This window comes from Micromonospora sp. Utrum1 (genome assembly GCF_057197805.1).
This window is the reverse complement of the sequence record NZ_CM170071.1, coordinates 3432890-4347710: the sequence shown is the minus strand read 5'-3', so window position 1 is coordinate 4347710 and position 914821 is coordinate 3432890. Positions and strand designations below refer to the sequence as shown.

At 71.2% G+C, this 914821-nt stretch carries 834 protein-coding genes, 1 tRNA gene, 25 pseudogenes and 2 riboswitches (2 of these 862 cut by a window edge); of the genes and pseudogenes, 425 read left to right on the top strand and 435 right to left on the bottom strand.

Annotated elements, in window-relative coordinates; all coding sequences use genetic code 11:
- The 9 genes from AC0OLQ_RS20545 to AC0OLQ_RS20505 all read left to right on the top strand — a co-directional run.
- On the top strand, positions 1–388 hold the 3' portion of the coding sequence (locus AC0OLQ_RS20545) for an ABC transporter substrate-binding protein (protein WP_484527575.1). The gene continues 908 nt to the left of window position 1, outside the view; the window shows 388 of its 1296 coding nt (coding positions 909–1296); its start codon lies off the left edge, out of view; the stop codon is at positions 386–388.
- Positions 389–390: 2 nt separating this feature from the next.
- On the top strand, positions 391–1524 hold the full coding sequence (locus AC0OLQ_RS20540; RefSeq protein WP_484527574.1) for an ADP-ribosylglycohydrolase family protein: 1134 nt from the start codon (positions 391–393) through the stop codon (positions 1522–1524).
- A complete protein-coding gene (locus tag AC0OLQ_RS20535; protein ID WP_484527573.1) occupies positions 1521–2900 on the top strand; it encodes an ADP-ribosylglycohydrolase family protein in 1380 nt (459 codons plus the stop codon). Before AC0OLQ_RS20540 ends, AC0OLQ_RS20535 begins: the two co-directional genes overlap by 4 nt.
- Positions 2897–3829: a PfkB family carbohydrate kinase gene (locus tag AC0OLQ_RS20530; RefSeq protein ID WP_484527572.1), complete on the top strand. Its 933-nt coding sequence runs from the start codon at positions 2897–2899 to the stop codon at positions 3827–3829. Before AC0OLQ_RS20535 ends, AC0OLQ_RS20530 begins: the two co-directional genes overlap by 4 nt.
- The gene (locus tag AC0OLQ_RS20525) at positions 3826–5775 is read left to right on the top strand and encodes a formylglycine-generating enzyme family protein (RefSeq protein WP_484527571.1); all 1950 of its coding nucleotides are present in this window, start codon (positions 3826–3828) and stop codon (positions 5773–5775) included. Before AC0OLQ_RS20530 ends, AC0OLQ_RS20525 begins: the two co-directional genes overlap by 4 nt.
- Complete coding sequence (locus AC0OLQ_RS20520) at positions 5772–7922, top strand: alpha/beta hydrolase-fold protein (protein WP_484527570.1); 2151 nt, start codon at positions 5772–5774, stop codon at positions 7920–7922. Before AC0OLQ_RS20525 ends, AC0OLQ_RS20520 begins: the two co-directional genes overlap by 4 nt.
- Positions 7919–9112: a CaiB/BaiF CoA transferase family protein gene (locus AC0OLQ_RS20515; RefSeq protein ID WP_484527569.1), complete on the top strand. Its 1194-nt coding sequence runs from the start codon at positions 7919–7921 to the stop codon at positions 9110–9112. The genes AC0OLQ_RS20520 and AC0OLQ_RS20515 overlap by 4 nt, the downstream gene beginning before the upstream one ends.
- Positions 9112–9924, top strand: a complete 813-nt coding sequence (locus AC0OLQ_RS20510) for an HpcH/HpaI aldolase/citrate lyase family protein (protein WP_484527568.1) — start codon at positions 9112–9114, stop codon at positions 9922–9924. The genes AC0OLQ_RS20515 and AC0OLQ_RS20510 overlap by 1 nt, the downstream gene beginning before the upstream one ends.
- Before the next feature lie 116 nt (positions 9925–10040).
- Positions 10041–11825 carry a hypothetical protein gene (locus AC0OLQ_RS20505; protein WP_484527567.1) on the top strand — a complete coding sequence of 595 codons (1785 nt, stop codon included), beginning with the start codon at positions 10041–10043 and terminating at the stop codon, positions 11823–11825.
- A gap of 55 nt (positions 11826–11880) precedes the next feature.
- On the opposite strand, the gene AC0OLQ_RS20500 is transcribed toward AC0OLQ_RS20505, so the two are convergent.
- Positions 11881–12177, bottom strand: a complete 297-nt coding sequence (locus AC0OLQ_RS20500; RefSeq protein WP_484527566.1) for a hypothetical protein — start codon at positions 12175–12177, stop codon at positions 11881–11883.
- Between the two features lie 90 nt (positions 12178–12267).
- Between AC0OLQ_RS20500 and AC0OLQ_RS20495 the strand changes: the two genes are divergently transcribed.
- The 5 genes and pseudogenes from AC0OLQ_RS20495 (at position 12268) to AC0OLQ_RS20475 (ending at position 15473) form a co-directional block, all read left to right on the top strand.
- A complete protein-coding gene (locus tag AC0OLQ_RS20495; RefSeq protein WP_484527565.1) occupies positions 12268–12450 on the top strand; it encodes a hypothetical protein in 183 nt (60 codons plus the stop codon).
- A gap of 45 nt (positions 12451–12495) precedes the next feature.
- On the top strand, positions 12496–12921 hold the full coding sequence (locus tag AC0OLQ_RS20490; RefSeq protein ID WP_484527564.1) for a hypothetical protein: 426 nt from the start codon (positions 12496–12498) through the stop codon (positions 12919–12921).
- A 171-nt stretch (positions 12922–13092) separates the two neighbouring features.
- Positions 13093–13926, top strand: a pseudogene (locus AC0OLQ_RS20485) (SPFH domain-containing protein); the annotation flags it as partial.
- A gap of 126 nt (positions 13927–14052) precedes the next feature.
- Positions 14053–14400: a PadR family transcriptional regulator gene (locus AC0OLQ_RS20480; protein WP_484527563.1), complete on the top strand. Its 348-nt coding sequence runs from the start codon at positions 14053–14055 to the stop codon at positions 14398–14400.
- Positions 14397–15473, top strand: a complete 1077-nt coding sequence (locus AC0OLQ_RS20475; protein WP_484527562.1) for a hypothetical protein — start codon at positions 14397–14399, stop codon at positions 15471–15473. Before AC0OLQ_RS20480 ends, AC0OLQ_RS20475 begins: the two co-directional genes overlap by 4 nt.
- 22 nt (positions 15474–15495) lie before the next feature.
- Here AC0OLQ_RS20475 and AC0OLQ_RS20470 read toward each other — a convergent pair whose 3' ends face one another.
- Genes AC0OLQ_RS20470 through shbA form a run of 3 tightly spaced genes read right to left on the bottom strand, consistent with a single transcriptional unit; the run spans position 15496 to position 18579 of the window.
- Positions 15496–17106 carry a sensor histidine kinase gene (locus AC0OLQ_RS20470; protein WP_484527561.1) on the bottom strand — a complete coding sequence of 537 codons (1611 nt, stop codon included), beginning with the start codon at positions 17104–17106 and terminating at the stop codon, positions 15496–15498.
- 52 nt (positions 17107–17158) lie between these two features.
- The gene (locus AC0OLQ_RS20465) at positions 17159–18004 is read right to left on the bottom strand and encodes an anti-sigma-D factor RsdA (protein ID WP_484527560.1); all 846 of its coding nucleotides are present in this window, start codon (positions 18002–18004) and stop codon (positions 17159–17161) included.
- A complete protein-coding gene (shbA, locus tag AC0OLQ_RS20460) occupies positions 18001–18579 on the bottom strand; it encodes an RNA polymerase sigma factor ShbA (protein WP_484527559.1) in 579 nt (192 codons plus the stop codon). The genes AC0OLQ_RS20465 and shbA overlap by 4 nt, the downstream gene beginning before the upstream one ends.
- A gap of 165 nt (positions 18580–18744) precedes the next feature.
- Here shbA and AC0OLQ_RS20455 point away from each other — a divergent pair, with 165 nt between their 5' ends.
- The 14 genes from AC0OLQ_RS20455 to AC0OLQ_RS20390 all read left to right on the top strand — a co-directional run bounded on the left by AC0OLQ_RS20455 (position 18745) and on the right by AC0OLQ_RS20390 (position 34524).
- The gene (locus AC0OLQ_RS20455; protein ID WP_484527558.1) at positions 18745–19713 is read left to right on the top strand and encodes an ABC transporter ATP-binding protein; all 969 of its coding nucleotides are present in this window, start codon (positions 18745–18747) and stop codon (positions 19711–19713) included.
- On the top strand, positions 19710–20480 hold the full coding sequence (locus tag AC0OLQ_RS20450) for an MlaE family ABC transporter permease (protein ID WP_357341725.1): 771 nt from the start codon (positions 19710–19712) through the stop codon (positions 20478–20480). Before AC0OLQ_RS20455 ends, AC0OLQ_RS20450 begins: the two co-directional genes overlap by 4 nt.
- Position 20481: 1 nt before the next feature.
- On the top strand, positions 20482–21285 hold the full coding sequence (locus AC0OLQ_RS20445) for an MlaE family ABC transporter permease (protein WP_484527557.1): 804 nt from the start codon (positions 20482–20484) through the stop codon (positions 21283–21285).
- A 2-nt stretch (positions 21286–21287) separates the two neighbouring features.
- Positions 21288–22577: an MCE family protein gene (locus AC0OLQ_RS20440; RefSeq protein ID WP_484527556.1), complete on the top strand. Its 1290-nt coding sequence runs from the start codon at positions 21288–21290 to the stop codon at positions 22575–22577.
- Positions 22574–23608 (top strand): MCE family protein, encoded by a 1035-nt coding sequence (locus tag AC0OLQ_RS20435; protein WP_484527555.1) that lies wholly within the window; start codon positions 22574–22576, stop codon positions 23606–23608. Before AC0OLQ_RS20440 ends, AC0OLQ_RS20435 begins: the two co-directional genes overlap by 4 nt.
- Positions 23605–24591 carry an MCE family protein gene (locus tag AC0OLQ_RS20430; protein WP_484527554.1) on the top strand — a complete coding sequence of 329 codons (987 nt, stop codon included), beginning with the start codon at positions 23605–23607 and terminating at the stop codon, positions 24589–24591. Before AC0OLQ_RS20435 ends, AC0OLQ_RS20430 begins: the two co-directional genes overlap by 4 nt.
- Positions 24591–25835: an MCE family protein gene (locus AC0OLQ_RS20425; RefSeq protein ID WP_484527553.1), complete on the top strand. Its 1245-nt coding sequence runs from the start codon at positions 24591–24593 to the stop codon at positions 25833–25835. Before AC0OLQ_RS20430 ends, AC0OLQ_RS20425 begins: the two co-directional genes overlap by 1 nt.
- The gene (locus AC0OLQ_RS20420) at positions 25832–27250 is read left to right on the top strand and encodes an MCE family protein (RefSeq protein ID WP_484527552.1); all 1419 of its coding nucleotides are present in this window, start codon (positions 25832–25834) and stop codon (positions 27248–27250) included. The genes AC0OLQ_RS20425 and AC0OLQ_RS20420 overlap by 4 nt, the downstream gene beginning before the upstream one ends.
- Positions 27247–28485 carry an MCE family protein gene (locus AC0OLQ_RS20415; protein ID WP_484527551.1) on the top strand — a complete coding sequence of 413 codons (1239 nt, stop codon included), beginning with the start codon at positions 27247–27249 and terminating at the stop codon, positions 28483–28485. Before AC0OLQ_RS20420 ends, AC0OLQ_RS20415 begins: the two co-directional genes overlap by 4 nt.
- Positions 28482–29276: a hypothetical protein gene (locus tag AC0OLQ_RS20410; protein ID WP_484527550.1), complete on the top strand. Its 795-nt coding sequence runs from the start codon at positions 28482–28484 to the stop codon at positions 29274–29276. The genes AC0OLQ_RS20415 and AC0OLQ_RS20410 overlap by 4 nt, the downstream gene beginning before the upstream one ends.
- Positions 29277–29293: 17 nt before the next feature.
- Positions 29294–29794 carry a hypothetical protein gene (locus tag AC0OLQ_RS20405; protein WP_484527549.1) on the top strand — a complete coding sequence of 167 codons (501 nt, stop codon included), beginning with the start codon at positions 29294–29296 and terminating at the stop codon, positions 29792–29794.
- A gap of 314 nt (positions 29795–30108) precedes the next feature.
- Positions 30109–31074, top strand: coding sequence for a membrane protein (locus tag AC0OLQ_RS20400; protein ID WP_484527548.1), 966 nt, complete (start codon positions 30109–30111; stop codon positions 31072–31074).
- 196 nt (positions 31075–31270) lie between these two features.
- The gene (locus AC0OLQ_RS20395) at positions 31271–32539 is read left to right on the top strand and encodes an MFS transporter (protein ID WP_484527547.1); all 1269 of its coding nucleotides are present in this window, start codon (positions 31271–31273) and stop codon (positions 32537–32539) included.
- A gap of 131 nt (positions 32540–32670) precedes the next feature.
- Positions 32671–34524 (top strand): transketolase, encoded by a 1854-nt coding sequence (locus tag AC0OLQ_RS20390; protein ID WP_484532392.1) that lies wholly within the window; start codon positions 32671–32673, stop codon positions 34522–34524.
- A gap of 33 nt (positions 34525–34557) precedes the next feature.
- On the opposite strand, the gene ligD is transcribed toward AC0OLQ_RS20390, so the two are convergent.
- Positions 34558–35511 (bottom strand): non-homologous end-joining DNA ligase, encoded by a 954-nt coding sequence (gene ligD, locus AC0OLQ_RS20385; protein WP_484532391.1) that lies wholly within the window; start codon positions 35509–35511, stop codon positions 34558–34560.
- A gap of 144 nt (positions 35512–35655) precedes the next feature.
- On the opposite strand from ligD, the gene AC0OLQ_RS20380 reads away from it, so the two are divergent.
- Positions 35656–36045, top strand: a complete 390-nt coding sequence (locus tag AC0OLQ_RS20380) for a DUF2267 domain-containing protein (RefSeq protein WP_357341749.1) — start codon at positions 35656–35658, stop codon at positions 36043–36045.
- Between the two features lie 74 nt (positions 36046–36119).
- Positions 36120–36914: a maleylpyruvate isomerase family mycothiol-dependent enzyme gene (locus AC0OLQ_RS20375; RefSeq protein ID WP_484527546.1), complete on the top strand. Its 795-nt coding sequence runs from the start codon at positions 36120–36122 to the stop codon at positions 36912–36914.
- 34 nt (positions 36915–36948) lie between these two features.
- On the opposite strand, the gene AC0OLQ_RS20370 is transcribed toward AC0OLQ_RS20375, so the two are convergent.
- Complete coding sequence (locus AC0OLQ_RS20370; protein WP_357341753.1) at positions 36949–37689, bottom strand: FadR/GntR family transcriptional regulator; 741 nt, start codon at positions 37687–37689, stop codon at positions 36949–36951.
- A gap of 137 nt (positions 37690–37826) precedes the next feature.
- Here AC0OLQ_RS20370 and AC0OLQ_RS20365 point away from each other — a divergent pair, with 137 nt between their 5' ends.
- The 8 genes from AC0OLQ_RS20365 to AC0OLQ_RS20330 all read left to right on the top strand — a co-directional run bounded on the left by AC0OLQ_RS20365 (position 37827) and on the right by AC0OLQ_RS20330 (position 45466).
- On the top strand, positions 37827–39116 hold the full coding sequence (locus tag AC0OLQ_RS20365; protein ID WP_484527545.1) for an ABC transporter substrate-binding protein: 1290 nt from the start codon (positions 37827–37829) through the stop codon (positions 39114–39116).
- Positions 39117–39188: 72 nt separating this feature from the next.
- Entirely contained in the window at positions 39189–40136 is a 948-nt protein-coding gene (locus tag AC0OLQ_RS20360) for a carbohydrate ABC transporter permease (protein ID WP_484527544.1), read from the top strand.
- Entirely contained in the window at positions 40133–40948 is an 816-nt protein-coding gene (locus tag AC0OLQ_RS20355) for a carbohydrate ABC transporter permease (protein WP_357341759.1), read from the top strand. Before AC0OLQ_RS20360 ends, AC0OLQ_RS20355 begins: the two co-directional genes overlap by 4 nt.
- 5 nt (positions 40949–40953) lie before the next feature.
- The gene (dgoD, locus tag AC0OLQ_RS20350) at positions 40954–42102 is read left to right on the top strand and encodes a galactonate dehydratase (protein WP_484527543.1); all 1149 of its coding nucleotides are present in this window, start codon (positions 40954–40956) and stop codon (positions 42100–42102) included.
- Positions 42103–42106: 4 nt separating this feature from the next.
- A complete protein-coding gene (locus tag AC0OLQ_RS20345) occupies positions 42107–42730 on the top strand; it encodes a bifunctional 4-hydroxy-2-oxoglutarate aldolase/2-dehydro-3-deoxy-phosphogluconate aldolase (protein ID WP_484527542.1) in 624 nt (207 codons plus the stop codon).
- Entirely contained in the window at positions 42727–43677 is a 951-nt protein-coding gene (locus tag AC0OLQ_RS20340) for a sugar kinase (protein WP_484527541.1), read from the top strand. The genes AC0OLQ_RS20345 and AC0OLQ_RS20340 overlap by 4 nt, the downstream gene beginning before the upstream one ends.
- 24 nt (positions 43678–43701) lie before the next feature.
- A complete protein-coding gene (manD, locus tag AC0OLQ_RS20335; protein WP_357341770.1) occupies positions 43702–44931 on the top strand; it encodes a D-mannonate dehydratase ManD in 1230 nt (409 codons plus the stop codon).
- Positions 44921–45466: a gluconokinase gene (locus tag AC0OLQ_RS20330; RefSeq protein WP_484527540.1), complete on the top strand. Its 546-nt coding sequence runs from the start codon at positions 44921–44923 to the stop codon at positions 45464–45466. Before manD (AC0OLQ_RS20335) ends, AC0OLQ_RS20330 begins: the two co-directional genes overlap by 11 nt.
- Before the next feature lie 7 nt (positions 45467–45473).
- Here AC0OLQ_RS20330 and AC0OLQ_RS20325 read toward each other — a convergent pair whose 3' ends face one another.
- The gene (locus AC0OLQ_RS20325) at positions 45474–45893 is read right to left on the bottom strand and encodes a YchJ family protein (RefSeq protein ID WP_357341774.1); all 420 of its coding nucleotides are present in this window, start codon (positions 45891–45893) and stop codon (positions 45474–45476) included.
- Between the two features lie 21 nt (positions 45894–45914).
- Positions 45915–46499 (bottom strand): histone H1, encoded by a 585-nt coding sequence (locus AC0OLQ_RS20320; RefSeq protein WP_484527539.1) that lies wholly within the window; start codon positions 46497–46499, stop codon positions 45915–45917.
- A gap of 234 nt (positions 46500–46733) precedes the next feature.
- Here AC0OLQ_RS20320 and AC0OLQ_RS20315 point away from each other — a divergent pair, with 234 nt between their 5' ends.
- Complete coding sequence (locus tag AC0OLQ_RS20315) at positions 46734–47351, top strand: mycothiol-dependent nitroreductase Rv2466c family protein (RefSeq protein WP_484527538.1); 618 nt, start codon at positions 46734–46736, stop codon at positions 47349–47351.
- Between the two features lie 87 nt (positions 47352–47438).
- On the opposite strand, the gene AC0OLQ_RS20310 is transcribed toward AC0OLQ_RS20315, so the two are convergent.
- Both AC0OLQ_RS20310 and AC0OLQ_RS20305 read right to left on the bottom strand, forming a co-directional pair.
- Positions 47439–48914 (bottom strand): PhoX family protein, encoded by a 1476-nt coding sequence (locus tag AC0OLQ_RS20310; protein WP_484527537.1) that lies wholly within the window; start codon positions 48912–48914, stop codon positions 47439–47441.
- A gap of 149 nt (positions 48915–49063) precedes the next feature.
- On the bottom strand, positions 49064–49840 hold the full coding sequence (locus AC0OLQ_RS20305) for an SGNH/GDSL hydrolase family protein (RefSeq protein ID WP_484527536.1): 777 nt from the start codon (positions 49838–49840) through the stop codon (positions 49064–49066).
- A 116-nt stretch (positions 49841–49956) separates the two neighbouring features.
- On the opposite strand from AC0OLQ_RS20305, the gene AC0OLQ_RS20300 reads away from it, so the two are divergent.
- On the top strand, positions 49957–51000 hold the full coding sequence (locus AC0OLQ_RS20300) for a phosphotransferase family protein (RefSeq protein WP_484527535.1): 1044 nt from the start codon (positions 49957–49959) through the stop codon (positions 50998–51000).
- On the opposite strand, the gene AC0OLQ_RS20295 is transcribed toward AC0OLQ_RS20300, so the two are convergent.
- The 3 genes from AC0OLQ_RS20295 to AC0OLQ_RS20285 all read right to left on the bottom strand — a co-directional run bounded on the left by AC0OLQ_RS20295 (position 50960) and on the right by AC0OLQ_RS20285 (position 53372).
- Complete coding sequence (locus AC0OLQ_RS20295; RefSeq protein ID WP_484527534.1) at positions 50960–52072, bottom strand: magnesium and cobalt transport protein CorA; 1113 nt, start codon at positions 52070–52072, stop codon at positions 50960–50962. The two genes, AC0OLQ_RS20300 and AC0OLQ_RS20295, sit on opposite strands and share 41 nt — an antisense overlap.
- 75 nt (positions 52073–52147) lie before the next feature.
- Positions 52148–52816 carry a class F sortase gene (locus tag AC0OLQ_RS20290; protein WP_484527533.1) on the bottom strand — a complete coding sequence of 223 codons (669 nt, stop codon included), beginning with the start codon at positions 52814–52816 and terminating at the stop codon, positions 52148–52150.
- A gap of 67 nt (positions 52817–52883) precedes the next feature.
- A complete protein-coding gene (locus AC0OLQ_RS20285; protein ID WP_357346098.1) occupies positions 52884–53372 on the bottom strand; it encodes a hypothetical protein in 489 nt (162 codons plus the stop codon).
- A 363-nt stretch (positions 53373–53735) separates the two neighbouring features.
- Here AC0OLQ_RS20285 and AC0OLQ_RS20280 point away from each other — a divergent pair, with 363 nt between their 5' ends.
- Positions 53736–53960: a DUF6767 domain-containing protein gene (locus AC0OLQ_RS20280; protein WP_484527532.1), complete on the top strand. Its 225-nt coding sequence runs from the start codon at positions 53736–53738 to the stop codon at positions 53958–53960.
- Here AC0OLQ_RS20280 and AC0OLQ_RS20275 read toward each other — a convergent pair.
- Together AC0OLQ_RS20275 and AC0OLQ_RS20270 are read right to left on the bottom strand one after the other, a co-directional pair.
- Positions 53918–54586, bottom strand: coding sequence for a response regulator (locus AC0OLQ_RS20275; protein ID WP_484527531.1), 669 nt, complete (start codon positions 54584–54586; stop codon positions 53918–53920). The genes AC0OLQ_RS20280 and AC0OLQ_RS20275 overlap by 43 nt on opposite strands.
- A 173-nt stretch (positions 54587–54759) precedes the next feature.
- Entirely contained in the window at positions 54760–55863 is a 1104-nt protein-coding gene (locus AC0OLQ_RS20270) for a sensor histidine kinase (RefSeq protein ID WP_484527530.1), read from the bottom strand.
- A gap of 173 nt (positions 55864–56036) precedes the next feature.
- On the opposite strand from AC0OLQ_RS20270, the gene AC0OLQ_RS20265 reads away from it, so the two are divergent.
- Positions 56037–56471 (top strand): DUF6069 family protein, encoded by a 435-nt coding sequence (locus AC0OLQ_RS20265; RefSeq protein WP_484527529.1) that lies wholly within the window; start codon positions 56037–56039, stop codon positions 56469–56471.
- Positions 56472–56652: 181 nt separating this feature from the next.
- On the opposite strand, the gene AC0OLQ_RS20260 is transcribed toward AC0OLQ_RS20265, so the two are convergent.
- A complete protein-coding gene (locus AC0OLQ_RS20260) occupies positions 56653–57507 on the bottom strand; it encodes a helix-turn-helix transcriptional regulator (RefSeq protein ID WP_484527528.1) in 855 nt (284 codons plus the stop codon).
- Positions 57508–57636: 129 nt separating this feature from the next.
- Between AC0OLQ_RS20260 and AC0OLQ_RS20255 the strand changes: the two genes are divergently transcribed.
- From AC0OLQ_RS20255 to AC0OLQ_RS20245, 3 genes are all read left to right on the top strand, one after another.
- Positions 57637–59328, top strand: coding sequence for an AMP-binding protein (locus AC0OLQ_RS20255; protein ID WP_484527527.1), 1692 nt, complete (start codon positions 57637–57639; stop codon positions 59326–59328).
- On the top strand, positions 59325–60932 hold the full coding sequence (locus AC0OLQ_RS20250; protein ID WP_484527526.1) for an AMP-binding protein: 1608 nt from the start codon (positions 59325–59327) through the stop codon (positions 60930–60932). Before AC0OLQ_RS20255 ends, AC0OLQ_RS20250 begins: the two co-directional genes overlap by 4 nt.
- A gap of 79 nt (positions 60933–61011) precedes the next feature.
- A complete protein-coding gene (locus tag AC0OLQ_RS20245) occupies positions 61012–61617 on the top strand; it encodes a hypothetical protein (protein ID WP_484527525.1) in 606 nt (201 codons plus the stop codon).
- A gap of 12 nt (positions 61618–61629) precedes the next feature.
- Here the strand turns inward: AC0OLQ_RS20245 and AC0OLQ_RS20240 are convergent, their stop codons facing one another.
- A complete protein-coding gene (locus AC0OLQ_RS20240) occupies positions 61630–62961 on the bottom strand; it encodes a nicotinate phosphoribosyltransferase (RefSeq protein WP_484527524.1) in 1332 nt (443 codons plus the stop codon).
- Positions 62962–63041: 80 nt separating this feature from the next.
- A complete protein-coding gene (locus tag AC0OLQ_RS20235) occupies positions 63042–63563 on the bottom strand; it encodes a pyridoxamine 5'-phosphate oxidase family protein (protein ID WP_484527523.1) in 522 nt (173 codons plus the stop codon).
- 246 nt (positions 63564–63809) lie between these two features.
- Between AC0OLQ_RS20235 and AC0OLQ_RS20230 the strand changes: the two genes are divergently transcribed.
- The 3 genes from AC0OLQ_RS20230 to AC0OLQ_RS20220 all read left to right on the top strand — a co-directional run bounded on the left by AC0OLQ_RS20230 (position 63810) and on the right by AC0OLQ_RS20220 (position 66746).
- Entirely contained in the window at positions 63810–64184 is a 375-nt protein-coding gene (locus AC0OLQ_RS20230) for a VOC family protein (RefSeq protein ID WP_484527522.1), read from the top strand.
- A gap of 210 nt (positions 64185–64394) precedes the next feature.
- On the top strand, positions 64395–65411 hold the full coding sequence (locus AC0OLQ_RS20225) for an aldo/keto reductase (protein ID WP_357345470.1): 1017 nt from the start codon (positions 64395–64397) through the stop codon (positions 65409–65411).
- 66 nt (positions 65412–65477) lie between these two features.
- Positions 65478–66746 carry an MFS transporter gene (locus AC0OLQ_RS20220; protein WP_484527521.1) on the top strand — a complete coding sequence of 423 codons (1269 nt, stop codon included), beginning with the start codon at positions 65478–65480 and terminating at the stop codon, positions 66744–66746.
- A gap of 12 nt (positions 66747–66758) precedes the next feature.
- Here the strand turns inward: AC0OLQ_RS20220 and AC0OLQ_RS20215 are convergent, their stop codons facing one another.
- Positions 66759–67826: a Gfo/Idh/MocA family oxidoreductase gene (locus AC0OLQ_RS20215; protein ID WP_484527520.1), complete on the bottom strand. Its 1068-nt coding sequence runs from the start codon at positions 67824–67826 to the stop codon at positions 66759–66761.
- An 88-nt stretch (positions 67827–67914) separates the two neighbouring features.
- On the opposite strand from AC0OLQ_RS20215, the gene AC0OLQ_RS20210 reads away from it, so the two are divergent.
- Positions 67915–69174 (top strand): lycopene cyclase family protein, encoded by a 1260-nt coding sequence (locus AC0OLQ_RS20210; RefSeq protein WP_484532390.1) that lies wholly within the window; start codon positions 67915–67917, stop codon positions 69172–69174.
- On the opposite strand, the gene AC0OLQ_RS20205 is transcribed toward AC0OLQ_RS20210, so the two are convergent.
- The 8 genes from AC0OLQ_RS20205 to AC0OLQ_RS20170 all read right to left on the bottom strand — a co-directional run bounded on the left by AC0OLQ_RS20205 (position 69159) and on the right by AC0OLQ_RS20170 (position 83298).
- Positions 69159–69740: a dihydrofolate reductase family protein gene (locus AC0OLQ_RS20205; protein ID WP_484527519.1), complete on the bottom strand. Its 582-nt coding sequence runs from the start codon at positions 69738–69740 to the stop codon at positions 69159–69161. The genes AC0OLQ_RS20210 and AC0OLQ_RS20205 overlap by 16 nt on opposite strands.
- A gap of 92 nt (positions 69741–69832) precedes the next feature.
- Entirely contained in the window at positions 69833–72673 is a 2841-nt protein-coding gene (locus AC0OLQ_RS20200; RefSeq protein WP_484527518.1) for a CBM96 family carbohydrate-binding protein, read from the bottom strand.
- Between the two features lie 70 nt (positions 72674–72743).
- On the bottom strand, positions 72744–75017 hold the full coding sequence (locus AC0OLQ_RS20195) for a glycoside hydrolase family 71/99 protein (protein WP_484527517.1): 2274 nt from the start codon (positions 75015–75017) through the stop codon (positions 72744–72746).
- On the bottom strand, positions 75008–76378 hold the full coding sequence (locus AC0OLQ_RS20190) for an alkaline phosphatase family protein (protein ID WP_484527516.1): 1371 nt from the start codon (positions 76376–76378) through the stop codon (positions 75008–75010). Before AC0OLQ_RS20190 ends, AC0OLQ_RS20195 begins: the two co-directional genes overlap by 10 nt.
- Positions 76375–78042, bottom strand: coding sequence for a glycosyltransferase family 39 protein (locus AC0OLQ_RS20185; RefSeq protein ID WP_484527515.1), 1668 nt, complete (start codon positions 78040–78042; stop codon positions 76375–76377). The genes AC0OLQ_RS20190 and AC0OLQ_RS20185 overlap by 4 nt, the downstream gene beginning before the upstream one ends.
- Positions 78039–80546: a glycosyltransferase gene (locus AC0OLQ_RS20180; protein WP_484527514.1), complete on the bottom strand. Its 2508-nt coding sequence runs from the start codon at positions 80544–80546 to the stop codon at positions 78039–78041. The genes AC0OLQ_RS20185 and AC0OLQ_RS20180 overlap by 4 nt, the downstream gene beginning before the upstream one ends.
- 771 nt (positions 80547–81317) lie before the next feature.
- A complete protein-coding gene (locus AC0OLQ_RS20175; RefSeq protein ID WP_484527513.1) occupies positions 81318–82427 on the bottom strand; it encodes a serine hydrolase domain-containing protein in 1110 nt (369 codons plus the stop codon).
- Positions 82428–82500: 73 nt separating this feature from the next.
- The gene (locus tag AC0OLQ_RS20170; protein ID WP_484527512.1) at positions 82501–83298 is read right to left on the bottom strand and encodes an inositol monophosphatase family protein; all 798 of its coding nucleotides are present in this window, start codon (positions 83296–83298) and stop codon (positions 82501–82503) included.
- Positions 83299–83398: 100 nt separating this feature from the next.
- Here AC0OLQ_RS20170 and rnhA point away from each other — a divergent pair, with 100 nt between their 5' ends.
- From rnhA to AC0OLQ_RS20155, 3 genes are all read left to right on the top strand, one after another.
- Positions 83399–83875: a ribonuclease HI gene (gene rnhA / locus AC0OLQ_RS20165; protein WP_484527511.1), complete on the top strand. Its 477-nt coding sequence runs from the start codon at positions 83399–83401 to the stop codon at positions 83873–83875.
- Between the two features lie 86 nt (positions 83876–83961).
- The gene (locus tag AC0OLQ_RS20160; protein WP_484527510.1) at positions 83962–85185 is read left to right on the top strand and encodes a cytochrome P450; all 1224 of its coding nucleotides are present in this window, start codon (positions 83962–83964) and stop codon (positions 85183–85185) included.
- The gene (locus AC0OLQ_RS20155; protein WP_484527509.1) at positions 85182–85442 is read left to right on the top strand and encodes a ferredoxin; all 261 of its coding nucleotides are present in this window, start codon (positions 85182–85184) and stop codon (positions 85440–85442) included. Before AC0OLQ_RS20160 ends, AC0OLQ_RS20155 begins: the two co-directional genes overlap by 4 nt.
- Before the next feature lie 62 nt (positions 85443–85504).
- Here AC0OLQ_RS20155 and AC0OLQ_RS20150 read toward each other — a convergent pair whose 3' ends face one another.
- The 3 genes from AC0OLQ_RS20150 to AC0OLQ_RS20140 form a co-directional block, all read right to left on the bottom strand.
- A complete protein-coding gene (locus AC0OLQ_RS20150) occupies positions 85505–85765 on the bottom strand; it encodes a hypothetical protein (RefSeq protein ID WP_357345496.1) in 261 nt (86 codons plus the stop codon).
- Between the two features lie 36 nt (positions 85766–85801).
- Positions 85802–86038, bottom strand: coding sequence for a preprotein translocase YidC (locus tag AC0OLQ_RS20145; RefSeq protein ID WP_357345498.1), 237 nt, complete (start codon positions 86036–86038; stop codon positions 85802–85804).
- 209 nt (positions 86039–86247) lie between these two features.
- Complete coding sequence (locus AC0OLQ_RS20140; protein ID WP_484527508.1) at positions 86248–87180, bottom strand: pentapeptide repeat-containing protein; 933 nt, start codon at positions 87178–87180, stop codon at positions 86248–86250.
- Positions 87181–87342: 162 nt separating this feature from the next.
- On the opposite strand from AC0OLQ_RS20140, the gene AC0OLQ_RS20135 reads away from it, so the two are divergent.
- The gene (locus AC0OLQ_RS20135; protein ID WP_484527507.1) at positions 87343–87465 is read left to right on the top strand and encodes a hypothetical protein; all 123 of its coding nucleotides are present in this window, start codon (positions 87343–87345) and stop codon (positions 87463–87465) included.
- A 43-nt stretch (positions 87466–87508) separates the two neighbouring features.
- On the opposite strand, the gene AC0OLQ_RS20130 is transcribed toward AC0OLQ_RS20135, so the two are convergent.
- Positions 87509–87916 carry an SSI family serine proteinase inhibitor gene (locus AC0OLQ_RS20130; protein WP_484527506.1) on the bottom strand — a complete coding sequence of 136 codons (408 nt, stop codon included), beginning with the start codon at positions 87914–87916 and terminating at the stop codon, positions 87509–87511.
- A 410-nt stretch (positions 87917–88326) separates the two neighbouring features.
- Between AC0OLQ_RS20130 and AC0OLQ_RS20125 the strand changes: the two genes are divergently transcribed.
- The 5 genes and pseudogenes from AC0OLQ_RS20125 (at position 88327) to AC0OLQ_RS20105 (ending at position 94353) form a co-directional block, all read left to right on the top strand.
- Complete coding sequence (locus tag AC0OLQ_RS20125; RefSeq protein WP_484527505.1) at positions 88327–89358, top strand: ABC transporter permease; 1032 nt, start codon at positions 88327–88329, stop codon at positions 89356–89358.
- Between the two features lie 61 nt (positions 89359–89419).
- Positions 89420–91165, top strand: coding sequence for an ABC transporter substrate-binding protein (locus tag AC0OLQ_RS20120; RefSeq protein ID WP_484527504.1), 1746 nt, complete (start codon positions 89420–89422; stop codon positions 91163–91165).
- 62 nt (positions 91166–91227) lie between these two features.
- Complete coding sequence (locus tag AC0OLQ_RS20115; RefSeq protein WP_484527503.1) at positions 91228–92217, top strand: ABC transporter permease; 990 nt, start codon at positions 91228–91230, stop codon at positions 92215–92217.
- A 14-nt stretch (positions 92218–92231) separates the two neighbouring features.
- Positions 92232–93292 (top strand): annotated as a pseudogene (locus tag AC0OLQ_RS20110) (ABC transporter ATP-binding protein).
- Entirely contained in the window at positions 93289–94353 is a 1065-nt protein-coding gene (locus tag AC0OLQ_RS20105) for an ABC transporter ATP-binding protein (RefSeq protein ID WP_484527502.1), read from the top strand. Before AC0OLQ_RS20110 ends, AC0OLQ_RS20105 begins: the two are co-directional and overlap by 4 nt.
- Before the next feature lie 33 nt (positions 94354–94386).
- On the opposite strand, the gene AC0OLQ_RS20100 is transcribed toward AC0OLQ_RS20105, so the two are convergent.
- The gene (locus tag AC0OLQ_RS20100; protein WP_484527501.1) at positions 94387–95193 is read right to left on the bottom strand and encodes an SDR family oxidoreductase; all 807 of its coding nucleotides are present in this window, start codon (positions 95191–95193) and stop codon (positions 94387–94389) included.
- Positions 95194–95269: 76 nt separating this feature from the next.
- Between AC0OLQ_RS20100 and AC0OLQ_RS20095 the strand changes: the two genes are divergently transcribed.
- Complete coding sequence (locus AC0OLQ_RS20095) at positions 95270–96688, top strand: RtcB family protein (protein ID WP_484527500.1); 1419 nt, start codon at positions 95270–95272, stop codon at positions 96686–96688.
- 6 nt (positions 96689–96694) lie between these two features.
- Here the strand turns inward: AC0OLQ_RS20095 and AC0OLQ_RS20090 are convergent, their stop codons facing one another.
- Positions 96695–97123: an archease gene (locus AC0OLQ_RS20090; RefSeq protein ID WP_357345637.1), complete on the bottom strand. Its 429-nt coding sequence runs from the start codon at positions 97121–97123 to the stop codon at positions 96695–96697.
- Positions 97124–97193: 70 nt separating this feature from the next.
- On the opposite strand from AC0OLQ_RS20090, the gene AC0OLQ_RS20085 reads away from it, so the two are divergent.
- From AC0OLQ_RS20085 to AC0OLQ_RS20070, 4 genes are all read left to right on the top strand, one after another.
- Positions 97194–97586 carry a hypothetical protein gene (locus AC0OLQ_RS20085; RefSeq protein ID WP_357345635.1) on the top strand — a complete coding sequence of 131 codons (393 nt, stop codon included), beginning with the start codon at positions 97194–97196 and terminating at the stop codon, positions 97584–97586.
- Between the two features lie 123 nt (positions 97587–97709).
- Positions 97710–97904 (top strand): RNA polymerase sigma factor, encoded by a 195-nt coding sequence (locus tag AC0OLQ_RS20080; protein ID WP_484527499.1) that lies wholly within the window; start codon positions 97710–97712, stop codon positions 97902–97904.
- Between the two features lie 121 nt (positions 97905–98025).
- Complete coding sequence (locus tag AC0OLQ_RS20075) at positions 98026–98256, top strand: RNA polymerase sigma factor (protein ID WP_484527498.1); 231 nt, start codon at positions 98026–98028, stop codon at positions 98254–98256.
- Positions 98249–99514 carry a hypothetical protein gene (locus AC0OLQ_RS20070; protein ID WP_484527497.1) on the top strand — a complete coding sequence of 422 codons (1266 nt, stop codon included), beginning with the start codon at positions 98249–98251 and terminating at the stop codon, positions 99512–99514. The genes AC0OLQ_RS20075 and AC0OLQ_RS20070 overlap by 8 nt, the downstream gene beginning before the upstream one ends.
- An 81-nt stretch (positions 99515–99595) precedes the next feature.
- Here AC0OLQ_RS20070 and AC0OLQ_RS20065 read toward each other — a convergent pair whose 3' ends face one another.
- Together AC0OLQ_RS20065 and AC0OLQ_RS20060 are read right to left on the bottom strand one after the other, a co-directional pair.
- A complete protein-coding gene (locus tag AC0OLQ_RS20065; RefSeq protein ID WP_484527496.1) occupies positions 99596–100306 on the bottom strand; it encodes a B3/B4 domain-containing protein in 711 nt (236 codons plus the stop codon).
- A gap of 10 nt (positions 100307–100316) precedes the next feature.
- A complete protein-coding gene (locus AC0OLQ_RS20060; RefSeq protein ID WP_484527495.1) occupies positions 100317–100928 on the bottom strand; it encodes a LysE family translocator in 612 nt (203 codons plus the stop codon).
- Positions 100929–100957: 29 nt separating this feature from the next.
- Here AC0OLQ_RS20060 and pdxR point away from each other — a divergent pair, with 29 nt between their 5' ends.
- Together pdxR and AC0OLQ_RS20050 are read left to right on the top strand one after the other, a co-directional pair.
- Positions 100958–102433, top strand: coding sequence for a MocR-like pyridoxine biosynthesis transcription factor PdxR (gene pdxR, locus AC0OLQ_RS20055; protein WP_484527494.1), 1476 nt, complete (start codon positions 100958–100960; stop codon positions 102431–102433).
- A gap of 147 nt (positions 102434–102580) precedes the next feature.
- The gene (locus tag AC0OLQ_RS20050) at positions 102581–103828 is read left to right on the top strand and encodes an MFS transporter (RefSeq protein ID WP_484527493.1); all 1248 of its coding nucleotides are present in this window, start codon (positions 102581–102583) and stop codon (positions 103826–103828) included.
- Here the strand turns inward: AC0OLQ_RS20050 and AC0OLQ_RS20045 are convergent.
- The gene (locus tag AC0OLQ_RS20045; protein ID WP_484527492.1) at positions 103807–104787 is read right to left on the bottom strand and encodes a helix-turn-helix transcriptional regulator; all 981 of its coding nucleotides are present in this window, start codon (positions 104785–104787) and stop codon (positions 103807–103809) included. The two genes, AC0OLQ_RS20050 and AC0OLQ_RS20045, sit on opposite strands and share 22 nt — an antisense overlap.
- A gap of 44 nt (positions 104788–104831) precedes the next feature.
- On the opposite strand from AC0OLQ_RS20045, the gene AC0OLQ_RS20040 reads away from it, so the two are divergent.
- Genes AC0OLQ_RS20040 through AC0OLQ_RS20030 form a run of 3 tightly spaced genes read left to right on the top strand, consistent with a single transcriptional unit; the run spans position 104832 to position 106298 of the window.
- Positions 104832–105308 (top strand): hypothetical protein, encoded by a 477-nt coding sequence (locus AC0OLQ_RS20040; RefSeq protein WP_484527491.1) that lies wholly within the window; start codon positions 104832–104834, stop codon positions 105306–105308.
- Positions 105308–105763 carry a hypothetical protein gene (locus AC0OLQ_RS20035; protein ID WP_484527490.1) on the top strand — a complete coding sequence of 152 codons (456 nt, stop codon included), beginning with the start codon at positions 105308–105310 and terminating at the stop codon, positions 105761–105763. Before AC0OLQ_RS20040 ends, AC0OLQ_RS20035 begins: the two co-directional genes overlap by 1 nt.
- Positions 105764–105773: 10 nt before the next feature.
- Positions 105774–106298, top strand: a complete 525-nt coding sequence (locus AC0OLQ_RS20030) for a hypothetical protein (RefSeq protein WP_484527489.1) — start codon at positions 105774–105776, stop codon at positions 106296–106298.
- On the opposite strand, the gene AC0OLQ_RS20025 is transcribed toward AC0OLQ_RS20030, so the two are convergent.
- Complete coding sequence (locus AC0OLQ_RS20025; protein ID WP_484527488.1) at positions 106268–106930, bottom strand: TetR/AcrR family transcriptional regulator; 663 nt, start codon at positions 106928–106930, stop codon at positions 106268–106270. The genes AC0OLQ_RS20030 and AC0OLQ_RS20025 overlap by 31 nt on opposite strands.
- Before the next feature lie 114 nt (positions 106931–107044).
- Here AC0OLQ_RS20025 and AC0OLQ_RS20020 point away from each other — a divergent pair, with 114 nt between their 5' ends.
- The 3 genes from AC0OLQ_RS20020 to AC0OLQ_RS20010 are packed head-to-tail and all read left to right on the top strand — an operon-like array spanning position 107045 to position 110301.
- Positions 107045–108541, top strand: coding sequence for a flavin-containing monooxygenase (locus tag AC0OLQ_RS20020; RefSeq protein WP_484527487.1), 1497 nt, complete (start codon positions 107045–107047; stop codon positions 108539–108541).
- Positions 108542–108556: 15 nt separating this feature from the next.
- Positions 108557–109450 (top strand): SDR family NAD(P)-dependent oxidoreductase, encoded by an 894-nt coding sequence (locus AC0OLQ_RS20015; protein WP_484527486.1) that lies wholly within the window; start codon positions 108557–108559, stop codon positions 109448–109450.
- Complete coding sequence (locus tag AC0OLQ_RS20010; RefSeq protein ID WP_484527485.1) at positions 109447–110301, top strand: alpha/beta fold hydrolase; 855 nt, start codon at positions 109447–109449, stop codon at positions 110299–110301. Before AC0OLQ_RS20015 ends, AC0OLQ_RS20010 begins: the two co-directional genes overlap by 4 nt.
- Here AC0OLQ_RS20010 and AC0OLQ_RS20005 read toward each other — a convergent pair.
- Positions 110267–111430 carry a low temperature requirement protein A gene (locus tag AC0OLQ_RS20005; RefSeq protein WP_484527484.1) on the bottom strand — a complete coding sequence of 388 codons (1164 nt, stop codon included), beginning with the start codon at positions 111428–111430 and terminating at the stop codon, positions 110267–110269. The two genes, AC0OLQ_RS20010 and AC0OLQ_RS20005, sit on opposite strands and share 35 nt — an antisense overlap.
- 51 nt (positions 111431–111481) lie before the next feature.
- Positions 111482–112378: a glycosyltransferase family 2 protein gene (locus tag AC0OLQ_RS20000; RefSeq protein ID WP_484527483.1), complete on the bottom strand. Its 897-nt coding sequence runs from the start codon at positions 112376–112378 to the stop codon at positions 111482–111484.
- Between AC0OLQ_RS20000 and AC0OLQ_RS19995 the strand changes: the two genes are divergently transcribed.
- The 3 genes from AC0OLQ_RS19995 (at position 112377) to AC0OLQ_RS19985 (ending at position 115580) form a co-directional block, all read left to right on the top strand.
- Entirely contained in the window at positions 112377–113546 is a 1170-nt protein-coding gene (locus tag AC0OLQ_RS19995; protein ID WP_484527482.1) for a CapA family protein, read from the top strand. The genes AC0OLQ_RS20000 and AC0OLQ_RS19995 overlap by 2 nt on opposite strands.
- 67 nt (positions 113547–113613) lie before the next feature.
- Entirely contained in the window at positions 113614–114282 is a 669-nt protein-coding gene (locus AC0OLQ_RS19990) for a GntR family transcriptional regulator (protein WP_484527481.1), read from the top strand.
- Entirely contained in the window at positions 114279–115580 is a 1302-nt protein-coding gene (locus AC0OLQ_RS19985) for an MFS transporter (protein WP_484527480.1), read from the top strand. Before AC0OLQ_RS19990 ends, AC0OLQ_RS19985 begins: the two co-directional genes overlap by 4 nt.
- A 16-nt stretch (positions 115581–115596) precedes the next feature.
- Here the strand turns inward: AC0OLQ_RS19985 and AC0OLQ_RS19980 are convergent, their stop codons facing one another.
- A complete protein-coding gene (locus AC0OLQ_RS19980; protein ID WP_484527479.1) occupies positions 115597–116016 on the bottom strand; it encodes a hypothetical protein in 420 nt (139 codons plus the stop codon).
- 191 nt (positions 116017–116207) lie between these two features.
- Between AC0OLQ_RS19980 and AC0OLQ_RS19975 the strand changes: the two genes are divergently transcribed.
- Both AC0OLQ_RS19975 and AC0OLQ_RS19970 read left to right on the top strand, forming a co-directional pair.
- Complete coding sequence (locus tag AC0OLQ_RS19975) at positions 116208–117296, top strand: S-(hydroxymethyl)mycothiol dehydrogenase (RefSeq protein WP_357345593.1); 1089 nt, start codon at positions 116208–116210, stop codon at positions 117294–117296.
- Entirely contained in the window at positions 117293–117922 is a 630-nt protein-coding gene (locus tag AC0OLQ_RS19970) for an MBL fold metallo-hydrolase (RefSeq protein WP_484527478.1), read from the top strand. Before AC0OLQ_RS19975 ends, AC0OLQ_RS19970 begins: the two co-directional genes overlap by 4 nt.
- Before the next feature lie 46 nt (positions 117923–117968).
- On the opposite strand, the gene tsaA is transcribed toward AC0OLQ_RS19970, so the two are convergent.
- The 3 genes from tsaA to AC0OLQ_RS19955 are packed head-to-tail and all read right to left on the bottom strand — an operon-like array spanning position 117969 to position 120180.
- Positions 117969–118379: a tRNA (N6-threonylcarbamoyladenosine(37)-N6)-methyltransferase TrmO gene (gene tsaA, locus AC0OLQ_RS19965; RefSeq protein ID WP_484527477.1), complete on the bottom strand. Its 411-nt coding sequence runs from the start codon at positions 118377–118379 to the stop codon at positions 117969–117971.
- Entirely contained in the window at positions 118376–119323 is a 948-nt protein-coding gene (locus tag AC0OLQ_RS19960; RefSeq protein ID WP_484527476.1) for an anti-sigma factor RsbA family regulatory protein, read from the bottom strand. Before AC0OLQ_RS19960 ends, tsaA begins: the two co-directional genes overlap by 4 nt.
- Positions 119320–120180, bottom strand: coding sequence for an MEDS domain-containing protein (locus tag AC0OLQ_RS19955; protein WP_484527475.1), 861 nt, complete (start codon positions 120178–120180; stop codon positions 119320–119322). Before AC0OLQ_RS19955 ends, AC0OLQ_RS19960 begins: the two co-directional genes overlap by 4 nt.
- 473 nt (positions 120181–120653) lie before the next feature.
- Here AC0OLQ_RS19955 and rho point away from each other — a divergent pair.
- The 5 genes and pseudogenes from rho to AC0OLQ_RS19930 form a co-directional block, all read left to right on the top strand.
- Positions 120654–121814 (top strand): annotated as a pseudogene (gene rho, locus AC0OLQ_RS19950) (transcription termination factor Rho); the annotation flags it as partial.
- An 11-nt stretch (positions 121815–121825) separates the two neighbouring features.
- On the top strand, positions 121826–122290 hold the full coding sequence (locus AC0OLQ_RS19945) for a VOC family protein (RefSeq protein WP_484527474.1): 465 nt from the start codon (positions 121826–121828) through the stop codon (positions 122288–122290).
- Positions 122291–122336: 46 nt separating this feature from the next.
- Positions 122337–123428: a DUF3626 domain-containing protein gene (locus AC0OLQ_RS19940; protein WP_484527473.1), complete on the top strand. Its 1092-nt coding sequence runs from the start codon at positions 122337–122339 to the stop codon at positions 123426–123428.
- Positions 123429–123644: 216 nt separating this feature from the next.
- Positions 123645–124388, top strand: a complete 744-nt coding sequence (locus tag AC0OLQ_RS19935) for a hypothetical protein (protein ID WP_484527472.1) — start codon at positions 123645–123647, stop codon at positions 124386–124388.
- A 544-nt stretch (positions 124389–124932) separates the two neighbouring features.
- Positions 124933–125505: a hypothetical protein gene (locus tag AC0OLQ_RS19930; protein ID WP_484527471.1), complete on the top strand. Its 573-nt coding sequence runs from the start codon at positions 124933–124935 to the stop codon at positions 125503–125505.
- Between the two features lie 57 nt (positions 125506–125562).
- On the opposite strand, the pseudogene AC0OLQ_RS19925 reads toward AC0OLQ_RS19930, so the two are convergent.
- The 3 genes and pseudogenes from AC0OLQ_RS19925 to AC0OLQ_RS19915 form a co-directional block, all read right to left on the bottom strand.
- Positions 125563–126368 (bottom strand): annotated as a pseudogene (locus AC0OLQ_RS19925) (alkaline phosphatase D family protein); the annotation flags it as partial.
- Positions 126369–126599: 231 nt separating this feature from the next.
- Complete coding sequence (locus AC0OLQ_RS19920) at positions 126600–128057, bottom strand: MFS transporter (RefSeq protein ID WP_484527470.1); 1458 nt, start codon at positions 128055–128057, stop codon at positions 126600–126602.
- Between the two features lie 71 nt (positions 128058–128128).
- Positions 128129–128365: a hypothetical protein gene (locus tag AC0OLQ_RS19915; protein WP_357346076.1), complete on the bottom strand. Its 237-nt coding sequence runs from the start codon at positions 128363–128365 to the stop codon at positions 128129–128131.
- 152 nt (positions 128366–128517) lie between these two features.
- Between AC0OLQ_RS19915 and AC0OLQ_RS19910 the strand changes: the two genes are divergently transcribed.
- The gene (locus tag AC0OLQ_RS19910) at positions 128518–129684 is read left to right on the top strand and encodes a geranylgeranyl reductase family protein (RefSeq protein WP_484527469.1); all 1167 of its coding nucleotides are present in this window, start codon (positions 128518–128520) and stop codon (positions 129682–129684) included.
- Between the two features lie 75 nt (positions 129685–129759).
- Positions 129760–129951 (top strand): hypothetical protein, encoded by a 192-nt coding sequence (locus AC0OLQ_RS19905; RefSeq protein WP_357346080.1) that lies wholly within the window; start codon positions 129760–129762, stop codon positions 129949–129951.
- A gap of 64 nt (positions 129952–130015) precedes the next feature.
- On the opposite strand, the gene AC0OLQ_RS19900 is transcribed toward AC0OLQ_RS19905, so the two are convergent.
- Positions 130016–131806 (bottom strand): bifunctional metallophosphatase/5'-nucleotidase, encoded by a 1791-nt coding sequence (locus AC0OLQ_RS19900; protein WP_484527468.1) that lies wholly within the window; start codon positions 131804–131806, stop codon positions 130016–130018.
- A 210-nt stretch (positions 131807–132016) separates the two neighbouring features.
- Here AC0OLQ_RS19900 and AC0OLQ_RS19895 point away from each other — a divergent pair, with 210 nt between their 5' ends.
- Positions 132017–132919, top strand: coding sequence for an SDR family oxidoreductase (locus tag AC0OLQ_RS19895; protein WP_484527467.1), 903 nt, complete (start codon positions 132017–132019; stop codon positions 132917–132919).
- Between the two features lie 18 nt (positions 132920–132937).
- Here the strand turns inward: AC0OLQ_RS19895 and AC0OLQ_RS19890 are convergent, their stop codons facing one another.
- Together AC0OLQ_RS19890 and AC0OLQ_RS19885 are read right to left on the bottom strand one after the other, a co-directional pair.
- Complete coding sequence (locus tag AC0OLQ_RS19890) at positions 132938–133591, bottom strand: nucleotidyl transferase AbiEii/AbiGii toxin family protein (protein WP_484527466.1); 654 nt, start codon at positions 133589–133591, stop codon at positions 132938–132940.
- Positions 133588–133914: a hypothetical protein gene (locus AC0OLQ_RS19885; protein ID WP_484527465.1), complete on the bottom strand. Its 327-nt coding sequence runs from the start codon at positions 133912–133914 to the stop codon at positions 133588–133590. Before AC0OLQ_RS19885 ends, AC0OLQ_RS19890 begins: the two co-directional genes overlap by 4 nt.
- 691 nt (positions 133915–134605) lie before the next feature.
- Here AC0OLQ_RS19885 and AC0OLQ_RS19880 point away from each other — a divergent pair.
- From AC0OLQ_RS19880 to AC0OLQ_RS19835, 10 genes are all read left to right on the top strand, one after another.
- A complete protein-coding gene (locus tag AC0OLQ_RS19880) occupies positions 134606–135193 on the top strand; it encodes a hypothetical protein (protein WP_484527464.1) in 588 nt (195 codons plus the stop codon).
- A 532-nt stretch (positions 135194–135725) separates the two neighbouring features.
- Positions 135726–139049, top strand: a complete 3324-nt coding sequence (gene fdh, locus AC0OLQ_RS19875; RefSeq protein WP_484527463.1) for a formate dehydrogenase — start codon at positions 135726–135728, stop codon at positions 139047–139049.
- Entirely contained in the window at positions 139042–140085 is a 1044-nt protein-coding gene (locus tag AC0OLQ_RS19870) for a 4Fe-4S dicluster domain-containing protein (RefSeq protein WP_484527462.1), read from the top strand. The genes fdh and AC0OLQ_RS19870 overlap by 8 nt, the downstream gene beginning before the upstream one ends.
- Positions 140082–141317: an NrfD/PsrC family molybdoenzyme membrane anchor subunit gene (gene nrfD, locus AC0OLQ_RS19865; protein WP_484527461.1), complete on the top strand. Its 1236-nt coding sequence runs from the start codon at positions 140082–140084 to the stop codon at positions 141315–141317. The genes AC0OLQ_RS19870 and nrfD overlap by 4 nt, the downstream gene beginning before the upstream one ends.
- 132 nt (positions 141318–141449) lie before the next feature.
- Positions 141450–141545, top strand: a tRNA-Sec gene (locus AC0OLQ_RS19860).
- A gap of 22 nt (positions 141546–141567) precedes the next feature.
- The gene (gene selA / locus AC0OLQ_RS19855) at positions 141568–142860 is read left to right on the top strand and encodes an L-seryl-tRNA(Sec) selenium transferase (RefSeq protein ID WP_484527460.1); all 1293 of its coding nucleotides are present in this window, start codon (positions 141568–141570) and stop codon (positions 142858–142860) included.
- Between the two features lie 2 nt (positions 142861–142862).
- Positions 142863–144626, top strand: coding sequence for a selenocysteine-specific translation elongation factor (gene selB / locus AC0OLQ_RS19850; protein WP_484527459.1), 1764 nt, complete (start codon positions 142863–142865; stop codon positions 144624–144626).
- 56 nt (positions 144627–144682) lie between these two features.
- Positions 144683–144880 carry a hypothetical protein gene (locus AC0OLQ_RS19845; protein WP_357343470.1) on the top strand — a complete coding sequence of 66 codons (198 nt, stop codon included), beginning with the start codon at positions 144683–144685 and terminating at the stop codon, positions 144878–144880.
- Positions 144880–146157 carry a hemolysin family protein gene (locus AC0OLQ_RS19840; protein ID WP_357343468.1) on the top strand — a complete coding sequence of 426 codons (1278 nt, stop codon included), beginning with the start codon at positions 144880–144882 and terminating at the stop codon, positions 146155–146157. Before AC0OLQ_RS19845 ends, AC0OLQ_RS19840 begins: the two co-directional genes overlap by 1 nt.
- A 67-nt stretch (positions 146158–146224) precedes the next feature.
- Complete coding sequence (locus AC0OLQ_RS19835) at positions 146225–146410, top strand: hypothetical protein (protein ID WP_484527458.1); 186 nt, start codon at positions 146225–146227, stop codon at positions 146408–146410.
- 17 nt (positions 146411–146427) lie between these two features.
- Here the strand turns inward: AC0OLQ_RS19835 and AC0OLQ_RS19830 are convergent, their stop codons facing one another.
- Positions 146428–147081 carry an HhH-GDP family DNA glycosylase gene (locus AC0OLQ_RS19830; protein ID WP_357343466.1) on the bottom strand — a complete coding sequence of 218 codons (654 nt, stop codon included), beginning with the start codon at positions 147079–147081 and terminating at the stop codon, positions 146428–146430.
- A gap of 126 nt (positions 147082–147207) precedes the next feature.
- On the opposite strand from AC0OLQ_RS19830, the gene AC0OLQ_RS19825 reads away from it, so the two are divergent.
- On the top strand, positions 147208–147420 hold the full coding sequence (locus tag AC0OLQ_RS19825) for a hypothetical protein (RefSeq protein ID WP_357343464.1): 213 nt from the start codon (positions 147208–147210) through the stop codon (positions 147418–147420).
- Here AC0OLQ_RS19825 and AC0OLQ_RS19820 read toward each other — a convergent pair whose 3' ends face one another.
- From AC0OLQ_RS19820 to AC0OLQ_RS19810, 3 genes are all read right to left on the bottom strand, one after another.
- Positions 147421–147891: a hypothetical protein gene (locus tag AC0OLQ_RS19820; RefSeq protein ID WP_484527457.1), complete on the bottom strand. Its 471-nt coding sequence runs from the start codon at positions 147889–147891 to the stop codon at positions 147421–147423. It lies immediately after the preceding gene.
- Positions 147888–148097, bottom strand: coding sequence for a phosphatidylethanolamine-binding protein (locus AC0OLQ_RS19815; RefSeq protein ID WP_355642202.1), 210 nt, complete (start codon positions 148095–148097; stop codon positions 147888–147890). The genes AC0OLQ_RS19820 and AC0OLQ_RS19815 overlap by 4 nt, the downstream gene beginning before the upstream one ends.
- 64 nt (positions 148098–148161) lie before the next feature.
- Entirely contained in the window at positions 148162–149043 is an 882-nt protein-coding gene (locus AC0OLQ_RS19810; RefSeq protein ID WP_484527456.1) for a universal stress protein, read from the bottom strand.
- 128 nt (positions 149044–149171) lie between these two features.
- Here AC0OLQ_RS19810 and AC0OLQ_RS19805 point away from each other — a divergent pair, with 128 nt between their 5' ends.
- The 15 genes from AC0OLQ_RS19805 (at position 149172) to AC0OLQ_RS19735 (ending at position 160927) form a co-directional block, all read left to right on the top strand.
- Entirely contained in the window at positions 149172–149918 is a 747-nt protein-coding gene (locus AC0OLQ_RS19805; protein WP_484527455.1) for an SAM-dependent methyltransferase, read from the top strand.
- A gap of 124 nt (positions 149919–150042) precedes the next feature.
- Positions 150043–151230, top strand: a complete 1188-nt coding sequence (locus tag AC0OLQ_RS19800; RefSeq protein ID WP_484527454.1) for a PP2C family protein-serine/threonine phosphatase — start codon at positions 150043–150045, stop codon at positions 151228–151230.
- A 47-nt stretch (positions 151231–151277) separates the two neighbouring features.
- Positions 151278–151748: a MarR family transcriptional regulator gene (locus tag AC0OLQ_RS19795; protein ID WP_484527453.1), complete on the top strand. Its 471-nt coding sequence runs from the start codon at positions 151278–151280 to the stop codon at positions 151746–151748.
- Positions 151749–152063: 315 nt separating this feature from the next.
- The gene (gene clsA, locus AC0OLQ_RS19790; RefSeq protein ID WP_484527452.1) at positions 152064–152702 is read left to right on the top strand and encodes a cardiolipin synthase ClsA; all 639 of its coding nucleotides are present in this window, start codon (positions 152064–152066) and stop codon (positions 152700–152702) included.
- Positions 152699–153643 (top strand): DUF881 domain-containing protein, encoded by a 945-nt coding sequence (locus AC0OLQ_RS19785; protein WP_484527451.1) that lies wholly within the window; start codon positions 152699–152701, stop codon positions 153641–153643. Before clsA ends, AC0OLQ_RS19785 begins: the two co-directional genes overlap by 4 nt.
- A complete protein-coding gene (locus AC0OLQ_RS19780; RefSeq protein WP_007071104.1) occupies positions 153640–153972 on the top strand; it encodes a small basic family protein in 333 nt (110 codons plus the stop codon). The genes AC0OLQ_RS19785 and AC0OLQ_RS19780 overlap by 4 nt, the downstream gene beginning before the upstream one ends.
- Before the next feature lie 10 nt (positions 153973–153982).
- A complete protein-coding gene (locus AC0OLQ_RS19775; RefSeq protein ID WP_357343448.1) occupies positions 153983–154909 on the top strand; it encodes a DUF881 domain-containing protein in 927 nt (308 codons plus the stop codon).
- 57 nt (positions 154910–154966) lie between these two features.
- Positions 154967–155347 (top strand): glycine cleavage system protein GcvH, encoded by a 381-nt coding sequence (gene gcvH / locus AC0OLQ_RS19770; protein ID WP_484527450.1) that lies wholly within the window; start codon positions 154967–154969, stop codon positions 155345–155347.
- 218 nt (positions 155348–155565) lie between these two features.
- Positions 155566–156018, top strand: a complete 453-nt coding sequence (gene odhI, locus AC0OLQ_RS19765; RefSeq protein ID WP_007071101.1) for an oxoglutarate dehydrogenase inhibitor Odhl — start codon at positions 155566–155568, stop codon at positions 156016–156018.
- 50 nt (positions 156019–156068) lie between these two features.
- A complete protein-coding gene (ftsR, locus tag AC0OLQ_RS19760) occupies positions 156069–156770 on the top strand; it encodes a transcriptional regulator FtsR (protein ID WP_484527449.1) in 702 nt (233 codons plus the stop codon).
- Between the two features lie 215 nt (positions 156771–156985).
- The gene (locus tag AC0OLQ_RS19755; RefSeq protein ID WP_073833177.1) at positions 156986–157450 is read left to right on the top strand and encodes a bifunctional nuclease family protein; all 465 of its coding nucleotides are present in this window, start codon (positions 156986–156988) and stop codon (positions 157448–157450) included.
- 209 nt (positions 157451–157659) lie between these two features.
- Entirely contained in the window at positions 157660–158238 is a 579-nt protein-coding gene (locus AC0OLQ_RS19750; RefSeq protein ID WP_484527448.1) for a MerR family transcriptional regulator, read from the top strand.
- 453 nt (positions 158239–158691) lie between these two features.
- Positions 158692–159081 (top strand): group I truncated hemoglobin, encoded by a 390-nt coding sequence (locus AC0OLQ_RS19745; protein ID WP_484527447.1) that lies wholly within the window; start codon positions 158692–158694, stop codon positions 159079–159081.
- A 2-nt stretch (positions 159082–159083) separates the two neighbouring features.
- Positions 159084–160250 carry a globin domain-containing protein gene (locus AC0OLQ_RS19740; RefSeq protein WP_484527446.1) on the top strand — a complete coding sequence of 389 codons (1167 nt, stop codon included), beginning with the start codon at positions 159084–159086 and terminating at the stop codon, positions 160248–160250.
- Positions 160247–160927 (top strand): DivIVA domain-containing protein, encoded by a 681-nt coding sequence (locus tag AC0OLQ_RS19735; RefSeq protein ID WP_484527445.1) that lies wholly within the window; start codon positions 160247–160249, stop codon positions 160925–160927. The genes AC0OLQ_RS19740 and AC0OLQ_RS19735 overlap by 4 nt, the downstream gene beginning before the upstream one ends.
- A 54-nt stretch (positions 160928–160981) precedes the next feature.
- Here AC0OLQ_RS19735 and AC0OLQ_RS19730 read toward each other — a convergent pair whose 3' ends face one another.
- On the bottom strand, positions 160982–161776 hold the full coding sequence (locus AC0OLQ_RS19730) for an MBL fold metallo-hydrolase (RefSeq protein WP_484527444.1): 795 nt from the start codon (positions 161774–161776) through the stop codon (positions 160982–160984).
- Positions 161777–161853: 77 nt separating this feature from the next.
- Here AC0OLQ_RS19730 and AC0OLQ_RS19725 point away from each other — a divergent pair, with 77 nt between their 5' ends.
- Entirely contained in the window at positions 161854–162207 is a 354-nt protein-coding gene (locus tag AC0OLQ_RS19725) for a winged helix-turn-helix transcriptional regulator (protein ID WP_484527443.1), read from the top strand.
- Positions 162208–162210: 3 nt separating this feature from the next.
- On the opposite strand, the gene AC0OLQ_RS19720 is transcribed toward AC0OLQ_RS19725, so the two are convergent.
- A complete protein-coding gene (locus AC0OLQ_RS19720; protein WP_484527442.1) occupies positions 162211–162867 on the bottom strand; it encodes an NAD(P)H-binding protein in 657 nt (218 codons plus the stop codon).
- Positions 162868–162991: 124 nt separating this feature from the next.
- Between AC0OLQ_RS19720 and AC0OLQ_RS19715 the strand changes: the two genes are divergently transcribed.
- Both AC0OLQ_RS19715 and gcvP read left to right on the top strand, forming a co-directional pair.
- Positions 162992–163840, top strand: a complete 849-nt coding sequence (locus AC0OLQ_RS19715; RefSeq protein WP_484527441.1) for an NAD-dependent protein deacetylase — start codon at positions 162992–162994, stop codon at positions 163838–163840.
- 66 nt (positions 163841–163906) lie between these two features.
- Positions 163907–164005: riboswitch (glycine riboswitch) on the top strand.
- Between the two features lie 73 nt (positions 164006–164078).
- Positions 164079–166901 (top strand): aminomethyl-transferring glycine dehydrogenase, encoded by a 2823-nt coding sequence (gcvP, locus tag AC0OLQ_RS19710; protein ID WP_484527440.1) that lies wholly within the window; start codon positions 164079–164081, stop codon positions 166899–166901.
- Positions 166902–166996: 95 nt separating this feature from the next.
- On the opposite strand, the gene AC0OLQ_RS19705 is transcribed toward gcvP, so the two are convergent.
- Complete coding sequence (locus AC0OLQ_RS19705; RefSeq protein ID WP_091258044.1) at positions 166997–167197, bottom strand: DUF5999 family protein; 201 nt, start codon at positions 167195–167197, stop codon at positions 166997–166999.
- Between the two features lie 123 nt (positions 167198–167320).
- Between AC0OLQ_RS19705 and AC0OLQ_RS19700 the strand changes: the two genes are divergently transcribed.
- A complete protein-coding gene (locus AC0OLQ_RS19700; protein WP_484527439.1) occupies positions 167321–168517 on the top strand; it encodes a chorismate-binding protein in 1197 nt (398 codons plus the stop codon).
- A gap of 14 nt (positions 168518–168531) precedes the next feature.
- Here AC0OLQ_RS19700 and pip read toward each other — a convergent pair whose 3' ends face one another.
- Positions 168532–169479 (bottom strand): prolyl aminopeptidase, encoded by a 948-nt coding sequence (gene pip, locus AC0OLQ_RS19695; protein ID WP_484527438.1) that lies wholly within the window; start codon positions 169477–169479, stop codon positions 168532–168534.
- Positions 169480–169530: 51 nt separating this feature from the next.
- On the opposite strand from pip, the gene AC0OLQ_RS19690 reads away from it, so the two are divergent.
- From AC0OLQ_RS19690 to def, 3 genes are all read left to right on the top strand, one after another.
- Positions 169531–170019 (top strand): MarR family winged helix-turn-helix transcriptional regulator, encoded by a 489-nt coding sequence (locus AC0OLQ_RS19690; protein ID WP_484527437.1) that lies wholly within the window; start codon positions 169531–169533, stop codon positions 170017–170019.
- Positions 170020–170096: 77 nt separating this feature from the next.
- Positions 170097–170885 (top strand): TetR/AcrR family transcriptional regulator, encoded by a 789-nt coding sequence (locus tag AC0OLQ_RS19685; protein WP_484527436.1) that lies wholly within the window; start codon positions 170097–170099, stop codon positions 170883–170885.
- A gap of 10 nt (positions 170886–170895) precedes the next feature.
- Positions 170896–171408, top strand: a complete 513-nt coding sequence (gene def / locus AC0OLQ_RS19680; RefSeq protein ID WP_484527435.1) for a peptide deformylase — start codon at positions 170896–170898, stop codon at positions 171406–171408.
- Between the two features lie 55 nt (positions 171409–171463).
- Here def and AC0OLQ_RS19675 read toward each other — a convergent pair whose 3' ends face one another.
- The 3 genes from AC0OLQ_RS19675 to AC0OLQ_RS19665 all read right to left on the bottom strand — a co-directional run bounded on the left by AC0OLQ_RS19675 (position 171464) and on the right by AC0OLQ_RS19665 (position 174774).
- Complete coding sequence (locus tag AC0OLQ_RS19675; RefSeq protein WP_484527434.1) at positions 171464–173038, bottom strand: VWA domain-containing protein; 1575 nt, start codon at positions 173036–173038, stop codon at positions 171464–171466.
- A 158-nt stretch (positions 173039–173196) separates the two neighbouring features.
- Positions 173197–173970 carry a GNAT family N-acetyltransferase gene (locus AC0OLQ_RS19670; RefSeq protein WP_484527433.1) on the bottom strand — a complete coding sequence of 258 codons (774 nt, stop codon included), beginning with the start codon at positions 173968–173970 and terminating at the stop codon, positions 173197–173199.
- Between the two features lie 33 nt (positions 173971–174003).
- Positions 174004–174774: a sulfite exporter TauE/SafE family protein gene (locus AC0OLQ_RS19665; protein ID WP_484527432.1), complete on the bottom strand. Its 771-nt coding sequence runs from the start codon at positions 174772–174774 to the stop codon at positions 174004–174006.
- Between the two features lie 183 nt (positions 174775–174957).
- Between AC0OLQ_RS19665 and AC0OLQ_RS19660 the strand changes: the two genes are divergently transcribed.
- Positions 174958–175737 (top strand): endonuclease/exonuclease/phosphatase family protein, encoded by a 780-nt coding sequence (locus tag AC0OLQ_RS19660; protein ID WP_484527431.1) that lies wholly within the window; start codon positions 174958–174960, stop codon positions 175735–175737.
- Positions 175738–175753: 16 nt separating this feature from the next.
- On the opposite strand, the gene AC0OLQ_RS19655 is transcribed toward AC0OLQ_RS19660, so the two are convergent.
- From AC0OLQ_RS19655 to AC0OLQ_RS19645, 3 genes are all read right to left on the bottom strand, one after another.
- Positions 175754–176635 (bottom strand): bifunctional 5,10-methylenetetrahydrofolate dehydrogenase/5,10-methenyltetrahydrofolate cyclohydrolase, encoded by an 882-nt coding sequence (locus tag AC0OLQ_RS19655; protein WP_484527430.1) that lies wholly within the window; start codon positions 176633–176635, stop codon positions 175754–175756.
- A gap of 13 nt (positions 176636–176648) precedes the next feature.
- Positions 176649–176729: riboswitch (ZMP/ZTP riboswitch) on the bottom strand.
- Positions 176728–177753, bottom strand: coding sequence for a hypothetical protein (locus AC0OLQ_RS19650; RefSeq protein WP_484527429.1), 1026 nt, complete (start codon positions 177751–177753; stop codon positions 176728–176730). It overlaps the preceding riboswitch by 2 nt.
- Before the next feature lie 18 nt (positions 177754–177771).
- Entirely contained in the window at positions 177772–178779 is a 1008-nt protein-coding gene (locus AC0OLQ_RS19645; protein ID WP_484527428.1) for a tyrosine-type recombinase/integrase, read from the bottom strand.
- 94 nt (positions 178780–178873) lie between these two features.
- Between AC0OLQ_RS19645 and AC0OLQ_RS19640 the strand changes: the two genes are divergently transcribed.
- The 6 genes from AC0OLQ_RS19640 to AC0OLQ_RS19615 all read left to right on the top strand — a co-directional run bounded on the left by AC0OLQ_RS19640 (position 178874) and on the right by AC0OLQ_RS19615 (position 182529).
- The gene (locus AC0OLQ_RS19640) at positions 178874–179404 is read left to right on the top strand and encodes a phosphotransferase (protein ID WP_484527427.1); all 531 of its coding nucleotides are present in this window, start codon (positions 178874–178876) and stop codon (positions 179402–179404) included.
- Complete coding sequence (locus AC0OLQ_RS19635) at positions 179362–179730, top strand: phosphotransferase (protein ID WP_484527426.1); 369 nt, start codon at positions 179362–179364, stop codon at positions 179728–179730. Before AC0OLQ_RS19640 ends, AC0OLQ_RS19635 begins: the two co-directional genes overlap by 43 nt.
- Before the next feature lie 217 nt (positions 179731–179947).
- On the top strand, positions 179948–180340 hold the full coding sequence (locus AC0OLQ_RS19630) for a hypothetical protein (RefSeq protein ID WP_484527425.1): 393 nt from the start codon (positions 179948–179950) through the stop codon (positions 180338–180340).
- 158 nt (positions 180341–180498) lie between these two features.
- Positions 180499–181389, top strand: coding sequence for an RNA polymerase sigma factor SigJ (sigJ, locus tag AC0OLQ_RS19625; RefSeq protein ID WP_484527424.1), 891 nt, complete (start codon positions 180499–180501; stop codon positions 181387–181389).
- Positions 181390–181492: 103 nt separating this feature from the next.
- Positions 181493–181969: a cupin domain-containing protein gene (locus AC0OLQ_RS19620; protein ID WP_484527423.1), complete on the top strand. Its 477-nt coding sequence runs from the start codon at positions 181493–181495 to the stop codon at positions 181967–181969.
- A 101-nt stretch (positions 181970–182070) separates the two neighbouring features.
- Positions 182071–182529: a carboxymuconolactone decarboxylase family protein gene (locus tag AC0OLQ_RS19615; protein WP_484527422.1), complete on the top strand. Its 459-nt coding sequence runs from the start codon at positions 182071–182073 to the stop codon at positions 182527–182529.
- A gap of 94 nt (positions 182530–182623) precedes the next feature.
- Here AC0OLQ_RS19615 and AC0OLQ_RS19610 read toward each other — a convergent pair whose 3' ends face one another.
- From AC0OLQ_RS19610 to AC0OLQ_RS19585, 6 genes are all read right to left on the bottom strand, one after another.
- On the bottom strand, positions 182624–185002 hold the full coding sequence (locus tag AC0OLQ_RS19610) for an ATP-binding cassette domain-containing protein (protein WP_484527421.1): 2379 nt from the start codon (positions 185000–185002) through the stop codon (positions 182624–182626).
- 70 nt (positions 185003–185072) lie between these two features.
- Positions 185073–185483: a VOC family protein gene (locus AC0OLQ_RS19605; protein ID WP_484527420.1), complete on the bottom strand. Its 411-nt coding sequence runs from the start codon at positions 185481–185483 to the stop codon at positions 185073–185075.
- A gap of 5 nt (positions 185484–185488) precedes the next feature.
- Positions 185489–185938 carry a helix-turn-helix transcriptional regulator gene (locus AC0OLQ_RS19600; protein ID WP_484527419.1) on the bottom strand — a complete coding sequence of 150 codons (450 nt, stop codon included), beginning with the start codon at positions 185936–185938 and terminating at the stop codon, positions 185489–185491.
- An 81-nt stretch (positions 185939–186019) separates the two neighbouring features.
- A complete protein-coding gene (locus tag AC0OLQ_RS19595; protein WP_484527418.1) occupies positions 186020–186964 on the bottom strand; it encodes a TerC family protein in 945 nt (314 codons plus the stop codon).
- Positions 186965–187142: 178 nt separating this feature from the next.
- Positions 187143–187994: a pyridoxal kinase PdxY gene (pdxY, locus tag AC0OLQ_RS19590; RefSeq protein ID WP_484527417.1), complete on the bottom strand. Its 852-nt coding sequence runs from the start codon at positions 187992–187994 to the stop codon at positions 187143–187145.
- A 34-nt stretch (positions 187995–188028) separates the two neighbouring features.
- Entirely contained in the window at positions 188029–188601 is a 573-nt protein-coding gene (locus AC0OLQ_RS19585) for a GNAT family N-acetyltransferase (protein ID WP_484527416.1), read from the bottom strand.
- Positions 188602–188782: 181 nt separating this feature from the next.
- Here AC0OLQ_RS19585 and AC0OLQ_RS19580 point away from each other — a divergent pair, with 181 nt between their 5' ends.
- Positions 188783–190201, top strand: coding sequence for an OFA family MFS transporter (locus AC0OLQ_RS19580; RefSeq protein WP_484527415.1), 1419 nt, complete (start codon positions 188783–188785; stop codon positions 190199–190201).
- Entirely contained in the window at positions 190198–190323 is a 126-nt protein-coding gene (locus AC0OLQ_RS19575) for an MFS transporter small subunit (RefSeq protein ID WP_262284204.1), read from the top strand. The genes AC0OLQ_RS19580 and AC0OLQ_RS19575 overlap by 4 nt, the downstream gene beginning before the upstream one ends.
- A 52-nt stretch (positions 190324–190375) precedes the next feature.
- Here the strand turns inward: AC0OLQ_RS19575 and AC0OLQ_RS19570 are convergent, their stop codons facing one another.
- Positions 190376–191104 carry an SDR family oxidoreductase gene (locus tag AC0OLQ_RS19570; protein WP_484527414.1) on the bottom strand — a complete coding sequence of 243 codons (729 nt, stop codon included), beginning with the start codon at positions 191102–191104 and terminating at the stop codon, positions 190376–190378.
- Positions 191105–191181: 77 nt separating this feature from the next.
- Here AC0OLQ_RS19570 and AC0OLQ_RS19565 point away from each other — a divergent pair, with 77 nt between their 5' ends.
- The 4 genes from AC0OLQ_RS19565 to AC0OLQ_RS19550 all read left to right on the top strand — a co-directional run bounded on the left by AC0OLQ_RS19565 (position 191182) and on the right by AC0OLQ_RS19550 (position 194879).
- Positions 191182–192024 carry a patatin-like phospholipase family protein gene (locus AC0OLQ_RS19565; RefSeq protein WP_484527413.1) on the top strand — a complete coding sequence of 281 codons (843 nt, stop codon included), beginning with the start codon at positions 191182–191184 and terminating at the stop codon, positions 192022–192024.
- A 67-nt stretch (positions 192025–192091) separates the two neighbouring features.
- Positions 192092–192772 (top strand): hypothetical protein, encoded by a 681-nt coding sequence (locus AC0OLQ_RS19560; protein ID WP_357343369.1) that lies wholly within the window; start codon positions 192092–192094, stop codon positions 192770–192772.
- A gap of 194 nt (positions 192773–192966) precedes the next feature.
- Positions 192967–193857 carry a GNAT family N-acetyltransferase gene (locus AC0OLQ_RS19555; protein ID WP_484527412.1) on the top strand — a complete coding sequence of 297 codons (891 nt, stop codon included), beginning with the start codon at positions 192967–192969 and terminating at the stop codon, positions 193855–193857.
- Between the two features lie 146 nt (positions 193858–194003).
- Positions 194004–194879 carry a hypothetical protein gene (locus tag AC0OLQ_RS19550; protein WP_484527411.1) on the top strand — a complete coding sequence of 292 codons (876 nt, stop codon included), beginning with the start codon at positions 194004–194006 and terminating at the stop codon, positions 194877–194879.
- 74 nt (positions 194880–194953) lie between these two features.
- Here AC0OLQ_RS19550 and cydB read toward each other — a convergent pair whose 3' ends face one another.
- The gene (gene cydB / locus AC0OLQ_RS19545; protein ID WP_484527410.1) at positions 194954–195952 is read right to left on the bottom strand and encodes a cytochrome d ubiquinol oxidase subunit II; all 999 of its coding nucleotides are present in this window, start codon (positions 195950–195952) and stop codon (positions 194954–194956) included.
- Positions 195953–195967: 15 nt separating this feature from the next.
- Positions 195968–197380, bottom strand: coding sequence for a cytochrome ubiquinol oxidase subunit I (locus AC0OLQ_RS19540; protein WP_484527409.1), 1413 nt, complete (start codon positions 197378–197380; stop codon positions 195968–195970).
- 165 nt (positions 197381–197545) lie between these two features.
- Here AC0OLQ_RS19540 and AC0OLQ_RS19535 point away from each other — a divergent pair, with 165 nt between their 5' ends.
- The 3 genes from AC0OLQ_RS19535 to AC0OLQ_RS19525 are packed head-to-tail and all read left to right on the top strand — an operon-like array spanning position 197546 to position 199803.
- Positions 197546–198322, top strand: a complete 777-nt coding sequence (locus AC0OLQ_RS19535; protein ID WP_357343360.1) for a lysophospholipid acyltransferase family protein — start codon at positions 197546–197548, stop codon at positions 198320–198322.
- A complete protein-coding gene (locus AC0OLQ_RS19530; protein WP_484527408.1) occupies positions 198319–198900 on the top strand; it encodes a hypothetical protein in 582 nt (193 codons plus the stop codon). The genes AC0OLQ_RS19535 and AC0OLQ_RS19530 overlap by 4 nt, the downstream gene beginning before the upstream one ends.
- 60 nt (positions 198901–198960) lie before the next feature.
- A complete protein-coding gene (locus AC0OLQ_RS19525) occupies positions 198961–199803 on the top strand; it encodes an SDR family NAD(P)-dependent oxidoreductase (RefSeq protein ID WP_484527407.1) in 843 nt (280 codons plus the stop codon).
- 4 nt (positions 199804–199807) lie between these two features.
- Here the strand turns inward: AC0OLQ_RS19525 and AC0OLQ_RS19520 are convergent, their stop codons facing one another.
- Positions 199808–200176 carry a DUF4180 domain-containing protein gene (locus tag AC0OLQ_RS19520; RefSeq protein ID WP_484527406.1) on the bottom strand — a complete coding sequence of 123 codons (369 nt, stop codon included), beginning with the start codon at positions 200174–200176 and terminating at the stop codon, positions 199808–199810.
- Positions 200169–200621, bottom strand: coding sequence for a helix-turn-helix domain-containing protein (locus AC0OLQ_RS19515; protein WP_484527405.1), 453 nt, complete (start codon positions 200619–200621; stop codon positions 200169–200171). Before AC0OLQ_RS19515 ends, AC0OLQ_RS19520 begins: the two co-directional genes overlap by 8 nt.
- Before the next feature lie 99 nt (positions 200622–200720).
- Between AC0OLQ_RS19515 and AC0OLQ_RS19510 the strand changes: the two genes are divergently transcribed.
- From AC0OLQ_RS19510 to AC0OLQ_RS19495, 4 genes are all read left to right on the top strand, one after another.
- Complete coding sequence (locus tag AC0OLQ_RS19510; RefSeq protein WP_484527404.1) at positions 200721–201488, top strand: glycerophosphodiester phosphodiesterase family protein; 768 nt, start codon at positions 200721–200723, stop codon at positions 201486–201488.
- Positions 201489–201503: 15 nt separating this feature from the next.
- Positions 201504–202907 (top strand): MFS transporter, encoded by a 1404-nt coding sequence (locus AC0OLQ_RS19505; RefSeq protein ID WP_484527403.1) that lies wholly within the window; start codon positions 201504–201506, stop codon positions 202905–202907.
- Between the two features lie 64 nt (positions 202908–202971).
- Positions 202972–203688, top strand: a complete 717-nt coding sequence (locus AC0OLQ_RS19500) for a thymidine kinase (RefSeq protein ID WP_484527402.1) — start codon at positions 202972–202974, stop codon at positions 203686–203688.
- 42 nt (positions 203689–203730) lie between these two features.
- The gene (locus AC0OLQ_RS19495; RefSeq protein ID WP_484527401.1) at positions 203731–204489 is read left to right on the top strand and encodes an NPCBM/NEW2 domain-containing protein; all 759 of its coding nucleotides are present in this window, start codon (positions 203731–203733) and stop codon (positions 204487–204489) included.
- Between the two features lie 6 nt (positions 204490–204495).
- Here AC0OLQ_RS19495 and AC0OLQ_RS19490 read toward each other — a convergent pair whose 3' ends face one another.
- The gene (locus AC0OLQ_RS19490; protein WP_357343343.1) at positions 204496–204957 is read right to left on the bottom strand and encodes an Rv0361 family membrane protein; all 462 of its coding nucleotides are present in this window, start codon (positions 204955–204957) and stop codon (positions 204496–204498) included.
- A gap of 132 nt (positions 204958–205089) precedes the next feature.
- Here AC0OLQ_RS19490 and AC0OLQ_RS19485 point away from each other — a divergent pair, with 132 nt between their 5' ends.
- Positions 205090–205461: a VOC family protein gene (locus tag AC0OLQ_RS19485; RefSeq protein WP_484527400.1), complete on the top strand. Its 372-nt coding sequence runs from the start codon at positions 205090–205092 to the stop codon at positions 205459–205461.
- 78 nt (positions 205462–205539) lie between these two features.
- Here AC0OLQ_RS19485 and AC0OLQ_RS19480 read toward each other — a convergent pair whose 3' ends face one another.
- A complete protein-coding gene (locus tag AC0OLQ_RS19480) occupies positions 205540–206367 on the bottom strand; it encodes an SDR family oxidoreductase (protein WP_484527399.1) in 828 nt (275 codons plus the stop codon).
- A gap of 96 nt (positions 206368–206463) precedes the next feature.
- Here AC0OLQ_RS19480 and AC0OLQ_RS19475 point away from each other — a divergent pair, with 96 nt between their 5' ends.
- The gene (locus tag AC0OLQ_RS19475) at positions 206464–206865 is read left to right on the top strand and encodes a winged helix-turn-helix transcriptional regulator (RefSeq protein ID WP_484527398.1); all 402 of its coding nucleotides are present in this window, start codon (positions 206464–206466) and stop codon (positions 206863–206865) included.
- 4 nt (positions 206866–206869) lie between these two features.
- Here the strand turns inward: AC0OLQ_RS19475 and AC0OLQ_RS19470 are convergent, their stop codons facing one another.
- The 4 genes from AC0OLQ_RS19470 to AC0OLQ_RS19455 are packed head-to-tail and all read right to left on the bottom strand — an operon-like array spanning position 206870 to position 209788.
- The gene (locus AC0OLQ_RS19470) at positions 206870–207715 is read right to left on the bottom strand and encodes an LLM class flavin-dependent oxidoreductase (protein WP_484527397.1); all 846 of its coding nucleotides are present in this window, start codon (positions 207713–207715) and stop codon (positions 206870–206872) included.
- 29 nt (positions 207716–207744) lie between these two features.
- Entirely contained in the window at positions 207745–208119 is a 375-nt protein-coding gene (locus tag AC0OLQ_RS19465; RefSeq protein WP_484527396.1) for a VOC family protein, read from the bottom strand.
- Positions 208116–208754 carry a helix-turn-helix domain-containing protein gene (locus AC0OLQ_RS19460; RefSeq protein WP_484527395.1) on the bottom strand — a complete coding sequence of 213 codons (639 nt, stop codon included), beginning with the start codon at positions 208752–208754 and terminating at the stop codon, positions 208116–208118. Before AC0OLQ_RS19460 ends, AC0OLQ_RS19465 begins: the two co-directional genes overlap by 4 nt.
- A 41-nt stretch (positions 208755–208795) precedes the next feature.
- The gene (locus AC0OLQ_RS19455) at positions 208796–209788 is read right to left on the bottom strand and encodes a tyrosine-type recombinase/integrase (RefSeq protein ID WP_484527394.1); all 993 of its coding nucleotides are present in this window, start codon (positions 209786–209788) and stop codon (positions 208796–208798) included.
- Positions 209789–209919: 131 nt separating this feature from the next.
- Here AC0OLQ_RS19455 and AC0OLQ_RS19450 point away from each other — a divergent pair, with 131 nt between their 5' ends.
- Positions 209920–210948, top strand: coding sequence for a helix-turn-helix transcriptional regulator (locus AC0OLQ_RS19450; RefSeq protein ID WP_484527393.1), 1029 nt, complete (start codon positions 209920–209922; stop codon positions 210946–210948).
- 28 nt (positions 210949–210976) lie between these two features.
- Here AC0OLQ_RS19450 and AC0OLQ_RS19445 read toward each other — a convergent pair whose 3' ends face one another.
- The 5 genes from AC0OLQ_RS19445 to AC0OLQ_RS19425 all read right to left on the bottom strand — a co-directional run bounded on the left by AC0OLQ_RS19445 (position 210977) and on the right by AC0OLQ_RS19425 (position 213843).
- On the bottom strand, positions 210977–211402 hold the full coding sequence (locus AC0OLQ_RS19445; protein ID WP_484527392.1) for an Hsp20/alpha crystallin family protein: 426 nt from the start codon (positions 211400–211402) through the stop codon (positions 210977–210979).
- 73 nt (positions 211403–211475) lie between these two features.
- Entirely contained in the window at positions 211476–211985 is a 510-nt protein-coding gene (locus AC0OLQ_RS19440; RefSeq protein ID WP_484527391.1) for a GNAT family N-acetyltransferase, read from the bottom strand.
- Between the two features lie 41 nt (positions 211986–212026).
- Positions 212027–212548 carry a DUF2087 domain-containing protein gene (locus AC0OLQ_RS19435; RefSeq protein WP_484527390.1) on the bottom strand — a complete coding sequence of 174 codons (522 nt, stop codon included), beginning with the start codon at positions 212546–212548 and terminating at the stop codon, positions 212027–212029.
- A 152-nt stretch (positions 212549–212700) separates the two neighbouring features.
- Entirely contained in the window at positions 212701–213267 is a 567-nt protein-coding gene (locus tag AC0OLQ_RS19430) for an isochorismatase family protein (protein WP_484527389.1), read from the bottom strand.
- Between the two features lie 72 nt (positions 213268–213339).
- Positions 213340–213843 carry a MarR family winged helix-turn-helix transcriptional regulator gene (locus AC0OLQ_RS19425; RefSeq protein WP_484527388.1) on the bottom strand — a complete coding sequence of 168 codons (504 nt, stop codon included), beginning with the start codon at positions 213841–213843 and terminating at the stop codon, positions 213340–213342.
- 68 nt (positions 213844–213911) lie between these two features.
- Between AC0OLQ_RS19425 and AC0OLQ_RS19420 the strand changes: the two genes are divergently transcribed.
- Positions 213912–215180, top strand: a complete 1269-nt coding sequence (locus AC0OLQ_RS19420; protein WP_484527387.1) for an MFS transporter — start codon at positions 213912–213914, stop codon at positions 215178–215180.
- Between the two features lie 11 nt (positions 215181–215191).
- Here the strand turns inward: AC0OLQ_RS19420 and AC0OLQ_RS19415 are convergent, their stop codons facing one another.
- Both AC0OLQ_RS19415 and AC0OLQ_RS19410 read right to left on the bottom strand, forming a co-directional pair.
- A complete protein-coding gene (locus tag AC0OLQ_RS19415; RefSeq protein ID WP_484527386.1) occupies positions 215192–215587 on the bottom strand; it encodes a cupin domain-containing protein in 396 nt (131 codons plus the stop codon).
- Between the two features lie 27 nt (positions 215588–215614).
- Positions 215615–216100: a GNAT family N-acetyltransferase gene (locus AC0OLQ_RS19410; RefSeq protein WP_484527385.1), complete on the bottom strand. Its 486-nt coding sequence runs from the start codon at positions 216098–216100 to the stop codon at positions 215615–215617.
- A 104-nt stretch (positions 216101–216204) separates the two neighbouring features.
- On the opposite strand from AC0OLQ_RS19410, the gene AC0OLQ_RS19405 reads away from it, so the two are divergent.
- Together AC0OLQ_RS19405 and AC0OLQ_RS19400 are read left to right on the top strand one after the other, a co-directional pair.
- On the top strand, positions 216205–217752 hold the full coding sequence (locus tag AC0OLQ_RS19405; protein ID WP_484527384.1) for a glycosyltransferase family 39 protein: 1548 nt from the start codon (positions 216205–216207) through the stop codon (positions 217750–217752).
- A 55-nt stretch (positions 217753–217807) separates the two neighbouring features.
- On the top strand, positions 217808–218626 hold the full coding sequence (locus AC0OLQ_RS19400) for a TIGR04222 domain-containing membrane protein (protein ID WP_484527383.1): 819 nt from the start codon (positions 217808–217810) through the stop codon (positions 218624–218626).
- A 47-nt stretch (positions 218627–218673) separates the two neighbouring features.
- On the opposite strand, the gene AC0OLQ_RS19395 is transcribed toward AC0OLQ_RS19400, so the two are convergent.
- Complete coding sequence (locus tag AC0OLQ_RS19395) at positions 218674–220152, bottom strand: vWA domain-containing protein (RefSeq protein ID WP_484527382.1); 1479 nt, start codon at positions 220150–220152, stop codon at positions 218674–218676.
- A 218-nt stretch (positions 220153–220370) separates the two neighbouring features.
- On the opposite strand from AC0OLQ_RS19395, the gene AC0OLQ_RS19390 reads away from it, so the two are divergent.
- From AC0OLQ_RS19390 to AC0OLQ_RS19350, 9 genes are all read left to right on the top strand, one after another.
- On the top strand, positions 220371–221837 hold the full coding sequence (locus AC0OLQ_RS19390; protein ID WP_484527381.1) for a hypothetical protein: 1467 nt from the start codon (positions 220371–220373) through the stop codon (positions 221835–221837).
- Between the two features lie 40 nt (positions 221838–221877).
- Positions 221878–222465, top strand: a complete 588-nt coding sequence (locus AC0OLQ_RS19385) for a hypothetical protein (protein WP_484532527.1) — start codon at positions 221878–221880, stop codon at positions 222463–222465.
- Between the two features lie 205 nt (positions 222466–222670).
- Positions 222671–223252, top strand: a complete 582-nt coding sequence (locus AC0OLQ_RS19380; protein WP_484527380.1) for a hypothetical protein — start codon at positions 222671–222673, stop codon at positions 223250–223252.
- On the top strand, positions 223249–226470 hold the full coding sequence (locus AC0OLQ_RS19375) for a glycosyltransferase (RefSeq protein ID WP_484527379.1): 3222 nt from the start codon (positions 223249–223251) through the stop codon (positions 226468–226470). The genes AC0OLQ_RS19380 and AC0OLQ_RS19375 overlap by 4 nt, the downstream gene beginning before the upstream one ends.
- A 285-nt stretch (positions 226471–226755) precedes the next feature.
- Positions 226756–227241, top strand: a complete 486-nt coding sequence (locus AC0OLQ_RS19370; RefSeq protein WP_484527378.1) for a hypothetical protein — start codon at positions 226756–226758, stop codon at positions 227239–227241.
- 48 nt (positions 227242–227289) lie between these two features.
- Positions 227290–227748, top strand: coding sequence for an HNH endonuclease (locus AC0OLQ_RS19365; protein WP_357342031.1), 459 nt, complete (start codon positions 227290–227292; stop codon positions 227746–227748).
- A gap of 526 nt (positions 227749–228274) precedes the next feature.
- Positions 228275–229699: a rifampin monooxygenase gene (gene rox, locus AC0OLQ_RS19360; RefSeq protein ID WP_484532389.1), complete on the top strand. Its 1425-nt coding sequence runs from the start codon at positions 228275–228277 to the stop codon at positions 229697–229699.
- Positions 229700–230034: 335 nt separating this feature from the next.
- Entirely contained in the window at positions 230035–230520 is a 486-nt protein-coding gene (locus AC0OLQ_RS19355; RefSeq protein WP_484527377.1) for a DUF1062 domain-containing protein, read from the top strand.
- A gap of 105 nt (positions 230521–230625) precedes the next feature.
- A complete protein-coding gene (locus tag AC0OLQ_RS19350) occupies positions 230626–231405 on the top strand; it encodes a class I SAM-dependent methyltransferase (RefSeq protein WP_484527376.1) in 780 nt (259 codons plus the stop codon).
- Positions 231406–231501: 96 nt separating this feature from the next.
- On the opposite strand, the gene AC0OLQ_RS19345 is transcribed toward AC0OLQ_RS19350, so the two are convergent.
- Positions 231502–232257 carry a GbsR/MarR family transcriptional regulator gene (locus AC0OLQ_RS19345; protein WP_484527375.1) on the bottom strand — a complete coding sequence of 252 codons (756 nt, stop codon included), beginning with the start codon at positions 232255–232257 and terminating at the stop codon, positions 231502–231504.
- 224 nt (positions 232258–232481) lie between these two features.
- On the opposite strand from AC0OLQ_RS19345, the gene AC0OLQ_RS19340 reads away from it, so the two are divergent.
- The 3 genes from AC0OLQ_RS19340 to AC0OLQ_RS19330 are packed head-to-tail and all read left to right on the top strand — an operon-like array spanning position 232482 to position 234904.
- Positions 232482–233147: a DUF4097 family beta strand repeat-containing protein gene (locus AC0OLQ_RS19340; RefSeq protein ID WP_484527374.1), complete on the top strand. Its 666-nt coding sequence runs from the start codon at positions 232482–232484 to the stop codon at positions 233145–233147.
- A 12-nt stretch (positions 233148–233159) separates the two neighbouring features.
- Positions 233160–234122: an ATP-binding cassette domain-containing protein gene (locus AC0OLQ_RS19335; RefSeq protein WP_484527373.1), complete on the top strand. Its 963-nt coding sequence runs from the start codon at positions 233160–233162 to the stop codon at positions 234120–234122.
- Positions 234119–234904, top strand: a complete 786-nt coding sequence (locus tag AC0OLQ_RS19330; protein ID WP_484527372.1) for an ABC transporter permease — start codon at positions 234119–234121, stop codon at positions 234902–234904. The genes AC0OLQ_RS19335 and AC0OLQ_RS19330 overlap by 4 nt, the downstream gene beginning before the upstream one ends.
- Positions 234905–235153: 249 nt before the next feature.
- On the opposite strand, the gene AC0OLQ_RS19325 is transcribed toward AC0OLQ_RS19330, so the two are convergent.
- On the bottom strand, positions 235154–235633 hold the full coding sequence (locus AC0OLQ_RS19325) for a DnaJ family domain-containing protein (protein ID WP_484527371.1): 480 nt from the start codon (positions 235631–235633) through the stop codon (positions 235154–235156).
- A 160-nt stretch (positions 235634–235793) separates the two neighbouring features.
- Here AC0OLQ_RS19325 and AC0OLQ_RS19320 point away from each other — a divergent pair, with 160 nt between their 5' ends.
- A complete protein-coding gene (locus tag AC0OLQ_RS19320; RefSeq protein WP_484527370.1) occupies positions 235794–236219 on the top strand; it encodes a YkvA family protein in 426 nt (141 codons plus the stop codon).
- A gap of 25 nt (positions 236220–236244) precedes the next feature.
- On the opposite strand, the gene AC0OLQ_RS19315 is transcribed toward AC0OLQ_RS19320, so the two are convergent.
- The gene (locus AC0OLQ_RS19315) at positions 236245–236793 is read right to left on the bottom strand and encodes a GNAT family N-acetyltransferase (protein ID WP_484527369.1); all 549 of its coding nucleotides are present in this window, start codon (positions 236791–236793) and stop codon (positions 236245–236247) included.
- Positions 236794–236894: 101 nt separating this feature from the next.
- Here AC0OLQ_RS19315 and AC0OLQ_RS19310 point away from each other — a divergent pair, with 101 nt between their 5' ends.
- Positions 236895–237545, top strand: coding sequence for a LysE family translocator (locus AC0OLQ_RS19310; RefSeq protein WP_484527368.1), 651 nt, complete (start codon positions 236895–236897; stop codon positions 237543–237545).
- A 21-nt stretch (positions 237546–237566) separates the two neighbouring features.
- On the opposite strand, the gene AC0OLQ_RS19305 is transcribed toward AC0OLQ_RS19310, so the two are convergent.
- Genes AC0OLQ_RS19305 through AC0OLQ_RS19295 form a run of 3 tightly spaced genes read right to left on the bottom strand, consistent with a single transcriptional unit; the run spans position 237567 to position 240929 of the window.
- A complete protein-coding gene (locus AC0OLQ_RS19305) occupies positions 237567–238076 on the bottom strand; it encodes an NUDIX hydrolase (protein WP_484527367.1) in 510 nt (169 codons plus the stop codon).
- A gap of 9 nt (positions 238077–238085) precedes the next feature.
- Positions 238086–240221 carry an SDR family NAD(P)-dependent oxidoreductase gene (locus AC0OLQ_RS19300; RefSeq protein WP_484527366.1) on the bottom strand — a complete coding sequence of 712 codons (2136 nt, stop codon included), beginning with the start codon at positions 240219–240221 and terminating at the stop codon, positions 238086–238088.
- Positions 240222–240275: 54 nt separating this feature from the next.
- Positions 240276–240929, bottom strand: coding sequence for a TetR/AcrR family transcriptional regulator (locus AC0OLQ_RS19295; protein WP_484532388.1), 654 nt, complete (start codon positions 240927–240929; stop codon positions 240276–240278).
- Positions 240930–241004: 75 nt separating this feature from the next.
- Here AC0OLQ_RS19295 and AC0OLQ_RS19290 point away from each other — a divergent pair, with 75 nt between their 5' ends.
- The 3 genes from AC0OLQ_RS19290 to AC0OLQ_RS19280 all read left to right on the top strand — a co-directional run bounded on the left by AC0OLQ_RS19290 (position 241005) and on the right by AC0OLQ_RS19280 (position 244274).
- Entirely contained in the window at positions 241005–242369 is a 1365-nt protein-coding gene (locus AC0OLQ_RS19290; RefSeq protein WP_484527365.1) for an MFS transporter, read from the top strand.
- Positions 242370–242455: 86 nt separating this feature from the next.
- Positions 242456–243607, top strand: coding sequence for a hypothetical protein (locus AC0OLQ_RS19285; protein WP_484527364.1), 1152 nt, complete (start codon positions 242456–242458; stop codon positions 243605–243607).
- An 82-nt stretch (positions 243608–243689) separates the two neighbouring features.
- On the top strand, positions 243690–244274 hold the full coding sequence (locus tag AC0OLQ_RS19280) for a pyridoxamine 5'-phosphate oxidase family protein (protein WP_484527363.1): 585 nt from the start codon (positions 243690–243692) through the stop codon (positions 244272–244274).
- A 7-nt stretch (positions 244275–244281) separates the two neighbouring features.
- Here the strand turns inward: AC0OLQ_RS19280 and AC0OLQ_RS19275 are convergent, their stop codons facing one another.
- Complete coding sequence (locus tag AC0OLQ_RS19275) at positions 244282–245763, bottom strand: peptide MFS transporter (RefSeq protein WP_484527362.1); 1482 nt, start codon at positions 245761–245763, stop codon at positions 244282–244284.
- A 221-nt stretch (positions 245764–245984) separates the two neighbouring features.
- On the opposite strand from AC0OLQ_RS19275, the gene AC0OLQ_RS19270 reads away from it, so the two are divergent.
- Entirely contained in the window at positions 245985–246326 is a 342-nt protein-coding gene (locus AC0OLQ_RS19270; protein WP_007460094.1) for an RNA polymerase-binding protein RbpA, read from the top strand.
- A gap of 67 nt (positions 246327–246393) precedes the next feature.
- On the opposite strand, the gene AC0OLQ_RS19265 is transcribed toward AC0OLQ_RS19270, so the two are convergent.
- The 6 genes from AC0OLQ_RS19265 to AC0OLQ_RS19240 all read right to left on the bottom strand — a co-directional run bounded on the left by AC0OLQ_RS19265 (position 246394) and on the right by AC0OLQ_RS19240 (position 250413).
- Positions 246394–246909, bottom strand: coding sequence for an FxsA family protein (locus tag AC0OLQ_RS19265; protein ID WP_484527361.1), 516 nt, complete (start codon positions 246907–246909; stop codon positions 246394–246396).
- Between the two features lie 56 nt (positions 246910–246965).
- Positions 246966–247754 (bottom strand): polyprenol monophosphomannose synthase, encoded by a 789-nt coding sequence (locus AC0OLQ_RS19260; RefSeq protein ID WP_484527360.1) that lies wholly within the window; start codon positions 247752–247754, stop codon positions 246966–246968.
- A gap of 26 nt (positions 247755–247780) precedes the next feature.
- Positions 247781–249385, bottom strand: a complete 1605-nt coding sequence (lnt, locus tag AC0OLQ_RS19255; protein WP_484532387.1) for an apolipoprotein N-acyltransferase — start codon at positions 249383–249385, stop codon at positions 247781–247783.
- A gap of 69 nt (positions 249386–249454) precedes the next feature.
- Complete coding sequence (locus AC0OLQ_RS19250) at positions 249455–249853, bottom strand: hypothetical protein (RefSeq protein WP_484527359.1); 399 nt, start codon at positions 249851–249853, stop codon at positions 249455–249457.
- Positions 249850–250158 (bottom strand): hypothetical protein, encoded by a 309-nt coding sequence (locus AC0OLQ_RS19245; RefSeq protein WP_357342081.1) that lies wholly within the window; start codon positions 250156–250158, stop codon positions 249850–249852. Before AC0OLQ_RS19245 ends, AC0OLQ_RS19250 begins: the two co-directional genes overlap by 4 nt.
- Positions 250159–250230: 72 nt before the next feature.
- Positions 250231–250413, bottom strand: a complete 183-nt coding sequence (locus tag AC0OLQ_RS19240; protein ID WP_484527358.1) for a hypothetical protein — start codon at positions 250411–250413, stop codon at positions 250231–250233.
- An 83-nt stretch (positions 250414–250496) separates the two neighbouring features.
- Here AC0OLQ_RS19240 and AC0OLQ_RS19235 point away from each other — a divergent pair, with 83 nt between their 5' ends.
- Positions 250497–250769, top strand: a complete 273-nt coding sequence (locus tag AC0OLQ_RS19235; protein WP_484527357.1) for a hypothetical protein — start codon at positions 250497–250499, stop codon at positions 250767–250769.
- Positions 250770–251187: 418 nt separating this feature from the next.
- Here the strand turns inward: AC0OLQ_RS19235 and AC0OLQ_RS19230 are convergent, their stop codons facing one another.
- Genes AC0OLQ_RS19230 through kdd form a run of 6 tightly spaced genes read right to left on the bottom strand, consistent with a single transcriptional unit; the run spans position 251188 to position 257917 of the window.
- Positions 251188–252522, bottom strand: a complete 1335-nt coding sequence (locus AC0OLQ_RS19230; RefSeq protein WP_484527356.1) for a glutamate mutase L — start codon at positions 252520–252522, stop codon at positions 251188–251190.
- Positions 252523–252580: 58 nt separating this feature from the next.
- Complete coding sequence (gene kal, locus AC0OLQ_RS19225) at positions 252581–252973, bottom strand: 3-aminobutyryl-CoA ammonia lyase (RefSeq protein ID WP_355663979.1); 393 nt, start codon at positions 252971–252973, stop codon at positions 252581–252583.
- Complete coding sequence (gene kamE / locus AC0OLQ_RS19220; RefSeq protein WP_484527355.1) at positions 252970–253722, bottom strand: lysine 5,6-aminomutase subunit beta; 753 nt, start codon at positions 253720–253722, stop codon at positions 252970–252972. The genes kal and kamE overlap by 4 nt, the downstream gene beginning before the upstream one ends.
- Positions 253719–255278: a lysine 5,6-aminomutase subunit alpha gene (kamD, locus tag AC0OLQ_RS19215; protein ID WP_484527354.1), complete on the bottom strand. Its 1560-nt coding sequence runs from the start codon at positions 255276–255278 to the stop codon at positions 253719–253721. Before kamD ends, kamE begins: the two co-directional genes overlap by 4 nt.
- Positions 255279–256850 carry an amidohydrolase gene (locus AC0OLQ_RS19210; RefSeq protein WP_484527353.1) on the bottom strand — a complete coding sequence of 524 codons (1572 nt, stop codon included), beginning with the start codon at positions 256848–256850 and terminating at the stop codon, positions 255279–255281.
- Between the two features lie 5 nt (positions 256851–256855).
- A complete protein-coding gene (gene kdd, locus AC0OLQ_RS19205; protein ID WP_484527352.1) occupies positions 256856–257917 on the bottom strand; it encodes an L-erythro-3,5-diaminohexanoate dehydrogenase in 1062 nt (353 codons plus the stop codon).
- A gap of 143 nt (positions 257918–258060) precedes the next feature.
- On the opposite strand from kdd, the gene AC0OLQ_RS19200 reads away from it, so the two are divergent.
- A complete protein-coding gene (locus AC0OLQ_RS19200) occupies positions 258061–259467 on the top strand; it encodes a KamA family radical SAM protein (protein ID WP_357342095.1) in 1407 nt (468 codons plus the stop codon).
- Positions 259468–259521: 54 nt separating this feature from the next.
- Here AC0OLQ_RS19200 and AC0OLQ_RS19195 read toward each other — a convergent pair whose 3' ends face one another.
- From AC0OLQ_RS19195 to AC0OLQ_RS19185, 3 genes are all read right to left on the bottom strand, one after another.
- Positions 259522–259854, bottom strand: coding sequence for a YnfA family protein (locus tag AC0OLQ_RS19195; protein ID WP_484527351.1), 333 nt, complete (start codon positions 259852–259854; stop codon positions 259522–259524).
- Positions 259855–259950: 96 nt separating this feature from the next.
- Entirely contained in the window at positions 259951–260145 is a 195-nt protein-coding gene (locus AC0OLQ_RS19190; RefSeq protein ID WP_357342099.1) for a CsbD family protein, read from the bottom strand.
- Positions 260146–260261: 116 nt separating this feature from the next.
- Positions 260262–260969, bottom strand: coding sequence for an SDR family NAD(P)-dependent oxidoreductase (locus AC0OLQ_RS19185; protein WP_484527350.1), 708 nt, complete (start codon positions 260967–260969; stop codon positions 260262–260264).
- Between the two features lie 102 nt (positions 260970–261071).
- Between AC0OLQ_RS19185 and AC0OLQ_RS19180 the strand changes: the two genes are divergently transcribed.
- Both AC0OLQ_RS19180 and AC0OLQ_RS19175 read left to right on the top strand, forming a co-directional pair.
- Entirely contained in the window at positions 261072–261911 is an 840-nt protein-coding gene (locus AC0OLQ_RS19180) for a helix-turn-helix transcriptional regulator (protein WP_484527349.1), read from the top strand.
- Between the two features lie 48 nt (positions 261912–261959).
- Positions 261960–262571: a histidine phosphatase family protein gene (locus AC0OLQ_RS19175; protein WP_484527348.1), complete on the top strand. Its 612-nt coding sequence runs from the start codon at positions 261960–261962 to the stop codon at positions 262569–262571.
- A gap of 90 nt (positions 262572–262661) precedes the next feature.
- Here AC0OLQ_RS19175 and AC0OLQ_RS19170 read toward each other — a convergent pair whose 3' ends face one another.
- The 7 genes from AC0OLQ_RS19170 to AC0OLQ_RS19140 all read right to left on the bottom strand — a co-directional run bounded on the left by AC0OLQ_RS19170 (position 262662) and on the right by AC0OLQ_RS19140 (position 269788).
- Positions 262662–264371 carry a CDP-glycerol glycerophosphotransferase family protein gene (locus tag AC0OLQ_RS19170; protein WP_484527347.1) on the bottom strand — a complete coding sequence of 570 codons (1710 nt, stop codon included), beginning with the start codon at positions 264369–264371 and terminating at the stop codon, positions 262662–262664.
- Between the two features lie 282 nt (positions 264372–264653).
- Positions 264654–265163, bottom strand: a complete 510-nt coding sequence (locus AC0OLQ_RS19165) for an Lrp/AsnC family transcriptional regulator (protein WP_484527346.1) — start codon at positions 265161–265163, stop codon at positions 264654–264656.
- Between the two features lie 91 nt (positions 265164–265254).
- Positions 265255–266397, bottom strand: coding sequence for an acyl-CoA dehydrogenase family protein (locus AC0OLQ_RS19160; protein WP_484527345.1), 1143 nt, complete (start codon positions 266395–266397; stop codon positions 265255–265257).
- Positions 266394–267509 carry a M24 family metallopeptidase gene (locus AC0OLQ_RS19155; protein WP_484532386.1) on the bottom strand — a complete coding sequence of 372 codons (1116 nt, stop codon included), beginning with the start codon at positions 267507–267509 and terminating at the stop codon, positions 266394–266396. The genes AC0OLQ_RS19160 and AC0OLQ_RS19155 overlap by 4 nt, the downstream gene beginning before the upstream one ends.
- Before the next feature lie 3 nt (positions 267510–267512).
- Complete coding sequence (locus AC0OLQ_RS19150) at positions 267513–267818, bottom strand: hypothetical protein (protein ID WP_484527344.1); 306 nt, start codon at positions 267816–267818, stop codon at positions 267513–267515.
- A gap of 99 nt (positions 267819–267917) precedes the next feature.
- Positions 267918–268754 carry a siderophore-interacting protein gene (locus AC0OLQ_RS19145; protein WP_484527343.1) on the bottom strand — a complete coding sequence of 279 codons (837 nt, stop codon included), beginning with the start codon at positions 268752–268754 and terminating at the stop codon, positions 267918–267920.
- On the bottom strand, positions 268751–269788 hold the full coding sequence (locus AC0OLQ_RS19140; RefSeq protein WP_484527342.1) for an ABC transporter substrate-binding protein: 1038 nt from the start codon (positions 269786–269788) through the stop codon (positions 268751–268753). Before AC0OLQ_RS19140 ends, AC0OLQ_RS19145 begins: the two co-directional genes overlap by 4 nt.
- A gap of 196 nt (positions 269789–269984) precedes the next feature.
- On the opposite strand from AC0OLQ_RS19140, the gene AC0OLQ_RS19135 reads away from it, so the two are divergent.
- The 3 genes from AC0OLQ_RS19135 to AC0OLQ_RS19125 are packed head-to-tail and all read left to right on the top strand — an operon-like array spanning position 269985 to position 272799.
- Positions 269985–270935, top strand: a complete 951-nt coding sequence (locus AC0OLQ_RS19135) for a FecCD family ABC transporter permease (RefSeq protein WP_484527341.1) — start codon at positions 269985–269987, stop codon at positions 270933–270935.
- A complete protein-coding gene (locus tag AC0OLQ_RS19130; RefSeq protein WP_484527340.1) occupies positions 270932–271957 on the top strand; it encodes a FecCD family ABC transporter permease in 1026 nt (341 codons plus the stop codon). Before AC0OLQ_RS19135 ends, AC0OLQ_RS19130 begins: the two co-directional genes overlap by 4 nt.
- A gap of 29 nt (positions 271958–271986) precedes the next feature.
- Positions 271987–272799, top strand: coding sequence for an ABC transporter ATP-binding protein (locus tag AC0OLQ_RS19125; RefSeq protein WP_484532385.1), 813 nt, complete (start codon positions 271987–271989; stop codon positions 272797–272799).
- Positions 272800–272907: 108 nt separating this feature from the next.
- Here AC0OLQ_RS19125 and AC0OLQ_RS19120 read toward each other — a convergent pair whose 3' ends face one another.
- Positions 272908–274566: an FAD-binding dehydrogenase gene (locus tag AC0OLQ_RS19120; protein WP_484527339.1), complete on the bottom strand. Its 1659-nt coding sequence runs from the start codon at positions 274564–274566 to the stop codon at positions 272908–272910.
- 96 nt (positions 274567–274662) lie between these two features.
- On the opposite strand from AC0OLQ_RS19120, the gene AC0OLQ_RS19115 reads away from it, so the two are divergent.
- From AC0OLQ_RS19115 to hypE, 15 genes are all read left to right on the top strand, one after another.
- Positions 274663–275850, top strand: coding sequence for a PucR family transcriptional regulator (locus AC0OLQ_RS19115; protein ID WP_484527338.1), 1188 nt, complete (start codon positions 274663–274665; stop codon positions 275848–275850).
- Positions 275851–276197: 347 nt separating this feature from the next.
- Entirely contained in the window at positions 276198–276416 is a 219-nt protein-coding gene (locus tag AC0OLQ_RS19110; RefSeq protein WP_484527337.1) for a hypothetical protein, read from the top strand.
- A 188-nt stretch (positions 276417–276604) separates the two neighbouring features.
- Positions 276605–278017, top strand: coding sequence for a hypothetical protein (locus AC0OLQ_RS19105; RefSeq protein WP_484527336.1), 1413 nt, complete (start codon positions 276605–276607; stop codon positions 278015–278017).
- Positions 278014–278595, top strand: a complete 582-nt coding sequence (locus AC0OLQ_RS19100) for a hydrogenase maturation protease (protein ID WP_484527335.1) — start codon at positions 278014–278016, stop codon at positions 278593–278595. Before AC0OLQ_RS19105 ends, AC0OLQ_RS19100 begins: the two co-directional genes overlap by 4 nt.
- Positions 278588–278944, top strand: a complete 357-nt coding sequence (locus tag AC0OLQ_RS19095) for a hydrogenase/urease maturation nickel metallochaperone HypA (protein ID WP_484527334.1) — start codon at positions 278588–278590, stop codon at positions 278942–278944. The genes AC0OLQ_RS19100 and AC0OLQ_RS19095 overlap by 8 nt, the downstream gene beginning before the upstream one ends.
- On the top strand, positions 278944–279483 hold the full coding sequence (locus tag AC0OLQ_RS19090) for a hemerythrin domain-containing protein (RefSeq protein WP_484527333.1): 540 nt from the start codon (positions 278944–278946) through the stop codon (positions 279481–279483). Before AC0OLQ_RS19095 ends, AC0OLQ_RS19090 begins: the two co-directional genes overlap by 1 nt.
- Positions 279480–280601, top strand: a complete 1122-nt coding sequence (locus tag AC0OLQ_RS19085; RefSeq protein ID WP_484527332.1) for an NADH-quinone oxidoreductase subunit B family protein — start codon at positions 279480–279482, stop codon at positions 280599–280601. Before AC0OLQ_RS19090 ends, AC0OLQ_RS19085 begins: the two co-directional genes overlap by 4 nt.
- Positions 280598–282397 (top strand): nickel-dependent hydrogenase large subunit, encoded by a 1800-nt coding sequence (locus AC0OLQ_RS19080; protein WP_484527331.1) that lies wholly within the window; start codon positions 280598–280600, stop codon positions 282395–282397. The genes AC0OLQ_RS19085 and AC0OLQ_RS19080 overlap by 4 nt, the downstream gene beginning before the upstream one ends.
- On the top strand, positions 282390–283001 hold the full coding sequence (locus AC0OLQ_RS19075; RefSeq protein WP_484527330.1) for a hypothetical protein: 612 nt from the start codon (positions 282390–282392) through the stop codon (positions 282999–283001). The genes AC0OLQ_RS19080 and AC0OLQ_RS19075 overlap by 8 nt, the downstream gene beginning before the upstream one ends.
- Positions 282998–283612 (top strand): DUF5947 family protein, encoded by a 615-nt coding sequence (locus tag AC0OLQ_RS19070; protein ID WP_484527329.1) that lies wholly within the window; start codon positions 282998–283000, stop codon positions 283610–283612. Before AC0OLQ_RS19075 ends, AC0OLQ_RS19070 begins: the two co-directional genes overlap by 4 nt.
- Before the next feature lie 14 nt (positions 283613–283626).
- On the top strand, positions 283627–283830 hold the full coding sequence (locus tag AC0OLQ_RS19065; RefSeq protein WP_484527328.1) for a hypothetical protein: 204 nt from the start codon (positions 283627–283629) through the stop codon (positions 283828–283830).
- 32 nt (positions 283831–283862) lie between these two features.
- Positions 283863–283964 (top strand): DUF6893 family small protein, encoded by a 102-nt coding sequence (locus tag AC0OLQ_RS19060; protein ID WP_484527327.1) that lies wholly within the window; start codon positions 283863–283865, stop codon positions 283962–283964.
- Positions 283965–283985: 21 nt separating this feature from the next.
- Complete coding sequence (locus AC0OLQ_RS19055; protein ID WP_387138019.1) at positions 283986–284258, top strand: HypC/HybG/HupF family hydrogenase formation chaperone; 273 nt, start codon at positions 283986–283988, stop codon at positions 284256–284258.
- A gap of 10 nt (positions 284259–284268) precedes the next feature.
- Complete coding sequence (gene hypD / locus AC0OLQ_RS19050; protein ID WP_484527326.1) at positions 284269–285396, top strand: hydrogenase formation protein HypD; 1128 nt, start codon at positions 284269–284271, stop codon at positions 285394–285396.
- Complete coding sequence (hypE, locus tag AC0OLQ_RS19045) at positions 285393–286544, top strand: hydrogenase expression/formation protein HypE (RefSeq protein ID WP_484527325.1); 1152 nt, start codon at positions 285393–285395, stop codon at positions 286542–286544. Before hypD ends, hypE begins: the two co-directional genes overlap by 4 nt.
- A gap of 13 nt (positions 286545–286557) precedes the next feature.
- On the opposite strand, the gene hypF is transcribed toward hypE, so the two are convergent.
- From hypF to coxB, 14 genes are all read right to left on the bottom strand, one after another.
- Complete coding sequence (gene hypF, locus AC0OLQ_RS19040) at positions 286558–288837, bottom strand: carbamoyltransferase HypF (RefSeq protein ID WP_484527324.1); 2280 nt, start codon at positions 288835–288837, stop codon at positions 286558–286560.
- A gap of 9 nt (positions 288838–288846) precedes the next feature.
- Positions 288847–289512, bottom strand: coding sequence for a D-sedoheptulose-7-phosphate isomerase (locus AC0OLQ_RS19035; protein ID WP_484527323.1), 666 nt, complete (start codon positions 289510–289512; stop codon positions 288847–288849).
- Positions 289509–289751: a HypC/HybG/HupF family hydrogenase formation chaperone gene (locus AC0OLQ_RS19030; RefSeq protein WP_484527322.1), complete on the bottom strand. Its 243-nt coding sequence runs from the start codon at positions 289749–289751 to the stop codon at positions 289509–289511. Before AC0OLQ_RS19030 ends, AC0OLQ_RS19035 begins: the two co-directional genes overlap by 4 nt.
- Positions 289748–290347 carry a D-sedoheptulose-7-phosphate isomerase gene (locus tag AC0OLQ_RS19025; protein WP_484527321.1) on the bottom strand — a complete coding sequence of 200 codons (600 nt, stop codon included), beginning with the start codon at positions 290345–290347 and terminating at the stop codon, positions 289748–289750. The genes AC0OLQ_RS19030 and AC0OLQ_RS19025 overlap by 4 nt, the downstream gene beginning before the upstream one ends.
- 25 nt (positions 290348–290372) lie before the next feature.
- Positions 290373–290750 (bottom strand): helix-turn-helix transcriptional regulator, encoded by a 378-nt coding sequence (locus tag AC0OLQ_RS19020; RefSeq protein ID WP_484527320.1) that lies wholly within the window; start codon positions 290748–290750, stop codon positions 290373–290375.
- Positions 290751–290866: 116 nt separating this feature from the next.
- Positions 290867–292630 (bottom strand): cytochrome bc1 complex cytochrome b subunit, encoded by a 1764-nt coding sequence (gene qcrB / locus AC0OLQ_RS19015; RefSeq protein ID WP_484527319.1) that lies wholly within the window; start codon positions 292628–292630, stop codon positions 290867–290869.
- On the bottom strand, positions 292627–293490 hold the full coding sequence (locus tag AC0OLQ_RS19010) for a Rieske 2Fe-2S domain-containing protein (RefSeq protein WP_484527318.1): 864 nt from the start codon (positions 293488–293490) through the stop codon (positions 292627–292629). Before AC0OLQ_RS19010 ends, qcrB (AC0OLQ_RS19015) begins: the two co-directional genes overlap by 4 nt.
- Positions 293487–294272 (bottom strand): cytochrome bc1 complex diheme cytochrome c subunit, encoded by a 786-nt coding sequence (gene qcrC, locus AC0OLQ_RS19005; RefSeq protein ID WP_484527317.1) that lies wholly within the window; start codon positions 294270–294272, stop codon positions 293487–293489. The genes AC0OLQ_RS19010 and qcrC overlap by 4 nt, the downstream gene beginning before the upstream one ends.
- Before the next feature lie 3 nt (positions 294273–294275).
- Positions 294276–294662, bottom strand: a complete 387-nt coding sequence (locus AC0OLQ_RS19000) for a c-type cytochrome (RefSeq protein ID WP_357342158.1) — start codon at positions 294660–294662, stop codon at positions 294276–294278.
- Positions 294659–295573, bottom strand: a complete 915-nt coding sequence (locus AC0OLQ_RS18995) for a cytochrome c oxidase assembly protein (RefSeq protein WP_484527316.1) — start codon at positions 295571–295573, stop codon at positions 294659–294661. Before AC0OLQ_RS18995 ends, AC0OLQ_RS19000 begins: the two co-directional genes overlap by 4 nt.
- The gene (locus AC0OLQ_RS18990; protein WP_357342164.1) at positions 295561–295962 is read right to left on the bottom strand and encodes a hypothetical protein; all 402 of its coding nucleotides are present in this window, start codon (positions 295960–295962) and stop codon (positions 295561–295563) included. The genes AC0OLQ_RS18995 and AC0OLQ_RS18990 overlap by 13 nt, the downstream gene beginning before the upstream one ends.
- Complete coding sequence (locus AC0OLQ_RS18985) at positions 295962–296591, bottom strand: cytochrome c oxidase subunit 3 (RefSeq protein ID WP_484527315.1); 630 nt, start codon at positions 296589–296591, stop codon at positions 295962–295964. The genes AC0OLQ_RS18990 and AC0OLQ_RS18985 overlap by 1 nt, the downstream gene beginning before the upstream one ends.
- Positions 296588–298516: a cytochrome c oxidase subunit I gene (gene ctaD / locus AC0OLQ_RS18980; RefSeq protein ID WP_484527314.1), complete on the bottom strand. Its 1929-nt coding sequence runs from the start codon at positions 298514–298516 to the stop codon at positions 296588–296590. Before ctaD ends, AC0OLQ_RS18985 begins: the two co-directional genes overlap by 4 nt.
- 7 nt (positions 298517–298523) lie before the next feature.
- Complete coding sequence (gene coxB, locus AC0OLQ_RS18975) at positions 298524–299552, bottom strand: cytochrome c oxidase subunit II (protein WP_484527313.1); 1029 nt, start codon at positions 299550–299552, stop codon at positions 298524–298526.
- 154 nt (positions 299553–299706) lie between these two features.
- Here coxB and ccsA point away from each other — a divergent pair, with 154 nt between their 5' ends.
- The 14 genes from ccsA (at position 299707) to AC0OLQ_RS18905 (ending at position 316248) form a co-directional block, all read left to right on the top strand.
- Positions 299707–300450, top strand: a complete 744-nt coding sequence (gene ccsA, locus AC0OLQ_RS18970; protein ID WP_484527312.1) for a cytochrome c biogenesis protein CcsA — start codon at positions 299707–299709, stop codon at positions 300448–300450.
- Positions 300447–300857: a cytochrome c maturation protein CcmE gene (locus AC0OLQ_RS18965; protein WP_357342174.1), complete on the top strand. Its 411-nt coding sequence runs from the start codon at positions 300447–300449 to the stop codon at positions 300855–300857. Before ccsA ends, AC0OLQ_RS18965 begins: the two co-directional genes overlap by 4 nt.
- A complete protein-coding gene (locus AC0OLQ_RS18960) occupies positions 300847–302790 on the top strand; it encodes a heme lyase CcmF/NrfE family subunit (protein WP_484527311.1) in 1944 nt (647 codons plus the stop codon). Before AC0OLQ_RS18965 ends, AC0OLQ_RS18960 begins: the two co-directional genes overlap by 11 nt.
- Positions 302787–303350 carry a TlpA family protein disulfide reductase gene (locus AC0OLQ_RS18955; RefSeq protein ID WP_484527310.1) on the top strand — a complete coding sequence of 188 codons (564 nt, stop codon included), beginning with the start codon at positions 302787–302789 and terminating at the stop codon, positions 303348–303350. The genes AC0OLQ_RS18960 and AC0OLQ_RS18955 overlap by 4 nt, the downstream gene beginning before the upstream one ends.
- Entirely contained in the window at positions 303347–304249 is a 903-nt protein-coding gene (locus AC0OLQ_RS18950; RefSeq protein WP_484527309.1) for a cytochrome c-type biogenesis protein CcmH, read from the top strand. The genes AC0OLQ_RS18955 and AC0OLQ_RS18950 overlap by 4 nt, the downstream gene beginning before the upstream one ends.
- 227 nt (positions 304250–304476) lie before the next feature.
- On the top strand, positions 304477–305256 hold the full coding sequence (locus AC0OLQ_RS18945; RefSeq protein ID WP_484527308.1) for an FkbM family methyltransferase: 780 nt from the start codon (positions 304477–304479) through the stop codon (positions 305254–305256).
- Positions 305257–305578: 322 nt separating this feature from the next.
- Complete coding sequence (locus AC0OLQ_RS18940) at positions 305579–306580, top strand: LacI family DNA-binding transcriptional regulator (RefSeq protein WP_484527307.1); 1002 nt, start codon at positions 305579–305581, stop codon at positions 306578–306580.
- 120 nt (positions 306581–306700) lie between these two features.
- A complete protein-coding gene (locus tag AC0OLQ_RS18935; protein WP_238449308.1) occupies positions 306701–308377 on the top strand; it encodes an ABC transporter substrate-binding protein in 1677 nt (558 codons plus the stop codon).
- 74 nt (positions 308378–308451) lie between these two features.
- Positions 308452–309618 carry an ABC transporter ATP-binding protein gene (locus AC0OLQ_RS18930; protein WP_484527306.1) on the top strand — a complete coding sequence of 389 codons (1167 nt, stop codon included), beginning with the start codon at positions 308452–308454 and terminating at the stop codon, positions 309616–309618.
- Positions 309615–310592: an ABC transporter permease gene (locus AC0OLQ_RS18925; protein WP_357342190.1), complete on the top strand. Its 978-nt coding sequence runs from the start codon at positions 309615–309617 to the stop codon at positions 310590–310592. The genes AC0OLQ_RS18930 and AC0OLQ_RS18925 overlap by 4 nt, the downstream gene beginning before the upstream one ends.
- Before the next feature lie 3 nt (positions 310593–310595).
- Complete coding sequence (locus AC0OLQ_RS18920; RefSeq protein WP_357342193.1) at positions 310596–311633, top strand: ABC transporter permease; 1038 nt, start codon at positions 310596–310598, stop codon at positions 311631–311633.
- A 114-nt stretch (positions 311634–311747) separates the two neighbouring features.
- Entirely contained in the window at positions 311748–312746 is a 999-nt protein-coding gene (locus AC0OLQ_RS18915) for an ABC transporter ATP-binding protein (protein WP_484527305.1), read from the top strand.
- A gap of 46 nt (positions 312747–312792) precedes the next feature.
- Complete coding sequence (locus AC0OLQ_RS18910; protein ID WP_484527304.1) at positions 312793–314205, top strand: GH1 family beta-glucosidase; 1413 nt, start codon at positions 312793–312795, stop codon at positions 314203–314205.
- Positions 314206–314358: 153 nt separating this feature from the next.
- Positions 314359–316248, top strand: coding sequence for a ricin-type beta-trefoil lectin domain protein (locus AC0OLQ_RS18905; RefSeq protein ID WP_484527303.1), 1890 nt, complete (start codon positions 314359–314361; stop codon positions 316246–316248).
- Positions 316249–316291: 43 nt separating this feature from the next.
- On the opposite strand, the gene AC0OLQ_RS18900 is transcribed toward AC0OLQ_RS18905, so the two are convergent.
- The gene (locus AC0OLQ_RS18900; RefSeq protein ID WP_484527302.1) at positions 316292–317545 is read right to left on the bottom strand and encodes an ROK family transcriptional regulator; all 1254 of its coding nucleotides are present in this window, start codon (positions 317543–317545) and stop codon (positions 316292–316294) included.
- A gap of 262 nt (positions 317546–317807) precedes the next feature.
- Here AC0OLQ_RS18900 and AC0OLQ_RS18895 point away from each other — a divergent pair, with 262 nt between their 5' ends.
- From AC0OLQ_RS18895 to AC0OLQ_RS18880, 4 genes are all read left to right on the top strand, one after another.
- Complete coding sequence (locus AC0OLQ_RS18895; protein WP_484527301.1) at positions 317808–318911, top strand: low temperature requirement protein A; 1104 nt, start codon at positions 317808–317810, stop codon at positions 318909–318911.
- 97 nt (positions 318912–319008) lie between these two features.
- Positions 319009–320379, top strand: coding sequence for a glycosyl hydrolase family 18 protein (locus AC0OLQ_RS18890; RefSeq protein WP_484527300.1), 1371 nt, complete (start codon positions 319009–319011; stop codon positions 320377–320379).
- Between the two features lie 328 nt (positions 320380–320707).
- Positions 320708–322207, top strand: coding sequence for an MFS transporter (locus AC0OLQ_RS18885; RefSeq protein WP_484527299.1), 1500 nt, complete (start codon positions 320708–320710; stop codon positions 322205–322207).
- A 76-nt stretch (positions 322208–322283) separates the two neighbouring features.
- Entirely contained in the window at positions 322284–323726 is a 1443-nt protein-coding gene (locus AC0OLQ_RS18880; RefSeq protein ID WP_484527298.1) for a hypothetical protein, read from the top strand.
- A 96-nt stretch (positions 323727–323822) separates the two neighbouring features.
- Here AC0OLQ_RS18880 and AC0OLQ_RS18875 read toward each other — a convergent pair whose 3' ends face one another.
- A complete protein-coding gene (locus AC0OLQ_RS18875; protein ID WP_484527297.1) occupies positions 323823–325295 on the bottom strand; it encodes a M1 family metallopeptidase in 1473 nt (490 codons plus the stop codon).
- A 153-nt stretch (positions 325296–325448) separates the two neighbouring features.
- Here AC0OLQ_RS18875 and AC0OLQ_RS18870 point away from each other — a divergent pair, with 153 nt between their 5' ends.
- A complete protein-coding gene (locus AC0OLQ_RS18870) occupies positions 325449–326594 on the top strand; it encodes a hypothetical protein (RefSeq protein ID WP_484527296.1) in 1146 nt (381 codons plus the stop codon).
- A 22-nt stretch (positions 326595–326616) separates the two neighbouring features.
- On the opposite strand, the gene AC0OLQ_RS18865 is transcribed toward AC0OLQ_RS18870, so the two are convergent.
- Positions 326617–327276, bottom strand: coding sequence for a helix-turn-helix transcriptional regulator (locus AC0OLQ_RS18865; RefSeq protein ID WP_357345391.1), 660 nt, complete (start codon positions 327274–327276; stop codon positions 326617–326619).
- Between the two features lie 123 nt (positions 327277–327399).
- On the opposite strand from AC0OLQ_RS18865, the gene folE reads away from it, so the two are divergent.
- From folE to AC0OLQ_RS18835, 6 genes are all read left to right on the top strand, one after another.
- Positions 327400–327996 carry a GTP cyclohydrolase I FolE gene (folE, locus tag AC0OLQ_RS18860; RefSeq protein WP_484527295.1) on the top strand — a complete coding sequence of 199 codons (597 nt, stop codon included), beginning with the start codon at positions 327400–327402 and terminating at the stop codon, positions 327994–327996.
- A gap of 29 nt (positions 327997–328025) precedes the next feature.
- Positions 328026–329282, top strand: coding sequence for an NAD(P)/FAD-dependent oxidoreductase (locus tag AC0OLQ_RS18855; protein WP_484527294.1), 1257 nt, complete (start codon positions 328026–328028; stop codon positions 329280–329282).
- A gap of 11 nt (positions 329283–329293) precedes the next feature.
- Positions 329294–329731, top strand: a complete 438-nt coding sequence (locus AC0OLQ_RS18850; RefSeq protein WP_484527293.1) for an MmcQ/YjbR family DNA-binding protein — start codon at positions 329294–329296, stop codon at positions 329729–329731.
- A gap of 418 nt (positions 329732–330149) precedes the next feature.
- The gene (locus AC0OLQ_RS18845) at positions 330150–331973 is read left to right on the top strand and encodes a glycosyltransferase (protein WP_484527292.1); all 1824 of its coding nucleotides are present in this window, start codon (positions 330150–330152) and stop codon (positions 331971–331973) included.
- Positions 331974–332008: 35 nt separating this feature from the next.
- Complete coding sequence (galE, locus tag AC0OLQ_RS18840; protein ID WP_484527291.1) at positions 332009–333115, top strand: UDP-glucose 4-epimerase GalE; 1107 nt, start codon at positions 332009–332011, stop codon at positions 333113–333115.
- 91 nt (positions 333116–333206) lie between these two features.
- Positions 333207–333734, top strand: coding sequence for a GNAT family N-acetyltransferase (locus AC0OLQ_RS18835; RefSeq protein ID WP_484527290.1), 528 nt, complete (start codon positions 333207–333209; stop codon positions 333732–333734).
- Here the strand turns inward: AC0OLQ_RS18835 and AC0OLQ_RS18830 are convergent.
- On the bottom strand, positions 333731–335350 hold the full coding sequence (locus AC0OLQ_RS18830) for a right-handed parallel beta-helix repeat-containing protein (RefSeq protein WP_484532384.1): 1620 nt from the start codon (positions 335348–335350) through the stop codon (positions 333731–333733). The genes AC0OLQ_RS18835 and AC0OLQ_RS18830 overlap by 4 nt on opposite strands.
- A gap of 338 nt (positions 335351–335688) precedes the next feature.
- On the bottom strand, positions 335689–337818 hold the full coding sequence (locus AC0OLQ_RS18825) for a carbohydrate-binding protein (protein WP_484527289.1): 2130 nt from the start codon (positions 337816–337818) through the stop codon (positions 335689–335691).
- Positions 337819–338242: 424 nt separating this feature from the next.
- Between AC0OLQ_RS18825 and AC0OLQ_RS18820 the strand changes: the two genes are divergently transcribed.
- Positions 338243–339115: a class I SAM-dependent methyltransferase gene (locus AC0OLQ_RS18820; protein WP_484527288.1), complete on the top strand. Its 873-nt coding sequence runs from the start codon at positions 338243–338245 to the stop codon at positions 339113–339115.
- A gap of 98 nt (positions 339116–339213) precedes the next feature.
- Here the strand turns inward: AC0OLQ_RS18820 and AC0OLQ_RS18815 are convergent, their stop codons facing one another.
- Complete coding sequence (locus tag AC0OLQ_RS18815) at positions 339214–340314, bottom strand: DNA glycosylase AlkZ-like family protein (protein WP_484527287.1); 1101 nt, start codon at positions 340312–340314, stop codon at positions 339214–339216.
- 279 nt (positions 340315–340593) lie between these two features.
- Here AC0OLQ_RS18815 and AC0OLQ_RS18810 point away from each other — a divergent pair, with 279 nt between their 5' ends.
- The 5 genes from AC0OLQ_RS18810 (at position 340594) to AC0OLQ_RS18790 (ending at position 343678) form a co-directional block, all read left to right on the top strand.
- On the top strand, positions 340594–341172 hold the full coding sequence (locus tag AC0OLQ_RS18810; RefSeq protein ID WP_484527286.1) for a hypothetical protein: 579 nt from the start codon (positions 340594–340596) through the stop codon (positions 341170–341172).
- A gap of 212 nt (positions 341173–341384) precedes the next feature.
- Complete coding sequence (locus AC0OLQ_RS18805) at positions 341385–342461, top strand: CapA family protein (protein ID WP_484527285.1); 1077 nt, start codon at positions 341385–341387, stop codon at positions 342459–342461.
- 8 nt (positions 342462–342469) lie between these two features.
- Entirely contained in the window at positions 342470–342835 is a 366-nt protein-coding gene (locus AC0OLQ_RS18800; protein ID WP_357345367.1) for a hypothetical protein, read from the top strand.
- Positions 342836–342860: 25 nt separating this feature from the next.
- Entirely contained in the window at positions 342861–343199 is a 339-nt protein-coding gene (locus AC0OLQ_RS18795; RefSeq protein ID WP_484527284.1) for an ArsR/SmtB family transcription factor, read from the top strand.
- A complete protein-coding gene (locus AC0OLQ_RS18790) occupies positions 343196–343678 on the top strand; it encodes an SRPBCC domain-containing protein (protein WP_357345363.1) in 483 nt (160 codons plus the stop codon). Before AC0OLQ_RS18795 ends, AC0OLQ_RS18790 begins: the two co-directional genes overlap by 4 nt.
- Positions 343679–343752: 74 nt before the next feature.
- Here the strand turns inward: AC0OLQ_RS18790 and AC0OLQ_RS18785 are convergent.
- From AC0OLQ_RS18785 to sigJ (AC0OLQ_RS18765), 5 genes and pseudogenes are all read right to left on the bottom strand, one after another.
- A pseudogene (locus AC0OLQ_RS18785) lies at positions 343753–343971 on the bottom strand (trypsin-like serine protease); the annotation flags it as partial.
- Positions 343972–344017: 46 nt separating this feature from the next.
- Positions 344018–344914 carry a bifunctional helix-turn-helix transcriptional regulator/GNAT family N-acetyltransferase gene (locus AC0OLQ_RS18780; RefSeq protein WP_484527283.1) on the bottom strand — a complete coding sequence of 299 codons (897 nt, stop codon included), beginning with the start codon at positions 344912–344914 and terminating at the stop codon, positions 344018–344020.
- A gap of 72 nt (positions 344915–344986) precedes the next feature.
- Positions 344987–345655, bottom strand: coding sequence for a DNA alkylation repair protein (locus AC0OLQ_RS18775; protein WP_484527282.1), 669 nt, complete (start codon positions 345653–345655; stop codon positions 344987–344989).
- Between the two features lie 188 nt (positions 345656–345843).
- Positions 345844–346071, bottom strand: a complete 228-nt coding sequence (locus AC0OLQ_RS18770) for a hypothetical protein (RefSeq protein WP_484527281.1) — start codon at positions 346069–346071, stop codon at positions 345844–345846.
- A gap of 89 nt (positions 346072–346160) precedes the next feature.
- Positions 346161–347249: an RNA polymerase sigma factor SigJ gene (gene sigJ, locus AC0OLQ_RS18765; protein WP_484527280.1), complete on the bottom strand. Its 1089-nt coding sequence runs from the start codon at positions 347247–347249 to the stop codon at positions 346161–346163.
- A gap of 157 nt (positions 347250–347406) precedes the next feature.
- Between sigJ (AC0OLQ_RS18765) and AC0OLQ_RS18760 the strand changes: the two genes are divergently transcribed.
- The 6 genes from AC0OLQ_RS18760 (at position 347407) to AC0OLQ_RS18735 (ending at position 354225) form a co-directional block, all read left to right on the top strand.
- Positions 347407–348024, top strand: coding sequence for a hypothetical protein (locus tag AC0OLQ_RS18760; protein ID WP_484527279.1), 618 nt, complete (start codon positions 347407–347409; stop codon positions 348022–348024).
- 282 nt (positions 348025–348306) lie between these two features.
- Entirely contained in the window at positions 348307–348789 is a 483-nt protein-coding gene (locus AC0OLQ_RS18755; RefSeq protein ID WP_484527278.1) for an SRPBCC family protein, read from the top strand.
- A 194-nt stretch (positions 348790–348983) separates the two neighbouring features.
- The gene (locus tag AC0OLQ_RS18750; RefSeq protein WP_484527277.1) at positions 348984–350279 is read left to right on the top strand and encodes an IS701 family transposase; all 1296 of its coding nucleotides are present in this window, start codon (positions 348984–348986) and stop codon (positions 350277–350279) included.
- A gap of 109 nt (positions 350280–350388) precedes the next feature.
- The gene (locus tag AC0OLQ_RS18745; protein ID WP_484527276.1) at positions 350389–350991 is read left to right on the top strand and encodes an alpha/beta hydrolase; all 603 of its coding nucleotides are present in this window, start codon (positions 350389–350391) and stop codon (positions 350989–350991) included.
- 148 nt (positions 350992–351139) lie between these two features.
- Entirely contained in the window at positions 351140–351838 is a 699-nt protein-coding gene (locus AC0OLQ_RS18740) for a permease-like cell division protein FtsX (protein ID WP_484527275.1), read from the top strand.
- A gap of 953 nt (positions 351839–352791) precedes the next feature.
- Entirely contained in the window at positions 352792–354225 is a 1434-nt protein-coding gene (locus AC0OLQ_RS18735) for a glycoside hydrolase family 62 protein (protein ID WP_484527274.1), read from the top strand.
- Between the two features lie 84 nt (positions 354226–354309).
- Here AC0OLQ_RS18735 and araA read toward each other — a convergent pair whose 3' ends face one another.
- From araA to AC0OLQ_RS18665, 14 genes are all read right to left on the bottom strand, one after another.
- Positions 354310–355812: an L-arabinose isomerase gene (gene araA, locus AC0OLQ_RS18730; RefSeq protein WP_357345343.1), complete on the bottom strand. Its 1503-nt coding sequence runs from the start codon at positions 355810–355812 to the stop codon at positions 354310–354312.
- A 26-nt stretch (positions 355813–355838) separates the two neighbouring features.
- Positions 355839–356828 (bottom strand): galactofuranose ABC transporter, permease protein YjfF, encoded by a 990-nt coding sequence (gene yjfF / locus AC0OLQ_RS18725; RefSeq protein WP_484527273.1) that lies wholly within the window; start codon positions 356826–356828, stop codon positions 355839–355841.
- Complete coding sequence (locus AC0OLQ_RS18720; protein ID WP_484527272.1) at positions 356825–357895, bottom strand: ABC transporter permease; 1071 nt, start codon at positions 357893–357895, stop codon at positions 356825–356827. The genes yjfF and AC0OLQ_RS18720 overlap by 4 nt, the downstream gene beginning before the upstream one ends.
- Positions 357892–359433 carry a sugar ABC transporter ATP-binding protein gene (locus AC0OLQ_RS18715; RefSeq protein ID WP_484527271.1) on the bottom strand — a complete coding sequence of 514 codons (1542 nt, stop codon included), beginning with the start codon at positions 359431–359433 and terminating at the stop codon, positions 357892–357894. The genes AC0OLQ_RS18720 and AC0OLQ_RS18715 overlap by 4 nt, the downstream gene beginning before the upstream one ends.
- Positions 359434–359531: 98 nt before the next feature.
- The gene (locus tag AC0OLQ_RS18710) at positions 359532–360521 is read right to left on the bottom strand and encodes an ABC transporter substrate-binding protein (RefSeq protein ID WP_484532383.1); all 990 of its coding nucleotides are present in this window, start codon (positions 360519–360521) and stop codon (positions 359532–359534) included.
- Between the two features lie 149 nt (positions 360522–360670).
- Positions 360671–361363, bottom strand: coding sequence for an L-ribulose-5-phosphate 4-epimerase (locus AC0OLQ_RS18705; RefSeq protein WP_357344747.1), 693 nt, complete (start codon positions 361361–361363; stop codon positions 360671–360673).
- Positions 361360–363045: a ribulokinase gene (gene araB, locus AC0OLQ_RS18700; protein ID WP_484527270.1), complete on the bottom strand. Its 1686-nt coding sequence runs from the start codon at positions 363043–363045 to the stop codon at positions 361360–361362. Before araB ends, AC0OLQ_RS18705 begins: the two co-directional genes overlap by 4 nt.
- Before the next feature lie 324 nt (positions 363046–363369).
- Positions 363370–364356: a LacI family DNA-binding transcriptional regulator gene (locus AC0OLQ_RS18695; RefSeq protein ID WP_484532382.1), complete on the bottom strand. Its 987-nt coding sequence runs from the start codon at positions 364354–364356 to the stop codon at positions 363370–363372.
- Positions 364357–364591: 235 nt separating this feature from the next.
- A complete protein-coding gene (locus AC0OLQ_RS18690) occupies positions 364592–365092 on the bottom strand; it encodes a hypothetical protein (RefSeq protein ID WP_484527269.1) in 501 nt (166 codons plus the stop codon).
- 36 nt (positions 365093–365128) lie between these two features.
- A complete protein-coding gene (locus AC0OLQ_RS18685) occupies positions 365129–365476 on the bottom strand; it encodes a LutC/YkgG family protein (RefSeq protein ID WP_484527268.1) in 348 nt (115 codons plus the stop codon).
- 22 nt (positions 365477–365498) lie between these two features.
- Positions 365499–365654, bottom strand: a complete 156-nt coding sequence (locus tag AC0OLQ_RS18680; RefSeq protein ID WP_484527267.1) for a hypothetical protein — start codon at positions 365652–365654, stop codon at positions 365499–365501.
- A 167-nt stretch (positions 365655–365821) separates the two neighbouring features.
- A complete protein-coding gene (locus tag AC0OLQ_RS18675) occupies positions 365822–366145 on the bottom strand; it encodes a carboxymuconolactone decarboxylase family protein (RefSeq protein WP_484527266.1) in 324 nt (107 codons plus the stop codon).
- A 69-nt stretch (positions 366146–366214) separates the two neighbouring features.
- Positions 366215–366622 carry a (R)-mandelonitrile lyase gene (locus AC0OLQ_RS18670; RefSeq protein ID WP_484527265.1) on the bottom strand — a complete coding sequence of 136 codons (408 nt, stop codon included), beginning with the start codon at positions 366620–366622 and terminating at the stop codon, positions 366215–366217.
- Between the two features lie 95 nt (positions 366623–366717).
- Entirely contained in the window at positions 366718–367740 is a 1023-nt protein-coding gene (locus AC0OLQ_RS18665; protein ID WP_484527264.1) for a zinc-dependent alcohol dehydrogenase family protein, read from the bottom strand.
- 255 nt (positions 367741–367995) lie between these two features.
- On the opposite strand from AC0OLQ_RS18665, the gene AC0OLQ_RS18660 reads away from it, so the two are divergent.
- Complete coding sequence (locus tag AC0OLQ_RS18660) at positions 367996–368886, top strand: helix-turn-helix transcriptional regulator (RefSeq protein WP_484527263.1); 891 nt, start codon at positions 367996–367998, stop codon at positions 368884–368886.
- Between the two features lie 81 nt (positions 368887–368967).
- Complete coding sequence (locus AC0OLQ_RS18655; protein ID WP_484527262.1) at positions 368968–370173, top strand: low temperature requirement protein A; 1206 nt, start codon at positions 368968–368970, stop codon at positions 370171–370173.
- A 47-nt stretch (positions 370174–370220) separates the two neighbouring features.
- Here AC0OLQ_RS18655 and AC0OLQ_RS18650 read toward each other — a convergent pair whose 3' ends face one another.
- A complete protein-coding gene (locus AC0OLQ_RS18650; RefSeq protein ID WP_484527261.1) occupies positions 370221–371048 on the bottom strand; it encodes a PIG-L family deacetylase in 828 nt (275 codons plus the stop codon).
- 74 nt (positions 371049–371122) lie between these two features.
- Here AC0OLQ_RS18650 and AC0OLQ_RS18645 point away from each other — a divergent pair, with 74 nt between their 5' ends.
- Positions 371123–371836, top strand: coding sequence for a hypothetical protein (locus AC0OLQ_RS18645; RefSeq protein WP_484527260.1), 714 nt, complete (start codon positions 371123–371125; stop codon positions 371834–371836).
- Positions 371837–371856: 20 nt separating this feature from the next.
- On the opposite strand, the gene AC0OLQ_RS18640 is transcribed toward AC0OLQ_RS18645, so the two are convergent.
- A complete protein-coding gene (locus AC0OLQ_RS18640) occupies positions 371857–372486 on the bottom strand; it encodes a TetR/AcrR family transcriptional regulator (protein ID WP_484527259.1) in 630 nt (209 codons plus the stop codon).
- A 65-nt stretch (positions 372487–372551) separates the two neighbouring features.
- On the opposite strand from AC0OLQ_RS18640, the gene AC0OLQ_RS18635 reads away from it, so the two are divergent.
- Positions 372552–374153: an FAD-binding oxidoreductase gene (locus tag AC0OLQ_RS18635; protein ID WP_484527258.1), complete on the top strand. Its 1602-nt coding sequence runs from the start codon at positions 372552–372554 to the stop codon at positions 374151–374153.
- Between the two features lie 191 nt (positions 374154–374344).
- Positions 374345–374791, top strand: a complete 447-nt coding sequence (locus AC0OLQ_RS18630) for an iron chaperone (protein ID WP_357344721.1) — start codon at positions 374345–374347, stop codon at positions 374789–374791.
- Between the two features lie 61 nt (positions 374792–374852).
- Here the strand turns inward: AC0OLQ_RS18630 and AC0OLQ_RS18625 are convergent, their stop codons facing one another.
- Complete coding sequence (locus AC0OLQ_RS18625) at positions 374853–375800, bottom strand: AraC family transcriptional regulator (RefSeq protein WP_484527257.1); 948 nt, start codon at positions 375798–375800, stop codon at positions 374853–374855.
- 84 nt (positions 375801–375884) lie between these two features.
- Between AC0OLQ_RS18625 and AC0OLQ_RS18620 the strand changes: the two genes are divergently transcribed.
- On the top strand, positions 375885–376853 hold the full coding sequence (locus tag AC0OLQ_RS18620) for an SDR family NAD(P)-dependent oxidoreductase (protein WP_484527256.1): 969 nt from the start codon (positions 375885–375887) through the stop codon (positions 376851–376853).
- Positions 376854–376986: 133 nt separating this feature from the next.
- Here AC0OLQ_RS18620 and AC0OLQ_RS18615 read toward each other — a convergent pair whose 3' ends face one another.
- Positions 376987–378096, bottom strand: a complete 1110-nt coding sequence (locus AC0OLQ_RS18615; RefSeq protein ID WP_484527255.1) for a nucleotide disphospho-sugar-binding domain-containing protein — start codon at positions 378094–378096, stop codon at positions 376987–376989.
- An 11-nt stretch (positions 378097–378107) separates the two neighbouring features.
- Positions 378108–378644 (bottom strand): hypothetical protein, encoded by a 537-nt coding sequence (locus AC0OLQ_RS18610; protein WP_484527254.1) that lies wholly within the window; start codon positions 378642–378644, stop codon positions 378108–378110.
- Between the two features lie 195 nt (positions 378645–378839).
- Between AC0OLQ_RS18610 and AC0OLQ_RS18605 the strand changes: the two genes are divergently transcribed.
- The 3 genes from AC0OLQ_RS18605 to AC0OLQ_RS18595 all read left to right on the top strand — a co-directional run bounded on the left by AC0OLQ_RS18605 (position 378840) and on the right by AC0OLQ_RS18595 (position 383894).
- A complete protein-coding gene (locus AC0OLQ_RS18605) occupies positions 378840–379781 on the top strand; it encodes an ABC transporter ATP-binding protein (RefSeq protein ID WP_484527253.1) in 942 nt (313 codons plus the stop codon).
- Positions 379778–381133, top strand: coding sequence for an ABC transporter permease (locus tag AC0OLQ_RS18600; protein ID WP_484527252.1), 1356 nt, complete (start codon positions 379778–379780; stop codon positions 381131–381133). Before AC0OLQ_RS18605 ends, AC0OLQ_RS18600 begins: the two co-directional genes overlap by 4 nt.
- A gap of 88 nt (positions 381134–381221) precedes the next feature.
- Complete coding sequence (locus AC0OLQ_RS18595) at positions 381222–383894, top strand: bifunctional YncE family protein/alkaline phosphatase family protein (RefSeq protein WP_484527251.1); 2673 nt, start codon at positions 381222–381224, stop codon at positions 383892–383894.
- Positions 383895–384027: 133 nt separating this feature from the next.
- On the opposite strand, the gene AC0OLQ_RS18590 is transcribed toward AC0OLQ_RS18595, so the two are convergent.
- The 7 genes from AC0OLQ_RS18590 to AC0OLQ_RS18560 form a co-directional block, all read right to left on the bottom strand.
- Positions 384028–384378 carry a DoxX family protein gene (locus AC0OLQ_RS18590; RefSeq protein ID WP_484527250.1) on the bottom strand — a complete coding sequence of 117 codons (351 nt, stop codon included), beginning with the start codon at positions 384376–384378 and terminating at the stop codon, positions 384028–384030.
- Positions 384379–384454: 76 nt separating this feature from the next.
- Positions 384455–384832 carry a UBP-type zinc finger domain-containing protein gene (locus AC0OLQ_RS18585; RefSeq protein ID WP_484527249.1) on the bottom strand — a complete coding sequence of 126 codons (378 nt, stop codon included), beginning with the start codon at positions 384830–384832 and terminating at the stop codon, positions 384455–384457.
- 199 nt (positions 384833–385031) lie between these two features.
- Positions 385032–385928, bottom strand: a complete 897-nt coding sequence (locus tag AC0OLQ_RS18580) for an IS982 family transposase (RefSeq protein WP_484532264.1) — start codon at positions 385926–385928, stop codon at positions 385032–385034.
- 77 nt (positions 385929–386005) lie between these two features.
- Positions 386006–387247: an MFS transporter gene (locus AC0OLQ_RS18575; protein ID WP_357344701.1), complete on the bottom strand. Its 1242-nt coding sequence runs from the start codon at positions 387245–387247 to the stop codon at positions 386006–386008.
- 177 nt (positions 387248–387424) lie between these two features.
- Complete coding sequence (locus AC0OLQ_RS18570; protein WP_484527248.1) at positions 387425–389164, bottom strand: multicopper oxidase family protein; 1740 nt, start codon at positions 389162–389164, stop codon at positions 387425–387427.
- A complete protein-coding gene (locus tag AC0OLQ_RS18565) occupies positions 389161–389613 on the bottom strand; it encodes a DUF6220 domain-containing protein (RefSeq protein WP_484527247.1) in 453 nt (150 codons plus the stop codon). The genes AC0OLQ_RS18570 and AC0OLQ_RS18565 overlap by 4 nt, the downstream gene beginning before the upstream one ends.
- 9 nt (positions 389614–389622) lie before the next feature.
- Positions 389623–390612 carry a carboxymuconolactone decarboxylase family protein gene (locus AC0OLQ_RS18560; protein ID WP_484527246.1) on the bottom strand — a complete coding sequence of 330 codons (990 nt, stop codon included), beginning with the start codon at positions 390610–390612 and terminating at the stop codon, positions 389623–389625.
- Between the two features lie 143 nt (positions 390613–390755).
- Between AC0OLQ_RS18560 and AC0OLQ_RS18555 the strand changes: the two genes are divergently transcribed.
- The 4 genes from AC0OLQ_RS18555 to AC0OLQ_RS18540 all read left to right on the top strand — a co-directional run bounded on the left by AC0OLQ_RS18555 (position 390756) and on the right by AC0OLQ_RS18540 (position 394961).
- Positions 390756–391886, top strand: coding sequence for a sensor histidine kinase (locus tag AC0OLQ_RS18555; RefSeq protein ID WP_484527245.1), 1131 nt, complete (start codon positions 390756–390758; stop codon positions 391884–391886).
- Entirely contained in the window at positions 391883–392545 is a 663-nt protein-coding gene (locus AC0OLQ_RS18550; RefSeq protein WP_484527244.1) for a response regulator, read from the top strand. Before AC0OLQ_RS18555 ends, AC0OLQ_RS18550 begins: the two co-directional genes overlap by 4 nt.
- 47 nt (positions 392546–392592) lie before the next feature.
- Entirely contained in the window at positions 392593–393036 is a 444-nt protein-coding gene (locus tag AC0OLQ_RS18545; protein WP_484527243.1) for an OsmC family protein, read from the top strand.
- Between the two features lie 86 nt (positions 393037–393122).
- The gene (locus AC0OLQ_RS18540; RefSeq protein ID WP_484527242.1) at positions 393123–394961 is read left to right on the top strand and encodes a glycoside hydrolase family 15 protein; all 1839 of its coding nucleotides are present in this window, start codon (positions 393123–393125) and stop codon (positions 394959–394961) included.
- A 35-nt stretch (positions 394962–394996) separates the two neighbouring features.
- Here AC0OLQ_RS18540 and AC0OLQ_RS18535 read toward each other — a convergent pair whose 3' ends face one another.
- Positions 394997–395161: a VOC family protein gene (locus AC0OLQ_RS18535; RefSeq protein ID WP_484532381.1), complete on the bottom strand. Its 165-nt coding sequence runs from the start codon at positions 395159–395161 to the stop codon at positions 394997–394999.
- Between the two features lie 24 nt (positions 395162–395185).
- Positions 395186–395800, bottom strand: a complete 615-nt coding sequence (locus tag AC0OLQ_RS18530) for a dihydrofolate reductase family protein (protein WP_357344685.1) — start codon at positions 395798–395800, stop codon at positions 395186–395188.
- A 341-nt stretch (positions 395801–396141) separates the two neighbouring features.
- Here AC0OLQ_RS18530 and AC0OLQ_RS18525 point away from each other — a divergent pair, with 341 nt between their 5' ends.
- Positions 396142–396894, top strand: coding sequence for an SDR family oxidoreductase (locus AC0OLQ_RS18525; protein ID WP_484527241.1), 753 nt, complete (start codon positions 396142–396144; stop codon positions 396892–396894).
- Positions 396895–396937: 43 nt separating this feature from the next.
- On the opposite strand, the gene AC0OLQ_RS18520 is transcribed toward AC0OLQ_RS18525, so the two are convergent.
- The 4 genes from AC0OLQ_RS18520 to AC0OLQ_RS18505 form a co-directional block, all read right to left on the bottom strand.
- Positions 396938–398065, bottom strand: a complete 1128-nt coding sequence (locus tag AC0OLQ_RS18520) for a phospholipase D-like domain-containing protein (protein WP_484527240.1) — start codon at positions 398063–398065, stop codon at positions 396938–396940.
- 270 nt (positions 398066–398335) lie between these two features.
- Entirely contained in the window at positions 398336–399061 is a 726-nt protein-coding gene (locus AC0OLQ_RS18515; protein ID WP_484527239.1) for an alpha/beta fold hydrolase, read from the bottom strand.
- A 405-nt stretch (positions 399062–399466) separates the two neighbouring features.
- Positions 399467–400840, bottom strand: a complete 1374-nt coding sequence (locus AC0OLQ_RS18510) for an MFS transporter (protein ID WP_484527238.1) — start codon at positions 400838–400840, stop codon at positions 399467–399469.
- A complete protein-coding gene (locus AC0OLQ_RS18505; RefSeq protein ID WP_357344675.1) occupies positions 400837–401184 on the bottom strand; it encodes a nuclear transport factor 2 family protein in 348 nt (115 codons plus the stop codon). Before AC0OLQ_RS18505 ends, AC0OLQ_RS18510 begins: the two co-directional genes overlap by 4 nt.
- Before the next feature lie 77 nt (positions 401185–401261).
- Here AC0OLQ_RS18505 and AC0OLQ_RS18500 point away from each other — a divergent pair, with 77 nt between their 5' ends.
- Positions 401262–403877: a helix-turn-helix transcriptional regulator gene (locus AC0OLQ_RS18500; RefSeq protein WP_484527237.1), complete on the top strand. Its 2616-nt coding sequence runs from the start codon at positions 401262–401264 to the stop codon at positions 403875–403877.
- A 90-nt stretch (positions 403878–403967) separates the two neighbouring features.
- On the opposite strand, the gene AC0OLQ_RS18495 is transcribed toward AC0OLQ_RS18500, so the two are convergent.
- Together AC0OLQ_RS18495 and AC0OLQ_RS18490 are read right to left on the bottom strand one after the other, a co-directional pair.
- Positions 403968–404402 carry a ChaB family protein gene (locus AC0OLQ_RS18495; RefSeq protein ID WP_484527236.1) on the bottom strand — a complete coding sequence of 145 codons (435 nt, stop codon included), beginning with the start codon at positions 404400–404402 and terminating at the stop codon, positions 403968–403970.
- A gap of 24 nt (positions 404403–404426) precedes the next feature.
- A complete protein-coding gene (locus AC0OLQ_RS18490) occupies positions 404427–404870 on the bottom strand; it encodes a phage holin family protein (protein ID WP_357344669.1) in 444 nt (147 codons plus the stop codon).
- A 212-nt stretch (positions 404871–405082) separates the two neighbouring features.
- Here AC0OLQ_RS18490 and AC0OLQ_RS18485 point away from each other — a divergent pair, with 212 nt between their 5' ends.
- Positions 405083–406096, top strand: a complete 1014-nt coding sequence (locus AC0OLQ_RS18485; protein ID WP_484527235.1) for a LysR family transcriptional regulator — start codon at positions 405083–405085, stop codon at positions 406094–406096.
- On the opposite strand, the gene AC0OLQ_RS18480 is transcribed toward AC0OLQ_RS18485, so the two are convergent.
- The 7 genes from AC0OLQ_RS18480 to AC0OLQ_RS18450 form a co-directional block, all read right to left on the bottom strand.
- Entirely contained in the window at positions 405979–406776 is a 798-nt protein-coding gene (locus AC0OLQ_RS18480; protein WP_484527234.1) for a serine hydrolase, read from the bottom strand. The two genes, AC0OLQ_RS18485 and AC0OLQ_RS18480, sit on opposite strands and share 118 nt — an antisense overlap.
- Positions 406773–408395, bottom strand: a complete 1623-nt coding sequence (locus AC0OLQ_RS18475; RefSeq protein ID WP_484527233.1) for an N-acyl-D-amino-acid deacylase family protein — start codon at positions 408393–408395, stop codon at positions 406773–406775. The genes AC0OLQ_RS18480 and AC0OLQ_RS18475 overlap by 4 nt, the downstream gene beginning before the upstream one ends.
- The gene (locus AC0OLQ_RS18470; protein ID WP_484527232.1) at positions 408395–409159 is read right to left on the bottom strand and encodes an amino acid ABC transporter ATP-binding protein; all 765 of its coding nucleotides are present in this window, start codon (positions 409157–409159) and stop codon (positions 408395–408397) included. The genes AC0OLQ_RS18475 and AC0OLQ_RS18470 overlap by 1 nt, the downstream gene beginning before the upstream one ends.
- Entirely contained in the window at positions 409156–410115 is a 960-nt protein-coding gene (locus AC0OLQ_RS18465) for an amino acid ABC transporter permease (protein ID WP_357344659.1), read from the bottom strand. Before AC0OLQ_RS18465 ends, AC0OLQ_RS18470 begins: the two co-directional genes overlap by 4 nt.
- The gene (locus tag AC0OLQ_RS18460) at positions 410112–410999 is read right to left on the bottom strand and encodes an ABC transporter substrate-binding protein (protein ID WP_484527231.1); all 888 of its coding nucleotides are present in this window, start codon (positions 410997–410999) and stop codon (positions 410112–410114) included. Before AC0OLQ_RS18460 ends, AC0OLQ_RS18465 begins: the two co-directional genes overlap by 4 nt.
- A 160-nt stretch (positions 411000–411159) precedes the next feature.
- Positions 411160–411573, bottom strand: a complete 414-nt coding sequence (locus tag AC0OLQ_RS18455; protein WP_484527230.1) for a DUF2267 domain-containing protein — start codon at positions 411571–411573, stop codon at positions 411160–411162.
- 153 nt (positions 411574–411726) lie between these two features.
- A complete protein-coding gene (locus AC0OLQ_RS18450; protein WP_484527229.1) occupies positions 411727–412461 on the bottom strand; it encodes a YoaK family protein in 735 nt (244 codons plus the stop codon).
- A 70-nt stretch (positions 412462–412531) separates the two neighbouring features.
- On the opposite strand from AC0OLQ_RS18450, the gene AC0OLQ_RS18445 reads away from it, so the two are divergent.
- A complete protein-coding gene (locus AC0OLQ_RS18445) occupies positions 412532–413212 on the top strand; it encodes a GntR family transcriptional regulator (protein ID WP_484527228.1) in 681 nt (226 codons plus the stop codon).
- A 4-nt stretch (positions 413213–413216) separates the two neighbouring features.
- Here AC0OLQ_RS18445 and AC0OLQ_RS18440 read toward each other — a convergent pair whose 3' ends face one another.
- Genes AC0OLQ_RS18440 through AC0OLQ_RS18415 form a run of 6 tightly spaced genes read right to left on the bottom strand, consistent with a single transcriptional unit; the run spans position 413217 to position 420480 of the window.
- Positions 413217–415004: a gamma-glutamyltransferase family protein gene (locus AC0OLQ_RS18440; protein WP_484527227.1), complete on the bottom strand. Its 1788-nt coding sequence runs from the start codon at positions 415002–415004 to the stop codon at positions 413217–413219.
- Positions 415001–416002, bottom strand: a complete 1002-nt coding sequence (locus AC0OLQ_RS18435; protein ID WP_484527226.1) for an ABC transporter ATP-binding protein — start codon at positions 416000–416002, stop codon at positions 415001–415003. Before AC0OLQ_RS18435 ends, AC0OLQ_RS18440 begins: the two co-directional genes overlap by 4 nt.
- Positions 415999–417063, bottom strand: coding sequence for an ABC transporter ATP-binding protein (locus AC0OLQ_RS18430; RefSeq protein ID WP_484527225.1), 1065 nt, complete (start codon positions 417061–417063; stop codon positions 415999–416001). Before AC0OLQ_RS18430 ends, AC0OLQ_RS18435 begins: the two co-directional genes overlap by 4 nt.
- Positions 417063–417947: an ABC transporter permease gene (locus AC0OLQ_RS18425; protein ID WP_357344644.1), complete on the bottom strand. Its 885-nt coding sequence runs from the start codon at positions 417945–417947 to the stop codon at positions 417063–417065. Before AC0OLQ_RS18425 ends, AC0OLQ_RS18430 begins: the two co-directional genes overlap by 1 nt.
- Positions 417944–418900, bottom strand: a complete 957-nt coding sequence (locus tag AC0OLQ_RS18420; RefSeq protein ID WP_484527224.1) for an ABC transporter permease — start codon at positions 418898–418900, stop codon at positions 417944–417946. Before AC0OLQ_RS18420 ends, AC0OLQ_RS18425 begins: the two co-directional genes overlap by 4 nt.
- 8 nt (positions 418901–418908) lie before the next feature.
- Positions 418909–420480: an ABC transporter substrate-binding protein gene (locus AC0OLQ_RS18415; RefSeq protein ID WP_484527223.1), complete on the bottom strand. Its 1572-nt coding sequence runs from the start codon at positions 420478–420480 to the stop codon at positions 418909–418911.
- A gap of 504 nt (positions 420481–420984) precedes the next feature.
- Between AC0OLQ_RS18415 and AC0OLQ_RS18410 the strand changes: the two genes are divergently transcribed.
- A complete protein-coding gene (locus AC0OLQ_RS18410) occupies positions 420985–422511 on the top strand; it encodes an RNA-guided endonuclease InsQ/TnpB family protein (RefSeq protein ID WP_484527222.1) in 1527 nt (508 codons plus the stop codon).
- On the top strand, positions 422489–423673 hold the full coding sequence (locus AC0OLQ_RS18405) for a glycerophosphodiester phosphodiesterase family protein (RefSeq protein ID WP_484527221.1): 1185 nt from the start codon (positions 422489–422491) through the stop codon (positions 423671–423673). The genes AC0OLQ_RS18410 and AC0OLQ_RS18405 overlap by 23 nt, the downstream gene beginning before the upstream one ends.
- An 80-nt stretch (positions 423674–423753) precedes the next feature.
- Here AC0OLQ_RS18405 and AC0OLQ_RS18400 read toward each other — a convergent pair whose 3' ends face one another.
- The 4 genes from AC0OLQ_RS18400 to AC0OLQ_RS18385 all read right to left on the bottom strand — a co-directional run bounded on the left by AC0OLQ_RS18400 (position 423754) and on the right by AC0OLQ_RS18385 (position 428538).
- The gene (locus tag AC0OLQ_RS18400; RefSeq protein ID WP_357346164.1) at positions 423754–425136 is read right to left on the bottom strand and encodes an ABC transporter substrate-binding protein; all 1383 of its coding nucleotides are present in this window, start codon (positions 425134–425136) and stop codon (positions 423754–423756) included.
- Between the two features lie 47 nt (positions 425137–425183).
- The gene (locus tag AC0OLQ_RS18395; RefSeq protein WP_484527220.1) at positions 425184–426014 is read right to left on the bottom strand and encodes a carbohydrate ABC transporter permease; all 831 of its coding nucleotides are present in this window, start codon (positions 426012–426014) and stop codon (positions 425184–425186) included.
- The gene (locus tag AC0OLQ_RS18390; RefSeq protein WP_484527219.1) at positions 426011–426835 is read right to left on the bottom strand and encodes a carbohydrate ABC transporter permease; all 825 of its coding nucleotides are present in this window, start codon (positions 426833–426835) and stop codon (positions 426011–426013) included. The genes AC0OLQ_RS18395 and AC0OLQ_RS18390 overlap by 4 nt, the downstream gene beginning before the upstream one ends.
- 344 nt (positions 426836–427179) lie before the next feature.
- On the bottom strand, positions 427180–428538 hold the full coding sequence (locus tag AC0OLQ_RS18385; protein ID WP_484527218.1) for a hypothetical protein: 1359 nt from the start codon (positions 428536–428538) through the stop codon (positions 427180–427182).
- Between the two features lie 375 nt (positions 428539–428913).
- On the opposite strand from AC0OLQ_RS18385, the gene AC0OLQ_RS18380 reads away from it, so the two are divergent.
- From AC0OLQ_RS18380 to AC0OLQ_RS18345, 8 genes are read left to right on the top strand one after another with little or no spacing between them, the layout of a single operon-like run.
- Positions 428914–429960 carry a LacI family DNA-binding transcriptional regulator gene (locus AC0OLQ_RS18380; protein ID WP_357344114.1) on the top strand — a complete coding sequence of 349 codons (1047 nt, stop codon included), beginning with the start codon at positions 428914–428916 and terminating at the stop codon, positions 429958–429960.
- A gap of 39 nt (positions 429961–429999) precedes the next feature.
- Entirely contained in the window at positions 430000–431595 is a 1596-nt protein-coding gene (locus AC0OLQ_RS18375; RefSeq protein ID WP_484527217.1) for an FAD-dependent oxidoreductase, read from the top strand.
- A 27-nt stretch (positions 431596–431622) separates the two neighbouring features.
- On the top strand, positions 431623–432906 hold the full coding sequence (locus AC0OLQ_RS18370) for an ABC transporter substrate-binding protein (RefSeq protein ID WP_484527216.1): 1284 nt from the start codon (positions 431623–431625) through the stop codon (positions 432904–432906).
- 11 nt (positions 432907–432917) lie between these two features.
- Complete coding sequence (locus AC0OLQ_RS18365; protein ID WP_484527215.1) at positions 432918–433865, top strand: carbohydrate ABC transporter permease; 948 nt, start codon at positions 432918–432920, stop codon at positions 433863–433865.
- Entirely contained in the window at positions 433855–434697 is an 843-nt protein-coding gene (locus tag AC0OLQ_RS18360) for a carbohydrate ABC transporter permease (protein WP_484527214.1), read from the top strand. Before AC0OLQ_RS18365 ends, AC0OLQ_RS18360 begins: the two co-directional genes overlap by 11 nt.
- On the top strand, positions 434694–435608 hold the full coding sequence (locus tag AC0OLQ_RS18355; RefSeq protein WP_484527213.1) for an ROK family protein: 915 nt from the start codon (positions 434694–434696) through the stop codon (positions 435606–435608). The genes AC0OLQ_RS18360 and AC0OLQ_RS18355 overlap by 4 nt, the downstream gene beginning before the upstream one ends.
- Positions 435605–436312: an N-acetylmannosamine-6-phosphate 2-epimerase gene (locus AC0OLQ_RS18350; protein WP_484527212.1), complete on the top strand. Its 708-nt coding sequence runs from the start codon at positions 435605–435607 to the stop codon at positions 436310–436312. Before AC0OLQ_RS18355 ends, AC0OLQ_RS18350 begins: the two co-directional genes overlap by 4 nt.
- Before the next feature lie 2 nt (positions 436313–436314).
- Entirely contained in the window at positions 436315–437955 is a 1641-nt protein-coding gene (locus AC0OLQ_RS18345; RefSeq protein WP_484527211.1) for a DUF4127 family protein, read from the top strand.
- Between the two features lie 61 nt (positions 437956–438016).
- Here the strand turns inward: AC0OLQ_RS18345 and AC0OLQ_RS18340 are convergent, their stop codons facing one another.
- The 6 genes from AC0OLQ_RS18340 to AC0OLQ_RS18315 form a co-directional block, all read right to left on the bottom strand.
- The gene (locus tag AC0OLQ_RS18340; RefSeq protein ID WP_484527210.1) at positions 438017–438310 is read right to left on the bottom strand and encodes a DUF1330 domain-containing protein; all 294 of its coding nucleotides are present in this window, start codon (positions 438308–438310) and stop codon (positions 438017–438019) included.
- Positions 438311–438375: 65 nt separating this feature from the next.
- Positions 438376–439095 carry a copper homeostasis protein CutC gene (locus AC0OLQ_RS18335; RefSeq protein ID WP_484527209.1) on the bottom strand — a complete coding sequence of 240 codons (720 nt, stop codon included), beginning with the start codon at positions 439093–439095 and terminating at the stop codon, positions 438376–438378.
- Positions 439092–441218 (bottom strand): ABC transporter ATP-binding protein, encoded by a 2127-nt coding sequence (locus tag AC0OLQ_RS18330; protein ID WP_484527208.1) that lies wholly within the window; start codon positions 441216–441218, stop codon positions 439092–439094. Before AC0OLQ_RS18330 ends, AC0OLQ_RS18335 begins: the two co-directional genes overlap by 4 nt.
- A gap of 13 nt (positions 441219–441231) precedes the next feature.
- Positions 441232–442152, bottom strand: coding sequence for an ABC transporter permease (locus AC0OLQ_RS18325; protein WP_357344134.1), 921 nt, complete (start codon positions 442150–442152; stop codon positions 441232–441234).
- Complete coding sequence (locus AC0OLQ_RS18320; protein WP_357344136.1) at positions 442149–443108, bottom strand: ABC transporter permease; 960 nt, start codon at positions 443106–443108, stop codon at positions 442149–442151. Before AC0OLQ_RS18320 ends, AC0OLQ_RS18325 begins: the two co-directional genes overlap by 4 nt.
- A gap of 77 nt (positions 443109–443185) precedes the next feature.
- Entirely contained in the window at positions 443186–444991 is a 1806-nt protein-coding gene (locus AC0OLQ_RS18315; protein ID WP_484527207.1) for a peptide ABC transporter substrate-binding protein, read from the bottom strand.
- Between the two features lie 288 nt (positions 444992–445279).
- On the opposite strand from AC0OLQ_RS18315, the gene AC0OLQ_RS18310 reads away from it, so the two are divergent.
- Genes AC0OLQ_RS18310 through AC0OLQ_RS18300 form a run of 3 tightly spaced genes read left to right on the top strand, consistent with a single transcriptional unit; the run spans position 445280 to position 448871 of the window.
- Positions 445280–446425 (top strand): ROK family transcriptional regulator, encoded by a 1146-nt coding sequence (locus AC0OLQ_RS18310; RefSeq protein ID WP_484527206.1) that lies wholly within the window; start codon positions 445280–445282, stop codon positions 446423–446425.
- A 12-nt stretch (positions 446426–446437) separates the two neighbouring features.
- Entirely contained in the window at positions 446438–447907 is a 1470-nt protein-coding gene (locus tag AC0OLQ_RS18305) for a M81 family metallopeptidase (RefSeq protein WP_484527205.1), read from the top strand.
- 4 nt (positions 447908–447911) lie between these two features.
- Complete coding sequence (locus AC0OLQ_RS18300) at positions 447912–448871, top strand: ROK family protein (RefSeq protein ID WP_484527204.1); 960 nt, start codon at positions 447912–447914, stop codon at positions 448869–448871.
- A 136-nt stretch (positions 448872–449007) separates the two neighbouring features.
- On the opposite strand, the gene AC0OLQ_RS18295 is transcribed toward AC0OLQ_RS18300, so the two are convergent.
- Complete coding sequence (locus AC0OLQ_RS18295) at positions 449008–450318, bottom strand: alpha/beta fold hydrolase (RefSeq protein ID WP_484527203.1); 1311 nt, start codon at positions 450316–450318, stop codon at positions 449008–449010.
- 298 nt (positions 450319–450616) lie between these two features.
- On the opposite strand from AC0OLQ_RS18295, the gene AC0OLQ_RS18290 reads away from it, so the two are divergent.
- The 5 genes and pseudogenes from AC0OLQ_RS18290 (at position 450617) to AC0OLQ_RS18270 (ending at position 457377) form a co-directional block, all read left to right on the top strand.
- A complete protein-coding gene (locus AC0OLQ_RS18290) occupies positions 450617–451036 on the top strand; it encodes a PPOX class F420-dependent oxidoreductase (protein WP_484527202.1) in 420 nt (139 codons plus the stop codon).
- Between the two features lie 638 nt (positions 451037–451674).
- Positions 451675–452046, top strand: a pseudogene (locus tag AC0OLQ_RS18285) (ADP-ribosylation/crystallin J1); the annotation flags it as partial.
- 616 nt (positions 452047–452662) lie between these two features.
- Entirely contained in the window at positions 452663–453919 is a 1257-nt protein-coding gene (locus AC0OLQ_RS18280) for an IS4 family transposase (protein WP_484527201.1), read from the top strand.
- A 246-nt stretch (positions 453920–454165) separates the two neighbouring features.
- The gene (locus AC0OLQ_RS18275; protein ID WP_484527200.1) at positions 454166–455698 is read left to right on the top strand and encodes a GH25 family lysozyme; all 1533 of its coding nucleotides are present in this window, start codon (positions 454166–454168) and stop codon (positions 455696–455698) included.
- Positions 455699–456015: 317 nt separating this feature from the next.
- Positions 456016–457377, top strand: a complete 1362-nt coding sequence (locus AC0OLQ_RS18270) for a M1 family metallopeptidase (protein ID WP_484527199.1) — start codon at positions 456016–456018, stop codon at positions 457375–457377.
- An 83-nt stretch (positions 457378–457460) separates the two neighbouring features.
- Here AC0OLQ_RS18270 and AC0OLQ_RS18265 read toward each other — a convergent pair whose 3' ends face one another.
- Positions 457461–458558 carry a sugar kinase gene (locus AC0OLQ_RS18265; RefSeq protein WP_484527198.1) on the bottom strand — a complete coding sequence of 366 codons (1098 nt, stop codon included), beginning with the start codon at positions 458556–458558 and terminating at the stop codon, positions 457461–457463.
- 1 nt (position 458559) lies between these two features.
- Positions 458560–459177 carry a bifunctional 4-hydroxy-2-oxoglutarate aldolase/2-dehydro-3-deoxy-phosphogluconate aldolase gene (eda, locus tag AC0OLQ_RS18260; protein WP_484527197.1) on the bottom strand — a complete coding sequence of 206 codons (618 nt, stop codon included), beginning with the start codon at positions 459175–459177 and terminating at the stop codon, positions 458560–458562.
- Positions 459178–459291: 114 nt separating this feature from the next.
- Here eda and AC0OLQ_RS18255 point away from each other — a divergent pair, with 114 nt between their 5' ends.
- Entirely contained in the window at positions 459292–460068 is a 777-nt protein-coding gene (locus AC0OLQ_RS18255; protein WP_484527196.1) for an IclR family transcriptional regulator, read from the top strand.
- 40 nt (positions 460069–460108) lie between these two features.
- On the opposite strand, the gene AC0OLQ_RS18250 is transcribed toward AC0OLQ_RS18255, so the two are convergent.
- From AC0OLQ_RS18250 to AC0OLQ_RS18230, 5 genes are all read right to left on the bottom strand, one after another.
- A complete protein-coding gene (locus AC0OLQ_RS18250) occupies positions 460109–461548 on the bottom strand; it encodes a glycosyl hydrolase family 28 protein (RefSeq protein ID WP_484527195.1) in 1440 nt (479 codons plus the stop codon).
- A gap of 81 nt (positions 461549–461629) precedes the next feature.
- Complete coding sequence (locus tag AC0OLQ_RS18245; RefSeq protein ID WP_484527194.1) at positions 461630–463300, bottom strand: glycosyl hydrolase family 79 C-terminal domain-containing protein; 1671 nt, start codon at positions 463298–463300, stop codon at positions 461630–461632.
- Positions 463301–463334: 34 nt separating this feature from the next.
- A complete protein-coding gene (locus tag AC0OLQ_RS18240) occupies positions 463335–465359 on the bottom strand; it encodes a CBM96 family carbohydrate-binding protein (protein WP_484527193.1) in 2025 nt (674 codons plus the stop codon).
- Between the two features lie 196 nt (positions 465360–465555).
- Positions 465556–467139: a glycosyl hydrolase family 79 C-terminal domain-containing protein gene (locus tag AC0OLQ_RS18235; RefSeq protein ID WP_484527192.1), complete on the bottom strand. Its 1584-nt coding sequence runs from the start codon at positions 467137–467139 to the stop codon at positions 465556–465558.
- Positions 467140–467209: 70 nt separating this feature from the next.
- Complete coding sequence (locus AC0OLQ_RS18230) at positions 467210–468895, bottom strand: glycosyl hydrolase family 28-related protein (RefSeq protein ID WP_484527191.1); 1686 nt, start codon at positions 468893–468895, stop codon at positions 467210–467212.
- Positions 468896–469261: 366 nt separating this feature from the next.
- Here AC0OLQ_RS18230 and AC0OLQ_RS18225 point away from each other — a divergent pair, with 366 nt between their 5' ends.
- The 3 genes from AC0OLQ_RS18225 (at position 469262) to AC0OLQ_RS18215 (ending at position 476101) form a co-directional block, all read left to right on the top strand.
- Positions 469262–473011: a glycoside hydrolase family 2 TIM barrel-domain containing protein gene (locus AC0OLQ_RS18225; protein ID WP_484527190.1), complete on the top strand. Its 3750-nt coding sequence runs from the start codon at positions 469262–469264 to the stop codon at positions 473009–473011.
- A gap of 24 nt (positions 473012–473035) precedes the next feature.
- On the top strand, positions 473036–474679 hold the full coding sequence (locus AC0OLQ_RS18220; protein WP_484527189.1) for a glycosyl hydrolase family 79 C-terminal domain-containing protein: 1644 nt from the start codon (positions 473036–473038) through the stop codon (positions 474677–474679).
- A 234-nt stretch (positions 474680–474913) separates the two neighbouring features.
- Complete coding sequence (locus AC0OLQ_RS18215) at positions 474914–476101, top strand: D-alanyl-D-alanine carboxypeptidase family protein (protein ID WP_484527188.1); 1188 nt, start codon at positions 474914–474916, stop codon at positions 476099–476101.
- A gap of 24 nt (positions 476102–476125) precedes the next feature.
- On the opposite strand, the gene AC0OLQ_RS18210 is transcribed toward AC0OLQ_RS18215, so the two are convergent.
- The 8 genes from AC0OLQ_RS18210 to AC0OLQ_RS18175 all read right to left on the bottom strand — a co-directional run bounded on the left by AC0OLQ_RS18210 (position 476126) and on the right by AC0OLQ_RS18175 (position 485568).
- Positions 476126–477601: a mannitol dehydrogenase family protein gene (locus AC0OLQ_RS18210; protein WP_484527187.1), complete on the bottom strand. Its 1476-nt coding sequence runs from the start codon at positions 477599–477601 to the stop codon at positions 476126–476128.
- Positions 477598–479118 carry a UxaA family hydrolase gene (locus AC0OLQ_RS18205; RefSeq protein ID WP_484527186.1) on the bottom strand — a complete coding sequence of 507 codons (1521 nt, stop codon included), beginning with the start codon at positions 479116–479118 and terminating at the stop codon, positions 477598–477600. Before AC0OLQ_RS18205 ends, AC0OLQ_RS18210 begins: the two co-directional genes overlap by 4 nt.
- A 22-nt stretch (positions 479119–479140) precedes the next feature.
- Positions 479141–480349: a D-mannonate dehydratase ManD gene (manD, locus tag AC0OLQ_RS18200; protein ID WP_484527185.1), complete on the bottom strand. Its 1209-nt coding sequence runs from the start codon at positions 480347–480349 to the stop codon at positions 479141–479143.
- A complete protein-coding gene (locus tag AC0OLQ_RS18195) occupies positions 480346–481224 on the bottom strand; it encodes an ABC transporter permease (protein ID WP_357344178.1) in 879 nt (292 codons plus the stop codon). The genes manD (AC0OLQ_RS18200) and AC0OLQ_RS18195 overlap by 4 nt, the downstream gene beginning before the upstream one ends.
- Complete coding sequence (locus tag AC0OLQ_RS18190; RefSeq protein ID WP_484527184.1) at positions 481224–482153, bottom strand: ABC transporter permease; 930 nt, start codon at positions 482151–482153, stop codon at positions 481224–481226. Before AC0OLQ_RS18190 ends, AC0OLQ_RS18195 begins: the two co-directional genes overlap by 1 nt.
- Positions 482150–483292: an ABC transporter ATP-binding protein gene (locus tag AC0OLQ_RS18185; RefSeq protein WP_484527183.1), complete on the bottom strand. Its 1143-nt coding sequence runs from the start codon at positions 483290–483292 to the stop codon at positions 482150–482152. The genes AC0OLQ_RS18190 and AC0OLQ_RS18185 overlap by 4 nt, the downstream gene beginning before the upstream one ends.
- Entirely contained in the window at positions 483289–484512 is a 1224-nt protein-coding gene (locus AC0OLQ_RS18180) for an extracellular solute-binding protein (protein WP_484527182.1), read from the bottom strand. Before AC0OLQ_RS18180 ends, AC0OLQ_RS18185 begins: the two co-directional genes overlap by 4 nt.
- Positions 484513–484578: 66 nt before the next feature.
- Positions 484579–485568, bottom strand: coding sequence for a LacI family DNA-binding transcriptional regulator (locus tag AC0OLQ_RS18175; RefSeq protein ID WP_357344186.1), 990 nt, complete (start codon positions 485566–485568; stop codon positions 484579–484581).
- Positions 485569–485748: 180 nt separating this feature from the next.
- On the opposite strand from AC0OLQ_RS18175, the gene uxaC reads away from it, so the two are divergent.
- Together uxaC and AC0OLQ_RS18165 are read left to right on the top strand one after the other, a co-directional pair.
- Positions 485749–487170: a glucuronate isomerase gene (uxaC, locus tag AC0OLQ_RS18170; RefSeq protein WP_484527181.1), complete on the top strand. Its 1422-nt coding sequence runs from the start codon at positions 485749–485751 to the stop codon at positions 487168–487170.
- 353 nt (positions 487171–487523) lie between these two features.
- Positions 487524–488480 (top strand): helix-turn-helix transcriptional regulator, encoded by a 957-nt coding sequence (locus AC0OLQ_RS18165; RefSeq protein WP_484527180.1) that lies wholly within the window; start codon positions 487524–487526, stop codon positions 488478–488480.
- A 112-nt stretch (positions 488481–488592) separates the two neighbouring features.
- Here AC0OLQ_RS18165 and AC0OLQ_RS18160 read toward each other — a convergent pair whose 3' ends face one another.
- Positions 488593–491550: a M4 family metallopeptidase gene (locus tag AC0OLQ_RS18160; RefSeq protein ID WP_484527179.1), complete on the bottom strand. Its 2958-nt coding sequence runs from the start codon at positions 491548–491550 to the stop codon at positions 488593–488595.
- A 616-nt stretch (positions 491551–492166) separates the two neighbouring features.
- Complete coding sequence (locus tag AC0OLQ_RS18155; RefSeq protein WP_350917013.1) at positions 492167–492454, bottom strand: hypothetical protein; 288 nt, start codon at positions 492452–492454, stop codon at positions 492167–492169.
- 212 nt (positions 492455–492666) lie between these two features.
- On the opposite strand from AC0OLQ_RS18155, the gene AC0OLQ_RS18150 reads away from it, so the two are divergent.
- Entirely contained in the window at positions 492667–493731 is a 1065-nt protein-coding gene (locus tag AC0OLQ_RS18150) for a glycoside hydrolase family 18 protein (protein WP_484527178.1), read from the top strand.
- A gap of 360 nt (positions 493732–494091) precedes the next feature.
- Positions 494092–494808, top strand: a complete 717-nt coding sequence (locus tag AC0OLQ_RS18145) for a DinB family protein (RefSeq protein ID WP_484527177.1) — start codon at positions 494092–494094, stop codon at positions 494806–494808.
- 148 nt (positions 494809–494956) lie between these two features.
- On the opposite strand, the gene AC0OLQ_RS18140 is transcribed toward AC0OLQ_RS18145, so the two are convergent.
- Positions 494957–495151, bottom strand: coding sequence for a hypothetical protein (locus AC0OLQ_RS18140; RefSeq protein ID WP_484527176.1), 195 nt, complete (start codon positions 495149–495151; stop codon positions 494957–494959).
- Positions 495152–495187: 36 nt separating this feature from the next.
- On the bottom strand, positions 495188–495394 hold the full coding sequence (locus AC0OLQ_RS18135) for a hypothetical protein (protein WP_484527175.1): 207 nt from the start codon (positions 495392–495394) through the stop codon (positions 495188–495190).
- A gap of 325 nt (positions 495395–495719) precedes the next feature.
- Between AC0OLQ_RS18135 and AC0OLQ_RS18130 the strand changes: the two genes are divergently transcribed.
- A complete protein-coding gene (locus AC0OLQ_RS18130) occupies positions 495720–496616 on the top strand; it encodes a hypothetical protein (protein WP_484527174.1) in 897 nt (298 codons plus the stop codon).
- A gap of 75 nt (positions 496617–496691) precedes the next feature.
- Positions 496692–496871 carry a hypothetical protein gene (locus AC0OLQ_RS18125; RefSeq protein ID WP_254336772.1) on the top strand — a complete coding sequence of 60 codons (180 nt, stop codon included), beginning with the start codon at positions 496692–496694 and terminating at the stop codon, positions 496869–496871.
- A gap of 515 nt (positions 496872–497386) precedes the next feature.
- Here AC0OLQ_RS18125 and AC0OLQ_RS18120 read toward each other — a convergent pair.
- From AC0OLQ_RS18120 to AC0OLQ_RS18100, 5 genes are all read right to left on the bottom strand, one after another.
- Positions 497387–497965, bottom strand: a complete 579-nt coding sequence (locus AC0OLQ_RS18120) for a suppressor of fused domain protein (RefSeq protein WP_357345998.1) — start codon at positions 497963–497965, stop codon at positions 497387–497389.
- Between the two features lie 108 nt (positions 497966–498073).
- Positions 498074–498595 carry an SMI1/KNR4 family protein gene (locus AC0OLQ_RS18115; protein ID WP_484527173.1) on the bottom strand — a complete coding sequence of 174 codons (522 nt, stop codon included), beginning with the start codon at positions 498593–498595 and terminating at the stop codon, positions 498074–498076.
- Between the two features lie 669 nt (positions 498596–499264).
- A complete protein-coding gene (locus AC0OLQ_RS18110; RefSeq protein ID WP_484527172.1) occupies positions 499265–499681 on the bottom strand; it encodes a YeeE/YedE thiosulfate transporter family protein in 417 nt (138 codons plus the stop codon).
- Positions 499681–500337: a YeeE/YedE family protein gene (locus tag AC0OLQ_RS18105; protein ID WP_484527171.1), complete on the bottom strand. Its 657-nt coding sequence runs from the start codon at positions 500335–500337 to the stop codon at positions 499681–499683. The genes AC0OLQ_RS18110 and AC0OLQ_RS18105 overlap by 1 nt, the downstream gene beginning before the upstream one ends.
- A 1019-nt stretch (positions 500338–501356) precedes the next feature.
- Positions 501357–501890: a hypothetical protein gene (locus AC0OLQ_RS18100; RefSeq protein WP_484527170.1), complete on the bottom strand. Its 534-nt coding sequence runs from the start codon at positions 501888–501890 to the stop codon at positions 501357–501359.
- Between the two features lie 852 nt (positions 501891–502742).
- Here AC0OLQ_RS18100 and AC0OLQ_RS18095 point away from each other — a divergent pair.
- Positions 502743–503156, top strand: a complete 414-nt coding sequence (locus AC0OLQ_RS18095; protein ID WP_484527169.1) for a DUF6069 family protein — start codon at positions 502743–502745, stop codon at positions 503154–503156.
- 415 nt (positions 503157–503571) lie between these two features.
- Here the strand turns inward: AC0OLQ_RS18095 and AC0OLQ_RS18090 are convergent, their stop codons facing one another.
- From AC0OLQ_RS18090 to AC0OLQ_RS18045, 10 genes are all read right to left on the bottom strand, one after another.
- On the bottom strand, positions 503572–504339 hold the full coding sequence (locus tag AC0OLQ_RS18090) for an SDR family NAD(P)-dependent oxidoreductase (protein ID WP_484527168.1): 768 nt from the start codon (positions 504337–504339) through the stop codon (positions 503572–503574).
- Between the two features lie 76 nt (positions 504340–504415).
- Positions 504416–505867: an aldehyde dehydrogenase family protein gene (locus AC0OLQ_RS18085; protein ID WP_484527167.1), complete on the bottom strand. Its 1452-nt coding sequence runs from the start codon at positions 505865–505867 to the stop codon at positions 504416–504418.
- Positions 505864–506907, bottom strand: a complete 1044-nt coding sequence (locus tag AC0OLQ_RS18080; protein ID WP_484527166.1) for a P1 family peptidase — start codon at positions 506905–506907, stop codon at positions 505864–505866. The genes AC0OLQ_RS18085 and AC0OLQ_RS18080 overlap by 4 nt, the downstream gene beginning before the upstream one ends.
- An 8-nt stretch (positions 506908–506915) precedes the next feature.
- Positions 506916–508145 (bottom strand): M20 family metallopeptidase, encoded by a 1230-nt coding sequence (locus tag AC0OLQ_RS18075; RefSeq protein ID WP_484527165.1) that lies wholly within the window; start codon positions 508143–508145, stop codon positions 506916–506918.
- Positions 508142–509056 (bottom strand): ATP-binding cassette domain-containing protein, encoded by a 915-nt coding sequence (locus AC0OLQ_RS18070; protein WP_484527164.1) that lies wholly within the window; start codon positions 509054–509056, stop codon positions 508142–508144. Before AC0OLQ_RS18070 ends, AC0OLQ_RS18075 begins: the two co-directional genes overlap by 4 nt.
- Complete coding sequence (locus AC0OLQ_RS18065) at positions 509053–510057, bottom strand: ABC transporter ATP-binding protein (protein WP_484527163.1); 1005 nt, start codon at positions 510055–510057, stop codon at positions 509053–509055. The genes AC0OLQ_RS18070 and AC0OLQ_RS18065 overlap by 4 nt, the downstream gene beginning before the upstream one ends.
- Entirely contained in the window at positions 510054–510926 is an 873-nt protein-coding gene (locus tag AC0OLQ_RS18060; protein WP_484527162.1) for an ABC transporter permease, read from the bottom strand. The genes AC0OLQ_RS18065 and AC0OLQ_RS18060 overlap by 4 nt, the downstream gene beginning before the upstream one ends.
- Positions 510923–511870: an ABC transporter permease gene (locus tag AC0OLQ_RS18055; RefSeq protein ID WP_484527161.1), complete on the bottom strand. Its 948-nt coding sequence runs from the start codon at positions 511868–511870 to the stop codon at positions 510923–510925. Before AC0OLQ_RS18055 ends, AC0OLQ_RS18060 begins: the two co-directional genes overlap by 4 nt.
- A gap of 4 nt (positions 511871–511874) precedes the next feature.
- Positions 511875–513386, bottom strand: coding sequence for an ABC transporter substrate-binding protein (locus tag AC0OLQ_RS18050; RefSeq protein WP_484527160.1), 1512 nt, complete (start codon positions 513384–513386; stop codon positions 511875–511877).
- A gap of 67 nt (positions 513387–513453) precedes the next feature.
- Positions 513454–514506 (bottom strand): isocitrate/isopropylmalate dehydrogenase family protein, encoded by a 1053-nt coding sequence (locus tag AC0OLQ_RS18045; RefSeq protein WP_484527159.1) that lies wholly within the window; start codon positions 514504–514506, stop codon positions 513454–513456.
- 233 nt (positions 514507–514739) lie between these two features.
- On the opposite strand from AC0OLQ_RS18045, the gene AC0OLQ_RS18040 reads away from it, so the two are divergent.
- Entirely contained in the window at positions 514740–516176 is a 1437-nt protein-coding gene (locus AC0OLQ_RS18040; protein WP_484527158.1) for a P1 family peptidase, read from the top strand.
- A 242-nt stretch (positions 516177–516418) separates the two neighbouring features.
- Positions 516419–517117 carry a FadR/GntR family transcriptional regulator gene (locus tag AC0OLQ_RS18035; RefSeq protein ID WP_357345283.1) on the top strand — a complete coding sequence of 233 codons (699 nt, stop codon included), beginning with the start codon at positions 516419–516421 and terminating at the stop codon, positions 517115–517117.
- Between the two features lie 52 nt (positions 517118–517169).
- Here AC0OLQ_RS18035 and AC0OLQ_RS18030 read toward each other — a convergent pair whose 3' ends face one another.
- Positions 517170–517529, bottom strand: a complete 360-nt coding sequence (locus AC0OLQ_RS18030) for a hypothetical protein (protein WP_484527157.1) — start codon at positions 517527–517529, stop codon at positions 517170–517172.
- A 148-nt stretch (positions 517530–517677) separates the two neighbouring features.
- Here AC0OLQ_RS18030 and AC0OLQ_RS18025 point away from each other — a divergent pair, with 148 nt between their 5' ends.
- From AC0OLQ_RS18025 to AC0OLQ_RS18015, 3 genes are all read left to right on the top strand, one after another.
- Positions 517678–518628 carry an NADP-dependent oxidoreductase gene (locus tag AC0OLQ_RS18025; RefSeq protein WP_484527156.1) on the top strand — a complete coding sequence of 317 codons (951 nt, stop codon included), beginning with the start codon at positions 517678–517680 and terminating at the stop codon, positions 518626–518628.
- Positions 518629–518685: 57 nt separating this feature from the next.
- On the top strand, positions 518686–519465 hold the full coding sequence (locus AC0OLQ_RS18020) for a transposase family protein (protein ID WP_484532318.1): 780 nt from the start codon (positions 518686–518688) through the stop codon (positions 519463–519465).
- 171 nt (positions 519466–519636) lie between these two features.
- Entirely contained in the window at positions 519637–520155 is a 519-nt protein-coding gene (locus tag AC0OLQ_RS18015) for a hypothetical protein (protein ID WP_484527155.1), read from the top strand.
- Positions 520156–520203: 48 nt separating this feature from the next.
- Here AC0OLQ_RS18015 and AC0OLQ_RS18010 read toward each other — a convergent pair.
- Positions 520204–520987, bottom strand: a pseudogene (locus tag AC0OLQ_RS18010) (transposase family protein).
- 325 nt (positions 520988–521312) lie between these two features.
- On the opposite strand from AC0OLQ_RS18010, the gene AC0OLQ_RS18005 reads away from it, so the two are divergent.
- From AC0OLQ_RS18005 to AC0OLQ_RS17980, 6 genes are all read left to right on the top strand, one after another.
- Positions 521313–522740 carry a cytochrome ubiquinol oxidase subunit I gene (locus AC0OLQ_RS18005; protein WP_484527154.1) on the top strand — a complete coding sequence of 476 codons (1428 nt, stop codon included), beginning with the start codon at positions 521313–521315 and terminating at the stop codon, positions 522738–522740.
- On the top strand, positions 522737–523732 hold the full coding sequence (locus AC0OLQ_RS18000; protein ID WP_484527153.1) for a cytochrome d ubiquinol oxidase subunit II: 996 nt from the start codon (positions 522737–522739) through the stop codon (positions 523730–523732). Before AC0OLQ_RS18005 ends, AC0OLQ_RS18000 begins: the two co-directional genes overlap by 4 nt.
- 235 nt (positions 523733–523967) lie before the next feature.
- Positions 523968–524093: a hypothetical protein gene (locus AC0OLQ_RS17995; RefSeq protein ID WP_357345293.1), complete on the top strand. Its 126-nt coding sequence runs from the start codon at positions 523968–523970 to the stop codon at positions 524091–524093.
- A 379-nt stretch (positions 524094–524472) separates the two neighbouring features.
- Positions 524473–524796: a hypothetical protein gene (locus AC0OLQ_RS17990; RefSeq protein ID WP_357345295.1), complete on the top strand. Its 324-nt coding sequence runs from the start codon at positions 524473–524475 to the stop codon at positions 524794–524796.
- Positions 524797–525091: 295 nt separating this feature from the next.
- Positions 525092–525721, top strand: a complete 630-nt coding sequence (locus AC0OLQ_RS17985) for a VOC family protein (RefSeq protein WP_484527152.1) — start codon at positions 525092–525094, stop codon at positions 525719–525721.
- Between the two features lie 198 nt (positions 525722–525919).
- A complete protein-coding gene (locus tag AC0OLQ_RS17980; RefSeq protein ID WP_484527151.1) occupies positions 525920–526366 on the top strand; it encodes a hypothetical protein in 447 nt (148 codons plus the stop codon).
- Here AC0OLQ_RS17980 and AC0OLQ_RS17975 read toward each other — a convergent pair.
- Positions 526344–526697 carry a hypothetical protein gene (locus AC0OLQ_RS17975; RefSeq protein WP_357345301.1) on the bottom strand — a complete coding sequence of 118 codons (354 nt, stop codon included), beginning with the start codon at positions 526695–526697 and terminating at the stop codon, positions 526344–526346. The genes AC0OLQ_RS17980 and AC0OLQ_RS17975 overlap by 23 nt on opposite strands.
- Positions 526698–526938: 241 nt before the next feature.
- On the opposite strand from AC0OLQ_RS17975, the gene AC0OLQ_RS17970 reads away from it, so the two are divergent.
- The 5 genes from AC0OLQ_RS17970 to AC0OLQ_RS17950 all read left to right on the top strand — a co-directional run bounded on the left by AC0OLQ_RS17970 (position 526939) and on the right by AC0OLQ_RS17950 (position 529685).
- On the top strand, positions 526939–527112 hold the full coding sequence (locus AC0OLQ_RS17970; RefSeq protein ID WP_357345303.1) for a hypothetical protein: 174 nt from the start codon (positions 526939–526941) through the stop codon (positions 527110–527112).
- Between the two features lie 492 nt (positions 527113–527604).
- A complete protein-coding gene (locus tag AC0OLQ_RS17965; RefSeq protein WP_484527150.1) occupies positions 527605–527766 on the top strand; it encodes a hypothetical protein in 162 nt (53 codons plus the stop codon).
- A 4-nt stretch (positions 527767–527770) separates the two neighbouring features.
- Entirely contained in the window at positions 527771–528211 is a 441-nt protein-coding gene (locus AC0OLQ_RS17960; protein ID WP_484527149.1) for a hypothetical protein, read from the top strand.
- Positions 528212–528498: 287 nt separating this feature from the next.
- Positions 528499–529317 carry a hypothetical protein gene (locus tag AC0OLQ_RS17955; protein WP_484527148.1) on the top strand — a complete coding sequence of 273 codons (819 nt, stop codon included), beginning with the start codon at positions 528499–528501 and terminating at the stop codon, positions 529315–529317.
- A 215-nt stretch (positions 529318–529532) separates the two neighbouring features.
- Positions 529533–529685 carry a hypothetical protein gene (locus tag AC0OLQ_RS17950; RefSeq protein ID WP_357345311.1) on the top strand — a complete coding sequence of 51 codons (153 nt, stop codon included), beginning with the start codon at positions 529533–529535 and terminating at the stop codon, positions 529683–529685.
- A 447-nt stretch (positions 529686–530132) separates the two neighbouring features.
- Here the strand turns inward: AC0OLQ_RS17950 and AC0OLQ_RS17945 are convergent, their stop codons facing one another.
- Complete coding sequence (locus AC0OLQ_RS17945; protein WP_484527147.1) at positions 530133–531212, bottom strand: DUF5937 family protein; 1080 nt, start codon at positions 531210–531212, stop codon at positions 530133–530135.
- Positions 531213–531342: 130 nt separating this feature from the next.
- Here AC0OLQ_RS17945 and AC0OLQ_RS17940 point away from each other — a divergent pair, with 130 nt between their 5' ends.
- Positions 531343–532677, top strand: coding sequence for an MFS transporter (locus tag AC0OLQ_RS17940; protein ID WP_484527146.1), 1335 nt, complete (start codon positions 531343–531345; stop codon positions 532675–532677).
- A gap of 221 nt (positions 532678–532898) precedes the next feature.
- Here the strand turns inward: AC0OLQ_RS17940 and AC0OLQ_RS17935 are convergent, their stop codons facing one another.
- Positions 532899–533537, bottom strand: a complete 639-nt coding sequence (locus AC0OLQ_RS17935; protein ID WP_484527145.1) for a class I SAM-dependent methyltransferase — start codon at positions 533535–533537, stop codon at positions 532899–532901.
- A 342-nt stretch (positions 533538–533879) separates the two neighbouring features.
- On the opposite strand from AC0OLQ_RS17935, the gene AC0OLQ_RS17930 reads away from it, so the two are divergent.
- From AC0OLQ_RS17930 to AC0OLQ_RS17900, 7 genes and pseudogenes are all read left to right on the top strand, one after another.
- Positions 533880–534419, top strand: a complete 540-nt coding sequence (locus tag AC0OLQ_RS17930) for a PadR family transcriptional regulator (RefSeq protein ID WP_484527144.1) — start codon at positions 533880–533882, stop codon at positions 534417–534419.
- A 40-nt stretch (positions 534420–534459) separates the two neighbouring features.
- Positions 534460–535194, top strand: a complete 735-nt coding sequence (locus AC0OLQ_RS17925) for an ABC transporter ATP-binding protein (RefSeq protein WP_484527143.1) — start codon at positions 534460–534462, stop codon at positions 535192–535194.
- 1 nt (position 535195) lies between these two features.
- On the top strand, positions 535196–536974 hold the full coding sequence (locus AC0OLQ_RS17920; RefSeq protein WP_484527142.1) for an FtsX-like permease family protein: 1779 nt from the start codon (positions 535196–535198) through the stop codon (positions 536972–536974).
- Positions 536975–537187: 213 nt separating this feature from the next.
- Positions 537188–537757: a TIGR03086 family metal-binding protein gene (locus AC0OLQ_RS17915; protein WP_484532380.1), complete on the top strand. Its 570-nt coding sequence runs from the start codon at positions 537188–537190 to the stop codon at positions 537755–537757.
- 1135 nt (positions 537758–538892) lie between these two features.
- A complete protein-coding gene (locus AC0OLQ_RS17910; protein ID WP_484527141.1) occupies positions 538893–539801 on the top strand; it encodes a ferritin-like domain-containing protein in 909 nt (302 codons plus the stop codon).
- 94 nt (positions 539802–539895) lie between these two features.
- Positions 539896–540043, top strand: a pseudogene (locus tag AC0OLQ_RS17905) (D-alanyl-D-alanine carboxypeptidase family protein); the annotation flags it as partial.
- A 44-nt stretch (positions 540044–540087) separates the two neighbouring features.
- Entirely contained in the window at positions 540088–540795 is a 708-nt protein-coding gene (locus tag AC0OLQ_RS17900) for a DUF4396 domain-containing protein (RefSeq protein WP_484527140.1), read from the top strand.
- Positions 540796–541057: 262 nt separating this feature from the next.
- Here the strand turns inward: AC0OLQ_RS17900 and AC0OLQ_RS17895 are convergent, their stop codons facing one another.
- The 3 genes from AC0OLQ_RS17895 to AC0OLQ_RS17885 form a co-directional block, all read right to left on the bottom strand.
- The gene (locus AC0OLQ_RS17895; protein ID WP_484527139.1) at positions 541058–541525 is read right to left on the bottom strand and encodes a YkgB family protein; all 468 of its coding nucleotides are present in this window, start codon (positions 541523–541525) and stop codon (positions 541058–541060) included.
- 443 nt (positions 541526–541968) lie between these two features.
- Entirely contained in the window at positions 541969–542139 is a 171-nt protein-coding gene (locus AC0OLQ_RS17890; protein ID WP_484527138.1) for a four-helix bundle copper-binding protein, read from the bottom strand.
- A gap of 211 nt (positions 542140–542350) precedes the next feature.
- A complete protein-coding gene (locus AC0OLQ_RS17885) occupies positions 542351–543847 on the bottom strand; it encodes a pyridoxal phosphate-dependent decarboxylase family protein (RefSeq protein WP_484527137.1) in 1497 nt (498 codons plus the stop codon).
- A gap of 107 nt (positions 543848–543954) precedes the next feature.
- Here AC0OLQ_RS17885 and AC0OLQ_RS17880 point away from each other — a divergent pair.
- The 3 genes and pseudogenes from AC0OLQ_RS17880 to AC0OLQ_RS17870 form a co-directional block, all read left to right on the top strand.
- Positions 543955–544221: pseudogene (locus AC0OLQ_RS17880) on the top strand (replication initiator); the annotation flags it as partial.
- Positions 544222–544814: 593 nt separating this feature from the next.
- Complete coding sequence (locus AC0OLQ_RS17875; RefSeq protein WP_484527136.1) at positions 544815–545261, top strand: hypothetical protein; 447 nt, start codon at positions 544815–544817, stop codon at positions 545259–545261.
- A 130-nt stretch (positions 545262–545391) separates the two neighbouring features.
- A complete protein-coding gene (locus AC0OLQ_RS17870) occupies positions 545392–545667 on the top strand; it encodes a hypothetical protein (protein ID WP_484527135.1) in 276 nt (91 codons plus the stop codon).
- 47 nt (positions 545668–545714) lie between these two features.
- Here the strand turns inward: AC0OLQ_RS17870 and AC0OLQ_RS17865 are convergent, their stop codons facing one another.
- On the bottom strand, positions 545715–546605 hold the full coding sequence (locus AC0OLQ_RS17865; RefSeq protein WP_484527134.1) for a hypothetical protein: 891 nt from the start codon (positions 546603–546605) through the stop codon (positions 545715–545717).
- Positions 546598–547095 carry a SigE family RNA polymerase sigma factor gene (locus tag AC0OLQ_RS17860; protein WP_091261928.1) on the bottom strand — a complete coding sequence of 166 codons (498 nt, stop codon included), beginning with the start codon at positions 547093–547095 and terminating at the stop codon, positions 546598–546600. The genes AC0OLQ_RS17865 and AC0OLQ_RS17860 overlap by 8 nt, the downstream gene beginning before the upstream one ends.
- 643 nt (positions 547096–547738) lie before the next feature.
- On the opposite strand from AC0OLQ_RS17860, the gene AC0OLQ_RS17855 reads away from it, so the two are divergent.
- Complete coding sequence (locus tag AC0OLQ_RS17855) at positions 547739–549199, top strand: SDR family NAD(P)-dependent oxidoreductase (protein WP_484527133.1); 1461 nt, start codon at positions 547739–547741, stop codon at positions 549197–549199.
- A gap of 182 nt (positions 549200–549381) precedes the next feature.
- Here AC0OLQ_RS17855 and AC0OLQ_RS17850 read toward each other — a convergent pair whose 3' ends face one another.
- Complete coding sequence (locus AC0OLQ_RS17850) at positions 549382–549657, bottom strand: hypothetical protein (RefSeq protein ID WP_484527132.1); 276 nt, start codon at positions 549655–549657, stop codon at positions 549382–549384.
- Between the two features lie 10 nt (positions 549658–549667).
- Between AC0OLQ_RS17850 and AC0OLQ_RS17845 the strand changes: the two genes are divergently transcribed.
- Positions 549668–550543: a DUF1062 domain-containing protein gene (locus AC0OLQ_RS17845; protein WP_484527131.1), complete on the top strand. Its 876-nt coding sequence runs from the start codon at positions 549668–549670 to the stop codon at positions 550541–550543.
- Between the two features lie 130 nt (positions 550544–550673).
- On the opposite strand, the gene AC0OLQ_RS17840 is transcribed toward AC0OLQ_RS17845, so the two are convergent.
- The 3 genes from AC0OLQ_RS17840 to AC0OLQ_RS17830 form a co-directional block, all read right to left on the bottom strand.
- A complete protein-coding gene (locus AC0OLQ_RS17840; protein WP_484527130.1) occupies positions 550674–551534 on the bottom strand; it encodes a DUF4253 domain-containing protein in 861 nt (286 codons plus the stop codon).
- A gap of 512 nt (positions 551535–552046) precedes the next feature.
- Complete coding sequence (gene infA / locus AC0OLQ_RS17835; RefSeq protein WP_357345882.1) at positions 552047–552271, bottom strand: translation initiation factor IF-1; 225 nt, start codon at positions 552269–552271, stop codon at positions 552047–552049.
- Positions 552272–552296: 25 nt separating this feature from the next.
- Positions 552297–553067 carry a GNAT family N-acetyltransferase gene (locus AC0OLQ_RS17830; RefSeq protein WP_484527129.1) on the bottom strand — a complete coding sequence of 257 codons (771 nt, stop codon included), beginning with the start codon at positions 553065–553067 and terminating at the stop codon, positions 552297–552299.
- 284 nt (positions 553068–553351) lie between these two features.
- On the opposite strand from AC0OLQ_RS17830, the gene AC0OLQ_RS17825 reads away from it, so the two are divergent.
- Both AC0OLQ_RS17825 and AC0OLQ_RS17820 read left to right on the top strand, forming a co-directional pair.
- On the top strand, positions 553352–553573 hold the full coding sequence (locus AC0OLQ_RS17825; protein ID WP_484527128.1) for a hypothetical protein: 222 nt from the start codon (positions 553352–553354) through the stop codon (positions 553571–553573).
- A gap of 49 nt (positions 553574–553622) precedes the next feature.
- Positions 553623–554024, top strand: coding sequence for a hypothetical protein (locus AC0OLQ_RS17820; RefSeq protein ID WP_484527127.1), 402 nt, complete (start codon positions 553623–553625; stop codon positions 554022–554024).
- A gap of 291 nt (positions 554025–554315) precedes the next feature.
- On the opposite strand, the gene AC0OLQ_RS17815 is transcribed toward AC0OLQ_RS17820, so the two are convergent.
- Positions 554316–554891: a TetR/AcrR family transcriptional regulator gene (locus tag AC0OLQ_RS17815; RefSeq protein ID WP_484527126.1), complete on the bottom strand. Its 576-nt coding sequence runs from the start codon at positions 554889–554891 to the stop codon at positions 554316–554318.
- Positions 554892–554938: 47 nt separating this feature from the next.
- On the opposite strand from AC0OLQ_RS17815, the gene AC0OLQ_RS17810 reads away from it, so the two are divergent.
- Positions 554939–555742: a class I SAM-dependent methyltransferase gene (locus tag AC0OLQ_RS17810; RefSeq protein ID WP_484527125.1), complete on the top strand. Its 804-nt coding sequence runs from the start codon at positions 554939–554941 to the stop codon at positions 555740–555742.
- Positions 555743–555757: 15 nt separating this feature from the next.
- Here AC0OLQ_RS17810 and AC0OLQ_RS17805 read toward each other — a convergent pair whose 3' ends face one another.
- Together AC0OLQ_RS17805 and AC0OLQ_RS17800 are read right to left on the bottom strand one after the other, a co-directional pair.
- A complete protein-coding gene (locus tag AC0OLQ_RS17805) occupies positions 555758–557194 on the bottom strand; it encodes a dihydrolipoyl dehydrogenase family protein (protein ID WP_484527124.1) in 1437 nt (478 codons plus the stop codon).
- A gap of 1 nt (position 557195) precedes the next feature.
- Positions 557196–557753 (bottom strand): hypothetical protein, encoded by a 558-nt coding sequence (locus AC0OLQ_RS17800; protein ID WP_484527123.1) that lies wholly within the window; start codon positions 557751–557753, stop codon positions 557196–557198.
- 302 nt (positions 557754–558055) lie between these two features.
- Between AC0OLQ_RS17800 and AC0OLQ_RS17795 the strand changes: the two genes are divergently transcribed.
- On the top strand, positions 558056–558652 hold the full coding sequence (locus AC0OLQ_RS17795) for a TetR/AcrR family transcriptional regulator (RefSeq protein ID WP_357345926.1): 597 nt from the start codon (positions 558056–558058) through the stop codon (positions 558650–558652).
- Positions 558653–558965: 313 nt separating this feature from the next.
- Positions 558966–559082, top strand: a pseudogene (locus AC0OLQ_RS17790) (NADP-dependent oxidoreductase); the annotation flags it as partial.
- A gap of 12 nt (positions 559083–559094) precedes the next feature.
- Here the strand turns inward: AC0OLQ_RS17790 and AC0OLQ_RS17785 are convergent.
- The 3 genes from AC0OLQ_RS17785 to AC0OLQ_RS17775 are packed head-to-tail and all read right to left on the bottom strand — an operon-like array spanning position 559095 to position 560697.
- Entirely contained in the window at positions 559095–559388 is a 294-nt protein-coding gene (locus AC0OLQ_RS17785; protein ID WP_484527122.1) for a DUF6510 family protein, read from the bottom strand.
- A gap of 2 nt (positions 559389–559390) precedes the next feature.
- Positions 559391–560131 carry an FAD-binding oxidoreductase gene (locus AC0OLQ_RS17780; protein ID WP_484527121.1) on the bottom strand — a complete coding sequence of 247 codons (741 nt, stop codon included), beginning with the start codon at positions 560129–560131 and terminating at the stop codon, positions 559391–559393.
- Positions 560101–560697: a sulfite oxidase-like oxidoreductase gene (locus tag AC0OLQ_RS17775; RefSeq protein WP_484532379.1), complete on the bottom strand. Its 597-nt coding sequence runs from the start codon at positions 560695–560697 to the stop codon at positions 560101–560103. Before AC0OLQ_RS17775 ends, AC0OLQ_RS17780 begins: the two co-directional genes overlap by 31 nt.
- A 447-nt stretch (positions 560698–561144) precedes the next feature.
- Here AC0OLQ_RS17775 and AC0OLQ_RS17770 point away from each other — a divergent pair, with 447 nt between their 5' ends.
- The gene (locus tag AC0OLQ_RS17770) at positions 561145–561474 is read left to right on the top strand and encodes a hypothetical protein (RefSeq protein WP_484527120.1); all 330 of its coding nucleotides are present in this window, start codon (positions 561145–561147) and stop codon (positions 561472–561474) included.
- Positions 561475–561648: 174 nt separating this feature from the next.
- Here the strand turns inward: AC0OLQ_RS17770 and AC0OLQ_RS17765 are convergent, their stop codons facing one another.
- The gene (locus AC0OLQ_RS17765; protein WP_484527119.1) at positions 561649–562854 is read right to left on the bottom strand and encodes a chitosanase; all 1206 of its coding nucleotides are present in this window, start codon (positions 562852–562854) and stop codon (positions 561649–561651) included.
- A gap of 606 nt (positions 562855–563460) precedes the next feature.
- Between AC0OLQ_RS17765 and AC0OLQ_RS17760 the strand changes: the two genes are divergently transcribed.
- Complete coding sequence (locus AC0OLQ_RS17760; protein ID WP_484527118.1) at positions 563461–563655, top strand: hypothetical protein; 195 nt, start codon at positions 563461–563463, stop codon at positions 563653–563655.
- A gap of 395 nt (positions 563656–564050) precedes the next feature.
- Here the strand turns inward: AC0OLQ_RS17760 and AC0OLQ_RS17755 are convergent, their stop codons facing one another.
- The 6 genes from AC0OLQ_RS17755 to AC0OLQ_RS17730 form a co-directional block, all read right to left on the bottom strand.
- Positions 564051–565364, bottom strand: a complete 1314-nt coding sequence (locus AC0OLQ_RS17755) for an MFS transporter (protein ID WP_484527117.1) — start codon at positions 565362–565364, stop codon at positions 564051–564053.
- A gap of 22 nt (positions 565365–565386) precedes the next feature.
- Positions 565387–566673 carry an MFS transporter gene (locus tag AC0OLQ_RS17750; protein ID WP_484527116.1) on the bottom strand — a complete coding sequence of 429 codons (1287 nt, stop codon included), beginning with the start codon at positions 566671–566673 and terminating at the stop codon, positions 565387–565389.
- Between the two features lie 156 nt (positions 566674–566829).
- Complete coding sequence (locus AC0OLQ_RS17745; protein ID WP_484532378.1) at positions 566830–567147, bottom strand: nuclear transport factor 2 family protein; 318 nt, start codon at positions 567145–567147, stop codon at positions 566830–566832.
- Between the two features lie 585 nt (positions 567148–567732).
- Positions 567733–568014 (bottom strand): integrase core domain-containing protein, encoded by a 282-nt coding sequence (locus tag AC0OLQ_RS17740; RefSeq protein ID WP_484532377.1) that lies wholly within the window; start codon positions 568012–568014, stop codon positions 567733–567735.
- A gap of 289 nt (positions 568015–568303) precedes the next feature.
- Positions 568304–568651, bottom strand: a complete 348-nt coding sequence (locus AC0OLQ_RS17735; RefSeq protein WP_484527115.1) for a hypothetical protein — start codon at positions 568649–568651, stop codon at positions 568304–568306.
- A gap of 146 nt (positions 568652–568797) precedes the next feature.
- Positions 568798–569817 carry an aldo/keto reductase gene (locus AC0OLQ_RS17730; RefSeq protein ID WP_357346047.1) on the bottom strand — a complete coding sequence of 340 codons (1020 nt, stop codon included), beginning with the start codon at positions 569815–569817 and terminating at the stop codon, positions 568798–568800.
- 156 nt (positions 569818–569973) lie between these two features.
- Here AC0OLQ_RS17730 and AC0OLQ_RS17725 point away from each other — a divergent pair, with 156 nt between their 5' ends.
- The gene (locus AC0OLQ_RS17725; RefSeq protein WP_484532376.1) at positions 569974–570552 is read left to right on the top strand and encodes a TetR/AcrR family transcriptional regulator; all 579 of its coding nucleotides are present in this window, start codon (positions 569974–569976) and stop codon (positions 570550–570552) included.
- 189 nt (positions 570553–570741) lie between these two features.
- On the opposite strand, the gene AC0OLQ_RS17720 is transcribed toward AC0OLQ_RS17725, so the two are convergent.
- A complete protein-coding gene (locus AC0OLQ_RS17720) occupies positions 570742–571638 on the bottom strand; it encodes an IS982 family transposase (protein WP_484532264.1) in 897 nt (298 codons plus the stop codon).
- A gap of 313 nt (positions 571639–571951) precedes the next feature.
- Between AC0OLQ_RS17720 and AC0OLQ_RS17715 the strand changes: the two genes are divergently transcribed.
- The 4 genes and pseudogenes from AC0OLQ_RS17715 (at position 571952) to AC0OLQ_RS17700 (ending at position 575794) form a co-directional block, all read left to right on the top strand.
- Positions 571952–573217 carry an IS110 family RNA-guided transposase gene (locus tag AC0OLQ_RS17715; protein ID WP_484527114.1) on the top strand — a complete coding sequence of 422 codons (1266 nt, stop codon included), beginning with the start codon at positions 571952–571954 and terminating at the stop codon, positions 573215–573217.
- Positions 573218–573642: 425 nt separating this feature from the next.
- Positions 573643–573867, top strand: a pseudogene (locus AC0OLQ_RS17710) (transposase); the annotation flags it as partial.
- 11 nt (positions 573868–573878) lie between these two features.
- On the top strand, positions 573879–574064 hold the full coding sequence (locus AC0OLQ_RS17705) for a hypothetical protein (protein ID WP_484532526.1): 186 nt from the start codon (positions 573879–573881) through the stop codon (positions 574062–574064).
- 953 nt (positions 574065–575017) lie between these two features.
- Positions 575018–575794 carry a hypothetical protein gene (locus AC0OLQ_RS17700; RefSeq protein ID WP_484527113.1) on the top strand — a complete coding sequence of 259 codons (777 nt, stop codon included), beginning with the start codon at positions 575018–575020 and terminating at the stop codon, positions 575792–575794.
- Positions 575795–575889: 95 nt separating this feature from the next.
- On the opposite strand, the gene AC0OLQ_RS17695 is transcribed toward AC0OLQ_RS17700, so the two are convergent.
- Positions 575890–577173, bottom strand: coding sequence for an IS110 family RNA-guided transposase (locus AC0OLQ_RS17695; RefSeq protein WP_484527112.1), 1284 nt, complete (start codon positions 577171–577173; stop codon positions 575890–575892).
- A 242-nt stretch (positions 577174–577415) separates the two neighbouring features.
- Positions 577416–578473 (bottom strand): annotated as a pseudogene (locus AC0OLQ_RS17690) (IS110 family RNA-guided transposase).
- A 978-nt stretch (positions 578474–579451) separates the two neighbouring features.
- Between AC0OLQ_RS17690 and AC0OLQ_RS17685 the strand changes: the two are divergent.
- The 3 genes from AC0OLQ_RS17685 (at position 579452) to AC0OLQ_RS17675 (ending at position 581408) form a co-directional block, all read left to right on the top strand.
- The gene (locus AC0OLQ_RS17685) at positions 579452–579907 is read left to right on the top strand and encodes an Rv0361 family membrane protein (RefSeq protein ID WP_484527111.1); all 456 of its coding nucleotides are present in this window, start codon (positions 579452–579454) and stop codon (positions 579905–579907) included.
- Between the two features lie 207 nt (positions 579908–580114).
- On the top strand, positions 580115–580774 hold the full coding sequence (locus AC0OLQ_RS17680) for a TetR/AcrR family transcriptional regulator (protein ID WP_484527110.1): 660 nt from the start codon (positions 580115–580117) through the stop codon (positions 580772–580774).
- Positions 580743–581408: a class I SAM-dependent methyltransferase gene (locus AC0OLQ_RS17675; RefSeq protein WP_484527109.1), complete on the top strand. Its 666-nt coding sequence runs from the start codon at positions 580743–580745 to the stop codon at positions 581406–581408. The genes AC0OLQ_RS17680 and AC0OLQ_RS17675 overlap by 32 nt, the downstream gene beginning before the upstream one ends.
- A gap of 124 nt (positions 581409–581532) precedes the next feature.
- Here AC0OLQ_RS17675 and AC0OLQ_RS17670 read toward each other — a convergent pair whose 3' ends face one another.
- Positions 581533–583518, bottom strand: a complete 1986-nt coding sequence (locus tag AC0OLQ_RS17670; protein WP_484527108.1) for a heavy metal translocating P-type ATPase — start codon at positions 583516–583518, stop codon at positions 581533–581535.
- An 83-nt stretch (positions 583519–583601) separates the two neighbouring features.
- Between AC0OLQ_RS17670 and AC0OLQ_RS17665 the strand changes: the two genes are divergently transcribed.
- The gene (locus AC0OLQ_RS17665) at positions 583602–583982 is read left to right on the top strand and encodes an ArsR/SmtB family transcription factor (RefSeq protein ID WP_484527107.1); all 381 of its coding nucleotides are present in this window, start codon (positions 583602–583604) and stop codon (positions 583980–583982) included.
- A 284-nt stretch (positions 583983–584266) separates the two neighbouring features.
- A complete protein-coding gene (locus AC0OLQ_RS17660; RefSeq protein ID WP_484532318.1) occupies positions 584267–585046 on the top strand; it encodes a transposase family protein in 780 nt (259 codons plus the stop codon).
- Positions 585047–585111: 65 nt separating this feature from the next.
- Here AC0OLQ_RS17660 and AC0OLQ_RS17655 read toward each other — a convergent pair whose 3' ends face one another.
- Positions 585112–585693, bottom strand: a complete 582-nt coding sequence (locus tag AC0OLQ_RS17655) for a TetR/AcrR family transcriptional regulator (RefSeq protein ID WP_484527106.1) — start codon at positions 585691–585693, stop codon at positions 585112–585114.
- Positions 585694–585768: 75 nt separating this feature from the next.
- On the opposite strand from AC0OLQ_RS17655, the gene AC0OLQ_RS17650 reads away from it, so the two are divergent.
- Positions 585769–586590 carry a DUF2218 domain-containing protein gene (locus tag AC0OLQ_RS17650; RefSeq protein ID WP_484527105.1) on the top strand — a complete coding sequence of 274 codons (822 nt, stop codon included), beginning with the start codon at positions 585769–585771 and terminating at the stop codon, positions 586588–586590.
- Here AC0OLQ_RS17650 and AC0OLQ_RS17645 read toward each other — a convergent pair.
- Positions 586529–587236, bottom strand: a complete 708-nt coding sequence (locus tag AC0OLQ_RS17645; RefSeq protein WP_484532375.1) for an MFS transporter — start codon at positions 587234–587236, stop codon at positions 586529–586531. The genes AC0OLQ_RS17650 and AC0OLQ_RS17645 overlap by 62 nt on opposite strands.
- 33 nt (positions 587237–587269) lie before the next feature.
- Here AC0OLQ_RS17645 and AC0OLQ_RS17640 point away from each other — a divergent pair, with 33 nt between their 5' ends.
- Entirely contained in the window at positions 587270–587626 is a 357-nt protein-coding gene (locus AC0OLQ_RS17640) for a heavy-metal-associated domain-containing protein (protein ID WP_484532374.1), read from the top strand.
- A 67-nt stretch (positions 587627–587693) separates the two neighbouring features.
- Here the strand turns inward: AC0OLQ_RS17640 and AC0OLQ_RS17635 are convergent, their stop codons facing one another.
- From AC0OLQ_RS17635 to AC0OLQ_RS17625, 3 genes are all read right to left on the bottom strand, one after another.
- Positions 587694–588383, bottom strand: coding sequence for a DUF305 domain-containing protein (locus tag AC0OLQ_RS17635; RefSeq protein ID WP_484527104.1), 690 nt, complete (start codon positions 588381–588383; stop codon positions 587694–587696).
- Between the two features lie 72 nt (positions 588384–588455).
- Positions 588456–588821 carry a DUF6153 family protein gene (locus AC0OLQ_RS17630; protein ID WP_484527103.1) on the bottom strand — a complete coding sequence of 122 codons (366 nt, stop codon included), beginning with the start codon at positions 588819–588821 and terminating at the stop codon, positions 588456–588458.
- Between the two features lie 159 nt (positions 588822–588980).
- The gene (locus AC0OLQ_RS17625) at positions 588981–589802 is read right to left on the bottom strand and encodes an HARBI1 family protein (protein WP_484527102.1); all 822 of its coding nucleotides are present in this window, start codon (positions 589800–589802) and stop codon (positions 588981–588983) included.
- Positions 589803–590177: 375 nt separating this feature from the next.
- Between AC0OLQ_RS17625 and AC0OLQ_RS17620 the strand changes: the two genes are divergently transcribed.
- The 4 genes and pseudogenes from AC0OLQ_RS17620 (at position 590178) to AC0OLQ_RS17605 (ending at position 593268) form a co-directional block, all read left to right on the top strand.
- Complete coding sequence (locus AC0OLQ_RS17620; RefSeq protein WP_484527101.1) at positions 590178–590540, top strand: hypothetical protein; 363 nt, start codon at positions 590178–590180, stop codon at positions 590538–590540.
- Between the two features lie 309 nt (positions 590541–590849).
- Positions 590850–590999, top strand: a pseudogene (locus AC0OLQ_RS17615) (cytochrome bc1 complex Rieske iron-sulfur subunit); the annotation flags it as partial.
- Positions 591000–591007: 8 nt separating this feature from the next.
- Positions 591008–592639, top strand: a complete 1632-nt coding sequence (gene qcrB, locus AC0OLQ_RS17610) for a cytochrome bc1 complex cytochrome b subunit (RefSeq protein WP_484527100.1) — start codon at positions 591008–591010, stop codon at positions 592637–592639.
- Positions 592640–592935: 296 nt separating this feature from the next.
- Positions 592936–593268 (top strand): hypothetical protein, encoded by a 333-nt coding sequence (locus AC0OLQ_RS17605; protein ID WP_484527099.1) that lies wholly within the window; start codon positions 592936–592938, stop codon positions 593266–593268.
- Positions 593269–593289: 21 nt separating this feature from the next.
- Here AC0OLQ_RS17605 and AC0OLQ_RS17600 read toward each other — a convergent pair whose 3' ends face one another.
- The 4 genes from AC0OLQ_RS17600 to AC0OLQ_RS17585 all read right to left on the bottom strand — a co-directional run bounded on the left by AC0OLQ_RS17600 (position 593290) and on the right by AC0OLQ_RS17585 (position 597618).
- Positions 593290–593973 (bottom strand): transposase, encoded by a 684-nt coding sequence (locus AC0OLQ_RS17600; RefSeq protein ID WP_484527098.1) that lies wholly within the window; start codon positions 593971–593973, stop codon positions 593290–593292.
- Between the two features lie 145 nt (positions 593974–594118).
- Complete coding sequence (locus AC0OLQ_RS17595; RefSeq protein ID WP_357333802.1) at positions 594119–594322, bottom strand: cold-shock protein; 204 nt, start codon at positions 594320–594322, stop codon at positions 594119–594121.
- 216 nt (positions 594323–594538) lie between these two features.
- The gene (locus AC0OLQ_RS17590; RefSeq protein WP_484527097.1) at positions 594539–594763 is read right to left on the bottom strand and encodes a hypothetical protein; all 225 of its coding nucleotides are present in this window, start codon (positions 594761–594763) and stop codon (positions 594539–594541) included.
- A 2015-nt stretch (positions 594764–596778) separates the two neighbouring features.
- On the bottom strand, positions 596779–597618 hold the full coding sequence (locus tag AC0OLQ_RS17585) for a low temperature requirement protein A (RefSeq protein ID WP_484527096.1): 840 nt from the start codon (positions 597616–597618) through the stop codon (positions 596779–596781).
- On the opposite strand from AC0OLQ_RS17585, the pseudogene AC0OLQ_RS17580 reads away from it, so the two are divergent.
- A pseudogene (locus AC0OLQ_RS17580) lies at positions 597541–598724 on the top strand (IS3 family transposase). The gene AC0OLQ_RS17585 and the pseudogene AC0OLQ_RS17580 overlap by 78 nt on opposite strands.
- Here AC0OLQ_RS17580 and AC0OLQ_RS17575 read toward each other — a convergent pair.
- The gene (locus AC0OLQ_RS17575) at positions 598699–600594 is read right to left on the bottom strand and encodes a low temperature requirement protein A (protein ID WP_484527095.1); all 1896 of its coding nucleotides are present in this window, start codon (positions 600592–600594) and stop codon (positions 598699–598701) included. The pseudogene AC0OLQ_RS17580 and the gene AC0OLQ_RS17575 overlap by 26 nt on opposite strands.
- A 432-nt stretch (positions 600595–601026) precedes the next feature.
- On the opposite strand from AC0OLQ_RS17575, the gene AC0OLQ_RS17570 reads away from it, so the two are divergent.
- A complete protein-coding gene (locus AC0OLQ_RS17570; RefSeq protein WP_484527094.1) occupies positions 601027–601254 on the top strand; it encodes a hypothetical protein in 228 nt (75 codons plus the stop codon).
- An 86-nt stretch (positions 601255–601340) separates the two neighbouring features.
- Here AC0OLQ_RS17570 and AC0OLQ_RS17565 read toward each other — a convergent pair whose 3' ends face one another.
- Positions 601341–606614: a PxKF domain-containing protein gene (locus AC0OLQ_RS17565; protein ID WP_484527093.1), complete on the bottom strand. Its 5274-nt coding sequence runs from the start codon at positions 606612–606614 to the stop codon at positions 601341–601343.
- 293 nt (positions 606615–606907) lie between these two features.
- On the bottom strand, positions 606908–607939 hold the full coding sequence (locus AC0OLQ_RS17560; RefSeq protein ID WP_484527092.1) for a LacI family DNA-binding transcriptional regulator: 1032 nt from the start codon (positions 607937–607939) through the stop codon (positions 606908–606910).
- 357 nt (positions 607940–608296) lie between these two features.
- Between AC0OLQ_RS17560 and AC0OLQ_RS17555 the strand changes: the two genes are divergently transcribed.
- From AC0OLQ_RS17555 to AC0OLQ_RS17535, 5 genes are all read left to right on the top strand, one after another.
- Positions 608297–609556 (top strand): ABC transporter substrate-binding protein, encoded by a 1260-nt coding sequence (locus AC0OLQ_RS17555; RefSeq protein WP_484527091.1) that lies wholly within the window; start codon positions 608297–608299, stop codon positions 609554–609556.
- A gap of 218 nt (positions 609557–609774) precedes the next feature.
- Positions 609775–610587 carry a carbohydrate ABC transporter permease gene (locus tag AC0OLQ_RS17550; RefSeq protein ID WP_355667029.1) on the top strand — a complete coding sequence of 271 codons (813 nt, stop codon included), beginning with the start codon at positions 609775–609777 and terminating at the stop codon, positions 610585–610587.
- 136 nt (positions 610588–610723) lie between these two features.
- Positions 610724–611566 carry a carbohydrate ABC transporter permease gene (locus tag AC0OLQ_RS17545; protein ID WP_484527090.1) on the top strand — a complete coding sequence of 281 codons (843 nt, stop codon included), beginning with the start codon at positions 610724–610726 and terminating at the stop codon, positions 611564–611566.
- Positions 611567–611574: 8 nt separating this feature from the next.
- On the top strand, positions 611575–613593 hold the full coding sequence (locus AC0OLQ_RS17540; RefSeq protein ID WP_484527089.1) for a glycoside hydrolase family 127 protein: 2019 nt from the start codon (positions 611575–611577) through the stop codon (positions 613591–613593).
- Between the two features lie 16 nt (positions 613594–613609).
- Positions 613610–617308, top strand: coding sequence for an OmpL47-type beta-barrel domain-containing protein (locus AC0OLQ_RS17535; protein WP_484527088.1), 3699 nt, complete (start codon positions 613610–613612; stop codon positions 617306–617308).
- Between the two features lie 221 nt (positions 617309–617529).
- Here AC0OLQ_RS17535 and AC0OLQ_RS17530 read toward each other — a convergent pair whose 3' ends face one another.
- Both AC0OLQ_RS17530 and AC0OLQ_RS17525 read right to left on the bottom strand, forming a co-directional pair.
- On the bottom strand, positions 617530–620436 hold the full coding sequence (locus AC0OLQ_RS17530; protein ID WP_484527087.1) for a beta-L-arabinofuranosidase domain-containing protein: 2907 nt from the start codon (positions 620434–620436) through the stop codon (positions 617530–617532).
- 221 nt (positions 620437–620657) lie between these two features.
- A complete protein-coding gene (locus AC0OLQ_RS17525) occupies positions 620658–623609 on the bottom strand; it encodes a beta-L-arabinofuranosidase domain-containing protein (RefSeq protein WP_484527086.1) in 2952 nt (983 codons plus the stop codon).
- A 614-nt stretch (positions 623610–624223) separates the two neighbouring features.
- On the opposite strand from AC0OLQ_RS17525, the gene AC0OLQ_RS17520 reads away from it, so the two are divergent.
- Positions 624224–625411, top strand: coding sequence for a cytochrome P450 family protein (locus tag AC0OLQ_RS17520; protein WP_484527085.1), 1188 nt, complete (start codon positions 624224–624226; stop codon positions 625409–625411).
- Here the strand turns inward: AC0OLQ_RS17520 and AC0OLQ_RS17515 are convergent.
- Positions 625394–625636 (bottom strand): aldose epimerase family protein, encoded by a 243-nt coding sequence (locus tag AC0OLQ_RS17515; protein WP_484527084.1) that lies wholly within the window; start codon positions 625634–625636, stop codon positions 625394–625396. The two genes, AC0OLQ_RS17520 and AC0OLQ_RS17515, sit on opposite strands and share 18 nt — an antisense overlap.
- Before the next feature lie 218 nt (positions 625637–625854).
- Between AC0OLQ_RS17515 and AC0OLQ_RS17510 the strand changes: the two genes are divergently transcribed.
- Positions 625855–626454 (top strand): hypothetical protein, encoded by a 600-nt coding sequence (locus AC0OLQ_RS17510; protein ID WP_484527083.1) that lies wholly within the window; start codon positions 625855–625857, stop codon positions 626452–626454.
- 362 nt (positions 626455–626816) lie between these two features.
- Positions 626817–627578 carry a methyltransferase domain-containing protein gene (locus tag AC0OLQ_RS17505; RefSeq protein WP_484527082.1) on the top strand — a complete coding sequence of 254 codons (762 nt, stop codon included), beginning with the start codon at positions 626817–626819 and terminating at the stop codon, positions 627576–627578.
- Positions 627579–627724: 146 nt separating this feature from the next.
- Here AC0OLQ_RS17505 and AC0OLQ_RS17500 read toward each other — a convergent pair whose 3' ends face one another.
- The gene (locus AC0OLQ_RS17500; protein WP_484527081.1) at positions 627725–628153 is read right to left on the bottom strand and encodes a MerR family transcriptional regulator; all 429 of its coding nucleotides are present in this window, start codon (positions 628151–628153) and stop codon (positions 627725–627727) included.
- Positions 628154–628363: 210 nt separating this feature from the next.
- Here AC0OLQ_RS17500 and AC0OLQ_RS17495 point away from each other — a divergent pair, with 210 nt between their 5' ends.
- On the top strand, positions 628364–628726 hold the full coding sequence (locus tag AC0OLQ_RS17495; RefSeq protein ID WP_484527080.1) for an ArsR/SmtB family transcription factor: 363 nt from the start codon (positions 628364–628366) through the stop codon (positions 628724–628726).
- Between the two features lie 399 nt (positions 628727–629125).
- Here the strand turns inward: AC0OLQ_RS17495 and AC0OLQ_RS17490 are convergent, their stop codons facing one another.
- Entirely contained in the window at positions 629126–630331 is a 1206-nt protein-coding gene (locus AC0OLQ_RS17490) for an IS256 family transposase (RefSeq protein WP_484532373.1), read from the bottom strand.
- A 900-nt stretch (positions 630332–631231) separates the two neighbouring features.
- Here AC0OLQ_RS17490 and AC0OLQ_RS17485 point away from each other — a divergent pair.
- Genes AC0OLQ_RS17485 through AC0OLQ_RS17475 form a run of 3 tightly spaced genes read left to right on the top strand, consistent with a single transcriptional unit; the run spans position 631232 to position 633813 of the window.
- Positions 631232–632548, top strand: coding sequence for a ferredoxin reductase family protein (locus AC0OLQ_RS17485; RefSeq protein WP_484532234.1), 1317 nt, complete (start codon positions 631232–631234; stop codon positions 632546–632548).
- Positions 632549–632596: 48 nt separating this feature from the next.
- Positions 632597–633082, top strand: a complete 486-nt coding sequence (locus AC0OLQ_RS17480) for an FMN-binding protein (RefSeq protein WP_357333763.1) — start codon at positions 632597–632599, stop codon at positions 633080–633082.
- Positions 633079–633813, top strand: a complete 735-nt coding sequence (locus AC0OLQ_RS17475; RefSeq protein ID WP_484532233.1) for an FAD:protein FMN transferase — start codon at positions 633079–633081, stop codon at positions 633811–633813. Before AC0OLQ_RS17480 ends, AC0OLQ_RS17475 begins: the two co-directional genes overlap by 4 nt.
- 1005 nt (positions 633814–634818) lie before the next feature.
- Here AC0OLQ_RS17475 and AC0OLQ_RS17470 read toward each other — a convergent pair.
- Positions 634819–636216 carry a HEAT repeat domain-containing protein gene (locus AC0OLQ_RS17470; RefSeq protein ID WP_484532232.1) on the bottom strand — a complete coding sequence of 466 codons (1398 nt, stop codon included), beginning with the start codon at positions 636214–636216 and terminating at the stop codon, positions 634819–634821.
- On the opposite strand from AC0OLQ_RS17470, the gene AC0OLQ_RS17465 reads away from it, so the two are divergent.
- Positions 636148–636405 carry a transposase gene (locus tag AC0OLQ_RS17465; protein ID WP_484532231.1) on the top strand — a complete coding sequence of 86 codons (258 nt, stop codon included), beginning with the start codon at positions 636148–636150 and terminating at the stop codon, positions 636403–636405. The genes AC0OLQ_RS17470 and AC0OLQ_RS17465 overlap by 69 nt on opposite strands.
- Positions 636406–636539: 134 nt before the next feature.
- Positions 636540–636767: a hypothetical protein gene (locus tag AC0OLQ_RS17460; RefSeq protein WP_484532542.1), complete on the top strand. Its 228-nt coding sequence runs from the start codon at positions 636540–636542 to the stop codon at positions 636765–636767.
- A 126-nt stretch (positions 636768–636893) separates the two neighbouring features.
- Here the strand turns inward: AC0OLQ_RS17460 and AC0OLQ_RS17455 are convergent.
- From AC0OLQ_RS17455 to AC0OLQ_RS17440, 4 genes and pseudogenes are all read right to left on the bottom strand, one after another.
- A pseudogene (locus AC0OLQ_RS17455) lies at positions 636894–637265 on the bottom strand (hypothetical protein); the annotation flags it as partial.
- Positions 637213–637941: a hypothetical protein gene (locus AC0OLQ_RS17450; protein WP_484532230.1), complete on the bottom strand. Its 729-nt coding sequence runs from the start codon at positions 637939–637941 to the stop codon at positions 637213–637215. The pseudogene AC0OLQ_RS17455 and the gene AC0OLQ_RS17450, both read right to left, overlap by 53 nt.
- A gap of 532 nt (positions 637942–638473) precedes the next feature.
- Entirely contained in the window at positions 638474–639097 is a 624-nt protein-coding gene (locus AC0OLQ_RS17445) for an HIT family protein (RefSeq protein ID WP_484532229.1), read from the bottom strand.
- Between the two features lie 225 nt (positions 639098–639322).
- Positions 639323–640150: a hypothetical protein gene (locus AC0OLQ_RS17440; protein ID WP_484532228.1), complete on the bottom strand. Its 828-nt coding sequence runs from the start codon at positions 640148–640150 to the stop codon at positions 639323–639325.
- Between the two features lie 164 nt (positions 640151–640314).
- Between AC0OLQ_RS17440 and AC0OLQ_RS17435 the strand changes: the two genes are divergently transcribed.
- A protein-coding gene (locus AC0OLQ_RS17435; protein WP_484532227.1) for an IS3 family transposase occupies positions 640315–641513 on the top strand; the annotation gives its coding sequence in 2 pieces (ribosomal slippage) (positions 640315–640606 and positions 640606–641513; 1200 coding nt in all).
- Positions 641514–641733: 220 nt separating this feature from the next.
- Here the strand turns inward: AC0OLQ_RS17435 and AC0OLQ_RS17430 are convergent.
- Positions 641734–642597, bottom strand: a complete 864-nt coding sequence (locus AC0OLQ_RS17430; RefSeq protein ID WP_484532226.1) for a hypothetical protein — start codon at positions 642595–642597, stop codon at positions 641734–641736.
- A gap of 409 nt (positions 642598–643006) precedes the next feature.
- On the opposite strand from AC0OLQ_RS17430, the gene AC0OLQ_RS17425 reads away from it, so the two are divergent.
- The 14 genes from AC0OLQ_RS17425 (at position 643007) to AC0OLQ_RS17360 (ending at position 655302) form a co-directional block, all read left to right on the top strand.
- The gene (locus tag AC0OLQ_RS17425; RefSeq protein WP_484532225.1) at positions 643007–643804 is read left to right on the top strand and encodes a hypothetical protein; all 798 of its coding nucleotides are present in this window, start codon (positions 643007–643009) and stop codon (positions 643802–643804) included.
- Positions 643805–643818: 14 nt separating this feature from the next.
- Positions 643819–644010 (top strand): hypothetical protein, encoded by a 192-nt coding sequence (locus AC0OLQ_RS17420; protein ID WP_484532224.1) that lies wholly within the window; start codon positions 643819–643821, stop codon positions 644008–644010.
- A gap of 24 nt (positions 644011–644034) precedes the next feature.
- Complete coding sequence (locus tag AC0OLQ_RS17415; protein WP_484532223.1) at positions 644035–645162, top strand: hypothetical protein; 1128 nt, start codon at positions 644035–644037, stop codon at positions 645160–645162.
- A gap of 13 nt (positions 645163–645175) precedes the next feature.
- On the top strand, positions 645176–645568 hold the full coding sequence (locus AC0OLQ_RS17410; protein ID WP_357333647.1) for a hypothetical protein: 393 nt from the start codon (positions 645176–645178) through the stop codon (positions 645566–645568).
- A gap of 3 nt (positions 645569–645571) precedes the next feature.
- Positions 645572–645754 (top strand): hypothetical protein, encoded by a 183-nt coding sequence (locus AC0OLQ_RS17405; RefSeq protein WP_484532222.1) that lies wholly within the window; start codon positions 645572–645574, stop codon positions 645752–645754.
- Positions 645751–646254 (top strand): hypothetical protein, encoded by a 504-nt coding sequence (locus AC0OLQ_RS17400; RefSeq protein WP_357333643.1) that lies wholly within the window; start codon positions 645751–645753, stop codon positions 646252–646254. Before AC0OLQ_RS17405 ends, AC0OLQ_RS17400 begins: the two co-directional genes overlap by 4 nt.
- 87 nt (positions 646255–646341) lie before the next feature.
- The gene (locus AC0OLQ_RS17395) at positions 646342–646725 is read left to right on the top strand and encodes a hypothetical protein (protein WP_484532221.1); all 384 of its coding nucleotides are present in this window, start codon (positions 646342–646344) and stop codon (positions 646723–646725) included.
- Positions 646722–648407, top strand: a complete 1686-nt coding sequence (locus tag AC0OLQ_RS17390; protein WP_484532220.1) for a hypothetical protein — start codon at positions 646722–646724, stop codon at positions 648405–648407. The genes AC0OLQ_RS17395 and AC0OLQ_RS17390 overlap by 4 nt, the downstream gene beginning before the upstream one ends.
- Positions 648407–648751 carry a hypothetical protein gene (locus tag AC0OLQ_RS17385; protein ID WP_484532219.1) on the top strand — a complete coding sequence of 115 codons (345 nt, stop codon included), beginning with the start codon at positions 648407–648409 and terminating at the stop codon, positions 648749–648751. The genes AC0OLQ_RS17390 and AC0OLQ_RS17385 overlap by 1 nt, the downstream gene beginning before the upstream one ends.
- Complete coding sequence (locus tag AC0OLQ_RS17380; RefSeq protein ID WP_484532218.1) at positions 648748–649176, top strand: hypothetical protein; 429 nt, start codon at positions 648748–648750, stop codon at positions 649174–649176. Before AC0OLQ_RS17385 ends, AC0OLQ_RS17380 begins: the two co-directional genes overlap by 4 nt.
- Before the next feature lie 3 nt (positions 649177–649179).
- A complete protein-coding gene (locus tag AC0OLQ_RS17375) occupies positions 649180–650496 on the top strand; it encodes a baseplate J/gp47 family protein (RefSeq protein ID WP_484532217.1) in 1317 nt (438 codons plus the stop codon).
- Positions 650493–653570: a LamG-like jellyroll fold domain-containing protein gene (locus AC0OLQ_RS17370; RefSeq protein ID WP_484532216.1), complete on the top strand. Its 3078-nt coding sequence runs from the start codon at positions 650493–650495 to the stop codon at positions 653568–653570. Before AC0OLQ_RS17375 ends, AC0OLQ_RS17370 begins: the two co-directional genes overlap by 4 nt.
- Positions 653563–654180, top strand: coding sequence for a hypothetical protein (locus AC0OLQ_RS17365; RefSeq protein ID WP_484532215.1), 618 nt, complete (start codon positions 653563–653565; stop codon positions 654178–654180). The genes AC0OLQ_RS17370 and AC0OLQ_RS17365 overlap by 8 nt, the downstream gene beginning before the upstream one ends.
- Positions 654181–654207: 27 nt before the next feature.
- Positions 654208–655302 carry a hypothetical protein gene (locus AC0OLQ_RS17360; protein ID WP_484532214.1) on the top strand — a complete coding sequence of 365 codons (1095 nt, stop codon included), beginning with the start codon at positions 654208–654210 and terminating at the stop codon, positions 655300–655302.
- 22 nt (positions 655303–655324) lie between these two features.
- Here the strand turns inward: AC0OLQ_RS17360 and AC0OLQ_RS17355 are convergent, their stop codons facing one another.
- The 6 genes from AC0OLQ_RS17355 to AC0OLQ_RS17330 all read right to left on the bottom strand — a co-directional run bounded on the left by AC0OLQ_RS17355 (position 655325) and on the right by AC0OLQ_RS17330 (position 664488).
- Positions 655325–655924, bottom strand: a complete 600-nt coding sequence (locus AC0OLQ_RS17355; RefSeq protein ID WP_484532213.1) for a helix-turn-helix transcriptional regulator — start codon at positions 655922–655924, stop codon at positions 655325–655327.
- A 97-nt stretch (positions 655925–656021) separates the two neighbouring features.
- Entirely contained in the window at positions 656022–660443 is a 4422-nt protein-coding gene (locus AC0OLQ_RS17350) for an AHH domain-containing protein (protein ID WP_484532212.1), read from the bottom strand.
- Between the two features lie 199 nt (positions 660444–660642).
- Positions 660643–661011: a hypothetical protein gene (locus AC0OLQ_RS17345; protein WP_484532211.1), complete on the bottom strand. Its 369-nt coding sequence runs from the start codon at positions 661009–661011 to the stop codon at positions 660643–660645.
- Positions 661012–661694: 683 nt separating this feature from the next.
- A complete protein-coding gene (locus AC0OLQ_RS17340; RefSeq protein WP_484532210.1) occupies positions 661695–662300 on the bottom strand; it encodes a LutC/YkgG family protein in 606 nt (201 codons plus the stop codon).
- The gene (locus AC0OLQ_RS17335; protein WP_484532209.1) at positions 662297–663718 is read right to left on the bottom strand and encodes a lactate utilization protein B; all 1422 of its coding nucleotides are present in this window, start codon (positions 663716–663718) and stop codon (positions 662297–662299) included. Before AC0OLQ_RS17335 ends, AC0OLQ_RS17340 begins: the two co-directional genes overlap by 4 nt.
- A complete protein-coding gene (locus AC0OLQ_RS17330; RefSeq protein ID WP_484532208.1) occupies positions 663715–664488 on the bottom strand; it encodes a (Fe-S)-binding protein in 774 nt (257 codons plus the stop codon). The genes AC0OLQ_RS17335 and AC0OLQ_RS17330 overlap by 4 nt, the downstream gene beginning before the upstream one ends.
- A 377-nt stretch (positions 664489–664865) precedes the next feature.
- On the opposite strand from AC0OLQ_RS17330, the gene AC0OLQ_RS17325 reads away from it, so the two are divergent.
- The gene (locus tag AC0OLQ_RS17325) at positions 664866–665885 is read left to right on the top strand and encodes a LacI family DNA-binding transcriptional regulator (RefSeq protein WP_484532207.1); all 1020 of its coding nucleotides are present in this window, start codon (positions 664866–664868) and stop codon (positions 665883–665885) included.
- A gap of 107 nt (positions 665886–665992) precedes the next feature.
- On the opposite strand, the gene AC0OLQ_RS17320 is transcribed toward AC0OLQ_RS17325, so the two are convergent.
- The 15 genes from AC0OLQ_RS17320 to rhaI all read right to left on the bottom strand — a co-directional run bounded on the left by AC0OLQ_RS17320 (position 665993) and on the right by rhaI (position 690277).
- A complete protein-coding gene (locus AC0OLQ_RS17320) occupies positions 665993–669844 on the bottom strand; it encodes a family 78 glycoside hydrolase catalytic domain (protein ID WP_484532206.1) in 3852 nt (1283 codons plus the stop codon).
- Positions 669845–669875: 31 nt separating this feature from the next.
- Entirely contained in the window at positions 669876–674522 is a 4647-nt protein-coding gene (locus AC0OLQ_RS17315) for a family 78 glycoside hydrolase catalytic domain (RefSeq protein ID WP_484532205.1), read from the bottom strand.
- 522 nt (positions 674523–675044) lie between these two features.
- On the bottom strand, positions 675045–675920 hold the full coding sequence (locus AC0OLQ_RS17310) for a sugar phosphate isomerase/epimerase family protein (protein WP_484532204.1): 876 nt from the start codon (positions 675918–675920) through the stop codon (positions 675045–675047).
- Positions 675917–677983, bottom strand: a complete 2067-nt coding sequence (gene rhaD / locus AC0OLQ_RS17305; RefSeq protein WP_484532203.1) for a bifunctional rhamnulose-1-phosphate aldolase/short-chain dehydrogenase — start codon at positions 677981–677983, stop codon at positions 675917–675919. The genes AC0OLQ_RS17310 and rhaD overlap by 4 nt, the downstream gene beginning before the upstream one ends.
- The gene (locus tag AC0OLQ_RS17300) at positions 677964–679433 is read right to left on the bottom strand and encodes an FGGY-family carbohydrate kinase (RefSeq protein ID WP_484532202.1); all 1470 of its coding nucleotides are present in this window, start codon (positions 679431–679433) and stop codon (positions 677964–677966) included. Before AC0OLQ_RS17300 ends, rhaD begins: the two co-directional genes overlap by 20 nt.
- The gene (locus AC0OLQ_RS17295) at positions 679430–680149 is read right to left on the bottom strand and encodes an HAD family hydrolase (RefSeq protein WP_484532201.1); all 720 of its coding nucleotides are present in this window, start codon (positions 680147–680149) and stop codon (positions 679430–679432) included. The genes AC0OLQ_RS17300 and AC0OLQ_RS17295 overlap by 4 nt, the downstream gene beginning before the upstream one ends.
- Positions 680146–680916, bottom strand: coding sequence for a class II aldolase/adducin family protein (locus tag AC0OLQ_RS17290; protein ID WP_484532200.1), 771 nt, complete (start codon positions 680914–680916; stop codon positions 680146–680148). Before AC0OLQ_RS17290 ends, AC0OLQ_RS17295 begins: the two co-directional genes overlap by 4 nt.
- Positions 680913–682001 carry an ABC transporter permease gene (locus AC0OLQ_RS17285; RefSeq protein ID WP_357333699.1) on the bottom strand — a complete coding sequence of 363 codons (1089 nt, stop codon included), beginning with the start codon at positions 681999–682001 and terminating at the stop codon, positions 680913–680915. Before AC0OLQ_RS17285 ends, AC0OLQ_RS17290 begins: the two co-directional genes overlap by 4 nt.
- Entirely contained in the window at positions 681998–682999 is a 1002-nt protein-coding gene (locus AC0OLQ_RS17280) for an ABC transporter permease (RefSeq protein WP_484532199.1), read from the bottom strand. The genes AC0OLQ_RS17285 and AC0OLQ_RS17280 overlap by 4 nt, the downstream gene beginning before the upstream one ends.
- Entirely contained in the window at positions 682996–684531 is a 1536-nt protein-coding gene (locus tag AC0OLQ_RS17275; protein ID WP_484532198.1) for a sugar ABC transporter ATP-binding protein, read from the bottom strand. The genes AC0OLQ_RS17280 and AC0OLQ_RS17275 overlap by 4 nt, the downstream gene beginning before the upstream one ends.
- 105 nt (positions 684532–684636) lie before the next feature.
- Positions 684637–685671 (bottom strand): autoinducer 2 ABC transporter substrate-binding protein, encoded by a 1035-nt coding sequence (locus tag AC0OLQ_RS17270; protein ID WP_484532197.1) that lies wholly within the window; start codon positions 685669–685671, stop codon positions 684637–684639.
- 72 nt (positions 685672–685743) lie between these two features.
- Positions 685744–687240, bottom strand: a complete 1497-nt coding sequence (locus AC0OLQ_RS17265; RefSeq protein ID WP_484532196.1) for a rhamnulokinase — start codon at positions 687238–687240, stop codon at positions 685744–685746.
- Entirely contained in the window at positions 687237–688028 is a 792-nt protein-coding gene (locus AC0OLQ_RS17260) for a DeoR/GlpR family DNA-binding transcription regulator (RefSeq protein ID WP_484532195.1), read from the bottom strand. The genes AC0OLQ_RS17265 and AC0OLQ_RS17260 overlap by 4 nt, the downstream gene beginning before the upstream one ends.
- Before the next feature lie 838 nt (positions 688029–688866).
- Positions 688867–689082: a LuxR C-terminal-related transcriptional regulator gene (locus AC0OLQ_RS17255; protein WP_262286776.1), complete on the bottom strand. Its 216-nt coding sequence runs from the start codon at positions 689080–689082 to the stop codon at positions 688867–688869.
- Positions 689083–689110: 28 nt separating this feature from the next.
- Positions 689111–690277 (bottom strand): L-rhamnose isomerase, encoded by a 1167-nt coding sequence (rhaI, locus tag AC0OLQ_RS17250; protein ID WP_357333683.1) that lies wholly within the window; start codon positions 690275–690277, stop codon positions 689111–689113.
- Between the two features lie 226 nt (positions 690278–690503).
- Between rhaI and AC0OLQ_RS17245 the strand changes: the two genes are divergently transcribed.
- From AC0OLQ_RS17245 to AC0OLQ_RS17235, 3 genes and pseudogenes are all read left to right on the top strand, one after another.
- The gene (locus AC0OLQ_RS17245; RefSeq protein WP_484532194.1) at positions 690504–690641 is read left to right on the top strand and encodes a hypothetical protein; all 138 of its coding nucleotides are present in this window, start codon (positions 690504–690506) and stop codon (positions 690639–690641) included.
- A gap of 45 nt (positions 690642–690686) precedes the next feature.
- Positions 690687–691340: pseudogene (locus AC0OLQ_RS17240) on the top strand (transposase family protein); the annotation flags it as partial.
- A 152-nt stretch (positions 691341–691492) separates the two neighbouring features.
- Positions 691493–691759, top strand: a complete 267-nt coding sequence (locus AC0OLQ_RS17235) for an Imm32 family immunity protein (RefSeq protein WP_484532193.1) — start codon at positions 691493–691495, stop codon at positions 691757–691759.
- An 89-nt stretch (positions 691760–691848) separates the two neighbouring features.
- On the opposite strand, the gene AC0OLQ_RS17230 is transcribed toward AC0OLQ_RS17235, so the two are convergent.
- From AC0OLQ_RS17230 to AC0OLQ_RS17205, 6 genes are read right to left on the bottom strand one after another with little or no spacing between them, the layout of a single operon-like run.
- Positions 691849–692874 (bottom strand): ABC transporter permease, encoded by a 1026-nt coding sequence (locus AC0OLQ_RS17230; RefSeq protein WP_484532192.1) that lies wholly within the window; start codon positions 692872–692874, stop codon positions 691849–691851.
- Positions 692871–693833, bottom strand: a complete 963-nt coding sequence (locus AC0OLQ_RS17225; RefSeq protein WP_484532191.1) for an ABC transporter permease — start codon at positions 693831–693833, stop codon at positions 692871–692873. The genes AC0OLQ_RS17230 and AC0OLQ_RS17225 overlap by 4 nt, the downstream gene beginning before the upstream one ends.
- Positions 693826–695352 carry a sugar ABC transporter ATP-binding protein gene (locus AC0OLQ_RS17220; RefSeq protein WP_484532190.1) on the bottom strand — a complete coding sequence of 509 codons (1527 nt, stop codon included), beginning with the start codon at positions 695350–695352 and terminating at the stop codon, positions 693826–693828. Before AC0OLQ_RS17220 ends, AC0OLQ_RS17225 begins: the two co-directional genes overlap by 8 nt.
- Complete coding sequence (locus tag AC0OLQ_RS17215) at positions 695352–696416, bottom strand: ABC transporter substrate-binding protein (protein WP_484532189.1); 1065 nt, start codon at positions 696414–696416, stop codon at positions 695352–695354. The genes AC0OLQ_RS17220 and AC0OLQ_RS17215 overlap by 1 nt, the downstream gene beginning before the upstream one ends.
- 26 nt (positions 696417–696442) lie before the next feature.
- Complete coding sequence (locus AC0OLQ_RS17210) at positions 696443–699334, bottom strand: MGH1-like glycoside hydrolase domain-containing protein (protein WP_484532188.1); 2892 nt, start codon at positions 699332–699334, stop codon at positions 696443–696445.
- Positions 699331–701817 (bottom strand): LamG-like jellyroll fold domain-containing protein, encoded by a 2487-nt coding sequence (locus AC0OLQ_RS17205; protein WP_484532187.1) that lies wholly within the window; start codon positions 701815–701817, stop codon positions 699331–699333. Before AC0OLQ_RS17205 ends, AC0OLQ_RS17210 begins: the two co-directional genes overlap by 4 nt.
- A gap of 261 nt (positions 701818–702078) precedes the next feature.
- Between AC0OLQ_RS17205 and AC0OLQ_RS17200 the strand changes: the two genes are divergently transcribed.
- Both AC0OLQ_RS17200 and AC0OLQ_RS17195 read left to right on the top strand, forming a co-directional pair.
- Complete coding sequence (locus AC0OLQ_RS17200; RefSeq protein WP_322443216.1) at positions 702079–702915, top strand: DeoR/GlpR family DNA-binding transcription regulator; 837 nt, start codon at positions 702079–702081, stop codon at positions 702913–702915.
- A 73-nt stretch (positions 702916–702988) separates the two neighbouring features.
- Entirely contained in the window at positions 702989–704497 is a 1509-nt protein-coding gene (locus AC0OLQ_RS17195; RefSeq protein ID WP_484532186.1) for a sugar ABC transporter ATP-binding protein, read from the top strand.
- 372 nt (positions 704498–704869) lie between these two features.
- Here the strand turns inward: AC0OLQ_RS17195 and AC0OLQ_RS17190 are convergent.
- Positions 704870–705589: pseudogene (locus AC0OLQ_RS17190) on the bottom strand (IS6 family transposase).
- A 695-nt stretch (positions 705590–706284) separates the two neighbouring features.
- Here AC0OLQ_RS17190 and AC0OLQ_RS17185 point away from each other — a divergent pair.
- The 9 genes and pseudogenes from AC0OLQ_RS17185 to AC0OLQ_RS17145 all read left to right on the top strand — a co-directional run bounded on the left by AC0OLQ_RS17185 (position 706285) and on the right by AC0OLQ_RS17145 (position 716755).
- Positions 706285–707313, top strand: a complete 1029-nt coding sequence (locus AC0OLQ_RS17185; protein ID WP_484532185.1) for a cupin domain-containing protein — start codon at positions 706285–706287, stop codon at positions 707311–707313.
- Between the two features lie 164 nt (positions 707314–707477).
- Positions 707478–708497: an MFS transporter gene (locus AC0OLQ_RS17180; RefSeq protein ID WP_484532184.1), complete on the top strand. Its 1020-nt coding sequence runs from the start codon at positions 707478–707480 to the stop codon at positions 708495–708497.
- Positions 708498–708607: 110 nt separating this feature from the next.
- Positions 708608–709003, top strand: coding sequence for a methyltransferase family protein (locus AC0OLQ_RS17175; RefSeq protein WP_484532183.1), 396 nt, complete (start codon positions 708608–708610; stop codon positions 709001–709003).
- 82 nt (positions 709004–709085) lie between these two features.
- The gene (locus AC0OLQ_RS17170; RefSeq protein WP_484532182.1) at positions 709086–710153 is read left to right on the top strand and encodes a cupin domain-containing protein; all 1068 of its coding nucleotides are present in this window, start codon (positions 709086–709088) and stop codon (positions 710151–710153) included.
- 14 nt (positions 710154–710167) lie between these two features.
- The gene (locus tag AC0OLQ_RS17165; RefSeq protein ID WP_484532181.1) at positions 710168–711073 is read left to right on the top strand and encodes an AAA family ATPase; all 906 of its coding nucleotides are present in this window, start codon (positions 710168–710170) and stop codon (positions 711071–711073) included.
- Positions 711070–712878, top strand: a complete 1809-nt coding sequence (locus tag AC0OLQ_RS17160; RefSeq protein ID WP_484532180.1) for a thiamine pyrophosphate-binding protein — start codon at positions 711070–711072, stop codon at positions 712876–712878. The genes AC0OLQ_RS17165 and AC0OLQ_RS17160 overlap by 4 nt, the downstream gene beginning before the upstream one ends.
- Positions 712875–714331: pseudogene (locus AC0OLQ_RS17155) on the top strand (aldehyde dehydrogenase family protein). Before AC0OLQ_RS17160 ends, AC0OLQ_RS17155 begins: the two are co-directional and overlap by 4 nt.
- On the top strand, positions 714325–714981 hold the full coding sequence (locus tag AC0OLQ_RS17150) for an isochorismatase family protein (RefSeq protein ID WP_484532179.1): 657 nt from the start codon (positions 714325–714327) through the stop codon (positions 714979–714981). Before AC0OLQ_RS17155 ends, AC0OLQ_RS17150 begins: the two are co-directional and overlap by 7 nt.
- Positions 714982–714991: 10 nt before the next feature.
- Positions 714992–716755: a thiamine pyrophosphate-binding protein gene (locus AC0OLQ_RS17145; protein ID WP_484532178.1), complete on the top strand. Its 1764-nt coding sequence runs from the start codon at positions 714992–714994 to the stop codon at positions 716753–716755.
- A 98-nt stretch (positions 716756–716853) separates the two neighbouring features.
- Here the strand turns inward: AC0OLQ_RS17145 and AC0OLQ_RS17140 are convergent, their stop codons facing one another.
- The 5 genes from AC0OLQ_RS17140 to AC0OLQ_RS17120 all read right to left on the bottom strand — a co-directional run bounded on the left by AC0OLQ_RS17140 (position 716854) and on the right by AC0OLQ_RS17120 (position 723400).
- On the bottom strand, positions 716854–718146 hold the full coding sequence (locus AC0OLQ_RS17140; RefSeq protein ID WP_484532177.1) for an MFS transporter: 1293 nt from the start codon (positions 718144–718146) through the stop codon (positions 716854–716856).
- A gap of 9 nt (positions 718147–718155) precedes the next feature.
- Positions 718156–719301, bottom strand: a complete 1146-nt coding sequence (locus AC0OLQ_RS17135) for an ABC transporter ATP-binding protein (protein ID WP_484532176.1) — start codon at positions 719299–719301, stop codon at positions 718156–718158.
- Between the two features lie 23 nt (positions 719302–719324).
- Positions 719325–721058 (bottom strand): ABC transporter permease, encoded by a 1734-nt coding sequence (locus tag AC0OLQ_RS17130; RefSeq protein WP_484532175.1) that lies wholly within the window; start codon positions 721056–721058, stop codon positions 719325–719327.
- A gap of 75 nt (positions 721059–721133) precedes the next feature.
- Positions 721134–722270, bottom strand: coding sequence for an ABC transporter substrate-binding protein (locus AC0OLQ_RS17125; RefSeq protein WP_484532174.1), 1137 nt, complete (start codon positions 722268–722270; stop codon positions 721134–721136).
- Entirely contained in the window at positions 722267–723400 is a 1134-nt protein-coding gene (locus AC0OLQ_RS17120) for an ABC transporter substrate-binding protein (protein WP_484532173.1), read from the bottom strand. The genes AC0OLQ_RS17125 and AC0OLQ_RS17120 overlap by 4 nt, the downstream gene beginning before the upstream one ends.
- An 843-nt stretch (positions 723401–724243) precedes the next feature.
- Here AC0OLQ_RS17120 and AC0OLQ_RS17115 point away from each other — a divergent pair.
- Positions 724244–725455 (top strand): MFS transporter, encoded by a 1212-nt coding sequence (locus AC0OLQ_RS17115; protein ID WP_484532172.1) that lies wholly within the window; start codon positions 724244–724246, stop codon positions 725453–725455.
- 12 nt (positions 725456–725467) lie between these two features.
- On the opposite strand, the gene phtC is transcribed toward AC0OLQ_RS17115, so the two are convergent.
- A complete protein-coding gene (gene phtC, locus AC0OLQ_RS17110) occupies positions 725468–726208 on the bottom strand; it encodes a 3,4-dihydroxyphthalate decarboxylase (RefSeq protein ID WP_484532171.1) in 741 nt (246 codons plus the stop codon).
- Between the two features lie 224 nt (positions 726209–726432).
- On the opposite strand from phtC, the gene AC0OLQ_RS17105 reads away from it, so the two are divergent.
- Positions 726433–726756 (top strand): 2Fe-2S iron-sulfur cluster-binding protein, encoded by a 324-nt coding sequence (locus AC0OLQ_RS17105; protein ID WP_484532170.1) that lies wholly within the window; start codon positions 726433–726435, stop codon positions 726754–726756.
- Positions 726753–728006, top strand: coding sequence for an NAD(P)/FAD-dependent oxidoreductase (locus tag AC0OLQ_RS17100; protein WP_484532169.1), 1254 nt, complete (start codon positions 726753–726755; stop codon positions 728004–728006). The genes AC0OLQ_RS17105 and AC0OLQ_RS17100 overlap by 4 nt, the downstream gene beginning before the upstream one ends.
- Here the strand turns inward: AC0OLQ_RS17100 and AC0OLQ_RS17095 are convergent.
- Positions 727898–728260, bottom strand: a complete 363-nt coding sequence (locus tag AC0OLQ_RS17095; protein WP_484532168.1) for an RraA family protein — start codon at positions 728258–728260, stop codon at positions 727898–727900. The two genes, AC0OLQ_RS17100 and AC0OLQ_RS17095, sit on opposite strands and share 109 nt — an antisense overlap.
- A 105-nt stretch (positions 728261–728365) precedes the next feature.
- On the opposite strand from AC0OLQ_RS17095, the gene AC0OLQ_RS17090 reads away from it, so the two are divergent.
- Together AC0OLQ_RS17090 and AC0OLQ_RS17085 are read left to right on the top strand one after the other, a co-directional pair.
- The gene (locus tag AC0OLQ_RS17090; protein ID WP_484532167.1) at positions 728366–729310 is read left to right on the top strand and encodes an ABC transporter substrate-binding protein; all 945 of its coding nucleotides are present in this window, start codon (positions 728366–728368) and stop codon (positions 729308–729310) included.
- Between the two features lie 11 nt (positions 729311–729321).
- Positions 729322–729774, top strand: a complete 453-nt coding sequence (locus AC0OLQ_RS17085) for an RpiB/LacA/LacB family sugar-phosphate isomerase (RefSeq protein WP_484532166.1) — start codon at positions 729322–729324, stop codon at positions 729772–729774.
- A 460-nt stretch (positions 729775–730234) separates the two neighbouring features.
- On the opposite strand, the gene AC0OLQ_RS17080 is transcribed toward AC0OLQ_RS17085, so the two are convergent.
- Genes AC0OLQ_RS17080 through AC0OLQ_RS17070 form a run of 3 tightly spaced genes read right to left on the bottom strand, consistent with a single transcriptional unit; the run spans position 730235 to position 733249 of the window.
- A complete protein-coding gene (locus tag AC0OLQ_RS17080; RefSeq protein ID WP_484532165.1) occupies positions 730235–731749 on the bottom strand; it encodes an ethanolamine ammonia-lyase reactivating factor EutA in 1515 nt (504 codons plus the stop codon).
- 7 nt (positions 731750–731756) lie between these two features.
- The gene (locus AC0OLQ_RS17075; RefSeq protein WP_322440915.1) at positions 731757–732872 is read right to left on the bottom strand and encodes a cupin domain-containing protein; all 1116 of its coding nucleotides are present in this window, start codon (positions 732870–732872) and stop codon (positions 731757–731759) included.
- Between the two features lie 50 nt (positions 732873–732922).
- Positions 732923–733249 carry an aldehyde dehydrogenase family protein gene (locus AC0OLQ_RS17070; protein WP_484532164.1) on the bottom strand — a complete coding sequence of 109 codons (327 nt, stop codon included), beginning with the start codon at positions 733247–733249 and terminating at the stop codon, positions 732923–732925.
- A gap of 489 nt (positions 733250–733738) precedes the next feature.
- Between AC0OLQ_RS17070 and AC0OLQ_RS17065 the strand changes: the two genes are divergently transcribed.
- Positions 733739–734203: an FAD-dependent oxidoreductase gene (locus AC0OLQ_RS17065; RefSeq protein ID WP_484532372.1), complete on the top strand. Its 465-nt coding sequence runs from the start codon at positions 733739–733741 to the stop codon at positions 734201–734203.
- Positions 734107–734973: an NAD(P)/FAD-dependent oxidoreductase gene (locus tag AC0OLQ_RS17060; RefSeq protein ID WP_484532163.1), complete on the top strand. Its 867-nt coding sequence runs from the start codon at positions 734107–734109 to the stop codon at positions 734971–734973. Before AC0OLQ_RS17065 ends, AC0OLQ_RS17060 begins: the two co-directional genes overlap by 97 nt.
- On the opposite strand, the gene AC0OLQ_RS17055 is transcribed toward AC0OLQ_RS17060, so the two are convergent.
- The 12 genes from AC0OLQ_RS17055 to AC0OLQ_RS17000 all read right to left on the bottom strand — a co-directional run bounded on the left by AC0OLQ_RS17055 (position 734903) and on the right by AC0OLQ_RS17000 (position 745032).
- Positions 734903–735145, bottom strand: a complete 243-nt coding sequence (locus AC0OLQ_RS17055; protein ID WP_484532162.1) for a hypothetical protein — start codon at positions 735143–735145, stop codon at positions 734903–734905. The genes AC0OLQ_RS17060 and AC0OLQ_RS17055 overlap by 71 nt on opposite strands.
- A 208-nt stretch (positions 735146–735353) precedes the next feature.
- A complete protein-coding gene (locus AC0OLQ_RS17050) occupies positions 735354–736328 on the bottom strand; it encodes a substrate-binding domain-containing protein (protein ID WP_484532161.1) in 975 nt (324 codons plus the stop codon).
- Positions 736325–737320, bottom strand: coding sequence for an amidohydrolase family protein (locus AC0OLQ_RS17045; RefSeq protein WP_484532160.1), 996 nt, complete (start codon positions 737318–737320; stop codon positions 736325–736327). Before AC0OLQ_RS17045 ends, AC0OLQ_RS17050 begins: the two co-directional genes overlap by 4 nt.
- Entirely contained in the window at positions 737317–738024 is a 708-nt protein-coding gene (locus AC0OLQ_RS17040; RefSeq protein WP_357341881.1) for a 4-carboxy-4-hydroxy-2-oxoadipate aldolase/oxaloacetate decarboxylase, read from the bottom strand. The genes AC0OLQ_RS17045 and AC0OLQ_RS17040 overlap by 4 nt, the downstream gene beginning before the upstream one ends.
- Positions 738024–739169, bottom strand: a complete 1146-nt coding sequence (locus tag AC0OLQ_RS17035; protein WP_484532159.1) for a zinc-dependent alcohol dehydrogenase — start codon at positions 739167–739169, stop codon at positions 738024–738026. Before AC0OLQ_RS17035 ends, AC0OLQ_RS17040 begins: the two co-directional genes overlap by 1 nt.
- Positions 739170–739688: 519 nt before the next feature.
- Entirely contained in the window at positions 739689–740537 is an 849-nt protein-coding gene (locus AC0OLQ_RS17030) for an alpha/beta fold hydrolase (protein ID WP_484532158.1), read from the bottom strand.
- 8 nt (positions 740538–740545) lie between these two features.
- The gene (locus AC0OLQ_RS17025) at positions 740546–741352 is read right to left on the bottom strand and encodes a 3-methyl-2-oxobutanoate hydroxymethyltransferase (protein ID WP_484532157.1); all 807 of its coding nucleotides are present in this window, start codon (positions 741350–741352) and stop codon (positions 740546–740548) included.
- 5 nt (positions 741353–741357) lie between these two features.
- Positions 741358–741852 carry a hypothetical protein gene (locus AC0OLQ_RS17020; protein ID WP_484532156.1) on the bottom strand — a complete coding sequence of 165 codons (495 nt, stop codon included), beginning with the start codon at positions 741850–741852 and terminating at the stop codon, positions 741358–741360.
- A 13-nt stretch (positions 741853–741865) separates the two neighbouring features.
- A complete protein-coding gene (locus AC0OLQ_RS17015) occupies positions 741866–743149 on the bottom strand; it encodes an aromatic ring-hydroxylating dioxygenase subunit alpha (protein ID WP_322440902.1) in 1284 nt (427 codons plus the stop codon).
- A gap of 84 nt (positions 743150–743233) precedes the next feature.
- Positions 743234–743365: a hypothetical protein gene (locus AC0OLQ_RS17010; RefSeq protein WP_322440901.1), complete on the bottom strand. Its 132-nt coding sequence runs from the start codon at positions 743363–743365 to the stop codon at positions 743234–743236.
- A gap of 249 nt (positions 743366–743614) precedes the next feature.
- Positions 743615–743875, bottom strand: coding sequence for a hypothetical protein (locus AC0OLQ_RS17005; protein WP_484532155.1), 261 nt, complete (start codon positions 743873–743875; stop codon positions 743615–743617).
- 11 nt (positions 743876–743886) lie between these two features.
- Positions 743887–745032: an ABC transporter ATP-binding protein gene (locus AC0OLQ_RS17000; protein ID WP_484532154.1), complete on the bottom strand. Its 1146-nt coding sequence runs from the start codon at positions 745030–745032 to the stop codon at positions 743887–743889.
- A 1175-nt stretch (positions 745033–746207) separates the two neighbouring features.
- Between AC0OLQ_RS17000 and AC0OLQ_RS16995 the strand changes: the two genes are divergently transcribed.
- Positions 746208–746996, top strand: a complete 789-nt coding sequence (locus AC0OLQ_RS16995; protein ID WP_484532153.1) for a FadR/GntR family transcriptional regulator — start codon at positions 746208–746210, stop codon at positions 746994–746996.
- A gap of 192 nt (positions 746997–747188) precedes the next feature.
- Here the strand turns inward: AC0OLQ_RS16995 and AC0OLQ_RS16990 are convergent, their stop codons facing one another.
- The 16 genes from AC0OLQ_RS16990 to AC0OLQ_RS16915 form a co-directional block, all read right to left on the bottom strand.
- Positions 747189–748874 (bottom strand): ABC transporter permease, encoded by a 1686-nt coding sequence (locus AC0OLQ_RS16990; protein WP_484532152.1) that lies wholly within the window; start codon positions 748872–748874, stop codon positions 747189–747191.
- 62 nt (positions 748875–748936) lie between these two features.
- On the bottom strand, positions 748937–750082 hold the full coding sequence (locus AC0OLQ_RS16985; RefSeq protein WP_484532151.1) for an ABC transporter substrate-binding protein: 1146 nt from the start codon (positions 750080–750082) through the stop codon (positions 748937–748939).
- Positions 750083–750115: 33 nt separating this feature from the next.
- The gene (locus AC0OLQ_RS16980) at positions 750116–750859 is read right to left on the bottom strand and encodes an enoyl-CoA hydratase/isomerase family protein (RefSeq protein ID WP_484532150.1); all 744 of its coding nucleotides are present in this window, start codon (positions 750857–750859) and stop codon (positions 750116–750118) included.
- Positions 750856–752997 carry an acetate--CoA ligase family protein gene (locus tag AC0OLQ_RS16975; protein ID WP_484532149.1) on the bottom strand — a complete coding sequence of 714 codons (2142 nt, stop codon included), beginning with the start codon at positions 752995–752997 and terminating at the stop codon, positions 750856–750858. The genes AC0OLQ_RS16980 and AC0OLQ_RS16975 overlap by 4 nt, the downstream gene beginning before the upstream one ends.
- On the bottom strand, positions 752997–753818 hold the full coding sequence (locus tag AC0OLQ_RS16970; RefSeq protein WP_484532148.1) for a p-hydroxycinnamoyl CoA hydratase/lyase: 822 nt from the start codon (positions 753816–753818) through the stop codon (positions 752997–752999). Before AC0OLQ_RS16970 ends, AC0OLQ_RS16975 begins: the two co-directional genes overlap by 1 nt.
- Positions 753819–753898: 80 nt before the next feature.
- Positions 753899–755359, bottom strand: coding sequence for an aldehyde dehydrogenase family protein (locus tag AC0OLQ_RS16965; RefSeq protein ID WP_484532371.1), 1461 nt, complete (start codon positions 755357–755359; stop codon positions 753899–753901).
- Positions 755360–756006: 647 nt separating this feature from the next.
- On the bottom strand, positions 756007–757119 hold the full coding sequence (locus tag AC0OLQ_RS16960; RefSeq protein WP_484532147.1) for an ABC transporter ATP-binding protein: 1113 nt from the start codon (positions 757117–757119) through the stop codon (positions 756007–756009).
- A gap of 62 nt (positions 757120–757181) precedes the next feature.
- On the bottom strand, positions 757182–758939 hold the full coding sequence (locus tag AC0OLQ_RS16955) for an ABC transporter permease (RefSeq protein ID WP_484532146.1): 1758 nt from the start codon (positions 758937–758939) through the stop codon (positions 757182–757184).
- Positions 758917–759693 (bottom strand): aspartate/glutamate racemase family protein, encoded by a 777-nt coding sequence (locus tag AC0OLQ_RS16950; RefSeq protein WP_484532145.1) that lies wholly within the window; start codon positions 759691–759693, stop codon positions 758917–758919. Before AC0OLQ_RS16950 ends, AC0OLQ_RS16955 begins: the two co-directional genes overlap by 23 nt.
- 8 nt (positions 759694–759701) lie before the next feature.
- Positions 759702–760799 (bottom strand): ABC transporter substrate-binding protein, encoded by a 1098-nt coding sequence (locus tag AC0OLQ_RS16945; protein WP_484532144.1) that lies wholly within the window; start codon positions 760797–760799, stop codon positions 759702–759704.
- 32 nt (positions 760800–760831) lie between these two features.
- A complete protein-coding gene (locus tag AC0OLQ_RS16940) occupies positions 760832–761626 on the bottom strand; it encodes an aspartate racemase/maleate isomerase family protein (protein WP_322440887.1) in 795 nt (264 codons plus the stop codon).
- 13 nt (positions 761627–761639) lie between these two features.
- Positions 761640–763295: an ABC transporter permease gene (locus AC0OLQ_RS16935; protein WP_484532143.1), complete on the bottom strand. Its 1656-nt coding sequence runs from the start codon at positions 763293–763295 to the stop codon at positions 761640–761642.
- A gap of 95 nt (positions 763296–763390) precedes the next feature.
- On the bottom strand, positions 763391–764341 hold the full coding sequence (locus AC0OLQ_RS16930) for an ABC transporter substrate-binding protein (RefSeq protein ID WP_484532142.1): 951 nt from the start codon (positions 764339–764341) through the stop codon (positions 763391–763393).
- 867 nt (positions 764342–765208) lie between these two features.
- A complete protein-coding gene (locus AC0OLQ_RS16925) occupies positions 765209–766321 on the bottom strand; it encodes a cupin domain-containing protein (RefSeq protein ID WP_484532141.1) in 1113 nt (370 codons plus the stop codon).
- A gap of 50 nt (positions 766322–766371) precedes the next feature.
- On the bottom strand, positions 766372–767913 hold the full coding sequence (locus AC0OLQ_RS16920; RefSeq protein ID WP_484532140.1) for an ethanolamine ammonia-lyase reactivating factor EutA: 1542 nt from the start codon (positions 767911–767913) through the stop codon (positions 766372–766374).
- A complete protein-coding gene (locus AC0OLQ_RS16915; RefSeq protein ID WP_484532139.1) occupies positions 767906–768430 on the bottom strand; it encodes a hypothetical protein in 525 nt (174 codons plus the stop codon). Before AC0OLQ_RS16915 ends, AC0OLQ_RS16920 begins: the two co-directional genes overlap by 8 nt.
- A 288-nt stretch (positions 768431–768718) precedes the next feature.
- Here AC0OLQ_RS16915 and AC0OLQ_RS16910 point away from each other — a divergent pair, with 288 nt between their 5' ends.
- From AC0OLQ_RS16910 to AC0OLQ_RS16890, 5 genes and pseudogenes are all read left to right on the top strand, one after another.
- On the top strand, positions 768719–769774 hold the full coding sequence (locus AC0OLQ_RS16910; RefSeq protein ID WP_484532138.1) for an ABC transporter substrate-binding protein: 1056 nt from the start codon (positions 768719–768721) through the stop codon (positions 769772–769774).
- Positions 769775–769856: 82 nt separating this feature from the next.
- Positions 769857–771590, top strand: a complete 1734-nt coding sequence (locus AC0OLQ_RS16905) for an ABC transporter permease (protein ID WP_484532137.1) — start codon at positions 769857–769859, stop codon at positions 771588–771590.
- Between the two features lie 63 nt (positions 771591–771653).
- Positions 771654–772193, top strand: coding sequence for an ISL3 family transposase (locus tag AC0OLQ_RS16900; protein WP_484532370.1), 540 nt, complete (start codon positions 771654–771656; stop codon positions 772191–772193).
- A gap of 39 nt (positions 772194–772232) precedes the next feature.
- A pseudogene (locus AC0OLQ_RS16895) lies at positions 772233–772316 on the top strand (IS607 family transposase); the annotation flags it as partial.
- A gap of 305 nt (positions 772317–772621) precedes the next feature.
- Positions 772622–773029, top strand: a complete 408-nt coding sequence (locus AC0OLQ_RS16890) for a hypothetical protein (protein WP_484532136.1) — start codon at positions 772622–772624, stop codon at positions 773027–773029.
- Between the two features lie 32 nt (positions 773030–773061).
- Here the strand turns inward: AC0OLQ_RS16890 and AC0OLQ_RS16885 are convergent, their stop codons facing one another.
- The 13 genes from AC0OLQ_RS16885 to AC0OLQ_RS16825 form a co-directional block, all read right to left on the bottom strand.
- Positions 773062–773907 carry an NAD(P)-dependent oxidoreductase gene (locus AC0OLQ_RS16885; protein ID WP_484532135.1) on the bottom strand — a complete coding sequence of 282 codons (846 nt, stop codon included), beginning with the start codon at positions 773905–773907 and terminating at the stop codon, positions 773062–773064.
- A 23-nt stretch (positions 773908–773930) separates the two neighbouring features.
- Positions 773931–776078: an acetate--CoA ligase family protein gene (locus AC0OLQ_RS16880; RefSeq protein ID WP_484532134.1), complete on the bottom strand. Its 2148-nt coding sequence runs from the start codon at positions 776076–776078 to the stop codon at positions 773931–773933.
- A 30-nt stretch (positions 776079–776108) separates the two neighbouring features.
- On the bottom strand, positions 776109–777197 hold the full coding sequence (locus AC0OLQ_RS16875; RefSeq protein WP_484532133.1) for a mandelate racemase/muconate lactonizing enzyme family protein: 1089 nt from the start codon (positions 777195–777197) through the stop codon (positions 776109–776111).
- Between the two features lie 2 nt (positions 777198–777199).
- Positions 777200–777640: a Zn-ribbon domain-containing OB-fold protein gene (locus tag AC0OLQ_RS16870; protein WP_484532132.1), complete on the bottom strand. Its 441-nt coding sequence runs from the start codon at positions 777638–777640 to the stop codon at positions 777200–777202.
- Between the two features lie 22 nt (positions 777641–777662).
- Positions 777663–778793, bottom strand: a complete 1131-nt coding sequence (locus tag AC0OLQ_RS16865) for a thiolase family protein (RefSeq protein WP_484532131.1) — start codon at positions 778791–778793, stop codon at positions 777663–777665.
- A gap of 216 nt (positions 778794–779009) precedes the next feature.
- Complete coding sequence (locus AC0OLQ_RS16860; RefSeq protein ID WP_484532130.1) at positions 779010–779219, bottom strand: hypothetical protein; 210 nt, start codon at positions 779217–779219, stop codon at positions 779010–779012.
- A 94-nt stretch (positions 779220–779313) separates the two neighbouring features.
- The gene (locus AC0OLQ_RS16855) at positions 779314–780669 is read right to left on the bottom strand and encodes an MmgE/PrpD family protein (RefSeq protein WP_484532129.1); all 1356 of its coding nucleotides are present in this window, start codon (positions 780667–780669) and stop codon (positions 779314–779316) included.
- A gap of 89 nt (positions 780670–780758) precedes the next feature.
- Complete coding sequence (locus AC0OLQ_RS16850) at positions 780759–782573, bottom strand: ABC transporter permease (protein ID WP_484532128.1); 1815 nt, start codon at positions 782571–782573, stop codon at positions 780759–780761.
- An 83-nt stretch (positions 782574–782656) separates the two neighbouring features.
- Complete coding sequence (locus AC0OLQ_RS16845; RefSeq protein WP_484532127.1) at positions 782657–783742, bottom strand: ABC transporter substrate-binding protein; 1086 nt, start codon at positions 783740–783742, stop codon at positions 782657–782659.
- Positions 783743–783755: 13 nt separating this feature from the next.
- Entirely contained in the window at positions 783756–784871 is a 1116-nt protein-coding gene (locus AC0OLQ_RS16840; protein ID WP_484532126.1) for a mandelate racemase/muconate lactonizing enzyme family protein, read from the bottom strand.
- A gap of 93 nt (positions 784872–784964) precedes the next feature.
- Complete coding sequence (locus AC0OLQ_RS16835; protein ID WP_484532125.1) at positions 784965–785690, bottom strand: aspartate/glutamate racemase family protein; 726 nt, start codon at positions 785688–785690, stop codon at positions 784965–784967.
- A 4-nt stretch (positions 785691–785694) separates the two neighbouring features.
- Complete coding sequence (locus tag AC0OLQ_RS16830; protein WP_484532124.1) at positions 785695–787080, bottom strand: MmgE/PrpD family protein; 1386 nt, start codon at positions 787078–787080, stop codon at positions 785695–785697.
- A 42-nt stretch (positions 787081–787122) separates the two neighbouring features.
- Positions 787123–787890, bottom strand: coding sequence for an aspartate racemase/maleate isomerase family protein (locus AC0OLQ_RS16825; RefSeq protein WP_484532123.1), 768 nt, complete (start codon positions 787888–787890; stop codon positions 787123–787125).
- Positions 787891–788123: 233 nt separating this feature from the next.
- Here AC0OLQ_RS16825 and AC0OLQ_RS16820 point away from each other — a divergent pair, with 233 nt between their 5' ends.
- On the top strand, positions 788124–789560 hold the full coding sequence (locus tag AC0OLQ_RS16820) for an MFS transporter (RefSeq protein ID WP_484532122.1): 1437 nt from the start codon (positions 788124–788126) through the stop codon (positions 789558–789560).
- Positions 789561–790272: 712 nt separating this feature from the next.
- A complete protein-coding gene (locus AC0OLQ_RS16815; protein WP_484532121.1) occupies positions 790273–791031 on the top strand; it encodes a FadR/GntR family transcriptional regulator in 759 nt (252 codons plus the stop codon).
- Between the two features lie 371 nt (positions 791032–791402).
- On the opposite strand, the gene AC0OLQ_RS16810 is transcribed toward AC0OLQ_RS16815, so the two are convergent.
- The 8 genes from AC0OLQ_RS16810 to AC0OLQ_RS16775 form a co-directional block, all read right to left on the bottom strand.
- Complete coding sequence (locus AC0OLQ_RS16810; protein ID WP_484532120.1) at positions 791403–792188, bottom strand: IclR family transcriptional regulator; 786 nt, start codon at positions 792186–792188, stop codon at positions 791403–791405.
- Positions 792185–792580 carry a 4-carboxymuconolactone decarboxylase gene (gene pcaC / locus AC0OLQ_RS16805; RefSeq protein WP_484532119.1) on the bottom strand — a complete coding sequence of 132 codons (396 nt, stop codon included), beginning with the start codon at positions 792578–792580 and terminating at the stop codon, positions 792185–792187. Before pcaC ends, AC0OLQ_RS16810 begins: the two co-directional genes overlap by 4 nt.
- Positions 792577–793347: a 3-oxoadipate enol-lactonase gene (gene pcaD, locus AC0OLQ_RS16800; RefSeq protein ID WP_484532118.1), complete on the bottom strand. Its 771-nt coding sequence runs from the start codon at positions 793345–793347 to the stop codon at positions 792577–792579. Before pcaD ends, pcaC begins: the two co-directional genes overlap by 4 nt.
- A complete protein-coding gene (pcaB, locus tag AC0OLQ_RS16795; RefSeq protein ID WP_484532117.1) occupies positions 793347–794660 on the bottom strand; it encodes a 3-carboxy-cis,cis-muconate cycloisomerase in 1314 nt (437 codons plus the stop codon). The genes pcaD and pcaB overlap by 1 nt, the downstream gene beginning before the upstream one ends.
- 4 nt (positions 794661–794664) lie before the next feature.
- Positions 794665–795237: a protocatechuate 3,4-dioxygenase subunit alpha gene (gene pcaG / locus AC0OLQ_RS16790; RefSeq protein WP_484532116.1), complete on the bottom strand. Its 573-nt coding sequence runs from the start codon at positions 795235–795237 to the stop codon at positions 794665–794667.
- The gene (gene pcaH, locus AC0OLQ_RS16785) at positions 795230–795982 is read right to left on the bottom strand and encodes a protocatechuate 3,4-dioxygenase subunit beta (protein ID WP_484532115.1); all 753 of its coding nucleotides are present in this window, start codon (positions 795980–795982) and stop codon (positions 795230–795232) included. Before pcaH ends, pcaG begins: the two co-directional genes overlap by 8 nt.
- A gap of 101 nt (positions 795983–796083) precedes the next feature.
- Entirely contained in the window at positions 796084–796854 is a 771-nt protein-coding gene (locus AC0OLQ_RS16780) for a CoA-transferase subunit beta (protein ID WP_484532114.1), read from the bottom strand.
- The gene (locus AC0OLQ_RS16775) at positions 796851–797669 is read right to left on the bottom strand and encodes a CoA transferase subunit A (protein ID WP_484532113.1); all 819 of its coding nucleotides are present in this window, start codon (positions 797667–797669) and stop codon (positions 796851–796853) included. The genes AC0OLQ_RS16780 and AC0OLQ_RS16775 overlap by 4 nt, the downstream gene beginning before the upstream one ends.
- Before the next feature lie 320 nt (positions 797670–797989).
- On the opposite strand from AC0OLQ_RS16775, the pseudogene AC0OLQ_RS16770 reads away from it, so the two are divergent.
- Positions 797990–798127, top strand: a pseudogene (locus AC0OLQ_RS16770) (DDE-type integrase/transposase/recombinase); the annotation flags it as partial.
- A gap of 88 nt (positions 798128–798215) precedes the next feature.
- Here the strand turns inward: AC0OLQ_RS16770 and AC0OLQ_RS16765 are convergent.
- Together AC0OLQ_RS16765 and AC0OLQ_RS16760 are read right to left on the bottom strand one after the other, a co-directional pair.
- On the bottom strand, positions 798216–798500 hold the full coding sequence (locus AC0OLQ_RS16765; protein ID WP_484532369.1) for a transposase: 285 nt from the start codon (positions 798498–798500) through the stop codon (positions 798216–798218).
- A gap of 580 nt (positions 798501–799080) precedes the next feature.
- Complete coding sequence (locus tag AC0OLQ_RS16760; protein ID WP_484532368.1) at positions 799081–799620, bottom strand: transposase; 540 nt, start codon at positions 799618–799620, stop codon at positions 799081–799083.
- Between AC0OLQ_RS16760 and AC0OLQ_RS16755 the strand changes: the two genes are divergently transcribed.
- Positions 799547–799921, top strand: a complete 375-nt coding sequence (locus AC0OLQ_RS16755; RefSeq protein WP_484532541.1) for a hypothetical protein — start codon at positions 799547–799549, stop codon at positions 799919–799921. The genes AC0OLQ_RS16760 and AC0OLQ_RS16755 overlap by 74 nt on opposite strands.
- Here the strand turns inward: AC0OLQ_RS16755 and AC0OLQ_RS16750 are convergent.
- Positions 799918–800711 (bottom strand): IS5 family transposase gene (locus AC0OLQ_RS16750; protein ID WP_484532367.1). Its coding sequence is split into 2 segments (ribosomal slippage): positions 799918–800375 and positions 800375–800711, totalling 795 coding nucleotides; the frame shifts between segments, so codons are not numbered across the junction. The genes AC0OLQ_RS16755 and AC0OLQ_RS16750 overlap by 4 nt on opposite strands.
- A 106-nt stretch (positions 800712–800817) precedes the next feature.
- On the opposite strand from AC0OLQ_RS16750, the gene AC0OLQ_RS16745 reads away from it, so the two are divergent.
- Positions 800818–801540, top strand: coding sequence for a DinB family protein (locus AC0OLQ_RS16745; protein ID WP_484532112.1), 723 nt, complete (start codon positions 800818–800820; stop codon positions 801538–801540).
- Positions 801541–801902: 362 nt separating this feature from the next.
- Here AC0OLQ_RS16745 and AC0OLQ_RS16740 read toward each other — a convergent pair whose 3' ends face one another.
- The gene (locus AC0OLQ_RS16740; RefSeq protein ID WP_484532111.1) at positions 801903–802919 is read right to left on the bottom strand and encodes a 3-keto-disaccharide hydrolase; all 1017 of its coding nucleotides are present in this window, start codon (positions 802917–802919) and stop codon (positions 801903–801905) included.
- A gap of 527 nt (positions 802920–803446) precedes the next feature.
- Between AC0OLQ_RS16740 and AC0OLQ_RS16735 the strand changes: the two genes are divergently transcribed.
- Positions 803447–804481 (top strand): alpha/beta hydrolase, encoded by a 1035-nt coding sequence (locus tag AC0OLQ_RS16735; RefSeq protein ID WP_484532110.1) that lies wholly within the window; start codon positions 803447–803449, stop codon positions 804479–804481.
- A 58-nt stretch (positions 804482–804539) separates the two neighbouring features.
- Here the strand turns inward: AC0OLQ_RS16735 and AC0OLQ_RS16730 are convergent.
- A pseudogene (locus tag AC0OLQ_RS16730) lies at positions 804540–804635 on the bottom strand (RNA polymerase subunit sigma); the annotation flags it as partial.
- Positions 804636–805096: 461 nt separating this feature from the next.
- Positions 805097–805873, bottom strand: a pseudogene (locus AC0OLQ_RS16725) (transposase family protein).
- 248 nt (positions 805874–806121) lie between these two features.
- Here AC0OLQ_RS16725 and AC0OLQ_RS16720 point away from each other — a divergent pair.
- A complete protein-coding gene (locus tag AC0OLQ_RS16720; RefSeq protein WP_484532109.1) occupies positions 806122–806487 on the top strand; it encodes a DNA polymerase ligase N-terminal domain-containing protein in 366 nt (121 codons plus the stop codon).
- A 146-nt stretch (positions 806488–806633) separates the two neighbouring features.
- Here the strand turns inward: AC0OLQ_RS16720 and AC0OLQ_RS16715 are convergent, their stop codons facing one another.
- From AC0OLQ_RS16715 to AC0OLQ_RS16670, 10 genes and pseudogenes are all read right to left on the bottom strand, one after another.
- On the bottom strand, positions 806634–806942 hold the full coding sequence (locus tag AC0OLQ_RS16715; RefSeq protein ID WP_484532366.1) for an aldehyde dehydrogenase family protein: 309 nt from the start codon (positions 806940–806942) through the stop codon (positions 806634–806636).
- Positions 806943–806967: 25 nt separating this feature from the next.
- Positions 806968–807147 (bottom strand): annotated as a pseudogene (locus tag AC0OLQ_RS16710) (aldehyde dehydrogenase family protein); the annotation flags it as partial.
- A gap of 69 nt (positions 807148–807216) precedes the next feature.
- Complete coding sequence (locus tag AC0OLQ_RS16705; protein ID WP_484532108.1) at positions 807217–808671, bottom strand: mannitol dehydrogenase family protein; 1455 nt, start codon at positions 808669–808671, stop codon at positions 807217–807219.
- Positions 808668–810371 (bottom strand): glycerol-3-phosphate dehydrogenase/oxidase, encoded by a 1704-nt coding sequence (locus AC0OLQ_RS16700; protein ID WP_484532107.1) that lies wholly within the window; start codon positions 810369–810371, stop codon positions 808668–808670. The genes AC0OLQ_RS16705 and AC0OLQ_RS16700 overlap by 4 nt, the downstream gene beginning before the upstream one ends.
- Positions 810359–811147: a glycerophosphodiester phosphodiesterase gene (locus AC0OLQ_RS16695; RefSeq protein ID WP_484532106.1), complete on the bottom strand. Its 789-nt coding sequence runs from the start codon at positions 811145–811147 to the stop codon at positions 810359–810361. The genes AC0OLQ_RS16700 and AC0OLQ_RS16695 overlap by 13 nt, the downstream gene beginning before the upstream one ends.
- Before the next feature lie 3 nt (positions 811148–811150).
- Complete coding sequence (locus tag AC0OLQ_RS16690; RefSeq protein ID WP_484532105.1) at positions 811151–812467, bottom strand: ADP-ribosylglycohydrolase family protein; 1317 nt, start codon at positions 812465–812467, stop codon at positions 811151–811153.
- 37 nt (positions 812468–812504) lie between these two features.
- On the bottom strand, positions 812505–813356 hold the full coding sequence (locus AC0OLQ_RS16685) for a carbohydrate ABC transporter permease (RefSeq protein WP_484532104.1): 852 nt from the start codon (positions 813354–813356) through the stop codon (positions 812505–812507).
- Positions 813353–814207 (bottom strand): carbohydrate ABC transporter permease, encoded by an 855-nt coding sequence (locus AC0OLQ_RS16680; RefSeq protein WP_484532103.1) that lies wholly within the window; start codon positions 814205–814207, stop codon positions 813353–813355. The genes AC0OLQ_RS16685 and AC0OLQ_RS16680 overlap by 4 nt, the downstream gene beginning before the upstream one ends.
- Positions 814208–814356: 149 nt before the next feature.
- Entirely contained in the window at positions 814357–815619 is a 1263-nt protein-coding gene (locus tag AC0OLQ_RS16675; protein WP_484532102.1) for an ABC transporter substrate-binding protein, read from the bottom strand.
- 80 nt (positions 815620–815699) lie between these two features.
- On the bottom strand, positions 815700–816833 hold the full coding sequence (locus AC0OLQ_RS16670; protein WP_484532101.1) for an ROK family protein: 1134 nt from the start codon (positions 816831–816833) through the stop codon (positions 815700–815702).
- A gap of 118 nt (positions 816834–816951) precedes the next feature.
- Here AC0OLQ_RS16670 and AC0OLQ_RS16665 point away from each other — a divergent pair, with 118 nt between their 5' ends.
- The 3 genes from AC0OLQ_RS16665 to AC0OLQ_RS16655 are packed head-to-tail and all read left to right on the top strand — an operon-like array spanning position 816952 to position 821195.
- On the top strand, positions 816952–819138 hold the full coding sequence (locus AC0OLQ_RS16665; RefSeq protein WP_484532100.1) for an alpha-galactosidase: 2187 nt from the start codon (positions 816952–816954) through the stop codon (positions 819136–819138).
- A 6-nt stretch (positions 819139–819144) separates the two neighbouring features.
- Positions 819145–820188 (top strand): zinc-dependent alcohol dehydrogenase, encoded by a 1044-nt coding sequence (locus AC0OLQ_RS16660; protein WP_484532099.1) that lies wholly within the window; start codon positions 819145–819147, stop codon positions 820186–820188.
- Positions 820185–821195, top strand: a complete 1011-nt coding sequence (locus AC0OLQ_RS16655) for a Gfo/Idh/MocA family protein (protein WP_484532098.1) — start codon at positions 820185–820187, stop codon at positions 821193–821195. Before AC0OLQ_RS16660 ends, AC0OLQ_RS16655 begins: the two co-directional genes overlap by 4 nt.
- A gap of 269 nt (positions 821196–821464) precedes the next feature.
- Here the strand turns inward: AC0OLQ_RS16655 and AC0OLQ_RS16650 are convergent, their stop codons facing one another.
- From AC0OLQ_RS16650 to AC0OLQ_RS16640, 3 genes are all read right to left on the bottom strand, one after another.
- Positions 821465–822244: a transposase family protein gene (locus AC0OLQ_RS16650; protein WP_484532318.1), complete on the bottom strand. Its 780-nt coding sequence runs from the start codon at positions 822242–822244 to the stop codon at positions 821465–821467.
- Between the two features lie 336 nt (positions 822245–822580).
- Positions 822581–823843 (bottom strand): RNA polymerase sigma factor, encoded by a 1263-nt coding sequence (locus tag AC0OLQ_RS16645; RefSeq protein ID WP_484532097.1) that lies wholly within the window; start codon positions 823841–823843, stop codon positions 822581–822583.
- Positions 823840–824202: a YciI family protein gene (locus AC0OLQ_RS16640; protein WP_484532096.1), complete on the bottom strand. Its 363-nt coding sequence runs from the start codon at positions 824200–824202 to the stop codon at positions 823840–823842. The genes AC0OLQ_RS16645 and AC0OLQ_RS16640 overlap by 4 nt, the downstream gene beginning before the upstream one ends.
- 179 nt (positions 824203–824381) lie before the next feature.
- On the opposite strand from AC0OLQ_RS16640, the gene AC0OLQ_RS16635 reads away from it, so the two are divergent.
- On the top strand, positions 824382–825068 hold the full coding sequence (locus tag AC0OLQ_RS16635; protein ID WP_484532095.1) for a DUF6069 family protein: 687 nt from the start codon (positions 824382–824384) through the stop codon (positions 825066–825068).
- A gap of 57 nt (positions 825069–825125) precedes the next feature.
- Positions 825126–825905, top strand: coding sequence for a transposase family protein (locus tag AC0OLQ_RS16630; RefSeq protein WP_484532318.1), 780 nt, complete (start codon positions 825126–825128; stop codon positions 825903–825905).
- A 35-nt stretch (positions 825906–825940) separates the two neighbouring features.
- Here the strand turns inward: AC0OLQ_RS16630 and AC0OLQ_RS16625 are convergent, their stop codons facing one another.
- The gene (locus AC0OLQ_RS16625) at positions 825941–826480 is read right to left on the bottom strand and encodes a methyltransferase family protein (RefSeq protein ID WP_484532094.1); all 540 of its coding nucleotides are present in this window, start codon (positions 826478–826480) and stop codon (positions 825941–825943) included.
- A 991-nt stretch (positions 826481–827471) separates the two neighbouring features.
- Positions 827472–828080 carry a type 1 glutamine amidotransferase family protein gene (locus tag AC0OLQ_RS16620; protein WP_484532093.1) on the bottom strand — a complete coding sequence of 203 codons (609 nt, stop codon included), beginning with the start codon at positions 828078–828080 and terminating at the stop codon, positions 827472–827474.
- A 508-nt stretch (positions 828081–828588) separates the two neighbouring features.
- On the opposite strand from AC0OLQ_RS16620, the gene AC0OLQ_RS16615 reads away from it, so the two are divergent.
- The gene (locus AC0OLQ_RS16615) at positions 828589–829443 is read left to right on the top strand and encodes an enoyl-CoA hydratase/isomerase family protein (protein WP_484532092.1); all 855 of its coding nucleotides are present in this window, start codon (positions 828589–828591) and stop codon (positions 829441–829443) included.
- A 128-nt stretch (positions 829444–829571) separates the two neighbouring features.
- On the opposite strand, the gene AC0OLQ_RS16610 is transcribed toward AC0OLQ_RS16615, so the two are convergent.
- On the bottom strand, positions 829572–831407 hold the full coding sequence (locus AC0OLQ_RS16610; protein WP_484532091.1) for a glycoside hydrolase family 15 protein: 1836 nt from the start codon (positions 831405–831407) through the stop codon (positions 829572–829574).
- Positions 831408–831977: 570 nt separating this feature from the next.
- Here AC0OLQ_RS16610 and AC0OLQ_RS16605 point away from each other — a divergent pair.
- On the top strand, positions 831978–833525 hold the full coding sequence (locus AC0OLQ_RS16605) for an alkaline phosphatase D family protein (RefSeq protein ID WP_484532090.1): 1548 nt from the start codon (positions 831978–831980) through the stop codon (positions 833523–833525).
- Between the two features lie 380 nt (positions 833526–833905).
- Here the strand turns inward: AC0OLQ_RS16605 and AC0OLQ_RS16600 are convergent, their stop codons facing one another.
- Entirely contained in the window at positions 833906–835459 is a 1554-nt protein-coding gene (locus tag AC0OLQ_RS16600; protein ID WP_484532089.1) for an MFS transporter, read from the bottom strand.
- A gap of 59 nt (positions 835460–835518) precedes the next feature.
- On the opposite strand from AC0OLQ_RS16600, the gene AC0OLQ_RS16595 reads away from it, so the two are divergent.
- A complete protein-coding gene (locus tag AC0OLQ_RS16595) occupies positions 835519–836046 on the top strand; it encodes a winged helix-turn-helix transcriptional regulator (RefSeq protein ID WP_484532088.1) in 528 nt (175 codons plus the stop codon).
- 153 nt (positions 836047–836199) lie between these two features.
- On the opposite strand, the gene AC0OLQ_RS16590 is transcribed toward AC0OLQ_RS16595, so the two are convergent.
- The 5 genes from AC0OLQ_RS16590 to AC0OLQ_RS16570 all read right to left on the bottom strand — a co-directional run bounded on the left by AC0OLQ_RS16590 (position 836200) and on the right by AC0OLQ_RS16570 (position 839453).
- On the bottom strand, positions 836200–837339 hold the full coding sequence (locus AC0OLQ_RS16590; protein ID WP_484532087.1) for an MFS transporter: 1140 nt from the start codon (positions 837337–837339) through the stop codon (positions 836200–836202).
- A 214-nt stretch (positions 837340–837553) separates the two neighbouring features.
- Complete coding sequence (locus AC0OLQ_RS16585; protein WP_484532086.1) at positions 837554–838027, bottom strand: VOC family protein; 474 nt, start codon at positions 838025–838027, stop codon at positions 837554–837556.
- A gap of 1 nt (position 838028) precedes the next feature.
- Positions 838029–838358, bottom strand: coding sequence for a PadR family transcriptional regulator (locus tag AC0OLQ_RS16580; protein WP_484532085.1), 330 nt, complete (start codon positions 838356–838358; stop codon positions 838029–838031).
- A 91-nt stretch (positions 838359–838449) separates the two neighbouring features.
- Complete coding sequence (locus AC0OLQ_RS16575; protein ID WP_484532084.1) at positions 838450–839166, bottom strand: IS3 family transposase; 717 nt, start codon at positions 839164–839166, stop codon at positions 838450–838452.
- Positions 839163–839453, bottom strand: coding sequence for a transposase (locus AC0OLQ_RS16570; RefSeq protein WP_484532083.1), 291 nt, complete (start codon positions 839451–839453; stop codon positions 839163–839165). The genes AC0OLQ_RS16575 and AC0OLQ_RS16570 overlap by 4 nt, the downstream gene beginning before the upstream one ends.
- Positions 839454–839547: 94 nt before the next feature.
- Between AC0OLQ_RS16570 and AC0OLQ_RS16565 the strand changes: the two genes are divergently transcribed.
- Positions 839548–840417: a DUF6745 domain-containing protein gene (locus tag AC0OLQ_RS16565; RefSeq protein ID WP_484532082.1), complete on the top strand. Its 870-nt coding sequence runs from the start codon at positions 839548–839550 to the stop codon at positions 840415–840417.
- 178 nt (positions 840418–840595) lie between these two features.
- Here AC0OLQ_RS16565 and AC0OLQ_RS16560 read toward each other — a convergent pair whose 3' ends face one another.
- The gene (locus AC0OLQ_RS16560; RefSeq protein ID WP_484532081.1) at positions 840596–840832 is read right to left on the bottom strand and encodes a hypothetical protein; all 237 of its coding nucleotides are present in this window, start codon (positions 840830–840832) and stop codon (positions 840596–840598) included.
- A 133-nt stretch (positions 840833–840965) separates the two neighbouring features.
- On the opposite strand from AC0OLQ_RS16560, the gene AC0OLQ_RS16555 reads away from it, so the two are divergent.
- From AC0OLQ_RS16555 to AC0OLQ_RS16540, 4 genes are read left to right on the top strand one after another with little or no spacing between them, the layout of a single operon-like run.
- Positions 840966–841295, top strand: a complete 330-nt coding sequence (locus AC0OLQ_RS16555) for a PadR family transcriptional regulator (RefSeq protein ID WP_484532080.1) — start codon at positions 840966–840968, stop codon at positions 841293–841295.
- A gap of 12 nt (positions 841296–841307) precedes the next feature.
- Positions 841308–842168, top strand: a complete 861-nt coding sequence (locus AC0OLQ_RS16550; protein ID WP_484532079.1) for a pentapeptide repeat-containing protein — start codon at positions 841308–841310, stop codon at positions 842166–842168.
- A 15-nt stretch (positions 842169–842183) separates the two neighbouring features.
- Positions 842184–842951, top strand: coding sequence for an ABC transporter ATP-binding protein (locus AC0OLQ_RS16545; RefSeq protein WP_484532078.1), 768 nt, complete (start codon positions 842184–842186; stop codon positions 842949–842951).
- The gene (locus tag AC0OLQ_RS16540; RefSeq protein WP_484532077.1) at positions 842948–843709 is read left to right on the top strand and encodes an ABC transporter permease; all 762 of its coding nucleotides are present in this window, start codon (positions 842948–842950) and stop codon (positions 843707–843709) included. Before AC0OLQ_RS16545 ends, AC0OLQ_RS16540 begins: the two co-directional genes overlap by 4 nt.
- A gap of 329 nt (positions 843710–844038) precedes the next feature.
- Here AC0OLQ_RS16540 and AC0OLQ_RS16535 read toward each other — a convergent pair whose 3' ends face one another.
- Entirely contained in the window at positions 844039–846105 is a 2067-nt protein-coding gene (locus tag AC0OLQ_RS16535; RefSeq protein ID WP_484532076.1) for an APC family permease, read from the bottom strand.
- Between the two features lie 213 nt (positions 846106–846318).
- On the opposite strand from AC0OLQ_RS16535, the gene AC0OLQ_RS16530 reads away from it, so the two are divergent.
- Together AC0OLQ_RS16530 and AC0OLQ_RS16525 are read left to right on the top strand one after the other, a co-directional pair.
- A complete protein-coding gene (locus AC0OLQ_RS16530; RefSeq protein WP_484532075.1) occupies positions 846319–846465 on the top strand; it encodes a hypothetical protein in 147 nt (48 codons plus the stop codon).
- Between the two features lie 59 nt (positions 846466–846524).
- Complete coding sequence (locus tag AC0OLQ_RS16525; RefSeq protein ID WP_484532074.1) at positions 846525–846761, top strand: response regulator; 237 nt, start codon at positions 846525–846527, stop codon at positions 846759–846761.
- Positions 846762–846811: 50 nt separating this feature from the next.
- On the opposite strand, the gene AC0OLQ_RS16520 is transcribed toward AC0OLQ_RS16525, so the two are convergent.
- From AC0OLQ_RS16520 to kdpF, 7 genes are all read right to left on the bottom strand, one after another.
- Positions 846812–848671 carry a potassium transporter Kup gene (locus tag AC0OLQ_RS16520; protein ID WP_484532073.1) on the bottom strand — a complete coding sequence of 620 codons (1860 nt, stop codon included), beginning with the start codon at positions 848669–848671 and terminating at the stop codon, positions 846812–846814.
- Positions 848672–849164: 493 nt separating this feature from the next.
- Positions 849165–849845: a response regulator gene (locus AC0OLQ_RS16515; protein WP_484532072.1), complete on the bottom strand. Its 681-nt coding sequence runs from the start codon at positions 849843–849845 to the stop codon at positions 849165–849167.
- Positions 849842–852382 (bottom strand): DUF4118 domain-containing protein, encoded by a 2541-nt coding sequence (locus AC0OLQ_RS16510; RefSeq protein WP_484532071.1) that lies wholly within the window; start codon positions 852380–852382, stop codon positions 849842–849844. The genes AC0OLQ_RS16515 and AC0OLQ_RS16510 overlap by 4 nt, the downstream gene beginning before the upstream one ends.
- A gap of 95 nt (positions 852383–852477) precedes the next feature.
- Complete coding sequence (locus AC0OLQ_RS16505) at positions 852478–853359, bottom strand: potassium-transporting ATPase subunit C (protein WP_484532070.1); 882 nt, start codon at positions 853357–853359, stop codon at positions 852478–852480.
- A complete protein-coding gene (gene kdpB, locus AC0OLQ_RS16500) occupies positions 853359–855551 on the bottom strand; it encodes a potassium-transporting ATPase subunit KdpB (protein ID WP_484532069.1) in 2193 nt (730 codons plus the stop codon). The genes AC0OLQ_RS16505 and kdpB overlap by 1 nt, the downstream gene beginning before the upstream one ends.
- A gap of 20 nt (positions 855552–855571) precedes the next feature.
- Positions 855572–857227, bottom strand: a complete 1656-nt coding sequence (gene kdpA, locus AC0OLQ_RS16495) for a potassium-transporting ATPase subunit KdpA (RefSeq protein ID WP_484532068.1) — start codon at positions 857225–857227, stop codon at positions 855572–855574.
- Positions 857227–857316, bottom strand: coding sequence for a K(+)-transporting ATPase subunit F (kdpF, locus tag AC0OLQ_RS16490; protein WP_484532067.1), 90 nt, complete (start codon positions 857314–857316; stop codon positions 857227–857229). Before kdpF ends, kdpA begins: the two co-directional genes overlap by 1 nt.
- Before the next feature lie 1054 nt (positions 857317–858370).
- On the opposite strand from kdpF, the gene AC0OLQ_RS16485 reads away from it, so the two are divergent.
- The 4 genes from AC0OLQ_RS16485 (at position 858371) to AC0OLQ_RS16470 (ending at position 861763) form a co-directional block, all read left to right on the top strand.
- On the top strand, positions 858371–858877 hold the full coding sequence (locus AC0OLQ_RS16485) for a hypothetical protein (RefSeq protein ID WP_484532066.1): 507 nt from the start codon (positions 858371–858373) through the stop codon (positions 858875–858877).
- Between the two features lie 566 nt (positions 858878–859443).
- A complete protein-coding gene (locus tag AC0OLQ_RS16480; protein ID WP_484532065.1) occupies positions 859444–859971 on the top strand; it encodes a hypothetical protein in 528 nt (175 codons plus the stop codon).
- 614 nt (positions 859972–860585) lie between these two features.
- Positions 860586–860741 (top strand): hypothetical protein, encoded by a 156-nt coding sequence (locus tag AC0OLQ_RS16475; protein ID WP_484532064.1) that lies wholly within the window; start codon positions 860586–860588, stop codon positions 860739–860741.
- A 2-nt stretch (positions 860742–860743) separates the two neighbouring features.
- The gene (locus AC0OLQ_RS16470; RefSeq protein WP_484532063.1) at positions 860744–861763 is read left to right on the top strand and encodes a low temperature requirement protein A; all 1020 of its coding nucleotides are present in this window, start codon (positions 860744–860746) and stop codon (positions 861761–861763) included.
- A gap of 607 nt (positions 861764–862370) precedes the next feature.
- Here the strand turns inward: AC0OLQ_RS16470 and AC0OLQ_RS16465 are convergent.
- Positions 862371–863575, bottom strand: a protein-coding gene (locus AC0OLQ_RS16465; protein ID WP_484532062.1) for an IS3 family transposase whose coding sequence is annotated in 2 segments (ribosomal slippage) — positions 862371–863341 and positions 863341–863575 — 1206 coding nt in all. Because the reading frame shifts where the segments join, the coding sequence is not laid out codon by codon here.
- Between the two features lie 377 nt (positions 863576–863952).
- On the opposite strand from AC0OLQ_RS16465, the gene AC0OLQ_RS16460 reads away from it, so the two are divergent.
- A complete protein-coding gene (locus tag AC0OLQ_RS16460) occupies positions 863953–865260 on the top strand; it encodes an alpha/beta fold hydrolase (protein WP_484532061.1) in 1308 nt (435 codons plus the stop codon).
- 219 nt (positions 865261–865479) lie between these two features.
- On the opposite strand, the gene AC0OLQ_RS16455 is transcribed toward AC0OLQ_RS16460, so the two are convergent.
- Together AC0OLQ_RS16455 and AC0OLQ_RS16450 are read right to left on the bottom strand one after the other, a co-directional pair.
- Complete coding sequence (locus AC0OLQ_RS16455; RefSeq protein WP_484532060.1) at positions 865480–866454, bottom strand: serine/threonine protein kinase; 975 nt, start codon at positions 866452–866454, stop codon at positions 865480–865482.
- Between the two features lie 70 nt (positions 866455–866524).
- On the bottom strand, positions 866525–866737 hold the full coding sequence (locus AC0OLQ_RS16450; protein WP_484532059.1) for a hypothetical protein: 213 nt from the start codon (positions 866735–866737) through the stop codon (positions 866525–866527).
- A 138-nt stretch (positions 866738–866875) separates the two neighbouring features.
- Between AC0OLQ_RS16450 and AC0OLQ_RS16445 the strand changes: the two genes are divergently transcribed.
- The 3 genes from AC0OLQ_RS16445 (at position 866876) to AC0OLQ_RS16435 (ending at position 872906) form a co-directional block, all read left to right on the top strand.
- On the top strand, positions 866876–867253 hold the full coding sequence (locus AC0OLQ_RS16445) for an endonuclease/exonuclease/phosphatase family protein (protein ID WP_484532058.1): 378 nt from the start codon (positions 866876–866878) through the stop codon (positions 867251–867253).
- A gap of 724 nt (positions 867254–867977) precedes the next feature.
- Positions 867978–869306 (top strand): TolB family protein, encoded by a 1329-nt coding sequence (locus tag AC0OLQ_RS16440; RefSeq protein ID WP_484532057.1) that lies wholly within the window; start codon positions 867978–867980, stop codon positions 869304–869306.
- Positions 869307–869624: 318 nt separating this feature from the next.
- Positions 869625–872906 (top strand): NACHT domain-containing protein, encoded by a 3282-nt coding sequence (locus AC0OLQ_RS16435; protein ID WP_484532056.1) that lies wholly within the window; start codon positions 869625–869627, stop codon positions 872904–872906.
- 322 nt (positions 872907–873228) lie between these two features.
- Here AC0OLQ_RS16435 and AC0OLQ_RS16430 read toward each other — a convergent pair whose 3' ends face one another.
- From AC0OLQ_RS16430 to AC0OLQ_RS16410, 5 genes are read right to left on the bottom strand one after another with little or no spacing between them, the layout of a single operon-like run.
- Positions 873229–874035 carry an SMP-30/gluconolactonase/LRE family protein gene (locus tag AC0OLQ_RS16430; protein WP_484532055.1) on the bottom strand — a complete coding sequence of 269 codons (807 nt, stop codon included), beginning with the start codon at positions 874033–874035 and terminating at the stop codon, positions 873229–873231.
- 14 nt (positions 874036–874049) lie between these two features.
- Positions 874050–874772, bottom strand: coding sequence for an SDR family NAD(P)-dependent oxidoreductase (locus AC0OLQ_RS16425; protein ID WP_484532054.1), 723 nt, complete (start codon positions 874770–874772; stop codon positions 874050–874052).
- On the bottom strand, positions 874769–875665 hold the full coding sequence (locus tag AC0OLQ_RS16420; RefSeq protein ID WP_484532053.1) for a dihydrodipicolinate synthase family protein: 897 nt from the start codon (positions 875663–875665) through the stop codon (positions 874769–874771). The genes AC0OLQ_RS16425 and AC0OLQ_RS16420 overlap by 4 nt, the downstream gene beginning before the upstream one ends.
- Positions 875666–876826, bottom strand: coding sequence for a mandelate racemase/muconate lactonizing enzyme family protein (locus AC0OLQ_RS16415; RefSeq protein ID WP_484532052.1), 1161 nt, complete (start codon positions 876824–876826; stop codon positions 875666–875668).
- Entirely contained in the window at positions 876826–880083 is a 3258-nt protein-coding gene (locus AC0OLQ_RS16410) for a YyaL domain-containing protein (RefSeq protein WP_484532051.1), read from the bottom strand. The genes AC0OLQ_RS16415 and AC0OLQ_RS16410 overlap by 1 nt, the downstream gene beginning before the upstream one ends.
- A gap of 115 nt (positions 880084–880198) precedes the next feature.
- Between AC0OLQ_RS16410 and AC0OLQ_RS16405 the strand changes: the two genes are divergently transcribed.
- Genes AC0OLQ_RS16405 through AC0OLQ_RS16380 form a run of 6 tightly spaced genes read left to right on the top strand, consistent with a single transcriptional unit; the run spans position 880199 to position 886247 of the window.
- Positions 880199–881005, top strand: a complete 807-nt coding sequence (locus AC0OLQ_RS16405; RefSeq protein WP_357333537.1) for an IclR family transcriptional regulator — start codon at positions 880199–880201, stop codon at positions 881003–881005.
- Complete coding sequence (locus AC0OLQ_RS16400) at positions 881002–881949, top strand: carbohydrate ABC transporter permease (protein ID WP_484532050.1); 948 nt, start codon at positions 881002–881004, stop codon at positions 881947–881949. Before AC0OLQ_RS16405 ends, AC0OLQ_RS16400 begins: the two co-directional genes overlap by 4 nt.
- Positions 881946–882791, top strand: coding sequence for a carbohydrate ABC transporter permease (locus AC0OLQ_RS16395; protein ID WP_484532049.1), 846 nt, complete (start codon positions 881946–881948; stop codon positions 882789–882791). The genes AC0OLQ_RS16400 and AC0OLQ_RS16395 overlap by 4 nt, the downstream gene beginning before the upstream one ends.
- A gap of 29 nt (positions 882792–882820) precedes the next feature.
- On the top strand, positions 882821–884104 hold the full coding sequence (locus AC0OLQ_RS16390; RefSeq protein ID WP_484532048.1) for a type 2 periplasmic-binding domain-containing protein: 1284 nt from the start codon (positions 882821–882823) through the stop codon (positions 884102–884104).
- Positions 884101–885063: a glycoside hydrolase family 88 protein gene (locus AC0OLQ_RS16385; RefSeq protein ID WP_484532047.1), complete on the top strand. Its 963-nt coding sequence runs from the start codon at positions 884101–884103 to the stop codon at positions 885061–885063. Before AC0OLQ_RS16390 ends, AC0OLQ_RS16385 begins: the two co-directional genes overlap by 4 nt.
- Positions 885060–886247 (top strand): mandelate racemase/muconate lactonizing enzyme family protein, encoded by a 1188-nt coding sequence (locus tag AC0OLQ_RS16380; RefSeq protein WP_484532046.1) that lies wholly within the window; start codon positions 885060–885062, stop codon positions 886245–886247. The genes AC0OLQ_RS16385 and AC0OLQ_RS16380 overlap by 4 nt, the downstream gene beginning before the upstream one ends.
- A 72-nt stretch (positions 886248–886319) precedes the next feature.
- Here AC0OLQ_RS16380 and AC0OLQ_RS16375 read toward each other — a convergent pair whose 3' ends face one another.
- Complete coding sequence (locus tag AC0OLQ_RS16375; RefSeq protein ID WP_484532045.1) at positions 886320–886949, bottom strand: bifunctional 4-hydroxy-2-oxoglutarate aldolase/2-dehydro-3-deoxy-phosphogluconate aldolase; 630 nt, start codon at positions 886947–886949, stop codon at positions 886320–886322.
- Positions 886946–887767: an IclR family transcriptional regulator gene (locus AC0OLQ_RS16370; protein WP_357333523.1), complete on the bottom strand. Its 822-nt coding sequence runs from the start codon at positions 887765–887767 to the stop codon at positions 886946–886948. The genes AC0OLQ_RS16375 and AC0OLQ_RS16370 overlap by 4 nt, the downstream gene beginning before the upstream one ends.
- 86 nt (positions 887768–887853) lie before the next feature.
- Here AC0OLQ_RS16370 and AC0OLQ_RS16365 point away from each other — a divergent pair, with 86 nt between their 5' ends.
- Positions 887854–888834 carry a sugar kinase gene (locus AC0OLQ_RS16365; RefSeq protein ID WP_484532044.1) on the top strand — a complete coding sequence of 327 codons (981 nt, stop codon included), beginning with the start codon at positions 887854–887856 and terminating at the stop codon, positions 888832–888834.
- A gap of 68 nt (positions 888835–888902) precedes the next feature.
- On the opposite strand, the gene AC0OLQ_RS16360 is transcribed toward AC0OLQ_RS16365, so the two are convergent.
- The 3 genes from AC0OLQ_RS16360 to AC0OLQ_RS16350 are packed head-to-tail and all read right to left on the bottom strand — an operon-like array spanning position 888903 to position 898099.
- Positions 888903–891797 carry a hypothetical protein gene (locus tag AC0OLQ_RS16360; RefSeq protein ID WP_484532043.1) on the bottom strand — a complete coding sequence of 965 codons (2895 nt, stop codon included), beginning with the start codon at positions 891795–891797 and terminating at the stop codon, positions 888903–888905.
- 21 nt (positions 891798–891818) lie between these two features.
- Positions 891819–894953 (bottom strand): golvesin C-terminal-like domain-containing protein, encoded by a 3135-nt coding sequence (locus tag AC0OLQ_RS16355; RefSeq protein ID WP_484532042.1) that lies wholly within the window; start codon positions 894951–894953, stop codon positions 891819–891821.
- A 29-nt stretch (positions 894954–894982) separates the two neighbouring features.
- Positions 894983–898099, bottom strand: coding sequence for a golvesin C-terminal-like domain-containing protein (locus AC0OLQ_RS16350; RefSeq protein ID WP_484532041.1), 3117 nt, complete (start codon positions 898097–898099; stop codon positions 894983–894985).
- Between the two features lie 228 nt (positions 898100–898327).
- Here AC0OLQ_RS16350 and AC0OLQ_RS16345 point away from each other — a divergent pair, with 228 nt between their 5' ends.
- Positions 898328–898591 (top strand): hypothetical protein, encoded by a 264-nt coding sequence (locus AC0OLQ_RS16345; RefSeq protein WP_484532040.1) that lies wholly within the window; start codon positions 898328–898330, stop codon positions 898589–898591.
- 181 nt (positions 898592–898772) lie between these two features.
- Complete coding sequence (locus AC0OLQ_RS16340; RefSeq protein WP_484532039.1) at positions 898773–899597, top strand: DUF4352 domain-containing protein; 825 nt, start codon at positions 898773–898775, stop codon at positions 899595–899597.
- 423 nt (positions 899598–900020) lie between these two features.
- On the opposite strand, the gene AC0OLQ_RS16335 is transcribed toward AC0OLQ_RS16340, so the two are convergent.
- Entirely contained in the window at positions 900021–900602 is a 582-nt protein-coding gene (locus AC0OLQ_RS16335; RefSeq protein WP_484532038.1) for a dihydrofolate reductase family protein, read from the bottom strand.
- 146 nt (positions 900603–900748) lie between these two features.
- Between AC0OLQ_RS16335 and AC0OLQ_RS16330 the strand changes: the two genes are divergently transcribed.
- The gene (locus AC0OLQ_RS16330; protein WP_484532013.1) at positions 900749–901612 is read left to right on the top strand and encodes an IS5 family transposase; all 864 of its coding nucleotides are present in this window, start codon (positions 900749–900751) and stop codon (positions 901610–901612) included.
- Positions 901613–901632: 20 nt separating this feature from the next.
- On the opposite strand, the gene AC0OLQ_RS16325 is transcribed toward AC0OLQ_RS16330, so the two are convergent.
- From AC0OLQ_RS16325 to AC0OLQ_RS16305, 5 genes and pseudogenes are all read right to left on the bottom strand, one after another.
- A complete protein-coding gene (locus tag AC0OLQ_RS16325) occupies positions 901633–902196 on the bottom strand; it encodes a helix-turn-helix domain-containing protein (protein WP_484532037.1) in 564 nt (187 codons plus the stop codon).
- Positions 902139–902471: a hypothetical protein gene (locus AC0OLQ_RS16320; RefSeq protein WP_484532036.1), complete on the bottom strand. Its 333-nt coding sequence runs from the start codon at positions 902469–902471 to the stop codon at positions 902139–902141. The genes AC0OLQ_RS16325 and AC0OLQ_RS16320 overlap by 58 nt, the downstream gene beginning before the upstream one ends.
- 1085 nt (positions 902472–903556) lie before the next feature.
- Positions 903557–904051, bottom strand: coding sequence for an HAD family hydrolase (locus AC0OLQ_RS16315; protein WP_484532365.1), 495 nt, complete (start codon positions 904049–904051; stop codon positions 903557–903559).
- Positions 903940–905123: pseudogene (locus AC0OLQ_RS16310) on the bottom strand (IS3 family transposase). Before AC0OLQ_RS16310 ends, AC0OLQ_RS16315 begins: the two are co-directional and overlap by 112 nt.
- Positions 905021–905551, bottom strand: coding sequence for a hypothetical protein (locus AC0OLQ_RS16305; protein ID WP_484532035.1), 531 nt, complete (start codon positions 905549–905551; stop codon positions 905021–905023). The pseudogene AC0OLQ_RS16310 and the gene AC0OLQ_RS16305 overlap by 103 nt, the downstream one beginning before the upstream one ends.
- Before the next feature lie 300 nt (positions 905552–905851).
- Here AC0OLQ_RS16305 and AC0OLQ_RS16300 point away from each other — a divergent pair, with 300 nt between their 5' ends.
- The 3 genes from AC0OLQ_RS16300 to AC0OLQ_RS16290 all read left to right on the top strand — a co-directional run bounded on the left by AC0OLQ_RS16300 (position 905852) and on the right by AC0OLQ_RS16290 (position 908302).
- Positions 905852–906472: a transposase gene (locus AC0OLQ_RS16300; RefSeq protein ID WP_484532034.1), complete on the top strand. Its 621-nt coding sequence runs from the start codon at positions 905852–905854 to the stop codon at positions 906470–906472.
- Entirely contained in the window at positions 906397–907419 is a 1023-nt protein-coding gene (locus AC0OLQ_RS16295) for a transposase (RefSeq protein ID WP_484532364.1), read from the top strand. The genes AC0OLQ_RS16300 and AC0OLQ_RS16295 overlap by 76 nt, the downstream gene beginning before the upstream one ends.
- 77 nt (positions 907420–907496) lie before the next feature.
- Positions 907497–908302 (top strand): IS5 family transposase gene (locus tag AC0OLQ_RS16290; protein ID WP_484532363.1). Its coding sequence is split into 2 segments (ribosomal slippage): positions 907497–907832 and positions 907835–908302, totalling 804 coding nucleotides; the frame shifts between segments, so codons are not numbered across the junction.
- Between the two features lie 80 nt (positions 908303–908382).
- Here the strand turns inward: AC0OLQ_RS16290 and AC0OLQ_RS16285 are convergent.
- Positions 908383–909696 carry a hypothetical protein gene (locus tag AC0OLQ_RS16285; protein ID WP_484532033.1) on the bottom strand — a complete coding sequence of 438 codons (1314 nt, stop codon included), beginning with the start codon at positions 909694–909696 and terminating at the stop codon, positions 908383–908385.
- Positions 909697–909881: 185 nt separating this feature from the next.
- Entirely contained in the window at positions 909882–910784 is a 903-nt protein-coding gene (locus AC0OLQ_RS16280; RefSeq protein ID WP_484532032.1) for a shikimate dehydrogenase family protein, read from the bottom strand.
- Positions 910785–911088: 304 nt separating this feature from the next.
- On the opposite strand from AC0OLQ_RS16280, the gene AC0OLQ_RS16275 reads away from it, so the two are divergent.
- The 5 genes and pseudogenes from AC0OLQ_RS16275 to AC0OLQ_RS16255 all read left to right on the top strand — a co-directional run.
- Positions 911089–911910, top strand: coding sequence for a hypothetical protein (locus AC0OLQ_RS16275; protein ID WP_484532031.1), 822 nt, complete (start codon positions 911089–911091; stop codon positions 911908–911910).
- Between the two features lie 142 nt (positions 911911–912052).
- Complete coding sequence (locus AC0OLQ_RS16270) at positions 912053–912562, top strand: EVE domain-containing protein (protein WP_484532030.1); 510 nt, start codon at positions 912053–912055, stop codon at positions 912560–912562.
- 139 nt (positions 912563–912701) lie between these two features.
- Positions 912702–913523, top strand: coding sequence for an HARBI1 family protein (locus AC0OLQ_RS16265; protein WP_484527855.1), 822 nt, complete (start codon positions 912702–912704; stop codon positions 913521–913523).
- Positions 913524–913566: 43 nt separating this feature from the next.
- Complete coding sequence (locus tag AC0OLQ_RS16260) at positions 913567–914061, top strand: protein NO VEIN domain-containing protein (RefSeq protein WP_484532029.1); 495 nt, start codon at positions 913567–913569, stop codon at positions 914059–914061.
- Between the two features lie 32 nt (positions 914062–914093).
- Positions 914094–914273, top strand: a pseudogene (locus tag AC0OLQ_RS16255) (DUF7662 domain-containing protein); the annotation flags it as partial.
- Positions 914274–914499: 226 nt separating this feature from the next.
- On the opposite strand, the gene AC0OLQ_RS16250 reads toward AC0OLQ_RS16255, so the two are convergent.
- On the bottom strand, positions 914500–914821 hold the end of the coding sequence (locus AC0OLQ_RS16250) for a hypothetical protein (protein ID WP_484532028.1). Its footprint extends 791 nt past the window's final position; only the last 322 of its 1113 coding nucleotides appear in the window; its start codon lies off the right edge, out of view; its stop codon occupies positions 914500–914502.

Below are 914821 nucleotides of genomic sequence, written 5' to 3'. Positions count from 1 at the left end.
CAAGGGCCTCTCGGCCAAGCAGGCCGCCAACCCGCAGACGCTGTCCATCACCGAGGACAGCAAGCACAAGAAGCAGGCCGCGCAGTTCCTGGAGTGGTTCCTCAACCCGAGCAACATGGCCGCGCTGGCCAAGGGTGACTGGCTGGTGCCCACCGGCAAGCAGGCCAACCAGGAGCTGGTCAAGGCCACCGGCGGCAAGCAGGGCTGGGACGTCGCCGCCGACAGCGCCGCCGACCTCACCGTCGCCCCGTTCCAGAAGGCCGACGGCTACCCGGAGTGGAAGACCAAGTACGCCACCCCGGCCCTCCAGCAGTACTTCGCCAACAAGATCACCCTGGACCAGCTCGGCACGCAGCTGGTCGACGGTGGCAAGCAGGTTCTGAGGTAACCATGTCACTTTTGCTCGACACGTCGGTCGGCTGCCTGGTCGGCGCCGCGGTGGGCGACGCCCTCGGCGGCGCCACCGAGACGGCCCTTCCAGAGCAGATCCGCGCCCGCTTCGGCGGCTGGGTCGAGGGGATCGTTCCCCCGTACCACGCCGACTGGGCCACCGCGCGGCCACTCGCGCCGTACCACAAGGGCGACGGGCACATCACCGACGACACGTTGATGACCCACGCCCTGGTCCGGGCGTACGCGGCCAAGCGGGACCACCTCGACGCGTACGACGTGGTGGAACTGCTCGTCCCCGACCTGATCGAGCGGGTGGTGTACATCCCGGACCTGGAGCGGGAGGGGGTGACCTTCCACCGCCTGGCCGCGGCCGAGCGGTGGCTGGTCACCCGCCTGCACCACGCCCACGCCGACCCGCGCGAGGCGGGCGTGGGCAACATCGTCAACTGCGGCGCCGCCATGTACATGGCGCCGGTCGGCATCGTGAACGCCGGCGACCCGGCCGGGGCGTACGCCGAGGCCGTGGAGATCGCCGGGGCGCACCAGCAGAGCTACGGCCGGGAGGCCGCGGCGGTCTTCGCCGCCGCGGTCGCCGCCGCCGCGACCCCCGGCGCGAACGTCGACGATGTCGTCGCCGCCGCCCTCGACCTGGCCCGCGACGGCACCCGCGCCGCGATCGACGCGGTGGTCAAGGAGGCCCGCGGGCACGACGACTGGAAGGCCGCCATCCCGGCGCTGCGCGCCGCGGTGGCCCCCTACGACACGGTGGGGGAGGAGTACCGCAGCCCCGGGCTGGGCGCCCGCCGCCCGAGCCGGCTGCACGCCATCGAGGAACTCCCGGTGGCGCTGGGCATGCTGGTGGTGGCCGGCGGCGACTACCGCGCCGCGGTGCTCGGGTCGGTCAACTACGGCCGGGACGCGGACTCCACCGCCACCATGGCCGGCGCGATCGCCGGCGCGCTCGGGGGCGCGGCGGCGGTGCCGGCCGAGTGGTCGGAGGTCGTCGCGACGGCGTCCCGCACCGACCTGGTCGAGCCCGCCCGGGTCCTCGCCCGGGTGGCCACCGAGGTGTTCGACCGCGACCGGGAGCGCTTCGCCCGGCGTGCCGAGCGGTTCGGCGGGCTGGCATGAGCGCTGCCGGGACTCCGGCGGCCGGGCTGCGGCTGACCTGGGTGCAGCCGGAGGACCTGCTGCCGCACGAGCTGGCCGCGAGCCGCGACGAGGGCCGGGACGTCACCGCCCTGGCCGACCGCTGGGCGGCGGCCGGCGGCGAGGTCACCGCCCCGGTCAGCGGGGCCTCGCCGGTGCCCGCGTCGCCGGGCCTGCGCGCCCTCGCCGTCGACCTGCTCGACGCCGCCGACGCGCTGCCCGGACCGGACACCGCGGACGAGCCCGACGACCTCGACGCGGTCCGCAAGACCTGGCCGGGCGCCTGGGACCTGCCGACCGCCGTCGACCGGGACCGGCTGCACGGCGCCTGGCTCGGCCGGGCGGCCGGCTGCCTGCTCGGCAAGCCGGTGGAGAAGATCCCCCGGCACGGGATCCGGGAGATCCTCTCCGCCACCGGCCGGTGGCCGCTGCGCGACTGGTTCACGGCCCAGGGGCTCCCGGCCGAGGTGGCCGCCCGCTGGCCGTGGAACCGGCGCAGCGCCCCCACCAGCCTGGCCGAGAACATCGCCGGCATGCCCGAGGACGACGACCTCAACTTCGCCCTGCTGGCGCTGCGCGTCCTGGAGACCCACGGCCCCGGCTTCACCAGCGCCGACGTGGCGCAGGCGTGGCTGGACTGGCTGCCGGCCGGGCGGGTCTTCACCGCCGAGCGGGTCGCCTACCGCAACCTGCTGCTCGGCCTCACCCCGCCGGAGACCGCCCGCCGGCACAACCCGTTCCGGGAGTGGATCGGCGCGCAGATCCGCACCGACGTGTACGGCTGGACCAACCCCGGCCGCCCCGACCGGGCCGCCGAGGCCGCCTGGCGCGACGCCGCCGTCAGCCACGTCCGGGCCGGGGCGTACGGGGCGATCTGGGTGGCCGCCATGGCCGCGGCGGCGCCGGTGGCCGCTGACGTCGACGCGGTGCTGGACGCCGGCGAGTCGGTGCTGCCCCCGGGCAGCCGGTTCACCGCCGCCGTCCGGGAGGCGCGCGCCCTCGGCGCGACCGGGGACGACTGGGAGAGCATCGTGGACACCCTCTACGCGCGGCACGGTCACCTGCACTGGGTGCACGTCCGCAACAACGCGACCCTGGTCGCGGCGGCCCTGGCGTACGGGCGGGGCGACCTGGAGCGGTCCATCTGCGCGGTGGTCGCCGGTGGCTGGGACACCGACTCCAACGGGGCCACCGTCGGCGCGGTCACCGGGGCGCTCACCGGCGCCGCCCGGCTGCCCGGCCGCTGGGTCGCGCCACTGCGCAACCGGCTGGCCAGCAGCATCGCCGGCTTCGACGGCATCGGCTTCGACGAGTTGGCCGACCGTACCCTCGCCCTTGCCGTGGGGAGGCCCGCATGAGCGCCCGGGTGGTGGTGGTCGGCAGCGCCAACCTGGACCTGGTGGTCACCGCGCCGCAGCTGCCACGGCCCGGCGAGACGGTGCTCGGCGACGACTTCCGGATGGTGCCCGGCGGAAAGGGCGCCAACCAGGCGGTCGCCGCCGCCCGGGCCGGCGCGGCCTGCGGCTTCGTCGGGGCGGTCGGCGGCGACGGGTTCGGCGGGCTGCTGCGGGACAACCTGGCCGCGGCGGGCGTCGACCTGCACGGGCTGCGCACGGTCGACGGGCCGTCGGGGGTGGCGCTGATCGCCGTCGACCACGCGGCGGAGAACTGCATCGTGGTGGCCCCCGGCGCGAACGCCGCGCTGACCCTCGACGACGCCGACCGCGGCGCGGTGGCCGCGGCCGACGTGCTGCTGCTGCAACTGGAGGTGCCGCTGTCGGAGGTCAGCCGGGCCGCCGGCTGGGCCCGAGCCGGCGGCGCCGCCGTGGTGCTCAACGCCGCCCCGGCCCGGCCGCTCCCCACCGAACTGCTCGACCTGGTCGACGTGCTGGTGGTCAACGAGCACGAGGCAGCGGTCGTCGCCGGGGTGTTCACCGACGAGCCGGCCGCGCTGCTCGACGCCCTGGTCGGCCTGGTGCCCCGCGTGGTGCTCACCCTCGGCGCACGCGGCGCCGCCTACGCCGACCGGGACGGCGCCCGGATCGAGGTGCCCGCCCCGAAGATCGACGCGGTGGACACCACGGCCGCCGGCGACGCGTTCACCGGGGCGCTCGCGGTCGCCCTGGCCGAACGCGGCGGCCTCACCGGGGCCACCGCCACCGCCGTGCTGCGCTGGGCGTGCGCCGCCGGCGCGGCCTGCGCCGAGCGCCCCGGCGCGTCCACCGCCCTGCCCGAGCGGGCCGCCATCGACGCGCTGTCCGCCGCCACCTACGGAGGGGTCGAGTGAGCTTCAACCCGTACGTGCCCCGGCCGATCGACCGGCCCACCGAGGTGCCGCTCGGCGGGCACGCCGACCTGTCCACGCTGGACGAGGCGAAGATCTTCGCGGCCCCCGACGACCCCGCCGACTGGCCGGCGTGGCGGGAGCAGCTCACCCGGTGGCGGGCCGACGCCCGCGCCCGGCTGGGCTACACCGGCGCGCACTACGACGAGATCGCCGGGGACTGCTTCACCGTCTGCCTCGCCTGGCTCTGGGACGAGACGCTGTACGACCACGACCGCGGCGAGTTCACCGTCGAGGCGTTCCTCGACGCCGCCCGGCGTGACTTCGGCGGCTTCGACGGGGTGGTGCTCTGGCACGCGTACCCGGTGATCGGGCTGGACGAGCGCAACCAGTTCGACTGGTACCGCGACGTGCCCGAGCTGCCCGAGGTGGTCCGTGCCTTCCAGGCCGCCGGGGTCCGGGTGTTCGTCGACTACAACCCGTGGGACACCGGCACCAGGCGGGAGCCCGGCGTCGACGCCGAGGAGGTCGCCGCGCTGGGCGCCACCCTCGGCGTCGACGGCGTCTTCCTGGACACCCTCAAGGAGGGCGCCGGCGAGCTGCGCAAGGCCCTCGACGCGGTGCGTCCCGGCCTGGTCCTGGAGGGGGAGAGCCGGGTGCCGCTGGCCCGGATCGAAGACCACGCGATGTCCTGGGCGCAGTGGTTCGCCGACTCGGACACGCCCGGCGTGCTGCGGGCCAAGTGGTTCGAGCGCCGGCACGTCCTGCACCACACCCGCCGCTGGCACCGCGACCACCTCGACGAGCTGCATTCCGCCTGGCTCAACGGCTGTGGCGTGCTGGTCTGGGAGAGCGTCTTCGGCGTCTGGGTCGGCTGGAACGAGCGGGACCGGGCCGTGCTGCGGGCCATGCGCCGGGTGCAGGCCAGCCACGCCGCCTGGTTGCGCGCCGAGGACTGGGTCCCGCTCGCCGACCACCCCGGCAACGGCCAGGTGTACGCGTCCCGCTGGACCCACGACGACGAGCCGCTGTGGACCGTGGTCAACCGGGGCGGCGACCACGACGGGCCCTGGCTGCTCGCCGACCGCCGGCCCGGGCGCTTCGTCGACCTGGTCACCGGCGCCGAGCTGACCGTCAGCGAGCTGGAGGACGGCCGGGTGGCCGTCGGCGGGCCGCTGCCCGCCGGAGCGATAGCCGCCGTGGTCGCCACCGACACCCCGGTGCCCCGGCACGAGCCGCCCACCGGCGACCCGTCCTTCCCGGCCCGCGCCGCCGTGCGCGCCCGCACCCCGTGGTCGCCCCTCGCCGCCCTGCCCGACGGCATGGTCACCGTCGAGGGCGGCCGGCACGAGTTGACCGTCCGCCACCGGGTCCGGGAGACCGGCCTCTACGGCGAGACCCCGTACGTCGACGAGTGGAAGCCGCTGCCGCCCCGCCTGCACCACACCGGCACGCTGCGCCGGCAGGTCCGGCTCGGCCGCTTCGCCATCGACACCCACGAGGTCACCCACGGCGAGTACGCCCGCTTCCTCGCCGCCACCGGCTACCGGCCGGTCCGGCCGGAACGGTTCACCGCCGGGCAGGGTCCCGCCGACGCCCCGGTCACCGGGGTCGACCTCGCCGACGCGCGGGCGTACGCCGACTGGGCCGGGCTGCGGCTGCCCACCGAGGACGAGTGGCAGGTGGCCGCCGAGGCGGGCCTGCTGGTCCGGCGGGAGCCGCTGGTGTGGAACCTGACCGAGAGCGAGCACTCCGACGGGCGGACCCGCTTCGTCATCCTCAAGGGCGGCTGCGCGTACCGGGCGGAGGGCTCCGACTGGTACCTCGACGGCGGCCCGCAGCCGCCCGACGTGTCGGTGAAGCTGCTGCTCACCGGCGCCGGCCTCACCCGCTCCACCTCGCTCGGCTTCCGCTGTGCCGCCGACCTGCCCGAAGGAGCCCTCCGATGAGAAGAGCGTGGCGCCCCGGTGCCGCCCTGGTCGCCCTGCTGACCGCCGTCGGGCTCGCCGGCCTCGCGCCGGAGACCGCCGTCGCCGGCCGGGAGCGGTCCGGCACCCTCACCACCGCCACCGCCCCCTCGTCGGCCCTCGGCGCCGGCATCGACTACACCGTCTACCTGCCGTACGGCTATGCCGACGCGGCGCACGCCGGCACCCGCTATCCGGTGCTCTACCTGCTGCACGGGCGCGGCGACACCATGCAGGCGTGGACACGGGTGAAGAGCGACCTGGACCGGCTCATCGCCGACGGCGAGGTGCCGCCGGTGATCGCCGTGCTGCCCGACGCGCCGTGGAGCGAGCGCGGCAACTGGTACGTCGACTCCGCGTACACCGGCGCCGACCGCCCCGGCCGGCCGGTGGAGACCGCCCTGACCCGGGATCTCGTCACGCATGTCGACGCCACCTACCGCACCGCCGCGCACCGGAACGCTCGGCTGGTCGGCGGCTACTCGATGGGCGGCGCCGGCGCGCTGCGCTACGCCCTCGCCCACCAGGACCTCTTCGCCAACGCGCTGCTGCTCAGCCCCGCCGTCTACCGGCCGCTGCCGCCGGCCGACTCCTCGGCCCGCGAGTTCGGCGCGTTCGGCGACGGCGACCAGCCCTTCTCCGACGAGGTGTACCAGCGGCTGAACTACCAGGCCCTGCTCCCCAACCTCGACGCCGAGTCGCCGGTGCGGATGTTCATCGCCGTCGGCGACGACGAGTGGGCCAACCCCGACCCGGCCGACGCTGCGCACGACCTCGACTACGAGGCCGCCACCCTCTACAACACGATGCGCCGGGCCGACGGCGTCGCCGCCGAGTTCCGCGTCCTCGACGGCGGGCACGACTGGGACGTCTGGCGGCCCGCGTTCGTCGACGGCCTGAAGCACCTGGCCGCCACGCTCAGCGTCACCCCGCCGGCCGGGCTGCCGGCCCCGCTGTACGGCACCGTCGGCGCGGACTGGGCCGGCGGCGTCGCCGCCCACCCGGACGGCGACGTCACCCTCGGCTACGCGGCCTCGGGCGGCGTCGCCGGCCAGCCGTACGCGGGTGGCCTCGACGCCGTCCTCACCCGGCTCACCGCCGACCGGCGCACGGTCCGCTGGACCAGCCAGTTCGGCACCACCGCCAACGACCGGCTCTACGGGACCGTGCCGCTGCCCGACGGCAGCGTGCTCACCGCCGGGTACACCCGCGGTGACCTCGACGGTCGGCACCCGGGCAGCCCCGCCGACGACGCGTTCGTGGCGAAGCTGACCGCCACCGGGCAGCGGGCCTGGCTCACCCAGGCCGGCGACCCCGCGAAGGCCGACCGGTTCTACGCGGTCGCCGCCGCCCCCGACGGCGGCGCGTACGTCGCCGGCTACACCAGCGGCGCATTCGGCGGGGCCAGCGCCGGCGACAAGGACGCCGTGCTCGCCCGGATCGCGCCGGACGGCACGGTGGCCTGGAGCCGGCAGTTCGGCGGACCCGGCGAGGACAAGGCGTACGCCGTCGCGGCCGACGCCGACGGCGTCTACGTGGCCGGCGGCACCTCGGGCGCGCTGCCCGGCACCACCGCCCTGGGCGGGGCCGACGGCTGGCTGGCCGGGTTCGCCCCCGACGGCGCGCACAACTGGCTCACCGTGGCCGGCGGCGCCGGGGACGACCTGCTCGGCGGGGTCACCGTCACCGGCGCCGGCCAGGTGGTGGCCACCGGCGCCACCGCCGGCGACGTGCTCACCGTGGCGTACACCGCCACGGGTGCGCAGCGCTGGCGGACCGTCACCGGCGGGCGCGGCGCGGACGCCGGCACCGATGTGCTGGCCCTCGCCGACGGCACCCTCGCAGTGGTCGGCTTCACCGGCAGCACCCTCGGCGTGCCGGCCGGCGGCGCGGACGTGCTCACCCTGCGCCTCGACGCCCGGGGCCGGCAGGTCGCCGTCGCCCAGTACGGCACCGCCCGCGACGACGCGGCCGACCCGTTCGGCGAGGAAAACGCCTACGCCACCGTCGGACCCGACGGCCGGCTGCTGGTCAGCGGCCGCACCGCCGGTACGCCCGACGGCGGCGCCGCGCTCGGCAACGGGGACGTGTTCCTCGCCGCCGTCGACCCGGCGAAGGGGACCCCATGACCACGTCCGCACCGCTGCACGGCGTCAAGGTCGTCGACCTGGCCACCCTCTTCGCCGGCCCACTGGCCGCCGCGTTTCTCGGCGACTTCGGCGCCGACGTGGTCAAGGTGGAGCATCCGGCCAAGCCCGACCCGTCCCGCGGGCACGGCCCCGCCAAGGACGGCGTCGGCCTGTGGTGGAAGGTGCTCGGCCGCAACAAGCGGACCGTCACGCTCAACCTCTCCGACCCGGCGGGCGCGGAACTGCTGCGCCGGCTCCTCGCCGACGCCGACGTGCTGGTGGAGAACTTCCGCCCCGGCACCCTGGAACGCTGGGGCCTCGGCCCGGACGAGTTGCACGCGGTCAACCCGCGGCTGGTGATCGCCCGGATCAGCGGCTTCGGGCAGGTCGGCCCGTACGCGCCCCGGCCCGGGTTCGGCACCCTCGCCGAGGCGATGAGCGGCTTCGCCGCGGCCACCGGGGAACCCGACGGGCCGCCGACCCTGCCTCCGTTCGGCCTGGCCGACTCGGTCACCGCGCTGGCCGCCGCGTACGCGGTCATGCTGGCCCTGCGCGGCCGGGACCTGACCGGCCGGGGCCAGGTCGTCGACCTGGCCATCATCGAACCGATCATGGCGATGCTCGGCCCGCAGATCACCTGGTACGACCAGCTCGGCTACGTGCAGCCGCGGCTGGGCAACCGGTCCAACAACAACGCGCCCCGCAACACCTACCGCTGCGCCGACGGGCGGTGGGTGGCCGTGTCCACCAGCGCGCAGAGCATCGCCGAGCGGGTCGTCCGGCTCGTCGGCCGCCCGGAACTGGTCGACGAGCCGTGGTTCGCCACCGGCAGCGGGCGGGCCGCGCACGCCGACGAACTCGACGAGGCGGTCGGCGCCTGGGTGGCGAAGCGCGACCGGGACGAGGTGGTGGCCGCGTTCGAGGCGGCCCAGGCCGCCGTCGCCCCCGTCTACGACGTGCGGGACATCCTCGCCGATCCGCAGTACGCGGCGCTGGGCACCGTGGTCACCGTCCCCGACGAGGAACTGGGGGATGTGCGGATGCAGAACGTGCCGTTCCGGATGTCGGACAGCCCCGGGGAGATCCGGCACGCCGGCCGCCGCCACGGCCAGGACACCGACGCGGTGTTCGGCGCGCTCGGCCTGACCGGCGACGAGCTGGCCGCGCTGCGCGAGCGCGGGGTGATCTGATGCTGCTCACCTGGCTCTACGTGCCCGGCGACCGGCCCGACCGGTTCGCCAAGGCGGTCGCCGCCGGCGCCGACGCGGTCATCCTCGACCTGGAGGACGCCGTCGTCGCCGGCCGCAAGGCGTACGCCCGGGCGGCGGTCGCGGACTTCCTCGCCGACCCGCAGCCGCTGCCCGTGCAGGTCCGGGTCAACGAGCTGACCGGCCCGGACGTCGCCGCCGACCTGGCCGCCGTCGCCGGCCGGCCGGGGCTGGCCGGGCTGCGCCTGCCCAAGGTGGAGTCCCCGGCGACCGTGGCCGACGTGGCGGCCCGGGTCGACACCCCGCTGCACCCGCTGGTCGAGTCGGCCGTCGGGCTGGAGTCCGCGTACGCGATCGCGGCCGCCCACCCGGCGGTGGCCTCGCTCGGGCTCGGCGAGGCCGACCTCCGCTCCGACCTGGGCGTCGCCGACGACGACGGCCTGCTCTGGGCCCGCGGCCGGGTGGTGGTCGCGGCCCGCGCGGCCGGCCTGCCGCCGCCGGCCATGTCGGTGTACGCCGACGTCGCCGACCTCGACGGCCTGGCCGCCTCCTGCGCGGCCGGGCGGCGGCTCGGCTTCCTCGGGCGGGCCGCCATCCACCCGCGCCAGCTGCCGGTGATCGCCGACGCGTTCCGCCCGGGCGACCGGGAGGTGGACCGGGCCCGGGAACTGCTCGCCGCGGTCGCCGACGCGCAGGCCCGAGACTCCGGCACCGTGGTGCTGCCCGACGGGCGGTTCGCCGACCGGGCCATGGTGGCCGCCGCCCGCCGGGTCGTCGACCTGGCCGCCCGCTAGGCCGCCTGACCCGGCGTCCTCCACCGTCCGCCGCCGGCCCGGCACGATCGCCGGATCCCCGGCCGGCACAACGGCCCGTACGCTGGCCCGGGCCGGCACGGGAGCGGGGGAGCGGCATGGGGGATCGGGCACGGCTGGACCGGCGGAGCCTGCTCGCCGCCGCCGGTGGTCTCGCGGTCGCTGGGATCGGCGTGCCGGTCGGTCTGGCCGCCACCGGCGACGCCCCGCCGCCGGCGCGCGGACGGCGGCCGATCAGCATGGCCATGCACCTGCACGCCTCGTTCAGCGAGGGCATCGCCAGCTACGCCGCTCACCTCGACCAGGCCCGCCGCAACGCCGTCGACGTGCTCTGGTGGACCGACCACGACTTCCGCGTCGCCGCCCACGACCACCGCCGCGTGGTCCACTTCGACGGCCCCGAGGAACCCGAGGGCGGGCTCGTCTGGACCTGGCAGGCGTCCACCGAGGGGCGGCTCACCGCCTCCGCCGCCGACTTCGTGCCCGCCCCGCCCGCCGCCGACGACCCCGGTCGCGCGTTGCGGCTCACCGCCGCCGGGGCCGGCACCCTCTGGTACGCCGGCAAGGCGTGGAACTGGACGCACACCGGGAACATCTCCGACACCACGCTCGACCTCGACGTGCTGCCCGAGTCCGCCAGCCCGGACGCCGCGCTGATCGTCGAGATCGCGCTGTCCCACCACCCGGCAGGCGCCGGCCGCCCCGCCGGCCAGCTGTTGCTCCGCTACCGCCTCGGCCCGGCGACCGCGACGCGGCACCGCACCGACGGCCGGCACGGCACCGTAGACCTGCCCGCGCCGACCGGCGCCTGGCGGCGGCACACCCTCGACCTGCTCGCCGACGTTCGGCGGCTCTGGCCCGACCTGGTGGCCGGGGACAACTCGCTGCGCGGGCTGCGCCTCGGGGTGCAGGTCGCGGCCGGGGCCCGGGGCGCCTTCGTGGTCGACCGCCTGGTCTTCGACCGGGCCCGGCGCGCCGGGCAGGCCGGTGAGGAGTTGCGCGCCGAGGTGCTGCGCGGCTACGCCGAGGCGTACCCGGGCGTCACCCACCACCGCGCCTACGAGGTGTCAATGGTCCGGCACCTCAACTGGTTCGGTGGCGACCAGACGCTGCCGCGCTTCCCGTCCCCGCCGTACCGGGACAACGACGTCGGGGCGACCGAGCGGATGGTCGAGTTCCTGCACGGCCACGGCGGGGTGGTCTGCTGGAACCACCCGCTCGACGTGGAACGGCGCGAGTCGCTGGCGCGGCTGCTGGTCGAGCGACACGCGCTCGGCGTCGACCTGATCGAGATCGGTCGCAACCCGGTCGACGACCACCTCTGGGCGTACGACGTGGCGGCGCGCAACGCGGTGCCGGTCACCGCGGTCGGGGTGACCGACGACCACAACGGCACCGACTGGCGGACCGGGCGGGACCGGCACGTCACCTACGTCTGGGCGGCCTCCACCGGCCGCGACGACCTGGTGGCGGCGCTGCGCGCCGGGCAGGCCTGGTTCACCGACCTGGCCCGCTACCGGGGCGCCCTAGATCTGGAGATCGGCGGCCGCAGCGCGATGGGCGCCGTCCTGACCACCGACGCCGGCGACCTGACCGTGCGGCTGCGCGCCACCGACCTGCCCGCCGGCGCGACCCTGGAGGTGGTCACCGGCCGGGTCGACCTGGCCGGCGCGGCCGACCCGACCCCGGCGATCACGATCGGAAAGGTCCCCTGGCGGCAGCTCCGCCAGGGCTGGCACGACCTGCCGGCCACGCCGGGCGAGGGCGCCTACCTGCGGACCCAGGTCCGGGCGCGGGACGGCGTGATCATCGGGGCCGGCAACCCGGTCTGGCTGCTGCGCCAGCCTCCACCGCGCGGCATCCCCGCGGCCCGGCGCTTCTGACCTGCGACATCGCGACGAGGTCGCACGCGGTCTCGCCGCCAGGCTCCGGGAGGCCTCACTCGATCAGTCGTCGCCTCGTCCACCCCACGAACCGCACATACAAGGCATCGGCGCCGGGCATGTCGTCGGGATTGAGGCGGTAGAGGTCTCCCGCGGCGTCGAACAGGCAGCCGGCCATGTGTACGGCCAACCCCACCGGATCGCCGTCGTAGCTCGCCCGCAGCGCGAGCCTCGCCCTCGGACACGGCCAGGTCCCGCAGCCTCGCCGGCAGTGCCAGATCGGACGGATCATCTGGTGTGCGAGCAGGGCGGGGAGGGCATCAACGACGGGCGGATTGGTGAACCGGCGCATGTCCTCATGCTCCCGGCCGCCGTAGTCATCTGTCAACGTCCTGTGACGTTGTCGCTCGCATAACACACGCCGCTGTCTAGCGTCAATGTCATGGACCTCGTCGGCGCGGCGGAGATTCGAGACATGCTCGGCGGCATCAGCCGCCAGCGGGTCAACGTCATCACGAACACCAAGGGTTTCCCCGACCCGATCGCCGTGCTTCAGATGGGCAAGGTCTGGCGCAAGCGGGACGTGGAGCGGTGGATCGCTGAGCATCGCTCTGTGCAGGACTGACCAGGGCGCAGCCGGCGGACGCGATCCGGTCGGGGAGGGCGGCTCGTGAGCCTGCACTACGAGGTGGTCTTCACCTGTTTTCTGGACGACGAGACGCCGCCGGAGGTGCTCGACGCGCTCCGGTGGCATCTCGGGCTGCGCGACGAGCGACCGGCCGCGCTGGACCCGGACGAGCACCCGTACCCGCTGCTGTCACCCGACCCGGACAGCTACCTGCCCGGCGGTGACGTGGCGTCGCTGCGGCGGCAGCGGGTCGGGTTCACCGCGGCCGGCGACGTGTACCGGTGGGGCCTGCACAGCCGGAACTACTGGCTGGACGACGACATGGGCGAGCTGACCACCATCCTCGACCTCCTCGCGCCGCATGTCGCCGAGGACGGGTACGGCGGCCACTTCCGCGAGGTGTACGACACGGACCTCGTCCTCTTCGCGTTCCGCGACGGGGCCTACGTGCGCAACCTTGGCCACTGACCTCCGGCGGCGGGATCGCCTACGGATCTTGGAGAGCTTCCGTTCGCTGGTGACGGCAACTCGCCAAGATCCGCACGGTCGGCGCCCCCGCCGAAGCAGGCAGGCATGAAGTGCGGGGAAGCGGGTAGGCGCGCGGCCAGGAGGCGGGCGCCTCCGGGATCGAGGGGACCAATGGCAGCCGCCGCCGTCGTCGTGCTGGTCATCGTCGTCGCGCTCGTGGTGCTCGTGGCCTCGCTGAGCATCCGGCTGGTGCAGCAGTACCAGTGCGGCGTGGTGTTCCGCTTCGGCCGGGTGCTGGAGCGCATCCGGCAGCCCGGCTTCCAGCTGATCCTCCCGGTCGCGGACCGGATGGTGCGGGTCAGCATGCAGACCACGGTGATCGGGGTGCCCGCGCAGGGCGTGATCACCCGGGACAACGTCACGCTCACCGTCGACGCGGTCGTCTACTACCGGGTGGTCGACCCCGTGAAGGTACTGGTCAACGTCCGCGACTACCCGTCGGCGGTGCTCCAGGTCGCGCAGACCGCGCTGCGCTCGGTGATCGGCAAGGCCGACCTGGACACCCTGCTGCGCGACCGGGACCGGATCAACGCGGAGCTGAAGGCGGTCATCGACGCGCCCACCGAGAAGCCCTGGGGCCTGCTCATCGAGCGGGTCGAGGTCAAGGACGTGTCGCTGCCGGAGGGGATGAAGCGGTCGATGTCGCGGCAGGCCGAGGCGGAGCGGGAACGCCGGGCCCGGGTGATCGCCGCGGACGGCGAGTACCAGGCGTCCCGCCGGCTCGCCGACGCGTCCCGGGCGATGGCGAACACGCCGGGGGCGTACCAGTTGCGGCTGCTCCAGACGGTGGTGGACGTGGCGGCGGAGAAGAACAGCACCCTGGTCATGCCGTTCCCGGTCGAGCTGCTGCGCTTCTTCGACCGGCTCGCCGGGGGCGGCGAGCAGGCGCCGGCCGGAGGCGGGCCGGGCGCGGACGAGCGGGCCGGCCCGACGGAACCGGCCACCCCGGCCGGACCGGCGCTCGGCCCGGTCACCGAGAACGTCGCCGCGGCCGCCGCCGACGGGGACGGGCGGCCGCCCGCGGCGTGACGGGAACGTGTATATACCGATAGCCGGTATTTGCTCGCCGGCATGGGAGACAGCCCCCTGCGGGAACCCACGTTCCTGGTCCTCACCGCGCTGGCCGAGGCACCCCGGCACGGCTACGCGGTCATCGAGGACGTGCTGCGCATCTCCGACGGCCGGGTCCGGCTGCGCGCCGGCACCCTCTACGCCGTCCTCGACCGGCTGCGCGCCGACGGCTTCATCGAGGTCGACCGGGAGGAGGTGGTGCAGTCCCGGCTGCGCCGCTACTACCGGCTCACCGCGCTGGGTGCCACCCGGCTCGGCGACGAGGTGGCCCGGCTGCGCCGCAACGCCGACACCGCCGGCCGCCGGCTGCGCGCCGCCGGCCTGCTGCCCGAGGGAGGCGTGGCGTGAGCGCCGCCGAACTCGAGCGCCGCTACCGCCGGCTGCTCGCCGTCCACCCCTGGGAACACCGCCGGACGTACGAGGAGGAGATGGTCGCCGTCCTCCTGGCCGACGCGCGGCCCGGGCAGACCCGCCCCGGGCTCCGGGACACGGTCGACCTGGTCGGCGCCGGCCTGCGGGCCCGGCTGCGGGTGGGCGCACGGGGGTTCACCGACCCGGCCTGGGCCGACGCCGCCGCCGTCACCGGCGTCCTGGTGGCGCTGGTGCTCTGCGCCGCCGCCGGCAGGAGCGTGCTCGACCAGTTGGTGGCAGACCCGTCCCTGCCGCCATCGGTACGGCCGGTCGGGCCGGATCCGGTGGACTGGCTGCGGGTGGCCGGCTGGGCGACCGTCGCCGTCACGGCGCTGGTCGGGCTGCGGCGGGTGGCCGCCGGACTGGCCTGGACCGGGGTCGGCGGGTGGCTCGGGCTGGTCGGGCCGGGAGTGGGCGACCAGCCGACGGACGTGGTCGACACCCTGCCCCAGTTCGCCCTCGCCCTGGTGGCGACCGCCGCGCTCACCGCGCCCGCCCCGGCCCGCCGGGCCGTCGCGGTCCTCGGCGTTCGCCGGCTGGCGGTGCTGGTGGCGGCCTGCCTCGCTGTGGTGTCGATCCTGACGGTCAGCCAGCGCGCCCGGCCGCCCTTCCAGGAGTCCGCAAGTGGCTACCCCGTCTACGTCCTCTACGACCTGGAAGCCCGCAGCGAGCTGGTGATCTGGCTCTACGTGGCCGGGCTCGCCGCCGCGGCCCTGGCCGTGGTCGTCGCCGTGGCCACGCTCGCCGCGGCGGTGCGCCGGCGGATCGCCGTGCTGCTGGCTCCGGTCGCCGCGCTGGCCCTGCTCATCGACACCGCGCTCGCCGGCTGGTCGGTCTCCACCATGCACATGGGACACGCCATCGCACTGGTCCCGGCGCAGTGGCTCATGCTGGTGCTCGTCCCGCCGGTCACCTTCCTGGCCGGGGTGCTGCTGGTGCGCCGGCGCGAGGAGACGCTGCGGATGGTGGCGCTGGGCCGGGCAGCCGACCGGGAACACCGCGCCGGGTGAGCCGCCGCCGGTGGCTCCGGGCTCAGGCCGGGGCCACCGGCGCCCGCTTGCTCGCCTGCTCCGGCACGGTCGCCGTCGCGGCCGGCTTCGGCAGGGTGAAGACGAACCGGGCGCCCTCGGCGTATCCGTCGTCCAGCCGGAGCGTGCCGCCGTGGTACTCGACGATCTTCTTGCAGATGGCCAGCCCGATCCCGGTGCCGTCGTAGGTGCCCCGGGGGTGCAGCCGCTGGAAGATCAGGAAGATCTTGTCGGCGTACCGGGGGTCGATGCCGATGCCGTTGTCGGTCACGGTGAACTCCCAGCCGGCCGCGTCCTCGCCGACCGTCACCCGGACCCGGGGCGCCCGGTCGGGGCTGCGGAACTTCACCGCGTTGCCGAGCAGGTTCTGCCAGAGCATGGTGAGCAGGGTCGGATCGCCGTGCACCACGGGCAACGGGTCCGCCACGATCTCGGCGCCCGCCTCGGCGATCGGTTCGGAGAGGTTCGACTCGGCCTGGGCGAGCGTCGCGGCCAGGTCCACCTCCCGGTCGTCGCGGTAGACCCGGCCGATCCGGGAGAACGCCAGCAGGTCGTTGATCAGGTTCTGCATCCGGGTCGCCCCGTCCACCGCGTACCCGATGTACTGCCGGGCCCGGTCGTCGAGCTGGTCGGCGTAGCGGCGTTGCAGCATCTGGCAGAACGACGCCACCTTGCGCAGCGGCTCCTGCAGGTCGTGCGAGGCCACGTAGGCGAACTGCTCCAGGTCCTCGTTGGACCGGCGCAGCTCGGCGGCCTGCTGTTCGAGGGCGTCCCGGTGCCGGCGGCTGGTGTTCAGCGCGTCGACCACCCGCTGCCGCATGGTCTCCACGTCGGCGGTGAGCCGCGCGATGTCGGCCGGCCCCTCCGGGGCGAGGCGGTGCTCGAAGTCGCCGCCGGCCACCTGCCGCACCGAGACGCCCAGGCGGTCCAGCGGGCGCAGCACCGTGGTGCGGACCAGCACCGAGATGACGATGCTGGACAGCAGCAGGGTGGCCAGGATCGCCACGAAGAGGAAGTCGCGCAGCGCGCGGGCCCGGTCCAGGTCGGCCCGGCCGGCCGCCTGTACCCGGTCCAGCCGGGCCTCCAGGCTGGTCAGCGCGGCCTGCGCGGCGTCGAACGCGAGCCCGCTCCGCTGCACCACCGGCGCCAGCTCCGCCGCGCTCGTGCCGGCCCGCCGGGCGGCGATCAGTCGGGCCGGGTACTCGGCTCGCCAGCCGTCCGCGAGGGCCAGCGCCGCGTCCAGCTCACGGCGCGCCTCGGGCTCGTCGGCGAGGAGGTCGCGGGCCCGCCGCGCGGTCGCGCGCTCGGCGGCGACCCCCTCCTCGTACGGGCGCAGCAGCTCCGGGTCGCCGGTGACGACGTACCCGCGGACCGCCGCCACCTGCTCCAGCAGCCCGCTCTCCAGCCGGCTCACCGCGGTGCGGGCCGGGGAGATCTGGTCGGCCAGCCGGTTGGAGACGGCGGCGGTGTGGGACAGCGCCGCCGCGCCGACCCCGCCGCCGGTGAGCACCAGCACGGTCATCGCGAGCATCATGACGCTCAGCCGCCGGCTCGTGGTCATCCGCGCCCGGCGCCCCTCGGTGACGGTCCCATCCGCCGCTGGTGCGCTGTTCACGGCAGCACAGTAACGGAGTCTCCGGGTGCGTCGCGCGGATGCGTCGCGGCGCTCAGTCGAGCAGCCCGCCCCTGGTGGGCAGCGGCAGCCCGGGCAGCGCTGGCAGCCCCGACACGGACACCGACACCGATGGCAGCGGCAGCGGCAGCCGGGGCGGCGGCAGCAGGGGGCTGTCGGCGGGGGCCGGCGCCGTGCTCGACCCGGGCCTCGGCTTGCCGCCCGAGGTGGCGGGAGCCGGCCGGGGCGTACCGGTGACGGCGGGGCTCGGTACGGCGGTGGGCGCGGGGGTGGCCGGGGCGGTGCCCACCGCCGCGGTGCTCGGCGGGGCGGTCGCCGCCCGGGCCGCCGCCAGGTCGCGGGCCAGTACGTCGAGCGCGGCGCCCAGCCGGGCGACGGCCGCCGGGTCCTCGACGCGGGCCAGGTCCTGGCGACCCCGCGCGATCAGCGCCTCGGCGTCGTCGAGCCGGCCGGCGTCCAGGGCCGCGCGGGCCCGGCCGATGGTGTCCTCGATGCCGCGCACCTCGGCCTGCTGCGGATACAGCAGCCGGGTCAGCGACCAGAGCGGGCTGCCCGGCCCGGCGTCGCGGCTGCCGATGCCCAGCCCGGAGACCAGGGCCAGCAGCGCCACGGCGGCGGCCGCCAGCCGCAGCGCCCAGGGGCGGGGACGGCGGGCGGCCGGTCGCGGCGGCGCCTCGACGGTGGGGGCCGGCGCGGCGGGGCGTACCCCGGTTGCCGGCTCCTCGACGAGGTCGGACCGCCAGGCGGCGAGGAGCCCGGCGAGGGCGTCGCCCTCGGGCGCGGCCTCGCCCCGGCCGAGGGCGTCGAGCAGCACGTCGTCGAGGGCGATGGTCCCCAGGTCCATCGCCTCGTCGCCGTCGCCCGGCGTCCGCCCGGTCATGCCGCCACCTCGTCCAGTGAGCCCCCGGCCAGGGTACGGAGGCGGGCCAGGGCACGGGACTGGGCCATCCGGACCGCGGCCGCCGACATGCCGACCACGTCCCCCACCTCCTCGGCGGAGAGTCCCACCGCGACCCGCAGCAGGATGATCTCCCGCTGCACGTCGGGGAGCCGGCCGAGCAGTGCGGACAGCCGCCGGGCCAGGTCGCTCGCCACCGCCTGCTGCTCGGGTCCCGGCGCGGCGTCCGGCCGTTCGACCGGGGTGTCGGTGGGGGTGACCGCGGCGTCCCGGACGGCGGAGCGCTGGGCGTCGGCCACCTTGTGCGCGGCGATGCCGTAGACGAACGCGGCGAAGGGGACGCCCTGCTCGCGGTAGCGGGGGAGGGCGCGCAGCACGGCCACGCAGACCTCCTGGGCGACGTCGTCGGCGGTGGTGTACGCCCCGCCCACCCGGCCCAACCGGGCCCGGCAGTAACGGACCAGTCCCGGACGCACGCCGACCAGCAACGCCTCGACCGCCGCCGGGTCGCCCGCGGCGGCCCGACGAACGAGCTCGGACTCGATCACTGTCGTCATGGCGTTCGTGGAACATCCTCATCGCCGGCCGGTTTCCGGCACGTTATCGACACCTCCGGGGTTTTGCATAGCTTGCCTGTCGTCCCCGACGGGTGACGCAAAGTAGTTGTTGCGCCCGGCCGGCGCCGCCCGATGTCCCAGGTGAGACCCGAAGGGAGGGAAACGATGGGCGTCGAGGTCGCGGTACGCGGACTGACCAAGTCCTTCGGCGGGCACCCGGTCTGGTCGGACCTCACCCTGACCCTGCCCGCCGGGGAGATCTCCGTCCTGTTGGGACCCTCCGGCACGGGCAAGTCGGTGTTCCTCAAGACGCTCGTCGGGCTGCTCCGCCCCGACCGGGGCTCCGTCCTCATCGAGGGCCGGGACCTGCCGAAGCTCTCCGAGCGCGAGCTGTACGAGGTGCGCAAGCTGTTCGGCGTGCTGTTCCAGGACGGCGCGCTGTTCGGCTCGATGACCATCTACGACAACGTCGCGTTCCCGCTGCGCGAGCACACCCGCAAGTCCGAGTCGGAGATCCGGGCCGTGGTCAACGAGAAGCTGGACATGGTCGGCCTGGTCGGGGCCGAGCACAAGCTGCCCGGCGAGATCTCCGGCGGGATGCGCAAGCGGGCCGGGCTGGCCCGCGCGCTCGTCCTCGACCCGCAGATCATCCTCTTCGACGAGCCGGACTCCGGGCTGGACCCGGTGCGCACCGCGTACCTCAACCAGCTCATCGTCGACCTCAACCAGCGCACCGAGGCGACCTTCCTGATCGTCACCCACGACATCAACACCGCCCGGACCGTGCCGGACAACATCGGCCTCATCTACCACGGCCACCTGGCCATGTTCGGGCCACGCGAGATGCTGCTGTCCAGCACCGAACCGGTGGTCCGGCAGTTCCTCAACGCGCAACGGATCGGCCCGATCGGGATGGCCGAGGAGAAGGACGCCGAGGAGCTCGCGGCCGAGGCGCAGGCCGGGGTGGAGCTACCGCCGCTGCCGCCGATCCCGCTGCAACTGCCCCCGTCCGACGGGCGGCCGCGACGCGCCGAACGCCCGCCGGGGCAGTGGTGCCGCGAGCACGGCGTCACCCCGCCGCCCGACTCGTTCGAGGGCCGCTGGGACGCCGAGCGGAACGAGGTGACGGTATGAGCGCTCCGGTCGCCGCCGTCCGCCACACCGGCGAGTTCTTCGCGTTCTGCCTGGACACCCTGCGCGGGCTGGGCCGCCGGCCGGTGCAGGTCCGCGAGTTCGTCCAGCAGGCCTGGTTCATCAGCTCGGTGTCCATCCTGCCCGCCGCGCTGGTGTCCATCCCGTTCGGCGCCGTCATCGCGCTCCAGCTCGGCTCGCTGGTCCGGCAGCTCGGCGCGCAGTCGTTCACCGGCGCCGCCTCCGTGCTCGCCGTGGTCCGCGAGGCCGGCCCGATCGTCACCGCGCTGATCATCGCCGGCGCCGGCGGCTCGGCCATCTGCGCCGACCTCGGCTCCCGGAAGATCCGCGAAGAGCTGGACGCCATGCAGGTGCTCGGCATCGACCCGATCCACCGCCTCGTGGTGCCCCGGGTGCTCGCCTCGATGCTGGTCGCGGTGCTGCTCAACGGCCTGGTCAGCGTGGTCGGCGTGACCGGCGGCTACGCCTTCAACGTGGTGCTCCAGGGCGGCACGCCCGGGGCGTACCTGGCCAGCTTCCAGGCCCTCGGGCAGCTGCCAGACCTGCTGGTCGGCGAGGTGAAGGCGCTGCTGTTCGGGGCCGCCGCCGCGCTGGTCGCCAGTCACCAGGGGATGACCGCGAAGGGCGGGCCGAAGGGCGTCGGTGACGCGGTCAACCGCAGCGTGGTGATCACCTTCATGCTGCTGTTCGCGCTGAACTTCGTGGTCACGGCCGTGTACTTCCAGGTCGTCCCGCAGAAGGGGAGCTGACGTGGCGGTCCTGCGCTATCTCGACGACCTCGGCGGGCAGCTCGCCTTCCACCTGCGCGCCCTGGCCTGGGCGCCGCGCACCCTGCGCCGCTACCGGCGCGAGGTGATCCGGCTGCTGGCCGAGGTCAGCTTCGGCACCGGGGCGCTCGCCGTGCTCGGCGGCACCGTCGGGGTGATCTGCTTCCTCACCTTCTTCACCGGCACCGAGGTCGGGCTCCAGGGCTACCAGGCGCTCGACCAGATCGGCAGCAGCGCGTTCACCGGCTTCGTCTCGGCGTACTTCAACACCCGGGAGATCTCGCCGCTGGTCGCCGCGCTGGCGCTGTCGGCGACCGTCGGCTGCGGCTTCACCGCCCAGCTCGGCGCGATGCGGATCTCCGAGGAGGTCGACGCGCTGGAGGTGATGGGCGTGCCCTCGCTGCCGTTCCTGGTCACCACCCGCATGATCGCCGGTTTCATCGCCGTCATCCCGCTGTACGTGGTCGGCCTGCTCGCCAGCTACCTGGCCACCCGCACCATCGCGGTGGGCTACTTCGGACAGTCCGCCGGCACCTACGACTACTACTTCCACCTGTTCCTGCCGCCCGAGGACGTGCTCTGGTCCTTCGGCAAGGTGCTGGTGTTCAGCGTGATCGTGGTGCTGGTGCACTGCTGGTACGGCTACAACGCCCAGGGCGGCCCGGCCGGAGTCGGCGTCGCCGTCGGGCGGGCCGTGCGGACCGCGATCGTCGCGGTCAACGTCGTCGACTTCTTCCTGTCCCTGGCCATCTGGGGCGCCACCACCACCGTCCGGATCGCGGGGTGACCATGCGACACCGTCTCCTCGGCCTCGTCTTCGTCGCCCTGCTCACCGCGGCGCTGACCGCCGCCGTGCTCCAGTACCGCGGGGCGTTCACCCCGGTCGACCGGGTCACCCTGCGCGCCGACCGCGCCGGCCTGCACCTGCTGGAGGGGGCCGACGTGAAGGTACGCGGGGTGGTGGTCGGCGCCGTCCGCTCGGTGCGCAGCGACGGCCACGGGGCGGAGGTCGGGCTGGCCCTCGACCCCGCCACCACCGGCCGGATCCCCGCCGACGTGACCGCCCGGCTGCTGCCCAAGACCCTCTTCGGCGAGCGGTACGTCGAACTCGTCCCGCCCCCGGGCAGCACCGCCGGGCCGATCCGCGACGGTGCGGTGATCACCCAGGACCGCAGCCGCACCGCCGTCGAGCTGGAACGGGTGCTCGACGAGGCGCTGCCGCTGCTCCAGTCCATCCACCCCGACCAGCTCGCCACCACCCTCGGCGCGATCGCCACCGCCCTCGAGGGGCGCGGTGACCGGCTCGGCGGCAATCTCGCCCAGCTCGGCGCGTACCTGCGGCAGGTCAACCCCGAGCTCCCGACGATCACCGAGGACCTCCGCCAGCTCGCCGCCGTGCTGGACAGCTACGACGCGGCGCTGCCCGACCTGCTCGCGCTGCTGCGCGACGTCACCGTCACCGTCGGCACCATCGGCGACCAGCGCGACCAGCTGGCCGCGTTCCTCGCCGACACCACCGACACGGCCGACACCGCGCGCGGTTTCCTGGACCGGCACGGCGACCAGCTGATCCGGCTCGGCGAGGTCAGCCGCCCGGTGCTGGAACTGCTCGCCGCATACGCGCCCGAGTACCCGTGCCTGGTGCACGGGCTGGTCACCCTGCAACCCCGGGTCGAGGAGGTCTTCGCCGGCGGCCGGATGCACATCACCCTGGAGGTGACCCGCGACGGCGGCCCCTACGAGCGGGGCCGGGACGAGCCGGTCTACGGCGCCCACGACGGCCCGGACTGCCGGGGGCTGCCGCACCCGCGGGTGCCCGCCCCGCAGGTCGCCGTCGCCGACGGCTACGACTACAGCGGCACCCGTACCCCGGCGCCCCTGCCGGTCGGGGTGCCGGCCGGCGGCGCGCCCGCGGCGCCGGCCTCCCCGGCGATGGGCCGGGCCGGCACCGCCGAGGAGCGCGACCTGGTGAAACCGCTCGTCGGCGGGCTCACCGGGACACCGCCCGCCGAGGTGCCCGACTTCGCGGTGCTGCTCTGGGGCCCGCTGCTGCGCGGTGCGGTGGTGAGCGCCCGATGACCGGGAAGACGACCCCCGCGCTGGTGAAGCTGGTGCTGTTCGCCGTGGTCACCCTGCTGGCCACCGCGCTGCTCGCGCAGACCCTCGGCGCGTTCCCGCCCGCCGGCACCACCTACCGGGCCCGGTTCACCGACGTGACCGGTCTGCTCGCCGGCGACGACGTGCGGATCGCCGGGGTGCGGGTGGGCAAGGTGGCCGGCATCCGGGTGGTCGACGACACGCTGGCCGAGGTGGCCTTCACCGTCGACCGGGACGTGCCGCTGGCCGTGGGCGTGCGCGCCGCCGTCCGCTACCGCAACCTGGTCGGCCAGCGCTACCTGGCGCTGACCGAGGGCCCCGGCGACCCCCGCCCGCTGCGCCCCGACGGTCTCATCCCGCTCACCCAGACCAAGCCGGCGCTCGACCTGACCGTGCTGTTCAACGGATTCCGGCCGCTGTTCACCGCCCTCGACCCCGCCGAGGTCAACAAGCTGGCGTACGAGATCGTCCAGGTGCTCCAGGGTGAGGGCGGCACGGTGGCCAGCCTGCTGCGGCGCACCGCCTCGCTGACCAGCACCCTGGCCGACCGGGACGCGGTGATCGGCCGGGTGGTGACCAACCTCAACCAGGTGCTGGGCACCCTGGCCGCGCACGACCGGGAACTGGACCAGAGCATCACCCAGCTCCAGCAGTTCGTCTCCGGGCTCTCCGCCGACCGCACCGCCATCGGCGAGGCGCTCGTCAGCCTCGGTGAGCTGACCGACACCACCGCCGGGCTGCTGCGCCAGACCCGGCCGCCGCTCGCCGCCGACGTTCGCGCCCTCGACGACCTGGCCGGGACGCTGAACCGCAACTCCGCCGTCATCGACGCCACCCTGGGCCGGCTGCCGCAGCGGTACGAGTCGCTGACCCGGGTCGCCTCGTACGGCTCCTGGTTCAACTTCTACCTCTGCGACTTCGACGGCCGGCTCGCCGTCGACGGCCGGGCGCCGCTCACCGTGCCCGGCGTCGACGCCACCGCCGCCCGTTGCGCCACCGGAGGTGCCCGGTGAAACCGTTCCGCGAACGCAACCCGGTGGTCGTCGGCGCGGTCGGGCTGACCGTGCTCATCGCCGCCCTGCTCGGCGCGTTCCAGCTCGACCGGATCGCCGCGCTCACCGGCCGGACCTACGCCGCCGCGTTCCACGACGCCAGCGGCCTGGCCACCGGCAACGAGGTCCGGGTGGCCGGGGTACGGGTCGGCGCGGTCACCGACGTGGAACTCGCCCGGGGGCCGCAGCCGTACGTGCGGGTGCGGTTCCGCGTCGACGACGACGGCGTACGCCTCGGCCGGGACACCGGCGCGACCATCCGGATCAAGACGGTGCTCGGGCAGAAGTACCTGGCTCTCGCCCCGGCCGGCCCGGGGAAGCTGCCCGAGCGCGGACAGATCCCGCTGGACCGCACGGCCGCCCCGTTCGACGTGGTGGAGGCCGTGACCGGCCTCGCCGACACCCTCGACAAGGTCGACACCGAGCAGCTCGCCCGGGCGTTCACCACCCTGTCGGAGACCTTCGCCGACACCCCGCCCAGCGTGAGCACCTCGCTGACCGGACTGTCCCGGCTGTCCCGCACCGTCTCCTCCCGCGACGCGGAGCTGCGCACCCTGCTGTCCCGGGCCCGGGGCGTCACCGGCGTGCTCGCCGAGCGGGACGAGGAGTTCCGCAAGCTGGTCACCGACGGGGAGAAGCTGCTCACCGAGGTCAGCCGGCGGCGGGACGCCATCCACCAGCTCCTGGTCGGCACCGATCAGCTCGCCACCCAGCTCTCCGGGCTGGTCGCCGACAACCGCACCCGGCTGCAACCGGCGCTGCGCAAGCTGCGCGACGTGGTGGCCGTCCTGCAACGCAACCGCGACGACCTGGAGCAGACCATCCGCCGGATGGGGCCGTTCGTCACCGCGTTCGCCAACGTGGTCGGCAACGGCCGCTGGTTCGACTCGTACGTGGACGGCCTGCTCCAGCCGTACCTGCCCGCTGCCACCGGAGGTCGCTGATGCCCGGTCGGATCCAGCGCTGGCGGCGCCCGCTCGCCGCGGCCACCGTGCTGCTCACCGCCGTCGCCGTCGGGGCGGCGGTGTGGCGCCACCAACCGCCCGAGCGGCGGGTGGTCGCGTACTTCACCCGCGCGGTCGGCGTCTACGCCGGCTCCGACGTGCGGATCCTCGGCGTCCGGGTCGGCGAGGTCGAGAAGGTGGTCCCGCAGGGGCGGGTGGTCCGCGTCGAGATGCGCTACGACCCGGAGCTGCGGCTGCCGGCCGGCGCGCAGGCGCTGATCGTCCCGCCCAGCGTGGTCAGCGACCGGTACGTGCAGCTCACCCCGGCGTACACCGGCGGCGCGGCGCTCGACGACGGGGCGCAGATCCCGGTCGACCGGACCGCCGCGCCCATGGAGATCGACGACATCTACGCCGCGCTCGACGAGTTCAACCGGACGCTCGGCCCGCAGGGCGCCAACGCCGACGGGGCCCTGTCCGACCTGGTCGCCACCGGCCGGGCCAACCTGGAGGGCAACGGCCCCGACCTGCACGCCACCCTCGACGGGCTCTCCCGCGCGCTGACCACGCTGTCGGACGGGCGCGGCGACCTCTTCGGCACGGTGGTCAACCTGCAACGCTTCACCACCACCCTGGCCCGCAGCGACCAGGAGGTACGCCGCTTCCAGCAGCAGCTCGCCGACGTCGCCGAGCAGCTCGCCGGGGAGAAGGAGGAGCTGGCCCGGGCGCTGCGCAACCTGGCCGCCGCGCTCGCCGACGTGACCACCTTCGTCCGGCAGAACCGGACCGCGCTGACCTCGAACGTCACCGCGCTTGCCGATATCACCAAGGTCCTGGTCAACCAGCAGCGGGCGGTCATCCAGATCCTCGACGTGGCCCCGCTCGCGATCGGCAACCTCAACCTGGCCTACAACCCCCGCTCGGGCACCCTGGACACCCGGGACAACCCGCTCGGCCCGTACGACCCGGCCACCTTCGCCTGTTCCCTCATGGCCGCCCAGCTTCCCGTCGCGGAGGTGCCGGCGATCTGCACCAAGCTCGCGCAGACCCTGCGGCAGCGCGGGCTGCCCCTCACCGACCAGCTGCGCAAGCTGCTCAAGCTGCCGCCCGGCGCCCCGGCGGGAAGCGGGTCCTCACCGGGATCCATCAGCTCCCCCGGTGCGCCTACCGCCGACGAGGCGCCGGGCGGCTCCTCCATCCCGAGCGACCCCACGCTCGGCGGCATCCTGCGGGGCCCGGCATGACCGCCCAGCCGTCGCGGCTGTCCCGGTTGCTGGCCGGCGCGCTCGCCGCGGTCCTGCTGCCGGCCGGCTGCGGACTGCCCGAGGTGGCCGACCTGCCGCTGCCCGGCGGCCGGCCGTCCGGCCCCGGCTACACGGTCACCGCGGAGTTCGCCGACGTGCTGGACCTGGTGCCCCGCGCCGCCGTGAAGGTCGACGACGTCACCGTCGGCAGCGTCGAGAAGATCTCCCTGGACGGCTGGCACGCCCGGGTCCGGCTGCGCATCGACCGGGCGGTGCGGCTGCCGGCGAACGCCACCGCCGCCGTCCGGCAGAGCAGCCTGCTCGGCGAGAAGTACGTGGCGGTGGCCCCGCCACCGGCCGAGCCGGCCCGCGGCGACCTCGCCGACGGCGACCTCATCCCGCTGGCCCGCACCAGCCGCGGCGCCGAGGTGGAGGAGGTGCTGGCCGCCCTGGGCCTGCTGCTCAACGGCGGCGGTCTGGCCCAGCTGCGCACCATCAACGCCGAGCTGAACCGGGCCCTCGCCGGTCGTGAACCGGCGCTGCGGGACACCCTCACCCAGCTCGACACCTTCCTCGGCGGACTCGACCGGCAGAAGGCCGACATCGTCCGCGCCATCGACGCCCTCGACCGGCTCACCGGTCGGCTGGCCCGGCAACGCCAGGTCGTCGGCGACGCGCTGGACTCCCTCGCCCCGGGCCTGACCGTCCTGGCGCGGCAACGCGCCCAGCTCAGCAAGGCGCTCACCGCGCTCGGCCGGCTCGGCACCGTGGGCACCCGGGTGGTGGAGCGCAGCCGGGAGGACACGGTCGCCGCGGTGACCTCCCTGCAACCGATCCTGGAACAGCTCGCCCGGGCCGGCGACGACCTGCCGAAGTCGCTGGACTTCATGCTGTCGTACCCGTTCCCGCCGAACGTCACCGGCGCGATCGTCGGCGACTTCGTCAACCTCTCGGTCACGGCCGACCTGGACGCCGCCACCATCCTGGCCAATCTGGTGGCCGCCGCGCCCGCCCCGGCGCCGCGGACGTCCCGGCCGGCCGTCCCGACGGCGCCCCGACGGCCCGCCACCGGCGCTCCGGCGCGGCCCGGCGCCAAACCCGGCGGCGGCATCCTTCCCGACCTGCCGCTGATCCGGTGCCTGCCGGACCTGAAGAACTTCCCGCCCATCTTCACCCCACCCGAGGAGTGCGGGCTGCCGGAGGGCTGCAAGCTGCTCAAGCCGGGCTCCACCGTGCCGCTCGGCGGGCTGCTGCTGCCCAAGGGCCTGGTGCCGCCCGGCACCGCGCTTCCCGCCGGCACCGAACTGCCCGACGGCACCGTGCTCACCGCCGAGTGCGTGCTTCCGCTGACCGGCGCCGTCACCGGCCAGATCGGCGACCTGACCGACGTGCTCGGGGGAGGGCTGATCCCGTGATCGGACGCACCGTGAAGCTCCAGGTGCTCGCCTTCGTGCTGGTGAGCATCCTCGGCGTCGGCTACGTCGGCATCCGCTACGTCGGCCTCGGCGACCGGCTGCTCCACGCCGGCTACGTCGTCCACGTCGACCTGGCCCGCGCCGGCGGGCTGTTCGCCAACGCCCCGGTCACCTACCGCGGCGTGCCGGTCGGCCGGGTCACCGCGGTCGACCTGCACGGCGACGGGGTCCGTGCCGACCTGCGCATGAACCGGGGCGTCCGGGTCCCCGACGCGCTGCGCGCCGTGGTCGCCCAGCGGTCCGCCGTGGGCGAGCAGTACCTCGACCTGCGGCCGGAACGCGACGACGGGCCGTACCTGGGCGACGGGGCGGTGATCCCGGCCGACCGCACCGGCCTCCCGCTGGCCCCGGAGACCCTGCTGACCAACCTGGACGCGCTGGTCCGCTCGGTCGACCCGGACGACCTGACCGTGCTCGTCACCGAGCTGGGGACCGCGTTCGAGGGCAACGAGCAGGCCCTGGCCCGGCTCCTCGACGCCGGGGACGCCCTGCTTGCCGAGGCGGACCAGCGGCTGCCCGAGACCCTCGCCCTGATCCGCGACGCGCGGACCGTTCTGACCACCCAGGCCGAGTCCACCGAGGCCCTGCGCCGCTGGTCGGCCGGGCTGGCGCAGCTCGCCGCGACGCTCCGCGCCGCCGACCCCGACCTGCGCCGCCTGCTGGCCGGGGGACCGCCGGCCGGCGTCGAGCTGCGGGCGCTGCTGCGCGGCCTGGAGCCCGACGTCGGGCTGCTGCTCGGCAACCTGGTCACCGTCAACGGGATCGCCGCCCGGCGGCTGCCCGGCATTGAGCAACTGCTGGTGGTGTACCCGATAGCGGTGGCCGGCGGGTTCACCGTCACCCCCGGCGACGGCACCGCGCACCTCGGCCTGGTGGTCAACGCCGGCAACCCGCCGTCCTGCGTCTACTCCGGCGGTGGCACCGGGTGCGACGCCGGCGAGCGGGCCGCCGGGGCCGGCGTGCGCGGCGCCGGGAACGCACCGCGGCCCGGCGGCGCCGACCCGGCGCCGCCGCCGCAGGCCGACCCGGGCGGCGACCCCGGGTACGACCCGGCCACCGGGTTGGTGCTCAGCGCGGACGGCCGCCCGTTGCAGTTCGGCGGCACCGGCGGCCAGTACCGCACCGCCGGCGCCCAGTCCTGGAAACAGCTCTTGCTCGCCGGGGTGACCCCGTGACCGGCGAACCCGAGGAGGTGGCGGTGCCCAGCCGTAGGAACACCACGTTGAAGGTCATCAAGGGGGCGAAGGCCGGCGGCCCGACCCCACCGCGCCGCCGCCTGGTCAACCGGGCGGTGCCCGAACCCGCCGAGCCGATCGAACGGGTGCTGGAACGGCTCGACCAGGAGCCGGTCGAGGACCCCATCGAGGGCGGCGACCTCACCGTCGTCGGCGACCCGGCGGAGGTCGAGGACCTGCCCGATCCCGATCCGGAGCCCGCCGAGCCGGACGCCACCGCCGAGCCGGACGACACCGCCCCGCCCCGCCGGGCCCGGGCGCTCATCGCGCTGCTCGTCGTGCTGCTCGCCGCCGCCCTGGCCGGCGCCGGTGTGCAGGGCCACCGCTGGTACGTCGACCGGGCCACCGACCAGGCCCGCCGGGAGGCGGTGGCCGCCGCCCGCCAGGCCGCCGTCAACTTCGTCTCGGTCAGCGCGGCCAGCGTCGACCGGGACCTGAGCCGGATCACCGCCGGCGCCACGGGCGACTTCAAGGACGAGTTCACCCGCGGCCAGGCGCAGGTCCGGGCCGCGGTGGTGGAGAACAAGGTCCAGTCGCAGGGCACCGTGCTGCGCGCCGGGCTCGTCTCCGGGGACCGGCGGCACGCCGTGGTGCTGGTCGCGGTCGACGCCACCGTCCGCAACGTCAAGGCGCCCGACGGGCGGCCGTCGCACTACCGGATCCAGCTCGACCTGGTCCGGGACCGGGACTCGGGGGACTGGCTCGTGACCAAGCTCCAGTTCGTCGGATGACCGACAGGAGGAGACCGATGCGCCTACCGACCGTCCTGCGTCGACCCCGGCTCCGGCCCGTGCCGCTGCTCGTCGTCGCGCTGCTGCTGGCCGTCGCCGTGGGGGTGGCCGGCTGGACCGCCGACCACCGTGCCGGCCAGCGCGACCAGGCCGTCCGCCAGGCCCTGGCCACCGCGCCGGCAGCCGCCAAGGCCCTCTTCTCGTACGATTACCGCACCTTCGACGACAGCGTCGCCAACGGCCGCACCTTCGCCACCGGCGCGTTCGCCGACGAGTACGCGCAGACCACCACGGCGCTCAAGACGACCGCCACGAAACAGCAGGCCGTGGTGCTGGCCGAGGTCTCCGCCACCGGCGTGGTCAGCGCCGAGCCGGACCGGGTGGAGCTGCTGCTCTACCTCAACCAGTACCGGCGCAACGTGACCACGGCGGGGGAGAAGGTGGACCAGAACCGGGTGGTGCTCACCCTGGTCCCCGTGCACGGCGAGTGGAAGGTCGCCCAGGCCACCGCCATCTGACCGGCGGGCTTGCCGGCGTCTGCGTGGCGGGGCGATCCGCTACCAGTGGTTCCGCTCGGACGCGCCGCCGGGCGCCCTGCTCACCGAGCGGGTCGGCCGCGGCCAGCGGACCGCCACCCTCACCCTCAAGTGGACGTTCAGCGGCGTCGGGGCGACCACCGGGACCGCCACCGTCAACATCGTCGAGCCGTCGCCGGTGCAGGCCGGCACGCAGGTCCGTTACCGCTGCCCCGGGGGCTGACCGGGTTTCCCCGACGCCGGGTTCGGGTAGCTCCAGGCGAACCGACCCTGACCCTGTGCGTGGAGGCCCTTCGATGAGAGACAATTTCGGGGACGCGGTGGGCGACGCGTTCCGCTCGGTGATGCTGTTCCTGCCCAAGGCGGTCGCCTTCATCGCCATCCTGATCGTGGGCTGGCTGATTGCCAAGGCCGTGCTGAAGATCGTGGACAAGGTCCTGGAGCGGGTCCACTTCGACCGGGCCGTCGAGCGCGGCGGGATCAAGACGGCGCTGGCCCGCTCGAAGTACGACGCCAGCGACATCGTCGCCAAGCTGGCCTACTACGCGGTGCTGCTGGTGACCCTGCAGCTCGCCTTCGGCATCTGGGGCCCGAACCCGATCTCGGACCTGATCGCCGGCGTCGTCGCCTGGCTGCCTCGGGCGTTCGTCGCCATCGTCATCGTGGTGGTGGCCGCGGCCATCGCCCGGGCGGTCAAGGACATCATCTCCAGCGCCCTGGGCGGCCTCTCCTACGGCCGGGTGCTCGCCAACATCGCCTCGGTGTTCATCCTCGGCCTCGGCGTCATCGCCGCGCTGAATCAGATCGGCGTCGCCACCACGGTCACCACCCCGGTGCTGATCGCCGTGCTCGCCACCGTCGGCGGCATCCTGATCGTCGGGGTGGGCGGCGGCCTGGTCCGTCCGATGCAGAGCCGGTGGGAGAACTGGCTGGCCCGGGCCGAGGAGGAGTCGCGGACCATCGCCACGCACGCCCGGGCGTACCAGGCCGGGCGGCGGGACGTCGAGGCGCGGTTCGGCGGGCAGGGCGGCCCGTACGCCGAGGCCGAGCTGACCCAGCCGGTGGCCGGCGAGGCCGAGGCGGACCGGACCCAGCCCGTCGCCCCGTACGGCGCGGCGGAGCCGACCCAGCCGGTGCCTCCGTACGGCGACCCGGACCGCACCCAGCCGACCACCCCGCGGCAGCCCACGGCCGAGCAGGCCGCGGACAACGAGGCCACGATGGTCATTCCGCAGGCGGACGTCGACCGGTCCCGCCGCTGACCGACCGCCTGCCGACCGGGGTGGGGCCCTGCGGGGTCCCACCCCGGTCTGTCTGCGCGGGACGGCGGCGCCGCCGGGGTGCCGGCTACCATCGGCGCGTGCACTGGCGACATTGATGCCCTGCTGAGAGTCGAGCCCGCGGGCCGCCGCGGACACCGCACGTCCGGTGTCCGTCACGTCCCCGTGGGAAGGCCTCATGCTCATCGTCTCCGCGCGCGTGCCCGCCGAGCGCCGGCTCGCCGCCACGCTCTACGCCTACGCGTTCCTCACCGACCTGGTCCTGCTCTATCCGGTGTACGCGCTGCTGTTCGCCGACACCGGGCTGTCGGTCGGGCAGATCTCCTCGCTCTTCGTGCTCTGGTCGGCCGCCGGCATCCTGCTGGAGGTGCCCTCGGGCGCCTGGGCCGACGCGGTCTCCCGGCGGCTGCTGCTCTGCCTCGCCCCGCTGCTGACCGCCGCCGGCTTCGCGTTCTGGGTGCTCGTCCCGTCCTACCCGGCGTTCGCGGTCGGCTTCCTGCTCTGGGGCGCGGGTGGCGCGCTGCGCTCCGGCGCCCTGGAGGCGCTGGTCTTCACGGAACTCGACCGGCTCGGCGCCGCCGGCCGGTACGCCCGGCTGGCCGGCCGGGCGAAGACCGCCGAGCTGCTCGGGGTGGTCGGCGCGATGGCGCTGGCCGCCCCGGTGCTGGCTCTCGGCGGCTATCCCGCCGTCGGCGCGGCGAGCGTGGCGGCGTGCCTGGCCGCCACGGCGGTCGCCACCCGGTTCCCCGAGCACCGCGGGTCGGAGCCCGCGGGCCCCGACCCGGCCGGCGCGGACCGGCCTGGCGCGGACCGACCCGGCGCGGACCATCCGGGCGCGGACCAGCCCGCTGCGGCCGAGCCCGGCTGGCTGGCCAGCCTGCGCGGCGGACTGGCCGAGGCCCGCGCCGACCGGGTGGTGCGGTCGGCGCTGCTGCTGGTGCCGGGGGTCGCCGCGATCTGGGGCGGCCTCGAGGAGTACACCCCGCTGCTGGCCCGGGACACCGGGGTCCCGGCAGCCACCGTGCCGGTGCTGCTCCTGCTGGTCTGGGCCGGCTCCACCGTGGGCGGGTTGCTGGCCCCGGCGGGGGAGCGGTTGACCGATCGCGGCTTCGCCGTCCTGCTGGCCGGCGCGGCGCTGGCCCTGGCCGCGGGCGCCCTGCTCCGGCACCCGGCCGGGTTCGTCCTGGTCGGCGTCGCGTTCGCCGCGTTCCAGCTCGCCACCGTGCTGGCCGACGTCCGGCTCCAGGCCCGGATCAGCGGGCCGAACCGGGCGACCGTCACCTCGCTGGCGGGGATGTCCACCGACCTGACCATCATCGCGGTCTACGCCGGGTACGGCGTCGTCGCGGGCGCGGCCGGCAACGCGGTCGCCTTCGCGGTGGCCGTGCTGCCGTACCTGCTGCTGGCGGGTCGGCTGGCCACCCGCCGGACCGCGTCGGCCGAATAGGTAGTTGCCCGACAATTCATTGCTTTTCTGACTACGGTATGGGCGGAAGCGACCGGCGCCGGTCGTCCCCCGGGGCGGGCCCGGGGCGGCCGGCGGTGTGCTGGTCGGGACGGAGGCGACGCGGCGTGACGATGGAAGCAGAGCGCACCCTGCGCGAGGAGGAGCTGACCGGGCTGGCGGACCTCGCCGCCCAACTGCGGGTCGACTCGATCCGATGCAGCACCCGGGCCGGTTCCGGGCACCCCACGTCGAGCCTGTCCGCCGCGGACCTGCTCGCGGTGCTCATCTCCCGCCACCTGCGCTACGACTGGTCGTACCCGGGCAACCGGGCCAACGACCACCTGATCTTCTCCAAGGGGCACGCCTCGCCGCTGCTGTACTCGGTCTTCCGGGCCACCGGCGCGATCAGCGAGCAGGAACTGCTGGAGACCTACCGCCAGGCGAACTCCCGCCTCCAGGGCCACCCCACCCCGGCCCTGCCCTGGGTCGACACCGCCACCGGCTCGCTCGGCCAGGGGCTGCCGGTCGGCGTCGGCATCGCCCTGGCCGGGCAGTACCTGGACAAGCTGCCGTTCCACGTCTGGGTGCTCTGCGGCGACAGCGAGACGGCCGAGGGCTCCATCTGGGAGGCGTTGGACAAGGCCGGGCACTACGGGCTGCGCAACCTCACCGTGATCGTGGACGTGAACCGGTTCGGCCAGCGGGGACCGACCGAGCTGGAGTGGGACCTGGACACCTACCGCCGGCGGGTCGAGGCGTTCGGCTGCCACCCGCTGGTCGTCGACGGGCACGACCTGGCGGCGATCGACGAGGCGTTCGGGCAGGCCCGGCAGGCGAGCGGTCCGACCGTGGTGCTCGCCCGGACGGTCAAGGGGAAGGGCGTGCCGGAGATCGAGAACCGGCCGGACTGGCACGGCAAGGCGCTCGAGCCGGACCAGGCCGAGCGCGCCGTCCAGGCCCTCGGTGGCGTGCGGCAGATCCGGGTCGCCGGCCCGCGGCCCGCCGCCGCGCCGCCGGCACCGACCCCCGCCGGGAAGGCGCCGGAGCTGCCCCGATACGAGAAGGGGGCGAAGGTGGCCACCCGCAACGCGTACGGGGATGCGCTGCTCGCGCTGGGCGTACGGCCCGACGTGGTGGCCCTCGACGGCGAGGTCAGCGACTCGACGCGGGCGGACAAGTTCGGCGAGGCGTACCCGGACCGGTTCTTCGAGATGTTCATCGCCGAGCAGCAACTGGTCGCCGCCGCGGTGGGACTCCGGGTCCGCGGCTACCGGCCCTTCGCCGCCACCTTCGCCGCGTTCCTCTCCCGCGCCTACGACTTCATCCGGATGGCCGGCATCTCCCGGGCCGACATCGCCCTCGCCGGCTCGCACAGCGGCGTGGAGATCGGCCCGGACGGCCCCTCGCAGATGGGTCTGGAGGACCTCGCCGCCCTGCGCGCCGTGCACGGGTCGACCGTGCTCTATCCCAGCGACGCCGTCTCCTGCGCCGCCCTGGTCGCCGCCATGGTCGACTGCGAGGGCGTCAGCTACCTGCGCACCACCCGCGGCAAGTACCCGGTGCTCTACGACAACGGGGAGGACTTCCCGATCGGCGGCAGCAAGCTGCTCCGCGACGGGAGCGACGTCGCGCTCATCGCCGCCGGGGTGACCGTGCACAACTGCCTGGCGGCCGCCGACGAGCTGGCCCGCGAGGGGATCGACGCCCGGGTCGTCGACCTCTACTCGGTCAAGCCGCTCGACCGGCAGCGGTTGCTCGACGCCGTGCGCGACACCGGCGGCCGGTTGGTGGTGGTCGAGGACCACTACCCGCAGGGCGGGCTCGGCTCCGCCGTGCTGGAGTCGCTGGCCGACCTGGCCGAGCCGGTGCGGGTGAGCCACCTGGCGGTACGCGGGCTGCCCGGCTCCGGGACCCCGACCCAGCAGATGGACCGGGCGGGCATCGGCGCCCACGCGATCGTCAGCGCGGCCCGCGCCCTGGCCTGACGCCCGCCCGCCGAGCCGGCGGGTGAGCCCGGGTCACCGCCGCAGCCGGATCTCCGCGGGATCCCGGTCGCTGCGCAGCCCCTTCCAGGAGGGGTGGCGGAGCCGGCGGTCCGGGGTCCAGGACCGGAAGGTGACGTCGCCGACCAGCACCGGGTCGACCCAGACGGCGTGGCGGGCCTGCTCGCGCGGCACCGGGTCGGCGAAGGGCGGGTCGGGCCGGGTCAGCGGCTCCAGGCGGCCCGCCAGGTCGCGCAGCACGGTCTGGGTGAAGCCGGTGCCCACGTGCCCGATGTACTGCAGCCGGTCGTGCTCGTCGTACATGCCGAGCAGCAGGGAGCCGATGGTGCCGGCCCGGCGCCCGGCGCCCGGCTTCCAGCCGCCCACGATCACCTCGACGGTCTCGTTCAGCGGCACCTTGACCCACGCCGAGCCCCGGCGGCCCGGCTCGTACGGCGAGCGGAGCTGCTTGGCGACCACCCCTTCCAGGCCGAGTTCGGCCGCCGCCGTGGCCAGGTCCCGACCGGCCTCGCCGGTCCAGTAGGGCGGCGTCTCGACACTCTCGCCGCTGAGCCCCAGTTCCTCCAGCGCGGCGCGGCGTTCCGTGTACGACAGGCCCGTGGTGTCCCGCCCGTCGAGGTGCAGCAGGTCGAACAGGTAGTAGCGGACCGGAGTCGAGGCGACCAGCGTGGCGGCCGGCGCCCGCACGTGCATCCGGCGCTGGAGCGCGGAGAAGCTGGGGCGGCCGCCGGCGTCGAGCGCCACGATCTCGCCGTCGAGCACCGCACGCCGCCCGGCCAGCAGGTCGGCCAGCTCGCCCAGCTCCGGGTACGCCCGGGTGACGTCCCGGTCGTTGCGGCTGAGCAGCCGCAGCCCGCCGTCGACGTACGCCACCGCGCGGACCCCGTCCCACTTGAACTCGTACCCCCAGCCGGGCCCGGTGGGCAGCGCGCCGGCGCCGGCGAGCATCGGCGGCACGAGCGTCGGCATCCTGGCGGCCACGTCCCGATCATGGCCGTCGCGGCCCGGGCGGACGCCCGTTTCCGGTCTTTTGCCCGGACGAGTGGGGAGCGCGGTCGTTTGTGGGGGTCGCCGGTGGGTAGCCACGCGGTCACCGGGACGGAAGGACCGACGATGGCGGAGCTGGAGTTCGTGGCGAAGGTGGCCGCACGGGCGGGCGTGCCGGCGGAGACCGCGCGATCCCTGACCGAGGCCACCCTGCGCACCCTCGCCGAGCGGATCAGCGGCGGCGAGGCGGCGGACCTGGCCGACCACGTGGCGCACGAACTGCGCCCGCTGCTGGCCCGGGCCCGCCCGGAGGAGCCGGAGGCGTTCGGCTACGACGAGTTCCTGCGCCGGGTGGCCGACCGCGCCGGGACGGCGCCGGACCTGGCCGAGCGCGGTGCGCGGGCCGTGCTGCAGACCCTGCACCGGGTGGTCGGGCACATGGAGTTCGAGCACGCGCTGGCGCAGTTGCCGCGGGAGATCGGGGAGCTGGCTCAGCCGTTGCCCCGCACGCCCTGACCGGCCGCCGGGATGGCCGAAACGCCCGCCGGCGGCTCCCCGTGGGGCGTCCGGTCGGCCGCTAGGTTGGGCTGATGACCGCCCTGAGCTTCGACCGCCACCGCGCCGAGATCGTCGCCCAGAGCGACCTTCTCCGCACCCACCTCGACGGGGCCGACCTGACCACGCCGGTCGCCTCCTGCCCGGGGTGGAACGTCGGCCAACTGGCCCGGCACCTCGGCGGCGGCCAGCGCTGGGCGGCCGGGGTGGTCCGCAGCCGGGCCGAGCGGCCGCCGTCGGACGCCCACTTCCGCGACCTGGCGCCCTACGCCCGGGAGGAGCCGGCGGTGGTCGGCCCCTGGCTGGTGGAGAGCGCCGCCGCCCTCACCGACGCGCTCGGTGAGGCCGGCCCCGACGTGGCCACCTGGACGCCGCTGCCGGTGCCGGCCGCCGGGGTGTTCTGGGCGCGCCGGTTCGCCAACGAGACGCTGCTGCACCGTGCCGACGCCGCCCTCGCGCTGGGCGTGGACTTCGCCGTCGACCCGGCGGTGGCGGTCGACGCGCTGGACGAGTGGATGGAGCTGGGCTCCCTGCCGCAGATGCTGGACATCTATCCGCACCGGCGCGACCTGCTCGGCCCGGGCCGCACCCTGCACTTCCACGCCACCGACGTGCCCGCCGAGCTGGGCGCGGAGTGGCTGGTGGACCTCACCGGGGACACCCTCGCCTGGCGGCGGGCGCACGAGAAGACCACCGTGGCGGTCCGCGGCCCGGTGACCGAGCTGCTGCTGATGATCTACCGGCGGCGCCCGGTCGACACCGAAGTGGTCGAGGTCCTCGGCGACGCGACGCTGCTGGACCGCTGGCTGGCGGGGGTCGCGTTCGGCTGAGCGGGCGTCGCCGACCGCGCGAGGTGATGCGTGGTCAGCCCACCGGGTCCGGTTCGGTCGTCTGCTCCCACATCGACTTCATCTCGTCGAACGCCTGCTCCATGATCTGCACCATGGCGCGGCGGGCCGCTTCGCCGTCGCGGCGCTGGATCGCCGAGGCCACGTCGGCGTGCAGCTGCAGCGCCTGCTGGTCCGGGTGGTGCGGCATGAGGTGGTAGTGGTGCCGGCCGGTGAGCACCTCGGCGACCAGTTCCCGGAGCTTGCCGAACATCTCGTTGCCGGAGGCGGCCAGGACCCGCCGGTGGAACTCGATGTCGAGGCGGAGGAACCGGTCCTCGTCACCGGCCTGGCCGGCGGCCCACATCTTCGCCGCGATCCCGACCAGGTCGCTGGCGTCGTCGGGGGAGATCCGGCCGGCGGCCAGCCAGGCGGCGTGCGGCTCGACCGCGGTCCGCAGCTCGGTGATCGAGCGGAGCTGCGCCATCCGCCCGGCGGAGGCGAGCCGCCAGCGGATCAGCTGCGGGTCGAAGACGTTCCACGCCTCGGCGGGTCGGATCATGACGCCGACCCGGCGCCGCGTCTCGATGAGGCCCATCGACGCGAGCACCCGGAGGACCTCGCGGATCACCGACCGGGAGACCGCGTGCCGGTCGACGAGCTCGTCGATGTTGAGCACCGAGCCGGCGGCCAGTTCGCCGCCGCAGACGGCCGTGCCGAGTTCGTCGAGTACGCGGGCGTGCAGCCCGGTCTCGCCCCCGGAGGAGGAGTGATCCACGGGTCGGAGCATATCAGTTGGCAATCAACCCTTGAATAAATCCGCTTTTTCGGCCTAGCATCCGGTCGTTAAGCGGACGTTACAGCGTTGTGGCGCTCTTCCCCCGGGGCGGCGACCACGAGAAAAGGAGAGATGACGTGCGACGTCGATCGATATTCGGTACGTCTCTGGCCGTGGTCGTCGCCATGGGCCTGGCCGCCTGCGGCGGCGGTGGTGACGACAGCGGCGCGTCCAAGACGGTGCGGGTGACGCTCGCGAACCACGTCTGGACCGAGAACATCAAGGCGGCCCTGCCCGAGTTCGAGAAGCAGACCGGGCTCAAGGTCGAGATCACGCAGCTCGGCGAGGACCAGCTCTCCGACCAGTACAACGTCAAGCTCAACGCCGGCTCGTCCGACCTCGACGTGATGATGTACCGGCCCCTCCAGGAGGGGAAGCTCTTCGCCAAGAACAAGTACCTGGCCGACCTCTCCGACCACGTGAAGTCCAACAAGGACTGGGACTACTCCGACTTCCAGTCCGGCCCGGTCGAGGCCACCAGCTACGAGGGCAAGCCGGTGGGCGTGCCGATCATCACCGAGCAGGAGGTCCTGTACTACCGCAAGGACCTGCTCGCCAAGGCCGGCCTGAGCGCCCCGCCGAAGACCCTCGACGAGCTGAAGACCGCGGCCGCGAAGATCAAGGCCAGCGTTCCGGGCACCGCGGGCTTCGTCGCCCGGACCGGCAAGTCGCCGGCGGTCACCCAGTTCTCCAGCTTCCTCTACAGCTTCGGCGGCGACTTCGTCGACGGCAGCGGCAAGGCGACCGTCAACAGCGACGCGGCCAAGCAGGCGTACGCCTTCTACGGCGGCCTGATCAAGGACTCCGGCCCGGCCAACGTCAGCACCGACATGAGCTGGCCCGAGGCGATGGCCATCTTCACCCAGGGCAAGGCCGCCTTCTACACCGAGGCCAACTCGCTCTACAAGAACGCCACCGACCCGGCCAAGTCCAAGGTGTCCGACACCGTCGGCTTCGCGCCGTTCCCGGCCGGCCCGGCCGGCTCCAAGCCGTACAACATCCCGTCGTGGGCGCTGGGCATCAACGACGCCTCGAAGAACAAGAGCAACGCCTGGAAGTTCGTCGAGTGGGCCACCGGCAAGGAGCAGACCCTCGCTCAGCAGAAGGCGGGCGTGCCGAGCGCGCGTACCTCGGTCTGGGCCAACCCGGAGGGCACCGCGAACTACCCGAAGGACCTGGTCGAGGCCATCAGCGCGAGCACCAAGGGCGGCGTCGCCCATGACCGGCCCGTCGTGGTGAAGGTGGGCCAGGCCCGCGAGCTCGTCGGCCAGCCGATCGTCGACGCGATCACCGGCAAGGACCCGGCGGCCGCGGCCGACACCGCCAACGACGCCTTCCAGAAGTTCCTGGACGACGAGGCCAAGTAACACGCGCGCGGGTGGTGGGGCGCTCGCCCCCCACCCGCGTACCCCTGTCGGTCCGCCCACCCCGGAGATCTCATGGCAACCGTCACCACCCCCAGCCGCGCGCCCGGCGGCGCCGGCGTCATGCCCGACACGCCCGGCTGGGCGCGCTGGGCCAACGATCACCGCAAGTGGCTCTTCGCCGCGCCCGCGATGGCCTTCGTCGGCGCCCTGATCGTGATCCCGCTGGGCTGGACCGCCTGGCTCAGCTTCACCGACGCCGAGGGGTCCGTCCGCGCCGAGAGCGAGTTCGTGGGCTTCCAGAACTACCTCGACGTGCTGTCGGACACCGACCGGTTCTGGCCTGCGGTCGGCCGTACCGCCGGCTTCACCCTCGTGGCGCTGCTGTTCGAGGTGGTCCTCGGCATGGCCATCGCGCTGCTGCTGTGGCGGCCGTTCAAGGGCCAGAAGTGGGTCCGGGTCGCTATCCTCATGCCGCTGGTCGCCACCCCGGTCGCCGTCGGCATGATGTGGCGGCTCATCTTCGACCCGAACATCGGCCTGGCCAACCAGGTGCTCGGCTGGTTCGGGATCGGCCCGCAGCCGTGGCTTGCCGGCCAGCACTCCGCCCTGCCCACCACGATCTTCATCGACGTGTGGCAGTGGACGCCGATGGTGGTGCTGATCCTGCTCGCCGGATTGAGCTCGCTGTCCGAGGAGCCCCAGGAGGCGGCGCGGATCGACGGCGCCAGCACCTGGCAGCGGTTCCGCCACGTCACCCTGCCGCTGCTGATGCCCACGGTGATCGTCGCGATCCTGCTGCGTGGCATCGACGCGCTGAAGACCTTCGACATCCTCTACGCCACCAAGGGCCGCGGCGGCGGCTCCTTCCACGAGGTGGAGACCCTCAACGTGTACGCCTACGGGCTGAGCTTCGACTACAACGAGTACGGCGTCTCGTCCACCGTCCTCATCCTCTTCTTCCTGATCATCATCGGGTCGATGTGGGCCCTGACCGCCCGGCGCAAGGAGGCCAAGCGATGAAGGCCAGTCCCGCGTACCGGGTGTTCCGGGTGGTGGCCCTCGTCGTCGTGGTGCTGTCGCTGGTCACGCCGCTGCTGTGGATGATCGCCGCGTCGTTCAAGACCAACGTCGACATCTACGACACCGGCAAGGCGCTGGTCTTCTCGCCCACCCTGGACAACTACGCGACCGTGCTCAAGCAGTCGCACTACGTCCAGTTCATCGGCAACAGCCTGTGGGTGGCGTTCGCCGCCACCGTGCTGTCGTTGATCCTCGGCGTCCCGGCCGCCTACTCGATGAGCCGCTTCAACATGAAGAAGTCGGCCCTGGTGGTGCTGATGGCCCGGGTCATCCCCGGCGTCTCGCTGCTGGTGCCCTGGTACTACGTCTTCTCCAACCTGCAGCTGGTCGGCGGCTTCACCGTGCTGATCCTCAGCCACATGTTCGTCTCGCTGCCGCTGATCGTCTACATCATGATGGGCTTCTTCGACGGCCTTCCCGAGGAACTGGAGGAGGCGGCGCTGGTCGACGGGCTCACCCACATCGGCGCGTTCCGCCGGGTCACCCTGCCGTTGTCCGTGCCGGGCATCGCCACCGCCGGCATCCTGTCCTTCATCTTCTCCTGGAACAACTTCATGTTCGCCCTGGTCCTCTCCGGCGCGGACACCAAGACGCTGCCGGTGGCGATCTTCGACTTCGTCGGCTACGCCAGCATCGACTGGGGCGGCCTGATGGCCGCGGCCACCGTGGTCACCCTGCCGATCATGGTGATCGCCCTGTTCGTGCAGAAGTACGTGGTCTCCGGCCTTACCGCCGGCGCGACGAAGGGCTGAGCACCGTGACCACCATCGCGCGCATCGAGACCTTCCTGGTCGCGCCCCGCTGGCTCTTCGTCCGGGTGGAGACCGGGTCCGGCATCGTCGGCTGGGGCGAGGCCACCTGCGAGGGGCGCTCCGAGACCGTCCGCGCCGCGGTCGACCAGCTCGCCGAGCTGCTGATCGGCCGGGACGCGTTGCGCATCGAGGACCACTGGCAGGTGCTGACCAAGGGGTCGTTCTACCGGGGCGGGCCGATCCTGGCCAGCGCCGTGGCCGGCCTCGACCAGGCGCTCTGGGACATCGCCGGCAAGCACTGGGGCGCGCCCGTGCACCAGCTGCTCGGCGGCCCGGTCCGGGACCGGATCCGGGTGTACGGCTGGGTCGGCGGCGACGAGCCCGGCGAGGTCCGCGACCAGATCAGCGCCGCCGTCGAGACCGGCCTCACCGCGGTCAAGATGAACGCCTCCGGCCGGATGAGCGCGGTGGCCTCGGTGGCCGAGCTCGACGGGGTGGTCCAACGGGTGGCCGCCGCCCGCGAGGTGCTCGGTGAACACCGGGACGTGGCGGTCGACTTCCACGGCCGGTTCAGCCTGGCCAGCGCCCGCCGGGTCGCCCCGCTGCTCGAGCCCTACCGGCCGTTCTTTTTGGAGGAGCCGGTGGTGCCGGAGAACTCGCACCTGATCGGCGAGTTCGTCCGCTCCACCACCACGCCGGTGTCCACGGGGGAGCGGCTCTACAGCCGGCAGGAGTTCCTGCCCGTCCTCCAGGCCGGCATCGCGGTCGCCCAGCCGGACCTCTCGCACGCCGGCGGCATCACCGAGGTCCGCAAGATCGCCGCGCTCGCCGAGGTGTACGACGTCCAGCTCGCCCCGCACTGCCCGCTCGGCCCGATCGCCCTCGCGGCCTGCCTCCAGGTCGGCTTCGCCACGCCGAACTACCTGATCCAGGAACAGAGCATCGGCATCCACTACAACCTCGGCGCCGAGGTGCTCGACTACTGCCTCGACAAGACGCCGTTGACCTTCGTGGACGGATACGTCGAGCGGCTCACCGGGCCCGGCCTGGGCATCGAGATCGACGAGGCGGCGGTGCGCGCCGCCGACAAGCGCGGCCACGCCTGGCGCAGCCCCATGTGGCGGCACCGGGACGGCTCCTACGCGGAATGGTGACCAGATGACCCTCGACCTCACCGCCGAACTCGCCGCCACCCGCCTGCTGGCGGTCATCCGCGGCACCGACGCGGCCGCCGCCATCGCCACCGGCACCGCACTGCTCGCCGAGGGCGTCCGCGTGGTCGAGGTGGCGCTGACCACGCCCGGGGCGCTCGACGCCATCGCCGCGATCCGGGCCGCCGCCCCGCCCGGCTCCCTGGTCGGCGCGGGCACCGTGCTCACCCCGGCCGCCGTCGCCGACGTGGCCGCGGCCGGCGCGCAGTTCGTCGTCACCCCGGCCGTCGTCGACTCCATCGGGGAGGCGGCCCGCCGCGGGCTGCCGGTGGCGGCCGGCGCGCTCACCCCCACCGAGGCGTACGCGGCGGTCCGGGCGGGAGCCGCGGCCGTGAAGCTCTTCCCGGCCTCGCTGGGCGGGCCCGCGTACCTGAAGGCGCTGCGCGACCCGTTCCCGGACATCCCGTTCGTCGCCGTCGGTGGGGTGGGGCTGGCCGAGCTGCCCGGCTACCTCGCCGCCGGGGCGATCGCCGTCGGCGTCGGCGGGCCGCTGGTCGGCGACGCCGCCTCCGGCGGGGACCTCGACGCCCTGCGCGCCCGGGCGCGCGCCTACGTCGCCGCCGTCGCATGACCGTCGACCTGCTCACCTTCGGCGAGGCGCTGGTCTCGCTGCGCTCGGCCGGGCCGCTCACGGCCGGTGGCGCGCTCACTCCGCACCTGGCCGGGGCGGAGTCCAACGTGGCCGTCGGGCTGGCCCGGCTCGGCCACCGGGCGGCCTTCGCCGGCCGGGTCAGCGGCGACGAGCTCGGCGGCTTCCTGCTGCGTCAGCTCCGCGCCGAGGGCGTCGACGTGACGCACGTGGTCCGCGACCCCGAGCGCCCCGCCGGGCTGATGTTCCTGGAACGGCGCACCGCCGACCTGACCCGGGTGCTCTACCAGCGCGCCGGCTCGGCCGGGTCGGCGCTGGGCGTCGACGACCTGCGGCCCGCCCTGGCGGCCGGCGCCCGGGTGCTGCACCTGACCGGGATCACCCCGGCGCTCTCCGATTCCGCCCGGGCGGCCACCGCGTGGGCGGCCGAGACCGCCGCCCGGGCCGGCACGCTGGTCTGCCTCGACGTCAACCACCGGGCGAAGCTCTGGTCCCGGGACGCGGCGCGGGCCGTGCTCACCCCGCTCGCCGGGTACGCCTCGGTGGTGGTCGCCTCCGCCGACGAGCTGGACCTGGTCGGCGCGGCCGGCGCCGACGAAGAGACGCTGGTGGCCGGGCTGCTGGCCCGGGGCGTGTCGACCGTGCTGGTGAAGCTCGGCGGCGACGGGGCCCGCGCGTACACCCGGGAGGGCCGCCGGGACGCGGCGGCGCTGCCCGTGACGGCGGTCGACACCGTCGGCGCGGGGGACGCCTTCACGGCCGGCTACCTCTCCGGCCACCTGGACGGCCTCGACCTGGCCGGGCGGCTGCGCCGCGCGGTCACCCTCGGCGCCTTCGCCGTCGCCGGATCCGGCGACTGGGAGGCCCTGCCGCGCCGGGACGAGCTGTCCCTCCTGGACGACCGGCAACCCGGCAGCACCCTTCGCTGACCCACCCCGAAGAAAGGCACCCGCGTGAAGATCGTCGCAGCGGACGTCGTCGTCACCAGCCCGGACCGCAACTTCGTCACCCTCAAGATCACCACTGACGAGGGGCTCACCGGGCTGGGCGACGCCACCCTCAACGGCCGGGAGCTGGCCGTCGCGTCCTACCTGGCCGACCACGTCGTCCCCCTGCTGATCGGGCGGGACCCGCACGGCATCGAGGACACCTGGCAGTTCCTGTACCGGTCGGCCTACTGGCGGCGCGGGCCGGTCACGATGGCGGCCATCGCCGCCGTCGACGTCGCGCTCTGGGACATCAAGGCCAAGGCCGCCGGGATGCCGCTCTACCAGCTCCTCGGCGGCGCGTCCCGGACCGGGATCATGGCGTACGGGCACGCCTCCGGACGGGACCTGCCCGAGCTGTTCGACTCCATCCGCGCCCACCTGGAGCTGGGGTACCGGTCGATCCGGGTGCAGACCGCGGTGCCCGGCATCAACGCCGTGTACGGCGTCGCCGCCCAGCCCAGCATCGACGGCAAGCGGTACGACTACGAGCCCGCCCAGCGCATCCCGCTGCCCGCCGAGGAGGACTGGGACACCCGCGCGTACCTGCGCCACCTGCCGGCCGTGTTCGAGGCGGTCCGCAACGAGTTCGGCCCCGAGCTGCCGCTGCTGCACGACGGCCACCACCGGATGACCCCGATCCAGGCCGCGAAGCTCGGCAAGGCGCTCGAACCGTACGACCTGTTCTGGCTGGAGGACTGCACCCCGGCGGAGAACCAGGAGGCGTTGCGGCTGGTCCGGCAGCACACCACCACCCCGCTCGCCATCGGCGAGGTCTTCAACACCGTGTGGGACTACCAGACGTTGATCCGGGAACAGCTGATCGACTACGTCCGGTCCGCCGTCACCCACACCGGGGGCATCACCGCGATGCGCAAGCTGCTCGACTACGCCGCCCAGTACCAGATCAAGTCCGGCATCCACGGCCCGACCGACATCTCGCCGGTCGGCATGGCCGCCGCGCTCCACCTGGACCTGGCCATCCACAACTTCGGCATCCAGGAGTACATGCAGCACGGCCCGCTCACCAACGAGGTGTTCCGCCAGTCGTTCACCTTCACCGACGGCTACCTGCACCCGGGCGAGCAGCCCGGCCTCGGCGTGGAGCTGGACGAGGAGGCGGCGGCCCGGTACCCGTACCAGCCGGCGTACCTGCCGTTCAACCGGCTCAAGGACGGCACCGTCCATGACTGGTGAGCGGCCGCCCACCCGGCACGTCGTGGTGATGGGCGTGTCCGGGGCGGGCAAGACGACGGTGGCCCGGGGGATCAGCGAGCTGACCGGCCTGCGCTTCGCCGAGGCCGACGAGTTCCACTCGGCGGCCAACGTGGCCCGGATGCGCGCCGGCGTCCCGCTGGACGACGAGGACCGCTGGCCCTGGTTGCGCGCCCTGGCCGGGTGGATGGCGGACCGGCACGCCGAGGGGGTGTCCACCGTTCTGACCTGCTCGGCGCTGAAGCGGGCGTACCGGGACGTGCTGCGGCAGGGGCCGGCGGACGTGGAGTTCCTGCACCTGGACGGGGCGGCCGAGCTGATCCGGGACCGGTTGGACCGGCGGGTCGGGCACTACATGCCGGCGAGCCTGTTCGACTCGCAGCGGGCGATCCTGGAGCCGCTGGGACCGGACGAGTCCGGCGTGGTGCTGGAGGTGGCGGCGCCGCCGGACGAGCTGGTCAGGGCGGCCGTCGGGCGACTCGGCCTGCCGTTGCGCGCCGCGGTCGCCGGCCGCTGACGGGCGGTCAGTCCGGGAGGGCGTCCAGGTAGACCCAGCGGCCGTCCTCCCGGACGAACCGGCTCCGCTCCTCCAGCGTGCCGGGCCGGCCGGCCTCCCGGTAGTGCGCGCGGAACCGGACGGTGCCCTCGGCGTCGAACAGGCCGCCCCGGTCGGTGTCGAGCACCTCCAGCCGGGTCCACCGGGTGGCCGGGTCCGGCCGCAGGCGGGCCGGCCGGGTGCGGGAGTGCCAGCTGCGCAGCAGGTGGTCGGTGTCGCCCACGGCGAAGGCGCTGTACCGGGAGCGCATCAGCGCCTCGGCGGTGGCCGCCGCCGAGACGCCCCGGTGGATCGGGCCGCAGCAGTCCGGGTACGGCAGGCCGGAGCCGCACGGGCAGGGCCCGCCGGTCGGGTCGGCCGCGCTCCGGCGGGCACCACGTTTCGCCACCCGGTCATTCTCGCCGACGGCTCACCGGGCGCTCGTCCGGGCCGTCCGCCGGGTGCCGAACGACTCCATGGTGGTCGCCTTCTTCGCCGGCGTACGCGTCTCGGCCACCCGGCGGGCCTTGGCGGCGCGGTCGGCGGCCTTCTTGACGGTGGCGGCGTGGGCCGTGCCCTTGGGGGCCGGGGTCCGCTTGGCCGTGGTCCGCGTGGCCGGGGCCTTCTTCACCGTCGACCTGGTGCCGGGCGCCCTCTTGGCGGGGGCCTTCGCGGCGGTGGCCTTCTTCGTCGTGGCCTTCGTGGCGGGAGCCTTCTTGGCCGCGGCCTTCGCGGCGGGGGCCTTCTTCGCCGCGGTGGTGCTCTTCTTCGCGGCGACCGCCTTCGCGGTGGGCCGCCGGGTGGGCGTCGCGGTGGTGGCCGAGGTGTCCTTCTTCCGCGCCACCCGCGCGGTGGTCGCGGTCGGCTTCTGCCCGGGGGCCTTGGCCGCGGTCGTCCCGGTCGCCCGCCTGGTGGCGGTGGCGACCTTCTTCGCCGCGGCCTTGTTCGGCATCGGGGCCTTGCGCGCCCCGGTGGCTTTCCTGGCGCTGCTCGGTCTGGTGGCCGCCTGGGCCATCGTTCCTCCTCGCGGTCCGCCGCGGCCTGGACGGGTGGTGGGCGCGTCCGGCGACGTCGGGCCGGCCGGCCCGCGCGGCGCGCGTGTCTTCCCACCGCGCCGGGTGGTCAAACCCGGCGCGGACGACCCGTCGATTGGCTCAGTCATCGGCCCGTGGATTGGCTCTGCTGATAGGCCACTTGGCGGCCTACCGTCGACACGGCAACCGACACCTCCGAAGGGACCGAGACGACGATGCCCACCGCCGACATGTGGTTCGACCCGCGCTGCCCGTGGGCCTGGAACGCCTCCCGCTGGCTGCTGGAGGTGGAGCGGGTGCGCAGCGTGCCGATCCGCTTCCACGTGATGAGCCTGTCCCTGCTCAACGAGGGGCGCGAGGGGCTGGAGGAGTGGTACCGGGAGTGGCTGAAGCCCGGCCTGGGCCCGGTCCGGGTCTGTGTGGCCGCCGAACAGAAGTACGGCCCGGAGGTGCTGCGCGACCTCTACACGGCGCTCGGCGAGCGGATCCACCACGAGCGCGCCCCGATCGGCCGGGAGCTGTACGTGGCGGCGCTGACCGAGGTCGGCCTGCCCGCGGAACTGGCCGACGCCGCCGACACCACCGACCACGACGAGGCGCTGCGGGCCAGCCACCACGCCGGGCTTGCGCCGGTCGGCGAGGACCTCGGCACGCCGACCATCCACGTCACCCACGCCGACGGGCGGGTGCACGCGTTCTTCGGGCCGGTGCTGGCCCCGATCCCGCGCGGCGAGGAGGCCGGCCGGCTCTGGGACGGGGTGCTGCTGGTCTCCGGCACCGACGGGTTCTTCGAGCTGAAGCGGGCGCGCACCCGCCGGCCGATCGAGCACTGAGCCGTGTCCGGTCGCCTGCTCCCCGCGCCCGGATCCGCATGACCCGGCCGCGGCGGGTGGGGCACCCCACCCGCCGCGGCCCGCGTCTCAGACCCCGATCCGGGACCAGTCACCCCAGATCGCGAACGTCATACCCCGGCTCGCCTGGATGTTGACGAACAGGGTGTGTCCGTCCGGGCTGAAGGTGGAGCCGGCGAACTCGTCGTTGGACCGGTCCGCTCCGGTGCTGCTGACCAACCGGTTCAATGCGATGTCGAACAACTCGCCGCGTGGGGTGAGCCCCCGGACGTAGTTGTCGTTCACGTTGTCCTCGCAGACCACCAGTGTGCCGCGCGGGCTGGTGCTCACGTTGTCCGGGAAGTCCAGCACATCGGGCCCGGGCGACTCGTACAGCAACCGCAGCACCTGCGCCCGGCAGTCGTACGCCCACACCTGGCCGTGCCCGTTGCCGTATCCGTCGGCGACGGGGCCGGTCGAGGTCTCCGCTGGGCCACCGCCCTGAGTGGCGGTGAAGTAGACGACGCCGTCGTCGTACGCCGACCCCTCCAGGCGGGAGAAGTAGGCGGCGCCCCGGTCCCAGCCCTGCCGCGAGACATACGTCAGCGCCTGGTCGTTCGTCGTCGGCGCGACCTGACCGGGGGTGTACGGGAATCGCGGTGCCGGGTCGTCGATGTCCACCCACTGCACCGGGTACGTCGCGTGCGGCCGCTGCCCCGCGGCCAGGTTCAGATTGCGGCGGCCCCGCACCGCGAGCATCTGCAGCCGGCCCCCGTCGGCCAGCCGGCCGGACTTCATCGGGTCCGCGGGGGGCGTGTACCGGTAGAAGCCGGACGGGAAGCCGAAGTTGTCCTCGGTCAGGTACAGGTGCCCGCCGCGCGGGTCGTAGGCCACCGACTCGTGCGCGAACCGGCCGGCGGCGGTGACCGGCGCCCGGTCCGACTGCCCGTCCGCGGGTACCTCGTAGATGAAGCCGTGCGGCTGGGTGAGGGGCACGTTGGAGGCGCCGGTGAAGTCGGGGCCGACGTCCGGCCCGTTGACCGTCTCCTCGCAGGTGATCCAGCTGCCCCAGGGCATCCGACCACCGGAGCAGTTCATCATGGTGCCGTTCAGGCTGGTCCACGAGCGTCGGACCTCGCCGTAGCGGGTGACCTCGACCGTGGTGGTGCCGCCCTGCGCCATCGGGTCGTACGCCGCGGCGGGGTCGCCGAAGGCGGGGCCGGGGTTGTTCACCTCGTGGTTGCGGACCAGCCGGACGGTGCCGTCCGGCCCGCGGAAGGCGCCCATGCCGTCGTGCCGGCCGGGCAGCCGCGTGCCGTCGTCCAGCGTCACGGGGAACTCGGTGTCGTGGAACGAGCGGTACCGGAAGCCGTCGGGCAGGTGCAGGCGGACCTTGCCGTCGCGCAGGTCCGGCACCGGCCCCAGGGTCGGGTCGGGTGCCGGACGCCGGCCGACCGCACCGGCCTCGCCGCGCGCCACGAACCCGATGAACGGGCCGCCGAGGACGGCGCCGCCGGCCGCGGTGGCGGCGCCGCGCAGCAGGGTGCGCCGGTTGAGATCAGGCATCGGGGGACTCCTTTGTCGCCAGGTCTCCGTCCGTCGGGGCCGGGGACCGATCCTCCGAGTGATCCTCGTCACCTGTTCACCGCATGGCAAGCTCTCGGCACTGTCGCCAGGGCCCGGTTCAGGACCTCAGCTCCGCGTGGTCGGGCGGCTCAGGAGGCCGGCAGCTCCACCGGCAGCGGTACGGGCCGCTTCGCCACCCGGTCGTCGCCCGAGGAGCGCCCCCGCAGGTGCCGTCCCAGCCACGGCAGCAGGTGCCGCCGGGTCCAGGCCAGCTCGGCGCGGACCGCCTGGTGCCGGGGCCGGCGGGCGGCCGGCGGCAGCGGCTGCGACCACGAGTCGTCGTAGCCGGGCACGCCGGCGGTGTGCGCGAGCGCCGCGGCGATCCGCTCGTGGCCGGCGGTGTTGGCGTGCAGCCGGTCGTCGCTCCACAGTCGCGGGTCCGAGGCCACCGGGTGCGCGCCCAGGTCGAGCAGGGTGGCTCCGGTCTCGGCGGTGGCCGCGCGAACCGCCGCGTTGAGCGCCAGCACCCGGCCGCGCAGCGGGCGGGCCAGCGGCATGACCGGCGCCGGGTCGGGCAGGGTGAAGGTGAGCACGGTAGCGCCCTGGCCGACCAGTGCCCGCTGCATCGCGCGCACGTCCTCGGCCACCCGGTCGGCGTCGAACGACGGTCGCAGCACGTCGTTCATGCCGGCGACCACGGTCGCCAGGTCGGGGGCCAGCTCCAGCGCCACCGGCAGTTGCTCGCTGCGGATCCGCGCGGTGGTGCGACCGCGGATGGCGAGGTTGGCGTACTCCAGGCCGCCCTGGGCGCGAGCCACCGCGAGGGCGAACCGGTCGGCCCAGCCCCGGTAGCCGCCCGCCCCGTCCGGGTCGTCCAGCCCTTCGGTGGTGCTGTCGCCGATCGCCACGTACCGCCGCCACATCATGCGCGCCAGCCTACGAAGCCACGGCGGCTCCGGGGACACCGCCCGCGCGCCGCGACCACTAGCCTGGTGCGGGACATGAACCCGATCACCTGTGGGCGGGCCGGATGAGCCCGGCGATGAGCCCGACCCAACGCCGCCTCGACCCGGACCAGGTCCGGCGCTACGTGGCCGCGTCCCTCGGCCCGGCGCCCGGGGTGACCGGCTGCGGGCCACTGACCGGCGGGGGGTTCGCCGCCGTGTGGTGGGTGACCCTGGACGACGGGCAGACCGTGGTGCTCAAGGTGGGGCCGCCGCCGCGCGTGCCGCTGCTGCGCTACGAGCGGGACATGATCGGGGCGGAGGCCCGCTACCTGCGGCTGGTCGCGGCGCGGGCGCCGGGGGTGCCGGTGCCGCCGCTGCTGCACCACGGCCGCGACCCGGTGCTCGGCGACTGGCTGCTCACCGGCCTGCTGCCCGGCCGCACCCTGTGGGACCTGACCGAGGCCGGCGCCGAGGTGGGCCCGGTCCGGGCCGAGTTCGGCCGGGCGCTCGCCACGCTGCACGGCGTCACCGGCGACCACTACGGCTACGACGGCGGCCGGACCGGCGCGCCCACCTGGCGGGGCGCCTACACGGCCATACTGGACGACCTGCTGGCCGACGCGGCGGACTGGGCGGTGCCGCTGCCCGTGCCGGCGGCCCGGATCCGCGAGCTGGTCGACCGGCACGCCGCCGTCCTCGACGCGGTACGCCGCCCGGCGCTGCTGCACTTCGACGGCTGGGCCGGCAACGTGCTCGCCATCGACGGCCCGGACGGGACGCCCCGGCTCAGCGGGCTGGTCGACGGCGAGCGCCACCTCTGGGGCGACCCCCTGCTGGACCTGGTGTCGCCGCTGCTGTTCCGGCGCGCCGAGGACGAGCCGGACGATCCGCTCGTGCGGGCCTACCGGGCGGTCGCGCCGTTCCCGCTGGACGCCGGGGCGCGCCGCCGGCTCGGGCTCTACCGGCTGCACCTCTACCTGCTGATGACCGTGGAGATGCCCAGCCGCGGCATCACGGCCGAGTCCGACCCGTGGCGGGTGGACCGCCTCGCCGAGCTGCTCGACGCCGAGCTGTCCGACCTGGACCGGCCGCGACCGCTCAGAGCCAGCCGGAGCGCCGGAACAGCCGGTGCAGGGTGACCGCGGCCGCCGCCATCAGCAGGAGTGCGCCCGCGTAGCCGTACCGCCAGCCCAGCTCCGGCATGTGCGCGAAGTTCATCCCGTAGACGCCGGCCACCGCGGTCTGCGTCGCGGCGATCGCCGCCCACGCCGCGATCTTGCGCATGTCGTTGTTCTGCTCCACGGCGAGCTGCGCCAGCCGGGACTGGAGGATCGAGTTCAGCAGGTCGTCGTACGAGCCGATCCGGTCCACCGCCCGGGTGAGCCGGCTCTCCACGTCGGCGAACCAGCGGTGCAGCGCCGGCGGCGGGCCCTCGCCCCGCCGCTCCAGCAGCGCGCGCAGCGGCGCTTGCAACGGCAGCACCGCCCGCTTGAACTCCACCACCTCCCGCTTGAGCTGGTAGATGTGCTGGATGTCGGCGTCCCGGTCGCGGGCGAAGACGCTCTCCTCGACCCGCTCCAGGTCCCGCTCCAGGTGCCCGGCGACCTCCAGGTAGAGGTCGACCATCGGGGCGCAGACCGCGTACGCCACCGCCCACGGACCCTCGGCCAGCAGGCCCGGCCGGCGCTGCACGTCCTCCCGCACCGGGGCCAGCGCGCCGGTCGCGCCGTGCCGGACGGTGAGCGCGAACCGGTCGCCGAGAAACACCATCACGTCGCCGGTGTCGATCACCTCGGAGGTGGCGGTCAGCTCGGTGTGCTCGACGTAGCCCGCCGTGCGCAGCACCAGCAGCGTCACGTCACCGTGCCGCTGCACGGTGGGGCGGTGCCCGTCGGCGAGGGCCTGGGCCACCAGCAGCTCGTCCAGCCCGAAGGTCCGGCCGACCGCGGCCATCACCGCCGCGCCCGGCTCGTGCAGCCCGAGCCAGACGAACGCCTTCCGGGTGCGGCGGGCCCGCTCGTACGCGTCGGCGTAGTGCGGACGGCCCGGCTCCCGCCGGCCGGCCGCGTAGACCGCGCAGTCGACCACCGCGTCGGGATTGGCCCGGCGCGGTGCCGGCCCGGCCGCCTCGTCGGTGCGCCCGAGCAGGCGGGCGACGAGGCCGGGCAGCAGCTGTCCGCCCCACCGGGTCCGTGCCGCCGACCGGCCCACCGCGCACCTCCACCCGCCGAGGAACTGACGGCCTACCGTACGGCCTGCCGGCGCCGCGGCGGTGTCGGGCCCGCGTCAGCGGGCGGCGGTGGCGAAGACCACGATGTTGTCCGGGTAGTTGCCGGTGCGCGGGTCGAACCGGCCGCCGCAGGTGATCAGCCGGAGCCGGGCCTCGGCGCCCCCGCCGTACACCCGCTCGGTGGGGAAGCGCTCCTTCGGGTACGCGCCGACGCCGTCCACGGTGAACACCGCGACCCGGCCGTCGGCCCGGGTGACCTTCACGGTGTCGCCGGGACGCAGCCGGCCCAGGTCGAAGAAGACGGCCGGGCCGTGCAGCGTGTCGACGTGTCCCACCAGCACGGCGTTGCCGGCCTCGCCGGGGGTGGGGCCGCGGCGGTACCAGCCGGCGATCTCCGGATGGTCCAGCGGCGGCACCTCCAGGGCGCCGTTGTCGTCGGTGGCGACCGGGACGATGTCGGCGTCGACGCCGATGCGGGGGATGGTGACGCGGACGGGCTTCGAGCGGGGGAGCACCGGGCCGGGCGAGCCGGAGCGCTCGGCGGTCGGCGCGGCCGAGGCGCCCGGCTGGGGCGGCGGTTCCGAGGTGGTGCCGAGGCCGGCGGCGACCAGCCCGGCGCCGGTGGCGCCGGCCAGGGTGACTGCCGCGACGATGGCGGCGGTGCGGGCTCTCGACGGCCCGTCCGTCCGGTGGCGCTGCGACGACAGGGTCCCACCTCCGTCCATCGGGGACGCGTGGCCCGCGCCGGTCGGACCGGCGCGGGCACCCGCTCAGGGATGGTGTGGCGGGCCGTCAGGCGACGGCGGTCGCGCGCCGGCGGCGGCGCACCATCACGTACGTCCCGCCGGCGACCGCCGCGGCGGCCAACGCGCCGCCTGCGACCAGCACGCCGGTGTCGCCGTCCCGGCCGCCGGCGCCGGCCTGCGCGCCGCCGATCGGGGTGACCGTGAAGCTGGCCGTGCCGCCGTTGCTGCCGTCACCGCAGGTGGCGGTGACCGTGTACGTGCCGAGGGTGAACCCGGCGGTGAAGAGTTCCGCGCTCAGCCCGCCGCCCGCCGCGGCGGTGGTGGACCTGACGTTCTGGTCCCGGTTCGGACCGGTGACGCGGAAGATCGCGTCGCCCGCCTTCGGATTGCACGACGTCGTGGTGAGCACGACGGTCCCGCCGACCGGGGTGGTGGCCGGTGAGACGGTGGTGTCCGCGAGGGCGGCGGCCGGGAGCAGCAGTGTGCCCAGGCCCACGCCGACCGCCGCCGATCCGAGAACTGTCTTTGCCTTCATCCGCGTCTTCCCTCACTTTTCGTCCGCTGTCTGCGTGGGACGCCGTTCGGGTGGCCAACTCCGTGACTAGCACCGGTGTGGCCAACACTAGGAGGGTTGCGGCGGTCACTAGGCGTAATTGAGAAATCTTCGTTGCCGTCACGTGTTCCCGGTCGCTCCCGGGTGCGACGGACATGCCCGCCCACCACGGGCGGCCGGGCCGGACGGCCCGTCCCGCCTCGCGCGCGACGTCCCGTCCGGACGGTCCGTGGTGCGTCTGTCCGGTTCGACCCGGCTGTGGCCGTCCGGTCCGGCTCGGGGCGGTCCCCGGGTGGGGACCAACGGCCCTGACGGGCGCCCCCGGGGGCGCGGCACCCTGGAGGCGTGAGCACCGCGACGCGGACGTCCCGGCCGACGGCGAGCTGCCCGATCCGCCCCAGCGAACCGTGCACCCTCTGCCAGGTCGACGTCACCGGTCCGCAGGACTGCGGCCTGGTGTGGCTGGTGATGGGGGACGACGAGCTGCGCGAGGGCGTGCACCGCACCCGGCTCGACCGGCGGGTGGGTCAGCCGGGCGGCGGCTCGGGGCGGACCAGGCCCACGTCGTAGGCGAAGACCACCGCCTGGATCCGGTCGCGCAGGCCGAGTTTGGTGAGCACGGCGGAGACGTGCGTCTTCACGGTGGCGGTACTCAGGAACAGCCGTTCGGCGATCTCCGCATTGGACAGTGCCCGCGCGGCGAGCGTCAGCACCTCCACCTCGCGGGCGGTGAGGGCGGCGAGTCGCCCCCGGTCGGCGGCCCCGCCGGGCAGCCGGTCGGCGAACCGGTCGAGCAGCCGGCGGGTCACCGTCGGCGCGAGCAGCGCCTCGCCGCGGGCCACCACCCGCACCGCCTCGGCCAGGTCGGCCGGGCGGGTGTCCTTGAGGAGGAAGGCGCTGGCCCCGGCGCGCAGCGCCGCGTACACGTGCTCGTCGAGATCGAAGGTGGTGAGCATGACCACCCGGGCCGAATTGCCGCCGGACACCAGGTCCCGGGTGGCGGCGATGCCGTCCTGCCGGGGCATCCGCACGTCCATGAGCACCACGTCCGGACGGGTCCGGTTCGCCACCGCCACGGCCTCGACCCCGTCGGCGGCCTCGCCGACCACGGTCAGGTCCGGCCGGGCGTCGATGATCATCGCGAGCCCGGCGCGGATCAGAGCCTGGTCGTCGGCGATCACCACGCGGACGCTCACCGCGTCACCTCGGTTCGCGACTGCGGGGCTCGCAGGCCCGGCTCACTCCTCGCGCTCACAGTGCCACCTCGGTTCGCGACTGCGGGGCTCGCAGGCCCGGCTCACTCCTCGCGCTCACAGTGCCACCTCGGTTCGCGACTGCGGGGCTCGCAGACCCGGCTCACTCCTCGCGCTCACAGTGCCACCCCCACCGGCAGCCGGGCCTCGACGCGGAACCCGCCCGCGGGCAGCGGACCGGCCTCCAGCGTGCCGCCCAGCAGCCGGGCCCGCTCGCGCATCCCGACGATGCCCCGGCCCCCACCCGCACCCGGCCAGCGAGGCGCCGCGGTGCCGTCGTCGACCACCGCCAGGCGCAGCACCCCGTCGTCGTAGCGGACGCTGACGTCGGCCCGGGTGGCGTGGCTGTGCCGCAACGCGTTGGTCAGCGACTCCTGGACGATCCGGTACGCCGACAGCTGCACCCCGCCGGGAAGGTCCTCGGCGCCGGCGTCCCGGTCCATGGTGACCTCGATGCCGACCGCCCGGACGGCGTCGGCGAGGGCGTCGAGCTGTGCCAGGCCCGGCTGCGGCCCGTCCGGATCGGTGCCGTCGTCGGTGGCCAGCGCGTGCAGCATCGCCCGCAGTTCGGTCAGCGCCGACCGGGCCGCCGCGTTGATCGCGCCGAGCGCGGCCCGGGCCCGCTCCGGGTGCGCGTCGAAGACGTCCTCGGCTGCGGCGGCCTGCACGGCGATGACCGCCACGTGGTGGGCCACCACGTCGTGCAGCTCGCGGGAGATCCGATCCCGCTCCCGGGCAAGCACCTGCCGCTGCCGGTCGCGGCGGCGCTGGGCGTGCCCCCGTTGCAGCTCACCGAGAGCCCAGCCGAGACCCAGCGCGGTCACCGCGAACAGCAGGTCCCGCCAGCCCCCGGTGGCCAGCTCCCACGGCGTCGGGAGGAGCAGCAGCCCCAATGCGACCAGCGAGAACCGCGGCGGGCGGAGCCGGGCCACGTACGCCAGCGGCACGGTGACCAGGCCGAGCCAGCCGAGCGGGGGACAGAGCGCCTCGAGCCCGACGCCGGCGAGCGCGGCCACCGCCAGCGCGTACCCCGGTCGCCGGCGGATCCACAGCAGACAGCTGGCCTGCGCGGTGGCGAGGCCGACCGCCGCGGCGGTCCCACCCGCCGAGGCCGGAGGGGTGCCCGGGGCGAGCACGACGGTCAGGGCGACGGCGAGCATCACCGCGGCGATGCCGCCGTCGAGCAGCAGCAGGAAACGGGAGCGGGACCGGCAGTTCACGCCCGGATGCTAGGCCGCCCACCGACCCGGATTCATCGGTCGCCAGACGGAGATCTCGGCCGGACCTGGTCCCCGGGACGGAGCGCCGAACCGGTCCGCGGCGGGATCCCCGGAACCCCGGCGCGGGCCTAGTGTCCCCGGTGACCGACCTGAACTGATGGAGGTACGCACCGATGGATACCACGATCACGCCGACCAGCACCGCCGGCACCGCCACCCGTCCGGCCAGCCGCCGCCGGGACCGTGCCCTGGCGGTGCTCGCCGCCACCGTCGCCACCCTGGCCCTGTGGGTCGCCGCCGTCCCTGTGGCCGGGGTGGATCTGGTCGCCCGCAACGGCGGGACCGAGCAGAAGGTGACCCCGGTCGCGGTCGCCCTCAGCACCGTTCTCGCCGGCCTGGCGGGGTGGGCGCTGCTGGCCGTGCTGGAGCGGTTCACCGCTCGGGCACGGGCCGTCTGGACCGGCGTGGCCGGGCTGGCGCTGCTGCTGTCGCTGCTCGGCCCGCTGAGCGGGGGAGTGGGGACGACGGCGACCCTGACCCTGGTGGCCATGCACCTGTTGGCCGCCGCCGTGCTCGTCCCGCTGCTGAGGCGCACCGCCCGCCGTTGAGATGCCGGATCGGGGCTGGCGCCACGGGTGTGGGCGGCCCCGACCCGACTTCGCGCGTCCGCGCCGATGCATCTCCCTGTCCAGGGAGAATTCAGCTAGCCTCCTAGGACGCCTTAGGCAGTGTGCGGGTCGGCACGACCGAGGAGCGTCGGCTCCCGCACGGCGGGCAGGCTGGGCCGGGCTAGGGGAGGAGGCCGGCGCGGCGGGCGGCGACCACGACCTCGAGACGGGTGTGGGCGCCAAGCTTGCGCATGGCCGAGCGCAGGTAGCTCTTCACCGTCTCCGGCCGCAGCCCGAGCTGCCCGGCCACGTCCGCGTTCGTGCAGCCCAGCGCGACGCAGGCCAGCACGTCGGTCTCCCGGGGCGACAGGGTCACCGCCGCCGGCGGTCCCGGGCGGCGTACCGCGCCGGCGAGCCGGTCGGCGACGGCGTCGAGGCGGTCGCGCAATTCCGGGTCGGCGATCCGGGCCAGCAGGGCGCGCAGTTCGGCGTGCGCCTGGCGGACCTGCTCCCACTCGGGCCCGGCCGGATCCGGGCCGAGCGGCACGGCCGGCAGGGCGGCCAGCGCCGCCCGTGCGGCGTCCCGGTCCGCGAGGCGGCGTTCCAGGTCCCGGCCGGCGTCCATGGCGGCGGCCACCAGGCGGTCGCCGAGGGGCAGGCGCTGGCGTACGGCGCCGTAGAGGACCGCACGGACCTCGCGGCGTACCACCACCGGCACGGCGACCACCGAGCGCAGCCCTTCGGCGGAGACCGGGGCGTCGTACTCGTGGCTGATCGAGCGGGCCACCGGGTAGTCGTCGACCCGCAGCGGCAGCCCGAGGGCGAGCGCCTTGCCGCCGAGGCCGGCGCCGGCGTGGATGGCGAGGCCGCGCAGCGCGGTCGTGCTGGTGCCCGCCAGCTCGGTGATGGTCATCCGGGGCCGGCCGCCGGGCTGGACCAGCCCGCCGAAGGCGACCGGCAGGCCGGTGCCGCGGCGCAGGGTCAGCAGGCCGCCCCGCACCTCGTCGGCGTCGTCGCGCGGGTAGAGCGTCACCACCTGGCCACCTCCCCGCCGGCCACCCCCGTCCGGGGGTGGTGAGACCTGCGTCACTCGATCGAGGATCAGCGTACTGCGCGCGGCGACGTCCCCTCCCGGCCGCGCGCCTGGGACAGGAAGGACATCCCCATGGCCACCGCCGGCACCCAGGCCTTCCGCGAGGCGCGCGACTTCCTGCTCGCGCACCGGACGGACCACGAGATCGCGTACGAGAAGTTCCGCTGGCCCCGGCTCGACGAGTTCAATTGGGCGCTGGACTGGTTCGACGTGCTCGCCGAGGGCAACGACGACACCGCGCTGCGGATCGTCGAGGCGGACGGCGGCGAGGGCAGCTGGTCGTACTCCGAGCTGTCCGGCCGCTCGAACCGGGTGGCGAACTGGCTGCGCGCTCGCGGTGTGCGGGCCGGTGACCGGCTGATCCTCATGCTCGGCAACCAGCTCGAACTGTGGGAGACCATCCTCGCCGCGATCAAGCTGCGCGCGGTGATCATCCCGGCGACGCCGCTGCTCGGCCCGGCGGACCTGGCCGACCGCCTGGCGCGCGGCGGGGCCCGGCACGTGGTGGTCGGGGCGGAGCACGCCGGCAAGTTCGCCGAGGTGGCCGGCGACTACACCCGGATCGCGGTCGGCGCCCCGGTCGACGGCTGGCACGACTACGCCGAGGCGTACGGGGCGGACGACGTGTTCAGCCCGGACGGGCCGACCCGGGCCGACGACCCGCTGCTGCTCTACTTCACCTCCGGCACGACGGCCCGGCCGAAGCTGGTCGAGCACACCCACGCCTCGTATCCGGTGGGGCACCTGTCCACCATGTACTGGATCGGGCTGCGCCCCGGGGACGTGCACTTGAACATCTCCTCGCCGGGCTGGGCGAAGCACGCCTGGAGCAACGTGTTCGCGCCGTGGAACGCCGGCGCCACGGTGTTCGTCTACAACTACTCGCGCTTCGACCCGGCCGGCTTGATGGCCGCCATGGACCGGTGCGGGGTGACCAGCTTCTGCGCGCCGCCGACGGTGTGGCGGATGCTGATCCAGGCCGACCTGACCCAGCTCGCCCGCCCGCCGCGCAGCGTGGTCGGCGCGGGGGAGCCGCTGAACCCCGAGGTGATCGAGCAGGTCGAGGCGGCCTGGGGGGTCACCGTCCGGGACGGGTACGGGCAGACCGAGACCACCGCGCAGATCGGCAACCCGCCAGGCGCGCCGGTGAAGCCCGGCTCGATGGGGCGTCCGCTGCCCGGCTACGTGGTGCGCCTCGTCGACCCGGTCACCGGGGAGGTGGGCGACGACGGGGAGGTCTGCCTGGACCTGGCGCACCGGCCCACCGCGCTGATGGTCGGCTACCACGGCGACGACGAGCTGACCGCCACCGCCATGCGCGACGGCTGGTACCACACCGGGGACATCGCCTCCCGGGACGGCGACGGCTACCTCACCTACGTGGGGCGCACCGACGACGTGTTCAAGGCGTCGGACTACCGGGTGTCGCCGTTCGAGCTGGAGAGCGTGCTGCTGGAGCACGAGGCGGTGGCCGAGGCGGCGGTGGTGCCGTCACCGGACCCGGTGCGGCTGGCCGTGCCGAAGGCGTACGTGGTGCTCGCGCCCGGGTGGGCGCCCGGCCCGGAGACCGCGGCGGCGCTCTTCGCCCATTCGCGGGCCCGGCTGGCCCCGTACCTGCGGGTGCGGCGGTTGGAGTTCGCCGACCTGCCGAAGACCATCTCCGGCAAGATCCGCCGGACCGAGCTGCGCGCCGCCGAGCGGGACAAGCACGCCGCCGCCGACGCGCGGCCGGCCGGCGAGTACCGCGAGGAGGACTTCCGGTGAGCCTGCCCTCCTACGCCAGCGGGACCTCCGACGCCCCGCTGCTCGGCGACACCATCGGCGCGAACCTGGCCCGCGCGGTCGAGGCGTACCCGGAGCGGGAGGCCCTGGTCGACTGCCCGAGCGGCCGGCGCTGGACGTACGCCGAATTCGGCCGCGCGGTGGCTGAGCTGGCCCGCGGCCTCCTGGCGGCGGGGGTCGCCAAGGGTGACCGGGTCGGCATCTGGGCGCCGAACTGCGCGGAGTGGGTCCTCGTGCAGTACGCCACCGCCACGATCGGCGCGATCATGGTGAACATCAACCCGGCCTACCGGCGGCACGAACTGGAGTACGTGCTGAAGCAGTCCGGGGTGAGCCTGCTGGTCTCCTCGCCGGGCTACCGGAGCAGTGACTACCGGGGCATGGTCGCCCAGGTCCGGGACGCCTGCCCGGCGCTGGGCACGGTGGTCTGGCTCGGCGAGTCGAGCTGGGACGACCTGGTGGCCGGCGGGGCGGCGGTGCCGGTCGAGCGGCTGGCCGCCCGGGCGGCGGAACTGAGCTGCGACGACCCGATCAACATCCAGTACACCTCGGGCACCACGGGCTTTCCGAAGGGCGCGACGCTGTCGCACCACAACATCCTCAACAACGGCTACTTCGTGGGGGAGCTGGTCCGCTACACCGAGCGGGACCGGATCTGCCTGCCGGTGCCCTTCTACCACTGCTTCGGCATGGTGATGGGCAACCTGGCGGCCACCAGCCACGGCGCCTGCGTGATCATCCCGGCGCCGACCTTCGACCCGGCCGCGACGCTGCGCGCGGTCGCCGCCGAGCGGGCCACCTCGCTGTACGGGGTGCCGACCATGTTCATCGCCGAGCTGGCCCTGCCCGACTTCGCCGCCCACGACCTGTCCAGCCTGCGCACCGGCATCATGGCCGGCTCGCCGTGCCCGGTCGAGGTGATGAAGCGGGTCATCGACGGGATGCACATGGCCGAGGTGGCGATCTGCTACGGCATGACGGAGACCTCGCCGGTGTCCACCCAGACCCGGCACGACGACGACCTCGACCGGCGGACCGCCACGGTGGGGCGGGTGCTGCCGCACGTCGAGGTCAAGGTGGTCGACCCGGCGACCGGGGTGACCGTGCCCCGGGGCGAGCCGGGGGAGCTGTGCACCCGGGGCTACTCGGTGATGCTCGGCTACTGGGACGAGCCGGAGAAGACCGCCGAGGCGATCGACCCGGCGCGGTGGATGCACACCGGCGACCTGGCGGTGATGCGCGAGGACGGCTACCTGACCATCGTCGGCCGGATCAAGGACATGATCATCCGGGGCGGCGAGAACGTCTATCCGCGCGAGATCGAGGAGTTCCTCTACCGGCATCCGAAGATCTCCGACGTGCAGGTGGTCGGCGTCCCCGACGAGCGCTACGGGGAGGAGATCCTGGCCTGCGTGATCCTGCGCGACGGGCACGACACACTCACCGTCGAGGAGGTGGCCGAGTTCTGCCGGGACCGGCTGGCGCACTACAAGGTCCCGCGGTACGTGCGGGTGATGGACGCCTTCCCCATGACGGTCAGCGGCAAGGTGCGCAAGGTCGAGCTGCGCCACGCGGGCCCCGCCTGACCGTCACTCCCCGGTGCGGCCCAGTTCCGGCCCCCGATCCTGAGGCTTATCCTGAGCGGTCTTCTTCGGGGAGGTCGGCGTGGGGCACGTGTTCGTCAGGCTGGCCGGGCACGGCGCCCGGCTGGTCCCGTACTGGCCGTACCGGTTCACCGGGTCGGCCGGGTCGTCGACGATCCAGGTCACCGTCGTCGGCGACGGAGGTGAGCGGCGGGCGGTCGTCGGGCCCGGCGCCGCGTCGGTGCCCGGCGTGGTGGACGTCGACGCTGGCCCGGACGGGGACTGGCGGCTGGAGGTGGGGCCGTTCAGCCTCTGGTGGCCGGCGGGCTTCGCCGTGGAGTCACCCACCGAACCAGGGGACGGGACGCCGTGCTACCTGCTCGGCCCGGACCAGGCGATGATCTTCCCGCAGGGGCCGGTGCCGCTGGCCCGACTGGCCGGGCCGGATGCCTTGGTTGCCCCAGGGCAGCGGGTCGTCCACCGGCGGGTGCTGGACGACGACATCGACGTGGTGGAACTCGCGTACGCGCACGACGGCGCCGCCTGGTGGCAGGCGCACTGGATCATCCCGGTCGGGCGCGACCTCGCGCTGGTCCTCACCGGACAGGCCCCGGCGGAGGCCGGCGCGGCGGTCCGGACCGGCGGCGACCGGATGGCCGTCACCGTCGCCGGCGTCCACCACCCCTGATGGTCATTCCACCTAGCCGCGCCCGAGCCGCGCGGCCACCCGCTCCTGCAGCGCCGCCAGCGCAGGACTGACCGTCGCGGTCGGCGGCATCGGGTCGGCCAGCCGGCGGGCCGGCTCGGGCAGCCAGGCGAGATCGGCGTCGAAGCGGCCACGGGCGTCGCGAACCGCGTCGGCGGGGTCGGCCGGGTCGAGCCGGCGGCCACCGCGCATGACCGGCACCAGCAGGGGCTCTCGGCCACCCGGTGGTGGCTCGGCGCGCAACCCCACCACATCGCCCGCCGCGCCGGTCGGATCACGGAAGACCTGCTTGGCGGCGGGCAGCGTGGCTTTGCCCGGGGACAGCTTCAGCACCGGCCGGTCGCCGTAGGCGACCAGCTTGTAGGCGCTGTCCAGCGACGGCGCGTCGTACGAGACGCCCATCTTGGTGCCCACGCCGTACCCGTCGATCGGTGCGCCCTGCGCCACGAGCCCCGCGATGACGTTCTCGTCGAGGCTGCCGCTGGCGAAGATCCTGGCCTGCCGCAGCCCGGCGTCGTCCAGGATCGCCCGGGCCTGCCGGGCCAGCGCCCCGAGGTCGCCGGAGTCGAGCCGTACGCCGACCGGGCCGGTCAACCCGAGTTCGGTGACGACGTCGACGGCGGCCCGGACTCCCGCGGGGGTGTCGTAGGTGTCGACCAGGAAGATCGGGTTCGTGGGGAAGTCGGTCGCGAACGCCCGGAACGCCGCCCGCTCGTCGGGGAACGCCTCCACGTACGAGTGGGCCATCGTCCCGGACGGGGCGATGCCGTACCGCATGGCGGCCTCGACGTCGCTGGTCGCGGCGAAGCCGGCGATGGCCGACGCCCGCGCCACCCCTGCGCCGGCCTCGATGCCGTGGGTGCGGCGGAACGCGAAGTCGATCAGCTGCGCGCCGCCGGCGGCGAGCCGGCAGCGGGCCGCCTTGGTGGCCACCGTGGTGTGGAAGGTGATCAGGTTCAGCACGCCCGTCTCCACCATCTGCGCCTCCGCGATCGGTGCGGTGACCTCCAGCAGCGGCTCGTCGGCGAAGACCACGCGACCTTCCGGCACGGCCCACACGTCCCCGGTGAACCGCAGCCCGGCCAGGGCCGTCAGGGCGGGCTGGTCGAACCCGACGACGTCGCGCAGGTAGCCCAGCTCGGCGTCGTCGAAGGCGAAGCTCTCCAGGAACGCCAGCGCCTCGGCCAGCCCGGCGGCGACCAGGAAGCCGCGCCGGTGCGGCAGCCGGCGGACGAAGAGGCTGAACGTGGCGTGCTCCGTCATGTCCCGGCGCAGGTAGCTGGCCGCCATCCGCAGCTCGTACAGGTCGGTACGCAGTCCCGTCATGCCACCTCCTCCACCACGCCACCACTGTGATCCATCCGGTTGCAAGGCGTACGGGAAACGGGAGATCCGCCTCCGGCGGCTCAGCGGGGGCCGGCGGCCCGCCAGAACTGGCGGGGCGCGTAGCCCTCGCGGCGCAGCCAGTGTTCGGTGTAGACGATCCGCTCGGCCGGCACCACGACCAGCGGCCCGGCCGGCGGCTCGTCCAGCGACCGGGACCGCTCCACGTGGTCGGACTGCCACCGGTACGCCGGCCAGTGGTGGTCGAAGTCCGGGTCGCCGGGGTGCAGCACCCGGGCCCGGCCGAAGACCTGCGCGCCGCGGCTGCTGGCCTGGCCGACCAGGGGCGCGAAGATCCCGACCGAGACGCGTGGGTCGGCAGCGAGGTTGCGCATCTTCGGTGAGTCGGCGACCGCGGTGAACATCAGCGTGAAGTCCAGGTGGAAGTAGCGCACCGGGGTGGCGAGCGGGCCGTCCGGGCCGGCGGTGGCCAGCACGCACATGTTCTGGGTGGAGAGCAGGTTGAGGATGCGCTCCTGCAGGCGGTCGCGGTCGAGGCGGGCGGTGGGGGCGGGGCCGGCGAGCCAGGGATTCGTGGTGGGCATGGGTGATCTTCCCATGCTCGACCGCGGGACGGCGCTACGCCGTTGCCGCAGTTGATCACACCGCGTAGCGTGATCGACCGTGAACACCGGACCGGCGCCACGCCACGCACGGATCGGCGACCCAGTGGTCGGCTGATCGCCGGGCGGCTGCGGAGCGGGCAGCCCTTCCGTTCGGCACGCGGGCCTCCACGCGCGTTCGCGCGCGACAGGTCCCGTCAAGTGTCGAACAACAGCGAGGTCAGCCGAATGACAGTCACGTTCAACCACACCATCATCGCAGCCAAGGACCGCGACGAGTCCGCCCGGTTCTTCCGGGAGCTGCTGGAACTCCCCGAAGCGCCGTCCTGGGGCGTGTTCACCAACGTCCAGCTCGACGGTGGCGTGCTGCTCCAGTTCGCCGAGCCGCCGGTGGAGATCCAGATGCAGCACTACGCGTTCCTCGTCGACGACGATCTGTTCGACCGGGCGTATCGGCGGCTGTGTGACCGCGGCATCACGCACTGGGCCGATCCGCAGATGCGCCGCCCCGGCGAGATCAACAACGAGCACGGCGGTCGGGGCGTCTACTTCAAGGACCCCGCGGGTCACGCGATCGAGTTGATCACCCGCCCGTACCTGTAGCCGGGATGCTCGCCGGCCGGGTCGACCGGAAACCCCGTCGGCCCGGCCGGCGACGGCTGGTAGGTTCGCTCGCCGTCGCCGGGACCACGGGGGACCGGCTCGACGCGCGTCTGTCAGCCCGGCGAGCCGGTCGGCGACGGTGTCCCGGTGGTGGTCGAGGCAGCTGAGGGGGGCTCCGGGCGGGCACTGTGGACGCTAGGGTCTGGGCCCATGCGGTATCGACTCCTGGGCAACACCGGCCTGCGCGTGTCCGAGCTGTTCCTCGGGGCGATGACCTTCGGCGAGCAGGGTGGCGTGGGCGCGCCGCTGGACGAGTGCCGCCGGATGCTCGACCTGTACGCCGACGCGGGCGGCAACGTGGTGGACACGGCGATCAACTACCGGGCGGGCGCCAGCGAGGAGTTCCTCGGCGAGCTGCTGTCCGGCCGCCGCGACCAGTTCGTGCTGGCCACCAAGTACACCGTCTCCCGCGACGGCGGTGACCCCAACGCCGCCGGCAACCACCGCAAGAACCTGGTGCTGTCCCTGGAGACCAGCCTGCGCCGGCTGCGTACCCACTACATCGATCTGTACTGGGTGCACCTGTGGGACCGGCACACCCCGGTCGAGGAGACCATGCGGGCCCTCGACGACGCGGTCCGCGCCGGCAAGATCCTCTACGTCGGCATCTCCGACACCCCCGCCTGGGTGGTGGCGCGGGCCAACGTGCTGGCCGAGTGGCGCGGGTGGACGCCGTTCGCTGGGCTCCAGGTGCCGTACAGCCTGCTCAACCGGGACGCCGAGCGGGAGCTGCTGCCGATGGCGGAGGTGACCGGGATGACCGTGGCGGCGTGGAGCCCGCTTGCCGGCGGCATCCTCTCCGGCAAGTACACCCGGCGTGAGGCGGCCGACAGCGCTCGCCTGGCGACCGCCACCCTCACCGACCGCGATCACGCGGCGGCCCGCGCCGTGCAGGAGGTCGCCGACGAGCTCGGTGCCACCCCGTCGCAGGTCGCGCTGGCCTGGGTGCGTGCCCGCTCGCGCGCCGTGCACCCGATCGTCGGCGCGCGCTCCGTCGGGCAGCTCACCGACAATCTCGGGGCACTCGCCGTCGACCTTCCTGACGAGGCGGTCCGGCGACTCAGCGCCACCACCGAGATCGAGCTGGGCTTCCCCGCCGACTTCATCGGGCAGACCAGCGGCTGGGTCTTCGGCGACGCCGGCAACCGGGTCGACGGCCGGCGCTGACCGGGGCCGGCGTGCGGCGGGAAACCCGGTTCGGGTAGCACCCGACTCCTGGTAGGTTCGCTCGCCGTGACGACGGGGACCACGGGGGATCGGCTCGACGGGCGTTTCGCCCGGCTCTGGACGGCCAGCACCATGTCGGCGCTGGGCAGTGGGATGGCCACCGTGGCCGCCCCGCTCTACGTGGCCTCGCAGACCGACGACCCGCTGACCGTCTCCGCCGGCGCCGCGGTGGCCTGGCTGCCGTGGCTGCTCTTCGCGCTGCCCGGCGGGGTGCTGGTGGACCGGGTGGACCGGCGCCGGCTCATGGTGGTCATCGACTGGCTGCGGGTGGCCGTGCTGGCGGTGCTGGCCGCCGCGATGCTCAGCGACCGGGCCGGGGTGGCGCTGCTCTACGCGGTGCTGTTCGTGGTCAACACCGGCGAGGTGGTGTTCCGCAGCGCCGCCCAGGCGGTCGTGCCCGCGGTGGTGCCCCGGTCCCGGCTGGAGCGGGCCAACGGCTGGCTCGGCGGCGGCACCCAGATCATGCAGAACATGGTCGCCGGTCCGCTCGGCGGCTTCCTCTTCGTGGTGGCCGCGGCCATCCCGTTCGCCGTCAACGCCGGCACGTACGCGCTCAGCGCCGTCCTCGTCGGCCTGCTCGCCGGGTCGTACCGGGGCGCCCCCGGGGCGGGTGGGCGTCGCTCGGTGCGCGCGGAGGTGGCCGAGGGGTTCCGCTGGCTGCTGTCCCAGCGGCTGCTGCGCACCATGGCCCTGCTCATCGGGCTGCTCAACGTCACCCTGACCGCCGCCCTCGCGGTGCTGGTGCTGCTCGCCACCGACCGGCTGGGCCTCGGCTCGGTCGGCTACGGCGCGCTGTTCACCTGCATGGCCGCGGGCGGGCTGCTCGGCGCGGCGGTCGGCGACCGGCTGGTCGCCACCATCACCGCCACCTGGACCGTGCGGGTGGGCCTGCTCATCGAGGCCGGCCTGCACCTGGCCCTGGCCGCCTCGCGCAGCGCCGTGGTGGTCGGGCTGGCGCTGTTCGCCTTCGGCGTGCACGGCGCGCTGTGGAACATGGTCGCCAACTCGCTGCGCCAGCGGCTCACTCCGCCCGCGCTGATGGGCCGGGTGGGCAGCACCACCCTGTTCATCGCCGCGGGCGGCAACTGCGTCGGCGCGCTGCTCGGCGGGGTGGTCGCCGACCGGTACGGGCTCACCGCGCCCTACTGGGTGGGGTTCGTGGTGGCCGTGGCGGTGATCGCCGCGACCTGGCGGGTGTTCGACCGGGCCACCGTGGCCGCCGCGTACGCCGACCCGGCCCCGGACGGCCGGGAGTCCCCGGCGACCGTCGCCTGAGCGGGGCCGGGCTCAGGGCCGTGGCGGCACCGGCAGGGTGACGCCCTGCGCGGCCGACCGGTGCGCCAGCTCGATCAGCTCGACCACCCCGACCGAGTCCGCCGGGTCCACCGGCAGCGGCGCGCCGTCCCGCAGCGCCGCCGCCAGCTGCGCGTAGAAGTCCCGGTAGCGGCCCGCCTCGGTGGGCACCGCCCGAAGTTCGCCGTCGGCGCCGAGCCGGCCGTACCGGTCGGGGTCGACCTCGCCCCAGCCCGGGGTGCCCGGCCGGCCGCCCTCGCGCAGCGCCGCCTCCTGCGGGTCCAGCCCGTAGATGGTGTAGGCGGCCCGGTCGCCGAGCACCCGGAACCGCGGGCCGAGCTGGGCGGTGACCGCGCTCATCCACAGGTGGGAGCGGACCCCGCCGGCGTGGGTGAGCGCGACGAACGCGTCGTCGTCGACCTCGGCGCCCGGCCGGCGCCGGTCCACCTCGGCGTAGACGTGCTGCACCGGGCCGAAGAGCCGCACCGCCTGGTCGATCAGGTGGGCGCCGAGGTCGAACAGCGCGCCGCCGGCCTCGCCGGGCGCGGCGCTCTCCCGCCAGCCCGGCTTGATCGCCGGCCGCCACCGCTCGAACCGGGACTCGAAGCGGGTCACCCGGCCCAGCTCGCCCGCCTCGACGAGCCGGCGGACGGTCAGGAAGTCACCGTCCCAGCGGCGGTTCTGGAACGCGGTCAGCGGCACCCCGGCGGCCGCCGCCTCGGCGACCAGCGCCCGGCCCTCCGCGGCGGTCGGCGCGAGCGGCTTGTCGACGACCACCGGCAGCCCGGCCGCCACCGCGGCCCGGGCCATCGGCACGTGCTGCCGGTTCGGCGTGGCGACCACCACCAGGTCGAGGGTGTCGGCGGCCCGCCAGAGCTGGTCGGCGTCGTCGAGCACCCGGGCGTCCGGGTGCTCGGCGTGGACCTGTGCCCGGCGCTCCGGGTCCCGGGTGACCACCGCGTCCAGCCGTAGGCCGGGCGTGGCGGCGACCAGCGGGGCGTGGAACACCCGCCCGGCGATCCCGTACCCCAGCAACCCCACCCGCAGCGGCGCCTGCGCCATGCCGTCCCCCGTCCTCGATGATCTCCTGCGAATCTACGCGCTGCGCCCGGCGCGGGACGGCGGGTCCCGGACGGCGGCCCACCCGGGTATGTGGCAGCGTGAGCGGGTGCACCCAACCCCGGTCGAGGCCGACGTCGCGCTGGTCGGCGGCGGCGGCGCCGCCTCGCTGGTGCTGGCCGCCCTGGACCGGCACGACCTGACCGGCCTGCGGGTCGCCGTGGTCGACCCGGTGCGCCGGCGCGGCCAGGACCGCACCTGGGCGTTCTGGGGCGCCCCCGGCGGCGACCTCGACCCGCTGCTGAGCGCGAGCTGGTCGCGGGTCGACGTGGTCACGCCCGCCGGCCGCCGCGTCCTGCCGCTCACCCCGCTGCGGTACGCCATGCTCCGCTCCGGCCCGGTCTACGACCGGGCTGCCGCGGCCGAGCGGCGGCTGGGCGCGGTGCGGATCGGCGCGCCGGCCGGCGCGCTGGCCGACGACGGGCACCGGGTGACCGTGCACGACCCCGAGGGGCGGCCGCTGGTGCGGGCCGGCTGGGTGCTCGACTCCCGCCCCCGGCCACCGGCCCGGCCCGGGCGGACCAGTTGGGTGCAGCACTTCCGCGGCTGGTGGCTGGCCGCCGACCGGCCCGTCTTCGACCCGGAGCGCGCGGTGCTCATGGACTTCCGCACCCCGCAGCCCGCCCGGGGCGTCTCGTTCGGCTACGTGCTGCCGGTCGACGACCGGTACGCCCTGGTCGAGTACACCGAGTTCGCGCCCGACGTGCTCACCGACGCGGGCTACGACGCGGCGCTGCGCGGCTACGCCGGGCTGCTCGGCCTCGACCTGACCGGGTTGCGGGTGCGGGAGGTGGAGAACGGGGTGATCCCGATGACCGACGCGCCGTTCGTCACCCGCCCCTCGCCCCGGGTGGTCCGGCTCGGCACCGCCGGCGGCGCCACCCGCCCGTCCACCGGGTTCACCTTCTCCGCGATGCTCCGCCAGGCCGAGCAGGTGGCCCGGGCCCTGGCGGCCGAGCGGCCGCCGGTGCCGGCGCCCGCCTACCCCGGGCGGCACCGGTGGATGGACGCGGTGGCGCTGCGCGCCCTGGACCGGGGGCACGTCGACGGGGTGGCGTTCTTCGAGCGGCTCTTCGACCGGAACCCGCCGGAGCGGGTGCTGCGTTTCCTCGACGGCGCCACCTCGCCAGCCGAGGACCTGGCGGTGATGCGGTCCAGCCCGCTGCTGCCGATGACCGGCGCGGTGCTCGGCGACGCCGTCGATCGGCTGCGCGCCCGGCTGGGCCGCGGTCCGGCCTCCGCCCCCGTGCCGGAGGACGGACCGCGGACCGCGGATCAGGCCGGCTCGTAGGTGGCGACGACCACCCCGGTCGTCGTGGTGACGCTGTCCACCAGCCGCAGCTCGCCGGGCGCGTCGCCGTCGGCGAAGAGCCGCCGCCCGTTGCCCAGCACCAGCGGGTGGACCAGCAGCACGTACGCGTCGACCAGCCCTTGCCGGCGCAGCGACCGGACCAGCTCCCCGCTGCCCAGCACCGCGATGTCCGGGCCGGGTTGTGCCTTCAGCTCCCGTACCGCCTCGATCACGTCCCCGTTCAGCAGGTGCGAGTTCACCCACGGCAGCGGCTCGGTGAGGGTGGTCGAGGCGACGTACTTGGGCAGCGCGTCGAGCACCGGGGTGAACGGGTTGCCGGTCTGCCGCGGCCAGTAGCCGGCGAAGTCCAGGTAGGTGCGCCGGCCGAGCAGCAGCGCGCCGGTCGACGCAATCCCCTCGCCCATCTTCCGGCCCAGCACCGGGTCCTGATAGGGCAGCGCCCAGCCGCCGCGGGTGAAGCCGTCCCGGGTGTCCTCGTCGGGACGCCCGGGCGCCTGCATCACCCCGTCCAGGCTGACGTTGTCGGTGACGACGATCCTGCGCATGCCGCTCCTCGCGGGTTCGGGGCCGGCCCGCTGCCGACCCTCCACCTCCGATACGAACGGCGGACGCGGATTTCGACGTCAGCCACGGTCGGTCAGGACGTCGCGTCCACGAGCAGTTGCGGGGGAGTGGCGGACTCGCGGCTGCCGTAGCTGCTCGACGAGGCGCCGCTCGAGGTCAGCCCGACGGTGACCGTGCCGTTCCCGCTGACCAGCGGCGTGACGTCGACGATGATCCAGGTGCCGCTGGTCGTCCGGCCGCTGGCGGCGACCGGGGTGCCGCCCACGGTGGGCGCGTTGTTCCAGTTCAGGGACGCCTCCGACCAGGTGGAGTCGGCGACGGGCCGGACCGCGAACCCGCTCGACGAGCCGGCCGCGACCCAGATCCGCAGGCGCGCGCGGAGCACCGCGCCACTCAGCCCGGACACGGTGAACTTCAGGTACGCGTTGGTGGCGGGATCCCCGTCGACCCGCACCACCGGGGTGCTCCCGTAGTTGCTGGTCGGACTGGAGGCCTTGGCGTAGGTGTCCGCCACCGTCACGACCGGGGCGGCCACCGGCGTGGTGACCAGGGCCGGCGTGCTCGGGTTCGAGGAGTTGCCCGACGCGTCGAAGGCGGAGACCGCGTACGAGTAGGAGGTCTCCGACAGCGCGGTGGTGTCGGTGAAGGCGGTCCCGGTCGTGGTCGCGAGGGCAGTCCCGTCCCGATACACCCGGTACCCCGCCACGCCGGAGTCGTCCGTCGCCGGGTCCCAGGACAGCACGACCTGGTTGGGGCCGGACGCCGACGCCACCAGGTTGGCGGGCGTGCCGGGCGGGTCGGCGTCGGCGGTGGTGACGGTCACCGGGTTGCCCGGCGCGGAGACGTTGCCCGCGGCGTCGACCGCAGTGACCAGATACGTGTACGACGTGCGGGCGGCGCCCACCGTGTCGTCGACGAAGGTCGGGCCCGACGAGGTCTCCGCCAGCAGGCTGCCGTCCCGGAACACCTGGTACCGCGCCACGCCGACGTTGTCGGTCGACGCGTCCCAGGCGAGGCCGACCGCGCCGGGCGTCACGCCGGTGACCCGCACGTTCGGCGGCGCCGCCGGTGCCAGGGTGTCCCGCACCGCGCTGACCGGGCCGGCCTCGGGGCTGACGTTCGTGGCCGCGTCCACCGCCCGTACGGTCCACCGGTGCGGCTCGTTCGCCGGCACGGCGCTGTCGGCGTAGCTCGTGGCGGCCACGGTGGCGACCGGTACGCCGTCGCGGCGCACCTCGTACCCGGTGACGCCGACGTTGTCGGTGGCGGCCGACCAGGTGAGCGTCACTGCGTCCGGGGAGGCCGCGGCGGCCAGTCCGCCGGGCGCCGTGGGAGGCGTGGTGTCCGGCCCGGAGGTGGTCACGGCCAGCTCGACACTGCGGTCGGACCGGTTTCCGGCCGCGTCGACGGCGTCGACGGTGTACCGGTACCGGGTCGCCCCGGCGACGGCGGTGTCCGTCCAGCCGCCGGCGGTGGCGGGGAGGTCGGCCACTGCGGTCCCGTCGCGGTAGACGCGGTAGCCGGTCACGCCGTAGTTGTCTACGGCCCGGGTCCAGGCGAGCCGCACCGACGGGGTCGGGTCGACCGTGGCGGACAGGCCGGTGGGTGCGGTCGGGGCGAGCCCGTCGGTGCCCTTGCAGGAGACGGTCGACGAGTCGACCAGGGTCGTGCCGGTGGCGCCGGCCGCGTGGTACCGCAGTTCGGCGCGGTTGCCGAGGAGTTCCATCCGCATCGCGCCGTAGCTCTTGTTGGTCTTCACCACCCGCGGATCCGAGCTGGCGAAGCCCTGACTCGAGTGGCCTCCGCCGCCCACCACGAGTTCCACGATGCCGTCGGGTGCGGGTACGCCGCCCGCGCCCATGGGTGTCCAGCGCTGATAGTTGTGGTCGTGCCCGGCGAGCAGCAGGGTGACGTGGTGGGCGGCCATCAGGTCCCACATGGGCTGCATCCGCGGCGCGGGGTCCTCGGAGCCGACGCTGAACAGGGGATGGTGCCAGAACACCACCGTGCACGGGCTGCGGTTGGCGGCCAGGTCCGCCGCGAACCACTCGTACTGGGGGGTGCCCGGGGCGACCTTGTTGTAGTTGCTGGTCGAGTCGATGGCGATGAAGTGCCAGCCGTTGGCGTCATAGCTGTAGTAGTGCGGGATGTTGTCCCAGAAGTGGAAGTAGCCGTCGGCCGTGTTGCCGTCGTACTCGTGGTTGCCGACGATCGGAGTGGTGACGTCGCGCAGCCGGCCGTAGAACTCCGTCGGGCCGCCGTACCAGTTCTTGAACTCCGTGAGCGTGCCCTCGTCGTACACGTCGCCCAGGTACAGGAACAGGTCCGGGTTCCACCCGACGAGCGCGTTGGTGACGTTCACCGCGTTGGTCTCGCCACCGGCGCCGTCGCCGACGGCTCCCACGACGAAGGGCTCCTGCGGCCCACGGGCCTGGATGGCCGGGACCGACCACTGCCGGGTGTTCGGCGGGGCGGTGACGTTGCCGTTGGCGAAGGTGACGGTGATCGCCGTCTCCCCGGTGACGTACCCGTCGCGCATCTTCGCCGTGACACCGAGGACGTGTTCCCCGTCGGCGAAGTCGGCCGAGGAGAGGGTGAACTGGTGCGGTGACTGGAAGTCCGTGATGAGGTACAGCCCGTCGAGTGACCACTCGGTCTTCGCCAGGCCGGGACTGCTGCCGACCGTGACGTTGACGGTCGCCGCCACACCGGCGTCGCCCACCACCGTGCCGCCCCCGGCGGGCTGGGTGAGGCAGACCAGCACGGTGTAGGGCCCGCCGGCCGGGGTCGACGTGCGGCAGGTGGCGGAGGCGCTGCTCGCCCGGCCGCTCGCCGCCAGGGTCGGCGCCCCGACGACGAGCAGGGCGACCAGTGCGGACGTGACCCGTGACCGGGTCGCTCCGGGTGGCTTCATGGGGTTGACCTCCAGCTCGTGTTGCCAGTCGTCGAGGCAGGGCCGCGGCCTCCCCAGGAGCGGTTCACCATCAGTGGTCGGCGTCGTCGTCCAGGCCCGGCCGGCCACCGGGGACCCCGGCCGGGAGCCGACGTCGCCGCACGAGCACCCCGAGCGGTAACGCCACCACCGCCGCGCCGGTGACGAGCAACGCCCCCCAGGCGCTCAGCCCCCAGTGGTCGCCGTCGGCCGGCTCGCTGCTGTCCGCCGGCACGGCCACGTCGACGCGTACGCCGAGCAGGTCGGCGAGCACGTTGATGTCGGACGCGCCGAACCGTTCGCTCGGTTCGATGTGGGTGTTCTCGCTGAACTCGTTCCAGCTGATCACCCCGATCGCGTCCGGGTCGGAGAGGCGCGCCGCGGCGAAGGAGGCGCGCAGGGTGTCACCCGCGCGGCGGGGTACCGCCCGCTTGCCGCCGACCAGGCGCGCGTCGAAGCCCGGGGTCACCGGGGCGATCCACAACCCGCCGCGCCGGTGCACCGCCCGGGCCATCTCGGCCAGTTTGCGCTGGCTGACGCCGGCGACCGGGTCCACCGAGGACCAGTAGTAGGCCTGGCCGTCGAGCACGCCCTGGCTCGACTCGACGTCCTCGAGCTTCTTGGCGTTGCCCAGGACGAGCAGTTTCCCGCGGACGCCGCCGACGGTGGCCTGGATCTGCGCGGCCGTGAAGCGGTCGCTGCCGGTCCACACCACCACAGGCCGGCCGAAGATGTCGAAGACCGGGTCCGTGGCGTAGCGGGTCGCGAAGTACGACAGGTCGGTGCGCACGGTGTCGAAGGCCAGCGGAGTGCGGGCGAAGTCCAACCCCTGGTAGACGATGCCCAGGTGGAAGTGCTCCTCCCGGGCGACCTCGATCAGCTTGGCCAGGCGCTCGTCGAGTTGCGGGGTGTGCTTCCACGACACCAGGAACCCGTTGATGCCGGCCGACTTCGCCATCCGCACGTGCCGCCGCATGATCTCGACGTCGTCGCTGGAGTAGCGCCCGAGCAGCGGGTAGTCGATCTTCGCCCGGTTCCACGATGTCGGGTTGAACCAGATGTAGTAGTAGGCGAGGACCGGGACGGGTGTCGCCGACGGGTGCGGGGTGTCCTGCCGGTGACCGGTGTCGGCACGTGCGCCGCCGGCCGGAAGCAGCGGGCCGGCCAGCGCGGCGAGCAGCAGCACCAGCATGATCCCGGCCCGTAGCGGTGCCGGCGGCCGGTCCTTGCCGGCCGGTACCGACGCCCGGTCCGCCCGCGACCACCGCAACCGCCTGCGGTGCCGGGGTCCCGCGCGTCCTTCCCGGTTCGCCGCCGCGGGGCCGCGGCCGGGCCGGCGGAGCCGAGCCAGCAGGTGCGGCCGTCCGAGCAGGACCAGGCCCACCGCGACGAAGAGCACCGCGAACGTCACCAGGCCCAGGTCGGCCCCGCTGATCACGGTGAGCGCCACCTCCTGGTCCTTGCTGATGCTGACCGGGCGGCCGAACGACACGCCGCCGCCGAAGACGGTGATCGTGTACGTGCCGCGCGGCAGGTCGGGCACCACCGCCGTGCCGTCCCGGCCGAACGGCAGCCGCTCGACGGCGCCGTCGGCGCGGGTGAGTTCGATGCCCTCACCGACCTGCCGGGTGAAGAACATGTCGGTCGCCGTGAACGCGACCCGGAAGAAGAGCAACTGCACCACCCACGCCTGCTGCTCCCACGGCACGAACCGCTGTCCCGCGCGGTTGACCACCGAGGTGCCGTCGACCATCGCGCTGTCGACGACGTAGTACAGCTGCTTGGACACCAGCCCCTGGGGGCCCTGCTGGGTCCGGCTCTCCGACACCCAGCGGGGCTGGGTCAACTCTGGGCCGGTCAGGTCGTGGATCTCGCCGGTGTTGCTGCGCAGCCGCATGGCGGTGACCCGGCCCGCCGGCACGGCGTCGCCGAACCGGTCGATGAAGCTCCACGACACCAGCCGGGCGGTACGCACCCCGAGCTCCACCTCCTTGCCGCGCGCCCCGGCGTCCACGTCGCCGCGGAACCGGTCGAAGACGACCTTGCGCGTCGGGTCGATCCGGGTCTCCGGAACGACGAGGCGCCGCTCCAGGTCGACGAAGTTGTGGACGCGGATCCGGAGCCGGCCCCGGGCGTCGGACCGGGCGGTCTGCCCGTCCACCCGCACCACCACCCCGGCCAGCGGGGGCACGACCCGCAGGTGCAGCACGCCCGGTTTGGTCGAGGCGGGCCGGGCGCTCGCAGCCGACGGCGACACGGCCAGGCCCAGCACGACCGCGACCAGGGTCAGCAGCGCGGCCCGCGCGATCCGCCCGGTCACGTCCATCGCCGCCGCCGCAGGGCCGCCGCACCCACCAGCGCCGCCACCAGGCTGCCCGTGAGGGCGTACGAGGCGTACACCGGCACCGGGTCCGGCCTGGTCACGACCGGCGGTGTGCGTTCGGTGCCGAGCAGGACCGCCGGCCGGGGTGGTCGGTCGAAGTCGAAGGCGTCGAGGAAGGTGTTCGCCCTGCGGTCGCGCTCGGCCAGCGGTGCGAGCCGCCAGTTGACCTCGATGAACTTCAGCGCGGAGGTGAAGTCGAGCGTGGTGGAGTCGACGTGGCCACGCCGGGCGTACGGGCTGACCAGCAGGGCGGGCACCCGGAAGCCGTAGCCGTAGGCGTCGACCTGCGGGGGCGGCACGTGGTCGTACCAGCCGCCCCAGTCGTCGTACGACCAGAGGAAGGCCGACGAGTCCCAGTCGGGTGAGCGCATCAGCTGGGTCAGCAGGGTGCGGACCAGGTTCTGGCCGGCCCGGATGCTGCCCGGCGGGTGCTCGCTGTCACCGGCCGGCGCGATGAAGGAGACGGCGGGCAGCTGGCCCTTGGCGGCGTCGTCGTAGTACTGGTCCAGGTTCACGATCTTGCTGAACAGCCGGGGGTCGTCGACGTAGCGGGCGTAGCCGAGCAACGGCACCCAGATCACCTGCGCTCCCCGGTCGACGTCCTCGGCGCTGGTGCGGGAGCGGAAGGTGATGGTGGGGTCGTAGTTCTCCACGTAGAACTTCCAGCTGATCCCGGCGGCCTCCAGGCGGTCGAAGATGGTCGGGATGTCGCCCCATCCCCGCGCCGGGATCGACTCCGACGCTCCGCTGGCGCCCGGGCCGCCGGTCACCCGGAACATGTGGTTGCGGATGCTGCCCGAGTTGGACGAGCTGAAGAAGCGGTCGAAGAGGACGTACTCGTCGGCGATGTTCCAGTAGTACGGGAGGTCGCGGTCGTCGTAGTAGGCCATCGCGAGCCGGCCGTCCTTGCCCTGCGTGCTCACCCCTTCGACGAAGCCGTCCATGCGGCCGCCGTGATACTGCACCCGGAACGCCTCGGCGGTGTGGTCGAGGTCGAGGCTGCCCAGCTCACCCAGGTGGAACGGCTTGACGCAGGGCTCGGCCCGGCCCCGCTTCACCGGCATGCAGGTGCCCGGGGGGATGCCGTCGACCCCCGGCCGGGTGCCGAAGTAGTTGTCGAAGGTGTGGTTCTCCTGCATCAGGAAGACGAAGTGGTCGATCGGCGTGGTGGGGTTCGGTGGGGCCGCCGTCCGGGACGCGGCGTGGGCGGCGGCCGGGTTGGCGAGCACCAGCAGGGCGGCGACCAGCAGTACGCGGGCCACCAGACGACCGGCGTGCCGGCGCGGGCGAATGGGGTGGATCATGGACGCACCTCGTAGATGATGACCACGGGAACGGGCACCCGTCGGCCCGTGGAGTCGGTCCCGTCGACGTTCTCGGTGTGCACGACGCGGCCGTGGTAACGGCGGATCAGGACCGTCAACCGCTCGGCGAAGAACGTCGAGCGTCCGGCGGAGAACGAGTCCCAGACGACGTAGTGCAGGTCGTTGTGGCGTAGCCACCAGTCCGGGTTGGGCAGCGGCTCGTAGGACGGGTTGCGCCGCAGCGGGTTCGGGCTGACCGAGAGGCCGTAGCAGCGGCGGTGGCCGTAGTACTGGACGATGTTGGCCATCGACGGACCGAGGGTGAGCACCACCGACCCCTCCGGCGTGTTCGCGGCCAGCCACCGGCCGGCCTCCCGGCCGCCCGGCACCCCACCGGAGCCGGCGAGGAAGGTGGCGTTGTCGGCCCGGTTGACCGCGCTCCAGCTGGGCACGAGCAGGCTCAGGGTGACCACCGCGATGGTGCCCGTCCGCACCCCCCGCACCACCCGGGACGGTCCGGCCCCCGGTGCGCCGCCGGCCCTCCGCAGCAGGCGGCGGACCCGCTCCGGAACCGGCATCCCGGTCAGCGCCCGGGCGGCGAGCACCGCGACGGGCGCGACGGCGGGCAGCAGGTACTGGAAGCCCTTCACCGGCCACAGCTGGAAGAACAGCACCGGCGCGGCGATCCACGACAGGAGCAGGGTCTCTCGCCAGGACCGGCGCCGGCGCAGCCACCACAGGCCGCCGGCGGCGGCCGCCACCACGAGCAGCCCCATCGCGGGCGGCACCGTTTCGAGGTAGAAGCCCATCGAGTGGTTGGGTCGACGGAAGAGCTGCCACACCAGGTAGCTCTTGCCGGTCTGGGTGCGACCGGCCAGGGCCTGCACGACCGGGTGGGTCGCGAAGACCACCCCCATGGCGGCGACGGCCAGCAGCGACAGCCGCACCGGCCGGCGCACGGTCGGGGTCAGCGCCAGGAACGCGTAGACGCCGCCGGCCAGGACGATGCTCGTCTCCTTCGTCAGCATCGTCAGGCCCAGCATGCCGCCGGCGGCGACGTACCACACCGCCTGCTGGCTCTGCACGAACCGGACCAGGCAGTACAGCGTGAGCGTCGCGAACAGGACCATCGGCCCGTCGAGGAGGACCTGACGGGTGACGATGACGTGGTACGGCATGGCGGCGACGAGCAGCGCCGCGACCAGCCCGACCCGCCGGCCGTAGAGCCGGGCGCCGAGCAGGTGGACGGCGAGCACGGTCGACACGCCGAGCACGGCCACCACCACCCGCCCGGCCACGTCCACCTCGCCGGACCGGAAGAACGGTGACAGCAGGGTCTGGAAGAGCATCGGGTGGGCCCGGAAGACCGGAAAGAACGGCGTGTAGTTCGGGTTCCCGGCGAGCGAGGCGGCCTGCCCCGCGTAGACGGCCTCGTCGCTGTTGAAGCCGAGGGCGTCCAGCCGCCACACCCGCAGCAGCAGCGCCAGCGCCGCGATGGCGACGAGGGCGGCCGGCACCGCCCACCGGCGCCGTCGGCGGCCCCCACCGGCACCGTCGGGGCGGGAATCCGGCACGGGCACCGACCGGACGACGGGGTGGAGCACGACCGTCGCCTCGCGACGGTCGTGCTCCATCTCCCCGACCGGGGACGGGGTCACACTCACGCACGCGCTCCACTCGGGGCCAGCGCCCCACTCCACCGCGGCCAGGCCGGGAGGACCACCTGCTGCTCGGCCGGCAGGTCGCCACGTTCGGCCCGCAACAGGTCCGGGATCTCGTCGGCCCAACCGAACCGGTCGGAGGCCAGCACCCGGCTGCGCACGTGCGACAGGAACCCGGCGAGGATCTCGCGTTCGCGTTCGCGCAGCTGCGCGTAGCCCTGCCCGTCGATGGTGATCGCCGGCGCCAGGTAGCGAAACGGCGGGAACCCGTACGCGTCGTCGGTGTTGCTGATCATCCGGTCCAGCGTCTCGTCCGGGCCGAGCTCGCTGATCCGCGGCGTACCGCGCTCGATGATGAACAACTCCTCGACCCGGGTGCTGGTGCCGATCCGGCAGGGCACCAGCCGGTCGACGCTGTACTTGGGCGGGGGGACGAGCCGCTGGGTGATGGCGTTGATGCCCATGATCGGGACGTTGAATCGGCTCAGGGTCAGCGCCAGCGAGCGGCCGCCCTTGGAGTGCAGCCGGCTCTGGAACTGCAGCCGGCGCCACTCGGCCGGGGTCAGATCCTGGGCCTGCACCGCGCGCAGGGTGTGCGCGCTGATCGTCAGCGGCTTGGGGAAGCAGGTCGCCACTCCGTCGGGGCCGATCAGGGTCATGTCGTCGGAGAGGAAGTGCCCCCCGTGGTCGCGCAGCAGGCGGAGCACCGTGGCGGTCTTGCCCGTGTCGGTCAGCGCCGAGAGCATCACCCCGACGCCGTTGAGGTTGACGCACGCCGAGTGCAGGAGCATCTGCCCCCGCGAGACGAGCACGAACCGCAGCAGCGCCTCGATGATGTTGGTGTAGACCACGTGCGGCGACCGGGCGAGCAGCGGTCCGACCTGGATGTCGATCGGCGAGCCGAGGCTGATCCGGAAGTTCGCGCCCAGCCGGCCCAGGTGCTCCTCGTACCGGAGGACCGACTCGTTCGCGTACTCGGTCATGGCGGCCCGGCGTCGCGGCCCCCGACCGCCCACGTCACTGACCCGCACCGCGATGTCGACGTCCGCGTCCGCCACCCACTGGGCCCGGAAGAACTCCAGCTCCGGCAGCATGATCTGGGAGCCGATGGTGACCACGCCGGCCACGTCGTACCGGTACTTCAGGTACTGGTACCGCTTCCTTGAGGGGGCGGCGGTGGCCGCGGGGGCCGTCAGGCTGACGAGCATGCGTACCGGGTCGCGCCGGCCGGTGCTCACGGTGGAGTAGATCACCCGGTCGTTGATGAGGAACCGGACGAGGAAGAGCGCGACCAGCGTGAGGGCGTTCGCCGTGAGGATCCCGACGCCGGCCCAGACCAGGGCCTGCAGGACCGGGAGGCGCAACAGCAGCAGCACGTTGTTCAGCAGGAAGAAGCGGCTCGCCCGGCCGGCCCGGGAGCCCTGCCGGTTGCGCCGGTAGATCAGCAGGTCGATGAGGACGAAGTTCCACGTCGTCGACAGCTGGGTGGCCAGCGCCGCGCCCAGCAGGTGGTGCAGGTTCGCCGGCTCGTAGAAGAACCACAGGGCGGCGGTGTTCACCGCCATGCCGGAGAGCCCGACCAGTCCGAACGCGACCATCCTGATCAGCTCCGCCAGGCGGTCACGGGTGGAGGCCGGGCGCTCCCGCATCTGGCCGACCAGCCGTTGGCTGCGCAGCCGCCACAGGTGCCGCAGGAAGGTCAGCCCCTCCCGCACGGACGCCTTCGAGCGGCCGGCGTGCCGGTGCGCCATCTCGTAGGCGACCTCCGCGATCCGGGCGCCGGGGTGGCGGACGAGCAGCTCCAGCAGCACCTTGAAGCCGATCGGGTTCATCCGGTCCAGGTCGACGGCCGCCCGGCGGAAGGCGAACAGGCCGCTCATCGGATCGCTGATGGTGGTCAGCCGGCGCGGGAACAGGCTCTTCGCCAGGCGGGTGGCCCACGACGAGGTGGCCTCCCGGGCGGCGCCGCCCAGTCCTTCGCTGGAGCCCTCTCCGGCGTAGCGGGTGCCGATCACCACGTCCACGTCGTGCCGCATCGCGATGTCGGCCAGCCTGCCGGCGGACTCCGGCGGGTGCTGGAGGTCGGCGTCCATCACCATGACCCACTCGCCGTGGGCGTGCCGGGCGCCGAGCAGCACCGCGCCGCCCAACCCGCCGGCCCGTGAGTTCGCCGGACGGTGCAGCACGCGTACGGCGACCGGGGCGTCCGGCGCGTGCCGGGTCAGGACCTCGACGGTGTCATCGTCGCTGTCGTCCACGAAGATGATCTCCGCGCCCAGCGGCGCGAGGGCGCCGCCCAGGCGGGACAGCAGGGTGGGGATGTTCTCCGCCTCGTTGCGGGTCGGTACGACGACGCTCAGCCGCACCTGCTGTTCCGCCGCGGGCCGGTGCAGATAGCGCGGCGTCGGTTCCGGGTCGTGCCGGTACCGGCGCCGCCGGACTTCGCCGCCCGAAGTCGCCGACTCCTCGTCGTCGTCCGTCGATGGCGCATGTGCAACCTCGGTCATTCGACCCTCCATGAGGTCTGCTTCCAGGCAATGACGAGCCGCCGGAAATACAGCTCGGAAACAGCGCGGAAGCCAGTTGGAAATGCGTGCGGGACCGTCTCCGGTTCGGTCCCGGCGCCGTGGGTATTGACGGGGTGGCTGCGGTGTCGTCAGAGAGTACGAAGGGCGAAGACGCGGTGTCTAACACTCGAACAGTCGTGAAGGTGACACTCGCTCACCCGGCGTCGCGCCGGCGGGGACCCCGCCGCTGCCTGCGGCGAAACGGAGTTAGGTAACCCTTGTGTTGCGCTGAGTGACTACTCAATCGGACCGACGGCTGGCCACTGTGGACGGATCGCGGCGAGTCGGAAAGCGTTCACCACAACGCCGCACGACGGCGCTGCAAATGCATGCCGGACGAAAGCCGCGGCAATTTCCTTTACCTACAGCTACCGGCCGGGAATTGTTTCGGATGACGTGGCCGTGGCCGTTCGGCTGAGTGTTTGCTTCGTAAAGTATCGGCCGTCTCCACCGGGCCAGCCGAGGATTTCCCCGAACGGTGTGCGTCTCTGCCGGTTCGCCGCCCGCCGCGGTGACCGTGCAGGCCACCCCCGACCGGCCCACTCGGCCCGATGGCGACACCTGATCGGCGAGACAGGCCATCTTGTCCGGTGCGCCGACTTGTCCGGTGTGCCGATCCGTCCGCGACGACGATGAGCCCTGCCGAGGGGGGCAGGGACCGTCCACGCCGGAGCGCCCCGCCCGCCTCGAGCGAGGCTCGCCGGCCCGCGCTCAGGCGGAGCCGGCGACCACCGCGTCGCGGACCAGTCTCCGCAGGCCCTCCATCGGGTCGCCGTCGCCCGCGCCGAGCCGGTTGCGCAACGCCGCCACCGTCAGTCCCAGGTCGGGGTACGCGAAGGCGAGGCTGCCGCCGCTGCCCGCGGTGCCGAACGAGCCGTCCGCCTCGACCGCGTAGCCGAGGCCGAAGGTCACCTCCGCGCCGAACACCCAGTCCTCGCCCCGCACCGCCACCGCCGACACCTCGGCGAGGCGGTCCGGCGAGATCAGCCGTACGCCGTCGACCGGGCCGAGCAGCGCCGCGTACATCCGGGCGATCCCGCGCGCGGTCATCGTGCCGACCGCCGGCACGTCGGCCCGCAGCACGTCGGGCCGGCTGCCGATCGTCCCGTCCGGACGTACCCCCGGCGGGGCCACCGCGTCGAAGTTCGGCAGGTTCGCGCTCGCGTAGGTCATCAGGGCCGCCAGGCCGGCGTCCTCCAGCCGGGCCAGCCGGGGCAGCTCCGCCTCGGGCACCGCCAGGAACAGCTCCCCGGTCAGCCCGAGCGGCCCGGCGACCTCCTCGGCCAGCACCTGCGAGACCGGCTTGCCGGTGACCCGCCGGACCACCTCGCCGACCAGCCAGCCCCACGTCCAGGCGTGGTACGCGACCCGCTCGCCCGGCGCCCACCGCGGCGTGGCGTCGGCCAGCAGCCCGCACATCCGGTCCCAGTCGGTGAAGTCCTCCGCGGTGATGTCGGCGGGCAGGGCCGGCAGCCCGGCCGTGTGGGTGAGCGCGTGCCGCAGGGTGATGCCGTCCTTGCCGTGGCGGGCGAACTCCGGCCACACGTCGGCGATGCGCAGGTCGTAGTCGAGCCGTCCGCGCTCGGCCAGCACGTGGACCACGGTGGCGGTGAGGCCCTTGCCGGTGGAGACCGCGTGGATCGGCGTGTCGGCGGTCAGCGGCCGGCCGGTGGTGGCGTCGGCCAGGCCGGCCTGCTCCTCGACGAGCGGCGCGCCGTGCAGGTAGGCGGCCACCTCCACTCCGGTCTCCCGGCCGGAGGTGACCAGCTCGCCGATCGCGGTGCGTACCTCGGCCCGCAGGTCGTCCCAACGTCCGTCCATGATCAGCGAGCCTGCCAGACCGCCCCGCGGATGTCGCCCGAAATTGCCCCGGGCGTGAACCGCGGTCACCGTACTAGCGTCGGCTGCGGATCAGGTCCATGAGCCGGCCGTGGGTCTCGGCGTCCGCCGCCACCAGCAGGCCGCGGCCACCCGGCCCGGTCGGGGCGCCGTCGATCCCGGTGACCACGCAGCCGGCGGCCCGGCACAGCGCGATGCCGGCGGCGAAGTGCACGCTGCCGGACAGGTCGCTGCCGTCGGTGACGTACGCGGCGCGCTTGCCGGCCGCCACCCAGGCCAGCGCCAGCGTGGTGGACACGACTCGCGGCCGGAACCCCTCGACGAAGTCGGGGTGAGCCAGCAGGTCCACGGCCCGGAATCCGGGCGCGTTCGGAAACGGCGGATCCAGGTTGACGTCCACCAGTCGGGTGGCGGGCGTGGGCGTCAGTTCCGCATCGACCCCGTCGCGCCGTACCCGCGCGGTCGCACCGTCGGTGAAGAAGACCTCACCGGCGAACGGGTCCGCCACCGCCGCCGCCCCATCGCGCAGCGCCACGTTGACGGCCACCAGCATGGTGCCTGTGGCGTAGTTCAACGTGCCGCACAGGGGATCCACCAGCCACCGCCGTGCGGCGTCGACCGGGCCCTGTCGCCCGCCTTCCTCGCCGAGCACCGCATCGTCGGGCCGGGCGGCCCGGAGGACGTCCAGGATCGTCCGCTCCGCCGCCACATCGGCTTCGGTGGCGAAGTCCCCGCCGCCCTTGTCGATGCGGCTGAGCCGCTGGCCGTACATGTCGCGCACCCGGTCCGCGCCGGCAAGCGCCGCGGCGACGGCAACCCCGGCATCGTCCAGGCCGGCGTAGGAGTTGATCATGCCGGGAAGGGTATCGGGGACGGGCCGGCTTCGCTGCCCGCGGGTGCCGCCGGGCGGGTCCGATGGCCGTGGATGCGGGCGTACCGGGTAGGTTGCCGGCATGGCGGAGGCGGCGACCGACGGGGTCGTGGAGATCTGGACCGACGGGGCGTGCAGCGGCAATCCCGGCCCCGGCGGCTGGGGCGTGCTGCTGCGCTGGGGCGGGCACGAGCGCGAGCTGTGCGGCGGCGAGGCCACTCCGACCACCAACAACCGCATGGAGCTGACCGCCGCGATCCGGGCGTTGGAGAGCCTGACCCGTCCGGTCACCGTGCGGCTGCACACCGACAGCACGTACGTGCGCAACGGCATCACCGGGTGGCTGGCCTCCTGGAAGCGCAACGGCTGGCTGACTGCGGCGAAGCAGCCGGTGAAGAACGCCGACCTGTGGCAGCGGCTGGAGGCGGCCTGCGCCCGGCACGAGGTCACCTGGCTCTGGGTGAAGGGCCACAACGGACATTCGGAGAACGAGCGGGCCGACGCGCTGGCCAACCGGGGGATGACCGAGGCGCGAGCGGAGGCCGCCCCGGCTCGCTGACCGCCGGGCGGTTGTGTCGACCTCGGTCGATGGGTAACGTAGCGGATCGATGCCGTCACGGACAGTCGCCCCCCGGAGGTGTCCGCGTGACCGTTGCGCCGCTGACCGACCTGCCGCTCTGGCCCCCGACCAACCTCGACCGCGACCCGCTCGTCCCGCTCGACGCGGGGGAGCGGCGGCGGTTCGCCGGCCCGGTCACCCGGGTCCGGCTGCCCACCGACGCCACGGCCTGGCTGGTCACCCGGCACGCCGACGTCAGGTACCTGCTGCGTCACCCCGGCTTCAGCGCCGACCTGACCCGGCCGGGCTTCCCGCTGCTGCGCCGGATCCCGCCCGGTGCGTTCGGCGACCGCCGGGGCGGGTTCCTCCGGATGGACGGTGCCGAGCATGCCCGGCTGCGCCGGATGCTGACCGCCGAGTTCATGATCAGGAACGTGCGGCGGATCGAGCCGCTGATCCGGCAGACCGTCGACCGCGCGCTGGACGAGCTGCACGCCGCCGGCCCGCCCGCCGACCTGGTCACGCACGTCGCCCTGCCGGTGCCGTCGATGGTGATCTGTCACCTCCTCGGCGTCCCGTACGCCGACCACGGCTTCTTCCAGGAGCGCAGCCGGACGCTGATCGACCGGGACGCCCCGCCGGAGCGGGTCCAGCGGCACGTGCGGGAACTGCGCGACTACCTGCACCGGCTGGTCGAGGCGAAGGTGGCCAGCGGGGAACGCGCCGACGACCTGCTCAGCCGGCTGGCCCGGGACCGGGTGGACACCGGGGAGCTGGCGGTCGACGAGCTGGTCGGCATGGCCGTGCTGCTGCTCATCGCGGGCCACGAGACCACCGCCAACATGATCGGGCTGAGCACCCTGCTGCTGCTCCGCCACCCCGCCCGGTACGCCGCGCTGCGCGACGACCCCGGGCACGCCGAGGGCCTGGTCGACGAGCTGCTGCGCTACCTGAGCATCGTGCGCACCGGGCTGCCCCGCCTGGCCACCGAGGACGTCGAGGTCGGCGGGCGGCTGATCCGGGCCGGGGAGGGGGCGATCGCGGTGCTCTCCCTGGCCAACCGGGACCAGGCGGCCTTCGACCGGCCGAACGAGTTCGACCCCTACCGGGCGGCGCAGCAGCACGTCGCGTTCGGCTTCGGGGTGCACCAGTGCATCGGCCAGCCCCTCGCCCGCGCAGAGCTGCGGATCGCCCTGGTGGAGCTGGCCCGCCGATTCCCCCGGCTGCGGCCGGCCACCACGGCGGGGCGGCTGCCGACCCGGGACAGCTCGGTCGTCTACGGCCTCGACGCGCTGCCGGTGACGTGGTGAGCGGCGCGGTGCGGGTCGGCGTGGACCGGGACCGCTGCTGCGGGGCGGGCAACTGCGTGGTGACCGCGCCGGAGGTCTTCGACCAGGACGACGAGGACGGCCTCGTGCTGCTCCGCCGGACCGAGCCGCCGGCCGACGCGGTCGACCGGGTACGGCTCGCCGTGGAACTCTGCCCGGCCGGGGCGATCAGCGTCGCGCCCCGGCCGGAACCGGGTCACTCGTCGACGCCGGTGCCGGAGGCGTCCGCGACGCCGTGACCGCCCGGCTCGTGGCGAGCCGTAGCGTCACGCCGAGGCTGACGCCGCACTGCGGGGTTCGCTCACCGCTCCGGGCGGCCCTCCTCGATCTCCTCCGGCTCGTTCGCCGGGTCGGTGGTGCCCGAGACGTCGGCCACGTCGTAGCCGGCCCGGCTGACCTCCCGGGCGGAGCGGTGCTCCTCGGCCGGTAGGTCGGCGAAGTCGTCGCCGGTGTCGTCGGTGCTGTGCAGGGACTCGCCCGGCGGGCGCAGCGACGCCTCGTACGCGGTCGCGCCGTCGGGCTCGTCGGTGGCGGCGCGGCCGAAGGACTCTTCACTCGTCATGTGGCACTCCTGCCCGCCCCGGCCGGGGGCAAACGCTCAGCGGGCCGCGTCCGGGTGGGTCGGCATCGAGGAGCCGCCGGAGCTGCTGCCCGACGCCCCGCCGGCCACGCCGGAACCGTCGTCCTCGGTCACCTCGTCCGGTTTCGGCGCACCCGGCTCCGGCGCCGGCACGTCGGTGTCCGCCTCCACCTGGACCAGCCGGGCCTGGCCGGCCTCGTCCTCGGCGTGCGCCGGGTCGACCGGCTGCTTGCCCTGCCGTGTCTCGTATTTCACCGGTCGGCCTCCCGTCCGTCGCCACGGTGACGCCGCCTACCCGCCCCCGTCGCGGCGAAACCCGGCCGGCCCGCACCGGAGCGCGGCGAGCCCGCGCTGCCGTCGCCGGGCCGACCGCGTGGCAGGTTGTCGGCGTGGTTGGCCGCCGGCTCCGCCCTTCGGCGGCGGCGCCGTCAGCGCGGGCTCGCCGGTCGCCGCGGGTGGCGCCGTCAGCGGCGGCGTCGGCCCGCGGACCGCCCGCCGGTCGGACGCCCACCCGCGGGCCGTCCACCGGAGGACCGCGGGCCGCCGGGCGACGGGACCGGGGTGACAGTCAACGACCAGTGCGCCGGGCGGCGCAGGCCGGTCGGCAGGACCGTGCGGTGGTCACCGCGGGCCGCGTCGAGCTGGGACTGGTGCACGAACAGGCAGTCGCCGAGGTCGGCCCCGCGCAGGTCCGCGCCGCGCAGATCCGCCCCGGTCAGGTCGGCTGCGCCGAGGTCCACCCCGCGCAGGTCCGCGCCGATCAGGCAGGCCCCGCGCAGGTTGGCGCCGGCCAGGCCGGCCCGGCGCAGGTCCACGCCGATCAGCACCGCGCCGCGCCGGTCCACCCCGGCCCGGCCGGCCCGGGCCCGCTCGCCGGCCCGGGAGAGCAGCCGGTTGACCCGGTCCCGGTGCGCGTCGACGTCGACGGCGAGCAACTCCTCCGGGGTGCCGTCGGTGAGCCGTCCCGTCTCGGCGAGGGCGGCGGCCAGTTCCTCTCGCAGCGGGCCGGCCGGGGTCAGCGCCAGGGCCTCGGTCAGATACCAGAGCAGCTCGTGCAGCGGCCGCATCACCGCGAAGGTGTCGAACATCCGCCGCGCGGTCGCCGGATCGGCCCGCCAGTCCCGCCCGCCGAAGGTGCCCTGGGCGACGTGCTGGCCGGCGCCGAAGCAGTCGAAGACGGTGCAGCCGGGGAAGCCGCGCTGCCGCAGGTCCCGGTGGATGCCGCAGCGGGAGTCGGCGCGCAGGTTCGGGCAGGGCTGCCCGGCGGGCTTGTCGACCGCGAAGTCGGCGGAGGCGGCGAACGCGGGCGCGACGCAGCAGATCCCGAAGCAGCGCGTGCAGTCGGCCCGCAGCTCCCGGGCAGCGCCCGCCGCCTGCTGGTCCACCGCCTCGGACACCTCGCCCGGCCTCCCGCCCGTCACCGTCGGCCGCGACCCTCGCGCCCGCCGCCATTCTCCGCCCCGCCGGCCCGGACCGGCCGCCGGGGGCACCCGCTGCTGATCGCCGCCGCGCTGGTCGGCGCGGTCAACGCGTCGCTACTCGGCCTCGGCGCCGCCCTGTTGGCCGGGCTGGCCGGCCTGTCGACCGGCCCGACGGTGCTGGTGGGGGTGCCGGCCGCGCTGGTGGCCTTCGCGGCGCAGCTCGCATCCATCGGCCGGGCCTCGATCTCGATGGACCGCTGAGCCGGCGCGGCGCCCGCACGCGGCGGGCGCCGGCCGGTTCGGGTCAGAAGTCGAACAGCGCGTCCGTGCCGCGCCGCAGGTTGCACCGGTTGTCGAAGGTCCGGGTGTACGTGACCGGCCGGTCCTGCCAGAAGCCCACGGCGCGGGCGGTGACCGGGGCGTACTCGCGGGTGCAGGGGCCGGGCCGCACGTCGAGCGCGTCGAGGTGGCCGTCGACGCGGGCGACGAGCCGGCAGGCGGTCGCCGGGTCGGGGTGCAGCCCGCCGGCGGGGCCGCAGATCAGCACGGTGGCGCGCACGTCGCCGCCGGCGTCGACGGTGAGCAGCAGCGCCGAGGGGGTCTCGGGGCCGGGGCGGGGCGCCGCGGCGGCCGCCGTCGGGGTGGCCGTCGGGGCGAGGCCGCCGAGCGCGGCGGCCAGGGCCAGGGTGGCGGTGGTTCGGGCGAAGGGCATGGGTCGTCCTTCCGTCGGGCCCCGGGGTCGGGGCCGGGATGGTGGCCCGGGGGCGTCGTGTGACCGGGGCCGACGAGAACCCTAGGTGGACGGTGTGAACGCGAAACGCCACGAAGTGTTACGTCGACCGGCGCCCCTGAGCGAGGGCCGTGACATCGGCTCCGGGGAATGTCCAAACGGCTGACAACCGGATCCGGCACCCGCGGAAACGCAATGTGGAACTGTGGGGCGAATGGCCGAACGGATGACAACCGAAGTACGCCGTTATTGCGGCGACGCTTTCCGTAAACCGGATCGTTGTCGGTTCCTGGCAACCGATCCGGCCGTTACCGGAACGATTCAATGCGCTGTTCGACGGCGGTTTACCGTCGGGTGGCAGGACGTTTTCCTCGCCATCGGGAGGGCTCCTCATGAGCGACCTGTCCCACCCACCGTCGTTGACCGCACCCGGCGATCCGACCGCTCCGGACCCGGCCGTCGGTGTCGCCGGAGCGCCCGCCGCCGGCCGCCGGGAAATCATCGGCCGGTCGCCCAATCAGCTCGCCTGGCTGCGGCTCAAGCGGGACCAGACGGCGCGGGCCAGCGCCCTGATCCTGGCCGTCGCCGCCCTCGTCGCGCTCGGCGCGCCGCTGCTCGGCCGGCTCAGCGGAATCGACCCGACCGACAAGTTCGTCGGCCGGCTCAACGATTTCGGAATGCCGATCGGCTACGCCGGCGGCATCAGCGCCGACCACTGGCTCGGGCTCGAACCCGGCAGCGGCCGGGACATCCTGCTCCAGTTGGTGTACGGCCTGCGCACGTCATTGTTCATCGCCTTCGCCTCGGCCCTGCTGGCGTCGTTCATCGGGGTCGCGGTCGGCGTGCTGGCCGGCTGGGCGCGGGGCTGGCTGGACAGCGCGGTCAACTGGTTGATCGACCTCACCCTGGCGTTCCCGTTCCTCATTTTCGCCCTCGCCGTGATCCCGATCCTCCAGGACCGCTTCTACACCGAACGGGAGGCGCCGCCGCCGGCCTTCCGGGTCGCCCTGATCATCGCCACCTTCGGCCTGTTCAGCTGGACCTACACCGCGCGGCTGGTCCGCGGCCAGGTGATCTCGCTGCGCGAGCGGGAGTTCGTCGAGGCCGCCCGGGCCGCCGGCGCCGGGACCGGGCACCTGCTGTTCCGGCAACTGCTGCCGAACATCTGGGCCCCGATCCTGGTCACCGTCTCGCTCAACGTGCCGCAGTTCATCGCCATCGAGGCGGCGCTGGCCTTCGTCAACATCGGCGTCACCGAACCCACGCCCGACCTCGGCCGCATGATCTACAACAGCATCGGCTACGTCGCGAGCGATCCCTGGTACACCCTGTTCCCCGGGTTGACGATCTTCCTGCTGGTCCTGGCGTTCAACCTCCTCGGTGACGCGCTGCGCGACTCGCTGGATCCCCGGTCCACCCGGTAACCCCCACGGCCATCGACACGCCCGGCCGGCGGGGGCCGGCGGGCGGGAAGGGAGCACACCCGTGCGCGCACGAACCCGGACACTGACCGGTGTCCTCTCCGCGGCGGCGCTCGTCGCCGCCGGCTGCAGCGCCACCACCGACGGCGGAGGCGGCGGCGACGAGAAGGCGAAGACCCAGACCGGCTCGATCTCCTACGAGGCGGCCGACAACCAGGGGCCGGCGAAGGCGGTCGACGGCGCCAAGGCCGGCGGCACGCTCACCGTCATGCAGAACTCCGACTTCGAGCACCTCGACCCGGCCCGCAACTACGTCAACGTGCAGCAGGTCACCGGCGGCCTGCTCTACCGGGCGCTCAACGGCTACAAGGAGGACGGCACCGGCAAGCTGCTGCTCGTCGGCGACCTGGCCACCAACCCCGGCAAGGACGTCAACAACGACTGCAAGGTCTGGGATTTCACCCTGCGCGACGGGGTGAAGTACGAGGACGGCTTCCCGGTGACCAGCAAGGACGTCGCCTACGGCCTGGCCCGCTCGTTCGCCGCGAACCTCAACGAGGGGCCGCACTACATCCAGCAGTGGCTCTACCCGGACGGCGCGTACAACGCCACCTACAAGGGGCCGTACGACGGTGGCAAGGCGACGCCGGACGGCGTCGAGACGCCCGACGACCGGACGATCCGGTTCACCTTCCCGCAGCCGCACTGCGACCTGCCGTACGCGGCCGCGCTGCCCACCACCGCCCCGGTGCCCGCCGCCAAGGACACCCGGGCCAACTACGACCTGCGGCCCTTCTCCTCCGGCCCGTACAAGGTGAAGTCGTACGAGCGGGACGTGGCGCTGGAGCTGGAGCGCAACCCGAACTGGGACCCGAAGACCGACCCGATCCGCAACGCCTACCCGGACGCCATCCGGGTCACCTTCGGCCTTGAGCAGGCGCAGATCGCCGAGCGGCTGGTCGCCGACGCCCCGGCCGACCAGGCGGCGCTGAGCTGGACCGACGTGCCGCCGGCCGTGCTGCCCCGGACCACCGCCGCCGGCGTGGCCGAACGGGTGGTCAAGGGCCCGACCCAGTACACCTGGGTGCTCAGCATCAACACCCAGCGCGTCACCGACCTGACCGTCCGCCGCGCGCTCAACTACGCCGTGGACAAGGACGCGGCGCTGAAGGCGATCGGCGGGCAGGCCGCCGGGAGTCCGGCCACCACGCTCATGTCGCCGACCACCGCCGGCTGGCAGAAGTACGACGTGTTCAACGCCCCGGTCAACGGGGACAAGGCGAAGGTCACCGAGCTGCTGGCCGGGAAGAAGCCGAAGCTGGTGCTCGCCCACTCCAACACCGAGCTGCGCACCCAGCAGGCCGAAGCGATCCGGAAGAACCTCACCGACATGGGCTTCGACATCGTCATGAAGCCCATCGACAGCACCAGCTACTACGACGAGATCGGTCGTAAGGACAACCCGTACGACCTCTACCTCAGCGGCTGGGGCTCGGACTGGCCGACCGGCTCCACCGTCATCCCGCCGGTCTACGACGGCCGGGAGATCGTCGACGAGGGCAACAACAACGTCTCGTACCTCAACGAGCCGTCGGTCAGCGCGGAGGTCGACCGGGTGCGCAACCTGCCGGCCGCCCAGCAGGACGCCGCCTGGATGGCCCTGGACGAGAAGATCATGCGGGAGTACGCGCCGGTCGTGCCCTGCTACTACGACGCCACCTACGAGCTGCACGGCTCGAAGGTCGGCAACGCGTTCCTCAGCGACGCCTTCGGCATCATCTCGCTCAACGGCATCCACGTGAAGCAGTGACCGTCCCGTGGGGGCGGTCCACGCCGGACCGTCCCCACCCGTCCACCGGGGGAGGTGCTCCCGTGCTCCGATTCGTCGTCCGGCGACTGCTCGTCGCCGCGGTGACCCTCGCCGTGATCAGCCTCGTCACCTTCGGCCTCTTCTTCGCGGTGCCGAGCAGTCCGGCCAAGGTGATGTGCGGCAAGAACTGCACCGCCGCGGACATCGCCCAGGTCGAGCGGCGGCTCGGCATCGACCAGCCGCTGCCGCGCCAGTACGCGGAATTCGTCAAGGGCGTCTTCGTCGGCCGCACGTACGGCGAGGGGGACTTCCGTCAGGACTGCCCGGCGCCCTGCCTGGGCTACTCGTTCCGCAACAACCAGCCGGTCACCAGCATCATCGTCCAGCGCGCCCCGGTGACGTTCAGCATCGTCCTCGGCGGCGCGGTGCTGTGGCTGACCCTGGGCGTCTCGCTGGGCATGCTGTCGGCGTTGCGCCGGGGCACGGCCCTCGACCGGGCCGCCATCGGGGTCACCCTGGCCGGCGCGTCCATGCAGGTCTACTTCTTCGGCCTGATCCTGCTCTACCTGCTGGTGTACGCCACCGGGCTGCTGCCGTTCCCCAACTACACCCCGTTGACCGAGAACCCGGCCCGGTGGGCGGTGGGGCTGCTGCTGCCCTGGATGACGCTCGGCTTCCTGAATTCGGCGCTCTACGCCCGGCTGGCCCGGGCCCAGATGCTGGAGACCCTGTCGGAGGACTTCGTCCGGACCGCGCGGGCGAAGGGGCTCTCCGCCCGGCAGGTGCACACCCGGCACGCGTTGCGCGCCGCGGTCACCCCGATCGTCACCATCGCCGGCCTGGACATCGGCACCAGCCTCGGCGGCACCTTCATCACCGAGACCATCTTCGGCCTCCAGGGGCTGGGCAAGGCCACCGTGGAGGCGGTGCAGTTCCTCAACCTGCCGGTGGTGATGGCGACCGTGCTGCTGGCGGCCGTGTTCATCGTGATCGCCAACATCGTGGTCGACGTGCTCTACGCGGTCATCGACCCGCGGGTCCGGCTGAGCTGAGGGGAGAAATCGACATGGTGGAGCTTCCGGTGCCGCGTACGGGCGAGGGCCCGTATCTCCAGGTCCGGGATCTGCGGGTGCGGTTCGACACCGAGGACGGTGTGGTGAAGGCCGTTGACGGTGTGTCGTTCGCCGTGGAGCGGGGTCGGACTCTGGGGATCGTGGGGGAGTCGGGGTCGGGCAAGAGCGTCACGTCGTTGGCGATCCTGGGTTTGCACAGCAGCAAGCGGGCCGCGATCTCGGGGGAGATTTCGGTGGGTGGCCGTCAGTTGGTGGGTATGGCGGAGGAGGAGGTGCGGCGGCTGCGGGGCCGGGACATGGCGATGATCTTCCAGGATCCGTTGTCGGCGTTGCACCCGTACTACACGGTGGGGAAGCAGATCGCCGAGGCTTACCGGGTGCATCATCCGCGGGCGGGGAAGCGGGAGGCCCGCACCCGGGCGGTGGACATGCTGGGTCGGGTGGGGATTCCGCAGTCGGCGAAGCGGTTCGATCAGTATCCGCACGAGTTCTCCGGTGGTATGCGGCAGCGGGCGATGATCGCGAGCTGGTGAACGATCCGGATCTGTTGATCGCCGACGAGCCGACGACGGCGTTGGATGTGACGGTGCAGGCGCAGATCCTTGATCTGCTCAGTGATCTTCAGGCGGAGTTCCGGTCGGCGATCATTCTGATCACTCATGACCTGGGTGTGGTCAGCCAGGTGGCTGATGACGTGCTGGTGATGTATGGGGGTCGGGCGGTCGAGCACGGGAGTGTGGAGCAGGTGTTGCGGCGGCCGCAGCATCCGTACACGTGGGGGTTGTTGTCGAGTGTGCCGTCGTTGCACGGTGACGCCGACGCGGATCTGGTGCCGATCAAGGGCAACCCGCCGTCGTTGATCAATCTGCCGTCGGGGTGCGCGTTCCACCCCCGCTGCCGTTATGCCGGCCGCAACGGCGACCGTTCCCGCACCGAGGTGCCGGACCTGCTTCCGGCGACCGAGCGTGGGCACCTGGTGGCCTGCCACCTGCCGGAGGCCGCCCGGCAGCGCCTCTATCGTGACGAGATCGCCCAGGTGGGGGTGGCCCGATGACCGAACCGCTGCTCAAGGTCCGTGCCCTGACCAAGCACTTCCCGGTGCGCGGCGGCTTCCGCGCCGGCGGCCTGGTGCGGGCGGTCGACGGCCTGGACTTCGACGTGCGGCCGGGGGAGACCCTGGGTCTGGTTGGTGAGTCCGGGTGTGGGAAGACCACCACCGGGCGGATGCTGGTGCGGCTGCTGGAACCGACCTCCGGGTCCATCGAGTTCGCCGGGCGGGACATCACCCATGCCCGGCGGGCGCAGTTGCGGCCCCTGCGGCAGGACCTGCAGATCATCTTCCAGGACCCCTACGCCTCGCTGAACCCCCGGCACACCGTCGGCCGGATCGTGGCCATGCCCCTGCAGGTCAACCGGATCAACCCGCCCGGCGGCACCAAGAAACGCGTCCAGGAACTCCTGGAACTGGTCGGCCTGAACCCGGAGCACTACAACCGCTACCCGCACGAGTTCTCCGGCGGGCAACGCCAACGCATCGGCATCGCCTGCGCCCTGGCCCTGCGCCCGAAGCTCATCGTCGCCGACGAACCCGTCTCCGCCCTGGACGTCTCCATCCAGGCCCAGGTCATCAACCTGCTGCGCGACCTGCAACGCGACCTCGACCTGGCGTTCGTCTTCATCGCCCACGACCTCGCCGTCGTGCGGCACTTCTGCCACCGCGTCGCCGTCATGTACCTCGGCAAGATCGTCGAGATCGGCGACCGCGACGACATCTACCTTCGACCGCAGCACCCGTACACCCGGGCCCTGCTGTCGGCCATCCCCGACGTCACCGCCCTCGGCCCCGCCGGGCGGATCCGGCTCACCGGCGACGTCCCGACCCCGCTCAACCCGCCCTCGGGGTGCCGCTTCCGCACCCGCTGCTGGAAGGCGCAGGAGCGGTGCGCCACGGAGGAACCGGCGCTGGTCAGCCGGGACGGCGGCAACCAGGCCACCGCCTGCCACTACCCCGAAACCGGATCAAGTCTCGAGGTGACAGCCGAGGCCGGCAGCGACGCGCGACCTGACCCACGACGGGGTGGGGCCGACCGTGCCCGGCGGAGGGATCAAGCCTGACCGCCCGGAGCCGGGCACGGTCGGCCCCACCCCTCACACCGACCGCCACGAATCGTCAGGCAACGACGACGCCTGGGGACCCATCATCAACATCCCCCCGTCCACCGGCCACGACGCCCCCGTCACGTACGCCGCCGCCGGCGTGGCGAGCAGCGCCACGACCGCCGCCACCTCCCGGGCGTCCCCGGGCCGCCCCACCGGCACGCCCGGCCGGTCCTGGGTGAACGGGTCCACGTCCTCCTGCCCGGTCATCGGGGTGGCGATCTCGCCGGGGGCGACCGCGTTGACGGTGATCCCGTCGGCCGCCAACTCCTGCGCCATCACCTTGGTGAGCAGCCCGAGCCCGCCCTTCGCCGCGCAGTACGCCGACGACCCGACCCGCGGGGCGTGCTCGTGCACGCTGGTGATGCTGATGATCCGGCCGCCCCGGCCCGCCGCCCGCATCCGCCGGGCGGCCCGCTGGGAGCAGAGGAACGGCCCGTCCAGGTCGACGGCGAGCACCTCCCGCCACTGCTCCCAGCCCACCTCGACGAAGGGTGTGGCCAGCCCGGTGCCGGCGTTGTTCACCAGCACGCCGAGCCCGCCGAGCCGCTCGGCCAGCTCGTCGATGACCGCGGCCGCCCCGGGCAGCCGGGTCAGGTCCAGCTCGGCCACCTCGCAGCGGCGGCCGGTGGCGCGTACCTCGGCGGCGGTACGCTCGGCGCCGTCCGGGTCGCCGTACCAGGTGATGCCGATGTCGAAACCGGCCTCGGCGAGCGCCACGGCGCACGCCTTGCCGATACCGGAGTCCGCGCCGGTGATGACGGCGATCCTGTCGTAGTCCTCGTATCGCTGGGGCATGCTGCCGCACTACCCGGATCGGGCGAGCCGAACCAGACGGGGTGTAACCGCTCCGGCGCGGGGTAGCCGGGCGGACATGGACCTGGTCGAGGAGTCGCCGTACCGGTTCCGGATCGACCGGCACGACCCGATGCGGGTGCCGGGGGTGGTCTTCGCGTCCCGCGATCTCCTCCCGGACGCCGGGGCGGACAAGTCGCTGGAGCAGGTGGCGAACGTGGCCACCCTGCCCGGCATCGTCGGCGCCTCCTACGCCATGCCGGACGTGCACTGGGGCTACGGCTTCCCGATCGGCGGGGTCGCCGCCACCGACGTGGCGGACGGGGGCGTGGTCTCGCCCGGCGGGGTCGGCTTCGACATCTCCTGCGGGGTCCGGCTGCTCACCGTCGACCTGGACCGGGCCGCGCTGCGGCCCCGGCTGGACGCCGTGATGGACGGCCTGGGCGAGTCCACCCCGCGCGGCATGGGCAAGGGCGCCGTCTGGCACCTGACCAACCGGGCCGAACTCGACGCGGTGCTCCGCGGCGGCTCCCGGTACGCCGTCGAGCGCGGCTTCGGCGTCCAGCGGGACCTGGACCGCTGCGAGGACTACGGCGCGGTGGGCGACGCGAACCCGGCCCAGGTGAGCGAGCGGGCGGTGGAGCGCGGCGCCCGCCAGGTCGGCAGCCTCGGCTCCGGCAACCACTTCCTCGAGGTGCAGGCGGTGGAGGAGGTCTATGACGAGGCCGTGGCGGGCGCGTTCGGGCTGCGCGCCGGCCAGGTCTGCGTCATGATCCACTGTGGCTCGCGCGGCCTGGGCCACCAGATCTGCACGGACTACGTCCGGAGCATGGAGAAGGTGATGCCCGGGTACGGCATCCACGTGCCCGACCGGCAGCTCGCCTGCGCGCCGGTCTCGTCCCACGAGGGCCGGGCCTATCTGGGGGCGATGGCCGCCGCGGCCAACTACGCCCGGGCCAACCGGCAGCTGCTCGCCCACGCCGCCCGGCAGGTCTTCGCCCGGGTCACCGGCTGCGACCTGGAGCTGGTGTACGACATCTCGCACAACCTCGCCAAGATCGAGACGCATCAGGTGGACGGTGCGGTCCGCCCGCTCTGCGTGCACCGCAAGGGCGCCACCCGGGCCCTCCCGCCGGGGCACCCCGACCTGCCCGACGATTTGCGCCCGGTCGGGCAGCCGGTGCTCATCCCCGGCTCGATGGGCACCGGCTCGTACGTGCTCACCGGGGTGCCCGGCTCGCCGGCCTGGGCCTCCACCTGCCACGGCGCGGGCCGGGTGCAGAGCCGCAAGCAGGCCACCAAGGCGGTACGCGGCCACGACCCGCGCCGCGAGCTGGAGGCGCAGGACATCGCGGTGCGGGGCGCCAGCCGGCGCGGGCTCGCCGAGGAGATGCCGGCCGCGTACAAGGACGTCGCCGCCGTGGTGGCGGCGGCCGAGGGGGCGGGCCTGTGCCGGCGGGTGGCCCGGCTCGTTCCGCTGGGCGTGGTCAAGGGCTGAGCCGGCTCAGACGTCGAGCGTCACCGCGCAACGCCAGCCGTCGGACTCCGCGGCGAAGCAGAGCTCGTGCAGGGACACCGCCTTGGGCACCGCGCCGACCAGCTCGACCGCGTCGGTGCCGGTGGTCCGCCAGCGCACCGCCAGGCCGCCGTCGTCGGCCGGCCGCACCTCGGTCGCCAGCGGCAGTTCCCCCTCCGTCTCCAGCCGGAAGATCACCTCGTCGAGGACGCCGACCAGCAGGTCGGGGTCGCTGCCAGCCGGCACCCGGAACCCGGTCTCCCCGTCGGCGACGGCCCCGGTGGTGTCCACGAAGGTGTCCACCAGCGCCGTGACCGCCTCGGCCACGCAGCCCTCGCGGTCGGGCGCCCACGCCTCGATGCGGACGTCGGCGGTGTGCGGGATGTTCCGGTGTCCCCGGGCCGCTCGTCGCTCCATGCCCCGATCATGCCGCCGCCGGTCGGGTTCCCCACCGGTTTTGTCGCAGCCGGTCGCTAGGGTGCAACGCATGATCGCCGATGACTCCGACGCCGTCACCGTCACCTTCCTCAGCATGATGCGGGCCGCGCTGCGGGCCGAGCGGGTCGGCGAGGACAGCCTCGGCCGCACCGTCGACCTGGCCCGGCGCTGGTGGGGCGCCGGCGACACGGCCCACGCCCGGCTCGCCGCCGCGCTGCGTGAGCTGCACGGCGAGCCGGTCGACACCGACGACCCGCGCCAGGTGGCCGACGAGGCGACCGCGCTCGCCGTCGACACCGGCCTGCTGACCCCGCCCGATCCGCGGGGCGCCGCGATCGCCCGGTTCGCCGCGAACGCCCGCCGGCTGCGCACCGGCGAGATCACCCCGGCCGAGTTCGACGAGATCATGGCGGCCGACGATCGGGACCGCCCCGACGCCTGACCGCGGCCGCAGGTCGGCCGCCCCACCTCGGCCCGGCGGCCGTCGCCGCGCCGACGGCGATGTCACCTCACCGCCCGCCCGCCGGTCGTAGGAAACGAAGCGACCGACCCGGGAGGGGACGATGTGGATCCACAGCAACACGTCAGACAGGTGTACGCCGCCTCGGCGGCCCGGCTGGTGGCCCAGATGTACGCGGTGACCGGCGACTACGCGGAGGCGCAGGACGTCGTGCAGGAGGCGTTCGTCCGGGCGTTGGCCGGGCCGGCCCGGTTCCGTGAGGTGACCAACCCCGAGGCCTGGCTGCGCACGGCGCGCTGAACGTCGCCCGGTCCCGGCACCGTCGCCGGGTGCTGCTGCACGGGCTGGTCCGCTCCGGGCGGCTGGACCCGGCCCAGCCCAGCCCAGCGCCCCGGCGCTGTCCCCGGACCACGTCGCCCTGGTGGCGGCGTTGCAGCGGCTGCCCCGGCAGGCCCGGGAGACCGTCGTACTGCACCACCTCGCGGACCTGCCGGTGACCGAGGTGGCCACCGTGCTGGGTTGCTCGGTGGAGGCGGTGAAGACCCGCCTGGTCCGGGCCCGCCGTGCACTCGCCGACGACCTCGGCGACGGTGACCCGGCCCCGGCCCGACCGGCCCCGGCCCGACCGGAGCGGGAGGCCCGCCATGCCTGAGCTGGACTTCACCGGCCTGAACGCCGCAGCTCAGGCCACCTTCAAGGGGCACTTCGAGGAGGTCGTCGTTCGGGCCCGACGGCGTCGGCGCCGGCGCCGGATCCTGACTGTCGCCACGGTTGCCCTGCTGGTCACCGGCTCGGGTGCCGCCGTCGCGGCCCGGCCCGACGGCTCCAGCCCGCCGGCCGCCAGGTTCGGCGCGGACCGCACCCCGGACTTCATCCCCACCCCCGGCGCCACGCCCACACCTGGGACCGGACGGCAGATCCTCACCGGCACGCCGGCGGCGGGTGACCTCAACCATGTCTACCTGCGCTGGACGGAGTGCCGCACGGGATGCCCGCTGAGCTGGGCGGGCACCGACGACGGCGGCCGGCACTGGCGCACCGGTCCACTGCCGGTGCCGGACAACGCGATGGTGGACCTACGTGCCGCCGGGCCGCGCGCCGTGGTGGCCTGGTACGTCTCCCGTTCCGCCCCGGACAGCCGGTCCGCCCGGTGGATCGCCAGCAGCGACGGCGGGAACACCTGGCGGGAGGTGACGGTGCGGCGGGTGGACGCGTTGCCGGCCGGCTGGCGGGTCCTCGGCCAGGTGCCGGGCCCCAGCGAGGATCCGCTCATCGCCGTGGACCCGGCCACCGGCGACCTCGCTCAGCTCCGCAAGCGCTCGACGCTGCGCAACGCGGCGGTGGTCGAGAGCGCGCCGGCCGGCGCCGGCCTCTGGGTCAGCGGCTGGACCGGTCAACACGTGGGTGACGGCGGCCGGATCATCTGGACCGGCAGCGCGGTCGAGGCGAGCCGGGACGGCGGTCGCACCTGGTCGCGGCACGAGTTCCCGGACGACCTCACCGCCTCCGACGACGTGGGCGGCCCGGCGGTCGCCACCCACGACGGGCACACCGTGTACGCGGTCGGCCGGGTGCGGGGCGCCCTGGTGGTGTGGCGCAGCACCGACGGCGGCGACACCTGGGCGCGTGCCGCCGGAACGGGGCAGGTCGGCGAGCGCACGATCCGGGCGGCAGTGCGGCCCGACGGGGTGCTGGTGGTCCAGGCCGGCATCTCCGCCGGGGAGGATCCGCTGATGTTCGCCAGCTCCGACGACGGCGTGACCCTGCGTCCCGCCCCGCTGGGACCGGGGGCCGACCCGCGCCCGGTGCCGGGCGGGTATGTCCAGACCGGCTGGCCGGACAGCAAGGGCGCCTGGCTCTCCGCCGACGGGATCACGTGGACCTGGCTGGACCCGCCGGAGCTGTCCTGACCGCGGGGTGCTCCCGGTGGCCCGACCACCGGGAGCACCCCGCGCCCTCGGGGCGATGAGGCCACAGCAAGCCCCGGCGCCTCAGGCGGTGCGCGCGGCGGGCGCGGCGAACGCGGGTGCCTCGGGGGTGAGCAGCGCGGTCCGGGCCGGTACCCCCCACTCCTCGGTCAGCGCGGCGGCCAGTTCCGTGAGCATCCGGGGCACGACCCGGGGGCCGTCGTCGTGCATCGCCTCGATCACCACCAGCACCTCGGCGGTCTCCGTGCGCACCGCCGAGGCGCCGCTCTGCCGGTGCGTCCAGCGCCGCGAGTGGGCGTGGCCGGCCGCGTCGGCGAAGACCAGCTCACCCGGCTCGGGATGCTCCGCGTCCCCGCCGAGGGTCAGGTAGGTCTCCGTGCCGGTGGCCGGGCGCACGGTCAGGTCCCCGGCGATCCGCGCCAGGTCCAGCACCGCCACCGGCACGGCGTACCCGAGGGACAGGGCGTTGCCCAGGTCGACCAGCGGGTGCAACCGGGGCAGCGCCCCGTCGCGGCGGAACCGGCGCAGCAGCGACTCGGCCGCGCAGCGGTAGCGGGTCGGCGGCGAACCCATCCGGGCGAAGGCCCGCCGCCAGGCCTGAATCTCCGGGAAGCCGCCCTCGGATCCGGCGGCGAGGCGGGCACGGGCGGTGTCAGCGTACGGGGCGAGCCGCGCGGTGACGTCGGCGGTGGGGGTGAGGCCGGTGGCGTGCAGGACGCCGCAGGTCAGCTCGGGAAAGGTCGACCAGACCTCGGGGGCGTGCCGGAAGCGCACGGGAGAACTCCTATCGGGCGGTGAGGGCCAGGCCGAGGCCCAGGGCGAGGAAGCTGCCGGCGAAGCCGTGCCGCAGCAGCGCGGTCAGCCGGGGCCGGGCCAGCACCCGGCGGCGCAGCGCGCCGGCCAGCAGCGCGTACCCGGCGAAGACCACCAGGGTGGTCAGCATGAACACCGCGCCGGCGGCCAGCATCCGGGCCGGTGCGTCCGGCGAGTCCGGCGGGACGAACTGCGGCAGGAACGCCACGAAGAAGACGGTGACCTTGGGGTTCAGCAGGTTCAGCAGCACCCCGTCGCGGAACAGCCGGCAGGCCGGGCGGGGCGGGCGGTGCTCGTCCACCGGCAGCGGGCTGCGGTCGCGCAGCGCCGCCCAGGCCATCCAGAGCAGGTACGCCACGCCCAGCCAGGTAACCACCCGGAACGCCGGGGTGCCGGCGCGGAGCAGGGCGGCCAGCCCGGTCACCGCGGCGACCAGGTGCGGGACGAGGCTGAGGGTGCAGCCGGCGGCGGCGACCAGACCGGCCCGGCGGCCGGCGGAGAGGCCGGTGGCGAGGGTGTAGACCATCCCGGTGCCCGGGGTGATCACCACGACGAGCGTGGTCAGCAGGAAGGCGATGCTCATGCGATTCAGCCTGCGGCCATAATGGTCCGGTGGACAGGGCCAAACCGTCGGTGACCGAGGGGTCCATAACGGCCGGCGCCGACTTCCTTCAGCTCGACGTCGGGGAGGCCCCGCCCGGCGGCCGCGCCGACTGGCTGGCCGCCCGGCTGCGGGCCGCCATCGCCGACGGCCGGGTGCCGGTGGGCGCCCGGTTGCCGGCGAGCCGGGTGCTCGCCGCCGAGCTGGGCGTCTCCCGGGGCGTGGTGACGGAGGCGTACCAGCGGCTCACCGAGGACGGGCACGTGGTCGGCCGGGGCCGGGCCGGCACCGTCGTGGTGGCCACCCCGGCCGCCGTGGTCACCCGCGCCCCGGCGCCACCCCGCCCGCCGGAGGTGTTTGCCGCGCGGCCGGACACCGCCGTCTTCGACGCGCTGCGCAACGCTCCGGCGGAGCTGGACCTGACGCCCGGCGTACCCGATCTGGCGGCCTTTCCCCGCGCGGCCTGGCTGCGCGCGGAACGCGCGGTGCTGCACCGCCTGGCGCCCGCCGCCTTCGGGTACGGCGACCCGACGGGCACCCCCGCGCTGCGGCTCGCGGTCGCCACCTGGCTGGCCCGCAACCGCGGCATCCGGGTGGACCCGGCCGAGGTGGTGGTCGTGGCCGGGGTGTCCCAGGCGCTCGGTCTGCTCGCCCAGGTGCTGCACGCCGACGGCGTGCACACGGTCGCCGTGGAGGATCCCGGCTCGCTCGGCGTACGCCAGCACCTGAACAACTGGCGGCTGGACACCCCGCCGGTGCCGGTCGACGCCCACGGGCTGCGGGTCGACCGGCTGGAGGAGAGCGGCGCACCCGCCGTGATGCTCACCCCGGCGCACCAGTTCCCGACCGGGGTGGTGCTCGACGGCGACCGGCGCCGCCGGTTGCTGCGCTGGGCCCGGCGCGGCGGCCTGGTGATCGAGGACGACTACGACGCCGAGCACCGCTACGACCGCCCGCCGGTGCCGGCCCTGCGCGGGATGCTGCCGGACCGGGTCTGCTACACCGGCAGCGTCTCCAAGCTGCTCGCCCCGGCGCTGCGGATCGGCTGGGTGCTGGTTCCGCCCCGGCTGCACGCGGACCTGGTGGCGGCCAAGCGGATGGCCGACCTCGGCAACGCGGCCCTGCCGCAACTGGTGCTGGCCGAGCTGATGGACTCCGGCGACCTGGAGCGCCACCTGCGGCTGCTGCGCCGCCGGCACGTCCGTCGCCGGGATGCGATGATCCGGGCGGTCCGCGAGCACCTGCCCGGTGCGGTCGTGCACGGCGCCGCAGCCGGCCTGCACCTGCTGGTCACCCTGCCCGGCGAGGTCGACGACACGGCGCTCGCCGCGGCTGCGCTGCGCCGGGGCGTCAAGGTCCAACCCCTCTCCTGGCACGCCCAACGCCCGCAACCCGCCGGCCTGGTCCTCGGCTACGCCGCCAACCCACCCACCGACATCGACCGCGCCCTGACAACCCTCGCCACGATCCTCCGCGACCTCCGCTGACCCGCGCTCCGCCCCGTTGATCACGAGGTTCGCGTCGCCGGTCAGATCGATCCCGACGCAAACCTCTCGATCGCCCGGGGCGTTTCTCCGACCGGGGGAGGGTAAGTGCCGATATGGATGGACGGTCCTGACGGTCAGGGGGCGGGAATGGTGGTCGCGACGCCGGCGCGGTCCCGGGTGGGCGATCGCCCCGGTGCGGTGCTCGGGCGGTACGTCACGGCCGCGGTGCTGGTGCGGCTGGCCGACGAGGGCGCCCGGGTGGCCCTGGTGCTGCTGGCGATCGAGCGCACCGGCAGCGCGGCGTACGGCGGCCTGCTGGTGGCGGCGCTGATGGTCCCGCACGTGGTGGCCGGACCGGTGGTCGGCGCGGTCGCGGACGCGGTACGCCGGCGCCGGCCCTTCTACACCCTCGCCCTGCTCGGCTACGGCGGCGCGCTGGTCGCCGCGGTGGCCTCGGCGGCCGACTCCCGCCCGCTGTCGATCACCCTCGTCGTGCTGGCCGGCTGCCTCGCCCCGGTCATGCTCGGCGGGCTGACCAGCCTGCTGCGCGACCTCGTGCCCGACCGGCTGGACAGCGCGTTCGGGGTCGATGCGACGTCGTACAACCTGGCCGGCATCGCCGGACCGGCGATCGCGGCGGTCACCGCCGGGGCGGCCGGGGCCGGCGCCGCGACGGTCGTGCTGGCCGCGCTGGTGGCCCTGGGCGGCGTGGTGCTGTGGACGCTGCCGATCCCCGACCGTCCGGCGCGCGCGGACCGCGACGCGGTACCCGGCCGGCTCAACCCGCTGGGCGGGATCCCCCTGCTGTGGCGGCGTCCCCGGCTCGGCGCGGTGACCCTGGCGAGCAGCTTCGGGCAGCTCGGCGTCGGCGCCCTGCCGGTGGTCGCGGCGCTGCTCGCCGGCCGGTTCCAGCACACCTCGTACACCGGGCTGTTCCTGGCGGCGGCGTCGGTCGGCGGCCTGGTCGGCTCGCTGTGGTGCGCGCGCTACCCGATCCGCTCCCACCCGCCCGAGCGGGTGGTCGTGGCCAGCCTGCTCGCCATGGCGGTGCCCTTCGCGCTGGTGCCGGTCGTGCCGGCGGTGTGGGCCACGCTGCCGTTGTTCGCCCTGGTCGGGTTGCTGAACGGGCCGCTGTTCTGCGCGGTGCTCGCGGTGCGCGAGCGCGAGGCGCCGCCAGCGGCGCACACCCAGGTGTTCACCGTCGGCGCCGGCCTGAAGAGCACCGCGGCCGCCGCGGGCGCGGCGCTCGCCGGTGCCTGCACCGGCTCGGGGGTCGGTCTCCTGCTGCTCGGTGTGGCCGCCTGCCAGGCCCTCGGCGCGGTCGCGGGCGCCGTGGTCCTGCGGCTGTCCGCCCGCCCCGCCGGCGGCGCGGGTCAGCCCGGCGGCGGGTGGTAGAGGGCGGCGAGGGCGGTGGCGGTCTCCGCCAGCCGGTCGCGCAGCGCGGCGGGGGAGAGGACCTCCACCTCGGCGCCGAGCCGCAGCAGGTCGCCGTGCGCGTGGGTGAGCGACTCGATGGGTACGGCCGCCCGCACCCAACCCGCCGCGTCGGGCGGCCCGGCGCTGGCGTCGACCGCCGCGACCACCGCGTCGCTGGCGATCTCCCGCAGCCGCTCCCGGCCCCGCGGCGAGAGCCGGATGGTGGCCTCGTCCCGGTGCAGCCGGGCCCGGAAGGCGACCACGTGCGCCCGCCACCAGGCCGGCAGGTCGAACTCCGGCCGGTCGAACGGCTCGTCCAGCGGGGTCAGGTCGAGGATCTGGTTGACGCGGTAGGTGGCCGGCTCGGCGCGGTCCGGCCGGGCGGCCACCACGTACCAGCGGCCGCCCTTGAGCACCAGCCCGTACGGTTCGAGGACCCGGGTCACCTCGCCGGTCCAGCTCCGGTAGCGGACCCGGATGCGGTGTTCCCGCCACACCGCCTCGGCCGCGGCGGCCAGGTAGGGCGACGGGTCGCCGTCGGAGTACCAGCCGGGGGTGTCCAGGTGGAACCGTTGCTGGAGCCGGCCGGCCCGGTCGGCCAGCGGGGGCGGCAACGCGGCGCGCAGCTTGAGTTGCAGGGTGGCCACGACCGACTCGTAGCCCAGCTCGGCGGCCGGTCCGGGCAGCCCGGCGAAGAGCAGCCGGTCGGCCTCCTCGCCGGTGAGCCCGGTCAGCCGGGTCCGCCAGCCGTCGACCAGCCGGTAGCCGCCGGCGTGCCCGGCCTCGCCGTAGAGCGGGATGCCGGCGGCGTGCAGCGACTCGACGTCCCGGTAGACCGTGCGGACGGAGACCTCCAGCCGCTGGGCCAGCTCGGCGGCGGTGAGCCGGCCGTGGGCCTGGAGCAGCAGGAGGATCGAAAGAAGACGGCTGGCCCGCATTCCACTGACACTAGCTGTCAGGGGAGCCGTCCTACCGTTCCGGCATGGCATTCCAGAACAAGGAACTGACCGTGCCGGGGACCGTCGAGGTCGCCGGCCGGCACGTCAAGCGCTACCACATCGACCAGCCCGATCGCCGCCTCGAACCGGAGGTGGTCGAGGCCGCGTACGCGTACCTGCCGAAGCTGCTGCCCGGCCCGGACGGCAGCACCCCGCCGGCGAGCTGGGTGGTGCTGCACCGGGGCGCGGACACCGGCGCCTACCTGCTGGCGTACAGCTGGTTCTTCGACAACGTGGTGGAGTGCCGGACCGCCGTCGCCGGCCAGCCCGCCCTGGACTGCCCGGACGACGACCCGGCGCACTTCATCCCGCTGGACCGCCCCGGCGTCGGCTGCGTCTGGGAGCTGGGCGTGCTGGAGCACGAGCGGGCCGCCTGGGTCCGGCACGTCCTCGCCCCCGACCGGCCCGACCTGGCCGGCTACCTGGCCGACAGCCACGCCGAGGGAACAGTGGGTTTCTGATGGGCGACTTCGACTTCCTCGTGGGCACCTGGGACGTGGCCAACCGGCGGCTGCGCGAGCGGCACGTCGGCAGCGACGACTGGGACGAGTTCCCCGGCACCTCGGTGGCCCGGACGTTCTTCGACGGCGCCGGCAGCTTCGACGAGATGCGCTGCCCGACCCGCGGCTTCTCCGGCTCGACGGTCCGCATCCGCGACGCGGAGAGCGGCCTCTGGTCGATCTACTGGATGAACAGCAGGCGCGGGGTGCTCGAACTGCCGCCGATGGTCGGCAGGTTCGTCGACGGCGTGGGCACGTTCTACGCCGACGACACCGACGAGGGACGGCCGATCCGCTGCCGGTTCATCTGGTCGCGGAGCACGCCCACCTCCTGCCGCTGGGAGCAGGCATTCTCCACCGACGGCGAACAGACCTGGGAGACAAACTGGATCATGGACTTTGCCCGGACCGGCTAGCCTGACCGCCATGCGGCGATGGCGGCGGGTCGATCCCTGGGGGCTGCGGCAGGCGTTTGCCGGATTCCTGATCCTGTGTGGCGCGGCGATGGCGTCCGTGGTCACGGTGACCGGCCTCCGCGCGGTCGCCCGCGGCACCGACCTGACGACGGCGGCGGGAATCCTCGGCGCGGTCGCCTTCCTGGGGCTCTGGCTGACCATCGCGGTCCGCTTCTACCTGGTGGGCATCTTCCGCAACGAGCGCGGCCTGCTCCTCCGCCACGTGCACCGCTCCCGACTGCTGCCCTGGTCCGAGGTGACCGGGTTCGACATCCGCGCGGCCCGGTTCCTCGGCTCGGCGACGGTCCGCAACGCCGCCTGGGTGCTCACCGGGGACGGCGCGTGGGAGGCGCCGGTGCAGCAGCGGTCGAGGCTGGCGGGCGTGCGCAAGAACAACGGGCCGGTGCTCTCCGCCGCGGACTTCGACCTGACGATGGCGCACCTGCGCGAGCACCACGCCGCCGCTCAGAGCGGCGGCGGCGTGGTGGTCCGGTAGATCGCGGTCAGCCAGACGTCGAGCAGCACGTCGACGACGTCCCGCTCGGCCACGGCCGGCCCGTCCCCGGCGAAGGTCGCGTACCAGACCCGTTCGTTCATTGAGTTCAGCGCGATGGCGAGGTCCCGGGCGGGCAGCCCGTCCGGGGCCGCGCCGCGCGCGCGTTCCCCCTCGATGGCCGCCTCGACGGCGCGTACCCAGCGTTCCAGCACCTCGGCCCAGAGCCGGCGCACCTCGGCGTTGGTGCCGCGTACCTGGGCGCAGGCGAGCACCACGTCCCGGTGGCCGCCGAAGGTGGCGTGGAATCGGGCGATCAGTTCCCGCCAGCGGGCCCGCGGGTCGTCGGCGAGCCGGACCAGCACGTCGCCCGCGGCCGCGTTCGCCTCCTCGGTCACCCGGTCGAGCAGCGTGAGCAGCACCGCGTCCTTGGACGGGAAGTAGAAGTAGAAGGTGGGCCGGGAGATGCCGGCCCCCCGCGCCAGGTCGTCGATCGAGATGTCGCCGAAGGACCGCTGCCGCAGCAGCCGCTCCGCGGTGGCGAGGATGGCCAGTTCCCGGTCGTCGCCGGTGGAGCGGCCGGAGCGCCGCCCGCGCGTCGGCGCGGCGCCGGTCGACGTACGGGCGGGGCTCATGTCGGCCGATGTTACACCCGCTCGACACCCTGTCGATTCCTCTCGACAGGGTGTTGACTGCCGTCGACGGCGGTGGATAGTGTCCGGTCCACTGCCGCTCGAACGGGAGATGCCATGGCCTCCGACCACGTCGACGTCCTCATCGTCGGTGCCGGGCTCTCCGGCGTCGGCGCCGCCGTCCACCTGCAACGCGAGTGCCCCGGCAAGACCTACGCGGTGCTGGAGGCCCGGGGCGCCGTCGGCGGCACCTGGGACCTGTTCCGCTACCCGGGCATCCGCTCCGACTCCGACATGTTCACCCTCGGCTACTCGTTCAAGCCGTGGACCAACCCGAAGGCGATCGCCGACGGCGACGCCATCCGGGAGTACGTCCGGGAGACCGCCCGCGAGCACGGGGTGCAGCAGCACATCCGCTTCCACCACCGGGTGCTCCGCGCCGAGTGGGACAGCGCCACCGCCCGCTGGACGGTGCACGCCCACCGCGACGACACCGGCGAGGACGTCGTCCTGACCTGCGCGTTCCTGTTCGTCAATTCGGGCTACTACCGCTACGACGAGGGCTACACGCCGGAGTTCCCGGGCGTCGAGCGCTACGCCGGCCGGCTGGTGCACCCGCAGCACTGGCCCGAGGACCTCGACTACGCCGGCAAGCGGGTGGTGGTGATCGGCAGCGGCGCCACCGCGGTCACCCTGGTCCCGGCCCTGGCCGAGCGGGCCGGCCACGTCACCATGCTCCAGCGCTCACCCACGTACGTCATCTCGCTGCCCTCGCGCGACCCGCTCGCCGACGCGGCGCGGCGCTGGCTCCCCGCCAAGGCGGCGTACGCGGTGACCCGCTGGAAGAACGTGGCGCTCGGAGTGGCCAACTTCCAGCTCAGCCGGCGCGCGCCGGGCCTGGTGAAGAAGTTCCTCCGCCGAGCCGCCAAGGGCAAGCTCCCGGTCGGCTACGACGTCGACCGGCACTTCTCGCCCCGCTACAACCCCTGGGACCAGCGGCTCTGCGTGGTGCCCGACGGGGACCTGTTCGCCGCGCTCCACGCCGGGAAGGCCGCGGTGGTCACGGACACCATCGACACGTTCACCGAGCGGGGCATCCGGCTCACCTCCGGCGCGGAACTGCCCGCCGACGTCGTGGTCACCGCCACCGGCCTCAACCTGCTCGCGCTCGGCGGGATGACCCTGGCCGTGGACGGCACCGAGGTCGACCTCGCCTCGACCGTCGCCTACAAGGGCATGATGCTCTCCGGGGTGCCGAACTTCGCGATGACCATCGGCTACACCAACGCCTCCTGGACGCTCAAGGCCGACCTGGTCGCCACGTACGTCTGCCGGCTGCTGCGTCACCTCGACGACACCGGCCAGCACATCGTCACCCCGCTCGCCCCGGACTCCACCGACCTGGTGCCGATCATCGACCTGCAGTCCGGATACGTGCTGCGCGCCGTCGACCGGCTGCCCAAGCAGGGCCCCACGGCGCCGTGGCGACTGCACCAGAACTACCCCCGCGACGTGCTGCTGATGCGGCACGGCCGGCTGACCGACTCCGGTGTGCGCTTCTCCCGCGCGGGCACCCCCGCCACCGTCGCCGACCGTCCCGCGCCCGTCGCCTGACCCCAGAGGAGCGTCATGCGTGACTTCGTCTTCCCCGGTGGCACCGCGGTGCTGACCGGCGCGGCCAGCGGCATCGGTGAGGCCCTGGCGCACGGGCTGGCCCGGCGCGGCGCCGACCTGGTCCTGCTCGACCGGGACGCCGAGCGGCTGGACGCGGTGGTCGCCGCGATCCGCGCCGCGCACCCCGACCGGCGGATCGAGACCCACCTGGTCGACCTCGCCGACGCCGGCGCCACCGACCGGGTGGCCGCCGAGATCCACCGCGCGCACCCGCGGATCCGGCTGCTGGTCAACAACGCCGGGGTGGCGCTGGGCGGCCGGTTCGACCAGGTCACCCTGGACGAGTTCCTCTGGGTCATCGAGATCAACTTCCGGGCCGTGGTACGGCTGACCCACGCGCTGCTGCCCGCGCTGAAGGCCGAGCCCGGCGCCCACCTGGTCAACGTCTCCAGCCTCTTCGGGCTGATCGCGCCCGCCGGGCAGGCCGCCTACTCGGCCAGCAAGTTCGCCGTGCGCGGCTTCACCGAGGCGCTGCGGCACGAACTCGTCGACGACGGGATCGGGGTCACGTCGGTGCACCCGGGCGGCATCCGCACCCGGATCGCGGCCAGCGCCCGGGTGGGCAGCGGCGTCTCCGCCGAGGAGTACGAGGCCGGCCGGAAGCAGTTCGAGAAGCTGCTCTCCATCGACCCGGCGACGGCCGCCGAGGTGATCCTGCGTGGGGTCGAGCGCCGCCGCGGCCGGGTCCTCATCGGCTGGTCGGCGAAGCTGCCCGACCTGCTGGCCCGGGTCGCCCCCGCCGGGTACGGGAAGCTGCTGGCCCTGGGGATGCGACCGCGCCCGGCCCGGGTGCCGGCCCCGCGACCCGCCGCCGAGCCGGTTCCGTCGGACCCGGGACGGCCGGCGTGACCCTCGCCCCGCCGCCCGCCGACGAGCTGAGTGTCGCCGGGCGGCGGATGCGCTGCCGGATCGCCGGCGACGGACCGCCGGTCGTGCTGCTGCACGGCATCGGCCGGACGTTGGAGGACTTCACCGCCCTGCACGCGGCGCTGACCGGCGACCACCGGGTGCTCGCCGTGGACCTGCCCGGGCACGGCGGCTCCGCGCCGCTGGACGACCCGCACACGCTGCCGGCCCTGGCCGCGGCCGTCGCCGGCTTCCTGGACGCCGCCGGGATCACCGGCCCGGTGCACCTGGTCGGCAACTCCCTCGGCGGGGCGGTGGCCATGCGGCTCGCCGCCGACGCGCCGGAGCGGGCGGCCAGCCTGGTGCTGGTCAACAGCGCCGGCTTCGGCCGGGAGGTGACCGCCGCGCTGCGGCTGCTCGCCGTGCGGCCCCTCGCCCGGCTGCTGCTGCGCCCGCACCCGGCGATCGCCCGCCGCACCGAGCGGGCCATCTTCCACGATCCGGCGTACGTCACCGAGGCGCGGATCGCCACCGCACTGGCGGCGGCCCGGCAGCCGCACGCCGCCCGGGTGATGCTGGAACTGGTCCGCGACCTCGGCACCTGGCGCGGGGTACGCCCCGAGTGGCGTACCGAGCTGCTCGACGCGGTGGCCGCGCTCGACCTGCCCACCCTGGTCGTCTGGGGCGACCGGGACCTGATCCTGCCGGCCGCCCACCTGGCGTACGCCCGGAGCCGGCTGCCGAAGGCGCAGAGCCACCTGTTCCCCGACACCGGGCACATGCCGCAGATCGAGCGGGCCGCGGAGTTCGAGGCGCTGGTCAGGAGGTTCTGGTCGCGGCCCGGTGCCGCATGACCAGCGTGACGGCCACCAGGACCACCAGCACCCCGGCGATCACCTCGACCGGAGCGGCCAGCCACGGCGCCACCAGCACCAGCGCCGCCGCGGCGGGGAACAGCACCCGCCCGAGGCCGCGCTTGGCGGGCAGGTGCAGCGCCCAGAGGGCGATCAGGTAGATCGCGACCGGCACGGCGACCGCGTAGCCGGCGACCCGGCCGGAGGCGTGCCCGGTGTGCAGGTCGTGGTCGATCGCGACGGCCAGCCCGGCGCCGACCGCGGCGATCGAGGCGAAGACGAAGTAGTGGCCGTAGCCCCAGGACAGCGCGCCGGGCAGTGACGCGGGCGGCAGCGGGTTGGGCCGGTCGAAGTAGAGCCACCAGACCGCGAAGACGATCACCATGCCGGCCGCCGCCAGCACCCACAGCTTCTCGTTGCCCGCGTCCACCCCGCGCTGGATCGCCACCGAGGTGGAGAGCACCACCTCGCCGAGCACGATCAGCGTGAACAGCTGGTACCGCTCGGAGATGTGCCGCGGGTGCCAGGTGGTCTGTCCGTGCCGCTCGCCGAGCACCGGGACCAGCAGGTCGGCGAGGACCAGAACCACGAACGAGGGCAAAAGCCAGCCGGTCGGCAGGAGGAGCCGGAGCAGCCAGCCGAGCTGCACCACGGCCACCCCGACCGCGAACGTCAGGGTGGTGGTCCGGTGCGCCGGGTCGCCGGCGGCCGCCCTCAGCCAGTTGACCATGGCGGCCAGCCGCATCACCACGTAGCCGTAGGTGATCGTGGTGAAGTCGCCCTCCCCGAAGGCGCGGGGCACGCCGGCGGCGAGGATCAGCGCCCCGGCGATCTGCACCAGGACGGTCAGCCGGTAGACGTCGTCATCGGTGTCGTAGGCGGAGGCGAACCAGGTGAAGTTCACCCAGGCCCACCAGATCGCGAAGAATACGCTCAGGTAGCCGACGAGGCCGTGCGCGAGGTGCCCCTCCGTCACGTCGTGGTGCAGCCCCGTGGAGGCCTGTGCCACCGCCACCACGAAGCAGAGGTCGAAGAACAGCTCCAGCGGGGTGGCGGACCGGTGCTTCTCGTCTCGCCGGCGGGCCCGCATCGGCCGGTACCAGGAGCGGAAGGACGCGGTGGTGGTCAAATCGGTGCTCCTCGGCGCCGGCCGGTCAGCTGCGCCCACACGATAACCAGCTCAGGCGGCCGCGGACCCGAGCGGCTCGGGAACTCCGGCGGAAAGAGGTGCCACGGCCTCGGCCCGGGCCAGCGTGACGAGCGCGGTCTCCAGGCCGGCCGGCAGCCGCCGCCGGTGCCGCAGCGCCCAGCCGGCCTGCCGGGCGGCGTCGCGCAGGCCGGCCCGCCCGGCGGGGTCCCGCCACGCCTCGGCGACCACCGCGCGCAGCACCGACCCCGGCCGGCGCAGCGCCGCGGTGAGCACCCGGTTGCGCGCCTCCACCCGCCGCCGGGCCCGCGGGTCGCGCCCGGTCGGCACCGGCAGGTGGTGGGCCACCAGCTCCGGCACGTACGCGAGGTTCCAGCCCGCCGCCGCCAGGTCCATCGCCAGCAGCGCCTCCTCGCCGTACGTGCCGAGCCGTTCGGCGAAGCCGCCCACCTGCCGGTACGCGTCGCGGCGCAGCACCACCGCGCAGGCCAGGAAGCCGAGCACGGTCGGCCCCGGCGCGCCCGGCTCGGTGCCCAGCGGCGCCCGGGCCATCGCGGCCGAGACCGGGTCCCGCCGGGCCGCCGCGCCGACCCGCACCTCCCCCGTGAGCAGCGCGGTACGCGGGTGCCGGCGCAGCAGCGCGGCCGCCCGGTCGAGCGCGCCCGGCGCCCAGTACGAGTCGTCGTCGGCGAACGCCACGTACGGCGTGCGGGCCAGTCCCACCCCGACGTTGCGGGCGGCCCCGGCGCCCGCGTTCCGGTCCAGCTCCACCACGCGCACCCGGGGGAACTCCCGGGCGACGGCGGCCGGGGTCCCGTCGTCGGAGCCGTTGTCCACCACGATCACCGGGGCGGTGTGCCGGGGCAGCAGGGCGAGGAGCTGCTCCCGCCGGTTGCGGGTGGCCACCACGATCGTCACGTCCGTCGTCATGGCGGCCCTGGTACCCCGGCCGGCCGGACTCACGCGTGGCGCGGCGCACGGCGGGAACACCCCCGGTATGGCCGAGGTGACGCTGTTCCTCGCCGGCGACGTGATGACCGGGCGGGGCGTGGACCAGATCCTGCCGCACCCGGGGCCGTCCGCGCTTCGGGAGGAGCTGGTCACCGACGCCCGCCGGTACGTCGCGCTGGCCGAGTCGGTGGCCGGCCCGGTGCCGCGCCCGGCCCCGCCCGAGTGGCCGTGGGGCGACGCGCTGCGGCTGCTCGACGCGGAACGCCCGGACGCGCGGATCGTCAACCTGGAGACGGCCGTGACCGCCCGCGGCGAGTACGCCCCGGGCAAGGGCATCCACTACCGGATGCACCCCGCGAACCTGCCCTGCCTCACCGTCGCCCGGCTCGACGTCTGCGCCCTCGGCAACAATCACGTGCTGGACTTCGGTCCCACCGGGCTGGCCGACACCCTGGACGCGTTGCGGGGCGCGGGTATCCGGACCGCCGGCGCCGGCCGGGATGCCGAGGAGGCGTGGCGACCCGCGATCGTGGCGCTGGCCGGCGACCGCCGGCTGCTGGTCTGGTCGGTGGGCGCGGCGTCCAGCGGGGTCTTCCCGCAGTGGGCGGCGGGGGACGGCCGGCCCGGAGTCGCGTATCTGCCGGAGGTGTCCGCGGCGACGGCCGGCGTGCTCGCCGACCGGATCGCCCGGACCGCGCGGCCGACGGACCTGATCGTGGTCTCCGTGCACTGGGGGAGCAACTGGGGCCACGAGGTGCCGGACGAACACGTCGAGTTCGCGCACGCGCTGGTCGACGCCGGAGTGCACGTGGTGTACGGGCACTCCTCCCACCATCCCCGGCCGGTCGAGCGCTACCGGGGCCGGCTCATCCTCTACGGCTGCGGCGACCTGATCGACGACTACGAGGGGATCGGCGGGCAGGAGGCGTACCGGCCGGAGCTGCGACTGCTGCACCTGCCCACCCTCGACGCCGCCACCGGCGAGCTGCGGCGGCTGCGCCTCATCCCGGTCCGGATGCGCCGGATGCGCCTGCAACCCGCCACGCCCGCCGAGGCCGGCTGGCTCGCCGACCTCCTCGACGCCCTCGGCCGGCCCTCCGGCACCCGCTTCACCCGCGCCCCCGACGGGGCGCTCACGCTGCGCTGACGTGGCCCGGGCCACGTTCGTGGCGTGCGGCGCCGGTGCCTCACCGGCCGGGGCGCACCATAGATACATGACGCATCCCACCCCGGTGTCCGGTGCGCGGACGGCCGGGCCCTCCGCCGCCGAGCGGGCCTACCAGCACCTCAAGCGGGCCGTTCTCGAGCAGGTCTACCCGGGCGGGCTGCTGATCAGCGAGGGCGAGATCGCCGAGGCGACCGGGGTGTCCCGGACCCCGGTCCGGGAGGCGCTGCTGCGCCTGGAGGCCGAGGGCCTGGTCAAGCTCTACCCCAAGCGCGGGGCGCTGATCCGGCCGGTCTCGGCCCGGGAGATCGCCGACGTCATCGAGGCCCGCCGCCTGGTCGAGTTGCACGCCGCCGAGCAGGTCTGGCCGCGCCGCGCCGCCATCCGCGGCGACCTGGCCCGCTGGCTCGACGAGATGCGGCGGGCGCACGCCGAGGGTGACGTCACCGCGCTGATGGCCGCCGACCGGGCGTTCCACGCCACCGTGGTGGAGGCGGCCGGCAACGAGATCCTCGCCGAGCTCTACCACCGGCTGCGCGACCGGCAACTGCGGATGGGCGAGGCCAGCTTCCGGCTCTCGCCGGGCTGGGCCGAGGTGGCCCTCACCGAGCACGCCGGCCAGCTCGCCGCCCTCGACGGCGACGACCCGGGGGCCTGGCTCGACGCGGTCGGCGCCCACATCGACAACGCCGCGACCGTGCTGCGGACGCTCCGGTGAGCGCTGCCACCCCGACGGTCGCCCCGCGCCGCTCCGCCGCCCTGGTCTTCGCGGTGGCCCTCACCGCGTACGTGACCGCGGTCTTCCACCGCAGCTCGCTCGGCGTCACCGGGGTCGACGCGGCGGAGCGCTTCCACATCAACGCCGCCGCCCTGGCCACCTTCAGCGTCGCCCAGCTCGCCGTCTACGCGGCCATGCAGGTCCCGGTCGGGGTGCTGCTCGACCGGTTCGGCTCGCGCCGGCTGCTGCTGGCCGGCGGCGCGCTCATGGTGGCCGGGCAGCTCTGCTTCGCCGTGGCCACCGACGTCCGGCTCGCCGTCGCCGCCCGGGTGCTGGTCGGCTTGGGCGACGCGATGACCTTCATCAGCGTGCTGCGGATCGTGGCGTTCTGGTTCCCCGGCCGGCGCAACCCGCTGCTCGTGCAGCTCACCGGCACCGTCGGGCAGCTCGGCGCGGTGCTCGGCGCCGTACCCCTGGTGGCGCTGCTGCACCACACCGGCTGGACGCCCGCGTTCCTGACCGCGGCCGCGCTCGGCGCGACCGTGCTGCTGCTGGTGCTCGTCGCGGTCCGGGACACCCCGCACGCCGGGCACACGACCGCGCTCGCGCCCGGCCTGAGCACCGTACGCCGGCAGCTCGCCGACGCCTGGGCCCAGCCCGGCACCCGGCTGGGTCTCTGGACGCACTTCGTCACCCAGTTCTCCGGCTCGGTGTTCGCCCTGCTCTGGGGTTACCCCTTCCTGGTGCAGGGCCAGGGCTTCTCGCCCACCGCGGCGGCCGCCCTGCTCACCCTCATGACCGTGGTGACCCTGGTCTGCGGCCCGGTCATCGCGCACCTGTGCGCCCGGCACCCGTTCCACCGCTCGGCGGTGGTCTTCGCCATCACCGCCGGCACCGCCGCCGTCTGGGCGGTGGTGCTGGCCTGGCCCGGACGCGCCCCGCACGGGCTGCTGGTGGCGCTGGTGGTCGTCCTCGCGGTCAACGGCCCGGGCTCGGTGATCGGCTTCGACTACGCGCGCACCTTCAACCCGGTGCACCGGATCGGCAGCGCCACCGGCATCGTCAACGTCGGCGGGTTCGTCGCCTCGATCCTGTTGATCCTGGCGGTCGGCGTGGTGCTCGACCTGGCCACCCCGGCCGGCCGGAGCACGCCGCCGCTGTCCGCGTTCCGCTGGGCGTTCGCCGTGCAGTACCTGCTCTGGGGGCTGGGCGCGGTGCAGGTGCTGCGCTACCGCAACGCCGCCCGCCGCCGGTACGCCGCCGAACGCGCCGCCGTCGCCGTCGCGGCGCCCGCCTGAGCCGCGCACCGACCGGTCAGTGGAACCGGCTCCGGTGGGTGACCGAGTCCAGCACCAGGGTCAGCCCGGCAGCGACCAGCCAGCTGTCCTTGGCCAGCGCGGTGCCCGCCTGGGACGGCTTCAGGCTGTTCGCCTCCCTCATCCCGGGCGTCTTGAGGTAGAGCTGCACCAGCCCGGCGCCGAAGGCGGTGAGCGCCGCGCCGGCCAGCAGCGACGGCACGAACGGGATGAGCAGCGCGGCGCCCAGGGCGATCTCGCCGCGGGAGAGCAGCTTGGCGAACCGGTCCGGCTCGAACTGCTGCAACTGCGGGATCGCCCCGACCGCCATGCCGTGCATACCGGCGGCGGCCTCGCCCTCCAGGGACCGCTTGGAGAGCCCGGAATTCAGGATGAACGCGCCGATGACGATCCGCAGCGGCGCATGGGTCAACTTCATGATCACTCCCGTCGGTGCCGGAGAACCGGGCCCCCGCGTACCCGCCGACGCGCGGGATAACCCGCCGGTCGGCGGTGGGCCGCCGGTGAAGATCGGCGGTAGGTTCGTCCGGGGACGAACGACGGAGGCCCGGTGAGCGCGAGGAGCGAGCCGGGTCGGCGAGCCCCGCAGTCGCGAACGAAGGAGGCACTGTGGGTCAGGAAGTCCGGGGAGTCGTGTCGTTGCGCAAGGGCGCGCCGGTGGAGGTCACCACCATCGTGGTGCCCGACCCGGGGCCGGGCGAGGCGGTGGTCCGCGTCCAGTCCTGCGGGGTGTGCCACACCGACCTGCACTACCGCGAGGGCGGCATCAACGACGACTACCCGTTCCTGCTCGGCCACGAGGCCGCCGGCATCGTGGAGCAGGTGGGGGAGGGCGTCACCGACGTGGCCCCCGGCGACTTCGTGGTGCTCAACTGGCGGGCCGTCTGCGGGCAGTGCCGCGCCTGCCGGCGGGGCCGCCCGTGGCACTGCTTCAACACCCACAACGCCGCGCAGAGGATGACGCTGACCGACGGCACCGAGCTCGCGCCCGCCCTGGGCATCGGCGCGTTCGCCGAGAAGACCCTCGTGCACGCCGGCCAGTGCACCAAGGTCGACCCGTCCGCCCGGCCCGCCGCGGTCGGGCTGCTCGGCTGTGGCGTGATGGCCGGTCTCGGCGCGGCCATGAACACCGGCGGCGTGACCCGGGGCGACTCGGTGGCGGTGATCGGCTGCGGCGGGGTCGGCGACGCGGCGGTGGCCGGCGCGGCCCTGGCCGGCGCGACCACCATCATCGCGGTGGACACCGACTCCCGGAAGCTCGACTGGGCCCGGAAGTTCGGCGCCACGCACACCGTCAACGCCTCGGAGGACGATCCGGTCGAGGCGATCCGCGCCGCGACTGGCGGGTTCGGCGCCGACGTGGTCATCGAGGCGGTGGGCCGCCCGGAGACCTGGAAGCAGGCCTTCTACGCCCGCGACCTGGCCGGCACCGTCGTCCTGGTCGGTGTCCCCACCCCGGAGATGAAGATCGAGCTGCCGCTGCTGGACGTCTTCGGCCGCGGTGGCGCCCTCAAGTCCAGCTGGTACGGCGACTGCCTGCCCAGCCGCGACTTCCCGATGCTCACCGAGCTGTACCGGCAGGGCCGCCTCGACCTGGACGCCTTCGTCACCGAGGAGATCGCCCTCGACCAGGTCGAGGAGGCGTTCACCCGGATGCACCACGGTGACGTGCTCCGGTCGGTGGTGGTCTTCCCGTGACAGCCCGCGTCGACCACACCGTCACCTCCGGCACGTTCTCCCTCGACGGGCAGACCTTCGACGTCGACAACAACGTCTGGGTGATCGGCGACGACGCCGAGTGCGTGGTCGTCGACGCCCCGCACGACGTCGCCGCCATCCGCGCGGTGATCGGCGACCGCCGGGTGCTCGCCGTGCTGGCCACCCACGCCCACGACGACCACGTCCGGGTCGCGCCCGAACTGGCCCGGGCCACCGGCGCGCCGGTGCTGCTGCACCCGGCCGACCGGGTCCTCTGGGACCTGGTCCACCCGGACACCCCGCCCGACGGCGACCTCACCGACGGGCAGGCCGTCGAGGTCGGCGGCACCACGCTCCGGGTGCTGCACACCCCCGGCCACAGCCCGGGCGCGTGCAGCCTGTACGCCCCCGACCTCGGCGCGGTCTTCACCGGGGACACCCTCTTCGCCGGCGGCCCCGGCGCCACCGGCCGCTCCTTCAGCGACTTCGGCACCATCGTCGAGTCGATCCGCACCCGGCTGCTCACCCTGCCGCCGCACACCGTGGTCCACACCGGACACGGCGACGACACCAGCATCGCCGCCGAGGCGCCCCACCTGGACGAGTGGATCGCCCGCGGACACTGAGCCGACCTCCCGGCCGGGTCAGCGGCCCGGCCGGGCGGCGCCGGCCTCAGCGCTCGCCGTCGAGCACCGGCTTGACGTCGAGTACGGGAGTACCGTCGACCGCCTCCAGGTCGGCGACCCGCAGTCGTACGCCGTCCACGTCGAGCACCCGCACCCGGTGCAGCCCGATCGGGTTGGGCCGGTGCGGCGAGCGGGTGGCGAACACGCCGGTCTCCGGCCGCGACACGTCGCCGCGCGGGTGCACCGCTAGTACGTCCCGCCGGGCCTGGTCCAACCAGGTCAGCACCAGCACGTCCGCGCCGGGCCGCAGCCCGGCCAGCGCCGGGGCGTACGCCTCGTCGAAGACCAGCGACGCCTCCGGCGCGCCCTCGTCGCCCTGCTTCGGCGCCGCCGCCGGGTCGGTCAACGGCGACTCGACCCGGCCGACCGCCCGCAGCGCCGGTTCCGTTCCCGTCATGGGCCCTCCCTCAGCATGTGCAGCCGGAACGTGGTGCCGGCCGCGGTGGTGTGCACCAGCACCAGGTCGCACAGCGCGTGCACGATGACCAGCCCCCGCCCGCCGATGCCGTCGTGCGCCGGGGCGAGCCGCCCGGCGAGCGGGTCGGCCAGCCAGCCGTCGTCGTGGACCTCGCACACCAGGTGCCGGTCCGTGCACCACGCCTCGAGGGTGCCGGCGCCCCCGGCGTGCGCCACGCTGTTCGTGGCCAGCTCGGTGACCGCGATCTGTAGGTCGGCCACCCGGTGGGCGGCCAGCCCGGCGGACGCCGCCTGGTCGGCGACGAACCGCCGGACCTGCGGCAACGTCGCCAGGTCGTAGCGGAGCACCGCGACCCGCTCGGGCGGAGCGGGCAGCGGCTTGTTGTGCCGCTCGGTGACCTCGACCGGGGTGTAGCCGGCGATGCGGCGGCACCCGGAGCCGTCGACCAGCAGCGGGTGCGTGCAGCGGGCCTCGGCGAGCACGCCGGGGTCGAGCCGACCCGCGTCGTAGGGGCAGAGGATGCTCCCCGCACGGCCCGCGAAGGCCCAGTTGATCGCGGCCTCGTGCTGGGCGGCGGCCCGGTACTCCTCGGCGGTGCGGCCGGCCCAGATCGGCTCGCCGATGATCCGGAACCGCCGATCGGGATGCCGGTCGGCGAACGCCTGCAGCACCAACGGGATGATGCGGCCGGGGTTGCGTCCCGCCTCGGTCATGTCGGCCCATCCGACGGCGTCGCCGGCCGTGCCGAGCGCCGCGCGGATCAGCGCGAGCTGGGGGCCGGGCGTGGCCACCAGCACCGGCTCACCCGCGGCCAGTCCCTCCTGGACGAACGGCACGGTGACCGTGAGCAGGCTCGCGGCGTCGGTGTAGAACGCCAGTTCGTGACGGAAGCCGGCCGGTGTCAGGTCGGTGGGTGTGCTCACGCCGGGTGCTCCGTCGACATGTCGTCGAGCAGGTGCAGCAGCCGGCGCAGGGCGGGCCGGCACCCGACCAGCCGGATGCCGGTGGCGCTGGCCCGGTCGGCCCGGACCAGCGCGGTGGCGGCGCCCACGTCGGCGAAGCTCAGGTCGGAGACATCCACCACCGGCGGTCGTCCCGCCGTCCGCTCGTCGGCCGTCACGTTCTCCAGCACCGCGGTGAACGCCTCCCGGTTGCTCCGGTCCACCTGCCCCACCAGCCGCAACCCCGGCGGGTCGATCGTCCGGTACGCCCGCAGCAGCGGCGCCCAGGTCCGCGCGTTCTGCGGCCCGGCCGTGCCCGGATGGGCGGCGGCGAGGGCGCGCATCCCGTCCACCGGGAAGCGCCGCCGGTCGTACAGGCACAGGCCGGCGATCCGCCCGTCCAGGAAGAGCGGGTTGAGCGCGGTCTCGTAGCGACGCAGGTCGTCCAGGGTGGTGCCGCTGCGCAGCACCCACGCCATGTCACCGGCCAGCCGGATCCCCGGGTAGCCCTCCTGCCGCGCGCGGTCGACCTCGTCGGCCACGGTGGCGACCATCGTCTCCGGAGCCGGCCGCTCGCCGGTCGGGTAGACCTCCACGGCGGGCACGATGCGCAGCCGGCCGGCCGCCACGGCGGCCTCGGTCGGCACGCCGACGGCGTCGACCCGGGCGCGCACCGCCTGCGGCGGCGAGGTCTCGGTGAAGCAGACGACCTTGTGACCGAGGCGCAGGCCGGCGGCGGCGAAGCGGCCGACGGCATCGAGAGCGCCGCTCTCGTCGTCGTGCATCCAACAGACGTGGTCGCCCAGATGGACCTGGTCGACCACGGTCGTAGCAGTCACGGTGCGGGCCTTCCCGGTCGGTGCGTCCCTCACTGTAACGCCGGCCCCGGTTCCGGCCGAACCGGCCGTGATCCGCTTGCCGGCGGCGGTGTTCCGGGTTAACCTGGCGACGGATCCGGATGCCGGCGCGCAGCGCCACCCGGAATCCGCCTCTCCTCGCAAGCGGTAGCCCGTCCGGCGCCTCGCCGATCCGGTCGTCAGCACGCGGCCCACCGTCGGCTCGCCGGCCCTGGCCGCCCGACACCCGGCACGGGCCTCCGCCGGACCGGCCTCGGCCGTCCCTTCCCGCAGCGCCGTCATGGGTCGGCCGGCCCACAGCACCCACCGCGGTCGTGGTCAGCCTCTCCTCGGCGCACTGGCCTCGCTGGTGCCGCGAGCCGTTCGTGCCGTGAGTCCATCGCCCCGCCCATGCGCTCCGGCCGCGACCCCGCCGCCTCGCGCATCCGCTGAACCATCCCCCCTCCGCCCGTCCCGATCGGGGACGGCCACCGATCGAAAGGCACTCGATGACCGACACCTCCGCGCCGCTCCCCGTGAGCGGCATCGTCGACACGATCGACGACCACGCGCTGCTCCGGGTCGACGGCTACCTGCCCTCCGCCGCGGACGCCCACCTCACCGCCGGGCAGGTGCGCCGCTACGGCCTGCGCCGCGGCGACCTCGTCACGGGGGCGGTCGCCGCCGCGCCCGGCAAGGGCCGGCACGCGCCGCTGGTCCGGCTCGACACCGTCAACGGGACGCCCCCCGACCAGGCGCGCCGCCGCCCGGAGTTCCACCGGCTCACGCCGGTCCACCCGCACCAGCGGCTGCGGCTGGAGACCGAACCGAACGTGCTGACCACCCGGGTCATCGACCTGGTGATGCCGATCGGCAAGGGCCAGCGGGCGCTGATCGTCTCGCCGCCGAAGGCGGGTAAGACGATGGTGCTGCAGGCGATCGCGAACGCGATCACCCGCAACAACCCGGAGTGTCACCTGATGGTGGTGCTGGTCGACGAGCGGCCGGAAGAGGTCACCGACATGCAGCGGTCGGTGAAGGGCGAGGTCATCGCGGCCACGTTCGACCGTCCGCCGCAGGACCACACCACGGTGGCGGAGCTGGCGATCGAGCGGGCGAAGCGCCTGGTCGAGCTGGGCCACGACGTGGTCGTGCTGCTCGACTCGCTGACCCGGCTGGGCCGCGCCTACAACCTGACCGTCCGCTCGGCCGGTCGCACCCTCTCCGGCGGCATCGACGTGGCCGCGCTCACCCCGCCCAAGCAGCTGCTCGCCGCCGCCCGGGCGATCGAGGAGGGCGGTTCGCTGACCGTCATCGCCTCGGCCCTCGTGGAGACCGGGTCCGCCGCGGACAGCCTCATCTTCGAGGAGTTCAAGAGCACCGGTAACGCCGAGCTGAAGCTGGACCGGTCGCTGGCCGACCGGCGTACGTTCCCCGCCGTCGACGTGCGCGCCTCCGGTACCCGCCGGGAGGAGCTGCTGCTCACCGACGTCGAGCGGGATCGCCTGCGGGCACTGCGTTCCGCGCTGTCCGTGCTGGACCGGCAGGCGGCCCTGGACCAGCTGCTCCGCCAGCTCGCCGCCACCGGCGGCAACGCCCACTTCCTCGCCCGCCTCGGCGCCGCCGGACGCGGCTAGGATCCTTCGTCATGGACGATTCCCGGGCCGACCGGCCGCCGACCGTACGCCAGCTGCGCCTGGTCGTCGAGGCCGAGGACTACGACGCCGCGGTCGCCTTCTTCCGGGACGCGCTGGGCCTGCCGGAGCAGGCGGCGTACTCGGGTGGCGACGGCGCCCGGGTGGTGATCCTGGAGGCGGGCCGGGCCACGCTGGAGCTGGCGAACCCCGCGCAGAAGCGGATGATCGACGAGGTGGAGGTCGGCCGCCAGGTCGCGCCCCGGCTCCGGGTGGCCTTCGAGGTGGACGACAGCCGGGCGGTGACCGAGCGCCTCGTCGCGGCGGGCGCCACCGAGGTCGCCCCGCCGACGGTCACCCCGTGGCAGTCGCTCAACGCCCGCCTCGACGGCCCTGCGGGCCTGCACCTCACCGTCTTCGAGGAACTGCGCGGCGAGGCCGAGCGGGCGGCCCTGGACGGCTTCGGCACCGACGCCTGAGAATCCGCGTGGCTCCCTGCCGCCAGGCCCGGCGATACTCGGGCCCGTGCCCGACGTGACGTTGACCCCCGCACAGGCCGCCGCCCTCCGCCATGTCCGCGACGTGGCCCTGCGGGACCGGCCGGCCGCGCTCGCCGTCATCGCCCGGCATCTCGCCGGCTCCGGCGCCGCGTACCGCTCCGAGGAGATCGTCGCGGCGGTGGCCGAACACGGCCGCCTCACCCTCAACTTCCATCCCGACCGTCTGCTGCGCGACGGGCGGACGGTGGCCGAGGCGCTCGACCAGGAGGGCGTCTACCGCAGCCAGTTCGAGACGGGCATCTCCAACGGCGGCCTGACGGCGTTCCCCGGCGGCGACCGGGACCGCTGGGAGGAAACGCTGTTCGGCGGGGCGTACCAGCGGACCGGCGTGCCCTCGGCCGAGCGCCCGAAGTACGGCGGCCTGAACCTGCTCGACCACCCGGACGGCGCCTGCCCCCGGTTCGGCTCCTGCCACCTGCGGCTGCGCCCCGCGACGCTCGCGCGGGCCACCTTCAGCTTCGGCGACAGCCACACCGGGCCGAAGGACCTCGGCACCGTCACGGTGTTCGAGCCGGTGCTCGCCGCGCTGCTGGAGGCCACCGAGGCGACCGGGATCAGCCTGGGCGTGGCCGGCATGGACACCGGCACGCTGCTGCGGGCGCTGCTGCGCCGCCGGGAGCGGGCGTCCGAGGCGGCCGGACGGGCGCTGGACGACTACATCGAGGCGCAGGTGCACGGTGAGCTGAGCCTGGTCCGGGACGTCGAGGCCGTGGTGGTCGATCCGTCGTTCCAGGGCACCGAGGAGGGGCGGATCCTCGCCGGGCTCGCCCGGCGGCACGGCTTCGCGCTGCGCTGGCACACCGGGTTCGAACTCCCGGTCGACGGGGTCGACGCCGATTTCCGGGGGCCGGCCATCCCGCCGCTCGCCGCCCGGGTGCACGCCGAGTTCGCCCGTCCCGGGGAGCCGGTGCACGCCGCGCTGATCGGCCGGGCCGCCGCCTCGGTGGTGCGCGAGCCGCAGCGCTGGGCCGACCGGGGACCGGCCGAGGTGACCCTCCAGCATCTCAAGCAGCTCTGGCACGTCCTGGTCCGGTTCGGCGTCCCCGCGGCCGGCTAGGCCGGTTCCCGCCCCCGGCGTACGCCCCGTCACGAGTGTCCGGAATCCCGGGTGACCTGGGCCGCAGCGACGGCAGACCCCGGCATTTCCGGAATGCCCGACAGGTCGAGCTGGTTGTGTCCCCCGTACCGCCGGAGCGCAAACCCGTACCGGCGAGTAGTTCCCCCGAGGGGCGCTCACCCCGGAGCGCGTCGTAACGACGAAAGGGCAACCATCGTGAAGCAGCACTTCACTCGATGGCTCCCCGCCATCGCGAAGACCGCCATCGCAAAGGCCGCCACCGCGAGGACCGCCATCGCCACGAGCCCGAACCGCCGCACCGCGCTGACCATCGCGGGCGTGGCGTGCCTCGGCGGGCTGGCGTTCGGCCCCACCGCCGTCGCCGCCCCGGTGACCAGCGGCCCGCACGCCGGCGCTGTGGCCGCCATCGGCCTGGCAACCGGCAAGAAGACCGGCACCGAGACGGTGAAGTCCGACCTGACCACCGGTGGTGACAAGGTCCCGACCAAGGCCGACCGGCCCAGCCGGGAGGAGCTCATGCCGCACGGTGTCGAGGGCGCCCAGTCGCGCATCCCGCTCGACGACGCGCAGCTCGACAACGCCAAGGCCATCGTCAAGGCGGCCAAGGAGACCGGCGTGGGGGAGCGGGGCGCCGTGATCGGCGTCGCCACCTCGCTGCAGGAGTCGAAGCTGTACAACCTCGGCCACCTCGGCACCTACAACGACCACGACTCGGAGGGCCTGTTCCAACAGCGCCCGTCGTCCGGTTGGGGTACGCCCGAGCAGGTCACCGACCCGGACTACGCCAGCAAGGCGTTCTTCAACGCCCTGAAGAACGTCGGCGGCTGGCACGACCTGCCGCTGACCGCCGCGGCCCAGACGGTGCAGGTGTCCGCCTTCCCGTACGCGTACGCGCAGTGGGAGGAGCAGGCGGCGGACATCGTCCAGCAGCTCTGGTGACAAATTCCGCGAACCGGCCGGCCCCGCCAGGGGCCGGCCGGTTTCGTCTGTCAGTAAGGTCGACCTGCAACCTGAGGCATATGTCCGGTTTGCTGTCCATCGCTGGGCGGTGAGTGGAACGCCATGTATGTCTCCGCCGCCCGGTGACCTCCATACCGTTCCACCGACGGGGTGGGCCTGGGCGGGGTGTCCGGTTCGTCGGGTGGTCGGTGGCACTCTGACGGCGGAATGGCGGCCGGGCGGGGGTCGTTGTATCCGGGTGAACGACCGAGGAAGACGCCCCGCCCCGCAGGGTGACCGGCCCCCCGGGGCTGCCCGCCGAGGTGGGTGCGCCGGACCCGGAATGATGGTGGGCTGCCGGTCGTTGTACATGGTCCCGGCGCGACGAAGAGGCCCCCCGGCCCCGCGCGCTGGATGATCCCCCAAGACTTTCGCTCGACCCCCTCAAAGACTTCTGTTGAGCGCCTGACGGTGCTTGCGCACGCCACCCCAGCCGACCCCCGTCGGTGTGTGTGCGCCAACCCCCGAATGGAGCTGTCCCCCCATGAACACGATGCTGCGTAAGAGCGTGCTCGGTATTGCTGGTCTGGCCTTCACCGGTGGTGTGTTCGCCGGTCCGATCGCCGCCCACGCCGAGCCGGTGCACAGCACCAAGCCGGCTGCGGTGGCGGTGCAGGGTGACAAGCTGATCCCGCATGGTGTGCAGGGCGCCCAGTCGAAGATCGCTCTGAACGATGAGCAGACGGCCAACGCGAAGGCGATCATCGCCGCGACGAAGAAGGCCGGTCTCCCGGAGCGGGCTGCGGTGATCTCGATCGCCACGAGCCTGCAGGAGTCGAAGCTGGAGAACCTGGGCCACCTCGGCGACCGCAACGATCACGACTCGCTGGGCCTGTTCCAGCAGCGCCCGTCCAGCGGTTGGGGTTCGCCGGAGCAGATCACCGACCCTGAGTACTCGACGCTTGCGTTCCTGAAGGGTCTGAAGCAGGTCGACGGCTGGCAGGACATGCCGCTGACCGAGGCCGCCCAGACCGTGCAGGTCTCGGCCTACCCGGACGCCTACGCCCAGTGGGAGCGGCAGGCCGCCGACATCGTCGCCCACAACTGGAACAGCTGACCTAAGCAAACGAACGCTGGCCGGCACCCGAACACGGGGTGCCGGCCAGCGCCGTCTTCACACCGGGGCGCTCTCGGCGCGCAGGCGGGAGGAGCCCGTCCCCACCGACCAGCCGGCCGCCCACCGGCTGCCGCTGGTGCTGCTGGTCCGGTCGATCACGTGGTACCAGTCCATCCGGCAGCGCTGTGGGGTCACGTCGAGCACCCCGTACCCGTGCCCGTCCAGCTCGGCCCAGCGCACGTGCGGGTTGGTCGAGCGGATCAGCCCGGCGCCGAGCTGACTCAGCGGGTTGCCGGCGGGCAGCCTCAGGAAGTCGTTGATGTTGTCGCTGGTCACCGACGGGACGACGAACTCCGCCGCGGCCGGCTCGAACAGCGTGGACCGGGTGGTCACCTCGTTGGCCCACGACGTGTGGATGTCCCCGGTCAGGAAGACCACGTCGCGGGTGCCGGTGCCCCGGAGGTGGTCGACCAGTCCGTTGCGGTCGGCGTTGTAGCCGTCCCACTGGTCGGCGTTGAGCACCGCACCGTTCTCCGGGATGCCGAGCAGCTTCGCGAGCGGGCCGAGCAGCCAGGAGGGCAGCGCGCCGACGTCCAGCCGGGCGATCATCACGGGGCTGCCGACCAGCTCCACCGGGCAGTGGAGCCGGAGAGCCCCGCCTTGAGCCAGGCCATCTGCGCGTCGCCGGTGATCGTCCGGCCGAGGTCGTCGACGGCGGTGCCGGACGCCTGCGCCGACCGGTACGAGCGGAGGTCCAGCATGGACAGCTCCGCCAGCCGGCCGAAGCGGAACCGCCGGTAGATCGCCCCGTCCGCGCCAACCCGCACGGGCATCCACTCCAGGTACGCCTGCCGGGCTGGCGCCGGTCAGCACGGCGGTGCCGGCGGATGCGCCGGCGAGGCGGAGGAGGGTACGACGGTCGAGGGTGTTCGTCATGACCCAGGTATCTACCGCCGTCGACGCGCTCCGCGCTGCCTCTGCCGTGCGGATTTCACCGGGTTTTCCGTCCTGGTTCGCCCGGACGGCCCTCCATCACGGACGGTCCTGCCCGGCGCCCGCCGCCCGTACGCCGACCGCGCCGGGTGACCGACCGGTCAGGAGGGGGAGTCGCCGGAAGGGCGGTGACCGGCGAAGACGTCGACCAGCGCCGCCACCAGGGCCAGCGCGATGATCCCGACGGCCAGCAGGAGCGAGTGGCGGTAGGCGACGGAGAAGTCGCCCCGGCTGTGGGCCAGCGAGGAGAAGAACAAGGCGCCGACCCCGGCAATGCCGGCGGCCGAGCCGATCCGCTGCCCGGTCTGCAGCATGCCGGCGCCGCTGCCGGCCTGCGGCACCGGCACCTCGGAGAGGGTCAGCGTCTGGTTCGGCGCGATGACCAGGCCGCTGCCCAGCCCGGCGAGCAGGAACGGCACGGCGGTCAGCAGCGGCACCGAGTGGCGCGGCGAGTGCCGCAGCACCCACACGGTGGCCAGCAGGCCGAGCACCACCACCAGCAGGCCGGCGGCGACCAGCGGCCGGCCGTAGCGGGTGACGACCCGGCCGCCCACCGCCGAGGCGGCCGCCGAGCCGAGCGCGAACGGGGTGATGGCCAGGCCGGCGGCGAGCGCGCTGTAGCCGAGCCCGACCTGGATGTAGAGCGTGAAGATGAAGAAGATGGCGGTGAACCCGGCGAAGTAGACCAGGCCGATCAGCGAACCCAGCGTGTACGAGCGGAACCGGAAGAGCCGCAGGTCGAACAGGGGCGGCCGGTGCCGCCCGTACCACCGCTCCCAGAACGCGAAGCCGGCCAGGAAGAGCAGGCCGACGGGGATCAGCACCCACTTGCCGGCGCCGCGCCACTGCGCCCGCTGCACCAGCGGCAGCAGCACCAGGGTCACCCCGAGGCCGAGCAGCACCACCCCCATGGGGTCCAGCCGGTGCCGGTCCGGCTGGCCGGCCGGACGGGCCGGGATCAGCCGCCAGCCCAGCACCACGGCGAGGATGCCGACCGGGATGTTCACGAAGAAGACCCAGCGCCAGCCGTGCTCCTCCCCGCCGAGTTCGATGAGCAGCCCGCCGAGCAGCGGGCCGACGGCGGTGGAGATGCCGATGGTGGCGCCGAGCAGGCCGAACGCGCGGCCCCGCTCGGAGCCCCGGAACAGCTGCTGGATCATGCCGCTCACCTGGGGGTTGACCACCCCGGCGGCGGCGCCCTGGACGAGCCGGGCGGCGATCAGCCACTCCGGCGAGCGGGCCATCCCGGCCAGCGCGCTGGTCACCGTGAACAGCGCCACCCCGACCACGAACGCGGTACGCCGGCCGCGCGCGTCGCCGAAGCGCCCGGCCGGCACCAGCACCAGGCCGAAGGTCAGCGCGTATCCGGACAGCACCCACTGCAGGTCGCTGGGGGTGGCGTGGATGGCCCGGTCGATCGACGGCACGGCGACGTTGACGATGCTGACGTCCAGCAGGGTCATGAACGCCGCGACCAGGCCGACGCTCAGCGCCCTCCAGCGGCGCCGGTCGTCCGACCCGGTGTCGTCCACCGGCGTCGACGACCGGTCCGTGCTCATCGTGCCCCCCGCTGACCGTCGATCACGCATCCCCGATCGCTACCCGGCACCCGGTGGGGCAAACGACGATGTCACGTCATCTGACGCGCGCACCACCGCGGTCCGAAGTCCAGCCCGGACATCGGGGAGTCCTCCCGGTGCAGCAGCCCTCGCTCGGTGAGCACGTGCAGCGGCTCGCGGAGTTCCTCCTCGGTCATACCGGTCTCCTGGGCGATCAGGTCCGGGTAGGGGACGTGCCCCCGCACCTCCAGCGCGGTCACCGCCTGGTACACCCGTTCCTCGACCGCAGACAGCTGTACCTGCTGCATCGCTTCCCTCCTCGGCGTGGACCGCCCGACCGGCGGGCGGCCTGCGCCCGGCGGTTACCCGGGCGGGGTCCGATGATGCCCACCCGATCGGGGGGGGTCGCGCGGGGGCGCGTGCCGGGCGCGTCGACCGCGCGGTGGCCTAGGCTGCACCCGTGATCATCTGGGACCTCGTCGTCGTCGGTGGCGGTCCGGCCGGTCTCTCCGCCGCGCACGCGGCGGCCCGGGCCGGCGTCCGTACCCTGGTGGTCGAGCGGGCCACCCATCCCCGGTACAAGACCTGCGGCGGCGGGCTGATCGGCACCTCACTGGCCGAGGTCACCGACCGGATCGAGGTGCCCGCGCACGACCGGGTCGACCGGGTCACCTTCACCCGGGACGGGCGACGCCAGTTCACCCGCCGCCACTCCGCGCCGCTGGTGGCCATGGTCCGCCGGGAGGAGTTCGACGACCGGTTGCGCGCCGCCGCGGTCGCCGCCGGCGCCGAGGTCCGCGAGGGCGTCACCGTCCGCGCCGTCGAGCAGGACCCCGACGAGGTACGCGTACGGCTGGCCGGCGGCGACACGGTACGAGCCCGCGCGGTGATCGGCGCCGACGGCTCCTCGGGCGTGACCGCCCGGCACGTCGGGGTGACCTGGCGGCAGGTCGACCTGGGGCTGGAGCTGGAGCTGCCGATCCCACCGGCCGAGCAGGACCGCTGGCGCGGGCGGGTGCTCCTCGACTGGGGCCCGGTCCCCGGCTCGTACGCCTGGGTCTTCCCGAAGGGCGACCGGCTCACCGTCGGCGTCATCGCCGGCCGGGGCGAGGGCGAGCGGACGCGCGCCTACCTGCGCGACTTCGTGGCCCGGCTGGGCCTGTCCGGGGTGACCCCGGAGCACGACTCGGGGCACCTGACCCGGTGCCGGGCGGAGGACTCGCCGCTGCGCCGCGACCGGGTGCTGGTCGCCGGTGACGCGGCGGGCCTGCTGGAGCCGTGGAGCCGGGAGGGCATCAGCTTCGCGTTGCGGTCGGGCCGGCTGGCCGGCGAGGCGGTGGCCGGCGGCGACCTCGACGCCTACGACCGGGAGGTCCGGCGCCGGTTGGTCCCGGAAATGCGGGCCGGGCACCGGCTGTTGGAGGTCTTCACGCGGCGGCCCGACGTGTTCCACGCGCTGCTGGCGACCCCGCCCGGCTGGCGGATGTTCGTCCGGTTCTGCCTGGGGCAGGTCGGCTTCGAGCGGGTCCTGGCCCGCCGCCCGGTGCGGGCCGGCCTGGCCCTGCTGGACCGCCTGCCGCCGTGGCGGCCGGAGACGGCCGGGCGGTCCGCCCCCGGCCCGCGGTAGTCACGGCACGACGGGCGGCCCAGCGGGCCGGGTCGGTTGATGCGGCGGGTGGGCGGACAGGCGCACAATGCGGTCATGAGCGAACCGCGCGAGTCGTTCACCGACGAGGAGTACGCCTTCCTGCGGCACGTCCGCTTCGGCGAACTGCCACCCGGGGTGCGTCCCGAGGAGCGGCTGGAGTCGACCGAGAGCGAGACCGAGCCGCGCCGGGACCGGCCCGATCCGACCGGCGGGCAGCACGAGTGGGACCTGCGGGCCGGCGGCTGACCGACCCGGAGACGGCGACGGGCCCCGGGTGCGACACCCGGGGCCCGTCGACAGGTGGTACGGGTCAGAAGACCGGCACGCCCTCGCGGACCAGCTTCCAGTTCGGCACGAAGAAGTCGGCCGGGTCGATGACGCCCTTGGCCTGCGCCCAGTCGATGAGCAGCTGGCGGATCTCCTGCTGCTCGTTGTAGACCTGGGTCTTCACGATGCCCGGGAAGTTGCCGCCACCGCTGCGGCGGTAGTTGTTCACCGCGATGACGAACTGCGCGTCCGCGGCGACCGGGGTGTCGGTGCCCGGCAGCACCAGGCGGGTGATCCGCTGGCCGACCGGCTTCGAGATGTCGATGTCGTAGTCGAGCCCGGAGATGACGTCGTAGTTGTAGTCCGGCACGGCCGGGTCGCTGATCGTGTCCGGGTTGACCGCCGCACCCGCCGGGACGGTGACGAAGTACTTCGCGGAGTACTCCAGGTACGCCTTCACCTCGGCGCCGGTCAGCACGACCGCCTCCAGGGTGTTGTCGAAGACGTAGAGCCCCGCCACGTCGCGGATCCGCACGTCGCCCTGCGGGAAGACCGCGGTGCGGCTGAACGGGGACGCCTGCGACAGCACCGGCAGGCCCGCGTACGCGGTGCCGGCCAGGGCCTGGGTGACCACCTCGGCCTGGACGTGGTTGATGAAGTCCAGGATCGGGGTGTCCTTGTACCGCGACTCGACGGTGGACAGTTCGACGCTGGACTGCGCCACCACCTGGTTGACGTACCCGATGGTCTTGGTGTGCTGGCCGCGGACGGCCGCGAGCACGGCCGGGTCCTCGACCACGGTGTTGGTGTTGAGCATGGTCGACCGCTTGCCGACGACCTGCCAGCGGCCCTTCTCCCGGGTCAGGGTGAAGTCCATCCGGGTCAGCCGCTGGCCCCACTTCGACGGCTCCGAGGTGAGCACCTGCGCGCCGGTGGCCTTGTTGGTGACGAACTTCTCCGGCACCTCGCTGTGGGCGTGGCCGAAGAGGATCGCGTCTATGCCGGGCACCTGCTCGGCGATCAGCGCGACCGGATTCTCGTTCGGCAGCTCCGGGCCGTAGCTGGAGGTGCCGCTGTCGCCGCCGTGGGCGGAGATGATGACCAGGTCGGCGCCGCGCTCCCGCATCACCGGCACCCACTTGGCGGCGGTCGCCACCATGTCGGCGAAGACCAGCTTGCCCTCGACGTTGGCCCTGTCCCAGATGGCCACGCCGGGGTTGGTCAGGCCGAGGATGCCGACCTTCAGGGTGGGGGAGTCGTACCCGCCGAGCGCGACCTCCTTGATCACGTACGGCAGGAAGGCCGGCTTGCCGGTCTTCTCGTTGATCGCGTTCGCGGCCAGGGCCGGGAAGCCGAGCTGGCCGATCCAGGTGGCGAGCAGCGGCAGGCCGTAGTTGAACTCGTGGTTGCCCAGCGTGACGGCGTCGTACTTCAGCACGTTCATGGCGTTGGCCATCGGGTGCGTCTCACCGGTGCTGGTGATCGGCTCCTGCTTGGCGTAGTAGGTGGCCAGCGGGGTGCCCTGGATGGTGTCGCCGGCGTCCAGCACCAGGGTCGCCCTGCCCTTGCGCTCCGCGCGGATCTGGTTGACCAGGGTGGCCAGCTTCGCGACGCCGACGTCGTTGTGCTTGCTGTCGTCGAACTCGGCGTCGCGGTAGTAGTCCCAGTTGTAGACGTTGCCGTGGGTGTCCGACGTGCCGAGGACGGTGAGGTCCCAGGTCTTCGACGGCTTCGGGTTGGCCTCGGCGGGAGCGCCGGCGATCAGGGGGGCGGTCGCGGCGGCGGCGGCGACGGCCAGCACCTGGCGGCGCGAGGCGCCGGAGGAGGAGGTCATGAGTGCCCTTCCATGGGGGTGGACGCGCCTCGTGGGCGCCGTTGCGCACCATAACGACCGGCTGTCACAGATGCCACATCGCCCCGAGGTATCTCACACCACCAGCGCCGCCGGCTACCGCGGTGTGACGGCGCGGGCACGTGACCGGCTGTTTCGCCCCCGGTCCGGCGGGAAGGGCGGGGGAGGAACGACGGCGCGAGGGAGCAACCGGTGAGCGAGGACCAGTACACCCAGCAGGACCCCACCCGCCAGTACGGCCAGCAGCAGGGCCAACCCGCCCAGCAGCAGCCGGCGCCCGGCAGCGAACAGCAGATGGGCCCGAAGCCGGACCACGGCGAGGAGTCGTACCGGGGCAGCGACCGGCTCTCCGGCAAGCGGGCGCTGATCACCGGCGGTGACTCCGGGATCGGCCGGGCGGTCGCCATCGCGTACGCCCGGGAGGGCGCCGACGTGCTGATCTCCTACCTCGGCGACGACGAGGAGGCCGATGCCCGCGAGACCGTGAGCCTGATCGAGCAGGCCGATCGCAAGGGCGTCGCCGTGCGCTGCGACGTGCGGGAGGAGGCGAACTGCCGCAACCTGGTCGAGCGGACGCTGTCCGACCTCGGCGGTATCGACATCCTGGTCAACAACGCGGCCTTCCAGATGTCGCAGGACAACGGCATCCTCGACATCACCACCGAGCAGTTCGACCGGGTCTTCAAGACCAACGTGTACGCCATGTTCTGGCTCTGCAAGCTGGCCGTGCCGCACCTGCCCGAGGGCTCGGCGATCATCAACAGCTCGTCGATCCAGGCGTTCAACCCCTCGCCGCAGCTGCTCGACTACGCCACCACGAAGGCGGCCATCGCCAACTTCACCAAGGCGCTCGCGCTGAACCTGGCCGACCGGGGCATCCGGGTCAACGCCGTGGCGCCCGGCCCGGTCTGGACCCCGCTGATCCCGGCCACCATGCCCGAGGAGAAGGTGAAGCAGTTCGGCACCGACACCCCGATGGGCCGACCCGCCCAGCCCGCCGAACTGGCGCCCGCGTACGTCTTCTTCGCCTCCCAGGAGTCGAGCTACGTGACGGGGGAGATCCTCGGCGTGACCGGGGGCAAGCTCACCAGGTGATCCGCCGGCCGCCGGTGGTCAGCGGGGCCAGGCGGCCATCCGGCGGCGCACCTCGCCGATCTGGCCGGGGTCCAGGCCGTAGCGGGCGAACCGGCGGTCCGGCACCCGGTCCAGGTAGCGGCCCGCCGCCCGGACGTCCTCGACGTCCAGCGCCGGGTCCACCTGCCGGGCCAGTTCCAGCAGCTCCGTCACCGCGTACCGGTCCAGCGCGGCTGAGACGTCGATGTAGTCGCGGACCTCGCGGCGGTTGACCAGCGCGGCCGTCTTGTTGGCGATGAGATCCCGGACGTCCATGACCGGGCCCAGGTCCATCACCACAGGGCTGCGGTACCGGTCGAGCCGGGCCAGGCTGAGGCGGATCTGCCGGCCGTCCCGGCTCACCACGAAGTCCCGCAGGTCCCGGTCGTAGCCGTCGAAGAGCTCACCCAGCTCGCTGTCCGGGTCGGCGTCGGCCACCTGGTAGCCGGCCCGCTCCAGGGCGGTCCGCACCCCGGCCGCCGCCGCGGCGGCCGCGCCCTCCACGTCGGCGAAGAGGTCCACGTCCTCGGTGGGGCGGGTGACCAGGCCGTGCGCCGCCCAGGCCACCCCGCCGCCGAGCACGAACCGGTGCGGTCCGGCGGCCGCGAGGGCCACCCGGGCCACCTCCCGGTAGAAGTCGTGCAGGTGGGTCACGCGGTGCGCAGGCCCCGGTGCCGGCTCTCCCACGCCAGGCGTACGCCCCGGGGCAGGTTCAACAGCGGCCACACCCGGCGCAGCGTCCCGGCGTCGATCAGCTCGCGCAGATCCTCGACGCGGGTGGTCTCGCGCAGCACGTTCTCGTACATCCAGAGCAGGTCGTCGGGGTCGGCCAGGTCGAAGGCCCGCTCGCTGCTCCACATCAGGCGCACCGGCAGCTCGACGATGCCGCGGGTGGGCCCGGCGAGCTCGGCGAGGGTGCGCGCCACCACGGCGGGTCGCCCGGGCCGGGCGAGGTACGCGGTGCTGGCGGCCGACATGCTGTCAGGGTAACCCCTGTCCCGCGTTTTCCCATCGCCCTGACCTCGCACCCACCGCCAGAACGGCGAGCTGGCGGCCCAGGTGACCCGCCGACTACCCCATCCCGAGCGTGGCACGCGCTCGTCCGGGTCGGCCCCCGCCGCCGGGCGGATTGGCCCGGGATCGCCCTGCTGACGGGTCGGCGACCGGCCGGCGGGTGTGGGACCTATGTCCGGTTCCGGCCCGTCCCTCGTAGGTGGGTGGAACGCCATGTGTGTCTCCGGGGCCCGGTGACCTCCATGGTGTTCCACCGACGGCCGCGCCGTCGCGGTAGGTGGGGCTACCCGGGGGTGAAGTGGTGGGTGCTGCGGGGCCGGCCTGGGCGGGGTGTCCGTTTCCGGGGTGGTCGGCGGCACTCTGGCGGCGGAATGGCGGGCGGGTGCGGGTCGTTGTATCGGGGTGAACGGCCGAGGAAGACGCCCCGCCCGGCGGGGTGGCCAGCCCGCCCCACGAGGTGGGTGTGCCGAGCCCGGAATGATGGTGGGCGGCCGGTCGTTGTACATGGTCCCGGCGCGACGAAGAGGCTCCCCGGCCCCGCGTGCCGATGATCCCCCCGATGACTTCTTGGAGCGCCCGACGGTGCTTGCGCACGCCACCCCAGCCGACCCCCGTCGGCGTGTGTGCGCCAACCCCCGAATGGAGCTACTTCTCATGAACACGACGCTGCGTAAGAGTGTGCTGGGTATTGCTGGTCTGGCGTTTGCCGGTGGCCTGGCTGCGGGTCCGCTGAATCATCATGAGGCGGCGCCGGTGACGGGGCTGTCGGAGGCGGCGGTGGTGCAGGCCGACAAGCCGGACGTGGGCAAGCTGATCCCGCATGGTGTGCAGGGCGCCCAGTCGAAGATCGCTCTGAACGATGAGCAGATCGCCAACGCCAAGGCGATCATCGCCGCGACGAAGAAGGCCGGTCTCCCGGAGCGCGCTGCGGTCATCTCGATCGCCACGAGCCTGCAGGAGTCGAAGCTGGAGAACCTGGGCCACCTCGGCGACAAGAATGACCATGACTCGCTGGGCCTGTTCCAGCAGCGCCCGTCGAGCGGTTGGGGTTCGCCGGAGCAGATCACCGACCCTGAGTACTCGACGCTCGCGTTCCTGAAGGGTTTGAAGCAGGTCGACGGCTGGCAGGACATGCCGCTGACCGAGGCCGCGCAGACCGTGCAGGTCTCGGCCTACCCGGATGCGTACGCGCAGTGGGAGCGGCAGGCCGCCGACATCGTGGCCCAGTACTGGAACAGCTGACACAAGCAAACGAACGCTGGCCGGCACCCGCGAACCGGGTGCCGGTCAGCGGCGTACCCGGGGAAAGACCGCAACGGACGCGCGGCGAAGGACCACGACGGGCTGGGGGCGAGGGTGACCGGCGCAGGGATCAAGCCTGACCGCCCGGAGCCGGTCACCCTCGCCCCCAGCCCCAACCGCAACCACTCCCGAGCCGCAAGAACGAGCCCGCAACCACTCCCGAGCCGCAAGAACGGACCCGTGACCGCAGTCACCGAGACGGCACGGAAGAACATCCGACCCAGTACCGTTGTGCAGAGCGTCGGTGTGCCCAGTGTCCCCGGGCCTCACCTAAATTGCCTTCGCGGAATACCGTTCGGCTGGAGCCGCGTCGCGCCACTCGCCGAGAGGCGACCTGCACACCGACGCCCAGCGGCGCCCTGGCCATCCGGCCGGGGCGCCGCTGTTTTCCGGCTCGGGTCGCGGGCGCACGGCGGCTGGCCTAATGTTCAGAAGGTCAGCTACCCGCGAGCCGGGGAGGGGGTGTGCCGGGATGGGTCTGAAGACCTTCATTCAGGGTTGGCCGGTCTACCGGCAGCTCACCGGCACCGACCCGCTCGGCCGGGGCGCCGCGGCGCAGTCGGCCCGCTCGGCGGCGCTGACCGCGCGCACCGAGACGGCCGACAGCATGGCCCGGTCGGTCTGCCCCTACTGCGCGGTGGGCTGCGGGCAGCGGGTGTACGTGAAGGACGGGCAGGTCACCCAGATCGAGGGCGACCCCGACAGCCCGATCTCCCGCGGCCGGCTCTGCCCGAAGGGCTCGGCCAGCAAGAACCTGGTGACCAGCCCGTTGCGGCAGACCAAGGTCCGCTACCGCCGGCCGTACGCCACGGAGTGGGAGGACCTGGACCTCGACGTCGCGCTCGACATGATCGCCGACCGGATCCTCGCCGCCCGCGACGAGACCTGGGAGGACGTCGACGACCAGGGCCGCCCGCTCAACCGGACGCTGGGCATCTCCAGCCTGGGCGGGGCGACGCTGGACAACGAGGAGAACTACCTCATCAAGAAGCTGTTCACGGCGATGGGGGCACTCCAGATCGAGAACCAGGCCCGCATTTGACACTCCTCCACCGTCCCCGGTCTGGGGACCAGCTTCGGTCGCGGCGGCGCGACGGACTTCCAGCAGGACCTGGTCAACGCTGACGTCATCGTCATCCAGGGCTCCAACATGGCCGAGGCCCACCCGGTGGGCTTCCAGTGGGTGATGGAGGCCAGGAAGCGCGGCGCCAAGGTCTTCCACGTGGATCCCCGGTTCACCCGGACCAGCGCGCTCGCCGACACGTACCTGCCGATCCGGGCGGGCACCGACATCGCGCTGCTCGGCGGCGTGGTGCGGTACATCCTGGACAACGAGCTGGACTTCCGGGAGTACGTGCTGGCGTACACCAACGCGGCGAACATCGTCAGCGAGCAGTTCGCCGACACCGAGGACCTCGACGGGCTCTTCTCCGGCTACCGGCCGGAGACCGGCTCGTACGACGAGACCAGCTGGCAGTACGAGGGGCACGAGGAGCACGCCCGCAACCGGGGCACCGGCAAGGAGCGGGAGAGCGCGGCCGGGCTCGAGCAGGAGTCGCACGGCCCGCCGGTGCCGGGGCAGACCCTGCGGGACGAGACGTTGCAGCATCCGCGCTGCGTCTACCAGATCCTCAAGCGGCACTTCTCCCGCTACACCCCGGAGATGGTGGCCCGGGTCTGCGGCATCCCGGAGGAGAAGTTCCTGGAACTGGCCCGCGCCTGGACAGAGAACTCGGGCCGGGAGCGGACCGGCGCGCTGGTCTACTCGGTGGGCTGGACCCAGCACAGCGTCGGCGTGCAGTACATCCGCACCGGCGCCATCATCCAGACCCTGCTGGGCAACATGGGCCGGCCGGGCGGCGGCGTCCTGGCGCTGCGCGGGCACGCGAGCATTCAGGGCTCCACCGACATCCCGACCCTGTTCAACCTGCTGCCCGGCTACCTGCCGATGCCGCACCACGCCAACCACCCGACGTTCGGCGAGTGGGTGGACAGCATCCGGCACCCCGGCCAGAAGGGCTTCTGGGGCAACTCCCGGGCCTTCGCGGCGAGCCTGCTCAAGGCGTACTGGGGGGACGCGGCGACGCCGGAGAACGACTTCTGCTACGGCTACCTGCCCCGGATGACCGGCGACCACGGCACCTACCAGCAGGTGCTGAACATGATCGACGGCAAGGTGAAGGGCTACTTCCTGCTCGGCCAGAACCCGGCGGTCGGCTCGGCGCACGGCCGGGCCCAGCGGCTCGGCATGGCCAACCTCGACTGGCTGGTCGTCCGCGACCTGTTCATGATCGAGAGCGCGACGTTCTGGCGGAACAGCCCGGAGGTCGCCACCGGCGAGATCGTGCCGGAGGAGTGCCGCACCGAGGTGTTCTTCCTGCCCGCGGCGTCGCACGTGGAGAAGGAGGGCACCTTCACGCAGACCCAGCGGCTGCTCCAGTGGCGGGAGAAGGCCGTCGACCCGCCGGGCGACTGCCGCTCCGAGCTGTGGTTCTTCTACCACCTCGGTCGGGTGCTGCGCGAGAAGCTGGCCGGCTCCACCAAGCCCCGCGACCGGGCGCTGCTCGACCTGGCCTGGGACTACCCGACGCACGGCCCGCAGGCCGAGCCGAGCGCCGAGGCGGTGCTCAAGGAGATCAACGGCTACGACGTGGCCACCGGCCGGCCCCTGGGCGGCTTCCCGGAGGCCAAGGACGACGGCTCCACCGCGGTCGGCTGCTGGATCTACACCGGTGTCTACGCCGATGGCGTCAACCAGGCGGCCCGCCGCAAGTCCCGCCACGAGCAGGACTGGGTGGCCGCCGAGTGGGGCTGGGCCTGGCCGGCGAACCGGCGCATCCTCTACAACCGCGCCTCCGCCGACCCGGAGGGCCGGCCGTGGAGCGAGCGCAAGAAGTACGTCTGGTGGGATCCGGACAAGGGCGAGTGGACCGGCTACGACGTGCCGGACTTCGAGAAGACCAAGCCGCCGAGCTATCGAGCGCCGGAGGGCGCCTCCGGGCCGGAGGCCCTCGCCGGGGACGACCCGTTCGTCATGCAGGGCGACGGCAAGGCTTGGCTGTACGCGCCCACCGGGGTGCTCGACGGGCCGCTGCCGACGCACTACGAGCCGGCCGAGTCGCCGGTGCGCAACCCGCTCTACGGGCAGCAGGCCAACCCGACCCGCAAGGTCTACGAGCACCCGGTGAACCGGATGAACCCGAGCCCGCCGGAGGCGCACAGCCAGGTCTTCCCGTACGTGTTCACGGTCAGCCGGCTCACCGAGCACCACACCGCCGGCGGGATGAGCCGGACCGTGCCGCGCCTGGCCGAGCTGCAACCGGCGATGTTCGTCGAGGTGTCCCCGGAGCTGGCCGCCGAGGTGGGGCTGGCGCACCTCGGCTGGGCGCACCTGGTCAGCGGCCGCGCGGTGATCGAGGCGCGGGTGCTGGTCACCGACCGGCTCACCCCGCTGCGGGTCGAGGGCCGGGTGATCCACCAGGTCTGGCTGCCGTACCACTTCGGCGGCGAGGGCCTGGTCACCGGCGACTCGGCCAACGACCTGTTCGGCATCACCCTCGACCCGAACGTGCTCATCCAGGAGAGCAAGGTCGGCACCTGCGACGTGCGGCCGGGCCGGCGGCCCACCGGGCCGGCCCTGCTCGACCTGGTCGCCGACTACCAGCGACGGGCCGGGATGACGCCGGACCGGCGGGTGCCCCTGGTCACCACCGACGCGGCCGGCGGGGACGACGCCGCCGGCAGCACCGACGACGGATCCGCCGGCGCGGCACGGGACAGGGGCGGGGATGCCTGACGTCAACAGCCTCTACGGTCCGCTGGACCCGGCCCCGGACGCGGGCTGGGTCGAGGCCGGCCCGCGGTTGGGCTTCTTCACCGACACCAGCGTCTGCATCGGCTGCAAGGCCTGCGAGGTCGCCTGCAAGGAGTGGAACGAGGTCCCGGACTCGGGCTTCGACCTGCTCGGCATGTCGTACGACAACACCGGCGCGCTGACCGCCAACTCCTGGCGGCACGTCGCGTTCATCGAGCAGCCCCGCCCGGCCGGGCACCGCACCCCGCCCTTCGCGGACAACCCGACCGGCCCGCCGAGCAGCGCGGCGAGCGCGGCGACCGCCGCCGGCACGGCCACCGACACCGGCACCGATCCGGGGCTGCCGCCGGGCCGGCCGGAGCCGGCGGCGCGGATGGCGGCCGGCCCGGAGTTCCTCGGCATGCCCGGCGCACAGCCGCCCGGCCGGTCCACCGGCGTCGAGACGCGCGCCGACTTCCGCTGGCTGATGATGTCGGACGTGTGCAAGCACTGCACCCACGCGGCCTGCCTGGACGTCTGCCCGACCGGTTCGCTCTTCCGCACCGAGTTCGGCACCGTCGTGGTGCAGGAGGACATCTGCAACGGCTGCGGCTACTGCATCTCCGCCTGCCCGTACGGGGTGATCGACCAGCGCAAGGGCGACGGCCGGGCCTGGAAGTGCACGCTCTGCTACGACCGGCTGGGCGCCGGGAAGACGCCGGCCTGCGCGCAGGCCTGCCCGACCGAGTCGATCCAGTTCGGGCCCCTGGACGAGCTGCGGGAACGCGCCGCCCAGCGGGTGGCGCAGCTGCACGAGCGCGGTGTGCCGGAGGCCCGCCTCTACGGCGACGACCCGACCGACGGCGTCGGCGGGGACGGCGCCTTCTTCCTGCTCCTCGACGAGCCGGAGGTCTACGGCCTGCCGCCGGACCCGGTGGTCACCACCCGGGACCTGCCGAAGATGTGGAAGCGGGCCGGGCTGGCCGCCCTGGCCATGGCGGCGGCGGCCGTCGCCGCGTTCGTCGGAGGTTCATCGTGAGTCCGGACCGCCCCCCGGTGGGCGCCCTGTTCCGCCGTTTCCGGGACCGGCTCGCCGTCGAGGGCCCGCACCGCCTCGGCGGCCCCGGCGGGCACATCGGCCACGGTCCGAAGGTGAGCCCCGCTCCGGGCGCGGGCGTGGCCCGCACCGACGCCGGGGCCCGGCAGGCGGGCCTCGCCCCGCAGCCGCCCCGGGACGTCGAGCCGGCCGAACGACCCCGCCGCCGCGGCGGCCGGGGCGGCGGTGAGCAGCTCAACGTGCCACCGGCCGAGTTCACCTCCTACTACGGCCGGCCGATCCTCAAGGCGCCGGTGTGGAAGTGGGACATCGCCGCCTACCTGTTCACCGGCGGACTCGCCGCCGGGTCGTCGCTGCTCGCCGCGGGCGGGCAGCTCACCGGCCGGCCCGCGCTGCGCCGCGCCGGCCGGGTCACCTCGCTCGCCGCGGTCACCGCCAGCACCTTCTTCCTCATTCACGACCTGGGCAGGCCCAGCCGGTTCCACCACATGCTCCGGGTCGCGAAGCTGACCTCGCCGATGTCGGTGGGCACCTGGATCCTCGCCGCCTTCGGGCCGGCCGCCGGGGTGGCCGCGGTCGCCGAGGCCGCGCCCCGGCTGCCCGAGCGTGGGCTGCTCGGGCTCGGCCGGAAGCTGCTGCCGCCGGCCGGGAACGCCGCCGGGCTGGTCGCCGCGGTCGCCGCGCCCGCGCTGGCCACGTACACCGGGGTTCTGCTCGCCGACACGGCCGTGCCGTCCTGGCACGAGGCGTACCCGGAACTGCCGACCATCTTCGCGGGCAGCGCGCTGGCCAGCGGGGCCGGCGTCGGGCTGCTGGCCGCGCCCACCGGCGAGGCCGGGCCGGCGCGGCGCCTCGCGGTCGCCGGCGCGGCGCTGGAGCTGTGGGGCTCGCACCGGGTGGAGACCCGGATGGGTCTGCTCAGCGAGCCCTACACGGTCGGCACCGCAGGGAAGCTGCTGCGCGCCGGGCGCGCGCTCACCGCCGCCGGGGTGGTCGGCGCGCTGGTCGGGCGCCGCAGCCGGGCGCTCTCCGCGCTTTCCGGCGGCGCGCTGCTCGCCGCCTCCGTCTGCACCCGGTTCGGCATCTTCCACGGCGGGGTCGCCTCGGCGAGGGACCCGAAGTACACCGTGGTGCCGCAGCGGGAACGGGCGCGGCAACGGGAGAGCCAGGAACCAGACGTCAGCGGGCCGGGCGCCGGCCCGAACGGGGGATAGGCAGGACAGGCGACCGCCTGCCCACCGCTCCTGGCGAGCCACGGCCCGACTTCCAGACCCCCGGGCCCTGATCCGGTTGTGCGTCCGGTCCTCCGCGGGCGGCCGGAGATCCCATGTGGTTAAGTGCTCGGTGGAGGCGTTCAGGCGGCTGGTGCCCCTCCCGGTCTTCAAAACCGGTGTGGTCCGGGACCCGGGCCAGGCGGGTTCGATTCCCGTCCGTCTCCGCCAAGCTTTTCTCTTGGGAGACCCGATGCGTGACGTCGACCCGCGGCGGCGGGTGCCGCGGACCGACGCGCTGCTCGCCGACCCGGCCCTGGCCGCCGCGGCCGGCACGCTCGGCCGCGACCGGGTCAAGGCCGCGATCGTCCGGGCGCAGCAGCGGGCCCGCGCCGGCGAGCTCACCCCCGAGCAGGTACGCGACGCCGCGCTGGCCGACCTGCCCGCGCCGATCCCGCGGGCGGTGCTCAACGCCACCGGCGTCGTCCTGCACACCAACCTGGGCCGCGCCCCGCTGTCGGCCGCCGCCGTCGACGCCCTGGTGTCCGCCGCCGGGCACACCGACGTGGAGCTGGACCTGCGCACCGGGCGGCGGGCCCGGCGCGGCCGGGAGGCGCTCGACGCGCTCGCCGCCGCCGTGCCCGACGCGCCGGCGGTGCACGTGGTCAACAACGGCGCGGCCGCCCTGGTGCTTGCCGCCACCGCCCTCGCCGCGGGCCGGGAGATCGTGGTCAGCCGCGGCGAACTCGTCGAGATCGGCGACGGGTTCCGGCTGCCGGACCTGCTGGAGAGCACCGGCGCCCGGCTGCGCGAGGTGGGCACCACCAACCGCACCGGGCTCGCCGACTACGCCGCCGCGGTCGGTCCACGCACCGGGTTCGTGCTCAAGGTGCACCCGTCGAACTTCCGGGTCACCGGCTTCACCTCGGCCGTGCCGGTCGGCGAGCTGGCCACCCTCGGCGTGCCGGTGGTCGCCGACATCGGCTCCGGGCTTCTCGCCCCCGACCCGCTGCTGCCCGACGAGCCGGACGCCGCCGGCACGCTGCGCGCCGGCGCCCACCTGGTCACCGCCAGCGGCGACAAGCTGCTCGGCGGGCCGCAGGCCGGCCTGCTGCTCGGCGACGCCGACCTGGTCGAGCGGCTGCGCCGGCACCCCCTCGCCCGTGCGCTGCGGGTGGACAAGCTGACCCTGGCGGCGCTCGCCGCCACCCTGCAGGCGCCGACCACGCCCACCCGGGAGGCCCTGCACGCCGAGCCGGGAGCGCTGCGCGCCCGCACCGAACGGCTCCGCGACCGGCTCGGCGAGGACGGCTGCAAGGCCGAGGTGGTGCCCAGCGGGGCGGTGGTCGGCGGCGGCGGCGCCCCCGGGGTGGAACTCGACTCGTGGGCGCTGAGCCTGCCCGAGCGCTACGCCGAGCCACTGCGTATCGGCGCGCCGCCGATCCTCGGCCGGGTGCTGCACGGCCGGCTCCTGCTCGACCTGCGCTGCGTGCCCGCCGACGCGGATCCGGACGTGCGGGCGGCCATCCTGCGGGTGGGGGCCTGACCGTGTGGGTCGTGGCCACCGCCGGGCACGTCGACCACGGCAAGTCCACCCTGGTTCGGGCGCTGACCGGGATGGAACCGGACCGGTGGGCGGAGGAACGTCGCCGTGGCATGACCATCGACCTCGGCTTCGCCTGGACCGCACTGCCCGCCGGCGGCACCATCGCCTTCGTCGACGTGCCCGGGCACGAGCGGTTTGTGCCGAACATGCTCGCCGGCGTCGGGCCGGTGCCGGCCGCGCTGATCGTGGTCGGCGCCGACGAGGGCTGGATGCCGCAGTCCGCGGAGCACCTGGCCGCCCTGGACGCGCTGGGGGTGTCGTACGGGCTGCTCGCGGTCACCCGCGCGGACCTGGCCGACCCGGGGCCGGCCCTGGCCCGGGCCCGGGCGGAGATCGCCGCCACCTCGCTCGGTGCGGTGGAGGCGGTTCCGGTCAGCGCGGTCACCGGCAGCGGCCTGCCCGAGCTGCGGGCCGCGCTGGACCGGCTGGTCGCGCGGCTGCCCGACCCGGCCCACGACGCCCCGGTCCGGCTCTGGGTGGACCGCTCGTTCACCATCCGCGGCAGCGGCACGGTGGTCACCGGCACCCTCGGCGGCGGCCGGCTGCGCGTCGGCGACCAGCTCGAACTCGCCGCCACCGGGGAACCGGTCCGAGTTCGCGGCCTGCACGCGCTGAACACCGCCCACGTCGAGGTCGACGCGGTGGCCCGGGTGGCGGTGAACCTGCGCGGGGTGCCCCGGGACCGGGTCGCCCGCGGCGACGCCCTACTCAGCCCCGGCCGGTTCCGCCGCACCGACCTGCTCGACGTGCGGCTCGCCGGTGATCCGGCGGCCGACCTGCCGGCCGGCCTCACCCTGCACATCGGTTCGGCCGCGGTGCCCGCCCGGGTCCGCCCGCTCGGCCCGGACACCGTCCGGCTCCGGTTGGCCCGCCCCCTGCCGCTGCTGATCGGCGACCGGGCGCTGCTGCGCGACCCCGGCCGGCACCACGTCGCCGGCGGGGTGACCGTGCTGGACGTGGACCCGCCACCGCTGCGCCGCCGGGGCGCGGCCGCCGCCCGGGCCGCCGTGCTGGCCGGGCTGGACGGCCGGCCCGATCTGGCCGGCGAGCTGCGCCGGCGGCGGCTGGTCCGGGCCGGTGAGCTGACCCGGATGGGCGTGCCGGCCACCGCCGCGCCGGTCGCCGGGGACTGGCTGGCCGACCCCGACCACTGGCGGGACCTGGGCCGCCGGCTCGCCGAGGAGGTCACCCGGTACGCCCGCGAGCACCCGCTGGCGGCCGGCGTGCCGGTCGACGTGCTGCGGCAGCGCCTCGAACTCCCCGACCGGGCGCTGGTGGAGGCGCTGCTGCGCCCACCGCTGCGGCTGCGCGCCGGCCGGGTCACCGCCGCGCCGGGCGACGCGCTGCCCGAACCGGTGGCCCGGGCGGTGGCCCGGGTGCGCGCCGAGTACGGCGACCGCCCGTTCCAGGCCCCCGAGGCCCACCGCCTCGCCGACCTCGGCCTCGGCCCCCGGGAGATCGGCGCCGCCGTGCGCGCCGGAGCCCTGCTCAAGGTCGCCGACAACGTGGTGCTGCTGCCCGGCGCCCTGGACGACGCGGTGCGGGTGCTCGCCGGGCTGCCGCAGCCGTTCACGCTCAGCGCCGCCCGGCAGGCGCTGGACACCACCCGCCGGGTCGCGGTGCCGCTGCTGGAACTGCTCGACCGGCGCGGCGCGACCCGGCGACTGCCCGACGACGCCCGCGAGGTGGTCCGGCCGCCCGGCTGACCATCGGGTGAGCCAAGCGGCACCGGGGGCCGCATCCGGTCACCTACGGTGACGCCATGGACCCTTCGGCGGTCTGGCGGGACAGGAACCACCGGTGGCGCATCGAGGCGTACCGGGCACCGGACCTGCGGTTCGCCGTCTTCGCCACGAACGGCACCACCGAGTCGGCGCCGTTGTGGCTGTTCGGGATGGCCGCGCTGGCCCGGTGGCTGATGACGCACGCGATCTCGCTGGACGACCTGGAGACCGACTGATGGCCGGCCAGCTCGTCCTGGTGCTGGTCCTGGTGCTGGTCAACGCGGCGCTGTCGGGCGCCGAGATGGCCATCGTGACGCTGCGCGAGGGGCAGCTGCGGCGGCTGGGCCGCTCGGGGCGCAGCGGGGCGCGGTTGACCCGGCTGGCCCGGGAGCCGAACCGCTACCTGGCCACCATCCAGCTCGGCATCACCCTGGCCGGGTTCCTCGCCTCGGCGGCCGCCGCGGTGTCGCTGGCCGGGCCGCTGGTCGGCCCGCTGGGCTTCCTCGGCGAGGCCGCCCGTCCGGTGGCCGTGGTGCTGGTGACGGTGGTGCTGACCTTCGTGACGCTGGTCGTCGGCGAGCTGGCCCCGAAGCGGCTGGCCATGCAGTCGGCGGAGCGCTGGGCGCTGCTCAGCGCCGCGCCGCTGGACCTGCTCGCACGGGTGTCCCGCCCGGCGGTGTGGCTGCTCAGCCGGGCCACCGACGTGCTGGTCCGGCTGGCCGGCGGCGATCCTCGGGCCAACCGGCAGGAGGTGACCGAGGAGGAGCTGCGCGAGATGCTGGTCAGCCAGCGCGGCCTCTCGGCGCAGCAGCGGGAGATCCTGTCCGGGGCCTTCGACATCGCCGGCCGTACCCTGCGGGAGGTCCTGGTGCCGCGGCGCGAGGTGACGGTGCTGCCGGTGGAGCTGTCGGCCGCGGACGCGATGCGCCGGCTGGCCGGCACCGGCCGGTCGCGTGCACCGGTGACCGGCCCCGGCGGGTTGGACGACGTGCGCGGGGTGGTGCACATCCGCGACCTGGTCGACGCGGACGGCGCCGGTGTGGGGCAGCGTGCCCGGCCGCCGGTCCTGCTGCCCGGCACGCTGCCGGTCGCCGACGCGATGCGGCAGCTGCGCCAGCGCCACGAGCAGATGGCGCTGGTCATCGACGAGTTCGGCGGGGTCGACGGCCTGGTCACCATGGAGGACCTGCTCGAGGAGGTGGTCGGCGAGCTGTACGACGAGACCGACCGGGACGTGCACCAGGCGGTCCGCGAACCGGACGGGGCGCTGCTGCTCCCCGGCGACTTCCCACTGCACGACCTGCCCGAGGCCGGCGTGCAGCTGACCTTCCCACTGACCCGGGAGTACACCACCGTCGCCGGACTGGTCCTGGCCGGGCTGGGCCGGCTGCCCACCGGTCCGGGGGAGCTCATCCGGCTGCCCGGGCTCACCGTCGAGGTGGTCGAGGTGGCCGGCCGGGTGATCCGCCGGGTACGCCTGCGCGGGCCCGCCGTCGGCTGCCGGGAGGAGTGACACCCGACCGGGGGACAAGCGTGCGAAACGGGCTTTCGGGGCGCCGGATGGCCGTAGCGTCCGGAACGTGAAGGACCGAGGACTGCGGACGTTCATCACCGTGCTCGCCGGGCTGGCCGTGATCTACTTCGGCGCCACCGGGCATCGCAGCAACGGCGGGGAGGGCGAGGGCATCTCCGGCGGCGTGGTGCTGCTGGCCCTGCTCGCCTCGGCGCTCGCCTGGAACCTGACCAAGCCCGGCCCGGCCAAGTAAGGCCCGGGGCGGCCGGCTCAGCGCGCCGTCGCGGTGCGGCTGATCTCGCCAGCCGGCTCCTCGCCGAGCGCCACCCGCACCAACGCCGACGCCAGCCGCCCGAAGTCGGCCTCACCGACCAGCCCGGCCAGGCCCCCGGGGTTCGCCGGCAGGCCCAGCCGGCGCGCCCCGGCCAGGGTCCGCCGGTCGGCGTACGGGCGCAGGTCCGGCCAGACCGCCTGCGCCTCGCGCAGGAAGATGTCGGCCCCGGTCGGGCCGATGCCGGGGAACTCGGTGAGCAGCCGGCGCAACGCACTCCGGTCGCCGTCGGCCTCCTTGTGCATCCGGCGCAGGTCCCCGTGCCACCGGTCCAGGCAGAGCCGGGCTGCGGTGCCGAGCATGGTGGCGGTCCGCTCGTCGTAGCGCCGGTAGTGGCCCCGGCCGAGCGCGTCGACCTTGTCCTGCCAGCTCGCCGCGTCCATGGCCTGAGGGGTGCGGTAGCCGGCCGCGAAGAGCTCTCGCGCCGCGGCCACGGCCACGCAGGCCCGGATCCGGGTGCTCAGCAGGGTGGTGAGCACCAGCAACTGGTAGAGCGGCCCGGGCCGGTCGGCGAGGCTGATGCCCGCCTCCTCCGCGTAGGTGCGGGACTGCCGGTCCAGCAGCGCCCGCGCCACGTTCCGATCGTCTGGCATCCGCTGTGGGTACCCGCCCCGGGCCGGCCCAGACGCCCCCGGCGGAGCCGGAATGCGCCCGGCGGCGGCGGGTACCCGGGCCAGGTGCGCGGCCCACGCCGTGTGCTCCCGGGGAAGGAGAGACCTGTGGTCAAGCCGCAGCAGGAGGAACTGCGCCGCAACGACAAGGGCGCGACCAGCCAGGACAGCCGGAAGGTCGCGATCGGGGCGAGCGGGCATCCGCTGAACAAGGGAACGTCCAACGCGGATACGGGCCGGCCGGTTCCGAAGGGGCAGGTGTCGCCGTACGGGCCGGCCGGCGAACCGGTGGCCGAGGACGAGAGCGATCAGCGGGGCTGATCAGCAACGCCGCGACGGCCGCAGCCTCCGCCAGGTGGCTGCGGCCGCCGCTCCGTACGCCAGGTGCGGCACCACGTCGGACAGCCAGTCGGCCTTGCGCCAGGTCCGCGGGTCGCTGATGCCGAGCGCGGCGATCGAGCCGTCCGACGTGGCCATCACGCCGCCGCCGAGCAGCCCCACGGCCAGCGGCAGCGGCACCCGACGACGGGCGGCCAGCAGCCCGAACAGCGCACCGGCCGCGACGCCCGTGCCGTAACCGATCACCGCACCGAGACCGGAGCGGCGGTTCGCCGCCTTCTCCCCGGGCCCGAGGTCCACGTGCGCCGCGTCGGCGAACCTTCCGGCGGTCTGTTCCGGGGTGCTGCTCGCCGGGCGTCCCCGCAGCGTCATGTCCAGGTAGGTGACGACGTTCAACGCGGCGCTGCCGACGGCGCCAGCGATGGCGCCGTCGACCACGGGTGCTGCCCTCACTTCGGGTCGCCCGGTTCGCGCTCGCCCTTGGGCCCGAAGGTCCGTTCGCCCCGCACCACGCCCCGCTGGCCGCGGTCGTCCTGGAGGATCCGGTTCGCGACCTGGTTCGCCTCCTTGTCGGCGGCCCGCCCGGACTGTTCGATCAGATCCCGCAGCCGCGCGCGTTCCTTGTCGTACGCGTTGCTGCCCGGCCGTGGTCCTGGCATCGCTGCCTCCTCCGGTCGCTGTGGCTGACCGTACCGACTACCCGCCGCGGGCGGGGCCAACCGTTCAGCCGGGAGCGCGGACCACGGCCACCGGGCAGTCGGCGCGGTGCAGAACCCCCTGGCTCACCGAGCCGAGCAGCAGGCCGGTCAGCTCGCCCCGGCCGCGCCGGCCGACGACCAGCAGTTGGGCCTCGCGGGACGCCTCGACGAGCGCGGCGACCGGCCGGGCGTGCACCACCGCCCGGGTGACGGGCACCTCCGGCCGGCGCTCGGTCAGGCCGCTGAGCGAGTCGTCCAGCACCCGGTACTCCTCGCCGCGCAACTGGCCCTCCTCGTACACCAGGGGTTGGATGTCGCCGGGGCCGCTGGAGGCCGGGTGGGTGTAGGCGTGCACGGTGTGCAGCCGGGCGCCGCGGAGGGCGGCCTCCTCGGCGGCGAACTCCACCGCGGCGCGGGACAGGGTGGAGCCGTCCACCCCGACCACCACCGGGCCGCTCGGGCGCGGCGTGCCGCGGGCGACCAGGACCGGACAGTCGGCGTACGAGGCGACCTGGATCGCCACCGAGCCGACCACCAGGGCGGCGAAGCCGCCGAGGCCGCGGTCGCCCAGCACGATCGCGGCGGCGGTGGGTGACTCGCCGAGCAGCACCGCCGCGGCCTCCCCGTCGATGATCTCGCCGGAGACCCGCAGCCCGGGCGCGGCCGCCTCCGCCTCCGCGACCGCCGCGCTGACCAGTTCCTCGGCCTGGTGCCGCAGGCCGCCACCGGGCGGCCCCTGCGCCGGCGCCGACACGGGTACGCGCAGCAGCGGCCAGATGAACCCGTGCACCACCCGCAGCGGGCGGTGTCGTCGGGCCGCCTCCTGCGCGGCCAGGCGCACGGCCTTCAGCGACGGCTCGGAGCCGTCCACCCCGACCACCACGGCCGCGCCGTTCGCCGAGTTCACGCCGTACCTCCTCGCCGTCGGCCGCCCGCGGCCAGTATCCCGGCCGGCGGGCGGTCGCCGGGGCGATACCGCGTGAGCCGACCCCTGGGTACGCTGGCGACCATCGCGTGAGAGAGGGAGCCTCGTCGATGGCCGAGCCCGACCAGCCGAGCACCGCCCGCATGATCGATCACTGGCTCGGCGGCGAGCACCACTACCCGGTCGACGTGGCCGCGGCCGCCGCCTTCGAGGGCGCGTACGGGCCCTGCGCGGAGATCTTCCGCGCGCTGCGCGACTTCCTCGGCCGGGCGGTCCGGTCGATCGCCGACGCCGGGGTGGACGGCTTCCTGGTCTTCGGGGCGGGCGTGCCCACCCGGGGCAACGTGCACGAGGTGGCCCCGGACGCGACCGTGCTCTACACCGACGTCGATCCGGTGACGGTCCGGCTGGGCCAGCGCCTGCTCGCCGACAGCGACCGGGCCGGCTACGGCTACGGCGACGCCGCCGACATCGGCACGGTCGACCCCGCCCAGCTGCACCGGTTCGTCCCGGGGTGGGGGAGGAGGCCGGTCGGGGTGGTCTTCCTCGGTCTGGCCGCGTTCCTGGACGACGAGACGCTGGTGCGCACCCTCGACGAGCTGTACGAGGCGGTCGCGCCGGGCAGCTTTCTGGCCATCGACTTCGACAGCGAGGAACTCGCCGCGTACCCGGAGGCGCTGGCCATGATGGGGCCGGCGTTCCGGATGCGCGCGCCCGCCCGGTTCGCGCCGCTGCTGGGTCGGTGGCAGCCGACGGCGGACGGCATCGTGCCGGTGGCGCGGTGGCGGCCGGCCGGCACCCCGGAGCCGGTGCCGGACGCCTTCTACGGCGCGCTGGCCACCAAGCCGGCCGACTGAGCGCGGGACCGTCCACCCGGGATCGACGCCGTCGCGGCGCAGGCCGGAGCCGGGGCGGACCGCGGTCGGCGGCCTCCGTATGATTCTTGCTCTACAGCAATAATCGCCATCGGAGGATCTCAGCATGCCGGACGCGTCCGGAGCGGTGTCGCGTGCCCTGCGCGCCGCGCCCCCCGACCAGTTGGCGGAGGCCGCCGACGCGGCGGTCCGCCGGGTGCTCGGTGCGTCGCGGACCGAGGTGTTCGTCGCCGACTACCGGTTCACCGGGCTCTGGCCGGTGCTGGACCCGGACCTGCCCGAGGGCGGCTTCCTCGCCTGCCAGGGCGTTGCGCAGCGCTGCTTCAGCAGCCAGCAGCCGGTGCTGGACACCGGCGAGGACGGCCGGTGCCGGGCCTACCTGCCGCTGTCGGCGTGGGGGGAGCGGCTCGGCGTGCTGATGGTCGAGCTGCCGACCGCCCCGGACGCGGCGACCGTGGCGGTGGTCCGGGACGTCGCGGACGACCTGGCGGTGGCGCTGCGGGCGGCGGACCGGGAGACCGACCGCTACCGGCGGGCGCGCCGCCGGGAACGGCTCAGCATGGCCGCCGAGATGCAGTGGGACCTGCTGCCCGGGCGCAGCGTCACGCACGGCGACTTCGTGCTGGCCGGGCAGCTCGAACCGGCCTACACGGTGGGCGGCGACCACTTCGACTGGTCGGTCGACGGCGACCGGCTCACCGTCACGGTGCTCAACGGCACCGGCAACGGCCTGGCCGCCTCGCTGCTCACCGCGGTGACCGTCAACGCCATGCGCAACGCGCGGCGCTCCGGCGGGAGCCTGGTGGAGCAGGCCGAGCTGGCCTCGGACACCATCTTCTACCAGCACCGGGGGAGCCGGCACGTGGCCACGTTGCTGCTGGAGCTGGACAACCGGCGGGGCGTGGTGCGGGCCGTCGACGCGGGCTCGCCGCACGTGTTGCGGCTGCGCGGCGGGACGGTCACCCCGATCGCGCTGGAGCAGCAACTGCCGCTGGGCATGTTCGCCGAGACCCGCTACGACGTGCAGGAGTTCACCGTGGAGCCGGGGGACCGGCTCTTCGTCGTCAGCGACGGGGTGTACGCGGCGGAGCCGGCCGGGCAGGAGCCGTACGGGGAGCGGGCCATGGCGCGCGCGATGCGGTCCACTCGGTTGCAACCGGCGACCGAGGCAGTTGGTACGGTGATGCGCGAACTGCACGCGTACCATGCCGACGCGGATCTCCGCGACGACGCGGTCGTCGTCTGCCTGGACTGGCGCGGTTCCAGCCCTCCGGACGACCTCGGCGGGCGGTGACGGACCGGCGGAGCGAACACGAGCGGGACGATCGCAGGGGACAGCGGGTGGAGCGACCTCCGAATCTTGCCGCGGCCATCGATGCGGCGGCCGAGGCGCTCGTCGGTGTGCTCGACTCCGCCAGCTCCCGGCACAACGTCAGCGTCTCGCCGACGCAGTTGCGGGTGCTGTCGCTGATCATGGCGCATCCCGGCACCAACGTGAACCGGTTGGCCGAGCTGCTCGACGTGGTGCCCTCGTCGGCGAGCCGGCTCTGTGACCGGCTGGAGGCGGTCGGCCTGCTGCGCCGGGTGGCCGACCCCCGCGACCGGCGCGAGGTGCGCCTGGTCCCCACCGCCGCGGCGGAGACCCTGCTGCGCGAGCTGACGGAGCGGCGGCACCGCGCGGTCCAGGCGGTGCTGGACCGGATGCCCAACCGGGTGCAGCACGAACTCCTGCTGGCGCTGGTGGCGTTCGGCCAGGCCGCGTCGATGAACGCCCCGCAGGCTGGCTCCGACTCCACCGCCCGCACCGCCTGACCTCCTGACCTCCGTCCAGGGCACACCTGCGACAGGTCACTCAACTAGTGTCCTAGGATGCCCTACGGGTTGTGCGGCGCCGCACACAAAGCGGAGCTCCGCACCCGGACAGCGCGGGGGCCGGAGCCGGTCGAGGCAGCCCGATATAGTGGCAGCGCAACTGGCCGGCCCATGATCGACGCATCCTGGGCCGCAAGGGGGAGGTCCCAGCCCGGGATCGCAGAAGGGCGCCGGCGTCTGACCGGCCGGCAACGCGCACGTCCCTGCGACGGCCGATCACTCGGCCGTCGGACCGTGCTGCGAAGGGAGGGTTCGATGTCGCGTCGGCCGGCTCCATCGGAGCACCCGGCTCCCGGCGGTGCGGCGGTCGTGAGGGACCGTGTCCTCACCCTGCCGAACCTGATCAGCTTCGTCCGGCTCGTCGGTGTGCCGCTCTTCCTCTACCTGTTCCTCGTGGTCAAGGCCGACGTGGCCGCCATCGTGGTGCTGGCCATCGGCGGCACCAGCGACTGGGTCGACGGCTGGATCGCCCGCCGCCTGCAGCAGGTCAGCCGGCTGGGCGAGCTGCTCGATCCGCTCGCCGACCGGCTCTACATCCTGGCGACGCTGCTGGCCTTCACCGCCCGCGAGGTGGTGCCGTGGCAGTTCACCGGGGCGCTGCTGGCCCGCGAGCTGCTGCTGCTCGGGTCGCTGAGCGTGCTGCGCCGCTACGGCTACGGCCCCCCGCCGGTGCACTACGTGGGCAAGACCGCCACGTTCCTGCTGCTGGCCGCGTTCCCGATCCTGTTGCTGGCGTCCGCCGCCCCGGCCGTGGCCACCGCGGCCGGCGCGATCGGCTGGGGGCTGGCGTGGTGGGGCCTGGTCCTCTACTGGGTGGCCGGGGCCATGTACGTGGTGCAGGCCAACCGCCTGGTCCGGGCGATGCGCGCCCGGCGAGCGGGAGCGGCGGCGTGACCGCGGTGCCGCCTCGGGACAAGGGTCGTGACCCGTCCGCGCGGGTGTACGCGCCGGACTTCCTCACCGAGTTGTTCCGCAACCCGCTCGATCCCGGCTACGGCGACGCGGCGGCTCGGCGGGCGGCGGTGCCGCCGTCGCGGCTGCGGCGGGTGCTGGCCCGGCCGGTGAGCGTGGTGGTGCTGTTGGTGATCGGGTTCCTGTTCGCGGTGGCGTACCGGGAGACGGTGGCGGAGGAACCGGGCCGGGCGAAGGCGCGGGCCGGGCTGATCGCCGAGATCAAGCAGCGGGAGGCGGAGACGGACCGGTTGACCGCGCGGGCGGATCAGCTGCGCGAGGAGGTCGGTCGGCAGCGGGACGCGGCGTTGAGCGGCTCGCAGGCGTCCCGGCTGCGCAACCTGGAGGCGGGCACGGGCCTGGGCCGGGTGCGTGGTGACGGTGTGGTGGTGCGGCTGGCCGACGCGTCGGCCGACCGGGACGCGGTGACCGGCGCGGACGCGGGGCCGTCCCGGGTGTTGTACTCCGACCTGCAGAAGGTGGCGAACGCGCTGTGGGCGGCGGGCGCGGAGGCGGTGGCCATCAACGGGCAGCGGTTGACGGCGACGTCGACGATCCGCTCGGCGGGTGAGGCGATCCTGGTGGACTACCGGCCGGTGACGAGCCCGTACGAGGTGACGGCGATCGGGCCGGGGTCGATGCGGGACCGGTTCGACGACAGCCGTGCGGCGGAGTTGATGCGCGATGTGGAGCGGACGACGGGGTTGTCGTTCCGGGTGAAGGACGCGGACGGACTCACCCTGCCGGCGGCTCCGCAGCCGCGGCTACGCTACGCCGAGCCTTCGGTGAGTCCGAGCCCGTCGGGTTCGGGTGTCGCCGGTTCGACCAGTCCCGGGCCGTCCGGCTCGGGTACCTCTCCCAGCCCCTCCGGAGGTGGCCGATGATCGCGGTGCTGGCGTTGCTCGCCGGTGTGGTGCTCGGGGTGTATCTGGATCCCACGGTGCCCGCGGCGTTGCAGCCGTACCTGCCGATCGCCGTGGTGGCGGCGCTCGACGCCGTCTTCGGCGGGGTGCGGGCGAAGCTGGACCGGATCTTCGACGACAAGCAGTTCGTGGTGTCGTTCATCTCGAACGTGCTGGTGGCGGGTCTGATCGTCTACCTAGGTGACCAGTTGGGGGTGGGCGGTCAGTTGTCCACCGGTGTGGTGGTCGTGCTCGGGGTGCGCATCTTCGGAAACGTGGCGGCGATCCGCCGGCACCTGTTCCGGGCGTAGGTTTGTGGCGATGAGCGAGGAGCACAGGGAGACGGGCACGGGTTGGCCGCAGCCGGCGGAGCCGGCGCGGCCGTCGGGTCCGGCCGGTGAGCCGGATCCGCGCCCGGACGCGCCCGATCCGGACGAGTTGAGCCCGTTGGCGCCGGCCGGGCCGGAGGAGCCGGCGGAGCAGGAGGGCGTGCCGTCGCCGGCTGAGGAGCCCGGGGCGTCCGCGGCGGAGGCGAAGCCGGTGCCGGTGTCGCGGCGGTTGACGTCGGCGGGCGCGATGATCGCGGTGTTGCTGGCGTTGCTGGGGTTCACGCTGGTGGTGCAGCTGAAGACGACGTCGGCGGATCCGACGCTGGCCGCGACGCGGGAGGAGGACCTGGTCCGGATCTCGTCGGATCTGGATTCGCGGGAGCGGCGGCTGCGGCAGGACATCGAGGCGTTGGAGGAGAGCCAGCGGCAGCTGCGTTCGGGTGAGCAGGGTCGGCAGGCGGCGCTGGAGGAGGCGACGCGGCGGGCGGATGAGCTGGGCATCCTGGCGGGCACGTTGCCGGCGGTGGGGCCGGGCCTGTCGGTGCGGTTCGAGGGGCCGGACAAGGCGATCTCGTCGGCGCGGATCCTGGACGCGGTGCAGGAGCTGCGGGGCGCGGGCGCGGAGGCGATGCAGATCGCGGGTGCGGGCGGGACGGCGGTGCGGATCATCGCGTCGACGTATTTCGTGGACGCGCCGGGTGGTGGCCTGGTGGTGGACGGGCGGCGGTTGACCGGCCCGTACGTGATCTCGGTGATCGGTGATCCGGCGACGCTGCGTACGGCGTTGAACATTCCCGGCGGGGTGGTCGCATCGGTGGAGGAGGCCGGCGGTAACGTGACGCCGGTGGACAGTGAGGCTGTGGAGGTTTCGCAGCTGCACGCGCCGATCAAGCTGGAACACGCCCGGCCGGTTTCCTGACCGGTCGCGGCCGCGCCGGTTTTCCCCCCGGTGCACCGATGACGAAGGACGCAGCTGGTGATTCCTGAGGATCTGCGGTACACCGCCGAGCACGAGTGGGTGGCTGGTGGGGACGGCGCTGCCGTCCGGGTCGGTATCACGCACTTCGCGCAGGATGCCCTGGGTGACATCGTGTTCGTCCAGTTGCCGGACGAGGGCGCGGTGGTGGCGGCGGGTGAGTCGCTGGGTGAGATCGAGTCGACGAAGAGCGTGTCGGAGATCTACGCGCCGTTGAGCGGCACGGTGGCGGCGCGCAACGAGGCGTTGGCTGACACCCCTGAGGTGATCAACACGGATCCGTACGGTGCGGGGTGGCTGGTGGAGATCACTCCGGATGATCCGTCGGCGGTCGAGGGTTTGTTGACCGCTGGTGCGTACCGCGAGCTCACTGAGAGCTGAGTTCGTGTGTTCCGGGCGGCGGGGTAGGCTCCGCGCGTCCGGTTGCCCTGTTTTTCGGCGCTGGCTAGGCTCGCCCAGTTGACCGAGACCCAATAGTTTGAGCGTTGCGGAATGCGCCTTCCCGGGCACCGGGGAGCCAGCCGCCGGGTGTGTTTCGGCCCGGCGGCCAGACCCGCCATTACCCGACGCCGACCGAACAGATCCGTGAGGTGGTCCCCATGACGCGCCCAGACGACGAGTTCCCCCCGCTCGACGTCACTTCGACGCTCAATCTCGGTTCGCTCGACGAAGTGCTGGAGGGCCCGGACACCGATGTGGTGCCGAGCCGGATGTCCGGTTCGTTGCCGCCGGGTATGGCGCTGCTGGTGGTTCGCCGGGGTCCGAACGCGGGCGCCCGGTTCCTGTTGGACCACGACGTGACGACGAGCGGCCGGCACCCGGACAGTGACATCTTCCTCGACGATGTGACGGTGTCGCGGCGGCACGCCGAGTTCCACCGGGACGGTGGCACGTTCACGGTGCGGGACGTGGGCAGCCTGAACGGCACCTACGTGAACCGGGAGCGGGTCGAGGCGGCGACGCTGAGCAACGGTGACGAGGTGCAGATCGGTAAGTTCCGGGTGGTGTTCATCGCCGGTCCGCGTCCGGAGGAGGAGGCCGGCCGGGGGTGAACGGGCCTGCGGCTTCGACGTCGCCCGGGGAGGCGCGGGGGACTCCGCTGATGAGCATCGGCGAGGTGCTGGCGCAGTTGCGGGTGGAGTTTCCGGACGTCACGATCTCGAAGTTGCGGTTCCTGGAGGCCGAGGGCCTGGTGGAGCCGGAGCGGACGCCGGCGGGGTACCGGAAGTACAGCTGGGACGACGTGGCGCGGTTGCGGTTCGTGTTGACCGCGCAGCGGGATCAGTACCTGCCGTTGCGGGTGATCCGGGACCAGTTGGCGGAGTGGGACTCGTCGGGTGCGGCGTCGGGTCGGCAGCGGCCGAACCTGGTGGCGGTCGGTCCCGGTGGTGAGGTGCCGGGTCGTGAGGTGGCGGAGTCCGCCGAGTCGCCGGAGGTGCGGCTGGGCCGGGCGGAGCTGATCTCGCGGAGCGGGATCGACGAGTCGACGTTGGCCGAGTTGGAGCGGCTCGGTGTGCTGGTGCCGGATTCGCCGGGGTGGTACGACGCGGATGCGTTGATCATCGCGCGGGCGGTGGCGGGGCTGGCGGCGTACGGGTTGGAGCCGCGGCACCTGCGGGCGTACCGGACGGCGGCGGATCGGGAGGTCGGTCTGTTCGCACAGTTGGTGGCGCCGTTGGCGCGGCAGTCGGATCCGGCGGCGCGGGCCCGTGCGGCGGAGACGGCGCGGGAGTTGCTGGCGTTGTCGCAGCAGTTGCACGCGGCGTTGGTGCGGGTGGGGCTGCGGTCGACGTTGGGTCGGTGAGGTTGGTTCGGGCCGGGTGTCGTGGGGGCGCCCGGCCTTCGCCGTGGGTGGGGCTCGGAAAGATCTGCGCCGGGAAGCGTGTCGTAGGCTTGCCGGGGTAACCCTTTCCGGTGAGGCGTGGTGCACGTAGCGCATGGGACTCCCGTGTCGCGGTCCGTGTACCGTGCAGGGAAGGGCGCGGTGCGGGCGTAGGTGACAACGACACGGAGGCGGCGGTGCGCGAGCTGAGCGTGGTCGGAGTTCGGGTGGAGCTGCCCAGCAACCAGCCGATCGTCCTGCTGCGGGAGGTCGAGGGGGACCGCTATCTGCCGATCTGGATCGGCGCGGTCGAGGCGACGGCGATCGCCTACGAGCAGCAGGGGGTCAAGCCGGCGCGGCCGTTGACGCATGATCTGCTGCGCGACGTGCTGGCGGCGCTGCAGGCGCCGTTGCGGGCGGTGGAGATCACCGAGTTGAAGGAGAACGTCTTCTACGCCGATCTGTTGATCGGTGACGGCGTTCGGGTGTCGGCGCGGCCGAGCGATTCCATCGCGTTGGCGTTGCGGGTCGGTGCGCCGATTCGTTGTGCCGAGCAGGTCCTCTCCGAGGCGGGGATCGTGATCCCGGACGAGCAGGAGGACGAGGTGGAGAAGTTCCGGGAGTTCCTGGAGCAGGTGCGTCCGGAGGACTTCGCGGGCTGAGGTGCCCGGCCGGTGGGCCGGTGGTGACGCGGCGGCGGTTGTCACGGTGGGTGGCGGCTGGCCGCCGTCGGTGATCTTCCGGGTGGCGGTGCGGCGTGTCGCGGTGTCTCCTGCGGGGTGACGTCGGGTGCCGGCGCTAGGGTTGCGGTGTCGAGGGGTGCGCGTACGGGGAGACGACGTGTCACCGCACGGGCGGGGAGGTTGTCCGGATGCACGAGCCGCGAGATCCTGGTGCGAGTACGGAGCAGCAGCCTGATCCGGTCGTTGACGGTGAGGTGGGCTATCGGGGTGTGACCGCGTGTCACGCGGTGGGCATCAGTTACCGGCAGTTGGACTACTGGGCCCGGACGGGTCTGGTGGTGCCGAGCGTGCGGGACGCGTCGGGGTCGGGGACGTCCCGGTTGTACTCCTTCCGCGACCTGGTGGTGTTGAAGGTCGTGAAGCGGCTGTTGGACGCCGGGGTGTCGTTGCAGAACATCCGGAAGGCCATCGACGCGCTGCGGTCGCGTGGGGTGGAGGACCTGGCGGGCATCACGTTGATCTCGGACGGGACGACGGTGTACGAGTGCCGGTCGCCGGAGGAGGTCGTGGACCTGTTGCAGGGCGGCCAGGGGGTGTTCGGCATCGCGATCGGCGGGGCGTTCAAGGAAATCCAGGGTTCGCTGTCGCAGCTGCCGGCGGAGCCGGTGGGTGGGCAGCCGGAGCCGGCCGCCCCGCCGGCGGAGCCGGATTCGGAGTCGGTGGGTGACGAGTTGGCGGCGCGGCGGGCGCGCCGTCGGGCGGGCTGACCGGCCCGGTCGCTTTAGGGGTCCGCGCCACGCCCAAAACGGGTACGGCGCGGTCCCTTTTTTGATCACGGGGCGTGTCGGTCGACAGATCGGGTGGAAGCCGGCCCACGGGACCGTTTCCTCCGGCCGGGAGAGCGGCTGTGACGTGCGCAAACGCTCTCGGCGAGTCGTCGGCCGCCCGGTGTCCGAAGTGGACTCCCGCGGGTGTGGTGTGGCACGCAGCGTGGCGGTGTGGTCGCGGGACGCGAGGGTTCGGGCGGGTTGGTTGACTGTCCGTGATCGACGGTTGTCGGGAATCGGATAGGGCAGGGCTGAAGCGTTTCGGCGGGCACGCTATGGTCCGACACGGTCGCTTGCGCGTGGCCGTTCGGTGGAGCCGGTGCGACGCGTGCGGGCTGCCGGTTGCCCCTCCGCGGCGCTACCCGCGTGACCCCCTCCCGGGAAGGAACCACCATGACGGTGACCGAAGAGACCACCCCGATCTCGCACTACGAGCGCATCGGCGGTGCGGCCGCGGTGAAGGCCGCGGTGGAGCTGTTCTACGACAAGGTGCTGGCCGACCCGGACCTGGCCGGTTACTTCACCGCGGTGAACATGTCCGAGCAGCGGCGGCACCTGGCGCTGATGCTGGCGGTGGTGCTCGGCGGCCCGAACGAGTACGCCGGTCGCGGCCTGGCCGAGGCGCACCAGCCGCTGAACATCCCGGCGGCGCACTACGCGAAGGTCGGTGAGCACCTGATCGCGACGCTGTCGGAGCTGGGCGTGCCGGGCGATGTGATCGCCGACGTGCACGTCGTGCTGGGCCAGGTCAAGGACCAGGTTGTCTCAGCGGGGAACGCCTGAGCGTGGACGCGGCACGGCTCAAGCAGAGCTGGTCCCTGGTCGCCGCGCACGGCGACCAGGTGCCGCTCTACTTCTACTCGACGCTGTTCCTGGCGCACCCGGAGACCCGGCAGATGTTCCCCACGAACATGGCCGGGCAGCGGGACCGCCTGGTCAACGCGCTGGGGCACATCGTGTCCCACGTGGACCAGGTGGACCGGCTGGTCGGGTTCCTCCAGGACCTCGGCGCGGACCACCGCAAGTTCGCGGTGCGCGCCGAGCACTATCCGGCGGTCGGTGAGGCGCTGCTGGCGACGCTGCGGCACTTCTCCGGCGAGGCGTGGACCGACGAGCTGGCCGCCGACTGGGCGGCCGCGTACGGGCTGGTCGCGCAGGTGATGATGGACTCGGCGCAGGCGGCGGAGACGAAGTCCCCGCCGTGGTGGGTGGCCGAGATCCTCGGCCATGAGCGGCGCACGTTCGACGTGGCGGTGCTGACGGTGCGCCCGCAGTACCTGCTGCCGTTCACCCCGGGTCAGTCGATCGGGGTGTCGCACCCGGCGGTGCGGTCGTGGCGCTACTACTCCCCGGCGAACGCTCCCCGCCCGGACGGGACGCTGGAGTTGCACGTGCGGGCCGCGCCGGGTGGTGCGGTGTCGTCGCGGCTGGTGTACGGGTGCGCGGTGGGCGACCAGCTCCACCTGGCCGCGCCGGTGGGCGACCGGTTGACGTTGTGGCCGGCCGGGTCCTCGGATCTGCTGCTGCTGGCCGGTGGCACCGGCTGGGCGCCGGTGAAGTCCCTGCTGGAGCAGGTCGCGACGGAGGGTGTGGACCGCCGGGTGGACCTGTACGTGGGGGCCCGGTCCCGGTTGGAGTTCTACGACAGCGAGGCGATCGACAAGTTCGCCGCCTCGTACCCGTGGCTGCGGGTGACGTACGTGCCGGCGTCGGACCCGCGCCGGCCGGGTGAGTTCGTGCAGGTGGCGGACCAGGTCCTGGCCGACGGTAACTGGCGCTCCCGGCACGTGTACGTGTGCGGCTCCGACGAGATGGTGAGCCATTCGGTGGCCGCGCTGACCGGGGCGGGCTACCAGCCGGGTCAGCTGCACCACGAGGGTTTCGGCAAGCACTGGTACGGGCCGGCCTTGCGGACGGCGACCGCCCCTGACGATTCCGGAGGTGTCCGGTGAGCGCGACCCCGATCAGCAGGTACGAAGGTCAGGTGACCGGTGGGGTGCAGGTGCGCCTCACCGCCGACCGGGTCCGCCGGTGGGAGTTCGGGTCGGCGTCGTTCACCCGCCGCGGCTACGACCACACCGACGTGGACCGCTTCCGGGTGCAGGTGGCCGACGAGCTGGACCTGCTGGCCACCCAGCTGGCGAACCTGCGGGCGGAGAACGAGCGGCTCAACGACCACCTGGAGCTGCACCGGCACGGGGTGATCCCGAGCGCCGACAACGCGGCGGCGGTGCCCGCGGCGAAGGAGGTGAACCTGCTGTCGGCGGCGCAGCGGGAGGCCGAGCAGATCATCGCGCAGGCCCACGACTACGCCCGCCGCGTGGCCGAGTACGCCCGGATGCAGTACGAGAGCTACATGCAGGCCGCGGCGGAGGAGGCGAAGCAGGAGGCCGAGCGGGCGGTGACGGAGTACCGCAGCAACGCCGGGGTGAACTTCGACGACTCGGTGGCCACCCGGGAGGCGCTGCGGATCTTCGGCGAGATGATGATCTCGCACATGCAGGCGGCGGCGCGGCACCTCGACGACGGCAGCGAGCAGCTGTCGCGGACGATGGAGCGGATCGCCCGGGAGGTGCGGCCGGTCGGCGGTGGGCAGCCGCTGGTGGCGCTGCCCCGCCACCAGCGCTGAGCGACGGTCCGGCCCCCCGGGTGGCCCGGTGGGTCGGACCGTCACCGGCGGGTGTCAGCCGGTCGGCGCGACGGTGACCGGTCGGCCGGGCGCCGCGCCGAGCAGCCGGTGCGCCAGGCCGTGGCGGGCGAACGCGGCGGCCACGTCGGCGGGCCCCTCGGTGAAGTGGCTCCACCCGTCGTCGTGGACGACCACGACCGGGCAGTCGCTGAGCAGGCGGGCGGCCCGTACGGCCTGTTCGGCGGTGAAGGAGAGGGTGGCCGGCCCGAACGGGGCGAGCCGGGCGGCGCCGGCGTGCAGGACGGCCAGACCGATGGGGCCGCCGGCCGCCACCTCGGCGGCGGTGTCCAGGTCGACGGTGTCGCCGCTGACCCAGACGGCCGGTGGGCGCGCGGCTCCGGCGGGTGAGGACGGGCGGACGAGGAAGCCGGTCACCTCGCCCAGCGCGGCGTCGAGCGGGCCGGGACCGTGCGCCGCCCGGGTGGCGGTGACGGTGACCCGGCCGGCGACCTCGACGTGCGCGCCGGGCGGCAGGCCGACGGCGGCGCCGCCGAGCCGGCCGGCCGCCGCCGGGGTGGTGAGCACGCACGGGGCGTCGGCGAGCAGCGCCAGGCCCGCCCGGTCGAGGTTGTCGGGGTGCTGGTCGTGGCTGAGCAGCACCGCGTCGACCGCGCCGAGCGCCGCGGCCGGCAGCGCCGGACCGCGCTGCTTGGTGAGCGTGCCGCCGGGCAGCGGATAGCGGGTGCCGGGCGGGTCGAAGGTGGGGTCGGTGAGCAGCCGGACTCCGGCGACCTCGAGCAGGACGGTCGGTCCGCCGAGGACGGTGACGGTGACGACGGGGGTGCGCATGCTTGCCTCCTGACGGTCGGGACGGTCAGGCTGGCACCGGCGGGTGGGTTTCCTTCAAGTAACCACGGGGGGCGGGAGTGGACGCCACGGACTGGCGGTCGCCGGAACTCGTCGCGGGCGACTGCCCGCTGTCGCGGACCCTGGACATCGTGGGTGGCCGCTGGAACGCGATGATCATCCGCGAGTTGCTGGACGGCCCGAAACGGTTCACGCAGCTGCGCGCCGGGCTGGGTCCGGTGACCGCGAAGGTGCTCACCGAGCGGCTGCGGCTGCTGGCCGACTACGACATCGTGTGGCGCGACGAGCAGCCGGGTGTGCCGCCCCGGGTCGCGTACGCGCTGACCCCGCGTGGGGAGTCGCTGCGTCCGGTCCTGGCCGCGCTGTGGCGGTGGGGGGTGCGGGACGAGGCGAGCTGGGCGGCCGCCGGTTGACGGTCAGCCGGCGGCGGCGCGGACCGCCTCACCGATCGGGGTGTCCCCGCCGACCAGTTCGAGGGTGAGCCCGACGGCGGCCGGGGCGGACAGCAGGGCGAGCAGGACCCGGGCCACGTCGGCGCGGGTCACCGCACCGGGCTCGACGTGCCGGGCCAGGGTGATCCGGCCGACCGGTGCGTCGTCGGTGAGCCGGCCGGGGCGCAGCACGGTCACGTCGAGGTCCCGTCCGGTGACGTCGTCCTCGGCGGCCTTCTTCGCCCGCAGGTACGCCGCCCACACCTCGTCGGTGCCGGCCCTCGGGGGCCGGTCCACGCCCATCGAGGAGACCAGCAGGTAGCGGCGGACCCCGGCGCGTTGCGCGGCGTCGGCGAGCAGCACGGCGGCGGCCCGGTCGACGGTGTCCTTGCGGGCCGTGCCGCTGCCCGGGCCCGCCCCGGCGGCGAAGACCACCGCGTCGGCGCCGGACAGGTGCCCGGCGACGGTGTCGACGTCGGTGTGCTCCAGGTCGCAGACGACCGGTTCGGCGCCGGCGGCGCGCAGCGCGGCGGCGTGCTCGGGGTTGCGGATCAACCCGACGGCCGTGTCGCCGCGCCCGGCGAGTTCCCGCTCCAGCAGCTTGGCGATCTTCCCGTGGCCCCCGGCGATGACGACGCGCATGCCCTCAACCTAGCCCCGCGGCCCCTGACCGGGCGGATCCCGGCCGGAACGGGAGCCGGGAACGTCACCCGCGGCGGCGGGGGTGGTGCTCGCCGTGCGGCGGCGGGCGAGGCAGCATGGACGGGTGACCGAGACGTTCGACGCGTTGACCCGGCTGGTGGGCGCCGGGGACGTGGTGGTGCTCAGCGGCGCCGGCCTGTCCACCGAGTCGGGCATCCCGGACTACCGGGGGCCCAGCGGCGCCGCCCGCCGACACACCCCGATGACCTACCAGGCGTTCACCCGCGACCCGGACGCGCGGCGGCGCTACTGGGCGCGCAGCCACCTCGGCTGGCGGATGATCGCCCGGGCCGCCCCCAACGACGGGCACCGGGCGGTGGCCCGGCTGCAACGCGCCGGCCTGCTCGGCGGCATCATCACCCAGAACGTCGACGGCCTGCACACCGCCGCCGGCGCCACCGGCGTGATCGAGTTGCACGGCCGCCTCGACGAGGTGACCTGCCTGGACTGCGGCAACCTGACCTCCCGCGACGAGTTGGACCGGCGGCTGACCGAGGCCAACCCCGGTTTCGACGCGCGCGTCGCGCACGTCAACCCCGACGGCGACGTGGACCTGCCCGACGAGGCGGTGGCCCGGTTCCGCACCGTCGACTGCGGTATCTGCGGCGCCGGCATGCTCAAACCCGACGTGGTGTTCTTCGGCGAGACGGTGCCCGCGCCCCGGGTCGCCGACTGTTTCGCCCACGTCGAGCGGGCCCGGGCGCTGCTGGTGCTCGGCTCCTCCCTGACCGTCATGTCGGGGCGCCGGTTCGTGCTGCGCGCGGCGAAGCTCGGCATCCCGGTGGCCATCGTCAACCAGGGCCCCACCCGCGGCGACGGGCACGCCAGCGTCACCCTCGACGCGCCGCTGGGCGCGACGCTGACCGCCCTGGCCGACCGGGTCGCCGCCGGGCCGGTCCCCGCCGCCGTGTGATCGACGCCCGGGCGGGGTACGACGTGAGCCGGAAACATGGTCGCTGGTAGCGTTGACCATGCCGGTACCACCCACGTGGGAGAGACCGCCCGGGAACCACCCGGACGGCGCCGAAGGGGCAGATTCTCCCCGGAACCTCTCAGGCAAAAGGACCACGTGGGCAGGCGCTGTGGAGCGCGTCAGCGCGACTCAGGGGGAGGCCGACCCGTCGACCTCGCCCCCGCAAGGAGCGCAGCGCATGACCGCAGAGCAGTTCGCCGACCGGCACATCGGCCCCGGCCCGGACGACGAGCGCCGGATGCTGGAGACCGTCGGTCACAGCTCCATCGACGAGCTGATGGACGCCGCGATCCCCGAGGTGATCCGCTGGCACGGCGCCCTGGGCCTGCCCGCACCGGCCAGTGAGCGGGAGGCGATCGGTGAGCTGCGTGCGCTGGCCGCCCGCAACACCGTCGCCGTGTCGATGATCGGGCTGGGCTACCACGGCACGCACACCCCGGCGGTGATCCGCCGCAACGTGCTGGAGAACCCGGCCTGGTACACCGCGTACACGCCGTACCAGCCGGAGATCAGCCAGGGCCGGCTGGAGGCGCTGCTGAACTTCCAGACCATGGTCACCGACCTGACCGGGCTGGCCACCGCGAACGCCTCGATGCTCGACGAGGGCACCGCCGCGGCCGAGGCGATGACCCTCGCCCGCCGCGCGTCGAAGAGCAGGAGCCCGGTGTACGTGGTCGACGCCGACACCCTGCCGCAGACCATTGCGGTGATCACCAGCCGCGCCGAGCCGCTCGGCATCGACGTGCGGGTGCTCGACGTCGAGCGCGACGAGCTGCCCGGGGAGTTCTTCGGCCTGCACCTGCAGTACCCGGGGGCGTCCGGGGCGGTCCGCGACCACAGCCCGCTGGTCGAGGCCGCGCACGCCGTCGGGGCGCTGGTGACGGTCGCCGCGGACCTGCTGGCGCTGACCCTGCTGCGCCCGCCCGGTGAGATCGCCGCCGACATCGCCGCCGGCACCACCCAGCGCTTCGGCGTGCCGATGGGCTTCGGCGGCCCGCACGCCGGCTACCTGGCCGTCCGCTCCGGGCTGGAGCGGATGCTGCCCGGCCGGCTCGTCGGGGTGTCCAAGGACGCCGACGGCAATCCGGCCTACCGGCTGGCGTTGCAGACCCGCGAGCAGCACATCCGCCGGGAGAAGGCGACCAGCAACATCTGCACCGCCCAGGTGCTCCTGGCGGTGATGGCCGGCATGTACGCCGTCTACCACGGCCCGGACGGGCTGCGGGCCATCGCCCGGCGTACCCATGAGGCGGCGGCGCGGCTCGCGGCCGGGCTGCGCGCCGGCGGCGTCCAGGTCGCGGACGTCGCGTTCTTCGACACCGTCACCGCGACCGTGCCCGGGCGGGCCGCCGAGGTGGTGGCCGCCGCCGCGCGGCGCAACGTGAACCTGCGGCTGGTCGACGCCGACCGGGTCGGTATCTCCTGCGACGAGACGACCACGGCCGCGCACCTGGCGCAGGTGTGGGCGGCGTTCGGCGTGGCCGGGGTGGACGGCGAGGTGGACGCGGAGCTGCCGGCGGAGTTCCGGCGCGGCAGCGACTTCCTCACCCACCCGGTGTTCCGCACCCACCACTCGGAGACGGCGATGCTGCGCTACCTGCGTCGGCTGTCGGACTTCGACTACGCCCTGGACCGGGGGATGATCCCGCTGGGCTCCTGCACGATGAAGTTGAACGCCACCACCGAGATGGAGCCGGTCACCTGGCCGGAGTTCGCGCACCTGCACCCGTTCGCCCCGGCGGAGCAGACCGCCGGCTACCGGGAGCTGATCGCCCAGCTGGAGGCGTGGCTGGCCGAGGTCACCGGCTACGACGCGGTCAGCGTGCAGCCCAACGCCGGGTCGCAGGGGGAGCTGGCCGGGCTGCTGGCCATCCGGGCCTACCACCGTCAGCGCGGGGAGGGGCACCGCGACGTGTGCCTGATCCCGTCGTCGGCGCACGGCACCAACGCCGCGTCCGCGGTGATGGCCGGCATGCGGGTGGTGGTGGTCGGCTGCGACGCCGACGGCAACGTCGACCTGGTCGACCTCGACGCGAAGATTGACAAGCACCGGGACGCGCTGGCCGCGATCATGGTGACCTACCCGTCGACGCACGGGGTGTACGAGACGGGCATCGCGCAGCTGTGCGCGAAGGTGCACGACGCCGGCGGCCAGGTGTACGTCGACGGCGCGAACCTCAACGCCCTGGTCGGCTTCGCGAAGCCGGGGCGGTTCGGGGCGGACGTGTCGCACCTGAACCTGCACAAGACGTTCTGCATCCCGCACGGCGGCGGTGGCCCCGGGGTGGGCCCGGTGGCGGTGCGGGCGCACCTGGCGCCGTTCCTGCCCGGCGACCCGCTCGGCGCGCACACCGACGGCCGGCCGGCGATCTCCGCGGCGAACCACGGGTCGGCGGGGATCCTGCCGATCCCGTGGGCGTACCTGCGGATGATGGGCGCCGAGGGGCTGACCCGGGCCACCGGTGTGGCGGTCCTCGCGGCGAACTACGTGGCGGCGCGGCTGCGGCACGACTACCCGGTGCTGTACGCCGGCAACAAGGGCCTGGTGGCGCACGAGTGCATCCTGGACCTGCGGCCGCTGACCAAGGCCACCGGAGTCACCGTCGACGACGTGGCGAAGCGGCTGATCGACTATGGCTTCCACGCGCCGACGATGTCGTTCCCGGTGGCCGGGACGCTGATGGTGGAGCCGACCGAGAGCGAGGACCTGGCCGAGCTGGACCGGTTCTGCGACGCGATGATCGCCATCCGCGCGGAGATCGACAAGGTCGGCTCGGGGGAGTGGCCGGCGGGGGACAACCCCCTTGCCAACGCGCCGCACACCGCGGCGATGGTCTCCGGTGACGAGTGGCCCCACCCGTACCCGCGGTCGGTGGGCGCGTACCCGGCCGGGGTGGACCGGGCGGGGAAGTACTGGCCGCCGGTGCGGCGGATCGACGGCGCGTACGGCGACCGGAACCTGGTCTGCTCGTGCCCCGCGCCGGAGGCGTTCGAGAACTGAAGGCGCAGCGCGCCGGGGCGGTGCACTGCCGCCGCCCCGGCCGGCGCGTCGACCGGTGGGGCCAACGCGTACGCTCCCTGACGGAGCGTGATCGTTCAGGCGACGAGGGCGTGCCGGGCGGGGCCGCGGTGCGGGGCGATGGTGCTGCCGTCGGGGAGCAGCTCACCGGTGTCCTCGAAGACGATGACACCGTTGCAGAGCAGGCTCCAGCCCTGCTCAGGGAAGCAGGCGATGACGCGTGCGGCTTCGCGATCGGTCGCCTCGGCGGAGGGGCAGGTGGGTAGGTGCTGGCACATCGGGTTCTCCGGACTGTGGGGGCACTGTGTCATGGTTCACATGACCAGTGACGCACAGTACCAAGCGCAAGTGCGCGCTATCGAGCAAGGATGCGGCTTGTTCACCCGAAATCGGCTGAACGGATGAGGTGGAACGAACCGGACGGCGTGGAAGCGCTCCCAAAGATGGGAGTCGACGTGCCCGGAGCCCCGCCCGAGTGCCGGGACCGGCTCGTGGAACGGGCCCGGCTGGAATGGTGGCTCGCCGACGGCGGCGACCCGGCCACGCTCGCCCAGGATTTCCTCGCCGCGCACGGCGTCGCCCTGGCCGACCTGGCCCGGCCGGCCGTCCACGACCCGGACGGACCCTGCGGCGCCGCCCTGTTCCTGTCCACCGCGGCCGGGGCCCGGGCCGCCGGCGGCGCGGCGGGCGCCCCCACCCCGCTGCCGGCGCTGCCGGACCTGGTCGTGGTGGTCTACGGCCACGGCGACCGGCCGGCCCCACACCTGGGCGCCGGGCGGGCCGGCGGCTGGTGGCTGGGGCAGTGGCGGGACAGCTGGACCCGCGCCGCGCACGCGCAGGCCGTGACGGCGGTCCGGGGCGCCATCGGGCGCGGCGACGTCTACCAGGTCAACCTGGTCGGCCACGCCGCCGCCGGGTACGCCGGGGACCCGCTGCCCGCCCTGGCGCGGCTGGCCGCGCTGCCCGGCGCCCGCTACGGCGGCACCCTGTCCGGGCTGGGCTGGGCGATCGGCTGCGCCTCCCCGGAAACCCTCGTCGCCGTCGAACACGGCCGCCTGGTCACCCGGCCGATCAAGGGCACCCGCCCGGCCACCCCGGCCGGCCGGCGCGAGCTGCTCGCCTCGGCGAAGGAACGCGCCGAGCACGTGATGATCGTCGACCTGGAACGCAACGACCTGGCCAGGGTGGCCCGCACCGGCTCGGTGCGGGTGGACGAGCTGTTCGCCGTACGCCAGTGGTGCGACCTGTGGCAGGCCGAGTCGACGGTGTCCGCGGCGCCCGCCGACGGGCTGGGCCTGGCCGACCTGCTGCGCGCGGTCTGCCCCGGCGGGTCGGTGACCGGCGCCCCGAAGCTCGCCGCGCTGGATGAGATCGCGGCCCTGGAGCCGGTGGGCCGCGGCGCGAGCATGGGCGCGCTCGGCTGGGTCGGGGCGGGCCGGATCGATCTGGGGTTGACCATCCGCACCGCCGCGGCCGACGCCGAACGGCTGCACCTGTGGGCCGGCGGCGGCATCACCTGGGGCAGCGACCCGGCCGCCGAGGTCGCCGAGGCGGCCGCGAAGGCCGCCCCGGTCCGCGCCCTGCTCGCCGCCGGCTGAACGGCCGCCGGGGGTCAGGCGCGGGCGAAGGCGTCCAGGGCGGCGACCACCCGCTCGCCCACCCCGTGGCCGCTGCCGTGGCCGCCGGACTCGACGATCTCCAGCCGGGCGTCGGGCCAGTCCCGGGTGAGCTGCCAGGCGATGTCCGGCGGGCCGCTGACGTCCAGGCGGCCCTGCACCAGCACGCCCGGGATGCCGGCGAGCTTGCCGGCGTCGCGCACCAGCTGCCCGTCGGGCAGGAACCCCAGCTTGCTGAAGTAGTGGGTGACCAGCCGGGTGAAGCCGGCCCGGAACACCGGGTCGGCGTAGCGAGGGCTGGGCTGGTAGCCGCCGGCCAGGGACACGTGCACGTCCTCCCAGGCGCACCAGTCCCGGGCGGCCCGGTCGCGCACCCGCGGGTCCGGGTCGTTGACCAGCCGGGCGTACGCGGCGGACAGGTCGCCGTCCCGGTCGGCCGGGGGCACGCCGTCGCGGAACCGGGCCCACTCCTCGGGGAAGATCCGGCCCATGTCCCGGGTCACCCAGTCGATCTCGCGGCGGGTGTTGGCGACCACGCTGAACAGCACCAGCGCGGTGACCCGGTCGGGGTGGCGCTGGGCGTAGGCCAGGGACAGCGACGATCCCCAGGAGGCGCCGCAGAGCAGCCACCGGTCGACGCCCAGGTGCGCGCGCAGCCGTTCCATGTCGGCCAGCAGGTGGGCGGTGGTGTTGACCGACAGGTCGGTGGCCGGGTCACTGGCCGGCGGGGTGCTGCGGCCGCAGCCGCGCTGGTCGAACAGGATGATCCGGTAGGCGGCCGGGTCGAACAGCTGCCGCCAGGAGGCGCCGGCGCCGGAGCCGGGGCCGCCGTGCACCACCAGGGCGGGCCGGCCGTCGGGGTTGCCGCAGGTCTCCCAGTGGATCCGCTGGCCGTCGCCGACGTCGAGCCGGCCCTGCGCGTACGGCTCGATCGGTGGATACATCGGCTTGCCCTCCCACGGCCCGGATACAACAGCACTGTTACATTAGCGGACGTGACCGCCCCTGACCGCGAGGCCCTCGGCACCCTGCTGCGCCACGTCCTGGAGATGCTCGACGGCGACGTCGCCGCCGTCTACGCCGACCTCGACCTGGCCGACTACCGGCCGCGCTACTCACCGCTGGTGCGGGCGCTGGTCGCCGACGGGCCCCTGGCGATCCGCGACCTGGCCGCCCGGGTCGGCGTCACCCACTCCGCGGCCAGCCAGACCGTCGCCCAGATGGCCCGCGCCGGCCTCGTCGTCCTCGCCCCCGGCGCGGACGCCCGGCAGCGCATCGTCACCCTCACCGACCGGGCGCACGCGCTGCTGCCGGCGATCGAGGCCGAGTGGGCGGCCACCACCACCGCCATGAAACGGCTCGACGACGAACTGCCCGTACCCCTGGCCGACGAGCTGAACGCGGTGCTCGCCGCGCTGCGCCGCCGCCCGCTGCGCGACCGGATCGCCGACACCGGCCTGACGCCCACCCGCCCGCCGGCCTGACCCGGGCGCCCACCCGGCGGCGGAGGCGCGCAGCCCGCCGTACCTCCGGCGAGAAGGTGGGTCGGTACAGTCGGCGGGTGGCCACCGAGTACAGCGGCACCGGGGACCCGGCGCGCAGCCTCGCGCTGCTCTGGCGTACCCGGGACAAGCCCAGCCGCAAGGGCGGCGACCTCTCCGTGGAGCGGATCGTGCGGGCGGCCATCGAGGTCGCCGACGCCGAGGGGCTGGGCGCGCTGTCCATGCGGCGGGTCGCCGAGCGGCTCGGGGTGGGCACCATGACCCTCTACACCCACGTGCCCGGCAAGGGTGAACTGCTCGACGTCATGCTCGACACCGTCTACGGCGAGACCGCCCGCCCCGATCGGGTGCCGGGCGGCTGGCGGGGCCGGCTGGCGCAGATCGCCCGGGAGAACTTCGCCCTCTACCTGCGCCACCCGTGGCTGCTGCAGGTCGCCACCACCCGGCCGCCGCTGGGCCCCAACCTGATCGCCAAGTACGAGTACGAGCTGCGCGCCGTCGACGGGATCGGCCTGACCGACCTGGAGATGGACGCCGTGGTCACCCTGATCACCGGCTACGTGCACGGCGCGGCCCGTCCCGCCGTGGAGGCCGCCCAGGCCAGCCGGCAGACCGGGATGACCGAGCAGCAGTGGTGGCACGCGCACGCCCCGTACCTGGAGAAGGTGCTCGACCCGGGCCGGTTCCCCCTCGCGGCCCGGGTGGGCGCCGCCGCCGGGCAGGAGTACCAGGCCGCCGGGGACCAGGCCGGGGCCTTCGAGTTCGGGCTGGCCCGCCTGCTCGACGGCATCGAGGTCCTGGTCCGCGACCGGGCGGGTGCGGCACCCGCCGGGGTAACGGGCCGATAGCCTTCCGGGCATGACTATGCGCCCGATCCGGATCATCGGCGACCCCGTGCTGCGCACCCCGTCCGAGCCGGTGACCAGTTTCGACGCCGAGCTGCGCGCGCTCGTGCAGGACCTCATGGACACGCTGCTCGGCGCGCCCGGCCGGGCCGGAGTGGCGGCCCCGCAGATCGGGGTGAACGCGCAGGTGTTCGTCTACGACGCCGACGGGCACCGCGGCCACCTGATCAACCCGACGCTGGAGCTGTCCGAGGAACGCCAGGACGACGACGAGGGCTGCCTGTCCATCCCCGGGCTGTACTTCCCGACCCAGCGGGCCATGCACGCCACGGCGCACGGCTTCGACCAGCACGGCCAGCCGCTGACCATCGCCGGCAGCGGGTTCCTGGCCCGCGCCCTGCAGCACGAGACCGACCACCTGCACGGCCGCCTGTACGTGGACGCCCTGCGCGGCGACATCCGCCGCCGGGCGCTGCGGGAGATCCGCGCCGGCCGGTTTGACTCGCCCAGCCGGGGCCGCCGCTGACCGCGAGGTGCGGGGGTGGCGCGACGGCCACCCCCGCACGTCCGGTCGCGACGGGTCACTTCGGCGGCGGGGCCACCAGGCAGGTCGCGGTCGAGGTGTTACCGGAGTCGTCCACGCCGGTGATGATCGCGTCGCCGCGCAGCGTCACCTTGTAGTCGATGTCGCCGGTGCCGTCCTTGACCCGGGACTGCGCGCCCGGCGCCTGCACCAGCTTGATCTTCGTGCCGGCCGGGAAGGGCCCGAACCGCACCGACGGGTCGGCGGCGTCGGAGATGTGGACCTGGACCGCCGTGTCGACGATGTCCGTGGCGGTCAGCTGGTAGAACCCGTCCGGGTTGTACGAGCCGGGGGTGTTGTCGCCGCTCGGGTTGTTGGTCGGCATGCACTGTGTGACCGGCGCGGTGGTGTCGACCACCCGCATCACCGCGGTGTCGCTGCCGGTGTTGCCGGCGGCGTCGGTGGCGGTGCAGGTGACCGTGGTGGCGCCCAGCGGGAAGGTGCTGCCGGGCGGCGGCGCGCAGGTCGGGGTGAGCGGACCGTCGACGTTGTCGGTGGCGCTCGCCGGGTAGTTGATCACCGCGCCGGCGGGGCTGGTGGCCTCCACGGTGCGGTCGTCCACGACCACGGTCGGCGGGGTCACGTCGTTGACCGTCACCGCGATGTGCTCGACGAACGCCGGCCCGCCGGACAGGCCGTTGAGCAGGAAGTCCACCGTGCAGTGCAGGGTGGCGCCCTGCGGGGCGTCGCCGGCGACCGTGATGGTCTCGGCGAACGGCACGTCGCTGCCGCTCTGCTGGGTCTTCGACGGCGCGTCGAAGCCCACCGACAGGCCCGGGTCGCAGACCACCTGCGGGCTGACGGTCACGTCGAGGTCCCGCAGCCCGGACAGGATCGCCGCGGTGACGGTGTCCGGGGCGCTGCCGACCACCTGCCCGCCGGTGGCGGTGGCCACGACGGTGGCCTGGCCGGACGCGTCCAGGCCGCCGCCCCCGCCGGTGACGTCGACGGCGAGCACCCGGGCGTCGTCGGCCTGCAGCGCGGCGGTGGCCTGCGCCAGGCTGTGCCCGGCGCTCGGGTCGTGGCTCGGCGCGTCGCCGACCAGGACCACGATCCGGCTGCTGCCCGACCGGTAGGCGATGCCCCCCTCGGAGACCTGGAACAGCCCGTTGACCCACGCCTCCGGGACGTCGCCGCCACCCCCGGCGGCCAGCCCGTCGACCGCGTTCTGCAGCGCGGTTTCGTCGCCGGTCAGGTTCTGCCGGACCCGGAACAGCTCCGCGCCGTCGCCCTCGTCGCGGTAGGAGGCCACCGCGAACTGTGCGGTGGGCTGCGCCCCGCGCACGTTGGTGATGACCTGCTGCAGGTTGGTGCGGACGTTGGCGATCGCCGGGCCCATGCTGCCGGTCGTGTCGACCAGCAGCACCACGTCCGGGTTCGGCGGGATCGGCGGGGTCGAGACCACCTTGCTGATCCCGATGGTGGCGCCGGGGTCGGCGGACCGGTCCACGGTGGCCGGGTCGACGCCGGGGGCCGCCCAGGCGGGCGCGGCCATCGCGGCGACCAGCGCGGTCACGGTGCCGGCGACGGTCACCGCCGTTCTTCGCCCGTGGGGCAGTGCTGTGAAACCCATCGTGTCTCCTTCAGCTCCGCCGCGCCCGCCCCGGGCGCGGCCTCGAAGCAGACGCTAGGGGCTGGGCCGCGCCGGGCCGGTCAGACACAAGCCCAGGTCAGGGTCGGGTTGTTGACCCGGCGTGGTGGCTGGACAGGACAGACTGAGCGGTCAACCGCTTACCGAAGGCGGTGCAGCGCGCACTCGGTGAAGTCGGCCACCCGGGTGAAGCCGAGCCGTTCGTAGAGGCGTACCGCGGGGACGTTGTCCGCCTTCACGTTGAGCGTCACGTGGTCGACGGTGGCCCGCAGCCCGGCGCACAGCGCCGCCACGGCCGCCCCGGCCAGGCCCCGCCCCCGGACGTCGGGGTGGGTGGTCACGTTGCCCAGGGCGGCCACCCGCCACGTCGGCGACCACACGTGCACCCCGGCCACCGCGACCAGCCGGCCCGCCTCCCGCACCCCGACGTACCGGCCGGTGTCCAGCATCCGCGGGTCGAACCAGTTGCCCGGGTACGCGGCCGCGTACAGCTCCCGCAGCTCCGGCAGGTCGGCGCGGCCCAGCGGCTCCCCGGCCGGAGCCACCGCCGCCAGCCGGGCCGGATCGGTCAGCGCCATCCGGTGGTGCACGGCGGCGTCGGAGACCGCGTACCAGCGGGCCACCGTGGCCTCCAGGCCGGGGGAGAGGTGCGCCCACAGCCGGGCCGGCAACACCGGGGCCGCCTCGGTCAGCAGCGCCGCCAGGTCCCCGGCGCGCTCCGGCGGCGCGAACGCCAGCAGGGTGGGCAGCTCGACACCGTGATACAGCAGCACCACCTGGTCGTCACGGCGATACCAGGAGGTGTACGGCCAGAAGAAGTCGTCCAGGTCACCCAGCTGGTACGCGTGCAGCACCGGATCCCGGCCCAGCAGCTCGGCGAGGACGGCACGATCGTGTTCGGCGCGGACGGGCACCCGCCGATGATCACACGCCGGCGATCCGCCCCGTCACGCCGCCCACTGGTCGTAGCCCAGCTTGCCCATCAGCGCCAGCACCACGACCAGCAGCACCACCCGCACGAAACCCGAGCCGCGCCGCAACGCCATCCGCGCGCCCACCGCCGCCCCGGCCACGTTGCACACCGCCATCGCCGCGCCCAGCAGCCACCACACGTGCCCGGTCGCCGCGAACACCACCAGCGCCCCCAGGTTCGTGCCCGCGTTGACCACCTTCGCCATCGCCGAGGCGTGCACGAAATCCGCCCCCACCAGCGCGGTGAACGCCACCACCAGGAACGTGCCGGTGCCCGGGCCGATCAACCCGTCGTACAGCGCGATGCCCAGCCCCGCCACCGCCACGGCCGTCGCCACCCGCACCGGCGTGCGCCGCCCCGGATACGACACCACGCCCAGCCGCGGCCGGGTCAGCACGAACACCGCCACCGACACCAGCACCACCAGCACCACCGGCCGGTACGCCCCCGCCGGCACCGCCCCCGCCAGCGCCGCGCCCAACCCGGCCGTCAGCACCGCCAACCCCGCCGCCGGCCCCGCCACCGCCCAGTCCAGCTTCGTGCGCCGCGCGTACGTCAGCGCCGCCGTCGACGTACCGAAGATCGCGGCCAGCTTGTTCGTGCCCAACGCCGTCGCCACCGGCACCCCCGGCGCGCCCAGCAGCAGCGCCGGCAACAGCAACAGGCCACCACCGCCCACCACGGCGTCCACCCAGCCCGCCACGGCGGCCGCGCTCAACAGGGTCGTCAGCGACACAGGATCCACGGCGGCATTCTGCCCACCCCGGCACCCCGACGAGACCGCCTGTGGCCAGCCTCACCGCAGCTCAACGTCCCCGGCGCCGCCGCAACCACAGCCCCGCCGACGCGACCGCCACGAACACCAGCATCGAACAGAGCAAGGCCTTCAGCACCCGGCAAGCCTGCCACGCGGACATAGGCTGTGCAGGTGCGCCTGGCCACCTTCAACCTGCTGCACGGCCGGTCCCTCACCGACGGACTCGTCGACCCCGGCCGGCTCGCCGCCGCCGTCACCGCCCTCGACGCCGACGTCCTCGCCCTGCAGGAGGTCGACCGCGACCAGTCCCGCAGCGGCAAACTCGACCTCACCGCCATCGCCGCCCGCGCCCTCGGCGCCCCCGAACACCGCTTCGCCGCCGCCGTCGTCGGCACCCCCGGCGAACAGTTCCGCCCCCTGACCCACGACGACGACGGCCACGGCGAACCCCTCTACGGCATCGGCCTGGTCAGCCGCCACCCCGTCCGCTCCTGGCAGGTCACCCGCCTGCGACCCGCCCCCGTCCGCTCACCGATCTACGTACCCGGCCCCGGCGGGGGACTGGTCCTGCTCCGCGACGAACCCCGCGTCGTCCTCGCCGCCGTGCTCGACACGCCGTACGGGCCGCTCACCGTCGCCGCCACCCACCTGTCCTTCGTGCCCGGCTGGAACATCCTGCAACTGCGCCGCGTCGTGCGCGCCCTACGCGCGCTGCCCACCCCGCGGATCCTCCTGGGCGACCTCAACCTGCCCGCCGGACCCGCCGCCCTGGTGTCCCGCTGGCGACCACTCGGGCGCCGCCCCACCTACCCGGCCGGGGAACCCCGGGTGCAGCTCGACCACATCCTCGCCGACCGGCGCGGAATGGACCGGCTGCCCCCGGTCACCGCCGTCGACACCCCGATGTCCACCATCTCCGACCACCGGCCGCTGCTGGTCGACCTCGGCTGACCGACCCGGCGAGCCCTCAGCCCAGCCCGGACGCCCGCTCCGCCGCGCGCACCGCGTTGCGGAACAACATCGCCACCGTCGTCGGACCCACCCCGCCGACCCGCGGCGTGATCGCCCCCGCCACCTCGGCACACGACTCGTCCACGTCCGGCAGCAACCGCCGCCCCTCGTAGCGCACCCCGCCGCCGACCACCACACCACCCGGACGCACATGCTCCGGCTGGATGATCCCCGGCACCCCCGCCGCCGCCACCAGGATCTCCGCCCGCCGCGTGTACCGCGGCCAGTCCGGCACCCCGGTGTGCACCACCGTCACCGCCGCGTTCGCCGTCGGCCGCTTCTGCGCCAGCAGCATCGCCAACGGCCGGCCCAACGTGGCGCCCCGACCCAGGATCACCACCTCCCGGCCCGCCACCGGCACCCCGTGGAACGCCAGCAACGCCTCGATCCCCGCCGGCGTACACGGCAACGGACCCGGCAACCCCAACGCCAGCCGGCCCATGTTCACCGGATGCATCCCGTCCACGTCCTTGTCCGGGTCCAGTTCCGCCAGCGCCCGGTCGTAGTCCAGGTGCCCCGGGATCGGATACTGCACCAGCACCCCGTGCACGGCCTTGTCCGCGTTGAAGTCCGCCAGCACCGCGTGCAGGTCGGCCTGCGACGCCGACGCCCGCAGATGCACGTGCGGCGAGACGAAACCCAGCTCCGCCGCCTGCCGCTGCTTGATCCGGATGTAACCCGCGCTCGCGTCGTCGTCGCCCACCAGCACCGTCGCCAACGCCGGTGTGACCCCCGCCGCGCGCAACGCCACCACCGACTCGGCGACCTCCGCCAACACCTGCTCCGCCACCGGCGCACCCGGCAGCAGCCGCGCCGTCGTCGTACCCGAAGAAGACATGCCGCACCCCGCCCGCGGAGGCCCAGGCGGTCGACCCCCGCGACGAGCTCCCCGATGGTTGCCCATCCCCGTGCCGCCAGTCGCGTTCACCCTCAGCCTGCCACAGCGCGCTCCGCGACCGCATCCGCCATCGCCTGCCACCGCGGCAACGACCCCAGCAGCGCCGCCGCCCGCCGCCGCCGATCCGCCGCCGACGCCACCCCGAGATCCGCCACCGCCGCCTCGAACGCCGGCCGCAAAACCCGCTCCCGCCCCGGCGCGTCCACCGCCAGCACCGCGTGACACCGGGCGTACGTCACCACCATCCAGAACATCGCCTCCCGGTGCGCGCCAGCCGCCACCAGCGCCGCGCTCCCGTCCAGCACCACCGGCCGCCCCGCCGCGCTCAGATCCGCCGCGAACGGGAACGGGGTACGCGCCACCCGCGCCGCCTCGTCGAACGTCACCGCCAACCCGGCCAGATGCTCCCGCACCCGATCCGGACCCACCCCGCCGCCGTCCAGCGACGCCAGCAGCTCCGGATACCGGTCACCGAACCCGTACCCGGCCAGCACCTCCCGCGCCAACCCGTAGCGCCGCCGCACCGTCGGATCCCGCAACGCCGCCACCGCCGGCAACACCGCCAGCAGCGACGTCGGGAACACCCACGCCAGCACCTGCTCCGGCAACGACGCCGACTCATCCAGCCGAGACAGCCCCTCCTCGATCCGCCGCCGCACCCCGGCGCAGCGCCGCCGCACCCACACCGGGTCCGCGAACCCCGCCGCCACCCGCTCCCGGATCCCCGCCAGCCGACCCGACGGATCCGCGACCACCGCGTCCGTCCGGAACATCGGCGCGAACACCCACGACCCCAGCACGTCCACCGGCGACCCCAACTCCGCCCAGGTCAGCGCCGAGACCTCCAACAGCACCCCACGGTGACGGAACTTGCCCACCTTCACCGCCGGCGCGTCCCGCACCAGCAGCACGTCCACGTCCGACCACGACGGCAGCACCGCGTCATCCGGCAGACCCACCGTCGACCCGCTGAAGAACGCACCACCGATCGACGGATCCCGGCGCATCTCCGCGCGCACCCAGTCGACCGCCACCGCCCGCGCCGCACCCACCCGCACCCCGACATGGTGCCCCGCTCAGCGCACCTCCCGCTGCACCACCAGACCCGCCAGGGCACGATTCGTGCGGTTCGACGCCACCGCCGCGCGCTGCTGACCCGCCGTCACCTCGATGTAGGTCTGCGACGACGCCAACGACGCGTGCCCCAGCAACCGCATGATCTCCGCCGCGCTCGCCCCGTCCTCCGCCAACCGGGTCGCGAACGTGTGCCGCAACGCGTGCAACCGCGCGCCCCGCGGCACCCGGTCACCGATCCCGGCCCGCCGGTAACACGACTCCACCAGATACTGCAGGCCACCCCGGCGCAGCGGCTCACCCCGCCGATCCACCAGCAGCGGCGAGTCCGGCCGGACCGAGCGCGCCCCGAACCGCCGCCGCCGGCTGTCCAGGTAGTCCCCGAGCACCCGATCCACGCCCGCCTCGATCGGCACCGTACGCGGCCGCCCACCCTTGCCCGCCACGTCGACCCGGCGCTCGCCGGCCCGGCCGGCCACCGACGCCACCCGCAGCGCCAGCAGCTCCGACAGGCGCAGCCCCGCGCACAGCGCCAACGCCAGCACCGCCAGGTCCCGCTCCGGCCACGGGTCGCGCTGCCGGCCGTCCTCCCGGGCCACCGCGGCCAGCAGCTCCTCCGGGGTGTCCTCGCCCCGCAGCGGCTTGGGCTGGGGGAGCGGGGTGCGGGGCCTGCCCACCGCCGGCATCGGATTGCCGGGTACGACGCCCTCGGCGACCAGGAACGTGAAGAAGCTGTTCCAGGTGGACCAGGCACGGTGGACCGAGGCGGCGGCGCGGGGAGCGGCGAACCGGGCGAACGCCGAGCGCATGACCCGGGGTGAGAGGGCGTCGACCGGGAGCCGGTCGAGGGGGAGGGGAGTGGTCCCGTCGGCCGCCGCCACCAGGCCCGCCACGGTGATCAGGTCCCGCCGGTACGCCGCCAGCGTGTGCGGGGAGGGCTTGCGGGTGGCCCGGGCGGTCAGGAACTCCTCGATCAATCCGCCTACCGTTTCGCCCGGTTTGTCATGCATAAGGCATATTATGCACGATTTTCGCGTTTCCGCCAGCCGCCGGATCGGGGGAGCGACCCCGGAAACCACTTGTCGCGGCACGCAGGCTGGGTCCGTGGTGGACATCGACGACGAACTGGTACGCCGACTTGTCGCCGCGCAGTTCCCGGCAGTGGGCGCACCTGCCCGTCGCCGCCGTGGCCCGGCAGGGGTGGGACAACCGACGTTCCGCCTCGGCGACCACCTCGTCGTACGGCTGCCCAGCGCCGAGGGCTACGTGCCCGGCATCGCCAAGGAGGACCGCTGCCTGCCGGGGCTGGCCCGCCACCTGCCGCTGCCCGTACCCGCGCCGGTGGCCACCGGCCGGCCCGGCGCCGGCTACCCGTACCCGTGGTCGGTGCGGCGCTGGCTGCCCGGCGACACCCTCGAGGCCGCCGGGGCGCTCGACCGGTCGGCCGTGGCGCGCGACCTCGGCGCGTTCCTGACCGCGCTGCGGGAGACGCCGGCGGCCCGGCGGGCGGGCGGCACTCCTGCTTCCGGGGCTGCCATCCCAGCGCCTACGGCGACGAGGTCGAACAGGCCCTCGACGCGCTGCGGGGCCGGGTGGACCGGGCCGCCTGCCAGGACGTCTGGGCACGGGCGCTGACCTCGGCGTGGTCGGCCGCGCCGGTCTGGTTCCACGGCGACGTGGCGGCCGGCAACCTGCTCGTCTCCGGTAGGCGGCTGGCCGCGGTGATCGACTTCGGCACCTGCGGCGTCGGGGATCCCGCCTGCGACCTGGTGCTGGCGTGGACCTGGTTCGCCGGTCCGGAGCGGAAGCTGTTCCGGGAGGCGGTCGGCCTGCCCGACGACGCCTGGCGGCGCGCCCGCGGCTGGGCGCTGTGGAAGGCGCTCATCAAGCTGGCGCGCGAGCCCGACGAGGAGCAGTCACGGGTCCTGGCGGCGGTCCTCACCGACCCGGTCGTCGACTGACACCGGGGAGGGCCGGAACTGCTTACTTGACATAATGTGCATTATCGACGCTTAGGCGGGCAGCGCGAGCGGGGCCGTGCCGGGCTGGATCGCGTTGCAGCCGCCGACCGTACAGCTGCCGAACCGGCCACGAGGCGGACGTCCAGTCGTTCCTCGACCGAGCGGAGGCGGCGCGCTGCGAGCGAAGCGACGACGGTCGACGCCGGCAGGTGGAGCCATGCCTGTGGGCGCTCCCGAGGCCGGCCAGCTGACCGTCACGGTCATCCAGCACGACGCCGAGGCGACCGCGATCCGGGACTTCCGCCGGCCCATCGTGCCACCGAAGATCGAGATACCCGGGCTCGGCGACGAGGGTGCGCGCTCCACGGAATCCGCCGTCGAACCGGAGGTGCTGTTCCGCCGCTACTACCTGGTGGTTTCCATCTGGTACGTCGTCACCGACGGGGACCCGAACGAACGGATGCCAGGCATGATCTGCCTCGCGCACGCCATCGACAGCCAACTCGACCCGTTGTCGCCTAGGGTCTGCGCGAGCTGCTCCCAGCATCCATCGACACCTCTCCCCCGCGTTCACTCCCCGGCGACGCCGCCACCAGCACGGTGCCCGTGACGCCTGCGCCAAAGCCGACAGCATTCCCAAAGCAGCTTGATCACGACGTACGGCCGCCGTGTCTGAGTGGGCTGGCTCGCTCCCCCAGAGCTGCCTTCGAAGATCCCGAGGTCGGATCGCTACGCTGGATCCGCAAGCTGGAGGAGGTCGCGATCTGCATGGGTGACTGGCGCGGGCCCGGACGGTCGGAGCAGGAGGACCCGCTCGGAGCCGAATGGGAGAGGCACCGGCCCGCGGTTTTCGGTGTGGCGTACCGGCTGCTGGGGAGTGTGGCCGATGCCGAGGATGTAACCCAGGATGTGTGGCTGCGGGCGGCCGGAGCGGATCTGCGGGACGTCGGTGATCTGCGCGCCTGGCTGGTGACGGTGGCCGCGCGACGGTCGTACGACATCCTCAAGAGCGCCCGTGTCCGCAGGGAGACCTATGTCGGGCCGTGGCTGCCGGAGCCGCTGCTGACCGGGCCGGACGCGTCGCAGCCGGTACTCGTCGACGAGTCCGTCAGTTCGGCGATGCTGCTGATCATGGAAGAGCTGAGCCCGCCGGAGCGGGTGGCCTTCGTCCTGCACGATGTCTTCGGTGTCGAGTTCGGCCGGATCGCCGAAGTGCTGGACGTCTCCGTGCCGGGTGCCCGGCAGCTCGCCTCGCGGGCACGACGGCGGGTGGCCAACGCGAAGCAGTCGACGCCGCGGGCGTCGAAGGCGGAGCGGCAACGCGTCCTCACGGTCTTCCGCGCCGCCTACGAGGCCGGCGACCTGGCCGGCCTGGTCAGGCTTCTGCACCCGGACGCCGTCTACGTCACCGACGGCGGCGGCAAGGTCTCCGCGGCACGCAAGCTCATCTACGGCGGCCAGCGCGTCGCCGAGGTCATGGTGCGTACGGGACGCCAGTGGCGCCCGGACCGCATCGACTTCGCCGAGGTCGGTGGCGAGCTCGCCCTCGTGTTCCATCGGGAAGGCCGGGTCTACTCCGTCGACACGGTGCAGATCACGGACGGTCTGATTAGCGCTTACCGCAAGGTCATCAATCCCGAGAAACTCGCGCGCATCTGAGCTGTCACGCCCGGAGGGGCTACCTCGTCTCCCTAATGAGAACGAGCGGGTCATGCGCTCGAGTCGCCCCTCCCCAGTAAGGACCTGTATGCAAGGCATCACTGTGCGACGCCGGACCGCCGTTATCGCCGCTGGCCTCCTGGCTGTCGCCACGCTGACTGCGGCCACGGCCTGCTCGACCTCCAACGAGCCGGCTCACGCCGAGGGGCCGGCCACGGCCGCAGCATCGGCGTCGTCGCGCCCCGCCGAAACACTCAGACCGCTGCTCCAGCAGGCCCTTCCGGATGTGAAGGGCAAGACGTTCACCTCGGCGGTCGTCGAGCTTCCGCCCAACGCGAGCGCGGCGCCGCACCGGCACGGCCAGGCGTTCGTCTACGCCTACGTCCTTGAAGGGACCGTGCGCAGCAAGCTCGACGACAAGCCCGTGACCACCTTCCACCAGGGCGAGAACTGGGTCGAGCAGCCGGGCGCCGATCACGTCGTCACCGAGAACGCCAGCCAGACCGAGCCGGCCAAGCTCCTGGTCGTCTTCGTCTCCAACACCGGAGACAAGCTCAAGGTCGACGACCCGAAGTCATAGCCCGGGGCACGCAGCGGGCGGCAACACGTCGCACGAACGGTGCCCTGCCAGAACACTCACCGCCACCGCGGCGCAGACCACACGAACGGATCAAAGGAACCATGACCGAGTTTCAGCGTGTCAACATCGGCGAGCAGCACCCGGCCCCCTACAAGACCCTCATCGCCCTGTCAGCGGAGGCGGAGGAGGCCGCCGCCGCAGCGGGCCTCGATCCGCTTCTGGTCGAGCTGCTGAGGATCCGCACCTCCCAGATCAACGGCTGCGCGTTCTGCCTGCGCATGCACACCCGCGACGCCCTCAAGAAGGGCGAGAGCCCCGATCGCATCGCCGTGCTGCCCGCCTGGGCGGAGACCGGCTACTTCTCCGAGACCGACCGCGCCGCCCTCCGCCTGGCCGAGGCGATCACCCTCGTTCCGAACGGACACGTCAGCGACGAGGACTTCAATGCCGCCGCGGCCGTACTCACCGCGGATCAGGTCTCGGCGGTCGCCTGGCTGGTAACCGTGATGAACGCCTTCAACCGCGTCGCGATCACCAGCCGGTACCGCGTCAGCAAGTGACCGCAGCGGTACCCACCCCGGTGATCATGAGGTTGGCGGCGGCTAATGGGACGAATCACGCCGCTAACCTCATGATCACCGCGGGGTGGGCGGGTCAGGCGCTCACGTAGGCCGCGAGGTGCTCGCCGGTGAGGGTGGAGCGGGCGGCGATCAGGTCGGCCGGGGTGCCCTCGAAGACGATCCGGCCGCCGTCGTGGCCGGCGCCGGGGCCGAGGTCGATGATCCAGTCGGCGTGCGCCATGACCGCCTGGTGGTGCTCGATGACGATGACCGACTTGCCGGAGTCGACGAGCCGGTCGAGCAGGCCGAGCAGGTGCTCGACGTCGGCGAGGTGCAGGCCGGTGGTCGGCTCGTCGAGGACGTAGACGCCGCCCTTCTCGCCCATGTGGGTGGCCAGCTTGAGCCGCTGCCGCTCGCCGCCGGACAGGGTCGTCAGCGGCTGCCCCAGCGACAGGTAGCCCAGCCCCACGTCGGCGAGGCGCTGCAGGATCTTGTGGGCCGCCGGGATCGGCGCCTCGCCGGCGCCGAAGAACTCCTCGGCCTCGGCCACGGACATGGCGAGCACCTCGCTGATGTCCTTGCCGCCGAGCAGGTAGGTGAGTACCTCGGCCTGGAACCGCTTGCCGCCGCACTCCTCGCACACGGTCGCGACGCCGGCCATCATGGCCAGGTCGGTGTAGATGACGCCGGCGCCGTTGCAGGTGGGGCAGGCGCCTTCGGAGTTGGCGCTGAACAGGGCCGGCTTCACGCCGTTGGCCTTCGCGAAGGCCTTGCGGATTGGGTCGAGCAGGCCGGTGTACGTGGCCGGGTTGCTGCGCCGGGAGCCGCGGATCGCGCCCTGGTCGACCGTCACGACGCCGTCGCGCCCGGACACGGAGCCGTGGATCAGTGAGCTCTTGCCGGAGCCGGCCACGCCGGTGACGACGACCAGCACGCCGAGCGGGATGTCGACGTCGACGTTCTGCAGGTTGTGGGTGTCGGCGCCGCGTACCTCGAGCACTCCGGAGGGGGTGCGCACGGACGGCTTGAGGCGGGCGCGGTCGTCCAGGTGGCGGCCGGTGAGCGTGCCGCTGGTGCGCAGTCCCTCCACGGTGCCCTCGAAGACGACCTCCCCGCCGGCGGTCCCGGCGGCGGGGCCGAGGTCGACGACGTGGTCGGCGATGGCGATGGTCTCGGGCTTGTGCTCCACGACGAGGACGGTGTTGCCCTTGTTGCGCAGTTGCAGCAGCAGGTCGTTCATCCGCTGGATGTCGTGGGGGTGCAGCCCGATGGTCGGCTCGTCGAAGACGTAGGTCACGTCGGTGAGCGAGGAGCCGAGGTGGCGGATCATCTTGGTGCGCTGGGCCTCGCCGCCGGACAGGGTGCCCGAGGGGCGGCTGAGGGAGAGGTAGCCCAGCCCGATCTCCACGAACGAGTCGAGGGTGTGCTGCAGCTTCGCCAGCAGCGGCGCCACCGACGGCTCGTCGAGGTCGCGTACCCAGGTGGCGAGGTCGCTGATCTGCATGTCGCACGCGTCGGCGATGCTGATCCCGCTGATCTTCGACGACCGGGCCGCCTCGCTGAGCCGGGTGCCCCCGCAGTCGGGGCAGGTGGTGAAGGTGACGACCCGTTCCACGAAGGCGCGGATGTGCGGCTGCATCGAGTCGACGTCCTTGGACAACATCGACTTCTGGATCTTCGGGATCAGGCCCTCGTACGTCAGGTTGATGCCCTCGACCTTGATCTTGACCGGCGCCTTGTAGAGCAGGTCGTGCAGCTCCTTCTTCGTGAACTCGCGGATCGGCTTGTCCGGGTCGAAGAAGCCGCAGCCGCTGAAGATGCGGCCGTACCAGCCGTCCATGCTGTAGCCGGGAATGGTGAGCGCGCCCTCGTTGAGCGACTTGCTGGCGTCGTACAGCTGGGTCAGGTCGAAGTCGGTGACCGAGCCGGTGCCCTCGCAGCGCGGGCACATGCCGCCGGTGATGCTGAAGCTGCGCCGCTCCTTCGTGGTCTGGCCGGCGCGCTCGATGGTGACCGCGCCGGCGCCGCTGATCGAGGCGACGTTGAAGGAGAACGCCTGGGGCGAGCCGATGTGCGGCTGCCCGAGCCGGCTGAAGAGGATGCGCAGCATCGCGTTGGCGTCGGTGACGGTGCCGACGGTGGAGCGGGGGTTGCCGCCCATCCGCTCCTGGTCGACGATGATCGCGGTGGTCAGCCCGTCGAGCACGTCGACCTCGGGCCGGGCCAGCGTCGGCATGAAGCCCTGCACGAAGGCGCTGTAGGTCTCGTTGATCAGCCGCTGCGACTCCGCGGCGATGGTGCCGAACACCAGGGAGCTCTTGCCCGAGCCGGAGACGCCGGTGAAGACGGTCAGCCGGCGCTTCGGGATCTCGATGCTGACGTCCTTGAGGTTGTTCTCGCGGGCGCCCTGCACGCGGATCAGGCCGTGGCTGTCGGCAACGTGCTGCGCGGGCGACCGGGGGTCCGTCCTCATCGTGTCTCCATCTGTTACGCGGGCCGCCTTCGCGGTCTCCGTCGGCCGGGGGTTGCGACAGCCGGGCGGCTCAGCTCAGCTGGTTGATCCGGATGAGGTTGCCGGTGGGGTCGCGGAAGGCGCAGTCGCGGACCCCGTACGGCTGGTCGGTGGGCTCCTGGACGACCTCGGCGCCGCTGGCCTGCAGCCGGTCGAAGACGCCGTCGAGGTCGTGGGTGGCCAGGGTGATGCTCGTGTAGCTGCCCTTGGCGATCAGTTCGAGGACGGTGCGGCGCTCGTCGTCGGTGATGCCGGGGTCGGCGGCCGGCGGGTGCAGCACGATGGACGTGCCCGGCTGGTCGGGGGGACCGACGGTGAGCCAGCGCATCCCGTCGTATCCGACGTCGTTGCGGACCTCGAAGCCGAGGGTGTCGCGGTAGAAGGTCAGGGCGGCGTCGGCGTCGGTGTGCGGGAGGAAGGCGTAGTGAATCGTGATGTCCATGGCGGTCACGCTAGCTGCGGCTCCGTGGCGCGCGCTTCTCGATTCCTGATCGGTCTGGTGACCTGTTTCGCCAGGCAGGACGGCATCTCCGCGGTGGCGCCGGCCGCGCGGGCCCGGTAGGTGCTCGGTGGCACGCCGACCAGCTCGGTGAAGCGGGTGCTGAAGGTGCCCAGCGACGAGCAGCCGACCGCGAAACAGACTTCGGTGACGCTGAGGTCACCGCGGCGCAGCAGCGCCATGGCGCGCTCGATGCGGCGGGTCATCAGGTAGGCGTAGGGCGATTCGCCGTAGGCCTGCCGGAACTGGCGGCTGAGGTGCCCGGCCGACATGTTCACGCCGCGGGCGAGCGCCTCGACGTCCAGCGGCCGCGCGTACTCGCGGTCGATCCGGTCGCGGACGCGGCGCAGTCGGGCGAGGTCGCGCAGGTGCTGCGCGAAGGCGGGACTGCTGGTCACCTGCCCGATGGTGCCACGTCGCCGCCGGGATTCCCAGCGCCTTCGGCGGCGCCCGTGTCGTCCGGTTCCGGTGGCGGCCGGTCAGCGGGACCGGGCGTTGCGGCGGGCGGTCACCGTGCTCCAGGCGATGGCGGTGCCGAGGGTCAGGATCACCACGGCGAGGGTGAGCCAGACGGGAAGCTTGCCCACGGGGGTCTCGGCGAGGATCAGCTTCACCCCGGCGAAGGCGAGCAGCACGGCCAGGCCGTAGCGCAGGTGCCCGAAGTGCCGCAGCAGACCGGCGAGGCAGAAGTAGAGGCTTCGCAGCCCGAGCACGGCGAAGGCGTTCGCCGTCCAGACCAGGAACGTGTTGGTGGTGATGGCCAGGATCGCCGCGACGGAGTCGATGGCGAAGATGACGTCGGTGGCCTCGATCGCCACCAGCGCGACCAGCAGCACGGTGCCCTTGAGGCGGCCGTCGACGCGGACGGTGAAGCGGCCGTCGTGGTAGCGGGGCTCGGTCGGCACCAGCCGGCGGAAGAGCCGGACGGCGATGTTGCGGTCGGGGTCGACGTCCGGTTCACCGCGGACGGCCAGGCGCCAGCCCGTCCAGATCAGGAACGCGCCGAGCACGAGGCCGGCCCAGGTCAGCCGGTCCAGCAGTTCGGCGCCGGCGAAGATGAAGACCAGCCGGAAGCCCAGCGCCCCGAGCACCCCCCAGAAGAGCACCTTGTGCTGGTAGGTGGGGGGCACCCGGAAGTATCCGAACAGCAGTGCGAACACGAAGACGTTGTCGACCGACAGGGCCTTCTCCAGCAGGTAGCCGGAGTAGTACGCCACCGCCGGCCCGCCGCCGCGCCAGAGCCAGATCACCAGGCCGAACGCGATCCCGGCGGTGATCCACACGGCGCTCCAGAGCAGCGCCTCGCGCAGTTCGATGACGTGGTGGTCGCGATGGGAGAACACGTCGACGGCGAGCATGACGGCGATGACCGCTCCGACGGCCACCCAGGCCCAGGCCGGCGCCGCGAACGTGGTCTCGTCCATCCGGCGTCCTCCGCATCCGCGCCTGGGCGGGGACGGGCGCCCGTTCCGGCCCGTACGCGGGTCTTGCGGAACCGGACTGCGTCGTCCCCGAGCCTAGGCGAGCGGCCGGTCGGGAGACGGCGGTCCGGCGAAGTCTGCGCCGGGGCCGCTCTCCCCCGCCGGCGCCGCGGCGATCACCTCAGCGCAGCCGGCGGGCGCCGAACCGGGTGGGCGGGTCGGCGATGGCGTCCTGGGCGGCGACGAGCTGCAGTTCCCGGGTGCCGGCGACGAGGGTGGCCTCGAGGACGGCGTAGATGGAGTTGGTGGTGCGTTCCAGCGCCGTCTCGGGTGAGCCGGTCGTGGCGAGGTGGGCCAGGTACAGCGCGGCGGTGACGTCGCCGCCGCCGTTGGGGCTGATCGGCAGCAGCGGGGTGGTGACCGCCCAGGCGCCCTCGTCGGAGACGGCGACGACCTCCAGCGACCCCTCCGGGAGGTCGCCGTGCAGCACGCTGGTGACCAGCATGTGCCGGGGTCCGGTGTCGCGGACGACGTCGACGGCGGCGAGCAGGTCGTCGAGGGTGTCGGTGCCGCGGCCGGCGAGGAACTCCAGCTCGAACTGGTTCGGGGTGACGATGTCCGCGCGCGGGACGACGGTGTCGCGCAGGTACTCGGGGATGCCGGGGCGGACGAACATGCCGCGGCCGACGTCGCCCATCACCGGGTCGCAGCAGTACAGGGCGTCGGGGTTGGCGGCCTTCACCCGGGCGACCGCGTCGAGGATCACCGCGCCCATCGCCGGGTCGCCCTGGTAGCCGGACAGGACCGCGTCGGCGGTGCCGAGCACGCCACGGTCCTCGATGCCGGCGATCACCTCGGCGACGTCGGCCGGGGGCAGCAGCGGCCCGCGCCAGGCGCCGTAGCCGGTGTGGTTGGAGAAGTGCACGGTCAGCACCGGCCAGACCTCGTGCCGGAGCCGTTGCAGGGGGAAGACGGCGGCGGAGTTGCCGACGTGACCGTAGGCGACTGAGGACTGGATGGACAGGATCTTCACCGGATCATCGTCGCATCCGCCGCCGCGGCGCCGGTCAGGTGTCGGTGCGTAGCCGGGCGTGCAGGTGCATGTCGTGCCAGCCGTCGGTGTGCCGGGCGGCGCCGCGGTTGGTGCCCTCGGCGGCGAGGCCGGCGCGTTCGGCCACCCGGCAGGAGGCGGGGTTGGCGGTGGAGTGGCGCAGCCAGACGCGGTGCAGGCCGAGCCGGTCGAAGCCGAAGGCGGTGAGGGCGCTCAGGGCGCGGGCGGCGACGCGCCGGCCGCGGGCGGCGGGCAGCACCCAGTACGACACCTCGGCCTGGGCCTCGGGCAGGTCGATGGCGCGCAGGCTGATCTGCCCGAGCACGCCGGTGGCGTCGGTGACGGCCCAGCCGGCGCCGGTCTCCTGCCGCCACCGTCGGGGCCAGGCGTCGATCCAGTCGCGGGCCTCGTCGTCGGTCATGGCGCGGCAGTGCCAGCGGCGGATGGCGGGGTCGGCGTACGCGGCGAGGACGGTAGGCCGGTCCTCGGGTCGCCAGGGTCGCAGCCGCAGGTCGCCCGCGTCGAGGTCGGGTTGGGGGCGGCTGGCGAGGGCGCCGGGGTGCAGGGCCGGGGTGGTGAGCAGTGGCATGCCGTCATGATCGCCCAGGACGTGCGGTGACGGTGCGGCGACGGCGGGTGCGCGGCCTGGTGGTGGGGTGACCGTTCGGCTCAGGGTTCCGACCGTCCGGCGCGGGGTGGGTTTCGGCGTAGCGCCCCGCGGGGGGATGAAACGGGTGGGATTTTCGCCATTCTCCGGAGAGGAAGCACCCATGCTTTCCGCACTCGATCGTCGGCACACCGTCGCGCCGCCGGGTTACAGCCGTTGGCTGATACCCCCGGCGGCGTTGGCGATCCATCTCTGCATCGGGCAGGTCTACGCGACCAGCGTGTACAAGAACTCGTTGATCGCGCACTTCGACACGGGTCAGACGGCGATCGGGGTGATCTTCAGCATCGCGATCGTGATGCTGGGGTTGTCGGCCGCGGTGGCGGGCACGTGGGTGGAGGCGAACGGGCCCCGGAAGGCGATGTTCGTCTCGGCGTGTTTCTGGGCCGCGGGTTTCCTGGTCGGCGCGCTGGGCATCGCGACGAAGCAGCTGTGGCTGCTGTATCTGGGGTACGGGGTGCTGGGCGGCATCGGGCTGGGGATCGGCTACATCTCCCCCGTCTCCACGTTGATCAAGTGGTTCCCGGACCGGCCGGGGCTGGCCACCGGGTTGGCGATCATGGGGTTCGGTGGTGGGGCGATGGTGGCCTCCCCCCTGTCCCGGCAGTTGCTGTCGTTCTACGACCCGGGATACGACCCGGCGAACGCGGGCTCGACGGCGTCGGGCAGCGCGCTGGTGTGGCTGTTCCTGACGTTGGGCGTCGGCTACTTCGTGATCATGATGTTCGGGGTGTTCAACGTGCGGGTGCCGGCGGCGGACTGGCGGCCGGCCGGGTTCGACCCGGCGACGGTGGCGGCGAAGCCGCTGGTGACCACGGCGAACGTGTCGGCGGCGAACGCGGTGAAGACCCGGTCGTTCTGGCTGCTGTGGGTGGTGCTGTTCTGCAACGTGACGGCGGGGATCGGCATCCTGGAGCAGGCGAGCCCGATGATCCAGGACTTCTTCCGGGACAACGGGACCTCGGCGGTGTCGGTGGCGGCGGCCGGCGGGTTCGTGGGGCTGCTGTCGCTGTTCAACATGGCCGGCCGGTTCGTGTGGTCGTCGACGTCGGACGTGATCGGCCGCAAGCCGATCTACCTGGTGTACCTGGGCGTGGGCATGGCGCTGTACGTGCTGCTGGCCCTGTTCGGGCAGGTGGCGACGGCGCTGTTCGTGCTGTTGGCGTGCGTGATCCTGTCGTTCTACGGCGGTGGGTTCGCCACCGTGCCGGCGTACCTGCGGGATCTGTTCGGCACGTTCGAGGTGGGCGCGATCCACGGCCGGTTGTTGACGGCGTGGTCGGCGGCCGGGGTGGCCGGTCCGCTGATCGTGAACGCGTTCCTGGACGCGCAGGGCAAGCCGGGCACGTTGACGGCGGCGGCGTACCGGCCGGCGTTGTTCACGATGGTCGGGGTGCTGGCGGTCGGTTTCGTGGCGAACCTGTTGATCCGGCCGGTGCCGGAACGGTTCCACGAGCCGGCGTCGGGCCGGGACGGTGTCGAGGGTGTGCAGCCGGTGGCGGCGGAGAGGAGCGGGTCGTGAACGAGCAGGCCGGTGGCGGGCAGCGGGTCCGTCTGGTGGTGTCGTGGGTGGTGGTGTCGGCGCTGCTGGGCTACGGGGTGGTGCAGACCGTGATCACGGCGGCGAAGCTGTTCACCCACTAGGAGCGCGGTGCGGAGCGGCCCGGGGGTGACTCTCCCCCGGGCCGCTTGCGTGTCAGAGGCCGCCGGCGACGCGCAGGACGGCGCCGGTGGTGTAGGTGGCGTCCGGGCCGAGGAGGAACGCGATGGCGCCGGCGACCTCGTCGGGTTCGCCGGCGCGGCCCAGCGGGATGCGGCCGGCCGCGGTGTCGGGGCGGTCGGGCACGCCGGAGAGGGCGTGGATGTCGGTGCGGATGATGCCCGGGGCGACGGCGTTGACCCGGATGCCCCGCGGGGCGAGCTCCTTGGCCAGGCCGACGGTGAGGGTGTCGGTGGCGGCCTTGACGGCGGCGTAGTGGATGTATTCGCCGGGGCTGCCGAGGGTGGCGGCGGCGGAGGAGACGTTGACGATGGCGCCGCCGTGGGTCATCCGGCGGGCGGCCTGCTGGGCGCAGAGGACGTAGCCCACGAGGTTGACGTCGACGACCTGGCGCAGGTCGTCGACGCGCAGGTCGGCGAAGGGTCCGATCGGGCTGGTGATGCCGGCGTTGTTGACCAGGCCGGTGAGCGGGCCCAGCGCGGCGGCGGCGTCGAAGAGGCGCTGGACCTGCTCGGGGTCGCCGGTGTCGGCGGCGACGGCGAGGCCGCGGCGGCCGGCGGCGCGCACGTCGGCGAGCACGGCCTCGGCGGCGGCGTGGTCACTGCGGTAGCCGATGACGACGTCGTGGCCGGCGGCGGCGAGGCGGCGGGCGGTGGCCGCGCCGATGCCGCGCCCCCCACCGGTGATGATGGTGACGGAGGTCAATGTGTTCTCCCCTGCCCTGACGGTCGGGCTGACGTTACCGTGGGCGGCGCGGAACCCGGTGGAGAGGACGGTCACACATGACGCGGGCGTTGGTGCTGGGTGGCGGTGGCGTGACCGGGGTGGCCTGGGAGTTGGGGCTGCTGGCCGGGCTGACCGCGCAGGGGCTGGACCTGACCGCCGCCGAGCTGGTGGTGGGCACCTCGGCGGGTTCCGTGGTGGGCGCGCAGGTGTGCTCGGGCACGCCGGTCGAGGAGCTGTACGCCGCGCAGTTGCGCCCGGCCCACCAGGAGGTGGCGGCCCGGCTGGGGGTGGGGGTGCTGGCGCGCTGGGCGTGGGCGGGCACCCGGGGCCGGGACGCGGTGCGGGCGCGGGCCCGGGTCGGGGCGATGGCCCTGGCGGCGCGTACCCCGTCGGAGGAGTCGCGGCGGGCGGTCATCGCGGCGCGGTTGCCGGTGCGGCAGTGGCCGGCGCGGCGGCTGCTGGTGACCGCGGTGGACGCGGCCTCGGGCGAGTTCGTGGTCTTCGACGCCGGCTCGGAGGTGGCGCTGGTGGACGCGGTGGGGGCCAGTTGCGCGGTGCCGGGGGTGTGGCCGCCGGTGACCATCGGCGGCCGGCGTTTCGTCGACGGCGGGGTGCGTTCGGCGGTGAACGCGGACCTGGCGGCGGGCGCGCGGCAGGTGGTGGTGCTGGCGCCGACGCGGGCCGGGTTCGGGCCGATGCCGCGGCTGTCGGCCCAGGTGGCGCAGCTGCGGTCGGCGGGCGCGCGGGTGGCGGTGGTGTCGCCGGACCGGGCGGCGCGGGCGGCGATCGGGCGCAACCTGCTGGATCCGGCGCGGCGGGCCGCGTCGGCGCGGGCGGGGTTCGCGCAGGCGGCCGCGGTGGCCGAGGAGGTGGCGGCCGTCTGGGTCGCCGGGGGTTGATCTTCCGGCTGTCGGTGCGGGCTGGTATCAAGGCAGGCATCAGACACGTGTACGGAAGAGGGCTGTGATGGCGGGCCAGGGTTTGTCCACTGACGAGGTACAGGGCATCCGGGAGGCGCTGGCGGCCGGCCGCAAGCCCAAGGTGGTGTTCACGGCGGCGGCCGGGCAGATGGCGGGTCAGCTCGGGCAGGTGGTGGAGCTGACCGACCCGGAGGCGTCCGAGGAGTTCGTGGTGGTGCGGTTCGGCCGCGACGAGCTGCCCTTCTCCCCCACCGACGTGGCGATCGCGCCGAAGGGGGCCGGGCGGCGGCCGGCGGAGCCGAAGCCGGAGCCACCGGCCGAGGAGCCGCCGGCGGAGCCGGAGTTCGTGTTGGACGCGCCGCCGGTGCCGGCGCCGCGGCGGGAGGAGCCGAGGGTGGAGCAGCAGGCGGAGCCGAAGCCGGCGCGGCGGGCGGTGAAGGCGGTCAAGCCGAAGAGCCCGGCCGGGTTGACGGTGACGCTGGCCTACGCCGAGGGCGAGTGGACGGTGGCGGCGCAGCAGGGCGCCAAGGCGCTGGCCAAGCCGTACGTGGTGAAGCCGGCCGAGGCGCTGCGGATGGTGGCGCTGGTCGACGTGCCCGGGGTGCAGGAGGCGGTGGAGCAGATCCTGGCCGCCGAGCGGGCCGAGGCGGAGCAGCAGGCGGAGAAGCTGCGCGCCGAGCTGGCCGAGATCGAGGCCCGGCTGGCGGAGCTGCGCGAGGCCCGCTGAGCCCCACCGCCCGCACCCCGGCCGGAAAACACCCCGGCCGGGGTGCGGGCGCTCTGCTATCGTTCCGCCGCGTCCTCGACGAGACCGGAGGGAGGTGAGCGCCATGACCCGTACGACTGTCATGCGCTCCCACCTCCCTGCGAGGACGCCGGGTTCCTGAACCGGGGAGCGCACCGCTTCCTGGAAGGACCTTCATGACCGATCTGGTCGTTCGCCCGCTCGTCGCGGGCGAGGAACATCTCTTCGACTCCCTGCCCGACCCCGGGCTGGTCGGGCGGACCCTGCTCGGCGAGACCTACGCCGGCGGCGGCTTCCGCCCGGAGTGGACCTGGGTGGCCCTGCGCGACGGGGTGGTGGTCGCCCGGGCCGCCTGGTGGGCCGGGCCGGACGACCCCGCGCCCCTGGCGCTGGACTGGTTCGACTTCACCGACACGCAGGCCGCGGTCGAGTTGCTGCGCACCGCGCCGTTGCGCGCCGAGTACTCGATCCTGCTCCCCCACGGGTGGCGGGAGAACCCCGCGGTGCGCGCGCAGGCGCACGCCCGCATCGACGCCGCAACGGCGGCCGGCATGCGGGTGCTGGTCGAGCGGTACCGCTACCGCTGGACTCCCGGGTGCGGCCTGCCGGCCCGGCCGGGGCGGCTGGAGTTCCGGCCCGAGCCGGACGACGCGGTGATCCTGGACATGCTGTGCCGCATCGGTGAGGGCAGCCTGGACGCGCACTACCGGGCCGCGGCGGCCGCGCACGGCCCGCTGGCCGCGGCGCAGGAAGACCTGGACCTGCTGCGCTGGATGCCGAGCCCGCGGGACTGGTGGCGGACGGCGTTCACCCCGGACGGGGAGCCGGCCGGACTGGTCGTGCCGGCCCGCAACCCGACCCACCACGTCGTGGGGTTCGTCGGCGTGCTGCCCGGGCAGCGGGGCCACGGCTACGCCCACGACCTGCTGGTCGAGGCCACCCACCTGCTGGTCGAGGCGGGCGCCGACGCGATCGTGGCCGCCACCGACCAGGGCAACGCGCCGATGGCCGCCACCTTCGCCCGGGCCGGCTACCCGGTCGAGTGGGAGCGCATCGACCTGGTCTGATCGTCCCCGTGGTCGGCCCGTCGCCCCGGCGGGCCGACCACGGGCGCGTTGAGGTGCGCGTCGGCGGGTCGCCGCTGCGAGGGTGCGGCTGCTTGTGGCGCCACACCGGGGCGTTGGCGCGGCGCTCGCGCGCATAGGGTGCCCGGGTGGGTTACTGGGGCACGGTGGTGCTGGCGCGGCCCGGCGGGCTGCTGGTCGACCAGGACGGCATCGGCGGGTTCGGGCACCGGCACCGGTGGCTGCGGGAGCTGGGCGACGGCTGGCAGTTGGTGGAGACCACCGGGTGGAACGATCCCCCGGACCTGCTCGCCCCCGCCGGGGCGCTCGCCACCTCGACCGGTCACCCCGTCCTCGCCGCGTACGTCAGTGACGGCGACTGCGCAGTGCTGGCGACGGCGACGCCGGGTGTGGTGGGGCCGTTGACGCACCTGTGGGACACCGACGGGCCGTGCGGGGTGTACCGGCACCAGCCGCGTGGCATGCCGGGGCCGGTCGGACGGAGCGCTGACGACCTGGTCGCGGAGCTGGTAACCTGGTCGGCGGCGGCGGGGCTGCGGGCCGACGCGACACGCCTGCGCGAGGTGTTGGGCCACGACCATCCGGTCGAGGCGGACGATCTGTTGTTCGCGCTGGTCAAGGCGCTGGGGGTGGCGCGGATCGGCCGGACCCGACCGTGGGCGCTGCCGCTGGAGCAGTGGCCGTTCCGGTCGGTCACGGACGTCCTGGCGTTGCGGGCCCGGTCGGAGGCGGCGTACCGGCTGGCGGCGATGGAGGACGGTGAGGAGCCCGACGAGCCGGAGGCGCCGTGGGAGGCTGCGGCGATCCGGTTGGACGAGGAGCTGTGGGCGTCGCTGTACCGGCCGGCGGTGGACGTCGCCGGGCTGGCGCGGCGGGCGCAGCGACTGCGTACGGAATACGACGTGGCCAGGGGCCGGGAGCCTCAGCCCTCCGACGGCCCGTTCGACCCGGAGAACCCGTGGAACTCCGGCCGGGTGTGGGCGGACGAGCGGGCGACCGACTGACCTGCCCTGCTCGCGCCGCGGGGCCGGTGCGACCCCCTCGCACCCGCCCCGCGCCACCCGCGCCCGCAGGATCGTCAGTGTTGCGGGATGTTCTGTACCCCGATGCGCTTGCGGAACACCCAGTAGGTCCAGCCCTGGTAGGCCAGCACGATCGGGGTGAACACCACGGCCACCCAGGTCATGATCTTCAGGGTGTAGGGGGTCGAGGCGGCGTTGGTCGCGGTCAGCGTGCCGGCGGCGTCCAGGGTGGACGGGAGCACGTTCGGGAACAGCGCGGCGAACAGGGTCGCCACGGCCAGGGCGATGGCCACGGCGGTGCCGGTGAACGCCCAGCCCTCACGGCGCGCCCGGGCGGCGGCGAGGCCGGCGAGCAGGGCGAGGGCAGCGCCGGTGGCGAGCACGACGGCGGCCGCGCTGGAGCGGATGCTCAGCGTCCAGGCCAGGAAGGCCACGGCCACCACGGCGGTGCCGGCGCCGAGCCGGACGGCCAGCGCGCCGGCCCGCTGCCGGATCTCGCCGCTGGTCTTCAGGGCGATGAACACCGCGCCGTGGGTGAGGAACAGGCCGAGGGTGGTCACCCCGCCGAGCAGGGCGTACGGGTTGAGCAGGTCGAGCAGGCCGCCGGCGTACTCGTGGTCGGCGGTCAGCGGCACGCCGCGCAGGATGTTGGCGAAGGCGACGCCCCACAGGATCGCCGGCACCAGCGAGCCGACGAAGATGGCCTGGTCCCAGCGGCGCTTCCAGGACGCCTCGGGGCGCTTGTGCCGGTACTCGAAGGCCACCCCGCGGGCGATCAGGGCGAGCAGGATCAGCAGCAGCAGCAGGTAGAAGCCGGAGAAGAGGGTGGCGTACCACTCGGGGAAGGCGGCGAACATGGCGCCGCCGGCGGTGATCAGCCAGACCTCGTTGCCGTCCCAGACCGGGCCGATGGTGTTGATCAGGACGCGGCGTTCCCGGTCGTCGCGGCCGAGCACGGGCAGCAGCATGCCGACGCCGAAGTCGAAGCCTTCGAGGATGAAGTAGCCGGTGAACAGCACGGCGACGAGGAGAAACCAGACGGTCGTCAGTTCCACGGTGGGCTCCGGGGGTTAGTAGGCGAACGCCAGCGGGCGATCGGCGTCGTCGGTGTCGGCTGGTTCAGGGGCTGGAGTCAGGTCGGGCACGCCGGCCTTGGCGTAGCGGATCAGCAGCTTGAACTCGATGACCGCGAGGGTGGCGTAGATCAGGGTGAAGGCGGTGAACGAGGTGAGCACCTCGGCCAGCGAGACGCTGCGGGACACGCCGTTGCGGGTGAGCATCTCGCCGAAGACGATCCACGGCTGGCGGCCCATCTCGGTGAAGATCCAGCCGAAGGAGTTGGCCAGCAGCGGCAGGGCCGGCATGACCAGGCCGGCGCGCAGCAGCCAGCGGCTCGACGGGGTGCGGCCCTTGCGCTGGGTCCAGAGGACGATCAGGGCGATCGCGGCGGCGGCCATCCCGAGCGCGATCATGAACCGGAAGCTCCAGTAGGTGACCGGGATGATCGGGGTGTAGCTGCCGGCGCCGTACTGGGTGGCGTACTGGGCCTGGAGGTCGTTGATGCCGTGCACGGTGCCGTGCGGGTCGCCGGTGCCGAGGTAGGACAGCAGGTACGGGATCTTGAGGGCGAACAGCTCCCGGCTGCCGTCGAGGCTGCCGACGGTGAGCACGGAGAACGAGGCGGGGCTCTCGGTGGTGTAGAGGCCCTCGGCGGCGGCCATCTTCATCGGCTGCACCTGGGTCATGATCTTGCCCTGGATGTCGCCGGTGAACAGCACCAGCGCCGCTGCGACCAGCACCACCCAGGAGCCGAACTTCGTGGCGAAGCGGTAGGCGTCGGTGTCGGCGCCGCCCCGGTTGCGGATGACGTGCCACAGCCCGACGGCGACGATCAGCGACCCGGCGACCAGGAACGCCCCGGCCAGGGTGTGCGGGAAGGTGATCAGGGCGACCTTGTTGGTGAGCACGGCGACGAAGTCGGTCAACTCGGCGCGGCCGGTCTGCGGGTTGATCCGGTAGCCGACCGGGTTCTGCATGAACGAGTTCGCGGCGAGGATGAAGTAGGCGGACAGGTTGGTGCCGATCGCCGCCGCCCAGATGGCGGCCAGGTGCAGGCGCTTGGGCAGCCGGTCCCACCCGAAGATCCACAGGCCGATGAAGGTGGACTCCAGGAAGAACGCGACGAGCGCTTCGATCGCCAGGGGCGCGCCGAAGATGTCGCCGACGAAGCGCGAGTAGTCGCTCCAGTTCATGCCGAACTGGAACTCCTGCACGATGCCGGTGACCACGCCCATCGCGAAGTTGATCAGGAAGAGCTTGCCGTAGAACTTGGTGAGCTTGAGGTACCGCTCGTTGCCGGTGCGGTGCCACAGGGTCTGGAGGATGGCCACCAGCACGGACAGGCCGATGGTCAAGGGCACGAAGAGAAAGTGGTAGACGGTGGTGACACCGAACTGCCAGCGGGCGACGTCCAACGCGTCCACCTGAAACCCCCAGCTGTGCGTACTACGAGACGTAGTAAATACTACTCGGCGTCGTAGAGGATTGGGCAGGGCCGCAGGGCCCGAACCGGCCCGGGACCAATGACCCTGATCACCTCCGCCCTCGGGTCTCCGGCTCACCCTGGCGCGTGCGACCATCCAGCACTGATGGACACCCCGATCACCCACTGGCGGGCGCCCCTGCTGTGGCGCGCCGCGCAACTGGCCGCCCGCGGCCTCGTCGGCCTGGTCGCCCGGCTCGAGGTCAGCGGCGACGTGCCGGACGAGATGCGCCGAGGACCCCTGGTCCTGGCCGCCAACCACATCAGCCCCTTCGACCCCGTGGTGCTCGCCGCGGCGTGTCAGGTCCGCGGCATCCACCCGCGGATCATGGCCACCGGCGGGCTGTTCCGCGCCCCGGTGGTTGGGCCGCTGATGCGCCACGCCGGGCACATCCGCGTCGACCGGGGCACCAGCTCCGCGCACCACTCCCTGGAGATCGCCGCCGGCGCGGTGGCCCGCGGCTCGGTGGTGCTGGTCTACCCCGAGGGGCGTATCGGCCTGGACCCCGGCATGTGGCCCGAGCGGGGCAAGACCGGCGCCGCCCGGCTCGCCTTCGCCGGCGGCGCCCCCGTCGTCCCGGTCGCCCAGTGGGGCTCCCACGAGGTGCTGCCCTACCGGGCGCCGAAGGGCATGCTCCGCGGCCTGGCCCGCGCGGTGCGACGGCGGCCGGTCATCCGGGTGCACTTCGGCGCCCCGGTGACGCTGTGCGACCTGCCCCCCGGTTCGGCGGGCCGCGCCCGGCGAGCCACCGACCGGATCATCGACGCGATCACCGCCGGCCTGGCGCCGCTGCGCCCCGACGAGCCGGACCGGCCCCGCCACGTCGACCCGGGCCGCCCGCTCGACACCAGCCGGTCGCACCGCCGCGGGCCGGTCGGATGAACAGCCTGCCGCGCCGCCTCGCCCTGGTCGTCCTGGTGCTGCTCGTCGTCGGAGGGCTCGGGTACGCCGGGCTGCGGGCCGCGTACCACCGGGCCAAGGACCAGCGCGACGTGATCAGCCTGACCGGGCTGTCGCCGTGGCCGAGGGAGCAGCTGCTGATCCCCGACGGGGCGGCCCGCCCCGGCAACGTCGCCTGGCTCGACCGGGGCGGCCTCGAGGTGGCCTACGACCTGGGCGTCGGCGATGGCCGGAGCGTGCCGGTGATGTGGGGGCTGCGCGTCCCGCAACCGGAGACCGGGTTGCCCGAGGGGGTCGACTGCGGCTCGCCCCGGCTGCGTACCTGCACCGATCTGGGTGCCGGCGAGACGCTGATCGTGACCCGGAAGACCGACAACAGCAGCCCTTCCACCGCCCTCTACCGGGCCGACGGCGGCCGGGTGCGGGCGGTCGAGGTGCAGGGGCCGGACCCGGTCGAGGTCGAGACGCTGCGCGCCGCGCTGGACCGGGTGCACCGGCCCACCGACGCCGAACTGCTGGAGCTGATGCGCCACGAGGGCTACCGGACCGACTGGAGCTGATGCCGCCGATTCGCCGCCGCGCCCGTCCGGACGGTGAGACGGTGGCGGCAGGAGGCACCCGTGAGCGCACCCACCGTGCTGATCACCGGCACGTCCACCGGCATCGGCCTGGAGACCGCCGTGGGCGCGGCCCGCGCCGGCTGGCGCACCGTGGCGACCCTGCGCGACCCCGCCCGCGCCGACCGGCTGCGCGCCGCCGCCGACGCCGCCGGGGTCGGGGACCTGCTGGAGGTACGCGGGCTCGACGTCGTCGACCAGGCCGCGGCGGCCGCCTGCGTCGCGGACGTGGTCGCCCGCCACGGCCGGCTCGACGCGGTGGTCAACAACGCCGGCGCCGGGCACGTCGGCACCCTCGAACGGGAGACCGTCGGCGACGTCCGGGCGGTCATGGAGGTCAACTTCTTCGGCGTCCTGCACGTCACCCGGGCCGCCCTGCCGCACCTGCGCGCCACCCGGGGGCGGCTGATCACCGTGACCAGCGTCGGCGGGGTGGTCGGGCAGCCGTTCAACGAGGCGTACTGCGCGGCGAAGTTCGCCGTCGAGGGGTTCATGGAGAGCCTCGCCCCGGTCGCCGCCACCGTCGGGGTCAGCGTCACGGTGATCGAGCCGGGCGCGGTGGCCAGCGAGTTCGTGGCCAACGTCGGCCTCGACCCGGAGGCCGCCGTCGCCGCCGCCGGGGTGTACGGGCCGGCGCTGCGCGCGTACCTGGATCGCAGCGCCGCCGCGTTCGCCGCCGCGCAGTCGCCGGCGGACGCCGCCGCCGCGGTGGTGGCGACGCTGGTCGACCCGGAGCCCCCGCCCCGGGTGCAGACCTCCGCCGCCGCCCGGCAGTTCGTCGGCGTCAAGCTGGCCGACCCCGACGGCCTGGGGGTGACCGCGCTGACCGCCGGCTGGGTGCGCTGAGCGGTCAGCCGGCGCGCAGCCGCTCGTCGAGGGCGGCCAGGTCGGGCAGGAACCAGACGTGGTCGTGGCGGTTGGACTCGGCCACCAGGGCGCGCAGCGCGCCGCTGGTCGCCAGGTGCGCGGAGATGTCGCCGACGACGACCAGCCGCAGCCGGTAGTTGACGAACTTCTGCATGACCTCCCCGGCGAAGCGGGTGCCCAGGGCGAAGAAGCTCGGGTCGAGCCGGCCGGCGGGCACGGCGACCACCTCGGCGCCGCCGAAGGCCGCGCCGCCGATCAGGTCGAGGGCCGCCTCGGTGGTGGCCACCGGCGGGCCGGCCGGGTCGCAGACCAGCACCGGCACCCCGGCCCGCTCCTCCAGCACGTCAGGCATCGCCGGTCTCCGTCCCGGTCAGCAGGCCGTTGTCGCCGGCGAGCACGGCGTCGACCAGGCGCAGCAGGTCGGCGGTGGCGGCGGCGTCGCCCAGGATCACGATCTTCATGCGGTGGCGTTCCTCGTCGTGGACGGTCTGCACGCGCAGTGGGCGCGCGGTGTCGTGGTGGGTGTTGACGCCGGCCAGCACCAGCGTGGCGAGGCGGTCGGCCGCGGCCCGGTCGACGCCGTCGACCTGCACGATGCTCGACACCTCCACCGCCGGCGCGCCGGCGACCGGCGCGGGCCGGCCGGTCAGCGCGTCCACGTCGGCGCGGGCGATGCGGTACTGCTTGCCGAGCCGCACCGCGCGCAGCCGGCCGCCGCGGATGTAGCCGCGCACGGTGCGCACGTGCAGCCCGAGCAGCTCCGCGACCTGCTCCACCGAGTACATGTCATTCCCCATCGCTCCCCATAATAGGGGCTACAGGGAACGATGAGGAAGTTCGTTGCGGCGATGCCGACCGGTCACCCGGACGCCACCCGGGCGCGGCATACTTCCCGCGTGCAGCCCCGTCACGGCTACCTCGACGCCCCCGCGCCGCTGGCCTTCGCCCACCGCGGCGGCGCGGCCGACGGCGACGAGAACACCGCCGCCGCGTTCGCCCGCGCCATCGCGCTGGGCTACCGGTACGTGGAGACCGACGTGCACGCCACCGCCGACGGCGTGCCGGTGATCTTCCACGACGCCACCCTGCGGCGGGTCACCGGCGAGCGGGGCCGCATCGCCGAGCTGCGCTGGGCCGACCTCGCCTCGGTACGCGTCGGCGGCGCCGCCGTGGTGCCCCGCCTCGACGAGGTCCTCGGCGCCTGGCCCGAGGTCCGGTTCAACGTCGACGTCAAGGCCGACGGCGGCGTCGTGCCGACCGTCGACACGGTCACCCGGACCGGCGCCGGCGACCGGGTGCTGCTCGCCTCGTTCAGCGACGCCCGGCTGGCCCGGCTGCGCGCCCTGGCCGGGGCGAAGGTCGCCACCGGCCTCGGCATGCGCGGGGTGGCCCGGCTGCGGATGGCCTCGCTGCACGGGCGGCCGCTGCGGCTGCCCCCGTCGGTGGTCGCCGCCCAGGTCCCCGTCCGGTACGGGCGGGTGCCCGTGGTCGACCGGCGGTTCCTCGACTACTGCCACCGACTCGGGCTGCAGGTGCACGTCTGGACGATCGACGAACCCGCCGAGATGCACGAGTTACTTGATCTTGGTGTGGATGGCATCATGACCGATCACGTCGGCGTGCTGCGCGACGTCTACCGCAGCCGCGGCCACTGGGCCGCCTGAACCCCGAGGACCCCGATGGCCGCAACGGTCGCCCCCGCCGTCGACGAGCCCGCCCGCCCGGGCAGCACCCGTCGCGAACGCACCGGCTGGTACTTCTACGACTGGGCGAACTCCGCCTTCCAGACCACGGTGATCACGGTCTTCCTCGGCCCGTTCCTCACCACCGTCACCGAGCTGGCCGCCGGCTGCGAGCTGGGCGCCGACAGCTGCGACGGGGCCGTGCACCCGCTGGGCATCCGGGTCGCCGCGGGCTCCTACTACCCGTACCTGATCTCGCTGTCGGTGTTCCTCACCGTCTTCGTGCTGCCCGTGATCGGGGCGGTCGCCGACCGGTCGAGGCACAAGAAGCCGCTGCTGGCCGCCGCCGCGTTCACCGGCGCCGGCGCGACCATCGCGTTCGCGTTCGTCACCGGCGAGCGCTACCTGCTCGGCGGGGTGCTCTTCCTGATCGCCAACATCTCCTTCGGCGCCGCCGTGGTCGTCTACAACTCGTTCCTGCCACAACTCGGCGGCCCCGACGACCGCGATGCCATCTCCAGCCGCGGCTGGGCCATCGGCTACCTCGGCGGCGGCGTGCTGCTCGCGCTGAACCTGGTCGCGGTCAACCTGCTCAGCGAGGAGGGCAACCCGCAGCGCACCCTGGACCTGGCCCGCTGGTCGATCGTCTCGGCCGGCGTGTGGTGGGCGGCGTTCACCCTGCTGCCGCTGCGCTGGCTGCGCGAACACCCCGCCGCCGCGGCCGCCGCCGAGGCCCGGGCCGGCGGCCGCAACGTGCTCACCGACGGGTTCCGCCAGCTCGGCCGCACCCTGAAGAACATCAAGGCGTACCCGCTGACGCTGTTCTTCCTGCTCGCCTTCCTGATCTACAACGACGGCATCCAGACCGTCATCACCCTGGCCAGCCAGTACGGCACCAAGGAGCTGCGGCTGGAGCAGAACACCCTGATCGTGACCATCCTGCTGGTGCAGTTCCTGGCCTTCGGCGGCGCGCTCGCGCTGGGCGCCCTGGCCCGGCGCATCGGCGCCTGGAAGACCGTGCTGCTGTCCCTGGTGCTCTGGACCGGGGTGATCATCGCCGCGTTCCGGCTGCCCGCCGAGGCGCCGCTGCCGTTCATGGTGCTCGGCGGGTGCATCGGCCTGGTGCTCGGCGGCAGCCAGGCGCTGAGCCGCTCGCTGTTCAGCCAGCTCATCCCCACCGGCAAGGAGGGCGAGTACTACGGCTTCTACGAGATCAGCGACAAGGGCACCAGCTGGCTCGGGCCGCTCGCCTTCGGCCTGGTGTTCCAGCTCACCTCCTCGTACCGGGTGGGCCTGGTGTCCCTGCTGATCTTCTTCGTGGTCGGGTTCGCGCTGCTGGCCGCCGTGCCGATCCGCCGGGCCATCGTGGCCGCCGGCAACACCCCGCCCCGGGTGCTGTGAGGCTTGCCCGCGCCGCCGCGCGCGGGCAAGATCCTTCCGCATCGATGAGCTAGGCTGCCCCGTCGTGACCGACGACGCCGCCGCCCCGATCTGCCTGGCCCGACCCCTGCCGGGCCCCGGCGACGACCGTGCCGGCGGCTGCGCCGCCGCTCGCGGCGTCGACGGCCGGCCGCTGCACGCCGCCGCGCTGAAGTTCTTCTGGGGGCCGATGGACTGCGGCAAGTCCACGATGGCCCTGCAGATGAACTACAACCACGCCCGGCAGGGCCGGCGCGGCCTGGTCACCACCCGCATCGACCGCTCGCTCGGCCCGCAGGTCACCACCCGCATCGGGCTGGCCCACTCCGCGGTCGAGGTGACCGACGAGCTGGACCTGCGCGACCTGGTCCGCGACGCCTGGGCCGAGGGGGTCCGCGTCGACTACCTGATCTGCGACGAGGCGTCCTTCTACAACCTGGCGCACATCGAGCAGATGGCCGACCTGGTCGACAACTTCGACGTCGACGTCTACGCCTTCGGCCTGGCCACCGACTTCCGCTCCTGCCTCTTCCCGGCGGCCCAGCGGCTGTTCGAACTCGCCGACGAGGTGGCCCGCATCCAGATCGAGGTGCTCTGCTGGTGCGGCCGGGAGGGGCGGCTCAACGCCCGGGTCGTCGAGGGACGGGTGGCGCGCGAGGGCGAGCAGGTCGTCATCGGCGACACCGTGGACAACGCCGACGTGCGCTACCAGGTGCTGTGCCGGCGCCACTACCGCTCCGGGGACCTCGGCCCCCGCGCCTGACGGGCGCGGGCCTGATACAAACGGCCCGTGCGGGCAGACTTCATGACCACGGCACCGGACGGGCCCACGGCCGCACGCCCCGCGCGGCTGCTGCCGCAGGGCGTCGGCGTGATCGCCGACGTGGCGGCGGTGGCCGCGCTGCTCACCGGCGGTGGGCGGCCCATCGTCCTGGCGGCCAGCGCGGGCGCCGTCCTGGCCGGCGGCTACCTCCTGGTACGCCGCCTGGGGCAGCCGGTCGACCGGACCGCGCTGGTGGGCCTGGCCGTCGCGGTCGCCGGAGCGGCGATCTTCGGCTACGCCCGGCGGACCGCACCGGCCCCGGCACCGAGCCCGGCGGCGCAGCACGACGGCGACGCCGCACCCACCACCTCCACCCGCACCAGCGCTGCGCCGGCCCCCGCGGGCGGTGGGACCTGGTTGTTCGACCTGTCGCCCGTCGAGGGCGGCGAGGGCTGGCGGCACCGCCCGGAGACCGTCAACGGGCAGCGGTACGAGAACAGCGTCGTCGCGTCGACCTGCTTCGCCACCAACGACCAGGCGGAGTCGTTCAACCTCGGCAAGCGGTTCACCCGGTTCCAGGCCACCGTCGGCGTGGCCGACACCGCACCGGGCGACTACCGCACCGAGTTCGCCGTGAAGGTCGACGACGAGACGGTCTTCCGCCGGGAGCTGACGCTCGGGAACACCGCCGCGGTGGACGTGCCGGTCGCCGACGGGCTCCGGCTGGTGCTGGAGGTCAAGGGCGTCGGCCTGACCGCCTGCGACGACGCCGCCGTGTGGATCGAGCCGGCCCTGCGGTGACCGGGGTCAGAACGGGTCCCCGCAGACCCGCCACTTCCCGTCCTCCTGCACCACCGGCAGTTCCCGCTCCTCGCCGCCGCCGCCGTCGCGGATCAGCCGCACCGTCACCGTGCCGCGCGGCCGGCCGCCCCGGGTCTGCACCGACACGTCGACGATCTCGTAGCCGCTGACCTGCGGCGGGGTGCGCACCCAACTGCCGAAGCCGACCTGGCTCCACTTCCCGCGCGCCTCCCGGCACAGCTTGTCGTACGCCTGGTCGGTCTCCCCGGCCGCGACCTGGCGGAAGAACGCGTCGGCGGTGTCGCGGACCGGCCCGTTGGCCTGGAGCACCACCTGCACGTTCCAGACGCCGAGCCCGGCCACCCCGACCAGGCAGGTGCCCAGCCCGAGCCCGGCGACCAGCACGCCGGCGCGTACCGGCCGGCGGCGGCGCCGGGCCGGTCGGCTCCCCGCCCGTTCCCTGCCCATCACCACCGACGGTAGAGACCGGCGGGCCGGCCCGCAGGAAGTTGTGGCGGGTCGGCGACCGGGCGGCAGGCCGCGGCAATCCGCCGGACGAACCTGACAGCAGATGGCAGGTACCGGCGGCAGACTACCGGCATGACAGCGCACGCCGACCTCGCGATGGTCAACCTCGACAGCTCCGACCCGGTGGCCCACGCCGCCTTCTACTCCCGCGCCCTCGGCTGGGAGGTCACCCACAGCCAGGCCGAATACGCCATGATCAGCAAGGACGGCACCTCGATCGGCTTCGGCCTGGTGCCCGGATACGCGCCGCCGGCCTGGCCGGACGAGACCGCCGGCAAGCGGTACCACCTCGACCTATACGTCGACGACGTGACCCTGACGGAGAAGGACCTGGTGGCGGCCGGCGCGACGCGGCCGGAGTTCCAGCCCGGCGGCGAGCGGTGGACCGTGCTGCTCGACCCGGTCGGCCACCCGTTCTGCCTCTGCCCCCGGCCGCAGGGCTGACCACCGCCGCCGGCCCGCCGGGCGACTGCCGGGCGGGCCGGCGGGACCGGTCAGGAGCGGTCCCCCGGGCGGAACCGGTCAGCGGAAGGCGGCCACGTGGCGCGCCGCCCAGTCGGCGAAGCCGCGCGGCGCCCGGCCGAGCAGCCGCGCGACATCCGGGCTGACCCGCTGCTCGGCCGGCGACGGCGTGCCCAGGATGCTCAGGGTCGCCGCCACCACCGGCTCCGGCATGAACGCCAGCATCTGCTCCCGCGCCTGCTGCGGGGTCTGCTCGACGAACCGGACCGGTTCGCCGAGCGCCGCCGCGATCGCCGCCGCCTGCTCCCGCGGCGAGACCGCCGCCGGCCCGGTCAGCTCGTACGTGCCGCCGGCGTGGGCGCCGTCGCGCAGCGCGAGGGCCGCCACCTCGGCGATGTCGGCCGGGTCGACGGTCGGCAGCGCCACGTCGGCGAACGGCGCGTGCACGACCCGCCCGGCGCGTACCCCGGGCGCCCAGGCGAAGGCGTTGGAGTGGAAACCACCCGGCCGCAGCAGCGTCCACTCCAGCCCGGACGCACGGACCGCCTCCTCCTGCCCCGGCGGATGGCGCTTCGTCGCGACGCCCTGCGAGGACAGGAAGACCACCCGGCGTACGCCGGCTCGCCGCGCCGTGTCGAGGACAGCGCCCGGGTCGGCGCCGCCGGTCAACTGCTCGCCGGTGAACAGCAGGAACAACGCCTCGGCGCCGTCGAACGCCGCCTTCAGCCCGGTCGGGTCGGCCAGGTCGGCGCGGACCGCCCGTACGCCGGGCGGCAGGTGAGCCGCCGAGACCCGCCGGGACACGGCCGTCACGGGCTCGCCCGCCCCGGCCAGCGCCCGCACCAGCGGCCGTCCGACGTTTCCCGTCGCGCCGGTAACCACGATCATGATGTGCCCCTCTCGGTGTGTGCTGTGGACACCGAGCACGCTAATCGCCTGGGTATAGTAGGTACCTAGAGGAAAGTAACGGCCTGGGGAGCGATTGTGAGCGGCACCACCTGGCCGTCCCAGGGGGACGGTGACCCGGAGCAGGCCTGCCCGATCGCGCCGGTGGTCGACCTGGTGTTCAGCCGCTGGACCACGCCGATCCTCTGGGCCCTGCACGAATGCGGCCGGCAGCGCTTCGTCGAGCTGGAACGCCGCCTGGTCACCATCACCCCGAAGGTGCTCACCCAGCGGCTGCGGCAGCTCGAACGCGACGGCCTGGTGCTGCGCACCTACCACGCCGAGGTCCCGCCCCGGGTGGAATACGAGATCACCGAGTTGGGGCGCAGCCTGGCCCCGCTCTTCGCCGGCCTGGCCGAGTGGTCCGCGGGGCACCTCGACCGGGTCGAGCAGGCCCGCCAGGACTACGACGCCCGGCCGCGCGTGCCGCGCGGGCGTTGACCGGTCAGCGCAGCGGGCCCCGGGCGACCGCGGCCCGCATCTCGGCGGGCTCGCCGGCCGGGACGTACTCCAGCCACCAGGTCGCGCCGGCCGCCGCCAGTTCCGCCAGGTAGGCCCGCTCGGCCCGCTCGTCCGGGCGGCGCCGCCGGCCACCGATCGCCACGTCGAACGGCTGCCCGTCGGCGCGGGTGGCCGGCAAGGCGGCGACCAGGTCGCCCACCTCCCCCGGGGTGAAGTCGGACCAGCCGGCGGTGTCGGTCAGTTTGTAGGGCACGATGCCGTCGGCGCGGGCGGCCCGCCGCAGCACCGCCCTGGCCTGGGTGCTGCCGCCGACCCAGACCGGCACCCGGGGCGACTGCACCGGCGCGGGCCGCAGGGCCACCCCGTCGGCCCGGTAGTGGGCGCCCCGGTGCGTGACCCGCTCGCCGCTGAGCAGCCCGACCAGCAGGTCGAGGCCCTCGTCGAGCATCGCGGCGCGGGTCTTCAGGTCGGTCGGCTCGCCGAACGCGGCGAGCCCGCGGTCGGCCGGGTCACCGACACCCACCGCGACCCCGGCCCGGCCGCCGGAGAGGTGGTCGAGAGTGAGGACCTCGCGGGCCAGCTTGGCCGGGCGGCGCCGGGGCAGCGCGGTGACCGTGGTGCCCTGCCGGATCCGGTCGGTGCGGCCGGCCACCGCCGCCAGCACCAGCCAGGGATCCCAGGTCGGCGGATCGTCCCCGGCGTGGTGGATGAGGTAGTCCTCCAGGAACACCCCGTCCCAGCCGGCCCGCTCGGCCAACTCGCCGAGCGCGACCAGGTCGGACACCGTGATGGAGGGGCCTCCGCAGCAGAGCTCCAGCCCGTGTCGCATGCCGGCACCCTACGGTCCGGGTGCGACGGTCAGGCCGGGGACATCACCTCGTAGAGGTTGCCCGCGTCGTCGCGGAAGAACAGCCCGCGGGCACACAGTGGATGGTCGGTGCGCCCGTTGTCCGGTGCGCCCGGCTCGCTGCCGTAGGGCACGCCGGTGGCGCGCAGCCGGGCCAGGATCGCGTCGAAGGTGGCCGGGTCGACGTCGAAGGCCAGGTGGTGCCCCTCCGGCGCGGGCACGCTCATGAAGTCCAGGGTGAGCTGGTCGTTGACCCGTACCGGGGCGAAGTGGCCGTGCCGACCGGCGGGCGGCAGCACCGGCAGGCCCATCACCTCGGCGAAGAACCGGGCGGCGGCATGGTGGTCGCGGGCCGGGACGATGGTGTGGTTGAGGGTGACGGTCATCGGCTCTCCTCGGGGGCGGCCGGCGCGAGGGCGCCGTGCAGGAACAGGTCGACCAGCTCGGCCGGGGCCGGCGGGTCGTCCGCGAGCGGCGGGCGGCCGGGCAGCAGGACGGCGAGGAACAGGGCGGCCAGCCGGTCGGCCGGCAGCCGCAGCCGGTCCCCCTCGGGGGCGAACAGCGCGGCGACCGCCGCCCGGGTGGCGGTCGCGGCCTCGTCCCGGGCACCCGGCTGGTGGTCGCCCGCCACGCCCGGCCCGCGGCGGCCGCGACCGGGTCGGCCAGCGGTGTGGGCGACGGCGAGCACGGCGCCGAGCCGGCCCAGGTGGGCCAGCAGCGCGGTGGCGGCGGCGGTGAGCCGGTCGGCCAGCGGCTGGTCCAGCGGGATCGCGGCCAACTCGGCGAGCACGGCGTCGGGGCGCAGCGCCTCGGCGACGGCGGCGTCGAGCAGGGCGTCCTTGTCGGGGAAGGCGCGGAAGACGGTCGCCTCTCCGATGCCGGCGGCGCGGGCCACCTGTGCGGTGGTGACCGCCGCGCCGTGCGTGGCGAGCAGGGGCAGCGCGGCGCGGATGATCATCGCCCGGCGCTGGTCCGGGCTCATGCCGGGCGCGCGGCGCCGGGGTGGCTGCGATTCGATCATGCCGCCCAGCATGCGGAGTGAGTACTCACTCCGTCAAGGGGTTATCCCCGCCGGCGGGCCCGCGCGGCCCAGATCGCGTACGCCGGGTCCCGGTCCAGGTTGTGCCGGTCCCGGTCGTAGCGGCGGGTGGTCCGCGGATCGGCGTGCCCCATGGCGTCCTGCACGTCCTCCAACGGCACCCCCTCGGCCCGTGCCGTGGTGGCGAACGCGTGCCGAAGCGAGTGCGGGGACAGCCTCGCCCAGGCGGAAATCCCGGCGGCCCGGGCGAGCCGGCGCACCAGCCGGAACACCGCGTGCCGGTCCAGCCGCCCGCCGGTCGCGGTGACCAGCAGCGGACCGGTCAGCTCCGGCACCGCCACCCCCTCGGCGGCGGCGCGCGCCGCCAGGTAGCTGTCGATCGCGTACGCGGTGCCCGGGGTGAGCGCCCGCCGGCGGGCCTTGCCCCCCTTGCCGATGAACCGGACGCTGCGGTGCCCCCGCTCGTCGCCCAGATCGGCGAGGTCCAGCGAGACCAGTTCGCCGACCCGCAGCCCCAGATCGGCCAGGAGGGCGATGGTGGCCCGGTTGCGGGCGGCGGTCGGCCCGGTCTCCGCCTCGGCCGCGGCGAGCAGCGCGTCGACCTCGTCCGGGGTGAGCCCGACCGTGGCGGAGTGGTCCCGGTCCACCCGGGGACGGTCCGCGGCGGCGACCGGATTGGCCTCCACCGCGCGCAGCTTGACGAGGAAGTCGTACCAGCTGGACAGGGCGGAGAGGCGGCGGGCCACGGTGGCGGGGGTGAGCGGCCGGCCGCCGCGCCCGCAGGGTGTGGACTCCAACTCCCGCCCGTAGGCGTTGACGTCGAGGAAGCTGGCGCGCAGCGGGTCGAGGTCCCGGCCGGCGCACCAGCTCAGCCAGCCGGTGACGTCCCGCCGGTACGCGTCGCGGGTGTGCTCGGACAGCCGCCGGTTGCGCAGCCACGCCTCGGTGAAGTCGGTCGGCCCGCCGCGTAGGGCGGCATGAGCCGACGTGCGGGGCAGCACCTCGGGACGCAGCATGTGAGAAAGACTCTCAGCCGGTCGGGCGATTCGCGACGAGGCGCGCCCGACCGATCTCACCCGGACTCCTCCACCAGCCTGGCCGCCGGGCGGGCCGCCACCGGATGCCCGGCGCGGGATACCGTCACGGCGTGCGTGCCAGCCGCCTGGTCTCCGTGCTGCTGCTCCTGCAGACCCGGGGCCGGATGACCGCCCAGGAACTCGCCGACGCCCTGGAGGTGTCGGTCCGCACCGTCTACCGGGACGTCGAGTCGCTCGGCGCCGCCGGCGTCCCGGTGTACGCCGAGCGCGGCCCGGCCGGAGGGTACCGGCTGCTGGAGGGCTACCGGACCCGGCTGACCGGGTTGACCGCGCCGGAGGCCGAGGCGCTGTTCCTGGCCGGCATGCCCGGCCCGGCCGCCGACCTGGGCCTCGGGCCGGTGGTGGCGGCCGCCGAGTTGAAGCTGCTCGCCGCGCTCCCCGACGAACTCGCCGACCGGGGTGGCCGGGCCCGGCAGCGGTTCCACCTGGACGCGCCCGGCTGGTTCCGGCACCCCGAACCGACCCCGCACCTGGCCGCGCTGGCCCGGGCCGTGTGGGAGGACCGGCTGGTGGAGATGCGCTACCGGCGCTGGCGCGCGCCGCGCGAGGTGACGCGGATGGTCGCCCCGCTGGGCGTGGTGCTCAAGGCCGGCCGGTGGTACCTGGTGGCCCGGTGCGACGAGCAGTTGCGCACCTACCGCGTCGGCGCGGTCCTCGACGTGGCGGTCTCCGACGAGCGCTACGAGCGGCCCGCCGACTTCGACCTGGCCGACTACTGGCGGGAGTGGACGGAGCGCTACGAGCGGGACGTCTACCGCGACCGGGCCCGGATCCGGCTGACCGTGGCCGCGCTGGAGTTCATGCCCTACGTCTTCCCGCCGGAGATGAGCCGGGCCGCCCGGGCGGCGGCCGGCGAGCCCGGCCCGGACGGCTGGCTGGAGACCACCGTGCCGATCGAGTCGGTCAAGCACGCCCACACCGAGCTGCTCAAGCTCGGCGCGGAGGTGGAGGTGCTGGAGCCGGCCGAGCTGCGCGACCGCCTCGCCGCCACGGCGCACGCGCTGGCCCGGCTCTACCCGGTCGACCCGGACCCGCCGGCGGGGGCGGCCGGTTCCCCGGCCACCCCCGCCGCCACATGACCTGACTGATCTCCCTGGCGGCGCCCCGTCAGGCGCTGATCTCCCGGCGGCTGTTGCCGTTCGCGGTGACCGCGATCCGGCGCGGCTTGGCCCGCTCGGAGATCGGGATGCGCAGGGTCAGCACCCCGTTCTCGTAGCCGGCCTCCAGCTTGTCGGTGTCCAGCGTGTCGCCGAGGAAGAGCTGGCGGGTGAAGGTGCCCATCGGTCGCTCGGCCGCGACCAGCTCGACGTTGTCGCCGGCCGGCCGGCGCCGCTCGGCGCGGACGGTCAGCACGTTGCGCTCCACAGTGCAGTCGATGCTGTCCGGGTCGACGCCCGGCAGGTCGAAGGCGGCGTAGAAGTAGTCGCCGTCTCGGTAGGCGTCGAGGTGCATGACCGCCGGCCGGGCCGTGGTGCCGAAGAACTGCTCGGTGAGCCGGTCGATCTCGCGGAACGGGTCGGTACGCATCAACATGGTCGTGCCTCCTCGGTTCTCCTGGCCGAAGGTGTCAAGTTGAGTCTGGATGACTCAAGTTCCCGTTTTTGTTTTAGCGCGGCACGGCGGCGTCGTCAACCCGTGCGGGAAGCACCTTCTCGAACCAGTGCTGGGCGTACGGGCCGGCGTTGAACGCGGGGATCTCCCGGTAGCCGTGGCGGGCGTACAGGGCGCGTGCCTCGACCAGGTCGGCGCGGGTGTCCAGCCGGATCCGGTCCGCCCCCGCGTCCCGCGCGTACGCCTCAACGGCGGCGAGCAGGGCGGCGCCGCCACCCGCGCCGCGGTGCGCCGGGCGGACGTAGACCCGGGTCAGCTCCGCCCAGCCGGGCTGCCAGCGCAGCCCGGCGCAGCCGGCCAGATGTCCGTCGCGGCGGGCCAGCAAAAACAGCCCGGTGGGTGGGGTCAGGTCGTCGCTCGGCGACTCGGCGAGGGCGGCGGTCACCTCGCCCGGTCGCTCGGGCCGGCCGTGCCAGCGGCGGACCATCTCGGCCAGGTACTCGTACAGCAGGGCTCGCGCCTCGGCGGTGTCCGGGGCGGTGCGGTGGGTGCTCCAGGTGCTCACCGCCCGATCCTCACCGGGCGGTCAACGGCTTTTTCCCCGGCTCAGGGCCGCCAGTAGACGCCGTGGTCACGGGCGAGCAGCCGGTCGTCGATCAGGTAGCGGCGCAGCGTCACGTGGTCGGCCTCACCGCCCTCGCACCATCGGCGCAGCGCGTCGTCCACGGCCCGTTCCGGATACCGCACGCCGGGGGTGAAGGAGCGCTCGGTGATGTGCTCCAGCAGCACCCGGCGGCGGCCGCGTTGGGCGGGCAGCCGGGTCAGCGTCCCGTCCCGGAGGAAGGTGCGCAGGATGGTCTCGCGGGGGTTCGTCGCCGGGGATGGCGCGGGCGGGCCGCCGGCGCGGGCGAGGTCCCGCAGCCGCTGCCCGTCGACCCGCAGCCCCGCCCCGTCGTCGGTCAGCACGCCGACGTCGGTGAGGCGGCGCACCGCGGTGGCGGCGTCCCGGGCGGACAGCCCGGTCCGGGAGACGACGGCGGGGACGTCTCCGGCGCCGAGCACGATCGCGGCGAACACGGCGCGGCGGCGCTCGTCGGCGAGCGCCCCCGCGAGGGCCTGTGAGCTCATGACGGGCAGCCTGCCAGCGGCATCCCTCGCGGGGCCAGGGGTTTTCCGCCGTGCCGCTCTCCGGGTCAGGCCTTTCCGCAGTGCCGCTGGTCGCGGGACTCGCGTGGAGCGCGGCTGTGGCGGCTGGTCCGCCGCCACAGCCGCGGCTCGCCTCAGGCGGGGACCGGGGCGGCGAAGTCCACGTCCGCGGTGTCGACCGTGCCGGCGGTGCGGCCGGGCGCGGAGTGGAAGCGCCAGTAGAGGTTGGTGTGGGCGATCACCTGCTCCGGCGCCGGCGCGCCGTAGGCGGACAGGTCCTCGGTGGTGTGGGCGTCGGCGACCAGGGTCGCGTCGTAGCCCCGGGTGATCGCGCCGTGCAGGGTCGACCGGATGCACGCGTCGGTCTGCGCCCCGGTCACGACGAGCCGGCCGACACCCCGCGTGGCCAGGACCGACTCCAGGTCGGTCTCGTCGAACGAGTCGCCGTAGGCCTTGTGCACCAGCGCCTCGTCGTCGCGGCGCACCAGCTCCGGGACGTATTGCCACTGCTCGCTGCCGGTGGGCAGCTCCTCGCTGCGGTGCTGCACCCAGACCACCTCGACCCCGGCCGCGCGGGCCCGGTCGACCAGGGCGGCGATGTTGCCCACCACCCGGTCCCGGTCGTAGGCGTGCTGCACGACGCCGTTCTGCACGTCGATGACGAGCAGGGCGGTGTGCGGTCGGTCGACGAGCGTGCTCATTGGGGCCTCCCTGGAACGGGGCGTCGGCTGGTCGGTGGCCAACCTAGCCCCGGCCACCGACATTCCGACCGGTCAGATCCGGCCCGGCGGCGGCCCGGCCGCCAGGGTGACCCGGCGGAGCAGGTCGGACAGGACCCGTCGTTCGTCCGGGGTCAGTGCGCCGAGGACGCGGTGCTCCTCGTCGCCGACCACCCTCATGGCGCGCTGCCAGGTGGCCCGGCCGGCGTCGGTGAGCGCCACGTCGATCCGGCGGCGGTCCACCTCGGACGGGATTCGCCGGACGAAGCCCCGGCGGACCAGCGCGTCCACCCGGGCGGTGATCGAGGCGGGCGCCATCCGCAGGTCACCGGCGATCTCCGAGGGCGCGGCCCGGCCGCCCCGGCCAGCGAGCGCGTGCAGGGTGCCGTACTCCTTCTCCTGGAGGTCCAGTTCGGCCAGCACCTGGTCCTTCACGTCACGCAGGTGCCGGGTGAGCAGCGACATCCGGACGACCGCGCCCTCCACGTCGGCGTCCAGGTCGGGAACCACGGGCAGCCAGCGTTCGACGTGCTGGTCGACGGGATCGCGGTCGGTCACCCGACCACGGTACGCCGACGACGAAATATTCGTTGTCTAAATATTCGACGTCGAAGTATCCTGCCGGGGTGACCCATCCTCTCCGGCTCCGGCCCTTCCGGCTGCTGTTCCTCGGCCGCACCGTCTCCGCGGTCGGCGACGCCGTGGTGCCCACCGCTCTGGCCCTGGCCGTGCTCCGGGCCACCGGCTCGACGGCCGCGCTCGCCGTGGTGCTCGGCTGCGCGATGGTGCCGCGGCTGCTGCTGCTCCCCCTCGGCGGTGTGGTCGCCGACCGGTTCGCCGCCCGCCGCGTCGCCCTCGCCACCGACCTGGTGCGCTGCGCCGCGCAACTGGCCGTCGGCGTCGAACTGCTCGGCGGCGCTCCCGCGCTCGCCCACCTCGCGGTGGCCTCCGCCGTCGGCGGCGCGGCCTCGGCGTTCGCCATCCCCACCGCCTCCCCGCTGGTCGCCGGCACCGTCGACGGCGACGGCCGGCAGCGGGCCAACGCGCTGCTGGGCGCCACCGCCAACGCCAGCCGGCTGGCCGGCCCCGCCCTGGCCGGCCTGCTGGTCTGGACCGTCGGGCCGGGCTGGGCGTTCGTGCTGGACGCGGCCTCGTTCGCGGTCAGCGCCGCGCTGCTGGCCGTCATCCAGGTGCGGCACGTGCCGGTCCCGCACCGCTCGCTCCGCGCCGACCTGGCGCTCGGCTGGCGGGAGGTCCGGGCCCGCGACTGGTACTGGAGCAGCCTGCTCGCCCACGGCGTCTGGAACGGCGCCGCCGCGGTGCTGCTCACCCTCGGCCCGGTGATCGCCGTGGACCGGCTCGGCGGCGAGGGCGTCTGGGTGCTGCTCCAGCAGGCCGGCGCGGTCGGCCTGCTGGCCGGGTCGCTGCTCGCCGCCCGGGCCCGACCCCGCCGGCCGGTGCTGCTGGGCAACCTGGCCCTCGCGGCGTACGCGGCGCCGCTGCTGCTGCTCGCCGCCGCCGCGCCCGCCCCGGTGACCATCGCCGCCTACTGCCTCGCGCTGATCGCCCTCGGCTTCCTCAACCCGGTCTGGGAGACCGTGGTGCAGGGCCAGTTCCCGCCCGAGGTGCTCGCCCGGGTCACCTCGTACGACTGGCTGATGTCACTGGGCGCCATGCCGCTCGGCTACGCCCTCGCCCCGCTGGCCGCCCGGGCCTGGGGCGCGCCGGTCCCCCTCGCGGCGGCCGGGCTGCTGGTCCTGTTCGCCTGCGTCGGGACGGCCGCCGTCCCCGGCGTACGCCGGCTGGGCTGGCCGGCCGCCGCGGCGCCGACCCCGCCGGCCGCCGCGGCGCCGGCGCCGCCGGTCGCCGCGGAGCCGGCGCCGGCGGCGCGCTGAGGCGCCTCCGGTCAGAGGCGGTGACCGGTGGTGGCATCCACGTGCCCGGGCACCTCGTCGTGCCGCTCCCCGACACTGGAGGTGCCGGACGGCTCGAACATCAGGATCGACGCGCCGTCCGGCGCGGACGGCCGGTGCTCCACCCCGCGCGGCACCACGAACACCGCGCCGCGCGGCAGCACCACCTCCCGCTCCGCGCCGTCCGCGCCGTCGCGCAGGGCGATCCGCAGCTCGCCGTCGAGCACCAGGAAGAACTCGTCGGTGTGGTCATGGGCGTGCCAGACGTGCTCGCCGGCCACCTTGGCGATCCGGACGTCGTAGTCGTTGACGGTGGTGACGATGCGCGGGCTCCACAGCTGGTCGAAGCGCGCCAGGGCGGCGGCCAGCTCGATCGGCTCAAAGTTCATCGGCCCATCCTCGTGCAGCCGCGCCGCTCACAGCCGACGGTGCATGACGTGCAGCCCCACCCGCCCGGGCGTGGGGTGCGCGAACGACTCCGGCACGGTGCCGATCACCGTGAAGCCGAGCCGCCCGTACAGCTCCACCGCCGCCGTGTTGGTCTCCACCACCGCGTTGAACTGCATCGCGGCGAAACCCTGCCGGCGGGCCCAGTCGAGGGCGTACTCGCACAGGGCCCGGCCGACGCCGCGACCCCGGGCGGCGGCGGCCACCATGAAGCTGGCGGTCGCCACGTGCGCGCCCGGACCCGGCCGGTTCGCGCCCATCTTGGCGGTGCCGAGCACCGTGCCGTCCTCCTCGACGACCACCGTGCGGCCCGGCGGCCGTTCCACCCACACCTCGTGGGCCACCTCGGCCGGCCACGTCGGGTCGAAGGGAAAGGTCTCCTGCGCGACGATGACGTCCTCGATGATCGGCCAGACCTGGTCCCAGTCGGCCTCGGCGAATTCCCGGATGCGCATCCGCGCACGCTAGCCCGGCGGCCACCGGCCGAGTACCGGTTTTGTCCCCGCCACCGCCGGGCGCGGGGCAGCGCGAGGTGGCGGGTCGGGACCATCATGAGCAGGTGGCCGAACCCGTCATCGACCTCGACCGCCCCGGCGTCGGGGCCTCCGCCGCACCGACCACCCCGCCGCCCGGGCCGCGCACCGCCGCGCCCTGGCTGGTCGGCGGGGCCGTCACCGCCGTGCTGCTGCTGCTCGCCGGCCGCTACGGCTACCACCGCGACGAGCTCTACTTCCTGCTCTGCGGCCGGCACCTCGACTGGGGCTACGTCGACCAGGGTCCGCTCGTGCCCGCCCTCGCCCGGCTGGCCGACACGATCGCGCCCGGCAACCTGGTGCTGCTGCGCACCCCGTCGGCACTGATCGCCGGCGCATCGGTGGTGCTGGTCGCGGCACTCGCCCGGGAGTTCGGCGCGGGTCGCGGCACCCAGTTGTCCGCCGCCGTGCTCGCCGCCGCGGCCGGGGTGGTGCTCGCCCCCGGTCACCTGCTCAGCACCACCACCGTCGACCTGCTGGTCTGGCTCGCCGCCGCCTGGTGCGCCGTGCGGATGCTGCGCACCGGCGACAGCCGCTGGGCCCTCGGCATCGGCCTCGCGCTCGGTCTGGGCATGCTCAACAAGCTGCTGCCCGCGCTGCTCGGCGTCGGCCTGCTGGCCGGGCTGCTGATCGCCGGGCCACGCCGGCTGCTGCGCGACCGGTGGCTGCTGGCCGGCGCCGGCGTCGCCGTCGTGCTCGCCGTGCCCTACCTCGCCTGGCAGGCGGCGCACGGCCTCCCCCAGCTCTCGGTCGCCTCGTCGATCGCCGACGGCGACAGCTCCTACAGCGGCCGGCTGGACGCGCTCGTGCTCCAACTGGTCATCATCAGCCCGTTCGCCACCCCGGTCTGGGTCGCCGGGCTGGTGGCGCTGCTGCGCCGGCCCGCCTGGGCGGCGTACCGGGCGATCGGCTGGGCCTGGCTCGTGGTGTTCGCGATCGTCCTGCTCGCCGGCGGCAAGGGCTACTACGACGCCCCGCTGCTGCTGGTGCTCACCGCGGCCGGGGCGGTGGTCATCGCCGACTGGGCGCGGCGCGGCGCGACCCGGGCCCGGCGGGCGCTGCTCGCCACCGCCGCCGTGCTGATGGTCGCCGGCAGCGCGGTCCTGCTGCTGCCGACCCTGCCGGCCGACCGCCTGCCCGGCTTCGTGGTCGACGTCAACTACGACGCGGGCGAGACCATCGGCTGGCCCGCGTTCGCCGACTCGGTCGCCGCCGTGCATCGGGGCCTGCCGCCGCAGGAGCGCGACCGGGCGGTGCTGCTCACCGGCAACTACGGCGAGGCCGGCGCGCTGACCCGCTACGGCCCGGCCCGGGACCTGCCCCGGGCCTACTCGGGGCACAACAGCATGGCCGGGTTCGGTCGCCCGGCCGACGACGCCGACGTGGTGATCGCCGTCGGCTGGGAACGCCCCGACCGGCTGCGCGCCTGGTTCACCGAGGTCACCGAGGCCGGCCGGGTCGACCAGCGGGTCGACGTGGACAACGACGAGAACGGCGGGCCGATCTTCGTCTGCCGCGGCCTGCGCCGCCCCTGGTCGCAGATCTGGGACAGTGAGGTGAGCCACGCCTCCTGAAGCGGCGGGCGCGCGGCCCCCGAGTGACCCCGGCGGCCGGGCCATACTTGGCGCCATGCTCTGGGGCGTCAGCGGACCACTCTTCCTCCTCGACTACGTCACGGCCGTCGCCGGGGCCCTCGCCATCGCCCTCGCGGTACGCGAGCTGACCGGCCGGCGGGCCCGCGGCGCCGCCCCGGACCCGATCGAGCTGGCCTACCTCACCGACCGGGCGCTGCTGGCCTGCCAGGTTGGCATGGCCGCGCTGCACCGCGCCGGCGTGGTGCGGCGCGGCGAACTGGCCACCCTGTCGGTGGACGGTCCGCCGCCGCCCCGGTCGCCCGCGCTGGTCCGCGCCCTGCACGCCGCGCTGCGCCGGCCGGAGACCTGGGCAGCCGTGCTCGCCGATCCGGGCGTCGGCCGGGCGCTGCGCCGGCTGGTCGGCCGGCTCGTCCGGGACGGCTGGCTGCTCACCCCGGCCCAGCGGCGGCGCATCGCCCTGGGCACCCTGCCGCTGTTCGCGGTCGCCGCGGTCGGGGTGACGCGGCTGGTGGAGAGCGCGGTCGAGGGGCGCGACGCCGGCGGGCCGGCCTCCGTGGCGGGCCTGTTGCTGTGCTGCCTGGCCACCGCCCTCGGCGGTTGGTGGCTGTGCGAGGTGCCGGAGACCGGCGCGGCCGCCCGCCGCCTGCTGCGCCGGCAGCGCCGGGAGCACGCCGAACTGGACCCGCAGCGGCGGCCGACCTGGCGGGAGCGGGACACCGACCAGCTGCTCACCGCGATGGCGCTGTTCGGCCCCCGCCCGCTGCTCGCCGTCGACCCGGGCTTCGCCGTGCAGGTCGGCGTCGACCCCGAGCGCGGCCGCCCGACCCCGGAGCCGAAACCCGCCCGTCGCTGACCCGACGCCGGCCGGCGCCTCCCCTGCCCGGCGCCGGCCGCGTCGGGTCAGCGCAGCTCGTCGGCGGAGCGGATCACCCGGGCGAGGTCCCGCACCTCGTCGTCCTCGGTGGCGGTGGCCGCCCCGTCCGCGATGGCGGCCAGGTCGGTCAGCCGGACCTGCCCGTCGGACCGGTCCGCCCGCAGCGCCTCGGCGAACCAGGCGGCCGCGTAGCAGGCCCGCAACCGGGGCGACGCCGTGGCGAAGCGGCGGTCCACGTCGGCGACGGTCACCGACTCGTACGTCTCGGCCGGCGTGCGGTCGGCCGGGTCGGTCCAGCGCACCTGCACCTGGGCGATCCGGTCCGACGGGGATGCGCCCTCGGCGAGCCGGACCGCGTACAGCGCCGTGACGCTGTGACCCGGACCCACCTCGCCGCCGTCGACCCGGTCGTCCCGGAAGTCCTCGTCGGCCACCGCCCGGTTGTCGTAGCCCACCAGCCGGTAGGAGCGCACCGCCTGCGGCGCGAAGCTCACCTGCACCTTGGCGTCCAGCGCCCGCACGCTCAGCGTCGCCGGCAACTGCCGCACGAACACCTCGCGGGCCTGCTCCCGCTCGCTGACGTAGACCGCGAAGCCGTCGCCCCGGTCGGCCAGCTGCTCCATCAGCTCGTCGCCGTAGCTGCTGCCGACGCCCACGCCGAGCAGGGCGATCTGCTTCTCCGCCTCGGCGCGCACCTGGCGCAGGATCGGCTCCGCGTCGGTGCTGCCGGTGTTGGCCAACCCGTCGGAGAGCACGATCACCCGGTTCGTCCGTCCGGGGCGGAAGCCGTCCCGGGCCACCCGGTAGCCGAGCACCAGGCCGGCCTCCAGGTTGGTGCTGCTGCGGGTGTGCAGCGAGTCGATCGCCGCGTGCAGCGGCCGGGCGTCGGCCACCGGCGTCATCTCCCGGACCACCCGGGCGTCGGAGCTGAACTCGACCACGGCGATGGAGTCGGTGGGGCGGAGCTGGTCCACCAGGGTGTGCAGGGCGTCGCGCACCAGGTCGAGCCGGCCGGGCTCGCCCATCGACCCGGAGACGTCGATGACGAAGGTGAGCGACGCGTCCGGGCGGCGCTCCTCGTCCTCGGCGCGGGTCTGCAGGCCGACCCGCAGCAGCCGCTCGTCCCCGCCGGCCTCGTGGGTCTCCGGCAGGCGGGCGCCGTCGACGTGCACGGCGAAGCCGTCACCGGCGGGCTGCGGGTAGTCCTGGCGGAAGGAGTTGACGAACTCCTCCGGCCGCACCGTGCCGCGCTCCGGCAGCCGGCCGTCCATGATGAGCCGGCGGGCGTAGCCGTACGACGCGGTGTCGACGTCGACGGCGAAGGTGGACAGCGGGTCGTCCGAAGCCCGGATCTCGGCGCCGGACCAGGGGATGCCGCCGTCCGTGCGGGCCGGCTCCCGGGCCGCGCCGCTGCGCTGCCCGCCGCCGTCGGCGGTGCAGGCGCCGACCGTCAGGGTGGTGGCCATCGCCGCCAGCAGCAGCATCGACCGTCTGATCCGGACCATGGTTTCTCCAGAGGGGATGGGGACGGGTCACGATCATTGACGCAGGCCGACGGCACGGCGGATCCCGCCGTGGCCGAGCCGATACCCAAGCGCGACCGTCGTGACCGATTCGTGCGCGGGACGTGACCTGAGCGGCCGCCCTCGGGGGGCGGCGGCGTGCGCGATGCGGCAGAGTGGGCCCACGGCCGGCGGCGGCCGGAACGAGCGGGAGGTGAGCCGTGGACGGCCCGACCGGAGTGGTGTTCCCCGCGGCCGGCGACGGCCGGCGCAGCACGACCCTGCTGGGGCGGGCGGTCGTCGCCGACGCTCTGCGCGCGGTGGACCCGCTCGGCGCCCGCTCCGCCGAGCACGAGACCGATTGGCGGCACGGCTACCTCGGCCACTTCCGCCGGCTCGTCGAGGCGGGCCTGCTGTCCCGGGAGGCCGCGCTCACCGTCGCCCGGGACGGGCTCGCCGCCCTGCACGCCCGGATGCGCTACGTCGCGGCGGACGGCACCGAGGTCGCGCTGGACGAGGCGTTCGCGCTACCCGACCGGGAGCCGCCGCTGGAGACCGCCACGGTGACCGGTGCCGGCCCGGTGCAGCGCGAGCTGTCCCTGCCGTACCGGGGGCAGCGCCTGCGCGGTGACGACCTGCGCCGGCGCCTCGACGCCTGGGTGGACGCGGGCGTCGTCGAGCCGAGCTGCGCCGAGGCGGTCCGCGCGGTGCAGGCCAACCCGGACTGGCTGGACCTGCGCGATCAGCGGATCGTGGTGCTCGGCGCGGGCGCCGAGATGGGCCCGCTGCCGTCCGTGCTGCGCTGGGGCGGCGCGGTCGTCGCCGTCGACCTGCCCCGACCGGAGATCTGGCGCCGGCTGCTGCGCACCGCCCACCGGTACGGCGGCCGGTTGCACCTGCCCGTGCGTCCCGGCACCGGCGACGACGACGCCGCCCTCGCCGCCGAGGCCGGCGCCGACCTGCTGCACCGCCTGCCGCAGGCCGCCCGTTGGCTGCGCGACCTGGACGGCCGGCTCGTGCTCGGTAACTACGTGTACGCCGACGGCGCGACCAACGTCCGGGTCGCCACCGCGGTCGACGCGCTCACTGTCCACCTGGGGCGCCACCGCCCGGACGCCGCGCTGGCCTTCCTGGCCACCCCCACCGACGTGTACGCCGTGCCCGCCGAGGCCGTCGCCCACGCCGAACGCGGCTACGCCGCCCGCGGGCTGGCGCGCCGGTCGCTGCGGCTGCTCTCCGGCGGCCGGCTGCTGCACCGCAACTACCCGCCCGGCGCCGACCCGGGGATCAACGACAGTCTGGTGCCGCAGCAGGGACCGAACTACGCGCTGGCCAAGCGGCTGCAACGCTGGCGGGCGGCGGTGGCCCGGGACGCCGGGGCGACCGTGTCGTTCACCGTGGCGCCGCCCACCCGCACCCGCTCGGTGCTGCGCAACCGCGCCCTCGCGGCCGCGTACGCCGGGGCGCACCGGTTCGGCATCGAGGTGTTCGAGCCGGCTACCAGCAACACCCTGATGGCCGCGCTGCTCGTGCACGACCTGCGCACCGGCGGCGGTCCCACCCAGGAGCACCCGTGGCGGGACGAGGCGTACGCGGCGGCGCACGGCGGCCTGTGGCGGGTGCCGTACGCCCCGCGCAGCGCGCTCGGCCTGGCCGTGCTGCTCGGACTGGGTGGTGCGCGGGCCTGAGCACAGGTTTCCTTCTCTTGGGTGCCGGGAAGCCACCTGCATGGCCGAGACCTTCGCAGATCAGGACCTGACCACCCTGCGGTCCATCGCGCGCGGGGCCGGGATAACGGACACCGAGCGCATGCCGCACGACGAACTGGTCGAGATGTTGCGCCGGGCGGGCCTGGCCGATCCAAGCGCCCGGCCGGTCGACACCAGCCTGGCCGATCCGGGTGACCCCGGCACCGACGAGGGCAGGTACCACGCCCGGGGCGTCGGTCAGCGGGAGTCCGCCGGCGGCGCGGGAGCACAGACCGCCGGCCCGCCGGAGCCGCCGACCCGGGATCCGGCCGGGTTGTCCGGGCTGCCCCGCAGCAGCCTGAACCTGGGTGACGAGAGCACCGGCGGACGCGCCGCCGAGGAGGCGATCGGCGCCCGGCCCGGTGAGTCGGGCACCGAGATCGACGACCGCACCGAGGACAGCCGGGGCGTCCGGGGCGAGGTCCGGGATCCGGCCGGGTTGTCCGGGCTGCCCCGCAGCAGCCTGAACCTGGGCGACGAGAGCACCGGCGGACGCGCCGCCGAGGAGGCGATCGGCGCCCGACCCGGCGAGTCGGACACCGAGATCGACGACCGCACCGAGCGCTGACCGACCGCACCGCGAGCCACCTCGAGCCGGGGTGGCTCGCGGAACATTGTGGACGTTAATCCTGTTTCGGTGCTCAACGCACCTCTGCTCCTGTTTGGGGCCGCCGTGCCTTCGGCTCCGGTTATGCGAATGGTGAAAAGACTGGGCTATCCCTTCACCTTCATATCGGGACATACAGTCACAACTTCCCCAATAGCCTCGGCCGGTGGCTTCTCGCATCTCGTTCGACCGGCTTTCCGGCGGCCCGCACCCTCGCACCCCATCGGTCCTGCCTGGACCCGCCCGACCGGTCTTCGTCGACGCGACCGGCGCCCGCCGGCAACGGATCCGGCGCGCGGGCGTCCTCGCCGCGGTGACGTCGCTGAGCTACCTGCCGATGGCCGCGTTCGGCCTGCTCCCCGGCCCCGCGACGCCGATGCTGCCCGGCCCGGTCTCGGTCGGCGGCGCCCCGAGCGGCGGACCCACCCGCCCGCCCGCCGTCGCCCTGTCCCCCCGGCCCACGGACCGGCGACCGGCTCCGCGGCCGACGGACACCGTGGACGCGCCACCGGCGCCCGCCGCCACGCGACGCCCGGCCGGCGACGCGCGACCGGCGCCCCGGCGGGTCGGCCCCGTCGGGGTGGACGCCCCGGCGGACGATCGGCCCGCCAGCCCGGATCCGACCACGTCGCCGACCCCGACGCCGAACGACCCGACGCCGCCGGCCGCGCCGACACCGCCCGCGGCCAGCGAGCCCGGCGCCATCCTGCCCCCCCTGCCCGGGCCCGGTCCGGAGATCGTCGGATGACCCTGCCGAACCGCCGCACCGCCGGCCGCTTCGTCGTCGCGTCCCTCGCACTGGTGGTCGGGTCCGTGCTGCTGGTCGAGGCGTACGCCAACGCCCGCTTCCGCCCCGACCACGTCCGCGACGCCGAGGACCAGGTCACCGTGCCCGCGGAGATCCTGGACGGCGGCCCGGTGCTCGACGCCCGGGGCGACCAACCCCGCACCTACCGGCTGCCGGCGCGGACCATCGCCCTCACCTTCGACGACGGGCCGGACCCGACCTGGACCTCCCGGGTCCTCGATGTCCTGCGCCGGCACCACGCCCCGGCCACCTTCTTCGTCGTCGGGTCGGAGGTGGCCCGCCACCCGGACCTGGCCCGGCGCGCCGTGGCCGAAGGCCACGAACTCGGCGTGCACACCTTCACCCACCCCGACGTGAGCCTGCTGCCCCCGTGGCGGCAGCGGATGGAGTACGCGCAGACCCAGATGGCGATCGTGCACGCCACCGGGATCCGGACGAGCCTGCTGCGCTTCCCGTACTCGTCGGTGCCCAGCGCCGTGGACGACGCCAACTGGCCGGTGATCCGGCAGGCCGCCGGACAGGGCTACCTGACCGTGGTCAACGACCTCGACGGTGAGGACTGGGCGCGGCCCGGGGTGGACGCCATCGTGCGGAACCTGACGCCGCCCGGCGACGAGGGCGCCGTGGTGCTGCTGCACGACGCCGGCGGGGACCGGTCGCAGACCCTCGCGTCCCTGGACCGGTTCATTCCGCTGATGCGCGCCCGCGGCTACACCTTCACCACCGTCAGCGGGGGGATGAACCGGGCCCGGCCGGACGCGCCCGCGTTCGCCGGCAACGTCCCGGCATCCACGATGGACCGCTGGCGGGCCGCCCCGGTCTGCTGGGCGATCCGCCTGGCCGACGGGATCCTGCGTGGCCTCGCCCTGGTCTTCGTGGTGGTCGGACTGCTCATGTTGACCCGTACGCTGCTGCTGCTCCTGCTGGCCGGCCGGCTGGCCCGGCGCCGACGGGCCCACCGCTGGCCCTGGGGAGTCACGGACGCGCCGGTGTCGGTCATCGTGCCGGCCTACAACGAGCGGGCCGGCATCGTCGCCACCGTCCGGTCCCTGGTCGCCAACGACCACCCCGGGATCGAGGTGATCGTGGTCGACGACGGGTCGACCGACGGCACCGCCGACCTCGTCGACTCGCTCGGCCTGCCCGGCGTCCGGGTGATCCGCAAACCCAACGGCGGCAAGGCGACCGCCCTCAACACCGGACTCCTGTACGCCTCGCACGACATCATCGTCACCGTCGACGCCGACACCGTCTTCGAGCCGGACGCGATCCGGCGGCTCGTCGAGCCGTTCACCGACCCGGGGATCGGCGCGGTGGCCGGCAACGTCAAGGTCACCAACCGGCACGGGCTGCTCGGCAAGTGGCAGCACATCGAGTACGTCATCGGCTTCAGCCTGGACCGCCGGTTCTACGAGAAGCTGGGCTGCATGCCGACCGTGCCCGGCGCGATCGGCGCCTTCCGGCGGCGCGCCCTGGCCGGGGTCGGCGGGATGAGCGGCGACACCCTGGCCGAGGACACCGACGTGACCATGGCGGTGCTGCGCGCCGGCTGGCGGGTGGTGTACCAGGACCGGGCCCGCGCCTGGACCGAGGCGCCCGCCTCGGTGGGCGACCTGTGGCGGCAGCGCTACCGCTGGAGCTACGGCACCCTCCAGTCGATGTGGAAGCACCGGGGCGCCATCCGCGACCGGGGCGCCGGAGCCCGGTTCGGCCGGTTCGGCCTGCCCATGCTCGCCCTGTTCGGCGTGCTGCTCCCCCTGCTCGGGCCGGTGCTCGACGTGCTCGCCCTCTACGGGCTGTTCTTCCTCGACACCACGAAGACCGCCGTGGCCTGGCTGGTCATGCTCGCCGTGCAACTGCTCACCGCGGCGGTGGCCTTCAAACTCGACCGGGAGCCGCTGCGCCCGCTGCTCACCCTGCCGATCCAGCAGTTCGCCTACCGCCAGCTGATGTACCTGGTGCTGGCCCGATCCATGGTCACCGCGCTGACCGGCGCCCGGCTGGGCTGGCGTCGGGTCAAGCGGGCCGGCGAGCCGGTGGAGGGGACGCCCGTGTCGCCGGGCACCGGGGCGGGTCGGAACCGCTGGTTCGACACCCTGCGGGCGCTCGCACTGGGCCGGGTCATCGCGTACCACATGTTCGGCGCCGCCTGGCTGAGCTTCGCCTTCCCGGCCATGGGGGTGATGTTCGCCCTCGGCGGCTCGCTGATGGCCCGCTCGCTGGACCGTACGCCGGAACGAGCGGTCAGCGGCCGCGTGCGCCGCCTGCTGCCGGGGCTGTGGGCCCTCGGCCTGGTGATGGTGCCGCTGATGCTCTGGCACGGCTGGTCCGACCGGCCCGCCTGGCCTGCTTTGCTGAGCTGGGCGGTACCGCTGGTGCAGCCGCCGGGCAACCCGTGGGCGTCGGACGTGACCGGGGTGCTGTGGTATCTGGTGACGTACCTCTGGCTGGTGCTGCTCTCCCCCGCGCTGCTGGCCCTGCACCGGCGGTGGCCGCTGTGGTCGGTGCTCGTGCCGCTGGCCGGCGTGGTGCTGCTCCAGACCGCGGCGCCCGGGTTCGACGGGCCGGTCGAGTCGGTGCTGACCGACCTGGTGACCTTCGGCGCCTGCTGGCTGGTGGGTTTCGCGCACCAGGACCGCCGGTTGCGGCGGCTCTCGCTGCCGGCGCTGCTGGGCCTGGCGGTGCTCTGCCTGGGGGTCGCGGTCGGCTGGCTGGCCACCCATCCCGAGGCGGGCCGCGACCTCAACGACGTCCCGGTGGCGCAGGCGTTCTGGTCGTTCGGGTTCGTGCTGGTGCTGCTGCGCGTCGCGCCGCCGATGGGCTGGCTGTCCCGGCTCCGGCCGCTGGACCGCCTGGTGACCGCGCTGAACAGCCGCGCGCTGACCATCTACCTCTGGCACAACGCCGCCATCGCGATCTGCTTCGCCGTGGGCGACCTGATCGGCTTCTGGCGGTCCGGCCGGCTGGGCTACCTGGCGGTCGCCCTGGTGCTGCTCACCGGTCTGGTGCTGGCCCTCGGCTGGATCGAGGACCTCAGCGCCCGGCGGCCACCCCGACTGTTGCCCTGGCCCGGCCGTACGACCGGTCGGCACTCCGGCGAGCCCACCGTGGCGCGTCCCGCCACGGTGCAGCCCGAACCAACTCCAGTGAGGACGTGAACACGTGCAACACGAACGTTCATATCGTCATAATCAGTTAAATCTGTCGCATACTTGATTCACGTTGGCGGGCGCACCCAGCCGGGTCCGCTCGCCAGCCGGAGACGACGCCACCGCGGGCCGGCCGCCCGCGGTGGCGCGAAGGCGGTGATTGGGGTGATCACCGCGGCCGGCACGGGTCTCGCCCTCCTACGGGCCCGTGCCGGCCACCCCCGACCCGGGCGGCCGGCTGGCCGCCCCGAACATTCGACGCCTGACCCCTCACAGGTCAGAAGCGGAGCGTAGATGGCGATGTGGCACCCGCCGAGCCCGGCGGAACAGGAACTGTGGAACGCGGTGGTGGCCGGAGTGCGGGCGGCCGAAGAGTCGGACCTGGCGGGCGTCGACGCCGCGGTCGACCGGCTGTCACGGCTGCCCCACCCGTGGACGTACCACGTCCTCGGGGACACCGCCGGCCTGCTCATCGAGGAACTCGACCCGGACGGCCAGGACGTCTGGCCGCTGCTGGCCGCGCAGCTCGACGACGGCGAGACCGCCGCCCGGGGGACCCGACGCGGCCGGGCGTCGCTGCACCCGAGCGGCCGGCGGTCGGCGGAGTCCGGGGCCGGTGAGCCGGAGGCGCTGCGGCGGCGACTGCTGCTCGTCGCCCGGCTCGCCGACGCCACCCAGGTCGGGGTCGGCGCGTTCCTCGACGTCGCGCTGGCCGACAACGACGCCGGGGCCCGCCGGACGCCGTCGAACTCGCTCCCGCACTGCCGCCTGGGCCAGTGAACCGGCCAGCAGGCAGTTCTTGTCGGCACGTGTCCATATGCTCGCGGGGTGCTGTCGCAGGTGGCCGGCCTCTCCCGGCATTTCACTGAAGAGTCACTCAAGGCGTACCTGCTCGCGCGGTCGGAACGGCTGCCGACTGGCTGCCTGATCGTGCGCGGCTACGGCAGCCGGCGCGGCGTGCACCAGAAGGTCGGAGGGCGGGCGTGGGCCCATGTCGCTGCCTACGCGGTGTTCGTCGGCGGCTACCGCCCTGACCTAGAGGTACATCACGTGTGCAATGTCCCCGACTGCATCGAGCCGACCCACCTCCGTCAACTCAGCCATGCCGAGAACTGTCGGCAGCGCAGGCAGCAGCCGCAGTGCCGCAACGGGCATGACCGTGAGGTGGAGCCCGCCACCGGCCGTCTCCGGAAGGTCTGTCGGCGCTGCAACAGCGAGGCGCAGAGGCGGTGGCGGGAGCGCCGTGCCGCTGAGGTGGCCGAGGCGAGGGCTGGCTATCACGCGTAGGCAGGTTGGGGCCGCACGGGCCAGATACACCAACCTAAGTCGTTACGCACAGGAACTGTCATTATGATGTAATGCCGTTCTGTCCCATTTGTCCGAACCGATTACCGGATTTTCATAACTGGTAATCCGGTAATCGGGCCACGCTGCGGACGGTGTCAAGGTCTGCAACCTGAACAGCACTACCGCGCACGGGCCCGTTCGGAGTCGTGATCACGCGGCTGGAAAGGACTGGACGGGATGCTGCTCGGGCTTGTAGCTTGCAGCGGACCGCGACACCGCCCGAGGAGGTGAGACCCATGAACGCTGTATCGATGTGGGTGCTCCCCCTTCCCGTCACGGTCGGGCGATTGACGTAGGTGTCGCCGGGAGCGCCTCGCCAACAGGGCACTCCCGAAAGGCAACACCTATGCACTCTCTGCAGTTCACCGCCGAGCCGTCATCGACCGAGACGGTCGAGCGCGACTCCGCCGTGGTCGACGTCCCCGGACTTCCCTCGCCGGCCTCCGGCACCGATCGCACGCCCCGCATGTTCGACGTGATCATCGCCGGGTGCGGGCCGACCGGTGCGATGCTGGCCGCCGAACTGCGGCTGCACGATGTGCGGGTACTCGTCCTGGAGAAGGAAACCGAGCCCGTGTCGTTCGTCCGCATAGTCGGTCTGCACATTCGCAGTATCGAGCTGATGGCAATGCGCGGGCTGCTGGAGCGCATTCGCGAACGCGGCAGACAGCGTCCGGCCGCCGGCTTCTTCGCTGCCATCGACAAACCCGCGCCCGAGGGCCTGGATTCCGCGTACGCCTATCTGCTGGGCATCCCGCAGCCGGTCATCGTCCACCTGCTCGAAGAACATGCGATCGCACTGGGCGCGCAGGTCCGGCACGGTTGTGCGGTGGCAGGCTTCGCGCAGGACGACGAGGGTGTGACCGTCGATCTGGCCGACGGAGAACAGCTGCGTTCGCGGTATCTCGTCGGCTGCGACGGCGGGCGCAGTATGGTGCGCAAACTGCTCGGCGTCGGCTTCCCCGGCGAGCCCTCGCGGACCGAGACGCTGATGGGCGAGATGGAAGTGGGAGTGCCGCTGGAGGAGATCGCCGCCAAGGTGGCCGAAATCCGCGAGACCGACAGGCGATTCAGCTTCGGGCCCGCAGGCGTTGGGGTCTATCGCGTCGTAGTCCCCAACGCGGGTGTCAGCGATCGCGCGGAACCGCCCACCCTCGAGGATTTCAAACAACAGTTGCGCACCATCGCCGGAACCGATTTCGGCGTGCACTCCCCGCGCTGGTTGTCCCGCTTCGGGGATGCCACACGGCTGGCCGAACGTTATCGGCTCGGGCGGGTGCTGCTGGCCGGCGATGCGGCACACATCCATCCACCCATCGGCGGACAGGGCCTCAACCTGGGCGTTCAGGACGCATTCAACCTCGGCTGGAAACTGGCCGCACAGATCCGCGGCTGGGCGCCGGAAACACTGCTGGACACCTACCAGGCCGAACGTCGTCCGGTCGCCGAGGACGTGCTGGACAACACCCGCGCCCAGATGGAGCTGCTGTCCCCCGAACCGGGCCCGCAGGCCGTGCGCAGGCTGCTCACCGAACTGATGGACTTCGACGAGGTGAACCGCCATCTGATCGAGAAGATCACCGCGATCGGCATCCGCTACGACTTCGGCGCGGGCCCCGACCTGCTCGGCCGCCGCCTGCGCGACATCGACGTGAAACAGGGCCACCTCTACGGTCTGCTGCATCGCGGCCGCGGCCTGCTGCTGGATCGCACCGATCGCCTGACCGTCGGCGGCTGGTCGGACCGGGTCGATTACCTCGCGGATCCCACTGCGGTACTGGATGTTCCGTGCGTCCTGCTACGCCCCGACGGCCACGTCGCCTGGGTCGGGGACGATCAGCAGGACCTGGACGGGCGCCTCTCCCGCTGGTTCGGCAAGCCCGCCAACTGAGTTCGCCTGAGCAACCGAAAATGAATTGAGCCTTGCTTTCGCGTTCCCGTAGCTTGCCCTCAGGCCCATCCCAGTGAGGACAGAGGACAAAACCGCGTGACCCCGCCTGCTCTCTAGACCTGACACCTTCTCGCGCTCACCGGTAGCCGACGCTCCCGTCGGCTCTGCCGGGCTGCCCTCGGGCGCCCGGTCATACAGCGTTCGAGGCCGCGCGTAATCGGCCTCGTGTCAGGTCTAGAGAGATCAGGTCTAGAGAGATCATGTCTTCACAACCTCATATCGTGCTGCCCTGGATCGTCCGTCGGACCAGGCTGCCTCTCCTGTCGTTGGGGTGCGTGGACTGCCGGTCGGGGTCGGCCACCACCGGCGAGGGCAGGTTCCGCGTCAACGCCAACGGCAAGCTGCTGGACGTGTGGCTGCTGGTCCGCTGCGTATCCTGCGACCGGACGAGCAAGCTCACCGTGCACGAGCGAGCGCCGGTCAGCTACTTCGATCCGGCCGAGCTCCACGGCTACCACGTCAACGATCCGGAACTGGTGGCGTCCAGGCTGTTGGATCCGTTGCTGGCCCGGCGCAGCCGCTTCGCTCTGGACTGGACGGGGGCTTGGCGGCTGGACGCCCCGTCGGTACGGCTCGACGAGGCGTGGCCGGTCCGGGTGGACGTCGTCTTCGAGGATCCGGTGCCGGTGCGCCCGGATCGGCTCATTGCGCACGGGCTCGGCCTCAGCAGGCAGGAGGTACTGCGCCGGATCAAGTGCGACATTCCGCTGCGCCGTCGGACGAGCGCCGGATTCACCTTCACGGTGGTCGCCGGCGATTAGCGGGGACGCAGCCGGGCGGGCCACCCGGGCTGCCCGGCTGCATCCTTACCCGGCACCCCAGGTCGTGACGTTCGTCGTCCAACGCCAAGGCGATACGGTGTTCGCGTGGAACGGGACGAACGGCTCCTTCACGCCTCGTCGTTCGGGGCGGCGGCGACCGCATACGCCGAGCACCGTCCGGACTATGCGCAGGCCGCGGTGCGCTGGGCGCTCGAGCCGGCGCCCGGCTCGCGGGTGCTGGACCTCGGCGCCGGAACCGGCAAGCTCACCGCCACGCTGGTCTCGGTGGGCGCCGACGTCACCGCGGTCGAGCCTGACCCGGCGATGCTGACCGAGCTGCGCCGCGCACTGCCGGACGTCGCTGCACTGCCGGGTAGCGCCGAGGCGATACCGCTGCCGGACGCGTCCGTCGATGCCGTGCTGGCCGGTAACGCCATGCACTGGTTCGACATGGCCGTCGCGGGCCCCGAGATCGCCAGGGTCGTGGCACCCGGCGGAATCCTCGCCGGCCTGTGGAACGTCATGGACGACCGGGTCGACTGGGTCGCCGGGCTGGCGCGGGTCAGCGGGAGCGCGGCCATCGGCCCGCGTGACACGCCCACCAGTTGGCGCGCCGAGACGGCCGACGCGCACCTTCCGAAGACTGGCGCAGCCGCCCGGTTCGGCTCGCCGGAGCAGGCCGAGTTCCCGCACGGGCAGCGCCGCACCGCCGGCTCTCTCATTGCGACACTGGCGACGAGGGCGGGAATGCTGGTCATGCCGGAACAGGAACGCGAGGCCACGCTCAGCCGGATCCGCGCCTTCCTCGCCAGCAGACCGGAGACCGCGGACGGCGAGTTCACCCTCCCGATGCTGACCTGCGTGCTGCGCGTCCGGCGGCTGTGACAGGCGCCCGTGACGACCGCTCCCGTGGACACGGTGCTGCTCTCTGACGGAGTGTTCCTCCTGCGTTCAACCGGATTCGGCCAGCAGGGCGGCTGTCTACCCTTGATCTGAGCTTGGCGGGGCAGTGCCGCCCGAGGTCGCTTCGGGCTTCATGTAGAGGATCTCGCGGGCCTGCTCCACGGCGCGGGTGAGGCTCTCGGTGACGAAGTCGACGAAGCGGGCGATGTTCTCGAGGCGGGCGGCGGCCGGGGTGTCGGGTCCGAGGATTCTGACGCCCTGCCGTGCGGTCTCGGCGAGCTGGATGTTGGAACGGGCGGCCGCGACCATCCCCTGGTACCAGACGTCGTTGTCGACGACGTAGCGCTCGCGTCGGCGTTCGTCGCGTTCCCGGCGGATGAGGCCCTGGCGTTCGAGGAACGCGACCGCTTTGGAGATGGATGCCGGGCTGACCTGGAGGCGCTGGACGAGTTCGGACGCGGTGAGGCTGCCCGCGTCGGTGGTGTAGAGGCAGGTCAGCACCCTGGACATCATCTTGGGCAGGCCCTGTTGCATGAAGAGGGTGGTGAGCGTCTCCTCGTACTCGCGCACGGCCTCGGCGTCGCGTCCGTCGGCCTGCGGAGTCGCCTGCGGACCTCGGGGAGCGGCCTGCCTGCGCCGGTGAGCGCGCTGTTCCGTGGCGCGGTGGGCCAGGTCCGGGCGGTAGGCGGTGGGGCCGCCGTTGCGCATCACCTCGCGCGTGACGGTCGAGGTGGGGCGGTCGAGACGTCTCGCGATCTCCGCGTAGGCGAGCCCGTCGGCCAGCCCCAGCGCGATCTGCTGGCGTTCCTGCTGGGTGAGCCTGCCTCCCGGCACCCCGATCTCCCCTCACGCTTGCTTGGTGCCGCCAGCATAGCGTTCATTCCCGATCCAATGCAACGAGCCGACTCGGCTCCCGTTGCATTGAAACTGGACCCGTTGCAACGATTATCCGGCCTCTACCTGGGCTGACGCATCCCACATGCAACAAGGGTGTTGCTCGACTTGTGAACGCAACGTAGCGTTTCCGGTGTCAGAAACAACGAGCACAGGAGAGCGTGATGCAGAAGTTCGACACCCCCGCCCCGATCTCCGCCGTCCTGGACATCCCCGCGGGGCGCGTCCAGTTCATCGCCGCCGACCGGGCCGACACCATGGTCGAGATCCTGCCCGCGGACGCCTCGAAGGGCCGCGACGTGAAGACGGCCGAGCAGACCAGGGTCGAATACGCCGACGGCGTCCTGCGGATCCACACCACCGAGGCGAAGAACCAGCTCTTCGGCCCCTCCGGATCCCTGGAGGTCACCGTCCAGCTGCCCGCCGGCTCCAGCGTCGCGGGCAAGGCCGCCAGCTCCGAGCTCCGCGGCGTCGGCCGCCTCGGCGACGTCGTCTTCGAAGGCGCGTACCGCCAGATCAAGATCGACGAGGCCGCGAGCGTCCGCCTCACCGCGATCGACGGCGACGTCGAGGTCGGCCGGCTCAACGGCCCCGCGGAGATCAGCACCGCACGGGGCGACATCCGGATCACCGAGGCCGTGCGCGGCACGGTGGTGCTCCGAACCCAGCTCGGCGACATCTCGGTCGGCGCCGCCGGCGGCGTCTCGGCCGCCCTGGACGCGGGCACCGGCTACGGCCGCGTCAGCAACGCCCTCAAGAACGACGGCGCCGCCGACCTCGACATCCGCGCCACCACCTCCCACGGCGACATCGTCGCCCGCAGCCTCTGAGGAGCACCCATCATGACCAACCTGGCCATCGCGGCGAACGGGCTGCGCAAGTCCTACGGCGACAAGATCGTGCTCGACGGCGTCGACCTGGCCGTCCCCGAAGGAACGATCTTCTCCCTGCTCGGCCCGAACGGCGCCGGCAAGACCACCGCCGTCAAGATCCTCTCCACCCTCATCTCCCCCGACCGCGCCTCCGGGGACATCCGCGTCGGCGGCCACGACCTCGCCGCCGACCCGCAGGCGGTACGCGCCGCGATCGGCGTCACCGGCCAGTTCTCCGCCGTCGACGGCCTGATCACCGGCGAGGAGAACATGCTCCTCATGGCCGACCTGCACCACCTGTCCAAGCGCGACGGCCAGCGCACCGCCGCCGAGCTGCTGGAGCGCTTCGACCTCACCGACGCCGCGAAGAAGCCCGCCTCCACCTACTCCGGCGGCATGAAGCGCCGCCTCGACCTCGCCATGACCCTGGTCGGCAACCCGCGGATCATCTTCCTCGACGAACCGACCACCGGCCTCGACCCCCGCAGCCGCCACAACATGTGGCAGATCATCCGCGAGCTCGTCTCCGACGGCGTCACCGTCTTCCTCACCACCCAGTACCTGGAGGAGGCCGACCAGCTCGCCGACCGGATCGCCGTGCTCAACGACGGGAAGATCGCCGCCGAGGGCACCGCCGAGGAGCTCAAGCGGCTCGTCCCCGGCGGACACGTCCAGCTGCGCTTCGAGGACCCCGCGGCGTACGAGCGGGCCGCCGGCGCGCTGGGCGAGACCGTGCGCGACGACCAGGCGCTGACCCTGCGGGTCCCCAGCGACGGCACCCAGCGCGAACTGCGCGCGATCCTCGACCGGCTGGACGCCGCCGACGTGCACGCCGACGCCCTCACCGTGCACACCCCCGACCTCGACGACGTGTTCTTCGCCCTAACCGGCGGCGCCCGCGTCCCCCACCAGGCCAAGGAGGCCGTCCGATGAGCTCCCTCTCCCTCGCCGTCCGCGACTCGTCCACGATGCTGCGCCGCAACCTCCTGCACGCCCGGCGCTATCCGTCCCTCACCCTGAACCTGCTGCTGACCCCGATCATGCTGCTGTTGCTCTTCGTCTACGTCTTCGGCGACACGATGAGCGCGGGCATCGGCGGTGCGGATCGCTCCGAGTACGTCGCGTACCTCGTCCCGGGCCTGCTGCTGATGACCATCGGCAGCACCGTGATCGGGACGGCGGTGTCCGTCTCCACCGACATGACCGAGGGCATCATCGCCCGCTTCCGCACGATGGCGATCCACCGCGGCTCGGTGCTCGTCGGGCACGTGGTCGGCAGCGTGCTGCAGTCGGTCCTGAGCGTGGTCCTCGTGGGCGCCGTCGCCGTGGCCATCGGCTTCCGCTCCACGGATGCCGGTGTCCTGGAGTGGCTCGCGGCGTTCGGGCTGCTCGTGCTCTTCGCCATGGCGCTCACCTGGATCGCGGTCGGCATGGGCCTGGTCAGCCCGAACGCCGAGGCCGCCAGCAACAACGCGATGCCGCTGATCCTGCTGCCGCTCCTGTCCAGCGCCTTCGTCCCGGTCGACGCCATGCCCGGCTGGCTCCAGCCGGTCGCCGAGTACCAGCCGTTCACGCCCGCCATCGAGACCCTGCGCGGTCTGCTGCTCGGCAGCGGGATCGGCCACAACGGGTGGCTCGCGGTCGCCTGGTGCCTGGGCCTCGCGGTGCTCGGCTACTTCTGGGCGACGTCGAAGTTCAACCGCGACCCGAAGTAGCCGCCAGCACAGCTCGCCCCCGATCAGGGCGGCGTACTCCGACACCACGTCGGCGTACGCCGCCCTGTCGGCGTTCTCCGCCAAGCGCCATCCGGATCTTCCAGCAGCTCGGCGGGGCGGTGCTGGCCGTGGTGCTCCAACGGCAGCTCGCGGGCCAGGCCGACGGGGCCGGGCGGGCCGCCGCGTTCGGGGCGACGTTCTGGTGGGTGCTCGGGTGCACGCTGCTGGCGGCGCTGCCCGCGCTGCTGCTCAGCGCCGTCGCCAGGGCCACCACCGGCGGCGGGCCGGCGCGGCGGGGACGTGCTCCGGGCTCGCCGCCCGGGCCACTCGCTCGGCTGCGGCCCGCTCCCGGGCGGCCCGCCAGTCGCGGACCACCTCGTCGGCGTTGGCCGGGCGGACCGCCACGCGCGGGCCGGTGGGGGTGCGCAGCCAGGCCACGACCTCCGCGTTCAGGGCGGCCACGTACCCCCGCACCGACTCCTCGGTGGGCAGGTCGCGGACCTCCTCGGGGAGCTTCTCGATGCGGCGGCGCAGTTGCAGCGGGGTGGGCAGGAGCAGGTCGCCAGGGAGCTGCTCGCGCTCCAGGAAGCTCCGGATCCACCAGCCCTCGTCGTAGGGCAGGTCCCGACCCGGGATCGGCTTGCCCGCCCCCGGCAGGTTGTCGAACTCACCGCGCTCCTGGGCCGAGCGGATCTGCGCCTCGACCGCGGCCTCCCAGGCTGTCGTCACCGCCGTCACCTCCCGTACCCACCGTATCCGCCGGTCAACGACCTGGTTCAGCGCCCGACGGGACCTGGCTGTTCCCGTCCGGCGGTCCGCGGTGGCGCGGCGTACCGTGCTGGTGGGCCGGCGGGCGGCCCGTACCCCCCGGGCGGGAAGGATCACCGGCGTGCGCGACTGGCTCATCGGCCTCGGGGTCGCGGTGGCCTGCCTGCTGGCCAGCTGGGCGCTGCTGGTGCTGCTGGCCCGGCGGCTGCCGCCGGGCATCCTGCGTGATCTGGCCGCCTTCATCCCCGACTGCCTGACCACGGTGCGGCGGCTGCGCCGCGACCCCCGGGTGCCGCGCCGGGCCAAAGTCGCCATCGTGTTCGCCGGGCTCTGGCTGGCCAGCCCGATCGACCTGATCCCGGAGTTCCTGCCGGTCATCGGCCCGCTCGACGACATCGTGGTGGTGGCGCTCGCGCTGCGCTACGCCGGACGGCAGGTGCCCCGGCAGGTGCTGCTCGACGCCTGGCCGGGCGAACCCCGGCTGCTGCTGCGCCTGCTCGGCCCGGCGCCGGTGACCGGACCGGGCACCGAGGGACCCGAGCGCTGAGCAGCCTGCCGGCCGACGTCAGGGTTCAGGGCAGCAGGCGGACGTGCCGGTGACCGTCGCGCGGGAACGGCGGCCGGGCCGGCAGCACCTCCGCGAAGACGTACCCGCTCTTCTCCGCCACCCGGCAGGACGCCGGGTTGTCCACCTGGTGCAGCAGTTCCAGGCGGGTCAGGCCGCCCGCGGCGAACCGGGCGGAGGCCCAGCCGGTGACCGCCGCCACGGCCCGCGGCGCGACCCCGCGTCCTCGGGCCGACGCGGCCGTCCAGTAGCCCACCTCGGCGGCCGGCCGTCCCGGGATGACCTCCTTGAGCACCACGTTGGCCACCAGCCGCTCCCCCTCGGTCGTGGGCTCCAGCACCGCGAAGCTGAACCGGCGGTCGGCCGCCCAGCCCTGCCGGCTGCGGCGCAGGAACGCGCGGGCCTCGGCCCGGGTGGTCACCGGGTAGCTGGTCCACGAGCGCAGCACCGGGTCCCGGTATGCGGCCAGCAGCGCCTCGGCGTCGTCGTCGCGCCACGGTCGCAGCAGCAGGCCGGGGGCGGAGGAGGTGGCGGGGGCGTGGAGCACGATCGGCATCCCGGTAGTGTCGCCCGTCACGCCGCCGTCCGGCGAGCCCGCCCTGGCGGCGTCGTACCGCCCGCGTAGGGTCCGGGCAGGACGGACGGCGGGGAGGACGCATGGTCACGGTCGGCGCGCTGGTGGGGATCGCCCTGGTGGCGTTGGGTCTGGTGCTCACGCCCGGCCCGAACATGGTCTACCTGGTGTCCCGGTCGGTCACCCAGGGGCGGCGAGCCGGGCTCGTGTCGCTGCTCGGCGTGGCCGTCGGCTTCCTGGTCTACCTGGCCGCCGCGGTGGCCGGCATCGCCACGGTCTTCGTGCTGGTCCCACCGCTGTACACGGCGGTGAAGCTGGGCGGCGCGGCGTACCTGCTGTGGCTGGCCTGGCGGACCCTGCGCCCGGGCGGGCGGTCGGCGTTCACCCCGGCGCCGCTGCCGCCGGACCGCCCGCGGCGGCTGTTCACCATGGGCCTGGTCACCAACCTGCTGAACCCGAAGATCGCCATCCTCTACGTGTCGCTGCTGCCGCAGTTCGTCGACCCGGCGCGCGGGCACGTGGCGGTGCAGAGCCTGCTGCTGGGGCTGACCCAGATCGGCATCGCGCTGACCGTGAACGGGTTGATCGTGCTCACCGCCGGCACGGTGTCGGCGTTCCTCACCCGGCGGCCCGCCTGGGCGCGGGCCCAGCGCTACGTGATGGGCACCGTGCTGGCCGGGCTCGCGATCCGGATCGCCGCCGACCGCTCGCGCGCCGCCGTCGCCGCCCCCTGACCCGTACGCCGGGCTGCCCGATCAGAGGTTGTCGGGCCGGGTGAGCGCCGGGTGGCGTTCACCCGGTGCGGCGTACCAGGGCTGGGGGTCCTCGCGCAGCGCGGTGCCGATCCGCAGGTGGGACCAGTCGTCCAGCTCGGGCAGCTCGTCCGGGGCGAACCAGCCGACCGCGAGGGATTCGTCACCGTCGGCGGTGGCGGTGCCCCCGATCGCCCGGCAACGGAACCACACGTTGAGGAACTCGCAGGCGTCCCCGTTGGGGTAGACGACCGGATGGGTGGCCACCCCGCCGATCCGCTCGATCTCGATCTCGACGCCGGTCTCCTCGCGGACCTCGCGGATCAGCGCGTCGGCGGGCTGCTCGCCGGGGTCGACCGTGCCGGCCGGCACCGACCAGCGGCCGTTGTCACCGCGGCGGGCCAGCAGCACCCGCCCGGCCTCGTCGGTCACCACCGCGCTGACCCCGTACAGCATCAGCAGGTCGGATCCGATGTGCTGGCGCATCCGCGCGATGTAGGGCGAGACAGGCATGGCGGCACCCTACCGGCGGGCCTCCCGGTGCCGCCGGAGCATGCCGGCGGCCAGCGGCGCACCGTCCAGGTCGCCGGCGGCCAACCGCCCGGCGACGGTACGGCGCACCAGCCGGTCGGCCAGCGCGGGAGCGTGGCGGGCCAGGGCCAGCTCCAGCCGGCCCCGTCCGGTGGTGGCCACGTCCCGGGGCGCCCGGCGGGCGGTGGCGGCGCGCAGGATCGCCGCGACGACCCCCTCGACGGGTTCCAGCCGGGACACCCCGTTCAGCGACAGCCCGGCCTCGGCGGTGCTGTCGTGGATCGGCGAGGCGACCATGCTCGGGTAGACGACGCTGACCCCGACGTGGGTGCCGACCTCGTGGCGCAGCGCGTCGGCGTACGCGACGAGGGCCCGCTTGCTCACCCCGTACGCGGCCGCGAGGGGCAGCGGCAGCACGGCCATCCGGCTGGCGACGAAGACCACCCGGCCGCGGGTCGCCTCCAGGGCGGGCAGCGCCGCCGCCGTGGTGCGCCAGGCGGCGAGCAGGTTGACCTCCAGTTGCCGGCGGACCACCTCGTCGGGGGGCAGCTCGGCCGGGGCGGGTCCGCCGACGCCGGCGTTGTTGACCAGCAGGTCCAGGCCGCCGAGCCGGTCCACGGCGGCGGCCACCGCGGCCGGCACGGCGGCCGGGTCGGTCAGGTCGCAGCCGAGCACCGGCACCTCGCCGCCCTCGTCCGGGTGCAGGTCCAGCCCGACGACGCGGGCGCCCGCGGCGGTCAGCGCGGCGCACAGGTGCCGCCCGAAGGTGCCCCGCGCGCCGGTGACCAGCACCCGCCGCCCGGCCAGCCCGCTCACCGTCGCACCTGCGCGCGACGCCGCCCGGCGGTCAGCTCCCGCTGCAGCTCGGTCAGGTACGCGTCGAAGTCGACCCGCATGTGCGGCCGGCGCTGCCCCCACCGGGTGGTGGCGGCCCGCAGTTCGGCGCGGCAGACGGCGGCCTGCCGGGCCCGGTCCGGCGGGGCCCAGGTGCCGGCGAGCCAGCCGGTGACCAGCCGGGCCTGCGCCTCGACCAGCGGGAACGCCGCGCCGGTGGACTGCGTGAGCCCGACGAAGGCCAGACCGGGGGCGTCCAGGTGGAACACGTGCCGGTAGAGGGGTAGCCGGTCGGCGCCGTCGCCGAGCAGCCCGGGGTCGAGGAAGGGGGACCTCCACCCGGTAGCCGGTGCACCAGATCACCAGGTCCACCTCGTCGGCGCGGCCGTCGGTGAACTCGACCCGGTTACCGGCGAACCGGGCGATGCCGGGACGGGCCTGGATGTCGCCGTGGGTGAGCCGGGACAGCAGCCCGTCGGAGAGGGTGGGGTGGTCCTGGAGGAAGCCGTGCGCGGGAGCGGGCAGCCCGTACCGGGCGGGTGGGCCGACGGTGGCGGTGAGCATGGTCTGGCTGATCCGCTGCCGCAGCCGCCAGGGCAGCCGGCGGGCGAGCGCCCCGTTGAGGGTGTCGGAGGGGCGACCGAGCAGGTACTTCGGCACCACCCAGACCCCGCGGCGCAGCGACAGCAGGGTGCGCGAGGCGGCGTACGAGGCGTCGACGGCGATGTCCATGGCGGAGTTGCCGCCCCCGACCACCAGCACCCGCCGGCCGGTGAGCTGCTCCGGGCCCCGGTAGTCGTGGCTGTGCACCTGCTCGGCGGTGCACCCGCCCGGGTACGGGTCGGGCCGCTTCGGCACCCGGTTGTGCCCGTTGGCCACCACCACCGCCTCGACGTCGAGGTGGACCGGCCCGTCCGGTCCGGTGGCGTGCACGGTCCAGCCGCCCGCCGCCGCCGGGGTGACCCGCTCGACGGTGTGCTGCAGCCGCACGGCGTCGTGCAGCCCGAACCGGTCGGCGTAGTCGGCGAGGTAGCCGGCGATGCGGGTGTGGTCCGGGTAGTCGGGCCAGTGCGCCGGCATCGGGTGGTCGGCGAACTGGGTGCGCCCCTTGCTGGTGTTCAGGTGCAGCGTCCGGTACGCCGGCGAGCCGGGCGACCCGTACACCCAGAGGCCGCCGACCGTGTCGGCGGTCTCGAACGCGACCGCCGGCACGCCGGCGTCGGCGAGCGCCTTGAGGGTGGCCAGTCCGGCCGCGCCGGCGCCGATGACCGCCACCCTGGGCCCTGCCGTCATGCCCGCCTCCTAAATCCAACGACCGCTGGATAATCCCCGGTGGGCGGCGGCCCGTCAAGGGGTGGCCGGCGGGTACAGCCCGTCGAGGAAGCGGTGCACGAAGGCCCGGAACTCGCGCCGCTCCCGGGCGCCGGAGCCGTGCTGCGCGGCGAGGGCCACCACGTGCCCGTGCACCGCCCAGACCAGGCTGCGCACGGTGACGTGCGGGGCCGGCTCGACCAGGGCGCCGCCCGCCGCGGCGGCGGCGAGCAACTCCTCGACCAGCGCGTAGAGCGGGGCCGCGTACCGCTGGTCGAGTCCGGCGTGCCGGTGCGGCTCCAGCCAGCGGCGCAGCCACAGCGCGGTGGTCTCCGGCCGGTCCTCGAGGAAGTCGACGAACACGTCGACCAGGTCGTGCAGCGCGCGCAGCGCGCGCAGCGCGTCGGTGGGCCCGGCCGCCAGGGCCGCCCGGGTGCGCTCACCGGCCGCCTCGATGACCTCCCGCTCGGCGGCGAAGACCCGGGCGAAGCAGGCGTCGTAGAGCTGCGCCTTCGTACCCGTGTGGTGGGCGACGGTGGCCACGTCGACGCCCGCCGCGGCGGCGACGTCGCGCAGGCTCACCGCGTCGAAGCCACGCTCGGCGAAGAGCGCGGTGGCGGCGGCGAGCACCAGGTCGCGGGTGGGTCGCTGGTCGTCGCGGCGGGGCCGGCCCGGTCGGCGGCGGGGCATGGTCATCCCGCCATTGTTCCCCCTACAATCCAGCATCCGTTGGATTGGGGCGGCGTGCCTCAGGAGGAGGCGGCGATGACCGGGCTCGACCAGCGGCGGCGGGCCGCCGCCACCCTGCCGCGCGGCCCGCTGGTCGGCTTCGCCGCCGGCTCGCTCGGCATGGGCGTCTGGGTCACCGTGCCCGGACTGCTGCTGCTCTACTTCCTCACCGACGTCCTCGCGGTCGCCCCGTGGCTGGCGGGCCTGAGCCTGCTGCTGCCGAAGGTCGCCGACGTGCTGCTGCACCCCTGGATCGGATACCGCTGCGACGTCGAGCAGGCCCGCCGCGGCCACCGGCGGCGGCTGCTGCTGACCGGCTGCGCCCTGCCGCCGGCGTTCGCCGCGCTGTTCGCGGTGCCCGGCGGGCTGAGCGGCCCGGCCGCAGCGGCCTGGGTCGCGCTGTTCTTCGTCGCCGGGAACCTGCTCTTCGCCGCGTACCAGGTGCCCTACCTGGCCACCCCGGCGGACCTGCGGATCGGCTATCACGAGCGGACCCGGCTGATGGCCTTCCGGATGGTGGTGCTCACCCTCGGCATCCTGGTCTCCGGGCTGCTCGCGCCGCTGCTGGCCGGCGGCGACGACGCCACCCGCGGCGGTTACCTGCGGATGGCGGCGCTGCTCGCGTTCGGGATGCTCGCCGCCATGGCGATCGGCGTCGCCGGGATCGACCGGCTGCGCCGGGCCGCGGCCGTGCCGGCCCCGCCGCACCCGCCGGGCGGGTGGCGGGCCCTGGCGGCGAGCCTGCGCGACCGGCAGTTCCGCTGGCTGGTCGGCGCGTACCTGGCCATGTCGACCACCACTCACCTGGTGCTGGCCGGGGTGCCCTACTACGCCGAGTACGAGCTGGGCCGCCCGAAGCTCACCACGGTGCTGGTCGCCGCGTTCGTCGCGCCGGCGCTGCTGGTGACCCCGGCCTGGCTGGCGGTGGCCCGGCGGTTCGGCAAGCAGCGGGCGCTGCTCGCCGGGCAGCTGGCCTTCGCCGGCGGCGCGTTGGTGCTGGCCGTCGGCCGTCCGGCCGGGCTGCCGGTGCTGGTCGCCGCGGTGGCGGTGCTCGGGGTGGCGTTCGCCGGGATGCAGCTGCTGCCCTTCTCGATGCTGCCCGACGTGATCCGCGCCGCCGACACCGACGGGGCCGGCACGTACACCGGCGTGTGGACCGCCACCGAGGCCACCGGCGCGGCGCTCGGCCCCTACGCCTACGCGCTCTGCCTGGCCGCCGGGGGCTTCGTGGCCTCCGCCGCCGGGCAGACGGTCACCCAGTCGCCGGGCGCGCTGGCGGCGATCCGGTACGGCTTCGGCCTGCTGCCCGCCGCCGTGATGGTGGTCGCGGTGCTGCTGCAACGCCGCTACACCCTCGACCGCGCGGCCCGCGCCGACGCCGGCCGCGAGGTTGCCGACTGACGGGTCGGGCCGCACGGCGACCAGACCGTCGTTCGCACCGGGCCGTCGGCGCCGTCGTGACCCGCGGCAACTAGACTTCGCCGCCGATGGACGCCGAGCCCGCCCCCGAGACCCGCCCCTGCGCCCACTGTGGACGGGACGTGCCGCAGCGCGCCGGCGCCGGCCGGCCCTTCCGGTACTGCCGGGACAACGACGGCGCCTGCCAGCGGGCGTCGCGCAACTCCCGGATGCGCCACCGCAACGCCCCCGGCCTGCCCGGGCAGGTGGCCCGCACCTGGGAGGCGGTGGACCGGCTCGACCAGATCGTGGAGACCCTCACCGACGCGCTGCACGCCGAGCTTTCCCCGGCCGGGGTGGAGCGGCAGCTCGCCGAGGTCCGCGCCGAGACGGCCGCCCAGGTGGCGGCGGCGCACACCGAACGGGACGAGGCCCGCCGGGACGCCGAGGACGCCGCCGCGGTCGCCGCCCGGGCCCGCCAGGAGGTCCGGGCGGCGCTGGCCGAACGCGACGCCGCCCGGGAGCGGGCCGATCGGGCCGAGGCGGAGTCCGTCGCGGCCACCGACCGGGCCCGGCACGCCGAGGCGGCCCGGGACGAGGCCCGCGGGGAGGCCGGCGCCGCGCAGGCGCTGCGGGTGCAGGCCGAGCGGGACCGCGACGCCGCCCGCCACGAGCTGCGTACCGTGCGGGCCGAACGCGACGGCGAGCGCCGGCGGGTCACCGACCTGACCGCCGAGCGGGACGCCGCCCGGGCCGACGCCGAGCGGGCCACCCGCTCGGCCGGCGAGGCGCTGGAGCGGGCCGAGCGGCTGCGCGCCGAGGCCGACCGGGCCCGCGCCGAGGTCGAGACGGCCCGCGCGGAGGCCGCCGAGGCGCGGCAGACCGGCCAGGCGGCGGCCGAGCAGGCCCGCGCGGAGGCCGCGGAGGCGCGGCGGATCGGGCAGGAGGCGCAGGTCGCCCGGGACCGGGCCGAGGCCGGCCGGGCGGAGGCCGTCGCGGCGGCCACGGCCGCCCGGGAGGAGCTGGCGGCCCGGGCCGCCGAGCGGGACGCCCTCGCCGCCGACCTGGAGGCCGCGCGGCAGGCCGCCGCCGCCGTCGAGGCCCGGCTGGCCGAGCTGACCGCACGGCTGGCCGCGGCCGAGGCCGACCGCGACGGCGCCCAGCGGCGGGCCGGTCAGCTCGCCGACCAGGTCAGCGATCTGGCGTCCGCCCTGGCCCGGCTCGGCTCCCGCACCGGCTGACGGCGCGGTCGCGCCGCCGGCCCACCGGCCACGAGCTGGGACGGGAGAGCGGAAGGTGACCTCCGCGGAGCATGATCAGGGCGTGGGTAAGACGTACGAGCGCATCGACGGCCGGCTGCGGAGCTTCATCGAGGCGCAGCCGATGTTCTTCACGGCTACCGCTCCCCTGTCCGGCGACGGCACCATCAACCTCTCCCCCAAGGGCCTGCGCGGCTCCTTCGCCGTGCTCGACGAGCTGACCGTCGCCTACCTGGACTTCGCCGGCAGCAACGCCGAGACCGTCGCGCACCTGCGGGAGAACGGCCGCATCACGCTGATGTGGTGCGCCTTCACCGGCCCGCCGAACATCGTCCGCGTGCACGGGCGGGGCGAGCCGGTGTTCCGCGACGACCCGCGGTGGCCGGAGCTGCTGCGGCACTTCCCGGACATCGACCCGGACCCGCACGGGCTGCGGGCGATCGTCGTGGTCCGCGCCGAGCTGATCCGCGACACCTGCGGCTACGCCGTGCCGCTGATGACCTACGAGGCCGACCGGGACCTGCACGGGCGGCGGTTCGCCCGGGAGGACGACGCGAGCGCGTACTTCGCCGGCAAGGAGCACGTGGCCAGCAGCATCGACGGGCTGCCCGGGCTGCCGCTGCCGCTGCCGCCGACCCCGGCGAGGTGAGCCCCGGTCAGTGGATGCCGGCCATCAGCTGCCGGATCTGCCGGGTGAACATCACCGCGGCCAGCCCCAGCACCACCGAGGCGAGGCCGAAGGTCAGGAAGTACGTCGGCTCGGACCAGGTGTCGGCCAGCCGCGCCACCTGACCACCGATCGCGTCGCCGACGGCGGTGGCGAGGAACCACAGGCCCAGCATCTGGCTGGCGTACTTGACCGGGGCGAGCTTCGTGGTGGCCGACAGGCCCACCGGGCTCAGCGCCAGCTCACCGGCGACCTGGATGGCGTACACCGCCACCAGCCACCACGGCGAGACCAGGTCGCCGCCGACGGCGGCCTGCGCGGCGGCGGCCATCAGCACGAACGACAGGCCGTTGAGCACCAGGCCGACGGCGAACTTCATCGGCGTGGACACCCGGTGCCCGAGCTTCAGCCACAGCCAGGCGGCCAGCGGCGCGCCGATGATGATCAGGATCGGGTTCACCGACTGCAGCCACGACGCCGGGAAGGTGAAGCCGGCCACGTTCCGGTCGGTCTGGTCCTCGGCGAAGATGTTCAGCACCGACCCGGCCTGGTCGTAGATCAGCCAGAACGCGGCGGCGAAGACGAACAGCCACAGGTACGCCTTCATCCGGCTGCGCTCGGTGGCGCTGATCTCCCGGTCGGTCAGGATCCGCGCGAAGTACGCGACGGTGACCAGCACGGTGACCAGGGTGAGCAGGTTGACCACCGTGTTGACGGTGAAGAGCCCGCCCAGGGCGAGCACGGCCAGCACGACGAGCACCGCCACCGTGACCACGGCGATGCGGGTCAGCGCCCGCCGCCGGTCCGCGCCGAGCAGGGGGTCGGCCGGTCGGGCGCCCGCGTCGCCGAGGTTGCGCCGGCCGAGCGCGTACTGGAGCACGCCGAAGGTCATGCCGACCGCGGCCGCGCCGAAGCCCAGGTGCCAGTTGATCCGCTCGCCGAGGAAGCCGGTGATCAGCGGGGCGATGAACGCGCCCAGGTTGATGCCCATGTAGAAGATCGAGAACCCGGCGTCGCGGCGCGGGGAGTCCCGGTCGTAGAGGTCGCCGACCATGGTGGAGATGTTGGGCTTGAGCAGGCCGGTGCCGAGCACGATCAGCGTCATGCCGGCGAACACGCTCCACCGGGCCGGGACCGCCATCACGTAGTGCCCTGCGGCGATCACCACGCCGCCCCAGAGCACGCTGCGCCGCGCGCCGATCAGCCGGTCGGCCACCCACCCGCCGGGCAGCGCCATCAGGTACACCATCGCGTTGTAGGTGCCGTAGACGGCGTTGGCGGTGGACTCCCCGATGGCCAGCCCCTCGTCGGCGACCGACGCGGTCAGGTACAGCACCAGGATGGCCCGCATGCCGTAGAAGCTGAACCGCTCCCACATCTCGGTGAGGAACAGGGTGGACAGCGCCCGGGGGTGACCGAAGAAGGTCTTCCCGCCGGGTGGTCGGGCATCGACCGGCGCGTCACTGGTCATCGTCACCTCCGCACATGTGGAGGCGGCTAACATCCCCGTTGGCGGTCGAAACACTCCACCGATTCGGCCCGGCCGGGGACGACCCCGCCGGGCAGCTGTCATGACCGGCTACTGTTGAGGATCCCGACCCCGCGCCGGCCCTGTCGGCGTGGCCGGGAATGGGCCGGCGGTGACGGACCGTTACACCTGAAGACAGCACCACGAACGAGGGGAAGTCGATCATGGGCGAGCGTATGCTGCGCGGTAGCCGGCTGGGCGCAGTCAGCTACGAATCCGACCGCAACACGGAGCTCGCGCCGCGTCAGACCCGCGAGTACCTCTGCGCGAAGGGGCACCAGTTCGAGGTGCCGTTCGCCGTCGACGCCGAGGTCCCGACGACCTGGGAGTGCAAGTTCGACGGCAGCGTCGCCCGCCTGGTCGACGGCAACGAGCCCGAGCAGAAGAAGGCCAAGCCGCCGCGTACCCACTGGGACATGCTGCTGGAGCGGCGCTCGATCGCCGAGCTGGAGGACATCCTCGCCGAGCGGCTCCAGGAGGTCCGCACCCGCCGCGGTCGCGCCTGAGCACCCGTAACGACGCCAAGCGCCCCCGGGGATCACCCCGGGGGCGCTTCGTCATGTCTGTCCGGTCTTACCGGCCGGGTTCGACGATCTCCCCCTCGATGGCCCGGCCGGGCTCGGTGACCGGCTGCGGCTGCGGGGCCGGCGTGGGCTGCGGCGCGCCCCGGCGCACCCGCACCCGGCGCGGCCCGAACAGGTCACCGGCGACCATCGACGACACCCGGCGCTCGGTGGCCCGGCGCACTCCGGCACGGGCCAGCCGCCGCACCGGCGGCACCAGCAACAGCAGCCCCACCACGCCACTGATCAGGCCGGGTAACGCCAGCAGCAGCGCACCGAGCAGGCCCACCAGGCCGTCGGTGACCTGCTGCCCCGGCGGCTGCCCGGATTCCACCGCGGCCCGGAAGCCGCGCCAGGCCCGCAGGCCCTCCCGGCGCAGCAGCACCAGGCCCAGCAGCGAGGCCGCGAACACCAGCAGCACCGCGAACCCGAACCCGACGCCCCGGCCCACCAGGACGAACACGGTCAGCTCCAGCAGCGCGAGCAGCAGCAGAGCCGGTGGTACGTACTTCAGTCCTCGGCGCATCTCACCTCATCCGCACGGCGGTGTCATCACGCCCTTCCAGCATGACACGTCCGCGCTCACGGCCAGCGGGCCAACGCGTCCGGGCGGCGGGCCGACGCCCGCCGGTCCCGCAGCCCCCAGGTGGTGATCCGCCACAGCGCCTCGGCCACGATCAGCGGGCTCATCTTGCTGTCGCCGTGCTCCCGCTCCGCGAAGGTGATCGGCACCTCGACCATGCGCACACCGGCGCGGTGCGCCAGCCGGGACAGCTCCACCTGGAAGGCGTACCCCTGGGAGCGCACAGAGCCCAGGTCGATGGCGTCCAGCGCGGCCGACCGGTACACCCGGTAGCCGCCGGTGGCGTCGGAGACCGGCACGCCCAGCGCCAGCCGCGCGTACAGGTTGCCGGCCCGGGACAGCAGCAGCCGCCGCAGCGGCCAGTTCAGCACCCGCGCGCCGCGGGTCCACCGGGAGCCGATCACCATGTCGGCGTCGCGGGCGGCGTCCAGCAGCGCCGGCAGGTCCTCCGGAGCGTGCGAGCCATCGGCGTCCATCTCCACCACGGCGTCGTAGCCGCGCTGCCGCGCCCAGGCGAAACCGGCCAGGTAGGCCGCGCCGAGCCCTTCCTTGCCGGGGCGGTGCAGCACGTGCACGTGCGGGTCGGCGCCGGCCAGCCGGTCGGCGATGGCGCCGGTGCCGTCGGGACTGTTGTCGTCGGCGACGAGGACGTCCACCCCCGGCGCCGCCGCCCGCACCCGGGCGACGATCCGGTCGACGTTCTCGGCCTCGTTGTAGGTGGGAATGACCACGAGGACCCGTCCCACCCCGGGATGGCCGACCGTGCGCTTGTCGGCTACCAAGCCCACCGTGTACCGCCTCCCGCTCGTCGTCCCTATTCCGGGCTGACCTCCCGCCGGCGGCGCAGCACGGCCGCGCCGGCCAGGGCCGCGACGGCGAGCGCCGCGAGGGAAACCTCCGGCCACACCCCCGCCGTCGTGGCCGGGGTACGTCCGTCGCCGAGTCGCATCTGCCGCACCACCACCGCGGCGGTGTTGAACCCGGTCGCCCCGTCTACCCGCCCGTCCGGGGAAACGAACCCGGACACCCCGACCGTGGAGGCCATCAGCGCGGCGCGACCGTGCTCGACGGCGCGCAGCCGGACCATGGCCAGCTGCTGGCGGGCCTCGGCCACGTCGAAGGTGGCGTTGTTGGTCTGCACCACCAGCAGCTGCCCGCCGCCGGTGACGGTGTCCCGGACGATGCCGTCGTAGGCGACCTCGAAGCAGATCACGTCGCCGAGGGTGGCCGCGCCGGTGTCCAGCACACCGGGGGTGCTGCCGGGGACGAAGTCGGAGCGGACCCGGTCGACCTCGGAGCTGACCATCCGGGCGATCTCGCGCAGCGGCACGTACTCGGCGAACGGCACGGGGTGGCGCTTGGTGTAGAGCTGGTCCAGGTCGGCGCCGCTGCCGGGGCGCCACAGCAGCCCGGCGTTGCGGACCTGACCCTCGCCGGGGCCGAGCAGCACCGCGCCGACCAGGATCGGCGCGCCGATCGCGTCGGCGGCCTGGGTGATCCGGTCGCCGGCGCCGGGGTTGCGCAGCGGGTCGATGTCGCTGGAGTTCTCCGGCCACACCACCAGGTCGGGGCGGCGTTGTGTGCCGGCGGCGACCTGTTCGGCCAGTTTCAGGGTGGCGTCGACGTGGTTGTTGAGCACCGCCTGCCGTTGGGCGTTGAAGTCCAGCCCGAGGCGGGGCACGTTGCCCTGGACGATGGCGACGGTGACGGTGTCGCCGCCCCCGCGTACCCCGGCCGGCAGGGCGGGGCCGGCGGCGAGCACCGCGGCGAGGGCGGCGGCGAGCCCGGCCACCGGCCGCCACAGCCCGGCGGGGTGGCGCCAGTCCCGCCAGGCGAGGGTGAGCAGGATCCCGCCGGTGAGCGCGACGGCGAAGGTGACCAGCGGGGCGCCGCCGAGCGCGGCCAGCCGTAGCAGCGGGGAGGTGTCCTGGCTGAACGCCAGCCGCCCCCACGGGAACCCGCCGAACGGGGTGCGGTCGCGCAGCGCCTCCTGCCCCACCCACAGCACCCCGGTGACCAGCGGCCACGCGGCGCGGTGCCGGTCGACCAGCGGCGACAGCCAGGCGGTGGCGGCGCCGAGCAGCGCCAGGTAGCCGGCCTGGAGCAGCGAGAGCAGCAGCCACGGCACGTAGCCGGTGTGCAGGTTGGTCCACTCCAGCAGCGGCGCGAACAGCGCCACCCCGGCGAGGAAGCCCAGCCCGGCGCCGGCGCGCAGCCGCCGACGGTGCGCCGCGGCGGCGAGCAGCGCCACACCGGCCGGGGCGAGCGGCCACAGCCCGTACGGGGGGAAGGCGACCAGCAGCGCCAGACCGGCCAGCACGGCCGCCGGGACGGCCAGTTTCAGCGGCAGGGGACGACCGCCGTCGCCCGGGCGTGCCCCGTCGGTGGCACGCGCTTCTTCCCGGTCGAGCGTCGTCACCGGCACCTCACCACGATCACGCGCCGAAGGCTACCCGGCCGGACGGGCCGTCGACCCGTCCGGGCGGGCTCACTCGGGCAGCCGGATGACCGGCAGGTCGTCGTCGCCGTAGTGGGCCTCGCCGGTGAGGATCGGGGCGTCGTGGTCGAGGCAGGCCAGCACGGTGGCGGCCAGGTCGACCCGGCCGGTGAAGCCCCGCCAGTACGCCAGTTCCTGCCACGATCCGCCCGCGGTGGCCAGCACGGCGCAGGCGTCGAGGGCGAGCAGGCGCCGCAGCGCCGCCCGGTCCTTCGGGTCGTCGACGGCCGCGTACGCCTCGGCGGCGGCGACCGCGGTCACCCCGAAGCGCACGCCGTCGGCGATCACCTCGTGCAGCGTCTCCCCCACGTGCACCGACCCGGCGAGGTACGCCAGCAGCGCCGACCGGTCGAGCAGCAGCCGCACGGGCGGGGCGTTGGGGTCGCTCACGCGGCGGTGACCCGGCCGGCGGGATCCTCGTCGCCGGCGGTGGCGTGCCGCACCCGCTCGCGGATCGCCTGGTAGCGCTCGGCCGACCAGGCGACATCGACGGCGGCGCGGGCCGCCCGCGCCCGGGCGACCCCCTCGTCGGTGACCGCGATGCCCTGGTGGGCCAGTTCGGCGTCGAGGGCTTCCCGGCGCATCAGCGCCCGCGCGGCGTGCACCAGGAAGGCGCTGGCGTTGGGTTCCCGTTCGAGGCGTTCGGCGACGTCCGGCGGGACCGAGATCGACAACTTCCGCACCGCTCCGGTCATACCAGCAAGCATAACCGGTGGCACCGTCGTGCCGGGCCCGCCGACCGGGCGCGGCGGCACGCATCCAGGGATTTACTGCGGGCCGTCGGGGGCGACGCCGGCAAGGTCCGCCTGACGTTCGAGGTGCTGCACCGCGACGGCGAGCACCTGGCGCGCAGCAATCCGTTGACCGGGGACCGGTGGACCCGGATCGACGTGCGCAAGGTTGACCTGGCGGCGCGCGCCCGCCTGGAACGGTTCGGCGACCCGGCGCACGCGAGCGACCTGTTCGCCGGCATCGCCTCCGCCGAGCCGGCCGGGACCGGCCGCTACCGCGCGGCACACTGGACTTCACGCGGGTGCCAGACGTGGACACCAGCGGGCTGGTGGACGAGGAGCGCCTCGCCGCGCTCACCGAGCAGCAGCGGGCGGCCGTCGCGTTCGAGGCCACGGTGGACGGCCAGCAACGGCTGCTCGGCCTCCGGTTCACGCTGCCGGCCGCCGGTGGCGAGCCGGAGCAGTCGTCGGAGATCAGCTACTCGGGGCACGGGTTCAAGCCGGATCTCGGGGCGCCGTTCGAGGGCCGGATCGATCCCGCGCCGGCCGCCGTCTACGAGGTCCTCAACGACTGATCGCGGGTTGACGAAAATCGGGGCGCGGCTGACGCCGCGCCCCGATGCTCCCAGGCCCTTCCCGGCCGGTGGGGCGAGGACGATCGACGCCGACCTTCGGACCGACCCGACGTGGACTGGCTGCCCCCCGCCTGGCCGTTGTCTACTGGCCGTGCCTCTCACCCTGCCCGTACACCGGTAACCGCGGCCGGTTCGCGCCGCCCCGCCGACCCCCGCCCGCTGGACCTGGCCGCCGCAACCTTCCGGTCGCTCGGCCAGCGGACGAAGGGACGAAGCGAACAACAGCCGCTTCCCGTGGTAGGACTCAAAGACGGTACGGCGTGCACCCCCGCCGCTGTCAACCCACCCGGGCCTGTCGTGTGTTGCAACACGGCGTGTCGCGTCGGCGCGTCTCGATGCGTGCGCGGTCGGCGACGGCTCAGCCGGCCAGGTGCCGGCGCAGCAGCGCCGCCGCCGCGCCGGGGTGCTCGGCGGCGAGCAGCCCACCGGCGGCCAGGACGTAGTCGACGTCGACGACGGCGCGCGCGGCGCGGGGCAGCGGCCACCCGCCGGCGTGGTCGCCGAGGACCGCGGCGAGCACGCCGGCGGCGTCGTCGGGCGCGGCGTGCCGCAGCACCCCGCCGGAGCCGACCATCAGCTTCACGTCGCGCAGGTCCCGGCCGGCGCGTTCGCCGGTGGCGGCGCCGCGGGCGTGCCGGCGCAGCGCCACCGTCGCGGCGAGCGCGGCGATGCGCCGGTCGGCGGCCCGGTCGGCGTCGTCGGCGGGCAGGAAGCCGGGGTCGGCGGCCCGGACCGCCGCCGCGGCGGCCAGGTCGTCCTCCTCCCCCGGGCCGAGGAGGCGTTCCTCGGCGGCGGCGCGGACCACGCCGGGGGCGCTCCACCGCATGCCGAGGTCCCCTTCGACGGTGCGGGCCCGCCACAGGGTGCCGGCGACCTCCTGGCTGGGGCCGCTGTCGCGCTCGTCGGGGGTGAGCACCGAGTACACGTCGGTGGTGGCGCCGCCGACGTCGACGACGGCCAGGTCCCCGCCGAGGGCGTCGGCGAGGACCTCCACCCCGGTGAGCACCGCGTCGGGGGTGGCGGCGCGCACCAGGCGGGCGAAGCGGCTGCCGCGGGACAGTTTCTTGCCGCCGATGACGTGCCGCAGGAACACCTCCCGGATCGCGGCGCGGGCCGGCGCGGGGGTGAGCACCCCGATGCGGGGCAGCACGTTGCCGGCGGCGGTGACCGGCACCCCCGCCGCGGCGAGCAGGGCGTGCAGGTCGTCGCGGACGTCGGCGTTGCCGGCGAGCACCACCGGCACCCGCCAGCGCGCCCGGGCCAGCCGGGTGGCGTTGTGGGTGAGCGTGTCCGCGTCGCCGCCGTCGGTGCCCCCGACGAGCAGCACCACGTCGGGGCGGGCGGCGCGCAGCGCGGTCAGGTCGGCCGCGCCGAGCCGCCCGGCGGCCACGTGCACCACGTTCGCCCCGGCGGACAGCCCGACCCGCCGGCCGGCCTGCGCGGTGACCAGCGGCTCGTAGCCGATGACGGCCAGCCGCAGGCCGCCGCCGGCCGACGAGCACACGTACCAGGGCAGGTCCCGGGCAGGCAGCCCGGCGGTGGCGGCGCCGACCGCGGCGTCCAGGCCGTGCAGCACGTCGGTGCCGACGGTGGTCGGCGCGGCCGCCGCGGCGACGAGCCGGCCGCCGTCGAGGTCGACCACCGCCGCCTTCGTGTACGTGGACCCGACGTCGGCGCAGACGGCGAGGTTCACGCGGAGCTGTCCTTCATTCGCGACTGCGGGGTTCGCAAACCCGGCTCGCTCCTCGCGCTCACGCGGCTGCGGGTACGACCACCGTGCCGGTCGCGGTGACCGCCACGATCGGCTCGGCGAGGACCTCGGCGGCCGATTCGCTCTTGTCGGGCCGGCCCCGGCACACCACGCGGGCGGCGAAGTCGATGGTGCGGCTGCGCGTGCCGACCCGGGTGACCGTGGCGACCACCTCGAGCACGTCACCGGCCTTCATCGGCGCCTTGAACTGCACGTCGGAGTAGGAGGCGAACAGCCCCTCGTCGCCGTCGGTGCGGATGCACACCTCGGTCGCGACGTCCCCGAACAGCCCCAGCGCGTACGCCCCGTCGACCAGGTTGCCCGCGTAGTGGGCGTGGGAGTACGGCACGTACCGGCGGTGGGTAACGGTCAGGCCGACCCGGGAGTCGCTCATGCTTTCGCCTTCTTGTCGGTGATCAGGGCGTGGACCAGGTAGCTGGCGACCTCGCCGGGGGTGGTGCCGCGGCCGAAGATCCGGTCGACGCCCAGCTCCCCGGTCATGGTCTCGTCGAAGCGGGGCCCGCCGACGATCAGCAGGGGCCGCTTGCCGGCGGGCATGGCCTCCCGGAACGCGGCGGACATCTCCCGGGTGTTGTGCAGGTGCGCGTCGCGTTGCGTGACCACCTGCGAGACCAGGACGGCGTCGGCCTTCTCCTGCCGGGCGGCCTCGACCAGCTCGGGGACGCTGACCTGCGCGCCCAGGTTGGTGACCTTGAGTTCCCGGTAGTACTCCAGGCCCTTCTCCCCGGCGATGCCCTTGACGTTGAGGATCGCGTCGATGCCGACGGTGTGCGCGTCGGTGCCGATGCAGGCGCCCACCACGGACAGCTTGCGCCGCATCCGCTGCTTCACCACCGCGTTGACCTCCTTGGCCGACAGCAGCGGGAAGTCCCGTTCCACCACCTGCACCTTGTCGAGGTCGACGAGGTGGTTCACCCGCCCGTAGACGACGAAGAAGGTGAACCCGTCGCCCATCTGCTTGGCGTGCACCAGCATCGCCGGGTCGATGCCCATCTTGTTGGCGAGCTGGACCGCGGCGCCCTCGGCGCGCTTGTCGTGCGGCACGGGCAGGGTGAACGACACCTGCACCATCCCGTCGCCGGTGGTGTCCCCGTACGGCCGGACGATCTTCTTCTCCGTCATGCCGCCTGCTCCAGGATGTCCGTGGCGGGGTTGTAGTAGTCGGCCTCGTGCCTCGCGACGCCGTCGAGGCCCTTGCCCCGGTCCGCGGGCCGCTTCATGATCCCGAAGGTGCCCTCGGCGATCGCGGTCAGCAGCGACTGGTCGCCGATGCGGTCCAGCAGGTCGACGGCCTCACCGAGCACCCGGTGGGCGCGCTGCTGGATGAACCCGCCCGGGGCGGGCACGAAGTCCTCGTGCAGCCCGCCGGCGGCGCCCAGCACGTACCGGACGTTCTGCAGGGCGATGTCCCGGTCGGACAGCCACGGGGTGACCACCGCCTCGGTCATCATGCCGACCAGCAGGATGCCCTGCCCGGTCATGGCGCCGACCAGGTTGAAGAACCCGTCGAGCAGGTTGCCGCGGAACACGTCGCCGGTCATGTGCTTGGTCGGCGGCATCCACTTCAGCGGGGCGTCGGGGAACAGCTCCCGGGCCAGCAACGCGTGCGCCAGCTCCAGCCGGAACGACTCCGGCAGGTCCGGGTTGATCTCGAACGCGTGACCCAGGCCCAGCTGCCAGTCCGCCAGCCCCGCCTCGTGCGCGAAGTACTCGTTGAGCAGCTGCGACACCGTCACCGTGTGCGCCTCGTCCACCGCGTCGGCGGTGGTGAGGTAGTTGTCCTCGCCGGTGTTGATGATGATCCCGGCGCGGGCGTGCACCTGCCGGGAGAACCGCTGGTCGACGAACGTGCGGATTGGGTTGATGTCGCGGAACAGGATCCCGTACATCGAGTCGTTGAGCATCATGTCCAGCCGTTCCAGCCCGGCCAGGGTGGCCATCTCCGGCATGCACAGGCCCGACGCGTAGTTCGTCAACCGCACGTACCGGCCCAGTTCCCGCGACGACTCGTCCAGCGCCGCCCGCATCAGCCGGAAGTTCTCCTGCGTGGCGTACGTGCCGGCGAAGCCCTCCCGGGTGGCGCCCTCGGGCACGTAGTCCAGCAGCGACTGCCCCGTGGAGCGGATCACCGCGATGACGTCCGCCCCCGCCCGGGCGGCGGCCTGCGCCTGCGGGATGTCCTCGTAGATGTCACCGGTGGCCACGATCAGGTAGATCCACGGCCGCTGCTTCGGATCCCCGTACCGCTTCACCAGGCGGTCCCGCTCGACGCGGCGCCGGTCGATCTGCCGCACCCCCGCGGCGACCGCCTTCCGGGCGGCCTTCCGGGCCGCCGTGGCCGCCTTGCCGGTCGGCTGGGTGAACCGCACCGACCCGGCGGCGGCCTTCTGCGCCAGCAGCGTCACGTCCGCGATCTGCTCCCGCGCCAGGGCGTCGAACACCGGCGCGGCCACCCCGTGCCCCAGACCCACGTCGGCGACGACCGCGTCCACGAGCCGGTTCACCCACGGGATGCCGTCCGGATCGGCGCCGGTCACCCCGGCCAGCCGCAGCACCGCCCGCTCCACCGACACCGTGGTGTGGCTGCGCGCCAGATCCACCACCGGCTGACCGGCGCGGCGCGCCAACTCCCGCGCCCGCGCCACCAGCGCCGGATCCAGCCCAAGCTTGCCTGTCACCTAGAAGCCTTCCTGCTGATAGATCACGTCACCGCGCAGCACCGTGGCCCGGCACACCGGCAGCGGCGTCGGATCGTCCGCGCCGCGCGCCTCCGGGTCCTCGGCCTGCAACACCGGCAGCCCTCGCTCCACCCCTGCCGGGGTGTCCCACACCGCGAACGTCGCCGGCGCACCCAACGCCAGGACCCCCTCGTTGTCCAGGTGCACGGCCCGCCACCCGCCGCGGGTGTGCGCGGCGAACGCCGCCCGCACACTCATCCGCTGCACCGGGTTGTGGTGCGCCGCCGCCGCCCGCACCGACCCCCACGGGTCCAGCGGCGTCACCGGCGAGTCCGACCCGAACGCCAACGCCACCCCCACCCCGTGCATGGCGCCCATCGGATTCGACTCCAACGACCGGTCCAGACCCAGCCGCGACTCGTACATCCGGCCCGCGCCGCCCCACAGCCGGTCGAACGCCGGCTGCATCGACGCCACGATCCCGTACTCCACGAACCCGGCGATCAACCGCTTGCTCATGATCTCCGCGTGCTCGACCCGGTGCCGGGCCGCCCGCAACCGCTCCACGCCCAGCTTCTGCGCCGCCTGCGCGAACCCGTCCAGCACCGTGCCGATCGCCGCGTCCCCGATGGCGTGGAAACCGCCCTGCACACCGTGCGCCGCGCAGTCCAACAGGTGGTCACGCACCTGCTCGACGCTCACGTACCCGTGCCCGCACGCCCCCGGCTCCCCGTCCAGGTACGCCGCCGACACGTGCGCCGTGCGCGACCCGAGCGCCCCGTCGGCGTACAGGTCACCGCCCGCGCCGACCGCACCCAGCTCCCGGGCCTTCGCCGCGCCCAGCAGCTCACCCCAGTACCCGTACACCTCCGGCACCCCGTCGCCGGAGATCGCCAGCAGGCCGGTGAAGTCGCTCTCGTCGGAGGTCCCCGGACCGCCGCACTCGTGCACCGCGGCGATACCCAGCGACGCCGCGTGCCGCAGCGCCGCGCGCTGCGCCGCCACCCGCTGCGCCGCCGTGACCGAGCCCAGCGCCGCCGCCCGCACCACGTGGTGCGCGTCGCGCCGCAGCCAACCCGACGGGTCGTAGCCGGCGGTGGCCGCCGCGTCCGGGCAGGCGGCCAGCAGCGCCGCCGACACCAGCGCCGAGTGGATCGACGCCTGCGACAGGTACACCCGCCGGCCCCCGGCCGCCCGGTCCAGCGCCGCCGCGTCCGGCAGGGCCGGCTCCACCCAGCACGACTCGTCCCAGCCGTGCCCCAGCACCACCGCGTCCGCCGGCAGCGCGGCGGCGAACGCCGCCACCGCGTCCAGCAGCTCACCGGCGGAGCGCACCGCCGACAGGTCCAGCCCGGCCAGGGCCAGGCCGGTGTCGGTGGCGTGCACGTGCGCGTCCACGAACGCCGGCGTCACCAGCGCCCCGCCCAGCTCCACCACCCGGTCGGCGGCCGGCGCGTCGACGTCGGCGCCCAGCCAGGCGATCCTCCCGTCACGCACCAGCAACGCCGTCGCGCTCGGGTCGGCCGGACAGTGCAGCACTCCGCCGCGATACAAGGTCGAGGGGTTCGTCATGGCGTTCAGTCTGCCGCCAGCCGCGCCTCGAACAGACGACGCACCCCCGGCTCGCCGCGCAGCAGCTCCAGCGCCAGTTCGGCGTGCCCCGGCACGTACCCGTTGCCCACCAGCATGGTCACGTCCGCGGCCAGACCCTCCGCGCCCAGCGCCGCCGCCGCGAAGCTCGTCGCCATCGAGAAGAAGATCACCGTGCCGCCGTCCCCGGTAGCCAGGACCGCCCCGTGCTCACAGCCCGGCACGTCCACGCAGACCACCGTCACGTCCGCCGGCGCGCCCAGCGCCGTGGTCACGGCCGTGGACAGGCCCACCGGGTCACGGGCGTCGGCCAGCGCGACCGCGTCGGCCAGCCCGGCCGCCGTCAGCGCGTCCCGCTCCGCCGCCACCGGCACCACCCCGACGGTACGGCCGGCGCCGGCCCGCCGCGCCGCGGCCAGGGACAGCGAGCCGCTCTTGCCGGCGCCGCCGATCACCGCCACGGTCACCGGACGCCGGTCCTCCTCGCGGCGGCGCCGCGCCACCTGCTCGGCCACCACCCGCGCGGTCAGCGCCGGCGCCCCGCACACGTCCAGCACCGCCAGGGACAACTCCGGGTGCAGGTCGCCCGGCAGCACCGCCGCGATCGAGCGGGCGAACAGGATCGCGTACCCGTCGCAGGGCACCTGCTCGCTGCGCCCGTCCCAGCGGGCCAGCCCGTCGAGGACGGTCAGCGGGGTCAGCGTCAGCGACACCAGGGTGGCCACCTGGTCACCCGGCGCCAGCCCCAGCGGGGACCGCTTCCCGGCCTCCTCCACGGTGCCGATCAGCATGCCCCCGGAGCCGGTGACCGGGTTCTGCATCTTCCCCCGGGTCGAAATGATCTCCAGCACCTCGGCGCGGACCTTCTCCCCGTCGCCGCCGTGCTTCTCCGACAGTTGCCGGAAGCTCGCCGCGTCCAGGTTCAGCCGCTCGACCCGGATCCGCACCTCGTTCGCGGCGATCCGCGGGTCGGCGTCCAGCCGCCACGCCGCCTGCGGAAGCACCCCCGCCGGTTCCACGACTCGGTGCAGACCCACCGGTGACGTCACGCCGACCCCCAATGTCAAGCCGCCCGAACCCCTGGCCAGGGCTCGCGTCGCGGGAAAACTTCCGGCAGACTAATTTCTTCACCGGATATTTTCCAGTAGCCTTCGGGATCGTTGATCACCCGCACCACATGTCAGGAGGGGCCGTGACCCAGACCCAACCGGTTGAGACCATCCCTCAACCCCGTCACGCCCCGGTCGCCGTACCGACCGCCGGGCAGCCGTACGAATACCGCCGCAGCCCCCTGGTCGAACCCGACTGGACCCGCTTCCCCGGCTGGCGCCACGTCACCCGCGAGCAGTGGGAGAACGCCCAGTGGCAGCGGGTCAACTGCGTCAAGAACATCAAGCAGCTGCGCACCGTCCTCGGCGACCTCGTCGACGAGACCTTCTACGCCGACCTCGAGGCCGACCAGAAGGCCCTGGCCACCATGTCCATGCTGGTGCCCCCGCAGATGCTCAACACCATGGTGCCGTTCGAGCCCATGACCACCGAGGCGCTCCTCGCCGACCCGGTCCGCCGCTACATGATCCCCGTCGCCTCCGACCGGCGCACCGACTGGCCCTCACACCCCTACGCCAGCCGCGACAGCCTCCACGAACACGACATGTGGGTCGCCGAGGGACTCACCCACCGCTACCCCACCAAGGTCCTCGCCGAGCTGCTCTCCACCTGCCCGCAGTACTGCGGCCACTGCACCCGGATGGACCTCGTCGGCAACTCCACCCCCGCCGTCGACAAGCTCAAGCTCACCCTCAAGCCCGTCGACCGCTACGACGCCCACATCGCCTACCTCAAGGCCCACCCGGGCGTCCGCGACGTCGTCGTCTCCGGCGGCGACGTGGCCAACGTGCCGTGGAAGAACCTCGAGTCCTACCTCATGCGGCTGCTCGAGATCGAAACCATCCGCGACATCCGGCTCGCCACCAAGGCCCTCATGGGCCTGCCCCAGCACTGGCTCCAGGCCGACGTCGTCGAGGGCCTCGAACGCGTTGCCCGCACCGCCGCCCGACGTGGGGTCAACCTCGCCATCCACACCCATGTCAACCACCGGCAGTCCATCACGCCGCTGGTCGCCAAGGCCGCCCAGACCGCCCTCGACGTCGGCGTCCGCGACGTCCGTAACCAGGGCGTGCTCATGCGCGGCGTCAACGCCACCAGCGCCGACCTGCTCGACCTCTGCTTCGCCCTCCAGGGCGAGGCCGGCATCCTGCCGTACTACTTCTACATGTGCGACATGATTCCGAACGCCGAGCACTGGCGGGTCCCGGTCTGGCACGCCCAGCAGCTCCAGCACGACATCATGGGCTACCTGCCCGGCTACGCCACCCCGCGGATCGTCTGCGACGTCCCCTTCGTCGGCAAGCGCTGGGTGCACATGCTCACCGAGTACGACCGCGAACGCGGCATCTCCTACTGGACCAAGAACTACCGCACCTCGATCGAGTCCGCCGACCTCGAAGCGCTCAACAAGCGCTACGCCTACTACGACCCGATCGACACCCTGCCCGACACCGGCCAGGCCTGGTGGACCGCCCACCGCGACGACTGACCCGCACCACCCCGCCGCCCCCGCGAGCCACCCGGCCGCGGGGGCGACGCGCGTTCAGTCCCGTGGGCCGTACATGATCACGGCCACCCCGAGCAGGCAGATCGCCGCGCCCGTCACGTCCCACCGGTCCGGCCGGAACCCGTCAACCAGCACACCCCACGCCAGCGACCCGGCCACGAACACACCCCCGTACGCCGCCAGGATCCGGCCGAAGTTCGGATCCGGCTGGAACGTCGCCACGAACCCGTACGTCCCCAACGCCAGCACGCCGGCCGCGACCCACCACAGCCCCCGGTGCTCCCGCCAGCCCTGCCAGACCAGCCACGCGCCCCCGATCTCCGCCACCGCGGCCAGCACGAACAGCACCAGGGAACGCAGGATCGTCACTCCGCGACCCTAACCAGCCCCGCGATCGGGCACCCCGCCGCCGCGCACAACGCGGCGGCGGGCCCCCGGGTGACCGGGGGCCCGCCGCCGTACGGGTCACTTGTCGAAGGCGTCCCGGATGTTCCGTCCGGCCTCCTCGACGTTCTGCCCGGCCTGCTGCGCCCGGGCGGCGCTCTGCTCGTTGGCGCCCTCGGCCCGCAACCGCTCGTTGTCGGTGGCGTCGCCGATCCGCTCCTTGGCCAGGCCGGCCAACTCCTGGGCCCGGCTCTTCGCCTTGTCGGTGAAGCTCATCCCGCCTCCTCGGCTCGTTCCGGCTTCCGCCGGTTGCGTCCCCGGCGCCCCTCCCCGCAAACGCTGTGCCCCCACGCATACCCTGTAAAGCATCCTAGGAAGATAGGTTCAGGCGGTCACCAGGGCAGCGGGCCCGCCGCATCGAAGTAGCCGCCGGTCGGGCCGTCCGGGCTCACCTGGGCCATCCGGACGATGATCTCGGCGCCCTCCTCGACGGTCTGCGTGCCGGTGCGCCCGTTGAGGTCCGTCGCCGTGAACCCGGGTTCCACCGCGTTGATCCGCATCTCGGGGAACGCCTTGGCGTACTGCACGGTGAGCATGTTGACCGCCGCCTTCGAGGCCGGATACGCCACGCCGGGATAGCCGTACGCCGGGTCGGCTGGGTCGGCGAGCCGGGTGATCGAGGCCAGGCCGCTGCTCACGTTCACCACCACCGGGGCGGCCGAGCGCCGCAGCAGCGGCAGGAACGCGTGGGTGACCCGGACCGGGCCGAAGACGTTGGTCTCGAACAGCGTCCGCATCTGCTCGGCGGTCACCTCCGCGGCGCCCACCACACCGTTGTTCGCCGTCCGCCCCTCGATGCCCGCGTTGTTGATGAGCACGTCCAGTCCCCCGCCGGCCTCGACGGCGCGTACCGCGGCCGCCACCGAGGCGTCGTCGGTGACGTCCAGCGGAACGAAGCACGCGCCCAGCCGCTCGGCGGCCCGACGGCCGCGCTCCGCGTCCCGGCTGCCGATCCAGACGGTGTGCCCGGCGGCCACCAGCCGGCGGGCGGTCTCGAAACCGAGCCCCTTGTTGGCTCCGGTGATCAGTGTCGTCGTCATGTCACCAGGCTCCGTCGGCGCCGGGTGGCCAGCCAGGCGTCCCGTTTTCCTGGGACTGCCAGGGCCACCCCCGGCCACCGACGACGGGGCAGACTGGTGGGCGTGGCGGAGGCGGAGTTCGGGCAGGCGGTGCGGCGCTGGCGCGACCGGGTGACGCCCGAGGCCGCCGGGCTGCCCGCCGGCCGGTCACGCCGGGCGGCCGGATTGCGCCGGGAGGAGCTGGCGCTGTTGGCCGGGATCTCGGTCGACTACCTCACCCGCCTCGAGCAGGGCCGGGCGGCCCACCCGTCGGCGCAGGTCGTCGCGGCGCTGGCCCGGGCGCTGCGGCTCTCCGGCGCCGAGCGGGCCCACCTCCACCGGCTGGCCGGGCTCGCGCCACCCGGCCCGCAGACCATGCCCACCGAGGTCACCCCGAGCGTGCAGCGGCTGCTGGACCGGCTGGCCGGCACCCCCGTGGCGGTCTACGACGCCTCCTGGACGCTGCTGGTGGCCAACCCGCCGTACGCGGCGCTGATGGGCGACCCGTCCGGATGGCGGGGGGAGGAACGGAACGGCGTGTGGCGGCACTTCCTCGGCTCCGGCTCGCGGGTCCGGCTCGGCCCCGAGGAGCGGCGCGGGTTCGAGGCCGCGCTGGTCGGCGACCTCCGCGCCGCCGCCGCCCGCTACCCGGCCGACCCGCGGCTGGGCCGGCTCCTGGCCGAGCTGCGGGCGGGCAGCCCCCGGTTCGCCGAGCTGTGGGACGCCGGCACGGTCGGCCGGCACGCGGCCGCGCGCAAAACCGTCGACCACCCGCACGTGGGGCCGCTGACCCTCGACTGCGACGTGCTCACCGTGGCCGGCAGCGACCTACGGATCATGGTCTACACGGCCGAGCCCGGCAGCGCGGACGCCGAACGCCTCGCCCTGCTCACCGTGCTCGGCACCCAGTCGCTGCGCGGGTGACCTCCCGCCACCGGAGCCTGGACGGCCGGTCCGTGGTTGACTGGGCGGGTGAGCGAGATCCTGCTGATCCGGCATGGCGAGACCACCTGGAGCGCCAGCCGCCGGCACACCTCGTACACCGATCTGGAGCTGACCCCCGACGGCGAGCGGCAGTCCCGGGCGCTGGCCGCGGCGCTCGCCGGCCGGCGCTTCGTCCGGGTGCTGTCCAGCCCCCGGCAGCGCGCGACCTGCACCGCGCACCTGGCCGGGCTCACCGTCGACGCCACCGACCCCGACCTGGCCGAGTGGAACTACGGCGCCTACGAGGGACGCACCACCGCGGACATCCACGAGGAGAACCCCCGGTGGAACATCTGGACCGACGGCTGCCCCGACGGGGAGTCGCCGGCCGAGGTCGGCGCCCGGCTCGACCGGGTGCTCGACCGGGTGACCCCGCTGCTGGAGCGGGGCACCGTCGCGCTGGTCGGCCACGCGCACAGCCTGCGGGTGCTCGGCGCGCGCTGGATCGGCCTGCCGCCGTCCGCGGGCGGGCTGCTGCGGCTGGACACCGCCACCGTGAGCGTGCTCGGTCACGAGCACGGCCGGCGGGTCATCCTGCGGTGGAACCAGCCGGTTCCGCAGACGACCGGGACGGAGTCCGACCGGGCGGCTCGGCACTGATCTTCCTGGGCGGCACCACGACGATCGGCTCCGGCTCAACGTCGAGATGCTGAACCGGAGCCGATCGTGGAGCGGCGACGCCGCTCGCCGTCAGAGGTAACGCGAGGCCTCGTCCAGGAAGCGCTGCGCGTACCGGTCCGCCGGAATGTCCCCGAGGTAGTACCTCTTGAGCTCGCGGCGGGTGGCGGCGACGGGGTCGCCGCCGAGGAGGTCGTCGAGGGCGGCGTCGAGTCCCTGCACCCGGCCGTCGTGGGCGTCGATCACGTAGGCCGCCCGCGCGAGCGGGAACGCCTCCGGGAACTGGGCCGCCGGCACCGAGACCGCAACCATCACGAAGGGCTTCTCCGAGTAGAGGTAGTCCGCCACCACGCTCGACACGTCCGACACCATCGCGTCCGACGCGTTGAAGCAGTCCGCGACCGTCATCGTCACCTCGGCCTCGGCGCCGAAGACGTGTGGCCGTCCGTTCGTCCGGCGGTCCTCGGCCAGCAGCGCCCGGATCCGCTCGCACTCGCGGGTCAGCTCCCCGGACCGCTGACTGTACGGATGCGGCCGGAAGATGACGCTGCACCCGCGAGCGACGAGCGCCTTGACGATGTCGTAGCCGACGAGCAGCGACGAATAGTTGGAGTCGGCATAGAAGCCGGCCCACGTCGGGGCGTACAGGACCCGAGGGTTGGCGATCGAGGCGATCGGCTCGGTGGCGATGGCGACGTTCTCCACCTGAGGGCGCCCGACGATGGTGAACATCTCCGCGGGCATGCTCACGCCGTTGGCCGCGAACCGGTCGATCGCGGCCTGGCCGGCGACGAAGTTCTTGTCGTAGACCCGGAAGACCGGGTTGTGACTCGGCACCTTGTCACTGTCGCCGTGATTGAGCTGAAGGTGCGTCAGGTTCGTGTACCGGACGACGTGGTTGTTCATCGTCGCGGTGTTGACGTAGAAGGCTGCCCGCAGCGACGGGACGATGACGTCGTCCAGCTGGTTCAGCCCCATCCGCATCACCACGGGGGCCTTGGTCAGGCCCACCACCTCGTTGAAGTTGGTCTGGTTGCGAACCAGCACGAAGAACTTCCTGTTGAGGCGTTCCAGGTAGGGCAACCACATCGCCAGCTGGTAGGCGGTGCCGGCGGGTGCGTTCCAGTGCACGAGAAAGACCGGCTCGTAGGCGGTCAGCGCGGCATGCAGTTTCGCTTCCCTGGCGCGCCGGGCCCGCACTTCCCTCAGCCCCTGCAACCCGGTGAACAGGGTCAACCCGAGCGCCGCGGTCGCCACCACCAGCGCGATCGCCCCGAAGACGCCGGTGAACGCGCAGACCAGTGCCACGAGCACCGCGGCGCCGTTGACCAGCGCCGCCCGGCTCGGGTTGGGGCTACGCTCGGGCCGTGCGCCAATCCCGGGCAGGTTGGCCGAAACGGGGTAGACAGCCTCGAACACGGACGCCAACAGCGGTTCGGTGAGAACCGCCAGGCCGGCGACGGCGACACCGACGGCCACGGCGGGATCAAGACCGCCGTGTACCGCGTCGACCAGGTACGCGCAGGCGAGCAGGAGGATGCGCGCCACCACGGATCTTCCGGCGGCCGCCGAACCGCCACGCCACGTCCAGGCCAGCAGACCGACCGCGAGGACGGCCGGGGGAAGCGCCCAGAGGCGGGAGTCTCCCACCGCCGCCAGCAGCAGGGCCGCGAGGGCAGTCACCTCGACCGCCGCGGCGGGCAGCCGCGTCCCGGCGGCCGACGCCCGCGCCACCGCCAGCCATCCATTGAGCCGGGACCGACCCGGCTTCGAAGCCGTCACCGCCCGATCCCCATCGACGGCGGGCTGGTCCACAGCAGCCGCCTCGCCCGATCCCCGCGTTTCGCCCCGACGTTCTGTTGCAACGCCAACTCCTTCTCCCCACTGGCTACCCGCTCCTCGAGCCCTCGCGGCTCGGTGAGCGGTGGTTCAACGCGCAGGCGGATGGTTGCCGATCGCCCTCGGGTCCCTGCCGCCGCCAGCGCAGGCGTGACATCACGCGCCGTCGCCCCATGACGCGCGTGCTCGGCCGGCGGCGGAGGTGATCACCGCCGGCTGGGCGGGTCAACCCGCCTGCGAACCCGCCGACTCGGCCGAGATGCCGCGGAGCCGGTGCTGATTCACCTGATCCGGGCCGACCTTCGGCGGTCGATGCTCGTACGGGGTGGAGAGCACGACTGTCGTCCGGGTGGTGACGTTCGCGGCCGTCCGGATCTCCTGCAGCACCCGCTCCAGGTCCGCCGGGCTGGCCACCCGCACCAGCAGGAGGTAGAAGTCCTCCCCCGCCACCGAGTAGCACGAGTCGATCTCGGGCAGGTGGGCCAGCCGCTCCGGCGCGTCGTCCGGCTGCGACGGGTCGAACGGCCGGATCGCCACGAACGCGGTCAACGGCAGGTCCAGCGCCTCGAACGAGACGTGCGCGGCGTACCCCTTGATGACGCCGCGCTGCTCCAGCCGGCGGACCCGCTGGTGCACGGCGGACACGGACAGGCCCACCCGCTCGGCCAGGTCCGTGTACGACAGCCGACCGTCCCCGGTCAGCGCGGCGACGATGGCGCGGTCGATCTCCTCCACGCGGTGCAACCTACCGGTAAAGGCGCTTCCACGCCGCACCCGGCCCGCCAGCGTGACGCTGTGCGGGCCGGGCGGTAGCGCACCGCGTCGATCAGCCCTTCGCCAGGGCGCGGGAGATGACCAACCGCTGGATCTGGTTGGTGCCCTCGACGATCTGGAGCACCTTCGCCTCGCGCATGTAGCGCTCGACCGGGTGGTCGGCGACGTAGCCGGCGCCGCCGAGCACCTGCACCGCGTCGGTGGTCACCCGCATCGCCATGTCGGTGGCGAACAGCTTCGCCTTGGCCGCCTCGATGGAGTACGGCCGGCCGGCGTCGCGCAGCCGGGCCGCGGCCAGGGTCAGCGCGCGGGCGGCGGAGATCTGGGTGGCGTGGTCGGCCAGGGTGAAGCCGAGCCCCTGGAAGTCGATGATCGGCCGGCCGAACTGCTGGCGCTCGCGGGCGTAGCCGATGGCGTAGTCCAGGGCGGCCTGGGCCAGGCCGACCGCGCACGCGGCGATGCCGAGCCGCCCGGAGTCCAGCGCCGACATGGCGATGGTGAAGCCCATCCCCTCGCCGCCGATCAGCCGCTCGGCCGGCACCCGGGCCTCGTCGAAGGCGATCTGGGCGACCGGGGAGGCGTGCAGGCCCATGGTCCGTTCGGCGGCCTGCGGGTGGATGCCCGGGGTGTTCCGGTCGGCGAGCAGGCAGGAGATGCCCTTCGGGCCGGGGCCGCCGGTGCGGCAGAAGATGTTGAAGAAGTCGGCCACCCGAGCGTGGGTGATCCACGCCTTGGTGCCGGAGACGACGTACGCGTCGCCGTCGCGGACCGCCCTCGTGGTCAGGGCCGCGGCGTCCGAGCCGCCCTGCGGCTCGGAGAGGCAGTACGCGCCGAGCAGCTCCCCGCCGATCATCTCGGGCAGCAGCTTGCGTTGCTCCTCGGTGCCGAACTGGGCCACCGGGTAGCAGGACAGGGTGTGCACGCTGACCGCCTCGGCGACGGCGAGCCAGCGACTGGCCAGGATCTCCAGCACCTGGAGGTAGACCTCGTACGGCTGGGCGGCGCCGCCGTGCTCCTCGGGGTAGGGCAGGCCGAGCAGGCCGGCCCGGCCCAGGGTGCGCAGCACCTCGCGGGGGAACTCGGCGCGCTCCTCGAAGTCGGCGGCCCGGGGAGCGAGCTCCCGGTCGGCGAGTTCGGTGGCGAGGTCCAGCAGGTCGTGGGCCTCGTCGGTGGGGAGGATCCGGTCGACAGTCATAGCGCGATGAGCTCCGTGGGGGTGGTGTTGAGCCGTTGCCCGCCGTCCGTCGTGCAGACGACGATGTCCTCGATCCGGGCGCCGTGCCGTCCGGCGAGGTAGATCCCGGGTTCGACCGAGAACGCCATGCCGGCCTCCAGCGGCCGGGGGTTGCCGGCCACGACGTACGGCTCCTCGTGGGTGTCGAGGCCGATGCCGTGGCCGGTGCGGTGCAGGAACGCGTCGCCGTGACCGGCGGCGGCGATGATGTCCCGGGCGATCGCGTCGAGCGCCTCGGCGGTCAGCCCGGGGCGGACGGCCGCCACCGCGGCGCGCTGCGCCTCGTGCAGGACTGCGTAGTAGTCGGTGAACTCGGCCGGGGCGGGTCCACCGGCGACGTAGGTGCGGGTGCAGTCGGAGCGGTAGCCGGACGGCATGGTGCCGCCGATGTCGACCACCACCGGCTCGCCGGCCCGGATCGGGCGGTCGGCGGTGCCGTGGTGCGGGCTGGCGCCGTTCGGGCCGGCGGCCACGATGACGAAGTCGACGCGGACGTGCCCGGCGGTCCGGATGGCGGCGGCGATGTCGGCGGCAACCTCGACCTCGGTCCGGCCGGGGCGCAGCCACTCCCCCATCCGTCGGTGCACCGCGTCGATCGCCGCGCCCGCCTCGGCCAGGGCGGCCACCTCGGCGGGGGACTTGCGGATCCGCAGCTCGCGCAGCACCTCGGAGGCGAGCCGCTGGGCGGTGCCGGGCAGCGTGGCGCGCAGGGCGAGCACCTGCTCGGCCCACATCCGGTCGGCCAGCCCGACGGCGGCGACCGGGCCGGGCAGCGCGGCCCGCACCAGCGGCCAGGGGTCGGTGCCGTCGGCGTGGTCGACGATCCGGTAGCCGGCACCGGGCGCGGCCTCGGCGCCGGGGCGTTCCAGCACCGGCACGATCAGGGTGGGCTCGCCCTCGGCGGGGAGCACCAGGCAGGTGAGCCGCTCCCCCTCGTGGGCGTCGTAGCCGGTCAGGTAGCGCAGGTCGGAGCCGGGGGTGAGCAGCAGCGCGTCCAGGCCGGCGGCGGCGGTGGCGCGCTGGGCGGCGGCCAGCCGCTCGGACGGGTACAGCTCGTCGGTTCCCACCCCCAGAGCTTAACGGTCGTTTGGGCAGTCGCGGGAGCCCGGTGGCCGCTCAGACTCGGCGGCGTGCAGCGCCCGGGAGCGGGCGATCTCGGGGGTCCGCCTGGCCAGGAAGTCCCGGTGCAGCAGGCGCAGCGCCTGTCCGAAGGTCTCGATCGCGTCCGGCAGGTCGCCCGGGACCGGTTCCCGGGCGTCGAGCAGCGCGACGACCCGGCGGACCATGTTGCGGCTGTTGGTGAAGGCCGGCTCCAGGTGCGTGGCGGCGTGCTCGTAGCGGCGCAGCTGGGACCGGCGCCGCCACGGGGATAGCGACGCCACCTCCCGCGTCCCGGCGGTCCGGGCGCCACCGGCGGCACGGCCCGGGCGCGGTCACGCTTCCCTCTACCCCGGCCGGTCTCCGGTAGTCCCGCCGCGGCGTCAGGCGCTCGCGGTCTCGGCCCGGAGGTCCTCTTCCGACGCGCCGCGCCGCCAGTAGCCCGCGAAGGTGACCCGGCGGCGGTCCAGGCCGCGCTCGCCGACCAGGTGCCGGCGCACGGCCCGGACCATGCCGGCCTCGCCGGCGATCCAGGCGTACGGGGCGGCGCCGGGCAGCCGGGCGCCGCGCAGCGTGTCGGCCAGCAGGCTGCTGCCCGGACCGGTGGCGCCCCGGACCAGCCAGGTCACCTCGGCGCGGGCGGCGCTGGGCAGCGGCTGGATGTCGCCGGCCGCGGGGATCTCGACGAAGGCCCGGACCGGGGTGCCGGCGGGCAGCCAGTCGAGGATCCCGCCGACGGCCGGCAACGCGGTCTCGTCGGCCACCAGCAGCACGGCGTCGGCGCCGGTGGGCGGCTGGAAGCGCACGGTCCGCTCGTCGGGCACGGCCGGCCCGAGCAGCAGCACCCGGTCGCCCGGGCGGGCCCGGCCGGCCCAGCGGGTGGCCGGGCCGGTGTCGCCGTGCCGGACGAAGTCGATGTCCAGCTCGCCCCGCTCGGGCCGCTGCGCCCGGATCGTGTACGACCGCATCACCGCCCGCACCGCCGGGTCCAGGGCCCGCCAGGCCGCGTACCAGTCCTCTCCCTCCTCGACGGGGACGACCGGGGCGTCCTGGCCGGGGTGCGGCAGGAAGATCGAGACGCTCTGGTCGCGGCCGCCGCCGGCGAATTCGCCGAGGTCGTCGCCGCCGAAGGTGACCCGGACCAGGCAGTCGCCCACCGCCCGGGTGGCGAGCACCCGGGCGGCGTAGAACCGGTACCGCAGGGCGACCGCGGTGGTCACGTGGTGACTTTCTTGGCGCCGCGAATGGCGGTGGCCAGGTTCTCCAGCAGCGGGGCCGCGCCGGCGTAGGAGAAGCGGGGCACCGCGTCCCACGGGGTGACCTGGTTGGCCTTGACCGCGGGCAGTTGCGCCCAGGTGGGCTTGGCGGCGAGGTCCTTCGGCTGCAGCGCGGTGGGACGGTTGTCGAGCAGGATCAGGTCGGCCGGGAACTTGCCGGTGTTCTCCCAGCTCAGCGCCTCGAAGTAGTCGCCCTGTTCGAGCTTGGTCGGCACCACCAGGTCTACGCCGAGTTCGGCGAAGTACATCAGGTCGGTGCTGACCGTGGGGTTGGAGACGTAGAAGAGGTCGGGGCTGCCGGAGGCGGCCATCACCTTGATCCCCGGGTTCGCCCTGACCGCCTGGCGCACCGCCTCGGCGGCGGCGGTGAACCGGGCCTTCGCGTCGGTGACCTTCTTGGCGTCGAGGTCGGCGCCGAGGGAGCGGGCGAGTTCCGCGTACCGCTCGATCGGGCGGGTCATGGGCACCCGGGCGGTGGTGATGGCGACGCTGGGGGCCAGCGGCAGGATCTTCGCCTTGCTCTCGTCCGGGACGTACCAGAGCGCGCCCGGGTCGTACATGTGGGTGACCAGCAGGTCGGGGCGGAGCGCGGCGTACTTCTCCAGGTTGAACTCGCCCCAGGCATTGCCGAGGATCTCGACCTGCTCGACGTCGAGGTCGCCGGCCTGCGGCTCCTTGCTGCCGTCGGTCTTCTTCGTCTCGCCGAACACGCCGACGATCTGCTTGTCGAGTCCGAAGTCGACCAGGGCGGCGGCCACCCCGGTGAAGGCGACGATCCGGCTCGGCCGGTTGGCGACGTCGACCTTCTGCTGCCGGTCGTCGGTGAACGACCAGGGGCCGCCAGTCGGGCCGGCGCTGGTGGCGGCGTCGCCGCCGTCCTTGCCGCAGCCGGCGAGGAGGGCACCGAGGCCGGTGGCGCCGGCGGCGGCGAGGAGGCCACGGCGGGAGAGCCGGCGGCCGAACAGGTTCTCGGGCATGGCGAAGTCTTTCGGTACGGGTCTGCGAATGACCATGGACAGCGAAGTTAGGTTAACCTAACCTAAGTCGCTGTCAAGGCCCTTCCCGCCCCCGGAGTCCACGCTGTCCGTCATCACCTCACCCCGAAGTGGCGCCGTCGCCGCCCCGGCCCCGGGCCGGCGCCGCCGGCTCCGCTCCGGCGGGCTGGCCCTCGGCGTGCTGCTGCTCGCCGCGATGGCCGTGCTCAGCCTCGCCATCGGCGCGAAGCCGTTGTCCCTCACCGAGGTGTGGCACGGCCTCACCGACCCGGCCTCCCCCGACTACGCCGTGGTGCACCAGGGACGGCTGCCCCGTACGCTGCTGGGCCTCGCCGCCGGCACGGCGCTCGGCGTGGCCGCGGCGGCCATGCAGACGCTGACCCGCAACCCGCTCGCCGACCCCGGCCTGCTCGGCATCAACGCCGGCGCGTCGGCCGCGGTCGCCACGGCCACCGTGCTGTTCGGCGTCGCCGACCTGGACCACCAGGTCTGGTACGCGCTGCTCGGCGCCGCCGGGGTCACCGTCGCCGTGCACACCATCGCCGGCGGCCGGCAGGCCACCCCGGCCCGCCTGGCCCTGGCCGGGGCGGCGCTCAACGCGGCCCTGTTCTCCTACGTCAGCGCGGTCATGCTGGTCGACAGCACCTCGCTGGAGCGGCTGCGGTTCTGGACCGTCGGCTCGCTCGCCGGCGCCCGCACCGACACGGTGCCGAGCCTGCTGCCGTTCGTCCTGGTCGGACTGCTGATCGCCCTGCTGGTGACCCGGCCGCTGGCCGCTCTGGCCCTCGGCGACGACTCCGCCCGGGCGCTCGGCGCCCGGCCCGGCCTGGTCCGGGGCGCGGTGGTCGTCGCCGTCACGCTGCTGTGCGGGGCGGCCACCGCCGCCTGCGGGCCGATCGTCTTCGTGGGCCTGCTCGCCCCCCACATGGTCCGCGCCCTCACCGGGCCGGACCCGCGGCGGCTGCTGCCGTGGTGCGCGGTGTTCGCGCCGGTGCTGCTGCTCACCGCGGACGTGACCGGCCGGGTGCTGGGTCGCCCCGGCGAACTCCAGGTCGGCCTGGTCACCGCCGTGCTCGGCGGACCGCTCTTCCTGTACCTGGTCCGGCGCGGACGGGTGGGCCGGCTGTGATCGTGCTGCGCCTTCCCGGCGGGCTGTCGCTGCGCCTGCGCCCCCGCGCCCTCGTCGTCGGCCTGGCCGGCACGCTGCTCGCCCTCGCCCTCGCCGTGCTGGCCGTCGGGGCCGGCGACTACCCGATCGCCCCGGCCGACGTGCTGCGCGTGCTGGCCGGTGGCGGCAGCCCCGCCGACCGCTTCATCGTCACCGAGCTGCGGCTGCCCCGGCTGGTCACGGCGCTGGCGGTCGGCGCCGCCCTGGGCCTGGCCGGTGCGGTGTTCCAGTCGCTGACCCGCAATCCGCTGGGCAGCCCGGACGTGCTCGGGGTCACCTCGGGCGCGGCCACCGGCGCGCTGGTCGTGGTGGTGCTCGGCGGCGGCAGCGCGGCGCTGGCCGGGGCGGCCGCCGCCGGCGGGCTGGCCACCGGCCTGCTGCTGTACGGGCTGGCCGGCCGGCACGGGGTGGGCGGGTACCGGCTGGTGCTGGTGGGCATCGGCGTCACCTCGATCCTCACCGGGGTCAACGGCTGGCTGCTCACCCGCGCCCCGCTGATGGGCGCCGCCCGCGCCGCGCTCTGGCTCACCGGCAGCCTGGACGGGCGGGGCTGGGCCAACGCGCTGCCGGTGCTCGGCGCGCTGGCGGTGCTGCTGCCCGCCGTGCTGCTCGCCCGCGCACCCGCGCTGCGGCTGCTGGAGATGGGCGACGACTCGGCGGCCGGGCTGGGCGTACCGGTGCGCCGGGTGCGGGTGGCGGCGCTCGGCGCGGCGGTGCTGCTGGTCTCGGTCGCGGCGGCGGCCGCCGGACCGGTGTCGTTCCTGGCGCTGACCGCGCCGCACCTGGCCCGCCGGCTGACCCGCGCGCCCGGGCCGAACCTGCTGCCGTCGGCGGTCGTCGGCGCGGCCCTGCTGCTCGCCGCCGACCAACTGGCCCAGCACGCGGTCGCCGGCCGGCAGCTGCCCGTCGGCGTGGTCACCGGCGTGCTCGGCGGCGGTTACCTGGCCTGGCTGCTCGCCGGCGAACGCGGGGGTCGGCGATGACCGGCCCCGACGAGAAGGGAACCCCCACCATGCGGCCCGACAACCCCCGGCTGGTCGGCGAGGCGCTGACCCTCGGCTACGACCGGCGCACCGTCGCCGAGGACCTCACGGTGGCCGTCCCCGACGGCTCCTTCACCGTGATCATCGGGCCGAACGCGTGCGGCAAGTCGACGCTGTTGCGCGCCCTGGCGCGGCTGCTGCGCCCGGCGCGGGGCACGGTGCTGCTCGACGGCGCCGACATCCACCGCCTGCCGGCCCGGCAGGTCGCCCGCACGCTCGGGCTGCTCCCGCAGTCGGCGGTGGCCCCGGACGGGCTCACCGTGGCCGAGCTGGTGTCCCGGGGCCGCTACCCGCACCAGGGCCTGCTGCGGCAGTGGTCCCGCGAGGACGAGCGGGTGGTCGACCGGGCGATGGCCGACACCGGGGTCGGGGAGCTGGCCGACCGGCCGGTCGACGAGCTCTCCGGCGGGCAGCGGCAGCGGGTCTGGATCGCCATGGCGCTGGCCCAGCAGACGCCGCTGCTGCTGCTCGACGAGCCGACCACCTACCTGGACATCGCCCACCAGGTCGAGGTGCTGGACCTCTGCGCCCGGCTGCACGAGGAGCAGGGCCGCACCCTGGTGGCGGTGCTGCACGACCTGCACCAGGCCGCCCGCTACGCCACCCACCTGGTGGCGATGCGCGACGGGCGGGTGGTCGCCGCCGGGGACCCACGCCGGATCGTCACCACGGAGCTGGTGGAGGAGGTGTTCGGCCTGCCCTGCCGGATCATCGAGGACCCGGAGACCGGCACGCCGCTGGTGCTCCCCACGGCGCGCCGGCGGGCCGTCCCGGCGCCCTGACCGCCGGCCGGGTCCGCGCCCACGCGGCAGCCCGGGACGGCGCCGGGGTCGGCCCGCGGGTCCCGGCCGGCGTCCCGGGTCGGCCCGCGAGTCCCGGCCGCATCGGGGCTAGCCGGTGGCCGCTGCGGCGGCCCGGCCGGCAACGCGGCCGGAGAAGAGGCAGCCGCCAAGGAAGGTGCCCTCCAGGGCGTTGTAGCCGTGCATGCCGCCGCCGCCGAAGCCGGCGACCTCGCCGGCGGCGTACAGCCCGGCGAGCGGCTCGCCGTCGGAGCGCAGCACCCGGCCGGACAGGTCGGTGTGCAGGCCGCCGAGCGTCTTGCGGGTCAGCACGTGCAGCTGCACGGCGATCAGCGGACCGGCGGCCGGGTCGAGCAGCCGGTGCGGGGTGGCGACCCGGATGAGCCGGTCACCCCGGTAGCGGCGGGCGCCGCGGATGGCGTGCAGCTGGGCGTCCTTGCCGAACGGGTGGGCGATCTCCCGGTCCCGGGCCTCGACGACCCGGCGCAGCGCCACGGCGTCGAGCTGCGGCCCGCCGCTCTCGGCGGCCAGCTTGTTCATCCCGTCGACCAGCGCCGGCAGGTCGTCGGCGACGACGAAGTCCGCGCCGTGCCGCTTGAACGCCTCCACCGGCCCGGGCGCGCCGGGGCGGACCCGCTGCAGCACCTGCCGCACGCTGCGGTTGGTCAGGTCGGGGTTCTGCTCGGAGCCCGACAGCGCGAACTCCTTCTCCAGGATCTTCTGGGTGAGCACGAACCAGCTGTAGTCGTGGCCGGTGGCGCGCAGGTGGCGCAGCGTGCCGAGGGTGTCGAAGCCGGGGAACAGCGGCGCCGGCAGCCGCTGCCCGGTCGCGTCGAGCCACAGCGAGGACGGCCCGGGCAGGATGCGGATGCCGTGCCCCGGCCAGACCGGGTCCCAGTTGCGCAGCCCTTCGGTGTAGTGCCACATCCGATCGGGGTTGATCACCTGGCCGCCGGCCGCCTCGGTGACGGCCAGCATCCGCCCGTCGACGTACGCGGGCACGCCGGTGACCATCCGGGCCGGTGGGGTGCCGAGCCGTGCCGGCCAGGCCCGCCGGACCAGGTCGTGGTCGCCGCCGATCCCGCCCGAGGTGACGATCACCGCCTGCGCCCCGTACGCGAAGTCGCCGACCACGGTCCGGGAGGTGGGTCGCCCGCGCGGGGCGTCGTCGGGGGCGAGCAGCGCGCCCCGCACGCCGGTGACCACGCCGCCGCTGGTGACCAGCTCGTCGACCCGGTGCCGGAACAGCAGCCGGATCCGGCCCTGCTCGGCAGCGGCGCGGACCCGCCGGGCGAACGGCTCGACCACGCCCGGGCCGGTGCCCCAGGTGACGTGGAACCGGGGCACCGAGTTGCCGTGCCCGTGCGCCGCACCCCCGCCCCGCTCGGCCCAGCTCACCACCGGGAAGACCCGGTGGCCCATGCCGCGCAGCCAGGCCCGCTTCTCCCCGGCCGCGAAGTGCACGTACGCCTCGGCCCACCGCCGCGGCCAGTGGTCCTCGGGACGGTCGAAGGCGGCGCTGCCGGTCCAGTCCTGCCAGGCCAGCTCCATCGAATCCCGGATGCCCATCCGCCGCTGCTCCGGCGAGTCGACGAGGAACAGCCCGCCGAACGACCACCATGCCTGCCCGCCGAGGTTCTGCTCCGGCTCCTGGTCGAGCAGCAGCACCCGACGGCCGGCGTCGGCGGCCTCGGCGGCGGCGACCAGCCCGGCCAGCCCGGCGCCCACCACGATCACATCGCTATCCACGGCACCGACCGTACGTAGCCGAGTGCCAAAATCCTTGGTCGGGGCGTGCGAGATCCGCCACCGGGTTTGTCACCGCGATGACAAAAGGAGCCGACGATGGCCGACACCCTGCTCGACATCGAGCCCGGCCTGGCCCATCTCGGCCCGGCGGTCGGCGAGCAGTTGCGGGCGCTGCGCGCCCCGCTGCACGGGCGGATCCTGGACAGTGTCCGCGCCGCGATGCGGGCGCAGGGCCGCTCCCTCACCGGCGGGCAGGGGCGAGGGCTGGCCCTCGGCGTGCGGACCGCGGTGGACGACTTCGTCGACGCGGTCGCCGAGCCGGCCCGCGACCTGGCCGCCACCCGGGCCGTCTTCCACGCCCTCGGCCGCACCGAATACCGGGAGGGGCACCGGGTCGACGCGCTGCGCGCCGTGCTCACCCTCGGCGGCCGCGAGATGTGGGCCTTCCTGGTCGCGCACACCACGCCCGCCGGCCCCGCCCCGGCGGACCTGTACGTGGTCGCCGGCGCGCTCTTCGGCTACGTCGACGCCCTGGCCGGCGCCGCCGCCGAGGGCTACCTGGACGAGCAGCGCGACGCCGCGCAGGACTGGGCCACCACCCGGCGGCGGCTGATCACCCTGCTCGTGCAGCCGGAGCCGCCGGCCGAGGCCGCGCTGCGCGCCGCCGCCGACGCGGCCCGCTGGCCGCTGCCCCGCACGGTCGCCGTGCTCAGCGTCGACGGCGACGACGCCGAACACCTGGGCCGCACCATCGGCGGCGGCGCCATCGCCACGGTCATCGACGACGTGGTCCGGATCGTGCTGCCCGACCCGGGCACCCCGGGCCGGCTCGACCGGGCCCGCCAGGCCCTCACCGGCCGGCGGGCGGCGCTCGGGCCGAGCGTGGCGCTGAACCGCGCCCGGCTGTCGTACCGGATCTCCGGACGGGCCCTGGCGCTGCGCGGGGAGGGCGTGCTGCCGGCCGACCCGGTGGCCGGGGAAGAGCACCTGCTCACCCTGCTGCTGCGCTGGGAGCCGGGGCTGGCCGACCACCTCGCCGACGCCTGCCTCGCGCCGCTGGCCGGCCTGCGGCCGGCCGCCCGCCGGACCCTGGCCGAGACCCTGCACGGCTGGCTACGCCGGCAGGGGCAGGTGGTCGCCGTGGCCGAGGACCTGCACACCCACCCGCAGACCGTGCGCTACCGGATGCGCCGGCTGCGCGAGCTGTTCGGCGCGGCCCTCGACGATCCCGACCGGCGGCTGGTGCTCCACCTCGCGCTGCGCCACCGGCTCGGCGGCGGATAGAGCTGTCGTAGTGGAGGCGGTGTTCGGCCTCCCCCACCGGATCATCGAGAACCGGAGACCGGCACGCCACTGGTGCTGCCGGCGGTCCGCCGATCCGGCACAGAGCCGCCCCCACCGCCGCCGGAGGCCGGTGCTGATCGAGGACCCGCCCGGACCGGCGCCCACCAACGTTGGTGCGGCCCGTCGGCGGGTAAGCGAGCCGGGACCGTGAACCGCCAACCACGGACAGGCGAGACGGACGACAGCGGCCAAACGGTGCGACGACGCCGTCACCGGCACGACCGGCCAGCGGGCCTGAGCGGACGCCGACCGGGTCCCCAGTTCGTCCGCTGACCGAAGGAGGAACGATGGCCCGCGATCCCGCCCAGATGAAGACCGGTGAACTGCGCAAGCAGGCGGAACGCGCCGGAATGCGCAACGTCGACCAGATGAACAAGGACGAGATGATCCGGAAACTCGGTGGGTCGGCCAACGCCAACCAGGGCGGCGGCCAGCGGCAGAAGGACCCGCGCCCGAAGGGGATCAGCCCGCAGGACTACAAGAACGTGCCCGGCAACCAGACCTGACCGACCAGCCGACGCCTGGTGCCCCGCCCGTCTCGGGTGGGGCACCAGGCGTCGCTTCACCCGGTCCGATGAGTGCGTTCGTCACCTACCGGCGGCGCGCACTTACGGTCGCACGACGGGACGGGGTAGACCGGGGTGACCGCTTGCCGGAGCGGGTTCCTGCGTGCCCCTGAAGGGGGTCGACCACCATGCGGACCGATTGCCCCAGCCCCCGTCTCGACGGCGTCGAGGCGGTCGCGGACGCCATCCTGTACGAGGGCTACCTGCTCTACCCCTATCGGCGGTCGTCGATCAAAAACCGGGTCCGCTGGCAGTTCGGGGTCCTGCTGCCCCCGGAGTGGGCAGCGGCACACGGCCTGGTCGACAGCGGCGTGGCGGGCTCCGCGGAGTCACCGTGGCAGCAGACCGCGTGCCTGGTGGAAGCGCCGGACACGGCGAGCGTCCGGATCCGGTTGCGGTTCCTGCACCTGCAACGCAAGGTGGCCGAAAGACGGACGGCCGATGGCGGGTACCGGCCGGTCGACCGGATCGAGGTCGGCGGGCGCACGGAGCTCAGCTTCGACGAGGCGGTGCCGCGGGAGTTCGACATCGAGGCGTCGGTCGGCGACCTGCGGCACGGCCGCCGCCTCGATGTCCGGGTGCCGGGCGGGGAGGACGTCGAGTCGCTGGTCGACGGCCGGGGCGAGCCGGTCGGACGGGTGGTGCGCCGACGATGGCCGTTGTCCGCCTCGGTCACCGCCTCCGCCGTCCCGTGTGAGACGCCCTTCCGCCTGCTGCGGCTCGAGATCCGGGTCGAGAACACGGACCGGACGACGGCGCCGGACACCCCGCGGGACGAGGCGCTGCGCTGCTGCCTGCTCGCGGCCCACACGCTGGCCGCCGTCAGCCGGGGGCGGTTCCTGTCCCTGCTCGACCCGCCCGAGTGGGCGGCGCACGCCGCGCGGGCATGCCGCAACGTGCACACGTTTCCGGTGCTCGCCGGCGAGCCGGGCACCGCCGACGTGCTGCTCTCGTCACCCATCATCCTCTACGACCACCCGCGGATCGCGCCGGAGAGCCCGGGCGACCTGCACGACGCGACCGAGATCGACGAGATCCTCTCGCTGCGTACGCTCACTCTGTCCGACGCCGAGAAACGGGAGGCCCGGGCCACCGACCCCCGTGCCGCCGCCATCCTCGACCGGGTCGACGCGATGCCGCCCGAGGTGCTCGAACGGCTGCACGGGGCGATTCGGGCCCTGGAGCCCGTACGCCGGGGCGGCGACGCCGCCCCGGACCCGGAACGGCCGTGGTGGGCGTCCGACACCGACGCCGGAGGCACGCCGGACACCGAGACGGTCCTGGTCGGGTGCACTGTGCTGGCGCGGGGTAGCCGGGTCCGGTTACGACCACGGCGGCGCGGCACGGACGCGCACGACATGTTCCTGGAGGGCCGGACCGGCCGGGTGGAGCAGGTGCTGCTCGACGTGGACGGGACGCGGTTCCTGGCGGTGACGGTGGACGACGACCCGGGCGCGGAGCTGCACCAGTGGTACGGGCGGCTGCGCCATTTCCGGCCGGAAGAGGTGGAACCGTTGTCCGGAGAGGTGGCAGCGCCGTGAGCAATCCCGACGGCGGACGAATCCTGGTCGCCGGCATCGGCAACATCTTCCTCGGCGATGACGCGTTCGGCGTCGAGGTCGCCCGGCGCCTCCGGGACGCGGTCCTCCCACCGGGGGTGGATGTGTCCGATTACGGGATCCGCGGAATGCATCTGGCCTACGATCTGCTGGACAGCCGCCACGACGTGCTGGTCCTGGTGGACGCATTGCCGCTGGACGAGCCACCCGGGACGTTGGCCGTCATCCAGGTGGACCTCGACGACCCGGGCTGGATGCTGCGCCCGGCCGACGTGCTGGAGGCACCGGCCGCCGACGCCCACGGCATGGACCCCGAGTCGGTGCTGCGGCTGCTGCGCAGCCTGGGCGGCATGGTCGATCGGGTGTTGGTGGTGGGTTGCCAGCCCGCTGTCCTGGACGAGTGCATGGGGCTGTCCGCTCCGGTGGCGGCCGCGATCGACGAGGCGGTCCGGATGGTGCTCGGGGTCGCACAGGAGGAAGCCGCGCGGCTCCCCGCTGGTCGAGCGGCAGGAGAGGCCGCAGCGAGCGGCAGCCGAGAGGGGGTGAGCGCCGATGCATGAGACCGGCCTGTCCGAGGCGATCGTGGCGGCGGCGGTGCGCCGAGCCGCCGGGCGGCGGGTCACCGCCCTGCGGGTGCGGATCGGCGGCCACGCCATCGACCCCGGTGTCGTCACGCAGGGCATCCAGGTGGCCGCGGCCGGCACGGTCGTCGCGGACTCCGCGGTCGACCTGGTGCTGGAGCCGATGACCGTGCGGTGTCACGAGTGCGGTCGGAGCGAACCGATTCGCGACCACCTGTCGATGGTGGCCTGCCCGCGGTGCGGCGGCGTCGATATCGAGGTCAACGGCAGCGACGACGTCGTACTTGAGTCCATCACGGTGGACAACTCCGCGCTGGGAGCGGTCTGATGGACGCCACCGAGGTGCTGCGCCACGACCACCGCGTGGTGGAACAACTGTTCCGGGATTACCGGGCGGCGAAGTCGGACGCGCAGCGGCGGGGCGTCGTGGAGATCCTCGTCCGCGAACTGTCGAAGCACGCCGCGCTCGAGGAGGTCCTCTTCTACCCGTTCGCCGCGAGAGTGCTGGCCGACGGGCAGGTCGACCGTCACCTCGCCGGGCATGCGCCCATCAAGCAGTTGCTCCTCGAACTGGACCGCTGCCGGGTGGGCGATCGCGCACAGGACGAGCTGATGGAGCAGCTGGGGTCCGCCGTCGCCCGGCATGTGCAGGACGACGAGAGCGAGCTCATGCCGCTGCTGTGCAGCCGAACCGACGAGCAGGCCCTCCGCGAGCTGGGCCAGGAGATCGACCAGGGCAAGCAGCGGGCCCCGACGCGCCCGCACCCGCACGCGCCGGACAAGCCCCCGGCGCTGGCCCTCGCGGCGCCGCTGGCTGCCATCTACGACCGGCTGCGGGATCGGATGCAAGGGAGGCCACGCACATGACGCAGAGCAGTCGCGACACCGCGGTGATTCCCCGGGAGAACGGGTTCGACGAGGTCACCATCCTCTGGATCTCCGAGGGCATGAGTTGTGACGGGGATTCCGTGGCGATGACGGCCTCCGGTCAGCCGGCGATCGAGGACGTCGTTCTCGGGCTCATTCCCGGGCTGCCGAAGGTCAACCTGCACAACAAGGTGCTGTCGCCGACGGCCGGCGGCGAGGAGTTCCTGGCGCCGTACCGGAAAGCGGCTCGTGGGGAGATGACCGAGCCGTTCATCCTCGTCATCGAGGGGTCGATCCCGAACGAGAACATCAACGGCGAGGGGTACTGGACGTCCTTCGGCAACGACGAGAACACCGGTGAGCCGCTGACCCTGAACTGGTGGATCGACCGCCTTGCGCCCAAGGCCTGGGCGGTCGTGGCGGCCGGCACCTGCGCGACGTACGGCGGCATCCACGCCATGGCGGGCAACCCGACGGGGTGCATGGGCCTGGCCGACTATCTCGGGTGGGACTTCCGGTCCGAGGGCGGCCTGCCGATCGTCAACGTGCCCGGCTGCCCGATCCAGCCGGAGAACTTCATGGAGACCCTGACCTGGGTGCTCTACCACGCCGCCGGCTCGGCGCCGCCCCCGCCGCTGGACCACATGCTGCGGCCGCAGTGGCTGTTCGGCAAGACCGTGCACGAGGGCTGCGACCGGGCCGCCTACTACGAGCAGGCGGACTTCGCCAAGGACTACAACTCGCCCAAGTGCCAGGTGAAGATCGGCTGCTGGGGGCCGGTCATCAACTGCAACGTCCCGAAGCGCGGCTGGATGGGCGGCGTGGGGGGCTGCCCCAACGTCGGCGGCATCTGCATCGGCTGCACCATGCCGGGATTCCCCGACAAGTTCATGCCGTTCATGGACATGCCTCCCGGCGGCAGCCTGTCCACGTTGCTCATCAAGCCGTACGGCGCCGTGATCCGCCGCTTGCGCGGCATCACCAACGCCACCGCCAACCGGGAACCGAAGTGGCACCACAACGGTCCGGAACTCACCAGCGGCTACAACCCCCGGTGGCGCCCCTACGGTCCGGCAGATCCCCGGCGACAGGCAGCAATCGAGAGGAACCGACCGTGACCGCGACGAAGCCGAAGCCGGCCGCCGGCCAGAAACCCGGCGAACTGGTGGAGATGGCGTGGGATCCGATCACCCGCATCATCGGCAACCTGGGCGTCTACACGAAGATCGACTTCGCGAACCGCGTGGTCGCCGAATGCCACACCACGTCGTCGCTGTTCCGCGGCTACTCGGTGTTCATGAAGGGCAAGGACCCCCGCGACGCCGGCTTCATCACCAGCCGGATCTGCGGCATCTGCGGCGACAACCACACGACCTGCTCCGTCTACGCGCAGAACATGGCCTACGGCATCAAGACTCCGCCGCTGGCGGAGTGGATCATCAATCTCGGCGAGGCCGCCGAGTACATGTTCGACCACACCCTGTTCCAGGACAATCTCGTCTTCGTCGACTTCTGCGAGGCGATGGTCAAGCAGACCAATCCGAGTGTGCTCGCCCTCGCGGAGAAGACCGCGGCACCGGGTCGGGACATCCACGGCTACCGGACGATCGCCGACATCATGCGGGCGTACAACCCGTTCGAGGGCGCGGTCTACAAGGAGGCGCTGAAGGTCAGTCGGACGACCCGGGAGATGTTCTGCCTCATGGAGGGCCGGCACGTCCACCCTTCGACGGTCTATCCGGGCGGAGTCGGCACGATGCCCCAGCCGACGCTGTTCACCGACTACCTGAGCCGGCTGATCAGCATCCTGGACTTCGTCAAGAAGGCCGTCGCCATGAACGACGACATCTTCGACTTCTGGTATGAGGCGCTGCCCGGCTACGAGGAGGTCGGCCGCCGCCGGGTCCTGCTCGGCTGCTGGGGCGCGTTCCAGAATCCCGACGTCGTCGACTACCGGTACGAGACCATGACGAACTGGGGGCGGGCGATGCACGTCACGCCCGGCATCGTCGTCGACGGCAAGCTGCTCACCACCGATCTCGTGGACATCAACCTCGGCATCCGGATCCTGCTCGGCAGCTCGTACTACAAGGACTGGGTCGGCGAGGAGGAGCCGTTCGTCAGCCATGACCCGCTCGGCAACCCGGTCGACATCCGCCATCCCTGGAACCAGACGACACTCCCCGATCCCGGCAAGCGCGACTTCAACGACAAGTACAGCTGGGTGATGAGCCCCCGCTGGTTCGACAAGATCACGGGACAGCACCTGGCGCTCGACACCGGCGGCGGCTGTTTCGCCCGGCTGTACACCACGGCGCTGGCGAAGATGGTCGACACGCCGTACGTCAAGTCGACCGGGACGAGCGTGCTGATCTCGCTTCCGAAGAGCCAGCAGCTGCCCGAGATGACGTTGGAGTGGAAGATCCCGCGCTGGTCGAACGCCCTGGAGCGGGACCGTTCACGGGCCTACTTCATCGCGTACTCCGCGGCGATGTCGCTGTACTTCCTGGAACAGGCGATGGACCGGATGCGCGGCGGCGACATGCGGGTCTTCGCCGAGTTCGACGTGCCGGACGACGCCATCGGCTGCGGCTTCCACGAGGCCGTCCGGGGCGCGCTGTCGCACCACCTCGTGATCCGGGACCGCAAGATCGCCAACTACCACCCGTACCCGCCGACGCCGTGGAACGGCAGTCCCCGCGACAGCTACGGCACGCCCGGTCCGTACGAGGACGCGATTCAGAACATGCCCATCTTCGAGGAGAACGGCCCGGACAACTTCAAGGGCGTGGACATCATGCGCGCGGTGCGCAGCTTCGATCCCTGCCTCCCCTGCGGGGTGCACATGTACGTCGGCGGCGGTCGTACCCTCAAGAAGATCCACTCGCCGATGTTCGGCGCGTCCCATGGGTGAGCAGCCGGACCTCCAGCGTCTCGCCGACGCGGCCGTCGAGCCGCGGCTGGCCCGCCTGGACGCTGTGCTCGGCCAGCTCGAACAGACCCCCGGCCGCACCGCCGAGCTGGCGCTGGAAGCGGTAGAGATCCTGACCGAGGTGTACGGCGAGGCGCTGGCCCGGGTCACCGATCTCGCCGCCGACAGCGCCGGCGCGCTCGACCGGCTCACCGACGACGAGCTGCTGCGGCACCTGCTGCTGCTGCACCGCATCCACCCGGATCCGCTGGAAGGGCGCGTGGCCCGTGCGGTCGACGATCTCCGGCCGCAGCTGCGCGCGCAGGGCGCCGAGATCGCGTTGGTCGGCGTCCAGAACGAGGTGGCGCGGATCAGCCTGTCGGCGAGTTCGTGCGGCGGTGGCGGCGCGGCGCTGCGTGACCTGGTGCGGGAACAGGTGTTGACCTTCGCGCCGGAGCTGTCCGCGGTCGACGTGGCGGCGCCCGCGCCGACTCCGGCACTGATCCCGATCGCCGCCCTGTGGCAGCGGCCGGACCGGACCGCGGAGGCGACGACGAGCGAGGTGAAGCAGGCCGCGGGGCCGCTGGCGTTGGACGGCACGGCATGACGGCCGGCGCCCTGCAGCGGGCGATCCGTCGCGCGAGGCAGCGCGCGGCGACGGTCGAGCGCTGCGGCATGTGCGCCGGGCCGGTCGGCCCGGAACACCGGCACGTGTGGGACGAGCAGGACGGGGAGCTGATGTGCGCCTGCACGCCGTGCTCCCTGTTGTTCGACCGCGAGGCGGCCGGCGCCGGCCGGTACCAGCTCGTCCCCACCCACGGCAGACGGTTGACCGGCCTGTCCGTTGCCGAACTCAGCGTGCCGGTCGGTCTGGTGTTCTTCGTGAAGCGGCAGGACGGCCGAGTGCTCGCGCACTACCCGAGCCCGCTCGGCACCACCGAGTCGGAGATCGATGCCGGCGCCTGGCGGGCGATCGAGGCACGATCACCCGCGCTGGCCGAGCTGAAGCCACGGGTCGAGGCGTTCCTGGTGTGGACGGGCCCGCCGCGCGGCGACGGCCAACAGTGGGTGGTGCCCGTCGACGACTGCTTCCGACTTGTCGCGCTGATCCGCCGGCACTGGACGGGCATGTCGGGGGGAAGCGCAGTGTGGCGGGAGATTCCCGGGTTCTTCGACGATCTCGGCCGACGACACGATCGGCCGTCCGGCAACGACTGATGAAGGAGGCGGGAATGGGCGAGATCCGAGTGGGCGATCCCGATGTCGAACTCGACGCCCCGGCGCACACCAAGGGTGTGGAGGAGGGCAACTCGCGGCGGAGGAAACAGGACGGCCATCACGACGACGGGACGGTGGACGCCCGCCGCTCCACCGGCATCCAACCCGGGAAACACGAGCCGATCCTGCCGATCATGCCGAACCTGCCGCCGGGCTGAACCGGCCCGGCGTGGACCGAAGGAGGTGAGCTGTGCGGAAGCTGTTGGTGCTGCTGGCCGGCGCGGCCGTCATGGGGATGTTCTGGAAGGAACTTCCCGCGCTGCGGCGCTACATCAAGATCGAAAAGATGTGACCGGAGAGGACGAGTAGCTCGATGTGCCTTGGAATCCCGGGCGAGATCGTCGAAATCAAGGCGGGCCGCGACGACCTCGCCATCGTCGACGTCGTGGGTGTCCGGCGGGCGATCAACATCGGCCTGCTCGGCCCGGACCAGGTCGGTATCGGCGACTGGGTGCTCGTCCATGTCGGCTTCGCCATGTCGAAGATCGACGAAGCCGAGGCGGCCGCCACATTGGCCATGTTGAACGGCCTCGGACAGGCCTACACCGACGAGCTGCAGGCGCTCGCCGAATCCGACATCACCTAGGAAAGATCAGATGCGTTTCGTTGACGAGTACCGCGACGCGGACAAGGCCCAGGCGTTGGCGACCCAGATCGCCGCGTTGTGCGAGCCGGGGCGGCAGTACAAGTTCATGGAGGTCTGCGGCGGCCACACGCACACCATCTACAAGCACGGAATCGAGGACTACCTGCCGGAGAGCGTTTCGCTGGTGCACGGGCCGGGCTGCCCGGTCTGCGTCATCCCGATGGGCCGGGTGGACGACGCCATCGCCATCGCCAACGAACCGGGCGTCATCATGACGGCGTTCGGCGACATGATGCGGGTCCCGGGCGGGAACGGCTCCTTCCTGGACGCCAAGGCGGCGGGTGCGGACATCCGGATGGTCTACTCGCCGCTGGACGCCCTGAAGATCGCGCGGACCAACCCGGACCGCAAGGTCGTGTTCATGGCGATCGGGTTCGAGACCACCTCGCCGTCGACCGCCATGACCGTGCTGAGGGCGGCCGCCGAGGGCATCGACAACTTCTCGGTCTTCTGCAACCACGTCACCATCCTTCCGGCGATCAAGGCCATCCTCGACTCACCGGACCTGCGTCTCGACGGATTTCTCGGGCCGGGGCACGTCTCCACCGTCATCGGTTGCCGCCCCTACGAGTTCATCGCCCGCGACTACGGCAAGCCGCTGGTGTGCGCCGGGTTCGAACCGCTGGACCTTCTGCAGTCGGTCTTCATGTTGCTCAGACAGCTCGCCGAGGGACGCTGCGAGGTGGAGAACCAGTACACCCGGGTGGTGCCCTGGGACGGCAACCTGCGGGCGCTGGAGGCGATCGGCCAGGTCATGCGGCTGCGCCCGTACTTCGAGTGGCGCGGCCTCGGTTTCATCTCGCACTCGGCGCTGCGGATGCGGGAGGAATACGCGGCGTACGACGCCGAGCGGATCTTCGACGTGCCCGGGGTACGCGTGGCGGACCCGAAGGCCTGCCAGTGCGGCGAGGTGCTCAAGGGAGTGCTCAAGCCCTGGGAGTGCAAGGTGTTCGGTACCGCGTGCACACCGGAGACGCCCATCGGCACGTGCATGGTCTCCTCGGAGGGCGCGTGCGCGGCCTACTACAACTTCGGCCGCTTCACGCGGCAGCGGCTCACGGAGGCGACCCGGGTATGACGACCGAACGCACCGCCGACTGGGCCGAGCGCGCAGTGACCGACGCCGAGGCGGCGGCCGGTCACGAACCGGGGCGGCTGTCGCCGGAGCAGCAGGTGCTGGAGCGCATCGAACGGGCCCGCCGGCGAGCGCCGAAGATCAGGGAGAGCCGGATCACGCTCGCGCACGGCGCGGGCGGAAAGGCGACGCACAGCCTGATCGAGGGGCTGTTCGTCGAGGCGTTCCGGAACCCGACGCTGGAGGAGCTCGACGACGGTGCGGTGCTCTCCGTGGGCAGCAGCCGGCTGGCCTTCACCACCGACTCGTACGTGGTGTCGCCACTGTTCTTTCCCGGCGGGGACATCGGCGATCTCGCCGTCAACGGCACCGTCAACGACCTAGCGGTCAGCGGCGCCCGGCCGCTGTACCTGGCGGCCGGGTTCATCCTCGAGGAGGGCTTTCCCGTCGCCGACCTGCGGCGGATCGCCACCTCCATGGCCGCAGCGGCGGAGCGCGCCGGGGTCCAGGTGGTCACCGGCGACACGAAGGTGGTGCAGCGGGGCAAGGCCGACGGCTGCTACATCAACACGGCCGGCGTCGGCGTGCTGGAGCGGCCGGTGCCCCTGGGCACCGCGCACGTCCGCCCGGGCGACGCGATCATCGTCTCCGGGCCGATCGGCGACCATGGCGTCACCATCATGCTCGCCCGCGGCGAGCTGGACATCGCCGCCGACCTGGCCTCGGACACCGCGGCGCTGTCCGGCCTGGTGGATGCGCTGCTGGACGCGGCTCCCGGGGTGCGGCTGCTGCGGGATGCCACCCGGGGCGGCGTGGCGACCATCCTCAACGAGGTGGCGCAGGCGGCGGAGGTCGCCGTCGTCGTCGACGAGGCGTCGGTGCCGGTGCGTCCCGCCGTCACCGGCGCGTGCGAGCTGCTCGGCATCGACCCGCTCTACGTGGCCTGCGAGGGACGCCTCGTGGCCGTGGTGGACGGCACGCAGGCGGAGGCCGCCGTGGCGGCGCTGCGCGGCCATCCGCTCGGCGACGGCGCGGCGGTCATCGGCCGGGTTACCGCCGACCCGCCCGGGATGGTGTTGCTCCACACGGCGTTCGGCGGCACCCGGGTGGTCGACATGCTGGTCGGGGACCCGCTCCCCCGCATCTGCTGACCGCGGTTCCCGCTCAGGCGGCGGGTGCGGCCCGGGCCGCGGCCACTGCGGCCTGACCGAGGGAGATGCCGCCGTCGTTGGGCGGCACCCGCGAGTGCACGAGCACCCGGAAGCCGTCCTGTTCCAGCCCGCTCACCACCCGATCGAGCAGCAGCACGTTCTGGAAGACCCCGCCGGAGAGCGCGACCGTGGCGAGGCCGGTGCGCTCCCGGACGACTCCCGCCGCCCGGACCACGGCGTCGGCCAGTCCGTGGTGGAAGCGCGCGGCGATCCGGCCGGGGTCCACCCCGGCGAGCAGGTCGTCGACCACGCACCGGACCAGTCCGCGTCCGACGTTGAGGAGCGGGACCGGGCCCGCCGCCTCGACCCGGTAGCCGCCGCGCTCGTCGCGATCGGCGCGCTGCTCCAGGGCGATCGCGGCCTGCCCCTCGTACGTGACGCGATCGTGGAGGCCGAGCAGCGCCGAGACGGCGTCGAACAGCCGGCCCGCGCTGGAGGTCGGGGGCGAGTTGGTCCCGCGCCGCGCCAGTGCCACGACTGCGGGCCAGTGCCGCTCGTGCCGGCGCCGTACCGGCAGGTCCGGCACAGCGTCGCCATAGATCTCGTCGAGATAGGCCGCCGCCATCCGCCACGGCTCGTGTACTGCCGCGGCCCCGCCCGGCATCGGCACCGCGCCCAGGTGGCCGACCCGCTCGAACCCGGTCAGGTCCGCGACGAGCAGCTCACCGCCCCAGAGCGTGCCGTCCGGGCCGAACCCGAGACCGTCGAAGGCGACGCCGATCACCGGTCCGGGGTCGCCGTTGTCGGCCAGGCAGGACGCGATGTGGGCATGGTGGTGCTGGACGCCGAGCAGCTCGACGTCGTCGCGCTGCAGGGCGTACTTCGTGGAGAGGTACTCGGGATGCAGGTCGTGGGCGACGACCTCCGGTCGGACGTCGAAGAGCCGGGTGAAGTGCGCGATTCCGTCGGTGAACGCCCGCAACGTCTCGTAGTTCTCCAGGTCGCCGACGTGATGCGACACGAACGCGCGCCGTCCCTTCGCCACGCAGAACGTGTTCTTCAACTCGGCGCCACAGGCCAGCACCGGCCGCGGGAACCGCCAGGGCAGGGTGATCGGGGCGGGCACGTAACCACGGGAGCGCCGGATCGGCAGCTCACGGCCCCGGAAGACGCGCACCACCGAGTCGTCGGTACGGACGTGGATCCGCCGGTCGTGCGTCAGGAAACCGTCGGCGATCCGCGCCAGCCGCCGGCGGGCGTCGTCGTCGCGGTGGGCGATCGGTTCATCGGAGACGTTGCCGCTGGTCAGGACGATCGGCATGCCGAGCCGACCGAGCAGCAGCTGGTGCAGCGGCGTGTACGGCAGCAGCACACCCAGCTCGCGGTTGCCCGGGGCCACCGAATCGGCGACCGGGGCGTCCGCGCGGCGGGGCAGCAGCACCACGGGCCGGCGGGCGCCGGTGAGCACCGGCTCGGCCGCCGGCGCCACGTCGACGAGGACGCGCGCGGACCGCAGGTCGGCGGCCATCACGGCGAACGGTTTCTCCTCGCGGTGCTTGCGGGCGCGCAGCGTCGAGACGGCCTGGTCGTCGTCGGCCCGGGTGGCCAGGTGGTAGCCGCCGAGACCCTTGACCGCGACGATCCGGCCGTCCCGCAGCCACCGTACGGCCGTGTCCAGGGGCTCGCCGGCAACCGTGGTGCCGTCGGCGGTGACGAGCCGGAGGGCCGGACCGCACGCGGGGCAGCACACCGGCTCGGCGTGGAAGCGACGGTTCGCCGGGTCCGCGTACTCGGCGGCGCAGTCGGCGCAGAGCGGGAACTCGGCCATCGTGGTGGTACGGCGGTCGTACGGAACGTCCTCCACGATCGTGAACCTCGGGCCACAGTTGGTGCAGTTCGTGAACGGGTAGCCGTGCCGCCGGTCCGTCGGATCGGACAGCTCCCCGAGGCAGTCCGGGCAGGTGGCGGTGTCCGGGGAGATCAGGGCATCCCGGCCCGCGCCGGTGACGCTGGTGACGATGGCGAAGCCGGGCTTGCCGGTCGGCGGCACCGCGTCGGTGGTGAGCCGTTCGACCTGGGCGAGTGTCGGTGCCCGCCGGCTGAGGTCGGCCACGAAGGCGGTCAGCCGGTCTCCGTCCCCTTCGACCTCGACGAAGACGCCCGCGCTGTCGTTGCCGACGAACCCGGCCAGCTCGTACTCGGTGGCCAGCGCATGCACGAAGGGCCGGAACCCGACCCCCTGCACGATGCCCTCGACGCGGACGTGCACCCGTTGCACGCTGGTCAGCTCCACGGCAACCGGTCAGAATTCGTCGGCCAACGCCTGCTGGGTGAGTTCCCAGAGCACGTGGTAGACCGTCGTCTGCGCCTCCTGGACCCGGTGCACCGACGCCGACGGCACCACGAAGAGGTGGTCGATGACCTCGGATTCCGCCATCCGGCCGCCGTCGTACCCGGCGAACCCGACGGTGAGCATGCCGCGCCGGGCCGCCTCCTCGAACGCCCGCAGGACGTTGTTCGACCCGCCGCTGGTGGACAGCCCGACCGCGATGTCCCCGGGCCGGCCGAACGCCGCCACCTGCCGGGCGAAGACCACCTCGAACCCGACGTCGTTGGATAGCGCCGTGATCACCGCGACGTCTTGGGTCAGCGAGATGGCCGGCAACGGGCGGGCGGCCTTCGGCGGGTGCAGGAACAACTGGGCGACATCCTGGGCGTCCGTGCTGCTTCCGCCGTTGCCGAACGCGTACAGCGTGCCGCCGGCTCGGAAGGCCGCGGCGCACCGGCGGGCGCAGTCGACCAGCCGCTGCCCGTGCTCGGCGACCAGGGATTCGCGGAGAGCGACTATCTCCGCCGCCTTCTCCGCGGTGGACCTCGCCACCGCGGCGAGCACCGCGTCCACGTCGGTCGGCCGGGTGTCGAGGAACGGGTACAGGGCCCCGACGGCGCCCTCGACCCGGGCGCTCATGACCGCTTCTCCACGACGGCGATGGCCTCCTTGGCGTGGACCAGCACGACGTCACCCGGTTCCGCCTCGACCAGGGCCACACTGACCTCCTCCGGTCCGGCGTCCGTGTCGACCACGGCCAGGCCGTCGGCCATCAGCTCCCGCACCCGGACGGCCACCGCCGCGTCGGAACAGGTGATGCACACGTCGTCGTGGCACTCCGGTACGGCCCGGGTGGTCGGCACCGGCCGCGGCTTCACCGGACCGCCTCCGGCTCCAGCAGTCCAGGTTGCTCGAAGAACACGTGCACCAACTCCCACAGGATGTGATAGATCGTCACGTGCACCTCCTTCACGATGCACGGGTCCTCCGAGCGGGCGACGATGACATGGTCGGCGACGGCGTCCCGAGCGAGGTCGCCGCCGTCGCCGCCGAACAGCCCGACGGTGAGGAGACCGAGGTCGCGGGCCGTCGTCAGGCCCCGCCGGACGTTGGCGCACCGGCCGTCGACGGACAGTCCGAGCGCGATGTCCTCCGGGGCGGCGAGCAGGCGCAGTTGAGCCGCGAAGACCTCGTCGAAGCCCTCCGCCCGGGCGATCCCGGTGAGGGTGGCGGCGTCGTTGGTCAACGAGATCGCCGGCAGCGCCCGCTTGCCCACGATGACCGGGTGGACGAACTCCACCACCACGTGCTGGGCGTCCGTCGCCGGCCCCCCGTTGCCGAAGACGATCAGCTTTCCGCCGCGATGGAAGCGTACGGCCATCTCGTAGCAGGCCCGCGCGATCCGCGCCGCGTCGCCGGCGAGCGCCTCGGCCGGTGCCACTCGCCGGGCGAACGCGCGGTGAACTGTCGGCATCACGGGCGATTGCATGATCCTCCGTTCAGCGTCCGGAAGGGGCGTACCGGTCAGCCGGGCCGACCCGCGTCCCCGCGAAGGCGCCCGCCGAGCGTCGCAGACAGGCAGCGATGACCTGATCGAGCTGCGCCAGTCGGACCGTCCACGACCGGAGAGCCTGGCGACCCTCGGCGGTGAGCTCGTAGCGCCGCCGTGCCGGCCCCGCCCCGGCGGTCTCCCACACGGAGATCAGCGAGCGATCGCGTTCCAGGCCGCGCAGCACCCGGTAGACCTGGCCGGGCTCCACATCGGGCATCCCCATCGCGCTGAGCCGGTCGATCAGGTCGTACCCGTGGCCGGGCCGCTCGAAGATCAGGAGCAGGAGGAACGGAGGCAGCAGACCGCGCAGCTCACGTCCGTGCATGCCACTCCCTCCCGGCGCAGGGCAACCCTCTCTCCAGAAGCTAAACACACTTCATCCCCAAAAGAGGAGAATTGCCCGGTTCACCGTCGAGCACCGACAGCGCGACCGGCCCAGCGTCACGTCGGTTCGCCGCCGCGCGGCGCGGCGTCCGCCTTTTCCCGCGGATCGGCTTCGTCGCCGTCCCGCTGCCGGCGGCGGTCGCGCCTGCGCTCGATCAGCGCGGCGACCAGCAGCGATCCGGCGGCTGCCGCCCGTCCCCACCGGCGCAGGGCTGCCCGGACCGGCCCGGGCGGGGGCGGTGGGGGCGGCCCCGGCACCACGACCCGGTCCACGCCCGGGTACGCCAGCCGGGCGGCCTCGACCGCTTCCTCCTCCGACACCACGACCCGGTTCGCGGTGAGCACCAGTCCGCGGGCCTCGTCGCGGTAGCGCCACCGCCACACCTCTCCCTCCGGCCACAGCTCGATCCGCTCCCCCGGCCGGTCCGGCGCGGGCGTCTCGGGTTCGTCGTCGCGCACGGAGGGTCGCCGGGAGGGACGGCGGGCACGGCGCAGGTCCGCCCGGGTGAGGCCGCCGAGCGAGGTCGCGCCGCCCCGTCGCAGCGCCCGTGCGGTCAGGAACGCGACCGCGCCGGTCAGGATCGGCAGGGCGAGCACCAGGACCCGGAAGAGATACAGCAGGTCGTAGACCGGCACCCCGAGCAGCCGGGCGAGGATGTCGTCGCCGGCGGCCACGACGAGCACCGCGAAGAAGGTCAGTGCGGCCACGCCGACACCGATCCGCACGGGGTGGTCCCGGGGCCGGTCGAGCAGGTGGTGCTGGCGGCGGTCGCGCGTGCGCAGCCGCTCGGCGAACGGCCAGGCGTAGAGGGCCAGGAAGGCCAGTCCGCCGAGCACGACGCCGGGGAAGAACGGCGCCGGCACCAGGTAGCCGCCGATGCGGAACTCCCAGGGCGGGAAGAGGCGCAGCGCGCCGTCGCCCCAGGCGACGTACCAGTCCGGCTGCGCGGGCGAGGTGGACTGGGCCGGCTCGAACGGGCCGTAGAGCCACACCGGGTTGATCTGTGCCAGGCCGCCGAGGGCGAAGAGCACCGCCAGGATCCAGGCGAAGAGGGCGAGCGAGCGCAGGGTGTAGCTCGGCCAGAACCGTGACCCGACCAGGTTGTGCTCCGTCCGGCCCGGGCCCGGGAACTGGCTGTGCTTCTGCCGGACCAGGATGCCCAGGTGCAGGGAGATGAGGGCGACCAGGACGGCCGGTACGAGCAGCACGTGGGTGATGAACAGCCGCGGGATCATCTCGTCGGAGGGGAACTCCCCGCCCAGTGCCAGGGCGGCCAGCCAGGTGCCGACCAGGGGGATCGACTCCACCACCGAGATGATGATCCGCAGCCCCAGTCCGGAGAGCAGGTCGTCGGGCATGGAGTAGCCGGTGAAGCCGTTGGCCAGGGCGAGGGTCAGCATGGTCACGCCGATCAGCCAGTTGAGTTCGCGCGGCTTTCGGAACGCCCCGGTGAAGAAGATCCGGGACAGGTGCAGAACGATCGCGGCGAGGAAGACCAGGGCAGCCCAGTGGTGGGTCTGCCGGATCAGCAGCCCGGCGCGTACGTCCCAGCTCAGCCGGACCACGGAGGCGTAGGCGGCGGAGGTGGTGCTGCCGTCCAATGGGGCGTACGACCCCCGGTAGACCCGGTCGGCGGAGCTGGCGTCGAAGAAGAAGGTGAGGTAGACGCCGGTGAGGATCAGCGCCACGAACGAGTAGAGCGCGAGCTCGCCGAGCATGAACGACCAGTGGTCGGGGAAGACCTTCGCCAGCGCCCGGCGGGTGATCGGGGAGAGCCGGAGCCGGTCGTCCAGCGCGCGGGCCAGCCGGTTCATGATCATGGCCGGCTCCAGAAGCCGGCGCCGGGCGGCGCGGTGAAGTCGCCGGTGGCCCGGAGGAAGCCGTCCGGGCCGACCTCGATCGGCAGTCCGGGCAGCGGCCGCGCCGCGGGACCGCCGACCGCCCGAGCCCCGGCCAGCAGGTCGAACGACGACTGGTGGCAGGGGCAGAGCACCCGGCCGGTGCCCTTGAGGTAGAGCCGCACCGGGCAGCCGGCGTGGGTGCAGAGCAGCGACCAGACGACCAGGCCGCCCAGGTGGCCGCCGGCGGGCGGGCGGGAGAAGCGCTCAGGGTCGAGGCGGACCGCGAACGCGGGGGCGTCGCCGGCGTCGGGGTCTCCCTCGGGGAAGACCGCGACCATCGTCTCGGCGGGCACGTCGTCCGGCCGCAAGGGTCGTCCCGTGTCGTCGACCAGCCGTACGCCGGGCCCCCAAGGGGTGTCCTTCCGGGCCCGGAGCGGGCGGCCCCGGTCCCAGGGGAGCAGGGAGCGCAGCGGGAACAGCGCGGCGACACCGAGGGCGGTCAGCGCGAACCCGAGCGCCGCGAGCAGGCCGTACCGCCGGGTCGGGCTCTCCGGCGCGGCGAAGACCGCCGCCGTCATCGCCTGCTCGGCGGGGGGCGGGGTGAAGCCCTCGTGCTCCTCGACGTACCCGCCGACCGGGACCAGCCGCCGGGACCAGACCGCGAGCCCCACCGCCAGGCCGGCGAAGGCGACCGCCAGGCACACCCCCTCCCACCGGGTGTCGCCACCCAGCCCGTACGTCACCGCGAAACCGACCGCCCCGGCGGCGCTCACCAGGAACGCGGCGACGATCCGGCGGCTCGCGGCCTGCTCGGCCGGTGACGGGCTCGGGCGCCTCACTCCCCGGCCCTCCCGCCCAGCCAGCGCACGCCGGCCACCAGGAGTCCGAACACCACCAGCCAGGCGAGCAACCCCTCGGCCAGCGGGCCGAGCCGGCCGAGCGGATTGCCGCCCGGGTCCAGCCGCTCGGTGCGCAGCCGCCGCACATAGCTGGTCAGGTCGTCGACCTGTTGATCGGTGAGCACCTGGGCGGGGAAGGCGGGCATCAGCCCGGGCCCGACCCGGACCGCTTCCGCGACCTGGGTGGCCGACGCGTCGTAGAGCGGTGGCGCGCTCCAGCCGTTGGTGAGCACGGCCCCCGAGCCGGCAGCCCCGTGGCAGGGCGCGCAGTTGGCGGCGAAGAGGTCCCGGCCGGAGACCAGGTCGCCGGGGGCGACCCGGGGAATCCGCGGGCCGCCGCCGCCGAAGCTGGCCACGTGGTCGACCAGCGCGGAGATGTCGTCGGCGGAGAAGACGGGTTCGCGGCGCCGCGCCTGGGGTACTTCGCGCGACACCGGCATCCGGCCGGTGGAGAGCTGGAAGTCCACCGAGGCGGGCCCGACGCCGACCAGGGACGGCCCCTGCTGCGACCCCTGCCCCTGCACCCCGTGGCAGCTCGCGCACTGCTCCAGGTAGAGCTGGGTGCCGCGGTCGACAGCGGGGGTGGTGGCGGCCGGCGTCGGTGTGGGGTCGGGCGCGGGCGCGAGGGCCACCGGGCCCACGGCGAGCGCCAGCACGGACCCGACCGCGAGTGCCCGGCGCGGGTGCGTGGCGGGCAGAGTCACCGCTCGTGGTCGCCGCATCCGTCAGTCCAACGTGTAGAGGTACGCGGCGATGTCCTGCGCGTCGATCGCGCTGACGCCGAGGTTCGGCATGGCGGTGCCCGGCTCGACGGCCTGCGGATCGGTGATCCACCGTCGCAGGTTGTCCGCGTTGTTGGGCAGCTCACCGGCGATGTAGGACCGGGCGCCGAAGCGGGTCAACGGCGGGCCGACCAGCCCACCGGCCCGGTCGACCCCGGGGATGGTGTGGCACGAGCCGCACCCGTACTGGGCGATCAGCTTCGCGCCCCGGTCCGGCCGGCCGACGCGGGACTCGGGCGGTGGTGGTGGCGACGTCGACGCGCACCCGGTCGCGGCGACGACCGGCAGCGCCGCCAGCACCGTTGCCAGCATCCAGAGACGACGGCTCATCGCACCATCCCTTCGGTTGCGGCGCCGGTCGCCGGCGGCGCGCCGGGCCGGCCCGGCCCGGCCGTGGCCAGGCGGTCGGGCCGCTCCCGGTCCAGCCGGAGCAGCCAGCCGAGGAAGACCGCCAGCGCCGCCACCAGGACCACCAGGTCCATCGGCGCCCACATCAGCAGCCCGGCGAGCTGCTGGTCGGCGAGCGGGTCGGGGCCGAGGACGCGCGCGGGGTAGACCGGTTCGGGGGCGAAGGTGAGGACCGCGCCGAGCGCGGAGGCGGGCAGCATGGTGCCGACCAGCAGCAGCAGCGACACCGGTGCGGGCGCCCGGTGGCGGGCCGGGCCGAGCACCGGCGCCCACAGCAGCCAGGCGGTCGCCACCAGGCTCAGATGCTCGGCGGCGTGCAGGATCGGGCGGTCCACCGCGGCGACGTACGGGCCCGGCAGGTGCCACAGCCACAGGGCCAGGGTCTGCGCCGCCGCGGCCAGCAGGGCGTATTCGGCCGGGCGGCGCAGCCGGCGCACCGGCGCCGCGGCCCGGACGCGGGCCAGCAGCCGGCGCAGCGGGCGGGGCGCGGCCAGGGTGAGCGGCAGTCCCGCCGCACCGGCCGCGAGCAGCGGGCCCGCCACCAGCAGGAGCAGCATGTGCTGGGTCATGTGCCCGGCGTAGGAGGACTCCGCCAGCCGGTGCACCGGCCCCTGGTCGGCCGCCAGCACCACCACCAGCCCGGTGCCGAACGCCGTCACCCGCCGGACCGCCACCACCCGGCCACGGCCCCGCCGCGCCCACAGCTCCTGCACGCCCCGGCCGTAGCCGGCGGCGAGCAGGCAGACCACGGCCACGGACAGCATCGTCAGCAGCCCGTCGGCCACGTCGCCCGGGCCGGACCCGTGGGCCCGGTAGACGGTCAGCCCTGACATGGCGGGAACACCAGCACGGCGATCCCGCCGAGCACGATGATCGTCAGGAACAGCAGGTTCGCCCAGACCCCGACCATGGCGAGCATCCGGGAGCGGTCGACGGCCCGGTCCTCGGCGCCGGCCGACGACGCCCGGGCGGTACGCCGCCACACCAGCGTGGCCACCAGCAGCGATCCCACGGTGACCAGGCCCGGGATCACCACCGCGAGCCACACCGCCAGCCAGAGCGGCACGCCGGCGACGCGCTCGCGGCCCGCGGCGCAGGTCAACTCGTCCAACGGCCAGGCGATGAGCAGGTGCGCGGACCAGGCGAGGGCCCCGCCGAGCACGCCGTACCAGAGCAGCAGCCCGCCGGCCAGTCGGGTGTGTGGGCCGGGTCCGGTGGTCATCACAGCCGTGGGGAGAGGTAGATGGTGAACAGGATGGCGACCCACACCGCGTCGACGAAGTGCCAGTAGATCGCGGCGTTGCGGACGCGTTCGTGGCGGTGGGACCCGAAGCTGCCTCCGCGCAGGGAGGCGGCGAGCAGCCACCCGATCATCGTCAACCCGACCAGCACGTGCAGCCCGTGGAAGCCGGTGATCAGGTAGAACAGGGAGCCGTAGACGTCGGTGGTCATGGTGAAGTGCTTGAGGTCCTCGGCGTATTCGACGGCCAGCAGGGCCAGGAAGGTCAGCCCGAGCAGCAGGGTGGCGGCGAGCCCGGCCCGCAGCCGCCCGCGCCGGCCCCGCCGGATGCCGTGTTCGGCCCAGACCACGGGCAGGCTGCTGGGCACCAGCACTGCGGTCATCAGCAGCGGGAGCAGCAGCTTCGGCTTGTCGACGCCCCCCGGCGGCCACTGCGGACCGAACTGGAAGCGGAGGTAGAAGTAGCTGCCGAGCAGGCACGCGAAGAGGGTGGCCTCGGTGGCCACGAACAGCACCATGCCCCACCAGCCGGTCGGCCGGCCGACCGGCTCCTCGGTGGTCAGCGCCGCGACGCCGGTGGCCGCGGCCACGACCCCACCCCGGTCCGTCATGACGCCACCCCGAGTTCCTCGTCGGGGCGGCGCGGCGGCCAGAGCCAGGCCGCGATCGTCGCCGCCACCACCAGCGCGGCGACCGCGGCGATCGGGTACGCGGCCAGCAGCAGGGCGGTGAAGAAGACCAGCAGCGCGCCGGCGAGGACGAGTGGCTTGAACGACGACTCGGGCATCTCCACCGCCCGCTCGGTGCGGGCGTCCAGCTCGCTGGTGAACAGGGTGCGCCGGCCTTCGCTGAGGACGCGGTCCCCGGTCGCGCCGGTGGTGGTCGACTCGACGGTCCGTTCGTCCCAGGTGGGGTGCAGGCTGTGCACCCGGGGAATGACCGGGAAGTTGTACGGCTCCGGCGGTGACGCCGTCGACCATTCCAGGCTGTCGCCCTCCCACGGGTCCGCCGGCGCCGGCCGGCCCCGCCGCACCGCGTGCACCACGCCGACGAGCACCAGCAGCAGCCCGAGCGCCAGCAGGTACGACCCGACGGTGCTGACCAGGTTCCACCCGTCCCAGCCCGGCTCGCTGCGGTAGGTGTAGACGCGCCGCGGCATGCCGAACAGGCCGTAGAGGTGCATGGGGAAGAAGGTGACGTGCATGCCCGTGAAGGCCAGCCAGAACGCCCACCGCCCGAGCCCCTCGTGGTACATCCGTCCGGTGATCTTGGGGAGCCAGTAGTAGATGCCGGCGAGCATCGGGAAGACCGCCCCACCGATCAGCACGTAGTGGAAGTGCGCCACCACGAAGTACGAGTCGGTGACCTGCTGGTCGAACGCGGTCACCGCGAACATCGCGCCGGTGAAGCCGCCGAGCACGAAGGTCACGAGGAACCCGATCACGAAGAGCAGCGGCACCCGCAGCACCAACCGGCCGAGCAGCATGGTGGCCAGCCAGGCGAAGATCTGGATCCCGGACGGGATGGTGATGACCGTGCTGGCCGCGCTGAAGAAGCTGTAGGACAACAGCGGTAGCCCGGTGGCGAACATGTGGTGCACCCAGACCCCGAACGAGATGATCGCGATCGCCACGATCGAGAGCACGATCAGCGAATAGGCGACCACGCCCCGGCGGGTGAACGCGGGCAGCACCGCGGAGACGATGCCCAGGGCGGGCAACACGATGATGTACACGTCGGGGTGCCCGAAGATCCAGAACAGGTGCTGCCAGAGCAGCACGTTCCCGCCGCCGGACGGGTCGAAGAAGTGGGTGCCGAACCGGCGGTCGAAGAAGAGCATCGCGTTGTCCGCGTTGAGCGCCGGCAGGGCGAAGACCACCATGAACGCGGTGGCCACGATCGCCCAGACGAACAACGGCACCCGGTTGAGCGACATCCCCGGCGCCCGCAGCTTGAGCGCGGTGACGATGAAGTTGATCGCGCCCGAGGTGGTGGAGATGCCCAGGAAGAGCAGACCGAGCGCGTAGACGTCCATGTGCAGGCCGGGGTTGTGCTCCACCTGGTTGAGCGGCGCGTACGCGAACCAGCCGTTGTTGGGCGCCGCCCCGAACGGCAGGCTCCCCCACATGAACAGCCCGGCGAAGAGGAACGCCCAGTAGCCGAAGGCGTTCAGTCTCGGGAAGGCCATGTCCCGGGAGCCGATCATCAACGGGACGAGGAAGTTGCCGAAGCCGAACAGCATGGGCGTGGCGAACAGGAAGATCATCGCCGTGCCGTGCATCGTGAAGAGCTGGTTGTACTCCTCCGGCGACACGACGCCCGCCTCGGGCCGGGCGAGCTGGGTACGCATCACCAGGGCGCTGAGCCCGGCGAGGACGAAGAAGAACGCGGCGGTGACCAGGTAACGCCGGCCGATCTTCTTGTGGTCCACGGTGGTGAACCAGGCGCGCAGCGAGCGGGGCTCGTCCCAGTGCTCGGCCAGCCGGGCCAGGTCGTCCCGGCCGATGCCGGGCTCCTTGCTGGTGGTCGTGGACATGGCGGCCCTACTCCAGCGACCGTAGGTAGGCGATGAGGTCGGGCAGTCGGGCGGCGTCAACCGGCTGCGGGGGCATGGCGTTGCCCGGCTTGACGGTCTGCGAGTTGGCGATCCAGCCGCCGAGGTGTCCGGCGTCGTTGGGCACCGCGCCGGCGCCGATGCTCCACCGCGAGCCGACGTTCGACAGGTCGGGCCCCACCTGCCCCTGCGCGCCGGTGCCCCGGACCGTGTGGCAGGCCGCGCAGGTGCCCTGCACGAAGGTCTGCTGACCGCGCCGTTCGGCCTCGGTCCGCGGCGCCCGGGCCGGGGCGTCCACCCGGGCCAGCCAGGCGTCGAAGGCGGCGCGGGGTTCGGCCACCACCAGGAACGCCATGTGGGCGTGCTGGGTGCCGCAGTACTCGGCGCACTGGCCGCGGTAGCTGCCGTCGCGCCGGGCCTCCAGCCAGGTCTCGCGGGTCTCGCCGGCGATCAGGTCCGTCTTCGGCATCAACTGCGGCACCCAGAAGCTGTGCAGCACGTCCTCGGTCCGCAGGCGTACCCGGACCCGCTCCCCCACCGGGATGTGGAGCTCGTTGGCGGTGGCGCCGGAGGCGCCCACGTAGCGCACCTCCCACCACCACTTGTGCCCGGTGACCTCCACGGTGAGCGCGTCCTGCCCCGGACCTGCGCCGAGCGCGGCGAGGTCCCGCAGACCGACGCCGTAGACCGCCACGAGGATGATGAACGGCAGCCCGGCCCCGGCGATCGTCACGAAGCGCAACGGCTGGCCGTGACGCACCCGGGCGGCGCCCCGCCGGAACACGAGCGCCCAGGCGAGCAACGCCATGACCTCGGCGAACACCGCCATGGAGATCCAGAACAACAGCCACCACAGGCCGCTGACACGCGCGGCCCCGGTCCCCGCCGGATTCAGGGCCGACGGGCTGCCGCCGGAGCAACCGGCGAGCAGCAGCGGGCCGTACAGCAACGGCAGCACCGACCGGGGTCGGCGCTGCCGCCGGCCCGGGTGCGAGGTGGTCTCCGCTGTCGTCTTCACCGGCAAGGACCTTAGTACCGGTTAGCGACCTCCATACCTTTTCTCCGAATGGCGGCATATGGGACAACCACCGCTTTATGGTGGGTCTCCAGTCCCCACCTTCTCGGTCAAGCGCCTCAGGGGCGCGGACAGGGAGATGATGCAAGCCTCCACGGTGGACCTCCTCACGGACACCGCCAGAGCGGCCGCGGCGCGCCGGACGATGGCCTGGGCCGCGGGCGGGCTCGCCGCCGCGGCCACGGTGGCTGGCGGATGGCTCGCGCCCCCCGATCAACTGCAGGGCGACGCGCAACGCCTGATGTACCTGCACGTCCCCGCCGCCTGGGTGGCGTACGCCGCGTTCGCGGTCGTGCTCGCGGCCAGCGGGGCGTACCTGATCGGCGGGGACCTGCGCTGGGACCGGTTCGCCCGGGCGGCGGCCGAGCTCGGGGTGGTGCTCACCGCCGCCGCCATCGGCACCGGGGCCGTCTGGGGGCACCTGGTCTGGGGCACCTGGTGGGCCTGGGATCCCCGGCTGGTCAGCACCGCCCTGCTGCTGCTCGCCTACGCCGGCTACCTCGCCCTGCGCCGGACGCTTGCCGAGCGCTGGGCAGCCCGCGACGGCGGCGACCACCGGGTGGCCCGGCCCGCGGCGGTCGTCGGCGTCGCCGGCTTCGTCCTCGTGCCCGTGGTGCACTTCTCCGTGCTCTGGTGGCGCTCGCTGCACCAGCAGGCGACGGTGCTGGCCCCGCACCGGCCGCCGATCGACCCCCGGATGGCCGCCGCGTTGCTCCTCGCCGTGGCCGCCGCGACCCTCGCCGCGTTCTGCCTCCTGCTGCACCGGGTGGTCCGCCTGGAGCGCCGCCTGGCCCCCGAGCCCTCCCCCGCCGCCGAACGCACTCCGGCGGGAGTCGGATGATGCGTCACCGGGCGGGCCGAATCGCCCTCGTCGCGGTGCTGCTCGCCGCCGGCGGACTGCTGGTCACCAGCGCGCTCCGCGACACCGTCACGTACTACCGGACGCCGGGCGAGCTGCTCGACGATCCGGGCGTCGCGCGCCACCGGGTCCGCCTCGGCGGCGACGTCGTGCCCGGATCGCTGCGCCACCAGGGCGACCTGGTCGTGTTCCGCCTCGCCGAGGCAGGCCACGAGATCACCGTCGAGCAGCGCGGCGCACCCCCGGAGACCTTCCGGGAGGGAACCGGCGCGGTCGTCGAGGGCAGGCTGTCGTCCGACGGCGTGTTCCGCTCGGACCACGTGGTGGTCCGCCACGGCAACGAGTACCGGCCGTCGTCCTCCCCCGTGGTTCCGGCCGATGCTGGGTGACCTCGGCACCGCCGGCCTCGCCGTCGGGCTCGCCTGCGCGAGCCTCACCGCCCTGCTCTGGCTGCGGGTGGCCCTGTTCGGCGCGCCCGTCCGCACCGCCCGGCGCGGCACCGCCGCAACCCTGGCCGCCGCCGCCCTGGCCTGCGCCCTGCTGGAGACGGCGCTGCTGCGGCACGACTTCAGCGTCCGGTTCGTGGCCGAGAACGGCGGCCGGCACGTCCCGCTCTACTACACCCTGACCAGCCTCTGGTCGGCCCTGGACGGTTCACTGCTGCTGTGGTTGCTGGTCCTCGGCGGGTACGCCGCGCTGCTGGCCCGGCGCGCGTACCCGCCGCGGCTGCACGCGTACGCGATGGTGGTCGTCAGCGTGGTCATGGTGTTCTTCTTCGCGCTGTCCACCTTCGCCGCGAACCCGTTCCGCACGGTGAGCCCGGTGCCGGCCGACGGCCCCGGACCGAATCCACTGCTCCAGCAACACCCGGCCATGGGCGTGCACCCGCCGCTGCTCTACGCCGGCTACCTCGGCCTGGTCGTACCCTTCGCTCTCGCGCTGGCGGCGCCGCTGGCGGGACGGGACGGACCGGGCTGGGTGCGGACGGCGCGGCCGTGGGCGCTGGTCTCCTGGGCGGCGCTGACCGGCGGCATCGGCATGGGCGCCTGGTGGTCGTACGCAGTGTTGGGCTGGGGCGGCTACTGGGCGTGGGACCCGGTGGAGAACGCCTCCCTGCTGCCCTGGCTGACCGCCACCGCGTTCCTGCACACCACCCTGGTCCGCGGCCGGGCCGCCTGGCACGGCGCGCTCGCCTGTGCGAGCTTCCTGCTGGTGCTGCTCGGCACCTTCCTCACCCGATCCGGTGCGGTGGCCAGCGTGCACGCCTTCACGGACTCGCCGCTGGGCCCGATGCTGCTCGGTTTCGTGCTGCTGGCGGTGGTGGTGTCGGCCGTCCTGACCGGCCGGCGAGTCCCCGAGCCGACCCGCCCTGGGCGCCCCCGGGCGCTCTCCCGAGCCACCCTGGTGCTGGTCCACGGCGTACTCCTGGTGACCATCGCCGCGGTGGTGCTGATCGGCACCATCCTGCCGCTGCTCACCGCCCCGCTGAGCGGGACGCGCTCCTCGGTGGGCCCGGCCTACTACCAGCGCACCGCGGTGCCCCTGGCGGTCGTGGTGCTGGTGGTGATGGGCGTGGCGCCGGCCCTGCGGGTCCGCGACCGGTCGGCGGCGCTGCGGCGGCTCGTCGTCCCCGCCGGTGCCGGCCTGGGCGCCGTGGCCCTCGTCGGCCTGCTCAGCCGGCCCGGCCCGGCCGCGCTCACCGCGTTCGGCGCGGCGGGGTTCGTCCTCACCGGACTGGCCGGCGACCTGGCCCACCGGCTGCGCCGGTCCGGCCCGCACCGACGGCCCGGCCGGCTCGCCGGGCTGGTCGCGCACGCCGGGCTCGCCCTGGTCGCGGTGGGCGTCGCCGGCTCGTCAGCGTACGGCCGGGACGCCGAACGGACGCTGCGGGTCGGCGAGACCCTGCGGGTGAGCGACGTCGCGGTCCGACTGGTCGGGGTGGACCGGACCGGCGGCAGCGACGGCATGGCGGTACGGGCCCGGCTGGCGCTCACCTCGTCGGGCCACGCCGCGCGGACGATCACGCCGGCGCTGCGCTACCACCCCGCCCGGGACACCGCCGTCACCGTGCCCGCGATCGGCACCGGCCCGCTGCGCGACACGTACGTCACGCTGCTCGCCGTCAGCGAGGACAGCGGCACCGCCACCGTGCGGCTGGCGGTGAACCCGCTCGTCGGCCTGATCTGGGCCGGCGGTGCCCTGACCGCCGTCAGCGGGTTCCTCGCGGCCGCCGCCACCGCCCGCTCGCGAACCCGCTCGGACGCCGGCGCCGACCGGCCGCGGTCCGCCCCGGTCGCCGTCGGACCGGGAGCCGCGACGTGAGGCGGCCGACCGCGCGGCGTCCCGGATGGCTGCGCGTCGGGCCGGCGACCGTCCTCGCGCTCACCGTCGCCGTCGGCGCCCTGATCGCCTTCGGCCTGCGCGCGCCCGCCACGCCGAACCCCGAGGAGGCGACGGCGGTGGCCGGCAGACCCGCCCCGGCGCTCTCCGGCGCCACCCTGGACGGTGGCCGCTTCGCGCTCTCCGACGCCCGGGGCCAGGTGGTGCTGGTCAACGTGTTCGCCTCCTGGTGCGGGCCGTGCCGGGACGAGCTGCCGCTGCTGGTGGACGCCGAGCGCAGCTGGTCCCCGCGCGGCGTCCGGCTGGTCGGGCTGAACATCAGAGACGGCACCGACGCGGTCCGCGCGCTGCTCGACGAGACCGGCGCGACCGGGCTGACCGTGGTGCCGGATCCCGACGGCACGCGGGCGGTCGAGTGGGGCGTGCGGGGCGTGCCGGAGACGTTCGTGGTCGGCCGGGACGGCCGGCTCGTCGACCGGCGGCAGGGGGTGGTGACCCGGCAGTGGCTGGAGCAGCGGATCGCACCGCTGCTGGCCGGATGAGGTGGCGGCGCGCCCTGGTGGCGCTCGCGCTCGTCACGCTCGCCGCGGCGGCCGGCGTGGCGCTGGCCCGGTCGGCGGGCGACCCCGGCCGGCAGGACCCGGTGCGCGCGGTGTCCGCCGGGCTGCGCTGCCCGGCCTGTCAGGGCGAGTCGGTGGCGGACTCCCGGTCACCGATCGCGGCGGCGATGCGGCAGGTGGTGGCGGACCAGATCGCCCAGGGGCGGGACCGGACCGAGATCCGGCGGTGGTTCGTCCAGCGGTACGGCGCGGATGTGCTGACCGAACCACCGGCTCGCGGGGTCCGGCTGCTGCTCTGGGGCGTACCGCTGCTGGCGCTGCTGGCCGGCGGCTACGCGGCCCTGCGGACGCTCCGGCCCGGTGCCGCCCGGACCGGCTCCACGGCACCCTGGACGCTGGACGCTCGGGGCGCCCGGCGGGCGTGGCGGGTGGCGTCGGTGGGCGTGGTGGCCCTCGTGGCGTCCGTCGCGATCGTCGCCGACCGACTCGACCCGCCCGCTCGGCCGGCACCGGCCGACCCGGTCGCGGTCGCCCTCCAACTCGCCCACGACCTGGAGACACAGGACCGGTACGACGCCGCCGCGCAGATGTACCAGGAGGCGCTGCGGGACCGGCCCGACGACAGCGTCCGGCTGCGACTCGCGTTCGCGCTGCTCCGGGCCGGCGACGGCGCCGCCGCGCAACGAACCGCCCGGGACGTCCTCGCCCGCGAGCCGGACTCCCCCGACGGCCTGCTGGTGCTGGGGTTGGCGCAGCGGAACAGCCGGGCCGTCGAGGCGGGAGACACGCTGCGGCATTTCCTGGCCGTCGCACCGGCACACCCGGCCGCCGCGGAGATCCGGCGCCTGCTCGCGACGGGCCGGGAACCCACCGGGCGCTGACGGCGATCTCGTCTCTCAGCGCTGCCTTCAAGCACGTTCCCGCAGCCCTCTGGCCCCTCCGCCAGGAGGTCGTCGAGACGCCGTGAGGATGCCCGGGTCGCCCGAGTGATCGCTCGGTGGGGACCGCATCTCACTCGCTAGCGCGTCCTAGGAGGCTGGGCTGAGGGGCGCCGGCCGGTCATCCGAAAGGGGCTCACGAACGGGCTCGCGCGGCTAGCGTCGAGGTGATGGGCGGTCATATCGGGGTGATCGAGGCGCTCAAGGCGGATCCCACCATGTCGGGCTTGCGCCGGTCGCTGGAGGCGTACTACGGCGACCCGGCCCGCGAGGCGGCGATGGACGCGTTCTACGCGCCCCTGGTCCGCCCGGGAGACCTGGTCTTCGACGTCGGCGCGCACGTGGGCGACCGGCTCGGCAGCTTCCGCCGGCTGGGCGGCCGGGTGGTGGCCGTCGAGCCGCAGCCGCTCTGCACCCGCGCCCTGCGCGCCCTCTACGCGGGCGACGACCGGGTGACCGTGGTGGAGGCGGCGTGCGGGGCGCGGACCGGGCCGGTGCGACTGCACGTGAACTCCGCGAACCCGACGATCTCCACCGCGTCGGCGGGGTTCCTGCGGGCCGCGCACGGGGCCGGCGGCTGGGCACACGAGGTCTGGGACGCCGAGATCGAGGTGGCCGGCACCACGCTCGACGCGCTGGTCGCGGCGCACGGCGTGCCTGCCTTCGTGAAGATCGACGTGGAGGGCTTCGAGGACGCCGTGCTGGCCGGGTTGAGCCGCCCGCTGCCGGCGCTGTCGTTCGAGTTCACCACCATCGCGCGCGACCTGGCGGCGCGCTGCCTCGACCGGCTCATCGGGCTGGGCTTCACCGACTTCACCGTGGCGCTCGGCGACGAGATGGCGTTCGCCCTGCCCGGCTGGCGGTCGGCGGACGAGGTGGCGGCGTACCTGCGGGCACTGCCGTACGAGGCCAACTCGGGCGATGTCTATGCCCGCGCCCGGCCGGCCTGACCGGCGGAGGTGACCCGGCGGCGAAGGCGCCGATCCGGTCCAGCAGGGACGGCGCCCAGCGACCCGGTGGCAGACCGCCTCGGAGCCGACCCGCGGGGACGCGGCCGCCCGCCGCGGGCAACCCGTTTTTCGCATCGACACTGCTCGCACCCTTGATCGGCCGCGCTGTCCAGGGACGCTTTTTTCAGGTTTCGAACTTAGCCATGTTTCGTTATCCGCCCGTTATTGACGTGACCGCTGCCACTTCGGTTGACTGCGACGGAACCGCTTCCGCAACCGGTTCCGAAACATCTACCACACCCCTGCGCCCCGGGAGCGTCACGTGCCGATCACCATCGCCGACGTCGCGACCCGCGCCGGCGTGAGCAAGACGACCGTCTCCCGGGTGCTCAACGGCAAGGGCGAGGTGCACGTCCGCACGGCCGACCGAGTCCGCGCGGTCATCAACGCCCTCGGGTACGTGCCGAGCGCCCGCGCGGTCGGCCTGGCCCGCGGGCGTACCCGGGTGGTCGGCATGCTGGTGCCCGCCCTGACCTGGCCCTGGATGGGCGAGGTGCTCCAGGGCGCGGCCGACGTGGTCGAGGCCGAGGGCTACGGCATGCTGCTGTTCACCTGCACGCAGGGCGACGAGTCGATGCGGCGGTTCGCCTCCCAGGTATCGGCGAAGTCCTTCGACGGCCTGCTGGTGGTCGAGCCGGAGGGCACCCTCGACTACATCACCGAGCTGCACGAGCGCGGCCTGCCCGTCATCCTCATCGACGACCGCGGCCACCAGCCGGGCTTCCCGTCGGTGCGGACGACCAACGAGTCCGGCGCGCGGGCCGCCGCCGCGCACCTGCTGGCGCACGGCCGGAAGCGGCCGCTGGTCGTCACCGGCCTGCGCCGCTTCGGCTGCACCCGGGAACGGCTCGCCGGTTTCGCGGACGGCTACGCCGACGCGGGCCTGCCCATCGACTCCGCCCTCGTCGTGGAGGGTGACTTCACCTTCGAGTGCGGGCGGGCCGCCGTGGAAGGCCTGCTCGCCGACGGCGTGCCGTTCGACGCCGTCTTCGCCCACAACGACCTCTCCGCCGCCGGGGCGCTCCAGGCGCTGCGGGACGCCGGCCGGCGGGTCCCCGAGGACGTGGCGGTGGTGGGCTTCGACGACCTGCCCCTGGCCGGGCACACCCACCCACCGCTGAGCTCGGTCCGCCAGCCGTTGCGGGAGATGGGAGCTGCCGCCGCCCGTACCCTCATCGCCCACCTCGCCGGCGCGCCGCTGCCCCACGCCCCGACCGTCATCCCCACCAGCTTCACCGTCCGCGCCTCGACGGGCACCACCTGACCTCGCACCGATGTAGCTCCACCCGCACCGGCGGGCGTCCCGTCCGCCGGTGGTAACACCGCACACCCTCCATCCACCACATCCCGCCCCAGGATTGCGGGAGCACCGAGGGAGACCTCCATGAGAAGAAGGCAACTCCTCGCCGTCGCGCTGGCCGGCGCGATGGCCACCGGCGTCGCCGCGTGCGGCGACAGCCCGAACGCCAACAAGAAGAACGGCCAGGCGGCCACGGTACTCAACGTGGGCATGCCGAACGGGCCGCAGGCCGAGAACAACAACCCGTTCCTCACCACGTCCGCCGCGGCGTCGCTGGGCTACCGCTGGCAGATCTACGAGCCGCTGATGATGTGGAACCCGGTTAAGCCGGCCGACCCGTTCAAGCCGTGGCTGGCCACCAAGGCCGAGTGGTCGTCGGACTACACCTCGGTGAAGGTCACCATCCGGGACAACGCCACCTGGTCCGACGGGCAGAAGGTCACCGCCGAGGACGTCGCCTTCACCTACAACCTCGTGAAGAAGTACCCGGCGCTGAACGACCAGGGCGTGCCCTACACGGACGCGACGGCCAGCGGCAACGAGGTCACCATCAAGATGGAGAGCCCGCAGTTCGTCAACCAGCAGAAGGTGCTGTGGCGGGTGCCGATCGTGCCCAAGCACATCTGGGAGAAGATCAGCGACCCGACGACCGACACCGTCAAGCAGCCGGTCGGCAGCGGCCCGTACACCCTGAAGTCCTTCACCCCGGCCAGCATGACGCTGTCGGTGCGCGACAAGGGCTACTGGCAGGACCTGCCGAAGGTCAAGGAACTGCGCTACACCTCCTACACGGACAACAGCGCGCAGACCACCGCCCTGGCCAACGGCGAGTCGGAGTGGAGCTTCGTCTTCATCCCCAACTACCAGGCCGTCTTCGTGGCCAAGGACCAGGAGCACCACAAGGTGTGGGCCCCGGCGATCCTCGGCATCCACGGCCTCTACCTCAACACGACGAAGAAGCCGTTCGACGACCCGGCGCTGCGCCGCGCCATGAACATGGTCATCGACCGCGCCGACATCTTCACCACGGCCGAGGCCGGCTACTTCCACCCGCAGGTGAAGAGCGTGACCGGCCTGCCCAGCCCGGCCGGTGACTCGTTCGTCGCGCCCGAGTTCAAGGGCCAGGAGCACAAGGTCGACGTCGAGGGCGCCAAGGCGCTGCTGACCGGCGCCGGCTACAAGCTCGAGGGCAACACCCTCAAGGACAAGACCGGCAAGGCCGTCACGCTGAAGCTGACCGACCCGGCCGGCTGGTCGGACTACCAGACCAGCCTGGAGATCGTGAAGGACAACCTGTCGAAGATCGGCATCGCCGCCACGGTCGACAAGGCCAACCAGGACGCCTGGTTCCGCAACGTCGAGCAGGGCAACTTCGAGGCGACGTTCCGGTGGACCGAGGGCGGCGCCACGCCGTACGACATCTACCGGACGATCATGGACGGCCGGCAGCTCAAGCCGATCGGCACCGCCTCCCCCGCCGGCAACTTCGGCCGCTTCAACAACAAGGAGGCGACCGACGCCCTGGTCGCCTACGCGAACGCGACCGACGAGGCCGCGCGCACCACCGCCATGAACACGCTGCAGAAGATCTTCGTCGACCAGATGCCGATGATCCCGGTCGGCGCGGACAACATCGGCGGCGCGTACAGCACGAAGAACTGGACCGGCTGGCCGGACGACTCGAACCCGTACGGCGCCATGCAGCCCACCCAGCCCAACGCGCTGGACGTGGTCCTGCACCTCAAGCCCGCCAACGGCTGACCTCGCCAACCGCCTCCCCGGCCGGCTCCCGGCCGTCCGGGGAGGCGCACCCCACGCTCAGACAGGAACTCGGCATGACGTTGAGCGAGAGCGCGGCGGCGCCGGCCGACGAGGTGGTGCTGGAGGCCGTCGGCCTGACCAAGCACTTCCCCGTCCGCAGGCGGCTGCGTGACCTCTTCTCCCGGACGCCGGCCGTCGTGCACGCCGTCGACGACGTATCGTTCGCGCTGCGTCGCGGCCGGGTGACCGCGCTGGTCGGGGAGTCCGGCTCCGGCAAGTCCACGGTGGCCCGGCTGCTGGCCCAGATCTATCCCCGCACGGCCGGCGACCTCCGCCTGCACGGCACGTCGACCAAGGTGCGCGGCGGCCGGCCGTTCCGGTCGTACGTGCGGCGGGTCCAACTGATCCTGCAGGACCCGTTCGCCTCGTTGAACCCGGTGCACACCGTCCGCTACCACCTCACCCGGTCCCTGCGGATCCACGGCAACGCCGGGCGCGGCGCCGAGGACCTGGACCGGGCCCTCGCCAAGCTGCTCACCCGGGTCAGTCTCACCCCGCCCGAGCGCTACCTGGACGCCTTCCCGCACGAGCTGTCCGGCGGCCAGCGGCAGCGCGTCGCCATCGCCCGGGCGCTCGGGGCCGACCCGGAGGTGCTCCTCGCCGACGAGCCGGTCTCCATGCTCGACGTCTCGATCCGCCTCGGCGTGCTGAACCTGCTGCAGGACCTCAAGGACCGGCTGAACATCGCCATCCTGTACATCACGCACGACATCGCCTCGGCCCGCTACTTCGCCGACGAGACGATCGTCATGTACGCCGGCCGGATGGTCGAGGGCGGCGACAGCGAGACCGTCACCCAGAACCCGGCCCACCCGTACACCCGGTTGCTCACCGACTCGGCGCCGGACCCGGAGCGGATCACCGGCGGCGGCGCCGCGGTCGACGCGGCCGCCGGGAAGGACCGCGGCCAGGGCGAGCCGCCGAGCCTGATCGCCCCGCCCGCCGGCTGCCGGTTCCACCCCCGGTGCCCGCACGCCATGCGGCGCTGCACGGTGGACCTGCCGCCGCGGCTGACCATCGGCGACCGGCCCGATCACTGGGCGGCCTGCTGGCTCTACGACCCGGACACCGTGGCCGCCGACGCCCCCGGCTCGGCCGCGCCTGACGCCGACCCGGCCGTGCCACCGCCCGCGGCAGCGCTCGACCGGACGGACACCGCAACCCTGGGGGAGCCACGATGAGATTCCTCCTGCAGCGCACGGCCTTCTACCTGTTCACGGCGTGGGCGGCCATCACGCTCAACTTCTTCATCCCGCGGCTGGTGCCGGGCGACCCGGTGCAGTCCCTCATCTCGCGCAACCAGGGCCGGATCAGCGCCGACGCCATCGAGTCGCTGCGCGTGCTGTTCGGGCTGGATGCGCACGAGAACATCTGGCAGCAGTACCTCGACTACTGGCGGCAGCTGCTCCACGGTGACCTGGGGCTGTCGTTCACCTTCTTCCCCACGCCGGTGTCCACAGTGATCGGCGACAGCCTGCCGTGGACGGTCGGTCTGGTCGGCATCACCACGATCATCAGCTTCCTCGTCGGCACCGGGCTCGGCGTCGGCGCCGGCTGGCGGCGCGGCTCCTGGGTCGACGGGCTGCTGCCGGCCACGACGTTCCTGTCCTCGATCCCGTACTTCTGGCTGGGTCTCGTCGCCATCGCCGTGTTCACCGGGCCGGGGAGCTTCTTCCCGTCCTCCGGCGGCTACGAGGCGGGCCTCGTGCCGGCGTTCGACGGGTACTTCATCCCGAGCGCGATCAAGCACAGTGTCCTGCCCGCCGCCACCATCCTGGTCTCCTCGATGAGCGGGTGGATCCTCAGCATGCGCAACATGATGGTGACCGTCTCGTCGGAGGACTACATCACCGTCGCCCACGCGAAGGGCCTGTCGGAGCGCCGGGTGGCCCTGAGCTACGCGGCCCGCAACGCGCTGCTGCCGAACGTCTCGGGCTTCGCGCTGTCGCTCGGGTTCATCGTCGGCGGCACGCTGCTCGTCGAGATCGTGTTCTCCTACCCGGGCCTCGGCTACCAGCTCTTCCAGGCGGTCGGCTACAAGGACTACCCGCTCATGCAGGGGATCTTCCTGATCATCACGATCTCCGTGCTGGTGGCGAACCTGCTCGCCGACGTCGCGTACCTGCTTCTCGACCCGCGGACCCGAAAGAGCTGAGCGATGACCATCTCACCGTCGAGCATCGAGCAGGTCATCCCCGGTCAGGGTGCGATGGCCCAGCCGTCGGCCGCGCCGGGCCGGGCGAAGCGGCGCCGGTTCCGCTTCGTCGCCAACGCCAAGGCCGCGACCGGCCTGGTCATCCTGGGCATCTACTGCCTCTTCGCGGTGATCGGGCCGTGGGTGGCGCCGTACAACCCGGACGCGCGCAGCGCCGACGTGCTCCAGGCGCCGTCGACCCGGCACTGGTTCGGCACCACCCACCTCGGTCAGGACATCTTCAGCCAGATCCTGGTCGGCGCGCGCAGCGTCATGGTGGTGGGCCTGCTCGCCGGAGTGCTGGCGACGATCCTGTCCATCCTCATCGGCGTGACGGCCGGCTACATCGGCGGGGCGGCCGACGAGGGCCTGTCGGCAGTCTCCAACGTGTTCCTGGTCATCCCCGCGCTGCCGCTGATCATCATCGTGACGTCGATCGTCGAGCAGGCCAGCGACACGCTCGTGGCGCTCATCATCGGCCTCACCTCGTGGGCCTGGGGGGCGCGGGTGCTGCGCGCCCAGACGCTGTCGCTGCGGCGCCGTGACTACGTCGAGGCGGCCCGGGCCACCGGCGAGCGGACCTGGCGCATCATCCTGTTCGAGATCCTGCCCAACCTCACCGCGATCATCGCGTCCGGCTTCGTCGGCACGGTCATCTTCGCGGTCATGTCGGAGATCACGCTGGCCTTCATCGGCATCTCGTCGATCTCGTCGTGGAACTGGGGCACCATCCTGTTCTGGGCGCAGGGCCAGCAGGCCCTCGCGCAGGGCGCCTGGTGGTGGTTCGTCCCGGCCGGGCTGGCCATCGCGCTGCTCGGCACCGCCCTCGCCCTGATCAACTTCGGCATCGACGAGTTCGTCAGCCCCCGGCTGCGCAGCGCAGGCAAGACCCGGATCCGCACCGCCGACGGTCGCAGCGTGCGGATGCGGGTCGGCTTCACCCCCGTGCTGGCCCCGACCCCGCGTACGGTGCCTGTCCCCCGAGAGGAGGTCACACCGTGAGCGCGAGGAGTGCAGCGAAGCGGAGCCCCGCAGTCGCGAACGAAGGAGGGCTCAAGCGAGCGCGAGGAGTGCAGCGAAGCGGAGCCCCGCAGTCGCGAACGAAGGGAGGCTCAAGTGAGTGATCCGGTGCTGGAGATCCGCGGGCTGCGGGTCGACTACGGGCTCGGTGACGCGGCGGTGCACGCCGTACGCGATGTGGACCTGACCCTGCACCGCGGCGAGGTGCTGGGGCTGGCCGGCGAGAGCGGCAGCGGCAAGTCCACCCTGGCGTACGGGCTGACCCGGCTGCTGCCGCCGCCCGGCGTGGTCAGCGGCGGCCAGGTGATCTACCACCCGGTCGACGGCCCGCCGGTGGACGTGCTGACCCTCAGCCCGGCGCAGCTGCGGAGGTTCCGCTGGGCGGAGACCTCGATCGTGTTCCAGGGCGCCATGAACTCGCTCAACCCGGTGCACAAGGTCTCCACCCAGCTGCTCGACGTGATCAAGGCGCACGACCCGACGAGCACGGCGGCGGGCCGGCTGGCCCGGGCCCGGGACCTGCTCCGCCTGGTCGGCATCGCCGCGGACCGGCTGGACAGCTACCCGCACCAGCTCTCCGGCGGCATGCGGCAGCGCGTGATGATCGCCATGGCGCTGGCGCTGGAGCCGCAGGTGGTCATCATGGACGAGCCGACCACCGCGCTGGACGTGGTGATGCAGCGGCAGATCCTCGGCCAGCTCGCCGAGCTGCGGGAGCGCCTCGGCTTCGCGGTGCTGTTCATCACCCACGACCTGTCGCTGCTGGTCGAGTTCTCCGACCGGATCGCCATCATGTACGGCGGCCGGATCGTCGAGGAGGCGCCCGCCGCCCAGCTGTACCGGCACGCGCTGCACCCGTACACCGAGGGGTTGCTGCACTCCTTCCCGGCGCTGCGCGGACCGCGCCGGGAGCTGACCGGCATCCCCGGCTCCCCGCCGGACCTGCGGGCCATGCCGGAGGGCTGCGCGTTCCACCCGCGCTGTCCGAAGGCGTTCGACCCGTGCGACAAGAAGGTGCCGGCACTGGGCGCCGCCGAACCGGGCCGGGACGTCGCCTGCTGGCTGCACCCGGTCGCCGCCGCGGCCCCCCGCTGACCCCGCTCCCCGTCCGACCGAACGACCCGCTACCGCGAGGAGAACCATGGACACCGACCTCACCCACCCCACCGCTACGGGGCAGGCCGACCCGATCGACACCCTTCCGCCGACCTTCCGGTGGGGGGTGGCGACCTCGTCGTACCAGATCGAGGGTGCGGTGGCCGAGGACGGCCGGACGCCGTCGATCTGGGACACCTTCTGCCGGGTGCCGGGCGCGGTGGCCAACGGCGACCACGGCGACGTGGCCTGCGACCACTACCACCGGATGCCGCAGGACGTGGCGCTCATCGCGGACCTGGGTCTGGACACCTACCGGTTCTCGGTGGCCTGGCCGCGGGTGCAGCCGGGCGGGCGCGGGCCGGCGAACCCGGCCGGGCTGGCCTTCTACGACCGCCTGGTGGACGAGCTGCTCGGCCGCGGGATCGACCCGTGGGTGACGCTCTACCACTGGGACCTGCCGCAGGAGCTGGAGGACGCGGGCGGCTGGCCGAACCGGGACACCGCCCACCGCTTCGCCGACTACGCGGAGCTGGTCTTCGCCGCCCTCGGCGACCGGGTGAAGACCTGGACCACGCTGAACGAGCCGTGGTGCTCGGCGATGCTCGGGTACGCCTACGGCCTGCACGCGCCGGGCCGGCGGGACCTGGGCGCCGGGATCGCCGCCGCGCACCACCTGCTGCTCGGGCACGGGCTGGCGACGCAGCGGCTGCGCGCGGCGGCGGGCAGCCCGATCGAGCTGGGCATCACCCTCAACATGGCGACCGCCGACCCGGCCACCGACAGCCCCGCCGACCGGGACGCCGCCCGGGCAGCGGACGGCCTGGGCAACCGGATCTACCTGGACCCGCTCTTCCGCGGCCGGTATCCGGAGGACGTGGTGGCCGACCTGGCCGCCGAGGGGGTGCGCATCCCGGTCGAGGACGGTGACCTGGAGGTCATCTCGTCCCCGATCGACGTGCTTGGGGTGAACTACTACTTCGGGCAGGCGCACTCCGGGGTGGACGAGCAGGGCCGGGAGCGGGACGACGACGGCCGGCCGGTGCGCCGGGTGATCCGCCGGGACCTGCCGCGCACCGCGATGGACTGGGAGATCGTGCCGGACTCCTTCACCGAGCTGCTGGTCCGGCTGCACCGGGACTACCCGGGCGTGCCCATGGTGATCACGGAGAACGGGGCGGCCTTCGACGACAAGCCGGACGCCGACGGGTTCGTGGCCGACGACGACCGGGTGGCGTACCTGACCGAGCACCTGCGGGCGGTGGCCCGGGCCCGGCAGGCCGGTGCGGACGTGCGCGGCTACTTCGCCTGGTCGCTGCTGGACAACTTCGAGTGGGCGTACGGCTACGACAAGCGGTTCGGCATCGTCCGGGTGGACTACGACACCCAGCGGCGCACGCCCAAGCGCAGCGCGCTCTGGTACCGCGACACCATCCGGCGGGTGCGCGGGGAGAGCTGACCCGGCCGCTCGGGGCGGCCGCGCGGGATCTTCCCGGGCGGCTGCCCCGCCGCGCCCGGACACCCACGTCGGGCGCTTTTTTCACGTCTTGACATAAGCAGGTGCGAGGGGTTTCCTCATTCACGGATGTTGATTTATCCGGAAGGAGCATCCGTGTCCCCCACCACCGTTCCCCGCCTCGCCGGCCGCGCCGCCCTCGCGCTCTGCCTCACGGCCGGCACGCTCGCCCTCGCACCGCCACCCGCCGCGCAGGCCGCCGGCGAGACGGTCAACCTCTGGCTGACCACCACCTCCGACTCCGGCGGACGAACCGTCACCCGGGGCCTGCAACAGCAGAGCCCGCTGAGCTTCGCCGCCACCAGCCCCGCCGCCACGCACACCATCACCGTCGACGAGAACACCCGCTACCAGCCCTTCGAGGGCGCCGGGGCGTCCATCACCGACACCACGGCGTACCTGCTGCGAGGCGGGCCGGTGAGCGCGGCCACCCGGGACGACGTGATGCGCAAGCTGTTCAGCCCCACCGACGGCATCGGCCTGTCGTACGTGCGCAACCCGATCGGCGCCTCCGACCTGTCCCGACCCGGCAACGTCTCGCTCGACGACACCTGCTGCGACCTGAACGACTTCGGCGCCAACGGCTACGACACCAACGTGGAACTGCTCACCGCGCAGGCCCGGCAGCTCAACCCGGCGCTGCGGGTGATGGTGGTGCCCTGGAGCGCGCCCGGCTGGATGAAGGACAACGGCCGGATGGACCAGATGGGCTGGCTCAAGTGGGAGTACTACGCCACCTACGCCCAGTACTTCGTCAAGACCATCCAGGCGTACGCGGCCCGGGGCGTGAAGGTCGACTACCTCTCGGTGCAGAACGAGCCGAACTGCTGCCAGGCCGGGAACCCCACCGCCATGGATTACCCGGGGATGAGCTGGAACTCCTCCGGCCTGGTCGAGCTGACCAAGAACTTCGTCTACCCGGCGTTCCGCGCCGCCGGCATCACCACCAAGGTGCTCGTGCACGACTGGAACTACGGTGACTACGGCACCATCGGCTCCGGGCTGCTCGCCGACAGCGCGGTCCGCACCGACCCGCTCTTCGGCGGCATCGCCTGGCACGGCTACTGGGGTGACCCGGCGGTCGGCAGCCAGGTGCACGGCCAGTACCCGGCGGTGCCGCAGTTCAGCACCGAGCACTCCGGCGGCACCTGGATCACCAACCAGCACAACGAGGACATGGCCGACATCGTGAACTACGCCCGGAACTGGAGCCGGAGCGTGGTGAAGTGGAGCCTCGCGGTCAACCAGTTCATGGGCCCGCACAACGGCGGCTGCGGCACGTGCACCGGCCTGATCACCGTCCAGGAGGGCGGCGCCCGCGCCGGTCAGGTCGACTACACGATCGAGTACTACACCACCGGGCACCTGACCAAGTTCGTCCGGCCGGGGGCGGTGCGGATCGACTCCACCGCCAACGGCACCGTGCAGAACGTCGCGTACCGCAACCCGGACGGGTCCAAGGCGCTGCTCGCGCACAACGGCGGCACCTCCGCGCAGTCGGTGAAGGTGGTCTGGGGCGGGCAGTCGTTCACCTACACCCTGCCGGCCCGCACCACCGCCACGTTCACCTGGTCCGGCACCCAGTCCGGTGGCGGCGGCACGCCGACCGGCCCGATCACCGGCATCGGCGGCAAGTGCCTCGACGTCACCGACAACTCCAGCGCCGACGGCACGCCGGCGCAGATCTGGAGCTGCACCGGCGGGGCGAACCAGCAGTGGACCCGGGCCGCCGACGGCACCCTCCGCTCGCTGGGCAAGTGCCTCGACGTGGCCGGGGGCGGCACCGCCGACGGCACCAGGGTGCAGCTGTGGACCTGCAACGGCAGCGCCGCCCAGCGGTGGACCTGGACGGCCGGGCGGGACCTGGTGAACCCCCAGGCGAACAAGTGCCTGGACGTCATCGGCAACACCTCCGCCGACGGAACGAAGACGCAGATCTGGACCTGCACCGGCGGGGCCAACCAGAAGTGGACGCTCCCGTCCTGAGCCGGCGCCGGGCCGGCGGCGCTCCCGCCGCCGGCCCGGCGACTCAGCGGGTCCGCGTCCGGGGCCGCCGCGCCTGCGCCGGCACCACCCGGGCGACCGGTTCGCGCGGCACGCCGCCGTCGCGTAGCAGCCGGGCCATCGGCAGAGTGGCCGCGCCCATCGCGACCGCGTCCGGTCCGAGCCGGCACAGCTCGATCGAGGTCTGGGCGTACGGCTGGCGCAGCGCGTGCCGCGCGGTGACCTCGCGGATCTGCGGCAGGTAGCGCTCGCCCAGGGCCAGGCCGGCCCAGCCGCCGAGCACCACCCGCTCGGGGTTGAACAGGTTCACCAGGTTCGCCACCCCGGCGCCGAGGTAGCCGACCGTCTCGTCGAGCACCTTCGCGGCGGTGCGGCTGCCGGCGCGCAGCAGCTCACCGAAGGCGCTCTCCTCGTCGCCGCCGGCCGCCGGGCGGCCCCGGTTGGCCAGCCGGAACCGGTCGAGCACCCCTTCGGCCCCGACGTACGCCTCCAGGCAGCCGAGGTTGCCGCAGCGGCAGCGGCGGCCCCCGTACACGATGGTGGTGTGGCCCCACTCGCCGGCGCTGCTGTGCGCGCCGCGGTAGCCCACGCCGTCGGCCACCACACAGGCCCCGACGCCGGAGCCGACCAGGGCGACCACCGCGTGCCGAACGCCGCGCCCGGCGCCGAACCACATCTCGGCCTGGCCGAGGGTCTTCGCGCCGTTGTCGATGTGCACCGGGATCTCGGTGCCGGCGCGCAGCATGGCGCCGAGCGGCACGCCGTCCCAGCCGAGGGTCTGCGCGTGCACCACGGCGTCGGCGGTGCGCTCGACGGTGCCGGAGACGGCGACGCCGAAGCCGAGCACCGCCGCCGGGTCGACGCCGGCCTGCTCGATCACCGCGGCGAGACCGTGCAGCAGGTGGTCGGTGACCTGCCGGGGGTCGGGCTCGGCGGCGGCGATCGGGTACTCCGCCTTCGCGAGGGCGGTCATCGCCAGGTCGAACAGCTCGACCTGCACCCGGGTCTCGCCGACGTCGGCGCCGACCAGGTAGCCGTAGCCGGGTGCGACCCGGAGCAGCACCCGGGGGCGGCCGCCGTCGGACTCGACCGAGCCGGCCTCCTCGACCAGGCCCTCGGCGATCATTTCGCCGACCAGGTTGCTCACGCTGGCCAGGCTGAGCGCGGTGGACTGCCCCAGCTCGTGCCGACTCAACGGGCCGTCCAGCCAGATCCGGGTGAGCAGGACCGACCGGTTGGCCCGACGCATGTCGCGCACGGTGGTGCGTCTGGCGTCCATGTCCGCCTACCTCTCCTGTCACCACCGCGGCGACCCGCCCCGGATACGTCACCCAAGGTTAATGCGATGAACCAAGCAGTGAAGAACCCGGGCCGCCGTCCGCCACGCCCCGGGTTCCGCGTTCGGCCGATCACCGCGGTGGGCGTCGGTTAGCTTGGGCCACGGGGCGGCGCCGGCCGGCCCCGGGGCATGGTCCCTCGGCGCCGCGAGATCAAGAAGGCCTGCTGTGACGGATGGCGGACGTCGGCCCATAACGCGGACCATGATGGCGGGATCCCGCTCGGATCTGCTGGAGCTGTTCTTCGATCTCGCGCTCATCGCCAGCCTGGCCCTGACGTCGGAGAAGATGGCCGGCAACGGCTGGACGGGCCTGGCACAGGCCCTGCTGACCCTGTCGACGCTGTGGGCGGTCTGGGTGACGACCACCTCGTTCACCGATCTCTACAGCCCGCAGGAGCGCCCCATCCAGCTCGTGGTGCTGGGCATCATGTTCGGCGGCATGCTGATGTCGGCCGCCCTGCCGACCGCGTTCGGCGGCCACGGTCTGATCTTCGGCGCGACCTGGGCCGGCATCAACTGGACCCGGGCGCTGGTGCTCATCCCCGCGCTGCGCGGCCGTCCCGAGCGGGAGCGGCCGATCCGGGTCCTGTTCTGGACCACCATCTCGGGCGTCCTGTGGGTCGCCGGCGGCCTGGTCTCCCACCCCGGTGCCCGACTCGCGGTGTGGCTGGCCGCGCTGGCCGTCGACTACGTGGCGTTCGGCTTCCGGTTCCCGATCCCCGGCCGGCCCCCGCTGCCGCAGTACGACGTGGTGCCGGAGCACCTGGCCGAGCGGTACCAGCAGATCTACGTCCTCACCCTGGGCGAGCTGATCCTCGTCACGGTCCTCGCCCTGAGCCACATGCCGTTCAGCGCGGACCGCGTGTGCGCGTTCGCCACTGCGTTCGTGGCGGCGGTGCTGCTGTGGTGGAGCTACGCGCGCGGCGCCGGCGCCCGGCTGCGCGAGGCGATCGAGGGGGCCCCGCACCGGCACCGGCTGGTACAGACCAACCCGTACGCCCACTGGCTGATGGTGGTCGGCGTGGTGGGCCTCGCGGCGGGCTTCAGCCGGGTCATCGCACAGCCCGGGGCACGGCCGTCGGCGAACCAGACCGCGCTCGTGCTGGGCGGCGTCGCGCTGTTCCTGATCGGCCGGGCCACGCTCGACCACGAGGTCCTCGGGCGCATCCCGCTCTCCCACGTGGTCGGCCTGCTCGCCGCGGTCGCTGTCGTGCCGGCCGCCCCGCGCCTGCCGAACCTGGTCCTGAGCCTGGTCGCCACGCTCGTCCTGTTCGGCGTCGCGGCTGCCGAGTGGGTCCGCCGGTAGCGCGAGGGTCCGGAGCTGGCCACTCCCTGATCCGACCGGCATTTACATTTAACAAAGTTAACTGATAACCTCCGGCGCATCGATGAGGAGGTATGTCATGCGACTTCGACGCGGGTTGACCGCACTGCTCGGCGGCGCCGCCCTGCTCGCCGCCACCGCCGCCCTGCCGGCAGCCACCGGGATCGCCGCCACCGCCGGTGAGACCGCGCTGGTGGCCTGCACCGGTGTCCCGGCCTGGGCCGAGGGGGTGACCTGGACCGCGGGCAGCCGGGCCACCTACGCCGCCCGCCTCTACCAGGCGCTGGTCACCCACACCCCGCCAGCCGGCGCCGGCTGGACCCCGCCGGCCACCCCGGCCCTCTGGTCCGATCTGGGCGCCTGCGACGGCGGCGCCCCGACCCCGAGCCCCACCACGAAGCCGCCCTCCCCCACCCCCACGCCGACGTCGTCCCCGTCCCCCACCACGACGCCGACCCCGACCTCGGCCCCGACCACGCCGCCGCCCGGCGGGACGACCTGCGCGCTGAAGTCCCGGCCCGCCGGCAAGGTGCTCCAGGGCTACTGGGAGAACTGGGACGGCGCGGCCAACGGGGTGCATCCCGGCATGGGCTGGATCCCGATCACCGACTCCCGGATCACCGCCCACGGCTACAACGTGGTCACCGCCGCCTTCCCGGTGATCCGCTCCGACGGCACCGTGCTCTGGGAGGACGGCATGGACGCCGGGGTGAAGGTGCCCACTCCGGCCGAGGTCTGCCAGGCCAAGGCCGCCGGGCTGACCGTCCTGCTCTCGATCGGCGGCGCGACCGCCGGCATCGACCTCGGCTCCAGCGCGGTCGCCGACCGGTTCGTCGCCACCGTCGTGCCGATCCTCAAGCGGTACAACTTCGACGGCATCGACATCGACATCGAAACCGGGCTGACCGGCAGCGGCAACATCAGCCAGCTCTCCACCTCGCAGGCCAACCTGGTGCGGATCATCGACGGGGTGCTCGCCCAGATGCCGGCCGGCTTCGGGCTCACCATGGCCCCGGAGACGGCGTACGTCACCGGCGGCAGCGTCACCTACGGCTCGATCTGGGGCGCGTACCTGCCGATCGTCAAGCGGTACGCGGACAACGGCCGGCTCTGGTGGCTGAACATGCAGTACTACAACGGCTCCATGTACGGCTGCGCCGGCGACTCGTACTCCGCCGGGACCGTGCAGGGCTTCGTCGTCCAGACCGACTGCCTCAACACCGGCCTGGTCGTGCAGGGCACCACCATCCGCGTCCCCTACGACAAGCAGGTCCCCGGGCTGCCCGCGCAGACCGGGGCCGGCGGCGGGTACCTGAGCCCGTCGCTGGTGGCCCAGGCGTGGAACACCTACCGGGGCGGCCTCAAGGGCCTGATGACCTGGTCGCTCAACTGGGACGGGTCGAAGGGCTGGACCTTCGGCGACAACGTCAAGGCCCTCCAGGGCCGGTGAGGCCGCGCGGGGCCCCGCAGGCGCGCGGGGCCCCGCCCAGCCGGGGCGCGCTGACCCGCATACCGGGCCCCGGGAGGACGCCACTGGGCTAACCTCTGACCGAGGGCCGCGGGTCTCCCCCAACGCCCCGAGCCGCTCTTCGCACGCCCCCGCCCGCCGCCGACCGGCGGGCCGGTGGCCGGCTCCCCCGGCGGCGGTGTCCGCCGACGGTCCGTCTCCACCCAGCCGTCTCGCCACGGTGACCCCTGCGCGCCGTCCCGCCTCCGCGGCCGGTCGCCGCTCGGATCGCCGGGACGGACGCACCCGGGATGCACGTGCGAGGGCGCAGATGACAGTTCGACCCCACGGCCTGCCCTGGCGGTCCGGAGACTTCCGGCTGCTCGTCGCCGGCCAGACGGTCACCCAACTGGGCACCGACGTCACGGCGATCGCGTTCCCGCTGATCGCCGTGCTGCTCCTGGATGCCACACCGTTGCAACTGGGCGTGCTGGTGGCCGTGCAGAACGGCGCGTTCCTCCTGCTCGGGGTGCCGGCCGGCGTCTGGCTGGATCGGCGACGGCTCCGGCCGGTGCTGATCACGACCGATCTGGTCCGGTCCGCGGCGCTCGTCACGGTCACCGTGGCGGCCGCGCTGGGCCGGCTGACCCTGCCGCTGTTGATGGCGACGGCCGCCGTCATGGCCGCCATGCGGGTGCTGTTCGACATCGGTCACCAGTCGTACCTGCCGAAGGTGCTGAACCGGACGGATCTGCTGCGGGGCAACTGCACGCTGGAGACCGTCCGCTCCTCCGGGCAGGTCGCCGGCCCCAGCCTGGGTGGCTGGCTCACGCAACTGGTGGGCGCGACCAACACACTGCTCGTCGACGCGGTGAGCTTCCTGGTCAGTGCCGCCTGCCTGGCCCGGATCAGGGTCCGCGAGCCGATGCCCCGGCAGCCCGCGCGGGCGGGCACGCTGCACCAGGCCCGGGAGGGTCTGGCCTTCGTCCTGCGGGATCCGGTGCTGCGCGCGATCGCCGCCACGAGCGCCCTGGTCAACGTGCTGTTCACCGCCGCCACCGCCCTGATCATCCTGTTCCTGGTCGACACGGTGGGCGTCGCGCCCGGGGCAGTCGGCGTACTGCTGTCCGCCGCGCCCGCCGCGGCTCTGCTGGGCGCCGTCACGGCCGGCCGGCTCGCCCGTCGCGTCGGCCTGGCCCGCGTCATCTGGCTTTCCGTCGCGGTGAGCAGCCCGTTCAACCTGTTGGTTCCGCTGACGGGCCGCGGCTGGGGCCTGGCCTTCTTCGTCGTGGGCCTGCTCGGCAGTGGCATCGGCCAGGTCGTCTACGGCATCGCCCAGACCACCTACCGGCAGGCGACCGTGCCCGCCCGGCTCCAGTGCCGGGTCAACGCCACCATGCGGTTCCTGGTCATGGGTGCGCTCCCGCTCGGTGGCCTGCTCGGCGGCGCCCTCGGGGAGACCCTCGGCGTCCGCCCGACCCTGCTGGTCATCGGCGTCGGCCTCGCCCTGGCGCCCGTCCCGCTGCTGCTGTCGCCACTGCGGCACGCGCGCGAGGTGGACGATCTGACGCCGCCGGGCGTAGGCGCGGCGACGACGCCGGCGGCGCCACGCCGGGCGAGCCGGACTGCCGCGACGATCACCGCCCGCGCCGCGGTCCGCCGCCCGCCTCGTCGGGCGGACGTCGCCGGCCCGGAGACCGGCACCACCTGCCGGGCGGGCGGCCCGGTTCGGCTGGGCCCGGGCAGTGCGGGGCGGGGCCCCGGCAGTGCGGGCAGCCGGGCCGGGGGAAGACCGGACCGGGGCCGCTCCCCGGGTCGGCGTCGGCCGTGATCCGGCCGGCCGGTCAGCCGCCGTCCGCCCCGGCCTGGTCGCCGATGGGCCCGCGGGATGCTGGCAGGATGGTCCGGTGGACCTGAACTCCGGCGCCGGGCTGCTGCACCGGCTGACGTCGTACGTGCCGGACCGCGAGTGGGACGTGGCCGTGGACGACCCACGCATCCGCAACGATCTCGTTCCGAACGATCCGGCCACCGTGCCGTCGCCGATGAAGGGCTACCCGGACGATCGTCCCGTCCTGGCTCTGCCGCGCGACCTCCCCGATCCCGGCATTCCCGCGACGGCGGTTCTCGCGGGCGTACCCGCTCCGGCGCGGCCGGTCGACGCGGCGCAACTCGGCCGCGTGCTCTTCCTCGGCGCCGGCGTCGTGCGGACCGCCGACCGCCAGGGCCGGCGCATCCTCTACCGCGCCTCCGGATCGGCGGGGGCACGTTTCCCCCTGGAGCTCTACGCGAGCACCCGCGGTGTCGCCGGGGTGCCGGACGGGGTGCACTGGTACGACGCGGCGCGGCACGCGCTCGTCCAGGTCGCCCCCGCCGCCGCCGCCGGGGACGTCACCACGCTCGTGGTGACCGGTGTGCCCTGGCGGACCGGATGGCGTTACGCCGAGCGCGGATGGCGGCACCTCTACTGGGATGCCGGGACGCTGCTGTCGCAGCTGTCGGCGGCGGCCGCGACCGCCGGCCTGACGCCCCGGCTGCGCTCGCTCTTCCCCGACGCCACGGTCCGCGACCTCGTCGGCGCGGACGGGGTGCACGAATATCCGCTGGCCCTGCTGTCCTTCGGCGACGGCGAGCCGGCGATCGAACCCACCGGGCCGGCCGTCGCGGGCGTGCTGCCCCCGGTCGAGCTGCCACTGTGCACCGCCGCCCAGCGCGCCGGTGAGCGGGACGAGATCGGCGCACCCTGGCCGGAGGCCCCCGCGCTGCCCGACTTCCCGCCCTCCGACCCGCTCGACGAGGTGGTGCGCCGGCGCGGTTCGCAGCGGCGCATGGACCGGACGGGAACGCTGCCGCGCCATCTGCTCGAGTGGCCGCTGACCGCGGCCCTGCGTGGCGTGGCCGTGCCGCACTGGGTCGCCGTCCACGGCGTCGACGACGTGCCGCCCGGCCTCTACCGGTGGCCCGACCTCACGACACCGCTGCGGGCCGGGAACCTGCGCGACGAGCTGCTCCGGATCTGCCTGGACCAGTCGCTCGCCGCCGACGCGGCGTACGTCGTCATCGCGGCCACCCGGTTGTCCACACTCGACGACCGGAGCTACCGGGACGCCCAGCTCGCCGCCGGGCTGGTGGAGGGCCGCCTGCACCTGGCCGCGTACGCGCTCGGTGCGAGCGCCTCCGGGATGACCTTCGTCGACTCGGAGGTGCCGGCTCTGCTGTCCGAGCCGGCGGACCTGGCGGCACTGCTCTTCACCTGCGTGGGCGTCCCGGCGTACCGGAGTCGCGCCGGCGGTGCCCCGGGCGCCCCGGTCGTGGTCCGGCCGGTCGTGCCCCGTCTCGGGAGTTCCTGACCGCAGGGTCGGCCGGCGTTGGCCGGAGCGGCCGGTTCGGGCAGCGCCGCGCGGGTGCTGCCCGAACCAGCCGCGATCAGTGCCGCGGAGCCTGGCTCAGGTGACGGTGATCGGCTTCGGCGTGGTCTTCGAGTCCAGCCAGGTGTTGATGAGCTTGGTGAAGTCGCGCCCGGTCTGCTTGTTCACGAAGGCGATGAACGAGGCCCGGTCCTGCTGGGTGTTGCGCTGTTCCTGCACCCAGGCGCGGGCCAGCGCGAAGAACGCCTTGTCGCCCAACTGCCGGTGGATCTCGTGGAGCATGGCCTCCGGGCAGAGGTAGACGTTGCCCTCGGCGAAGTTCTTCGGGTTGGGCTTGCCGGGCGGGCCGAGCTTCTTGCGCATGGCGGCGTCGGCATCCCGCAGGTACCCGTCCAGGCTGGCGTCGCTGAGGTGCCGGGTCTCCTTGGTGTACAGGTCCTGGGCGTACTGGGCCCAGCCCTCGTTCAGCCACAGGTCGGTCCAGGTGGTGGGGGTGACGGAGTCGCCGAACCACTGGTGGGCGTACTCGTGCAGCAGGTCGCCGCCCCAGCGGTCCCGGCGGGCCTTGGTGTTCTCGATCTTCCGGCCCATCGTGATCATCTGCTGGGTCTCCATGCCGGACGCCGAGTCCACCACCACGACGCCACCGGAGGGGAACGGGTAGGGGCCGAACTTCTTCTCCAGCCAGGCCAGATACTGGGGGGACTTCTTGAGGTACGGCAGCAGCTTGTCGTCGGCGCCCTTGCGGTACCAGTAGGTCAGCGGAATGCCACGGGGGCCCTTCGCGGTCAGCTTCTGGAACTTCCCGACCGCGAGGGTGGTCAGGTAGGTCGCTACCGGGTCGGCGCTGCGGTAGGTGAACGTGTTGCCGGACTGCCCGGCCGGGGTGCCGCTGGCGATCGCCGACCAACCCGCCGGGACGGTCACCCGGATGTCGTAGAGGGCTTCGTCGGACGGCTGGTCGTTCGCCGGATACCAGGTGAAGGCCCCGAACGGCTCCTGCATCGTCCAGAGGCCACCCTCCTTGGTGACGGTGAGGCCGAGGTCCTCCACGTCCTTGCGGTGCGACGGCATCGGCGTCGTCTTCGGCCGGCCGTGGTACTTCACCACCAGCGTCACCGGTTTGTCGGCGACCACCGGGGCGGTGACGGTGAGCTTCTCCTTGGCCACGGCGCCGGTGACCGTCGCACCGTCCAGGGTCACCCCGTCGACCTGGTAGGGCATGAAGTCGAGGGCGAGGTTCTGAGCGTCCTTGGTGGGCCGGATCCGCAGGGTGGCGGTGCCCGTGAGGGTCTTGGTCGGCGGCGCCCAGTCCAGCGCCAGGTCGTAGTGCAGGACGTCCAGCGCGTCGGTGCCCCGAGCGGGGTAGACCCGGTCGGCCACCGGGGCGGAGCGCCCGGCCTGCCAGGCGGTGTAGTCGACTGCGGGGACGGTCGGGCTCGGCGTGGTCGTGGGGGCGGAGGAGCCGGCGGCCGGGGCGGCCGGATCGGTGGTGCACGCGGTGACGAGCAGCGGTGCGAGCAGCAAGGTGAGTGGTACGCGGCGACGCATCAGCGCACCATACGGCAGAGATCCACTTCCGTGGGGCCGCGTTGATTGGGACCTTTTGCCAGGAGATGCGGCGTTGCCAGCATGGCACAACCCGTATGGCCCGCCGGAGCTTTCCGCAGCAGGATGTAGGCAAGGCTCTGATGGGTGGTTCCCATGGTCAGCACCGACCTGGCAGTTCACGGTTTCCGTCACTTCCCCCTGGAAGCCCGGCGCTCGGCCGAGGCGGCAGCGGAGGAGCGCGAACAACGCCTCCGGGCCGTCACCCGGAAGCGCAGCAGCAGGGCCGAGAAGGCGTCGGCCGAGGCGAGTCACCAGCTGCGGCGCCTCCTGGGCGACGACACCTGGGCGGACCTGCGGGACCTGATGCGACAGGAACGCCTGACCCTTCGTGACCTGCTTCAACCGCCCCGAGGGTTGACGGCGAGCTACGACGATGTGAACCGGGCCCGGCGGCGGACGGCCAAGGCGTTCCTGCGCAGCCGGGACGTCCGCCGTGAAGCGATCGTGGCGATCGCCGCCGACTACCACCGGGCGATCAGCGACGTGTTCGCCACCGACGAGAACGTCAGCCCCGGTTACCACCTCTCGAACAACCTCGACAAGTGGTTGAGCCTGTCGCCGTTCCACGACCGCGCGCTCCCCTGGGGCGTCTTCGAGCCGGACGACAGCGACGACCCGCACCGGTGGGAGGTGTTCCGGCCGCCCTTCTTCGGGTTCAACTTCGGCTTCGTCCCGGTGCACAACGACAACTTCGTCGTCGATCGCGTCCACACGCTGAACCCGTCGGTCGGGGACGTCGGCATCTCCATCACCATGGAGGACGGGGACGCGGGCGACTTCGACTACGCGTCCGGCGACGCCTTCAGCGCGATAGCCTTCGCGTTCGTTCCGCCGACGACCGGTCTGGTCGAGATCCTCATCGACGCGCAGTGCGTCGAAGCGACGCACCGGCTGGAGACGACGGACGAGTGGGGCTGGTCCAACTCCCACACCAGCCAGCAGAACTTCCTGATGCTCGACGTCCTGCATCCCAACGTGGCCGAGCCGTCGTACGCCGAGATGTCGAACCTCGACGAGACGACCGACGACGACGAGAGCTTCCACCAGGAGAAGTTGACCCGCGGCGCCCACTACTTCGCGCAGTTGTTCAGCGCGGGACCGGTGCCGGCGGGCCAGTCGGTGATCGTGTGCGCCGGCACGCGCTCCTTCGACAAGAGCGGCACCAACGACGTCTCCATCGACAGCAGCTCCGACTTCCGGTGGTACATCAGCTCGGTCGAGGTCCGCATCTCACCCTGACCGGCAGCGCGCCGAGACGCGGCTACCGGTCCGGCACGCCGTCCAGCCGGACGCAGCAGGCCCCGGGACGCGGCGCGAGCCGGGGCAGCAGGTCGGCACGTCCGGCACCGTCGAGCACGCCGGCGAGGAACGCGTGGTTGAGCCCGCACACTAGGGCGGTCTGCCGGCTGGCCAGGGCGTGGAACGGGCAGTTGCGCAGCAACACGTGGTCACTGAGCGCTTCGGGCTCGAAGCCCAGGCCGGCGAGCACGGCGATGAGGTCCTCGTCGGCGTCCCGTACCCGTGCTCCGATGTCCCGGCCGCGCTGCCGGGCGTGCCGCCGCGCCGCCTCGGGGGCGTCGTGCGGGTCGTCGGCGACCGCGTCGGCGAGGATCTCGGCGATGAGTTCGTAGCGCCGCTCGGGAACGGTGATCGCGACGCCGTCGCCGGCCGCCTCGTAGACCTTCGGCGTCCGGCCGCGCCCCCGGGGCTGGTCGGCCGGCGTCTGGTAGTGGGCCCGCAACAGCCCGGACTCGACGAGCTTGTCGAGGTGGAAAGCGGTGAGATTGCGGGACATGGCGTGCGCCTCGGCCGCCTCCTCGCGGGTGACCGGGTGGTCGGCCCGGCACACGTAGTCGTACAGCGCCCGTCGGGACCGGTCGACGAGAGCGGCCATCGCGCTCCAACGCTCCCCCGTGCTCACAGTCTGGAGGTTATCACCAACGAAGGCTATTGAAATTCCGGTCGCGCTGGGGCAGCATGATCGATAACACCAATGAGCGCTGGCGAAAATCCCGCTCGGTGCAGCAGACGAGGAGAGCTCCTGATGGGTGTCACCGCACTGCACGTGCAGCACCAGCGCCCCCGCCGCGACCCGGCGGCCGCCGAACGGGCGGCGGCGGAGTTCCTGGCCGCGCTCGGAGTGGACCTCTCCGCCGACGGGCTCGCCGACACCCCGGGCCGGATGGCCCGCGCCTACGCCGAGCTGCTCACCCCACGCGAGTTCCAGTTGACCACCTTCGACAACGACGAAGGCTACGACGAGCTGGTGCTGGCCCGGGGCATTCCGATCCGGTCGGTCTGCGAACACCACCTGCTGCCGTTCGTCGGCGTCGCGCACGTCGGCTACCTGCCCGGCGAACGCATCCTGGGGCTGTCCAAACTGGCCCGGGTGGTGGAACTGTTCGCTCACGGGCCGCAGGTCCAGGAGCGCCTCACCAAACAGATCGCCGACTGGCTGACCAGCCAGCTCCGCCCACGCGGGGTCGGCGTCGTCATCGAAGCCGAACACCTGTGCATGACGCTGCGCGGCGTCCAGGCCGTGGGCAGCAGCACCATCACGTCCACCCTGCTCGGCACCCTGCGCGACGACCACCGCTCGCGCGCCGAGTTCTTCACCCTGGCCCGGGTCGGCCCCCGCTGATCGCCGTACCCCCGAAAGGAGCTGGACCGATGTCGAAGACCGGCACGTTCGTGATCGTGGGAGCCGGGCTCGCCGGCGCGCGGGCCGCGCAGACGCTGCGGGAGGAGGGCTTCGACGGCGGCATCGTGGTGATCGGCGACGAGCCCGAGCGACCGTACGAGCGGCCACCACTGTCCAAGGGCCTGCTGACCGGCGGCGCCGAAACGGACAGCGTGTTCGTGCACGAGGCCGGGTGGTACGCCGAGCACGACGTCGACCTGCGCACCACCGCCCGCGCCGTCGCCGTCGACCGTTCCGCGGGAGAGGTCCGGCTCGCCGACGGCCGGCACGTCCGGTACGACAAACTGCTGCTGGCCACCGGCGCCGCGCCCCGCCACCTCGCGGTACCCGGCGTCGACCTGGACGGGGTGCTGCGGCTGCGTACCCTCGCCGACAGCCGGCGGATCGCCGCGGCGCTGGTCGAGGGTGCGCACCTCGTGATCGTCGGAGCGGGGTGGATCGGCCTGGAGGTCGCCGCCGCCGCCCGGCAGCGCGGCGCCACCGTCGACGTCGTCGAGTCGGCCGCGCTGCCGTTGCGCCGGGTGCTGGGCGACGAGATCGCCCGGGTGTTCGCCAACCTGCACCGGGACCACGGCGTCACCTTCCACTTCGACACCGAGGTCCGCGAGGTCCGCGGCACCGGCCGGGTCTCCTCGGTCCTGCTGGCCGACGGCGCGGAGTTGCCCGCCGACGCCGTGGTGGTGGCCGTGGGCGTGCAGCCGAACACCGAGCTGGCGACAGCGGCGGGCCTCACCGTCGAGAACGGCATCGTCGTCGACGCGTCCCTGCGCACCGCCGACCCGGACATCCACGCCGCCGGCGACGTCGCCAACGCCTACCATCCCGTGCTGCGCCAGCGCCTGCGCGTCGAGCACTGGGCCAACGCACTCCACGGCGGCCCCGCAGCGGCCCGCGCCATGCTGGGGCAGGCGGTCAGCTACGACGACCTGCCCTACTTCTACACCGACCAGTACGACCTGGGGATGGAGTACGTCGGACACGCCCCGCCCGGGGCGTCCGACCGGGTCGTCGTCCGGGGCGACGTCGCCAAGCGCGAGTTCATCGCCTTCTGGACTGCCGGCGGGCGGGTGCTCGCCGGCATGAACGTCAACGTGTGGGACGTCGTTCCGTCGATCCGGCGGCTCGTCGCGGGCGCCCAGCCGGTCGACCTCGATCGACTGGCCGACCCCGACGTGCCGCTCGACGAACTGCAGCCGGGGCGGGGAACTGTCGGAGGGGCGGCGTAACGTCCCGGGGCGTGAGCGATCCTGGCGACGTCCCACCCGAGATCCTCGATCGGCTCCGGCCCGTCTGCCTCGGGTTGCCGGAGGCCTACGAGGAACCGGCGTGGGTGGGCACCCGCTGGCGGATCCGTAAGCGGACCTTCGCCCACGTGCTCACCGTCGGCCCCGACCACCCGGCCGCCCACGCCCGTGCCGCCGCCTCGGACGAACCGATCTGCGTGCTGACCTTCCGCTCCCCCGGCGACGAGATCGCCGCACTGCTCGCCGGCGGCCATCCCTTCTACAAGCCCGACTGGGGCGCCGACGTCGTCGGCATGGTGCTCGACGGCGGGGTCGACTGGGACGAGGTCGGCGAGCTGCTCACCGAGAGCTACTGCGTCCTGGCCCCGAAGAAGCTGGCCGCGCTGGTCGATCGACCCGCCGAGCCGGCGGTAGGACCGACGACGACATGATCGACCACTCGATGACGCGGCCGCGGACGATGACCGGCTGAGCGGTTCGTCGAGCGCCCGCGCGCGCTCCTCGTCTCCGGGGTTCGGCGCCCCCCGATGGTGTCCCTTACGCCCCGGTATTCGGTTTTTGGGAGTTTGCTCCCGCTAGCATCGCTTTAGTCGCTTTCGCGCTGATCCAGGACGCCTCCTGTCGGACAGACCTGGAATCACTGAGCGCCATGACATCGATGTTGATCGATCTAGATACGGGGACGCAAGTGCACGTGCAGACTTCGGGGAATCGGCGAGCCGGCGGGCCTCGACGGACGGACGCACCCGGTAGGGAACACTCCGGTCGGCACCACTGCCCCGGTGAGGGCGTCCGGCGATCGGGAGGAGCGCCCGAGATCTGGGCCGGGCCGCGGGCACGGACCACGGCATGAGCGCGCCGACCCGGCCGGCGCCAGAGGCGCTGGAAACGGAGATCCGGAATCTCTCGGGCGGCAACGTCCTCCGCGCCAGGCCCGGTGGACCGACCCTCGCGCCCGTCCGGCAGCTGCGCGCCGCCCGGGCATCCACCTTCGTATCGACCCTGCGCCGGCGCGACCGGGTGGCGGTCGCCGGGCTGACCACCGGCTGGGCGACCTGCTTCGTGGCCTTCTGGTTGTGGTGGTGGCAGCCCTCGCACCGCGTCGGCTGGGCGGGGCTGGCCCTGAACAGTCTGCTTCTGCTGTATCTGACCGGGCTGCCCGCCTACTACCTCCTCGCCGTCTCGCGATTCCGGCAGGTCAATCCCGCGCTCCGCGTGCCACGGCTGCGGGTGGCCTTTGTGGTGACCCGCGCACCGTCGGAACCCTGGTCGCTCGTCCACCGCACCCTCACCGCGATGCTGGCCCAGCGGTACCCCTACCCGTACGACGTCTGGCTCTGCGACGAGGACCCGTCCGAGCAGGCTCTGCGATGGTGCGTCGCGAGAGGGGTCCGGGTTTCCAGTCGGCGTGGCGTCGCCGCCTACCACCGGGCCACCTGGCCTCGCCGTACCCGCTGCAAGGAAGGCAACCTCGCCTACTTCTACGACCACTGGGGTTACCGGGACTACGACCTGGTGGCCCAGCTCGACTGCGACCACGTGCCCCAGCCGACCTATCTTGCCGCGATCACGCGACCATTCGCCGATCCCGCGATCGGCTACGTCGCCGCACCGAGCGTCTGCGACGCCAACAGCGCGAACTCGTGGGCGGCGCGGGGACGGCTGCACCGCGAGGCGACCTATCACGGCCCGGTCCAGCTGGGCCACAACCGCGGCCTCGCCCCCCTGTGCATCGGCTCGCACTACGCGGTACGGACGAAGGCGCTGCGCGACATCGGCGGTCTCGGCCCCGAACTGGCCGAGGACTTCTCCACGACGTTCCTGCTCACCTCCGCCGGCTGGCAGGGTGCCTTCGCCATCGACGCCGAGGCGCACGGCGACGGCCCGCTCACGGTCGCCGACATGCTGATCCAGGAGTTCCAGTGGTCGCGCAGCCTCACCACGCTGCGCTACGACCTCGCGCCCGATCACCTGCGGCGGATGGGCGCCGCGTTGCGGCTGCGCTTCGCGTTTCAGCTGTCCTACTACCCGCTGCTGGCGATCGCGACGGTCGTCGGCCTCGCCCTGCCCCCGTTCGCCGCGGTCACCGGGCTGCCGTGGGTCAACGTCAACTACCTGGAGTTCCTGGCCCATCTCGCCGCGGTATCGCTGTGGCTGCCGCTCCTGACCTTGCTGCTCCGCCGGCGAGGGCTGTTACGCCCCCGATCCGTGCCGGTCCTGAGCTGGGAAGGTGTCCTGTTCGCCCTGACCCGCTGGCCGTACGTCGTGTGGGGGGTCCTGGCCGCGACCCGGCTGAACGCGCGGCCCAGGCAGGTCTCGTTCAAGGTCACCCCCAAGGCGCGCACCGGCCTGGAGCCACTCCCCACCCGACTCGTCCTGCCCTATGCGGTGATCACCGTGGTGCTGTCCGCGGCCGCCCTGCTGGGCGAGCGGTCCACACACACGCCGGGGTACGTGTTCCTTTGCATCCTCGGCGCGCTCTGCTACGCGGCCGCGGGCCTCGCCGTGCCCGCCCTGCATGTGGTGGAGGCAGCCCGGGCCGCCGGGCTGCGCCTACGGTCGGCCGTTCCGACCGCCGCCGGGCCCCTGCTCGTCGGCGTGGTGGCGCTCCTCCCGCTCGCCGCGGCCATCGCCGGCTACGCCGGCCCGGCGGTGCCGCTCCATACCCGATAACCCCCGATGCGCGGACGCACCGGAAGGAGATTCCCATGTCAGGTCCGAAGACCGTCCTGGTGACCGGCGGCGCCGGCTTCATCGGGAGCCACACCTGCGTCGAGTTGCTCGAGCACGGCTACGAGGTGTGCGTCGTCGACAACTACGCGAACAGCTCACGAGCGGCACCGACCCGGGTCGAGAAGGTGGCGGGCCGTCCCCTGCTCGGCGTCTACGAGGCCGACGTACGTGATCCTCGAGCGCTCTCGGCGATCCTTGCGGAGAACGCCATCGACGCGGTCATTCACTTCGCCGGGCGGAAGGCGGTCGGCGAGTCGGTGGGGATCCCCGTCGACTACTACGACACGAACGTCGGTGGCACGACGAGCCTGCTGCGAAGCATGCGGGAGAACGGCGTGCACCGCCTGGTCTTCTCCTCGTCGTGTTCCATCTACGGGGAGGCGGCTCGGATCCCGATCGACGAGCAGGCCCCGCCGCGGCCGACGAACCCGTACGCCAGATCGAAATGGATGTGCGAGCAGATCATCGCCGACGCCTGCCGGCAGCAACCGCAACTGGCGGCCTATTCGCTGCGGTACTTCAACCCGGTCGGCGCACATCCCAGCGGACTGCTCGGCGAGGACCCCCGCGGCATCCCGCAGAACGTGATGCCCTATCTCATGCAGGTCGCAGTCGGCAGGCTCGAACGACTGAGCATCTTCGGCCGCGACTACGCCACCGCGGACGGGACGGCGGTGCGCGACTACATCCATGTCATGGACGTCGCCCAGGCGCACCGCATCGCACTGGAGCGCCTCGACGAGGTGACGGGACTGGAGACCCTCAATCTCGGAACCGGTGTGGGGACGTCGGTCCTGGACCTCGTACGGACGGTCAGCGCGGCGTGCGGACGGTCCCTGCCGTACGAGATCGTCGGACGACGGCAAGGCGATGTGGCCGCACTGGTTGCCGACCCTGGCGCGGCGGCCCGGAAGTGGGGCTGGCGCACGACCCGGGACCTCGCCGCGATGTGCCGGGACGCGTGGCGCTTCCAGCTGCTGAATCCCGCCGGACTCGACGACGACCTGACGGCGCATGCCGCCATTCCGACGGCCCGATCGCTCGATACGCCGGATCCGACGACCAGGAGCTTGGCGAACTAGCACGCCGCTCGGCTTCGTCGAGTTCGGCTTCGACCAACGCGCTGCATAGGCTGGCCGTCTCATCCGACGCACCTGCGACGAGGATCAGCCCATGCGCAGCAGCACCAGGATCCGCCTGATCGAGCCCGCCGACGCCGCCCCGATCGCCGCGCACCGGGCGCGGGACGTCGAGGCCTTCCGGCCGTGGGAACCGGCCCGGCCGGCCGGCTTCTTCACCCCGGAGGGCCAGGCGGAGCGGATCGACAGCCTGCTGGCCGGATACCGGGCCGGCGCGGTCTGGCCCGGCGTGGTGCTCGCCGACGACCAGGTGATCGGGCAGGTCACCGTCTCAGGCATCCTGCCGCAGCCGCACCTGCGCCGCGGCTCCGTCGGATACTGGATCGCCAGCGTCGCCCAGAATCAAGGGCACGCCGGGCACGCCGTCGGGCTTGTGCTCCGGGTGATGACGGACGAACTCGGGTTGCACCGCGCCGAGGCTTCCACCAATCTGGAGAATCTGCCGTCGCAGCGGGTGCTGCGCCGCAACGGGTTCACCCCGTACGGCGTCGCGCACTCCTCGATTTTCCTCGACGGGAGCTGGCGGGACGGGCTGCTGTGGGAGCGGCTCCTGGGCGACTAGGGGGCGGGCTGGATGGCCCCGACGGTGCCGGCCCCGACGATCGGCCGGCCCAGGAAGTCCACCGGTCCCGGATCGACGCCGAAAAGCGAACGGATGTTGAGGGCGCGGCCTGCCAGCGGCGAATCGGGGCGCGGCGTGACGGCTTCCGCCCATTGGGCCGGCGAGCCGGAGCGACTGGCCGTCGCGAAACGCGGGTCTGTGCTCGATCCGCGCGCCTTCCCCCCGAGACGTTCCTGCCCGGTCGCCGCACGCCAGGATTCCAGATCCGCATAGGACGCACCGGCCCACGAGACGGCCCAGGTGCCCGATTCGGCGAAGAAGTTGTTGCCCTGCAACAGGACAGCGGCCGTCGGGAACTTGTCGGCGATCAGCAGGTTCGTCCCGCCAGAGACGATCAGGTTGTTGCGCAGGGCGACGTTGGACAAGCCACGGAAGAAGTTGTGCAGGCGGACGGCCGCGGGCGCCCGGCCCTTCCCCTCCATCACCACGGTGTTGTGGTAGACCTCGGCGTTGTTGACCGACCCGGCCAGGTGGATTCCGGCGTACTCCGGCAGCTTGCGGGCGTCGTTGAGGCTGATGTTGAAACGGACGACGTTGCCGGTGTGCGCGGCATTGGATTGGCCGCTGTAGAGCAGGTACCCGGAGCCGTCGTTGTCGTAGGACAGGTTGTACTGCAGGATCGACGAGGACACGTTCTGGTCCATGTCGAAGCCGCCGCCGTCCTTCTGGCCGGCGGTGTGGTTGCGGAACGAGACGTTGCGCTCGATGACCACGGCGGTCGAATCCCAGGTCCAGATGCCGACCGGACCTTCGGGCGCCGCGGCCGACCGCCCGTTGTCGTGCGCGCTGGACCGCTCGATGCGCCCGCCTCGCACACTTCCGAGCGCGATTCCGCTTCCCGTGTTGCTGAAGTGGTTGGCCGGGTCGCCGAGGTTGTGGTGCACCTCGACCTCCGACACGACGACGTCTTCGTGCGCATAGCGCGGCGCGGCGGCGTCGAACCGGGGTCCGAAGCTGATCAGCCCGTTCTCCGTGTTGCCGTGCAGGTCGGCGGCACGGATCCGTACGCCTCGGAAGCCGGTGGAACGCGGGCCGGCACCGATCTGGATTCCGTTCTTGAATCCGCTCACCTCGACCCCGGAGATGTCCACGTGGTCGAGTCTCCGGCCGTCTGTCACGTCGGAGTAGAGCTCGATCCCGCCGGTGGTCCTGCTGTCCGCGCTGCCCCCGACGATCACCAGGTCGCGGATCTCGACGCCGGCGGTGTTGTGCACCCTGATCCCCGGGCCGCCGGAGGCCTCGATCATGGCGCGACCGGCGCCGTAGGTGGTGACGACGACCGGATTTGCCGCGTCACCCGCGTCGCCGGGCCCGAAGCTCAGGCTTCCGCGGAAGTGCGCGCCCCCTTCGAGGAGGAGCTTGTCTCCCGGCTTGAAGGCGAACGCGGCGGCCTTGTCGAGTGATCGCCATGCTGTGGCGGGCGACGAGCCATCCAGGGCATCATCCCCGGTCGGGCTGACGTGATAGGTGTTGATCACGGGCGGAGCGGCCACCCGATTCGATCTGAGTTCGAGGACATGCGCGAGCATGGGCAGGAACACGGCCAGCGCCAGCATCAGCACCGTGACGATTCGTCGGCGTGAACGCCGGGTCGGTGGCGGGCCTGGCGGGTCCGCCAGCAGATCAGCCTCACCCTGTTGCCCTGTACCGGCTGTCAAAGGACTCCTACCGCCCCTCGCGACGCGCTGCCCGAAACATCCCTTATCCGAACTTTAGGGCATCTTGCGCATGCTGGACGGCGGCTTCCTGCCGCTTGAGGTGGATGTGGCGGCTACGCCGGTGGACGGCCGGCGGATCCGGTTTCTCGCGGCCGGCACATCGCTCCGGACGACGTCCGCGGCGAGGTCGAGTCCGGCGGACTCGACCTCGCCGCGTGAGCGCGGGGGAAGCCGACCTACGGCGCGAGCCGGAAGTAGTCGAGGTTGAACCCGCCCGTCTCGCAGTACACCGTGACCAGCTGATCGCCCACGGGGAGAGCCACCGGCACGTGCACCGACTGGTACGTACCCCAGCCGCCGGTGTCCGGCACCGACGCGGTGGCGAGCACCTGGCCGCTCGCGTCGCGGAACGACAGTGCGTTCGCGGCGACGGCACCCGTGCCGTTGGCGGCCCGCAGCTCCAGGTCGTACGTTCCGGCCTGCGCAACGTCGATGCGGTACTTCACCCAGTTGCCGGCGGCCGTCCAGCCGATGTTCCGGCCGCCGCTGGCGGCCGGGTTGCTCTCGACGAAGCAGCAGCCGCCTTCGACCCAGCCGTGCTGCTCGACGTACGACTCGGCCTCCACCCGGGCGCCGACGGGCGCGCCGTGCGGTCGCACCGTCACGTGTACGGTCACCTCGTCGTTCGCCTGGCCGTCGGTGACCACGAAGGTCAGGTCCTGCTCGCCGGCCACCGTGGGGCGGATCGTCACGAGCCCGGTGGTGCCGTCGATGCCGACGCCGTCCGGCAGGTCGGTGGCGTAGAAGGCGAGCGGGTCGCCGTCGGCGTCGGTCGCCGTCAGCGGCACCTGCACGGTGCTGTACTGGTCGGCGACCACACCGGCCACGTTGTTCAGCACCGGGGCCTGATTGTTCTTCGTCCGCGGCCGCTCGCCCTTCCATCGGAACGTGGCGAACGACTGCGCCGGTACGGTGGCGACGAAGGACTGACCGGCGAGCACCACGCGTACCCTGGTGTCAGCCGCGTTGCTGTTGCGGAGGACGGCGACGAAGTTGTTGGCCCTGTCCCGGTAGACCACGTTGCTGATGCCGTTCGCCGGGGCGCTTGACGCCAGGCGTACGTCGTCCGGGCTGAGGTAGCGGGCGAACTGCCCCAACTGGTACAGCTCGTCGCGGACGGTGAAGTCGCGGGTGGTGGTGTTGACAGTGACCAGGCGGTTGGGCCACTTCGTGGTCCGGCCGACCTCTGCCCAGTCGACGTTGTTGTCGCGGGCGGGCGTCCAGTGCAGCGTCCCACCATCCTGGTCGGTGGTCTGCGCCCACATGATGTAGGAGCTGGCGTCCAGGCGGAAGTAGCTCAGCAGGTCATCCGGGGAGACGCTACCGGTCTCGGTCATCTCGACCGGCTTGCCGTACTGCTCGTACGCCTCGCGCATGACGGTCGGGTCGCCCCAGTAAGGATGGAAGGCGATGGCGTCGGCCGCTGCCCGGACCTGGGCTCCGGTCACCGAGCCATCCGGTGCGTCTTCGAAGATGCGGTAGTAGTTCTTCGTCTCGGTGCTGTTCGGGTCCCGCCAGTCCCAGAAGTTGAAGTCGTGCACGAAGAGCTGGGTGCCGAGCCGGGCCGCGGCGAGTTCGCGCTTGACCGCGATGGCCAGCTTCTGCTGCTGCTCCACGCTGATGTCCATCGCCGGATAGACGACGTCCATGCCGGGCTCGTTGAGCAGGGTCAACGCATCGATCTTGATGCCGTGCCGGGCGTACGCCTGGACGAACTTGACGTAGTAGCGGGCGAACACGTCGATGCAGTCGTCGCGCAGCTTACCGACCTGGTAGTAGCTGGTCGTGCTGCCCGGCCGGAGAGCGACCTCGCCGGTGAACCGGTTGTTCGTCTTCATCCAGGCCGGGGCGCTCCAGGCGGACGCGAAGAACGTGGCGTGCGGGTTGTAGCGCTGGATCAACTTGATGGTGTCGATGATGTGCAGGTCGATGTCGCGCTGGATGGAGAAGTGGTTCAGCTCGAAGTCTTCGGTGACGCCGGCGGGCAGTTCGTCGTAGGACCAGAACGGCAGGTGCTCGATGAGGTCGGGGCTGCCGATCGTCACGCGGAACCGGTCGAGGCCCGCCCCGGTCTTCGGGTCGACGAGCAGGCGGACGGCTTCTTCCCGCTTCGCCGGGTCGAGCTTCCACAGGTTCGAGACGCTCGTCTCGTCGATGGAGAAGCCGACGCCGCGGTAGGGCTGACGCGGCCTGCTGGGGTCGACCACGATGGTCGCGTCGGCGGGTCCGCCCGGGTCGCTGCCCACGCGGCTGGTGGGCAACGGCTGCCACGGGTGCTCGGCGCCGGTCGAGTATGTCCCGGTCACGACAGAGCCGCGGGCGGCCGCCGCCGCCGGCGACGCGGGCGCGGCCGCGAGCACGGTGACCGTTGCCGATGCGACGGCGAGTGCCGCAGTGATGGATTGCCTCACGGCGCCTCCAGGTTGTCAGAGGAGTGTCCTCACGGCAGGCGCCGGTGTCGGTGCCGTCCGTGGTTGCGAGTGGAGGGTGGTACTCGCGTCTCGGAGACACGGGCGGGGATGATCAGCTCCCGCTCCCGGAGCCTAACTTTCGATGATGATTAATTTCAAGACCTGAAATAACGCGTGCAGCACGGTCGGATGCGCCGCCGGCATCAGGTGGATGGCTTCGTGACGACGTCTTGGGCCGTGACAAATGTCAGCGGTGCGGGACCGAGGCCGGCGTTAACGTCGGCCGCAGAGCCGACGTCCCCGCCGGAAGAAGGACGTGATGCCGAAGACTCCGCGAGCGAGCCGCACCGCGGTGCTGGTGTGCCAGGGTCGCGCCGCCGCCGACGCGCTGATCGCCCCCGGCAGCTTCGCGGATCCGACCGCCCTGCCCCTGCTGCGCCCGGACGAGCGGGAGGCCGTCGAGTGGGTACGCGCCGGTGTGCCGCCCCGGACGTGGCAGCAGCGGATCGACTACGAGACGGTACGCGCCAGCGCCGGGCTGATGGTGCCCCGGACGATTGCCATCGACGACGCCGTACGGGCCCATCCGTCTCCCCAGGTGGTGATTCTGGGCGCCGGGCTGGACGGCCGCGCCTGGCGGATGCCGGAACTCGCCGGGGTGACGGTCTTCGAGGTCGACCAGCCGGCCACCCAGCAGGACAAGCGCGACCGGGCCGCGGCCCTGGCCGGCGCGCCGCCCACGTTCGTCCCGGTGGACTTCGGGCGCGACCGGCCGGCCGAGGCACTGGCGGCCCACGGGCACCGCGCCGACCTCGCCACGACCTGGATCTGGGAGGGCGTCGTGCCGTACCTGACCAGGGCCGAGGTGGCCGCCACGGTGGCGGCGCTAGCCGCCTGCTCGGCGCCGGGCAGTCGCCTGATCGTCAACTTCCAGAGTCCCGCCACCTCCACCAACCTGGGCCGGGTCCTGGCCCGGCTGCTGACGGCCTCCACCGGCCGGTCGAGCGTCTGGGCGAACGAGCCGTGGCGCTCGACCTGGACGCCCGCCGCCATGGCCGCCCTGCTCGCCCGGCACGGCTACACCGTCACCCGGGACGAGCACCTGCTCGACACCGCGCGGGCGCTGGGCCTACCGATCCGCCGCGCCATCTCGCTGCGCCACAGCCGGGTGATGATCGCCGATCGGCCCTGACCCCCGGTGCCGGATCGGCGCACCTTCCGAGCTGTCCCGGCATCGGACCCGCCCAGCGGCGAGGATCGAAGCCGGTGAGCTGGGTCGGCGCCGCGCGTTCAGGCCGTCAGGGCCAGGGTCAGCCGGAGCCAGTTCGCCAGCTCGGTGATCTCGTGTCGCACCGCGGCGGTCATCTCCCTGGTGAACGGAACGTCCTGGTGGATCGCGTCCACCCGCAGCACACCGGCCCTGCGGTCGGCGGTGGCGTCGAGCTTGCCGACCAACCGGTACCCGTACAGGATCGGCAGCGCCCAGTATCCCCAGCGGCGTTTGGCGGCCGGCTTGTACATCTCCAGCTGGTAGTCGTACTCGAACAGCTCGGCGATCCGCCGGCGGTCGAAGACGAGCCGATCCAGCGGCGACAGCAACGCCGCGCGGCCGGTGAACGCCTGGTCCAACAGCTCGGGGTCGACCCGCCACTGGCCCTTCACGCCCTCGACCACCGCGGGCTCCCCCGCGGTCCGTACGTCGTTCGGCTCGCCCGGGCTCACGGGAGCCCGGGCGCGCGCGATGCCCAGCGCGCGCAGCCGCCGCTCGTCACGGATCCGGCACGCCTCCTCGTAGGGCACCACCTCGTCCGGGTAGACCCGTTCCGCGAGGTCCCACAGCCGATCGGCGCCGCGCCGACCGGCGGCCGCGACCTCGCCCCGCTGAACGAGGAAATCGATCATCTTCCGGACGTTGCGGTCGTTCGTCCAGCCGGAGGAGCGCCATGGGACCACGCACGTGTCCGGCAGCTCGCGAGCGGGCAGGGGGCCGTCGGCGCGGAGCCGGGTGAGGATGTCCAGCCGACAGCCGTTGTTGGCATCGACCCAGTCACGCAGGCCCTCCTGCCAATCGCGCAGCGGTGGGCGGCCGGGCCACTCGGCCATCTCCGCCCGGTAGAGCGCGAGGTCCTCCGGCGAACGGACCAGGCCGTGCAGCTCCAGCAGGGTCTGCTCGTCGAGGGCGTCGCGCAGCTGCGCCGGGGAGTACGAGGAGCCGAGACGGCTCCACAGGACCAGATCCGCGCTGGGCGCGACGGCCGACGTGGGGTCGTTCTGTAACAGCGTCAACCGGCGTACGACGTCGAACATGTCGCTCGGGCGGTGGGCGACGAGCAGTTGGGCGCGCACCGCGAGGCGGCGGGCGTCGCCGCGGGACAGCGTGTGCACGGTCACCCACCGAGACTAGGAGGCGGGTACGACCACCACCAGCTCGGCATCGAGCGTGACCCCCAGCCCGTGCGCCGCCGGCTCACCGCGCCCTGCAACCCGCAAGCCGGTCGCCCATCACAGACCTCCGGCCCCCGAGGGAAGAGCTGGATTCGGGCAATCGGCACCGGCGATCCTGGTTATCTGGCACCCGGGTCGGCCCCATTTCACAAGCTATTAACAGAAATACACCATCTGGGGGTTCAGTTGACCGCACCATCATTTACCCGCCTAGCGGGAGCCACCGTGCTGGCCGCCGTGATCGGCCTTGGGTCTGCCGCACCAGCATGGGCTGGGGGTGGCACGACGATCAACATCGACCCGGCGGACACCGGCACGACGGCGGCGGCGTTCGGCACTCATACGTGCGACCCGAACCTCGGTGGTGGCCCCTTCCAGGCCGAGGACGTCTGGGTCTTCGCCCTGCCGGCTGCGAATCAGGGCACCTTCATCTCACTGACCATCGAGTTCGCCACCGAGGGTGGTCCCGTCACGGAGACCATCACGACCACACCCGCCGCTGACCGCGCGATCGTCGGCAACAGGGCGTGGATCAGGACGCCAGCCGGCCTGTCCTCCACCGGCGAGCTGGTGAATCCGTTCGCCCTCACCAACGCCACGGCGGTGATCACGGGTAGCGACGGAACTTTCGACCTGGCACAGACCTGCCCGGCGGCCGGCGGGACACCTGGCCCCAGCCTGCCGGTGACCGACGTGGGAATCTCCGGTCCGACGCTCGGCAGACTCGCCGCGACGGGAGGCAGTCTCGTCGCGGTCGGCCTCGTACTGCTTCTCGCGCAACGGCGTCGTCGCTTCGTCGCATGACCTGAGCCGGTTCATCCTTACGCCGGGGTGCTGCTCACAGGGCCGGGGTAGCCCTCGCCCATGACGGGAACTGACGCTGGCCGGCACCCGAGAGCTCGGGTGCCGGCCCGTTGTCTCCTACTTGCCTCTCGGTTTCGACATCCCGCAGGTCAGGCCGACGGCAATCCCGCCAAGCAGGCCCGGGGTCGGGCGGGTTTCCGTACGCTGCCGGAGTGAAGTGGGCACGATCCTTCGTCGCGCTGGCGGTGACCCTGGCGGTCACGGCGTGCGATGCCGCCCGGACCCCGCCAGCGGGTGCGCCCACCCGCTCCGCCCCGGCGGCGGCGTCCCCGTCGCACCCCGCCGAGATCACCCTGGCCTTCGCGGGCGACGTGCACTTCGCCGACCGTACGGCGGATCTGCTGGCCGATCCGGCGACCGCGTTCGGGTCCATCTCGTCGACCCTGTCGGCCGCAGACCTGGCGATGGTCAACCTGGAAACGGCGGTCACCGCGCGCGGGGTTCCCGAGCCGAAGGAGTTCCATTTCCGGGCACCGGCAAGCGCGTATGCCGCGGTGAAGGCCGCCGGCGTCGACGTCGTGTCGATCGCCAACAACCACGTGCTGGACTACGGGCGGACGGGGCTGGCCGACACCGTGGACGCGGCAAGGGCCGCCGGGGTGCCGGCCGTCGGGGCGGGCGCTGACGCGGCGGCGGCGTACCGGCCGTGGATCACCGAGATACGCGGTACCAGAATCGCCGTACTCGGGTTCAGCCAGGTCTCCGAGCTGTGGTCGGAGTGGAGAGCCACAGACACCCGGGCCGGCATCGCGATGACCCGGGACCTGCCGCGCGCCGTCGCCGCGGTGCGCGCCGCCCGGCGCCAGGCCGGCGTGGTCATCGTCTACGTCCACTGGGGCACGGAGGGCGAGGCGTGTCCACCCCCCGAGGCTCGCGCGTTCGCCGGCGAGATGGCCGAGGCGGGTGCCACTCTCGTGGTCGGCACCCACGCCCACCTGCTGCTCGGCGACGGATGGCTCGGCAAGACCTTCGTCCAGTACGGACTCGGCAACTTCCTCTGGTGGCGGGACGACGCGTACAGCAACGACACGGGTGTGCTGCGGGTGACCCTCGACGATTCGGCGATCTCGAAGACGGAACTGGTGCCCGCGGTGATCTCCCGAGGCGTGGGTCGACCCGAACTCGCCGGAGGGGATGGCGCCGCCCGGATCCGCCGGGAGTACGCGGACCTGCACGCCTGCACCGGACTTGCCGCGAGCCCCGCCCCCTGGTCGGGCGAAGCACGATGATGGCGGGCATGGATCGCTTCGAGGGCCGTTGCCAGCTGAACTGGTGGGCGAACTCCTCCACCGCGTTCGTCGCGGAGATCGCGGTGGTCATTGCCGCCACTGCCGGCGGCTGGGACGCCGAGGGCCACCTGATCAGCGATGACATCGACGAGCACGAGGGGCTTCGTTTCCTCTGCGACCTCGACCCCGCCTTCACGCTGGCGTTCGAGGACGGCAGCACGATCCCCGTGACTGTCCGCAGCGGCCAGGAAGGCGGCCGGTTCGCCCTGACCGAACACCCCGGGCCGGAGCACCAGTCGGTCGAACAGCGAATCGATCCCTATTCTGCGGCTTGCCCCGGCCCCGGCACGGGCCCGGCGATCGTTGACATGTGACCTTTTGGTCACCTATGCTGGTCCCGTGAGCGACGACGACGATCTGGTATTCAAGGCGCTCGCCGACCCGACCCGACGCGCCCTGCTCGACCGGCTCTTCGTTCGCGACGGCCAGACGTTGACCGAGCTGGAGTCCGCGTTGGCGATGACCCGTTTCGGCGTCATGAAGCACCTGCGCCTGCTCGAGGACGCCGGCCTCGTCGTGACCCGACGCCAGGGCCGGGAGAAGCTGCACTTTCTCAACCCGGTGCCGATCCGGTCGATCCACGACCGGTGGATCGACAAGTACACCGAGCACCACACCGCGACACTGCTGGAGCTCAAGGCGGAACTCGAACGCGACGACCCGAAGGAGAACCGATGACCACCACGACGACGGCCGGGACGACCAAGGTCTACCGGGTCTACATCAAGGCCACCCCGCAGGCGATCTGGGACGCGATCACCAAGCCGGAGTGGACCCGGAAGTACGGCTACCAGGGCATCGCCGACTACGACCTGCGGCCGGGCGGCCGGTACCGGGCCCTGGCCATCCCCGAGCACCGGGAGGCCGGCATGCCGGAGGTGCCCGTGGAGGGCGAGGTGATCGAGGTGGACCCGCCGGTCCGGCTGGTCCAGACCTGGCGGCCGACCTGGCTGGACGAGCCGGCCACCCGGTTGACCTACGAGATCGCGGAGCGGGGCAACGGCGTCACCTCGCTGACGGTGACCCACGAGCTGGCCGGCGCGCCGCAGACCATGGCGCAGGTCAACGGCGAGGTCGAGAGCGCCGGTGGCGGCTGGGCCCAGGTCCTCAGCGACCTGAAGTCGCTGCTGGAGACCGGCAGTCCGCTCTACGCCTGACCCGGCCTGCCGACGAGGCGCAGGCAAGGGCGGCCCGGCTGGTCGTGAGCCGGGCCGCCCGTCCGGTCGTACGGTCAGCCGCCGAGGCTCGCGGCGGCCGAGGCGATCGCCGAGGAGAAGTAGCTCGCCTGGGTGTAGACACCGGGGTAGTTGGGCCGGGCGCAGCCGTTGCCCCAGCTGACGATGCCGACCTGGATCCAGGCGTTGGTGGCGTCGCGGCGGAACATCGGACCACCCGAGTCGCCCTGGCAGGTGTCCACGCCGCCGGCGGCGTATCCGGCGCAGATTTTCTGGCCATACCCATCGGGTCCTATAGCCCCGATATGAACACCTGTCACGTCACGGCGCCAGGCACTTCTCGAACCAGTGGTGCGCGTAGGGCTCGTCGTTGTACGGCTCGATCTCCCGATAGCCGGCGGCGCGGTACATGGCGATCGCCTCGGTCAGGTTGCGGTTGGTGTCGAGCCGGACAGCGGTCCAGCCGCGCTCGGCGGCGTACCGCTCCAGCTGGTCCAGCAGCCGCCGGCCGACACCGAGACCGCGTACGGTGTCCGCCACCCACACCCGCTTGATCTCCGCCGGCGCGTCGGGGTGGAGCTTGACCGCCCCGCAGCCGACCGGCTCGCCGTTGAGGGTGGCGAGCAGGAACACGCCGGCGGGTGGGACGAGTTCCTCGTCGCGTACCGGCTTGCTCAGCGCCGGGTCGAATCCGTCGTCGAAGCGCTGCGCGACCTCACGGGCATACGCCCGCACGCAGGCGCGGGCTCGGGGATCTCCCGGCGGGCAGGGCTCGACGACCACCATCGAGCCGACGAGCAGCCGCTCCACCTCCGCCATCGCCGCCACCAGACGCTCGCGCCGCTGGTCGCTGAGCGGTTCGAGGATGGACTGGGCCAGCTCGTCGGAACGCTCGTCCAGCTCGGCCCACTCCGCCCGTCCGGCCTCGGTCAGTGCGGCGACGCGTACCCGCCCGTCGCCGCCGGGCCGCGCGGCCGGGCCGACGCTCACCAGCCCGTCGCCCTCCAGGGTGCGCAGGAGCCGGCTGAGGTACCCGGAGTCCAGCCCGAGCCGGGCCCGCAGCGCCGCGACCTCGGCGCCGTCGGGGCCGATCTCCCACAGCAGCCGCGCCTGCGCGAGCGGCCGGTCGCGGGACATGTACTGATCGTCGAGGGCGCCCACCCGTTGGGTGACCGTCCGGTTGAACCGCCGCACAGTGGCGATGAGCTCCGAGTTCATATGCCTGACTTTAGTCAGGCTTCTTCGCGGGGTTGCCAGAGGGGGTCGGGACCGACCACCGCGACGCGCCGGCTAGTCGTGCCGTCGGCGCACCATCTCGCTGATCCAGACCGGCGCGAACGGAGACGTGCAGCCCGGGGAGGTCGGGTAGTCCTTGAGCACCTCCAGGCGCTCGCCGATCTCGATCGCCCGGGCACGGTGCTCGGCGTGCTCGATCCCGATCTGAGCCAGGCAGTGGTTCATCGCCCACTGCAGGCGATCCGGGGCGCCTTTCATCTCCGCCTCGATGACGTCGAGCAGTCCTGCGAGGTCGAGGCCCTCGGGCTTCTTCGCCACACGCTCGGTGGTCAGCGCCCAGCCGGCACTCGCGACCACCGGATCCGGATCGGCGGACCAGGCCACGCGCAGCTCTTCGGAGTGCGGGTTCTTCTTCACCACGTAGCTCACGAGCCAGTCGTGCACCTTGGGTCTGCGCGCCTGGCGCAACATGACGTCCAACTCGTCACGCTCGAACGCCTTCGGGCGGCAGACCAGGATCGCCAGCAGTCTCGCCGCGGTGTCACCCGTCTCCCAGAGCTGGCGCGCGAGTTCCTGCTGCGTCCTCAGCCGCTTCGCGAGGGCGCGCAGCTTGCCGAGGTTCACACCGTGATCGTCACCGTGTCTCTCGTTCACCTCGCGTGTCTTCGGGTCCTCGAGCGCGGCCAGCTCGGCCAGCACGTCGGTCAGCGTCGTCTCGGCCACCTCGACCTCCCGTCCATCACGTGCGAGATGCAGCCTATGACGGAGGTCGGCGGCCTGTGGACGGCCAGCTCGGAGACGTGCCGTCGGTCCGCCCTTGTGGGCTTGAAAGCGATGCCGATGTGCTGGCCGAGCTGAGCGTCGTAGGTGTGCACCGCGATCTCCTGGAGCTGGTGTCGAGCGACGGAACCTCAGGTCCGCGGCGACTGCGACGTACCCCACCACGCCCAGCAACCGCGATCCGGGCCGGCCTTCGGCAGTGCGCCCCTCGCCCAGGTGCCGCACCAGATCGAACAGCGCGTCCACCCGGGGCAGGTCGGCACCTGCACGTCGAGGGTGGGCGCGGAGGCGACCGTGGCCCGGAACGCGGTCGACCGTTCGTCGATCAGCCGCAGCAGGACGGGGAAGTCCAGAGTCATTACCACTGCGGCTGTCCATCACCGTGCTCCGACAACCGGACAGCGGATTCCGCAGCCGACGCGGCGGCGGTTGGACCTGCAGATGCCCGTCACCCCGTCGTCCACGGCCGGAGTTTCTCCGGGTTGCGGACCGCCCAGATGTGCGTGATCCGGTCGCCTGCCATGTCGAACGCGATCACCGTCACGGTGACGCCGTCCTGCTGGGCCACGAGGCCGGGCCGGCCATTGACCGTACGCTCGACGATCCGCAGGTGGGGCGCCTTGCCGGTGACGTCGACGAGCACGCGTGCGACGTGCTCGCCGCCTTCGATCGGGCGGAGTTCGGCGCTGACGAGGCCGCCGCCGTCGCCGATCGCCGTCACATTCGGGTCGAGGAGGCCGATGAGGGCGTCGATGTCCTTGGCTTCCCACGCCTGTTTGAAGTCCCTGACGATCTCGGCCTGCCGGACCACCGGAGTCGCCGGAGCCCGCGACGCGCGAATACGACGCCGGGCCGACGAGGCCAGTTGGCGGCACGCCGCGGGGGTACGGCCGACGATCTCGGCCACTTCGGCGAAGGAGTAGCGGAAGACGTCGTGCAGGACGAACGCGACGCGCTCTGCCGGAGTCATCGACTCGAGCACGACGAGGAAGGCCATGTTGATCGACTCGTCGAGGGTGACCCGGTCGGCCGGGTCGGCGGTGATGCCGTCCGACCGCCCGCCGAGCCACTCCGTCGGTTCGGGCAGCGGCTCCGGAATCCATTCGCCCACGTAGCGCTCCCGCCGGGCGCGCGCCGAGCGCAGCAGGTCGAGGCAGATACGGCTGGCGACGGTCGTCAGCCAGGCTCCGGGCGAGTCGATGGCTTCCTGCTGCTTCGGGGACATGGCGTACCAGCGGGCGTACGTCTCCTGGACGACGTCCTCGGCGTCGGCCAGCGAGCCGAGGAGCCGGTACGCCAGATTGATCAGCCGTTGCCGCTCGCTCATGATCGCGCCGAAGCTCGGATCGGGCCGGCCGTCTCCTGGCTCGGATCGGGTGGTCATGGTGTCGCCGGCTCCCTTGGTCGCGTCCGCCTTCGCCAGTTCGACGAGACAGCACACGGAACTGTGAGGCCGGCGGGTCGCCGCACATTCCGCGGGGTCGTTCGTCGTACTGCTGAGTTCCATCCTGCGAACCACCACGCTGGCGCTGACCAATCCTGCCGGCACCTGTGCGCAGCCGACGCGTCAACCCCACTGCGTCCGGGGCTCCGGCGGCACCCGCCGGCACGGCGCCAGACCATTGCCACGCCTGCGACAATCCCTATTGGACGGCGCCACCGCCCGCGCCCACGGGGACCGCTGAGGAGGCACCTTGCTGTTCCGCCGATCGAAGCGACAGGACGTGGACGCACTCAGGGCGAAGGTTGTCGCGAACCGGGAGAAGGTCCAGTCATGGCTCGGTGGCTGGGACTTCCCCGAGGTCGAGTGGCCCGACGTTCCCGAGATCCCCTTTCCGTGGATCGTGCGGCGCGAGGACGAGCGGATGTGGTGGGAACGCCACGCCCCGTTCATCGACGAGTACGGGTGGATGTTGGAAGCCCGGCCGGTCTCGCAGGGAGTCACCCATGTCGTAGCCGACTGGCAGTTTGGCAAAGGGCACACGTTCGATCTTCTCGATATCGAGTTCCGGAGCGTCGCCGATCCGGCCTACCTGGCAGAGAAGCTCGCCCTGGGAGCGCACGCAGCCGATCTGCCGGGCTGGCAGGAGGACGACATTCAAGATCTGCACGCCTGGCTCTTCGAGGGGATCGACAGCCGCCCGCTGGGCGAGATGGTCAGGGGGCAGCACAGAAGCGGGTTCATCCTCTTCACGCTCACCCGCTGGCCCCACAGCAGAACCGAAATCAACGTCCGCCTGAACATGACGCTGACGGACACCGCTCTCGACGGCACTCCGTTGAACAGCGCCGGAGAGTCACCGCCCGCCTGAAGCAGGCAGCCACGGCGGCCCTGCCGCAGCGCCCCGGGCGCGCAACCCACGGCACAAGTGGCCGACTGACCGAGCGCTCAGGGCTGGCGTCGCGGGCCGCGCCGGGGTCGTCCGCCGTCGGGGTGGGGCCGGCGGCCAGGGGGCACGGCCGCTCGATGTTTAGCGGACGGGCACCCGGGCAGACGGCCTGGATCGCAGCAGGGCTGTAGTGGGAACAATCCGTCGGAGGCAGCGATGCGCCACTCACCACACCGCGCAGGGGAGAATCCGGCCGAGGCGAGAGTGACCATCGAGCGCCGGGTCGCGGACGTCTTCGACTTCTACCGCGACTTTCGGAACCTGCCCCGCTTCCTGGGCGATGTCATGGCCAGCGAACAAATCGGGCCAGCAACATTCCGATGGACAATTCGGGGACCACTCGGCGTCAGACTGAAATCCACGGTACGGCTCACCGAGGAGCGCACAAACCAGTTGCTCCGGTACGAGACGACCGCCGCACCCGTCATGAGATCTCGCTGGACGGTCCGGTTCACCCCAGGGTCCGACCCGGGCCGGACCGAGGTTCACGAGGTGCTGAAGACACCCTTCGGAAGACTGGGCCGCGTAGTGCTGACCCTGGCCGGGAAGCCGCCCGGCGCCGAGGTAGCCGCGAACCTGCGCAGGCTGAAGCAGCTCCTGGAGACGGGAGAAGTCACCGACACCGAGCATGCGGTCGCCGGCAAGTTCGGGCGGCGATCCGTCGGCGATCACCGCCACCCCGATTGACCGGTGCGGTGCGGATCGGGCGTCGCCGGCACCTGGCACCGCTCCGCCAATCAACCCGACGCGACGCCGAGAATGTCAGCATCGCCGCCTAATACTCCAACGTCACTTGGCTTCGGCGTTGGGCGTGGCGTGGGCATGAGGACGGCCACCGCGTTGATCATCGATGGTTTGTGAGGACAACCGAAGATCGTGCGGTGGCCGTGGGCCACAGCCTAGACCTTGACCGGTGGCGGGTCATCCTGGACGAGGCGGTGACGCGTGTCGCTGCCCGGTTCGTGCGGGTGGAGCCACGCCGGACCGCTGGGCAGTTCGTGGAAGGGCTGCTGTCGGACGCGGAACGCAAGACCTGCTGGTCGTTGGCGGAGCGGGCCGGCCACTGCGACCCGCAGGCGATGCAGCGGCTGCTGCGCACGGCGGTGTGGGACGCCGACGCCGTGCGCGATGACGTGCGTTCGTGGCTGGTCGAGCAGCTCGGCCATCCCGACGGTGTGCTGGTCACCGACGAGACCGGCTTCCTGAAGAAGGGTGTGTACTCGGTCGGGGTCCAGCGGCAGTACACCGGCACCGCCGGCCGGGTGGAGAACAGCCAGGTCGGGGTGTTCCTGGCCTATGTCACCCCGCACGGGCGGGCGCTGATCGACCGCCGGCTCTACCTGCCGGAGACGACCTGGTGCGAGCAGCCCGACCGCCTCACCGCCGCCGGCGTGCCGGACGACGTCGGGTTCGCGACGAAGCCTGCCCTGGCCCGGCAGATGATCGCCGCCGCAATCGAGGCTGGCGTCCCGGTCGGGTGGGTGACCGGCGACGAGGTCTACGGCGCCGACCCTGGCCTACGCGCTGACCTGGAACACCGCGAGATCGGCTACGTCCTGGCGGTCGGCTGCGACCGACGCGTGCACGTCAACGACGGCCGCACCCTCATACGCGTCGACGAACTCGCCGACCGGATCCCCACCAGCGAGTGGCAGCAGCACAGCTGTGGACCGGGAGCGAAAGGCCCCCGCGACTACCTGTGGGCGTGGATCACCACCGCCACCCAGCCAGGTGAGCACCGGTGGCTGCTCATCCGCCGCAACCGCACCACCGACGAGCTGGCCTTCTACCTGTGCTGGTCACCCCGCCCGGTGCCGCTGCACACCCTCGTGACCGTCGCCGGCTCCCGCTGGAGCATCGAGGAGCTGTTCCAGACCGGTAAAGGCCAGGTCGGCCTGGACCACTACCAGGTCCGCGGCTGGACCGGCTGGCACCGCTTCATCACCCTGGCCATGCTCGCCCTGGCCGTCCTGACCATCCTCGCCGCCACCGCGCAGCAGCCCGACGCTGACCCGGAGATCATCGCGTTGACCGTCGCCGAGATCCGCCGCCTCCTCAACGCCTTCGTCCTCGCCGCATCGCTACCGCCAGAGCACACCCTGCACTGGTCGATCTGGCGGCGAACATCCCAAGCCCGAGCCCGACGATCCCACTACCAGCGCAGACAGGCGAACTGACGTTGGAGTACTAACCTCACCCACGGAACAGCCAACCGCGGCCCGCCGGTCGACTCACACCGAAACCAGACGGCGCGTGCTGGCCCGGAGGCTCTGCCAAGGAGGCTGGGTGGCGACATTTGTCTTGATCCACGGCGCTGGCGACGTCGGCTGGTACTGGCATCTGGTGGAGGCCGAACTCCGCGCCCGGGGCCATGACACTGTCTCGCCGGATCTGCCGTGCGACGACGACTCGGCCGGCCTGCCCGAATACGCCGACGCCGTGGTCGGGGCGATCCGCGGCCGCACCGATCTGATCGTCGTCGCGCAATCGCTCGGCGGCTTCACAGCCCCGCTCGTCTGCGACCGGGTGGCGGTCGAACTGCTCGTCCTGATCGCGCCCATGATCCCCGCGCCGGCGGAAGCGCCCGCCGACTACTGGGTCCACACGGGATACGACCAGGAGGTGCGGGGCGACTACGACGATGCCGTCGCCCTGTTCTACCAGGATGTCCCACCGGAGCTGGCCGCGGAGGCGCTGGAGCGGGCGCGCACGCAGTCCGAGGCCCGGATGGGGGAACCGTCGCCGCTGCGAGCCTGGCCCGATGTCCCCACCCGGGTCCTGATCTGTCGCGATGACCGCCTGTTCCCCGCTGGTTTCCTCCGCCGCGTCGCGCGAGAGCGCCTGGGCATCACCCCGGACGAGATCGACGGCGGCACACCCCCGCGCTGAGCCGTCCCTACGAGCTGGCGGACCGCCTTGCGACCTACGCCGCTGCGCACGGACTGCTCCGTGATTGAAGTCCCGGCATTCCTCCCCCCCTGCGCTCAACACGTCCCAGGGATCACTCGATGCCGCACGCCCACCTACGATCTGACCCATGCGTCGCGTTGCGCCGGTATTGGCGTTGTTACTCCTGACCGCTCCGTCCGCTTGCACCTCCGAGCCGAAGGCGACCGGGCACACCACATTGACCGTCCTGCTCGACCACGACGTGACGGCAGCCCAGAAAGACGTGGTGGAGCAGCGGCTACGCGCGATGCCGAGCGTGGAGGGCATCGCCTTCGAGACCCGCGATCAGGCCTACGAGAAACTGCGGAAAGACTCTCCGGACCTGCTGGGGGATCTCGGTCCGGAGAACCTGCCGGAGTCCCTTCGCGCGACTGTCACGGACGCGTCGGTCGCCGAGGCAGTCGATCTGGTGATGGGCACGGTCGACGGCGTCGAGTGGGTCGGCCTCAAGATCGCCGACGTTGATCCCCTGCCAGCGCGGATCGGGGCGATCGTCCGGCTGGAACCGACCGCTACGGAAGAGCAGCGAGCCTCCGTGGAGGAGGCCGTCCGGGCGCTACCCCACGGTGAATCGATCGAGTTCGAGGACCGTGACGCCGCCTACGAGCGCCTGCGCAAGCAGTGCCAGGGCAAGGGCGATCTCGCGACACAACTCGATCCGCAGGCGGCGCGCCCCTCGCTGCGACTCCAGCTTCCCTTGAACGGGAAGGGTGGGACCGGGCTGCCGGAGATCGGACGCCTTGATGGCGTCGAGGCGGTGCGCTTGGTGCCCGTGTCGATGCTGTGAACGCGCCGATGGCGCGGCCAACCGGGGAGGCGCCACCGGCTCCGCGACGTCAGGGCTCGCGCTGGGCACGACGGGAGATTGGGAGGGAACATGGAGCTCAATTCTGGCGGTACGCCCGGGCCGCGCCTTGCCGACCATTTGGCCGTTCTCGACAACAACGTCTACGGCCGCCTCCCCCGTGCCCCGGGGGCGAAGGCCGTGGCGGAGATTTTCGTACGTGCCGGATGGCGGGCCCGCGCAAGCTCGTGAACCGAGTATGAGGTCGAGCACGAGTGGGTGTGCATCGAACTGGTCGAGCCGTCGCCCGATGAGTGCCTTTTCAGCGGGGTCGTCGACCCATCCCGAGTGGACGAACTCGCTGCCGTCCTCGCGGCTGCGGGCCTGCGCTACTCGATCGAACTATGGAGTGACGACCGAACAAGCATCCTTCGAGAGCTCGCCGGATGACTCTTTCACATGGCTGAGCCCTGCCGAGGACGGAAGGTAGATCAAACCGGCGCACAGGTCGACCTGTGGCTGGGCCCATTGCTCTCACCCGGCCATAGGACCTGTTATCGGTAACATCGCGACCTACCGATATGGCGACCAGTGCGGCCATGCGGAGCACGCCACTCTTCCGCTTATGCGGCAATGGACCGACCGTCGCGGTTGAGCATGTTATCGATAACATGCTATGTTCTGCGCCCAGGAGCCGAGGGCATCCTCCTGTTCGGACCACCGACGTCGAAGGGCACCGGGCACATCCCGGCCGACGTGGGTGACGGATCCGAGCCGCAACGGTCACCCGTCTGAGATCTCGTCCGACCCGATCGCGCCCCATCGCGCGGAGGCCGGTCGACCGCACCCGCAGCGGTCCGGCTCGCTGGCGGCTCCGTCCGGCCGGATCACTCGTTCAGCGCTTCCCCTCCCGCCGTCCGGGCCGGCATACCCCACCCACCATGGAAGGACCTTCGATGCGTACGACGTGGAGAGTCAGGGCGGTGACGCTCGCGGCCACCGCGGGGCTGGTCGCCGCCGCGGCGGCCGTAACCCTGCCCGCGGAGGCTGCCGCCGCCGGCTGCTCGGTCACCTACCAGGTGTCCTCGCAGTGGCAGGGCGGCTTCGGCGCCAACGTCACCGTCACCAACCTGGGCGACCCGGTCAACGGTTGGACGCTGACCTGGTCCTACGCGGCCGGTCAGCAGGTCACGCAGTATTGGAACGCCACCATCACCCAGAGCGGGGGCCAGGTCCGGGCCGTGAACGTCGGCTACAACGGCGGCATCGGCACCAACGCCGCCGTGTCGTTCGGCTTCAACGGCTCGTGGACCGGCAGCAACCCCGCGCCGACCAGCTTCGCCCTCAACGGCACCACCTGCACCGGCGGCACGACCACCCCGCCGCCCGGCACGACGCCCCCGCCCAGCTCTCCCCCGCCCAGCTCACCGCCGCCCACGGGCACCCTGCCGAGCACCTTCCGCTGGTCCTCCAGCGGCGCCCTGATCGGCCCGAAGAACGACGGCCGGGGCATCGTTGGCATCAAGGACCCCTCCGTCGTCTACTACAACGGCAGGTACCACGTCTTCGCCAGCACCGCGCGATCCTCCGGCTACAACCTCGTCTACACCAGCTTCACCGACTGGTCCCAGGCCGGCTCGGCGCCGTTCACCTATCTCGACCAGACCCCGATCGGCGCCGGTTACCGCGCTGCCCCGCAGGTCTTCTACTTCGCACCGCAGCGGCTGTGGTACCTCGTCTACCAGACCGGCAACGCGTCGTACTCCACCAACCCGGACATCAGCAACCCGGCCGGGTGGAGCGCGCCCAAGAACTTCTACATCGACATGCCCCAGATCATCAGGGACAACATCGGCAACGGCTACTGGGTCGACATGTGGGTGATCTGCGACTCGGCCAACTGCTACCTGTTCTCCTCCGACGACAACGGGCACCTCTACCGGTCGCAGACGGCCCTGGCGAACTTCCCGAACGGCATGACCAACACGGTCATCGCCATGCAGGACAGCGACCGCAACCGGCTGTTCGAGGCGTCCAACGTCTACCGGGTCGGCAACCAGTACCTGCTGCTGGTCGAGGCGATCGGCAGCGACGGCCGCCGGTACTTCCGCTCCTGGACCGCCCCGGCGATCACCGGACCCTGGCAGCCGCTGGCCGACGCCGAGAGCAACCCGTTCGCGCGGGCCAACAACGTCACCTTCCCGGGCGGCGCCTGGACGCGCGACATCAGCCACGGCGAGATGATCCGCAGCGGTCACGACCAGACCCTCGCCGTCAGCCCCTGCAACCTGCGCTACCTCTACCAGGGGCTGGACCCGAGCGCCGGCGGTGACTACAACAGCCTGCCCTGGCGGCTCGGCCTGCTCACCCAGACCAACTCCACCTGCTGACCGGAGCACTCCCCCGGCCCGGCGGCCGGCACCCCGGCCGCCGGGCGCAACGGGAAGGGCAGCGAGGCGCCCGCCGTCGCTGCCTCAGAATCCCTTGGCGAGCCGGTAGTAGGCCTGGTTCCAGCGGATCTCCTCGGCGAACCGGCGTGGGTTCGTGTCGGCGTCGATGACGACCAGTTCGGTCCGGCTCATCTCGGCCAGATCGTGCAGCTCCTCGACTCCCACCGCGCGTGACAGCACCGTGTGGTGCGGGGCGCCGGCGGTGATCCACGCTTCGGCCGAGCCGGCCAGGTGCGGCCGGGGACGCCAGACGGCCCGGGCCACCGGGAGCCGGCGCAACGGCTGCGGCGGAGACACCACGTCGATCTCGTTGGCGACGAGCCGGAACCGCTCCCCCATGTCGGCCAGGCCGAGCACCACCGCGGGACCCGGCTCGGCGTCGAAGACCAGTCGGACGGGATCCTCCCGCCCACCGATGCTCAGCGGGTGGATCTCCACGGACGGCACGCCCGTGGCGATGCTCGGGCACACCTCGAGCATGTGCGCGCCGAGGACCAGTTCCCGGCCCGGCGTGAGGTCGTAGGTGTAGTCCTCCATGAACGACGTGCCGCCGTCGACCCCGACCGCCATGGCCTTGAGGGTGTGGACCAGGACGGAGGTCTTCCAGTCACCCTCGCCGCCGAAGCCGTAGCCGTCGGCCATCAGGCGCTGCACGGCGATGCCGGGCAGCTGACGCAGCCCGCCGAGGTCCTCGAAGTTGGTGGTGAAGGCCCGGAACCCGCCGGCCTCCAGGAACGCCCGCAGGCCGAGCTCCAGCCGGGCGGCGTACCGCAGCGCGTCGTGCCGATCGCCTCCCGGGCGCAGCTCGGGCACCACCCGGTAGCTGTCGTCGTACTCCTTGACGAGGTCGTCCACCTGCGCGTCGGCGACCTCACCGACCACCCGGACGAGGTCGTTGACGCCGTAGGTGTTCACCGAGACGCCGAAGCGCAGCTCCGCCTCCACCTTGTCGCCCTCGGTCACCGCGACGTCGCGCATGTTGTCGCCGAAGCGGGCCAGTCGCAGCGACCGCATCGCCGACCAGCCGAGCGCCGCCCGCGCCCAGGCACCGACGCGGGAGACCACGCGCGGGTCGCTGACGTGCCCGGCGACCGTCTTGCGCGCCACCCCGAGGCGGGTCTGGACGAACCCGAATTCCCGGTCGCCGTGGGCGGCCTGGTTCAGGTTCATGAAGTCCATGTCGATGTCGTCCCACGGCAGCAGGACGTTGGCCTGGGTGTGCAGGTGCAGCAGCGGTGTCCGCAGCGCGTCCAGGCCGGCGATCCACATCTTCGCCGGCGAGAAGGTGTGCATCCAGGCAACCACCCCGATCGCGCCCTGCGCGGCGGCGTCGCGGCACACTCGCAGGATGTCGGCGCTGGTGGTCAGGACCGGCTTCCAGACGACCCGGGCGGGAATGTGCGGCGAGTCGTCGAGCGCCTTGGCGATCTGCCGCGACTGGTCGGCCACCTGTCGGAGGGTGTCCTCGCCGTACATGGCCTGGCTGCCGGTGAGGAACCAGATCTCAGGCTCAGCGTGCGTTGCCATGGGGTTGCCTTCCGCGAGATGGTCGGTCACTTGTAGCGGATTCCGATCAGACGTTGGAGCAGGATGAACGCGAAGAGCAGACCGCCGATCACGATCTTGGTCCACCAGGAGTTGAGGCTGCCGTCGAAGGTGATCAGTGTCTGGATGACCCCGAGGACCAGCACCCCGAGCACCGTGCCGAAGACGTAGCCGGAGCCGCCGGTGAGCACGGTCCCGCCGATGACCACGGCCGCGATGACGTCGAGCTCCATGCCCACCGCGATCAGCGGGGCGCCGGAGAGCGTGTAGAACGACAGCAGGATCCCGCCGATCGCCGCGCACAGGCCGCTGATCGTGTAGACGGCGATCCGGGTCCGCCCCACCGGAAGCCCCATGAGCAGGGCCGACTGCGCGTTGCCGCCGATGGCGTACACGTTGCGGCCCAGCCGGGTGTAGGCGAGGGTGTACGCGGCGACGGCGACCACCGCGAAGGCGATGAGCACGCTGATCGACACGAAGTTGCCGCTCGGGTTGCCGATCCTCTCCTGGGACATGCTGGTCCAGAACCCGTCGGTGATCGGGATCGACGAGCCGCTGATGAAGGTGCACATGCCGCGGGCGAAGAACATCCCGGCCAGGGTGACGATGAACGGCTGGATGTCGAAGAAGTGGATCACACAGCCCATCAGGAACCCGAGCGTCGGCCCGATGAGCAGCGCGATGAGCAGCACCAGCGCCGCCGGCAACCCTTCCTGCAGCAGGAACGCCGACACCATCGCGGTCATGGCGACGACCGAGCCGACGGAGAGGTCGATCCCGCCGGTGAGGATCACGAAGGTCATGCCGACCGCGACGACGAGCACGAACCCGTTGTCGATGAAGACGTTGAAGATGACCTGGATGTTGGAGAACGCGCGGTATTGGGAGACCCCGACGCCGTAGAGGACCAGCAGCAGGGCGAGGGTGGCCAGGACCGGCACGTGCCGCCGGGGCAGGCGCGACCAGCTGCGGCCGCCGGTGAGGGACGTCGTGGTCATGCCGGCACCTCCGCCTTCGGCTGATCGTTGACGGTGGCCGGGGTGACCACCGGGGCTCTGCGTCGGGCGAACCGGGCCCGGAAGCCGGGCGCCTGGATGAGGCAGACCGCGATGACCACGACCGCCTTGAACAGCAGGGACGTCTGGGGCGAGATGTTCATGGCGTACACCGTGGTGGTGAGGGTCTGGATGATCAGCGCGCCGAGGATGGTGCCGCTCAGCGAGAACCGGCCACCGGCGAGCGACGTGCCGCCGATGACCACCGCGAGGATCGCGTCGAGTTCGACCCAGAGGCCGGCGGCGTTGCCGTCGGCGCTGGACACGTTGGCGGTCATCATGAAGCCGGCGACGGCGGCACAGACAGCGCTGATCACGTAGACGAGGAAGGTGATCCGCGCGGACCGGATGCCGGCCAGGCGGCTGGCCCGCGCGTTGCCGCCGACCGCCTCGATGATCAGGCCGAGGGCCGTCCGGCGGGTCACCGCGGCGATGACCAGGGCCGCGGCGAGCGCCAGGAAGATGGCCAGGGGCAGGGTCAGCAGGTGGCCGACGCCGATCGCCTTGTACGGGTCGGAGTTGATGGTGAGGATCTGCCCCTCGGTGATCAGCTGGGCGAGGCCCCGGCCGGCGACCATGAGGATCAGCGTGGCGATGATCGGCTGGATGCCGATGACGGCGACCAGGACGCCGTTCCACGCGCCGAGCACCAGGGCCGCCCCCAGTGCCAGGGCCAGCGCGGTCAGCACGCCGCCGATGCTGTTCTGGTCGGGCTGCCGGCTGATGTAGAGGCAGGCGATGGCGCCGCTGATCGCGCAGAGCGAGCCGACCGACAGGTCGATGCCGCCGGTGGCGATCACCAGGGTCATGCCGAGCGCGACCAGGATCAGCGGCGCGCTCAGCCGGACGATGTCGATGAGGCTGCCGTACAGGTGACCGTCCCGTAGCTGCACGGAGAGGAAGCCGGGCCGGTAGATCGTGTTGGCGGCCAGCATGACGACGAGGACGACGACCGGCCAGAAGAGCCGGTGTGTCGTCAACGCGCGGTAGCCGGTCCTTCCGTGGTTCATGACGGCACCCCCTCGTGCCCCGCGCCGGCGGCGATGGCCTGCATGATCCGGTCGGCGTCGACGCTCTCGTCGTTGGTGAGCTGGGTGACCAGTTCGCGGTCACGCATCACGGCGATCCGGTGGCTGAGGCGGAGCACCTCGTCGAGTTCGGCGGAGATGAACAGCACCGCCATTCCACCGTCGGAGAGCTGCGCCACCAGGCGCTGGATCTCGGTCTTCGCCCCGATGTCGATGCCCCGGGTCGGTTCGTCGAGGATCAGCAGGCGAGGCTCGGTGATGAGCCAGCGCGCGAGCAGGACCTTCTGCTGGTTGCCGCCGGAGAGGTTCCCCACCGGGATGTCCGGGTCGGCCGGCCGGATGCTCAGGGCCCGCACGTACCGCTCGACCAGTTCGTCCTGCCGACGGCCGGGGATGGGGCGCAGCCAGCCCCGGGCGGCCTGCAGGGCGAGGATGATGTTCTCCCGCACCGACAGCTCCGCGATGATGCCTTCGGCCCGCCGGTTCTCGGAGCAGAAGCCGATGCCGTGACCGATGGCGGCCACCGGCGTGCGCAGCGACGCGGGGTTGCCGCGCACCCGCACGCTGCCGTGGTCGGCGCGATCGGCGCCGAACAGCAGCCGCGCCACCTCGGTACGACCCGAGCCGAGCAGGCCGGCCAGGCCGACCACCTCTCCCTCGTGGATGGCCAGGCTGAACGGCGCCACCGCCGACCGGCGTCCCAGCTCCTGCACGTCGAGCAGGGGTGCGCCCTCCGCCGCGGCGGCGACGTCGCGCCGGGGCTGCTCGTCGAGGCGCTCCAACACGTCCAGTTCCTTGCCGATCATCTTCTCCACGAGGGTGAGCTGGGGCAGCTCTGTCGTCGCGTACTCGCCGACGAGCTGGCCGTTGCGGAGCACGGTGATCCGGTCGGCGATGTCGTAGACCTGGTCGAGGAAGTGGGTGACGAACAGGATCGCGATCCCGCCGTCGCGCAGTTGGCGCATCACTCTGAACAGCTGCGCGACCTCAGTGGCGTCGAGGCTGGAGGTCGGCTCGTCGAGGACCAGGACCCGGGCCTTGATGTCGATGGCCCGGGCGATCGCCACCATCTGCTGCACGGCCAGCGAATAGCTGGCCAGCGGTGCGTTGACGTCGATGTCCAGGTCGAGCCGGGCGAGCAGGGCCCGGGCCTGGCGGCGCATCTCGCCCCACCGGACCGCACCCAGCCGGCGCGGTTCCCGGCCGATGAAGATGTTCTCCGCCACCGAGAGATTGGTGCAGAGGTTGACCTCCTGGTAGACGGTGCTCACACCGGCCGCGGTGGCCTGCATGGGGCCGCTGAACGACACCTGCTCACCATGGAGCGACACGGTGCCGCCGTCGATGCCGTAGACGCCCGTGAGCACCTTGATGAGGGTGGACTTCCCGGCACCGTTCTCGCCCATCAGCGCGTGCACCTCGCCGGGGAAGAGGCGGAAGTCCACGTTGTCGAGCGCCCGTACCCCGGGGAACGACTTGGTGATCCCCGCCATTGTCAGGACTGGATGGCTCCCTGTCATGCCACCGGGCCTTTCCTGAGGTTGTTGGGCCTGCGCGGCGGCCGGGCCCCGAGGGCCCGGCCGCCGCCTCGGATGCGGGGCGGTCGCCCCTCGTCCGGTCAGTACTTGCGGTTGGGCAGCGCCTCCTTGGCCTGCTCCTGGGTGAAGGTGGTCTCCTGGGTCTCGATGCGGGGCGGGACCTCCTCGCCGTTGTGCACCTTCTTGACCAGGTCCATCAGCTGCGGGCCCAGCAGCGGGCTGCACTCGGCGATGAAGTTGAACTTTCCGTCGGCGAGGGCCTGCATGCCGTCCTTGACCGCGTCGACGGTGATGATGGTGATGTCCTTGCCGGGCACCTTGCCGGCCGCCGTGATCGCCTCCAGCGCGCCCAGGCCCATGTCGTCGTTGTGCGCGAAGAGCACATCGATCTTGGGGTTGGCCTTCAGGAACTGCTCCATCACCTGCTTGCCGCCCGCGCGGGTGAAGTCGCCGGACTGCGAGGCGATGACCTTGAGGTTGGGGCTGGCGGCGATCGCCTCGGCAAAGCCCTTCCTCCGGTCGTTCGCCGGCGCCGAACCCGTCGTACCCTGCAGCTCGACGATGTTGACCGGGCCGGTCGCCGCCTTCTTCTGCTCCACGAGCCACTCGCCCGCGAGCCGGCCCTCCTTCACGAAGTCCGAGCCGAGGAAGGTCTTGTACAGGGACTTGTCGGCCGAGTCGACGGACCGGTCGGTGAGGATGACCGGAATCTTGGCGTCCTTGGCCTCCTTGAGCACGGTGTCCCAACCGGACTCCACGACCGGCGAGAAGGCGATCACGTCGACCTTCTGCTGGATGAAGTTGCGGATGGCCTTGATCTGGTTCTCCTGCTTCTGCTGCGCGTCGTCGAACTTCAGGTCGAAGCCGGCGTCCGCCGCGGCCTCCTTGATCGAGGTGGTGTTCGCCGTACGCCACCCGCTCTCCGCGCCGACCTGGGAGAAGCCCAACGTGATCTTGCCGTCGTCGCCGTTGTCGCCCGTGTCGCTGTTGCCGCAGGCCGCCATGCCGGCGGCGAGCAGCGCGACGGTGAGCACCGCGACGACCTTGCGGGACGGCAGGTGGGTTCTCATTCTCTTCACCGCAATCTCCTCGGTAAGCGTTCCGCGAGCCATGCCGCCGAAGGCGCACGACCTGCGCTGGTGGTGGTGCTGTCAAAGGTGGTGTCGGGGGTGGTGCGACGCGGACGGCCCGGGGGAACGCCGCGCGATCGTGGCGGCCGTCAGGGGCTCGCGGGTGAGGAAGGTCGCTGTCCGTAGACGTTCTGGTAGCGGTCGTGCAGGGCGTCGACGTCGGCGGCCGCCATCGGCACCGGCTCGCCGAGCGCCCGGGCCAGGTGTGCGGTACGGGCGACGTCCTCGCACATAACCGCCGCTTTCACGGCGGCCCGGGCGTCCCGGCCGATGGTGAAGACGCCGTGGTTGCGCATGAGCACGGCGGCCGAGCGGTGACCGGTGAGGGTCTCCACGATGCCCTTGCCGATGTCGTCGCCACCGATGAGCGCGAACGGGCCGATCGGGATCTCCCCGCCGAACTCGTCGGCCTGCGCGGTGAGGTGGCACGGGATGGGCTCGCCGCGGGCGGCCCAGGCGGTCGCGTACGTGCTGTGCGTGTGCACCACCCCACCCACCTCGGGCATGGCACGGTAGACGTAGGCGTGGGCGGCGGTGTCGCTCGACGGTGAGAGGTCACCCTCGACGACCCGGCCGTCGAAGTCGCAGACGACCATGTTCTCCGGCGCCAGGTCGTCGTAGTCGACCCCGCTCGGCTTGATCACCATCAGCTCGTGGCCGGGCACCCGGGCGGAGATGTTCCCCGCCGTCCAGGCGACCAGCCGGTACCGGGTGAGTTCGGCGTGCAGCCGGGCGACGCTCTCCCGGAGCCGCCGGATGTGCTGATCGGGCCGGCCACTCATGCGACCACCTCCAGCGGCGTCGTGACCTGTGCCGCCGATTGGTTGACGGCAGCGTTGCGGATCGCGCGCAGGCGGGACATGACCTCGTTGCCGCCGCGTCCGAAGTGGTCGTGCAACGTCCGGTACTCGGCGTACAGCGCGTCGTAGGCCCGCGCTCGCTGCGGGTCCGGCCGGTACACGTCGCGGTCCACCCGGCCCATCGCGGCGGAGGCCGCGTAGACGTCGGGGTACGCGCCGGCGGCCACCGCGGCGTGGATCGCCGAGCCCAGGGCGGGCCCCTGCGCCGAACCGATGAGGCTCAACGGCCGGCCGGTGACGTCGGCGTAGATCTGCATCAGCAGGCGGTTGGAGGTCAGGCCGCCGGCCACCACCAGTTCCCGGATCGGCACGCCCGCCTCGACGAGCGCCTCGATGATCATCCGGGTGCCGTACGCCGTCGACTCCAGCAACGCCCGGTAGACGTCCGCCGGCCGGGTGGCCAGGGTCATTCCCACGACGAGACCGCTCAGGTCGTGGTTGACCAGCAGGGAGCGGTTGCCGTTCCACCAGTCCAGGGCGATCAGCCCGTGGGCGCCGACCGGCTGCGCCGCGGCCAGCTCGGAGAGCCGCTCGTGCGAGTTCATGCCGGCCGGCGCCGCGTGCTCGACGAACCACCCGAAGATGTCGCCGACCCCGCTCTGCCCGGCCTCGTAGCCCCAGGCGCCGGGGCTGAGCCCGCCCTCGACGACGCCGCACATGCCCGGCACCTCCACCAGCTCGGCGCCGTTGACCACGTGACAGGTCGAGGTGCCCATGATCGCCACCAGGTGGCCGGGCACCAGGGCCTGGGCCGAGGCGGCGGTGACGTGGGCGTCGACGTTGCCGACGGCGACCGCGATCCCCGCCGGCAACCCGGTCCACGCCGCCGCCGTGGCGGTGAGCGCACCGGCCCGGGCGCCCATCGGCAACACCGGCCCGTCCAGCTTGTCGACGAAGTCGGCGAAGCCGCGGTCCAGAGCGGTCAGGAAGTCCCGGGACGGGTACCGGCCGTCCTGGCGGATGCCCTTGTAGCCCGCGGTGCAGAGGTTGCGGGTCTCCACTCCGCACAGCTGCCAGACGATCCAGTCGGCCGCCTCGACGAACCGCTCGGCGCGCCGGTAGATCTCCGGGTCCTCGTCGAGGATCTGCAGGCCCTTGGCGAACTGCCACTCCGCGGAGATCTTCCCGCCGTACCGGCCGATCCACGCCTCGCCGCGTTCGTGCGCCAGCGCGTTGATCCGATCGGCCTGCGCCTGCCCGGCGTGGTGCTTCCAGAGCTTCGGCCAGGCGTGCGGCCGGTTACGCAGCTCTGGCACCTCGCACAGGGGGGTGCCGTCGGCCCGGGTGGGCAGGACCGTGCAGGCGGTGAAGTCGGTCGCGATGCCGATCACCCGACCGGGGTCGATCCCCGCGGCGGCAACGGCGGCCGGCACCGCGTGACGCAGCACGTCCCGGTAGTCCTCGGGGTCCTGCAACGCCCAGTCCGGCGGGAGCGGCTCGACGCCACCCGGCAGGGTGGACTCGATCACGCCGTGGCGGTACTCGTGGACCGCGGTGCCCAGCTCCGCGCCGTCACCGACCCGCACCACCAACGCCCGGCCCGACAGCGTCCCGTAGTCGACCCCGACGACGTACCGGTCCCCCGGTCCGTCCACACCCATCATTTCCACCTCCGCGTGCAGTGGCTCACATTGTTAGCGCTCACATTGGCGTCGGTCAAGACGCCGTCGCAACAGTCCGGTAACGGCACGACCGACGTTCGATGGGCCCTTCTGCGCCCACCGGCAGCATGCCCGGCGCTGGCGTCATTCCGTCGGTCCCGGCCAGGGTCGCCGACGCGAGAAGGCTCCGCCCGCAACGGCGCCACGAACAGCCGAACGACGGGTGTCAGGTCAGAAGCTGTTAGCGGTCACAACGTCCGAGGCCGAAGAGGCCAACGGCGGCACCGCCTCGGCACAGGGGCCGCGCCGAGGGACACATTGGCCGGGTCAGCGCGGCGGCCCGGCGACGCTCTGCCGGGAGATCAGGGTCGGTGCGATGGTCTGCCGCAGCTCACCGACGGTGTCGGACTCGAACTGAGCCAGCAACAGGTCCAGACTCGCCCGGGCCACCGCGGCGAAGTCCGGCCGCACCGTGGTCAACGGCGGAATGAAGTACGCCGCCTCCGGCACGTCGTCGAAACCCACCACGCTGATGTCGTCCGGCACGCGGCGGCCGTACTCGTGCACAGCCCGCAGGACGCCCAGCGCCAGATGGTCGTTGGCCGTGAAGACCGCCGTCACCTCGGGCATCCGCGCCAGCATCTGCCCGCACCGGTAGCCCGACGCGGCCGACCAGTCCGCCGCAACCAGCGGCGGCACCTCGGCGCCCGCCTCGCGCAGGGCCTCCCGCCACCCCTCGATGCGGCCGGCGCTGTCGAACCAGTCGGCCGGACCGGACACGTGCCACACCGTCCGGTGTCCCGCCTCCAACAGGTGCCGCGTCGCCTCCCGTGCGCCGGCCACCTGATCCACCGTCACCAGGGGCATCGGCCGGCGCGGGTCACCGTCGACGGTCACCAACGGGACGTCCTTCGGGAGGTGCTCCAGCGCCTCCCCGGCCGACTCCACCGGCGCGATCACCACGATCCCCGCAACCCGATGCGCCAGGTGCCGCTCCACGGCCGCCGAGATGGAAACCCGGTCCAGGTCCCGCACACTGCCGACGGTGACCGCGAAGCCCTCTTCGGCCGCGGTCTGTTCCAGCGCCGCCAACAGCGACGCCGGGCCGTACAGCGTCGTGTTCTGGGCCACCACACCGATCACCTGCGACCGGCCGGTCACCAGGGCACGAGCGGCGCGATTGGGCCGGTAGCCCAACTCCGTGATGGCGGCCTGCACCCGCAGCCGCGTCTGCTCACGCACATTCGGATGCCCGTTCAGGACCCGCGACACGGTCTGGTGGGAAACCCCGGCGAGGCGGGCCACATCCGTCATCGCGGGACCACGCACGGCACTCACCCTTCCCGCAAGCCCCCGACCGCCACGCCCCGGCAGTCCCCGGCACAGCACCGAGGCCGACCCCCGGCACGAAACCAGCGCCAGTGTACGCGCCGGCCTCACGCTGCCCACCGAGGCGCAGCCGGGGCGGCGCCCACGCCGAGCCTGGTACGAAAACCGGGCCGCCGGGCTGCGCCACGCCTCCCGGGCCGACTCTGCAGCTGGCAGTGGATCAGTCGCTGACGCCGAGATGCAGCAGCCACACCTGGTCGCCCGCACGGACCACGAGATCGACGTAGGCCGCCTCGTACCAGTCGTCGGTGTGCACCGTCAGGGCCCAGGACTCGGCGGAGTCCGGCCAGAGTCTCGCCATCAGTGCCACCGCCCAGTCGGTGAGCGCCTCGGCCAGCTCCCGGGCAGCCGACGACTCCGCCCAGGCTTGCGGCTGCCGCCCCGGAAGGAACAACCCGGGCAGCGCCTCACGAACCAGCGTCGACCAGGAACTCACGGACTCCAACCCGGATACGCGGCAGCGCTCCGGCAGCAGCGCGTTCACCGATGCGACCACGTCGCCGTCGTTCAGCGGGCCGTTCAGAAGCGTGAACGTGCACGCGTGGTCGATCTCCTCCAGGAGGTCCTCGAGGACCCGCAGCGCGTGCCTGATCATGTCCGGAACCGCGTCGAGCCTCGCGTTCCTCGCCGCCGACAGCGCGGCCCAGTCGAATTCCGTCACGTCGACCAGACTAGAGATCATCGACCGCGATCACGTTCACCCCAACCTGGTCGCTGTGGGATCAGCGGCGCTGGCATCGCTCGGGTTGCCGCCAAGCGCCGGGGACGAGGAAGTGCCCGCGCCCGCGACGATGACGACGTGCGGGTTCCTGGGCCCGTGCACGCCCTCCACGCGGTTGAGCTCGATGTCACTGGTGGCGGACGGCCCGCTGATCCAGGTCAGCGGGTTTCGCGGGTCGACCCGGGTGAGCGCCTCCGGCACCGTGGTGACCACCTGGTGGGTCCACAGCACACAGATGTGCAGGTCGGGCAGGAGGCTGATGATCCGCCGCCCCTGGTCCGGCCCGGCGTCGAGGATGATCGTGCCGGTTTCGGCAACGGCCACGGCGGCACCCGTGACGACGCCGTCACACCCGGCGATCTCCGGTCTCCGCGGCCGCCTGATCGCCCCCCGGCTCGTACCCGACGAGGCGCCGGGTCTTCCGCAGGAAGGCCCGCGGTGCCGGCAGGTCGCCACCGACGACGCCGGCGGCCCGGGCCTGCACCAGGATGTTACCGAGCATGGCGGCCCTCGACCGGCCCGGCGATCACCGGCAGCCCGCAGGCGCCGGCGGAGCAGGTCGTTGCGGGCGCCGTCGATCACGCGCACGGGCCGGACAGCTGCTGGGCCGGGCGGACGGCCCGCCGGTGGGACCGGGCTGTCGGGTGATGGCGCGAACCGTGGTGGCGCCTAGCCCTCGAAGGTCTGCCTGGCCACCGCGATGGCGGACATGGCCCGGGGCCATCCGGCGTAGAACGCCAGGTGGGTGATGGCCTCGACGATCTCGGCCTGGGTGAGGCCGTTCTGCTTGCCGAGGTTCAGGTGGAACGGCAACTGTTCGCTGTTGCCGCTTGCGACCAGGGCCGCGATGGTGATCAGGCTACGGTCGCGCGGCGCGAGGTCGGCGCGTTCCCAGACATCGGCGAAGAGCACGTCGTCGGTGAGGGAGACGAGCTTGGGCGCGAAGTTCCCGAGCATCTTCTGGGCGGGGCTCTGCTGCGCGGTTCCGGACATGTCGTACTCCTTCTCGTGATCCGTGGGTGGGCCGCCGGCCGCGCGATGACGCGACCGGCGGTCGGTTGGTCATGCGGGCTGGCGGTACTCGTCGTCGGTCACGTGCTCGCCCCACTCCGTTTCCGGCCCGTCCTGCCCAGGCGTGAGGCCGTCCCAGATGGCCAGATGGGTCATGAAGTGGTCGGGGGCGGCGCCGTGCCAGTGCCACTCTCCGGGCGGACACCAGACGGCGTCACCGGGGCGGATGACGACGACCTCGCCGCCGCGCGACCGGGTCAGCCCGACGCCCTCGGTGACGTGCAGCAGCTGGCCGTTGGCGTGCCGGTGCCAGGCGGTGCGGGCGCCGGGGGCGAAGTGCACGGCGTTGCACCGGCCGATGGACGGTCCGGTCATGGGAACGATCTGGTCGAACCAGACGTCGCCGGTGAACCAGTCGGCCGGTCCCTTGACCGACGGCTGCTTGGTCAGGATCTCCAACGTCTCCTCCTGTGCGGTTCGCCCTGTGCTGGCTGCAGCGGCTTGTTGTCGGATCCGGTCAGGCGGACGCGGCCCTCTCCGGGCGGCGCCGGCCGTCAGGGCTTGAGAAGGGCCTTGATGGCCCGGCGTTCGTCCATGGCCCGGTAGCCCTCGGCGGCCTGCTCGAGCGGGAGGGTGAGGTCGAAGACCTTGCCCGGGTCGATCTGCCGGTTGCAGATCAGGTCGATCAGCTCGGGCAGGAAGCGCCGCACCGGGGCGGGGCCACCGTGCAGGTGCACGTGGGAGAAGAACAACTCGTCGCCGGGCAGTTCGACGCCGTGGGCGACGCCGACGTAGCCGACGTGACCGCCGGCCCGGGTGGAGCGGATGGCCTGCATCATCGACTCCTGGGTGCCGACGGCCTCGATCACCGAGTGCGCGCCGAGGCCGTCGGTGAGGTCCTTGATCTTCGCGACGCCCTCGTCGCCGCGCTCGGTGACGATCTCCGTCGCACCGTAGTGGGCCGCCAGTTTCTGGCGGGGCTCGTGCCGGCTGACCGCGATGATGCGTTCCGCCCCGAGCTGCTTCGCCGCCAGCACGGCGAGCAGACCGACCGCGCCGTCGCCGACGACCGCGACGGTCTTGCCCGGCCCGACCTCGGCGGCCACGGCCCCGAACCAGCCGGTGCCGAGCACGTCGGAGGCCGCGAGCAGGTCCGGGACCAGGTCCTCCGAGGGGATCTCGGGCGTTGCGACCAGGGTGCCGTCGGCCAGCGGGACGCGCAGGTACTCGGCCTGGGCGCCCAGTCCACCGACCGGTTCCCGGTGGATGCACGAGCTCTGGTAGCCGGCGCGGCAGATGGGGCAGGTGTTGTCGGAGGCGAAGAAGGAGCCGACGACGAACTGGCCGGGCTTGATGTTCCTGACCTCGCCGCCGACCTCCTGGACGACGCCAACATACTCGTGGCCCATCGGAGACGGCCCCTTGACCGCCTCGATGCCGCGATACGGCCACAGGTCCGAACCGCAGACGCAGGTGGCGGACAGGCGGATGATCGCGTCGGTCGGGAGGAGGATCCGCGGATCCTCGCGCTCCTCCACCCGGACGTCGCCGGGGGCGTGCAGGACTGCACCACGCATGAGGTTCTTCCTTTCAAAGGTCCGGCCGCGAACCGACGGCCACCCGCCCGCATACCCAGCCAGGGCGAGGGAGTACGGCCATCCGGGAAACAACCCGCCAGGGACGACAACGATCGCCCCACCCGGGCGGCGGCGGCCAGCGGTTCCGTTCATCGCCATCCAGCAAACCCCGGCGGTGCCTGTTCGGGGAGTTTCTGCTGGAAGGTGTACTGACAGGGCACCCCTCCGACGAGCCGTGACACGTACGGTCGAGGCGTGGACAACCGCACCGAGGTCCGCGAGTTCCTCGTCTCGCGCCGCGCCAAGATCAGCCCGGAACAGGCGGGCCTGCCCGCCGGCAGGAACCGCCGGGTCCCCGGACTGCGCCGCAGCGAGGTCGCGGCACTGGCCGGGGTGAGCATCGAGTACTACTCGAAGCTCGAACGAGGCGCCCTCGCCGGCGTGTCGCCCTCGGTGCTGAACGCCATCGCCCGGGCGCTCCAGCTCGACGACGCCGAGCGGGCGCACCTGCTCGACCTCGCACGGGCGGCGGACGGCAGCAGCGCGCTGATGCGGCCCCGCCGCCGCACGGCGAGGCAGTGGTCCCCGCGCCCCAGCCTGCAATGGACCCTCGAGGCGGTCACCCAGGGCCCCGCGTTCGTGCGCAACGGCCGCATGGACCTGCTCGCCGCGAACCGGCTCGCCCGAGCGTTCTACGCCGACGTGTACGCCGACCCGCAGCGCCCCGCCAACATCGCCCGGTTCACGTTCCTCGACGAGAAGGCGCACCGCTTCTACCCGGAGTGGGACCTCGCCGCCGACGTCTGCGTGGCGATCCTCCGCACCGAAGCCGGCCGCGACCCCCACGACAAGGATCTCCACGACCTCGTGGGCGAACTCTCCACCCGCAGCGATGAGTTCCGGAAACGGTGGGGAGCTCACAACGTCCGGCATCACGGCACCGGCGTCAAGAACTACCACCACCACGTCGTCGGCGACCTCACCCTGGCCTACGAAGGGCTGGAGATGGCGGCGGAACCGGGGCTCACTCTCACGATCTACACCGCAGAGCCCGGCTCCCCCTCCGAGGACGCGCTTCGCCTGCTCGCCTCGTGGGCCGCCTCCCAGGAAACAGACGCCGACACACAAACCGCCTTCACGGAGTGACGCGGCTCGAGCGGCGCGGACCGGCTCACCAGCCCGGTGTTGTGCCACTGAGCTGCGGTGGGACACGCGACCATAGGGGGCATGGGGCATCTCGACGGCCAGGATCTGCTGCAACGACGCCAGGAGATCCGGCAGGCGAACTTCCTGGAGCTGTTCGTCGACCTGGTGCTGGTGTTCGCCCTGTCCGGGGTGGTGAACCGCGTCGTACGCGACATGATCGGAGCGGACAACGGTGTCCGCTGGCTGTCGCTCGCCTACCTGCTGGTGCTGTCGTTACCGCTGATCTGGTTGTGGATCACCACCGCCCACATCACCAGCTGGTTCAACCCCCGTCGCCGCAAGATCCAGTGGATCGTGCTGGCCAGCGCCTTCGGCCTGATGGTGATGTCGTCGTCAGTTCCCTACGCCTTCGTCGGGCGGGGGTGGGCGTTCGTGCTGCCGTACCTGATCCTGAACTGCCTGCGGCCGCTGATCCTCCTGCCGAGCGTGCGCCGGCACTCGCTGGGGAATCTCTATGTCAGGTCGGTGCTCTGGTGCCTCGCCACGGCCGGCGTCTGGTTGGCCGGCGCGGCGGTGAGCGGCGGCGCCCGCGCTGCGCTCTGGGCGGGCGCCGTAACGGTGGACATCGTCGTCGCGCAGCTACGCTGGCCCGTTCCCGGCATGGCCAGACCGCCGGTCAGCGCCTGGGCGATGGACAGCGGCCACCACCTACCCGAGCGTTACCAGCAGCTGCTGCTGATCGCCCTCGGTGAGACCGTGCTCGCCGCCGGCGTCACATTCACCAACCATCCGGTCACCCTGTCGACCTCGGCGGCGCTGGTCGTGGCGTTCCTGTCCATGGTTCTGCTGTGGCGGATCTACTTCTACCGCTCGGGACAGGTTCTCGCCGAGGCCGTGGCCGTCGCCGGTGACCGGCTCGCCGCCGGACGCGCCACAGGCATCGCCCATGTCGTCATGGTGGTGGGCATCGTCGCCACCGCTGTCGGCTTCGAGGTCGTCCTCACTCACCCGGGCGGTCACCCCGAGCCGCCGTGGCTGGCGATGATCCTCGGCGGCCCCGCCCTGTTCCTCTACGGTCGTATCCGCCTGGAACGAGTCGTGTTCGACCGGCTTTCCCTGCGGCGGGTGATTGCCATCGCCGCTCTGGCCGCCCTGGCATTGCCCCTGTCCGCTGCCCCGCCGCTGACCGCCGCGCTCGGGGCCGGGTTCGTGCTGCTGGGCGTGGCCCTGGCCGACGCCCGCCACGCCGCCCAGCGGCCGCCGGAGGCCCCCACCCCGGCCCACTGATCTGATCCGGGCTCATGGACCCGGCCCCGACCACCGGGCGTGCGCGGTCAGCGCAGCCCGGCGAACAGATCGTCCTCGCGCGACGGCGCACCGGTGGTGTCGCGGACCCGGACGAAGGTCTCCACGCCCATCAGCTCGGTGAACCGCTCCTGACCTAGTTGCAGGAAGAAGATGTTCTCGGCCTGGCTGGCGTGGGCGGCCAACGATTCGAACTTCTGGGCACCGTAGGCGCTCGTGTCGACCCAGGTGGTGATCTCGTCGTCGGGCAGCCCGAGCTGGGGCATCTCCTCCGACGCGTCGGGCTCGGGAAACTCGACGCCGATCTCCTTCATGATGCGGCCGAAGTCCTCGAAGGCGCTGCGCGGCACGGTGGTCCAGTAGACCTTCGCGGGGATGTCCGTCCGCTCGACCGCGGCCATGGTGATGCGGTGCGCCTGAATGTGGTCCGGATGGCCGTAGAAGCCGTTCTCGTCATAGGTGACGACGACGTCGGGCCGGTAGCGCCGGATCAGCTCGGCCAGTCGGTCGGCCGCCTCCGTCACGGGCGTGTTCCAGAACGCGCCGGGCATGTCGTTGGTCGCCCAGCCCATCATCCCGGAGTCGGCATAGTCGAGCGTCTCCAGGTGGGTGACCTTCAACGCCTCGCAACTGGCCGCCAACTCGGCCCGGCGCATCGCCACCACGGCCTCCGGGTCGTGCCCCGGGTCGCCCGGCTTGACCCCGCCGGGCCCGTCGCCGCACCGCCCGTCCGTGCAGGTCACGAGCACCGTCGTGATGCCCTCTGCCGCGTACCGGGCGAGGATGCCGCCGGTGCTCGTCGCCTCGTCGTCGGGGTGCGCGTGCACGGCCATCAAGGTCAGAGATCGCTCAGCCATCCCACCACCATACGAGGGACGTCCGACGCACTAGCATTGCCGCGGCCCGGAACGGCTTGCGGAAACGAGGCGACATGCGGTGGCTCCGGCAGTTGATGGGTGGCAGGCGGGTCCAACTCGACCCGGAGCGGCAGCAGGCGCTGCTGCGGGACGTCCGGTACCGGTTCGGCGCCCGCGCTCAGGTGCGGTTCTCCGAACAGGTCGAGGCCGTCACCCAGATGCTGGACGGCGACGACGGCCTGGTGGTGGCGGCCCGGATCGTGAGCGAGGTGGCCGACGAAGCGCACGCGGACCTACAGGCCCAGGCCCACGACGTACATCGACGGACCGGTCGGCGGCTCCTGGTGCACCGCCGGAACTACCGGCCCCTGTGGAAGGAGGCCGGCCCGGCGCTGCGGTGGCCGCTGTTCGCGCTGCCGTGCGGACTCCACCCGTACGCGCAGGTGGCCGCCGCCGTCGCGGTGCTCGGCAGCCGGGCACCCCGACTCGACCGGGTGACCGACCCGAATCCGCTCGTGACCCGCGTGTTCGAGGTGCTCGACCTCACCACCGCCGGCTGGGAGTACGGCCGGGTGCGGGTGGACACCGACGCCGCCGCCCTGGCGGATCGACTCATCTCGACCGCCGGCCGGATCCTCGCCACCATGGACGACCCGCCCCGGCTGCCACCTTCGGTCCGCGAGCTGATGCGCCGCAACAACACCGTGGACGTTCACGACCCGACCGGTCCTCGGGTCGTCGGCGGGATCAACCTGGGCGCACGGATGCGGGAGAAGTTCCTGGTCTGAGGCATCGCGGCGGAGCGGGGTCAACCAGCCGTGAGGGCGGCTCGGGTGGTGGCGAAGAGGCGGGCGCAGCGTTCGGCCATGGCGTCCGGAGACTGGTCGGGATGGTTGATCCACCACCGGACCAGCGCGGTGACCATGCCGCGCCAGGCGTACTTGAGGGCGTCAGCGTCGAGGGGGTCGGCGGAGCCGGCGGCGCGGAGCACGCCGGCGCTACCGGTTGCCGCGAGCCGATCGATGGCGATCCGGTAGTGCGCCGCCCGCCGGGCGGGTTCCGTGTCGGCGGGCAGCGACGGGTCGTAGAGCACGAACCATGCTTCCCGCCGGCCCTCCAGGGCGGTGAACAGCGCGTGGAGAACCAGCAGGGGCGTGCGCGGGGCAGTGATCTCGCCTTGGCCCATCGCGGCGCGAATCGCGTCCAGCAGTTGGTCGCCCACCGGGGTCAGGCAGGCGAGATAGAGGTTCTCCTTGGAACCGAAGTACTGGTGCAGCAGCGCCTTGGTGACCCCGACCCGTGTGGCGACAGCTGCCAGGGAGGTCGCCTCGTAGCCGTGGCGGCCGAACTCCTCGGTGGCGGCGGCGAGGATCTGCTGTTCGCGGACGGCACGGGGAACGCCCTTGGTGCCGGCTCGGGAGCGGGAGGACGTTGCCACGCCCGCGATATTACCCTACGGTAAATTACCGCCAGGTTAATTCGGCGGATCGGATGGATACGGACATGGCGACAGCCCACGCTGCGACCTCCCCCCGCGCTGCCCGCGCCCGTTCCTGTTGGGGCTGGGGATGGGCGGACGAACACCCCGACGACGCCGAATGCGAAGCGATGGGCGCGCTGCTCCCCGGCACGCTCCCGCGCCCGCTGCCCGTCCCGCGGGTCGCCGACCTGCGCATCGGCCGGCCCGCCGTCGAGCCGCCGCCGAGTCTCGCGCATCTGGTCACCGCCGACCCGGAAGCCCGCACCGCACACGCCATGGGCAAGGCGTACCGGGATGTCATCCGCGCCCTGCGCGGCCGGCCCGGGCGGATACCCGATCTGGTCGCCCGGCCGGCGGGCGACCAGGACGTGGCCGACCTTCTCGAGTGGGCCGGCGACCACGGCGTGGCGGTGATCCCCTACGGCGGCGGCTCCTCGGTGACCGGGGGCGTGGAATACCGCGGCGACGCGCACCGAGCGGTGCTGTCCCTCGACCTGACCGCGATGGGCCGGGTTCTGGACATCGACACCGACAGCCGGGCCGCCCGTATCCAGGCCGGCGCCCTCGGCCCGGCACTGGAGAACCAGCTCAGGCCGCACGGCTTGACGCTGCGCCACTTCCCGCAGAGTTTCGAGTTCTCCACCCTCGGTGGCTGGCTCGCCACCCGCGCGGGCGGTCACTACGCCACCGTCCACACGCACATCGACGACTTCGTCCAGTCCCTGCGGGTGATCACCCCGGCGGGCGCCGGCACCTCGTGGCAGGTGCCCGCGTCCGGCGCCGGACCGTCTCCCGACCGGCTGTTCCTCGGCTCCGAAGGCGCCCTGGGCGTCATCACCGAGGCGTGGATGCGCCTTCAGGACCGCCCCCACCACAAGGCTTCCACCTCGGTCGTCTTCGCCGACTTCCCCGCCGCGCTGCGCGCGGTGCGGGCGATCGCCCAGTCCGGCCTCTCCCCCGCCAACTGCCGCCTGCTCGACCCCGGCGAGGCCGCCTTGTCCGGCGCCGCCCGAAACGGTTCGTCGATACTCGTCCTCGGCTTCGAGTCGGCCGCCGTACCCGTCGAAACCGTTCTCGCCCAGGCACTCGACCTGGCCCGCGCGCACGGCGGCTCGCCCTCCGTCAGCTCCGGCGGCGGGGGCGACGAGGCCGTCGGCGCCTGGCGCTCGGCGTTCCTCCGGATGCCGTACCTGCGCGACGGCCTCGCCCGGATGGGGGCCGTCGTCGAGACCTTCGAGACGGCCACCACCTGGAACCGCCTTCCCGCCCTGATCGACGCCGTCCGCGACGAGGTCGGCGCCGCCGCACGCGAAGCCACCGGGCATCCCGCCACCGTCAACTGCCGCCTGACGCACATCTATCCCGACGGAGCGGCGCCCTACTTCACCCTGCTGGCGGCAGGCCGGCCGGGCGACGAGGTCGCCGTCTGGGACCACCTCAAAGACGTCGCGACCGACGTCCTGCACCGCCATCACGCCACCATCACCCACCACCACGCCGTCGGGCGGGACCACCGCCCCGGCTACGACCGCCAGCGTCCCGAACCGTTCGCCCTGGCGCTGCGCGCCGCCAAGACCGCCCTCGATCCCCACGGGATCCTCAACCCCGGCGTACTCGTCGACTGAACCGCTCCCGGTCCAGACGAGTCGGCCGACACGATGGGCAGGGCCCAGGCTGCTGAAGGAGGCGATCAGCGGCCACGTCGACCGCGAGGTGATCAGGAATCGAGAAGCGCCAGGTTGCGGGCGGGCCTAGCCTTCTCACCAGGTAGCCGGCGTCACGCCGAGCCTTGAACGGCGAAGAAGGAGCTCGAACAATGTCCGCGAAGACCTCCACCGTGTCCGACGGCTTCAGCGCTGAGGAGCGTGCGGCGATGAAGGAGCGCGCCGCCGAGCTGCGCGCCGAGGGCAAGAAGGGCGCCAAGAAGGCCGACGGGCTGGAAGCCGTCCTCGACCGGATCGCCCAGATGGCGCCGGAAGATCGTGAGCTCGCCGAGCGCGTCCACGTGACCGTGACCACCGCCGCCCCGGAACTGACGCCGAAGACCTGGTACGGGATGCCCGCCTACGCGAACGCCGCCGACAAGATCGTTGTCTTCTTCCAGGACTCGGGCAAGTTCAACTACCGGTACTCGACCCTGGGCTTCCAGGACACCGCCAACCTCGACGACGGCGACCTGTGGCCGGTGTCGTACGCGCTGCAGAAGTGGAGCCCCGCGGTGGAGAAGAAGGTCATCGAGCTGGTGAAGGCCGCGGTCTCCTGACCGTCGCCGAGCACGTGTAGCTCGGCCGGTGGTGCGGACGGCTCCGCCCCGGCGCTCGTTGTCACGACCCAGCGAGCGCTCGGGTCCGCCCCTGTTCTGACCGCGCCAGGGCGGCGCGATAGGCGCGGGGCGAGAGGCCGGTGGCGCGTTTGAAGGCGACGCTGAAGGCGCTCTCGGAGCCGTACCCCACCTCGCGGGCGATGGTGGCGTTGGTCTCCTCACCGCGGCGGATGCGGTCGGCGGCGAGTTCGATGCGCCACGCCGTGAGGTACTCCAGCGGGCCCTTGCCGACCACCTGCTTGAACCGGGCCGCCAGGGTGGATCGGGAGACAGCCACGGCGCGGGCCAGCTCGGCCACCGTCCAGGCGTGCGCGGGCCGGGCGTGCATTCGTCGCAGTACGGCCACCACGGTGGGGTCGGTCAGGCCGGCCAACCACCCGGAGGTATGACCGGCGTCCCGGGCGAGGTGCAGGCGGAGGATCCGAACCAGCATGACGATGGCGAGGTGCTCGGCCACCAGCCTCGCCCCCGGGGCGTTCCGCTGTAGTTCCGCGTCGATCTCTCCGACCGCTCGTCGCACGGCCGCGGCCTCCGGCGTCTCGGCTGCCACCTGGATGACCGGCGGCAGGCCGTCGAGCAGCAGGGCCTGGGCCCGGTCGGTGAAGGAGAACGCTCCCCCGATGAGGAACACCTCGTCGCCGTCCCCGGCGCGGGCCACGCCGTCGACGGCCGCGACGAAAAGGGGTCCCGCCGGCTCGGTCGGCAGATCCAGGTCACTGGCGAGCGTGAACGCGACCGGACGGGTCAGCAGGAAGCAGTCGCCCTCGCGTAGCCGGAGGGGATCCGGCACCCCGTCCACCGCGAGCCAGCAGGCGCCCCGCCGTACGACGTTGAACTTCACGCCGGCGGGTGGGTCGAACCGGACCCCCCACCGTCCTCCGGCGGAAAAACTGGCTGACAGGTGACTCGTCGCCCGGGTCAGCGACAGAACGTCCTCCAACGGGTCCATACCACACTCCCTCGGACGCTCACTAAACTTCTGCGGACGCCAAACTATAGGCCGTCCAGGCCCGCCGGTCGTAGCGTTGCCGTCATGACAGAGAGCACACGCCTGACCACCGGGTTCACCGCCCGGGCCACCGCCGACGAGGTCATCGACGGCGTCGACCTCACCGGGCACCGCATGATCGTCACCGGTGGCGCCTCCGGCATCGGCCTGGAAACCGTCCGCGCCCTCGCCCGTGCCGGCGCGGAGGTCACCGTGGCGACGCGCGACCCCGCCCGCGCCGACGACCTGGTGGCCGAGTTCGCCGGACCGGGCCCGGGCACGGTCCGGGCCGCCGCGCTCGATCTCGCTGACCTCGACTCCGTCGACGCCTTCGTCGCCGGCTGGACCGGCCCGCTGCACGCCCTGATCGCGAACGCCGGAATCATGGCGCTACCGCACCGCCAGCTGACCCCCGAGGGCTGGGAACTGCAACTGGCCACCAACTACCTCGGCCACTTCGCGCTCGCCCGGGGCCTGCACGACAACCTCCGGTCCGCCGGCTCCGCCCGGGTCGTGGTGGTGAGCTCCGGCGCACAGCTACGCGCCGGCGTCGACTTCGACGACCCGCACTTCGCCCGCCGCCCGTACGACCCGTGGATTGCGTACAGCCAGTCCAAGACCGCCGACGTCCTGCTGGCCGTCGGCATCGCTCAGCGCTGGGCCGCCGACGGGATCACCGCCAATGCCCTGGCCCCGGGCGTCATCATCACCAACCTGCAGCGTCACCTCGGCGAGGACACCCTGCGCTCCTTTGGGGTGACGACCGACGAGGCGGGCAACGTGGCGGTGCCGGAACACTACAAGACCCCGGCCCAGGGGGCCGCCACCACCGTGCTGCTGGCCGCGTCGCCGCTGCTCGAGGGCGTCACCGGCCGCTACTTCGAGGACAACCAGGAGTCGGAGGTGGTCCCGGGCGGTCCGGAACCGATGACCGGGGTCGCCGAGCACTCGGTGGACCTGGCCGCCGCCGACCGGCTCTGGGCGTACGCCGAACAAACCCTGGCCTCCCGCTAGGACCTTCGCCGAACCCGGACTGAGGCCGGCCGGTCGGGACAGGCGCGTCCGGCCAGCCAGACGGCGGCGGTGTGGCCGGGGTCGGTCTCGATCACACCGGACCGCTCCCGGCTCCCCCGCCGGGCCCGCTCGGTCAGGCCAGCGCGGCCAGCCGGGGCACCAGCTCGGCGGGCTCGGGCATCGCGGCGATCTCGCGGCCGACCTGGGTCGCGGCGTCGCGCAGCGCGGCGTCGGTGGTCAGCCGGGTCAGCAGGGCCGGGGTGATGGCGCGGGCGGCGACCGCGATGCCGGCGCCGCGCGCCGCGACGAGTTCGGCGTTGTGCCGTCGGTCGCCGGCGCCGACAGTGGCCAGCTGGGGCACCCCGGCGACGAAGGCGCCGAAGATGCTGCCGGCGCCGCCGTGGTGCACCAGCGCCGCGCTGGTAGGCAGCGCCGCCGCCAGCGGGATCCAGCCGACGGTACGGACGTTGCCGGGCAGTGCAGACCGGGCCAGCCGCTCATCCGGCCGGACCAGGACGAACTCGGCGTCCACCCGCTCCGCGGCGGCGACCACGGCGCGCATCGGGCCGCCCGAGCCGGGCCCGGCCACGGTGCTGCGGCTGACCAGCACGCGGGGGCGCTCGCCCGGCTCGCGCAGCCAGTCCGGCAGGTCGCCGCCGCCGACGTACGAGCCGTAGCGCATCGGCCAGCCGTCCTGACGCAGCACGCTGGGCGGAGCCACCGCGACGGCGGCGGCCGGTGGCGGCAGTTCGGTCAGGCCGTGCCGGCGCAGCGCCGGGGCGAACCGGGCCACGGTGGCCCGGATCAGTTCCCGGCCGTCGAAGAGCGCGTTCTCGTGGCGGACCGCCGGGACGCCGAGCCGGGCCGCGGCGACGGCGCCGGCCACCGCGAACGGCTCGTGCACCACCAGATCCGGCCGCCACTCCTCGGCCAGCGCGACCACCCCGTCGGCGAGCTGGTCGTTGACCGTGCCGAAGAGCAGCCCGGCGCCCCGGGTGCCGCCCCGGCCGGCCAGCTCGGCCCGGGCCACCAGCGGGTGGCGCAGCAGCACGCCCCGAGCGATGCGGCCGAAGTCGAACCCTGGCGCCACATCGCGCACCGGCAGGCCGGAGCGGGCCACGTCCAGCCCGTCGGCGGCGGTGGCCAGCAGCACCTCGTGCCCGGCTTCGCGCAACGCGGCGGCCAGCGGCACGAGCGGGAAGACGTGTCCGATCAGCGGCGCGGACACGATCAGGACACGCATAGCGCTCGATGCTAGGCGGCCGGCGGCATGCCGTGGGGCCCGGTCGGGACACACTCCCGGTCGACTGTGGTTCCGGCGTTCCCGACGATCCGTCGGGCCTCGGCGAGGATCTCGTCGCTGACGTCCTTCTCCGTCAGGTCGGTGTATTCGAGTGTGTCGTACACGTCGTCGAGTTCGACGAGGCGTTCGGCGAGCGCCAACGTGTCATGGCCGATGGTGGAGTGTGCCCACGTCGCGAGGTCCAGGGGCGGAAGAAGCCCGGCCACGGCCCGCGAAGCCATCACCCGGACCGCGGCTTCCTGCCCGGCCCGGCTGCCCGGCGGGTAGTAGCTGAGCCCCGCCTCCGTCAGCGCGGCTTCCAGCATGTCGGGCACTTCCTCGTCGGCGTGCCGGACGTGGACGCCGGCGAGCATGGCCAGGTTGAGTCCGTCGAGGCCGGCGACCAGAAGTTCGCAGGCGGCGTCGACCAGTTGCGCCGCCGTGCCCTGGCAGACGCTCCACAGCACGGCGGCTTCCTGCATACGGGCGAGGGCCTCGTCGCCTTCCATGCGCCCATCGTGGAGCACCACGCCGTGAACCGCTCCTGGTTTACCGGAGCGAGGCGGGACAGCGCGACTTGCAGCGCTGCCGCGGCCAGATGATCGACGCCGGCCCCCTTCCGTTCCATGAACGTTCAGCCAGCTGTCCCTGCCTCCGTCGTGGTGCCGCACCTAACTTGCTTGAGGCAACGAAAGAAGGGGCTCATGGACGTACCTCTCGCAATCCGGGCTCGCGGGGTCACCAAGTGTTTCGGCGACGTCGTCGCACTCGACGGCATCGATCTCGACGTGGCGCAGGGACAGATCCACGGCCTGGTCGGGCCCAACGGCGCCGGCAAGACCACCTTGCTCGGCCTCCTGCTGGGCCTCGCCGCCCCCGACCGCGGCCGGCTCGAGATCCTGGGTACGCCGGTCGGGCGGGCGCTCGCCGCTCCCGAGGGTGTGGCCGGCTTCGTGGACGGGCCGAGCCTCTACCCCTCGCTCACCGCCCGGCAGAACCTGGCCGCGCTGGCCGCCCTTCGCGGTCACGACGTGCGGGCGTCGGGGATCGACGACCTGCTCGACCAGGTGGGGCTCACCGATGTCGCGGACGACCGGACGCGCGGCTTCTCCCTGGGCATGCGTCAGCGACTCGGGCTCGCCGCGGCCCTGCTCACCAAGCCCCGGCTGCTCGTGCTCGACGAACCCGCCAACGGCCTCGACCCGGCCGGCAAGAAGCACGTACACGGTGTCCTCACCCGGCTGGCGACGGACGGAACCAGCGTCGTGCTGTCGAGCCACCGCATGGACGACCTCGAGGCCCTGTGCTCCGAGGTCACCATCCTCGCCGCCGGACGGGTCGTCTTCTCCGGACCGCTGGGCAAGCTGGCCGCCGAGAACCGTGAACTCGACTACCGGCTGCTCACCTCCGACCCGCAGGCCGCCCGCCGGCTGGCGGTGGACACCGCCGGGATCCGCGTCGTCGACGGTGTCGGAGCGCGGCCGGACGCCGAGGTGCTCGTCGTGCACGCGCTGGTGCCCGCCCTGGACGACCTGGTGGTGCGGCTCGTACACGCGGGCGTCGCGGTGCGCGAACTCGCGCCCGTGGTGTCACCGCTCGAGGCCGCGTTCCTCGCCCTGACCGAGCAGCAGGAGGCCAGCCGATGACCGCGACCGCCGCCGACGCCCGCGTCGCCGATGCCCGCCGCGTCTCCGTGGCGCGCGGCTACCGCTTCGAGCTGGTCAAGCTCGTCTCGCAGTGGCGGATCCGCCTGCTGGTCCTCGCGTGCTGGATCGCGCCGGCGCTGTTCGTCGCCGCGGTGAGCCAGCAGAGCTCGCTACCCGTCGACACCCTCTTCGGTCGCTGGATGCACGCCACCGGGTGGGCGGGATCGCTGGTGACGCTCGGTTTCGCGGGCACCTGGGCGCTCCCGCTGCTGACCTCGGTGGTCGCCGGGGACGTGTTCGCCTCCGAGGACCGGCTCGGCACCTGGCGCCACCTGCTCGTGGCGGTCCGGTCGCCTCGGCGGATCTTCGCCGCGAAGGCACTGTCCAGTCTCACCGTCATCCTGCTGCTCGTGGCGGGGCTGGCCGGTTCCAGCGCGGCCGGCGGGGTCGTGACGGTCGGCAACCAGCCGCTGGTGGGCTTGGACGGGCACCTGCTGACGCCCGGGGATGCCGCCGGAAGGACCCTGCTCGCCTGGGTGTGCGTACTCGCCCCGACCCTGGCCCTCGCCGCGATCGGACTACTCGGGTCCGTCGCGCTGGGGCGGTCCCCGATGGGACTGCTGCTGCCCACGCTCGTCGCGCTCGCCATGCAGCTCGCCCAGATGCTGCCGCTGCCCGTCGCCGTGCGTCTCGCGCTGCCCGGCTACGCCTTCATCGCCTGGAACGGTCTGTTCACCGGTCCGGCTCAGCTCGGCCCGCTGCTGATCGGCATCGTGGTCAGCCTGTCGTGGGCGGTAGTAGCGACGGCGCTGGCTTACCTGCTGTTCCTGCGGCGCGACTTCACCAACCTGACCGCTGACGGCTCGGGACGCCGCGTGGTCACCGTCGGAGTCCTGCCGCTGGTCGGGTTGCTCGCCGTGACGGTCGGGGTCGTGGCCGTGGCCACGCCGGCCACGGGCTCCGGAATCGAGCAGGACAAGGTGCAGCGCTCGGTCGCCGCGGCGTTCGCCCACCTCTACCGCATGCAGACCGAGCAGCTCCACCGCCCCGACGTCACCGAAGCGCAGCTGAAGGCGACGGCGACGTGCAACAAGGGCGGCGGAAAGCTCGCCGCCGAAGGGCCGGGCAACGACTGGCGCTGCGTCGTCTCCTGGCACCTCCCCGACGTCGAGGCCGCGGGGACGGCCATCTACCAGCTCAACGTCACCCCCGACGGGCGGTTCGTGGCCGACGGCGACGGACCGAAGGAAGTGAACGGCTACTTCCTGGTGCGGACCCCGACCGGGGACGCACCGAACCCGCTCTGGCAGTTCGACGGCAACGTCGAGCTGCTCCACACCACGAAGGGATGACTCCATGCAGGTAACACGCCGCCGTCGGCGTGTGGAGAAGGACCTAACCGGACTTCTCCGTCGACGCATCGGCCGCCGGCTACCCCTGATGACGGCAGGCGCCACCGCTGTCGTCGTCGCCGCCGGCACCGGCATCAGTTTCGCCCAGACGCTCCAGTTCGGCACCGACCAGGTCGGCCAGCTGACCGACAAGGGCCTGGTCGTGTCCGACGACCAGTACATCGACCCGATCGGCGAGCGTCTCGTCGTCGACAACGGCAAGATCATGTCTTCCTCGGTCAGCCCGGACGGCACACACCTGGCGGCCTCGGTCGCCGACGGTGGGATGGCGCTGGCCATCGTGGACCTGAAGACCTGGAAGGTGCAGCAGCTCGTCGGCAACAACGCGGCGGCGAACCTGCGCATCAGCGGCAACGACGTGGGCCAGGAAGGGCCCACGTACTCGCCCGACGGCTCCCGGCTGTGGCTGGGCCAGGCCGACGGCTACCGCACGTTCACCGTGAACCCGGACGGCACCCTGGCCAACCCGGCGTTCATCCGGATCCCGCAGGACGGGGCCAAGCGCGCGCTGGTGAGTGAGGCGGTGTTCTCGCCCGACGGCTCCACCGTGTACTCCGCCGTCAACGGCCAGAACCGGGTGGTCGCCATCGACACGGCCACCGGGGCCATCCAGCAGAGCTGGGCCGTGGGCAACGCCCCACGCGACATGATCATGGTCGGCGGCAAGCTCTACGTCAGCAACGAGGGCGGGCGTCCGGCGAAGCCCGGCGAACCGACGATCAACTCGTACAACACCCAGGTGCCGGCCGACCAGGTGACCGCCTCCACCACCACCGGCACGGTCAGCGTCATCGACCTGGCGAACCCGGCCGCCGCCGTCGCGAGCATCGACGTCGGCCTGCACCCCACCGCCCTGTACGCGAACAATGGGGCGCTGTTCGTCACCAACACCAACAGCGACGACGTGTCGATCATCGACACCGCGCGCGACAAGGTCGTCCAGACCATCGCCACCCGGCCCTGGCCAGAGGCGACGGTGGGCTACCAGCCCAACGCCGTGACGCTCACCGACGACGGCCACCTGCTGGTGACGCTCGGCCGCGCCAACGCGGTCGCCGTCTACCGGTACACCACCCCGCTGGAGCCGGTCAGCTACGTCGGCCTACTCCCGACGGACTACTTCCCCGCCGAGATCACCACCGTCGGCGAGGACCTGCTGATCTCCAACACCCGTGGTATCGACGCCCGCCGCCCGACCAACAGCGCCGGGCACGGCACCCACGACACGACGTCGAGCCTGCAGCGGTTCCCGCTGCCGAGCGACAAGGCCATCAGGTCCGAGACCGGCAAGGTCTTCAGCCAGAACGGCTGGACCGGCGGCTCGGTCAAGCTGGCCAACGGCAACAAGGCGAAGCCGGTGCCCGTGCCGCAGCGGCTCGGCGACCCCTCGACGATCAAGCACGTCTTCCTGGTCGTCAAGGAGAACCGGACGTACGACCAGGTCCTCGGCGACGACCCGCGGGGCAACGGCGACCCGTCGCTGGCGCAGTTCGGCGAGAACGTGACGCCGAACCAGCACGCGATGGCGAAGCAGTTCGGGCTGTACGACAACACCTACGACATCGGCACGAACTCGGCCGAGGGTCACAACTGGCTGATGCAGGCCGACAACCCGGAGTACACCGAGTCCACGGCCGGCGAGTACATCCGCAGCTACGACACCGAGGACGACGCTCTCGGCCACCAGCGGACGGGCTTCATCTGGACCGGCGCGCAGGCGGCCGGCAGGACCGTGCGGAACTTCGGTGAGTTCCACCAGTTCCTGACCAAGCCGACCGGCTCCAGCTGGCAGAACCTGTACTGCGACACCAGGAACATGGCCGCGACCGGGCAGGACACCGCCTACCGCATGGTGTCGTCCTCGCCGATCCCGTCGCTCAACAGCGTGTCGGTGCCCGGCTTCCCGAAGTTCGACACCAGCGTCCCGGACATCTACCGGTACGAGATCTGGAAGCGTGACTTCGAGAAGAACGGGCCGGCGAACCTCAACATGTTCTGGCTCTCCAGCGACCACACCGGTGGCCCGCCGAACGGGGCCGCCCAGGTCGCGGACAACGACCTCGCGGTCGGCCGGATCGTCGACACGATCTCGCACAGCCGCTACTGGAAGGACTCCGCGATCTTCGTGGTCGAGGACGACTCCCAGGCCGGCCTCGACCACGTCGACGGCCACCGCGCCCCGATCCAGATCATCAGCCCCTGGGCCCAGCGCGGTGTCGTGGACAGCCGCTACTACACCCAGATCACCATGATCCGGACCATCGAGCAGATCCTCGGGATCCACCCGATGAACCAGAAGGACAGCGCGGCCACCCCGATGCGTCAGGCCTTCACCAGCAAGCCCGACCTCACGCCGTTCACCGCCGTGCCCAACCGGACCTCGCTGACCGCCGGTCTGGCGACGCTGCCGGCCTGCGGTCCGGACACTCCCGCGCCGCAGAACCCCCTCGCCGCGCCCGCACCGTCGGCGACGGTGCCGGCGGACAAGCAGCAGGTGGCGGCGCAGTGGGGCGAGTGGAAGTCGCACCAGCGGCTGACCGGACCCGACGCCAGGCCCGACTACGCCAACCCCGCGCAGATGAACCACTTCACGTGGTACGAAGCGCACGACTGGAAGAAGCCGTACCCGGGTGAGGACGAGATCTTCGCGCCGGAGGACGTGCCGGGCGCCTACATCCCGGCGGCGGAGTCCGACGGCTGACGTGGACTGATTCGCCTCAAGGCCCCTGGCAGCGTCACCGCTGCCAGGGGCCCTTCCGACCCGGAGGACCACGAGTTCTGCCTGGTCGAGTACCGGGGCTGACGACGCCGACGGCGGGCCGCCGGTCACGGGATCACCAGTGGTAGGTCAGGTTCACGGTCAGTGCGGCCACCACGGTGGCGAAGAACACGGCCCATCCGACGAGCTGGCGGGAACCCACTCGCAGGTGCGCGACGAGCGCGCCGACGAAGTACAGCACGAGACCGGCGGCGGCGAGGGTCCCCAGCAGTGGCACCACGAACCCGGCCAGCAGCCCCAACGAGCCCGCCGCCAGCAACGTGCCCAGCACCGGCACCCACGACCGTGGCAGGCGCTTCATGTCCACCTGGGCCTTCGGATAGTCGTGGCCGATCAGGTAGGTGACGGCGGCGATGCCGGTGAAGCCCGAGGCGAGAACGGTGACCGTGACGTAAGCGGCGAACAAGAGCCCTCCTCTGTCGTTGTTCGCCTCACGGACGAGCCGGCCCCGGTGGATGTGACGTGGCTTCCAGGGCCCCCGGTCAGTGCAGCCGGGTCGTCCAGTCCTCCGGTACCCGGCCCCGGGGACCGGGCGCGGGCTGGTCGACCGGGTGCGAGTCCGGCTCGGCGAGCCTCGGCCCGTGGGGGTGGAACTGGTCGTTGGAGTAGTCCCAGAACCACGACTCACCGGGTTCGAAGCTCTGGATGACCGGGTGACCCGTCGCGGCGGCGTGAGCGGTCGCGTGCTGGCTCGGCGAGGAGTCGCAGCAGCCGACGTGGCCGCAGGCCGCGCAGCGGCGCAGGTGGAACCACCACCCGCCGGAGGACTCGCACTCCACGCAGCCCGGACCGCTCGGTGGCACGGCAGGGTTGATCCCCGTGCTCAGCGGCTGCGGCTCCGGCTTGGTCTGGTCACCCACGATGTGTTTCCTCCCGGTTCACGGCCTCCCCCGGTCGGGGCCGATCCGCACGTGTCCCGCCGGGTCGCCCCGACCTCGCAGTCTGGCACCCGACAGCGTCCGCCCGTACGTCGCCCCCGTCGGGTGCGCCAGCCGCCACTCAAGCCGATAGTTCTGAGGATTCGTCGGAGCGCCGACTAGACGAGTGATTCCGAATTGATCAGTGGTCGTACGCGATCAAGGAACGCTTGACGGGTGCGTTGGTCCGCCAGTTGTGCCAGATCGCTGCGGCCATCGCGAGGAGCCGCTGCGCGACGCGCGCGAACACTCCGGCCGGGGTGCGCCCACCGTGTCCTTCCAGGTTGAGCTGGCCTTTCAGGGTGTCGTTGACCGACTCGATCCACTGCCGGACACCGGCGAGGTTGCCGAAGCGGCGTTGCTCGTCCTTGCGGTCCGGGCGGGCCAGCAGCACCCCGACCTGCTCGGCGGCGTACCGATCGATCTGCTTGCCGGACAGGCCCTTGTCCGCCAACACCACCATGCCGCTGCACAGCGAGCCCAGTTCGCGGGCGTGAGCCAGCAACTCCTCGGCCACCTCCCGCTCTCCGATCTTGGGGTTGGCCAGGCACCACGCCACCGGCATTCCCTCGGCGGTGGTCATCAGGTACAGCTTCAACCCCCAGTACCAGCGCGAATGGGAGGCGCAGTAGCCGTACCCGGCGATCTCTGCCAACGCCGAACGCTGCACGGTGGGCCGAGACGTGCCGCACGGGACCGGGGTGGCATCCAGCAACCGCAGGTCGTCGCGCCACGACGGGCACAGCGTGGCCAGGTACAGCGTGGCCCGGCAGATCAGCGGCGCGGCGGCCTTGACCCGCTTGTGGTATCCGGGTTGTTTGGGCAGGTACGGGAACAGATGCCCGAGCCGGCCGTAGCACAGGCGCAGCCAATGGTGCTCCGAGCGGGCACCCAGCAGCACCTGGGCCACAGCCAGGCATACCAGCTCGGAGTCGGACAGCCGCTTGGGTCGGCCCGGCCCACGTCGATGCGGCGGGATGACGTGGTCGTCGATCAGGACGTACAGTGCGGTCAAGAGGGTGTCGAGGTCTGTCTTCACAAACAACCATCGATGCCCTCTCTTCTTGTGCTGGTCAACCCGCCACGCCGCCCAACCCAGAGTTGGGAATCACTCGTCTAGTCGACCGTGACGGCGTGGCGCACCGGTACGCGGGCGGGATCCGGGCGGCGAGGCAGCAGCAGCGGGCTGGCGAGGATCAGCAGTCCCGCGACCGTGACAGCCGTGCGGGGGCTGGTGGCGTCGGCGAGCAGTCCGCCGAGCGCGCTGAGGATGGCGATGGACGCGCTGCTGCCGATCGACCAGGCCGACAGGGTGCGGGCCACGCGGTCCTTCGGGGTGTGCTCCAGTCGATAGGTGGCGAGTACCGGGTTGTACAGGCTCATGCTGATGATGATCGCGAGCTCGACCGCGATCACCGTCACGAGGCCGGCCACCCCGGGCTGGACGAAGGCCAGGCCGATCAGCCAGACCGCGCGGAGCGCGCCGACCGTACGAAGGATCCGGTGCTGGCCGTACCGCGCCACGACACGGCGGGCCAGGCGTGAGCCGATGAGTCCGCCGACGCAGGGCGCGGCGAAGGCGAGGCCGTACTGCCAGGGTGGGAATCCGAGCTGGCCGAGCAGGAGCACGGCCAGCAGCGGCTCGGTGGCCATGATCAGTCCGCTGACGAGCAGCTGGTTGGCGTAGAGCGCCCGTAGGCCGGGATGGGTGAGGAGGTGTCGCCAGCCGTCGAGCAACTCGCCGGCCCGGGCCCGGCGCTCGTCGGTGCGCCGCGGGGGTTCCTCCCGGCCGCGGATCGCCGTGATGCCCAGCGCGGAGAGCAGGTAGCTGAACGCGTCGGCCAGCACGGTGGTCACCGGCCCGAACAGGCCGACCGCCGCGCCGCCGAGCGGCGGGCCGACGGCGATGGAACTCCACGTCGTCGACTCGAAGCGGGCGTTGGCCACGAGCAGGTCGTCCGGCCGGACGAGGGCCTTGAGGTAGGCGCCGCTCGCCGCACTGGAGGCGATCTTGGCCGCGGCGACCACTGCCGAGACGACCAGCAGCTGAACGAAACTGAGCCGGCCGAACGCGTAGGCGACCGGGATCGTCAGCATGACCGCGAACCGGGCCAGGTCCATGGCGATCATCACCGGTCGCTTGCGGCGGAACTCCACCCACGGCCCGAGCGGCAACGCGATCAGCGCGCCCACGGCCGGCCCCACCGCTGCCAGCGCGGAGACCTGAGCGGGGCTGGCGTGCAACACCAGCACGGCGATCAGCGGCAACGCCCCGAACCCCAGGCCGGAGCCGTAGGCGTTGACCGCGTAGGCCGCCCACAGCCATCGAAAATCCCGGCCCAGAGACCGCCCAGCCACCGAGCCCCACCTCCGCCCCGGACAACCTACCGTTGACCGGTGCGATGAAAGCAGGCCCGGGTGGGCGGATCGAACAGCGCTGCGGGCGAGCCATGACCAGATGTCGTGCGAGCGGGTCCGCCGCGTGAACCTCGCCGCCGTGCGCACCCTCGTCGCCGAGCCGGAACCAGCCGAGGATCACGAGTACATCAGGTGCAGCGTCATCCCGGCGTCGGCATGCGCCAGGTTGTGGCAGTGGTGCGCCCACGTCCCGGGGTTGTCGGCCCGGAACGCCACTTCCCAGACGTCGCCGGGGCGCACGTCGAACGAGTCCAGCCACAACGGGCTCCCGGTCGCCGGCCTTCCGTTGCGGGAGAGCACCAGGACGTGATGCCCGTGCAGATGCCACGGGTGCACGAACTGCGACCGGTTCACGATCGTGAACGCGACGACGTCGCCGAGGCGTACGACCTGCGGCGGGATGTCCGGATCGGCCGCGCCGTTGACCGTGTGGGCGTACCGAGGAAGCAGTCCGCGCAGGTCGAGGCCGCGGTCGAGAACGAGGGTGAACTCCTTGTCGAACCGGGACCAGGGCACCGGAGAAGCGGCGCCGTAGGTGAGCGGATCCAGCACCGGCCACGCCTCGGTGCTCGCCGACACCGGTCCGGCCGAATAGACCGCCCGTCCGTCGACGAACAGCGCCACCGGCGTGGCGGGTGCGGTGAACACCAGGTCGTAGCGTCCCCCGGCCGGCACCAGCACGGCGGTGTCCACGAGCGACGTGGGGCCCCGCAGGTCGGATCCGTCGATGGCGGCGACCCGGAACGGCGTCCCGGACAGGGCGTACCGGTGGGTGGTGCTGTCGGTGTTGATCAGCCGTAGCCGCACGGGCACCCCCGCCTCGACCGGCTCGGTTCTCGATGCGGGCAGCGGAAGGCTCTCGAGCGTGTGCACCGGCACCGTGACGTCGACGCCGGTCGCCGGCGCGGGGCGCACCACCAGGACACCGTAGAGGCCCTTGCGCACGCCGACGTCGGACACCGCATGGGTGTGGTACCAGTACGTCCCGGCCTGGTCGGCGCGGAACCGGTAGACGAACTCCTGTCCGGGCAGCACGGCCTCCTGCGTGATGCCGGGCACCCCGTCCTGACCGTTCGGCACGTCGTATCCGTGCCAGTGCAGCGTGACGCCCCGCGCGATGTCCCGGTTGCGCAGGGTCACCTCCAGCACGTCGCCGACGGTGGCGGTCAGCTCCGGCCCGGGAACCTGCCCGTTGAACGCCCACGCCGCGACGTCACGGCCGCTCACCCGCACCGTGGCGGTCCCGGCCGTCAGGGTGAACCGCCGGGTCGGTTCGCCCACGGCCCGCGCATCCCGAAGTTCATGATCATGGGGTACGCCGGGAGCGGCGCCCGGGGCGGCGGCCAGCCCGGTTCCGGTCACCAGCGCCGCGACCGCCACCGCGACGGCGCTCCGGGACACCGTCGGAGACGGGCGCGCGCCGAGGACGCGCCACGAGACCGCGGTCGCCGCGAGTACGCCGGAGACCGCGAGGAGCCCCGTGCCCGCCGACGCCGGATAGCCGTGCAGGACCGTCACGAGCAGGGCGCCGATCTGCGCGTACCCCGCGAAGAGGAGCGGGACCGCGACGGACCGGATGTCGCGCGGGGTGCGCAGCAGCCGCGGCCCGGCGACGACCACCGCCGCGAGCGAGAGCGGGGCGGCGATGAGGACCTTCTCCGCCGCGAACCACCAGCCGGCGCGGGCGAGCGCGGTGATCGTGATCGCGCGGGCGACCGTGGCGAGCAGCGCGAAGGCGGCCAGCCCCAGGGCGAGCGGACGACGCCGGGCAGCCGACGCGGCGCCGCCGCCCAGCCACCCGGCGGCCGCGAGGACCGCGATCACGAGGTCGGCCGCGAGCAGGGAGCCGGTGGTCATGCCGGCTCCCCTTCGCGGACCGGCACGGGGGTGACGCCGGCCGGCGCAGGGCTGGCCAGCGCTCGGGCCCCCCGGAGCACGCCGACCACGACGTGCACCGCCACGATGCCGTTGACCGCGTGCAGCCCGGCGATGGTCAGGCCGAACGGAGTGCTGGCGCCTGCGGCGTCGGTGGCCGCGTTCGCGAACATGGCCAGGAGTGCCTGCACGACGACGAGGCCGAGCGGCAGGACCGCCAGTCCGATGAGCCGCCCCGGCGCCTTGGCGAGCACCGCGAACAAAATGGTGAGCAGGGTGAGGGCGGGGATGACGGCCGAGCCGTTGACGCTGTGCAGGGCGTAGGCGCCGTCGCCCGCGGGTTTCGTGAACGCGCCCACGGCCGCGAACACGAACTGCAGGGCGAACGCGACGAGCAACAGGGCGCTGACGATGACGAGGGCCTTGCGCATGATGATCTCCTAGCGAGGGGACGGGGTCAGTGCCCGGGCGACGTGATCGGTGGCCGTGATCGCGCCATACGCGACCAGCCGCACGAGGTCGGCGTCGTCCGGATGGGACATCCGCCAGAGGGCGACGTCGCCGACGGTGACCGCGCTGGGCGCGAACGCCGCCAGCAGCGCGATGCGTGTTCCCACCCGGTCCGCGCCCGGCACGTCGCGGACCAGGTCGACGGCCCAGTCCCCGGGCCGGAGGGGGTGCCGGCCGTCCTCCCAGCGCACGGTGGCCGTGACGGTCTGGCGGGCCACGTCGCCCAGGAGGTCTCCGCCGCGCAGGGCGAGGTTCCGCAACGCCGCGTACGCGACGCCGACCGGGCTGTCCCCGGCCCAGGCCGGCGGCACCGTGGTGCCGGGGTCGAGAAGGGACAGGCTGCGGCCCGGTTCCTTCCGCTCCCGGGCCGTCCTGGCGTAGAGGCGACCCCCGACCGACCGCACCACGGGTGAGCGCTGCAGGCCGCCGGGCAGCAGATCCGGGTCGAGCAGCGCCGAGACGCCCCGGTTGATGAAGTGGAAGGCGAGCAGGGTGCCGGTGAGCTCGGGGCCGTACGGGCTGGTCCAGCCGGCGGCCCCTGGGCTGCGGCTGGCCTCGGCCCAGCCGGCGAGTTCGGCGTGCCACGGCTCCGCTGGCGTCCCGCCCCGGGCGATGACCTCGGCCAACCCGTGTTCGCCCAGCGCGTGCAGCAGCATCACGTGGGCGTCGACGCAGAACCGGCAGCGGTTGGCCCGGGACACCGCCGACGCGACGAGCTCGCGGTCGACCCGGGACGCGTCGCCGGCGAGCAGAGCCTCGCGCAGCAGCGCCCAGGTCGCGGCCAGCAACTCCGGCACGGCCGAGAGCGCCTGGAAGGTGGGCACCGGCCCGAGGAACTCGTCCCGCAGCTGCCGGTAGACCTCCGCGGTGAGACCGGTCGCCGCCTTCGCGGGAGCGGGGGTGAAGAAGCGGTATGTCATGGGCTCGATGCTCGCCTCGGCGGGCCGGGAAAGCGTCGTGCCGCCGCAGGCACTTGCCCGGCCGCCGATACCGCGTCCGCAGTACGCCACAGCTACCACGGAAGGGGGATGCTCCCCGCGGACGGCCGCTCTAGAGTTCGATCATGCGCCGCGATCTGCCGTACGCCCTCGGCGGCCTCGCCCTCGGCGGCCTCCTGCTCGCCAACGCCGCGCTCGCGCCGGACGCCGCGCCGGTGCGGCCGGTCGACATCGCTCTGGTCCTGGCCATGGCGGCGGCCCTGGCGGTGTGCCGGCGGTACCCGGTGGCGGCGTTGAGCGTGGTAACCGTCGCCATGCTGGCCCTCCACATCCGCGTACACGCCGGGGTTTCCGCCGCGTTCGCCGTCCTCGGCACGGTCTACGTCGCCGCGTGGCGCGGGCACCGGGCGGTCGCCGCCCTGGCCAGCCTCGTCTTCCTCGGCGGCTTTTTGGCCCGCGACGTCTCGGTGGCGCCCGCCGGCCGGCCCGGCCAGCAGATCGTCGAGCGGACCGCCCTGCTGCTGGGCTGGTTCTTCGCGGCCAACGTCGCCGGGCTCGTCGCGCGGCAGCGCCGCGCCTACCTGGAACAGGTCGAGCAGCGGGCGATCGAGGCCGAACGCACCCGCGAGGAGATGGCGTTGCGGCGCGCCGGGGAGGAGCGCCTGCGCATCGCGCGGGATCTGCACGACTCGCTGACCCACAGCATCTCCGTGATCAAGGTGCAGGCCGGGATCGCCGTGCACCTGGCCCGCAAGCACGGCGAGGAACCGTCGGCCGTGCTGCTGGCGATCCAGGAGGCGAGCAGCGCCGCGATGCGGGAGCTGCGGGCCACGCTGGCCGTGCTGCGCTCACCCTCCGACGAGGACCGCGTCGGGCTGGCCCGGGTGGGCGAGCTCGCCGAGCGGACCCGGGCGGCCGGCGTACCGGTGGACGTGACCGTCACCGGTCAGCCCCGGGACCTGCCCGTCGAGGTCGACCAGGCCGGATATCGCGTCGTCCAGGAGGCCCTGACCAACGTGGCCCGCCACGCCGGCCCCGCCACCGCGCGGATCCACGTCGAGTACGCCCCGGCGCAGCTGACCGTCTCGGTGACCGACGACGGCCAGGCGTCGTCGGTCCGGCCGGTGACACCGGGCGTGGGCCTGCGCGGCATGCGGGAACGGGTCACCGGACTGGGCGGCCTGCTGCACGCCGCCGCCCGCGACGACGGCGGGTTCGCGGTACGGGCCACGTTCCCGCTGGACGGCCAAGCATGACCCGGGTGTTGATCGCCGACGACCAGGCGCTGATGCGGGCCGGATTCCGGGTGCTGCTCGACGCCGAGGACGACCTGGAGGTCGTCGGCGAGGCCACCGACGGCGCCTCGGCCGTTCAACTGGCACGACGCCTGCGGCCGGACGTCGTGCTGATGGACGTGCAGATGCCCGGACTCGACGGCATCGAAGCCACCGGGCGTATCGCGGCCGATCCCGACCTCGCCGCGGTCCGCGTCCTCATCCTCACCAACTACGGGCTCGACTCCTACGTCTTCGCCACACTCCGCGCGGGCGCCAGCGGGTTCCTCCTCAAGGACGCCGACCCCGCCGACCTGCTGCAGGCCATCGCCATCGTGGCGCGCGGCGACGCGCTGCTCGCGCCGGCGGTCACGCGGACGCTCATCAGCGAGTTCGTCGCCGGCCCGCCGCTGGCCGACCCGGCGGCCGGCCGGGACGTGCTGACCGCGCGCGAACAGGAGATGGTGGAGCTGGTCGCCCGAGGGCTGAGCAACGACGAGATCGCCGAGCGCCTGGTGATCAGCCCGTTGACCGCCAAGACACACGTCAACCGGGCCATGACGAAGCTGCACTGCCGCGACCGTGCCCAGCTCGTCGTGTGGGCGTACGAGTCGGGGCTGATCACGCCGCGCCGCCGGTGATACCCCGTCGTCGTGCTGGCCGACCGAGCGGAGGTAGCGTGCCGGTCATGAGTGCGGACACCTTCCGCTCGGTGGATATCGAGCGCACCAGCCTGGGAAACTACGTCGTGCGGAACGTCCGCGGGGGGTCGTTGTCGATGGGCACCGGCGAGGACGGCAGCTTCACGCCGGTGGAACTGCTGCTGGCGGCCATCGGAGGCTGCACGTCGATCGACGTGGACCACATCACCAGCCGCCGCGCCGAGCCGACCCGGTTCTCGGTGAAGGTCACCGGCGACAAGGTTCGGGACGAGGCCGGCGGAAACCGGATGCAGAACCTCATGGTCGAGTTCACCGTGACGTTCCCGGCGGACGCGGACGGTGACCGGGCGCGCGAGGCGCTGCCCCGGTCGCTGCAGCAGTCGCACGACCGGCTCTGCACCGTCTCCCGTACCGTCGAATCGGGCACTCCCGTCTCGATCGTCGTGGCCGACGGCTCCCGCGCCGACTGAGTTTCCGGGCGTCATCCCGTCGCTCGAGGACGCGTTCGGGGCGAGATGTGGCGGTGTCACTGCCTTCGGCTCGGGTAGTTCCTTCCATGGGGTGCGGACGGATCGCGGACCACGGCTTCCTGGCCGATGGTCGCAGCTCGGCGCTGGTGGACCGCGCCGGTTCGGTGACCTGGTGGTGCCCCGCCCGGTTCGACGCCCCGTCCGTGTTCGCCAGCCTGCTCGACGACGACGCCGGGCACTGGGCGATCCGTCCCGAGGGCAGGTTCAGCACGGAACGTGCCTACCTGACCGATACGCTCGTGCTGCGCACCGTCTTCACCACCGCGACCGGCAGTGTGGCGGTGACCGACGCGCTCGCGCTCGGGCCGGGAGCGCGGGGCCATGAGGTCGGGCTGCACTCGCCGAGGGTGCTGGCCCGGGTGGTGCGGGGGCTGTCCGGCGAGGTCCCGCTGCGCATGCACTACCGGCCACGGTTGGAGTACGGCCGGATGGTCCCCCAGCTGGCGCAGCACGACGACGCGCTGGTCGTCATCGCCGCTTCGGCCCGGCTGGACCTGCGGACGACCATCCCGCTCGTGTGCGAGCTCGGGGAGGCGTTCGGGTCGTTCACGGTACGGGCCGGCGAGACGCAATGCTTCACCCTGGGGTACGCGCCGGCCTACGACGCCGGCCCGCCGGCTGTGCTCGACGCCGAACAGGCGATCGACAACGCCGCCGAGGGCTGGCGGTCCTGGATCGACCTGCACGACTACCGTGGCCGCTACCGGGAGCAGGTGCGACGCAGCGCGCTGGTGGTGCAGGGCATGACCTACCGGCCCAGCGGCGCGGTGGTGGCCGCCCCGACGATGTCCCTGCCCGAGAAGTTGGGCGGCGAACGCAACTACGACTACCGCTACGCCTGGGTACGCGACTTCAGCTTTACCCTGGAGGCGCTCTGGCGGGTGGCCTGCGCCGACGAGCTCAGCCTGCACGTCGGGTGGTTGGTGCGGTCGATGGGCATGAACGAGGGCATCGTGCCGATCATGTACGGGGTCGAGGGGGAACGGGACCTCACCGAACACCACCTCGACCACCTGGCGGGCTTCGCCGGAAGCCGCCCGGTGATGGTGGGCAACGACGCCTGGCGGCAACGGCAGAACGACGTACACGGTGAGCCGCTCGCCGCAGCGTGGCTGATGCGGCAGTTCCTCGACCCGATGCCGCCGGAGATCGCCCAACTGCTGCGCGCCATCACCGAGCGGGCCGCGCGGGACTGGCACCTGCCGGACGCCGGGATGTGGGAGGAACGCGACGCCGAACGCCACTACGTGTCATCGAAGGTGCAGTGCTGGACGGCGTTGGACCGAGCCGTCCGCTTCGGGTCCCACCTGGGCTCCGAGGCGGACGTCGCCAGGTGGGCGGCGGCACGGGACGAGGTGCGCCGAGCCGTGCTGACCCGGGGCTGGAGCGACCGGCTATCGGCCTTCAGCGGGGCGTTCGACAGCGATGAGCCGGACGCGTCGGTGCTGCTGATCCCGTTGGTGGGCTTCCTTCCCGCCGACGATCCGAGGATGCGTTCCACCATCCGGGTGATCGAGGAGCGGTTGTCCCACAACGGCCTGCTGCGCCGCTGGGAGGGTGACCCCGCCGGCTTCCTGATCTGCTCCTTCTGGCTGGTGAGCTGCCTGGTGCTGGCCGGCGAGCGCGACCGGGCCGAGCAGCTCTTCGAGCGGCTCGCCGGGCGGGCCAACGACCTGGGCCTGTTCGCCGAGCAGATCGACCCGGACAGCGGGGAGGCCCTGGGCAACTTTCCTCAGGCGTTCTCGCACATCGGCCTCATCAACGCCGCCGGAGACCTCACCGACCTGGACGCCGGCCGCCACATCCTGTCGCCGGCGCCGGAGCCGCTCATCCCCGCCGACCAGGACAACCCACCGGGGACGTGAGATCCGGGCCGCCGATCGCGCCCCGGGGGCGGGGGTCAGCCTGGGGCGAGGAGGCAGAACTCATTGCCTTCCGGGCCGGCGAGGACCGTCCACGGGACGCTCTGGCCCAGGTCGATGGCGGTGGCACCGAGAGTCCGCAGTCTGGCCGCCTCCGCCTGTGTCGAGTCGGCGGTGGCGCCCGGACCGGGGTGACCGTTCAGCGCGTCGAAGATCGGATTATGGCCCTAGTTTCCTTCGGGCACCTGGTCCTTGACATCGGCGTAACCGACCTTCGCCGGCGCCGCGGTCGGTGCGTAGATCACGCGGATCACGCCCGTCGGAAACACCTCGGTCGCCGTCACCCGCAGGTGGTACGGCGCGTCGCCCTCGTCGAACAGCTTGCGGCCCTTGCGTGCCGCCACCGGATGCACCAGCAGGCGCAGCTCGTCGACCAGGCCCGCGGCGAGCAGCTGCTGCACCACGGAGATCGACCCCGGGATGAGGACGCCCTTGACGCCGGCATCGGCCTTGAGGGCGGCGACGGCCTCGAGGAGATCACCCTTGATCAGCTCCGAGTTGCGCCAGGAGAACTCCAGCGGCTGGCGCGAGACGACCACCTTGCGCACGTCCCCGAGCTGCTTGGCGAACGATGCGTCTTCGCCACCTGCGGCCTCACGGTCGGGCCAGGCCCCGGCGAAGCTGTCATAGGTCTCGCGGCCGATGAGCAGCACGTCAGCGGTGTCGTAGTCCTCGCCGACGGCGCGGCCCATGTTCTCGTCGAAGTACGGGAAGTGCCAGTCGGGGTCGATCTCGGCCACGCCGTCGGCCGAGATGAACAGCGTGGAGATGACCTTTGCCATCGGGGGTCCCTTCGAGTCAGGTGGTGTCGACGGGTAGACCGTCGCAGCATCCCAAACTCATCGGCCGGCCACAGACCCATCGGGTGGAGAGCCGAGCGCCGCGCGGAACGCGCATTGCCCCTTCCGGTGCCCCGCACCGGCGGCCCGGTCGCGTCGCTCGATTCCGGGCTCGCGGCACGCCGCCCTCCCCTACCCTGAAGCTCAGCGTGAGGTGTCGGCCCGGCGTGCCGATCCGCGAGCGTGTGGAGCCGTCCGGGCATCTTCCGGGCAGTGCTCCTCAGTGGGCCGGTGCCCGGTCACGTCCGGAGCGCCTCGCACCGGATCTGAGACAGGAGCCAGACATGCGTGTGGCCGTCGCCGGCGCATCCGGCAACATCGGCTCCCTGACCGTGCCCGCCCTGCGCCGGCACGGCCACGACCCCGTTCCGATCAGCCGGTCGCACGGTGTCGACCTGGTGGCCGGCCGAGGGCTGGACGAGGCGCTGACCGGGGTCGACGTCGTCGTCGACGCGATCAGCGCGCCACCGGCCGACCGCGAGGCCACCGTGGCGTACTTCGCCGCCGCCACCCGGAATCTGCTGAGGGCCGAGCAGGAGGCGGGGGTCCGGCACCACGTCCTGCTCTCCATCGTCGAGGTGCACCGTATCGCCGGGAACGCGCACTACTTCGGCAAGCGGGAGCAGGAGCGACTGGTTTCGGCCGGCGACGTGCCGTGGACCATCGTGCCCTTCACCCAGTTCTTCGACTTCGCCGCCACCGTGGCCACCTGGACGGAACAGGACGGCACCGCTTACCTCGCGCCGCTGCTCATCCAGCCGATCGCCCCGGGTGACGTCGCCGAGGTCCTCGCCGAGGTGGCCGGTGGGCCGCCCCAGGGACGCCACCGTGACGTGGCGGGCCCCGATCGTCACGATCTCGTGGACATGGCGCGCCGGACCCAGCAGGCGGATGGACGCGAGATGACCCTCGTCCCCACGTGGGAGGGGATTCTCGGCGCGGACATGGCGGGCAACGTGTTGCTGCCGGGCCCGGATGCCCGGATCGCGCCCACGACCTTCGACGACTGGCTCGCGGACCGGGCTCGGGCGCGGTAGCGACCGCCCCGCTCGGCGCCGCGGACCCGCTGGCCGGCAGCGGTCAGGATCGGCACGGGAAGCTGTTCTTCGCGCAGGTCACTCCCGTGTTGTACGCGTCGTTGAAGTGGGTGTAGTAGCCGTCGTAGAGCGGGTGCGCGCTGCCGCTCTCGGGGGCCATCTTGACGAAGATCTCGTCGTTCTCGTTCAGCGCGTCCTGGGTCCAGTTCTGGGAGCCGGTGTAGACGCGGTACTGGTAGGCGCTGCCGTACCTGCCGTAGGCCACGAAGAACTTGTCGTGCACCTTGTCCTTGCGCCGGATGGACACGCCCGCGTCGAGCAGCTCGTTGTAGACCGACTGGCTCATCGCGATGCCACCGTCGGCGTTCGTACCGATCACCATCCAGACCTTGCACCCCGCGGCGCGGAACCGGCCGACCAGGCTGACGATCTGTGGGCGGCCGGTGGTCACCGCCGCCATGGCCACGCGCAGTCGGCAGTTGGCGTCCGGGGTGAGGTCGTTGAGCCGGGTGGCGATGGTGTCGGTCTGCCCCACCCCCTCGGGTGAGGCGTACGCGTCGGCTGCTGCCGCCTGGTAGTAGCCCCGACCGGACGCGGAGTCGTAGTAGTCGTTGCCGCTGTAGTGCCGCCGGTTCCACAGGTCGGTGAAGTTCGCGTTCAGGCCGGCGGCGAGCGCCGCGTCGCCGTAGACGGTGACGGAGTTGTTGAACGCGTCCGGGCCGGTGGCGTAGGTGAGGTTGCTCGACCCGAACCAGACGACGTTGCCGCGGGCGACGCCGTTCGGGTCGGCGGTGCTGGAGAAGGTGACCAGCTTGGTGTGCATGTCGCCCGCGGCGCTGGTGCTGATGCAGCCGTGACCGCCGCTGCTGTTCAGGCAGAACTGGTGGTTGGTCAACTGCTTGATCGTCGTGATGGCGGGGTCGGTCGAGGTCGCGTTCTTACCGTCGAGGACCACCAGCACGGTGACGCCGCGGGTCTGGGCCCGCACCAGCGCGTCGGCCACCGAATCGACGCTGAGGGAGTGGATCGCCGCCCGGATCGTGGCACCCGCCGGAGTGGCGTCGATCAGCCGTTGCAGCTCGGTGAGGATGGTGTAGTCGCGTCCGGCGGTCGGGTCGGTGAAATGCGCCCACACCGGGTAGCCGGCCAGGGCGGCCGATGTCGCGGACACGCTCGCCGCCGCTGGCGACACCACGCCCGAAAACACCGCGAGCAACCCCGCGAGCAGCGAGCACACCAGCGTGCGACGGACCCCGGCTCCCACGCGACTCGTCTTCATGGATAGGCATCGTTGAAGGAAACCTTCTGCGTGTCAATGCCTGACGGCACGATTCTTCGCAGCTGCACCCGATGTTCACCACCGGGCCCGTCGCCCGACCTCGGCTTCACACAGCGCGAGCACGCCGGCCCGGATGGGCCGGATCGGGTCCGACCTCCGGCGTCACCTGGCTACGGAGGCCAGGGCTTGCATGACGACGTCGACGACCACCTGCGGCTGAGTCACCATGACCACGTGCGAGGCCTCAACCTCCGTGATCGTGGCGCCGGCCCGCTTGGCCATCTTGAGGACGACGTCGCTGCCTGCCGCCTTGTCGCCGATCGCCACGACCGCCCAGGCGGGCAGGGCCTTCCACGCCGGCGGCCCGGAGGGTGTCGAGAACGCCAGTGACGAGACGGGCCGCTGCGTCGCGGCCATCACCGCGGCGTCGGCGTCCGAGACGTCGCTGGCGAATGCGTCGTGGAACTTGGCCGGGTCGATGCGGAACTCGGTCTCGGTGCCCTGGGCGGTCGGGTACTGCAGTGGCTGGATCGCGGACGTCAGCACGCTGTCCTTCGACCCGCCCTCGATGTCCATCAGGGTCTCGCCCTCGTCGGGAGCGAACGCGGCAACGTAGACGAGACCGACGACGTTGTCGGCCATCGGCACGGCGTTGGTGATGACCGCCCCGCCATAGGAGTGACCGACCACCAACACCCGGCCCGGCAGTTGACGCAGAGCGCTGGCCACGTAGGCGGCGTCCTCGGTGATCCCGCGCAGCGGATTGGGGATCGCCGTCGTGGTCACCCCCGCCGCCTGAAGACGGCCGATCACCGCGTTCCAGCTGGAGCTGTCGGCGAAGGCGCCGTGTACGAAGGCCACCGTGACATCAGAGGCGGTGTCGCTCATCGCTCTCCCCAGTGTTGTTTCTGCCGGCAGCGGCCCGGCAGCCCTTGATCGGCGTCCGGCGCTCGTAACGGCCCGTCGACTCGCCCGAACCGGGCGAGCAGGACCAATGCGCCATAGCGCGCGCCCTGCCACCAGGCTAACGCCCCCGAAGGACCAGGAGCGGCGGTTACCGACACCCGGTCGCGTCCGCAGTTCGACCTGGATACGCAGATCACCGGACTGCCCGCGACGCCGCCGCTAGCCTCTGCCCCAGCGGCGCGCGCCGCCGTCAAACCCGGATGCTGTCGTCGTACTTCGTCGACGACAGCGAACCCCCTGGTCACCATGTATCGACCGCCGGCGCTCGAACGATCGGCGCATGGCGCGCCGGCCGCCGTCCTCGGGACGACGGCCAGCGCGTCGGCGTCATTTTCTCGGCAGCAGTTGGATGATCGCGGCCAGCGCCAGTTCCAGCGCGATGAGCGCGACCAGTCCGGCCCGGAACCCGCCGGTCAGATCCGCGGCCTGGTAGAAGACGATCCCGATCACGGCCACCCCGACCGCGTTGCCGGTCTGGTTCACCGCCGCGAGCACCCCGGCGGCGGCGCCGGTGTGCTGTGGGCTGACCCGGGCGAGCACCGTGGTGGTGAGCGGCGCGAGCGCGATGCCCATGCCGATGCCGTCCACGGCCAGCCCCGGCACGAGCCAGCCGATGCCGTGTCCGGCCGCCTCCCACATGCCGTACAGGCCCACCGCCATCACCAGCGCGCCGACGCTCACCACCTGCCGGCCGAGCCGGGCGGCGATCCGGTGGGCGTACGTCGAGGTGGCCAGGTAGCCGGCGCCGATGGCGATGAAGACGACACCCGACTCCGGTGCCGACAGGCCCCGCTCGACCTGCAGGTAGAGCGCCAGGATGAGGAAGAACGACGCCTGCCCCATCCAGAACACCTGGGTCGCCACCAGCCCCACCGAGAACGCCCGCTCGCGGAACAGCGTCAGGTCCACCAGGGGCTGCCCGCTGCGCCGCTGGGTCGCCGCGAAGAGCGCGAACAGCAGCACCGACGCGGCGAGGCTCAGCCACGTCCATGTCGGCCAGCCCTGCTCGCGCCCCTCCACCAGCGGCAGCACCAGCGCCACCAGCGCCGCGCTGACCAGGACCACGCCGGCCAGGTCGAGCCGGGTCGCCGGCTGGCGGGACTCCGGCACCCGCCGGAGCAGGGCCAGCGCGGCAACCCCGATCGGCAGGTTGATCAGGAAACACAGCCGCCAGTCGAGGCCGAACAGATCCGCCCGGATCAGCAGGCCGCCGATCAACTGGCCGAAGACGGCGCCCAGGCCCAGCGTCAGGCCGTACCGGGCGAACGCCTTCGGTTGCTCGGCCGGCGCGACGCTGGTGCGCACGATGGCCAGCACCTGCGGCATGAGCAGCGCCGCCGCCAGCCCCTGCAGCACCCGGGCGCCGATCAGGACGCCCGCGGTGGGCGCCAGCCCGCAGAGCACCGAGGCCGCGGTGAACAGCGCCACGCCGAGACCGAAAATCCGGCGGCGGCCGTACCGGTCGCCCAGCCGACCGCCGGTGATCAGGCCGGCGGCCACCGCGAGTACGTAGCCGGCGACGACCCACTCCAGCGCGGCCGGACCGGCGTGCAGGTCGCGCTGCATCGCCGGCAGGGCCACGTTGACGATGAACGCGTCGATCGCGGTCATGAACGTCGAGGTCAGCAGCACCGGCAGGAAGGCTTTCGAACTGGCAGCCGGGGCGGTGACCGGCGCCGGCCGCGCGGTCAGGACGGTCATGCCGGCACCCGGTCCAGGAAGCCGTGCACGGTGGCGATACGGCCGTCGGTGATGACCGCGACGTCGAATCCGACGACGATCGGCTCACCGCCGCGCGGGCCGAGGTGCCAGGTGAACCGGGCCAGGTCGTGGTGCGCGTCGACCGGGCCGCCGAGGGTGAACTCCAGCCCGGCGAACTGCTGCTGCACGGCGGCGATCAGCCCGTCGATCTGATCGCGTCCGGCGACGGCGGCCAGCGGGTCGGTGTACGTCCCGTCGGTGGTCCAGACCTCGTCGATGAGGGCCCGGCGGGCGGCGGGGTCGGTGGTGTTCCAGGCGGCGAGGTACTTCTCGATCAGTTCCATGACCACGACGCTAGGGATGATCAAGCCCGCGGGAATCGGTAGCGCTTAGGTACTCCGTACCTGTGTAGGGTGCGGGAATGTTGCACGGCCGCGCCGCAGAGCAGGACCGGATCGCGGCCCTGGTGGCGCGGGCCCGGACCGGGGAGAGCGCCGCGCTGGTGCTGCGGGGTGGGCCGGGCATCGGCAAGACCGCGCTGCTGGACTGGGCCGCCGAGCTGACGTCGCCGCCGGGCCAGCCGCTGCGCGTGCTGCGGGCCAGCGCCGCCGAGTTCGAGGCCGAGTTGCCGTTCGCCGGACTGAGCCAGCTCGTGCGGCCCGCGCTCGACCGCCTCGACCGGCTGCCGACACCGCAGCGGGCGGTGCTCGCCGCCGTATTCGGACTCGGCGGGGGCGCCCCGGCCGACCGGCTGCTGGTGGGGCTCGCGGTGCTGTCGCTCCTGGCCGACCTGGCCGAGGACGGTCCGCTGCTCTGCCTGGTCGACGACGCGCACTGGCTGGACAGCGTCTCGGCCGAGGCGCTGCTCTTCGCCGCGCGCCGGCTGCACGCCGAGGGCGTCGTGATGATCTTCGCGGCCCGGGACGGGATGTTTCCCGCCCCGGGCCTGCCCGAACTCACCGTCGGCGCGCTCGCGCCGGCCGACGCCGTCCGGCTTCTCGACCCGCAGCTCGCACCCGAGGTACGGATGCGGGTGCTCGGCGAGGCGCAGGGCAACCCGCTCGCGTTGATCGAGCTGCCCCGCGTCGTGCGGGCCGACGACGCCGGCGGCCCGCTGCCGCTCACCGACCGGTTGCAGGCGGCGTTCCACGGCCAGGTCGACCGGCTGCCCGCGGGCGCCCGGACGCTGCTGCTCGTCGCCGCCGTTGAGGACACCGGCGACCTGGACGTGCTGCTGCGCGCCGCCGCACCCCTCGGGGGCGGCCCGGCGGACCTGCGGCCGGCGGAGGAGGCCCGGCTCGTCGTGGTCACCGGTCGGCGGGTGCGGTTCCGTCACCCGCTGGTCCGCGCCGCGGTGCACGCCGCCGCCACATATCCGGAGCGGCTCGCCGTGCACCGGGCGCTCGCCGAGGTGCTCACCGCGCCCGACGCCGCCGACCGGCGGGCCTGGCACCTCGCCGCGGCCACCACCGGACCGGACGAGCAGGTGGCCGCCACCCTGGAACGCACCGCCGAGCAGGCCCGCGGGCGTAGCGGCTACGGCGCGGCGCTGGCCGCGTTCGAGCGGGCCGCCGAACTGAGCGGGGACGAGGCCGCCCGGGCGCGACGGCTGCTGCTGGCCGCGGAGAGCGGCCTGCACTCCGGGCACCTCGCCGACGCGGTCCGGCTCGCCGAGCGGGCGGCCGGCCTGGTGAACGAGCCGGCCTTCCACGCCCGCGTCGCCTGGATCGAGGGCCACGCCTGGTTCTGGCAGGGCGGCCACCAGACCGCGTACGACCTCATGACCCAGGGCGCGACGCTCAACCCGGCGCAGCGGGACGCCCTACTGGTGGCGGCGTTCCACCCGGCCTGGTACCTCGGCGAGCCGTACCTGGGCGCCTGCCTCGACCAGCTCGCGACCCTCGACCATCCGGTGGCCCGTTACCAGGTCGCCGCGGTCCGGGGCCGACCGCTGCCGCTGGCCGCGATCACCGCCGAGGTCAGCGCCGAACCCCGCGACCGGGTGCAGCTCTGCGGGCTCGGCTTCGTCGCCGCGCAGGACGCCGAGACGTACGAGCTGGCCGCCGGCCTGGTCGCCCGCTGTCGGGCGGAGGGCATCCTCGGGCTGCTGCCCACGCTGCTGTTCTTCCTCGCCGAGGCGGAGTTCTTCCACGGCCGGCACCGGGACGCCGCGGTCAGCCTCGACGAGGCGGTCCGGGTCGCCCGCGACGGTGGCCAGCCGCTCTGGGTCAGCCAGCTGCTGGCCGTGCAGGCGGTGCTGGCCGCGGTGGCCGGCGACGAGCCGCGCTGCCTGGAGCTGGTGGCCTCGGCGCTGGACGGCGCAGCGGCGGGCACCGAGGCGGCCGGTCGGGCGTGGACGCTGTGGGCGCTCGGACTGCTCGACCTCGGCCAGGGCCGGGCCGAGTCCGCCGTCGCCCGGCTCGCCGCCCTGCGGGAGAACCCGTACGCCCACCAGGTGTGCGCGTACCGGAGCGTGCCCGACCTGGTCGAGGCGGCCGTCCGGGCCGGGGTGCCCGAGCAGGCCGAGGAGGCGTACGCCCGCTTCTCGGCCTGGGCGGAGCGGGTGGACCAGCCGTGGGCGACGGGCCTGGCGTACCGATGCCGGGCGCTGCTCTCCGGCGCCGAGCAGGATTACCTGCTCGCCCTCAAGGCCGGCGGTCGCCCGTTCGAGCAGGCCCGCACCGAACTGCTGTACGGCGAGTGGTTGCGCCGCGCCCGGCGCAAGGCCGACGCCCGCGGCCGGCTGCACCGCGCCCTGCACACGTTCGACCAGTTGGGCGCGGCGCCGTGGGCGGCGCGGGCGCGCGGCGAGCTGGAGGCCACCGGCCTGCGTGCCCCGCAACCCGCCGCGTCGGCCGCCGCCGAACTCACCCCGCAGGAGCTGCAGATCGCCCGGCTCGCCGGCAAGGGGCTGTCCAACCGGGACATCGCCGCGCAGCTCTTCCTCAGCCCGAAGACCGTCGCGTACCACCTGTACAAGGCGTACCCGAAGCTCGGCGTCACCAGCCGGACCGAGCTGACCGCCCTGTCGTTGTAGGCGGCCTCGGCGGAACGGGTGGCAGCAGGCGACCCGTGGCCATTGTCCGGCCGGTGCGCGGGTGACGCGGGCTGATCGCGGGCCGTCAGTTCACCTCCGCCGGGCGCGGGCGGTGGCCCGGGCGTTCGCCTTCTCGATGGCCTGCACCAGCTCGTCCCTGTCCAGGTTCTGCGGCTCGTCGATGCCCACCCGGCGGGCCACGTCCTCGAGGTGCCCCTTGCTGGCGTTGGCGTCGACACCCTGGGCGGTCGGGCGGGTCCGCTCGCGGGAGGCTGGGGTGCCCAGCGCCGCCTGCGGATCCGACGGCCCCTTGTGCTCCTTGGGTTCCCAGTGGTCGCCGACCTTCTCGTGGGTGTGCTTCAACGACGCGAACGCCGTGCGGTGCGCCCGCTCCCCGTCGCCGTAGGTGTCCTCGGCCGACTCCAGCGTCTTCTTGTACGTGCGGACCGCCTTGTCGTCCGAGCGCGCGACGGTCGACGGCACGTCTCCGCGCATCTGCTCGGCCTGCTCGTGCTTGTCCGCCATGACATTCCCTCCTTCCGGTCCGTGCTACCGGCCCAGCTCGTCACGAGCGGCGTCGGTGCCGGCCGGGACCACCCGGGAGGCGGTCGCCGACACCACGTCCGAAACCTGGTCGGCGAGCCGGGCCGAACTGCCGCCTGCCGCGCGCAGCTGTTCCAGCCCCTTCGCACCGAGGACCACCGCTGTGGCCAAATAGCCGGCGGTGAGGCCTGCGGCGGCCAGCCGGCGGGGCAGGAACACCTCCAGCAGGCGCAGGACGGTGGTGGAGGCCGCGCCGGCGCCGAGGACGAGGCAACCGCCCGCGGCAGCCAGCAGCACGATCCCCAGCCCGGCCGGGAGAGCCGCCTCGGTCAGTTGCCCGCGGACGGTGCGGATCTCCTCGCGGACGACGTCCGCCACGTCCTGCGCCAGACGGTCGGTCGGGCTGCCGCTACGGCCATATCGGCCCGAATGTCCGATCGCGTCACTCATGCGCGCCTCCCCCTGAGCTGGTTCACGGGCCCTGCGGGTACCCCGGTGGCCGAGCAACACACCGGAGAGGCCGCCTTTCCTCGCTCGTGCGGCAGACGACTCTGCTCGCGGGCGGGCAGGTGGCCGGCCGGTACGGATGGCATGCGAGAGTGTGGGCCGGGTGGCGGTCGACGGCGGACCGCACCGCCTCGGAGCAGGGAGGCAACCGGCCGATGTTCAACACCGCACGCCTGCAGATCGTTCTGGAGATCGCCCGCCACGGCACCATCGTCGCCGCCGCGGAGCGGCTTCAGTTGAGCCCGTCCGCGGTCTCCCACCAGCTCGCCACGTTGGAGCAGGAGGCCGGGGTGGCGCTGGTGGACCGGGGGCCGCGCAGTCTGCGCCTCACGGCCGCCGGCCAGCGCCTGGCGGACTACGCGCAGCAGATCGTCGATCTGATGTCGGCGGCCCGCGATGAGCTGTCCGCACACGGCGAGGGCCGACGGGGACTACTGCGGATCGGGTTCTTCGCCACCGCCGGCACGGAGCTGCTGCCGCGCGCGCTGTCGAGCTTCACCCGGGACCACCCGCAGGTCGAGCTGGCGCTGATCCTGGGGCAGCCACACGAACTGCTGCCCCGCCTCCACCAGGGTGAGCTGGACCTGGTGGTGGTCTTCGACCATCCGCTGAGTCCGGCGCAGGAGTCGCCGTACGCGAAGGTCGAGCCGCTGATGGTGGACCCGCAGCTGGTGGTGCTTCCCGCCGACCACCCGCTCGCCCGCCGGCGGCGGCTTCGGCTCGGAGACCTCGCCGCCGAGCCGTGGATCACCACCCTCGGCGTGCAGGGCGAGGTCTCGGTGCTGGAGCTGGCGGCGCGGGCGGAGGGCTTCCCGCCGCGGATCCGCTGCCGCAGTGACCACTACGAGGTGGTGCTGGGTCTGGTCCGGGCCGGTGTCGGGGTGGCGCTGGTCCCGTCGCTCGGCTTGCGCAACCCCGGTGGCGTGGCGGTGCGGCGACTCGCCCACGCGAAGCTGTATCGGGACATCGGCGTGGCGCTGCGCCCCGGCAACCCCAATCCGGTGGTGGGCAGGTTCGTCGAGCGGCTGAGCGACGCGGCGGCGACGCTGAGTCAGGAGCTGTCGGAACGGTGGGGTCCGGCGAGCCGGTCGACCGCCGCACCCCAGCGCCGCAGCTCCGCCACGGCGGCCCGCTCGGCCCCGGGCGCGAACGCGGCGATCACGGCGTAGACGACGGTGTGCCGGCCGGACACGATCCCGGTGTCGGCGCGTACCCCGGTGTCGGTGCCGGTCTTGTTCTCCACCCGGACGCCGTCGCTCGACCACGGGTCGTGGCCGATCGAGTCGGCGACCATCGTGCGGTCGGTGTTCCCGGCGAGCCAGCCGCGCAGCAGCTGGCACGCCTGCGGGCTCTGCCAGGTTCCCTTCGCCACATCGGCGAGGAAGGCGCAGAGTTCGCGCGCGGTGCCGGTGGCGAAGCTCTCCGGTATGCCGGGGCCGCGCTCGGCGCGGATCCGGTCGTGCACGGCGGTGTGCTGCAGCCCGGCGCGGCGGGCCAGTTCCCGGACGGCATCCAGGGTCACCAGCCGCAGCAGGGCGTTGGTGGCGGCGTTGTCGCTGACCGCGGCGACCGCCGTGGCCAGGTCGGCGACCGTCCACCACCGGGGCGACAGCTGGTCGATCAGGCCGGTGCCGCCGACCTCCCGGTCTGCTTCGAGCAGCTCGACCGGCTGGGCCGCGGCGAGCGTCCCGTCGGCGAGTCGCCGGGCCGCCTCGCCGAGGAGCAGCACCTTGCCGACGCTGGCCAGCGGCAGGACCAGGTCGGGGTCGGTCGTCAGGGTGCGGCCGTCGTCCAGCCGCCGCACCATCGCCCCGACCCGCACCGCCTGGCCGCCGTGAGCCGCGCTCATGGCCGCCTCGGCACAGCCGGCACCCGATCCGCCAGCGCCAGCACCCGGCCGGGCCGAGCGTCGGTAGCCGCACCGCCGTCCACGACCACCCGGCCGCCGACGATCACGCACCGCACGCCCTGTGGGGGCGCCAGCGGATCGTCGTAGGTGGCACCGTCGGCGATCCGCTGTGGGTCGAGGACCACCACGTCCGCGGCGTACCCGTCAGCGAGCAGCCCGCGGTCTCGTAGGCCGAAGCGCCCGGCGGGCATCACCGTCATCTTGTGCACCGCCTGCGCCAACTCCAGCAGCCCCACCTCGCGAACGTAGTGGCCGAGCACCCGGGCGAAGCTGCCCGCCCACCGCGGGTGGGGTCGGCCCCCCTTCGGTACGCCGTCCGAGCACAGCATGGTCAGCGGGCTGGCCAGCACCCGGCGTACGTCGTCCTCGTGCATGGAGTGGCTGAGGATGGTGACGTCGCCGTGTTCGGCGGCGAGCAGGTCGCAGGCGTAGTCGACGGGGTCGACGCCGCGCGCGGCGGCCAGGTCGGCGATGGTGTGCCCCTGGGCGTCGGGGTTGTTCGGGGCGGACGCGACGCGGATCAGGTCCCAGCCGCCGTTGCCGACGGTGTTCTCCCAGCCGGGCAGGCCGGCGACCAGGTCGTGGCGGATCCGGTCGCGGACCGTCGGCTCGGCGGCGGCGGTGAGCATCGCCGGTACCCCGTCGGCGATCAGCCACGGTGGGAGCATCGCGTGCAGGGCGGTGCTGCCGGCGGTGTACGGGTAGACGTCGCAGGTGACGTCCAACCCGTCGGCGCGCGCCCGTTCGAGCCGGGCGAGGGTGCGGACGGTGGCGCCCCAGGCGCGCCGCCCGGCCGTCTTGTGGTGGGAGACCTGCAGCGCCGACCCGGCCGCGGCGGCGATCTCGATCGCCTCCTCGAGTGCGGATTCGACCTGGGACATCTCGTCGCGCAGGTGTGTCACGTACGGCTTGCCGTGTGCGGCCGCCACCCGGGCCAGCGCGATGACCTCGTCGGTGCCGGCGTTGACGCCCGGGGAGTAGATCAGGCCGGTCGACAGGCCGGCCGCGCCCGCGGCGAGCGCCTCGTCGAGCAGGCCGCACATCCGCCCGATTTCCGCATGAGTGGCCCGGCGCTGGGCGAAGCCGATCACCGCGGCGCGCAGCGTCCCGTGGCCGACGAGGGCGGCGAGGTGATTGCGCCGGGCCACGCCCTGGGCGTCGGCGAACTCGGCGAACGACGCGTACGCCGACGCGGGTGGGCCGAACGTCGCGGCGATCAACTCCCGCACCGGCCCGGTGCGCTCGGGCGGGACCGGGAAGGGGCTGATGCCGCAGTTGCCACAGATCTCCGTGGTGACGCCTTGGAGCAGTGGCGCGAGGCGCAGCAATTCCCGCTGTTCGTCGTCGCCGGCGAGCAGGTCGGAGTGGGTGTGCACGTCGACGAAGCCCGGCGTGACGACCAGCCCGGTCGCGTCGATGACCTCGGTCGCGGGAGCGCGGCTGCCCGGTGGCAGCAGGACGAGCCGCCCGTCGCGGATGCCCACGTCGGCGGGGCGGGCCGGCGAGCCGGTTCCGTCGATCACGTCCCCGCCGGTGATCAGCAGGTGCAGCCGCGCCATCAGAGCACCTTGGACAGGAAGGCACGGGTACGGTCGTGCCGCGGCGCGGCGAGCACCTCCCGGGGTGGTCCCTGCTCGACGATCAGGCCCTCGTCCATGAAGACGAAGTGGTCACCGACCTCCCGGGCGAAGCCCATCTCATGGGTCACCACGATCATGGTCATCCCGCTCGCCGCGAGGTCCTTCATCACCTCCAGCACCTCCCCGACCAGTTCGGGGTCGAGCGCCGAGGTCGGCTCGTCGAAGAGCATCAGCTTCGGCGACATGGCCAGCGAGCGGGCGATGGCTACCCGCTGTTGCTGGCCGCCGGAGAGCTGGGCCGGGTAGTGGTGGGCGCGGTCGGACAGCCCGACCCGGTCGAGCAGGTCACCGGCCCGCTGCCGTGCGGCGGCCGTCGGGACGCCCTTCACCGCGACCAGCCCCTCCATCACGTTCTCCAGGGCGGTGCGGTGCGGAAAGAGGTGGAAGCGCTGGAAGACCATGCCGATCGACTCGCGCTGGCGGCGCAGTCGCCCGTCCGGCAGTGGCCGCAGCCGGCCGCCGCGCTCGGAGTATCCGATCAGCTCGCCGTCGACGTAGACCCGGCCCGCCTGCGGCTCCTCGAGGTGGTTGAGGCAGCGCAGCAGGGTGGACTTGCCGGAGCCGGACGGGCCGACCACGCAGACCACCCGGCCGCGTTCGATGGTCAGGTCGATGCCGCGCAGCACCTCCAAGCGGCCGAAGCTCTTGCGCAGGGCGCGGCACTGCACCATCGGCGGGGTCATCGCGCGCTCCCGGTGAAGCGCAGGTTGCGGGCGATCCGTCCGCGCAGGGGTACCGGCGCGGTGGCGCCGAAGCCGCGGCTGAACCGGCGTTCCAGGTAGTACTGGCCGATGCTGGCGACGGTGGTCAGGACCAGGTACCACAGGGACGCGACGATCAGCAGGGCGATGACCTCGAAGTTGGTCAGGTAGAGCCGTTGGGCGACGGTGAGCAGGTCGGCGCCGGCGATCACCGAGACGAGCGAGGTGGTCTTGAGCATCGAGATGAACTGGTTGCCGGTCGGTGGGACGATGATCCGCATCGCCTGGGGCAGCACCACCCGCCTCATGATCTTCATGCGGGACATGCCCAACGCCGCCGCGGCCTCCTGCTGGCCGGGGTCGACCGAGCGCAGGCCGGCCCGGACGATCTCGCTCATGTAGGCGCCCTCGTTGATGCTGAGCCCGAGCAGTGCCGCGACGAATCCGGTGACCAGCGTGTTCGTCTCCCAGGTCACCAGCTTCGGACCGCCGAACGGCACGCCCAGCCCGATCTCGGGGAAGATCAGCGCGATGTTGAACCAGAAGATCAGCTGCACCAGCAGCGGCGTGCCGCGGAAGAACCAGACGTAGCCCATGGCGCCGGCGCGCAGGATCCGGCTGTCGGAGATCTGCATCAGCGCCACGATGACGCCGAGCACCACGCCGATCGCCATGGACGCGACCGTGAGCTGGACAGTGACCCAGAGCCCTTCGAGGATGACCCGGTCGAACTGGTACTTGACGACGATGTCCCAGTGCAGGTTCGGGTTGACCGCGATGGTCCAGGCCAGCCAGGCCAGGATCAGGGCGGCTGCGCCGGCAGCCACCCAGCGCCCCGGTCGCAGCGGGTGGCTGATCCGGTTCGCCTCCGGCGTCTCCGGGCCGGCGGGCCCGGCCGAAGCCGGGCCCGTGACGGTCGCATCCACCGGTGTGCTCACTTCTGGTCGTTGACTGTCGCGGTCTTCACACCGCTGCCCTGCACGCCCCACTTCTCGAGGAGCTTGGCGTACTCCCCCGCCTCGATCAGCTCCTGCAGCGCCCGCTGGACGGCGTCCCGCAGCTGGCTGTCCTTCTTGTCGATCGCGATGCCCCACGGGCCGGCCTCGTACTGGGCCTCCAGCACCTCGTACTTGCCGCTCTGCTGGGCCAGCAGCTTGGCCACCGGGTAGTCCACGATGGTGGCCACCGCGCGCCCGGCATCGATCTGCAGCAGACCGGTCGGGGCGTCCTCGCTCTGCGAGATGGTCATCTTCTTGGCACACGAGGCGTTCTGCTTCTCGCCGATGGCGAGGTTGGAGCTGCCCTTGGCGAGCACCACGGCGCGGCCGCACAGGTCCGCCAGGTCCTTCACCCCGGCCGGGTTGCCCTTCGCCACCATGATCGCGCCACCGGCCTGGAAGTAGTCGACGAAGTCGACGGCCTTACGGCGTTCCTCGGTGTCGCTCATCGAGGACATCGCCAGATCCCAACGGTCGGCCTGCAGACCAGGGATCAGGCCGGGGAAGCTTGCGTTGGTCATCTCCAGCTTCAGCCCGAGCCGCCCGGCGATCGCCGCCGCCAGCTCGGGGTCCACGCCGATCAGGTCCTGGGTCCCCTCCTTGTACATCTCCATCGGCGGGTAGCCCTCGGCGGTGGCGACCCGCAGGACGCCCTTCTCCTTGAGGGCAGCCGGGACCAGGTCGGCTGCCTTGGCGTCGGCCGCGACCGAGGCGGAGCCACCGGCCTGCGGCGTCTGACCGCTGGTCGAGCGTCCACAGCCGGCTACGGCGAGCGAGAGTGCGGCGAGACCGACGACAACGCGAAGCGCACGCTTCCTGACCACCGGAAACCTCCTGCCAGAGACGATGGCGGGGACCCTATCCGGGATCGGTCAGCGTGAACAGCCCGAATGCTTTGCAGGGTGAGCATCGAGGTCTTCGATGCTCACCCTGCACGCCATGGCGTCGCGACAAGGGCGCGCGCTACTGAGGCGACCGTGCGTGCTACGAGCCGGGGCGCCGCCCGCCGCCGGCACCCACCGGTTCGATCGCCTGCCGGAACTCCTTCGGAAGCTGGGCCACCGCGTTCTCGAACTCGTCGCGGGTGACAGCCTCACGCAGCGTGGTGAGCACCGGGCCGACCCCGGCCTCGGCGAGCGCACGGTCGACGTTCGGGCGGTCCGCCACCCGCTGCACGAAATCTGCGAACCCCAGCGACGCCTTGACCTGGTCCTGTCGGAGCGGTTTGCGCAGGCAGTCGTCAAGCCCGTCGGGCAGCTGGTAGGCAAGTTGCTCAGCCTGGCCGGCGCTGATCCGATCTGCCAACGCCTGCAACGTCGCGCGGCTGACTGTCGCCGCCTGATCGGTGGACACCTTTGCCCGGGTGGCCACCGCATTGATGAAGTCCTGGTATTCCACCTGATTCCTCCCCGTCGAATCACCACTTACCAGCCGCTTCGGTACGCCTTCCCCACACCCTCCCGCGGCGGTGGGTGACCCTGCCTCATCCCGATCGGGCGACCCCGGGAGGCGTGGCCGCGGAACGGTCGGGTACGCCGGGGCAGGTGCGTACTACGGGCCGGGGCGCTGCCCGCCACCGGCGCCAACCGACGCGGCGATGACGAGCACGAGTGGCGCGATCAACAGCACCGGCGACCATGCGGGCAGGTACCTGGCCATCAGGGCACCGACAACGGCACCGGTGATCAGTGCCAACAGGACCTGGGCCTTGGGCCGCAGGCTCTGCCACGAGCTTCGGGCAGCGACCCCCGCGATCAGACTCGTGAGCGTGCCGGTCAGGTACGTGGAGGAGAGGCCCGGTACGCCGAACCGCTGAATGGCACTGCTCTGGATGCCGAGCGCCGCTGCCGACAGCATCAGGAGCCCAAGATCGACCTGCTCCGAACGACTGGGCAGGTTGACCACCCACACGACGAGAAAGACGACGAACACCAGGAGTTCCAGGACGAGCGTGTGGGTGACCCGGCGTGGCCAGACGGGGTCGTCCGGCTGCGCCGAGCCGGCGAGGCGGGCGCCCGCGAGGACACCGGTGATGAAGCTGACGATGGCGCAGCCGGAGGTCAGGGCAAGGTCGGCGTCGCCGCTGCCCGCCGAGAGCCCGAGCAGGACCATGTTGCCGGTCATGACGCTCGAGAAGGCCCCGCCGAGGGCCAGGAAGCCGATGGCGTCGGCGCCGCCGGTCAGGAAGGTGAGCACGACGACGAGGGCCTGCCGCCGCCGGGCGAGGTTCCGGTTCCCCTTCACCGCGGCGCGAAAGCGCATGACGGGTGGCGATGTTTTCAGCACGGTCGGCTATCCTCCCCAAATTGTTCTTCGTATACGCTCTGCCTGGACGATTCACGGAGAGGCGGTCAGGTTGGCTGATGACCTGCGAGGCAAGCTCGGCGCTCAACACCTGCCGCTACGCGACCAGGTCCTCGCCGCACTGCGGGCCGCCATCATCAACGGCGACTACCTTCCCGGCGAGCGGCTGACCGAGGATCGGCTTGCCGAGGACTTCGCCGTCTCTCGCAACCCCGTCCGGGAGGCACTGCGCGTCGCGGAGGCGGAGGGATTCGTGGTGATCCTGCCCCGCCGCGGGGCGGTGGTTGCCTCCCCGAGCAGCGCGACCATCGCGGACATGTTCGCCGTCCGCCAGCGCCTGGAGTCGCTGGCCGCCCGGCTGGCGGCCGAGCGGGCGACGGCGGCGGACGTGGCCGCCCTGCGGCGCCTGCTGGACCAGGGCCGCGAGGCGACACAACTGCAGGACCTGGCCCGGGTCGCCGAGCTGAACAGCGCCCTGCACCTGCGGATCCTCGAGATCAGCGGCAACCCCTGGCTGTTGTCGATCGCCAAGGCGCTCTACCTCCATGTGCAGTGGGTCTTCCGGCTGGGCGCCGCGGAACGGGCACCACACTCGTGGGCCGAGCACATCCAACTGGTCGACGCCATCGAGTCGGGTGACGGTGACCGGGCCGAGCGGGCCGCACTGGCCCATCTCGACGCCGCTTCCGCCGCGGCCTACGAGAACGCCGAGGCCGGATACGGAACCCGCTGAGGCCTCAGCGGCCGCAGGCGTAGCCCTGCATCCCGCGCGGGTTCGCTCCGGCCGCCAGCACGCCGGTGTCCGGATCGCGGGTCACCGCACAGAGACGACCGAGGCTCCACCCGCCGGACAGCCGCACCTCGTGCCCGTACGCGCGCAGCGCCACCAGGACATCCTCGTCCAGCCGGTCCTCCACGACGAGGACGCCGGGCTCGATGTCGCGCGGGTAGAACGACGCCGGCAGGCTGATGGTGTGCCACATCGGCGCGTCGATGGCTTCCTGCAGAGACCGACCTCCGCCGAGATGGCGCAACAAAAACAGCAGCTGCCACTGGTCCTGCTGGTCGCCGCCGGGAGTGCCGAACGCCAGGACGGGTTTCCCGTCGCGGTGCACCATGGTCGGGCTCAGCGTGGTGCGCGGCCGGCGTCCCGGTGCCAGCGACGAGGCGAGACCTTCCTCCAGCCAGAACATCTGGAGCCGGCTGCCGAGGGGGAAGCCGAGGTCCGGAATGGTGGGAGAGCTCTGCAGCCAGCCACCGCTCGGCGTGGCGGAGATCATGTTGCCCCAGCGGTCGACCACGTCGACGTGACAGGTGTCGCCGCGGGTCACCCCGTCCGACTGCACCGTCGGCTCGCCCGTCGTGGGGTCCGCCAGGTCGACCCGGCGTCCGGCACTGCGTCGCACGTGAGCCGGCAGACGCGGCTCGGCGCCGTCGGGGCGGCCCGGTCGCAGCTCCGCTGACGCGCGTTCCCCGATGAGGCCGGCCCGCTCCCGCGCGTACTCGCGGGAGAGGAGCGCCTTCGCGGGCACGTGACCGTCGCCGTACCAGGCCTCACGGTCGGCGAAGGCGAGTTTGAGGGCTTCGGCCTGGGCGTGGATTCCGGCCGCGGTCGACGGGTCGTACGCCTGAGGGTCGTCCAGCGCGTCGAGGACCGCCAGGGTCTGCAACAGCACGGGGCCCTGGCCCCAGAAACCGGTCTTGGCCACCGAGTAGCCGTGCCAGTCGAGGGTGACAGGTTCCTCCCAGGTGGCCGAGTAGGCGGCCATGTCTGCGCCGGTGACCAGGCCGGCATGCGCGCTTCCGCTGGAGTCCTGGAAGGGTTCCCGGCTGAACCGGTCGACCGCCTCGGCAACGAAGCCTTCACCCCAGGCGCGGCGTGCGGCCTCGATCTGCGCCTCCCGGTCCGAGCCCGCTGCCCGGCCGGCGTCGACCAGTCGTTGCAGGGTCTGCGCGTACGCCCGGTTGGTGAACAGCTCCCCCGCCACCGGCGGCCTGCCGTCGCGCAGCCAGAGCTGGGCGGAGGTGGGCCAGTGCTCCTCGAACAGCGACTGCACGGCGGCCACGGTGTCGCCGACCCGAGCGACCAGCGGGTGGCCCGCGCCGGCGTAGCCGATCGCCGGCTCCAGCACCTCCTCGAGGGAGAGCGTGCCGTGGTCGCGCAGCAGCAGGAGCCAGGCGTCCACGGCGCCGGGGACGGCCGCGGCGAGCGGGCCGGACCCGGGGATGAGGTCCATCCCGAGAGAGCGGAAGTGCGCGATGGTGGCGCCGGCCGGCGCCGGCCCCTGCCCGCAGAGCACCCTCGGGGTCGGGTCCTGCGCGGTGGCCACGATGGCGGGCACCTCACCGCCGGGCCCGTTCAGGTGTGGTTCGACGACGTGCAGGACGAACCCGGCGGTGACCGCGGCGTCGAAGGCGTTCCCACCTCGCTCGAGGATCCCCATGGCGGACTGGCTCGCGAGCCAGTGCGTCGAGGACACCATCCCGAAGGTTCCCTGCAGGGTCGGCCTGGTGGTGAACGTCATGACAACACCTCACTCGGGTCGGCGGCCCGGACGTCGGGCCGGGTGCCGTCGGGCTGGACCAGGTGGCAGGCGGCCATGCCGCCGGCGAACTCCACCTGTGCGGGTACCTCCGTGGCGCACCGGTCGAACGCGAGCGGGCACCGGGTGCGGAAGCGGCAGCCGGACGGCGGGTCCAGCGCGGACGGTAGGTCGTCGCCGAGCAGCACCGGTTGACGCTGCCGTTGGCGGACCGGGTCGGCCACCGGCGCGGCCGCCAGCAGCGCCTGGGTGTAGGGGTGGGCCGGGCGCGTGAAGATCCGCTCGCGCGGGCCCTTCTCCACGAGTTGACCGAGGTACATGACGGCGATGTCGTCGGCCAGGTACTCGACCGCGGACAGGTCGTGGGTGATGAAGAGGCAGGCGAACCCGATGTCCCGTTGCAGGTCGGCGAGGAGGTTGAGCACCGACGCCTGCACCGACACGTCGAGTGCGCTGGTGGGCTCGTCGGCGATGAGCAGCTTCGGCTCGGAGATCAGAGCCCGGGCGATGCTCACCCGCTGACGTTGGCCGCCGGAAAGCTCGTGCGGATACCGGCGCGCGACTTCCGCCCGCAGGCCCACCCTGCCGAGTTCCTCGGCGACGCGGGCCTCCCGGTCGCGGCGGATGATCCGCTTACCGGACAGCCGCAACGGCTCGGCCACGATCTCGCCGACCAGCATGCGCGGGTCCAGCGAGCCGGCGGGGTCCTGGAAGACGATCGACACGTCACTGCGGTGCCGGCGTAGCTGTCGCCGGGTCAGCTGGGTGACATCGGTCCCGGCGATTCGCACCACGCCCGCGGTGGGCTTCTCGAGCCGCACCACGCACCGGCCCACGGTCGACTTCCCCGAGCCGCTCTCCCCCACCAGCGCCGTGACCCGGCCCTTGGGAATCGTGAGTGACACCCCGTCCACAGCCCGCACCGGCCCGAAGTGCATCACCAGGTCCTCGAGTTCGAGGGCGTTCGGTTGCGGCGTCATGCGGTTGTCTCCTGGGGCTGCGTCCGCGGTGACGGGCAGGGGTGCCAACAGGCCGCGAGGTGGTCCGTCACCGGGACCGCGGACCCGGTCCTGACCAGCTGCAGGGCCGGGGCGGAGTCGAGGCACTGTTCATCGGCGGCCGGGCAGCGGTCGGCGAAGGTGCAGGCGTCGGGCTGGGTGGACAGGACCGGCACGAGACCGGGAATCTCCTGCAGCCGCTCGGTACCGGCGTGCTTGCCCGGCGTCGGCGAAGCCGCCAGGAGCCCGGCCGTGTACCGGTGGTACGGATGCGCGAACAGGTCGGTGACCGGTGCCCGCTCCACCACCCGTCCGGCGTACATGACGACGACGCGGTCCGCGATGTCGGCGATCACGCCGAGATCATGCGTAATGATGAGGATGGTGGTGCCGAGCCGGTCCCGCAGGTCCCGGAGCACCTGCAGGATGCCGGCCTGCACCGTGACGTCCAGGGCGGTGGTGGGTTCGTCGGCCACCAGCACTTTCGGGCCGCAGGCCACCGCCATCGCGATCATCACGCGCTGGCGCATGCCCCCGGAAAGCTGGTGCGGGTAGTTGTCGATGCGCTTCCCGGCGGACGGGATTCCGACGAGCGAGAGCAGCTCGACGGCGCGGGCCCGGGCGGCCCGCTTGGACATCCGCTCGTGTACCTGCAGAACCTCCCCGATCTGCCGCCCCACGGTGAGCACCGGGTTCAAGGAGGTCATCGGCTCCTGGAAGATATAGGCGATCTCCTTGCCACGCACGCGGCGCAGCACCGACTCCCGGGCGCCGACCAGCTCGGTGCCCTCCAGCCGCACGGAGCCGGAGACCCGGGCGCTGTCGGGCAGCAGGCCGGCGATGCTCATCGCGGTGACGCTCTTACCGCAGCCCGACTCGCCCACCATCCCGACGATCTCCCCGGACGCGAGATCCAGACTCACCCGGTCCACCGCCGAGACGGTTCCGCCCTCGGTGGTGAACGAGACCGAGAGATCGTGTACTTCCAGGACGGGTATGCCGACCGCGGCGGAGGCGGTGCCCGCCCGTTCAACCGTGGTCATCACCGGTCTCCCTTCGGGTCGAGGGCGTCCCGAAGGGCGTCGCCGAAGACGTTGAACGCCAACGCCAGACCCATGATCACGACGCCGGGCAGGACCGCGGCCCAGGGCGCGCGGGCAGCGAACTGCTGGGCGGTGGCCAGCATGGTGCCCAGGCTGGGGGACGGGGGCTGGATGCCGAGGCCCAGGAACGAGAGCACCGCCTCGGCCAGGATCGCGGTCGGGATCGCTACGGTGGCCTGCACCAGGATCACCGACGTCGCGTTCGGCAGGATGTGCCGGGCGAGCACCCACGGGTCGCTCGCGCCGTCGACGACCGCCGCGGCGACGAAGTCCAGCGACTTGAGCCGCAGGGTATCCGAGCGCACCACGCGGATCACCCCCGGGATCTGCGCGATCCCGATGGCCACGGCGGCGTTGGTGAGACTGGCGCCCCGGATGGCCGCCAACCCCACTGCCATGATCAGGAACGGGAACGCGAGCAGCAGGTCGGTGAAGCGCGAGATCACCGCGTCCCAGGCCCGGAAGTAGCCCGCGGCCAGCCCGAGCGGCACCCCGATGATCAAGGAGGTGGCCACCGCCAGCAGTGCCACCTGCAGGGAGGCCCGCGCCCCCAGCATGATGCGGGACAGGACGTCCCGGCCCAGGTCGTCGGTCCCCAGCAGGTGACCGGGGGTGCCCGGCGGCGAGAACGTGTGGGCGAAATCGGTCTGCTGGACCTCGTGCGGAGCGATCCAGGGCGAGAGCAGGGCGACGACGGCCGCGAGCGCGAGGACGACGAAGCTCACGACGGCGAGCGGGTTCCTGCGCAGTCGCCTGAGGACCCGGGTGCGCCGGCTGGTGCCGGCGGGGCCGGCCTCCGCCATCGGTACGGTGAGGACGGTCATGCCGGTTCCCCCGTCACCCGGATACGCGGGTCGATGACCGAGTAGAGCAGGTCCACCAGGAAATTGATCACGATGTACGCCGTCGCGGTGAGCAGGACGACCGCCTGGATCACCGGATAGTCCCGCTGGAACACCGCGTCGATGGTCATCTTGCCGAAGCCCGGCAGCCCGAAGATCTGCTCGGTGACGACCGCTCCGGAGATCAGGCCGCCGAGCTGCAGGCCCACGATCGTCACCACCACGATGAGGCTGTTCCGGAGGGCATGCCGAGTGATGACGGCCCGTGGCCGGAGACCCTTCGCCTTCGCCGTACGGACATGGTCCGAGGAGAGCGCCTCCAGCATCGCCGAACGCGTCTGCCGCATGATGATGGCGGCGAGGCCGGCGCCGAGAATCACGGTCGGCAGGATGATGTGGTGCAGGTTGCCCACCGGGTCCTCCAGCAGTGGCACGAATCCGGAGGCCGGGAAGAGCCCCGCTGCCACGGAGAGGTAGAGGATCGCCAGCAGTCCGAGCCAGAAGTGCGGCACCGACAGTCCCACCAGGGCCAGTCCGTTGGCCAGCCACTCGGCGGGACGCCCGCGGCGCACCGCCGCGAGCACCCCGGCCCCGACACCCAGCGCGGCGGCGAGGAGGATCGCCAGGAGGGACAGCTCGACCGTGACGGGCACGGCGGTCGTGAGCATCGACGAGACCGGTATCCCGGTTCGGATCGAGACCCCGAAGTCGCCCTGCACGAGGCGCTCCACGTACTGCGCGAACTGGATCGGCAGCGGCTGGTCGAGCCCGTAGTGGTGCCGGATGGCGTCCAGTGCCTCCGGGGACCGGTCCTCGCCCGCGAGGGCGAGGGCCGGGTCCCCGGGCAGTGCCCGCACCCCGAGGAACACCACGATCGTCGACAACAGCAGCGTCAACGCTGAGTGCCAGGCGCGTGTGATCAGATACCGAGCCACGGGGCGACCTACTTGGTGAATCCGGCGAAGGCCGCGCGGATCACGCCGTCGGGGAAGACCTGCAGGCCCTGGATCTTCTTGGAGACGGCGGTCAGGTTCCGCTGCCGGTAGAGATAGATCAGCGCGTCGTCCTGCTGGAGGATCGTCACCGCCTGCCCGTAGAGCTTCTTACGCTCTTCGAGGTCGTTCGACTGCCGAGCCTGGGTCAGTGCGGCGTCGAGCTGCGGGTTGCTGTAGCCGGAGACGTTCTGGCTGCCGCCGGTGCCGACGAAGTTGGTGATGTTGGCGTCCGGGTCGATCCGCCCGCTCCAGCCCAGCTGCAGCAGCTCGAAGTTGCCGCGGTCCTGCTCGTCGAGGAGTGAGGAGTACTCCACCGGGTTGATCTTGAGGTCGAATCCGCCGTCCTTGACCATGGCCTGCAGCGCCTGCGCGAGACGCAGCGAGTCGGGCGAGTTCGAGATGAGCATCGCCACCGGGTACGGCGTCTGAACGCCGGCTTCGGACAGCAACTGCTTGGCCTTGGCGGGATCGTGCTGGGGGCAGGCCTGCGCTTCCTCGGACGAGAACGGGCTCGCGGGCGAGATCGGCGAGCAGGCGGGGGCGTTGAGTCCGTTGAAGACGGCCTGGACCAGTGCCTTCCGGTCGAGGGCGTACTCGAAGGCCTGCCGGATCTTGGCGTTCTGCGCGATCGGGCGGTTGATCGGCTTCGGCGTGGTGCCGACGCCGTCGACGTTGCCGATGTTGAAGGTGAGACCCTGGTACCCGAGCGACTGGGACTGCAGGACGCTGAGCGAGGAATCTCCGCGCAGCGCGCCGTAGTCCTGTGTGGAGATGCTGTCGGCGACCTGAGCGTCGCCGGAACGCAGGTTGGCGGCCCGAATGCTCGCGTCGCTGAGGATGTGCCACGAGATGGCGTCGAGGTTGACCTTGGTGGCGTCGTAGAAGTTCGGGTCTCGCACCACGTCGATGGAGTTCTGCGGTACCCGCTTGGCGAACTTGAACGGCCCGACGCAAACTGGCGCGGTGGCGAAGTTGTCTCCCAGGCTCTGCAGCGCCTTCGGGCTCATGATCATGCCGGCCCGGTCCGCCAAGGCCCCGACCAGGGGTGCGAACGGCTGCTTCAGGTGGATCACGACGGTGTTGGCGTCGGGCGTGTCGACGGTGTCGATCGGACCGAGCTCGCTCTTTCGCGCGGACCGGGCGTTGGTCAGGTGCCGTTGCAAGGTGGCCTTGACCGCGGCGGAGTCGAACTGCGTGCCGTCCGCGAAGCGCGCGCCCTGGCGCAACGGAATGGTGACCGTCTTGCCGTCGCTGCTGGTGGTCGGTAGTGCGGTGGCCAGCTGCGGCACGACCTGCGCCTGCTCGTTCACGTCGTAGAGCTTCTGGCAGATCGCCTGGAAGACGTAGCGCGAGTAGAGGCTGCGTGACAGCGTCGGGTCCAGCGCGTCGGGCTCCGCGGAGAGGGCGATGACCAGCTTGCCGCCCTTCTTCACCGCGGCCGGGTCCGCCGGCGTACCGAAGTTGTCCTGGCCTGTCGCCTGGTCCTCGCCGGACTTGGCGCCGCCCTCGTCGTTCGACACCGGCGAGCACGCTACGACGGTGCAGGCGACGGCGACCGCCGCCACAGCTGCCCGGAACGGATGGAGCCTTCGCAGGCCCGTTTCACTGAGGTTCGTCATTGGGGGCTCCTCGAGTGGGCGATTCGGGGAGCGTATGTTGTATACGAATGGCTCCGCAAGACCTCCGTGAATGACCATCGCGATCGCACCCTGCGAACCTGCTGCCAGGCCGAAACGAGGTGCGCGTACTCCACGTACAGCTCGTTACGGAGTCGGCGCGCCTCTGCCGTCGCTGGATCAATCGGCCACCGGTGGTCGTATGCGCTCCGGTCCTCCAGCGCGGCGGCGATCTCCTCCACATCGAAGTCTCGTCGGTCCCCTCCCTGCCGGATGTACCCGGGATCGGCGCCGGGGCAAGCCCCACGGCGACCAGCCATGACACCCGACCGGGCCGAACTCTCGCTCGGCTAGTGCCGTGACCACAAACGTTCGCCGGGTCGGTTGCCGGGGAGTTTTGTCGTACTGGTGGTGTTGGGTGTGGTTGTGCCTCGTCGTCGGGATCCTGCCGCGCCCCGGGTGGTGCATCGCACCGCGCGTGTGGCGTTGCGGGTGACGTCAGGGCAGCGGCGGCGGTGTTTCGGGCTGCTGCGTTCGGCCGGCGACGTGTGGGCGTGTGTGTTGGAGGTCAACGGGTGGCGGCGTCGCCGCCGGGATGCGCCGCTGGTGGGCTATCAGGAGTTGTGTCGGGAGTTGGCGGTGTCGGGGCCGGGCACGTTCGGGGAGTTGGATTCGACGGGTGCCCGGTCGGTGTTGCGCCGGTTTTCCGATGCCTGGTTCGCGGCGGCGAAGCGGCGCAACGATGGTGATGTGTCGGCGCGTTTCCCGCGGCGTCGCCGCGGGTTGGTGCCGGTGCGTTGGTATCACGGCACGTTCACCCTCGACGGGCATCGGGTCCGGATCCCCTGCTCTAGAGGCGCCCCGCCGCTGTGGGTGCGGTTGGCGCGGGAGTTGCCGTATCCGGTTGAGCAGGTCCGGTCGGTCACGCTGTTGTGTGAGGGTGGCCGCCTGTTCCTGGACGTGACCGCTGAGGTGCCGGTGGCGGCGTATCCGCCGGGTGAGGGGCCGGACCCGGCCAGGGTGGCGGGGGTGGATCTGGGGATCATTCATCCGTACGCGGTGGCGGGCCCGGACGGTGCGGGGTTGTTGGTGTCGGGGCGGGCGGTCCGCGCCGAGCACCGCGTGCACCTGGCGGATATCAAGGCCCGCGGTCGTGCGGTCGCCCGGCGGGCGCCGAAGCCGGGGCAGAAGGGGTCGCGGCGGTGGCGTCAGTACCGGCGTCGGGCGCGGCTGGTGGAGGGCCGGCATCGGCGCCGGGTGCGTCAGGCCCAACACGAGGCCGCCTGTCAGGTGGTGTCCTGGGCGGTACGTCAGCGGGTCGGTGTGCTGCACGTGGGGGACCCGCGTGGCGTGCTGGACCTGGACGCGGGGCGGCGGCACAACCTGCGGCTGCGGCAGTGGCAGATCGGCCGGCTCCTGCAGGTCCTCACCGACAAAGCTGTCCTGGCCGGCATCACCGTGCACCTCGTCGACGAACGTGGCACCTCGTCGACCTGCCCGGCCTGCCGGCGGCGGGTGCCGAAACCCCGCGGCCGGACCCTGTCCTGCCCCCGCACTGCACGTTTGCCGGGCACCGTGACCTCGTCGCGGCGGCCACCATCGCCACCCGCACCCCGGGCGGCGGAACCACCACCCCCACACCCGCTCGGGTGCCCCGGGGTGCTCACGCACCGTCGAGCCGGCCGACACCTCCCCGGTGTCGGCCAGTCCCGACGTGACCCCCGCCGCCCACACCGGGCGGCGCGAGGATCAGTTGGCCGCGGAGGCCCGCCCCACCACCCGGTGGGGAGTCGCTCGCCCAACAGGCGAGGATCCACAACACCCACCGCACACCCGGTGAACGTTAGTGGACACCGCACTAGGGTCAGGCGGAAGCCGACGGCGTCGGCCCCGTTCCCCAGGGAGTTCTTGGATGAGCACGAGTCCGTCATCTAGGCCCACCCGTCACGCCGGGCCGACGGTCGCGCCGGCTCCGCGGGCAGGCGCGACCCCGCCGATCAGGCGGGCCGCGACGTACGCGCACCGGGGATCGTCCGGGATGGCCCCGGAGAACACCGCCGCCGCCTTCGAGCTGGCGATCGCCGAGGGCGCCGACTACGTCGAGACCGACGTGCAGCTCAGCGCCGACGGGGAGCTGGTGATCATTCACGATGTGACGCTCGCCCGCACCACCGACGCCCGGCTGGCGTTTGCCGACCGCGCGCCGTGGAACGTGCACGACTTCACCCTCGCCGAGCTGAAGAATCTCGACGTCGGGGGGTGGTACGCGGAGGAGTTCACCGGCCAGCGCATCCTCACCTTGGACGAACTGCTCGACCTGCTCGACGGCCGGGTCGGCCTGAACCTTGAGCTGAAGTCGCCGGCGCTGAACCCCGGGCTGGCGCCGGCGGTCGCCGCTCGGCTACGCGGGCGCCGCGACTGGATCGAGCCGGGCGCTGGGCGGCGGCCGCTGATCGTCGGGTCCTTCGACGAGCAGGCCGTCCGGGACTTCCACACGCAGCTTCCCGACGTCCCGGTCTCGCTGATCACCTACGAGGTGCCGGCCGGCGGGCGGCTGGCGGACCTCGCCGAGTGGATCTTTTCCGTCAACCCGGACATCCGCCGGCTGCGGCCCGAGGACGCGACCCGGGTCGTCGAGGCGGGCATGGCGCTGGTGCCGTGGACGGTCGACTCGCCGGCCCTCTGGCGACGGGCCCTGGACCTCGGCGTCGCCGGCATGATCACCAACTACCCGTACGCGCTGAAGGAGATGCTGCACGGCGGCGAACCGGTGCCCGGTGCGGCGGGCGTGGTCATCACCGACGTCAGGTGCCACTCCCCCGGCGAGCACGTCGTCCTGCGCAACGTCTCCGACCAGCCGGTGGACGTCAGCGGCTGGTACCTGCGTAACCAGGCGTCCGACCGGATCGTGGTGGGCGACGGCTACGTCATCGCGCCGGGCGGGCTGCTGCGGGTGCACATCGGCCCGGGCGATGACGACCCGGCCGCCTGTCACAACGGGCGCACCACGGCGTTCTGGAACGGCACGCACGGCGACTCCGCCGGGTTGCACCGCGCCGACGGCACCATCGTCGACCTGTACGCGTACATCGTCTGAGCGCCCCGAACCCGGAGCAGCGACGACGATGGGCCGGCTCCGCCGGAGCCGGCCCCTCGCGCCGAGGTGGTGTCTGCTGGTCAGCTGACCGACTTGTTGTAACTGTCGATCGCCGGCTGGACGCTCGCCGCCGCGTCCTTCATCGCCTGGTCGGCCGGCTTGCTACCGACGATGGCCGCCTCCAGGCCGTCCTCGGAAGCCTTGCGGGCCTGCGGCATCACGCCGAGCAGGCAGCCGGCCGACGCGACCGACGGCGGCAGCGCGTGCAGCTGGTCCACGGCGGTCTTGAACTGCGGGTACTGCGCCACCCAGTCCTTGTCGATCTGCTCGTCGAGCGCCTTGGCGTTGACTGGCACGTACCCGGTCCCGGTGTGCCACTTGGCCTGCTGGTCCGCGCGCACGGCGAACTTCACGAACTCCCAGGCGGCCCGCTTCTCCTTGTCGCTGTGCCCGACGCCGTTGATCCACAACGAGGCGCCGCCGATGATCGGCCCGCCCGTCGCCGAGCTGCTCGCCTTCGGGTACGGCGCGGTGAGCACGGTGAACTTGCCCTTGGCCGCGTCGATGTAGCCGCGCATGGCGCCCGTGGACTCCAGGTGCATCGCCACCGTGCCGGCCTTGAAGGCAGCCTGGGCATCGTCGGTCTTGCGGCCGGTGTTCGTCGCGTAGCCGCCCTTCACCAGGTCCGCCCACCACTGCGCGACGCGCACGCCGGTCTCCTGGTCGAACTGCACCTTCGTGGCGAGGCCCTTGCGGCCGTTGCCGTTGTCGCAGTACTCCTTGCCGTCGGTGGCGATCAGCTGCTCCACCAGCCAGCCGTAGATGGCCGCGCCGAAGCCGTACTGGACGGTCTTGCCGCCGGCGTCCTTGACGGTCAGCTTCTTCGCCATCTCACCGAGCTCGTCGAGGTTCTGCGGCGGCTTCGTCGGGTCCAGGCCGGCCCTGACGAAGGCCTCCTTGTTCAGGTACAGCAGCGGGGTGGACGTGTTGAACGGCATCGACTGGAGCTTGCCGTCGATCGAGTAGTAGTTGGCGATGTTCGGTTCGATGTCGCCCGCGTTGAACTTGTCCTTGTCGATGAACTTGTGCATCGGCACGGTCTGCTTGGAGTCGACCATGAAGCGGGAGCCGATGTCGTAGATCTGCACCAGCGCGGGCGTGCTCTTCTGCTGCACCGAGGCCTTGTACTTCGCGATCGTCTCGTCGTAGTTGCCCTGGTAGATGGCCTTGACCTCGGCCTTGCCACCGCTCTGGGCGTTGAAGTCGGCGACCAGCTTGTCGATCGCCGCGGCGTTGGCGCCCTTCATGCCGTGCCAGAACTCGATGGTGGTCTTGTCGGTGGCCTTCTCGAGCACCTCCGCGCCGGGCGCTTCGAGCGCGTCCTTGCCGGAATCGGTGCCGGACCCGGAACCACCGCACGCCGTCAGCGCGGCGGCGGCTACCAGGGCGACGAATGCCGTCATGCTCCGGCGGAGCCTAGGGTGTCTCACGGGTTTCTCCTCTTTGAGAGTTAACGCACCGCGCCGGCGGTGAGGCCGCGAACGATGTAGCGCTGGCCGAAGAGCACGACGGCCAGGGTGGGCAGCAGGGACAGCGCGACGCCGGCGAGGACGAGGCCCGGTTGCGCCGCCTCGGCGTCGTTGAGCTGCGAGATGCCGATCTGCAGCGTCTGGTACTCCGAGTCGCGGATCAGGATCAGCGGCCAGAAGTACTGGTTCCAGGCGGACAGGAAGACGTAGACCCCGACCGCCGCGATCGACGGCTTGGACAGCGGCACGATGATCCGCCACAACAGGCGCCAGTGACCGCACCCGTCGATCGCCGCCGCGTCCCGCAGCTCGGTGGGGAACTGCAGGAAGGCCTGACGCAGCAGGAACGTGCCGAACGCCGAAGCGAGGAAGGGCAGCACGAGACCGAGGTAGGTCATCCCGCCCCGCGCCAGGCCCCAGCCGGAGATGGCCAGGTAGTTGGGGATGATGATCGCTTCCCACGGCACCATGAGGGTGGCGAGGAACAACGCGAAGGTCACCGCCTTCGCCGGCAGGCGAAGGAACGCGAAGGCGTACGCGGCCAGGATGCTGGTGATGATCTGGGCCACCGTGATGGCCCCGGCCTGGACGGCGGAGTTGACGTAGAAGCGACCGAGCGGCACCGAGCGGAAGACGTCGCTGATGTTCTGCCAGTGCAGTTGGTGCGGCACCAGCGCGGGCGGGTAGGTCGCCAGGTCACCGGGACCCATCACGGCGCCCACGAAGCCGTAGTAGATGGGGAACAGGACCGGGATGGCGGCCAGGCCGAGCACGACGTAGACGGCGGCCTGCCCGAAACTGAACTTCTTCATCGATAGTGGACCCGCCGCTCGAGGATGCCGAACTGGACGGCCGTACAGCCGAGCATGACGACCAGCAGCACGACGGCCTGAGCACTGGCTGATCCGAAGTCGGAGGACCCGAAGGCGAACGCCTTCTCGTAGATCGAGTAGACCAGCGTCGTCGTGGCCTGGTCCGGGCCGCCCTTGGTCAGGATGTGGATCTGTCCGAAGCTCTGCAACGCGTGGATCGTGGACACCACGACGAGGAAGAACAGCTGCGGAGAGAGCAGCGGCACGGTGATCCGGGACGCCAGCCGCCAGCCGGTCGCGCCGTCCAGCCGCGCCGCCTCGACCACCTCGGGGGAGATCGCCGCGACGCCGGCGGAGAGCACGAGGACGTTGTAACCGAAGTTCATCCATACCGTCGCGGCGCAGACGGCGGGCAGCGCGATCGACGGGTCGGTGAGCCAGTTGACCCGGTCGATCCCGAGGGATCCGAGCACGCCGTTCGCCACGCCGATCGCCGGGTTGTAGATGACGGCGAAGACGACCGACGCGGTCGCCACCGAGAAGGCGAAGGGCAGCGCGAACGCGGTGCGCAGCACCCGTACGCCGCGGATGCGCGCCTCCAGCAGCAGCACCACGAACAGCGCGCCCAGGACGGCCGGCACCACGGACAACAGCGTGAACAGGCCCGTCGTGGCCAGCACCTTGCCGAAGTCGGCGGACAGCATCTCCCGGTAGTGCTCCGCACCGACGTACACCGACGGGGCGCCGAAGAGGTCGTTGCCGTGCACGGACAGATACAGGGTGCGGCCCAGCGGCCAGAACACGAACAGCGCGAAGACCACGACCGACGGCAGCAGCAGAAGCCACCCGAGACCGGATTCGGTGAAGCGCGCGGTCTCTCTTCGTCTGACGGTGGGGCGGGTGGACTCTGTGGTCGGCGCGCGGTCATCCGGTGGGGCGCTGACGGTAGGCGGGGGCGGCACGGCAGCACAGTACCAACGGCACGGATCGAAAGAAATCCTTCTGCGCAGGACCCGGAGCTGGAAGTTCTTTCCGCTGGTGGCGGCGGGTGGAAGACCTCGTCACCACCAGCGAGCGGAGGCCGCTGAGACCAAGGTCCACCCAACCCGGCGAGATCAAGGAACCGCTGGTGGTGCCCCGCCGGTCGGCGGGGCACCACCGGCGACTAGTTGCTTCCCTCGTCGTGTGGGACGGTGACGGTGACGGTGCAGCCGACCGGTCGTCCGATCTCGTCGTGGCCGGCGTAGGCAAGGTGGTACACCCGGTCCCCGCCGTTGCCGGCCCGCTCGGCCCGCAGCATGCCGCTCGTGTCGGGGGTGCCGGTGGCGAAGCCGCTGACGTCCGCGGCCTCACCCCCGGTCACGCCGGTCAGGGTGAACGCGTTCGGGCCGAGCACACCGTCGTGCAGGTTCACGGTCACGTTGACCTCGACCAGCTCGTGGTTCGGCGGCCACAGGACCGGGCGGTCCGCCGCGCAGTCGAGCTGCCGTACCGGCAGCGGGTCGGCCAGGGTGGCGGTGGCGTGTCCAATGGTGGCGGTGAGCCGGGCGCCGGCTTCGTAGTACATGTGCGCGGTACGCCCGTCGAAGTAGAACGTCGGCGCGGCGGATCGGCCGAGGTCGGGCGCGGCGGTCATCGAGTCGTGCACGACGCCGAGGTGGACCTCCTGGTCGAAGTCCTCGCCGACGTCGACCGCGTGCATGTTGCCGTCTGCGGCGTGGTAGATGACCAGGTTGCGGTCGTTCCAGCGGAGGAAGAACGGCCCGGAGGCGTTCGGGCCCTCGTCGCCCTGGGGGGTGACGATCGGTTCGGGCTGCATGTTCCAGTTCCGCGCGTCGTTGGAGACCGCCCAGCGGATCCGCCGGGACACCGGCCCGGTGGGTCCGGGGGCCGCCGCTGTGGGATTGTCCATGAAGAGCATCAGGTACCGCATGCCCAGGCGGGGCACGGACTGCTCGAACACCCGGGCGTAGGAGGTCTCACCGCCGGTCGTCTCGTTCCGGCTGACCGCGGTGCCACCGTAGTTGAAGTGGATGCCGTCGTCGGAGGTCGCGTACCGGGTGATCGAGTTCTCGCCGTGGAAGTATAGGAACAGCTTGTGCTCGTCCTCGATCCAGACCGCGTGGGGCGAGGAGATGTGGCTGACCGTGGAGTAGTACGGCAGCCAGGTGTTGCCGATCAGCGGGTTGGCGGCGTACTCGGTCCACGGCCCGTCGATCGAGTCGGAGTACGCGAGGGCGATCCCGCCGGGACGCTCGTGCGGCGCGTAGTACAGGTAGTAGGTGCCGAGCGGGTTGGGGAAGTAGTCGGCGGCCCGGATGACGCTCGGGAAGATGAACTCGTTCGTCGGGTTGTAGGCGAGCGTGCTCTTGTCGAACGCGGTGCCCTGGTAGGTGAACTGGGGGAAGTCGAGCCCGGGATCGGCGGTGGCCGGTGCGGCGCCGGCCATGGCGACGACGAGCAGGCCGGCACTGGCGGTCGCCAGGACAGCTCGTCGGGACGACGGGGCGGATGGTCTCGTCATGCGGCTTCCTCTTCTGTCGGTTCGATCGGACGCGGTGACGGTTCACGAGCAGCCTGGGATGACTCTCAGTAAGGACACAGGGGACATCGACCGGCGGAGGCACGGTGGCATCGCCGCGCTAATACGTATTAGCATCTATGTTTCTCAAATGTTGTGCGCCCGGCGGCGCTTCTGTCAAGAGGCGGTCCGGCGACGCGCCGATCCGCCCGGGCCGTCGACCAACCCGTCTGGCGCCCGATAGCTAATGCGCATTACTCCAGCGGGTTCATCCCGCGGAAATCTCTCGGCCATCCCTTGACACATGCCGGTCCACCCGCCAGGCTCCTTCCCAACGCCGAGCGCTAATACGCATTAGCCGCACCGGAAGGACCCGACGTGACCACTCCCCCCAGACGTGTCACCCAACGTGACATCGCGCGGATGGCCGGCGTCAGTCAGGCGACGGTGTCGCTGGTGCTCAACAACCGGACCGACGCCGAGGTCCGCATCGCCCCGGAGACCCGCGACCGGGTGTTGCGGGTCATCGCCGAGACCGGGTACGCCGCCGACCCGGTGGCCCGCCGCCTCGCCTCGCGGTTCAACCGGATCATCGGCGTCTTCACGTACGAGCCCGCCTTCCCCAGCGGCAGCCGGGACTTCTTCCACCCGTTCCTGCTCGGCATCGAGGAGTACGCCGAACGGGTCGGCTGCGACCTGCTGCTGTTCACCAGCGCGCCGGTGGTGGACGGCCGGCGACGCATCTTCCACCACGACAACCGGCTGCGCCTGGCCGACGGGTGCATCCTGCTCGGGCGCGAGATCGACGGCGCGGAGCTGCACCGGCTCAACCGCGACGGATATCCGTACGTCGCCGTCGGGCGCCGCGACGACGCCGGCGGGCCGGTCCCCTACGTCGGCGCCGACTACGCCTCAGCGGTGGCCCGGCTCGTCGAGGTGGCGCTGCGGCGCGGTCACCGCCGCCTGACGTACCTGAGCATGGGCACCACCGCCGAATCCTCCGAGGACCGGCTCCGTGGGTTCCGCGCCGCCGCGACGACCGCGGAGAGCGCCCGGCAACTGTCGGCGCCGGCCGGAGATGCCGGCACGACCCTCGACACCCTGATGGCCGACGGGACCACCGCCGTCTTCGTGGAGAACTTCGCCACGGCGGTGGCGCTGGAGTCGGCCGCCCGTCGGCGCGGCCTGGCCGTGCCCGGCGACCTGTCGATCGTGACCCTCGGCGACCCGACCGTCCCGGTCCCCACCGACATCACGTTCACCGGGTTCCGCATCCCCCGCGAGGAGATGGGCCGGCAGTCGGTCGAGGTGCTGACGGGCGTCATCGACGGCAGCACAGGCGGCCTCCAACAGCGACTTCTCCCCTGCGAACTCGTCGAGGGCAGCACCCTCGGCACCCCTGATCGGGCGGTCGACCGACGCTGAGCGGTCGGCCGCGCAACTGGAAGGAAGCAAGTGGTACTCATGCGTGCGGACGTCCTCGTCGTCGGGGGCGGACTGGGCGGCGTCGCCGCGGCGCTCGCCGCGGCCCGGGCCGGCCGGTCCGTCATCCTGACCGAGGAGTTCGACTGGCTCGGCGGGCAACTCACCAGCCAGGCCGTCCCGCCGGACGAACACTCCTGGATCGAGCAGTTCGGCGCCACCGCCAGCTACCGGGCGCTGCGCAACGGCATCCGCGACTACTACCGTCGCCACTACCCGTTGACCGAACGGTCCCGGGCCTGGACCGACCTCAACCCGGGCGCAGGTTGGGTGAGCCGGCTCTGCCACGAGCCTCGGGTGGCCGTCGCTGTCCTCGAACAGATGCTCGCCCCGTTCCTCGGCGCGGGCCGGCTGCGGGTGCTGCAGCCGTACCGGCCGGTCGCCGCGGAGACCGACGGGGACCGGGTGACCGGCGTGACGCTGGCGCACCGCGACCGGGACGAGCGGATCGACGTGGTCGCCCCGTACGTCCTGGACGCCACCGAGACCGGCGAGTTGCTGCCGCTGACCGGCACCGAGTACGTCACCGGGTTCGAGTCGCAGGCGGAGACCGGTGAGCCGAGCGCCCCGGCCGAGGCCCAGCCGATGAACATGCAGGCGGTGTCCGTCTGCTTCGCCATCGACCACGTCGACGGCGACCACACCATCGACCGCCCCTCGGGATACGACTTCTGGCGCGACTACAAGCCCGACTTCTGGGGTGACCGGCTGCTGTCCTGGAAGTCGCCGCACCCGCGCACGCTGGAGATCGTCGAGCGCAGCTTCACGCCCAACCCGGACGACGACCCGTTGACCGTCAACGCCGATCAACGCGTCAACCCCGGCGACGGCAACCTGTGGACGTTCCGGCGGATCGCCGCGCGGCGCAACTTCACCGACGGCGCGTACGGCAGCGACATCACGCTGGTCAACTGGCCGATGATCGACTACTTCGAGGGTCCGGTCATCGACGTGCCGAACGCGTCGTGGCACCTGGCCAAGGCCCGCGAGCTGTCGTACTCGGTGCTCTACTGGCTGCAGACGGAGGCGCCCCGGCCCGACGGCGGCACCGGCTTCCCCGGCCTGCGGCTGCGCGGCGACGTGACCGGCAGCTCCGACGGGCTGGCCCAGGCCCCGTACATCCGCGAGTCCCGCCGGATCCGGGCGGAGTACACCGTCGTCGAGCAGGACCTGTCCCTGGCGGTCCGGGGCGACCACGGCGCGGTCAGCTACCCGGACGCGGTGGGCGTGGGGATGTACCGGATCGACCTGCACCCGTCGACCGGCGGCGACAACTACATCGACGTCGGCTCCTGCCCGTTCGAGATTCCGCTCGGCGCGCTGATCCCGCGGCGGATGGAGAACCTGCTTCCGGCCGGCAAGAACATCGGCACCACGCACGTCACCAACGGCAGCTACCGGCTGCACCCGGTCGAGTGGAACGTCGGCGAGGTCGCCGGCCTGCTCGCCGACTTCTGTCTGGCGCGGGGCGAGTCCCCGCGTTCGGTCCGCAACACTCCCCGTCTGCTGGCCGACTTCCAGGACCGCCTCACCGCGACCGGCGTGGAACAGCGCTGGCCGCGGATCGCGGGCTACTGAACACACACCCCCGGTGAGGAGAAGATTGTGAGAGCAGGAAAGGCCCTGCGCGGCGTCGCCGTGGCGCTGGCCGGCGCGCTCGCCCTGACCGCCTGCGGCGGCGGTGGCGAGGCCGCCGACAGCGGCCCGGCGAAGCTGCGGATGACCGTGTGGTCGGCCAACGAGGCGCACCTCAAGCTGTTCAACGAGATCGCCGACGAGTACCGCAAGAGCCACCCGGACGTCGCCGAGATCAAGTTCGACCCGCTGCCGTTCGACAACTACACCACCACCCTGACCACCCAGATCGCCGGCGGGAACGCGCCCGACCTCGCGTGGGTGTTCGAGAACTCCGCCCCCGACTTCGTCGCCTCGGGCGCGCTGCAGCCCTTGGACGACACGCTCAAGAAGGCCGAGGGCTACCAGTACGAGGACCTCTCCCCCGCCACGCTCAAGCTCTGGCAGAACGACGGGAAGCTGTACGCGTACCCCTTCTCGACCTCGCCGTTCGGGGTCTTCGTCAACACCGACATGGTCAAGAAGGCCGGTCAGAAGACCCCCGCCGAGCTGATCGCGGCCGGGCAGTGGACCTGGGACACTGCCCTGGCCACCGCCGCGGCGGCGGGGGCGAAGTCCGGCAAGGCCGGCCTGGTCATCCGCGACTTCGACTACAAGGGCTGGGACAACCTGTCCACCTTCTGGACCGGGTGGGGCGCCCGGGCCTGGAGCGAGGACGGCAAGACCTGCGGGTTCAACAGCCCGGAGATGGTCGAGGCGATGACCACCCTGCACAAGGCCACCTTCACCCAGAAGGCGCTGCCCGGCCCGGGCACGACGGCCGACTTCTTCGCCGGTGACTCGGCCATGACGATCACCCAGATCTCCCGTGCCTCGCTGCTGAAGGACGGCGGCTTCGGGTGGGACCTGGTGCCGCTGCCGGCCGGGCCGAAGGGGAACTACGCGGTGGTCGGCCAGGCCGGCATCGGGGTGCTGAAGAAGAGCCCGCACGCCAAGCAGGCCGCCGACTTCCTGTCCTTCTTCACCAACCCCACGAACTCGGCGAAGCTCGCCCAGTTCTTCCCGCCGCCCCGGCAGTCTCAGCTGACCGCCGAGACGCTCGCCAAGACGAACCCGAAGCTCAAGCCGGAGCAGTTGCAGAAGGTCGTCATCGACGGCATCACCAACGGCGTGGTCAAGCCCAGCCACGCCGGCCAGGCCGAGCTGAGCCAGCAGGTCCGCGCCGGCCTGGACCCGCTGTGGCAGCCGAATGCGGACGTCAAGGCCGTGCTCGACGGCGTCTGCGCCAAGATCCAGCCGCTGCTGGCGAAGTAGGGCTGACGATCATGACCCAGACGGACACCAGGGTGGGCCCGGCGACTGCCGGGCCCGCCCCGGGCCGGGCCCGGCCGTTCTGGACCACCCGCCGCCGGGACCAGCTCACCGGTTACCTGTTCATCACCCCGCAGCTGCTCGGCAGCGCCGTCTTCGTGATCCTGCCGCTGGTCCTCGTGGTCTGGTACAGCCTGCACGAGTGGAACGTGCTCGCCGGGACCTTCGACTTCGTCGGCACCGACAACTACGAGGCGCTCGCCGACGATCCCAACCTCGGCGCGGTGCTGCGCTCCACCGGGCTGTTCTCGGTGGGCCTCGTGGTGTTCAACCTCGGCCTGGCGCTGCTGCTGGCCGTCCTGCTCAACCAGCGGCTGCGGGGCACGATCCTGTTCCGCACGCTGTTCTTCTCCCCCGTGGTGGTCTCGCTGGTGGCCTGGACCATCGTGTGGGGCTTCCTGCTGCAGGACAACGGCGGGCTGAACAGCCTGCTCGACACCGTCGGCGTGGACGGGCCGAACTGGCTACGCGGTGAGGGCACCGCGATGCTGTCGGTGATCGTCGTGCAGGTGTTCAAGAACGTCGGTCTGAACATGGTGCTGTTCCTGGCCGCCCTGCAGGGCGTGCCGGCCGATCTGTACGAGGCCGCGGAGGTCGACGGGGCGAGCCGGCTGCGCCAGTTCTGGCGGATCACCGTACCGCTGATCAGCCCGACGATCCTGCTCACCTCGATCATCACCGTGGTCGGATCGCTGCAGGTCTTCGCGCAGATCGCGGTGCTCACCCAGGGCGGGCCGGGCACCTCGACGACGGTGCTCGTCTACTACCTGTACCAGCAGGCCTTCCAGTTCCATCACTTCGGCTACGGCGCCACGCTGTCGATCGTGCTGTTCGTCATCGTGCTCGCCCTCACCGTGCTGCAGTGGCAGATGCGCAAGAGGTGGGTCTTCCATGAGTCGTGACCTGTCGCGGCGGACCAAGCTGGTGCTCTACGGAGTGCTGCTGGTCCTGGCGATCCCGTTCGTCTTCCCCACGTGGTGGATGGTCACCTCGTCGCTGAAGCCGGTGGCGGACATCTTCGCCTTCCCGCCGGACCTGCTGCCGACCAACCCGCGGCTCGACGCGTACCGGCGTGTGTTCGAGTTGCAGCCGTTCGGGCAGCAGTACCTGAACAGCCTCTACATCGCCTTGGTGGTCACGGTGGGCACCCTGGCCGTGTCGGCGCTCGCTGGGTACGCCTTCGCGCGCATCCGGTTCCGCGGCCAGAACGTGTTGTTCCTGGTCGTCCTCGCGGGCCTGCTCATTCCCAGCGAGGTGACGATCGTGCCGCTGTTCCAGATGTTCTTCAAGCTCGGCCTGGTCAACACCCACTGGCCGCTGATCCTGGTGCCGATCTTCGGCGCGCCGAGCGTGCTGGCGACGTTCATCATGCGGCAGTTCTTCATCAGCCTCCCCGGCGAGCTGGAGGAGGCGGCCCGGGTCGACGGGCTGGGTCGCTTCGCCACCTTCTGGCGGGTCGCCCTGCCGCTGTCGCGGCCGGCACTGGGCGCGGTGGCCATCTTCACCTTCCTGCACAGCTGGAACCTCTACCTGGAACCGATCGTGTTCCTCTCCTCTCCGGAGAAGTTCACGCTGCCCCAGGCGCTCACCCAGTTCGTCGACGCCTACGGCGGCCCGATGTGGGACGTCCAGCTGGCCGCGGCGTCGATGACCGCGCTGCCGGTCCTGGTGGTGTTCGTCATCGCGCAGAAGCAGTTCGTCGAGGGCCTCGCGCACACCGGCCTCAAGGGATGACGACACCGGTGGTCGGCATCGACATCGGCGGCACCAAGACGGCGGCCGCGCTGGTCGGCCCGGGCGGGCAGGTGCTGGAGCGCGGCGAGGTGCCCACGCCCGCGCGGTCCGGGCCCGAGGCCGTGCTGGACGCCGCCGCGCGGCTGGCCGCCGACCTGTTCGGCGCGAGCACCGGGCCGGTGGGGGTGGGCACCGCCGGCACGGTCGACCCCGCGACGGGCAGCATCCGGTACGCCACCGACAGCCTGCCCGGCTGGACCGGCACCCCGGTCGCCGGCGCGCTGGCCGCCCGCCTGGGTCGACCCGTGCGGGTCACCAACGACGTGAACGCCGCCGCGCTGGGCGAATGCTGGGCCGGCGCCGGACGGGACCGCGCACATGTGCTGCTGGTGGCCGTCGGCACCGGGCTGGGCGGGGCGGTCGTCCGAAACGGCCGCGTCGAGACCGGTGCTCGCGGGGCCGCCGGCGAGGTCGCGCACCTGCCGGCCCCAGGGGCGGAGCGGCTGCGGTGCGGGTGCGGCCGGCACGGGCACCTGGAGGCGATCGCCTCCGGCAGCGGGCTGGCCGCCGCGTACTCCCTCGAGACCGGAGCCCAGGTCACCGGCCGGACCGTGGCGGACCGCGCGGCGGCCGGGGACGCCGTCGCCCAGCGGGTCGTGGACCGGGCGGGAGCCGCACTGGGCGCGGCCCTCGCGGGGTTGGTGACCCTGCTCGATCCGGAGGCCGTCCTGGTGGCCGGCGGGGCGGCCGGCGCCCTGCTGCCCGCCGCCTCGGCCGCCTACTCGGCCGAGTTGCCCGCGGGCTGGGCCGGCGTTCCGCTGCTGCCCGCCGCGCTGGGCGCCGACGCCGTCCTGGTCGGCGCGGCCCGACTGGCCATGGACGGACGCGACGTTGAAGGGGCTAGCCGGTGAGCGTGCTCGACGACCTGGCCGGCGGGCTGGTGGTGTCCTGCCAGCCGCTGCCCGACGACCCTGACGACCCGATGCGGGACCCGTACGTCCAGGCCCGGGTGGCGGCCGCGGTGGTCCACGGCGGCGCGGTGGCGGTCCGGATCAACGGACCGGACGACGTCAGGGCGGTACGCGCTGCCGTCGACGTACCGGTGATCGGGCTCTACAAGCACGGCACCGAGGACGTCTTCATCACCCCGACCCCGACCCACGCGCTCGAGGTCGCGATGGCCGGGGCGGACATCGTCGCGGTCGACGCCACCGACCGCCCCCGACCGGACGGACGCACCTTCGCCGACACGGTCGAAGCGATCCGCGAACGGACCGACGCACTGGTCCTGGCCGACGTCTCCACCACGGCCGAGGGTGCCGCCGCCGTCGAGGCCGGCGCGGACGCCGTCGCCACCACACTGTCCGGCTACACCCCGGCCAGCCCACCGACTGACGGGCCCGACCTCGGGCTCGTGGCGCGACTCGCCGCACTGCTGCCCGTGCCGGTGCTCGCCGAAGGGCGGTACCGCACCACGGAACAGATCGGCCAGGCCTTCCAGGCGGGTGCGCACGCGGTGGTGATGGGCAACGCCGTCACCTCACCGCTGTGGATCACCCGCTGGCTCGTGCCGGCCACCCCCCGCGCGGCGGGCGCCCCAAGTAAGAGGGAGTGAGCATGAGAAGACGTACCCTCCTGGCCACCGGCGTGGCCGGGCTGACCACCGTGGCCCTCAGCCGACCCGCCTTCGCCGGGCCCGCCGAGCGGCAGCTGACCGTGGCACTGGTGCCGCTGGACGATCGGCCGGTCAACACCTACGCCCCGCAGATGACCGCGGCGAGCGCCGGCGCCCGGGTGCAACTGCCGCCGCGGGAACTGCTGGGCCGCTTCTTCACCCCCGGCGACGGGGCCGCCATCGCCCGCTGGCTCGGCACCACCGACGGCGTCGACGGGTACGTGATCTCGGTCAGCATGCTCGCCTACGGCGGCCTGATCGCCTCGCGCACCGCCGCACCGACCCTGGCCGCCGCCCTGGAGAACCTGGCCGCCATCCGGAACCTGCGCGCGACCCGGCCGGACGCGGTGATCGAGGTGCACGACACCATCCAGCGCCTCGCGGTCACCAGCACCGGCACCGAGCTGGACAAGTACCGCGACCTGCTGGTCAGCTGGGCGAAGCTCTACGACCAGGTGGTGAACCTCGGGCAGGAGGAGCTGCGGGCCCAGCTCGACGCCGTCCGGGTGAAGATCCCGGACCAGGTCGTCGAGGACTATCTCGCCGCGCGGGCCCGCAACCACCAGGTCAACCGGCTGATGGTCGAGTGGGTCGCCGACGGCACCATCAGCCACCTCGTGCTCTCCGAGGACGACACCGCGCCGGTCGGCCTGGCCCGGGCGGAGCGGGTGGAACTGGAGGCGCTGGTCGCCCAACTCGGCGTCGGCGACCGGGTGGAGATCTTCCCCGGCGCCGACGAGGTCGACGCATTGCTGGTCGCGCGGGTGATCGCGGCCGGCACGACGCCCACCTACCGGGTGGAGTACGCCGGCGTCTCGGGCGAGGACTGGACCGCCCAACTGGAGGGCATCCCGTTCGCGGAGAACATCCGCCGGCACGTGGCCGCCGTGGGGGGACGGGTCGTGAGCGGCGACGCGGACATCGTGCTCGCCGTGAACACCCCCTCGGCGGCGCCCGGGCAGCGGGCCGCCGACCTGGACGCCTTCGTCGGGCGGATCGGCGAGCTGCTGGCCGCCGGCACCCCGGTGATCGTGGTGGACCCGCTGATCGTGAACAAGGCGGACCACGACCTGGTCGCCCGGATGGAGAGCCGCCTGGACCTCGCGGCCCTGCTGTCGTACTCGGGGTGGAACACCGGCGGCAACGCACTCGGCCTGGCGCTCGGGCACGGCACCGCCCGGTGGGCCTTCCTCCGCTCCTCCGGCAGCGGGTACGGCGTGCCCGACCTGCACGGGCCCGGCCAGGCGCACGCCGAGTACCTGCTCCACCGGTTCGTCAAGGACGACCCGTGGAAGAACATCGTGCAGGTCGAGGCGTACGCGCACGCCCGGGCGCAGGGCTGGGACCCGCTCGCGCTCACCGCCGCGCAGAAGACCTACTTCGACGGCTGGGTGCGCGAACGGCTGGTGCCGCTGACCGAGCGGTACTTCGCCGACCACTTCGCGGGGCACCGCATCGTGCTGGGCCGGCGAGGCGTTAACACGTTCACGGCGACCCTGGCACGCTTCGAGTCGGCGCGCGTCGAGTTGCCGTGGGACCGGCTGTTCGAGGTGATCCTGGAGCCCCGGCTGCAGCTGTCCTGACCGGACTACCGGTCGCGCCGGGCCCTACCCGCCGGCGCGACCGGGCCGGCGTCGCCCGGCGTCAGGGTGTCGCTTCGATGATGCGCAGGTCGCGGTCGGCGCCGTCGCCGAGCGCCCGCAGCGCCTCCTGATAGGCGGGGGTCTCGTGGGCGGCGACCGCGGCGTCGACGCTGTCGAACTCGATCAGCGTCGTACGCTCCAGCGCGCCGGCCTCGAACGCGTACGCCGGCAGGCCGCGCGCCAGGAACGTGCCGCCGGCCGCGCGCAGCGCCGGCCCCGCCAGCTCCGCGTATGCGGCGACCTTCTCCTCGTCGCTGATGGACCGGTAGGTGGTGATCCAGTAGGCCTTCGGCACCGTCGCTGACTCCCGCTCATGAGGATGGGCACTCCCCCGCTGGACTGCCCTGCGCAGCGTAACGGTCATCGACCGGCGCTCGGTCCCGTCTGGGCACGCGTGGCGTCGACAACCCGACGTACCTCGTCGCCGTCGGTGGCCTCGCGTCCGTCGCGCCGCACCGGTGCTCGCAGGTGCACCTCCCGCGCTCCGGTCTCCGCGAGCACCTGCCGGACGTTGTGCGACCGGATGCCGCCGCCGGCGATGATCCGCAACCGGTCGCCGGCCCGCTGCCGCAGTGCGGCGAACTGCGTGGCACCGGCCAGCGCGGTCGGCGCCCCGCCGGAGGTGAGCACCGCGTCGGCCCCGAGGTCGATGAGTTCCTCGATCGCCCTCAGCTGGTCGCCGACCTCGTCGAAGGCCTTGTGCACCGTCACCGGCAGCGGTCCGGCCGCCTCGATCAGGCGCCGCAGCACGGCCAGATCGAGGCCACCGGCGGCGGTGACGGCACCGACCACCACCCCGACCGCGAGATTGTGCGGATTGGGCAGGCTGCGGATGGCCTCGATGTCCGTGAGCATGACCTGCTCCTCGATCTCGCTCACCCGGAAGTCACCGCCACGGGGACGGACCATAACCCGTACGCCTACCCTGCGCAACGTCCGCAGCGCGACCTCGACCGTTCCGAGGCTCGGAGTGGTGCCGCCCTGGCCGAGGTCGGCGCAGAGCTCGAGCCGATCGGCTCCGGCGGCCTCGGCCACGAGCGCGGTCGGCACGTCACTCACGCAGATCTCGACCGTGGTCATGCGGCCGCCCCGGCCCGAGCCGACGCCGCGGTCGACTTCGGACGCAGCGGGAAGTGGCAGGCCACCTGGTGCGCGTCGCCGGCCAGCGGCGGCTCGGTCTCGCAGATGTCCTGCGCCAGGGGGCAACGGGTCCGGAACCGGCACCCGGTGGGCGGGTTCAGCGCGCTGGGCAGCTCGCCCCGGATGGTCACCCCGTCGCGCTCGGTCGCGGCGTTCGGCGTGACGGAGGGGACGGCGTCGATGAGCGCCTGCGTGTACGGATGCCGGGCGGCTCGGACCACGTCCCGCGCGGGCCCGACCTCGACGAGCTTGCCGAGGTACATGACGCCGATCCGGTCCGCCATGTAGTCGACGACGGACAGGTCGTGGCTGATGAAGACGTACGCCAGACCGAGCTCACGCTGCAGGTCCCGCATGAGGTTGAGGACCTGCGCCTGGATGGACACGTCCAGCGCGCTCACCGGCTCGTCGCCGACGATCAGCCGGGGTTGCAGGGCCAGCGAACGGGCCAGCCCGATGCGCTGCAGCTGACCGCCGGAGAACTCGTGGGGGTAGCGCTCCAGGACCCGCCGCGACAGCCCCACCTGGTCGAGCAGCGTCGCGATCCGCGCCCGCCGCGCCGCCGGGCCGCCCACCTTCTGGATCTCGAGGGGTTCGGCGAGGATGGCGTCGACGCGCATTCGCGGGTTCATCGCGGCGTAGCTGTCCTGGAACATCAGTTGGACCTGCCGGTGCATCCGGCGGCGCTCCCGTCCGGCCAGGCCGGCGATGTCCGTGCCGTCCAGCAGGATCTGTCCGGCGGTCGGCCGCTCCAGCCCGACGGCCAGCCGGCCCACGGTGGACTTGCCGCAGCCGGACTCGCCGACCAGTCCGAACGTCTCGCCCGGGCCGACGTCGAACGACACGCCCGCAACGGCACTCACCTGCCCGGCGGTCCGGCGCAGCAGCCCACGGCCGTGCGCGGCGTAGTTCTTGACCAGGTCCCGCACCGACAGGACGGGCTTGGCCGCCGGCTCACCGGGTCCGGCCGCCGGGGCTGCCGGATCCGGCACCGGCTCCACCTGCACCGGGGCGGGCCGGCTGAGCGGTGCGGCGGACCCCGCCAGCACCGGGTGCAGACAGGCGTGCTGGTGCTCGCCAGCCGACAGCATCACCTCGGTGGTCCGGCACTCGTCGGTGACGTGCCGGCAGCGTGGCGCGAAGCGGCAGCCGGTCAGGGACCGGGACAGGTCCGGCGGCAGGCCCGGAATGCTGTAGAGCCGGGCGTGTTCACCGGACTCCCGGACCGCCGACTCGGGGAGCGCCTCCATGAGCGCCTCGGTGTATCGATGCCGGGGCGAGCGGAAAAGCTCTCCGGTCGCGGCGGTCTCGACCACCCGTCCGGCGTACATGACGGCGACCCGGTCGGCGCGGCCGGCGATTACCCCGAGGTCGTGGGTGACCAGGACGACGGCCATCCCGAACTCTTCCCGCAGGTCGTCGATGAGTTCGAGGATCTGCCGCTGGGTGGTGACGTCGAGCGCCGTGGTCGGCTCGTCGGCGATGAGCAGGCGGGGTGAGCAGACCAGGGCCATCGCGATGGCGACCCGTTGCCGCATCCCGCCGGACAGCTCGTGCGGGTAGTTGTCGACGATCCGCTCCGGGCGCGGCATCCCGACCCGGCGCAGGATCTCGATGGTCCGCTCGCGGGCCTCCGCCCGGCCCACCCGCTGGTGCACCCGCAGCGGTTCGCCGACCTGGACGCCGATGCGCATGGTCGGGTTGAGCGAGGTGAGCGGGTCCTGGAAGACCATGCCCATCCGGACACCACGGATCCGGCGTACCTCGTCCGCCGGCAGCGAGCGCAGGTCCCGGCCCTCGAAGAGGATCTGTCCCCCGGTCATCCGGCCGCCGGGCGGCAGCAAGCCCATGATCGAGAGCGCGGTCATCGTCTTGCCGCTGCCCGACTCCCCCACGATGCCGAGGGTCTCCCCCGGCATGACCTGGAGACTGACCCCGTCCAGGGCGTGCACCGTACCGTGGCGCAGCGCGATGTCGGTGTCGAGATCGCGCAGTTCCAGCAGGGGCTGGACCACTGACGGCTCGCCGGCTGCCGGCGCGTGTCGGACGGTCGATTCGCTCATTCTCTGCTCCTGCTCAGCGTCGCCGGAGGCGGACCTCGAAGGCGTCCCTCATCCCGTCGCCGATGAAGTTGAAGGCGAGGACGATGAGGATGATGGCGATGCCGGGCGGGTACAGCAGCCACCAGTGGCCGCTGTAGGTGTCCGCCAGGCCGTCGGAGAGCATCCCGCCCCAGTTCGCCGCCGGCGGGGGGACGCCGAGGCCCAGGAAGGACAGGTACGCGACGTAGAGGATCGCGTCGGCGACCTGGAAGGTCGCGTTGACGATCACGGTCCCGATGGCGTTCGGCACGATGTGCCGGCGCACCGCCCGGCCGCCGGTGCCGCCCATCCCCCGCATGGCCTGGACGTACTCGCGGGAGCGCAGGGTCAGTGCCTCACCCCGGACCAGCCGGGCCGGTCCCAGCCAGGCGAAGGCGCCGATGATGACGATGAGCATGGACACGCTCGGTGTGACGATGGCGGCGAGCAGCATGAAGAGGAACAGCGACGGGATCGACATCATCGCGTCGACGACCCGCATCATCGCCGAGTCCACCCAGCCGCCGGCGAACCCGGCGACGGCGCCCCAGACCGTGCCCACGGCGGTGGCGAGGATCCCGGCGGCGAGCCCGACGATGATCGAGGTCTGCCCGCCGAGCATGAGCCGCCCCAACTGGTCGTAGCCGACCCCGTCGGTGCCGAGCGGATGCCCCTGCTCACCGGGGGCCAGGTGTACCGCGGTGAGGTCCGTGTGCACCTGGTCGGTGTGGTAGAAGAGCGGACCGAGGAAGCAGATCCCGGCCAGCAGGACGAACAGGCCCAGGCCCACCAGGGCGAGCCGGTTCTCGCAGAAGACGGCCAGCCCTTGCCGCCAGAGGCCGCGCACCGGCGCATCGGCGTCGGCCGGCTGGTCGGGGACGGCACCCGGGCGGATCGGCTCGGAGAGTGTGGTCATGACGCGCTCCGCTGGAGTCGGACCCGGGGATCGACGGCGGCGTAGAGCAGGTCGGCGACGAGCGCGCCGACCACCGTCGCGATCGAGATGATGACGGTGACCCCGAGCAGGATCGGGAAATCACGCTTGAGCGCCGCCTGCCAGAACAGCTGCCCCATGCCGGGGAAGTTGAACAGCGACTCGACGACCAACGCCCCGCTGAACAGGGCGGGCAGGTACATCCCGAGCAGCGCGATGACCGGGAACAACCCGTTGCGCAGCGTGTGCCGCAGCACCACCCGCCGCTCCGAGAGGCCCTTGCTGCGGGCGGTGCGGACGTAGTTCTCGTTGAGGTTGTCGACCATGGCGGAGCGGACGTACCGCGAGTAGACCGCGATGGTGACGATGGCGAGTGTGATCGTGGGCAGGACCAGCCCGGCCGGATCGGCGAGCACCTCCGCCACCGTGAACCCCTGCGGCGCCTCGGGCGGCAGGATCGGCCAGACCTGCGAGAAGAGAATGATCATCATGAGGCCCATGAAGAAAATGGGCGTGGCGTACGCCAGCAGCGACAGCGAGGTGATGGCGTAGTCGGGCCAGCGGTTGCGGCGTACCGCCTGGATCACCCCGAGCGGGATCGCCAGCACGATGGCGAGCACGGTCGACAGCAGCGACAGCACCATCGTCTTCGGCAGCCGCTGGCTGATCGCCTCGACGACCGACTGGTTGAGCTGGTACGAGTAGCCCAGATCGCCCTGTAGCAGACGTTGCACGTACATGCCGTACTGCTGGAGCCAGGGCCGGTCGTAGCCCATGTCGTGGTTGAAGGCCGCCAGCTGCTCCAGCGTCGCCTCCTTGCCGAGAGTGGCGCGTGCCGCGCCCCCGGGCAGCAGGTGCAGGATGAGGAACGCGATCACCGTGACGAGCACGACGACGACGAGGGCCTGACCCAAGCGCGTGATGAGGTACCGGACCACCTGGGCCGTGCCTCCTCCCTGGTCGGGGCCCCGGCGGCGCGGTTGGCGCCGCCGGGGCCGGGACGATCAGTGATCGGTCACTTCCAGGACCAGTCCTGGAAGTACATGAAGTTCATCGGGTCCTGCGGCTCGACCCCCTTGAGACCGGACCGGTACGCCGAGACCTGGAACACCGGGTTCGGCATCCAGAGCACCGGCAGGTCCTTGGCGAGGAAGTCGTTGTACGCCTTGAGCGCGCTCTCGTCGCCGGAGAACTGCGTGGCCTCGATGAGCTTGTCGGCCTCCGGGTTGCTGTAGCTGCCCAGGTTCACCGGGGCGCCGGTGGCGAAGAGCCGCTCACCGCTGGCGAAGGCCGGGTAGTACCAGCTGCCCTGCGAGCCGAAGAAGGACATGTCCCACGAGCAGGTGGCGTCCGCCGGCTTGCAGGCCGGGGTGACCGCGACCGAGTCGGGCACCTCCTTGATGGTCAGCTGGATGCCCAGCTTGGCCATCTGCGACTTGATCTCGGCGAACATCTTGGTCGTGGCCGCGAAGCCGGTCTGGCTGGTCACGGTGAAGTTCAGCGCCGCGCCGGCGGCGACGCCGTCGCCGCACTGGTTCGGCCCGGTGCCCGGCGACTGGCAGGTGGTCTGCCCGTCCGGGGTCACCTTCCAGCCGTGGCTCTCCAGCAGCTCCTTCGCCTTGGCCGGGTCGAAGGAGTACGCGCAGCCGGCGGCGTCGGCGCCGTTGGTGCCCGGCTTGGCCGGCACCGGGCCGCAGGTCGGCGCGGCCGTGCCGGACCAGATCACCTTGCTGATCGTCGGCTGGTCGATGAGCATCTGCAGCGACTGCCGCAGGTACGGCTGCTTGAACAGCACCCCGGTCTTCGGGTTGTTGAAGTTCAGCTGCAGGTAGGTGACGGACCAGCCGTACCACGGGGAGACCGTGTAGCCCTTGGACTTGAGGTAGCCCTCCTGGGAGAGGTTGGCCGCGGGCACGTACCCGTAGTCGATGTCACCGGCGCGCAGGACGTTGAACTCGGCGTCGTCGCCGGTGAACGGCCGAAGCACGATCTTGGCGAGCTTCGGCTTGTCCACCCCGGAGTAGTTCGGCTGGGCGGCGAGGGTGACCTCGCCGTTCGGCACGTACTTCGCCAGCTTCCAGGGGCCGCTGTTGACCTTCCACAGCTCGTTGGAGTCGTAGGTCTTCGGGTCCTTGGCGGCCGCGGTGAGGAAGTCGAAGACCTTCTTCGCGCCCTCCGGCGTGCTGGCCAGGTCGCTCACGGCCGCGGTGGCGGAGTCCTTGTCCCAGGCGTGCTGCGGCATCGGGGTGATCTTGTTGAGCTGGTTGTCGACGAACCACGCGGTGTTGAAGACCTTCGTGGTGGTGATCGAGAAGGTCTTGTCGTCCTTGACCGACCACTGCGCGATGTTGTCCGGGAGGCCGCCGGCCCGGTAGGACGCCCACTTGTCCTTGTTCGCCCTGACCAGGTCGTACCAGAACTGGATGTCCCTGGTGGTGACGGGCTTGCCGTCGGACCAGGTGTTGTCCTTCAGCGTGATGGTCAGCGTCCGGCCGCCATCACTGACCACGGGCGCCTCGGCCATCGAGCGCTGCGGGTCGATGTTGTACTGCGCCGTGCCGTCCAGCTTGTACTGGTAGAGGGACCGGTACAGCGCCTGGCCGAAGATGGCGTTCTCGCCCTGGGTGAAGCCGGGCGCCGAGATCGGCAGGATCCAGTTCGGGGTACGGAAGGCGACGGTCACGGTGTCCTTGCCCTGACTCCCGCCGTCCTTCGATGAACCGCTGCCACCACCGCAGGCGACCAGGCCCGCCCCGAGGGCGACCGCGCTGGCTACCGCCACCGCGCCGCGGAGGGCTCGCCGGGGAAATCTGCTCCTCATGAATCTCCTCGATTGATGTGCACTGCCCCGCGTCTCCGGGCGCTACCGGCGGTGCCACGCGTTCGGCCGCCTGCTGCTGCTCCTCGACGTTCGACGCGGAGAATGTATCCGGGCCGAAGTTTGGAGTCAACGAAAGTTACCCTCTTTATTCGGAGACTTCGGCCAGGCTACGATCTAAGTCGGCGAAGCATCGACCGATACTCTTCGCGTGGGCTCCGGCGTGCACCCTGCCGGGCACTGCGACACTGAGGCGGCGCCGGAGGACCGCCCGAACAAGGAGAGGCACCCTTGGAACCATCGATCTCCGCCACGCTGCGAGACCAGACCCTGAGCCTGCTGGCCAGCGGCACGGTCACCTCGCGCGCCGACCTCATCGAGGCGTTGCAGGTCGCCCCCTCCACCGTCACGAGCGTGGTACGCCGGCTGCTGGAGGAGGGCGTCATCCTCGAGGAGGGGGTGGGTCGGTCCACCGGCGGACGACGCCCCCGGATCCTTCGCCTGCGGGAGACCAAGGGGATCCTCGCCGTCGCGGAACTGGGCGGAAAACACGCCCGGGTGGGGTTGTGCGCGCCCGACGGAGGGCTGCGCACCACCGAGGAGGTGGCCATCGACATCGCCGCCGGGCCGGCAGAGGTGTTCGAGGTCGTCGGGGCGACGTTCGACCGGCTCCAGGCGGCGACCGCGCCCGGCCAGGAGTTGCTCGGGGTCGGCGTGGCCCTACCGGGCCCGGTCGAGTTCCCCGGTGGGCGGCTGGTCGGCCCGGCCCGGATGCCCGGCTGGAGCGGCGTCGACGCGAGGGCCCGCCTCGCCGAGCGCTTCCCGGTGCCGGTGGTCGTCGACAACGACGCCAAGGCGGCGGCGATCGGCGAGTACGTCACCCGGAGAGACGAGTTCGACGACATGATCTACGTCAAGGCCGGCACCGGCATCGGCGCCTGTCTGGTCAGCGGCGGTCAGATCTACCGGGGCGGGCGCGGCCTCAGCGGCGACGTCACCCACGTCCGCGTGGCGGACAGCGGCGAGCGGGAGTGTTCCTGTGGCAGCCGGGGCTGCCTGGAGACCGTCGCCAGCGGCGCCGCCCTGGCCCGCCAACTGGCCGAGCAGGGCTCGTCGGCGACCACGATCCGGGAGATCGTCTCAGCGGTCAGCGACGCCGACCCGACCGTGGTGACCATGGTGCGCCACGCCGGCCGGCAGCTCGGCGTCGCCCTCTCCGGCCTGGTCAACTTCCTCAACCCCGACGCCGTCGTCATCGGCGGCGCGCTGTCCAGCCTCGACGTCTACGTGGCCGCGACCCGGGGGATGCTCTACGAGCGCTGCCTACCGTCCATGACCCAGTCCCTGACCATCGAAGCCAGCGTCGCGGGCCCGGATGCGGCCCTGGTCGGCCTCGGGCACCTGCTGCGCACGACGACCGACGTACGACCCTCCTGAGGAGCAACACCCGTGCCCCGTCCCCTCCGCGTCGCCATCGGCGGCATCCACATCGAGTCCAGCACGTTCTCGCCGCACCTGAGCACCGCCGACGACTTCGAGGTCACCCGGGGCGATGCGCTGCTGGCGCGATACGACTGGCTCTCCCCCGCCCGGCCGTGGGCCGCCGACGTCGAGTGGATCCCGCTCGTGCACGCCCGGGCCCTGCCCGGTGGGGCGGTGGACCCCGCGACGTACGAGGTCTGGGCCACCGAGATGGTGGAGAAGCTGGGTGCGGCCGGCCCCCTGGACGGAATGCTGCTGGACATCCACGGCGCGATGACCGTCGTCGGACGCGATGACGCGGAGGGCGACCTCGTCACCGCCATCCGGTCGGTGATCGGGCCGGAGCCGTTCGTCTCCGCGGCGATGGACCTGCACGGCAACGTCTCGCAGGTGCTCTTCGACGCCTGCGACCTGCTCACCTGCTACCGCACCGCCCCGCACGTCGACGTGTGGGAGACCCGTGAGCGCGCCGCCCGGAACCTGGTCGAGGCGCTGCGCCGGCAGCAGCGCCCGCACAAGGCGCTGGTGCACGTGCCGATCCTGCTGCCGGGCGAGATGACCAGCACGCGCGAGGAGCCGGCCCGGGGCCTCTACGCGCGTATCCCCGAGGTCGAGGCCCGGGACGGCGTCGTCGACGCCGCAATCTGGATCGGGTTCGCCTGGGCCGACCAGCCGCGCTGCCGCGGCGCGGTCGTCGTCACCGGCACCGACGCCACCGCCACCACCGAGGCGGCCCGCGAGCTCGGCGGGCACTTCTGGGCGGCCCGCGACGAGTTCGCCTTCGTCGCCCCCACCGGCTCGATGGACGAGTGCCTCGACACCGCCCTGGCCGCGGTCGCCGATCCGGCCCGGCGACCGTTCTTCATCAGCGACTCCGGCGACAACCCGGGCGCCGGCGGCGCCGACGACGTCACCTTCGCCCCGCAACGGATGCTGGCCCGCCCCGAGATCCGCGACGGCTCCCGTCGTGCCGTGTTCGCCTCGCTGGTCGACCCGCAGGCCGTGGCGCAGATCGCCGACCAGCCGCTCGGCTCGCCGGTCCGGGTGACCGTCGGCGGGCGGATCGACTCCCGGGACCCGGGGCCGCTCCCGCTCGACGGGATCCTCGAGGCGGTCGCCGACGATCCCGACGGCGGGCGGTGCGTCAGCGTACGGGTCGGCGGGCTCAGCGTCTTCGTCACCTCCCGCCGGATGCAGTACCGCCTGCTGGACTCCTACGCACGGCTGGGCATCAAGGTCGACGAGATGGATCTCGTCGTGGTGAAGATCGGCTATCTCGAACCCGAACTGTTCGACGCGGCCGGAGACTGGCTGCTCGCCCTGACGCCGGGCGGCGTCGACCAGGACCTCGCGCGGCTGCCGTACCAGAACGTGGTGCGACCGGTGTTCCCCCTGGACCGCGACTTCACCGCGGACCTCGCCGTGGTGACCGGGTGATCGCGTGACCCAGCCCGAAGGCCATTGCGTCCTCGCCGTCGACGTCGGCGGAACCACCATCAAGGGGGCCGTGGTCGGCGAGGACGGCCGGCGCCGGCACACGCTGACCGTGCCGTCGTGCGCGGACGACGACCCGGTCAAGGCGGTCCGGTCCCTGTGCCTCCGACTGCGCGACGACGCGGTCGATCTCGGCGCCACACCCGCCGCGATCGGCGTGGTCACGCCGGGCCTCGTCGACGAGACGAACGGGGTGGTGCGCTACGCCGCCAACCTCCGGTTCCGCAACGTGCCGCTCCGCGCCCTCGTCGGGGACGACCTCGGGCTCCCGGTGGCGGTCGGGCACGACGCGCGGGCGGCCGGCGTCGCCGAGGCGGTGGCCGGGGCGGCCCGTGGGCTGGACAACTTCCTGCTGCTGCCGCTGGGCACCGGCATCGCCGCGGCGGTGGTGGTGCACGGCGAGCCGGTGCCGGGCGCGACCGGCTCGGCCGGCGAGGTCGGCCACATGCCGGTTTACCCCGGCGGGGAGCCGTGCAGTTGCGGGCAGCGGGGATGCCTGGAGGTCTACGCCTCCGCCGGCGGGCTGGCCCGCCGCTATGCGCGACTCGGCGGAACCCCGGGCTCGGACAGCCGAGCCATCGCCGACGCGGTGGCTACCGATCCGGTCGCCGCCGCCGTCTGGAACGACGCGACCCAGGCGCTGGGGATCGCCCTGGCCACCCTCACCCTGACCCTCGACCCCGCCCGCATCGTTCTCGGCGGTGGGCTGGCGGACGCGGGCGCGCTGTTCTTCGACCCGGTACGCGACGCCCTGCGCGCGGCCCTCGCCTGGCGGACCCCGCCCCCGGTGCTGCGCTCCGCCTTCGGTCCGCAGGCCGCACAGATCGGCGCCGCCATCATGGCCCGACGGTTCGCCGGACTGTCCGTTCCCGACGGCTGGGGCGCACCGGAGCCAGGAGAAGGATGAGACCGCCCCCTCGGTGACCACGATCAGGACGACGGGGAACGTATTCAGCAGTGCAAGGCCCCTGCTCGATACCAGTTCAGCAGTGTCGACCTGTGCTGCGCACACTGCGACGAGCCGTCCCCTACCGCAGGGAGCCTCACAGTTCGCCGCGGACCAGCCGGATCAGCCGGTCGAGGACCTTGCCTTCGCTGACTCGGAGGCCGTCGTGCTCGTACTCGTTGGTGACCCAGGTACGCAGGCCGCGCACCGAGCGGGCCGTGGCAATCGATTCGTCGGTGTCGACGTACATGTCGTCGTGATAGACGGCCGCGGCCACGGGGATGTGGCTGCGCGCCAGTTGCCCCGGGTCGTAGAGGTCGGGCCAGTCCTCCTGCCGGGCGAGCAGCTCAGCCACCTCGGCCAGCGGGGCCAGCGCCGGGTCGGTGGAGAACATCCACGGATAGATCATTTCACCGGTCAGCAGCACCGGGGCGCCGTCAGCCAGTGCCCGGTCGATGTCGAACTGCGGGAACTCCGCGCGTACCGACTGGGCCGCCCATCCGGTACCGAGCGGGGACACCGACCGCTGACCGTAGATCGACTCGTGCAGGACAGCGTAGAGCGGGCGACTGGCGAACGACAGGTGGCTCTCGACCTGGGCGAGGAAGGAGTCGCAGAGCTGGCGGCCAGGCGCCCCGGGCAGGAAGCTGTCCTCGAGCAGGTAGTGCAGGGAGTGCGAACCGCCGCCGGTGCCCAGCATGATGCCCAGCGCCTGGAACGCCTCGGCGGTCAGCAGCCCGCCACCGGGCAGCCGCACCTCCTGCTCCCGCAGGTGCCGCACCACGGCACGGACGGTTTCGACGTCCTCCGGGTAGCGGGCGTAGTGCGCCTCGACCTTGCGCTGCACACGAGGATACGCGGCCCGGTAGACGGCCTCGGGCGTGCTGCGAAGACCGGCGAGGCCCCCGGTCACGAAGGCCTCGCGGATGCCCTCGGGCGCGTACGACAGGTAGGTGAGGGCACAGAAGCCGCCGTAGCTCTGGCCCAGCACGCTCCACCGCCCGGCCTCACCAAGCAGTTCCCGGCGGATCAGCTCGCAGTCCCGGACGATCGAGTCGGCCCGGAAGTGCGCCAGGTACCGGGCCTGCGCTGCCGCGTCACCGCGCAGCGGCAGCGTGTGCCGATCGGCGGGCGTGGAACGGCCGGTGCCCCGCTGGTCCAACAGCAGCACCCGGTACTCGTCCAACGCCCGGTCCAGCCAGCCGTCACGTCCCACCGGACGCGGTGACCGGCCGCCCGGGCCGCCCTGCAGGAACAGCAGCCAAGGCAGCGACTCCCGCTCCCGGCCGGCGGCCACGACCTCGCGGGCGTACACCTCGATCTGCTCACCGGCAGGGTTCCTGGAGTCGAGCGGTACCCGGAAGCTGTGGTCAGTGATGACGGTGCCCGGATGGCGGTAGGTCGGCACGGTTTTCCTTCCAGACGATGTTCTGTAGCGCGATCAGGTGCCGGTTCAGGCCGGCAAACGAGGCCAGTCGCGGTGATTGCGTGCCGCGGTGCGACTCCTCTAGCAGCCCGAGCACCGTCGGCATGTCGAGCGCGGGCCTACCCTGGTGAACGAGAAAACAGGCTGGCCATGGTGCGGAGACCGCGCCGTTGGGCAGCCAAAGCTAGTCGGCGGCGCGGGCGGCGGCCAAACCATAACCGACCCGATCGGCCCGGCGGTTCCGTACATTGCGGGGTGACGCTGTCGCAAGGAGGACAACATGTCGAAGCCGCCGCTGCCCGAACCTGCGATCACCATGCTCCGGAAGCCGAACCCCGCCGTCATCGCCACGCTCCGACCGGATGGTCAGCCGGTCTCCGCGGCCACCTGGTATCTGTGGGACGACGGCCGGATCATGGTGAACATGGACGAGGGTCGCCGCCGGCTGAGCCATCTCCGCAACGACCCTCGGGTCACCCTGACGGTGCTGGATGAGCAAGCCTGGTACACCCACGTCACCATTGTCGGGCGCGTCGTCGAAATCCGTGACGACGAGGACCTGGCGGACATCGACCGGCTCTCCCAGCACTACAACGGCGGGGCGTATCCACGGCGCGACCGCCGGAGGGTCAGCGCTCTGATCGAGATCGACCGCTGGCACGGGTGGGGTGCGCTGAAGGACAACCAGCAGGTCGGCTGACCCGCGTAGACGCGTAACTCGGCCGAATCCCCGACGGCTGCGGGTGGCGCGATGCCGGCCGGGCCCAGGGCAAACACCACCGTGAGGCCACCGCCGCCCGCAACCAGATCTGGCAACGGCAAATCGGGGACCGCGTTCATGCACGCCGTCATCGACGACCGCTCTCCCGTTGCCTACGCCGAAATCTGCGCCGACGAGAGCCGCCACCGCCATCGCCGTGCGGTCGCCTGGTTCGCGGCCAGAGATGGCCGTGCACCGCGCGCCGACAGACGAGCTCCGCCTACGAGTCCTACGCCTGGCGAGACGCCTGCACCGAACTGGGCAACACCCCGAAGAAGCCCGCCCCTACCGGTCCCGGACCTCACCAGGTTGACCAACGTCCTGCGCCAGTACAACTCGAGCGACCATCCCGGGCACACGGCTCCACCGCTCCGGCTGCCATTCTTGCCATGCGGCAAGCCGACCCTCCGATCCTGCTGCCTCGCGCTGCGGACGTGCTCGCGTACCTCATGGACGTGAGGCGCGGAGACACGAGAGCCGTCCAGTAGACGACCGACCTCCCTGGCCCGGCATCGGCAGCGCTCGGCACCGATAGCCACCAGAAGGTTGGACGCGTGGCCCACCAGGAGCACAGGACAATGGCGATTGGCGAGGAGAAGACGATCGACAACTCCGACACGATCACCCTGTGGCGGCCCACCGGGCGAGCCGAACTCGATCTCGTGGCGGCGTCGGGGTGGCGGGCTTGGCCACCACGCCTGCCGGACCGGCCGATCTTCTACCCCGTGCTCAACCGCTGGTACGCCACGAAGATCGCCCGCGAGTGGAGCGTCCCCGCCGAGGGTGTCGGCTACGTAACCCGGTTCGACGTGCAGCGGTCGTACCTGGACCGCTACGACGTTCACCAGGCCGGTGGCCGCGATGTGCTGGAGTACTGGATCCCCGCTGAGGATCTCGCCGATCTCAACGCCCACCTCGTCGGCGCGATCATCGAGGAAGCCGAGTACCGCGGCCCAGTGAACGACCAGGAGTTCACCGACGCCGACAAGGCCCTGTGCCGACCTCTGCCTGCCGCGTGGCGAACCTATCTCCAAGGTAAGTCGTGGTTCCGGCGAGGCTGGATGCCCAGCGGAGCCTACGTCTGCCTCAACTCGCCACGCGAAATGATCGAACTGCATGACGCATGGGACGAAGCCACCGAGGCGCACCCGGGCGTCGCGATCATCGGCGGTGACGGCTCCCGCGAACAACTCGTGCTCGACCTGCGCAGCGACCCTGCACCGGTGCTGCTGGTCGACATCACCAGCAGCGGATGGGAAAGCGCGATCCGGCAAGCCGACGATGTCAGCCAGCTCATCGACCGCATCGAGGAGGGCACCTTCGCGTTCGACTTCGAGGACTAGCACCAACGCCGTTCAGTTAGGCGTTGGCGAGGTCGGTCAAGGGGTGTGTTGATCAGGAAGTAAGGAGCGGAGTTCCGGTATCAAGGTTTGTCACTCCAAGACAACCCAGAACCAGGAACTCCGCTTGGTGGATCAGATTGCCATAACCCGGACGGTCAGGGTAGCGACGGGGCCGTTCGCGGCGGGTCACCTCGGTGAGCTGACCCGGCTGTTGCCGTTCGAGATGATCGATGAGGTTCTGACTGCGACCCGGCGTACGCAGCGGCGGATCCGGCTGCTGCCTGCCCGGGTTGTGGTCTATCTGCTGATCGCGGGCTGCCTGTTCGCCGATCTCGGCTACCGGCAGGTGTGGTCGAAACTCGTCGCTGGTCTGCATCCGCTGCCGGTGCCCGACCCGTCGGGCAGCGCCCTGCGCCAGGCCCGGCAGCGGCTGGGTCCGGCGCCCATGCGGGCCTTGTTCGAACTGCTGCGCGGCCCAGCGGCTACCAGCGCTGCCACCGTGTGGTGGCGGGGCCTGATGCCGGTCGTCATCGACGGCACCGTACTCACCGTCGCGGATTCGCCGGCCAACCTGCGCCGCTACGCCAAGCAGCGGGGCAACAACGGCGGTTCCGGCTATCCCACGCTGCGGCTGAGCGCGCTGCTGGCCTGCGGCACCCGTTCGGTGCTCGACGCGGTGTTCGACCCGCTCAGCACCGGCGAGATCGCCCAGGCTCACCATCTGGCCCGCAGTCTGCGCTCCGGGATGCTGTTGCTGGGCGACCGCAACTACGCCAGCGCCGACCTGATCACCAGGATCGCCGCGACCGGGGCCGACCTGCTGATCCGCTGCAAGAGCAGCCGTAAACTACCTGTGCTCGGCCGCTATCCGGACGGATCCTGGCTCTCAGCCGTCAGCGGCCTGCGGGTCCGAGTCGTTGATGCCCGGATCAGCATCACCACCACCGGCGGCAGCCAGACCGGCGACTACCGGCTGATCACCACCCTGCTCGACGCCCGCCGCCACCCGGCAGGCGACCTCGCCCGGCTCTACCACCAGCGCTGGGAGATCGAGACCGCCTACCTCGAACTCAAATCCAGCATCCTCGGCGGACGAGTCCTGCGAGCCCGCACCCCCGACGGCATCGACCAGGAAATCCACGCCCTGCTCATCACCTACCAGGTGCTACGCACCGCGATGACCGACGCCACCGACAGCCGGCCCGGCCTCGACCCGGACCGGGCCAGCTTCACCACCGCCCTCAACGCCGCCCGCGACCAGATCACCCTGGCCGCCGGCGTCATCGCCGACACCGTCATCGACCTGGTCGGCGCCATCGGCGAACGCGTCCTGGCCAACCTGCTACCCGAGCGCCGCATCCGCACCAAAACCCGAATGATCAAACGCTCGAACTCCAAATACCAGGCCCGCGGACCGAACATCGACCGCCGCACCTACAAGGCCACCACCAACATCGACGTCATCACCAACGAACCTTGACACACCAGCCACCGGCCTAACTGAACGGCGTTGGGACTAGCACGCGTCGACGAACACGATCGAGTGCGCAGCTCGCGGCAGATCGTCAGCCCGCAGCCGAAACATGCCAACCCGGCCAGACGAGCGACAGCTATGGACATGTGACCCATACCTGCGCGTCCCGTAACGCGCTTACGCTCTGTGCGGACGCGGCGTAGCGCCTTGGCTGGTGTCTGGAGGCGAGCCATGGTACGCAGAGGTCTGGCTGTGCTGCTGGGTGCAGCGTTGGGGTTCGTGGGGCTGGTCGGCGGCGCCTCGCCGGCCCATGCACTGCCGACCCCGAGCGGATACTCGATCACCGGCCTTGACGTGTCCTACTTCCAGGGGCCGTCGCTCGACTGGGCCGCGGCAGCCCGGGGCGGCGCGAAGTTCGCCTATATCCGGGTCAGCGAGCAGGACGGCCGAGCGGTGCCGCACAACAATCCTGATCCCTTCTACGCCACCAACTATGCCGGCGCCCGGGCCAACGGCCTGTACACCGGGGCGTACCACCGAGCCCGCCCCGACCTCAGCAGCGGCAAGCAGCAGGCGGACGTCCTGCTCGGCTTCGCCCCCTACGTCGCCGATGGACGCAGCCTCCCGCCGATGCTGGACATCGAGTGGCCCCGAACCGATTGGGGCCTGAACGACTGCTACAACATGACACCCGCCCAACTGGTGGCCTGGGTCCGGGACTTCGTCACCGAGATCGCGGTACGCACCGGTCGGCAGGCCATGATCTACACCAACACGAACTGGTGGAATCCCTGCACGGACAGCAGCCAGAGCTTCGCGGCGAACCCGCTGTTCATCGCCAACTATTCGCAGAACCCGCCGCCGTTGCCCGCCGGCTGGTCGTCTTTCACCGTCTGGCAGCACGCCGCGGGCACTCCCATCCCCGGCTCCGACTTCTCCACGCCCGATCTGGACGTCTTCAAGGGCGACTACGCTGCCCTGGCCCGACTGCTCGGCGGCCCCGCGACCAGCCTGCTGGCGATCATCAACAACAATTACGTGACCGCGGAGAACGCCGGTGCCTCGGCCTTGATCGCCAACCGCACCGTGATCGGTCCCTGGGAGAAGTTCGACCAGATCGATGCGGGCGGTGAGTTCGTGGCGTTCCGCGCCCGAGTCAACGGCCGGTATGTCACGGCGGAGAACGCCGGCGCCTCACCCCTGATCGCCAACCGCACCGCGGTGGGGTCCTGGGAGAAGTTCCGCATCATCACCAACACCGACGGCACGGTCAGCCTCCTGGCCAACGCGAACAACCGGTACGTGACCGCGGAACAGGCCGGAACCCGGCCGCTGATCGCCAACCGGACCACCATCGGCCTCTGGGAGAAGTTCCGTGTCGTCACACCGCCGGTCTCTGTCAACCTGCTCGCCAACGTGAACCTCCGGTACGTCACGGCGGACAACGGCGGCGCCTCAGCTCTGATCGCCAACGGGACCATGGCCGGTACATCGCAGCAGTTCGACCAGATCGATGAGGGGGGCGGGTTCGTGGCGTTCCGCGCCCGAGTCAACGGCCGGTATGTCACGGCGGAGAACGCCGGCGCCTCACCGCTGATCGCCAACCGCACCGCGGTGGGGTCCTGGGAGAAGTTCCGCATCATCACCAACACCGACGGCACGGTCAGCCTCCTGGCCAACGCGAACAACCGGTACGTGACCGCGGAACAGGCCGGTACCCGGCCACTGATCGCCAACCGCACCGCGGTGGGGTCCTGGGAGAAGTTCGTCCGGCTGACCAGTTGACCGCCGAGGCTCTGGCCGCGGTGCGGCGGGCGGCGCGGTGACACAGAGCGAGGCAACGACCGGCGGTTGACCGGTCTGCGCTTCAGGGGTCGAGGTGGGATGGTCCGGGAGAGTAGCCGGTTTGCCATCATTCTGGGCGAACAGCGAAGGCGGGGTGGCCTGGAGACCTTGACGATGCCGGTTCGGTGCGAGTGGATTGGGCGTACGCATTTGGCGGCCACCGGTGCCGCGTCAGTCCACGGGAGATGATTCACATGACAGTCCCACGCTTGCGCGGTCCCGCGCTGGCCACGGTTGCTTTGGTGACTATCGGGTCGATGGTGGTACCGGACGCGGCCGGCGCAGCACCTGGCAACCCCGGAGCCCCTCGCTACTCGGCTGGTGCAGCGAGCGTTGGCGACCCGTACTTCCCGGACGAGGGCAACGGCGGATACGACGTCCAGCACTACGACTTCAACTTCTCCTACGACCCGGCAACCAAGTTCATGGCCGCCACCGCCACCATCACCGCGATCGCCACCCAGGATCTCGACCGGTTCAACCTGGACTTCCGCGGCCCGGAAATCTCGTCACTGACGGTCAACGGGCATGCTGACGACTTCACCCGAGACGGCCAGGAGCTGGTCGTCACGCCCCGCCCGAAGCTCAAGACCGGGCAGACCTTCACCGTGGTGGTGAGGTACGCCGGCGTGCCGGGTCCGATCACCGACCCGGACGGGTCGATCGAAGGCTGGGTGCCCACCGACGACGGCGCCTTCGTCGCCGGCGAGCCGCAGGGCACCCCGGCCTGGCTGCCCACCAACGACCACCCGACCGACAAGGCCACCTTCCGGTTCACCGCGAAGGTGCCGGAGGGGCTCACCGCCGTCGGCAACGGCCAACTCCTGACCAAGGAGACCCGGGACGGCTGGACCACCTTCACCTGGGACTCGACCGAGCCGATGGCCACCTACCTGGCGACGATCACCATCGGCAACTTCGTGGTCACCGAGTCGACCACGCCGAGCGGGGTCCCCGTGTACGTCGCGATCGACCCGCGGCAGGTCGCCGGCTCCGCCGCAGCGGTCGCGCAGATCCCAAAGATGATCGACTTCTTCTCCTCGAAGTTCGGCCCGTACCCGTTCGCCTCCACCGGCGCGATCATCGACCGGGCCCCCGACGTGGGCTACGCCCTCGAGACCCAGACCAAGCCGATCTTCTCCAGCGCGGCGAGCGTCGGCACGATGGCACACGAGCTGGCACACCAGTGGTACGGCGACTCCGTCTCCCCGCAACGGTGGTCGGACATCTGGCTCAACGAGGGCTTCGCCACCTACGCCCAGTGGATGTACACCGAGTACAACGGCGGCGCATCCGTCAGCCAGACCTTCAACAGCAGCAGCAACTACGGTCGGGCAGCGTCGTCGTCGTTCTGGCAGATCGTCCTCGCCGACCCCGGTCCCGAGGACATGTTCAGCAACATCCCGTACAACCGGGGGGCGATGACCCTGCACGCGTTGCGGGGCAAGGTCGGCGACGACACCTTCTTCCGCATCCTGCGCGAGTGGGCGGCCAGCCACCGGTACAGCCACGCCGCAACGGCGGACTTCATCGCCCTCGCCGAGCGGGAATCCGGGCAGAACCTCGATGCCTTCTTCGACGTGTGGCTGTTCCAGAAGGGCAAGCCCACGACCTGGTGACGTAGGTGGGGTCCCGCGACCGAAACGGTCGCGGGACCCCATCCATGCCGTGAAGAGCGGACTGAACCGCCCGAGGCTTTCGGCTACCGCTGGACGCGGGCGCCGCCACCACGGACGAGCGCCTCGACCTCCTTCAAGTTGGCCATCGAGGTGTCGCCGGGGGTGGTCATGGCCAGCGCGCCATGTGCCGCGCCGTACTCCACCGCCGCGCCGAGATCACCGGTGGTCAGCAGCCCGTAGATCAGCCCGGAGGCGAAGCTGTCGCCGCCGCCCACCCGGTCGAGGATCTCCAGGCGGGCCCGGTGGGTGGCCTCGACGAAACCGCTCTCCGCCGACCAGGCGACCGCGCCCCAGTCGTTGACCGTCGCGCTGTGGACCGTACGCAGGGTGGTGGCCACCACGGCAAAGTTGTCGTATTCCTTGGTGACCGCCTGGATCATCCGCTCGAAGTTGGCCACGTCGAGGTGGGACAGCGAGGCGTCGGTGTCGGGCACCTCGAAACCCAGCGACGCGGTGAAGTCCTCCTCGTTGCCGATCATCACGTCGACGTAGCGGGCGAGTCGCCGGTTGACCTCCCGTGCCCGCGCCTGGCCGCCGATGGCCTGCCAGAGGCTGGGCCGGTAGTTCAGGTCGTACGAGATGACGGTGCCGTGCCGGCGGGCGGCCTGCATCGCCGCCTCGATGGTGTCGGGGGTCGTGGCGGACAGGGCGGCGTAGATGCCGCCGGTGTGCAGCCAGCGCACCCCCAGGGTGCCGAAGAGGTGGTCCCAGTCGACGTCCTCGGGACGCAGCTGGCTCGCGGCGGTGTGGCCCCGATCGGACGTGCCGACAGCGCCGCGTACGCCGAAGCCCCGCTCCGTGAAGTTGAGGCCGTTGCGCACCGTGCGGCCGGTCCCGTCGTACGGCATCCAGGTGATGAACGACGTGTCCACACCGCCTTGCAGGACCAGGTCCTCGAGCAGGCGCCCCACCTCGTTGTCGGCGAAGGCGGTGACCACGGCGGTGCGGAGCCCGAAGCAGCGGCGCAGTCCCCGGGCGACGTTGTACTCGCCGCCGCCCTCCCAGACCTGGAAGCTGCGGGTGGTGCGCACCCGCCCCTCGCCGGGGTCGAGGCGCAGCATGATCTCGCCGAGGGAGACGAGGTCGTACCGACAGTCGTCGGCGGGACGGATCCGCAGCATCTCACGCCTCCGACGCGGAACGGGCGGCCGCCACCGCGGCCGACGTACGGCGGGTGACCTCGTCCCAGCGGCCCGCGGCGATCAGGTCCGGGGCGACCATCCAGGTGCCGCCGACCGCCAGCACCGCCGGGTGCGCCAGGTACGCGGTGAGGTTGTCGGTGTTCACCCCGCCGGTCGGGATGAACCGCACCGAGCGGAACGGCGCGGCCAGCGCCTTGATCATCCCGAGGCCGCCGAGCTGCTCGGCGGGGAAGAACTTGACCGTGTCGAGCCCCGCGTCCAGCGCCATCATGATCTCGGTGGGGCTGGTGACGCCGGGGAAGACCGGCACCCCGAGCTGCTGGCAGTGCCGGACGACGGCCGGCCCGAAGCCGGGGCTGACGACGAACCGCGCGCCGGCCTCGACCGCCCGGTCGACCTGGGCCGGGGTCACTACCGTGCCGGCGCCGACGAGCAGGTCGGGCCGCTCCGACATAGCCCCGATCGCCTCGGCGGCGGCGTCGGTGCGGAAGGTGACCTCGACGCTGCGCAGTCCCCCCTCGGCGAGTGCCGCGGCCAGCGGGGCGGCGTCGCGGGCGTCGTCGAGCACGACCACGGGCAGGATCCGACCGGCTCCCACGGCCGCGACCACGCCGTCGGACGTCAGATCAAATGGTTCAGAAGGATGAACGCTAGTCACATACTTGACCCTATCGGCGTCCATCACCCTGTCAACCCCGCTACAGTGGCCGCCATGACCTCGCCCGACGGTTTCCTCCCGGTGAAGTCCGCCGGCCGGACGCTGGAGGTGCTCGAAGCACTCGCCGCCTCGCCGCACCGGCGTTCCCTTGTCGACCTGGCCCGCGCCCTCGACATTCCGAAGAGCAGCCTGCACGGCATCCTGCGCACCCTCGTCCAGCGCGGCTGGGTGGAGAGCGACCTGACCGGCACCCGGTTCGGGCTGGGCATCCGCGCACTGCAGGTCGGCGCCGCCTACCTCACCGCGGACGACGCCATGGGGCTGCTCGGCGCGGTGCTCGACGACCTGTCCCGGCAGTTCGGCGAGACGGTCCACCTCGGGCGGCTCGACGGGCCGCATGTCGTCTACCTCGCCAAGCGTGAGTCCGTGCACCCCCTGCGGCTCTACAGCGCCATCGGCCGGCACCTGCCCGCCCACGCCACCGCCCTCGGCAAGGTGCTGCTCGCCGAGCGCGCCGACGAGGAGGCCGACGCGCTGCTGGCCTGGCCACTGCCGGCCCTGACCCGGCACACGGTCACCACACCGGAGGCGCTGCACGCCGAACTGGCCACCATCCGCGAGCGCGGCTACGCGGTGGACCGCGAGGAGAGCACCGAGGGCATCGTCTGCGTCGCGATGGCCGTGCCCCTGCGGTCACCGGCAGCCGATGCGATCAGCCTCTCCGTGCCGGTGGCCCGGATCGGGACCGACACCGAGGCGCGGATCGTCGCGGCGCTGCGCCGGTCGGTCGACCAGGTCAGGGCGGCGCGCGGACTGGTGAGCAGCGCCTGAGCCGCCGCTCGGCGCCGGCCGCGCCGAGCGGCGGCCACCGTCATGCCGTGGTCGGTTCGAGCGGCGCGCCGTTCTCCAGCACGTTGCGCAGCACGAGGTCGTCCACGTTCTCGACCACGTCGGGCCGGCTGGTCGTTCCGAAGTCGACGTCGGTGAGGGTCACCCCGTGGATGTGCGCGTCCGCGTAGCCGCGGAGGTTGAGGGCCCGACCGGCCGAGCGCACGGTGAGATCCTGGACGCCGATGTCACCCACGACGGGGTTGAACCCGTACCCGGGCCCCTCCTCGTAGTAGAAGTTGATGTCGATCACTGCGCTGGCGACCTCGCCGATGCGGATGTCGCGGGCGTGGAAGCCGGTGATGAACCCGCCGCGGACCGAGTTCGTCTTGAACCGCAGCGCGATGTCCAGGTTGGGGCTGGACATCTCGCAGTCGCGTACGAAGACGTTGCGCACGCCGCCGGACATCTCGCTGCCGATGGTCACGCCGCCGTGGCCGTCGCGCATCAGGCAACCCTCGATCAGGATGTCCTCGCTGGGTACGGCGACCCGGCGCCCGTCGGCGTTGCGCCCGGACTTGATGGCGATGCAGTCGTCGCCGGTGTCGAAGGTGCAGTCCCGGATGACGACCAGCCGGCTGGACTCCGGGTCGCAACCGTCGTTGTTCGGGCCGTGCGAGTCGACCGTGACGCCCTGGACGAGGACGTTCGTCGACAGCGTCGGGTGGATCTCCCACATCGGGGAGCGGACGATCGTGACGCCCTCGATGAGCACGTTGCGGCACCGGTACGGCTCGACGAACGACGACCGCAGGTAGTTCCCCTCGCCGAAGACCCGCTGCTCGACCGGCACCCCCTGCTCGGCCATCGCGAACAGCCGCGCGCGGGCGTCGTCCTGCTTCGGGTCGCCGGGCTTCCAGCCGTACTCCGTTTTGCCCTTCCACGGCCACCAGTGCGCGTTGTCCGCCTGGCCGTCCAGCACCCCGGCGCCGGTGACGGCGATGTTCTCCTGCCCGTACGCGTAGATCAGCGGCGAGTAGTTGTAGAGCTCGACCCCTTCGAACCGGGTCAGCACGGCGGGCAGGTAGTCGGCCGGGTTCTGGCTGAACAGCACCACGGCGTCGGCGGTGACGTGCAGGTCGACGTTGCTGAGCAGGTGGATCGGGCCGGTCAGGAAACGTCCGGCCGGCACCAGCACGTGCCCGCCACCGGCGGCGTGGCACGCTTCGACGGCCCGCCGGATGGCGGCCGTGCAGTCCGTGGCGCCGTCACCCGCCGCGCCGAAGCGGGTGATGTCGAACCAGCGGTCCGGGAAGCGGGGCCGCCGTACCTTGGCGCTGATGTACTGGGCGCGGGCCCAGGGGTTCCCGTTGGGGGTCGGATCGGCGTAGGCCCGGCCGCCGACCAGGGGCGTCAGGGCTCCGGCGGCGCCCGTGACCGCCGCCCACCGAAGGACGTTACGCCTGCTGTGTTCCGTGGTCATCGCGCGCTCCCAGGGCTGCGGCTGGCACAGGATCCGGTACGGGGGGCCGGTCCCGCTCGGGCGGGACCGGCCCCTGACCGGTTACGAGAAGGTGACGATCTGCGCGGTGCCCGGCGCGACGGTCACCGTCGCCGACCGCTGGTCGACCGGAACGCCGGCGGCCTGCGGGGTGCCGCTGGCGACGCCCGCGGGCGACACGGTCTGGCCGCCCAGCGAGACCTGACCGGCGTCCAGCGAGGCGAACCCCTCCGGCGCGGTGCTCCGCAGCGTCACCTGGCTCCCGATGTGGTAGGCGGAGGGCAGGTTCAACGTCACCGCATCGTTGGTGCTCCCCACCCGGGCCGGGTCCTGGACGTTGATGAGCACCACGGTCAGCGTGTCGGCGTTCCCCTTGACGGCGTAGGCGCGGAGCTTGTCCAGGTGCTCGTCGGCGAGGTCGAGATCGACGAACCGCCCCTGGGGCACCTGCCGGAACGCCCAGATGCCGTAGTAGAGCGGGTTCGCGGACAGTTGGTCCGCGTCGAGCGCCGCCTGGTCGGTCGCGCAGAACGCGCCGTAGTAGCGGTAGGAGATCGGGTAGTCGGCGAAGTCACGGGGCTTGAAGTCGCCGCAGACGCCGGTGGTGTTGGTGTGGAACTGCAGCCTGTCGACGCCGCTCTGGGCGGTCTGCAGGAGGTAGTCCAGCGACCAGAGCGCGGTGGCGTACGAGTTGCTGACCCCCGGCATCCCGCTGCACGAGGCGGTGTTCGACTCGTTGATGGTCATCGGGATCGTGCCGTGCAGCTGATCGTCGACGGCCGTGATGCCGGCCAGCTTGTTGCGGGTGTTCGTGTACGTGAGCGGGGACATCAGCTGGTCGACGGTCACCGTGGAGGAGCCGCAGTGGCTCCACGGGTACCAGTGCGAGGACAGCTCGGCCAGCACCTGCTGCGGCTGGGTGGACCCGTCGGCCAGCGCGGCGGACACGAACCCCTCCAGGTGGGTGTTGGTCTTCGCGGTGTTGGCCGACGGCCCGACGATCTTCAGGTCGGCGTGCGGCAGCGCCTGGTCGATGGCGGCCCGGTACTGCTTCGCCGTCTCCCACATCTCCGCGTCGGTCAGGGTGGTGACGTTGTCGTACTCGTTGCCGAGCTCCACGCCCAGCAGGTCGTCGCCGAGCGTCCGGTACGCGGCCGTCACCTCGGCCACCACCTGGTCCAGGCTGACGGCGGGTGACGGATCCCGGGTGGGGTTCTTGATCTTGGAGGGGTCGATGATCTTCTTGAGCGGCGCGCCGAGGGTCACCTTCCAGCCCGTGGCGTCCAGCAGCTCCTTGAGGTGGTCCAGATCGCTCTGGTCGACCGTGCCGCCGATCGCCTCGGGCGGGGCCGGCGCGTCGGTCCATGTGCCGAACGCGGGCCACACCAGGTCCATGGAGTAGCCGCCGAGCCGGATGACGCCCTGGGGGCCGAGCGTCCGCAGCCGCTCGGCCATCCGCTCCCGAGTCAGGTAGCCGTGGGCGAAGTCCGCGGACTCCACCGAGAACCCCTGGAAGCCGTCCCCCAGCACCGCGTTGGTTCCGTCCACGGTGGCCGTGAGGGTGAGGCTGGTTGTCGTGGCGGTGTCGTCGGCGATCGCGGGCAGGCCGGCGGCCGCCACGAGCCCGGTCGCCAGCGCGCCGGCGACCAGCGACCGGCGCAGGAAGCGAGGTCGTACGGGAGCGGGTGCCGCCGCGCGGGCGGTCCCCGTTCCACCTTCGTTGTGTGGATTCATCGGTTCTCCTTGCGGTGGTGGACGGTTTGCTGCGTCAGTGGTGCAGATGCAGCCGAGGGCGGACGTCCGGCCGGGGCGCGGCACGTCCGGAAAGCACGAGTCGGCGGCCGTCGTCGGCGGTGTCCTCGGCCCGCTTCCGCTCGCGAATCAGCAGGAAACCGAGGGAACGACCACGGGCGTGGCGCAGCGCGTCGGTGACGTCGAGCCGGGCGGGACCGGGGGCGCCGGCGACCGTGAGCTGGCCGGCCGGGTGGAGCCGGTCACCCACCGAGGTGGGCCGGACCGCGCTGGGATCCAGGTACGGCGCCGACTCCCAGGTCAGTTCGCGTCCGGCCCAGGACGTGTCGGTCATCGCGTACACCATCACGGTCAGCGGTGCCGCGTCTGTGCTGCTTCCGAACACCTCGAGCACGGCTCGGCGGGCCGCCGGGCCGCCGCCGACGTCGAAGGCGAGGTAGCTCACGGCGGAGGACCCGCCCGGGTCGAGGGCGACGGCGAGGCTCTCCGGCACGCCGCCGGCGGGCGGTCCGCCCTGCACGACCGAGGCGTCGGCGTACGCCTCGGTGGAGCGGGACTCGTCGGCATCCGCCACGGTGACCAGCCAGACGGCGTCGGCGGGCTGGGCCAGGGTGATCCGGCCGTCGGCGGGCAGCGCGGCGATCGTGGTGATACCCCCGCTGTGCGTGGGGCTCACCTCCTCGACGACGACCTGTCCGCCGCCGAGCCCCAAGCCGCCGAGGTCCAGCGAGAGCGGCCCCGCGGGGCTGCCGCCGGGGTGGGGTAGCCAGAGATGGTGGCAGCGGGTCCGCGGGTCGTAGCTGACCGGAATCGTCCCGCCGTCCCCGGTGGTGGCGCTCAGCAGCCGCCGGTGCTCGCCCGCGAAGCCCTTGGCGAAGAGGCGGTTGACCTCGGCGGTCTTGGTGGCGCCGTGGATGTCGTGGACGCCGTCGTGCTCGACGTGGTAGCAGCCCGTGCCGTACGGAATGCCGTTGGCGCGCATCGTGTCCTGGAACTTGAACACGATCATGCCCTCGGCCTGGGCGGTCACCGCCGCACCCCAGATCCGGGCCAGATCGCCGTAGATCAGCGGGGTGTCGAGGTCGTCGCCGCTGGTCTCGAACGCGCTGGTGTTGCGGCGGTTGAACTCGGAGTAGACGATCGGCAGCGCGACGCCGGTCGGGGTGTACTCGCGCATCCGCTGCCGCATCATCGCGAACTCGTACGCGTAGGTCTCGGCCGCCTTGTTGTACTGGTGGGTGTCGAACACGGAGAAGATGTCGTAGTCCACCCGGTTGCCGCGGTAGTCGGTGCGCAGGTTGCGCAGCGCTATCTCACCCCAGCCGTGCTCGTCGTCGCGGGCGTCGGCGTCCGGGTCGGCGTCCATGTGGTCGTTCCCCCGCGAGCTGGACACGTGGGTGACGACGGGTGCGTGCACGAGCGCGCGCAGGCTCTTGCCGTACCGCTGGTTCACGTCGGCGATGGCGCAGTGCACGGCGTCCGAGGCGATCTGCAGGCCGCGGACGTACACCTGCTGATCGACGATGTCCCGAGCGGCGCTGGGGTGGTCGGGCTCGTTGATGAAGTTGAAGCGCTCGACGTCGTAGTTGCCGGCCAGGTGGTAGGTGAACGCGTAGTGCTTCTGCCACTGCTGCCACAGCCCAGACCACGGGCTGTTCCAGCGCAGCTGGGCGGCCTCGAGGATCGGGGTGATGCCCAGCCGCTTCAACTCGCCGAGCTGATAGTTCAGTCGGTAGAAGTTGGTGTTCGAGTAGACGTGGTGCTCGAACACCTCCCGCAGCAGCGCCCAGTCGAGGAAGCGGTTCTCCTCCGGGCTGCGGCGCAGTTCCTCCTTAGCCGCGTCGAAGGCATCGATGTCGGAAATCCCCGCACCCGGGTCGAAGGCCTCGTCGGGGCACCAGTCCTCGAAGGAGGCGAAGAAGCGGACCGCGTTGACGCGCGAGTACGCCAGCCAGGCGCTGGTGTTGCCGCCGGGTAGGAAATGGCCGGTGTTGTAACCGACGAGCGGCATGCCGCGGCCCGCCGCGGTTCCCGCGACCATGACGCTGAGGCCAGGGTCGGCCGGGGCCGCCGCCGCGGGACCCGGGATGCGGGCGCCTGTCACCGCGGCGGCGGTGAGTCGGAGGCCGCCGAGCAGGGTACGTCGACTGACGCCGCGCGGCGGCTGGCGCGGATCCGGCGCTGGACTCTGCATGTGCGGCTCCCGTGGGCGATGGTTGGTCCGGGCCTCCGGCCGGTCAGTGCGAGAAGGTGACGAGTTGCGCGGTGCCGGGCGCGACGCTGACGGTTGCCGAGCGGTAGTCGACCGGCACCACGGTTGATTCCGGCGTGGCGGTGGCGGTGCCGGCGGGCGAGACTTGCTGGCCGCCGAGGGTGATGCGGCTCGCGTCGAGGGAGGCGAGCCCGTCAGGAGCGCTGCTCCGGAGGGTCACCGCTCGCCCGTCGCGGTAGGCCGCCGGCAAATTCACCGCGACGGTGTCGGCGGTGCTGCCGACGACGGCGGGGTCCTGGACGTTGATGAGGACGACGGTGAGGGCGCCGTCGAGGCCCAGGACGGCGTACGCCCGGATCCGGTCGAGGGCGCTGTCGGCCAGGTCGAGGTCGACGAACTGGCCGGTGGGAACCTGGCGGAACGCCCAGATGCCGTAGTAGAGCGGGTTCGCCGAGAGCTCATCCGCGTCGAGCGCCGCCTGGCCGGCCGCGCAGAACGCGCCGTAGTAGCGGTAGGAGATCGGGTAGTCGGCGGACTCACGTGCCTTGAAGTCGCCGCAGATGGCGGCGGTGTTGGTGTGGAACTGCAGCCGGTCGACGCCGCTCTGGGCGGTCTGCAGGAGGTAGTCCAGCGACCAGAGCGCGGTGGCGTACGAGTTGCTGACCCCCGGCATCCCGCTGCACGAGGCGCTGTTCGACTCGTTGATCGTGGTTCGGACGGTGTCGTGCAACCGGGCGCTGACAGCCCGCATCCCGGCCAGCTTGGCACGGCTGTTGAAGTGCGTCTCCGCCGACATCAGCTGCGGGATCGTCATGGTCCGGCCGCTGCAGTGGCTCCAGGGGTACCAGTGCGAGGAGAGCTCGGCGAGCACATGCTGCGGGTTGACGGATCCATCGGCCAGCGCCGCCGTGACGAACTCGTCCTCCCGGGTGCTGCTCTTCGCGCCGCTCGGCGAGGGCCCGGCGATCCGCAACCGCGCCTGCGGCACGGCTGCGTGGATCGCATCCTGGTGCCGCCTCGCCGTCGCCCACATCTCGGCCCCGGTCAGGGTGGTGACGTTGTCGTACTCGTTGCCGAGTTCCACGGCCAGCAGGTCGTCGCCGAGGGTGTCGTAGGCGGCCTTGACCTCGGCCACCACCTGCTCGAGGCTGACGTCGGGCGACGGGTCCCGAGTGGGGTTTTTGATTTTGGACGGGTCGATGATCTTCTTGAGCGGTGCGCCGAGGGTGACCTTCCAGCCGGAGGCGTCCACCAGTTGCTTGAGGTGGTCCAGATCGGACTGGTCGACGGTGCCGCCGATCGCCTCCGGCGGGACCGGTGCGTCGGCCCACCGCCCGAAGGCAGGCCAGACCAGGTCCATCGAGTAGCCGCCCAGCCGGAGGACCCCCGGGCCCAGCGTGCGCAGCCGCTCGGCCATCCGCTCCCGGGTCAGGAACCCGTGCGCGAAGTCCGCCGACTCCACCGAGAACCCCTGGAAGTCCTCGGCCAGCCGGGCGTTGCCCCCATTCACCGTCGCCGTGAGGGTGAGGTCGGTGGTCACCGGCGCGGCGTCCCCGGCGACTGCTACGGCACCGGGGTACGCCGCCAGCCCGGCGACCAGCGCTCCCACGATCAGGCACCGCCGCAGCCGTCGTCCCGGCGTTCGACCTGGAAGGTGACGCATCTCGTCCTCCTGAAGGCTAGGGCCGACCGCGCTGGGCGAGATAGAGGTCCGCAACGGACGGCGCCGATCCGTGGTCGGCGAGCAGGGATTCCAGGTCGCCGGAGAAGTCGCGGGTCAGGCCGCTGCTGGTGTCTCCGACGCCCTGCACGCCGACGGTTGCGCTGCGCGGCGCCACGTCGGCGATCGTGATCGCATACGACCGGTCGTTGGTGATGCGGACGTTCCAGTGCGCCATGCGGGCGCCGAAGAGGGGCCCCGACGCCGCGGATCCGCCGACCCGTCCGTTGTTCTCCACCGTGATGTTGGTCCGGACATTCTCGAAGGGCAGCGCCCGGTGGGTGTCGAACGTCCCCTCGGCCATGCGCCCGCCGCGGTAGACGTTGCCGGCCGAGAGCCCCTCCAGGTTGAGGCCGTGGTGGATCGCCCCGGAGACGACCGGGACGGTGAACCGCTCGATCTCGAAGTCCTCCACCAGGTTGTCGTTCGACTGCATCCGGCAGGCGAAGCTGTGGTGGGCGGCCCGCCCGCCGACGGTGACCCCGGTGATGGTGATCGACTTGGCGGTGGTGAGCCCGAAGCCGAGATCGCAGTTCTCCACGCTGACGTCCCGCACCCAGCAGTCGTGGACCGCCTGGAAGCACACCCCGTTCGAGCCCGGGTGCCGGTTGTGCGCGGTCTGCGGGATGAGCTCGTTCCGGATCGTGAGGTCCTCGACGCCGGCGTCCGTCACAGTCGGCCCGATCCCGCGCAGCCGGGCCGGCCAGCCGGGCCGGAGGTCGTACTTGAGGCGCTGCGCCAGCCGGACCACCCGGTCGCCGAGCACCGCCTCCACCCGCACCGGCCACTGCAGGGTCGCGTACTGCACGTACTGCCCGCCGGATCCGGTGACGAGCTGGGGTGCGCCGCGGGGCCAGTCGTAGTCGCGGGTGCCGGGCACGTCGCCGGCGAGGTGCCGCAGCAGGCTCGCGTCCGGCGGGTTCTGGCACTCCAGCACGACCATGTCGCCGGGGGTCAGCCGGCCGGTGCCGGACACCACCAGGGTCCGCTGGCCCCGGGAGGCGCTGCCGACCTCGGCGAGCACGTCACCGAGCAGCCACCCCTCGGTCCCCGCGTAGTCCTCGGCCTCCGAGCGGGCGCGGCGCTCGGGCGAAACGAACCAGATCTGTCCGCCGGTCCAGGACCAGCGGCTGTTGCCGTTGGACTGGCGGTTCGGCCGGTAGCCGTCGTCGAGGGTATGCGTGAAGTGCAGCACGGTGGCGTCCCGACCGGCCCCGCGCAGCACCACGCCCGACCAGTGCATCCAGACCGGCCCGGAGAGCGTCCAGGTCCCCGGCGGTACCAGCACCACTCCCCCGCCGTGCTCGCCCGCGTGGCGTACGGCGGCGTTGAACGCCGTGGCGCAGTCCGTCCCGTCCGGCCGGGCGCCGAAGTCGGTGACCTTCGTGGTGACCGGCGGTCGCGGCGGCCGCCGGCCGAGCCGGTAGCCGGCGGTCGACACGTCCGGCAGCAACGGATGGCTGCCCGGCGCTTCCCGCCATTGCCGTAGGAGCTCCGCGGCGGCGTCGCCCGGCGGGGCGAGGCCGTCCGGCGCCGCCGCCCACGCCGGTCCAGCAGCGCCGGCGAGCGTCGTGGCGGCGGTGGCGGCCGCCCCCAGGCCGAACAGTCCGCGTCGGGTGATGGCGGGATCCGTCATCGGCGGCATGGCCTCTCCTCCGAACCTTCGTCGGGGACCGCGCGGACCTGAAACCGTTTGCGGTCCGACGTTCACGACACCAAACACTTGGCCGCCGGTCAATGCGTGACAAGCCTGAAACTTGTTTCAGTCCTGATCGACGTCCCCGGCGATCCTTGCCGGGTGCAAGCGTGAAGCCGCCGGTCGGGCGACCGAGCGAGCCGATCGCTGCGGCGCGTGAAACTTGTTTCATCCCCCCGGATGCATTGACGGGCGCCCGTACCCTTTGTTGCCATCAGGTAACCGCAAACGGTTTCAGAACTGCGGCACGCGGAGCGCAGGCACCTGACCGATGCGCGAGACCGCCCGGTCCGTCGAACCCGCGAGGACGCTGCCATGAGGATCCGGCTCCCCAGACCGATCGTCGCCTGCCTGTCCGCCTGCACCGCCGCGCTGGCGTTCGTGCTGGTCGCACCCCCCGCCGGCGTCGGCGCGGCCGAACCGTCCCTCCGGTTCACCGCGCCGACCGGCCGGCAGCTCAGCGGCACCGTGGACCTTGAGGTCGACGCTCCGCCAGGGACGACCGCCGTGCGGTTCTACCTGGACGAGGTGCAGCTGTCCGAGCTGACCGACGTCTACGCCAGACAGACGAAGACCGCGCCGATCTGGGCCACCGCGACCGATGCCACCTGGTTCCAGGACGGCGCCCACGACCTGCGGGCCGAGGCCGACACCCCGTCGGGCACCCGCAGCGTGACCAAGCGGGTCGTGACCGTCTCCCCGCCGCCCGGTCCCGGCATCCAGGGCCTCGATGGCGGATGGCGGTTCGCCACCGGCGCCGATCTGCCCGACGGCGCTCTGGACGGGGCCGTCCCGCCGGCGGTCCGGCCCGAGCAGGAGGCCGGCGACTGGCCGCTCATCGCCGTGCCCGACTCGGTCGGGGCGGTGCGGGCCGAGTGGAACGACGACAACGGCGTGGTCGGGGTCTATCGCCGGACGGTCGACCTCGACGCACCCGAGCTGGGCGAGCAGACCGCGCTGGTCTTCGAATCCTGCTTCTGGACCTGCCGGTACTTCGTCAACGGCGTGGACGTCGGCGCCAGCACCGGCGGATATCTGCCCACCCGGCTCGACGTGACCGGGGCGGTGCGGGCCGGTACGAACACGATCGCCGTCGTGGTCGACAACCGGGTCTCCACCATGGGCGAGTACGCCCGCCCGGTTCAGGGCCTGTACTGGAACTGGGGCGGCCTGCTCCAGGAGGTACGCCTCGAGCGCACCCCCGCCGTCGCGCTGACCGAGACCCGGGCCGAGGGCACCGCCGCCGGCCGGCTGACCGTACGCCCGACCGGGGTGAACGCGACGGGCTCGCCGCAGCAGGTGGCGGCGATGCTGACGCTCGACGGGCCCGACGGCCGGCGCGTGCTCGGCCCGACGCCGGTGAGCACCACGCTGCCCGCCGGCGGCGGCGCGGCGACGCCGATCGCGCTCGACGTCCCGGCTCCCGCGCTCTGGGACCTGGACCACCCGAACCTGTACACCGTGCGCCTCCGCCCGCTGGGCGACGCCGCCTGGCGGGAACTCGTCGAGCAGACCGGCTTCCGCACCGTCTCCGTCGACGGCCTCGATTTGCTGCTCAACGGCAAGCCGATCCAGGACCTGCCCGGGTTCAACCGGCACGCCGACTACCCCGGGCTGGGCCGTACCCAGCCGGACGGGCTGGCCGACCGCGAGATCAAGCAGCTGCACGACAAGGGCTTCCGCCTCTTCCGGCCCGCGCACTACCCCACCACCCCGGCCGAGCTGCGCGCCGCCGACCGGTACGGCCTGTTGGTCATCGAGGAGATCAACAACATCAGTTCGCAACCGGGTGGCTTCCTCGGCCGGCCCGACGTGCAGGAGTTCGGCAAGCGGACGTTGGGCCGGATGATCGACCGCGACCGCAGCCATCCCAGCCTCTTCGCCTGGTCGGTCGGGAACGAGAACGCCACCGAGACCGACGGCGCGGTCGACTACGTGCGCAACGTCATCGCCCACGGGCGCAGCCTCGACCCGACCCGGCTCTACACCCAGGTCTCCCACCGGCACACCAGCGACCGGGCGTACCCCTACCAGGACTTCTTCGCCACCAACTACTACGCCGGCTGGTACTCCACCCTGGAGAGCCTGACCTCGCATCTCGACGCCCTGCAGAAGATGACCGGCCAGCCCATCCTGCTCAGCGAGTACGGCGCGGAGGCCGTCCACCAGCGCCCCGGGGTGGGCCGCGGGACCGAGTACTACCAGGCCTTCGTGGTCGACGAGCACAACCGGTTGCTGAACAACCGCCCGCACCTCATCGGCAAGATGTACTGGACCTCCACCGAGTTCTGGTGCACCCCGACCTGGGGTTCCGGGCAGAACCCGGAGCCCGTCCCGCCCTTCCACACCAAGGGGCTCGACACCTTCTACCGCGAGCACAAGCTCGGCTGGCGGGTGATGTTCTCGCCGGTGCGCATCGCGCGGGCCAGCGTCCTCGCGGCACCGCTGGACCGGGCCGCGACGCTGCGCCAGCGGGTGACCGTCGTGGACGCCCTCGGCCACGGCGGCCGGGGGACGGTGGTGGTCGAACCACCACCCGGTTTCACCGCCGAGCCGGTGCCGTTCGCGGTGCCCGCCGGCGGCGAAACCACCGTCGACGTCACGCTCACCGGCACGCTCACCGCCGACCACGTCTCCTCGACCGGGTTCGTGCGGGCCGTCGTCGACGCCGACACCGAGGCCCTGCCGGTGCCCTTCACCGTGCGCAGCAACGACAGCGTGACCAGCCCGGCTGCTGACGACTTCACCTCCGGCACCCTGGACCCCGGCTGGCAGATCGTCCGCCCGGACGACTCCGGCTGGAGCCTGCGGGACCGGCCCGGCGCGCTGCGGTTGTCGACGCTGCGCGGCGGCGAGACGGGAGCCGGCGGTGACGGGCGGAACCTGTTCGTGCGTACCGACACGCCGCAGTCCGACTTCACCGCCACCGTCACCGTCGAGGCACCCGACCTCTCCGCCGACTTCCAGCAGGTCGGGTTCTACGCGTACGTCGACGACGACACCTACGTGAAGGCGGATCTCGGCTGGGTCGACGGGCGCCGGGCGCTGGAGTTCCTGAGCGAGTCGGGCGGGAAGATCGGCACCCGGTCGTCCGTGCCGTACGACGGACGGTCGGCGCGGCTTCGCCTGGTGCGCCGGGGCGCCGACGTCACCGCGGAGTACTCCGGCGACGGCGAGTACTGGTATCCCCTCGGCACCGCGAGCCTCGCCGGGTCGCCGAAGGTGGCGGTGCAGGCGGTCGGCGGGAACACCAACCCACCGGTCGTCCCCACGTACGTCGACGACCTGACCGTCCTGGCCTCCGGGCACGTTTCCGTGCAGGGCCTGGCCGTCCCCGGCCAGCCGCTGTTCACCGGCGAGGCGGGCCAGGCCTTGGTCACCGTCGCCAACGGCACGGACCGTCCGGTGCCGGTCGACGCGCGGCTGGCCGTACCGGAGGGCTGGACCTCGGGGTCGACGGCGCGCGAGGTGCCGGCGTTCGGCGCGGTGAGCATCCCCGTTTCCGTGACGCCGCCGTCGTCGCCGCAGGTGGCGACGCTCGCCGCGGTGGTGACGGCGACCGGCGCGCCACTGTACGGCCGGCCGGAGGCGCCGGTGGTGACCGCGCCGCGCGGTGACCGTGTGTCCTTCGCGCTTGACGCCGGTACGGCCACCAGCCCGCTGCTGCCGACCTACCGCCGATTGTCGCCGGCGGACGGCTGGGACGCGGGCCGGGGGTACGGCTGGGTCGGGACCGCGCCGCAGTCGCGCGACCGGGGCGGCCCGGACAACCTGCGCCGCGACATCGTGACCGGGCAGACGCCCGCGACGCTGCGGCTCGCCGTGCCGGCCGGTACGCACCAGGTCGCCCTCCTGGTGGGCGACGCCGGCTTCGCCGCCGACTCGATGACCGTCTCCAGCGGCGGTCGCGCCCTCGCGCATCTGGCGACGCCGTCGCCGACCGGGCAGTTCACCTGGCTGACGTTCCCGGTCGACGGAGGTGCGGACGGCCGCACCGTCGACCTCGACTTCGCCGCCGACAACGCCGGCCAGTACTGGCGGTTCGCCGCGCTCACCCTGTCCTGAACCCGAACCTGAGAGGCGTACCTGATGAGAAGACATCCGGCCCGCGGCGCCGCCGCGGTCGTGGCCCTGGCCGTGCTCGCCTGCCCCGGCGTGAGCGCCGCGGCGACCGCCGACCCGGCGGAGTCCCACGCGTCCGTACGGCTCGACCCGCGGCGGATGGTGGGCGGCGGGTCCGTCCCCGCGCACTTCGTCGGGTTCAGCGTCGAGTGGTCGCTGATCGAGCGGTACATGGGCCCGAGCGCCCGGCCCGCCTTCGTCAACCTGCTGCGCAACCTCGACACGGGCATGCTGCGCATCGGCGGCTCGTCGCAGGACATCGTGCGGTTCGACCCGAACGCGGCGAACGCCAACGACGTGATCACGCCGGAGGACCTCGCCGACATCCGGGCGACCCTCGACGCGACCAACGGCGACGGCGGCGACACCCCGCGCTGGGCGGTGACCCTCGGCACCGCCATGGCGCCGGCCACCGCCGGGCGGCCCTGGCGCGGCCCGGAGCACGCCAAGGCCTTCGTCACGCAGGGGGTCCAACCGGCGTTCGCCGGTGCCGACAACTACGTCGCCGCCGTGTCGCTCGGCAACGAGCCGGACCTCTCCTACGGCTACGACCTGCAGGAGTACCTGAGTGACTTCGCCGCCTACTCGCGCGCGGACGTCACCGGGCCGTACCCGCTCGTCACGCCGAACACCAGTGAGCCCATCTCGCCCTGGCGGAGTATCGCCGACGGCAGCGTGGAGACCCGCTTCTTCGGCGACTGGCCGGCCATCCTCGACGCCACCGCCGGGCCGACGAAGGCGAAGGCCGGCACGTTCGGCCCGTGGGCCGCCGACCACTTCTACCCGCTGGCCCGGACCTGCGCCTCCGACCCGTACCGCTGCCCGACCATCCCGGAGCTGCTCTCCGACGAGCGGCTGGACAACTTCGACTACCAGGTCTACACGCACGCCGACGAGGCGGCCCGCCACGGCCTCGCGTACCGGGTCGAGGAACTGAACACCGCCGCCGGACGCGGCGCCCACGGCGTCAGCGACGTCGCGGCCAGCGCGCTCTGGGCGCTCGACGCGATGTTCAACGCGGCCTGCCCTCAGCCGCCGCACGCCCCGTCGGTCAACGCCGAGTGCGGCACCGGCGCGATCGGGGTGAACTTCCACAACGCCGAGGTACGGGCCTTCTTCCACCCCGAGGAGGGCAACGGCTACTACAACGCGATCAACTTCGACCCCTCACCGGCCATGGGATCGCCGGCCCCTGCGCCGGAGTATTACGCGCTGCTGTTGTTCTCCCGGTTCGCACAGGGCACCACCGGGCTCCGGCCGGTGCCCGTGACGGTCAACGCCGCGCAGGGCGGGCAGGTCAAGGCCTGGCGCGTCGACGGCGCGGCGTCCGAGCGGCGGCTGTTCCTGATCAACAAGGGTGACCAGCCGACGTCGGTCGACGTGGCAGCGCCCGGCGCGACGTACGAGCTCGACCGGATGACCCCGGACGACCCGAGCGGCGCGGGCCGCACCCTCGACGCGCCGGCCGTACGCATCGACGGTCGGACCGTGTCGGCGGACGGCGCCTGGCCCGGCTTCCAGCCGACGGTGGGCACGACCGAGGCGGGGCGCGCCCGGATCACCGTGGGCGCTGGTGAGGCAGTCGTCCTCACGATGCACGGCCACGCCTGAGGCGGCACACGCACCCGGTGAGCGTGGTCCGGCATCCAGGATCACGATCACCGGGTGCGCCGCATAAGATCTCTGTTTCGCGATGGGCTGCGGCAACCGCATGCCGCAGCGGTCAGTTGCTGCGCAATGGCCGTCCGGCGCCCGTTCGAGGGGGATTGGGTTTCGTTGTCGGTCTACCATTCGGCGTCCTCGCTTCCGAACCGGTCTCGGTCACGCCGACGGCTGGTGGTCATCGTGCTGGCTGTCCTGCTGGCCGCGCTGGCGGCGCTGGCCGGCGTCCAGCTCACCCGGAAGCCGCCGCCCGCCGCGCTGCAGCTTTCGGTGCCGGCCGCACTGTCCATCCCCGGACAGGTCATCGGCGTGCCCTGGCCGCGGCAGGGCCAGGCGCAGCTGGATGTGGTGGGGCTCGGCACGCTGGGGCGGTCCGGCGGGCACGCGGCGGTCCCCATCGGCAGTGTCGCGAAGGTGATGACGGCCTACGTGGTGCTCACCGGCCATCCGCTCGAGGTGGGCCAGCCCGGCCCGGCCATCACCGTCACCGCCGCGGACGTGGCCGACTATCGTTCCCGCATCCCGAGCGGGCAGTCACTGGTGCAGGTGGCTGCCGGCGAGCGGCTCACCGAGCGGCAGGCGTTGCAGGCCCTGATGCTGCCGTCGGCCAACAACGTGGCCGCGATGCTGGGTAAGTGGGACGCCGGCAGTGTCGACGCCTTCGTGGCGAAGATGAATTCCACCGCCGCGCGCCTGGGACTGGCCGACACCCACTACACCGACCCCAGCGGGTTCGAGCCCACCACGGTCAGCAGCGCGGCGGACCAGACGATGCTCGCCGAGAAGGCGCTCAAGCTGCCCGCCTTCGCCGAGATCGTCGCGCAGCGGAAAGCGACCCTGCCGGTCGCCGGCACCGTCCGCAACTACAACGACCTGCTGGGCACCTACGGAGTGTTCGGGATCAAGACCGGGTCCACCGACGAGGCCGGCGGAAACCTGGTCTTCGCCGCCCGTCTCGCCGTCGCCGGCCGGACCCTCACCATCGTGGGCGCGGTACTGGGCCAGCCGGGCAAGGACACCCCGGAGCAGCTCGTGGCGGTCAACGCCGTCACCCGCAAGCTGCTCGCCGCGGCCAAGCGGCTCGTGCGGGCGTACGAGGTGCTGCCCGCGGCCGGCGTGGGCGAGGTCCGGGCCGCGTGGGGCGGGTCGGTCCCGGTACGGACCGCCAGCGCGGTGAAGGTCATCGGCTGGCCGGGGCTGCGGGTCACGGTCGCCGTCGAGCGGACAGCGCCCGGATCGCAGGTCCGCACCGGTCAGCACCTTGGCACGGTGACCGCCCGTACCGGCCTCGGTGCCGTGACGACCGACCTGCGCGCCGAGGCGGACATCGCGGGACCGTCCTGGTGGTGGCGGCTGACCCGTACGTCGTAGCGCGACTGCTGGCCGAACCGGGGCTCACCGGTTCACGGTGAGCCGCCCGACGTGTTCGGTCAGCGCCGCTCGGAAGCCGTCGTGCTCGGGGAGGTCCGCGCCGAAGATCTCCTCGACGCGGAGCAGCGAGTCGACCAGCCGCCCCGGGTTGCCCGCGCCGGCGGCGCGGGCGGCCAGTAGCCGGTCCGCCAGCGGGTCGTCGAGCGGCAACTCCCGGCCGCGCACGTCCCGCCCCTCGGCCACGTACGCCATCCAGGCCGCGACCGCGAGCGCCGCCTGCCGCGGCACGGCCCCGGCGGCCAGGCGGTCCCGGACGGTGCCGAGCAGCCGGACCGGCAGCTTCTGCGACCCGTCCATGGCCACCTGGACCGTCCGGTGCCGCAGTGCCGGATTGGCGAACCGCTCCAGCACCTGCCGCCGGTAGTCGGCCAGGTCCAGGCCGTCCGGCACGCGCAGGGTCGGTGCCACGTCCTCGACCATCAGCGCCTCGGCGGCGACGGCGAGCTCGTCGTCGGCGAGCGCGGCGGCGATCGTGTCGTGGCCACGCAGGGCGCCCAGGTACGCGAGCAGCGAGTGGGTGGCGTTGAGCATGCGCAGCTTGACCGACTCCCACGCGGCGACGTCGTCGGTGAGCACCGCGCCGGCGCGGTCCCAGGCGGGCCGGTCGGCGGCGAAGTCGTCCTCGATCACCCACTGGCGGAACGGCTCGGCCACCACGACGCCCCGGTCCTGCAGCCCGAGCGCCGCTCGGACCTCGGCGCGGTCGTCGTCGGTGGTGGCCGGCACGATGCGGTCGACCATGCAGGACGGGAAGCGTACCGACGCGGCGATCCAGTCGGCGAGCGGGCTCGCCTCGGCCGCCGGCAGCGCGTCCAGGAAGTCGTGCACCAGCCCGCGCAGGACCTCGCCGTTGCCGACCAGGTTGTCGCAGGAGAGCACGGTGACCGGCCCGGCGGCCCCGGCAGCCCGGCGCTGCAGCCCACGGACGAGCTGCCCGACGACGGTCCGCGGCGGCCGTCCCGTGAGGTCGGCGGCCACCTCCGGATCCGACCGGTCCAGCCGGCCGGTGCCGTCGCGGCGATAGCCCTTCTCGGTCACGGTGAGCGTGACGAGGTGTACGGCGGGATCAGCGATCCGGTCGACGACCGCCGCCGGGTCGCCCGCCCCGTGCAGCACCTCGCGGACGCTGCCGACGACGCGCAGCGCGGCGGCGCCGGAGCCACGCTCCAGCACCGAGTAGAGGCCGTCCTGCGGCGTCAGCTGGTCGCGTACGGACGCCGAGCGCTGGGTGACCCCGGCGATGCCCCAGTCGTCGCGGCCGGCCGCCGCCGCGGCGAGCTCGGTGAAGACGGCCTGGTGCGCGCGGTGGAAGGCTCCGATCCCGAGGTGCACGATGCCGACCCGCAGCGCGCGCGGATCCACCGCAGGTGGGGTGAACGCCCCGCCCCGTCCGAGCCGGTCCAGCGTGTCGAGGCGCAGCCGAGGCGCGGCGTCGCTCATAGCACGGCTCCCAACTGCCACGGGACGATCTCCTCGCCGCCGAGGCCCAACTCCTCGCTCGCGCTGCGACGGCCCGACGCCACGTCCAGCAGCAGGTCGTAGACCCGCCGGCCCATTTCCTCGACGGAGATGCCCTGCTCGACGACCGGTGAGCAGTCCAGGTCGATGTCGTCGGCCATCCGGCTGGCCAGTTCGGCGTTCGTGCCGAGCTTGACGGTCGGGACCGGGCGGCTGCCGAAGACCGAGCCGCGCCCGGTGGTGAAGCAGATGAGGTTCGCCCCGCCGGCGACCATCCCGGTCACCGAGACGGGGTCGTAGCCGGGGGTGTCCATGAAGACCAGCCCGGGCCGCGGGATCGGCTCCGCGTACCGGCAGACCGCGGCGAGTGGGCTGCGCCCGGCCTTCGCCACCGCGCCCAGCGACTTCTCCAGGATGGTGGTGATGCCACCGGCCTTGTTGCCCGGCGACGGGTTGGCGTCCATCGTGGTGCCCTGCCGCCCGGTGTACTCCTCCCACCACCGGATCCGCTCGAGCAGCGCCTCGGCCGTCTCCGGGCTCGTCGCCCGTGCGGCCAGCAGGTGCTCGGCGCCGTAGATCTCCGGCGTCTCGCCGAGCACGGACGTCGCGCCGGCCGCGACCAGGAGGTCCGAGGCCACGCCGAGGGCGGGATTAGCGGTGAGCCCGGACCAGCCGTCGGACCCGCCGCACTGCAGGCCCAGCACGAGTTCCTCGACCCCCACCCCGGTGCGCGTCGCGCCGGCGAGGTCCCGCATCATGCCCCGGACCAGCTCGACGCCGCGGGCCACCGCGGCGGAGGTGCCACCCAGCTCCTGGATGGTGTACGACGACACCGGCACGTGCTCGGCCACGCCGAGGTCGGCCATGAGCCCGGCCACCGCGTTCACCTCGCAGCCGAGCCCCACCACGACCAGGCCCCCGATGTTCGGGTTGCGGGCGTAACCGGCGAGGGTACGGCGCAGCAGATCCCACCCTTCGCCCTCGGCGGCCATGCCGCACCCGGTGCCGTGGGTCAGCGCGACGACGCCGTCGACCCCGTCCAGCCCTTCCGCGTCGTCCTCGGTGACCCGGGCGATCTTCCGGGCGACGGTGGCGGAGCAGTTGACGGTGGTCAGGACGCCCACGTAGTTGCGGGTGGCGGCCCGACCGTCCGGGCGGCGGTAGCCCTGGAACGTGCGCCGCAGGTCGGCGGGGAGCTGCGGGACCGGCCTGCCTTCCCCACCGGCCAGGCGGGCGGCCGCATCCTCCGGCATCCCGAGGTTGTGCACGTGCACGTGCTCGCCCGCGCGGATGTCCACCAGCGCCCGCCCGATCACCTGGCCGTACTTGCGTACCGGCGAGCCGGCGGCGAGGTCACGCAGGGCGACCTTGTGCCCGGCGGACACGTCCTCGCACAGGGCCGTGGCCGTCACCCCCGGCAGCACCAGCGGCTCCCCCGCGTTCATGGGCGTCGTGGCCACCGCGACGTCGTCGCTCCCGTACAGGACAACCAGACTCATGCCGATTCCTCGCTTCGCGCCCTCACCACGGGTGCACCGTGCCGTCCTCCAGCCGGTTGACCGGCAGGTACGCGGGCGAGTACGGATAGCGGGCGGCCGCCTCCTCGTCGATGTCCACGCCGAGGCCGGGCGCCTCCGCCGGGTGCAGGTAGCCGCCCTCGAAGTGGTACCCGTGCGGGAAGACCTCGTCGGTCTGCTCCGTGTGCCGCATGTACTCCTGCAGCCCGAAGTTGGGGATCGCGATGTCGAGGTGCAGGGCCGCGGCCATGCACACCGGGGACAGATCGGTCGCCCCGTGCGAGCCGCTGCGCACGTGGTGCAGGGCCGCGAAGTCGAAGATGCGCCGCAGGTGGGTGAGGCCGCCCGCGTGCACCACCGTGGTGCGGATGTAGTCGATCAACTGCTCGCGGATCAGCTGGGCGGCATCCCAGACGGTGTTGAACACCTCCCCCACCGCGACCGGGGTGGTGGTGTGCTGGCGGATGAGCCGGAAACCCTCCTGGAAGTCGGCGGGGACCGGGTCCTCCATCCAGGTCAGCGCGTACGGCTCCAGGCTGCGGCCGAGTCGCGCCGCCTCGATCGGAGTCAGACGGTGGTGCACGTCGTGCAGCAGCCGCAGGTCAGGTCCGAACTCGTCGCGGACCCGGGCGAAGACGGTGGGCACGTGCGCCAGGTACCGCTCGGTCGACCAGGTGGCCTCACTGGGCAGCGCCGCATCGGCCGGCTCGTAGAAGAGCTTGTCGCGGCTGACGCCGTAGGTCTTGGCCAGGCCGGGCACCCCGCACTGCACCCGCACCGCGCGGTAGCCGAGGTCGGCGAAACGGGCCACCTCGACGACGACGTCTTCCACGGTTTCGCCGTTGGCGTGCCCGTACACCGTCACACCGTCGCGGGACCGCCCGCCGAGCAGCTGGTATACCGGCAGGCCGGCCACCTTGCCCTTGATGTCCCACAGCGCGGTGTCCACCGCTGCGATCGCGCTCATCGTCACCGGGCCGCGCCGCCAGTACGCGCCCTGGTACAGGTACTGCCAGGTGTCCTCGATCCGCGCCGGATCACGGCCGATCAGCAGCGGCACGACGTGGTCGCGCAGGTACGACGCGACGGCCAGTTCCCGACCGTTGAGGGTCGCGTCACCGACGCCGGTGATCCCCTCGTCGGTGACGATCTTCAGCGTGACGAAGTTGCGTCCCGGGCAGGTCACGATGACCCGGGCGTCGGTGATCCTCACGGTTCCGGCTCCTCCTTGACCCGGGCGACGAGCTGGGTCGGGTTGACGTACCGGAGGGCGATCACGAGCAGCACCAGCATCATCGCGGTGTACATGACCGCCATCGCGTCCACCGACTGCTGCGCCCGGATGCCGGCCGCGGACATCGAGTAGTAGAGCGCGACGACGAGGGTCTGCGAGTCCGGGCCGGCGGTGAGGAAGGTGAGCTCGAACATGCCGACGGTCCGGACCAGGACGAGGATCGCCGACGCCAGCATCCCGGGCAGCAGCAGGGGCGCCAGCACGTGCCGGAAGACCGACCACATGCCGGCCCCGCACATCCGGGCCGCACTCTCGATCCGCGGGTCGATCTGCTCGATGAACGGCGTCATCGTCAGAATCACGAACGGCACCGACGGGACGAGGTTCGCCAGCACGACGCCGGAGAGGTGGCCGGCGAACCCGAACTTGTAGAGCACGGTCGCCAGCGGGATGCCGTAGGTGATCGGCGGCATCAGGATCGGGAGCAGGAAGACCAGGTAGATGGCCCGCTTCCCGGGGAAGTCACGGCGCGCCAGCACGTACGCCGCCGGGACGCCGATCACCAGCGACAGCCCCACGACGAGCAGGGACACCTCCAGGGTCACCTTGATCACCTGGAACAGCGCGAACTCGGTCCACGCCTCGCCGTACCACTTGGTGGTGTAGCCGTCCGGTAGCCAGGTGTTGAACCAGCGCTGGCCGAACGAGCTGACCAGCACGGACCCGACGATCCCCAGCAGGTTGAGGAAGAAGAAGATGACCGCGCCCCAGACCAGCCAGGCGGCGGGACGGGCGACGATGCGCCGCCGGGGCCGCACGTCGGGGGCCGCGGTTGCCGCGGTGGTGGTGACCATCAGCCCTTGCCTCCCGTGGATCCGGTGTAGAAGCGGGTGCGGGCGAACAGCACCACCGAGATGACCACCAGCTCGATGAGTCCCATGACCATCGCGATCGCCGACGCGTAGGGGTAGTCGTACTGCTCGTAGGCCGCCTGGTAGGCGGCGATGGAGATGACCCGGGTCTCCCCCGCCGGGTTGCCGACCAGGACCGCCGACGGGAACACGCTGAACGCGAGCACGAACGTCAGGCAGAACGTGGTGGCCAGCCCGGGCATCAGCAGCGGCAGGGTGATCATCCGGAACCGCTGCCACCAGCCGGCGCCGAGGGTCGCCGCGGCGCGCTCGAGCGTCGGGTCGATGCCGGACAGGTACGACAGGACGAGCAGGAACGCGAACGGGAACCCGGTGATGACCAGGGAGAAGAAGACGCCCCAGTAGTTGTGGACGAGCCGAACCGGTTCGTCGGTGAGGTGCACCGCGGTCAGCGCCCGGTTGAACCACCCGGTCGGGCCGAGGAAGTTCAGCAGACCCTGTGCGGTGAGCACGGTGCCGAGGGTGATGGGCACGACCAGCAGGATCGTGACCAGCCGCTTGCCGCGGAGCCGCCCCCGCATCCGGTAGGCGATGGGCACCGAGGCGGCCACGTTGAGCAGTGCGGCGGGCAGCGACAGGCCGAGCGTGGTCCAGATCGTCCCGCGTTGGTACGCGTCGTTGAAGAAGCGCGCATAGTCGCTGAACGGGCCGCCCTCCATCGGCTGGAACGACAGGCCCAGCCCGTAGAAGAACGGGTAGAGGAACAGCAGCACGACGAAGAGCAGCGCCGGTGTCAGCAGCCACAGGTGCCGGTCGACGCCACGTTCGGCGAGGCGGTGCTGCCAGTGGGCCCGCGTGCGCGGCGGCGGCCCGGCGGACTCCGCGACGGGGGTGGAGGTCGTGACACTCATCCGACCAGCCCTGGTTCCTCGACCGCGGCCGCCGCCGCTTCGGCGGGCGCCGTCGCGCCGGCCGGGTCCGCGGGGAAGACGAGCAGCCGCTGGGGGTCGATGCTCAGCGTCACCCGGTCACCGGGCGCGACCCGCTGGTCGGTACGCAGGTGGACCCGGAGGCCGGTGGCGGTCGCCGCCTCGGCCGCCAGTTCCCGCCCCTGGTACTCCACCACCTCGATCTCGGCCGGCACCGCGTTGGTCGTCGCGCCGGCCCGGTCGACCCGGACGTCTTCGGGGCGCACCGCGACCATCACGTCGTCGCCCGGCGCCGCCGGCCCGACCGGGTCGCCAACGAGCCGGACACCGTCCAGCTCGACGGCTACCGTTGCGTCGGCCGCCTCCCGTACCCGCATCGTCCAGAGGTTGCGGTAGCCCATGAAGTCGGCGACGTGCCAGTTGGCGGGGCGGGTGTGCAGCTCCTGCGGGGTCCCGATCTGCTGCACCCGGCCGGCCCGCAGCACGACGAGGCGGTCGGCGAGCGAGAGCGCCTCCTCCTGGTCGTGCGTCACGTAGACCGTGGTGAGCCCCAGCGACTGGTGCAGCCGGCGGATCTCGGTACGCATCTCGAGGCGCAACTTGGCGTCCAGGTTGCTCAGCGGCTCGTCCATCAGTACCAGCGACGGCTCCAGGACCACGGCGCGGGCGATGGCCACCCGCTGCTGCTGCCCGCCGGAGAGCTGGCCGGGCAGCTTGTCCGCGTGCTCCTCGAGGCGTACCAGGCGGACCGCCTCCTCGGTGCGGCGGCGGATCTCGTCCTTCGGCAGCCGCTGCATGCGCAGCCCGAACGCGATGTTTGCGCGGACCGACATGTGCGGGAACAGTGCGTAGTTCTGGAACACCATCCCGAAGCCGCGGCGCTCGGGCGGCAGCGTGTCGATCCGCCGGTCGTCCTGCCAGATGCTGCCCCCGGTCAGGGGCAGCAGTCCGGCGAGGCAGTTCAACGCGGTGGATTTGCCGCAGCCCGAGGGACCGAGGAGGGCGACGAACTCGCCCGCCTCGATCGTCAGGTCGAGGTCACGCAACGCGTCATGGTCACCGAAGCGACGCGACACGCCCTCGAGTCGGAGCCGGGAGAAGGCTTTTGTGCCGCTGGTCATCCCTGCTTGACCTTTCCGCTGCCGACCTCCCGGTCCCACCGGTCGAACGCCGCCACCAGCGCCTTGGCGTCCAGCGGCACCTCGGTCGGGTTGTTCGCGATGAGCGACTCGTACTCCGGCCGGCCGTAGTCCCGGATGGCGTCCTGGCTCTTCTGCGGCGCGTCCGACAGCTGGACGCCCTGCACGGCCGGGCCGGGGTAGAAGTAGCCGTCGTCGTAGGCCTTGGCCTGCTGCTGCAGGGTCAGCATGAACGCCAGCAGGGCCAGCACCGCGGCCTGGGTGTCGCTCGACACGCCCTTGGGGATCACCGCGTAATGCGCGTCGGTCACCCAGTGGAAGCCCTTCAGGGAGGTGACCTTGGCTTCCTTCGGCACGGTGCCGAGCACGCGGGGGTTGATGTCCCAGCCGGTGGTTGAGGCGATGATGTGCGCCGACCCGTTGGCCAGGTTCTTCATCGTCTCGCTCGTGCCCGACGGGTAGTAGTCGACGTACTGGTTGAGCTCCTTCAGGTAGGCCCAGGTCTTGTCCCACCCGTTCACCGGGTCCTTCGGGTCCTTGTCGCCGAGGACGTAGGGCAGCCCCATCAGGAAGGTGCGTCCGGGACCGGAGTTCGACGGTCGGGCGTACTGGACCTTCTTGGGGTGGGCCTTGGCGTAGGCGAGGAGTTCTTCCGCGCTGGTCGGCGGGGTCGACACGGTCGCCGGCAGGTATTCCAGCAGCGGGCCGGACGGGTAGTAGGTGACCGTCACGCCCGCGTTGCCGGCGAGCTTCTGCATCGCGGCGGCCGGCGCGAGGTAGTTGTTCATGCCGGTCAACCGGCTCTGAAACTTGGGCAGGACGTCGAGCCAGAGACCCTGGTCGATGCCGGCCGAGAGCCCGTCCACGCCGGTGAGCACCAGGCCGATGTCCACCCGGTTGGCGTTCTGCTGGGCCTTGATCTTGCCGGCCAGCTCTGGGGCGGGCGACTTGGAGTAGGTGACCCGGGAGATGACGTCCGGGTTCTTCTTGACGAACTCGTCGATCATCCCCTGGGTCAGCTGCAGGTTGCCCGCGACGTCGAGGACGTTCAGCGCCACGGCCTTCTTCGGCTTGTCGGGGACCTCGCCGTTGCTGTCGCCGCCGGCCCCGCCCGAGTTGTTGTCCGGGGCGCCGCACGCGGCGGTGACGGTCAGCAGGGACGATGCTGCGGCGATGAGGGCGCTCCGCCGGGTGATACCCATGAAATATCCCCTCTTTCGGTCGTCAGTCACGGTGGTGGTGGGTGGGACGGCCTGCCGGCCGGGATGTCAGGCGGTCGGTGCGACCCCGGTCGAGCCGCGGACCAGCAGCTGGGTGGTCAGTTCTCGGCGCACGTTGCGTGCGTCGTCGGGCCGCTCCAGCAGCGACAGCAGCAGGTCGACGGCGGCACGGCCGGCCTGCTCCTTGGTGAGCGAGACGGTGGTGAGCGTGGGTGACGACATCGACGACATCTGGATGTCGTCGATTCCGACCACGCTGATGTCGTGCGGTACGTGAACGCCACGGGCCTGGAGCCGGCCCAGCAGGCCCAGTGCCATGAGGTCGTTGTAGGCGATGACCGAGGTGACGCCGGAGGCGATGATGAGATCCGCCGCGGCGACCCCGCCCTCGAACTGGGGCGGGAAGTGGCCGACCACGAGCAGTTCCATGCCGGCCGCGTCCGTCGCGGCGCGCAGGCCCCGCATCCGGTCGCGGTTGGACCAGGAGGTACGCGGCCCACCCACCCAGGCCACCCGGCGGTGACCGAGCGCCTGCAGGTGCGCGACGGCCTGCCGCATGCCGTCCGCGTTGTCGAAGACGACGGACGGAACCCGCCCGAAGCGCCGGTTGACCATGACCAGGGTGGTGGTCGCGGCGAGCGTGCGGATGTCCTCCTCACGCGCGCGGGGCGAGCAGAGGATGAGCCCGTCGACCTGCTTGGCGAGGACCCGGACGAGTTCGCTCTCGACGGTCGGGTCCTCGTCGGCGTCGGCCAGGAGGACGGCGTAGTCCGCCTCCCGGGCCCTGGCCTGCACGCCCTTCACCACGGTGGGGAAGAACGGATTGGCCAGGTCCGGCACGATCAGCCCCAGGTTGCCGGTGCGCCCGGTGATGAGTCCTCGCGCGGCCCGGTTGGGTTCGTAGCCCAACCGCTGGGCCACGCGCAGCACCCGTTCCCGGGTAACCGGGCTGACCAGCCCGGGCATCGACAGCGCCCGGGACACGGTGGACGGCGAGACGCCGGCCTCGCGGGCCACCTCACGGATCGTCGCGCGCAACGGTTCACCTCCTCGGTCGCGGAACCGTTACGTCGGAAGTCTGAAACCGATTGCAGAACTCTGTCAATACTCTCCCGCACGAATGTCTCTGGGCTCGTGAAACCGCGGCCTTGTGGCGCAAGCCGGTCGATGCAATCCTTTGCAGGGCCAGTTCCAATCGAAGCCGCAGAGGAGACGTTGGTGGCACAACTGCGTCTGCACCCCGACCGTGCCCTACCGGCCGGCGACGGCATCCGGGCCGTCGCCCGTCGCATCTACCACTCCACGCGGGAGCTGCCGCTGCTCTGCATGCACGGGCACGTGGACGCCGCCGTACTCGCCGACGACGAGCGGTTCTCCGACCCGGCTCACCTGCTGGTCGTGCCGGACCACTACGTGACCCGAATGCTCGTCTCGCAGGGCGTCACACTCGACCAACTCGGCGTCCCCCGCCTCGACGGGACAACGGTCGAGGCCGACCCCCGCGCCATCTGGCGGCTCTTCTGCGCCCACTGGCACCTGTTTCAGGGCACGCCCAGCCGCTACTGGCTGGAACACGAGATCACCGAGGTGCTCAAGCTCGACCTCGCCCCCGGGCCCGACACCGCGGACGAACTCTACGACCTCATCGACGCGCGACTGTCCGAGCCGGGCTTCCGGCCACGTACCCTGCTCGACGCCTTCAACATCGAGTTGATGGCCACCACGGACTCCGCCACCTCGCCCCTGCACGACCACTCCCGGCTCCGCGAAGCGGGGCTGGGTGAACGCGTCGTGCCCACCTTCCGGCCGGACGCACTGACCCATGTCGGCCACCCCGGCTGGACGGGCCAGCTCGAGCGGCTCCAAGAGTTGAGCGGGATGGACACCGGCGACTACGACGGCTATCTGGCCGCCCTGCTCGCGCGGCGCGCGGCATTCGTGGCGGCGGGCGCCCGCGCCACGGACCACGGGCACGTCAGCGCCGCCGCCGAGCCGCTGAGCCCGGCCGAGGCCCGGCGGATCTACGCCGACGCGCGCAACGGCGCGGTGACCCCCGAGGCGTCCTCGGCGTTCGCCGGGCACATGCTCTACGAGATGGCCCGGATGTCGTGCGACGACGGGCTCGTCATGCAGATCCACCCGGGCGTGCTCCGCGACTACGACCCCGACATCCACGCCGCCTTCGGCTCCGACCGGGGTTTCGACATCCCGATCGCGGCCGAGTTCACCCGTGCCCTCCGGCCGCTGCTCACCGCCTTCGGTCGCGATCCGAACTTCCGGGTCATCCTCTTCACCGTCGACGAGACCGTCTACTCACGGGAACTCGCCCCGCTCGCCGGGGTCTACCCCGCGGTACGTCTCGGCGCGCCGTGGTGGTTCCTGGACAGCCCCGACGGGATGCGCCGCTTCCGGGAACTGGTGACCGAGACGGCCGGCTTCTACAACACCAGCGGCTTCGTCGACGACACCCGGGCGTTCCTGTCCATCCCGGCCCGGCACGACCTCGCCCGGCGCATCGACGCCGGCTACCTGGCCCGCCTCGTGGTGGAACACCGGCTGACCGAGGACGAGGCGACCGAGACGGCTGCCAACCTGGCCTACCGCCTGCCCCAGGAGGCGTACGCGCGTCGCAGTGGCTGAACCCGACGACAACCCGCTGCGACGCCGCCGTGGTAGACGCCAGCGGCACGCGCACTTCGCGGAAGTCGAATGCCGCTCGGTCGTTTCTCCTCCTTCGGGACACCGGCAGGTACGGGCGTCCTCGTCGCCGTTACGGCTGGTACAACTTGCACCGGCTGTACAGCAGCCTGGGCCACCGCAGTCCCGCCGACTACGAGGCCGCCCTGGCGGCCTGACCACCACACCGATGGTGTCCGCCGAAGCGGAACAAGCTCGGACCACAGGAGTTGTCAGAACGCATGGACGGAACTGCAGGCAGCCCGTGGGCGGTAACCGGTCTGGATCCCTTGGCCGGGCGGGTGTTGGAGCACCTGGTGGCCGTGCCGTCGGCGGACGTCACCGAGGTGGCGACGGCGGTCGGGGTGTCCCCGGCGGAGGCGGAACGAGCACTGCGGCACCTTGCGGACTCCGCGCTGGTGCTGCAGATCGACGCCACGGCACCGCGATGGGCGGCCGGCCCCCCGCGGTCATCGCTCAGCGCCCTGGTGGCCCGGCGGCGGGCCGAACTGGCCCGCGTCGAGGGCCTCGTGGAGCGGCTTCACGAGGTGTATGAGGCGGTTTCCGGCCCGCGCGCTGCGCATCTGGTGGAGGTGCTGGAGCGCGAGGACGAGGTGCCGGCGCGCTACGGTCAGCTGCTGAAGGGCAGTTCGGTCGAGGTACTGCATCTGGCCAAGCCGCCGTATGTGACGGCCACGCAGGCGTCCGTCGCGGAGTCGGGGGTGGCGCCCGGGGTGCGGATGCGGTCGGTGTACGAGACGGAGGGCTTTACCGACGCGGTGTCCCTCAAGACGGCGCTGCGCGGGACGGGTCAGGGCGGGGAATTGCGGCTGGCGTCACGGCTGCCGGTGAAGTTGGTGGTGTTCGACCGGGTGGCGGCTCTGCTGCCCGTGCGCGGGGACCGCCCGGCGGCGGGTTCAATGGTGGTGCACTCGCCCGCGCTGGTGGTGGCGCTGGTGGCGCTGTTCGAGAGTGTGTGGGAGCGCGCCGACCCGGTGTCGCTGGCGAGCCGACACGATGGGCCGGCCCCGAAGGGCAGTCTGACGACCGTGGGGCCGGACCGGCGAACATGGGAAATCCTGCACATGATGGCGACCGGGATGAAGGACGAGGCGATCGCCCGCGTGCTCAAGGTGAGCCGCCGCACCGTGCAGAAACACGTCAGCGATGCGGGTTCTCTGCTCGGCGCCCGGACTCGGTTCCAGATCGCGCTGCTGGCAGCGGAGCGGGGGTGGCTGAAGGAGTCGCTGACAGGAGGCGGCACCGGGCGATGAAGGCTCGTTGAATCCCGCGGCCCCACGTCAAGGCTCACTGCCACCGCGCGCCGGGACCTCCATGTGGCAGATCCCGGCGCGCTGTCGTGCATCGCGCTTGCCTAGCAGGGGCTCACTGGCAGGACTTGGCTCCCGTCGCGTACGCCAGGCCGAAACCGCCCGCCGACGAGTCCATGAAGATCACCTCGCGCCCCGCACCCGCCGTCGCGAACATCTGCGCTCCCGGACTGCACGACGCCGGGCCGACGTAGGTCCCGTCGAACGTGTACTGCTTGAGCTTCGGGTTGAGCGAGTTGTCCGGGTAACCGCCGGTCGCGAGCCAGAGCTCCGCGGGGGCCTCCTCGGTGGTCGTGAGGGTCGTGTCGGACAGCGTGACGACGTCGGCACGGATCGCCTGCGGGGAGTTCTCCTCGAAGAGCAGGTTACTGGTGCCCGTGGCGAAGTCGAAGAGCCGCACGGAGTCGTTGAACGTCCCCTTGCTCCACTCGCCGTCGACGTAGTGGCCGTAGTCGCGGTTGGTCACCCAGGCGACGCCGGTGCCGGACAGCTGCGGGTAGCTCATCGTCTCGGCGCCAGGGTCACCGCCGGCGAAGGTCGTCTTCCCCGTCGCCACGTCGTACACCTCGACGCCCAGCGACCACCAGGTGCCGTCGGGGTTGGGCTCCGCGTAGTCCTCGTACCGGACGTAGGAGATCTTCCCGTTCTTGACGCTCGGTGCCGTCGCGTTCCCGACCCAGTCGGGGTGCGCGAGGGTGTGCACGGTCCGCGAGTTGCCCTGCAGGTAGCGCACGACGTCGAGGTACCCCTGCGCCGGGTCGTACTGGCTCCACGCGACGACGTCGCCGTCGAAGCCCAGGCCGTCGATCCGGTACGGGGAGCTGTAGAGCTCCTCGACCTGGCCGCCGCCGACGGGCGCCGACAGGATGCGGTTGGTCTCCCACGTCGGCGAGTCGGGGTTGTTCATGATCGACAGCCACACGACGCGCTTGCCATCGGTGTACGGGAAGGTGTGATTGTTCCCGTCGTTCGGGGAGATCCGGTACGGCGCGACCTTGCCGTCGGTGCGGCCGACCCAGATCGAGATCGGCTCGGTGTGGTTCGCGTCCGACCGCGGCACGGTGAACCAGCCGCCGGCCATGCTCGCCTTCGTGTCGATGTACAACCCGGTGTTGAGCCGGTCGACCAGCAGGTCGGTGTTCTTGCCGTACAGGTTCGCCTTCCACTTCGCGGTGATCCCGCGCGAGTCGAACGCCGCCTGCACCACCTTGAAGTCCTTGTTGCTCAGGCCGAAGGACCTGGCGGAGGCGAGCACCGCGTCGCGGGCGTCGACGAAGTCGGACATGGGCGTGAGGTAGTCGGTGAGCGCGCGGTAGACGATCTTGTCGGCGACCGCACCGCCGAACGCCTGACGCAGGTCCCACAGCGCCCCGGACACGATCGTCGAGTTGAGGTGCACGCCGCCGTCGTCCATCTGCGGGGTGTCCATGAGGTGCTGGAAGTCCGCCGTGGTGGCGCCGTCGTCGAGGTTGCGCAGGGCGCACTTGGCGGGAGCCAGGGTGCGGCAGAGGTCGCCGCCGATCAGGCTCGCCTCCGGGTCGGACATCGACGTGCCCGCCGCGTCGAGGTCGATGGCGTTGCCGAAGTAGTCGGCGATCGCCTCGTTGAGCGCGCCCGGCTGGCCGGCGTAGACGAGGCTGGCGGAGTTCTCCACCACACCGTGCGTCATCTCGTGGCCCACGACGTCCGGGTCGGCGGCCAGCGGCAGGTACTCGTCGTCCCCGCTGCCGTACACCATGCGGGTGCCGTCCCAGTAGGCGTTGACGAACGGGTAGCCGCCGTACGTGATGCCGACGATCGAGTTGATCGGCATGCCGTCGTCGTCGAGGCTGTTGCGCCCGAGCTCCGTCTGGAACCACTCGAACACCTTCGCGGCGTCCCAGGCCGCGTCCACGGCGCCGGCGTCGGTCAGGTCGGCGCCGAGCGTGCTCGACGGCGACGCGAACGGCCCCACGCCCTCGGGCAACTGGCCGTCGAGCAGCTCGTAGTAGTCCCGGCCCCGAGCGTCAAAGGTGGTGATCGGCACCGTCCGGCCGTCCGCGAGGGTGTGGGTCTGGTCGATCATGAGGTAGAGGCTGGCGTCGTCGACCCGGACGAGCGGGACCGACACTGCGGCGCCGTGCAGGCTCTTGCCCTCGCCGACGACCGGCGTCGTGCCGTTGCCCGACGGGGGCGGCTCCGTCACGGCCTGCGGCGCGACGGCCGTCCCACCGGCGGCCAGGGCGGCGGCCTGCTGCGCGGTGGCGAACGACTTGATCCGGCTGACGCTGAGCAGCGTCACCCCGTTCGTCGCGCCCACGTACACGTCGCGGAGCACGGGCTGGCCCGTGACGGCGTCCTTGCCCTTGACGAGCACGCGCCGCGCGAGCACGCCGGCGCCGGTCGGCATGACCACGAGCCCCTGGTCGGTGCCGCTGAGGTCGGCGTGGGCCGCGTCGGTCTTCGTGCCGCGCCGCGGGGCGCCGGCCACGACGGCCGCACCGGGGTGCAGGCTCTTGCGCACGTCCTCGACCGCGCGGGAGATCGCGACGTCCGCGGGCATCGGGGTGCCCGTCGTGTCGACGTCGAGGTCCGTGAAGTAGCTGCCCGACGTGCCGGTCACCGTGCGCTTGCCGGCCTTCTTCTCCATACGCACCACGTACTGGGCGCCGAACACGGGCAGGCCCTTGTACTTCTGGTTCAGCCGGACCGTCTCCCGCGCGCCCTGCGTGTCGACGCTCGCCGTGGTGAGCGTGCCGTCCGGGTCGGCGATCTTGTAGCGGTCCTTGTGGCCCGCGAGGTGGGCCTTGGCGGCCTTGTCCGGCGCGATCGTGGCGTCGACCGGGTCGGCCAGGTCGTCCACGAGCGCGGGCGTGTCCGTAGCGAGCGCCACGGTGGCCGGGACGGATGCCTCCGTGGCCGTCGTCGTGCCCGTCGGCGACGGGGTCGCCGCGTTCGCGGCCTGGGCGGTGGTTCCGAGGAGGGCGGCCGTCGCCAGGATGGCGAGGGCGGGTGGTGCCTTGAGTCTGCGCATCTGTTGCTCCTGCAAGGTGGTCCAGCGCCCGGCCGACTCCTTGCGGCACGGGTTCCGCTCACCCTCGCCGCGGTGTCACCACCGACACAAGGACGCCTTTGCGCAGCTGCACAAGTCAGAAGCTCGCCGAGAGACAGCCGATCCGAGCGCGGCATACCCGGTCGGGGCCGATGGTGGGCGCAGCGTCATCCGCAAGGCGGCCGGCATCGACTTCAACGCCGTGCGGCGAACCGGCTCCCTGGCGGATGGGCCGGTGCCGTGTGGACCGCCAGCTGGCCAGTTGGCCTCGACTACGACTCAGGCGCTGCCGACGGTCAACGCCTCCCGAGCTCCCACAGCGCTCCCCCGGGCATATGCTCAACCGGACTCGCCGAGCCGCCTGCGGCTGCCCTTTGGGCAGGGGCACGGAGGGGCAGGGTTCAGCATCTACCCGGAGATCCCGCGCCGGGCGCAGGCGCCCAGCGCTCGGCCAGCGGCAGATCAGTGGACCTGACCTTCGCGGACGCCCAATACGGGAAAGGCAATGCGCCCGGCAGCTAACCGAGCGCATTGCCATCGATGGGGCCGCATACCGGTCGTCTCGAGCCGGTGGCGTCGGCGGCGATCAATTTCCTGATCAGAAGGGGGGTGCGTCCTCGCCCATCAACGCCAGCACGACGCCTCCCTTCCCGCTCTTGAGGCTCTGGACCACGACCTTGCCGGTGCTGCCGTCGGGCAGCTCCAACGTGAAGGTCTTCCCGACCGCGTTCTTGGGGCCATTGCCGGCGCTGTTGGCCGGCCGGAAGTCGCCTGCCCACGGCGGGATCCCACCCTTGCGGGCGGGCTCGGCGAAGAGCGCGGCGGTGCCGGGGGTCCTGGTGCCGTCCGAGGAGAGAAGCACTGAGGCGCTGCGATAGGTAGCCATATGCCCCAAGGCTATCCCGACCGCGCTCGTTCGCGCCACGACAACTGCCCCGTACCGCGAACGGCAACGGAGAGCGACCTTGATCTGCTCCCACCCCGCGGGTTGACCATGCGTTGGCCGCGGGCCCGAGCCAGATCCCGGCCGCCGAACCTGCAGCCCATCGCGCCGGTTTCACCGAGTCGGCTCTGACCCGCGGCTGCTACCGTGGGCGAATGATCATGGGGCAGACGGTTCTGGGTGCCTACTTTCCCGGAGTGGACACCCACGAGTACCCGATCGAGCACCTTCCCGCCGACCTGTTGACCCACCTGTTCTACGCATTCGCCACGATCGAGGACGGCCGCCTGACGCTTCCTTCCACGGCGCCGGCGCAGCTCGCCGCGATCAGGCAGGCGCATCCGCACCTGCGCATCGTGATCTCGATCGGCGGCTGGGGTGCCGGCGGGTTCTCCGATGCCGCGCTGACCGCACGCACACGCGCCGACCTGGTAGCCGAATGCGTGGAACTCGCCGCCGGCTTCGACGGCGTGGATCTGGATTGGGAGTTTCCGGTATCGGGAGGCCCTGCCGAGCTCACCCGACGGCCCGAGGACCGGCGCAACTGCACGCTGCTCGCCCAGGATCTGCGTGACCGTCTCGGCCCGGATCGCCTGCTGACCGCCGCCCTGCCGGCCGGACGGCTGCAGTCGGCCGGCCCATATGACCCGGCGGACAGCTTCGAACTCGCGGAACTCGCCGAACTCCTCGACTTCGTCAACCTCATGACCTACGACTTCGGTACGGGCTTCTCCCAGATCGCTACGTTCAACGCGCCACTGGCGGAAGTCGCCGACGACCCACTCGAACCCGGCCTGCGGCAGTGGAACAACGTCACAGGTGCGGTCGACTACTACGAGCGCCACGGCGTACCACGGGACAAGCTCGTGCTCGGCGTGCCGTTCTACGGCCGCGGATTCCGCGTCGCCTCACCCGGCGAGCAAGCCGGCCTGTTCCAGCCCCAGATCGGTACCGTCGATGTCGGCAACTGGCGCGACATCAGCCGTGACCTGCTGCCCGACCCGGCATGGCAGCGCCACCGCCATCCGGTGGCCCGCACACCGTGGCTCTACCACCCTGGTACCCAGACGTTCGTGAGCTACGAGGACGCCGACTCCATCCAGGAGCGAGCGGCGTTCGCGGCGAGCCACGGGCTGCGGGGCACGTTCACCTGGCAGCTCGCCGGTGACGACAGCGAGCATTCCCTCCTTGCAGCCATGACCCGCCCGTTCCGTCAGTAGCCCGTCGTGGGCCATCTGGCTGGCGTTCAGGAAGGATACTGCGGGGGCCACAGCAGGCCCGGCAGATCGGCGGAGACCGCGGCGAGCGGTACGACGCACCCGTCTCGGCAAAGTCGCGCGGTCAGCGGCAGTAGCGGATGCTTGATCTTGGCGACGCGCCCCCCGATCTTTGGCCCTCGCCGGACGGAACCATTTCCAAGGTGGTGACCAGCTGTACCGTCGCCGTCGTCGCACCAGTTGGTCCGGGTCAGTCACCCTGCGCCGGTCGATGCTCGTTGACTTCGGGCTGGCCGCGTCGCGCATTCGTTGTCGGACCCGCCCGCTAGCATCGCCGCGATCGCCAACGGGAGGGAAGGCGCCGTGGCCCAGGACGTCACAACGTTCGTCGATAGGGACCTGCGGGGCGCGCGGTTCAACAGGTCGACGCTGGCCGGTGCCGTGATGCGCGGCGTCGATGTGCGCGGGCTCGATATCGATGCGCCGTGGCTGGCGGACGGCGCACTGCTGATCAACGGTGTCGACGTCGTGCCGCTCGTCGAGGCCGAACTCAACCGGCGGTTTCCCGGGCGCGAACTGAAGCATGCCAAGGATTCCGATGGCCTGCGCACGGCGTGGGCGGCGCTCGAACGGGCCTGGGCGGCCGCGGTCGACCGGGTTGAATCCATGCCCGAGGGCACCGCCGACGTCTCGATCGATGGCGAGTGGTCGTTCGCGCAGACCCTGCGCCACCTCGCGTTCGCCACCGACGCATGGCTCGGCAAGGCGATCCTGCGCCTGCCGCAGCCCTTCCATCCGCTCGGGCAGCCGCACGCCGAGTACGAGACGGATGGATTCGATATGTCGATCTTTGCCACGGGGCAGCCGAGTCTCGCCGAGGTGCTCGATCTGCGTGCCGAGCGGCAGGCCATGGTGCAGGACTTCCTCGCGAGCGTCACGCCGGAGCTGCTCGCCGAGCCTCGGCCGACCGTGTGGTCACCCGAACACGAGGAGCGGGTCCTGCACTGCCTCCACGTGATCTTCGACGAAGAGTGGGAACACCTCCGCTTCGCACTGCGCGACCTCGACGCGCAGCAATAAGGTCCGGTGTCCACGTGGACACTTGAAAAGACCTCCCACCGAAGGGACAGCCCACTGCGTAGTGCTCAATATGCGGCAAAAGAGTACGTCCGTTGGATGCTGCGTCCACGCGTCAGGGAGGCGCTCGCGGAGTAACCGAGAAGCTGCATCACGACACTGGCGGATCTTGGGCTGCTGGACCGATCAGCCGTTTGAGGGTCTGCTCGGCCTGCTTGAGGTACTCACGAACCGCCTGGTCGAAGGCACCCGCGGGCAGAGACCAAGCGCTGTCCTGCGGCTCGCCGAGTCGGCCCAACGCCGGAGGGATCCCGTCCATCCAGCCGAACAGGCCGCGTCGTTTCATCCGCTGTCGGTACAGTGCCCGACCGGTCTCAGTAAGTCAGTAGCGGTCGGCTTCGGCATCGGCCCCGATTAGGCCCACGGCCAGAAGGCGGGGCACTGCACGGGTGAACTCGGCTTCGGTCAGGACGGCGTGATTGATGGTGTCGGCCGTCTTGAGGATCTCGCTCAGCGTGTAACCATCGTCCGGACCGGTGCCCTTGATCGACGAAAAGACCCAGGCATCCGACCATGTCCACGTGGCCATGCTGCCAGCGTAAGGAGAAAGCGTCGCCGTCGATGGCTGACCGCGCGGTCAGCGGCAAATGAGGGTGGCCGAGCATGGTGGCGGCGGGGTGGAAACCAGATGGGCGCAGCGCTGCCCAGTCCGGTAGCGAGTCGCGGACATCGAGGCTGATCTTGCCCTGTAACGGCTGGACTGTCACGAGCCCTTTCGGCGCGGCCCTCATCAGCACCGTAGCGATATCGTTACCGCGAGCACGGCCAGATCGGTGAACATGTTTCACAGTCGCGAGACGCGGGCCGGACCGCTCGGGCAGCGTCGCCGGCGGTGGCGGTCTAGGCTGACCCGCATGCCTGCTGATCATGGCGCACGTGACCTCGGCCAGCTGATGGAGCGCGTCAATGCCGGTTATTTCGAGGAGGCCCGCGACATTGCGTGGCTAGGCTTTGTGCCCGCCGGCAAGGCGTCGAGCATCAACGCCGTCGCCGGACTCAATCCCCAACAGATGGCGACGGAGATCGGGATCTCCGCGATGGAGCCGCCGAGCGCGATCGCCCTGGTACGGCGACGCTGCCCGGGCATCGTCATCGCCATGGGCCGCCCAGGCGAACCCGATCCGCGCCAACCCCTGCGCCCAGGCGGCGCCGTGCTCTGGCATTACGACGGTACCCGGGAGACCGCGGCCCTGCCCCCGCCCGACCCGGACGCCGCAGGGGTGGTGACAGAGCTTGCCGCACAACGGTCCTGGGGCCCGCCTGCGGTCACCTTGCATGCGGCGGCGCGGCTGCGCGAGGTACCCGTCAAAGAATTGTTGTCTTTGCTCGTCCACCCGCCGCAGTCGCCCGGCCGCACACGGATGTCCGTGTGGGAGCGGACCGTACAGGCGTGGTGCTGCCTTGGCCTGCTGCACCAGGGTGAAACGGGGCTGCTGGCCGACATCGTCTTCGGCGTCGAGGACTGGACCACCGAGGCGGCCGTCTACGCGCTGGTGGCCTCGGCGTGGACGGACCCGTCGCAACGGGCCGGCGTCGCCGCGCTGGTGGCCGAGCGCTTCGAGAAAGCGTCTACGGCGCAACAGACCCGGCCCGTGCTCATCGCGACGTCGCTGGCGCAGCTTGCGTGCGTGACTCCGGACCTGTCCGCCGCCACGCGCGACGCGGCCCGGCGGATGCTTGCCGAAGACGTGCTGCCCTCGGCGCAACCACAACCCAGACGGACAGTGTGGGACAAGCTGCGGGGCCGCTGACACCGGCGCCGCGTCACCGGGCGCGCCGTCCTCGACAACCAGCAACTCGAACGCTTCACTCGACACCTCATCGCTGTGCCGCTGCAGCCGCTGGCCGTGCCCGCCGACCCGACGCATCTCTACGTCGCGCCCGGGCTCGTCGCTCTCACCGCCGGGTTGCACGGCGGCACCCACGTGTTCGTCGGCGCCCGTCAACGGGCAAGCCTGCGCGCCACTCGCGATTGGACCACCGCCTGGAGCACGTTCAACGGCTGACGGCCCGCGGACGTCGGGGAGCCGGGATACTTCAACGCCCATGATCCAGTGCGCGCTCATCGGCAGTTCCGGATGGCGAGCGGCAGCTCGAACCGTCACGCTGCGCGCCGCGCGGATCGCGGCTGTGAGTGCGCCCGGCGCCACCAACTCTGCGGTCGAAGTCGCCGCCGCCCATATGGTTGAAGCAGCTGCCTAAGCTGGGTCGGTGCACCGCGTCGATTTGTACGCGGCCGACGGGGGCCTCGGATTGGTCGTCACCGGCCGCGACATCCCGCATCTACGGCTTGAGGTCACTTCTGGCCGGCGCATGCTGCTACGTCAGCAGAACCGTGTGGTACTTCTCGGCAAGGTGCACCGCTGGAACTACGGCGTGCACGTGTACCGGACCGGGGACAACGTCTCGCCGCTTCCCCCACTGCGCGCCGACAATGCGCGCCAGGTCACCCCACCCCGCAGCGTACGCCAACACGCTGCGAGCGGCAGATCCGGAAACTCGATCACCCGCCCGCTGAGGCCTACGAGCCCAACCCATCCAGCGCCACTTCTGCCCGACCGGGGTCAGCCAGGTCAGGATCCTGAGCCGCGAATGACTGCTCCAGCGTCCCCCACCCGAACTTCTGGATTACCTCAGCTTCACCCGTGGTGATCGGAACCAACCACGTGAAGACCACTGGCGCGGGTTCGGTGTGACAGACGGCAAAGGACTCCGGCAAATATCTCGGGCTGATCGCCACGATGGCTGTGGTCTGGCCGCCCGGGAAGAGAGGCCCGCGCGGGCCAATCACCTGGCCATTCGACAAGCCGGCCCTGCGGCGCACCAACTCACCGGCCACCTGGAACAACAGCCCGGCTGCCCGGGCCGGGTAGTCATCGGTTGGAACGTGCATCACCAACTCTTGGTGCAAGGCCCCGTCACTCGGCAGGTTGAGATGACGCCGCGACAGCCCGACGGTCACCAGGGTCGTGACCCCGCCGAACGGGACGTCGGGGCCAAACCACGCCACCTGAACGCCCTCCGGCGTCGTATCGTCGCCTCGGCTACCACCCGCGATGAGCCCGAGGAACGACTCCAAGTGTTCAATCAACCCAGCCACTCGGTGATCATCTCCGATCAAGCCACGACGACGAAAGCTCGCCCCCCGGCCACCGTGTGTTGGCCCCGCCCGGGGACACAGAACCCGTGAACGGGGTACGGCCGGCAACTACCGCGCTGTCGTGTCGACCAGCGTTGTTAGCGCGCGGAGCTCGGCTTGGGCTGCATCGATCACCGTCGCGGTGGCTCGGTGCGTGTCGCCGGTGCGGGTGTAGCGCTGTGCGATCGCGGTAAGCGGGGGGATGGGCGTGGTCGTGCGGTGGATGCCGTCGACGGTTTCGAGGGGGCCGACGCCATTGGCTAGCAGCCACAGGTAGTCGCCGAGGTTGCTGGCGATCACGTTCAGCTCGCCCTCGGAACCAAGGAACACGATGGGCTGGGTCTCGATCGGGGCATCAGGCACGCGGATCCAGAAGGCAGCCAGGCCGCCAGACCCGTCTTGCCCGAAGACTCGGAACGGTGCGGTGCCGGCGGTCGGGTTGCCGGTCCAGGATTGCCACCACTCAAGCGTTTCGACGGACCACATGAACTTGTCGTACGGCTCGAAGTCGTGACCGTCATGGTCGGTGGAGAAGCCTTCAGCGTGAGCTGCGGCCAGCGCGGCCGGCAGCGTACGGTCCTCGTCCTGCACCAAGAAAGTCTATGAGGGCCTTCATACGGCGTCGGGTGGGACTGACCCTCGAGTAGCGACGCATTACCGGTTGCGACCAGCGCGGTCAGCGGCATGTGCGGACGTTGATTTGGTACCGGTCATGCCCTCGTCAGCGAGACGCGCTGCACCCAAGGGCGGACGCGTGGAGCCGTGGTCACTGCAGCCAGCGCGAGGAGGCTGATGATGGTCTGTGAAATCCGGGCAGTCGCGGTTGCACCGGTTAGGCCGTAAACGGCGTACCCGTTGGCGGCGGCGTCCGTCACTAGGATCAGAATGCCGACATACAGCCCGATCGTCCGGCGAGCCCACAACAGCGACGCACTTTGTTGCTGCGAACGGTGCGCTTGTCGCCTCGATAGTGATCGACTTGGTCGTCTGCCGCTTGCGGTGGACCGCGCCATTTTCGGAACCCGAATACGCCCTCCATCGCATCCAACCTCGGCTTGATCCGGACCAAGCCACTCCTGGTGACCGCCTCGCGGACCGCGGCCTTCCACGCATGCTCGGCTGCTGACGAGTGGCTGCCTCCCGACGCAACACCCCAGGTAACAGCCCCGCAGACGCCCAACTCAGCAAAGCGTGAGCCAAGTCAGGCAAATCGGAAGTTGACCATCGCGGAGACGTGCCGTCCGAGTCGCTCGCGTTCGGCTACCGCTCGCAGGATCCGCTGTCGAGGTGGAAGTACCTCGTGTTCCCCCAACGGCAGAGCCGGATGCCGACGACTATGCCGGCGATCGTGACCAAGGCGGGGAGGTACCCGCTGGCGACTTGCACGATGGGGATCGCCGGGCAGCCACCCGAGATCGCCCAGCCCGTGCCAAACAAGATTGCGCCGGGGATTACGCCGGCGTGGATGCGACCTGAGGTCCGGCGGACGCGCAATACGGCGAATACCACGACGATGATCGCTACGGCGCCGGCGAAGGCCAGGAACATGCGCAAATCCTGGAAGGTGAACATGCGGTTCAGTTCGGCGTAGTCACCGAACCCGATGTTCGCGACGGTATAGCCGAGAGCCAGCCCAGCGATGACGTTAGCGACGGTGATCCCGCCCCGGGTACGCATCAGATCACCTTCCACAGCAGGAACGACACGAGGACGCCGGTGCCGAAGAAGACGGCAGTCGCGACGATGCTGACCGGCTGTAGCCGGCCACAGCCATTGAGCCCGTGACCGCTGCTGCACCCTCCGGCGAGACGGGTACCGAAGCCGACGAGTACACCGCCGACGAACAACGCGCCAATCATTTCGATCGGTTTGTCGGTCACGATCTGGCCGAAGGCGTCGCCCATGTCGAGGCGGAGCTGGAACCGGCCGGCGGTAACCGCCGCTATCCACCCGCCGCCGAAGATTGACAGGAGCAGGGCGACCTGGCTGACCAAGGGTGCCGGGAGCAGGCTCGCCAGTGAGGAGCTCGGGGAGGCAGGTGGTCGCCCGTCCTGTCGCGGTGCCCGCGCGTCGCCGTGCGGGGCGGGAGGCGCAGCAGGTGCCGCCGAACCGGCTCCGAACTGGTCGGCGGCGGCCGCGGCGAGAGCCTCGGCGAGGACACGTTCGTCAGCGAACTGCTCGTTCACGCGTTCGACCCGGCGTTCGGCGCGCCAGTGCAGCACGCGGTCCCACGCACCGGACACCCCGAAGGATCGATCGGTCGTGACGGCGTAGTTGATGGTGGTGAGAGCGAGCCCGACAGCCCCCGCCCACCAGGGCCAGTATTCAGTCATGCGGGACCTGCAATCCAATCTACGAGTCGGGTCCACCACCGGACCCGCCGAGGCGCCGCTGGGGCCGATGGGGTTCTGGAGGGGTGCGAACCCGGTGCGGACGAGCCAGGGCTGAAGCCTTGAGCGGGTGCCGGTAGCGGGTTGGGCTCCCGGGCCGGCACCGGCTCGAACCGCTGCGAGGACCCCGGATCGAGCCGTGACGGGGGTGCCTGGCGTGCCGTGTCCGACCCCACACCGGCGGGTACGCGCCCCAGCAATATCGCGTCGGCTCCATTCGGCAGGAGCGTGATCGGTACGAGCTGGCCCGTCCGGGACAGCTCGTACCGAGCGCACGTCAGCCAACCCTCGGCACTGTGGCAGTAGTGGTTGCGCCAGGCGCTCAAGCTTGCGTTGAGCAGGGGGAAGAGGGGGCAGTCCTGAGCGTGTGAGCAGCCCATGTCACTCCGATCTGGCCAGCGTCACCCGGCGAATGGGTGGGATGGCATGAGTTGGAGGGGCAGGTCTCGGTCAGCAAGCATACATACCGTATGGACGACTGGCGATCGACAGGCGACCATGTCGAACGGCGCTTTGATCAACGGCCTGGTCACGCCCCACCACGGCCTGGTCGCGGTCGGACGGCCGTTGCCCGTGCGCGCCGAGCGTTCGCGCCGCGCGGCACGCGCAGATCCCATACCGGCGCGCCCTACGCCTCCGGCCAGCGAGGGTGCTGTCGTTGTGGACCGGCGAACGTGTTGAAGCGATGTGGGTGAGACCAGCCGGGAAGCGCAGTCCGCTGCAGTCAAACAGGCGAGCGCGTCGGCGGCCGCACAGTTCGACGGGATAGTCGCCGACTTGGCCAGCCGGACGTCCGCGCTGAGGTCGGTCGCGAACTCGACATCGGACGCCTGTCGCGCCGACGTCCCGTCCTCCGGTCGACATGGACGTCGCCTGCCGCGACACGTACGGTTCGGGCGCCTACGCACAAACGTCGAATCCTGACGATTCATACGCCTGGCGGTGCTACCGCTGGCCACCCGTCACTCGAGCAGTGGTACCCATGCGGCGGCGACGGTTCCGTCGCGTCGCGCCTCGGTGAGCCGTTGAGCTGGAAGCGGCTCGGGGTGCACTGTCTGCTGCAGGGGACCAACTCCGTAGACGGCGGCGACGGCGCCCAGCGCCCTTGCGGCGGTCGTCCAGGTGGACGGTATCTCGGCGACGCCGTAGGCGAATACATGACCGGTCGGGTCACGCAACGCGAGACCCGTAGCGCCCAGACCCACACCCCAGGTGGCCACCCTCGCCGGATGTGTCGCCGATGCCCAGCGCGGCAGGCCCAACAAGATCGCCGCCTCCACCTGCGCCTCGCACCGCGAGCCAGTGAGGGTCTCCGTCCACGCGGCGCTGGCTGGCTCGAACCACGCGACGGCGACCCCCACCGGTCCGTCGGCGTGAGAAGGCTCCCCTGGCTGCGGGATGGGAAAAGGAGCAGCCCACGGCGTCTCCTGGCTCGTCACCCACACGTGCAGCCGTTCACCGCCGCGGCGTTTCGCATCATCGGCGACGGCAAGCACCCATGCATCGCTGACCTTGTCTCGCGCGCCTGAGCGATCCGGGTGGTTTACCGGTGGAGTCGGCTCCGTAGCACCTGCGCTTTCCGCAGCCGGTGATCCATCCAATACCTCTCGCGATGTTGCTGATGTCCACGGGCGGCGCGCGTTCGCCGGTTGAGTGGACCTGGGTACTGCCGCAGGTACGGGCTTGAACGCATCGACTCCATTGGGCAGGAGCGTGATCGGCACGAGCTGGCCTGTCCTGTACAGCTGGTACCGAGCACATGTCCGCCAACCCTCCGCACTGTCGCAGTAGTGGTTGCGCCAGGCGCTCAAGCTTGCGTTGAGCAGGGGGAAGAGGGGACAGTCCTGAGCGTGTGAGCAGCCCAAGTCACTCCGATCTGACCAGCGTCACCCGGCGAACGGGTGGGATGGCATGAGTTGGAGGGGCAGGTCTCGGTCAGCAAGCATACATACCGTATGGACGACTGGCGATCGACAGACGACCATGTCGAACGGCGCTTTGATCAACGGCCTGGTCACGCCCCACTACGGACAGAACCCGGGCCGTGTGCATGGCGAAAGGCCGCGAGCGGCCCAAGAAGGCGGACACCGCGGCACGCAGAACGAGCTGATCAGTCGGTACAACGTTGGCAGCGGAAGCAGCAGAGGTTGTCATACATCACCGTGCATCACCAGCGGTGATGAACGCCAGTCCACCGGGAGCGGCAGAACGTGCACGTGATCTTGTTCCCGGTGACCAGCGAAAGTTTTCGAGAAAGTTTTGGCGGGCTTGTCGATTGGGGTTGGTCTTCTTCGTCGTCCTGGTGAGAGCCGGTACCGAGCCGGTCCATACACCCACTGGAGGCCACGATGACCACCACCGTGAACACGACCCACGCCACCACTTCGACCTTCGGTGCGATGATCCGGAGCGGCGTCGTCGCCGCGGTTGCCGCGAGCGCCGCCACCATGGCCGTCGCCGCCGCCGGCCACGCGGCAGGGGTCAGCCTCGATATCGCCGGCGCCCCGATCCCGGTGGCGGGGTTCGGCGTGCTGACCGCTTCGTTTTCGCTGATCGGCGTGGTCATCGCCGCGCTACTGTCCCGTTTCGCCCGGCGTCCCCGGCGGACGTTCGTCCGCACGACGGTGGTGCTGACGGTCCTGTCGCTGGTGCCGGACGTGATCGCCGACGCCGGGGTGGCCACCAAGGTGCTGCTGATGCTCACCCACCTGGTCGCGGCCGCGATCGTGATCCCCGCTGTCGCGCGCCGCCTGGCCGCCTGACCCGCCACCATCCCACCGTCGAGTCATCGGAGTGTCGCGTCATGAAGCAGTACCTGCTGTCGGTGCACTTCGTCGAGGCTTCGCAGCCAGGAACTCATCTACCGCCCCACCCTGCATGTCTGAGTCCGTCCGTGCAGTCTCACCCCGCCACCCGGCCGAACCTGACCCGCAGTTCCCGCCATCGCACCGCGGCGGCGCGGGAACTGGGTCCTTCGGTGACACGTTGCCGCAGCCAGGTGGCCGGAGATCGTCGCGCTTCGTACGCCGCCTCGGCCGCGGGACAGCCACCTCCCGCCGCGCGATCATGCCGCCCCGCCCCGCGCCGCCCGTTGGACCGGCTGCACTCCGCTACACGGGAAGCGGGTGCACACACTGCCTCGGTCATGGCGAGTGCATCGCTGGCGCGTCAGCAGGCTCAGTTGGGCGGCTCGAAACGGCCGTCGACCGCGGTCCACCCGCCGTCCACGATCAGGCAGGTGCCGGTGACGAAACTCGCGGCGTCGCCGGCGAGATAGACCACCGCACCCGCCATCTCCTCCGGTCGTGCCCAGCGCCCGAGCGCGCTCTTGGCGGCGTAAGCGTCGTACCACTCCGGATTGGCCTTGATCTGTGCCGTGAGGGGCGTCTCCACGACGCCGGGGGCGACCGCGTTGACCCGGACACCGCGCGGCCCAAGTTCGGCGGCGGCGGTCCTCAGCAGCTGCACCAGACCAGACTTTGTCGCCGCGTAGACGCCCTGACCCGGTTCCACGGTGTAGGCGCGGATGGAGGAAAAGCCGATGATGCTGCCCCTACCTCGCTCCGCCATCCCTGCGCCGAAGGCGCGAACCAGCGCGAAGGAGGCTGCAAGGTTGAGCCCGACGACCCGGTCGAACTCCTCCTGCGTGTAGTCCAGCAGACGCTTACGGACATTCGTGGCGGCGGTGAAGACCAAGATGTCCACATCGCCCAGTTCAGCCGCGGCCAGGGACACCGCCGAAGCATCCAGAACATCCAGAACGTACGGGGAGCCGTCGGCCATCTGGGCGGTGAGGGCGGCGGATTCAGCGTCGCGATCGGCGCAGATGACCTCGGCACCGTGCGCCGTCAGCGCCCGGGCGCACTCGCGGCCGATGCCGCTGCCGGCGCCGACCACCACGGCCCTTCGACCGTCGAGCCGAAACAGCTTTTCATACGCGGGCATGGCTCACTCCTCATCCTCTGCAGCAGTTGCTCATGGACAGGCCGCGTGATGCGCGCCCATGACGTCGACAGGGGGTTCAGGCCGGCCGGATGATCGCCATCCGGGTCACGGTGAGTTCCTCCACCGCGAAACGAGGGCCTTCCCGGCCGATGCCGGAGTCCTTGACCCCGCCGTAGGGCATGTTGTCGGCGCGGAATCCCGGCACCTCGTTCACCACGACCCCGCCCACCTGCAGCCGCTCGACCGCGGCGAAGGCGGTCGCCAGCGACCGGGTGTAGACGCTCGCGTGCAGGCCGTACCTCGATCGGTTGACCAAGTCGAACGCGCTGTCGATGTCGGGGACCGCGCGTACGCACACCACCGGGCCGAAGATCTCCTCGTCCCACGCGGCCAGGCCGTCCGGCACGTCGGCGAGGACGGTCGGCCGGAGCATCCGCCCGTCGACGTCACCGCCCGCCACGACCTTCGCGCCCGCCGAGACGGCGTCGCCGATCCAGTCTTGGACCCGCCGGGTCGACCGCGCGTCGATCAGCGCCGCGACCCGGGTCGCCTCGTCACGCGGGTCGCCCACGGTCACGGCGGAGACCCGATCGGTCAGCAGTCCGAGGAACTCCTCGGCGACCGGCGCCTCCACCAGCACCCGCTGCACGGAGATGCACGCCTGGCCGGAGGCGTAGTAGCCACCGCGTACCACGGCGTCGGCGGCGGCGGCCAGGTCCGCGTCGGCGGCCACCACCAGGGCGGCGTTGGACCCGAGTTCGAGCAGGACCTTGGTCGGTGCGGCCGCCCGGGCGATGGTGTGTCCCACGGCGGCCGACCCGGTGAACGACACTGCGCCCACCCGCCGGTCGGTCACCAGCATCTCCCCCACGTCCACGCCGCCGGTGACGAGCTGCACCGCCTCCGGCGGCAGCCCCACCGCCCCGCCCGCCTCGCGCAGCAGGTGCACCAGCCAGAGCGTGGCAAGCGGCGTCTGCGGCGCGGGCTTGCACACCACCGGGCAGCCGGCAGCGAGCGCCGGCGCGATCTTGTGGGTGGCGAGCAGCAGGGGATAGTTGAACCCGGCGATGCCGACGACCACGCCGATCGGCCGGCGCGTCCAAAAACCGATCAGTCCCTCGCCGGACGGCAGCAGGTCCAGCGGCACCGTCTCACCGTGCAGCCGGGCGACCTCCTCGGCCGCGCTCTCCAGCGTCACGAGGGTACGGGCCACCTCCGTCCGGCAGTCGACCAGCGGCTTTCCGGTCTCCAGCACCAGCAGTCGCTCGAACTCCTCGCGCCGGGCGGCGAGCGCGTCGCGGGTGTGCAGCAGCGCGGCCCGGCGAACGTGCGAGGGAAGCCGCGCCACCGTGTCGGCACTGGCCACCGCGACGTCCAGCGCGGTGCGCGCCAGCTCGGCGTCGCCGAGCGGTGCCTCGGCGACCCCCGACCCGTCGTACGGGAAGCGCACGGGCGCGGTCGGCGCCGGGACCCAACCACCGCCGACCGGCAGGCCGGCCGGGAACGGTGCCTCGGACAGGCTCATCATCGCCTCCATCCTTGAACGGCGCTGGGAAAAACGTCGGCGTACGCGCGGTATCCCCCGGCGCTGCCCGCCGCGAGGATGCCGTGGACCACCGCCCGGGCGAACGCGTCCGCGGCCGCGGCGAGCACCGCGTTGAACGCCACCGGGTCGAGGCCCGGACCGGCGCAGGTCGCCAGGGCGAAGACGGTGTCGCCGTCGAACATCGAGTGGACCGGTCGGATGGCGCGGGCCATGCCGTCGTGCCCGATGCCCGCCAGCTTCTGGCACTGGGCCTTGGTGAGCGTCCCGTCGGTCGCCAGGACACCGATCGTCGTGTGGAACGACGCGCCGACGCCACGGCCGGCCGCCGTGGGCGCTTCGGCGGCCTCCAGGGCGGCGGCACGCTCCCGCTGGTCGGGCGGGCGCGTGCCCTCGAACTCGCCGGCCAGGCCGAACCGTGCTCCGTACAGCTCGCCGGTGGCGGGGTCGACGGTCGAGCCGACGGCGTTCACCACGGCCAGCGCGCCGACGGTCACGCCATCCACGACCACGCTGGCCGAGCCGACACCGCCCTTGATGCCGCCGGCCACCGCACCGGTGCCCGCCCCGACGGTGCCGAGGGCGACCGGCCCGTCGGTCGCGGCGTCGTAGGCGGCGGCCCCGAACTCCGGGCCGGGTGTGGCGCGGAAGTCGCCGCCGCGACCCAGGTCGAACAGGACCGCGGCGGGAACGATCGGCACCACCTGCCCCGGCTCGGTGCCGACGGGGAAGCCGATCCCGGCATCCGCCAGGCGGTCCATCACACCGGCGACAGCGGCCAGCCCGTACGCGCTGCCGCCGCCGAGCACGATCGCGTGCACTCGGTCGACCAGGTTTCGCGGGTCGAGCACGTCGGTCTCGTGAGTGCCGGGGCCGCCGCCACGGACGTCGACGCCGGCGACCGCCCCGCCGGGCGGCGCGACCACCACCGTCGTCCCGGTGAGCCAGCCGTCACCGATCCGCTGATGGTGACCGACCCGGACACCGGCGACGTCGGTCAGGGTGTTGCTCGGCCCAGGTCGCATCGGGGCGGTCACCGCCCACCGACCGGGCGGGGCGCGTTCAGGAACCGGCGGGCCGCCTCGGCGTAGACCCTGGTGGATCGGACGATGTCGGCGAGCTCGACGTACTCGTCGGCCTGATGGGCGATCCACTTGCCGCCGGGCCCGTAGACGACACTCGGCACGCCGCCGCGGGCGGTGAGGATCGTGCCGTCGGTGGTGCCCGGCACTCCCCCGTACATCGGCTCCTCACCCGTCACGACGGTGTGCGCCTCGGCGAGTGCGGCGACCACCGGGGCGTCGACGGGCGTGTCCACCGGCGGCCGGTCGACCAGGACCGCGACCTCGGCGCGCACCTCCTCGTCCGCCCCCAGCGCCGTGGCGATGCCGCGGACCCGCTCGACCAGGGACGGGTGGTCCACTCCGGGCACGGTGCGGACGTCGATTGCAACGGTCGCGTACGCGGGGATCACGTTGATCTGGTCGAGGTCACCCGCGGTGGCCACCGTCGGGGTGACGTACGGCAGGCCGAGGTGGGGATGCGCGCCGTGCCGAGACTGGAGTTCCCGCTCCAGCTCGGTCAGTTTCAGCACGAAGGCCCCGGCTGTACGGATGGGGTTGCGGGCGTGCTGCGGCATGGCGCCGTGCGCCATCCGACCGTGGAAGTCCACCCGGAACCGGATCGCCCCCTTGGACACCGGGCAAATCTCGCCGGCCTCGGGTTCGCACACGATCGCCGCGTCGACGTCCGCGGCGAGCCCGGAGTCCACGAAGTGATGGACGCCGAGCATCAGCCCTTCCTCGTCGGCGAGAGCGCACACCTTGATCCGGCCAGGGAACGGCCCGGCCAGCTGCAGGGCGCGGACGGCGTACAGCATGGCCGCCACACCCGCCTTCATGTCCGCGGAGCCACGGCCGTAGAGCCGTCCGTCGCGGATCTCCGCCCCGTACGGGTCGACGGTCCAGGTGTCGAGAGCACCCTCGGTGACGACGTCGGTGTGCCCTTCGAACATGAGGGTCGGCCCGTCGCCACCACCGCCCTCGACGACGGCCACCACATTGGGGCGGCCGGGCGCGGGCTCGGAGACGACGGGGTCCCAGCCGAACTCGCGCATCTTGGCGGCGACGAGGTCGGCGGCCGGTTGTTCGGACCGGCCGCTGGCGGGGTCGTTGACGCTGGGGATGCGTACCAGAGCCTGGGTGAAGGCGACCACGCCCTCCTCGTCGACGCGGATGGTGTCAACCTGGGCCGAGACGCTCATCGTTGCTGCGGCTCCTTCCGGTCTCTGTCCGCCGCGTGGGCCGCGAGGGCCTGGCGCAGCGTGGGCGCAGCGGCGAGCAGCGCCTGGGTGTAGGGGTGGGTCGGGCGCTCGTAGATGGCGGTGGTGGGGCCGCGTTCGACGATTTCGCCCTCGTGCATCACGACGACCGTGTCGCACAGGTGCCGGACGACCGACAGGTCGTGGGAGACGAAGACCAGCGTCAGCGAGAACTCGTCGACGAGGTCCATCAGCAGGTTGAGGATCTGCGCCCGGACCGAGACGTCGAGGGCGCTGACCGGCTCGTCGGCGACCAGGACCTTCGGATGCGGGGAGAGAGCCCGGGCGATCGAAATCCGCTGTCGCTGGCCACCGGAGAACTGGTGCGGGTATCGATTGGCGGCTGCCGCCGGGAGCCCGACGGCGTCGAGCAGTTCCGCTACCCGGGCCCTGGGGTTCGGGTGGCCGAGCGACACGAGGGGCTCGCTGACGATGTCACGGACGGTCATCCTGGGGTCGAGCGAGCTCATCGGGTCCTGGAAGACCATCTGCAGGTCACGGCGAAGGAACTTCAGAGACCGGTCCGTCAGCCGGGTGATGTCCCGCCCGGCGAAGCTGATGGAGCCGGAGGTCGGGCGGTCCAGCCCGGCGAGGAGCCGGATGAGGGTCGACTTGCCCGAGCCCGACTCGCCCACGATGCCGAGCCGCTGCCCGTACGCGATGTCGAGGTCGACCCCGCGGAGCGCCTCGACCGCCGGGCCGGGCCGGGTCAGCGAGCGGCGGGGACGCCGGTAGCGGCGGGTCACCTGCCGGGCGGTGATCACCAGGTCCCGTCCCATGCTCCCGGTCACCGGCACCGCGTCAGCGGTGACGGAGGCGGGCACGGGCGTACCGATCTGCGGAGTCTCGGTCATCGGTTCTCCCCCACCGGGTGCCAGCAGGCGTACCCCCGCGCGGGGGTACCGGACCACTCCGGCGCCCGCTCGCACCGATCGGTCGCCCGACCGCATCGGGTGCGGAAGACGCAACCGTCCGGGAACTCGCCGCCGTTGGGCACGGCCCCGGGAATCGTCCGCAGACGCCCACGCTCGTCGACGACGGTCAGGTCGGAGGCGGCGATCAGCCCTTCGGTGTAGCGGTGCCGGGGCGCTGTGAACACGTCGTACACGTCGCCGGTCTCCACCACCCGGCCCCCGTACATGACCAGGACGCGCTGGCAGACCGTGGCCACGACAGCCAGGTCGTGGGTGATGAAGAGCAGCGCGGTGTCCCGCTCGGCGGCCAGCTCCAGGATCAGGTCGAGCATCTGCGCCTGCACCGTGACGTCCAGGGCCGTCGTGGGTTCGTCGCAGATCAGCAGCCTCGGGTCGTTGGCCAGCGCGATCGCGAGCATCACACGCTGGCGCTGGCCGCCGGAGAGCTGATGCGGGAAGGCCCGGGCGGTCGCCCTCGGGTCCGGCAGCCGCACCCTGTCGAGCAGCTCGACCGCCGCCGCGACCGCCTCGGCCCGGCTCTGCCGCGTCCGGTGCAGCAGCATCACTTCCGCGACCTGGTCGCCGATGCGCATCACCGGATTCAACGCGGTCATCGGTTCCTGGAACACCATGGACACAGTCCTGCCACGGACCTTCGCGAGCCGGCGCTCACCGGTCCGCAGCAGGTTCTCGGGCATTCCGCGCAGGCGGATCGATCCGGTGGCCCGCAGGCCCTCGGGCAGCAGGCCCATCAGCGCCAGCGCGGTCAGGGACTTGCCGGACCCGGACTCACCGATCAATCCCACCCGCTCGCCGCTGCCGATGGTGAGCGAGACGTCCTCCACGAGGGGAACCGGACCTACCCGGATGCCGAGGTCGTCGACCGCCAGCACGGCGTCCGTCGCGGTCCCGCTGCTGGATGCCCGCGCCGCGGCCGTCATCGGTGCTCCCGCAGCTTGGGGTCCAGCCAGTCGCGCAGCCCGTCGCCGAGCAGGTTGAAGCCGAGTACGGCGAGGGCGATGGCGATGCCGGGCACGAACGCCAGGCGGGGCGTCGAGAACAGGAGTTCCTGCGACTCCTGGAGCATGCGGCCCCAGGAGGGGGTGGGTGGTCGGGTGCCGAAGCCCAGGAACGAGAGCGCGGCCTCGGCCAGGATGGCGATGGCGAACGACACCGACGCCTGGACGATGAGGATGCTGGCGATGTTCGGCAGCACGTGGCGCAGTGCGATCGCGAGCCGGGAGCGCCCGGCGGCGCGGGCGGCGAGGATGTACTCGGTGTGCATGACGCCGAGGGTCTGGCCGCGGGCGACGCGGGCGAACGCCGGGATCGTCGCGACCCCGATCGCGATCATGGCGGTGAGGGTGCTCGCGCCGAAGACCGCGCCGAGCATGATCGCGAGCAGCAGCGCGGGGAACGCGAAGAGCAGGTCGTTGGCCCGCATGACCACCTCGCTGAGCCAGCCACCAGCCATGCCGGCGAGGACGCCGAGCGGGGTGCCGATTACCGCGGCGACGCCCACCGCCACGATCCCGACGAAGAGCGTCGTACGGGCACCCACCATCAGCTGGCTCGCCACGTCCCGGCCGAACTTGTCCGTGCCGAGGAGAAAACCGTCGCTGAACGCGGGCGCCAGCCGGTGCGCCGCGTCGACGTGCACGGCGTCGTGCGGCGTCCAGACGAACGAGGTCAGCGCTGCCAGCACCACCAGTGCCACCAGAGTGCCGCCGACCATGATGCTGGCGTTGACACGGCGCCATCGGCGGTATTCGCGGTCCGTGGGGGCAGGAAGGTTGTCGAGTGCGGTCATCGGACCCCCCGCAGTCTCGGGTCGAGCAGGGCGTACAGGACGTCGACCACGAAGTTGATGCCGAGTACGGCGACGACGAGCACCATGACGGTGCCCTGCACGAGCAGCAGGTCGCGGTTGGCGACACCGTCGAGCAGGAGACTGCCCAGGCCGGGCAGGGTGAAGACCCGCTCCACCACGACGGCCCCGATCAGCAGCGTGGCCAGCTGCAGGCCGAGCACGGTGACCACGGGGATCGCGGCGTTGCGCGCGCCGTGCTTCCACAGCGCCCGGTAGAGCCCGAGTCCCTTGGCGCGGGCGGTACGGATGTAGTCCTCCCGCATGACGTCGAGCACCGCGGATCGGACGTACCGGCTGAGTACCGCGCCCTGCACCAGGCCGAGAGAGAGGGACGGCAGCAGCAGTTGCCGGAGCCAGGTGGCGGGGTCCTCCCCCAGCGGGGTGTAGCCACCCGACGGAAGTGCCTGCCAGGTGACGGCGAACAGGTACACCAACAGGATGCCGGCGAGGAACGCCGGCACGGCCACGCCGACCTGGCTGAGCCCGGACAGGAGCAGCCCGCCGACGCTGCGGTGGCGTACCGCGGCGGCGGTGCCGAGCGGCACCGCCACCACGATGGCCATCAGCATCCCGAACAGCACCAGCCAGAGCGTCACGCCCAGCCGATCCACGATCTGCGGACCGATACGGTCCGTGGTGACGTAGGAGACGCCGAAGTCACCGGCGGGTAGGCCCGACACCCAGTCCAGGAACTGGGTGGTCAGGGGCCGGTCCGTGCCGAACTCGGTCCGTTTGGCCGCCACCGCCTCCGCCGTGGCGTTGACACCCAGCGCGACCTCGGCCGGGTCGCCGGGAAGCACCGCCATGACCGCGAAGACGACGACCGAGGCGACGGCGGTGCTCACGACGAGCACCGCCGCGCGGACCAGCAGGTACAGGCCCATCGGGTCAGGCCTCGGACGGAGACAGCACGCTGAGCTCGAAGGACTCGGACACCAGGTTCTTCGGCAGACCGGTCGTGCCCTTCTTCGCCACGATGAGGTTGGGGAAGAGGAAGAGGAAGTCACCGGCGGCGTCCTCCGAGATGATCCGCGCGGCCTCCTTCATCGCGGCGACCTGCTCGTCCTCCGTGCCGGCGTCGGCCTTGGCGAACAGCTCCTGCACCTGAGGGTTGTTGTAGCGCAGGTAGTAGTCCTTGTTGCCGAAGACGGCGGTGATGTCGCGCGGTTCGACGTGGTTGATGATCGACATGTCGTAGTCGGCCTGCTTGAACACGACGTCCAGCCACCGGGCGGGAAACTCCAGCGGTTCGATGTCCACGGTGATCCCCACCGCGGCGAGCTGCGACTTGACCACCTGGGCCGACGCCACGGCATAGGGCAGGTTGGGGATGCGCATCCGCAGCTTGAGGTTGCTCTGTCCGGCCTGGGTCAGCAGTTCCTTGGCCTTCGCCGGGTCGTGCGGGTACAGGTTGGTCAGGTCCTCATACCAGGGGTCGGTCGGCGGCACCATGGTGCCGATGAGCTGGCCCCGCCCGGCCCAGGCGGTGTCCAGCAGCGCCTTGTGGTCGATGGCATACCGGATCGCCTGGCGGACCCGCTTGTCGTTGAGCGGAGCCTTCGAGTTGTTGAACGAGAGCACCACCTCGCCGGTCGTCGTGCCCTCGATGACCTCGTACTTCGAGGTGTCGGAGAACTGCTGGATCGACTCGGGGGCCTGGACGGCGGAGATGACGTCGATGCCGCCGGTCAGCAGCGCGTTGTTCAAGGCCGTGGCGTCCTTGAAGTACTTGAGCACGACCTTGCCCACCTTCGGCTTCGTGCCCCAGTAGTTCTCGTTGGCCGAGTAGGTGATCGCGTCGCCGCGACGCCAGGAATCCAGCTTGTAGGGGCCGGTGCCGACCGGCTTGTTGGCCAGGTCGGCGACCCCGTCGCGGCTGAACATGGCGCCGATCCGGGTGGTCATCTTGTACAGCCAGGAGTTGCTCGGCTTGGCCAGGGTGACGACCGCCGTGGTGTCGTCCTTCTTCTCCACGTTGGCCACGACGTCCATCGCCGACTTCAGCGAGACCTTCCAGTCGGTCTTGACGCGGTTGATGCTGAACACGACGTCGTCGGCGGTGAACTTCTTGCCGTTGGTGAAGGTGACATTGTCGCGCAGGTGGAACGTGTAGGTCTTGCGGTCGGAGCTGACCTCCCACGACTCGGCGAGCAACGGCACGACCTTGCCGTCCTGGTCGAGTTTGACCAGGCCCTCGTAGACGTTGATGAGCAGCGCCTGCGGGATCGCGGCGCCGTCGGTGCTGGTGAAGTCGAGGTTGGCCGGCTCGGCGACGAAGCCGACCGACAGACTCGAGGTGGTGGCGGAGTCTCCCGAAGTTCCCGATGAGCATCCCGCGGCGGCGATCGCGAGCGTAACGGTCGCGGTCACCGTCACGAGCCGGGCGAGCGGTCGTGTCACGGCTTTTCTCCTGGTGCGGGGGCCGGGCGGGGCCGGTCCGGCTGGCGAACGGACGGGTGGGACGTGATCACGGTGCGGTGCTGGTCTCCACGACGGCCAGGATCTCCGCCGCGACTTCCTTCGTGGTGGCGATGCCACCGAGATCGGGGGTGTGCAGGGAAGGATCGCGCAGCGCAGTCGCGACCGCATCGCGCACGATTCGCCCGGCCACCGGCAGGCCGACGTGGTCGAAGAGCATGGCTCCCGACAGCATGCACGCGACCGGGTTGGCCACGCCACGCCCGGCGATGTCCGGGGCCGAACCGTGCACTGGCTCGAAGAGCGCCGGCACATCGCCGCCGGGCAGCAGATTCGCGCTCGGCGCCATGCCCATCCCGCCGACGAGCACGGCCGCGAGGTCGGAGAGGATGTCGCCGAACAGGTTGCTGCACAGCAGTACGTCGAGTTCGCGGGGCTGTTGGACGAGCCGGACGGCCATTGCGTCGACCAGCACGTTCTCGCACTCGACGTCAGGGTTCTCCGCCGCCACCTCGGCGACGACGGAGTCCCAGAGCGTATAGCCGTGGCGGAGCACGTTCGACTTCGTCACCAGGCTCACCCTGCCCCGCCGGGTCCGTGCCAGATCGAAGGCGTACCGGGCGGCTCGCAGGATAGCTGGCCGCGAGTGGACCGCCACCTCGATGCCGACCTCGTGCGGAGTGGCGGTGTGCGCGCGACCGCCGATGCCCGCGTACTCCCCCTCGGTGTTCTCCCGGACGATGACGAGGTCGATCCCCTCCGGCTCGCGCAGCACAGTCGTCACGCCGGCCCAGGATTGAACGGGCCGGACGTTGACCGCGAGGTCCAGAGCCTGCCGCACCCCGATGATCAGGCCCCAGATCAGCTCGTGGTCGGGCACGTCCGGCCGGCCGACCGCCCCGAACAGCACCGCGGGAAACTCGCGGAGCACGTCGACGGCGTCCGCCGGCATCGCTCGGCCGGTACGCAGATACCGGTCACCGCCCCAGTCGAGCTCGACAACGTCCAGCATGCTGCCGGCGCGCGCGGCGGCCGCACGGAGCACGGGAAGGCTCGCCGAGACGACCTCGGGGCCCACGCCGTCGCCGGGAATCACTGCCACGCGGAGATCCTGCACGTCGAGCTCTCCGTTCTATGCGGATCTATGCGGATCTATGCAGACGCTCTTTACCTTGCCTGGTCTGACCAGTAGCCTCAGTGGACCCCACGCTCTCACTCGCCCGCAGGAAAGGTCAAGAGCTCAACCCCACGGTCTTCGCTGGAACCGGGGTCCACCGATGCGGACACCGCAGCGGATCCGACACCACTCCACACAGAGGGGATCTCATGACATCCATGGCTTCGCGGTCCGCCGCACTGCTCGCCGGGGCGCTGATGTTCTCGGTCGCCACCGTCGGCATTCCGGGTCCCGCCGCGGCGGCGGACACCCCCGGCCTGCCCGGCAAGTACAACGCGATCACCGACGTCCCAGGCATCCAGGTCGGCCAGGTCCAGTCCACCCGAGCCCCGTACCTCACCGGCAGCACCGTCGTCTACACCCCCCGCATGTCCGTGACCGGCGTCGACCAGGAAGGCGGCGCGCCGGCCACCAAGGAGACCGACCTGCTCGATCCGCTCAACTCCAACCCCGGCGTCAACGCGGTCATGCTCGGCGGGAGCAGCATGTATGGGCTGTCCGCCGCCGACGGCGTCATCCGCTGGCTCGAGGAGCGCGGCGAGGGAGTCAAGGTCGGCAACGGAGTCGCTCCGATCGTGCCGGCCGCCGACATCTTCGATCTCGGCCGGGGCGGCAACTTCCGAGCCCGTACCACCCCCGGCTGGGGCTGGCTCGCAGCCGACAACGCCAAGGCGAGCGCCGTCGCGCAGGGTGTGGTCGGCGGCGGCACCGGGGCCCGCTCGGGTGGGCTGAAGGGCGGTGTCGGCACGGCCAGTATGGTCCTCGACAACGGCGTCGTCGTCGGCGCCATCGTCGTAGTGAACTCGGTCGGGTCCCCGGTGGACCCGCGGGACTGCTCGCTGCTCGCCGCCCGGTACGAGGTGGCCGGCGAGTTCCGCGGCCTGGAGACGCCGAAGAAGCAGGAGTGCAACCCGCCCGGCGCGTCCGGCGCCAAGGCGGAGGAACCGTCGATGAACACCACGATCGCGGTGGTCGCGACCAACGCGCCGCTGGAGAAGGCCGCCGCCGCCCGGATGGCCACCAACGCGCACGACGGCCTGGCCCGGGCGATCAACCCGATCCACACGCTGAGCGACGGCGACACGGTCTTCGCGATCTCGACCGGCGACGGCACCCCGTTGCGCGTCAACGCCGACGGCGGCCAGCTCAACCGCATCTTCAACGCGGCCGCCGATACCCTGACCCGGGCGGTCGGGCACGCGATTCTCAACGCCACCACCGTCGGGACGGCACTGAGCTACTGCGACCGGTACCCCTCGGCGTGCAAGAAGGTCACCTCGCTGCCGGCGGACCAGCGCGGCGAGGCGCCGGAGGTCACGGCCGAGTCGCTGGCCGCCGCCAGCGCGAAGGTTTCCGACGGCGCCCCGCCGGTCGGCGGCTCGTCGGCCACCGGGCCGGCCGCCCAGTCGAGCGCCCCGGTAGCCGAGGAGAAGAAGGCCGACGAATCGCGGCATCCGGTTTCGTTCAGCAGCGCCGCCTCTCCCGGCGGCAACGGCCCCTCCCCCCTGCTCGTCAACGGAGGGCTGGCCTTGGTCGGGCTCGGCGGGCTGGCCGGCGCTTTGTTGATCCGACGCCGAGCAGCCACCAGGAGTTAATCCCGACCCGGAGAACGACACTTCGCGGAATCGGCCGGCGTGACCGGACCGTCGCGCCGGCCGAGCGCCGTGGGGCGTTACCATTCCGGGCAGACGGCCGTATCTGGTCGGATCGCTTCGCCCCACCACCGCGATCCCGCTGCGTCGCGAGCGCTTCTGCAGACTTTGAGAACGAGGGGTAGCCAGTGGCCCAACGGCCGCGATTTCAGCCGGTCCAGCCCGTGCGGGCGTACGAACGGATCGTGCAGCAGATCGAGGAGGCAATCCTCCGCGGTGACCTGCGCCCGGGCGAACGACTGCCGTCCGAGCGCGACCTGGTCCAGCAGTTTTCGGTCAGCCGCGCGACCGTGCGCGAAGCGCTGCGGGTCCTCCAGAGCAACGGCATGGTCCGCTCCCGGGCCGGCGACCCGGCGGGTGCGGAGATCATGCCCTCCTCCCCGGCCACCCTGCAGAAGTCGATGACCACTCTGGCCCGACTCTCCGAGCTGACCCTCACCGAGCTCATCCAGTTCCGCATGTTGCTGGATGCGACCGCCAACCTGCTCGCTGCCCAGTTGCGCACCGAGGAGCAGCTCGGCGAGATGGACACAGCGCTGAAGGTGATGCGCGACAGCGTGTCCCTCGGATACGAGGAGTTCAGCCGGGCCGATGTGGCGTTCCACGACGCCGTCGCGAGAGCCAGTGGCAATCGACTGCTCCAGGTCTGCAATCAGGTGGTGCGGTCGGTGGCGCTCACCCTCATCGCGGAGAAGATCGTGCATGCGCTCGACCGCACCGCGCAGATGGAGGAGAGCATCGCCCATCACGCCGAGGTGCTTGAGGCGGTACGAGCTGGCGACGGCACCGCGGCGGCACGGATCGCCCGCCAGAATCTCTACGACTACTACGCCTCATATGTCCCGGAGGACGAACGGGTGTTCCTGCGGGCACTGCTCGATTGACAGCAAACTGATCATCCTTGAGTTACCAACGTAGCGTGGCAAAGTAATCCACTCAGGGATCGTCGCCAATCTCGTTCGGCCGAGACAACTCAAAGAAGTTTGAGAAATATCCGACGTCAGGCATCAAGAAGCGGCGACTGGCGCGGCCCTTATCCGGGACGCGCTCGTTGATCGGCTGGTGCTCGCGCGCCCCGGCGGCCAGCAGCGCCCACACGGCGCGGGCCAGGTCGTCCACGTGCCGGTACAGATCCGCGCTGCCCGGCATGGCGCCGGCGTAGCGGCGGTCGATCAGACCCAGCTCGTGCTGGTGGCCGCCGAGGCCGAACTGCGGCAGGGCGTAGCCGGCGCCACGGGCGCGTTCGTCTTGCGGGTACAGCGCCGCCGGGACAGGTGAGCAGCTTGCCCGATCCAACGCGCTTACTGCGCCGAGGGGCAAGGGGTTACGGAAGTTCGGCCTCGCTGCTGCCGAACCGCCAGATAATGCGGGAGTCAGCCTGGTTCCCAGCCCCACCGGAGGCGGCGGGCTGGCCAGGATGCGGCCGGGAAGGAGCAGTCGTCGGATGAGCACGATGCACGCCGTGAGAGCGCACACCAGGGGCGGGCCGGAGCAACTCGTGTACGAAGAGGCGCCGCGGCCCGAGCCGGGGCCTGGTGAGGTGTTGGTGGCCGTGAAGGCTGCTTCCATGACACCCACCGAGCTCACCTGGCCGCAAACCTGGACCCACACCTCGGACGGGACAGGACCCGAGCGCACCCCGATCATCCCGTCGCACGAGTTCTCCGGCGTCGTCGCGGCGTGCGGCGCGGGGGTGGAGAGCCTCGCCGAGGGTCAGGCAGTCTACGGGTTGATCCCTTTCACCCGCGATGGCGCGGCCGCCGAGTACATCGCCCTGCCCGCGGCCGTCGTGGCGGCCAAACCCGCCACCATTGACCATGACCACGCAGCAGCGCTACCACTGGCTGCGCTGAGTGCCTGGCAGGCACTGGTGGACCACGCCGACCTGCAGGCCGGCCAGCACGTGCTGGTGCAGGGCGGCGCCGGCGGCGTGGGGAGCTACGTGGTGCAACTCGCGGCCGGTCTCGGTGCTCGCGTCAGCGCCACGGCTGCGGCGGCCGACCTGGAATTCGTCAAGGGTCTGGGCGCCGAGCAGGTCATCGACTATGCGCACGACCGCTTCGAGGATCACGTTCGCGACGTGGACGTCGTCGTTGATCTTGTCGGAGGAGCCACGCAGTCGCGGTCCTGGTCGGTCCTGAAACCCGGCGGTGTCCTGGTCACCCTCGTCACTCCACCCGACCAGCAGGAAGCAGCCCGGCACGGCGTCCGCGGCGTGTACTTCATCGTCGAGCCCGACCACGACGCGTTGCGTTCCATCGCCGAACTCGTCGACAACGGCCGGTTGAGGCCGGTGCTGGACCGCGTACTGCCCCTCACTGAGACGCGCTCAGGTTACGAGGCGCTCGAGACGGCCAAACGCCGCGGCAAGATCGTCATCCACGTCGCGGACTAAGGGATGTCTCGTAACCCTGGCGTCCGTCTCTTGAGGATGATCGGGCAGGATGCCCGGGTGCAGGTGATCACCGCAACCCACCCTGAGTGGATCTTCCCGTTCACCGGGCTGCAGCCCGCCCAGTTCCGCAAGCTGGTCCGGCTGGTCGCCGAGCGTGGCGGTGACGCCATCGCCGACGGCCGGCCGGGCCGGCAGTGGGCCCTGGACCTCGCCGACCGGGTGCTGCTGGTGGCCACCTACTGGCGCACGAACCTGACGATGCGCCAGATCGGCCCGCTGTTCGGGGTGTCGCACTCCGCAGCGCACCGGGTCATCGACACCCTTGCGCCGCTACTGGCCCTCGCGCCGGTGCGCAAACGGCCAGTCGAGCAAATCGCCATCGTCGACGGCACCCTGATCCCCACCCGCGATCACCGCCTGGCCGCCCGGAGCAAAAACTACCGCTACTCGGCGAACCTGCAGGTCGCCATCGACGCCAGCACCCGCCTGGTCATCGCCATCGGCGACCCACAACCCGGCAACCGCAACGACACCATCGTCTACCGCACCAGCGGCATCGACCAGAAACTGGACGGGCGCCCGGTGATGGCCGACGGCGGCTACCGCGGCAACCCCGAGGTGATCATGCCGTACCGCAAGCCCGCCGACGGCAGCGACCTCCCGGACTGGAAGGAAGCCCTGAACGTCGAACACCGCAGGGTCCGAGCAGGGGTCGAACACGCCCTGGCCAGGATGAAGTGCTTCAAGATCCTGCGCGACTACCGCCGCGCCGCCCACACATTGGCCGACGCCACTTCCGGCATCGCCAACCTCCACAACATCATCCTCGCTGGCTGACCACCGGTCCGGCGTCGGGCAACGCCTTCACCCAGTTACGAGACGTCCCTTAACTGAGCCATTTTCATCCTGCACAGCGCTTGGCTCCTGTGGGGCGCAGAACGAGGATGGCCCGCACGATCAAGGTGGTGCGGTGGGCAACAGCGTGCCTGGTCCGAATAGGCTTCGGCGGTGGATCAGGTACGCCGTGCTGTCGTTTTCGCCGATCATGCCCAGTTTTACGTCCAGGATGTCGATGGGCAGGTCGCGGCCGAGGAAGACGAGGACTACGACTGGCCGGAGGCCTGGTCGGACGAGGCGGTCGAGGTATGGCGCATCGGCCTGGACGGCCCATGTTCGATCGCGATCGGCACGGCCCGTAGCGACCACGTCGAGACGGCCCTGCAGGTGCACCACGCCTGCCCGCCGTTGCTGGCTGATGCCGAGCACGTCGTGGAGGCGGATCTCACCGTGCCGAGCGGCGTCGTACACGTCTTCGGATGCATGGAGCTTCCTGGGCCGCAGCACCGTGTCGAGATCCCGGCCGGGCAGTACCGGATCCGAGTCTCGCACCTGCCGTCGGGCCCGCCCGCAGCGCCGACACTGGCGTATTCGATCGAACCGGGTCCGCACTTCGACTACCACCTGGACCTGTGGCCGTGCGCTGAAGCAACCGGCGTCGCAGTCATCCGGCGCCGAAGACCTGCGTAACTGGCGTGGCAGAGGTGAGGCAGGACTACGTCGACAATGAGCCCTTCTTCATCCTGGGTAGCGGTTGGCTTCGACGTGGTGCAGTACGTGGATGGCTTGCACGATCGCGGTGGCGCGGCGTGGGCAGCAGCGCAGCTTGGCGAGGATCTTCCAAGTCTTGAGGGTGGCGATCGCCCGTTCGCCGCGGGCGCGGATCTTCGCGTGCGCCCGGTTCACGGCCTTCTGCCGACGTGACAGCTTCGGCCGATAACGGCGCCGCTTGAACGGGGTCCGCACGCTGCCGCGGGGCACCTTGGTAGCCCTTGTCCGCGAAGGTCATTACGTCTGCGCTGGTCAGCGCTTCGATGATGCCGTGGGTGCGGGCTGCAATCAGGTCGTGCACCGAGCCTGGCAATGCCGGCGAGGCCCATATCAGCCGGCCCGCCGCGTCGGCGATGACCTGCACGTTCACTCCGTGCCGCTTGTGCTTGCCGGAGTAGTACGGCTTCTGATCGGCAATGCGGTCGATCGGGATCAGCGTGCCGTCCAGGATCGCGTACGCCAGCCGCCGGATCTGCTGCATCGCGGTGGCCAGGTCGTCGGCGGCCGCCGCGAGCAGCGCGATCGCTTCCTGCACGTACCGCCAGGCGGTGGCCACGCCGACCTCGAAGCCGGCGGCGAGGCGGGTGTAGGTATCGCCGTTACGCAGATGAGCGAGAGCAAGCAATGCCTGCCGTCCCGCATCGAGGCGCCGCCAGCGAGATCGATGCTGCTTACGGTGGCTGCGGATGCGGCCGGCGAGGTGGTTCAGGGTCCGGCCGGACAACGTGATCGTGGACGGGTAAGACAGCACAGGCGAGGCTCCCGGTCGGGGCATCGGGTTTTGGTCAACTGCTGTCTTACCTGGAGCCTCGTCATCATCGATGTGCGGCCAGCCTGTACCTGCCCTGAGCTGCAAGATCAGCTTGGAAAGCCTCACTGCATCGCGCAGCACCATTGCTGACACGGGTGACGGGTGGTTCGCGGCCGACTGACGTGTGGCTGCGGTGGTGGCTGGTGATAACCGCTCGGGCGTGAGGGCGGGCGGCCCGAAGAGCCAGTCGACGTAGCTGTATGAATTTTCCTAATCCTCACTCTTTCGGTAGGTTTCCGGCCGTCGTCAACGGGTAGCACACGCCATGCCTGGCCTTTCACTGGTGCCCCTCGGCGCCAGCCTCGTGCTCGCCGATCCGGCGCAGCTGCTGCCGGCGCGCGAGCAGATGGCCTTCACGCTCGGCTTCCACATCATCCTGGTGCCGTTCGGGGTGGCCTTCACATTCCTGATGCTGATCGCGAACGCCCGCGGCATCCGCCGGAACGACGAGACTGCGTTGCTGCTGGCCCGGCGCTGGTCACAGGTGGCGGCGGTGCTGTTCGCCGTCGGCGCCGTCTCCGGCACGGTGCTGTCGTTCGAGCTCGGGCTGCTCTGGCCGCGACTGATGGGCAACTACGGCGCGGCGTTCGGCATCCCATTCGCGATCGAGGGTCTGTTCTTCTTCCTGGAAGCGGTCTTCGTCGCCATCTACGTCTACGGGTGGCGGCGGATGCGCCCATGGCCACACTTCTGGACCGGGGTCCCGGTGGTGCTCTCCGGGATCGGCGGCACGCTGTCGGTGGTCGCCGCGAACGCCTGGATGAACCAGCCGGGCGGATTCACCATGCGGGACGGCAAGATCGTGGAGGTCCGCCCACTCGAGGTGATCTTCAACGACGCGTTCTGGTACGAGGCCATCCACATGCTGCTGGCCGCGTACATGGTCGCCGGGTTCGTCATCGCCGGCGTCTACGCGGCCGGGATGCTGCGCGGCCGCCGCGACCGCTACCACCGGCTCGGCCTGCTGATACCGCTGACCGTCGCGGCGCTGGCCACCCCGGTGCAGGTCTTCGTCGGCGACATCGCCGCGCGTGAGGTCTTCCGAAACGAGCCGGCGAAGTTCGCCGCGATCGAGGCCGTCCCGACCACGAGCACCCACGTGCCGGAGGTGCTGGGCGGCTACTACGCGAACGGAGAGACGCACGGCGGCATCAAGATCCCCTCCGGGGGCTCCCTCCTGTCCGGCTACTCGCCGTCCACCCGCATCCAGGGCCTGGACGCCATACCCGCCGAGCTGCGGCCGTCGGACCGGCAGGTCACAATCGTCCACCTCAGCTTCGACGTGATGGTCGGCATCGGCTCCGCGCTGCTGGCCCTCTCCGCCTGGTACGCGCTGGCCTGGTGGCGCCGGCGCGACCTGCCGCGCAGCAGATGGTTCCTACGGGCCACCACGGTCAGCGGTCTGCTCGCGGTGGTGGCGCTGGAGGCGGGCTGGGTGGTCACCGAGGTCGGCCGGCAGCCCTGGACGGTCCGCGGTCACCTCCTCACCCGGGACGCGGTCACCACCTCCGGCAACCTGTGGCTGTTCTTCGCCGCCACCGTCGCGCTCTATGCCGCGGTCGGCGCCACCACCGTGTACGTCCTGCGACTGCTGCGCCGCCGCTGGCGCGACCAGGGCGGGGCTACCGAGACGGACGTGCCCTACGGCCCGCCCCGGTCCTCGGAGTCGGCGCCCACGGGAGGGCAGGCGTGAGTACCTTCGCCGCCGTCGTGTTGTTCATCGGCGTCACCGCCTACGCCGTGCTCGGCGGCGCGGACTACGGTGCCGGCTTCTGGGATCTCACCGCCGGTGGTGCGCGACGTGGGCAGGCACCCCGGCACCTCATCGACCACACGTTGGCACCGGTGTGGGAGGCCAACCACGTGTGGCTGATCTTCTGCCTGGTGATGCTCTGGACAGGCTTCCCGTCCGCCTTCGCCGCGATCATGACCACGCTCTACATCCCGCTGGGCCTCACCGCGCTGGGCATCGTGATCCGGGGCAGCGGGTTCGCATTCCGAAAGGTGGTGGTGAACACCGACCAACAGCGGGCGACCGGGGCGGCGTTCGCCACCTCGTCGGTGATCACACCGTTCTTCCTCGGCACGGTCGCCGGCGGAATCGCCTCCGGGCGAGTGCCCGCCGACGGACACGGCAATCCCGTGACCAGCTGGGTCAACCCGACGTCGCTGCTCGGCGGGGTGCTCGCGGTCGGGGTGTGCGCGTTCGTCGCCGCGGTGTTCCTCACCGCCGAGGCCCGTACCCAGGCCGACACCCGCCTGGAGCGCTGGTTCCGCCGTCGAGCCCAGGCCACCGCGGTGGCGACCGGCGCCGTGGCGCTGGCGGGCATCGCCATCCTGCACGCGGACGCCGGCCGTCTGTTCTCCGGGCTGACCGGCCGCGGCCTGCCCCTGGTGCTGGTCTCCGCGGCATGCGGGCTGGCCAGCATCGCCCTGCTTCACCGGGCCGCGCCCCGGCTGCTGCAGGCGCTCGCCGTCGGCGCGGCCGGCACGGTGGTGGTCGGCTGGGGCGTCGCGCAGTACCCGTACCTACTGGGCACCCACCTACGCATCGACGAGGCCGCGGCTCCCGACGCCACCCTGGCGTCGCTCACCCTCGTCGCCGCCGCAGCGCTCCTGCTCGTCGTGCCGGCCATCGCGCTGCTGTTCGTCCTGCACCAGCGCGGTCGCCTGGACACCGCCTGACTCCGACTCGCTGGTGGGATCAGCGTTCCAGCAGGCAAAACCCATATGACGAAGTGCAAAGATGCGAGTCGATCCAGAGTCTCTGCAGAGGTTCGCTGCAGCGGCCGGCGGGTTTACCGCGTATACGCCTGGTCAGCCCGTCCGCCGCTGTCGGGCAGCGTCGGCGTCTGTGGATGACATTGGCTGTACGAATGGCTGTAGCGGCCTTGGCCGCTGACCTCTACGGTTCCCGACCATGGAGGCCACATTCGCAGCCGTCTTCTTCTACGCGCTGAGCATCTTCGTTCTTTACTGGGTGATCCGTCTAGCGGTCCTGCACGCCATCCAAGCCGCCGACAAGCACCGGCGGGGCGGGGCGTGACGGCTGGGTCCGAAAGTCGGGTGAGGGTTCGAACCTCCGCCGCACTGCTCCCATCCCCCCGCCGAGGGCAAGCAGTTCTGCGGCGCGGCAGCGATCGCCCCAGCCAAACGGCGAGCAACCCCGACGACGATCGTCCCGCCTCAGCCGCCCATTGCTCTTGACGTTCCGCCAGTGCGGCCGGCCGGCACGCCCGCTGCCGGCTGATGGATGAGCTGGCCGCGTCGGCGGTAGCGGACTGGCCCGTCGCGCATCACGCGGACGCTGTCCCGCGCCTTCCGCCGGATGGGCGTGCCAGCCGCTCGATCCACTACGAGGAGTTCGACTTCCGCTGATCCCGGCCTCGGGCACCCGTGCGATAGCGTGTGGCGCCATGGGATCCGTGGACTTGGTCTTGGCCATCGTGGTTGCCGCGGCCAACCTGGCCGTCGCCACCGTGCTGCTCGCCAGGAGCCGTGGCGGCACGGCGGTGCCCCGGATCTTCGGCCGCTCGCAGCCCTTGCCGCGCCTTCGAGCCGCGATGCACGCCTGCCTTGGGCTGGGGGTGGGCGTCGGCTGGCTCGTCAAGGACATCTTCCCACCCCACTCCACGGGCGACACGGTGCTGTTCAACGTGATAAGGGTGCTGCTGGTGGCTGGCCTCGTCACCGCCCTGCTGGTCGCCTTCCGGCACGCGCGACCCATCCGTGACAAGGCCGCCCGCTAGTGCGGTGGCCGCTATGGGTCGGTTATGTAGATGGTCGGCGATGAAGCAAGGCTGGTTTGGGCTGTCCGGCGTGTCTGCGGGCACGGGAACAGCCCGCTGGTCATGCTCGCCCACGCCATCCTCACCATCATCGCCGCCCGAGAACGCAACAACCGCACGATCTTCCTTTCCTCGCCCCAGCGGCATGCTGTGGGCTCGGGCGCTGGTCGAGTCCACGGACACGTCCCAGGTGATGCGGCCCGCCCATCGGCGAGGGCTTGCAGCGCGGTGAGGATCCGCTGTTAGGTTCGCCTGCATGACTGGGCAGATCACGGCTGGGCAGTTCCACGCGGCCGACGGTGTCGAGGACTGGCGCTGCCTCTACCATGTGGTCTCCACCTATTTCCTGACCGGCTCGTTGAACAAAGGCATCGAGCTCGTCGCTGAGATCGGCCGGCTCGCCGACGAGCACGAACAGCAGTACGTCACTATCGACCTGCGTCGCGCCGGCGTTACCGTGAGCCTGGGAGTGCGTCACGTCGCGCTGGCCCGGCGGATATCGGCCGCGGCCAAGCAACTGGACATCCCGGCCGACCCGAGCGCCGTGCAGCTCATCAACGTCACCCTTGACGCGCTTGTCGGTGCGGATGTGCTGCCGTTCTGGCGAGCGCTGCTCGGTTATCGCCAGCTCGGCGAGGACTACCTGTTCGACCCAACGCGTCGCGGCCCCGGCTTCAGTTTGCAGCACATGGATGCGGCGCGCCCACAACGCAACCGCCTGCACCTCGATGTCGCCGTCCCACACGATCAGGCTGAGGCCCGCATCGCCGCCGCCTTGGCTGCGGGCGGCCGCCTAGTCTCCGACGCGCACGCGCCGATGTGGTGGATCCTGGCCGACGCCGAGGGCAATGAGGCCTGCGTCGCCACCTGGGTCGGACGCGAATAAGGGACCCACTCCGGGCAGCAAGGACTAATGGCGCACCGCTACCCCGTCCGCGCCGACCGGCGAACCGAGCATCCGCTTCTGCCGCTGGTCGGTGCGACCGATCGCGCCGGGTCCGGCGAGGAGGGCGGGCTCACGATGCGGCGATTACCGTCGGCCCGTCGATGTTCGGCGATTCGGCTCCTGCCGAGGAACTGCCGGATGACCAAGACTGAAGCGATGTCTCACGATATCGGTGGTGCGCCACGCACCCAGGTAGCAGTCACCGCTCTGCTCATCGTCTCCGGCGTGCTCGTCCTCTTCGTCCCCGCCGGTGACGAGGGTCGAGTCCTCGTGCCGGTCAGCGAAGGCCACGGACTATCCGCCGTAGACGGGGTGGGCGCGGCACTGCTGGCGTTGGGCGGCACCTGGCTGGAAGTGCTCGTGGTACGGCGTCTGCCGTACCTCGCCCTGCCCCCACGGGCCTTGTTCGGACTCGGCCTGCTGGCCGGCCTTGGCATGGGGCTTCTCATCGCCTCGGTCTTTTCCGGATTCTTCTGGTGGTGGGCCCTCGGCGCCGCCGCACTTGGCGTTGCCGTTCTCGTCCTGGCGCCTCTCACGGCGCGCCGGTCCCGCCGGGACCCTCCTAGTCTCCAGGCAAGCCGGTGACCTCGTCACTCTGAGGGTCGTAGATGACCAGGCCGTGCCGCTCCGCCAGGTCCAGGACGACGTCTATCGCCTCGCTGCCCCTCGGCGAGTAGCTGATGTTCATGCTCACGTGGTCGATGCCGACAGCGAGAGGGGCGGACATCCAGGGCGACTCCGGGTCGTACGGCGGATGATCTGGGAAGCGCTCACGCAGTTCCTCGTAGAAGGCGACGATGCGCTGGTCAAGTTCGCCGTCAAGGTGTTCCATGCCGGTGCAGTGATCGGCCATCTGTCGCGCATCGTCTGCCGTCGCGGAAGGCTCGATGGCCAGGACCATGAGATCAAAACTCACGGCTACATGCTCCCGGACCAGAAGCCGCTCCGTCGACCTCTGCCCCACCGTCAGTTTTGCATTGACCGTTTGCGGCGGGGTCGTCGGACCTGCCGTTTTGGCGCGCCCAGGGACCTGCGGTGGCGTCCTCTCGTCCCGAGGATTCGCCGTTGTTGACTGCTGCTGACCGCTTGATCGGGCACGCGACGGGAACGGCTCAACGCGGTAGTTCCCCTTGGGCTGGCTGACCTAGGATCGCGTCGTGACGCACGCCCGCCTCCGCAGGTTATCTGCTCTCGTCGGCTGGGCGCTCTACCTCGTAGCGGGCGTCGGGCTGCTGCTGCACTGGGGGTTCGTAGTCTGGCTGCTGACGGGCGCAGGCATGCTCGCTATCCAGTGGTCGCATGGCTTCGGCCGGCGCAAGTCGTCGCAATGACATAGGGAGCCGAAGCCGATGGAAAACCGGCGCGTGACGTCAAGCGTTTATTGACGCGGTAACGAGGCTGGCTGACAACGGGATGAGGCCGTGGTGGGGATGCGGCGCGTGCACCCCGGGCAGGCCCCTGGCCTGCCGGCAACGCCGGCCCGAGGGGTCGCAGAGGCGAGGTCAGGGGCGGTCCGCAGGGCCGTCGCGCAGCGACGCGAAGCGCCTTTGACCCTGGAGGGGCGGCCCCGCACACTCCGCGCCGCATCCCTACCACGGCCGGCGGTGACTCGCCCTACGGCGCGGCGGTGCGACGGCCGCCGCGCCCCGGCCGGCTGCCGGCCCACCAACTGCCCACCCAACGGCCTATCGCTCTGCGGCGGCCCTCCGGGCTTCCCATTGTCCGCGCCAGCAGCCGAGGGCGTTCGCGGGGTCAGCTGCCGCGGATCCCTGGTCATCGCCGGGGAACGCATCCACGTCGGCATCGCCCACGCCGGATCAACCTTGACCGTCCAAGCCGCCGACACCACCTTCCGCGTCCACGACGGCGACCAGCTCGTCACCGAAGTCGCGCGCACCACCGCCAAGGACATCGCCCGGTTCAAGGCCCGCAAGCCGGAACCAGCCCGACGCACCCCCACAGCACAACCCCCTGTGGAAGTCTGAGCTCATGCAGGCCGCTGCCCCACCTCAGGGAACAATCACGGCCGCCAACAGCCCGGACTGGTCAACCCGGGCCGCCGCAGGACAACAACTCGCCGCCTGGGCCAACCAAGACGACATCGCCGACATCCTCCAGCGGCTCCTCCTCGACCGCGGCGACACCGCCGTCGTCGAAGCGACCTGCCTGGCCCTGCTATGCCGCAACGACATTCACGGCACACGACTCGTCGCACGAGCAACCACCACAGCCCACGATCTCCTGACCATCGGCCTCGACCACCTCGACCACCTCCACAACGCCGTCGTGAACTACCTCCTCCCCGACTGGCTCGGCCAGCTCACCGGCACCGTGGACGACTTCCTCATCCTCTGCAACGCCCTGGCCCAAGACCCCGACCCCACCACAGCAACCGGGGCCAGAGAACTCGCCGGCTGGGCCCGCCCGTAGTTCCGACGACCGAGCAGATCCGCTACCCAGCCCAGTAACAAGATCGTCTAGCCGGACGTGTCACCCACGTCCCGAGACTGATCTGTCACGGACGTCCTGAGACCCGACATCGGCCGGCGGCTCGGCTGTCCTCCGTCGACTGATGCGCGACACTCGTTCGCCAACTGATCTGCGACACCTCAGCGCGCTGATGGCGACAGATTAGTATCGGCCACCGAGCCCTCCGGCTGGCAGTTCGGTGATGGTCGGCGCTAGTGGCTGGCGGTCGGGGAGGAAGGCGAGGGGTCATGCACTCGTGGGGCTCGTTCACACCCGCTCAGCAGACCTTGCTGCGTCGTGCGATGTCGGACAGCTGGCTCGCCGGGACGGTGCAGGTCTACGGGGTGGATCTGCGCTGGGCGGGGGTCGATGGGGCGCCCCCGCCGCGCAGCTATACCGAGCACGAGCAGCGCATGTTGGTGCCGCTGCTCGCCGCGGTGACCACGGATCTCGTCGACCATGGCCTGCTGACCGTCCACGAGTCGGCCGGCCTGGCTCCCTCCGTCTCCGACATGGCGGTGGAGGGCAGCGGCTTGCGCGCGGTCCTCGCGAAGGCGGAAAACTGGCTCTGGTCACCGCATCTGCCATCCCAGTTCCGGTTGTCCGCCCCTCGGTTCGTTCGGGAGCAGTGGTTCGACGAGGCATACCCCACGGCCAACGGCGGCGATCTTCTTCGCTGGGACGAGTTGGACGTAGGTCAGCGCGAGGTCCTGGTCTGCGCCGCCGAGGCTAGCGGGATGCTGACCGGGCCGTTCGGTATCTGGGACGGCCCGCCGGCTGAGCTGGACGCCAGGCAGCGCTTGGATTGGGTCGATCGGCATCTGGCAGTGTTGCTGCCCTTCGTCCGCGATGGCTTGATCGAGGTACGCCGCTACTCCGAGGCTGCCAGCGACGAATTCATGGTCATCGGCGTAGACGGTCTGCGCGACACTCTGACCGATCCCACCCTCTGGCGCAGTGATCTTGATTGGGGCGTCGGAGTGGGATGCGTGTTCACCTACGCCGGACTCGCAGTCTGGCGGGGTGGCTGGAGCGGTGCCTGGAACGCTCGCCTGACGTTCGAGTGACCGCCACGGGTCCGCAACGCCGGCCACAATCGCTTTCGCTTGGTCGGCCGAACTGTCGGGGAACGCATGCATCTCGGCATGACAGGACCTTGCCTCGGCGGCCATCCTGTCGCCCCTGGCTTGCTGGATCTGTCGCACATCAGCTGTCGGATCACACGGCCGGCGGCTCGGCCGGCTGCCCGGACATCCGACTGCACGACCTACGGCACACCGTCGTGTCTCTGCTGATGGAGCTGGGCGGCCCGCCGCACGTCGTCCAGGCCATCGCCCGGCACGCCGATCTGACGATCACCCTCAAGATCCACTCGCACGCCAACCTTGATGTCATGCGGCAGGCGCCCGGGAAGCTCGACGGACGACTTTCGTGACCGCTACTGCTGTCACCATTGCTGTCACCGCCTCGCGGAATGATCTTCTCGGCGCGGTTCCTGCTGGTGGTTTGTGGTGGGCGCGGCAGGTTTCGAACCCGACCGCCGGCGGCCGCGCTCGTCGCGGATCGTTGCTGTCACCGCAACTGTCGATAGCCGTCGCCCGACTCCCACACTGCCAAGGAGATCTCTCGAATCGTCCTGGCCAACGCGGTCGTGACCTCCGGCGACGCGGTCGCACTCCCGCCAGTCCCCGTCAATCACCCAACGTGACCTACCGACCTGGCACGGATCTGGCACGCAGCTCCCCTGTTGTGCGTGGCCGGCCGGCCAACGCTGGCCGGAGGCCGCCAGCAGGTCGGGGCCGGTTTGTGCCCCGGATCCCTCAAGTGGGAGCAATGAGCAACGTCGACCTCGTCATCCTGCCCGCCTACGCGTCCTGGCTGTTCAGCGCCCGAGGACGTCCACCAGTTGCTGCCCCAGGCCGGTGCAGGCCTCCATGTCCAGGCGGTACGTCACGTAGCGGCCGCGGCGCGCCGAGATCAGCAGCCCGGCCGCCTTTAGTACCGCGAGGTGCCTGGACACCTCCGGCGCCGTCACCCGCCAGTAGTCGGCCAGCTCGCCGGTCGTGTGCGGACCTCGGGCGAGCGTGCGGCAGAAACGTAGCCGCAGCGGGTGCGCAAGCGCGGTCAGCCGAGCATCCAGCTCGTCCACCCGCAACACCGGGCGCGGGTCCCAGCCCGGTGCCGGGTACTGCAGCACGGGCAGCCAGCCGGGCGCGTACACGACGGTCATATGCGGTGCGCCGTACGCGCTCGGGATGAGCGTCATCCCGCCGCCGCGACCGTCTGCGGTCTGGTCCTGCAGCTTGTCGATCGTCAGAATGCCGCGCTCGGTGTCGACCCCGATTGCGTGCGAGATCCGGCCGAGGGCGCCGATACCCTCGCGGGCCAGGTCGAAGCGTCGACGGTCGGCTTCCTCGGCGAGCGCTGGGCGGACGCGTTTCCAGACCGTGCCGAAGAAGGCGGACTCGCAGGCGAGCAGAAAGCGTCGTACCCGCTCGCGCTCGGCGGCCGGATCGGCGAGCACCCGCTCGGCCCACGCCGCCTGCCGCGGCCCTCGGGCGCGGGCCGCGGCCAGCGCCCGCTGCCGCACGATCGGGTCACGCAGCGGCGACCACATTCGCGGCGCCGGTGAGACGGCCCGATGGGCGGCGAGCGCCGCAGCGACCCAGCGCTCGTCGTCCAGGCGGTCGACGTCGTCCAGTTCCTCGCGCAGGCTCGGCCGTGGATCGGGCGGGAACAGAAAGTCGGCCCGGCCGGACTGCCAGAGCAGACCGAATTCCTCGAGGTCTGCAGCCAGCTCTGCGGGAAGGGCAGACGCCATCATCGCAACCGCCGCGGCGGTGTCCGGATGATGCTGCGGCTCCGCGAGCACGTGCAGCACCGCGCCGAGCTCTGAGAGCGGCGACGGCGTTATCCGGATCCGATCGGCCGGTACGCCGGCGATGTCGACCGAGGTAACCACAGTACCGATCATGGCAGGGGCCCGCGCCCGGGCAGACCGATTGACGTCGTTTGTCAATCGACGAGGCATGAATTGACGAGGCTGGCCAACCTGCGTCCCTTCGCAGCCGTATGGCCGGACGATCGGAGCCGTGACGACCACCCGTACGACGCTTCGTGAGCTGGTCCGCATCCCGGGCGGCGGCCGCTACGCGCTCAGCGCCACAGTAGAGGCAGCGACCTCCGGGATGCTGCGCCCGTTCATCGTGATCTACGCCGTGCTGATCGGGCTCAGCGCATGGCAGGCCGGTATGACCCTGACCGTCGGCATGCTGGCCGGCCTCGGCGCCGTCCCGCTCGCCGGATGGTGGATCGACCGCGGAGCGCGGCGGGCCCCCGCCGTCGCCGCGCTACTGGTGCGAGCGGTGGGGTCGCTCCTGCTCGCCCTGGTGCCCGGCACCGCCGGATTCGCGATCGGTGCGGTGCTCATCGGCGTCGGCACGCAGATCGCTCCACCCACCAATTCCGCGCTGGTCGCCGCGCTGGCCGGCCCGGCCCAGCGTGCGGCGGCGCTGGCCGCGGGCCGCTCGCTGCGCAACGCCGGCCTGGGCGCCGGCGCCCTGCTCGGCACGGTTCTGGTCGCGAGCGGGCCGGAGGTGCTCCGCTGGCTCGCGCTGGCGACGGCGCTTGGGTGCACGTTCGGCGCGGCGGTGATCGCCCGGGTGCCGCTGCCCCATCAAGATGTTCCGGCCCCCGCCCCGGCTGCGGCAACGAAGGAAGCGCGCGGTGCCGGCCTACGCATCGTTACCGTCCTGGCCCTGGCCGGCATTCCGTACGCGTTTTACGCCGACATCCTCGAGATCGCCCTGCCGCTGCTGCTGGTGCAGGGCCTGCACGCGTCGCTGGCGTGGCCCTCGGGCATCTTCGTCGCCAACACCGTCATGGTGATTGCGCTGCAGCTGGTTGTGGTAGTGCGCCTCGCGAAGCGGCCGCACCGCATCGTGCTCTTCTGGTCCGGCCTGTTGCTCGCCGCCTCCTACCTCGCCTTCTGGCTCGGCGGGGCGACCGGCGGCGGCCCCGGCACGGTGCTCGTCGCGCTGGTCATCGTGCCTTACACGCTGGGTGAGATTCTTTACACCGGCAGCAGCGTGCCGCTGGTGATCGAGTCAGCACCGCCACACCTGATGGGGCGCGCGCTCGCCCGCTGGCAGCTCAGCTACGGCCTGGCCCGGGCCGTCGATCCCATCATCATCACCGGTCTGCTCAGCCTGGGTGCGGCGGCGCTGTGGCTGCCGCTGGCCGCCGCGACCCTGCTGGGCGCAGCGACGGTGCGCCTGGGCACTCGACGGCGTCGTCTGCACCGTTCGCGTGAACAGTCCATGAGTCATGCCGTGGCAGATGGCGGGAGCCCGGCCGTCGATGACCCCCTGACCAAGAGCGTTCACGGTGAGACTGTTACGTCCAAATCTGTGAAAGCCAGGGTCTAGACCCCTCCCGGCTACTCGCAACGTTTGGTCCCGGCTCACCCTGATCGTGAAGTCCTCCGCCACCGCGCCGAGGCCACCGTCCGCTCGGCATGCCGCCGGCGACGCCAGACGGAAGCTGAAGTGCCAAGGCAGTCACTTTGCGTCCGGCGAGCCGCCGGTTCGGCCGATTCGTTGACAGGCTGTCTGGACCGCTCGCCGCTCAGAGTAGGCTCATCGCCTCCTCACCGATGGACGAAGACGAAGCCACCGTCGACGTTCGGGGCCGGGCGATGCAACATCTCCGCCTCAACAGTGAAGCCGGCAGCGTCCAGCCAGGCCGCGACCCGGCCCGGTGAACGACGGTGCACGTAGACATTCATTGGGTGGCCGCCGTAGCCCTCCGTCTTGAGCTTGCTGCTGTCACCGGCATAAAAGCCGAGCAGCAGGGCCCCGCCAGGCCGCAGCACCCGAAAGAACTCGGCGATGACCGTGGGAACCTCATCGTCGGGGACGTGGATCAGCGAGAACCACGCGAGCAGGCCGGTCAAGGAACCATCAGCCAGTTCGAGAGCCGTCATGGAGCCAACCTCGAATCGCAGGCCGGGATGGTCCCGCCGAGCCACGTCGATCATCGCGGGCGACAGGTCGACGCCGAACGCGTCCAGGCCGATGCCTTGCAGGTAGGCGGTGATCCGGCCCGGACCGCAGCCGACATCGGCGACCGGCCCGGGACCCTGGGCATGCACCAGCTCGGCGAAGAGCGCCAGGATGCCCCGCTGAAAAGGCTCGCCGGCGAGGGCGTCCCGCAGCAGGTCGGCGTAGCTGACCGCCACGGTGTCGTAAGAAGTCCGGGTGTCGTCGAGCCAACCGGGAACGCGCATGCGGAGCACGATAGCCGCGACTCACGTGGTGGCGCCGCCTTGGGCAACGCCACCATCGATCCGCGCGAGCGAAACCCTCGTGACCGTCATGTATTTGCAGACCATGATCGCGCAGACGGATCTGCCGCTGACCGCGCGCCCACCAGTCGCTACCGCCCGACTCTGCCGATGTGCGTGCACGTGGCGTCGTTGATCAGCGAGGGCTGTGATCCTCCCCGTCTCTAGCACATCCCCAGGACACATTGAGGTAGGCGGCCGGCTCTGTCTGCTGCGCCCGCCCCGTCCGATTGACAGCGTCATGGATAGCGGTTATCTATTGTTGATCTACGGAGGGTGTGCTGGGTGCAGGACGTGGTGCTGGCGATGCTGGCGAAGGAGCCGGCGTACGGCTACGAGTTGCGTAGCCGGATTCGTGGCGCGCTCGGCCCGCTCGGCGAGGCGATGAACGCCGGGCAGATCTACGTGACGCTGGCCCGGCTGGCCAAGGCGGGGCTGGTGACCTCGCAGCGGGCCGAGGGACTGCCGGACCGGCCGGACCGGCGGGTGTACGCGTTGACTTCGGCGGGGCAGCGGCGGGTTGCCACGTGGCTGGCCGAGGTGAGTTGGCCGAAGCCGGACCTCAGCGAGTTCCATCTCAAGCTGGTGGCCGCCGCTGCCGCCCGGCTGGCCGATCCGCTGGCTCTCGTCGATGCGCAGCGGCGGGAGCTGCTGCGCCGGCTGCGGGATAGCCAGCGGGCTGCGTTGGAGCGGTCGGTGGATCCGGTCGTCGGGTTGTTGTTGGAAGGGGTCGTGCTGCGGCTACGGGCCGACCTGGAGTGGCTGGAAGCGTGCGAACGGATGTGGACCGAACGCGACCGGACTGAACAGAAGGGGAACCGATGACGCGGAGCGAGGGCCGCGAGGGCATGCCCGGTGGTGCCGCATGACCGGGTCGGCGCTGCTACGGGCGCGCGCGGTGACCAGGTGGTACGGCCGGGGAAGCGCACTGGTCCGCGCGGTCGATGAGGTCGACCTGGAGGTGCCCGCCGGGCAGACGCTCGCGATCATGGGTCCCAGCGGCTGCGGCAAGTCGACCCTGTTGCACCTGCTGGGCGGGCTGCAACGCCCGACCGACGGCGAGGTCTGGCTGGCCGAGCATCGGATCGACGGGATGAGCGAGCGCGGCTTGGCCCGGCTGCGGCGGCAACACATCGGCTTCGTCTTCCAGTCGTTCCACCTCATGGACGAGTTGACCGCGGTAGAGAACGTCGAGCTGGCCGCGTTGCTGGCCGGACAGTCGCCGCGCCGGGCTCGGCAGCGCGCCTTGACTCTGCTGGACCGGGTGGGGCTCGCCGACCGCGCCAGGCACCTGCCGTCGGCATTGTCGGGCGGCCAGCGCCAGCGGGTCGCGATCGCCCGAGCGTTGAGCAACGAGCCGCTGGTCGTGCTGGCTGACGAGCCCACCGGGAACCTGGACAGCGCCGCCACCCTGGAGATGCTGCGGTTGTTCGAGGAGCTGCGTACGGCGGGGCAGACTCTGGTGGTGGTCACCCACGACGCGCGCATCGCCGCGGTCGCCGACCGCGTGATCTCCATGCGTGACGGGTCGTTCGCCGACGACAGCCTGCTCGCCGGTACCACCGGCGGCACGGGCACGGTCTACGGCGGGTGGCGCTGAGGTGGCCGGGCGTCTGTTGCTCGTGTGTCGGCTGCTGGTGCGGGACCTGCGCCGGCGGCGCACCGAGACCGTACTGCTGCTGCTCGCCATCAGCGCCGCGATCGGCACGCTGACCCTCGGCCTCGCCCTGAACAATGCTCTCGCCCAGCCGTACGAGCGGACCCGGGCCGCCACCGCGGGCCCCGACGTGGTGGCGATGCCGGGGGCGACGGGCCCGGAGGCCCTGGCCGCCCTCGCGCCGCTGGCCACCGCACCCGGTGTCACCGCACACAGCGGACCGTACCCGATCGCTTATCTGATGCTGACCGCACAAGGCAAGACCGTGCACGCGGTCGTCGAGGGCCGGGACAACTCCCCGGCGGCGCTCGACCGGCCCGCGGTGACCGCCGGCACCTGGGTACGCCCCGGCGGTGTGGTCATCGAGCCCACCTTCGCCAACGCCGTCGGCGTACACGTCGGCGACACCGTCGACATCGACGGCCACCCGCTGCGGGTGGTCGGGACAGCGGTCACCGCCGCCAGGGCCGTGTACCCGAGTGCCGACTGGCGCGCTGATGCGGGCAGCCCCTTGACCGAAAACGCCGGCCTGGTCTGGGTCGACCGTAGCCAGATCGGCGCGCTGGCCGGCGCACGGCCGCTGTCGTACACCCTGAACCTGAGATACGCGGACCCGCGGGCCAGCACCTCGTTCACCCACAAGCGCGACGGCGGGATCGAATACACCAGCTGGAAAGAGATCGCCTACCAGGACGGCAGGCTGGTCGAAGGCGCACACGAGGCCCTGCTCATCGGCAGCTGGCTGCTCACCGCCCTCGCGGTGGCCAGCGTCGCCAGCATCGTCGCCGGCCGCATCAGCGGCCAGCGCCGCCGGGTAGGGCTACTCAAGGCCGTCGGCGCCGGACCGGCAATGGTGGCCGCCGTCCACCTCGCCGAGTACCTCGTGATCGGGCTCGCCGCCGCCGGCACCGGCCTGGCCGCCGGCTGGCTCGCCGCTCCCCCGCTGACCAACCCCGGCGCAGGGCTACTCGGCGCCGTCGGCGTCCACCCGCCCCCGCTACGCACCGTGGTCGCCGGCACCGTCCTCGCCCTCGCCATCGCCGCCGCGGCGACCCTGGCGCCCGTGGTGCGCGCCACCACCACCGACACGGTCCACGCGCTGACCGACGCCGCCACGCCGCCGCGGCGCCGCCGGTGGCGCGTCTGGCTGTCCCGCCGGCTGCCCACCGCCCTACTGATCGGAGTACGCATCAACGCCCGCCGGCCACGTCGCGCCCGGCTCGTCATGGTGAACAGCCTGGTCACCACGACCACGCTCGTCGCCGTGCTCATGGCTCAGGCGCAGGACCAGCTGATCCCGCTCGGCGACGTCGAGCTGCCCAGGCCGCGGGACGCGCGGACCAACCAGGCCATGTTCCTCGTCATCGTCGTACTGTGCGTCCTCGCGCTCATCAACGCCACCGTGAGCGCCTGGACGGCGGTCCTCGACGCCCGCCACCCCCTGGCCGTCGCCCGCACACTCGGCGCCACACCAGCACAGGTAACCGTGGGCATGACGGTCGCGCAGCTGCTTCCCGCGATACCCGGCGTCCTCGCCGGGATCCCGGCCGGCATGGGGCTGTACCTGGCCGTCGGCCTCGGCGAGGTCCGTTACCCACCCGATTCCTGGCTGTTCGCCGCCGGGCTGGGAGTCCTGCTCGCCATCGCCGCACTCACCGCCATCCCGGCCACGGCCGCCGCCCGGCGCCCGGTCGCGGACACCCTCCGATACACACCGACCTGACCGGCCGCCAACGGCCTACACGGCACCACGACGAGCGGAACCGCCGAGCGAGACGGCAGTGGCAGCCGACGCAACAACCACACAAGGAGTCGCACGGATCTGCAGCGGGGCGTGCTACGCAGCGTCACGGCGAGCTGGCCCGGTTGCCGTCCGGACGTGCCGAGTAGCGGATGCCTCCGTCCTGATGATCGGCACTATCGTGATCGCGTGACCATGGTGCGGCAACGGCAGGACTACTTCGATGCTCTCGGCTGGGTAACCCAGCTGATGACACAGGTGCGGAGTGAGCACCTCGAAGCCCCTACTCCCTGCGTAGATTTCGATGTTCGAGGGCTGCTGGGTCACCTCATCGGCACCGCGCACCGTGGACTCGGCACCGCCCGGGGCATCCCGACACGGGGCATCCCTCACGTGATCACCAACGTTCCAGATGCGGAACTCGCCTCCACGTATGCAACGTTGGCGGCCTCGATCCGAGAGGCGTGGTCGCCGCTGGCGGCTTCTGACGGGGTCGTCGCGCCTTGGGGGCCCTGTACGGCTGCGGAAGCGGCACGCGGCTTTACCGTCGAGACGATCACGCATGGATGGGACTTGGCCGTGGCCACCGGCCAGCCGAGCGATGCACCGAACGGCATTGCCGATCGCTGCCTCTCCTATGCCGCAGCCGCCATCCCCGACCGGCTCCGAGGAGTCATGTACGACGCGCCCGTTGTCGGGGCGAAGCCCTCATCCACGACGGAGCAACTCGCGCACCTTCTCGGTCACAAGAGAGAGCCTCGATGACATTCGAGGAGGCATCTGCGGATCACCGTTCCTCACCGAGATCAGGTGCGCGGATCTGCCGCCGGAGCCCGGAGGTTCCGGCGGTGGGCTTCCTACCTGCCCATATTAATGGTGGGCGATACTGAAACCGAACCAGTGACGGAGCCGTTGACGCTCGGCCGCTTCCAGCCGGGGCAGTCCCAGACGCTGCCCGTCGACCGCGGCCGTGCTCGTCCCGCAGGTAGTCCACCAGGCGCACGCAGCCAGGCCTAGCGGATCGGCTCGTGTCAGCGCTGGCCCGGGACAGCGAGGCCTATCGGCTCCCAGTTTGCGCCCACACCCCGCCCAGATCGGGGGCGGGAAATTTGACGGTTGAACCGAAGGTTGTCCGGGATCTGGTCCTCGTCGACTCCTTGACCCCTGACAAACAGCCCGCCCGTGAATGCGGAGGCTCAATCGCATCGAGAAGCTGAAGTTCGTCCTTCCGGCCGAAATGAGCACGACCATGGCCCGCCGTAATCGAACTGCTGAGCCGGTACCACGACGGGTGATCCTCAGCAGCTGTGCCCCTCCTGGTCACTGAGCCGCCGGCCGCGCACGGGTTCTACCACCGCCACAGCCTGAAGCTCGCGACGCCACCCGTCAGCCAAGCCGGCCAGCGAGGGTGATCTCGTGCGGGGCCCCGTCGGACCGCGGCAACGGGTACCGCGGAAGTACAGCCATCCGAGCGAGCGGATCCGACAGAAACGAGCGCCACCGCCAATGGAACAGCCATGCCACGGACGGCAGCGGAAGCTGGCGGACGTCAAGGCAGGTCGACGAGTACCAACCCGCAGGTCGTGGCGGATCCGTACAGGTCGGCCTCCACGCGTGAAAACTGACCCCCTGGCGACGGGCGGGTTCCCGGCACGGTGGATCCCGCGTCGCAGGGCAAGTTCGCGATCGTCTTCGGTTCCATCTGTCATCGCTCTTGGTTGGCCTGCGCCGTGGTGCGACCATCCCCGCCGTGCACCTCGCGCGGATGACGGTTCGGGGAAGGAGCACGGCCGAGACAGCCACGAACTAGCGTGAGCGCCGACGGCAGTAGCGTGCGGCACGCCGGGACATATCGATGGAGTACCCAACGTGTCGTGGATCGGAACGGGGGCCGACTTCCATGGTAAAGAAGTTCATCAAAGAGGCGGTTTCGCGCAGCGCGGAGTCGGATGACGATCGACGGAAGCTCGCGTCGATGACGGACCCGACGAATCCCGCCGAGCGATCGCCGGACGGCTCGGGGCCGAGTGACGCGACGATCCTGAACTTCGCCCTCAACCTCGAATACCTCGAGGCCGAGTTCTACCTTCGCGCCACGACGGGGCAGGGGCTGCCTGACGAGATGACCACCGGTACCGGCACCCGGGGTGAGGTGACCGGTGGGGGCATGGTCAACTTCAGCAACTCGGTAGTGCGCAAGTTCGCACGGGAGATCGCCTCGGACGAGCAGCAGCATGTGGCCTTCCTGCGGTCTGCCCTCGGGGAGCACGCTGTTTCCCGACCGGCGATCTCTCTTGACACGAGCTTCACCGCGGCGGCCACCGCGGCCGGGCTCATCAAGTCGGGCGAGATTTTCGACCCGTACGCCAACGATCTCAACTTCCTGTTCGCCGCGTTCCTGTTCGAGGACGTCGGCGTCTCTGCTTTCAAAGGAGCGGCCCCGCTGCTGTCCAACAAGACGTATCTGGACGCTGCCGCGGGTCTGCTCGCCACGGAGGCGTACCACGCGGGGATCGTCCGCTCCGCGCTCTACAACGAAGGCATGATCGACGATGCCGTCTTCGCGGGCGTGCAGAAGCTCTCCGACGCCCGCAACAGTCTCGACGGACCGGTCGACGACGACCAGGGTATCGGCACCAGCGCCGAGGCGAACCTCATTCCCACGGACGCCAACGGCATGGCCTACGGCCGCTCGGCCCAGTCGGTCCTGAATATCGTGTACCTCAACGCAAGCCCGGCGAACTCCGGCGGCTTCTATCCCTCCGGCCTCAACGGCGACATCGCGATGAGCGGCGGGGCCGCCCGCTAATCACTTGACCATCGCCGTGGTCCCGGCGCAGCACTCTGCTGCGGGTTCCCAGGCCCGTACTGGACGGCCTGCACAGTTCGCCAACGACAACAGTCTGCTGGACCGCTTTCCCGGCATGCTGGGCGCGACGACGGGCTTCACACGACTGGCCCGGCAGACGTACGTCGGCGTGGTGGAATGCGGACGGGCGGCCACTCGCGGTGACCGTGCTCTGTGCCGAGACCGCGCCGCTGGGGAGCCTCCCCCGTCACCGGCATTGCATTGAGTGCCCTGGCGCGAAAAGGAGATGGTTCTGCAACCAACATGGCTCGTGGTGCTCTCGTGGGCTGTGCTCTCTGTCGGCTTTGCCAGCGCCGCCGTCATCGTTATTGACCACTTTGTTCTTCGATATCGTCAGCCGGTCAAGGTCATGGAGATTGTCTGGCCGGCAACCGCCCTCTACTTTGGCCCGGCAGCCGTCCTGGCCTACCGACAGTGGGGTAGACCTCAGTCTCCCCGATGGCTGGAGCGGCATCGCATCCCGCCCAAGAGGTCGCGACATGCTGCCACGATAATCGGAATCCTACATTGCGCGACGCACTGCGTTCTGGGTGCCATCATTGCTACTCTTGTCGTCTTCGGCTTCGGCCTCGAGATGTTTGGCAAGAGATTGTGGCCCGAATTCATCGGCGATTATGTAGCCGCAGTGGCGGTAGGCCTTGTTTTCCGATACTCCACTGAGGCTGACATGGGCGGTCGAAGAGCGTGGGCCGCAATGCGGAGGTTTCTCGTGGGAGACCTGCTGAGCGTGTCCGTCTTCGAGTTCGCCCTATTAGGGTGGCTGGCGCTGATGGAGTTTATGGTTTTCCACGAGACCGTGCAGCCTAGTAGTCCGGTGTTCTGGCTCATTGTTCAGATTGGGTCGATCATCGGCTTCTTTGCCGCTTGGCCGCCAACCCTGTGGCTGATTCGCCGCGGCGCCAAAGCGGAACTGCTGGACACGCCGCAGAGGTAGTGCTGCGCCGACACCCGTGGCGAGATGCGCGGTTCGTGTTCCGCGGGCGATCGGACGTCATTGGCACCTCGCCGGACCGGGCCGAACGGCGGATGAGCAGCCACCGATGCTCACCGGGTCCGCTTGGCCGACAACCGCAACGACACGATCGTCTACCGCACAGCCGGATCGAACGGCTTCGCCAGGATGAAGTGTGGAAGATACTGCGGCGGCGCTGTCATGGTCCCCCGCGTCCAGGGCACCGAATATGCCCTGTCGTGGGCTATCGGTAGCGAGCGGCGCGCATCGACTCGGCAGCTGTAAGGAGAGCGGCACCGAGGAGCACCGTGTCCTTCAACAGGAACTGCCCGAGCTGTGAAAGGCTCAACATCCCCTGCCCTTCCTGCCGAGCCTCGGGCGTCGTGGCCAGGAAACTGAGCGTGGTGAGGAACATCCCGACTGCCCCGATGCTACCGATCGCCGACGCTCTGGGCGCAAGCGGCTTCGCGGCGATCAGAGAGCCCACGGTGATCTCCGTGACCCCGATGAGTCGGTTGAGCTTTTGGGCGCCCAGCTTCTCGCGGAAACGCGAGAACAGCGGACTCGAGGTGACCAAGGGCTCGTCGTTTTCGACCTCGTACTGCTTGAACTTGAGCGCACCGATCCACAAGATGTTCGTCGCCAGCGCGGAGCGCAGGACCGAGAGGCCTACGGAGGCGAGGTCATCGGCCGTGGCGTGTCGTGTGCCCATCGCTCGCTCCTAGTCGCTGCGTCGACGGTCGGCATGCTGGGGACCATTACCCGCTGGAACCCGGCACACGCACCCAGGGCGGCTCCCCGCTCGACACCACGCTCACGTCCCCTATGTCCGCGGCGAAGGCTAGAGACGAGCATGCCCGGCGATGGCCGCCATAGTTGATGTCAGCCACGGCTGTCGCCTCGGCGCTGCACGCTCGCCGCGGGCTTTGCCCCCCGTCATGGGATCCGGATCCGTTGTTGTCGACGCTTGGCCACTCCGCGCCGAGGAGCAGTGCTGGAAGACAACCGTCGGGTGATGGGATCTGACGGCCCGGAGCTGACAATTTGCTTCCTCTCCGCTGCCTCCACCGTCGGCCATCCCGGCACCGCTGCGCTCAGTCGGTGCCGTTACGGCGCCTTCGGCTGCCGACTCCAGATGAAGCTTTGCGGAACGGCTCAGACGGCGACGGCGGCCATCTGGGTGCACGAGTCGGCGCACCGGCGGCACTGCTCGGCGCACCGCATCATCTGTTCGTCTCCGCTGAACTTTGCGCAGACGACAGCGCACGCCTGACAGATCTGGACACAGATAGGCGATATCTCGCGGGTCGCGGTTTCAATGCGCAAACCACGGGGCGAGTTTCAAGGCGGAGCCGCCAGATCCCCCGATCCGATCCCAGGTGACTGTCGGGCAAGGTGGGGCGCTGGCCGCGGCTCTCCCCCATTCCGAGATGAGACCAGCCCAGCCTTGGCTGCCTGACTTTCGCAGCCGGTCCCCGCGCGGATTACGAATTCATGCCAGCCCTTAACCGCGGCGGAGGCTGACCTGGGGTCGTCGTCAGCGCGCCTGCTCGGCAGCGCGGCGCACATCGTCAAGCAGGACCTCCATGTCGTGGCGGGTGGTGCGGTAGTTGAGGACGCAGCCCCGCAGCGCGAAGCGGCCATTGATGGTCGCGTTCGACAGGTACGAACTGCCGGCCTGCTGCAGTGCCACCATGATCCGTTCGTTGAGGCGGTCGAGTTCCTCCTCGTCGGCCTGGGACCGGGAGCCAGCACGCGCGTGCGGCGGCAGGTAGCGGAAGCAGAAGATGGATAGCTCGACCGGGGCGAGCAGCTCGAAGTCGGCGCTGGCGTCGACGAGCTCGGCCAGATGACGGGCGCAGTCGAGGTTGCCCTCGATCGCGTCGCCCACAGCTTGCGAACCGGCGTGCGCCAACGCCATCCAGACCTTGAGCGCGCGGAATCGACGGGACAGGTCCGGGCCGTAGTCCCAGAAGGCGAATGCCTCGGCCGGCTCGGTCTGCATGACCCGGGTGTAATCGGCGTCCAGGCTGAAGGCGGGCCGCGCCGCCTCGGGGTCGCGGTAAATGAGGCAGCCGCAGTCCCCAGGCAGGTAGAGCCACTTGTGCGGGTCGAGGGCGATCGAGTCGGCCTCCGAGATGCCGTCGAAGAGCGGACGGGCCGCGGGAGCGAGCCGCGCGAACCCGCCATAGCAGCCGTCGACGTGCATCCAGAGCTTGTACCGCCGCGCGACCGCCGCGATCTCGGTGAGCGGGTCGACCGCGCCGGTGACGACGGTGCCGGCGTTGGCCACGACGCAGAAGGGTTCCGCCCCGGCGGCCCGGTCCTCCTCGATGGCGCGGACGAGGGCGTCGACATCCATCCGGAAGCGGGCGTCCACGGGGATCTCGCGGACGTTCGCCCGCCCGATGCCGAGCAGCGCGGCGGCCTTGTGGATCGAGTGGTGGGTCTCGGTGGAGGCGTAGACCCGCAGCGGCACGGGATGGGCGGCCGCACCATTGGTGGCGACCGCGTCGCCGCAGTGGCGGTGTCGTGCGGCGGCGAGCGCGGTGAAGTTGGCCATCGATCCGCCGCTCATCAATAGGCCGCCGGCCCTCGGGTCGCAGCCGAGGGCCTCCTTGATCCAGTCGATGGTTACGTGCTCCAGCTCGGCGGGAGCCGGTGCCGACCGCCACGCGGTGAGGTTCGCGTTCAGCGCCGATGCGAGGAAGTCGGCAACCGCGGCGACCGCGGTGCCCGGCGCCGAGACGTACCCGAAGAAGCGGGGATGCCCGTTGTGCCGGCTGCCGGGCACGACCACGTCACGGAAGACCGTGAGCAGGTCGGTGAAGTCACGGCCCTCGACGGGCAGCGGCTCGGCGAGCAGTTCCTTCAGCGCGGCAGCGGTGGTTCGCGGGGCGATGGGCAGGTCCCGGATCGAGTCGTGGTAGGCGGCGACCCACTCGACGGCGCGCGCACCCATGTCCCGGATCTGCTCCGCCGAGGGGTCTAGGGCGGAGTCGACGCCGCGCCCATCCGGTGAGATCAAAGTCATGGCCCGGAGGATAGTGTGAATCATGTTGGCGTTCGCTCGCGCGGCGCCCGCCCTGACGTATGGCCCACCCGGGTGGCAGTCACGTGCGCGGGTCTCCACCTCTGCTTCGCCGCCACGACGCCCACGATCCGCGGCTCGACCGGCCGTTGTGCCTGGACTGCTACGACCACGATCACCACGTCGTCTGGAACCACTTCTCCGGCGAACTGTGGCGGCGCACCAAGCAGTCCATCGAACGCCACCTCGCGGCCGTCTGCCGGAAGCGCGGCATCCCCTTCATTCGGGTCGTAACCACTTTCGGCAACGTCCATTGGATGCCGTCCGTGCGGGTCTCCCACGGCAAGGTCGCCGAGGCGCAACGCCGCGCCGCCGTGCAACCCCCGCTCGGCGCATCGGCCGACCAGTGGAGATGAATGAACGCCGACACGAGCAGCGGCTCTTCGTCCCGAAAGAATGATCAGCCGTCGATGAGCTGGGCCAGTAGCCGGCGAGCCGGCGGAACAGTCGAACATCGTCCGTGGGCGTCCGGCGTCGGCCGGCCCGGTCGTCACCCAGCCCGGGTGTCAGACGTTGAAGCGGAACTCAGAGCCGTTGCCCGCTCCCTGCGGGCATACTCGGCCAGCTCACCGAGCCGACCACAGCCGCATCCAGCAATGCCCGCACCGGGCCTCGTGGTGGCCCGCAACGGCGGTCTGACAGCCTGCAATCTCGGCCAGCTCCCCGCCGCCGCGACGCTTCCGCCGACAGGTTCTCGACGCACTGGCACCGCTGGACGGGCGGGACCTCCGCCGTGAGCCCGACACTTGACCGAGCGGTCTTCAGCGGCCAGCATCGGAATGGCAGATGCGGCACGTGCATGAGGAGCACTGGAGAAACGGAAAATGGCTCAGCCATTCCTAACGACAGAGCCTACGGGCGCGACGACGGCGGGCTCGCTCCCAAGGCGGCTACACGCTAGCGTTCGCGCATGAGTGACACACCGCTATCCGACGTCATGACGGAGCATGCGGAAACCAAGACCCCGGAGAGCTACGAACGTTTCCTCACTCTCTTCCGGTCTTCTACCATCGGCATCGTAGCCATCGGGACGCCCTCGCAAGATCGGCAGGGCCAGCTCAGGGCTGACGGTAACTTCGGTGCGGGCAGGACCACCCACGGCGACGGACGTCCACGCATACTGGCCTACGCGGACCCCGAGGCCGCTCTACGCAACTTCGGTCCTCGATTCAACGCCGGCCTGGCCGGCGACGTTCTCCTACAGATGGCCGCAGCCGATCCCGAGTGCGAAGGCATCCTTATCAACAGCGCCACCCACGAGATCAGCCTAACCATCGGCAAGGCAACCGCCAGCTCCCTCCTGGCATCCAGGACGGCCGAGGCGTCCGGCCAGCGACGCTGGTGGAGGCGGCGTTAGCCACCCTCGGCGTCCACAAGGGCGACCAGCTCCCCAGCGGAGTGGCTCGCACGACCACCAAAGCCACCTCCCGGTCAGGGTCCGCAGGCCCGACCCGCCACGAGGCACCCGCCGCTCCCAGGTCCGCAACGTGACCCTGAACGCCATGCAAGACCCCGACTCCGGCCTGCTCGCCACCATTACCGCCGCCTTACCACCACGGTGGTCCGACCGAGCGATGACCGGCCACGATCTGGCCCGCCAAGCCGAACGCCACGACATCGCCGAACTACTGCTGCGCCTGCTCCTGGACGAGCACGACAGGGCCGTCACCGACGCGACCAGCCACGCCTTGCTGCAACGCGACGACGCCCACGGAGTCCGGTTGATCGCCGAAGCCGTCGCCGCCGCGACCTCCGGCATCTGACCGGCCGCCGCCCGGCCCGAGCTGTCGCCACGCGCGTCCGCCTTCGGCTACCCGGCCGCGAGCCGGCCCGCCGCCGCCGTGGCGACCCTCCGCGCGTACGGCTCGTCCCGGTCGGGCGAGAACATCACGGTGGCGACCATGTCGCCGACCCGGACCACCGCGACGAGCGTCACGATCGGATCGGCGGCAAGCGTCTCACCCTCGTAGTACCACTGCTCCTCGCGGACGAGCAGCGCCTCGTCCCCGGCGAAGCCGGTGGCCACGACGGTGAACCTGCGGGGCGCCGGACTTCCGGGCGCGGTCGACGGTGCCGCCGTGCCGGCGCAGGTGGCCAGCACGTGACGTACGTCGTCGAGCGCCCGCGGACCCCACCCGCCCGCATACCGGTGCAGGTGTTCGTATACGTACCCGGCCGAGCCGGTGGCGTACCCGGTGAAGTCGAGGTCCGCCTGCCGGCGCAGCGACTGGTAGTCGGAGCTGCGGTAGGCCGCGCACAGATCGGCCCAGCGCCACGTGTCGCCGGAGAACGGCTCGCTGGGCAACTGCTTGCGCCACGCACCCGGCCCGAGATCCGCCGGCCGGAGCATAAGGGCGCCCAGGTCCGCCACGCCGGGGTCGGGCCTGCCGCTGCCGTTCGGGCTCGGCGGGGCGCTCGTTGCCGGGGCCGTCGGGCTCGGCACCACGCTCGGCGACCCGGTGCCGCTCGGCGCCACGGTCGTCCGGCTGGCGCCGGGGGCTGGCGAGCCGTCGCCCGGCCCGAGGTTCGCGACCGAGCCGGCCCCCGCCCCCGCCACGGCGACGACGGCCAGGCCGGCAACGACCGCCTGGCGCTGCGAGCGCTGCCGTCCGCGACGGCGAACCGCCCCGGGGGACGCGAACGGCGCCGGCGGCTGCTGCCCCCGCAGCGGCGCGAACGTGCTCTCGAATCCGTCAGACATTGTGCGCCTCCGAAGGTGTCGCCTCGAGCAGGTTGGCGAGCGCTCGCCGGCCGCGGGACAGGCGGGCCTTCACGGTGCCGTCGGGCACGCCGGTCTCCCGCGCCACCTCGGCCACCGGTAGGCCGACCAGGTGGTGCAGCACCAAGGCGGTCCGCTGAGCGGGCGGCAACTGGGCGAGCGCGCCGACCAGCGCGACGCTGTCCGGGTTGGGGCCGGGCACGTCCGGCGGAGGGCCGGCACGACGGTAGGCATGCAGCGCCGAACGGGCCCGCCGCCAGCGACTCACCGCGACGCGGCGGGCGACCGTCCGTACCCAGGCCTCCGGATCGGCGTACTCGCCGACCGTCGACCACCGCTGCCAGGCCCGGGCGTACGCCTCGTGCACCACGTCCTGCGCCTCGGCCGCGTTGCCCGTGAGGGCGTACAGGCAGTCGTAAAGCCGCTGCCTGCTACCTCGGTAGAACGCGTCGAAGCTTTCCTCGCCTGACATGCGTCCCCTCCCTCCCCGCCTGGTCGTACCCCTAGTCACGCCGCACCCCCGCCGGCGGTTGCCTGCCGGGCAGTGGTTTCGCTCCGGAGCTGGCCGGGGGACGCAGTGTTCCGGAAGCACGGACACGGAGCTCATCCCGGGTGGCGCGTCGACGGGCCGCGGCCGCGCGGTAACCGCCACGACCGTGGTGAAGAGCGGCTGATCGGGGGCGCGAATCTGTCGGCTTCGAGGGTCTGCCGGTGTTCGAGGGTTTCGAGGAATTCGAGATCGCCGCGACCGCTACGACGATCCATGGGCGTCGCGGCGGCGGAGGAAGACCGGTACTCCTCCTGCACGGCACCCGAGACTCGCCTCATGTGGCGTCACGTGGCACCGCGACTCGCCGAGCGATTCACCGTGATTGCCATCGACTGCAGTAAGGCCACTGATGGGAGTCGATGTAGCACGTCCGGGGCACGACGGCATCGCTGGCAGCAGGCGCCTCAGCGCGTGGTTGGTACCAGCGGGTGTGACTTCGACGTCGGCGACGGCCCCTTCCGCGACGCGGGGTGCGTCAGAGGCCCTGCGGTGCGTACAGTTCCGGGTCGGACTTGGGGTGGGCCGGGCAGATCCGGCGCAGGAAACGGGATGAGACAGCGACGGCATGGCGGCGGACAACATTACGGAAACCGGTCAATACGGCATCGATCGGAGCCTGCTGGAGACCTGTCTCAGCGTCTTTGAGGCGTTGGAGGACCTGCCTCCCGATCACCCCGACGTGGTGCGGGTGCAGCGGGCCACCGCGAAGTTCTACAAGATGATCAAGCAGCGGCGACGCGAGGAACGGAGGGATGCGATCGCGGCGGCGGACCGCGCGGTGACGGCGGCCACCGCGACCGGCGCCCCGGGCCGGATCGACGACGAGACTCAGGGCATCCCGCTCGTCTCCCCCACCGCGGGTGCCACGGCCGGCTTCCTCCACAATCCGCGCGGCTGTTACGTCTGCAAGCAGCGCTACCGCGAGGTGGACGCCTTCTACCATCAGCTCTGCCCGCCCTGCGCTGCGCTCAATCGGGAGCGCCGGAACGCCCGCACCGACCTGACCGGCCGGCGCGCGCTGCTCACCGGCGGCCGGGCGAAGATCGGCATGTACATCGCGCTGCGGCTCCTGCGCGACGGCGCGCACACCACGGTGACCACGCGGTTTCCCCACGACGCGGTCCGCCGATTCGCCGCGATGCCGGACAGCGGGGACTGGCTGCACCGCCTGCGAATCGTCGGGATCGACCTGCGCGACCCCGCCCAGGTGATCGCCCTCGCTGACTCGGTCAGCGGCCAGGGACCACTCGACATCCTGATCAACAACGCGGCGCAGACCGTCCGCCGCACGCCCGGGGCGTACGCGCAGCTCGTCGCCGCGGAGGCGGCGGCGCTGCCGGACGGCCCGCTGCCGGAGATGATCACGTTCGCCAAACCGGCCGGCCGGGGCGACCCGACGGGCAGCCTGACCGCCCCGCCGAAGTCGGCCACCCTCACCCCGCACGCGCTCACCGCGTTGGCGCTGACCAGCGGCTCCGCCTCGCCAGAACGGATCGCGGCAGCCACCGCCATCGACGCCGGCGGTCTGGTGCCAGACCTCGACCCGGTCAACAGCTGGGTGCAGCGGGTGCACGAGGTGAACCCGGTCGAGCTGCTCGAAGTGCAGCTGTGCAACGTAACCGCGCCGTTCGTGCTAGTCAGCCGGCTGCGACCGGCGATGGCCGCAGCGACCGCCCGCCGCAAGTACGTGGTGAACGTGTCGGCGATGGAGGGCCAGTTCGCCCGCGGCTACAAGGGGCCAGGCCACCCCCACACCAACATGGCCAAGGCCGCGCTGAACATGCTGACTCGGACCAGCGCCCAGGACATGCTGGCCGACGGCATCCTCATGACCAGCGTCGATACCGGCTGGATCACCGACGAGCGGCCCCACCCGACGAAGATGCGACTGGCGGATGCCGGCTTCCACGCCCCGCTGGACCTGGTCGATGGCGCGGCCCGCGTGTACGACCCAATCGTCCGCGGCGAACAGGGCGAAGACCTCTACGGCTGCTTCCTGAAGGACTACGCGGCCTGCGCTTGGTGATCAGCGCACCCCGTCGGCCGCCCGGCTCAAGCCGGCACGGTCAGTTCTACACCTCCGAGGACCTCATGGTGCCTACCTCGCTCCTGCGGTAACACACGGGCCGGCTCTCCCCTGACAACGCCACGACCCGGTCGTCGGCGCGACCGCACCTCGAGCGGCCACCGAAGGACCGTCACACCTATTTACGCGCGATCTGCGGCACGAGCGTGCATCTGATCAAAAGCCGTTGCCTTCGCTTTGGCGGAGCGGTGCGGCAACACCGCCTGGTAGGCGGTCGCCCCGTACGGCGAGTGCTCCTCGCGGCTGATGACATCAGCGGCCGCGCCGCTCAGCGACAGGGCGAAGGCCAGCGGGAGAAACAAGTCTGAAAGGGCCGGAATACCGCAGAACGGGGCCGGGGGGAGGATCGGCGCGTGGTCGACGCCCAGCTCGCCGCCCCGCCCCTCAGTGCTCGGCACCAGGACAAAAATGGGTGGCCTCGCCAGCCCGTCCGCCCTACCTTGCAACTCGATCTTTTTCTCCGACCCACTCACAGAGGACTTCACCCCGCGTGACACCGCCTGCTCTTTAGACCTGACACCTTTCCCGTGCATCGGTCGCCGACGTCACCGTCGGCTCTTTTCCCATGCCTTCCGTCAGGTCTTCGGAGAGATCATGTCTACGCGTCCTCATATCGTGCTGTCCTGGCCCCTTCGTCGCACGCGCCTTCCCCTGCTCACGTTCCGCCGCGTCCACTGCCATTCCGACCTCGCCAGCCCCAGCGACGGCAAGTTCCGTGTCAATGCCAACAGCACACTCCTCGACATCTGGCTCCTGGTCGCCTGCGTTTCCTGCGACCGCACCAGCAAAATCACCGTCCACGATCGCGTCCCGGTCCGGTACCTGGATCCGATCCTTCTAAAGCACTACTCCGGCAACTCCCCTTCCCTCCTGGCCCGCGCTCTTCTCGACCCGCTGATTGCCAGGCGCAACCGGTTCGCCCTGGAGTGGGACTCATGCTGGGAACTGCTCACCCCGTCCCCTCCCGAAAGCCCCTGGCCCGTCCAGGTGTCGGCCGTCTTCGACGACCCTGTGCCCCTTCGCCCCGAACGGCTCATCGCCCAAAGGGCTGGGCATCAGCCGCGGGGAGATCGCTCGCCCCGTCAAGATCGGCATTCCGCTGAACCGCAAAACTCACAGGGACTTCACGATCGTCCTCCCATGAGCCGCCGCCGTGGCCCTGAGCTGGGGCGAGAGGCAAGGTGGCATTGTCCCGGACTGCATCAGGCGGCGGTCCGCGCGCGGTCGCACATGACCGCGTACGAACGAAGGTCAAGGCCGGCCCGATACCGGCGACGAAGGTGAACGCCCGGGCGCTACATCCGGACGTGCCGATGAGGGGGCCGGCGCGGCGGAGCTAGGGTCACGACCTCAAGGAGCGGCTCAGTCCGCAGGCGACAGCCGAGCTCGGCGGGTCACGGTCTGGTCGAGTTTGTCAGGGCCGGTTGTGCACGAACCACGCGTCACCGGCGGACAGGGCGACGGCGACCTCCCACCGGTGCAGGTCGAGGTTCGGGGCGAGCGCCTTGAGCTGGCCGGCCGCGGTCCACGCCTCGTCACCCGGCGCCGGGGGACGACCCACCTGGAACTGCAGCATGGTGCCCCATGACGCGACCAGGCGGGCGTCCCACCGGCGACGCCACTGCGCCAACACCGCGGCGAGCCTCTGCTGGTACTCCGGGGTGAGCGCACCGTGGAAGTCCACCCAGTACCCGGAGCTGCGGACGTCGCTGGTGGGCATCAGCATGAGCAGGACGCTGTGCGGCGTGTACCAGTAGTCGGTCTGCGTCAGGAACCGCACCCTGCCAAGCACCCGGGCGTACAGGTCGGCGTCGGCGAGCAGCCGGTCGTACAGCGCCCTCTCCAGCGCCTGACGCGGAGTCGGCAGCAGCACATCCGACACCAGGGCCGTCAGGTCCAGGTCGACGCCGGCCACGCCGCGCGCGTAGTACTCGACCTCGCCCTCGTCGATCTCCTCGTCCTCGCTGTAGTGGCGGTAGGTCAGCCAGGGTTCGGAAGACTCGGCGGCCTCCGCGAACGCGCGCAGCTCCGACTCCGACGGACCCGGCTCGGGCTCGGGCCGGATCCTCAGCCCGTCGTCGAAGTCGCTGGTGACCATCACGGGCCGGCGTCCGATGACCGGCACCAGTGCGTCGGCAGCCTGCCAGGCCTTGTGCAGGCGATTGGGGTCGATGTCGGTGACGAGGACCGTGCCCGACGGGCCGTGCCCGACCGGCAGGCCGGCAAGTGGCGTGCCGACGAACGCCGCTTCGATCTGGTCGAGGTCGTTTCGCACGGTGAAAGTGTCTCCGATCATCGACGCGGCGTGGAGGTGGGTCCGGGGTGCACATCAGGATCCGGCGAGCAACGCATGCAGCATCGCCGAGGTCTGGGTCGAGAGGTTTCTCGCCGTGACCCCATGCGGTCACCGCCCTGATGCCACCCGCAAGCTCGGCAATTCGTCGACATACCAACCAGCCGGCGAACCACTGGACTCCACCCCACACATCTGCCGCAATCGCGCGCTACTCTCTGTCACTCCTCGCGGGTGGCGCCCTCGTATCCGTTTTTCTTTCGGGCTCCGGTGATCGAATAGCGCGGTGGCCCGGGTGGAAGAAGGCGCTGACAGGACGTTAGGAGCAGCAGCGAGCCGAGGTGCTAGGGCTGCCCGTTGCCGTCGGCACGGCCGGGTGATGGCCGCCCGTGCCGCGGCCAGGCTCCGGGTCCGGCTTGTGGGCAGCTGAAGGCGGATCCAGCGGTGCGGGCGATCGGCCGGGAGGCGGGTTGCCCGCACCGCCAGGAACGGCCCTAGCTGCGGTAGCGGTAGACGATTCGGCCTCGTGTCAGGTCGTAGGGGCTCAGCTCTACGAGCACCCGGTCGTACGGAAGGATCTTGATGTAGTTCTTACGGATTCTTCCGCTGATGTGCGCCAGTACTTTGTGGCCGTTCTGGAGTTCCACCCTGAAGGTGGCGTTGCGCAGGCATTCCAGGACGGTGCCCTCAAGTTCGATACCGTTCGATGTTCTTGCCATGGTCAGCGCCTTCTTTCGTTCGCGGTCAGCGGAGGACCAGTTCGAGGTTGCTGCCGGTGCGCCAGGCGCCGATGGCCTCGAACAGTGCCGTTGCGGCCTCGTTGGATTCGGTCACCTCGGCCGATGCCGTTTCCTTGCCGATGCGATGCAGCGCACCCAGCGTGTGTGCCAGCAGCGCTCGGGCGATGCCGCGGCGTTGATGGTCGGCCCGGACGGCGATCAGCCCTATGCGTGGCAGCCGGGTCACCGTCGCGACCCGCAGCAGACCCACGTATCGGCCGGACTGTGCGGCCACGGCGTATTTCGACGGATCGAGCACGGGGCGGGCCAGTACTTCGGCCGGCATGTCCTGCCATCCGGGGCCGGCCTCAACCTCGTCGCGGATCGTGCGGTCCAGGGCGCGTAGCGGAGCCTCCTCGGCACAGCCGAAGGCCCTTACCGTCACGCCGGACGGCGGCAGAGCCGAGTCGAGGCCCGTGACGCGTGGGTCAGTAGGCACCGAGTACTCCCACTCGCGGCGCCGCGTCGTGAAGCCGGCTCGCTGCCACTGGGCGGTCAGGCCGAGGTCGGCCTCGTCGACCACCGTGTGTAGCGGCCTCTGCAGGGCCGTCAGCATGGTCTCAGCCAGCCGGTCGAAGGCCGCGCCGTGCCAGGCGTCGATGCTGACGAACATCCGCCCGTCCGGCCGGTGCGACGCCTCGCCGCGGCCGACTACGAGGTCGTCCTCCAGCGCATGCCATTGGCCGGTTGCGACGCGCGAAATCAGCACGGCGTGGCTGACTTCCACAGGATTCATAATTTGGTGCCTTTCGGGATCGCCATTGTTGAGGGCGCTCCCGGCGACACCTACGTCAGTAGCCGGCCCGTGACGACGAGGGGAGCACCCACATCGATACAAACGTTCACGGGTCTCACCTCCTCAGGCAGTGTCACGGCGCGACGGAAGTTACCAGCCCGCCCGTGACACCGTCCAACCATTTTGCGGCGCGTGCCGCTGCCGCACCGACTCCATGATCGGAAGAGGGAATGGCCAGATCCTGCGCAGGTCCCTATGCGCCATGCAGGACAAGCATCGCCTCCGTGGTCGAGGACTTCGCCAGCCGGGTCCTGCGCGAGGTGGCCCGCCTCGACCCGTGCGCGGCAGTGGTCGAGGTCGGCGAGCAGGAGGTCGACGGGCTCACCGACTACAGTCCGGACGGTCACCAGGCCCGCGCCGATCTCGCCGTCCGCGCCCTGCGCGAGCTGGAGACCCTGCACGGGGCGCTGCCCGCGGCGAGTCCGCTGCACGCTCACCTCGCCTAACGGCTGCATCGCCTTCCACGATGCCGGGGAGGACCTGCGCGAACTGCACGTGGCGGCTACCGGCCCGCTCCAGCTCATCCGCCAGTCCGTCGACTCCGCGGTGCCCGGCCGCGATGCCGAGAGCGCAGCCTACGAGGACGGCTGGGCCCGTGTCTGCGCGCGCCAGGCCGCGATCCCCGCGGCCCTGGACGGGTACGCCCACAGCCTCCTGCTTGCCGCCGAGCGCGGTCACCTGCCGGCGCGGCGCCAGGTGGAGTTCGTGACGCCACTCGCCGTGCCGCCGCCGCACGACGCCGCTCCACCCGCCCGAACCGGCCCGCGAAACATCCGAGCATTGCGCAAGGGCGAGCTGATCAGTGCGATCACCGAGCGGCAGGGCGGCGCCGCTGGCCATGACCCGCTTCCAAGCAGCAGGGTTTGCGCTGCGGCCCGCGGCCGCCGCCAGATCTGAGGTGTCCACAACGTACGGACGATCAAGCGGTGGCCTCTACGTCGACCCACTCACAGCGGCGGGATCTCGAACGGCGGCTGCCGTACTGGCTGCAACGCCGTTCAGTTAGGGGTGGGCGAGGCTGGTCAAGGGGTGTGTTGATCAGGAAGTGAGAGGCGGGGTTCCGGTATCAAGGTTTGTCACTCCAAGACGACCCGAACCAGCAACCCCGCTCGGTGGATCAGGCTGACAGTTCTCGATCTTCCTGCGGGCGCAGCGCACCGCCGCCCAAGGCCCGCTCCGGCATACTCGTCAGCGCAGGACGGTCACCACGACCTTGTGCACATCTTCGACCGGCGGCTCGCCGCCGCGGTGCTCGGTGAACAGCAGATGCACGGCGCCGATCAGGGTCGGCGCCAGCACCTGCACGTCCACGTCGGCGGCGACCCGACCGCGGTCACGCTCGGCTGCCAGATAGCCGGCCACCGCGGCGACCGCTTCGCCCGCCACGGGGAACCGGGCGGTGCCGGCCGCCCGCAGGCGGTTGCGCAGCTCGTCGCGGGCGATGGTGAGCACGACGATCGCGGACATGACCGGCTCGAAGAGTTCGAACATCGCGTCGGTGAGGTTGCCGGCAACGGTCCCGGTCCCGGCCGCATCGCGCAGCGCGGCACCTTGCGCCTCGACCCGCGCGATGCGGTCGAGCACCAGATCGACCAGGAACGCGTCAAAGTCGGCGAAGTGCCGATGCAGCACGCCCTTGGCGACTCCGGCCTCGTCGGTGACCGCTCGGCTGGTCAGCGCCGCGACGCCGCCGCGGGTGAGCACCCGCGCGGCCGCGTCGAACAGTTGCTGGCGCGGATCGCGCAGAGCCAGGCCGGTCGGCATGGGATGCTTCGCTTTCCTAGTGGGCGATCGCCCACTAGAGTGGGCATATGGCCACTCTACCGCCGCGACCTCACGAAGCGCGCCGCGTCGCAGAGTCATTCGGAAGCGATCCAGGGCGCTACGACCGCAGTCGGTCCCCGTATCCGAGCGCGCTGATCGAGCACATCGTCGCCGCCGCGCCGGGCCCCGCGTTGCTCGACGTCGGTTGCGGGACCGGGATTGAAGCCCGCCAGTTCCGCGCCGCCGGGCGCACGGTCCTCGGCGTCGAGCCCGACCCCCGGATGGCCGAGTTCGCCCGCGCGAGCGGCATCGACGTCGAGGTCGCGACGTTCGAGACGTGGGAGCCAGCCGGCCGCACCTTCGACGCGATCGTCTCCGGCACAGCCTGGCACTGGGTGGACCCCGTCGCCGGTGCCGCCAAGGCCGCGAAGGTACTGCGCCCGGGCGGCGTCCTCGCGCCGTTCGGCCACGTCTACGAACTGCCGCCGCCGATCGCCGCAGCGCTAGCTGAGGCGCTACGCCGGGCGGCGCCCGACCTGCCCTACCGCCAGCCGTCCGGCTCCATCCTCGACGGCTATCGCGCCCTCTACGACCGCGCCGCCGACGGAGTCCGCGCATCCGGCTGCTTCGCCGAACCCGAGATCCGCCGTTACGACTGGCAGCGCACCTACACCCGCGAGGAACTGCTCGAACTTATCCCGACTTCCGGCGGCCTCGCGAGCATGCCACCAGACAATCTCGCCGAGATCCTGTCGACGGTCGCCGCCGCGGTCGACGGCGATGTCACCCTCACCTATGCCACCTGGTGCCTGACCGCTGTCCGCAGGTCGCCCGCCGACGCCGGGCGCTAGCCCGGGTACTAGCTGTCAGCGGCCGTACGCTTCCAGCAGGCGCAGCCAGACCTCGCTGACCGTCGGGAACGCGGGAACGGCGTGCCACAGCCGATCCAGCGGAACCTCACCGACGACCGCGATCGTCGCCGCATGCAGCAGTTCCGCGACGTCCGGACCGACGATCGTGAAGCCGACGATCACCTGCCGGTCCTCATCGACGACCATCCGGGCATGCCCCTGGTATCCCTCGGCGTGCAGGGCGGCTCCCGCGACGGCGGCCAGGTCGTAGTCGACGACCCGGATCCGCAGGCCGGCGGCCTCGGCGGCGGCTGCGGTCAGCCCCACCGACGCGACCTCCGGGTCGGTGAAGACGACTTGCGGCACGGCACGCTCGTCGGCAGTAGCAACGTGCCGACCCCACCGGCCTTCCTCAACCGCTGCGCCCTTGGCCCGCGCCACGATGGCGTCGCCCACTGCGCGCGCCTGGTACTTGCCCTGGTGGGTCAGCAGGGTGCGCCGGTTGACGTCACCGGCGGCGTACAGCCATCCATCGCCGATCAACGCCCCGTCGTCGACGACCCGCAACGTGTCGTCGACCGTGAGCCAGGCGCCGGGCTTCAGGCCGATCCTGTCGAAGCCGATGTCCCGCGTGTTCGGCGTACGGCCGGTCGCGACCAGGAGTTCGTCGGCTTCGACCTGCTCGCCGTCGGTGAGCGTGATGTGCACCGTGCCGTCGTCTTTGCGGTTCACTGACGCGGCCTCGGCACCGAGGTTTACGAACACACCGGCTGCCCGCAACGACTGCGTGACCCGCTCAGCGACGAACGGCTCCGCCAGCGGCAGCACACCGTCACGGACCAGCATCGTCACCACGGATCCGAGACTTGCGAACGCGGTCGCCATCTCCGACGCCACCACGCCACCACCGATGATGGCGAGCCGACCCGGAACCTTGCTCGCGGCGGCTGCCTCCCGGCTGGTCCACGGTGCCGCCGCGCGGATACCGGTGACGTCCGGGATCAGTGCGCTGCTTCCGGTCGCGACGACGACCGCATGCCGAGCGGTGAGCGAGGTCGAGGCTTCGTCCTCGCCGGTCACCTCGACGACCCGGTCGGAGCTGATCCGTCCCTGGCCGCGATACAGCGCGATCCCGGCCGAGTCGAGCCACGACACCTGCCCATCGTCCGACCATTGTGAGGTGAAGGAGTCGCGACGGCGCAGCACGGCGGTCGCGTCCAGGTGGCCCGTCACCGCCTCACGCGCTCCGGGCAGCTGACGTGCTGCCCGGAGCGCGGTCGCGCTGCGCAGCAACGCCTTCGTCGGCATGCAGGCCCAGTAGGAGCACTCGCCACCGACGAGTTCTCGCTCGATGATGGCGGCGGTCAGTCCGCCCTGCACGACCCGATCGGCGACGTTCTCGCCGACCGGCCCCGCGCCGATGACGACGACGTCATACGTAGCGCTTTCCATGTCAGTTCGCATTGGCGGCGCGGCCGAGGCGGATGGCCGAGATGAGGAAGAAGATGCCGCCGGGGATGGCGTAACCGATCGCGTTGGTCAGGATCGGGTTGCCTGCGGAGGCACTGGCGATGAACGAACCGCCGGCGAGTACGGAGATGCCACCGCTGATGATCATCGGCCACTGGCCGCCCATCCGGCGGCGGGTGACACCGACGAGCAGCTGCACCAGCCCGGCCACAACGGCCCAGGCACCCCACACGCGCAGGACCGCAGGTATGCCGGACGAGCTGGCGACGGCCAGGCCGACCGCGGCAAGCAGGCTGACCGCGACGTTCACGTACAGCAGGGTGGGCGATCCGGTGGCGCGTGACGCGCGGGCATCGGTGACGGCGGCGGCCACGTCGAACAGCGGGTAGAGCACGAGCAATGTGACGGCGAGCGGGCCGAGGTGGGTGGCGGTCGTGAACATCACGAGGGCCCAGACGATGGCGAACGCGAAGCGGACGAAGTACAGCCGCCGCAGGGTGGACGCCGTCGTCGAGATGGCGGGTGCGGTAACGGTGGTCATGGTGGTCCTTTCGGTGGCGAGTGAGGGGTAACCGCGACCAGTAGGCGTGGCGGTCGGGAACACCACCCTAGAGAACGAACGTTCTGTCTCCCTGATGATGACGACCTTTGCACCCGACTGTCAAGACAGAACGTTCTACCCTTCTGCTCGCGACCGTTTGAGTGCTGGCCGCCGCGCCAAAGAGCGCGCAGGCGTGCTTCCGGCCGGGCTGGGCGAGGCCATCGCGCCACGCCACCCGCGACGAATGCCGGAGCGCGACGGATCGAGGTCAAGACCGAACGTTCTGTCGCTACTATGGGTTAATGGCACGTAGCGAGACTCCCGTCCGGCCGTCCGAGGCGCGACAACGGCTCCTCAACACGGCGACCAGGATCTTCTACGGGGAGGGGATCCACTCGGTCGGCGTCGATCGGATCATCGCCGAGGCGAAAGTGACCCGGGCCACGTTCTATCGGCACTTCCCCGGCAAGGAGGATCTCGTCCTTGCTTATCTGCAGGCGGCCGATCAAGCCATCCGCGACCAGCTGGACACGGCCATCGCCGCCGGCCTACCGGCGCCCGACGCCCTCCGGACCGTTGCAGAGTCGATTGCCCGTGACATCCAGACCACCGGCTTCCGCGGCTGCGCCTTCCTGAACGCCGTCGCTGAGTATCCCGATCCCAACCACCCCGTTCACCAGGCCGTCCTCACGCATCGGCAGTGGTTCCTCGACACGATCAACACCTTGATGGCGAACATCGAGAAAACCGAGGCCGAGCCCGCCGCGCGGCATTTCGTCATGCTCCGCGATGGCGCCATGGCGGCCGGCTGTCTTTTCGACCGGGTGCTGATCTCCGAGACCTTCCTCCGCGGCGTCGAGGGACTCATCCGAACTCACGCCGCACGCCAGCCATCCTGAACCCGTTGGCCCGACACGCCGCCACCCTCGGCCCCGGGCAGCAGTGCCCTCGCTCACCGCATTACCTACCTGGAGCAGGCCTTGGCCCACCTTGACACCCTCGGCCCAGACCAGCGGCCGCTCGCCGTCGCTCTCTAGCACGAGACAGGCCGCCGACCTCGCTGGCACCCCAGGGACTCAAGCCCTCCATTGTCTGACGCTGCCGCTGTTGGCCGCATGGGCTATCAGGCTGCGGACGCTGGCGCTCCCCCGGGCCGGCTGAGTCCAAGCCGATTTCGCATCACCTCTGGCCTGCCTCCCATTCGGGCCGGCCGGGTATGGCACGACGGGACTGTCGGTGGGACAGCGGGTGTTCGGCCTCACGGACTGGAATCGCGACGGCACCCTGGCGGAGTATGTGGCCGTCGAGGCACGCAACCTCGCACCGCTGCATTCCTAGCGCTCAGGCAGTCGGCACCGAGAGGCTGAGGACGAGCGACCCACGCAGGTCGACCAGGACACGGCCGGCCGTGCGCACCACGCGCATGACGACGTCCTCGCAGCCGGGACATCGGGCGACGAGGCCGGGCGCTCGGTCGAACACGCGCATCGCGGCCAGCGGACGGGTCGTCCGGCACCCGGCGCAGGTGAGCTCGGCAACGGTGAGGTCGGTCCCCATGATCTCGCCGAGCGGTCCGGCGAGGGCGTTGCCGTCCACCCAGGGTGCGTCGTCGGCTCCGACGTTGGTGGTCGACATGGTCATCCTCCGGTGGGTCCGAAACGTTCAGTGCGGATGTTCGCGGGATCGTGGCCGATGTCGACGAGCAGGTCGGCAACGGTCTCGACGAATCCGGTGGGCCCGCAGACGAACGCCACAGCGTCGGCATCGCGGGGCCAGGCGACGCGGGCGAGGGCGTCCGCGTCCAGTCGTCGGGGTGGGGCCGGCCAGCCGGGGGGCGCGACCCTGGTATAGACGTGTGTGACGGCGACGTGCCCATCGCCTGCGGCTCGTACAGTTGCAAGATCGGCGGTGAACAGCGCATCGGACGGGGATCGGGTCGAGTAGAGCAGCCTGGTGGGATTCGTCGCCGAACGCACCATCGACATCAGGGGCGCAACGCCGGACCCGCCGCCGATCAGCAACGCCGGGCGCGGATCGGCGGGTTGGCGTACGAACCAGCCGCCGAGCGGTCCACGGATCTCGAGTTGGTCACCCGGCTCTGCAACGTCGACGAGGTACGGCGAGACCTCACCGTCGGTCACCCCCTGGACGGTCACCTCGAGGCTGTCGGGCCGCGGGGCCGACGAGATCGAGTAGCTGCGGTACGCCGTGTAGCCGTCGGGAGCCGTCAACCGGACGTCGACGTGCTGGCCCGGCACGTGACCTGTCCAGCCGTCGACGTCGAGGACCAGGGTCCGCGCCGTCGCAGTCTCCGCCCGCGTGGCGGCGACGCTCGCCGGCTGCCAGGTCAGTCTGCCCGGTACCGCTGCTCGCGCCATGGGTCGCCGTAGTTGTGGTAGCCGGCCGTCTCCCAGAACCCGGGCTCGTCGTCGAGACGCAGTTCCAGTGCGCGCAGCCATTTCGCGCTCTTCCAGAAGTACAGGTGAGGAATGAGGAGACGAGCTGGCCCGCCGTGCACCGGCACCAGCGGCTCGCCGTCGAACTCGTACGCCACCCAGGCCTGGCCGTCGAGAAGATCCTCGAGCGGGACGTTCGTGGTGTAGCCGCCGTAGGAGTGGGCGACGACGTACTCGGCCGCAGTCTCGACGTCGGCCAGCAACGTGTCCACCGAGACGCCTCGCCAGCTCGTGCCGAACTTCGACCAGTGCGTGACGCAATGGATGTCAACGGTCGGCTCGTCGGCAGGAAGGGCGGTGAACTCCGCCCATGACCACGTGCTTTGCTCGCCGGTCTCGGTGACGACGGCAAGCTCCCACTCGTCGAGGCCGATGCGCGGTGTCGGCCCCGCCGACAGCACCGGGAAGTCGTCTGTGCGGTACTGGCCGGGCGGGAGGTCGGTGTCGTCGCGTCTGCGGCCACCGAAGCCGCGTGTGATCACTGCCATGCGCCCCTCCCCAAGTGGCCGGGCGGCCGTGATCCCGCTGCCACCCGTGCTTCCACTCGGCCGGTGGATGTCGATGTGGTACCCGCCCATGACGTCCTCGTCAGCGAGTGCCCCGGTGATGAGATTCTCCCCGATAGGGACGTGGTCGCCCGCAATCCGGGATATATAAACTGGACCATCGCGTCCAGAATAGGCTAGCGTGGCGCCGGTCCGCAAGCGTCGCTGGCCGTCGGTGTTCGCAGCAGCAGCAGCAGCAGCAGCAGCAGCAGCGCACTTGACGGTCGTGGCGGTGCGTCCGTATCTGGCGGATGCCTCCGCAGCGAGAGTGTAATGGACGATAGCGTCCATAGGGTGCTTCTAGAGATTGTTCCGAGCTGGTCGTTCGACATGTCGTAGCCGCTGCGAGATGACGGCGGCCAGTGCCTTGCCCGATGTCAGGAGAGTTCGATGGACCCTGTTCCCTCCGGTGGGGACGTTGTCGATGGCCAGCCGGTCGATGCGGTGGACATGATCGCCGCCCTGACCGCTGCACAGCTTGTGTTCCACGACGGTGCAACTCAATCGTTCACGGCGGATGGTCGAACGACTTACGTCGACAGGGGCACACCGTCAGCTGGCGAGTGGTCTGTTACGGGTGACGGGACCTTCTCTTCATTCTGGCCGCCGACGTACCGGGCGGCGTACACGGTTCGGTGGATCGTCGAGGACGGAGTGCGGGTGGGCGTCAGCTTCACGGATACCCGGAGCGGAGTCCGCTACGACGGCCGGTACCAGTGACTGGACGAGACTCGGCCGCCAGCGTGGCACGATTCCGGCGTCGGCCTACTCCTCGCCGGTAGCCGCTTTCGGTTCGATGAGGCTGCCTCCGTCGAAGCGGTCGAGAAGGGTCTGCCGTGAACTGCACGCTTGTCCGGGCAGACGGCGAGGACTGACGGATCGGGAGGCGGGGCGTCAGCCGATGCGGTACTGGTCGCCGTAGACGGCGAACACCAGCGGCGTGTTCAGGTCGAAGTTGCCGTTGTTGAGGAAGACCCGCTGAGCGGTGTCGACGCGGGAGGTGTCCGAGTGGGCCTCCTCCTTCCTCATCTCGGCGACGCGCTCGTCGAGGAAGGCGTGCAGCCAGGTCCGCTCGTCGCCGCCCTGCGCCGGCGGCTTCGCCCGAGTGAGGGCGCGGCTGCGGATCGCGCGCATGCCTTCGTAGCCGTGCATCACGGCCGCGTCGTAGTAGGCAAATTGGCCGAGTGCCCGTACCCCGTCGGCCTTGCCGTCGCGGACCGACGGGTTGAAGTAGACGCGGTCCCGCTCGGCTTCCTGGGCGGCCCGGAACACGGGGTCGGTGGCGGCGGTGCGCCAGTCGCGGGGGAAGTTCGGGTCGAGGCCGGCGTGTGAGTCACTGCCGTTGACGGCGCGCAGGGCCGGCAGGTATCCCGCCAACACGTTGCCCGGCTTGGTTCTCGTGTAGGCCTCCACCAGTTCGAGCATGTCGCCGGTTCCGGAGCAGAAGCCGATGATGCCGGCGGTGTAGCCCCGCCCGTCGCCGATGTCCTCGATGTAGGAGAACTGCGCGCGCCAGTCGAGCGAGGAGTTCTCCGCCGCCGAGACGAGCTGCATGGCGACGTCCTTCTTCGCCGGGTCGTCGAGGGGGGTGCCGGCCGGGGCGGACGGGCTGGGTGTGGTGCCGCCGCCCGGGAGGGTCCACCGCTGGTTGGCGTTGCCGACGCAGCTCCAGATCTGCAGGCGGGTGCCGTTGGCCGTGCTGCCGCCGGTGACGTCGAGGCATTTGCCGGAGCCGGTGTTGACCAGCGCGCCGTTACTGGCGGTCCACTTCTGCGCGCCGGTGCCGTTGCAGTCATACAGCTGCACCTTCGCGCCGTCGGCGATCGACGCTGCGGTGACGTCCAGGCACTTGCCGAGGGCGCGGACCGAGCCGTCGGCGTTGCCGACCGTCCATGCCTGGGCCGCGGTGCCGTTGCAGTCCCACAGCTGGACCGGCGTGCCGTTGGCCGGGTTGGCACCGGCCACGTCGACGCACTTCCCGCCGAGGCCGGTGATCGGCCCTGCCGTCGCGGCGCTGGCCGACGTCAGGCCGTAGCCCAGCGCCGCGGCGGACATCAGCAGAGCCGCTGAGAGGTAGGCGGCTGTCCGCTTGGGAAGCATGGGCTCTCCTGGGATGAGGAGGGACAGGGGTTGTCCCCGGTCGGTGGCCTGCGTGTCGGACCGGCTCCGGCTACCGCCATGGGCATTAGGAAACCTTATTAACAAATAACAGTACGTCTATGTAATGTCAAACCACCGGCGTCCGTCCACTGCGCCAACCGGGACAGCACACGCTGCGCCGGTGGGTGCTCGGCGGCACCGCGCTGACCGCGAGCGCCATGCGCGCAAGAACCATCGTCGCCTCCGCCAGCTGGCGGCCTCGGCACCTTCCACCGCCAAGCCCTCGCTTTCGCCGAATCCGGCCACAACGACACCCGGCTGTGCCGAAGCAAGCCCTCTGGCCTGTCCCGAGATGCGGTCCATGCACTTGATCACCGCCGCCGTCGAAGCGTGGATCAGTGCGTGGACCCCCTCGACCCGGATCCACGATGAAGGGACAACCGGCGTGACCGACACGCACACGGAAAGCCCTCCCGCACACAGCGCGATCCAGGTCCTCGTGGCGTTGGCCGAACTCGCCCAGGCCACCGCCGCCGAGGTCGCGAGCACGCCGGACTCGGCTACTCCACCACCATCCGAACGCGCCGGGTGTTCGGGATCAGTCGCATGGTGGCGATGCTCGTCTACCCGCTCGCATTCGGGACCTTGGTTCTCGGGATGGCAGCCCTCATCCGCAGCTGGCGGATCGGCGACCGGAAAGCGTTCGACTGGCTCGCCATCAGCACAGAGGCCCGGTTAGCCCTGGCGGCGCTCGCCCTGACTCCGTACGGCGCGCAACTACACGGCTGGCTGCTCGACTGAGCCACGAAGTGGCGATCGCCTCCGCCACGCTGCGGTACGGCGCAATCGGGACCGACGACGACCCACGCCGCATCGCAGATGGCAAGAAAGGGCTGCCCTACAGGCTCTGCGAGTGGCCGTGCGAGACGCGCGCGACCGCCCCGAGGCGCCGCCGGCCCGCAGCGTGCCGGTCTCGTGGCGGCTCGCCGCTGGTTGATTCCACCCCAGACCAAGCCACCGATGGGGCTGTGATACTCGCCCGAAATTCGGTTCGATTCCACCAGTCGCCGAGCCCGTTTGGGTCGAGAAAGAAGCCGAGCGCGCGATCCGCGCGACGACGGGATTGGACGAGGGCGGGCCGCGTTCCCCTGCTCGGCGTCGAGTGACGGCTGGATGACGGTGAGGCTTCGTTCTGATTACTCATTGGGCCGGCTGGTCGTGTCGCTGTGCGAGTTGCGCGCAGCGATGACAGTGAACGCGGTGGCGAGGACGGCAAGTGCGGCGTACCCGAACGCGATGTGCGGCACCGAGAAGACGCTGGAGAGTTGAGCGGCGATGAGGCTGGGAATGGTCGCGCTGCTGTAGCTGAGGAGATATACGACGGCGAAGATCGGTGCCCGGTCGTGCATGGTGCTGCCGTACAGCAGGCCGCGGGTGGCGGCGCTGATGGCGATGCCTTGAGCGGCTCCCGCAACGATAGTTGCGGTGATGAACAACGGCAGTGTGGCGGTGGTAATCGCTGTGATGATGCCGATCCATCCGGCCAGGAAGGCGATCATGCCGATGCGTTGAGCTGCCGCTGGTGAAAACCGGCCGCCAAGGGGGGCGCCCAGAGCGCTGGGGCCCATGTATGCGGCGAACACCAGTCCAAGGACGAGCGAGCTGTTGGTGTGAAGTTGGTCTTCGACCAGTGCGGGCACGAAGGCCTGGTAGAAGGCCCCTGTTGCCCAGGTGGCTAGCAACACCGCGGCCGCGGCGGGGAGCAGATGCCGGATGTGGACCGGTACCCGAACGCTAGGGCGCAGTGAACGCCAACCGCCCGGCGAGGGAGTCACGGTCTCCGGGCTGATGGCGACGAGCGCGGCAGACAGTAGGAGCAGGCTGATGACAACCAGGTAGATGAGGTCACGTGGCCAGGGGCCGAATTGGACCAGGGCGCCGGAGGCGATGGCGCCCACGGCGAGACCGAGCATGACTGTTTGGCTGGAAGCGACGGAGGCCAGCCAGGTCGGCCTGGTGGGTGCGGCGTCGACGATGTAGGCGGTGAGGCTGCTGCTGGCCAGCCCGGCGCCGAGGCCCATCAGGAGCCGACCGGCGATCAGGATGCCGATGTGGTGCACGTTCAACAGCAGCAGACAACCCAGTATGAGCAGGCCGAGGCTGGCGATCGCTGCCGGCCGTCGGCCCACATGGTTGGACAGTCGTCCCAGCACTAGCAGTGTGCTGAGAGTAGCGGCGGAGTAGGCGACGACGGTCAGGGAGATGTCGGCGTTGGTGAACCCGTCCTCGGCCCGGTAGATGTTGAAGAGAGGGATCGTCGAGCCCACTGCGGCAAACACGGCCACCAGTGAGACCACCGCAGATAAGAATGCAAGCCGGAGCGTTCTGTCCCGGCGGCCCAGGTTGGTCGCTAGGGTCACGTGTTGCATCGAGCCGTCTTTCTCTTGTTCTGAACCATGCCGGCGCTTCTGGCGTTGTTTCGGGGTGGGCACGTCTACGTGCCAGGCCACCCCACGCCTCGTTTCGATCTCCTCATTCCCTCCGGGCGAGTGTCACGATCCGTGCCGCCACAGCGGCGAGCACGGCGGAGGTAAGGACAATGAAGCCCGCCGTGAGGAACACCATCTGCAAGGTTGTCGACGAAACAAGGATCGCGCCGAGGCCAGACCCTGCCGCCAGGGCTATCTGAAGGTTCGTGACATTCACCGCCGAGGCGGCCTCCGGGGTTTCCGGGGCCGCGTCGAGTATCCAGACCAGCGTTCCCGGGTTCACGATTCCCCAGAACAGGCCCCACAGCACGAGCAACAGGCCAGCCAGCCAGGGTAAGGAGCCCGCGCACGCCAGCCCGATGAGTAATGCGGCCACCACCGTCGCCGCCCCGGCGAAGCTGCCGATCACTCCGCGCTTGAACAGCGATCCGGCGACGATTGAGCCGACGATGCCACCGCAGCCGTAGATGACGTAGAGCAGGGAGATCACGTCGCTGGACAGTTGTGTGTGGTCCATCAGGAAGGGGGTGATGTACGTCCATGCGGTGAACTGTCCGATGAACACCACCGCGCCCGCTGCCATCCCAAACCGGGCGGCCCGTCGCGTCACGACTCCCACGAGATCACGCAGGTGCGTACGCCCGTCCGGGGGAATATCCGGCAGCACGACCGTCTGCGCAACCACGACAAGCAGTGTCGCCGCCGCCGCAATGGCGAAGGCGAGACGCCAGCCGACGAGGTTGCCAAGGAACTGTCCCGCAGGCAGCCCCACCACCGTCCCACCTGAAATACCCGCCGCGATGATGGTGATGGCGCGAGTGCCGCCGGCCCGGCCCACGAGCTTGGGTCCGACCGGTGAGACCACGGTCCAGAAGGCTCCGAGGGTGGCGCCGAAGAGCATACGGGCGATCAGCACCAGGGCGAAGTTCGGCGCCACCGCGACGACCGCGTTCGACACAAGCACCGTCAGACCCAGGACAAGGATGACCGAGCGCCGGTTGAAGCGGCTGGAACCGAGGAAGAACAGCGGCGCTGACACCGCGGCGCTGAAACCAGGCACGAGCACCATCAGCCCTGCGAGGCCGAGCGAGACATCCAGTCCGTCGGCAATCTGCGGCAGCAGCCCCACCGGAAGCGTCTCCGTCATGACGATGACGAACGCGCCGAGCGCTACCGCACCGACGGACGCCCAGCCCCGCCTGCTACCGGGTTCCGCGGTGGCGCGGACAGCTGCAGGCTCGATCGGGACGGCCGCGGTGCACGACGATGACGTGACCACGGACACCTGCGATGCGTGGTGTGCCGGCGTCGCCACTTCGGGTTCGATCACATTTTCTCCTCACTTATCGCATGCTCCTGGCAGGGCTCCGTTCTGTAAGCACCCGAGGATGTTCCGCGCGAGTCATGCGGGCATTCAAGCCAACTCACATTGCGATCTAACGGCATGAGAACCAGTGCGCGGCCGCCCGGTCGACATGGTGGCGGGTCAGGCGCCCGGAGCGATCGCGCAGGCGGAGACGCAGACCCAGGTGCCCTCGCGCTTCTGGTACACGTCCGTGTACAGCGCTTCTTGCACCACTCCATCGGCGATCATGGTGTATGTGACGCGGCCGTGGATCAGCGCAACGTCGCCGAGGATGCGGATCTTGAAGTCGCGCAGAGCGATGTCTTTGATGGGTCGGGGCTTGGCGATGTATTCGAGGTACTCCTCGCGGTTGCGGGTGACACCCGGCGTCTGCACGATGAAATCTTCGGCGAGGAATTCACTGAAGCGCTTGGCATCGCTGGCCTCGTCCGAGTGGATGTAGTCGAGGTTGAGTTGTTCGAGGATCGCCAGATCTTCGGCGCGCCGCTCGGTGTCGTTCAGTTCTTGCTCCTTCTTGAGGTTCGGCTTTCGGCGAAGCTGGATTGTCGTTCCGTGCCGTATATGCGGTGCTGGCGTGGGCGGTTGTTCCGTCTAGGTGGTGTCGGATTCGTCGCGCCGTTTGCCGACTATGTCGCAATCTCGGTCGGGCCTCGATGCCCGCCACCGCAGTCGGTCCCGCGGCTGATGGCTCCTGCACGCTCCGTCCTCGAGTAGCGGCAGGCGGTTGCTTCGAGAAGTTCGGCCGCTCCGTCGACCACGAGGCGGTGTGGACTACTTGGTCCAGCCTAAGATGTCGCTGCAACCACTCGCAAGCGGGGTGCGCCTAGCCCTGACCATGCCCAGTTCTGCGGCCTGCATCGGTCGCGAGCAGGCCAGGGCGGAAGCGTGATGGCATGGCTTGCCGGTGCGCACGATCATCCGGCATTCTCCAGCAGCGCTTCCGGGAACCCGTGTCTGGACTCTGGCGTCCTGTTGTCGGTTAGAATGTAGCAGTGAGTTCCCCCCGCTTCGATGGAGCGGCGGTTACCTGCTGCGGGCTGGTGCAGGGGTGGCGATAGTTGGTTCGGCCGGTTGGTTATGGCGGGTGCGCCAGGCGGTCTCGCACTCGTCGCGGCGGAGGTAGCCAAGTCCCCTTTGGATGCGGCCTGTGTTGTACCAGCCGTCGATGTGGGCGAAGATCGCGTTCTCGGCCTCGTCGCGGGTCCACCAGGAGGTGCGGTAGACCAGTTCGATCTGCAGGGTCGACCAGAAGTTCTCCACCCGCGCGTTGTCGTACGAGTCGCCGACGGAGCCCATTGAGGGCAGGATCCCAGGTCGGCCGGTCGTCGTCGGCCGGTGGCTTGTCCAGCCACAGGACCCCGACGCCGACGCCGAAGCCTGGGAAGTCGGCGGTGGTCAGCGCGCGGAAGCCGCCGTGGTCGCGGGCGAGCGCCCGGATCGCGTCGAACCGTGTGCCGGTCCGGTGGCTGAACCCGGCCGGGATGATGGCCACCAGCCGTCCGCCCGGTTTCAGCAGCCCCTACGCCAGCGTGACGTGCTCGATCCAGATGGAGTCGGCGCCAGCGACGGTGAAGGGTGGTTCATCACCACGGCGTCAAACCGCGGTGGCACGGTTGTCGGCGTACCCCTCCAGCGTGGTCTGTCGGCAGCCGGCGCCGCTGCTCAGCAGTACGGCGAAGCGCGCCCGGTTCGGCTCCAGCGCCAACACGTCCAGGTCCCAGTTCGCCTTCAGAATCTCGTGCACGATTGCGCCGTCCCCGGCGGAGGGCTCCAGCACCCGGGCTTCCGCCGGCGGCGACGCCAGGTCGGGAACTCCGGCCTCGTAGATCCGCTCGGCGAGCGCTGCGGGCGTCGGTACGTACCCTTCGGTGTGCCGGTCGGCGACCGCCTGGCCGTGAGTAAGGATCCGGCGCGCGACCTGAGCCGCTGGGCCTGGGAACACCCACCCCCTCCGGTCGACGGCCGCGCTGTTCCAGGCCGCCACGACGGGACCCGGCCGGGCCGGGATGCGGTCACCGTGAGCCCGGCCCGGCCGCGTGCCAGGCGGCCGTGAGCGGAAGATCGCCCGGCCGCTTCGCTGCCGACCGGTCAGCGGCGGCGCAGCGCCGGGTCGAGCAGAGCGGGCGGGGTGTCGTTCTTCTCGTGGGCGGCGAGGTCGACGCCGGGAGCGACGATCGCGTCGATCGCGTCCAGCACGTCGGAGGAGAGCACGGTGTCCGCGGCGGCGAGCTGCGAGCGGAGGTGTTCCGCCGTGCGAGGGCCGATGATCGCGCTGGTCACGCCCGGGTGCGCGGTGACGAATCCCAGCGCGAGTTGGACCATGCTGAGCCCGGCGTCGTCGGCAACCGTGGCGAGCTGCTCGACGGCGTCGAGTTTCGCGCGGTTGGCGGGGATGCTGGTGTCGTAACGCTGCTGCATGAAGCCCGAGCGGTTCGTGGTGATCTCCTGTCCGGCGCGGATCGCGCCGGACAGCCAGCCCGATGCCAGCGGGCTCCAGGCGAGCACGCCCATGCCGTACTCCTGGGTCACGGGCAGCACGTGGGTCTCGATGCCGCGCTGCAGGATCGAGTAGCTCGGCTGCTCGGTCACGTAACGGCTCAGGTGCCGCTCCCGGGCGGCCCACTGTGCCTGCACGATGCGGTAGGCCGGGAAGGTCGAGGAGCCGAAGTAGCGGATCTTTCCCGAGCGCTGCAGGTCCGTCAGCGCTGACAGCGTCTCCTCGTCGCTCGTCGTCGGATCCCACCGGTGCATCTGGTAGAGGTCGACGTGGTCGACGCCGAGGCGGCGCAGGCTGTTGTCCAGCGCGGTGACCAGCCAGCGGCGCGAACCGCCCCGGTGGTTGCGCTCGTCGCCCATCGGCAGGGTGGCCTTGGTTGCCAGCAGGACATCGTCCCGGCGGCTGGCGATGGCCCTGCCGACCATCTCCTCGGACTGGCCGCCGCTGTAGACGTCGGCGGTGTCGATGAGGTTGATTCCCGCATCGAGTGCCGCGTCGACGATGGCCGTGGCCTCCTTCTGGGTGGTGTTGCCGATCCTGCCGAAGTTCATCGCACCGAGCACGAGGGTGCTGACCTGCACACCCGTGCGGCCCAAGCTGCGGTAGCGCATGACTGGTCCTCCTCAAGACGTGGAGAGCGCGTCGGCTGGTGGTTGGTCCGCCGGGTCGGTACGCTCAACAAGCGGAACGTGGTTCCGATAAACAACATACGGAACATTGTTCCGGATGCCTAGTGGTGTGACGGAGGTAACGGAGCCTTGGCCGACATCGAGAGCGCCGCCGAGCGACCGGTTCCGCGCAAGCGAGCGGACGCGCGGCGCAATGAGAAGGCCCTGCTGGACGCCGCCGCGGCGGCGTTCGTCGCCTCCGGGGTCGACGTGCCCGTACGCGACATCGCCGCGAAGGCGGGGGTTGGCGTGGGCACCATCTACCGCCACTTCCCCACCCGGGCCGATCTCATCGTCGCCGTCTACCGACACCAGATCGAGGCATGCGCCGAGGCAGGTCCGTCCCTGCTCGCCGGCGGCGGCACACCGCACGCCGCCCTGGTGCGGTGGATCAACCTGTTCGTCGACTTCCTGATCACCAAACACGGCCTCGCCGCGGCGCTACGGTCCGACGACGCCGCCTTCCAGGCCCTGCACGCCTACTTCCTCGACCGCCTGGTCCCGGTCTGCGACCAGCTGCTCGACGCCGCCGTCGCAGCGGGCGAGATCCGCGCCGACATCGACGCCTACGGACTGCTGCGCGGCGTCGGCAATCTCTGCATCGGCGCGGGCAGCGACCCCCGCTACGAGGCGCGCCACCTGGTCGAACTCCTGCTCTCCGGGCTTCGCCTTCGCTGAGCGCAGGTCCCGTCGTCAGATCGGCTCTGCGGGGTTCCCGCACGTCGGAGGACGGGCCGATCGTCAGTAAGAGGCAGTCGAACGTGGGGGTGCGTCTCGGAGGGGCAACACAGACCATTGCCCCACCGCCGATGACGATCGGCAAGACCTTGAGACTCACCCAAGTCTAGACGAGTGATTCCGAATTGATCAGTGGTCGTACGCGATCAAGGAACGCTTGACGGGTGCGTTGGTCCGCCAGTTGTGCCAGATCGCTGCGGCCATCGCGAGGAGCCGCTGCGCGACGCGCGCGAACACTCCGGCCGGGGTGCGCCCACCGTGTCCTTCCAGGTTGAGCTGGCCTTTCAGGGTGTCGTTGACCGACTCGATCCACTGCCGGACACCGGCGAGGTTGCCGAAGCGGCGTTGCTCGTCCTTGCGGTCCGGGCGGGCCAGCAGCACCCCGACCTGCTCGGCGGCGTACCGATCGATCTGCTTGCCGGACAGGCCCTTGTCCGCCAACACCACCATGCCGCTGCACAGCGAGCCCAGTTCGCGGGCGTGAGCCAGCAACTCCTCGGCCACCTCCCGCTCTCCGATCTTGGGGTTGGCCAGGCACCACGCCACCGGCATTCCCTCGGCGGTGGTCATCAGGTACAGCTTCAACCCCCAGTACCAGCGCGAATGGGAGGCGCAGTAGCCGTACCCGGCGATCTCTGCCAACGCCGAACGCTGCACGGTGGGCCGAGACGTGCCGCACGGGACCGGGGTGGCATCCAGCAACCGCAGGTCGTCGCGCCACGACGGGCACAGCGTGGCCAGGTACAGCGTGGCCCGGCAGATCAGCGGCGCGGCGGCCTTGACCCGCTTGTGGTATCCGGGTTGTTTGGGCAGGTACGGGAACAGATGCCCGAGCCGGCCGTAGCACAGGCGCAGCCAATGGTGCTCCGAGCGGGCACCCAGCAGCACCTGGGCCACAGCCAGGCATACCAGCTCGGAGTCGGACAGCCGCTTGGGTCGGCCCGGCCCACGTCGGTGCGGCGGGATGACGTGGTCGTCGATCAGGACGTACAGTGCGGTCAAGAGGGTGTCGAGGTCTGTCTTCACAAACAACCATCGATGCCCTCTCTTCTTGTGCTGGTCAACCCGCCACGCCGCCCAACCCAGAGTTGGGAATCACTCGTCTAGTCCCTGTCGCCCCTGGTGGGCGGCCCGTTCCGGGCTGAAAATGGGGGTCCGGTCGCTCGTCGACGTCGTTACTCCTTGGTCCTTGAGGCCGTCGTCTAGTCGGGCGCTGGGAGTCGCGCTGTTGGGCCCTTCACTGTTGCTTCGAGCACGCGGATTAGCTTCGTTCCCCGTCCCTGCGACTCCTGCGAGCGACCGACCCCGGTCAACCGTGCTATGGCAAGGGAGGTCGCAGATGCAGGAGGCACCAGACGATGCGCAGGTCGTGGAGCGGGTTGCGGCGTTGGATATCGGCAAGGCCGAGGTGGTGTGCTGCGTGCGGCTGCCCAGCCCGACTGGATCAACACGACGAGTGCAGGAGATACGCACCGTCTCCACGATGACCCGGTCGCTGACTGGGCTGGGTGACTGGCTGGCCGACCTCGGCGTGACCCGGGTCGTGATGGAGGCAACGTCGGACTATTGGAAGCCGCCGTACTACCTGCTGGAAGCAGCCGGGTTCGAGGTGTGGCTGGTCAACGCCCGCGACGTCAAGCATCTGCCGGGCCGGCCGAAGACCGACAAGCTCGACGCGGTCTGGCTGTGCAAGGTAGCCGAACGCGGCATGATCCGCCCGAGTTTCGTTCCACCCGCCGCGATCCGCCAGCTTCGGGACCTGACCCGCTACCGCGTCGACCTCATCGGTGAGCGCGGACGGGAGAAGAACCGGGTGGAAAAGCTCCTCGAAGACGCCCAGATCAAACTGTCCGTGGTCGCCAGCGACATCTTCGGCGTCTCCGGCCGGGCGATGCTCGACGCCCTCGTCGCCGGGCAACGCGACCCGCACACCCTGGCGCAGTTGGCCCGCACCCGCATGCGCACCAAGCTGCATGACCTGCACGAGGCTTTTGTCGGGCGCTTTAGCGACCACCACGCGTTCCTGCTGGCCCGCATGCTCGCCCACATCGACACGCTCAACGCCGACATCACGGCGGTCGAGGCCCGTATCGAGGAGCTGGTTGCCCCTTTCACGGCAGCGGTGGCCCGGCTGGATGAGGTCCCCGGTGTCGGCGCCACCGCCGCCCACGCCATCATCGCCGAGATCGGCCTGGACATGACCCGGTTCCCCACCGCCGCGCACCTGGCCTCCTGGGCCAAATTCGCCCCAGGAGTGAAGGAATCCGCCGGCAAGAACAAGGGCAACGGCTCCACCGGGCACGGCAACCACTACCTCGCCCGCGTCCTGGGCGAAGCCGCCGTCGGCGCATCACGCACCGACACCTTCCTCGGCGAGCGATATCGCAGGCTCGCCCGCCGCCGCGGCAAGAAAAAAGCCGTCGTCGCGGTCGGCCGATCCATCCTGACCATCGTCTGGCACCTGCTCTCCGACGAACAATCCACCTTCAGCGACCTGGGCCCCGGACACTACGACAACCGCGCCGGCACCCAACGCGCCATCCGCAACCACATCCGCGGCCTGAACGCCCTCGGCTACCAGGTCACCCTCCAACCCGCCGCATAACCACACCAACAACCCCTCATCCCGGCTCCGCTGCGCTACGCCGGGATGCTGCCGCCCGTCTCGGCACGGTCATTTTCGGATTAGTTCGTCGGTGCCCCTTCGGGCCCGCCGCAGAGCTCAGCAAGCACGCAGCCCGCGCGGCGGCCACATCGAAGACGACCACGCCCGGCGGGCCGGCCAACTCCGTCTCGGTCTCACTCGTCGGCTCCTAGCCCACGCCCAGATCCTTAGCGATCGGGCCACGCTGCGCACCACCGACCCTTGCCATTCGTTGTCGCGGATCTTCGCCCCGGCCGGATGTCCTCTCCCCCACGATGCGGCGACCCGCAACCCTGCTGGTGCTGGCGGACCTGCTGGGACTGTGGATCTAACGGTGTTTCCGGCCTGACCCGCCGGGCGTGGTGCCTGGCGAGGAAGGTGCCGTGATCACCGCGACACTGAACGATGTGACTCCACGGAAGAGGAAGCCTGAGCCATCGGCGGAGGAGCAGGCCGCCGCGGAGCTGGTTCGGCTGGCCAAGGAGCAGGGCTTGTCGCTGACCGGCCCGGATGGGCTGCTCAAGCAGTTGACGAAGACGGTGCTCGAGACCGCGCTGAACGAGGAGATGACCGAGCATCTGGGCTATGAGAGGCACGATCCTGCCGGTCGAAGCGTTCGGCCGTGGACGATATCGCCCGGGTTGGTGTGATGCTTGATGATCGGGCCAAGCTCGGTGAGGCGGCCCATGCTTTGAAAGGCGGTGACCCGGTTCAACGAGCGAAGGTCGCGCTTGAGAGGGAGGGCGAGGCGCAGGAGGCTTCGTTCGAGCTGACTACAGCCTGTGCTAACGCGGGCCTCGTCTACTAGGAGTTGCGACCGCTCTAGTTGGGTCACTGTTGGTCGTCCTTCGATGGCCTGGCGAGACGGGCTGGACCTGGCCCTCATCGCCCCCTTGACCCCCAGGCAACCAACGCGGCTCCGCCACCTGCTGCTTCACCCGTCTCTCGCCGCTATGGCGTCCCCCGTCGTGCGTCCTCGTCCACCGGCGTCCGTCGTGATCGTCACTCAGATAGTCACTCAGTGCGCCGGAGTCATCAGTGGGCTGGGCCCACGGCCGCTCGTAGCCACAGACGTCGTACAGCCAATAGTCGAAGTACCTGCGAACCGTGCCGCTGTCGCGCGGATCCAGTGCTAGCCATTCGCGGGCGGCGCGAGCCATCTCGGCGAAGGCGCGTTCTTCCTCGTCTGGCTTGAGTTCAACCCAGTCGGTGAGCGCGCCCCGTAGGCAGTAAATGCTGCCTGCGTACTCGCCGATGGTCATGACATCGAGCGTTTCGCCCATGAACTGCAAGCCGAGGCCCTACGGGTCGTCCGCGCGAAGGATCTGTTCGGCGAGGCCGCGAGTGCGTTCCAGTTAGGCCGACCATGCCTCGTCATCTGAACTGCTCACACGCCAGAGGATCACATGCAGCCAGGTCCCGCTGCCATCTTGGCGCTGTCCGTGCGGCCGGCCGCGTGCGCGGCGGGCCTGAGGTTCAGAGCGCGACGCGCCGGCACGGTCGCCGATGCCCCGGAGAAGTTCGCCTCGCGACCCGTTCGGTGTGAAGGAATGATCGTCCCGCGGTGAGCTGGCGTCATAGTCACCTTCAGGGGCGAGAGCGGTCCGCGATAGTCCCTGTGCGTCCGGCAGAATCCGTCCCCGTCGTCACTCCCTCTGTCACCAAGCGGATCGGCATGCACTGTTGCCATTCTTTGAATCGACAGTGACTGAGAGCGCCCTGATAGGAGAGACTGAAGTCCTATTGTCGAACGGGGACACAGTGACTAATTCAGGCATTCCCAACGCCCTCGGCACCTCCACCAGCCTCGGCAAGGCAACTCTCAACGCCCTCCGCCGCTCCGTCGGGACGCGGGCGCGCCGGCTTCTACTCGCGGTCACCCTGCTGCTGGGACTGGTAGCCGCCGCAGGGCTTGGTATGGCCAGCCCGCCTGATGATCGCACTTTCGCCAACCTTTCCGACGTGGCACAAAGCCTGATGTCCATCATCGTGCCGGCCTTCGGCATCTTGCTCGCCCGAGACCTGAAGCGGGCACCCGGGACCACCCGCCTCACATCCACCCTGCTGGCCGCAACGCTGCTCGCCGCCGTCGTGGGTCTCTTCGGCCTCCTGGTGTGCGTCGTAGCCCTCACGATCACCACGTCGAGCGTTCAGGAGCCGTGGCGGCACGTCGGAACCATCGCGGTAGGTAGTGTTCTCGTCCAAGTGGTGGCCCAACTTGTGGGCACCGGACTCGGCCTGCTGATGCGGCGTCCCGCCATCGCTTTCATCGCCACCATCATCCTGCCGCTCGGCCTGTGGTTCCTGCTGGGTGCCATCGACGTCCTCACGCCGGCCCAAGCCTTGACTCCGTATTCCTCCGTCCGGCACCTGCTCTCCGGCCAGATGAGTGCACTGAACTGGGTCCAGTGGTTCGCCGTCCTGCTCATCTGGGGTGTGGGTCTGAACGCCCTTGGCGGGGCGCGGCTCCGGCAGAGGAACCATGACAGCCATCCCGCCCCAGCCCTCGGCGAGCAAAGCCCCTCACTAAGCCAGTAGCCATCCCGATGCTGACTCGAAAATCGGTGAGTGGGTGGGCAGGCGGCAGCACCCGGCGGAGCGCAGCGGAGCCGGGTCGGGTTGAGGGCTTCTGATTAGGCGATGGCTGGTTGCGGTGGGGGCTGGAGATCGACTTTCTGGCCGGTGAGCTGTTCGAGCTGACGGATGAGATCACGTTGACGGCGCTGCTTGCTGATCCTCGACTCGTGGAAGCCGGGGCCCAGGTCCTGGTAACGGGCGTCGGGGTCGGTGAGCAGGTGCCAGACGATGGTCAGTACTGAGTTGCCGGCTGCGACGATCGCCCGTTTCTTGCCTCGTCGGCGGGCCAGGCGACGGTAGCGTTCGCCGAGGAAGGTGCTGGTGCGGGACAGCCCGGCGACGACCTCGCCGAGGGTGGCGGCCAGCCAGGGGTTGCCCTTGCCGGTGGAGTTGGCCTTCTTGCGGCCGGCGGACTGGGCGTCGATGGGGCTGAACTTCGCCCAGGACACCAGATGCGCGGCGGTGGGGAAGACGGTCATGTCCACGCCGATCTCAGCGATGATCTCCTGGGCGGATTGCACGCCGATGCCGGTGACCTCATCCAGCTTCTCCACCACCGCTGCGAAAGGGGCGATCATCGCCTCGATCCGGGCGTCCAGGTCGGCGATGTCGGCCGCGAGGGCATCGATGCGGCGCAGCATGGTGGCGCAGATGAACGCGTGATGCTCGTCGAAGTGGCCGGTCAACGCCTCCCGCAGCTGAGGGATCTTGCGGCGCATCGAACCGTGGGCCATCTCCGCGAGGACCTTCGGGTCCCGTTGGCCGTCGATCATTGCCTGCAGCATCTGCCGACCAGAAACCCCGTGCAGGTCGCTGATGACGGAGTCCAGCTTGATCTGCGCGTCTTCGAGGGTCTTCTCCAGACGTTGCTTTTCCCTGGTCTGCTCGCGTACCAGACTGCGCCGGTAGCGGGTCACGTCCCGCAGCTGCCGGATCGGCTTGGGGTGCACCAGGCTGGGCCGGCACATCCCGCGTTCGACGACCTTGGCCAGCCACACCGCGTCGAGCCGATCGGTCTTCGGCCGACCGGGCACGTTCTTGACGTGTTTGGCGTTGAGCAGCCAGCACTCGAAGCCTTCTGCCTCGAGCAGGTAGAACACCGGCTTCCAGTAGTCCGACGTGGCCTCCATCGCGACCAGCTCGACCCGCTCGACCCGCAGCCAGTCCGCTAACTCCAGCAACGCCGGCATCACCGTCGCGTACTCGCGTATCTCCTGCACCCGTCGATCCGGCCTGGTGTCATGCGGCACCCGCACACACGCCACCAGACCCGCCTTGCCGATGTCGATCGCGCAGACCCGCGCCACGACCTGGACCGGTTCTTCAGTGATCTCCTCCACGGGCACCACCCTTCGTTGCCGGGCATCCACCAGGCGGTCACCCGCGGAAGCATTGCGGGGAAGGACAGAGGCGGACTCGCGTGCTCAAAGCAACAATGCACGGCCCCTAGATCACGCTTCCAGCGTCAGACTCCTATACGGCATCAAGATGCCAAGCATCAACGACGTCGGCGGGCGACCACCCCAGATTTTCACGCACGGCACGGGCGTCACGACAGAGGCATCGGAGACTCCTATGGAGGTCAAGTGGTTAGGGCGGTGAAGTCGGCGACCAGGGCGGTGTAGACGTCGCGGACGATGTAGCGCTTGAGGCAGCGGAGGATTTCTTGCTTGCTGAGGCCTTCGGTGGTGCGTCGTTGCAGGTAGGCGCGGGTTCGTTGGTCGTAGCGCAGGCGGCAGAGCGCGATGGTGTGCAGGGCGTGGTTGGCGCCGCGGTCGCCTCCTCGGTGGAGGCGGTGGCGGCGCACCCGTCCGGAGCTGGCCGGGATGGGTGCTGCGCCGCAGAGGTGGGCGAGGGCGGCTTCGGAGCGAAGGCGGTCGGGGTTGTCGCCGGCGGTGGTGAGCAGCTGGGCGGCGACGTCGGGGCCGACGCCGAACAAGGCTGTGGTGCGGGGTGCCGCTTTCTGGACGATGGGTGCCACCTGCCGGTCGAGGGTGGTGATCTCCTCGGTGAGGGGTGGTGACCCGGCGGGCGAGCCCGACCAGGGCTGCGGCGGTGGCGTATTCCGGCTCGTTAGGCCTGCCCGGGTCGTAGGTCAGCGCAGCACACCGACTGACCAGCACGGCGGCGCTGACCCTGCTCAGATGGGCTCGCAAGGGTTCAGGGGCGGCCGCGACCAGGCCGCGCATCTGGTTGAGTGCGGCGGGTGCGGGCCTTGACCGCGCCTCAGCGGGCGACCCTGAGGGCGCGGATGGCCTCGACCGGTCCGGTGCGGGTCTTCGGGGTGCCCATGGCGGTCCCGGCGAGGGTGGCCCGGGCGGCAGCGATAGCGTCGATCGGGTCGGACTTGCCCTGTGCGCGGCGGGCTCGGCGGTCTGGCCGATCCACCTCCACGACAGGCAGGTTCAGCCTGGTCAGGTAGCGGGCCAGGCCAGCGCCGTAGCTGCCGGTGCCCTCCACACCCACGGCCCTGACTCGACCGAAGAAGCGCATCCAGGCCAGCAGATCCGCGTAGCCGGCGGCGGTCGCCGGGAACTCGGCGTCGCCCAGGAGTCCGCCGGTGCTGCCGATGACCGCGGCGTGGTGGGTGTCGCGGTGGGTGTCCACACCACCGATAACAGATCGCTTCTTGGCTGCCATGCTGGTGAGGTCCGCCCTTCTCGGTCGAGTCGAGAACACGTGGACACGTCACCGGTCAGGCGATGCGGACAACACAGTGGTGGGCGCCTCTCGCGCATGCTCCTATCAGGTCACGACGCCTGACCGGTGACATGCAGTTGCCGGGGCCACCGAGCCGGCCGACGAATCGGGATGAGGACAGCAACCGCTGCCGGTGAGTCAGACCAACCCGGCGACCCACCCCACCATCCTCACTGTCTGCCGTCGACCCGCTCTCTGGGGAGCGGGCCGCCGCCCGGCCCGCCATGTCAAGCGGACCTTGACGGCTCGTGCGGACGCTGGCGGGTCGGGCGGTGGCCTGCTCGGCTCGCCCGGGTCGACGGCAGGCGGGATGGCCCGCGCAACCAACCACGGACCGTGACCCGCCGGCGGAGCCCCAGCCATCCTGGAGCCGGAGCGCCCCCGCCGGAGGCGCCCTAACCGCAACCCCGCGACCGCCGCCAGCTCGCCGACGCGGCTGGCCTGCCCTCCCCACGCCGCGCGGGCTCGTGGTCGCGGGGCCCGGCCGGCTGCCGGCCCATCACCTCACCCGTCAACGGCCTGTCCTTCTGCGGCGGCCCTCCCGGGCTTCCCGCTGTCCGCGCCAGCCGCCGGGCGTCAGGCGTGACGGCCGCAGAGCGACAGCGGCAGCGGCCGGCGCGCCCAGGCGGCAGCGCGTGCGGCCCGTTCAGGGCCGCCTTGAAGACGTACAGAAAGTTCTCACCACTTCGACGGCAGCACGCTGTCGGGTCTCAGCACGTGCGTGACAGATCGGTCTCGGGACCTGGGTGACACTTCCGGCTAGTCGGCATCGTCGCGCTCATCTGCGCGCCCGCAGCCCCTGCCCATCCGCAGATGGTCCGGATCTTGAACATCGGCCGGCGCATGCTGCCAGGGCAGAGACGCGGATCACTTCGACGGGGCATCGAGGACTTCTCGCACCCCCTACCGTTCCTTCCCATGACCCACCCGTACCAGGTGCCCCAACCGCCGAAGCGGCGGACGCTGCGAACCGTGTTGATCGTCGTCGGCGTGGTCGTCGTGCTGTGCTGCGGTGGCGCCGGCATCGGCGGCTTCTTCCTGTACAAGGGGGCCAAGGGCGCGGCGGCTCCGGCGCGGCAGGCCGCCGAGTCGTTCGTGAGCCACCTGGAGGCCGGCGATGCGGACGCGGCGTACGGGCAGTTGTGCAGCGACACGCGCGGCACATACACGAGGGACGCGTTCGTCCAGGGCGTCGCCAAGCAGCCGAAGATCCGCGGCCATAAGGTCAACGCTGTCCACGCGAGGAGCTTCAACGACAGCGGGGTGGCGATGGTGTACATGACCCTGACGCTGGACAGCGGCTCTACCGACCAGCACGTATTCCCGCTGATGAAGGAGGATGGCGCCTGGAAGGTGTGCGGCCAGGCGTACTGAGCCCGCATGCACCGGGCAGCCTGAAACCGCTGCTCCATCACACTCAACTCCATCAACGCGCGGCGGCGCGTCACCCAGGTCCTGATACCGAGTTGTCACGCAGGTCCCGAGACCGGACATCGTTCACCGATCCCTGCCGCTTGTGCACTCTTAAGTCAACACAGTCATGAGTACACTCTGGAGTAGACATACATCGTTCGGAGCCCGATGATGGTTGATCAAAAGCCGGAGCGGACAAGACGTCTGCCCCGCGCGCAGCGCAGGGAACAGATGCTGGCCGCCGCGACCGAGGCATTCGCACGTAGGGGTTTCGCCGCGACGAGCCTGGATGACATCGCCACCGAGGCAGGGATCACGCGGGTGATCCTCTACCGGCACTTCGCCTCCAAGACGGACCTCTACCAAGCCGTCCTGGACCGCATGTGCGCTCGGCTGGATGCCCGCGTCGAAGAGCCGGTCGGTGGGTTCACCGCTGCCAGCATCGACGGCCTGCTCGGTGCTGCGATCGAATCACCGGCCGGGTTCCGCCTGCTGTTTCGGCACGCCCTACGAGAGGCGGAGTTCAAGGAGCGCATCGAGAAGTTCCGCGCGGACATCACCGCCGCCGCCCACCTGCAGATCTCCGCCGTCGTCCCGGACCAGGCCCTCGCCCGGTGGGCCGCGCAGCTAGCACCGGTCGTGGCGATCGAGGCGATCATCGCCTGGCTCGACGCCGGGCAACCCGACCCGGCCCAGGCCGCCACCCGGGTGCGGCAGGCGGTCATGGGCGTCATCGGCGCCGCCGCCTCCGATGCCGACTGCCTCCTCCCCAGCCAGCTCGTAGACAAGGACTGTCATGACCAACACGGCAAAGCGCAAGATGAGTGAAACTCCGACCGCCCGGCAGAAGCGGGTGTGGGACAAGAGCGCGCCCAGCTATGACAAGCAGATCGCCTTGTTCGAGAAGATCTGGTTCGCCGGTGGACGCCAGCGGCTCGGCCAGCGCGCTCACGATCGGGTTCTCGAGGTCGCGATCGGGACCGGACGTAACCTGCCGCACTACCGGGTCGACGCCACCATCACCGGCATCGAACTGAGCCCGGCGATGCTGGCCATCGCGCGCGAGCGCGCCACCGATCTCGGCCGCGAGATGGACCTGCGCGAAGGCGACGCCGAGCGACTGCCCTTCGTCGACGCGTCGTTCGACACGGTGGTGTGTGCGCTGTCGCTGTGCACCATCCCCGACCCCGCTGCCGCGATCGCCGAGATGCGCCGGGTCCTGGTGCCCGGCGGCACGCTGCTGCTGATGGACCACATCGCCAGCAGTTGGCCGCCGATCCACGCCGCACAGTGGCTGCTGGAACGGATCACGATTCGCGCAGCCGGGGAGCACTTCACCCGCCGGCAGCTATCCCTCGTCCAAGCCGCCGGCTTCCAGATCGAGGAGGCCGAACGGATTAAAGCCGGCACGGTGGAGCGCATCCGCGCCCGCAAGCCGGCCCAGCCGGAGACGGGCGCGTGAACATCGCGAGCGCGCTGGAGCAGTCAGGCCACGACTCGTCGCGGGTCGCGAGGCGGACTTGTACGCGTGCGGCCAGCGGGCGGTGCTCAAGCCGTGCCGTCCCGGCTTTGGCTGCCGCCGAGGCCTACCTGTAGTCGGTGAGGTCGTGGCCGGATCTCTTACGTCTCCAGGCGGATTGGCGTAGGAGCCGGAGTCCGTTGAGGCCGACGATGACAGTGGAGCCTTCGTGGCCGGCGACGCCCAGGGGCAGAGGCAGGTGGCCGAGCAGGTCCCAGGTCACCAGGACGACGATGAAGGTTGCGGCGATCAGGAGGTTCGCCTTGACCACTCGGCGGGCCCGCCGGGACAGGGCGATCACGGCGGGCAGAGTGTTCAGGTCGTCGCGGACGAGCACGGCGTCAGCGGTTTGCAGGGCCAGGTCTGATCCCTGGCGACCCATGGCCACGCCCAGGTCTGCGGTCGCCAGGGCGGGTGCGTCGTTGACGCCGTCGCCGACGAGGAGGACCTGTTGTCCCCGGGCCTGGATGTCGCGGACCCGGTCGACTTTGTCGGCGGGCAGTAGCCCGGCATGGGTGTCGGTGATACCGGCTTCGGCCGCGAGGTGTCGGGCCGCGCCGAGGTTGTCGCCGGTGAGCAGGACGGGCGTGGCGCCGGTGAGGGCGGTGAGGGCTTCGACGGTGGCGGCGGCTTCAGGCCGGATGTGGTCGGCGAGTGCAAGCACGCCGCGCGGCCGTCCGTCGACGGCGACCACGACGGCGGTGTGGCCGGCGGCCTGGACGTCGGTGACGGCGCGTCGGATCTCGGCGGTGTCGGCTTCGGGTCCTTCGTCGAGCAGGTTGGGCCCGCCGACCGCCACTCGCTTGCCGTCGACGAGGGCGGAGACGCCGCGGCCCGGGGTGGAGTCGAAGTCAGTGGCGGTCGGGACGGGCAGCCCGCGTTCCCGGGCGGCGGTCACGACGGCCACCGCCAACGGATGCTCGCTCGGGTTCTCGGCCCCGGCGGCCAGCCGGAGCAGCTCGCTGGCGTCGACACCGGCCGCGGGGTGGATGCCGGCGAGGCGAGGGCTACCGGTGGTGAGGGTTCCCGTCTTGTCGAACGCCACCAGGCTCGTGTCGGCGAGCCGTTCCATGACCACGGCGGATTTGACGAGCACACCGTTACGGCCGGCGAGGGCGATGGCGGACAGCAGGGGTGGCATGGTCGCCAGCACCACCGCGCAGGGTGAGGCGACGATCATGAAAGTCATGGCGCGCAGCAGGGTGGGCTGCAGCTCGGCGCCGAAGGCGAGAGGGACGCCGAACAGGGCAAGGGTCGCCATGACCACGGCGACGGAGTAGCGCTGTTCGACCTTCTCGATGAACAGTTGAGTCGTCGCCTTGGTGGCCGATGCCTCGTCGACCAGCGCGACGATGCGGGCGATCACCGATTCACCGACAGGCCGGTGCACTCGCGCCACGACTGAGCCGGTCCCGTTCAGGGTGCCGGCGAACACCTCGTCCCCGGCCGTCTTGGCCACCGGCAAGGGTTCCCCCGTGATGGTGGCCTGGTCGACGTCGCTGGTCCCGTCCAGCACCAGGGCGTCTGCGCCGATCCGTTCCCCGGGACGGATCCGGATCATGTCGCCCACGAGCAGGTCGGCGGTGTCGACGACCTCCTCACCACCGTCGGGGAGCAGCCGTGTGGCCCGTTCGGGGGCAAGGTCGAGTAGCGCACGCACCGAGTCGGCGGTCCGAGCTGTCGCGACGGCCTCCAACGCGCCGGAGGTGGCGAAGATGACGATCAGCAGCGCGCCGTCGAACACCTGGCCGATGCTCGCCGCGCCGATCGCCGCCACGATCATCAGCAGGTCGACGTCCAGGGTCCGCTCGCGCAGCGCGCGCAGGCCCGCGAGCGCGGGCTCCCAACCCCCGGCCGCGTAACACGCCAGGTAGAGAGGCCACCACAGCGCCGGGGGCGCGTCGAGCAGTTGGGCTACACCGCCGAGGGCGAACAGCCCGGTGGCGATCGCCGCCCATCGCACCTCGGCCGGCGCCCAGAAGCGGGCGACGAGACCGGGGCCGGCGGGGCGGCCGGTGATGACAGGTGGCGAGGCGAGCGTTGAGCTGGTCACGACAAGCCACGTTACCTGCGTAGGCATGAAGGTAAGCAGGCAGATGTGCAGACGAGTGCTGGAGCACAGCTATGGTGGGTGCCGTGCACACCACGCTGCCCGACTTTCAGATGCCCAACGAGGAACAGGTCCACCTGGCCGCCGAAGGCTTCCGACTGCTCGCCGACCCGACCAGGATCAAGATCCTCTGGGCTCTGCTGCAGGGCGAGTCGTCGGTTGCCTGCCTCGCGGAGCTCGTCGGAGCGAGTCCCACCGCCGTCAGTCAGCACCTCGCGAAGCTGCGTCTCTCCGGGTTGGTGAAGGGCCGACGGGAAGGAACCTTCGTGCACTACTCCGCGGCCGACAGCCACGTACGGGCATTGCTCGCGGAGGCCCTGTTCCACGCCGACCACGCGGATCAACCGGACCGACACGACGAACACCCGCACGTGCACGAGACGAAGCCCGCAGCCAACATCGGTTAACGAGGTTGACCCGCGAGACTGGTCCGGCCCGCTGGCGTCCCGGTACCCCCGGGGCCAGGGTTTCCGCCCACTCCGGCACGCCCGGCAGCTGCGGCCGAGCCGTTTCAGGATCGCTACCGACGCCGGACGCGGCACGAGGGTGTCATTCCCACGTGCTGATGGTGAGCGCCGCCCCGCGGGATCCGGTAGTCGGGCGGCTTGCTCAGCGAGCCCATGAACCGGACTAAGGGATGTCTCGTAACCCTGGCGTCCGTCTCTTGAGGATGATCGGGCAGGATGCCCGGGTGCAGGTGATCACCGCAACCCACCCTGAGTGGATCTTCCCGTTCACCGGGCTGCAGCCCGCCCAGTTCCGCAAGCTGGTCCGGCTGGTCGCCGAGCGTGGCGGTGACGCCATCGCCGACGGCCGGCCGGGCCGGCAGTGGGCCCTGGACCTCGCCGACCGGGTGCTGCTGGTGGCCACCTACTGGCGCACGAACCTGACGATGCGCCAGATCGGCCCGCTGTTCGGGGTGTCGCACTCCGCAGCGCACCGGGTCATCGACACCCTTGCGCCGCTACTGGCCCTCGCGCCGGTGCGCAAACGGCCAGTCGAGCAAATCGCCATCGTCGACGGCACCCTGATCCCCACCCGCGATCACCGCCTGGCCGCCCGGAGCAAAAACTACCGCTACTCGGCGAACCTGCAGGTCGCCATCGACGCCAGCACCCGCCTGGTCATCGCCATCGGCGACCCACAACCCGGCAACCGCAACGACACCATCGTCTACCGCACCAGCGGCATCGACCAGAAACTGGACGGGCGCCCGGTGATGGCCGACGGCGGCTACCGCGGCAACCCCGAGGTGATCATGCCGTACCGCAAGCCCGCCGACGGCAGCGACCTCCCGGACTGGAAGGAAGCCCTGAACGTCGAACACCGCAGGGTCCGAGCAGGGGTCGAACACGCCCTGGCCAGGATGAAGTGCTTCAAGATCCTGCGCGACTACCGCCGCGCCGCCCACACATTGGCCGACGCCACTTCCGGCATCGCCAACCTCCACAACATCATCCTCGCTGGCTGACCACCGGTCCGGCGTCGGGCAACGCCTTCACCCAGTTACGAGACGTCCCTTAGACAGCGGCTAAATTACGGGCGATGTGCGGTCAGTCCGGCCAGGGTGACGGTGACCAGGCGTTGGATGCTCTCTGGGCGGGGCATGGCACCGGCTGCGGTGAGGGCATGCAGGCAGTAGGTGGTCAATTCGTCGGCGGCCACGTCGTCGCGGAGGTGGCCGTCTCGCACGGCCTCTGCGATCAGTTCTTCGACGAAGTCGCGTAGTCGTTTTTGGGCGCGGTCGACGTGTTCGCCGCGGTGCAGCAGCGTGGCGAGTTCGCCGCCGTGGTGGCGCGCCGAGTGGTGCTGGATGTGCGCGTAGGTGTGCAGGACAGCTTCCAGGCGCACGATGGCCGGGGCGGAGGGGTCGACGGCGGCGGTGAGCTGGTCGAGGTGCGCGGTGATCTGACGTTCGTGCCAGGCGGTCAGAACGGCCCGGGCGTCCGGGAAGTACTTGTACAGCGTGGCGCGCCCGATGCCGGCCTGCTCGGCGATCTGCGACATCGTCACCGCGACCAGCCCGCGCTCTGCCACCAGCGCGGCCATGGCATCCATGGCAGCGTCCCGAACCGCTGCCCGATGGGCGTCGATCGTCTCGGTCCACAGCTTGGGCACACCCGCATCCTACACGTCGTTCACTGGCAGAACAGGTTGCAGTTGACGTAGACAGGTTGTCTCTATACTTTCGGCATGAGGCAGGGCCCGCCTGACCGGGGCACCTTCCAACCCGACCCCCGCCACACCGAAAGCCGGCCCGCGGACCGGCGCGCTCGGCTCCCCGACAGACCACGACCGAGAAGGAACGCCGTGCCAGTCCTGCAAGCCCAGATCCAGACGAACAGAGCCAGCCGCTACCTCGTCCAGTTCTGCAAGCACGCCGCCGCCATGGGAAGCGACGGCCACTCCGCCCGCATGCACCTGCACACGCGCAGGGAGGTGCGAGTGGCCGCCGAGTGGAGCGACTCCAGCGGAAGGGTCACCTTCGCCCCATGGGGCCACGCCACGCTCACGGCCGACGGCGACTCCCTCACAGTGCGCATCGACGCTGCGGACGAAGACGGCCTTACTCAGATCCGCGACATCATCACCCGCGACCTCGAACGGTTCAGCAGCCGCAACCCGCTTGCCGTAGCCTGGCAGCTCGAATCCCCCGGCGCGAACCCTCAGGACACCGTCGGCGTGACACGCGGGCAGCGGCGCCGCTCCCCACGCTCCCGTCTCCAGAACGCCCTCCTCGCGTTGGCTGTGGTTCTGGTCCTCGCTCTGCACGTGGGCCTGGCGGGCTCGAGGGCGCGTCGTCGGCGATGCCAGCTCCTGCTCTCCCCAGCCTTGGACAGTTCACCATCGTGGCCGAACCGTGTGGGCGCTCATCGAATGGCGGCGCCGGTGGATCAGTCGGGATCAGACTGGTCCACCGGCGTCGGAGAGGCGGTCAGTGGGTTGCAGTCGGTCAGGCCACGGGTGCTGGCTCGGCCTCGGTGGCGGGCTGTCGCTTCGCCGCGCGGAGGGTGAGTCCGGCGATGAGGGCGCCTGCGACCGCGATGATGCCGGCGCCGACGAAGGCGGCGGAGTAGCCGTCGGTCAGAGCGGCCAGGTCGCCGGGCCGGCCAGCGCCGGCGGACGAGGCGACCGCGGTCATGGCGGCCAGGCCGAGCGCTGAGCCGACCTGGTAGCTGGTGTTGACGATGCCGGAGGCGAGCCCGCCTTCCTCGGGGCGGGCGACGGAGATTGCCGTGCCGAGTGACGGGATGAACGCCAGGGACATGCCCAGCGCGGCGACCAGGGAGGCGGGCAGGACGTCGACGGTGAAGCTGCCGTCCGGGCGGACCAGGGCGAGCCAGCCGAGTCCGATGGCGAGGATGGCGAGGCCGGTGACCACCATGGGCTTCGGGCCGAACCGGGCGATGGCCCGCGGGGCGAGCGCGATCATGCCGATCATGATGAGGATCGTCATCGGCAGCAGAGCGGCCCCGCTGGGGAAGGCGCTGTAGCCGAGGACCTGCTGCAGGTAGAGGTTGAGGAAGAACCACATCGGGATCCAGGCGGCTCCGAGCAGCAGCTGGGCGATGTTGGCGGCGGCGAGGTTGGGGGCGCGGAAGATGGACAGGCGCATCAGCGGCTCGCGGCGTACCGCCTGGAGGGCGACGAATCCGGCCAGGGCGACGACGGCGCCGGCGAGGACCAGCCAGGTTTGACCGGCGGCCCAGCCGATCTCGGGGGCGCGGACGATTGCGTAGACGGCTGCAACATCGAGGAGATCTACATGTGCGGCAATGAATCGAGCTGCGGCTGCGGCACTGTCACGATCGACAGCGCCCCTGCGGCCGCAGACACCACCGCAGGCGCCCGGAGCACCTACCAGGTTTCGGGTATGACCTGCGGCGGCTGCGCCAAGAAGGTCACCGGGCACGTCTCCGAGATCGCGGGTGTGACCGATGTCCAGGCCGACGTGGCCCCGGGCACGATCACCGTTCTCAGCCAGAACCCGCTGGGTGCCGCCGACGTCCATGCCGCCGTTCAGCGGGCTGGCTACCAGCTCGTGGATTGATGTGCAGGGGTTCCGCATCCCCACGGCGCGACGCCGTGGGGATGCAGCCCGGTCGGAGGGACGTTGCTTACAGGCGGTCGAGAATCTTCTGCAGGGTCTGCACCTCCGCGGCCTGGTCCGAGGCAATCTTGGCGGCGAGCGCCTTGGCCTCGGGGTTGCTGCCGCTGGTCTGCTCGGTCTTGGCCATCTCGATGGCGCCGTTGTGGTGGCCGATCATCATCTCGGCGAACTGCTTGTCGAACTCGGTGCCCGTGGCAGCGGCGAGGTCCGCCATTTCCTGCTCGGACATCATGCCTGGCATCTCCGAGTTCATCCCTGGCATGTCATGACCGGAGGAGGCCGACATCCCGGGCATGTTGTGACCGGGACCCGAGCTCATCCCCGGCATGCTGTGGTTGCTGGGGAGGTCGGTGGGCATCCCCCACGACGTCAGCCACCCCTTCATCGTGGTGATCTCGGGATCCTGGGCCGCCTTGATCTTGGCAGCCAGGTCCTTCAGCTCCGGGTCGCTCGCCCGGCTCGGGGCCAGGTCGGCCATCTCGACCGCCTGCCGATGGTGCGGGATCATCATCTGAGCGAACATGACGTCCGCGTCGTTGAAGGTGGCGTTGGCCGAGGACGAGGTGCTCGCCGACGGAGCGCTGTTGCCGTGCTCCATGCCGGCCATGTCGTCACCGCCGCTGCAAGCTGCGGTGACGAGCAGAGCAGACAGGGCGACGCCGGCGAAGGCGCTGCGGCGCAAAATGGTTCGCTTCATCAGGTACGTGGTCCTTGTCGCTAGATTTTCGGAAACAGCCGTCGGATCCGGGCAGCCCGGATCGCGCGCTTCCTATGTCCGCAGGACCGACAGGACGGTGAGATGTAGCCCGATGGGGCGTCGTGGTGGAGCTCGACACTTGCCCGTCACCCATGGCCAGGCACCGGCCGGCATGGCGAGGTCCCGCCGGCGCCGCCGGAGCAACACCACAGAGATGAGGACCAGCACCGCGCCCAGCACAGCCAGGCACACGGTGAAAGCGTGAAGATCGTCGCCATGGCCGTGCGAGCCGTCGTGGCCCTGCGCTGGCGCCGGCACAGGTTCGATCATGTGTCCGGCGGTCGTGCCATGGCCGACGGCGGGGCGCTCGAGGTCGGGCGGATGGCCGAAGGTGTGCATGCCGAGCACGCCGAACGCCAAGGCGACCAGCAGCGTCAACCGCAGAAGCGTCTGCCGCCTCCGCAGGTTCGGTGCGTTCACCGCCGGACTTTTCATCCCGTACCTAGATTAGTCGGCGCTAACGCCGAGAAGAGCAGTGTGGATCACATGTGCCTCATCAGTGAGCCTTTCCGCGTAACGGGTCGTGGCGTTGGGTGATCAGGTTGTGCGGTTGTGCTCGACGTGCAGGAGTACGAGGGCCGCCGCGGTGATCCTGCCGATGTTATAGGGGCACAGGCTGACGTTGCGCAGCGCTTTGAAGGTGGTCTTGAGCAGGGAGTTGCCGCGTTCGCCGATGGCGCGGACGCCGTTGTGTGCCTTGTTGAACTGCTGCTGCACGGTGGTGCAGGAGCCGTTCTTCGGCTTTTTGAACGCGGTCGTGATCGTGTCGGCTTCGCCTTCGTAGCCGAGGTCGCCGAGTACCCGCCGCTGGTCGTTGGTCCAGGTGACCAGCAGGGGCAGGATGTCGTGTTCGCGTAGGGCGGTCGTGTCGTGTTCCCGGCCGGGCCGTACTGGTGAGGTCCACAGCGGCCACCCGTCCGGAGCGGTCACGACCTGCACGTTGCCACCGTGGTTGTCGTGTTTGCCGGACCACCACAGGTCCACTCCCGGCGTCGGTCCGGGGGTGCGACACCGGTCGGTCTCAATCAGGGTCCCGTCGATGTTCACGTGCGCGTAGCCGGCCATCTTCGCGGCCAACAGCACCGATTCCAGGCCCGGCGCGTGCGCGGCGAGGACCCGGATGCCCTCGTGCAGGTAGGCGTAGCCGGTCGATGAGCTGACCTGGTTGTCGATGGCCAACTGCTTGACCCGAGTGCCGTCAAGGAACCAGCGGATCACCAGGATCGCCTGCTTGAAGCAGCTCAGCGACCGCGTCCCGGTACGGGTCCCGAGCCGCTGCCGTTGCCCGTGCAGGAGCCCGGACAGGAACAACACGGTCTCCTCGCGCACGGACAGCTCGGCGGTGTATGTGACACTCATGGCGACGCAGGACCCCTACTGAAGTTGATCTGTGAGAGGACCACTTCATACCGGGGTTCTGCGTCTTTCCCTTGCACCGCAACAGGTTCGGGCGTGTCCGCACCGACCGCCAAGGCGGCTACCCGCCGCACTCACACCGTTACGCGGAAAGGTTCAGTGGGTCACGTTCGGGATGTCGAACCACGTGAACGGCGGCCACGGCAGATTGCGAAGGACCGTGCTGTAGAGCAGGAAGGCAATGCCGTAGGCCCAGTAAACGCGTGGCGACAGCCGTAGCGCGGGAAGCTCCGCCCGAACCAGGCGATGCCGGCCCAGCGGACGCCCGCGTAGAGAAGGAAGGGAACGGCGACGGGGCGGCCAGGGCGCCTGGACACGATGAGCTTCGCCGTCGTCGGGCCGGATTCCTTCCTCGCCTCTGGCCATCCCGCGCCGGGACAGCCCGGGCCCGCTCATCTCGGCCTCGTCGAGAGCCGCGACGGCGGCGGCGCCTGGCACTCCCTCTCACTTGCCGGGCACGCGGACTTCCACCTCCTCGGCACCAGCGGCGGAATCACGTACGGCCTGGACTCCGCGTCGGACACGCTGATGGCCAGCCGCGATCGGGTCACCTGGGACAGCCGTTCGCAGATCGACGCGTACGACCTCGCGGTTGACCCGACGCGGGCGGACGCCATCCTCGCGATACAGGTGCGACCTGACGCCCCGGACCGGGGTTCGAACCTGCGATACACGGTTTAGGAAGGCAGTAGCGCTAGAGCCGACGCACCCGACCTGACCTGGGGCGGGCCTAGATCGAGGCAGTGTCCGCCGCTTGATCATTCCGTGCATAGTCCGGATCTTGGAGACCTCAGAACCGGAAGACGTCGCTTGCCCCTATACGGGCGTTTCGCCCGCGTACCTGACCGTAATGCGGCAGTCTGGGGCCACGTGCAGGTAGGCAACGCCGAGGTGAAGCAGTTGGGCCGCCGGGTCAATGGATGGTCGGCTGTGGCGGTCGGGCGTGGTCGTCTTCGCGCTGGGGGATGCTGCTGACTGGTTCTTCCACGGAATCGGTCGCAGTTGCTCATCACCGACAACGCCAAGCCGATCTTCGGCCCGGCGAACCGGCCGCTGCCGCAGCTGCCGATCGAGGTGGACGAGGAGGGCTTCTTCGTGGCGAGGTCCGACTACACCGAAACCATCGGTCCCGACTTCTAGGAGCGGCCATGAAGCGCCGGAAGTTTCATGCGGCCGCGTTGCCGGCCAAGACCGCCGGAGCGGTGGACGACCGCTTCCAGGTGGCCACCCCGCTGCGCCAGCTGCTGAACAAGGTCTTCCCGGACCACTGGTCCTTCCTGCTCGGCGAGATCGCGCTCTTCTCGTTCATCGTCCTGCTGCTGACCGGTGTCTTCCTGACCTTCTTCTTCGAGCCGTCGATGAGCGAGGTGGTCTACGACGGCAGCTACGCCCCGCTGCGGGGCACCCCGATGTCGGCCGCGTACGCCTCCAGCCTGGACCTGTCGTTCGAGGTTCGGGGCGGGCTGATCATGCGGCAGATGCACCACTGGGCGGCGCTGCTGTTCATGGCCTCGATCGTGGTGCACATGCTGCGGGTCTTCTTCACCGGCGCGTTCCGCAAGCCGCGGGAGGCGAACTGGATCGTCGGCTCGCTGTTGTTCTGGGTCGGCTTCCTGGCCGGCTTCACCGGCTACTCGCTGCCGGACGACGGCCTCTCCGGCACCGGTCTGCGGATCGCCTCCGGCATCATCCTGTCGATCCCGGTGATCGGCTCCTGGGTCAGCTCGTCGATCTTCGGTGGCGAGTTCCCGGGCACCATCATCGTCAGCCGCCTCTTCATCGTCCACGTGCTGCTCATCCCGGCGCTGCTGGTGGCGCTGATCAGCGTCCACCTGGGCCTGCTGTTCAAGCAGAAGCACACCCAGTGGCCCGGCCCCGGCCGGACCAACGAGAACGTGGTCGGCGAGCGGTTCTTCCCGCGCTACGCGCTCAAGCAGGGCGGCTTCTTCATGGTTGTCTTCGGCGTGATCGCGCTGATGGGCGGCCTGTTCCAGATCAACCCGATCTGGTACTTCGGCCCGTACGAGGCGTGGGTGGTCTCGTTCGCCAGCCAGCCCGACTGGTACGTCATGTTCCTCGACGGCTCGACCCGGCTCATGCCGGCCTGGGAGATCTCCATCCCGATCGGCGACGGGTACGTCATCCCGCCGATCTTCTGGCCGACGGTCGTCCTGCCGGGCATCCTGATCGCGATCTCGCTGTTCTACCCGTTCCTGGAGGCGCGGCACCTCAAGGACTACCGTCACCACAACCTGCTCCAACGGCCCCGGGACGTTCCTGCCCGGACCGCCGCCGGCGCGATGGCCGTGGCGTTCTTCCTCGTGCTGACCATCTCCGGCGCCAACGACGTCATCGCCGACAAGTTCCAGATCAGTTTGAACGCGATGACCTGGGCCGGCCGGATCGGCCTGCTGATCCTCCCGCCGCTGGCCTACTACGTCACCTACCGGCTCTGCCTGGGCCTGCAGCAGCACGACCGGGAGGTGCTGACCCACGGTGTGGAGACCGGCATCATCCGGCGGCTGCCCGACGGCCGGTTCGTCGAGGTCCACCAGCCGCTCACCCCGGTCGACGGGCACGACGGCCACGCCCCGGCCCTGGACTACGCCTGCTGGGCCGTCCCCAAGAAGATGAACCGGCTCGGCGCGCTCGGCCCGGCCATCCGGGGCTTCTTCTACCCGATCGAAAAGCCGGCCGAGCCACCGGTCTCGCCGGGGCACCCGCCGGTCGAACCCCGACCGGAGCGGGAGGAGATCACCAGCGGCGAGAGCCGCCGCTGACCCGCCCGACACACGTGACCCTGGCGCCCGCCGGATCTCCGGCGGGCGCCACGTCCGTTTTCCGGCGCCATCGTGGCCCGACGGCGCAGCTCCGTGCCCGCGTACGTCTTCGTGCCCACCGGCCCCGCTCCGGCCTCCTGCGGCCCCCTGACACGGACGCAGCGGCCCGGCGCAGGACCCCGCTCTCGGCGTCGGCCCGCTCGCCGCCGGCACGCCCCTCGGTCGTCTTGGTGAGGGCCGGGGATGTCCCACAGTCCACGGCGACATGCCGGCCAGGCGGGCACCACAATGACGACGTGCTGAGCTACGTCCGCTGGTATCGGCCGGAAGAGGATCGTTGGAGCTACGACGAACTCGACACCGATCGGTGGTCCCTGCGCCACGTTGAGCTGCGCGGCGATGGAGCGGTAGTGGCAGCGGCGTCTCTTGCGGAAGTGCTGGCGGCACGCGACTTAGGCGGCGAGGGCGCTGTAGCGAACTACGAGAGGCGATATGGCGTCGTACCTGAAGCGCCGTTCCCGCCGCCTGACGCCGACATCCAGCCTCTGCTGGAGACGTTGTCCGCCGGCGAGTTCGAGCAGCTATGGCGGCACGCTCGCAACCGGTTAAAACCAACCGGAAGAAGCTGAGCTCTTCGGCGCCTCTCTCTGTCAAGGGGTAGTCCCGCGTGAGGTGTCCGTGTCGCGGAGCAGGCGCCGGTAAACCACGTCGGCGAGCCGGCGTTTCAAGCAGCGCAGTGCTTCGCGGTGGCTCTTGCCGGTTTGTCGTTCGCCCTGGTAGTAGGCCCCTCCCGCAGTGTCGCCGCGGATTTGGGTGATGGCGATGACGTGCAGGGCACGGTTGAGTTGGCGATCTCCGGCCAGGGAGAGCCGGTGGCGCACCACGTCGCCGGTAGAGACTTCGATCGGGGCGACGCCGGCGAAGGACGCGAAGTGGGCTGAGGAGGCGAACCGGCTGACCGACCCGGTGCGGGCGAGGGCGATGGCGGCGACGATGTCGCCGACGCCGTAGAGGCGGGTCAGGGTGCTGCCGGACGCGGCGACGGCAGCGGTGATCGCATCGACGGCGACGCTGATGCGCCGGTCGAGGCGTCGAATCTCGGCGACGAGGTCGACCGCGATCTGGCGGTGCGCGCGGGCCAGCAGCTCGCGGGGACGCACGGTTCGCAGCAGGGCCGCTGCGCCGTCGGCCGTGAGGTTGGCTGCGGCGCCGGCGGGCAGCAGCTGAGCGAGCAGGACGTGCAGCCGGTTGACGGTCTGGGTGCGGGTGCGCACCAGGTCCTCACGATGCTCGGTCAACGCCCGCAGCGCCGCTGTGCTCTGGTCTGCCCACACCGCACGAGGAAATCGGCGGGCGAAGCGGCGCAGTTGCCGGTAGCCGGGCCACGGGCATCGCAAAAACGAACCTGAACAAATGATATAGATGAAGCGCCGAACGGCGGCCCGCTGAACCAGTCAGGCCGCCGCGGCGAAGCGTGGATCAGAGCGAGCGGATATCCGACGCCTGCGGGCCCTTCGGGCCCTGGGTGATGTCGAACTCCACCCGCTGGTTCTCCGCCAGGCTGCGGAAGCCGCTCGCGGAGATCGCCGAGAAATGGGCGAAAACGTCGGCGCCGCCGCCGTCCTGGCTGATGAAGCCGAAGCCCTTGTCGCCGTTGAACCACTTCACGGTACCTGTAGCCATGTCTGCTCCTTCGCAGGCTGTTGGAGACCGCTCTGTGCGGACTCGCGCCACCGCGTTGATCACCCGCGCCGGAAACGACACGAAACGAAAAAAAGCACCTGGATGGGTTTTGGTTAACCCATCAGGCGCCGAAACGTCTACGGAAATCAAAACTGCAACCAGGCAACCATAACACAGAATTCGGCGCTCCCGGCAGCCCCATGCGCGCGGCCTCCGTCACAGCACTGCACCGCGAGGCGCAACTTCGATCGCTGCGACGCCTCGGCCGTAGAGTGCGACGAGCCGATTACCGTGTTTAGTGCGTAGCACTCCCGCATCCTGCGCCAGGGTCGAGATCACGTGTTCCACAAGCTCGTCCTCGTCGGAGACGTCCGGTTTGTCGTACGTGAGGTCCATGCGGTCGCCGCCGATGAGCCGGACGCGTAACACGGTAGTTGCCATGTCGTAGAAGCTACTCGAGTGGAGATGCCAGGTGCAGTGGCGCTGTCGCGGGCTCCTCGGTCGACTCGCGCAGCCGGATCTACCGTCGTGCAACCGCTGCTGTAGGTCGCAGGTCGCCGACACAGGCGAGGCTCGGACGATGGACCACACCTGGGCGACATGACAATGGACACGAGACGAGGTCGTATCGATCCTCGCCGAGAGGCAGCCACATTCATCGCTGGAATCAGCTCCCTGAGCTGGCAGCGGCACCAGTGCGTGTAGTGCGCGTAGAGTGGGTGGTGGATCAGTCCGTCAACATCGTTGGCGGGCCAGCGCCTACCGGGCGCGCTGCCAGGTCTCAGCAGTGTCCACAGGACAACTTTGAGGTTTGAGGGCCGAGCGTTGGCAGACCATCCGATTGCCACCGACACTTCAGTGTGCTGACCGACAACGCCGCGTCCGTTACAGGCGACGACCAGCGACGCCGTGAGGCAGACCATCATGGTCGGAGGCATGGCTGGCGTCCAGTGGCGGGTCATCCCTTCAGGCGGCCCTTCGGGAAACGTCTGCCCCAGGCACAACGACGCGTTGGCGTCCCGTCAGGGATCATGCCCGGGTCATCAGCCGCTACCTTGCCAGCAACAATCAGCCAGTCCCGCCCAGCGCGGTACGACGAGGCCGTTGCGACACGGCTGCGGCAGGTGGGCGCCAATCCGGCTGGCCTGACCGAGCAACACCGACATACAGGAGAAGGACATGACTTTCGTGTTAGCCCCGCCCGCGGTCTCTCCGTCACCATTGCGCGAGCCCGCCAAGACCCTCCGCGAAAGAGGGGCAGACAGCTTTCACGCCGCGCTCGCCGCAGTCTTGACCGCTGGGCTGGAGAATGCTCTTGAAGCGGGTGACCATCCGAGAGCGATCAGCTTCATCAACCGCGGCTTCGCAGAAGGAAGTCCGCAGCTGGGCTGCGACCTCCTCTGCCGGGCAATTGCGGTCGTCGGGACAGCCCGGACTTGGACCGTGCAGCTCGCGCCCCTGCGATCACCGTAGCTCACTGGATTGACGCAGCCCGCCGCGCTGCGAATCGCTGCTGCACGAGTACTACCCGGCCTTCCGCGACGCCTTCACCGACCGTACAGGCTTCCCAAACAGCGCGGATGCGTCGCGCGGCGCTGGCGATTGGCGTATCAACGACATCGCGCAATCTGCGGCGAGCACCGATGTTGTCTGGGGACAGCGACTTCATCTGCTCCAACGACCGAGCCCCCACCCACGCATCGAAACGCTGACGTTGAGCCGATCAACACAACCGGCTATCCGGATCTACCGCGATCCGCGCCTGAAGCATCCGCTAGGCGATGACCGAGTGCAGTGGGTTGGGTCGGCACCAGTGGTGTGAAGGGCAGCCGCAGGGCGGCGGGCATCAACCCCGTCGCCCGCACCAACGTCATGAACATGTGCATGACGTTCGCTCAGCTCAAGGCCCTCAATGACACATAGGGCGGTAGGTAAGCTGGAGCAGGACTACCTGCGCCGGTCATGCTGCGCAAGCGCGACAGCAACCACGCCAACCGGGTCGCGCCCGCGTTCATCGCCGCCACCGCCAGGACACGTTCGGCCTGGGCTACCACGTGATCCTGGAAGGCGTCCTGCACACCGGCCGCTACACAGACGCCCCTGCGGCAACTCTCGCCAACCACAGCGGGCAAGGCACGTCTACTACCTCGACGTGTGGGTTGACGAGGACCATCCGCCGCCACCTGCGTCCCGGATGCCGCGGGTTGCGCTCAGGCTTCGGCAGCAACGGCTCGATGCGCTGCCACAGCCCGTCCGGCACGATCCACGGCGGCTGCTCACCACGCCTCACGGCCCCGCATCGTAGATCATCTTCTACAAAGGACGGAAGACCCAGAGATCATCTTGTTTGGACCTCTGAGAGACTTCTCGCAGGACCGATGTCCGGCCAGACTCGGTCCAGGCGCTCGGCGAGACGCTCCCACATTGCGACTGCCCACCGGTGTCATTGGTGTGGGTTACCTGTTGGGGCTGGCGGGCCGCGCGTCGGTCAGGATGGTCGACGGTGGCGGCTCGTGCAGCCGTTGCCGTAGCCGGGCGGCGTGGTGGGAGTCGGTCATCATGACAGCGGCGCTGGTGGCCGTCAGGATGATCAGCGCCCAGAGCGGCGGCAGTAGGCTGGTTACCGGCGCAAGGATCGCCACGAGCAGGATACCGGTGACCCGGATCCAGCGGAGCTCGCGCCGGATGCGCCACCAGAATGCCTGGTTGGCGAGGAGATAGGCGAGCACTCCGGCGAAGAGGGCGGCGTGCCCCAGCGGGGCGCGTGCCGGTCCTGACGGGTCGCTGACCACCTCGAGGGTCTTTCGCAGGCCGAAGGCAACCAGCATCAACCCGACGATCATGGGCAGGTGCAGGTAGGTGTATGCGTCGCGGGCGAGCTCCGCTCGCTGGTTGCCGGTCCGGTCCTGCATGGCGCGCTCTCCGACGATCGCGTCCGTGTCGAAGTACGCCCACCAGAGTGCGGCCAGTAGGACCATGCTGGTGGCGATGGCGGCGATCACCGACCAGGAAATCGGGCGGCCAGCGACGGCCACCCCTGCCGAGATGACCGACTCCCCCAGTGCGATGAGGATGATCAGGGCGTACCGGTCGGTCCAATGCTTGGCCGAAATCATGTCCCGCACCGGGTTTGATGGAGACATCGAAACCTGGGAGGAACACCAGCGATGCCCGCACCCAAGAAGTACAACGATGAGCTGCGTGAGCGTGCGACGCGGTTGGCGGTCGAGGCTCGCCGGGATCCGGCGTCCGCGGTTGGAGCGATCCGGCGGATCGCCGGTCAGCTCGGGGTTCATCCGGAGGCGTTGCGGACGTGGGTGAAGAAGGCCGAGACCTACGCCGGTGAGCGGTCGGGCATCACCAGCAGCGACGCGGAACGCCTCGCCGTGTTGGAACGGGAGAATCGTGAGCTGCGGCGGGCGAATCAGATTTTGAAGTCCGCGGCGTCTTTCTTCGCGGCGGAGTTGGACCGTCCGTCGCGATGAAGGTCGACTTCGTCGACTCCCAGCGGGTCGAACACGGTGTCCAGCCGGTCCTGCAGGCGCTCGAAGACACGCCGGCACAGATCGCACCGTCGACCTACTACGCCGCCAAGACCCGCCCGGCCTCGGCCCGGTCGCGGCGCGATGAGGAGCTGACCGCGATGATCGAGCGGATCCATGCGGAGAACTACGGTGTCTACGGCGCTCGCAAGGTGTGGCACGAGCTGCGCCGCCAGGGCGTGCCGGTGGCCCGGTGCACCGTGGAGCGGCTGATGCGTGAGTCTGGGCTGCGCGGGCTGCTGCGCGACAAGTCACCACGCACGACCCGGCCCGCAGCCGAGACCGGCCGCCCCGGTGACCTGGTCAAACGGGACTTCACCGCGGAACATCCGAACCAGCTGTGGGTCGCCGACCTGACCTACGTGCGCACGAGTGTGGGCTGGGTGTACGCCGCGTTCATTCTCGACGTGCACTCCCGCATGATCGTCGGCTGGCAGGTCGCCACCAGCCTCTACACCGACCTGGCTCTCGACGCGCTGAAGATGGCGATCTGGCGCCGCGAGAGTCAGGGTGCTGACCTGCGTAAACTGGTCCACCACTCGGACCGGGGAGTCCAGTATCGAGCGATTCGCTACACCCAGCGGCTCGCCGAGGCCGGCGCCGTCGCCTCGGTCGGGTCCAAGGGCGACTCGTACGACAACGCGATGGCCGAGGCGTTCAACTCCCTCTACAAGGCCGAACTCGTCCGCAACACCGGCCCGTGGCGCGGGCTCGACGACCTGGAGATGGCCACCGTCGAGTACATCGACTGGTACAACAACCGCAGGCTGCACGGCGAGCTCGGGCACATCCCGCCCGCCGAACACGAGGCACTACACGCGATGACCCAGCCGGTCACCGCACCCCTGAAAACCAGCTAACCAACTCTCCATCAAACCCGGGGCTTGACATCACCCGCCAGAACCGCTGGACGACCAGGTAACCCCCGGCGAGGTCGGCGACGATGGCTGTCAGCCAGAGACTCGCCACGAGCCGGCTCAGCCCCTCGGGGGCATGCGACCGCGGGGATGCCAGCGCGGCGAGCACCAGCAGGACGAGCGCGGCCACCGTCGGAGCACCCGCGCGCAGCATCTGGGCATGTGATGCCCGGTCCACGCGGACGACCAGCCGGAGCGTGGTCAGGTGCAGCACGCGCAGCACGATGTAGCAAAGCACGACGATCATCGGGCCGGGCAGCCCGTCGGGTACCACGTCGAAGGCCTGTGGGATGGCGATACCGATCATCAGGGTCAGCGCGACGACCACCAGGACACTCAACCGCACGGGGATGGACTCGCGGCGAAGGACGTTCCCCACCTGGGTATTGAGGGACCAGGCGACCCAGAGCAGGGTGAGCACCGCCAAGGCCCGCGCGACCCCGATCCCGGTGGTGTGGCGGGTCATCAACACGGTGACCTGGATGAACGTGTAGACGAACACCAGATCGAGGAAGAGTTCCTTTGGTGTGACTCCGGTGGTGGTGGCCCGGACCGACGCCTTCGCCGCCTTCGCATGCAGCAGGTGATGCCGCCGGCGGAAGACGGTGAGATCGGCCAGGACCATGCTCGTGAGGATCGCGGCGAGCAGCCCCACCGCGCCCACCGGCGGCAGGCGGACCGCGACCGGAGCCAAGGCGGTCACCAGGACGATCCCCAGCAGCGGGCTTCGACCGAGCAAGCGAATGGTACGGCGCTCGAGGGCCACCAGACCGAGCAGGTAGACCAGGGCGCCTCCGTAGAGGACGAGCGTGCTCAGCCGGTCCCACCGGTACGCGGTGGCGGGCTCGACGGAACTCAACGCGCGTTTGAGCCCCAGCGCGATCAGGACGAGGCCGACGATCATGACAACGTGCAGGACGCTGTACGCGTCCCGGCCCAGTCGTGACCTGCTGGCTGGCGGCTGGTGCTCCAGCGCCTGCTCGGCGGCGAATCCGGCGATGTCGAAGTAACGCCACCAGAGCACCGCCACGACGACGAGGCTCAGGGCGGAGCCTCCGATGACTGACCAGGTGATCGGTGGGTCGCCGATGAGGCCACGGGCAGTGCCGATCGAGATAATCGTCTCGCCAAGCGCGATGAGCATGACCAGCCGGTGCCGCTCGACCCAGTGCGGCACGGACACGATCCGCCAGGTGCCCGCGCCGATCGCGCCCACGCCGATGAAATCGACGACGGCGGCGGCGAAGAAGAGGGCCAGTCGAACGGACCCACCGTCGACGTCTGGAGGCAGGTGGCGAGGGAGCAGCGCACCGCACAGCAGCAGGACCGCGCCGCCGGAGAACGGCAACCATGCGCGTAGAAGGGGTCCTCGGGTCCCGCCCGAGGTGGTGTAGGTCAATATCATTAGCGGGCTGAACTGGGCCAGCGGGAACGCGACGACGAAGATCAACGGCCCGAACAAGCCACCTGGCCGATCGGTGAAGATCACCGGTGCGGCGATCCCGATCAGCAGAATGGTCGCGGCCACCCCGAAGATGAGCGGCCGCATGGACCCCCGGTCCAACCTGACGACGTTGCCGAGCAAGGTGTACGCGCTCCAGCATCGCCAGAGCAACAAAACCACCAGCACGCCCTGGAACAGGCCCTCGATTCGGAAGTTCTCCGCCATGAGGTCCGTCACGCTCAGGAACGCGTACACGAACACCAGATCGAGGAACAACTCCAACCGGGTCACCCCGGCGCCCCCGGTGGATCGCTGAATGCCTCCGAGGAATCGCGCGCCCGTCTGCAGCGCCGACCGGCTCCTGGTCACTTGTCCCACTGTGCCATTCGGTCCGAGCCGGAGGGCGGGTTTCGTTCGCCGGCTGCAGGGTGGCCGGGATCGCGTCCGTCATGTAACTGTACAGACGTGCAACGCTCTCCCGCGTAGACGAGCAACATCAGGCCCGACTCGGACGGGAACACCTGCCCTCGTAGGTCAGGTCCAGCTTCCCACGGCCGGGTAGCGCAGCTGATTCTTCGACCGCGTCGCCACGCCGGCCGAGGTCGAGCTGCTCCTGGCCGGGCTGCCCCGGCCAGTCCAGGACCTCGTACCGATGCTGCGCAAGCAGGCCGAGGCGTCCTTCGCGGCACTCGGCGCCGCCTGACCGACCACCCCCACCGAGCGCAGGCCCGTCCGTCGACGGTGAACGAGGAGCAATGACCGACGACTTCGGTTTCGTGGTCCGACGACGCGCAGCAGGTGATGGCTGGTGATCTGGTCACCGCCCTGGCCTACGGCACGCCGGCCGGCCGGGCACTGGTCATCGCCGTCTACCCGACCGGCTCGTCGATCGGCCCGGCCGGATCGGCAACACCGCATACCCGGCGTTTGGCCCGCAGGTACGGTTCTTTTTACCCCGAGGAGGGAAACGACTACTACAACCCGATCAACTTCGACCCGTCACCGGCGATGGCCTCGTCGGCGGGATAGCGTCCCCTCGGCCCTCATCGCGGGCGCGCCGAGCCAGGCAGCGGAGGGGCTGCGGGTAGCAGCCCCTCCGTTGCATTCGTTGCCGGTTATCGGAGCTTGAACAATGCGTTCAGGCTTGACCCGTCACGTGTCGTGGCGCTGAGTGTGTAGCAGGCGCCGGGTGTGACGGGGGCGTTCCAGGTGTAGACGAATTGGCCGGCGGTCGAGTCATATCTCAACGAGGTAGCACCAGTGGCGGGCACCTCGATTTCGTCGGCCTGTGCGCCGGTACTGCACGTGACCTGCTTGGCGTTCATCGTGACGAGCGCGGGGTCGGTCAGCTCGGTGGTGCCCGAGAAGGCCTCGAACTTCATGGGCACGGTGCTGCCGCCCTTGACCGTGTTGTACACCCCGTCCATCTCGACCGGGCTGTAGAAGCCCTTCAGCGTCCACGGCAGCACGGTGTACGACTGGACGGCGGTGCCCACGTTGCCCGCGGCGTCGGTCGCCGTGGCAAGGAGGATGTGCGTGCCGACATCGTTGCTGTAGCCGCTGACGACGCAACCCGCCGGACCGGAGAGGGCGTCGCTCGCCGTGCACGTGGGGGCGGGCGGAACCGAGCCGAAGTACACCTCGCCGATCGCCGAGGAGAACTTCGCCGTCGGCGCGATGGTGTCGACCTTGGCCGTGGACTCCTTGGGCTCCTCGACGTTGCCGCTGGTGTCGGTCGAGCGGAACTCCACCCGGGTGGTGCCGTCCCGGTCGATCGTGACGGGCGTACCCGGGTAGGCCGTCCACTGACCGCCGTCGAGCCGGTACTGGGTGCTGGCCACGGCGAACGCGTCCTGCGCCTGGAGGGTGAAGGACGGGGCCGTCGTGTACCACCCGTTGTCGCCGTTCGGCTCCGCCGGTGACCAGGTCAGGGTCGTCGTCGGGGCCACCGTGTCCTTGCCCACGGTGAGGGTCAACGTGGTCCGCGTGGTGCCGGCCTCGCTGACGTAGTCGGGCAGGATCAGGTCACCGACGACGGTGTGGCGGCCGGGGGTCTTGACGATGTTCTCGTCGAAGTTCCAGTCGACGCCGATCGCCTGGTTGTCCCGGGAGCCGTCGTTGTACGAGACCGCCACCTTGTCGGGAAGGTAGGGCAGCTCGCCCACCTCCACGGTCTGTTCGAATGTTTCGGCACCCTGGATCGAGATGCCGCCCTGGGACATCTCGGGCCGCACGTAGATGCGGGCCTCGGCGATCAGACCGTAGGCGTCGTTCGTGCCGTAGACCACGAACGGATCGACGTTGGGCTCCGCGACCATCTCGGGCGTGATCTCCTGCCACTTGAACCCGACCTTCCCGCGGGCGCCGCTGGCGTAGACCGCGTCGAGCTCACTCGGCAGGGTGGGCACCTGGCCCACGCCGGTCCGCATCAGCACCGGCGAACGCACCGAGTCGACCGTCTCGCCGTTGGCGCGCCAGCGCAGCACGCCGGTGCCCGCGCCGCTACCCATGACGCCCCAGATGCGGATGCGTAACCGGCTCGTCGTGATCGGTTCGAAGTCGAAGTGGTTGTAGGCGTTGATGGCCACCCCGTTGGCGTACGTCGAGCCCTTGGTGAGGGTAACGGGGGTCCAGGTGGTGCCGTCCGAGGAGGTCTCGACGGCGTAGGTCGTGGCGGTCGGTCGGCGGGTGCCGCCGTTGTCGTCGTACCAGTAGATGTCGGTGGACGACAGCCGCACCGGCGAGGTCCAGCTGTACTGGATCCACGCCTCCCGCGCGACGCTGGTGCCGTTCTGCGTCTGGCCCCAGTTGCCCCAGCCGTTGCCGGCGCCCGGGTTCGAGCTGCTCGGGTTGCTGGCTTCGTTGACTCGCTGGTGGTTCTCCCACGACGCGGTACCGCTGGTGGTGACCGTTGCCGAGGAGCCGAATTCCGCGGCGACCGCCCGCTTGGTGAGGGTCACCGCGACGGTTGCCTCCGACCGCTTGTCGCCGTCGTTGGCGACGAATCGGAACACGTAGTCACCGGCGACCGTGCCGGTCACCCGGGTCGCCAGCGCCTTCGGGTCGGCGAATATCACGCCCGCACCCTGGGGCGCTGAGACGGTCTCCCAGCCGAAGCTGAGCTCGCTGTCGTAGGGGATTCCGTCGTCGGAGGCCGTGCCGACCAGACGGGTGGACAGGTTGCCGTCCGAGGAGCCGTCGCGCGTGGCGGTGACCACGGGTGCCTGGTTAGAGACGGGGGGCACCTCACGGCCGGAGTTGAACGCCTGGATCTCGGCGATCGCGGTGTAGAAGGTCGGGCTGTTCGTGAAGGCGATGCGCACCTTGTTCGACGTCACGGTCTTGAAGAGCGCCTCGTTGAACTTGGCTGCCGGAACGGTCGGGTTCTTGAACTGGTTCGGCACCTCCTTCCATCCCCCGCTGCCGTCGGGTACCTGGACCCACCAGCGCGAGGGCTCGTGGTAGCCCCCGGCCTGACGGTCGCTGACGAAGGTCACCTTCACGTTGTCGAACGCCTTGGCCGATCCCAGATCGAGCTCGACGTACCCGTTCTTGTCGGTGGTTCCGTAGTTGCCCCAGTACGGCTCGTTGGCGGTGACACCGTCGGTCACGGCGGCCAGCGACACCGGCCGCTCGGTCTCCGCGATGGCGCCGGGGGTGTAGTTCATCGTGGTGGTGCTCCAGCCGGGCGTGTGGAACTGGCGCCACGGCGTCGGCCGTGCGCCCTGCTGGGTGTACGACGAGTGCAGGATGGCGCCCGTCGCGAGGTTCGGCGCGTCCTCGGTGAGGTCGATGCCGGTCGTCTTGAGGTACTCGACGACGCGGTCGTCCTTGATGGCGGTGTCCACCGCGCTCGGGAAGTTGGTCCCGGCCGTCGCGGTGAAGGTGACGGTCAGGCCGTCCTCGGCCTGGACCTTGTTGGTGTTCGGGTCGTAGGTGAGCTTGCCGAGCTTGTCGGTGCTGACCTTCTTCTCGCCGTCCAGGAACAGGCTGTAGCCGGCGCCCAGACCGTACCTGCTGCCGTCGGGGTCCCAGACGATCGTGACGTCGTGCCCGTGGTAGCGCAGGTTGTTGGCCATGAAGTGGTCGTAGCCGAACTTGATCGGTGACAGTTCGATCTTGTCGTCGGAGCGGGGCTGGAGGCCAGCCATGTCCTCGACGAAGATGTAGTTCATGTTCCCGAGCATCACGTGGTTCGGGTTGTTGCGGTTGTAGGTCTTGGCGGTCGGGTTCCAGTTGGAGTAGTACTCGGCCTGGTTCGGGGCGCGCAGATCCGCGTTCGGGTAGATGCTCCAGGCCATCCAGTCCAGCAGCCGCTTGGCGTACGCCGGGGTGATGTACTTCTGCTCCGGGTCGTAGTGGCGCAGCGCCGAGCGAACGGCGCGGTACTGCACGGTGAAGTTGATGTTGGAGAAGTTGTTGGAGCCGCCGATCCCGTAGGCGGCGCGGTCGTACTGGTTGGCGGTGTAGAACGGGAAGATCGGGAAGTTGTCGCCGTAGGTCAGGAACCGGAACCCGTCGACGTAGTTCTGCCACTGGTCGAACGGGATGAGGTCCTCGGCGTAGACGTCGTAGAGGTTCGACTCCTTGGCGGGGATCAGGGCACGGGCCGACGCGGGCAGCGGGTTGGCCTTGCCGTTGGAGCTGGCCGCGCTGGTCGCGCCGTAGGACGTGCGGGCCAGGAACATCCGCGTGTCGGGACTCCACAGCTGGCTGAGGACCGCGTCCCGGGTGCCGTTGGCGGCGGTGGTCATCTCGTCGACCTTGGCCTGCTCCGCGCCGGCGATCTGGTATAGCTGCCGGGCAGCGTCGAGCGCGCCCCACACGTACGCCGACTCGGGGCGTTCGATCGTGCGTGCGCCGGGGGCGCCGGCATTGGCCTTCGGGAACCCGAACGAGATGGCGTCGGCGTCGTTGCCGGGCATGAAGTTGGTGTCGTAGGCGATGAGGTTGTTCTTGTTGCCGTCGTAGTGCTCGAGCTGGCCGACCCCGTCGCCCTCGAAGTAGTGGGCGAACTTGCTGGCGATCTCCTTGCCCCCGCCGTGCACGTTGTAGGCCTCGAGCCCGGCGGTGCCCAGGTACTGCGAGTAGTGGTTGTTCCAGCTGGTGTGACCGGGGCTGTCGAGGAACGCCGAAGAACCGGACAGCTCGCCGATGTTGAGGAGCTGGCCGTACGGCAGGTATGGCGTACGCAGCCACTTGGTGTCCTGCAGGTGCATCGGCTGGGTCAGCGCGATGGCGTTCTGGTAGAGGTTCGAGCCCTCGACGGTGGTGGGGTACTGGTAGGCGTAGCCGGGTGCGTTGGCGTCGAGGGTGTTGTATCGCTCGCCCCACCAGCGGTAGACGATGGCCTTCTCGAGGGCGGGGTCGGGGACGTCGATGTAGGGGATGTCCTCGGCCCAGCGGCGGTTGAACTCGGTGATGCCGGTGCGCACGGCCTGGGCCGGCGGCATCGCGGCGTACTCCTGGTAGCTCTCGACCGTCTTGGGCAGCGTGGCCGAGGAGACGGCGCCGACGACCGACAGCGACACCGAGCCGCCGGCGGGCACGGTGATCTGGCGGTCGAGGTTGGCGCCGCTACGGGTGAAGCCGGCGCCGGTGAGGTCGATCGTGACGGTGTTCCACGGCGTGTCGATGAGGCCGTTGTTGGCGCCACTGGTGATGGTGCGGGTGCCGATCAGTTCGGCTGCGCTGTCTCCGGCCTGGGTGGCCAGTGGCGAGGCGGCTCGGACGGTGAACGTCGCCGCCGAGCCACCGGGGTTGGTGAAGTCGATGGCCGTGACTGCGACGTTGTCGTAGGTGATGAACTTCGTCAGATCGGCGGTGACTCCCGTGGCGCCGATCGTGTAGCGGCCCTTGGCGTGGCTCGGCGCGTTGAACCGGTTCGCGCTGACCTCGGTGACGGTCTGCCCGGGCACGGTGACCGTGTACAGGTTGCCGAGGTTGTTGGGGCCGCCGACGTAGGTGCTGCCCGCGAAGCCCATGGTGGTGAAGTTGTTGTTGCTCGCGCCGCGCATGTACAGCGAGCGGCCCCTGGTCATCAGCACCGCCGACCCGAGGGTGCCCCGTACGCCCAGCACGCGGTCGAGGTAGTAGTCGGTGCCGCCGGCCGCGAGATCCTTGTCGAATATCGACTGGTGCATGCTCTTCGCGGTGAACGGCACGCCGGGCGCGAGCTGCGCAGCAACGTCGCCGACATTGGTGTAGACCGGCTCCCCGATCTCCATGGCGTGGCTCTGTCCGTTGGTGTAGAGCCCGATGTCGCCCTCATTGCCCGGCAGGATCGGGCTGTCGGCGTGCGCCGCTGACGGCAGGCCGACCACCCCTCCCACCACCAGCGCGGCCACGGCCGACCAGACGGGCACTCTCCTCCTGCGTCTACTGATCATGCTCAATCTCCTTGGTGGCGGTGCGGTCCCGCGGGAGATGTCACCGGCCAGCCGACCGGTGGGGTCGAAAGCTGACATGCGCCACCTCCGGGCTGGTTAGCGTGACCCCGGTCACTAGCGCCCACCCTGACCTACGAAAACCTTTTCGGCAAGATGTCGGGCCAGGTCAGTTCATGGCCGTTGATCGGACCGCTGACGAACGACGCCCGAAAGGGTTTGAGGTGGGCCGGTGGGAACACACCAAGGGCACCCGAGCCGGTCGAGCGACCCAGCCGAACGGGTGAAGGCTCAGCTCACCGGCGGGCCACCGTGGAGCCACGGATGACCAGGCGCGGCGCCTGGGTGTGCACGCCCTTGCCCAGCTCCTCGCCGTCCAGGGCGGCGAACACCCGCTGAGCCGCGGACCGGCCGAGCAACTGCAGATTGGGGTCGATGCTCGTCAGCTCCGGCCGGGAGTTGGTGACCATCTCGTCCCAGTTGTCGAACCCGATGACGGCGATGTCGCCCGGAACCTTCCGCCCCTGGTCACGCGCAGTGTCCAACGCTCCCCTGGCGATCTGGTCCGAGCCGCACAGGACGGCGTCGATGTCCGGGTACCGCTCGAGCAGCACCGCGGTCGCGTCACGACCCCAGCGCTCCGACCACTCCGAGTACATCACCTCGCCGACCAGTCCCAGCCCGGCGGCGTCGAGCGCCGCCAGGGCGCCGGTGACCCGGTCCTGCGCGGCCGCGTAGGTGGGGTCACCCGTCACGTGCGCGATGCGGCTCCGCCCGCAGCTGATCAGGTGCTCGACGGCGAGCCTCCCCGCCGCCACGTTGTCCGGGACGAGCGACAGGTCCTCCGGGTCGTCGGACGGGGCGTAGACGTACACGACGGGGACCGGGAGGTCGTGGCCGACCGAGGGACGCGAGTCGGTCCGGCTCCCCACCACGATCAGACCGTCGACCCGCCGGCTCAACAGCGCCTTGAGCTGGTGCTGCTCGCGGATCGTGTCCCCGCGCGCGTCACAGAGGAAGACGTTCACGCGGCCCGCGCCGAAGGCGTCCTCGGCGCCCATGAGGATGGGGATGACGAACCGGCCCTGGAGGTCGCTGGTGAGCAGACCGACCGTTCCGGTGCGCCCCACCAGCAAGCCCTGCGCAAGCGTGTTGGGGACGAAGGACAGCTGCTCGGCCGCTTGGAGCACGCGCGCCCGGGTGCGTGCGGCGACCTGGCTACGGCCATTGAGAGCCTTCGACGCGGTGGCCACGGAAACACCGGCCAGCCGTGCCACCTCCGTCAGGGTCACCGCCTTGCCGCCACGGACATGGTCCTTGCCAGCCATGCGCCCTCCTCCATCGTTCCGGCCCCATGCTCCGCCGTGGGGCCGATCCCCGCGTCACGCCGCACCACGTGCTTGACGAGGGTGACGGCGGCCACTACTTTACACGAACAGAAAAGGGTTTCGGTCTTTTCAGAACGCCAGCGCCAATCACCGCCTGTCACGCGATCCTCCGACATCGACGGGGACCTGGACGCACTCCTGGGCCGCGACCCGCACGGCGTCGACCTGTCACCGACAAAACAACACGGCAAGGCTCTCACCACACCACCACCGGGGCCGTGCAGCGGCTCCCGCTCAACGATGGGCAGAGGAGTAGCGATGAAGATATTCCACCGGCGAGGCGGTCTACGTACCGTCATGGCAGTCGGCCTGAGCGCGGCGGTCCTCGCGCTGGCCGCGTGTGGCGGCGGGGGCGACGCGGCGCCGGGTGCAGCGGTCAGCGTCGGCGCGGACGGAACCGACGACGGCAGCCAGCTCACGCTGTGGACGCGAGCCCCGCTGGAGAAGCAGGCCAAGCTTCTGGTCGAGGCCTACAACAAGAGCCACAAGAACCAGGTCACTCTCACCGTCGTCCCCAACGACGACTACGTCGCCAAGGTGGGCGCCGCAGCAGGGTCGAAGGGGCTGCCGGACCTGTTCGCCGCCGACATCGTCTACGTGCCGAACTGGGTGAAGCAGGGTCTGTTCCGGGACATCAGCGCCAACATCGGCGGGCTGAGCTTCAAGGACTCGATCAACAAGGGTCACCTCGGTGCGGGCACCGTCGACGGCAAGGAGCACATCCTGCCGTTCGTCCTGGACCTTTCGATGCTCTTCTGGAACAAGGGGCTGTTCAAGGAAGCGGGCCTCGACCCGGAGAAGGCGCCCGCCACCCTCGAGGAGTACGCCGCCGACGCCAAGAAGATCCAGGCCCTGGGCAAGAAGGACGTGTACGGCACCGCGACCGGGCTCAACTGCGGGGGATGCCTCGTCTTCACCTGGTTCCCGACCATCTGGGCCGCGGGCGGCCAGGTGATGAACGGCGACGGGACGCAGGCCAACTACACCAGCGACGAGAGCAAGAAGGTCTTCGACACCTGGCGCGACCTCTGGAAGTCCGGCGCTGTTCTGCCCTCGTCGAAGGACGAGACCGGCGCCACCTGGACCGCGGGGTTCACCGAGGGCAAGGTGGGCCTGATGTTCTACCCGGCCACGCTGCTGTCGTCGACCAAGTTCGACGTCGGCGTGGCGGGCATCCCGGGACCCGCCGGCGGGGCGTCCACGTTCGTCGGCGGTGACGGCATCGGCATCTCCAAGGACTCCAAGAAGGCCGCCCAGGCCTGGAACTTCCTCAACTGGATGATGTCGGAGGAGGCACAGGTCGAGGTCCTGGCAAAGGACAACGACGTGGTCTCCCGCGGGGACCTGGCCAGCAACAAGTACGCCGCCAAGGACCCGCGGCTGGTGACCATCAACGAGGTGGCCGGCAAGGGTCAGACGCCAATCGCGATGAACTTCCAGCAGGCGTACAACGCCCCGAACAGCCCGTGGCTCAGCCTGGTCCGCGACGCCGTCCTCGGCGAGGGCAGCAAGCTGCAGTCGAACAACGAGCAGGTCACCTCGGTGCTGTCCCAGTAGTCCACCCACCCTGGTGCCGGACCCGGTCCGTCGAGCGGCCGGGTCCGGCAGCGGGGCTGTCCACTCCCCCGCGCTGCGCACGTCTATTGGAGGGCCGCGTCGTGAGTATGTCCTTGATGTCCGGCCGAGCCGGACGCTCCCGCCGACGCTCGAGCCCAGCATCACCCACACGACGCGGTGAGGCGGTCAAGGGATGGCTCTACGTCTCGCCGACGGCGGTGTTCGTAGCCGTCCTGTTCATCCTGCCGCTGCTGCTGGTGGTCAGGATGTCGCTCTCGCGCTGGCCGCTGCTCACCGGCGACCAGGGCGTCAACGCCCCGGACAACTACACCAAGGTTCTCGACAACCGCTTCTTCGCCGACTCGGTGGTCTTCACCCTGAAGTACACCGTCCTGGCCACCGTCCTGCTCATCGCGCTCGGCCTGGGCCTGGCCCTGCTGGTGCAGGAGTCCAGCCGTTGGAAGGGCCTGCTGCGGGCGTCGTTCCTCATCCCCAGCGCCCTCGGGCTCGCCTCCGCGTCCCTGCTGTTCTACGTGCTTTACTCGCCGATCGCCGGGCCGGCCGCGGACCTCATGGAGAAGCTCGGCTGGACGTTTCTCGGCAGCCCCAACGCCGCCCTGTTCTCCACGGTGTTTCTCATCGTCTGGCGTTTCGCCGGCTTCTACATGCTCCTGATGCTGGTGGGCCTGCAAGGCATCCCCGCTGAGCTCTATGAGGCGGCGCGGATCGACGGCGCGTCCCGGTGGCAGACCTTTCGTCGGATCACCCTTCCGCTGCTGAGGCCGACGCTGGCGCTGACCACCATCATGTGCGTCACCGGCTCCCTGCTGGCCTTCGAGCAGTTCTACATCCTCACCAAGGGCGGCCCGGACAACAGCACCATCACCGTCGTCCAGCTCATCTACACGATGGCCTTCCAGGGACAGAACGACCTGGGAGTGGCCGCCGCGCTGTCGGTCATCGCCCTCATCGCCCTGGTCGTCATCAATGCCGTGCAGCTACGGGCCTTCCACAACCCGGACGAGAAGTGAGAGGGACATGAGCACGCACGCACCAACGCCCGCCGGCGCTCACACCGCGGAAGGCCCGGGAACCGGCCGTTCCGACCGTTCCTCGGTAGGCGACAGCGCCGCCACCGGGAAGGCGATACCGGCACGCCCTCGTCCCGTGCGCCGTCCCCCCACGACAAGCATCGGTGGCCTGGTCCTGCGTACGCCCTACTGGATCTTCACCGGGAGCCTGGCCGTCATCTTCCTGTTCCCGCTGGCCTGGACAGCGGTCGCGTCCGTCTCGCCGCACGCCGGCACCAACCAGACCGACGGGTGGGGCTTCGGCAACTACCGCACGCTGGCCCACTATCAGGCCGGCATCTGGCAGTACCTCGCCAACTCGGCCTTCGTCTCCCTGACCACGGTCTTCCTCACCCTGGCGATCTCCCTGCTGGGCGGATACGCGTTCGCGCGGTTCAACTTTCCCGGCAAGAACGTCCTGTTCCTGACCACGCTGGCGATCCTCATGGTCCCCTACGCGACCATGCTGATCCCGCTCTACGTCCTGCTGAACCAGCTGAATCTGCAGGATTCGCTGATCGGCGTGGCCCTGGTCCTGACGATGTTCCAGCTGCCGTTCTCCACCTTCATGATGCGGATCTCGTTCGAGGCCATCCCCCGCGAGCTGGACGAGGCAGCCCTCGTCGACGGCTGCTCCTCCTGGGCCGCGCTGTGGCGGGTGCTACTGCCGGCGGTCAAGCCCGGTCTGATCACCGTCGGCCTCTTCGCCTTCCTGACGGCCTGGAACGACTTCATGGCACCGCTGATCCTGATCAATGACTCGAGCAGGTTCACCCTCCCGCTGGCCGTCTCCAACCTGCGCGTCCAGGTGCAGGGAGTCATCGACTACGGAGCCACGGAGGCCGGAGTCGTGGTGCTGGCCCTGCCCTGCATCGTCCTGTTCCTCCTCCTGCAACGCCACTACGTCCGCGGCTTCATGTCCGGCGCCTTCAAAGGATGAACCCCACGATGACGATCACAGATCCCAGGGCCGCCCACCGTCGGACCGGGTTCGTCCCCGCCGCCCCCAGGACCGGGCGACTGCGTCCGCTCGGCTTGGACGAGGTCCGCATCACCGGAGGTTTCTGGGCCCGGCGCCAGTCGGTCAACGGCGAGCGGACACTGGCGCACATCGGTCACTGGCTCGAGCGTGAAGGCTGGATCAGGAACTTCGAGCTCGCCGCCGCCGGCTCCCTGCCCGAGGGGCGGCGCGGGCGCGAGTTCTCCGACTCGGAGATCTACAAGTATCTTGAGGCGCTGGCCTGGGAGATCGGCCGCACCGGCGACAACGACCTGGAGGCCGCCTTCCGGGACCTGGTCGACCGGGTCGCCCGGGCCCAGGAGCCCGACGGGTACCTCAACACCAACTTCGGGCGGCCCGGGCAGGCACCACGGTGGTCCGACCTCGAGTGGGGCCACGAGCTGTACTGCCTCGGCCACCTGTTCCAGGCCGCGGTGGCGCGAGCCCGCACGCGGCCGGACGCCGACGACGGCCTGTTGGCCATTGCCTGCCGCGCCGCCGACCTGCTCTGTGAGGTCTTCGGCGACGACGGCATCCAGAGCGTGTGCGGGCACGCCGAGATCGAGGCCGGCCTTGCGGAACTGGCGCGCGTCACCGGCGAGCGGCGGTACCTGCGGCAGGCCGAGCTGTTCGTCACCCGCCGCGGCACCGGCACGCTGCGCCCCATCGAGTGGGGCCAGCAGTACTTCCAGGACGACATCCCGGTGCGCCGGGCCGCGGTGTTGCGGGGTCACGCCGTCCGGGCCAACTACCTGGCGGCCGGCGCGGTCGACGTCGCGGTCGACACCGGCGACGACGAGCTCCTCCGCGCCCTGGTCACCCAGTGGGAGAACGCGGTGGCCCGGCGCACGTACATCACCGGCGGCCAGGGCTCCCACCACCAGGACGAAGCCTTCGGCGAGGACTGGGTGCTCCCACCGGACCGGGCCTACTCCGAGACCTGCGCCAGCATCGCATCGATCATGTTCAGCTGGCGGCTGCTGTTGGCCTGCGGCGAGACCCGCTACGGCGACCTCATCGAGCGGACGCTCTACAACGTGGTCGCCACGTCCCCCTCGGCGTCCGGGACTGCGTTCTACTACGCCAACACCCTGCACCAGCGCAGTCCTGGGGCCGTCCCGGACCCGGACACCGTCTCCATGCGCGCCGAATCATCCCTCCGGGCCCCCTGGTTCTCGGTCTCCTGCTGCCCGCCGAACGTGGCGCGCACCTTCGCCAGTCTCGACGCGCTGGTCGCCACCGCGGACGCGCACGGGGTCCAGATCCACCAGTTCGCCAGCTGCAGCATCCGGACCCGGCTGGACAACGGGGAGCTCGTCGCCCTCGACGTGCAGACCGACTACCCGCGCTCGGGATCCGTTCGCCTCACCGCCGCACGGGACGCCGCCGGCCCGTGGACCCTCTCGATCCGGATACCGCAGTGGGCCGACGGGGCCCAGCTGGTGACGACCACGGCATCCGGTGAGGTCAGCGCCACGGACGCCGATCCAGGGTGGGTCAGCGTGCGTCGCTCGTTCCACGCCGGGGACGTGGTCGAGCTGGTCCTGCCGATGCGGCCGCGCCTGACCCACCCCGATCCCCGCATCGACGGGGTGCGCGGCTGTGTCGCCGTCGAACGGGGGCCCGAGGTCTACTGCCTCGAGTCCATCGACCTGGACCTCGTCAGCAACGGAACCGTCACTGACGTCGCGGACATCCGGGTCGACGCCGCGGCCCCCCTCGGAGACCACGATGGCCGGCCAGTGGTGCGTCTCGTGACGGCGGCAGCGGAACCTGGGCGGGGCCTCACCTGGCCCTACGCCGAGCGCTCGCTGGAGCCGGCGCCCTCGGCGTCGTTCGATGTGCCGCTGATCCCATATCACGATTGGGCGGAACGGGGCCCTTCGACTATGCGCGTGTGGTTGCCAGTGGCCACACGGCCGAGCCAGGCGGATACCACCCAATACCAGGACTCGGAGGCATCATGACGAGGGGATCGGAACCGTGAACAGCATCAGGTGCGGCGTCGCGTCACGAACCCGCGGACCGTTGCGCCGGCTCCGCGGCGCGATCGCCGCGGCGGCGGTAACCGGGCTCGTCGCCGGCGGCATGGTCGGCGTCGCCACACCGGCCTACGCCGCCGACTCGTACACCTTCACCAACACCCGCAATCCGATCCTCGGCGACGGCAGCTACTACTCCGCCGACCCGGCGCCCGTGGTCGTGCCGGCCGGCTCCCCCGGCAACGACAGCGGCAAGGACCAGCTCTACATCTACACGGGCCACGACCAGGCCGGACCGTCCACCAATGACTTCATCATGAACGAGTGGGGGGCGTTCCGGACCACCGACGTCGCGTCCGGGCAGTGGACCCATTTTCCGTCGCTGGCGCGCCCGGAAACGCTTTTTTCCTGGGCGAGCACGGGACGCGCCTACGCGGGCCTGATGATCCAGGGCGTGGACGGGCGCTATTACTGGTACGTCCCCGTCTTCGAGCGCGACAGCCCGGCGGCCGACAAGTTGGCCATCGGGTTGGCCGTCGCCGACAGTCCGACCGGACCGTGGAGCGACTACGTGGGTGGACCACTGATCTCCCAGCGGGTGCCCACGACGAACAACATCCAGAACATCGACCCGACGATCCTCATCGACGGTGTGGCTCCCAACCAGCGGGTGTACCTCTACTGGGGCACGTTCGGCCAGTTGCGGATGCTCGAGTTCGGGCAGGACATGAAGACGCCGGTCGGCATCCAGCGCGCTGTCACCGGCCTGACCGGCTTCTTCGAGGCCCCCTGGATCTTCAAGCGGAACGGCACCTACTACCTGGCGTACGCCGGGAACAACGCCGGCCCGACCTCGGCGTGCACCCCGGCGAACTATCACGCCTGCATCGCCTACGCGACGGCGCAGTCGCCCACGGGGCCGTGGACCTATCGGGGGACCATCCTCCGGCCGGTCTCCTCGACGACGAGCCACCCGGGCATCCTGGAGTTCAACGGCCAGTGGTACCTGACGTACCACACCGCCGACGCCGTGGGCGGTGGCCACTTCCGTCGGTCGGTCGCCATCGACCGGGTCGAGTGGGACGACACGCTGACCCCGCCGCGGATGAAGCTCGTCACGCCGACCCCGGTCAAGGGACGGGACCTCTCGCCCCGGGCGAACATCGCTCAGGAGGCGAAGGTGACCGTCTCCAACGAGCCCGTGCCAACCCAGTACTGGGTGAAGGCGCTCAACGACGAGATCGTCCGGTCGAACCCGCTGCCGCCGGATATGTGGGGAACGTGGACGGGCAACAACCCGCCTCAGCAGTGGGTGCAGTACACGTGGGACCAGCCGATGAGGATCTCCGGTTCCCAGATGGACTTCTGGAACGACCAGCCCCAGGGCACCGGTGTCGGGGTCGCGGCGCCCGCCCGCTGGCGCATCCAATACTGGAACCTCGCCACCGGGCAGTGGGCCGACGTACCGAACCCGAGCGGCTACCCGACCAGCACGCAGGGTTTCCAGAACACCACGTTCGACCCGTTGACCACCACGCAGGTGCGTGCGGTCTTCGACGGGTCGACGAACGGCAGCACCTACTCGGCGGTGGCGGTCGAGGAGTGGAAGATCCTCGCGGTCCAGCCGCAGTCCGTCACGCCGCCGCCGATGACGGTCGAGGTGGGCGAGGTTGACCTGCCCGGCACTCTCCCGGTCGCGTTCGGGAGCGAAACGCTGCAGGTGCCGGTCTTCTGGGACCCGGTGACGTCGGAGCAGGTCGCCAGCCCCGGTACGTTCACCATCCACGGCACGGTGCTCGGCTATGCCGCCGAACGCGTCTCGGCGCAGGTCACCGTCATCTCACCCGGCGACATCGAGGGCGACGAGACAGCGCCGACCTTGACGCTCGCGCCCACCGGCAGCGCCGGCGCCGCCGGTTGGTTCCGCTCCGCGGTGCGGGTGCGGGTCGCCGGCGTCGACGACCGTGGCGGGCGAATGAGCATCGAGTCACGGGTGGACGCCGGCGAGCCGGTCGTCGCCACCGACGTGCGGTACGCCGACGTCACCGTCTCCGGAGACGGACAGCACACGGTCACGGCATCGGCCACCGACCGCGCGGGCAATGTCTCGGCAGCCAAGAGCCTCGCCGTACGGATCGACGCCACCGCGCCGGTCAGCACCGGCGCCGTGGACAGCGCCACCCGCACGGTCACGGTGACCGTGAGCGACGCGACCTCCGGCGTCGCCCGCGTCGAGTACTCCATCGACACCGGCGAGTGGACCACCTACACCGGCCCGATCGAGGCGCCGGACTGGAACAAGCACACCGCGTCGTTCCGCGCGACCGACGTGGCGGGAAACCTGGAGACCGCCAGGACGGTCACCATCCCGGCGGACCTGTCCGGGCCGCTCAGCGGCAACATCGCGCCGGTCGCGACGCCGTCCGCCTCCTACATCGCCGGATGGAACAGCGTCACCGCGCTCAACGACGGCGCCGACCCGACGAGCCCGAGCCAGGCGCAGATCTGGGGTACCTGGTCCGGCGATCGTCCGGCGACCCAGTGGGTCCAGTACGACTGGTCTCGCCCCGTGCGGATCACGGGAACGGAGCTGAAGTTCTGGCGGGACTCCAACCGCGGCAGCGGCGAGGGCGTAGCCGAGCCCGACGGGTGGGTGCTGCAGTACTGGGACGGGGCCACCTCCGCCTGGCGCGACGTGACCGGCGCATCCAGGTACGGCACGAGCACCACGGCGTTCAACACGGTCACCTTCGACGCCGTCACCACGCCGCGGGTGCGGGCCACGATCCGGGCCAACGGCAACGGCAGCACCTGGTCCGCGGTCGCGATCACCGACTGGCGGGTCTTCGCCGACGATCCGGGGGACACGGTTCCCCCGACGACGACGGTGGCCTGGTCGCCGGCGGAGCCTGACGGCGGCCAGGGGTGGTATAGGACGGTTCCGTCCTTCACGCTCGCCGCGAAGGACACGTTCGGCGTGGCCGGCACCCAGTACCGCCTGGACGGCGGTGAGTGGACGACGTACCCGGGTACGCCGGTCCGGGTCGGCCAGCAGGGCACCCACCAGGTGGAGTTCCGCTCGACCGACCGCCGCGGCAACGTCGAGGAGCCGAAGTCGGTAACGGTCAAGGTAGACACCGTCGCCCCGACGGCGACGTTCGACTCCACCATCGGTGTCGTGTACTTCGGCGCGGTCCCGCCCGCCCCCACCTGCACGGCGAGCGACACCACCTCGGGTGCGGCGGGCTGCGTCATCACCGGCTACGGCACCACCGTCGGTACGCACACCGTCACGGCGACGGCGACGGACGCCGCGGGCAACACGGGCACGGCCACCCAGACGTACACGGTGCTGCCGTGGACCGCAAAGGGGTTCTACCAGCCGGTCGACATGGACGGCGTGCTCAACACGGTCAAGGCCGGCAGCACCGTACCGATGAAGTTCGAGCTGTTCGCGGCCAACGAAATCAGCGACACCAGCGCCGTGACCATGAGGGCGAAGGAGGTCACCTGTTCCACCTCGGCTGCCACGGACGACATCGAGGTCGTCGCCTCCGGCTCCACCGTCCTGCGCTACGACACCACCGCCGGGCAGTTCGTCTACGACTGGAAGACGCCCGCCACACCCGGCGCGTGCTACGCGGTCATCGCCACCGCAGACGACGGGACCAGCTTCACCGCACTGTTCGAACTCCGATGACGGCGAGCTGACACCAGCGGAGGGGCTGCTTCCGGCAGCTCCTCCGCTGGTTCTGTACGGTATCGGGCCGTATCCGATGGCGGCCGGAATGGCCCCCACAGCGACCACCGTCCGTTCGCCTCTGCGGTGGACCAGGCGGACGGTGAGCGGCTGGAGTGGGACGAGCACGCTGGTGAGCCTGTCAAAGCGCGAGCAGCTTCCGGAAGAACCCGGGTAGCCGGTCAGCCTTCCAGTTCCTGCTGTGCCCGGGCGGCGCCGACAAGGATCGCCTGCCGTTGCTGCTGGGTGTGGCGGCCGGCCGCGAGCCACTCGCTCGAGACCTCCTGCACCCGGCGGACGAACTGACCGTGGTTGGCGAACGGCGCCGCCTCCCAGATCCGATCCAGGAAGGTCTGACCGTCTGCGTCGCGAATGCTGTCGTTCGGCACGCCGGTGTTGATCGACCCGAACACGACCTCCGGCTCCACTCGCTTCACGTACGGGTGGTAGGTGTTGAATTCACCGGGGACCGGGTCGGAAATGTAGTACGGGGCCAGGGTGTAACCGTGCGTCGTGAACTGCATCGGCACGTTGGTCGGCGCAATGGCGGCGGCGAGGTCCCCGTCCAGCTTGAGGTCCTTGTAGAAGCTGAATTCCCGGTAGCTCGGGGTGCCATCGCGGACGACCATGAGGGTCGGCCCGTAGAGGATGGACTGGACAGCCTTGTCGTCGAGCGCCATCTCGGCTCGGAAGCTCAGGGGCATCGAGACGTCGATGGTGTCCCCTGCCGTCCATTGCCGGTCCAGGGTGACGTACGTGCCAGGAGCAGCGTCGAAGGCCTGGCGGCCTCCGTTGACCGTCACCGTGTAGCCCTGCCGGGCCCAGGACGGCACCCGCAGTTTGATCTCTAGTCGACCGTCGCCCTGGTCGAACCTCAGCCGGGTGGCACCCTGGGTCGGATAGGCGGTTTCCTGGGTGATGACGAATCCTCGGCCCGGCCAGGTGAGCGTGGACGCGATGAAGAGGTTGACGTAGAGCGTGGACTCGTCGGCCGACTGGAAGTAGATCGACTCCTGGTACTTGGTGTGGCTCTCCAGGCCGGTCCCGTTGCAGCAGCTGCCGTTTCCGCCGTACCTGCTGTATTCGATGACGCTGCCGATCCTCCGTGACCTGCCCGGCCACATGTTCTGGTGATAGGTCACCTCGGTGCTGGTGACGCTGTCGATGTCCCGCCGTGAGCTCAGAATCTGGTTGTGGAGGGCCTTCTCGTAGTAGTCCATGTACGCCGGATTCTGGTCGTGGAAGAACAGATTCCTCGTCAGCCGGAGCATGTTGTACGCGCAGCACGTCTCGGCGTGCCGCGGATCGGACGAGGAGGTGAATCCGGAGGTGATCGAACCGCGCTGGCGGAAGTGCTCGCTTCGGCCCGCGCCGCCGTTGCTGAAGATGCGGTGCGGAACGACCATGGACCAGAAGTTCTTGGCCGCCGCGTGGTAATCCGCGTCGTCGGTCTGCTCGAAGATCCGCAGGTATCCGATGTTCGGAGCCATGTACTGGTTGGCGTGACGTCCGTTCAGTTCGTCCCGTTCCGCGATCGAGGCGTCGAACAGCGTGGTGAAGGTGAACGCCTTCGCCGTGCCGAGGTAGCGGGCCTTCTGATCCTGGTCGGGCGCGAACGCCGAGAGCTCCGCCATCACCTCATTCATCGACCCGGCCTCGCCCGCACTGTAGGTGTCCCACATGCGGTTCAGGTCGTCCCGGCTGATGCGACTCAGTCGCTCGTGGGCCCAGTCACCCATCCTGAACGCGATCTCGAGCGCCTCCTCGTTGCCGGTCAGGTCGTAGGCGTTCAGGAGGCCTCTCATGATCTTGTGGCAGGTGTACCACGGGGCCCAGACCGCGTTCGGGCCGCTGTTCGGTTGGAAGGTGGGCGCTTCGAGCCGGACGAACTGGCCCTCCGGGAACGCCGCCAGGAAGCCGGGGTAGCCCGTGCCGATGATGCGCGCGTCGCGACGGTTGTCGGAGTGGTCGACGGCCGTATCGCCCTCGTCCTCGAAGCGGTACCACGTCACCAGGTCGGACGGGGCCGGCGACGGCGTGCCGTCCGAGCTGAGTGCCTGGACCTCCGCCGGGTCGAGCGCCCGGCGGTAGATCCGGAAGTCGTCCACGGCGGCGTTCAGGAAGGGATCGTTGTTGTTCTGGGATCGTCCGATCCAGTTGTTGACCGTCCGGCCCAGTGTGGCGGGGGTCAGGGCGAGAACCTTGGTGGCGACCTCGACCCCGTTGATGTAGATCCGACCGACACCCGCTGTGGAAAGCGATACCGCCAGATGCGCCCACTCGCCGACGGGCAGCGCCGTGCCGCTGGTGATCTGCTGCTCGTTGGCGCTGCCGGCGTTGGTGATGGCGAACCGCGGGCCGCTGTCGATCGCTGTCAGGGACAGGTAGGAGTTGGAACCAGCGCCAAGGTGGCAGATCCTGGCCCCGTTCTGCGCCACTGCCAGGTTCACCCAGACGGCGATGGTCAACTCGCTGACGCCGTCGAGAGTCCCCGGCGGCAGCAGAACGTACTGGTTCGGATGTGGGTCACCGAGCCGGACCGCCTTGCCGGACCTGCCCGGAACCCGGCCGAGTTCCCGCTTGTCCAGTTCCCGCTGGCACTTCCCGAGTTCCTCGACGAGGTAGTCGAGCTTGTCGATGAAGATTTCCTCGCCGGTGGCGGCGTAGGCCTGGGCGAGCAGCGTCAGGTAATGACCGCTGAAGTGGCCCCGCAGCAGGTGCCGCGGTGTGTCCCAGCCGCCTGGGTAGGTGCCCGGAGCGGGGAGACCCGCGTTGGCGCGGAACAGATTCAGCATCCGGTCGGGCCCGTCGAAGACGCCTCCCGTGCCAGGGTAGTTTCGGGCGTAGTTGAGCATTCGGTCGCGCTTCTGCTGGAAGATCCCGTCATGCAGCGCGACCTGGTTGAGGGCGAACGGCTTGACCGACCAGTTCGGGCCAACCCAGCCGGGTCGGGGGACGGTCGCGGCCGGGTCTGGGGTGGAGCCTGCCCCCTGAGCGGCCGCGGCCGGAAGCACCGACGCCACCGCTGGGGCCGAGGCGGCCAACGCACCAAGACGCAGGGCCGTCCGGCGGGAGAACTGCTTGCTCATCTCACACTCCTAACGGGTGCAGATTTGACACGGGCAGGAGGTCGCGGGCGGAGCGCAGACCAACAGGCTCGGGCGGTGCAGCAGTGAACTCGTCCAGGCACAGTCCCGCCACGACTGCCACGTCAACAGCCTGCCCGGCGGCCTGACCGACTCCGTCGGTCAGGCCGCCGTCAGGCCCAGGTACCTCGGCCGCCGATGAATTCCTGACGACCGCGGCACTCCTACGGGGCGAGTTCCTTGCTTGCCCGGGCCGCGGTCGAGACCACGAGGTCCTTCTCCGCGTCGGTGAAGACCCCCGCCGCGACGAACGCATCGGCGGTGCCGGCGACGGCCGAGACGAACTGGCCGTGGCTGGCGAAGGGCGCTTGGTCCCACACCAGGTCGAGGAAGGTCGGGCCGTCGTTACCGGGCGACGTGATGCCCGCCACGGGGACGTCGTAGTTCGGCAGCCCGTCGTTCCGCTTGCGGTTCGGCACGCCCGTGTCGATGGACCCGAACACGATCGTCGGCTCGACTCGGCGGAAGTACGACGAGACGGCCTGCGAATCGCTGATGTAGTAGGGCCGCAGGGTGAAACCGTGCGTGGTGAACAGCATGTCACCAGCCGCGGTGGTGCTCGCGTGCGTGATCGCCGAGCGGGCGTAGTCGCCGTCCCGCTTCAAGTGACGGTAGAGGGACAGTTCGCGGTAGCTGCCGCCCCCCGGGTTGCCCAGGATCTGCAGCACGACGGGACCCCAGAAGATCCCCTGCGTGTCAGGGCGGTCCAGGGCCCGCTCGATCCGAATGCTGAACGGCATCCGGATCTCGACGGTGTCGCCGGGCGCCCACGTCCGGCTCAACGTCAGGTAGCTGCCCGGCTTGGCGTCGGCCTCGACGGGAGCGCCGTTGACCGAGACGAAGAAGCCCTTCTCCACCCATCCCGGTACGCGCACCTTGAGGTCGAGCGGGCCGCTGCCGTTCACGACCAGCTTTGTGCGGTCGCTTCTGGGGTAGCTCGTCTCCTGGGTGACGGTGAAGCCCTTCTCGGCCCAGGTCAGCGTCGACGGCACGAACAGGTTGACCCACAGGGCGCTGCCGTCGGCGGACTTGAAGTAGATCGTGTCCTGGTACTTCGTGTGGTTTTCCAGACCGGTCCCGCCACAGCAGGTACCGGTGTTGCCGTAGCTGCGGCTGGCACCCGGGGTCAACGGCTGGAAGTAGGTGACCTGCGGATTGCTGACGCTGGCGGAGTCGGCCCGCGAGCCGGCGATCTGGTTGATCAGGCCCCGCTCGTAGTAGTCCATGTACGCCGGGTCGTGCTCGTGCAGGAAGAGGTTACGCGCCAGCTTGCCCAGGTTGTACGCGCTGCAGGTCTCCGCGCCGCCCTGGGCGATCGAGTTCGCGATGTTGTCCCGGTTCTGGAACATCTCGATGTTGTTGTTGGAGCCGGGGAAGTTGCCGCCTGTACCGCCGCTCACGTACATGCGGTGCGGGACGATCATCTTGAAAAAGTTCTTGGCGGCCTGGAAGTACTCGGGGTCCGCGCTGTGCTCGTAGACGCGCATGTATCCGACGAACTGCGGGACGTGCTGGTTGACGTGCAGCCGATCCGGGCGGCGCCGGCCAGGACGCGTCTGCGGCGTCGTGACCAGGATGTCGCGGTTCTCCACGCACGCCTGGAACAGCGACTCGCGGTTGTCGAAGCACTTGGCGGTCTCCAGGTGCTTCGCGTCGCCGGTGAGCTGGTAGATCTCCGGGAACACCTCGTTCGCGCCGCCGGACTCGCCGCCGATGTAGAGATCCCACATGTAGTTCAGGTTGTCCCGGGTGATCGGACCCGTGTAGTTCGGGTGGTTCTTGTCCCCGACGGTCAGCGCGAGATGGGCCCAGTTGGCCATCTTGACGACCACGTCGAGCGCCTTCTGGTTGCCGGTGTGGTAGTAGGCGTCGAGCAGCCCGCGCATGATCTTGTGCTGGGTGTACCAGGGGGCCCAGGTGTTGGTGTCCTTGTTGCCGCCGTAGACCGCCCACCTGGGCGGGCCGAGGCGGAGCACCGTGTCCTCCGGGAGAGCCCCCAGATAACCGGGGTGGGTGGGGATCCACAGCTTTCCGCTGTCCTGCTTCACCACGACGCCGGCGTCGCGGCCGTTGGGCGACGCGTCCTTGAGGACGGTGCCACCGTCCTCGTCGAACCGGTACCACGCAATCGTCCCGCCGCTCGTGCTGCCGGCCGGCGAGTCGAGCAGCGCCCGGACCTCCTGCTGGCTCAGGGCCCGGTCGAAGATGTGGAACTCGTCGATGGTCGCGTCCAGCATCGGGTCGCCGTACTGCGACCGCCCGATCCACCGGTTGCCCGGATTTCCCAGGTTGGATGGGTTGAGGGTCATGTTCGAGTTCTTGCCGGCCTCTTCGCCGTTCACGTACAGCGTGCCGGTGTTGTGCGACAGCGTGACGGCCAGGTGCACCCACTGGTTCGTCGGCAGCGCCGCGTTGCCGCTGATCTGCTGCTCCCCGCCCGAGCCGCCGACCGTGATGGCGAACCGCGGTACGTTGCCGGTGACGCCGGCGCGCGGGGCCAGGAACATGTTGACCGTGGTGTTCTGGCCGAAGTCGAACAGCCGGCTCCAGCTCTGGGTGGATGCGAGGTTCACCCAGGTGGCGAAGGTGAAGTCGCTGAGCTGGCTGATCGCTTCCTGAGGCAGGGTCACGTACTGCGCCGCGCTGGAGCCGTTCAGCCGGAGCCCGTTGCCGAACTTGCCCGGCACGCGGCCGATCTGCGGCTGCGGCGGCTCCTGCGGGTCCCCGCCCGAGCCGTCGCCCATCCGGGCGGTGATCGCGTCCTGGCAGGCGGCAAGCTCGTCGACCATCCAGTCGAGCTTGGTCTTGAAGATCGGCTCGCGCTGGTCGGCGTAGGCCTGCGCCAGCGCGGTCATGAAGTGGCCGGCCCAGTGGCCGCTGAGCAGCCCGCCGTCCTCCCAGCCGCCGGGAACAGCGACACCGGACGGGTTCGACCGGCCGGCCTCGTTGTTGAACAGCACGAGGAAGCGGCGCTGGTCGTACTGCCGGAGGAAGTTCTTCATCCGGTCCCGCTTCTCCTGGAGCAGGCCGTCGCCCAGCCGCACGTCGCCGAGCTGGAACGGCCGGACCGGGGCGGTACCGCCGGGACCGGGGTCGGGTGAGGTCAGGCTGAGCACTGCCGGTCCGGTCGCTGTTTCGGCTTCGGGCGCTGCGTACGCAGCCGTCGTCGGCAGGGCGGCGGAGGAGGCGACCGCAGCCGCACCGGCCGCCGACGCCTGCAGCAGCTGGCGCCGATTGACGGAGAGCTTGTCGGATTGGGCCACTTTTGAATCAGTCCTTCCACGTGGGTGTCTGGGCCAGATCGCCTGTCCAGACGGCTGATGGCGGCATCTGCATCGGCAGGATGAGTAGGCGTGCGGCGTGCTGGTCCGGTCTGGAGGGTGGGGGTACGAGCGGGCGGCTCACCACGTACAGGTCGGCCGGTCGGCTGCCGCCACGGTCGCTAGTGGCGTCGGAAGTGTCGACAAGCGACTAGCGGCGGGCTTCCGGGATTGGCCGATGCCAGGAGTGTGAGCGTTAACAAACCTCGTCGTCAATCCCCTACGGGCGAGTAGGTCTGAGGATTGACACGTCCCCGAAACATGCCTATGTTAACGCTCACCTTCCTAGGCGAAGCGGCGCTCGAGGCTGCCCTGCCATGGCCGCCACGCGGGCTCGGCCGGGCCGGAGGGCCCGAGGTGCACCAGTCCGGCGGGCATGACCGCATGGATTTCCTGAGCAAGGAGGCGGTGTGGCCGCGTTTGGTATATCCGAGTTGTGGGATCCGGCGGTGCGCCGCGATCCGCACCCGTTCTACGACCGGGTACGAGACAGCGGGCGACCCGTCCTTCAGATCGATCCGGCGGGTAACCGGTTCTGGGTGGTGGCCGGGTATGGCGAGGTCCTGACCGGACTGCGCCACCCGGCAATCGGGCACGAGATCCACCGCCACTGCCCTGGCCTGCCTGAGACGGCTCCGCACCACCTGCCCGACGTGGCCAGAATCGAGTCCCGCCAGCTCATCAACCTCGATCCGCCCGACCACACCCGACTGCGGGGTTTGGTCAGCGGCGGCTTCACCTCGCGAGCAGTGGCGCGCCTCGAGCCGTGGATCGGCGACCTCGCCGACCGGTTGGTCACGGACGCGCGCCGGCGTGGGCGCATCGACGGAATAACGCACCTCGCCGACCCGGTGCCGGTCAACGTCATCGCCGAGCTGGTCGGCATTCCGGAGCCGGACCGGCCGCGCTTCCGGGCCTGGTCCGCCGCGATCGTGTCGGCCAGCCCGGACGGCCCGTCGGCCACTCTCGAATTCGGGGCGTACCTCGACGAGCTGGCCGCCCGGCGCCGGGTGGCGCCCGAAGACGACCTGATATCCGACCTGGTGACACGGGCGGACCAGGGCGACCAGCTCGACCGCGACGAGCTGGTGGCCCTGGTGCAGCTGCTGCTCATCGCGGGACAGGAAACGACGGTCGACCTGATCGTCAACGGGATCCGCCTCCTGCTCACGCACCCCGAACAGTGGCAGGCGTTGCGGGAGGATCCGTCGCTGGCGGCTGCGGTGGTCGAGGAGACACTGCGGTTCCGGGGACCGGTGGAGATCGTGCCACCCCGGTTCACGTTCCAGGACGTCGAGCTAGGCGGCGGGCTGATCCCGGCGTACGACCGGGTGGGGTTGTCGTTGTGGGGAGCCAACCGGGACCCTGCGGTGTTCGACCGGCCGCACGCTTTCGACATCCATCGGTCCGACGTTCGCCGGCACATCGCCTTCGGCTACGGGATCCACTTCTGCCTCGGGGCACACCTGGCCCGGATGGAGAGCCGGATCATGTTCGAACGGATCGCACGGGAGCTTCCGGGGCTTCGGCTCGCGGTCGACCCCGTCGACCTCGACTCGTTCCGGCTGCACCAGAGCGGGCTACCGCTTCACGTCTGAGCCCAGCCGCCAAGTGGTGGTCGATCGGTACGTCTCGCCGGGGTTGAGTACCGGCGAGGGGAACGCGGGCTGGTTCGGGGCGTCGGGGTGCCGTTGAGTCTCCAGGACTATTCCGTCGCTCTGCCGGAGCAGCCTGCCGTGATGTAATGAGCGTGCCGTCGAGGCGGTTACCGGCGTAGATCTGCAGTGACGGCTGGCCGGTTCTGATCTCCAGGAAGCGTCCACTGCCCGGGTGTTCCAGCCGCGCTGCTCCGCCGGCCATGCTCATGTGCGCACTTCTGCCCGGTGCGCGCCCACCCGCGGCGAGTCGCCGCCTCGGACGCCACCGTGGTCGATCGCGCGGCTGGCGCGGCGAGGCGCGGCCGAGCTCCGGTCAAGGTCCCGTCGCAGGCCCGGTGCCGAGCTCCGGGGATGGCGTTCCGGCTGCCGCTATGGTCTGCCACGTGAGCGGCGGCTTTGATCTCCACGACGAACTCGCGAGGAGCGTTCGTGACGCCCCTGGCGCGTGGCGATTCATCCGACTGTTTGCAGGGCGGTATGCGAGTCCGATCGTGGCTGGCGACGGTCGCGACCAGGGCGAGTTGCGGGCGGCGGAAGCCCGGCTGGGTTTTCCCCTGCCGGCGGCCCTGTGTGAGGCATACGCGCTGGTCGGCAGGCGCTATGACCTGACCCGGAGTCAGGATCGCCTGCTTGCTCCGAATGAGGTCGGCGTCGACGACACGGGTGAGGTGCTGGTCTTCCGGGTGGAGAACCAGAACGTGGCGCAGTGGGGCGTTCCGCTGTCGGCGGTGACGGAGCCCGACCCGCCGGTGGTGTTCCGGGTTGAGTCCGCCAGGGAGGCCGAGCGGAACTGGCAGCCGTTCCTCGATCGGGTCTCGGTGGCGTGCGTGGAAATGGTGCTGTCGGAGTGGATGTTCTGCGGTGAGATGTTCGCCGACAACCGTGAGCTGGACGATGAGGCCATCGCGTTGCTGGAGAAGCAGTTCCGCCGGCTGCGATGCCTGATTACCCGTTCTGGGCAGAGCCTGGCGGCAGGCCGATGAGGTGGTTCGACGGGCTGGGGGCGGTCCTGCGTGCGGACGGCGGGGCTTGGTTGTGGGTGCGCGCGGTGCCGGCGGACGGTATCGCCGGGGTGCGGCGGGCGTTGCCCGGTGAGTGGTTGATGGACGAGGGGTAGCGGGCTGCGGCGACGGGTGGTCATCGAGACGGACCACCTCCGGTGTCCGTGAGGTCTTCCGGCGTCGGCTGGGCTTGCGGCCGGCGGAAGATCAGCAGGCTGTCCACCCCCCGCACGTTAAGGCCCTCCCCCTGCTCCAGCGCGCATATCGACGAGACGTCATCCGCCGGTAGGACCGGGTGTGGCCAGCCTTGACTTCAGGTCAACCTGAAGTCAGAGGATCGCGTCATGACCAACCTGGACATCACGGATGCCACCGCACGGCTCATCGCGCGACTCGACGCGGCGGAGACCGAACCCGGCGCGGTGCGGCTACGGCAGCGCAGCTACGACCTGCTGGACCTCTCCCCCGGCGCCTCAATGGTTGACGTGGGCTGTGGCGCGGGACGCGCCGTGGCCGAGCTCAACGAGCGCGACGTCACCGCGATCGGCGTCGATCGGGATGAGCTGATGATCGACACGGCGCGCGAGCGCTGGCCGGGTGCCGAGTTCCGGATCGGGACCGCGCAATCCCTCCCGATTCCTGATCAGGCGGTGACGGGCTACCGAGCCGACAAGGTCCTGCACGAGGTGCCGGACCCTGCTGCGGCGCTGGCGGAGGCGCGTCGTGTCTTGGCCCCGGGTGGGCGGATCGTGCTTGTCGGACAGGACTGGGATGCACTGATGATCGACTCGTCTCACCCCGAGCTCACCAGAACCATCCTGCGCGCTTCCGCTGACTTGGTCCCGAACCCACAGGCCGCGCGGGCCTACCGGAATCTGCTCCTCGATGCCGGTTTCCAGGACGTCACCGTCGAGGCACACACCGGCATCTTCACCGAACGTGGTTTCCTGCCGATCGTCGAGGGATTCGCCGCAACAGCGGTCACCGCCGGCAGCATCACCCCTGAGCGGAGCGCCGAATGGGTACGGGACCAGCGTTCCCGGGCAAGCAAGGAACGTCTCTTCGTGGCGTTTCCTTTGTTCGTCGCCTCCGCCCGCCGACCATGATCCTGCCGATCTGACGTACCCAGGGCCGCGGCCAGGGCGACGTCACCCTCCCTCGACGTACCAGCGGACGAGCGGTGATGGCAAGCCGCGATTGATCATCGGCTAACCATCGCCGCTGCACCGTCCGGCGATGCTTGCGTCGGCCGTCATCCTGGCACGTGAGGCGCGGGCTGGCGCCCGATGCGTGCCCGCACCATCGCCTGGTAGTGCGGGCACGCGGTGAAGTCCTCGTGCTCGCACTCAAGGCCCCCGTCGATGAACCGCAGGGAATCCCGCAGCGCGTCGATACGCGCGACGAGGTCCTCGCGGTGCCGCAGCAGGATCTCCCGCCGTGCCGACCCGGCGGCGGCGGCCATGAGATCACGGATCTGCTCCAGCGACAGTCCCGCCTCCTTCGCACGCAGGATCGTCGCAACCCGGTAGAGGTCCGCCGAGCGGTAACGGCGGCGCCCGGCGACCACCCGCGCCGGCGCGAGCAACCCGACCGACTCCCAGTGCCGCAACACGTGCGTGGCCAGCCCGAACGTGTCGGCGATCTCACCGATCGTCATCACCGCGTCGTCGCCTGCCTGCATGCCGCCATTAGGCCCCAGGCCGGCCAACTCCGGCAAGCCGAACCGAGGTCGCGCCGGTGTGTCAACGGCCGATCAGCCCTGGCGCCGACACCCGCCCGTCCTCCTCACGGGTACGGCTGGAACGGTTAACACGGCTCCCTACCGTGAACTGGCGGTAACGGGGTCCTGGTTTCACCGGCCTGTCGATGGTGTTGGTGGAACGATGGAGGCGTGGGAACTGCGAAAACTGCCACCCCTGCCATCTCGCCGCTTGCTGGCGACCCGATCAAGCGTGCCGATGCCGAACGGCTCGCGGGAGTGCTTAAGGCGTTCGCCGACCCGGCCCGGCTGCGACTGCTCAGCCTGATCCAGTCCGCTCCCGAGGGCGAGGCGTCGGTGAGTGACCTCACCGCGCCGCTTGGTCTCTCCCAGCCGACCGTCAGTCATCACCTTCGGATCCTTACCGAGGCCGGTCTGCTCGAGCGCGAGAAGCGGAGCGTCTGGGCGTACTACCGCCTCGTTCCGTCCGCGATCGCCGCGATCGGCGACTCGCTGACGCCGCCCCGCAAGCGGGCGACCAAGAAGGCCCGCTGAGCGCGTCCAGGCCCCCGCCCGGCGCCCGGGCCTGCGAGTGCCGGCGATGACGTTCGCTCTGATCCCGGCCGATTCCGGCAGGCCGCGAAGGTCCGGCTGTGCTCCCGCTTCTACACCGACCGCTCGGACTGCGCGGCCGAGTCGACGCCGCGTGCCGCGGTGCGGGTTTGGTGGACAAGACGAGCAAATCCGCGCGGCTGCGAGAAGCTCGCCACCGGTCCAGGTCGAGCGCCACCGTCAAACCCTGATCGGCGGAGACCTCGGACGGCTCCACGGTGGTTATCGTCCCAGCGGCCGATCAGCGCCCGGTTGCCGCCCGCGTCGTACGTCTGGCTCGTTCGGCTGTCCTCCGTCAAGGGGGAGTGTCAAGTTAACGGCTGATCTTGGTTCTTGAGGTGGTCAGTGGTTGGCCGGGGTGAGCCGGCCTTCGAAGGCGATCTGGAAGGCGTTCAATGGGGCCTTCCAGCGCATGGTCCACCGCCGGCGGCCGGCGCCGGTGGGGTCAAGGCTCATCAACGCCATGTAGACACACTTCAAGGCGGCTTGCTCGTTCGGGAAGTGGCCGCGGGCGCGGACGGCTTTGCGGATGCGGGCGTTCACCGACTCGATCGCATTCGTGGAGCAGATGACCTTGCGGATCTCGACGTCGAAGGCGAGGAACGGCACGAACTCGGCCCAGGCGTTCTCCCACAGCTTCACGATCGCCGGGTACTTCTTGCCCCAGGCGTCGGCGAACTCCAGGAACCGCTCGGTCGCGGCGTCCTCGGTCGCTGCGGTGTAGACCGGCCGCAGCGCCTTGGCAATCTTGTCCCAGTCCTGCCGGGCCGCGTACCGGAACGAGTTGCGCAGCAGGTGCACCACACACGTCTGCACGATCGTGCGTGGCCAGACCGTCTCAACCGCCTCGGGCAGGCCCTTGAGCCCGTCGCACACGAGCATGAGCACGTCGGCGACGCCGCGGTTCTTCAGCTCGGTCAGCACCTGCAGCCAGTGTTTGGCGCCTTCGCCGCCGTCACCGGCCCAGATGCCGAGGATGTCACGGTGCCCGTCGACGGTGACCGCCATCGCGAGGTAGATCGGCCGGTTCGCGACCTGACCATCCCTGATCTTGACGTTGATGGCATCGATGAACACGACTGGGTAGACGGGGTCGAGGGGCCGGTTCTGCCACTCGGCCATGCCGTCCATGACCTTGTCGGTGATGGTGGAGATCGTCTGCTTCGACACGTCGGCGCCGTACACCTCGGCCAAGTGGGCGCTGATCTCGCCGTGGGTCAGGCCCTTGGCCGACAGCGACAGGACCATGTCGTCGACCCCGGTCAGGCGCCGCTGCCGCTTGCGCACGATCTGCGGCTCGAACGTGCCCGCCGCGTCCCGCGGCACCCGGACCTCGACCGGCCCGACGTCGGTGAGCACGGTCTTGGTCCGGCTGCCGTTACGAGTGTTCCCGCTACCCCGACCCGCCGGGTCATGCTTGTCGTAGCCGACGTGATCGGTGATCTCCCCGTCCAACGCCGACTCCAGGACCCGCTTGGTCAGCTGCTGCAACAGCCCACCCTCGCCGGTCAGCTTCAGCCCGTCACCACGAGCCCGATCGACCAGCATCGCGATCAACTGCTCGTCCGTGACCGCACCCACCGACCCTGCGGCCGGCTCCTGCCCCGAGGTGATCTCGGTCGTCATCTGGCGTCTCTCCCTTGATCGGTCGATCAGCCGCTATTTGTACAGTCCCGACCACCCGGAGCGCAGCGCGGCGGACGTGGCCCTATCGGTACTACGTCAATGCGTAGTCGTCGCCTGAGAGCCATCCGCTTGGCATAGGCCGGCAGCGACGGGCCATCGGCGTGCGGCTCAGCAGGGCGAGCTGGCTCCGCCGCTGACATGAACGGCGCGAATGCGGGAAGAAGCGGTTCTCCGTCGTGAGCGGATTGGGTCGAGGAGGCAGTCGTACGAGCGACGGCTGGGGCCGGGAGTAACAGGACCGGGCGGCGACTTTGTCCTGTCCAGGCGCGCGGTGGTCCGGTTGCTGGTGGGGCCGGCCGCCGCGTCCGGGACCCTCGACGTGTTCTGCCTGAACCGACTCGGTGCTTTTCTTCGCCGGCGTGATCACTGGCAACCTTGTGCGGTGGCCATGCGGTCGCCACGGCGGAGACCCCCTGGGCGTCGCCGTACGGGACTGGTGGGCGGTCGAGGCGGTGCTGCTGGTCTGTGTCGCAGCCCGGCTGGTTGAGCACGGCGCGGGCTGGATGCGGTAGGCCTGCGTCGCCGCAGGACGGCGACGCACACGGGGACGGCTTCGTCCTGACTCGTCAGTGAATAGACGCAAACGGGCCCAGTCATCTCCGATGGCACCACGCGCTGGTCGGCGGGTCCCGGAGATGGCGATGGGAAAACCGACCGCTTAATGGGCGAATAGGCGGTGCGGGAGGGGGTCTTGTGACTGGGAGGGCGCAGTCGGCTGACGCGGCGACCAGGCCCGTGCCCGTGTGGTCGTGGTGGGCCGATGTGATCGCGGCGGTCGGCGCGGTCAGCCTGCTGATCGTCGTCGCGCTCTGGGTGCGGGGCGGCGGCGTGCAGGAGCTTCGTGGCTGGGCGGAGGGCCTGACGTCGCTGGGCCGGTTGACCGGGCTGGTCGCGGCGGACCTGCTGCTCATCCAGGTGCTGCTGATGGCGCGCGTGCCGTGGATCGAGCGCACCTACGGGCAGGACAGACTCGCCCGTTGGCACCGCGTCGTCGGGTTCGTCTCCTTCAACCTCCTGCTCGCGCACATCGTGCTGATCACGGTCGGGTACGCCGAGACGGGTGGGGTTTCCGTGACAGCGGAGGCGTGGAGCCTCGTCACCACGTTCCCGGGAGTGCTGCTGGCGGTCGCCGGGGCGGTGGCCCTGACGATGGTCGTGCTCACCTCCCTGCGGGCCGCGCGGCGGCGGCTGCGCTACGAGGCGTGGCACCTGCTGCACCTTTACGCCTACCTCGGCGTCGGCCTGGCGCTGCCACATCAGCTCTGGACCGGGGCCGACTTCACCAGCTCCCGGGCCGCGACGCTGTACTGGTGGACCGCGTACGCCGCGTGCGCCGGCGCGGTTGTCGCCTTCCGGCTCGGCCTACCGGCCTGGCGGACGCTGCGGCACCGACTCACAGTGGCCGCAATCGTCGCAGAGGCACCGGGCGTTCATTCGATCTACATGCGGGGACGCCACCTGGACCAGTTGCCGGCACACGCGGGGCAGTTCTTCCAGTGGCGCTTCCTCAACGGCCCGGGTTGGAGTCGCGGCCACCCGTACTCGTTGTCCGCTGTGCCGCATGACGACACGTTGCGGATCACGGTGCGATCCCGCGGCGAGGGCAGCGAGAAGGTGTCTGAGTTACGGCCGGGAACTCATGTGTTGATTGAGGGGCCTTACGGTCGGCTGACCGCCGCCCGTCGTACGGCTGCGCGGGTCACCATGATCGCGTCCGGGATTGGAATAACCCCGCTGCGGACCTTGTTGGAAGAGTTACCGTACGCGCCGGGCGAAGCGACGCTGCTGTACCGGGCGCGCTCGGCGGAAGACCTGGTGTTCCGCCAGGAACTGGACCGCCTCTCGGCCGTCCGTGGCCTGCGTGTGGAGTACCTGTTGGGGTCCCGCGGGCGCAAGAACTCATGGTTGCCGGCCGGATTCGGCGATGATGCGAAAGCCTTGAGTGAGCTTGTTCCGGACATCGCGCAGCACGACGTGTTCATGTGCGGACCGGACGAGTGGATGCAGACGGTGGTATGCGCGGCGCGACAGGCAGGCGTGCCCGAGAAGCGCATTCATCTTGAACGCTTCACCTGGTAGATCGCCACCCATCCTCATGGGCTCACACTCCGACCCGAGGAGGACGACATGCGTAAGATCACTTTGTGGTTGCTCGCCACGATCGCCGTGGTGGTACTTCTCTTCAGCTACAAGACGTCGACCGGATCCGACAGCTCGCCTCTGGCCGAGACTGTTAGTGGCGCGAACGCGCCGGCCGCGGAGACCGGCCTCGGCTCGGCGGCGACGCCCGGGACGTCACGGGGCACCGTCGCACGGTCCGGTTCCACCACCGTCGCCGACGGCCCGGTCGTGCAGACGAAGCGGGGGAACGTCCAGGTGCGGGCCAGCATCAACGGCGGCCGGATCACCGAGATCACGCCGGTGACGGTGCCGAGCACGAACAGCCGCTCCCGCGAGATCAACAAGCACGCGGTGCCGCAGCTGCGCACGGAGGCGCTCGCCGCGCAGAGCGCGCAGATCGATGCGGTGTCCGGTGCGACGCTGACCAGCGACGGCTACGCGAAGTCGCTCCAGGCCGCGCTGGACGGCGCTCACTTCAAGGCCAAGCCGTGACCCGGCAGGCGTTCGTCGAGCAGATCATGGGTCTGCCCGTCAGCGTGCACGTGCGCGGTCCCGGTGCCGACTCCCCGGCGGCGGCGAACGCCGTCGCCGGGGCCTTCGCCGAACTGCGCGCGATGGACGCCGTCTTCAGTCTGTACCGCCCAGACAGCCAGCTGAGCGCCCTGAACCGGGGAGAGCCGGTACACGAACCGCTGGTCGACACGGTCCTCGACCTGTGCGAACAGGCGCGCCAGCGTACGAACGGCTACTTCGACGCGTACCTGCCCGAACCCGGCGGTGGCACCCACTTCGACCCGTCCGGCCTCGTCAAGGGCTGGGCCGTCGAACGCGCCGCGGAGCACCTGGAGGGGTACGAGTTCTACCTGAACGCCGGTGGGGACATGACGGTAAGCGGATCCTGGCGCGTGGGCGTCGAGGATCCGGCACAGCCCGATCAGCTCCTCACCACCCTCGAGATCGTCGACCAGGCCCTCGCCACCTCAGGCACCGCACACCGCGGAGCACACATCGTGGATCCATACACCGGCGCCCCCGCCCGGGGCCTGCGCTCGGTCACCGTCATCGGCCCGTCTCTGACCTGGGTGGACGTGTACGCCACCGCAGCGGCTGCGCAGGGGCCCGCCGCGGTGACCTGGCTCGCGACGCTACCCGGGTACGAGGCGCTGCTCGTCGACGACAATGGCGCCCTACTGGCCACGCCCGGCTGGCCACTACCCGCGTAAGGGCGTGGCCGGCAGGTGGGCGCGTTGCTCGGTCGGCACAGCCGCGTCGTTTCGGCGCTGTCGGGTATCGCCCTGGTGGCCGCCTCGTTGGCGAACCGGTTCGGGGTCTTCGAGGGCCGCGTCGCGTCTGCCAGATGTTCGGCGGGGCGGTGGCGTGATGGCAAGGACGGCCGGATCATGACATGCAGACTTGGACAACTCCACCCGGCCCAACATGCGCCAACCCCGACGATATGGACCCTCCCCGACATACCGCCCAGCTTGACCGGTGCCGGGCCCACCTCGCAGCTCTGGATCGCAAGCAGCCGGACCGATGCGCTTCTGCACACGTTGTGCGCCCATGGACACGCCGCGCGGCATCGGTGGGTGGCGCGGGCTACGCGGGTCAGTCGCCGGCCAGGGTGAGTATCCCGTCGGCGGTGACCTCGAAGCGGGCTCCCAGGCGGCTGAGCAGGTCGGCGAGCCAGCGCGCCTCGAGCGCGGCAACGGCGACCACGGCAGCGCGACGCCTGAGTCGGGAGAAACGGACAGCGGCGGGCGTACTCGGCATGGCGGGGGCCCCTCATCAGGGGTAGACGGCAACCGTGTCCGACGATCATGTCGATCGAAGGGCATGCCTGTGAGGAGCTGCCGTCGGACATTGAGCATTCGGCATCTCCTGCGCCCGCCTCGCACACCGCAAATCACAGAAGAGGAGGTGAGAGCTATTCGTCGTGTTTCCTGGCATGCCCTCCGGTGACCGCTGGCCGGCGGCGCGCCAGCCTCTCCGCCAGCACCGGCATCCTGCGGCCACCGCCCATGCGATGCTGGCTAGAACTGTCGAACAGTGCCGGAAGGACCGGGCTCGGTGTATGTGCCGGAGTGGTCACCGACCTCGACGACATGCCGCTTGGAATTCACGATCAGCGCCGAGGCCCGGCGGACCGAGGCGGTGCTCGACCCGTCAGCGGCCGGTGTCCTGCCACGCGGACTTCGCTGTCGGGTCACTGGCTGGTGCCTGATCGCTCAACCACGCTGGGGTTCGGCCAGCCGGTTCAGTTCGGTGACGGCGAGCCGACGCACAGCTTGGTCGGGATCATTGGCATACCGGCGGAGGATGCCCGGGGCAGCTTCGGGCGCGAGATGCCGTGCCACGACCGCGACCCGCTGGCGGACCAGCGGGTCCGGGTCGTCCGTCAACTCGACCAGGAGTTGACTCCCGTGGGCTGGGCTGGTGCTGGCCAGTCCGCTGAGCGTAGCCGCCCGTACCGCGGCCTCCCCGTCTCGCGCCAGCATCGCGAGCTGCGGGGCCACGCGGGAATCCGAGTCGACCCCCTTCGGGAGCGCCTTGGCGGCCTGGACCCGCATCTGCGGGTCCTGGCTGGCAGCCAACGTCAGCAGCGCGTCGACCGCGGCCGGCCCGCCCACCGAGCCAAGGGCTTCCACGGCGTGCTCGCGGACATGCCGGTCGTCGAGCAGCTGCCGCAGAGCCGGCGTCGCCGCTTCATTGCCGAGTCGACCGAGTGCGTACGCGACCATGGAGCGTACCCGTGGGGACCGGTCGGCGGCGAGAGCAACCAGCGGTGCCACCGCGTCAGCCCGGCCGGTATAGCCGAGCCTACTCACCGCCGACACCCGCACCTGCTCATCCAGGTCGCCCAACGCCGCGGCGAGCACGGCGAATGCCCAATCGTCGCCGACAGGGTCAGGGATCGAGCCGATCGCCAGGGACCTGACCCTCGGATCCGTGTCGGCCGCGGCCGCAGCAAGCAGCTCCACATCTTGCGCTTCGACCACGAACCCAAGCGCCCACAGCCCCACGCGGCGAAGCTCGGGCGTATCGTCGGTGGCGAACTCACGCGCCACGCGCCGGCTGGCCGCCCGATCCGCGTGCATCAGCTCGATAATCTCAGCCTGCAAGCTGTCCTGGTCGTCGCCCAGGTCACGGGCCGAGGCGCGCAGTAGCCCTGGCAGTGCCGCCACCCCGTGAATGCCCGCCAGGACGGCGGCGATCAGGTCGCGGCCGTAGAAGTTCTCCTCATCAAGGAACCGGTCCAGCGCCTCCTGCAGATGCGGCACCATACTGGTATCCCCGCACGCCGCCAACGCCGTAACGACAGGTGCCACGTCCTCGTAGTCGTCCTCCAGGTCCACGGCATGCCGAACCACGGCCTCCAACGCCCCACGACTGTCGATCATCCGCGCACCATGCCACACCGCTGGAACAGACCACAGCTCTGCCACCGCCACCAAGACCGCCCTGCGCAGCCTCGCCGCCGCTGGCTCGCGCTCCAGACCGAGATAGACGACCTCGACAGCCACCTGACCAGCCTGTTCACCGCCGTAGCCCCGGACGTGGTCGCCCTGCCCGGCGTCGGCGTCGACACCGCCGGCCAGCTCGTCACCGCCGGCGACAACCCTCACCGGCTGCGGTCTGAAGCCGCCTTTGCCCGACTCTGCGGAGTCGGCCCCATCCCCGCCAGCTCAGGACGCACCGACCGCCGCCGGCTGCATCGCGGCGGCGACCGTGATGCCAACAGCGCCCTGTGGCGCATCACCCTGGTCCGCATGCGCTGCCACCAACCAACCAGGACTACGTCGCCCTCCGGTTAGCGAGGGTAAGACCAAGACCGAGATCATGCGCTGCCTGAAGCGCCACATCGGAGAGACGCTCACCGACTGCTCACGAACTCGGCATAGCTAACATCGGTCTCGACACCGGGAGCCAGATCCGGCACGCTGCACCGGTGGCGATCGACACCACCGGCAAATTCTGGCGCGGCGACGACTTCACCGACCTCGCCGACTACTTCCGCGAGTACCAGCCCGGCGGCTACCCGGTGACTCGGGTCAAGGAGATGATCTGCCAACAGTGCGACGGCAAGACCTTCACGGTCTCCGGGCGGCGCGTGCGGACACCGCCGCCTGACTTGGCGGTCTCCGGCGCCCGCGGTCAATCGTCGATCGCCTGGTAGACAGCGGTCCAGAAGTCGTGCGACCTCGGCAGCCTCTGGTCGCCCGCGTGCGCCCGCTGCATGATTCGTCGCCATGTCCTCGGCGGGATCGTTGTACCAGGCGGTGCCGTAGAAGCCGGGCCAACCGTAGCTCCCGACCGAGGGGCCCAGGTGCGTGCGGCGGGTGCGGACCGACATCCCGAAACCCCAGCCCATGGAGTCGAAGTACCCCGGCCAGAACCCGGAGACCGCCTTCTGCGCCGGGGTCATTTGGTCGCTGGTCATCAGCAGCACCGAGGGCCGCGAGAGCACCCGCTCGCCGTGGTGGGTGCCGCCGGCGAGCAGAGCCGAGGCGAAGGCGAGGTAGTCGTCGGCGGTCGAGACGAGCCCGCCGGCCACCTCCTTCGAACGCCGGCGGCCGGCTCCACTTCCCGTAACGGTGCTGGTAACTGAGTTCTCCTCGCCGTCATGCGGCCCCCAGCTCCGTGGTGAAGGTCGCGATCGCGAGGAGCGCTGAATAGCTGGCCAGCCCGACGGTGAACCAGGCGAAGCTCGAGTGCCGCTCGGGTGCCAGTTCGTCGACGAAGACGTTGAGCAGGATCCCGCCACCGAGAAACGCCGTGAGCAGATTCATCACCACGCTGGTGGGCTGGGCGACGACCGCGGTCAACCAGCCGGCACCGGCGCCGGCGACGAGAACGAGGCGCCACCGCGTGGTGAGGCTGACCGGGAAGTGCTCGGCCAGCACGCCGTCGGTGGCCAGCACGTGCAGCCCCATGGCGACGGCGAACAGCGCCGCCGGTGCGAGGCCCGCGTCCAGCTTAGTGGCCAAGGTGTACGTGATCAGGCCGCTGTAGAGCGCGAAGAAGCCGAGTTGACACGCGAAGACCAGGCGGGTGGGCTCCTGCTCGTGCCCTTTCGTCCGATGGGTGGCGCGTTCCAGGGCGTAGAACGTGAAGAAGCCGATCAGCGCGACGAGGAACAGGATGAATCCGCGCACCCGGCCGGCGCGGACCTCTTCCTCCAGGACGTGGGCGACCGCCTCGTTGCCCTCGGCGAGGCGTGGCAGGAGGTAGAGGAAGACGTACGCTGCGGCGATGCCGCCGCCGAGCGAGGTCGCCGCCTGGGTGGGCACCGGCAGCGTCCGCCGGATATACGGCGCCAGCAGGTGAAGGGCTCCCAGGACCAGCGTCACCGCGAGAGTCGCCCACAGACTGCCCGCTTGGCTCAGCGTCACCGCAGCGTACGGGGTTGGTTGTCTGCCTGGTACGGCCGCTGCCCGAGCATGGTTGCGATCCTACGAGCGGCACCCGGGCTGTCGGGTCGGAATGGGCAGCTACGAGGTCGGCGCGGGCCTGGTGGCCCTCCGGGCCGTAGTCGGTAAGCCCGTCGACATCCTGCTCGCCAGCCTCGACGACCGCTGCGCAGGGGTCGAGGCGGGCCATGTCGCGCAGGAGCCGATCCGCGAAGTCCACGATCATGGGGCCGATGCTAAGGGCCTTGCCCTAGCTGCCGTGATGCGAGCCTGCATCGATCGCGGCAAGCGGTTCAGAACCCATCTGACAACTTCCGCTCATCGGCACGACAGCACCTTGGGACACCGGGCACCCCGGTTACGGTCCGTAGCGACCGGTCGACGGGAGATCCGGATACCTGACCTTGACAAATCCGCACGGCGGCGGTGGCAACAGCCGTGACGGTGACATCCGGGTCGTGGATCAGGCCGGTCAGGCTGCCGGTTTGCTGGTGGGCGACCGGTGGCCTCCGTGGGACGCGACCAACGCGTCTGCCACGATTTGAGCGTCAGCTTCTGCGACGTCCGCTGGGTACTCCGGTAGCAGGTCGTCCCAGACGACCAGCCACGACCCGTACAATTGGGCCTGTCCTTCGGGCCGAGCGAAGAACCAGACGTGCAGGTGGGCGCCACCATCTCCGATGCGGTAGACGTGGGCCCGCGAGATGTGCGGCAGTGCCTGCATGTGGCGGACGATGCGAGTGCTCAATAGCCCCAGTTCGGCGGCCAGTTCGTCAGGTAGATCCGCCATGTCGTAGTGATCGCGCGGATACAGCATGAGCACCAGCGGGACGCCCACTCCCGGAATCCGGCCCAGCCGCCAGTGATCGTTGAACCAGATCCCTTCGTCCCGGTCGCGGCAAGCGTTGCAGTCCGACGGATCCTCGCCGTGCCGCGCGGGCTCCGGGAGTACCGGCGGGCGCAACGGCGCTACGCGCAGTCCGTCCGGCTCGAACGGACTGATCTCCCATCCCGTCATGCGTGCCAACGGGAGCCGGCGCTCGCCATCCGCGACGGCGACTGCGTGGTCATAGAACTCGTCCGGTCGCAAGGCCATGCGGCGAAGACTAGTACGACAAGATCCCGAGCGATCGATAGCCCCGTTGTGGCTGCCAGGCACCGCCCAATGGTCTCGTACTCGATGGCCCGGATGAACCCGAAGCATCCCCTCGTCGGCAGATCCGGTCGTTCAGCGACCGGTGAGCCGGCGCCCTGATCGCGGCAATGAGCGAATGCCGTGAGTAGTGCGCTGCTGGCGAGCACCGCAAGGGTCGCGGCTGTGTCAGAGGTTGTCGAGGTAGACGACCACCGCGTCGGGCGGTGGCGCCGATCGCAGGATGGATGCCGGCTCGGCGTCGGCGTACAGCCACGCATGGTGCGGTGTCCAGTTCAGGATCCCGCCGGTCTCGCGGTCGCCGGTATAGAGGCCACGTCTTGGCTCGAGTGGCCAACCGCGGCCGCGAAGGTGCTCGACGAGCCGGGTCACAGTCGTTGCCCGGCCGGCACCGTCGGCGGCCGTCACCACGAACTCGGCCGTGCAGTTGCCGCTGCTGCCGCCACCGGCGCATTTGTCGGCTGATACCAGGCGCAGCGACGCCGGCAACGGAAGGACCTCATCGGCTCGGACGGCGACCCGCAGTGAACCATCGCCGTCGGCTTGGACCAGGCCGAGGCCGCAGCCGCACAGAAGCACCATGCCGGCGAGTGGCGCCACAGAGGCGACCCACCGCGCGTGGACGGCCAGCGGAGTCTGTTCGATCCGGTGACCAGCCGAGAGAGCGTGCACGTACCGGTCGATGACCAACGCGGCCAGGCACACACCGCCGATCAGCAACCACACCACGAACCAGTCAAGCCACGGTGCGCCAATCAGGTGGTGAGGCCATTGCGAGACGGCGAACGTGATGATCAGTGCGGCGATCCAACCGGAACCAAGCGCCACGCCGGTCGCACGGCCAGCACGAGTACCCCATGCCCACCCACCGACTATGGTCAGGCCACAGATCGCCGCCACGACAGCGAGCAACGGCGTACCTTGCCACAGCGGCAACGATCCCAACCCAACACCGGCCACGCTCAGCCACCAGCGCCAACCGTTGCCCGGCGTCATCTGCCAGAGCTCTCCTACCGCTGCGAGTTGACGAGTAACGTTTTCAGACGTCCGCGAAGACGATGGCAGCTTACAGCCGGTGAATTGCAGGGGAGGTGCCCCCTGGTCCTGGACACTTGAACCTTGGATCGTGATGGTCCGGGGAGATCAGGAGTCCCTGACAGATGGTGATGAAGCACTACCCCGCCGAGTTCAAGGCCGACGCGGTCGCGTTGTACCGGTCTCGGCCTGGGGCGACGATCGCGCAGATCGCTGACGATCTTGGGGTCAATCGGGAGACGTTGCGTAGTTGGGTCCGCGCCGATGATCAGCGTCGGGGCGCAGCGGCCGGGCCGGCTGGGCCGCCGGCGGCCGGGTCGGTGGAGGACGAGAACGCCGCGTTGCGACGGCGGATCCGGGAGCTGGAGGAGGAACGGGACATCCTGCGGAAGGCGGCCCGGTATTTCGCCGGGGAGGCGCGCTGGTGAACCGCTTCCAGTTCGTCGCCGACCACCAGCAGCGCTACGGCGTGAAGCGGTTGTGTCAGATCATCGGGGTGTCCCGCTCGAGCTACTACTACTGGCGCTCGGCCGCCGAAGCGCGGGCCGCCCGTGATGCCGCGGACGTCGCTCTCGCGGGCCGGATCCGGGCGGTGCACGCCGCTCACGACGGCACCTACGAAGCACCACGGATCACCGCCGAACTCCGGGATGCCGGACTGGCGGTCAACCGTAAGCGGATCGCCCGGGTGATGCGCCGCTTCGGCGTGCAGGGTCTACGACTACGCAGACGAACTCGTACGACGGTGCCGGACCCGGCCGCGGCGAAGGCCCCGGACCTGATCGGCCGGGACTTCACCGCCCCCGCGCCGAACCGGCGCTACGTCGGCGACATCACCTACCTGCCGGTCGGGGACCGCGGGTTCCTCTACCTGGCCACCGTCATCGACCTGCACTCCCGGCGCCTCGCCGGCTGGGCGATCGCCGACCACATGCGCACCGACCTGGTCACCGACGCCCTCCACGCCGCCCAGCGCACCCGCGGCAGCCTCGCCGGGGCGCTCATGCACACCGACCACGGAGCCCAATACACCTCTCGGGCCTTCGCCGAGGCCTGCACCGCAGCCGGGGTCCGGCAGTCGATGAGCGCCGTCGGCAGCTCCGCCGACAACGCCGCCGCGGAGTCGTTCAACGCCACCTTCAAACGCGAGACCCTGCAAGGCCGCCGCGCCTTCACCGACGAACACGAAGCACGGCTGACCGCGTTCCGCTGGCTGCACCGCTACAACACCGTCCGCCGCCACTCCCGGCTCGGACAGCAGCCACCGATCACCTATGAGAAGAACACCCGGCCAGCGCCAGCTACGCTGGCCCCGGCCGCATAAACCCCGTGTCCAGGATCAGGGGTCAAGCCCCGCAGCGGGAACGGCTGGCGTAGTGCCAAATAATCTTCGCCGTATCGGACCCCATGATCCTCGGCTCGCGACCGACGCCCCTACTGTCGGCAGATCCGGAAGCCGAGCTGTAGCCGCAGTCGGGTTCCGTCATCCAGGGTTCGCGACCCGGGCTGGCCATGGAATCCCGCGGGCGTCAACTTGCCGATTGCTACAGGTAGGCCGACCTGGCCGGAGAGGTGCCTTTCGGCGGTACCTGGCTCTGCGCTCGTGCCCTGCGCCGGTTCCCTGGCTCAGTGTTGTGCCAGGCCGTCTCGGGCGAAGTCCTGGAGCGGCCCTTTCTGCGCTTCCGGTCCGCGCCAACCTCGCCCGGCAACATGAGTCGCTGACCGGTCTTGTCAGGCTGTGACAGGCAGGCGGCGAGTTCATCCGAGCTGACAGCCGAGATCTGGGCGGTGCATGTCATCCACGGCATGTACCGCACGTTCGGGCATCTGCTCCCGGCGGCGGCGTGGATCGTTGTCGGGGTCATCGTGTTCGCCGTCGCAGTCGTGGTGGCGCTCGCCCGCCGTGACGGCCTGCCACTGGATGTGTGGCTGCGGCACGGGTTCGCCCTGAGCCGTAGCCCGCGCACGCTCGCGCCGGGTGAGGCTCGGGCCAGCTCGGTCGCCGTTGTCACGGGCGAGCCGAGGCTTGCGGGTGGGATTCGAGTCTCAGCTTCCGGGATCCATACCGAGACCAGCGCGGCAGGACCCAGAGTCACACGTCGATGCGCAAGATTCTTTTGACTGTCGTCACCGAACCCCAAACGACAGCCGGCATCAGCCAGAGCGGCCAGGTCGCCGGACCGGTCAGCGCCGGCGGACGAGGCGACCGCGGTCATGGCGGCCAGGCCGAGCGCTGAGCCGACCTGGTAGCTGGTGTTGACGATGCCGGAGGCGAGCCCGCCTTCCTCGGTGCGGGCGACGGAGATTGCCGTGCCGAGTGACGGGATGAACGCCAGGGACATGCCCAGCGCGGCGACCAGGGAGGCGGGCAGGACGTCGACGGTGAAGCTGCCGTCCGGGCGGACCACGGCGAGCCAGCCGAGTTGGTGACAGGAAGCGGTCAGTCTTGCAAAGATCAAGACTGATGCCGGTCGGAGTCGGTGAGCGCAGCTGACCTGCTCGACCTGTCGGCTGCCGTCGCTCGTCGCCCACGCCTGGCGGGTGGCTTGGCTGTACGGACGGCTGCACTCCAAGCACTCTCGTGCCCTTGCGTCCGTCCTCGTCTGGCTTCATGATCCCTCTGCGGCGAACGTGGAGGAGCGCGATCCCCACGCCTCCGGTTGCTTCGCGCCTGATCCTGCTGTCCGACTCAAGTCAAATACGCACTAGTACGTATGTGGCAGGCGCCGGACCGGCCCGATCCTGAAGCCCGGGCGCCGCGCCGCGGCGCCGTGGGGAAGGGCGGCAGCCGTGGTGGGTTTTGTCGATCGAGCGCTGATGCAGCTGGCCGATCCGGCCCAGTTGCAGGCGCTGATCGCCCCGCCCGCCGCGATCCCGGTCGCCGACCTCACGATGCTGCTCGGCTCGGTGTACGACCTGGACCACGTACGGATCGACCGGATCACCGGGCTGACCGTGACCGGTGTCGAGACGCAGGTGCCGTTCCACCCGGTGCAGCGGCACCGCGGATCCTGGACCCGCAACCAGCCCGCGTACCTGACCACCGACGTGGTGGTGGACACCCGGAACGGCGCCGACCCGGTGTGGGTGGATCTGCTCGCCCGGATCGTCGTGCACACGGTCACCGAGGTGGATCCGGGCGGGATCGAGTCGGCGCTGAGCCGCGGCCTGGACGACTTCACCACGCTGGACGAGTTCCGGGCGCAGTTCCGCTTCATCGACCTCGACGCGTTCCTGGCCCGGCACCGGCTGAGCACGGTCGACGACCTGCGCGAGGCGTACGAGTACCTGCGGACCGAGGTGCGGTTCCGGGCGGCCGGTCCGTTCGATCCGTCCGATCCGGCCAACGCGCACGACATCGAGGCCGACCTGGCCGTGCTGATCCGCGCCGACCTCGAGCTGACCGCGGCGATGCGCTCCGCGGTCACCGTACGGTCGATCGCCGGGCAGACCCGCACCGGCCCGAAGGACGCCCTGCTGGGCCGGCCGGTCGCGCCGCTCGCGGTGGCCGTCGTGGTGGACGGCTCGGCCTTGCGCGGTGCCGTCACCGCGGCCGCCGTCCGCACCCTGTTCGCCCGCGGCCAGGTGCTGAGCCTGGTCGCCGATCCGCCGTGAGCACTGGAGGAACGATGCCCGACTCCGACGAGTCGCCGCCCCCGGCGCGGCGCAAGCGCGACACCGGCCGGACCCGCCCGGCCGCCGCCGACGACGACGACGCGGACGACACCGCCGCGGCGGAGGCCGACGCGGCGATGGCCGACCGGGAGCGGCACGCCGAGCTGGAGCGGCTGCGGCGCAAGCTCCATCGCAAGTTCCACTGAGGACAGTACGAGAGGACCGTGCCGATGCCCGTCCGGTACATACGCGTCAATCCGGTTGCCGATCTGTTCGCGCCCGCGGTACGGGCGTTCGGCAACATCGCCGTGGTCGGTGCGGTCACCCCGCCGGCCGCCAACCCGCCGGCCGACCTGCTGACCGTCGGCACGCCCGTGGTGTTCACCAACCCGAGCGAGGCGCGCCGGCGCGCGCCCGGCGATCTGGGTCGTGCCATTGCCCTGTGCTTCGCCCAGAGCCCCGGCCCCACCGTGGTGACCGGGGTCCGGGTCGATTCGGCCACGCCGAACTGGGACGCGGCGCTCACCGCGCTGGAGACCGTCGACGTGCAGATCGTGTGTCTGGCCAACACGCCGCTCAACGCCGCCGCGGCCGCCGCCACCGGCGCGATCCGGAAGCTCGCCGACCACGTCGTCAGCGTCTCCACCACCGGCACCGACGGCGCCGAACGCATCGGCGTGGCGATGCTCGTGGCCGGCGCCACCGACCCGACCATCGTCAGCGGCGCGCTGGCCAGCGACCGCATGGTCTACGTCGCCCACAAGTCGACCGAGGACGTCGCCGCCGCGGTGGCCGGGACCATCGCGGGCTACGAACCGCACATCTCGATGCTGCTGAAGCAGGTGAACGTCAGCTCGGCGCCGTTCACCCCGGCGGAGATCCAGACCATCAACGGCTCGGAGACGTTCTCCAGCGGGCCCGCCGGCGCCGGGGTGAACTGGCTCGTCGACCCGCCGCTCTTCCCCGGGCAGGGCATCTATCTGGGCGAGGGCTACACCGGCAACCCCGGCGGCAAGAAGTACGTCGACATCACCCGGACCGTCGACAACCTGTCCTTCCTGCTCAAGGCCACGCTCATCCGCTCGATCGGCAACCTGCGGATCAGCCGGTCCGGGCTGCGGGCGCTGGTCGCCCAGATGGAGGCGGTCCTGGATTCCCAGGTACGCCAGGAGGTCATCGAGGGCTACGACATCACCGTGCCCATCCTGGCGCTGCTGGACAAGCCGCCGGCGAGCCTCACGCCGTCCGAGCTGGGGCAGATCAACGACGCCCAGAACCAGCGGGTGGTCGAGGTGCTGGCGGCGGTCGACTATGCCGGGGCCGTGCACCGCATCGCGATCACGTTGAAGTTCGAGTAAGGAGCACGCGGCGATGGCCGACTGGAACACGCGCCTGGAAGTCAAGCTCGGCGACAAGACGATCACGCCGATCTCCAACCTGCAGACCACGTTCAACGTGCCGCACACGGTCATCCACAGCCTGGAGGCCGACGGTACGGGGTACGTCCGGCAGCCCTTCACGTTCACCTTCACGATGACCGTGCCCGCGGTCGCCGAGGCGGTCGCCGACCTGACCGAACTGGCCGTCAACGGCACCGAGTTCTCGGTGAGCGTGGCGGAGAAGGTTGGCACCGACTGGTCCTTCAAGTCCATCAAGTTCGCCCGGTGCGTGGTCACCTCGGGCTCGCCGAGCAACATCACCGTAGACGGCGTGCCGCAGGCCAACTTCTCGTGCATGGCGCTGACCGTGACCATGGAGGACTGAGCGGTGGCCGGAGACGACGTCCTGCCCCTGCCGCAGCCGGCCGGTGCGCCCGGAACCGGGCCGGTGGTCAACTACTACTTCCCCGTCGAGGTCGAGATCGTCGGTGACGTGGACGACGCGGTGGTGAACCGGGTGGTCGAGCGCGTCTTCGCCGAGCTGGACCGAGAGATGTCGAGCCGGCAATGACAGGCAACCGGCCGGTCCTGGTCGGCGCCGTCCCCCTGGTCCACGTGCAGAGCATGACGATGAGCCAGGGGTACCGCATCGAACGGATCATGGGCAGCCGGTGGTCGCAGGCCACCCAGCCCACGGTGAAGACGATCGCCGTCGAGGCCGTGCTGATCGGGCCGAACCGGCTGCTGATCAAGAAGGCGCTGGAGGCCATGGCGCTGACCAGCCGGGCGCTGGTGGCCGCCGCGGCGCCGGCGCTCGCGGTGGCCGGCATCCCGGTCGTCTCGGGCATGACGGTGAGCCTCGACATGCAGATCACCGATCTGCGCATCACGCACAGCACCAGCAAGCGGGACGCGCTCGACGTGTCAATCAGCCTGCAGCACGTGCCGCGGTCCAACCTGTCGGCGCTGATCGGCGAGGCGGCCGACATCGCCCTGGCGGTGGCGACCGCGGCCGCCGGCTCGGCGCCGCCGCCGAATCCCGTCCCCCGTACGCCCGGCCCGCCGATGTGAAACAGGAGGTCTTATGAGCGCAGCGGTGAGGCCACGTCCTGGACCACGACGGCGATCGATCGCCGGTCCGCGGAGCGAGGGCCGGCCATGAGCACGCCTACCTTCCTCCGGTTGCCGGTGAACCCGGACGAGGGCTTCCCGCAGTCGTTCCGGCTCGCATTCGGCAACCGCAGTTACGTCTTCGGGCTCGCGGTGGACATCGCCGAGGAGGTCCTGCCGGAGGCGACCACCCCCGACGGGCTGTTCGCCGCGATCACCCTGCCGGCCCCGGGGGCGTACCTGGTCCTGACCGTGGTCCGCGACGACGTCACCGGAGGCACCGTGCTGCTGCGCCGCAAGATCATCCCGAACATGGTCTATCCGGTCGGGGAGCTGGCGCTGGTGGTGCGCAGCATGCGGATCGCGATCGGCAACCTGCACGGCGCCGGCGCGTACCGGTCCGAGGTGGTCGCGGGGGTGGCGTTGCGATGAGTTTCGTGCTCTGGCACAAGATCCGGATCGCCCCGGCCGGGGGCGGTGGCGGCCTGCTCGGCGCGGTCGCCTCGTTCGCCGGGATCGGCCTGCCGCTGACCGTCACCAACGACGTGTACGCCGGCGGCCTGGCCCTCGACGCCGAGGTGTCGGTGCAGATGGGCGAGGGCGCCGCCGCGGACACCTTCGCCATCACGCTCGCCGACCTGCCGGCGGCCCTCGTTGCCCAGCTGCGCGCCGGCTATCCCTCTGGCGGGCTGATCGCCACGATCAGCCTCGGTTACTTCGACGAGCCGCTCACCCGGTTCGGCGCCGGGCCGGTCATGACCGGCCGGGTGATCGCGGTGACCACCGGGATCGGCGCCGGCGGGGTCTCCCGCACGGTGATCGAGGGCCAGGAGGAGGCCGGCTACAAGCTGCTCAAGAAGCCGGCCCGGCTGGACCGGCCGAAGAACCTCCCCCGGCTCACTCTGGTCCGCGACCTTGTCCAGGCCGCCGAGGTGACCCTGGCCCGGCAGTCCACGATCCCCGGCTCGGTGGGCGACGTCAGCGTCTGCACCGCCACCACGCTGACCGCGCTGCAGGAGCTGGCCGACGCAGCCGACGTCCCGCTGGTGGTGGGCGACGGCGAGGTGCGGCTGGGCGCCGCGGTCGGTGCCACGCCGGCGCCCGTGCGTATCGATCCCGGCCTCAACCTGGTGTCCCGGGTGGACGCGCAGAAGGAGGACGTGACGCCGGGCGCCCGGCGCACCGGCGACGCGAAACCGCCGGTGCGGACTGGCCTGGAGGTCACCGTGCTGGGGCATCCGGGCCTGCGGCCCGGTCAGGTGGTCACGGTGTCCGGACTGGACGACGTGCCGCCGGGTCCGCTGCGGATCAGCCGGGTGACGCACGCGTACGGCGCCGCCAACGGCTACACCTGCACGCTGGTGCTGACCGCGGTGGCGGCCGGGGTCCGGGTCCGGGTGCTCGGCGGGGTCCAGGGTGTGGTGGACCGCTGGCAGGACGTCGTCACCCGCAGCCGGGAGGACCACCCCGCGATCGACGTCGGCGAGGTGACCGCGTACCGGCCCGGCAAGGACGGCCGCCACCTGGCCGACCTCCACTACGGCCAGAACCCGCCGGCGGGCGAGGTGGCGCCCAGCGTCACCACCGCGGTCGGCGCGGACGTCGAGCTGCACAACAAGCCGGTCGCCTCGCCGTTCGCGTTCCACCAGGTCGGCCTGGTGACGCCGGTCTACCCGAAGATGCGCGCCCTGCTGGCGCACAACCGCGGCCTGGTCAACGACGCGGTTGCCACCGGGTGGATCTGGTCGGAGGAGCCCCGGCTGAAGCCGCCGCCCAACGAACCCGGCGACTACTGGCTGGCGTTGCCCACCGAGCTCGACGGCGACGGGCTGCCCACCGGCAAGGGGGTCAACGACCTCACCGACGCCACCGGGCACCGGGTGGTCCAGGCCCGGGCGCTGCACATCACGGTCGGCCGCAAGAGCCTGCCCGACGTCGGCACCCGGCCCAAGCCGCCGGACGACGACACCGTGGTGATCGAACACCATTCCGGCACCCGGATCACGATCAACGCGGACGGGGAGGTCACCATCGCCACCGACCGGAAGTCCCTGACGCTGACCAACGGGCAGGTGTCGATGAAACTCGACGGTGCGAAGGTGGCGATCTCCTGATGCCGGCCGTCCTGACCACCGATTCCAGGATCAAGTGTGCGCACAGCGGCACGGTCGTCGCGCAGGCGTCCACGTCCGCGCTGACCGCGGCCGGGAGCCCGGTCCTGGTCCAGGCCGACCTGCTCGCCGCCACTGTGACCGGCTGCACCAACACCAACACCAACGCGGGTGAGACGCCGTGCCTCAAGGTCACCTCGGTGACCGCCGGGCTGAGCACCACCCTCAGCGTGGGCGGCCAGCCGGTGCTGCTCGACACCGCCAGAGGGCTGACCAACGCCACCCCGCCACGACCGGTGCTGTGGCAGGTCGACTCCGCGGGCCAGACCGTGCTGGAGGTCTCATGACCGTCGTACCGCAGGCCGGATTCGGCGCCAGCTTCCTGCTCCGGGACGGCGACCTGGTGCTCACCGGGTCCGGCGTCGAGCTCGTCGAGGGGCTGGCGAACCTGACCCAGGCGCTGACCCTGCGGCTGCTGACCCCGTACGGGACCGACCGGGTGAACGCCACGTACGGACTGGACGCCCGGGAGGCCTTCAGCGGCAACCACGACCGCACCATGCTCAAGGAGCTGATCCGGCTGGAGGTGCTGCGGACGTTGTCCGGGGACCCGCGGGTGCGCGAGGTCACCGGCGTGCTGTTCGACGACGATCCGGAGTTCCCCGCCGGGGCCGCGCCGCCGGACCATCGCGACCGCGTGTGGCGGGTGCTGGTGACGGTGCAGACCACCGACGACACCACCGCGGTCGTCCTGGCCGACGTGGAGCGCTGAGCGATGAGCGACTTCGGAGTGACCCGGGACGGGTTCGTCCTCAAGGGATTCGACGCCATCCTGGGCGACGCGATGGACCGGGCCCGGCAGATGTGGGCCACCCTGGGCCTGGAGCCGGACCTCACGTCGACCAGCCCGCTGCGGAAGCTCCTCGAGGCTGCGGCCCACGAGGACGCCGAGCTGTGGAAGCGGCTGGAGGACTTCTACTACAGCGCCTTCGTGTCCACCGCCACCGGCGACACCCTCGACCTGCTGGGCGACGACGTCGGGCTGGCCCGCCGGGACACCTTCGCCGCCGGGACGGTGACCCTCACCCTCACCGGCGGCCTGCCCGGGCGGACGTACGTGGTGGGCGAGGGGACGATCCTGCTCGCACCCGGAACGGGCCAGGCGTACGCCACCCGGACCGCCATGACGCTCACCGCCGCCGCGCCGGTCGCCACGGTCGGCGTCCAGGCCTTCCACCGCGGCGCCGACGGCAACGTCCCGGCCGGCGCCATCACGACCGTCGACCCCGCGTACCGGTCGGTGTATCTCGCCGATTTCGGCCCCGCGGACGTCACCGTCGTCAACCAGCAGGACCTCACCGGCGGCGACGGCCGCGAGGACGACGACAGCTACCGGGGACGGCAGCTCGGCATCTCCCGGTCGCTGTGGACCGCCGAGGCGGTACGCCAGACCGTCCTGGACGTCGACGGAGTGATCGACGTGCTGCTGACCGACCCGCTCGGCGGGGTGGACGTGTCGCAGAGCTTCTTCGGCGAGTTCCTTTTCGCCGAGCGGCTGTTCAACGCGGAACGGCGGATCGGCGAGCCCTACCGCTTCGACATCGTGGTGGCGCACGACTTCCGCTGGCCCTGGACCACGACCGGCGCGGTGCCGGGCGTGTTCGAGCGGGTGTCGGCGGCGGTCGACCTGGTCCGGCCGGCCGGGGTGCACCCCAACGTGGTCGAGGCCGACCACATCGACGTCGGCGTCCGCGCGCGGATCGTCACCGAGCCCGGGCACGACCAGGCGGCCCTCGCCACCGCCGCCCGGGAGGCGCTGGCCGCCGGGCTCAGCGACCTGCGGCTGGGCGGTGACGTGCTGTACAGCCGGGTGGTCCGCACCATCGTCGAGGTGGCGGGCGTGGTCGACGTCCAGCGGCTGCACCTGCGGCGGCACCCGCCCGCGTTCGGCCGGATCACCCTGGGCGACGTGCCGTACCTCAGCACCGAGGTGGACGCCGCAGTCGGTCAGAACCTGGTCATGGGGCCGACCGAGCTGCCGGTCTTCCGCACCGACGCGGAGCTGCACGACCTCGAGCTGGTGACGCCGTGACCCTGCCGATGAGCGCCGATCTCCTGTCGGTGGCCCGGGGCGCCGCCGGGCGGATGTCGCGCCGGCTGACCCAGCCGTTCGCGGCCGGTGGCGACGTGCTCGCCCTGTCGCTGAGCCCGGTCGCCGGCACCCCGGGCGCGGCCGACGTCGCCGCGTACGACTTCGGTGACCATCAGGCCCGGTTCGGCGTCGCGCCGGTGCCGTCGTACGTCCTGCGCAGCCTGCGCGACCTCGACCAGGAGACCCGCGTGACCCTCCGGGTGAGCGACCCGGCGCTGCCCGGCGGCGGCGCCGACGTGCCGGTGCTGCTGCGGGCCGGGACGCTCACCGGCGAATCGGTGCCGGTGCCGCTGCCCGCCGCCGCCACCGGGGCGGCGCGGGTCGGCCGGATCACCGTGGCCCATCGCAGCGGCTCCGGCTTCGTCCCGGCGCCCGGACCGGCTGCGGAGCAGTGGTCGATCAGCGTGCTGCTGGGCAACCTGGCCCGGGTGCTGTGGGTGCTCGGCGCCGAACGGGACGCGCTGCGCCGTCACATCGCCCGGACCGCAGCCCAGCGGCGGCTCGACCACGCGATCGGGCCGACCCTGGACCTGATCGGCGCGGACCTCGCCGTCCCGCGGTTCCCGCCGTTGCCGTATCCGGTGGACGACGACACGATCGCGCTCCACCACCTCGACGACGCCTCCGGGGCTGCCGGCGTCGAGGACGCCACCGGGCGTTTCCCGGGCCGGACCGCCCATCCCGGGGTGCTGTCCGGCAGCGCGACCCCCGGTGTCCCGGGCCGGTACGGGCCGGCCCTGGCGTTCGCCGGTCCGGGCGCGGCCACCGTCGCCGCCGACCCCGCCTTCGACCTGCCCGCGACGGCATCCTTCACCGCCGAGTGCTTCGTCAAGCCGGAGCCGTCCACTCCGGACTCCCGAGTTCTGTCCCGCCGGGGCGCCACCGGACCGGGCTGGACGGTCGAGGTGGGCGAGTTCGGCCGCGGCCTGCCCCGCGCCGTCCGTGCGACCGTCGCCGACGGCACCCGGGAGGTCGCGCTGCACGCCGACCTGTCGCTTCCGGTGGACCGGTTCACGCATCTGGCCCTGGTGGTGGACCGGGCCGAGGCGTCGGCGGCCCTGTGGGTGGACGGCATCCGGCGGGACCTGGCCGACGCCGGGCCGCTGGGCGCCCTGACCGCCGCCGTACCGGTGGTGATCGGCCCGGGGTCCGGCGGACTGCGGGCGGTGGTCGACGAGGTGCGGATCAGCCGGAGCGCGCGGGCCGGCTTCGCGCCGGCGCTCGGCGAGAGCGACGAGCACTACCGCCGCCGGCTGCGCATCTTCCGGCGCTGGGTGCTGCCCACCCCGGCCGGACTCACCGCGCTGCTGAACGAGGCGGTCGGCTCGATCGGCGGCGTCGCCGATCCGATCGTCGTGGACGACACCGACACGCCGGTGACGCGCGGGCACGCCGTCGTCCGCGTGGTGCCGGTGTCACTGGACCCCGGCGAGAGCATCGACGCCGCCGGGCGCCGCGGTACCGGCGAGGACGACCTGTACGGCGATCCCGACGACCTGCGCATCGATCCGGTGCTGCTGCTGCGGCACGACGACGCCCGCGCCGACTACGGCCCGGTCACCACCGGCGACCCGCATCTGATGCAACCGCCGCTCGCCGCCGCCCTGAACCGGCTGCTCGGCCTGGTAGCGGGCGAGGCCGGCCGACTGCGGGTGGCGGCCGCCTGGACACCGGACGCGGACGACGCGCGTGCCGCCGGCCGTGGGCTGATAGTCACCCATCCCGGACTGTCCGCCGGCAGGCTGGCCGCGCGGGCCCACGAGGCCGGCTTCACCTGGGTGCGCACCCAGCCCCGGGGTACGGGCGTGTACGCCTCCTGCCCGCCGGGCAGCGCCGTGGCTCTGGTCGCGGCCCCACCGGTGGCGGACGGTGCGGAACCCGAGGTGGACGTGGGCGCCACGCTCACCCTGACCGTCTCCCCCGCGCCGCCGCCGGACGCCGAGCTGAGCTGGTCGGTGGCGACCGGGCTGGGACCGGGCCGGGTCCGGCTGGTGGCGGCGGGCGGTCAGGCCACCGTCCAGGGTGTGCAGCCCGGGCTGACCGTGATCAGCCTCGACCTGCTGCGCCAGGGGTTCACCAGCACCGCGTCGGTCGCCGTGCACGTCCGGCCGGTCACGGTGGCCGCGGGCGGCACGATCGCCGCCGACGGCACCCTGGGAGCCGGGCCGGAGGTGGCCGGTGCGCCCGGCGATCCGGTCGATTCGAACCTGCTCGACACTGTCACCGACCTCCGAGCCACATACGCGACGGCCCAGGCCCGCCGGACGCAGCGCGGCGTGTCCCACCTGCTGCTGGCGCTGCTGGACGACCTGGCCGGCGTGGCCGGGACGCTCACCGTGGTGTCCGCGCTGGTGCCGGTCGCCGCGGGTGCGCCGCTCACCCTGGCGGCGCAGGGCCGGGCCCTGACGCTGCGGCATTCGAGCCTGCCGGCCGAAGCGCTGGCGGCGCGCGCCCACGCCGCCGGATTCGCGTGGGTCTCGGTGTCCGGCACCACCGTCGAGGTCCGGCACACCGCCGGGGACCTCATCGAGGTCCGCGGCCCGCACACCGTGACCGAGGGCGGCTCGATCGCCCTGGAAGTCGTGCCGGACCCCTCAACGGTGTCCGCGACCACGCGGCTGAGCTGGTCCAGCGGCCCGCTCGAGCCCACGCCGGGCGCGGCCGGGGTGAGCACCACCTCGCTGCCGCAGGTGCAGCTGGTCGGCGAGCGGGCCGGTCGGGTATGGGTACAGGCGGCGTTCCGCGAGGCCGGAGCCAACGGCCCCTACGCCATGCAGATCCGCTTGCGCCCCGGCGTCCCGGCCGGCTCGACGATCAGCCGCGACCAGTACGACCTGATCATGAACGTGGTGCACGCCCTCCATCCGCTCGGCGTAGAGGTGCTGACCCGGGCCATCCGCCCGGCCGTTGTCGAGCTGACCGGCAGCCCGTCGGTGGATCCGGACTACACCTACCCGAAGTTCCGGCTGCACCGTTCCGCCTCCCGACTGCGAAAGGACGCCGAGCATGGCTGATGTCGTCTTCAACCCGACGTTCCGGCACACCGACTACGTCGACAACCGGGACCGGGTCCAGGCGGGCGGCCCGAACGGGTTCAACGCCCGGTTCCGGGCCCTGGCCGCCGACCTGACCACGCTGCACGACGTGGTCACCGATGTGAACACGGCGCTGGTGGCGCTGGGGCAGGGGCCGGGGCCGGTGCAGCAGACGCTCACCCTGTCCCCCGCCCTGGCGCCCGTCGCCGGCTCGGGCGCGTGGGTCCAGGACACCGCCGGGTTCGCGTCCCGGTCCGGTCCGCTGACCAGTCTCGCCGGGGTGCAGTCGGTGTCGCTGCCCCACGGCGCGCGGATGGCGTCCTTCCACACCCTGGGGCAGAACAGCGGCACCGGAACGCTGCGGGTGTCGCTGATGCGGTCCCGCCTGCTGTCCACCGTCGCCCCGGCCGAGCGGCTCGCCCGGGTCACCGGCGACACCAACCCGTTCGACCTCAACGCGCCGGTCGATCCGAACAACGCGGTGGTCGACACCGTCCAGTTCCGTTACTTCGTCCTAGCCACCCTCGACGGCGCCGCCGCCGGCGACACCGTCACCCTCTCCGGATTCCAGGTCCTCTACACCGCCTGAGCCGGAACTCGTACCCGGAGGCCAGTCATGCCACCCATCCCCGGCGATCTCTACCTCAGCGTCGACTTCGGGTCGTCGCCCACCAAGGACGACGGCACCCGCCCGTACACCGGGACCAATCCGCAGTGGAACAACTTCAGCATCACGCTCAGCGGCGGGCCCAACGACACCCAGACCCGGGTCGGCGCGCAGACCTCGGTGAAGGTCCGGGTGTCCAACAAGGGACCGGAGCCGGTCACCGACGTGCACGTGGACGCCTACGTCATGAACCCGTTCATCGGCATCGCCCAACCCAACCAGGCCATCCAGCGGCTGCGCGGGTCGGTCGGCTCGGTGGCGCCCGGCTCCGGCAGCTCCGGGGCGAACGACGCTCACGTGGTCACCTGCCTGGTCAACGGCTCGTTCCCGTGGGTGCCGACCAACGCCGAGCTCAACGCCACCATCAACGGCGACGGGCACATGTGCCTGGTCGCCAACGTGTACTCCGACGCTGACGGCGCCGACGACGGGCGGCCGCTGCTCGACGGCGAGGACTTCAGCGTGATCAACGACCAGCACCAGGGCCAGCGGAACATCACGGTGCTGCCGATGAGCCTGCGCGCCGAGCACATCATGGAGTTCCTGGTGATGCCGGCCCCGCGCGAGGTCGAGGAGACGTTCGTGGCCTTCGAGCCCGTGGACCTGCGGGGTGGTCTCGGCGCTGGGGACCGCGCGCTCCTGCTGTCGCACGACTTCGTCATCGCGGCCGAGGGCGGCGACGGCGAGCCGGGCCAGTTGTCGGTCCTGATCAAGGGCAAGCCGTTCCCGGTTTTCCCGTCCGACCGTCCGCTCACGACCAAACTGTCGGTCGAGGACATCGGTGAGCCGCCATACGACGACCGCGACGACGACCACCCGGACATCCGCGACGGTCGTTGGCCGCACTTCCCGCACCGCGGTCACCGCCACCGCCGCCCGCGCCGGCACCGGATGCCCACCTTCGAGGACGCGAAGCGCGGCAAGCTGCTGGTGCAGACCGACGAGGAGCAGCCGGGCGCCCTGCAGGCGATCGACATCGTCCAGCGGGACCGCAAGGGCCGCGCGCTGGGCGCGCTGCGCATGTTCACGATCGCCAACGGCTGACCGACGGGGTGGTCCGGCCGGATCAGGCCGGCCGGACCACGCCACCGCCGAGCAGCCCGGCGTCCCGCAGGATCAGCACCGCGGTGATCCGGTCGTGGCAGCCCAGCTTCGAGTACGCGTTCTCCAGATGCTTGTGCACGGTTCGCGCGCTGATCCGGCAGTGCCGGCCCACCGCGCTCGCGGTCAGTCCGTCCGCCATCAGCCGCAGGACGTCGAGTTCGCGCGTGGTGAGGCCCTCCAGGCGGCACGCACCGAGCCGCCACCGCAACCGCAGCCCCGGCGCCATCAGCCAGGCCACGTCCAGTTCGGCGGCGGAGAACTCGCCGCGCGTACGCGTCAGCACCCAGGCGGCGTCGGCGGCCAGCGGGAGCAGGAGCAGCTCGTCGAGCCGGACCGGGTCGAGATGACTCGGGTGGCCGCGCAGCCAGTCCCGCGCCCGGACGCCGGCCGGGTCCTCGGCGGCTACCGGTCCCCGCGCGTCCGTACCGGCCCAGGTGCACGACGCTCGGGCACCGGTGAGGTCGCCGGGACCCACCAGGGTGATGCGTCCGCACGGCAGGATCCGCCGGAGCACCGGCACCACGTCCGCGCCGTGGGCCGCCAGAGGCACCACCGTTCGCATCTTCCACACGGTAGAGAGGCGGACGGCCCACCGATGTCGCCAGTCCGACGACAGGAGAAGTACCTGGTCATGTTCACCCGAACGGCCGAGATTTCGGTCATTCGCCGATCCACTCCGGAGTGATTTTCGGGTCGACGGGCGCGCTCATCCCGGGTTCCCACTTTGTTTTCCACCCGTGGGGGATGTCCAGGGTGCGGAACTTGCTCTCGGCCATCTCCTGGGCGATCTCCCGCACCTCGGCGGTGAATTCCGCGCCGTGCAGGTCGCCGAGCCGGCGGGTGAGCGTGTAGGCGTACTCCACCTGGGGCCCGGCGTGCAGGTACGAGTTGTGCAGGCGGGTCAGCTCCGGGTTTTCCGTCGTGCGGCTGGCCGCCAGGAACACACCGTTCTCGGCCTCGTTGATGCCGCTGCCCGCCGCGGCCAGACGTTCACGCATCCAGTCGAGGCCCGGGCCGAACTCCCCTTCCGGAATGATGTGGTGGGCGTGGTATCCCGGCGGCGGAGGGGCTACCCCGGCCTTGAGCATCGACGCGCGCAGGGCGACGCTGCCGGGGGTCTCGACGATCTGGTCCAGCCGCGGCGGCCGACCGGGGTGGATGGTGATGTCCACCCGGTCGGCGAGTTCGGACTCGGACCACTCCCCGCGCGACGGCGCCTTGCCGGCCTCGATGTCCTCCATGCCCTCGATGGCGGCGGCGAGCTTGCCGCTGGGCACCTCGTCGAGGAGGTCGACGGTCCGGTCGTTGAGCTGCACGCGGTGCCGGCTCAGGAATCGGCCGAGCTGCCTGACCTCCGCGGGCGTGAACCGCTCGAGCAGCCGTGCGACCCGCCGGGCCAGCGCGGCCGACGGCCTCGTGTTCTCCCCCATGAACAGGCGCAGGTCGTCGCCCGTGAAGCCCTTCTTCTCCAGCTCGGCCAGGAGTTCCTTCAGCGTGGCCGACTCGATGACGAACGGCTCCTCCGGCGGCTTGGCGGTCTCGGCCGGCTTCTCCACCGGTTTCTCCGGCGGCTTGACCGGATCGGACGGCGGCGGCGTGGTATCGGACAGCCTAACCGGATCGGCCGGCGGTGGTGGCGGTGGCGGTGGCGGATCGGCGGGCGGCTTCGGAGGCAGCGCGGCGGGTTTCGGCGCCGCGGCGGCCGCCCGCTGCACCTCGGCCTCGTGCAGCTGCCGCAGCCGCAGCAGCGCCGCCTCGTCCAGCGCGCCGACCTGCCTGGCCGCACCGAGCAGCAGCTCGGCCGGGAGCGGATTGTCGGCCGCGAGCGCCCGGATCACACTGCGTCCCGCGTCCGCCGACAGCGGCTCGAGCCGCTGGAGAAAGCGTTCCAGAGCGGCCGGTCCGTGCTGGAACGGCCCGGCGAGGACCCGCGCCGCGATAGCCGGCTCCTGGGTGAGGAAGAACAGGACCCGCGGGGCGGAACCGAGCTGAGAAAGGGTGCCCGCCTCGGCCATCGCCCTCATGAGGGCGTCGTCGGCGGCACCGATGGCCCGCAGCACCTCGGCCGGCGCGCGCTTGTTGGTGAGCAGCCGCTGCAGGAGCCCGTCGATCTGCCGCTCCCCGGCCGTCCGGACCAGGCGTTCCAGGCCTTCCGAGGCGGCGCCGGTCAGCTCCGGGCCGTACAGCTCCAGCAGGGACTGGTACGCGCGTGACCGGTATTCGCGGCCGATCGCGGTGAGGATCTCGGTGAACTTGGCGCGGAAACCCTTGGCGATGACGGCGCCCGCCTCGTGCTCGACGGTCCGGCCGATGGCCGCCTCGACCTCGCGGGCGCCCTTGAGCAGAGCGGAGACGGTCTCGCCCCACGACAGGCCGGAGCTTCGCAGCGCCCGGGCCGCCTCCACCGCCGTGCCCGCCTTCTCCAGCGCCGGTCGCAGCGCCGGGGAGAGCAGCGGCACCACCGCGAACTCCATGACCAGCCCGGCGAGGAAGCCGTGCTTGAACCGCGTCCAGTAGGTGCCCGGGCTCGACCAGCCCGAGCAGTGCGAGTAGCGCAGCAGGTCGTCGGCGAACTGGTAGGCGACCTCCATGGCACCGATGCCGGCCGCGGTCAGGCCGCCGCGGAGGGCGAAAACAATCCACTTGGTCGCCACCTCGGAGACCAGTTCCCGGGTCACCAGGAACCCGGCGCCGAAGCCGACCACCTGCTTGACGGCCAGCGACAGGCCCTTGAACCCGACGGCGTCCAGCTCACCCTTGAGGGCGGCGGTGAGGTAGCCCTGCAGGGTGCGATCCTCGGCGTCGGTCGTGAAGCGGTAGATCACCAGTTGCACGCTGACGAAGAACAGCAGCTGGAGACCCGACGCGATGCCCAACTCGATGATCATCACGCCGCCGAAGATCACCGTCTCGGCGAGCAGGAAGACGGTCAGCGCCTCCTGCAGGTGCTGCACGTGGTAGTAGGTCAGGTAGGCCTCGAATGCGGTCGGCGACCCGACGATCACCTCACCGGCCGGGACCCAGGGGTTGTCCCCGACCTTCTGCACCGGCTGGTAGTGGACGTAGACCGCGGGCACCCCGCCCTCGGTACGCCGCTCCAGCTTCAGCACCCGGACCGTCTTGCGGAGGGTGACCTTGACGAGGTCCTTCTCCTCCAGCGGCGGCATCTCCTTGGCCGCCTCCTGCATGGCCTTCTGCAGCAGTTCCTCGCGGGTCATCCGCTCGCCCGGATTGCACACCATCCGCCCGATGAGCTCGCTCACCTTCTTGCGGGTGGGCTCCTTGAGCTTCTCCAGGATCTCCGGCTTGGGCTGATGGACCCGCGAGGACTCCGAATAGTACGGATCCACCACGGCGACCACCCCGGCCGCGTCGTCAGTGCTGTCCCCGGCCGCGCGGACGATCTTGTCGGAGTCGTTGAGCAGCCAGATCTCCTGCTTGTCCACGTCGTACCTGCCGCGCTCCCCGCTGTGGACGAGAGCCTCGATGCTGGCCACCACCGCCCGGATCCGCGGGTCGTCTGCGTACGGGGATCCCACCACCAACCGGACGACGAGGCGCTTGAGGTAGGTGTCGGTGGACCACATCTCGCCCACGGCACCGAAGAAGGTGTCCAGCTCGCCGCGCTTGTGCAATTCGTCGAGCACGAGCGCGAACAGCGCCGGATCCCGCCGCCCGCGGTCCCAGCCGATGACGTACTCCCGGAACGCGGCCTTGCGGTCGGCCGACCAGAACCCGTTCTCCAGCCGCAGGATGCGCTGCACCTCGGCGGCCTGCGCGTCGATGAAGGCCGCGTTGGCCTGGCGGAGCACCCGCGTCCGCAGATCCGCGGGCAGCACCGGGCTCAGGTGCACTCCCATGCCTCCCGGTTGCCAGGAGCCGGCGGCCGCGCCGCGCCGCGCCGCCGCCGGTGCGGCCGGGTCGGCCAGCGCGGCGGCGAACGGGCCGAGCGTCGGGCCGAGCTGCTCGGTGGCCGCCTCCGTCAGCGCCACGACCTTGCCGAGCGAGGTCTTCCGGTGCGCCTGGAGCAACGCCGCGAGCGCCCGCTCGTGCACCGCCCGCCTCACCACGAACACCACCGCGACCACCGGGACCGGAAGATCCGGCACCGCCCGTACGGTGGCCGCCCAGTCGGCGCCCGTCGCGGCGGCGAACGCCTCGGGCGTGACCAGCGCACCGGCCTCGCTCAGCGGCACGTCCACGGTCTGCTCGGGCCGGAGCTCCACCAGATCGCCGAGGGTCAGGTTCGGCAGCGGGAGGAAGACCGAGAGCACCCAGGCGCCGGGCAGCAGCGTCTGCTCGGCGCTGTCCGGCTTGGTCTCGACGAAGCCGATCCGGGTGAAGTCGGGCACCGCGGCGGCCACCTTCCCGTCCCGGTCCGCCCCCGCGATCGCCGCCCGCAGCTGGCCCCACCCGCTGATCGCCCAGACGTACTCGCCAGACCTGCGGGTGACGGCGTACGCGGCGGTGACCTCCCGGCTGAGCGTGGCGAAGTCGTACCGCCGCCGCGCCTCGGACAGCCAGGCGGCGGCCGGCATCACGTCGTCCAGCTGCGGGAAGTAGAGCTCCATGGGGTCGGCCGGGTCGGTCGTACCGGTACCGGTCCGCCGCCCGAGCCGCTTGCGGATCTCGAAGAACTGCCGCGGCGTCAGCCGGAAGGCGACCTTCTGGCGGATCCGGTACGGCGGGCCGTCGTCCGCCACCTTCGCCAGTGCGTGACCCGGCCGGCCGGAGCCCGCACGCGGGGCCGGCGTCCGCTCCGCCACCGCAGCAACGGGCAGGCGCTGCTGCCGGGCCGCCCGCCGGACGGCCCGCTCGATCAGCGCCCGCAGCGCGGCCTCCTGATGCGGCAGCAGGTCGGGCCCGGTCACTTCCGGCGGGTGCAGGACCACGCCGCCGCCGACCACGTCGTGGTCCGGCAGGGAGCGGCGCGCGTTGGCGAACGCACGGCCCAGCGCCGCGGCCACCGCGTCCTCCCACGCCTCGCCGGTCAGCACCTCGGCTGGGGCGGCACAGCGGAGCCGGACCGGGAAGGTGAGCGCCCTCGCCGGCCGGGGCTGGTCCGCTGGTTCCGTGGTCACCGTGGTCCGATCTCTCGCACTGCGACCATTGGACGTCGGTATCGCACCGTCCGCGATCCAACTGTCGGACATCCGCGTCGTCGCCGGCCGCCGTGCTCCTTCCGAGTGACGACCCGCGACGGACCCCTCGAAGACCTAAGAGACTGGCCGGGATCACCGGACGTTGGTGATGGTGAGCGTGGGAATCTCCTTGAGGCACTCAGGTAAGAGACGTGCCCGACACCGTCGCCGAAGAGATGCCGTCGGTCGCTGTACCGGAGACGGGCCGCATGGTCATCAAGTAGGCGCCAACGCTGTGGTCGTTGACCGGGGACAGCATTACCGTGGTGTTGCTGCGGGCGATACCCGAGCGGTCGTCGGTGAGGCGCATACGTAGCCGTACGGTCCGGTCGGCGTCGTTGGCGAGAACCCGCGGCGTCATCCACCGGGCACTGGACAGGTCGGCCGCCGGGTTGCCCAGATCCGCGATTCCTGTCACCCGCAGAGAGAGGTCCACCGTCGGCGCCGATGACTCGTTGCCGGCAGTGTCAAAGAGCTCAGTCGTGTTGAGCATCCGCTCGCCGGGCACGGCGTACGCGACATGTCGCCCGAGAACTCCCAGACGCCGTCCGTCGCGGTGCCGGAGGTCAGCTGGGACTGGTGCATATAGATGGACGGCCCGCGCTGAAACGGCTCGCATGGCGGCAGACGATCTTGATCGGCAGGCCTTGGCCGCGATCGGTGTCGACGTCGGAGACCTCCAGCCCACCGGCACCCCCGGCGCGGGGCAAGCACCCAGCGTTCAGCTCCGGAGCACGCGAGGTCCTGTCGCCCACGCTAGCACTGGCCGCAGCGGCCAAGTCCCGCCGCATCGAAATCGAGACGACAACCGACCCGTTGGGCGCGGTTCAACGCCGTTCAGTGCACCCGGCTGCTCCCACCCTGCTCCCCGCTCTCGGGCCCTCGAGACCGACGGCAATGATCGGCTGAACCGGCCTCGTGTTGGGCAGGCCGACGCCCGTGTGGACGCCGGTTACGCCGTGCTGGGGCCCTCCGCTGCGACGCGGGCGCTGCCCGGAGGTCAGCGCATTCCGAAGCTCCCATACCGCTCCTCCGGGCATACGCCAGCTCGCTCGCCGAGCCGACCGCAGCCGCCCAAACTACCCGAGGCCTGAGATGCCAGGCACCCAGACGGATCCGAAAGGCGTCGCCGACGGATCCGACGGAGGGGTCGATGCCAGCGGAAGCGCCTTCCGAGTCATACTCGGCCTCCTACGGGTACGTCGTGATTACGACGTGCAGGTTGCGAGGGCCGTGGACGCCCTCGACCCGATTGAGTTCGATGTCGCTCGTGGCGGAGGGTCCGCTGATCCAGGTCAACGGCCGGTGCGGATCGACCCGGGCGAGGGCGTCCGGCACGGTGGCGACGACCTGGTCAGCCCGCAGTACGCAGACGTGCACGTCCGGCACGAGGCTGATGACCCGGCGGCCCTGGTCTGGAGCGGCGTCGAGAATGATGGTGCCGGTTTCGGCGATGGCCACTGCTGCCGCGGTGACCACCCCGTCCATGTCGTCGATTTGCTCCGCGGCGTGGTTCTCGTCGGCCGTCGCCGCGACGGTGGCGGGCAGCCAGTGCCGGGGAAGTCCGGGCGGGATCACGACGCGCCGGCCGCCGAGAACCTGGTCGACGACCTGCGCCACTTCGTCGTCGGTGCATCTGTGTACGGTCGCCCGGTAGTCGATGAGCCGGCGCACCAGCACCTCGAGGTCGACGGCGGCGCCAGCCGACCGGACGTCCCGGGGGACCGCAGCCGGAGCCGGTGGCGGCTCGCCGAGGGCTGCACGGATTCGGCCGAGGATGAGCTCGCGTGCGTTCACCGCTCGGCCCACCACTGGCGGAAGGTCTGCCGCGGCGCGGCCGGGATGTCCCGGCTGGTGGTCCAGCCGTTCAACGGTGGTGGTAGGGCGCGGCCGGCCAGCCGACCGAGGCCCGCGGCGCGCTGCGCGGCCGCGTACAGCGCCGGGTGGTCCATGGTGTACGCGGCTGCGGCCATGGCGATCGCCTCACTGCGCGGATGGGGGGCCTCGCTACGCAGGTGGACCAGGATCGACGGGATGTCGATCATGACGGGGCAGGCGTCGTAGCAGGCGCCGCAGAGCGACGACGCGTACGGCAGTGAGGCGTTGTCGGCGACGCCGGTGAGTTGCGGGGAGAGCACCGCCCCGATGGGCCCCGGATAGACCGAGCCGTACGCGTGCCCGCCGGTGCGCTCGTAGACGGGGCAGACGTTGAGGCAGGCGGAGCAGCGGATGCAGTGCAGCGCCTGCCGGCCCACCGGGTCGGCGAGCACGGCGCTGCGCCCGTTGTCCAGCAGCACCAGGTGAAACGCCTGCGGTCCGTCGCCGGCGGTGACGCCGGTCCACATTGAGGTGTAGGGGTTCATCCGCTCCCCGGTCGAGGCCCGGGGCAGCAGTTGCAGGAACACCCCGAGGTCGGCCCAGGTGGGGATGACTTTCTCGATGCCCATCACGGTGATCAGGGTCTCGGGCAGGGTGAGGCACATCCGCCCGTTGCCCTCGGACTCGACCACGGCGAGGGTGCCGGTCTCGGCGACGGCGAAGTTCGCCCCGGAGACGGCCACCCGCGTGCTCAGGAAGGTCTGGCGCAGGTGCCGGCGCGCTGCGGCGGCCAGCGCGGCCGGCTCGTCGGTGAGGTCGCGGTCGACGCCGGGCATCGCCCGCAGGAAGATCTCCCGGATCTCGGCCCGGTTGCGGTGGATGGCCGGCACCAGGATGTGGCTGGGCCGGTCTTCGCCGAGCTGCACGATCAGCTCGGCCAGATCCGTCTCCACGGGTTCGATCCCGGCCGCCTCGAGGGCCTCATTGAGACCGATCTCCTGAGTGGCCATCGACTTCACCTTCATCACCCGGTCAGCGCCAGTGGCCCGGACCAGGTCGGTGACGATCCGGTTCGCCTCCACCGCGTCGGCCGCCCAGTGCACCGTGCCGCCGGCCGCGGTCACCGCCGCCTCCAACTGTTCCAGCAGCTCCGGCAGGCGGGCCATCGTGTCGGCCTTGATCGCGGCACCGGCGGCGCGCAGCTCCTGCCAGTCCGGCACCTCACCGATCACCGCCGCCGACTTCGCCCGGATCGTCGTGGTGGCGTGCCGCAGGTTGCGGCGTAGCTGGGCGTCGGCCAGGGCCCGCCGGGCGGCGACCGGGAACGGCTCGTCTCCGCGCAGGTGCCCCACGCCGGCCGGGGCGGTCGCCGGCATGCCGAGGAACGTCCGGGTCATGGCCGCACCCCCAACCGGTCCCGCTCCCCCGCCGTCTCGCTGCCCTCCGTGCTGGCCAGGATCTCCGCCAGGTGCACCGTCCGCACCCCCGCCCGCAGCCGGGACAGCCCCCCGCCGATGTGCATGAGGCAGGAAGCGTCCCCGGCCGTGCAGACATCGGCGCGGGTGGCCAGGACGTTGCGCATCTTGTCGGCCAGCATGGCCGTGGAGGTGTCGGCGTTCTTCACCGCGAAGGTGCCGCCGAACCCGCAGCACTGCTCCGCCTGCGGCAGCTCCACCAGATCCAGGCCACGCACCGCGCGCAGCAGCCGCAACGGCCGGTCCCCCACCCGCAGCATCCGCAGTGAATGGCAGGTCGGGTGGTACGTCACCCGGTGCGGGAAGTACGCCCCCACGTCCGTCACCCCCAGCACGTCGACGAGCAGTTCGGACAGTTCGTAGGTGCGCCGGGCCACCTCCTCCGCCCGGCTGGCCAGCCGCTCGTCCCCCGCCCGGCGGGCCACCATCGCATGCTGGTGCCGCACCGATCCCACACACGAACCCGAGGGCGCCACCACCACGTCATACGGAGCGAACACCCGCACGTGCCGGCGCACCAGCCGCAACGCCTCGTCGGGATAGCCGGTGTTCACATGCATCTGCCCGCAGCACGTCTGATCAGGCGGGAAGATCACCTCGTGGCCGAGGCGCTCCAACAGCCGTACCGTCGCCTTCGCCGCCTCGGGGAAGAGCGTGTCCGCGAGGCAGGTGACGAACAGGGCGATACGCATGCTCGGCCGCCTATCTGGTCCATGGCAGCCCGCCAGGCCGCCCCGTCCGACGCCCGGTGTGCCGGAGCTCATCCGAGCCCGTCCTGAATCGTTTCATGTACTGGCTTGGACCGTAGGGGGAGGCATTCGCGTGCGTCAAGGCTTTCCCCAGATTTCTTGCCTGTTGCTGGACCGAGCCCTTGGCATGCGAGACCCTCTCGCTTCAGGGCGACCCGGGCGCCGGCCACCCGGGACCGGCTCGATGAAACGTTTTAGGCGCTATAGACTGCGCGTCACCAGCCGGTAGAACCGGTTCCGGCCGGTGCCCGTACAGCTGCGGACACGGCGCCCGCACCGGCGGCGGGCCGGCAAGCCAGCCCGAGCGGTCGAGGGGAGCTATGGCAACGGCGAACATCAAGCAGGTAGCCCGGCACGCCGGCGTCTCCCTCGGTACCGTCAGCAACGTGCTCAACCGGCCCGACACGGTTGCCCCCGCGACCCGGCAGCGGGTACTCGATGCCATCACCGAACTCAACTACGTCCGCAACGACTCCGCTCGCCAGCTGCGCGCCGGCCACAGCCGCACCGTCGCCATCGTCGTGCTGGACGTGGCCAACCCCTTCTTCACCGACCTGGTGCGCGGCGCCGAGCAGGCGGTCGAGGACGCCGGTGCCATGCTCGTCGTCTGCAACAGCGGCGAGGACAGCGCCCGGGAACGCCGGCACCTGGACCTGCTGCAGGAGCAGCGGGTACGGGGGGTGCTCATCACCCCGGTCGGCCACGGGTCCCAACCCCACCTGGACATGCTCATCGACCGCGGCATCCCGGTGGTGCTCGTCGACCGGGGCACGGGCCAGGCCAGCCGCTGCTCAGTGGCCGTCGACGACGTGCGCGGCGGCCGGCTGGCCATGGACCACCTGCTGGAGCGGGGCCACCGCCGCATCGCATACGTTGGCGGCCCGTTCTCCATCGCCCAGGTCGCCGACCGGCACGCCGGGGCTGCGGCCGCGCTCGAGGACCACGGCGACGCCGAGCTGCGGGTCGCAACCACCACCAGCCTCACCGTGGCCGCCGGACGGCACGCCGCCGAGGACCTGCTGGCCCTGCCCGCTCTGCAGCGACCCACCGCCGTCTTCTGCGCCAACGACCTGATCGCGCTCGGCGTGCTGCAGGAGATGACCGCGCGCGGTCTGCGGGTGCCCGCCGACGTGGCCATCGTCGGCTACGACGACATCGAGTTCGCCGGTGCGGCGGCGGTGCCGCTGTCCTCGGTGCGTCAGCCCCGCGAGCAGCTCGGCCGTACCGCGGCCCAACTGCTGCTGGAGGAGGCCTCCTCGGGCGAGACACATCGGCACCGGCACGTGGTGTTCCAGCCGGAGCTGGTCGTACGCCGCTCCAGCGACCAGCCCCGGCGCTGATCCGCGAGCGCGCCCACGATGGCGCGGATCGCGGTCCCGGCGTCGTCGGCGCTCCCGCACTGCGGCGCCGGCCACGCTCCTCGCGTGGCCGGCGCCGTCGATGTGCGTCAGGCGGTCGGCGCGGAACTGCTCACGAACCGCCAGGTACCGGAGCCCACCGTGTGCACCAGGTAGCCGTCCGCCATCCGCCGGGCGGTCACCAGCCCGCCGGGCGACGCCTCGACATCCTCGGCGCGCGCCGCTGGTACGTGCACCTCGGCGGTCGCGCCGACCGGCACCTGCACGGTCAGCTCGAACGCACCGTCCTGGAGTCGCCAGGCCGACGACGCCCGGCCGCGGACCGTGTCGACCGCCGCCGACGCGGCGGACAGCTCGGCGCGGGCGTCCGGGCGGACAACGACGCTCCCCCAGCCGTCGGCGATCGGGCGTAGGCCGGCCACGTGCTGGTAGAGCCACTGCACGACCGTGCCGTGGAAGTAGTGCTGCCGGGAGCGCGTCGACGTGGGCCACATCTCCCACATCGTGTCGGCGCCGTTGTCCACCCAGTAGCCCCAGCTCGGATACGTCCGCTGCAGCGCCACGCGGGCCGCCACGTCGGCGTGGCCGCGCTCGGTGAGCACCGACAGCAGGACGCTGGTGCCGAGGCAGCCGGTGTTGAGGTGCCAGCCCCGCTCGCGGATGTCGGCGACCAGGTTGTCCACCACGGCGCCGACCAGATCGTCGGGCACCAGCCCGAATGCCAGCGGCACCGCGTTGGAGGTCTGCCGGTAGCCGGGGTCCCGGGCGGTGCGGTACAGCCCGCGCGCCCGGTCCAGGAAGGTCTCGTTGAGCCGGTCCCGCAGCCCGGCCGCCGCCGTCCGGAACCGGGCGGCCTGCGCGTCCTGGCCGGTCAGCTCGCCGACCTCGGCCGTGGCCACCAGCGCCCGGTACAGGTAGGCAGTGGCGGTCAGGCGGGTGTCCTCCGGCGGGTTGCCGCCGGTGCCCGGCGACAGGTAGTCCCCGAGTGCCGTCACCGCCAACCCGTCGCGCAGCCGGCCCAGCTCCCACTCCAGGTAGTCGGCCACCGGCTCCCAGTGCTGCCGCAGCAGCCGGTCGTCGCCGTACCACCGGTGCATCTCGCGCAGCAGGAACGGGTAGACGGTCGTCCACTCCGGCGCCGGGGCCAGCTCCTGGTAGCCCCAGCCTCCGCTGGGCACGATCACCGGCACCTGCCCCGAGGTGACCTGGCTGTCGCGCAGGTCGCCGAGCCACTTGGTGAAGAACCGGGACAGGTCGAGCAGGCCCGCCATGGTGGGCGCGGCCACCTGCGCGTCACCGGTCCAGCCGTTCTTCTCGTACATCGGGGTGTCGGTGGGGATGCCGTGCAGGTTGTTGCGCACCGTACGGCGCATCATCCGCTCGAACTGCTCGAACAGCGGTTCGCTGCACCGGAACTCGCCGACGTCCCGGACGTCGGAGTGCACCACCCGCATGGTGACGGTGTCGGTGGTCGCCACGCCGGGCAGCCCGTCGAGCTGCACGTACCGGAAGCCCTTGTACGAGAAGCTCGGCTCCCACGTCTCCTCGCCGCCGCCCCGGGCGACGTACTCGTCCTGCTGGAACCGGGCGCTCTGCACGTTGCCGTTGGACGCCTCGACGGTGCCGTCGGCGCGCAGCTTCTCGCCGTAGAGGATGCGGATGGTGGTGCCGGCCGGGGCGGTGGCGCGCAGTCGCACCCAGCCGGCGGTGGTCCGGCCGAAGTCGGCCACCCAGACACCGGCGCGCGGCGAGGCGAGCTTGACCGGGGCGACGGACTCGACCACCCGGATCGGCTCGTGCTCCTGGGCTTGCAAGGTGCCTGCCGGGGCGTCCACGACGCCCGCCCGGGTCCACCCGGCGTCGTCGAACCCGGCCGTCGACCAGCCCGCCGGCTCGCGCCGGGCGTCGTAGGTCTCCCCCGCGTACAGCGAGTTGGACAGGGTGGGGCCGGCCATGATCCGCCACGCGTCGTCGGTGACGACCTCCGTCCGCGACCCGTCGGGGTGCTCCACGACGAGGCGAGCCAGCAGCCGCGGCTCGCCGTGCCACGGCGGCTGGTGCCAGCGCCACACGTTGCGGGTGGTCATGCCGTAGAAGCCGCGGCCCAGCTCGGCGCCGAGGACGTTGCGCCCCTCGGCGAGCAGGTCGGTGACATCGTGCGTCACGTACAGGACGGTGTCGTCGTAGTCGGTAAACCCGGGGTCCAGCACGGCCGTACCGACGCGTTTCCCGTTGACGTGCAGCACCTGGTAGGCGAGGCCACTGGCGTACAGCCGGGCGCGGGCCACCGGCTTGGTCAGCTCGAACGCGCGCCGCAGCAGCGGTGCGGGCCGCTCCTCCACCGGCGGCTCGACGCCGCTGCCCCACGGACCCTGCCCGTACGGGGCGAGCACCACCACGGGCGACCAGCCGCCGTCATCGTGTCCCGGCTGCTCCCAGCCGGACTCGACGGTGCCGGTGGTCCGCCAGCCGGCGGCGGTGACCAGCACCAGCTCCTGGCTGTCGGCGGTCCGGACGACGAGTTTCGCGATGAGGCCGCCCGGGTTGACTGACGGGCCGGGCCGGTTGGTGGCGATCACGGCCAGCACCAGGTCGCCGCCGATGGCGCCCCGGGCCAGTTCGGTGACGTCCGCGACCCGGCCGGTGCGCCAGCCGTCGGTCTGCTGGGGCGCGGAGAGGGTGAGCTGGCCGGCCAGGTACGCGGTGAAGTCGTCGTCGGCGCTCATGATCAGCCGGGCGGAGGTGACGTCAAGCCCGGCGGGCAGGGCCAGCCTGCCCCGGAACCAGCGCGGGCCGGCGGGAGCGTTGTTCACCGTCGCGCCCGGACCCCAGACCCACGACGCACCGGCCAAATCCAGGGCGTGCGGCTGCGGCACCGTGACGTTGCTGCTCCATGGTCCCTGCCCGTAGGGGGCGAGCACCGCCACCCCGGCCCAGCCGGCGTCGTCGTAGCCGACCTCCTGCCAGCCGGGCTGCTCGGTGTCGCTGCTGCGCCAGGAGCCGTCGGTCACCAGCACGAACCGCTCGCCGGTGGAGGTGACCACGACCAGCTTGGCGAGCAGGCCGGCCGGGTTGACCGTGGCCCCGGGCCGGTTGACGGCCACCGCCGCCAGGGTGAGCGTACGGCCGGCGGCGGCGCGGGCCAGTTCGGTGACCTCGGCCAGTTTCGCCTTCTGCCAACCGTTGCTCTCCTGTGGGGCGTGCAGCACCTGTCGCCCGTCGAGGTAGGCGGTGAAGTCGTCGTCCGCGGTGACGACGAGGTGCGCGACCGCGATCTCGACCCCGGCGGGAACCGCGAGCCGGCCGCGGAACCAGCGGGTACCGACGGGGGCGTTGCTCGCGGTGGCCCCCGGGGACCAGATCCACGAGGCGCCGGCGACGTCCACGGGGGCGTCCGCCACGTCGGGCTTGGCACCGACCCAGCGGGCCGCGCCGAAGCCCTCGTCGAGCAGGCCGGTCTCGAACCAGGTGGGGGTACTCCATCCGGTCTCCCGGCCGGCGCCGTCCCACAGCCGGACGGTCCAGTGGTAGCGGGTGCGCGGGGCCAGCCTCGGCCCGTCGTACGCCACGCCGACGGAGCGAGGCGAGACCACCCGGCCCGAGTCCCAGACATCGGCCGTGTCCGAGGTGAGCCGGTCCGGGCTGGTGGCCACGAGCACCTGGTACGCGCTTTGGGTGGCGCCGTGGCCGGGGGCGGTGCCGGTCCAGGAGAAGCGGGGCTGCGCGACGTCGGTGCCGAGCGGGTGGTCGGCGTACTCGGTGCGCGGACGGCCGACCGCGAGCGGCCCGGCGCCGGCGCCCGAAGGCGGGGCGGCGGCGGCCGGCGCGGCGGTGGTCGCGCCGAGCGCGACGGCTCCCGCGCCGGCGACGCCCCAGCCGAGCAGTGACCGGCGGCTGAGTTCCGTCCCCTGTCCAGGAACCGGTGGTGGTGTCTGCGCCATGGGCGTGCTCCTTGCGGTGGTGGTGTGGCGGTCAGGACGGCAGGGGCGCGGACCAGACGTCGGCGACGGATGGGTCGTAGCCGTCCCCGGTGTCGCGGAGGCGCACCCGGATCACGCCGTCGCGGGTCTGGTCAGGCAGGTCGACGACGAACTGGTAGCTGACGGTGCCCGCGCCGCTTTCGGTGCGCTGCCAGGAGCGGGCGTGCGCCACCACGCCGTCGACGACGATCTCGTAGTCCTTCAGCTGTGCCTGGTCGTACGTCTCGACGGCGCGCAGCACGAACGGTTGGCCGGGTGCCACGGCGAGGTCGAACTCGAACCAGCCGCCCGGGTAGCTGACGTTGGTGTAGCGGCGGGTCAGCCCGGCCTCGGTGTTGGTACTCGAGTGGGTCGAGGCGGTCAGGTGGTGCGCCTGCTCGGAGGCCGAGTCGCCGAGGTCGACGTGGTCGTACGCGTCCGGCGGCGGATTGGTGAACCGGACCGGGACGGCGAGCGTTCGCCGTTCCGCGTCGGTGACGCCGGTGGCGATGGTGACCTGCGCGGGCCCTTCGGTCACCGCGATCGGTGCGGTGAGGACGGCCGACACGGTGGTCTCCGCGCCGGCGGCGAGGTCGTACCCGGCGGTGGCCGGCGCCGCCCGCCAGCCGTCCGGGCCGGTGGTGGTGAGCTGCCCGGACACCGGCACCGTGGCCCGGTTGCGGAGCAGCGCGGTGACCGTGGTGGTGGCGCCGGGCGCCACGGCGGCGGGGGTCGCGGACGCCGACACGACGACCACCGCCGGAGCGGTGGTGATCGTGCCCGCGACCGGCAGCGTCGCGGTGCCGCCCTCGTGCCGGTAGCTGGCGGACCCGTCGACGGAGACGGTCGCCGGGGACTGCCCGGCGGGGATGCGCAGGTCGTAGCGGTGGGCCGCGGTGGCGCCGGGGGCGACGGTGGTGGCCTGGTCGCCAACCGGCGTCGCCGTCCAGCCCTCGGGTACGCGCAGGGTGGAGGTCACCCCGGTCAGCGGCTTCGTGCCGCCGTTGGTGACCGCGACGGTCGCGGGTACGACGTCGCCGGGCAGCCGCTCACCCACCGGCAGGTCGAGCTTGACGACCGCGCCGATCAGGTCCGACGAGGCGGCGGAGAGCAACTGGTCGACCCGGGTGAGCGGGGCGGTGAATCGCTCGGCGTTCGCTGCGGCGACCCGACCCACCTTGACCTGGGTGCGCAGCCAGCGGTCCAGGTCGGCGGCGGTGGCCAGGGCCCGGTGCACGCGGGTGGCGGCGTCGGTGGCGTCGCCGGCCAGGTGCGCGGTGCGCGCCGTGGCGGTCTCGTCGCTGAGCTTCCCGAGCTGGGCGTTCAGGTGCGCGACGACCGGCTGGCCCAGGTCGTCCGCGAGGTCGTCGGTCAGCGTCGCGAGCGCCTGCACCGCGTCGGCGGTGTCGCCGAGCTCGCCGAGCACCCGGTCGACGGCGAAGGAGTAGGAGCCGGATCCGATCTCGTAGACGGCGACGTCGCCGTCCATCCGGACGAACCGCACGCTGTCGGCCGTCACCGCCGGTCGGCCGCCCTCGGTGACCGCGTGCCGGCTGGGCGTGGGGATGCGGACGGTCGCGGTGGTGTTCGCCGGGACGGTGAGGCGAAGCTGCATGTCGCCGCGGGCGTCGAGGCTCCAGTCGCTGCCGATCGTGCCCTGCGCCGACCGGTACGACGCGCGCGCCGAGGTGAGGCCGCCGCCCGGCTGAGGCGCGAAGGTGAGATGGCTGTAGCCGGGGTTGCCGGAGTCGGGTTGGATGCCGGCGACGGTCCGGTACATCCAGTCCCCCACCGCACCGTAGGCGTAGTGGTTGAAGGAGTTCATCGACACGTCGCCGAAGCTGCCGTCCGGCATGACCGAGTTCCAGCGTTCCCAGACGGTGGTGGCGCCCCTGGCGATCTCGTAGCCCCACGACGGGTAGGTGTCGTTGAGCAGCAGCCGGTAGGCGACGTCGAGGTGTCCGGTGTCGCTGAGCGCTGGCAGCAGGTCAGGGGTGCCGAGGAAGCCGGTGGACAGGTGCCAGTCGTGCCGGCGGACGTTGGCGACGAGCTTGTCGGCGGCCTTCGCGCGCAGCGGTGCCGGCAGCAGGTTCATGCCGATGGCCAGCACGTACCCGGTCTGGCTGTCCCCCTGGACGGTGCCGTCGGCCGAGACGTACGTGTCGACGAAGGCCTGGGCGATGTCCGTGGCCAGCGCCGCGTAGCGGGCGGCGTCGGCGTCCCGGCCGATGGCGGCGGCCATCTCGCCCAGCAGCCGGATGCTGTGGGCGTAGTAGGCGGTGCCGATGACCCCCGCCGGCGTCGGGTCGTTGAGGTTGAGCCAGTCCAGGTACGGGCCGGCGTTGGGGCGCCGGTTGCCGGAGCTGGTGCTCTGCAGCCAGGACGCGTACCGCACCATCGACGCGTAGTGCTCCTCGATGACCCGGGTGTCCCCGTAGCGTTGCCACAGCGTGTACGGGACGGTGATGCCCGCGTCGCCCCAGCCGGTCGCGCCGTCGCCGCAGCAGACGCGGGGGGCGACGTCCGGGTACGCCCCGTTGGCCGACTGCCCGTCGCGCAGGTCCCGCAGCCACTTGGTGAGGAACGTCAGGCTGTCCATGTTGAACGTCGCGGTCTCGGCGAAGACGTTGATGTCGCCGGTCCAGCCGAGCCGCTCGTCCCGGGCCGGGGTGTCGGTGGGGATGGACAGGAAGTTGCCGCGCTGGCCCCAGGTGATGTTGCTGTGCAGCTGGTTCACCATTGCGTTGGAGGTCTCGAACTCGCTGGTGAGCGCCCCGTCGGTGTGCATGACCAGGCCGGTGACCGTGGCCAGGGTGGGGGTGCTTGGGTAGCCGGTCAGCTCGACGTATCGGAAGCCGTGGAAGGTGAACGTCGGCTCGTAGACCTCGGCTCCGCCACCGCGCAGGGTGTAGCGGTCGGTGGCCTGGGCCGAACGGAGGTTGGCGGTGTACGCGGTGCCGTCGGGGTTCAGTACCTCGGCGTGCCGAATGCGGACCGTGGTGCCGGCGGGGCCGTCGACCGTCAGCCGAACCTTGCCAACCATGTTCTGGCCGAGGTCGAAGATCCAGGTGCCGGGGGTGGGCTGGGTCAGCGTCCGGGCCGGCAGCTCCTGCACTACCCGCACGGGCGGGTCGGCCTGAGCGACGACCGGGCCGGTGGCGGCGGGGTCGTCCACGGTGGCTGACGACCAGCCGGCGTCGTCGAAGCCCGGGGTGTCCCAGCCGGCGGGCAGCCGACGCGCGTCGTACGTCTCGCCGTGGATCAGGTCGCTCTGCAGGAACGGCCCGGGCGTGGCGCGCCAGGAGCCGTCGCTGCGGATCGTCTCGGTGCGCCCGTCGGTGTACTCGACGATCAGTTGCGCGCCGAGGTGGGGCCGGGAGCCGTAGTGGTCGGTGCCGAAGGAGGCGATGGCGCCGGAGTACCAGCCGTCGCCGAGCAGGGCGCCGAGCGCGTTGTCGCCCTGGCGGAGCTGGCGGGTCACGTCGTACGTCTGGTACTGCACTCGCTTGCTGTAGTCGGTCCAGCCGGGCGCCAACTCCTGGTCGCCGACCCGTTGGCCGTTGAGCGAGAGCCGGTAGACGCCGAGCGCGGTGGCGTAGATGCGGGCGCGGGCGATCTCCCCGTCGACGCGGAAGCCGCGACGCAGCAGCGGGTTCGCGTCCAGCGCGGTGAGCATCGCCTCGGTGGTGCCGGTGACCCGCAGCCCGCCGGCCGTGGGGGTGCCGCCGCCGAACGGGTTCTGGCCATCGGTGAGCGGGGCGGTGAAGAGGGTGTCGGTGCCGCGGGTGACGGAGAAGTCGGAGAAGACGCCGGTCTCGGCTCCGTCGGTGCGCAGGCCGACCGAGCCGCCCTGGTGCCGGGTGTCGCGGGTGACGTCGACCTGGGTGCCGTCGACCCAGGTGGTGATGGTGTCGCCGGCGGCGGTGATGCGCAGGGTGTGCGGGGCGGTCAGCTTGTCGGCCGGCACCACCGCGTCGAGGGGCACCTCCTTGAGCACGCTCCACGCCCCGTTGACCCGGGCGTGCGGGCGCAGCTTCGCGGTCCCGCCCGTGATCGAGAACTGCCACATGTAGGCGTTGGTCGGGCCGTGGGCACGCAGGTAGATCCCGGCCGCGTCGCGTTCCAGGCGCACGGTGGTCTGCACGGTGTAGTCGGTCCAGGACTCAGTGGGGGGCCGCAGCCCGATCCAGTCGGCGTGCCAGCCGTCGGCGCCGCCGAGACCGGTCTCCCACGAGGCGGGGGCGCTCCAGCCCGAGCTACGGCCCGTGGTGTCCCAGACCCGGACCTGCCAGACGTAGCGGGTGCGGGGTTGCAGCGCCGGGCCGGCGTACGGGACGAGGGTGCTCTGCTGGGAGGTGACGCGGCCGCTGTCCCAGAGGCCGGCGTCGTCGAGGTGGGCCTGGCTGGTGGCGACCCGTACCTGGTAGGACTTCTGGAGCACGCTCCGGGCGACGGATTCGATCCGCCAGCCGAGACGGGGCTTGGCCACGTCGAGTCCGATCGGGTCGGTGGCCCGTTCGGTGGTCAGGCCGACCGCCGCGAGCTGGGGGGCCGATGGTTCGGCGGCGGCTGGGGCCGCCGTCACCACGGTCGGCGTCAGCCCGAGGAGCAGGGCGACGAGCGCGGAGAGCACGGGTCGGCGCCGCGTCGTGAGCGTCATGGTCCTCACCCTTCTGTGCGGCGGTCCCGCACCGAGGCTTTGCAGGGTGTCCCGAGGGGACGGGGGTCAGCTGGATTGGGCGGCGGTGTCGGCGAGCGGCTGGACGCTGGACCGGCGGGAGCCCGCCTCGAACACGGCGCGGCCGTTCTCGGTTCCGACGAAGGAGGCCCTGGCCAGGACCACAGGGCTGGGGTTGGGGAGCGCGGCCGCTGCGACCACTGTCTTTCGGCGCGGCAGCAGCGGCTGGGTTCCGGAAGTCCGAGGTGTCACGGCTGCCTCCGCGCGGGTCGTGAATCGATTCAGAACGCTACGTGCTTATGTTCCGCGGGTGAAGAGATCCTTCGTGGCCGGATCCGGACACGAAGGTCGGCGCCGGCTAGCGGGGCGCTCGAGACGGGGTGCGGCGTCGCGCCCACTCCCTCGACCAGCGCGTCCGCTGGTGACCGGGTCGGTCACCAGCGGGCGCTTCGCCTCCCCAGGACGACCGGTCCGGGTCAGGGCCGCGCCCGGCGGTCGCCGGTCTCAGCCCGCCGGGTCGGTCCGCCCGAGACGGGCCGACATGTACGCGTGGGCGTGGGCGGCGAGATCGTCGGCGTCCTCCCACAGGTCCCGCCACACGCCCAACCGGTCGGACAGGTCGGCGGAGACCACCGCCCGGGAGAACGACTCAAACGTCACGGTGCCGCCGTAGCCGACCTGCCGCAGGGCCTGGAAGAGCCCGTCGAGGTCGGCCGACCCGGTGCCCAGGTAGCCCCGGTGCGACTCGCCCACGTGGACGTACCCCAGGTGGTCGCCGCAGTCGGCGACCGCCTGGGCGATCGAGTTCTCCTCGATGTTGGCGTGATAGACGTCGAGATGGACCACGACGTTGCCCGCCCCGACGTCCTTGATCACCTGGACCGCCTGCGCACAGGTGTTGATGACGTTCGACTCGTAACGGTTCACCGCCTCCAAGCCGAGCGTCACGCCCAGGTCGGAGGCCCGCCCGGCCAGCCGGCGCAGGATGGCCACCATCGAGTCACGCCCGCGCGGGTCCATCGGCCGGCCGTACTTGCCGAGCGCGCTGTAGATCACGCCGCCCATGAATTCCCCGCCAAGGCCGGCCGCCACGTCGAGGGCCGCCAGCAACCGCGCCTCGCCGCGGGCGGCGATCTGGGGATGGGGGCTGGAGATGTCCGCGTCGAAGTCGAGGCCCAGCGAGCAGACCCCGGCCAGCCCGTGCTCATCCAGCACGGCGCGGGTGTCGGCGATGTCGACGGCCGCGGGGTCCAGCGCGGGGATCTCCAGCACGTCGTAGCCGGCCCGACGGGCCCGCGCGGCGGCGCTGCGGCGTTCCTCGGGGCTCCAGCCGCCGACGAAGACGGCGGCGTGGATGCCGAGCGGGTTGCGGACGCTCATCGCAGGAACGCCTGGGGAACGCCGCCGTCCACGGGGACGAGCAGACCGGTGGTCAGGGGCAGGGAACCGTCGACGAGAGCGACGACCGCGGCGGCGACGTGTTCCGGCAGCACCTCCTGCTTGAGCAGGGTCCGCTGCGCGTAGTACTCGCCGAGCTTCTCCTCGGGGACGCCGTAGACCGCGGCGCGCTGGGCGCCCCAGCCGCCGGCGAAGATCCCCGACCCGCGCACGACGCCGTCCGGGTTGACGCCGTTGACCCGTACCCCGTCGGGGCCGAGTTCGGCCGCCAGGAGGCGTACCTGGTGTGCCTGCGCGGCCTTCGCCGACGAGTAGGCGATGTTGGCGGGACCGGCGAAGACGGCGTTCTTGCTGGCGATGTAGACGATGTCCCCGCCGTGGGCCTGGGCGCGCAGCACCCGCGCGGCCTCCCGCGAGACGAGGAACGAACCGCGGGCCATCACGTCGAACTGCAGGTCCCACGTCTCGGTGGTGGTCTCCTCCAGCGGCGCCGAGCGGGACAAGCCGGCGTTGTTCACCACGATGTCCAGCCCGCCGAAGGAGAGGCAGGCGGCCTCGATCGCCTCCCGCACCGAGGCTTCGTCGGACACGTCGACGCGGACGCAGCCGGCGACGTCCGGGCCGCCGAGTTCCTTCGCGAACTGCCGGGCCCCCTCGTGGTCGAGGTCGGCGATCACGACGCAGGCGCCCTTGGCGGCGAGCGCCGTGCAGGTGGCGCGTCCGATCCCGGAGGCGCCGCCGGTGACCAGGGCGACCCGGCCGGCGAGCGCCTTCGGCTTCGGCCGGCGGCGCAGCTTGCGTTCCTCGAGCTCCCAGTACTCGACCCGGAACTTCTCGCTCTCGTCAACCGGGGCGTACGTCGACACGGCCTCCGCTCCGCGCATCACGTTGATCGCGTTGACGTAGAACTCGCCGGCGATGCGGGCGGTCTGCTTGTCTCCGCCGAAGGAGAACATGCCCACGCCTGGGACGAGCACGATGGCCGGGTCGGCACCGCGCATCGGCGGGCTGTCCGGGGTGGCGTGCCGGTGATAGTAGGCGGCGTACTCCTCGCGGTATTCCGCGTGCAGCTCCCGCAGCCGTGTCACCACCTCCTCCAGCGGCGCGTCCGGGGCGGTGTCCAGCAGGAGCGGACGTACCTTCGTGCGCAGGAAGTGGTCCGGGCAGGAGGTGCCCAGCGGCACGAGCCGGTCGAGGGCCTCGCGGCCGAGGAAGTCCAGTACCACCTCGTCGTCCCGGAAGTGGCCGACGACGCGGCTGTCGGTGCCCGCGATGCCGCGCAGGATCGGCGCGAGTTGCGCGGCGCGCGCCCGGCGTTCCGCCTCGGGGAGCGGGCCGCGGTCGGCGCGTACGGCGCCGAGCGGCTCGGCCTTGCCGGTGCGCTCGATGAACTCGGCGGCCTCGCGGATGAGCCGCAGCGCCCGCTCCTCGCACTGCTCGCTGGTCGCTCCCCAGGTGGTCAGTCCGTGCCCGCCGAGGACCACGCCCTCGGCCCGCGGCTGGGTCCGGACGATCTCCGCGATCATCTTTCCGAGTTCCCAGCCCGGCCGGATCCACGGCACCCAGCGCACCCGGTCGCCGTAGCACTCCTGCACGAGCCGCTCGCCGTCGGCCGCCGCGGCGAGGGCGATGACGCTGTCCGGGTGCAGGTGGTCGACATGCGGGGCCTCGACCAGGCCGTGCATCGGGGTGTCGATCGACGGTGCGGCCCCGCCCGGGCCGAAGGAGCAGAAGGTGAAGAGGTCGACCATGTCGTCCTCGTGCTCGACCCCCTGGTACCGGTCGTCCAGGCGGCGCAGTCGGTCGAGTTCGAGCACGGCGAGCCCGGGGTAGCGCAGGGTCCCGAGGTCGCCGCCGGATCCCTTGACGTAGAGCAGGGTCGTGGTCTCGCCGGTGGCCGGGTGTACGACCTCCGCCTTGCACGACGAGTTCCCACCGCCGTAGTTGGTCACCGTCGGGTCCGCTCCGAGTTGGTTCGCCCTGTCGAGCATGGCGGTCACCTCGGCGGACACACCGGCGGGAACGTCATCTCGGGTGCTGTTCACGGTCATACCTCAATCTGCTCGGGGAGATCCTTCGGTCCTGGGTGGTGGTGGTCGGGTGCGGGGAGAGCCAGCCGCGGCGCACGAGCGCGTCGACGAACCGGGCGTATCCCCCGTCGAGCTGGGCTTTCTCGGTGGGGTCCGGCTCGACCGTGCGGGCGAGGATCACCATCGCGTCGACGGCCGCGGCCAGATCGGAGTGCACGGCGGACGACGCGGCCAGGACGGCTACGCCGAAGGCGCTGGACGCCTCGGCCGGCACCACGAGCGGACGGCCCAGCACGGTGGCCCGGATCCGCAGCCAGGGCAGGCTACGGCTACCGCCGCCGACGGCGCGCACCGCGCCGCGGCTGGCAGCGCCGGCCCCGGCGAGGACGTCGAGGGCCAGCCGTTCGACGTACGCGACGCCGTCGAGCAGCGCGCGGTAGTGCTCGCCTGGGTCGGCGGCCTCGTCGTCGAGCGGGCCGCCGGCGTCGGGCGCGACGAACGGGAACCGCTCGCCGCGGCCCGGCACGGGGTAGCGCAGCGTCCGCGCGGGCCCGTGCGCTGCGGCCGCGAGGTCGAGGGCCGTCAGGTCGGCGTCCGGGAACGCGTTGCGCAGCGCCCCGGCGCCGGCGTTGCTCGCTCCCCCGGCCCACCAGCAGCGGTCCGGCGCGAGGTGGCTGTAGACACCGAGGGCGGAGTCGGCCACGCGGCGCGGCGCGGCCACCTTGACCACCAGCGTGGTGCCGAGCACGCCGACGGTGTCACCAGCCCGCACGGCGCCCGCCGCGATCTGGCCGGTGCATCCGTCGGTCATCCCGAGCACCACCGGTACACCGGCGGCCAGGCCGGTCGCCGACGCGGTGCCCGCCGAGAGGCCGCCGACCGGGGTTCCGGGCGACGCCAGGCGCGGCAGCGCCGATTCCGGGACCTCCGCCGCGTCGAGCAGGTGCGCGGGCCAGCGCAGCGTCTGCGGGTCGGCACCGGTCTTGAGGGCGTGGCTGGTGTCGGTGGGCACGTCCTCGCCGGTGAGCCGCGCAACGACGAGGTCGCTGACGTGGCGGTAACGGGGCGCGGGCCGGTGCCGGTGCAGCCACGCGACGCGGGCGAGCGCCGGCGCGGCCGCCACCAGCCCGGGATCGATCCCGGCTCCCGGCTGCCCGGCCCGGCGGTCGTTGTACAGCAGGGCCTGCCCGACCGGGGCGAGGTCGTCCGAGCAGGGAACGACGGTGCCGGAGGTCGCGGTTACCGCCACTGCGCGGACCGGGCAGCGCAGGTCGGCGCCGAGCCGGGCGAGGACCGCCACCGCCACGTCGGCGTGGACCGGCGACTGCTCAGCGCGTCCGTTACCGGCCCGCTCCGGCGGAGGAAGTGGTTGCGCCGCCCGCGCCACCACGTTCCCGTCGGGGGTGACCGCGACGGCGCGTACGTCGGCGGTGGCGACGTCCAGGCCGATGACCACCTCGTTCATGCGCGCCGGTCCCCGTCCCCGAGGATCAGCCGGGGAAGCGTACGCAGGTCGGGGACGGCGACGTCGGGCTCGGCGAGTTGCTCGGCCGTCGGCTCGGGAGGGGCTTCGCCGCGCAACACCCAGACCGTTCCGAGGCCGAGGGCGCGGGCGGGCCGAACGTCGGTGTCGAGGCGGTTGCCGACGTGGACGGCGTTCGCGGGGCTGGTCCCCGCCTCCTTGACCGCCCACTCGAACAGCGCCGGGTCGGGCTTCTCGTGGCCGACCAGCGCGGAGACCGCCCAGACCTGGATGAACGGGGCTACGCCGTCGTGGCGCAGCGCGTCGAGGACGTCGGCTTCCTGGTTGGCCAGCGCTCCGATGCGTACCCGCCCGTGCAGGGCCCGAAGGCAGGGCAGCACGTCGGGGTGGAGACTGCCCGGCCCGTGCCGCCAGTACCGCCGGGTACGGGCGTGCAGGTCGTCGCGCCGCCGCTCGTCACCGAGGAACTCCGCAGCGAGGGCGCGCCGCAGTGACCCGGACTGCGCTGACCGGACGCCGTCGTAAACGGCCCGGAACCGGGCCCGGTCGGCCGGCGGACGGCCCTGCTCGGCGAGCAGGTCGTCGAGCGCCGCCAGCACGGCGGTCGCGAAGTTCTCGTCGTCGTAGATCGGGCCCCCGATGTCGAAGAAGACCGCCTGCACGGTGCGACCGGCGAACGGCGGGTCCGTCCGGGTCATACCGTTTTCCCGGCGAGCAGGGCGCGCCGGGCGACCTCGTCGGCGCGGGAGGCGAGCGCGTTCCCGCCGGCGGCGTCCAGGTAGCGCGGGGTGCCGACGGCGTGGGCCAGCGCGCGGGTGCGGGCGGCCTTCACCGCCATCGCGGTGACCGCCTCGACCTCCTCGGGCGAGCGGCCCAGCGCGACCATGCCGTGGTTGCCGAGCAGCACCAGCCGGGGCGGCGCCCCGTGCCGTTCGGCGTGCTCGGTGATCGAGCGGGCCACGGCGCGACCGAGCGCGAGGCCCGGCTCGTGGTAGTCGACCCAGGCGGGGCGGCCGACCACCACGGCCTCGTCGGGGAAGAGCGGCGCCTGCCACAGCCGTTCCCCCTCGACGATCGAGACGAGCCCGACGATCGCGGTGGGGTGGGTGTGGGCGACCCAGGTGGCTCCGCCGGCGTGCACCGCGGCGACGTGGACGAGCGTCTCGATCGAGGCGCGCCGCCCGCGCGGGTCGTCCGCCACGGCCAGCAGCGTGGAGAGTTCGTCCTGCGTGGCGCGGGGGTCGCCGAGGACCCGGGCTGCGGCGTCGAGATCGACGACCACGAAGTCCTCGGGCTTCGCGCGGTCCATCCGGGCGCCGCTCGCCTTGACCACCAGCTCGCCGTCGGCGATGGTCGAGGTGTTGCCTTCGGCGAGGCTGACCAGGTCCCGGGCCGGGTCGCCGATGCGCAGCGTCAGCTCGACCAGCTCGGCGGGGACGGCGCCGGCGTCGCTGCGCACGCTCACCGCACACCGCCGCGGCGGCGCAGGGTGATCGCGTTGAGCAGCGCGGAGAGGACGAGGACGGCACCGAGCGCGAGGAGTTGGAACTGGCTGCCGTCCGAGCCCTCGAAGGCGAGCAGGATGCCGGCGTTGAGCCAGATGATGAGCAGGGCGGCGATCACCACCCCGGCCACCCGGCCCAGGCCGCCGGTGATCGCCACGCCGCCGAGCACGGCGATGGTGATTGCCGGCAGGGCCATCCCGTTGCCGACGCTGCCCGCGTCGGGGCGGGCGGAGGCGAACTGGGCGACCGTCACCACGGCGACCACCCCCGAAAGTAGGCCGGAGGCGACGTAGGCGCGGAACCGGGTCTGCCGGACGTCGAGGTTGGCGAACCGGGCGGCCACGTCGTTCGTGCCGATCGCGTACAGCTTGCGGCCGTATGTGCTGCGGTTGATCACCAGCCACACCACGAGGACGCACGGCACGAGGAACGTCAGCATCTGCGCCGGCAGGTCCGGCACCACGGGCAGGTCGAGCGGCCGGGTCAGCGAGTGCAGGTCTTGGATGGGCCTGGTGGAGATCGGCGCCCGGTCGTTGCTGACCAGCGCGAGCGACCCGTACGCGTAGTAGGTGGCGAGCGTGGCGATCAGGGCCGGGAACCCGAGGTACGCGACCAGCAGCCCGTTCGCCGCGCCGAGCACCCCGCCGACCAGGATGGTCAGCGCCAGCGCGGGGAGGACGGGCCACCCCCACTGGCCGACCATGAAGCCGAAGGCCATGCCGGAGAGGCTGACGATCGATCCCACGGACAGGTCGATCCCGCCGCGCCCGGAGACGATGACGATGAACTCGGCGAGGCCGAGGAGGCAGAGCGGGACCATCGTCTCCAGCGCCGAGGCGAGGTAGTCGGCGTCGTACGGCGCGACGAGGTAGTCGTTGCGACCCAGGTACCAGAACCACACCACGACGATGACAAGCAGCACGCTCAGCAGCGCGACCCGTTCGGAGAGCACGAACCGCAGTGCCCGCGCGATCCTCGCACCGACCGCGACCGGCTCGGTCTTGTCGTCCTTGAGCTGTTCCGGTTCGGCTGTTCTGGTCGTCATCGTGCCCTCCTGCGGCGCTCACGGACCAGGTCGACGCCAACCGCGACCAGGATGAACGCGCCGATGAACAGTTCGGTCAGCTCGCTGGGCCAGCCGAGCAGGGTGATGGCGCTGGTCACGGTGCCGACCAGCAGCGCGCCCAGCAGCGTCCCCAGCACCGTGCCGCGGCCGCCGAGGATGCTCGTCCCTCCGATCACGACGGCCGCGATGACCTGCAACTCCAGCCCGGTGCCGGCGTTCTGCTGCACCAGGCCGCCGCTGCCAACCAGGACGCAGGCCGCCAGGCCGACGAAGAAGCCGGTCAGGGCGTACGCGGAGACGATGCGCTGGCGGACGTGGATGCCGGCGAGACGGGCCGCGTCAGCGTCGTTGCCGATCGCGTACCAGTGGCGGCCGGTCGCCCAGTAGCGCATGTAGCACCAGGTGAGTGCGGCGAGCACCATGGCGAGCCACCAGGCGTGCGGCACGCCCAGCAGGCCCAGCCCGGCCTGGCCGCCGCCGAACCACCCCAGGGTGTCCGGCACTCCCGCCACCTGCTTGTTCTCGAAGATGCGCAGCGCCACGAAGCGGAACACGTTCAGGGTGCCGAACGTGACGATGATCGGGTGGATGCCGCCGAGGCTGACCAGCAGCCCGTTGACGCAGCCGAGCGTGAGCCCGAGCGCGACCGCCACCAGCACCGCCAGCGGCGCGGGCGCTCCGGCGTCGCGGACGAGCTTGGCCACCACCACCATGACCACGGCGGCCATGCTGCCGACGGAGACGTCGATGCCGCCGGTCACGATGACGGGCGTCATCCCGATGCCGATGATCGCGGTCGCCGCGACGGCGAACAGGATGTTGCGCAGGTTCGAGCCGGTGAGGAAGGTACTCGTGCCGAAGGACAGCGCGAGCCAGAGGGCCGCGATGACGACGACGAGCGCGAGTTCCTGGCCTTCGACCGCGCGGGCGATCGGGCGCCGCCGGCGCAGCGGTACGGTCTGGACAAGTCCGGTCATGCCGCTCCTACCTCCGTCGTCGAGTCGCGGCCTGCCGCGGACGCCCGATCCGATCCGTCGTCGCCGGCGGCGGCCGCCAGGACGTCGGCCTGGCGTGCACCCCGGTCGAAGCTCGCCGCGATCCGCCCCGCGCGCACCACCAGCACCCGGTCGGCGAGCTGCAGGACCTCCGGCAGGTCGGAGGACACGACGAGGACGGCGCTGCCGGCGTCGGCGAGGTCGACGATGATCCGGTGGATCTCGTCCTTGGCCCCCACGTCGACACCCTGGGTGGGTTCCTCCAGCAGGAGGATGCGGGGCCGTTCGACGAGCTGGCGGGCGAGGACGACCTTCTGCTGGTTGCCGCCTGAGAGGTTGCCGACGAGGGTCGCCGGGCCGGGTGCCTTGATGGCGATGCGCTTGATGAAGTCCTGCGCGACGGACCGCTCCCGGCCGCGGTCCACCCACAGGCGGGCGCGGCTGAGCAGTCGCAGGTGTGCGCTGGAGATGTTGAAGGCGATGCTCTTGGAGCTGAAGACGCCCTGCACCTTCCGGTTGGCGGGCAGCATGGTGATGCCGTGCCGTACCGCGTCGGCCGGGGATTTGAGCGCGACGTCGCGGCCGTTGATCCGGACGGCGCCGGAGTCTGCCGGGTCGATCCCGTACAGTGCCCGGGCGATGCTGGCGGCGCCGGAGCCGACCAGGCCGTAGAGGGCGACCACCTCGCCGGGGCGCACGGCCAGATCGACGTCGGCGAAGACGTCCTGGCGCCCAAGGCCGGACGCCGCGAGCGCCGGCTCGGCGTCGGTCACGGTCCGATTCACCTGCCCGGTTTCGAGCTTGTGCCCGACCATCAGCTCGGCGACGGCGCGGACGCTGAGCTCCCGGGTGGGACGGCTCGCCACCACCTGCCCGTCCCGCAGCACGGTGACGCGGTCGGTGATCTGGGCCAGCTCGTCGAGCCGGTGGCTGATGTAGATGACCGCGACGCCACTGTCGCACATCCCGCGGACCGCCGCGAAGAGCGTCTCGATCTCCCGGTCGGTGAGGATGGCGGAGGGCTCGTCGAGGATGAGGATCCGCGGCTGGCTCGCGAAGGCCTTGGCGATGCTGACCAGCTGCTGCTCGGCGACCGACAGGTCGGCCACCCGTACGTCGGCGACGGCGGCGTCCAGGCCCATGCGCTCGAGCAGCGAGACGACCTCCTCGTGCTGGCGGCCGCGCTGGACGATCCCGGCCCGCCGCCGTTCTCGCCCGATGAAGACGTTCTCCGCCACGGTGAGTTCGCCGAAGAGCTGCGGCTCCTGGTACACCGTGGCGATGCCGGCGCCGAGCGCCGAGGTGGTGCTGCCGGTGGCGAGCGTCTCGCCGTTGATCTCGATCCGTCCGGCGTCCGGCGTCTCCGCCCCGGATACGATCTTGATAAGCGTCGACTTGCCCGCGCCGTTCTCCCCGACGAGCGCGTGCACCTCTCCGCGGGCCAGTTCGAAGTCGACGCCGCGCAACGCGTGCACGCCGCCGTACCGCTTGTCGATGCCGGTGAGTCTCAGCACCGGGGGCGCGGTCGCAGACGCGGTCGCGCCTGGCCGAGTGTCCGCCGTGGTCATGCTGGCCTCCGGTGGGGCGGGCCGGGCCGAGGGCCCGACCCGCCGCGCCTGCTAGTAGTTGAACTGGTCGACGTTGTCCTTGGTGATCCGCAGCGGGTCGCCGAGCAGCAGTTCCTTCTTGTCGCTGAAGTACTTGACGCCACTGAGGTCGCTGCTGACCTGGTTGTCGCTCGCGAACGTCTTGCCCTCGGCGAGCTGCTTGCCCGCCCACGCGGTCAGGTAGCCGAGGTTCTCCACGTTCCACAGGATCGCCGCGCTGGACGAGCCGTCGGCCAGGTACGGCTTCATCGCCTGCGGCGTGCCGAGGCCGACCGTGAAGACCTTGCCGACCTTGCCGGCCTCGCGGACGGCCTTCGCGACCCCCGGCGCCGAGCTGGTGCACTCTCCGACCAGGCCGGTCAGGTCGGGGTGGGCGTTCATCAGGTCCTTGGCCATCGAGACCGCCTTGGCCTCGTCCTCACCCGCGTAGACGGTGTCGACGATCTGCGCCTTGGGGTACTTCTCCGCGGTGTACTTCTTCTGCACATCGATCCAGGCGTTCAGGTTCGCGGCGGTCTGGCCGCAGGAGACGATGGCGTACTTGCCCTGGCCGCCCATCTTCTCCAGCAGCGAGTCCGTGAGCGCCTGGCCGATGCCCTCGGTGTTGGCTTGGTTGACGAACACCTCGCGCACCGAGTTCGGCGCGTCGGTGTCCGACGTCATGACGTGGATGCCCTTGGCCTTCGCGTCGGCGAGCACCGGCGCCATCGAGTCGGGGTCGTTGGGTGCGACGACGAGGACGTCGACCTTCTGCTGGATCAGGGACTTGACGATGTCCGTCTGCGCCCCCGGGTCCGCCGTGGTGGACCCCTTGTAGATCCAGTTGATACCGAGGTCCTTGGCGGCCTTCTGGCCGCCGGTGTTCATCGCCTCGAAGTACGGGATGCCCTGCAGCTTCGGAACGAACGCGACGCTGATCTGCTTCTGGCTGCCGCCGGACTCGCTCGACGACCCGCTGCCGCCACCCTTCTTGCTGCAGCCGGCCATCGCGAGCGCGCCGACGAGCCCGACGGCGAGCAGTGTCGTCGCCCTCTTCGACATCCGCATGGATACTCCTCTCTAGCCTGCCCCCGCCCGGCGGGTGCAGGACGCCGCCCCGGGGCGGCGGATTTGGAATGGTTACTCGACCAGGTCTTGCCCGGGCGAAACCGACGCGACGACGTCGCGGAATCGGGTGTAGTGCTCCCCCCACATGGCGGGGTCGCGCGGTTCGACGAGGCGACCGTGGTCGTCCTGTCGGACCACCTCTCGTATGTCATCCAGTCCCGCGAGCTCGCCGAGCGCCATGAGCTGGACGAGCAGGTTGCCCATGGAGGTGGCCTCGACGGGCCCCGTGCGGACGGGTAGTCCGGTGGTGTCGGCGGTCAACTGGTTGAGCAGATCGTTGCGGGATCCACCGCCAACGATGTGCACGGCGGTCATCGGCCGCCCCGTCACCTTCACGATCGACTCGAAGGCCACGCGATAGCGCAGGGCCAGGCCTTCCAGGACGCACCGGGCCACCTCACCCATGCCGGCGGGCACCGGCTGGCCGGTGGCCCGGCAGTAGGCGCGGATCCGCGCGGGCATGTCGCCGGGGCGTACGAACGAGGGGTGATCGACGTCGACGACGCTGCGCGCCGCCGGCGCCTCGGCGGCCAGCGCGACCAGCGCCGGGTAGTCGATGTCGTGGCCCTCCCGCGCCCACTGGCGCCGGCACTCCTGCAGCACCCAGAGCCCCATCACGTTGCGCAACAGCCGGACCGTCCCGGCCACACCGCCCTCGTTGGTGAGGTTCGCCTCGCGCGAACCCTCGTCCACCACGGGGTGCGCCAGCTCCACGCCGGCGAGCGACCAGGTGCCGGAGGAGACGTAGCCGGCGTACGGATTGTCAAACGGCACGGCCGCGACGGCGCTGGCGGTGTCGTGGCTGCCGGGTGTGATGACCCGGGCGCCGGCCAGGCCGGGCAACGCGGCCAGCGGGGACACGACCGGACCAAGGTCGGTGCCGGCGTCCACCACCTCGGGCAGCAGATCGGTTCGGACGCCGAGGTCGTCGAGGAGCTTGGTGGCCCAGGTCCGGCCCGCGACGTCGTACGCTCCGGTGGTGCTGACGGCCGTGAACTCTGCGACGCTGGCGCCGGACATCAGGTGGTGGAACAGGTCCGGCATCATGAGCAGGCGGCGGGCTTGCGGCGGCGGGCCGCCGGCGCGGGACTCGGCGAGGAGCTGAAAGACGGAGTTGATCTCCATGAGCTGGACGCCGGTGCTGCCGTAGAGCCGGTCGCGTCCGACGATACGCGTGGCTTCCGCGAGCATCCCCTCCGTACGGGCGTCCCGGTGCGACACCGGGTCGGCGACGAGGTCGCCCCGCTCGTCCACGTAGCCGTAGTCGATCCCCCAGGTGTCCACGCCCACCGAGTCGACCCGGCCGCTGGCTCCGGCGCGGCCGAGGCCTGCCAGGATCTCGTGCCACAGCGCGGTCATGTCCCAGCGCAGGTGCCCGTCGACCACGTGCGGCTGGTTCGGGAAGCGGTGCACGATCTCCGTCTCCAGCCGCCGCCCGTCGAAGGTGCCCACGACGATGCGGCCGCTCTCCGCACCGAGGTCCACGGCGACGCAGCGGCGGCGGCTCATGATTCTCCTCCCCTGGTGACCGGTACGCGCTCCACCGGCACCCCCCGGGACGACCACTGTCGTGCGACGTCGTCCGGGGTGCCGTCGTCGGTGACGAGACCGGTGAGGTGATCGGTGGCGACGAAGGGGTGCAGGCCGAAGCGCCCGAGCTTCGAGGAGTCGAAGAGCCCGTAGACGCGGTCGCAGGCCGCGGCGAGCCGCCGCTTGACCGTGGTCTCCTCCAGGCTCAACTCCATCAGCCCGTGCGTGGGGCTGAGAGACCGCAGCCCGAAGAAGCCGACGCTGAGCCGGCCCCGCGACGACAGGTCGTCGCCGAAGTCACCGACGAGGGACTGGGACGAGCGGCGTACGGTGCCGCCGAGCACGACGACGGTGATCGCGTCGGACTCGCTGAGCACGTCGGCGGCGCGCAACCCGTTGGTCACCACGACCAGGCCGCGCCGGGCCCGCAGTTCCACCGCGAGGTAGTAGCAGGTCGTGCTGCAGTCCAGGCAGATGGCGTCGCCGTCCTTGACGTGCGCCGCGGCGGCGCGGGCGATCGCCTGCTTCGCAGCCTCGCTGTGACGCAGTCGCATCTCGAAGGCGCCCTCGTCGGCGCCGTCGTGGGGCACGGCGCCGCCGCGGACGCGCCGCAGCAGCCGGCGCCGTTCGAGCGATTCGAGGTCCTTGCGGATCGTCACGGCCGAGACACCGAACCGTTCGATCAGGTCCCCGATGCTGACTCGGCCCTGGCCGTCGAGCAGGCGCAGCACGTGTTGCTGGCGCTCGTGCTCGGCAATCCCCGGCATGGTTCCGCGATCCCTCCGTTGCGGTGGTGAGGTGACGCTAGACACAGTCAGCGGGACGGTCAATAAAGGAAAGAGAAGTCGCCGTCGTAACAGTTTCGATTGACTCACGTTCGGTTTCGGTTTCGGTTCGGTTACCGCGCCGGGGCAACAGCGAGCGGACCGTGCCGCGGTGACACCACAAGTGACGGCGGAGGAACAGACGCCCGCCCCACGGCTTCGGACGACGACGTTCCGGCGGACCGCCGTCCAATGGCGCTGGTCGGCGGGCCCGGGTTGCGGCGGTGTCAGTCGTCGGCGGGGTGAGCGCTGATCGTGTGGGCTCCGGCGGGCACGCCGGTGGGTAGACATACCGGCCGTCGCTGTGCGCCCCGTACGCCTTGGCCTTATCGCGTGCCAGGCCAGCCGCCCGGCGACAGTGACCGTCGTCAGCCCGTCGGCGAGGACGGCGATCCTGCCGGTGGTGCCGCCCGGCCCGATCACCTCCATGAACGGGCAGACCATCTGCGGCATCGAGCCGGTGCCGGGCTTCGCGCCGTACGGCGTCCAGAGCTGGCTCCAGCCTCTCAAGGACCCGATCGGTCCGGTTCGGCCGAGGCGACTCCGGACAGCACCGCGAAAACGCTGCCCTCCGGTGGAATGGTCCGGAGCTGCCCGGCGGACTGGCGGCGCACCTCGCGGGCTCGTTCCACACCTGGTCATTGACGCCGCGGGTCACCTCGGCGACCAGCCCCGCCTGGAAACATCGATGCAACCCCGTGTCCGGATCCGGCCAGCCGCGTCGGGCGCCAGGGCTCGACTGGCGGCCGGCGGGCCACCGCATCGGGCCACCGGTCGCGGGTCAGATCAGACTGCGCCGCGCGGCCCAGACCACCGCCTCGATCGCCGTGTTCACCCCCAGCCGGTCACAGATAGTCCGGGTCCGGCGGCGCACCGTCCGCTCCGATGTCTCTAGCCGGCGGGCGACGGCCTCCAGCGACAGTCCCCGGGCGAGCAGTGAGAGGAGAGCCACGTCCTCGTCGGACAGCTCAGGACGTGGCTCGGCAACGCGGTTCACCTGCCGCACCCCTTTCGGGTCGTACCAGTCAGGCGCCCCAGCCAGCCTGAGCACCGCCGCGGCGCTCGGCGACCAGTCGCTCGTGATGGCCGGAGCGGTGGTAGGCGGCGATGGGGTCCGGGTCGATCCCCATCTCCTCGCGCAGTTCGGCCAGCAGCGGCCGCACGTCGGTGTTGAACGCGTCCATCAGCAGTGCGTTAGCACCGAGCACGTCCCCGTTCTCCTGCGCCACGCGCAGCGCGTCGGAATCGACCAGCAGCGCCTTGGCCGTGGCCTCCTGTACGTTCAGCACCGACCGGATCATCGCGGGGATCTTCGGCTCGATGTTGTGGCACTGGTCGAGCATGAACGCCACGTCGGCCTCCGGGTCCAGGCCGCCAGCCTGCACGATCTCGTGCATGATCCGGAACAGCTGGAACGGGTCGGCCGCGCCGACCATCAGGTCGTCGTCGGCGTAGAAGCGGCTGTTGAAGTGGAAACCGCCGAGCCGTCGCGCCCGCAGCAGGAACGCCACGATGAACTCGATGTTCGTCCCCGGCGCATGGTGTCCGGTGTCGACCAGTACCTGGGCCCGCTCCCCCAGCGTCAGGCAGTGCGCGTACGACGTGCCCCAGTCCGGGACGTCCATGGTGTAGAAGGCGGGCTCGAAGAGCTTGTACTCCAGCAGCATCCGCATGTTCGCGGGCATCGCGGCGTACGTCGCCGCCAGCGCCTCGGCCAGCCGGTCCTGTCGGGCCTGGATGCTGTCCTGGCCCGGATAGTTCGTGCCGTCGGCGAACCACAGGCTCAGGATCGTCGAGCCGGTCGCCACACCGATCTCCACGCATTCCAGCAGATGGTCCAGCGCCTTGCGCCGCACCGCCGGATCGGGGTTGCAGACGCTGCCCAGGCGGTAGTCGTCCTCCTGGAACACGTTCGGATTGATGGCGCCCAGCCGGATCCCCACCTCCTGCGCGTGCTTGGCGAGGTCGGCGTGGTCGTCCACCCGGTCCCACGGGATGTGCAGCGCCACGCTCGGTGCCACGCCGGTGAACCGGTGCACCGTCGCGGCGTCGTCCACCTTCTCGTACGCGTTTCGCGGCACGCCTTCCTGGGCGAACACCTTGAAGCGGGTGCCGGAGTTGCCGTAGGCCCACGAGGGCGTCTCGATCCGCTGCGCCCGCAAGGCCGCCGTCACCGCTGCCCGGTCGGTCATCAGTACTGCTCCCATCTATCGCAGATGTCAGAGGCCCCGTCGTAGGCGGGCTCGTACGCGAATAGCGAGCGACATCCGGGCGAGTTGAATCGTTTCAATGCCGCCTGTTCTAGGAAGCTAAGCCAAAGTTCGAGTACGTGTCAAGGCTCACATCGCCACTACCGGGCACGCGCGCCCGGAACTCCATCGCCAACTCGGCTACGTCCGCAACGAGTCCGCCCGCCAGATGCCTGCCGGCCAGAACCACACCATCGCTATCGTCGGCCTCGATGTCACCGCTCTCTTCACCGACGTCATCCTCGCCGAGGCGGCCCGCGCCGCGGCCGCCGCCGACGCCCCCAGCGACGATGATCGCTCGCACTAGCCTTGGCGTCGGGGCTGATAATCGCCTTTGCCCTCGCCGAGAAGAGGCCGGCCGGGCCGGCAGTGGGCCCTGGACCTGCCGGATCGGGTGCTGCTGGTGGCCGCGTACTGGCGCACGAACCTGACCATGCGGCAGATCGGCCCGCTGTTCGGGGTGTCGCACTCCGCCGCGCACCGGGTCATCGACACCCTCGGCCCGCTGCTTGCCCTGGCCTCGGTCCGCCGGCGCCCGGTAGACCAGATCGCGATCGTCGACGGCACCCTCATCCCCACCCGAGACCACCGGCTGGCCGCGCCGAGCAAGAACTACCGCTACTCGACGAACCTGCAGGTCGCCATCGACGCCGGCACCCGCCTGGTCATCGCCCTCGGTGACCCACAGCCCGGCAACCGCAACGACACGATCGTCTACCGCACCTCCGGCATCGACCAGAAACTGGCCGGACGGCCAGTCATGGCCGACGGCGGCTACCGCGGCAACCCCGAGGTGATCATCCCGTACCGCAAGAACCGCGACGGCAGCCCTCTGCCGGCCTGGAAGGAGGACCTGAACGCCCAGCACCGCACCGTCCGCGCGCAGGTCGAACATGCCCTGGCCAGGATGAAGAACTGGAAGATCCTGCGCGACTACCGCCGCGCCGCCCGCACATTGACCCACACCGCTTCCGGCATCGCCCACCTGCACAACATCGCTCTGACCTCGCAACCATCAACCCCGCTGCAGGCAACGCCTTCAACCAGTTACGAGACAGCCTTTAGGCGGCCTGGTGGCTGGGGGTGTCGCCATTCAAATGATGTATTACGTAGCGCCTCCACCTGCGGGGTGGCACGGCGAGGCAGCGACGGCTGAGCGTGGGGCACACTCGCTGCGTGGATGAGATCGCGTTTCGGTCCCCGGCTACGACAGCGCGCGGCGTTGTGGCGCCCGTGGAGGGTGGCACACTGTCCGTAGAGATCGTGGACGGCTCAGTTGAGATCTTCGGCGACCGAGCCGGGCTGCGGGATCTCGCACGATGGTGCCTCGCCCTCTCCGACGAGCGGGCACCGTCTGGGGCCCACATCCATCTCGTCCAGGTCCCCTTGGGCGGCGGCTCGTCGCCCAAGGGGACCTGCCGGTGATGGTCCGAAACCACCAACGGCCGGTCAGCCGCAGCTCGTCAGGCGGCGTCCTGCTGCGCCCCTGGCGCTGGTGCAGCCCGTGGCCGCCCTCAGGACAGCCGCTGGGCCCGGTGCAGGATCCGCTGGGTAACCACCACCAGAGCGAGGAACGCGCCGCTGACGACCTGCTGGAACGACGAGGTGAGCACGCCGATCTGATTGATCAGGCTCTGGATGACCCCGAGCAGGAGCACACCCGCCATCGTTCCGGTGAGACCGCCGGAACCACCGGTGAGTAGCGTGCCGCCGATCACCACGGCGGCGATGACGTCGAGTTCCATGCCGGCACCGAGGATGGTGACCCCGGAGGACAGGCGGGCGGCGTTGAGGGCGCCCGCCAATCCGGCGAGCAGCCCGGAGATGAGATAGACGAGGACCTTGACCCGGGTGACCGGCACGCCCATGAGGACCGCAGCCTCCTCGCTGCCGCCGATGGCGTAGACGTTCTGGCCGAAGCCGGTGCGTTGCAGCAGCACCCCGCCCAGCAGGGCCAGACCCAGCGTGATCCAGACGGGCACGGTGAGGCCCAGGAAGGACGCCTGGCCCAGGGCGCTGAACGCGTCGTTCTGCACCAGGTAGGTGTTCGCCCCCTCGTCGGATACGGCGAGCATGAGGCCCCGCATGCCGAGCAGCCCGGCCAGGGTCACGATGAACGGTGCCATGCCGGTGCATGCCACGATCAGCCCTTGCACCAGTCCGATCGCGCCGCACACGGTGAGCGGCAGCAGCAGTGCGACGAGCAGCCCATACCGGGAGCCGTAGGCGGCCAGCACACCGGCGAGCACGAAGGACGAGCCGACGGAGAGGTCGATGCCGCCGCTGATGATGACGAAGGTCATCCCGATCGCGACGATGGCCAGGAACGACGACGACACCGCGATGTTCGCGGTGTTCTGCGGGGTGGCGAACGAATCGAAGGCGACGGCCCCGACCACGACGGTGACCGCCAGCACCATGAGCGCGCCGTGGTGCTGCAGCAGGTGGCCGATCCGTTCGCGGCGTAGCATGCCCGGCCCGCGCCGCGCATCGGTGCCGGGGCGGTCCGCGTCCGCAGCGGTGGTCGTTGTGGTGGTCATGCGCGCCTCCCTCGGGCGGCGTAGACGGCGGCCAGGATGATGACCGCTTGGACCATCTGGGTCCAGGACTGCGGCAGGTTGTGCTTGATGAGCGTGGCCTGGAGGAGCTGGATGAGCAGGGCACCCATCACGGTGCCGAGCACGCGGACCCGGCCGCCGGTGAGCGGGGTGCCCCCGACGACCACGGCGGTGATCGCGGACAGTTCCATGAGCAGGCCCAGCGAGGTGGGGTCGCTGGCCTGCAGCCGGGAAGTGGCCAGCACGCCGGCCACCGCGGCGAGCAGGCCGGAGATGATGTAGACCGTGATCAGGACGCGTCGGACCGGCAGGCCGGACAGCCGGCTCGCGGCCCGGTTGCCGCCCACGGCGACCAGCTGCCGGCCGAAGGTGGTGCGCTTGATCAGGAACCCGACCAGCACGGTGAGCACCGCCGCGACGATGACCACGAGCGGCAGTCCCAGCACCGACCGGCTGCCCAGGGTGATCAGCGTGGGGTTGCGGAACTCGGTCAGCTGCGGCACCAGCACGTTCGCCACGCCGCGTACGCCGACCAGAAGCGCCAGCGTCGCCACGATCGGCTGCACCCCCACGTACGCCACCAGCGCGCCGCCGGCGGCGCCGGCGGCCGCGCCGGCGATCAGGGCCGCGACGATCGCGACCGGAGCGCCGTAGCCGAGGTAGAGCACCACCATCGCCGAGGCGAGCGCCATGACGGCACCGACGGACAGGTCGATGCCCTCGGTGCCGATCACCAGCGCCATGCCGAGTGAGGTGATCACGACCGGCGCGACCTGGATGAGCTGCGTCCGGAAGTTCGCCACCTCCAGGAAGTGCGGCGTGAACACCACGTTGAAGAGCAGGAGCGCGAGCACCGAGGCGTAGACGCCGTACTCCTGCAGCCACGCGAGCAGGCGTGCTCGCCCTCCCCACACGTGCGGCGCGGCCGCGAGCTCAGCCATCGGTCTCTCCCGTCGCGGCAATCGTTGCCATGATCGCTTCTTCCGTCACCTGGTCGCCGCTCAGCTCGCCCGCGAGCGCGCCGTCGCGCAGGACCACAACCCGGTCCGCCCCTTCGACGAGTTCCTCCAGATCGGATGAGATCAGCAGCACGCCGAGCCCTTCGGCCGCAAGCTCGTCGATGAGCGCCTGCACCTCGGCCTTCGCGCCGACGTCGATGCCCCGGGTGGGTTCGTCGAGCAGCAGAACCTTGGCGCCGGTGGCCAGTGAACGGGCCAGCAGGACCTTCTGCTGGTTGCCGCCGGACAACTCGGAGACCTTCTGGTACGGCGAGGCGGCCTTGATGCGCAGCCGCCGCATGAAGCTGTCGACGATCCGGTCGATCCGGGCGTCGGACACCACTCCGGAGCGGGACATCTGGGGCAGGGCGGCCAGCGCGATGTTGTCCCGTACCGACAGGGTCGGCACGATCCCCTCGGCCTTGCGGTCCTCGGGGACGAGACTGACGCCGGCCCGGATCGCCGCCGCCGGAGAGCCACGACGTACCTGTTGCCCGGCTACCCTCACCGTGCCGGCGTCGACCGGTAGGGCACCGGCGATCGCCTTGGCCGTCTCGCTGCGCCCGGCGCCCAGCAGCCCGCCCAGGCCCACCACCTCGCCGGGACGGACCTGCACGGACACGTCGCGCAGGACCGGTCGGCGGGACACCGAGCGGGCCTCGACGAGCGGCTCGCCGGCCATGGTGGTGTGCTCGCCGGTGAACCTCGTCGCGCCATCGCGCCGGATCTCGGCGGGGTCGCGGCCGAGCATCAGGGCGACCAGGTCCACCCGGGCCAGCTCGTCGAGCGGCCCGTCGTGCGCGACCCGGCCGTCGCGCAGCACGGTGACCCGGTCACAGATCCGGTACAGCTCGTCGAGGCGGTGGCTCACGTAGATCACCGAGATGCCCTCGGATCGCAGGTCGGCGATGACACCGAAGAGGGTGTCCACCTCTCGCGGTTCCAGCGCTGACGTCGGCTCGTCCATGATCACCACGCGGGCCTCGATGGAGACCGCGCGGGCGAGCGCCACCATCTGCTGGGTGCCCATGCCAAACGAGCGCAGCGCCCGGCGCACGTCGGTGCGGATGCCGTACCGGGTCATCACCCGCTCGGCCTCGGCGTACAGCTGCGTCGTGTCGATGACCCCAAGCCGGCTGCGCGGTTCGCGCCCGAGCAGGAGGTTGTGCGCGAGGCTCATCTGCGGGACCAGGTTGACCTCCTGGTAGATGGTCGAGATCCCGGCCCGCTGGGCGGCGAGGGGGTTGTCGAAGGTGACCGGCTCGTCGCGCAGCAGCAGCATCCCACGGTCCGGCCGGTACACGCCGGTGAGGACCTTGATCAGGGTGGACTTGCCGGCGCCGTTCTCGCCGACGAGGGCGTGGACCTGCCCCGCGTCCAGCCGGAAGGACACGTCGTCGAGGGCGAGGACGCCGGGGAATCCCTTCGAGATTCCCCGGGCCTCCAGAACCGCGGTCGCCATCAGTACGCGTTTCCCAGGCTCTCCTTGGCGTTCGCCGTGGTGTACTCCTGGTCACTGATGATCACGGTGGCCGGGATCCCCTCCCCGTCGAGGAACTTCTGGGTGGTGGAGAAGGCGAGCGGGCCGAAGCGCGGGTTCGACTCGACGACCGCGGACAGCCAGCCGTCGACGATGCCCCGCACGGCGGCGCGGGTGCCGTCCACCGACACGATCTTGACCTGGCCGGGCGACTTGCCGGCGCCCTTGAGCGCCGTCACCGCGCCGAGCGCCATCTCGTCGTTCTCGGCGTAGATGCCCTTGGTGCCGGGTCGGGACTGGATCAGCTGCTCGGTGACCTGCTGACCCTTCTCCCGGGTGAATTCGCCCGTCTGCTCGAAGGAGATGGTGATGCCGGGTGCCTTCTCCTGGATGCGGTCCTTGAAACCCTTCGTCCGGTCGGTGGTGACGTTGTTGCCGGGCGCGCCGAGGAGGATGGCGACCTCACCCTGGCCGCCGAGGGCCTGCATCATCTGGTCGGCAGCCCGCTTGCCCTGCTCGTAGAAGTCCGACCCGATGAAGGTGAGGTAGTCGGTGCACGGTTGAGCGTTGATCTTGCGGTCGACGGTGATGATCGGGATCTTCTTCTCCGCCGCCTGCTTCAGCACCGGTTCCCAGCCGTCGGAGTTCAGCGGCGCGATGACCAGCAGCTTGGCGCCCTGGGCGATGAGTTGCTGAACATCCGAGATCTGCTTGGAGAACTGGGACTGGGCGTTGGTGACCCGCAGGTTGGCGATGCCGAGCTTGGCGGCCTCGTCCTTGATGGACTTGGTCTCGGCGATGCGGAAGGGGTTGGCTTCCTTCTCCGACTGGGAGAAGCCGACCACGTCCTTCTTGAGGTCGAACTTCTGCCCGCCGAAACTCTGCAGGGTGCAGGTGGGGCCGGTGGCACCCGCGCTCTGCACGACCTGCTGGCCCGCGCTGCCGGCGGGTGCGGGCGTGTCGCCGCTGTCCTCGCTCTTGGCGCACGCCGCGGTGGCCAGCAGGGCGGCCAGCGCGACCGCCGCCACTCCAGATGTCCTGGACATGAGAGGTCCTTTCGCTAAGGGATGCTTCATTCGGCAGGGGGATACAGCGCACAGGTCTCGACGGCGCCCCTCGGCTGGCTCGGGCTCTGCCAGCGCAGGTGCAGGTTCGAGCCGCCGTAGTGCTCGAAGTACTCGACCTTGATGTCGTAGCTGGTCCCCGCCCGCAGGGCGATCGGCGCGGCGGTCCGCTCGACGTCCCAGTTGTCCGTCCAGTTGTCGATCAACAGTTGCCCGTCGACCCACAGCCGGAAGCCGTTGTCGCCGATCATCGAGAAGGTGTAGGTCTCCGAGTACCTGGGCACGATCGAGCCGGTCCACCGGACCGTGACGTCGTCGGACTGGCCGGTGCGCTGCCGCAGGACCGGTTCGAGATCGTCGAAGTCGAGGTTGGGGTCGACCGCGGACGATTTCAGCGCACCGAAGTCGAAGACCCCCGGTCCCGTACTCACGTAGTAGTCGCCGCGCAGGCCGCGCCGCTGCGCCGGGTCGTAGCCGACCTCGACGGTCGCCCGGGCATGCGTCAGCTGCCGCACCCCGCCGACGGTGTAGACAGCCTCGCCGGTCAGCGCCGCGTCGTCGCACGGCGCCACACCGTCCGCCGGGCGGACCGACCACCTGCTGGTGATCGTCCCGGCCGGTGGCACGCGCCGGGTGAGCACGGCGTCCAGGGGCGTCACCGTCCATCCGGACGGCGCCGCGAGGCTGACCGAGACGTCCTCGGCGGGCCGGTCGGACCGGTTGGTGAACGTGGTGGTCACGGTGGTGGCCTGGCCCGGCCGCACCGACGCATCGCCGCCGTCGCCGACGACGAATCCGGCGGCCGCGCTGGAGGTGCTCCATGCCTGCAGTTCGTTGACGCCGACGAACGCCCCGACGGGGTTGGTGAAGAGCAGCCGGATCCGGTCGGTCGTCAGCGCCGGGAAGGTGATCCGGTTGAGGCCGTTCCCGACCGGCTGCTGACTGGAACGGCGCTGCTCCGCGACGTCGACCCAGGCGCCGTCGGTCCAGTACTGCAACCGGTAGTCCGCTGCGGCCTGTACGCCGCCCCCGTCGTCGTAGCCATACCAGCGCACGTCCTGGACCCGGGTCGGGCCGCCGAAGTCGACGCCGTACCAGTCCTGCGCGTTGGGCGACCGGTAGTTGGTCCACCGGGTGTTCTGCGGCACCTCGTTGAACCACACCTTGCCGTCGAGGGCGTTCCAGGGATTGTCATACGGCGAGGTGTAGGACGCGATGGGCTTGGGGTAGCCGGTACGCAGGGAATTCGCCGCGTCGTTGACCAGGCGTACGGTCTGCGGGGCCGGTACGGTCGCGCCGATCGGCACGGTGAGCGCGCCGGGCTCGGCGGCCACCGTACGCAGCGCGCCGTCGACGTAAACGCGCAGCCCGGCGCCCTGCCCGTAGTGGGAACCGTCGCGATCCCACAGCACCGTCACGTTGTGTCCGTGGTAGGGCACGTTTTCGATCGCGTAGTGGTCCCAGGCGTCCGGCACCAGCGGCTTCAGCTTCAGCGTGCCGCCGTCCTGTGGGCGCAGGCCGAGCAGACCCGAGATGACCAGGTCGGTGTACGACGAATGGAGGTAGTCCTCGCTGTGCGAGTGTCCGTCGTAGATCCAGCGTTTCTCGTCCGGGTGGTGTGCCTCGGCGACGTACGGCCGGCCGTCGCGGTACTGGGTGAGCGCATAGGTCCGCAGCAGGGCGTAGTAGTCGTCGCGGCCGATGTCGGTCTGCGCCGGCTGGTCGTCGAGCAGGTTCGCCAGGCCGGTCAGCGCCTGTGAGGTGCTGTACGGCCAGGACGGTCCGTCCCAGTGGCAGCACCCCTGGGCGGCTTCGCTCATGAAATAGGGGCTGCGCCTTTCGACCGTCGTCGGCCCGTACGCCGAGGCGAAGCCCTGCGGGTCCAGCAGCTGCCGCCAGGCCACCGAGTCGGCCGGCTCGGCCAGGCCGAACTGCCACGGGATGAAGCCGACCTCGGTGCGGACCTGCTGCCGCTCGTGGCTCGGGTTGTTCTCGTCGACGATGTCCAGCCAGAACTTCGCCTCCGGGTCCCACAGCCACCGGTGCGCGTTGGCCTTGAGCGCCGCCGCACGCCCGGCGTACTCGGCGGCGATCTTCTCGTCGCCGTTGCGCCGGGCGATCGCGCTGATCGCCAGCGCGTCGCCATACTGGTAGGCGTTGATGGACGGCCGGAAGGTGTGCACGCCGCCAAAGTGGTCGCTGGAGGCGTAACTCGCCGGCGACAGCTCCTTGGCGTCCCAGACCGGGCGCTGCCAGTAGAGCCCCAGCTCCGGATCGAGGTGGTTGTCCCAATCGCGGTACTGGGCGATCAGGGCGTCCTGCAGGCGCTGGAGGAAGGCGAAGTCGCCGGTCACCTGCGCGCGTTGGTAGGCGGCCGTCGCCGCCCAGAAGCTGTACTCGTGCGCCCAGTCGGGCGCCTCCGGGTTGACCGTCTGCGGCCGCTGCCCAGGGCCGGTGAGCCAGAACGCCAGATAGTCGTTGAGGTAGCCCCGGTCGCGCACCCAACGGCCCTCGGTGACGTGGTGCCCGGCTGCGGCGTTGATGGCCTGGTACGGCGCGGCGTACCCGCAGCAGTCGAGGAACTCGGTCAGCACCCAGCCGTCGGTCGGGCCGGCGTAGCGCAGGTGCTCTTTCCACACCCGCCAGCGGTAGTAGTAGACGTCCTGGATCTGCTGGTCGGGCAGGTCCACGAAGGGGATGTTCGCCTCGTACCAGGCCGGCTCGGCGTATCCGGTCAGGTAGCGCCGGTGGTCGAGGAAGTGGGTGCCCGCGCCGACGGTGGGATACGGCGACGCGGCAACCGGCGGCGGGCCCTGCGGCGGAGCGGCGGCGCCGGGGGCGGCCGTCGCCGCCGCGGTCAACACCGCGGCGACGACGGCGACCAGGCGGATCTGCCTCACTTGCTGGCTCCCGCTGCGTAGAGCTGGGCGACCTCGGCGGCGGACAGGGAGCGGTCGTAGACCTGCACCTGGTCGATCGCGCCGCGCCAGTAGTCGACCGGGCCGCTGTTGTACCAGGCCCGTCCGATGACCGTCGGTCCGCTGGACGCCTCGCCCAGGCAGGAACTGGCCGTGCCGGCCTGCTGCCCGTCGACGTAGAGCGTCAGCGTGCCGGTGGCGGCGTCCCGCACCCCGACCAGGTGATACCAGCGGCCGGTCTCCGGTGCGGTCGGCGCGAGCGCCCGGGCCCCGGCGAAGCTGAACGCGAACCGGTTGTCCGCGCCCGAGTACTGCAGGAAGAAGGCGCTGTGGTTGCTGCCGTCCTGGCTCACCGCGGTGGCGAACCCGCCGAGGCTGTCCAGCTTCACCCAGGCCGACGCGGTGTAGTTGCCGGTGGTGTCGAGGATCGCGGCGCGGGTGTCGACGTACTGGTTCAGGCCGTTGAGCTGCACCGCGCTGCCGGAGTGGCCGGTGGTCCACGTCGCGCCGTTCATCAGCGTCCCGTCGTGGTTGCCGGCCTTGTCGTCGGTCGCCGTGCCGGTGCCCTCGTCCAGCGGCCACCAGCCCACCCCGGTCAGCCCGGGCGCGCCCGGCGGGAGCTGCGGTGCGTTCGCGCCGGTGCCGTCGACCGAGCGGACGATGGCGCGGTTGACGTCCCGGACCCGGTCGAAGTCCATCTTCTGGATCTGGCGGTCGTAGGTGTAGAACCCGTTGACCTCGTGCTCCACGTCGGTGGTCTGGGTGTAGACACCGCCGGAGAGCCCGCACCGGTTGGCCACGGTCAGCAGGTCGCGCTGGTTCTCCACGTAGCGCCGGGTGAGGGTGGCGCTGTCCGGCGTCATCTCGTAGCCGTGCCCGTCGCCGAACCACATGTGGCCGGGCACCTCCAGCCCGAGGCCGCCGTGCTCGCCGTCCACAGCGACCCGGTCCCCGCTGGGGATCGGTGAGGCCGGGCCGAGGTATTGGTGGAAGTCGATGATGTCGCCGCGCCCCGAGTCGCCCTTGGAGGCGCAGCAGTTCACGCCGCTGTGCGCGTTGACCATCCGGCTGGTGTCCTGGGCGCGCAGCTCGTCGGCGATCCGGCCGGTAGCGGTGCGGTCCCACTCGCCCCAGCCCTCGTTGAACGGCACCCAGACCGTGATAGACGTCCAGCTCTGGTGCTCGTCGACGAGCTCCTTCAGCTGCCGCTCGAACTCCTGCCGCGCGTCGACCGGCGGGATACCGCCGGTACGCATGGCGGGCATGTCCTGCCACACCATGAGGCCCAGGCGGTCGGCCCAGTAGTACCACCGGTCCGGCTCCACCTTGATGTGCTTGCGTATCGTGTTGAAGCCGAGCCGCTTGGTCTCGGCGATGTCGAAGCGCAACGCCTCGTCGGTCGGTGCGGTGTAGATGCCGTCCGGCCAGTAACCCTGGTCGAGGGTGGACAGATTGAACAGGATCTTGCCGTTGAGGGCCAGGTGGAGCTTCCCGTCCGCGCCCTTGATCTTGGTCACCTCGCGCATGCCGAAGTAGGACTCGACCCGGTCGACCTCCTTCGGGCCGTCCAGCACCCGCACCGTCAGGTCGTAGAGGTACGGCGAGTCGGGCGACCAGAGCTGCGGGTTCGGTACCGGGACGCGCAGCTCGGCGCCGGCCGGTCCCGAGGCGCGGCCGACGACCTTGTTGCCGGCGTACGCGACGGCCTCGACCGTACGGCCGTCGCCCTCGGCGACCTGCGCGGTGAGCCGGAGGCTGGCGTCGTCCACGTCGGGCGTCATCCGTAGCCGGTCGACGTGGCTCGCCGGCGCCGGCTCCATCCAGACGCTCTGCCAGATGCCGGACGACGAGGTGTAGAAGATCCCCCGGTCCGGCACGTTGCGCTGCTTGCCGATCGGCTGCCAGGTCTTGTCGGTGCGGTCCTCGACGCCGACCACCAGCTCCTGGGCGCCCCGACCGCGCAGGGCGTCGGTGACGTCGACGCTGAAGCTGTCGTAGCCGCCGCGGTGGGTGGCGACCTGGACGCCGTTGACCCAGACCGTGGCGTCGTAGTCGACGGCGCCGAAGTTGAGGCGCAGCCGCTCGTCGCCGCCGATCCGCCAGTTCGCCGGCACCTGGAAGGAGCGCCGGTACCACATGCGGTCCTCGTGCCGCTGAATGCCGGACAGCGCCGACTCGATCGGGTACGGCACGAGCACCCGCTCGCTGAGCGGCTCGCCGATCGGCGGGGCTTCGCCTTCCTGTGCCCCCGCGAACTGCCAGACTCCGTTCAGGCTCTCCCACCTCTTACGGACCAGCTGCGGGCGGGGGTAGTCGGGAAGCGCGTTGTCGGGCGACACCTGGCCGGTCCACGGTGTGGCGATCGGTGGTGTGCCCGGATGCCAGGTCGCCTCGGCGCGCGCGACCCCTGGCACGCCGCCGATCACGCAGGCCGCGGCGATCAGCGCGGTGGCTGCTCTTCTCATCGTTCAGGGCCCCTTTCTCACGAGCGTGGCGTGAGAGGGCAGGCCGCAGCGCCCGGGCCCGGGACGGCGATCGGGCCGGCCAGGCCGGGCGGGAGAGCCTGCCTGAAATCGTTGGGAAACAATCAATCACCGTCACGATCTCAAGTCAATACCATTCGATCAGATCCGGTCAGAAACGATCCGGGAGCGCTCTCACCAGGGTGGGGAGGCGTGAAGAGTACGATCAGAACCAGACCGACCCGTTCACGAAGAGAGGACAACGTGGCACCTGGCGACGACTCCCGGACGGCGACCGAGGGCCGGCGAACCATGTTCGCCGCCGAGCGCCGGCAACGCATCCTCGAACTGATGCACGCCAACGGCGCGGTCTCCCTGCGGGACATCGCCCAGGCCGTCCAGTCCTCAGAGGTCACCGTGCGACGTGACCTGCGGATCCTGGAGGCCGACGGGCTGCTCAACCGCCATCACGGCGGCGCAACCCTGCCCGGCGCGCTGGCCACCCCACCCGGCGCGCTGTCCCGCGAACCCACCTACGCCCAGAAGGCCCAGGTCGCCGCCGCCGAGAAGGCCGCCATCGCCGAGCTCGCCGCCTCGCTCGTCGAGGACGGCGACGCCATCGTCATCGGCGCCGGCACCACCACCCAACTCTTCGCCCAACAGCTCACCCGGTACGCCGAGCTCGCCGTCGTGACCAACTCGCTGCTGGTGGCCCAGGCGCTCGCCAACGCGCCGCGGGTCGAGGTCGTCCTCACCGGCGGCACGCTGCGCGGCGCCATCCTCGCGCTGGTGGGCAGCGCCGCCGAGCGCTCGCTCGCCGGTCTACGGGTCCGCCGGGCCTTCATCTCGGGCAACGGTCTCACCCCCGAACGGGGCGTCTCCACGCCGAACATGCAGGTCGCCAGCGTCGACCGGGCGCTCGCCGCGGCCGCCGAGGAAATCGTCGTACTCGCCGACCACACCAAGATCGGAGTCGACACCATGGTGCAGACCGTCCCCACGGACGAGATCGACCACCTCGTGACCGACGACGCCGCCCCCCGCGACGTGCTCGACGAACTGGCCAACCGGGCCGTCCGGCTGCACGTCGCCCGCCCCTGACGTCTTTACCTTTGCACCCGCCGTGCGCAATCATTCGCCTCAGCCGACTCGCCGGCCGCTACGAGGAGGCACCGTGGCAGGCAGCAGCACCGTGATCGAAGCCGCGGGCGTGGTCCGCGACTTCCCCGGCACACGCGCCCTCGACCACGTCTCGTTCACGCTCCGGCGGGGCGAGGTGCACGCCATCCTCGGCGAGAACGGCGCCGGCAAGTCGACGCTGGTCAAGGTGCTCTGCGGCATCGACCGACCGGACGCCGGGGTGCTGCGGCTGCACGGCACGCCGGTACGGTTCTCCTCCCCCCGCGACGCCGAGCGCGCCGGGATAGGCGCGGTCCATCAGGAGGCCAATCTCGTTCCCCAGATGAGCGTCGTCCGCAACCTGTTCCTGGGCCGCGAACCGCGCCACCGGCTCGGCCTGATCAACGTCGCGCGGATGAACGCCCGGGCGCGCGACGTCATGGCCGACTGCGGCCTGCGGATCGACGTACGACGGCCCCTCGAGTCGTTCGACGCCGGAATCCAGCAGTTGGTCGCGGTGGCCCGCGCGGTCGCCACCGGCACCTCGGTGATCGTCCTCGACGAGCCCACCGCCGGCCTGGACGACGACCAGTCCGAACGGCTGCTCAGCATGCTCGACACGCTGCGCGACCAGGGCCGGTCGATCGTCTACGTCAGCCACCGTCTCACTGAGATCGAGCGGATCTGCGACCGGGCCACCGTGCTGCGCGACGGCCGAGTGGTACACACCGGCCCCCTCGCCGGCCTCGACCGGATGCGACTCGTGTCGCTGATGCTCGGCCACCGGGTGACGCTCGGGACGACCACGAGCGGCGGCGCATCAGCCGTCGAGCCCGCCGACCCGCCGATCCTGCAGGCCACCGGCCTCACCCGCCGCCACGTGCTCGGCGGCGTGTCGATCAACCTCCGACCGGGCGAGGTCGTCGGCCTCAGCGGCCTGCTGGGCGCCGGTCGCAGCGAGACGGCGAAGGCGATCGCCGGCGCGATGCCGCTGGACGCCGGGCAGGTGACCGTCTCCGGCGCCCGCCTGCGCCAGCGCTCGATCGCCGGCGCCGTCCGAGCCGGAGTGGGACTGCTGCCGCAGAACCGTACGACCGAGGGCATCATCGCCTCACTGTCGGTCCGCGACAACATCGCGCTCGCCGCACTCCCCCGACTCTCCCGCGCCGGCATCGTCTCCGAGGCCCGGCTCGACCGGATCGTCGAGACCTTCATGCGGCGGCTACGGATCAAGGCGACCAGCCCGCACCAGCCGGTCGGGGAACTTTCCGGCGGCAACCAGCAGAAGGTGCTGCTGGCACGCTGGCTCGCCACCCACCCCCGGGTCCTGATGCTCGACGAACCCACCCGCGGCATCGACATCGGCACCAAGTCCGAAGTGCAGGCCCTCATCGACGACCTCGCGGTGGACGGGCTGGCGGTCATGCTGATCTCCTCCGACCTGGAGGAACTCGTCGGTTCCTGCGACCGCGTCCTGGTGCTGCGCGACGGCGCCGTCGCCGGTCAGCTGACCGGCCCGAACGTCAGCGAGAAGAACATCATGGCGCTGCTCGCGGCGACGTGACCGCCGACGACGACGCCGAGACTCAGGCCGCGACTCTCTCGCAGTGATTGCGGGGCAGGACGAACACAGCCGGCCGGGCGGGGCCGGCGAACCTCTGTCGATCCCGGCTTTCGTACGCGCGATTCTCCAAGCGAAACACCAGCGGCGGGCCGCTGCGGACGCACGGCTCACCGGCCGGGCACCAGGCGGCGGCACATCCCCAGACGGCCCCGGGAAGACCGCACGACCACACCGACGGCCGCGAGGGCTGGCGACCGGGCAGGCGTACGCGCCGCACCGGCGGCCGGCGCCGACCGGGAAACTCATGAGCGGATCCGGCTCTGTTGCGTTGCCGGTTCGGTGTGCGCGTTGTACCCGGTATCGGGTTCGGAGTCAGACCGCTCGGGCGAGTTCGGTGAACGCAGCGGCGATGCGTCGTACCGGTGGAACCTCGACGGCGATCTCGTAATAGCCGCGTCGCAGGTTCTGCATGAAGGCGTGGCCGGCGATGATCACTCGTGCTGTCTGGTCCGTTCGTAGTCCGCGCATCGACCGCAGCCGGTGTTTCAGCCGGCTGTGATCGGCCTCGATCGGATTGTTCGCGTACGTTTCGACGTGGTGCCATGCCTGGGGAATCAGCTCATCGAGCACTCTGGGGTAGACCGGCGCGGCGTCGGTGACGACCTCGCTCGGTGTCACCTTCATCGTCGACAGCGCCCTTCGGAAGAACTGCCGAGCCGCATCAGCGTCCCGTCGAGGGGAGACGAGCACGTCGATGACCTGCCCGTACTGGTCGACCGCTCGGTACACGTACCGCCACACCCCGTTGACCTTCACGTACGTTTCGTCCACGAACCACCGGTCACCCGTCGAGTGGCGGGCAAACCGGGCGGCGTCGGCCAGCAGCGGCATGAACCGCTGGACCCACCGGTAGACCGTGACGTGATCGACCCGGACCCCGCGTTCAACCAGCAACTCTTCGACATCGCGGTAGGACAGGTTGAACCGCAGGTATCAGCGGACCGCGACGACGATCACCTCGGGTGGAAAGCGAAAGCCAGCGAACGCCGACTTCGGCGGCTGCCACGGGCGAGAACGAGTCGACGCCTTCACAGCTCAAGTCTGCCTCGATCTTGCCGACGCTCAATGCAACAGAGCCCGCCCGCCTACATCGCCGCAGGTCAGAGCGCTCTTCTCCGCCCGGCTTCGTTGACCACTTCCGGCGCGGTGACCACTTCGCCAAGCTGCACCCAATCGGCACCCACCTGCAAGGCCGAGCGATCCAGCGGCTCCTTACCGCGCTGACCGTTGGATACTCCCCTGCCAGGCGACATAGCAAGCCGTCGACTGCTGCTCAATACGGCTGAGCACTCCGTGTGAAACAGGACGCTGCACCGCTTCTCATCAGGAAACATTAGACCGCAGGTGAGGCGGGTGCCGTTGGATGCAGTTGAGCGCCGTTGGGTGCAGTCGAGCGCCGTTCAGTGCAACGCGCTGCTCCCAGCCTTGCTCCCCGTCGGGCGGGTAGATGGGGCTCCGTCCCGCTGGCCGACCGGCCGCCTCTGTCGGCGGGTTCGGGTCTGCAGCGCGACGGCCCTTCGCCCGCGGGCACCGGTGGTCGGCCTTGCGCAGCCTTGCCTGCGGTTCAGTAAAGGTTATACCATTAACGGACGCTCGACTGCCTAGGGACGGAGCCCCAACCCGGTCGGGCCGCGGAACTGACGAGCCGCCTGGCTGGATCGGTGTGACTGATCCGAGCGGGTTGGTGCCCGCTGGCGCAGGCGCCATCAGCGAGAACCGGAGGACCAATGGGCAAGAGCGGCCGCGTGTTCGTACGTGGTTTAACGTCGCAGACCTACGGGCTTAACGAGTTCCGGCACCGGCAACTGGCGGTCGACCGGGTACGCGACGACAGCGTCGTCGTCGACGACGCTAAGGTCGCGCACTCGGGCGACAGCGCGAAGAGTCGGACCTGGTGGCGCATCGGCCCAGGCGACGAGGACTTCCTCACTCAGACTATTCAGGTGCACTTCGTCGAACTGCCCCCCGAGTCGTCGAACCACGGGCATGGCCACCAGAACGAGGCAGCCTTCTACATCCTGGAGGGGCGCGGGTACGAGATCCACGACGACCAGCGCTACGACTGGAGCAAGGGCGACCTGGTCTTCGTGCACACAGACTCGGTGCACCGGCACTTCAACCCGTACTCCGAGCGTGCGCTCGCGCTCGTCGTCAAAGCGAAGTGCACCTGGATGTTCATGGGCCTCATCCAGCAGGGGCGCTCCGGGCCGGTCGAGAACGAGGAACGTTTCGGCCCGCGCGAGGACTGGTCGCGTATCTGGACCCCGGGTGTCCTGGAGCGCAAGAAGGTGATCTCCCCGTCCGAGACGACGTGGGAGGACACCCCGCTCGGGCGGATCCGGGTCATGTCCTCGCCACAGCGCACCGACGCGCGCATCTTCAGCGTGGACGCCTTCGAGCTTGACATTCCCGCCGGCGGCCACAGCGGCAAGTACTGGAAGATGGCCGACGAGGTGTACTACGTGCTCGACGGCGAGGGCTACGCGTTGCAGTGGGAGGTCGAGGCGGAGATCGCCGAGAAGTACTACGCCCGGATCGCGCTGGAACCCACGCGGTACGAGATCAAGCAGGGCGACACCCTGTACGTCCCGCAGAACCACGTGTGCCAACTCTTCGCGGCGGACGGCAGGCCATTGCGGCTGTTCAACGCGCAGAACCGGGTCTTCAAGCACCTCGGGTACGACACGGTCCACTACTTCGAGCCGGCCTCCGAACGGACCCTGGACGCCGAGCAGCTGACCAGCGCCTCGGTCTGACCACACCTCGTGTGGTCGGCAGCGGCCTTGCGGCGCCTCTCGCGCGACACCATCGCGTCCGCGGGGGGGGGGGGGCCGCGGTCTTCTCCTGCTCGCTCGGCATCGCGTCCGTCGCGCTACCGCTACTGGCGCTGCGCTCCAGCTACTCACCGGTCGAGGTCGGTGTGCTCACCGCCCTCTCGGCGATCGCCCAGATGGCCACCCGGCTGATCCTCGGCGCGGCCATGCGGCTGGTCGGCGACTGGGTCCTCGTCGTCGCCGCCGCGGCCGCCCTGTTCCTCTCGAACGGCTTGGTCGTCGCGTCGGCCGCCCTCGTTCCGTTCACCCTGGCCGAAGTGCTGCAGGGCTTCGCTCGCGCCTGTTTCTGGACCGGTAGTCAGACCCACGTCGGTGCGGAACGACGCACCCGCCGTCGGCGCGCTCGCGACGATCAACTTCGTCTCCAGTATCGGACTGCTCGCCGGACCCGTCCTCGCCGGGCTGCTGGTGGAGCGTTCGCCGCGAGCGGCGCTCGGGGTGGGCGCGGCGATCGCTGCGGTTGCCGTGGTGCCAGCGCTGGCGATCGACCGGCTACCCCCCTTCCGCCCGCCACCGGACAGTCCCCCGGAAGGATCTGGCGTCGCCCGGGCGTGGACGTCGGCTGCTGGGCCGGCGTGAGTGCGGGCGCGTGGCGAGGGCTGCTCTCCAGCTACGTTCCGGTGGCGCTCGACGCCGCCCGACAGCCCGGCTCCACCATCGGCGTCCTCGTGTCGGTCGCCAACGGCGCGTCGGTCGTGGGCTCCGCGCTCGTTGCCCGGGTGCGCGATCGCTGGATGGTGCGCTCCTTCGTGCTCGGCACCCTCGCCACGGGGGCCTCCACCGGCCTGGTGGCCCTGGCCGCCGACACCTGGTGGGCCGCCGGCGCGCTGCTGGCGGTGTCCGGGCTCGGCGCGGGCGTGCTGCAGACCATCGGCCCCGCCATCGCCACCGACTCGGTGCATCCCGAAGAGCGCGGCGACGCGATCGCGACGGCCGGAGCATTCCGGGCGGCGGCGTTGTTCGCCGCCCCGCTCGTGGTGGCGAGCGCGCTCGCGGTCATTCCGCTCACCGCCGCGATGGGGTTGGCGGCTGCGCTCATCACCGCCGGCACGGCTGTCGTACGCGTCCGATCCCCCGCCTCTTCCCACTCCGGAGGTCCCCCATGAGAATGTCCGTGTCGTCCACATCCACCCGTACCTTTGTGATCTGGCCCCTGGTAGTCGGCGTCGAACAGGCGCTGAGCCGTCGGCGGTTACGGGCCACCGGCCTGCCCCTCATGGCCGCGGGATACGCCGCCTACCGGCTCGCCGGCGCCTACCGGCTGTCCAGGGCGGGCGGGCCCCCCGGGATGTCGCAGGGCATGCCGGCGCGCCTCGTCGAGGACGGGCCGTACCGCTGGACGCGCAACCCGATGTACGGCGGCCACCTGCTCTTCCTGAGCGGGCTGGCACTCACGTCCCGGTCGCCGCTCGCCGCCGGTCTGGTCGGCTGGCACCTGAGGTGGTTCGCCGAGCGGGTCCGCAAGGACGAGAAGCGCTTGCGCGAGCGGTTCGGTGGAGCGTTCGACGACTACTGCGCACGGACGTCGCGGTGGATCCCCCGGCCGCCCGAGGCGGTGCGGCCGCTTCCCGGGGGTCCGCGCTTCCATGGCCGCCACGGCGAAGAGCGGTAGACCGTCACCCATGAATGCCCTTGTGCAAGCCACGCCGAACTGACAGAGTACAGCCAATGGTTAGTCCATTGGAGGTACACTCGTGACGACCCGGACGACGACAGGCGTCAGCCATTACCACGTCCAGAAGACCCGGCGCGCCAACTTCCTGGAAGACTGGCGGCAGAACCACCGGGACGTCGTCGCCCACGACGACGTGGTCATGCGTCCCAACGAGCGGGGCAGCCGGGTCGGTGTCTATGTCGGCGTGGACGGGGATCGTCCAACCCGCACGATGGACGCCCTGGTCCACGAGTTCGACCCGGGGACGACCACCACCGTCCACCGTCACTCCTGGGACGCGATGGTCCTGGTCGTAGCAGGCTGGGGCTGGACCGAGATCGACGGCGAGCGCATCGAGTGGGGTCCCGGCGACTCGCTGCACATCCCCGCCTGGTCCTGGCACCGGTCCGGCAACGACGGCACGGGGACCGCCCGCTACCTGACCTTCTCGAGTGAGCCCATGCTCGACACGATGGGCATGTCCATCCTGGAGGACGTCGGCCACACCCCCTGCGCCGAACTGCCGGGACGCCCGGCCTACACCCTCCATCTGCAGGGGGACGACGCGTACGCGCGCCGGGTCCGCCGTCTCGGCCGCGAACAGCAGTCCCGCCGGGCCGGCCGACTGCACACCAGCTGGGACGACCTGGAGATGGTCAACACCCCGCGGGGGACCCGGACCACATTCCTGCTCGACCGCGCGATCGGCTACCAGGCGTCCGGCATCACGATGGCGATGTTCGAGATCGGCCCCGGCCGTGGGCAGTCGATGCACCGGCACCCGGGCGAGGCGTGGTTGTACGTCCTGGACGGGTCAGGACACACCTACCTGGGCACGGAGCCCGAGGGCGGCACGAACCACCGCTGGAAGAAGGGCGACCTGATCATCGTCGACCACTTCCTCTGGCACCAGCACTTCAACGACGACCCGGAGAAGACGGCGAAGGTCGTCCGGATCCACATGTTCGACAGCCTGCTGGAGACGATGCGGGCGCTCTGCGACCCACTCGTGCTCTTCGAGGAGCCGCCCACCCACCTCCGGGACCGGCAGGCCGGCGACCCGACCACCATCCAGTGGCCGGCGCTCGAACGCCCCACCTGGCCCTGAATCCGGAGCCGGGAATGGCCGACGTCCGCCTACCGCCGGGCATCACAGGTATCCACGTCCTACCCGCCGACCACCACGACGGGCCCTGGGACTCGATCATCGTGCCGCCCGGTACGAAGGAACAACTGCTCGGCACGGCGGTGCTGATACTGCGGCACGGCCGGGCGCTTCAGTCGCTGTCCGGCCCGCCGCACGGCCTGATCATGCTCTCCGGCCCGCCGGGCACCGGTAAGACGACGCTGTGTCAGGGGCTGGCCCAGGCCGCCGCGATGGCGGTCGCCCGGCGGGGGGCGACAACCTTCGTCGAGGTGGACCCGCACGCCTTCCCCGGCGAGCTGCTCGGCGAGAGCCAGCGGGCGGTGCGTCGGCTGTTCACCGAGACGTTGCCCGAACTTGCCGCGCGTCGCCCCCACACCATTGTTCTGGTTGACGAGGTGGAGGCGCTCGCCGTACGCCGCAGCACGGCTTCCTTCGAGACCAATCCGGTGGACGTGCACCGGGCCACCGACGCGGTGCTCGCCGGGCTCGACGCGCTGCGGGCGACGTGCCCGCACGTCCTCCTGCTGGCCACGACGAACTTCAGCGCAGCCGTCGACGAGGCCTTCCTGTCCCGCGCCGACCTCGTGCTGGAACTCGACCTGCCGGACGAGGAGGTGCTCTCCCGGATCATCGGGTCGTCGCTGGCTGAGCTCGCCGCGCTCTGGCCCCCGTTGCGGCACCTGGCCGACGACTCAGCCCTGCACGGAAAACTCGCCGGCCGGTGCGTGGGCTTCGACGGCCGGCGCGCCCGCAAGGTGGTCCTCGCGTCGGTGGCCCGGCGGCCCGGGCTGGCCGCGGACCCCGCACAGCTGACGGCGGAGGACCTGTTCGCCGCCGTCGAGGCGGCGGCGGGGCCGGGCACAGTGGTGGGCCAGCGGTGACCCCGGTCGTGGATCCCGGCCTTGGCGAGGCGGGCGGCGTTGTGGAGCGCCCGACCGGGCTGACCGAGGGGCGGGGGCCTGCTGCGTGGGGCAGCGACGTGGTCGTCGACGTGCTGCGCGCGCTCGAGGTGCCGTACCTGCCGATGAATCCGGGCTCGTCCTTCCGCGGGCTGCACGACTCCGTGGTGAACCACGGCGGGAATGTCACCCCGCAACTCCTGCTCTGCCTACACGAGGAGATCGCCGTGGCACTCGCGCACGGCTGGTCGAAGGCGACCGGGCAGCTCGGGGTCGCCGCCGTGCACGACCTGGTCGGCCTCATGCACGGATCCATGGCGGTGTACAACGCGTGGTGCGATCGGGCTCCTCTGCTGCTGCTCGGCGGAAGCGGTCCGGCCGATCCCGCGCGGCGCCGGCCGGTGGACTGGATCCACTCGGCGACGACTCAGGCGCAGCTGGTACGGGACTTCGTGGTCTGGGACGCCGAACCCATGACCGCGGCCGCGTTCACGGCCGACGTCCTACGCGCCCGGCAGCGGGCGATGTCGGCACCGCGGGGACCGGCGTACGTCTCCCTGGACGCCGGCGTCCAGGAGGAACGGCTCGACCGGCCGGTGCCGGTGCCAGATCCCATGCGGCACGCCCCCGCCCCCGCCTTCGCGCCGGATCCGGAAGCCCTGGACCGGGCGGCGGGCGTGCTCGCGCGAGCCCGGCGCCCGGTCGTGGTGGCCGGGCGGATCGCCCTCGACCCCGCGGCCACCGCTCCCCTCGCCGCGCTGGTCCAGCTGCTCGGCGCGGCCTACCACGACGACCGGAACTGGTCGGCGCTGCCCACCGGCCACCCGCAGAACTGCACGGGGGACCGCAGCGTCCTGGATGAGGCGGACGTCGTCCTCGCCGTCGACGTCGTCGACCTGGCGGCCCTGCTGCGTGTCGCGGGACGCGGGGCACGGGGCGCGGGGCAGGAGCTTCGCGCTGACGGCCCGACCGTCGTCGACCTGTCGCACGGCGACCTGGGACTGCGGGCCTGGAGCAACGCCTTCGCGACACCAGTGCCCCGGGACGTCCAGCTGCTGAGCGACCCGCTGCTCGGGCTGCGGCTGCTGCACGCGGCCCTCGCGGAGCGGGTGGACCCGGCCGCGGCGACGGCCCGGCGGGCGGAGGTCACCACCCGCGCCGCCCGACTGCGGCAACGGCAGCGCGAGCAGGTCGGAGCGCGCTGGGCCGACCGGCGGATCGCGCCGGCCCGGCTGGTGGGCGAGACGTGGCAGGCGGTACGCGACGTGGACCATCTGCTCTGCCTGCGCAACACCAGGACCTGGCCGGAGGGGTTGTGGCAGCTACCCGGGGCCGGCTCGTACCTCGGACACTCCGGTGGCGGCGGCGTCGGCTACGGGCCGGGTGCGTTCGTCGGCGGCGCCCTCGCCGCCCGGGACCGCGGCCAACTCGGCGTCGGAATCATCGGGGACGGAGACCTGCTCATGGCCTCCGGCGCCCTGTGGACCGCCGCCCATTACCGGGTGCCGGCGCTGCTCGTCGTCAACGACAACAGCTCGTTCTACAACGACGAGCCACATCAGGCCGAGGTGGCGCGCCAGCGCCGCCGCCCGGTCGAGAACAGCTGGATCGGCATGCGCATCGCCGACCCTGCGGTGGACATCGCCGGGCTCGCCCGGTCGTACGGGTGCTGGGCCACCGGCCCGGTCGAGGATCCGGACGACCTGGGGCCGGCCCTGCGCCGCGCGCTTCTCGCCGCGCAGGAAGGGGCCACGGCAGTCGTCCACGCCCGGGTGGCACCCCGATGAGCGAGCGCAGCGCCCCCGTACCGCACCGGCTGATGCACATCGGCGGGGCGTGGGTCGACGCGCCGGCCGGCGGTCGCATCGAGGCGGTCGACCCGACCAGCGAGGAACTCATTGCGACGGTTCCTGACGGCGACGCCGAGGACGTCGACGCCGCCGTCGCCGCCGCCCGGGCCGCCGCCGCGGACTGGCGGGACCTGGGCTGGGCCGGGCGCGCTTCGCTACTGAGGGAACTCGCATCCCGCATCGACGGCGAGGCGGAGCAGTTGGCTCGCCTCGACGTACGTGACGGCGGCCTTCCGCTCGCCGGAATGCGCAGCGACGTCGCGGGTGCGGTCGCCGAGATCCTCTACTACGCCGGCATCGCGCCGCAGACGAATGGCAGCACGGCCCCGCCCACCCGCGACACCCTCTCGTACACGCTGCGCGAGCCGTACGGGGTCGTCGCGCGGATCGTGCCGGTCAACCATCCGTTCAAGTTCGCCGCCGGCAAGGTGGCGGCGCCGCTGGCCGTCGGCAACACCGTCGTCCTCAAGCCCGGTGAGCAGACCTCGCTCTCCGCCCTCGAGTTCGCGCGCATCGCCGCGGACGTGCTCCCGCCCGGCGTGCTCAACGTCGTCACCGGCCGGGGTACGACCGCCGGTGCCGCACTCGTCGCCCATCCCGAGGTGCACCGCGTGGCGTTCACCGGCTCCGTCCCCTCCGGACGTGCCGTGCTCTCGGCGCGGCCGAGGCTGTGAAGCACATCAGCCTCGAACTCGGCGGGAAGAACCCAATCATCGTCTTCCCCGACGTGGACGTGGTGCGGGCCGCGCACGCGGCGGTCGCCGGCATGAACATCGCCCGCTGCACCGGCCAGTCCTGCGGATCGACCTCGAGGCTGTTCGTCCACGCCGACATCGCGGACCAGTTCCTGGAGGCCCTCGTCGCGCGCCTGTCCGCGCTGCGCATAGGCGACCCGATGGACCCGCTCACCGAGGTCGGGCCGCTCGCGTTTTGGACGCACTACGAGCGGGTCCGCGGCTACCTCAAGACGGCACTGCGGGAGGGGGCGACGGTCGCGCACGGCGGGGGCCGTCCCGACGGACTGGCGCGCTGCTTCTTCATCGAACCCACGGTGCTGACCTACCTCGCCGACGGGATGACCGCGGTCCGCGAGGAGATCTTCGGCCCGGTCATGTCGATGCTCACCTGGCGCGACGTGGACGAGGTGGTCCGCCGCGCCAACGCCACGCCGCTCGGCCTGACGGCCAACGTGTGGACCCGGGACGTGACCGCCGCGCACCGCACCGCCGCCGCCCTCGAGACGGGGTACGTCTATGTCAACGGCACCGGCCGGCGTCCCACGGGCACCCCGTTCGGCGGCTGGACGAGCAGCGGGTTGGGCAAGGAAAACTCGCTGGAGGACCTGCTGTCCTACACCCGTGAGAAGACTGTGACGGTGACGCTGTGGTGAACCACGGCCAGGTGGTGCCCGGCCGGCAGGACGAGGAGCTCCTGGATCCGGCCCGCACCGCCCTCGTCGTCTTCGACCTGCTCGAGCACTACCGGGCGGCGGCCCAGGAATCGGCCGTCATCGGTCCCGTGCGCGGTCTCGTGGACGGGTGCCGGTCGCGCGGCGCGGTGGTCGCGTGGGCCCGAGCCGACCACCGGGCCGACGGGGCCGACTTCGCCCGAACGCTCGCCGACGTGGACAACCAGCACCGTCCGTTCGGGGTGGACAACCCGAGGCCGGTGCGCCCGCCGCACGGCTCCGGCTCGCCGATGTACCGCACCCTGGCCGAACTCGGACAGCGTCCGGAGGACTACGACATCCCGAAACACCGGTGGTCGGCGTTCCACGGAACCCATCTCGACGCGTCCCTGCGAGCCCGCGATGTTGACACGGTCCTCATCGTCGGGGGCTCGACCCACGTCGGCATCGCGTCAACCGTGTACGCCGCCCGCGACATGGACTATCAGGTCGTGGTGGTCAGCGACGGGCTCACGGGCCGGCAGCCGCAACGCGACTTCTTTGTGGAGCAGGTGTTCCCACGGGTGTGCCGGGTGCGAACCGTCGACCAGGTCCTCGCGGCTATGGACCGTACGTGGTCCGCCACGAACTGAGGAGGCAAAATTGACCAACTTCGCCCCGTACGACGAGCCGGTCTGGGGTTCCGACGCGATGGTCGACGTACTACGCCGGCTCGGACTGAAATACGTGGCCCTCAACCCCGGCTCGTCGTTCCGCGGGCTGCACGACTCGCTGGTCAACTACGGCGGCGACGAGGTCACGATTATCGAGTGCCCGCACGAGAAGATCGCCATGGGCGTGGCGCACGGCTACGCGAAGACGACCGGCGAGCCGATGGCGGTGATCCTGCACGACCTGGTCGGGCTCCTGCACGGCACCATGGGCGTCTACTACGCCTACATCGACCGGACGCCGGTCCTCGTCCTCGGCGGCTCCGGCCCCGCCGACCATGCCAGGCGGCGGCCGAACATCGACTGGATCCACTCGGCCAATGTGCAGGGCGAGGCGGTACGCGCCTACACCAAGTGGGACCACGAGCCCCGCTCGCTGGCGTCCGTGCCGACCGTCCTCGCGCGCGCCCACCGGATCGCCAGGGAGGAACCCCGCGGCCCGGTCTACGTCGCGCTCGACGCCGGTCTGCAGGAGGACCCGATCGCCGATCCCGTGCCCCTGGACGACCTGCCCCGACTGGCCGCGGTGCCCTCACCCATCGCCCCGGACCCCGACGCCATGAGCTCGCTCGCCGAGCGGCTCTGCGCGGCGCGCCGGCCGGTGATGGTGCTCGGCTACCCGGGGCGCCATCCCGGCTCCTTCGACGTTCTCGTCGACCTCGCCGAGGAGGTCGGGATCGGCGCGGTCGAGACGCACTGGCGGTTGAACTTCCCGAATCGCCACGAACTCAACGTGACCGGGTCGGAGGCGATCGAGGGCGCAGACTGCGTCCTCTTCGTCGACGTGAAGGACATGGGCAAGGCCAGCCAGCGTCTCGAGTCGACGACCCGCCGGATCACCTCCCGCCTCGCGGCCGGCTGCACCGTGCTCGACCTCGGCTTCAACGACGTGGGCATCTCCTCGTGGAGCGAGGACTACGCGGAACTCGTGCCGACTGATCTGCAGGTGACGGCGGACACCACGGTGGCGCTGCCCCTGCTGCTGGCCGAATGCCGGCGCATACTGGGCGGCGAGTCGCCGGAGCGCCGGGCCGAGCGGGCGGACTGGCGCGAACGGTTGTCGGCGATGCATCGCTCCACGTGGGACCGATGGCGACGCAAGGCCGACCAGGCGGCGGATCGCTCCCCCGTGTCGACCTCCCGGCTCGCCGCGGACGTATGGGAGGTCGTCCGCGACCACGACTGGGTGCTCACTGCGGGTACGGCCGCCGAGTGGGCGCTGCGTACCTGGGACTTCGACCGGCCGTACCGGCACCCGGGCCGCCAGCTGGGCACCGCCACCCAGATCGGCATCTCGCTGGGGGTCGCGCTCGCCCACAAGGGCACCGGTCGGCTCGTGGTGGACCTGCAGCCGGACGGTGATCTGATGTTCGACGTGGGTGCCCTCTGGGTGGCGAGCCGCTACCAGCTCCCGCTGCTCGTGGTCATGTTCAACAACCGTGCCTACTACAACGACTGGGAACACCAGGAGCGGCTGGCGCGGCAGCGCGGCACCCCGATGGAGCGGGCGAGCATCGGGATGGCGATCGACGCCCCGGCTCCGGACTTCGCCGCGATCGCGCGCGGGTTCGGCTGGTGGGCCGACGGTCCGATGACCGACCCGGCCCGGGTCCGGGACGCCGTACGCAAAGCGGCCGACCACGTGCTCGGCACCGGCCGGCCGGCCCTCGTCGACGTGGTGTGCCAACCCAAGTGAGGTGCTGCCGGGCACCGGCACTGGTCCGGTGCCCGGCAGCGGGACGCCGGCAGATGTACCGGGGGGCGGGTCGACATCTGCCGGCGAGCGGGAGTGGGTCAGCTGCTACCCGGCGTGGCCTGCGGAGCCGGTGCCTCGCGCGCCGGCTCGGGCGCATCGTGGACCGCTTCGTCCTCCGACACCACCCCGGTGTAGGACCGCACCACGTTCTCTCGCGACCAGAACGAGCCCGCGACGATGAGGGGGCCGAACGCGCCCACGGTGAGGGCCACCACCGGTCCGACCAGGCCGGCGAAGGCTCCGACGACGACGTCCCCGATCGCCGGCCCACCCCGTGAGGACATCTGGTAGAAGGCGGTGACCCGGCCCCGCAACTCGTCCGGGGTGTCGATCTGGACCGCGGCGTGGCGGATGGTGGTCGCCATCGCGTCGAAGGCACCGAGCAACCCGGCGGCGAGGACGGCCAGGCCGAACACCGGAGAGTGGGCCAGCAGCAGCGCCGCCACGCCGTACAGCGCGGTGGACACCAGGAGCACCTTGCCCTGCCGGCGGCTGCGCTCGACCGTGCGGAACACCGAGTACGTGGCCAGCAGCGCGCCGGCGGACGGCGCCGCGGACAGCACGCCGTACCCGGTCGCGCCGACGTGCAGGACGTCCACCGCGAGCGCAGGCAGGAGCACCCGGTAGGCGCTGAACACCGTCGCCGACAGGTCCAGCGCCATGAGGTTGTAGATCAGCGGCCGGTGGGCGATGTACCGCGCCCCTTCGACGATCGAGCCCAGCACGGAGCGACGCTCCGCGGACGGCTGCAGGACCGGGATGCGCAGCATCGCGAGGATCGCCACGAGCAGGCCGTACGACGCCGCGTCGACCACGTACATCAGGCCCGGTCCACCAGCCGCGATCAGCAGGCCGGCCATCAGCGGCCCGACCAGGATCGCCAGCTCCCGCGAGGGGTTGAGCAGGGCGATCGCCTGGGCGATCTGGTTCTTGGGCACCAGGGCCGGGATCAGCGCCTGCCGGGCCGGCTGGTCGAACGTCGCCGCCGCGGTGGTCAGCACCACGGAGAGGACCACGTGCCAGGCCTGCGCCCGGTCGGTGAGCGTCAGCCAGGCGAGGACCACGGCGACGAGCATCGCCACGGCCTGTGCCGCCTGCAGCAGGCGGCGGCGGTCCGCTCGGTCGGCCAGCGCCCCACCGAGCGGGCTCAGCACCAGCAGCGCGACCGCCTGCGCGGCACCGACCAGGCCGGTGTACGCGATCGAGTCGGTGAGCTGGTAGACCTGGTAGAGGTTGGCCGCTACCGTGCCGCGGGTGCCGATCTGCGAGAGGACGACACCGGTCCAGTAGAGGTTGAAGTCGCGGTTGCGCAGCACCTGGGGCAGGCTCATCGGGATACCTCAGCCAACCGGCACCAGCGTCAGCTTGCTGGGATCCATCCGGAGGTAGACCTCGGTCCCCGGTTCGATCGACACCGCCGGGTTGCCGCGTGCGCGGATCTCGTGCTTGCCGACGGCGACCACATGGTCGACGGCCTCGCCGAGGAACGCACGGGTCAGCACCGTGCCCGTCCACTCGTTCGGCACCTCACCCGCTCGGGACGTGACGCCGACCTCCACCGCCTCCGGCCGGATCGAAACGACCACCTCCGTACCGACCGGGATCGACGCGGCCGAGTCGAGCAGGAGGCGTCCGTCGGCCGTGTCGACGACAAAGCGGTCGTTCTCCCGCGCCGACACGGTGCCGGCGATGAAGTTCGAGGTGCCGATGAACTCGGCGACAAACCGGCAGTTGGGGTTCTCGTAGATCTCGCGGGGGCGCCCGAGCTGCATCACGTTGCCGCCCCTCATCACCGCGATCGAGGTACTGAGGACCAACGCCTCCACCTGGTCGTGCGTGACGTACACGGAGGTTATCCCGAGTTCCCGCTGCAGCCGCTTGAGCTCGTACCGCAGGGATTCCCGCAGCTTGGCGTCGAGGTTGGACAGCGGCTCGTCCAGCAGCAGCAGCGGGGGCTCGATGACCAGGGCGCGGGCGAGGGCGAGCCGCTGCTGCTGCCCGCCGGAGAGCTTGGTCGCCTGGCGATCGGCGAGGTCGGCCAGTTCCATCGTCTGGAGCACCCGCATGACCCGCTCGGCGATCTCCTTCTTGCCGGGCCGGTCCGCGCGCTTTCTCACCTGCAGCGGGAAGGCGACGTTGTTGAAGACCGACATGTGCGGCCAGATGGCGTAGGACTGGAAGACCATGCCCAGGCCCCGTTCATTCGCGGGGACGTTCACCGTCTTTGCGCCCGAGCCGTCGGCGAAGAGAACCCGTCCGCCGACCTCGATTGTCCCGGAGTCGGGCCGTTCGAGGCCGGCGACGGAGCGCAGGGTGGTCGTCTTCCCGCAGCCCGACGGCCCGAGCAGGGTAAACAGGGAGCCGTCCTCGACGTCGAAGCTGATGTCGTTGACGGCGAAGACCCGGGCCGATTCGGCACCCGCGGCTCGCGACCGTCGCCGCCGTTCTCCGTCGAAGGTCTTCACAAGGTTCTTGACACAGAGCACTTTGCCCTCCTGGCAGCGGCGGATCAGTCCTGCTTGAGGCCGACTTTGGCACCGAGCTTGTACGCGACGGTGACGAGGACGACGAGGGTGAGCACCATGACGACGCCGAGCGCCGACAGGACGGTGAACTGCCCGTTTTCGTACTGTTCGAAGATGAGGATGGAGAGCACCTCGTTGCCGGGGCTGTAGAGCAGGATCGAGCTCGACAACTCGCGGAACGAGACCACGAGGATGTAGATCCAGCCCGCCAGCAGACCTGGCGACAGCAGCGGAAGCAGCACCCGGCGGAACGTCTGCCACCAGCTGGCGCCGCTGACCTGGGCCGACTCCTCCAGCTCCGCGGAGATCTGCTGCATCGACGTGACCGCGTAGCGCATGCCGTAGGGCATGTAGCGGGTGCAGTAGGCGATGAGCAGGATGAACAGCGTTCCGTAGATCGGGATGGGGCTGCGCAGGTAGACGAACGAGAGCGCAAGTCCGAGGACGAGGCCGGGGATCACCAGCGGCACGAAGGCGAGCTGGTCGACGAACTGCCGGCCGGGAATTCGCGACCGTACGACGATCCAGGCGCCGATGGCCATGGCGGCCATCACCAGGGTGGCCGAGCTCAGGCCGAGGTAGACGGAGTTCCTCAGCGCCGTCATCGCCTGGGACAGGTGCAGCAGCTGGCGATAGTTGTCCAGCGACATCGACTTGAACGCCGCGGCCGATGGCGGCTGGTAGAACTTGAGGAACGAGGTGTACAGGAGCACGAGCAGCGGCCCGACCACAGTGAAGAAGAAGTACGCGAGGATCGCGGCTCCCATCACCGGCCGCCACCGGCCGAGCTCCATCGGGCGGGGCCGGAATCCCTTACCGGTCACGGTCTGGAAGCTCTTCCCGGACCGGCCCGCGAGGTTGGAGATCGCCACCCCGATCATCGCGAGCACCAGCAGCCCGACCGCCAGCGCGCCGGCCGCCCCGAGGTCCGGCGGATACGTCCGCAGGACGAAGTAGATGCGGCTGGTGAAGACGTAGATGCCGTTCTGCAGACCGAGCAGCGCCGGCACCTCGAAGCTCTCCAGGCTGCGCACCGTCATGATGAGCACCGCGGCGATGATCGCCGGACGGGTCAGCGGCACAGTGATCCTGCGGAAGACCTGCAACCGGGTGGCCCCGCTCATCAGCGCCGACTCCTCCAGCGAGGGGTCCATGGCGCGGAACGCGGCCACCATCAGGAGGAACACGATCGGCGACAGGTGCAGGCCCTCGACCCAGATCATCCCCCAGACGGTGAAGATGTCGAGGACGATGCCGTGCCCGAAGATCGGCTCGATCACCTTGTTCAGGAGGCCGATGTCCGGGCTGGCCAGGAAGATCCAGGCGATGGTGTACAGAATGCCGGGAATGATCAACGGAATGATGGACGCGGCGAAGAACAACGCCTTGAACGGCACGTCCGTGCGGACGTTGAGGTAGGCCAGCGAGGTGCCGACGAAGAGGGCGAGGACGGCCGCCCCGATCGCGAACCACAGCGAGTTCGCGACCAAGCCGCCGATTCGCCCGTCGCCGTACGCGCGGGCGAAGCCGCCCAGGCTGAAGCCGTTGGCGTCGAAGAAGGTGCCCCAGAGCAGGTAGTAGAGGGGCACGAGAGCCAGATAGCCGATGACTCCGACGACTGCGACGATGATGAGCAGCTTCGGAGTTGGCCACCACCGGCGCGCTCGTCGGATCTCCGGCTTCGTGGCCGGCAAGGCTGGTGATGCCGTGGTGGTCATGCCCTCACCCTTCCTGGAGCCTGTCTACCGGATCAGGCGGGCGGCGGCGCCGACTGCGCCGCCGCCCGCGATCAGCTACTTGTCCTTGACCTGCTCGCCGTTGGACACGACCTTCTCGTAGCGTTTGCTCCACTCGTCGCCGTGCTCGACCAGCGTCTTCACGTCCACCGGGACGATCTCCACGCCCTTGAGCGGGTCGTTGCTCTCGACGATGGCCGGCGTCAGTCCCTCGTCCACCAGGAGCTTCTGCCCCTCTTCGAGCAGCCAGTCAGCGAAGAGCATCGCGGCCGCCGGGTGCTGGGCGGTCTTCATCAGTCCGACGCCGTTGGGGCGGGCGATCACGGGCTGCACGAAGGGCAGGTAGTCGACCGGTGCGCCCTTCTTCTTCGCGCGCTCCACGATGTAGGAGTAGTTCGAGGCGACCACCGAGAACTGCCCGGCCGACAGGAGCTCGCCCTGGACGGTGTGCCCCTTGGCGATCTTCGCCCCCTGAGCCATCGCGGCGAAGAGTCGGTCGATCTCCTCATCGCTCTTGCCCTGCTTCTTCCAGTAGCCGTAGAGCGTGAGGTACCAGTCGTAGTCGGCCAGCTCCATGGAGAGCTTGCCGTCCCACTTCGGGTCGGCGAGATCCTCCCACGTCTTGGGCTGCTGCCCGGCGGGGACGAGCTTGGTGTTCCAGCTCGGCGCGAAGAGGTTGAACCGGGTCGCGGTCCACCCCTCGAACCGTCCCGCCTCCGGCACGAGATCGCGCCGCTCGCCCTTGTACTCGGCCAGGAAGTGCTCCTTGTTCAACGCGAAGAGTTCGTTCGCGTTGGTCTCGACCACGTCGTTGCCCCGGAAGTTGGCACCCTGCTCCTGCAGGATCCGCTGCAGCACCGTCTCCGATCCGGCCCGGTAGACGTTGACGTCGATGCCGAACTTGTCACTGAACTCCCCGGTCACGGCGTCGGCGACATCGCTGGTCATCGAGGTGTAGAGGTCGAGCTTGCCTTCCTTCTCCGCGAGCTCGACGAGCTTGTCCCGCCGCTGCTTGCCGGAGAGTCCGGCGATCTCGGCGTAGACCTTCTCCGCGGCCGTCGGCCCGTCGCTACCGCCGGCCTTCGGACCGCCCGCCGTGGGCGAGCCGCCGCAGCCACCGACGAGGGTGAGCGCGATGCCGGCCGCGAGCACGCACGCCAGTCTTCCCCGGCGCCAGAGTCCTACGGTTTTCATTTGATCTCCTGCCCAGCCTCGAGGATTTCGGCGTACAGGCTGTCCCACTTCTTGGCGTTGTCGAGCAGTTCCTGCTCGGGCACGGCGACGACCTTCAGGCCGGCCAGCGGGTCCTTGCCGGTGGGAATCGACCCGATACGGAAGGCGTCCGCGAGGATCTTCTGCCCCTCGGTGAGCTCCCAGTCCGCGAAGAGCACCGCGGCAGCCGGGTTGGTGGCCGTCTTCATCAGCGCCACGCCGTTCGGGCGAACGAGGATCGGCTGGACCGGGACACCCGAGGCGGGGTGCCAGGTCACCGGCGCGCCCTTGTCGGCAGCCTTATCCACGGTGTGGCTGTAAGACGAGACCGTCACGCCGAACTGGCCGGCGGAGAGCAGTTCACCCTGAGTCGTGTGACCCTTGGCGACCTTGGAGTTGGCGGCGATCTTCGTGACGAGGTCCTTGACCTCAGCCTCGGACTTGCCCTGGTCCTGGTAGTACTTGTACAGGCCGGCGAACCAGTCGACGTCGCCGACCTCCATCGAGACCTGACCCTTCCACTTCGGGTCGGCCAGCTCTTCGAAGGACTTCGGCTCCTGGCCGGGCTTGACCCGGTTCGTGTTCCAGCCGACGACGAAGACGTTGAACCGGGAGGCGGTCCAGCCCTCGGCCTGGCCCTCCTTGCGGACCTTGTCGCGCAGCTCGCCCTTGTAGGGGTAGAGCTTTCCCTCCTTGTTCAGGATGTTGAGTTCGCCGGCGTTGGTGTCGACGAAGTCGTTGCCGAGGTAGTTCGCCTGCTGCTCCTGCAGGATCCGCTGGAGGACCGATTCCGAGTTCCCCCGGTAGACGCTCACGTCGATGTCGTACGTGTCCTCGAACCCCTCGACCAACTTGTCCATGTCGGTGTTGGAGGTGTAGATCGAGAGCTTGCCTTCCTTCTCGGCAAGCTCGACGAGGGTCTTGCGCCGCTCTTCCCCGGTGAGGCCGTTGATGCGGTCGTAGACCTCCTGCGCCTTCGCCGCGGTCTGCTTTGCCGCGTCGTTGCCGCGGGCGGACCCGTTGTCGGAGGCCGTGGGCGATCCGCCGCAGGCCGCAAGGAGGAGGGCGGCGGCCGTGATGGCCACCGATCTGACGATTACGTGGTGTCGCATCGCTGCTCTCCTGCGAGCTCTGTGGGCGAGCGCCTGCCGGCCCAGCGACATGTGGATGTGTGGTTCCCCCGCGTGAAATCGATGTGTGCGTGCCGCGTTCTTCCTGGGCTCAGCCCCCGTGCCGCTTCTCGTTCGCGAGCACGCCGGGCAGGTAGTCGTCGCGCACTGTTGCCTCCTGTGTTCCGCGTCACGCTAGTCAATAGCACTAGGGGACTAAAGGTCTAATCTTTGATCCAAATGTTTACCGGAATGTTACGCGTCGGGCAAGGGGGTGGAGCGGACCTCCTGCTAGCACCCGGGCGGCGCCCCCTACCGCGATCCGCGCAGAACCTCGCGGGCCGTCTCGGCGATGGGAATGTCAGGTTGTATACAATGCGCCATGGCAGCCGTGTTGGCTAGGCCCTTCGCGTGCCAGGTCAGCCGCATCTGGTCCAGCTCGCGCAGCCTGCGCGAATCGGTCGGCCATCGATGAGAGCTCGGCGCAGGACGGGTACGGAGACCCCGAACCGGCGGGCGAGTTCCGGGGCCTCGGTTATCGCGCAGATCTACGCCCAGTGCACGAGATTGTTCGCCGTCTTGCCGACCTGGCCCGCGCCGAGCGGCCCGAGGTGGTGGATCACGCTGACGGCAACCGTTGTCTCCATGAGCCCCCTCGTCGACATGTCGGTCTGGCGGGCGAGGCGGGACCGATCCGCCTTGTGAGGGGCGGCGCATTGCCCGGGAGCCCAGCCTCGGCTAGAACGTAATACCATTGGGCCAATCTCGGGGAGGGACCTCTTGCGTCGACTCGGCGGATTGCTGGTCCACCACTTGGTGGCGGCACGACAGCGCACGTTCCGCTCCTTGGCCGTACCCAACTACCGGCGGTTCTTCGTCGGGCACGCGGTGAGCGTCGCGGGCACCTGGATGCAACGGGTCGCGCAGGACTGGCTGGTGCTCGACCTGTCGCACTCCCCCGTCGCGCTGGGTGTCGCGAGCGCGCTGCAGTTCCTGCCGATGCTCCTCCTCGGCCTGTGGGGCGGCGTACTCGTCGACCGGATCGACCGGCGTCGGGCGATCATGGTCACCCAGGCGGTCAGCGCCCTGCTCGCCGCGGCGCTCGCGGCGCTCGTGCTGTCGCACGCGGTGACGCTCTGGATGGTCTACCTGCTCGCGCTGGGACTGGGTCTGGTCACCGTCATTGACGTGCCCGCGCGGCACGCGTTCATCACCGAGCTGGTCGAGCCCGAGAACTACGTCAACGCCCAGGCGCTCCACTCCACCGTCCACAACGCCGGGCGCCTTGTCGGCCCCGCCGTCGCCGGCCTCCTCATCGCCGGCGTCAACGTCGGGGCGGCCTTCGCGATCAACGCGCTGTCCTTCGCGGCCGTCCTGGTCGGCCTGGTACGGGTGGATCCCCGGCAACTCCATCGCCGGCCGCGCGCACTGCGGGAGAGCGGCCAGGCACGGCAGGGCCTGCGCTACGTCTGGCAGCACCCGGAGTTACGAGCCTGCATGCTGCTCGTCGCCGTGGTGGCCCTGCTGGGCCAGAATTTCCGCGTGGTGCTGCCGCTGCTCGCACGCGACACCTTCGGCGGCGGTCCCGAGGTCTACGGCTGGCTGACATCGGCGCTCGGGGCCGGCGCCGTACTCGGGGCGCTCGCCAGCGCCGCCCGCGCGAGCGTCACCGCTTGGTCGCTGCTCGTCTGGACGGGCGTCTTCGCGGCCGTCAACCTGATCGCCGCCCTCGCGCCGGGACTCGGCATCGCGTTGGTGGTGATGGTCGGCCTCGGCGTCGCGAACATCTGCGTCAACACCCTCGCCCGCACGTTGCTTCAGCTCGGCGCCGAAGCGACGATGCAGGGCCGGGTGATGGCCCTGCACGGCATCGTCTTCCTCGGCAGCACCCCGCTGGGCGGACCGATCACCGGATGGGTCTGCGAGCAGTGGGGGGCGCGGGCGGGTCTCCTGGTCGCCGGGATCTCCGCAGGACTCGCCACGCTGGCGGTGCTGCCACAACTGCGCCGCGTCCGAGCGCCGGAGCCGGCCGAGGCGGAGCCCGCGACCACATCGTGACGTACCGCCTTCCTACTCCAACGCCAGCCCGGCCAGCCGCAGTCGGGCGATGTGATGACGCCACATGTTCAGGTCGTTGAACGATGAGCCGAGGTCCGGCAGCTCCGCGAGATCCTCCGCGGTGAGGTCGGCCGCGCGGTCGCCGAGCCGTGCCCGCTCGACGCTGACCCGGGCGAGTACGTCGACGGCCAACGCGCGCACGACGGCCTGCTCGACGGCGTGCACTCCCGACCCGACGGTGGTGATCCCGTGACCCCGCATGAGGCACACGGTGGACGACCCCATCGTCTCGACGAGTTCGCGGCCGAGTTCGGGGCGGCGTACGAGACCAGCCCGCGGGTAGACCGGTATTCCGTCGACGGCGAGACGAGCGGCGGGGATGTGATAGGCGCCGAAGACGGGGCGCAGCGGCACCTTCTCCACCCCGGCCAGCAGCACCGCAGGCGGGTGGCAGTGCACGACCGCGTCGATCTCGGGCCGTGCGCGAAGCAGCTCGCCATGGATCGGCAGCTCATTGGGGACCACCCAGCCCGCCGGAAGGTCACCGCTCCCATCGAGGTCCACCAAGTGCACGTCCCGGTCGAGGGTGAACAGCAGACCCTCTTCCTGCGGTCCCCGGCACCGGACGAGCATCCGGTCGTGGCCCACCCGCACGCTGACATGGCCGAGGATGTCCTCCACCAGGCCGGAGTTCGCGAGGATGCGGCATGCCAGGGCGACGGTCCGGCGCGGGTCGGCGAGTTCGGCGGGCATGGTCACACGGCTCCATTCGGCCGGATGCTGACGTCGACCCGCGGCATCACCGCCGGACGGGAGCGCCACGGACCCACCACAGTGGCTGAGCGCGGCCCGGACCGCAAGAGGCACTCCTCCGGGTCGGCAACCCTTTCCTCGCCGCCGGAGTACCCGTTGGCGGCTTAGGGTAGTATGGTCATACCATTCGCAGGACGCGAGATGCAGCCGAGAGGAACGCGAAAGTGCCCAAGGTCATCTTTGTCGCCCTCGACGGTTCGCGGCGCATGATCGACGCAGCGGTCGGGGACTCGGTCATGGCAACCGCCGTAAGGAACGGTGTCCCCGGCATCATCGGGGAGTGCGGGGGCAACCTGTCCTGCGCCACGTGCCACGTCTACGTGGACGAGGATTTCGCGGCACTCGTCGGCCCGGCGAACGACCTCGAGGACGACATGCTGGACCTCGGCGTGTCGGACCGGCGGAGCACGAGCCGCCTGTCCTGCCAGATCAAACTCAGCGAGGCCCTGGACGGGATCACCGTCGAGGTGCCGGAAGACCAGCCGTGAACGGCGGGGTACTGATCGTCGGCGCGAGCCAGGCCGGTGTCCAGCTGGCCGCCTCCCTGCGGGACTACGGTCACGACGCAGCGATCACCCTCGTGGGTGCCGAGTCGCACCCCCCGTACGAGCGTCCTCCGCTGTCCAAGGCGTTCCTCGCCGGGACCGCGGACATCGCCACCCTCCCACTGCGCACCGGGTCGTTCTATGCCGAGCAGCGGATCACGGTGCTGGCCGCGGAGCGGGTCACCCGGCTCCACCTCTCCCCCTCCGGCCCACCCGGTTCCGGGACCGCGCTGACCGATCGCGGTCGCACACTGACGTTCGATCGGCTCGCCCTGACCGTGGGCGCCCGCCCCCGACGCCTCCACGTGCCCGGCGTCGGCCTCGACGGCGTCTGCTACCTGCGCGGTGTCGACGATGCCGCCCAGATCCGGACCCACCTGGCGGCGGCACGCGACGTCGTGGTCGTCGGCGGCGGCTTCATCGGCCTCGAAGTGGCCGCGGTCGCCAGATCGGAAGGCGCGAACGTCACCGTGGTGGAGGCAGCTGACCGGTTGATCGCCCGCTCCGTGGCGCCGGAGATCTCGGAGTTCTACCGACGGGCGCACATCCGGCGCGGGACGCGGATCCGCCTCGGCGCCGGCGTCGCCGCGATTGAGGGCGAGCACGGTCGGGTTACCGGCGTCCGGCTCGTCGACGGCGAGCTGCTCCCCGCCGGTCTGGTCGTCGTCGGCGTCGGCGTCGTCCCGCGCACCGAACTCGCCGAACAGCTCGGCCTCCGGTGCGACGGCGGGATCGTGGTCGACGAGTACGCCCGTACCAGTGAGTCCGCCGTCGTCGCGGCGGGCGACTGCACCGCGGCGCCCGACCCGCTGACGGGCGAGGGGCGGATGCGTCTGGAGTCCGTGCCCAATGCCGTCGCCCAGGCACGGGCGGCAGCGGCAACGCTGGTCGGCAGGCAGCAGCCCTACACCGACGTGCCATGGTTCTGGTCGGACCAGTACGACCTCAAACTGCAGATCGCCGGTGTGCCGATCGGCTACGACCAGCTCGTGGTGCGCGGCGATCCCGACGGCGAGAGCTTCTCGGTCCTGTACTACCGCGGGGGAAGACTGCTGGCCATCAACGCCGTCAACAACACCCGCGACTACCTGACGGTACGCAAGGCTCTCGCCAGCGGCATGTCGATTCCAGCGGAAGGTGCGGCGGCCTCCGACGTGCCCCTCAAGGAGCTGCTCCTGAGGCCTGCGGCCTGACGCCCCGCCGTCGGCAGGCGGCGCCGGCCCTCAGACCACCGCCGACGCGGTCGACTCCGGGGGGGGAACAACTCGTCGTCGGCCACGATCACGTCACCGGGCCGCACCAGCTGACCGGCCCAGACGAGCGGCACGTTGACGCTCCCGAGTGTTTCCTTGATCGTTCCGGTCGCCGACACGCACCGCGACCAGGCCGGGAAGGTGATTCGGGTCAGCTCCGCCACGTCCCGGCATCCGACATCGATGACCCCCACCAGCGCTGTGGTCTTATGGTCTAACAGTTATGCTACGGTCGCCTCAGCATAGGGGTACGGGCACGTTCCGGCAGCCCGGCGAACACGAGGGAGCTGAGCAGGACGATGGCGCCGCTGCATCTCACGACCGTGACCCGGACCCAGGGGAACAACCAGGCCCTGAAGGACGGCGGTGTCACACCCCAGGGCTTCAGCCTCGACTTCCGGGAGGTCCCCGTCCTCGTCCAGGCGTTCCGTCGGATGGTGCGCGAGCTGGAGTTCGACGTCTGCGAGATGGCGTTCACGACCTACCTCTGCGCCAGGGCCCACGGCAAGCGCTTCACCGCTCTGCCCATCTTCCTGGTGCGCGGTTTCCACCATGGCGCCATCGTGCACCACCCCACCGCCGGCGTCCGGACCCCGGCCGACCTGCAGGGCCGCCGGGTGGGCGTCAACCGGGGCTACACCGTCACGACGGGAGTGTGGGCGCGGGGCATCCTCTCCGACGAATACGGCGTCGACCTGGACAAGGTGACGTGGGTGCCCTCCGGCGACGAGCACGTCGCGGAGTACCGACGGCCGGCCAATGTGGTCGCGATGCGGCCGGGGGAAGACCTACAGACGTCGGTGACAACGGGCGAGCTGGCGGCCGCGGTCGGCGTCGAGGCGAGCGGCCCACTGGTCCCGCTGATCCCCGACGCCGAGGAGGCGGCCTTCGCGGCGCTACGCCAGCGCGGGCTGTACCCCATCAACCATCTCGTGGTCGTCAAGGACGAGTTGCTCGAGGCGCATCCCGCGCTGGCGAACGCGCTGTTCGAGGCGTTCGCCGAGGCCAAGCGGCGCTACGTCGAGAAGCTGCGCGCGGACGCGATCGAAGCTCCGACCCCGACCGACCGGATGTACCAGCGGGTCATGGAGCTCACCGGCGAGGATCCCCTCCCGTACGGCATCGCCCCGAACCGGCCGATGATAGAACAACTCATCTCACACGCCGTACGCCAGCGGATTCTCGACCGCCCGCCCGCCGTGACGGACCTGTTCCCGCAGAGCACGCACCAGCTGACCGCTTGAGGAGTTAGACCATGCGGATCGCCATCGGAGCGGATCACAACGGCGTCGCCATGAAGGCTCAGCTGATCCGGTGGCTGACGGCCGAGGGTCACGAGGTAGACGACCGCGGGGCGCACGACACCGAGGTCGTGGACTACCCGCCGCTCTGCGCCGACATCGGCCGGCAGGTCGTGGAAGCTCGCGCCGAGCGAGGCATCGTGATCGGCGGCACCGGCGGCGGAGAGGCGATCGCGTGCAACAAGATCCGGGGCATTCGCGCCGGCCTGTGCCACTCTGTGTTCCTCGCCGAGATCTCGAGCGCGCACAACAAGACCAACGTCCTCGTGCTCGGTGCCAAGGTGGTCGGTCCGGAGGAGGCGGCGGAGATCACCTCGACCTGGCTCGCCACCCCCTTCAAGGGAGACCGGCACCAGCACCGCCTGGACCAGATCGCGGCGCTGGAGCGTGGCGAGTCACTCGGTTGACCTACACCCCGTCGACAAACCGCATCACGCTGGCCGGCGCCGTCTGCTCGGTCTGCTCGCCGACCGGGACGTCCCAGTACTCCGCGCGCGGCAGGCACTCCTCGAGCTGGCAGGGCCGGGGCTGGCGGCGAGCACGTGGTTGGTGGCGTCGAGGAGCTGCCGTTGGAGCGGATGTCCGCTTCGCCGTCCCACAACTCGTCAAGGATCTGGTAGCGGATCAGGCACTGCCCGGCGCGGGTGAGCAGCGGGGATGTCGAACTCCCGCGCGGACAGGTCGATCTCCGTCTCGCCGCGGAACACCCCTCGCCAGGGAACAGCCCCATGATCGGCTGGGTCGCCGAGACGTTTTCGGCCCGCACCGCAATCGGGATGGACGCAGCGGCTTCGGCCGCTCCGCGCTCGGACCTGGGCCTACCTGCGCCGCACCCACATCCTATGGAAGGCGCACGGCACAGCCAGATCAGTCCCGTCCGTGCGTGAAGGCCAGTGACTTGATCGTGATCGGGACGTTTCCGGAGATCGGCCGGACCCGGCCGAGATCGACGTGGTCGAACTCCCGCAGCTGGATGCCGTCGAGCACCACGAGCGCAGCCTCCACGCCGAGCTCCTCGGTGAGGATCCGCCCCAGCGTCATCGCGACATCGCCGTCGAGCATGAGGTAGACCGTGCGCCCGGCGGCAGCCCGGTCGCCCAGCCCGGCGACGAGCCCGCGGGCGAGCGCCGCGACCCGCGGGTAGCGTGGCGCTCCGGCCCCCCACGTCACGGCGAGCACCGCCTCCTGGTCGGGCCCGATGTCGCGCCCCGCGAACGCCCCCCGTACGCCGTCGGCGACCGAGACCTCGTCAACCTCGTCTCCCACGGCGTCGTCGAGATGCGCCACCGGCAGGTCGCGCCGCGGCAAGCTGGCCTCCGGGTCGCTCAGATGGCCGGTGATGCCACTGAGCTGCACGGTGTGCTCGGAGGCGCCCACGACGGTCGCGCGGATGGCCTCCTCGCCGGCCAGCAGCGGCCCGGGCAGGCTGCCCTCGGAGAAGCGGCGTCGGAGGCCGTCGGCCAGGGCGGCCCCGAGGTCGCCGTACGACTGGGTTTCGCGGCCGTGGAGGTAGGCGGAGACCCCCCCGGACACGACGACGCCGTCGACAGCGTCGGGCAGCGGTAGGAGGTCGGTGAGGTAGAGATCGGGCTTGCCAGCGATTGCATCCGCGACCGCCTTGGCCATGACCTCGCCGACGTGGACCAGCTCGGCCGGCGACACCGCGCCGCCGAGTTCCCAGGTGAAGCCCGCGGCGGCCGCGTGCCGCGCGCCGCCCGGCTCGAGCCGCACCAGCACGCCGTCGTCGACGACCGCGAGCCGCCCGCCGACCAGGAACGCTGCGGTGCCCACCACGCGCCCCCGCTCGACGAGGGTCAGCTTGGTGGTGCCGCCGCCGATGTCGACGTTGAGCAGCACGCTCGCCTCGTCGTGCGAGCGGCGCACCGTGCCGGAGCCGTAGGCGGCCAGCAGCGCCTCCATGTGATGGCCGGCCGTCGCGCACACCAACTGCCCAGCCCGCTGCGCGACGACCTTGCCGATCAGCTCGGCGTTGGCGCGCCGCAGCGCCTCGCCGGTGAGGATGACCGCCCCGGTGTCGATGTCGTCCGCGGTCCAGCCGGAGCTGGCGTACGCCTCGTCGAGCATCGTGCCGAGCGCGACGGCGTCGATCAGGTTGCCGTCGGCGTACGGCGTCAACCGGGTCCCGCCGTCGTGGACCAGCTCGCGCCGGACCACGATGTAGCGGCTGGTCAGGTCGGCCGCGTGGCGACGGAGGTGGAGCCGGGAGAACGCGATCTGGGTGGTCGCCGACCCGATGTCGACGCCGACACTGTGCAGGACGACGTTGTCCTGCACCCACATCACGTTGGAGTCGGGCTCACCGTCGTGATGGTCGTGGTCGTCGTCCCGGTCGTGGTGCCCGTGCCCTACCCATACGCTCACTGTCGGCTCACGGCTTGGGCGGCAGGTCGGCCAGTTCGGCCTCGTAGGCGGCGTCCATCTGCGGCACGAGACCGTTCCCGGCGAGCGCCTTGGCGAAGGTCTCCCGCACCAGCGGGTGCTCGTCGGCGTAGTCGATCTGATCACCACCGACGCGCTGGCTGATCCAGGCCTTCGGGACACCCTGGGCGTTGCGGACCGAGACCACCTCGTGCTTGAAGGCGAGGTAGCGAGCCGGCTCGGTGCCGGTGTTGAAGTGCTGGTGGAACCACATGTTCGGCGGCACGATCATGCTGCCCGCCTTCCAGTCGTAGCGCTTGGGCTCCTCGCCCTCGGGCCACATGAGGCTGAAGCCCTCGCCGGACAGGATGATGACGTGGGCGCCCGGACCGTGCCGGTGGCCCTTCTTGTACGTCGCCGTCGGGAACTGCGAGATGTGGCTGTTCATCGAGCCGCGCGCCATGGAGAAGCGGATGTGGCCGCCGCCGGCGCCGCGCTCCTTGGCCGCGATGAGCGGCAGGTTGACCGCATCCGCGACGAAGTTGGTCTTCAGCAGCAAGCCGTCGACCTCGTCCTTGTCCGCGAAGTAGTCGGGCTCACCGGCGAACCGATTCGGAAAGTCGTGCGCGGTGTTGAAGACGAAGTCGACGTCGTCGTAGAGGTTGAGGACCGGCGGCATGTTGGTCGAGGAGACGAACCGGGCCGCCTCCGTGCCCGAGCCGTTGAAGTGCTGATGCCAGGTGTTGAGCGGGATCGCGAAGAGGGAACCCGGGCCCCACTCGAAGGTGACCTTCTGGCCGGCGTCGTTCCACACCGAGGTGGAGCCGTGGCCGGACAGCACGAGGATCATCTCCTCGAACAGCTGGCGCTGCGGGTTGAGCTCCCCGCCGCCCGGGATCTCGCACACGTAGCAGTCGTTGGAGGTCCGCGAGGCCTCGTGGTTGATGAACACGCCCCGACCGCCGCGGCGCGCCCACGGCTTCAGCTCGACGGTGTTCAGGTCGTAGACGTAGTGCGCGGCGATGATGTCGAGGCCCTCGTCGCGCACCCAGCGCACGTAAGGTGAGTCCTTCTCGGTCTTGAACTTCTTGGCGAGCTCGTCGGAGACGAGTGCGTCCTTGGCCACGGATTTTCCTCCAGTTCAACTGGTTAAAGGTATGACCGCTCCGGGTGAGGTCAACCGCAGGCGAGTGTCAGGTCCGAGCGCTGAGGAGCGATCCGACGATCTCCAGCGCGTCGCCTGGCCGCGCTCCGCCGAAGGTCCGCCGCGTACGATGCGGCCCCGCGCTTGGACCAGGCCGTCGCGGACCACTCCTTGCTCGCCCGGCCGGCGGCCCGCACGGCACGGTCGACGTCCTCGGCGGTCGCATCGGGCAGCTCACCGATGATCTCCTCGGTCGCGGGACTCTCGGACGGCAGCACCGCACCGTCCAGCGCCATCACGAGTTCGCCGTCGATCAGCATGCCCCGCTGGGGCCCGGTCACGTTCTCGGCCTGGACCACAGCAAGATCACCCTTTCTGGGAAGAGAGCTCGCTGCCCCGGTTTCGTGCGACGTCCGCGAATCGCGCTTCAGCGACTGGCGCGACCCCGGGTGGGCCCCCCACAGGAACGTACCACAAAAATTGACTATTGGTCTAACCAATCATCGAATCAAGTCTCAAGAGTCCGCTCGTGTCGGACGTCGGCTGTGGCCCCTCGGCGAGTCGCAGCACTCGCGTCGCGACCGGAGAGCTCTCTCGACCCCGAGTCACTCACCGCCGCTAACCTTCTTGAGACCGTTCGAATTGTCGAGCCGCCGCAAATTTCCGCCCGAAAGACACGCGTTCACCCAGCTCCTCCGCCGCCTCCACACACAGTCTGCCTTCGATGTAAGGTGTAACGGTCTAATCAATGGGGGAACGGTGGAACGGGTCGGCACGCTGGTCATCGGAGCGAGCCAGGCCGGCCTGCAGCTGGCGACAAGCCTGCGGACCTCGGGGCCACCGGAGGCATCACACTGATCGGACGCGAGTCGCGGGCGCCGTACCAGCGTCCGCCGCTGTCGAAGGCCTACCTCCAGGGCAAGCTGCCGGAGGACGGACTGGTGCTGCGGGGGCCTGACTTCTACCGCGACCACGACATCGACCTGGTCTGCGGCGAGTGGGTTGACGCGATCCGCCTGACCGACCCGCAGAAGGGCGCCGGCGTGGCGACGACGCCCAGCGGCCGCACGCTCGGCTTCGACCGGCTCGCGCTCACCGTCGGCGGCGCGCGGCGGCGGATGCAGGTGCCGGGGTCGGACCTCGCGGGCATCCACTACCTGCGCGACGTTGACGACGCCGCCGCCCTGCGCACGGAACTCGGGCCGCCGGCAACGTCGTGGTCGTCGGGGGCGGCTTCGTCGGCCTGGAGGCCGCTGCGGCCGCGACGGCGGCCGGCAAGCACGTCACCGTCGTCGAGGCCGCGGAACGGCTGATGCCGCGCGCCGTGGCACCGGAGATGTCCGAGTTCTACGCCGCCGCACACCGCCGTCGCGGCACGAAGGTGCTCCTCGACACGGCGGTCGCGGGCTTCGGTGGCGACGGCCGCGTGGACAGCGTCGAGCTCTGCGACGGACACGTGCTGCCCGCCGACGTCGTCGTGGTCGGCATCGGCCTCGTGCCGCACACCGAACTCGCCGAGTCGCTCGGCCTGGAGTGCGTCGGCGGCATCGTCGTCGACGAGCTCGCCCGCACGAGCGTCCCCAGCATCGTCGCCGCCGGCGACTGCACGGTCACCGCCCACCCGGAGCACGGCGCGCTGCGCCTGGAGTCAGTGCAGAACGCGATCGCGCAGGCGAACGTCGCCGCCGCGACGCTGCTCGACGTCGAGCCGCCGAGCACCGGGGTCCTGTGGTTCTGGTCCGATCAGGCCGACCTCAGGCTGCAGATGGCGGGCATCAACACCGGCTACGACCAGGTCGTCCTACGCGGCGAGCCGGCGAGCGAGCAGTTCTCGGCGCTCTACTACCGCGACGGCCGGCTACTCTCGATCGACGCGGTCAACGCGCCCCGCGACTCATGGCGGTCCGCAAGCTGCTCGACACCGGCCGCAGCATCCCGGCGGACGCCGCGGCCGACACCAGCGTCGCCCTCCGGGAGTTCGTCCGCGCCTCCTGAGCGGGGCGCGGGCGGGGTCAGCCGAAGTCGGCGAGGCCCTGCCGCTCCAGCAGCGCGACGTTGTGCCGCCACAGCGCGGCGACGTTGAACGACGGCCCGAGGTCGGGCAGGTCGTCCGGGGCGACGTCGCGCCGGGTCGCACCGAGCCGCGCCAGCTCGACGCTGACGGAGAGCAGCTCGTCGAGGGCCAGCGCCTGCGCGACCACCGATGGTACGTCGGCCCGGACCGTGACGATACCGTGACCGCGCAGGACGCACACCGAGGCATCCACAGGGTGCCGGCCAGCACCCAGCCGGCCCCGGCCGAGCGGACCAGCCCCGCATGCGGGGGGGGAGGGGTTCCGGCAACCGGGAGACGGTTAGGCCGGGATGTCGTAGGCGCCGAAGACCGGCTTGACGGGCACCTCGGCCAGCCCGGCGAGCAGCGCCGACCGAGGATGCGAGTGCAGGCGAGGCGCAGCTCGTCCATCAGATGACGAAGCTCTCAAGCGTCTCCGGCGCGAACAGCTCCTCCGGGGTGAGCAGCCGCGGCGAGAGCCCTTGCGCGTGGTGGTAGCGCAGGAACGCCTCGAGCACGTGCCGGTTGGCGTACAGACCGTAGGACCAGAAGTCGTCGCCGAGCAGCGCCCGGTCGGCCTCGGCGTGCTGGACCAGCCACGGCGACAGGAACCGCAGCGCCGAGGAGTCCGAGAGGCCGGCGTAGGCCAGGTCGCGGGCGGCGACGAACGCCTTGTGGAGCGCCTGTGCGACCCACCGGTTCGCCTCGTAGACCTCCCGGCGCAACACGACAACATGCATGATCGGGAAGATCCTGGTCGCCTCGAAGTAGGCCCGCTCGGCGCGGACCACGTCGGGGAAGAGCCGGGTCACCCCCGCCCCGAAGGTCGACGGCACCCGCGGGGTGTAGAGCGCGTCGATCTCGCCGGCACCGAGCATCTGCGACAGCGTCCGGTCGGACGGAATCGCGGAGACGTCGTACGGCACGGAGACGGCGCCCTTCTCGATCCGACCCGGCGACTCCTGGCCACCGGTCACGTATCGGACGGAGGAGGCCGGCAGGCCGTGGTGCTCCTCGAGGATCCCGCGGACCCAGACGCACGCGGTGAGCTGGAACTCGGGCACGCCGACGACGCCGCCCTTGAGCTCCTCGACCGAGGTGATCCCCTCGCGGACGTAGACCGAGGAGTGCCGGAACATCCGCGAGGTGAACACCGGCAGCGCCACGAACGGGCGGTCCTCCCGCGCCAGCGAGGCCGCGTACGTCGACAACGACATCTCGGCGACGTCGAACTCGCGATGCCGGAGCATGCGGAAGAACGTCTCCTCGACCGGAAGCCGGAGGTAGGTGAGGTCGATGCCGTCGGGCCGGACGTCGCCCTCGAGCAGGGCACGCGTGCGGTCGTAGTCTCCGCATGCGAGCGTGAGCGGGAGGCGTCGCATCATGCGCGTACTCCGATGCGGGCGGCCAGCCGCGGGTAGACCCTCAGGGCGTTGTCGGTGAGGACCTTGCCGAGTGCCTCCTCCGGCAGGCCGGCGGCGCGCACGTAGGTGAGAGTGTCGTCCCAGGCGACGCCCGTGTCCGGGTCGGCGCCGCGGACGGCGCCGAGCATCTCGGAGGCGAAGAGGACGTTGTCCGCCGGCAGCACGTCGAGCAGCAGGTCAATGCCGGGCTGATGGTAGACGCAGGTGTCGAAGAATACGTTCGATAGCAGCTCGGCGGGGTCCTGCCAGCCGTTGCGCATCGCCAGACCCCGGTAGCGCCCCCAGTGGTAGGGCACCGCTCCCCCGCCGTGCGGGATCACGAAGCGCAGCCCTGGGAAGCGCAGGAACAGATCCGATTGCAGCAGCTGCACGAAGACGCTGGTGTCGGCGTTGAGGTAGTGTGCGCCGAGGGTGTGGAAATTCGGGTTGCACGCCGTCGAGACGTGCACCATGGCCGGGACGTCGAGCTCCTCGAGCACCTCGTAGACCGGGAACCACGACTCGTCCGTCATCGGCTTGCCCGCCCAGGTGCCCGACGGGTCGGGGTTGAGGTTAGCGCCGACGAAGCCGAGCTCGCCGACGGTGCGGCGCAGCTCGGCGACGACGCCGGCGAGGTTGCCCTCGGGCGTCTGCGGCAGCTGAGCGACCGGTGCGAAGTGCTCGGGGAAGAGCTCGCTCACGCGGTGGACGAGGTCGTTGGAGGCCCGCGCCCAGGCGTCAGCGGTCGCGGCGTCGGGGACGTGATGCTCCATGCCGGAGGCCTTGGGCGAGAAGACCATCAGGTCGCCGCCGCGCTCCCGCAGGATACGCAGCTGGTTGCCCTCGACGCTCTCGCGCAGCTGGTCGTCGGAGACCGGCGCCAGCGTGGCGCAACCGCCCGCCAGCTGGGCGTCGCGAAACTCCTGCAGCGCCGAGGGCGCGGTCGTGTAGTGGCCGTGCACGTCGATGATCACGCCTCCGCCTCCTTCACGTGGCCCTCGTAGTCGACGTACCGCAGGCCCTTGCGCACGAGCCGCTCGCGCATCGAGCTGACGTCGAGGCTGAGCTCGCCGGCGGCGTACCGGGCCCGCGAGACCGCCTCCTTCTCCTCGCGCACCTTCGACGCGGCGAGCACCTCGGCCGCCTCCTCACGGCGTACGACGACCACACCGTCGTCGTCGGCGACGATGACGTCGCCCGGGTTGATCACGCGCCCGGCGCACACGACCGGGAGGTTGACGTCGCCGAGCGTCTCCTTCACCGTCCCCTCCGCCGAGACGCATTTCGACCAGACCGGGAAGCCCATGTGGGTCAGCTCGGCGACGTCGCGGCAGCCGGCGTCGATGACCAGCCCGCGCACGCCGCGGGTAGCGAGGGCGGTGGCGAGCAGCTCGCCGAAGTAGCCGGCGTCGGACGGCGACGTGGGGGCGACGACGAGGACATCGCCGCGCTGGCACTGCTCGACGGCGACGTGGAGCATCCAGTTGTCGCAGGGCGCGACCGACACGGTCACGGCCGTGCCCGCGACCCGGGCGCCTGCGTAGATCGGGCTCATGTAGGAGGCAAGCAGGCCGGTGCGGCCCTGCGCCTCGTGAATGGTGGCGACGCCGTACTCGGCGAGGCCCTCGACGACGGCGCGGTCGGCGCGCGGCGGGTTGGTGACGACGAGGCCGGCCATCAGGCACCCGCTCCCAGGGCAGCGACCTGCTCGCGGGTCATCCCCGGCAGGAGCGAGATGTGGATGACGTCCTCGACGCCCTCGCCGCCGAGCGTGCGGATGGCCAAGTCGACGTCCTCCAGCGCGAACCGGTGCGTCGCCAGCTTCTCGAGCGGGAAGCGTCCGGACGCGAGCTGCTCGAGGGCGAGCTCGCACGCCTCGTAGGAGTGCCCGCGAGCGCTCTTGATCGTGATCGCCTTCTCGGTGATCTTCTTGACCGGGAAGTCGGGGAAGGCCGCCAGCTCGCCCTGGATGAGTAGCACGCCCTCGCGGCGCTTGAGGGCGTCGACGCCGAGCAGCACCGGGCCGACCCCGGCCCGGGAGGTGCAGTCGAGGACGAAGTCGACGCCGCGGCCGCGGGTGATCTCCATGACCCGCTCGAGCGGGTCCTCCTGAAGGATGTCGATGACGTGGTCGGCGCCCAGTTCCCGGGCGAGCTCGAGGCGCGCCTTGTCGCGGGCGGTGCCGGTGACGATGATCTGCGAGGCGCCGGCTTGCTTGCAGGCGACGACCTGGGAGAGGCCCTGCTGACCGGGGCCTTGGATGAGGACGGTGTCGGAATAGCCGACGCCCGCGGCGCGCAGCGCCCACTCGATGCCGTTCGAGATCGGGGTCACGAGGCCGGCGAGCTCGGCGGTGACGCCCTCGGGGACCTTGTGCACCACGGCGTTCCAGGGCAGGAACATGTACTCGGAGAAGCCGCCCCAGAGCGTCCCGTCGTTCGTCGCTGGTGTGTAGCCGTAGCGCCGGGCGTCGGAGTTGGTGCGCCAGTCGGTCGCCTCGCAGTGGCGGAACTCGCCGATCCGGCACCACTCGCAGTGGTAGCAGCCGACGTAGTGCTCGACGAAGACGCGGTCGCCGTCCATCACCCCGTGCAGCCGGGTGAACTCCGGCCCGGCGTGCTCGATGATCCCGACGTTCTCGTGGCCCATGATCACAGGCCCGCCGATCACGGGGTTGTCGTACAGCTTCACGTCGGTCCCGCAGATCCCAGCGACCTCGACGCGCAGCAGCGCCTCGTCGTCGCCCACGGCGGGGAAGGGGAACTCGCGGATCTCTGTCGTCCGCGGCGCGGTCCGCACCGCCGCGCGCACCAGGTCGGGCATCGGCACTCCATCACAACAGATTGGCAGAATGGTCTGACCAACATATCATCGACGGGTGGGGTCGGTCACGAACCTTTCTGCGGCCCACCTCCACCCACGCTTCCCGCCGTCCCCGCCGTCCCAGAGGGAGCGTCATGCGAGAGCTGGCGACCCTCACCAGCCCCCAGGGCGCCAACCGTGCGCTGATAGACGGGGAGGCGACACCGTCGGGCTACACGCTCTCGTGCGCTGACGAGCCGGTCCTGATTAAGGGCTTCCGCAAGATGGTCCGCGACCTCGAGTATGACGTCGCCGAGATGGCCCTGACGACGTACCTGACCGCCAGGCAGCACGGGGTCGCGTTCACCGCGCTGCTGGTCTTCCTCGTCCGCGACTTCCACCACGGTGCGACGCAGGTGCTGCAGGACCGGCCGATCGCGACCCCGAAGGACCTCGCCGGCGTGAGCAGGATGTCGGCCCAGCCGGCGGACCGGTCAGCGGCGTTCCACGCCCTCTCGCCGTGGCGGACGAGGATGAGCATCAGTGTCTCGCGAGGAAGTCCAGCACGCGCTGCTGCGACGCCTCGGGGGTCTGCTCCGCGACCGGGACGTCCCAGTAGTCGTTGTCGGGCAGGCACTCCTGCAGGTAGCGCGCGGCGGAGCGAGTGTGAGAGGTGTCGTCGCCGGGCACGATCAGCGCCGGCACGTCGAGCACCTGAAGATCCTCCGGCTCCGGGCCGGGCACGGTGTCGCGGTCGAAGAGCAGTCGGGAGGTGCCGCTGACGATAGTCGCGTAGCGCGCGAGGTCCGCCTCGGCGTAGGCCTTCGCGAACTCGTCGTCGCTGCGCAGCACCGCCGCCCACGGGCCGACCCGCGGGTCCTTGCTGAACCCGGCTCCGGTCGACCGGGCCAGCTCGACGACCGCGGCCAAGCCGTGCTCGGCGACGAACCCCAGGTGCTGGGTGAACCGGCGGTGCTGGGCAGCGCGATAGGTGACGCCGCCGGCCGGCGAGACGAGCACCATGCTGCGGACGCGCTCCGGCTGTGCGACAGCGATCAGCGCCGCCGTCGAGCAGCCGACGCAGCCGCCCATCGTGTGGGTCTGCTCGACGCCGAGGTGGTCGAGCAGGGCGATCGCCTGGGCGACATACTTGTCCCACGAGAGGCGCTCGAGCCGCCCACCGGAGCGCCCGGACTCGCGGCGGTCGAAGACGATGCAGGTGTAGTGCGGCGAGAGCGCGTCGATGAACCCCAGGTCGCGGTAGCGGCCGAAGGAGGTCCAGTTCTCGAGGCTCGAGTCGAAGCCGCCGGGACTGAACATCAGCAGCGTTGGGCCCTGGCCGACCGCCTCGTAGCGCGTGCGGATGCCGTCGAGCTCGACGATGGGCATGACGTCTCCTACTGCTTCGGAACGGGGATGCCGCCGCGGATCTGACGGCCCTCACGGATGTCGGTGATGCACTCAGTCAGCGCGTCGTACGCGACCCGCGCGACGTTGGCGTAAGTGTCCGGCTCCTCGTCGAGCCACTTCGCCGAGTATCCGATCGCAGCCGTGGACATCCTGATCCGGCCGTCGAGCCATGGGCCGCCGCCGAAGCCACCGAGGACGGGGATCGACACGGCCTGTACGACGGCCGGGCCGACCACCGGCCCCGAGTTGGTGAAGTTGAGGGCGACTGCACCGGCCGCCTCGAGCCGCTTGGCCTCATCGACAAGCTCTCCGAGCATCTCGTCGGGGACCTGGACGGTGTGCGCCGCAACGTACTCCACGCCGTACTTGAGCGCCGTCTGCGGCGTGATGCCGAACTGCGCGAAGACCGGGATCCCGGCCCGGGTGACCGCCTCGACCGCCTCGGGGAAGTCAGCGGCGCCGTCGAGCTTGACCAGGTCGACGCCGGCCTCCTTGACCAGCCGGATCGCGGCAGGCACCGCGTCACCGGACTGCAGCGGCCCGTACGGGAAGTCGCAGCTCAGGAGTGCATCCTTGACCCCGCGGCGGACCGCCTTGGCGACCACCAGCAGCTCGTCGAAGGTGATCTCGAGCGGGTGCGGCTGGCCCCACAGGTTGACTCCGACCGTGTCGCCGACGGAGATGATGTCGGCGCCGGCCCGGTCGGCGATCCTGGCCATCTGGTAGTCCCAGGCGACGATGCAGACGCTCTTCTCGCCGGCCGCCTTCATCGCCTGCAGCAGGGGGACGGTCATCCCGCTCATGCGCGCGTCGCCCTCAACAGCTCGGTGAGGTCGTCCTCCTCGGCCGGAACCAGGAGGATCCGGGCGTGCGGCCGCAGGTGGAACAGCGCTTCGCTGGTGAGTGCTCCCGGCGCGACCACGAGGCCGGCGGTCATGATGCCGCGCACCTTGCAGGCCGCGCCGATGGTGCCGACCGCCTCGACGTTGGCGCCGTCGACGGAGACCATCACGACGGTGTTGCTGTCCTCCAGCGCGTCGGCCAGCGGCACGGACTCACCCGTCATGGCGACCAGGGTGTGGCCCGGGTCGACGACGGAGTAGAACCGGGCCTGGCCCCACTCCAGCTCGGAGGCTCGACGGACGATCCGCTCCGCCTCCGGGTCGAGGGCGACCACCCGCGTGTTGCGGGCCGCCGCCAAGGGATAGTCGATGCGGAAGGCCGCCTCCCTGGCGGTGGTCGCCTCGGAGCACGCACTGACGCCTGCCGGGATCGACAGCTGCTGGTCGGTCATCGACGCGCCCGCCTCAGACGGTGGTCTGCGGGACGCCCGGCTTGGCGATCATCGCCTCGCCGATGCCCTCGACGAACGACTGGTCGGCCGGGAGCACGATGGCGACCGAGCGGACCTTCTGGTCCTGCGCGCGGTTGCCGACCGGCTCGGTGCCCTCCTCGGACAGCGCGAGCGCAGCCTTGCGGAGCTTCTGGCGGGCCTTGATGATGCCGGCGTCGGTGGCGACGAGGCGCTCCTTCGTCCGGTCGACGATCGGGCCCATCGACTCCTGCAGGGAGGAGTCCTGGAGCGCGATGCCCTCGATGCCGGAGTAGGTTTCGCCGCGGCGCTGCGCCTCACGGTCCATCAGGTAGTCGTTGTCCTTGTTGGCGAGCGGACGGTACGCCGCGTCGTTCGCGCTGTGGACGCCCTTGCCGGCCCGCATCGCCGCGACCTCGGTCTCGGTGAGCGGACGGGTGGGGTGGTAGTCGAAGCTGTAGGCCCAGCAGTTCTCATCATCGATCGGCACCCAGAAGTGGCCGTGCACCGGGTGGTCGCCGCGCGGCGGCACCATCGTGAAATTCGGCAGCACCCACGGCGTCACGCGCCAGTAGTAGTACCCCTCCTCCGCGTTGCGGCGGGCGCCGATGAGCAGGCCACCCTCGTAGTCGACGACCTCGAAGAACGGCTTGAGGTCACCCTTGTTGTACTGGTTGCCCTTCGAGCCCTTGAACAACGGGTCGCGGTCGAGGCTGCCGGAGTGCAGGAATGTGACGTGGCTGGAGTCGATGCCGCCCTCGAGCGCCTGCAGCCAGTTGCACTCCTGCAGACGCTTCGACGTGAACGCCTGGCCCTCGGGGACGGTGTAGGCCTCCCACTCCGGCAGCGGCGGCTGCTTCTCCGGGTCGCCCAGGTAGGTCCACAGCACGTCGCCGAGCTTCACCAGCGGGTAGGACTTGAGCTTGACGTTGGCGCAGAAGTTGCTGGTCTCCGGCTCGCTCGGAACCTCGATCGCCTGGCCGGTGTAGTCGTACTTCCAGCCGTGGTAAGGGCAGCGCAGCCCGCCCTCCTCGTTGCGGCCGAACCAGAGCGAGACGCCACGGTGCGCGCAGAACTCGTCCATGAGGCCGTAGTTGCCGTTGCTGTCGCGGATGGCGATCAGGCGCTCCGAGAGGATCTTCACGCGCACCGGCGGACAGTCGTTGGACGGTAGCTCCTCGGCCAGCAGCACGGGCTGCCAATAGCGGCGGAAGAGCTCACCCATCGGCGTGCCGGGGCCGGTACGCGTCAGCAGCTCGTTGATCTCGGCGCGGAGCATCTCGTTCCTTCCAGGACCTGTCTGAGGGCTATCAAACCGATGGGCGGGATGAAAGGGGCCTGTGTGGCCAGGGATTGCTTGTGGTCAGGACTGCGTGGGCGGCACCTCGACCGTGAGCCCGTCGAGCGCGTCGGTGATCTCGATCTGGCAACCGAGGCGGCTGCAGTCGCGGCGGCTGGTGACACCGAGGGTCGAGCAGGTCCTCCTCGAGGTCACCCGGCCCGCCGACGGCCTCGAATAACCCCTCGCGGACCCACATCGCAGGTGGCGCAGGAGTTGTTGCCGCCGCAGCGCCGATGATGCCGGGGACGCCGGTGCACGGAGCGCGCTCAATGACGTTCTCGCCGACGCTGGCGTCGATCACACGCTCGTCGCCGTCACTGCCCACATCCACGACCTTCGGCACGCGGCACGTCCTCCTTGTTGCCTAATGGCCTGACCATTATCCCACAGGTGTGACGTACGTCAACGGGCCAGATCGAGACACCGGACGAGGCCTGCGGTGCCGGGTGATCGCCTTCTACCAGCCGCCCCACCGAGCGGGCTGAGCACGAGCGGCGCGACAGCCTGTCCGACACCGACCGGGCCGGTGTACGCGATGGCGCCGGTCAGGTCGTAGACCTGGCAGAGGTTGGCGGCGACGGTGCCCCGGGTGCCGATCTCGGAGAGGACCACTCCCCAGTAGGGGTTGAAGTCACGGTTATGCAGGACCACGGTCAGCGCCACGCGTGACCGCCTCAACCCACGGGCACCAGGGCCAGCTTGCTGGGATCCAGGTGCAGGTAGATCGAGGTCCCCTGCTCGATCGAGACCGAGGGGTTGCCCCGGGCCCGGATCTCGTGCTTGCCGACCTTGACCACATGGTCGACGGCCTCCCCGAGGAAGGCCCGGGTCAGCACGGTCCCCGTCCACTCGTTTGGCACCGCACCCGCCCGCGAGCTGGTGCTGACCTCCACCGCCTCGGGCCGGATCGAGACGATGACGTCGGCGCCGACCGGTAGGTCCGCCGCCGAATCGACCAGGAGCTGCCCGTCCTCGGTGCCGACGGAGTACCGCTCGCCGTCCTTCGCCACGACGTTGCCAGCAATGAAGTTCGACGTGCCGATGAACTCGGCGACGAACTTGCAGTTGGGATTCTCGTAGATCTCCCGGGGCCGGCCCAGTTGAACGACCTTGCCGCTGCGCATCACCGCGATCGAGGTGCTGAGGACCAGTGCCTCCGTCTGGTCGTGGGTGACGTACACCGAGGTGATGCCGAGCTCCCGCTGCAGCCGCTTGAGCTCGTAACGCAGGGACTCCCGCAGCTTCGCGTCGAGATTGGACAGCGGCTCGTCGAGCAGCAGCAGTGGGGGCTCCATGACGAGCGCGCGGGCGAGGGCGAGCCGCTGCTGCTGCCCGCCGGAGAGCTTGGTGGCCTGACGGTCGGCATAGCTGCCTAGCTCCATCGTCTCCAGCACCCGCATCACCCGCTCGGCGATCTCCCGCTTGCCCGGCCGCTCGCGGCGCTTCTTCACCTGCAACGGGAACGCCACATTGTCGAACACCGACATGTGCGGCCAGATCGCATAGGACTGGAAGACCATGCCGAGCCCGCGCTCGTTCGCGGGCACGTTGACCGTCTTCCTGCCCGCAGCGCCCGAAAAGAAGACCCGGTCGCCGACCTCGATGGTGCCGGAGTCAGGGCTCTCAAGTCCGGCGATGGAACGGAGGGTGGTCGTCTTGCCGCACCCGGACGGGCCCAGCAGGGTGAAAAGCTCGCCCTCTTCGACCTTGAAGCCGATGTCGTTGACGGCGAACACCCGCTCCTCAGTGCCGGACGAAAGTGCACGACGCCGGCGACGCTCGCCGTCGAAGGTCTTGACGAGATTGTCGATGCGCAACATCTTGTCCTCCTGATAGCAGCCAGCGGACTGATCGCAGCCCGCGGCTCAGTCCTGCCGCAGCCCGACCTTGGCGCCGAGCTTGTAAGGCACTTGGGGCACTCCCAGTCCACGAGGGCATCGCCATGGCCCGTTTGCCGCCGTCTTCATGAGGCGACCCCGTTTGGTCCCGTGACGATGGGCTGGACGTGGGCCACCCGAAGCGGCCAACTGGACGTTTTCTCCCCGCCACCGGGGTGGTCAGCTCGCCAGTAGGCGACGCACGACCTCCGTGACCGAGCGCCTGGCCACGGCCGCGGCGCGGTCGTCGTGCCTGGTCCCGTACGGGTCATCTGATACGCCGAGGACTCTCGCCGGGTACGACCGGAAGGTGATCGTCGCACAGCGCCTCCTGTGGTGGTGGTCACGACGAGTAGATCCTGCCAAGGACTAAAGGTCTAACCTTTGGTTCGAGACGTTACAGAAGCGTTACCTGTGGGTCAAGAAGCAAAGAGAGATGCGCCAGAGAACGTCAGAAGGCAGCATGGTAAGACCATTACCCGAGAGGAAGCCGTCTAGTGCCCAAGGTCACCTTTGTCACCGTCGGTGGAACCCCACCCCGATAGATGCGACGGTTTGGCGACTCGGTCATGGTCACGGCCGTCAGGAACGGCGTGCGCGGCATCGTCGGCGAATGCGGAGGTAACAGCTCCTGTGCGACCCTACGTCGACGAGGACTTCCTGCCGCTCGTCGGTCCTGCCAACGATCTCGAGGACGACATGCTGGACCTCGCGGTGTCGGACCGCCGGCCGACGAGCCGCCTGTGCTGCCAGATCACCGTCACCGAGCCCTGGACGGCTGACCGTCGAGCTTCCGGACGAACAACCGTGAGCGGCGGAGCACTCATCGTCGGCGCGAGCCACGCCGGCGTCCCAGTTGGCGGTGTCCCTGCGCGACTACGGCGACGACGGACCCATCACCCTGTTCGACGCATGACCGGGAAGGGTGAAACAGCCCACCAGGCCGGACATCGAAGCTCAAGCCGTTCACAGCGAATACCGAGCCCCTGCCGCCGGGCGCCCGCATCGGCTCCCGTACGACTTCACGAGATCGGTCAGGGTCAGCGAGGATCACCGGGCTCGCGCGTCCAATGGCATACCATTGGTCCATCAATCTTCACCCGACCGGGGAGCCAACGATGGCGTCGAACTTCAGGATCAGCGAGGGCTCCGACACGTCCGACGACATGTTCAGTCGCGTGAACATCGACCGCGCGTCGCGAGTCATCGTCGACCAGATCAAGATGTTGATCCATGACGGCAGACTCAAGCCGGGCGACCGACTCCCCAGTGAGCGGGACCTGTGCCAGCGGTTCGCCGTCAGCCGGGTCACCGTCCGCGAAGCGCTACGCATGCTGGAGGCAGGCGGACTAGTCACGATCCGGGTCGGGGCCCGCGGCGGCGCCTTCGTGACTACGCCCTCGCCCGAACAGCTCGGGGAAGGGCTCGCCGATTTGCTGAGCGTGTCCCGCCTGACCGCGCCCAACGTGACCGAGGCCCGCAAGATCGTCGAGCTGGGCGTGCTTCCGCTCGCGATGGAGCGAGCCACCGACGCCGACGTGCAGGCGCTGCTGGCGATGGTGGAAGAGGGCCGGAAGGCCGTGGACGCCGGCGAGTACACCATGGAGATGTCGGCCGCGTTCCACGTACGCCTGGCTGAGTGCACCCACAACCCGGCCATCGCGATGCTGGTGCACAGTTTCCACGGCCCGATGTTGATGTCGCTTCACGAGGCCAAGGTCGCCGCACCGCTCATGGGCAAACGGGGCACCACAGAGCATCTGGAGATCGCCGAAGCGATCCGGGACCGTGACCTGGAGCGGGCTCAGCAAATCATGCGTGTTCACCTCGACCGCACGGCAGCCCGCGTCCAGACGCAGGCAACGTCGGCGGACGTGTCCGACCCCGAGCCCGTCCGATCGCCCTGAGGGCCGGAAGGACCACCACGGCGGCGGGTTTCTGGAAACCCGCCGCCGTCTGCCGTGCGAGTGCGCCCGACCCGGCGTGAGGAGCCGACGTCAGACGCGGCAGGGCCGCTGGCATTGTCGAAGACGTGAACGGTGTCGTAGCCGAGATACCGGAACCCTTTCCCGGTGCCCGCGAAATCGCGACGCGGAGAGTCAGTAGAGCAATACGTTGCTTCGCTTCGCGAAAGCGAAGATCAGGCCGGACATCGTTACCATCACGAGCATCCAGAGAAGTCCGAATGCCGCGACTTGCGTGGTACTGCCGTTGACGAACGCGTCGTACAAGGAGACGGCAGCGACCGGAGAGTCCGGCGAGGCCAGGAAGATCGGCATCGAAAGCGCCCGGGCACCCTGCATGAACGCGAAGATTCCTCCGGTGAGCAGCGAGGTCGCCAGCAGGGGGAGGACGACCCGGACGAACAGCCGGAACCGGCTGGCTCCCGACACCAGCGCAGCCTCCTCCAAGTCGGCTCTGATCTGGATCACTCCGGCGTAGGCGAACCTCATCGTGAACGGCAGGAACGTCACGAAGTAGCCGAACATCAGGATCCAGATCGTCCCGTACATCGGGATGGGCGAGGCCAGGCCGACCTGGGCGATCGCGATGCCGACAACGATGCCGGGGATGATCAGAGGCACACTCACCAACTGGTCCAGCAGCGCACTGGCTGGGGCCCGCCGTACGACAAGCCACGCCACCAGGCACGTAATGAGGCTCGCGGCCACGGACGCGATCGCGCACAGCAGGATGGTGTTCATCGCCCCCTCCACGAGCGATGGGGTACTCAGAGCCCAGCGGAAGTTCTGCAGTACGAAATTGAACATGCTCGAGTTGAAGCCTTGGAAGACCGGCACGAAGGCGGCCCATGCCAGGACGACGATCGGGAGGGCGACGAGGATTCCGAAGAGCACCACGGACACGGCGCCGTAGGCGTAGCGCCATCGCCCGAAGTCCATGACGCCCGGCCGGTAGGCCTCTCCGCTCACCACCTGGTAGCGCTCGGCCCTCTTCGACAGACGGTTGTAGCGCCACACCAGGACGCCGACAACGAGCATGAGGGTCACCGACAAGGCATTGGCGAAGCCGTAGTCGGGGGTGATCCCGCGCCGGATCGTCTGGTAGACCTTCGTTGTGACGACCTCGACGCCGCCCGGCAGGCCCACGACGGCGGGCACCTCGAACGCCTCCATCACACGGACGAACGCCAGCAGACCGACCGCGAGGATGGCAGGCCAGGCCAGCGGGAGGGTGATTCGGCGCAACACGGTGAAGGTGCCGGCGCCCGACATCTGGGCCGCTTCCTCGAGGGCGGGGTTCGCCCGCTTGAACGCGCTGACGATCAGCAAGAAGGCCAGCGGCGACCAGATCAGCCCCTCGATGAAGATCATCCCCGGCAGGCTGTTGACGGTGATGATCGACGGATTGTCCGAACCTGTTAGCTGTCCCAGGATCGAGTTCACCAGCCCGTTGCGTCCCAGGATCAGCGTCCACGAGATCACGTAGACGAGGTACGGCGTGCCGATCAGGATGACTGCGCCCAGGTAGGCCAGGGTGCGAAACGGCGCGTTGGTACGTTCGGCCAGCCATGCCTGGGTTCCGCCGATCAGGATCGCGAGCAGCGCAGACCCGATGGCGAACACGACGGTGTTCACCGCGGCGTGGATGTTCGATCTGTCACCGAAGAGTTCCCTGAAGTTCTCCAGGGTCCACACCCGCGAGTCAACCAGCATGCCTTCGGTGAGGCTACCGGCGATCAACTGCCACAGGATGGGCGCCATCACGGCGGCGAGCACGACGCCGAGCACTAGGACAACCCAACCAACGAACCGGCTTCTCATGTACTCCTCCTCACTCGTCGCCGGGGCGGTGACCCGGTACCCCGGCGACGGGCGTGATCTGGCTAGCCGGCGTTGACCTTGTCGAAGAGGTCCATCCACCGGCCACTGTCCTTCTCGATCTGCGCCGGGCTCAGCAGCGTCGTCTTGAAGCGGCCGGACTCCGGGTCCAGATCGGGGTCGGTGGGTCTCACGTCCGGGCTGGCCGGAATGTAGGCAGCGTCGCGGAAGACCGCCTGTCCCTCGGGCGAGAGTAGGAAGTCGATCAGCAGACGAGCGGCGAACGGGTGCGCGGCGCCGGCCGTCAGGCCCAGCGGGTTGAGTTCCTTGCTCGCGGCGTTGAGGGCGGAGAATGCGACGTGCGCGCCGTCCTTCTTGCTCAGTGCGACGTGATTGTTGAAGACCTGCAGCACGATCGGGTACTGCCCGGCAATCGCCTGGTTGAGAAGCTCACGCGAGCTGACCTGGACGACTTTCAGCTTCTGGCCGGCCAGCTTCCGCAGGAACTCTTCGCCCTGCTGCTCGCCGAGCGTGTTCAGCACGTTGCCGATGAAGTCCGCGCCACCGGTCGCCTCCGGCGTCCAGGCCACCTGCCCCTTCCACTTCGGGTCGAGCAGGTCGTCGAAGGTCTTCGGCGCGTCCGCCGGCTTGACTCGGTCGGTGTTGTAGGCGATGCCCTTGACGTAGATGTTGACCGCAGTCCAGTAGCCGTCCGGGTCCTTCTGGTCGTTCGGGTAGTCCTCGGCGTACGGCGAGTCGTACTTCTCGGCGGCTCGGGCACCCTTCAACGCCTCGCCGGCGTGCGCACCGTCCCAGACGTCCGACTTGGGAGCGCGCGCCTTCGCCTCGAGCAGCATCTTCTGGGCGATTTCGGAGCTTCCCCCGCGGTAATACTTCAACTCGACGCCCGGGTACTTCTTCTCGAACGCCTCCTTGATCGGAATGACCACCTGGTTGGGGATCAACCCGGTGTACCAGGTGACGCCGCCCTCGTCCTTGGCCTTGGCGTAGAGCGCCTGCTCTCGGGCGGGGCCCGACTGCTGATCGATCTTCGCTACCTCCGCCGACACGTCGGCCGACGCATCCCTACCGCACCCGGCCAGCGCCGACGTTCCGATCACCAAGGCGAGAGCCGCAATGCTCATCTTTCTCATGTGTTTGCTCCTTTGCCTTCCGTTCCGCCACTGAAGCCGGTTCGACAGGGGTTTCACCGACGCGCCGAGACCTGCTCGACGACCCGGGACCTACTCGGAGAGTCCGAGAACGTTGAACGCGCTGTCCGTCCACGCACCCACCGCAGCCGATGCGTCCAACGCGCTCCGAACGGTCACCTTCGCCATGTACGTGGCCAGCGCCGGCTGTTTGGCCAGCCGATAGGCCAGGGCCAAGGCAGCCTCCTCGAGTTCCGAGTCGTCTACGAGCCGGGTCACCAGGCCCCACTCGTGCGCCGTTCGGCCGTCGAGGATCTTTCCGCACAGCACCATGTCCATGGCGCGTGACTCCCCTACGAGACGAACAAGCCGACGGGCGCCACCCCCGCCGACGATCATCCCGCGCTCGACCTCCGGGTAGGCGAGGCGAGCCTCCGGCGTACCGATGCGGAGGTCGGCTGCCAGCGCGAGGTCGAGCCCGCGACCCAGCACGTTCCCGCGCAGCACCGCGACGACCGGGACGGGTAGGCAGCCGATGGCTGCGCCGAGGTTGTCGTGTTCCCGGGTCCAGAGAGCGTTCCGCTTGGACGGCTCCGGCGGACGGGCCTCTTTGATGTCCACGCCGGCACAGAACGACGGGCCGTTGCCTCGGAGCACCACGACGCGGACAGAATTGTCGGTGCCGATGGCCTCGAGAATCTCGAGCAGCGTCGACCGCATGCGGGTACTGAGTGCGTTGTGCTTGGCCGGACGGTCAAGAGTGAGCAGGCCGACGCCGTCCTTTGCCGAGAAGGTCATGCCCGGCTCGGCCGCCTGATCCGGTCGGTCTGCGCTCACGATGCGGCCTCCCTCGGCAACCCGAGGCACAACGCGTCGAGCGCCATCGCGCCCTGGCCCGGCGGCAGTACGACGAGGGGGTTGATCTCGACCGACTCCAATTCGTCGCCGAGGTCCCCCGCCAACTGGGCCATGGCGCAGATCACGTCAACAGCCGCATCAACGTCACCGCCTGCCGCTCCGCGCCAGCCGGCAAGCACAGGACCCGCGGCCGTCTTGTCGAGCGCCACCCTCGCCTCCTGGGGCGTACACCTGGCCGGTAGGAGGCTGACATCGCCATACAGCTCCACAGCGGTCCCGCCCAGACCGACCGCCACGACGGGCCCCACCTCGCGGTCGTTCTGGAAGCCGACGATCAGCTCGATCCCGCCGACGACCTGTTTGGCGACGAGGAGTCCGTCGAGCCCCGGATGCTTCGCCACCACCTCGGCGGCGGCGGACGCCACGGCCTCGGGGTCGACGAGACCCAGCCGCACCCCGCCGCTCTCCGACTTGTGGTGCAGGCCGGAGGCGACGACCTTGACGACGAACGGTCCCGGCCCGTGTCCGCTGGCCCACGCCGCCGCCTCCTCTGGGGAAGCGACGACTGCCTCCTCCGGAGCGGTCACGCCGTACAGGGCCAACAGACGCTTGGCATCGGCCTCGGTGAGGACCTCTGGCAGCTCACGCAGCAGCGAGCGGGCTGGGTCGGCGGTCGCTGACGTGGTCGCGGAAGCCGGGCCCCCCGGCGCAGTGAGGTGCGGCCGGACCGAGAGCAACGCTCCGGCGATCGCGACCGCGTTGTCTATCCCTTGGACGAATGCGAGGTTCGGCAGCGAGTCGCGGATCTCCCGGCCGATCTCCGTGACGTTGGTGGACGTCATCGAGAACAGCGCGACAGGCACCTGTGCCCCAACCGTCCTTCCTCCGGGGAAGGAGTCGTCGAACAACCGGAGGGCTCGTTCCTTGTGCGGCGCCCGCACTCCGAGCAACTCCTCCTGCAGCAACACCATTCCGACCGCGGGGTCGTCGGCCATCGCCTCGACGCACGCCACCAGGTTCGCCGGGTCGGAGAGGCCGGCGTATCCACTGTCGAGCGGGTTGCTGACCTCCATGTCCGGCCCGATGATCTTGGATATCCGCTCCTGGGTCGCCTCGGCAAGCGAGGCAAGCTCGACCCCGTGCAGTGCGGCGCTGTCGAGGGCCAGTTCTCGCACGCCGCCGGACACCGCGACCACACCGACGCTGCCGCCGGACGGGGCCGGCACCCGCGACAGCAGCTCGCATGCCTCGACCGCGACGTCGAGCGACGGCACGACAACCACGCCGTGCGCGGCCGCCACCGCCGTGAAGGCGGCGAACGATCCGGCCAGGGCGCCCGTATGGCTGGCGGCCGCCAGCCGGCTCGCCTCCGACCGGCCGACCTTGAGCGCCACCAGGCGCTTCCCACGAGCGGCGAGTTCGTCGCACGCCGCGAAGAAGGCGTCCCGATCTCGCACGCTCTCGACGAAGGCCGCCACGACGCGGACCTGGTCGTCCGCGGCGAAGTACCGGATGTAGTCCGCGGTGGTGAGAGCGGTCTCGTTGCCGCTGGAGACCATGTAGCGCACGCCGACGCCGCGGCTGACCAGCGCACGGTGCAACGCCGTGACGACGCCTCCGCTCTGGCCGACCACAGCCACCGGACCATCCTTGATCTTGTCCAGCCGGGAGTCGGTCGTCGTGACCATTCGGGCGACTGCGGAAATGTTCCCCAGGCAGTTCGGCCCGGAGATCGCCATGCCCGTCTCGTCGGCGATCGCTCGCAGCTCTGCCAGCTGGTCCGCGTCCAGCCCGCTTGAGAACACCGTCGCGCTCCGCGAGCCGGCCCTCGCCCCTTGACGCACTGCTTCGACCGCATGCTTCGCCGGGATCAGGACGATCAGGTGGTCGGCCGGCTCCGGCAGGTCGCTGGGGCTCGCGTAGCAGATGTCGCCCCAGACGATCTCCCGGTTGGGATTCACCGGGTGCACCACGCCGGCGTACCCAAACCGGCGCAGGTTGTCGCGGATGCGCTGAGGCCACCCGCCAGGCCGCTCGCTGGCCCCGACGATGGCGATCGACGACGGGTGCAGCAAGGCGTCGACGGCGCCGGTGCGGGGTGGTGAGAACTCGGCCATCAGGCGTTGACCTGGGGAGCCGGGCCGAAGCCGGGGCGGTACTCCTTCTTCAAGAAACTCTCGATGCCGTCGGTGCCCCCACGCTGGCTCTGCTTCCGGATGAGCTGGTCGCTCTTGGCCGTCAGCCACGAGAGGGCCTCTTCGTGCGAGATCCGGCGCAGGTCGACCTGCTTGAAGGCCTCCTTGCAGGCACGCAGGGCGAGCGGGTCCTTGGCCTTCAGCTCTTCGGCGATCTCGTAGACCGTGTCCATCAAATTGGCGCGCGGCACGGACATCGTCGTGAAACCGATGTCGCGCGAGGTCTTACCGTCGAACTTGCGGCCGGTCAGGATGTAGAAGAGCGCCTGGCGCGGGATCATCGCGTCGGCCACGATCTTTGCGACCATCCCGCCGGGAATGTGGCCGAAGTTGATCTCCGACAGGCCGAACGTGGCCTCGTCGGCCGCGATCGCGATGTCGCACGACGCCACCACGGTGAAGGCCCCGCCGAAGCAGTAGCCGTTGACCGCGGCGATCGTCGGCTTCGGGAAGTGATTGAGGATCCGATAGCGCCAGTCATGGGAGTTCTTGCGGGCCGCCTCGCGCGCCGCGGGCGTGTCGCGGATCTCGTGGAAGTACTTCTTCAGGTCCTGACCGGCGCAGAAGGACTCGCCGGCGCCGGTGATCACCAGCACCGCCGTCTCGTCGTCGTGCGCGAGTTCGGTGAGCGCCTGGACCATCTCCGCGTGCAGCTCAGGGCTCATCGCGTTGCGCTTCTCTGGACGGTTGAGGGTGAGGGTGGTGACACGGTTCTTCTTGTCGATCAGAATCGTGTTGTACAAAGCTCCCCTACTTTCGCTAGTCGATTCGCTCAACCAGGCTGATCGCCGGCGTTTTTCTTGTCTCTCTGTTCGGTCCGCTCTCACCGCAGCGTGATGTTCACCGCGCGCTCCCGGCCGTAGCTGAGGAGCTCGTCGAGCGAGCTTTCCTTGCCGATTCCGCTTTGCTTGAATCCACCGAACGGCGAGCCTGACGGTCGCCTGCCCGTCCCGTTGACGCTGATGTAGCCCGACTCGATACGGCGGGCGGTCTTCAGGGCCAGCGAGATGTCGTTGGTCCAGACGTTGCCGGTGAGGCCGACGTCGAGTCCGTTCGCGTCGTCGAGCATCTGCTCGTAGTCGGTCCAGCGCAGCACCGAGAGCACCGGGCCGAAGATCTCCTCTCGAGCGATCCGCATCGTCATGTCGACGTTTCCGAACACGGTGGGCTCGACGAAGAATCCGCGGTTGACGCCGGTGGGCAGGCCCCCGCCGTACAGCAGCTTGGCACCGTCGTTTCGTCCGGCCTCGATGAACTCCAGGACCCTGTTGTGGTGCGCGCGGAAGGCCAGCGGCCCCATGTCGGTTCCGGGGTCCAGCGGATCCCCGACCTTCAGGCCAGCGACCGCCTCGACGAGGTGCGCCACGAAGTCGTCGTAGATGTCCCCGTGCACGAACGCACGCGAGGTGGATCCGCAGGACTGTCCCATCGAGCGGGCGAAGTTCATCGCGCCGACGGCGCCCCTCGCGGCGTCCGCTGGGTCGGCGTCCGGCATGACGATCAGAGGATTCTTGCCACCCAACTCCAGGCTGACGTGCTTGATGTACGGCGCTCCCAACTCGGTGATGCGGGCGCCGGTGGCAACGCTGCCGGTGAAGGCCACTCGCGGCACCGCTGGGTGACCTGCGAGCAAGGCACCCACCGTCGCGCCTGGGCCGGTGACGATGTTGTAGACGCCAGCCGGAAAGACGTCCCTGACCAACTCACCCAGGCGAAGTGCCGACAGCGAGGTCTGCTCCCCCGGCTTGATGACAACCGGAGCGCCGGCGGCGAGCGCGGCCGCGCATTTCCCGGCGGCGAACTTGATCGGATGGTTGAACGGGACGATCCGCGCGACGACCGGGTACGGAACGAACTCGGTGAAGGTCACCGCGCCCGGACCGGACGGGAACGTGGTCCCCTTGGTCTCGCTCGCCAGGCCCGCGAAGTAGCGGATCTCAGCGACGGCGCTCGTCACGTCCGCACGCATACTCTTCACGGGCAGGCCGGCGTCGAGCGCGTCGAGCAGCGCCAACTCCTCGCGGTGAGCATCGAGCACGTCGGCGTACACGTGCAGCACGCGCGCGCGTTCCTCCCACGGCAGTTCGCTCCAACTCCTGGATGCGCGCCGCGCCGCCTCGACGGCGCGGTGGACATCCGCGGTGGTCGCGATCGGCAGCGCTCCCAGCCGCGCCTCGGTCGTCGGATTCTCCGACGGCATCGTCGCCCCGTCAGACGCCTCGACGATCTCGCCATCAATGAGCATTCCGCGGAGCGGAACCTCGGTTTCATGGCCCTGATCCATGGTCACCTCTGCGCCCTGCGATCAGTCGATCCAACTGGCTCGACTGGACCCTGCAACAAACCATTTGGTGGTATGACCATAAGCCCAAACCCCTGGAATGTCTCTACCTCGGGGCGAGAAAATACGAGGAGGACGGCTGCGACGAAACGTTGCGCCGCAGGCACAACCGGTAATCGGGCGGGCCAGGCGGGGCTGTGGCTTGCGGCAAGCCTGCGACTTCTCGGCGACGGGGGCAGGTCACCGTGGTTGGCGGGGAGCCACGCCCGCCATACCAGCCACCGCCCCTTTCGAAAGCGTTCCTGCAAGGAACCGTGACCGATCGCGGCCCCGCCCTCCGCGGCCCGGACCTCTACCGCGAGCAGGACATCGACCTGGTCTGCGAGTGGGCGAGTCCGGCCGGCTGACCCGACCCACCACCGGAGCCGGCGAGGCGACCACGCCGCAAGCAGCAGTTCGTCCGTCCGCTATTACCGGACCGGCCGGCTCGTGTCGATCGACACGGTGGCTCTCCGCAGGACTACCTGGCCGTCGGCAAGCTCCTCGAGACCGGGCGATCGATCCCTGCGCCGGCGCCGTGGATCGGGCGGTCCCGCTCACTCAACGGATCCGGGCCAGCAGCTGAGGGTCGGACGGGGACCTCGGCCCGGTCACCCCCGGGACTCGTCCGCCACCAGGTCTTCGACCAGGATCGCCGCTCCTGGTCGGGCCTCGACGAAGACCGCCTCGCCGGGCTGGAGCCGCGCGTCGAGGTCATAGCTGCGGACGAAGACCGTGGCCGCACCCAATTTGACGGCGTAGTCCCAGGCGTCGCCGCGGAAGATGCCGCGCTGGACTGTGCCAGGCCACGAATCCGCAGAGATCCGCCGACGGTCGATACGCAGTCCGGATGGACGTATGGCGACCACTGTCGGCGATCCCGTCGGCACCGCCACCGGGGTAGCCACCTCCAGCGTGCTGTCACCGAGCCGCACCCGGACGGTCCCTTCACCGACAGCGACGACCTCACCCCGCAGTCGGTTGGACAGCCCGAGGAAGCGGGCCGTGACATGGCTCGTCGGTCGCCGATAGACCTCCTCGGGCGTGCCGGACTCCACGAGCCGGCCTTGATCCATCACGATCACCTGATCGGAGATCGCCAGCGCCTCCGCCTGATCGTGGGTAACAAAGACGGTGGTGATCCCGAGCTGCTGCTGCAATTGCCGGATTTCGTCACGCATCCGGTCCCGGAGTTCGGCATCGAGGTTGCTCAGCGGCTCGTCGAGTAGCAGGATCTTCGGGCGGCGTACCAGGGCTCGAGCGAGAGCGACCCGCTGCTGTTGACCACCAGAGAGCGCGGTGGCGCTGCGAGCCGCGTAGGCACCGAGACCCACGAGGTCGAGCGCTTCGGCCACCCGCTCCTTCTGCTCGCTCTTCGGCAGGCGCGGCCGCACCACGCGCAACGGGTAGCCGACGTTCTGCTTTACGGTCATGTGTGGCCAGATCGCGTACGACTGGAACACCATGCCGATGGCGCGCCTGTTGACCGGCACGAAGACGTTCTCCGCGTCGCCGAATGCCAGCTCGCCGTCGATCACCAGTCGGCCGGCCGTGGGACGCTCCAGCCCCGCGATCATCCGCAGGGTCGTGGTCTTCCCACACCCGCTGGGCCCCAGGAGGCTCACCAGCGAGCCGGCAGGGACCTCGAAGCTCACACCGTTCACCGCACCAACGGCGTTGGAGGCCTTCCCGAAGTTCTTACGCAGGCCCTCGACCCGAATCACGCCAACCACACCTCTCTCACTGCACAGGAGGAGCGGGACGGCGCCCGCCCGTCGGGAACGGTCTACGACGTCCGGACGCCGAAGCGCCGGCTCAGGAGGTTGACGGCGCCGATCACCACGCAGGCCATCAGGGTCATGACGACGCCGAGCGCTGAGACGACGGTGAACTGGCCGTCGGACCACAGCTCGAAGACCGAGATCGACACGACCTCTGTCTTCTGGGTGTAGAGGAAGATCGCCGACGACAGCTCCCGGAACGAGATGATGAAGGTGTAGAGGAAGGAGGCCGTGATCGCCGGGACGAGCAGCGGCAGGTAGATCCGCCGGAACGTCCTCGCCCACCCGGCCCCCGATGCAAGCGAGGCCTCTTCGAGCTCGGCTTTGATCTGGCTCACGCCGGGGACCAGGTAACGCATGCCATAGGGCAGCGCATGCGTCACCATCGCGACCACCAGGATCGCGAGCGTTCCGTACAGCCGCACGGGGAGCGGCGCCACCAGGTACCAGTAAAGGGTCGACACGCCGAGGATGATGTTCGGCACGGCGATCGGCACCGTCGCGAAAGCGTCCAGAGTCGCCCTGCCCGGCAGCTGCGTGCGCACGATGACGTAGGCCGAGACCGCGCAGATGGCGGTGACAACCACCCCGGCAGCGAGGGCGATCTCCAGGCTGTGCGTCATCGCGCCCAAGATGCTGGACGAGTTGAACAACTCGCTGTAGTTGCCCCACGTGAGGTGCTTGATTTCCGCCGGATCCAGAGGCCGGTAGCTCGGGAGCAGCGAAGCCCAGGCCAGAATCAGCATCGGGAGGACGGTCGTCACGACGAAGAAGACCATGATCGCCAGTACCGCGACCCACCGACAGGGGCCAAGATCGGTGAGTGTGGGCCGGTAGCCCTTGCCCGTGATCGTCCCTTGTCCCTCGACACCACCACCAAGGCGCCGAGCTGCCCAGAGCCCGAGCACGGCGATCACCAGGACGATGACGCCGATCACCGAGACCGACCCGTAGTCCGGCGGGAACGAGCGCAGCGACGTGAAGATCTCGGTGGAGAACACTCGTTTGTGGACTGCGGAGCCGATGAGCTGCGGCACCTCGAACGAGGACATCGTCTGCACCAGCATCAAGAAGATCGCGCCGAGGACGGCGGGACGAATCAGCGGGAAGGTGATCGTGCGGAAAACCGTCGCCGGGTGCGCTCCCGAGGCTGCGGCCGCCTCCTCGAGCGAGGAATCCATCGACGAGAGCGACGCGACGCCCATCAGGAATGCGATGGGCGCGACATGCATCGACTGCACCAGGATCATGCCGTGCATCGAGTACAGGTCGAACGCCGGCAGGCCAAGGTATCGGAGCAGCACGTTGACGGGACCGGTGTCGGGGGCCAAGAGCAGGCCCCAAGCGACCGTGTTGAGGATGCCCGGGATGATGAGCGGCACCAATGAGGCGACCAGTGCGAAACGTTTGGCCGGCGCGTTGGTCCGCACATAGACCCAGGCCAGCGCGAAGCCGACGGTGACCGAAGCGAGTGCGACGCCCCCGGCGTAGGTCAGCGAGGTCACCAGGGTCTCGCGGAACGCCGCGTCGGTCAGTGTGCGCTGGTAATGCTCGAGAGTCCAGGTACCGGTCGTGCCGAGGAAGTCCGAACGCAGGCTCGAGTAGAGCATGGTCACCAGCGGCACGATGGTCAGGTAACCCACCACGAGCACGGCCACGATCGACACAACGGACTGCGTGCTCACCCGCCGTCGGAGCCAGGTCACAAGGGTACGCGGTCCCGCTGAGGCGGTCCCCGCCTCAGCGCGCTGCAGCGTGGCCATCGAAGTCGTCCAGGCTCAGGTCGGCACGGGGGTAGGCGGCTCCGCTCTGCGAGATGCCCATCGCGACGCAGGTTTCGGCGAACCGGATGCCGACCGACTTGGTGTTCAGCACGGGGACGCCCACCTGCCTGCTGAGCGACTCGGGGGAGACGACGTACGGGATCAGGGCGCCACCCAGCGGGATGATGATCTCGGCCCCATCGCGCTCGACCTGTTCCTTCATCACGGCTACCGCCAGCGACTCGATCTCCTCGCGCCGGGAGACCAAGTCCTGACCGTAGACCTGAATCGGACGCACGCTCGTCACGAACCGGTCCATCGCGTAGCCATTGATCAGCCGCCAGGTATAGGGGACGTGCCCGTCGAGCGGCACCATCACCCCGACCCGGGTCGCGAGCGTCGTCGCCACGTGCAACGACGTACGGAACAGCCCGACGACCGGGATGCCGACGGCCAACCGACCCGCCTCGACCCCGGGGTCGAACGTGTTGCTCTGCACAACGGCGTCGTACCCCTGGACCTGCGCCCACACAATCTTTCGGACCAGCGCCGGGGTCTCGAGCGCATGGTGCAGACCCGTGAGCACGCTCTGCTCACCCATCCGCTGGAACACGCGAGAACCGGCAAAGTCGTCCGGGTAACACAGGTCGAGTTCGGTACCCGGCGACGCGTAGCCGCGCAGCAGCTTCTCCACGCGCTCGTGCCTGTCTTGGTCCCCGGTGAAGGGAGACTGGCTCAGGAACATCATCTTCATGGCGCGCCTCAGGAGTTAACCGCTTTGTCGAACTCCGAGCTGAGTTTGTTGTACTCGTCCGGCGGGCGCGACGGGTCGGCCCAGGCCGGTGTCCAGGTCTTGGGGTCCCATAGCGTGGTGTTGTTACGGACGTCCCCACGGATCGAGATCTTTCCCGCGGCGTCGACGACGACCTGCTGGCCCTCGGCTGACAGCAGCCAGCTCTGGAACAACATGGCAGCGTTGCGGTGTGGGGGATTCTTCGCGAGGCCCGAGAGTGTCAGCACGGCCGGCAGTGGGTTCGAGTTCACGAAGTCGGTCCGCGTCGGGTCGGTCTTCTTGAACGCCGCCGAGGCGGGTCCGTACGCTGCCACGGCAGCCAGGGTCTCCCCCGCCTGCATCTCGGTCAGCTGCTGCGTGTGGTTGGGGGTGATCCGCGGCGAGTTCGCAGCGAGTGCCTTGACCAGCTCCAGGGCTTGGTCGTGTCCCATGCTGGAAACGAGGCTGTCGTACCAGTCGACGGACTCGGGATCGATCGAGAACTTGCCCTTCCACTCCGGCTTGGTGAGGTCCTGCCACGTCGTCGGGGGTGTGAGGCCCGCCGCCTTGACGGCCTGCGGGTTGTACGCGAGGACCGAGGTATTGATGTACACCACACCCTCGTAGCCCTCGGGGAGGGTCAGCCCGGAGGGCAGCGCGGGAAGGCCCGCGACATGGAAGCCTTGGAGGGCACCAGCCTTCTGCAACTGTCCGATGTAGGTGGCGTTGCCCGAGACGACATCGGCGTTGAACTGACCACCGCGCTGCTCGGTCAGGATCCGGCTGGAGAGCTGGTTGGCGCTGAGGCGCAACGTGGTCACCTTGATGCCCGGATAGGCCTTCTGGAAGGCGCCGATGATGGGCGCGCTGTTCTCCTTGGTGAACACGGTGTACCAGTTGACCTCGCCCTCCTTGGCCGCAGCGTCGGCCAGTTCGTCCATCGTCTTCTCGGGCCAGATCTCGGCCGCGGCGCCGGCGTTGCTGTTGTCACCGCCGCAGGCGGCGAGGCCCAGTCCCATCACCAACGTCAGCGCCAGGATCGCCGCCCTGGGCGCCGCGAGGCGCCGCGCCCTGCAATGAAGCTTCATGTGATCCGTCCTCGAGTGAGTGGGAGAGAGGGTCATGCCAGGTGGGAAGGCTGGGCCGGCGTCGTCATGAGCCGGCCGTACGCCGGCCGGTCGACGTGATTGCCCACCATGTTTAGCGAGTACCAGATCTTCGCCTGCTGGCCCGCGACAACTGCCACCCCGAACTCGCGTTCGATGTCGGCGACCAGCGGCGCCACCAGCCACGCACCACCGGCGATGAACACGCAGTCGGCATCCGGGTGCTGGCGCAACGCCCGTTCGACCAAGCGGAGCGCCACGTCGACCCCCTGCTCGAAGCTGCTCTTCACCTGGTCGGCGGTGTGGGCTTGGGCAACCGTGCCGACCAGATTGACCCCCGCCGACGCGAGCGAATCCGCGACGCGCGCGTTGAGCTGGTCGTCCCACTTGTTCGTCATCACGACCCGCTGTGCGCCAAGGGCTCGGAAGGCAGCGTTGACGGCATCGATGCTGGTGCCGCCGCGCAGGCCAAACTCGGTCCGGCAGCGCTCCCGGAACTCCGCGGAGTAGTCCGGGCCGAGGTTGTAGAGCATCGGCAGGCCACCCAGGACCACGAAGTCCACCCGACGCTTGGCGAGCTGCGCAAGACAGCGCGTCAGGTTGGAGTCGACGGCTTGGCGAGCCGCGTCCCCGGAGAAGCCGGACAGCCCGATGCTGATCATCGAGGCGATCGCGTTGTCGGGCGCCAGGCGATAGAACTCGTACGGGCAGGTGTCGATGATGTCGAGCGGGTTGACGTAGCCGATGCGGCACGTCGGCAGTTCGACGCGATGCGGGGCTTCCCCGGCGGCGGGGGTTATGTCGACCATCCGATATGTCCTCTCAGAGTCCTTGACTCCGTGTGATGCGGTAGGCGGCGCTCGACAGCGCGACGATCGCTGCGGTGACCACGACGCTGAACGCCGCGAGCTCGGTCACTGCCCCGTTCTGGTACAGGTCGAAGATCGCCACGGAGATGACCTGGCTGTCGGGCCCCGACAGCAGCAGAGGAATGGCGAGCTGGCTGCTGCTGTTGAGGAACGTGAAGATGAAGCCTCCGGCCATCGCCGGCAGGGTCAGTGGGAGCACCACGCGACGGATGCGGGCCCAGAATGCCGCCCCGCTGGTGCGGGCGCTGTCTTCCAGATCGGGATGCATCTGAACGATGCCCGCATGGGCATAGCGCATGCCGTACGGCAGGTATCGCATGGTGAACGCGATCGCCAGAATCCAGATGGTGCCGTAGACGGGGATCGGCGACGCTATGTAGGTCCGGAGAACGGCAATGCCAGCCACGACGCCCGGGACCACCAGTGGAAGCGAGGCCAGCAGGTCGAGGCCACGCCGACCGCGAATCGAGGTACGCGCCATCACCCAGGCCGCACCGAGTGAAATGGCCATCACTGCCACCCCGCTCACCACGCTGACCACGAGGGTGTTGCCGACCGACCGGACGATTCCGGACCGCCCGAGCGCACTGGCGTAGTTGTCCAGGGTGAGGCTCTGGAGGGCCTCCCAGGACACGGTTCGGTAGTAGGGCAGCAGCGAGGCCCAGACCAGGACCAGCAGCGGGGCCAGCACCAGCAGGAGCGTCGCCCACGAAATGATCCCGCCGACGATGCGCAGCCGGCCGAGGTCCACCACAGCCGGCCGGAAGCCCTTGCCGGTGACGGTCGCGAACCGCTCGCCCGAAGCAGTCTGCCGGCTGTAGCCCCACAGCAGCACCGCGACCAGGACGATCAGGATCACGGCGTACGCCGACGCCGAGCCGTACTCGGGCACCAGACCGCTCTTGATCTGCAGGTAGATCTCGGTGGTCAGCACCTTGACCCCACCGGGGATTCCGATCAGTGCCGGGGCCTCGAATGACTCCAAGGTACGGATCAGGCTCAGCATCAGGGCGGCGAGCGCGCTGGGGAGCGCCATCCGGATCGTGATCCGGCGGAAGACCGTCCACCGGGACGCGCCGGACACCAGACCCGCCTCCTCCAAGCTCGGGTCCATGAACTTGAAGGGCGTGACCATCAGCAGGAAGACAACCGGCGTCCACGAGAGGCTCTCGACGAGCACCATGCCGCCCATCGAGAAGATGTCGAAAAAACCACCCTCGAGCCCGATCCGATGCGCCAGGGTGTTGATGAGCCCGGCGTCAGGCCCGAGGAGCAGGATCCAGCCGATGACGTTGATCACGCCCGGCACGGCCAGCGAGACGAAGGCCGCGACGTAGATCGCGCCCTTGCCCGGGGTGTTGGTCCGTTCCACGAGCCAGGCGAGCCCCGAACCCGCGACGATGGCGATCGCGGTGCTGCCCCCGGCGTAGATCAGCGAGTTCTTGAGCAGTTCGAGCGAGGCGACGCCATCCGACAGGATGCCTTGGAAGTTCTCCAGCGAAACAGGCCCCGGTCGCAGGCCGTCCCAGCTGTGCATGCTGGTGCTGACCAGGAAGACCAGCGGCGGGACCACCAGGATCACCAGCAGCGATCCGACCACGGTGGCCACCCACGTCTCCGCTTGGGGCAACGGTGGCCGCACCAGGGACCACGTGCGGACGACTGGACGCACGATCGACATCAGCTCGGCTCTCTCTTCGTCCGTCATTTCAGGAGCAGATCGCGCATGTCTTTTTCCCACTGCGGGAACGCGCTCGAGTAGTCGTCCCTGGTGTCGATGTAGATCTTCTGGAAGGACTTGTCACCGGCCATGTCGGTGCGAGCGGAGTCGTAGCCCTTCGAACGGTAAATCTCCTGGCCCTCCTTCGAGAGCGCGAAGTCGACATAGAGCATGGCGGCGTTCGGATGCGGCGCGTTGACCGCGAGGGCGAGGGCTGTCGGTACGGCGATCACCGGTTCGACCGGCTGCCAGGCGATGGGCGCGCCCTTGGCCCGGCTCACACTGACGTGCGAGTTGTAGATTGTCGGCGAAAGCGCGACCTCGCCGGACACGATGAGGTCGGCCAGCGCCCGTCCCGACACGTTCTGGCCCCGGATGTCCTGCTTGGACATCTGCTGGACGAACTCCTTGCCCTTCGTGAGCTCCAGCGCGGCGATCCATCGCACGCCAGTCGCGCTGGTGGGCAGGACGATCTTCCCCTTCCACCTGGGGTTCAGGAGGTCCTCGACCGTCCGCGGAACGTCCGTAGCGGCGACCAGCTTCGTGTTGTAGCCGAGCCCGAGGTAGGACTCGCGGACGCCCACATAGTGATCGCGTACCGCGTCGGCGGCGTACGCGCCTTCCTCGGGCGAGGTGAACTTGGAGAGCAGCCCGGCATCACCGAGCGCGCCGAGCGCGCCGGTCGTGGTCTCGATGATGTCGACGGTGTGCCGACCGCCCGAAGACTCCTCGGAGATCCTCCGGGCAAGGTCGGAGGAATCACCCTGAGTCACCTTGATCTTGACGTCCGGGTACTTCTTCTCGAAGGCAGCGACAATGGCGTCGGTGATGTCACCGGTCGGGTTGGTGTAGAGCTCGAGCTCCCCCTCCTTCTTCGCGCCCTCGAGCAACTTCGCCTGACGGTCCGCCCCGGTGTACGTCGCGACGGCCAGCACGTCGGCGGACCCCTGGTCCCCCGAGCCCTCACAGGCAGCGAGGAGCGCCAAGCCAACCATCCACGCACACACACATGCGACGGCGCGAGGCTTCCTCGCCGCACTCCTCGTCAACCGACTCATGGCTCACGTCTCCTCCGGGGCAGTCGTCCACTGCTCAAACCAGGACGACGTTGGACTGATGGAAATATGGACTATCCATTACGGATTTGATTGCTATCACACATGGCGGCCGATAGGAAGAGCGCCGTCCAGTTCAGAGGCCCAGCCGACGCCGACGCGGCCACAAGGGGAGCGGGCTCCGCGCGCCTGCGCCGACTTCCAGCGCTCCCAGGCCCACGCCCTGCCGGCCTGCGACTTCCTGGAAACGGTCACCCCGTTCGTGGCGCGGATGTACGGGTTCGCGGTGATCGAGCACGCCAATCGGCGGATCCGGATCCTGGGTGCCACCGCCCACCCGACCGCATCCTGGATGGCGCAAGCCGCGAAGAATCTGGTCATCGACCTCGAGGACGGCGGCTGCCGGGCGCGGTTCCTGATCCGGGACCGCTACGGGAATTCACCGAACTGTTCGACGCAGTCCTCAAGGATGCGGGAACCGAAGTCGTCTCAGCGGCGTAGAGGCGCACCCGTACATGATGGGCGGCGGCTGGCGCATGCTCGACATCGTCGACGTGCTCGAGCAGGACCTCGAGGTGCCGGTCCTGCACACCGTCCCGGCCCGGGTGTGGCACACGCACCGCCACTTCATGGTCGGCGAGAAGCGGACCAGCTTCGGGCGCCTGCTGGCGGTCTCTGACCGCCAGCGACCTGCTGATCAGCAGAACGGGGAGCCGCCTTCAGACGGCCCCCCGTTGCGCTTGCTGATCACTTCCAGACATAGTCCGGGTTCGTGTACGCCTCGTCCGGCATTAGCGTGGTCAGGCCGCGCTCGGCCAGTTCGCGCTCGAACATCGCACGCACCTCGGGGTCCTCGGCGACGTACTCGATCTGGTCGTTCGCGTTGACGACCTTCTCGGTGTAGCCGTTCAGCTGGATCGGGGGGTGGATCGCCAGGTAGCGGGCGGGGTTCGCGCCGAGGTTGAAGTGCTGGTGGAACCACCGGTTCGGGGGCACGAACATCGAGCCCTCCTGCCAGCGGACGATCACCTTCTCGCCGCCCTCGGGCCACATCACCGAGTAGCCCTCGCCGCCGGGGATGAGGATGGCGCGACCGGGACCGTGGCGGTGGCCCTTCTTGTAGGTGCGGGAGGCAAAGACGGACATGTGCGCACTCATGTCGGTGCCGGCGAACTGGATCCGGACGGTGCGGCTACCTGCGCCCCGCTCCTCGTTGGTGTCGAGCCGGTCCCAGGCGAGCATGTCGGGGAACAGACGCCCGTACCAGTAGGCGACACCCTTGCCGCGCTGCCCGTTGATCCACCGGTACCCCTCGCCGCCCGGCACGGTGCGGGCGTCGGAGTAGGCGTCGCCGTCGACGGTGATCGGCGCCGGCAGCCGGTAGGGGTTGTTGAGGAAGTAGTCGGGGTCGGTGACGACCGACAGCGCCAGCGGCAGGTACGTGTAGTGCACCAGGCGGACGGTCGTGTCGCCGCTGAGGTTGCGGAACTGGCGGGTGGTGTTGGCGGGAACGAGGAACATCGCGCGCGCCGACCACTCGAAGGACTGCGAGTGGCCGCTGCCGTCGGAGACCTGGGTGCTGCCGTTGCCCATCAGGACGTACACGACCTCGTCAATGCCGACCTTGTACGCCTGCAGCGTCGCGCCCGGAGGGATCTCGGTGACGCGGGTCTCGCTCACGCCCTCCTGGCCCATCAGCTGGACGAAGGCGGTGTTGCACTGCCGCTCCTCCCACCAGCCGAGTTCGACGGTGCGCAGGTCGGACACCGCATAGCCGGTGTGGATCGGGACGCCGAGGCTCTCCATCCACTCGTCGTAGACGAACCTCGCCCGCGGCTCGACCGCAGCTTCGACACTCATCGCTTGCTCTCCTTCTGGTTGCTCGCCAGGACTTGGGTTCGGGTTGATCGCTATCGCGTCAGGAACGTCAGGGATTTCACCGTCACCGGGACGGCGCCGACGGCGCCGAGCGGGCGGCCGATGTCGAGGTAGTCCAGCTCGCCGACCGCGACGCCGTCGACCGCCACGAGCGGACCCGCCCAACCGACTTCCACCCGCAGGATGCGGCCCAGCGCGTGGGCGACGTCGGCGTCGAGGACGACGTAGAGCGGGCGCGCCGGGTCGGCCACCTTGACGAGTTCCTCGGCAATGCCGCGCAGCAGCCGGTAGTCCGGATCGGCTGTGACGGCGAGGGCGTACGCCACCTGCGGGGCATGCCCGTCGATCTCGAATCGCCGTGCGGTGGCCGCGAGCGCCTCGGCCAGCCCGGCGGACTTGCCCGCCGTCGCTGCCACCACCTTGAGGCCGGCCACGGGCAGGACGCCGTCGTCGAGGAAGCTGGTGATCCCGCTGGCCTGGACGCTGTGCTGCCCGGCGCCGAGGACGGTGGCCCGGATGCCCTGCGCCGGCTCGATCACCTGCGCGCCCAGGCCGCTGGCGGCCAGCCGCTTGCGCAGCTCTGTGCCGAGCCGGAGGCCGAGGTCGCCGAAGTCGCCGGTCTCGCGTCCATAGATGTGCTCGGACACGCCGCCGGAAAAGACGATGGTGCCGATGTCGTCAAACGTCTCGGCCGGCAGCTCGCCGGTCACCCAGAGGCGGTGGAGCAGTTCGTCGGGGGGCTGTCGGTCGATGACCTGGAGCACCAGGTCTGCCATCAGACCGGTCAGCGCGTCGAGGACGGGTTCGTCGAGGACGTCACCCACGTCCGCGGACGAGCCGAGGAGGTCCAGCATCCACCGGCCGGGCGGCTCGACACGGGTGAGTCGGCAACTGCCGTCGAAGGCGACCAGCCTGGCCCCGACGCTGAAGGCGCCGGTGTGCAGAACCTCGCCCGCCGACACGACCGACAGCTTGGTCGTACCCCCGCCGATGTCGACGTTGAGGACACGCTGGCCGGTAGCGGACAGTGCCACGGCGCCGGATCCGTGGGCCGCGAGCAGCGCCTCGTAGTGCGGGCCAGCCGCTACGCAGACGAAGGCTCCGGACCGGGCGGCAAACGTCGTCGCGAGCTCTTCGGCGTTCGGCCGGTTCGCGGCCTCGCCCGTCACGATCATCACGCCCGTGTCGATCTCGACCGGCGTGAAGCCGGCCTCTCGGTACGCGGCGTCGAAGAAGCCCTGCAGGGCTGCCGCATCGATCAGCGAGTCGTCCCGGTAAGGAGTGAGCGTGACCTGCGAGCGGTAGAGTTCCGTGCGCTCGGCGACGACGAACTGGTTGGACAGTTCGACCCCGAGCCGCTTGAGCACCAGCCGGGAGATCGTCAGATGCGACGTTGCCGAGCCGACGTCGAGGCCGGCCGAGTGCAAGGTCAGGCGCTCGATGCCGTCCATCTCCTCGGCGTCCTCAGGTACCGGCTCGGTCTCCCACGCATGGCTGTGGCCGTGATCGTCGTGATGGCCGTGGCGGTGGAGGCCGTGATGGTGGTGGTGGCCCTGGTGGTGGTGCTCATACATGGGCCGCCTCCTGCGTCGCGGCGGGGTAGGAGCGCACTGCGTTGGGCCGGGACAGCACACCGGCGGCGATGGCAGCCGCGGCGAGCCCTTCGGCGGTCAACGCGGCGACCGGGCCGATCACACCGGCCACACCACCGACGAGGGCGTCCCCTAGTGCCAAGCCGCCACGGGAGGACACCTGGTAGATGGCCGTCACCACGCCGCCCAGCTCGTCCGGGGTGTCCAACTGGATAGCCGCGTGGCGGATCGTCGTCGCCTTGGCGTCGGAACCCGGCGAGCAAGGCGGCGAGGAACGCGTCCGGCTGCTCGCGGCCATCGGGTACAGCGCCTCGATCGTCCTGCTCGGCCAATCCGACGTGGCGGCGATCGGGCCGAGCGTGACGAGGTCACCCTCCTCCACGACGAAGCTCACGTCGTTGACAGCGAAGACACGGCCGCCGGTCTCGGCGCTGCCCTTGCGGCCCCTGTGCTGACGCTCACCGTCAAACGTCTTGCGCAGGCTCGCAACCTCCAGCATCGGCCTTCCTCTCGCCATCGGTTAGGTCTTATGGACTGACCATAGTCATGCTGTCGGGCCACCACAACGCCCCGTGCATAAGCCCCGTTCCGGAAGCCCGTCGCACTCGCAGCTGGGGGTTCACAGCATCGTCAGAGCGTGATACAAACCACGTGGCATGACCATTAGACCTTCAACTCAATGACGTGCGAGGTCGCTACCTCGGACGAGCACGCCGGCGGAACCGTCCCAACTACAACGAAAGTGGTTGAAATGCATATCCATCTCCGGACCGCCACTGTCGTCTCCGTGATCTCCGTGGCCCTCACGTCGTTGCTCACCGCCTGTGGAGGCAGCAACGGCGGGGCAGGCGGGGGGACCAATGCCGCCGCCACCGCCTTCACCTACACCGGCAGCGACCGCGACACCTACCTCGCCGACTGCGCCAAAAAGGAGGGCTCGGTCACCTGGTACACCTCGCTCGCCGGCGGCGTCATCGACGACATGATCAAGGCCTTCAACGAAAAATATCCGGACGTGAAGGTCAAGACCTTCCGCGGCGACGAGAGCGACATCACATCGCGTGTTGTCCAGGAGAGCCAGGCCGACCGCCTGCAGGGCGACATCCTCGAGCTCTCCTCCGATGCCTACCGGGAGCTCGCGGACATCGGTGCCCTGGCGACGTTCACGAGCCCGGTGACGGCAAAGTACTCCGAACGCTTCACCCTCAAGAACGACGAGGGCAAGATCCTGGGCATCGGCGACCGCGCGTCGTACGTCTCCTTCGCCTACAACACGAACAAGGTGTCCGAGGCGGACGTCCCGAAGACGCTGGACGATCTCCTCAAGCCGGCGCTCAAGGGCAAGCTGGCGTTGACCGACAGCACCACGGGCGTGCGCTTCATCGGCAACGTGCTGACGACCCTCGGCGAAGACGCCGGAAAGGCATACCTCAAGAAGCTCGGCGAGCAGAACATCCGCATCGAGTCGGTGTCCGGATCCGCACTCGCCGGCCTGATCGCGAAAGGCGAGGTGGCCTCGTCGCCGGGCATCTTCCGTAACCACGCCCAGCAGCTGATCAAGGACAACTCCCCGATCAAGTGGGTGGCCATCGAGCCCGTGACCGCCAACGTCGGCTATGCCGGCGTCTTCGCGAAGGCGCCGCACCCGTGCGCGGCAATGCTGCTCACCGACATGCTGCTCAGCGAGGACGGCGGCAAGATCTACGAGAAGAAGCAATACCCGCGGCCCGACGAGGACCTCGGCTTCAAGTCGTGGGTTCCAGACGAGACCTACAAGACGGCGAAGGACTACGAGAAGGCGTTCACCACCTGGCAGGAACTGTTCGAGAAGACCTTCAGCTGACGGGCAACTCGACCGCAGGCCGCGCCGGGACAAACCGTCCGGGCGCGGCCGTGGTGGAAGTGACGAGAGTGAGACCTCAATCATGACTGCGACCGCACCGACCACATTGCAACGTGCACGAGCAACGCGGACGGGCTTCACGCTCCCCCGGTTCGGCTCCAACGCGTCGTTCTTCGTCATCGTCGTCGTCGCGGCGATGCTTGTGCTCCCACCGCTGGTCCTGATGATCTGGACGAGCTTCACTCCCGGCGGTTCGGTGACGGCGGGCGGCGCGATCAGCTTGGGCGCGTACCGGGATCTCGTCGCATCGGACAGTTTCAAGGACGTCGCGTGGGACACCGCCGTCTTCACGGTGGGCGCCAGCGTGCTGGCCCTCGCGCTGGGTAGTGCCATGGCGTGGTTCGTGGCTCGCACGAACATGGCGGGCAAGGGCCTCGTCTACGCCTGCGTGTTCTTCTCCTTCGCGATCCCTGGCATGATCGAGGCCACCGGCTGGATCCTGCTGTTTGGCAAGGGGGCCGGCATCGCCCGCGGGCCGGTCGAAGACCTCATCGGCTGGGCACCGGTCGTCCAGAGCATGCCGGGCATCATCATCATCCAGGCTTGGTCCTGGGCGCCGATGGTCTTCCTGCTGCTGGTCGGCCCGTTCCGCGCTATGGATGCCAGCCTCGAGGAGAGCGCACTGACCTCCGGCGCTCGCCGATCCACTGTGCTGCGTCGCATCTCCGGCCCGTTGCTGGCGCCGAGCATTTTCGCAGTCCTGATCCTGGTCGTCGTGCGGGCCGTCCAGGCCTTCGAGATCCCGCTGTTCCTCGGCAGTTCGGCTGGCATCCGGACGTTCACCACCGAGATCTACAGCAGCCTGCGCAAGAGCTTCCGGCCGGACTACGCGACCGCGGCCGCGTTCGGAACGATGCTCGTCGTGGTGCTGTCCCTGGGTCTCTACCTGTACCACCGGGCGACCAAGCTCGGCTCGCGCTTCGCCACGGTGACCGGCAAGGCGTTCCGCGCACGCGAGGCCGATCTGGGGCACTGGCGATGGGTCGCCGGCGGAGTCACCTTCGTCATCCTGCTGGGCTACGTCGCCCCGGTCCTCGCGATGGTGATGACCTCATTCTGGCCACAGCTCGGTCAGGGCGACGGCCTCGGCGAGTTCACCATGAAGAACTACGAGCAGGTCGCGGACTATCGCGGCATCTGGGACGGGGTGACGAACAGCCTGTACGTCGCCGTCGTCTCGGCGACGTGGGCCACTCTGCTGTGCCTCGTCGCCGCGTACATCATCGTCCGCACGAAGGTACGGGGCCGACAGAGCCTGGACCACATCCTGTCCGTACCGATGGTGATCCCCGGAACCGTGCTGGGGCTGGCCTTCCTGATCACCTTCCTACGGGTCCCGATCGGCATCTACGGAACACTCTGGATCCTGGTGTTCGCGTTCGTCGCCCACTACGCGCCGTACTCCATGCGGTACCTACAGCCGGCGCTGTTGCAGATCAGCCCGGACATCGATGACTCGAGCCGCGTCGCAGGCGCGGGCACACTCAACGTCTTCCGGCGCATCCTGTTCCCGCTGCTGATGCCCGCCATCATCGGATCGTGGCTTTACGTCTTCTTCCACGCCTTCCGCGACGTGTCGATCGCCTCGATGCTCTACACGGCGGCGACGCCGGTCGTCGCGACGCAACTGCTTGACATGTGGAAGGACGGCACAGCCGGGGCGCTCAGCGCCTACGGATCGATGCTCTCCGGCGCCAGCATCGTCATCGGCGGCCTGGCGTTCTGGCTCGCGAAGCGGTTCGGCTTCAAGCTCTGACGCCGCCACGAAAGAGCCCCGCCCGAGAGCTCGTCGGGCGGGGCTCTTACTGGGTCCCGAACGCTGTGCCAGATCACCCACGTGTCCACCGATGGCGCCCAGTGGATCACTGATGTGATCGACGAGCGCTGCCCGATCGCGGTCCGCGGCGCCGACCGCTACCATGTGGCGGCCTGGGCCACCGAGGCACTCGACCAGGTCCGCCGCGACGTGTGGAACACCGCCCGCGGCGGGAACGGGCGATCCAGCGAGGTGTCCAAGGCGCTCAAGAACGCCCGTTGGGCACTGCGGAAGGACCCTGACGACCTGACCGAGGCCCAGCAAACCCAGCTGGACTGGATCGAACGCACCCATCCCCGTCTGCATAGGGGCATGGGCGCTGAAGGAACGACCGCGCGGGGCAGTTCAGCTGTCCCGGCAGGGGTTCCCACGGCTGGCGGTCACCGCACAGTCGATCGGCTGGGCGCGCCGCAGCCGCATCCCAGCCTTCGTCGGACTTTCCCGCCGCATCATGCGTCACCGCGCCGCCATCGAAATCAGCATCGAACACCAACTGTCCAACACTCTCGTGGAGCTGCGACTAGTGGTTGCTTTCCTGTGTAGGGCTGCCGACGATTGACCGTCGTGGGTAGCGTGTATCGGATGGGCGAGTTTGCCGAGCGGGTGGGCCGCTCGGTGAGCACGGCGCGTCGGTGGGAGGTGGAGGGCCGGATCGTGGCCCGTCGTCCAAGGACCTGTTGGCGGTCGTGCACACCTTCTCTTGTCGGCTGTACGGTCTGCGCCGCTACGAGAAGGAACTCGAAGGGGCGGTCCTGACCGTGGGAGATGACCGGTGAAGTTCACCCGCATCGCCTACTCCGCCCGACTGAACCCCGGCAAGTACGCGGCTCTGGTGGAGCAGGCCCGCCGGTTGGGCCGGGTGCGCAGCGAGGTGCGGCAGCGTTACGGCTCGGTCAACCGTGTCGGAGCCGGACTACGGGATCGACAGGTGCGGGATCGGTGGCTGGCGGACGGCACCCACACGCGGTTTGGTGCTGGCGAACGCGTGGAAGGAAACCGTCCGCGACGCGATGGCCGACATCGCGGCGAGCATGGAGGCGGCGAAGGCCGAGGTGCGCCGGGCGATCACCCGGCGCACTGACGATCCGGTGCAGCGGAAGCGGATATTCGCCGCGTTGAGGGCGGACCGGTGGTCTGGGGATCCGTTTCTGGCGCGGCAGATACGCCAACACTGGAGGCGTGGGAAGAACGGCCACCCCGAGGGCGTACCGCGAACCTCGCCCGCTAGCTATGGGCAAGCCTCGCTGTGCTCGCTCGCCGCCGGCGACCCCCTGCCGACAGACGAGAACCACGGCCCGGTCACCGACCGCCCGACCGAGAAGATCTTCACCATCGACTATCACTTGATCACGCCAACCCACCCACGGATGTGTCAGTAGGTCCCTCTTTCGCGTGGGGCCGTGCGCTGCGGTCAGATGGTGATCTCCGGCAGTTCGACGACACTCTCGCCGTCGAGCAGGGCGGCGACGTTCGCGACGTTGATGCTGCGCATGAAGGTCCGGACGATCTCGCTGAAGTACAGCTTCCGGTCGATGTCGGAGGCCATCTCGACGGCGTTGTCGGTGTCCTTTTCGTACCAGGTGAACCGCATCTCCTCGAGCTCGCGGAGGGTGCGGCTGTCGGTCGGTCCGTTGTAGAGCGCGGGGCGCATCTGCTCCGGCTTGAGGCCCAGCTCGAGGCCCAGCGAGAGCGCCTCGACGATGCAGACGATCTGACCCCAGTGGATCATGTTGTTGACCGTCTTGCCGATCTGGCCGTTCCCGGACGGGCCGAGGTGGTTGACGTGGCTGGTCCAGGGCGCGAAGACCGGCTCGAGGGCCGCGACGTCCTCCGCGGCACCGCCGACGAGCAGGTTGATCTCGCCTGCCCGGGCACCGCGCACGCCACCGGTCAGTGCGGCGTCGACGACCTTGATCCCGGCCGGGGCGAGTTCCTCGGTCAGGGCCCGGCAGGTCTGGGTGCGCACCGAGCTGTGGATCACGAAGTACGCGCCCGGCGAGGCGACCTCGGCGAACTCCAGCGCGACCGAGCGCACGTCCTCGTCGGTCGGGACGAACACGAGCAGCGCCCGGCACACGCCCAGGTCCACAGGACCGGAGGCCGCCTCGCCGCCGTTGGTGACGGCATCGTTAAGGCGACCCGGGTCCAGGTCCCAGCACAGCACGCGGAAGCCTGCCTCGGTGAGGTAGCGGACGATCGGCAGGCCCATCGCGCCCGCCCCCACGATGCCGACGGGGTCGGCAGTGGTCATCACCATCAGAACTCCTTAGGAATAGCGGGTTACTTGGTGCCCTCGACGTACGCGTCTACGGCGACGACGCCGCTGCCGGCGGGCATCACCAGGACGGGGTTGAAGTCGAAGCTCGAGACGGTCGAATCGGGGTCGGCGACGGCCGCGGACACGGTCGCGATGACGTCGGCGAGCGCTGCGACATCCCGCGGCTCCTGCCCCCGGGCGCCCTGCAGAACGTCCCAGCCGCGCAGCCTCTGCAGCAGCGCCGTCGCCTGCGCGGCGGACACCGGCGGTACGGCGTAGGCGACGTCGTGCAGCAATTCCAGGAAGATGCCGCCCAGGCCGAAGGACATGATCCGGCCGAGGATCGGGTCCGAGTGCATGCCGAGGAAGAACTCGGCACCGCCGCCGGCCATCTCCTGGATCTCGACGGCGACCTCGTCGGTCACCGCCAGGCCGGCCATGCGCTCGAACAACGCGGTCACGCGAGCCTCGAGGTCCTCGACGTCGGCGATGTTGAGCTCGACCAGCTTCAGGTCGCTCTTGTGGGCAACGCCTGGGACGATGCCCTTCGCGACCAAGGGGAACGTCATCGTCGCGGTCGCCTCGACCGCCTCGGCGACGCTCATGGCCTGGACCGTCCTGGTGAAGGGCATCCCGGTGCGGCCGACCCAGTCCATGGTCTGCTGCCAGGACAGCGGCTGCCCCTCGGGCATTTCGGCCACCACCTCGGGCAGCGCCGTGAAGGCGCCGTCCTCGTTGATGTAGTGAGCGTCGCGGCGGTGGTGCTGCAGGTTGGCGAACGCCTTAAGCGCGCCGTCGTAGCTGGTGAGGAACGGCGTGCCGAGCTCGGCGAACAGATCGAACCAGCGTTCCGAGGACGTCTCCGTCACGCGGGAGGTGAAGACGCATTCGGCGCCGTTGGCGCGGATGTGCTCGGCTACCCGGGTGTACATCTCCTCGTGCTGCTTGGTCGGTGCGAGGGCGAGGTTGAGCCGCAGTGCGACGGTCGCGATGTTCGGGTCGGCGGCCAGGGCCGCCAGGCTCGCCCAGAACACCTTCGGCGCGGACGTCCGCGTGTTCCGGACGTCGAGCGGGTTGGCCAGGATGTTCGTCCGAGACAGCTGCTCGTCCAGGATCGCCTGGGTCTCGGGCGTGACGTCGCTGAGCTCGAGGTCGAGGTTCTCGGCCATGTCGCTGAGCAGGCCGCAGTCGCCGCCGGAGATGGTGGCCAACGCGAGCCCACCGCCGCGAGCCTCTGCCGACAGGCCGGCGGTGAGGGCGACGGTCTCCATGAAGTCGGTGAGGTCGTCGACGACCAGTGCGCCGACCTGACGGAACAGCGCGGACCACACCCGGCCCGACGTGGCCATGCGGCCGGCGTGTGAGGAGACGTTCTTCATGCCCCGCTCGGACTTGCCGATACTGAGCACGACGACGGTCTTGCCGGCCTGGTTGGCGTGTAACAGCGCCTGGGCCAGCGCCCGCGGCCGGGTCGTGCTCTCCAGGACGATGCCGAGGACGTCGGTCTCGGCGTCGTCGGCGAAGGCGCGGATGAAGTCGGCCAGGTCCATGACGGCTTCGTTGCCGACCGAGACCGCGGCCGCCAGGCCGATCCTGCGGTGGGCGACCTGGTTCAGGACCAGGTTGAGCATGCCGCTGGACTGGAACGCCAGGGAGACCCGGCCCGCCGTCAGGCGCTCGGGGACCTGGCCTCCGACCCAGGCCGCCACGCCGCGGGAGGGGGCGACGTAGCCGAGGCTGTTCGGTCCGAGCAGGGTCACCCCGTGGCGGGCCGCCTTTTCGGCCAGGCGAGCCTGCCGGGCGGTGCCCTCGGCACCCATCTCGGAGTAGCCGTCGGCGATGACCAGCATCGCGGGCACCTGAGCCTCGATGGCGTCATCGAGGACGGCGTCGACGCGCTCCACCCCGACCAGGGACACGACGAGCGAGGGCCGTTCGGGAAGGTCGGTGAGGCTCGCGTAGCAGCGCAGGCCGTCGATCTCGTCGTACTTCGGGTTGACCGGCATGACCTTTTCGGCTGGCAGGCCGAACTGCAGCAGGTTGGCGATCACGCTGGTCGAGTAGTGCTTGCCGGGTGAGGCTCCGACCACCGCGGCGCTGCTCACGTTGAGCAGCGCCATCGGGTCCAGCGGTCGGTCGGTCGGAGTCTCGGTCGCAGTCGGGGATGCCATGGTCGTCCTGTTCGGTTGGGGGGTCGGTACTCAGACGAGACTGACGCCGAGCCCGGGGGCGGTCGGAACGGTGATCCCGCCGTCGACCACCTCGAGCCCGGTGGCGCAGTCGTTCTGGAGGCGGGCGAACTCGCCGAGTTCGGCGAACGGTTCGAGGTGCGGCAGCGCGGCGGCGGCGTGCAGGGCGGCGGCGTTCATGATCCGGCTGCCGACGTGCGCGCCGATGCGCGAGGGGATGCTGTGGGCCGCGCAGAGGTTGGCGGCCAGCAGCAGCGAGTCGATGCCGCCGAGCTTGGACAGCTTCAGCGAGACCGCGTCGACCGCGTCCTTGCGCAGTATCGCGACGACCGCTTCGAGCGAGTCGGCGGCCTCGTCGGCCTCAATGGTCAGGTCGGAGCGTTCGCGCACCCAGCGCAGCCCGTCGATGTCGCGCTGCGGGACGGGCTGTTCGAAGACCTGCACGCCGTACTTGTGGATCGCCTGCCCGAACGTCACCGCCTCCTTGGCGGTGTAGCTCTGGTTGGCGTCGACGGTCATGACGGCCTTGTCGCCCACCGCCTCGCGGATCGCGGCGACGCGGGCGATGTCCAGCGCCTGCGGCTTGTTCTCGACCTTGATCTTGAAGTGGTCGTAGCCCTCGGCGGCCAGGCCGGCGGCGACCGCGGCCATCTCGTCCGGGGTCTTCAGCGCCAGGATGCGGTTGACCCGCAGGCTGACGTTCTCCGCGCCGCCGAGCAGCCGGTAGAGCGGGACGCCGGCGATTTTGCCGAGCAGGTCGTGCCACGCCATGTCCAGCAGCGAGCGGACGGGCGCCGGCAGTTGCTGCTTCCACGGCGAGCCGACCAGGCTGCGCCGGTCCAGCGGGCCGGCGGCGAGGATCGCCGCGACCTGCGAGCGGACCACGGCCTCCATGACGTCGATGTTGTAGCCCAGGTGCGGGACCTCGGAGGCGTACCCGAGCCCGACGTGCCCGTCGGCATCCTGCATTTCCAGCAGGATGCCGACGGACTCGGCACGGGCGCCCAGCGCGAACCGCCAGTTCGGGTCGTCCTTCGGCATGACGACCCGGCTCAGGCGGACGTCCCGGATGGCCGCCGTAACGTGCTCCGTCGAGGTCACGGTTACTCGGCGACCAGTTCGAAGCGGGGCAGGGTGAAGCCCTCTTCGGGGTGGTCCTCGAAGGCGATCTTCACGCGGCGGCCGATGTCCTTGATCGGGTGGGTCGGCTGCTCGCCGATGATCGTGGAGCTGATCACCGGGCCCTCGTCGAGCTCGACGAGCGCGTAGAAGTAGGGCACGTCCTCCTTGAAGCCGGCGTGGAACGCGTACTCGTGCCGGTTCATCGCGAAGATCCGGCCGTACCCGCTGGACGGCTTCCAGGACAGGTTCGCCGCGAACGGCTTGTTGTCGTGATTGCGGCAGTAGCACTTCGGCCAGTACGCCGCGCCGCACTCCTCACAGGTCCACAGCAGCAGCTCGTGGCGCTTGAGGCCCTCCCAAAACTCGGCGTTGTCGGCGTCGATATTCGGTCGCGGCTTGTTCCACTTCTTGGGTTCGGTCACGATTGCGCCTTCGTTCGTCATGTCAGTCCACCGTCAGGATCGTGCTGGTGTGAATCGAGCACATGCTCGGCGAGACGAGCTCGCCGCCGTGCCCCGTGGTCAGAGCGACCTTGGCGTCCTTGACCTGGCGGTCGCCCGCGGTGCCGCGCAGCTGCTGGACGGCCTCGGCGTAGCCGACGAGGTCGCCGAGGTGCCAGTTCGAGAGCAGGCCGCCACCGGTGTTCACCGGGATGCCGCGGCCGCCGGGCGCGGTGGCGCCGGACTCGACGTACTTGCCGCCCTGGCCCTTCTCCGCCCAGCCGTAGTCCTCCAGCTGGAGAAGCACCTCGCCGGTGAAGCAGTCGTAGAGCTGCGCGACGTCGATGTCGTCCAGGGTGATGCCAGCCTGCGCGAAGGCCTTCTCCTTGGCCGGAGCGACCGCCATGTGGGTGAGGTTCTTCTTCTCCCACCAGTACGACGCGGCGATCTCACCGAAGCCCTGACCGGAGACCCAGATCGGCTGCTGCTTGAGGTCCTTGGCGCGCTCCTCGGTGGTGAGGATGAACGCGATCGCGCCGTCGGAGATCAGGCTGCAGTCGAGGCGGTGGTAGGGCTCGACGACCCACGGGGAGTTCTGGTGGTCCTCGATGGTGATCGGGCGGCCGTACATCTTGGCGTCGGGGTTGAGGCAGGCCCACGCGCGCTGGGCGACGGAGATCGCGCCGAGCTGCTCGCTGGTGGTGCCGTACTCGGCCATGTGGCGGGCGGCCATCCAGCTGTGGTGGCTCGCGGCCCGGAGGTCACCGAGCGGCTTGCCCCAGTAGCCCTCCTTCTCCGCGTGCTGCATGCCGCGGTGGCCCTGCTTCTTGGTCTGCTCGGCCTTCGACCAGTCGTCGACGGCGCCGACGCAGACCACGTAGTTGGCCAGGCCGCGGTCCAGGAAGCCGGTCGCGGCAGCCGTCGCCAGGCCGGCGAGCGCGCCACCACGGCCGATCGTGAAGTAGAACTGCGCCTGCATTCCGAGGAACCGGGTGAAGGTGTCGCTGTAGCTGGCGCGGTCGCCACCGCCACCGGTGCGCCGCAGGTCGATCGCACCGTCGATGTCGCTGATCTTCAGACCGGCATCCTCGACGGCCAGGCGCGTCGCCTCGCTCGCCATCATGCGCTGGCTCATCCCCTGTGGCGGATGGACCTCAGCCAATCCGACCACGGCGATCCTGTTGCGTGTTGACATTCAGTTCTCCTCAGGATTCTTCAGTTGGAGGCTCGGAATGCTGGACCGTCCACGCGAAGCAGCCCTCGGGCCGGGGCCGGTGCGCCGTCGCGCGCAGGACGTCCGCGCTGCGCGTCCCCGGATCCGGATCGTGTGAATGGTTTGGCCATTAACCTATTAGGGCAGGGGCGACGTGTCCAGTGCCACAGCCGAGATAGGCACCTGCCGCAGCCCGGGCAGCGGCGCCGCGACCGCTAGCGCGGAGACGGCGGCGGTCGCCATGCCGGCAGGTGGCCCGGCGACGTCGCAGATCCACCCGGCGATGGGCATCCCGATCGTTGTGCCCAGGAAGACGAAGCCGTGCACCGCCATGACGCGGGCCTGCATCGCAGCAGCAGGGGCGGTTCCGTCACCAGGGCGCGGGCCAGCACCAGGTGCTGCCGCCGCCCGCCGGACAGGTCGATGCCCGCCGGGTCCATGATCAACATGGACCCGGCCCGGCCTTCCCTGTTGTCATGGCCGTCAGGTCCCGGACGTCGGCTACCGCGCCCAGGTCCAGGATGGCCTCCTTGAGTTGCGTGACGCCGTGCAGGTCCAACCGCCGCCCGGCGCAGTCGTCGAACTTCGCGGCGATCTCTCCGGGTTCGCTGAGGTCCGGCTTGCACCCGCACTCGGCGGTGAGCACCGTGCCGTCGTCAAGGCGGATCGTCACCCGTTCCGGCGCACCCGCCGGGGCCGCGTCGGGATCGGCGACGACCTTCGCCATCAGCTGCCGGACGACCGGGTCGTGCAGCCGGTCCCCGTTCACCTGGTCGGGCCCGACCCGGCCGTCGACCAACGCGATGGCGAGCAGGTACGGCAGGCTGTACCCAGTCGCGATCGCCTCAGCAGGATCGAGCCGCCGGAGCGAGAACTCGTGCAGATCCGCCTCGATCGACGCCACTCGGGCCGGGTCGATGGCGTGGTCGCGGCGCAACTGCAGCATCGCCGCCAACGGCTTGTGGCTCGGGCTGCAGGCCGGGAAGTACTTGACCCCCAGCTTCTGCGACAGCTCGTACGGCGCGCCGAGGCGGGCGAGCGGGACCCACTCGGCCTCGCCCGGCAGGCAGATCGCGTTCACGAGCCCCAGCGGGCCTTCGATGGCTTCCGCGTCGGCGGTGAAGCCACGCGCGGCCAGCATCGCCGCGGTGACCCCGGCGGCCGCGCTGTTGCCCGCGTGCAGGGCCTTCGTCATCGTGCCGAGGTTGCGGCGCAGCCCACCCGAGCTGGAGCTCGCGATGCCGATGGCGTAACGCGTCCGTTCAGGGTCGAGTCCCAGCATCCGGCTCGCCGCGACCGCGGCCGCCACCGGTCCGACCACGCCGACGCGGTACCAGCCCCGGTAGGTCGGCCCCTGCTTCTGCTTGCGTTTGGCCTCGATGACGGACGACAGGCGGTACCCACATTCGCGCCCGACCACGTACGCGGTGAGAAGGTCGGCGCCGGACGAGCCCAGGGACTCCCCTACCGCCAGCGCCGCCGGCAGGACGTGCGTGCTGAGGTGTCCGTGGTCGTCGTAGTCGAGGCCGTGGGCGAGCGTGCCGTTGATCTGAGCGGCGAGCTGGGGCGACGTCGCCAGGTCGGTACCGAGCACCCGGGCCGTGGGTGCGCCGCCCATCGCGGCGGCATAGTCGGTGAGGATCCGCCCGATGGGAAAGTCGACCGCGGCCATCGCCACACCCACGGTGTCGAGCACCACCAGCTTGGCCGCCTCAATGACCTCGACCGGAATGTCGTCGGCGGTGACCGTGGCCGCGTACTCGGCCAGCTGTCGGGTCGCGGCAGGTGCGTCAGTCATGCTTCTCCTTTGCCGAGTGGGCGGTGGCCCGCCGCCTGACTGGTCCGCCAGGTGACGGCCGCCCGTCGCCATGGCTATGCCGTCGCTGGTCAGGCCGTCAGGCGGCCACCGAGTCGCTGGAACAGGGCGACCAGCAGGGAAAGTCCGAGAATCATGCAGACCCCGAGCGCGGACAGGGCGGTGTAGTTGCCGTTCGTGTAGAGGTTGTAGATCAGGACAGCCAACGGGATGTTCTGTTGGCTGGACAGGATGATGGCCGAGGACATCTCGCGGGTGGAGACGATGAAGACGTAGATCCAGGCCGCGAACAGTCCGGGCCGTAGTAACGGCAGGACGACCCGCCGGAACCGCTGCAGCCAGCGGGCACCGGACACCATGGCCGCCTCCTCCAGCTCGGTGTGGAGCTGCACGATGCTGGCCGAGCTGGCACGCATGCCGTACGGCAGGAAGCGGATCACGAAGGCGATGATGAGTACGAAGATGGTGCCGTAGATGTGCAGAGGCGACGCCGCGTAGAGGTCGATCATCGCGACGCCGAGCACGAGCCCGGGAATCGCGATGGGCAGGAACGCGGCCACGTCCAGCAGCTGCCGGCCCTTGATCCGGGTACGGGCGGTGATCCACGACGACACCGCACTCAGCAGGACCACGATGGTCGCCGCGCCGAGTCCGAGGATCAGGCTGTTGCGCGCCGACTGCAACGCGATGGGGTCGGAGAACAACGTGCGGTAGTTCGACAGTGTCAACAGGTGCATCGCCTCGCCGCTGGGTGCCGCGTAGAAAGGCAGGAACGACGACCAGATCATGATCACGGCCGGCAGGAGGCACAGCAGCGCGACGTAGAACAGAGCGAAGACGAACGCCACGTACCGGTACCGGCCGAGGTCGATGACGCGCGGGCGGAATCCCTTGCCGGTCACCGTGCTGTAGCCGCCGCGGGCGAGCAGTCGCAGGTAGAAGATCACGCCGACCGCGGCGACGATGAACAGCAGGGTCGAGTACGTGCCGACCACACCGAGGTTGATGGGGAACGTGTTGAGTGCCAGGTAGATCTGGCTGGTGAGGACGTAGATGTGCGCGGGCTGACCCAGCATGGCCGGCACCTCGAACCCTTCGATGGCCCGCACGAGGCCGAGCAGGAGGGTCGAGGCCAGAGCCGGCAGCAACAGCGGCATGGTGATACGGCGGGCCGTGGTCAGTACCCGGGCGCCCGAGGACGACGCCGCCTCCTCGAGCGACGCATCCATCGACCGCAGCGCGGCCGAGATGAGCAGGAAGGCCAACGAGCTCAGGTGCAGGCCCTCGACGAAGATCATGCCCGGCATGCTGTACACGTTCAGCGGCCCCCTGTCGAGGCCGGTGATGTTCTTGATGACCACGTTGATCCAGCCGACGTTCGGGCTGAGCAGCAGCACCCAGGCGAACGTCGACAGCGATCCCGGGATGATGAGCGGCACCAGGGCGGCAACGTAGAAGATGCGGCGGCCGGGAACGTTGGTGCGTTCGACCAGCCAGGCCAGGACGGCACCGACCGCGGTACCGAACAGGGCCGCGCCGAGCGCGAACACCACCGACTGTCCAATGAGGGACCAGGACGTGTGGCTGGTGAGGATGAGCTTGTAGTTGTCGAGCCCGAACGCTCCGTTCGCGTCCCGGAGGCTGTCGCGGATCATCATGGCGATCGGCACGACCGTGAGGTATCCGATCAGGACCGCGATCGCCAGCGGCACGAGCCAACTGATGTCGAACTTCACCGGGAGTCGGAACCGGCGGCCGGGACCGCCGTCCGGGCGGCCGTCGACTTCGGGCGAAATGGTTTCAGCATGGTCCTCTGCAGTTGTCGTTCCCACGATCATCGTGCTCCAACCTTCGCGATTGCCGGCAACCCGGCGGATCAAGAGCACGACTAATCCAGACCGCGCGCCCTTGGCTTATGCCGGTCCGCGGAGCCGGGAGACCCCCCCGACCCCGCGGTTGCGACCGAGGATCAGCCGCCGGTGACGGGCCGACCGGTGGTGGTGTAGTAGAGGGTGTTGTACTTCGAAAAGTTCTTCATCACCTCGTCGCCGGCCACGACGGCGTTGTACTTGTTGTCCGCCAACTCGGGCTCCTTCGGCGCCAACGAGTGGTTCGACGGCACGCGGTAGGCGTCGATGACGACCTGCTGGCCCACCGGCGAGAGCACGTAGTTCGCCCAAAGCCGGGCCGCGTACGGGTGTGGGGCCTTGGCCGCGACGTTGACGGCGCCGTAGTTGCCGTACAGCGGATCGGTCTTCACCCAACCGATCGGCGCGCCCTTCGCGGCGTTCTTGGCGACGGTGTGCAGGTTGGCCGAGACGGCCACCGGGCAGTCGCCGCTCAGGACGGACTGGACCAGGTTGGTCTGGCCGCTGACAAACCGCAGGCCGTGCGACGTCAGCGTCTTCCAGTACTGCTCGGTCTGGTCCTGGCCGAGCTCCTGCACCATGTCGGCGAAGACCGACACCTCGCTGGGCTCGGCGCAGATCTTGTTCGCCCACTTCGGGTCGCTCAGGTCGTCGAGGCTCTTGGGTACGTCGGCCGTCGCGACCAGCTTGGTGTTGTACGCGATCGGCTTCAGCTGCACCCGGTAGCCGGTGAAGTACGGGGTCTTATACTTGGCGTCGACATCGGCGCCCGCGGGCGGGCTGTACTTCGCGAGAATACCCGTCTGCGACAGCGAGTAGCTCGTGTTCTGCTCGGTGTCGATGACGTCGACGTTATATACGCCGGCGCGGGCTTCGGCTGCCGCCTTCGCCGCCGACTGCTCACCCTGCTGCTGGAAGTACTGGACCTTGACTCCGGGGTACTGCTTCTCGAAGCCCGGAATGAGGTCCTTGCCGGAGTCGGCGGCGTAGAGGACGAGCGTGCCTTCCTTCTTGGCTCCTTCGTAGAGTTGGTCGACGGTCTTGTCGTTGAGGTTCTCTGCAGAAGTCGTCGACGCGGGCGTCGAGCCGCCGCACGCCGTGACCAACAGGCAGACACCGGCGACCGGCAGCAGCGCGGCGAGCCGCCGCCGCTTCGTTGTGTGTCTTGAGCTGTCGGGACTGCTCATTCAGTTCCTCCAATCAGTGCTGAGTAAGGGCGGCGGCGCGACCACACGCGGGGGCTGATCGGAGGACCGGTGGGATGCCGCCGAGCCCTGGGTTTCCGTCGCTGGTGGCGTACTCGCCGGTGTAGACAACTCCGAGCGCCTGGTCATCGACCAGTGCTGACGATTCGCCGACCTCGGCGAAGATGTCGATATCGGGGGTCGACAACGCGAGACGGGTCAACGCGCTGTCGACGATCCCGGGCGCGGCGCAGCCACCGAGGTGGACGCCGAGCCCCGTGGCGGCACAGACATGGGCGACGCGAACACACTCGTCGACGCTGCCCATCTTGGTGAGCTTCAAAGACACGATGTCGGCGCCGCCGGCGTGGGCGACCCGCACCACGTCGTCCGCGCTCTCGACCATCTGGTCGGCCATGAGCCGGACGGGAGACTTGGCCCGCAGTTCAGTCATCCCCGCCAAGTCGCGGTACGGCAGCGGTTGTTCGACGCAATGGACGTCCAGCTCGCCGAGGCCCTGGCAGAGCGCCAGCGCGTTCTCGCGGTCGTACGCGCCGTTCGCGTCAATCATCAGCGTCAACGACTCGCCGAACTCCTGGCGGACCCGGCGTACGCGGTCGATGTCGCGCTCGACCCCGTCGCCCACCTTGAGCTTGAAGGCCCGTACGCCGGTGTCGTACAGCGGACGTACGGCGTCGACGAGGAGTTCCGGTTCCTTGATGCCGACCATCCGGACGAGGTTGATCCGGTCACGGACCGGCCCGCCCCACAACGTCTCGGCCGGCAACCCGGCGAGCCGCCCGACGAGGTCGTGCAGGGCGAGGTCGACTGCGATGGACGCGCGCCCGGCCAACGGCCGGCCGCCGAGGATGCGCCGGGCCTGCTCGAGCGGCTGGTGGATCAAGGTAGCGGCGACGTCGTTGAGCTGGTTGGTCAGTTCCTCGATGGTGAGCCGGCGCGGATGGGCCGCGGAGGCGCCGACGCCGACCTGGCCTCCGGCCTCGACCGCGAAGTACACACCGCCCACTTCTGAAGCCTTGTACGACGACGTGCGCCATTGCGGGTCCACCCGCTGCATCGTCCGAGCCAGGACGCGTACTGCGTCGATCCGCACGATCGCCTCCCTGGCCACATTGAATGCTCGGTGAGTTAGGTATAACCGTATGACCATTATCACAAGGGGTCAAGAGTGTCTCGCGCGGGAGAACCGGATGGCGCTTGGGTGTCAGCCGAGCGGAGGAGTCCGGGCCGCGGCTACCGAAGCGACCAGTGTCTCCGTCGCGCGTACGGCGAGCAGAGCCGGATCCAACACCGGAACTCCGACCCGACGGGCGACCTCGGCCGCCGCGACCCGGACCGGGATGAACGCGAGGCCGGTCGGGCAGATGACATCGGCACCACGGTCGACCAGCCGCTGCGCCGCCGCGACCAGCGCATCGGTCATCGCCCGCGGATCCTGTCGGGCGTACGCGCCGATCGGACGGTTGATCGGTTCGATGCCGAGTAGCCGGTCGTCGAGCCCGAGCTCGGTGACCTGTTCGCGATGGTGCTTCACCGACTTGTCGCTGGGCACCGTCATCCCGATCGCGCGGCCGAGCATCGCGCCGGCCCGCAACGTCGCCTCGCCCGGCCCGATCACCGGAATCGAGACCCGGGCGCGGGCCCGTTCCAGCCCGGGATCCGAGCAGCAGTGCATGATGACCGCGTCGTACCCCTCCTGCGCGGCCTGCGCACAGCGGTCGGGGTACAGCACTGCCTGCTTGGTCGCCGCGTCGGCCGTGCCGAACTCGTAGTTGCGCGCGACTCCGCCGCTGCTGTCCTCATCGGGCAGATACCCGATCTCGAGCTGAGTTCCCGGCGCGCAGTACGGCTGCCACACGCGCAACCGTGCCTCGTCCGCGCCGCCCGCGTACCGGGCCCGGGATCCGTTCATAATCAGCAGCACACGCATCGAATCAAGCCTCCACACCAGAACCCGGTGACAACATGGCAAGCAGACCCCCGACCTCGGTCAGCTCCGGCAGCCGCCGCACCTGCTCGACGATCGTGCCGGCGCGCTCGGCGCCCACCACCGGCGTCGCGAGCGACCGGAACTTCGCCTCGAGTTCCTCGTCGCTGATGGGATTGCGCGGATGACCGGGAAAGTAGATGGTCGTGTGCGTGAACGTCTCGCCGGAGCGCAGGCGGATCTCCACGGAGGCCGGGTTCGCCTTCGGCCAGTACGAGGTGAGTTTCGGGTCCGGCGCGATGACCGTACGATCGATGAGCGCGTGGATGCGGGGATCGGCGAGCCGGTCTGGGCCGAACTGCTCGGCCTGCAGCTGTCCGTCGATGGCCGCCGCGGCGAGGCAGTAGACGACGCTGTGGTTGGCCGTGTCGCGGTTGCCCGGTCGGCGGCGGGCCTCCACGTCGTCCGACTGGTTACGCCAGTCGCGTTCGGCGAGCCGCAGCGTGATCCGGTCCACCTCGTCCCACCGGCCGGCCACACTCTCGCGCAACAGGACCACGGAATCGACCGCCGACTGCGCGCATTTCACCGCGTTGTACTGCTTGGTGTAGGCGTCGAGAATCCGGAAGTGGTCGATCGGCCCGAGAAGTACCTCCTCGTCGAACCGCCCGGCGACGCCGTTGAGGAAACCGTCCTCGCCTTCGAACGCCGTCACCTTGCCACGCATGCCGTGTCGAGCGAGGAGGGTTGCCGTGACCGCCGACTGCGCCACCATGCCGTCCACACATGACTTGCTCGGCGCCATCTGGCCCCGGCCGCTCGCATCGAGCGTGGGTCCGTGGACGGTGGCGATGGCCAGGGCGTGGACGAGCTCGTCGCGGGCCAGTCCGAAGATCCCCGCCACCGCTGACGGCACCGCCACGGCGAGGTTTGTGCTTCCGCTCCACCCATGTGCGGTGATGTCGGGGTCGCCGGAACCGAGCTGCATCCGGATGTCGACCTCGTAGCCCAACGCTATCGCGAGGGCGAGCTGGCGGCCGCCGGTCCGGTGGGACTCGGCCGCCGCCAGCACGGCCGGGACGAGCAGCGACGGGTGGCACGGGTACGGCCCGGGATGGCCGTCCATATAGTCCAGGAACCGCAGAGCCGTACTATTGGCGAGCGCGGCGTCGGCGACGGAGGCGCGGCGGCCGTCGCCGACCAGGGTGGCCGGACCGGTCGCCGTACCCACCGCGTCGAAGGCGGCCCGCACGGGTCCGGCCGCCGACCCGCCGAGCATGCATCCGATGGCGTCGAGCAGCCGCCGGCCGGCCTCGTGCACAACCTCGTCGGGCAGTTGCTCGGGCGAGACGCCGGCAACGATGTCCGCCAGTCGTTCGAGAACCGATGGCAATGAATGCTCCTCTACGGTTGGTCGCGGGTGGCCGGTGCGGCGTCAGGACTGGCGGTCCCCCTCGGCGAGCGCCGGGAACTCGGACAGCAGGCGCCCGAAGCCGTCGATCGGTGTGGTGGTGCCGAAGTAGTGCAGCACCTCCCAGACGATGGCCGGGGTGCTGGCGATGACTGGGACCTTCAAGTCCGTCTCCAGCTCCTCGATCACGTCGATGGCGCGCAGCCGGCCGCCAGCCATGTACAGGGCCTGGGCGCCGGGCGCGGCGCGGAACGCGTCGCGCCCGACGCGGTACGCGACCTCGCCCGGCAGGCGGTGGATGCGGGTCAGCTCCTCCGTCATGCCGTAGGAACCGACGACCTCGAAACCGTTCGCCTCCAGGAAGGCAATGAGCTTGGCATTGCGCGCCTGGTACGGACTGCACATGGCGATCTTCGTGATCCCCATGGCCCGCATGGCTCGCATGGCCGCCGTGGTCGTGGTGGTGCCCGGACGGCCGGTGGCCTCGCGGATGGACGCGATCAGACGCAGGTCCGCCCCGGGGCCGCCATGCGTGACCATCGGGGAACTGTTGATACAGAAGAACTCTGCCCCGTTGGCCGCGAGCAGCTGCGCGGTCTCCAGCAGCCGCCCGAGCGCCGCGTCGGTCTCCTCGGCCGACTGGTCCTTCTTGCCGAGCGTCGTGAACAGGAAGCCGTAGCCGTCGGGAACGATCCGGTAGAGATCGAGCGGGGTCGAGTGGAGCATGCCGTACGAGTGGATCCATCCCACCAGCGCCCGCCAGCCGAACTCAGCGCCCACACGTTGGGCCATCGGTACCTCCAGCGCACTCAGCCGACGTGAGTCTGCCCCGCGAGGTAGAACTGTATAACGGACTGACCATCAGGTAAACAGGTCGCGGAGCAGTGGGACCGTACGGAATCACCGGCTCGGCGGGCGCACGCACGAGCGCTGCGGCGGGCACCCGCGGTCAGAAGCCCTACGGCGGGACTCGGGTAGAAGGTATTGTTCGCACTTCTCCGGGATTTCCGACAATTCGACCAGGCGTGCTCGCCGTGGCCAGTACGCACGGCTATTTGGCTTGGCCTACAAATAGTACTACCATTTGCCCTCGGGTAACTTCCTCCATGAGACGAGACCTGGAGGCGCATGCCGATGACCCGACCCCGCCTCCCGCTCGCGTGACTGACCAACCGCTGCGGCGGACGCGCTCCGGCATGTTCTTGTCGTTGCGGGTACGCAACTTCCGGGTGTTCATGGCGGGGCAGAGCATCTCCGTCGCCGGAAACTGGATGCAGAACGTCGCCGTGGGCTGGCTCGTACTCAACCTGACCCACAGCGGCGGCGCGTTGGGGCTCATCACGGCCTGCCGGTACGCTCCGCTGCTATTGCTCGGAGCCTGGGGCGGGCTCGCCGCCGACCGCTGGGACAAGCGACGCCTGCTGCAGATCACCGCCGCCGCCGAACTTCTGATCGCGGCCGCGCTCGGGGTGCTGACCCTCACCCATACCATTGCGGTCTGGTCGCTGACCGCGCTGATCCTGGCCGTCGGCGTCGTCGACATCGTGGACACTCCCACCCGGCAGACGATCATCAACACGCTGGTCGGTCGGGACCGCCTGGCCAACGCCATCGCCCTCAACTCGATCCTCGTCAACGCGGCCCGGGTGATCGGCCCCGGAGCGGCCGGCCTGCTGATCGCCACGTTCGGTGTCGGTGCGTGCTTTCTCATCAACGCGGCCACCTACATCGCCGTCATCACGGGCCTGCACCTGCTACGGGTGTCCGAGCTGATCGTGTCAGCGCCCGAGATCCGGGCGAAGCGGCAGATCCGGGCCGGACTCAACTACGTCCGGCGCACGCCGCACCTTCGCACGCCACTGATCCTGGTCGCCGTCAGCGGTGCCTTCACGTGGGAGTTCCAGGTCACCCTGCCGCTGTTCACCTCGACGACGTTCCAGGGTGACTCCCGCGCCTACGGCTGGGCGTTCACCAGCCTCGCCGCCGGCTCGATCCTCGGCGGCCTGCTCTCCGCCCGCCGCCGTACAGTCAACATCTGGGCCGTCGCAGTCTCGGCGGCCCTGTGGGGCGTGGTCATCCTGGCCGCTGCGGCCGCTCCCAACCTCGCAATCGCCTACCCGCTGCTTGGCCTCGTCGGTGCCGGCGCGGTGACGTTCAACTCGGTCACCAAGACGCTGCTGCAGACCGACTCCATCGAGCAGATGCGCGGCCGGATCATGGCCCTGTGGTCGATCGGCTGGCAGGGCACCACCGTCGTCGGCGCGCCAGCGGTCGGCTACATCGGACAGTGGCTGGGCGCCCGCTACGCCTTGGGCTTCGGCGGTCTCGCCACCCTGGTCGGCGGTGTGCTCCTCCTGCTGGCCCGCCGCGACGACATGATGGACGCCTTCTCCTGGCGGATGGCGTGCAGGTCCGCATCAGAGGAACCAACCGCGTCGACCCTTAAACCCGGCTCAACCTAGCCTTCGCTCCGCCGGGCTCAGCGCGTGGACCGGGTGGTAGGCGAGGGTGTAGACCCAGCAGTTCTCATCGTCGATCGGGACCCAGAAGTGGCCATGTACCGGGTGGTCGCCACACGGGGGACCATCGTGAAGCTCGGCATGATCCACGGCGTGATGCTCCAGTAGTAGTTGCCGTCCTCGGCGTTCCGGCGCGCGCCGACGAACAGCCGCGGTGCGCACAGAACCCGTCCATCAGGCCGTAGCGGCGTCGCTGTCGCGGAAGGCGAACAGATGCTCGAAGAGGAGCTAGACGCGTACCCGCGGGCAGTCGTTCTCCGGCAGTTCCTCGGCGAGAAGGGCCGGGATCCAGTACTGCCGAAACATCTCACCCATTGGCGTCCCAGGACCGGTCTGCGCGTCTTCCTCTCGGCCTTCCGACCACTCGCCAGAACCGGCTATCTGCGACGGCGGGCACGACCACGCCCGGGAGGAGGAGCGTGGGGCACCCCACCAGGCGTCGGAGTGCAAATCATCATACCATTGGCCTTTCAGCGGAAGCCTCTGATCCACCGGATCCGGGCCACGTACCGGGCGGGCGAAAGTCGCCCACAACGGGTATCGGGTAGCGAGGCATACACGAGCGGTCGCAGAGGTTGGTGAGTGGTATGACATTATTTCCGTCAGGCCCTAGGACCGAGGAACAGACGGCCATCGAATGCGAGGGACGAGCCTCATGACATCCGGAAAGACCGAGCATGCCGGCACCGGCGAGGTCGACATGTTCAAGGCAGTGTCGCTCAACCGCGTGTCGCAGGCCATCGTCGATCAGGTGAAGCTGCTGCTGCGGCAGGGCCGGTTAAAGCCCGGGGACCGGCTGCCCAGTGAGCGAGAGCTGTGCGAGCGGTTCGGGGTCAGCCGAGTGACTGTGCGAGAGGCGCTTCGCATCCTGGAGGCCGGCGGTCTGATCGACATCCGCGTCGGCGCGCGCGGCGGCGCGTTCGTGACGTCGCCGACGTCCCAGCAGATCGGCGCGGGTCTCGCCGACCTGCTCCACCTCTCCCCGCTCACCGCGGCCCAGGTCACCGAGGCACGACAGGTCTTCGAACTCGGCATCGTTTCGCTGGTCGTCGAACGCGCCACGGAGGAGGACATCGCGGCACTACGCGACATGGTTCGCAGCCAACAGGCAGCCCTCGACCGTGGTGAGTACGTCATGTCCATGTCGGCCGATTTCCACATCCGGGTGGCGGCGTGCACGCACAACCCGGCCATCGAGATGCTCGTGCAGTCGTTCCACGGCCCGTTGCTCATGTCACTGCTGAAGGCACAGGTGGTGGAGCCGCTCATGGGTCACCGCGGCTCCGAGGAGCACAGCGCGTTCGTCGACGCGATCGCCGCCCGCGACGCCGAGTGGGCCCGGTCGATCATGCGCGAGCATCTGCAACGCACCGCCGACAGGGTCAGTGAGCCCTCCCAGGCCGCGCAAGCCTGACGGACGGAGTTGCCCGCTGCCCGTTGACGCGCCGCCCGACGATCATCTATGAAGGTGGTGCCGTTGCCAGTCCCGATCAGGAGGCAGCACATGCGTCTTAAAGGTTGGTCTGTGGGGCGTCTCGTATCCATCCTTGACCGCGTCATCGTCCTCCCGGAAAGCACAGGCTGGCCGTGCCCTCGGGACGGTGATCACGACGACTTTCATCGTGAACGGACGATGCGTGCGCCCGAGGTGGCAGCGATCGAGGTGCCCCCGAACCGTGACGGAGGCATCGAGCCCGCCACGGACTCGAGCCGATGATCCATCCGACCCAGCCGGTCGACGCAGGCGGCCCTGGGGGGCGTCCTTCGCCGGGGCGACCCGAGGTCTTACCGGCTCAGTCCGCCCCGCAGGTCCTCCTCGATCCGCTTCGCGGCCGCCAGCAGCGGCGGCAGCAGCTCCTTGCGGATCACCTCAGAGGACCCGCGGCTGGCGTGTGCCGAGACGTTGACCGCCGCGATCACCGAACCGTTCTCGCCGTGGATCGGTGCGGCCACCGACCGTAGCCCCTCCTCCAGCTCCTGGTCGACGATCGCGTACCCCTGCGAGGCGATCTTGGTGAGGACGGCCCGCAGCTTCATCGAATCGGTGATGGTGCGCCGGGTCAGCGGCTTCAGCTCGGCCTTGGCGAGGTAGTCGTCCAGCCATCCGGCAGGCTGCGCAGCAAGCAGCACCCGTCCCATCGAGGTGGCGTAGGCCGGGAAGCGGGTACCGACGCTTATCCCCACCGTCATAATCCGTTTCGTGGGTACGCGGGCGACGTAGACCACCTCGTCGCCGTCCAGCACCGACGCCGAGCAGGACTCGTGGACCTGCACGACCAGCGTCTCCATGTGCGGTTGCGCGACCTCCGGCAGGCTCAGGCTCGACAGGTAGGCGTAACCGAGTTCGAGGATCCGCGGCCGCAGCGAGAAGAGCCGACCGTCCGTACGCATGTAGCCGAGCTCGACCAGCGTGAGCAGGAACCGGCGCACGGCGGCCCGGGTCAGCCCGGTCGCCCGGGCCACCTCGCTGAGTGTGAGCTGCGGATGCTCGGAGTCAAACGCCCGGATCACCGCAAGTCCGCGCTCCAGCGACTGAACGAACTCCGGAGCCCGCGCCGCGTCCTCGGTCACCCGGCCTCCTGTCGGAGGGTCTGTTGGGCAACCTTAAACGCCCGGTTCGCCGCCGGTACGCCAGCATAGACGCCCACCTGGAGCAGCACCTCACCAACTTCCTGCGGGGTCAGCCCGTTGCGCAACGCAGCGCGCACGTGCACCGCCAACTCCTCGTCGTGATGCAGGGTGGCGAGGATCGCCAGGCTCACGCAACTGCGGGTCCGCGGGTCCAGGCCGGGCCGCGTCCAGATTTCACCCCAGGCGTACCGGGTGATGAAGTCCTGGAAGTCCGCCGTGAATTCGTCCGTGCCATCGACCGCCCGGTCGACGTGCGCGTCGCCCAGCACCTGCCGGCGTACCGCCATGCCAGCGTCGTGGCGCTCGCGATCGTTGCTCGGCTCACCCGTCACCGCGTCTCCTGATCGAAGTGTTCCAGGAGCAGCTTTCCGACCTGCTCCGGCTGCTCAACGTTGGCCAGGTGCGCCGCGTGGTCGACCACGACGAGCCGCGCTCCCGCGATCCGCGCGACTATCCGGGCGGCGTGCTCCACGGGGGTGGCAGGGTCGTCCGCGCCCGCGATGACCAGCGGCGGCGACCACAACCTGCCCAGGTCGCGACGGAGGTCCATCGCGGCGATAACCTCGCAGCACGCGGCGTAACCGACAGCAGGCGTAGCCGTCAGCATGGCCCGGTGCTCGGCGACCACCTCCGGCCGGGAATCCGCGAAGGCCGGGGTGAACCAGCGGGACACCACGGCGTCGGCGATCGCCTCCAGACCATGGACGCGCACCGTCGCCGCCCGCTGCCGCCAACGCTCGGGCGGGCCCAGCGACGCCGACGTGCAGAGCAGCGCCAGCCCGTCCACCCGCTCGGGGGCGTGCGCGGCGAGCCACATCCCGACCATGCCGCCGAGGGAGAGCCCGGCGTAGTGCACGCGCCGCACATCGAGGTCGTCGAGCAGGGCCAGCACCTCCCGACCGAGCAGCCCAATGGTGTACGGACCGGGCGGCACCGCGGAGCGGCCGTGGCCGAGGTGGTCGTACCGGATCACCCGGAAATGGGCGGCGAGGGCCGCCAGCTGAGGCTCCCACATAGCGCCGGTCGTGCCGAGGGAGCCGCCGAGCAGCAGCACGGGCGCGTCGGCTGAACCGTCCACGGTGGCGTGCAGTCGGGACATCACAACGACGCCCCCGTCCGGTACGCGGCCAGCGCCCGGTCGACGAAAAGCCCCGCCGACCCGAGCCAGCCGTGCGGGTCGAGTGTCGCACCGATCTCGGGCTCGCTCAGGTGGGCACGCACGTCCGGATCGGCGCGCAGCGCATCCCGGAACGGCGGCCGTCGGGCGGCTCGGGCGACGGCGTCGTGCGCGCCGCTGCGGCCGAGCGCGCGGGCCAGCCGCGCGGCGACCGCCTCGGCCAGCACGAGACCCCCAGTGGCGTCGAGGTTCGCGCACATCCGGTCCGGGCGGACTTCGAGGCCGCCCAGCATCCGGGCGGTCCGGGCGGCCGCGCCACCGGCCAGGTGCAGCAGGTCAAGCAGCGGTTCCCACTCGGCGTGCCAGGCGCCGGCGGCTCGCTCGAGCTCCTGCGTGGCGGCGGCGAACACGGTGGCAACCAGGCCGGGCGCGCGCCGTGCGGCTGACGTGACCAGAACCGAGTCGACCGGGTTGCGCTTGTGCGGCATGGCCGACGAACCGCCCCGACCGGCACCGCCCTCGGCGACCTCGCCGACCTCCGTCTGGGCGAGCAGCCCGACGTCGAGCGCGACCTTGCCGGTGGCGGCGAGCAGCCCGCCGAGGGTGGCGGCCAGGTCGAGCACGGGTTGGCGGCGGGTGTGCCAGGGCAGCGGACTCGTGGCGAGGCCCAAGCGATCGGCATACCGCTCCGCCACCGCCGGTCCGGCCGGTCCCAGCGCGGCGAGCGTGCCGACCGGGCCGCCGAGCTGCGCCGGCAACGCCGCCCGGACCAGTCGCAGCCGCATACGCGTCTCGACCAGCCCGACCAGCCAACCCGCGGCCTTGAGCCCGAACGTGGTCGGCGCCGCCTGCTGCCCGAGCGTGCGGCCGACCATGACGGTGTCGCGGTGCGCCTCGGCGAGCCGCGCCGCCGCCCCGGCGGCCGCATCGAGGTGGCCCAGCAACGGCCCGGTCGCGCGCACCGCCACCAAGACGAGCGCGGTGTCGAGCACGTCCTGGCTGGTCGCCCCGAGGTGCACCCAGGCCCGGGCGTCCTCGGGCACCGCCGCGGTTAGCGCGCGGACCAGTGGGACGACCGGGTTGCCGGCGTCCTCGGCCGCGCGACCGAGCGCCGCGGGGTCGTACAGGTCGGCGCGGCACTGCGCGGCGATCGCCTCGGCCGCCGACCGTGGTGCCACGTCGCGGTCAGCGGCGGCGCCAACGAGCGCCGCCTCCGCGTCGAGCATCGCCTGGAGCAGCGCCCGGTCGGTGAGTTCAGCGTCGACGGCGGGATCACCGGAGAGGCCGCCGAGCATCCCGTCAGACGGCGAAGAAGACGGTCTCATGCTCCCCCTGCAGATGGATGTCGAAGCGCAGCCCCTCCGGGGCCTCGCTCGCGAGCAGCGTATGGCGGCGGTCGGGGTCGACGCTGCGCAGCACGGGATCGGTGTCGTTGGCCGCCAACTCGTCGGGGAAGTAGAGCCGGGTGACGACGCGGTGCAGCAGCCCCCGCGCGAAGACCGACAGGTTGAGGTGCGGCGCCTCGGTACCGCCGTCCGGAGCGGGCAGCGAGCCCGGCTTGACGGTCAGGATCTCGTACCGCCCCTGCGCGTCGGTGGCGCTGCGCCCGAAGCCCCGGAACCCCGACACGGACGGCGGCCGGGCACCGCGGGGATCGTCTGGATGGTCGAAGCGGCCGTCCGGATCGGCCTGCCAGATCTCGACCATCCCGTCCACGACGCGGTTACCGGCCCCGTCGAAGATCTGCCCGCGAACCCAGAACGCGCCCGGCGTGCCGTCCGGGACGACGTACGGGCCGTCGGGCCAGAGCAGACCGATGTGCAGGTACGGCCCGACCGTCTGCGACGGGGTGACCCCCAGCTGCTCACTCATCGTCGTCCTCGTCTTCGAAGGGGGTGCTCTCCCGGCCGCGCAGCACGATGTCGAACTCGTAGGCCAGCGCCCACTCGGGCTGGGTCGTCGCGTGGTCGTAGCGGGCGATCATCCGCTCCCTGGCCTTCAGGTCGCGGACCGAGTTGAAGATCGGGTCCTGGAAGAAGAGCGGATCGCCGGGGAAGTACATCTGCGTCACCAGCCGCTGGGTGAAGGCGCGGCCGAAGAGGGAGAAGTGGATGTGCGCGGGCCGCCAGGCATTGCCGTGGTTCTTCCACGGGTACGCGCCCGGCTGCACCGTGATGAAGCGGTATCGCCCGGCGTCGTCGGTGAGTACCCGCCCCACCCCGTCGAAGTTCCGGTCGAGCGGGGCCGGCCAGTTGTCCACCGCGTGCCGATAGCGCCCGGCGGCGTTGGCCTGCCAGATCTCCACCAGGGTCTGCGGCACCGGACGACCGTCGCCGTCGAGCACCCGGCCATGCACGATGATCCGCTGCCCCAGCGGCTCGCCCTCGTGCTGGCGGGTCAGGTCGTGGTCGAGTTCGCCGAGCCGCCCCTCCCCGAGCAGCGGCCCGGTGACCTCGTTGAGTCGCTGCCGCAGGTAGGTCAGCGGCTGCCGCGGCGAGCGCAGCAGAGTGGACTTGTAGCCGGGACTGAGCAGGGGCGGGTGGGCGTCGACGTCGTCGCGCCGGTACTGGGGCAGCGCCAGACCGCTGTCGATCCGGCGCACGGTGTCCTGGGTCATCGTCCTCTCCCGTCAGGCTTCCAGCACGACGGCCAGCCCCTGGCCGATTCCGATACAGATCGTGGCGATATACACGGCGTCGAGAATGTCGGCATCGTTCCTCACCGAGGCGATCCCTTCTTCGTTGCCTCCAACGCGCGGAGCACCGTGAGCTCGAGCTCGGTCGGCGGCTCGCCCGTCGTCAGATGGTCGGCGACGCCGAGGTTCCAGCCGGTGGTGGCCCGCGCCTGGTCGACCGTCATCCCGGGATGCAACCGGGTCAGGGTCAATTCGCAGGTGTCTGGGTCGGGCTCCAGAACGCCGAGGTCAGTGATCACCACCCGGGGGCCGCCGCCGCGCAGGCCGAGCCGCTCCCGGTCGCCCGGCCCCGCGCCGTAGCCGACCGAGGTGACGAAGTCGACCCGGTCGATGAACGTCCGCAGGCTCTGCCGTACGACCACCACGACCTCGCCGCAGGACGCGGCGATCTCGGGCGCGCCGCCGGCGCCCGGCAGCCGTACCTTCGGGTCGTCATAGTCGCCCCCGATGACCGTGGTGTTGATGTTGCCGTACCGGTCGAGCTGCGCGGCGCCGAGGAAGCCGACGTCGACGCGGCCCGGTTGGAGCCAGTAGTTGAACACCTCGGGCACCGAGACCACGGCGTCGGCGGTGTCGGCGAGGATGCCGTCCCCGATCGACAGCGGGAGCCGGTCGGGTTTCGCCCCGAGGCAGCCAGACTCGTAGATGAGCACCAGTTTCGGAGCGTGCGTGGCGCGGGCGAGGTTCGCCGCAGTGCTGGGCAGGCCGATGCCGACGAAACAGGTGCTGCCGTCCCGCAACTGCCGGGCGGCGGCGACGGTCATCATCTCGTCGGCGGTGTATTCAACGGTCACGCCCGCACCTCAGCCTTCAGCAGGTGCTGCTCCATCCAATCGCGGAACGTGTCTCGGTCCCGGCTGATCGCGTCCCATGCGACGTAGAAGTCGTTGTCACGGACGGAGTAGCCCTGGGCGTAGGACGGATGAGAGCCGCCCGGCACCTCGGCCACCGCGGTCACCGCCCAGCCGGGCAGCATGACCTGCTCCGGGACGGGTTCGAGATGGTCGACCACCTCCTCGACGGTGACCAGCGACCGGCGCGCCGCAAGCACGGCCTCCTTCTGCACACCGGTGATGCCCCACATCTGCACGTTGCCGGCCCGGTCGGCACGCTGGGCGTGCACCACTGTCACGTCGGGACGCAGCGCCGGGACCGCGGTGAGCACCTCGGCGCTGAACGGGCAGGTGATGGGTCGGATGTTGTCGGTGTGCCGGGGCAGGTCGGTGCCGGTGTACCCGCGCAGGACCGCGAACGGCAGCCCGGAAGCCCCGGCCACGTACCGGTTCGCCATGCCCGCGTGGCTGTGCTCCTCCAACTCGAGCGGTACCGGCCAGGAGTTCTGCACCGCGTCGCGGAAACGGTGCAGCGATCCCACCCCCGGGTTGCCGCCCCACGAGAAGACCAGCCGGCGGGCACAACCCGCGCCGATGAGCTGGTCGTAGATGACATCCGGGGTCATCCGGACCAGGGTCAGATCCCGCCGGCCCTGACGGATGATCTCGTGGCCGGCGGCGAACGGAATGAGGTGTGTGAACCCTTCCAGAGCCACCACATCCCCGTCGCGGACCAGGTCCGCCACACCCTCGGCCAGCGAGACGACCTTCGCCATGAGCCTCCCCGCCTCCAAGGGACCGTCGACGACCGCAGTTCGCTATCCGAACTCTCGTCCTTATATCGAACGTAGTTCCCGGCGTTGCGATCCGTCAATGCCGGCGAGCAGCCCGAAGATCTCTCGTTCCTCCTCGCGCTGAACGGCTGTACTGGTTCTGGATGGAGACGACGCGAGTCCAGCCGTGGCGGTCGGCGGCACGTTGCATGGTGGCCAGCTGCCACGCCGAGACCGAGGACGCACCGATGAGTGTCCGCGCCACTGCAGCGCCAACTTGACCACTTCGGTGTTCTCCGGGACGCTGCACCGCCTCTGTCGTTACCGACGCGGCCCCGGTCTACCCCGCCGTGCTCGACGAACTCGTCCCCTCGGCCTGGCATCACGTCGAGCGGCACGCCAACAATCCCATTGAGGCCGATCACAGCCAGCTCAAACACCGGCTACGACCCATGCGCTAGCCCGGGCGCTCTGACCGCGGACCCCGACCCCGGCCTGACGCGTCTCCCGCCCAGGCAACGCAACGGCACCCAGCTAACGACCTGGGGATCAATTGAGGCTCTCCTGGCGCCTCCGTGGGTTGCGGTGGAGCGTCCCGTCGCGGGTCCACGTCGTGATGTAGTGGTAGACGAGCTTGTGGTGCGGGAAGTCGGCGGGCAGCGCGTCCCACTGGCAGCCGGTCCGGTCGAGGTAGCGGATCGCGTCCACGATGTCCCGGCGGGGGTAGATGATCGGCCGGCCGCGTCCGGTCCCGGCCGGCACGTGCGGAGCCAGGACCTGCCATTCGGCATCCGTAGTGTCGGACGGATAGTGCCGCGGCCGGGCGGTGGGCAGGTGATCGTCAACGGTGGCCGGGGTGGTAGGTGCGGCGACGCCGGCGACAAGTTATACAGACAGGGTTGGGCCTTCGGTCGTGCTCGTTTAGTCGCCTTTGCTCGTACCGAAGGCCCTTCGCCATGTCACGCCGCCACGCCGGCGTCGTCCCGATTATCGATCTTCGCCAGGACCGGCAACCGCCCAAACCCCTTATTTTCCAGGCTCTAACGACAGCCCGGGTGGGCGGCCCTCAAGCTCACGCCAACGGCGACGTAGGCCCACGCTCACGGCGTCGGTGACATTCGTCTTGCTTTCGCCAGGGGTTACCCAGCAGACTTGCTCAGGCGGCGAGGGCGGCGGCCGCCTCGAGGATGGTTACGCCGGCGGGGAAACCCGTTGGGCGATACGCATAGAGGCCCAACGGCCGAATTACCAGGCGCTGGGGCCGCCGGAGCGGCGGGCGAGGCTATTCGAACCCGTAGTGCCGGCAGCTTGACCACTTCGGTCTTCCCGAAGAGGTCAATCAAGCACGATCAACGACGCAGCAGGCCTATGACCTGCGGAAAATATAGACGGCAGGTCTGGACACAGGGCTTGTTCATCGCCGTCCTATGCTCCCGGTTGCTCCCAACGTGATCCCCGGCCGAACGTCGGCAATGACGGCCGTCGGCGTAGGAGTGAACGTGCCCAGGATCGGTAGGGAGCAGGGTTCTAAGCTGGGCCTCGGCGGTCCGGGAGGTGACTTCTCCGAAGAGCCGGCTTGGGGATGCGAGTTGGTCACGCTGGAGTCAGTAGTCGTTCCCCGGTGTCCTCTCGAGCCTGCCGCCATCGTGGCTGCGGGGTCGTTGATCATGCGCCGGTAGATGATGTCGGACAGGCGTCGTTTCAGTGCTCGCATCGCTTCCATCGATGTCTTGCCGGAGGTCTTCTTCCGGTCGAAGTAGGCGCGTCCTTCGGTGGGGTTGCGTAGCTGGACGGTGGCCATGATGTGCAGCACCCGGTTGATCTGTCGGTTGCCGGCGCGGGAGAGCCGGTGTCGTACCTGTTCGCCGGAGGATGCGTCGATGGGGGCGGTGCCGTTCCAGGAGGTGAAGTGGGCGCCAATGCACCTGCCCCTCACGCCGCAGACCACCGACATGGACGAGGTGGGCGATTGGCTCACCACCTACACCGCGGCCGGGATCGAGGGGGTGGTCGTCAAGCGACTGGACGGCCGGTACGAGCCCAGCCGGTGCGGCTCGCAAAAGTTCCGGTTGCGCGGCGACCGAGGCGATCATCGGCGGGCGACCGTCAGCCTCGCCAATCCGAGCACGCTGCTCCTCGGCCGGTCCGATCGACGGGGCCAACTGCGCTACAGGGGAAGGACGCGCCCGTCGGTGATGGTCCAACGCCGGGAACTCGCGCTGCTGCTGTCCCCACCCGGGCTTAAGAGGTCCTAACAAAGTCGTGCGACGTGTCGGTACGTGATGATGCAGGTGGCCAGGGCGAGGAAGGCTTCGTGGATGTCGTCGCGGCGTTCCCAGCGGATGCGTAGCCGTTTCATGCCGTCGTACCAGGCGATCGTGCGCTCGACCACCCACCTGAACGCGCCCAGGCCTGAGCCGTGGGGCTGGCCTCGGCGGGCGATGCGCGGGCGGATGCCCGTGGCGCGCACCGCCTTGCGGTACTTGTCGTGGTCGTACGCGCGGTCGGCGAACAGTTGGTCAGGTCGCTGGCGGGGCCGGCCGCGGCGGCCTCGTACGGGCGGGATCTTGTCGATCAGCGGGAGTAGTTCGGTGACGTCGTGGCGGTTGCCTCCGGTCAGCGACACGGCCAGGGGGATGCCGGCGCCCTCGGTCAGGACGTGGTGCTTCGAGCCCGGGCGGGCGCGGTCGACCGGGCTCGGCCCACTTTTGGGCCACGTCGGGCGGCCCGCACATGCGAGGAGTCGATCACGGCGCGGGACCAGTCCAGCTTCCCGGCGGCCTGCAGTTCAGCCAGCAGCAGCTCGTGCAGCCGCTGCCACACCCCGACCCGGTTCCATTCCTCCAGGCGCCGCCAGCAGGTCATCCCCGAGCCGAACCCCAGCTCCTGGGGCAGGAACTCCCACTGGATGCCCGTGTGCAGCACGAACAAGATCCCGCACAGCACCTGCCGGTCCGGGATCCGCTTGCGCCCCGGGTGCCGCGGGTTGCGCACGGGTTTGGGCAGCAACGGCTCGATGCGCTGCCACAGCCCGTCCGGCACGATCCACGGCGGCTGCTCACCACGCCTCACGGCCCGACATCGTAGATCAGGCTCTACAAGCGACGGAAGGCCCAGAGATCATTTTGTTAGGAACTCTTAATCTGTCCGCATGCGACGCTTCAACGACGAAGACCTCACGGGCGCGGAGTTCCGCGAGTGCGACCTGAGTAGGGCGCGGCTGGTCGGTGTGGTCATGCAGGACGTTGAGATCGATGGTTTGGTCACCAACCTGGTGGTCAACGGCGTGGAGGTGATGTCGTACGTCGAGGCGGAGCTCGACCGCCGGCACCCGGTGCGGCTGCTGATCCGTTCCGATGAACCGGCCGACCTGCGCGAGGCCTGGCGACAGCTGCGGAATGCGTGGGCGACGACTACCGAGCGGGCCGGGTCGATGGCCGAGGGCAGCGAGGATCTCGGCGTCGACGGCGAGTGGTCGATGGTCGAGACTCTGCGTCATCTCGTCTTCGTGCACGATTCGTGGTTTCGGCGCTGCGTACTCGGGCTGACCGAGCCGTTCACGGCGATGGGACTGGCATCTCCGTTCGTGCCGGATCAGGAGGGGCTGGGGCTTGACAGGTCCGCCCGGCCGGGTCTCGACGAAGTGCTAACCGTGCGCGATCGGCAGGCGTCAGAGATTGAGGCGTGGCTGGCCGAGGTCACACCCGAGCAGCTCGCAAAGCCCGCGCCGGTGCCGGACGACGACAGATGGCCCCCGTATGCCAAGGGCCGGCGCATGCGGCAATGCCTCGGCACTGTGCTCAACGAGGAATGGGAACACCACGGTTTCTGCGTGCGCGACCTGGACAAGCTGTCGCGTCGGGGGGCTCCGTAGGTGTGGTGTGTCCGTGGAGCGGGACGTTGTGCTGCGCTGGCACTGCGTCGCGGTGCCGGGCAAGGACCCGGATCTGCTCTTCGGACGGGCGGAGCCGCAGGCGGCCGGGCATCTTTGCCCGGCCAGGCAGTCGACGGCCAGGAGTTCGAGTGCCCGCCACCGCTGGTCGGCGGGCACTTCGCCGCTCTGCACGAGCTTGTTGACGGCGCGGGCCAGCACGGCGGCGGCGTCGGCCGCCTGGGCACCGATACAGCGGCGGCTCTCGAAGGTGAGGTGAACGCCGGGCGTGCGGCGCGGTGATCCGCCGGGCACGGGATAGCCCGGCGGATCACCGCAGCCCAAAACCCGCCACCCGGCCAGGATCAGCCGAGGTCCCGCACCCGTACGTTGCGGAAGGCGATGACTGAGCCGCCGTCGTGGTTCTGCAGGCCGATGTAGCCCTGGGCGTACTGCCGTCCACTGGTGCCCGGGTCGGTCGGACGGCCCGGGAACGGCAGGCCGGGCACGTTGTCGAACTCGTTGATCACCACCCCGTTGCGGATTACGGTGTAGTGCTGGCCGACGACCCGGATCTCGAGGTCGTTCCAGACCTCCTTGCCCGTCGGGCGGGCCTGGGCGAGGTTCAGGTCGGCGAACCCGTACACGGATCCGGTCTTCCGCGGGTCGTTGCTGCCGATTTCCGGCGAGTCGTTGATCTGGATCTCGTGGCCGCAGTTCACGGCAACCCATGCCGGATCGGTCGTGTTGCACTGGGGGGTGGTGGCCGGATCGACGCCGGGGAACCGCACCAAGACTCCGCTGTTCGACCGCGCGTTCGCGTCCCCGCCCCGCTCGTCGCGAAACTGCAGGCGCAGTGAGAAGTCGCCGAACTGGGCGGCCCGGTACCAGAGCATGCCGAGCCCGCCGCCGGCGGGCGAGTTGGTCGTCACCATGGACCCGTCGTCGCGCAGGGCGAACCCACGGCCGCCGACGTAGCCCCAGTTCGCGTACGACTCGGCCGTCCCGTCGAACAGGCTGACATAGCTCATCGTCTTCCCCACGTCGGAGTGTGCCGCGGTTTCGGTCAGCGCGGCAGCCTCCTCGGTGGTGATCACGTCGGCGCCGACCAGATTCCGGGCGACATGCGTCACGTGCGCCACGAATCCGCCGTGGTTGGCCCAGGCACGCTCATCGTCGATCAGGTCGTTGATCGAGCAGCCGCCGTCGACGGTCCGGTTCGCCACGCCGCTGTCGTAGTCGAGGAAGCGGACGGTCGGCCGGCCGTCCGCCGCGACGCACGACGATTGCGATGCGATGGCCGGCGCCGCCGCGAAACCTGCGCCCAGGACCGCGGCGGCGAGGATCGACGTACCCGCGAGGAAACGATTCCTGCTACCCACGCTGAACCTCCTTGTCTCACCGATGGAGGCGGCGCTGCCGGTCCTAGCGCGTCAGCTTCCCGTCTGCATCGGACTTTCGTTCCCCGGCGAGGTCTGGCGCCTCCCAGAGCGCGTTACATGACAAGTGCTCCTCGCCCGAACGTAGGTTCTTGTCATCGATACATCAAGAAGTTCCGTCACGGCACACGCATCTTTTGCGTCGACCGGCAGAAAGCCGAGTCCAGAGAGGTGCCTCGCGGGGCCGCGGTGATCGCCGGTGAGCACGGCACAGAGCCGACGACCGTGGTCGACCTGTCGCGGCCGCCGGAGGTCCTGCGCCGCAGCACTGGGGACGTCACGCATCGACTCGCAGCAGGACCGCTCGTCGCGCAGCACCTGCCGATCACCGCTCACGCCCGTCCGCTGGCCGCTGGTCGACGCTCGACGGCTTTGCCTCCCGCCACCTGCAGGAAACGATCGGGATCGTTCCGTCCGGACCGTGAAGGGCCGCGCGGCGCAGCCTGCCCCGCAGTCACGGAGGAGGAGTCATGAGGAGATTATCGGCGATCAGCGCCGCCGTGGCGGTCGGGCTCGCGTTGGCCGGAATGGCCGGACCCGCGGCCGTCGCGGCCCCCGACTCGGCGGCAGCCGGCGTCGTCGCCGCCGCGCGAATCCAGGCCTCCGACGGCGCGTACGTGGCCGAGGAGACGGCTGTCGGGCCACGCCTGGTCGATCTGACGATCCAGTCGCCGGCGCTCGGCACCGCCGCCAAGGTACGGCTGTTGACGCCCGACGGGTGGGAGCAGCGGGCGCCCGGGGACCACTGGCCGGTGCTCTACCTGCTGCATGGCTGCTGCGACTCGTACGTCAGCTGGACCCGCTCCACCGACGTGGCGAGCATCCCGGAACTTCGGGACGTCCTGGTCGTGATGCCGGAGGCGGGTGCCGCCGGCTGGTACAGCGACTGGTGGAATGGCGGTCAGGGCGGCGCCCCGGCCTGGGAGACGTTCCATCTGACCGAGGTGCGGCAGATCATCGAGCGCGGGTATGGCGCGGGCCCGAAGCGCGTCATCGCCGGCCTGTCCATGGGCGGCTTCGGGGCGATGTCGTACGCGGCCCGCAACCCGGGCATGTTCCGCGCGGCAGCCTCGTTCAGCGGCGTCGTGCACCCGCTGAAGGACCCGTCCTACTGGCTGCCGTTCTTCGGACGCACCGGGCTGGACCCGTACGCGCTGTGGGGCGACCCGGTCGCGCAACGGGACATCTGGCAGGCCCACGACCCGTACTACCTGGCGAAGCAGCTGCGGCACACGGCGCTCTTCGTGGCCACCGGCGATGGCACGGCCGGCGGACCATTCGACCCGCCGGGCCAGACCAACAGTCTGGAGGCGCTCATCCACCAGGAGAATATGGACTTCGTCGCCCAGCTGCGCGAGCTCGGCGTTTCCGTCACGACGGACTTCTACGGCCCCGGCACGCACAGCTGGCCGTACTGGCAGCGGGAGTTGCACCGATCGCTGCCGATGCTGCTCGGGGCGCTCGAGACCGGGCGCGGTGTGGCGACCCACTCCCTCGAGCAGTAACGCACGAGCGCCCGCTGGTGACCGACCCGGTCACCAGCGGGGGATGTTCCGCGACCTCGCGGTAGGTGTAGCCGCCGTGGTAGGCAAGCGTGACCGCCTCCCGCTGTAAGGCGGTCAGCCCTTGCAGGCAGTGGTGGACCTGCTCGCGATCCATGCGGGCAGCGACACTCTCGGCCACCTCGTCGAACGGCACGTCCATCCTCGCCGCTGCCGCACCCTGTGTGCGGTCCGCCAGTGCCTGCTCCGTGCGGACCCATTCCACTACACGACGGTGCTGCGGGTGCCGAGAAGTACGTCCGCACTGGTCACGGCCGGTCCGCCTGGTCCTAATCCTCAGGCGCGCGGCAACTCGATCCGTTCCGGTCCGTCCGGCCCAGTTCGCCCCGGTGGCTCCCACTTGTGGCTTCCAGGCGGTCAGCTTGGAATCGCAGAGATCGGTACCGCGTTTCGCCGGGTCGGCGCAGCGCCGGTTGGCCTGGTTCACTTTGAAGTCACACCGGCCTATGGCCCGTGGGTGGCCCGCCGGCTTGTGCAAACGGATCGGCAATGGGCTATTACCCGCCCTAAAGGACGTCTCGTAACACGGTGGAGGCGTTGCCCGGCAGGGGTCTGGGGTCACCCTGCCAGGATGATGTTGTGCAGGTGGGCGATGCCGGAAGCGGTGTCGGTCAGTGTGCGGGCGGCGCGGCGGTAGTCGCGCAGGATTTTGAAGCACTTCATCCTTGCCAGGGTGTGTTCGACCTGCGCGCGGACGGTGCGGTGCTGGGCGTTCAGGTCTTCCTTCCAGGCCGGCAGCGGCGTGCCATCGCGGGGCTTGCGGTACGGCATGATCACCTCGCGGTTGCCCAGGTAGCCGCCGTCGGCCATGACCGGGCGGTCGGCCAGTTTCTGGTCGATGCCGGAGGTGCGGTAGACGATGGTGTCATTGCGGTTGCCCGGCTGCGGGTCACCGAGGGTGATGACCAGGCGGGTGCTGGCGTCGATAGCGACCTGCAGGTTGGTTGAGTACCGGTAGTTCTTGCTCGGCGCGGCCAGCCGGTGGTCCCGGGTCGGGATCAGCGTGCCGTCGACGATCGCGATCTGGTCGACCGGGCGCCGACGCACTGGTGCCAGGGCCAACAGCGGTCCGAGGGTGTCGATGACCCGGTGCGCGGCGGAGTGCGACACCCCGAACAGTGGCCCGATCGCATCGTCAGGTTGGTGCGCCAGTATGCGGCCAGCAGCAGCACCCGATCGGGCAGGTCAAGGGCCCATTGCCGGCCCGGCCGGCCGTCAGCGATGGCGTCCCCGCCGCGCTCGGAGACCAGGCGGAACCAGGCGGCGGAACTGAGCCGGCTGCAGCCCGGTGAACGGGAAGATCCACTCGGGGCGCGCTGCGGAGATCACCTGCACCCAGGCATCATCGGCGATCGTCCTGATCGGACGGACGCCGGGGTTACGAGACGTCCCTTAGCCTTGCCCAACATGAGCGTTGGCAATGAACATTGACCCGTGGACGCGGATGTGCACGCCGCAGCCGAGACCGAGCCGGACTGGGCGTTGTACCAGGACCTCGTCGGTGCGAAGGTCGCCTCTACTGTTGAGCGGTAACGAACTCAGCGTGCGCATTTGACGGGCGGCAGAGTCGGCGGGGGCCCACAATGGCAAGGGTGCCGCGCGTCTTCGTCCTGCACCACCACCGCAAACCACGACCGCACTTTGACCTGCGGCTCGAGGAGAATGGAGTGCTGCGCTCATGGGCGGTGCCTCGCGGCCTGCCGGACGATTCCAGTGACAACCGGCTCGCGATCGCCGTGCCCGACCACCACCTTGATCACCTCACCTACGAGGACGCCGACAAGTCGATCGCCGACATCGGCACGTGGGAGGAGCACGACCGCACCGAGCGCCGCATGCTTTTTACCTTGCACGGCCGCACCGGCCGCCGGCGATACGCGCTCATCCGCACCGGCGAGGGGTGGCTGCTCCACTTGACGAAAGAGCAGCCTTCGGACGAGCGCGGATAGCAGGCTCCCGAGGTCCACCCCCGCGACCGTCGGAACGACTATCTCCTGCTGAGCTCAACCGGCCCCGCCCGAGAGTCGAACTGCTGGGCAGCGGTAATGCATGGGCCTGGGCGCTCGATGTAGCTTCGCGACAGAGATGTCAGTGCTCAGCGCGTTGACCTGGGGCTCTGCGCAGGTCGGCCGGACCCGTGCTGGATGCGCCACGAGTTGCGGATGTACTCGTACGCATACCAGCTACGGGGTCGGGCCGTGCCCGTCACAGCATTACGGACCCGGGGTTCCAGGAAACCTTCAAGACCGAAGCTGCCGTATTCGCGGCCGAGGCCCGACTGCTTGAACCCTCCGAACGGGGACACTGGTTCGTAACCGCCGTTGACTGACACCCGGCCCGCATCGAGGCGGGACGCGATGCGGCGTGCTCGCGCGGGGTCGCTGGAGAACACGTAGGCGTGCAGGCCGTAGGTGGTGGTTGGCGATCTCGACGGCGTGGGTCCTCGTCGCGGTAGGTGATGACCGACAGGACCGGTCCAAGATTTCCTCGCGTGCGATCGTCATGTCGTTGGTAACGTCGGCGAACACGGTCGGTCGCACGTAGTACCCGTCGGGGAGTTCGTCGGGTCGGTCGGGTCCGGCCACGACGATCCGGGTGCCTTCCTCGATACCGCGGTTCCGACGACGTCGCCACGGCCGGGTCAGGATTCCGCAAGGCCCTTGGGCTTAACGATCAAGCTAGGCCACCGCGCGGCGAACAGCAGCGTGCACGCCCGCAGAGGCAAGCGTGACGACACTCGTCTGGTAAGACTCCACGAACCCCGCGTGCCCGGCCAGTCCCCAGCCCTGGAAGGGACCCGCCTCCAACGCATCCAGCGGGTCGGCGGACCGCAAGAGCCGCCAATCCCTGTCGTGCAGGTTCGGCTCCATCGCAACCGTCCCACCCCGCCCGTCGTAGGCGTTGACGTAAGTCCGAAAGGCAGCAACTAGCAGCGCCAGCCGGCGGACGTCACCCCCATGCAACAGCTCGATGGCGGTGGCGCGGACGAAGGCCGGAAGCTTGGCCGCTCCGTCACTGGCGACGCGCGCGACCGTGTCGGGTAAGGCCCGGTTGCCGAAACGGGTCAAAACCTGACGTGCGTACGCTGCCAACGACACGCCGCTCGGCGGGCGCAGCCATGGCGCGACATCCTCGGCCATGAAGGTGCTGACCAGCCCGGCGAACAGAGGATCGGCGACCGCCTCGTGAATGTATGTGTGCCCAGCGAGGAGCGCGGGATAGGCGAGCATCGAATGGGCCGCGTTCAAGAGCCGCTGCTTCACGGTGACGAACGCCGCCACGTCCGCCCGCACCTCCACGCCCACCTCCTCCCAGGCGGGACGCCCACTGCAAAACTCGTCCTCGACGACCCACTGGCGGTAGGCCTCGCTGAAGACCGGCACCCGGTCCGGTAGGCCGGTGACTGCGTTAAGTGTTTCTCGGGTGGACGCGGTCACGGCGGGAGCGATGCGGTCGACCATGGACCTGGGAAAGGTCACATTTCGCTCGATCCAGCGCGCGAGCCCCGGATCGACAGCCTCGGCGAAACCCAGGGTCGCTGCTCGAGCAGCCGCCCCGTTGTCCGGCAAGTTGTCGCAGGACAGCACGGTGAAGGGGCCTGCTCCGGCGTTCCTTCGCGCGCGCAGAGCAGCGGTGAGCACGCCGAACGTCGTCTCCGGAATTTCCCGGGCGAGGTCTGCGGCTATCTCCGGCTCGTGAACGTGGAACTCGCCGGTGACCGGGTCGAGGTGGTAACCGCCTTCGGTGATGGTGAGGCTGACCACCCGGATGTTCGCCATGCTGAGCGCATGGACCACCGCGGCCCGGTCGGCGGGGCCGTGCAGGTAATCGACGATCGAGCCGATAACTTGCCACTCCCGCGCGCCGTCGGGATGGAACACGGTGTGGCTGTAGAGGTTTCCCTGCTTTGCGAAGGCCGACGCGCGATGTGTAGCGTGCTGGTTGCCGAGGAGTTCGACGCCGAGCACTCCCCAGATGCTGTGGTCGGTACGTTGCGCCAACAGCTCGTCCAGGTAGACGGCCTGATGCACCCTGTGGAAGTTGCCGACGCCGATGTGCGCGACCCCCGGCGTCACACCGGCTCGTTCGTAGCCTGCCGTGCGGGCACGGGCCAGGACCTGCTCGGCTGTCATGCGACCTTCGCCTGCAAGAAATCGGTGAGCTGCTCGTCGGGCAGGTCCGCGTGCTTCCGCTCCAAGGCGACCTGCGAGCGGTAGTTCTCGACCTCGGTCGCGACACGCCCGGCGCTCCACCCGAGCACCGGGGCTACGAGGCCCGCCACCTCCTCGGCGCAGCGGTGTCCACGGTCGAAGGTCTCGATCCGCATATGTGTGCGCCGGGTCAGCACATCCTCGAGGTCCCTGGCCCCTTCGTGCGTGACCGCGTACATGATCTCCGCGCGCAGGTAGTCCTCCGCTCCGTATACCGGCTCGGCGAGGGAGGCGTCGTCGTCAGTCGTGGCTAGAACCTCGGGCAGCAGGGATCCGTAGCGACCGAGGAGGTGTTCGACCCGCTGCACAGGCAATGCCGCGCGCTCGGCTATCGCATGCCGAGAATTCCACAGCGCCGGGTAGCCGTCCGCTCCGAGCAGCGGGATCTTCGCCGTGCACGACTCGGGCGCCTGCCACTGGAGCAGCCCACGCAGGTCGTTGACCGCCGCGTCGACCGCGTCCTGGGCCATGACGCGGTAGGTCGTGAACTTGCCGCCAGCGACGATGGTCAGACCGGGCCGCGGGCTGGCCACGGTGTGCTCCCGCGACAGGCGCGTGGTGAGGTCGGAGTCGCCCGAGAGCAGCGGCCGGAGCCCGGCGTAGACACCCTCGATGTCCGCGTGGGTGAGCGGGCGCTGCAGGACGGTGTTGACCCGGGCCAATAGGTAGTCCACGTCGTCGCGCGTGGCCACACAGTCGTCGTTGTCGTAGCCCCAGTCCGTGTCCGTCGTACCCACCAGCCAGTGGCGTCCCCAGGGGATCACGAACAGGACCGATTTCTCGGTGCGCAAAATCATTCCGGTCTGAGCGTTGATCCGGTCGCGCGGCACGACCAGGTGCGTTCCCTTGCTGGCGCGCACGGACGGGGAGACGGCGCCACCAGCCCACGCCCGCGTCTGGTTGGTCCAGACGCCCGTCGCGTTGACGACGTGCTTCGCCGCGACCGTCATCGTCCGGTCGCGCTCCGGGTCGTGTACGACAGCTCCGGTCACCCGGTCGCCCGACCTGGTGAAATCCAGCACCCGTGCCCGTGACGCGACGTGGGCGCCGTAGGCGGCGGCGGTCCGGGCCAGGGAGAGTGTGTACCGGGCGTCGTCGACCTGGGCGTCGTAGTACTGAACAGCCCCGACAAGCGCGTTCTCACGGAGCGCCGGTGCCAGGGCGAGTGCCTTACGCCGGCTCAGATGCCGATGCCCGGGGACACCACGCGGGCGCCGGGACGGCAGGCTCAGCCCGTCGTAGAGGGCGACACCCGCTCCGACGTACAACCTCTCCCATCCGCGATGCATGAGCGGGTACATGAACGGCACGGGACGGACCAGGTGTGGCGCCAGATCGTTGAGTAGCAGGCTCCGTTCCTTCAGCGCCTCGGCGACCAGCCCGAAGTCGAGCATCTCAAGGTATCGAAGGCCGCCGTGGATGAGCTTGCTCGAGCGGCTGGACGTTCCCGCGGCGAAGTCCCGCGCCTCGACCAGTCCCACCCGGAGTCCCCGGGTGGCGGCGTCTAGCGCACAGCCCGCTCCCACAACGCCACCGCCGACGACAAGCAGGTCGACGCCGTCGGCGGCCATCGCGGCGAGGGAGCGCTCGCGAAACTGCGGCGACAGGGCTACCGGGCGCATGAGTGATCCGCACTCCTGGATTCGGACAACTGCTGTACGTGCCGGGGCACGTCGTCGACCACCAGGGCATCGACATGTGCCGCCGCGAAGTCGAGCGCCTCGCGCGTGTTCGGGCACCAGACCAGCACCTGCCGCTGCGAGGCATGGACTTTCTCAACGACCGTCTCGATCGACGGCGCGGTGGCGCTTGCCGAGGGGGCGCGCCATAACGAGCTGGTGTGTACGGCGAGCACCTGCACGTCGAGGTGGGCGGCGGCCGCGACGGCATGCCCGATGGGGAATTGCTTCCACGTGAGCAGACCGAGCGCCATGTCGGGCACGGCCTCGCGCATGTGTCTCAAGGCTCCCGGGTCGAACGAGAGAGCGAGCGCAGGCCTGGCCCCCAGGATGCGCTCACAGGAGCGCGCCAGGAGTGTCGCGGTGGTCGCGTCCGCGGACCGAGCGGCATCGTGCAACCCCGACTTGACGTCGAACACCACACCCAGAGTGAGCGGCAGTTGCTCCAGAAGGTCGCCCAACCGGACCAGACCGTGCTGGGCCGCCTGGCCGCTCGTCATCTCCGCGATGTAGCGTCCGTCGGGCAGGACAGGGTCGTGGGTAACCATGAGGTCGTCGTCCGCCGTACGCTGGACGTCGAGCTCCACCCAGTCGAGGCCAGCCTCCGCCGCCGCGCGGAAGGATTCCACGGTGTTCTCCCGATACCCGGCAACGAGGCCCTGCCCCATCCCCCGATGGCCGATCAGTGCGGGTTGGTCCTCGAAGACCCGCCAGGTCATGTGTTAGCTCCCCCTGTTGGCGGACGTGAGCGTGCTCGCGAGCCGCGCAGTCCGGGCGGCCAGCTCCGCGATCGTGATGCGGTCGAAGTCCCGCACGGCGCTGCGGACGTGAACGTGCGTGGTCCCCACCAGCTCCGCCGGGATGCCGTCGGGACCGTGCAGCGCGCCGTAGACGCTGCCGACTGTCGCGGCATTGGAGTCGGTGTCACGGCCACCTGAGATGGTGAGGCCGACCGCGTCCATGAAGTGCCCGCCCCACAGCAGGCCGATCGAGATGAGCGCCGCGTTGTTGATCGTGTGTACCCAGGGGTAGTCGCCGAGCGCCTCGTCCACCCAGTCGAGCGCCTCGACTCGCCGGGCGCCCTGCTGACGCAGCGCAAGCACATGAGCGAGGGCTGAGTGGAGTCTGGAACGGGGTGGCACCACAGCCAGCGCGTGGCGAAGGGCCTGCTCGATGCTGTCGACGGCGAGTGCCGCGGCCACGAGCGCGGCCGCCCACATCTCACCGTACTTGCCGTTGGCCGTGTGGCTCAGCCGGGCGTCCACGAGCGCTAGGCGAGCCGCGCCCGCCGGATCGCCCGGCGACACGTAGCCGAAGGCGTCGCCCCGGATGAGTGCGCCGATCCACTCTCGGTACGGGTTGTCGATGGTCGCGGTGGTGGGTGGGCGCAGACCACCGATCAGGTTGCGGTACGCCGCCCGCTCGGCCGTGTAGGTCTGGGTGAACGGCACCCGGTCCAGCCACGCGGCGGCGATCTGCTCCGTCGTGAAGCCGGCTCCGTGGGTCTCCATGACGTGCAGGGCCAGGATGGTCCAGTCGATGTCGTCGTCGCGGGGCACATCGACGAAGCGACCGGCCGTCGCGACCGGTGCGGACGGGTGCAGCGCGCCGACCCCGTCGGGTAACGGGTCCAGCAGCGGAAGATAGCCGGTCTGCGGCCACTGCCCCACGGCGCGGAGATAGATTTCGATCTCCGGGCGGGTCAGGCCCTCCACCGGCTTGCCGAGCGTGTTGCCCACCGCGCGGCCCAGCCAAGCGCCTCGGATCCGCTCCGGCAGCAGCTCTTGGTCGACCTCACTCGCCGGCGCGGTGGCAGCGTGCTCCAGCAGCACGCGGTCGTCCTCCGGCTCCTCGAAGTCCCAGTCGGGATCCCGCTCGAGCCGCGCGAGCCGCGTCCGCACCTCGGTCAGCCCGGTGAGGTCGCCCTCGGTCGCCGCTTCACGGGCGGCGGCCCCCAGGTCACCGACCGGGTACCCGCTGAGGGCGAGCTGCTCGGCCTCGTCCGGCACGAGGTCCCGCGGATCAAGTACGTCGTGCATGTTGCGTCCTGACTCTAGGGAAGGCAGAGGGGGCGGGTCAGCCCTTCACGGCCCCGGAGAGGAAGCCCTGGGTGACCTGCTTCTGCATGGCGATGAAGAGCGCCACGACGGGCAGGATGGTGATCAGCGTGCCCGCCGCGAGCGGCCCGATGTCGATGGAGCGCCCACCGAGGAAGAGGTACAGGCCCGTCGTCAGCGGGCGGTACTCACCGCCTGGCATGTACAGCAGCGGCACCAGGAAGTTGTTCCAGTTCTGCAAGAAGGTGAAGACGGCGAGTGCGCCGATTCCCGAGTTGACCAGGGGGAGCATCACCTTCAGGAAGATCTGCCATTCGGAGGCGCCGTCGATGCGCGCGGCCTGGTCCAGTTCGACAGGGAGGTCCGAGAAGAACGCCCGCATGAAGAACGTGCCGAATGACAGGCCCGTGCTGGCCAGCACCAGGTTGACCCCGAGCAGGCTGTCCAGCAGTCCCATGCTGCGGAGCTGGAAATACAGCGGGATCATGTAGGTGAAAAACGGTACGAGCAGGCCCAGGACCACCAGGTAGAACAGCAGGCTGCGCCCGGGGAACGGCAGTCGGGCGAACGCGTACCCGGCCATCGTCGAGAGCACTACGACGAGGAGCGTGCTCGGCACCGACAGCAGGAAGCTGTTGATCACGTAGCTGCCGAAGTCCCCCACCGTCCAGGCCTTCACGATGTTCTCGGTGGAGAACGACGAGAACAGGCCGAACGGGTTCACCTTCACATCGTGGCTGGTCTTCAGTGCTGTCGAGATCGTGAGCACCAGAGGGAACAGCATCAGCGCGGACAGGCCGAGTAGAAGGAGGTGCTTGCCGGTCAGCAGCAAACGGTTCCGCCTCGTGGACCCAGCGGTGTGGTAGCTCATGCGCCCATCCCTTGGAGTGAGAGCTTGCGTTGCAGGCGGTTCATCCAGACGGCGAACGGGATGGATATCACCGTGATCATCAGTGCGAGCGTGGTGCCGTAGGAGATCCGGTTGAGCTGGAACGCGCTGCTGTAGGCGTAGGTGCCGAGCACCTCCGTGGCGCCCGCCGGGCCGCCGCCGGTCATGACGAAGACGATGTCGAAAACACTGAAGCCGCCCACCAGCGTGATGGTGGTGACCATGAGGAACACCGGCATGATCTGCGGAAGGATGATGTGTCGCAGCCGTTGGAAGGCGTTCGCCCCGTCGAGGCGGGCCGCGTCGACGAGGTCCACGTCGACGTTCCGCAACGCCGACAGGAAGATGACGAAGACGAAGCCGACGGTGGCCCAGATTGCGGTGCCGAGTACGGCGTACAGCGCGCTGTTCGGGTCACCGAGCCATCCCCTGGCGAGGGAACCCAGGCCCACCGTCTCGAGGAAACGATTGAGCCAGCCTCGGGAAGGCTCGTAGATCCAGCCCCAGACGACACCGACGGCCACCTGTGGCAGCACGAACGGCAGGAAGAACGCGATCCGGTAGAAGACACTCCCCCGCCGGATGTTCCAGACCAGCACGGCGAGGCCCAGCCCGAACACGATGGGGGCGGACGTGCCGATGAGGATCCAGAGGACGTTGTTCTTGAACGCGGCCCACACCTCCGGGTCCTGCGCCAACTCCGTGAAGTTCGAGAACCCGATCCACGGTGGGCTGGGGTCGAAGCCGTTGAAGTCGACGAAGACGTAGTAGACCGCGTTTGCCATGGGCAGCAGCAGGAAGACCGCGACCATGGCGACCAACGGAACCACCATGAGCACGCCCAGCCGAGCCTGTGCTCTGCGCGTAACGCGCGGAGTCTCCGCCTTGATGGTTCGCCAGGGCCAGCGGCGACGAGTCGTCGCCATGCCCTCCGGCGCCGTGGTCGGCGCCGGAGCCGTCGTCGTGGCAGGGGCGCGTGTGGTCACCGCTTGGCCGATGTCTCGAGACTCGCGGCGACTTCCTCAGCGGTCTTCTGACCGGTGAGGACGGCCTGCACGCCGTCGTAAATCGCCTTGTTGAGAACCTCGGAGGCCATCACGTCGATGTTGTAGCCGAAGTCGCCGCCCGCGCTCACCTTGGCGGTGTCGTCCAGCACCTGGGCCAGCAGGGGCGAGACGCCGAGGTCAGCCGTGTCCATGGGCCTCGGGGGGATCGTGTGCAGGTTCTTTACTGTCCAGCGGCCGTGCTCCTCTGACGCGAGGAAGTCGAGGAACTCCTCTGCGGCCTTCTTGTTGTGGGCGGTCTTGGAGATCCAGGGCCCCGAGCCCAGGCCACCGGTGAAGATCCCGGGGCCAGTGGATGCGGGGAAGGGGATGTATCCGACCTCGAAGTGCACGTTGTCGTCGATCTCGCCGACCAGCCAACTGCCGGTCGGGATCATCGCGGCTTCCCCCGAGAAGAACTTCGCGGTCGAGGTGTCGTAATCCACCGACGTGGGCGACTTGGGAAGATACCCCGCCTTGTTGAAGTCGGCCCACAGTTGCAGCGCTGCCACGACCTCCGGGGATTCCCAGGATTTCTGGCCGCTGAAGAGGGCCTCCATCCCGTCCCCGCCGATGGCGCTCGAGAGGGCCATGCTGAGGAGGTGCCCGCCTTCCCAGCCTTCCTTGTCGCCGACAGCCAGTGGTACCTTGCCGGCCTTGCGAACCGCTTCTGCGGCGCTCTTGAGGTCAGCCAGGTTCTGCGGCTGCTTGATCCCGAGATCGGCGAACATCTTCTTGTTGTAGAAGAGACCGATGGTCTCGAGCTCTCCCGGGATCCCGTAGACCTTCCCGTCGTAGGTGACTCGCTCCTTGGCGAAGTCGAAGACCTTCCAGTCGTATTTGTCGTAGGCGCCGGTCAGGTCCTGCACCAGGCCGGCCTTGACGAGCGCTCCGCCGAAGCCCGGACCCGAGCCCCAACTGAACACGTCGGGTCCCTCACCGGAGCGGAGCTGGGTCTGCAGGACCGTGCGCATGTTGTCGAAGGGCAGCGTGGTGATCTCTACGTCGATGCCCGACTTCTTCTCGAAGTCAGCGATGTGCTCCTTGAGGGCCTCCAGGGCTTCCGCGTCCTCCGGCTCCTCGATCAGGTACTTGAGCGACTTGGAGTCGCTGTCGGAGGAGGAGGAAACCCCTCCGGTGCACGCCGCCAGCAAAAGGCAAGCTGTGGTGGCGGCCAGGATCTTCAGAGGTGGGATGCGCATGCGTCGGCCTCTCGGTGAACGTGCCCTGTTACGCACAAGGGGGGATTCGGCCGATATAGTTTCACCGCGAAATTATGCCGTCAAGGGGTGGCAGACAAGTTCGACGGGAAGCTGGCCTGGATCGCCACCACGGCCGCCCCTCGAGCCCACTCCAGGAAGTCCATCGGCCGGATCACCGGGTCCAAGCCGCTCCCCTGCCCGTCGGTGTACTCGATGCGGCCGGCGCGCAGGCTGTCGGGCGCGATCTCGACAAGTCGCACGCCTTCGCCGGACAGGATGATGCGCTGGACACCGGTCAGTGAGGTGATCGCTGCGACCGCGCGGCCGACGGCGTATGCCGCCTCCGCGACGACGCGCGCGGCCGCCGGGTTGCCAGCCTCCGCGAGCCCGAGGACCTCGTCGTAAGTGGTGGGCCGCCCGCGGGCGAGGGAGACGGCATTGGTCATCGCCCCAGAGGTCACGAAGGCCATCATGCAGCCGCGATGGCCGGCGGGACACAGCGGCCCGTGCGGGTCGACCGGTAGGTGGCTGATCGGGCTCACCATGGTGGGAACGACCTCGTGGTTGATCACGAGCCCGTACCCCACACCGGCACCGACCGTCAGCAGGGCGAAGTCCGGATACGTGCGGCCGTAGCCGAACCACTGCTGCGCCATTGTCAGGCCCACCACATCGTTGGCCAGGAACAACGGGGCGTCGACCTGCTCGGCGAGCAATGTGCGGAACGGCACCTCATGCCAGTCCAGAAACGGCGAGTCGGCCACCGTCTCGCCGTTGTCCACCCTGCCGCCCACGGTCACGCCGACGCCCCGCACGGGCCGGCCGGCCTTCGCCTCCATCCGGGTGACGACGCCGGCGACGGAGGACACGACGTCGGGCACGTTCAGCGACGGCTCGGGGAGCGTCTCGCTGTCCAGCACTTCGGCCCGGAGGTTCGTGAGCACCGCGTAGATCGATTCACTGGTGAGCTTGACACCGACGTAGCGGTAGTCGTCGGCGACGACATCGAGGAGAATCGACGACCGCCCGCGGCCGGGCGCGCGCACGGAGTCGGACTCCACCAGGAGACCCGCCTCTAGCAGCGGCCGGACGAGGCGGGTCAGCGTCGGTGCCGACAGACCGGTCTTCTTCGCCAGCTGGGCCCGCGACTGGGCGCCGTGCACGAGGATGTCGACCGCCACCGCCTTCGATGCGTCAGGCAGCTCCGGGTGCATCAATCCTCCTGATCCGCGGACTGGTGCCGAACCGCCTGAAAACAGGGGGTCGTCCGCCGGCCATCCGTGTGGCATGCTCTCCGCTTAGTTTCGCGGTGAAATAATAACTGGAGCGCACATGAGTGTATCGACAGCCGGCTACGTCCGGTCTGTTCGCACGCTGACCGCCGCGACCACGTCGCTCGTGGTCGACGTCAGCTCGGGCGTGCCGCGGGTTCTGCACTGGGGGGCGCGACTGGACGACGACCGCGCCCACGAACAGTTCCTCGCCACCCTGAGCGAGGCGCAGTACGGCGCGGACGGACTACCTGGGCAGCACCGTTACCCCGGTGTGCTACCCGAGCAGTCCGCCGGCTGGATGGGCACCCCCGGCCTGGAGGGACACCGGGCTGGGACCGCGTTCAGCACCCACTTCGTCGCCACCGGGCACGAGCTGTCCGGCCAGCCGGACCAGGGCCAAGTACTCGTGAGCCGCGCGGTCGACGAAGCCGTCCAGGTCGCTCTGACGACGACCATCGAGCTCTCGGCCGAGGGAGTCGCGCGCCTGAGGGCGACCTTGACCAACACCGCACAGAGCGGAACCTTCACGGTCAACGGCATGCGCCTGGTACTCCCGATCCCGACCGAGGCACAGGAGATTCTCGACTTCACCGGGCGCCACCTGCGCGAGCGCACCCCGCAGCGGCATCAATTCCATGCCGGGACGCACGTACGCGAGGGTCGCCGCGGCCGCACAGGTTCCGATGCGAGCATCCTGCTGGCGGCGGGAACCACCAACTTCGGCTTCCGCAGTGGTGAGGTGTGGGCCGTTCACACCGCCTGGAGCGGCAACCACGTCACCTTCGCCGAGCTCGGTCTCAACGGGTTGCGCGTTCTCGGCGGCGGCGAGGTCCTCCTTCCCGGTGAGGTGACCCTCGAGCCTGGGGAGACCTACACGACCCCCTGGCTGTACGCCGTTCACGGCAACGGACTGGATGCGGTAGCGGCCGCTTTCCACCAGCATCTGCGGGCGCGGCCCACCCATCCGACGTCGTCCAGGCCCGTCGTCCTGAACACCTGGGAGGCCGTCTATTTCGACCACGATCTGGACACTCTGGTCGAGCTGGCGACGCTTGGCGCCAAGGTAGGGGCGGAACGCTTCGTCCTCGACGACGGTTGGTTCCTGGGCCGCCGCGACGACCGGAAGGGGCTCGGTGACTGGCGGGTCGACCCCGCTATCTGGCCGAAGGGTCTCCACCCGCTGGTCGAGGCCGTCCGGAGGCTGGGCATGGAGTTCGGGCTCTGGTTCGAGCCGGAAATGGTCAACGACGACTCGGAGCTCGCCCGTGCCCATCCTGAGTGGATTCTGGCGCCGGGCGACGGGCGCCTCCCCCTCACGGGCCGCCACCAGCACGTGCTCAACCTCGCCATTCCGGAGGCCTTCGACTACGTACTCGAGTCGATCAGCGCGGCCATCGCGGAGTACCAGATCGACTACATAAAGTGGGACCACAATCGCGACCTGGTCGAGCCCGGCGATCGCCGTACCGGCAAGGCAAAGGTGCACGCACAGACCCTTGCGGCGTACGCCCTGATGGACGAGCTGCGGCGTCGGCATCCCGGGCTCGAAATTGAGTCCTGCTCCTCCGGCGGAGGCCGGGTCGACCTCGAGGTGCTCCAGCGCACCGATCGGGTATGGGCAAGCGACTGCATCGACCCGCTGGAGCGGCAGAGGATCCAGCGATGGACCGGTCTTGTGCTGCCAGCCGAGATGGTCGGCAGCCACGTCGGTGCCCCGACCGCCCACACGACCGACCGCACGCATTCCCTGGCCTTCCGGGCCGCCACGGCCCTGTTCGGCCACTTCGGCATCGAGTGGGACCTGCGCGACGCCTCTCCCAAAGAGTTGAACGAGCTCAGCGATTGGGTCACGCTGTACAAGCAGGAGCGCGATCTGCTGCACAGTGGCACGGCGGTGCACTGCGACTACCCCGACGACACCTACTGGGCCCACGGTGTGGTGAGCCAGGACCGGACGCGGGCGCTCTTCACCTTCGTCACGCTCGATACCTCCGCGGCCGCGCAGCAGGGCCGGATCAGGCTGCCGGCCCTGGATCCGAACCTGTCCTACCGCGTTGAGCCGATCTCGCTCTCGGCCGGCGCCCTCGTCCGCACTCGCAGTGGGAAGCCCTCCTGGTGGCTCGACCGTCCCGTCATCTCCGGCAAAGCGCTGGAGGCCATCGGGCTGCAGGCACCCATGCTGTACCCCGAGCAGGCGCTCGTCTTCCGCCTGATCGCCGATCAACCCACCCAGAACAGGAGCTGAAATCCCGTGGGACACCTTGTTCGTTTCTCCGCCCAACGCACCGTCGACGTGGTGGAGGTCGAGGACCCGACACCGGGTCCTGGAGAGGTCCTGCTGGAGACGGTGTACTCCGGGATCTCCGCTGGCACCGAGCTGACGGCCTATCGCGGCACCAACCCCTACCTGGCCAGTGAATGGGACCCGGACCGCAAGTTGTTCGTCCCGGGCGACTCGACCATGTCCTACCCCATCGATGCCTGGGGGTACGAAGAGGTCGGCCGGGTGGCCGCAGTCGGCTCCGCGAGCGACGAGGATCTCGTTGGCGAGCTGGTCTGGGGATCGTGGGGTCACCGATCGGCGGTCGTGCGCCCGGTCGAGTACGCCAGGGCGCGGATCCTGCCCGGCGTCGAGCCGATGATGGGCGTCTTCGGGCGGATCGGCGCGATCGCCTTCAACGCGATCCTCGACGCCGACATCCACCTCGGCGAGTCGGTGGTCGTCTTCGGAGCCGGCGTGCCCGGCCAGATTGTCGCCCAGCTGGCACGCCTCAACGGCGCGCGGGTCACGGTCGTCGACCCGGTACCCGCGCGGCGCGCCCTCGCCAAGCGGCTCGGCGCCGACGAGACGCTGGACCCGACCAGTGACGACGTCGCCGCGGCAGTGCGCGCTGCCACCGACAACCGGGGAGCGGACGTCGTGATCGAGATGAGCGGCGCCTACCAGGCGCTCCACGAAGCCGTCCGCACCGTCGGCTACAACTCCCGCGTGGTCGCCAGCGGGTTCTTCCAAGGTCCGGCGACTCCTCTGCGGCTGGGTGAGGAGTTCCACCACAACCGGATCGCCATCATCTGCTCGCAGATCTCCGGGGTGGCAGCGCACCTTCAGCACCGCTGGAACGACCTGCGCATGTCGCGCACGGTTCTGTCACTGGCGCACGACAGCAAGCTCGCCCTGGACGACCTCGTCACCCACGTCATCCCCGCGAAGAGCGCGTCGGACGCCTTTGAACTGCTCGACAACAGCCCTCAGGACGCCCTCCAGGTCGTCCTCGACTACAGGAAGACCGCATGATCGACGTACAACCGAATCCCATGTCCAAGGGCGAGGTGGGCTGGGGCATCCTCGCAACCGGTGGCATCGCCAACGCCTTCACACGCGACCTCGTCGCGCACGGCCACCGCGTCGCTGCGGTCGGGTCGCGGTCGGCGGACAACGCTCGCACCTTCGCCGAGAAGTGGGGCATCGAGCGCGCCCACGATTCGTACGAAGATCTCGTAGCCGACCCCGACGTCGACATCGTCTACGTCGCGACCCCGCACAACTTCCACGCCGCCAACGCGGCGGCCGCCCTCGACAACGGCAAGCACGTGCTGGTCGAAAAGGCATTCACCGTCAACGCCGCCGAGGCTCGTACCGTGTTCGAGCTCGGCCGCAGCAAAGGTCTCCTCGTCATGGAGGCCATGTGGACGCGCTTCCTTCCCCACATGGCCTATGTGAGGTCGGTCATCGAACGCGGCCTCCTGGGCGACATCCGGTCGCTGCACGCAGACCACACGCAGCGGCTCCCGTCCGACCCTTCGCACCGGCTCAACAACCCCAACCTCGCCGGCGGCTGCCTGCTGGACGTCGGCGTCTACCCGCTGTCCTTTGCCCACGACATCCTGGGGACCCCCGTGGAAATTACCGGGCGCGGCACCCTGAGGGACACCGGCGTCGACGTGTGTGTGGCGACGGTCCTGCGTCACGAAAAGGGTGCCATCTCGACGTCGTACTCCTCCATGGAGACCAGAGGCCCCAACACCGCCGTGGTGCTCGGGACCGAGGGCCGGATCGAGATCGGCTCGGTCTGGTACTCCCCCGCGCTGGTCACCGTGAAGAACGTGATGGGACAGGAGCTGGAACGGTTCGACGAGCCGGTGACCGGCAGAGGCATGCAGTACCAGGCGGCGGAAGCCGAGCGGCTGATTGTTGAGGGTGAGGTCGAGAGTCCGTTGATGACTCACGAGCAGTCGATCGCGGTGATGGCCACGATGGACGCCGTCCGTCAGGAGATCGGGGTGCGCTACCCCGGCGAGTAGGGCGAAGCGGTCAGCCAGATGGCCGGGACGGCGGAAGCGCCACCCCGGCCACTGCTGTCGGAAGATAAACCCGCCACTCCAAGAGGCATGGCAGCGGTGTGGCCGACCGACGTCAGCGCCTCGACGCCTGCCATGGGATCACTGGCAACGCGACCGCCAGCGTAAGCCGCAATGGTGGCAAAAGGGGCCAGGCCGACCGCGCCGGGCAGATGCCGCCTAAGGGACGTCTCGTAACTGGGTGAAGGCGTTGCCCGACGCCGGACCGGTGGTCAGCCAGCGAGGATGATGTTGTGGAGGTTGGCGATGCCGGAAGTGGCGTCGGCCAATGTGTGGGCGGCGCGGCGGTAGTCGCGCAGGATCTTGAAGCACTTCATCCTGGCCAGGGCGTGTTCGACCCCTGCTCGGACCCTGCGGTGTTCGACGTTCAGGGCTTCCTTCCAGTCCGGGAGGTCGCTGCCGTCGGCGGGCTTGCGGTACGGCATGATCACCTCGGGGTTGCCGCGGTAGCCGCCGTCGGCCATCACCGGGCGCCCGTCCAGTTTCTGGTCGATGCCGCTGGTGCGGTAGACGATGGTGTCGTTGCGGTTGCCGGGTTGTGGGTCGCCGATGGCGATGACCAGGCGGGTGCTGGCGTCGATGGCGACCTGCAGGTTCGCCGAGTAGCGGTAGTTTTTGCTCCGGGCGGCCAGGCGGTGATCGCGGGTGGGGATCAGGGTGCCGTCGACGATGGCGATTTGCTCGACTGGCCGTTTGCGCACCGGCGCGAGGGCCAGTAGCGGCGCAAGGGTGTCGATGACCCGGTGCGCTGCGGAGTGCGACACCCCGAACAGCGGGCCGATCTGGCGCATCGTCAGGTTCGTGCGCCAGTAGGTGGCCACCAGCAGCACCCGGTCGGCGAGGTCCAGGGCCCACTGCCGGCCCGGCCGGCCGTCGGCGATGGCGTCACCGCCACGCTCGGCGACCAGCCGGACCAGCTTGCGGAACTGGGCGGGCTGCAGCCCGGTGAACGGGAAGATCCACTCAGGGTGGGTTGCGGTGATCACCTGCACCCGGGCATCCTGCCCGATCATCCTCAAGAGATGGACGCCAGGGTTACGAGACATCCCTTTGGCAACCGCTACCGAGACTTTGCAGCAAGCCGTGCTCGCCTAATTCCCCACGTCTGGTGACTTCCGGAGTCGGTCGCAAACAACCTCGCAATATCAACTCGGCTTAACACGGCGGGACGACGCTCTCTCTCATCGCCACGAGCGATCGGCTGACTTGTCGGTCTCGCAGGTGCGGACCCTGACGCCCGCTCGGCAGCATGAGCGGATGCTTTGGAACGAATCGAGTTCCGTAGTTTGACGGCAGATTATCGACCCAAGGCTGAGGGTCTTCGTTCATCACCTTGTGTTTAGGACGTCATGATCGAGTCGGGTGGCGCAGGTGGTGAGGTGGCGCCGTTCTGGGAGGCTGGTGGCGCGTCGGGCGGCCTCGCGGTAGTTGGCTCCGGCGGCGGTGTGCTCGCCTGCCAGTTCGAGCAGGTGGGCGCGGGTCGCGAGGAGGCGGTGGTGGCGCACCATCCGGTTGTCGGATTCCAGTGCTGCCAGCAGAACCAGCCCTGCCGACGGGCCGTGCACCATGGCGACGGCGACGGCACGGTTGAGCGTGACCATCGGACCCGGCGCGAGGTGCTCCAGCAGTTCGTACAGGGCGAGGATCTGCGGCCAGTCGGTCGCGTCCATGTGTTCGGCCTCGTCGTGGACTGCGGCGATGGCCGCCTGCACCTGGTACGGGCCGACCGGGCCTCGGGCCAGCGCCTCGGTGACGAGTGCGACCCCGTTGCCGATGAGCGTTCGGTCCCAGGTGCTGCGGTCCTGCTCGGCCAGCGGCACCAGTGCCCCGTCCGATGTCGTGCGGGCGGGCCGGCGCGCCTCGGTGAGCAGCATCAGGGCCAGCAGTCCGGCCACCTCAGCGTCCTGCGGGAGTAGTTGGCGCAGCCAGGTGGTGAGCCGGATCGCCTCGCCGGACAGCTGGGGCGCGGTGAGGTCCGGGCCGGTGCTGGCGGTGTAGCCCTCGTTGAAAAGCAGGTACAGAACGTGCAGCACGGCGCGCAGCCGCTCGGCTCGTTCCGATCCTTCGGGCATCGTGAAGGTCGTACCGCTGGTTCTGATGCTTTGTTTTGCTCTGCTGATGCGTTGCGCCATGGTCGCCTCCGGGACGAGGAACGCGGCAGCGATCTGCGCGGTGGTGAGGCCGCCTACCGCGCGCAGGGTCAGCGCGATCTGGCTGGGCGGGGACAGCGCCGGGTGGCAGCACAGGAACAGCAGGGTCAGTGAGTCGTCCCGGTCGGCGCCCGGGTCGGCGTCCGCGGGCCGGCCGAGCAGTTCCGACTGCGGGGTCGCGGCGATGATCGCGTTCTCTCGCTTCCGCCGAGACTGGTGGCTGCGGACCTCGTCGAGCAGCCGACGGGAAGCAACGGTGACCAGCCAGCCGCGGGGGTTGTCCGGTATCCCCTCGGTGGGCCACCGCATCGCGGCCCGAACGAGCGCCTCCTGCGTCGCGTCCTCGCACGTGTCGAACTGCCCGTATCGGCGAACCAACGCGCCGAGGACCTGCGGCGCCAGCTCGCGCAGCAGGTCCTCGACGCCCCGATCAGGAATCACAGGTCGGCGGCCGCCTCGTGCAGGACCGGCCACACCTCGACCGGCTCGACGTCCGCCCACGGTATGTCCGCAGCGATCTCGCACGCCCGCTGCTCGTTCTCGCAGTCCAGCAGGTAGAGGCTGGCGAGGTACTCCTTCGTTTCCAAGTACGGCCCATCGGTGACCGCCGGGGCGCTGTCCGCGCGCCGAACCAGCCGCGCCGCCGCGGCGTCGGCCAAGCCGTATGCGCCCAGCAGTTCGCCGGTCCCCTGGTACTTCTTGTTGAACGCGTCCTGCTTGGCGATCGCCTCAGGCCAGCTCTCCGCCGGAATCGAGCTCCATTTCTCCTGGTTGCCGTAGATCAGCAGCATGTACTTCATCAGGATCGTCCTTCCGGTCCACGCACCGTGCCGGCGCGCTGTCACCTCACGAACGGAGCGGGCGCGCCGCCCTCGACATCCGTACCAGAGATTTTTCTCCGCCGGCGATGTCGAGCCCGGCGTCACCGCTCCGTCCATCTGGCAACGGCACACCACAGCCAGACAGAGGGAGAACCATCATGGGTACCAGGACAGTCCCGTCCACCGACGTCCTTGCCACGCGGTCGGTGTGGCTGGTCAGCGCGCTGGCCGGACTGGCCGCAGCCATCGCGACCGAGCTCTACGGTTTGGCGGCCCGCGCGGTAGGGGTGCCGATGGAGGCAGGCGGTATCGGTGCCTCCGTCTCCGGGCCGATCACCATCGGCATGTTCGCCATGGGCACGGCCGCCGCGGGGTTCTGGGGGACCATCCTCGCGGTGCTTCTCGCCCGGCACGGCCGCCGCCCGGCACGCGCCTATTTGTGGACCACCATCGCACTGACCGCGGTTTCCCTGGCTGGGCCGTTACTCGCCGGCGTCACCGTGACCTCGACAAAGCTGATGCTCGCCCTGGCACACATCCTCGCCGCGGCGATCGTCATCCCCGTCGTCGCCCGCAGGCTCAGTCACTCCCGGGCCGTCGCACTGGGCGCTGAAAGGCTGGTCCACCCGGACGGCCGGCAACAGACCTGGGACGAGATTCCCGACCGCCGCTGGCAAACGGAACCGTATATCGAACGTCCGCTCATTGGCTACTTGAATTCATTGAGCTACGACCGTGGCCCGGCCAGGCTTCGATCGAGGCGCCCGGGCTGTCGCTCTCATTTCGGCTGCCCACGCTGGTCGTGTGGCTCTCATCTGGCCTGCGCAGTCCCGGGTGCCGCCTAAGGGATGTCTCGTAACCCTGGCGTCCATCTCTTGAGGATGATCGGGCAGGATGCCCGGGTGCAGGTGATCACCGCAACCCACCCTGAGTGGATCTTCCCGTTCACCGGGCTGCAGCCCGCCCAGTTCCGCAAGCTGGTCCGGCTGGTCGCCGAGCGTGGCGGTGACGCCATCGCCGACGGCCGGCCGGGCCGGCAGTGGGCCCTGGACCTCGCCGACCGGGTGCTGCTGGTGGCCACCTACTGGCGCACGAACCTGACGATGCGCCAGATCGGCCCGCTGTTCGGGGTGTCGCACTCCGCAGCGCACCGGGTCATCGACACCCTTGCGCCGCTACTGGCCCTCGCGCCGGTGCGCAAACGGCCAGTCGAGCAAATCGCCATCGTCGACGGCACCCTGATCCCCACCCGCGATCACCGCCTGGCCGCCCGGAGCAAAAACTACCGCTACTCGGCGAACCTGCAGGTCGCCATCGACGCCAGCACCCGCCTGGTCATCGCCATCGGCGACCCACAACCCGGCAACCGCAACGACACCATCGTCTACCGCACCAGCGGCATCGACCAGAAACTGGACGGGCGCCCGGTGATGGCCGACGGCGGCTACCGCGGCAACCCCGAGGTGATCATGCCGTACCGCAAGCCCGCCGACGGCAGCGACCTCCCGGACTGGAAGGAAGCCCTGAACGTCGAACACCGCAGGGTCCGAGCAGGGGTCGAACACGCCCTGGCCAGGATGAAGTGCTTCAAGATCCTGCGCGACTACCGCCGCGCCGCCCACACATTGGCCGACGCCACTTCCGGCATCGCCAACCTCCACAACATCATCCTCGCTGGCTGACCACCGGTCCGGCGTCGGGCAACGCCTTCACCCAGTTACGAGACGTCCCTAAGCTCCGCAATCAGGGCACGCTCCTCGATCCGAAGTCGATAGATGAGGGCGATCGAGATTACGACCACCGCACCGGCAGTGCCGACCCAGTTCCCCAACATCAGGCCGCACCCGGCGACGGCGAGCAGCAGGCCCGTGTAACTCGGGTGCCGCAGCACCCGGTACGGACCGCTATCCACGACGGGCTGGTCTTCACTGGTCGTCACTACAACGGTGAAGTATTTCCCTAAGGTCACGAAGGCCCACCAACGCAGCAGCAGGCCGAGCCACCCGATCACCACCCCGAGCGCGAACAGCCACGGGCCGCCGATCGTGGCGCCGGGTGTGACCGCTCGTCCGGCAGGTAGCAGCAGGATTCCACCGAAGAACATCGCCCGGAACAGCATCTCCGCACGCAGATTGATACGGGTCGCGCCGTGCCGTACGCGGAGCGCCCGCGAAACCTCGCCCACCACGAAGGCGCCGACGCTCGCGGCTAGGACGATGCGAGCCCAGGCGGAGTGTTCTCCATACGGCGCGAGCACACGGGGATTATCGCCTGGTCCCCGAGGTGCGGCCATACACACCCCCGCGACAGCGGGCGTACGCGACCCGTTCGCCCGGTGCGGGAAGTCCGTACTCTCATGCCGCGGACCGCGCTCCCGGCTGCCGGCGATAGCCGCTCACCTCCAATGTCGGGCGCGTCGCTTGTGTGCGGCTGACGCGGTGCCGATGCTCATCGAGACCCGTCGGTCTTGTCGCGGAGGCGGCGCGAGGTGCAACGGCAGGAGACCGAGCGGGATGAAGCCGGCCACGATTCTTGTTCAGACCGGTCAGGCAAAATCGGCCGCCGTCATGCCGGCCGGATGATTTGGTGGCCACTGCACGAGCTGGATCCTGACTGTGTGCAGGTGGCACGACCGACCAGGTATAAGGCGCCGTTCGAGCAGCTCTAATCACATATTCAGATCTCGAAGTAGGGCTCGTGGTGGAGTGGTTTCCGTCGTTCGTGGCTCGTTGAGGGTGGTGATCACTCATACGGGTCAGAGCCGGGCTGGCGAGTGTCGCGAATGCCGGTGATCTCGGCGGCGGTTGGGGTTCGGCAGGCTGTGCAGCCGGACGTCGTCGGCGGTGATCTGCGTGATGCCGCGATTGAGTCGGACGGTGACGCGCCTGCCAGCGAGGTGGCAGCCGACGGGGTGTTGCCGGCCGGCGAGGCTGATTAGGCCGGTGCTGTCGACGAGTCTCGATCGGGACGCCCGTATGGCCGGGTCGGGTGATGATCGGTGGCGGCCCGACTGGTTGGCCGTCGTCGGGGAGGAGGTGGCGCAGGCCGATGGCGTGAGCCGGGACGGCACGGTCTTGAGCTGGACGCCGTCGGTGAGCAGATGAAACGGCGGGCACGTCTGCTACCCGAGGGCTGGCGCGGACAGCGGGAAGCCCATGGGGTCGCCGAGGACTACGGCGCCGAGGAGGATCGCGCAGCTCATCGTCGTCGCCACTGTTGGCCCCCTACAAGGCTGATCCCGCGGAGCGTCAGCCCAGTGCAGCTTCGCCCGCGTGGACGGCACGCACGGCGCGCTCGACAGTCTCCTGGTTTTCGCCGACGGGAGCCACGTACCCGATGACGTCGCGCGCAGCGTCCTCCCCGAGGATTCGGGTGATCACCCACGTGGCGAGATACTGGGACGCCAGGCACCCGCCCGCCGTAGCGATGTTCCCCTCGGCGTGGAACGGCGCGTTCAGCACGGTGACGTCGCAGGCTTCGACAAAGGGCCGGCTCTTCAGGTCTGTGCACGCCGGCATGCCGTCGAGCAACCCGAGCCGGGCGAGCACCAGCGCTCCGGAGCACTGCGCGCCGATCAGCTGTCGCGAAGGGTCCAGCGGCAACCTGGAGAGCATCCGTTCGTCGGCGACCACGTCTCGCGCCTTCACTCCGCTGCCGATCAGCACGACTTCGGCTTCGGTCACGAACTCCATCGGGCGCTGCCCGGCCACCTCGACGCCGTTCATCGACGTGACCACCGGCGTCGGCGTCGTAATGAAGGCTTCCAAGCCGTCCTTACGGCATCGGTTGACCAGCGCGGAGGCGATGAAGCTGTCGAGTTCGTTGAACCCGTCGAAGGTGACCACGGCTACCTGCATCACTACTCCTTCAAGTACGGGCAACGGATCTGCAGTTTCCCCTGGCGTGCCTTTCCCAGGCGAGAGCCAATCAGCGGCGGGTGGCACGCCTACTGCCGCTCCGCGTTCCTGACCCAGCACCCCTCCTCCCCGACATACTCAGAGACCTCAATAAGAGGGTGGCCGGAGCGCTGGAAGACGCTTGGCCTGTGGTTGGCGGTGAGCGAGCGTCGCGGTCAGCAACGGCCAGCCCATGGCCCGGCGAAGACTGGCGGGTCCAGGTTGAGATCGTTGCTTGTCAGCACACCCGCCGGCCGGCGCCGGAACAGGCACAAGCTCTACGAGTGCTCGAACAGGGCCGCGGGGCGTGCTTGGGATCCGGCGAAGCGCCACGGCCGGGCGGAGTCAGTTCGTACGATCGGCAGCGACCATCGGGCGCCGATCCGTCCGGCGGCCCGGGGCCCTGCGCTGGTTGCCCGTGGATCCCACCGCCCGCGGCTCGGGTTGCGCAACGGAGAGGAGCACGTGGGTGAACGCCTCGTTCGAGACCCTGCGTACCGAGCTGAGCGATGGCGTCCTGACGGCGACGCTGGACGCGCCGCCGATCAACATGATCGGCCCGGAGTTGGTACGGGACCTGGTCACGCTGCTCGGCCGGCTGGCCAAGACCACCGAGGTGCGGGTAGTCGTCTTCGACAGCGCCGACCCGGACTTCTTCATCGCTCACGTCGATCTGACCAAGGTGACCGAGTACTCGGCAGAAGCGGCCAAGGCGGGCGGAGGACCGCAGGACGCCTTTCTCGGCATGGTGCTACGCAAGCTGAGCGAGGTGCCGGTCGTCACGATCGCGAAGCTGCGAGGACGGGCTCGGGGCGCGGGCAGCGAGTTCGTGCTCGCGTGCGACATGTGCTTCGCGGCGCGGGAGAACGCGCTGCTCGGCCAGCCCGAGTGCGGGTTTGGCGTGGCACCCGGGGCTGGTGGCGTACAGCACTTGGCGCGCCTGCTCGGCCGGGGGCGGGCCATGGAGGTGATCCTCGGCGCGCAGGACGCGGACGCTGATCTCGCAGAGCGGTATGGGTGGATCAACCGGGCACTGCCTGACGCCGAGCTCGATGAGTTCGTGGCCGGGCTGGCCCGAAGGATCGCGTCCTTTCCCTCGGCGGCGATACAGGCCACGAAGCAGGCGATCAACGAGCTGACGCTGCCGCCGGCCGACGCTGTACGCGCCGACGGCCGCCGGTTCCAGGAGTTGGTCGCCGCCCCGCAGGTGCAGGACCGGTCGAAGGAGTTGTTCGGCCGGGGCTTTCAGACCCGGGCCCGCTGGAGCTGGACCTCGGCGCACGGATCGCCGAGTTGCCGGCCACAGGCTAAGCGCCGCCTTTGAATGGCGCGCAGTGGTTAGGCGCTACGGTCCGGTGACCGGAGGCCAAGCGTGTTCGCGCCTTCGTGGGTCGCGATGCCTCCGGTCAGCCAGACGACAGCGGGGCCCGGCCCGGAAATCGCCAGGGCGACTCAGGGGCGGGCGTCGAGCATTCGGTCGAGGGCCACGGCCGTGCCGATCAGGGAGAGGTGGCTGAACGCCTGCGGGAAGTTGCCGGTCTGCTCGCCGGTGGGGGCGATTTCCTCGGAGTAGAGGCCGAGAGGGCTGCTGTAGGTGAGCATCTTCTCGAAGGTCAGCGTTGCGTCGTCGAGCCGTCCGGACAGTGCGAGAGCCTGCACGTACCAGAACGTGCACATGGTGAAGGTGCTCTCCTGGCCGGGCAGGCCGTCGGGTGAGGCGTTCGGGTCGTATCGGTAGACCAGGCTGTCGGAGACGAGTTCGGCATCCATGGCCCGCAGGGTTGACTGCCACATCGGGTCGGTCGGTGCGATGAGTCCCGAGGAGGGCATGGTGAGCAGTGCCGCGTCCAGGATGTCGGTCGCGTAGTGCTGCACGAAGGTGCCGCGTCCCGGGTGGAACCCACGGGACATGATCTGTCCGTAGATCTGGTTTCGGGTACGCAACCACCGGTCGGTGTCGGCGGGTCGTCCGCGTTGATGTGCGAGGCGGACAGCCCGGTCGAGAGCAACCCAGGACATCAGGCGCCCGTAGGTGAAGTCCTGGCGGCCGCCCCGGGTTTCCCAGATCCCGTCCTCGGGCTGGTCCCAGTGCTCGCAGAGCCAGTCCACAAGCCGTACCGTGTTCATCCACCCCTGGTGCGTGGTTTGCAGGCCGTGACTGTCGCCGACGTGAAGGGCGTTGAGCGCCTCGCCGTAGATGTCGAGTTGCAACTGGTCGGCCGCACCGTTGCCCACCCGCACGGGTGCTGATCTGCGGTATCCCTCGAAGTGGTCGAGAATCTCCTCGGTGAGATCGGGTGAGCCGTCGACGCGGTACATAATCTGCAGCGGCACCTCCCGGTCCTCGGCCTCCCGGATCCGGTCGCCTAACCATTGCCCGTACTGCCACGCCTCGTCGGTGAAGCCCAAGCCGAGCAGCGTGTGCACAGACAGTGACGCATCGCGAACCCAGGTGTAGCGGTAGTCCCAGTTGCGCTCCCCGCCGATCCGCTCAGGCAGCCCGGCGGTGGGGGCGGCGATCAGCCCTCCGGTCGGCGCGTACGTCATGAGCTTGAGGGTTATCGCCGACCGCTCGACCATCTCCCGCCATCGGCCGGTGTACTGGGAGCGGCCCAGCCAGCGCCGCCAGAAGTCGCGGGTCTGCACCAGCATGTCCCGCACCTCGCCTGGGGTGAAGAAGCGAGGCCGGTCAGGCGACACTCCTGTTTCCAGGACCACACCCGCCATTTCGCCCGCGCCCAAGGTAGTGATCCCCCACGTGCCGCCCTCCTCGCTCCGCTGGATTTCCTGCTCGCCTGGCCGAGTTTCGGGGTATCGCACCATACTCAGGGCGAGGGAGAGCGCAGGACTGCGGAAAACGTGCCCCGCGGGGTACTCGTCGACCTCGTGCGGATCCCGCCCGTAGTTGAAGCGGGGTTGGCAGTCGATTCGGAACTGCATGGTGCCTCGGACCATTCGCAGCAACCGCACCAGGCGGTGGCGGTCGGTAGGCTGATTTCCTGAGACGGGCATGAAATCCACGAGTTCACCCACGCCGTCCGCACTGAGAAACCTGGTAATCAGGATCGGCGTGCCGGGCAGGTACAACTGCTTGCTTACGTACTCGACGCCCTCCGGCGACACCTTGAAGCGCCCGCCCTTACGCCGATCGAGCAGCCCACCGAAGATGCTCGGCGAGTCAAAGCGAGGCGCGCAGAACCAGTCCAGCGTCCCGTCCGTGGCCACCAGCGCCGCGGTCTGCAGATCACCGATCAATCCGTGGGCCTCTACCGCAGGGTACGAATCCACGAGCCCTCCCCACCTCGTCTCACCGACGGCGGGACCACCCTAACCGGGCGAAACGCGCATCACCGCTCGTAACACACCGAAGCAACCTCACCTGGTTCCTCGACGTGCATGGCGATACTGAGAACTGCTCCCGATGGCACCCAGGCAGGGATTCCGGAGGTCAGGCTTCTCAGCCACGCATCCGTCAGTGAGGCCAAATGCGGGCCTCTGCTACGGGAGTCTCACGCGAGCGAGTTACCCCACTTGCCGGGACGCGATCCCGTCGGCGGTAGGCAAGCGATGAGGCGACAATCCGTTCGATTCAGGCAGGTGACCGGCCTTGAGCATCGCTGGAGGATGGGTCAGGCGGCGGTTCGGTGCGGACCTTTCCACCCCGCTACGGGTCTCGTCCCGGATCGGGCGGCACCGCTTCGATGCCCTTGCCGGCGGGGCCGTCGAGCTTCCCGTCCTCGTAGCTGACCGTCCGATGTCTGCGGACGCGTCCGCCAGTGGCCCCCGTACGGCCACCCGCCGGCAATCTTGGTCCCAAGAATCGGTGGTGATCATTCACTACCCTGAAGGGACTGTCGGATGCCCCCTCTTCACCGGCGTGCATTTCTCGGGCTGACCGGCGCGGCCGGCGCGGGTGTTGCCGCCGCTATCGCCGGCTTCTCCTCGGCACCGGCGTGGGCCGACCCCAGTTTCGCTGACAACCCGTTCACTCTGGGCGTCGCCTCCGGCGACCCGTTCCACGACGGGGTGGTGCTGTGGACCCGGCTGGCGCCGGACCCGCTCGCCCTCGACGGGTCGGGCGGCATCCCGCCCCGGGTCGTCCCAGTGCAATGGCAGGTGGCCGAGGACGAGCACTTCCGGCAGGTGATCCGCGCCGGCGCGGAGCCAGCCACGCCGGAGCTGGGCCACTCGGTGCACGCCGAGGTCACCGGCCTGCGCCCTGATCGCGAGTACTACTACCGTTTCCGGGTCGGTACGCAGCTCAGCCCCGTCGGGCGGACCCGCACCGCGCCTGCCTACGACGCGGACCGGCGCCGGCTCGCCTTCGGCTTCGTGTCCTGCCAGAACCTGCCGGCCGGGCACTTCAGCGCCTACCGTCACCTCGCCGAGGAGGACCTGGACTTGGTCCTGCACTTGGGCGACTACATCTACGAGGGCCCCGGGGCCAGCGCGATCGGCCGCCCCCACCTACCCGCCGCTGAGATCTTCTCGCTCACCGACTACCGGATCCGGCACGCCCAGTACAAGACCGACCCGGACTTGCAACTGGCACACGCCCGGTTTCCGTGGGCGGTCACCTGGGACGACCACGAGGTGGAGAACAACTACGCCGACGGGACCTCGGAGGACCCGAAACAGTCACAGGAGAGCTTCCACCAGCGCCGCGCGGTCGCGTACCAGGCGTACTACGAGCACATGCCGCTGCGCCGGATGAGCATCCCGCAGGGACCGGACATGCGGCTGTACCGGCGACTCCGCTACGCCAACCTCGCCGAGTTCAACATCCTCGACGGCCGGCAGTACCGCTCCGACCAGGTGCCGGCGGGCACGGACGACCCGTCGAGGACCATGCTCGGCGGCGCCCAGGAGAAGTGGCTGCTCGACGGCCTGGCCGCCTCGACAGCCCGATGGAACGTGCTGGGCAACCAGACCGTGATTGCCGAGGCCGACCGGGACCCCGGCCCGGGCAAGCGGCTGTCGGACGACAACTGGAACGGCTACCCGGCGGCCCGGCAGCGCCTCTTCGACGGTGTGGTCGAGCGCGGCGTGGAGAACATGGTCGTCGTCACCGGGGACGCGCACTGCAGCATGGTCGCCGACCTGAAGCAGAACTTCGACGACCAATCGTCTCGTACCGTCGGGGTGGAGTTCCTCGGCACCTCAATCACCTCTGGTGGCAACGGCGCGGACATGGACGTGCGGGGCACCGAATGGCTCGCCAGCAACCCCCACATGCGGTTCTACAACGGCCGGCGCGGATACGTCCGCTGCCAGCTCGACCAGCAGCAGTGGCGCACCGACTATCGCGTCGTGCCGTACGTCACCGACCCAGGCGCCCCGGTTTCCACCCGGGCGAGCTTCGTGGTCGAGAACGGCCGGCCGGGCGTCCAGGTCGACGCTGCCTGAGCGCCGGGCCGGGGCCGGGTCGCCGCCCTGGCCCCGGCCCGGCGCCCGGGCGGCGCTCGCACCGCCGGGGCCGGGAGGGCGGGTTTAGGTTGCCGCCGCGGGTGAAGGCGCCCGCCGTCGGCGAGCGGCGATGGATTGCCTCTCTTGACACCGTCTGCCCGGCACCGTGGGCTCGCGCGGCCGGCCCTCTTGGAGCAGGGGCAGCAGCGCCCACAAGAGGGTCGCTGGTCGCTGCACCAGTTGATGTGCGCTGGCGAAGCGGTACTGGGCGAGCGGGCCGAGCAGCCGCATATCAAGGAGGCCCTGCCGGCAGAGGGGGCCGTCCAGGCCTGAGCCGGGACGGCCCTCTCGATCGTCAGTGACGAGCGGGGCGACCATGATCAGGAAGTTGCCGGGCGGTGCCGGACGAACAGCACCGTCGGGATCACCATGGCGAGCAGGACGACGCCGCCGACGAGCCAGCCGAGGTGAAGGGCGTCGGTGAAGGCCCGCGGCACGGCCAGGGAGAGCGTGTGTGCCAGCGGGGCGGGGAGTTGACCGGTGCTGCCGCCGTGCGTGGCTCCCGCGACGACCGCTTCGGCCGTGCCGGACGGCACTCCGGCCGTCGTGAGCTGCTCTTGCAGGTAGTTCGGGAAGCGGGTCGTCGCGAGGGTGCCGAGGATGCTCGGGCCGAGCACGCTGCCCAGCTGGCGGAACATGTTGACCGAGCCGGCGGCCATGCCGGCCTGCAGCGGTGGCACGCTGTTGACGGCGGCGGCGGTCGACGGGGCCACCAGCAGCGCCGAGCCGACGCCGGCGACGAGCAGCCCGGGCCACATCGCCCCGTACCCGCTGAATGGGCCGACCATCAGCAGCGCGAGGGCCCCGGCGCCCATGAGGACGAGCCCCGCGGCGAGCACGGGGGCGATGCCGACTCGGCGGGCCAGGCGTCCGGCGAATGCGCTGACGACGATGTAGGGGACGAACATGGGCAGCACCTTCACCCCGGTCTCCAGGGCGCTCGCGTGGGCGATCCGTTCCAGGTAGAGGACGGTGAGCAGTGAAATGCCGACGAAGCCGAACATGGTGACGGCGCCGATGCTCATCACGGTCGTGAACGAGGCACTCTTGAACAGCCGCAGGTCCAGCATGGGGTCGTGATGGCGGAGTTCGAGCCGGACGAAGGCCACCAGCGAGACGGCGAAGACCACGTAAGCCACGATGATCGGGGGCCGGCCGTAGCCGCTGGCGCCACCCTGGATGATCGCGTAGGTCGCCGACGCGATCGCGATGGTGCCCAGCAGCACGCCTGCGGGATCGAGTCGCCGGGCCGGGTGCTTGCTCTCTGCCACGAACAGCGGAGCGAGCGCGAGGGCGAGGACCCCGAGGAGGAGGTTGGTGAGGTAGACCGCGTGCCAGGAGGCCTGGTCCAAGAACGCGCCCGCCACCAGCGGTCCGATTGCCAGCCCGAGGCCTGCGCAGCTGGCCCAGACGCTGATGGCGCCGGCCCGCTCGTGGTGGTCGGTGAAGGCGTGACTCACGATCGACAGGCTCGACGGCAACACGGCCGCGGCGCCGACGCCCATCACGGCCTGGGCCGCGATGAGCAGACCGGCGTTCGGCGCGGCGAAGGCGAGCGCGCTGCCGAGCGTGAACAGAGCGACGCCGTAGCAGAAGACCCGCCGCCGCCCGAGCAGGTCGCTCAGCGTGCCGGCGGCGAGGACCAGGCTCACCACGGCGAGGCTGAAGGCGCTGCTCACCCAGACCAGCGTGCTGGCGGAGATGTGCAGGTCGTCCTGGATCGGCAGCAGCGCCGAGATGGTCGACGACACGTTGACGAAGGTCATCATCACGCCCAGGCAGACGACGAAGAGGGCGAGCCATCGTCGCCGTACCTCGGTCGCGGGCGCCGGGCGGGGCTCTGCGGCGGTGCTAGGCTGGCTAGTGGAAACCATAGCCAGAACGGTAGCACCCCTGGCTATGCAAACGCCTAGCCAGATGGGGTGTGGTAGCCGTGACACAGCCAGCCGGGCCGGCCGGGCCCAACACCGACGCCGTCATCGCCTTGACCGGCCGCTTCGCCGATCGCGACGCGTGGCAGGCCGAGGGCTGGTGCCGCATCGAGCACGCGCTGGAGCTGATCGGCACCCGGTCGGCGATGATTCTGATGCGCGAGATCTACTACGGCGGACGACGCTTCGACGAACTGGCCCGGCGTACCGGCCTGACCGAGGCGGTGGCCGCCAAGCGGCTCAAACAACTTGTCTCCGACGGTCTGCTGCAGCGACGGCCTTACCAGGACCCGGGCAAGCGGACCAGGTACGAGTACGTCCTCACCGAACTGGGACGAGAGCTCTTCCCCGTGCTCGTTGCTCTGATCCAGTGGGGGGAGCGGCTCGGCCGGGAGGGCGGCGTCGAACTCGTGCACGCCGGCTGCGGGAGACCGCTCGGCGTCGTGGTGAAGTGCGCACAGGGGCACGAGGTGGCGCTACCCGACACGGCCGCCCGGCTGGTGACGGACGGCACCACCGACCTCCCGTAACTGAGCATTCCTCTCCGCCGACGAACCCCGCTGCGGCGTGCGCAGGAACTTGTAGTTGTGGCTACAGGTCCGGTAGCCGAGCTGACGTTGTCCGCCATGCCGTCGTTCCTCGTCCGAACGGCGTCCCGTGAGAACTCGACGCCGGGCGGCTCCTCAACCAATGGGAGTTGCCACATGCTCCCCGCGAAACCCTATGTACAGCAGAATGCCGGACATCGCGGTGAGGACGGGCGCAACGGCGAATCCGGTAGCCAATCCGCGGTGGTCGGCGACGAAGCCCAGCAGGAACGGAGCCGCCAGGACCAGGATCCCGCCGAGGAGTTGGGTGAGGGCGTTGGCGGCGTCGGTGTTTCCCGGCGCCGCAGCCATTGTCAGCGCTAGGGCCAGGGGGAACTGGTTGGCGATGCCCAGGCCGGCGACGAAGAGGCCGAGCAGCGCGAGAGGGGCGTCATCGGCGAGCCACAGCGCGATCAGACCGGCGAGGGTCACCGCCAGCGACAGTGCGAGCAGAGCGGCCGTCCGCCCGGGACGCCGGGTCAGGGCAGCGCCCGCGACACGCCCGAGCAGGATGCCGGCGTAGAACAGTGTCATGGCCGCCGCCGCCGCGGTGACGGACAGCCCGCTGGCCGCCGTCAGCAGTTCGGTGCCGAAGTACACGACGGCGAATTCGACCCCGATGCCCACCGCGACGAGAAGGGACAGCGCCCGACAGGCGCCAGACAGCTTGGTTCCGCCCGTGCCTGTCGTGTCGAGCGGGCGGATGGACGGGGTCGGCAGGGGCTGGTGCCGGTACACGACGGTAAGAACGATCATGGCGACGGCCGGAAGCGCCATCGCGGTACGCCACGTGGACGTGGTCGCCTGGCTCAGGCCGAGAGCCAGCGGCGCGACAACAGCGCAGATCCCCGCGCCGATGTTCATCTCGACCAAGGCCTGATCGCGGCGTGGGCCGTGACGGTCGGCGAGCACCGATTGCGTGGTGGTCTGGACGGTGGTGCCGGCGAGACCCATGATCACGGCACCGAGCAGGGTGATGGGCAGGGACCGGGTCAGCGTGAACAAGGCGGCGCCGCTGATGGTCACCAGGGCGGACCACGCCAACAGAGGCCGCCGGCCGAGCGCCGCTGCCATCGGAGCGAAGACGACGCCCGCCAGAATCGAGCCAGCCGCCCAGACCGCCGAGTAGACGCTGATCATCGTGTACGAGAAGCCGAGTTCCGTGCGCAGCAGAGCCAGCGCCGGCCCGAAGGCGTACAGCCAGAAGGTGTAGGCGCCAAGAGCGCTGTACGACAACCACGTCGTCCCGTCCCGCGTGAACGGTTCACTACCGGCAACCGCCGAAGATCGTGCTGACTCCTGAACCATGACGTCCCAGCTACCTCCTGCCCCTCGACCGCCTACGCGGTCATGTCCTGAAGCGATCGCGGTCCGGGCGCCCCGGATTCGGGCCGTAGCCGCACAAGTTGCAGTGAACCGGCACTGCCTTGTCGAGAACGACGGCGAGTGTTCAGGTATGCGGCTCCCCGTGCTGTACGGTCCACTGCACGGCGCGCCGGTTCATGTCCTCCGCCGACAGGTCTTCCTGTTGCGTCGCCAGGGACCAGCGGTGCCCGAAGGGATCGATCACCTGCGCGTAGCGGTCGCCCCAGAAGGCGTCCGTCGGCTCCATCTCCGCCACCGCGCCCACGGCGACGGCCTGAGCGAACGCCGCGTCGACATCGGCTACGTAGAGGTGCAGCGCCACCGGAGAGCCGCCCAACGTCGTGGGCGAAAAGTTCCCGGCCTCCGGGAACTCGTCGTGCAGCAGCAGACGTCCGCCATGGACGAGCAGCTCACAGTGCATCACGCGACCGTCCGGCGCGTGGTTGCGCAGCAACTCGTCGGCACCGAAAGCGGCCCGGTAGAACGCCACCGCCGCGTCGGTGTCGGACACCGTCAGTTGCGGGGTGACGCCCGGGAACTCGGGCAGGGAGCCGGACATCTCATTCGTCCTCTCGTGTTGCTGTGAGCAGGGCGCGCGCGGCGTCGCTGGCGAGCAGGTCGGCCAGCCGGCGAGCCTCGGTCCGAACGGCGGCGGCGCCTTCCGGTGTGATCCGGTAGCTGCGCCGCCGTTCGGCCCGGCGGTCGGCTGCGGCGGTGTCCGACCCGGCGTCGATCTCCTCCACCAATCCATCCACGCGCATACGCTGCAACGAGCGATAGAGCGTCCCCGGACCAAGGGTGATCCCGCCGCGCGTCAGTTCCGCTACATCGGCCATCAGGGCATAGCCGTGCCGCTCCCCCTGTGTGAGGGCGAGGATCAGGGCGAACACGGCTGGCGTCAACGCTGGGGGTTGCGTCACGGGTCCTCCTGACACTCGAGACCGAGCGAGAGGCTACCTGTTCGGTCCCGCTCGCCCGTCGTCAGCTTGACTCGCCGACGACGAACCGCCACCCGTCCGGATCGGTGATCTCGACCCAGGTCGACCACGGCTCGACCTTCGGTTCGGAGACGTCGACGCCCTTCGCCGTCAATTCCGTGTACAGGGCCCGAACGTCCGGGCTCCTGAGCGTCGCAGGGGCCGGACCGCCCAGGGTCTGCTTCTCGAAGTCCGTGCCGCGGAGGAGCGCGAACGAGGTCTGCGAGCCCTTCGGCGCGACCTCCAGCCATCGTCGACCCAGAGCCATCTCGGCGTCGGTGCGCACCTCGAGGCCCAGCTTGCCAGCAGGAACAGCACGTGGTCGAGCCCGACGAGGTCCGGCAGACGCCGGTCCTGGCCGTCGTTGTCGGTCAGGGCTGTGCCGCCAAGGCCGGGGCTGGCAGGGCACAAGGCCCAGCTCGCGCATCATGGACCGCACCAGCTCCGGGCCGCAGGTGACCCCCCACGCGGCCAGGTCGGCGTGCACCCGTCGGTACCCGTAGGTGCCGTCGGACTCCTCAAAGGACACGATGATGAGGTGTTTCAGCTCCTCCCGCCGGCGGGCGGTCGCTGATTCGGGCCGGTCACGCCATTCGTAATAGCCGGATCGGGACACGCCGAGCCAAACGCACATCGCGGCAACTGACGGCCTCACAGTGGGAATGTCCTGGGCGGAACCGTGCGCGTACTCGGCGTCGATGAACTCAAACGTTTCACTCACCGATGATCCTTGGCGAAGTACGCGGCGGCTTTTTTCAGGAACTCGTTCTCCATACGCAGTTCCCGCGCTTCACGCTCCAACTGCCGCAGTCTTTCCCGCTCGCTGATGTTCAGCGCCGGCTCGTCACCGGCGTGGTCCCGACGGTACGCCGCGACCCAGTTCCCGAGCGTTCCTTCCCCGATCCCGAGTTCCCGGGCGACCTGAGCGATCGGACGAGACGTCTCGATCACCATCTTCACCGCTTCCTCACGGAATTCGGGAGAGAAATTCCTCTTCGCGCGTGGCAATAGTCTTCCTTCCAGACAGGGCAATTCTACTTTGGGGTCCCTGTCCGGAGAACCCGTGGCACCTCAACCGGAAGGGCGGCGACGCCCTGGCGCGGTGAGCGCCCCCGTGCGGCGCAACGACGCCGCGAAACCTCCACGGGCCGTTCGCAGCGGCGACCCTCACGACCTGTGGCAGCAGGCCATCCGGATCCGCCAGGAATGGCTCGACCATGCCCTGTCCACGCAGCCAGCTGACAAGTCGACCGCCGAGCGCTGCCTGACCGCCATTTACGCAAGGGCATCGCGGCCGCGACCCCGGTTCGAATGGGTCGACTCGCCGGACAAGGCGCGCCTCCTGGTCACCGGCTGGCCGACCCTCGATCAGCTCTACGAGCGCATCCGGGATCCTCGGCCGCGCGGGACACCACCGCTGGCAAGCGATCTCGCCATGATCACCTCCCAGCTACGCGGGGCGCTGAGCGCGGGCGCCACTCACACCGATCCCGAACTGTCACCCGTGCGTACGAGCAAGACAAGGGAACCATGGCCCGAACTGGCGCCGCTGCAGGCGCTCGACAGCGGCGTTCCGCTCGCTGTCGTGCTGCACCAAGGCTTACGCACGGCATTGCACCGGAGCCTCGCGCACGGGTACTACCTACCCGTGCGTGCGGCGCTCGCGGGCGACGGCCCGGTACCCGTGTGCTGGTACGGGCAGCAGGACGCGTCATGGATCGCCTACTACGACGTGCTGCATCGACTCGGCCTTGCCCGGTACGGGCCGGACGAGGCCGAACACCTCAACGCCTGGGCCGGCCTGGCCCGCTCCTGCGGCTGGTGGTGGCCCGGCGAGGACGTCTGCGTCGTGGTGGACCGGCCCCAGGCGATACGAACCGAGCCGGTCTCCGGAACAGTGCACGACCAGATCCGACTGCAACCTCGCGGCCTGCGCTACCGCGACGGCTGGCAACCACTCCTGAGCAGGTGAGCTGATCCGATTGCCGGCCGGGACGGGCACCCGCCAGTCCCGGCCGGCCCGCTCCACAACCTGCAAACCTCAGACGAAGTTCAACAGGAAAGCCGAACCCCGGCAGCCGCGCCGCCACCCGCCAAGCCGCGGCCCGTGGCAGTACTCGTGCAGTGCGCACCGGATGGCGGCTGGCGTCCTACGCGCCGGTCTCGCCCTCAAGCTCGGCCAGGATGTCGGCGGCATCCCGGCTTCCGGCGGCCGCCAACTGGCGAAGCTCGCCGAATTCCTCCTGTTCTGTCGCCGATTCGACCAGCTGGTCGAGGGCGTCTTTGCTGCCCGTATCGGCGAGACGCCGCAGTTCGGCGAGGTCGCCGGTTTCGGCGGCTTGCTCGATCAGCAGTGCGATGTCGCCGTGGCTGAACGGCAGGTTCATGCAGCTGTCCTTTCCACGGCGGTCACGACGGAGGCCGCCTCGAGAACGGCCCCGCTCGCCAACATACCAGGATTGACCGACTACCTTGACTGTCACAGTAGTGCGAGCTACGGTGTAGTTGAGGAGGTGAGGTATGAGCACGAGCAAGGTCGCGTCCGACCTGCTGCGGGGAAGCACCGACACGATGATCTTGCGGCTGCTGACGGAGGCAGACCGCTACGGCTACGAGATCGTCAAGCTGATCGCCGAACGCTCGCAGGGCGAATACGAATTGAAGGAAGCCACGATGTACTCCAGCGTCCGGCGTCTGGAAGCCGATGGGGACATCACGTGGTACTGGGGCGACGAATCCCAGGGCGGACGGCGCAAATACTTCAAGATCACGGAAAAGGGCCGCGCGGCCTACGCGCACAACAAGTCCGCGTGGGAGTACGCCAAGCGTGTGCTCGACACGCTGCTGTGAGGGGAAACAACCATGACCGACAAACTCAGCGAGTACGTCGACGGCGTCTTCGCTCCCTATGAGGGCACGAAAAGCGTCGGCGAGCTGAAAGCAGACCTCCTGTCGGATCTGCAGGAGCGGTTCGGTGAGCTGCGGGCCCAAGGCAAGGACGAAGCGACCGCATTCGAGATGACCGTCGACAGCATCGGCGACATCGAGGAGACGGTGCAGGAGGTGTCAAACCTCTCACGGGTTCTCGAGCGTCAGGTGGTGACCCGGTTCGACGCGAGCGCCCTGGAGGGCAGTGACTTCTCGGGCGTCTCGGCGCGGGCGGGAAGGTTCGGGGCGAGCGCGTTGCGCGGCTCGGACTTCTCGAACGCCGATCTGACCGGCAGCAAGTTCAAGAGCAGCGACATGAAGGACACGAACTTCGACGGCGCCAACTTGACCGATGCGGTCATGACGACGGCCGAGTTGAAGGGTTCCACCTTCCGCAGGGCACGTCTGACGCGCACCGACTTCAGCATGTCCGGACTTCACGAGGTGCGGTTCGAAGATGCCGCGCTCACTGACGTCGCGTTCCGCAAGACGGACCTGAAGCGCACCGTCTTCGAGCGCTGCACCTTCACCGGCGTGGACTTCACCTACTCCGATCTGCGCGGCCTCAACTTCGGCGGGGAAAGCTTCACCGGCGTGAAATTCGACCAGGCAGCACTCGAGGGAGTCTCGTTGCAGGGCACGATCTTGCGCGATTGTTCCTTCCGCGGGGGTTGGAGCAAGAAGTACTACAAGGCCCTTCGCACTGTGAACTTCGACGGTGCGCGCATGGACAAGCTGACCTACGCCGCGCTCAAGGGTTTCGGCGTCGAACCGTCCAACGTGATTGTCGGATAGGGAGAAGTCACCCCCATGGAAACGCCACCTGCGGCCATCCACGCCAGTGGATTGCACAAGTCCTACGGACATCTCGAAGTCCTCAAAGGTGTGGAGTTCACCGTCGCCAGCGGAAGCATCTTCGCACTGCTCGGCTCCAACGGCGCCGGCAAGACCACGGTCGTACGCATCCTCTCCACGCTGCTCAAACCGGATGCCGGCACGGCCGGCGTCGCGGGATTCGACGTGGTGGCCCAGCCGGAGCAGGTCCGCGAGTCGATCAGCCTGACCGGCCAGTTCGCCGCGGTCGACGGGATTCTCACCGGTCGGGAGAACCTCATCATGGTCGCCAAACTGCGCCAGGTGACGAACTCCGGCCAAGTCGCAGACGACCTGCTGCAACGATTCGGCCTCACCGACGCAGGAGGCCGCAGAGTGTCAACCTACTCAGGCGGCATGCGCCGCCGCCTCGACATCGCCATGAGCCTCATCGGCAACCCCCCGGTCATCTTCCTTGACGAGCCAACCACCGGACTCGATCCGGAGGCCCGCATCGAGGTGTGGAAGGAGATCCAAAGCCTCGCTAACAGCGGCACCACGGTTCTCCTGACCACCCAATATCTGGAGGAGGCGGAGAAGCTCGCGGACCGGATCGCGATCCTGCATCAGGGCACAATCATCGTCTCCGGAACCCTGGCAGAACTGCGCAAGCTGCTGCCTGCGCCGAGAGCGGAACTCGTGGAACGCCAGCCCACCCTGGAGGAGATCTTCCTGGCCACTGTCGGGACGAAGGAGCAGTCATGAGCGCACACGTCTTGAGCAATACCGGGGTGATGCTCGGGCGTTCCATCCGGCACGTCACGCGCAGCATGGATACCATCATCACGGTCACGATCATGCCGATCGCCTTCCTGCTGTTGTTCCGCTACGTGTTCGGCGGCGCGATCCAGGCCGAGACCGGCAACTACACCAACTACCTGATGCCCGGCATTCTGCTCATCGCCATCGCCAGCGGCATCTCCTACACCGGCTTCCGGCTGTTCAACGACATGCAGAGCGGCATCTTCGAACGGTTCCACTCCATGCCGATCGCACGCTCGTCCGTCCTATGGGGACATGTGCTGACCTCGGTGGTGTCCAACGCCATCTCCGTGGTCATCATCATCCTGGTCGGGCTGCTCATGGGCTTCCGAACCTCGGCCGGAGTCCTGGCCTGGCTCGCGGTCGCTGGCGTCCTGGCCCTGTTCACCCTCTCACTGACCTGGGTCGCGATGATCGCGGGTCTGGCAGCGTCCTCGACGGACGGAGCCACCGCCTTCTCCTACCCGCTCATCTTCCTGCCGTTCATCAGCTCGGCGTTCGTTCCCACCAACACCATGCCCGGCCCGGTGAAAGCCTTCGCCGAACACCAGCCAGTCACCGCCATCGTCAACACCATCCGCGCGCTGTTCGAACAGCAGCCAGTCGGAAACCAGATCTGGACCGCCCTGGCCTGGTGCGCCGGCATCCTCGTCGTCGCCTACGCGTTCGCCATGAGGGTCTACCGCCGGAAGATCGCCTGACACACCAGGCAGCCGGCCGCCCGCGACCGCCGGGCGGCCGGCTTGCGCATCAGCAGCTTCCCGAACCGCTCCTACTGGTCTGGCAGGTGGTGAGCGTAGAACACCGATTCGTGCTCGGCTGGTGGGCAGGCGGTGGCCGAGTGCAGGCAGTAGGGATTACACCAAGTCGATCTTTCGGTGGCCCAGCTTGACCTGCGCGAGGCCGCTGCAGCTTGGAGTACAAGCCTGTCGAGGCCGGCGTAGCGCTTCAGCCGCTCCATGGTGCACCATGCGACGTCGGTGCGATCGCAGCCAACGCGATGATGCATAAAGGCCCGGGCAGCATGTCGTCAGCCGCCGACGTGAATACCGGGCCGGCGCGCCGGGTCGGGTTCGATCTTACGGATGATCTCCCGTACGACCGGTGGGGTGTCGCCGCGACCGAGAAGCAGGTAGCGCAGCAGATGTGCGACGGGGTTGCCTTCGGACCATTCGAAGTGGGCGTGGGGGCGCACACCGGTGGCGTCGCGCAGGGCGAGCAGGATCGCGGCAATGGCGTTCGGCGCGGCCGGGGCGGTGGCGCGCAGGACCCGGTAGTCGCCGACTTCTACGCCGCTGACGTGCAGGACGTCGCTGAACTCCGACGGGTCGACCACGTCGACCTCCAGGAACAGGACGTCGGCGGCGCCGGGCACGGGATTCATTCCGCGCTGGGCTTGCTCTTTGAGGCGGTACTCCCCGGCGGTGCCCTTCTGGCGTCGGTTGGCGATCAGGTGCAGCCGTCCGTCGTGAGCGAGGGAGTCGGCGACGAACCGGCGGGCGGCCTCGTCGAACTCGGTGCGTTCAGCCCTCAGCTCGGTGGTACGGGAGACGCGGGAAATGAGGGAGACGGTGATGATGCCGGCGATGAACAGGCCGGAGATCGCGATGCCGTCCGGCTTCTCGATCACGTTCTCGGCCAGCGCGTACAGCAGCACTGCCGTCAGCGCCGCGAATCCGGCGGTGACGGCCCGTTGCCGGCTGCGGGCGGCGCTGATGGTGACGGCGACGGCGCCGGAGACCATCATCGCCAGGATGCCGGTGGCGTAGGCACCGGCCTGGGCGTCGACGTCGGCGGCGAAGGCGACGGTGATGGCGATGCTGATCAGCGTGTACACGATGACCACCGGTCGCACGGCGCGCCCCCACTCCGGGGCCATGCCGTACGACGGCAGGTAGCGCGGCACGATGTTGATCAGACCGGCCATCGCCGACGCCCCGGCGAACCAGAGGATCAGCACGCTGCTGACGTCGTAGACGGTGCCGAACGCCTCCCCGAGCCGTTCATGGGCCAGGTAGGCCAGCGCCCGGCCGCTGGCCTCGCCGCCGGGTTGGAACTCGCGCGCGGGGATCAGCACGGTGGTGACGAACGTGGTGGTGATCAAGTAGCCAGACATGATCAGGGCGGCGGCGGTGAGCAGCTTCTTCGTGTTACGGATCCGCGCGCCCAGCCGCTGCGCGTCGTCAGCGCCGTCGCCCTTGACCAGGGGCATCATGCTGACGCCGGTCTCGAAACCGGACAGGCCCAGCACCAGCAGCGGAAAGGCGAGTACCGCCGGGCCGACAACGTCTCCGACGCCGCCTGCGCCGGTGAGCGCGTGGGTCCAGCCGGACAGCAGCGCCGGTTCGCGGGCGATGTCCACCAGGCCGACAGCGACGATCGCGGCGTTGAGCGCGAGGAACACCGCAACCAGCGGGATCGCGACGCCGACGGCTTCGCTGAAACCGAGCAGGAACACCCCGCCCAGGATCAGCAGCAATACGACCGTCACCACCACCGCAGCGGTCGTGCCGTGCGGGAACTCCTCAGGTAGGACCGGGTTCTCCAGCAGGTGCACCGTTGCGTCCGCTGAGGAAAGGGTGATCGTGATGATCCACGAGGTGGCCACGAAGCCCAGCAGGACCAGAACGAACAACTTGCCTTTCCAGAACGGCAGCAGCCGCTCCAGCATCGCCACCGAACCCTGTCCGTGCGGGCTCTCCCGCGCCACCCGCCGGTACATCGGGAGCACCCCGAACAGCGTCAACGCCACGATCAGCAGCGTCGCAAGCGGTGACAACGCCCCCGCCGCGAGCGCGGCGATGCCCGGCAGGTACGACAGGGTAGAGAAGTAGTCGACGCCGGTCAGGCACATCACCTTCCACCACGTGTGCGGCGTGGCGTGCGACTCACCGGTCTCCGGGCCCGCTGGCTGTACCCGATGCTGGAGCAGCCATCGAGTGAGGGTCCTCGATGCCGGTCGGGCCGTTGCGGGCGCGTCGACACGCTCGGGAAGGGGCTTGATCGTCGGACGGGTGCGGCGTTGCTCGGGTCGGGAAGCATGTGCGCCGCCCGGCTTGCGGCCCGTTTCTCCGCCAGCTTCACGTCGGCTGTTCATGTCGGCTCCGTCCCTGCGTCGACCCCCGATTCACGCTTGCAGTTGGGTGAATCTTGAGAGCAGCGCACAGAGTACTCACCGGTCATCGAATCCATCACTCCGGCGGCGCGCCTCAGGCCACACCGTGATGCGCCGGAAAGGCGCACGGATCGGGCTCGTCGGCCCAGGCATTACGCGTCAGCCGTGGATACTGCCGCAAAGACCTCGCGTGGCATGTCCGGTCCGCTGCGGGTGCTGCTGGTTGAGGACGGCCCCGCCGATGTCGCCCTCATCGAGGACACCTTCGCCAGTCGCCACCTACCCGTCGGCCTGCGCCACGTCGCCGACAGGGTGGAAGCAATGGCTTTCCTGCGCCGTTAGGGTCAGTACCACGACGCTGTCGGCCGGAACTGATCCTGCTCGACCTGAACCTGCCCCGCATGAACGGGCGGGAGGTCCTCGCCGCGGTCAAGGCCGACCCGTGGCTGCAGGCGATCCCGATCGTGGAGTTCACCACCTCCTCCATCGATGCCGACGTGCTGGCCAGCTACACCGCCCCCGCCAACGCCTACGGCACCAAACCCATTGACCTTCAGCACTTGGAGCGCGTCGTGGAGGAAACCCATCGCTTCTACGGCAGCATCACCAGCCTCCCAACCGGCCCTCGCGCCGCATGACCGTCGTTGGTCTCGAACTGGGAGCGCATAAGGGGTTTGATCGGGGTGGCTTAGACGGGGACTTCGGCGCTGAGAACGATGGTGCGTTCCTCTGGTAGGTGAAGGAACTCGGCGTGGCTAGCGGCGTTGTGGGCGAGGGCGATGAACAGGCGTTTGCGCCAGATGGCCATGCCGGGCTGACGGGTGCAACGCAGTGTGATCCTCGAGACGAGGTAGGAGACTTGGTCGAGGTCGATCCTTCTGGCGAGAGGGGGGCCCGCGGCGCGCCGCAGAACCTCGGGGAAGTCGGTGGGGTCCTGGAAGCCGAAGACGGCGGTGATGTGGATGATGCCGTCATTGGGGTCGCCGAGGTCGTCGATGGTCAGTCGCTGATCCCACGGAATGTGCGGGACGTTCGCGGTACGGCCGGTGATGATCACGATTTTTTCGTGTCGTACGTGGTTGTGCGCGACGTTGGCGCGTAGCGCCAGGGGCGTTGTCTCCTTGTTCGGGTGGGGAAACACCGCGGTGCCCGGCACCCACGGGATGTCCGTGGCGTGGAGGGTGTCGATGAATTCCCGTAGTGGGCCTTCCCGTTCGATCCGTCGGGCGGTGACCAGTTCGGCTCCGCGCCGCCAGGTCAGCAGGACCGTGAACAGGATGATCGCGATGAGCAGGGTCAGCCAACCGCCGTGGGTGACCTTGGCGAGGTTCGCGGTGAAGAAGGTCAGCTCGATGCTGCCGAAGACGACCCCGAACAGGGCCAGCCGCCAGGTGCTCCAGCGCCATCGCGTTCGGGCGACGACCAGGAACAGGGTCGTGGTGATCATGAAGGTGCCGGTGACCGCGACTCCGTAGGCGGCGGCGAGGTTCGTGGACGAGCCGAACGCGAACACCACCACCAGGACCGCCACGAACAGGCCCCAGTTCACTCCTGGGGCGTAGATCTGTCCGTACTGGCGGCGGGAGGTCTGCCGGATGCGCAGGTGCGGCAGGAAGCCCAGCCGCATTGCTTCCCGGGACACCGAGAACGCTCCGGAGATCACCGACTGGGACGCGATCACGGTGGCTACGGTGGCCAGGACGACCATCGGCAGCTGCGCCCAGCCTGGTAGCAGCAGGAAGAACGGATTGTCCCGGCTGTCCGGTGCCCGGAGAATCAGTGCGCCTTGGCCGAGGTAGTTGAGTGTCAATGCGGGAAACACGATCGCGAACCAGGCTCGGCGGATCGGGCCGCGGCCGAAGTGTCCCATGTCGGCGTAGAGCGCTTCGGCGCCGGTGATTGCCAACACCACGGCGCCCATCGCGATGAACGCGATGACCGGGTGGTGCACGACGAACAGCGCCGCATACGTCGGTGACAGCCCGGCTAGAACGTTGGGGTGACGGATCACCTCTGCCGCGCCGGCGACGGCCAGACTGGCGAACCAGAGCAGCATGATCGGCCCGAACACCGCGCCCACCCGTCCGGTGCCCCAGCGCTGGATGGCAAACAGCAGGGTGAGGATCACCGCCGACGCCGGCAGCACCACCACCTCCCACCGTGGGGAGATGACCTCCAGACCTTCCACCGCCGACAACACCGAAATCGCCGGGGTGATCACACTGTCGCCGTAAAACAGGGCGGCGCCGAGCGCCCCGAGCGCCAGCACCGTGGCGGCGCGCCTTTCACTGACTTTGAGCAGCGCCCTTCGGGCGAGGGCGGCCAGGGCCATCACTCCGCCCTCGCCCTCGTTGTCGGCCCGCAGGATGAAGATGACGTACTTGACCGACACGATCAGGATGATCGACCAGAAGACCCACGAGATCACGCCGAATACGTCAGGAGCGTCCGGTGTTAGGCCGCGGTCCAGGGTGAAGACCGTCTTCAGCGCGTACAGCGGGCTGGTGCCGATATCGCCGTAGACCACACCCAACGCGCCCAGCAGCAACCCCAGCCTCGCCGTCCGGTGACCCGCCGGCGATGTCCGAGACGCCGTCCCACCGTCCTCCGCTGGCCTCTCGCCGCCTACCCGAGGCTGCTTGTTGTTCCCCTGCTCCGACACTCCACAGGCATACCAACCCGCACACCACTGCCTAGACGAGACCACGAAACTGCCTCGATCTGATTCAGCCCTGGTTCGAGCAGGTCGGCCTGCCCGGCGCTTGCCCGGCCGCCGCTGTCCATGGCGCTGGCCTACATGTTGCTCGCAAGCGCGTGGTGGCTACCTGGTCGAGGCTCCGAACGCCACGTCGAGGTCAGCCCCTAACCTGCGGCCTTCTTTGAACTCACAGATCAGTGGAGGAGTGATATGCGGAGCAACTCCAAGGCGAGTGAGCCTCTCCCCCTCGACGGCACGCGAAGGTTCGCGGCCGGTGGGCCGCGGGGCAAGAGGCGCGTTGGGCTACGCCCCCGTGCCGCAATGAGGCGGCCGGCGGCCTGGATCAGGGCCGGTAGCGGTAGCCCATTCCCGGCTCGGTGATCAGGTGCCGGGGCCGGGCCGGGTCGTCCTCCAGCTTGCGCCGGAGCTGGGCCATGTACTGCCGCAGGTAGTTGGTCTCGTGCTGGTACTCCGGTCCCCACACGTCGTGCAGCAGCTGGCGCTGGCTGACCAGCTTGCCCGGGTTGCGCAGCAGCTTCTCCAGCATGGCCCACTGGGTGGGGGTGAGCCTGACCTCGGCGCCGTCGTCGCGGGTCACGGTCCGGTCGGCCAGGTCGACCGTGTGCCGGCCGATCCGCAGCGCGGGACCGGCGGGGGCGGCGCCGCCGAGCCGGCGGGTGACCGCCCGGATCCGGGCGAGCAGTTCGTCCACCCCGAACGGCTTGGTGACGTAGTCGTCGGCGCCGGCGTCCAGCGCAGAGACCTTGTCCTCGCTGCCTGCCCGGCCGGAGAGCACGATGATCGGCACGGCGCTCCAGCCGCGCAGGCCCCTGATCACCTCGACGCCGTCCAGGTCGGGCAGGCCGAGGTCGAGCACCACCAGGTCGGGCGGGTGCCCGGCGGCGGTCTTCAGCGCCGCCGCGCCGGTCTCGGCGACCTGCACCTCGTAGCCACGGGCGCGCAGGTTGATCCGCAGCGCGCGGAGGATCTGCGGCTCGTCGTCCACGACCAGGATGCGGGTCACCCCTCGCCCCTCTCCTCGGCGGCGGGCAGCCGCAACACCATGGTCAGCCCCCCGCCCGGGGTGGTCTCTGGGGTGATGCTGCCACCCATCGCCTCGGCCAGCCCGCGGGACAGCGCTAGCCCGAGCCCGACGCCGGTCTGGTTGTCCCGGTCGCCGAGGCGCTGGAACGGCAGGAAGACGTGCTCCCACCGGTCCTCGGGGATGCCCGGGCCGGTGTCGATGACCCGCAGCTCGACCTGCCCGGCGTGGGCGCTGGCGGTGATGGTGGGGGGCCGGCCGGGCGGGCTGTGCCGCAGCGCGTTGGCCACGATGTTGACCAGCACCCGCTCCAGCAGGCCCGGGTCGGCGGCGGCGGCCGGCAGGTCGGCGGGAATGTCCGTGGTGACGTCGGCCGCCGCCGGGCCCAGCTCGTCCAGTGCCCGGGGTACGGCGTCCTCCAGTCCGATCGCGGTCGCGGTGACCCCGAGCGCGCCGGCCTGGAGCCGGCTCATGTCGAGCAGGTTCGCCACCAGCCGGCCGAGGCGGTCCAGCGACTCGTCGGCGGTGGCGAGCAGTTCCTCGCGGTCGGCGGCGTCGAACTCGACGTCGGGGCTGCGCAGGCTGCTCACGGCTGCCTTCGCGGAGGCCAGCGGCGTACGCAGGTCGTGGCTGACCGCGGCGAGCAGCGCGGTGCGCATCCGGTCGGCCTCGGCGAGCGGACGGACCGCGGCGGCCGCCGCGGCGAGGCGTTCCTGGCGCAGCGCGACTGCGGCCTGGGCGGCGAAAGCCTCGACCACCCGCCGGTCGGCGGCCTCCAGCCGGCGGCCGGCGAGGACCACGGTGAGCCGGTCGTCGACCGGCACGGCGGTCTCCCCGGCGCCGGGGCTGCCGGGCGGGGCCTCCCCCACGCTCGCCACCACCCGCCAGGCGGCCGCCTCCCGGGCCCAGCCGGGCCGCCCCTCCGCCTCCGCCACCAGCTCCAGCACGCTCACCGCGCGCAGCGCGAAGGTCTCCCGCAGCCGGTCCAGCAGCGCGGGCAGCGGCCGTTCGCCGCGCAGCACCCCACCGGCCACGGTGGCCAGGGTCTGCGCGTCGGCCGAGGCTCGGGCGGCCTCGCGGGTACGCCGGGCGGCGACGTCGACCACCCAGCTCACCGCGATGGCCACCCCGACGAACACGCCGAGGGCGAGGAGATTGTCCGCCTCGGCGATGGTCAGCGTGTGGAACGGCGGGGTGAAGAACCAGTTCAGCAGCAGCGAGCCGCCGAGCGCGGCGACCAGCGCCGGCCACCGCCCGCCAGCCAGCGCCACCCCGACCACGCCGGCGAGGAAGAGCAGGATGTCGTTGGTCAGGGTGAGGTCGGGCAGCGCCGCGAGCAGCAGGGTCAGCAGCGGCATGCCGAGGACCGCGAGCGCGTACCCGAGCAGCCGGCGGCGCCGGGACAGTGCGGCCGGCATCTCGGCCGCCCGCCGGCCCCGGCCCGCCTCGGGGTGGGTCACCAGGTGCACGTCGATCGGCCCGGAGAGCGCGGTGGTGGTGACCCCGACGCCCCGGGAGAGCAGTTGGGCGAAGCGGCCGCGCCGGCTCGCGCCGAGCACCAGCTGGGTGGCGTTGACGCCCCGGGCGAAGTCGAGCAGCGCCGCCGGGACGTTCGTGCCGAGCACCTGGTGGTAGGTGCCGCCGAGGCTCTCCACGAGGACCCGCTGCCGGGCCAGCCGGGCCGGGTCGGCCCCGGCCAGCCCGTCGCTGCGGGCCACGTGCACGGCGAGCAGGTCCGCGCCCTTGCCGCGGGCGGCGATCCGGGCCGCCCGGCGGATCAGCGTCTCCCCCTCCGGCCCGCCGGTGAGCGCGACCACCACCCGCTCGCGGGCCTCCCAGGTGGCCGAGATCCCCTGCTGCGCGCGGTACGCGTCGAGCTGCTCGTCGACCTTGTCGGCCAGCCAGAGCAGGGCCAGCTCGCGTAGGGCGGTCAGGTTGCCGACCCGAAAGTAGTTGCCGAGCGCCGCATCGATCCTGTCGGGGCGGTAGATGTTTCCGTGGGCCATTCGGCGGCGCAGCGCCTCCGGGGTCATGTCGACCAGCTCGACCTGCTCGGCGGCACGGACCACCTGGTCGGGCAGGGTCTCTCGCTGGATCGTGCCGGTGATCTGCGCGACGACGTCGTTGAGCGACTCCAGGTGCTGGATGTTCACCGTGGTCAGCACGCTGATGCCGGCGTCGAGCAGTTCCTGGACGTCCTGCCAGCGCTTCGCGTTTCGGGAGCCGGGCACGTTGGTGTGCGCCAGCTCGTCGACCACCGCCAGCTCCGGCCAGCGGGCCAGGACGGCGTCGAGGTCCATCTCGGTGAAGGCGGCGCCCCGGTAGGTGAGGGTGCGCCGGGGCACCACCTCCAGGTCCCCGATCATCGCCGCGGTGTGCGGCCGGCCGTGCGTCTCGACCAGGCCGAGCACCACGTCGGTGCCGCGTTCGGCCCGCCGCTGGGCCTCCTCCAGCATCGCGTACGTCTTGCCGACGCCGGGGGCGGCCCCGAGGTAGATGCGTAGCTCTCCCCTTGGCACGGAAACAATCCTTCCTGATTGGCGGGCCCCCGGTCATCGGACAGTTGAACGTCGCGGGCGGAGCCACCGGGTGCGGCCCCGCCCGCGCCGGCCGGTCAGCGGGCGGGGAACTCCTTGTCGAGCGCGAGGTTGAGTTCCAGGACGTTCACGCGGGGTTCGCCTATGAAGCCGAGCGCCCGGCCGGTGGTGTGCTCTTGTACCAGGCGGCGGACGGCCGCCGGGTCCGCGCCTCGCTCGCGCGCCACGCGGGTCACCTGGATTTCCGCGTATGCCGGGCTGATGTGCGGATCGAGGCCGCTGCCGCTGGCGGTGACCGCGTCGGCCGGCACGGCGGGCCGGGCCGGCGCGTCGCCACGGATCGGGGTGATGATCCCGCCCTCGGCGACGTAGTCCCGGTCCGGCTGGGCCAGCTCCACGGGCACTCCCTGGTAACTTCCGATGAAGGGGGTGGCCGGGGCGACCTGGTTGATGCTGACGACCCGGGTGATCGGGCCGGTCAGTCCGTCGGCGCGGAACACGGCCAGCACCGCGCCGACACCGTCCGGGGTGCAGTAGGGGCGCCGCCCGTCCACGCCGTCCAGCTCGCCGACGGCCCTGCTCCGTGCGCAGACCTGGGTGAGCAGGCTCCGGGTGGAGTCGTCGGGGTTGGCGGCGATGGTGTCGACCACGCTCTCCGGGCCCAGGTTGCTGGCCGCGGTGGCGGTCGGGTCGTAGCCGTCGCCGGCCGCCGACGGCCGGGACTGGAAGTAGCGTGGCACAGGGTTGCCGTTCGCATCGGTGAAGGACTGGCCGATGAGCGAGCTGCCCACCGTCGTGCCGTGCACGCTCATCAGCGAGCCGTCGGTCTTGCCGTCGAGGCCGGGGATCCGGCCGACGGCTACCAGGGCCAGCGGGTACGCGAGGCCGAGCAGGACGGTGAACACGAGCAGCGCGCGCAGGGCGGCCAGATGTTGGGCGAGCCAGGTAGGGAGGCGCATCACGAGATCCCCGGAATGAGCTGGATGAGCAGGTCGATGAGCTTGATGCCGATGAACGGCACGAGGATGCCGCCGAGGCCGTAGAGCCACAGGTTGCGGCTGAGCAGCTTCGACGCGCTGGCCGGCCGGTAGCGCACGCCGCGCAGGGCCAGCGGGATGAGCGCGACGATGATGATCGCGTTGAAGATGACTGCGGCGAGGATCGCCGAGGCCGGGCTGGCCAGCCGCATGATGTTCAGCGTGTCCAGGCTCGGGTAGATGCCGGCGAACATGGCCGGGATGATCGCGAAGTACTTGGCGACGTCGTTGGCGATCGAGAAGGTGGTCAGGGCGCCGCGGGTGATCAGCAACTGCTTGCCGATCTCTACGATCTCGATGAGTTTCGTCGGGTCGGAGTCGAGGTCGACCATGTTGCCGGCCTCCTTGGCGGCCGACGTGCCGGTGTTCATGGCCACGCCGACGTCGGCCTGGGCGAGGGCCGGCGCGTCGTTGGTGCCGTCGCCGGTCATCGCGACCAGCCGGCCGCCCTCCTGCTCCTTTCTGATCAGGGCGAGCTTGTCCTCGGGGGTGGCCTCGGCGAGGAAGTCGTCCACGCCGGCCTCGTCCGCGATGGCCTTGGCGGTCCGCGGGTTGTCGCCCGTGATCATCACGGTCCGGATGCCCATCCGGCGCATCTCGTCGAAGCGCGCCCGCATGCCGGCCTTGACCACGTCCTTGAGGTGGATGACACCGAGGGCGCGGGCCGGCTCGCCGTCGACGTGCTCGGCGACCACCAGCGGGGTGCCGCCGGTGCCGCTGATCGCGTCGACCAGTTCGCCCACCTGCTCGGTCGGGTGGCCGCCGTTCTCGCGCACCCACTTCATCACTGCGGCGGCGGCGCCCTTGCGGATCCGGCGGACGCCGCCGTCAACGCTTTCCGCGCCGAGGTCAACGCCGCTCATCCGGGTCTGCGCGGTGAACGGCACGAACGCGGCGTGCGGGATGAGTCCCGGCTCGCGCTCGCGCAGCCCGAACTCGTTCTTGGCGAGCACCACGACGGAACGACCCTCCGGGGTCTCGTCGGCGAGGCTGGACAGTTGCGCGGCGTCGGCGACCTCGCCGGCGGTCACCCCCTCGACCGGAACGAATTCGGCCGCCTGCCGGTTGCCCAGGGTGATCGTGCCCGTCTTGTCCAGCAGCAGGGTGTTCACGTCGCCGGCCGCCTCGACCGCCCGGCCGCTCATGGCCAGGACGTTGCGCTGCACCAGGCGGTCCATGCCGGCGATGCCGATGGCCGACAGCAACGCCCCGATGGTGGTGGGGATGAGGCAGACCAGCAACGACACCAGCACCACGCCGCTGACGCCGGCATCGGTGATCGCGCCGGCGTCGGGGGCGGCCGCCTGGTAGCCCTTGGCGAAAATCGCCAGCGGTTGGAGGGTCACCACGGCCAGCAGGAAGATGATCGTGAGCGCGGCGAGCAGGATGTTCAGCGCGATCTCGTTCGGGGTCTTCTGCCGGTTGGCGCCCTCGACCAGGGCGATCATCCGGTCGATGAAGCTGTCGCCGGGCTTCTGGGTGATCCGCACGATGATCCGGTCGGAGAGCACCCTGGTGCCGCCGGTGACCGCGCTGCGGTCGCCGCCGGACTCCCGGATGACGGGAGCGGACTCGCCGGTGATCGCCGACTCGTCGACGCTCGCGATGCCCTCGACCACGTCCCCGTCGCCGGGGATGATGGAGCCGGCCTCGACCAGGACGATGTCGCCCTGCCGGAGCTGCGGCGCGGGGACGGCCTCGTCGCGGTAGGCGTTCGCCGCCGCGCCAGGCGTCCAGCCGATGAGACGGGTGGCGACGGTGTCCTGCTTGGCCTGCCGCAGGGCGGCCGCCTGGGCCTTGCCCCGGCCCTCGGCGACCGCCTCGGCCAGGTTCGCGAAGACCACGGTGAGCCACAGCCAGACGGTGATCGCCCACGCGAAGACCGACGGGTCGGCCACCGCCAGGACGGTGGTGAAGACGGCCCCGATCTCGACGATGAGCATGACCGGGTTGCGCCAGAGCGTGCGCGGGTCGAGCTTACGCAGCGCGTCCGGCAGGGACCGGATCAGCTGCTCTGGGTCCAGCAGGCCCCCGCCGACCCGGTTGCCGTGGACGGCGGGGGTGCCGGCCACCGGCTCCTCGCCGGTGCCAGATGTCACGGGCGTGACGGACATGTCCTCGTTCCTCATGGTGGTCACAGCCCCTCAGCGAGGGGACCGAGCGCGAGCGCGGGAAGGAAGGTGAGCGCCACGAGGACCACCGTGACGCCGACGACCATCCCGACGAAGAGCGGTCGGTGGGTCGGCAGGGTGCCCTCGGACGCGGGGGTGGGCTGCTGTCGGGCCAGCGAACCGGCCAGGGCGAGCACGAAGATGATCGGCAGGAACCGGCCGAGCAGCATGCAGAGCCCGAGCGCGGTGTCCCACCAGGTGGTGTTGACGGTGATTCCGGCGAACGCGGATCCGTTGTTGTTGCTCGCCGAGGTGAAGGCGTACAGCACCTCGGAGAGGCCGTGCGGGCCGACGTTGAGCGCGGTGGCGTTGTTGCCGGTGGCGAACGCCGCCGCCGTGCCGGCCAGCACCAGCGCCGGGGTGATCAGGAAGTACGGCGAGGCGAGCTTGATCTCGCGCGAACCGATTTTCTTGCCGATGTACTCCGGGGTCCGGCCGACCATCAGACCGGCCACGAACACCGTGATCACCGCCAGGATCAGCAGGCCGTAGAGGCCCGAGCCGACGCCACCGGGCGCGACCTCGCCGAGCATCATGTTGCCCAGCGTCATCATTCCGCCCAGCGCGGTGTACGAGTCGTGGAAAGAGTTGACCGCGCCGGTCGAGGTGAGGGTGGTGGCGGCGGCGAAGGTCGCGGAGTTCGACACGTCGAACCGGACCTCCTTGCCCTCCAGCGCCGCGCCGACGGCCTGCGGGACGGTGCCGTGCCCGGCCAGCTCGAAGACGTTGGTCAGGGTGACGCTGGCCAGCGCGAGGATGGCCATGACCGCGGCGATCGCGTGGCCCTGGCGGTTCTGGCCGACCATCCGGCCGAAGACCCGGGGCAGGCTGAACGGGATGAGCAGGATCAGGAAGATCTGCAGCCAGTTCGTCCAGGCCGTCGGGTTCTCGAACGGGTGGGCGCTGTTGACGTTGTAGAAGCCGCCACCGTTGGTGCCCAGTTCCTTGATCACTTCCTGGCTGGCCACCGGCCCACCGGTGAGGTGCTGCGTCCCGCCGGTCAGGGTGGTGACGTCGGTGCCGCCGGAAAGGTTCTGCACCACGCCGCCGACCATCAGGGCGAGCGCGCCGAGCACGGCGACGGGCAGCAGGATGCGCAGGGTGATCCGGGTCAGATCGACCCAGAAATTGCCCAGCTCGCCGGTGCGGCTGCGGGCGAACCCGCGGATCAGGGCCACCGCCACGGCGATGCCGACCGCGGCGGAGACGAAGTTCTGCACGGCCAGGCCGGCCATCTGCACGAGATGCCCCATGGTCGACTCACCTGAGTACGACTGCCAGTTCGTGTTGGTCACGAACGAGACCGCGGTGTTCCAGGCGCCGTGCGGCGCCACGGGGTCGAAGCCCAGCGAGAGCCAGAGCTTGTCCTGCACCCGCTGGAACAGGTAGAGGAACAGGATCGAGACGGCCGAGAAGGCCAGCACGCTGCGGGCGTACACGCCCCAGGTCTGCTCGGCGGCCGGGTTGACCCCGACCAGTCGGAAGATCCCACGCTCGACCCGGGACTGCCGGCTGCCGGACACCACCCGGTACATGTGATCGCCGAACGGTCGGTGGACCGCGACCAACACCGCCACCAGGGACAGCAGGAAGACGACGCCGGCTGTTGTCATGGTCATCAGAAGCGCTCCGGGAACAGCAGGGCGACGACCAGGAAAAGGCCCAGGCCGATCGCCAGCACCAGACCGGCGGCGTTCACCGCGTTCACAGCTTCTCCACACCCCTCACCACGAGGGCGAGCGCCGCGAACAGCCCCACCGTCACCAGCACGAACACCACGTCAGACACGGCTGACTCCCCTTACCGGACGTTGTCGGGCGACCGTCTTCGTGGTCGCGCCGGGCAATCACAGCGCCGGATCGGGCGGACGGACAGGGGCTATAACGCGACCATCACGGTGATCGGGCGTTTCTTCACGCCCTTTTCACACCGCCTCTCCACGGAGTGACCCGCGCCACCGGCCGGGCGGCCCGTCACCCCTGCAGGGATTAGGCTCTTGCCGCCTGCGTTGATGAGCCCGGGTACGCGGCTTCTCGCTCCTGGCCGGACTGGCACCCTCGTCGGCCGTGCGCCGAACGCTCAGGTGTGTGAGCCGGCGCCGCGCGCCGCAAACTACTCTGAGACGTCGGGTTCGTCGGCGGATCCGCCGTCCGCCCCCGTCGTGTCCGGGCCTCGCCGTTGGGGCGAGTGGGCCGAAGGTGTGCTGGACCAGGTTGTTGGCTTTGCTCAGGACAGGTCGGTGGCCACCAACAGGTCGCTGACTGCGGTACGAATCTGGGCGACGACCACCGCGCCGGAGAAACCCACCCGGACCGGTAGGCGCGCGCTGCCCGGTCACCGCCCGCAGCGCCTGCTCCCGCGTCCGGTTGGCCTCCGACGTTCCGTGAGCCAACTCACGCCGGAGGATCTGGACGGTCTCGGCGAGCGCCGACACCGCCTCGGGCATGTCGTACGGGACCGCCTCGCCGTTCTCAATCAGGGTCACCGCCCGGCGGATGAGAGTTCCGCTGTTGCGTATGGCGCGATCGATCAGGTCCACCGCATCGGCGTACCGGCCGAGCGGCCCCTTTCGGGCGCTCCAATACCCGGGGAGAGGGTGGCGCCCTCCCGCGCTCCCTGCGCGGCCTCGTAGAAGGCACCGAGCTCTTTCTTGTTGTTCCGCAGCCGATCGAGGGCGGTCTGTGCCCGTGCGCTCCCGGAGCGCATGAGCGGTGGCGTCGAGCTGGTCGGCGAGCAGATTCAGCGCGGGACCGGCAGAACGGTTGATCAGCCGCAGCGGATTGAGCGGCAACCGCACCGCCGTCACGACCAGGGCCGCCGCTCCACGGATGATCGCGTCGGCGAATCGTGGGATCTCGAGATTGGGTGTCGACGGCGACAGCGTGCCGATCAAAGGCCGTCGCCCCCGCTTGCACGCTCAGGGCGGGACTGCGGCCGACGAAGGCCGCCACGAGGACAGCCAGCACCACGATCAGCCCGAGCTGCCACGTCCCGGTGCCGAGCAGGTAGATCAGCGCGTCGCCGATCAGGATGCCAACACCACGCCGATGAACAGCTCGACGATCGCGGCCATCCTGCTGGCCCTGCGCGATGCCACCGAAATCCGCCCGCACGCGCACTTCGAGTGGTCCGAAGGCAAGCCGATCGCGCACTTGATGCGGTACCTAATCCTCGGCGGGGGTGACACTCCACCGGGTACCGGAGATCCTGGACAAGGCCGAACGAGATCCCGCACGGCGGTCAGGCATCCACGTCGACGGTTGCGGTGATCGGGAAACCCCGTACGCCGCGCGGGAAGCGCCCCGACACATAGGTCGGGACCCTCTCCCCCTATCGCCGTAACGTCATGCGTCGAGGTTGGGGCTCTGCCTGCGGGCGATCAGCTGAGCGGTGACGCCGATGGTGACCATTCCCGCGCCTGCGCCGAAGAGCCACCACAGACGGGTGGAGTCGCCGCCGGTGACGGGAAGGATCGGGTCCGGGCTGCCGGTCGGGGGCCGTTCCGGGTCGCCGGTCGAGGAGGGCGCCGCGGTGGGTTGGGTCGGCGAGGGAGTGGGCTGCGTCGGCGTCGCGGTGGGGGTCGGCGACAAGCCGAGCGGCGCTCGCAGCGGGCTTCGGCCAAAATGACGGTGCCCGCCGGGATGTCCAGCAGCGGCCCGCCGACGACGGTGCCGGTCAGCCGCAGCGTGGCCTGCCGGCCTGTAGCCCAGGACCTGGCGCTCCCAACGGGGTCAGCGCTCCTTGGTTATCCGGCCGAATGCCTGACTGGCGCCGGGGCTCAAGCTGCTCCCGGCGCTGCTGGCCGCCGAACTGGTGCCCGATGCTGCCGAGACATATGCGCGTGAGCGGTTGCCCGTTCGCGTTCCGGGAGGAGTACTTCGCAGCGTCGAAAGGCCTGGTGTCCTATGTGTGCGAGCTACCGCTATCGAGCGACGACCTGCCCAAGATGATGCGGAGTCCACGCGTGGCGTCGGCCGTCAAGCGGGCGATCGCCGATGACGCAGAGTTCGTACACGGCCGGTTGTCCAAGGAGGGCGTGATCGCGATCTGCGAGTGGGCGGCCAAGGGTAATAACGTCTCGGTGGAGCTGCTGGTCAAGCTCAGCGAAGCCGCAGCGCCCGCTGAGCACATCCTGAGTTTGCTGGAACCCCACCTCGCTAACATCGAGCTGCCGGTGTTGGACGAGATTCTTCTGGCGCTCGGCGACGAGTACGAACCGCTCACCAGGGTCGGTCGTCACCGCCCTAAGTTGAAGGAACGCGACGGGACCGAAGAGCTGCTCAATGAGCTCAAGCGCCGCGGCCGGGTCGGTTCGTTCAGCCGAGGGTTGCTCCCTGGCCTACGGGTCAACATGCGTCATTGACACCCACTTACGGTTCGCCCGCCGAGGCACAAGGTCAGGTTCATGACGAGCTGTACGCGTCCGCGACGGCTCCTGACTCGGACGTCCGTGTTCGTATGCGTTGCCCCCGATGCGCACAGGACGGTGCTGGCACGGCGAGTCCGGGACGCGGTGACGACTCACCGGCAGCAAGCGGAGCCACCGGAAGCGCCGGTGAAGATCTTGTTGTAGGCGCTTCGGATGGTTCCGGGCTCACCCGTGGCGGTTCGAAGTCCGCAAAGATCGGGGCGGGTGGCGGATTTGGTTGGCCGACGTGCCGCAGTGGTGCGGTCTGCACGTCAGGGCAGATCTCTGCCAGTAGAAGCGCGGGGTCATCGCACATATGTACGATAACCCCGTGACGCGGGAGCTGGTCTGCGCGGACCTGACACCGCCGCGCCGGACGACCGCCCCAGTAGCCGATGTGGCCGCCGACGTCTGAGACTGGGCGGCCGGCTGCCGACAAAACGGCCCGCCTTGTTCCCCAGATGCGGAGTGAGGCCGGTCCAGCCGGGCGGCAGCGCATCCACATCCACCAGCGCCTGTCTCGTGGTACGACTGCTCCATAGGCAGAACCGGCGGAAACGAGCTGATCGATGACAAGCAGGCAAGGCCGGCTGCGGCGGAGGCCCGAGCAACCGAAGGCGACATTCCTGGAACTGCTGTTCGACGTGGTGTTCGTTCTCGCGCTCGCACAGCTCTCGGCTCTGCTGGAAGAGAATACGAGCTGGACGGCGCAGTCCAGGCGCTGATCTTGCTGCTTCCCCTGTCGGCGGTCTGGGCCGTTACCGCGGAGGTTTGCGATAAGTTCGACCCGCAACAACCGTCGATACAGCTGCTGGTCCTCGGAGCACTGCTCGGCACCCTGGTGATGGCCGCCGCGGCGCCTGAAGCGTTCGGCGAACGAGGCCTTTACTTCGCCGGCGCGTACCTCGCCATCCAGCTCGGTGCCTCCGGCATCCTCGTACTTCTGCTGCGTGGCAGCGAGATGCAGCGCCCTGAGGCGCGAGAAGCCGTCTGGTTCGGCGCGTCCGCAGTGCCGTGGATCGCGGGCGCGCTTATGGATGGTTGGGCCCGTGGGGTGCTGTGGGCACTGGCGGTGGCCGTCGAATTCGTCGCTGCCGGTCTCCGCCTACCAATACGACGGCTGGGCCGGGCGCGTGTGACGGAGTACGAGTACTCCGGTGAGCACCTCATCGACCGGTGCCGGCAATTCTTCACCATCGCGCTCGGCGAGCTGATCCTGGTTAGCGGGCTGACGCTCCACCAGAGCGGGTCTCAGGTTGCCAACTTCGCAGCGGTATTGGCAGCGTTCGCCACCACGGTGCTGCTATGGCGCATCTACTTCTACAGTGGCGGGGATCTGCAATCGAAGGCGTCGACGGTCCTCGCAGAAGCCTTCGGACCGGTTCACGGACGCCCAGTGGTTTTCGCCCACCCGGTCTTGGTCGCCGCCGTCATTGCGATTTCGGTCAGCTACAAATTCGTGATTTCGGATCCGCTCGGACGCACACCGCTCGCCTGGATCGTACTCATCGTCGGCGGACCCGCGCTGTTCCTCACCAGGCCCGCCTTCTTGGAGTACGCCGTCTCCAGCCGCTTGTCCTGGGATCGGCCGATCGGAATCCTCGGGCTCGCCGTCATCTCACCGGCGATGATCCTGGTGCCGCCGCTCGGGGCCGCGATCGCCGCTGCCCTCGTCCTGGCCGGGGTCGCCTTGCTCGACACCGTGCGTCGGTCACGACGCCGACCACAGCGGGCAAGAGCCGGCTAGCCGGAAGCGCCACTCGCTGATTTGTCACCCAGGTTCCGATACCGATCTGTCACCCAGATCCCGACGGGACGGCCGGCTGCCGGCGAATGTCGGGTCCCAGGACCTGCGTGACAGATCAGTTTCGGGACGTGGGTGACACGTCCGGCTAGACGATCTTCGGATTTGGTTAGTGCATTTTGCGGGCCGCGTCGGGCCCCGGCGCCTCAGTCCTTGGTTTTAGAGCGCCTGCCGCCGCTCGACCACGCCTCCGCCAGTTGTAGCGGCGCAACAGTCGGACACCGAGGGCCAAGGCGAGAAGCGCCGCGGCGGCTCCCTTCCACTGACGCTCGAACACAGGCCGATGTTCGCCGAATGCCGCGTCGCCGGCCATGATGAGCCAGACCAGGCCGGCCACCCATCGCTCACCGCGCGACACCTCCGGTGGCTCGCCTCGACCAAGAAGAGCCACCAGCAACGCGGCAGCACTCACCGCCACGACGACTAGACGAGTAGTTCCGAAGTCAGGGGTCGATGTCTGGGCATGAGGAGAGGGCATCCAGGATCATGTTGTGACGCAAGACCTGGATACCCTCTTGACTGAGGTTCCCCCCGGGATGTGGACACCGGGTTATGCCGCGATCTGGTGCAGCGTAGTGGATGTGAGGGTCTGTTCGTAGTCGGCGGGGCTGAGGTAGTCCAGCGCGGAGTGGCGGCGTCGGTGGTTGTAGAAGGCGATCCACCGGAATACGTCGCGGCGGGCGTCGGCCTCGGTTGCCCACCGTCGGTGGTCGACGTCCAACTCTCGTTTGAGGGTGGCGAAGAACGCCTCGGCCAGGGCGTTGTCGTACGACGAGCCGATCCGCCCCATCGAGCGGCGGACACCGTGGCGGCGGCAGGCGTCGGCGAAGGCGCCGCTGCCGTATTGGGCGCCCCTGTCCGAGTGGAAGATCACGTCGTCGACCCGGCCGCCGCGGGCGGCGACCGCGGCGTCCAGGGCGTCGATGACCAGGGCGGTGCGCATGTGGGTGTTGATCGACCAGCCGATCAGCCGTCGGGTGGCGATGTCGATGACCGTGGCCAGATACAACCAGCCGGCACCGACGCGCAGATCGGTGATGTCTCCGCACCACCGCTGATCCGGAGCGGCGGCGGTGAAGCCCCGGCCGATCAGGTCCGGCGCCGGCGGAACGGCCGGATCCGGGATCGTGGTCCGCTTGCGGCGGCGCAGATGCCGACCCACGACGTCCCGCTGCCGCATGATCCGCTCGACCCGCTTGCGGTTGACCCGCACACCCTGGCAGCGCAACTCGACGGTCACCCGCGGCGACCCGTAGGTGCCACCGGAGTCGGCGTGGACCCTGATGATCTGCTCGGCGAGGGCGTCCTCGTCGGCGGCGCGAGCCTGCCGGGCCGCCTCGCTGGCTGCCCAGCGGTAGAACCCGGAGCGGGAAACCGCCAGGACCCGGCACAGCCGCTTGACGCCGAAGCCGGCGCGGTGGGTGGAGATGAACCGGAAGCGGCTGGTCACCGATCCATCTCCTTCGCGAAATAGGCGGCTGCCTTGCGCAGGATCTCCTTCTCCTGCCGCAACTCCGCGACCTCACGCCGCAACCGGGCGATCTCGGCGTCCTTGTCGGCCACCGACAGCCCGTCCCCACCCGAGGCGGTCGCAGACGCCCCCGTCCGGCGTTCGGCAGCGCGGACCCAGTTCCGCAGCGTCTCGTGACTCATCCCGAGCTCACGCGCGACCTGATTGACCGGCCGCTGCGACGAGCGGACCAGGTCAACCGCGTCACGCCGGAACTCTTCCGTGTACTTCGATGGACGCCCCAACGGGGACACCCCTTCCTCTGGACCAGCGTCCAGTCTCAGGGTGTCCACATCTCAGGGGGAAGCCCAGCAGGAGCGGTAGTCACCACGGAGGTGACTACCGCAGTACGCCACATCAGGTGAGGACTTTTAGGAACTCTGCCTCGTCGAGCTGGTCAACCCGGTCATGCTGCACTTGGGGCCCGCGCCAACGCAGAGGCTTGTTGCGCTCGGGGCATAGCGGGGTCAAGGGGGGATCGATATGACGCAGGGAGAAAAGCGGCGCATGCGTCGGCGCCAGTTGGTTGCCTGCATCGCCGGGACCGTTGGTGCCACGGCGGGCGCCGCCACGTGGGCGGGCTTCGCCTTCGGCCACCGGACTGAGGGGGCGGTGTGGCCTTATGAGTGAAAACAATTTCTCGGTGCCTATCAAGTCGCGCATTCCGGCAAACTTCGATGACAAGGCTTTCATCCACGTACGGCGGCTTGCGTCTGGCCCCTTCGAGGACGCCAACGCGCGCCCGCAGGTTGTCATGGTGGCTGGCAGGACAACCCCCGCGCTCGTATCGCTGGACCTACAGAGCGAGGTTGCAGGAGGGAAATTCAGCTGGGCGAGGGCGATCGCGGAGGCTGGCATTGATGTGTGGATCATGGAAGTGCAGGGCATGGGAAAATCCTCTCGCCCGGACGTAATGAACAATAAATGCAATATCCTGCCGTCCCAACAGGGCCTCATCTTCGACAAGGCAAGCCAGTGCGCGCCGGAGTATCCGATGCACCTCGGTCACTCAGAATCCGAGTGGCACGAACTCAATGAAGTTGTTAAGCATGTCCAAGGAGTGACCGGACAGTTCAAGGTCATACTCATCGGCTACTCGGCAGGGGCCTACGTGGTTGGACCGTACGCGATGCAGAATCCTTCGAAGGTAAGGGGCCTTCTCCTGTTCGCACCGATCTTCCCGCCCGGCGGCCCGCCAAGTCCAACGTCAATCGCGGTCAAGCCTACGCAGTTCGGCCCGTTGTTGATTCCGCCGGTATCCAGCCCGAAGGGCTTCTACGGCGCGCCCATGGGAATCGTGACCAAGGAGACAATGCCCAAACCACGCCTCAGTCCGTTGCCGGCCACCGATCCAACCATCCCCTCACTGCCAATCGACAGGCGTCTACGGCAACAGGCCGAACTCATTGAAGATATATGGCAAGCATATATGGACAGCGAAACCGGCACCTTCGAAACAGGCACCTCGATGGAGGTTTCCCGGCATCCGACCCGGTTCTGGTGGGGCTGGAACGATGCCCTTGTGAAGGCGAACCCGAATCTCGGGAACGACATACCAGTCCTCATCATCAACGGGCTAGATGACGATCAGGCGAATCAAAAGCCAGAGGCCAAGAATGACGGCCGGGGCCGCTTCTGGGTGCCAGATCTTTACGACGCGATCTCCGGACACCGCAAGTTGATGTACGATATTGAACAGGCCGGGCATGTATCTCAATGGGAAGAACCACACCGCCACAGACTGCACAAGCTATCCATTGATTGGCTTACAGCCTACGTGGGCTACGGCAACGACGTCACTCCAGGGCCGCGAGACTTCCCCTTTGAGGGGACGGGACGATTTTTCGTCCCATTTGGCGGGGCGGCACCGAAACCATGGAATGGCCATATCGTGCCCTCTCTACCGCTGCGGCGGCCGCCCGGAGGATAGGGGAGCTCCTGGGTCAGTGCATCGCGTAGGACGGACTGGACCGGGCCGGAGCCACTGCGGTATGTGCAGGTTGAGCCCGACACCGCTGTGGCCGACCGACATCACCGCCCATGAGCAAGATCGCCAAGCGGCTAACACAGCGGCTACCTCGATGTCTTTACCGCAGGTCGGCGGCGATCCGGTCGGCGCCGGCAGTCAGGGCGTCATAGCCGCCGCCGGTTAGCTTGCCGCCGCGTCGCAGCTCGTCAGCTTCTCGCGCAGCTTCTTGAGCTGTTCCTCGGCCTGGTCGGGGTCGCTCTCGGCGATCTCCTTCGCGATCGCGTCCACCTTGGTGTGCAGGTCCCTCGCGGCATCCGGGTTCAACCGGCCGGCTTCCACCTGCTCCCGGATCGACCGGCGCATGCTAGCGATCGGGTGTGCGGGTGGGGTGGGGCTCGGCCTACGGGAGGTGGCCCGAGGGCTCGGTGTCGGGCTGACCGGATTGCGGGCAGCCGACGCGACGGCCCGCAGCGTCGGAGTGGCGGACGCGACGGTGAGCGGCACGGCCGGCACGCGGGGCGCCACGGCGGTGGTGGCCGATGCCGGCGGCTTGGTCGGTCCCCCGGTCGAGGTGTGGTCGTCGCGGTTGAGCAGCGTGACGCCGGTCAGGGCGAGCAGCGCGACGCCGGGCAGGGCCGCCGCCAGCAGCGCCGCGCGCCGATGCCGTGCCGGGCGGTGGTCCGGTCTGGGGGGTGCCCGGCTGACTGCGCGTCCGGCGTGGGCGGAAGAGCGATCACCGGCATGGACCGTCCCGGCCCGCCCGGGTCCGCTGGCGTGACCGGCACGAGAGGAACCGGCGTGCCGGCCCGGTGGCAGCAGGGCTGCGAGGCGGTCCCGGACCTCGGCCGCGCCGGGCGGCCGATCGGCAGGATCTTTGGCCAGCAGTTCGGCGACCAAGGCGTCCAGCTCGGCGGGTACGTCGGGCCGGCGCTCGCGCAGCGGCTGGGGTGGCTCGTTGACGTGCTGATGCAGCACGCCGAGCGGCTCGCCGACGAACGGCGGACGGCCGGCGAGCATGGCGTAGAGGGTGCAGCCCAGCCCGTACAGGTCGGCGCGGTGGTCCACCGGCCGGCGGAGGGCCTGCTCGGGAGACATGTACGAGCTGGTGCCGAGCTTGGTCGCCGGCTCGGTAAGGGTTTCTCCCCGTCCGCCCAAGGTAGGCGGGCGATGCCGAAGTCGCAGATCTTCACTGTGCCAGTGGCGGTGACGATCAGATTGCCCGGCTTCACGTCACGGTGCACCACCCCGGCCGCGTGCGCGGCGGCGATCCGTCCTGTCGCCCCACCCCGTCACTGTCGAGGACCAGGTCGTCAAACTTCCCGACGCCGGCCTGCCCGCGGTGCCCGATGTCGACGGCAAGACCCTGAAACGGATGGGCCGCGGTGCCCTTCAAGTCCACGTCGATGTCGGCGGCGGCCTGCGGCTGCTCACCTGCCACCTCAAGTGAAAGCTGCTGACCTATCCCGGGGACCGCCGCTACCCGAAGAACGAAGACGAGCGAGCCAGCGGCGCTGGCTACGCCCTGGTGCGGCGGGCCGCGGAAGCCGTCGCCGTCCGCGTCCAGCTCAATAAGGTCATGACTGCGTCCGCCACCGACGGCGAACCCGGCGTACCCACCATCCTCTGCGGGGACCTCAACGACGGACCCGACGCCGTCACCACCACCCTGCTCATCGGCCCCAGCGACGGAGATATCGACCGGCCCGACAAGGGAGATCCCGTCCGGCTGTACAACCTCGCCCCGCTCCTGCCGACGGGGCGGGCGTACTCACGGATCTATCAAGGACGAGGCGAGCTCATCGACCACATCCTCGTCTCCCGCGACCTGCGCCTACGAGTCGCCAGCGTCGACAGCCTCGTCGACGACATCGGCTCGATCACCGAATGCACCGACACGCTACGTCCCGCCACGGTCCCTGACCACGCCCCCGTCATCGCTCGCTTCCACGCCTGAGCACCACCGACAACTCGCTAACAGCGGTTGGGCAAGGGCCGTGGGGTCCGCTGAGGTCGACCGGGTTCGGGTCGGAGCCGCGGCCCCCGCCGCGCTCAGTCAGGGGGCCCAGATGTCTTGTTGCCCGGCGGAGCGGGTGTTCCGTGGACAGTTGCGCACCATGAACTATTGCTCGCGCGGTGCGACATGATGATTTCATAAGGCAAGTCCGGCTATATGGGAATCCGTCGCTTCGCCCTCCAGCCGCAACAGATCCGCTAATCGGCATTGGTGCTCGAAAGTCACGTGACCGAGTTGCTGGAACAGCCGCTTTGGCAGCGGGAAGGCCGGCGGACCCGTTGCAGGGCAAGGGGTTTGCTGGCTCTCCCGCCGCGTGACCGAAAACGGCGTTGTGCCAGATGCTGACTCCGACTGTCGTTCCTCTTTTTTTGTGTCAGATGGGCCTTGACCTCCGCCGATAGCAGGACCACCCTGACCTGCGTCCGGGCACTAGGCCCGGAAAGAATAGCGATTGGACGGCAACCACGCCACCGACAATCGCTACTACGCGTGCGCCGAACACTCGACACATCTGTGAACGCCAGGCCAAAATCCTGCACCAGATGTCGAAGCCGACGCTCAAGCACAAGACCACGGACAACCAGACCAACGGCAGCTTCGTGGTGGACGAAAGAGGGCGAGAGCATGCCCCCTTGAACATCGGAATTTGTTCCTTGGAGCCGACATGAGGAATCTACGCATCGGGCTCACCATCCTGACGACCACCACTGTGACGTTCGTGGGAATCCACGCCGTCCCCGCGGCCGCCACCGCGCCCACCACCACCCGGGTCAGCGTCTCCAGCAGCGGGACGCAGGGCAACGGCCACAGCGGAGGCCGCGGGATCAGCTCCGACGGGCGCTGGGTGGCCTTCGCGTCGGAGGCCACCAACCTGGTCCCCGGCGACACCAACGGCCGCTCGGACATCTTCGTCCGTGACCGGGCCACCGGCACCACCGAACGGGTCAGCGTCGCGACCGGCGGCGCCCAGTCGACCGGCGCCCAATACACCGTCAACAGCAACGACCCGGTCATCAGCGCCGACGGCCGCTACGTCGCCTTCGTATCGGACGCCGACAACCTCGTGCCGGGCGACACCAACTTCTCCGACGACGTCTTCCTCCGCGACCGCGTCGCCGGAACCACCACCCGGATCAGCGTCTCCACCGCCGGCGCCGAGGGCGACTACCCCAGCTACGAGCCGACGATCAGCGGCGACGGACGCTACGTCGCGTACACCTCGTGGGCGACGAACCTGGTACCGGGCGACGAGAACTGGTCGCCGGACATCATGCTGTGGGACCGTGTCGCCGCGACCACGACCCGGATCAGCGTCTCCACCACGGGCGGCGACACCTATGGGGAGAGCCGCCAGCCGGCCATCACCCCCGATGGCCGCTACGTCGCGTTCACCTCGACGGCGTTCAACATGACGACGCCGTTCACCTACAACGGATCTGAGATCTTCGTCCGCGACCTCGCCACCGCCACCACCAGCGCGTTGAGCTACGCCACCAACGGCGCCGAAGCGAACAGCGACAGCTACCACCCCGCGATCAGCGCTAACGGCCGCTACGTCTCCTACTACTCGTACGCCACCAACCTGGTGGCCGGCGACACCAACGGCCGCTACGACATCTTCCTCCGAGACCGCGTCGCCGCCACCACGACGAGGATCAGTGTCGCGACCGGCGGCGCCCAAGCGAACATGGACAGCTATAACTCGGCGATCAGCGCGGACGGCCGCTACGTCGTCTTCGACTCGGGAGCAACAAACCTGGTAGCCGGCGACACCAACGGGTACCTGTGGGACGTCTACCTGCGGGATCGCGTAGCCGGCACCACCACCCGCGTCAGCGTCTCCACCGCCGGAACCCAGGGCAACAGCCAGACCGGCGGCCCGTCGATCAGCGCCAACGGCAGACTCATCTTCTTCAGCGGAGTGGCGACCAACCTGGTGCCCAACGACACCAATAGCGCGAACGACGTTTTCCTCCGGGACCTCGGTACCTGACGACACGACCACGGCACCGCCCTGCGGTACCAGCGAGGGTGCGCCGCCCAGGCGGCGGCGCACCCTACCGCCCGGAACGCCCCGGAGCTGTTCGGCGGCCCGCACGCGGATCGGATTCGGGAGCGCCCCTCGCGCGACTGCTACCTGGTGCTCATGGACGCCCCGCGTTCAAGCCGCCACGGACTGCGCGGGGCCAGTGCGCCGACTGGCGCGGGATTTACCGGAACCAGGCAATAGCCCCGGAACGAGCACTAGCGTGGGCCTGGAGGGGCTCACTGCCTCTGGCCGGTACCAGCCATGTGGATCATGGGGGTGTCCATGCGCGGGCCGAAACGTGGTCCGGTCTGGGCGGCCCAGTTGTGGATACGCCAGCGCCGGCGCAGGTGGCGTACCCGACGGGAACGGCAGGCCGAGCGGAACCGCCGCCGACACACGGACCAGCGGCCCGACCACCGGATGAGCTGGCGGCACCACCGCGGGCTGCGGTGGGGGATCGTCGCCACCGCCGGGGCGCTCGTGGTGTGGACCGTCTTCTCCCTGGTTCTGGCGGTCCTCAACAGCGAGCCCGGTTTCCTACGGATGTCGAAGTGGTGTGCTGGGGACCAGCCGAGGTCGTACTACTGCGGGCAGGTGGAGGGCTTCGTCAAGGGCCCGCTCATCCTGGCGCTGGGCCTCGCGGTCTTCCTGTTCTGGCGATACGTCCCGGTCCGTCGCTGGTACGACCGCCACGCGCTGCGCAATCTTCGGATGGTGCTTCCCACCGCCGAACGCGACAGCAAAGCGAGCTACGTCGTGGGTCGGGACGAACTGTGCGAGCTGATTGTCCAGCGGCTCCGCGACGAGCACCGCCGGCGGCCGCTGCTGCTGGTGGGCGGCATCGGCACTGGCAAGACCGCGACCCTGGTGCGCCTCGCGGAGATGTTGATGGCCAGCGACGTCGTGCCGGTCGGGATCGACCTGCGCACCGTCACGGACCCGGCGAAGCTGAACTTCCATCAGCTCGCCCTAGAACAGTTCCAAAAGACCATCGACAGCCAGTTGCACGCCGCGGGCGAGGCCGACAAGGTGTGGCGGCGGCTGTGGCTGGAGAACCGGATCGTGGTGCTGGCCGATGGCCTGGAGGAGGTGCTCGCCGAATCCGGCCAGCCCGCCGATCGGGACAGCGTGCTCCGTGAGGCGGTGCGGGGCGCGGTTCGTGAGCGGCTCCCCTTGGTGGTCGCCTCGCGGCCGGACGATCCGCTGCGCGGGTTGGACGCGCTGCTGCTGCAACTGGAGCCGCTCTCCATCGGTGCCGCGTTGGAGTACGTGCAGACCGGCAGCCACCGTTCGGACGCTGGCCAGCAGTGGGAGCGGATCACCGAGCTGGTCAAGGCCGCCGACGTCGCCGACTCACCGTTCTACCTGCGGGTCATCAGCCAGCTGCACGAGGTGGACCGCCTGGACCGGGTCGGGCCGACGGATCTGGGCAGATCCGCCCTGCGTTGGTCGTTGCTGGAGGAGTGGTGGGCGGCCATCGTCGCCGGGGATCTGTACGAGGACTACGGCATGCCGCAGACCGAACGGACCGACGCGCTCGAGGTGCTCTCCGCGCTTGCCTGCATCGGGTTGCGCGACAACCGGCTGTCGGTGCGTACCACCGATCTCATGAGCGCCGACGGCGTGAAGGACGCTGCCCGGCGGTGGATTCTGGCCGAGCTCCGGGCCCGGCTGCACAAGCTCAGTGCCGACAACCCGCAGGACCTCGGGCTCGCCGAGACCACCGGGGAAGAGCTGAGCATCGTGGTGAAGCGGCAGGACGGGGTGCGTTTCCAGAATGGGGTGGTCCAGGCGTACCTCGGCTCGCGCTACCTCGCCGCGGCCCTGCGCGACGACGGCTTCCTGGAGCAGGCGTTCACCGAGAACCACGGCCCAGGACGGGAGCTGCTCGCCGCTCTCACCCTCTACACCCGCAGCGCGGGCGCATTCGAGCGGCTGGACGGGCGGTGCACGCCACCGGTGGCGCACGGAACCCTGCTATGGCTCCGCAATGCCCTCCGGCTGAGGGTGGGACCGTCGCCGAGCGCCCGCGACACGAGGACCACCCGGGACCGGTCCATTGCTGTCGTCCACCGGCTGTGTGCCGCGGCGACCGGGACACGCAACCGCACCCGAGCCCTGGAGCTGTTCGCGGCCGCGCTGGAGATGGACGCCGCCAGCGGACACACTGCGCACCGGAAACTGGCGGACGCGATCCTCGGCGCCTGGCCGAACTACCAGGGAGACGGCTCGGTCACCGACCGCCCGCTCGAGGACGCCAAGGTCGCCCTTGTGCACCGGTACGGCGACGCCGCCCGGCAACTACGGGACCGGCCCCCGGAACCCACTGGATCCCGGGGACAGCCGCCCACACCGCAGTACCGGCAGCTGTTCCAGATGATGGCGCACGAGACGTCGTACCTGCCCCGGCTGACCGCAGCCCGCCAGATCGCCAGCGGCGGCAACGCCGCGGTCCGCGCATTGCGCGACCTGCTCGACCAGCCGCCGGAGGCGGCCGACACCCAGGGCCGGGAGCGCTTGGAGGAACTGCGCACCTGGCTCGCCCCGCCCCTGTTCCTCTTCGCCGAGGCCGCCCACACCCCCGGCGAACCGGATTGGCAGGGCGTCGTCCAGGATATCCTGCGCCGCTGGGTCGACCGCCTGGCCTCCGACTTCAGGGAGGGGGCCCGCGTCTACGAGATCACCCTGGCGCAGGGGTTCCGGATGGCGGCCAACTGTCGCACGTACCCGGCGCACCGCAGTGTGCTGATCGAGGAAGCCGAGAAGGCGCTGCGGCACTCCCGGTTCTGGTACTCCCACCTTGTGCTCATCCAGGCGCTCACCCTGCTCGCTCTCCCCCGCGACCCAGGCGAAGCGTTGCGCGAGCGGGGTCACGGTTCGGACCCGCGCGGCCTGGTGGGCTTCTGGACCTCCATCGCCGGGGGCGGGCTCCTCGCCCCGCAGCCCGGCAGCGGTACGGCCCACCCCCTCGTCCTCGAGGTCGCGGACCTGTGCGTCGAGGCGCTCATCGACCGCCATCCCGAGCGGCATTGCTGGCTGGACGAGCGGGAGATCGTCGGGCGGATCGGCTCGGTCAGCCCTCAGCCGGGCGTCCGCCGGCACCAGGCGTCCTGGCTGCCGCCGTGGCACGGCTGGGCCGTCCTGGAACCGCGGGCTCAACGGCTGCTGGCCGACGTGATGCTGCTGCTCAACCTCGCCGACCGGGGACGGGACAACGATCAGCGGGCGCGCCGGCTCACCCGTGCCAGCCGGGCCGAGCTGCCCCCGTGCCTCACCATCGACCGCACCGCCATGCGGGTCAACCTGAGCCGCCGCCAAGCCCACGACGTACAGCCGGGCGCCACTTGCATCGACGACTGCCCGTTCCGGCTGTGCCCGCTGCCGCCGAAGGGAGACGAGCTGCCGTACCAGATGGACGAGGCCTTCTGCGCCCACCAAATCGACCTCGTCGGGCGCTCGCTCCGGTCGCCCGGGCGGGCGGACTGGCAGGCGGTAAACCGGCAGGATCTGCGGACGTTCTGGCGGGAGATGTCCGAGCGGATGGCCCCCGCCTGGCGGAAGTAGTCAGACAAAATTGCGGGCGGCGCGCTGCTCCGCAGCTGGCGGCAGGAGCAGTCGGCCCGGCGGCAAGCGGGCGCGACACTGGCTGGCCCCAACGCCTACCAACGCGCCTTCAGACAGCTCGCACAACCGTGCGGGCCACCTCGCTCAGGCATCAACCCCAGCATCGTGATGCTGTGGTTGTGCCCTGCGCGGCACACGCTTATCGCCGATGGCCGCGACGGGTCCCAGGCAGCAAAGACGCGAGTCGGCTCACCGCATCCCGAAGCTCCCGACCCGCTCCCCCGGCAGCGGCCAACCGGCTCACAGGCGACCGCAGCCGTCTTCAGCGCTGGACGGCGAAGCGGGCGGGCGGAAGACCGGCTACGCCGACGTCCGCGGTGAGCACGGCTCCGGACAGCTCGGCACCGTCCGACCGGGCGGTCGTGACGAACATCCACCGATAGCCAGGACCGCCGAACGACACGCTCGTGACCAGCGGCGCGGGCACGCACAGCGCGCGGTCCGGAGCGAGGTCCGGCGTATAGCGGAACAGCGTGCCAGATCCCCATGAGGCCACCCAGACTCCGCCGTCTGCGTCGACGGCAATCCCGTCGGGGTGCGCAACCCGCACGGCGTAAACGGATCGGCCGTGCTGCCCGTAGGCGGTGACCGTGTCGGCGAAGCTGTCAGCGTGGTAGAGGAGGCGCCCGTCCGGGCTGGTGTCGACGCCGTTGGACGCGCCCACCCGCCCGGCGAGGATGCGGTGGTTCAGATCGCCCTCCACCCGGTACAGGGCCGCGCGTTCGGCCCGGGTCCGGTCGATCGATCCGACGTAGAGGTTGCCGTCGCGTCCGCACACCGCGTCGTTCAGTGCCAGCTCCGGCGGCCCGGGTAGGCACAGCAGCGGTTGAAAGGCCCCGTCGCCGGGATCGAGGGTGCCAATGTCCCGCCCGGAGACGCCGAGCCATCCCCCGTCGGCCCGCGGCACCAGGGCGGTGACCGCCCGGCCACACGTCGCGGCGGACGCGGCGCCGGTGGCGGGATCGAGCGTCCAGAGCCGTCGGGCGTGGATGTCCACCAGGTGCAGGCGGGCGGATGGCTCGTCCCAGACCGGACACTCCCCCAGCTCACAGCGCAGGTCGCCCAGCACCGACCAGTCCGGTGTCACAGCCATCTTGCTCTCAGGTCAGGGCGGAGCCACGCCGCCGGTGAGGCGATGGAGAGGCCGCCGTCGACGGGCAGGACGACGCCGGTGATGAAGTCGGCCGCCGGCGAGGCGAGGAACGACACGGCGGCGGCCACGTCCTCGGGTCGGCCGACCCGCCGCAGTGGGTAACCTTCAGTGACCGAGGGCAGGTCCGCGTTCCCGATCATGCCGGGGGCGACCGCGTTGACGCGGAGGCCGGCGGGACCGTACTCGAGGGCGAGCTGACGGACGAGTCCCTCCACGCCCGCCTTCGCCGCCGCGTAGCCGGGCAGGCCGGGCGCGGCGAGGGTGGCGTTGACCGAGCTGACGGCGACGACCGCGCCGCCGCGAGGCAACAGTGGCAGGGCCGCGCGGACGACGTAGAACATCGAGCCGAGGGTCGCGTCGAGGGCCGCCCGCCACTGCGCGTCGGTGGTCTGCGCCGCCGCGGCGACGGGCATGACCGCGGCGGCGGGCACCACCACGTCGAGCCGGCCGAGGGTGCGGTGGGCCTCGGCGACGGCACCGGTCGCGGCCTCCGGGTCGGCGCAGTCGGCCACCAGCTCGCTGACGAAGGCCGGGTCGCTGTGCTGCTCGAGGGAGACGCCCACGACGCGATCGCCGGACGCGGTGAAGGCGCGGGCGATCGCGGTGCCGATCGGCGAGGAGGCGCCGACGACGAGGATGCCGCGTCCGCTCACCGGGCGAGTCCGAGGTCGGCGAGGATCGTGGTGAGCGAGTCGCGGCTGGCCGAGTCGAGCGGGCGGGCCGGCGAGCGCACGGTGGCGTCGGCGATGAGGCCACGCCGCACCAGCACCTCTTTGTGAACCGCCCAGGCGATGCCCTGCTGGAGGCCGAACAGGATCAGCGGCAGCAGTCGGGCGAACCCGGCGCGGGCATCGGCCCGCCTCCCGGCCTGCCAGTCCGCGAGCACCGGGCCGAGCAGGTCGGGGAACTCGCAGGCGGGCATGGTGCCGATCGCTCCGCGGGCGTACTCCTCCAGGCAGAACTGGGCGTTCTGGCCGCCGAGCACGGCGAACCGGTCGTCGGCGCGGGCGGCGACCACCGCGGCCACCTTGGGCGCGGTCGGCGGCGACTCCACCTTGACGGAGGTGACGCCGTCGAGCTTGCCGAGTTCGGCGATGAGGGCGGGCGGCATGGTGACGCCGGTGGCGCCGGGCGCGTCCTGGACCATGACCTCCACCCCGGCGGTGGTGGCCACGTCGCCGTAGAAGGTGAGCAGTTGGTCGGGGGTCGGCTTCACCATGAACGGGGGAAGCACCATCAGCGCGGACGCGCCGCCGGCCACCGCGACGCCGGCCTGTTCGATCGCGTTCACCGTCGACGTGCCGTTGATCCCGGCGACGACCGGGACCGCGCCGGCGACGACCTCGGTGACGGTGTCGAGGATCCGGGTCCGCTCCTCGGTGGTGAGCGCGAAGCCTTCGCTGGCCATGCCGAAGACGGCGACGCCGGTGACGCCGCTGGCGAGCTGGAACTCGGTGAGGCGGCGCAGGCTGGGCAGGTCGAGGGCGCCGTCGGGCCCGAACGGGGTGGCGAGGATCGGCACGAGGCCGTGCACGGTGTGAGGCACTCAGGACTCCTTGGCCAGGGCGCGAACCGTCTCGGCGTCGACGTCGACGCCGAGACCGGGTCCCGCGGGCAGGTCGAACGCGGCCGGGTGCACGGGCACCGGACCGGTGAGGATGCGGGATCCGACCTCGGTGGAGGTCGGCTGGTATTCGAACGCGGCGAGGTCGGCGACCGCCGCGGCGACGTGCAGGCCGGCGGCGAGGGAGACCCCCATGCCGACCGAGTGGTGTGGCGCGACGGGTACGTGCCGGGCGGCGCACAGCTCGGCGATCGCCATCGCCTCGGTGATCCCGGTGCGGGCCACGTCCGGCTGGGCGATTCGCATCGCCCGGGCGTCCAGCCACTGCGCGAACTCGTACCGGTTGCGCAGCGCCTCGCCCACCGCGACCGGCAGCGTGCCGCGGGCGGCCAGCTCGGCGTGCCCAGCGATGTCCTCCGGTGCCAGGGGCGCCTCGAGGAACCAGGCACCCTGCTCGGCGAGCCCTCGGGCCAGCGCGACGGCCTCATCCAGGCCGTACGCCCAGTGCCCGTCCACCGCTACCCGCAGGTCGGGGGCGGCGTCGCGGACGGCGTCGACGGTGGCGAGGTCGGCGGCGACGCCGTGGCCGAGGTGCAGCTTGACCGCCGTCGCGCCCCGGTCGGCCCAGTCCCGGGCCAGCGCCGCTCGTTGCGGGTCGGTCGGCCGGGGCAGCCCGGAGACGTACGTGGGCAGGCGATTCCGGAACGCACCACCGAGCAGCTGGGCGACACCGAGCCCGGTCAGCCGGCCGGTGAGGTCCCACAGCGCGATGTCGACGGCGGCGAGCGCGTCGGCCTGGTGGCCCACCAGGTGCCCGCGCTCGCGCATCAGGTCACGCAGCCGGTACCAGGCCGGACGGGGGGCGGTGGCGTCCATCCCGACCAGCACCGGCGAGAGCAGCAGGTCGACGATCGCGGCCGGCACCTCGGGCGCCACCGGCGCCAGGGCCTCGCCCCATCCCGTGGTGCCGTCGTCGGCGACGACCTCCACCAGCAACGTCTCGTACCGTGACGAGTACAGGCTGCGCCACGGCTCGCGGACCTCGTAGCCGCTACCGATGCTGCTGCCGTCCCGCTTCAGCCCCAGGTAGGCCTCGTCGGCGCGCACCTTCAGCACATGGGTGTGCACCTCACGGACCCGCATCACGCCTCCTTTCCGCAGGCCAGCCGTACCGGCTCGGACCGCCGGTCGCCGACCTGCACGACGTAGCTGAACGCGGCGGACAGGTCATCCACCGGCACCGTCCACTCGTTCGGGAGCACCGTGCGTTCGGCCCGCTGCCAGGTGGCACCGTCGTCGAGCGACCAGTGCAGGGTCGCCGGCTCGTGGCTGGCCGCCTGCACGTAGGCGTGGTAGCGACTGCCGTCCGGCTTGGGAATGAGGATCCCCCGCACCGGACCGACCGGGCCGTCGCCGAAGTGGTGCGCGCCGACCGGGGCGGCGGCGCGGTGCAGCGGTACGTCGAGGGGGCCCACGCCGTGGAGGACGACCGCGGTGATGCCGTGCCCGGAGACGTCGACGGTGAGCCGGTGGTTCACCATGCTCGCCTGCTCCGCGGCGCCACCGTCACGGATCACCGTCGCCTGGTACGGCACACCGGGGCGCATCGGCACCCGCGCCGCGTCGAGCGTCACGGTCACGGTGGTCGCGGTCGGGGCGGCGTTGGTGAGGCTGAGACACAGTCGGTCCCCGCCCTCGGCGGCGATCCAGTTGACCTGCTCCGAGTCCAGCCGCACCAGGCCCTTGGGCAGCCACAGCCACACGCCGTCCTCGCCGTGGAAGCGGCCGGGTGCGTGACCGTAGACGCGGTAGGCGAACCAGACGTAGTTCTGCTCGAGCTCGGCCGGGAAGCGGATCGCGCCGCCGGAGCGGGTCTCGTGCTCGGCGATCAGGTAGTCGATGGCCATACCGAGCTGGGCCGGCGCATGGTGGTAGTAGATGGTGGTGTTCCCGAACGGCCCGGTGTAGGGGAAGTCCGGGCGCAGGTGATGCACGGTGAACTGCCGGTAGTAGTAGCCGGGGTAGTTCGTGAACCGGCCCACCAGCGCGTTGTGCGCCACGTCGCGCAGCAGGTCGTCGCCGGTGTGCGCGGCGAGCCGGAGCAGGAACGGCGCCCACGCCGGGTTGAGGGTGAACCCGTTGAACCGGTACGTGTTCACCGCCTCGATGCTCAGCCCGGTCGGTGACACCTGCCAGGCCGGCACCTCCTCGTCGGGCGCATCGGTCGCCGGGTACGGGTACAGAGCGGCCGGGTCCCACCACCCGGTGAGTTCGATCTGCCGGTCGACGAAGAGCGGCCGCTGCGGCACGGTCACGGTGGCGTCCGGCACCGGTCGGGCGAAGACCATGGTCACGAACCGCTTCGCCTCGGCGTACGCGGCGTCCAGGTAGCGGCGCCCACCCGTCTCCTCGTACAACTCGAGCAGGTCCACCCAGGCGCGGCAGTAGTAGATCGCGAAGTCGTGCGGATCGGCCTCGCCGCCGTACGGCTGGTCGAGCTCGTCGGCGACGTACCGGTCGGCGGCCTCCTCGGCCTGCCGCCGCAGCTTCACGTCCCGGGTCATCCGGTACGCGGCCAGCGGGGCGCTCATCGGGCTGCGCTTGAGCCAGTAGTCCTGGGCGTCCAGGGCGGACAGCGCCAGGTCCCGCGCGGCGGTGAGCGTGCCGCGGGACAGCGTGTGCAGCGGGGCGAGCGCGGGGGCGCCGAACGGGGTCCCGCCGAGCGCGTTCTTCGTCGGGTCGCCGTAGACGGTGGCGTCCTCGCGCGGGGTCCAGCCGTAGCCGTTGCGGGACAGGTGGAACTCGATGGTGGGCAGGGCTCGCGTCTCGTACAGCTCGTCGTCGCCGGTGAGCTGGTACGCGCCGAGCAGCACGGACGTGGTGGTGGCTCGGACGGCCTGGTCGTTCTCGATGTCGATGAACCCCTTGGCGCGGCTCCACCAGCCGCTCGGCGAGCCCTGGTAGTCGACCCGGTCGTCGCCGGCCGGTCCGGCCTTCATCAGGTCGATGAGGTGGTGCACGGTGTCGGTGAGCGAGGCGTGGATGTTGCGCCGGTACGCGGTGTAGCCGTACTCGCCGCGCAGCAGGTGGCGGTAGGCGTCGTACAGCCCGGTGCGGGCGGCGTACACGCCGATGGTGAACCGGTACGGCTCGCCGGCGCGCAGGTCGGCCCGCCGCCCGTACTGCGGGGCGTAGAGGGTGGGCTGGACGCGGCCGTCGGGGGTGCGCAGGCTCATCCCGAACGGCTGGTCGTCGTCGCCATGAGCCGACTCGTACGCGAACGGCAGCTCGGCGGCAGGGGCGAACAGGCCGGTGGTGACGGGGCCGCGTTGCACCAGGCACATCGGGGCGAACAGCTCGTCGCGGCCGACGGAGGCCGGGCCGCCGATCATCCGGGCGTGCCGCAACGGCCCGCACAGCACCTCGTCGATGTCGTCCTCCGGCGCGGCGTCGAACGCTCGGTAGGCGACCACGAACCGGCCGTCGACCCGCGGGGTCAGCACGATGTCGACCAGAGGGTGCGGCCCGGCCATCCGCCAGGTGACCGTGAGGGTGAACAGCTCGCCGTCGCCGCGCAGCCGCACCGCGTCCCCGCCGAGCGGTTCGACCGCGTTGAACCACACGGGGTGCGCGTCGAGGGTGCGCTGGGGATCGCGTCGGCTGCCGCCGTCGCCGGACAGCACCAGCCATCGCTCACCGAGCGGCTCGCCGGCGCGTTCCCAGCCGTGCTCGCCCCGGATCAGCAGCTGCACGGCGTATCCGCAGCGGCCGTCGTTCCCGCGTACGGCGCTGACCTCGAGACGGTGGGCGGCGCCCTCCACGGCGGTGTACGGCTCGACCAGCGCGGCGGCCAGGTCGACCTCGGTGGCCGGACGTCCCGGGCCGGGTGTCGCGCGGGGACCGAGGTCGACCACCTCGACCGGGCCGAAGCCGGCCACGGTCGCGGTGGCCCCGATCCCGACGCCGCCCCCGTCCAACGGCTCGGGATCGGTGGCCGTCGCCGCGATGCGCCCGTCGACGGTGACGGTGATCCGGCCGTCGGCGACGGTGACCTCGACGGGCAGCCACCGGTCGAAGTCGAAGGCGCAGATGTCGTCGCTGAGCAGCTCGTCGCAGCCGTCGGCGTGCCGGAGCACCGACAGGTACCGCACGCCGGTGCGGACCCGCAGGCGGACCGCGTACCACTGCGCGGCGTCCGCGTGGACCCGCAGTTCGGCGGTGCTGACGTCGGCGCCGTGCCGCGGCTCGGGCAGGCGCACCGCGGTGCGGACGGCGTGGTTGCCGGTCATCGCCGCCACCGGCGCGCCGAGCAGGTGCCGGCCCTGCGGGTGGCCGTGACCGTCGAGTTCGACCGTGCGGTTGAAGGGTTCGATGGTCAGCGATGCATGCTCAGATGTCATAAAGGCACCCCAGCAACACGTCTCTGCAACTCGTATGCAATGGGCGGTTGACACGATGCAACATGAGGGCCACTCTGACACAGCGATGGATGGGACGTCCAGAAGGAGATGCCGGATGGCGAGTGATCAGGGCACCAACCAGAGCGTCGAGAAGGCGACCGCCGTGCTGAACGCCTTCCTCGCCGGCCAGCCCGCGCTGCGGGTCTCCGATGTCGCCCGTCACGCCGGCCTCGGCCAGTCGACCGCGTCCCGCCTGCTGGCCACACTGGAGGCCTGCGACCTCGTGCAACGCGACCAGGTCAGCGGCCTCTACCAGCTCGGCCCCGCGCTCATCACGATGGCCGGCGTGGCCCTCAACAGCCACCCGGTGCACCGCGAGGCCCGCCAGCGGGCGCAGAACCTCGCCGCCGAGCTCGGCCTCGGCGCCAACGTGGCCATCCGCACCGGCGCGACACTGTTCTACCTGTGCAACTTCGAGGGCACCCTCGCCCCGCGGTCGTTCGTCCTCATCGGTCAGCACAACCCGCTGCACGCCACGGGGATCGGCAAGTGCCTGCTCATCGGCACCGACCCGGAACAGCGCCGGACGCTCCTGCCCGACCTGCCCGCGTACACCCCGTCCACAATCACCGACCACGCCGCCCTGGACGAAGCCGTCGCCCGGGCCGCCCAACGCCGCTACGCCACCGAGGTCGAGGAGCTGGCGCTGGGCCGCGCCTGCATCGCTTCCCCGATCCTCGACCGCACCGGCGCCGTCTGCGCCGCGCTGTCGGTCTCCGGACCGCTCTCCGCGATCGCCCTGGACACCCGGGAGGCCGAGTTGTCTCGAATGGTCATCGAAGCCGCCGACGCCATCAGCACCGGCCTGGGCTACCTCGGCCCCGCCGACCGCGTCCCGACCCGTCTACAGGCCGTGCGATGAGCACCGAGACCGCCCGTCCCGGGACCACCGACCGCGTGCCGACGTCCCCGCCGGCCGGCGACCGGCCGCCGCGGCGGCTCGGCGACGGCGCGTTCGCCGCGCTGCTCATGCTGCCCGCCCTGGCGATGCTCGCCGCGATCGTTCTCTACCCGCTGGTCACCTCGCTGGTCACCGCGTTCTTCGAGCAGAGCCTGGTCGAGCCCGGCCGCACGTTCGTGGGCATGCAGAACATCACCGACCTGCTCGGCGGCGACTTCTGGCGGCTGCTGCGGCAGACCCTGGTCTTCACCGTCGGCGCCACCATCGCACCGTTCCTCGTCGGCCTGGCTCTCGCGCTCGCCCTGAACACCCGCATCCGCGGCCGCGCCACGCTCCGCGGCCTGCTGCTCATCCCGTGGCTGGTGCCCAGCGTCGTCGTGTCGTTCCTGTGGATGTGGATCTTCAACGCGAACTACGGCCTCGCCAACGGCGCGCTGGAGGCGCTCGGGCTGATCGACGCCCCGCAGGCCTGGCTGGCCAAGCCGGGCACCGCGATGACCGCGGTCATCGTCGCCAAGACCTGGGCCAGCTTCCCATGGATCATGGTGATGCTCCTCGCCGGACTGCAGACCGTACCCGTCGAGCTGCACGAGGCGGCCGAGACCGACGGCGCCGGCGCGATACAGCGGTTCTTCGCCGTCACCCTGCCGCACCTGCGCGGCATCATCGGCATCGTCCTGCTGCTGGAACTGATCTGGAACTTCCAGCACTTCGACCTGATCTACGTGATGACCGGCGGCGGCCCGGCCGGGGCCACCGAAACGTTCGCCACCGCGGTCTACGAGACCGCCTTCCAGGGCTTCGACCTCGGCCGCGCCGGCGCGCTCGGGCTGCTCTGGATGGTGCTGCTGCTCGCCATGGTCGCGATCTACGTCCGTCGGTCCGAGCGGGAGGGACAGCTGTGAGCAAGCGCTCCGCACGGGAGAGCCGCGGTTCCCGCGCCGCGGCGTGGACCGCCGTCGTCATCCTCGGCGGCTTCGGGCTGCTGCCGGTGTACTGGATGCTCGCCACCGCGTTCACCCCGGCCCAGCACACCTTCCGCTACCCGCCGTCGTTCTTCCCCACCGAGCTCACCCTGGACAACTTCGCCCGGCTCGCCGACGAACCCGACCTGGTCCGCTACCTGGTCAACAGCCTGATCGTCTCCGTCGTCACCGCGGTGCTGAGCGTCATCGTCTCCGCGAACATGGGCTACGCCTTCTCCAAGTTCCGCTTCCGTGGCCGGCGCAGCCTGATGTACTTGGTGCTGTCCTCGCAGATGTTCCCCCAGGCGCTGCTGCTGGTCACCCTGTACGCGTTGTTCAGCGCCTACCACCTGCTCGACACCTACACCGCGCTGGTGCTGTCGTTCACCACGTTCACGCTGCCGCTGTGCGTCTGGATGCTCAAGGGCTTCTTCGACACCATCCCCGACACCCTCGTCGAGGCCGCCCGCGTCGACGGCGCGTCCCGGCTGCGCACCATCCACTCGATCATCCTGCCGCTGTCCGCACCCGGCCTCATCGCGGCCGGACTGTTCGCGTTCGTGCGCGGCTGGAACGACTTCATCTTCGCCCTCACTCTGGCCGGACGCGAGAAGACAACGCTGCCACCCGGCCTGGTCAACGCGTTCCTCGGTGAGGCGACCGCGCAGTGGGCCGAACTCATGGCCGCGTCGCTGCTCGCGTCGCTGCCCGTCGTGGTCGCGTTCATCGCGCTCCAACGTTTCCTGGTCGGCGGCATCACCGCCGGCGCCATCAAGGGATAGCTCACCCCACCCGTCCCGGAGGTCCAGCAATGAACAGCAACCTTTCCCGCAGGGACATGCTCCGCCTCGTCGGAGTCGGCGTCGGCGCCCTCGGCCTGGGTGGCGTCGCCGCCTGCGCGCCGAGCGCCGAAGGTCCCGAGGAGGACAAGGCCAAGTCCGCCACCGACTTCTCATTCGCGTCCTGGAGCCTGGCCGACAACGCCTCCAAGGCCAAGATCGAGCAGTTGATGAGCGGGTACGGCAGCAAGGCGGGCGTCACCGTCAAGGGCGTGCCACTGGCGTACAACGCATACCTCAACCAGCTCACGCTCCAGGTGCGCGGCGGCCAGTTCACCGGCGCCGCGCAGATGGACATCGCCTGGCTCGCCGGCCTCGCCGCGCTCGGCAAGCTCCGCGACCTCGGCGGCGTGGCCAAGGACGCCGGCTACACGGAGGCCGCCCTCAGCTCCGGGCAGGTCGAGGGCAAGCAGGTCGGCCTGCCCTGGACGACCGCCGCCATCGGCTTGATCGCCAATCGGGACCTGATGCAGAAGGCCGGCATCACCACCGCCCCGGCCACCATCGCCGACTTCGAGACCGCGCTGCGGGCGCTCAAGGGCACGGGCGTCATCCCGTACGCCGCGTCGACCAAGATCGCCCAGCTCAAGGACATCCTCATCTGGATGCAGACCTTCGGCAGTCCGCTGCTGGACGGTGACAAGGTCACCGTCGGCGACGACGCCAGCATCGAGGCGGTCGCCTGGTACAAGAAGCTGTACGACGAGAAGCTGATCGCCCCGGACGTGGAGCGGGTCGACGCGCGTACCCTGTTCGCCCAGGGCAAGGCCGCCATGTACGACGACGCCATCGTCGGCCGCGACTTCGTCGTCAAGGGCTCCCCCGACAAGTCCATCGCGGACAAGCTCGACCCGATCGCCCGCCCGGTGAAGAACTCCGGTGACAAGCCCCGGGCCGTGCAGTGGGGCCACGCCGTCGTCGTGGTCGAGGGCGAGGGCGCCAACACCGCCACCGACTTCGCGAAGTGGCTCACGTCCGACGAGCAGACCGTCATCGGCTACTTCAAGGACCTGTCCCTGCCGCCCACCACCACGAAGGCGCTCGCCTCGGAGCAGGTGAAGACCGATGCCTTCACCTCCCAGTTCAGCGAGCGCATCACCGCCACCGCCACCCCGAACCCGTTCTGGAAGTACCCCCAGTACGCCCAGATGGAGACCGCCATCTCGGAGCAGGTGCAGGCCGTGCTGGTGGGCAGGAGCAAGCCGGCGGACGCGATGCGCGAGGCCGGCCGGGCGGTGCAGGCCCTCATCAAGTGACCACCGCGCACGACACCCGGCTGGTGACGGCGATCGCGGACGCGACCGCCGCCACCACGCCGCGGATCTGGGGCTTCGGCGTCGGCGGTACGCTCACCGCCCTGCTCCGCGCCGCCGACGCGCTGCACCGGCCCGACCTCACCCGACGGGTGGTCGACCTCGTCACGCCGTCGCTGACCGCGCCGCCGGACCCCACCGACCACCTCATCGCGGTCGAGGCGCTGCTCGCCCTCACCGACCGCCGACCCGACATCGACGTGACGGACGCCTGCCACCGCTGGCTCGCCGCCGTCCGGCACGCCCGACCGGCCCACCCCGGCGGGCCCCGCCTGCACCGCCCCGACCTGCCACCCTGGTCGTCGACGGTCTGGGTGGACTGCATGCACACGGACGGGCCCGGCCTCGCCGCGCTGGGTCACCCGGACGAGGCGGTCACTCACGCCACCGAGTACGCCCGCGCGCTGCAACTGCCCCACGGCCTGTTCCAGCACGGCTACGACGCGCGGGCCGAACGCGGCAACGGCGTCGCCTGGGGGCGCGGGCAGGCGTGGGCGCTGCTCGGCCTCGCCGACACCCTGGTCCACGTCCCCGACGACGGGCTCGCCGAGCGGCTCGCCCGCCTGGTCGACGCGCTGGCCGCGTACGAGCGCGACGGCGAGTGGTCAACCGTGGTCGACGACCCGGACGCCCCGGTGGAGGCGAGCACCTCCGCCTACCTCGCCTGGGTCGTGCCGCGCGCGATCGACGCCGGGCTGGTCGACCCCGCCCACCGGGCGATGGCCGATCGTGCCTGGCACGCCACCCTCCGCCGGCTCACCGGCGGGGCGCTCGCCGTGTCCGAGGCGACCCCCGTCGGCGCCGCCCAGGACTATCACCATCGCGCCCTCGGCGTCTTTCCGTGGGGCCAGGCCCCGCTGCTGCATGCCGCCCTGGATCGCACCACTGAGGAGAACGGATGAAGGTCGTCGACGTCCGCAGCTACGCGGTACGCGCCAAGCCGGCCGAGACGTACTGGGGCGCCCGCGCGTGGAGCGCCGACCACGGCAGCGCCCTGGTGGAGTACCCGCCGATGGAGCGCCGCCGCTACGTCTACAGCGAGACCATCGACGCGGTGCTGGTGCGGGTCGAGACCTCCGACGGGGTGGTCGGCTGGGGCGAGGCCAAAGCGCCCGTCGGAGCCCGCGCCACCGCCGCGATCCTGGACGACCTGATCGCACCGCTCGCCGTCGGTTCCCGGCTCGACGAGATCAGCCGCACCTGGGACCGCGTCTACACCGGCATGCGCGTCCGCGGTCACGACAGCGGCTTCTGGTTGGAGGCCCTCGCCGGCCTCGACATCGCCCTGTGGGACGCGTTCGCCCGCACCCTCGGCCAGCCCCTGCACGCTCTGCTCGGCGGCCGATACCGCAGCACGCTGCGGCTGTACGCCTCCGGCGTACCCGCCGCGCCCGCCGGCTCCGGCGCCGAGGGCCAGCGGAGGGTGCGCCAGGAGGCGGAGCGGCTGCGCGACCTGGGGTATGACGCGGTCAAGGTGGCCATCGGCGCCCGCCCCGAGGACGACATCACGTCCGTGCAGACCGTCCGCGAGGTGTTCGGCGACCAGGCGGCCGTCTACGCCGACGCCGCGGGCCAGTACGAGGTGCCGCAGGCGTTGCGGGTCGGCCGCGCCCTTCAGGAGCTCGGCGTCGGGTTCTTCGAGATGCCGCTGCCGCCGGAGGACCTCGACGGGTACGCCACCCTCGCCGGGCGCCTGGACATCCCCCTCGCCCTGGACTCGCTGGCCACCCGGCACCGGGCACTGGAATTCCTCCGCGCCGGCGCGCTGCGCGTGCTCCAGCCCGACGTGTGCCGGGCCGGTGGCATCACCGAGACGATGCGCATCGCCGCGCTCGCCGACGCGTTCGGCGCGCAGGCCACCCCGCACGTCAGCATCGGCTCGGCCGTGCACTGGTTCGCCAGTGTGCAGTGCGCCGCCGCGATGCCGAACTTCGCCGTGCTCGAGCACTGGATCGGCACCAACCCGCTCACCGCCGTCGCCCCGGACGCGGTGACGCCGGTCGGGGGGCGATGCGACGTGCCGACCGGCTCCGGCCTCGGCATCACGGTCGACGAGAGCGTCGTACAGGTCCTGGCGGGCACCTGACGAAGGGCCGGACACCACCCGGGACGGCATCCGGACGACAGCCGGCGACCGCACCCGCCACCGGCCGGGGCCTCATTCCGGCCAGGGTGCCGCCGCCGCCGTGTCCAGGAAGGCACGGGCACGGCGCCGGAGCGCCGGCCAGTTCCCGGCGGCCACGTCGGCCGGGCTGACCAGTGCGCTGCCGGCGCCGACAGCGACCGCGCCGGCCGCGGCCCACTCCGGCACCGATTCGGGCGTGACTCCGCCGGTCGGCGCCAGCCGCACGTCGGGCAGTGGAGCCCGCAGCTCCCGCAGGTAGGTGACACCGACCTGGCTCGCGGGGAAGAGCTTGACCAGGGCCGCTCCCGACGACCAGGCGACGTCGACCTCGGTCGGCGTGAGGGCGCCGCAGACCACCGGCAGGTCGACGGCGGCCGCCTCGGTGAGCACGTCGACGCGGGTGGTCGGGGTGACGAGGAACTCGGCGCCGACGGCACGGGCGGCCCTCACGTCCGCCGGGGTACGGACGCTGCCGGCGCCGACGGCGCAGGTGCCGGCGAGTGCGGTCCGCAGTTCGGCGATGGCTTCGAGCGCCGCGGGCGTGGTGAGGGTGACCTCGATGCTGTCCAGGCCGGCCTCGGCGAGTTCGCGGCCGGCGCGGACGACGTCCTCGGGGCCGGGGAGCCGGATGATGGCGATGACGCGGCCGAGCTGGACGGTCATGAGACGACTTCGGCGGCGGCGGCCTGCTGGGGCACGACGTGGGCGGGCCCGACGTACCCGAGGTTGATGCTGATGGAGTCGGCCGCCTCGATCACCGACCGGACGAGCTCGGTTTCGCGGGCCGGCAGGTCGATGGCGGAGAGCGGGCCGGACACCGAGAGGGCGGCCACCACGGAGCCCGAGCCGTCCCGGATCGCGGCGGCAACGCAGGCGCGGCCGAGGGCGAGTTCCTCGATCTCGGTGGCGTACCCCCGGGCGAGGGTGCGGTTGAGTTCCTCGTCGAGCTGTTCGTGGGTGGTGATGGTGCGGTGGGTGTAGGCACCCAGTACCGCTTCGGGCAGCATGGCGCGCCGCTCGTCCCCGGTCAGTCCGGTCAGGAGCGCCTTGCCGAGCCCGGTGGCGTGGAGCGGGTTGTACTGTCCGGCGAGGACGAACGGGCGGGGCGCCTGCCGGCCTTCGAAGTTGAGCAGGTAGAAGAGCCGGTCGCCGCGGCGTACCGCGACGTTGACGCCGAGGCCGAGTTCAGCGGCGAGGTCCTGGGCGGTCTGCCGGGCCTCGCGGTGGACCGGGTGGCTGTTGAGCACCGCGCCGCCGAAGGAGACCATGTCGAGCCCGAGCCGGTACAGGCCGCTGACCGGATCGCGGTCCACGAAGCCCATCCCTTCGAGGGTGGCGAGGAGGCGGGAGGCGGTGGAGAGGCCGAGTCCGGTGGCCTTGGCGACGTCGGAGACGCGGAGTTCGGTGCGGCCGGCCGCGAGGGCGCGGAGCACGGTCAGAGCCCGTTCGACGCTCTGGTTACTGCCCGGTTCGGCCGCCATGCTGACCCTCCCTGGAATCGTCTTGCGACATGTGGCACCTTATTCTGCACTATGCACGAGCTAAACCACTGTTCGGGGTGACGCGGGTGACGCGAGACCAGCATGGCGAGCCGGCCCTGGAGGTCGTCGGGCTCGGCGAAGCGATGGCCCTGCTTCAGCCGCCGCCCGGCGATTCGCTCGCCGCGACCGCGACCGTCGAGGTGCACGTCGCGGGCGCCGAGCTGAACCTCTGCACGGCCGCCGCGCGGCTCGGCGTCAGCGCCGGGTTCTGCAGCCGGGTGGGCGCAGATCCGCTCGGCGTCCGGGTCCTGACGGCGGCCCGGGTGGCCGGAGTGGACACCTCGCTGGTGACGGTCGACGCCGCTCACCCGACCGGCCTCTTCCTCAAGGACGTGCTGCCGGACGGGCAGCGGCGGGTCCACTACTACCGGACGGGATCGGCGGCCGCGAACCTGGACGCGTCGGACGCGGCCCGGCTACTCGCCGCGAAGCCGCGGTTGGTCGCCGTCTCCGGCATCACGATCGCGTTGGGCGCCGGACCGCGGACGGCGGTCGACGCGGTGCTGCGGGCGGCCGGGCCGGCCGGCATCACGGTGGCATTGGATCCGAACCTGCGTCCCGCGCTCGGCGACGTCGACCGGCAGGCCGCGGACGTGCGGGCCCGGTTGGCGTACGTCGACGTGCTGCTGCTCGGCACCGACGAGGCCGGGCCGGTCCTCGGCGTACGCGACCCCGAGGATCCGGAGGAGGTGTTCGCCGCCGCGGCCGAGGCGGGGGTGCGGGAGACGGTGCTGAAGGCCGGCGCGGACGGTTGCTACCACGCGGGCGCCGACGGCAGGGCGCGGCACCTGCCGAGCGCGGCGACGGCGGTGGTGGATCCGGTGGGCGCGGGCGACGCGTTCGCCGGCGGCTACCTGTCCGGCCGGCTGCGCGGCGCCTCGCCGGCGGACGCAGCCGGCCTGGGCAGCGCACTCGCCGCCGGGGTGGTCGCCGCCCCCGGCGACACCACCGGCCTCCCCGACCGCGCGACCGCGACGGCGCTGCTGGCGCGGGCCGTCGACGGCTGACGGGCGACGCACAGCTGCACCGGTCCGGTACGGTGCCGAGCGCTCAGCCGCCCGGCACCGCGACCGGGTCAGGCGTCCGGGCCGTCCTCGTCGATCAGGTCGGTCCCGCCGCCGCCGACGACCACGTCCCGGTCGGCGCCGCCGTGGAGCCGGTCGTCGCCCGGACCGCCGACGACGACGTCCGGGCCGGGCCCGCCGAACAGGGTCCCGTCGCCAGGGCCCCCGACCAGCCGGTCCGCGCCCGCACCGCCGCAGATCACGTCGTCACCGCCGACGCCGACGATCACGTCGTCGCCGCCCCGGCCGACGATCACGTCGGCGCCGGCCGTACCCACCAGACGGTCCGGGGCGTCGGTGCCGACGATGGTGGGCTCCCGGCCGGCGCACAGCGGAGCTGCGACGGTCACGGTGATCTGACGGGTGAAGTAGCCCAGGCCGTAGGAGACGGTCAACGTGTCGCCGAGGGTCACACCGAGCGCGGCCAGGTCCAACTCCGCCGTGTACGTGGTGGCGTTCGGCCCGTCCTGCACGGCGATCAGCCGCCGCGGTGCGCCGTCGCCGACCCGGACCTGCAGGTCGGCTCGGTCGAGCGCGGCCGGGTCGAGGTTCAGCGGCGCGGTCAGGCGTACGCTCGCGCGGCCGCCCTCCGGTACCCGGTGCACCGGCGTACCGGCGGCGTCGACCACCCCGACCGTGGTGCTGTCGGCGGCCCGCCAGGCCAACGTCTCGTTCCAGGCGGTGTTGAAGGTGACCCAGCCCTCGGAGTGGCCGATGTTGCCGACACCCGGGTTGTACGGGTAGTGGCCGTTCTTGGGGCTGCCGTCGAGCACCCCCCGGGCACCCTGGAGGCGACCCGCGCCGCCCTGGAACTCCGAGTACCAGCCGCGCTCCACGCCTTCGAAGCCCCACTGCTCCGTCGGTCCGCGGTACGAGGCGTGCCGTCCGGTGGGGTTACGGCCGAAGATGTTGTCCACGTGGGCCACCGCGATCTGGCGCAGCCGCCCGGCGAGCGGGTCGTCGCCGAGCACCTGCGCGGCGGCCAGCGCCGGGGCGGCGAAGCCCGCCACATTGCCCGTCTCGTTCGGGTCGACGGCCGAACCACCACCGGTGAAGGGCGGGATGGTCCATCGCTCGGCGGAGTACCTGCGGAAGTCCCACAGGTTCGCCGAGCGTTCCACCACCACCTCGGCCCACCGCCGGATGAAGTCCCGAGTGCCGGGCGGCGCCTGGTCGGGGTAGGCCAGCAGCAGCCGCGCGAGGCCGGTGACCAGGTGGTATTCCCCCTGCCGCTGGCCCTTGGTGACCCTCGGGTCGGCAACGTCGAGGTTGCCGACCAGCCAGGCGGCCTGGGCCTTCGCGGCGGCCAGGTACCGGTCCGCGTCAGCGCGGCCCTCCCGCTTGGCGACCTCGTACATCATCACGTTCGGCCACACGGAGTGGCCCGGCGGCAGCTCACCCTTGCCGGAACCCACCTGGGTGTAGACCTGCAGCAGGTCTGCGGTGTGGGGCGTGATGTCGTACCAGGCGAAGCGGTCCTTCGCGGGGTCGTCCCAGATCGGGAAGAGGTAGTCGCGCGCCCGCTCGTAGACGCTGAGGGGAATGTGCTCGGCCAGGTAGGGATAGGCGTAGACGAAGGCGGCGAGCTGCTCCTTGAGCAGCGTGTGGTTGACCCGACCGCCCAGGTACACCTCGAGCGCCCAGTGGATCAGCCGGACGATCTCCGGGGTGTCCGCCGGCAGCTGCACCGGCAGCCCCACGTACCGTGCCTCCGGGTCCTTGATCTGCGCGAACGCAGAGGGGTTGGCGAGGTACATGTCGATCAGCGACGGCAGTTCGAAGGACATCTGGTGCGAGTCGCGCCAGCCGACGCCGAGGTAGCAGTTCTGCGGATCGCTGCCGCCGTAGACCATCCTGCTGAAGTCGCCGTAGTAGCAGCGCACGTCGGTCATGAACTGCACCGCCCGGTGGTAGGAGACACGCTCGATCCAGTCGGCGCCGATGCCGAACGGCATGGACCGTCCGGTCCCGGCCGCGCCCTGCACCTCCACCGTGTACGGTCCGGGCTCGGCGGGGTCGAAGCCGGTGAAGTCACCGATCTGGCCGCGGACGGTGCCCTCGTGCCGGGCGGTGCCGGCCGCGTCGACGATCCGGAACCGGTCACCGTCGACCGCGCGGGGTGCGGTGAACCGCTTGGCCTGGCCGAGGTTGTAACCGCTCTGGTTGACCAGGATCGGCTGGTCGGCATCGGGCTCGCCCGGTCCGGTCCAGGAACAGCCCGACGTGGTGGTGGGGTGGTCGGCGGGCACGGTGGTCAGCGCGGTGACCGCGACGGCGGCGAACGACGCCTGGGCGTGGTAGACCCCGAGGCCGACGGTGCCACCGGCGACAGGCGCGGCCACCACGGCGACCCGCTGGGAGTCGATCTCCACGACCGAGATGTTGTTGGCCCGGCGGATGACCAACTCGTGCCACTCCCCCTGCCGTACCGGGGCGGGGCCGCGACACACGGTCTGCGTCACCGGGCGGGAGACCTGCACCCCGGACCAGCCGGTCAGCTGCGCCGCGACGTTGTTCTGGGTGACGGCGTACGGTTCTCGGAAGTCGGCGAGCACGGAGACGGCGGGTGAGTCGCTGGCCGCCTCGACGCGGACCCTGGTGCGCAACTCGTACGCGTCGGGCAGGCCCACCGGCGTGACCGGGGTGATGTACCGGCCGGATGGTTGGGTGCGGGTGTCGATCGAGACGTAGGGGAACTGGGCGGTGGTCGCCGTCCACTCGGTCAGCGACCCGGTCAGCGCCCGCCACCGGCTGAGCCCGGTGGTGAAGTCGTCGGCGAACACCGGTGCCGCCGCCGCTTCGGCGGACGGGGCGCCGGCCGCGGCGGACGCCGCCGTCAGCCCGACGGTCGCCATCAGAATCGACGCCAGAGCCGCACTGGCCCACGCTCGCGCAGGTGTCGTCACCAGAATCTCCTCGTCAGCGTGTCAGGTGAACTTCACGGTGAAATGCGCCAGCCGACGCCCGTCCGCCGCCTTCACCACGACGACGTAGGTTCCCGTAACGCCGGCCTGGGTCGTCAGCACGGTATGGACCCGGTCCTGGTCGTCCGTCTCGAACTCCGGTTGCCGTTCGGTGCCGTCCGGTGCCACCTGCGCCACCTCGGCGACGAGGCGGCCTGCGGGGGCACCGGTCTGGTCCACCAGCCGGAACTGCACCGGCAGCGCCCGGCCGGTGACGACCGGTCCGGCCGGGCGTACGTCGACGACCTTGAGGCCCCACTCCGGCGAGTCGGCGTCGGAGACGACGTAGTCGAGACCCGCCTCGACCGGGAACTCGACCGCCCCGGTGACCGGGTCCCTGCTGAAGGCGATGTCGGCGCCCGACGAGCCCCGGACGACGATGTCCTCGGTCGACCACGAGGTGTTCTTCGCGGTGATCCGGCTTCGGGTCTGTCCGTCGCTGCCGGTGTGGGTGAGGGTGGCGCCGGGCGCGGCGACGGGGTAGACGCTGGCCCGCACATCGCCGGCGGCGACGGCGTCGCCCGGATCCCGCGCTCCGGGGTCGTGGACGAGGATGCCGGTGCCGCCGACGAAGGCGGGGATCTTGCCGAACGGCTGCTGGTAGGCGGTGAGGGTGGTGGGGCCGGTGAACCGCTCGCCGGTCTCGATGTCCATCCATTCGCCGGCCGGAAGGTAGACGTCACGGGACATCGCCGTGTCGGTGTCGCCGCCGTAGAGCGGCGCGACCAGCAGTGACGGGCCGAGCATCCACTCGTACTGCCGTTTGGCCGCGGACGCCAGGTCGCGGACCCTGGGGTCGTCGGGGAAGGCCACCGGAAGCGGCGTCGCCGTCGAGGGGAAGCCCGTCTCGTACGACGTGACCGCCGCCGAGTAGATGTAGGGCTGATACTCGGCGTGCCACTGGGCGGCCTTCCGGGTCGCCGCCACCAGGGCGGGATCGTTCATCCGCCACGGCTCGTTGCCGAAGGACATCGCCGGCGACATGGCGGCCAGCATGGCGTTCCGGGTCAGGTACCGCTGCTTGGACCGGTTGGTCTCCAGATCACCGATGATCCGGCCGCCGACGATGTCCGGATAGAAGTTGGGCTGACCGCTGGCCGCGTAGGCCAGCCCGTTGACGACCGTACGGTCGCGGTCCCCCGGCCCCTGGTTGTAGTCGGTGTCGTTGATCCGCAGGATGGAGCCCGCCACCGAGAAAGCGCTGTTGCGCACCATCATGAGCTTGCCGTCGTCGTCGAGGCCCTCGTTGATCGGGTTCACCAGCGCGTTGTTGACGTACCGGTTCGCGGTGCCGTCGAACATGTGGTCTTCCTTGTACCCGTCCGCTCCCCACTCCCGGCTGCGGGCCACGAACCACCGGACAGCTTCCTCGTTGTCCGGATCGATGAGGTACATCGCGGTGTTGGGAAACGACACCGGCCGGAACACCCGCGGCTTGCCGTTCGCGTCCTTGATGAAGTAGCCCCGTTCGATGCCCACGGCGGTGCCGTCACCGTCCAGAGCGGGGTCGTACGTGCCGCCGTCGGCCGGCAGCGCCCGGAAGGATTGCCGAGCTCCGAGCAGCAGCTTGATCCCGTTGTCATGCAGGAACTTCTTGTACCCGTCGGGGTCCGGATACTTCGCGCCCCACAGTCCGAAGCTCGAGGTCGTGCCCTGGGCACTTCCCGATCCGTACGGCCAGAACCCGGAGCCGGTCACCACCCAGCCGAGGGGGAAGCCCTTGTCCAGGTACGCCGTCACAGAGCTGGTGATGGTCTGCTGGTTGGTGTTGTAGCCGAGGGCGCCGTACGACTCGTAGCCGACGCCGAAGAGTGCGTAGTCGGGCTTCGCGTCGGCGTAGCCGGCGCTCCGCCGCACCTCGGCGTAGCGCCGGTAGATCGTCGTCATGTCCCCGAAGAAGTAGTGCAGCCCGGACATCTGTGGGCCGTTGACACCGAGCAGGGTCGCGGCGTTGTCGACCTGCACGGCCAGGCTCTCGTTCGAGAGCACGACCTGGGCGAGTTTCCGGCCGGGGAAGACCGTGAACGTCGAGACGAAGCGTTGGTTCGTCGTGCCAGCGCTGTTCTGCGCGTAGTAGTCGAGGTTGCGGATGCCGTAGGCGTTCAGGTCGGTCCGGAATCCGCCCAGGTCACCGAGCCCGTACGCGGGGTTCATGCCACCGGCGACCTGGGCCCGCACGCTGCCGGTGTTCGAGTCGCCGGCGGCGATCCGCAGGTTCACGGAATGGTCCGCGGGCACCACGGTCACGTCTGCCTGCCGGTCGTTGGCGAAGGTCACGGAGAACCGCGCGCTCGACGCGTCCGCCGCGGTGAGCGTCGCCGCGACGGCGTCGCACGGTGCACCGCCCGGGACGGCCAGTTGCAACCCGGCTGTCGGGTGGGGCGAGGCGACTGGCGCGCCGTCCACCTCGAGTCCGTAGCGGAAGCCCCGACGATCGATCGCCATCGCCCAGCCGTCGCCGGCAACCGAGACCATGGTGCCGTGCTGCGACAGGCGGTAGGAGGGGAAGCGCCGCTCCGGCGCGTCGACGACCGGTGTCGCGGTGTCGTGCGTACCGCACTCGGTGCCCGGCGGTTGGTCGTCGCCGGTCACCTCGAGCAACCGCACGGCGTTGGCGCGGGTGATGACGTTCAGGTTGGGAGCGGTCACCGCCGGACCGGCAGTGGCGGTGACCGTCAGGGTAAAGGTCTGCCCCTTGTCCAGGTAGGTGGAGCCGATCTGGCGCCAGGCATTGCCGCCGATCGCCTGGTTGACCACCGTCGGGGTGTCCGGCCCTCCGGTCCAGGCGTAGTCCGCCTTCGCGTTGTCGACGCTGGCGTTGTAGTAGACGGCAAGGTCGTACCTGGCGGAGGCGGGCGCCACGACGGTCCAGGTGGCCGTGGAACCGGGGGTCCGGCTGTACCGCGATGGAGAGCCCTCGTAACCGGGGTCCCGGGCGTTCGCCCAGGTTCCGGTCTCGGCGTAGGCGCCGGGGGTCGAGGGGGTGACGACCACCGCTTCGGCGGCCGCTGCCGGCGAGGACGGGACCACGACTGCGATCGGCACCAGGAGCGCCGTGATCATCGCGAGCAGGACGTGATGTGGGGGACGAGCGAACATCTCCTCTTACTCCATCCTCGGGCGAGGGGTCATCCGGCCGGCGTGAAGCGGACTGCGTCCGCGCGGGTGGTGCCGGGGCCGGACGTCAGGGTGACCGAGTTGATCCCCTCCCCCAGCTGATGCGTACCGATCGAATGCCATGCGCCGCCGGTAGCGCACTGGTCGACGGGGACGCTCGTGCCGGCGACGGTGTATGTCGTACTCGCGCTGCAGGTGCTGTGCTTCGGGGACCAGACGTCGACCTGGTAGGTCCCCGCCGGGAGGTCGGCGCGCCAGGTCACGGTCAGGCCGGCGGTCGACGTGTAGCGGGTACCCGAGCCGTCGAAACCCTTCAGGCTGCTCGACAGCCAGCGTCCCTCCTCGCTGTAGGCGGGATTGCCGGCATCGCAGGTCGGCGGAGCTCCTTCGTTGGTCACGACGACCGTCGCGGTGCCGCCACCACCGGTCGCCGCTGCGATCACGTGGGGCGTGGACGGAGGGCCGCTGCCCGCACTGTTCGTCGCCGCCACCCGGTACGTGCCCGCGACACCATCGCTGCCCAGCACCAGGCTCGTGCCGGTCGAGGAGCCGACGATCCGTTCCGGCGTCACATCGCACTCCTGCTTCAGCGAGGCGGTCACGACGTAGGACCGCGCGTTGTCGGTGGCGTCCCAGGTCAGCGTGGTGACCCCGCCCACCGTGCGGTGCCCGACTCCGGTGACCTGCGCGGGAGAAGTCCTGTCCAGCCCGACGGTGTGTTCGGCCGTCCCGCCGCCGGCGAGGCGGTAGGTGTGCCCCGGGGTCACCGGGAACCGCAACGCACCGGTCACCTGGTCGACCCGGTAGGCAACCGCCTCCCCGCTGGTGCTGTCCACGACGGCGAGGGAGCCGGTGTCCCAGCCGGTGTTGGCGTTCTCGACGGTGATCGCGTCCGGCCCACGCCCGGACGTGTAGCGGGATCCGGTCGACACCGGGTACACCTCGGCGGTCAGCGCTGCGGACCGCTTGGTCACCAGCACGCCCTTGCCGCCGGCGAACGCGGGGATCCGGTCGGGGCCGATCGCGTAGTTCCGTAGTGTCGTCGGCCCGCGGAACACCGCTCCGGTCTCGACGTCGATCCACTTTCCGGCCGGCAGGTACACGTCCCGCGCCTGCGCTGTCTCGAAGTCCGCGCCGAACACCGGCGTGGCGAGTAGGGATTCACCGAACATCCACTCGTACTGGCGGGTGGTGTCGTTCGCCAGCGCGTAGGTGTTCGGATCGTCGGGAAAGGCCAGTGGCAGCGGGGTCACAGCGGTGGGGAACCCGCTCTCGTACCCGTCCAGCACCGCGTCGTAGATGTACGGCCGCAGCGCCTCGTGCCACAGCGCCAACTCCTTCACGGCTGCCGCGTAGTCGCTGCGGCCGAGATCCCAAGGGCCCTTGCCGAACGCCATCACCGGCAACATCGCGCTGAACTGCGCGTTACGCACGAAGTACTGCTGGTAGGCCGGGTCGCGCAACGACGGCCCGGGGGTGCCACCCACATAGTCGCCGTACAGGTTGCCGGCGCCGGACGCGGCGTAGTTGAGCAGGTTGACGGGCATCCGGTCCGGGTCCTCGTGGTACACCTCGCCGGTGCCGTAGATGGTGTCGTTGATCCGGATGACGTCGCCCGGCACGGAGTACGCGGCGTTGCGCACCATCACGAGGTCACCGGCATCGTGCATCGCGGTCTGCACCGGGTTCCAGTTGCCGTCGAGGTGCAGGTTCGGGTCGTAGAGCATGGTGTCCTCCTTCCACCCGTCCACACCCCACGCGCGCAGCCGGTCGACGAACCAGCGCACCGCCTCCGGATCAGACCCGTCGAGCACGTAGCTGGAGCCGGAGGGGAACTGCGCCCGGGTCACGACGCGGGGCGTGCCGTCGCCGTTGCGCAGCAGGTAGCCGCGCTCCAGCGCCTCCTGCAGGAATGGTCCGTCGTAGCGCAGGTTGTAGTTTCCGCCGTCGGCTGGCAGAGCCTTGAAGTTGTTTCGGGCCCCCAGCAGCAGCTTGATGTCGTTCTCGGCGAAGAGCCGCTTCACCGCGTCGGGATCCGGGTATCGCGGGTTCGGCAGTCCGTCCGCGCGCCCGTCCTCGGCGGTGTCGTCCCACATGCCAAAGCTGTTCGTGGTGCCCTCGACCTTGTTGCCGCGGGGGCCGGGCCAGAAGCCGGATCCGACCACGCCCCAACTGAGCGGATAGCCGTGCGCTACGAAGTCCTGCACCGTCTCGACGACGGACGACTGGTAGGTGTCCCAGCCGAGTGCGCCGTATGCCTCCCAGCCGAGTCCGAAGAACGACTCGTCGGGCCGGGAGTCCAGGTACCCGTGCCGGTTGCGGGCCTGCTTGTAGTCGGCGTACACCTGCGGCAGATCACGGCCGACGAAGTAGTACAGGCTGTCGACGGAGTCCACGTCGGCGGCGCCGAGCCGGTTCTCTGTTCCGGTGAGGCCGACTCGCTTCCGCCCATCCTCGAACCACACCTGAGCGAACCGCTGCTTTGGAAACACGGTGAAGTTGCTGACGAAACGCTTACAACTGCCCTCGTTCGTCAGGTTGTCCAGCACCAGCCCCGTCAACTCCGTACTCGGCCTGGCCTCGACGTTTCCACTGCACGGCGTCCCCTGCTCGGGTTGGCCGTCGGCGAACGACCCATAGTCCCCGAGCCCGTACGCCGGGGCGACCGCACCGGTACGGAAGTCGATCGTGCTGCTGGACCCGGGCAGGTCCGGCACCAGGATCCGCGCGTAGCTGTCGAATGGAAGTACGTGCACTCTGACCTGAGAACCGTCCGTCATCGTCACGTCCAGCACCGCAGTGCCGGACATCGGACCGGAGACGAGCCGAGTGTCCTCGGCGTCGCTGACGTCCTGCCCGCCGGCGTACCTGATCCGCAGACCAGAGTCCGGATGGGCCGGTGCAACCGTGGCGCCGGAGGAGCTGTCGAACGAGTACCGGAAGCCGTCCTTGATGATCCGCATCCGGTAGGTCTCGCCGGTGATCACGATGCTGTCACCCACGTCCACCACTCGCCGGTGCACCGGGTCGCCGCCCGTCCGGCCGGCAGCGGGAACCGCCCCAACCAGGCCCGATGCGACGGTGACCGCGGCGACGAGGAGAACCGACAGTGCGGGGCGTTTCAGCATGGTGGCTCCTAGCTGAGAGCGTCGCGATGCGGCCGGGGGGGGTTGACGCCAGACGTGGTGCGAAGTCGGCTGCCGTAGGCGGCGACGGTGAGCTGTGTCGTCGCATGGGGCGGAGCTTTCGGTGCGAGGGAGCCGGCAGCATCCAACATGGAATTCGCTTGCCTACTACGGAAAGATATCCCGCATGCTGCATGCGGTCAACCACGCAGTGAGAGTCATGGTGAAGAATTGAGCGCGTCGAGACGTAGCTCGGGGAGCTACGGCCACCCGGCGAGCTGGAGCGGGCCGCTGGACCTGCCCGAGCCGCTGCGCTACGTGCAGGTGGAGCCGACGGTGGTGGCTGAAATCGAAGTGGACACCGCTTTCGAGCACCGGCGATGGCACCACCGGGTGTGGTATGTGCGTCCGCGGCTGGAACTGTCGGTGTATGACGTGCCGCTGCTGCTCGGCGATGAGGCCGACCCGTTCTGGGACGCCGCGACCGGAGCGTGAACGAGTTCGCGGCTCAACGGCTGACGGCCGGGTCACCAGATCGGGTGTTTCTCGCGCTGACCGGGCGTGTGGGTCAGGCCAGCCGGAGGACCGTTGCCTGAGGCAAAATGTGTCAGGGTGGAAAGTATTGCGCTCAACTAACGGGGCAGCGCGAAATCAAGACCTGGGAGAACACCACTCAATGACCACCCCCTACGACCCTGCGCAGAACCAGCCGCCGACCGGCCAGCAGCCGATGCCGCCCACCGCTCAGTTCCCGCAGGTGCCCGCCGGCCAGTTCCCGCCGCCGGCGCCCGGGCAGATCCCTCAGCACCCGTTCCCGCCGCCGCCCGGCGCGCCGGCCCCCGCCGCCCGCAAGCGGCCATGGCTGATCCCCACCCTCATCGGCGTCGGCGCGTTCGTGGTGCTGTGCTGCGGCGGCTCGATGGTGATCGGCCTGGTCAGCGGCGACGACAAGAAGAACGATGTGTCCGCCAGCAGCGACATCCCCGCTGCCAGCCCCAGCACCTCCGCCCCCGCGGCCGTCGCCCCGAGCACGTCGGCCCCCACGCCGGCCAAGCCGCAGCCGACGAAGACGACTGCGGCACCGGCCAAGCCGAAGACCTTTGGCGTCGGCGACAAGGTGCGCGGCGGTGACTTCGAGTTCACCGTCAACGGCGTGAAGTGCGGGATCTCCCAGGTGGGCAGCCAGTTCCTGAACACCAAGGCGCAGGGCACCTTCTGCAAGGTCAACGTGACCGTCAAGAACGTCACGAAGAGCGCGCACACCTTCCACGCCGACGGCACCCTCACCGCCCAGGACGCCACCGGCCGAGAGTATGAGGCCGACGGCGAGGCCGGGATCTACGGCAACACCGACGGGCAGGGTTTCCTCGACGAGATCAACCCGGGCAACTCGGTGAAGGCGAACGTCTACTTCGACGTGCCGAAGGGCACGAAGCTGAAGACGATCACCTTCGACGCCGGCCTGTTCACCTTCGCCGAGGACGCCGTCGTCACCCTCTGACCGGCCGCCGGCAGCAGAGAAGCGTGACCTTGCGACGACAGCCGACAGCCCCGGAGATTCTCCGGGGCTGTCGCTGATAGCCAGAGCCGGGGCGACCCAAGCAGTCCCGTCGCCGAGCACCTTGCCTTCGTGGCGCCCTGACTGAGGGCTGCAGTTAAGCCGGCCGCGCACGTCGCTGGCAAGGGTCGGGACGAGCTGGTCTTCACCGCGCCGAACGGCGGCCCGCTGCGCAACACCAACTTCCGGTCGCGGGTCTTCGGGCCGGTGGCTGTCTCGGTCGGGCTGGAACTCGCCGCAGGTGAGGTGCCGGGGCGAGATCGGCGTCGGCTGCCCGACCAGGGACAGCGATGCGCAAACGCAGCCGGAGGCCCGATCTTGTGTCACCGTTCGCGGTGGACTTCTTCGGGTACCCGCTCACATCGGTCAACGGCGCACGCGATAGCGCAGGTGAAGCACCCGGTTGCCCTGAATCACCACGTCAGGATCCTCCAACAGGTGCTGCGCGTGGACCGACCCGAAGTAGCGCTTGCCGGACCCGAACACCACGGGTACGACGTCCATGCGCATCTCGTCGACCAGACCCGCGGCAAGCACCTGGCCACCGACGTCACCAGCGGCAACCTCGACCATGCGGTCACCCGCAAGCTCCTGCGCCTGGGCCACGGCTGCCTCGACGCCGTCGACGAAGTGAAACGGCGCCTCGGGGTCCCAGCCCTCGGGCTCCGGCCGGTGCGTCACGACGACCACGTGGTCGATCCCACCCGGAGGCTTCCCGTCCCAGCCGTCCGTCAGGTCGAAGACGTGGCGGCCGACGACTGTCACCCCGATCCGGTCCCAGTACGGCCGGGTGTAGTCGTAGGACGTCTGCGACACCTTCACCTCGCCGCTCTCGTCCAACGGGACGTCACCGCTGGACAACCAGTCGAACAGCGGTCCGGGCCGGTCATTCTCGTCCGCGACGAAGCCGTCCACCGACACCGAGCTGTACATGACCACCTTGCCCACGGGGCTCTCCTCTGCCTTGGGTGCCCCCAAATTAGCGTGTCGTGAGCTGTCGCTCTTGTAAGAGGGCATCTCGTGTGGATCTGATCTGATACACGCTGGTTGCTGCCTTGCTGGAGTCGAGGATCTTGCGCCCTGATGATCGGTGGATGACGACCCCTCGCCGTCCGTATCGCACCGATCTGTCTGATGCCAGGTGGGCGTTGATCGAACCGACCATGACCGCCTGGCGGGCGGCTCAAGGCGGCCTGGGCCTGAAGAAACCGGTGCATGACCTGCGGGAGATCGTGAATGCGATCCTGTACGTCAACCGGACCGGCATCGCCTGGGAGTACCTGCCCCACGACTTCCCGCCGTACAAGACCGTGCACTCGTACTTCACTCGCTGGGCCGCTGACGGCACCACCGAGACGATCCACAACCTGCTGCGCGGCAAGGTCCGGCAGGCAGCCGGCCGTGACCCGGAGCCCAGCGCGGCGATCATCGACTCGCAGAGCGTCAAGACCAGCAGCAACGTGCCCGAAGCCAGCCAGGGCATCGATGCCGGCAAGAGGATCAAGGGCCGCAAGCGGCACCTGGCCACCGACGTCCTCGGTCTGCTGCTGGTGGTGATCGTCACCGCCGCCAGCGTCTCCGACACCGCCGCCGGCCGTGACGTCATCGACCGCCTCGCCGCCACCCACCGTCACATCAGCACAGTGTGGGTTGACGCCGGCTACCGCGCCACTGCCATCGCCCGCGGCGCCGCCCACGGCATCGACGTGCAAGTCGTGCCGAAAACACCAGGCCAGAAGGGCTTCCAACCCTTGCCCAAGCGGTGGGCCATCGAACGCACCAACGGCTGGATCATGCTCCACCGACGACTCGTCCGCGATTACGAGACGTCACCAGAGCACTCCCGAGCCCACATCCACTGGGCCATGATCGACAACATGAGCCGGCGATTGACCCACGAGACGACTCCATCCTGGCGCGACGACCACCCCGAGACGGACACACCGCCACACACCTAAACGGGATGCCCTCTAAGAAATCAATCGGCCGGCAGCGGCCAGCCGTCCAGCGCGTGGCCGGGATGTTCACGCAGGAACCGCCGCCGGACTTCGACGTACCGGGTCGGCGTGAGCCCGGTGAGCGCCCGGAACTCGTGGCCGAAGTGGGCCTGGTCGAAGTAGCCTGCGCCACCGGCGAGGTCGCCCCAGTCGATCGGCCCGGCGGGGTTGATCGCGAACACGGTGGCGGCGAACCGCCAGGTGCGGGCCAGCCGCTTCGGCGTGACGCCGATGAGCTCCTTGAACCGCTGTGCCAGATGAGTGCTGCTGACACCCGCCGCCACGCTCAGGTCGCCGATCGCCACCGCCCCGCTGGTCGCCGCGATGACGCTGCTCGTATGGCGGACCAGCCTCAGGCCGGCGGTCTCGCACAGCCGTCGCATCAGCTCGTCCTCGAGCACCGTCAGCATCTCGTGTGGTCCGTCCGCCGTGGCCAGCCGGTCTCGCAGCTCAGCAATGGCGGGCCGGCCCCAAACCTGCTCTACCGTCACCGGCCGGTCACACAGCTCGGCCGCAGGCATCGGCAGGAACGGCGCCAGCCCCACGGCTTGAAGTGCACGCCGACGGACCGGGTCCGGAGTGGGTAGCCGAACTCCAACGCGCGGGTGGGCGTGGTGACCACGCAGCCGTCGGCGTACTCGGCTGCCTCGATGTCGGTGCCGGCGCGGATACGGAACGGCGCCCCGAGGTTGACGATGAGCAACGCCGCCGGCATCGGCGGCAGCGTCAGCCGGGCGTACGGCGGCGCACCCTCCAGGTAGTAAAGGTCATCGATCAGCCCGTCCAGCGGCGGTCGCGGCACTCTGGACACGTACTCCACGCCCACAGCATCGCAGACGCCATCAGCGTCACCGATGACACTTTGCATTGTGAAGAGCCAGGAATCGATCCGCACCGGTGCACACGCCGGCGCCTTCTGCAGCCCGGCCGGCGCCCTGCGGCGCACCAGCACGGGCAAGCTGATGCGGTGCAAGACGTCGGCAACAGACAGCCGGCTCCGCTCGCGCGCCGCCTGAGCCCGGCACAATCAGGCGTCGGCCCCGCTTGCAGCGGGCGGGGCGACGCGCAATGCCAGGACCCACGCATTACGAGTCGGCTCCACGGCAAGACCGCCACCCCCACCATCAACCCGGCCGCACCGCTGCTGCGGCTCGTCGAGGTGTTCCTGCCCGGGCGGCGCCAGCCGGGCCACCCGGCCCGCCACAGCCGCAGGACGGCGGGACCCGGAGTGTGGAGCGCGACGTGCGGCTGATTCTGACGGTCCCAGCCGGCCCACCTGGACGGCTTGAAAGTGGGCCCCGCCCTGAAGGCAACCCGACGCTGACTTTAACCCTGGACATTCACGAGGTCGTGGTCTTGTGACCGTTTCGTGAGGTCTGGATAGACGAAAGTGCCTGCGACGCAAGGGAAATGGTGATTACGACATCTACCGTGATCTCTTGCGAGGAGGCACTTCCGAAGTGCATCAGGTTACCGGATGGTCGGCAGATCTTCGCGTCGGCACCAACGGTGACGGCGTGTGAGCATGGTCGGAGTGGCCGCGGTGCGGATGCTCGCCGACAGCACCGGTCTGACGCAGGCGATATCGGCAATCCTTGCCCGGCCTGGGTTCCGGCCGATCCATGACCGCGGCCGGGTCCTGGTCGACATGGCGTGTGCGATCGCCGCGGGCGGGGTCGACATCGTCGACATCGAAGCCTTGCGGGCTCAAGCAGAGGTATTCGGACCGGTCGCCTCGGACACCACCGCTCTGCGAGCGCTCTGGCGGCGCTTCCGGCCCAACCCGCACGACGCACCACCGCGTACGCGCTCCTCGCCGGGTTGTCGCAATCCTGGTCGACGTGTACCTCTACTGAGCCCCCTCCACCCCCGGCAGCCTCAGACAAATGGACCGGCGACAGACCGTCACGACGGAACCTGGGCAAGCCTGAGCACGTATTCGAAGCCGCGTTCCTGCGCGGGCGAATCCACCATGGGCAGGAGCAGCGCTGGTATGCCAGCGGAAACCGATCCGCCGTCGCCAGCGGGATGATCACCGACCATCAGGGTCTGGCCAGGTGCGGCCTGAAGGGCTTCGAGGGCAGCGCCCCAGATCCGAGGGTTCGGTTTGACGAAGCCGACCTCGTAGGACAGTACGAACGCATCGACATAGCCGTCGAGTCCGTGCCGCGCAAAGCATTTGCGGATGTCCCAGCCGACGTTGCTGACGACGCCGATGCGAACACCGCTATCACGCAATGCGGACAGGGTGGCGACGGTGTCAAGCCCCGGGTTTGATGGAGAGTTGGTTAGCTGGTTTTCAGGGGTGCGGTGACCGGCTGGGTCATCGCGTGTAGTGCCTCGTGTTCGGCGGGCGGGATGTGCCCGAGCTCGCCGTGCAGCCTGCGGTTGTTGTACCAGTCGATGTACTCGACGGTGGCCATCTCCAGGTCGTCGAGCCCGCGCCACGGGCCGGTGTTGCGGACGAGTTCGGCCTTGTAGAGGGAGTTGAACGCCTCGGCCATCGCGTTGTCGTACGAGTCGCCCTTGGACCCGACCGAGGCGACGGCGCCGGCCTCGGCGAGCCGCTGGGTGTAGCGAATCGCTCGATACTGGACTCCCCGGTCCGAGTGGTGGACCAGTTTGCGCAGGTCAGCACCCTGACTCTCGCGGCGCCAGATCGCCATCTTCAGCGCGTCGAGAGCCAGGTCGGTGTAGAGGCTGGTGGCGACCTGCCAGCCGACGATCATGCGGGAGTGCACGTCGAGGACGAACGCGGCGTAGACCCAGCCGACGCTGGTGCGCACGTAGGTGAGGTCGGCGACCCACAGCTGGTTCGGATGTTCGGCGGTGAAGTCGCGTTTGACCAGGTCACCGGGGCGGCCGGTCTCGGCTGCGGGCCGGGTCGTGCGTGGTGACTTGTCGCGTAGCAGCCCGCGCAGCCCAGACTCACGCATCAGCCGCTCGACGGTGCACCGGGCCACCGGCACGCCCTGGCGGTGCAGCTCGTGCCAGATCTTGCGAGCGCCGTAGACGCCGTAGTTGGCCGCGTGGATCCGCTCGATCATCGCGGTCAGCTCCTCGTCGCGCCGGGACCGGGCCGAGGTCGGGCGGGTCTTGGCGGCGTAGTAGGTCGACGGTGCGATCTGTGCCGGCGTGTCTTCGAGCGCCTGCAGGACCGGCTGGACACCGTGTTCGACCCGCTGGGAGTCGACGAAGTCGACCTTCATCGCGACGGACGGTCCAACTCCGCCGCGAAGAAACTCGCTGCGGACTTCAGGATCTGGTTGGCCCGCCGCAGCTCACGATTCTCCCGTTCCAACACGGCGAGGCGTTCCGCGTCGCTGCTGGTGATGCCCGACCGCTCACCGGCGTCGGTCTCGGCCTTCTTCACCCACGTCCGCAACGCCTCCGGATGAACCCCGAGCTGACCGGCGATCCGCCGGATCGCTCCAACCGCGGACGCCGGATCCCGGCGAGCCTCGACCGCCAACCGCGTCGCACGCTCACGCAGCTCATCGTTGTACTTCTTGGGTGCGGGCATCGCTGGTGTTCCTCCCAGGTTTCGATGTCTCCATCAAACCCGGTGCGGGACACGGCATCGGCGTACGGCTCGATCGCTTCGGCGTGTGTTTCGTGCAAGACCGATGCCAGCGCCTGGTCCACCCCAGGAATCCGTTCCAGCACGGCGAGGATAGCCCGATCCCAGACTCGCGGATCCAGATCCCGGACGATGTGGGCCGGATCCGTGGCCGTCTCCCGCAACAGTTCCGCGAAGTCGCCAGCAATACGGTGCGCCTCGCCGGCAGCCAATGTCCGGTCGATCGATGCCGCCGCGTTGCCCACCCAGCGCTCCGAGTCCCTGGCGAACAGAGTCCAGGCGAAGTCGAACAGTACTGTCGTCACGGGCTTGGCGGTCACCGCATCACCCTAGATCAACACGACGAGTTCTGTGGCCCGCGACGCAGTGACCGTCTTGTGCCAGGGCAAGCCCGCGCGACGGCCAACTGGGTCTTGATCTACCGGCCGGCAGACAACCGATGAAGAACAGCCGCGGGCGTGGCCAATCCGCGAGGCGTCGCGCCATTAGCCCTAGACATGCACTCGGTCGTAGCCTTGTGACCGCTTCGTGAGGTCTGGATACGCGAAAGTGCCTGCCGCACAAGGGAAAATGGTGATTGCGACGTCTACCAATTCCTCTAGCTCGGAGGCACTTCCGACGTGCATGAGCTTACCGGATGGTCCAAAGATCTCCGCGTCAGCGCCGACGGCGACGGCGACGGCGTGGTGAGCCTGGTCGGGGTGGCCGCGTTGCGGATGCTCGCCGACCGCACCGGACTGACCCATGCCATCTCCACAATCCTTACCCGGCCAGGCTTCCGGGCAGTCCACGACCGCGGCCGGGTGCTCACCGACATCGCCTGTGCGATCGCCGCAGGCGGCACCGACATCGTCGACATCGAAGCCCTGCGCGCCCAGGGCCAGGTGTTTGGGCCGGTCGCCTCGGATACCACCGCCCTGCGCGCTCTCGGTGAGATCAGCGAGCGCGACCTGCACCGCATCGATGACGTCCGCGCCGCCGCGCGGGCGCACCTATGGAACCGGCTGCCCGCCGGAGTACCCGCGTCGAGCTACGCCGGCGCTGTCAGCTGCGGGCGTACGATCGTGCTTCGCGTTGACAGCACGCTCACGATCGCCCACTCGGCCAAGGAAACGCCGAAGGCACCTACAAGAAGACGTTCGGGTTCCACAGCCTCGGGTGCTGGATCGACAGCACCGGCGAGCTGGCGGTGCTGCTGCCCCGGCCCGGTTCGGCGGGGGCGAACACCGCCGCCGATCTGATCGGCGTGGTGCGCGCCGCCATCATGCAGATACCTGCCGACCGCCGCGACGACCTGCTGATCACCTCCGATGGCGCCGGTGCCTCGCATGCACTGATCGACTGGCTCACGAGTCTGAACGCCGCCCGACGCGCCGTGCAGTACTCGGTCGGATTCGATGTCGACGACCACGTGCGCGCCGCCGCCAACCAGCTGGCCGACGATTGCTGGACGCCGTGTCTGTCCAACACCACCGGGGCCGTGATTGACGGCCTAGACTGCGCCGACATCACCGACCAGTTGCGGGCACGGCTCCCAACGCTGGGCTGGCCGACCTCGATGCGCCTTGTCGTGCGCCGCCGAGTGCTGCTGCCGTTCGAGCAGCCCACCCTGTTCGACACCGGCGACTACAAGTACTCCGCGTTCGTCACCAACACCGCCCGGTTCGGGGCGCGGGCGATCTCGGTGCAACGTGCCGACGCCCGCCACCGGGTCCACGCCCGCGTCGAAGACGGCGTGCGCACCGCCAAAGACACCGGCCTCGATCGGTTCCCATCACACTCGTGGACGGTCAACACCGCCTGGTGCGCCGCGGTCACGATCGCCGTCGACCTGGTCTGCTGGCTGCGCCTGTACGCACTGGCCGCCACCAGCCTGGCCAAAGCCGAGCCGAAAACGCTGCGCTACCGACTGCTGCAGGTGCCCGCCCGGCTGATCCGAGCTCGCCGCTGCCGTTGGCCTACCAGCCACCTGGCCCTGGGGCGCGGACCTTGCTACCGCCTTCGACCGCATCCGCCGCCTACCACTGCCAGCCACCTGACCAGGCGCACCCCGATCCCGACGACCAGGAGACCCAAGAGCCAGCGCCCACCGACGCGACAGCCGGTCCCGCAACGTGCCCCGCGCCACCATCTGTCTACAATAGACAACAACCGGCTGCCGCGCCCGCCCGGAACCCTCAGCCCGTGAAGAATCAGGGTTAGAGGGTGTCTCGGGTGGCGGTCGGCTGACCTTCGTGGTAGATCACTTCTACTGTGGACGAGCGGTTGATCCGGCAGTGGGTGCCTGACGAGTTGTGGAATCTGGCGGGCCCGTTGATCCCGCCGCCGCCTCGGCGTCGGCAGGGTGGGGGAACCCCGCCGATCGACGCGCGGGCTGTGTTCGCGGCGATCGTGTACGTGCTGAGCACCGGTTGCGCGTGGCGGCACCTCCCGCCCGGGTTCGGGGTGTCCAGGGCCACCGCGCACCGCCGGTTCACCGCCTGGACGGCCGCCGGGCTGTGGCGCAGGCTGCACGTGGCCGCCCTGGACCAGCTCGGCGCGCAAGGGCTGATCGACTGGTCCCGCGCTACCGCCGACGCCGCCTACGTGCGGGCGAAAAGGGGGGCGCTCTGACCGGTCCGAGCCCGGTCGACCGGGGCAAACCCGGCAGCAAGATCCACGCCTTGTCCGAACGCGGCGGGCTTCCGTTGTCCGTGGGCGTGTCGGCGGCGAACACCCACGACAGCCGCTGCCTGGAATCCCTGGTCCAGGCCATCCCCGCCGTCAAGTCCCGTCGCGGCCCCCGCCGACGACGGCCCGACAAGCTGCACGCCGATAAGGGATACGACTACCCGCACCTGCGCCGCATGCTGCGCCAGCGTGGCATCCGACCCCGCATCGCCCGCCGGGGCATCGAGTCCCCGAACCGCCTCGGCCGGCACCGGTGGGTCATCGAGCGGACCTTCGCATGGTTCACCGGCTACCGCCGGCTGACCATCCGCTACGAACGCAACCCCGGCCTGTACTGCGCATTCATCACCCTCGCCGCCGCACTGACCTGCCACAAGCGCTACCTCAAACTCACCACCTGAGACACGCTCTTAATGGCGCCCGGTTACAGCGCTCGTTGGACACGCGCCGTCAAACTGAGTTTTGCGGCCTTCGAGGATGGTCAAGCAGCGACAGCGGGAAATACTACGAGCGATCCGTCGCCGCTTCGTTCAATCTCAATCGCAACGTCAGCTTGGTGGACCCCCACGTTGAGGCGATCGCCCAGGGCGCGAAGGCGATACGCAGCCTTGAGAAGGTCGTCCACCTCCCCTTTCGTGAACATGATGTTTCGGAAGCCGCTGGGACCCTTCAGTTCGAGAGTCGACAGCCGAAGGAGAATGGAGGTGATTCCTGATTCTAATTCGTCGACGCGACGCTCGTCGTCTTGCAACGTTCGGACGAAGGTCTTGAATGGGTGGCTCGCACCCTCCAGTTGTGCATGCTCAACGGCTTGAAGGACCAGCACCCGGCGTTTGAGGGCGATCGCGAGCCTCGCAAGTTCAAGGTGGGCGCGGAAGGTGCCGCCTTCCTCGTTGATGCCCGGAAATTCTTTCGTGAGGGCTCCGACTTCGACCGGGCCATCCGGAAGCCCAGCCAGCGCGTCCTGCCACTTAGCGAGCCGTCTGCGAGTCCGCTCAATCGACTTGCCTATTGCGTGCACTGCGGAGTCAAGACCTAGAGACAGGCCGATGCGACCCTGGTCAAGCAGGATTGAAGTGGCCTTATCAATGGCGTCACGGCAACCGTCAAGCTCGCTACGCTCGTCTTCGAGCTTGTCTTCGTGTAGCTGCTCTAGCAGGTCGGTGATCCGCTCGATCGATTCCTTGCGCTGGTGATCGGCGTAAGCGCTGACACTGACTGCGACGGCCATGAGCACGAGTGGCGCGGCCACAGTCAATGCCCCGGCGCTCGCGACTGCCACACCAGCGGTTGCGGCCGAGCCAGTTGCCGCTCCCGTAACTGCTGCCCTACCAGCAACGGGAACGAAAGTGGCTTGCGCTGCGATTCCGGTGGAGTTGACCAGCGCGCTGTGAATACCTCCCGCAGCGGCCTTGGAAGCCATGGGCTGTACGAGTCCTTTGCCGACCTGTGCGGCGACTTTTGCCGGAACGACCATTCGGTAGAGCACGTCACCGGTAGCGGCGACGTTCAGCGTCGGCGGCGCCGACTTCGCCGTCTGAGTAACGAGCTGCGCTAACTGCTGCGCGAGTGGGCTAGCTGCATGAAGCGGAATTCCGCCATTCCGATCGCGTTTGGCCGGAATCGGGTGCGCTTCCAGCGTCGCGATCGGAGCGGCTGCAAGTGTTGCCAAAACCGTTCTCAACTCTGCGAGGCGTGCGGGTGTCATGCCCTCATCGCCTAACACATTCGGAACGCTCACGTCCTCGGTGGCGAGTGCCCACACCGGCACGGGCGCGTTGCTATCGGCAGTCACGTCTTGTTTCCTCCCCCACGTTGGCACCCCTACCATAGATGGTGTCGTGACACGTGATGGCAACCGCTGCGCGCAGTCTGAGTTCCTTGCCCGGCCTCGCGGCGCGTCGGGCTGGCTGGCGGCGGGACGTGCGGTGAGCGGGTCTTACATGTTCTGGACTTCGGCGCGGCGTACCCGGTGGCCGATCAGCGGCAAGCTTCAGGCCGTGCACGTAGGGGTGCTGCGAGCATGGCGAACCGGCCGGCGGTGTTCATTTCGTTCGGCAGATCGAGGATTGGGCCGAGCGCGGCGGCCCAGCCGTGGCAGAACAGTTGCCAGCCGTCGTGTACTACCAACCCATCATGAGTGCGGGCTTGCCGCAGCATGGCCAGGTCACCCCGGTAGTTCAGGTCCCACACCAGGGCAGCGGGCGGGAACTCGGCGACCGGCGACAGGGGGTTACCAGGACGGTCCTTGCCGAGTCCGGTGGCGTTGACGACGAGCGTTCCGGGCGGACCGGACGCGACGAGGTGATCCCAGGGCCCTGCACCGATATGCACCTCGAGGCGAACTCGCCGGGACTCGGCCCACGGACCGAGCACGGACTGCAGATGGCGGCCGGCCGCACCGCTGCAGTCGGTGAACACCAGGCGGGCCGGCGGCACGGGACGGGCAAGCAGATGACGGCCGAGCGCGATCGCGCTACCGCCGGCTCCCAGACAGACGACGTGTTCTCCGTCGGGCCAGATGTCGTCGACGACTCGCCCGATCGAGGTCGGGTCTCGGGCGAAGCCGGCCAGCCTGCCCGCCTCACGGCGTATGGCGTTGACCTCTCCGCACTCGGCCGCCAACGGGTCGAGCCAGTCGACCAGGTCGCCAGCCTCGCGCAGTACGGCCACCTTGTGCGTCGTGATGACCGCGCCGAGCACGCCATCGCTGCCGGCCAGCTCGGCCATCAAGGCGCGGTACGTCTCACCAGGGGCAGCCAGGGGCACGTCGCGACCGACGAGACGTACGTCAAGACCAAGGTCGGCCATCCAGCTCGGGAACGCCTCATGGATTAACGACTTGCCTGTCGACACCCCAACGAACCAAACCGTGGACGCCACCGGCCAAGGGTAATCGTCAACGCGCAGCTGAAGGGCCCGGAGGGTGGCCTCGGGGTGGCTGGCCCGCACTCCCTGCGGATCTGCGCGGTCACGCCTTCCGGGCCCTCGGGGTGTCCAGGCCGGTTGAACGCCGACGCTGACGGGGCCGCCGACCTGCTCGGCAAGCAGGGGGACCGGTACTCCACCGCGGCCGCCGAATAGGTTGAGTGCGACCGGGGCCAGGTCATCGCATCGAATTTCATATCCCGCCCAGCGTCCCGTCGTCCCATTGCCTACCATGGGACAACGTCGATACCGTCGAGAAATGGCAGCGGACCTCTCGGCGCTCTCAGAGGACGAGTGCACGCTGTTCAACGCATTGCCGGTGGACGGATCGGCGGTCAGCAATCCAGCGCTCCGTCAGTACCTGAAGTGGAACCGGAACCGCTACTTCCTGGCGCGAGACGCTCTCGTCGACAAGGGCTTGGTGAGCCGGGGCCGAGGCAAGGGCGGCGTGGTCCGCCGCTCCCACCCAGAAGCCTCTGCCGATGCTGATCTGGTGTCCGTCGTCGTCCAGAGGGGCACGCCGGACACCGAGATGATCGAGGCGGCCATCACCAATGAGCCGGACCTGTACCCGCCGATGCGGACCGTGATCGAGCGCGACTGGGCGCAGGAGCACCGCCAGGATCTGCTGGCCGTGGAGATCACCGCCTTCGGCGGAGGCCGACCCGACGGCATATGGACGCGACCGGACATCACCACGGTCGAGGTGCGCACGTTCGAATACGTGCCCGGGAAGCATCTCGACGTGAACACCTTCGAGGTCAAGTCACCGAGCGCCGTCAACGTTCAGGCAGTGTACGAGGCTCTGGCTCACCGTCGTGCAGCCACCCGCGCATACGTGCTGTTCTACGTTCCGCCGGACAAGGCGTCGGTGCTGAAGCACGACGTCGAGGAGGTTGCGGTGGTGGCCCGCATGCACGGTATCGGGGTGGTAACAGCCGGCAATCCGTACGACTACGACACCTGGGAAGAGCTCGAGGAGGCACAGCGCGTCGCTCCGGATCCGGAGAAGCTGAACGACTTCATCGGTACCCAGCTCAGCGAGGCTACCCGCAGCTTGATCTCACGCCGGCTCAGGTAATGCTGTTGGGACCGCGCTTTGGTGACGCGACCCTCTACTCAGGCAGGACGTCCGGCGGATGTCGCAGCGGAACTCCCGAGAGACAGAGTGCCTCAACCGATCCGGTGATGAAGCATGCCGGCAGTCTTAGGAGGATGGACCAATGACAGCCGGAGATGCGACATCCAACCAGATCCTTGAGTTCGCTGGGCAACGCGGCAGGGACGCGAATCGCCTGGTGACCGTCGAACGCCTGGGCGCCTGGATGCTGAAGTGCAACCCCGAGGTATGGGATCTGGCAGCCTTTATTGAGGACGGTGGAGAGACCATCGATCGATGGTCGGTCGGATCTAACTACCGCAGCGCGCTGATGGCTGAAGGGCAGCAGGTTCTGTTCTGGGTGACCGGGCCGGGTCGGACCTATCCGGAGCCGGGGCTGTGGGGGCGAGGAACCGTCCTCGGGCCGGCAGGCCACTTCGACATCGCGCACGAGGATCCGGGGTACTGGCGAGACGAGCGGCTACGGCGGCAGTCCAAACACTTCGTGCCTGTTGACATCCAACTGTTCGACGAGCCGATTCCCCGCACTGCCCTGAAGGGCAACCGTCGTCTGGCTGATCTGGAAGTCTTCCGACAGCCTCAGATGGGCAACCCACTGAACCTTTCCGCGTAACGGTGTGAGTGCGGCGGGTAGCCGCCTTGGCGGTCGGTGCGGACACGCCCGAACCTGTTGCGGTGCGAGGGAAAGACGCAGAACCCCGGTATGAAGTGGTCCTCTCACAGATCAACTTCAGTAGGGGTCCTGCGTCGCCATGAGTGTCACATACACCGCCGAGCTGTCCGTGCGCGAGGAGACCGTGTTGTTCCTGTCCGGGCTCCTGCACGGGCAACGGCAGCGGCTCGGGACCCGTACCGGGACGCGGTCGCTGAGCTGCTTCAAGCAGGCGATCCTGGTGATCCGCTGGTTCCTTGACGGCACTCGGGTCAAGCAGTTGGCCATCGACAACCAGGTCAGCTCATCGACCGGCTACGCCTACCTGCACGAGGGCATCCGGGTCCTCGCCGCGCACGCGCCGGGCCTGGAATCGGTGCTGTTGGCCGCGAAGATGGCCGGCTACGCGCACGTGAACATCGACGGGACCCTGATTGAGACCGACCGGTGTCGCACCCCCGGACCGACGCCGGGAGTGGACCTGTGGTGGTCCGGCAAACACGACAACCACGGTGGCAACGTGCAGGTCGTGACCGCTCCGGACGGGTGGCCGCTGTGGACCTCACCAGTACGGCCCGGCCGGGAACACGACACGACCGCCCTACGCGAACACGACATCCTGCCCCTGCTGGTCACCTGGACCAACGACCAGCGGCGGGTACTCGGCGACCTCGGCTACGAAGGCGAAGCCGACACGATCACGACCGCGTTCAAAAAGCCGAAGAACGGCTCCTGCACCACCGTGCAGCAGCAGTTCAACAAGGCACACAACGGCGTCCGCGCCATCGGCGAACGCGGCAACTCCCTGCTCAAGACCACCTTCAAAGCGCTGCGCAACGTCAGCCTGTGCCCCTGGAGCATCGGCAGGATCACCGCGGCGGCCCTCGTACTCCTGCACGTCGAGCACAACCGCACAACCTGATCACCCAACGCCACGACCCGTTACGCGGAAAGGCTCACTGGCTGTGACCAAGCCCGAACTCGCGGTGCTGGAGAAGCTCCTTCCTCCTCAACCGCAGAAGATCACGGTGACGGCCTCTGGCGCGGGCTTCGGCAACCCGACCACCAATGCTGAGGTGGAAGCAGCGGGAATGAAGGCAGTAAGCAGGCATTACAAGCGCGATGGCTGGCGTGTGCAGGACGTGAGCAAGCAGAATGTGGGATGGGACCTCACGTGTACGGCCCAGGACGGTGAGGTACATCGGGTCGAGGTGAAGGGGGTCAGCGGCCTGGCCCCGAAGGTGCTCCTGACGCGCAATGAGGAGCGATCGGCGCGGGAGGACGCGGGTTGGCGACTGGCGGTCGTCACCAAGGCACTGGTCGAGCCGACCCTCTATTTCTTCGACGCCGATACCGCCCTCAGCGCCGCCGCGCCCTTCGTGTTCGAGGTCGACCTCCGCCAGTCGCGATCGGTCCCACCGAAACAGCGGCAGGCGCGAAACGAGAGCCGAACCGGCTGAGTCGGTCCGAAGACGTCTAGGAGAGCAGGGACTTGTCGAAATACAACGACCTGCGCGATCTGCTGCGCGGGCAGGCCCGCGGAACGCAATACACGTTCGCTGAGCTGGTGGCCGTCGTACCGGGTGGCCTACCTCCATCTGCTTATCGCTACGAGGCCTGGTGGTCGAACGACGACCGCACCCATGTGCAGTGCCGGGCTTGGGGGGACGTGGGCTTCACCGCACATCCTGACCTCACCGCCAGGTCGTCGAGTTCCGGCCGGCTCAGTCCTCCTCAGGGAAGAGCGGCCGGAGCGGATCGAGAAGCTGTGTCTTGCTGACGTTGCGGGGCAGGTCGATCTTCAGGTCGAGGCCCGGCCCAGCCCGCCCCACGACCCGGCTACTTGCCCTCGGTCACGGCGAAGGGCGCATCCCCGAGACTCAAGCGCCGACGTGGGCCTACAAGCTCGTCTCCCGGCTTAAGGGCCTGGTGTTGCTTGCATGCGCATCTATTATCCAAGGGGGCAGCTGATCGCCGACGTAAGCGATGTATGGCGGTACCGGCTTGAAGGTTCCATCTAGGTTCGGCGCATGCTTCTGATACAGCTCAATGTAGTTCAGGGGTTCAAGGTCTTCCAGTCGCACGACGTTGCCGCCTAGGATTTCGTGAACGGCGAGAAACGCCGAGTCGTGCAGTGTAGTCGATTCAGGCTCCAGAACGACTTCCAATTGGCCGAGTATCAGGCCGAAGACGATAGGATTTCCGGCAGCATTGAAGTAC

Bases quoted from the DNA above. Each gene is read 5' to 3' on its own strand.
- AC0OLQ_RS20540 (WP_484527574.1), top strand. From the start codon at position 391: ATGTCACTTTTGCTCGACACGTCGGTCGGCTGCCTGGTCGGCGCCGCG.
- AC0OLQ_RS20535 (WP_484527573.1), top strand. From the start codon at position 1,521: ATGAGCGCTGCCGGGACTCCGGCGGCCGGGCTGCGGCTGACCTGGGTG.
- AC0OLQ_RS20530 (WP_484527572.1), top strand. From the start codon at position 2,897: ATGAGCGCCCGGGTGGTGGTGGTCGGCAGCGCCAACCTGGACCTGGTG.
- AC0OLQ_RS20520 (WP_484527570.1), top strand. From the start codon at position 5,772: ATGAGAAGAGCGTGGCGCCCCGGTGCCGCCCTGGTCGCCCTGCTGACC.
- AC0OLQ_RS20515 (WP_484527569.1), top strand. From the start codon at position 7,919: ATGACCACGTCCGCACCGCTGCACGGCGTCAAGGTCGTCGACCTGGCC.
- AC0OLQ_RS20510 (WP_484527568.1), top strand. From the start codon at position 9,112: ATGCTGCTCACCTGGCTCTACGTGCCCGGCGACCGGCCCGACCGGTTC.
- AC0OLQ_RS20505 (WP_484527567.1), top strand. From the start codon at position 10,041: ATGGGGGATCGGGCACGGCTGGACCGGCGGAGCCTGCTCGCCGCCGCC.
- AC0OLQ_RS20500 (WP_484527566.1), bottom strand. From the start codon at position 12,177: ATGCGCCGGTTCACCAATCCGCCCGTCGTTGATGCCCTCCCCGCCCTG.
- AC0OLQ_RS20495 (WP_484527565.1), top strand. From the start codon at position 12,268: ATGGACCTCGTCGGCGCGGCGGAGATTCGAGACATGCTCGGCGGCATC.
- AC0OLQ_RS20480 (WP_484527563.1), top strand. From the start codon at position 14,053: ATGGGAGACAGCCCCCTGCGGGAACCCACGTTCCTGGTCCTCACCGCG.
- AC0OLQ_RS20465 (WP_484527560.1), bottom strand. From the start codon at position 18,004: ATGACCGGGCGGACGCCGGGCGACGGCGACGAGGCGATGGACCTGGGG.
- shbA (WP_484527559.1), bottom strand. From the start codon at position 18,579: ATGACGACAGTGATCGAGTCCGAGCTCGTTCGTCGGGCCGCCGCGGGC.
- AC0OLQ_RS20455 (WP_484527558.1), top strand. From the start codon at position 18,745: ATGGGCGTCGAGGTCGCGGTACGCGGACTGACCAAGTCCTTCGGCGGG.
- AC0OLQ_RS20450 (WP_357341725.1), top strand. From the start codon at position 19,710: ATGAGCGCTCCGGTCGCCGCCGTCCGCCACACCGGCGAGTTCTTCGCG.
- AC0OLQ_RS20440 (WP_484527556.1), top strand. From the start codon at position 21,288: ATGCGACACCGTCTCCTCGGCCTCGTCTTCGTCGCCCTGCTCACCGCG.
- AC0OLQ_RS20435 (WP_484527555.1), top strand. From the start codon at position 22,574: ATGACCGGGAAGACGACCCCCGCGCTGGTGAAGCTGGTGCTGTTCGCC.
- AC0OLQ_RS20425 (WP_484527553.1), top strand. From the start codon at position 24,591: ATGCCCGGTCGGATCCAGCGCTGGCGGCGCCCGCTCGCCGCGGCCACC.
- AC0OLQ_RS20420 (WP_484527552.1), top strand. From the start codon at position 25,832: ATGACCGCCCAGCCGTCGCGGCTGTCCCGGTTGCTGGCCGGCGCGCTC.
- AC0OLQ_RS20405 (WP_484527549.1), top strand. From the start codon at position 29,294: ATGCGCCTACCGACCGTCCTGCGTCGACCCCGGCTCCGGCCCGTGCCG.
- AC0OLQ_RS20400 (WP_484527548.1), top strand. From the start codon at position 30,109: ATGAGAGACAATTTCGGGGACGCGGTGGGCGACGCGTTCCGCTCGGTG.
- AC0OLQ_RS20395 (WP_484527547.1), top strand. From the start codon at position 31,271: ATGCTCATCGTCTCCGCGCGCGTGCCCGCCGAGCGCCGGCTCGCCGCC.
- AC0OLQ_RS20390 (WP_484532392.1), top strand. From the start codon at position 32,671: ATGGAAGCAGAGCGCACCCTGCGCGAGGAGGAGCTGACCGGGCTGGCG.
- ligD (WP_484532391.1), bottom strand. From the start codon at position 35,511: ATGCCGACGCTCGTGCCGCCGATGCTCGCCGGCGCCGGCGCGCTGCCC.
- AC0OLQ_RS20380 (WP_357341749.1), top strand. From the start codon at position 35,656: ATGGCGGAGCTGGAGTTCGTGGCGAAGGTGGCCGCACGGGCGGGCGTG.
- AC0OLQ_RS20375 (WP_484527546.1), top strand. From the start codon at position 36,120: ATGACCGCCCTGAGCTTCGACCGCCACCGCGCCGAGATCGTCGCCCAG.
- AC0OLQ_RS20360 (WP_484527544.1), top strand. From the start codon at position 39,189: ATGGCAACCGTCACCACCCCCAGCCGCGCGCCCGGCGGCGCCGGCGTC.
- AC0OLQ_RS20355 (WP_357341759.1), top strand. From the start codon at position 40,133: ATGAAGGCCAGTCCCGCGTACCGGGTGTTCCGGGTGGTGGCCCTCGTC.
- AC0OLQ_RS20345 (WP_484527542.1), top strand. From the start codon at position 42,107: ATGACCCTCGACCTCACCGCCGAACTCGCCGCCACCCGCCTGCTGGCG.
- AC0OLQ_RS20340 (WP_484527541.1), top strand. From the start codon at position 42,727: ATGACCGTCGACCTGCTCACCTTCGGCGAGGCGCTGGTCTCGCTGCGC.
- AC0OLQ_RS20330 (WP_484527540.1), top strand. From the start codon at position 44,921: ATGACTGGTGAGCGGCCGCCCACCCGGCACGTCGTGGTGATGGGCGTG.
- AC0OLQ_RS20320 (WP_484527539.1), bottom strand. From the start codon at position 46,499: ATGGCCCAGGCGGCCACCAGACCGAGCAGCGCCAGGAAAGCCACCGGG.
- AC0OLQ_RS20315 (WP_484527538.1), top strand. From the start codon at position 46,734: ATGCCCACCGCCGACATGTGGTTCGACCCGCGCTGCCCGTGGGCCTGG.
- AC0OLQ_RS20310 (WP_484527537.1), bottom strand. From the start codon at position 48,914: ATGCCTGATCTCAACCGGCGCACCCTGCTGCGCGGCGCCGCCACCGCG.
- AC0OLQ_RS20305 (WP_484527536.1), bottom strand. From the start codon at position 49,840: ATGATGTGGCGGCGGTACGTGGCGATCGGCGACAGCACCACCGAAGGG.
- AC0OLQ_RS20300 (WP_484527535.1), top strand. From the start codon at position 49,957: ATGAGCCCGACCCAACGCCGCCTCGACCCGGACCAGGTCCGGCGCTAC.
- AC0OLQ_RS20290 (WP_484527533.1), bottom strand. From the start codon at position 52,816: ATGGACGGAGGTGGGACCCTGTCGTCGCAGCGCCACCGGACGGACGGG.
- AC0OLQ_RS20285 (WP_357346098.1), bottom strand. From the start codon at position 53,372: ATGAAGGCAAAGACAGTTCTCGGATCGGCGGCGGTCGGCGTGGGCCTG.
- AC0OLQ_RS20265 (WP_484527529.1), top strand. From the start codon at position 56,037: ATGGATACCACGATCACGCCGACCAGCACCGCCGGCACCGCCACCCGT.
- AC0OLQ_RS20255 (WP_484527527.1), top strand. From the start codon at position 57,637: ATGGCCACCGCCGGCACCCAGGCCTTCCGCGAGGCGCGCGACTTCCTG.
- AC0OLQ_RS20240 (WP_484527524.1), bottom strand. From the start codon at position 62,961: ATGACGGGACTGCGTACCGACCTGTACGAGCTGCGGATGGCGGCCAGC.
- AC0OLQ_RS20235 (WP_484527523.1), bottom strand. From the start codon at position 63,563: ATGCCCACCACGAATCCCTGGCTCGCCGGCCCCGCCCCCACCGCCCGC.
- AC0OLQ_RS20230 (WP_484527522.1), top strand. From the start codon at position 63,810: ATGACAGTCACGTTCAACCACACCATCATCGCAGCCAAGGACCGCGAC.
- AC0OLQ_RS20225 (WP_357345470.1), top strand. From the start codon at position 64,395: ATGCGGTATCGACTCCTGGGCAACACCGGCCTGCGCGTGTCCGAGCTG.
- AC0OLQ_RS20215 (WP_484527520.1), bottom strand. From the start codon at position 67,826: ATGGCGCAGGCGCCGCTGCGGGTGGGGTTGCTGGGGTACGGGATCGCC.
- AC0OLQ_RS20210 (WP_484532390.1), top strand. From the start codon at position 67,915: ATGTGGCAGCGTGAGCGGGTGCACCCAACCCCGGTCGAGGCCGACGTC.
- AC0OLQ_RS20205 (WP_484527519.1), bottom strand. From the start codon at position 69,740: ATGCGCAGGATCGTCGTCACCGACAACGTCAGCCTGGACGGGGTGATG.
- AC0OLQ_RS20200 (WP_484527518.1), bottom strand. From the start codon at position 72,673: ATGAAGCCACCCGGAGCGACCCGGTCACGGGTCACGTCCGCACTGGTC.
- AC0OLQ_RS20195 (WP_484527517.1), bottom strand. From the start codon at position 75,017: ATGGACGTGACCGGGCGGATCGCGCGGGCCGCGCTGCTGACCCTGGTC.
- AC0OLQ_RS20190 (WP_484527516.1), bottom strand. From the start codon at position 76,378: ATGATCCACCCCATTCGCCCGCGCCGGCACGCCGGTCGTCTGGTGGCC.
- AC0OLQ_RS20180 (WP_484527514.1), bottom strand. From the start codon at position 80,546: ATGACCGAGGTTGCACATGCGCCATCGACGGACGACGACGAGGAGTCG.
- AC0OLQ_RS20175 (WP_484527513.1), bottom strand. From the start codon at position 82,427: ATGGACGGACGTTGGGACGACCTGCGGGCCGAGGTACGCACCGCGATC.
- AC0OLQ_RS20170 (WP_484527512.1), bottom strand. From the start codon at position 83,298: ATGATCAACTCCTACGCCGGCCTGGACGATGCCGGGGTTGCCGTCGCC.
- rnhA (WP_484527511.1), top strand. From the start codon at position 83,399: ATGGCGGAGGCGGCGACCGACGGGGTCGTGGAGATCTGGACCGACGGG.
- AC0OLQ_RS20150 (WP_357345496.1), bottom strand. From the start codon at position 85,765: ATGACGAGTGAAGAGTCCTTCGGCCGCGCCGCCACCGACGAGCCCGAC.
- AC0OLQ_RS20130 (WP_484527506.1), bottom strand. From the start codon at position 87,916: ATGCCCTTCGCCCGAACCACCGCCACCCTGGCCCTGGCCGCCGCGCTC.
- AC0OLQ_RS20125 (WP_484527505.1), top strand. From the start codon at position 88,327: ATGAGCGACCTGTCCCACCCACCGTCGTTGACCGCACCCGGCGATCCG.
- AC0OLQ_RS20105 (WP_484527502.1), top strand. From the start codon at position 93,289: ATGACCGAACCGCTGCTCAAGGTCCGTGCCCTGACCAAGCACTTCCCG.
- AC0OLQ_RS20100 (WP_484527501.1), bottom strand. From the start codon at position 95,193: ATGCCCCAGCGATACGAGGACTACGACAGGATCGCCGTCATCACCGGC.
- AC0OLQ_RS20095 (WP_484527500.1), top strand. From the start codon at position 95,270: ATGGACCTGGTCGAGGAGTCGCCGTACCGGTTCCGGATCGACCGGCAC.
- AC0OLQ_RS20090 (WP_357345637.1), bottom strand. From the start codon at position 97,123: ATGGAGCGACGAGCGGCCCGGGGACACCGGAACATCCCGCACACCGCC.
- AC0OLQ_RS20085 (WP_357345635.1), top strand. From the start codon at position 97,194: ATGATCGCCGATGACTCCGACGCCGTCACCGTCACCTTCCTCAGCATG.
- AC0OLQ_RS20070 (WP_484527497.1), top strand. From the start codon at position 98,249: ATGCCTGAGCTGGACTTCACCGGCCTGAACGCCGCAGCTCAGGCCACC.
- AC0OLQ_RS20060 (WP_484527495.1), bottom strand. From the start codon at position 100,928: ATGAGCATCGCCTTCCTGCTGACCACGCTCGTCGTGGTGATCACCCCG.
- AC0OLQ_RS20050 (WP_484527493.1), top strand. From the start codon at position 102,581: ATGGTGGTCGCGACGCCGGCGCGGTCCCGGGTGGGCGATCGCCCCGGT.
- AC0OLQ_RS20045 (WP_484527492.1), bottom strand. From the start codon at position 104,787: ATGCGGGCCAGCCGTCTTCTTTCGATCCTCCTGCTGCTCCAGGCCCAC.
- AC0OLQ_RS20040 (WP_484527491.1), top strand. From the start codon at position 104,832: ATGGCATTCCAGAACAAGGAACTGACCGTGCCGGGGACCGTCGAGGTC.
- AC0OLQ_RS20035 (WP_484527490.1), top strand. From the start codon at position 105,308: ATGGGCGACTTCGACTTCCTCGTGGGCACCTGGGACGTGGCCAACCGG.
- AC0OLQ_RS20030 (WP_484527489.1), top strand. From the start codon at position 105,774: ATGCGGCGATGGCGGCGGGTCGATCCCTGGGGGCTGCGGCAGGCGTTT.
- AC0OLQ_RS20025 (WP_484527488.1), bottom strand. From the start codon at position 106,930: ATGAGCCCCGCCCGTACGTCGACCGGCGCCGCGCCGACGCGCGGGCGG.
- AC0OLQ_RS20020 (WP_484527487.1), top strand. From the start codon at position 107,045: ATGGCCTCCGACCACGTCGACGTCCTCATCGTCGGTGCCGGGCTCTCC.
- AC0OLQ_RS20015 (WP_484527486.1), top strand. From the start codon at position 108,557: ATGCGTGACTTCGTCTTCCCCGGTGGCACCGCGGTGCTGACCGGCGCG.
- AC0OLQ_RS19995 (WP_484527482.1), top strand. From the start codon at position 112,377: ATGGCGGCCCTGGTACCCCGGCCGGCCGGACTCACGCGTGGCGCGGCG.
- AC0OLQ_RS20000 (WP_484527483.1), bottom strand. From the start codon at position 112,378: ATGACGACGGACGTGACGATCGTGGTGGCCACCCGCAACCGGCGGGAG.
- AC0OLQ_RS19990 (WP_484527481.1), top strand. From the start codon at position 113,614: ATGACGCATCCCACCCCGGTGTCCGGTGCGCGGACGGCCGGGCCCTCC.
- AC0OLQ_RS19980 (WP_484527479.1), bottom strand. From the start codon at position 116,016: ATGAAGTTGACCCATGCGCCGCTGCGGATCGTCATCGGCGCGTTCATC.
- tsaA (WP_484527477.1), bottom strand. From the start codon at position 118,379: ATGACGGGAACGGAACCGGCGCTGCGGGCGGTCGGCCGGGTCGAGTCG.
- AC0OLQ_RS19945 (WP_484527474.1), top strand. From the start codon at position 121,826: ATGGACGATTCCCGGGCCGACCGGCCGCCGACCGTACGCCAGCTGCGC.
- AC0OLQ_RS19930 (WP_484527471.1), top strand. From the start codon at position 124,933: ATGAACACGATGCTGCGTAAGAGCGTGCTCGGTATTGCTGGTCTGGCC.
- AC0OLQ_RS19920 (WP_484527470.1), bottom strand. From the start codon at position 128,057: ATGAGCACGGACCGGTCGTCGACGCCGGTGGACGACACCGGGTCGGAC.
- AC0OLQ_RS19915 (WP_357346076.1), bottom strand. From the start codon at position 128,365: ATGCAGCAGGTACAGCTGTCTGCGGTCGAGGAACGGGTGTACCAGGCG.
- AC0OLQ_RS19905 (WP_357346080.1), top strand. From the start codon at position 129,760: ATGAGCGAACCGCGCGAGTCGTTCACCGACGAGGAGTACGCCTTCCTG.
- AC0OLQ_RS19900 (WP_484527468.1), bottom strand. From the start codon at position 131,806: ATGACCTCCTCCTCCGGCGCCTCGCGCCGCCAGGTGCTGGCCGTCGCC.
- AC0OLQ_RS19885 (WP_484527465.1), bottom strand. From the start codon at position 133,914: ATGTCGGCCGCCAGCACCGCGTACCTCGCCCGGCCCGGGCGACCCGCC.
- AC0OLQ_RS19880 (WP_484527464.1), top strand. From the start codon at position 134,606: ATGAACACGACGCTGCGTAAGAGTGTGCTGGGTATTGCTGGTCTGGCG.
- AC0OLQ_RS19870 (WP_484527462.1), top strand. From the start codon at position 139,042: ATGCCTGACGTCAACAGCCTCTACGGTCCGCTGGACCCGGCCCCGGAC.
- selA (WP_484527460.1), top strand. From the start codon at position 141,568: ATGCGTGACGTCGACCCGCGGCGGCGGGTGCCGCGGACCGACGCGCTG.
- AC0OLQ_RS19845 (WP_357343470.1), top strand. From the start codon at position 144,683: ATGGACCCTTCGGCGGTCTGGCGGGACAGGAACCACCGGTGGCGCATC.
- AC0OLQ_RS19840 (WP_357343468.1), top strand. From the start codon at position 144,880: ATGGCCGGCCAGCTCGTCCTGGTGCTGGTCCTGGTGCTGGTCAACGCG.
- AC0OLQ_RS19830 (WP_357343466.1), bottom strand. From the start codon at position 147,081: ATGCCAGACGATCGGAACGTGGCGCGGGCGCTGCTGGACCGGCAGTCC.
- AC0OLQ_RS19815 (WP_355642202.1), bottom strand. From the start codon at position 148,097: ATGCCAGGACCACGGCCGGGCAGCAACGCGTACGACAAGGAACGCGCG.
- AC0OLQ_RS19805 (WP_484527455.1), top strand. From the start codon at position 149,172: ATGGCCGAGCCCGACCAGCCGAGCACCGCCCGCATGATCGATCACTGG.
- AC0OLQ_RS19800 (WP_484527454.1), top strand. From the start codon at position 150,043: ATGCCGGACGCGTCCGGAGCGGTGTCGCGTGCCCTGCGCGCCGCGCCC.
- clsA (WP_484527452.1), top strand. From the start codon at position 152,064: ATGTCGCGTCGGCCGGCTCCATCGGAGCACCCGGCTCCCGGCGGTGCG.
- AC0OLQ_RS19780 (WP_007071104.1), top strand. From the start codon at position 153,640: ATGATCGCGGTGCTGGCGTTGCTCGCCGGTGTGGTGCTCGGGGTGTAT.
- AC0OLQ_RS19775 (WP_357343448.1), top strand. From the start codon at position 153,983: ATGAGCGAGGAGCACAGGGAGACGGGCACGGGTTGGCCGCAGCCGGCG.
- odhI (WP_007071101.1), top strand. From the start codon at position 155,566: ATGACGCGCCCAGACGACGAGTTCCCCCCGCTCGACGTCACTTCGACG.
- ftsR (WP_484527449.1), top strand. From the start codon at position 156,069: ATGAGCATCGGCGAGGTGCTGGCGCAGTTGCGGGTGGAGTTTCCGGAC.
- AC0OLQ_RS19750 (WP_484527448.1), top strand. From the start codon at position 157,660: ATGCACGAGCCGCGAGATCCTGGTGCGAGTACGGAGCAGCAGCCTGAT.
- AC0OLQ_RS19745 (WP_484527447.1), top strand. From the start codon at position 158,692: ATGACGGTGACCGAAGAGACCACCCCGATCTCGCACTACGAGCGCATC.
- AC0OLQ_RS19730 (WP_484527444.1), bottom strand. From the start codon at position 161,776: ATGCGCACCCCCGTCGTCACCGTCACCGTCCTCGGCGGACCGACCGTC.
- AC0OLQ_RS19720 (WP_484527442.1), bottom strand. From the start codon at position 162,867: ATGCGCGTCGTCATCGCCGGGGGCCACGGGAAGATCGCCAAGCTGCTG.
- gcvP (WP_484527440.1), top strand. From the start codon at position 164,079: ATGACCGCAGAGCAGTTCGCCGACCGGCACATCGGCCCCGGCCCGGAC.
- AC0OLQ_RS19705 (WP_091258044.1), bottom strand. From the start codon at position 167,197: ATGTGCCAGCACCTACCCACCTGCCCCTCCGCCGAGGCGACCGATCGC.
- AC0OLQ_RS19700 (WP_484527439.1), top strand. From the start codon at position 167,321: ATGAGGTGGAACGAACCGGACGGCGTGGAAGCGCTCCCAAAGATGGGA.
- pip (WP_484527438.1), bottom strand. From the start codon at position 169,479: ATGTATCCACCGATCGAGCCGTACGCGCAGGGCCGGCTCGACGTCGGC.
- def (WP_484527435.1), top strand. From the start codon at position 170,896: ATGACTATGCGCCCGATCCGGATCATCGGCGACCCCGTGCTGCGCACC.
- AC0OLQ_RS19675 (WP_484527434.1), bottom strand. From the start codon at position 173,038: ATGGGTTTCACAGCACTGCCCCACGGGCGAAGAACGGCGGTGACCGTC.
- AC0OLQ_RS19655 (WP_484527430.1), bottom strand. From the start codon at position 176,635: ATGTCTTCTTCGGGTACGACGACGGCGCGGCTGCTGCCGGGTGCGCCG.
- AC0OLQ_RS19645 (WP_484527428.1), bottom strand. From the start codon at position 178,779: ATGCATGACAAACCGGGCGAAACGGTAGGCGGATTGATCGAGGAGTTC.
- AC0OLQ_RS19630 (WP_484527425.1), top strand. From the start codon at position 179,948: ATGCCTGTGGGCGCTCCCGAGGCCGGCCAGCTGACCGTCACGGTCATC.
- sigJ (WP_484527424.1), top strand. From the start codon at position 180,499: ATGGGTGACTGGCGCGGGCCCGGACGGTCGGAGCAGGAGGACCCGCTC.
- AC0OLQ_RS19615 (WP_484527422.1), top strand. From the start codon at position 182,071: ATGACCGAGTTTCAGCGTGTCAACATCGGCGAGCAGCACCCGGCCCCC.
- AC0OLQ_RS19610 (WP_484527421.1), bottom strand. From the start codon at position 185,002: ATGAGGACGGACCCCCGGTCGCCCGCGCAGCACGTTGCCGACAGCCAC.
- AC0OLQ_RS19605 (WP_484527420.1), bottom strand. From the start codon at position 185,483: ATGGACATCACGATTCACTACGCCTTCCTCCCGCACACCGACGCCGAC.
- AC0OLQ_RS19595 (WP_484527418.1), bottom strand. From the start codon at position 186,964: ATGGACGAGACCACGTTCGCGGCGCCGGCCTGGGCCTGGGTGGCCGTC.
- AC0OLQ_RS19585 (WP_484527416.1), bottom strand. From the start codon at position 188,601: ATGCCACTGCTCACCACCCCGGCCCTGCACCCCGGCGCCCTCGCCAGC.
- AC0OLQ_RS19580 (WP_484527415.1), top strand. From the start codon at position 188,783: ATGCTTTCCGCACTCGATCGTCGGCACACCGTCGCGCCGCCGGGTTAC.
- AC0OLQ_RS19565 (WP_484527413.1), top strand. From the start codon at position 191,182: ATGACGCGGGCGTTGGTGCTGGGTGGCGGTGGCGTGACCGGGGTGGCC.
- AC0OLQ_RS19560 (WP_357343369.1), top strand. From the start codon at position 192,092: ATGGCGGGCCAGGGTTTGTCCACTGACGAGGTACAGGGCATCCGGGAG.
- AC0OLQ_RS19555 (WP_484527412.1), top strand. From the start codon at position 192,967: ATGACCGATCTGGTCGTTCGCCCGCTCGTCGCGGGCGAGGAACATCTC.
- AC0OLQ_RS19535 (WP_357343360.1), top strand. From the start codon at position 197,546: ATGGACACCCCGATCACCCACTGGCGGGCGCCCCTGCTGTGGCGCGCC.
- AC0OLQ_RS19530 (WP_484527408.1), top strand. From the start codon at position 198,319: ATGAACAGCCTGCCGCGCCGCCTCGCCCTGGTCGTCCTGGTGCTGCTC.
- AC0OLQ_RS19520 (WP_484527406.1), bottom strand. From the start codon at position 200,176: ATGCCTGACGTGCTGGAGGAGCGGGCCGGGGTGCCGGTGCTGGTCTGC.
- AC0OLQ_RS19515 (WP_484527405.1), bottom strand. From the start codon at position 200,621: ATGGGGAATGACATGTACTCGGTGGAGCAGGTCGCGGAGCTGCTCGGG.
- AC0OLQ_RS19505 (WP_484527403.1), top strand. From the start codon at position 201,504: ATGGCCGCAACGGTCGCCCCCGCCGTCGACGAGCCCGCCCGCCCGGGC.
- AC0OLQ_RS19495 (WP_484527401.1), top strand. From the start codon at position 203,731: ATGACCACGGCACCGGACGGGCCCACGGCCGCACGCCCCGCGCGGCTG.
- AC0OLQ_RS19490 (WP_357343343.1), bottom strand. From the start codon at position 204,957: ATGGGCAGGGAACGGGCGGGGAGCCGACCGGCCCGGCGCCGCCGCCGG.
- AC0OLQ_RS19485 (WP_484527400.1), top strand. From the start codon at position 205,090: ATGACAGCGCACGCCGACCTCGCGATGGTCAACCTCGACAGCTCCGAC.
- AC0OLQ_RS19480 (WP_484527399.1), bottom strand. From the start codon at position 206,367: ATGATCGTGGTTACCGGCGCGACGGGAAACGTCGGACGGCCGCTGGTG.
- AC0OLQ_RS19470 (WP_484527397.1), bottom strand. From the start codon at position 207,715: ATGCGACACGGGCTGGAGCTCTGCTGCGGAGGCCCCTCCATCACGGTG.
- AC0OLQ_RS19465 (WP_484527396.1), bottom strand. From the start codon at position 208,119: ATGACCGTCACCCTCAACCACACCATCGTCCCGGCCCGCGACCACCAT.
- AC0OLQ_RS19460 (WP_484527395.1), bottom strand. From the start codon at position 208,754: ATGATCGAATCGCAGCCACCCCGGCGCCGCGCGCCCGGCATGAGCCCG.
- AC0OLQ_RS19455 (WP_484527394.1), bottom strand. From the start codon at position 209,788: ATGCTGCGTCCCGAGGTGCTGCCCCGCACGTCGGCTCATGCCGCCCTA.
- AC0OLQ_RS19445 (WP_484527392.1), bottom strand. From the start codon at position 211,402: ATGTTGATGCGTACCGACCCGTTCCGCGAGATCGACCGGCTCACCGAG.
- AC0OLQ_RS19435 (WP_484527390.1), bottom strand. From the start codon at position 212,548: ATGAGCTCACAGGCCCTCGCGGGGGCGCTCGCCGACGAGCGCCGCCGC.
- AC0OLQ_RS19430 (WP_484527389.1), bottom strand. From the start codon at position 213,267: ATGAGCACGCTCGTCGACCGACCGCACACCGCCCTGCTCGTCATCGAC.
- AC0OLQ_RS19415 (WP_484527386.1), bottom strand. From the start codon at position 215,587: ATGAACTTTGAGCCGATCGAGCTGGCCGCCGCCCTGGCGCGCTTCGAC.
- AC0OLQ_RS19410 (WP_484527385.1), bottom strand. From the start codon at position 216,100: ATGCGCATCCGGGAATTCGCCGAGGCCGACTGGGACCAGGTCTGGCCG.
- AC0OLQ_RS19400 (WP_484527383.1), top strand. From the start codon at position 217,808: ATGCTCTGGGGCGTCAGCGGACCACTCTTCCTCCTCGACTACGTCACG.
- AC0OLQ_RS19395 (WP_484527382.1), bottom strand. From the start codon at position 220,152: ATGGTCCGGATCAGACGGTCGATGCTGCTGCTGGCGGCGATGGCCACC.
- AC0OLQ_RS19385 (WP_484532527.1), top strand. From the start codon at position 221,878: ATGGCCGAGACCTTCGCAGATCAGGACCTGACCACCCTGCGGTCCATC.
- AC0OLQ_RS19375 (WP_484527379.1), top strand. From the start codon at position 223,249: ATGACCCTGCCGAACCGCCGCACCGCCGGCCGCTTCGTCGTCGCGTCC.
- AC0OLQ_RS19370 (WP_484527378.1), top strand. From the start codon at position 226,756: ATGGCGATGTGGCACCCGCCGAGCCCGGCGGAACAGGAACTGTGGAAC.
- rox (WP_484532389.1), top strand. From the start codon at position 228,275: ATGTTCGACGTGATCATCGCCGGGTGCGGGCCGACCGGTGCGATGCTG.
- AC0OLQ_RS19340 (WP_484527374.1), top strand. From the start codon at position 232,482: ATGCAGAAGTTCGACACCCCCGCCCCGATCTCCGCCGTCCTGGACATC.
- AC0OLQ_RS19335 (WP_484527373.1), top strand. From the start codon at position 233,160: ATGACCAACCTGGCCATCGCGGCGAACGGGCTGCGCAAGTCCTACGGC.
- AC0OLQ_RS19330 (WP_484527372.1), top strand. From the start codon at position 234,119: ATGAGCTCCCTCTCCCTCGCCGTCCGCGACTCGTCCACGATGCTGCGC.
- AC0OLQ_RS19315 (WP_484527369.1), bottom strand. From the start codon at position 236,793: ATGCCGATCGTGCTCCACGCCCCCGCCACCTCCTCCGCCCCCGGCCTG.
- AC0OLQ_RS19310 (WP_484527368.1), top strand. From the start codon at position 236,895: ATGGTCACGGTCGGCGCGCTGGTGGGGATCGCCCTGGTGGCGTTGGGT.
- AC0OLQ_RS19305 (WP_484527367.1), bottom strand. From the start codon at position 238,076: ATGCCTGTCTCGCCCTACATCGCGCGGATGCGCCAGCACATCGGATCC.
- AC0OLQ_RS19300 (WP_484527366.1), bottom strand. From the start codon at position 240,221: ATGACGGCAGGGCCCAGGGTGGCGGTCATCGGCGCCGGCGCGGCCGGA.
- AC0OLQ_RS19295 (WP_484532388.1), bottom strand. From the start codon at position 240,929: ATGCCCCGCCGCCGACCGGGCCGGCCCCGCCGCGACGACCAGCGACCC.
- AC0OLQ_RS19290 (WP_484527365.1), top strand. From the start codon at position 241,005: ATGACCGGGCTCGACCAGCGGCGGCGGGCCGCCGCCACCCTGCCGCGC.
- AC0OLQ_RS19285 (WP_484527364.1), top strand. From the start codon at position 242,456: ATGGACGCCGAGCCCGCCCCCGAGACCCGCCCCTGCGCCCACTGTGGA.
- AC0OLQ_RS19275 (WP_484527362.1), bottom strand. From the start codon at position 245,763: ATGACCAGTGACGCGCCGGTCGATGCCCGACCACCCGGCGGGAAGACC.
- AC0OLQ_RS19270 (WP_007460094.1), top strand. From the start codon at position 245,985: ATGGGCGAGCGTATGCTGCGCGGTAGCCGGCTGGGCGCAGTCAGCTAC.
- AC0OLQ_RS19265 (WP_484527361.1), bottom strand. From the start codon at position 246,909: ATGCGCCGAGGACTGAAGTACGTACCACCGGCTCTGCTGCTGCTCGCG.
- AC0OLQ_RS19245 (WP_357342081.1), bottom strand. From the start codon at position 250,158: ATGACCGGAGCGGTGCGGAAGTTGTCGATCTCGGTCCCGCCGGACGTC.
- kal (WP_355663979.1), bottom strand. From the start codon at position 252,973: ATGAGCGACTCCCGGGTCGGCCTGACCGTTACCCACCGCCGGTACGTG.
- kamE (WP_484527355.1), bottom strand. From the start codon at position 253,722: ATGACGGAGAAGAAGATCGTCCGGCCGTACGGGGACACCACCGGCGAC.
- AC0OLQ_RS19210 (WP_484527353.1), bottom strand. From the start codon at position 256,850: ATGACGAACCCCTCGACCTTGTATCGCGGCGGAGTGCTGCACTGTCCG.
- AC0OLQ_RS19190 (WP_357342099.1), bottom strand. From the start codon at position 260,145: ATGAGCTTCACCGACAAGGCGAAGAGCCGGGCCCAGGAGTTGGCCGGC.
- AC0OLQ_RS19185 (WP_484527350.1), bottom strand. From the start codon at position 260,969: ATGACGACGACACTGATCACCGGAGCCAACAAGGGGCTCGGTTTCGAG.
- AC0OLQ_RS19160 (WP_484527345.1), bottom strand. From the start codon at position 266,397: ATGACTGTCGACCGGATCCTCCCCACCGACGAGGCCCACGACCTGCTG.
- AC0OLQ_RS19140 (WP_484527342.1), bottom strand. From the start codon at position 269,788: ATGCCCGAGAACCTGTTCGGCCGCCGGCTCTCCCGCCGTGGCCTCCTC.
- AC0OLQ_RS19125 (WP_484532385.1), top strand. From the start codon at position 271,987: ATGCGGCCCGACAACCCCCGGCTGGTCGGCGAGGCGCTGACCCTCGGC.
- AC0OLQ_RS19115 (WP_484527338.1), top strand. From the start codon at position 274,663: ATGGCCGACACCCTGCTCGACATCGAGCCCGGCCTGGCCCATCTCGGC.
- AC0OLQ_RS19110 (WP_484527337.1), top strand. From the start codon at position 276,198: ATGGCCCGCGATCCCGCCCAGATGAAGACCGGTGAACTGCGCAAGCAG.
- AC0OLQ_RS19105 (WP_484527336.1), top strand. From the start codon at position 276,605: ATGCGGACCGATTGCCCCAGCCCCCGTCTCGACGGCGTCGAGGCGGTC.
- AC0OLQ_RS19095 (WP_484527334.1), top strand. From the start codon at position 278,588: ATGCATGAGACCGGCCTGTCCGAGGCGATCGTGGCGGCGGCGGTGCGC.
- AC0OLQ_RS19090 (WP_484527333.1), top strand. From the start codon at position 278,944: ATGGACGCCACCGAGGTGCTGCGCCACGACCACCGCGTGGTGGAACAA.
- AC0OLQ_RS19085 (WP_484527332.1), top strand. From the start codon at position 279,480: ATGACGCAGAGCAGTCGCGACACCGCGGTGATTCCCCGGGAGAACGGG.
- AC0OLQ_RS19075 (WP_484527330.1), top strand. From the start codon at position 282,390: ATGGGTGAGCAGCCGGACCTCCAGCGTCTCGCCGACGCGGCCGTCGAG.
- AC0OLQ_RS19070 (WP_484527329.1), top strand. From the start codon at position 282,998: ATGACGGCCGGCGCCCTGCAGCGGGCGATCCGTCGCGCGAGGCAGCGC.
- AC0OLQ_RS19065 (WP_484527328.1), top strand. From the start codon at position 283,627: ATGGGCGAGATCCGAGTGGGCGATCCCGATGTCGAACTCGACGCCCCG.
- AC0OLQ_RS19055 (WP_387138019.1), top strand. From the start codon at position 283,986: ATGTGCCTTGGAATCCCGGGCGAGATCGTCGAAATCAAGGCGGGCCGC.
- hypD (WP_484527326.1), top strand. From the start codon at position 284,269: ATGCGTTTCGTTGACGAGTACCGCGACGCGGACAAGGCCCAGGCGTTG.
- hypE (WP_484527325.1), top strand. From the start codon at position 285,393: ATGACGACCGAACGCACCGCCGACTGGGCCGAGCGCGCAGTGACCGAC.
- AC0OLQ_RS19035 (WP_484527323.1), bottom strand. From the start codon at position 289,512: ATGAGCGCCCGGGTCGAGGGCGCCGTCGGGGCCCTGTACCCGTTCCTC.
- AC0OLQ_RS19025 (WP_484527321.1), bottom strand. From the start codon at position 290,347: ATGCCGACAGTTCACCGCGCGTTCGCCCGGCGAGTGGCACCGGCCGAG.
- AC0OLQ_RS19020 (WP_484527320.1), bottom strand. From the start codon at position 290,750: ATGCACGGACGTGAGCTGCGCGGTCTGCTGCCTCCGTTCCTCCTGCTC.
- qcrB (WP_484527319.1), bottom strand. From the start codon at position 292,630: ATGATCATGAACCGGCTGGCCCGCGCGCTGGACGACCGGCTCCGGCTC.
- qcrC (WP_484527317.1), bottom strand. From the start codon at position 294,272: ATGCGGCGACCACGAGCGGTGACTCTGCCCGCCACGCACCCGCGCCGG.
- AC0OLQ_RS19000 (WP_357342158.1), bottom strand. From the start codon at position 294,662: ATGAGCCGTCGTCTCTGGATGCTGGCAACGGTGCTGGCGGCGCTGCCG.
- AC0OLQ_RS18995 (WP_484527316.1), bottom strand. From the start codon at position 295,573: ATGTCAGGGCTGACCGTCTACCGGGCCCACGGGTCCGGCCCGGGCGAC.
- AC0OLQ_RS18990 (WP_357342164.1), bottom strand. From the start codon at position 295,962: ATGACCACCGGACCCGGCCCACACACCCGACTGGCCGGCGGGCTGCTG.
- AC0OLQ_RS18985 (WP_484527315.1), bottom strand. From the start codon at position 296,591: ATGACGGACCGGGGTGGGGTCGTGGCCGCGGCCACCGGCGTCGCGGCG.
- ctaD (WP_484527314.1), bottom strand. From the start codon at position 298,516: ATGTCCACGACCACCAGCAAGGAGCCCGGCATCGGCCGGGACGACCTG.
- AC0OLQ_RS18965 (WP_357342174.1), top strand. From the start codon at position 300,447: ATGATGCGTCACCGGGCGGGCCGAATCGCCCTCGTCGCGGTGCTGCTC.
- AC0OLQ_RS18960 (WP_484527311.1), top strand. From the start codon at position 300,847: ATGCTGGGTGACCTCGGCACCGCCGGCCTCGCCGTCGGGCTCGCCTGC.
- AC0OLQ_RS18950 (WP_484527309.1), top strand. From the start codon at position 303,347: ATGAGGTGGCGGCGCGCCCTGGTGGCGCTCGCGCTCGTCACGCTCGCC.
- AC0OLQ_RS18945 (WP_484527308.1), top strand. From the start codon at position 304,477: ATGGGCGGTCATATCGGGGTGATCGAGGCGCTCAAGGCGGATCCCACC.
- AC0OLQ_RS18935 (WP_238449308.1), top strand. From the start codon at position 306,701: ATGAGAAGAAGGCAACTCCTCGCCGTCGCGCTGGCCGGCGCGATGGCC.
- AC0OLQ_RS18930 (WP_484527306.1), top strand. From the start codon at position 308,452: ATGACGTTGAGCGAGAGCGCGGCGGCGCCGGCCGACGAGGTGGTGCTG.
- AC0OLQ_RS18925 (WP_357342190.1), top strand. From the start codon at position 309,615: ATGAGATTCCTCCTGCAGCGCACGGCCTTCTACCTGTTCACGGCGTGG.
- AC0OLQ_RS18920 (WP_357342193.1), top strand. From the start codon at position 310,596: ATGACCATCTCACCGTCGAGCATCGAGCAGGTCATCCCCGGTCAGGGT.
- AC0OLQ_RS18910 (WP_484527304.1), top strand. From the start codon at position 312,793: ATGGACACCGACCTCACCCACCCCACCGCTACGGGGCAGGCCGACCCG.
- AC0OLQ_RS18900 (WP_484527302.1), bottom strand. From the start codon at position 317,545: ATGGACGCCAGACGCACCACCGTGCGCGACATGCGTCGGGCCAACCGG.
- AC0OLQ_RS18895 (WP_484527301.1), top strand. From the start codon at position 317,808: ATGATGGCGGGATCCCGCTCGGATCTGCTGGAGCTGTTCTTCGATCTC.
- AC0OLQ_RS18890 (WP_484527300.1), top strand. From the start codon at position 319,009: ATGCGACTTCGACGCGGGTTGACCGCACTGCTCGGCGGCGCCGCCCTG.
- AC0OLQ_RS18885 (WP_484527299.1), top strand. From the start codon at position 320,708: ATGACAGTTCGACCCCACGGCCTGCCCTGGCGGTCCGGAGACTTCCGG.
- AC0OLQ_RS18875 (WP_484527297.1), bottom strand. From the start codon at position 325,295: ATGCGTCGCCGCGTACCACTCACCTTGCTGCTCGCACCGCTGCTCGTC.
- AC0OLQ_RS18870 (WP_484527296.1), top strand. From the start codon at position 325,449: ATGGTCAGCACCGACCTGGCAGTTCACGGTTTCCGTCACTTCCCCCTG.
- folE (WP_484527295.1), top strand. From the start codon at position 327,400: ATGGGTGTCACCGCACTGCACGTGCAGCACCAGCGCCCCCGCCGCGAC.
- AC0OLQ_RS18855 (WP_484527294.1), top strand. From the start codon at position 328,026: ATGTCGAAGACCGGCACGTTCGTGATCGTGGGAGCCGGGCTCGCCGGC.
- AC0OLQ_RS18845 (WP_484527292.1), top strand. From the start codon at position 330,150: ATGAGCGCGCCGACCCGGCCGGCGCCAGAGGCGCTGGAAACGGAGATC.
- galE (WP_484527291.1), top strand. From the start codon at position 332,009: ATGTCAGGTCCGAAGACCGTCCTGGTGACCGGCGGCGCCGGCTTCATC.
- AC0OLQ_RS18835 (WP_484527290.1), top strand. From the start codon at position 333,207: ATGCGCAGCAGCACCAGGATCCGCCTGATCGAGCCCGCCGACGCCGCC.
- AC0OLQ_RS18830 (WP_484532384.1), bottom strand. From the start codon at position 335,350: ATGCTGGCGCTGGCCGTGTTCCTGCCCATGCTCGCGCATGTCCTCGAA.
- AC0OLQ_RS18820 (WP_484527288.1), top strand. From the start codon at position 338,243: ATGCCGAAGACTCCGCGAGCGAGCCGCACCGCGGTGCTGGTGTGCCAG.
- AC0OLQ_RS18800 (WP_357345367.1), top strand. From the start codon at position 342,470: ATGGATCGCTTCGAGGGCCGTTGCCAGCTGAACTGGTGGGCGAACTCC.
- AC0OLQ_RS18790 (WP_357345363.1), top strand. From the start codon at position 343,196: ATGACCACCACGACGACGGCCGGGACGACCAAGGTCTACCGGGTCTAC.
- AC0OLQ_RS18780 (WP_484527283.1), bottom strand. From the start codon at position 344,914: ATGAACTCGGAGCTCATCGCCACTGTGCGGCGGTTCAACCGGACGGTC.
- AC0OLQ_RS18770 (WP_484527281.1), bottom strand. From the start codon at position 346,071: ATGACTCTGGACTTCCCCGTCCTGCTGCGGCTGATCGACGAACGGTCG.
- AC0OLQ_RS18740 (WP_484527275.1), top strand. From the start codon at position 351,140: ATGCGTCGCGTTGCGCCGGTATTGGCGTTGTTACTCCTGACCGCTCCG.
- AC0OLQ_RS18735 (WP_484527274.1), top strand. From the start codon at position 352,792: ATGCGTACGACGTGGAGAGTCAGGGCGGTGACGCTCGCGGCCACCGCG.
- araA (WP_357345343.1), bottom strand. From the start codon at position 355,812: ATGGCAACGCACGCTGAGCCTGAGATCTGGTTCCTCACCGGCAGCCAG.
- yjfF (WP_484527273.1), bottom strand. From the start codon at position 356,828: ATGACCACGACGTCCCTCACCGGCGGCCGCAGCTGGTCGCGCCTGCCC.
- AC0OLQ_RS18720 (WP_484527272.1), bottom strand. From the start codon at position 357,895: ATGAACCACGGAAGGACCGGCTACCGCGCGTTGACGACACACCGGCTC.
- AC0OLQ_RS18715 (WP_484527271.1), bottom strand. From the start codon at position 359,433: ATGACAGGGAGCCATCCAGTCCTGACAATGGCGGGGATCACCAAGTCG.
- AC0OLQ_RS18710 (WP_484532383.1), bottom strand. From the start codon at position 360,521: ATGAGAACCCACCTGCCGTCCCGCAAGGTCGTCGCGGTGCTCACCGTC.
- AC0OLQ_RS18705 (WP_357344747.1), bottom strand. From the start codon at position 361,363: ATGAGTGGCCGGCCCGATCAGCACATCCGGCGGCTCCGGGAGAGCGTC.
- araB (WP_484527270.1), bottom strand. From the start codon at position 363,045: ATGATGGGTGTGGACGGACCGGGGGACCGGTACGTCGTCGGGGTCGAC.
- AC0OLQ_RS18695 (WP_484532382.1), bottom strand. From the start codon at position 364,356: ATGACGGATGTGGCCCGCCTCGCCGGGGTTTCCCACCAGACCGTGTCG.
- AC0OLQ_RS18680 (WP_484527267.1), bottom strand. From the start codon at position 365,654: ATGCTCGGTAACATCCTGGTGCAGGCCCGGGCCGCCGGCGTCGTCGGT.
- AC0OLQ_RS18675 (WP_484527266.1), bottom strand. From the start codon at position 366,145: ATGTCCGGAACCGCGCAGCAGAGCCCCGCCCAGAAGATGCTCGGGAAC.
- AC0OLQ_RS18665 (WP_484527264.1), bottom strand. From the start codon at position 367,740: ATGCGTGGTGCAGTCCTGCACGCCCCCGGCGACGTCCGGGTGGAGGAG.
- AC0OLQ_RS18655 (WP_484527262.1), top strand. From the start codon at position 368,968: ATGGGGCATCTCGACGGCCAGGATCTGCTGCAACGACGCCAGGAGATC.
- AC0OLQ_RS18650 (WP_484527261.1), bottom strand. From the start codon at position 371,048: ATGGCTGAGCGATCTCTGACCTTGATGGCCGTGCACGCGCACCCCGAC.
- AC0OLQ_RS18645 (WP_484527260.1), top strand. From the start codon at position 371,123: ATGCGGTGGCTCCGGCAGTTGATGGGTGGCAGGCGGGTCCAACTCGAC.
- AC0OLQ_RS18635 (WP_484527258.1), top strand. From the start codon at position 372,552: ATGGCGACAGCCCACGCTGCGACCTCCCCCCGCGCTGCCCGCGCCCGT.
- AC0OLQ_RS18630 (WP_357344721.1), top strand. From the start codon at position 374,345: ATGTCCGCGAAGACCTCCACCGTGTCCGACGGCTTCAGCGCTGAGGAG.
- AC0OLQ_RS18625 (WP_484527257.1), bottom strand. From the start codon at position 375,800: ATGGACCCGTTGGAGGACGTTCTGTCGCTGACCCGGGCGACGAGTCAC.
- AC0OLQ_RS18620 (WP_484527256.1), top strand. From the start codon at position 375,885: ATGACAGAGAGCACACGCCTGACCACCGGGTTCACCGCCCGGGCCACC.
- AC0OLQ_RS18615 (WP_484527255.1), bottom strand. From the start codon at position 378,096: ATGCGTGTCCTGATCGTGTCCGCGCCGCTGATCGGACACGTCTTCCCG.
- AC0OLQ_RS18610 (WP_484527254.1), bottom strand. From the start codon at position 378,644: ATGGAAGGCGACGAGGCCCTCGCCCGTATGCAGGAAGCCGCCGTGCTG.
- AC0OLQ_RS18605 (WP_484527253.1), top strand. From the start codon at position 378,840: ATGGACGTACCTCTCGCAATCCGGGCTCGCGGGGTCACCAAGTGTTTC.
- AC0OLQ_RS18600 (WP_484527252.1), top strand. From the start codon at position 379,778: ATGACCGCGACCGCCGCCGACGCCCGCGTCGCCGATGCCCGCCGCGTC.
- AC0OLQ_RS18595 (WP_484527251.1), top strand. From the start codon at position 381,222: ATGACGGCAGGCGCCACCGCTGTCGTCGTCGCCGCCGGCACCGGCATC.
- AC0OLQ_RS18570 (WP_484527248.1), bottom strand. From the start codon at position 389,164: ATGACCACCGGCTCCCTGCTCGCGGCCGACCTCGTGATCGCGGTCCTC.
- AC0OLQ_RS18565 (WP_484527247.1), bottom strand. From the start codon at position 389,613: ATGCGCAAGGCCCTCGTCATCGTCAGCGCCCTGTTGCTCGTCGCGTTC.
- AC0OLQ_RS18560 (WP_484527246.1), bottom strand. From the start codon at position 390,612: ATGACATACCGCTTCTTCACCCCCGCTCCCGCGAAGGCGGCGACCGGT.
- AC0OLQ_RS18555 (WP_484527245.1), top strand. From the start codon at position 390,756: ATGCGCCGCGATCTGCCGTACGCCCTCGGCGGCCTCGCCCTCGGCGGC.
- AC0OLQ_RS18550 (WP_484527244.1), top strand. From the start codon at position 391,883: ATGACCCGGGTGTTGATCGCCGACGACCAGGCGCTGATGCGGGCCGGA.
- AC0OLQ_RS18545 (WP_484527243.1), top strand. From the start codon at position 392,593: ATGAGTGCGGACACCTTCCGCTCGGTGGATATCGAGCGCACCAGCCTG.
- AC0OLQ_RS18540 (WP_484527242.1), top strand. From the start codon at position 393,123: ATGGGGTGCGGACGGATCGCGGACCACGGCTTCCTGGCCGATGGTCGC.
- AC0OLQ_RS18530 (WP_357344685.1), bottom strand. From the start codon at position 395,800: ATGGCAAAGGTCATCTCCACGCTGTTCATCTCGGCCGACGGCGTGGCC.
- AC0OLQ_RS18525 (WP_484527241.1), top strand. From the start codon at position 396,142: ATGCGTGTGGCCGTCGCCGGCGCATCCGGCAACATCGGCTCCCTGACC.
- AC0OLQ_RS18515 (WP_484527239.1), bottom strand. From the start codon at position 399,061: ATGAGCGACACCGCCTCTGATGTCACGGTGGCCTTCGTACACGGCGCC.
- AC0OLQ_RS18510 (WP_484527238.1), bottom strand. From the start codon at position 400,840: ATGACCGTCCTGACCGCGCGGCCGGCGCCGGTCACCGCCCCGGCTGCC.
- AC0OLQ_RS18505 (WP_357344675.1), bottom strand. From the start codon at position 401,184: ATGGAACTGATCGAGAAGTACCTCGCCGCCTGGAACACCACCGACCCC.
- AC0OLQ_RS18500 (WP_484527237.1), top strand. From the start codon at position 401,262: ATGTTGCACGGCCGCGCCGCAGAGCAGGACCGGATCGCGGCCCTGGTG.
- AC0OLQ_RS18495 (WP_484527236.1), bottom strand. From the start codon at position 404,402: ATGGCGGACAAGCACGAGCAGGCCGAGCAGATGCGCGGAGACGTGCCG.
- AC0OLQ_RS18490 (WP_357344669.1), bottom strand. From the start codon at position 404,870: ATGAGTGACGCGATCGGACATTCGGGCCGATATGGCCGTAGCGGCAGC.
- AC0OLQ_RS18485 (WP_484527235.1), top strand. From the start codon at position 405,083: ATGTTCAACACCGCACGCCTGCAGATCGTTCTGGAGATCGCCCGCCAC.
- AC0OLQ_RS18480 (WP_484527234.1), bottom strand. From the start codon at position 406,776: ATGAGCGCGGCTCACGGCGGCCAGGCGGTGCGGGTCGGGGCGATGGTG.
- AC0OLQ_RS18475 (WP_484527233.1), bottom strand. From the start codon at position 408,395: ATGGCGCGGCTGCACCTGCTGATCACCGGCGGGGACGTGATCGACGGA.
- AC0OLQ_RS18470 (WP_484527232.1), bottom strand. From the start codon at position 409,159: ATGACCCCGCCGATGGTGCAGTGCCGCGCCCTGCGCAAGAGCTTCGGC.
- AC0OLQ_RS18440 (WP_484527227.1), bottom strand. From the start codon at position 415,004: ATGACGTTCACCACCAGGCCGACCCTGCAGGGAACCTTCGGGATGGTG.
- AC0OLQ_RS18435 (WP_484527226.1), bottom strand. From the start codon at position 416,002: ATGACGCCGCAACCGAACGCCCTCGAACTCGAGGACCTGGTGATGCAC.
- AC0OLQ_RS18430 (WP_484527225.1), bottom strand. From the start codon at position 417,063: ATGACCACGGTTGAACGGGCGGGCACCGCCTCCGCCGCGGTCGGCATA.
- AC0OLQ_RS18425 (WP_357344644.1), bottom strand. From the start codon at position 417,947: ATGACCGTCCTCACCGTACCGATGGCGGAGGCCGGCCCCGCCGGCACC.
- AC0OLQ_RS18405 (WP_484527221.1), top strand. From the start codon at position 422,489: ATGAGCACGAGTCCGTCATCTAGGCCCACCCGTCACGCCGGGCCGACG.
- AC0OLQ_RS18400 (WP_357346164.1), bottom strand. From the start codon at position 425,136: ATGACGGCATTCGTCGCCCTGGTAGCCGCCGCCGCGCTGACGGCGTGC.
- AC0OLQ_RS18395 (WP_484527220.1), bottom strand. From the start codon at position 426,014: ATGAAGAAGTTCAGTTTCGGGCAGGCCGCCGTCTACGTCGTGCTCGGC.
- AC0OLQ_RS18385 (WP_484527218.1), bottom strand. From the start codon at position 428,538: ATGACGAGACCATCCGCCCCGTCGTCCCGACGAGCTGTCCTGGCGACC.
- AC0OLQ_RS18375 (WP_484527217.1), top strand. From the start codon at position 430,000: ATGCGTGCGGACGTCCTCGTCGTCGGGGGCGGACTGGGCGGCGTCGCC.
- AC0OLQ_RS18365 (WP_484527215.1), top strand. From the start codon at position 432,918: ATGACCCAGACGGACACCAGGGTGGGCCCGGCGACTGCCGGGCCCGCC.
- AC0OLQ_RS18360 (WP_484527214.1), top strand. From the start codon at position 433,855: ATGAGTCGTGACCTGTCGCGGCGGACCAAGCTGGTGCTCTACGGAGTG.
- AC0OLQ_RS18355 (WP_484527213.1), top strand. From the start codon at position 434,694: ATGACGACACCGGTGGTCGGCATCGACATCGGCGGCACCAAGACGGCG.
- AC0OLQ_RS18345 (WP_484527211.1), top strand. From the start codon at position 436,315: ATGAGAAGACGTACCCTCCTGGCCACCGGCGTGGCCGGGCTGACCACC.
- AC0OLQ_RS18335 (WP_484527209.1), bottom strand. From the start codon at position 439,095: ATGACCACGGTCGAGATCTGCGTGAGTGACGTGCCGACCGCGCTCGTG.
- AC0OLQ_RS18330 (WP_484527208.1), bottom strand. From the start codon at position 441,218: ATGAGCGAATCGACCGTCCGACACGCGCCGGCAGCCGGCGAGCCGTCA.
- AC0OLQ_RS18325 (WP_357344134.1), bottom strand. From the start codon at position 442,152: ATGACCACACTCTCCGAGCCGATCCGCCCGGGTGCCGTCCCCGACCAG.
- AC0OLQ_RS18315 (WP_484527207.1), bottom strand. From the start codon at position 444,991: ATGAGGAGCAGATTTCCCCGGCGAGCCCTCCGCGGCGCGGTGGCGGTA.
- AC0OLQ_RS18290 (WP_484527202.1), top strand. From the start codon at position 450,617: ATGTCGAAGCCGCCGCTGCCCGAACCTGCGATCACCATGCTCCGGAAG.
- AC0OLQ_RS18280 (WP_484527201.1), top strand. From the start codon at position 452,663: ATGATCGATGAGGTTCTGACTGCGACCCGGCGTACGCAGCGGCGGATC.
- AC0OLQ_RS18270 (WP_484527199.1), top strand. From the start codon at position 456,016: ATGGTGGTACCGGACGCGGCCGGCGCAGCACCTGGCAACCCCGGAGCC.
- AC0OLQ_RS18265 (WP_484527198.1), bottom strand. From the start codon at position 458,558: ATGCTGCGGATCCGTCCCGCCGACGACTGTCGGTACGACCTCGTCTCC.
- AC0OLQ_RS18255 (WP_484527196.1), top strand. From the start codon at position 459,292: ATGACCTCGCCCGACGGTTTCCTCCCGGTGAAGTCCGCCGGCCGGACG.
- AC0OLQ_RS18250 (WP_484527195.1), bottom strand. From the start codon at position 461,548: ATGACCACGGAACACAGCAGGCGTAACGTCCTTCGGTGGGCGGCGGTC.
- AC0OLQ_RS18245 (WP_484527194.1), bottom strand. From the start codon at position 463,300: ATGAATCCACACAACGAAGGTGGAACGGGGACCGCCCGCGCGGCGGCA.
- AC0OLQ_RS18240 (WP_484527193.1), bottom strand. From the start codon at position 465,359: ATGGTCGCGGGAACCGCGGCGGGCCGCGGCATGCCGCTCGTCGGTTAC.
- AC0OLQ_RS18230 (WP_484527191.1), bottom strand. From the start codon at position 468,895: ATGCCGCCGATGACGGATCCCGCCATCACCCGACGCGGACTGTTCGGC.
- AC0OLQ_RS18225 (WP_484527190.1), top strand. From the start codon at position 469,262: ATGAGGATCCGGCTCCCCAGACCGATCGTCGCCTGCCTGTCCGCCTGC.
- AC0OLQ_RS18220 (WP_484527189.1), top strand. From the start codon at position 473,036: ATGAGAAGACATCCGGCCCGCGGCGCCGCCGCGGTCGTGGCCCTGGCC.
- AC0OLQ_RS18210 (WP_484527187.1), bottom strand. From the start codon at position 477,601: ATGAGCGACGCCGCGCCTCGGCTGCGCCTCGACACGCTGGACCGGCTC.
- AC0OLQ_RS18205 (WP_484527186.1), bottom strand. From the start codon at position 479,118: ATGAGTCTGGTTGTCCTGTACGGGAGCGACGACGTCGCGGTGGCCACG.
- AC0OLQ_RS18195 (WP_357344178.1), bottom strand. From the start codon at position 481,224: ATGGTCACCACCACCGCGGCAACCGCGGCCCCCGACGTGCGGCCCCGG.
- AC0OLQ_RS18190 (WP_484527184.1), bottom strand. From the start codon at position 482,153: ATGAGTGTCACGACCTCCACCCCCGTCGCGGAGTCCGCCGGGCCGCCG.
- AC0OLQ_RS18185 (WP_484527183.1), bottom strand. From the start codon at position 483,292: ATGACCAGCGGCACAAAAGCCTTCTCCCGGCTCCGACTCGAGGGCGTG.
- AC0OLQ_RS18180 (WP_484527182.1), bottom strand. From the start codon at position 484,512: ATGGGTATCACCCGGCGGAGCGCCCTCATCGCCGCAGCATCGTCCCTG.
- AC0OLQ_RS18160 (WP_484527179.1), bottom strand. From the start codon at position 491,550: ATGCGCAGACTCAAGGCACCACCCGCCCTCGCCATCCTGGCGACGGCC.
- AC0OLQ_RS18155 (WP_350917013.1), bottom strand. From the start codon at position 492,454: ATGGCTACCTATCGCAGCGCCTCAGTGCTTCTCTCCTCGGACGGCACC.
- AC0OLQ_RS18150 (WP_484527178.1), top strand. From the start codon at position 492,667: ATGATCATGGGGCAGACGGTTCTGGGTGCCTACTTTCCCGGAGTGGAC.
- AC0OLQ_RS18140 (WP_484527176.1), bottom strand. From the start codon at position 495,151: ATGAAACGACGCGGCCTGTTCGGCTGGATGGACGGGATCCCTCCGGCG.
- AC0OLQ_RS18135 (WP_484527175.1), bottom strand. From the start codon at position 495,394: ATGGCCACGTGGACATGGTCGGATGCCTGGGTCTTTTCGTCGATCAAG.
- AC0OLQ_RS18130 (WP_484527174.1), top strand. From the start codon at position 495,720: ATGCCTGCTGATCATGGCGCACGTGACCTCGGCCAGCTGATGGAGCGC.
- AC0OLQ_RS18110 (WP_484527172.1), bottom strand. From the start codon at position 499,681: ATGCGTACCCGGGGCGGGATCACCGTCGCTAACGTCATCGCTGGGCTG.
- AC0OLQ_RS18105 (WP_484527171.1), bottom strand. From the start codon at position 500,337: ATGACTGAATACTGGCCCTGGTGGGCGGGGGCTGTCGGGCTCGCTCTC.
- AC0OLQ_RS18095 (WP_484527169.1), top strand. From the start codon at position 502,743: ATGACCACCACCGTGAACACGACCCACGCCACCACTTCGACCTTCGGT.
- AC0OLQ_RS18090 (WP_484527168.1), bottom strand. From the start codon at position 504,339: ATGCCCGCGTATGAAAAGCTGTTTCGGCTCGACGGTCGAAGGGCCGTG.
- AC0OLQ_RS18085 (WP_484527167.1), bottom strand. From the start codon at position 505,867: ATGATGAGCCTGTCCGAGGCACCGTTCCCGGCCGGCCTGCCGGTCGGC.
- AC0OLQ_RS18080 (WP_484527166.1), bottom strand. From the start codon at position 506,907: ATGCGACCTGGGCCGAGCAACACCCTGACCGACGTCGCCGGTGTCCGG.
- AC0OLQ_RS18075 (WP_484527165.1), bottom strand. From the start codon at position 508,145: ATGAGCGTCTCGGCCCAGGTTGACACCATCCGCGTCGACGAGGAGGGC.
- AC0OLQ_RS18070 (WP_484527164.1), bottom strand. From the start codon at position 509,056: ATGACCGAGACTCCGCAGATCGGTACGCCCGTGCCCGCCTCCGTCACC.
- AC0OLQ_RS18065 (WP_484527163.1), bottom strand. From the start codon at position 510,057: ATGACGGCCGCGGCGCGGGCATCCAGCAGCGGGACCGCGACGGACGCC.
- AC0OLQ_RS18060 (WP_484527162.1), bottom strand. From the start codon at position 510,926: ATGACCGCACTCGACAACCTTCCTGCCCCCACGGACCGCGAATACCGC.
- AC0OLQ_RS18055 (WP_484527161.1), bottom strand. From the start codon at position 511,870: ATGGGCCTGTACCTGCTGGTCCGCGCGGCGGTGCTCGTCGTGAGCACC.
- AC0OLQ_RS18040 (WP_484527158.1), top strand. From the start codon at position 514,740: ATGGCTTCGCGGTCCGCCGCACTGCTCGCCGGGGCGCTGATGTTCTCG.
- AC0OLQ_RS18025 (WP_484527156.1), top strand. From the start codon at position 517,678: ATGAGCACGATGCACGCCGTGAGAGCGCACACCAGGGGCGGGCCGGAG.
- AC0OLQ_RS18005 (WP_484527154.1), top strand. From the start codon at position 521,313: ATGCCTGGCCTTTCACTGGTGCCCCTCGGCGCCAGCCTCGTGCTCGCC.
- AC0OLQ_RS17995 (WP_357345293.1), top strand. From the start codon at position 523,968: ATGGAGGCCACATTCGCAGCCGTCTTCTTCTACGCGCTGAGCATCTTC.
- AC0OLQ_RS17985 (WP_484527152.1), top strand. From the start codon at position 525,092: ATGACTGGGCAGATCACGGCTGGGCAGTTCCACGCGGCCGACGGTGTC.
- AC0OLQ_RS17980 (WP_484527151.1), top strand. From the start codon at position 525,920: ATGACCAAGACTGAAGCGATGTCTCACGATATCGGTGGTGCGCCACGC.
- AC0OLQ_RS17960 (WP_484527149.1), top strand. From the start codon at position 527,771: ATGCAGGCCGCTGCCCCACCTCAGGGAACAATCACGGCCGCCAACAGC.
- AC0OLQ_RS17955 (WP_484527148.1), top strand. From the start codon at position 528,499: ATGCACTCGTGGGGCTCGTTCACACCCGCTCAGCAGACCTTGCTGCGT.
- AC0OLQ_RS17935 (WP_484527145.1), bottom strand. From the start codon at position 533,537: ATGCGCGTTCCCGGTTGGCTCGACGACACCCGGACTTCTTACGACACC.
- AC0OLQ_RS17925 (WP_484527143.1), top strand. From the start codon at position 534,460: ATGACCGGGTCGGCGCTGCTACGGGCGCGCGCGGTGACCAGGTGGTAC.
- AC0OLQ_RS17915 (WP_484532380.1), top strand. From the start codon at position 537,188: ATGGTGCGGCAACGGCAGGACTACTTCGATGCTCTCGGCTGGGTAACC.
- AC0OLQ_RS17910 (WP_484527141.1), top strand. From the start codon at position 538,893: ATGGTAAAGAAGTTCATCAAAGAGGCGGTTTCGCGCAGCGCGGAGTCG.
- AC0OLQ_RS17900 (WP_484527140.1), top strand. From the start codon at position 540,088: ATGGTTCTGCAACCAACATGGCTCGTGGTGCTCTCGTGGGCTGTGCTC.
- AC0OLQ_RS17895 (WP_484527139.1), bottom strand. From the start codon at position 541,525: ATGGGCACACGACACGCCACGGCCGATGACCTCGCCTCCGTAGGCCTC.
- AC0OLQ_RS17885 (WP_484527137.1), bottom strand. From the start codon at position 543,847: ATGACTTTGATCTCACCGGATGGGCGCGGCGTCGACTCCGCCCTAGAC.
- AC0OLQ_RS17875 (WP_484527136.1), top strand. From the start codon at position 544,815: ATGAGTGACACACCGCTATCCGACGTCATGACGGAGCATGCGGAAACC.
- AC0OLQ_RS17865 (WP_484527134.1), bottom strand. From the start codon at position 546,605: ATGTCTGACGGATTCGAGAGCACGTTCGCGCCGCTGCGGGGGCAGCAG.
- AC0OLQ_RS17860 (WP_091261928.1), bottom strand. From the start codon at position 547,095: ATGTCAGGCGAGGAAAGCTTCGACGCGTTCTACCGAGGTAGCAGGCAG.
- AC0OLQ_RS17855 (WP_484527133.1), top strand. From the start codon at position 547,739: ATGGCGGCGGACAACATTACGGAAACCGGTCAATACGGCATCGATCGG.
- AC0OLQ_RS17845 (WP_484527131.1), top strand. From the start codon at position 549,668: ATGGGTGGCCTCGCCAGCCCGTCCGCCCTACCTTGCAACTCGATCTTT.
- infA (WP_357345882.1), bottom strand. From the start codon at position 552,271: ATGGCAAGAACATCGAACGGTATCGAACTTGAGGGCACCGTCCTGGAA.
- AC0OLQ_RS17830 (WP_484527129.1), bottom strand. From the start codon at position 553,067: ATGAATCCTGTGGAAGTCAGCCACGCCGTGCTGATTTCGCGCGTCGCA.
- AC0OLQ_RS17815 (WP_484527126.1), bottom strand. From the start codon at position 554,891: ATGCCGACCGGCCTGGCTCTGCGCGATCCGCGCCAGCAACTGTTCGAC.
- AC0OLQ_RS17810 (WP_484527125.1), top strand. From the start codon at position 554,939: ATGGCCACTCTACCGCCGCGACCTCACGAAGCGCGCCGCGTCGCAGAG.
- AC0OLQ_RS17805 (WP_484527124.1), bottom strand. From the start codon at position 557,194: ATGGAAAGCGCTACGTATGACGTCGTCGTCATCGGCGCGGGGCCGGTC.
- AC0OLQ_RS17800 (WP_484527123.1), bottom strand. From the start codon at position 557,753: ATGACCACCGTTACCGCACCCGCCATCTCGACGACGGCGTCCACCCTG.
- AC0OLQ_RS17795 (WP_357345926.1), top strand. From the start codon at position 558,056: ATGGCACGTAGCGAGACTCCCGTCCGGCCGTCCGAGGCGCGACAACGG.
- AC0OLQ_RS17785 (WP_484527122.1), bottom strand. From the start codon at position 559,388: ATGTCGACCACCAACGTCGGAGCCGACGACGCACCCTGGGTGGACGGC.
- AC0OLQ_RS17780 (WP_484527121.1), bottom strand. From the start codon at position 560,131: ATGGCGCGAGCAGCGGTACCGGGCAGACTGACCTGGCAGCCGGCGAGC.
- AC0OLQ_RS17775 (WP_484532379.1), bottom strand. From the start codon at position 560,697: ATGGCAGTGATCACACGCGGCTTCGGTGGCCGCAGACGCGACGACACC.
- AC0OLQ_RS17770 (WP_484527120.1), top strand. From the start codon at position 561,145: ATGGACCCTGTTCCCTCCGGTGGGGACGTTGTCGATGGCCAGCCGGTC.
- AC0OLQ_RS17765 (WP_484527119.1), bottom strand. From the start codon at position 562,854: ATGCTTCCCAAGCGGACAGCCGCCTACCTCTCAGCGGCTCTGCTGATG.
- AC0OLQ_RS17760 (WP_484527118.1), top strand. From the start codon at position 563,461: ATGGTGGCGATGCTCGTCTACCCGCTCGCATTCGGGACCTTGGTTCTC.
- AC0OLQ_RS17730 (WP_357346047.1), bottom strand. From the start codon at position 569,817: ATGCGCTACCGCAGCTTGGGCCGCACGGGTGTGCAGGTCAGCACCCTC.
- AC0OLQ_RS17715 (WP_484527114.1), top strand. From the start codon at position 571,952: ATGCAGGAGGCACCAGACGATGCGCAGGTCGTGGAGCGGGTTGCGGCG.
- AC0OLQ_RS17685 (WP_484527111.1), top strand. From the start codon at position 579,452: ATGACCCACCCGTACCAGGTGCCCCAACCGCCGAAGCGGCGGACGCTG.
- AC0OLQ_RS17680 (WP_484527110.1), top strand. From the start codon at position 580,115: ATGATGGTTGATCAAAAGCCGGAGCGGACAAGACGTCTGCCCCGCGCG.
- AC0OLQ_RS17675 (WP_484527109.1), top strand. From the start codon at position 580,743: ATGACCAACACGGCAAAGCGCAAGATGAGTGAAACTCCGACCGCCCGG.
- AC0OLQ_RS17650 (WP_484527105.1), top strand. From the start codon at position 585,769: ATGAGGCAGGGCCCGCCTGACCGGGGCACCTTCCAACCCGACCCCCGC.
- AC0OLQ_RS17635 (WP_484527104.1), bottom strand. From the start codon at position 588,383: ATGAAGCGAACCATTTTGCGCCGCAGCGCCTTCGCCGGCGTCGCCCTG.
- AC0OLQ_RS17625 (WP_484527102.1), bottom strand. From the start codon at position 589,802: ATGAGTGTCACATACACCGCCGAGCTGTCCGTGCGCGAGGAGACCGTG.
- AC0OLQ_RS17620 (WP_484527101.1), top strand. From the start codon at position 590,178: ATGAGCTTCGCCGTCGTCGGGCCGGATTCCTTCCTCGCCTCTGGCCAT.
- qcrB (WP_484527100.1), top strand. From the start codon at position 591,008: ATGAAGCGCCGGAAGTTTCATGCGGCCGCGTTGCCGGCCAAGACCGCC.
- AC0OLQ_RS17595 (WP_357333802.1), bottom strand. From the start codon at position 594,322: ATGGCTACAGGTACCGTGAAGTGGTTCAACGGCGACAAGGGCTTCGGC.
- AC0OLQ_RS17590 (WP_484527097.1), bottom strand. From the start codon at position 594,763: ATGGCAACTACCGTGTTACGCGTCCGGCTCATCGGCGGCGACCGCATG.
- AC0OLQ_RS17585 (WP_484527096.1), bottom strand. From the start codon at position 597,618: ATGAACCCCGAGCTGACCGGCGATCCGCCGGATCGCTCCAACCGCGGA.
- AC0OLQ_RS17570 (WP_484527094.1), top strand. From the start codon at position 601,027: ATGGCTGGTGATCTGGTCACCGCCCTGGCCTACGGCACGCCGGCCGGC.
- AC0OLQ_RS17565 (WP_484527093.1), bottom strand. From the start codon at position 606,614: ATGATCAGTAGACGCAGGAGGAGAGTGCCCGTCTGGTCGGCCGTGGCC.
- AC0OLQ_RS17560 (WP_484527092.1), bottom strand. From the start codon at position 607,939: ATGGCTGGCAAGGACCATGTCCGTGGCGGCAAGGCGGTGACCCTGACG.
- AC0OLQ_RS17555 (WP_484527091.1), top strand. From the start codon at position 608,297: ATGGCAGTCGGCCTGAGCGCGGCGGTCCTCGCGCTGGCCGCGTGTGGC.
- AC0OLQ_RS17540 (WP_484527089.1), top strand. From the start codon at position 611,575: ATGACGATCACAGATCCCAGGGCCGCCCACCGTCGGACCGGGTTCGTC.
- AC0OLQ_RS17530 (WP_484527087.1), bottom strand. From the start codon at position 620,436: ATGAGCAAGCAGTTCTCCCGCCGGACGGCCCTGCGTCTTGGTGCGTTG.
- AC0OLQ_RS17505 (WP_484527082.1), top strand. From the start codon at position 626,817: ATGACCAACCTGGACATCACGGATGCCACCGCACGGCTCATCGCGCGA.
- AC0OLQ_RS17500 (WP_484527081.1), bottom strand. From the start codon at position 628,153: ATGCAGGCAGGCGACGACGCGGTGATGACGATCGGTGAGATCGCCGAC.
- AC0OLQ_RS17490 (WP_484532373.1), bottom strand. From the start codon at position 630,331: ATGCTGGTCGATCGGGCTCGTGGTGACGGGCTGAAGCTGACCGGCGAG.
- AC0OLQ_RS17480 (WP_357333763.1), top strand. From the start codon at position 632,597: ATGCGTAAGATCACTTTGTGGTTGCTCGCCACGATCGCCGTGGTGGTA.
- AC0OLQ_RS17445 (WP_484532229.1), bottom strand. From the start codon at position 639,097: ATGGCCTTGCGACCGGACGAGTTCTATGACCACGCAGTCGCCGTCGCG.
- AC0OLQ_RS17440 (WP_484532228.1), bottom strand. From the start codon at position 640,150: ATGACGCCGGGCAACGGTTGGCGCTGGTGGCTGAGCGTGGCCGGTGTT.
- AC0OLQ_RS17425 (WP_484532225.1), top strand. From the start codon at position 643,007: ATGCAGCTGGCCGATCCGGCCCAGTTGCAGGCGCTGATCGCCCCGCCC.
- AC0OLQ_RS17420 (WP_484532224.1), top strand. From the start codon at position 643,819: ATGCCCGACTCCGACGAGTCGCCGCCCCCGGCGCGGCGCAAGCGCGAC.
- AC0OLQ_RS17415 (WP_484532223.1), top strand. From the start codon at position 644,035: ATGCCCGTCCGGTACATACGCGTCAATCCGGTTGCCGATCTGTTCGCG.
- AC0OLQ_RS17410 (WP_357333647.1), top strand. From the start codon at position 645,176: ATGGCCGACTGGAACACGCGCCTGGAAGTCAAGCTCGGCGACAAGACG.
- AC0OLQ_RS17400 (WP_357333643.1), top strand. From the start codon at position 645,751: ATGACAGGCAACCGGCCGGTCCTGGTCGGCGCCGTCCCCCTGGTCCAC.
- AC0OLQ_RS17395 (WP_484532221.1), top strand. From the start codon at position 646,342: ATGAGCACGCCTACCTTCCTCCGGTTGCCGGTGAACCCGGACGAGGGC.
- AC0OLQ_RS17390 (WP_484532220.1), top strand. From the start codon at position 646,722: ATGAGTTTCGTGCTCTGGCACAAGATCCGGATCGCCCCGGCCGGGGGC.
- AC0OLQ_RS17385 (WP_484532219.1), top strand. From the start codon at position 648,407: ATGCCGGCCGTCCTGACCACCGATTCCAGGATCAAGTGTGCGCACAGC.
- AC0OLQ_RS17380 (WP_484532218.1), top strand. From the start codon at position 648,748: ATGACCGTCGTACCGCAGGCCGGATTCGGCGCCAGCTTCCTGCTCCGG.
- AC0OLQ_RS17375 (WP_484532217.1), top strand. From the start codon at position 649,180: ATGAGCGACTTCGGAGTGACCCGGGACGGGTTCGTCCTCAAGGGATTC.
- AC0OLQ_RS17365 (WP_484532215.1), top strand. From the start codon at position 653,563: ATGGCTGATGTCGTCTTCAACCCGACGTTCCGGCACACCGACTACGTC.
- AC0OLQ_RS17360 (WP_484532214.1), top strand. From the start codon at position 654,208: ATGCCACCCATCCCCGGCGATCTCTACCTCAGCGTCGACTTCGGGTCG.
- AC0OLQ_RS17355 (WP_484532213.1), bottom strand. From the start codon at position 655,924: ATGCGAACGGTGGTGCCTCTGGCGGCCCACGGCGCGGACGTGGTGCCG.
- AC0OLQ_RS17335 (WP_484532209.1), bottom strand. From the start codon at position 663,718: ATGACCCGGACGTTCCTCGGCATGCCGGCGACCGCCCCGGCCGGCGTG.
- AC0OLQ_RS17330 (WP_484532208.1), bottom strand. From the start codon at position 664,488: ATGCGTATCGCCCTGTTCGTCACCTGCCTCGCGGACACGCTCTTCCCC.
- AC0OLQ_RS17325 (WP_484532207.1), top strand. From the start codon at position 664,866: ATGGCAACGGCGAACATCAAGCAGGTAGCCCGGCACGCCGGCGTCTCC.
- AC0OLQ_RS17320 (WP_484532206.1), bottom strand. From the start codon at position 669,844: ATGGCGCAGACACCACCACCGGTTCCTGGACAGGGGACGGAACTCAGC.
- AC0OLQ_RS17315 (WP_484532205.1), bottom strand. From the start codon at position 674,522: ATGACGCTCACGACGCGGCGCCGACCCGTGCTCTCCGCGCTCGTCGCC.
- AC0OLQ_RS17310 (WP_484532204.1), bottom strand. From the start codon at position 675,920: ATGAGCGTCCGCAACCCGCTCGGCATCCACGCCGCCGTCTTCGTCGGC.
- AC0OLQ_RS17300 (WP_484532202.1), bottom strand. From the start codon at position 679,433: ATGAACGAGGTGGTCATCGGCCTGGACGTCGCCACCGCCGACGTACGC.
- AC0OLQ_RS17295 (WP_484532201.1), bottom strand. From the start codon at position 680,149: ATGACCCGGACGGACCCGCCGTTCGCCGGTCGCACCGTGCAGGCGGTC.
- AC0OLQ_RS17285 (WP_357333699.1), bottom strand. From the start codon at position 682,001: ATGACGACCAGAACAGCCGAACCGGAACAGCTCAAGGACGACAAGACC.
- AC0OLQ_RS17280 (WP_484532199.1), bottom strand. From the start codon at position 682,999: ATGACCGGACTTGTCCAGACCGTACCGCTGCGCCGGCGGCGCCCGATC.
- AC0OLQ_RS17270 (WP_484532197.1), bottom strand. From the start codon at position 685,671: ATGCGGATGTCGAAGAGGGCGACGACACTGCTCGCCGTCGGGCTCGTC.
- AC0OLQ_RS17265 (WP_484532196.1), bottom strand. From the start codon at position 687,240: ATGAGCCGCCGCCGCTGCGTCGCCGTGGACCTCGGTGCGGAGAGCGGC.
- AC0OLQ_RS17260 (WP_484532195.1), bottom strand. From the start codon at position 688,028: ATGCCGGGGATTGCCGAGCACGAGCGCCAGCAACACGTGCTGCGCCTG.
- rhaI (WP_357333683.1), bottom strand. From the start codon at position 690,277: ATGACCGACCGGGCAGCGGTGACGGCGGCCTTGCGGGCGCAGCGGATC.
- AC0OLQ_RS17245 (WP_484532194.1), top strand. From the start codon at position 690,504: ATGCCTGCCGGCCAGAACCACACCATCGCTATCGTCGGCCTCGATGTC.
- AC0OLQ_RS17230 (WP_484532192.1), bottom strand. From the start codon at position 692,874: ATGACCACCACAACGACCACCGCTGCGGACGCGGACCGCCCCGGCACC.
- AC0OLQ_RS17225 (WP_484532191.1), bottom strand. From the start codon at position 693,833: ATGGCTGAGCTCGCGGCCGCGCCGCACGTGTGGGGAGGGCGAGCACGC.
- AC0OLQ_RS17220 (WP_484532190.1), bottom strand. From the start codon at position 695,352: ATGGCGACCGCGGTTCTGGAGGCCCGGGGAATCTCGAAGGGATTCCCC.
- AC0OLQ_RS17215 (WP_484532189.1), bottom strand. From the start codon at position 696,416: ATGTCCAGGACATCTGGAGTGGCGGCGGTCGCGCTGGCCGCCCTGCTG.
- AC0OLQ_RS17205 (WP_484532187.1), bottom strand. From the start codon at position 701,817: ATGAGAAGAGCAGCCACCGCGCTGATCGCCGCGGCCTGCGTGATCGGC.
- AC0OLQ_RS17185 (WP_484532185.1), top strand. From the start codon at position 706,285: ATGGGCAAGAGCGGCCGCGTGTTCGTACGTGGTTTAACGTCGCAGACC.
- AC0OLQ_RS17175 (WP_484532183.1), top strand. From the start codon at position 708,608: ATGGCCGCGGGATACGCCGCCTACCGGCTCGCCGGCGCCTACCGGCTG.
- AC0OLQ_RS17165 (WP_484532181.1), top strand. From the start codon at position 710,168: ATGGCCGACGTCCGCCTACCGCCGGGCATCACAGGTATCCACGTCCTA.
- AC0OLQ_RS17140 (WP_484532177.1), bottom strand. From the start codon at position 718,146: ATGAGCCTGCCCCAGGTGCTGCGCAACCGCGACTTCAACCTCTACTGG.
- AC0OLQ_RS17130 (WP_484532175.1), bottom strand. From the start codon at position 721,058: ATGACCACCACGGCATCACCAGCCTTGCCGGCCACGAAGCCGGAGATC.
- AC0OLQ_RS17125 (WP_484532174.1), bottom strand. From the start codon at position 722,270: ATGAAAACCGTAGGACTCTGGCGCCGGGGAAGACTGGCGTGCGTGCTC.
- AC0OLQ_RS17120 (WP_484532173.1), bottom strand. From the start codon at position 723,400: ATGCGACACCACGTAATCGTCAGATCGGTGGCCATCACGGCCGCCGCC.
- phtC (WP_484532171.1), bottom strand. From the start codon at position 726,208: ATGCCCGCCGAACTCGCCGACCCGCGCCGGACCGTCGCCCTGGCATGC.
- AC0OLQ_RS17090 (WP_484532167.1), top strand. From the start codon at position 728,366: ATGGCGCCGCTGCATCTCACGACCGTGACCCGGACCCAGGGGAACAAC.
- AC0OLQ_RS17085 (WP_484532166.1), top strand. From the start codon at position 729,322: ATGCGGATCGCCATCGGAGCGGATCACAACGGCGTCGCCATGAAGGCT.
- AC0OLQ_RS17050 (WP_484532161.1), bottom strand. From the start codon at position 736,328: ATGATGCGACGCCTCCCGCTCACGCTCGCATGCGGAGACTACGACCGC.
- AC0OLQ_RS17040 (WP_357341881.1), bottom strand. From the start codon at position 738,024: ATGGCCGGCCTCGTCGTCACCAACCCGCCGCGCGCCGACCGCGCCGTC.
- AC0OLQ_RS17035 (WP_484532159.1), bottom strand. From the start codon at position 739,169: ATGCCCGACCTGGTGCGCGCGGCGGTGCGGACCGCGCCGCGGACGACA.
- AC0OLQ_RS17030 (WP_484532158.1), bottom strand. From the start codon at position 740,537: ATGCCCATCGTCGAGCTCGACGGCATCCGCACGCGCTACGAGGCGGTC.
- AC0OLQ_RS17025 (WP_484532157.1), bottom strand. From the start codon at position 741,352: ATGACCGTCCCCCTGCTGCAGGCGATGAAGGCGGCCGGCGAGAAGAGC.
- AC0OLQ_RS17020 (WP_484532156.1), bottom strand. From the start codon at position 741,852: ATGACCGACCAGCAGCTGTCGATCCCGGCAGGCGTCAGTGCGTGCTCC.
- AC0OLQ_RS17015 (WP_322440902.1), bottom strand. From the start codon at position 743,149: ATGCTCCGCGCCGAGATCAACGAGCTGCTGACGCGTACCGGCCCCGGC.
- AC0OLQ_RS17000 (WP_484532154.1), bottom strand. From the start codon at position 745,032: ATGTTGCGCATCGACAATCTCGTCAAGACCTTCGACGGCGAGCGTCGC.
- AC0OLQ_RS16995 (WP_484532153.1), top strand. From the start codon at position 746,208: ATGGCGTCGAACTTCAGGATCAGCGAGGGCTCCGACACGTCCGACGAC.
- AC0OLQ_RS16990 (WP_484532152.1), bottom strand. From the start codon at position 748,874: ATGAGAAGCCGGTTCGTTGGTTGGGTTGTCCTAGTGCTCGGCGTCGTG.
- AC0OLQ_RS16975 (WP_484532149.1), bottom strand. From the start codon at position 752,997: ATGGCCGAGTTCTCACCACCCCGCACCGGCGCCGTCGACGCCTTGCTG.
- AC0OLQ_RS16965 (WP_484532371.1), bottom strand. From the start codon at position 755,359: ATGGATCAGGGCCATGAAACCGAGGTTCCGCTCCGCGGAATGCTCATT.
- AC0OLQ_RS16955 (WP_484532146.1), bottom strand. From the start codon at position 758,939: ATGGCCACGCTGCAGCGCGCTGAGGCGGGGACCGCCTCAGCGGGACCG.
- AC0OLQ_RS16950 (WP_484532145.1), bottom strand. From the start codon at position 759,693: ATGAAGATGATGTTCCTGAGCCAGTCTCCCTTCACCGGGGACCAAGAC.
- AC0OLQ_RS16945 (WP_484532144.1), bottom strand. From the start codon at position 760,799: ATGAAGCTTCATTGCAGGGCGCGGCGCCTCGCGGCGCCCAGGGCGGCG.
- AC0OLQ_RS16940 (WP_322440887.1), bottom strand. From the start codon at position 761,626: ATGGTCGACATAACCCCCGCCGCCGGGGAAGCCCCGCATCGCGTCGAA.
- AC0OLQ_RS16925 (WP_484532141.1), bottom strand. From the start codon at position 766,321: ATGAGTGTCGAAGCTGCGGTCGAGCCGCGGGCGAGGTTCGTCTACGAC.
- AC0OLQ_RS16920 (WP_484532140.1), bottom strand. From the start codon at position 767,913: ATGTATGAGCACCACCACCAGGGCCACCACCACCATCACGGCCTCCAC.
- AC0OLQ_RS16915 (WP_484532139.1), bottom strand. From the start codon at position 768,430: ATGCTGGAGGTTGCGAGCCTGCGCAAGACGTTTGACGGTGAGCGTCAG.
- AC0OLQ_RS16905 (WP_484532137.1), top strand. From the start codon at position 769,857: ATGACTGCGACCGCACCGACCACATTGCAACGTGCACGAGCAACGCGG.
- AC0OLQ_RS16885 (WP_484532135.1), bottom strand. From the start codon at position 773,907: ATGGTGATGACCACTGCCGACCCCGTCGGCATCGTGGGGGCGGGCGCG.
- AC0OLQ_RS16880 (WP_484532134.1), bottom strand. From the start codon at position 776,078: ATGGCATCCCCGACTGCGACCGAGACTCCGACCGACCGACCGCTGGAC.
- AC0OLQ_RS16865 (WP_484532131.1), bottom strand. From the start codon at position 778,793: ATGAGCCAGCGCATGATGGCGAGCGAGGCGACGCGCCTGGCCGTCGAG.
- AC0OLQ_RS16860 (WP_484532130.1), bottom strand. From the start codon at position 779,219: ATGCAGGCCCGCGTCATGGCGGTGCACGGCTTCGTCTTCCTGGGCACA.
- AC0OLQ_RS16855 (WP_484532129.1), bottom strand. From the start codon at position 780,669: ATGACTGACGCACCTGCCGCGACCCGACAGCTGGCCGAGTACGCGGCC.
- AC0OLQ_RS16845 (WP_484532127.1), bottom strand. From the start codon at position 783,742: ATGAGCAGTCCCGACAGCTCAAGACACACAACGAAGCGGCGGCGGCTC.
- AC0OLQ_RS16835 (WP_484532125.1), bottom strand. From the start codon at position 785,690: ATGCGTGTGCTGCTGATTATGAACGGATCCCGGGCCCGGTACGCGGGC.
- AC0OLQ_RS16825 (WP_484532123.1), bottom strand. From the start codon at position 787,890: ATGGCCCAACGTGTGGGCGCTGAGTTCGGCTGGCGGGCGCTGGTGGGA.
- AC0OLQ_RS16815 (WP_484532121.1), top strand. From the start codon at position 790,273: ATGACATCCGGAAAGACCGAGCATGCCGGCACCGGCGAGGTCGACATG.
- pcaD (WP_484532118.1), bottom strand. From the start codon at position 793,347: ATGTCCCGACTGCACGCCACCGTGGACGGTTCAGCCGACGCGCCCGTG.
- pcaB (WP_484532117.1), bottom strand. From the start codon at position 794,660: ATGCTCGGCGGCCTCTCCGGTGATCCCGCCGTCGACGCTGAACTCACC.
- pcaG (WP_484532116.1), bottom strand. From the start codon at position 795,237: ATGAGTGAGCAGCTGGGGGTCACCCCGTCGCAGACGGTCGGGCCGTAC.
- pcaH (WP_484532115.1), bottom strand. From the start codon at position 795,982: ATGACCCAGGACACCGTGCGCCGGATCGACAGCGGTCTGGCGCTGCCC.
- AC0OLQ_RS16775 (WP_484532113.1), bottom strand. From the start codon at position 797,669: ATGGCGAAGGTCGTCTCGCTGGCCGAGGGTGTGGCGGACCTGGTCCGC.
- AC0OLQ_RS16755 (WP_484532541.1), top strand. From the start codon at position 799,547: ATGGGGGCGGTGCCGTTCCAGGAGGTGAAGTGGGCGCCAATGCACCTG.
- AC0OLQ_RS16760 (WP_484532368.1), bottom strand. From the start codon at position 799,620: ATGTCGGTGGTCTGCGGCGTGAGGGGCAGGTGCATTGGCGCCCACTTC.
- AC0OLQ_RS16745 (WP_484532112.1), top strand. From the start codon at position 800,818: ATGCGACGCTTCAACGACGAAGACCTCACGGGCGCGGAGTTCCGCGAG.
- AC0OLQ_RS16735 (WP_484532110.1), top strand. From the start codon at position 803,447: ATGAGGAGATTATCGGCGATCAGCGCCGCCGTGGCGGTCGGGCTCGCG.
- AC0OLQ_RS16720 (WP_484532109.1), top strand. From the start codon at position 806,122: ATGGCAAGGGTGCCGCGCGTCTTCGTCCTGCACCACCACCGCAAACCA.
- AC0OLQ_RS16705 (WP_484532108.1), bottom strand. From the start codon at position 808,671: ATGACAGCCGAGCAGGTCCTGGCCCGTGCCCGCACGGCAGGCTACGAA.
- AC0OLQ_RS16700 (WP_484532107.1), bottom strand. From the start codon at position 810,371: ATGCGCCCGGTAGCCCTGTCGCCGCAGTTTCGCGAGCGCTCCCTCGCC.
- AC0OLQ_RS16695 (WP_484532106.1), bottom strand. From the start codon at position 811,147: ATGACCTGGCGGGTCTTCGAGGACCAACCCGCACTGATCGGCCATCGG.
- AC0OLQ_RS16690 (WP_484532105.1), bottom strand. From the start codon at position 812,467: ATGCACGACGTACTTGATCCGCGGGACCTCGTGCCGGACGAGGCCGAG.
- AC0OLQ_RS16685 (WP_484532104.1), bottom strand. From the start codon at position 813,356: ATGAGCTACCACACCGCTGGGTCCACGAGGCGGAACCGTTTGCTGCTG.
- AC0OLQ_RS16680 (WP_484532103.1), bottom strand. From the start codon at position 814,207: ATGGTGGTTCCGTTGGTCGCCATGGTCGCGGTCTTCCTGCTGCTGCCC.
- AC0OLQ_RS16675 (WP_484532102.1), bottom strand. From the start codon at position 815,619: ATGCGCATCCCACCTCTGAAGATCCTGGCCGCCACCACAGCTTGCCTT.
- AC0OLQ_RS16670 (WP_484532101.1), bottom strand. From the start codon at position 816,833: ATGCACCCGGAGCTGCCTGACGCATCGAAGGCGGTGGCGGTCGACATC.
- AC0OLQ_RS16665 (WP_484532100.1), top strand. From the start codon at position 816,952: ATGAGTGTATCGACAGCCGGCTACGTCCGGTCTGTTCGCACGCTGACC.
- AC0OLQ_RS16655 (WP_484532098.1), top strand. From the start codon at position 820,185: ATGATCGACGTACAACCGAATCCCATGTCCAAGGGCGAGGTGGGCTGG.
- AC0OLQ_RS16640 (WP_484532096.1), bottom strand. From the start codon at position 824,202: ATGAAGTACATGCTGCTGATCTACGGCAACCAGGAGAAATGGAGCTCG.
- AC0OLQ_RS16635 (WP_484532095.1), top strand. From the start codon at position 824,382: ATGGGTACCAGGACAGTCCCGTCCACCGACGTCCTTGCCACGCGGTCG.
- AC0OLQ_RS16620 (WP_484532093.1), bottom strand. From the start codon at position 828,080: ATGCAGGTAGCCGTGGTCACCTTCGACGGGTTCAACGAACTCGACAGC.
- AC0OLQ_RS16605 (WP_484532090.1), top strand. From the start codon at position 831,978: ATGCCCCCTCTTCACCGGCGTGCATTTCTCGGGCTGACCGGCGCGGCC.
- AC0OLQ_RS16600 (WP_484532089.1), bottom strand. From the start codon at position 835,459: ATGGTTTCCACTAGCCAGCCTAGCACCGCCGCAGAGCCCCGCCCGGCG.
- AC0OLQ_RS16585 (WP_484532086.1), bottom strand. From the start codon at position 838,027: ATGTCCGGCTCCCTGCCCGAGTTCCCGGGCGTCACCCCGCAACTGACG.
- AC0OLQ_RS16560 (WP_484532081.1), bottom strand. From the start codon at position 840,832: ATGAACCTGCCGTTCAGCCACGGCGACATCGCACTGCTGATCGAGCAA.
- AC0OLQ_RS16555 (WP_484532080.1), top strand. From the start codon at position 840,966: ATGAGCACGAGCAAGGTCGCGTCCGACCTGCTGCGGGGAAGCACCGAC.
- AC0OLQ_RS16550 (WP_484532079.1), top strand. From the start codon at position 841,308: ATGACCGACAAACTCAGCGAGTACGTCGACGGCGTCTTCGCTCCCTAT.
- AC0OLQ_RS16545 (WP_484532078.1), top strand. From the start codon at position 842,184: ATGGAAACGCCACCTGCGGCCATCCACGCCAGTGGATTGCACAAGTCC.
- AC0OLQ_RS16540 (WP_484532077.1), top strand. From the start codon at position 842,948: ATGAGCGCACACGTCTTGAGCAATACCGGGGTGATGCTCGGGCGTTCC.
- AC0OLQ_RS16535 (WP_484532076.1), bottom strand. From the start codon at position 846,105: ATGAACAGCCGACGTGAAGCTGGCGGAGAAACGGGCCGCAAGCCGGGC.
- AC0OLQ_RS16530 (WP_484532075.1), top strand. From the start codon at position 846,319: ATGTCCGGTCCGCTGCGGGTGCTGCTGGTTGAGGACGGCCCCGCCGAT.
- AC0OLQ_RS16525 (WP_484532074.1), top strand. From the start codon at position 846,525: ATGAACGGGCGGGAGGTCCTCGCCGCGGTCAAGGCCGACCCGTGGCTG.
- AC0OLQ_RS16505 (WP_484532070.1), bottom strand. From the start codon at position 853,359: ATGCGCCTCCCTACCTGGCTCGCCCAACATCTGGCCGCCCTGCGCGCG.
- kdpB (WP_484532069.1), bottom strand. From the start codon at position 855,551: ATGTCCGTCACGCCCGTGACATCTGGCACCGGCGAGGAGCCGGTGGCC.
- kdpA (WP_484532068.1), bottom strand. From the start codon at position 857,227: ATGACCATGACAACAGCCGGCGTCGTCTTCCTGCTGTCCCTGGTGGCG.
- AC0OLQ_RS16480 (WP_484532065.1), top strand. From the start codon at position 859,444: ATGCGCGTGAGCGGTTGCCCGTTCGCGTTCCGGGAGGAGTACTTCGCA.
- AC0OLQ_RS16475 (WP_484532064.1), top strand. From the start codon at position 860,586: ATGACAAGCAGGCAAGGCCGGCTGCGGCGGAGGCCCGAGCAACCGAAG.
- AC0OLQ_RS16460 (WP_484532061.1), top strand. From the start codon at position 863,953: ATGAGTGAAAACAATTTCTCGGTGCCTATCAAGTCGCGCATTCCGGCA.
- AC0OLQ_RS16445 (WP_484532058.1), top strand. From the start codon at position 866,876: ATGACTGCGTCCGCCACCGACGGCGAACCCGGCGTACCCACCATCCTC.
- AC0OLQ_RS16440 (WP_484532057.1), top strand. From the start codon at position 867,978: ATGAGGAATCTACGCATCGGGCTCACCATCCTGACGACCACCACTGTG.
- AC0OLQ_RS16435 (WP_484532056.1), top strand. From the start codon at position 869,625: ATGCGCGGGCCGAAACGTGGTCCGGTCTGGGCGGCCCAGTTGTGGATA.
- AC0OLQ_RS16415 (WP_484532052.1), bottom strand. From the start codon at position 876,826: ATGCGGGTCCGTGAGGTGCACACCCATGTGCTGAAGGTGCGCGCCGAC.
- AC0OLQ_RS16410 (WP_484532051.1), bottom strand. From the start codon at position 880,083: ATGACATCTGAGCATGCATCGCTGACCATCGAACCCTTCAACCGCACG.
- AC0OLQ_RS16405 (WP_357333537.1), top strand. From the start codon at position 880,199: ATGGCGAGTGATCAGGGCACCAACCAGAGCGTCGAGAAGGCGACCGCC.
- AC0OLQ_RS16400 (WP_484532050.1), top strand. From the start codon at position 881,002: ATGAGCACCGAGACCGCCCGTCCCGGGACCACCGACCGCGTGCCGACG.
- AC0OLQ_RS16390 (WP_484532048.1), top strand. From the start codon at position 882,821: ATGAACAGCAACCTTTCCCGCAGGGACATGCTCCGCCTCGTCGGAGTC.
- AC0OLQ_RS16380 (WP_484532046.1), top strand. From the start codon at position 885,060: ATGAAGGTCGTCGACGTCCGCAGCTACGCGGTACGCGCCAAGCCGGCC.
- AC0OLQ_RS16375 (WP_484532045.1), bottom strand. From the start codon at position 886,949: ATGACCGTCCAGCTCGGCCGCGTCATCGCCATCATCCGGCTCCCCGGC.
- AC0OLQ_RS16370 (WP_357333523.1), bottom strand. From the start codon at position 887,767: ATGGCGGCCGAACCGGGCAGTAACCAGAGCGTCGAACGGGCTCTGACC.
- AC0OLQ_RS16355 (WP_484532042.1), bottom strand. From the start codon at position 894,953: ATGTTCGCTCGTCCCCCACATCACGTCCTGCTCGCGATGATCACGGCG.
- AC0OLQ_RS16350 (WP_484532041.1), bottom strand. From the start codon at position 898,099: ATGCTGAAACGCCCCGCACTGTCGGTTCTCCTCGTCGCCGCGGTCACC.
- AC0OLQ_RS16340 (WP_484532039.1), top strand. From the start codon at position 898,773: ATGACCACCCCCTACGACCCTGCGCAGAACCAGCCGCCGACCGGCCAG.
- AC0OLQ_RS16330 (WP_484532013.1), top strand. From the start codon at position 900,749: ATGACGACCCCTCGCCGTCCGTATCGCACCGATCTGTCTGATGCCAGG.
- AC0OLQ_RS16275 (WP_484532031.1), top strand. From the start codon at position 911,089: ATGGCAGCGGACCTCTCGGCGCTCTCAGAGGACGAGTGCACGCTGTTC.
- AC0OLQ_RS16270 (WP_484532030.1), top strand. From the start codon at position 912,053: ATGACAGCCGGAGATGCGACATCCAACCAGATCCTTGAGTTCGCTGGG.
- AC0OLQ_RS16265 (WP_484527855.1), top strand. From the start codon at position 912,702: ATGAGTGTCACATACACCGCCGAGCTGTCCGTGCGCGAGGAGACCGTG.